The following is an 889,779-nucleotide window of genomic DNA, read 5'->3' on the forward strand; positions in this document are numbered from 1 at the left end:
ACTGGCTTAGTAAAATGGTTCAATGCGGATAAAGGCTTTGGTTTCATCACCCCGGATAACGGCGGCAGCGATATCTTTGTCCATTTTTCCGCTATTCAAAGCAATGGCTACAAATCCCTGGACGAAGGCCAGAAGGTTGCATTCGAGGTACAAAGCGGCGCAGCTAAAGGGCCGTCAGCCATTAACGTAACCCCGCTGTAAAACCAGACTTGGATTAGCGATCCGCAATAGCGATGACGGCCTTGACCTGAGCTGCCGGATCGAGAATCAAAGACAGGAGCCCATGACGATGGGCTCCTGTACCATTACTCCCCGATAACAATATCCTCCTGCGGTATCGCACAGCAGGCCAGTATGTAGCCCGCATTCGCCTCATCGGCGCTGAGCGCTACGCGCTGAGGCTGCTCAACCGAACCGGCGTTAAGCAGTACCTTACACTTGCCGCACACGCCCGCCCTGCAGCTACAGGCCATACTGACACCGGCGCTCTCCGCCTGCGCGAGCAGCGACGCCTGGTTATTTCCCCTGAACGTATTACCATTGATACGTATCTGCACCGAGCGATAGGCGCGGTTATCGCTGCGCACGGCTTCGCCAAAATGCTCTTGATGCCACTGCTCCACGGGCAGCCCGGCGGCCAGCAGCAGCGTTTGTACCTGCGCCATAAAGCCTGCGGGTCCACAGACATAGACATGGCGCTGCGCCAGCGCAGGAAACAGCGCGACGCGGGCGGCATCGAAGCGCCCCGATATCCCCTGCCACTCGCTGTCGGGGCGGGACACCGCCGTAATCACGGTCAAAGACGGATGCGCACGCTGGATCTGCTGTAGCTCATCCGCAAAAGCCCTATCCTGCGCTGTCTGACACTGATGGTAAAAAATCACATCATCGATCCATTGCCGATCGGCCAACATCCTCAGCATGGATATGGCCGGCGCTGATCAGGGCAATGGGGCCCGCAGGGCGGCGATCGAGGAAAAAGGCTCCTTCCGGCGCCGCGGCACGGAGCGGCTGCCCCACGCGCATATGGCGGTGGAGCCAACTCGACACGGTGCCAGACGGCACCCTTTTCACGCCGATCGACCAGCGATCGCCACGGGTTGGCGACGAGGAGAGAGTATAGCAGCGCTGATAGCGCCGCGGCCCTATCCTGAGCGTCACCGGCAGGTGCTGTCCGGCCAGATAGGGCGGCAGGGGCAAGCCATCGGCCCGTTTAAACCAGAACGTGGTGAAATCTCGGCAGATGGGCTCTACCGCATCGCAAATCAACGCGATCGTTTCAGGCAGCCGATCGACATAGGGATAGGGCGCCTGCGTTGCCACGATATCAACGGGATCCGAACAGACTATCTCGCCGGGAGTCAGCGGCGTCAGATAAACCCCAAAATGGATCTCTCCCGTCCGCGCCTCCCTGCGGAACTGGCCCAGCGTCGTCAGCGGCTCATTGCCGGGCTTCATCTGCTGCGTTTGCGGATCGATCGTCGTCAGTACGCAGCGGGAGCAAGGGGCGCTAACGGCAAACGTCACGCCGCCGATCCGGAGCGTTTTCCAGCCATCCTCGGCGAAGGGCTGACTTCCCTGCACCACGATGTTCGGGCGGAACTGCTGCAGCGTATGCTGCTCTGGCGAGCGTGCGTTGAGAGCGTCCAGCGACGCCTCTGATAGCAGAAGCAGCGGCGCCGCGTCCGCCAGACTCAGCGGCGTCGGCGTATCCCCGCGGTGACGCCGGGGCGCTTCACCGTTAAAGACCAACGTTACCGGCTCTCTTAACAGCTGGCTAAACCACCTATCGGCCTCCTCACCGACGCTCAGGGCAGAAAACGCATCCCCCCACACGGCAGTCTGTCGTGAGCCGCGAACAAACTGGGCCCACCGCACTCGCAGCGGCGTCTGCATCGCCGAATGAAAGGTGACGCTGTCGGCATCTTGGCTGACGCGAACCCCCAGCAGCTGCGGGTGCGTCCTTGCCGTCACCATACGGCTGTCCGCCGCCTTGATCAGCATAAACTGCCGATCCTGAACGATACCGTATGATGCCACGGACACCCGCTCCGCCGCCTCTCCCGCCCCGGACTTCAGCGGGTAGTGGTACAGCGCCTTTACTGTCAGCATAAAATCTCGCTATATTTTTTATCCAACGTCATCTGGATCTATCGCTAAGCCACCATAGCCGCCCGTGGGCGCGCGCTCCCCAAGCCCCTGCTCAGGGGGCCTGGCCGGCCCCCTTCACGTATCAGAATAGAATAAAAAATGGCCGCTCCGCTACTCACCCGCCGCCGTGGGCGCAGCGATCCTATTTTTAGCGGCGGGTAAAAAAACAAGATGCGCATAGCAATCCCCCACGCGCGGGAGCGCCAGGAATTAATATTCAAATAGATAGCGTGCCGTCCCACGCGTGCCAGATCGTCACCGCCGCACCCCGGCGGAGACAAAGTCATTGGACGGCGCCGAGATGACGCCGCATTATAGTGGCCACTTTTTACCGGAGGTAGAACACAACCGATGAAACCGCATGACCACGAGCTATCCCACCTGAAACGGTGTCTGCGCCGCGAAGTAATGGTCTCAGACCAACCCTTCTCCTGGCTCAAAACGCTGCACAAGGCATTCAAGTGCCCTGAGCGCCGATTCTACTTTTGGTGGCGCATCGCCAATTACTTACACCGCAGTGGTACGGCTAAAAAAACGGCGGTGCGCATCAGCCGAAACCTACGGAATAAATACTGCCTTGATATCAAGCTTGGCTGTGAGATCGGTGAGGGGCTGCGCATCGCCCACTATGTCGGCATTGTGATCACCGGGCACTGCGTCATAGGCAACAATCTGTATATCAGACAAAATGTGACCATTGGCGTAAAACAAAACGATCAGGCGGGGAAAATCTATATCGGTGATAACGTCGAGATCGGCGCCAACTGCTGCATCATCGGTGATGATTTGCATATAGGCGATAATGTCACTATCGGCGCAATGAGCTTTATCAATAAAAATATTCCGTCAAACCATACGGTCTACACGCCAAAAGCAGAAAATATCATAAGGGTAAAAAAACCGGCCTAGACTGATTTTGCCAACGTAAGCGAGTTCGGGCTCCGCTCTCACGCTCGCCCTGCACAGGGGCTAAAGCCCATCGCCCCTGCCCAAAGCGGAGGGCACCGCGATCAGTATCGACACAGGCAGGCTATCGATAACAAAAAAGGCGCTACGCCATTAGCGCAACGCCTTGAAATTGTTGGTGGGTCGTGACGGGATCGAACCGTCGACCAATTGATTAAGAGTCCCATAAACTCAACTTAACACACTGAAACATCAACATTTATCCGCGTTCGCACCGGCTATTGTGTCGTTCAGTGTCATCTATCGTCGTTTGGTGTCGTTTGTAGCTTTTCAAGCACGACACAATCACGACACAACCACACCTTCATCACCACTTGCCGATTTGATCAGAATCTGAAAATCGCAGGTCGGATCATCGCACACCCACCACAGGCCGCCATCACGATTTTCCTGATGCATGGTGTCCCCACAAATCGGACAGAACTTTACCGCTACCGCCTCTACTACTTTTTCCATACCTACTCCTTAGATCGGATACTTTAAACGCGCCGCTTCTTTATCTGCGGAATATTGAGCTTTTCGAGCAGTAATAGCATCACGTACCGCCTGCTGTTTTGCCACTTCTCCAGGACCATCGCTGACAACAGCAGCGAGATACGCCTGGTTTAATGCATCGATATCTTCCTGATATTTTTTTGAGATTGCTTGAAGTTCTTCTTGCAAAAGCTCTTGATTTGTTTTTGGTGGGTTTACGATATCCATCGCCTCTTTTTCGGTGATCGGGATAAGGCCATCTTTGATAAAGGCATCTTGAGAGCCATCTGATGGGTATGCGTACACTGAGGAGTTAGAATCTTTGAAATATTTCATGATCACACCATTTCAGCCCAAATCATGTTGGAAAGTGAGCCGGCAGTTTTGGTTATGGAGTAAGTCGCCCCTGGGGGGACGATAAATGTCATAGATGGCCCGTTATGAGTTGATGCTGACTCAACACCGATAAATCTAGCGACAGTAACCCCGTTCACGGCAGCAACAGCAGTACCGAAACTTGTCGCATCACACGAATAAATCACCAGCATTGGGCGTGTAGCGCTATTGGTGTACGTCACTCCCATTGCCCTGCTGCTAGTAACGTTTGTGTATGTCCCGCCCATGGTGGAATCGCCAGCGGCCACCGTTCCGCTTGTGGTTCCCACGTCTTTGTGTGCCGCATTTCCCAGCGCGAGTTCATCAGCCACATAGTATGACAACCGCTTCCATCCAGTGGCGGATTGATCCGGGTTGTTGGTGTTGTCATCCTGAGTGCACTTAAATATTGTCACGCCGTCTCCAGCCAGGAGTAATGATCCCTTCGGATAGCCGCCAATAGCCGTGCAAAATGCCGAATCGAATTTATTCATGGCTCCAGCACTAAACCATCGGCACAGGGAGGACAATTCAAACAGGATTTGGTTCATATCCTGTCCTTTGGGGGGAAGGCCGCCGGCAGACTTCAAGATCATCGTGATTGATGGAAAACCATCGGCATATGATGCGGTATTGTCTCCAGCTGGAGTTGATGGAAGAAGCGGCTCTCGCAAGCCATTTATGCCAAAGGGTACGCCTTGTTTTGCTGGTGAATCGACAATCTTCATTATCAACCTCTATAAAATGTTCCGTCATTAAACGGATAGGCTTCTTCTGTAAAACCAAAATATGGTGGAACTATTTGATTTATTCTTAAAAGCACCCCGCTGGGGATTGGGGTGACTTCATAGTTTTGTAAAATTGAAATTTCAAAGGGTTCAAGATGGAACTCAAGCGTTATCCCCATTGTCATTTCTTTGTAATTTATGCAATAGCACCTTCCGCGTCCCTTGAATAGCATTGTCAAAAATCTATTTACATCCGGTATTGTTGCAATGCTAATGTTTGAAAACGCCTTGCATAATATCAGGGTTCTATATGCGTTGTCTGACAGCCTGACTGTTTCTGTTTCTTGCAGTCCAGCGTAGAAAGGTTGATCGTTAAAAGGGCTAGGATAACCATCACTTCCGTCATCAGCCTCAGAAAACCCGAAACTATCAGAATCAATCGACGCTTTTATGTATCTGGAAACTCCGACAATTTTACCCCACATGTCCAGCCCGAAAGATTCGCAAGTGGTCAAATCCCAAACCCTATTGATGAATTCATCAGTGAAATCATCAAGACTCACAGCTTGATTGAACGTATCGATAATAGAGAGAAGTGATTTACTTGCGGAATACTGAGTTAATATCGTCTCTTTCCATGTCATACCAGCGTTACCTGTACGTCGCTAGCCTGTATCGTCGGTATTTGATCAATCCCCGGCGTTTCTGCTGCGGAATATATGGAACCGTCAAGGGATACGGTTATCGATGTAATGTTTACTGAGTTTGGTGATATGGAAATGATGGGAGCATAATATTTTCCAGTGCCGATTGTTGCCCCGATGCGAGACTTCTCAATCCCCTCATAGCCACCATTGAAAACATTAACCACCATATTCTGAACCTGGGTTGTGATGTCAGAAGGTAAATCCGGGTTATTGGTGATACTGACCTTAAAGTAAGCTCTAACCGGCGACACCTTTTCCCACTGGATATCGTATTCAGGGTATGGCGCCTGATAGTTCACCTTGTCATAAACGGTAACGTGAGTGTTCCCGTTCATGTTACATCCCAGATTGTATTTTGAGAAAATGGCCTCAGCCACATCTGCATCCAGACCGCCATAGACACCGATATAGATGGAGTTGCCGGCCACGGGGAAGTTAGTCGATCCCTTGTTTACTGGAGTGGATAGCCGATTAGACCAAACATAGGCATCAGCAACGCCCGTAACGTCCAGAACAGCGGCGCGGGTGGCGGCGTCGGTGTTTGCTCCACCTCGGGCTACGGAATCCTTACGGCGAGCCTCAAACGCAATGCGCGACTCTACATCAACACCAACAAAACCGGCAGCCTGGTTGTATACCGTGTCCCAGCCGGACACCGCTCGGTAGATTTGGTTTAGCTCGCCAACACCGCAAGGAATGGGGCCAGGTGTGACGTTTTGGAATTGCACATCAACCGATCCCGATGCCGGGATAGTGGCGCCATTAATGCTGCGGTAGATGTATCCTGCATTATCCTGGGCGCTACTCCCAGCAGGGATAAGCGTGCCTACAGCACCGACGCATGTCGCCGTAACGATGGTGCCCTGGGAGGAAATTCTATCCTGAAAGTATATTCGCCCAATCCCATCTTGAAATCTGCCTTCGGCAAAGTCGGGGTTCATCTGGTTGAACAGGCAAAGCAACTTGTCGTACGCCTGGGCGACAATCTCTGTATCGGACTGTGCCAACTGTCCCTGCGGAGAGCTTAGCGACTCACTACCGCCCCCGAGAGAGGTAGACATGTCAGTTAGACGGCCTGCTAGGATATCAGCCACGTCCGGGACTAATAGGCCATTCTCGGTAATGGTTACGTCCGGTACTGCCGTTATTAAATTCGTCATATCGTAACCTGTGATTGATTGCCGTCTTTATCCGTAACGAGCAGTGTTCCGCGCGTCTGCCGTGTTTTTCTATCCGTGAATACCGAACAGATGGCCTGATCAACGATGGGTAGCTTTTTGGCTTCGGCCTGCATCTTCGTCGCGATAAATCCGGCTGATGGGCTCTTTCCTAAAACGTCCTGTTTCCAGGGTATACCTAGCGTGTTGTCGTAATAGCACTCACCAGAGAACACCAGGCACGCCGATGCGACATCCTGCGCAACCGCCTCACCGCCGGTTGCGATCGCAAGGTTTCCAGACCCATCCAGGGTTAAATCCCATGTGCCGGTGTCTAGCTTCATCGTTCTGTATGTCATACGGGATTCCCTGGTTTCTCCGACGTTACCGACCCGCTACCGGTATGTATTCCGTTAACCTCGTGATCGTGCTCATCAAATGCGTCGCGCAAATCCTTGAGTGATGCGGCCTGTGCTTCGGCGTTGTCGGTGATGTTACCGCCAGCCTCGATTCCTCCAGATACCTTGAGAAGTGGCGTAGTCATATCAACGCCGCCTGGCGCAGTGACGGTCGCTTTTTGGCATGTCAAGTTCACATCTCCAGGACTGACGATGTTGATCTGATTGTCTGCGAATTCAATGTATTGGGATGGCTGCTCATTGAGGAATCCGCCAAGGTATAGCGCATCGGATTTGCTATGCGTTCGGCGGCTACCCGGCACTGATTGCGATCGGTTTACTCTAACAACTGAATTGTCCCGGTCGCACACGGCGATCATGCCAATGTCACCCGGCACCGGGTTCATGATGATTGCCGAGTTTCCGCGCTGTAATCGGAATACGGGGACGTTGTAAATGGTGCTGTTTTTGATCATTGCGCCGGTGTGGTCTGTCTGCGTAACCAGCGGAATGACATCAACTACTAAATTCGGTGCTTCGCCGCTTACCTTTGTCACCAAGACAAGCTCAATGAAGAATTTCCCATTTAGCAACTTTTCAAAAACAAACTTAAAAGACTCTGCATCGTTGGAGTTTCCGCCCGGCGGCGTAAAGAAATTCTCTATCATGATGTCACCAGTTGCTTACCGCCTTGGCATATAGAGTGCCAGGGACCATTCTCGATCCACGAAGAAAGGAAGTTTTCCACCACATACAGGTAATATTTGCCTGGGGCGTATGGGAGTGATGTATCTAGGTTGACGTATCGCCCGGCAGCCAGGAGGCCGGAATATTGCGTCTGAAACGTAATCCCTGATGCGGTGAAGACCGGGTATCCAATCAAGCCATACTCAGGAGAAACAAGCGGAACTACGTCGTCTTTGGCAGTATTCATAGGCCATACGGTTACCTGACTGCCGTCTATCTGCATATTCGCGCCAGCCTGGTTGCAGGCGTATCGGATCTGCTCTAACGGGCTCCCAGATAGATAGATGTTGCTGGCAACAAGTCCATCAATTCCTACGGGGTTTAGACGGTATTGGTAAGGCTCGCAGATTGCTGCCAGAACTTCGGCCAGCTTTACCGTCCCCGGCCTAGAGAATGGCTGTGCGCTTGCCGCCTGTAGGTCGAAACCTGAAACCATGTTCAGCGTCAGCGCTGTCTCTGGCGCTGCGTTCATGTTGGCGCAGCTATAGACGATGAAACCGGAGAAAACCTTGGTATCATCAGCGTATACGGATGTGTGTATGCGCTCCATCTGCATCCAGGTATTGATTCCCTTGGACGAGAGGGCGGATAGCAGATCTAACCCCAATCCATAAATCGTAGCCTCGGCCTGAACCCCGGCCTGATTGCCATAGGCTCCGAACTTAAACATGGCCTTTACATTGGAGATGGAGATTTTGTTATTGCCGGACTTGTCGAATGACGTGGTTTGATTGGTGAATTCGAAGCGTAGGGAGTGCTGTTTATACAAGATCAGACTCCTCTAGATAAAATAGCTGATAACGATCACCTAAACCGTCCCACGTCGGATCGCTCTGTCCGTCAGTGTCCAGAAATACCAGATCACCCTTAAATCCCAGGTAGGAATAGCGCACCATTCGGTTTCCGTAGTAACAGGGAACGCCTTGCATGATCGGGTTACCGTCCACGGTCAGATCCATGTAAAGAGCGCTGACTCGCTGAATGAGGCGGATTTCGCATTGTTGTCCGCCAAGCTGAACGCTAAAGCTCTGCGACTTTAGCGGCTGAATGGAGACAGTCATCATGGCTTGGTTGCCTCTGCGATATACTTGGCCACGTCGGTGGCCTTTTTGGTAGCGCTGTTCACCACTTCAAGTACGGGCTCTTTTACCGTGTCCAGCGCGCTTTGAAATCCGGTGCTAATGGTCTTTTCTACATTGCCAACTGCAGTAGACAGTGACGATTTCAAGTTGCCCCATGACTTGCCAAGCTCATCAAGTGTTGATGGCTTTGCGCCTCCAGGTTTCAATCCCTGCGCCCCTACCCCCGTTTCTCCGCTGCTTTTGCTATCACTTGTCGGCGGCTTATTGGTTTGTGCTCCGGACAGTGAAACCGCCATCTGCTGCATGACCTCTTGAAACTCAAGGTACACGATAAGCAGGGAAACCCCTTTACTGTGAGTAACTTCGTAGAAGTGACCCACTAGGTCATAGCTCTCTAGCGTCTCTTTGGGTGTCTCGATGTCATAAATCAGAGCCTGAGACAGCATCGATTGAATAGTCTTCAGGGTTTCTGATTGGCTGGTGAAGGTGAGATCGAAGATATTGGGGATTTCACCGGTGAATCCGGTTAGGCCAGAGATAACCACGGCACATCGGATACGCGATGGCTGCTTTACCTTATTGATTGATGCGTACTTCCCTTGCTCTACCGGAGCAGTGACCACCGTAGCACGCCCCTCCGGCGCAATGGATGCCAACCCGCTAAACTCCAACGCCACCGTAGAATCTCCGTGCTTTCGGATAACGTATGAAGGATGAAGGGTGCTGTTAATTATGGATAGCGGAGAGCCGCCGCCGATGGCGTTGAAAATGTTCGCCGTGTTCAGGTTCAAGATGCTCATTTTCACCCCAATAAAAAACCCGCCGAAGCGGGTTGGTTTTATTCGCAGCGATTATCTCGCCACTCTCTTTAATTTGCGGTTATCGGAGCAAATGCCCTTCCCCTTCAAGCTGGAGCTATACATCGCCAGCATGTTCATGGAGCCGTCAAGATACTTGGACATATTCGGATCGAACTTGGCAATGTCCTCTTTCGCAGACTGCCAAATCCGGTCGATCATCTCCAACTTGAAGCCAAGCTCCTTGGCGTTACACCACCGTTCCTCTGATTGGTGCTTGGAGATGTACTCCCCCTCTAGGGCGTCGAGATACTCGATGGCCTCAGTGATCTGACTTTTGGTTAGCTGGTTGATGTGCTCAACCTCGAAACGGTGGTGTACCAGCTTCCAGATATCAGGGTAAATCCGGCCAAGACCGGTGGTGATCAAGCGCTCAACGGTTTGGCGCAGCGGGGTAAGTTGAGTCGTCGTGGTTTGGCGCGGCTTCGACTCCTGATATTCACCAGTCTTACGGATTGTCGGAAGTACCTCGGCAGTCACCCACTTGCGGAAGGTGTGCGGGACGGTTCCTGGCTTGATGGCGTCGCGGCAGCGAAGCACCAAGGTGTACATTCCTGACTCACTGACGATGTTAGCCTCGCCCTGACGCCCTATGTTAAACATAGATCGTTCATCTTCATCCAGCCTTTCAACAGCTTGCGTGACGTTCTTGATGCCAAGCGCGAAGCAAACGTCTTGTGCTAAAAACCACGGCTCACCATTTTTACTTAGCACACGAATTTCTTTGTCGCCGAACTTAAACATGGTGAAATCTGCACTTGCTTTTGTTAAAATATTCATGTCGATATTTCCATTACGATTTGTTGATATTGAAGCCTCGTTGGTTGCAGCCATCGGGGCTTTTCCTTTATTGCTGCTTGATAAACCCATCTTCTTTCAGACTCCGCTCGATACGTTTCACCACCTCACTATTCAGTGAGCGCCCTTCCTCTTTTGCTAACACCTTCAACAAATCCTTTAGATGCTTAGGGAATCGAATCCCTACCGGTGCAATGTCTCTTACCTTTTCCATTTATTCCACATCCTCTTCATCGTGTAGTGATTACACATATATTACATCGTGAGCGTAGATTGTCAAACGCTTTATGATTACATTGTGTAGAGGTTAATTACACAGGCGTCTAGAAACATGAAAATCAGAGACATAGCACCGTATGGCATCAGGATGCCTGCTGATCTGAAAGAAAAATTGCAGGCTATAGCCAAAAAAAATGGAAGATCGCTCAATTCCGAGATAGTGAGAATTCTTGAAGAGTATGTGGAGCCACCAAAGGTTGATGACATGCGGGCTCTATCCGAATCAGAACTTAGCTCACCGGAAAAAATGCACGAATGGATGCGTGAGCTATCAGAAAAAATAAAAGCTATCGAAAAGGTTGTTGATAAACATTTATCAAAAAATGATTAACTAGATAACAAAAGGAAGCGTAATGGACGGAATCATCACGGTGGTAGTGATCTTTTTTGTTATCGGCATCATTGCCGAGGTGCTAAAACCAAGGCGCTGCGATATCTGCGGAACTCCATTTAAAAGGAAATATTTTACATGGGAAATTGATGGAAAAAAGAATTATTTATGTCCAAAGTGCAATGGCAAAATGGAAAAAAGAAAAAGCGATCAATCATTTAGGAGTAGGTTTGGTTGAGTCAACGCCATTGGTTGTGTAAAAAGCCCGCGTTGCGGGCTATCTTTAGTCTTTTTTGATAACAACTTCTCGGGGGAGCAGCATTTGCACTGCTCTAGCTGCGCAGTACGGTATTACAGCCCAAGCTATCCCCATTGCAGCAGCGGCGGCTTGTTGAGGGGCGCTGATCTCATTTTGAGTTAACAACATTACAACGCCCTGCAAGAAACCAATAACACTACAGAAGAACACCGCCAACCATATAACTTTCATCACTGATCTCGCCGTTTCAGTCATTACTGCACTCCGCTAGAGAAAGATATGTTCATTCTACTGCGGTTTGCCTGATTTTCAATCGACGAGGTCAACTGGTTAATGGTCTGAGGGTTACTGTTAACTTCCACCTTTTGGATGCTGATGTGGCTCTGTTGGCTATTATCTACGCTCCCCATAGCGCCCGATGGTCTAGATGCCATGCTGGATAGTTGGCTGTAGTAGTTCATGACCCGGCCGGGGTAATCCATGGTTTCTTTAGGCATGGAGCCAGACCTGCCGCCAGAAATCCACTTGTCCATGTTTCCCTCGCCCCAGTTGTAGGCACGCAAAGCGTCCTCATAGTTTCCCTTATATTTCCTCAGTAGCCGGTTGAAATGCATGGTTCCAACCATCATGGATTTCATCGGGTCAAATCGCTCTTCAGGTGATAACCCATAATCCTTTGCAGTTCCTGGCATGAGTTGCATGAGGCCAGCAGCGCCAGCCTTTGATACGGCGTTAGGATTCCCTCCGCTTTCTGCCATGGCAATAGAGGCGATCACGGCATCATGAGAAATATTTGGTGCAACCTCCGACGCGTTAGCATCCCTAATTGCTCCGGTAGATCTCAATATACTCATCAATCTAGACATTGGGTTTAAACTGCTAACCCCTGACTCTACGGCATCTTTAGCCCAATCAGGAACCGAAAAGCCACCTATTTTAATCCCCTCCTTGCCTGCTCCGGAATTGCTAATAACTGTTCTTACTGGAGCCATGGGGTTTAAATGCTCGTCACCAAAGCGAAGAACATTACCCCAACCAATATCGCCATTCCCACCAGAAATTCTATTTCCTAATTGTATTAGCTGGAGGATAGCGTTTGAGGTACCGCCAACAGATTCGGCAAATTTTTTCGCCCACTCTGCTCCATCACGGAAAAATCCAACAATATCATCCTTATGATTTACTACCCAATCACCAAACTCTTTAAGGAGTTGATTAACCTCATCTCCAAACGCTAATACAAAGTCAGTACCCAGGTTATCTACGGTCTGGCGCAACTTCTCCAGGGTTTCATTAACCTCTCTAGCTCGCTGAATAGCCGGATCGGTAGCGTTAGAGCGCTTTTCAAAGTCGCGTTGCAGCGTGGAGAGCTTGCCGGAATACATCAACCCGAACATATCGGCAGATCCTCCCATCTGTCCCCACATTACCTCGGCTTGGGTTTTGTTCATTTTGCGTAGCGCCGTAGCCGTCCTGAGAAGCATTTGGCCGGGGTCTTTCCCTCCCATGATGTCTACGCCAGTCATTCCCTGCAATTGCTGCATTGCTATCGTAGAAGCGTCAGGCGCACCCATCGGCATAGCCATCCAGTTCTGCGCATTCTTCAAGCGCATCAGCATGGATGTCATCGACTGTTCCGAAGCGCCGGTGGCGGCGGCCGCCCGGTTGAACCCATCCAAGCTTTTCGCCCCCATATCGAGGAATGACGAAGTGTTGCCCAGATCAACCAGGTTCCGTGTCGTAGACGTGAACAGCCGCCGCGCACCTTCAAGCGTTAATGCTACGCCAAGAAACTTTGCGGCGCCCATCTGCACTTGATTGAATGCGTTTTTACCGGCATTACCAAAGGCGGTAACTCCATCAGTAAGGCCATCGAATCTCTTGCCTACGCTTTCCAGTGGCCGCTTTACGTCCTGATCTAATTCGGCGACGCTTTGGGCCACTTTCTTTTTCCCAGCGAGAAAATCTTCTGCCTGGATTTTTACCTTATAGGCCAACTCTTGGATGATCATTGCTTCTCCAAATGCTCCCGCCAGGCTTTCTCGTTATGGGACTCCACCGCGATAATCTCCAGCAGATTGAACGCATCACGCACAGATAGCCGCTCTTGCAGGTCAAGATAACTGGCCTTTTCAGAGCAGATAATCGAATACATCTGGTGTGACACGTTCGCCGGATATACCAGTTTTGCTGGCTCCGGTTCAGGCTGGATGAAAGGGAACTTTACGCGGCTGCGATTGATAAAAAATCGAAATTTACCTTGAACACCTGATCCATCAGGGCGCGAATAGTTGTCACCTCTTCGAAGTCTTCAGAAATGACCTTGCGTGTTTGCTGGTTTCCTTCATGGGAAATGACGATTTCCACTGTTGCCAATAGGCGAGAGCGCAGCACCTTGGCCACATCTGGAGACGCGGAGGATAGAACCAGTAGGCCGTAGGTTGCCAATCCTGCACACCCCATCATTACGACGTCATCTGGGATGTTTTCCATACCATTGGGCATACCGCTGCCCATGATGCGGAAAATCTCCTGAGAAAGCTCGTCAGCATCCCATGCCGACATTTCCGTGATGATGAACTCCTTCCCGTGATCGCGGTTGTTATCTTCGACGATGTAGGTGATCTGCTTTCTCATTAGACGGCACTCGGTGTAATGGTTTCAAAGTGGAATACGACGGGGCGCGGCTGGAGGATGCGGCGGCCGGGCGGCAGAGGAGGCATGCTGAACAGCACCCCGTTTACCATCGTCCACTTTTTGTTGAGAGAGGGGACTACCAGGGTAGCGTTTACCGTGAACTTGGCGATCGCCGTTCGTTCCGCTGCAAACATATCATCCAGTTTCCCCAGGGCGGATGATGTCGGCATCAGGGTGATCGTGAACTCTGCCGGGTTGAACACGAAACCGGCGTGATATTTGCCGTCGGCCGACATGATTTCTTCGGCGTTCTGCAATGGCGCGGTGTCAAACATGTTATCGGCTGCGTAGTCGTCAACATCAATCCCGCCGGGGTAGTAGGCAGGGACGACGAGACGCAGCTTGGAATTAGCGCTTGTGATATCGATAGGCATTGTGTCGTCCTTACAGGATAGCGGTTGAAGACATCGTGATGCTTTGGATCAGGCCGCCATCGACGTAGTAAAAAATTACGCCCTTCAGGTCGCGCTCGATGCGGTTAGAGCCCGGTTGAGGCGGGATGTACAGATACCACCCCTCGGAGTACAGCGTGCTGGAGATATCAGCGCCGACCGTGTTGTTGATGATGCGGATCTGCGCAGTATCCAGCGTCACACCCTTGCGAATGGCACCGAAGTTGAGCGCCTGCTGTGCCACGTCGATCACGGCAGCATTAACAGTCGCATAGCCCTGGGCGTTAAACGGATAGGACTGATTGGCGGTGAACAGGTTGGCAAACGCGCCTACCAGATTTGCGTTCATCCACACCTGGCACATGAAGGTGTCCAGCCACTCGAATTTACCCGTGATCGCACCATTCGATGCGTATTGCTTCATGGTCTTATTCAGGCTATAGGAGCCGTAGAAGTTGTAACCATTGGAGAGCAACGCGCTATAGGTCTGCCCGTCGGTGACGTTAGGAGCTAGACCGGGGAAGTCGCGGAACTTGTAGGAAACCCGGCCATTAGTGCGCGCAAAATCCAGCGATGCGGCATATGCCAGCGCGGGAATCGCGTACAAATAGGAGCCATACACCGGGAACACGTTTTCATAGCCGTTTGCTACGACAACCTTCTGCATGAAGCACTGCGCGTTATTGGCAACGGTGGCGGCCTGTGAAGGGTCATGCACGACATAGCCAAACCGGTTGTTTGACGCGCTAACCCAGGCGCACAGCTCTTGTTTTTGATCATCAGTCAGCTCAACCAGGGATGAGAACAGTGCCCAATCTTGGCTCAGGTTGATGACGTTATTCATCATGTCCGTCATCGTGACTGTTGCGCTGCCCGGTGACGTGGTAGCTGCGGTGTCTGCGGTTAACTTCAGGCCTGTAGCCAGGTCGCCAGCATCGGCAAAGCTAACGGCACTGTTTGCGCCAGTAGTCAGCGATCGGACGATAAAGCGATTTGCGATCGGAAGCCATTCTACCAACACCTTGCTAGCCCCGATGCCGGTAGTCAGCTTGGTAGCAATGTCAGAGAAGCTGGTAGCCGAGGACAGGTCGATAGAGGTACTGGTTACTGCTACCCCGTCGACGGTCAACTTGATCGTGCCGGGTGAAATTGCTTGCAGAGTGGAAAGCTGAACGCCTTTCATACTACCCGATAGCAGATAACCCGCCACGGCAGCGGTGATCACACGGGTGATGAGCAACTTGCCCGGAATCACGGATGAGTTGTCATAGCCGTTAAAGTAAAGCTGGGCCGCCAGGAATTCGGGAGAGTTACTTCCCAGCAATGCCGCAATGTCGGGTGCGTTAGTGAACTCGGCTACGGTTCCCACTCGGATTAGCTCGTTATCGCTCAGCACCAGGCCATTAGCATCTAATGCCGAGCCAGCCGGAGCGACGACGTTTGGAGTGATTCGAAAATCAACACTTAATGGAATTGTCATTTTATATACCCACTGGATCGACTGATACTTCAGCCTTGTCAAAATATGGTTCTGGGAAGGATGTGGTCATATGGACTTGCAGGGAGACGGTGAGCATATAGCGCTCTTGCCACTGCTGTTCGGCGTCAATCATCGGAGCCTGAATAGCTGCGGTTGAATAGAGCGGCGCCACTCGCTCGTCGATGGCCTTAATCTTGTCGTAGGCGTACCCACTGGAGAAAACCGTCTCTAGCGTCACCGCTCGATCGCCAGCATTGGCCCCGTAGATATCGACCTGGATGTCGGCGCGTCTAACCTCCGTCCATCCCATAGCGCTTGTCGATGGTGCACCGGTGTCCTGATTTATTGATCTGGTAGTGGAGAGCCGCTCAAACCGTAGCGGGGTCAGGATGCAGAACTGACCCTTTGGCATAGGGATGCGGTTGGCCTGAGCCTGATTGCACTCCCCGGCTATTGGCTCGACAAAATCGGCCAGAACGTCAATGACGTTATCAACGGTCAAGTCGATCATGGCGATACCTGCAGATTAACAATTAGACGACACCACGAATCCCATAGCTCAATCGGCTCAACGACCAGCCATGTTTCGCCATCAATGATGAATAGGTCTCCACCCTGCTCTAGCTCGCGCTGGACGCTGAAATAGTTACCGTAGACGTGAATCGACTTAACCAAGCCCTGAATATTCAGGTCGTCAACGTGCTGCAAATCGCCCTTGCTGAGCGGCTGCAATTGAATGGTGACGTTTTGGTCTGGAAGATATGACGGAACGGGCTTTCGACCTGGGCCGATGGTCTGGCCGGCATACTTTTTCAGAATTGCCGGGACGTTGGGATTTACTCGCTGAATGGCTCTATTCGCCAGGCTCCGAATGTTCAATTTCTCCTACCTCGTAATGCACGGCATGGTTCATGGTTCCGGTATCAACGAGGGGTTTCGTTGATTCATTCCGCCGCTCCTTTCTGGTTCTGCGACGCTTAATTGTCACAGGGCTTAATGGTGGATCCATTAGTTGTGCAATCGACGACACCACATCGCCGACAACGCGTTCGCCAAGGGAGGAAAGCACATAGTGGACAGGCTCACCGTTTCTAATCCCATTAGCTATTTGCTCATTCCATGCGCTTTCGTTAGCCCAGATGGCTTTTCTAAAGAAAGGGCGCGCTGGGATGTTGTTAGCTGGATCGCCATATTCTTGAATGGCGGCCACAGTGGCGATTGGCATACCGTTGCGATACGCCCTCCCATCGATAAACCCGACTTTTAGCTGTAGCGATTGCAGGGTGCTCTCTGCGGCATCCAGCGCGTCCATCACCTTATCGGTCATCGGCATACCCCACGATAGAACCCCATCCGGTAGATACTGGTGGCATTCCAGTACATGATCCCGAACTGGCTTTGAAAGAAGAAAGCCTTGTTAAACGGAACACCGGACAGGCCAGAAGACACGCTAACGCTACCCTCAGAGGCCGAAGCCACATAGCCAACCATCCCAGGGTCACCGCCATTCCCTGACGAGTCCTTGTAGGACAGATAGGCTATGTGGGCCATCAGCAGGTAGAGCAGCCACTTGCGCCGCGCCAGATCTGACACGACGCTGAAATCTGTGTTCTCCAGATACATTGATGCGGCAAAAAACAAGTCCTCAACCTGCGCATCAGATAGCGCCGTGTACTGCGGGTATTTTGCTTTCCACTCCGCTACATCTAGAGTCACGATCCCCATTTAGGCCACCTTTTCGGTTTCGTCTTCTTTGACTTTTGCCTGCTCTAGACCGGTTTTCAGCTCTTTCACTTCTTCGGAAGCCGCCTTGGCGCTAGCTTCGTCTTTCTCTGCGAAGATAAATTCCTCGCTGATGGCGGTCATTCCGACGTATTTCTTGGCGATCGCATTCCAGTCTTCCTCCGGCATGTGAGTCAGGCCACAAACGCCCTGATAGCCTTTGATTGCCACCATTTCGTTACTGTTCTGGCCGTTAATGACCACCTCACGATCGCCCAGCTCGAAAACCACGCCGTGCATCAACTTGCTGCATACAACTACGTTAGCCATGTGTCATTCCCTTACAGTGTGCCGGTCATCTGAACAACAGCGCTCGGACGATAGATAACCGCGCCCAGGCTGCCCGCCGCCAATTTTTGGCTAGTTTCTGAGTGCTCAACCAAGATCGGGAAAGCGCGCATTTTTTCGGTGTATACACACTGGCCTACCGGGTCACCGCCCAAGCCGTCAGCGATCAGCTGAACCAGGCCGCCGGAAGGAACGCCGAATTCAGGAACCACTACAACTTGCAGGCTGGTATAGGTCTTCTTGATCAGGTCGATGGCTGATGCAGTACCCAGGGCGTTCAACGCACCCATGGAAGCGTTATCGCTCGGGCTAACGACCAACTTCATGGGGCTGGTTTCTTGCACCAGGCCTTGGTTTTTCGATGCCAGATTGGTAAACATCTTCTTCACGTCGTTGAAGATGGCGATCGCGTCTTTGTCCGCCCACTTCACCTTGCTATCGGCGGTGGTGATCGGGGTCAGCGCGTTAGGAAGTGCCGGGTCGTTGATGATGCCGAAGTTAGCGGAACCGCTAATTCCGTACATGTAGCCCTTGTTGAAGAAACGGTTGATGGCGGACACACCGGCAGCCTGTTTCATGGCGATGTACGGGATGAGTGCCAGGCCGTATTTTTCCTGCTCCAGGTCGCCCCAGCGGTTCATGGTCTGGAAGCGGAACTGACGGCGGTTTTCCCAGTTGGTGTTGACGTGAACGGAACCGGCGCGGGAGGCATCGCCATAAGCGACAACTTCATATGCCTCTTCGGTGCGCGGGAAGAGAACGTCCTGCACCGCCCAGTTACCTTTTTTCACTTCCGGGTAAATCATGGTTGCCGTCAGTGGCGCAAACAGTTGCTTGATGATCATCGGGTCGATGACCTGCGCAGCAGCTGCCGGGATGCCACCGTTGGAAACGGTTTGCATATCTACTACGGAGTCACCGACTACGCCGTTTTTTGCCAGAAACTTCGGCGTGCATTTATCATAAATGACGCCCTTATCCGCCAGAACTTTCAGATATTGCGGCAGAGTGGATTGATTCAGATCCATTACAGAACCCCCCAGGTGGTCATTTTGATCAGAGAGCCAGCATCGGCAGCGGATGCGACATAGAACGGAGTTTCGACGGCGCCAGAAATACTTGCTCCAGCGGCGCCGGTTTTGATGGTGCCATCTGCGGTAACGGCGAAAATCTTCTGGCCAGTAGTCGCGGCGGTTGCAGTACGTACCCACCAATCACCTTTGGTGTAAACAGCAAGCTCAGTGCCAGCGCCTACCAACATGGAGCCGGTCTGTCCTACGGTAATGGTTCCCACCCCGCTGTTCATGATGTAGCCCAGCGGATTTCCTGAGCCGGTGTTGTTTACCAGGGTTGGATCGGTGCCATCAGCCCAGACAAAGCGGGACTGGTACACACCAGCCGACCCTGCCTTGTAAGAACCTTCCGGCGGCAACGCGACTACGTGCGGGTTATTTGATGCGAAATCACCCTCTTTACCCGGACACGGGTAGAGGTTCACTGTCTGTTGAAAAGTCATTGCTTCCCCTTAGAAATAATCTTTAAAGTCGGCAGCGGTAGGCTGCTGGCCGTAGGCAGAGTCGCCAGTAGGCTGGGACGCGGCGGCGCTCTTTGATCGGATGGCCATCTGTACCAGGCTCTTAAAGGCTGATGGATGGACGCCGTTGATATCGACCTTTTCGGCTTTCAGCACGGAGCGGTAGATGTCGTCTGCGGAGTCACCAGTAACGTGGCCGAAAACCGGCTCAACAATGCGCATGGCCTCGCGGGTGGCAGCGAACTCGGCGCGAGCTTTGGCCAGCGTGTCGCGCTGCGTTTTTGCGATCAGTTCTTTCACGGCGCTATCGCCCATTGGGGATTTGTCCTTTTTGTCTTCGTTGTCGTCTTCGTCCCCCTCCAGCTTTTTGCGCTCCCAGTCTTCCCGGTACTCTTTGCTTTCGAGGTCTTTCTGCTCGGCCTTGTCCTTGCCTTCCTTCTCCAATTTTTCGCGTTCGGCGCGCTCGCGCTTTTCCTTCTCGGCGAGGTCTTTCTCTTCGTCGGAGTCGCCCTTGTCTTCGTCGATCTCCTGCTGCTCATGCTTAGCCATGAGCTCCATGATGCTTTTCGCCAGTTCGTCCGCGTCGGAGTCAGAGGCGGTGGCAAATTTGTTTTTAATCAGGTCGGTCAAGCCTTCCATTAAACTGCCCTCTTGGTCTTGTGAATCGCCGACAGCGCATTCAGCGCCGACGCGGCCTTTAATGGTCAAAGCTACGGAGTTACCCACGATATTGCGGGCGATTCCGTCATATGCCTGACCCATGAAAACGCCGGGCGTCATATCCACCTCGAAGAAGGAGGGGAATATGCTCAACTCCCGGCGCGTTCCGTTTTCAACACCCTCGATGGCGCCCTTGTCCCACAGCTTCATGCTGGTTTTGAGGAATGGCGCTTCGAAGCGTGTGTCTGTCCCGGTGGTTCCTACGCGGTCTTGCGGGCTGTCTGGAGTATCCAGTTGCCCTGGGTGCTCAATGGTGATGGGTACTGAGTTGAACGACTCAGCAGCGCTGATGAGCTCTTCTGCTGGCCGGTAGATGTAATAGGTTCGGTTGGGGTCTAGTCCTAGGGCTTCCCAATTAGGGAGACGGTTACCTAGGTAGGAGGAAACGCATTCCTTGCTGATGTTGCACTCGGCGACATTCAGGCGTCCGTAGTCGTCATAGCTGCGGACAGATGACCCGAAGTCGTAGGAGTCGCCCCGGTATCCGTTTGCGAATGCCGCGCGTTCTACTTCTTCTGCCTTTTCCCGCGTGCGGAATGGCCCCTTCTTCCCCCACCACCAAGCGCCATCTTTTTGATGAACTGGCATGTCACTTTTCCTGGTATGGGTTAGGTATTTCCTCGCCTAGTTTGAGCAAATCTCGCTCATCCACCACTCTTTTTTCGTTACCGTCATCAACCAACCAGCGGCCTACAGATGGCATTAATTTGAAGAAGTAATTGAGTGTCCATGTGGTTTCGTAGATTTCCCCTCCGTAACAGCGGACGGAGACATAGGCGAGATCCGTTTCAATACGAACCGCAACAATTTGGCTTGCCGCGATGATTCTTTTAAAAAATCTCTGATACTCGGCCATGCTTTCTCCAGGAAATAAAAAAGGCCGCCTAAGCGACCTGTTTGTTAAAACGGTAATATCGGCTTCCAACTACAACCGCAGTTGATTTGCTGCCCCGGCAGAACGTACTCGCCGTTGTCACCGACCGGCATGCCTTTGTCCAAGTCGAACTCTTTGCCATTGGCTTTGACGTGTAGCGGGCGCGGGTGACTTCCGCCGCCGGAGTGAATCCAGATGCCTTTAGTGATGCCTAGGGCTTTCTGGCGAACCCTGGCTAGCTCTGCGGTGGCCTTGTTGTTCTGGTCACGCGCGATGTTCTCAGCCCGCCTGCGTGTGATACCGAATTGCTTTTGTAGCTCCTCGGTCATGTAGTTCATGTCGCGACCACGGGTGATCGATTGCAGCGCGATGGTCTGGACTTGGGTGAAATACTTTTCGGGGATCGACTTAATCAGGTTGACGTTCTCGGCCACGATGCCGTCTACGGCCTGCCTCATCTCCGGCGTCATGGTGAACTTAACGCGCGGGATGTCGGCGGACGATAGCGATCGCTTTAGTGCCGATGTTGCCGTCTTCTCTGCTGCTCTGGTGAATGCGGGTGCAATCCTCAATGCGGCATCGGAAAACCTCATCACCCATCGCTCTCGCACTTCCTCCAGACGCTCGGCGATGTCGTCCATCGGTCGCCCGGCCTCCTTGGCTCGGTACTGAGCATGTGCCCAATACTCGGCGCTTTTCGTCATGTCGGAGATAAGCGACTTGAGCGCCTTGGCGTACTGGCCGGCGATTCCCTGGTTATAGCGAACCTGGCGGAGAGTCTTGATCTTCATCGCCAAAATCCCCCATGCCAGTGATAGCTTCATAGGTGATGCCGTTGAAGCCTGAATCGTCGTCTGATGCTAGAGCAGCGTTAGCCTGTTCTGGTGTAATTATTCCTGAATCAACCAGTTTTCCGTAGCAGTCAGCGCGAAGGTTGTTGATCTCGGCGATTTCTTTATCGCTCATTTCGTCAAGAGGGTTGAAGTCCACATAGAGGTCTTCATACAACTCTCCGAACTCACTCAGGCAGACAATTTTAAGAATCCAGTCAAGGATCGGCTTGTAGTTGTTCTTCTGCTTATTGGCGATGTGCTCATGCTGAGCCGCCCTCTCACCCTCTCCGCTGGCGCTCATGCCGCTGGGCTGGCTACCTGTCAGGCTGGTGACGCTTAGGCGTGATGGCATGCACAGGAGCTTCTGCTGCTGGACTAGCAGGTCATTCAAGCCGGTTAGGCTGGTGTTCATCTGCTCCAGCGTTTCCATCGCCTTATCAATAGCCAGAACACCGTGATTGCTTTTCCCGTAAATCAGCGTATCCAGGCGCTTATCGAACTGCGTTTTGTCCTGGAGATACGTTTCCATGTCGGTAGACCAGATGTACGTCCTGAACGACATGATGATCCGAGGGATGTCATCGCGGACGCTCTCCCAGTTCCTAACGTAGGGGAGCATCATCTGAATCAGGGACAGGCCACCAAAGTTGTAGCTCGGCTTGAGCATGTCCGGCACCGGGTAGATAACCAGTTGCTTCATGCGCGTGGCGTGGACAAGCTCGCCCAGCACAAACCAGCGAGTCGGTACAAAGAAGTCAGGCGACAGCGGGTTGATGGCGTTATATCCCTGCGGATAGCACCAGATCGGCTCTACCACCCGGAATCCCTCCAGGTCGCCGCGCTTAATCTTCGCTGGGGAAATCATGATTTCTTTAGCCAGCTCCCGATCATCGCCTTTCAGCTTAACGAACAGGTGAGCCTGGCCGAATGCCTCGGCGTTGAACCCCAGCAGCTTGAGATGCTTCTCTACCCCGAGGCGCTCGAAGGCGTCCTCAAGCTGGTTGATAATCTCGCTGCGGTCGTCGTCGGTGGCGTTTGACTTAATCTTGAAGCCCTTGCGGAACACCTCGTTAGCCGACTGCTCACACGCGACGCGGTTCTCTGATTTCTGAGCTAGGTTAGCCAGCGCCGAGTAGCCCATAAACACCGAATCAGGCGAAGCGTATGCCAGGTTTAACGAGCCATAATCGATGCTGTCACCTACCGGCTGATTCTCTGGCACTACGCCTGCCGGTGGCTTATATGCTTCATGGTGCGGCCTAAATGCTTCGTCGATCACCTTCTTCTGGTATTCGGCGTCGCTTTGCCATGATGGGCCGACAACAAGGCCACGGCTTTGATGCTGTGTATTCTGTTTCCGTTTTGCCATGTTACCAACCTGAGTTTTCGCCAACGATTAGCGATCTGCTGATCGGCGCGTACGCCATTACAAAAGCGTCGGCCAAGTTTGGGGATTTGATGTCTCGCTTTTTAAGGTCGGGTTTGCTCTCAACCTTTACGCGACCATTTTTGTCAAAGTCACGCCGGGGTGTGCTCAATTCTGTTTTCAGCTTTTCAAGCATCGGCATGTCAGAGGAAATGCTGATCATGTCATCCGGGTTAAATTTCTCTCCGCGCTTAATGGCGTTGAATGTGTTCCTGAACCGGTCGGCCAGAGTCCACCACGCTTGCGCCTTGAGATTGGAGAAGTAGTCCTTATTGCGGATCTTCTCCGTGTAGTGCTTTTCCGGGGCGTGTACGGCGTCGCCGGCATTGAATTTTGCGTAGCGTAGCTTTAGCTTTCGCTCTGCGTTTATCTCGCTGAACTTGCTGCCAGCAAAGGCACCGACGCCGATAGAGTCATACGTGATATGCGCGTCTCGCTCTTGGGCCTGAGCGTATACGCGATAGCATGACTTGGTTAACTCATCCTCGCGAGCCGCCCATTCTTCGCACCAATAAGCCACGGAGCCATGCGCATAGACCATGGCGCACTTATCCTCTCCATCATCAGCAACGTCGAAGCCAATGCGTCGCATTCCCTGTGGTTCAAATCCAAGTACGACATGCGCATCAACGGCGGCCTCAATCCACGAACGCTTGATCACCGTCGCATCGTCATCAGAGCGAGGCACGCCAAGGTATACGTGCTCGAAAGCCTCTTCATCCCTGTCTCTGGCCGCCTCGATAACATCCAGCATCGTGCGGGACAGAAAGGGGTTTTCGTCGAAGTTGATCTTCCTAACCAGGGTGCGCGGCGGCGTGTTGACGATGAAGCTCTGATAAACGAAGTCGGTGTAGAGATTGGGGTTGAAGATAAACCAGCATTCAGAGCCTTCCTTTCGGATTGTGGGCTCTAGAATCTCCCACTGCTCCTCGGTCAGGGCGTGCGCTTCTTCCAGCCACAGGACGTCGATACTCTCCAGTGACTTGATTTCGTCTACGCTGTTTTTCAGGCCATAGAAGATGAACTCTGTGCCGGTAACGCGGTTGACGATCTTGTCCTTTAGGACGCGGAACCTGGCCTGCAGTCCGAATCGCTCAATCTGAATTTTCAGCAGCGCATAGACGGATTCGGCTATCTTGTTCTGTATCTGGCGAGCGCACAGAAAACGAAGCTTGTAGTTATTGGCTAGGTAGATGGCGAATCCGGCGGCATCCCATGATTTGGAGCTTGCCCGACCACCGTACAGAATCTTGTTTCGCGCCTGCGTCGTCCAGAAGTCACGTAATACCGGGTTAAGAGTCGGAGCCATAGAAGTCATTTAGGCTTGTCCCCTTATTAACACTGGCTGGTTCATCTTCCTTGATGCTGTACGCCTCTCGCTCCAGACCAATCAGGTTTTTCAGCGTCTCGCTTAGTGCCTTCATTGACTTCACGCGCTCAGGCATACCGATTATCGCGTGATAGATTTCGTTGAGCTTGTCTTTGCCGTTCTCGTCGGGAGCAAGCATCAATTCACCAAGCTTGCGGAGAGAGTCAACATCGGCACACTCTGCCGCTAGCTCATCAAAGAGCGCATTGGCTATCTCGCGAGCCCGCCGGATATCCCCTCGGTGTTCCATGCGAACCTGAGCGATCACCTCGGCGCTGGACTCAATAAGTACGCGCTCAGATAGTGCGTTTTCGGTGCGTACCTGTTTGCGTACCTCGGCTTTGCGTACCAGATCATCAGCACGCTCTTTTATCTTGGCGGAGATGTTCCTAGACCAGTCATCACGCTTGGCTCTCTTCCTGATAGCCCCCTCTGTGATGCTGTGCTGCGCCGCTATCTCTCGGAGGCTTAACACCCCGGCTCGGTAGGCCGACTCGATGGCCTCCCAATCCAGTTTTGCCATGTTATTCCGCCTTTCTCTTTATTACCCGGTATTGAATATCACGATCCTTGGTCATGTTAATGACGCGGCCGTTAATGCCATCCTCTTCATACAGGGTGAAGAGTGGATGTGCAGGGTCCGGAGGCAGCGTTGTAAAGCCAGAGACCTTCTCGCCATCAGGGAAGGTTACGACAACGGATGTTCTTTCAATACAGATTGCCATTTCAGAATTTCCTTCTATCCGTCCGTTGCGCGCATCCGCACTTTTCAGGATTTATAATCAGCTAGCCAGGATTCCTGCAGCACGAAGTTTCGCCAGCAGGCCGTTAAAGTCGGCTTGGGTTGGCGCAGCGGTCAGGTCGGGGATGGCTGCGGCTTGCTTCACCGCGCCCATTACAGTGGGCGTAGCGGCAGTGACGGCAGCGGCTGATTCTTGCAGGGTATGCACTGATACGGGCGACCCATTTTGACCAATTACAATTACAGGCATGTTCTCACCTATGCGTTGACAATGATGGTGGCGTCAGCGTTTAGCGGCTTGACGAATACCGGCGCACCGGCGGTTACGTGATAGATACTGAGGTTTAGCGACCCACCGATGAATGGCAGGCCAACCAGGGATAAATCGGGCTTGGCCGTAGACTGGCAAATCTGCGCTTCACTACCAGAGATAGCGACTGTCGCGTCCGACGTGCCGTCATAGACCTGCGTCCAGATTCCTTTCGGCGCTATAATGTTGAGTAGTTGCATTCTTCACCTATGAGGCCGGGACCATCTGCTCGGCGATGATCAGGATTGCTGAGGCAGTGAATGCCGCCCCATTGGACTGGATAGTGATGTCGCTACCGTTTAGTGCCAGGTTCCCGCCAGCGTCTACGCTAAAGAATGTCGGGAACGATAGGATGTCAGCCGTTACCGCCTGATCGCGTGATTCAACCAGGGTGTTACCCTGAGTGGACGGGAAAGATACCGTCATGCTGCGCTGCGAGGATGAGCCAGCCCAGGAGCCGACCACGTTAACCTTGAAGGTCACGGTAGAATCGTTATTGAATACGTTGAACTTGTTGGTCGTCGTGTTGAAGAACGGGGATAACGAGCCAGTATGGGGTAGGCTCTTAATCAGGCTAATTAGGTTTGTTGGCGTGGTGGGGATTACCAGGTTTAACCCAGAGAAGTAACACTCCGACTTGCGCCGCACGCTACCACTACCAGCCGGGCCCGATGGCCCCCTCCCACCCACACCCATAGGATAGAGCGACATAACACATCCTCTTGCTGTTGCATTAGCGGAGGCTCTCGTAAAAGCCTCCTGTAATGCCATCACTTCTTCCGCACAGGGGTGATAGCCCTGCATGTCCGTGAACCACCCATAGGTGAAAGCCGTGCGTTATCCGTTTTTGGTTTCACCCTGGCGCTCGCCGTGGAATTAGGCGGGTCATAGCTAACCAGGATGAACAGGGACGAACTACCCGGGTAATGCGAAATTGGAGCGCCGACTTCGCCACGCTTCACAGAGTAGCTGGCCGACTTCGGTCTATTCCCGCTGCCAAGATGTGATCACCTCCAGCTTTGCAAAGAATAAACGCCGGTGACGGTGTCCGGCTTCGCCCTGGGCGAACGAATCTTACTGTCGGGTAAGTCTTACTTCGTCGTATGCCCGCTCACAGGCGAGACCGCGAATTCGGGATTGGTGAGCAACCTCTGCCATTCGCTGCGCTGCTTCATCAGCCAGGCTGTACAACTTGGCGAGCACTCTGGGATCGGAACCTGTCGCGCCTGCTCCGGAAGTTCCGGTATTGCAGGAGGAGCTACTTTTGCGCAGTCGGCTGGCATAGTCGGCAACTTGTTTCCGCAGGCTGTCAGCATCAGAGCGAGCAGCGGTAGCATCAGCTTGAGCGCTAGCCAGTTGCTGCGACGTTTGCGCGGCGATTTTTGCGACGGCATTCTGCCCCCTTTGTTCAAGCTCTCTGTTTTTGGCCTGGAGAAGCGCTAGAGCGTGCTCGTTTTCTGCCTGAGCTTGGCTCCATCGGGCTTGCCATGTTAGGTCTGCCTTTTGATACCCGGCATCGTAGGAACACCATGCGGCGGATAGAATGGCGATGGCGAACGCTGGCATCAGCCAATACCTTTTGATCAGCTCAAGAAAAGGCATTGCTCAGCCTCCCGCCGACGCGTTAACCCGGGAAGCGGCTTACCATTGGCCTTGTTCCATCGGGGGAACTCAGCAGCAGCACCTGCGTAATCACTGGAATTCAGCTTACGCAACAGAGTTGAACCGGACAGCGCTGAGACGCCAAGGTTGTAGGCGAAATCAACCAGCGCATCGAACTGGTTTTGATTAACCGGAGCGGTGATGATGCGGGATACGTCACGACCATAATCATCAGCTCCAGCTTTCAGGAGGCGCTCAGCCGTTTCTTTGGTGATCTTCATACCGGCATGAATCGGCACCCCGTCAACTGGACGTGTCCATCCATAGCCGATTGTCCAGACGCCAGCCGGGCACTTGTAAGCCTCCAGGCGACAACCCTCAAATTCTCGGATGAGCTTCAGGCAATTCTCGCTCGGCGTCATCGAATAATCTCCTCAGCCGCAGATACCATGCGCAGCTTGACGTAATCTTCGTTATCGGGCTTTTGCGTGAAGCCTGCGACTAATAGACCAACCATGTGACCATAGCCAGGGGGAATCGCCGCATAGCAGACGTAGTTAACGCCCTGCTTTCTGGCCGCTTCACCTACTGCGGTGTTTGCGATCAGCTTGGTGCAGAGTGTTTTATCGGTGATCACTTTAATGAGATTTGCAGACTGCTCAGAGTACGGACGCAAGGCAAGGTCTCCGGTTCCCTCAAGGAACTGCATCCGGTTTTGGCCAACCCGGAAATACATTGCGTTGCGTCGATTTTGGTTCAGGTTTACCGACCAAACCGTAATCGACAGAGCGCCAACGTCAGCCATTAGCTTTACTGCCGCATGGTCTATAGATGCTTCATCGATAGTGGGAATACCAAAACTCGACATGGCCCAGAAAGAAACCTCGCGCCTGCTCTCCCATAGCGAGTAGCAGAACGTCAGGGAGACGATCAGCGCCACTAACATCACCAAACGTTTCGGCGTGTTGACGTACTTGATGATCTTGAGGGCGAAGTCCATACGCCCGGCTTCTTTGTCCGACTTGTTATTTTGGTTTTCCATTCGTCCACCATAGCCAACGGCTTCCGGTGGCCTTGAATTGTGAGCGCGCCGCCCTAGCTGCATAAAGGAGATAATCTAGGGGATGATTAGGGCGACGCATATACGAAAAAAGCCCCGCATTGAGCGAGGCTTGAATATAAGAAGGCCGCAGGATGACAAATTACGGTGACAGCGCAATCTGACAGTTAGGCCTGCGGCTCGGTTTCGGCGCCTTGTTAACGAATAGGCGAATTTCCAGCGTTGGGATAATTCTGGTCTTTATTTCCGCGATTGTCAATACTGCTTTATGCAGATATTTTTCTAATCACAGAATCGGCTGCTGATTCCTCCTGTATGCATTTAGTAACCAGATCTTCGAAGAATGGCTGGATGTGGTCATATGCCGTCGTCTTTCCAAGTTGGGGGTAGAACTCTCGCATGGCGATAATTATCGTGGCGAAGCTAACCCGTGCAAATCCACGACCATTACATTTAGAGCAAGTTTTCATGACAGGAACACCCTGCCGCTCACTCTCGACTTTATCCATAACCATCCCACGCCCCTTGCACCGGCATGAGTTGCTTATCTCTCCCTTACCTTTGCATGTTTTGCAGAGAACGCGAGCCTTCTCTCTAATCTCTCGGCAGTCGGTTCGAAAGAATTTCATGTTGAAAACTTCCGCCTCAATAAACCCACCAGTGCAGTCTGGGCATTTACGCGTACTGGCCGCGCTACGGCAGTAGTCCTGATATGCAAACCTTGCGAGCACTTGCACAACTTGAGATTTAATATCATCACCAAGTTGATTTATTTGCTTGACGCTATTTGCTCGCGACATTCCATAGTTAACGAGCATCTCTATCGCGTTCTCGCTACCGGTGATTCCTGACTTTGACAGGTACAGCTCAATACCAAAACGGCATTTTGAGTAGGCCACCCCAATAACCGTCATTGCGTCTGTAATTGTGAAGGAGTCACCGGTAACGCGAGAGCTATCTGAAAATCTGGGAGACTTTGGAGAAAAGAATTTTGTAATGCTCTCAATGTTCATGCGACTTTTCCTTGTTGGCGTTGCTGCGGTTGATGATCTCCCGGCGCTGCTCCTGCAATCGGCTTATCTGGCGCTCCAGGGCTTCAATCTCACCATCAAGGCGAGCTATTTCGAATCGTTGGTAATCGGTCATCACCGCTTCTCCTTCTTGCGCGGGTTGTGATCCCATGACTGAATGCCGGTGGTTGGTTTTACTGATGGGTGAATAGGGGTGAAAAGCGATAGGATGTAGGCGATCAGACTTCGCATAGATTCTCCTTTTCTCGTAGATCTTTGGTCTTTCTCCGATACTTCGCGGCGATTTCTTCCAACTCCTCCCGCGTCCACTTCCTGGGCTCATGGTGTGACATGAGCGAATCGAATCGCGCGTGGCCGATTTTGGCGATCAGATTTGGCGTGTATTTTTCGATATTCCCGGATAGGTGGTTATTACAGGGTTGGCATTGACGATTACAGTTATCCTCATCGAACCTAAGTTCAGGGTTAGCGCCAGTGGTTCGATAGTGCCCGGCGTGCCATTGCCCGGCGTGGTAGCGGCCACAACTGATACACGGTTGGTCTTTGTCTCGCTCTCGGATGTACTCGTTGAAGGACTGCTGGGCTTTCTTGATGAAGTAACTGAGGGGTTGTATTGCGCGTTTCCGTTCCTGATGCTTCTTCCTGCTCTCTAACTCCTTTCTCTTTCGTCGTCGCTCTGCCGCCTGTATCGCTCGCTGTCGCTCTTTCTCTCTTAACTTGATAGCGAGTTGGGTTCCATGTTCTGGACAGCACCATCGCTCATAGGGAGCTTTTGGCATGAACCATGCGCGGCATATTGCGCACTTCCTCTTTCGCAACTGCATATCACCTCCAGCATGGGTTGATCATGCCCCGTGGGGTCTTAGGTTGGTATTCGCTCTCCGGAAGCTTGGCGGCCACATCCCACAGGCGCGGATCGACGTTTAGGCTTTTGCGTGCTTTGAATCCCCGCTTTCGGTAATCGTCAATCATCCTGTCGGCTTCCTCTGAAGTCATACCCTGTTGCAGAAACCATGTGAACATTAGGCCACCTCTTGGATATCCAGATCGCGGACGATAGCGCCACTGATACCGACGAATCGCATGAAGACGGCGTGGGCAGAGATTGGGTTTTTCGATACGAGTTCAATCTCAAAGGGAAAGGCGTTCCAAGTGCAGGTAATGCGGTAGGTGTTCATGCTGCGCTCCTTACCGGGCGGCCAATGGCCTCCAGTGTTGATTTTGAAATGGTGGTGATCATGCGGCGCGGGGTGGTGAACGGACGCCAAATGAGTAACATCGAACCCTTGCTGTTTCCCTTCTGCTCCTCACCGGTTACAGCGTGGATAAAGTTGATGCGGCCGCCGGTGATCACCCTCACTTCATCGACCGTTTTCAGCGCATCACTGAACCAACCCACGCTCATATCCTCCGGGACAAGCATCACTACCGCCTTAACTTGTCGCTCGCTCTGCTCTGCAGCTTTAGCGACCCAAGGCCCGATCTTGCTGTATGGAGGGTTGCACCAGATGGCACCAACGCTATTCCAATCGCGTTCCAGGGAGTTATCCGCTTCGGTTAGGAATTGGTGGCACAGTGCGTTTTGATCAGATGCCGCAGCGTCAAGCCAGAAGCCAAACTCAAGATCAAGTGCATCGAATAGCCACAGCGGGGTTTGCCAGCAGTCTTTAGCCGATGCTGACGTATTCGACTTGATAGTCATGCAGCATCCTCCCCGATAGCTTTAAGCAGACCGTGATCTAGCAGCTTCCTGGTTAACCATTGCTGACCCTTCCCGGTTATTTTTGATGTGAACGAGATCGTCACGCCGTGATTGGTATTGACGGCTGTTTCTTTAACGGTGAAATATCCGCGCCCCAAATACTCCTGGCGTGGGACGTTTCTCCGCTCGCCGGCCGCCATAAGGACGCCGTTATCACGTAACCAAGCAAACAGTTTGTTCTGTCCGATCCCTACTGCTTTGGCGTAGTTACCGATAAGAACGCCGCCAGCCTCAGAGACGCGATCGGCGAAATCCACTTTTGGCGCAGCAATGGCGAGTTGGTTTTCTAGCTCTGCCTTCTTCTCGGCAAGGTCGGCGGCCAATCGCAGCGCTTCGGGTAGGGTTTGGGGTATGGCGGGCTGGGCGACTCCTCTCTCAAGTTCATCCCAGCGCTTTACCAGCGCCGCCGTAAACTTCGGACTGTTCTGCGCGACAAGAGTGATGGAGTCCAGTTTGTTTAGGCGGTATTCGGTGTACGTGTTTCCTCGATGTTCAAAATTTAACCCTCGCAATGCGGCAGTTAAAACTCCAGCAGCAGAAAGTCGCTCCGCACTTACCTTGATGTGGCTATGCTGCTTGCCAAGCAACTCAGAAATTTCCCGAGTGCCCATAGTCATCTCACTCGTCATAGCCATTAAGTCATTCATCTTGCTTCTCCTTAATTCGCTTATATTCTGAGTCGCCAGGTATCGTTACCAGACAGCCAATACTGGCCGCCCATGCTTCAACCTGACTCATGAAGTAATGCATTGCTCCGGTGTCCAGACTGGACGTATGGCGAAGTTCTTTGACGGTGGTTATCTCACCGTTGATAACGTCAATTCGATCGGCATCTTCATATCCGAGGTAGGTGTGTTTCATTGCGCATTTAACCCATTCAGGTGTAGCAAAGCCCCTACCTCTGCGCGTGAGGTATTCGCTTATCTCGCCACACCACATGTGAAAAGTGCATTTTGGGACAGGCTGCGTTTATCTTTCCAAGGCTTGAGTATCAGTCGATATTCACCGTTGGTTAGCAGTTCCTGGATTTGATAGCCTACTGAATTGAAGTTTAGCTTGGTGAGTTTTATTCCGTCTTTGGATATGTCATTCACTGTTACTCCTTATGGAATACTTATCAATTTTCCTTTTATATAATGATCTATAATGTTCGACATCTATATAATATTTATAGTTTATATAAGCATTCCAAAGTTTCTTCATAGTTTTAAATCTTGGCCTAAAATTCATTGATTGAGGAACCTTACCTCCATTCACCTGATATTCATAACCAAATGAATACCACCTATTTTTAACCCAAACAGATATGACATTCCCGCAGTAACAAAAGTCAATGGTGTAGCCATCAAAACCAACAATATCACCATCCTCAATCATTTCATTGAGGCGACAATCCCACTCTGCTGAGAATGGGCGTTGATAAAATCCAGTAAAAGTCCTTAATGCATGACCGATGTAATCAAACATACTCACCTCAACGCTATTAAAATACAGACCATCCCAATTGCCACTATGGATATTTCAGTGATGGAGAACATAATCACTAATCCGGATGGGTTGGTAGCGGCATCCAGTGGGTAACTCGACCAGTTAGCTCCTTATCCGACCATATATCGCCGTTCCATGAACAGTTCCATTGGTAGTTACTTTTACCCAGGCTATTTTGATCTTCAATATAACACCAGTAACGTCCTCCTTGCTCCGGCACCCGCTCACTACATTTGATCCACTTCGGCTGTGCTGCTTGCCATGCTAGCCAAGCGAGGCGAACATCTTGCCACTCATATACTCCATCATCATCACGACTCATATCTACAAATGGGCCAAGGCAGTTAGTCAGTCATTTCTCAAACTCTTCTCACATGTTCATTTTCTTTTTTCCCCATGAGCAAATTTAGAAACATAATCAAACCACTTTGGTGCAGGTGCATTTGGAATAGCACCAAATAAATCAGAAGCAAAAACAAATGCATCAGCCGCCCTTTCGAGCAAAACAGACACCAGTTTTAGTAGCACTACGGCAATAATAATTGGACTCGTTATAATAACAACAAGCCACCACTTCCATCTTTTTATTGAATCAATAATTCCCATAAATCACCTCTTGAAATATTTATTCCTGATTTCTGATATTTTCGACAACCCCGTCTCATTGCTCACCGGTATGCATAGTTTTGGAATTTGCTTAACCGGTGCTGGTATTTCCTCGCCAGCCTTAATCCGATCCGCAATCTTGCGAATCTCTACGCCACAGCGTGCCCTAACCTCTGACTCGCTAAGATTGAGTGATCGCATCTGGTCGCGGAGTTTTGTCACCATCCAGTACGTCGCGTTGCTCGGCCAAGGGTATTCCTCCGCAGAGTCGTACATGCTGCGCTCTGAGCAATATTTCATCATCAGGGCGTATAGTTCGTCAGGGCTAGGCAGTCCGGCAGAGCTGAATTCGCCAGACCGGCACCATGCGATGAACTGGCCGGGCGATGGGAGGAATGGCCGCTCTTGCTTGCGTGCGATGCGCATACCAGCAGAAACCTGGTCAAGGCTGGTAATCCCGTTTTCCCGGAACGCCATCACCCACTGACGCCGGATTTCGTTTATCTCGCGCTGGTCACGGCTGGCCAGGCTGGCAGGGAATACCGCGAGAAGCTGGGTAAATACCCCGTTGATGACATGGGCTACTTGCTCAACTTGCGGCGCTTCACAGCGCTGCTCAGGTAGGTTGCTGGCCACGCGCTGAAGCTGCCCCCGGCTGAATTTTTGTATCTGCTCTGAAATGCTCCTCATAGCTGAACTCCATAGATCCAGTCAGTGTTAGTCAGGTCGACCTTTGGCCTTTCAGCGGGTTTACCTGATGCCAGTTTTTGGCGCTTGATGTCTAGCTGAGTCCATTTCTTGCGCAGCGTGGCTGGGCAGAGAACATTCCCCTTCCAGAAGTCGTCATCGCATGCCCACTTGAACAGCGTGGCGATCTCCTTGTGAGTGCGGCCGTCACCCTCTCGCATCAGGCGGATATCGTTAGCCCATGATGCGTAGTTTGGCCTCTTGGCGGTTGAGGAGATGCTTTGCACGACTGAGAACAGCCATTCAGCGCATCGAAGGTCTTCGGATGTTCCCCACTTGGTTCCTCGTTGAATTGCAGCATCTGGGCGAGTGATCTGAATCACGTTCAGACAGCCGTCTGAGGATTCGTTAGAATTCTCGGACGTAGAGGGTTTTATGTTTGATTCTATGTTGGGTTCTAATGACTGATTCTGTGTCCCAATTTTGGGATCATTCAAAATCCCAATTTTGGGATCATTCAAAATCCCAATTTTGGGATCATTACCAGTTTTGGAATCATCCCGTTTTTGGGTGCATTCAAAACCAACATTAAGCTGAAGAACTCGAACCCTTTTTGTCGGCCCTTTTCGCTCTCCTGTGTCGTGAATCATCCCGGACTCAATCATCCGATTAATCCACTTTCCGATAGTCTTTCTATCAAGCCCCGTATCGTTTACCAGGCGCTGGATGCTTGGGTAGCAGCAATGGTATTCGTCGGCACGATCTGCCAATGAAAGCATGAGTAGCTTTTGCGGAGGGGTGAGATTAAGGCCCCACGCCCAATCAGTTGCTATTCGGCTCATACAAACACCTCATTGAAAAACAGATAACCTTTTGCCATAATTAACTCCGTTTCTTGGTTTAGAAATCCGCACTACAAATATCCTCGGCTGCCACCGGGGATTTTTTATTGTCCAGATAAGCCAGCAACTTTCCGCACAGCTCACCTACACCACCGTCGTTAACCTGCATACCAATCATCGCCAGCATGATCGAAAATCCAGGGATAACGGACTGCTTCCAACGCGACACCTGAGACTCATGAACGCCGATCGCATCAGCGATGGTGCGTTGTCCAACCAGAGAGATTCCGTTAAGGATTTTGCTCTGAATCTCCATAGCGTTTTTCTTGCTATAACTTGCAACTTTCATTTGAAATAATTCCCCTGTTAAGTAAATGCGGCCATACAGCCGTTATGGTTGTTGTGTTTGCGCCTGTATCGGCGCGGGTCAGTTTTTAAAGAGCGGTGTTGCTTGGATTTATTTGGGTGGGAAGATGTCGTCTAGCGTCACGTTTCCACCCAGCTCATTGAGCTTGTTTACGATCTTTCTACAGCTCTCAAGGTCTGGCTTTCTTGAGTTCAGTTCGTAGTTAGCCAGCCGTGATTGACCCCATCCGATGGCTTTCGCCAAGGCAGATTGCGACATACCCAGTGATGTTCTTTGTCGCGCGATATTGTTCATGTTCGCTCCGTCGTATTGCGTACTGTTATGTCAATTATTCACGACTTGTGATTGAATGTCAATCACAACATGTGTGCAAATGGATTCACGTTGTGTGATAGAATCATGTTGATGAAAACTACGTATGAAATTATTGGTGAGCGCATAAAGCTCCTACGAGAAGGGCTTGGATTGAGTCAGGCGCAACTGACGAAGTTGTGCGGGTGGAGTGCGCCATCTAGGGTGGGAAACTACGAACTCGGAACAAGGAAGATAAGCACCGACGATGCAATAACTCTTGCTGAAGCTCTTAGGGTTACTCCATCGGCATTGCTTTTTGGCGTTGATGAGGACGGGTCAGGAGGAGCTGTAAAAAGACGCTACCCATTATTTACCACCGTTCAGGCTGGCGCATTTACCACCACATCGGAGTCATATACCGAGAAAGATGCCAAGGCGTGGATTGAGACATCCAAGAAAGCCGGCTCCCGTTCGTTCTGGCTTGAAGTCGAAGGCGCATCCATGACGGCGCCGCCAGGAAACCGCCCCAGCTTCCCCGAAGGGATGCTGATTTTGGTTGATCCTGACCAGGATGTTGAGGTGAATGACTACTGCATCGCTCGCGTAAACGGCAACGAATTTACCTTTAAGAAGCTGATCCGCGATGGCGGAGTCAACTACTTACAGCCACTAAACCCGCAATTCCCGCTTCTGACATGCGGCGATGGATGCGCGTTCGTCGGCAAGGTGATCATGTCGCAGTGGCCTGAAGAGATGTTTGGGTAGAATCATCAAAATCCCCACAGTAACCGCAACACCACCCACCGCATCACTACGCAGCAGGCAATGAATAGGGATATAAAGTGATCGACAACGATACCATTAAGGTAATAGAGAAAATCATACATATACTGCCTCTTTTGAGTTTTCTTTTTGCCCTTCTCTCCTTCTCTATCGGCATCGTGGTTGGTCACTACCAAGCCATAAGGAGAGATAAGCGCAAGGAGTTCAATGAAATCGCCGAGCCGCTTTTGGAATACTATGAAGAACTTTTGATCCAGCTGCAACATGAAGACTATTTCAGTACCACTAAATTTCCGATTGAGATACTTGGGAAGGTTGAGCGAAGACTTAAAACAAGAAAACAACCAGAATTCAATCATTTAATGAAGTATATAATCGCCATGCAACATCCGAAAACTGATGATGACAAAATGTTGTTAATCAAGAAGATTAAACGCATGTGCAAAATCATTCACCTTCGTTAATACTGAACGCGCATACAGCCAATGCTAACCCGGCCACCTAGCCGGGTTTTTACTGCCCCCACCAACCGGCCACGAGCCGGTTTTTTTGTGACCAAAATCCCACTACCTAATCGCAGAACCATTCCGACTAAAAAATAAAAATCCTTTGATATCAATGCAATCACGCATTGTGTGCACGCTATTCACATTTTGTGTTTGACTGCGAATCACAATTTGTGAATAATTACCCCATCGAGACGGAACACAGTCTCCCGTTCTTTAACAATAAGCAAAGTCGGAACAGCACATTGTGCAGTAACTCGACCCCAACGCATAAAAGCGGCGTATCACCGGGCGCGATCCGGTCGGTGAGAAGACTAGCCCAGCCCGAGAGGGAGCACTGGCGCGAAAGGGAAAGAAGGTTACGGTAGGTGTGCTAGCGCATCCACATAGGCATTTGCGAGTGTCTATGTGGATGATAAACGGAGGATTTATGAGTGGTGAAGATAGTGAGTTGAAACGCATACACGACGCCATTGAACGCTGTGTGACAAAACCGGCGCCATGCTCGTTAAAAATTGACGCCAGTGAGTTTAAGGAGCGGGTAGAACAGGAGCTCGAATTACTTAAACGTAAGGGTGTCTCTGAGAAGCTTCTCGGCCTCTTCTATGGCCGCTGCATTAGCCTGCTTGATGAAGTCGTCCTTAGTTATCATCCTGCCACAACTGGCGCAGGAAACATCGGTGAAATCATCATTAAGTTCGACCTCGGGGCGCTTCATGAGCTTGCTGCCGCAATTAGGGCAGAAAACATTAACAACAACGGTGCTATCCATAACTAATCCCTTTGTTGACTGTGGAGATTGAATTCTAGTTCATTCCCTTGACTGTGGAAAGCGAGGGGCACGCGCCGGGCGTGGATAAACATCCCGGCACTAACAAAGAGGGTTAAATCTATGACATTCACGCTTGGAGACGTATCTCTGATTGTATCTCTCGTCACCTTAATGTGGGTGATTATCATTGGGATAATGTCAAGGCATTAACAAATCACGCCACTATTTCTACTACGCCAGCCAAAACCTTTACTGAGATAAGCGATATGAATTCAAGACAACGACGAGCCATGCGTTACAGAGCCTCTTGCGCCAAAGAAGCCGCAGCCGGTCGCAAGCTGGAAGAGGCCATCGGCGGCTGCTCTATCCGGGTTCTGAATGCCGTCGCGGTGCCTAAGCGTAAGCCGAAAGAAAACGGCTCTATCTGCATGCCTGACGTAGCGATTTATTACGCCAGGTATCGTAAACAATCTGATGTTAGTGCTAGGGGGTGATATGGATATTGGTGAATATGAAATCAATGCGTACAAGGCTGACATGGAGAATTCCATTCGCTGCTCTATATCTTCAATGCTAATCAATGGTCTTGGGACGGTTTCTGCGGCAGAGGTTGTTATGGAGTTTTTAACTCCAATGTCTCAACTGGGAATTACTGACCAAGAAATTTATGACATGTTAAATAACGCAACAGGATCATCCTCTGATGAAGATGATGTTATTGATGAACTAATGATTGAGTTTGGTGGTGAAGATTAACTGAAACAATAGCGCCTTGTACCGCTTGGGGGTTCTCCCCCTTTTTTATAAAGGGCATACGGTGCCTTTCATAAAAAACAACCGGAGGTCAAAATGTTCGATCTGATTAAGTATCTAGATGAAAAAAGTATTCAGTACACCATTTCTGATAAAGGAAATATCACCGTCGGCGGCTCTCTCGACCTGGAAGGCACCGGAATCACTGCTCTGCCTGATGGCCTGAGCGTCGGCGGCTCTCTCTACCTGCGCGGCACCGGAATCACTGCTCTGCCTGATGGCCTGAACGTCGGCGGCTCTCTCTACCTGGAAGGCACCGGAATCACTGCTCTGCCTGATGGCCTGAGCGTCGGCGGCTCTCTCGACCTGCGCGGCACCGGCATCACGGCCCTGCCTGATGGCCTGAGCGTTGGCGGCGCTCTCGACCTGGAAGGCACCGGCATCACGGCCCTGCCTGATGGCCTGAGCGTTGGCGGCGCTCTCGACCTGGAAGGCACCGGCATCACGGCCCTGCCTGATGGCCTGAGCGTTGGCGGCTATCTCGACCTGCGCGGCACCGGCATCACGGCTCTGCCTGATGGCCTGAACGTCGGCGGCTCTCTCTACCTGGAAGGCACCGGAATCACGGCCCTGCCTGATAATTTCTCCTGCGGTTCTCTTTATCTGGATGTGAAACGCATTAGCAATATCGCCTATCGCGAAAATTGCGGATATTCGAGCCGAACCATTTTTGCAGCGTGGACAGGTAAGGAGTTCCGCATTGCAGCTGGTTGTTTCTTTGGATCTATCGATAAGTTCGAAATTGCTGTGGATGAAAAATACAGCGGTTCCTCAGCTGAGGCATACAAAAATGCCGGTCGTGAGTGCGTGGCAGAGTTGGCTGAAAAGCTGAATAAATAATTTAACAAATAAGAGAGAAGCCCATGATGAATTATGCCATCTCGGGCGGAACCTTCATGGGTTTCGCTCAACATTCGCAACTATCAAATATTGTCGAGAACGTTAAAAAAGCGATTAAAAAGATAGTCGATGTTTTAAATCAAAAAGGCGATCCCCTATGACTACTTACACAAAGAGATTGCTGTCTGCCCTTGGTAGAAAGGCTGTAATCGAAAAAGATAGTGTTCTGTGGGGTGTGATTATGGGGATGGCCAAAGCTAATGGGGGTGTGCGGTGACTAACAGCGAAAAGATGCTCGATACCTACCTGAAAAATTACGCCAGCGCGCCGGGAGAGGAAGAAATTATCTCTCGCAATGCTGAGTTTATCGCTTCACGCCTGCGCACTCCTGATTTTCTCGCGGTAATTAAATCGTCTGACCTACTTAATGACAAGTCAGCCCAGAACGCCGTAGCACAATCTGATTGGGCTGATGAGTATTTCAGTAATGTGCTTTATGACATTGCCGTTCGGATTGCTCAAATGGAGCGCGCCAACGAGGTGGATACTGCGATTAACGATCCGAATCCGTATAGCGAGGTGGCATGATGCAGCCCGGCATATACCCGTTCATATCCAACCATGATTACCACCACGGCCTCGGCATCAGCAAATCACAGCTCGACCTGATCGCCGAGTGCCCTGCCCTACTTCCTTGGCAAAAAAACGCCCCTGTCGATGAGGAGAAAACAGGGGCGCTAGATTTTGGCACCGCATTTCATTGCCTGTGCCTTGAGCCTGAAAAATTCGATAAACAATATGCAGTGGCACCTGTTGTGAATCGCCGCACCAACAAGGGGAAGGAGGAAGAGGCGGAATTCATTGCAGAGTGCGCCTCTATGGGGATAAACCCACTGTCGGCAGAGGATGCGGCCAAGCTACGCATGATGTACGACAGCGCAATGGCTCATCCTCTCGCTCGCTGGATGCTTGAATCATCCGGCCAATGTGAATCCTCTATCTACTGGGAAGACGATGAAACTGGCGTTCTGTGCCGGTGTCGCCCAGACAAAACCATCACTGACTTCCATTGGTTGATCGACGTTAAGACAACGGCGGACATGGATAAATTTAGCCGCTCATTCTACGACTATCGCTACCACGTTCAGGACGCTTTCTACACCGATGGATACAAGAGCCAGGTTTGCGAGCAACCTGTCTTTGCCTTCCTCGCCGTCAGCACGACGATCAACTGCGGCAGATACCCGGTGAACGTCTTCATCCTTGACCAGCAAGCCAAGGACGCCGGGCGAGCCGAATATCATCGAAACCTACGCACCTATCGCGAATGCCTGGATTCAAACGAATGGCCGGGCATTAAAACCCTATCACTCCCACGTTGGGCAAAGGAATTACGAAATGACCAATAACCAGCAGCCGCCGATCGCAACGGCAGATTTGCAGAAGGCACAGTCGCAGACGCCAGCGATAAAGCCAGACCAGAAGCTGATCAACTTCATCAACCAGCCCAGCATGAAAGGTCAGATTGCCGCGGCGCTTCCCCGCCACATGGCACCAGATCGCATGATCAGAATCATCACCACGGAGATTCGCAAAACCCCCGCACTGGCTACGTGCGACATGCAGAGCTTTATCGGGGCCGTGGTTCAATGCTCACAGCTTGGCCTTGAGCCCGGCGGAGCGCTTGGGCATGCCTATCTGCTCCCGTTTGGTAATGGCAAGGCTAAGTCCGGGCAATCAAACGTCCAGCTCATCATCGGCTATCGCGGCATGATCGACCTTGCTCGCCGCTCCGGGCAAATCGTCAGTATCTCAGCCCGAACCGTTCGCGATGGCGATCAATTCCACTACGAATACGGCCTTGATGAGACGCTAAAGCACGTTCCTGGTGATAACGAGTCATCCCCCATCACTCACGTATACGCGGTCGCCAAGCTGAAAGACGGCGGCGTCCAGTTCGAAGTAATGACGTTCAACCAGATCGAAAAGGTTCGCGGGCAAAGCAAGGCCGGAAACAATGGGCCATGGCAAACCCACTGGGAGGAAATGGCAAAGAAAACGGTCATTCGCCGCCTGTTCAAATACCTTCCTGTCAGCATCGAAATGCAGAAGGCAGTCATTCTCGACGAGAAAGCAGAAGCCAATATCGATCAAGAAAACGCCTCGGTGATTAGCGCCGAATTTTCTGTTGTTGAGGAATAACACATGGCGGCATTCGCCGCCTTTGGAGTGATGATGAACAAGGTATACAAACGGGCGCTGCTGGATGAAAACGAGGCGCTAGAGAAGCGCGTGGCAGAGCTGACCGCAGAGCCAGTGCCAGCGCCTGAACTGAAAATGGCGCACCTGATTAACAAATTTTATGAGCGCTATCCGCTGAACACCTTCAAAAGCGATTCAGAACGCAGCGAGGCATTGGGTTATTTCATGGCTGGCGCTGAGTTGCAGTGTTTTGGTGAGTTTATTAATTATGCTGAATTGCTGGGTGATGAATAATGAAACTCACAAAAGAGCGCCTGCAGGAGATTGTAGAAGATGGCTTCCTGAAGCACGGGGAAAGCAAAGAGCTGGCGCGTATCGCGCTGGCGTCTATGGAGGCTGAGCCGGTGGCGATGAGTGACCATCGGTTCCGTGAGCTGGTGAACACCCTGCGCGATATCGCCATCGAATACCATGGCACACAGCAGTTGCGCGAACGTATTGCCCACGCCTGCCGCGCGGCTATGCTGAAAAGCTCAGGTGAATGACCATGCGGCACATCATCCGAAACGCAAAATCAGACAAAGAGAGAGCGGCCGCACAGGCCGCTTTGTCTAGGCATCAACAAACATTCGGAGACTATGGAGCGCAGAAAAAGACATTCATCTATCGAGTTAAATTAGGGGATACGGTTATCCCGGTAGATATCGTTAACCGTCGCTGCTCGTATGTGGCCACGGTTCGCAATGGGCATATTGGATTGGGGAGAGTGGGATGAATTATGCGGAAATGAGTGACGCAGAGATAGCTGAGGCTGTTATTAAAACAATCGAGCTTGACCTAGGGGAATATTGGTTACCAAGCGCAACCGGTCATGGTGTAGTGATAATCAATGACGACGATGAAACCGTACGTACTTTTAACCCCTGCAAAAGCCCTACCGATATGTGGCCGCTGATTGTTGAGGGCAATATTGCGACATTACCATATGACCGCAACGGTCTATGGATGGCGGCAGGAGGGGGGTGTCGATACCATCATACCAACCCGTTACGCGCCGCAGCTATCGTTTACCTGATGATGAAGGGGGCGGGGAAATGATCACAATAATCGACGAGAACAACCTCGTTACCGAGGATGGGGTGGAGCTGGTTAGTAAGAAAGCAGAAAAGTGCTACGAGTGTTATTTTTGGGAAAATAGAGAGGTAGAGGATTGCACGGGGTTGCTATGTTTATCTTCAGAAAGACAAGACGGTATTGAGGTGATCTTCGTGGAGAAAAACAAATGACTCCCGATGTTGAAAACGCGCTAAGGTCTACAGCAAAAAAAGTAATAAAAGAAATAAGAAATCCAGGAAACACCCTCACCTACCGGCAACTTCTAGACAAACATATAGACCCTATAAAGCAAATCCTACCAAACAGCCCAGCGCCCTATCTCTGGCTGTCCTGCTACTGTATCAAGGTGCAAAATGAAACCTGAACACTACATCGCGATTTCGAGGCTGCTTAAGGCAGCCTTTTTTATTGTCATTTTCACTATCGCCGTTAGCGCTTCTCTGGAGGTAATACCGTGGATAATCAGATCTTAACCACTCGCCAGGCAGCGGAACGATTGCAGGTATCAGCGCGAACCGTGGCAAAGCTGATTTCATGCGGTCGCCTGGCTGGAAAAAAGGCCGGCCACGGATACCGAACTACTACCGCAGCGCTACTTGCATATATCGAATCAGGGGAAGAGACTAAACCCGCGAACGCGGGTGATCAGACCGAGGATAAACCATGTCAATCATCCAGCGAAATGGCGTTTGGCACTGTCATTTCTTTACGCCAAGTGGACAACGAGTTAGAAAATCTCTTGGGACGCGGGACAAAAGGCAGGCGCAAGAGCTGTACGACAAGCTAAAGGCAGAGGCGTGGAGGGTAAACAAGCTCGGGGAAGCGCCTACAAAGTATTTTCAGGAGGCATGCGTTAGATGGCTGCAGGAGAAAGTTGATAAGCGATCTCTTGATTCTGACAGGTCAAAAATTAGCTTTTTCCTTCTTCACTTTAAGGATGTCCCCCTCAACGAGATAACAAACGATCGCATTCAGTCGGCGCTTTCTTCGATGGAGAACAGATCGCATCGCGCCAGGTGGGAAAGGATGAGGGATAGGCTTACAAGGGAGGGTAAAGTAATCCCTCACTATAGGCCAAAACCGGTATCGCAATCAACCATCTACTCTCACCAGGCGTTTATGCGCTCACTTCTTAGAATAGCTTCCAGAGAATGGGGATGGTTAGATAACATGCCAGCCGTTAAGGCCAAGGCACCAAGGACACGGCGCATTAGGTGGCTAACGAAAGATGAGGCAAGGAGCTTGATCAGAGAGCTTCCAGAATACTTTCGCCCTCTTGTCATATTTGCCTTGGCAACCGGACTGCGCCGATCCAACATCATCAACATGGAGTGGCAGCAGATAGACATGCAAAGAAAAATGGCGTGGATACCACCCGAGGATGCGAAAGGAGGCAGGGCTATTGGTGTGTCGCTAAATGAGACAGCATGCCAGGTTCTGCGCGATCAGATAGGGAAACATCATAGGTGGGTATTCGTTCAAACGGAGTCTTGCTTCCGTCCTGATGGGACTGAATGCCCCAAGATTAGAAAATTCAGAAATGATAGCAATAAGGCATGGAGATCGGCGTTGCGCAGAGCGGGAATAGAGAACTTCCGCTTTCATGACTTGCGACATACCTGGGCAAGCTGGCTCGTTCAGGAGGGGGTTCCTCTCTCAGCCCTACAGGAGATGGGAGGATGGGAATCTGTCGACATGGTGCGTAAATATGCACATCTTTCCAATAATCATTTAAGTCAACACGCGAAAGTTATTGATGATATTTTTCATATCAACGACACAAAAACGACACAACCAACAAAAAAGGCGCTACGCCATTAGCGCAACGCCTTGAAATTGTTGGTGGGTCGTCGGGGGTTCGAACCCCGGACCAATTGATTAAGAGTCAACTGCTCTGCCAGCTGAGCTAACGACCCAACGCCGAGTATTATTCGCTTTTTAACGCGGCGGGTCAATTCCCCCCACTGCGCACGCCGCTCCAGAGACTGTCCGCTCCGCTTTACGCATTGATTAAAAATAACACAATATAACAATGAGTTAACCGATAATAACGCGCTACGCATCGATGCCAACGTAGCGAGACGGACAGGATAAAGCGGCGGGAGAAGATGGCGACAGCCGCGCCGACAAGCGGCGGGAGAAGATGGCGACAGCCGCGCCGACAAGCGGCGCGATGCCGGGGAGCGCCCCGGCTTAGACGTTACGCAGTATATACAGTGCGATGGAGGCTTCAATGAGTACAATCAGCACGGACCAGAAGGCCGCCATCAGCTGCGCGTGCGTTTTGATAAAAGCATGAATGAGTTGCATAAGATTGCCTGCTCGGCTAAACCACTCAGGGTGTGAAGTCAGTCTACGCCGCTACAACTATTCACGCAATTTATCAAATAAAATGAACACCCCGTCGCTGGCAGGCTAACGGGACAGCCGTCGCATTCACGACTTTCCCGCGCGGCGCCAGGGGGGGTAAATCACCAGCAACCCCAGTATAATCAAGCCCATTCCCAATAACTTTCCCCCGTTAAGCTGTTCATCGAACAGCGGCAGGGAGACCGCCAGGGCGCAGACCAGCACATAGCTGAGGCTCAGCAATGGATACGCTCGATTCAGCGGCAGATCGCGCAGCGCAAACAGCCAGCACAGCATCGACAGGCCATAGCACAGAATGCCGCCCGGTAGCCACCAGACCCACGGCTCTGCGCGGAGCAGCGCGGAGATAAGCTGCGCCCCGTCGCTGCAGTGCATCATGGTATAACGCATCATCAGCTGCGCCGCGCTGACCAGCGCGACGCTGGCGAGAGCCCACAGATAGCCCATCATGCGTTGACTCCCAGCAGGATAATACCCGCCATAATCAGCGTGATCCCGATAATATGGCGCCAGCCGAGCCGCTCATGCCAGATAAACCGTGCCGCCAGCAGCACCAGGACATAGTTCAGGCTCAGCATCGGGTACGCCACGCTCACCGCCACCCGGCTGAGCACAACCAGCCACAGCAGCAGCGCCAGCCCCAGACAGATCAGCGCCAGCGTCAGCCAGCGCAGCAGGTGGCGGCGCGGTGAGCCGTAGGGCACACCGCACATCGCCTGTTTCTGGCATAGCTGTCCTGCGCAGCTGAGCAGGCTGGAGAAAATAATCAGCAGATAACTCATGGCTGCTGCTGATACTGTAACAGCAGGAAACGCCCTTTCCGCAGGGTCATATCCGCCGGCGGCAGCGCCGGGTTAATCTGTTCGTTGCGCGACAGCAGTAAGACCAGGGAGACCGCCCCCTGCTTCCGGTGCTCCGCCAGCCAGGCAGGGAACTGCGCGGCATTGACCAGATGACCGGCCGCATCCGGGTAGCTCAGCCCATACTGAAGCTCGCCAGTGTTATCATACAGATAGATATCGCTGCGCTTGAGCTCCCAGGCCAGACCCGCGGCGACGCCGACGCTGTCGCTCAGAATATAGCGGCTCGCCTGCAGCTGCGGCATCGCCGCCTGGATCAGCGTCTGCGGCTGCTTGGACTCCATGACCTGCTGCGGCAGCGCCGCGCCGATCAGCAGGGCTATCCCCAGCGGACAGGCGGCGCTCCAGCGCCAGTAGCGGCGTGGATTATGCAGCGACAGCGCGCCAAACAACGCCCATACGCCAAAGGCGACGGTGCCCAGAATCACTTTGCTGACCTCTTGGGCACCGAACAGCGGGCGTCCGGTGATGCCCCAGGGCGCCAGCACCAGCACGATCGCCGCCATGCCGCCCAGGCCGACCAGTAGGTTAATCAACCCGTTGATCCGTAGCGCCTTGCCTCCCTCTCCGGCCAGACGCTGTACATAGCCGGCCATCAGGATCGCCAGCGGCGCAAAGCAGGGTAAAATATAGGTCGGCAGCTTTCCCTTGGCGATACTGAACAGCAGGAATGGCATCACCGCCCAGCCCAACAGGTAAAAATCGCCCCCCTGGCTGACCCGTCCACGCCACCCCTCCCGCAGCGCGCCGGGCAGCAGACCCAGCCAGGGCAGCAGGCCGATCAGGAGGATCGGCAGGTAATACCAGAACGGCGCCTTATGCTGGGCGTTATCTTCGGCAAAGCGCTGGATATGCTCGACCCAGAAGAAATAGCGCCAGTAGTCCGGCTCGCGCTGTGCGATAGCTAGCACCCACGGCAGGCTGATGAGAATGGCGCTCAACACCGCCAGCGGGCCAAAGCAGAACAGGGATTTCCAGCGCCGTTGGGCTATCACCCAGGGCAGCACGGCAATCACCGGGATCGCCAGCGCCAGGAATCCTTTGGTCATAAAGCCCATACCGCAGGCCAACCCCAGCAAAATATAGCCGCCTACCCTGCCCCGCGTACTGCTGGCCTGCTCTCCCAGCCAGAAGCTGCACAGGGCCGCGGTCATCCACAGGGTAAAGATCGGGTCGAGCACCGCGTAGCTGCCAACGCCGTAGACCAGGAAGCTGGTCAGATAAATCAGCGTAGCCAAAACGGCCGGGCGCGTGCCAGAGAGTAGCCGGCGCGCCAGCCAGAACACCAGCAGCGCACTCAGTACCGTCGCCAGCACGGCGCCAAAGCGGACGGCAAAGTTGCCGTCGCCAAACAGCCACTGCCCCAGGTTATTCACCCAATACCCGGCCACCGGCTTTTCAAAATAGCGCAGCCCGAGGAAGTGCGGCACGATCCAGTCTCCGCTGGCCAGCATCTCGCGGCTGATTTCGGCATAACGGGTTTCATCCGGCTGCCATAATAAACGTCCCGGTAGCGGGACGATGTAGTAAAGGACAAACAGTACAGCCAGCGTAAACCATCCGGCGATCTTCTTCATGGCGACTCCACCTCCTGCTGACAACCCAGCCATCCCTCACGCCCGGCCAACGTCGCGCGGACGACCCGTCCGCTCGGCAACAGCGTAATATCGTCTGGCAATAAATCCCCGAGGGGGCAAAATTCAATCTGCGCCTCGCGCGCCATCTCCAGCAGGCGGGCAAACTGCGCCTGTTTGGCAATGCCTTCAACTTCGGCGTGAATGGTGTAAACCGGGACGCCGCGATCGGCCAGGATGCTGTCGAGAATAAAGCGATTAAATCCCGCCTCATCGGTCATGACACCGATGGCCTCATCCCAGGTAGGCAGGGTCACCGGGATCTGTACCGTCCCTAGGCGGCCATCCGGCAGCAGCGGACGAAACGGATGCGTACCGCGGCAATCGCTGTTATAGCGGAAGCCAAAAGGCTCCTTGGCCTCGACCACCCGCGTATCAGCGCGCCAGCCGGCAACCGCGGAGCAATCGATGCTCTCCCCGGTGATCAGCTGCAGCTCATCGTAGGCCAGCCCGATCTGCTCGGCCATCTTCTCCCGTGACCAAACACCGGCCCAGGCCTGCCAAGCATGGTGATCCCAGGCGTGCAGCCCAGTCTCATGCTCTTTGGCGGCGGCGGCGATGGTGTCAGCCAGGCCGGCGCCGATCCGGCGGCCGGGCCAGGCCGTCCCGGCCAGCAGGATATCCCAGCCATACAGCGACGCGGCGTTAGAGCGCAGCATTTTCCACAGAAAGCGCGGCTTTAGCAGGCGCCACAGATGGCGCCCCATATTGTCCGGACCCAGGGTAAAAAAGAACGTCGCCCGGATCCCGTGCCGGCGCAGCAGCGACACCAGCGCCGGCACGCCGTCACGCGTGCCGCGCCAGGTGTCTACGTCAATGCGCAGACCGACCCGCTTCATTCCTGCTCCGTACCGTCAAAGGTTTGCAGGAAGAAGTCCAGAGTATCCTCGATCGTGCTCTCCATCGGGATCACCGGCTGCCAGCCCAGCAGACGCTGCGCGTTGCGGATGCTCGGTTTACGGTGCTCGACGTCCTGATAGCCTTTACCATAGTAGGAGCTGCTCTCTACCTCGCGGAAGCCGGCAAAGGGCGGGAAGCGATCGCGCAGCGGATGCTGCTCAAAGCACACCAGCAGCTGCTCAGCCAGCTCACGGATGCTGGCTTCGTTATCCGGGTTACCGATGTTGATAATCTGCCCATCGCACAGATTGTCTTTGTTTTCGATAATGCGGAACAGCGCCTCCACCCCTTCTTTAATGTCGGTAAAGCAGCGCTTCTGACGTCCGCCGTCCACCAGCTTGATCGGCGACCCTTCCACCAAGTTCAGGATCAGCTGGGTAATGGCGCGCGAGCTGCCGATACGCGCCGCATTCAGGTTGTCCAGACGCGGCCCCATCCAGTTGAAGGGACGGAACAGCGTGAAACGCAGTTCATCCTTGGCGCCGTAGGCCCAAATGATGCGATCCAGCAGCTGTTTGGATACGGAGTAGATCCAACGCTGTTTGTTGATCGGCCCGACGATCAGGTTAGAGCTATCCTCATCAAACTGTGGATCGCTGCACATCCCGTAGACTTCAGAGGTGGACGGGAAGATGATGCGCTTTTTGTATTTCACGCAGTCGCGCACAATCTTCAGATTCTCTTCAAAGTCGAGCTCAAAAACGCGCAGCGGATTACGGGTATATTCGATCGGCGTTGCAATCGCCACCAGCGGCAGCACCACGTCACACTTCTTAATGTGATACTCGATCCATTCGGAGTGAATGCTGATATCCCCTTCCACAAAGTGGAAGCGCGGGTGGTCGATAAAGCGGGAGATGGCGTCGGAGCCGATGTCCAGGCCGTAGACTTCATAGTTATCTTCCGCCAGCAGACGCTCGGTCAGGTGGTTGCCGATAAAGCCGTTAACCCCCAGAATCAGCACGCGGGTTGCCCGGCGGACGCCGAAGTTCAGCGAGCTGTTCAGAATCGCCCCCTCCACCAGCCCCAGGCTTTCCGCCAGCTGGCTGCCCTGCATATATAGGCCATCCTGCGGCTGACCGGCCACGATCTCCAGCGCCCCTTCGCCACAGGCGATCGCCAGCGGCGACGCCGAAAGCACCGTACCGGGACGCGCGGCAGGCAGATCGCTGCGCACGCGCGCCTGCCAGACCGTAAACTGACGGTTACCGGCATAGCTAAAGGCGCCCGGCCAAGGCTCCGTCACCGCGCGAACCAGGTTATACAGCTCCCGCGCCGGTTTGCTCCACTCCAGACGACCATCGGCCGGCGTACGGCGGCCAACGTAGGTCGCGGCGCTTTCATCCTGCGGGAACTCAGCGTAGCTACCGCTGCGGATCTGCGGCAGCGCCTCGGCCAGCAGCGCGCGGGCGCACTGGCACAGCTTGTGGTGCAGCATCAGCGCCGTGTCCTCTTCGGCAATCGCGATACGGCGCTGCGCGATAATATTCCCGGCGTCCGCACGCTTCTCCATTCGGTGCAGCGTCACCCCGGTCTCCGTCTCGCCGTTGACCAGCACCCAGTTCAGCGGCGCACGGCCGCGGTAGGCCGGCAGCAGCGAACCATGCAGGTTGAACGCACCCTGCGGCGCCAGCGTTAAAATCGCGTCGCTCAGCAGATGGCGATAGTAGAAAGAGAAGATCACCTGCGGCTGCAGCGCCCGCAGACGCTCAACCCACAGCGGGTGATTCACATCATCCGGCGCAAACACCGGGATATTGTGCTGGGCCGCCAGGCGGGCGACCGAGCCAAAGAACAGATTTTCACCGGGAGCATCCTGATGAGTAACAATGGCAGCAATTTCATAACCGGCATCAATCAGTGACTGCACACCGGCACAGCCCATATCGTGATAGGCAAAAACAACAGCTTTCATGATCATTTTTCCTGTTCTTCGTCCGGCGGGTTGGCGCGAACGACATTCTGAATAAAATAACGGGGACGGGCGCGCACGTCGTTATAGATGCGGCCGATATACTCCCCCAGCAGGCCCATCCCAACAAACTGCGCGCCGATAAAGATGAACAGCACGGCAAACAGGGTAAACACCCCTTCCGCCGCCCACTGTGGCCCAAGGGTTAGACGCATCAGGATCAGCAGTACGGCAAAGGCGAAGCCCAGCAGCGCAATGACGCTGCCAAAGATGCTCAGCGCCCTCAGCGGGGTCGTGGTCAGACAGGTCACCAGGTCGTACATCAGGTTGATCAGCTTCATCAGCCCATACTTGGACTCACCGTGCTCGCGCTCGGCGTGCTTCACCGGGATCTCGATGGTGCGGCGGGCAAAGCTGTTGGCCAGTATGGGGATGAAGGTGCTGCGCTCATGGCAGTGCAGCATGGCCTTGATAATGCTGCTGCGGTAGGCGCGCAGCATGCAGCCGTAGTCGCTCATGCTCTTGCCGGTGGTGCGTTGGATCAGGCCATTGATCATGCGCGAGGCGCGCTTACGGAACCAGCTATCCTGACGGTTCTGGCGGATGGTGCCCACCACGTCATAGCCCTGATCGGCGGTCTCCACCAGACGCGGAATCTCCTCCGGCGGATTTTGCAGATCGGCATCCAGGGTGATCACCAGATCACCTTTAATGTGGCTGAATCCGGCCATAATCGCCGAGTGCTGGCCATAGTTACGGTTCAGCAACACCGCGACGACCCGGCTTCCCGGCCGCTGCGCCGCCTCGCGGAGGATCTCGGCCGATCTATCGCTGCTACCGTCGTCCACCAGGACGATCTCATACTGTTTTCCCATGGCATCGCAGGCGGCGATGGTTCTGCTCAACAGCTCCGGCAGGCTCTCCTGCTCGTTGTAAACCGGTATCACCACCGATACAAACTGGATGGTTTTAAAATCACTCATTGTCATATCCAACCGTTACTGCTCAATAATCTCTTTCAACGCGGCGATCACCCGATCGACGTCTGCCTCGGTCATATCCGGAAACAGCGGCAGGGAGCAGATACGCTGTGAGTTCCACTCCGTCTGCGCCAGCCGCAGCTGCGGGTAGGTCTCACGGTAATATTTTTGCGTGTGCGCGGCGCGGAAGTGCAGCCCGCTGCCGATATTGCGCTCTTTGAGCGCCTGCATCAGCCGATCGCGATCCACGCCGCAGCTGGCCTCATCGCAACGGATGATAAACAGGTGCCAGGCATGCTGATGCGCCCAGGCGGGCTCACTCAGAGGGATAAACGGCAGCCGGTGCTGCGCCAACTGCTGTAGATAATAGGCCGCCAGCCGGGCGCGCTGAGCGTTGAGATCAGGCAGTTTCGCCAGCTGTACCCGGGCAATCGCCGCATTGATGTCGGCCAGGTTATACTTGTATCCCGGCGTCACCACCTCTGCCTGTGGCGCCCGGCCATGGGTCTGGCGATCGTAGGCATCCACGCCCAGGCCGTGAAACTTCAGGCTGCGCACCTGCTGCGCCAGGGCATCATCATCGGTCACTACCATGCCGCCCTCGGCACAGGTGATATTTTTAATCGCATGGAACGAGAAAATGGCGGTGCCGCGCCGACCGATAGGCTCGCCGCGATAGACGGTGCCAATGGCATGGGCTGCGTCTTCGATCAGGGCAATACCGTGCCGCCGCGCCAGCGCGTGGATCGGGTCAAGATCGACGGGAGCGCCGGCGAAATGAACCGGAATAATCGCCTTGGTGCGCGGCGTTATCGCCTCGGCGATAGCCTCTGGCGTCACCATCAGCGTATCGCGATCGACATCGATCATCACGGGAGTCGCCCCCAGCAGCGTGATGATATTCAGGGTGGACACCCAGGTCATTGACGGGGTTATCACTTCATCCCCCGGCCCAATGCCCAGCGCCATCAGGGTAACGTGCATTCCCGCCGTCGCGGAGCAAACGGCGATAGCATGACGGGCGCCGGTAGCCAGGCAGAACTCTTGCTCCAACGCCTGATTCTGCGGACCGGTCGTGATCCAGCCGGAGCGCAGTACTTCACTGACTGCAGCAATCTCCTCCTCGCCGATGGCTGGCTTGGAGAATGGCAAAAAGTCCTTCATTAACACGTTCCCATATCAGTAATAGAAATGAAAAATGTGATCTCTATCCAATTTACAACAATCAAGGCGTTATTCCCTCGCAGGACGATAACCTAGATTGATTGAGCATAGCGTACTTTTCTTAAACCAAGATTAAGAAAAAAAGTTATAACCCGCGCCAACTTCAACGCTCCGACAACCGAACCATAATACCTATTACTATGCCGCTCAGAGGCGGTCTCCTCTCGGCAGCCGACGCTGCACACGGCCGCCATCAGCGGCATATACGAATAAAAAAAGGGATTATTATATTAACTTTAGCCCAACCTCGGCGTCATTCTCCCGATTCAGCACCAATATGCAAAAAATATTCTCCAATCAGTGAACTGACCTGTAATATTTTTACGGGAGCATTATCCAAGGTCTATCGCAGGTTATTTTATCACCAATTTCATGCTATTCAATAAAGATACATAAGCAATTATTGATATCCAATGAATAATCCCGCGGCGCTATTCATTGGACGCGGGATAATAGCCGGCTCATCCTCCCCTCACGCGCAGATATTCCCCTGAGGTATTATTAAGGTATTACACCCCTATCGCCTAACGCCATTCCATCACCGACGCCAGCGAATGGCGATGACTCTGCACTATAAAACGCATCCCTCCCGCTGGCGGCGATTTATATGACATAACACAGGGTACAACTGGTTATTTTATTTAATATATACCGTTAAAGAGCGTGGCCACGACAGAGAGGGATAAGCAATGAAGCGACTTGCCATAGCGGGCCTGATCGCCGGCGCCGCCTTTATGGCCGACGGCCATCCGGCGCAGACGGCAGACTTTGAGCTTATGCAGGCCATTCCACAGAATACCGAGGCGGTCTTTCAGCAGAGCGACATTCACGCCACGGCCACCGTCTGGCTACGCATGATACGACAGGCCAGACACTCGCTCGATATCGGCACCTTTTATATGGCCAATCAATCAGGTGAAGCCCTGGAGCCTATCGTTAATGCCATCAAGGATGCCGCCCGGCGCGGCGTCAAGGTCCGGATACTGACCGATGCCATGGCGCTCAGCGGCAGCAGCGATCCCGACCAGCTGTTTGCCGACGTCCCCCAGATAGCCATCCGCGAAATCGACTATCACAAGATCGGCGGCGGTGTGATGCATGCTAAATATATGATCGTGGATACTGAGAATATTGCGCTCAACAGCGCCAACTGGAGCTGGATCTCACTGAGCCAAATTCACAACGTTGGCGTTCGGATCCGTAACCAGCCGTTGGCAATGACCCTGCTGAGCGTATTTAATCTGGACTGGGCGCTTGCCGAAAATACCCATGGCCGAGTCAACCATGCCTTAACCAATAACACCGACAAACGCCGCTGGGTTACCGCGCAACGCCCCGCCCAGGTTCGCTATGGTGACGAAACGCTCTTAATTCACCCGGCCTTTAGTCCTGTCGATATACGCCCGCAGGGAACCGATAGCGAAATATCGCAGATGCTGGCGGCGATTAATAGCGCCAATCATATTATCCGGATGCAGGTCATGACCTTCTCAGGGTTCAAAAAATATGGTGCCGTTGGCTATTGGGGGAGTTGTATGACGCCATCGCCAACGCGGCACAGCGGGGGGTACAGGTAAAAATTATTGTCGCAGACTGGAATAATACCGTACCGGCCATCAATTTTATGAAGGCGCTGCAGCTGATGGCCAATGTCACGGTCAAAATCAGCAGCATTCCCCCACTCCCATCACGCTATATTCCCTATTCTCGGGTAGAGCATGAAAAATATTTCGTCGTCGACGATGACCTCAGCTGGATCACCACCAGCAACTGGCAGTGGGGATATTTTTATAACACCCGCGATATCGCGCTGCTGATTAATGGACATCAGCCGGCCAAGATCCTCAGCGCGCTGTTTGAGGCCGACTGGCGCAGCCCCTATACCCAGACGCTGGAGATCGATAAAACCTATCATGCCCCTCACCATGGCTGAGGGGACTCCGCGACGGGGCTCGGCGTACGCAGCGGCGCAAACTGACGCATAGCCGCTACCTATAAACGCCAGAGCACCTCCCCGCGCAAAATAAGCGGCGCCTAAACGCACTCGCGTTTTCAGCAGAGCACGCTAAGTTACCTTCCCACGTCGTTATCATGGTGTATAACGCTAGTTTAAAATAATAGCCGGTGGCAATCACCAGCCCGCTCGTTATCATAAAATGGCAATGCGGAAGCGGAAACACCGCCTCAGATATCAACCACACAGTAGATTAAATGCGATAAAAGAATAAAAACCTTTTTCACCATTCGCATTATAGATATACTGCAGTTGCCTCCATCGATAAACGATAGACGTCACATAAATATAAATAGAAACAAATAATCCCGTTTATATACAAAATGGCGCTACTTTCCTTACTATTTACCCTCCTCACGGCTGGACGTTCGACGTCGTAGCGTGACAAAATATGCGCCGATTCTACCCACTTCCATTGAATTGCGGCATGTATCACCAGGCAGCATGGTCTTATTTTAGACCCGGCTTTTTTATGACGTTTTTTACGCCACCCTGTTCATATCGGTGTCTTAATAATGAATAATATAGATAAAATCTATAAACAATTACGCTGGCAAATCATCATCACCACATTTCTAACGTATACCGTGATGTATATTTCCCGAAAAGCATTTGCCGCAGCGGCGCCGCTGCTGATGCAGGATGTTGGCATGACCGCAGTACAATTCGGTACTGCCTCCTCCATTTATTATATTTTATATGGCATTTCGAAATTCAGCTCCGGGTTATTGGCGGATAGAATCAACCCGCGCCTTTTTCTGGCCCCGGTGCTGCTGGTCATCGCCGTGATCAACGTCGGCATCGGCATGTCCAATAACGTTACCGTGCTGCTATCGCTCTACTGCCTGACCGCCGTAGCCCAGGGCTGTGGCTTCCCCCCATCGCCAAGGCCATCAGCCAGTGGTACTCTAAATCGGAGCGCGGCGGCTGGTATTCACTGTGGAATACCTCCCACAACGTTGGTGGAGCACTGGCGCCGCTCATCGCCTCCGGCGTTATTGAATATACCGGAAACTGGCGCTATGCCTTTTATGTTCCGGCCGCCATTACCGCCGTCCAGGCGATTATCTCTGCGATATTTATGCGCGCCAAGCCGGAAAAATATGGCCTGCCCAACGTGGGCGAATGGAAGAAAGACACCAAGCAGCTGGCCATCAATCAACGCTCTGAAGGCGGCCTCACCATGTGGGCCATGTTTACCCGCTACATCGTCAACAACCCGATTATCTGGATGGCCATCGGTGGGGATCTGTGCATTTACGTCATCCGCACCGTGACCAATGACTGGGTCAGCGTCTACTTCGTCAAAGAGCTAGGCTGGGATCTGGTAAAATCCAACTCGCTGGTCGCCTGGTTTGAAGTCGGTGGGATCCTCGGGGGACTGACCTCCGGCATCATTTCGGATCGGCTGTTTAACGCCGATCGCTGGAAAACCATCCTGATCTATACCTTCGTCCTGATCGCCGGCATGGTTGGCGTCGCGCTGACTATCCACGTCCACTATTACCTGGTCGCCATCTGCTTCTTTATCATCGGCGCGGGGATCTATGCCCCTCAAATGCTGTTTGCGCTGGGGATCATCGAGGCCTCCCACGCCGACGGCGCCGGGGCGGCAACCGGCCTGAAAGGCGGCGTGACCTACATTGGCGCCGCGATGGCTGGAGCGCCTATCGCGCTGATCGAGAAAGCCTACTCTTGGAATGGCGTCTTTATCCTGCTGGCGGCCATCGCCATTCTTCTGGTGCTGCTGACCATTGGCATCATTGGGGTCGATAAACGCTATAACAGTAAAAAGGCTGCGACCCGGTAACGTGGCGATATCCTTACCCTGTCAATGCAAAAGCCAGCGTTTCCGCTGGCTTTTGCGTTCCCCTGCTCTGCCGACGTCAACACTCTGGCCCTTAAATGCGGCTGTATAGACCATGGCTACTGCAGTAAACGTACCGTTGCAGCGCTGATGCCGCCAGCATAGCGATATGGCGCATGTCCGCCCGCTCGTTTTGTGCCATCAGCTCGGTGCGGAAGATATTCAACGGCGCGTAAACCTCCGTAACGGCCATACGCGTCAGCGCATGAAACCGCGCTACTCTGTCTGCGCCGATAGGCTGACATCGATCTCCCCTCCGGCAACGCCTCACCGTAGCCCGACCGATAAGCCATCGCACGCACGCGTGATGTCAGCATCTGTTCCTGTCGCACGTCAGGAACAATATTGTGCCCCTTAAGCAAGCGGTACACCTGAGCCAACATGTGCGCAGTACGCGCTTCTGTCCGACTTCCATCGTCGTTAATGATTGCTCCGTTATTCACGCTTCTGACCCTGGTGATTGCGTATTGGCTAAAACGCACGTCGTAAGAGGGCGGTTTGCGCAGTGGAAAGGGAGGCTGAGGATCTGATCGGTCCCAAAGGATCCTGCTGAACGGCCGTCTTCAGGCGAATTTGCGCGATGAACCACACACATTCGCCCGTCGGATCATCAGACACCGGCAAATAATGGGGATAAATTTATTCCGGCGTGAGAGATCATACAGATATCGGCGGCGAGTGGTATCCCGCCCGCACACATCCCCACCTCAGCTACCGGCGAGCTGGCGGGCGCGGAAGGCGCTGGGTGAGCAGCCCGCCAGGCGGTTAAAGAAACGAGTGAAGTAGGCCGGATCCTTAAAGCCCAATAGATAGGCTATCTGGTGCACCGAACGGTCGCTAAATAACAGCAGACGCTTCGCCTCGCGTAACTGGCGCTCGAAGATCAGCCGCTTCGGCGAGCGGTTAGCAAAGCGGCGACACATATCTGCCAGACGTGACTCCGTGATCCCCAGCTCGCGCGCATACTCGGCTACCGGCAGATGCTCGGGATAACGCATGTCGATCAGCTGGTTGAAGCGACGAAAACGCTGGATCTCCCCACGCATGGCGCACAGGGTACGTTCACCGAACGGCACATTGCGCAGCAGCAGCGTAGAGACCGCCTGCGCTAGCAACGCCAAGGTATGCTCATAGCCGGGTAACTGCGCCGTCGCCTCGCGTTGGATCAACGCCCAATAATGATTAAGGCACTCCAGCTCCTGGGATTTATCCGCCAGCGACAGGCAGACACCGGGGATATTGAGCAGTGCCTCACGCCCGCCCTGATAGGGGTAGAGGCTCTCTAGCAGCGGCCAGATCAACTCTTGATGCACCGTCAGCACATGCCCCTCGCTGTCCGCCCCGGTATGGAAGGCATGTGGCGTTGAGGGGGGCGTCAGCACGAACAGCGGCGCCTGTAGCGAATAGTGCTGATCGTCGAGCAGCAGTTCGATCTGTCCGGTGTTCAGCACATGCATTTGGAAGAAATGATCGTGGCGATGGACATGCATATCGCGACCAAAGAATGCTGCCAGACGAGAGAACGATTGATAATAGACGCCTTCCGCCCCCTGTGCTTCGTGATAATCGTGGGCCAGATCGAGATTGGCGACAACCGGTTCATTCATCGTGATAACCCTCCAGGCAAGAACAAACGGGCCCGACTCGACCCGTGATACTTAGGGCGTAGCGCGAGGACGTGAAGCCTGCATCGGGATCCACCACACCAGAAGGGCACCAACGACCAACAACCCAGCGACAAAGTAGAGACCAGAGTTGAAGCTCCCCGTCTGATCCTTCAGCCAACCGATCAACAGTGGACTGATACCGGAACCGATATTGCCCACGGCGTTGATCACGGCGATCCCCACCGCCCGCGCGCGCAGACTGATCGACTGATCCGGCGTGGTCCAGAAGATGGCCATCGCCGTGAACGAGCCCACGGAGGCCATGATGATGCCGATCAGCTGCAACAGGCTATGCTGGGTCGCCGAAGCCAACAGCCAGCCGACGGCGGCGAACAGGTAAGGCAGGCAGGTGTGCAGCTTACGTTCTTGGAGACGATCGGAACGGCGGCTCCACCACACCATGCCGGCGATGGTACAGACCTGGGGGATGGCAGCCAACAGGCCGATGACAATGTTACTGCTGCCCTGATTGAAGCTCTGCAGGATCTGCGGCGTCCAGATGTTAACCGCACTCAGGGTGTTGGTCAGGCAAAAGTAAGCTAAGGTATACATGACCACCACCGGGGTGAAGATCTCACGCCACAGGCTGCGCCGTTGCAATGCACGGTGACTCATCCCCCCTTCCGGCTGCACCAGCTCCAGCTTATCCTCCTCCATCATCGCTTGCAGAGTCTGCTTATCGCTCGTCGTCAACCACTTGGCCTTAGCCGGCGTATCATCCAAATAGAACCAGACGACGACCCCCAGCAACACCGAGGGAAATCCCTCCAACAGGAATAACCATTGCCACCCCTTCAGGTCCAAGATGCCATCCAGCGCCATGATATAGCCGGACGCCGCCGAGCCTAGTGCCATGGTGACGGGCATCGCCACCATAAATAGCGCGTTGGCCCGAGCGCGAAAATAGGCGGGGAACCAATAAGTAAGATAGACCAGCACCCCGGGCAGGAAGCCCGCCTCAGCAATACCGACGATCATTCGCAACACATACAGACTCGTGGGACCGGTCGCAAACATGGTCGCTGTCGAGGCGATGCCCCAACAGACCATGATAGTAGCGATCCAGCGCCGCGCCCCGACGATCCCCAGCATGATATTGCTGGGAATACCGAAAATGACATAAGTGGCATAGAACAGCGTCGTCGCCAGACCAAACATGGTCGCGCTCAACCCGAGATCCCGCCCCATGGTGAGGCCAGCGAAACCGATGTTAATACGATCGAGAAAGGAGGCGACAAACAGCACGAACAGGAACACGATCAGGCGGCGGAATAGCTTATTAATGACAGCCTGTTGTTGTGCATTGAGTTGCTTATGACGCTCGGCGGGATTAGCCGAACTATTCCCTATGGTCGGTGACTCGCTCATCATGCTTCCCTCAAGTGATTGCCCATTATGGTCGGTATTGCGCCGTGGCTCAGTACACACCCTGCGCCGTCTGTGGAGCGATGGTGCCGAAGCGGGCGGCTAACGCCTCGGCGGCACGCGCTAAAAGTGTGGTATCGACCCCCACCGCCACAAATAACGCCCCGAGTTCCAGGTAACGTTGCGCCATCTCCGGCTGCGCCATCAAAATGCCGGGGGCCTTACCCGCCGCCTTGATTTGGGCGATCGCTTGCTCGATCGCCGCCTGAACGGTTGGATGCGTCGGCTGGCCGGCCAAGCCCATATCGGCGCTCAGATCCGCCGGGCCGATGAACACGCCGTCCACCCCCTCCACCGCGAGGATCTGCGGTAGATTACCCAGCGCCGTGCGGGTCTCGACCTGTATCAACACGCATACCTCATCGTCGGCGCGTTGCAGATAGTCGTCGATCCGGTTCCAGCGTGAGGCTCGCGCCAGGGCACTCCCCACCCCACGGATCCCCTGAGGCGGATAACGCGTAGCGCGTACCGCCGCCTGCGCCTGCGCCGCGTCTTGTACCATCGGGATCAACAAGCTCTGTGCGCCGATGTCTAGCAACTGTTTAATCTGCACGGCATCGTTCCAGGCGCTACGTACAACCGGATGGCTGGGGTAAGGGGCAATGGCTTGCAGCTGCCCGAGGATAGTCTGGACATTATTCGGCGCATGTTCGCCGTCGATCAGGAGCCAATCGAAACCACTCCCCGCTAACAGTTCGGCGCTATAAGGGCTACACAGACCCAGCCAGAGGCCAATCTGCGCGCGCCCATCCCGTAGTGCCTGTTTAAAGGTGTTATGTAATACGGCGTGGTTCATTTTCTCTCCTTAGACAAACCGACAACTGATGGTGCCCAGCGGGCCATAGTCGACATGGAAGGTATCCCCCTGACGTGCCGCCACCGGGCGGGTAAAGGAGCCGGCCAGAATGATCTGCCCCGCCTCCAGCTGCACCTGGTAAGGGGCGAGTTTATTCGCCAACCAGGCCACGCCATTGGCCGGATGATTCAACACGGCGGCGGCGACACCGGACTCCTCGATCACCCCGTTGCGATACAGCAACGCACTGATCCAACGCAGATCTAAGGCCTCTGGCTTGATGGGACGCCCGCCCAAGATCACCCCGGCGTTCGCGGCATTGTCCGCGATGGTGTCGAATACCTTGCGCGGCCGACCACTCTGGGGATCGACGTTATGGCTGCGCGCGTCGATCAACTCCAAGGCAGGGATGATGTAATCCGTGGCGTTATATACGTCGAACAGGGTACAGTTCGGGCCACGTAACGGCTTCGCCAGAATAAAGGCCAACTCGACCTCGATACGGGGCACGATGAAGCGATCCGTCGAGATCTCTCCCCCGTCGGCAAACAGCATGTCGTCGAGTAACGCGCCATAATCCGGCTCCGTAATCTGCGAGCTGATCTGCATCGCTCGCGACGTTAGGCCAATCTTATGGCCCACCAAACGGCGCCCGGCGGCAATCTTCTGTGCCACCCAGGCACGTTGGATAGCGTAAGCATCCTCAAGGGTGATCTGTGGATACTCCAAGGAGAGCGCCCGGATCTGTACACGGCTCTGTTCCGCCTGCTCCAGGCGACGAGCGAGGCTCTCAATGAGCGAGTGAGCTAACATCAATTCGTTCCCTTATCGTCAAGTCCACCGAAGCAGAGGTACTTCACTTCGAGATAATCCTCGATACCATAGCGTGACCCTTCACGCCCTAATCCGGACTGCTTGATGCCGCCAAACGGCGCCAACTCATTGGAGATCAGCCCTTCATTAATGCCGACCATGCCGCACTCCAACGCCTCCGCCACCCGGTAGATCCGACCGATGTCGCGCGCATAGAAGTAGGCTGCCAGCCCCGATTCGGTCTGATTGGCCAAGCGAATGGCCCCCTGCTCATCGTGAAATTTGATCAGCGGAGCGACGGGGCCGAAAACCTCCTCATGGGTGATACGCATCGACTCATCGACGTCGCACAGAATGGTCGGCTGGAAGAACAGACCGCCCAAGGGATGCGGCGCGCCGCCGCTCACCAGGGTTGCTCCCCGCGCCAGAGCGTCGTCGATCAACGCCTGGACTTTATCCAGCGCCGCCTGATTGATCAGCGGCCCCTGCTGCGCGCGGGGATCGCTGGCTGGCCCGACCCGCAGCGTCGCGACCACCTCGGCGAAACGGGCGACGAAGCGTTCATAGATCCCGGCCTGTACCAGGATGCGGTTGGCACAGATGCAGGTCTGACCGCTGTTACGAAACTTCGCCGCCAGAGCCCCCTGAACCGCGGCCTCCAGATCGGCGTCGTCGAATACGATAAAGGGGGCATTGCCGCCCAGCTCCAGAGAGAGTTTCTTCACCGTCGCCGCGCTTTGCGCCATCAGCAGCTTGCCGATGCGGGTCGAGCCGGTAAACGACAGCTTGCGCACCAGTGGGCTCTGGGTCATACAGGTGCCGATGGCCGCCGCATCCAGCCCCGGCACGATATTCAACACCCCCGCCGGCAGTCCCGCCGCCTCCGCCAACGCCGCCAGTGCCAGCGCCGACAGCGGCGTCTCCGGCGCTGGCTTTAGCACCACACAGCAACCGGCGGCCAGCGCCGGTGCAACCTTGCGGGTGATCATGGCGTTGGGAAAATTCCATGGCGTGATCGCCGCAACCACACCGATCGGCTGCTTGATGGTACTGATACGCTGACCAGGAAGCGGACTGGGGATCGTCTCCCCATAAGTGCGCTTCCCCTCCTCGGCAAACCACTCGATAAAGCTGGCACCATAGGCGATCTCCGCCAACGCCTCGGCGTGCGGCTTACCTTGCTCCCGGCTGAGTAACTGCGCCAGCGCCTGGCGATGCTCCCCGATCAGATCGTACCAGCGCCGCAGGATTAACCCTCGCTGCTTGGCTGTCTGGGCGCGCCAGGCGGGAAGCGCCCGTTGAGCGGCACGGATCGCCTGTTGGCAAGCCTCTGCGCCCATATCGCTGACGCGTGCAATGCACGCACCACTGGCCGGATCGGTTACCGCAAAGGTGGCACCGTCGGCGGCATCGAGCCAGTGGCCATCGATGTAGGCCTGGTGGCGCAACAGCACCACGGGTTTACTTCTCATGATTTCTCTCTCCGGGTAACAAGCAGTACGGATGACGCAGGACGCGTTGCACGGCCAGCCGCTGACTTAACCAGCTCAGCGCAGCGCACAGCGCCATCAGCAATGTCATGGTGAACGGGGTATCATCCTGTAGGGCTGACAGCAGCAGGCTGGCGCCAGCCCCCAACGCGAACTGGCACGAAACCGCCAAGGCCGTCGCACTGCCCGCCTGCTCCGCGCGCGGTAACAATAGTTGCGACAGACTATTAGCGCCGATAGCATTCACCAGCGATATATACAGCATCACCAAGGGCGCGATCAGCGCCACCCCCTGGCGGTAGCTGGCCAGCAGTAGCAGGCCGAAGATCACCTGAGCACCACTCTGCCAAGACAGCAGGCGTGCCAGGCTGTAGTGACGCAGTAGGCGCACGTTGAGCAGCAGCAACAGGATCATCCCCAGCACATTGCCCGCGAACAGCAGACCATAGGCGTGGGGAGACAGTTGGAAATAGCGGATATAGACGAACGGTGAGGCGCTGATAAAGGCGAACATCCCGGCAAAGGAGAACGACAACGTGCCGATGGTCGCCATCGCCCGACCATCGCGCAGCAGCTGGCCATAGTGATAAAACGCTACCCACAGGCCGCCCGACGTGGACGACGCGCTCGTGGGCAATGTCTCCGGCAGTAGCCGCCACACCAACAGCCCGCTGAGGCAGCCACAGAGCGTGAGTAACCCAAAGATGGCCTGCCAGTCGAACCGGGTCAGCAACGCGCTGCCCAGCAGCGGCGCCACTAAAGGCGCCGCCATAGTCACCAGCGTCATCAACGACAACACCCGCGGTAAGACCTGAGCGCGATAGACATCACGAGCGATCGCCCGAGCCATCACCAGCGCGGCGCCGCTCCCGAACGCTTGCAGGACGCGCAATGCCACCAGTTGCCATACGTTACTCACCTGAGTACAGAGCAGACTCGCGCAGGCGAATAGCAACAAACCGCTCAGTAACAACCGGCGCCGACCGAGACGATCGCTCAACGGTCCATAAAGCAGCATCCCGATACACAGACCGAGAAAAAACGCGCTCAGCGTCAGCTGCATCTGCCCGGTCGTCGCCTGTAGGCGTTGCGCCATGGCGGGCAAGGCCGGCAGATACATGTCGATAGACAGGGGGCCGAACGCCACCAGCGACCCCAGCAGCGGGATCAGCCAGCGGGGTGGACGCTGAACGAAGGCCGAGCTCATGCTACGCATGCCTACGATCTCGCCACATCCGCAAACAACGCGTGTACGTTGTTTTGCTTGTAACTCAACTCTGCTGGCAACACCTCAATCACCAACGAAAGGGCCAGATAACGCTGCGCCATCAGGGGGGCGAAGTGCTGCTGGATCAAGGCGAAGAGTTGCTCTCCCACCTGCTGTTGGCACGCCAAGCTGCGTCCGGCGCCGATCTTCAACGTCATATGCACGAAGGCATAATCGTGGCGCCCATCGGCCATCTGCCAGGTATCCAGCCAGATGGCGCGGCTACGGATCCCCGCCAGGGGGAAGAGTCCGGTTCCAAAGAGAAATGCATTGACCTGGGCAAACAGCGCCGGCAGATCGGCCTCGCGACGAATATTGTCGCTACACTCAGCGTAGAAATGGGGCATATCGACTCCTCGCGGATTAGGCAGCCACCGCCGGCAACGGGAATACCGCATTCACCTGGCCGGTACCTGAACTGGCGAATAACTCGGTGACGAACTCGACCTGTCCGTCATACCGATCCCAGCCTAATAGGCCAAGCAACATCACCGTGTCATGCATGTTGCCCTCGCCGAAACAGTAGTGGGCATACTCCGGCAACATGGCGCAAAACTCGTCGAAACGCCCCTCCTTCCATAATTTGACCACCCGTTCATCCATCTGACGATCGAACTCACGGGTATAACTGTGCATTCCTTGTTCGGCCCGTTGATCATCAATAAAACGGTGTGATAACGAACCGCTCGCCAGCACCGCTACCTTACCGGCGTACTGTTCGATGGCCTTGGCGATCGCCTCGCCCATCTTGCGACTGTCGGCGAAGTCATGGACGGTACAAAAGGCGGAAATGGAGATCACCTTAAAGTGACGATCGGCATTCATATAGCGCATCGGCACCAGCGTGCCGTACTCCAGCGCCAGGCTGGCGATATTGTGGGCCTGGGCACGAACGCCGAGACGGCACGCCTCGTCGGCAATCAGTTGGCCCAGTTCGGGGTTACCGTCATACTCATAGGGCATATCGCGAATAAAATGCGGCAGCTCATGGCTGGTATAGACCCCAGAGAAGTGGGCGCTACAGTTGATATGGTAGGCGCTGTTGACCAGCCAGTGAGTATCGAACACGATGATGGTGTCGACGCCCAACTCGCGGCAACGGCGGCCGATCTCTTTATGCCCCTCAATCGCCGCCTGACGGCACCCCTGGTGTTTTCCCGGCAGTTCCGACAGGTACATTGACGGCACGTGGGTGATCTTGGCGGCTAACGCTAACTGTCCCATATGATTTCTCCTGAAAGTACGGTGCGTGCGTAGTTGTGATGGAACGCATTGCTCCCGGTTGATGAAGGACGCCGCCCGCTACGCCCCTCCCCCAGACAACACACCCGTCGGCGATCGAGCAACGCCAGCAACGCCCCGCATCGACCGACAACGACGTCACCTCTCATACTCCCCAACGCGGAATCGAATGATCCCCGAGTGAGAGACAGACGTTCTTCATTTCGGCGAACACCTCGAAGCTGTACTCCCCACCTTCACGCCCAGTACCGGAGGCCTTTACCCCGCCGAAAGGTTGGCGTAGATCGCGCACATTCTGGGTATTGATGAACACCATGCCCGCCTCGATGCTGCGTGCTAGGCGATGAGCCTTGCCGATATCCTGGGTCCAGATGTAAGAGGCCAGGCCATACTCGACAGCGTTGGCCAGACGCAATCCCTCCGCCTCGTCTTTAAACGGCAGCAGGCAAGCTACCGGGCCGAAGATCTCCTCCTGAGCGACTCGCATGCGATTGTCGACGTCGGCCAACACCGTCGGGCGCAAGAAGTTGCCCTGACGCAGATGCGCGGGTAAATCACTGGGCTTCTCCGGTCCCCCGGCCAACAACGTGGCCCCCTCTTCGATGCCAAGACGGATATAACCGGAGACCTTCTCCCAGTGCTGGCGACTGATCAGTGCGCCGACCTGTGTCTGCGGATCTTGTGGATCTCCGACCCGCAAGCGGTTGGCACGCTCGGCGAAACGCCGAACGAACTCCGGGTAGATCTGCTGCTGGATGAAGATGCGTGAACCCGCGGTGCAACGCTCACCGTTAATGGAGAAGATGGTGAATAACGCGGCATCCAGCGCACGCTCGATATCGGCGTCAGCAAAGATCAACACCGGTGACTTTCCCCCCAGCTCCATGGAGTACTTCTTCAGGCCCGCACTCCTCATGATGGCGCGCCCGGTGGCGGTACCGCCGGTGAAGGAGATGGCGCGCACATCGGGATGACGCACCAGGGCATCACCCGCCGTAGCGCCATACCCCTGAACCACATTCAAGACGCCGGCAGGAATACCCGCCTCCAGCGCCAACGCCCCGAGACGATCGGCACTCAACGGTGACAACTCAGACATCTTCAATACCGCGGTATTACCCAATGCCAGACAGGGCGCGACCTTCCAGGTCGCCGTCATAAACGGCACGTTCCATGGCGACACCAACGCGCACACGCCGACCGGCTGAACCAAGGTGTAATTCAGCATCTGGTCGTCGACGGGATAGGTTCGGCCATTCATCTGCTGACAGATCTCGGCGAAGAAATCGAAGTTATGCGAGGCGCGTGGGATCAAGACGTTTTTGGTCTGCTGGATCGGTAAACCCGTATCGCGCGTCTCCAGCTCGGCGATCGCCGCTACCTCTTGATCGATCAATGATCCGAGACGCCGCATCAGACGGGCACGCTGCTTCATCGGCAGATTGGCCCATTTGGGGAAGGCCTGTTTAGCGGCGGCGACAGCCTGCGCAATCTCGGTCTGATCACCCGCGGCCACTTCCGCCAAGACGTCGCCCGTCGCCGGATCGAGGGTCGTGAAGTAATCCTGCCCAGCGACATTCTTACCGTTAATCCAATGGTTAATACGTTTCATCCTGCGATCTCCTTGTACTCGGCCTCACTGACGATACGGTTACTCAAGCGCGCAACGCCCTCCACCTCGACCACCACCTCGTCACCGGGCCGGACATCGGCCAATCCCTTCGGCGTACCCGTGGCGATCATGTCACCGGGTTGCAGGGTGATAAATTCACTCAGGTAAGCGATCAGGTAAGGAATGGAGAAAATCATGTTGCCCGTGTTGCCACGTTGACGCAGCTCACCGTTAACCCAGGTGCTGAGCGTCAGGTTATGAGGATCGGGCACCGCCTCGCGCGCCACGATCCAAGGGCCGATCGGCGTCAAGGTATCGCGACTCTTCACGCGTAGATTCGGGCGATAGTAGTTCTCGAGATAATCGCGTACGGCGTAGTCGTTACACACGGTGTAACCCGCGACATACTCCATCGCCTGTGCCGCTGAAACGCGGCACGCGCGTCGGCCGATCACCACCACCAACTCCGCCTCATAGTGCATGTAGTCCAGATTATCTGGTCGTACAGACACCTGGTTATGACCGGTCAACGTATTCGCCGCCTTGATGAATACCAGCGGTTCCTCCGGTGCCTGGAATGCCAGTTCGCTAGCATGGTCGGCATAGTTAAGCCCTAATGCGAATAACGTGCCGCCGGTCACGGGCGGCAGCCACTGCACCAGCTCGGCGGCGAGGGTGGTCCCGTCCGCCAACACCACGCGCTGCTGTTGGTCCACGCGGACTGACAAAATCTCGCCTTGATACTGAATACGCGCCTGCCTCATACCCCATCTCCCTGTGTGACCACGAGATTCTCCAACGTGGGAAAGCCGGTTGCCCGTACGCTGACGCGATCGCCGGGTTTAATGGTCACCCGCTGTTGGGGCGTACCAAGTAGGATCACATCGCCGGGTTGCAGCGTGGCGAAGTCACTCAATGCACTCAGCAACTGCGGCGCGGAACGCAGCAGATCGGCCGTAGACCAACGGTCAACCTCAACACCATTGATTGCAGTAACGATCGTCAACGTCGCTATTTGCTCGGCAGACAGTACCACCCGGTCACCCAGCGGACAGAAACCATCACGGCACTTAGCCTTGATGGCGGGCCGATAGAAGCTGGATTCCGGCAAGCTGACCTCATTGGCGAGGGCAAAGCCGGCGATAAATTCCGCCGCCTGCTGCACACTGACCTTATGTGCTCGCTGTCCCACCACCAGCGCCAACGTAGCGCCGCTTAACACCTGTTCACCGGCAGGATGTGGGATCGCCGCGCCACTGGGGATGACCGTGTTACGAGGTTTAATAAACCAAACCGGCGTCTTAGGTGGCTCCTGATAGGGGGGCGAGTGAAACTGTGCATCCCAGGCAGCCAGTTGACTGCGATGGTTCAGGGCGACAGCAAAGACGGTGCCTTCCATTCCTCTCTCCTTTAGCCCGCGCATAACGGGGTGTGACAGACTCATTGTTAATATATTAATGAAATCCTTTTACACGCTGTACGCGTTTTAAACAACCGCCACGCACAAAACTGTGATCTCGATAACATTGTATTTACATTTTATTAAATTAATTCTTTATTATCATATATATATGTATATCTTCACTGTATTTTAGCGAATCTTTATTAACTTAATATTAACCAATGCGCGCGACATTAATTTCATTAAACTATTAACAATCATGAGTGGTGAGGAATGGCGGGCATCGAGAGAGTGACTAGGCTACAATCGGGAGAAGGCTGAGGGGTATATGGCGACCGGTAGGCGCCTAACGAACGATTGAATGGATTGAAGAACTATGCATGAGTCACTGACCATCGCTCTGTTACAGGCACGCGAAAGCGCGATGGGTTTCTTCCGCCCGATATTGAAACGCTACAACTTAACCGAGCAGCAGTGGCGTGTGATCCGTGTCTTGGCTGGGAATCATTCTGTCGATTTCCATCAATTGGCCAGCCAAGCTTGTATATTACGTCCCAGTTTGACCGGGATCCTGTCACGGATGGAGCGGGACGGGCTAGTCTTTCGCCTGAAGCCGGTCAACGATCAGCGCAGGTTATATGTCTCCCTCAGTCAGCAGGGGCAGGCGTTGTATGAGCAGGCGCGCGCGCAGATTGAGGCGGAATACGGTGCCATCGAACGCGCGTTCTCCAGCGAGAAGATGACGCAGCTGACAACGTTGCTGGAAGAGCTTATCGCCCTGGGCGTACGCCAGCAGACGGAGCAAGAGAAAATATCCGACGATACTCCTCACCTTGAACCCCAAGATTGAGACGACCTCCCCATACGGCGGCGATATAACGGGCGAGGTAAGAAGCCAGCCTCCTCTCCCTCGCCGCTCACTTAATCACAAGTCGACAACACGCAATTAACAACACACTACCAGGTTCCGTCCCTATCCCCCCGCTTCCTCGGTTAGATTGCCTGTTGCAGCAGAATTCCTATCGTCATCACACTTTCATCGGTGTCATGGAAAAGTACAAGTTTTTACCTAGATTTTACATTCCATCAAACTTATTACTCCCCATAATCGGTAACCGTGCCCCATCGACACGGATGAACGCGTAGGCCTGCCCGGCCTATCGCCGACGCCACGCGACTGCATAGCACGCTTACTCAATCAAAGGAGCCTGAGCGATGATGACCACCGACAACCCCATGCTGGACAAGCTACGTCCGATTTTGCCGCAGATTGCTGCCAATGCTACGCTAGCTGAACGCGAGCGCCGCGTCCCGGCAGAGAACATCGCCTTGCTAAAAGGTATCGGCATGCATCGCATGTTCCAGCCCAAGACCTATGGCGGCCTGGAGATGTCGCTGCCGCAGTTTACCGACTGCGTCGCAGCGCTGGCAGGCGCCTGCGGTGGCACGGCTTGGGCCTTCAGCTTGCTCTGTACCCATAGCCATCAATTAGCGATGTTTTCCCAACGCTTACAGGATGAAATCTGGGGCGCCGATCCCGATGCCACCGCCAGTAGCAGCATCGCCCCATTCGGTCGCATAGAAAAGGGCGACGGCGGCGTCTATCTCAGCGGTGAAATGGGCTGGAGCAGCGGCTGCGATCACGCCGACTGGGCGATCGTGGGTTTCAATCGTATCGATGCCATGGGCGAGAAAATCTACTGTTTCGGCGTGATCCCTCGTCAGGAGTACCAGATCCGCGATGACTGGTACGCCAGCGGCATGAGCGGCAGCGGATCGAAGACGCTGATCATCGAAAACACGTTTATTCCCGAACACCGTATCGAGATCGCGAAGAACATGATGGAGGGACGCTCGCGCGGCTTTGGGCTCTATCCGGAGAGTGATCTCTACTATGCCCCCTATCGCCCCTACTTCGCCTGTGGCTTCGCCGCCATCGGCTTAGGGATCGCCGAACGCATGCTCGTTGCCTTTAAAGAGAAGACCCAGAATCGCGTACGCGCCTACACCGGCGCCCGTGTCGGCACCGCCACACCGGCCTTGATGCGCCTGGCCGAATCCACTCATCAGGTCGCCGCCGCTCGCGCCTTCCTGGAGAAGACCTGGCAGGAGCACGCCGCATTTGGCCATCAGCATCGCTACCCGACCCGCTCCGAGTTGGCCTTCTGGCGCACCAATCAGGCCTATGCGGTGAAGATGTGTATCGCCGCCGTGGATCGCTTATTCTGCGCTGCCGGAGCCACCAGCTGGCTGAGTGATAACGAGATGCAACGCCTGTTCCGCGACGCCCACATGACCGGCGCCCACGCCTACACCGATTACGATGTCTGCGCCCAGATCCTGGGGCGTGAACTGATGGGGCTAGACCCCGATCCAAGCATGGTTTAACCACCGAGGATGTTGTGATGATGCAGACTACAGGGAATGGCCTCGACCCGCGCGCCTTGCGTCAGGCGTTGGGAAACTTTGCCACCGGCGTAACCGTAATCACCACCGCCGGCCTTGACGGCGTCGATGTCGGCATGACGGCCAACAGCTTTAACTCCGTTTCACTCGATCCCCCTTGATCTTATGGAGCATCGATAAGCGTGCTGGCAGCTATCCACACTTCGCTCAGGCCAGCCACTTCGCCGTGAATATTCTCGCCGCCGATCAGATCGCGCTTTCCAACCGCTTCGCGCGCCCGGCAGAAAATAAATTCGCTGGACTGGAATATGCACGCGGCATCGCCGATATACCGTTACTGCATGACTGCGCCGCCCGTTTCCAGTGCGAAAAGTACCAACAGATCGATGCCGGTGATCACTGGATCTTGATTGGCAAGGTCGTCACCGTCGACGACTTCGGGCGTGCACCACTGCTGTACTGTCAAGGCGCCTATTCGCTGGTGTTACCCTATCCACGTCCCACCAAGGCGTCCCCTGCCCCCGGCGCTGAGCCGGCGTCGCTAGACAACAACGTTTACTATCTGCTCACCCAGGCCTTACGCAGCTACCAATCCTACTACCAACCGCGCCAACGCGCCTGCGGGCTACGCACCAGCGAAGCCCGTATGCTGCTAGTTCTGGACACCCCCCGAGAGATGTCAATGGAGCAGCTGTTGTGTGAGGTCGCGATGCCCCTCCGAGAGATCGGGGAGGCAGAAGATGCACTGCGCCGTAAAGGATTGGTTGCCCCGGTTGGTAGCAATTACTGCCTGACCGAGGAGGGGAAGGCACAGGCCGCTATGCTACGCGACATTGCCGACCATCAACAGCAACAGGTGCTTGCCGGTTTCAGCGTCGAAGACATCGCGCTATTAAAAAAGATACTGCGCGCTATCCCACACGCTTGCCAAACGCTGAGTTCCGTCATGAAATAATCCCCAAAGCGCGTTCATTCCCCGCGGCTGAACGCGCTTTTTCTCCCCCACTTTCTCTATTGCTCAATCAGCCTACGCAGCCTCACGCTCGCACTGCTGCGCAAAGGGAAGAGGCCCCCTAACGACAGCGTGAGCATCATGAATAAAAAGGGTCCGCTGACGCCGCGATGGCCGGGGCGTCGCCCGGCCTGTGGCCATTCCGCCCCCGCTTACCAGAGAGCCCGCGGACGCGCCCTCCCGCCGTCAATTCCGTAATATCCTGCCACGGGTCGCGATATCCCGACCATATTTTGCTATAAATAAGACTACGTTAACTCATGAGCGCGTGGTCTATGGAACCCCTGCATGCCGTCGTTCTTACCATCAGCCTGTTCGTCCTGACCTTCTTCAACCCCGGCGCGAATCTCTTTGTGGTGGTGCAAACCAGCCTGGCCTCCGGACGGCGGGCCGGAATGATGACCGGTCTCGGCGTCGCGCTCGGCGATGCGTTTTACTCCGGGCTCGGGCTGTTTGGCCTGGCGACGCTGATCACCCAATGCGAGGCGCTCTTCGCGCTCATTAAGATCGGCGGTGGCGCCTATCTGCTCTGGTTCGCCTGGCATAGCGTGCGCGCTCAGGCCTCGCTGCCACTACTCAGCGTGCGGCCCTCCGTCAGCGAACCCTGGCACATCTTCTTCCGCCGCGGGCTGCTGACCGATCTGTCAAACCCGCAGACGGTGTTGTTCTTCATCAGTATCTTTTCGGTGACCCTCAGCGCCGACACGCCGCTTTGGGCTAGATTGGCGGCCTAGGGCGGGATCGTACTCGCATCCATCGTCTGGCGCCTGTTCCTGAGTCAGGCCTTCTCTCTCCCTGCGGTACGCCGTCTCTACGGACGGATACAGCGCGTCGCCAGCCGGGCGATCGGCGCAATTATCGGGCTGTTTGCGCTCAGGCTGATCTATGAAGGGGTCAGTCAGCGCTACTGAGCCGCGCATCCACGGGCGCACAGCGGCCCCGATCATACTGAAGTATCAGCGAGCGGGTCAGGAAAGTGAAGAACTGAAAGAGGCTCGGGCGAAAATCAGTCGCATTCTTACCGATAAGGTATCTGGCTGTTCTACCGATAGAAAGAGGCTAGACTTGCTGCGGATGAAAATAGAAGAAGGTGATGTCATTCTGGTGAAGAAGCTAGACCGCTTTGGTCGCGATACCGCCGATATGATCAAGCTGATACAAGCGCTTGATGCTTAGGGGGCGTTTTGTTCATCGATGACAGGATCAGCACAGATGGAGAAATGGGAAAAAGGATAGTCACTATCTTGTTGGCCATCGCCCAAACCGAACGGCGGGGAGTTCTGGAGCATATGAAACGAAGGCCGGGAGGAAATGAAGCTGACGTTTGGTCGCAAACGTGTCATAGACAGAAACAGTGTACTGGCGTTTCATCGCAAGGGGGAAGAACACAGCTGAGATAGCACGGAAGTTTAGTATTTCTCGCTCCATGAGATATCAGATTCTGAGAGATACAAAAATATAATAATATATCCACAGACTATACTATCTTTTTTATTAAGAGATAAAATTGATTATGACAGGATCATAATATCTAAGTTTATATATAATGGTTAACTGAGTGGATAATAAGATATATAATATTAAATATATCAACAAATAAACCAAGCTATCAAATACATTTAAAAATGGCGGAGAGGGCAGGATTCGAACCTACGACACGATAAATCGTGTGGACTCAGGAAATTTTTCAATTACCATAATCTGGCTTAGACCACTCGCCCACCTCTCCATATTCAAGTCGCAAATATAGAATCATATGTACCGTATAGATTAAAGCGTTTAAGTGATATTTTGTAACACAAATCGCAAACAACAAACCTCATCATTTATCAGTTTTTATTATTCGACGTGAGTAGAAAAACTAGAGATACAGTTGATGTAGGTTCTACTGGGTTTGTGATTTATCTAGGGAGAAACATTATGGCGGGTATTGAGTTACTGACCTTAAGGGATGATAGCTTTTATCAGACAGCAGAGCGCGTTATTTTCAGGGATTACAAGTGTAATTGCACAAAAGGATGGAAAGATACGGACAGATTCTATATTTATAAGGCGGATGAATCTGAGATAATGGAAATATTCAGTGATGAAATTAGTGACTGTAACTTAGATGCTCTGATTGACTTGGCCAGGGCTTATCTTAGCGATAACATTATTATTTCAGGAGGACACACGGTCGTAAATCTGGACAACCGATTTTCAGTAAGTAATGAGGTAAAAAATCAGCCAAATTCTGCATCGATTATATAGTAAAATCAAAGAAATCGTTAAACATTCAGCCTGATTTCCTAATGGAAATCAATGATTTTTACATGGAAAAAAGCGATGGGCATGAAATTGATGGTGCTAATCAGTATAGAAAAATGGCAACATCACCGTATATTATTCCAGAGATAATAAATTCCTACATCAAAGAAAATAACAAACACTATGGCATCGACATCAGGTCATTTTATGTTAGTGAAAAGACTATGGCTGATCGATTTAAAAGACACATCAAAAATACAATGGATAAAAACACTTTGTTTAATCGACAGGATAGCAGTCTCTTAATGACTGTAGGCGAACATACCTTTGCCATTATAGAGGATAATAAACCTACCTGCGCTGCAGGAAATGCAGCCACATTTAGGGCGATTAGGTATAAAGTTTCCTCCAACAAGATCTTTGATAATTACACTTCTCATATTGGTGTATTCCCACTGTGCTCACGAATCAATGTGCTTAATGGATATAGGGCTGCGTCAGTGTTTTATGAAAATCTATCTTTACCTTCGCTACTGATATTTTTCGGAAAGTCCTGTGTTGAATAACTCTTGTAAATAATTAGCCTCTAACATGGGCATTATAACCGAGTAATACCATGAGAATTTCATATTTATATTGGCCTATAACATTCTTTTCTACTGCCTTTGGTGCCGGCATTTTCTTTTTACCCCAAGCGGTAGGCCCGACTGTATTTGGGATAATGCCTTTTCTTGTTTTTATCACTGGTGCCATGCTGGTTTCACTAATGGCTCACTATCTATTTTTTAAATTTATTAGTTGTCATCCAGAGAAGGATTTTTTGGCAGCCTCCTCAAAATTTATTGGCAACAGATATGCAGTTATAACCTGTACATTATTTATATCATCAATGATGATTATCGTTTTAATAAACTTCATAACACTGGTTAATGTGGTGAGTTCATTTATCCATGACAGTTTATTGGTCCGGTTTTGTGTCTCTCTGTTGTTAAGTTCAACGCTTTCTATAGTTTGGCTACGTTTCAATGCTGATGTTGAAAAACTTATTTCACGGATAGCTCTTCCTTCAATCATTTCAGTTGCAGTAGTTGCCGTGTTTTTTTCTTTCAACCAATCAGATATCCATTATCATACTCGCCGGATGTGGATTCTATAAATGACCTCACATTGCTACCTATTTTTCTTTTTACCTTCAATTTTACGCCATGCATCCAGCGCTTCATTAAAAGCGCGAAAATTCCTGACGCACGAAAGCTAATCGCCGGGAAAATAATTATTTTTGCTTTCACCATTATTTTTGTCATTGCAGTAAGTCGATTGTTAACACCAAAAGATATTTATATTATTAATTCCAGAAATATTGATACTCTTTCTTATACGGCGAGTCTTACCGGTAAACATGTAGTGTGGTTTGGTGCAGCACTACTTCTTTCTCTATTGACTACTGGCGCCTATACAGGAACGCTGACTGGAGTTATCGACGGGATTGCTTCTTTCAGGTCATTTAACAAGAAAGTTATTTTGAGTTGCAATACTCTTATTTGCACTGTGATTGGAACTACAAATCCAAGCATAGTAAAAATAATTGCTAATGGTTCGATTCCGATCATTATTACTACGGTGTTCTTTATTCCATCTGTATATTTTATAATAAATGGAAATTTACTGATGAGAACCATAGGATTCCTGGTACTACTTAGTGGCACTACTGTGATAGCAACGCTGTTTATTTAGCCCCTATCCCAGTACATAAACATCTCCGGTTGCCGGAGTGACTAGTTCCGGCAACCACATCCCCCCCATTTACCAGTACAATGACAGCCCATTATTTTATCTGGCTTTTGGCGGTGTAGAAACTGCCTCACCTCCCAGAGGTTACGGGGTGACGCACAGCGCAGGTGAAAACCACCGAAAAGAGCGTGAATATGATTTATTCCGGTTATACTCTGGCAGTGACGCACAATATCAATGAGTCCGCGATGTCCACAACCGATAAAAATTACCAGTCCGCGATCAGATTTATAGATCAGAACCCCTTCATCTTTTACATAATCTACTCTCACATTTCGCCCTCCGGTGACACCATATGCCTGCGGTTTGGCCACAGGGATCTCCCCTGACCACATAAAGCGTTTTCCGATATGTAGTGGAATACTGCTATATTCCATACGGAGACGTGAATAATCAATGTCCAGCGACAATTTTTTTACTCTGGCGCTACAACCTGGAAATCTTATGGCCGCGTAGCGCTCACTGGACACTTGGGGATGGCATATGATCCGGCATTTATCAGGCAACCATGGAACACCGCCACAATGGTCATAATGACCATGTGAAATAACAGTATCAGTTAGGCTGCTCAAATCGATCCCCATCAAGGCTGCGTTATGTAGGAAACTATCATCAGGTCCTGTATCAAACAAAATTGAATCACTTCCATCCTGGATAAACAAACTGAGCCCAGCTTTAGCACGAAGAAAATTTATAGAACCGGAGCGAAGCCGGTTTTCCAGCAGGACGCTGATGGTTATAGACATGTTCGCTTTTTCCCTAGAGTGATTAGTTACCGCCGGGCAGCAACACCTCTGTGATATATAGTTGGATAATACCCCATTCCCGAAGTAAAACACTATTTATATGCTGGCAGCCGTAGAGCATCTACGTGCTCAGGGTGAAATACTGAATTATGAAGATATCGCACGATTTTCCCCGCTTTGTTATGAACATATCAATATGTCAGACAAGCTGGCAGAGCAGGTGATCTGAGGCTATTATAAGGAGACATCAAAGAAGAAAGATATTTCTTAATGAGAAACTTCGCTCCATTGGACCTAAGATCCCTTTTAGCTATTGACACTCAACCGGTCGTTTATATGATAGCCCCACTGTCACTGGTCGCGGAAAAATCTAGCGTTCCGGTATAGACCCTCCCGGATACGTAAATCACACATGCCTTACAGCGGGGGATGGATCATGAAAAATGACGGATTAGCAGCTCGGCGCGCGGCCGCCATTGCAGAAGATTGCGGTTTCACTAAAGAGCGGCTGCGTGATGAGTTCAGAATGAAATCCGCCCCCAGAAAAAGAATCGCTAAGGTAGTATAAATACCCCTACGGCGGCCGGTACGGTATATACCACATAGCAGGTTGCGTGCCCACGTGGGAGCAACGTCCGCCAACGACCTGCCGCTGTGCATCTTGCCGTTATCTCTAAACTTAACCGCGCCAGTGACCAGCAGGCACGAAAAGCCCATACCTAGCTGAGCCAGGAGCCGCTGTTTCTAGATAGTATCTCATACAAGCTGAAGACTGATAGCATATTGAGAAGTACAAAAACTAAAAAGGCCCAAGCTAATGATAGCTCGGGCCTGAATTTTGGCGGAGGAGTAGAGATTCGAACTCTAGGAGCTGTTACACTCGACGGTTTTCAAGACCGCTGCCTTAAACCACTCAGCCACTCCTCCGCGATGGGGAAGACTATATCCAGCGCCACCCCGCTTGTAAAGGCCACCCCGGTGCAAGTGCTGCCAAAATCGGCAATGCGCGCGCCGTTTGATCCCTTTTTGCGCAGCGCGGGATAAAAAGCGCGCATCACACCGCCGCGACGGCGGCAGAGGTGCGTAAAGATGGGTAAACCGTCTTTCTGCTTTTTATTCCAATAATTATATTTTAGTCTGGGTTGAGGGATACCATTCGCATTGGGCAGGAAAACAATGTCTTGCCGCCGTCGCGCTGGCGTCATCTCATCCGATACCTATAACACAACGAGAGAATCTTCGTATGGATCGTATTGTCGTTTCCTCTACCTCTGCGCGCAGTTCACTGCTGAGTACGCACAAAGTCCTGCGCAATACCTATTTTCTGCTGGCGCTGACCCTGGCTTTCTCCGCCTTAACCGCCACCGTCAGTACGGTCCTGATGCTGCCGGCGCCGGGCCTGCTGCTGATGCTGGTCGGCTTTTATGGCCTGATGTTTCTGACCTACCGCCTGGCCGATCGCCCGGCCGGTCTGCTGGCCGTATTCGCCCTGACCGGCTTTATGGGCTATACCCTTGGCCCGATCCTCAGCAGCTTTATCGCCAGCGGCGCAGGCGATCTGATCATGCTGGCGCTGGGCGGCACCGCACTGGTCTTCTTCTGCTGCTCCGCCTATGTGCTGACCACCCGTAAGGACATGTCTTTCCTCTCCGGTATGATGATGGCCGGTTTTGTGGTGCTGCTGCTGGCCGTGGTCGCGAATCTGTTCCTGCAGCTGCCGGCGCTCTCTTTAGCCATCAGCGCGCTGTTTATCCTGTTCTCTACCGGCGCTATCCTGTGGGAGACCAGCAATATCATTCACGGCGGAGAAACCAACTACATCCGCGCCACCGTTGGGCTGTATGTCTCGCTGTATAACCTGTTCATCAGCCTGCTCAGCCTGCTGGGATTCGCCCGCAGCAACTGAGTCGCACCCCGCTCTGCGCCCCGCCACCGCGGGGCGTTTTTTTGGGCGCCGTTTGGCGCCCGCCGGGCCTTGGGGTACACTGAGCGGCGTTGTTTGCCTGTTAGGATAAGTTACCATGTTAGAGTTTGACGGCCGTTGCATTGAAACCGACGCCCAGGGATATCTGCTCAATAGTCAGGAGTGGAGCGAAGCGCTGGCCGAGATCCTGGCGCTGCAGGAGGGGATCACCCTGAGCGAGGCGCACTGGGAGGTCGTACGCTTCGTGCGTGAGTTTTACCAAACCTTCAATACCTCACCGGCGATCCGCATGCTGGTGAAGGCCATGACGCAAAAATACGGCGAGGAGAAGGGAAACAGCCGCTATCTGTACCGCCTATTCCCCAAGGGACCGGCGAAGCAGGCCACCAAAATAGCCGGGCTGCCCAGACCGGTAAAATGCATTTAATCCTCCCGGCGCCGCCGTCGGCGGCCTCAATAGCGGATCTCAAAACGCTGAAAATGCTGCAGGGGACGCGGCTCCGTATCGACCCGAACGACCCGGGCATAGCGGGGGCCGCCGGCTGACAGCCAGCGCAGCAGCTGCGCCACCGCCGACGCCTCACCCTCGACCAGTACCTCAACCCGACCATCGTCCAGGTTGAGGGCATAGCCGGTCAGCCCCAGCCCCATCGCCTGACGCTGGGTGCCATAGCGGAATCCCACGCCCTGCACCCGCCCACTGACATAGGCTGCCACACACTCTCTTCCCATTGCGCGCTCTCCCTGGCCACACCGTTTCTCTCTATCATAGCGCATTCGCGCGCCGCCGCGTCACGTAGGAGCGGGGCCACGTTAGCCCGGCGCGGGGTCACCCACGGTGCATCGGGGCCGAAAACCTCGCCGCTCGCGCCTGGCCCTGGGCTAAAATGACCGCCGACAATGCTCTCGACCCGTTACGGGACACGCCCTAGTGCCTCCGCCCACATTCGGCTATGATAGCCGCCCGCCGCTTCCATAACTGTATATTGAAGGTGAATCTTGGCCCGTTTAATCCTCGCCAAAGGACGCGAAAAGTCCTTACTCCGCCGCCACCCCTGGATTTTTTCCGGCGCCGTGGCGCGCATCGAAGGCAATGCCGTCAGCGGTGAAACGCTGGACGTCTGCGACCATCTGGGCAAGTGGCTGGCCCGCGCCGCCTACTCTCCCCAGTCCCAGATCCGGGCCCGCGTCTGGAGCTTTGACCGGGATGAGAACATCGATCGGGCCTTTTTCGAACGCCGTCTACAGCAGGCTCAGCGCTGGCGTGACTGGCTGGTCGAGCGCGATGATCTGACCGGCTATCGCCTGATTGCCGGAGAGTCCGATGGCATGCCGGGGATCACTATCGATCGCTTTCAGGATACGCTGGTGCTGCAGCTGCTCTCCGCCGGCGCCGAATACCAGCGCGCTACGCTGTTAGACGCCCTGCACGCCCTCTACCCACAGTGCGCGATCTACGATCGCTCCGATGTGGCCGTACGCAAGAAAGAGGGGCTGCCCCTCGCGCAAGGTCCGGTATCAGGCGCCCTGCCGCCCGATCTGCTGCCGATCCGTGAGCACGGTATGCAGATCCTGGTCGACATCAAGGGGGGCCACAAGACCGGCTTCTATCTTGATCAGCGCGACAGCCGCCTGGCAGCCCGCCGCTTTGCCCGCGATGCGCATGTGCTGAACTGCTTCTCCTATACCGGCGCCTTCGCCGTCGCGACCCTGATGGGCGGCTGCGCCCACGTCACCAGCGTAGATACCTCACAGACGGCGCTGGATATCGCCCGCCAAAACGTCGCGCTTAACGGGCTGGATCTGGCGCGCGCCGACTTCCTGCGCGACGATGTGTTCCAGCTGCTGCGCCGCTACCGTGACGAAGGGAAAACCTTCGATCTGATCGTCATGGATCCGCCCAAGTTTGTTGAAAACAAAAATCAGCTCGCCGGCGCCTGCCGCGGCTATAAAGATATCAACATGCTGGCCCTGCAGCTGCTGCGCCCCGGCGGCATCTTGCTGACCTTCTCCTGTTCGGGGCTGATGCCGACCGACCTGTTCCAGAAAATTTTGGCCGACGCCGCCGTCGACGCCGGACGTGATATACAATTTATAGAACAGTACCGTCAGGCCGCCGATCACCCGGTCATTGCCACCTACCCAGAGGGACTGTACCTGAAAGGATTTGCCTGCCGGGTCATGGGCGATCGCTAGGCGATCCTGGCGCCGGTGAGACAATAGACGAGGGCGTGTCCCGTAACTGGCCGTGAGCACCGACGCCGCACACCGTTACGGGGTATGCCCTAGCGTAGACTTGAAACAGGCATTTCCACCCGCATATTACACGGAGTCTTCCCCGAAAAAGTAGACGCAGCGGTTGCAAAGGAGGTCATATGATTACCAGCAAATTTGGCATTGGGCAGCAGGTTCGTCACAAACTGTTGGGATCGCTGGGCGTAGTGATAGATATTGACCCCGAATATGCCCTGGATGACGCCCCGGATGACGATGATCTGGGCGCCAACGAGGTTCTGCGCCACGCCCCCTGGTATCACGTGGTGATGGAGGATGAGCAGGGCCAGCCGGTACATACCTACCTGGCGGAGGCCCAGCTTGATGGCGAGAGCAGCGACTCGCATCCAGAGCAGCCGTCGATGGACGATCTGGCGGAGTCCATTCGGGCTCAGCTGCTGGCGCCCCGCCTGCGCAACTGAGCCGGCCGCCCCCGCCTCGGCGGGGGCCGTTTTTTCCTTACGCCCCGCGCGTTATCCCCAGCCTCGGAATCTCGATCTTCGGACAGCGGTCCATCACCACCTGCATCCCCGCCGCCTGGGCCAGCGCCTGCGCCTGCGGGCTTATCACCCCCAGCTGCAGCCACAGCACGCCGGCGCCCACGGCGATCGCCTCCCGGGCAACCGCGACGGCGGCCTCGGCGTTGCGAAAGACATCGACCATATCGATGGGATGCGGAATATCCGCCAGCGCGGCATACACCCGCTGTCCCAGCAGCGTCTGTCCGGCCAGCTTTGGGCTGACCGGCGTTACCCGATATCCCTGCTCCAGCAGGTACGCCATCACCCGATAGCTGGCCCGCTCTGGCCGCTCGCTGGCGCCGACCAAGGCGATATGATGCACCCGGCGCAAAATCAGCTTAATCGTTTCATCTTCCATTGCGGACTCTCCGGAAAAAAGTGATATTCTCAGCTTAGATCGCCCGTGGGCGGCAGGAAAGGTTTTTTGACGAAGCGCGCTGAAGCCCCTTATAATGTAAAAATATGTTAACGGGAAATGTTTTGATACACCTCATCGGCCATTGGATCCGTTGGCATCATGCCCTTCGCCTGAGTAAATTTGAGGACCCCATGCGATCACGTGTTTTACTGGCTCTAAGCTGCGGCGGGCTGCTCTTTTGTCACGCCCTGTCAGCCACCACGCTGAAATTTGGCAGCGATGTCGAGCTGTTGGCCATCGACGGACAGCCATTGCCCGCGGCGCTGTTCAAAAGCGCCAACAGCCTGGAGCTGGACGCCGGTATCCACCAGATGCTGTTTCGGGTCGCCAAGCCGCTGACGGCAAACGGAGAGCCCCATTACTCGGCTCCGCTGATCGCCGTCTTTGATACCCGGGAGGCCACCTCGGTGACCATCAAGCTGCCGCGCATCGGAGACGATCGGGATATCCGTCAGCTGGAGCAGACGCTGAACTTCGAGCTGCTCAACCACCGCGGGATCCCGCTGGAATACCGCGCGGACGTCCTCAGCTCGCCGCCCGCCGGCGACTATCGCCAGCAGCTGCAGCGCTATAACCACAGCGCCGCCGCCGCCGCCCTGCCTGCGCTTACGCGTTGAGCCGCCGGGCGCCGCCCGTTCACTTTCGCTTTATTGTCCCTTTCTTGCGCCGCGTCGCGGCGCTCCGGACGATATCCTGATAGGGTATCGCGCGTGTTTCATCGCGGCTTACGCCCCGCCTCGACACAGCGCTGCCAACGCGCCAAACGCCGTGCGCGCAGCGCATGGGGCATTGCGCCGCCGGGGTTAATGCCCCGCGCCGCGGGACACCGCCCATAAGACTACTTTTTCTGATAAAGGCCAACAGCATGGAAATGACCACCCGAACTCTCCCCAGCCGTAAACGCATCGCCCTGGTAGCACACGACCACCGCAAACAGGCGCTGCTGGAGTGGGTCAACAGCAACAAGCCGCAGCTCAGCGAACACGAGCTCTATGCGACCGGGACCACCGGCAGCCTGATCCACAGCGCCACTGGGATCCCAGTACACTGCATGCTGAGCGGCCCCATGGGCGGGGATCAGCAGGTCGGCGCGCTGATCGCCGAAGGCAAAATCGACATGCTGGTGTTCTTTTGGGATCCGCTCAACGCCGTACCGCACGATCCGGACGTGAAGGCGCTGCTGCGCCTGGCGACCGTCTGGAATATTCCGGTCGCCAACAACCGCGCCACGGCGGATTTCCTGATAAGTTCGCCGATGTTTGCCGGCGAAATGCCCATCGCCATTCCCGACTATCAGCGCTATCTTAACGAACGCCTGATCTGATGCGGTTCGCAGGGCGGGCCGTCAGACGCCCGCCCTGCGGAGATTACGCCTTACGGCGCGCGACGGCGCCCAGACGCTGCAGCGCGGCCACGAAGCGTGAGGGCCGCAGCGGATCCTGCAGCAGCCACACCCGGTGACGGGCGCGGGTCAGCGCCACATACAGCAGCCGCCGCTCTTCGGCATCGGGGAACGCCTCCGCCGCGGGCAGCAGCACCTCCTCGATCACACTGGGAGCCTCCGGCGCGGGAAAGCCATCCCGCCCCTCATGCAGCCCCAGCACGATCACATAGTCCGCCTGGCACCCCTTGCTGCCGTGCAGAGTCATAAAGTGGAGATCCAGCCCCGGCCAGCGCGTCGCGGCGCGATCCAGCAGCGCCGGCCGCAGGTGATGATAGCGCGCCAGGATCAGAATGGACTCATCGGCCCGCACATAGCCGCTCAGCTTATCGAGCAGCGCCTCCAGCTGGCTCTGCGGCAGCAGGGTGACCGACTGCCGATCGCCATCGCGCAGGGCGTTGAGCGTCTTCTTCGCCTGGTGTGGATTCTGCTGTACGAAACCATTGGCGATCTCGCCGATGCGGCGATTAAACCGGTAAGAGGTGTCCAGCCGACAGCACTCCCCCGCGCCAAAATAGTGGTGAAAGGCAGTTGTCAGCGTCAGCTGCGCGCCGCTGAAACGGTAGATAGCCTGCCAGTCATCCCCGACGGCGAACAGCGCGCTGTGGCTGTTCTGGCTGCGCAGCGCAGCCAAAAGTCGCGCCCGCTGCGGCGAGATATCCTGAAACTCGTCCACCAGAATATGTCGCCACGGGCTGATGAAACGCCCCTTCTCCAGCTGCGCCTGCGCCTGCTGAAGCAGCGCCGGAAAATCCAGCGCCCCCTCCTGCTTCAGCGCCGCCTTCCACGCCTTGAGCAGCGGCGCCAACAGGCGCAGACGCTGTTGAAACGGCGCACGCAGGGCCTCCGGCGCCTGTTCGACCATCGCCGCCTGACTGCCGCCGTGCTCGCGCAGCAGCCCGATCCAGTACGCCAGGCGAGGTACCAGACGCGCCTGCAGCGCGGTATCCTGCCAAAAGTCTTCCCGCTCCGGAAGATCGTCGAACAGCAGCGCCAGCCACTGGCGCCACCCTTTGGCCTGGCTTTTCTTCTCCGCGCACTGACGCTGCCACTCGGCGAGCAGAAAAGCGTCGCGCACCTCGTGATCGCTCGCCAGGCGTGAAATGGCCACCGGCCGGCGGGCCGTCTGATTAACGATATACAGCGCCAGCCCGTGAAAAGTTCTGGCCTGGACCTCCGCGCAGCCCGGCGTCTGCCGCAGCCGCTGCGTCATCTCTTGCGCCGCCCGGCGGCCGAAGGCCAGCGGCAATATCTGGCCGGCGTCAACCTGCCCGCCCTGCAGCAGCCAGGCACAGCGCGCCAGCAGGACGCTGGTCTTACCGCTGCCGGCGCCGGCCAGCACCAGCACATTCTGTTCGCCATTGACCACCGCCAGCGCCTGGCTGTCATTGAGCGGCGACGGCATGGCCTCGGCAAAAAAATCCGCCCGTTCGCTCAGCACCCGCTGGCTCCACCGGCGGTTATGCCGCTGACGGCGCTGCTCGCCCTCATCGCGCCACGCCAGACAGTCGTGGTACAGCGAGGCACAGGCCGGAAACGCCTCTAGCCGCTGCTCCGGCAGCGGCAGCGCCTGAAGCGTACGGTCGATATCCTGCGCCAGGGACGCCAGATCGGCGCGCGTCAGCCAGCCGTCGCGCTGCGTCAGCGCCTGCAGCGTCTGGCACTGGGCCTGCAGCACCTCGGCGCTGATCTGCGCCATCTCCTCGCTCCACCCGCACCAGCGTTGCATCAGCTGCTGATGAAATCGCTGTGTCTCCTGCCAATCCGTGCCATGCAGGCGGACAACCCGCTGATCCGGCAGCTCAAACTCCAACTCACCCCATACCAATCCCCGCTTGCAGCGCAGCGCCATCAGTTGGTTAAATGGGATCAGATACTGGTGCCGCTCTCCGCTGACCTCGATACCGGCGTTCAGCACGCGTACCCGATTATACGGATGCTGCGCCAGACGCTGTCCCAGCTTGGTGGCCCTGAGTTCCATGCCGTTTTCTACCTGCGTTGATTCCATCATATTGACCAGTTTACCCATGAATCGACGGCGCCTCTAGGCGCACTCCTACAATTGTACTCACCGTCGCGCCCGACCGGTGTCTCCCCTGCCCGCGGGGCAACGCGGCCAAAACGCAATGCGCCACGTTCCGGCCGCCGGAAAAACAGGGTAAACTGCATATAATTATATGCCAGTGTCATAATGAGTTAACCCTAATGAGAACCGTACTGAATATTCTGAATTTTGTGCTGGGCGGCTTTATTACCACCCTGGGCTGGCTGCTGGCTACCGTCGTCAGCGCCCTGCTCATCGTCACTCTGCCGCTGACCCGCTCCTGCTGGGAGATCACCAAGCTCTCCTTCATTCCCTATGGCAATGAGGCCGTGCACGTCGACGATCTCTACCCGGAGCGCAAAAACGGCCTGCTGAGCGCCGGGGGGACGCTACTGAACGTGATTTGGCTGGTTCTGTTTGGCTGGTGGCTGTGCCTGAGCCATATCGCGGCGGGTATTTTGCAGTGCGTGACCCTTATCGGCATTCCGGTCGGGATTGCCAACTTTAAGATCGCCGCCATCGCCCTGTGGCCGGTCGGGCGCCGCGTCGTTCCGATCGAGGTCGCGCAGGAGATGCGCCAGGCTAACGCGCGCCGCCGCTTTCAATAAGCCCGCTGCGCCATGTCCGTTTTTATCACGTTTGCGCCCAGCCTGCGCCGCTATGCCTATAACAGCGCTCTGCTGTATAACCTGCGTATATTTATTGCCCTGGCGGGTGCCGCCGGGGTTCCCTGGCTGCTGCACCAACCGCGGCTGACCATTCCCCTGACGCTGGGGGTCGTGGCCGCCGCGCTGACGGATCTCGACGATCGACTGGTGGGCCGCCTGCGTAACCTGCTGATCACCCTGGTCTGCTTTTTTATCGCCTCCGCCTCCATCGAGCTGCTGTTTCCCTATCCCTGGCTGTTTGCCGGTGGCCTGATGCTATCGACGGTGGGCTTTATTTTACTGGGCGCGTTGGGGCAGCGCTATGCGACCATCGCCTTCGGCGCGCTGCTGATCGCCATCTATACCATGCTGGGAACGTCCATGTACCAGCTCTGGTATCAACAGCCGCTGCTACTGCTGCTGGGCGCCGTCTGGTATAACCTGTTGACGCTGATCGTCCACCTGCTCTTTCCCATTCGCCCGGTACAGGAGGGACTCGCGCGCAGCTACAGCCAGCTGGCCGTCTATCTGGATGCCAAGTCCAACCTGTTTGACCCGGATCAGGAGGAAGATCTGAACCAGCCGCTGATCGACGTGGCGATGGCCAACAGCAATCTGGTCACCACCCTCAATCAGACCAAGCTGACGCTGCTGACGCGCCTGCGCGGCGATCGCGGACAGCGCAGCACCCGCAGGATGATGCACTACTACTTTGTGGCGCAGGATATCCATGAGCGCGCCAGCTCCTCGCACTTTCAGTACCGGCAGCTGAGCGACATGTTCCGCTACAGCGATGTGCTATTCCGCTTTCAGCGCCTGTTGATGCTGCAGGCCCGCGCCTGCGCGCAGCTCTCCCAAAGCCTGATCCTGATGCAGCACTACCAGCACGATCCCCGCTTCGAGCGAGCCTTCTGCCATCTGGAATCCACGCTGGAGCGCATCGCCACCCGCCATGGTCGCCAGCATACGTTGGTCAATTCACTGTTCAATCTGCTGATTAACCTGCGCGCCATCGATGCCCAACTGGCCAATATCGAATCGGAGCAAACCCTGGAGGAGACCCGCGAAGAGGAGAGCACCCTCGCAGAGGATCGCATTACCGGCTGGCATGACATGCTGCAGCGTATCCGCCGCCAGCTGACGCCCCAGTCCGCGCTGTTCCGCCACGCGGTGCGCATGGCGCTGGTGCTGGTGGTCGGCTATGCCTTCATTCAGTTCACCGGCATGCAGCACGGCTACTGGATCATGCTCACCAGCCTCTTTGTCTGCCAGCCAAACTACCATGCCACCAAACGCCGCCTGTGGCTGCGGATCGTCGGCACGCTGGCCGGCATTCTGATCGGCCTGCCGGTGCTCTATTTTGTGCCGTCTCTGGAAGGACAGCTGCTGCTGATCGTGATCAGCGGCGTGCTGTTTTTCGCCTTTCGCAACGTGCAGTACGCCCACGCCACCATGTTTATCACGCTCTTGGTACTGCTGTGCTTCAACCTGCTGGGCGAAGGGTTCGAGGTCGCGGGGCCGCGCGTGTTCGATACCCTGCTGGGCTGCGCCATCGCCTGGGCGGCCGTGACATTCATCTGGCCTGACTGGCACTTCCGTCAGATCCCGGCGGTGATCGCCCGCACCCTGAACGCAGACTGCCGCTATCTGGATGCCATTTTAGTACAGTACCACCAGGGTAAATCTAATGCGCTGGCGTACCGTATCGCCCGCCGCGATGCGCACAACTGCGACGCAGAGCTGGCCTCCGTCGTCTCCAACATGTCGCTGGAGCCGCGCCATTCGGTGCAGTCCCAAGAGGCGGCCTTTCGCCTGCTCTGCCTCAATCACACCCTGTTAAGCTACATCTCCGCGCTGGGTGCCCACCGCCAGCGTCTGGACGACCCGATCATCCTGGCGCTGCTCAATGACGCCGTCTGCTATATGGACGATGCGCTTAACTATCAGGATGACGAGATCGTTCGCCGCACCCATCAGGCTATCGGGCAGCTGCAGCAGCGCCTGCTGACGGTCAATCTCCCCAGCGACAGCGCCGGACAGCTGGTGCTGCAGCAGATCAGCCTGATGCTGGAGCTGCTGCCCGAGCTGACCCGCCTAAAGGCCTCGTTGGCATAGCCGCTGAGCGCGCGCCGCGGCGGTGACTACTTTTTGTAGCGCCAGCGGTGCGCGTTCCCCAGCAGCCACTGACGCAGCGCCTCGCTCACCGGACGCGGCAGCACAGCGCTATGGCATCCCTGCACCGCCGCCGCCAGATCGAACAGCACCCGGTCGTCCACCTGGTGATTCGCCTCCTTCAGCTGGCTGAAAGCCTGAGTTGCCCCGACGCGTTCCAAATCGGCCAGCGATCGGATGCCGATCCGATACAGGCGCCGCTCCATATTGATCGAGATATTCGGACGCGTATGCAGGCGCCGCATCGCCGCCAGACGGATATCGTTGTCGCTGCGCGCCTGCTGCAGCGAGCGCCGCAGCAGGGTGGCCAGGCGCTGGGGCTGTTGCCATATGGCCGCCTCGACCCGGTAATAGCCCAGCCGCACCGGGAAACCGCGCTTTGTATAGATAAACGGCTGCATTCCGCAGTCTTCACAGTGACGCCCCTGCGCATCGCGGGCCCGTAGGTAGAGCTCCCCCTCCGCGATCAGGGCAAACATCACCCCGTCACACCATACGCCCTGGCCGCCGAACTGAGAGCGCAGCAAGACCCGCCCCAGCGCCGCAAACAGGGACTCCGCCACCCGGCGTTTTTCACCCTGCAGTCCATTCATGTATATCTCCTTAATAATCATTGTAATCAATGACCTGTCATCAGATCGCTGCAGATAACCATTAGCAACATAACCAATTCAACCGGAACACCCAATACACAACAGAGCGACGCAATGCCTTACATCCGATAAATGCGAAGCGTATTCAAAAAAACAGGTTGATCTTCGGACAGCGTAGAATTACTGTATAAGCATACAGTATACGGAACGAGAACATGACTATGCGTACATCCCCGTTGCATCCTGCTACAGACAGCGTCGTATTCAGCCGCCCCGCCTGCCAGAGCGCGCCCACGGTGCCGCAAAGCGGTTTTGTCAGCGAGCTGGGATATGGCGCCCAGCAGCCGCTGCTGTCGCTGCTGCTGCCTCCGTTACTGCGCCAGCTGGGGGAGCAGTCCCGCTGGCAGCTGTGGATCACCGCCCAGCAGAAACCCAGCAAGCGCTGGCTGTCTGCCTGCGGCGTTCCGGTTCATAAAGTGATGCAGCTGAGACGCGCGGAGGCGGGAGACGCGATCTATGCGATGGAACAGGCGCTACGCAGCGGAAACTACAGCGTCGTACTCGGATGGCTGCCGCCGCTGACGGCCGCCGAGCGGCTGCGGCTCAACTGTGCGGCGCAGGCCGGTCACAGTATCGGACTGCTGATGCAGCCTCAAGAGGGTAAAATGGCCACGGCGGTGCAGCCTCAGGCTCACGCCACGCATCACGGGTCTGCGCGTTACCATTAAATCACTTTAGGATAAATCCAACGCGGATACGTTCATAATATGAAAATAAGTTATTCATAATGGGGAAATCCCCACCGGTTAAGAGGTTAGGGTGACTGAAAACCATTTCAGTTACGCACAAAAAAACGCCACCTGTTTACCAAAACACAAACCACACTCTTTTTTTTTGGTGAGCATAATCACATCGTACTTGTAAGTTTCTAATCTCGTTGTAGACTTGTTATCGCAGCGGCTGTTCGAGATATCTATAATTGTTACCTGGCTAACAGCGTAATAAACCGAGCGACAGCCGTATAAAAGGTATTAAACCAAGAGCTATAGTTATAGCTCATTGCCTATTTGGATGATAACGAGGCGCAAAATGAAAAAAACAGCGATCGCATTAGCAGTGGCACTGGCAGGTTTCGCTACCGTAGCTCAGGCAGCTCCGAAAGACGACACCTGGTACGTCGGTGGTAAACTGGGCTGGTCCCACTTTATCAGCAACAGCTTTGAAGACATGGGCACAACCAAATCCCATCCGAATCAGCTGGGCGCGGGTGCTTTCTTCGGCTACCAAGCCAACCCGTACCTGGGCTTCGAAATGGGCTACGACTGGCTGGGCCGCATGGGCTACACCGGTGACGTGAATGCCAAATTCAAGTCACAGGGCGTACAGCTGGCTGCCAAACTGAGCTACCCGCTGATGGACGATCTGGACGTATACACCCGCCTGGGCGGCATGGTATGGCGTTCTGATATCCACGGCGCAGCAGACGGCGGCGACTATACTTCAAGCCACGACACCGGCGTTTCTCCGCTGGCCGCTATCGGCGTTGAATACGCACTGAACAAAGACTGGGCTACCCGTCTGGATTATCAGTACGTTAACAAGGTTGGCACCCGCAGCGAAACCGGCGCACGTCCGGACAACACCATGCTGAGCCTGGGCGTTGTATACCGCTTCGGTCAGGATGAAGTCGCTGCTCCGGCGCCGATCCCGGCTCCGGCTCCGGCTCCGGTCGTTGAAACCAAGCGTTTCACCCTGAAGTCTGACGTTCTGTTCAACTTCAACAAGTTCACCCTGAAAGCCGAAGGCCGTCAGGCGCTGGATCAGCTGTACAGCCAGCTGAGCAGCATGGATCCGAAAGACGGCTCCGTGGTCGTTCTGGGCTACACCGACCGCATCGGTTCCGAGCAGTACAACCTGAAGCTGTCTAAGCAGCGTGCTCAGACCGTGGTTGACTACCTGGTATCTAAAGGCATCCCGGCAGACAAGATCTCTGCCCGTGGTATGGGTAAAGCTGATCCGGTTACCGGTTCTACCTGTGATAACGTGAAACCGCGTGCGGCACTGATCAACTGCCTGGCACCGGATCGTCGCGTTGTTATCGAAGTGAAAGGCATCAAAGAAGAAGTTTCTCAGCCGCAGGCTTAAGTTCTTCCCTTTCATGCAAAACCCCGCTCTGCGGGGTTTTTTTATGCCTGCCGATAGGGAAAATATGGCATGGATAGAAATAGCAAAGGGGCCTCCCCCGAATAGCGCCGCGGCGCTTTTTTTATTTTCTCATTCCGCCCGCGCAGCGCTGAACGACAACGCGGTGTCTCTGACCCGCGTCGATTACACAGAACAAATAAATTCAGCGGACAGGAGGATTAGCGAAGCTAAGATTATTCTTTTTAGTTTGAATGGATATGCTATTTCTACTTTTTAGGAATATATGAAGAAAAAATAAAGCACTGATATCAGAAAAACATTACGTTATTTAATGTTCAGGGTAGGCGCAGCCTGGTCCATTCGGTATAACTGGATATTAATCCCGTTCACTGTGTAAAAAGGCCTGCAGATCCTGCTTTAGCGAACTCATCTGGCTGGCATACAGCTCTTTGCGCTCCGCATCCTCGATAAGCTGAACGATGGTGTCAGACAGCGTGACGCCGCGCCGCTGCGCCAGCGCCGCCAAACGCTGCCAGACCAAAAACTCCAGATCGATGGACTTTTTACGGGTATGCTGATTTTCGGCGTTAAAATGGCGCTTACGTCGGGCGCGGATAGTCTGCTTCATGCGATTGCCCAGCGCCGGATCCATATGCTCGCGGATCCAGGGCAGCACCTTTACCGGCTCATGCTCCAGGCGCAGCAGCTGCTCCACCGCCTGCTGCGCCTGACTGAGCTCCTGATAGCGGGTGATCGGCTCCCCCTCCCGGTGTTTTTTCACCAGGTATTTCCACTTCCAGCCACACTCCAGATTTTCAAGCTGTTGATATTTCATATCTGTCTGCCAGTGACACGGTAACTTATCTCTAAGAATAACAATTTTTAGCACTTTTGCCGTCTAAAAATCCACGTAAAGGGCAAAAAAACGGCACTTAACGACGCAGGCCACAATCCATCCGTTCATCGGACCGAGTTTCCTGTGCAGTCAGGCGGATTCTTGTATAATTGTTTTTTTCCGACTAACGATGATTTGACAACGTTGAGCAACTACCGACTTGAGTGGCAATCGCTACTGCCCGATACAACTCCTTATACCTCTGTGTTCAGCAGTGCTGCCGCGCTGTCGGCGATCACCTTTGCCGAATATCAGCCGCGTCTGGAGAACAGCCTGGCGCACTTTTGCCATGCCCATGCCCCCAGCCCGTTTATGCTGGTCAAGGCAGAGACCGACTTTGAACACCTGACGATCCTGCGGCGCGCCGTAGAGACCCTGCTCCCCGTGGGCGGCCTCTACGGCAGCCGCTATCACATCACGTCTGAGCAGATCGACGTTACCCCCGCAGAGAGGCCAGAGGACAACCTGGCGGCGACGCAGCGGGTGGCGTGCGCCGAATGGTTTGAGGGTGAGCAGCTGCTGGGCACCGTGCGCCTGGGCAAGAGCGGACTCCTGCTGCAGCCGGGCCTGGTACATCAGGCCAACGGCGGAGTGCTGATCCTGTCCCTGCGCACCCTGCTGACGCAGCCGCTGCTGTGGATGCGTCTGAAGCAGTTCGTCACCACCGGCCGTTTCCAGTGGTTTGCGCCGGATGAAAGCCGTCCGCTGCCACAGCCGATCCCCGACATGCCGCTACAGCTGAAGGTCCTGCTGGTCAGCGACCGGGAAGGGCTGGCCGACTTTCAGGAGATGGAGCCAGAGCTGTATGAAAGTGCCCTGTACGGCGAGTTTGAGGTCGACATGCCGCTGGTGGACAGCGACGATATGCAGCGCTGGTGCGCGCTGGTATCGACGCTGGCGGCCAACCAGCAGCTGCCGGCCATCACGCCGGATGCCTGGCCGTCGCTGATCCGCAGCGCCGTGCGCTACAGCGGCGATCAGAATCTGCTCCCGCTCAATCCGGTGATGCTGGGACGCATGCTGCGCGAAGCCGCGCTGTATGCCGATCCGCATATCAACGCCGATGCGCTGCGGCAGGCGCAGGAGACCCGCCTCTGGCGTGAGAGTTATCTGTCGGAGCGCATGCACGACGAAATCGAAGTCGGCCAGCTGCTGATCGATACCGAAGGGGCCGCGATCGGCCAAATCAACGGCCTGTCCGTGCTGGAATACCCGGGACATCCCCTGCTCTTCGGCGAGCCCTCGCGCATCAGCTGCGTGGTCTATCAGGGCGACGGCGAGTTTACCGACGTCGAGCGCAAGGCCGAGCTAGGCGGCAATCTGCATGCCAAGGGGATGATGATCATGCAGGCCTTCCTGATCTCCGAGCTGGAGCTGGATCAGCAGCTGCCCTTCTCCGCATCGCTGGTGTTCGAGCAGTCCTATGGCGAAGTCGACGGTGACAGCGCCTCGCTGGCCGAGCTCTGTGCCCTGATCAGCGCCCTGGCCATGGTGCCGATCAACCAGCAGATCGCGGTTACCGGCTCCGTCGATCAGTTCGGTCACGTCCAGCCCATCGGCGGCGTCAACGAGAAGATCGAAGGCTTCTTTGAGGCCTGCCAGCGTCGGGGACTGACAGGTAAACAAGGGGTTATCATCCCCACCACCAACGTACGCCACCTGTGCCTGCGCGATGACGTCGTTGAGGCCGTCAAGGCCGGGACATTCCATCTCTGGGCGGTAGAAAATGCCGAGGATGCGCTGCCGCTGCTGACCGGCGTCGCCTACCTCAGTGAAAATGGCCCCAGCCTGCTGGGGACGATCCAGGCGCGTATCGCCGCTGCCAGCCCGCTGCTGGATCGGCGCATGCTGCCCTGGCCGATACGCTGGCTAAACTGGTTTAACCGTGGCTGATCGGACTTGTTCAGCGTACACCTGTTAGCTAAGATGGTCATCTCATTGAATAAAGGCTGACGAGAATTATGGTAGATAAACGCGAGTCCTATACCAAAGTGGATCTGGAAGCATCCGGTCGTGGAGAACTGTTTGGCGCCGGCGGGCCGCCGCTGCCGTCAGGCAACATGCTGATGATGGATCGCGTCATCAAAATGACCGAGGACGGCGGTAATCACAACAAAGGCTATGTCGAAGCCGAGCTGGATATCAATCCGGACCTGTGGTTTTTCGCCTGCCACTTCGTTGGCGATCCGGTCATGCCGGGCTGCCTCGGCCTGGATGCCATGTGGCAGCTGGTCGGTTTCTATCTCGGCTGGCTGGGCGGCGAAGGCAAAGGCCGCGCGCTGGGCGTCGGCGAGGTCAAATTCACCGGACAGGTACTGCCAACGGCCAAGAAAGTGACCTATCGCATTCACTTTAAACGCGTTATCAACCGCAAGCTAATCATGGGTATGGCCGACGGCGAAGTCCTGGTCGACGGCAAGCTTATCTACACCGCCAGCGATCTGAAGGTCGGTCTGTTCAAAGACACCAGCGCCTTCTAAACCCGCGCATCATGGCCGGGTAGACAAAACGCAGCTCCGCTGCGTTTTTTTATGCCAGAGCCGCGGGGCCTCATGTAAAAACCCCCGCACGGGGGGTTTTTACGCTCGAATGGTGTGGGGGAGTACTACGCTACCGCAACCAGAGACCTGTCCTCCATGGCCTGCCGCCAGCCTCCCAGCCAGTAAGAACGAGCGTCCAGAGAATGATAAGGACAAAGCTCCTTGGAACGACCTGCAATACCCGCTTGATAGCCGCGGGCCTGCGCCCTTTCCAGACGATCGCGTTTCTGTCTCTTCATGCCTTTTTTCCCTCATAATTACGCTGGTGGAAAGAAAACAGTGGTCAGCGTACGCTGCCACCCTTAACCAATAGCTACTTTTACCCGTCGGGTCAATGGTGAAAATTCGCCCACCCGTCACAGTTCTGCGCTAAAGTTGCGGTTATTTTTTCTGTTTCGGGTCGAGTTGGTAGCGTAATTCACTGAGGGATATCAAAAAAAACGCCCCTCGCCGACAATGGCCAGGGGCGCTGCATTTACACGCGGTAACGCATTTTAGTTGGCGCGGGCGATCTGACCGGCCATGCTGGCGATCTCCTGCTGCCACCCCTGCGCCAAGGTACGCACCAGCGCATCATAGCCATTCCCCTGCTGCGGAAGCACGATGTGGAACGCTTTTTGCGTCAGTGTCCCCTGGCGGCTCAGCAGCCACTCTCCGGCCACCACCACCTTACCGTCATAGCGTCCATAGAACGCGTTGACGTTAACGGTCAGGGTATCCTGTCCTATCTCCAGCGGCTGGGCTGACACCAGCCACCCTGGCATCCCGGCGCTGAGGCCGGCCACCAGCGACTGGGTCAGCTGCTGGGCCAGCGGACTGGCCCACAGGTTATTGCTGGCCGTCACGAACTGCACATCGTTCTGCTGATAGACCACCCCCATCCCCCGAGCAGATCGGTGACGTTCACCGGCTGCACCCACAGCTGGCGCTCCTGCGGCGCCGTCTGGGCGACGGTGGTTTTCGCCGCCGGCGTCGTCGGCAGCTGATAGTAAGACTTCTGATCGCTTGCGCTACAGGCGCTCAGCGCCAGTACCGCTAACAGTATCATCCCTCTCTTCATGGCTTGGCTCCCTTGGGATGCGGATCTTTACCCGCCGGTGCCTCAAACACCAGCGCGTTGCTCTTCTGATTCAGGGTGCGCAACACCGGCTGCAGCTCGCGCAGCACCTGGTCCAGATGCTGCAGATCGCTCACCATCTGGTTATAGGCTGGCGAGCCCGGCTGGATCCCCTTAATGGTCCGATTCAGCTCGATCAGCGACCGCTGCAGATCGCTCGGCAGCGACTGCATCGCCTTGCTGGACAGGATATTATTCAGCTGTTGCAGCGTCTCCTGCGTCTTCAGCATCGTCCCCTGGCTGGTCTTCAGCGCTCCGGTCGCCGCCGAGATCATCGGCTCCAGCGGCAGCGCATTCAGTTTATCCAGCACCGCGGTGACCTTCTGCTGCAGCTGTGCCAGCCCGCCGCTCACCGTCGGCATAATCGGAATCCCGCTGATGACGTCGGGGCCTTTCCACGGCTTGGCATTGGGGTAGAAGTCCAGATCGATATACAGCGCGCCGGTGATCAGGTTGCTCGACTTCAGCGCCGCGCGCAGACCGCTATGGCGGATCCCCAGCAAATGCTGACGCAGGTTAAAGTTGTCGCCCATGTTCTCTTCGAGGCGCTCGGGCTCAATGTGCACCAGCACAGGAATGCGGTAGTTGGCATCCAGACGCTGATCCAGCCCTTTCACATAGTAAGGCACCTGCGCCACGGTTCCCAGCCGGATACCGCGGAACTCAACCGGCGCCCCGGCCTGCAGGCCACGAATCGAATCGGCAAAGAACATCAGCACGTCAAAGTGCTCGGTATAGAGCGAGTCCTGAATGCTATTCTGGTTATCGTACAGAATATAGTCGCTCAGATTGGCTACCTCCTTGCCCGGACTCAGCCCCTGCGGCACGTCGAAGCTGACGCCGCCGCTCAGCAGCGTCGCCAGCGATCCCATCTGCACCCGCATCCCCTGCGCCGACACATCGAAGGAGATACCGCTGTCCACCCAGAAGCGGACGTTTTCAGTGACCAGGGTGTCATACGGCGCCGCGATAAACAGCTGATAGGTGATCTTACGGGCCTTGGTATCGAACCCGCTGGTCTCCACCGAGCCCACCCGCAAACCGCGGAACAGCACCGGATCGCCAGGATTCAGCTGACCGGCCTTATCGCTGACCAGCATAATGCGGATGCCTTTGGCATCCGGCGGCGCCAGCGGCGGCTGATCCAGCAGATTAAACTCATGCTGTTCGCTATCGTTCGATCCCGGCTGCAGCCCGATATAGGCGCCGGACAGCAGCGTCCCCAGGCCCGAGATCCCTTCGCGGCCAACCTGCGGCTTCACCACCCAGAATACGCTGTCCTTGCGCAGCAGCTTCTCCATGCCGGTTTGCAGACGCGCCTTGACGATCACCTGATTCAGGTTATCGCTCAGCGTCACACTCTCCACCGTACCGACGTCCACGCTACGGCTCTTGATCGCCGTTTTTCCGGCGATGATGCCCTCGGCGTTTTGGGTGATCAGCGTGACCTCCGGCCCCTGATGGCTGAAGTGGTAAAAAATAATCCAGGCGCCGATCAGCGCAGTCAGGATAGGAATAATCCAGACCGGTGACCAGCGCTTGATACGCTCGATTTTAGCCGTTGTTTGTTCATCCACCTTCAATTATCCCTACTCCCCTGTTGGTACTCTGCTCTCGCGATCCCACAGCAACCGGGGATCAAACACCATGGCGGAAATCATGGTAATAATGACCACGGCGGCAAACAGAATGGCGCCGATATCCGGATAAATGCTCATCAGACGCCCCATGCTTACCAGCGACGAGAGCACCGCGATCACAAATACGTCGATCATCGACCAGCGGCCGACAAACTCGACGATCTCATAAATAACGTGCATCCGCTCGCTGTCCCGCCCGGTGCCGTGGCGCGATGCCCAGCACAGCCAGGCGATGGACAAGATCTTCAGCGATGGCACCATGATGCTGGCGATGAAGATCACCATCGCCACCGGGTATGAGCCCTCACCCCACAGCAGGATCACCCCGGCCATAATGGTGGAGGTCAGCTTGCTGCCCAGCGCCTGAGTGACCATGATCGGCAGCAGGTTGGCCGGAATATACAGCAGCAGCGCCGTCACCAGCAGCGCCAGCGTCCACTGCAGGCTATTACGCCGCCGGGCATAGCCGGTCGTCAGACAGCGCGGACACTGATGTTGATCCGCCGGCAGGATCGCCGTACAGCAGGCACAGGATCGCAGCCCCTGCCGCAGCCCGGTGTCACCGCAGCGCTGCGGCAGGTCACAGGGCGGCGGCGCGGCGATGTCATCCCACAGCAGCCGACGATCCACCATCTGGAATGCGCGGACCTGAAGCAGGCAAAACAGGCAGTAGGCCCAAAAGCTGCTGCCGACCCCCACGTCGCCATACGCCATCAGCTTGACAAAGCTGACCAGCACGCCGGCGAGAAAGATCTCCACCATACACCAGGCGCGGCACTGCAGCAGGATCCGCGCCAGCCCCACCCTGAGCATCGCCGGCAGCGGCACCCGTAGACACAGTAGGATGATCACCACCATACAAAACGCGGGGATCACCTGCACAAAAATCATAAACAGCGTGGCGATACTGACGTAGTTTTCAGACATCAGCATACCGGGGATCTCGATCAGCGTAATGGCATTGCTGATCCCGGCCACCGACATCGTGACGAATGAGAACAGATTAGCCACCACTAAAAGAAACAGCGCGCTGATCGCATACAGCGTCGGCTGCAGATGCGGATGACGCCAACGCATGGCCAGCGTCGTACCACAGCGCGGACATACGCTCTTGGTGCCCCAGGTCAACCGGGGCAGCGCAACCAGCATGTCGCACTGTGGGCACAGCATATGGGTATTTTCCGTATCCTGTTGACTGCACATTAGATTATCCGGTTATAAAAAAGCCCGATACGCTGCACGCCGGCAGCCATCAGGCTGATGATTATCCCTGCGACTATAGCCTCAATCAGCTGGCATTTTTTTGCGTTTCGAGGGATTCCCAGCGGGCATACGCCTGCTCCAGCGTCTGCTCGCACTCCGCCAGCGCCTGCAGCACCGGCTGGGTCTCGCCGTGCGGCAGAGAGAAAAAGTCCGGTGAGGCGACCTGCGCCTGCAAGGCGGCGAGCTGCTCCTCCTGCGCCTCAATCTGCTGCGGCAGCTGCTCCAGCTCCCTTAACTGATTGTAGCTCAGCTTATTGCTGCTGCGACGCCGCTCCGTTTTCGCCTCCCCCTTCAGCGCCTGCGGTGCGGCGTCCGTCGCCGCCGGCGAGCGCAGCGCCTGCGAGGCGGCCTGCTGCTGATGGGCATCGGCGTAGCCGCCGGTATAGCGGGCAATCACGCCGTCGCCCTCGAAGATCCAGCAGTCGGTCACACAGTTATCGACAAACTGACGATCGTGGCTCACCAGCAGCACAGTTCCTGGGTAGTTGGCGACCAACTCCTCCAGCAGCTCTAGCGTTTCGATATCCAAATCGTTGGTAGGTTCATCAAGCACCAGTAAATTGCTCGGTTTTAGGAACAATCTCGCCAACAACAGTCGGTTACGCTCCCCACCGGAGAGCGCGCGCACCGGCGTCATCGCCCGCTTGGGGTGGAACAGGAAGTCCTGCAGATAACCCAGCACATGCCGAGCGCGCCCGTTGACCATCACCTCCTGCTTACCCTCGGCCAGGTTATCCATCACCGTCTTGTCCGGATCCAGCTCGGCGCGGTGCTGGTCGAAATAGGCGATCTCCAGCTTGGTGCCGCAGCGCACGCTGCCGCTGTCCGGATTAAGCTGACCGAGCATCAGTTTCAGCAGCGTAGTTTTACCGCAGCCGTTGGCCCCGACCAGGGCGATCTTATCGCCGCGCAGCACCTGACCGGAAAAGTCGCGCACCAGCGTCTTATCGCCGCAGCGGTAGCTGACGTTCTCCAGCTCGAAGACGATTTTCCCGGAGCGTAGCGCCTCTTCGGCCTGCATCCTGGCGTTCCCCTGCTGCGCCCGGCGCTGGGCATGCTCCTGACGCATCGACTTCAGCGCACGCACGCGCCCCTCGTTACGGGTACGGCGCGCCTTGATCCCCTGACGGATCCACGCCTCCTCCTGCGCCAGTCGGCGATCGAATTCGGCGTTTTGCAGCTCCTCCACCCGCAGCGCCTCTTCCTTCCCGGTCAGATAGGCGTCATAGTCTCCCGGCCAGGAGACAAGCTTGCCGCGGTCGAAGTCGACGATGCGCGTCGCCATGGCGCGAATAAAGGCGCGGTCATGGGAAATGAAGATAATGCTACCGCCAAACTCCTTAAGGAATCCCTCCAGCCAGGTAATGGTATCGATATCCAGGTGGTTGGTCGGCTCATCCAGCAGCAGGACGTCCGGCTCGCACACCAGCGCACGCGCCAGCGCCGCCTTGCGCAGCCACCCGCCGGAAAGCGCCGAGAGCGGGGTATCGGCCTCCAGCCCCAGCTTGGTCAGCACATCGCGAATGCGGGCATCCATACGCCAGATGCCCTGGTGCTCCAGCCGCTCCTGCAGCTCCGCCAGCTGGCGCAGGTGCTGCTCGCTGGGATCGCGCTCGACCTTACGCAGCAGCTCATGGTAGTCGCGCAGATGCTGCGCCTGTTCGGCCACGCCGCCGGCCACAAAGTCGAATACCGAGCCGGCGACGTCACGCGGCGGATCCTGCTGCAGACGCGACACCACCAAATCCTGCGCATACACGACGCGCCCATCGTCCAGCGCCAGCTCGCGCCCCAGGATCTTCAGCAGGGTCGATTTCCCCGCGCCGTTACGCCCGACCAGACAAACGCGCTCGTTGGGTTCGATGTGCAGCTCAGCATTATCCAGCAGCGGCGCATCGCTAAAAGAGAGCCAGGCACCTGAAAGACTAATCAAAGACATGGAATTACTGCTCCTCGCCGGCGTGGGTCACCAGCCAGCAATTGTGGATCTGGCGGTTACGGGCAAAGTCGGCGGAGCGCGTGCGCTCGGTGATCTCCTGCGCCTGCAGACCCAGCTGCGCCAGTCCGGCCAGATCCATTTTGAAACCGCGTTTGTTGTTGGAGAACATGATGGTACCGCCCGGACGCAGTATCCGGGCCAGATCGCGCATCAGATCCAGGTGATCGCGCTGCACATCAAAGGTCCCCTCCATCCGCTTCGAGTTGGAAAAGGTCGGCGGATCGATGAAGATCAGATCGAACTTATCCTCGCAGTGGTGCAGATAGCTCAGGCAGTCCGCCTGAACCAGGCGGTGCTGACGTCCGGTCAGCCCATTCAGGCGCAGGTTGCGCTCCGCCCACTCCAGATAGGTACGGGACATATCGACCGTGGTGGTCGAACGCGCACCGCCCAGCCCGGCATACACGCTGGCGCTGCCGGTATAGGCGAAGAGGTTAAGGAAATCCTTACCGCGGCTCATCTCGCCCAGCGTCCGGCGCGCAATGCGGTGGTCGATAAACAGTCCGCTGTCCAGATAGTCGGTCAGGTTGACCCAGAAACGGGCGCCGTACTCCTGGACCTCCATGAACTCGCCCTTTTGCGCCAGCTTCTCATATTGGCTTTTACCCTTCTGCCGCTCACGGGTTTTCAGGATCAGATTATTGCCTGAAACCCCCATCACCGACTGGGTCACGCTGACCACGTCGAACAGACGCTGGCGTGCCTTCTGCGCATCGACGCTCTTCGGCGGCGCATACTCCTGGACCACGATCTTTTCCCCGTAGCGATCGACCGCCACGTTATACTCCGGCAGATCGGCATCGTAGACCCGATAGCACGTCAGCCCCTCTTGCCGCGCCCACTTATCAAACTTTTTCAGGTTTTTACGCAGACGGTTAGCATAGTCCTGCGCCACCTCACCGCCGCCGGCCTGCGGGGCCGCGCTCAGGCGATAGTTCTTCTGAACACACTCCAGCGGGCCATTCTTGGCCTTAAACTGGCGCTCGGCGCGCAGCTGCAGACAGCTCAACAGCTCCGGCGAGGCGCTGAACAGCGACAGCTGCCAACCGCCGAACTCCCGCTTCATGATGCGCCCCAGCGTATTGTGCAGCGCAATCAGCGCCGGCTCGCTCTCCAGCCGCTCCCCGTAGGGTGGGTTGCTCAGCACCGTCCCCAGCGGCCCTTCCGGCAGAGGATTGTGCAGCTGAGCCACATCGCCACCGTTAAAGGTGATCAGGGCGGCCACCCCAGCGCGGCGGGCGTTGGCGCGCGCCATCTCCAGCACGCGGCGATCGAGATCGTAGCCAAAGAAACGCGACGTCGTCTGCTCCAGCCCCAAGCGGGCGCGGCGCTGTGCCTCTACCCGCACCTCCTGCCACAGATCGGCGTCGTGACCGAGCCAGCCCATAAAGCCCCAGCGCTCACGCTGCAGCCCCGGCGCCCGATCGGATGCCATCATCGCCGCCTCGATCAGCAGCGTGCCGGATCCGCACATCGGATCGACCATTGGCGTACCTGGCTGCCACCCGGAGCGCAGCACCACGGCGGCCGCCAGCGTCTCTTTCAGCGGCGCCTGGCCGGTCAAATCACGATAGCCGCGCTGATGCAGCCCATCGCCGCTGAGATCCAGCGATACGATCGCCGTTTCCCGCTGCAGATAGACGCTGATACGGATATCGGGATCCTGCTTGGCCACGCTGGGACGCGCGTCGATACTCCGCGTAAAGCGGTCGACAATGGCATCCTTGACCTTAAGGGCGCCATACTGGGTATTGCGGATCTCCTCATTGGTGCCGCTGAAGTGCACGGCAAAGGTCTTATCGATGCCAAACAGCGTCGTCCAATCGATCGCCTGCACGCCCAGATACAGATCCAGATCGCTGTAAACCTTAAACTCGCCCAGCGGCAGCATGATGCGCGACGCCAGACGGCTCCACATCAGACTCTGATAGAGCAAACGCCCATCTCCCCTGAAATGCACGCCACCCTGGACAATCTGGCAGTCATGCGCACCGAGCCCTTCCAGTTCATTTTTCAGTAGTTCTTCGAGACCGCGCGCGGTGCTGGCAAAAAGAGATTTCATGTTTTCACTATCGCTATCAGTCAGTTATGGATGATATCCGCCCAGTTCGACGCAGGAAACACCTGGCGAACGACGCGAAAGTGCGCCGATGGGGAGAATAAACCCGATATTTTCCACTTTTCCCTGCCGCCACGCCATCCCCACAGCGTTTTTTTACGCATTTTCTCCTCCGCACGCCGCCCGCGGCGCCGGCATTGACACCCTCGCCCATCGCTATCCGCGCCGCTGCGCCCCTTCCCCTGCCGGGTACGGCCAGCACCGATGCAGCAGACAAAAATAGCCTGATGGAGTAGGCTAATCCACTTTGGTGAGGCAACGCCTCTCAGGCTTCTAGGCAAGGCTCGACGATTATGCGTAGGTTGAAACACCCCACTCAACACGCCTCATTGAAGATCAGAGCTGAACGGCATCAGTTTTGCTGGCTGTTTATCTCACTGATCGGCGTCTTTTTTATCAATCTGATCCCGAACCTTGGCGATCTGCAGTCCAAATCCCTCATCTGCCTGACGCTGCAGGGGATCGCCGGATTTAACGTGGTTCTGCGCCGCAACCGGGCTTTCGTCACGGTGCCGATCGTACTCAATGTCATCATCTTTCTGTTCTTTCCCGACTCCCTCCCCTTCATCGTGTTAGGGAAGATGCTGTACTTATATTTTTTTACGCTGGTCACGATTGTCGTCGTCCGCAAGGTTATCCGCGCCGCCTCCGCCGACGTCGAAATGGTATTTGCCGCCCTCAGCGGCTTTCTGCTGATCGGCTATATCGGCCTCTTTATCTTTTCCAGCATCGAGGTATTACAACCGGGATCGTTCAAAGGCATTAGCGACAATCCGCAGCAGATGTTTAACGATCTGTTCTATTACTCATTTATCAGCATCCTGACCGTCGGCTATGGCGACATCGTCGCCGTCTCCTGGCCCGCCCGCAACGCTACTATTGTAGTCGTCCTGATGGGCTATATTTATTCGCTGGTCTTTATTGCCAGAATCGTCAGCGACTTCCCGAAGCTGGGGCCGCTGTGCGGCGACGATGAGAGTAAGGGCGAGGAGAAGCACCCTCCCGGCGCCGGCGCTGAACCGCGCAGCGGTGCTGTCGGCGGCGATGACGGCAAGAGGGAGACGATAGCGCCGCCCCGACGCCGACGCTGAACCGCGCATCGCCCCGCACAGCGGCGCTGTCGGCGGTGATGATATCAGGACGGGGAGGATATCCCCGTCCGCCGTCCGGTAAAAAACGGCGCAGCAGAAAGGAGGAGCCGCCGCCATACGGAGGGATGCCGTCACCGTCTCGCCCCCATCGACGCCCTGTAGCGCGCCCACGCCATTCAGCGCCCCGCCAAAGCCATCACCCGATACGCTCCAGACACAATCTATCATGCTGATGAATAATTAATTTATATTAACCAGTCTCATCTTTTATATTTTACAAAACAATGCCGATATCTGATCAATTAAATATTTCCTTTATTCTATCTTTAAGGATATATATGAATGAATTTACTTTAGATTACAATTGCGCGCCACTCGCGCCCTCAGGCGTAAAATGCCCGCCCTACCGACCAATATCCTGCTGGAGTGATTTTTTATATGTTTTTTTATCGAAAATTAGCGAAACATCACACAGTTAAACCATGGTGATGACTGAGAAGGGAACGGCCTCGCCGTCTTCACAAGAAAAATTTTTTGAATATACTACGATTACTTTCACGGGAAATTAAGTTTAATTTGTTTTATATAGAACAAAATAATCAATATCATAAAACAAATATAAATAATGAATGATCGGGGTATCATATGGATAAGAGAATTCCATTACGTTCAGGAATAAGTCATTTTACTGCCGCGACGAGAAAAAAAGGCAGACTATGCTCTGGCGATCTCTCCGAAAATCAATTCTGGCTATTGGTTGAAATATCCCCCATCAGCAGCGAGAAAATTATTGATGCCATGTGGGAGTATTTGATTCTTGGCCACACCAGAAAAGAGATCTGTGAGCGCATTGGCGTCAGTAATGGATATCTTAGCACCAGCCTAGGTCGCCTGTCGTATATTCACCACATTGTTTCTTGTCTTGCCGGCTATTATAAGACATAACAGCACAGCATTTTAATGGCGTTCGCACATTCGCTTACCTATTCCAGGACATGCCGAAAGAGCCCGCTATTGCGTTGTTGGGATAGCGCCGAAGCAGCACATTATATGTTTTTATTAATTTATACCATTGCTGAACTGAGAGAGCTAAATGAATTATGCCATATTGACTAAATACCCTGTATTAGCGGCGCTGGTTTTCCCCCTTGTCGGCAACGCCGTCGCACTTGATACACAAACCAGAAGCTATAGCATCACCCTGGGTGCGTCCCGAATTATTTTTGATGCTGAAAGCGATAGCTATAATCTCCCCATTGAGAATAAGCAGCCCTATCCTATTCTGGTGGAGTCTCGGGTTATGGATGAGAAGTCCGAGAAAAAATCCCCAGACTATATTGTGACACCGCCATTGTTTCGCCTTGACAGCGGGCAAAAGAACACCATCTCGATCATTAGAGTCAACGCCAGCGCTCCTCGCACTATCGAGTCAATGCACTGGATCTGTGTGAAGAGTATTCCGCCGACCGAAGGCAGCGCCTGGAGCGATGATGATAAGAAGCGCAGCAACGGCATTTTAAACGTCAACGTAATGGTGAATAGCTGTATTAAATTAATTACCCGCCCAGCGTCTTTGAATATCAAAGACGCGAGTTATGCGTCAGCCTTGATCTGGGAGCAGAGCAAGGGTGCGCTTACCATTAAAAATCCAACCCCCTACTTTATTAACTTCAGAGAAATAAAAATTAATGGTCAGCCCATAACGCCGCCGATCGCGCTCAAGCCACAGGACGTTTATCGCTTTGCACAGAAAAACATTGCCCATAAAGGGGCAAAAATCACCTGGAGCCTGATTAATGACTACGGCGGCACTACCCGTGACTATCAGACCCTTCTCGACTGAATGATGCTGTGGACGAATATAGATTAGCGCTGAGTTAGCCCATACCGACAAGGAAGCGTCAACAATGAAAACAACGATTAAACCGCTTATCTGGTCAATGATGCTGGCTGGCTTGCCCTACAGTGTGGGTTCCTTTGCTCAGTCAGAAGAGTACTTTTTTGATTCCGCACTGGTGAATGGCCATGACGTCAGTCGTTTCAACGACGGCCAGCAGCTACCGGGCTCCTATTTAGTTTCCGTTGCAGTGAACGATTCCAGAAAGAAAATGGCAAGCTATCAAATCGAGTTCGGCTACGTGGGTAATACCCTAACGCCCTACCTGAAAAAAGAGGATTTAGTTTTATTCAATATTAATCCTGATGCGCTGCAACTGAGCTATCAGCCTGGAGAGAAGTACATCGACTTCAGTCAGGGCGATCTCCAGTTTAGCTTCGCTTTCTACGGCATGAGTCTGGTGCTGTATGCGCCGGCCAAAGCTATAATGAATAAACCCAGCGAACTGGCGCATGAGTCGCAATGGGACGACGGCATCACTGCATTCATTTTAAACTATGATGCCAAAGCCTGGCATCGTGAAGTTAAGTTTAACGCCCCGTCCAGCCAATCCTATTCACTCTCACTGGCGCCGGGCCTTAACCTGGGCAGCTGGCGTTTACGCAACTCGGGTATATGGCAGCGAGGCTACAATGGTGAGAGTACCTACCAGAACGCCTATGCCTACGCGGAAAGCGATATCCGATCGTTAAAAAGCAAGCTGTTGATTGGTGAAAGCAGCACCGGCTCTGATATTTTTAACAGCATTCCCTTCAGAGGTATCAAGCTGGCGACCTCTGACAGTATGATCCCCTTCTATGAAAGAACGTTTGTCCCGGCCGTAAGGGGCATTGCCAGCAGCGTCGCCCAGGTAGAGGTGCGCCAGAATAATTACCTTATCTACAGCACCGAAGTCCCTGCCGGTGCCTTTGAGCTCACGGATATTCCCGCGCTACAGGGCGAGGATATGGCGGTCACGGTCACCGAAAGTAACGGCACCGTCCAGCATTTTACGGTTCCCTATAACACGCCGGCCATTTCGCTCAAGGCCGGTAGGGTAAAGTATGAGGTAACCCTGGGGAAGTACCGTCCTTATTCAGATACAGCAAACGACGATTTTTTTGGTAACGCCACGCTGATTTATGGCTTCAATGATTTTCTTACCGGGTATACGGGTCTCCAGGCCAGTAATAAATATTGGTCTGGGGCGCTGGGAATGGGGTTTAATCTGTCTCGTTTTGGCGCGCTCTCCGTCGATGGGGTGTATTCACGCAGCGGCTATCATAATAATGAAATCGGCAGCGCCCTGCGCATCCGATACAGCAAGCTTATCAACGAAACCAATACTTCGTTTAATCTGGCTAGCTATCAGTACGCCTCGGCAGGCTACAGCTCATTCACCGACGCCATGACGCCCCGGCGCGCACGCTATCCATCCCCATGGCGAAAGAAACACGACAGCAGCGTCAGCCTGAAGCAAGATCTGTCCCGCTTTGGCTCGCTGGATTTATCCTTCCGTGCCACCGGCTACTGGGATAAAAAATCTGAGTCCTATGCCAACCTAAACTACAGCACCTCCCTTTTGGGACGCGCCAGCCTATCGCTGGGCTGGAACCGGGTTCTCAATGCCGACTATCGCCATCAGGAGGATATATTCTCCGCCGCCATCTACGTCTCTCTGGGAAATCTCATCGGCGCCGGCACGAACTCCAGCCTGAGATACCAGATCCTCTCCGAAAGGGATCGCAGTATCAGTAACTCCCTCACCCTGAATGGCATAGCCTATGACAATCGACTGTCATGGAATATCAGCCAGGGGATTAACAACAAAAACGGTGACAACAACAGAACCTCGCTCAGCGCGGCGTTAATCCATCCCTTTGGCGCCATTAATGGCATGTATAACTATAGCCCAACGGTGACCCAATTTGGCGGCGGGATTAACGGCAGCATGGTCTTGCACCGCGGCGGGCTCACGCTGGGGCAGCGGATCCACGGTGCAGCGGCGCTCCTGGATGTGGACAATGCCGCCGACATTGCGGTAACCAACCGTAACGGGGTGAAAACCGACGATAACGGTTTTGCCCTTGTGACCGCGCTCAACACCTATCGAAAAAATGACATTTATATCCAGCAGGCTGATTTAAACAGCCAGACGGAGATTAAACAGACGGTCTCCTCGGTGATCCCCACCGATAACGCGCTGGTATTGGCCAGCTATAAGACCGTCAACGGTAAAAAAGCGCTATTCCACATCACCGGCAGCGATGGCAAACCGATTCCCTTTGGCGCGCTGGTCGCGACAGAGCATCAGCATAGCGCAGGCATCGTAGGTGACGCTGGCGACGTATTCTTAAGCGGGTTATCGGACAGCGGCGTACTCCATATTCGCTGGGGAAACCATGACGGACAGCAGTGCCGTCTTCCCTATACCCTGAAAGAGAAGAATCCCATCGGGTTATATATATCGGCGCTCGCCTGCTTATAGTTTTTATTTTTTAGTTTTACTCGGTTTTATTCCTGGACTGAGTAATGGGTAAATAGTTGGACAGGGATCAATTCACTATCAAGTTTACTATAGAAATGAGGTTTACGATGAATATGAAGAAAACAGTAATCTCTGCGTTTGTTGCCGTTTCCTGCCTGGCTGCCAGCGGCGCTGCAATGGCCCGCTACAGCACGTTCGGCGACAATAATCCCTATGTCACATCCTATATGGAAACGACGCTGACCACCAACGTGATCGATAGCAGCACGACTCAAATTGTTGTCACCCCCTCGCCCCTCACCGTCACCAGGGCTGATGCCTCTCAGAGAGGAACAATGCTGGCCACCCTCTCAGTCAACGCCTCGGATATCATTAACGGTGAGTCGGGCAACTCAGATGTGCGGATCGACATTCACGACGACTACTATGATGAGACTACCCAACACTGGCTTTTTAAAAATGAGAGCGGTAATACCATCAGCGTAGTACCCCTTGGGGATAGTAATGTTTGGTTCCGCAACGCTGGGCGGAATATTGCGGCATCGACTACGGGCGTAACTGAACTCAATGGTAACGTCAGTTTCGTTACGGCACAGGAGGATAGTAATATCTCCCCAGGCAGTTACTCTATGCCGGTGGTTGCCACGATCAACGCCTGGTAATAGATATATCCCTCTATTACCTCGCACTCACCAGCCCCCTTTTCGGGGGCTTTTTATCGCTGCAGCGCATAGGCCATGGATAAACTAACACCGCCTTCCGCGGTCACCGGACAGCAAAAAGCCAGGGACTGGCCCTGGCTTTAGAAACAAGAGGAAATGAGGTCGCGTCGTTGCGGCCTACGCCTGCTTATTTAGCAATAGCGCGCATGGCGTTATCGATCGCCGTGATCAGCAGCATCTGCGGATCGGCGGTGCACGCCTGATTCAGCTTGTCGACAACGGCTTTATCCGTACCGGCGGTCTTGGTAATTTTCAGGCCGCGGCTTTCAACGCTGGCGTTGCCCATAATAGCAACGATTTCCGCGACGCCCGCGCTATCGGTCTTCGCCATTTCACCGGCATCGGCGCAGGTCATATACACTTCCGCCGGCAGGCCCGATTTAATGTCGTAAGACTGCGCCCATACGGCCGGCGCCGCAGCCAGCGCAGAAACCAAGAATAATACCTTTTTCACATTCAATTCCTTCTGTTTTATTGGATCCGGCCGATGATCGCGCCGCCGGCACCGCCGACGACCGCGCCCTTGATAGCCCCTTCGATACCGTTACCGGACAGAACGCCGGCGACAGCGCCGACGGTCGCACCAATGGTAGCGCCTTTACGGGCCTTCTTGCCTTTACGGCCTTTTTCACTGATCGCCCCGACGCCGGCACCCAGCGCCGCACCTTTCAGTACGCCGTTGACGCCATTACCGGACAGCAGTCCAGCCGTCGCCCCCAGCAGCACACCCTTGGTAGTGCGGCTCGGACCGGCCAGCGACGCCGTTGAAAAAGCCAGCAGCGACACGGTTGTCACTGCGATCAGCGTATTTCTCACCGCCGACGGGAATCTCCCTGACGCGTCAAACATATCAACCTCCCTTGATGATCGTGACGTTTGGCATGCAGCGCATCATAACATGAAGAAAAATGGGATTGCCCGCCTATTACCGGATATTCGTCCAAATAAAACACAAAACAGCACAGAATAGAGCAATTTTAAGATTATTACCTAAACATCGTCACGGCGCGCGGCATGCGCGCCGTGCATCGGAGATGAGGGGTAATAGATTTACCCCGCGCAGGCCAGCGCGGTATCGTCAGACGGCGTCTCCTGATGCGCGCACAGCGGCAGCAAGCGGTCATGCATCACCTTGATGGCCTCTCCCAGCATCAGCGTCTTACCGGACAGCATCAGCGAAGGCTGTGCCAGCAGGCACAGGCTGGCGCTGGTGCCCGGCGCAATCACCAGCAGGCGCCCCCAGGCGGGCGTATCGAGCAGCTGCACGCCGACCAGCTCTCCCGGATCGGGCACATAGCGGCCGGGCTGCGGCGCAAAGTACCAGCTTTTAGGCATCATCGGCTTCAGGAAGCGCTGTGCGACCAGGGCATTGAGCACCAGCTCGGCACGCTGCGCCGTATCCAGCCCGCTCGCCTGACAGCGCTCGGCGAAGTGATAGTAGCTCGCGGCATCATCGACACAGAAGGTACTGACATCAAAGGCATCCGGCGTCAGCATTTTAGAGGGAAAGCGGGAGCGAAAGACCATGCCATTCGCCAGATCCAACATCAGACGATCGTGCTGCCGGTCAAAGAACCAGCGCCAGCGATCCCCGGGCTTTATATTCATGCATTGACCCCCACGCCATAAAATCCATGGCAACATAACGGTACTGCCAAGCAATGTCACGCAACGCTACGCGCTTAACTCAGCATTTGAATAAATAAGCAGCGCACTGATGAAAATATAGACTAGCCCGAGACGAAAATAAAGTCCCGGGCTAAATAGGCAGGATTAAAAATTAGATATGATTAAGGATTTCTTTAACCAGGCCCGGTCCTTTAAAGATAAACCCGGAATAAATCTGGACTAAGGATGCCCCCGCCTGCATCTTTTCGCGGGCAGCAATCACTGAATCAATGCCGCCGACGCCAATAATCGGCAGTCGTCCCTGCAGCTCAGCCGCCAGCTGGCGAATAATCTCAGTGCTTTTCAACTGCAGCGGGCGACCGCTCAGGCCACCGCTCTGGGCGCAATGATTAAGCCCATTGACCAGTGAACGATCCAGCGTGGTATTGGTGGCGATCACCCCATCAATTTGATGACGCACCAGGCTATCGGCAATCTGCACCAGTTCTTCATGGCTAAGATCCGGCGCAATTTTTACGGCAACCGGAACATACTTAGCATGCTTTTGCTGCAGTTCGGCCTGCTTGGTTTTAATCGCAGCCAGTAAATCATCCAGCGCTTCACCATATTGCAGCGTACGCAGCCCCGGCGTATTGGGTGAGGAGATATTCACGGCAATATAGCCAGCGTAGGAATACACCTTATCCATGCAAATCAGGTAATCGTCTTTACCTTGCTCTACCGCTGTGTCCTTATTTTTGCCGATATTAATCCCGAGAATGCCGCCGAAGTGAGATTTTTTGACATTCTCAACCAGGTTATCCACGCCCAGATTGTTAAAGCCCATGCGGTTAATTAACCCCTCCGCCTCAACAATGCGGAATAGACGCGGCTTTTCATTACCCGGCTGGGGACGCGGCGTGACCGTACCCACTTCGATCGATCCGAATCCCATGGCGCCCAGCGCATCAATGCACTCACCATCCTTGTCCAACCCTGCGGCCAGACCGAGCGGATTTTTAAATGACAATCCCATGCAGCTGACCGGTTTGCTCGGTACCGACTGGCGGATCAGTCCGATGAGCGGCGTGCCGCTGATGCGGTGCAGCTGCTTGAACGTAAACTCGTGAGCGCGTTCTGGATCGAGTTGAAAGAGGGCCTTCCTGATAAAAGGGTAGAACATGAGATCTCCTGATTCCCGTTGCCAAACGGGGCGCTATTATCAGGGAAGTCGACATCAATTGGAATTGATTAAAAACAAAAAGAGCCCTATAAAAGCAAACGTTTTACTTCGTCCCGTCAGCGACGATGCTTCCCCGCCAACTGATTAGCTATCATATTGTTTATAAATAACATTATAAAGGTCACGCCGGAGAGGGCGTAAAACGCCACGGGACCGCGGCGGCCCGACGTCCCGCGGCGTCTTTTCCCAGCGCACGTACGCGCGCTGGCCACGCCCCCGCGCCAGCGTAAAACGGCCCGGCGACGCGCCGCCTGGTAGCCCAGGGTTAATCCTGCCGCCCATCATCCAGATGGAACTGATGCAGGATACGGTGGGCCAGCGGCGCCAATATCAGCCCCAGCGTCGTCATAAAAACCAGGCTGGTGAACATGCCATAACAGGCAAAGAAGACCTTCCCTGTCAGGGTCTGCGGCACAATATACGGACCGATGCCGTTGGCAATAAAGGCGCTGTTGAGCGTCGCGTCATGCCAGGCGATGGTATCATCGAACAGGAGATGCCCCGCCACACCGATCGCCAGGGTAAGAATAATCAACAGCAGCGCGCCGGCAAAATGCAGTAGCATCCGCTTAATAAAGGCCCTTGATGAGATTACTGGCATATTGCGAGACTCGTACATGTTCACTCCCCCGCTGAATCCGCTGACGCAGAAAATAAAGCCCCCGCACGACACCGCTCGCCGGGACGGCGGCGGAAACGCCAGCCAATGACGCTCCGCTGACTCCAGCTTAGGCGACTTTATTGCATTGGCCCATACGACGCGGGCCTCCCGCCGCTATTCCGCACGTTTTGCCCCGCTTCGGCTACAGCCTCAGCAGACTCAGCGCCAGATTGACGGCGGCGGCCACGACCATGGGGATCGCGGTACGCTTCACCACCTGCAGCGGTGAAACGTTCGCAATAGCGGCAATGGCAACGATGGCAGCGGTGATCGGCGATACGGTGCGGCCAAAGCTGGTCATGATCTGCATTTGCAGCATCAGGGTGATGACCTCGATATTCAGCGAACCGGCAATATCCGGCGCAATCCCCGCCAGCGGGAAAAACGCCGCATTACCGGAGCCCATCAGAAACGCCGCCAGCGCCAGCATCAGACTCATGATCACCACCATGGTGCCCACGCCAAAGCCTGCATGATGCATGCCGTCGGTCAGGGCATCGATCGCACCAATTTTGATCAGCCCATTGGCAAAGACCTCACCGCAGATAATCAGCGAGACGACCAGAACAAAGGCCTTTCCCATGCCTTCGATAAAGATCATCAGACTGCTCAGCACCCGTTTGGGCTGCCGCAGACGAACCAGCTCAAACAGCATGGCGGTCAGAATGCTGATCAGCATCGCCGCCACGATAGAAATGCGAACCGTCGAAGCAAACAGCGGGCTAAAGGCCATGATCAACGCCAGAGGCAATACCGGTAGCAGGGCATAGCAGAGCGGTGGCCGCGACGGCGCCGATGCCGTCTCTGCTGCACGACCCTCCGGCGGCGGCGCTGCCGCTTCGCGCCGATCCCACCAGCGCTGCACCACATAGTGGCTCAGGGCCACGGCGGCAATAATCGGCAGGGTAACGGGCAGCTGATGATGCACAAAATAGATAACCGGATCCATCCCCGATAGCTCCGCCGCCAAAATTACCGGCCCGCTGGGGCCATGATCGATAAACTGGGCGCAGCCGATCACCCCCAGCGCCGATAGTTTGCTGACTCCGCAGCGAATAAAAATAGGGTACAGCGTGACCATGAGCAGCAGCGCCAGACCGGAGTGACTGGGAATAAACAGCACCAAAACCTGTGAAAGAAGGAAACCCAGCACCAGCAGCAGATAGGGGGAGCGAATGCGCCTAAGCGGTCGCTCAAAAATGGCGAACAGCGCATGGCTGGCCCCCACGTGCTCCATATAGCGGGCAAAGCCCGAAATCGTCATGATGGTCAGCCCAATCCCGGCCAGCCGGTTACTCATTACGCCGCTAATCAGGTAAAAGATATCAAAATAGCGCCAGTTAGCGCTTTGTTCGGCCGCCATCAGCGGCGTATCCCGCAGCAGCGCGGTGAAAAACAGCAGGGCAACGCCCCCCAACAGCAAAACAGCCTGGGGTACAGCCCCTTTCAACAGGCCGTATATCACGAGAATGACGACGAGGACGGCAATAAATAGTGTCAGCATGACGCGTTTCTCCTTAATGACCGGTAGACGTGGTGGAAACAGGCGTCGTAGCAATAAAGGAGAGAAGGATGAACAGACTATCCCGGCGGCGTCCGGCGGCGTCCGGCGGCGTCAATGAAAATCACGTTAATAGTGTTAAGCAATGCTAAAACGTTATTAATCAATGCGGGGGAAAAGAGCCCATGCCAGCGACGGACACAGGCCACACGGGGACAGCGACTCGCGATGGCCGCGTTGCCGGAGCTACGCGACACCGCCCCACGCGCGGGCGAGTCCCTCTATCGCGCTGTCCCGCGCGTTCCCCCGCCGATCCTTCCCTTAAAAGGTGTAGGTGAAGCTGCCTGTAACCAGCCCGTCACCCTCGGTATTGAGCGACGCCCCCGCGGCGATAACGGCCTGCGGATGCAGGCTCAGGGCGGCCTCCAGATAGCCGGTCGCCCAGCCATGCGGATAGTGCTTTACCGGCGCAGGCATCAGACGCCGAGCATCGAGCACCTGATAGGCTTCGGCCCACTTTGCCGTGTCCATCAGCTCATACTGGTAACTGACTTTGGCCGTCAGCGTCAGCTCGTTCGATTGCATAATATGAAGCCGCTTGGCAAGCAGCCCATCGACCAGGAGCTGGTTCGAGGCGTGATCGGCGGAGTCCACGCCCGCATTATTCCAGCCGTTGCCCCCTCTCTCCTGAAAGGCGCTGTGGCTGAAGAACGTAGAGTGGGTCCCCGACGCGATGCCGGCGTGAAAACTGTCGGAAAGGTAAACGTCTTTGACCAGCATATTTTTTAGCGCCACGCTATAGGTGTTAAAATCAGCCTTACGCCCTAACCCCTCCCGCCGATTGCGTAAGAATCGGTTTTCGCCATACACCGTATTGATCATCAGGTGGTAGGCTAAGACGCCAAAGTCATGTTGATATGAATAGCCAGCCAGCACCGACTTCACCTTATTAGAAGCATCAGTATCGTATTGAATATCGCTATATTGATATCCGACAAAGATATTATCAGCGGAGAAGAAAACATCATCTTTGGCCAACGTCAACGACACATCGCTATTGGTATACTGGACAGTACCGAGCACATGCTGACTATTCTCGGTGGTTCTTGAGAAAAATACCCCCAGTTTTCCCCAATCACCGGCATACACAAATTCGGCGTCTGACGCCTCTTGGCTGCCATAGCCCCCCTTAATATAGGACGACGCCGCCCTGAGCTTGCTGGCGATATCGAATAAGCCGCTGCTGCGATTTAAGATCGTGGCGCTGATATTGGCATAGTCTCTGGCGGCGATGTCATAGCGCTGAAGATAGATATCCCCCTCGCCCTCAAACAGGATATACAGATTATCTTCATCCTTGGTCATTGAGGTATAGCCATAGCTGGGGGCGTCATACACCTGAATGGTGCGGCCGGTATTGGTGGTAATATAAATACCATCGCGGTTGGCCCTCTCCGTCGCCGTGCTGTAGCCAACCAGATAGACGCTGTCATCCAGATGAGAGTGAGCTCGTCTCGGCTTTGGCGACATTCTCCGGCAGGAATGGCTCCTCCACCCGCTCCCAGTGCAGGCCGTTGTCCTTCGTCCGATGGACGATACGCGATAATTTCTCCCGCGATGTCTCGGATTTACTGGCCAAATAGATATGACCATCGTGATGGAATACGCTGCTCTCGGAGGTGATGTCGGGGAGATCGTCCCCGCTTCCCGGCGCCCTCACAATTTTATCATCGGGATGCAGCCAGGCCGAATCCCACGTTGCGCCATTGTCTGATGAATAGATATAGCCTGAGGTTACCGTCGCCCCGTTCCCCACCAGACTTTTGTCCCTATTGTGGTGCCATGCCTGTGCGGCGAGATAGAGTGTGCCGTCGTGATACATCCCGGAGCCCGGGCCCTGCAGTATATATTTGTAACCCTTCGGCGCCAGATCGTACAGGCTGGTGCCCCGATCCCAGGTTTCGCCACCATCGTCAGAGGTAAACATAAAGAAGTCTGACGATTCACTGAGCGGTTTGCTTGTGATAAAGCGATCGTTGTAAAAGCCGAACAGAAACGTTCTTCCCGAGTCAGGGTTGTACACGATGGCCGGATCGGAGATTTGTCGCTTAGCGTTAATATCTGGGGCGATATCGTGAATCTCGCCCCAGGTATCCCCGCGATCGTAGGATATTCTATAGCCAAAGTGCACATCCTGATTCTGACCGATATCGCTGGTACCGACCGCCCGCGCATCGCTGACGGCGATAATCGCCCCGTCCGACATGGCGGTAATCGCTGGTATCCGCCAACCATTATTTGCCGTCCGGTCATGCTCGGCAAAAATCAACATCGGCGCATGCCAGCCATCATGCGGCGCGCCACTCTCCATCACGCTCACCGCGCGTATGCCGGGCGAGAGGCTTAACAGGCAGCCCGCCGTTAATAGTAATAAGTTATTATTCATAGTGCGCACCCATGTCAATAAACGGTTTCAATATTAAAAAGGCGTCTGAGATAGCGACATACCCTTATCCGCCCGCGCAATATCATGGAATGAATATGCATATAGCGGATCCGATTTAATAGACTGGGGTAATCTACCATTATAATTATGGTTCTATAGTTAGCCTGTTTTAAATCTGTATAGTTGAATACCTTTTTAAGCAGATAATTTATTTGATATGGACAGCTTATCCATACTCTGCCCGATATTAGCGGAACTGCAGAATTACGCGCCCTGCGCTGGGGGAATTAAACGCCGGAAACGACGCTCACGCCGCGACGTCATTCGGAGCGCCCGCCGTGGGTGAGGCCGGCATCGGATAAGCGCCCGCGGGGAGCGGGCGGAAAGAGCCAGTGCGGGGGCGCCGTCCCGATCGCGCAGAAAGGCGGATTCTGGACGGGCTAGCTTCGCTACAGCCCCCGCCTGCCGGAAGGCATCGATAGCGGGATGCTGCGGCAGGATAACAACGCTGTGCCCACCCAGCGCCTGCGGCATACGGTACAGATCTGCGCTTAGCGTGATCGGGTTACCTACGCCGGACACCAGGCTGCCCTCCTGACAACGAAAGGCACCATAGGGATAGATAGACCCATCGCGGCGCCCGCTGCGGCCCGTACGGGCCCCTCCACCGGATAGATCTGATTGATAATCTCCATTCCGGCGGCCACGGGGCCCGCTAAGGTGTGTTCCATCTGATCACGCCTTGGGCTCTAGGGGGTAAAGTCCTTCTGGCGGGCGCTGATGTGTAAATGGTGGCCGCTGTAGCGGCCCTCGACATGCTGATGCAGATGCTTCGCCGTGGCCAGCAGACGGGCAAAATCGATCCCGGTCGCCATCCCCTGCGCGTGCAGCAGGTAAACCAGATCCTCCGTGGCCGTATTGCCGGAGGCGCCCGGCGCAAAGGGGCAGCCGCCCAATCCCCCAGCGACGTCTGGATGGCATCGACCGGCCAGGTCGCTGCCAGATAGCTGTTGATGATGCCCATGTTGCGCGTGTCGTGAATGTGGATATTGAGCCTCACCGCCGGAAAGGCCGCGCGCACCGCGTTCAGGGTCGACAGCACCTGCCCGGGGTAGGCCACGCCGATGGTGTCGCACAGCGTAAACTCATCGATCCCCTCGGCCGCCAGCGCCGCGATCAGCGCCAGCAGCGGCGGCGTGGCCATCCGCCCCTCATAGGGGCAGCCGAAGACGGTCGCGATATCCTGCACGATACGCAGGTCGGGAAAGTGCTGACGAATGCGGGCGATCTCATCCAGCGACTGGCGGTGCGTCTTATTCACGTTTTTCAGGTTATGGGTCTCGCTGAGCGAGATCACCGGGGTGATCTCGCGGTAGCCGCACGCCTGCGCCAGCCGGGCGCCATGAAAATTGGGCACCAGCGCGGAAAACTGGCAATCGGGATAGCGTGAAATGCAGTGGCGACTGACGATCTCGGCATCACGCATCTGGGCGATGGCCGCCTGGCTAACGAACGAAGTGAGCTGCATACGCTGCACCCCCGCGCTGATGATCCCCTCGATAATTTCGATTTTCAGCGCCGTAGGAATAAAGTCGCGGACGTTCTGGAACCCGTCACGCGGCCCGATCTCCACAATATTTACGCGGGTCTGCTCTGTCATTATTCCCCCCTCCCTTATTGACCGCGCTTCAGCGCCAGCGCCCGCAGGGCGGCGGCGACGATATGCTCGGCGTCCAGCCCATAGCGGGCCATCAGCGCCTCCGGCTCACCGCTCTCGCCAAAGCAGTCGTCCACCCCCACCCGGATCACCGGGCAGGGACAACGCTGCGCCAGCGCCTCACACACCGCGCTGCCCATGCCGCCGTTTTTCTGGTGCTCCTCTGCGGTGACCACCGCCCGCGTCGCCTGCGCCGCGGCGCAGACGAACTCGACATCCAGCGGTTTCACCGTATGCAGATCCACCACCATCGCCGAAATCCGCTGGGCCGCCAGCGCCTGGGCCGCCAGCATCGCCTGGTACACCAGCGCTCCGTTGGCAAAAATCACCAGATCCGTGCCATCGCTGATCAGACGCGCCTTGCCCAGCGTAAAGGGGGTCTCCGCCCCGGTGATCAGCGGCGTCGCCTCGCGTCCGAAGCGGATATAGGCGGGGCCGGGATGTTCCGCCAGCGCCAGCGTGGCCTTTTCGGTCTCCAGCGCGTCGCAGGGCACAACCACGGTCATATTGGGCAGCGTGCGCATCAGGGCCACATCCTCCAGCGCCTGATGGGTCGCGCCGTCCGGGCCGACCGAGATCCCGGCGTGGGCACCGGCCAGCTTGACGTTCAGATCGCCGTAGCACACCGTCGTGCGGATCTGATCGAAGGCGCGCCCGCTGAGAAACACCGCGTAGGTGGCGGCGAAGGGCAGCATGCCGCTCAGCGCCAGCCCTGCCGCCGTCCCCACCATGTCCTGTTCGGAGATCCCCATATTGATAAAGCGCTCGGGATAGCGCGCCGCCAGCCAGCTGCTGCGCGTGGACTTCGCCACGTCGGCATCCAGCGCCACCAGCCTGTCGTCGTGCTCTGCCAGATACAGCAGGGCGTTACCATAGCCGTCACGCGGCGGAACCTTATTCATCGCGGCCTCCCGGATCCCGTTCCTGATATGCCTGGATCTCATCCAGGGCCTGGGCCAGCTGCGCCGCATCCGGCGCCTGACCGTGCCAATTGGCCTGGTGCTCCATAAAGGAAACCCCCTTGCCCTTGACCGTTTCGGCGATGATGACGCTAGGGCGTGCCGGCGCCAGCGCCGCGCCGCGCAGGGCCTGCAGCAGCGCGCTCAGGCTATGCCCCTCAACGCACAGGACGTTCCAGCCAAAGGCGCGCCACTTATCCGCCACCGGCTCGACCCCCTTCACCTCTGCCGTGGCACCATCCAGCTGCACATGGTTGTTATCCACAATGGCGCAGACGTTGCCCAGGCCGTAGTGGGCCGCGGTCAGCGCCGCCTCCCACACCTGCCCCTCCTGCAGCTCACCGTCGCCCAGCAGGCAGTACACGCGCTGCTTAATCCCCTGCCTGCGCAGCCCCATGGCGATGCCGTTGGCGATCGACAGCCCCTGCCCCAGCGAACCGCTGGAGCAGTCCAATCCCGGCACCGCGCTGGCGTGCGGGTGTCCCTGCAGAATGCTGTCCAGACGGCGCAGCGTGTCCAGGTGGCCTGGGTCAAAGAAGCCGCGCCGGCACAGCGCGCTGTACAGCACCGGAGCACAGTGCCCCTTGGAGAGAATAAAGCGGTCCCGCGCCGCATCGTCCGGTCTGGCCGGATCGACGCGCATCACGCCGCCGAAGTAGAGCGCAGTGACGATCTCCACGGCAGAAAGCGATCCGCCTGGGTGGCCGGAGCCGGCCTGGTGGATCATCCGCACAATGTCTGCACGGATCTGCCGGGTTATACGCCGCATTGCGGTGATATCCATACGATTGACTCCCGTTGCTTGAAATTGCTTAAAACAGGCCAAACACCCCCAGCCAGGCCAGCAGGCTGAGGAAAACCACACAGAAGAAAGACCAGAGGAACAGGGTGACAAACAGCCGCGCCTGCGGCGTTTTGTTGTGTGCCGAGTCGCTCTCATTGGCCGACATGATCAGGGCACCGACGGTCGATACCGGGCTAAACCCCGCCGTTGAGGAGATAATGCCGATCACGCTGACCAGCTCGATAGCCGAAATGGCGCCACCGCTGCTGCCGATCAACGAGGCGACCGTCGGCAGCAGGGTGGGCAGCACCACGCCAATGGTGGAGGAGAACCAGCTCATGATGCCGGTCACCGCACCGGTCACGGTGATCAGGGTGGCGGGGGTAGAGATCTGATTGATGGTGCCGATGATAATATCGATACCGCCGGACTTACTGACCAGGTTCATCAGCATGCCGACGCCGCCGACCATGATCAGGGTCGGCCAGGGAATACAGGCGATGGCGGATTTTTCGCTTTCCACCCGCGCCAGTAGCAGCAGCACCGTCATCAGAAACGACGCCAGCCCTACGTTCATGTTGAACAGCACTACGCACAGCACCATCAGCACAATCGAGAGCAGCACCACTTTCTGCTGGGGGCTCAGCGGATTTATCGGAGAGGCGCTGTCGATCTCTACGCCGCCGGCGGCGATCCCGCCGCGCAGGGCACGCACCCGGTGACCGCCGTAGGCAAAGAAGAAAATCAGCGCCAGCAGCACCGCGCCGATGCCGGTGTTCAACATCATCTGTGCCAGATTGATCTCGATACCGGACTGGGACATCAGCTGGGTCACCAGCACCCCTTCTGGGGTGATCATCGAGAAGCGCCCGCTATAGGTGGCGACGTCACCGATCAGCATCAGCATGATGCTGTTATAGCCGGTGCGGTGCGACAGCGGCACGGCGATCACCGCCACAAAGGCCAGCGCCGGGACACAGCCCGGCCCGATGGCCGACAGCACATAGCCCATCACAAACATCGCCACTGGCACCAGATAAATACGCCCGCCGATGCGCCGTACAATGTTCTGCATCACCACTTCCAGCGCACCGCTGTTTTGCACGACGCTAAAAAACAGGGTGACGCCTAACAGGGTAATAAAGAGAGAGGTACTGAAGCCGCTCATTAACTCGCGCTCGCTGAACTGATTGCTTCCATAGCCCAGGATCACCACCATGGCGATCGCCAGCAGACCAACGTTCACTTTGCGCCAGAATCCCAGCGCAATAATGGTAAAGAGGGAAAGCAGAGAGAGTAGAGCCATAGGTGTTACCTCCGGCGGTCTCCGTAATCGGGCCATAATGCAGCGCGCCACAAATTCAGCGTGCGGCAGGCCCGCCGCAGAAAAGCGGTTAATACAGAGAGAACAGGTTAATTATCTGCTGACCACGCCAACCTATTATTTCCCCCACCGTTCGGGGGAAAGGAAACCGCGAATACCTACCATGGCCAACCGCTGTAATAATGGAATTAGATTATTATGCTATCGGTAAGCCCATCGCTTATTTATATACGCTGATCTCGACCAGATTGCCGTCAGGGTCGCGCAGATAAAGGCTATCAATCGGCCCCTGCGCACCGGTGCGTGGCACCACGCCGAGCTCGATCACCAGCCCGCGGCTCTCCAGCTCAGCCTTGATTTGTTCGATATCACCCTCGGCGGTAAAGCATATATCCATACTGCCATAGGTCACGTTTTGCGCCGCCGGGGTAAATTCAGCCTTCTGACGGTGAATATTGATTTTTTGGTTGCCAAACGTCAGCGCCAGGCGACCATTGCGGCTGTCCAGCGACATCCCCAGCCCGGCGACATAAAACGCCAGCGTTTTCTCCACATCCTGAACCGTAATCACTACATGATCTATTCCTGTAATTAACATAAAACACCTCATGATAAATCAGCGTGATAAATATAATTTTCCCTGATGCTCCATCCACGGCGGCCGCGACCAATGAATAGACTTACACTAATCGCCGCGCCGGGCGCAGGCAAAGGAATTTTACGCCATCGCCGATTCCACAATGGAAAGCACCGCGGGTATCCCCGCCCGGGGATGCCCCGGCTATTTCAGCAGGTAGCTATACAGCATCCGCGCCGCCGGTAGCGCCTGCGCCTCCTGGCTAATGGAGACATACAGCATTCTTTCCGCCCACTCATCGCGCAGCGCGATGGCGCGGATCCCCTGCTGGTGCAGTCCAACCCGATCCAGCGTCTGCGCCGGCAGTATGCCGACGCCGATCCCGGATCTCACCATCTGGCAGATGGCGCTGAAGTCGTTGCTGCGCATGGTTACCCTCAGCTCCCGCCCGGCCAGGGCCGCCTGGGCGGCGATACATTTATAGATGGCGCTGTTGAGATTGAAGGTCACAAAGCTGTAGTCCAGCGCGCGGGCAAACCACACCCGCTGCTGCGAGGCCAGGGGATGCGTCTCGGCCACCAGCAGCACCAGGCGATCGGCGTTATATTCCCCCCCTCCAGCCCTGCGGCGGCGGCGGCGGCAAAATAGATGCCGATATCGGTGCGGTTCTCCGCCAGCGCCCGCCTAACGTCGTCGCTGTCGGTTTCGGTCAGCATGATGCCGATATCCGGGTATTGACGCAGAAAGGCGCTGATATCGTGCGACAGAAACTGAATAATGGACGAGGTATTAGCCAGCAGGCGGATCTGAAGCTGCTGGCGCTGACGCAGGCGCTGCACCGTTCCCCACAGGCGATCCAGGCTGCCCACCAGATAGCCCGCCTCGCAGAGCAGGGCCTCTCCCTCGCGGGTCAGCGCCATCTTCCCGGGCAGACGCTGGAACAGCGTCAGCTGCGTAATAGTCTCCAGCTCATGAATCCGCTTGCTGACCGCCGACGGCGTCATATGCATCAGCTCGGCGGTCTTTGACATGGAGTGATTGTCCGCGATCAGGCAAAACAGGGCGATGGTTTTAACATCGATACGCTGTAAAGGATTACTCATCGTCACCCCGCATCGGTATATCTCCGTACCGGGGAGCGTCCCCGGCATCATCTCCGCTATATAAGCCCCATCGCCGCCGTTCGCCCAGCACTATTTTCCAGAACTCTGCGCCAGAGCACGGCCTGCCTCCCCCGACGCCGCGCGCCGCGGCGGCAAAAAAATACCGGCCCGCAGGCCGGTAGGGTCATGGACAGGCGTCCCGCGGCAAGCGATCAGGCCTCCAGCGCCCGGGTGATCTTCTCATACAGATCGCCGGAGAGACTCTCCAGCGCCAGCAGGGACTCCAGCTGCTGACGCATCAATGCCTGACGCCCGGCGTCATAGCGCTTCAGCCGGATCAGCGGATCCACCATGCGGGCGGCGACCTGCGGATTGCGGGTGTTCAGATCCGCCAGGATCTCCGCCAGAAAAGCATAGCCAGAGCCGTCCGCCGCGTGGAACGCGCGCGGGTTAAGCTGGGCGAAGGCCCCCACCAGCGCCCGGGTGCGGTTGGGGTTGCTCAGGGTAAATGAACGGTGCTGCAGCAGCGCGCGCACCTGAGCCAGCACCCCGTCATCCGGCGCGGTCGCCTGCAGGGTAAACCACTTATCCATCACCAGGCCATCCTGATGCCAGCGCTGGTCGAACTGCGCCATCAGCGTATCGCGGCAGGGCAGCTGTGCGGCAACCGCCGCCGACAGGGCGCCGAGCGCATCGGTCATATTATCCGCATCGCGATACTGGGCGCTGACCAGGGCATCCGCCTGGGCCACGTCGTCGCCAAACGCCAGGTAGCGCAGGCAGACGTTACGCAGCGCCCGCCTGGCGATATCGCCATGCTCGATACGGTACTCCGGCGTGGCGTTGCGCTGATACGCGTGCAGCCACCCCGCCGCCAACTGTTGGGCCAACAGGCGAGTCAACGCCTGGTGCACCAGGGCGATGGCCTCGGGATCGATCTGGCTGAACAGCTCGGCCATCTCCACCTCTGACGGCAGGGTCAGGATCTGCGCACGCAGCGCCGGATCCTGGCTCTCATCCGCCAGCACGCCGCCAAACGCCGCCATCACGTGCTCCGGCAGCGACAGCGGCTGTCCCTGCTGGCTGCGCGAGACGTTCAGGCGCACATACTTGGCCAGCAGCATCTGCGCCGCGTCCCAGCGGGCAAAGTCGTTGCGCGCGTGCTGCATCAGGAAGGTCAGTTGGCGATCGCTGTAGGGGTACTCCAGGCGTACCGGCGCGGAAAACTCCCGCAGCAGCGACGGCGTCGGCGCCTGCGGCACGTTGTCGAAGGCGAAGCTCTGCTCCGCTTCGGTCACGCTCAGTACGTTGCCGGCCGGCGCGCCGTCCATCATCAGCGGGATCACCTCGCCCTGGTCGTTATACAACTCAATATCCAGCGGAATATGCAGCGGCCGCTTTTCCACCTGATCCGCCGTGGCGGGGGTCGTCTGAGTCACATACAGCCGGTACTGCCGGCGCTCGGCGTCATATTCGTCGCGCACCGTCAGCAGCGGGGTGCCGGACTGGCTGTACCAGCGGCGGAACAGCGTCAGATCGATGCCAGAAGCGTCCTCCATCGCCTGGACAAAGTCGTCGCAGGTCGCGGCGCTGCCGTCGTGACGCGTAAAGTAAAGCCGCATCCCCGCCTGGAACTTCTCCTCTCCCAGCAGGGTGTGCATCATGCGGATCACTTCGGCACCCTTCTCATACACCGTCAGGGTGTAGAAGTTATTCATCTCGATCACTTTGTCGGGACGGATCGGGTGCGCCATCGGGCCGGCATCCTCGGCGAACTGGGCACCGCGCAGCACCCGCACGTTGTCGATGCGATTCACCGCCCGCGACCCCAGATCGGAGCTGAACTCCTGATCGCGGAATACGGTCAGCCCCTCTTTCAGGCTCAGCTGGAACCAGTCGCGGCAGGTTACCCGGTTGCCGGTCCAGTTATGGAAATATTCGTGGCCGATCACCGACTCGATGTTCAGATAGTCTTTGTCGGTGGCCGTCAGCGCCTTGGCCAGCACAAACTTGGCGTTGAAGATGTTCAGCCCCTTATTCTCCATCGCCCCCATATTGAAGAAGTCCACCGCCACGACCATATAGATATCCAGATCGTACTCCAGGCCAAAGCGCTGCTCGTCCCAGCGCATGGCGTTTTTCAGCGAGGTCATCGCCCAGCCGGTGCGATCGAGGTTGCCGCGATCGACGTACAGCTCCAGCGCCACCTGGCGCCCACTGCGGGTAATAAAGGTATCGCTCAGCCGATCGAAGTCGCCGGCCACCAGGGCGAACAGATAGCTGGGTTTGGGAAACGGATCTTCCCACTGTACCCAGTGGCGCCCGTCCTCCAGCTCGCCCTGGCCTACGCGGTTTCCGTTGGACAGCAGGTAGGGATAGCGCGCTTTGTCCGCCACGATGCGGGTACGGAACCGAGCCAGCACGTCGGGGCGATCCAGATAGTAGGTAATATGGCGGAAGCCCTCGGCCTCGCACTGGGTGCACAGCGCCTCGCCCGACTGGTATAGCCCCTCAAGGGCGCTGTTTTGCGCCGGATGGATCTCGTTGACGATGGTCAGGGTAAACTGCGCCGGCAGCCCGTCGACGATCAGCTGATTGCCCTCAGTCCGGTACTCCGTCCAAGCGACGCCGTCCACGGACAGGCTGCGCAGGGTCAACGCCTCGCCGTCGAGCACCAGAACCGCCCCCGGGCTCCCCAACCGCGTCACCTGACTAACGGCCGTCACCGTTGTGCAGTCCGCATCGAGTACAAAATCCAGGTCCAGATCGGTGATGGTGTAATCCGGCGTTTTATAGTCGCGGCGATATTTCGCCTGTGGTTGTTGTTGCGTCATAGCTACCCTTAATTGGCTGTCTTTGGAGGAGCGTCAGGTCGCCCGACCCCGTCGGTCGGGTTACCTGTGCAATCCATACGGCGCCGTATCAGTCCGGCGCCGCACACGCCCCGCATCGTCGCAGCATATAGTGTGCGATGGGATAGTGCCATACTACCCAATCGACGGCGTTAACACACCGCGCAGAGTGCGATCGACCGCGGCGCCATCCGGCCGCGCCGCGCTGGCTGGGGCGCCCAATCCGCAACCTATCAGGCGCTAATTGCGCAGATTATCGGTTCATTCTGCGTATAAACTAGGTATACTCCTTCGACTTTTGTCAATAATCCCTGACGAGGATGCAGTAACGCGCCATGACTCAAGATGTCTCCCCGATTATCACTTCGCTGCTGGACACCGACGCCTACAAACTGCATATGCAACAGGCGGTGTACCATCGTTACCGCAGTGTCAGCGTTGCGGCGGAGTTTCGCTGCCGTGGCGATGAGCTGCTGGGGGAATACGCCGACGAGATAGCCAGCCAGGTCAATCTGATGGGGCAGCTGGCCCTGACGCAGGATGAGTATGACTATCTGGCCGCCCTGCCCTTCTTCCAGCGCGACTATCTTGACTGGCTGCGTACCCTGCGCCTCGATCCGCGCCGGGTGGCCATCAGCAACGATCGCGGACGCCTTAATATTCGCATCAGCGGCCCGTGGCGTGAGGTGATCCTGTGGGAGGTTCCCCTGCTGGCGGTGATCAGCGAGGTGGTGCACCGCCACCGCTCGCCCCATATCACCCCGGAGATCGCCGTGGCGCAGCTGCAGCGACGCCTGAATGAGTTCCATCATCTCAGCGCGGACGTCGATCTGCGCGGTTTCCGCCTGATGGACTTCGGCACCCGTCGCCGCTTCTCTCGGGCGGTGCACCAGGCCATCCTGGCCACCCTCAAGAGCGAGTTCCCCTACCTGAGCGGCACCAGCAACTACCTGTTTGCCAAACAGATGGGGCTGACGCCGCTGGGCACCCAGGCCCATGAATGGTTCCAGGCCCACCAGCAGATCTGTCCGGTGCTGGCCAACAGCCAGCGGGCGGCGCTGCAGTCCTGGCTGGATGAGTACCCCGATCAGCTGGGGATCGCCCTGACCGACTGCATCACCATGGATGCGTTTTTACGCGACTTTGGCAGCCAGTTCGCCGGGCACTACCAGGGGCTGCGCCATGACTCCGGCGATCCCATCGCCTGGGGAGAAAAAGCTATCGCCCACTATGAGCAGCTGGGGATCGACCCGCAGGATAAGGTGCTGGTCTTCTCCGACAATCTGGACCTCCCCAAAGCGCTGGCGCTGTACCGCCACTTCCATCACCGCATCAACCTCAGCTTCGGCATCGGCACCCGCCTGACCTGCGATCTGCCCGGCGTACGTCCGCTGAACATCGTCATCAAACTGGTGGAGTGTAACGGTAAGCCGGTGGCCAAGCTCTCCGACAGCCCGGGAAAAACCATCTGTCAGGATGCCGCCTTCGTTAAGGCGCTGCGCAAGGCGTTCGATCTGCCGCTGGTCAAGCGCGCCAGCTGACCTCCTCTCCGGCGCAGCGCCGCTGGCGCTGCGCACCCGGCATCGCCCCTGCCATAACGCCGTTCCCGGCGCAAGGGCGCTAAATCCACGAAAAAGTTGCCCCGCGGGCGCTTAATTCCGCTTGTGTCTGTTTGCATGACAAGTAACATAGCACCATGCCCTCCACCCGTGAGGGGGTAAGGTTATTTGTCAATCAAGATTAATATAAAAGAGAGAAATCTATGAGCGTAGTGCCTGTAGTCGACGTACTGCAAGGCCGCGTGGCGGTAGACACTGAGGTCACCGTTCGTGGCTGGGTACGTACCCGGAGAGATTCTAAAGCCGGTATCTCCTTCCTCGCCGTTTATGACGGCTCCTGCTTTAATCCGTTACAGGCCGTCGTGAATAATTCTCTGCCGAATTATGAAGATGAAGTGCTGCGCCTGACCACCGGCTGCTCCGTGGAAGTCAGCGGCCGGGTCGTCGCATCGCCGGGCGAAGGCCAGAGCTTCGAGCTGCAGGCCACCGCCATTCAGGTGGTCGGCTGGGTCGACGATCCGGATACCTATCCGATGGCCGCCAAGCGCCACAGCATCGAATACCTGCGCGAGGTCGCCCACCTGCGTCCGCGCACCAACCTGATCGGCGCCGTCGCCCGCGTGCGTCACACCCTGGCACAGGCCATTCACCGCTACTTCAACGACAACGGCTACTTCTGGGTCTCTACGCCGCTGATCACCGCGTCGGATACCGAAGGCGCCGGTGAAATGTTCCGCGTCTCCACGCTGGATATGGAAAACCTGCCACGCACCGACGCGGGCAAGGTGGACTACAGCGAGGACTTCTTCGGCCGCGAAGCGTTCCTGACGGTGTCCGGTCAGCTGAACGGGGAAACCTATGCCTGCGCGCTGTCCAAGGTATACACCTTTGGTCCGACCTTCCGCGCCGAAAACTCCAACACCAGCCGCCACCTGGCCGAGTTCTGGATGGTCGAGCCCGAGGTCGCCTTTGCCGACCTGAACGACATCGCCGGCGTCGCCGAGGGCATGCTGAAGTATGTCTTTAACGCGGTGCTGGAAGAGCGCGCCGACGATATGGCCTTCTTCGCCCAGCGCGTGGATAAGGACGCCATCGATCGCCTGCAGCGCTTTGTCTCCTCCGATTTCGCCCAGGTGGACTACACCGACGCCATCACCATCCTGGAGAGCTGCGGCAAGCAGTTTGAGAACCCGGTATTCTGGGGCGTCGATCTCTCCTCTGAGCACGAGCGCTATCTGGCCGAGCAGCACTTTAAGGCGCCGGTGGTGGTGAAAAACTACCCGAAAGACATTAAGGCGTTTTATATGCGCCTCAACGAAGACGGCAAGACCGTCGCCGCCATGGACGTGCTGGCGCCGGGGATCGGTGAAATCATCGGCGGTTCGCAGCGTGAAGAGCGTCTCGATATGCTGGACAAGCGCCTGGATGAAATGGGCCTGAAGAAAGAGGACTACTGGTGGTATCGCGATCTGCGCCGCTACGGCACCGTGCCGCACGCCGGGTTCGGTCTCGGCTTCGAGCGCCTGGTGGCCTATGTTACCGGCGTTCAGAACGTGCGCGACGTTATTCCGTTCCCGCGCACCCCGCGCAACGCAACATTCTAATCAAGCCTGTAGCGTAAAAAACACAAAGTGGCAACAAAACAGGGGGTCAGCACAGCTGACCCCCTGTTTTTTAAACTTAGACCTGTGTCACAAAGTTCCTCAATTCTTACAATTTGAAACACATTATTTCATTCTGTTACCGCTATAAGGTATTTGTATCATTTTGCCGGTGGATTATCCGCGGTACGAATGGAACACTGCCAACCAGACACAGGAAGACACCATACTCTCTAGCTTAGTTCCGCAGGGGGTTAAAAAAGTTCCCGATGGGATCAAATTAGGCAGTGGCAGGTGTCAAAAAAATAAAACCAATGAGGGTAACAATGATGAAACGCAATATTCTTGCAGTGGTAATCCCGGCTCTGCTGGTTGCCGGCGCGGCCAACGCGGCCGAGCTGTACAACAAAGACGGCAACAAGCTGAGCCTGTATGGTAAAGTTGACGCCCGTCATAAATTCACCAGCGACAAATCTGACGACGGCGATCACACCTATGCCCGCTTTGGCTTCAAAGGCGAAACCCAGATCAACAGCGAACTGACCGGTTACGGCCAGTGGGAAGCTGAAGCGAAAGCCAAAAAACCGGAAAGCGATTCCGGTAACTTCAAAACCCGTCTGGGCTTCGCCGGTCTGAAATTCGCCGACTACGGCTCTCTGGACTACGGCCGTAACTACGGCGTCGTATACGACGTAGAAGCCTGGACCGACGTGCTGCCGGTCTTCGGCGGTGACACCTACACCTACACCGACAACTTCATGACCGGCCGTACCAACGGCGTTGCAACCTACCGCAACAACGGCTTCTTCGGTCTGGTTGACGGCCTGAACGTGGCCCTGCAGTACCAGGGTAAAAACGGCACCAAGGGCGAAAGCAACAATGGCCGTGCTGACCTGTCCGAGCAGAACGGCGACGGCTTCGGTATGTCTGCCTCCTACGACCTGGGCTGGGGCGTGAGCGCTGCGGCGGCTTACTCTACCTCTAACCGTACCCTGTCTCAGAAGCATGGCCTCGCCGTTGGCGACATCGCTGAAGGCAACAAGGCTCAGGCATGGACCACCGGTCTGAAGTACGACGCCAACAACGTCTACATTGCCGCCATGTACGCCGAAACCCTGAACATGACTCCGTTCGGTAAATCTACCAGCGTTGACGGCGGTGGCATCGCTAACAAGACCCAAAACTTCGAAGCCGTGGCTCAGTACCAGTTCGACTTCGGCCTGCGTCCGTCCATCGCCTACCTGCAGTCTAAGGGCAAGCAGCTGGGTCTGGACTCTAACCTGAATAAAGATCTGGTTAAATACGTTGACCTGGGCGCGTCCTACTACTTCAACAAGAACATGTCCACCTACGTTGATTACAAAATCAACCTGCTGGACGGTAACGACGACTTCTACAAAGCTAACGGCATCACCACTGACAACGTGGTTGGCGTAGGCCTGATTTACCAGTTCTAATCCCGCGCGGCCACCGGTCGCCATGGATATCCTATCAGGCAGGGCTCAGGCCCTGCTTTTTTATGGTTTTTTGCGCGCCGCCGGCGCTCGGTGCCGTGCTGCTTGCGTTTGTTTTTGCAGTATTTATTCCGTATTCCCCACCCTGCGCGCCACTTTATCGTCTTTTTCAGCCAAACGGTTGGCAAGGGTTTTCCATAGCGGTAATCTGTCCCTTCACTGGCTTAACTGGACACATGGAAGCTCTCGCATGTTTGAAAACATCCCTGCTGCACCCGCCGATCCAATCCTGGGGCTGGCCGACCTGTTTCGCGCCGATGCGCGCCCGCATAAAATCAACCTGGGCATCGGCGTCTATAAAGACGAAAGCGGTAATACGCCGGTGCTGACCAGCGTTAAAAAGGCCGAGCAGTATCTGCTGGAGCATGAGACCAGCAAGAACTACCTGAGCATCGACGGGATCGCCGCCTTCGGCCAGCGGACCCTGGCACTGCTGCTGGGCAGCGACAGCCCGATTATCAGCGCCGGGAGGGCGCTCGCAGCGCAGACGCCCGGTGGCACCGGAGCGCTGCGCGTCGCCGCCGACTTCCTGGCCAGTAAAACCAGCGCCAAACGTATCTGGGTGAGCAACCCCAGCTGGCCGAACCACCGCAGCGTTTTCAGCGCCGCCGGGCTGGAGGTGTGCGAATACGCCTACTATGACGCCGATAACCACTGTCTGGACTTTGCCGCGCTGCAGGAGAGCCTCTCCCAGGCACAGCCCGGCGACGTGGTGCTGTTCCACGGCTGTTGCCATAACCCGACGGGGATTGACCCAACCGCGGCGCAGTGGGAGGCCCTGGCGGAGATGTCCCGCAGCAATGGCTGGCTGCCGCTGTTCGACTTCGCCTATCAGGGCTTTGCCCACGGGCTGGAAGAGGACGCGCAGGGGCTGCGCCTCTTTGCGGCCCGCCACGACGAGCTGATCGTCTGCAGCTCCTACTCCAAGAACTTTGGCCTGTACAACGAGCGCGTCGGCGCCTGTACCCTGATCGCCGCCGATAGCGGCAGCGCCGCCAACGCCTTCAGCCAGATCAAGGCGGTGATCCGTGCCAACTACTCCAACCCGCCGGCCCACGGCGGCGCGATCGTCGCCACCATTCTGGGCAACGATGCGCTGCGCGCCATCTGGGAGCAGGAGCTGACCGATATGCGCCAGCGCATCCAACGGATGCGCCAGCTGTTCGTGAATACCCTGCAGGAGAAAGGCGCCGATCGTGACTTCAGCTTTATCATCCACCAAAACGGCATGTTCTCCTTCAGCGGGCTGACCAAAGAGCAGGTAGGCCGTCTGCGCGACGAGTTCGGCGTCTACGCCGTCAGCTCTGGGCGCATCAACGTGGCGGGGATGACGCCGGACAATATGGCGCCGCTGTGCGAAGCCATCGCCGCCGTACTGAAATAACCGTGGGATAGCGCATACGGCGGGCCACCCTTCTCCGGGGGCCCGCCGTTTTTTATATCCCTGAGGGTTGCCTATGCGCGCCGTGCGTCATTAGCTCAGGGCGGCCATGCGCTTGAGGGTTTCCGCCGTCGTCCACAGATCGTTGGCGATGAAGCGGTAGTTGATCAGCGCCGCCTGATAACCGTCCCCCTCCGGCGCGCGTGGCCCGGCGGTGGCATCTTTCACCACCATCACCTCGAAGCCCTGCTCCACCAGCTCACGCAGATGCGATTCGATGCACAGGTTGGCTGCCATGCCAGCCAGCAGGATCTGCGAGATCCCCCGCTTGCGCAGCTGAAGCGCCAGATCGTTACTCTCCGGACCGAAGATCTTATGCGGTGAGCGATGATGGTTTCACCGTCCAGGATATAGGGCTTAAACTGCGGCATGAAATCCGCACCCGAATCGTTGAACCCCTCCAGCGTCAACGGCCCCTTCCGGTCGAACATAGGGGTATTATGCATAAAGTGCTCACCCGGCCCGCCGAATAGCCATTGATGATCGTAGGGATAATAGTAGTGGGGGGAGACCGCCACCAGCATCCCCTGGCGCTTAGCCTGGCGAAACAGCGCCTCCAGGTGCGCGACGGTGTTATTCTCCGTCACGCTCTCCCCGAGCACCGACCAGCCGGTCCCCTTCGGGCTGAGGAAGTCGATCTGCGGATCGACCACCACCAGCGCCACCCGTGGCTTCTGTAAATTGACGCCGAGGCGCGGCAAGCCATACGCCTTCGGCTCCGCGTAGGGATCGTCATTAGCCTTATCACCGCTGGCGGCGTGCGCCAGCGTCGATCCCATGGCGGCCAACCCGACGCCGGCGACGGCCAGCCTGACCCCTTTACCGATCGCTTCACGCCGAACCATCGGCTGTTCCAACTGCGGCCCTGCTTTCTGCTTCATATGATTTCCTCGCTGTGATAAGTCACGCGCTGCTAACGTGCCCCGTCACTCAGGCCGGCGCACGCAGCCGCGCCTGGCAGGTGCGGGATGAGGCGACGATGCAGTTGGCCGAGTGCACCATGGCCACAAAGGCCGCCGCCAGCATAATCACATCCTTCAATACCAGTCGCCCGGCTCCGGAGAGGTAGGGAAATCCGGTATGGGCGTCAGCGCCATGCACCCAGGTCTCCGGGGTAAAGATCAAGAATGTCAGGGTGACGAAAGGGGTCAGGAAGGCGAGCGTCGCCCCCCAGAAGCCGATGCGCGGCGAAACGTAGTGCGCCAGGATCAACAGGCTGAACACCACCTCGATCACGCCGAGGCCCGTGGAGTAGCCGTAGGTATTGTTGGCCAGATGCCAGGCTCGGTGCGCCTCGATCAATTCCCCTTCGTGATTTATAAACGAGGCATAGTTAGCCGGATCGTTATAGAAGAAGGACATGAACGGACTATTGGCGACAAAGGGCACGATGCTGTCGGCCTCATAGGGGATAAACTTCAGCAGGCCGATCCAGAGAAAGACCAAGGCGATGGCCAAGCGACAGAGCGTGGCGGCGAGCGCCTGCTGCTGCGCGAGGCGCTGGTAAAGTGTCGACATGAGAGGAGCTCCTTTAGGGGATAAATAAACCTCACCCGTTATACCCAAGGCGCCGATGTAACAACATGTGGCAACGTCTCAGCCTATTGTGCTCCCGTCTCAGTGCAGATTCCCTGTGATCCCTCCCGCGCTTTCACCTTCGCCCAGAACGACAGGCAGGCCATCCCTCTCCGCCGCCCCGGCCGAAGAGGCTACCTGCGCCGAGCGCATGTTCTTGACGGCGCATCCGGCACCGCGCTACCGGACGTTCGCCGCTAATGGGTTCGCGCCTGTCCGTCAACGGGCTAGCGGAATACGCGGGCGATAACGGCGCCCTCAGCGCATCGCTTCCCTCGGGCGGGATATGCTCCTCCGCGGCGCGGCGTATCCATCGTCTCAGCGTAGAGCCCTCCGCCCCATTCCTCGCTCTCCGGACCTCTGCGCCAAACCGCCAAACGTCAGGCTACGCCTGACCTGCCGATCCCCCATAAAGCCCGCCCCCTCTTCGGGGGACGCCCTAGCCGCATGGCGATGGCTTGCTCGCCCCTTGACGTAAGGCGCGTTAACAGCATGGTCAGGGGGCTTGCACACTGACGCATGGCGGGCAATTCCCCCAGGCCTGGCGCAGAAGGCAGAGCAAAAAAAACGCGGCCCGAAGGCCGCGTCCCTATTCTGATCCGACGCAGAAGGCGTTTAACGCATCATCTGAAACAGCGACATCCCCTGCATATCCGAGAAGACCTTATAGGAGGCCTGCAGCGAAACCTGGCGGAACGTGTAGTCGGTGATGGCCTGATTCCAGTCCACATCCTGTACGCTGCTGATACGCGTCTTATAGGTGATCGCATTTTCATCGCCGATGGCGTCCAGCGAGTCCAGCTCGTTCAGTTGGGTCCCCAGTTCGGCGCGTACCCGGGAGACGTTATTCAGCGAATTACGCAGCCCGCGGTTGGCCGAGTCGAGCTTGTCTGCAACCGCTTTCTTCGCGGCATCGTCGGTGCCTTCCAGCGGCGTCTTCAGCGCATCGATCGACTGCTGCAGCGAGGCAAAGATATCCTGCTCGCCCGTGCCGGGTTGGAACACCTGGTTGCCCATATGGCTCACGGTCATGGTACGCGCCGCATCCACCTGCTGGGTCAGCGCCTTGTTGCCCCCACCATAGGTGACCTCGCTGGCCGCCCCCTTGGTGAACGGCGCCGCATCGCTCTTATAGCCGGCAAAGATATAGCGTCCGTTGCCGTCGGTGCTGTTGGCCAGGTTAAGCAGCTGATCGCGCATACTCTCCAGCTGGGTCGCGATCGCCGCGCGATCGTCGTCGCTCTTGGTCCCGGAGGACATCCCGTCGACCAACACCGGCGTGGCGTTCTGCAACACGTTAGTTACCTGCTGCAGCACGCTCTCCTCCATGGAGGTGCTCTGACGCGCATAGCCACGGGCCATGCCGTACTGTTCGTTCATGGACTTGGCCTGGTTCAGCCCCACCAGCTGGGAGGAGCTCAGCGGATCGTCCGAGGGATTGATCACTTTCTTACCGCTGTCCAGCTGCGCCCCGATGCGCTGCCACTCCGACTGGGCATCGAGAACGCCGTTCATATTCTGCTGATATATCATGCTAGTGCTTAAGCGCATGGCGGTGTATCCCCTTATCGAATGTCAAGCAGAGCATTAAACATCGACGTGGCAGTCTGGATCACCTGCGCATTCGCCATGTAATACTGTTGAAAACGCACCAGGTCGCCGTACTCTTCGTCCAGGTTTACCCCGGAAACGGACTGCTGCTCTTTGGTCAGCTGCTTCACCACGTTGCCCTGGGCCGTGCTGTCCACCTTGGCGCCGTTGGTCTGGTTACCGATGGTGCCCACCAGCCCGGCGTAGGCGCCGCTCAGGGTAGCCTTGCCGCCGACGATCTTCTGATTCTGCAGATCCAGCATCTTCTGTGCGTTGGTGTTGTCGCCCACCTCGCCTTTGGCGCTCCCGGCGGCAATCTTCGCCGGATCGCTGATCTTGACGTCAAAACCGCTGATGGCGGTGGAGGTGGTGCGCAGCTTAAAGCTATCGTTCTCCGCCGGCGTATCGTTAATCTTCACCTTCAGCCCGTCAAACTTCAGCACCGTATCACCACCGTCGGCCTCCGGCGTTATCGTCTGATGGGTTCCATCCGCCAGACGGGTGACGTTCCACTTACCGTCTTTAAAATCGATGCGATAGTCGGTGGCCTGCACCTTGGAGATATCGTCATAGCTGGCCGACAGCGACGTCTTCGAGGTGTTATTAGTATTAGCCAGGCTCTCCGGCTGACCAAATCCAAACAGATCGCCACCCTTGTCGCCGTTGAGGTCAACCCCTTCCGACTGAACCTGGTTAAACGCGTTAGCCATGCTCAGCGCAATCTGCCCCAGCTGATTACGGGTATTATCCAGCGCCTCATTGCGGAAGCGGAAGATACCGGCCATGCTGCCGCCGCTGATGCGCGCTTCGGGCACTTCGCTCAGGCCGTTGCCGCGATCGTAGGCCAGCGTGGTCCGCGACGGATCGCTGCTGGATGGCACCGCCTTCACGCTGTAGGCATCGCCCCCTGCACCAGCGACAGGCCGCCGGCAAACGAAACATTCATCGCCCCGTCCTGCATGCTGATATCGACATTGACGATCTGATTCAGCTCGCTGGCCATTTTGTCGCGCAGATCCAGCAGATCGTTGGGCGCGGTGCCGCCGCTAGCGCCGGTCAGCTCGGAGATGCGGTTGTTCAGATTGGCGATCTGCTTGGCATAGTCGTTAATCTGTTCGGCGTTATTGCTCACCGTCACGTTGGTGCTGCTTTCCAAATTACGCAGATACGCATCGGTGGTTTTAAACTGGGCCGTCAGGCCATTGGCATTGGAAATCACCGTCTGACGCGCGGCGGAGTCGCTCGGGTAGCTCACCAGGTTTTGCAGGTTCTTAAAGAAGTTCTGCATATTGGCGGACAGGCTGTTGGTGCTGTCGGCCAGCAGGTTGTCAATCTGGGAAATCTGCTTGTGATAGGTCGACGTCGTCGCTAAATCGCTCTGTCCCTGGCGCAGCTGATTAACGATGAACTGGTTGTATTCGCGGTTGATCCCGCTGACCACCACCCCGTTACCGATAAAACCGGCCGGCGTGCTGGTGCCGTTGTTTTCGGCAAAGCTGACGGTTTGGCGGTTATAACCTGCGGTATACACGTTATTGATGTTATTGCTGGTGACAGCAAGCGCCGTCTGCGCGGCGCTCAGACCGCTCATTGCGTTGTTGATTAAGTTAGCCATGCGGTTTCCTTTGCACTAAAAAAGCCCGCTGCCGGGAGATCTACGGGCTCTTACTGTTACTCTGTTTATCGGCCGGGCGGCTCAAAACTTAAATATTTTTCGCCGCCCGTCGCGGCGCTGCGGGGGACTAAAACAGATTCGCCAAATCGTGGGTATAGGCCTGCACCACCCGGTGGCCAGCCTGCTTGATCTGGCCGATCAGCTGCACCAGCTTGCTGGCGTAGTTCGGATCCGTGGCGTAGCCGGCGCGCTGCAAGGCATGCGCCGCCTGCTCCGGGGTATCGGCATTGACCACCGCCGCGTAGCGCGGGTTGTTGGTCAGCATGCCGATATAGTCATTGATCGCCTCAAAGTAGGAGCCGTAGACCCGGAAGCGGGCGCGGGTTTTCACCGCCACGCCGTTCTCATACTCGGTGGTGGTGACCTCGGTCGTCGGACCGTCCCAGTTTTTCCCGGCCTTAATACCGAACAGGTTATAGCTGCGCCCGCCGTGGGCCCCCGGGATCTCCCGCTGCCCCCAACCCGACTCCAGCGCGGCCTGCGCCATAATCAGCTGATGGGGGATCCCGCTCTGGCGGCTGGCCAGCTGGGCCGGCAGGCTCAGCTGGGAGACAAACTCACCGTTGCTGTTCGGCAGCGGCAGCGCCGCCCCACCGTGGGGGATGCGCGGCATCGCGCGACGCATCACCTGTTCCAGGGCATGAATCGGCATGCTGTTAATGGTTTCGCCATCCAGCGCCATCGGCGCCACCCCGACGCTATCGGGGATATGCGCCTGGGCCTGATGGGCGCCGCGCATCTGCTTATACAGCATATCCGCGATCCCCATCCCCTTACCGGCTGACATCTCCTGCGCTACCTGCTGATCGTAGAGCGAGGTGTACAGGCGGCTCTGTTCGCTGTCGAGGATCCCCTCCTGCGGCGTCGCCTGACGCATGCTTTTCAGCATCATCTGGACGAACATCCCCTCCATCTGGCGCGCGGTTTCCCGCAGCGCCTTATCGGAGCCGCCGGCCGCGCTGTATTTCAGCGAGTTGAGCGCCTGCGCATCATAGGCCGCGCTGCTAAACGCCAGGCTATCGTCGGCCATCAGATGATCTCCAGCTTGGCGCGCAGGCAGCCTGCGCTTTGCATCGCCTGCAGGATCGACATCAGATCGTTCGGCGTCGCGCCCAGCGCGTTCAGCGCGCGCACCACGCTGTTCAGGTTGGCGCCGGCCCGCACCTGATGCAGGGCACCGCCGCTCTGATTGACCGAGATCTGGGTATTCGGCGTCACCACCGTCTGCCCGCCGCCAAACGGCGTATTCGGCTGGCTGACGTTCAGCTGGCGATCGACGACCACTGACAGGTTGCCCTGCGCCACCGCGCACGAATCCAGTTCAACGTTGCGGTTCATCACCACCGAGCCGGTGCGTGAGTTGAGGATCACCTTGGCGTCGAAGGTGCCGACGTTCACCTCGATATTCTGAATGTTGGCCAGCGCGCGCACCTGATTGCTGCCCCCCTGCGGCACCAGCACCTGCACGGTACGGGCGTCCAGCGGCGTCGCGGCACCCAGGCCGTTGGCGCGGTTGATGGCATCGCTGATGTGCTGCGCCAGGGTGAAGTCTTCGTTATTCAGCTCCAGATTAATCACGTTGCTGTTGCCGAAGGTGGTCGGCACTGCGCGCTCAATGGTGGCACCGCCGCTGATACGGCCGCCGGACAGCTGGTTTACCTGTACGCTGCTGCCGCCCGCCGACGCGCCGGCGCCGCCGACCAGCACGTTGCCCTGCGCCAGCGCATAGACCTGATTATCCACGCCCTTCAGCGGCGTCATCAGCAGGGTGCCGCCGCGCAGGCTCTTGGCGTTACCCATCGAGGAGACCACCACGTCGATGGTCTGGCCCGGACGGGAGAACGGCGGCAGGTTGGCCGTCACCATCACCGCCGCCACGTTTTTCAGCTGCATGTTGGTTCCGGGGGAACGGTGATCCCCAGCTGGGACAGCATGTTGTTCAGACTCTGCGTGGTAAACGGCGTCTGCATGGTCTGATCGCCGGTGCCGTCCAGTCCCACCACCAGGCCATAGCCGATCAGGGCGTTGTTACGTACGCCCTGGATGGAGGTGAGATCGCGGATACGCTCGGCCTGCGCCCCCTGGCTCAGCAGCCCCAGCGCCAGCAGCATGCCGGTCAGCCAGGCGCCGGCGCGACGCCAGCGGGTGTCTAGTCCAAAATTACCCATAGCCAAATACCTATCAATAGGGGGAGAGATTGAGGAAGAAGCGCTGCATCCAGCCCATATTCTGCGCTTCATTGATATAGCCGCTGCCCACATATTCGATGCGTGCGTCCGCCACCTGCGTGGAGGGCACGGAATTATTGCCGCTGATGGTGCGCGGATTGACGACGCCGGAGAAGCGGATATATTCGGTGCCCTGGTTGATGGCGATCTGTTTCTCACCGACCACCTTCAGGTTCCCGTTGGACAGCACATCGTCCACGGTGACGGTAATGGTGCCGCTAAAGGTGTTGTTGGCGTTGGCGCCCCCTTTACCGTTGAACTGGTTATCACCGTTGGCCTCCATGTTGGCACGCGCGTTGCCGAACAGCCCTTCCAGGTAGCGGGGCACGGTGGCGAAGTCGAACTTCGACGTCCCGTTACGGCTGGCGTTGGCCGACGAACTCTTGCTGGCGCTGACGTTTTCCTGCAGCACGATGGTCAGGATATCGCCGATATTACGCGGGCGGCGATCCTCAAACAGCGGCTGATAGCCATAGTTCATCGGCTGGACGCCCTGGAAAATGGAGCCGTTGGGGCGCGGCGGAGTCGCCGGCGCCGGCGTGGCAGTCGTCGGCCCGGTCACCACCCGATCGTGGGGAATGTAGGCACATCCCGACAGCGCCAGCGCGCATAACAGCGCCACTCCCGAATGTTTTTGCATCGTTTTTCTGCCTTTTCTGCCATTACCGTCGATGTACGGTACCCCGGGGGTACCGGCGCGACAGGCCCGGCGCATACCTGCGTCCGGGCCTGTCACCTGATTACAGCTGCGTCAGACGCTGCAGCATCTGATCAGAGGTACTGATCGCCTTGCTGTTGATTTCATAGGCGCGCTGAGTCTGGATCATGTTGACCAGCTCTTCGGCCACATTCACGTTGGAGGTCTCCACATACCCCTGGTACAGCAGACCGGCGCCGTTCAGGCCCGGGGTGCTCTCCGTCGGTGCACCGGAGCTTTCGGTCTCCTGGTACAGGTTCTCCCCCACGCTCTCCAGACCGGCGTCGTTGATAAAGGTACTCAGGGTCAGCTGGCCGACCTGCTGCGCCGCCGCCTGCCCCTGCAGGGTGACGCTGACGATTCCGTCACGACCGATGGTCATGCTGGTCGCGTTGGCCGGAACGGTGATGGCCGGCGTTACCTGAAAACCGCTAGCGGTCACCAGCTGGCCGTTCTGATCCACCTGGAACGAACCGTCGCGGGTATAGGCCTGGCTGCCGTCCGGCAGGGTCACCTGAAAGAAACCCTGACCCTTGATCGCCACGTCCTTGCTGTTGTTGGTCTGCGACAGGTTGCCCTGGCTGTGCAGACGCTCTGTGGCGACCGGGCGCACGCCGGTCCCCAGCTGCAGGCCGGACGGCAGGGTGGTCTGCTCCGACGATTGGGCGCCCGGCTGACGCAGGGTTTGGTACAGCAGGTCCTCAAACACCGCACGCTGACGCTTAAACCCATTGGTGCTGACGTTGGCCAGGTTGTTGGCGATCACGTCCATGTTGGTCTGCTGGGCTTCCAGCCCGGTTTTAGCGATGTATAGTGATCGGATCATGATTACTCCTGCGCTGTTAGCTCAGCGATAACAGCTGATTGGCTTTCTGTTCGTTGTCATCCACGCTGCGGATGACTTTCATCTGCATCTCAAAACGGCGGGCGTTGGTGATCATGTTCACCATCGCCTCGACCGGCTGTACGTTGCTGCCCTCCAGCACCCCCGGCATCACCTTCACCGTCGGGTCCAGCGGCAGCTGGGCGCCGCGCTTCTGCTCGGCCTCCGGCGTCAGGTGAAACACCCCGTCATCGCCGTGTACCACCTCTTGGGCGCTGGCCTTGACCAGCTTCAGACGGCCGACCTGGGTGGTGGCATTGGGCTGGTCGCCCGCCCCAGCGCGGTGATGGTACCGTCGGCGGCGATGGTCAGCTGCGCACGATCGGGAATGGCGATCGGGCCGTTGTCGCCCATCACCAGGTGCCCCTGCGAGGTCAGCATCCCCTGCGGGTTAATCTGCAGGTTGCCGTTACGGGTATAGGCCTCGGTGCCATCGGGCATCTGTACCGCCAGCCAGCCATCCTGCTGCAGCGCCACGTCCAGCGGGCGCTCGGTATAGTCCAGCTTGCCCATGCTCAGGTCGTGCATCGGCGTCGATGCGGTTACCAGCGTACGGGTCTCCACCGACTCACCGTCGACCGGCACGGCGCGCAGCGCCGCCAGCTGGGCACGAAATCCCGGCGTGGTGGAGTTGGCCATATTGTTGGCCGCGATGGCCTGCTGGTTCAGGGTCTGACTGGCAGCCCCCATCGCGGTATAAATCGCATGATCCATTTAACTCGCCTCGCTATGCCGCCCGCAGAACGGGCGGCTGTCATCCAAAATTAACGCAGGTTGACCAGGGTCTGCAGGATCTGATCCTGCGTCTTGATGGTCTGGGCGTTGGACTGGTAGTTACGCTGGGCGACGATCATATCGACCAGCTGCTTGCTCAGGTCGACGTTAGAGGCCTCTACCGCCCCGCTGGTCAGCGAGCCGAGGCCGCTGGTGCCGGAGGTGCCGACGATCGGCTGGCCAGACTTGGCGCTTTCGCTCCACACGTTGTTGCCTTCGGAGACCAGTCCCTCCGGCGCGGCGAAGTTGGCCATCACGATCTGCCCCAGCAGCTGTTTCTGCTGGTTGGTATAGCTGCCGGTGATGGTGCCATCGTCGTTGATCTGGTAACCGGTCAGCTCGCCAGCCTTGTAGCCATCCTGCGTCTTGGAGGTCACGCCGTCCTTGCCGGTGTTCTGCTGGCGGGTACTGGTAAAGTCCAGTTTGAAGGTCTGCGCCGGGGCGCCGTTGCTGGCGGCCATATTCAGGGTCAGCGGCGCGGTTCCCTTCGCCAGCTCACCGTTGCTGTCAAAGGTCAGATTCCCGGCGTCCTGCGGCTTCCCGGCCGGATCGGCGCTGTCGATGGAGTAGACCTTCCAGGTGGTGGTGATCGGCGCCGTCGTCGTTGACGCCCCTTTGACAAAGTACAGATTCATATTGTGGACGTTGCCCAGCGAATCGTAGGTGGTCATCGAGGTGGCGTAGGTGTAGCTGTCGACCTTGCTGGGATCGAAGGCGACGGCTGGATCGACGGCCTTGTTCGCCGAGTTCAGGTTCAGCACCATGGTGCCCTGGGTGCTGGCCTTGGCCGGCATCAGCCCGGTCGGGATCTGGATCGGTACCGGATCGGCGCCCTGCTGGATGGTCGGCGGCGTCCCCGCTGCCGGATAGCCGGTCAGGTACATGCCCTGGGCGTTGGTCAGGAAGCCTTTGGCATCCTTGGAAAACTGCCCGTTACGGGTGTAATAGACGCTGCCGTTGGGATCCTGCATACGGAAGAAGCCCTGACCGCTGATGGCCACGTCCAGCCCACGGTTAGTGGTGGTGGTGGTCCCGTCTTTAAAATCCTGGTTAACGCTGGCGACCGTTACCCCCAGACCCACCTTGGAGCCGGCGAACATGTCGGCAAAGGTGACGGAGCCTGATTTAAAGCCCACGGTCTGCGAGTTGGCAATGTTGTTGCCGATAACGTCCAGCTGGCTGGAAGCGGCGTTCATGCCGCTGATTGCCTGAGAAAATCCCATTTTAAAATCCTGTATCTAGAGTTCGGATAAAGGCCGGCACCCCGGCCGCCATTATAAGATCTGGCGTACGTCGGCCAGTGTGGCTGTTCCGGCCAGTCCCAGCTCCAGCAACGCACCTTTGTTGCTTTGGGTTACCCCATTGACCATGGCAAAATGCAGCGGCTGTACCACCGCCTGCTGGCCCTGATTGGTGGCGCTGACGCTAAAGTTATACGCGCCGTCGGGCACCTCTACGCCGTCATCGCCCTTACCGTCCCAGGTGTAGCTGAACACCCCGGCGTTATGGCTACCCATATCGATCTGCTTGACCACTTTCCCGGTATTGTCGCTGATGGTCACCACCACGCTCTGGGCGCCGCTCTCCAGCTCAAAGCCAAAGGGGGTGGTGCTGACCTTCTCACCGCCCTCCCCTTTGCCGGTCAAAATGGTTTTCCCCGGGATCATGACGCCGTGGCCGATCAGGCTGGAGGCCTGGATCGACTGATTGCTGTTGATCTGCCCGGAGATGCTGCCCAAGGTGGTATTCAGTTTTTCAATACCGCTGACGGTGCTGATCTGCGCCAGCTGAGTGGTCAGCTCGTTGTTCTGCAGCGGGTTGGTCGGATCCTGGTTGCGCAGCTGCGCCACCAACAGGGTCAGGAAGCTGTTCTGTAGGTCCTGACCGTTATCCGCCACCAGCCCGCTTTTGCTGCTGGCATTGACCGGTGAGCTGGTATCTACCGGATCGTTAAGCGATACCGAAATGGCCATCACGCCTCCCGCGATTATTGTCCAAGGGTTAAGGTTTTCATCATCAGTGACTTGGTGGTGTTCAGCACCTCAACGTTGGCCTGATAGCTACGTGAGGCGGCGATCGAGTTCACCATCTCACCCACCACATCCACGTTGGGCATGCGCACATAGCCTTTGGCATCCGCCAGCGGGTTGCCCGGCTGGTACACCAGACGATCCGGCGCCGGATCGTCGACCACCTGAGAAACCTGTACGCCGCCGATCTCTTCGCCGGCGCCCGGCTTAACCTGAAACACCACCTGCTTGGCGCGGTAGGGTTCGCCGTCGGGGCCGGTGACGCTATCGGCGTTGGCCAGGTTACTGGCCGCCACGTTCATACGCTTGGACTGCGCGGTCAGCGCCGAGCCGGAAATATCAAAAATGGATAAAAGAGACATGGATTACCCCTGTTGCAGCACGGACATCATGCTTTTGATCTGGCCGCTGAGTACGGTGAGGTCGGTCTGGTAACGCAGGCTGTTGTCGGCAAACTGCGTACGTTCGCGATCCATATCGACGGTGTTGCCATCCAATGACGGCTGATCCGGTACGCGGAACAGCAAATCCAGCGACGGCGGCTGCAGCGTCTGCGCCGGAATATGGCGCGATGAGGTGAGTGAAAGCGCAATGCCGCTGCCGTCAGGGCGCCCCTGTTCAAGGACCCGCGACAGCTGCGAGGCAAAGTCAATGTCCCGGGCCTGGTAGCCGGGGGTATCCGCGTTGGCGATGTTCGCCGCAAGGATTTCCTGACGCTGCGCACGCAGGTTCAGGGCCTCCTGTTGGAAACGAAACGCGGCATCCAGTTTATCGAGCATACCGTCTCCGCTATCGGTTAGCTGGGATGGCGGAAAAGCTCCCCCCACCCTGTGTCAATGACAATTTGGAGTGCATAGGATAGGACCGGTGCGGTAAAGCCGATGGCGGGAATAAGGCGTAAATGGCGCGCTATTTATCGCCTTTACTTTTGCGCTGCGCGGGTAAACTAGGGCGCGTCTCGACACTGTCCGCGACGCCGATGCGCCGCCCCGAGACAGAGTACAGCCGCATTCGGCGGACGCAGGCCATCGCCTGTCGACGCCCGTTTATTGACCGGGAGAACACCATGCTGCGATCCACGTTGGGCCGGATGGCCCCCCTTACCGCCGCGCTGTGGCTGGCGACACCTGCCTGTCAGGCGGCGACGCCGCTCCAGGAGGCGGTGCAGGGCTATTTTCAGCAGCAGTTTCCCGGCGGTGACTACCAGGTCAAGGTCAATATTCTGTCGGCATCCGATCAGTGGCCCAGCTGCCTGCAGCCGCGGGTCAGCCAGCTATCATCGCCCCGCCGCTGGGGTCGTCTTAGCGTGCTGGTACAGTGTCCACAGGAGAAACGCTACCTGCAAACCGAGGTTCAGGTAACGGGCAGCTATCCGGTCGCCCTTCACGCGCTATCGCGCGGGCAAAACCTGACGCCGGCGCAGCTGCGTCTGACCCGGGGTCGACTCGACAGCCTGCCTCCCGGTACAATTCTGGATATTGCGCGACTGTCCGGCGCCACCATGCTACGCAGCATCGGCGCCGGGCAGCCAATCGCCGCCACCATGCTGCGGCGCACCTGGGTGATCCGCGCCGGACAACAGGTGCAGATCCTGGCGCAGGGCGATGGCTTCAACGTCAGCAGCGAGGGGCGCGCGATGAACAACGCCGCGCTGGCCGATGTGGTGCGGGCGCGTACCGCCTCCGGCCAGGTGATCAGCGGCAAGGCCAGCGGCCCGGGCACCCTGACGCTGGCTCTCTAGTCCGCCGCACGCGCGCGGGAGCCGGCCAGATTCAGCGATTGGCGAAATTATCGGTACATTTTTCTAAAGTTATTGATTAATTTGCCGATGGTATAGCTAAAGAAGAGAAAGACCGTATAACCACCCGCAACGCCAGGTGGACAGGTCAACCAGAGAGACCATAACGATGAGCATAGATCGTACCTCCGCACTGAGTGCCATCAGCCACCTTCAGGCCCGGGAGCCACAGGATGCGGCGCAGCAGACCCGCAAGATCGCGGCCAGCCAAGAGAGCGTTGTCGGTACCCAGGTCAAGCTGAGCGATGCACAGGCACGCCTGATGCAGCCCAACAGCCGCGACATCAACACCACCCGTGTTGAGGCGCTGAAGCAGGCTATTCGCAGCGGTGAACTGAAGATGGATACCGGCAAAATCGCCGATGCCTTACTGCAGGATACGTTCGCCTATTTAAAGGATAAGTAATCTCCATGGCAGACACACTCGTTCACCTGCAGCAGATGGTTGAAAACCTGCAGGCCCTCAACGCCACCCTGGCCCAGGAGCAACAGCTGCTGTGCGCCGGACAGGTAGACGCGGTGCGTCTACAGACGGTGACGCTGGAAAAAGAGAATCTGCTGGCCGATCTGCGTCACCTCGATCAACGCCGCCGCGACGATGCGGCCCAGCCGCCCTACGCCGATCCGCAGCAGGCCGCGCTATGGCAAACGATCCTGACGCTGACCCGCCAACTGCATGATATGAATCAGCACAACGGTGATCTGCTCAACCGCCATTTATCCCATAATCAACAGGCGCTGGGTACGCTGAAGAGCCGTCACGGTCAAACCCTGTATGGCCCCGATGGACAGACCCAGAGCGGCCTGCTCAACGCCCGAAAACTGCGTGTTTAACGCTGGCCCTTTTGGCCAACGCCAGGCTGTGCCCGTTGGGGCACAGAGCGCCCGCTGTCGGCGCACTCTCAATAATAAAATTAATGATAATTAACGATAACCTGCTGACTGACGACGTTGATCGGCGGGTAAATCGTTCCCTTCCCCGCCACCCACATCACCAGTCGCAGCGGCACGGCGGCGCTTTCCCCGTTTAATCCGGCAGAACGACCGGACAGGCCATCCAGCGCCATACAGCGCCGCGCGCTGCACAGCTGTAGATTCAGCCCGTCCGGCGCCGGGCTCAGCAGGGTTATCTGCCACACCACGTCATCGATCGCCGCCGCCGCCGGCACGCTCCCCGCCGGCGGCGCCAGCGGGGGCTGGTTACTGGCCATCCCCTTCTGACTCAGGATCCGGCCATTACCGTCCGCAGACCAGCTGCCGTCGCCGGCCTGCGCCGCCCACGGCGCCAGCAGGATAGCCAGGCAGAGTAATCGCTTCATTTATTACGCTCCTTACTCCACGCCGCCGATCGTCGAGGTCATGCGGATCTGGCGGTTGTCGCTGATCTCCAGGTTGGATAGCACCACCAGCTGCGGCAGCGAACGGTGCAGGAAGCGCGCCAGCAGCGGCCGCAGAGCATGATTCACCAGCAGCACCGGCGGTGCGCCGAGCAACTCCTGGCGCTGCAGCGCCTGACGGGCCTGATCCAGCAGGCGATCCGCCAGCCCCGGCTCCAGCCCGCCACCGCCCTGCAGAGCCTGCAGCAGCAGGCGCTCCAGCGGCGTATCCAGCCCAATCACCTGAATCTCCCCCTCGCCCGGGAACCACTGCTGGCTGATGGCCCGTCCCAGGGCCACGCGCACCAGCGCGGTCAGCTCATAGGGATCTTTCTGTATCGGCGCGTGTTCGGCCAGGGTTTCAATAATGGTGCGCATATCGCGGATCGAGACCTTCTCGGCCAGCAGGTTCTGCAGCACCTTGTGCAGGATCGTCAGCGACACGACGCCGGGGATAAAGTCTTCCGTCAGCTTCGGCATCTCCTGGGAGACCCGATCCATCAGCTGCTGCGCCTCCTGGCGACCAAACAGATCGCTGGCGTGCTGGCTGATGATATGGTTCAGATGGGTCGCCACCACGGTGCTGGCCTCGACCACGGTATAGCCCTGGATCTGTGCCTGTTCACGCAGCGCGCTGTCGATCCAGATCGCCGGCAGACCGAAGGCCGGATCGGTGGTGACCTGCCCCTCCAAGGTTCCGGCGGCGCTGCCGGGGTTGATCGCCAGCCAGCGTCCCGGGTGCGCCTCACCGCGCCCGGCCTCGATCCCCTTCAGCAGGATGCGGTAGCCGGAGGGCTGCAGCTCTAGGTTATCGCGAATATGGACCACCGGCGGCAGAAAGCCCATGGTCTGGGCGAACTTCTTGCGAATACTGCGGATACGCCCGAGCAGCTCGCCATTTTGCTGGAAATCCACCAGCGGAATCAGGCGGTAGCCCACCTCCAGACCCAGCGGATCCTCCAGCTGCACATCCTCCCAGCTGGCCTCCATCACCGGCTGGCTCTCCTGCAGCGGCATCTGCTCCTGCTGAGCCTCGGCCTTCGCCGCCCGCTTGCTCATCCACCAGGCGGTGCCCAGCAGCGCAGCGGTGAACAGCAGAAATACCAGGTTCGGCATCCCGGGCACCAGGCCTAACAGTCCGAGCACCGCGCCGCTCAAGATCAGCACCCGCGGGTTATTGAACAGCTGGGTCACCATCTGTTCGCCCACGTCCTGATCGGTGCTGACGCGGGTCACGATCACGCCCGCCGCGGTCGAGATCACCAGCGCCGGGATCTGGGCAACCAGACCGTCACCGATGGTCAGCAGGGTATAGGTTTCCGCCGCCTGGCTAACCGGCATGCCGTGCTGGATAACGCCGATCAGCAGGCCACCGATGACGTTCAGCGCCATGATCATCAGGCCGGCGATGGCATCGCCGCGCACAAACTTACTGGCGCCGTCCATCGAACCATAGAAGTCAGCCTCTTGGGTGACCTCAGAGCGGCGCTTCTTGGCCTCCTCTTCGCCGATCAGCCCGGCGTTGAGATCGGCGTCGATAGCCATCTGTTTGCCCGGCATCCCGTCCAGCACAAAGCGTGCGCCGACCTCGGCGATACGCCCGGCCCCCTTGGTGATAACCATAAAGTTGATCAGCACCAGGATAATAAACACGACGATGCCGATGGCGAAGTTGCCGCCCACCAAAAAGTGGCCGAACGCTTCGATCACCTGCCCCGCCGCAGCCCCGCCGGTATAGCCGTTCATCAGGATCACGCGGGTCGAAGCGACGTTGAGCGAAAGGCGCAGCAGCGTCGAAAACAGCAGGATGGTCGGGAAAGCCGCAAACTCCAGCGTCTTCTGGGTGAACATGGCCACCAACAGCACCATGATCGACAGGGCGATGTTAAAGGTGAACAGTAAATCCAGCACGAAGGGCGGCAACGGCAGCACCATCATGGAGAGGATCATCAAAATAAGGATAGGCCCGGCCAAAACCTGCCATTGAGAGTCTTTCATATTGCCGGGGAGGCGCAGTAGCGCGGCCAGATTAGCCATCTATCGGTGTTCCTTCTTCGGAGTCAGTAACGCCAAAATCCAGTGCGGGCGGCACCGGTAAGTTTGCGGGTTTTTTCGGGGCCTGCCCCCCTCGAGCCGCCAGCGCTTGAGTTGGTATACCCAGGCCAGCACCTCGGCCACGGCGGCGTACAGGGTAGCGGGAATGGCCTGGCCAATTTCGCTGTGACGGTAAAGCGCACGCGCCAGCGGCGGCGCCTCTAGCTGGGGAATGCGGTGCTCCGCGCCCTTGGCCAATACCTTAGGCGCACTCATCTTGTTTTCCTGGTACTGCAGCGCCACGGCGTAGTGGGTCGGGTTGGTCACGATCACATCGGCTCTGGGGACATCGCTCATCATGCGACGGCGCGCCGCGGCGCGCTGCTGCTGGCGGATCCGCCCCTTAACGTGCGGGTCCCCTTCCTGTTCCTTGAACTCATCCTTAATCTCCTGCTTGGTCATTCGCAGCTTGCTCAGGTTGCTCCACACCTGATAAAACACGTCAAACCCCACCATCGGCAGCAGGCCCAGCACCACCAGCAGACCGCACACGCCCACCAGATGTAGGGCATCGCCCATCGCATCCAGCGTGGGCTCAGTGATCAGGCGCAGCATCCGCGGCCAGTAGTGCAGCAGAAACCATCCGCATACCCAGCCGACCAGCGTGGCCTTCAGGATCCCCTTCAGCAGCTCGGCCAACACCTGGCTGGAGAACATGCGCTTAAACCCGCTCAGCGGGTTTAAGCGATTCAAGTCGCATTTGATGGAGCTGGGACTGAACAAAAAGCCACCGATCAGCATCGGCGCACACCAGCCGACCAGCATCAGGCCGAGCAACACCGGCATCAGCGCCGCGACCGCCTGCTGCAGCAGCATGCCCAGCTGGATCAGCATCTGGCGATCGTTACTCAACAGTAGGTGATCGAAGTGCAGCCCCTGGGCTATCATCACCGCCAGCGCCCGCGCCAGATACTCGCCGCCCAGCAGCAGGATAGCCAGCCCCGTCGCCAGCATCAGTATCGAGGTCAGCTCACGCGAACGCGGGATCTGCCCCTTCTCCCGGGCCTTTTCTATTCGGTGGGGTGTGGGGTCTTCGGTTTTTTCCAGATCGCTCTCTTCTGACACGGCGTCCCCGACTGCAATACCTAAAATTACGCAGTGCATAGCATGCCAGAGTAAAAATGAAGCGATGGCGCGAATAGGCGCCGTGAAGCAGGTTTTATTGGCCGATCGCCCGGCGGGGCGCCTCCCTCGGCGGCTGGTCGCACAAAAACGACCGGCTTAAGGCTATTTTAAGTTTCTCTGCTTAGCCTTAGGCCATTTTTGAATTTGCCCCGCGGGGCTATTGCCAGACGCCTGGAGTCCGCTTTGTCGCATAAAGGTCTTTCCGCCAGCTTTCTGACGGTCATACTGCTATTGGCCGGTTATTTTACGCTGATACTCAATATCCCCATCCTGCTGCATTTTTACCGTATCCTGCACGCGCTGGGGGAGTATCGCCTTGGCTTCGCCCTGTCGATCCCGGTGGTGCTGTTCGCGGCGTTAACCTGCGTGTTTATGCCGTTCAGCTTCCGCCCGATCCTGAAGCCCTTTTTTATTCTGCTGCTGGTGATCACCGCGCTGGCCAGCTATGCCCAGTACAAGTATCAGGTGATTTTCGACCGCTCGATGATCGAAAACATCTTTGAAACCAACAGCGCCGAGGCGGGCTCCTACCTGAATATCTATGTTATCGCCTGGGTGCTGCTCGCCGGGGTGTTGCCCGCCCTGCTGCTGCTGCGCACCCGCATCATCTATGGCCATAACGTCCTGCTGCGGCTGGGAATCCGGCTGCTGGCGATGCTGATCTCACTGCTGATCATCGCGCTGGTCGCCTGTCTGTACTACCAGGATTACGCCTCCGTCGGACGCAACAACCGCAGCCTGAACCTGGAGATCCAGCCCGCCAGCTACCTGTACAGCACCGGGCAATATATCAACCGCCGCTATCTCACGACGCCAATGCCGTTTCGTAAGGTGGGGGAAGACGCGAAGCTGGTTGAGCCGGCGGGTGAGAAACCGACGCTGGTGTTCGTGATCCTGGGCGAAACCGCCCGGGCCCAAAACCAGTCTCTGGGCGGCTACCCGCGGGAAACCAACCCCTACAGCGCCAAACAACCCGGGCTTATCTACTTCCGCAATGTCACCTCTTGCGGCACGGCGACCGCGATTTCGGTCCCCTGCATGTTCTCCAACCTGACGCGTGAGCACTATGATGGCAACATCGCGCGCAACAGCGACAGCGTAATCGATGTGCTGCACCGGGCCGGCGTCACCACCTTCTGGCGCGATAACGACGAGGGATGCAAAGGCGCATGCGATCGCACGCCGAACGAACTGGTGTCGACCAAGGCCGATAATCCGCTGTGCAACGGCAAGACTTGCTATGACGAAGTCATGTTGAATAACCTGCAGCAAAAAATCCCGGACGACGGCAAAAGCAAGCTGCTGGTGTTCCACCTGATCGGCAGCCACGGCCCGACCTACTACCTGCGCTACCCCGCGCGCTTCCGCGTCTTTATGTCCGACTGCGAGCGCAGCGATATTGAAAATTGCACCCAGCAGCAGCTGGTCAACACCTATGACAATACCCTGGTGTATACCGACTACGTGGTGAATCAGTTTATTGAGCGGCTGAAAACCTACGAGAAGCAGTACAACGTAGCCCTGTACTATGTCTCTGACCACGGCGAGTCACTGGGTGAGAAAGGGCTGTATCTGCACGGCACCCCTTATCAGTTTGCCCCGGCAGAACAGACCCATGTCCCGATGTCGCTGTGGCTATCGGACGGCTATGCCAAGGCCAATCGCATCAATCTGCAGTGTCTGCAGGAGGCCGCCCGTGACGGCAGCTTCTCCCATGACAATCTCTTCCCAACCCTGCTTTCTATGATGCATGTCACTACCAGCGCGGCAAATCCACAGTTGGATATCCTGCAACGCTGCCGTAACTGATCGCCGCGCCGCCCCGTCCATCGGGGCGGCGTTATCCCCACAGCGCGATACATATCACAATCCTCTCAGAACAACCTTTTTAATATCAACAAGTCACGCATAATATCACTAACGTGAATGGCCCGCCGACCTCTGGGCAGCGGACCATGCGCGCCCCGGCAACCGTCGGCTATCCCGGTACACTGGAGCGGCCCCCGCAGCCCGCAAAGAGAGGAACGTAACCCGTCATGATTAAGTGGCCCTGGCGCACACAGCGCCCTGCCCAGCAGGACAGTTATCCCTGGCCGGAGGCCTGCGCTATCCCGCTGCTGGCGGCGCTGAGCGACGACGAGCAGCGGCGGCTCATCGCCCTGGCACGGCAGGTGATCCGCCAGAAGCGCCTGGTCCCGCTGCAGGAGCTTCGGGTCACCCCGCTGATGGAGGCGCGCATCGCCCTGTTGTTTGCCCTGCCGGTGCTAGAGCTGGGCATCGAGTGGCTCGATGGCTTTCACGAAATCCTGCTGTATCCAGAACCCTACGCTCTGCACGAAGAGTGGGAGGACGACATCGGCCTGGTGCACTGCGGCCCCTCGGTACAGGCCGGCCAGTGCAGCGTCCAGGGGCCGATCGTGCTCAACTGGCTGGATGTGCGCGACTCCTTCGATCGCTCCGGCTATAACCTGGTGATCCATGAGACCGCGCACAAGCTGGATATGCGCAGCGCCGGGATCGCCAACGGGATCCCTCCGATCCCGCTGCGGGAGATCGCTGCCTGGGAACAGGCGCTGCACGCCGCCATGGAGGCCATTCAGGAAGAGGCCGACCTGCTCGGCGAGGCGGGCGCCAGCCTGGACGCCTACGCCGCCAGCGAGCCGGCGGAGTGCTTCGCCGTCCTCTCCGAATACTTCTTCAGCGCGCCGGAGCTGCTGGCAGAGCGCTTCCCTGCGGTCTACCGCCGCTTTGTCGGCTTTTACCGTCAGGACCCGCTGCAGCGCCTGCGCCAAAGCGGCCTACTGGCGCCCCCGGCCCCCTGAACCCCCGCATTCGGCGATAAAAACACCGCTTGAAACGCCCGCCCGGGGTTAGCTGTTGACAGGCCCCGACGGGATCGCTATGATGCGCCCCGTTGTCACGATTCCTCTGTAGTTCAGTCGGTAGAACGGCGGACTGTTAATCCGTATGTCACTGGTTCGAGTCCAGTCAGAGGAGCCAGATTCCTGAAAAGCCCGCCTTGCGCGGGCTTTTCGTTTTTTCGCTGTTAGCGTATGCAACGGCGCGCATCACGCCATTCCCCCCTGCACCATAGCCCCCCATCCCCACCGGGCCCCCCTATTCTCCAGTGCCCTCGTGATAGACCGGTAGCGTCGCCTTAAGATGTGCGATAAAGGAGCGGGTTAATGGGTTCACCACCCGGGACGTCTTTTCGATGGCGTACAGGTAGTGAAAAATCCCGGCATGATAATCCGGCAACAGATGCACCAGCTCACCGCGCGCGATGTAAGCCTCTGCCAGATAGTCGGGCAGGCAGGAGACGCCATTGTGATTCAGCAAGACCTTGAGCAGAGTCAGGCTAGAGTTGGAGGTCAGACGCGAGTCCACCGCGATCATCTGCTGCCCATCGCGACCGCAGAAGACCCACTTATCCTGATAGCTCATCACCGGATTGGTAAGACAACGGTGGTGAGAAAGATCCGCCGGCTGAGTGATCGCCGGCTTGCCCTGCAAGTAGTGTGGGGAACAACAGTAGATCCCATTCACCTTGCCCAACAGAAAGGCGTTCGCGCGCTCCCACTGTCGCTGAGTGATCCTGAGCACCATATCAAAATTTCTTTCCGCCAGATTAATCAACTCATCGTTGAGATCGACATGGATCCTGACGCGCGGGAACTGGCGTTGATAGGCGCTGATCGCATCAGGCAAACAGGTCGAACCATAGGCCACCGAGCAGGAGATACGCAGTACCCCCTCTGGCTCCGTCTCACTATGCAGTTGAGTAAAGAGATCCTGGCAGGCATCGAGCAACATAATCGCCCGGTTAAAGACCGCCGCGCCCTGCTCCGTCAGGAACAGGCGACGCGTACTACGCTTAATTAACAGCACGCCCAATTGCTGCTCTAAGGTTGCCAGGCTTTTGCTCACCGCCGAACGAGATAGCCCCAACTCTCGCGCCGCCTTACTCAGGCTCCCCATCTCGATGATACGCACAAAGACACTGAGTTGATGCAGAGTATACGCATTAAGCATTAATGTTCCCTCTTTTATCAAGAGAACGGAATGGAATTGATTAAATTAATACTATATGGAGAAACGAATAAATAACAGGACTACTTCCCACCGGGTAATCCACTAGCATTCGACAATGAATTCATTATATTTCACCAATAGTAAACTTTATTCTCACAGGATCACAGTTTATGATTTTACCAGTAGGCGGCAAACAAATAGTGAGGTTATAAGTGGCGAGCTGCCCACTCATCTCCCACTAATATAATGGTAAAATTATGGATAATAGCCATGATATTTCACAAGCTGCGATTAAAGGTAAAATCCCATTCACCAGTTATGATGTGGGCTGGGTCATTCTGTGTATCGGCATGGCCATCGGCGCCGGAATTATTTTTCTACCGATTCAGATTGGATTAAAAGGGATCTGGGTCTTTACCCTATCGGTATTATTCGCCTACCCCGCCCTGTATATGATGCAATCGCTTTATCTAAAGACGCTATCTCAAAGCCCAGAATGTAAAGATTACTCCGGGGTGATCACCTACTATCTGGGGAAAAACTGGGGGTTCTTCCTCGGCATTACCTATTTCATCATGTTACTGATCGGCATGCTGACCTACTCACTCTCTGCCACCTTCGACAGCGCCTCCTACCTGCAAACCTTCGGCCTAACCCAGGATCCCCTGTCGGATCGCTGGTGGTATGGGCTGCTGATCCTAGCCTTCCTGGTCGGCATCGCTGCCCAGGGCGAGCGACTCATCTTCAAGGTGTCTGGGCCGATGGTGTTAATGAAGCTGGGTGTGGTCGTGCTGCTCGGAGTGGTGGTGATCCCCCACTGGAACTTCAGCTATATCGGCAATATTCCGCCCCTGGGTGAGCTGCTCGTCGGTACGATTCTGACTCTTCCCTTCACCCTATTCTCCATCCTGTTCGTCCAGATCCTCAGCCCGATGAACGTCGCCTTCCGTAAGGTCGAGGCCGATCCGATTATCGCTACCTACCGTGCGCAGCGAGCCAGTCGTATCGCCTATGCCATCCTGGTCTGCGCCGTTCTGTTCTTCGCCTTCTCCTTTACCCTATCGTTAAGCCATGATCAGGCGGTCGAGGCGGCGCAGCATAATATTTCGGCGATGGCCATTGTCGCCAAGGTAATCCCCGGCAATATCATTAAGATAATGTCGATAGCATTAAATATTTCCGCCATCGCTACCGCCTTCTTTGGTAACTATCTCGGTTTTCAGGAGGCCATGACTGGCATTGTCGTAAATATTCTCTCACGTTTTATCGATGAGCAATCCATCAATGAGAAACTCGTCAGCCGAGGGATTACCCTCTCTATTATTATTTTATTATGGGGTTGGGTACTGACACATTTCCCTATTCTCTTATTATCTCAGATAGCAGCCCCTGTTGCCGGCATTGTCTCGTGTATTATCCCCTGTTATCTGGTGTTTAAAGTCACCGCATTAAAGAAATACTACTCTTGGCGAGTCATCTTTATCTCGGCGATAGGTGTACTGCTTTGTCTATCGCCTTTCTTTAAATTCTTCGAGTAAAAGGTAAGGTTATGAAAAGCGCTTCAGAGATCAATGAATTTAAACTGGATACACGCCTCTCTCTACTCGGACGCAATCCCGATGAACAGTGGGGCTTCGTTAACACACCGATATACCGTGGCTCGACGGTGATCTTCAACAGCTGTGAGGATATTCGGCAAGTCAAGGCACGCTTCGCCTATGGCACTTTCGGCACCCCGACCATTGAGAGCCTAGAGAAGGCCTGGTCATCCCTGTGCGGCGCTGCGGGCACGGTGATCTCCCCTTCCGGGATGGGCGCCTTAGCGCTGGCGCTGCTCTCGGTCACCCAACGGGGCGACCATATTCTGGTCACCGACTCGGTCTATCGCCCGACCCGTAATTTCTGCGATACCTTCCTGGCCAAGTATGGCGTCAGCGTCAGCTACTATGATCCGCTGATCGGGGAGGAGATTGACGATCTGATCCTGCCCAATACTCGGATGATCATGCTGGAAAGCCCCGGCTCACAGAGCTTCGAAGTACAAGACATCGGTGCGATCGTCGCCGTCGCCAAACGGCGCCAAGTGACCACGGTGATCGATAACACCTGGGCAACGCCGATTTTCTTCCAGGCTCATGCTCAGGGTATCGATCTCTCGGTCGAGGCGGGCACCAAATACCTGGGCGGCCACTCCGATCTGCTGATGGGGTTGGTTTCGGCCAACGAGAGCCACTGGCCCGCCCTGCGCGCCACCTACGACGCCTTAGCGATGCTCCCTGGCGCCGAAGACTGCTTCCTCGCCTTACGCGGATTGCGCACCCTGCACCTGCGGGTCAAGGCGGCGGAGACGCGTGGACTCGCCCTGGCCGAATGGCTGCAGGCACAACCGGAGGTCAGCCGTGTCTTGCATCCCGCCTTCGCCGACTGTCCGGGGCACGCTAACTGGCAGAAGTATTTCTGTGGGTCCACCGGCCTGTTCTCCATCGTGCTGGACAGCCGTTTCAACCAAGATAATGTCGACGCAATGCTCGATGGCATGAAGGTGTTTAGCCTGGGCTTCTCCTGGGGGGCTTCGAGAGCCTCATCGTGCCTTTCGACTGTCGCGACTACCGCAGCGTCGCCCCCTGGGCCCCCGGCGGCATGACGCTGCGGCTCCAGGTTGGCCTGGAAGATATCGCCGACCTGCAGGATGATCTGCGCGAGGGATTCCAACGCCTATCGCGTGGCTAAGCCACCCTGCCGGGGGATTCGCCCTTCTCCCGGCAGGTTCGCCTTATCGGGTTAACGAGAAACACGCGCCGCTGCCGATAGAGCGCGCACCACCGAGCCGCGGCTCGGCTTCTCGGCTTCTCGGCTTCTCGGCTTCTCGGCTTCTCGGCTTCTCGGCTTCTCGGCTTCTCGGCTTCTCGGCTTCTCGGCTTCTCGGCTTCTCGGCTTCTCGGCTTCTCGGCTTCTCGGCTTCTCGGCTTCTCGGCGAAAAATACAGCCAATAACCGACTAAAATGCAATCCACTGCTGTCATATTCAGCAACCGGATGATAATAATCGATTTCCCTATTTACACCCCCAGCGGCTTCGCTATGATGCGCCTCGTTGTCACAATTCCTCTGTAGTTCAGTCGGTAGAACGGCGGACTGTTAATCCGTATGTCACTGGTTCGAGTCCAGTCAGAGGAGCCAAATTTAGAGAAGCCCGCTTAAGGAAACTTAAGCGGGCTTTTTGCTCTGTTCACACTGTCTAGCGCCCCGCCTCTCCCTGACCGATCGCCCAGCGATATGCAGAAATATTACGCCGATTGCTGCCCGATTCAGCAAACGCGTTCGCTCACGCATTTCCTACTTTACAGCATGAGCACGCTTCGCTATTATGCGCCCCGTTGTCACAATTCCTCTGTAGTTCAGTCGGTAGAACGGCGGACTGTTAATCCGTATGTCACTGGTTCGAGTCCAGTCAGAGGAGCCAGATTTAGAAGAGCCTGTCTTCGGAAACGTAGACGGGCTTTTTGCTGTTTGGCGATTGAAGCAGGCTCTCTTCGCTGTGTCTCCACCCGCAAGGCATGGCATTAGCCCGACGCTTTACCATTAATGTACTGAAAACCGACGTTTTGTTGTTATTCTAGCCGAACGCGCGCGCCGTACGATTTAGCCCTTTACAGCCTCACACACCTTCGCTATCATGCGCCCCGTTGTTACGATTCCTCTGTAGTTCAGTCGGTAGAACGGCGGACTGTTAATCCGTATGTCACTGGTTCGAGTCCAGTCAGAGGAGCCAGATTTAGAGAAGCCCGCTTAAGGAAACTTAAGCGGGCTTTTTGCTGTTTCTCATCGAGGCCTCTCCCCTTACTCCCAAGGCGGCTCTTTTCCTACGCTCGGCGCAGACTTCTCGAATTAATGGACTGAAAATCATCGAATTGCCGTTATTCTGGGCGAACGATTGCAAGCGATGATTTAACGCTTTACAGCCCCGCGTCCCTTCGCTATGATGCGCCCCGTTGTCACAATTCCTCTGTAGTTCAGTCGGTAGAACGGCGGACTGTTAATCCGTATGTCACTGGTTCGAGTGCAGTCAGAGGAGCCAGATTCAGAAAAGCCCGCTTAAGTTTCCTTAAGCGGGCTTTTTATCGTTGCAGGCTTGCCCGGCTATGGGGCATAAAAAAAGCGAGATCCGAAGATCCCGCCCGTTGCCTTATACGCGGCGAATTACTTCTCTTCTTTATACTCGCCTTCGCCCAGCGCCTTCAGCTTCTTGGAGAGCTCGCGGCGCTCTTTGGACAGATCGGCGTTCTTGATGATGTACTCATCCACGCGATCCTCGTAGTTACCGCGCATATCGGCAATGATTGCCTGAATCGCTTCAACACTCATGCCCGGCTTGATGTAGTCGCTCAGGTTGTCCAGCAGCAGAACGCGCTTCTGGTTATCACGGATCTTCTTCTCAACATCCGCGATTTCGCGCTGCAGCTTATTCTTGCGGCGGAAGGTACGCACGAATTCCAGCACGTTCTGGAACGTCGGCTTGTTTACATTTTCCATATCAACACCTTTGCTTAAGTTAAAAAACCAAACCTGGCAGCCCATGGACTGGCGTTAATCGCTCTACTGCTGTTTGTACCATCGACGGGCGCACAAAAACAGCCCATTATCACAAGAAAATGGAATGACCGCCGAGTTTTTATGCAACAAGATGCGGCGTTACTTGGTAATTCCCCCACAAAGTAAAAATCCGGGCACGGGCCCGGATTAGCGTAATGATGTCACGCACGACCGTCGGCTTACTCCGCCAGCCATTCGGTATGGAACACCCCTTCCCGATCGGTGCGTTTGTAGGTGTGGGCGCCAAAGTAGTCGCGCTGGGCCTGAATCAGGTTAGCCGGCAGCACCGCGGCGCGGTAGCTGTCGTAATAGGTAATGGCCGCGGAGAGGGTCGGTACCGGGATCCCCTGCTGTACGGCGTAGGAGACCACGTCGCGCAGCGCCTGCTGGTACTCATCTGCAATCGCCTTGAAGTACGGCGCCAGCAGCAGATTGGCCAACGCCGGATTTTCGGCATAGGCATCAGTGATCTTCTGCAGGAACTGGGCGCGAATGATGCATCCGGCGCGGAAGATACGCGCGATCTCGCCAAAGTTCAGCGACCAGTCATATTCGTCAGAGGCGGCCTTCAGCTGCTGGAATCCCTGGGCATAGGAGACGATCTTGCCCAGATACAGGGCGCGACGCACCTTCTCGGCAAAGGCAGCGCGCTCTGCCGCCGGCAGCGTCTGCGCCTGCGGGCCGCTCAGCACCCGGGAGGCCGCCACGCGCTGTGCCTTCAGCGAGGAAAGGTAACGGGCAAAGACGGATTCGGTGATCAGCGTCAACGGGATTCCCAGATCCAGCGCGCTCTGGCTGGTCCACTTGCCGGTGCCTTTATTGGCCGCCTCGTCCAGGATCACGTCGACCAGGTCATTCCCTTCGTCATCTTTCTTGGCGAAGATATCGGCGGTGATCTCGATCAGGTAGCTGCTCAGCTCACCCTGATTCCATTCGGCAAAGGTGGTGGCCAGCTCGTCGTTGCGCATCCCGACGGCGTGCTTCAGCAGGGCGTAGGCCTCGGCGATCAGCTGCATGTCACCGTATTCGATGCCGTTGTGCACCATCTTCACATAGTGCCCGGCACCGTCCGGCCCGATATAGGTCACACAGGCCTCACCGTCTTCGGCTACGGCAGCAATCTTCGTCAGGATCGGCGCGACCAGCTCATAGGCCGCCTTCTGTCCGCCGGGCATAATAGACGGCCCCTTCAGCGCCCCCTCCTCACCACCGGAAACACCGGTGCCGATAAAGTTAAAGCCCTGCGCCGACAGCTCACGGTTACGGCGGATGGTATCCTGGAAGAAGGTGTTCCCACCGTCGATCAGAATGTCCCCCGGCTCCAGATAGGGCGTCAGAGACGCGATGGTCTTGTCTGTCCCCTCACCCGCCTTCACCATCAGCAGAATGCGGCGCGGCGTCTCCAGCGATGCCACAAACGCCTGCACGGAATGGTATGGCACCAGCTTCCGCCCCGGGTTTTGCGCCATCACCTCATCGGTTTTCTCGGGCGAACGGTTAAAAATCGACACCGTATAACCGCGGCTTTCGATGTTCAGCGCCAGGTTACGCCCCATCACCGCCATTCCCACTACGCCGATCTGTTGTTTGGACATGACAAACTCCTGTGTAACACATTCCGGCTGCGCCAGTTGCGCAGCATAATTGTAGGTAATATGTTAACTCATCTTTGCGCTTCAGGGATACCGATTGCTGCCATCGCCCGCTGGATGGCACGGATTGTGTAGCCTTTTATTTTTTAATAAACCTAACTATAGGTTTCAATAAAAATCTTATTGATTGGAATATTTTCATCTTAAACCGAGTAAAATGGCATGATATCAAATCATATAATGATATATTTATGCCTAATTCACTTAATTTATTTATATATTGTACTTTATAATCTCGACATTTCACCACAACAATATTTAACTCGGCAGGTCCTCTAAGTTTAATACTATATCGAGAGAATACATCCTGCAATTTCAGAAAATTTAAACCAATAATAAAATCCTTGCTTATTTTAACATATCGACTATCAGGATTATCTCTTAGTAAATAATTGCCTATCCCCATATCCTCCTTCATGAATTTCATATGATAAAAAGCAAAACACCCACCATACTTTGTCATATTGGTTAAATTCATCACTTCAAAGGCAGGGCTATGTAAAAATATATTTTTTGGCGAAACAGGAAAAATACACAAGTCATTATTCATGCCACAAAAAGTACTATTAGAAGGCAAGAACAACTCGCCTTTATTATCAATCAGATTAACGCCATATAAACTAAAATACTTATCATCACATTCATCCTTTAGGTATTTCTTTATTAAATCACTAACTGATGAATCAAATATAATGTCACCATCAATTTTTACAGCATATTTCCTAGTCGTCATTGACAAGGCATAATTATAATAGTTGACTAAGCTATTAACACTATCCGGCGGTAAAGATATATGCTCTTTAGAACCTGGCGGATACACTTTCGGAATATAGTGATAAGCGCGAACTCTATCGCCAAAGGCTAAAATTGCTCGGGATATTTCAGACTCAGTATTATCAGTACAGTCATTAAAAATGATAACGACTTCATCAACTAAATCCAGCCATGACTCAATAACAGCATAAATATACTCTCCTTCATTTTTAGCCCGAATAAATCCACTTACCCCATATTCCCGCTGATTACCATTCAGCAATGAAAAATCAACAACTGGACGTTCAACTCTCTGAATCATTCCTTAATCTCCAAGGCATCGGATAGACCTTATTAGACATATAGAACGTAAATGCGAAATGGATAAACTTCGCTAATGCAAAAGCTATTGCAGCCCCAAGCAAAGAGAAATAGATTACCCCAACAAATAATAGAACCACACCTAGCGCGCCAGAGATCATTGTCGTCAGCGACAGGTACTGCGTCTTTTTGGCATAAAAAATATAGTTAGTAACCATCAGATACATACCAGAAAAAATTTGCCCAAGGCAGACCCATCCAATAATCCTACCTGCCTCAGTATATTTATCACCGGCAATCATTACAACAATATATGGAGCAATAAAGAATGCCAGTAGCGCAATAAAAAGCAAAGACAGCATATAACAATATGTCATCTTTACTATTTTTAGTCTTTCAATAAAACAGTCGCTTTTTAATCTATCAAATAACCATGGGACAAACGCTTTGTTGATAGCATCAAATATGACTGCTAATGCAGAACTTAACTGAAGAGCAACCATATAGATGCCGACATCAGCAACGCCAAGTTTATGATTAATGATAAACCTATCACTCATAGTTAGCAGCAACATGCCCAATGAATGAGGTAGGAGAGGCACCCCAAAAAGCAATGCTTCCTTTAGATACTTCAATCGAAAGGAGAAAACATCAATTAATTTATCACGACACAGAAGCCCCATGCTTAATACAGCACTTAAGGCCGCACTCATTATAATGGCATCTATGCGCCCTTCTCCGCTCTGCTGCAGAAAAACCACAAAAATAACTGACAACAACATATTGACAATACCACCGCCAACTTGTAACAAACCAAATGATTTTGCTTTATTCCTGATCTGCCACTGCCCTAATCTCATATTTGTTATAAATAAAAATGAGGCAACCAGTATCGCATATAATACCCATCCATCGGGTATGGACAATAATTTTGCCAACTGTGTTTTAAACGATATCCCAACGAGAGAAAGAAACAAAAAGCTAACCAACAGGATCTGAAAGCAGCTTCCATTAAACCTCATCAGGACTAACTGATCGACATTCCCATCATAGTACTTACGATTTGCTGCACCTATTGTATTTAATCCAACGATTGCTGAAATTGCTGATAGAAATGTCTGAAACATCACAACCTGCCCATAGTCTGCAACCGATAGATTACGGGTTAATATTGGTAAGAGTAAGAACGGGATCAGTGCATTTAATATATTCGATGTAAGATACACACCGATTCCTTTAAGTAAATTCACACCCCCTCCTAAGAAAAAAGAAAAACAAATAATTATATATTAAAATCGACATCATAAAAATCCTTATAATCCGCATCTTTTTCTGAGTATAAAAAACGGACAATAGCATCTCCTGCATTTTTTAACGAATCTTTTTTATAATAAGGATTATTAATTCTGGTTATTTTTTGATGAAAATTAACCGACTGACTTAGCTCAATCGCCGCGATGATCGCAGCTTTTGTACAGGCAGCATCAATCACGCTATCACCATAAACACGTCCCTTCTGCCGATCCCCAATATTAATCGTTGCAATATTCAACGAAGGCGCTTCAATAATTCCTGAAGATGAATTACCTATCAAACCACAAGAATACTTCAATAAGCCCAGATATTCTTCAGGGCTCACTGAGACCATATAGCGAGACGCACTCCGCAGACAGAATGACTTAATAATATCAATAATCTTTTCTGATCCTGTATCAGCATTAGAGCCGATAAATATAAAATCATACTCTTCAGAAAATACTGTTAACGCCGTAATCAGGGCTAATGTTTGCTCCGTCAATGAGACTTTAGTCAGCGTTTCCGGGTGAAACACTACTACAAAATACGGCTTAACCAAAGAACCAAAACGAGACTCCAACTCCTGTTTATCAGGCAATACAAGGCTAAGACAATTTTCAGCCCCTAATGCACCAATATTAATAACTGAACTAGGATGCTCTCCTAATTGAATGACTCGCTTGCGGTATTCTTCTGTCGAAACAAGGTGAAGGCTACTCATTTTAGAGATCGCATGTCGAATAAATTCATCATAATTCCCTAACGTTTTCTCGCCACCGTGAAGATGAATCAGAGGAATATTATTCATAGCTGCCGCAGTGGCAACAGAAAAAATCTCATAACGATCACCTAAGATCATGACAGCATCATAATCCTGATTAGCGAAAATTGAGGCAAACGCATTTTGACAAAGCGACATTGAATTTATTATTTTTTCATTGTTTGATGAATCTAAATTAATATCTATAACTTTACTTAAATCAAGTCCATCATTCAGGATATTTTTATATGTGCTCCCATATTTAGGGTCGCAATGCATTCCTGTCGCGATGATACTTAACTTGACCCCCTCCGTACGAGATAGCAACATTAATAATCGGCGTAAAATTCCATATTCAGCGCGTGAACCGGTAACACATAGTAAATGTTTCATGACAATGCACTCTCAATGCTTTCTTTCAATTTCGTATAGGCAAGCTGTGAAAAATGCAATCCGTCATAGGTATATGATGCAGGTAAATTCCCATATTCATCATAAAACTCGCTTGAAAGTCCGATCCAATGAATAGATTTATCCACGCAAACCTTCCTTAAGACCATATTCAATTGAGTTACAATGTCATTATTTCGATCAACTCGCCCCCTCACTGGTGGTACTGCAATAAAATAAATAGCCACATTGTTTTTTATTATTCTAACTTTATCAATAAATTCCCTGACCCATTCAGCAGAAAATGCAATATCCCAGTCATTGAGCACCATATCATTAGTACCTAACATAATAATAGCAGTATCACCAATGTTTTTTATTAATGATCGGTCCAAAATAAGATCAATATACTCCCGTGTATTAATCCCAGCAATCCCCAGGTTATTTACTTTCTCACCATTAATATTATCAACCAGCCAATAATCAAAAATAGAATGGCCAAGCAATGTTATCGAAGTGTTTAGGCACATTAGATCTTTCTTTTCTGCAATTCTATTTATAATACTCTCTCGCAAAATTTCTTTTTTACGCCGACGCGTCTGTATATTTATAGCAACTTCAAAGTCATATCGATCATCAATATCAAGAGAATCCTCTTTATTCATGATAAAAGCCATACTATCACTACCAAAAAAATGCTGCCTCTTCAGATAAGCATCTGGCTTGGCCATAAATATAGCACCGTTTGGAAAATATTCTTTACTGTCCTGCCGACGATATAAGCTAAAATCAATATCAAAATATTTTAAAGTCAGATCTTCCGCCAACGGCTTAATAAGAGAAGATGGTTTATCACTTTGTACCATTGAGACTAAAAAGCTATACTCTGATGAATAAAACAAAGCAGCAGCAGACTTAATATGCTCCGCAGTACGGAAAGGTGATGTTGGCTGCAACAATGCAAAATACTGTATATCACTGATTTTACTCAAAACATCCTCAACCACCATATAGGATGTTGCTGAGTCAGAGGCTAGCGCCGCATCTCTAATAAAAACCTCTGCGCCAAATGACTCTGCAATGCTTTTATACTCATCTGAGTCAGTAGAAACAATAACTCTATCAAACACACCAGAGTTTATAGCAGCCTCAATAGTATACGCAATTAATGGCTTATCCATTAACATTAGAATATTCTTATTACGCAATCCCTTTGAGCCTGAACGAGCTGGAATAATGGCAACTTTCATATATCTTATAACTCCTGCATGCTTAAGTTAGAACAGCAGATCAGCTCATCTTCACAAAAATCTCGCTCTGCAATGCTGCCTAAAACCTGATACCAATGCATAGGACTAATTCCATTACCTGGACGCTTAGTTGTAATATTCTCTAAAGTAAAAATCTCACCTTGCTTTATATTACGTTTGGCAACGATCGATTTTCGAGCAACTATTTTATTCTTGCGTTCAGAATTAGTCACAATTTTATCATAGCTGCCTAATGCTAATTCAATAGCCCGAATCCCCTGACATAAGAGTCGCAATTCATCTGGCGTCACTGATGCTTTATGATCTGGGCCGGGAAAGTCTTTATTTAAAGTAAAATGCTTCTCTATGAAGCAAATGCCATAAGGCACAGCTGCAATCCCTGAAAAATATCCAGGGGAGTGATCGGAGAATCCAATCTGATATTCTTTGAAAATATTCTTAAAGCTAGATAACGTATTAAGATTCACATCAGAATAGGGTGTCGGATATTCTGTGTTACAGTGTAGAATAGTAATATCACTTGCTTTGACACCATTGTTATGCAATACATGCAATGCCATATTAATTTCATCTAGCGTTGCCATTCCAGTCGATATGATGATTTTCTTATCAGTAATATCTAGTCTTGCTATTTTTTCAAGATAAGGAAGATTTAATAACTCTCCAGATGGAATTTTCCATACGCGTTGTTTTAATGAAGCAAGAAAATCGATTGAATCAAAATCAAACGGCGTAGAGAAAACATCCAGACCAAGATTTTTTGCATATTGTGACAGTTCAATAAAGTCATCATATGCAAGCTCCAATTTACGCGTCATCTCAAGCTGAGACTCTTCACAGCCAGTTTGCTTTATCTGATACTCCGCCTTTGGTGCATATTTTGAAATCAGCAAATCCGCTTTAAACGTTTGAAACTTAACGGCATCCACCCCAGCGGCTTTTGCCTGCTCAACCATTTTTTTAGCCAGTAGAGGATCGCCATTATGGTTACAGCCAATTTCAGCAACGATATACACTTTATTCATCATAATTCTCTCTGATTAAACGCGTCGGGGAGCCCGCAACTACAACATTATCTGGAATATCTCTAATCACTACGGAGCCTGAACCAATGATTGAGCCATTACCAATAGTTAGCTGTCCATTAATCACGCTACAGCTCCCGACAAATGTTCTCTGGCCAACCTGAACATCACCATTAAGAACAGCGTTAGTTGATATATTAGAGCAACACCCAAGAGTATTTCCATGCTCAACTAAAGCTCTAGTATTGATCACAACGGCATCATGTATTATCGTGTCACTATTGACTATACACATTTTACCAATATATATTCCATTGCCTAATGTAACATTGGGATCAATCAATGCTGATGAGTCAATTATATTGACCAACGATAATCCCTTGGACATTAATCGTTGGTAAAACCACCAACGATGCTTTGGCTCTCCGATACCGATAAAATAAACATAATCGTTAAAATTATCTATTTTTTCGATTGCATTAGCCAGAATTGGGTATCCTTGATGAACGCCTTGCTTATACGTATCGATAAACCCAATCAATTCAAGCTGATTAATATCGATACTACTAATAATAGATTTAGAAAACCCGCCGGCACCTATAATTATCAATTTTTGCATGCCATAATCCTTTTTATTACACTAAATCTCGATACATGGAGATCCCATTGCCATCAACTTTGCTATATTTTCAGAGGTAACGGCATCGATATGTTTTGCTTTCACTGCGATACAATTCACCATTGGCATATCGAACATATTAAACTGTACACTACTCGCCATTCCATACACATTGATCTTTGCGTATTTTTTGCATAACGAAATTATGATATGTTCGGCGATGAGATTGTCATATACACCCGGAAGAAAAAAACCATTAAATAATCTCTCACTCTCTCTAGGGTGTGGGATATAATAAGTGTTATTGTTTTTTTCTAAAAATGCAAGAATGTTTTTTTCTAGCTTAGCGACATGCTTTTTTCCATTGAGCATCTCACTATATATTCCACCAAGAAAGAGCGATATTTCACCATTGCTAACGGCATCATTACCATCATCTATATTAAACAAATTTACCAGCTGGGTATTTGGGATGATATTCTTACGATCCTTATAAATCGTATGATGCAAACATGATTCATTCAAGATCCTATTCTTATCAAACTTTCGTCTTAATAGCGTGTGAACGATTAACTTCCATCGTTTCTGCGCCACGTCATTATAATATCTTCCACTATAGCTTATATTGACAGTCCCATCATCAAACGTCTCTATTCTTTTAAAATTAGCATAGGAGAGAACATAATGTATAAAAGGATGATCAATGTTGGCAAAATAAATAGTATCAAATGATTTATTTTTCACAAATCGATAAATATCGATAAAAGTTTTCACTTTCAACGGTGCAAAGAAAGCCCGGGATTCTACCATATGCTTACCTAAGTCAGCATAATATTTTCGATTCACTTCATTATCTTTAGCGAAAAAATAAAATAGCTGTGCATCAGTATCTTTTTTTTGCTTTATTTTTTCCGCAATCAGCGTTTGGAGTGGTGTCAAACAAATATACAGATCCACAGAGACATCTCACATATTAATTTTAAAACAAGAAAATATAAAAAAACCGTAGCTATTTATCATAGCTACGGTTAAAACGTAACAAACTTTGTTGTAAAAGTGAACTGTTTTAAGCGTTATAATAGTCACGATACCAATTTACGAAAGCCAGCACTCCCGCTTTCACCCCTACCTGCGGGCGGTAGCCGGTCACCGCGAACAGATCCTCGGTATCGGCATAGGTCTGGTAGACATCGCCCGGCTGCATCGGCATAAAGTGCTTCTGCGCCTCGATCCCCAGGGCCTCCTCCAGCGCCGTAATGTAATCCATCAGGCGCACCGGGCTACCGTGACCGATATTATAGATACGGTATGGCGCGGAGCTGGCGGCCGGTGAACCCTGCTCGACCCGCCAGTCGGCGTTCGGCTGCGGCACGACCTCCATAATACGCAGCACGCCTTCGACGATATCGTCGATATAGGTAAAATCACGCTGCATATCGCCATGGTTGTAGATATCGATGGGCTTGCCTTCCAGCATACTCTTGGTGAACTTGAACAGCGCCATATCCGGGCGCCCCCACGGCCCATAGACCGTGAAGAAGCGCAGGCCGGTGGTCGGCAGCCCATACAGATGAGAGTAGGAGTGCGCCATCAGCTCGTTGGACTTCTTGGTGGCGGCATACAGGGAAATCGGGTGATCGACGCGGTCGGCGGTCGAGAACGGGACCTTGTTGTTCAACCCATACACGGAGCTGGAGGAGGCGTAAATTAGATGCCCCACCTTACTGTGACGGCAGCCTTCCAGCACGTTGACGTGTCCCAGCAGGTTGCTCTGGGCATAGCTCAGCGGGTTGGTCAGGGAGTAGCGCACTCCCGCCTGCGCCGCCAGGTGAACCACCCGGTCAAAGTGGGCGGCGCTAAACAGCGCCGCCATGGCCGCGCTGTCGGCGATATCGATCGGATGGTAGGTGAAGTTGGCATCGGCCTGCAGCGGCGCCAGGCGCGCCTGCTTGAGCGACACATCGTAATAGTCGTTCAGGTTGTCGATGCCCTCGACCTGATGCCCCGCCGCCAACAAACGGCCACAGAGATTGGCACCGATAAAACCGGCGCAGCCAGTTACTAAAACACGCATAAATTATCCTGTAAAAATCTCCCCCCGGCTGAAACGACACGCACGCCCTAGGGCGCGCGTTGGAGGCAGGTGTTAGTCAGTACGATCCAATGGACATTATGCTAACCTCGCCAGCCAATATTGTCTTACAAAATTTGCCGGTAATGGTTAGTCATTGCCGAAGATATCGCGGGTGTAGACCTTATCCGCCACGTCATCCAGCTCCGGCGCCATACGGTTAGAGATGATCACATCCGACATCGCCTTAAACTGCTCCAGGTCACGGATCACCTCTGAGTGGAAGAAGCTATCCTCTTTCATCACCGGCTCAAAGATCACGACCTTAATCCCCTTGGCCTTGATGCGCTTCATGATCCCCTGGATCGAGGAGGCACGGAAATTATCCGAACCGCTCTTCATGATCAGCCGATACACACCCACCACCTGCGGATTGCGCGCGATAATCGAGTCAGCAATAAAATCTTTACGCGTACGGTTGGCCTCGACAATCGCCTGGATCAGGTTATTGGGCACCGAGGAGTAGTTGGCCAAGAGCTGCTTGGTATCTTTTGGCAGACAGTAGCCGCCGTAGCCAAACGAAGGATTGTTATAGTGGTTACCGATGCGCGGATCGAGGCTGACCCCTTCAATGATCTGGCGGCTGTTGAGTCCCAGCGCCTCGGCATAGCTATCCAGCTCGTTAAAATAGGCAACCCGCATCGCCAGATAGGTGTTGGCAAACAGCTTGATCGCCTCCGCCTCCGTCGAATCGGTCAGCAGGGTCGGGATATTCTGCTTAATCGCCCCCTCCTGCAGCAGCGCAGCAAAGCGCTCCGCGCGCTCGGAGCGCTCGCCGACCACGATACGCGACGGGTGCAGGTTGTCATACAGCGCCCGCCCCTCGCGCAGAAACTCCGGCGAAAAGATCAGGTTATCGATACCCAGGCGCTCACGCAGCTGCTGGGTAAATCCGACGGGAATGGTCGACTTGATGATCATCACCGCCGCCGGATTGATCGCCAGCACATCGCGGATCACCGCCTCTACGCTGGCGGTGTTAAAGTAGTTGCTCTTGGGATCATAGTCGGTCGGCGTCGCAATGATGACAAAATCAGCGCCGCGGTACGCCTCTTCCTTGTCCAGCGTCGCACGGAAATTCAGGGAGCGATGAGTGAGGTACTCCTGGATCTCCTTATCCACGATCGGTGACTGACGCCGGTTAAGCATCTCGACCTTCTCCGCCACGATATCCAGGGCGACGACCTCATGATGCTGAGCCAGCAAAATTCCGTTGGACAGGCCGACGTAGCCCGTACCGCTAATCGCAATCTTCATCACATGCCTTTGTATTAATAAAATTAATCTTGATACCCATTCGGGTTGCTCTGCTGCCAGCGCCAGGTGTCGCGCATCATCTGATCCAGATCGTACTGCGCGCGCCAGCCGAGCTCCCGCGCCGCCAGCGCCGGATCGGACCAGCATTCGGCAATATCGCCCGCGCGACGCGGCGCAAAGCGGTAAGGTATAGTAACCCCAGAGCACCTCTCAAATGCGGCAACGATATCCAAAACGGAATATCCTACTCCGGTTCCCAGGTTATACACTTTGTAGCTGGCGCCCTCATCGCGACGATCGAGCGCGGCCAGGTGGCCCGTGGCCAGATCCATCACGTGAATATAGTCGCGTACCCCGGTGCCATCGTGGGTGGGATAATCATCGCCGAAGATGGACAGGCAGGCCAGTTTCCCCACCGCCACCTGCGCGACATAGGGGACCAGATTGTTGGGGATGCCGTTGGGATCCTCGCCGATAAGCCCCGACGGATGTGCCCCCACCGGGTTAAAGTAGCGCAGCGCGGTAATCCGCATCTCGGGTCTGGCGCGAGATACGTCCTGCAGGATCTGCTCAACCATCAGCTTGGAGGTGCCATAGGGGTTGGTCGTCCCGCCGGTACGGCTGTTCTCCGTCAGCGGCACTGACTCGGGATCGCCATACACCGTCGCAGAAGAGCTAAAGATAAAGCCCTGCACACCGGCGCAATGCATCTCTTCCAGCAATACCAGCGTACCGCTGACGTTGTTGTCGTAGTACTCCAGCGGTTTTTCCACCGATTCACCCACGGCCTTGAGACCGGCGAAGTGAATCACATCGCTAATAGCGTGCTGTGCAAAAATCTGCCGCAGCAGCGCCCGATCGCGCACATCGCCGCGGTACAGATGCGGCTGGCGGCCGCAAATCTGCGCCACCCGGTTCAACGCCTGCGCAGAGGCGTTGACAAAGTTATCCAGCACCACCACCTCATCCCCGCGGGACAGCAGTGCCAGCACCGTATGAGACCCGATATAGCCGGCGCCGCCGGTCACTAAAATTGCCATGCTAAATACCCTGAATCAATCAATTCGCGTCTGCACATCCCGCAGCCAGGCGGTAAAGGCCTCTCCCTGCTGAGAGTGACTTAACCCACCGGCGACAAAGGCCTCAGCATACCCCAATTTATCACCGCAGTCATAGGAGAGCCCCACCTGGCGATAGGCCTCTACCGGACGGTGCTGCAGCAGAGTTGCAATGGCATCGGAGAGCTGGATGCGCTCCCAGGCGCCAAAGCCGGTGGCGGCCAGGATCGGCCAGATGGCGGCAGACAAGACATAGCGCCCGACCGCGGACAGGTCAGACTGGTATTTCTCTGCGTTCTCGGGTTTTTCCACAATCGAGGTCATGCGCGCACTCTGCCCCGGCGCCAGCACCGCATCGGCACAGTTGATCACCGAATACTCCGGCAGCACCTCCAGCGGCATCGGCTGCACCAGCACCTGGCTACGCCCGCTCTCCTCAAAACGCGTGACCATCGCCGCCAGATTCTGAGTGGCGGGATCGAAGGTGCTGGTGTCTAACCAGATATCCGGCAGTGCGACGATAAAGGGATGCTCCCCGACCAGAGGGCGGGCGCAGAGAATGGCATGCCCCAGACCCAGCGGTTTATGCTGACGTACGCTGTTGATAGTCACCCCTGGCGGGCAGATGGAGCGTACCTCATCCAACAGCTGACGTTTGACGCGCGCCTCGAGCAGCGCTTCCAGCTCAAACGACGTATCGAAGTGGTTCTCAATGGCATTCTTGGAGGAGTGGGTCACCAGAATGATCTCTTTCACCCCCGCCTGGACGCACTCATGCACTACTTTTTGAATCAACGGCTTATCGACGATGGGCAGCATCTCTTTCGGGATGGCCTTGGTGGCCGGTAGCATCTTCATTCCCAGTCCGGCGACGGGGATAACGGCTTTAAGTGTGGTCACTAGAATTAATCCTAACCAAGAAGTATCTTAATAAGCTTATCGCAGAAAGCATCTTCATCAAATTTTCTTTCTGCTAGAATACGACTTTCTTTTCCCATTCGTTCAATTTCACTCTGATTCTCTATAAAATAGATCATCTTTTCGGCCAAAGCCTGAGCATTCCACGGCGGAACGAGGAAACCATTAACGCCGTCTATTACCGTCTCTTTACAGCCTGGCACATTCGTAGTAATAATTGGACGACCAATAGCCATAGCCTCCTGGGTACTTCGAGGAACCCCTTCCCTATATGAAGGTAATACAAAAACACTCGTTTCTGTCAAAACCTCATGTATATTATTTGACACACCTCTAAAGTTAACATGGCCTTCATCAATCCAACTTTTTAATTCTATTTTACTTACACCACCAAGGTTATCATCGATTCCACCCACAAAATCGAATTTTACGTTAGAGTATATTCCACGCACATAACTCGCCGCCTTAACATACTCTCTAACACCTTTATCGATTAACAATCGAGAGACCATTGTAAAGCGAATTTCACGAGGAAGTGGTTGATGCGAGAATTTATTCAAATCAACACCAATCCCGCCTATAACATAGGTACGCTCAACGCTAACATGATTATCAATAGTAATTTCTCGCCTATCATCATCATTTAAAAAAATAACACAGCGAGAGTGCGGCAATGCTAATTTATACAATAAAACCTGCGAGCGCCGTAATATTTTCTTCTTTAGTGAGTCGGGTTCTAATCGTCGAGTAAAGCAATACCCTAGGCCTTCTAACATCGAGTAATTGCATTTTACCCCAGCATAATGCGCAGCCAATGTACCAAAAATGACAGGTTTGGGAAAAAAAGAAAACGTAATATCAGGGTTTATTTCTTTTATTTTTTTAATCATAGAGCATATAGTCACCACTGCTTGAAATGGATTAACGCTACTACGATTCAATTCATAAAAGACAACATGAATACCCAACTGGTTAAGTTCTGATACTCTAGATGCATCTGTTTTTGGCAGCAATAAGTAAACAACATGCCCATCATGAATCAGCCGCTCAATCAACCTCAGCCTAAAGTTAAATATAGATGCGGCAGTGTTTGTTATTAACAGTATATTCACAAATAGGTCACCAAATCAAAACAACATAACATTATGAATGCAATCATACTACCTTATTATATAACTGCATCCACTCATCGGACACTGCACATAATGAATACCGTGTTAAAATACGATCTCTGGCCTTATCTGAAATTATTTCTCTCTGCTCTGGCGTCAGATCTATTGCTGATTTTAATGCGCTAGCTAAAAGCATAGAATCAGCTTTTGGAACAAGAAACCCAGCATCACCAACAATTTCTTTTGTCCCACCACAATCCGTAGAGACCACTACACCACCACAACTCATCGCTTCACACAAAACTAAAGGCATCCCCTCCCATGAAGACGACATTACATATATGTCCATTGCAGACATCAACTCTGCCACATCATATCTTAATCCGAGCCAACGGACGCTACTCTCAATGCCTAAGTCGATGGCTAACTGCGCTAATGACGCCTTATCCTCCCCAATACCTGCAATAGCTAACACTAAGGAACGGCCTTCACATTTAATTTTTGAAAAAGCCGACAGCAAATTTTTATAATTTTTAGCTTCAGTCAACCGGCCCACGGCAAGTATTAATACGTCGTCATTAGACAGAGACAACTCACGTCTTTTATTTACTCTTTCATTCGCTGAATATTTATATTTATCAGTATTAACCCCATTATACATAAGTATCATCCTCCCTTTTTTTACCGCATTCGCCTGCTCAAAAGATGTTACAGCCTCTTGGCTAACATTAGTGGATATTGAAGCAAGCCAATCCGTTAAACGATAGGATAACATTCGCCAGCGCCCCCCTCATTGGTATTATGAGCGGTACAAATCAATTTAAAGGATGGATCTAGCACACGAAGAAAACGAGAGAATAAATTGGCATGATACATATGACTATGAACGACCTGAGGATTAAATCCTTTAATTATCCTCCTGACACGCCATAGCGCACGAATAAAACCAAAGATATTCTTTTTCATGTTTATTGAATAGACTTTTACATCTTTCAATAAAGGTTGCACCACCACTCCATCGGCAAGACTAATAACAATAACATTTACTCCACGCAAAGAGAGTTTATCAGCCAAATCACAAACTTGTTTTTCAGCCCCTCCCATACCAAGTCCTGTGATAACAAAACAAACTCTATGAACATTATTCTGATTGAGCTCAATCATTTAACAATCTCATCCATTGTCTACCAATATTATCCAAATGATACTTCCTTGCATTATTAATGGAGCAAGTCACCATTTCATTATATATTTTCTCGTCATCATAGACAATTGCAGCATATTCAACTTTATCGGCAAACCCTAAAATATCATTATTGTCTATTAACCAGCCGTTCTTATTTTCAATAACAATTTCACTAGGCCCTGTATCGCAGTCAAATGCAATAATTGGCAAGCCAGTTTCTTGCGCCTCTAGCAAGACCATAGGGAAACCTTCAAATCTAGAAGTCATTACATAAAATGCGCTAACTGAATAATGCTCAATAACATTATTTGTGTTTGAATAAAACTCGACAAAATTAGAGATCCCTAAGGAATCACATAGCTTTTTTAATTCTTCCTCATCCTCACCGCTACCGACAATACGTAACACCCAATCTTGTCGTTTCAAACAGAATATAGACCAAGACTTGAGTAGTAAATCGAAACCTTTTTGATAAGTTAGCCGACCGACGGCCAACATGATTTTCTTTTTTCTTATGTCAATATTGCTTGTGAGACTGAAGGGGACTGGGTTATAAATTCTGTTCACTTTTGCTTTGCAGAAACATTTATCAAGCCAGAATTTTTTATCTCTCTCCGTCAATGTTATTATATCATCTGCAAAACAGGCGGCTAATACTCTAGCAACTCGTCTAACCTTCTTCCCAAGATCAATTTTATAATTAAAATGTTCCCAGCAAATATTTCTAATACGTAAATTAATAAAAGCAGGAATAGAATAAATAGAGAGCATAGATTCAACATTAATAAATATATCTATGTTTTTTTTCTTTACAAAAGAGCGCAAAAATAAGACAACCGAAGGCAAGCGAGTAATTCCTCGACCAACATCATCGAATATATTACAAACAGATACATTACTATTTAAAGGAAAAAAACTCTTCTGACCACACTGTAAACTAAGGATAGATACCTGGTACCCATTTCCTGCCAAAAAATTAGCCAGGACGCTAGTCACCCGTTCAGTGCCACCTGACCGACTAATATCCCCAACAAAAAAGCATATGCTTCTCATATTTTATATCTCTTTAAGATACAGTATAAAACAGCCTGAAAATACCGAATAACAGTTTTTATAAAACCTATTGGGTTTTTCATAAAGCATCTTATAGGGATATTTTTTAGCATCGCAGATCTTGAAATCAAATGGCCTCGAGCATTCATAGAAAAAGAACTTTTGCTAAGGCGTCCTACCACCTCCTGATCATGAAAAATACTCAAAGGCTCATCTAAATATATGAATTTATATTTTTTTGACACAATCGAGTAGAACCAAATTTCTGGAATAAATTTTACTCCATCAACAACTGGATATGGAAATTCCGAAATAATTTTTGTTTTAAATACATCAATCCTTTCACCAAAAATAGCACTGGCAAATTCATCATACCAGCTGGCAATGCCACCGCCGCCAACCTGAAATAAACTATCAGGCTTACCTGTTGACTTTCTAATAGCCAAACAACGCAGTCCTATTAAATCTTTTCTTTCATCTAGCAATTTAACATATGGTTTTAATTTTAACAGTGCAGAAGATACTAACTCATCATCAGAATCCAAACCGATAAAAAACTCCCCTCGCGCCTCTTTTATTGCTCTATTCCATGCTGACTGCTTTCCAGCGTTATTTTGATAAATATAGTTAATGTGAATTTTTCCATCCTTAATAAAATTATTCACAATATCTTTTGTATTATCAGTTGAACCATCATCAATAATAATCCATTCTATATCATCATATCCTTGATGAAGAATGCTTTCATAGCAACGATGCAGGGTTTTTGCTCGATTAAACGTTGGCGTGAATACTGTAAACATAAGAGTAGAAAGTTCCATCTGATTATTTTTTAATGCCAATCTTAATCTTTGGCATTAAAAAAACAAAAAACAAAAAATAAAAACAGAACGGCGATATTATAACCAATGAGGATCTTGGTAAAAATACTAGGCGCGTAAAGATCGCAGTCAATAAAACAAGCCAAAATAGATTCTTAGAAGCATTTTGCAAAGTAGAGAGCAAAAGCCCAAAGCTAAAGGCCAAGAATGAAAAACCTAAAATATTTCTACCACCAAAAACATAGAAATCACTCATCAATGTCCAATCTAATCCAAACCCTCTAGCAAACAGACTTTCATCTAGCGTCTTAGCCATATAGTGTTGAAAACCAGTCATATAATATTCAACTGGTATAAAGATAGAGGCTATAGCACTAGCACCAGGGAAAATCGTCTGAAAATAGCTTAATATAGGGTAATTACTAACCTTAGTTGATAGATCAAATACCATTAGTGATACCCCCTGATTAAAAAGGAAGGTAGATAAAAACTTCACTAATGAAAAATCAGAAAAACTCCCACTGCCTCGATATGACATTATTTGTATAAAGGCAGATAGTAAAATCACACTGATTAATGAAATGGTTAAAAACCTAAACACGCCTAAATTTTTAGCACCATTTCGCCCAATCAACCAGATCAAAAGGAGAAGACTAACTAACAATGGTCCACGAGCACCGATAACGGTAGAGCAAATAATAGTTGTTATATATATTCCAACAAACCATTTTTTCCTATATCCAACAACTATCGCATAGGAAAATCCAATCGCAAAAATAGTTTGGGCTAGACTGCTTAATGGAAGACTGTATGCCTTATCTTGCCAGAGTTTAGATGCTAGATACCCGCCTCTAATAGCATCTAGAACTGTCGACATGAGTTCGATGAGAAATAACGGACTTAATAAGAGTGCAACATTGCAAAAGCGTCGCATCCATTGTTCATCTAATGCAACAGGTTTAAAAGATAAATTACTAAAAAACGCTATTTTGTAGCCAAAATCCATAGAGCATAAAAAAACAAATATATATAAAGTTAACGTTACTGCGTCATAATCATTTAACGTATAATTAACAAAAAAGTTCATGCTAAATACATTGACATCGCCGCCGATGAAGGCAATAAAGAACCTACCACAGATAAATAATGAGAATGCAATCAAAAACAAGCAATAAGTTGAATTAATATATATTTTACAGATAAAATTAGATATAAATATACAAATAATAAATAATGGCAAAGCAAGCTCTAATAACCTTAACTCACTGCCATCGTGTTGAAAAAACAGAAAAAACAAAACTGGAATCATTAATACATAAATAATAAGCTGAAAAAAAGCAAATCTCTTATTATCATTGTTGACCATTAGCAAGTTATCCCATTATATGATTTTGTTTGTTTTGAAAACTTCTTTTTCTACAGCCTTAGTTAATCTAGCAAAGAGAGTTTTCCTGAAAGCATAATATAAGAGAGGTTTTATTTTTCCAGCAGCAAAAACTCGCGATGGAATGATCCTGTTAATATAAAAGCAAGACTCTTTAGCCAAGATAGCATCTTCATGATATAGCCTTGCACATTTGGATATATGTGAAATATATAAGTTAGACAATAATATTGCCCATTGTTTCTTACTCTTAGCAAGATAATATATCCGAATATATCTTAGGATACCAAACTCGCTATCATTTAGATCACTTAATTTTAAATTAGAGGTTATCCCTGAACTGTTTTTCCTATATTTAACTATAGGCATCTGAGTATCAATTATTTTTTTTGACCGAGCTACTAATATTGGGATAATCAGTTGATCTTCAAATCGACGGCCTTCATCAAAGCGAATATGGGAAAATAATGTTTTTTTATAAATAAAACGCCAGGCGAACCAGTCTGATTTTTTAAAGATATTAATAGGATCATTTAAAATAAAATCATCTTCTTGTGCTGATATGTCTCCTATTCCCTCCTTAACGGGAATAGGATCACCATCGGCATCAACCGATATATATGGAAACGATAAACAATCTGGATTATGCTTTAATAGTTTTCCTTTAATGACTTCATAAATACCATCAGTCCACATATCGTCTGAATCTAAAAATGCAATATATTTACCGGTAGCGGCTGACAATCCACTATTTCTTGCACTAGATAATCCTCCATTAACTTTATTAATATTTATAAATGAATATTTACCTTCATAGCCATTTATAATATCAAGAGAATTATCTGTTGAGCCATCATTAACAATAATTACCTCAAGAGACTCATCATATTGCTTGAATACCGAATTGAGACAAGCATGCAAATACATGCTAGTATTGTACACAGGAATAATTATAGACAGTAACTTCATACTTTACCGATTATCTCTCTCATCAATCCCTTTTTATACAAAACAAAAGAGAGTAGAAACAAAGCAATAATTTCGACAAAAACGACTGATAGTGAGGCGCCTATTGCTCCATATGTTTTAGCCAAGAAATAACATAATGGCAAATGGATAATTACACAAACAATTGGCATGACCGTATATTCTTTCTTATACCCACAGGGCAACAAAATATAGTTACCAAAGACCGTTGCCGTTAAAACCAACAAATATATCGGCGAATATATTACAAATAATGTTGACACCATCTCATATTTATCACCATAAATTAATGTTGCGAGTGGTCCAGAAAAAACAGCCATTACAACACCAATAAATAATGCAGCCCCTCCCTGAAAAGCCAAGATCCTCTTAACTAATAAGAAAGCATCACGTCTGCTCGTAATAAATAAATTACTCAATCTAGGATAGAATGCATTCCCCAATATAAGGAAAACGCCTAATACGGCCCCTTTAATTCTATCTGCTGCAGTATATATACTCACTTGATCGATAGTACTAACTGCGGCGATGATAATACCACTACTTATTGTATAAAGATTTATTGATATCATAGCCACAAAAACACTATAGCTATCTCTTATGGTTAGAATAATATCATTAAGGCTTACAGAGACGAGCTTTATTTTTTTTGATTTATAGATAATCAAGCATGCCATAACCCCACCGATAAAACCGGTTGCCGATTGAATAATAACGGCCGCAGAGACATCCTCTTCCCCCTGGACGAATATAAAAAACAAGGGTAACGTAATTAATCTCGCGAACAAGGTTACTTTCGTCACTGAGGATAACTCTTCAATCCCTTGAAAGTACCACACTGGCATGATAACAGTGCCAACAAGCATAATTAAAATATAAACCAACTGAGGCTTAAATATTCCATTAAAATGAAAATAAACAAGAAAGAGTATGACAGCACTAATCAAGCCACAAAGCATTGCTTTTGTATATATTGTAGTCCAAAAAACATGAGATATATACTTAGTGTCACCTTGGTTTTGTGCTATTTTTTTTGTTGATGTAAAATTAAATCCAAAATCGACGAACAAAACACAATACTGTGAAACATTCAATACCAGCCCATATATGCCAAACTCATACAAGCCTAGTGTTCTTGTTAGATATGGTATTGTGAGCAGCGGAACTACATAACTACTTCCTTGTAAAATAAGTAAATATACTATATTTTTCCTTAAAAGAGACATAATTGAATCGCTTAAATTGGATATTTTGTTATGGAAACGTAATTTTAATTACTAAAGAAATAAACATATATCTACGCTACCGCCCTTGGCTCTACAGCTACCAATGCACTGACTACTCTGTACCGACGCTTCTGCTGCGTTTACACTCATACCTTACTGTAGTAATTATTTACAAAACAACAAGTTATAAGAAAACACTCATTTACAACACCTATGCACTCTCTCTTCTCTGTCATGGCACCTCACCAACGGTGCTATGCCTTACCAATTTTTATACGTAACGGCTATCGAAACAAGTCAAAATATATCTGATTTCTATTTTTAAGGCCGGTTGATGTTTTATCATACAATTATTTCCGCGATGCCAATCGCACACCCCGACGCGGTACCGCGGGATTGCATCGGAATGAGTTTTTAACCGCGCCCCCTTCACATCCTTAATGTGTGCCCCGCGCTATCCCCTGCCCCATATGGGAATTCTAAAGATAAAAAAAGGCAGGCCACTCGGCCTGCCCTCTCACTGCGGCTATGTCCTTAGCGATGCAGCGGCACCATAAATTCGGTGGCGACGATCACCACCACCAGGCCAACCAGCACCGGCACAGAGGTGCGTTTAACCACCTCGAAGGGGGAGATCTTGGCCATCCCGGAGACGGCGACCACCACGCCGGAGACCGGCGACAGGGTGCGACCCAAGTTGGAAGCCTGCAGCATCGGAATGGTCAGGTAGGCCGGGTTGATACCCATCTGGCCGGACAGCTTGGGGATCAGCTCGACAAAGGCGTAAAACGGCGCGTTGCCGGAGCCGGTGGTCATCGCCGCCAGCATGGTGATCACCACCAGCACCAGCATCATGATGATGCCGCCGGTACCAAAGGACTGCGCCAGCTCGATCAGACTGCTGATAAAGCCGACGGTGCTCAGCCCCTGGGCAAAGACCCCGGCCGCCACCAACAGCATCACCACGCTGGCAAAGGCATCCGCCATCCCGCGGTAGGCCACCTCCAGCCCGCTATAGACCTTTTTGGCGTCGAAGCTGCGCAGAAACTCCGTCACCGATGCCAGTAGCATGCAGATAACCAGGACGCTGATGATGTGCAGATGCGGCCCCCACTTGCCGTCAAACACCAGCACGCCGATGATCGGCGTAAAGGGCAGAATGGCGTAAAACGACGGCGCCGTGGTGGTGATCTCGTTGACATCCAGCATCTCGTGCTGCGCCTGCTCCTTGTTGTCCAGGTAGCGCTGCCAGAAATAGTGGGCAATCGCCATGCAAACGATGGCGATGATGGAGATGGGCAGGGTTGTTTTAAAGGCAAAGTCGATCAGCGGCATTTCAGACGCCTTGGCAGCCAGCACCACGTCGCCGGAGGTCGGCGCCAGAATGATCGCCGCAGGCGAGGCGCAGATAGCCGCCGCCGCTCCCCGACTAATCCCTACGTTGACCATCACCGGGAACAGGGTCGCCATTAGCAGTACCCCCAGCCCGGTGGCCGACGAAACGGCCAGCGACATCAGGCAGGCGACAAAATAGGCCGCAATCATCAGGAGATAAGGCGAGTTGATGTAGCGCAGCGGGCGTGAGGCCAGCTTGACCACCACATCGTTAGCGCCGATATGGGTCATATAGGCAGCAAAGCCGCACAGCATCATGATCATCATGCCGAGGTCGCCGCCGCGACTCATCAGCAGCACTTTTACATACTCAACGATATCGGTCGCGCGCCAGCCGGTCGACTTCGCGCTAGCGGGCAGGACATCGTGCCCCATCAGCGCGCTGATGATCAGCAGCAGCAGGCCGCCGGTCATCAGTACCCCGGTGGGGGAATATCCTTTAATAATGTAACGCCCGACGCCAACGGCGACCACGACCCCAATCAGTAGCTCAAGCATATTCTTCCTCAACAAATAGACAGGCGGGCTCAGCCACACCCCAGACAGGCATTGTTTCTGCCTTTATTAATTGTCAATTCCTTTCAACACGGTCAAAACTACCGCACTGTGCCCAAATGATAAGATTATTTTACTGATATTTGTCAAGTTTTCCCGATGTGACGGCGTGGAGTACGGGGAGAGTGTGATGCAGGTATATTTTTATCCCGCCGCACCTCCGCGTCGTCGGGCGATGCGGAGGTGCGGCGAGGAGACGGCGCTATTCGTGGCGCTTCTGCAGCCACTGCTTAAGCGCATCGCGCGCCTGCTGCTCCAGCGAGCCGCGCAGCGCCTTATCGACATCCATCTGATAGTTAAGCTGCTGCCAGTCGCCGTAGATATGCAGTGGAATGGAAGTCTTCTGCAGCGTATCGATCAGGGTGCCGTGACCGCGCCAGCCCTGCAATACCCGGACGCCCAGATTAATATCACAGCGTTGGGCCGCCAGATCGACGCTGCCGCTACCACCGAGATCCAGCAGCGGTGAGTGTCCATTCAGCGTATTCAGGGTGAGAAGACCGCTGCGCAGCGCCGCCTCCGCCTTCAGGCTCTGGAAGGTGGTAAAGGTGTCCACGCTCTCCCCAGCCTGTACATCGCGCCGATCGCGCACCACGGCCTGCTGGATCATCTGGGCGATGTTCATTCCCTCCAGCCGGGCATTATCTATCGCCAAGGAGAGAGAGCCCTGCCAGCGCCGCTGCAGGCTGGAAATGGAAAGCCCCTCGCCCTGCAGATGACCGCTGAGCGACAGTGAGCCGTCGATAAACGGCGGCAGCGCCAGCGACTTGAGCAGCGGCTCCAGGCTCAGCTGACGCAGCCGGGGGTCAAGCGTAACCTGTACCGCCTGGTTCGGCCGGCTTTGCAGCGTGCCGCTGATGGCGAAGTCCCCCGCTCCCAGGCGACCGCTCAGGCTCTCCAGCGTTCCCATCCCCTGACGGTTGTTGGCCTGCAGGGAAAACGCCTCTATGGCCATGCCGTGGTAGGTCGCATGCGTAGCCTGGATATTCAGCCAGGCGCTAAAATCACGCAGAAATGCCATCTCGTCGCTGCTCTCCGGCGGCGCCACCTGCGACACCACCGGCGGCGGCGGCGGCGTATTGCCGGCATCGGCGTGGGCGGTATCCGCGCTTTGCGCCTGCCAGCCGCTTAGGCTGTCCCAGTCCAGGTTATCCGCCTGCAGCGTTACCCGGTACTCGGGGATGGCGGCCAGCGTCCCCTGGATTTCGCCGCGCAGCTGGCTGTCATTAGCGCTCAGCCTCAGATCGCTCAGGGTAACGGCGGCCGGCGATGCGCTGTAGCCCAGGATCATGCTGCCCTGCCCGGCAATCCCCGCCGACGGCAGTCCTGCGCCGCTGTAGCGGTACTCCAGATGGTCAATCCGTGCCCGATACTGCTGGGGATAGCGGCTCAGATCGACGTCCGCCTGCAGGCTAAGCTGCAGATCGCGCTGATCGCGGTTGATACGGCTGGAAAAGTCGACGCTGGCATGACGGGTCTCATCCTGCTGGATATTCAGCTCAATATCGCGCAGGTTGATCGGCTCTCCGTCGGGCGCCTGCCAGATCACCAGGCTATCCTCGACCTTCACCTGATGAATGTTCAAACGCCATGCCATATCGCTGATGGGTTCGCTGCGCACCGCCGGCGAACGGGGCGCATTCGGCAGCGGCGCCGGCTCGCTGTCCGGCGTTAGGCGGATCACCGCCCCCTTCAGCATCACCCGGCGCACCTCCAGCTGATGCGAGAGCAGCGGCCACAGACGCACGTCGAGACGCATGTTGTCAGCCGCGATCACCGGCTGGGCGGCCCCGTCTGCGCGCAGCGACATACGATCGGAGAGGATGCTCAGCTGCGGCCAGACGCGCCAGCGCAGATCGCCGTCCAGCGTCAGCGCGTAGCCGGTACGCTGCTGTACCTGCTTGATCATATAGGCCCGAAAGTCATTGGGATTGATCAACAGCAGCAGCGCGCTGATGCCCGCCGTCACCACCACCAGCAGGATCATTAATGTGGTGAGAAGTCGTCTCATGCCATCCTCCGTCTTGGCCGTCCGTTACGGTCGGCGGCTCAGTCTTTATCGATCCGGCTGGCTACCGCGCCCTGTTGCCCTTTGTACTTGGCATCCTCCCGGCGATTATAGGGACGCGCCGCCGGAGCGGAAAGCGGTTCAAAGCTCAGTGCACCAATCAACATCCCCGGGCGCAGCGCCAGCGGCAGCTTGCCGGAGTTAAAAAACTCCAGCACGATGCAGCCCTGCCAGCCGGGATCGATGCGATGGGCCGTGACGTGAACCATCAGCCCCAGGCGCGCCAGCGAGGAGCGGCCGTCCAGCCAGCCGACCAGATCGTCCGGCAGCGTGACGGATTCATAGGTGACGGCCAGCGCCAGCTCGCCCGGGTGCAGGAAAAAGGCCTCATCCTCCCCCAGCTGGATCTCATCGCTCATCACCCGCTCCAGGGCCTCGGCAACTTCTTGCTTGGGGCCGCTCAGATCGATATAGGCCGCCGTGTGCCCCTGAAAGACGCGAAACCGGTTCCCCAGACGCACGTCCACGGTGGCGCCGCTAATGCGTTCCTGAGGCGGACGCGGGGTAATGCTCAGCCTGCCGTCATCCAGCCATGCCTCTATATCGCGGTCACACAGTCTCATGGTAGTTCTTCTCCGTCTCATCGCCACGCAGCACGGCTGCAGATGCGAATATCTTACCCGATCCCCCTCTTTTTCCGAAATGATTCAGAGACATTGCCCCTCTTTACGCCCGGGGATGCGACGTAAAAAATCGCGCTATGGGCTTTGCCGTCGTGGGATAAACCATTAACATCATGGCGGATATGGCAACGCATACAGGGAGCGTGCGATGGGAAGTCTGCGTCAGGGAATGGGATATGTGCTGGTCGCCGCCGCGCTGTGGGGCAGCTCCGGCGTCTGCGCACAGTATATTTTGCAAAAAACCGGGCTTTCCGCCCAATGGCTGACCATGTTTCGCCTCACCTTTTCCGGGGTGATCCTGCTGGTGGTCTCTTTTCTAAACGGCGACTGGGTGTTCGCGCCGCTGCGAGGGCGCCGGGAGATTGTCAGCCTGCTCTGGTTCACCCTGCTGGGCGCCATCATGGTGCAGCTGACCTTTCTGATGACCATCGAGCGCTCCAACGCCGCCACCGCCACCATTCTGCAGTTTCTGTCGCCGACCATTATCGTGGCCTGGTTTGCCGCGGTCAGGCGCCAGCGCCCGGGGCTACCGGTAATGCTGGCCATCGGCACCTCGCTGGGGGGCACCTTTTTACTGGTGACCCACGGTGATCCGACGTCGCTCTCGATCTCGCGTGCCGCGCTGTTCTGGGGGATCGCCTCCGCCTTTGCCTCCGCCTTCTATACCACCTACCCTGCCGGCCTGATCGCCCGCTTTGGCACCCTGCCGATCGTCGGCTGGAGCATGCTGCTGGGTGGCCTGATGCTGATGCCCTTCTTCGCCGACGAAACCGCGCAGGTACGGATGGACAACGCCACCCTGCTGGCCGCCTTCTACCTGATCATCATCGGTACGGCGCTGACCTTTAGCCTGTATCTGAAGGGGGCGCAAATCATCGGCGGTGCCAAGGCCGGTATTCTCAGCTGCGCCGAGCCGCTGTGCAGCGCACTGCTGTCGCTGCTGCTGCTGGGGATCACCTTTGGCACGCTGGACTGGCTGGGGACGCTGCTGATCATCGCCTCGGTGGTGCTGATCTCGCGCGATGCGCGCGCTCGGGAGGGAAAGCTGGAGTCGCTGACGCCGCAGGACGGCGCACGCTGACGGCCAAAAGCCGCGGCGGGTGCGCCATCGGCGGACTTATTCGAAGAACTGGCTGATCTTCGCCTTGAGGATATCGATGGCGATGCGGTTTTTACCGCCGCGCGGCACGATGATATCAGCATACTGCTTGGAGGGCTCGATAAACTGCAGGAACATCGGGCGTACGGTCTTCTGGTACTGGGCCATCACCGACTCCATGGAGCGCCCGCGCTCGTTCACGTCACGCTTCATGCGGCGCATCAGGCAGATGTCCAGCGGCGTATCGACAAAGATGGAGAAGTTCAGCTCGTTGCGCAGGCGAGCGTCGGTCAGCAGCAGGATCCCTTCCAGGATGATCACCTTCTTCGGCTCCAGGTGAATAGTCTGCTGAATACGGGTATGCTCAACGTAGCTGTACTGCGGCAGCTCGATAGCGTTCCCCTGTTTCAGCATCTGCAGGTGCTGAAACAGCAGGTTGTGATCCATGGCGCTCGGATGGTCATAGTTGGTCTTGACGCGCTCCTCCATGGTCAGGTGACTCTGGTCTTTATAGTAGCTATCTTCCGGGATGACACCGATATGCGCCTCACCGACCTGCTCGCGCAGCTCGCGATAGAGGGTACTGGCAATCAGGCTTTTGCCTGAGGCGGATGCGCCTGTGATGCCAATAATGACGCACTGGTGGGTGTTGTCAGTCATGTGTTAAGACCTGGTATATAAGTGTTCGACGGGGCAAGGCACGGAAGGATCGGGATGACCGGTGCCTGAGACGCGGCAATTATAGGGAGTCTGCCCGGCGGACGCCAGTCCAATCGGCGCCGCGGCGGCGGTAAAAAATAACGGGCGTCCACCGCGACGCCCGCTATGATACGCTCGATCCCGACGCTTATACGGCGCGGAAGGCGATTTCGGTCGGAATGGATTCACCGCCCCAGTACAGCTGAGCGGCCACGTCGGCGGCCAATCGGCGGTAGATGGCGCTGAACTCGCTGTCAGGACGGCTGCTGACCGTCGGCTCGCCGCGATCCAAATCCTCACGCAGCGAAATATGCAGCGGCAGCTGCCCCAGCAGGCGGGTATGGTACTTCTCCGCCAGCTTCTGCGCTCCGCCGGTGCCGAAGATCGGCTCATGGAAGCCGCACTGGCTGCAGATGTGCATGCTCATGTTCTCCACGACGCCCAGCACCGGCACGTGCACCTTCTCAAACATCACGATGCCCTTCATCGCATCCAGCAGCGCGATATCCTGCGGGGTTGTCACCACCACCGCCCCGGTCACCGGGATGCTCTGCGCCAGCGTCAGCTGAATGTCACCGGTCCCCGGCGGCATATCCAGCACCAGGTAGTCCAGATCCGGCCACAGGGTATCCTGCAGCAGCTGCAGCAGCGCCTTGCTGGCCATCGGGCCGCGCCACACCATGGCGTTGTCATCCGTGACCAGATAGCCGATAGAGTTACTGGCCAGGCCATGGGCCATGATCGGCGCCATATGCTGCCCGTCCGGCGACGTCGGGCGCTCATGGGCGGTGCCCAGCATGGTCGGAATCGACGGACCATACACATCGGCATCCAGAATACCGACCCGGGCACCCTCGGCGGCCAGCGCCAGCGCCAGGTTCACCGCGGTGCTGGACTTGCCGACCCCACCCTTGCCCGAGCTGACGGCGATGATATTACGTACGCCCTTTACCCCCGGCTGGTCATTGGCCCGCTTCAGGGTGGCAATATTGTGCGCCAGGCGCCAGGTGACGCGCTGCACGCCCGGCAGCTGCTGCAGCGCGGGCGTCACACCGGTCTGCAGGGCATCAAAGCCGCTCTGCCAGGCAAACGGCATCATCAGTTCAATATGCAGGACGCCATCCAGCAGGGCACAGTGATGCAGCGCTTTCAGCGCGCTCAGCGGATGATTCAGCGTAGGGTGGGTAAAACCATCAAGGATTGCGCCGACCTGCGCGCGCAGCGTTTCAGGCATGGACTGCTCATGGGATTTATCGCTCATCCCGACTCCTTCATTCGTTATTATAAACCGCCCGCTCAGTCTACCAGAACTGATGGCCGAGCGCGCAGTGGATCCGCCGCCGAATTTTAGGCGCCGCCCGCCAACGCCGGCGCCAGAATCGCGGGACGCGGCCTGGAGCGTATCCCGTAACGGGTCGTGAGCGGCGCGGACGGTCATTGGCCCAGGACAAGGCGCGAGCGACGAGGTTGCGCGGGCCCACATGCACCGTGAGTCACGCGGCACCGGGCGAAAATGACCCCGACCCTACGGGACGTGCCCTAGCGACCGACGGCGCAATCGGGTAACATCAGAGGTTACCTTCCATTATTTAACCGAGAGATACAAAATCCACTATGGCTTCAGTCACTGATACAACAGGATCACGCAAAATTCTGGTGACCTGTGCGCTCCCTTACGCTAACGGCTCCATCCACCTCGGCCACATGCTTGAGCATATTCAGGCGGACGTGTGGGTACGTTACCAGCGAATGCGCGGCAATCAGGTGCACTTTATCTGCGCCGATGATGCGCACGGGACGCCGATCATGCTGAAAGCCCAGCAGATGGGGATCGCGCCGGAGCAGATGATCGCCGAGGTCAGCAAAGAGCATCAGCAGGATTTTGCCGACTTCCAGATAAGCTATGACAACTATCACTCGACCCACAGTGAAGAGAACCGTCAGCTGGCGAGCCTGATCTATACCCGTCTGAAAGAGAACGGCTTCATTAAGAACCGCACCATCTCTCAGCTCTACGATCCGGAAAAGGGCATGTTCCTGCCGGACCGCTTCGTTAAGGGCACTTGTCCCAAGTGTCAGTCCGCCGATCAGTACGGCGATAACTGCGAAGTGTGCGGCGCCACCTATAGCCCCACTGAGCTTATCAACCCGAAGTCCGTGGTCTCCGGCGCCACGCCTATCCTGCGCGAATCGGAGCACTTCTTCTTCGATCTGCCGTCCTTCGGCGCCATGCTGCAGGCGTGGACCCGCTCCGGCGCCCTGCAGGAGCAGGTTGCCAACAAGATGCAGGAGTGGTTTGAGTCCGGCCTGCAGCAGTGGGACATCACCCGCGATGCCCCTTACTTTGGCTTTGAGATCCCCGATGCGCCGGGCAAATACTTTTACGTCTGGCTGGATGCGCCCATCGGCTATATGGGATCATTCAAAAATCTGTGCGACAAGCGCGGCGATCTGAACTTTGACGACTACTGGGGCCCGGAGAGCGACGCCGAGCTGTATCACTTTATCGGTAAGGACATCGTCTACTTCCACAGCCTGTTCTGGCCGGCGATGCTGGAAGGCAGCGGTTTCCGTAAGCCGAGCAACGTCTTTGTACACGGCTACGTCACCGTCAACGGCGCCAAGATGTCCAAGTCGCGTGGCACCTTCATTCAGGCCCGCACCTACCTGAACCACCTGGATCCGGACTGCCTGCGCTACTACTATACCGCCAAGCTCTCCGATCGTATCGACGACATCGACCTGAACCTGGAGGACTTTGTTCAGCGCGTCAACGCCGATATCGTCAACAAGGTGGTCAACCTGGCCTCGCGCAACGCCGGCTTTATTACCAAGCGCTTCGCCGGCCAGCTCTCCGATACCCTGGCCGATCCGGCGCTGTACCAGACCTTTGTCGACGCGGCGGCGGAGATCGCCCAAGCCTATGAGGCGCGCGAGTCGGGCAAGGCGATCCGCGAAATCATGGCCCTGGCCGATCTGGCCAACCGCTATGTCGATGAGCAGGCGCCGTGGGTGGTGGCCAAGCAAGAGGGGCGCGATGCCGATCTGCAGGCCATCTGCTCCATGGGCCTCAATCTGTTCCGCGTGCTGATGACCTACCTCAAGCCGGTGCTGCCGGCGCTGAGCGCGCGCACCGAGGCCTTCCTCAACGCTGAGCTGCGCTGGGATACTATCGCCGAGCCGCTGCTGGGCCACCGGGTCAATCCGTTCAAGGCCCTGTTTAACCGCATTGAAATGAGTAAAGTTGACGCCATGATTGAAGAAGGCAAACTTGCCGCCGCGGCCGCGGCGAAACCCGCCGTCAGCGGCCCGCTGGCTGACGATCCGATCCAGGAGACCATCACCTTCGACGACTTCGCCAAAGTGGATATGCGCATCGCCCAGATCGTCAGTGCCGACCTGGTAGAAGGCTCAGATAAACTGCTGAAGCTCCAACTGGATCTCGGCGGCGAGCTGCGCCAAGTCTTCTCCGGCATCCGTAGCGCGTATCCGGATCCGCAGGCGCTGGTCGGCCGTCTGACGGTGATGGTCGCCAACCTGGCGCCGCGTAAGATGCGCTTCGGTATCTCCGAGGGGATGGTGATGGCCGCAGGCCCAGGCGGGAAGGATATCTTCCTGCTCAGCCCGGATTGTGGCGCACAGCCGGGTCAGCAGGTGAAGTAACGCCGCTGTCCGTTCCCCCCCAAACCCGCTACGGCGGGTTTTTTATCGCCCCTGCATCGACAGTGCAGCCCCCTCCGCGGAAAAAGAGCAAAAAAAAACGCCCCAGGGCACAGGCACCCGGAGCGCTTTTTCGCGGTAAACCGCTTAGTCGATCTTGGTCGTCGGGAAGGTCATCTCGCTATAGCGGACAAACCGGGTTCCCTGCGTCAGCTTATAGCCGAACCAGATGATCAGGAACAGCGGCAGGCCGATATAGGTCGCGGTCACACCGTACCAGTCGATGCGATCCTCCAGGAACGCCTCATAGTTCTGTCCCAGCGTGATGATCAGGCACAGCACAAAGGCGAAGATCGGCCCCAGCGGGAAAAAGCCGGATTTATACGGCAGCGCGTTCAGGTCGAGTCCCGCCATCACGTAGCCGCGACGGAAGCGGTAGTGGCTGATGGCGATCCCCAGCCAGGCGATAAATCCGGTCATCCCCGAGGTGTTCAGCAGCCACAGATAGACCTCCTGGTTGCCGAACATCGAGGTCAGGAAGCACAGACCGGCGACCACCGTGGTGGCGTACAGCGCGTTGCGCGGCACGCCACCCTTGGACAGACGACCGAAAATACGCGGGGCCTTGCCCTCCGTCGCCAGGGTATACAGCATGCGCGTCGAGGCATACATCCCGGAGTTACCCGCGGACAGTACCGCCGTCAGGATCACCGCGTTCATCACCGCCGCCGCAGAGAGCAGACCGGCATTCTTGAACACCAGGGTGAACGGGCTGACGGAGATATCCTTCACGTCATTGCGCAGCAGGCTGGGGTCAGTATAGGGGATCAGCAGACTGATGATCAGGATAGCGAACACATAGAACAGCAGAATTCGCCAGAAGACCTGACGCACCGCCATCGGAATATTTTTACCCGGATCCTTCGACTCCCCCGCGGCAATGCCGATAAGTTCGGTGCCCTGGAAGGAGAAGCCGACGATCATCGCCACCCCGATCATCGAGGCAAAGCCCCCGGCAAACGGCGCATCGCCGACGGTCCAGTTATGGAAACCGGCGCCTTCGCCGCCCTTCAGGATGCCGGCGATCATCATCAGCCCCACGGCGATAAAGATGATCACGGTGCTGACTTTGATCAGCGAGAACCAATACTCCGCCTCGCCAAAGCCCTTCACCGAAATATAGTTCAGCAGGAAAATCAGGCACAGGAACAGCGCGCTCCAGATCCAGCCGGGCATATCGGGAAACCAATAGCCCATCACCAGCTGTGCGGCCACCAGATCGACGGCGATGGTCACCGCCCAGTTATACCAATAGTTCCAGCCCAGCGCGAAGCCGAAGCCCTCTTCCACATAGCGTGAGCCGTAGGTAGAAAACGAGCCTGACACCGGCATAAACGCCGCCAGCTCACCCAGGCTGGTCATCAGGAAGTACACCATCATTCCGATGATGATATACGACAGCAGCGCACCGCCGGGGCCGGCCTGGGACACCGTAGCGCCCGATGCGACAAACAGCCCAGTACCAATAGAACCGCCGATAGCGATCATCGACAAGTGCCGCGCTTTTAACTCCCGGCGCAGCGCCGGTCCTTGTCCCGCGTCGGGGACGGTAGTTTTTGTCTGAGCCATTAGAACCCTATCGTTGTTTTGCGTTGAATCATGAAACCAGGCGGGATTGTAACAAATCCATCTGCGGCGGGAAGTAACAATCTAACGATAATAAGAGAGCTTCATGATGGTTGCGGGATTATTAGCGAGTGGCTAATCGCGTGTGCAATAAAAATACACAAAGATCACAATGAGCTATGGCAGCAGCCCCTGCTGCTGCCGCCGCGGAGGCTACGCCTGGCAGTAGCTCAGAAAACGGGCCAGCGCCTTGGAGATATGCTTCTGGCGGTGGTGGATCAGATACAGCGAGCGATGCAGATTGATCTCCGGCAGCACGACCTCGACCAGCGTACCGTTGCTCAGCTGCTCTTCGATCACCCGGCGCGACAGACAGCTGATGCCGATGCCATAGCGCACCGCATGCTTGATGGCCTCGGAGTTGCCCAGCTCCATCACCAGATCGAAGTGGGGCAAATGAGAGAGCAGCAGATGTTCAACCACCTCGCGGGTGCCGGAGCCAGTCTCACGCAGAATCCACGGCGCCTCCGCCAGACGGGCCAGGGTGACCGGCTCACGCAGCAGCGGGTGGTCCGGCGCGGCAAACACCACCAGCTCATCCTCCAGCCAACTTTGAGTGGTCAGCTCTGGCATGTGACACGGCCCCTCGATCAGCCCCAGATCGGCGTTAAACTCCGCCACGGCGCTGATCACATCGTGGCTGTTGCCCACGTGCAGCTCCAGCGGCGTCACGGGAAAATCGCGACGGTAGGCGGCCATCATCGGCGGCAGAATATAGTTACCGATGGTGCTGCTGGCGGCAATGCGCAGCGCCCCGCTCTCCCCCTTAAACAGCTGTTCGATTTCGCTGGCCTGCTCCAGCAACGCCATCGCTTTCGGATACAGCAGGCGACCGTGCTCGTTGACCACCAGCCGTTTACCTACGCGATCGAACAGACGTACCGACAGTTGGGTCTCCAGATCCGACAGCGCCGCACTCACCGCCGACTGCGAAAGCGCCAGCACCATGGATGCCTGCGTGGTCGAACCGCTTTTCAGTACTTCTGTAAAAACTTCCAGTTGTCGCAAGGTAATGTGCATAGACAGATCCAAACCGTTTCAACCAACGCGCCGTCCCCGGCGCCGATAGCCCTGTGACCCGACGACGACGGGGCCGCTCTCTGCGTCTAATATTGCGTGCGCAGCGCCAACTATAGATAAATCAGAAAGAATTTACTACTTAAAGCGATTAATATCTCACGTCCGGCCTCCCCGACCAGAGAGGCCGGCGCAGGATCAGCGCACCACCAGCACGGAGATGCTGGCGTGGCGCACCACGCGGGCGGCGTTAGAGCCGAGTAGGTAGGTTGACATGCTGGGACGGCGTGAGCCGATCACGATCAAATCCGCGCCGCACGCCCCGGCCTCTTTCAGGATCTCATCATAGATAGAGCCCCAGCAGACCTTGACGCCGGTGCGCTCCGGCGGCAGCGGCAGCGATGCCGCCAGCGCCTCCAGCCGTCTTTCGGCCTGCTGTAGCGCCGCATCACGCAGCTCAGCGAGCTGCTGGGGATACTCGCTCATAAAGATCGTGGGAACAGGGGAATGCACATGTAGCAGGCGCAGCGAAGCCTGGGACTGCTCGGCCAAAAACAGGGCGTGCTTCAGCGCGACCTCCGTCAACTGAGGCTCTTCCAAATCAACCGGTACCAAAATCATGTTATAGGTGCCATCCATTGTGGATCTCCTTTATTGATGATTGATGTAAATGATTGATAGTTAACCCAGCTACTGTCACTCAGACGCACCTGCCGCACACACGGCCGGGGCGCCCTGGAAAATCCCAGCGGAGCGCGTCGCACCCGCGCGCCTCTTCCCTGCGCAGCGCCGTGCGTACCTGACGCCGCCGCCGAAAGATCCCGTCTGACTATAACACAAACGGGTGATTTATTCGCCGTCGCCCCACCCTGCGCAAACGCCGCCGTCCTTTACCCCGGCACAATTACACTATACTCAACGTAGGCAGTCTAAACACGACAGCGGCGGGCGGGAGGCTACCATGGAAACCCTGTATGGCTATCTGATCGGTGCGCTGGTGACCCTGGCGATCTGCGCCTTTGCCTGGGCCAGGCGCGGGTGGCGCGGCGGTGCGCTGGCCTTTGTCCTGCAGGTGACGCTGGCCTGCGGCTTTTACTATGGCGCCTGGCTGCTCTCTCAGGGCAACACGGTTACCGCGGCGCTGGCGGCGCTGCTCTCCCCCCTGAGCGTCCTGCTGATCATCATCAATACCAATGCCGCCACCCCGTCGGATGCCTAAGCCGAGCGCATCCGGCGCGGAGGTATCTAGCAAATATGTCTATAAAACATAGTACTATTATCGATTTAGAATTTAGCCACTGTCTCTTTAAGCTTGACGGCTCTTAAATTCACAATAATACAGTTCAGAATAACAATGACAGAAAACAGATCGCGCGCTTCACACCAGACCCACGCCCTGCTGCGCCTGCTCCCCGGGCTGCTGCTGACCGGCATCATCACCGCCGTATCCATGTGGGCCGGTGCCCTGCCCTGGGTCGAACAGCTCGGCTTTGGCGCCCTGACCTTGGCCATCATCCTCGGTATACTGATCGGCAACAGCGTCTATCCGGCCCTGAGCATTCCCTGCTCCGTCGGGGTTCATCTGGCCAAACAGAAATTCCTACGCCTGGGGATCATCCTGTATGGCTTCCGCCTGACCTTTCAGCAAATAGCCGACGTTGGCCTAACCGGCATCGTCACCGATGCGCTGACCCTCAGCTCCACCTTCCTGCTGGCGTTGTGGCTGGGTCGTAAAGTCTTTGGCATGGACAAACAGACCGTGATGTTGATCGGTGCCGGCAGCAGCATCTGCGGCGCGGCGGCGGTCATGGCCACCGAACCGGTGGTCAAAGCCGACGCCAGCAAGGTTTCGGTTGCCGTTTCGACCGTCGTTATCTTCGGCACCATCGCCATCTTCCTGTACCCCTGGCTCTATCAGCTCAACGCCCACTACCAGTGGATCGCCATGACCCAGGAAAGCTTCGGCATCTATATTGGATCTACGGTACATGAGGTGGCCCAGGTGGTCGCCGCCGGACGCGCTATCAGCGATGACACCGGCAACGCCGCGGTTATCGCCAAAATGATCCGCGTGATGATGCTGGCGCCGTTTCTGCTGATCCTGTCCAGCGCGCTCAGCCGCGGCGCCGGCAACGCCGGTGGGAAAAAAGCCCCGATCACCATCCCCTGGTTCGCGGTTATCTTTATTCTGGTCGCCGGCTTTAACTCCTTTAACCTGCTGCCCGGCGCGCTGGTGCACGCGCTGATCACCCTGGATACCATCCTGCTGGCCATGGCCATGGCCGCCCTTGGCCTGACCACCCACATCAGCGCCATCCGCCAGGCCGGCATCCGCCCCATCATTCTGGCCAGCCTGCTGTTCGCCTGGCTGATTATCGGCGGCGCCGCCATCAACGTCGTGATCCAGCGCTGCCTGTAAACGACAGCCTCCGCACCCTGTTAACCCATGGTTAGCAGGGTGTTTTGTTTTGGGTAAAAAACTACGCTGCCCGTGCGTTCAGTGCCATAATAGCGCCATCGCAACAGGAGATAACCCTATGAAATATATTGGAGCTCACGTCAGCGCCGCCGGAGGGCTGGATCAGGCCCCCGCCCGCGCCCATGCGCTGGAAGCCACCGCATTTGCGCTGTTCACCAAGAACCAGCGCCAATGGAAGGCGGCCCCGCTGACGGACGATGCCATTGACGCCTTCAGGGCCGCCTGCACGCGCTATGACTATCGGCCGCAGCAGATCCTGCCGCACGATAGCTACCTGATCAATCTGGGCCATCCGGTCGCCGAGGCGCTGGAAAAGTCGCGCGGCGCCTTTATCGATGAAATGCAGCGCTGTGCCGATCTGGGGCTGACCCTGCTCAACTTTCACCCCGGTAGCCACCTGCTGCAGATCGACGAGCGCGACTGTCTGTCCCGCATCGCGGAGTCAATCAATCTCGCACTCTCTCAGACCCAGGGGGTATGCGCGGTGATCGAGAACACCGCCGGTCAGGGCAGCAACCTGGGCTTCCGCTTCGAGCAGCTGGCGGCCATCATTGAGCAGGTCGAGGACAAATCGCGCGTCGGAGTCTGTATCGATACCTGCCATGCCTTCGCCGCCGGCTATGATCTGCGCGACGAAGCGGCCTGCGAGGAGACCTTTGCCCAATTCTCCCGCACCGTCGGCTTTACATATCTGCGTGGCATGCACCTCAACGATGCGAAAAGCGCCTTCAACAGCCGAGTTGACCGACACCAGAGTCTGGGGGAAGGCAATATCGGCTATACCGCGTTCCGCTGGATCATGCGCGATCCGCGCTTTGACGGCATCCCGCTGATCCTGGAAACCACCGATCCCGATCGCTGGCAGGATGAGATAGCCTGGCTCAAGGCGCAGCAGAAAATAGCGTAACAAAACTATCTATATAATTCATATAGATAAGATATTGCTAAGCATATTTTTGCTAAGTGAAGCGCGACTTGAGCCAGAATACCGCTGCACTTTTCCAGTCCATGTCTACTCATCAGAAATGGGCTGGCGTTTTCCACACAATGATACACTCGCTGCAACCTATTAATGCGTGGGCACCACAGTGCACTCTGGAGGCTGCGCTGAGGTATGTGCTCCGATATCCCATTAGTATGGCTAATACGTCTGCGACCTAGGATTTTCATCCTACATTTTAGGGATAGTTTCTACGTCAAATATCGCCCATGGCAAAAATTAATACGGTGATCTATATAGCTCAGCCCAGATGGAGAGTTAAAATTTTTGATAATGATACAGATTACGCCATTCAGTGTAAGCCAGTCTAAAGCGATCTACGCACTCATGCGACTATCGCGATGTCTAACCAAGGCAATCACGAGACATTGGCAACCTTGGATAATTGCAGAGATAAATATATCAATGAATGTCATAAAAACCGACTATATCCATTCAAATATCAATATATCTGCAATAGCATGCAGATATATCAAAACTCAGAGAGGGAATATTCAATAGCTACAAATCATTAATATAGTCTGGGCGTGGCATTCCCTTGGTCTGAGGGAAATCAGACCACTCAATAAAGTCCTGACTCAACCGGTCACTAAAATATCTACGATAAAATTTAGTATCCAATCCATGAGAATCAACGGCAAGATCTTCTTTTAATGATTTTAAATGATAAAAAACGATACCATTGCTTTTTTCTTTTGATTTATGAGAAAAAACCTCATAATTATACGCATGCTTGAAAAACGTATTTTTTGATACCCTAAAGATACCATGATCATAACCCGCAGTGAGAGGAGCACTTTTTCTTAACGCTAGCTCACCCACATCATTACGTTTTAAATTAATACCAAAAAAATAATTATATTCATCGCTGGGATTTTTTGAAAGAATATACTCTCTTATTTTAAGAAAGGCATCGGTAATTAAGATACAATCACCATCGACCTTCATGACATATTCTTTGGTAGTTTTTGACAACGCAAAGTTATAGTAATTAACCAAACTCCGCTCATCCCTAGGATCTAATGCGACATGCTCAAGACTGCCTGGCGGAGCCACAGCTGGGATATAATGAAATACCTTTATCTTGTGTGGGTATTTTTTGCGCATTTTCTCACAGATGGCTGGCGTAGAATCTGTACAGCGGTTATGCACAATGATCAATTCATCCAATTGATCAATATAGCTTTCTATCGAGCTTTCTAAGTAGCGTTCCTCATTATACAAACGCATAATTCCCGATATTCCGGCATCTCTCGCCCATGTTAATGAAGATCGATCGAAGCGATATTCATCTTGGCATCGATAAATATGGCCCTCATGTATAATTCGCCGCCAGCGATAATATAGAATATTTATATTTTCGACGATTATTGATATAGCTTTATTAATAACCCAAGAGAGATTCTTTCCTTTCAACCGAGACAAAGGAGGCATATTATCACCATTTAAATACTTTTTTTGGATGATAACATCAAACTTTACATTATAGAATACTTTACTAATACAACAGATTAAAAGCCTAAGAAACAGCAATAATTAAAAATAAAAAGCCAAAAAATCAATTGGCGAACGAACAATTCAAGTAAATATATCTATATACCCTCTAATTAGATGGGGAGAAGTCATTCCCCCCATCTATACGGATTTATTAATTAAAAGATCCCACTTTCCGACTCACAATGGCATGACGCATCAGCGCCGCGCCGCAGGAGAGCAGCAGACCGGTCAACGCGGAGAGCACCACGATCAACGCTCCCTTCGGCGCCTCTTTCTGCACCGGGACACTCGGCAGCATCAAATACTTAAACGGCTGTACCGTCAGCGCATCCAGGTGTACCTGGCTCAGCCGCGCGATATACATCTGGCTGTTCTTCAGCCCGGCGTTAAGCTCGCTCAGATCCGTCTGGCTGCGCTCGATGTCCAGCTTCTGACGCAGGCCATTGGTGCCCAGCGAAATCGGGAAATCGTCGTCATCCTTAAACGTTGCGCCGTTGCCGTACAGCGGCTTGCTGATCCCCGCCGCCTGCGCCACCGCCAGCGAATAGTCCAGACGGCGGATCTTCACCTGCTGCGCATTCTTCAGGCGCTGCAGCGTCGCTGATACTGCGCCTTCTCCCGTGCCAGGGTCTGATCTAGCTGATTCTTAATGTTATAGCGCAGATCGTCCACTACCCGGCCGGCGACAAAGTCAATGTATCCCTGCAGCAGCGCATGGGCCTCCTGAGAGCTGCGGGCGCTGACCCCCAGCCGGTAATAGGTGTACTCTTTGCTCTCGGTCGCCTGATCCAACTGGCTGTTCTTCAGGGTAAAGCCTTGCTGCGTGAGCGAACTCAGCAGACGCTCACGCGCCAGCGGATCGGGTTGATCTGCCGCCAGCGTTTTGTAGTAATCCGTCTGGGCAATATATTCACGGCGCACGATCTGCGACTCATACAGCTGCACAAAGCGGGCCATCAGCCAGCCCGGCGTAGCGTCGACCTTGATATCCAGCAGGGCCAGCTGGTTTAGCTCGCTGTTCATCGCGGACAGCTCGCGCGCCTGGGCCGGGATCAGCTCGGCATAGCTGGTCCACCTCTGCGGCAGCTGTGTCTTGGCGATAAACCCCAGCAGGGCGCACAGCAGTACGGCGCCAAGGATCGCCCACTTGGCCTTGAACAGCACCAGCAGCAGGGAAAGCAGATCGAGTTCATCCTGCGCCAGCGGTGCCAGCCCGCGCGCAGGCGTAAGCGCTGCGCCAGAGGAAGAAACAGAATTAGACAAGTTAGACAAGTTGGACAACGGCATTTCTCCCGCGCGGGGAGCCTCCCTTTCGAAACGGCGAACACACCGCTCCGCCCCGGGAAACGACCCGAGCGGCAGGAGGCGATGCTCTGTTTGGCAAGTGTTATTTCTAAATGAAATATAATTTCATTATTTATTGGATTGGAATAATCCTATTCCTATAGATTCTATCTAAGAATTTTCTATCAGGCAATCTGTTGTATGATGATTGCACTTTAGCAAGAGACTAACGTCGGCGGCGCGCGGCGCGGCGGGGAGCTCGCTTGGATGGCGCAGGTTGTGGCCAGGCGGGCGGTTCCCCCTCCGGCAGCGGCGGCTGCAGGATCGGAAACACCGGCAGCGCGGCCAGCAGACGGCTACCGTAGGGTTTGTTCAGCAGGCGGCGATCGTAGATGACGATCTCGCCGCGACAGGCGTGGCTGCGGATCAGCCGCCCGACCTGCTGGATCAGGGTAAACGAGGCGCCTGGCAGGCTTTGCACCTCAAAGGGGTAGCGGTTACGCGACTTCAGCCACTCTCCCTCCGTCAGGATCACCGGGCTGTCTACCGGTGGAAAGGCCACCTTATGAATATGCACCTGGGTCAACAGCTCGCCCTTCAGATCCAGCCCCTCGGCAAACGACTGCAGCCCGACCAGCGCGCTCTGTGTCCCGGCTCGCACCCGGCGACAGTGCTCTTCCACCAGGCGATAGCGGGGGCGGTCCCCCTGCACCAGCAGCCCCAGGCGCAGATCTGGTACAAAGCCCAAAAACGTCTGCATCGCCCGCTGGCTGGCAAACAGCACCAGCATGCCGGTATGCTCACCGCGCAGCCAGGCCGTTCGGAAAACGTGGGCCATCTGACGTAAATGCTCCCCCTCCTGCGCCAGCGTAGGCTCCAGCGTCATCTGCGGGATCACCAGGCGTCCCTGGTGTACATGGTCAAACGGCGAGTCCAGCACCACAAAGCGATCGCCGGCCTGGCTGTTCAGACCAGAGAGCTCGCTGATACGGTCAAAGCGGTTCAGGGAGCGCAGGGTCGCCGAGGTAATCACCGCATGGGGAATGCGCCGCCACAGTAAGCGCTCCAGCTGATCGCAGACCCGGATCCCAACGCAGTGCAGATAGCGGTGATGCACGCCGTCGCTGACCTCCTGCGTCAGCCATTTGGAGATCGGCGCATTGGAGGCCTGCTCCAGCGCCGCCAGGCGCCACAGTTTGCTCAGCGCCTCTAGATAGCTGAACGCTCGGCTCATCTGCAGCAGCGCACGCTGCAGGCGCAGCGCATCGTGGCTACCGGTTTTTTCCTGCAGATCGTTCATCATGAACTCGCTCAGGCCGCGCAGACCATCGCACAGCTTATACAGACGCTGGGCCAGTTCGCCCAGCGCTTCGGGCAGTTGGCCCAGAATAAAGCGGTACTGAGGCTCCTCAGCCAGCAGCCCGGCGGCGGCACGATCGAAATCCGTCAGCAGCTGACGCAGCTCCGCCGTGTGCGCCTGCAGGCGCTCGCTGTTCAGCAAGCGCGGCGGATTTTTGGGCTGATACTGCGCCTGACACTGTTCGATATGGCGTACGATCATATCGATCTGCCCCTGCACAAACAGGGCCGTGATCTCGCCCTCCATCTCCAGCGCATCGCGGGCGACATCGGGCAGATGGTGCCCCTCATCCAGCACCAGCAGCAAATCCTTCGGCGGCGGCAGCACCGATTCACTCTCCAGCGCCGCCATTACCAGCGCATGGTTGGCCACCACCACATCGGCACTTTCAATCTCACGCCGCGCCAGAAAAAACGGGCAGTCGCGAAAGTGGGAACAGCTGCGATTCAGGCAGCTGGCCCGATCGGTGCTCATCTTGGCCCATAGCCCCTCGTCCAGATTGTCATGCAGATGATCGCGTAACCCATCCCAGCGGCGACTCTCCAGCTCCCCCTGCAGACGCCGGCACTGCGCCCGCTCCTCCTCGCTGCCCGGCTGCAGCGCATCATCGATAAACAGCAGCAGGGATCCCTGCCCATCCGGCTGCTCGGAGAGCGCCGCCAAATTACGCGGACACACGTAGCGACCGCGGCCAAAGGCGGCGGTAAAGGTCAAATCTGGGATAATTCGCCGCAGCAGCGGCAGATCCTGGGTATATATCTGATCCTGCAGCGCCACGTTGGCGGTACTCACCACCAGCGGCTTCTGCTGCGCCCGACTGATGGCGATGCCGGGCAACAGATGGGAGAGGGTTTTACCGACGCCGGTCGGCGCCTCAATCACCAAATGACGGGCGTCGACGCCGCTCAGCGCACGCGCGACCTCCGCGATCATTTGCCGCTGCTGCGGGCGGGTGACAAAATCGGGAATTTGCTGCGCCAGGGCCTTATACCACTGGGAGATCTGGGTTTTGAGTGCGCTGGAAAGGGTCATTGATACTCGCTGCGGGAAACATGGCGCGCCATTGTCGCACAGCGGGCGGACAAAATCAGCCGCCCGCGCCGCGGCGGCCCCTGCACCATTCAGCGGCGTAGTACGTTACTCAGCAGATCGCGCAGCTCATCCAGCTGCATCGCCAGCTGCATATTCAGCCACAGATAGCCATAGATCGGCGCCTCTTCATCGCTGTGCGCCTGTGCCTGCTCGATCAGCGTCTTCAGCTCTGCCACCATCGACTCCATCTCCGGCAGACGCTCCAGCGTCTCCTCCACCCGTCCGCTGAGCAGCATCTCCGACAGCCCGTGCAGGGCGTTGATGGTCAGTTTCTGAAACGCCCGCAGCCGGGTGGCGTTCAGCATAATAAAGTGGCTTTCGCGGCTGGCCCAATAGGCGTCGGTCATCATCTCCAACGTAGCCACCAGATTACGGGTGATCACCTGAATGGCGTCGAACACCGCTTTATCTACCTTGGTCTCCCGGGCGCTGGGTGCCAGCAGGCCGCGTACGGTGCCCAGGTCGGAGAGAATGTGCTGTTGGCGTTCGGTCAGCTGCGGACGCTCAACCATATTGGGTGACACATAGGCGCTATAAATGTTACTCATGCAGGTCAGGCCATGGTTCATCTTTAAACGCCAGTGGGTGAACGCCCGCTGCGGATAGATGCTAGCAAACAGCAGCGCCAGCAGCGAACCGATGATCACGTTGACGCTGCGCAGCAGCGCCGTCTGAATATCGCCGGGTCCGGCGGCGCACACCACGCCCAGCGTGATGCCGATCAGCAGCCCCATATAGGGGCGCTTGCCTAGGGCCGCGATGCCGCAGACAAACATCACGACGGCGCACCACGCCAGCATCAGACTCATCGAATAAAGTTCAAGATACAGCGCCACCAGCCCTGATGCAGCGCCAAACACCGTCCCCATACAGCGCTGCAGCGCCCGGACGGTAACGTTGCCCCAGAAGGAGATCGGCCCGATCACCACCACCATGGTGATCAGCGCCCAGGCGCCCTCCGGCACCGCCAGCAATCGGATCAGGAGAAAGGTTAATACGAAAGAGATCGCCATACGCACGCCGTGCACAGCGCGGTAGTGCCCATAGATGAAGGAGTCAAACGGGGTGATACTTTTATTTAAACGCACGGAAACGACCTTGGATCAGGCTCTCAACAGAGATGAACCTTTAGTGTAACGGAAATCCGCGGCATAAAAAAATTTTGAAATGTGTCCCTTTTCTTCTAAGCAGGAGGATAGGGGCTGGACAATCGATGCCTCTCTCGCAGGGAGGCATACCTACTGCGTTATTCTGCCCACGCTACCCGCGCCGGGCGATGGGCATCTCTGAATGGAGCTGCGCGGTGGCGTCATCATTCCTCTCTCAGCATCCTAATCTATCAATGTTAAACCAGTGATCCTGGAATGATGTATGGGCAAAACGCATCGGACTAACGACATATCCCCCGAACCTCAGGCTTACTCTCATCGTGCAAATCGTCAAACAATCAATTAATATCAATAAGATAGCATAGATAACACGGATTTAAGCCCGACTATTATCTTGCGTGCTAGTACTGCATTTAACCCACACAACAAATACATAACACGTTGTAATATAATATTATTTTAGATTCGTAGAGAGAATAAACCAGCAGCTACCCTATCAATGACCTCGGAGCAACATCAGGGAAAAAGAGCGCTCGCGAATAGGCGAACGTCACCCGAGTCCGCCCTGAATTCAACACATGACGCCAATATTGTCGTCGCCGGTGTGTCCTTCATTGCATTCTCCCTGTCTGAGTTTCTTCTAACGCTGCAGGCGACGAATCCCCTGAGTCTTGGTTGGCAGCTATCAACCATGATCGCCATCGTCCAATAATTATCCATCCAGTAGCAACAAATTATAATAAGTAACGGATACCTATAAAAATAACGATAACACGATGTTCTGCTTCATCTTTGTCCTATTGCTCATCAATTCTGCCTGTGCCCAACAGTCTTTTTCCTGTAGGAATTCTGGTTGTATGGCGTACTGCGAGAGAGAAGATCAAGGAAAAGATCATCCTCATCCACTTTCTCTCTTAAGAAACCCGCAGACAATAATCATTGGCAATGATTTCTATTGAAAAATACGGCATTAAGCTAAGAAAATTGACTAAGAGACAGATCAACTATAAAATTCGACAGAGGTTCTAAAATGTGGAAACATTCATGTACAATGAGATGATAATGATCTTATGGGCAGTCGGCATTGTTGTTGCAACGGTTATAATGATGAATTTATCTTTTTTTTCGTTTATGGAGAAAATGGATAAAAGGCCGCTGAATCACCTCGACGGACTGAGAGCCATTTTAGCTATAATGGTAGTGTTCCATCACTTCTTTTTTAATTATTTTTACTCAAAAACAGGCATGTGGGTAATTAATGGGAATTATTTTTTTTCATTTATAGGGAAATTTGCCGTTGGCATTTTTTTTATTCTATCAGGATACCTTTTTTCAAACATCTCTATAAATCGACTATCTTGGTGGGTGTCGTTTTATAAGAAACGATTTTTAAGAATCGTTCCAGTTACTATATTATCATCTTTGTGTTGTGTTTTGATTTCATATATTTATGGAAGTCAAAGTAAAGAGCATTTATTAAATATAATACCATGGTTTGATGGCGGAATATTTAATGAAAGAAACCCTTTATTTGGCATGTCCAATAGCAATATTATTAATGCCGGAGTAACCTGGTCATTAGCATGGGAGTGGCGTTTATATTTTGCCCTTCCATTAATTGCACTGCTAATCCCATTAAATAAAAGGGCGGTCACAGGAATAATTGTTTCGATACTGTCATTTATCTTTTATATCTATACTAAAATAGCACATCCAGAGTTAAACTCTGGCGTTTACCTAGCCATTTTTTTCTTTTCAGTTGGTTTTTTCTGCAAGCATTTTCATATGAAATTATTGGATAGGCTAACGTCTAACACTATTATCCAAAGCGCGGTTATTATTTTATTATTTATAATTCCTTTTACTGGGAAAATCTCTACTGCAATCTCTCCACTTTTTGCAGCTTTGTTATTTATAATGATTTGTAATGGCGCTACATTTTTTGGCATATTAAATATAAAAGGGCTTAAGCGATTAGGCGTAACAAGCTACAGTTTATACTTAATTCATGGTATTTTTTGGTACATTGGATTTAAAACCATACTATCGGAAACAAATATAATCTACCTGTCACCACTGGTATTTTTTTTGATAATCCTCAGTTCTATTCTTATATCATATACTATAGAGTACCCAATCTATAATCTATCAAAAAAAAATAAAATCAAAAAAACAGAATGATATTAAAGAATTAACATAGTGAAGTTCAAAATACGCCTATTGATAAAAAGTAGAGCTTTTAATATATATTGAACCGAGGGGATGCAGTTACCAGACATGAAAAATGATTACTCTATTATGAAGTAGGCCATTTTCAACAAAAAATCCAGGTTCAGCTTATGCGCGGAGAAATGTAGCAGAAACCTGGAAGAGCCTGATGCCATACTAGCCAGAAGAGGCTTGGCCCTTCACGCCGAATGAGAACACAGGTCTGAGCACCTCTTAGCCCGATCTTTCGCCCAAACGTTAATCGAGTTAAGAACGCTGCGAGCGTCACCGAACGCTATATTAGTTTTCTTAGCTTAATGAAGTTATGATTTATGCACTGAACATGTATCTCCTATTCGTATGCACGATCACAACAGACAGCATCGAGCAATGTACAGCGAATTGCGAGTGAAATCATGAAACACCCATATAAATCAACAAGATAAAACAAAAGGCGTATACGGAAGGTGACAGTGAAAAACCGAAGCATACAAAATACATTCCTGTTTCACGACTATGAAACCTTCGGTCAGCATCCGGCGCGGGATCGTCCCGCTCAGTTCGCCGGCGTGCGCACCGACGCCGACTTCAACATCATCGAAGAACCCCAGGTGTTTTACTGCCGGCCGGCCGATGATTACCTGCCCCAGCCCGACGCGGTGATGATCACCGGGATCACCCCGCAGACGGCGCTGGCGCAGGGGGTCTGTGAGGCCGAATTCGCCGAGCGTATCCACCGGATGTTCAGCGTGCCGGGCACCTGTGTCGTGGGCTATAACAACATTCGCTTCGACGATGAGGTGAGCCGCAACCTGTTCTACCGCAACTTCTTTGACCCCTACGCCTACAGCTGGCAAAACGGCAACTCTCGCTGGGATCTGCTGGATGTGGTGCGCACCTGCTACGCCCTGCGCCCCGAGGGGATCGTCTGGCCGGAAAACGAGCAGGGGTTGCCCAGCTTCAAGCTGGAGCACCTGTCTCAGGCCAACGGCATTGAGCACAGCAACGCCCACGACGCCATGGCCGATGTCTACGCCACCATCGCGCTGGCCAGGCTGGTCAAACAGGCCCAGCCGCGGCTGTTCGACTATCTGTTCCAGCTGCGCAACAAGAACCGGGTGGCTCAGCTTATCGATATCGCCACGATGACGCCCCTGGTGCATGTCTCCGGCATGTTCGGCGCCCTGCGCGGTAACACCAGCCTGATCGCCCCGCTGGCCTGGCATCCCGAGAATAAAAACGCGGTGATCGTCTGCGATCTGGACAGCGATATCACCCCGCTGCTGACCCTGGACCCCGCCGCCCTGCGCGAACGGCTCTACACGCCGCGCAGCGAGCTGGGCGACGCCGTGCCGGTGCCCATCAAGCTAGTCCATATCAATAAATGTCCGGTGCTGGCGCCGGAGAAAACCCTGCTCGCGGACAACGCCGTCCGACTGGGGCTCGATCGCCCGCGCTGCCGGGATAATTTAGCCCTGCTACAGCAGCACAGCGAGATCCGTGACAAGGTGGTATCCCTATTTGCCGATGCGCCACCCTTTCCGCCATCGGACGACGTGGACAACCAGCTGTACGACGGCTTCTTCAGCGACGCCGATCGCCAGGCGATGCAAATTATTCGCGCCACCCAGCCGCAGAACCTGCCGGCGCTGGATCTACGCTTCAGCGATCGGCGCATCACGCCGCTGCTGTTTCGCTACCGCGCCCGTAACTACCCGGCGACGCTGGATGAGAGCGAGATGCGCCGCTGGCAGCAGCATCGCCAGGCCATGCTGACGCCGCAGCGCGTACAGGATTATCTACAGACGCTGGAAATGCTGTACAACCGCTATGAGGATCAGCCCCAGCGGCTGACGCTGCTGCGGGCGCTGTTTGATTATGCCCGTGAATTAGTAGGATAATAGTCTGCGCCGGAAGGATGCAGCCGTCGTCACCTACATGGCGCTTACTGCGGCATCCTGCGCACGCTTTCCACTCTGCCCGCGGCGGGGTGGTCGATAACCAGGCTCCGCGACGGAGCAGACAATCAAGGCTTGAACTATGTGGCTGCGCAATGGACCGCTGCTGGCGGTGCTGTCGTTTATTCTGTGGGGGATCACGCCGCTATACTATAAGCTGCTGAACGATGCAAATGCCTTCGAACTGCTGGCCCAGCGTCTGTTCTGGTCTGTTCCCCTGCTGCTGGCGCTGCGCCTGCTGTTCAGGCACCGCACCTCCTGGCGCGCGGCCTGGCAGGATAAACGCTCGCTTTACTGCTGCCTGCTGGGCGGCGCCATCATGAGCGTCTCCTGGACCACCTTCATCTACGCGCTAACCCACCACCTGGTGCTGGATGCCAGCCTGGGCTACTTCACCAATCCGCTATTCGCCATCGCGCTGGGCGTCATCTTTCTGCACGACCGGCTAACCCGCTTTCAGCGCATCGCGGTGCTGCTGGCCATCATCGGCCTGACCTACCAGATCATCCTGCTGGGGCGGGTGCCGGTGCTGGCGCTAGTCATGGGCATCACCTTTGCCTTTTACGGCCTGGTACGTAAGTATATCCGCTACGATATTATGACCTCCCTGACGCTGGAGACCGTCTGGATGCTGCCTCTGGCGCTGGGGATCACCCTCTGGCAGCAGATCGGCGGCGGCAGCGATCTGGGCAGCCTCAGCCTGTCTGAGTATTCGCTGTATATTCTGACGGCGCCGGTGACCTATGCGCCGCTGCTGCTGTTTGCCGCCGCCATCAAACGCACCTCTCTGACGGTGGTGGGCCTGGCGCAGTATGTCGAACCCTCTCTGCAGTTTCTGCTGGCGGTGCTGGCCTTCGGCGAACCGATCAATCTGCCCAAGATGATCAGCTTCTCGCTGATCTGGCTGGGGCTGGCGCTGTGTATCTATGAGCTGTTTCGCCGTCCGCACCGCCGCAGCGCGGCACATCAGGACGGCGCGGCGACGGAGCGTGCGACGCCCCCTCTGCGCAGCGCAGAGAAACCCTGAGCCGTTCATACTCCCCTTCGCGCCGGGTAACCCGGCGCGATCCTTGTCTGCGACGCCGACAATACCCCACCAAATTGGCATGGCTGCCATAGAGCGAATTCATGATGTGATCAGTAGCACATTTTACCGATTAATTGTATGATGATTGTGTTTTCGTTTTTGGGTACACTACGATGTCAAATCCACTTTCTCTTTGCTGGCAATACGCACGTGCCTTCGTGCTGATTTACCTGTGTCTGTTTGCCGGTAATGCGCTTGCCACCCTGTTACCAATCAAGATCCCAGGCAGCATCATCGGTATGCTGATCCTGTTTGCCCTGCTGGCTTCGCAGATTATGCCGGCCACCTGGGTCAAACCGGGGTGCAGCCTGTTTATTCGCTATATGGCGCTGCTGTTCGTACCGATCGGCGTGGGCGTCATGCAGTATTACGACGTGCTGTGCCGCCAGTTTGGCCCCATCGTGGTCTCCTGCGTGGTCAGCACCCTGATCATTATGGTGGTGGTCGCCTACTGCTCACACCTGGTGCATCGCGAGCGGCCCGACGACGGCGAACAGCCCCTGAGCCACCCGCAGGAGAGTAAACAATGATGACCGTCATGCTGAATATCTGGTGGTCACTGCCGCTGACGCTGGTGGTCTTCTTTGGTGCCCGCCGTCTCGCCCAGCGCCTGAATATGCCGCTGCTCAATCCGCTGCTGGTCTCCATGGCGGTGATCATTCCGCTGCTGCTGCTGCTGCATATTCCCTACAAAAACTATTTTGCCGGCAGCTCGGCGCTCAACAGCCTGCTGCAGCCGGCGGTCGTGGCGCTGGCCTTCCCGCTGTATGAACAGCTGCACCAGATCCGTGCCCGCTGGAAGTCCATCATCACCATCTGCTTTATTGGCAGCGCCACCGCGATGATCAGCGGTACCGCCATCGCCCTGTGGCTCGGTGCGACGCCGGAGATCGCCGCCTCGGTGATGCCGAAATCGGTCACTACGCCGATCGCGATGGCCGTCGCTCAGTCCATCCACGGTATCCCGGCCATCAGCGCCGTCTGCGTCATCTTTGTCGGGATCCTGGGCGCCGTCTTCGGCCACACCCTGCTGAACGCCATGAATATCCGCACCAAGGCGTCGCGTGGTCTGGCCATGGGGACGGCATCCCACGCCTTGGGGACCGCCCGCTGCGCGGAGGTCGACTACCAGGAGGGCGCCTTTAGCTCTCTGGCGCTGGTTATCTGCGGGATCATTACCTCCCTGCTGGCGCCGTTTCTGTTCCCGATACTGCTGCATATCTTCTGATAACATCGTCACAGCGGAGGGCGCCGATCGGCGCTCTCCGCCATAAGCACCCGTTTTTACGTTAAAAAAAGTTGAAATAAATCTCTAATTCGAGACCAATATTACAATTATTGCACTCAAAAAGTGATTATTATCACAAATATCACCTATTCGCTTCCTTACAATAGCCTCCCGTAACTCACAAGAGGCTTTCCCATGCACGCACGCTTTGCCGTTGCATTCCGCCAGCTGCCTGCCGAACTCCAGGCGGCGCTTACGCCAGTGATGGCGTCTGACACCTTCAACGCCGTGATCACCGCAGCCCAGGTGGATGCCATTGGTCATGCCTGTCAGATGGATCGCCAGGCCCTGAGTTTTGCCCTGCTGCCGCTGGCCGCCGCCTGTGCCCTTACGCCGATCTCTCATTTTCAGGTCGGCGCTATCGTCCATGGCGCCAGCGGTAACCTCTACTTCGGCGCCAATATGGAGTTTTCCGGCGCGCCGCTGCAGCAGACCATCCATGCCGAGCAGTGCGCGATCACCCACGCCTGGCTACGGGGCGAGCGCGCGCTGGAGTCGATCACCGTTAACTACACGCCCTGCGGCCATTGCCGCCAGTTTATGAATGAACTGAACAGCGGTACTGCGCTGCCGATCCATCTGCCGGGCCGCCGCGCCGCCACGCTGGGCGACTACCTGCCCGATGCCTTTGGCCCGCGCGATCTGCAGATAAAAACCCTGCTGCTAGACCCAACCCATCACGGGCTGGCGCTAGACAATGCAGCCGGCGATCCCCTGCTGCAGGCGGCGCTGGACGCCGCTAACGCCAGCCATGCGCCGTACAGCCAGGCCTACAGCGGCGTGGCTATCGAAACCGACCGCGCCGTCTATGCCGGCCGCTATGCGGAAAATGCCGCCTTTAACCCCAGCCTGCCACCGCTGCAGGCCGCCCTGATCCTGATGAACATGTCCGGCGACAGCGTCGACGCCATCCGCCGCGCCGCGCTGGTGGAGTCCCGTCAGGCGGCCCTGTCGCAGCATGCGGCGACGCGCGCCACCCTACAGGCGCTGGGCTGCGACGATCTGCAGCACCATCTGCTGTAACCCGGACGCCAGAGTGCCCTCGGGCGCTCTGGCCCGTTACCTCTGCGCGTGACCTTCCCCGCCGCGTTCGCTCGCCAAAATCATTGTTACAAAACATATATTGAATGAATAGTTTTGATAACAAACATTGAACAATAGCTAACTCTCTTTTAGGATCTTCAGCGTGTTATTTCATCCCGTTAACATAAGAGCGTACTTATGGATCTGGAACACGAAAGTAAACGTCCGCTGTATATTCCCTATGCCGGCCCCATCCTGCTTGAATTCCCGCTGTTGAATAAGGGCAGCGCCTTCAGTGAGGAAGAGCGCAATAACTTTAACCTGAGCGGTCTGTTGCCTGAGGCCATCGAGACCATTGAAGAGCAGGTTGAACGCGCCTATCGTCAGTTTTGTGATTTTCAGAACGCCACTGCGCAGCATATCTACCTGCGCAATATTCAGGATACCAACGAGACCCTGTTCTACCGCCTGCTGCGCGGCCACCTTAGCGAGATGATGCCCATCATCTATACCCCGACGGTCGGTGAGGCCTGTGAACACTTTTCCGATATCTACCGGCGCGCACGCGGGCTGTTTATCGCCTATCCCAACCGCGATCGCATCGATGACATGCTGCAAAACGCCACCAAGCAGAACGTCAAGGTGATCGTGGTCACCGATGGCGAGCGTATCCTCGGCCTGGGCGATCAGGGCATCGGCGGTATGGGGATCCCTATCGGTAAACTGTCGCTGTACACCGCCTGCGGCGGCATCAGCCCGGCCTATACCCTGCCCGTGGTGCTGGACGTCGGCACCAATAACCCACAGCGCCTCAACGATCCGCTGTACATGGGCTGGCGTCACCCGCGCATTACCGGTGATGAATATAATGCGTTCGTCGAGGAGTTCATTCAGGCGGTCAAACGCCGCTGGCCGGATGTTCTGCTGCAGTTCGAGGACTTCGCTCAGAAAAACGCCATGCCGCTGCTGAGCCGCTATCGCGATCAGCTCTGCTGCTTTAACGACGACATTCAGGGCACCGCGGCCGTCACCCTGGGCAGCCTGATCGCCGCCAGCCGCGCCGCCGGCAGCCGTCTGCGCGATCAGACCATTACCTTCCTCGGCGCCGGATCTGCCGGATGCGGCATCGCAGAGCAGATCATCGCCCAGATGATCGCCGAGGGGCTGAGCGACGAAGAGGCGCGGGCACGCATCTTCATGGTCGATCGCTTCGGACTGCTGACCGATCGCCTGCCCAACCTGCTCGACTTCCAGAGCCGTCTGGTACAAAAACAGCAGGCGCTGGCTGGTTGGCAGACGGAGAGCGAAGGGATCTCCCTGCTCGACGTGGTACGCAACGCCCACCCCACGGTGCTGATCGGCGTATCGGGTCAGCCGGGGCTGTTCAGCGAGGCGATCGTGCGCGAAATGCACAGCCACTGCCCTCGCCCCATCATCATGCCGCTCTCTAATCCCACTTCCCGGGTGGAGGCCCGTCCGGAGGATATCATCAACTGGACCGATGGCGCGGCGTTGGTCGCCAGCGGCAGTCCCTTCGAGCCGGTGCTCTATCAGGGAGAGCGCTATCCGATAGCCCAGTGTAACAACGCCTATATCTTCCCCGGCATCGGCCTGGGCGTCCTGGCCAGCGGTGCGCGGCGGGTGACCGACGGCATGCTGATGGCCGCCAGCCGGGCGCTGGCCGACAGCTCGCCGCTGGCGCGCGACGGCCATGGCCCCCTGCTACCGGACCTGAAGGATATCCAGCAGGTTTCACGCGACATCGCCTTTCAGGTCGCCAAGGCGGCCCAGCGTCAGGGCGTCGCGGTGCTGACCTCGGACGAGGCGCTGCTGCAGGCCATCGATCATAACTTCTGGCTGCCGATCTACCGTAGCTATAAGCGAACCTCATTCTAGCCCCCTCTGGCGGTGTCCCTTCTCGGGTCGCCGTCCCCCCACATCCGGGCCTCCGCGGCCCGGCGCACTTTCGCGCAAATAACCGCCATCCGCCCTGCGCACGCGCCTTATGGCTTGCGCCGCGTCGGCGGGTAAAGTAGCCTCGGGAGAGAGAGAATAACGGGAAGTACGCCATGTGGTGGAAGCGACTCATATATGGCCTGATCGGTGTTGTCATCCTCGCGGGGCTGGCGGCGCTGGCGCTTGATCGCTGGATTAGCTGGGTCACGGCCCCCTATATCTACGAAGACGTGCAGGACCTGCCGCGCCGGGAGGTCGGCGTGGTGCTGGGCACCGCTAAATATGTGGCCCCCGGCGTTATCAACCAGTATTACCGCTACCGTATCCAGGGCGCGCTGAATGCCTATAACAGCAATAAGGTCAGCTATCTGCTGCTGAGCGGCGACAATGCCCTGCAAAGCTACAATGAGCCGGTGACCATGCGCCGTGATCTGATCGCCGCGGGGGTGCCGAACGGCGATATCGTGCTGGACTATGCCGGCTTCCGTACGTTGGACTCGATCGTGCGCGCCCGCCGGGTCTTCGATACCGATAACTTCACCATCATCACCCAGCGCTTCCACTGCGAGCGGGCGCTGTTTATCGCCCTGCATCTGGGGATTCAGGCCCAGTGCCTGGCGGTGCCCTCTCCCAAAGATATGCTGCTGGTGCGCCTGCGCGAAATTGGCGCCCGCCTCGGCGCCCTCACCGATCTCTACCTACTGCAGCGCCAGCCGCGCTTTCTCGGCCCGCCGATCCCGATCCCCGCGGTGCATAAGGTCGCCGCCGACGCCCAGAGCTACCCGGCGGTGCTGCCTGAGCAGCTGCAGGCGCTGGAGCAGCAGCCCCATCACCAGACACCCCCTAACCGGCGCGCTACAGCGCCTGCGTCAGCGGGCGCGGCTCGCCCAGCAAAAAACCCTGCAGATACTGCACCCCCAGACTGCACAGGACCTCCATCTGCTCACGCGATTCAACGTATTCGGCGACCACCTGCAGCTGCCGCTCACGGGCAATATCGCAGATAGACTTGATGATCATTCGGTCCAGCGAGCTGTTGACGATATCCTTAACAAACATGCCGTCGATCTTCACCACGTCCGCGTTAAGGTGCTTCAGGCGCTGATAGTTGGAGAGCCCGGTGCCGAAGTCATCGATGGCGATCTTAAAGCAGTAGGCGCGCAGGGCGCGCACCGTCTCCAGCGCGGCGTTTTCATCCAGTAAATATGTTGTTCGGTGATCTCAAAGATCACCGCCTGCGGCCGCACCTGATAACGCTCAGACAGGGCGATGATCTGCGCGGCCACGCTGCGCTGCATCAGCGTCAGCGGCATCAGGTTTACCGAAAAACAGGTGCTGGAGCTGTCTAACCCGGCGCGGTGAATATGGCGCACCACATTTTCGATGATCAGCAGATCAAACTGCGCGCACAGGTTGAACGCGGTGATAAAAGGAATGAATTTCCCCGGCAGCACCAGCTGCTCGCCGTCCTGCATGCGGGCCAGGATCTCATAATAGCGCTGCCCTCCGCGGTGAACGATGGGCTGGGCGTACAGCAGCAGCGCATTCTCCTGCAGGGCGAGGGTGATCTTCTGCAGCCAGAAGACCTGTTCGTTCACCGCAGCGTTGGCGTCGGCCTCATTACCGTACAGCGGGAGGATCACATTGTCCCGACAGGCCCGCTCCGCCAGGTAGCTCAACTGCCCCACTACGCCGTGGATCGACTGGCGATGGACATCGAACGGAGAGTACGCCACGCCATACTGCAGCGTCACCGGATGCTGCTGCCACACCAGCGCCTGCGCTATCAGCGTAGCGCGAATGGCGTTGATGCGCGGCAGATCGGCATCGGCCTGCAGATAGATCAGCAGCTCCGCCCCCGGCATCTGGTACACCCGCTCCCCGGGCAGCAGCAGGGGTGCCAGATACGCGGCCAGCTGGCTTTTTGTCGCCGCCCGCATCGTCACGCCGTGGCACCGGCTCAGAATATCCAGGTTACTCAGGCGCAGGATACACAGGGTGCCAAGGGGACGGCGCGCCAGATGGTCACTCAGGGTGCGGAAGCTGGGGAGATCGACCAGCCCGTCGCGCCGCCGCAGACGCAGGTAGAGACGGCGCATCCTGTCGCTGCGCGTAATCACCTGCGCCATATAAACCAGGGCGATGCTAAAGGCGATCAGCGCGGATGACAGGAAGGCCAGCTGATAGTGGCGGTTACCCAGCTGGATAAAATTAGCGCTGCAGGCCAGGAGTCCCAGCACCGTCAGCGCCCACAGCAGCAACACCGCCCGGTAGCGGAAATGAAACGACGCAAAGACAAACAGCACGAACAGCAGCGGCGTCAGATAGCCCAGATTGACATGAGACGTCGACGGGAAACAGAGCGCCCCCATCGCCGCGAGATAGATCGGCAAAAACAGGCCGCGAATGTCGCGCCGCAGCACGCGCCGACAGTCGACACCAAAGGCCCGCAGACGGCCGGGGCTAAGCAGCATGCGCAGCAGGTAATACAGCGCCGGCGTCAGCGCGACGCAGCTCAGGATCATGCCCTCCAGCGCCAGCAGGGCAAAGGGGAGATCCCGCGGCGGCGCGGCCGCGTCGCCCATCGACAGCGGCGTCATCAGCGTTCCGCCCAGCAGCATCATCAGCCAGCTGCCGATGGGATAAAATAGACCAAACCCCAGCAGGCGAATCGCCAGTGGCGTCCCGCCGCCCCGGTTAAGATCGCAGCGCCCGCGTTTTCCCAGCAGACGCAGGCTGAGATGGGCGATCGGCGACAGCGGCAGCAGCAGTGCACAGCCCAGCGCGAGGGCCGCGGCGGGAGCGCGCGGGGGCAATAGCAGCAAAAACAGCAGCAGCGCCAGCGATAGGGAGGGCAGCGCCCGCAGGCCAAACAGCATGACCAGCGCAGCGGCGAGCGCCATAGGCAACGGCAGCAAAAATAGCGCCTGGCCATTGATGACGGTCTGGGGAGAGAAAAACCAGGCCGGCGGCAGCAGCAGTACGCTGAGCGAGACAGGCAGCGCATATTGACCTAAGCAACGGGTAACTCTTTGCATCACGTTGACCGATACCCTAATAAAACGATCCAATGGACAAGGTGCCATCCGCAGCAGAGGGCAGACCGGCCTCACGCGCGCCCACGGCCAGCGGCGCGGGGTAGGACGACGTGAATCGGGGACCATTCCGGGCGGGACAGACGCCCCTCGTAGGGCAGCGTTCCTAGCCGGTTATTACCCAACGCCTTCCGTCATTTTAACGCCGCGGCATCACCACCCCGGTTGATCATAAAGCCTATCCCGTGGCGCAACCCGAATAAACGGGTACACCGCGCGCTCTAGGTGGAATATTTTATATTTAAATAATATAACGTCAGAACGGTGATACAAAAAACGTCCTGCATGAATCTTTTATAAAAATCAAATCATTACAACAAGAGCCTGGTCACAGAAATAGAATAACCTCAGAAGAAATCACGCCAGGACTGAGGGAAATAGCACTGAATACAAGCATAAAAAAATAAAAACCGCAGGATAAATCCCGCAGTAAAGATAAAAATGAAAACCCGTTATTTTTAATAGCTGTGCGAAAGGAGGTCAAGCGCAATAGCGAAATTGACAATTACGACTTTTAGAATGTGCAGGGGGTGGCATCGGGCGCCTCACGCCCTCAGACGCGCAGAGACAGCCCGGTCAGACGGCGCCACAGCCACTCGACGGGCCCCTGGCGGAAGACGCGCAGCCAGAGCGACGCAAACAGCAGGCAGCAGCCCCACACTGGCGGTACCCACAGCAGCAGCGCGGCGCGCCCGGCGTGATTGAACAGCCCCAGCCGATAAAACAGCGTAGTGCAGATCAGCGTCTGCAGCAGATAGTTGCTCAGGGCCATACGCCCAACCCGCTGCAGGGCGGCGGTCAGCCACCAGCCCGACAGACGCGGCCAGGCGGCGTAGATCAGCGCCACATAGCCCAGCATCATCAGCGGCGCCGCCAGTTCACCGGGCAGCTGTAGCAGGTAGCCGCACCAGCGAAAATCCCAGCGCAGATACCACTGCAGACCGCTGCCCAACGCCTGGAGCGCCAGTCCGCCCAACAGCAGTACAGCCCCGCAGCGCCGGTAGTGGGCAGAGGAAAAGCGGCCGCGCAGCCAGCCGCAGCGCATCAGTCCCGCGCCCAGCAGCATCACCCCACCCAGCTGCCAGCCATACTGCACCGCCAGCGCCAGCAGATTGCTTATCAGCAGTTCGCCGCGATTACGCCAGGCCTCAATGCCCCCGCGCAGCTTCCAGTAACTCTCATACTGGATCTCGGCATAGCCGGCCTGCCAAAAGCCGTGTGGCTCTGCGCGACTCATCACGGCCAGCAGCAGTAGCATCCCCAGCCCGACGGCATACAGCCCCGCTCCGCGGTACAGCAGGCCGCGGGCCGAACCGGCGTCGCGGATCGTCCGCCAGCACATCAGGCCGATCAGACCATAGGCCAGGAGAATATCGCCGTCCCACAGCAGCAGGGTATGCAGCAGCCCAAACAGCATCAGCCATCCCAGGCGCGCCTGGATCCAGCGTCCGCCGCGCGGCAGCTGCAGCTGCAGGCCGGCGCCGAACAACAGCGCAAACATGGCCAGAAACTTGCCCTGCACCGCCAGGCTGAGCAGCAGCCATGCCCCCTGATCCCAGGCGGAGGGGAGCCCCTGATAGGCGGGGTTCAGGTACGCCGCCTTGGGCAGGGCAAATCCGACGATATTCATCAGCAGGATCCCCAGCAGCGCGAGGCCGCGCAGGGCATCCAGCGCCGCGATCCGGGGCGCCCGTCTCCGCGCTGCCGCCGCAGGCATATCGGCCATGGTGATCCTCTCCGTGGTTTACAGACGAGGACGCCGGCATCGCGCCGGCGTCTTCATACATCCTGACCCCGCACTGACTAAACGTGGTGGCGCACCGCGCGCAGAAACTCCTGCCGGGTATTTTGACTGGTTTTAAACAGCCCGCCAAGCGAGGTGGTGGTGGTCGCGCTGGTCGCATCGCGTACGCCGCGGGCCTTGACACAGTAGTGCACCGCATCGATGGAGACGGCGACGTTCTTGGTGCCCAACAGCGTCTGCAGCGCCACCAGGATTTGCTGGGTCAAACGCTCCTGCACCTGGGGACGCTGGGCGAAAAAGCGGACAATCCGGTTGATCTTGGACAGCCCAATCACCCCCTCTTTCGGGATATAGGCGACCGTCGCCTTACCGTCGATGGTGACGAAATGGTGTTCGCAGGTGCTGGTCAGCGTAATATCGCGCACCGTCACCATCTCATCGACATGCATTTTATTTTCAATAATGGTGATTTTAGGGAAGTTCGCGTAATCCAGGCCGGAAAAAATTTCGTCCACGTACATTTTGGCGATCCGCGACGGCGTCTCCGTAAGGCTGTCATCCGACAGATCCAGATTCAACAGTCTCATGACCTCGGTCATATGCGCCTCAATCTGCGCCTTACGCGTATCGCGCGCCAGCGGCTCACCGCGCAGCGGGGTTTCCAGCCCGTGCGCCAGCAGCGCCTCGTGCACCAGTGCAGCTTCTTTACTTAGCGATGACATCACTTATCTCCCGATACCTCTTATCTCTGCGCCGGAACATCGGCCCCGCGCCAGCCTCCCCACACCGATGATGCCACTCGGGCTCTGCACCGATATTGCGCCACGTTACGGAACACGGCCCAACATGATACAGATCACGGCAATGCGTTGTCTCCCACTGTAGTGAAGTCCGGAGCCTTAATCCAGCGCAATCCCCTCTGTCGACGGCCCAGCGCGCGATCCGCCTATCCCCTCCCGACGCCGGCGCATTAGCTCATCCGCGCCGGACGCCGCTTTCGCCGTTGATCGCGCGCGGTAAATTCGTTATTTCCTATCGTAGAAATCCGTGTCGCGGCGCAAACCGCGCCGCGCGGCTGGGTCAGATTCTCCCCGAGACGATAATCTGCCATAATGGGCCCACCGTTTACTTATCATCCCGCCGCCGGCGGGTGATCACGTCGGAGATTACGATGGATTGTTGTACCCCCCGGATCTACTTTCCCTGCAACAGGCGCTGGATCGACTGCTGAACGACGCGCAGCCGATCGCCGATGACGAAGAGGTCTCCCTGGCCGATGCCGCCGGGCGTATCAGCGCACAGCCCATTGTCTCACCGCTGGATGTACCGCCCTTTGCCAACGCCGCCATGGACGGCTATGCCGTACGTCTGGCCGATCTGCGCAGCGCCCAGCCGCTGCCCATCGCCGGCAAGGCATTTGCCGGTGCACCGTTTCAAGGTACCTGGCCGGCGCACAGCGCGATACGCATCATGACCGGCGCCGCCGTGCCGGCGGGGGCCGAGGCGGTGATCATGCAGGAGCAGGCCCAGATGGGGGAGCAGGGTGTCAGCTTTAGCCATCCCGTGCAGCCGGAGCAAAACATTCGCCTGGTGGGCGAGGATATCCGCCGCGGCGCCGTGGTGCTGGACGCCGGCGTACGCCTGGGCTGCGCCGAGCTGCCGCTGCTGGCCTCCCTGGGTATCGCCCGCGTCCGGGTCGTGCGCCGCCTGCGCGTCGCGCTGTTTTCCACCGGCGATGAGCTGCAGCCGGTCGGCAGCGCGCTGGCGGCGGGACAAATCTACGATACCAACCGCTTTGCCATCACCCTGATGCTCAAACAGATGGGCTGTGACATCCTCGATCTGGGCATCGTCCGCGACGATCCTCAGGCGCTGCGCGACGCCTTTCGCCGCGCCGATACGCAGGCGGATCTGGTGATCAGCAGCGGCGGCGTCTCCGTCGGCGAGGCCGACTTTACTAAACAGATCCTCGATGAGGTCGGCACCATCAGCTTTTGGAAGCTGGCGATGAAGCCGGGAAAACCCTTTGCCTTTGGCCGACTGCGCCACGCACTGTTCTGCGGTCTGCCGGGAAACCCGGTCTCCGCCGCCGTCACGTTCTATCAGCTGGTGCAGCCGCTGCTGGCGCGCCTCTCCGGCCACAGCCACTGGCAGGCGCCTCAGCGTCTGAAGGCCCGCACCTTAAGCCCGCTGAAAAAGGTGCCGGGGCGTCTCGACTTTCAGCGCGGCATCGTCAGCAGCAATGCCCAGGGAGAGCTGGAGGTGCGCAGCACCGGTCATCAAGGGTCCCACGTTTTCAGCTCCTTCGCCGCGGCCAATGCCTTTATCGTGCTGGAGCGTGAGCGCGGCGCCGTCGCCGCCGGCGAGACGGTGGACGTAGAGCTGTTCAACCCGCTGCTGAGGAGCTGAGATGGGCGATCCTGTACCGCTGCCTCCGCTGAGCGATGCGGAAACCCTGCGCTATAACCGTCAAATTGTACTGCGCGGCTTTGACTTTGACGGCCAGGAGCGCCTCAAGGCTAGCCGGGTGCTGATCGTCGGCCTCGGCGGGCTGGGCTGCGCCGCCGCCCAGTACCTGGCGGCGGCCGGCGTCGGCCACTTGACGCTGCTCGACTTTGACACCGTCTCGCTGTCTAACCTGCAGCGGCAAATCCTGCACACCGACGCACGCATCGGGATGGATAAAGTGGCCTCAGCCCGGCAGACGCTGGCCGAGATCAACCCCCACATTCGGCTGAGCGCCGTCGCCCATCGCCTGGATGATACCGCGCTGGCGCGGCAGATAGCGCAGGTCGACGCCGTGCTGGACTGCACCGATAACGTCGAAACCCGCGAGTGCCTAAACCGCCTGTGCCGCGGCGCGGCGACCCCGCTGATCTCCGGCGCGGCCATCCGTATGGAGGGGCAGGTCTGCGTCTTCACCTACCAGCCGGGCGAGCCCTGCTATCGCTGTCTGAGCCGCCTGTTCGGCGCTAACGCCCTCACCTGCGTTGAGGCGGGCGTCATGTCGCCGCTGGTCGGGATCATCGGCGCGACCCAGGCCATGGAGTGTATCAAGCTGCTGTGTCGCTTTGGGGAGATCCCGCGCGGGCGCCTGATGCTGTATGACGCCATGGCGTCACAGTGGCGCAGCATGGCGCTGACCGCCAGTCCAGCGTGTGAGATCTGCGGGAGCCAGAGCGCCGGCTGACGCGCGTCCGACGCCGTGGGCGTAACACTTTTCGCCAGCCGGTGTTACGCTCTCCCTATCCACTCACGCTCTCCGCCGGGTCGCCCCTGGAGGCCCCATGCACCATTGCTCCGCTCTGCTATGCTGCGGCATTCTGCTGCTTTCCCCGCACATCTTGGCCGCGACGCCAGACGCGCGCGCAGGCGCGGGTCCGCTCCCATAACATTATCCCGCTGGAGGGCGATCTGCTCGGCGCCGTGCGCAACGTGCGCCAGGAGTCGTTCAGCCTACGGAGGGCTGAAGCGCAATATGAGAGCCAACGCCGCCTGGCAAGGCTATGGCCCCAATCCGCTGTGGCAAAGCCAGCTGGATCGCGATGGCTGGGGCGGCTGGATCAGCCGCAGCGTGGTTGCTCTGCAGATGGGACAAACGCAGTCCCTCAGCCAGCAGGTCTGCGTCTATAAGCGCGATGGCGCCGGGCGGATCACCAAAGCGACCCAGGTAGAAGCGGGTAACGGCACCCTGGGCATCACCCGCCAATACTATGTTTATACCCCGGATGGCCGGGTGCGCTTCTACCTTTCCCTGGGGCAGTCGCCGGGCTACGGGCTCTACTTCTACCGCCCTGACAGCCGACTGCGTCTGGTTATCCGCCACAACGGCCTCTCCAGCTCGCGCTTTACCGCCGATGGCCGCGATCTGGGCGGGCTGGCGCAAACCCCCTTCATCACCTACCTGATGACCTGCCAGCGCTGGGACAGCGCCGGGAACTGCCGCCTGATAGCCAAACAGGAGCAGGTGCACGCCGTGGTCCAGGGCAAGGAGAAAACGCTGAGCACCCGCTATCTGCTGCGCTAGACTCTCCGCTACCGCGCGCCCTGAGCCTGCCGCGGCGCGGTGCCAAAGCCTATGCGCTCGCCGAGCTGACGCACGGACGGCGCTGCTGATGCGCGCCTAAGGTGCCCACGCATAGAGAAGGCCGGAGCGCCGGACAACAGAAACGCATCGCTTATCCCCAGGCGGCGCGATGCGTTACCCCTCATCGACAAGATTAATAATCTTTAGCTGCGTCAATATATCATTGGCATCTATGCACGAAGTAGAGAATAAAACAAACATTTCAGGTGAAGAAATCGCTTTAGCCCTTAAAACATTGGCAGAAAGTTCAGCGACGCTCTCAAAGAAAAATACACAGGGGATCATCCCACAGTCCAACACCCGCTCAATATATATTGAAAAATCCGTTTTTTTTAGCCTGGACTCAACGATAATAAAGCAAAAAATATTTTTTGATGATGCTAAATAACTGGCCATATCATTTTTTATATAACCTAATTCAGCGATTATGACTTCGACGTGTTTTCTTGTTTTCTCTGCAACCAAATTAGGATTGCTGATGACCCGAGATGCCGTCATTAACGAAACCCCGGCTTTGTCCGCAACGTCTTGAAGCCTTATGTTACGTACTTTATATCGCATTGACGTCACTCCCCAAGCGCGTTTTATTGTCTATTATTTCATGCCTTTGACAATTGGTCTCGATTACACGTACTACAGCAATAATCGGCATCTGAGTGCGAATCGCCACCTTATTTTTTCATCAGTTTATCAGCCACCTGAGACAGGGTAATACTGTCCATGCATTTATAATTTTCATGAATGCATATATTATCAGTAAACCTATGCTCAAATGCTATTGAACATCCCCTGTAATAGCCATGCATACCACAAGGTTGAGCTTCACATGATGCTGGGGAATAGCAAACATCTTGGCCAGGATAAGTAACAACTTCAGGCTTTGAACTTCCAAGCAGAGCAATAACATTTTTAGCGCCCACCGCAGCAGAACCATGTATCAAAAAACTATCAAGACAGATTCCAGCTTGGCATTGCGTTGTGATAGCAAGAGACTCTCGCAACGAGTAACCTGCATGTGAGAGATCGATGAAAGTACATTCTGACTTAAACAAATTGATAAGATTCCTCCAATTATCTATAGACCAATTACGGTTGGAGCTTGTAGTTACTGTTTGTAGCCACACTATAGGCTTTTTGTATCGTCTAAGCTCTGTGTGTGCAAACGCTATCTCTCTCGATTGTAAATATAGTTAGGCTCAAAGTTCGGTAATGTGCATTTAAGTTGCTCTTCAGCCATCTCCCTATGGTAATAACTAGGTCGTGGAGGGAAAGAATTATGAGGTCTCCGCGCCGTATATTTTCTGAGATCAACGCAGTAGCTACCGCCGAAATCTGATGTCGTAGAGATGACATCTATATCATAGATACCATATAGAAGCGTAGGAAATTTAGTTACGACAGATATTTTTGAACTTTTAAATGCGTTAATAATACTATATATGACAGCAGTCCCAGCAACAGAACAGCCAAGCGAATTGGCTAACCTGATTGATATATTCATTATTATATAACTCACTAAGATAACATTGAAATTAGAAATAATTGACTCGGCGCTGGATTATCCTAATAGATTAGCCTCGCTATTTCTACCCTCATTGAGTTTATGCAATGACAGCCAATAACACGCTTATCACTACAAAAGCTATGTGAGCACCGCTTTGTGACGTAGCCAAATGGGCAACGGCAGCCTTAGGCCTGCTATAGAAAGCGGTAATACTCTCAAAGAGATCGGCAGAGAAAAATCGCGGGGTATATCTATTTCTAATGCACTATTTTCAGCGAATGAAATAATCGCACGATGACCGTACTACGCCCCCTCTACGGGGGAGCCGTCCACACGCGTCTCTTTACCATAGAAAAACCCCCTGCCAGCATAGCGCTCACAGGGGGTTAGCTTATCGGTTCAGCCCCGCACACGCATGGGGCTGAATTCCGGAGCCGTCACGCGGAGGTCGACAGACGGTAGGCCGGCGCCAGCTGACGGTAGGCCGTATGCCACTGACTGTAGCGCTCCGGATCGGCCCACAGCGCCTGATGCAGACGCGCCATCACCACCGGGTCACTCAATAGCGTCAGACGCTCCGCCTTGCCCAGAGTTCGCGGCGACTCGGCCAGCGCATGGGCCACCCGTGCATCCCTGTCGCGAGCAATCAGCGGATGATTGCGGTGACGCGCCGTGGCCATACCGCAAGCCAGCGCGTTGTACAACGGATCCAGCAGGGCGTGCATAAAGCCATCGTCAAGCAGACGCTGATGATTCAGCGCCACATAGCGCTCGGTGGCAGCCATCTCGATCGGCGGCTGGTACTCCTCGGGGATCAGGAACAGCTTGGCGCGCTTGCACTGCAGCCCCAGGGTACGACGGCTGGTGATCACCGAGACGAACGGCGACAGGATCAGCGACACCACGATAGGCGACAGCCACCACAGGAAGCGCAGATCCAGCACTGCCATGCCCCCGGCCCAGACCAGCCCCAGCAGCATCTGCGATCCGTGGCGACGGAAAGCCTCGCTCCAGGGCGTGGCGTCGTCGTCACGCTGCGGCGACTGCCAGGTGATCGACCAACCAAGGAACGCGCTGACCACAAAGACGGTGTGGAAGATCATCCGCACCGGCGCCAGCAGCACCGAGAACAGCATCTCCAGCAGCATCGAGGCCAGCAGGCGCAGCGGCCCGCCGAACTGACGCGACCCCTTGGCCCAGATCAGCACCACGCTCAACAGCTTGGGCAGGAACAGCAGCACCAAGGTTGTCGAGAACAGGGCGATCGCCAGCTCTGGACGCCACTGCGGCCAGACGGGGAACAGCTGACGCGGCTGCAGGAAATACTGCGGCTCCATCAGCGTGTGCACCACCTGCAGCGCGGTCGACAGCATCAAGAACAGGAACCACAGCGGCGCCGATAGGTAAGACATCACCCCGGTCAGGAACACTGCCCGGTGCACGGGATGCATGCCCTTGACGAAAAACAGCCTGAAGTTCATCAGGTTGCCCTGACACCAGCGGCGGTCGCGCTTCAGCTCATCCAGCAGGTTAGGCGGCAGCTCCTCATAGGAGCCGGGCAGATCGTAGGCTATCCAGACACCCCAGCCGGCGCGGCGCATCAACGCCGCCTCGACGAAGTCATGGGAGAGGATCGAGCCGGCAAACGTCCCGCTGCCGGGCAGCGGCGCCAGAGCGCAGTGTTCGATAAACGGCTTCACGCGGATAATCGCGTTGTGCCCCCAGTAGTGGGACTCCCCTAGCTGCCAGAAGTGCAGGCCGGCGGTAAACAGCGGACCATATACGCGGGTCGCAAACTGCTGAACACGCGCATACAGCGTATCCATGCCGGTGGCCTTCGGCGCGGTCTGGATGATACCGGCGGTCGGGTTGGCCTCCATCAGGCGAACCAGTCCGGTCAGGCACTCGCCGCTCATCACGCTGTCGGCGTCCAGGATCACCATATAGCTGTAGTTTCCGCCCCAACGACGGCAAAAGTCGTCGATGTTGCCGGACTTACGCTTCACGCGGCGGCGACGGCGGCGGTAGAAGATGTGCCCCGCGCCGTCGACCTCCTGGCACAGCTCCATCCAGGCCTTCTGCTCGGCCACGCAAATGTCAGGATCGCTGCTATCGCTCAGGATAAAGACGTCAAAGTGCGCCAGCTGACCGGTCGCCACCACGGATTCATAGGTGGCGCGCAGCCCGGCGAACACCCGCGAGACGTCTTCGTTGCAGATAGGCATGATCAGCGCGGTCCGATGCGCCGGATCGATCGGCTCATCGCCGACGGTACTGGCGGAGATACTGTATTTATCCCGCCCGATCAGCAGCTGCAAAAAGCCCATCAGCGCCGTCCAAAAGCCGGCGGAAACCCAGCAGAACAGGATGGCGAACAGGATCAGGATGCCGAACTGCAGCACATAGGGCAGCAGCTCCAGCGTGTACTGCATCAGCGGCTTACCGTGGAAAATCGACATCGGATCGACCATATCCCACCCCTGGTAGGGCAGGATAGTCTTCATATACCAGGTGGCGATCGCCGTCTGTCCAAAGGTCAGCAGTAGCAGCACCCAGCGACGTAGAGAGCCCATCCGACGCCAGCGCTTGTCGGCCTCGGCCTCCTGATGGCTCTGAAAGGTATGCTTTGGCGGCGGCGTACGCCCCAGCAGCCGCTCCCACAGACGAATGAACGGGTTGGTGCGCCAGATCTCCGGAAACATGGAGGTCCGGCGGATCGTCGGCATGGCCTTGATGGCGGTATGACCCGCCTGATCCTGCACCAGCGCCGCCCGCTGATGCTCCCCATCGCGCCAGCCTAAATCGAGACGGGCGGCCACGGAGCGCAGCGCAGCCTCGGCGCCCTCGCCCTCGCCGGCGTCCGCAGCGGCGAGCGACAGATGAACATCCTCCACGGAACGCGGCGGATGGGAGAGGTGCTGATCGAGCGCGGCCCGTTGCTCCGCGTCCGGCGCCAACGCCTGTAGGTAGGCGTTGGCATTTTCCTGAGATTTATTCATTGGCAGGTAACTGATAGCTCCAGGTTTCGCTCAGCGGCTTACCGTCCTTGATCAGATAAGCGCGCATTTCCACCGGCTTCTTCGGATCGTTAACCTTAAAGCGCAGCGTCAGACGCCATCCCTTGGTCACTGGATTATAGTGCAGACTGTTCTCCAGCAGCTTAGTATTGTCGTCGGTGGTCACCTGCGTCGTTACCGGCGCATCCGGCTCCAGCCCTTTCAGTACCGGGCCGACAAAGTCCACCAGCAGCGCGGTGCTGCCGTCCGCTTCGCGGATCAGGTTGGACTGCTTCACGTCACCGGCGGAGCGCAGGGTGCTTTTCACCCAGGCCAGATCGGGGCTGTGCAGCTTGGCTTCGTCGCGAGTAAAGATCAGGCGGTAGGCCACGTCCAGCGGCTTTCCGATCGGCGGCAGGCTGTCTGGGATCCAGAAGGCGACGATATTGTCGTTGGTTTCATCAGCGGTCGGGATCTCAACCAGCTCAACCTTGCCTTTCCCCCAGTTACCGCGCGGCTCAATCCAGGCGCTCGGGCGCAGATCGTAGCGGTCATCCAGATCCTGATAGGCGCTGAAGTCGCGGGTACGCTGCAGCAGGCCGAAGCCTTTTAGATCGTCGACGCTGAAGGTGCTGACGGCGAGGTGTTTCGGGTTATTCAGCGGACGCCAGATCCACTCGCCGTTACCGGAGGCGATCGACAGCCCCTCGGAGTCATGCAGCTGCGGGCGGTAGTTCACCGTCGTCGACGGCTGATTGGCACCGAACAGGTACATGCTGGTCAGCGGAGCGATGCCCAGCACCCCCACCTTATCGCGCAGGAAGACGCGGGCCTGCACATCCACTACGGTATCCGTACCCGGGCGCAGGATAAAGCGGTAGGCCCCCGTCGCACGCGGCGAGTCCAACAGGGCAAAAATCACCAGGTGCTTATCCTGCGGCTTCGGACGCTCGATCCAGAACTCGCGGAAACGCGGGAACTCCTCGCCAGAGGGCAGCGCGGTGTCAATCGCCAGGCCGCGGGCAGACAGGCCATACACCTGCCCTTTACCGATCACCCGGAAGTAGCTGGCGCCGAGCATGCTCATGATCTCATCGTCTTTACCCGCCTTATTGATCGGGTACAGCACCTTAAACCCGGCGAACCCCAGATCCTTCACCGCATCCTTGTCATGCTTAACGGAACCAAAGTTGAAGTAGTCCGGGCTGTACTTGATCTCCTTCACCGACGTCGCCGTCACCTCATTGATCTTCACCGGCGTGTCGAAGTACATCCCCTGGTGGTAAAAGGCCAGACGGAACGGGTTCTTCTGCCCTGTCCAGTACAGTTTGTCGTTGTTAAACTGAATCTGCTGATAGTCAGCAAACTTCATATTGCGAAACTCGGACGGCAGATTGCTTTTGGGTGCCTTATAAGACTGCTCTGCCAGCTTCTGTGCCTGTGCGGCAACGTCATCCAATGAAAATGCCCACGCCTGCGCGCTGGCAAACATCATTAACATTGATACAGCCAGCCCGGAAACAGAGCGCGATGTCGGCCGAATGGAGATTAAACGTGTAAGCACATACCCCCTGATGGTGCTCAACCAAACCTAACAACATGGTAATTAAGTTACTTGCTGCGGCTATAGTAATGGATTAGTTACCCTACAGACAACAAGCGGATAATACTCGCGGGGCCATCGGCCCGGCACATCCCGTTACACGGATGAAGTGATGAGTGATTTTACATAAAAAACAACAAATTAAAATAGTTCCACTGCTAATGCTTTTGTCCGATTTTAACCATTTAGCGGCTAAACTATTCGCGCTGTAGATTTAAAAATGCACACCTGAATAGAGTGCAGCATAATAAGTTTCCATAAACCGTTTTTTTATCCGTAAAATATTTTTCGGACTCTCGCCTAAATTGTCGTTAATTTGCGACAGCGGAACAAATTGGATTGTCGTTAATTTGAGACAGTATGAAAGGCTTTCTCATTTAGCGCAGGCGGAAGGTTCCGCCTGCGGATCGTGCTTAGGGTTTTATATACAGGAATCCCTGCTGCTGATGCTCCACCAGCGACAACATTCCCGCCGGCACCGTATGTACGCCCATCAAGAGCTGATCGGCGGAGATCCCGTTCGCCCGCATGCTATTCTCGCAGCCAAACAGCGCGATCCCCTGCATCTGCAGCGTCTCCCAGCGCGGCGACTCCTCGCTATCCGCCAGCAGTGTACTGATGGCCGAGCCGTTGAACAAAATATGAATCTCCGTCGGCTGACCATCGCGGATGGCCATCAGGTTACGGGCGTTATTGAATGCGTGCAGACAGTTGGCAGCCTCAGAGACGTGAAAAATCACTTTCATGGTTTGCATCAGCGTTAACCTTATCTAAAGCAGCGCCCCCGGCCGATCGCCGGAGGCCGCGTTATTCACTCAAAAATGCGGTGCGCACGGCCTGCCGCCGTACCGCTCCTGTCTGACCATAGCAGCCAATATAGTGTATGTCATTGTCCTCCCGTAGGTTAGTCAACCCGCGCCGAGTAAATTTTTTGCCACGCGCCTTGCAGCCCTGCGGATTACGTCAACAATAAAACATCATCAGGGTCATCGCCGTAGCGGGTACCCGCCCCGGCGGCCCTCCCCCTCTTTACCCGACCGGAAGGAGCACACCATGGATATGTATCTGACGCTGGATGAAGCCATCGACGCCGCGCGTGAGGCGTTTTTAGCCGAGCATGACGACGACGCCCCGCAGGTCAGTCAGCTCAACCTGCAAAAATATATCCTGCAGGATGGCGATACCCTGTGGATGGCCGAGTTTCATGAGGATACGCAGGAGGATGGCGACGGCGTCGCGCTGTTCTTTGGCGCCGCAGCGCAGGCGATTTTTGATGACGACTACGACGACGGCGAAATCACCGAGGAGTGGCAGGAGGAGAGCACCCTTTATCAGTGGGATGACGACGACTTTCAGTATCAGCCGCCGCTGGACAGCGAAGAGGGAGAGAGCGCCGCCGCAGAGTGGGATGAGCAGAACTGATCCGCACGCGCTTCCCTGGCGCCGCACCCCGCGACGGGGGGCGGCGATGGCGCGTTAAAGACGGGTACCCAGCTGCTGACGCAGGTAGGCGCCGGCGCCAAGCAGGCCGGGATTATCGTGCACGATCAGAAAGACCGGGATCGGCGCGAGGTACGCCTTGAAGCGTCCCTTGTCCTCAAACGCCTGACGAAAGCCGGAGTCGCGGAAAAACGCCAGAAAACGCGGCACGATCCCGCCGGCGATATACACCCCGCCAAAGGTGCCCATATTCAGCGCCAGATTGCCGCCAAAGCGCCCCATCATCACACAGAACAGCGACAGCGCCCGCCGGCAGTCCGGGCAGCGGTCGGCCAGCGCCCGCTCGCTGACCTCCTGCGGCGTCAGGGGCTGAGGCATCCGCCCCGCGACTCGGGCGACGGCGCGATACAAATTGACCAGACCGGGCCCTGAGAGCACCCGCTCGGCGGAGACCCGTCCCAGATCGGCGCGCAGCGCCGTCAGCAGCGCGTCCTCTTCATCGCTACCGGTGGCGAAATCCACGTGGCCCCCCTCACCCGGCAGGCTGATCCAACGCTCTCCGGCCCGGATCAGGTGAGCGACGCCCAGCCCGGTGCCGGCGCCATAGATAGCGATGGGCCGATCGGGCTGCGCCGTCTGGCCGCCCAGCTGCAGCAGGCTCTCCGCCGGGAGAACCGGCACCGCCATGGAGACCGCGGTAAAGTCGTTGATCACCGACAGATGCGCCAGCCCCAGAGAACGCTGCAGCGCGCTGATGGAAAACGCCCAACTGTGATTGGTCATCGCCACGCGATCGCCTGTGATCGGGCAGGCGATCGCGATGCAGGCTGACGTCACCGATACCGCCTGCGCCTGCAGATAGGTCCGGATGACCGACTCCAGGCTATCAAACTGCTGTCCCGGGTAGCTCTGCACCGCCTGGAGCTCCCCCGTGTCGAGACAGCACAGCGCCAGACGGGCATTGGTCCCGCCCACATCGCCAACCAACGCAAAACGGCTCATTTTCCGTCACTCCCCTTATCTTTCTGCCCGCCTCTTCGCGGGATCGTCTCTGCCGCCCCGCCGCACCTGCGGAGGGCCTGTATCTATCACTGGGCAGTATGCCACCATCCGCCGGCGGGGGACTCATCCCTGCGCCTCATCCCCCTGGCGGTACAGTCGGCCTCCGCCGTGCGCCCCTGTCGCGGCCCCTCCGAGCCGCGACGGCGTTCACGCCGCGCTACGCCGCTCAGCCTAGCACAGGTGGTGCACCGCGATGGGCATATTTAGATCTGTCTCCGGCATACGGATAACTCTCAAAAAGGCGCCGGCAGCCTCGGCGCCCCACCGGCGAGGGGACAAAACCGCTACACTGGGCGATATCCCGTTGCTATCCGATGTATCTGGAGAGAGAAATGGCAAAAAATGGTTATCTATTGCTGGCGGTGCTGTGGCTACTCTGCGCCCCTCTGCAGGCCGATACGGATCTGCACCTATTGCCGGGGGTCAAACTGTCCATCGATAATCCGTTGGAGGAGGCGTTGGAGCCGCTGGATGACTGGTCGGAAAACGCCCTGGAGCCGCTGGATGATTGGTCGGAAAAAGCGCTGGAGCCATTGGATGACTGGCCGAAGAACGCGCTGCGCCACAGGAAATGGCGCGGCGATCGGGACGACCAGGGGCGTCGCCCGATCTGGCATCGCCATCACGACGACGACGATGATGACGACGATTAACCGGCCAGTACGGTGATCAGTAGGTACAGGTTAAGTCCGACCACCAGAAAGACGATCACCCTCCCCAGCGCCTGTACCAGTCGGCTATTGACCATATCCCCCATCAGCGCGCGATTACCGGTGAAGGCCAGCAGCGGCAGCAGCGCCAGGGCGATCCCGAAGCTCAGTAAAACCTGGCTGAGCACCAGAATACGGGTGGCATCCAGGCCGGCCAGGATCACGATAAACGACGGCAGCATGGTCACCGCGCGGCGCAGCCACAGCGGAATGTGGAAATGGACGAAGCCCTGCATGACGACCTGCCCTGCCAGCGTCCCCACCACCGTCGACGAGAGACCCGCCGCGACCAGGCTCAGGCCAAAGATCGTGGCAGCGGCCTCGCCGAGCAGGGGCTTCAGCGTCAGGTACGCCTGATCCAGCTCGCTGATCCCGCTGTGCCCGTTAAAGTGGAAGGCCGCCGCCGCCGTCGCCATCATGGCCAAGTTAACGAAGCCGGCGATGGTCATGGCTATCGCCACGTCCAGCTTGGTCGAGGCATAGCGCTCCGCCCGAGTGCCATGGTCGCCTTTTTGGGTCAGCGACGAGTGCAGATAGATCACGTGTGGCATAATCGTCGCCCCCAGGACGCCGGCGGCCAGCACCACCGCATCCTGCGTCGGCAGGTCCGGCAGCAGCATGCCCTGAGCCAGCCCGGCCACGCTCGGGCGCGAGAAGACCAGCTCCACGATATAGGCGGCGGCGACAAACAGCAGCAGCGCCCCGATCACCAGCTCCAGCGGTTTTTGGCCGCGACGCTGTAGCCCCAGGATCAGAAACGTCGCGATCCCGGTCAGAATCGCCCCCTGCAGCAGGCTGACGCCCAGCAGCAGCTTAAAGCCGATGGCGGCGCCGATAAACTCCGCCAAATCCGTGGCCATCGCGATGATCTCGGCCTGTACCCAATAGGCCCATACCGCCGGGCGCGGGAAACGATCGCGGATATGCTCTGCTAGGTTCTTTCCCGTCGCAATCCCCAGCTTGGCGGACAGCAGTTGGATCAGCATCGCCATCAGGTTGGCCCATACCACCACCCACAGCAGGGTGTAGCCGTACGAGGCGCCGGCCTGGATATTGGTGGCGAAGTTACCCGGATCGATATAGCCAATGGCGGCAATGAAGGCGGGCCCCATCAGCGAGATCTTAATCCTGCGCGCAGGGGAGCGGGTGACGCCGTCGACGGTCCGAGTGTTCAACATAGGATGCCCTTACTGCCGTTGTTTCTATTACCTCTCAGTATAGATAGGTGATAATGATTATCAACTGCATTTTTGCGTTAATACCTATCCCTGCAATCGGTATGCTCAATGGACCGCTGAGAATAATCTCACAGCAAAGGGTAATCACCGGGTAATTCTGCTATGCTAATCACATTCGCACAGCCGCCGTCCCGCGTGGTTTATGCCGTACGTAGCCGCAACGCGCTCCCTTTCCCCGCGCAGTTTTGTTACTTTTCTAACTTTTTTTACTTACCAAGTGAAAACAATTTCAATAAATGCAATCAATGTCTCGTTTTTAGTTCCAGCGTTACATAGAATTAGCTGCGAAATTTAGCCTGCCTCATAATTTGGAGCAAAGTATGTCCCCCATTCTGCACTTTTTACTGGCCCTTGTGGTGGTGGCGGTACTCGCCCTGCTGGTCAGCCATGACCGCAAGAGCATCCGCGTGCGCTTTATTATTCAGTTGCTCGTGGTGGAAATTCTGCTGGCTTACTTCTTCCTGAACTCCGACATCGGCCTGGGGTTCGTCAAAGGCTTCTCCGGCTTCTTCGAGACGCTGCTCAAGTTCGCCGCGGAAGGTACCAACTTTGTCTTCGGTAACATGAGCGATAAAGGCCTGGCCTTCTTCTTCCTGAATGTCCTGTGTCCGATCGTCTTCATCTCTGCGCTGATCGGTATCCTGCAGCACATCCGTGTCCTGCCGATCGTTATCCGCGCTATCGGTACCGTTCTGTCCAAGATCAACGGGATGGGCAAGCTGGAATCCTTCAACGCCGTCAGCTCCCTGATCCTCGGTCAGTCTGAAAACTTCATTGCCTACAAAGACGTGCTGGGCAAAATGTCAGAGCGCCGCATGTACACCATGGCGGCAACGGCGATGTCTACCGTATCGATGTCCATCGTCGGCGCCTATATGACCATGCTGGATCCCAAGTATGTGGTGGCGGCGCTGGTATTGAACATGTTCAGCACCTTTATCGTGCTGTCCCTGATCAACCCCTACTCCGTTGAGGGTGAGTCGGATCTGCAGCTGAAAAACACCCACGAAGGACAGAGCTTCTTCGAAATGCTGGGGGAATATATCCTGGCCGGCTTCAAGGTTGCGATCATCGTCTCTGCCATGCTGATTGGCTTCATCGCCCTGATCGCGGCCGTCAACGCCCTGTTTGACACGCTGTTTGGCATTAGCTTCCAGGGCATCCTCGGCTACGTGTTCTACCCGTTTGCCTGGATCATGGGGATCCCGAGCGGTGAGGCCCTGCACGCCGGCAGCATCATGGCCACCAAGCTGGTCTCCAACGAGTTCGTTGCCATGATTGATCTGCAGAAAATCGCCGGCGAGCTATCGCCGCGCGGCCTGGGGATCCTATCTGTGTTCCTGGTCTCCTTCGCCAACTTCTCTTCTATCGGTATCGTTGCCGGCGCCATCAAGGGGCTGAATGAGCACCAGGGTAACGTGGTCTCCCGCTTCGGCCTGAAGCTGGTCTATGGCTCTACGCTGGTCAGCATTCTCTCTGCGTCCATCGCGGGTCTGTTCCTGTAATTCACGACCCACGCTATCGCGATGCCAGGCGCCCTACGGGGCGCCTTTTTTATCGCCCTCTCCCTGTGCGTCACCCACCACTCCCAGAGCCCACGGAAAGGCAGCTGAGTGACTGAGTGGCTTAGTGACTAGAGGCAAAAGGCAAGAGGCAAGAGGCAAAAGGCAAGAGGCAAGAGGCAAGAGGCAAGAGGCAAGAGGCAAGAGGCAAGAGGCAAGAGGCAAGAGGCAAGAGGCAAGAGGCAAGAGGCAAGAGGCAAGAGGCAAGAGGCAAGAGGCAAGAGGCAAGAGGCAAGAGGCAAGAGGCAAGAGGCAAGAGGCAAGAGGCAAGAGGCAAGAGGCAAGAGGCAAGAGGCAAGAGGCAAGAGGCAAGAGGCAAGAGGCAAGAGGCAAGAGGAGAATACCCGGAACACTGCACAACGCCGCAAAGAAAGGGCAAAAAAAGACAAAAAAAGGCCGACATCGCTGTCGGCCTGATATTTTGGTGGAGCTAAGCGGGATCGAACCGCTGACCTCTTGCATGCCATGCAAGCGCTCTCCCAGCTGAGCTATAGCCCCACGTATTCGTGGCCCCTGACACAGGCTAACGCCCGCCGGGTAAGTTTGGTGGAGCTAAGCGGGATCGAACCGCTGACCTCTTGCATGCCATGCAAGCGCTCTCCCAGCTGAGCTATAGCCCCACGTAATCGTGGTCCCTGACGCAGGCTATCGCCCGCCGGGTAAATTTGGTGGAGCTAAGCGGGATCGAACCGCTGACCTCTTGCATGCCATGCAAGCGCTCTCCCAGCTGAGCTATAGCCCCACGTTTGTGGCCGTTCCCAAACCCTGTGTACCTTACCCACTCTCTCTGGAAAAGAGTGGTGGAGCTAAGCGGGATCGAACCGCTGACCTCTTGCATGCCATGCAAGCGCTCTCCCAGCTGAGCTATAGCCCCGTACACACCGCTTCATCGCGGGAACGGGGCGCATGATAGGGCAAGGCCACCGGCACTGTCAACGGCTAATTACCTTTCCTGCGTTAAGCGCGGCAAAAGCCGCCAAGTCAGTCTATTTACTCAACAATTCTGCCCGGTAATCCACAATTTTACCTTTTTCCGTCTAGCGTCATCCCCTAACATTGAGTAAACATGTTACTCGTACAGTTAAATGATACGACTGACTTCTCTCTATTCAGGAATGCGGCATGAACAAGGAGTGGTACTCGGCTAAAGAGCTGGTCGGCATCGGAGGATTTCCATCGACCCCGCAGGCCATCAACCAGCGGGCGAAGTCCGAAGGCTGGCGCCGACAGCGACGCAGCGGCGTCCAGGGCAAAGCGGTGGAATATCACATCAGCAGTTTTCCGCAGGAGGTGATCGACGAACTGCTGGCCCGTGACGAACAGGCGCAGTATCTGATCAGCAGTAGCCAACCGGAAAAGGTGTGGTACTCCATTCTGCTGCAGATGAGCGAAGAGGAGCGCCAAAAGGTCACCTCGCTGATCCTGCGTATCGGTATCAACGAGTTTCTGCGCCGCCTGGGCGACTGAACAACAAAAAACCGGCCAGCGGCCGGTTTGGATATCTGACGATCTCGACGCTTACTGCTGCGCCGCGCGCTCGTCGATAAACGCCAGCGCGCGATCGATACGCGCCAGCGCACGCGCCTGGCCGATAGCGTGAATGGTCACGTCCACGCTCGGCGACTGCCCCTGACCGGTCACCGCGACGCGCAGCGGCATGCCGACCTTGCCCATTCCGACCTCCAGCTCATCGGCCGTTGACTGAATCGCATGGTGAATGGACTCCACCTGCCAGTCACCGATGGCGGCCAGCTTGGTACGGGCCAGCTCCAGCGGCTGACGCGCAACCGGACGCAGGTGCTTCTTCGCGGCGTCGGCGTCAAACTCGCTAAACTCCTCGTAGAAGTAGCGGGCCTGCTGCGCCATCTCTTTCAGCGTCTTGCAGCGCTCGCCCAGCAGGGTCACGATCTCGGTCAGTTGCGGACCGTTGGCGATGTCATAGCCAGCCTGCGCCACGTGCCAGGCCAGGTGCCCGGCGACCTGCTCCGGCGGCAGATGGTTAATATAGTGGTGGTTCAGCCACTGCAGCTTTTCGGTATTAAAGGCGCTGGCTGACTTGCTGATGGCGTCCAGAGTAAAGAACTCCGTCATTTCCGCTACGCTGAAGATCTCCTGATCGCCATGGGCCCAGCCTAGACGCACCAGGTAGTTGAGCAGCGCCTCCGGCAGATAGCCATCGTCACGGTACTGCATGACGCCGACGGCGCCGTGGCGTTTGGACAGCTTTTTGCCATCGTCACCCAGGATCATCGAAACGTGGGCATACTCCGGCACCGGCGCGCCGAGCGCCTTAAGGATGTTGATCTGGCGCGGCGTATTGTTGATGTGATCCTCACCGCGGATAACGTGAGTGATCCCCATATCCCAGTCATCGATCACCACGCAGAAGTTATAGGTCGGTGAGCCATCGGTACGGCGGATGATCAGATCGTCCAGCTCCTGGTTACTGAATTCGATCGGGCCACGGATCTTGTCATCAAAAATGACGGAGCCTTCCTGCGGGTTGAGGAAGCGCACCACGTGTGGCTCATCATCGGCATGGTGGCTGTGGTCATGGCGGCAGCGGCCGTCATAGCGCGGCTTCTCTCCACGGGCCATCTGATCTTCGCGCAGCTGCTCCAGATGCTCTTTGGAGCAATAGCATTTATAGGCGGTCCCCTGCTCCAGCATCTGATCGATCACCTGGTTGTAGCGATCGAAACGCTTGGTCTGGTAGTACGGACCCTCATCCCAATCCAAATTCAGCCAGTTCATGCCATCCATAATGGCATCGATAGCCTCCTGCGTGGAGCGCTCCAGGTCAGTATCTTCAATACGCAGGACAAACTCGCCCTGGTTATGTCGGGCATACAGCCAAGAGTAAAGCGCAGTACGGGCGCCGCCGACGTGCAGATAGCCGGTCGGGCTGGGCGCAAAACGGGTTTTAATTTTCATGTGAACAGTGGCCTTGTTACGCAGGTTACCCACCCTTTCCCAGTATAGGTAAGCGGGCTGCAAAATATCTGTGGGCGGCATTTTACCATTACCCCTCAATTCCTCAACGTCGTTAGGCAATTCCCCCCTCACACCCGCGCTCAGCGTCAGCCGACGCCGCCGACATAGCGCCTCCCCCACCGGCCACGCCGGGATCGGCAGGGAAAAGACGCTAAATCCGCCCCTTTTGGCTAAGTCTGCGACACGTTGGGCGTTTTTCCGGCGAACGACAGTTTTTCTTGAAAAAAGCGTTGACCATTTTCCGCGGCTCCCTATAATGCGGCCTCACACAGCGGGGGTGATTAGCTCAGCTGGGAGAGCATCTCCCTTACAAGGAGAGGGTCGGCGGTTCGATCCCGTCATCACCCACCACTCTTTTAGAGTGTCCCGCCGTGTAGCGCCATACAGATTGGGTGATTAGCTCAGCTGGGAGAGCACCTCCCTTACAAGGAGGGGGTCGGCGGTTCGATCCCGTCATCACCCACCACTTCTTGAACGCAGGGCGCCAGCAGTACCGTTGTGGGTGATTAGCTCAGCTGGGAGAGCACCTCCCTTACAAGGAGGGGGTCGGCGGTTCGATCCCGTCATCACCCACCACTCGGGTCGTTAGCTCAGTTGGTAGAGCAGTTGACTTTTAATCAATTGGTCGCAGGTTCGAATCCTGCACGACCCACCATTCATTCGATGAAAGATGGTTATTTAGCGCAGCGACTGACCTCGCTTAGGTAGGTTACGTCAGGCGTTTTAGCCCTCTCTGAATGGAGCTGCGGCAGCATAGCATCCTATTCCAGCTGACATACATTAGAGTACTGACCTACCGGTTCCAGATTGGGTGATTAGCTCAGCCGGGAGAGCACCTCCCTTACAAGGAGGGGGTCGGCGGTTCGATCCCGTCATCACCCACCAATCTGATCGCGTCTGACCATTTTCCCTTTCCGTCCGTTCCTGATGACCTTCCTACATTCGTATATCGGCCTTGCCCGAGCACTATCCAGCACAAACGTCACGCCGTGCGTAATTCCGCACAACAGGCGATCAACGCGTCACGACGGCGCCGCAGCGCCGTGCATGCAGCGCTACCAGGCCAGCAGGATCACCATAAGCAGTATCACAATCCCGATCAGCAGCAGCGTGGCCGGCGAGCGGGCCTGCACACGAACGCTGCCCGGGATCCACTGCGCCGGAATGAAACCAAAAACCGGCTGAGGGTTGAGCACCGACGTCACCGGCGGCGGATCGTCGTCGGCCCCCTCGGGCGGAACGGCCAGCTGACTGGCGACGATCACCTGGTTTTCCAGCGGAGAACGCAGCGGATCGGCCTGCAGCGTCGACTTGCCCAGGGACGAAAACAGCTTATCGGCCCCCTCTTTGACCTCCAGCGCGCGCTCGACGTTGGCCATCTCCGATAGCATGCGACCGTGCTCCCCCAGAGTAACCCGCGATACCGGCTGTCCCGTCGACGCCGCCATCGCCGCCGCGCCCCGCTGGGTGCTGGCCAGCGGAGACTCCCGTCCCGCGGCGGCGGCCGAGCTCGGCTCACTCTGGCTAAACGCCTGCAGCAGCGTACGCTCGCGCTGCAGCGCCGTCAGGGCGCGCAGCGTGTTTTCATGCTGCGCCGGGGTTAAATCCCCGCGGTTTAACACCTGCAGCAGCCGCTCGATGCGCGCATCCAACAGCTCTGCGCTCAGCTGTCCTCCGCCGTGCGCCTGCGGCGACATACCGCCCGCCATATCTATTGGCCCCAACGCCATACGTTCCTCTCCACTGATTGCTGCCCGTCGGGATATATAACGGCGCCAACGCACGCCAACTTTAACCTATCCCATCATCACCGCCCGCCGTCTGCTCACGGAAGCGGCAGCCAACGGGCGCGTGAGACCCGGCGGGGCCGCTATGCCCCCAGCATACGCAGCATCTGCGCCTCATCGATCACCTCGATGCCCAGCGCATTGGCCTTCGCCAGCTTGGAGCCCGCCGCATCGCCGGCGATCACCAGATCGGTCTTCTTCGATACGCTGCCGCTGACGCGGGCGCCCAACGCCGTCAGACGATCCTTCGCCTCATCGCGCGACAGTACGCTCAGTGAACCGGTCAACACCACGGTCTTACCGGCAAACGGGCTGTCGATCGCCGACGCCGCCTGCGCCGGCGCGCCCTCAGGCCAGCGAATGCCGACCTCGTCGGAGATCAGCTCATCGATCACCTGACGGTTATGCGCCTCGCTCAAAAAGTGGACGACGTGGCTGGCGACCACCTCGCCCACCTCGGGAACCTGCTTCAGACTCTCCAAATCCGCCGCCCGCAGCGCCTGTAGGGAGCCAAAGTGGCTGGCCAGATTGGCCGCCGTCGCCTCCCCCACCTCGCGGATGCCCAGCGCAAAGAGAAAACGGGCCAGCGTGGTTTCCCGCGAGCGATCGAGGGCGGCAATAAGCTTGGTGGCCGACTTGGGCCCCATCCGCTCCAGGCCGGTCAGCTTACCAGCGCTCAGGCGGTACAGATCGGCGGGCGTCGCGACATACTCTTTATCCACCAGCTGCTCGATGACCTTATCGCCCATCCCCTCGACATCCATCGCGCGGCGCGACACAAAATGCTTCAGCGACTCCTTGCGCTGCGCGGCGCAGATCAGGCCACCGCTGCAGCGTGCCACCGCCTCGCCCGCCGTCCGCTCCACCTCAGAGCCACATACCGGACAGTGGGTCGGAAAGCCGATCTCCAGGGCATCGCGCGGACGCATCGCCTCCACCACCCCCACCACCTGCGGGATCACGTCGCCAGCGCGGCGTACGATCACCGTATCGCCGATCCGTAGATCCAGACGCTCAATCTCATCCGCGTTGTGCAGCGTCGCGTTGCTGACGGTCACTCCGGCCACCTGCACCGGCTCCAGACGCGCGACCGGCGTGATGGCACCGGTGCGACCGACCTGAAACTCCACCCCGTTTAGCCGCGTCATCTGCTCCTGCGCCGGAAACTTAAACGCCGTCGCCCAGCGCGGCGCGCGGGCGACAAAGCCCAGCCGCTCCTGGATGGCGAGATCGTCCACCTTGATCACCACGCCGTCGATATCAAAGCCTAAGCCGGGCCTCTCCTGCTCGGTCTGACGATAGTAGGCCAAGACCTCCGCGCTGCCGCAGCACAGCCTCACCCGCTCGCTGACCGGCAGTCCCCAGGACTTAAAGCGCTGCAGGCACTGATAGTGACTGTCCGGCAGCGCCCCGCCCTCCAGCAGGCCAGAGCCGTAGCAGTAGAAGGTCAGCGGACGCTGCGCGGTAATGCGCGGATCGAGCTGGCGCAGCGATCCGGCGGCGGCGTTGCGCGGATTGGCAAAAATCTTCGCACCGCGCCGGCGCGCCTCCTCATTCATCGCCTCAAAGCCATCCTGCGGCATGAAGACCTCGCCGCGAACCTCGATGCGCGCGGGGATCCCCTCTCCCTGCAGGCGCAGCGGAATGGCTCGGATAGTTTTCACGTTGGCGGTGATATCTTCGCCGGTGCTGCCATCGCCGCGCGTCGCCGCCCGGACCAGCACCCCCTGCTCATACAGCAGGCTGACCGCCAGCCCGTCCAGCTTTGGCTCACAGCAAAAGGTCAGCGGCTCGCCGCTTTTCAGCCGCTCATGCAGGCGCTTGTCAAACGCCTGATAGCTTTCCTCATCAAATACGTTATCCAACGAGAGCATCGGCACCTCGTGGCGCACCTGACCAAAGGCCGCCAGCGGCGCGCCGCCGACGCGCTGGCTCGGCGAATCCGCCGTCACCAGCGCCGGGTGTTCGGCCTCCAGCTGCTTAAGCTGCGCCATCAGGCGATCGTACTCCGCATCGGTAACCTGCGGATCGTCCAAAACGTAGTATTGATACTCATGATGGCGCAGCGCGTCACGCAGCTGTTCGAGTTGTTGTTCAATCGTGGGAGTCATAAGCCACCATTTAATGATAAAAAACCCCCGGAGTACGGGGGTTTTGGTAAGGCGCTGGCGCGATCACGTCACGCGGTCCGGCCCAGGTTCTCCAGCACCGTACGAATACGCGCCTTATAGGTTTCTAGCTTTTGCGGGGTCATCATCCGCCGCTCATCGTCCAGCACCACGCCGCCGACATCGTCGGCAATGCGCTGCGCAGACTGCAGCATCAGCTTAAAGTTCTGGCTGGCATCGCCATACGAGGGCACCATCATAAAGATCGACACGCCCGGCGTAGAGAAATCCGCCATATTTTCGACGTCAAAGGTTCCCGGCTTCACCATGTTGGCCATGCTGAACAGCACCGGCCCACTGCCAGCCGGGTTGAGGTGGCGATGGAATATTTTCATCGCACCGTACTGGAAACCGGCCTGCAACACGCTTTGCAGCAAAACCTCACCGCCAATGCTGCTGCCCTGATGCGCCGCAACGTGCATCACCAGTACCGTCTCCCGCACCTTGCCGTCATCCTCCGCCGCGGGGCGTTCGTCCGCCGCTGCCGTCGGGCAAGACTCCGCAGGCGCTCCGTCTACCGCGGCAGACGGCGACGCCAGCGGCACCGCTTCGTCAGGCTCAGCGGCCAACAGCGGATCGCCCAGCAGGGGATCGACCGTCTCGTCGCGGCGCGGCGTCGGTGACGCCAGCGGATGCGTTTCGCTCTCCCGCAGATCCAGCGGATCGGGACGCGCGTCGCTCTCCTCACCCAGCGCCCCCATGGCCGGCTCCACCGGATGAGGAAGCGGGCTGCCGCCGCGCTGCACGCGCACCTCACCGACCCCTTCATCCATTTCAGAGAACGGTTTCTCGTCGCGCCGCGGCTTTTGACGTTTGTTCGGACGATCGCGAAACAGCGCAGAGCGTTCCTTACGGCTGGTCCATAGGCCGTGCAGCAACAACGCTATTATGGCAACCGCGCCAACAACAATTAATATCAGACGCAAATCCTGCATCATCGCAATCTCTGTTGTTTTATTACATTGCCATTTTGGCAAACCCTCAATCTATAAATGTATTGGGGTGTTGGGACAAGTGCAAGTCTGGACTAAACTTTCTGTTAATAAAGATGATTTTTCCTTCTATTTTGCTCTTTTTTCAGCCAAGTCCTAACTGGTAACCCACGGCATCCGCCGATATCATAAGTCATCGGGCTGCGCCATTGGCCGCCATCACATCGCGGAGCGCGCCGCGGCCCGAGCAACCACGGTAACAGCATAAGACGGAGTTAAATGAACACGACATCCCCGGCCGGCGGCGCACAGTCGCCGACCAACGCCAACGGCGTATACTATTTTGCCCAGGGCTGGCGCCTGATCCGCCTGCCCGGCATCAAGCGCTACGTGCTGATGCCGCTGCTGGTCAACATCATCCTGATGGGACTGGCGTTTTGGTGGCTATTCGATCGTCTCGGACGCTGGATTCCAGCGCTGATGAGCTATGTTCCCGACTGGCTGCAGTGGCTGGGCTACCTGCTGTGGCCCCTGGCCGTCATCTCGGTTCTGCTGGTGTTCAGCTATTTCTTCAGCACCCTGGCCAACTGGGTCGCGGCCCCCTTTAACGGCCTGCTGGCCGAGCAGCTTGAAGGACAGCTGACCGGCAAGCCGCTGCCGGACAGCGGGCTGTGGAGCGTAATGAAAGATCTGCCGCGTATTCTGAAGCGCGAATGGATTAAGCTGGCCTATTACCTGCCGCGCGCCTTGGTGCTGCTGCTGCTGTACCTGATCCCCGGCGTCGGCCAGACCCTGGCCCCCGTGCTGTGGTTTCTGTTCAGCGCCTGGATGATGGCGGTGCAATACTGCGATTATCCTTTTGACAACCACAAGGTTAGTTTCCCGCGCATGCGCGATGCCCTGCGCGCTGACAAGGTCGACAACTTGCAGTTTGGGGCGCTGGTCAGCCTGTTTACCATGCTCCCCTTCGTCAATCTGGTGATCATGCCGGTCGCCATCTGCGGCGCCACGGCCATGTGGGTCGATCGCTATCGCGCCGAGCTGGCCATCAATCGCTAATCCTGCCGCGGCGCACTCCCCCGCGAGTGCGTCGCCCGCGCCGTTATCGTGATCCCTCATAACGATATAATTTTTATTTACTTCCTATTAACGGGTTATTGCGTATGCTGCTAGCAGTATGACGGATAAAGACGACTGCAAAGGAGCGGCCATGAGCAAAATCTATCAAGATAACTCCCATACCATCGGACATACCCCGCTGGTACGTCTCAATCATATCGGCAACGGTCGCATCCTGGCCAAAGTAGAGTCGCGTAATCCCAGCTTTAGCGTTAAAGATCGCATCGGCGCCAACATGATCTGGGACGCAGAAAAACGCGGTATTCTGAAGCCCGGCGTCGAGCTGGTTGAGCCGACCAGCGGCAACACTGGCATCGCACTGGCCTTTGTAGCCGCGGCCCGCGGCTACAAGCTGACCCTGACCATGCCCGAGACCATGAGCCTAGAACGGCGTAAGCTGCTGAAGGGGCTGGGAGCCGAGCTGATCCTGACCGACGGCGCCCTGGGGATGAAGGGGGCTATCAGCAAGGCCGAATCGATTGTCGCCCGCGATCCGGCGCGCTATGTCATGCTGCAGCAGTTCAGCAACCCGGCCAACCCCGAGATCCACCGCCAGACCACCGGACCGGAGATCTGGCAGGATACCGACGGGCAGGTGGATGTCTTCATCGCCGGCGTCGGCACCGGCGGCACCCTGACCGGCACCGCCCGCTATCTGAAGCAGGATCGCGCTAAAAATGTCAGCGTCGTGGCCGTCGAGCCGGAAGACTCTCCGGTGATCACCCAGGCGCTCGCCGGAGACCCGATAGTCCCCGGGCCACACAAAATCCAGGGCATCGGTGCCGGTTTTATTCCCGACAACCTCGATTTAACGCTGGTCGATCGCGTGGAGCGCATCGGCAACGATGAGTCCATCGCCATGGCGCGCCGCCTGATGCGTGAAGAGGGGATCCTCGCCGGAATCTCCTCCGGCGCCGCCGCCGTCGCTGCAGAACGGCTGGCCAATATGCCGGCGTTCCAGGAGAAAACCATCGTGGTGATCCTGCCCTCCTCGGGTGAACGTTATCTGAGCACAGCCCTGTTTGCCGGCCTGTTTCCCGAGCCGGAATGAGCGGCGAATGCGATGGCATGAATTGTTCAAAGGAGCACCCATTTGGGTGCTTTTTTTGTGGAGCAGTTCAAATTTTACCACCCCCTCTCCTTGCTTTTATCGCCGGGGTCTAGTATTTAACCAGACCATTATTTTGAAGCGCAAAATTATTCGCGCTTTGTATGAAAAGGCCGCTGAATCGATTTAACGATACAGACGGCGGCCTTAACCGGGGTAAGCTGAGCACCGTCAACCGGTCAGGAGAGGGGGGAACCCCGTTATCCTGTCCGCGGGGAGGCCCACGGCGCCAGCGTACCGGATACGCACCTAAAGACAGGCTAAAGCCAAGCGATTGCGCTAAACTTTAGCTCCACAACATTCAACATAAAATAGTTGGGGAAACCTATGTTCCAGCAAGAAGTTACTATCACCGCTCCGAATGGTCTGCATACCCGCCCTGCCGCTCAGTTTGTGAAGGAAGCCAAAGCATTCGCTTCTGACATCACCGTCACCTCTAACGGTAAGAGCGCCAGCGCCAAAAGCCTGTTCAAACTGCAAACGCTGGGCCTGACCCAGGGTACCGTCGTCACCATCTCCGCAGAGGGTGAAGACGAGCAGAAAGCCGTTGAGCATCTGGTAAAACTGATGGCCGAGCTCGAGTAAATCTGACGGCTCAGCATTCCAGGTAAAACCAGTCTAACGTCAAAGGTAGGGTTATGATTTCAGGTATCTTAGTATCACCGGGCATCGCTTTTGGTAAGGCGCTTCTTCTGAAAGAAGACGAGATTGTCATCAGCCGTAAGAAAATCACTGCCGACGAAGTCGAGCAGGAGATTGCCCGCTTCAAGGACGGCCGCGACAAGGCCGCCCAACAACTGGAAGCCATTCGTCAGAAAGCCAGCGAAACCCTCGGGGAAGAGAAAGCGGCGATCTTCGAAGGGCACATCATGTTGCTGGAGGATGAAGAGCTTGAGCAGGAAATCATAGCCCTGATTAAAGATAACGCCATGAGCGCCGAGGCGGCTGCCCGTGAAATTATCGAAGGCCAGGCCACCGCCCTGGAAGAGCTGGACGATGAGTACCTGAAAGAGCGTGCGGCCGACGTGCGCGACATCGGTAAGCGTCTGCTGAAGAACATTCTCGGCATGACCATCATCGATCTGGGCGCGATTCAGGACGAAGTCATTCTGGTCGCAACCGACCTGACGCCGTCTGAAACCGCGCAGCTGAACCTGGATAAGGTGCTGGGCTTCATTACCGATCTGGGTGGCCGTACTTCCCACACCTCCATCATGGCCCGCTCCCTGGAGCTGCCGGCGATCGTCGGCACCAGCGATGTGACTCAGCAGGTGAAAAACGGCGACTATCTGATTCTGGACGCGGTCAACAACAAGATCTACCTGAACCCGACCGCCGAGACAATCGACGCGCTGAAAGCCGTCCAGACGCAGTACATCAACGAGAAGAACGAACTGGCCAAGCTGAAGGATCTGCCGGCGATCACGCTGGATGGTCATCAGGTGGAAGTCTGCGCCAACATCGGTACCGTGCGTGACATCGCCGGCGCCGAACGCAACGGCGCAGAGGGCGTAGGCCTGTACCGCACCGAATTCCTGTTCATGGACCGCGACGCGCTGCCGACGGAAGAAGAGCAGTTCCAGGCGTATAAGGCCGTTGCCGAAGCCATGGGCTCGCAGGCGGTGATCGTCCGTACCATGGACATCGGCGGGGACAAGGATCTGCCCTACATGGACCTGCCGAAAGAAGAAAACCCATTCCTTGGCTGGCGTGCAATTCGTATCTGCCTGGATCGTAAAGAGATCCTGCATGCCCAGCTGCGTGCTATCCTGCGCGCCTCGGCCTTCGGCAAGCTGCGTATCATGTTCCCGATGATCATCTCGGTCGAAGAGGTGCGCATGCTGAAAGCGGAGCTGGAGCTGCTGAAAGCGCAGCTGCGCGAAGAGGGCAAAGTATTCGATGAAACCATCGAAGTCGGCGTGATGGTCGAAACACCGGCCGCCGCCACCGTCGCCCATCATCTGGCGAAGGAAGTTGACTTCTTTAGTATTGGGACAAATGACTTAACCCAGTATACTCTAGCAGTAGATCGTGGCAATGAGCTGATATCTCATCTCTATAACCCGATGGCGCCGTCAGTGTTGACCCTGATTAAACAGGTGATCGATGCATCTCACGCGCACGGCAAGTGGACCGGTATGTGCGGTGAACTGGCTGGCGATGAGCGTGCTACACTGCTTCTGTTGGGCATGGGGCTTGATGAGTTCAGCATGAGTTCAATCTCAATTCCGCGCATCAAAAAAATCATTCGCAATGCGAACTTTGAAGATGTGAAGGCATTGGCAGAAGAGGCGCTGCGTCAGCCGACGGCTGACGATTTGATGAGCGTGATCAATACGTTTATCGAAGAAAAGACCCTTTGCTGATGGCGAAAGCTGGAACGCCGCCCAATATTACTTGCTTAGGAGAAGATCATGGGTTTGTTCGATAAACTGAAATCGCTGGTTTCAGACGACAAGAAAGAAACGGGCAGCATTGAGATTTTTGCGCCCCTGTCCGGTGAGATCGTCAATATTGAAGATGTGCCTGACGTCGTCTTTGCTGAAAAAATCGTCGGTGACGGCATCGCAATCAAACCGACCGGTGACAAAATGGTCGCGCCGGTTGATGGCACCATCGGTAAAATCTTTGAAACTAACCATGCTTTCTCTATCGAGTCCGACAGCGGCGTAGAGCTGTTTGTACACTTCGGCATCGATACCGTTGAACTGAAAGGCGAAGGCTTCAAGCGCATCGCCGAAGAAGGTCAGCGCGTGAAGAAGGGTGACGTGGTCATCGAGTTCGATCTGCCGCTGCTGGAAGAGAAGGCCAAGTCTACCCTGACGCCGGTCGTTATCTCCAACATGGATGAGATCAAAGAGCTGATCAAGCTGTCCGGCGACGTTGTCGTCGGCGAAACGCCGGTGATCCGCATCAAGAAGTAATCGCACCGAGCAGCAAACAGAAACGGCGCCCGCGGCGCCGTTTTTTTTATCCCCGCCGCACGGTGCACGCGCTGCGCAAAGCCAGAGCGGGCCGACGGCCCGCGGCTATCACAGCGTCAGCAAACGCGTCGCGGACGGCGCGAAGTAATAGCTTCCGCTGACCGGCTTGCTGAAACGCAGCAGCTGATCGTGTTTACCGTCCAGCTCACCGAACATGCTCAGCAGCTGCTTTTCAATATTATGCAGCTGTGCGCAGTAGGCGATAAACATCAGGCCATGCTTCCCACTGGCGGTGCCATAGGGCAGGCTCTGGCGGATGATCTTCAGCCCCTTGCCATTCTCTTTCAGATCGACGCGGCTCACGTGCGAGGTATCAGGGCGCTCGCTGGGATCCAGCTCTTCGCTGTCCTGCTTGGTGCGCCCGATAATCTGCTGCTGCTGATCGACGCTGAAGCGAGACCACTGACGCAGATTATGCTCCCAGCGCTGCACCAGAACATAGCTGCCGCCGGCGTCTACACCGTCGGCAATCACGCCGACGGCCGGGCGGGCATCGCCGGCCGGGTTCTCGGTGCCATCGATAAAGCCGCTCAGATCGCGCTCATCAACCCAGCGGAAACCGTGGATCTCTTCCTCTACCTCAATGGCATCGCCAAAGGCGGCCAGCGCCGCCTGCGCCAGCGAAAAGTTAACGTCGTGACGCAGCGACTGAATATGGATCAGCAGATCGCGCTGCGTCGCCGGCGCCAGCCCCTTACCCAGCGGCTCGAAGGGTTTCAGCGCCGCCCCCTCCTCCTCATTGGCCGTCATTTCACGCCACAGCGCATGGCCAAAGGCCACAACCGCACCCAGATGCGCATCAGGATAACGCTGTTGCAGCGCCTGCAGCTGGGTAATAAACGTTTTACATCCCTGACGCAATCCATCCAGATCACCTTGCGCCATGGCTTCGATAAAAATACCGAAGCGGCAGTGCTCCGGCAGAATGCCGCTCTGAGGCTGAGACATGAAGCTCTCCATTACTGTACAGTCTAAATAATCGGTGTTTTCTGCTACGCCGCCACCGGGCAACAGTGGCCCGGCCACGCCAGACCATGCATATCTTACGCCATACCTCATGCATTCCCTTGCTGTAAAACAAACAATAGGGCGTGTTACTGCGCATCCGCCTGCCAGACAATCTGGCTCACCGTCCATGATTTCAGCACGTCATCCGGCGGCATCAGCCCCGCCGGGCCACCCCATTGCCCACTGAACAGGTAGCTGACCCGCGCGCTCTGCGGCGCGCGGCAGACCACCGCCGTCGCTTCCGCCGCCACCACCCGCCGACACTCGCCGTCATAGGCCCGCGCATACAGCGCGGCAAAGGGCGTCCCAACCCGCGCGCCCCAGGCGGTGGCGAGATCCGCACTGTCCACCGTAATGCGCTTCACCGTCGCGTCGCCGGCGATCGTCATCGCCACCTTATCCTGGGCCATGGCCTGGAAAAAGCGCGTTACCTGCCCGTTATCGATCCCCATTCCGCTGCGCAGCGTGTACGCCCCGTCCAACCCTTGGCTGACGGCCTCCTGCTGCATCGGCGTACTGGCCGACACCCCACCGACGCCGTCATTATCGATATGCAGACCCGATGAAAACCAGTTAAAGGGCGACAGCGTAGACCAGGAAAATGAACTCAGCGTCGAGCAACCGCTCAGCATCAGCGGCGCCACGACGATCCAGAAACGAAAACCCATCGGTTAACTCCTTGCGAGTACGGCTATCGCCGTATGACAGAATACCTGGAGATTGGAGTGGTGAAACGGTAAAAAGTTGCCGCGATGGCGGGAAAACGCCGCGGCAGCGCGCCGCCGGCGTAGGTAAAACAGAGCGCAGGCCACCGCACCGGACGGGCGGCGGCGCATGGAATGCGCAAAAGACGCCGTTAATACTCCTGATCGATGATCAGGCGCTTACCCAGACACAGCACATCCTGCGTCTCATACTCCAGCTTCTCATACATGCTGATCGCCGCGTCGTTATCCGCGTCGATCAGGATCCGCACCTGCGGACAGCCGCGCGCCAGCAGCTTTTTCTCCAGGCGGCTGGCCAACGCATTGGCGATGCCGCGACCGCGAAAGTCCGGGTGCACGCACAGATAGTAAGCCGATCCGCGATGGCCGTCATAGCCGCCCATCAGGGTTCCGACGATCTCGCCGCCCACCTGCGCGACCAGAAACAGATCGGCATCGTGATTCATCTTGCGCTCAATATCCGTTTCAGGATCGTTCCAGGGGTGCAGCAGATCGCAGCGCTCCCACAGCGTAATCACCTCATCAAAGTCGGATTGATTAAAAACGCGAATTTCCATGATATCGACCGTAATAGATTATAATAGTGCCCGGGCGTCGGCCTCGGACCATACCGGTGCAGCAAGAACCGGACGCAGCCTAGGGCGTGTCCCGTAACTGGCCGTGAGCGTCGACACAGCGCACAGCGACGAGATGCGCCCTAATTATCGCTGCAATCCCCAGATTCGCAATGGAAATATCGCGACCGACGGGGGCAAATCGCCCATTATTCGCCTCCGCCTGCGCCCCGACGCCGTTTCAGGCAACAAATAGACATAGTTATCCGCTCGATCCATGTATTTTCATCGCGTTAGGATGTGGGTACATCCTATGAGCGGACGCGGCGTCAGCGCGGGCGGCCCCATGGGAAAGACCCCCGTATTGCTTGCGTTACTGTCTGACGGAATAGATTGCACCATGAAGAAATTTTCCGATTTTCGCCCGCTTCCCCATCCGTCCTCTCGCCGCGGCTTTCTGTGCTCCGGGCTAGCCATGCTGCTGGGAGCCGGTCTGCTGCCCTCCGCCGTCCAGGCGGCGCAGACGCCCGACCACCCAGGCGCCCGGCGTAAGCCGGCGGATGCGCCGCGCCTGGTGATGCTCGATCCGGGGCACGGCGGCATCGATCCCGGCGCCGTCGGACACCGGGGATCGAAAGAGAAGCACGTCGTGCTAGATATCGCCCACCGAGTGCGCGATCTGCTGCGCCGTCAGCGCAATCTGGTAGTTAAGCTGACCCGTGAAGATGACTATTTTATTCCCCTGTATAAACGGGTAGAGATCGCCGCGCAGCACCAGGCCGATCTGTTTGTCTCCATTCATGCCGACGGGTTCACCAGCCCAGAGGCCTCCGGCGCCTCGGTCTTTGCCCTATCTAACCGCGGCGCCAGCAGCGCCATGGCCAGGTACCTCTCCCAGCGGGAAAACGACGCTGACAAGGTGGCCGGCGGACGCTATGCCTCGGAGGACAACAACTACCTGCAGCAGGTGCTGTTCGATCTGGTGCAGACCGACACCATTAAAAACAGCCTGATCCTGGGGCGTCATCTGCTGGGCCAGATCCGCCCGGTGCACCGCCTACACTGCCAGCATACGGAGCAGGCGGCCTTTGCCGTGCTCAAATCCCCCGCCATTCCCTCCGTACTGGTCGAGACCGCCTTCATCACCAACCACGATGAAGAGCGCCTGCTGACCTCTCCCGCGTTCCGTACCACCATCGCCGAAGCGATCGCCGGCGGCATCGTGCACTACCTGCACGACTTCGAGGCCCATCAGCGGCGCAGGCCGTCATAACGCGGACGGACAACCGATGCCCCCGGCGCGCCGACGCGGGGCGCCATCGGTTATACTGCCCAGCGTTGACTTAACAGAGAGCGGTACCATGATTCCAGACAGTGAACCGGTTCGGCGCTTTCTGCTGCGGCTACAGGACAACCTGTGTCAGGCGCTCGCCGCCGCCGACAGCGGCGCCGCATTCAGCGAGGATCGCTGGCAGCGGCCCCAGGGCGGTGCGGGGCGCACCCGCGTGCTGCGCCAGGGGGCGCTGTTTGAACAGGCCGGCGTTAACTTCTCCCATATCCATGGCGATAGTCTGCCCGCCGCCGCCACGGCCAAGCGCCCAGAGCTGACGGGCTGCCCCTTCCAGGCGATGGGCGTCTCCCTGGTGCTACACCCGCACAGCCCCTATGTTCCCACGGCCCACGCCAACGTACGCTTTTTCATCGCCGAGCGCCCGGGCGCGGCGCCGCTGTGGTGGTTCGGCGGCGGATTTGATCTGACGCCATTTTACCCCTTCCACGATGACGTCATACAGTGGCACCGCAGCGCCCGAGATCTGTGCCGCCCCTTCGGCGAACAGCTCTACCCGCGCTATAAGGCGTGGTGCGATCGCTATTTCTACCTGCCGCACCGTCAGGAGGCGCGCGGCGTCGGGGGGCTGTTCTTCGACGATCTCAACGCCCCCGACTTTGACCAGGCGTTCGCTTTTACCCGCGCCGTCGGCGAAGGCTTTGCGCCCGCCTACCTCCCTATCGCCGAGCGGCGACGCGGTCTGCCGTGGGGCGAGCGGGAGCGGCAGTTCCAACTTTACCGGCGCGGGCGCTATGTGGAGTTTAATCTGGTGTGGGATCGCGGTACCCTATTCGGTCTGCAAAGCGGCGGGCGCAGCGAATCGATTCTGATGTCGATGCCGCCGCTGGTCCGCTGGGAATATGACTATCAACCGCCGCCCGACTCGCCGGAAGCGTGCCTGACGCGCGACTTTCTTACCCCGCGCGATTGGCTGGCCAATGAGCCGATATGACAACACGACAAATTTGGATCGACGCCGATGCCTGCCCGAACGTGATTAAAGAGGTGCTGCTGCGCGCGGCTGAACGCAACGCCCTGGCGATTACTCTGGTCGCCAATCGCCCACAGCGCCTGCCCGCCGGTAGCCGGGCCCGGATGCTATGCGTCGCGGTGACGCCGGACGCCGCCGACAACGAAATAGTTCGCCGGGTAGCCCCCGGCGATCTGGTGGTCACCGCGGATATTCCCCTGGCCGCCGCCGTACTGGAACGCGGCGGCTGCGCCCTCAACCCGCGCGGCGAACGCTACGATTCGACGACCATCAAGTCCCGTCTAACGATGCGGGACTTCATGGAGACCCTGCGCGCCAGCGGCATCCAGAGCGGCGGTCCAGCGCCGCTGGGCCCTCGCGAGCGCCAGCTGTTCGCCAATCAGCTACAGCTGTGGCTACAGGCGCGCTGACGCGGTATACCAGACATAGTCCGCCTGCGCCTCTCCGACCCGGACGCCGGGCGGCGCCAGGATCAACACGCTGACCTCCGTCAGCGGCTCCTCGTCCTCAATATGCAGCGGCACGCCGAGATCGCGCCGCGCGTGAAAGGCGCCGGTGATAAACAGCGCCGGCAGCGGCGCCGCCAGCAGCGCCTGCGCCATACGCCGATCGCGCCACTGCTGCACCGCCAGACGCTGCGTCAGCTGTGCGCTATCCAGCGTCTCATGGGCGCCGCGTAGCGCGGCGCTAATCTCAATCTGCACCGCATCCTGGGTACTGAGCGCCCCCGGCGGCGACTGTGGCCGACGGCGGATCTCCGCCAGCGCGTCGCGCCCCAGGTTTGCCGCCAGCAGCGGATAGCCGCCCCGCAGCGCGCTGCGGACCAGCGGGCCATATTGCGCCCACGGCCAGCCCGGTGACCACTGCAGCAGGGATATCACCTGCGCATCCGACAGCGATGGCTGCCGCGCCGCCGCCACGCCGGCCTGCTGATCCGGCGTCAGCATCTCCAGCAGCACGCTGCCCTGCGGCCGCTGGGCCGACATCTGCAGCAGCAGCCAGCGCGCGATCTGCTGATGACGTGGATTATCGTGCCGCTCGCCGACGATGACCCGCGGCGACGCCGCCAGACGCTGGACCAGCTGCGTCGGCGTCAGCGTCTGACCCTCCGCCAGTGATACAATCCGCTCCGCCACCGGCGCCGGCGTTTGGCACCCGCTCAGCGCCAGCAGCGCCAGAGTCAACATCATCGTTCGCATCGCTCCTCCCCGCCGCCGCGCCACCGTCGTACCGGTGCGCAGAGAATAAATACCCCCGGCATCGCCGGGGGAGTTTAAGAGAGCCAAAAATGCCGCCCACAGGCGGCATTATCACGGCGCTACAGCGCCCGGCTCTGCGCTTCCACCACCGACAGCGCCACCATATTGACGATACGGCGCACGGAGGCGATCGGCGTCAGGATATGCACCGGCTTACTGATCCCCATCAGCACCGGTCCGACGGTAACCCCCTCGGAGGAGGAGACCCGCAGCAGGTTATAGCTGATGCGCGCGGCCTCCATATTGGGCATGATCAGGATATTCGCCGCCCCTTTCAGCGGGCTGTCCGGCATCTGCCCCAGGCGAATGCTCTCCACCAGCGCCGCATCGCCGTGCATCTCACCGTCGATCTCCAGCCCCGGCGCCGCCTGCTGCACCAGCTCCAGTACCCGGCGCATTTTGTGCGATGACGGGCAGTTGGCCGTGCCAAAGTTGGAGTGGGAGAGCAGCGCGACCTTCGGCTCGATACCGAAGCGGCGCACCGCGTCGGCGGACATCAGCACAATCTCCGCCAGTTGCTCGGCGCTCGGATCCTCATTAACATAGGTATCGGCGATAAAGGTGTTGCCGCTCGGCAGTAGCAGGGCATTCATCGCGGCGGCCGTATGGCATCCGTCACGGTAGCCGAACACCTCGCGCACCACGCGGTAGTGATCCTGGTAGTTGCCCTCGGTACCGCAGATCATCGCATCGGCCTCGCCGCGCTTGACCATGATCGCCGCGATTACCGTCGGATCGGCGATCAGCGCCCGGCGCGCCTGCGCCTGCGAGATCCCGCGCCGCTTCATGATGCCGTAATAGGTTTGCCAATAGTCGTTATAGCGCGGATCTGATTCGTTATTGACCACCTCGACATCGCGGCCGATCTCGATGTGCAGACCGAGCTTCTCCAGCCGGTGAGCGATGACCTGCGGACGCCCGATCAGGATCGGCTTGGCCAGCCCCAGCGTCACCAGCTCCTGGGTGGCGTGCAGCACGCGCTCCGACTCCCCCTCGGCCAGCACAACCCGCTTGGGATCCTGGCGCGCCTGGGAAAATACCGGCTTCATAAACAGGGTGGTCTTGTAGACAAATTCGGTCAGGTGCTCGATATAGGCGTCCATATCATCGATGGGACGCGTCGCCACCCCGGAGTCCATCGCCGCCTGCGCCACCGCCGGCGCAATCTTCACGATCAGGCGCGGATCGAAGGGCTTGGGTATAATATATTCCGGCCCGAAGGAGAGCGACTGATCGCCGTAGGCAGAGGCGACCACCTCGCTCTGCTCCGCCAGCGCCAGATCGGCAATGGCGCGCACCGCCGCCAGCTTCATCTCTTCGTTGATGGTGGTCGCCCCGACGTCCAGCGCACCGCGGAAGATAAACGGAAAGCACAGCACGTTGTTCACCTGGTTGGGAAAGTCGGAGCGGCCGGTACAGATTATCGCATCGGGGCGAACCGCCTTGGCCAGCGGCGGCAGGATCTCCGGCTCCGGGTTGGCCAGCGCCAGGATCAGCGGCGACGGTGCCATGGTTTTCACCATCTCCTGCGTCAGCACCCCCGGGCCGGAACAGCCCAGGAAAATATCCGCGCCGGGGATCGCATCCGCCAGCGTGCGCCAGCCATTGTCATCGATGGCATAGGCCGCCTTGCTCTCGACCAGGTGCGCGTCGCGCCCGCGATAAATCACCCCCTTGGAGTCGCAGGCGGTGATATTTTCACGCCTCAGCCCCAGCGCTACCAGCAGGTTCAGGCAGGCGATCGCCGATGCGCCGGCGCCGGAGACCACCAGCCGCACCCGATCGATCGGTTTGTCGACCACACGCAGGCCATTGAGCACGGCGGCGGTGCAGATGATCGCTGTGCCGTGCTGATCGTCGTGGAACACCGGGATTTTCATTCGCTCGCGCAGTTTCTTTTCGATATAGAAACACTCCGGCGCTTTGATGTCTTCAAGGTTGATGCCGCCAAAGGTGGGCTCCAGCGCGGCGATCACCTCGATCAGCTTGTCAGGATCATGCTCATCTACTTCGATATCAAACACGTCGATACCGGCGAATTTCTTGAACAGCACCCCTTTTCCTTCCATCACCGGCTTCCCGGCCAGGGCGCCGATGTTGCCGAGCCCCAGCACGGCGGTACCGTTAGAGATGACCCCCACCAGATTTCCACGCGCGGTATACTTATAGGCCGCTAACGGATCGTCGGCGATCTCCAGACAGGGCGCGGCAACGCCCGGTGAATAGGCCAGCGCCAAATCGCGCTGGGTCGCCAGCGGCTTGGTGGGGACAACCTGGATTTTTCCCGCAACGGGATACTGATGAAACTCAAGCGCACTTTGTTTTAATTTTTCATCCATCGTTGGTTTCCTTTTCGCGAATTCCCCGAGCGCCGCGGCCGCCATCGTCCCCGATGCCGCCGGGCCAGACTCTTTATCACTCTGTAAATGATTTGTGAAATCACGAGTATAGTGCCATAGCGCGCCGAAACTATGAAGCAGGACATAAAGCCGAAAAGAAAACGCGGACCGTCGCTCAGATGCGCATTTATTCGCCCCCGGCCGCGTCGCAGAACCAGTTGCTCAGGCGGGCGTGCTGCAGCAGCATGATGGTCTTACCATCGCAGATCCGCCCGTCGCAGACCATCTGCCAGGCGTCGTCAAACGGGAGCTCCAGCAGTTCGATATCCTCACCCTCAATGCCACCGCCGCGGCCGCAGCGCAGGCTTTCGCGGTACTCCGCCGCAAAGAAATGCACTATCTCGGTCACGCCGCCCGGCGACATATAGGCGGAGAACAGACGTCTGGCCTCGCCGATGGCATAGCCGGTCTCCTCCATCGCCTCACGACGTACGCAGGCCTCTGGCACATCGCTGTCCAGCAGGCCGGCGCAGGTCTCGATCAGCATGCCGTCCGGGTTACCGTTGAGATAGGTCGGCAGGCGAAACTGGCGGATCAGCAGTACGCAGCGGCGCGACAGGTTATACAGCAGCACGGTGGCGCCGTTGCCGCGCAGGTAGACCTCGCGCCGCTGACGCACCACTCCGCCCTCCCGGCGCGGCAGGTCATACTCATACTCGCGCAGCGGTCTCCAGGCGTCGGAGAGTAGGCGTTCATGGATAAATTGGATGTTCATTGCTTTGCCCTATGTCACGACATACCGTTGCAGGATAGCCACTAACAGAAAGCAATATCAATCCTCAAAGGCGGAATAACCGACGCGCGGCGTAGGCTGGCGGAGGTCTACGCGATGATCACCCACGCCTCAGGGCGCCATCTCAAATAACCGGATAAAAAACACATATTACAATGGCTTTATCGGAGCAGATTTACCGACATGCAGGGAGACAAGAAAGGGACTCCGTACCGGAGGGATAACCGCCTATGCAAGTACGCTGAGCAGCGTACGAATATTGGCCGCGCTGGTCGCAATGATGTCAATGGCGCCCGTCCGCAGCGCGCCCAAAATAGCCAAGGCCTTGCTATTTTCTGAGGCTATGGCAATCACGCACGGAATATTACGCAACTCATCAATACTCAAACCGATCACGCGATCGTTCATCACGGTATCCACATGCATACCCTGCGCGTTAAAGAAGTCATAGCCGCCGATTTCACCGATCACGCCCTGATTCAGACTGGCATCGACAATCTCGCGCGGCGTAAACCAGCCGAGCTTCACCATATAGCTATCTTCGTTCATGTCACCAATGCCGACCAAGGCGATATCCGCCCGACGCGCGCGATCCAGCGTATCTTTAATGGTGCCATTCTGCATAAATGCCTCTTTTAACGTGCGGTTTTCCACATATGCAGGCGCATACAGTGTCTCACTGCGTCCCCCAAACGCTTTAGCCAACCGCCGGCTAATATGGTCAGCATTCAACGCATCCCCGGGCCGATGGTTGCCGCCGATGCCACAGATAAAACGGCAGCGACGCTCAGCGGCATTACCGACGTGCTCAGCCACGGCCGCCACATTACGGCCTTGACCCACGGCGACCGCCATGTCATCCCTGAGTACCGTAGAGAGATGATTAAAGACTAACGCCGCAACGTGACGCCGCTGCTCGTCCTCATCCTGACAGTCCAGCGCAATTAACGCACGGGTAATCGGGAAATGCGCCTTCAGCTGCTGTTCAAGCCGGGTGCTGAATACCGGATGGTAGCGTACTGAAATCTCTACGATGCCCTCCTCTTTGGCTCGCTTCAGCAGCCGCCCGACCTTAATCCGTGAAATACCAAATTTTTTCGCGATCTCCTGCTGTGTAATATCATTTTGATAATATGCGACGGCGATCTCGGTCAATAATTGTTCATCCAGCGTTCCATTTTGCCTCTCCATCTGCTCTACACACCCTGTCTCGTCTGCCGTCGTGGGCTATAAGCATAGCCCACGAGGGGATCCCATCGTATAGACGCAGATCGCATGGTCTGACAAAAAACACCGCTACTCACCGCCGTTGGAACACGCCAATAGCGCATCCGCCAACGCCGACAGCAGCAGGCTACAGGAGACGGCGCCGGCATCCAAAGCGCCCCGAGAGCGCTCCCCCAAGCGGCTAGCCCGGCCAACTCGGGCGATGAGATCGTAGGTACTGTCACGTCCGCGTGCCGCCGCCTGCGTCATCATGCAGAGCGACCGCTCTAGGCTATCGCCTTGTCGCAGGGCCACCTCAAAGGCAGACACCGCCGGGACATAGGCGTCCATCATGGTTTTATCTCCCACCTGTGCGCTGCTGACCGCCTGTAACTCACGCAGTCCGCCCTGCAGCATAGACAGCACGTCCTCACGACACAGCGTAGCGCTCTCCGGCGCGCCCTGCGCCATCCCCATAAACAGGCTGCCGTACAGCGGCCCCATAGAGCCGCCAATTCCCTCCATCAGCGACTCCGATAGGCAGCGCAATGCCTGCGGCAAGGAAAGTCGTTGCCCTGCCATGGCGTCAGCGCACAGCATAAATCCCTTCGCCATATTTACGCCGTGGTCGCCATCGCCGATGGCGCCGTCAATTTCACTGAGATACGTCCGCTGGCGGACCACCGCGGCGACCAGCGCAGCGACAATCTCTCCGCCGTTGGAAACGGTGACTGCATAAACCATCGCGATTACCCCTCCTGCGTCAATCCCGGTGATGACACCGGCATATTGAGTAATAGCTTCAGCTCATCGTCCAACGCCATCACGGTCAGCGTTACCCCCATCATATCCAGCGAGGTAAAATAGTTTCCAACGTAGCAACGGTGTATCGTTATCCTCTGCGCCTCCAGACGCCGCGCGATGGCATCATAGTAGATATACAGTTCCATCACCGGCGTCGCCCCCAGCCCGGAGACCAAGACCGCCACCTCACTCCCGGGAACCAGCGCCAGCTCCGCCATGACAGCGTGCAGCATCGTCTCCGCCATCTCCGCGGCGGGACGCAGCGGTTCGACCCGGATCCCTGGCTCACCGTGATGGCCGATACCCACCTCCATCGTGCCATCCGCAATAGAGAAATTGGGCTTTCCCAATGCCGGGAGCGTACACGCGCTCAGGCCGATGCCGATGGAGCGACAGCGATCGATGGCCCGCTGCGCATAGGCGATCACGCGATCCATCTCGTCGCCGCGCGCCGCAGAGGCGGCGCCGACCTTCCACATAAATATTTCCCCCGCGACGCCCCGACGCTTTTCTCGCTCACTCTCCGGCGCAGAGGCCACATCGTCATTGGCTACCACCGTTTTAACCACGATCCCCTCGGCCGCCGCTTTTTTGATCGCCAACGCAACATTCATATTGTCACCGGCATAATTACCATATAGGCAGACAACCCCTTCACCGCCGTGCGCTGCTCGGAAGGCATCCAGAAACGCGCCGGCGGTCGGCGATGAAAAAATCTCACCGATGGCGACGGCATCCAGTAAATTTTTACCCACGTAGCCCAAAAATGCAGGCTCATGACCGGAGCCGCCGCCGGAGACCACCCCCACTTTTCCCGCTATCGGCACCGACGGATGCGCCAGTACCCGGGGATGTTCCGTCCGACGGTAATACTCAGGATAGGCCCGCAGGTACCCTTGAATCGCCTCTTCAACCACGAGGTTCGGATCGTTAATCATTCTGTTCATCACCTACCTCACTGTCATTTCGCAACGGGTATCCCCGTTATTGGATGGTGTAGCCGCCGTCAACCCGTAAATTAGCCCCGGTAACCATGCTGGCGGCATCGCTGGCTAAAAATAGGGCACAGGCCGCGACGTCGTTCGGCTCAGCAAAGCGGCGCAACGGAATGGCGGCCTTCATTCGCTCGGCTTTTTCGCCGGACCAGGCGCGCCGGCCAAGATCCGTGAGCACCACGGTCGGCGATAGCGCATTTACCCGAACGTTATCCACGCCCCACTCCAACGCGAGGACCTGCGTAAGACCGATCACCGCCGCCTTGCTCGCGCAATACGCGGCATGGTGCGGCAGCGCCACCACGCCGGCCTGCGACGCCAGATTGATAATGCTGCCGGCCCGCTGGCGCAGCAGGTAGGCGCCGATCACCTGACACGCCAAAAAGGTCCCCGTCACATTGATCGACATCGTCGCAGCCCAATCCGCTTCAGACAGCGCCGCCGCAGGTGCCAGCGCGACAATGCCGGCGCTATTGACCAATACGTCGATATGGCCAAAATGTCGCAGTGCCTGGGCTGCCGCCGACTGCAGGGCCCCCCGATCGCACACATCCACCTCCAGCCCTAGCGCGTTCTGCGCATCGAGCTGACGCGCTACCGTCGCTACCCGCAGATCACGATCCAGTAGCACTACGCTCGCGCCACCCTGCACATAGCACGCGGCAATCGCCTGACCGATGCCCGCGGCGCCGCCGGTAATCACCGCTACTTTCCCACGTAAAGAAAACGGCGCACGACATTCATGAGTCATCATGATGCGACTCCTCCATGGTTCACTCCTGCCGAATAGCCGAGGACACATCGCTATTGTTCGCCGCGCCAGGCAGCGTCACAAAGCGCATGAGTACACCGCTAAACAGATAGAGACCGGTAAAGATCCAAATCACACCGCCGGCGCCTAAGCTACCGATAAACACCCCCACGATCGCCGGTCCCACAAAGGTACTGAGCCCCGCCCCTAGATTCAGTACCGACATAGCCGCCCCCTTATTATTTGGCGCAAGCGTGGGCATAATGGCCGACAGCGGGACAAACCCGGCTAAGCAGGCGCCAAACAGGCCCGCGGCGCACAGCGTCAGCGCATAGCTGGAGGAAAAAAGCGGCGGCGTGTAGTAGAATAGCAGCGTCGTTAACGCACAGCCCACGCAGCCGAACCACATCACCACGTTACGCCAGCCCAATCTATCGCTGATAAGGCCAAAGATAAGATTAAAAATGATATTGACGGTCCACAGCGCGGTATACATATGCAGCCAGTGGGTACGGGTAAACCCCATCTCCATCATGTACAGCGGCATAAACACGACAAAGCCATAGGCGGCGGAAGTATTGATGGTTCGCACAATGCCCCCCAGGCCAATCTTCGGATTTTCAAACGCGATCGTAACGCCTTTAAGGACATACCACAGCGAGGTTTTCCGCGCGGCCGCTGTCGTTTCCTGCCCACCGCGATTGAGCCACAGGGCAATCGCAGCGCCCAGTGTCACGAAGATCAGGGCGCTCCATAGCGTGTTCACTTCGCCCAGATAGGGGAGCATCACGCTGGAGTACAGCACCCCCAGCACGCCCAGACCACCGCTGTAAACAAACCAAAAAATCCCCACCGCAGAGCCCAGCCGCGCGGGCGGCGCCTCATAAGCGACCCACACCAGGAAGCCATAGGCAAACAGTGGGTATCCCAGGCCACGCAGCGCATAGGTCGGGATCATGATCGGCAGGCTATTGCTCGGTAGCCCCAGCAACAGAAAAAAGAGAGAGCCGATCAAAAACAGAATGACGCCGCCCAGCATCACGCGACGCGCCCCAAACATCTCAACCAATACGCCGGAAAACCAGGCGGCCAACGCAGCGGCAAAGCCATAGACGCTAAACAGCAGCGCAGACTCCTGGATGCTCAGTCCCCGGGAGATCACATAGGGTGATAGCCATCCCTGCTCTAGCCCCTCCCCCATCATAAAGATCAATACCCCGACATAACCGAACCACAGTCGGGATGGCAAACCACTGCGGTGAACAACGTTTTCTAACATATTGCCCCCCATCACATGGATGTCACGCCGCACCAGACCTTATAGATTTGGATTAAGCACAACCTTAATTGAGCCGACGCCGCGCTGCATGAGTGCAAACCCCTCGGCAAACTGCGATAGCGGCAGGACATGCGTTACTACGCCCTCGGTGGGCAAATCGCCATTGGCAATTCCCTCGATCACCCGCGGATAGCAATAGGGGCCAAGGTGTGACCCCAGCACATCCAGCTCTTTACGATCGCTGATAATGCTCCAGTCCACGCTCACCGGTTGCTTAAATACCGAAAACTCAACGAATGTCCCCAGCTTGCGGATCATCCGTAACCCTTGCTCAACCGACGCCGCGGCTCCCGTTGCCTCGATATACACATCGCAGCCATATCCGTCGGTCATCGTTTTAACGCTGGATACGACGTCATCCCGGGCCGGATTGAGTACCCGATCGGCGCCAAATTTCTGCGCGAGGGCCAAACGCTCATCGGAAAGGTCCAGAACGATCAGCCTGCCCGCCCCTGACTTTTTAATCGCGCCAATCATCCCCAACCCCAGGGTCCCGGCGCCGGCTAATACCACCGTATCCCCCAGTTGGATCTTCGCGCGCTGTACCGCGTGGAATGAACAGGCATAGGGCTCAATCAGAATCGCTTTCTCCATCGGCAGATCGTCGGGGACCCGATAATTGATGGACTGCGGCGTAAATTTCATATACTCCGCCATTCCGCCATTCACGTTGCTCTGAAAGCCATACAGGTCGTGCTTCTCACACATCCAGTACTGACCGCGCTGACAAAACCGGCAGGACCAGCACGGCACGATCTGCTCCGCGATAACCCGATCGCCTAGCGCAAAATCCACCACGCCAGCGCCGAACCCAACGACATGACCGATAAATTCATGACCCGGGATCATGGGCGCTTTGATGTAGGCCGGCTGCGTCTCATCCCCCCAAAAACTGGCCGCCCCTTCAAAGGCTTTCGTGTCACCGGCGCAGATACCGCAGGCCTCCACCTTCACCAAGATCTCGCCCTCGCCAATCGTTGGAACGGCGACCTCCTCCAAACGGTAGTCGTGGGGGGCATACGCCACCACCGCCTGCATCGTCGCAGGGATCCCCTCGCGCACCGTTACCGCGTTTGCTCCGCAACACTGGCTCATAAACGTCACTCCTCTCGTTTCCCTATGATTCATTTGTTCATATAAAGAACAAATACACACTGTTGACGAGGAGCATATTGAACAGAGAGCGTGTCAAAAATAGCCAAATCGATCACAAAATAACCAAACTAGCGCTGATTAAGTATTTTTATGTGATTTGAATCGAAAAACAGAACGAGATTAATCAGGCAACATAAAGAACATAAGTTCTATCTATGTTCATATGAATGGTCAGTCGCTGCGGCCTCTCGCCGAGATGGCCATACCGCCGCAGCTCACTAGGGATGATCCCCGGAGGAAGCTATGCTACCGATTGCCATTGGCGCCGATGATGCCGCTATCGCCCTTAAAGAGACGCTCATCGCGTATCTACAGCAGCGTCATATCCCCTTTACGGATTACACGGATACAATCCACGATAGTGACTACCCCGATATCGCCGTCCGGGTCGCTCAGGCCATCAGGGAAGCGCATCATCAGCGGGGGATCCTACTATGCGGTACCGGCATTGGCATGAGCATTATGGCGAATAAGGTACCGGGGATCCGGGCAGCGCAGTGCCACGATACCTACTCCGCCCAGCGAGCGCGTAAAAGCAACGATGCCCACATCATTACGCTGGGTGCCCGCGTCATCGGACCCGAACTGGCGAAAGCGATCGTGGATGTCTGGTTAACAGCCGAGTTTGAAGGTGGGGGGTCGACGATAAAAGTCGCTAAAATTGGCGATTATGAGCAAATATTCAGTGAAAAATACCCACGGTGAGCTGAGGATTAACGCTAGCACGCATCGATAGCGGATAAACATAATGCGCCTCTCGGCGCATTATGTGTTTACCGCGACAGCCTCTGCAGATTAATAGCCGGTAGGGATCCCTTTCATCTCCGGCAGCTTATGGGCGATGCCCTTATGACAGTCGATACAGGTCTTGTTATCGCGGATCGCCTGGTCGTGCATCTTCGCCGCCACCGTCTTCTGCTGGCTGAAGTCCATATTGTCGAAATTATGACAGTTACGGCACTCCTGGGAGTTGTTGGACTTCATACGCGCCCACTCGTTCTCCGCCATCTGCAGTCGGTGCGCCTCGAACTTCTGCGGCGTATCGATAACCCCGAACACCTTGCCATACAGCTCCTTGCTGGCCTTGATCTTGCGGATCATCTTCGGCACAAACTCGTGGGGCACGTGGCAGTCCGGGCAGGTGGCGCGCACGCCGCTGCGGTTGGAGTAATGCGCCGTCTCCAGATACTCCTGGTAAACGTTGTCGCGCATCTCATGACAGCTGAGGCAGAACTGCTCGGTGTTGGCCTTTTCCAGCCCGGTGTTGAAACCGCTCCAGAACAGGATACCGGCGACGAATCCCAGCAGCAGCAGCGTGCCGATCGCCAGACGGCTGGGACGACGCCACCACTGCCACACCCGGCGCAGCAGGCCCGGCTTATTGCCCGTCGGGGCGTTGTGTTGCTCGCTCATCATAGGCCCCTTTTACTGACCAAAGCCGCTAGACGGGGTAAAGGTATTCCCGACGATCGGCGGCGCATCGGTCTGCGGTACGTGGCACTGCAGGCAGAAGTAGCGGTTGGGCGCCACCTGTCCCAGCATCTTGCCGCTGGCGTCGATAAAGTGGGTCGGACTGACGCGCATCGCCCCGGTGGTGCGGTAATTCTCCACCCCGTGGCACTGCAGGCAGCGGTTGGTATTTTTGGTGATCTGGTAGCCGTCCACGCTGTGCGGGATCATCGGCGGCTGGTTAACATAGTTTAGCGCCATGCGCTCCTGCTGCTTTGGCATCCTGATCTGCCCTTCGGCCGTACCGGACACCTCCGGTGACTGCGCCAGATTAACGGCATCGTCGGCGGCCGAAGCCGCGCCGCACAACGCCAATGATAATAACAGTGCCCCCAGGGAGAACCGCTTCTTCAGGACATTGCTCTTCATTGTTTATCTCCCGAACGATGAAATCGTGTCTTAAATTCAAATACCTGCTCAGCACATACGTCCATGCAGCGCCCGCAGCTGATGCACGCCTTGCTCAGTACCAGCGGGCTGTGATTGTGATTGAGAACCGGTTCACGCAGTACCTGAGGCTCAGGACAGACGTGGAAGCAGTCCATGCAGCGGGTGCAGCGATCGCGCCGCACCGCACCGACGCGCAGCAGACTCTTGCTGCCGATGGCGCCATACAGGGCTCCCAGCGGACAGAGATGGCCGCACCAGCCGTGTTCGGTCACCAGCAGATCGAACAGAAAGATCGCTAGGATCAGCCAAAGACCGCCGCCGACGCCGAAGATCAGGCTGCGCCCCAGCAGCGCCACCGGGTTAAGCCACTCCCACAGCAGCGTTCCGCTCACCGCGCTGCCGGCCAAAATCGCCAGCAAAATACCGTAGCGCAGCGAACGCGACAGCGTGGCCGACTGACGGATCCCCAGGCGACGGCGCAGCCAGGCCGCCAGATCGGTCACCGGATTCAGCGGACAGACCCAGCCGCAGAACGCCCGGCTGGCGATCAGGGCATATAGCCCCAGCACCAGCAGCGCCCCCAGCAGCGCCGTCAGCGCAGGCCAGTGGCCGGCCAGCAGGCTCTCCAGCATCATCAGCGGATCGGTCATCGGCAGCGTATCCAGAAAGCGACTGGCGCTGTAGTTGCCCTTCAGTATCCACACCCCGAACAGCGGGCCGCTGAGAAACATCAGCAGCACGCCCAGCTGACAGCCGCGCCGCAGCAGCAGCCAACGGTGACTGCGCCACCAGCCAAGGCGCACGCGCGCCTCTTTGCCCGCCTGGGCTACCGGGTTGGCCATCATTCACCTCCCTGCGGCAGACGGATCGGCAGCTGCGTGTCCGAGGGCACCAGCGAATGACCCGCCTTCTGTTTCTCTACCCAGCCAAGGCGGTAGTGATGCCCCAGCTCGCCGCGCGCCAACGCCAGCGGCAGCACTTTGATCGCCGCCTCCTCCAGCACGCAGGCCTGTTCACACTTACCGCAGCCGGTACAGTGGTCGCTGTGCACGGTGGGTAAGAACTTGGCGTGTTTACCGGTGCGCTCGTTGCGATGCAGCTCCAGGGTGATGGCGCTGTCGATCGCCGGGCAGACGCGGTAACACACGTCGCAGCGCAGCCCCTGCCAGTTAAGGCAGTTTTCATGATCGAGCAGCACCGCTAGCCCCATCCGCGCGTCATCGATGTGAGTCAGCGCCGGGTCGAGCGCGCCGCTCGGGCAAGCCGCCACGCAGGGAATGTCGTCGCACATCTCGCACGGCGTCTGACGGGCAATAAAATAGGGGGTCCCCGCCGACGAAGGCGACAGCAGCGTCGCCAGCTTCAGCGTGTCGTATGGACAGGCCTGTACGCACTGCCCGCAGCGAATGCAGGCCGCCTCAAAGCGCCCATCGGCCAACGCGCCGGGCGGGCGCAGCGCCAACCCGTCCCGTGCCTGGGACTGCTTTTGCTGTAGCCCCAGCAGCAGGGCCACGGCCGCCAGTCCGCCCGCACCGCGCACGGCATCGCGCAAGAAGCGCCGCCGAGCCGGTCCCTTATCCCGTTGCTCCGTCATCTGCGCCGTCCTTACACCTTCTCAATCTTCACTGCGCACTTCTTGAAATCGGTCTCTTTCGACAGCGGATCGGTAGCGTCCAGCGTCAGCACGTTAACCAGCTGGGCGGCATCGAAGAACGGCATGTAGACCAACCCCTGCGGTACGCGGTTACGGCCGCGGGTCTCGACAATGGACACCAGCTCACCGCGGCGCGACACCACTTTCACCTTGTCGCCGCGGCGCAGACCGCGCGCCTTGGCATCCAGCGGATGGATAAACAGCACCGCCTCCGGGAAGGCGCGATGCAGCTCAGGTACCCGGCGGGTCATCGAGCCGGTGTGCCAGTGCTCCAGGACGCGGCCGGTAGACAGCCACAGATCGTACTCCTGATCCGGGCTTTCGGCGGGCGGCTCGTAGGGCAGCGCAAAGATCACCGCCTTGCCGTCCGGCTTGCCGTAGAAGCGCACCTCTTCCCCGCCCTTGACGAACGGATCATAGCCTTCGCGGTAGCGCCACAGCGTCTCTTTGCCATCGACCACCGGCCAGCGGATACCGCGCGCCTTGTGATAGGCATCGAACGGCGCCAGATCGTGGCCGTGGCCGCGGCCAAAGCCGGCGTACTCCTCAAACAGCCCCTTCTGCACGTAGAAGCCGCAGGCGCGCGCCTCATCGTTCAGGCGGTCGGCCGGCACCTCATCCAGCGGATACTTGTCGACGTTGCCGTTGACATACAGCACCTCATACAGCGTCTTGCCCTTCAGCGCCGGCATCTTCGCCAGCAGCGCCGCCGGCCAGACCTCATCAACGGTGAAGCGCTTGGAGAACTCCATCATCTGCCACAGATCTGACTTGGCCTCGCCCGGCGCCTTCACCTGCTGATGCCAGAACTGAGTGCGGCGCTCGGCGTTGCCGTAGGCCCCCTCTTTCTCCACCCACATGGCGGTCGGCAGGATCAGGTCGGCGGAGAGCGCGCTCACCGTCGGGTACGGATCGGACACCACAATAAAGTTACGCGGATCGCGCCAGCCCGGCATACGATCCGCATTGATGTTCGGACCGGCCTGCATGTTGTTGTTACACATCACCCAATAGGCATTGAGCTTGCCGTCCTTCAGGGCGCGATCCTGAGCGACGGCGTGCAGCCCCACCTTGTCCGGAATGGTTCCGGCCGGGATCTTCCAGCGGGTTTCGGCAATCTGACGATGCTTCTCGTTGGTCACCACCATATCCGCCGGCAGGCGGTGGGAAAAGGTGCCAACCTCACGCGCGGTGCCGCAGGCCGACGGCTGGCCGGTCAGGGAGAAGGGACCGCAGCCCGGCGTGGAGATCTTGCCGGTCAGCAGGTGAATGTTGTAGCACAGGTTATTGGCCCATACCCCGCGGGTATGCTGGTTAAAGCCCATGGTCCAGTAGGAGACCACCTTGATGTTCGGATCGGCATACAGCTTGGCCAGCGCCAGCAGCTGATCCTGCGGCACGCCGGTCATCTTAGCGGTTTTTTCCAGGGTATAGTCGGCCACAAAGGCTTTGTAGTCCTCGAAGCTCATCGGCTCAGAGGCATCGCTGCCCGGGTTCTTCGCTGCCTTCTCCAGCGGATCGGTCGGACGCAGACCGTAACCGATATCGGTCGCCCCTTTGCGAATATTGACGTGCTTATCCATAAACGCCTGATCAACGGCGTTATTCTGGATAATATAGTTGGCGATATAGTTCAGGATGACCAGATCGGACTGCGGGGTGAAGATAATCGGGTTGTCCGCCAGCTCGAAGCTGCGGTGCTCGAAGGTGGACAGCACCGCGACCTGCACCTTATCGTTGCTCAGACGGCGGTTGGTGATGCGTGACCACAGGATCGGGTGCATCTCCGCCATGTTGGAGCCCCACAGCACAAAGGCGTCGGCCTGCTCGATGTCATCATAACAGCCCATCGGCTCATCCATACCGAAGGTACGCATAAAGCCGACCACCGCGGAGGCCATGCAGTGACGGGCGTTGGGATCGATGTTGTTGGAGCGGAAGCCGGCCTTGAACAGCTTGGCGGCGGCATAGCCCTCCCAGACCGTCCACTGCCCGGAGCCAAACATCCCGACGGCGCCCGGCCCCTTCTCCTTCAGCGCGCCCTTAAACTTGGCAGCCATCACATCAAACGCCTGATCCCAGCTGACCGGCGTAAACTCGCCCTCTTTGTCATACTGGCCCGCCTTCATCCGCAGCAGCGGCTGGGTCAGACGATCCTTACCGTACATAATCTTGGGCAAAAAGTAGCCCTTGATGCAGTTCAGCCCGCGGTTAACCGGTGTATCCGGGTCCCCCTGAGAGGCCACGACGCGGCCATTCTGGGTGCCGACCAGCACCCCACAGCCGGTGCCACAGAAGCGGCACGGCGCCTTATCCCACGTGATATTATCCGATCCGCCGTCCGTTACCGCGCGTGCCACGGTCGGAATGGTCAGCCCCGCTGCGGCGGCAGCGGCAGCGACGGCGTTGGCTTTCATGAAGTCTCGACGACTGAGTTTCATGGCGTATCCTCACCTTGCTCATCCTGCTGGTGATAAACCAGCGACACCGCCAGCACGCCTGCCACATTGCGCACTGACTCAATTCGATCCAGCAGCCTGCCTGAATCCTCGCTCTGCATGACAACCACAAGCTTGCCCTGCTGCGGCTCGCTGGCCGCGACTTCGGTCTCTTCCATCGCGGACAGCGCCTGCGCCACCGCCTCGACGGACTGCGGGCGGGCCTGAACCACCAGCCCGCAGACGTGCCATATCTCACTGCTCATTACGCTTCCTTAACCTCTATGGGACAGGCTTGCTCCGCCATCTGAATTGCGTTCACCGGGCAGGCCGCAACGCAGGCGCCGCAGCCGCTACAGCATTCGGAGATCAGTTGGATGGCGGCCACGCCGCCCGGCCGTGGAATAAAGGCGATCGCCCGCGGTTCGCAGCCGTCCTGACAGCTGCGACACTCGGTGCCGCGTCGGGACAGACAGTGCTCCGCGATCTCGGCCCGCAGCTGCCAGGGAGTCTGCTCGGCGTCGAGAAACAGCGCCTCGGGACAGGCATCGGCGCACCGCCGGCAAAAGGTGCATTCCGCGCGGGAAAAATCGAGGGAGGGAAAGCCGCCCTGGCCGATGACCAGCACTCCGCTTTCACACTGGGCAATACAGGCATGGCAACGGCTGCAGCCGGCGATAAAGGCCGACCCGTTCACAGACCACGGCGGGCGCACCTGCGCGGCGGCATGATGCCAGTGACCACGCAGCAAATGGCGTCGGGACAGGGTAGTCATCGCGCGCTCCTGTGACATTGCTCATCCATCGGGTAAAAAGTGACCTCGCGGGCCAAAAAGCGCTTAACGGTTTATCGCGCTTAATTTATCTGTTAATAAAGGCATCGCGTTTATGGGGCTTATGCTATTGAGTATCCGGTTTCCATCGCAGCTGATAATTCCTCTTTTGGGTTAAATGGGGGGAATAATTGCGCAGGATCAAACCTTTCTGGCCGCTTTCACGCATTGTGTCCACTCTCCCGGCGTTATTCGCTATTTACTTAAATATACAGCGCATGGCCGCACGTCACCGTCGCCGTGCACCGATGAGGAAAACAGCCGTGTTGGTAAAACGCTCCGTGACCAATACCCTGGCGCGCGCCCTGATCGCCATGGTGATCCTCTCCGTTCTGTCGACCGGGATCGCCCTGCTGACGGTCGCCAGCAGCATCAACGATGCCGAGGCGGTCAATATTGCCGGCTCGCTGCGTATGCAGAGCTATCGTCTGGCCTACGATCTCACTAGCCAGCCCCAGGATATCGCCCGTCACCTGCAGGAGTACGGCCAGTCGCTGCACGCCCCGGCGCTGCAAAAGCTCACCCGCTTTTATGTGCCGGCGTCGGTGCGCGACGAATATACCCAGCTGCTGGATACCTGGCAGGAGCTGGACATTCAGCTGCGCCAGGGGCATAGCCAAGCCTTTCTGCACGGCGTCGCCCACTATGTCGATCAGATCGACCATTTCGTACTGGTGCTGCAGCATTATGCCGAACAGAAGATGGAGCAGGTGGTGCTGATAAGCCTGGTCGGGCTGCTGGCGCTGATAGGGCTGGTCTGGTTCTCCATCCGCACCATCCGCCGCGAGGTGGTCGCGCCGCTCAACAAGCTGGTCTCCGCCAGCATCCGCATGCAAAACGGCCACTTCGCCCCGCTGCAGCTGGACGTCAATCTGCCCAATGAGATGGGGGTGCTCTCCAAGGCCTTCGTGCGCATGTCCGGTGAGCTGGAGAAGCTGTACCGCTCCCTTGAAGAGAAAGTGCAGGAGAAGACCGAGAGCCTGACTCAGGCCAACCGCACCCTGGGGGTGCTGTTTGAGGCTTCGCAAGCGCTGACCGTCAGCCAGATAACCCAGCCCAGCTTTGAACAGGTGCTGAACATCGTGCGCAGCAGTGAGGCGCTCGACTTCCTACAGCTGGAGGTGATCGACAGCGGCCAGGGGCGCTGGCTGCTCGCCAGCGGCTCCACGGATGAACGCGAGCCGACCCGGGAGCTGCCCCTGATGCTAGACGGGCAGCCGCTCGGTGCGCTGCGCTGGCCCGCACGGCAGTCTCCGCAGATGCAGCTGATGCAGAACGTCGCCAACATGCTCAGCCGCGGGGTCTACTTCAATCGGGCGCAAAAGCAGCAGCTGCAGCTGCTGCTGATGGAGGAGCGGGCCACCATCGCCCGCGAGCTGCACGACTCCCTGGCCCAGGCGCTGGCTTTCCTGCGTATCCAGATAACCCTGCTGCGGCGGGCAACCGACGCCGACAACCACCCGGCGCAGGCGATTATCCGCGACTTCGATCAGGCGCTCAACGACGCCTATCGCCAGCTGCGCGAACTGCTGGCCACCTTCAGGCTGACCATCGAAGAGGCCGATCTGCGCGAAGCGTTGCAACAGCTACTGGCGCCGCTAAAATTACAGACCGACGCGCGGATTACGCTACACTGTGCGCTCTCCTCTCAGTCACTGAACGCACAGCAGCAGGTTCACGTGCTGCAAATCGTCCGCGAAGCGACGCTCAACGCGATCAAGCACGCCCAGGCGCAGCAGATTACCCTGAGCTGCTGCTGCCGTGACGACGGCGCCAACGTGATCAGCGTCACCGACGATGGCATTGGCCTGCCCAGCGCCGAGGAGCCGCCCGGTCACTATGGCCTGACCATCATGGCCGAGCGTGCCGCCCGTCTTGGGGGAGAACTGCACATCACCCCGGGCCCCGGCGGCGGAACCCGGGTAACCTTGATCTTTCGTCCCCCTACCGGCGACGGGATCTGATTTATAATAATAAACTACGGGCGGGCAATGACCGCCCCTCTTCAGGGAGCTCGTTATGGAACATCCAACATCAACTACCGCCCCTTTCCGCGTCATGATCGTCGACGATCACCCGCTGATGCGCCGCGGAGTTCGTCAGCTGTTGGAGCTGGACAGCGTTTTCAGCGTGGTCGCCGAAGCCAGCAACGGCAGCGAAGCCATTGCCCTGGCCGAACGCAGCCAGCCGGATCTGATCCTGCTGGATCTCAACATGAAGGGATTGTCGGGGCTGGATACGCTAAAGGCCCTGCGCAATGAGGGTATCGACGCCCGCATTATCATTCTGACCGTCTCCGACGCCCGCAGCGACGTGTATGCTCTGGTCGACGCCGGCGCCGACGGCTATCTGCTGAAGGACAGCGAGCCCGAGGCGCTGCTGGCCCAGATCCGCCAGGCGGCGGAGGGGCGCTCGGTGTTCAGCGAGTCGGTGATCGCCTACCTTAGCACCCGCAGCGAAATCGCCGATCCGCTGGCCGACCTGACCGAGCGCGAGCTGGATGTCCTGCAGGAGGTGGCCCGCGGCATGTCCAACAAACAGATCGCCGCGCAGCTGCATATTTCGGAGGAGACCGTCAAGGTGCACATCCGCAACCTGCTGCGCAAGCTCAACGTGCGCTCCCGCGTGGCCGCCACGGTGTTGTACCTGGAGTACAAAAACAGCTGATAGCGGGAATAGGGCCGCCCCGAGGAAATACCGGCCCGCCGCCTGCGTGACGGCAGCGCCCGTTTGGCATGCTATCGCGCCCTTAGGGGCGCGCAGGTTCGCCCTGTACCGGCTGATCCAGGCATGCCAACAGCCCGTCGACATGCTGCGCGATCCACCCGGCATCAAGGGGCCCCCAGTCCGTCAGGGAATAGTAACCATCGTTATGACGCACGCCCTGCTCAACGAAACGCAGGGTGACCCCCAGCCCCGGTAGCGCCTTGAGCACATCCTGCAGCGTACGCCGCGGCCAGCCGGTCAGCTGCATCAGACGCGGTACATTGGGTTTCTCTTCGTGGGTCAGCAGCCAGCACAGATACAGCCGACGGGCAAATACCGGATTGATCTCCATCTCTTCTCCTTCAGACGCCCGGTGCGCGACACCCCTCGCACGGCGCGATGACGTTGGTGATCCCCGCGCGGACTCAGCTCGCGCAGAGGAGAATTCCAGTATTGCACAACTTTTCACCCCGCCCCGGGCAAATATGGGCCGGACGGCGCGGCACAGCGCGTTTTTTGCACAACTGAAGGACAGACATGTTCCAACGCACGATTTTTTACGTTTTTTCCATTTTTTCTCCACTTTTTTTCGGCGGCGCAGGATACAGTGCAGCATCATTCTATGCGGTTCAGGCGCCTCACGGCCTGCCGCCGCGCGTCACCTCGCATCAGATAAACCAGGGTTACTGTATGGCTAAATTTTTCATCGATCGCCCCATTTTTGCCTGGGTCATCGCCATCATTTTTAGCCTGGCGGGGCTGCTGGCCATCCACCAGCTTCCCATCGAGCAGTACCCGAATCTGGCGCCGCCGACGGTGCGCATCAGCGCCACCTATCCCGGGGCATCGGCCCAAACCCTGGAAAATACCGTTACCCAGGTCATCGAACAGAACATGACCGGTCTGGATGGACTGATGTACATGTCCTCCCAGAGCAGCAGCAGCGGCAGCGCCTCCATTACGCTGACCTTTCAGTCCGGCACCGATCCCAATGAGGCGATGCAGCAGGTCCAGAATCAGCTCAGCGCCGCCACCCGTAAACTGCCGCAGGAGGTTCAGCTGCAGGGGATACGCGTCAGCAAATCCGGCGACAGCAGCCTGATGACGGTCGCCTTCGTCTCCACCGACGGCAGCATGGATCGCCAGGATATCGCCGACTATGTGGCCAGTAACCTGCAGGATCCGCTCAGCCGAATCGACGGCGTCGGCAGCGTCGATGCGTTTGGCTCCCAATACGCCATGCGCATCTGGCTCGATCCCACGAAGCTCAACCAGTTCCGCCTGACCACCCAGGACGTCGTCAGCGCGATCAAAAGCCAGAACAGTCAGATCGCCGTCGGCCAGATCGGCGCCTCCCCGTCGGTTCCCGGCCAGGCGCTCAACGCAACCCTGATGGCGCAGTCCCAGCTCCAGACGCCAGCGCAGTTCCGCGCAATAACGCTGCGGGTGAACAGCGACGGCTCTCTGGTGACGCTGGGCGACGTGGCCCAGGTCGAGCTGGGCGCCGAAAAGTATGACTACCTGTCGCGCTTCAACGGCAAACCGGCCTCGGGAATGAGCATTAAGCTGGCCTCCGGCGCCAATGAGCTGGCCACCGATGCGCGGGTCAAGGCCAAGCTGGCGCAGCTGGAACCCTATTTTCCCCACGGCCTGAAGGTGGAGTACGCCTACGAAACCACCCCGTTCGTCCAGGCGGCGATCCAGGATGTGGTCAAAACCCTGTTTGAGGCTATCGCCCTGGTGTTTCTGGTGATGTACCTGTTCCTGCAGAACCTGCGCGCGACCCTGATCCCGACCATCGCCGTGCCGGTGGTGCTGCTGGGAACCTTTGCCGTGCTGTTTGCCATGGGATACAGCATCAACACCCTGACCATGTTCGCCATGGTGCTGGCCATCGGGCTCTTAGTCGACGATGCCATCGTGGTGGTGGAAAACGTCGAGCGCCTGATGAGCGAAGAGGGGCTCTCGCCGCGGGAGGCGACGCGAAAATCGATGGATCAGATCCAGGGAGCGCTGGTGGGGATAGCCCTGGTGCTGTCGGCAGTCTTCGTGCCGATGGCCTTCTTCGGCGGCACCACCGGCGCGATTTATCGCCAGTTTTCCATCACCATCGTCTCCGCCATGATCTTCTCGGTGCTGGTGGCGCTGATCCTGACTCCCGCCCTGTGCGCCACCCTGCTGCGGCCGGTCAGCAAGACGCAGCTGCACGCCAAAAAAGGCTTCTTCGGCTGGTTTAACCGCACCTTTGAACGCAGCGCCCTGCGCTATGAGAACGGCGTGGGCCGGGTGGTACGCAACGGCGGACGCAGCATGCTGCTCTATCTTTTGATCCTCGGCGGGCTGGGCACCCTGTACCTGCATCTGCCCACCTCCTTTCTACCTCAGGAGGATCGCGGGGTCTTCATGACCCAGATCCAGCTGCCGGTCGGTGCTACGCAGCAGGAGACTCTGAAGGTGGTGGAAAAGGTCGAAAGCTACCTGCTGGTCGACGAGGGCAAAGACGTGCAGTCGGTCTTCTCCATCGTCGGCGCCGGCCCGGGTGGCAACGGCCAGAACGTCGCGCGCATGTTCGTGCGTCTCAAGCCCTGGGATCAGCGCACCGGCGAGGGCGACAGCGCCGCCGCCATCATTGAGCGCGCCAGTCGGGCCTTCGCCAACATTCGCGAGGCGCGGGTCTTTGCCAGCAGCCCGCCGGCCATCTCCGGACTCGGCAGCTCCGCCGGCTTCGATCTGGAGCTGGAGGATCACGCCGGTCTCGGCCACGATGCGCTGATGCAGGCCCGCGATCGGCTGCTGGCCGCCGCGGCCAGGCAGCCAGAGCTGACCCGAGTGCGCCATAACGGGATGGACGACAGTCCGCAGCTGCAGGTCGATATCGATCAGCGCAAGGCGCAGGCGCTCGGCGTGAGCATCGACGATATCAACGACACGCTGAAAACCGCCTGGGGCTCGACCTACGTCAACGACTTTCTCAACCGGGGGCGGGTGAAGAAAGTCTACGTGCAGGGCGAGGCCGCCTATCGCATGCTGCCGAACGACATCAACAAATGGTATGTCCGTAATAACCAGGGCAATATGGTGCCTTTCTCCGCCTTCTCCAGCACCCGCTGGGACTACGGCTCACCGCGCCTGGAGCGCTATAACGGCGAGGCGGCGGTCGAAATCGTCGGCGAGGCGGCGCAGGGGATCAGCACCGGCCGCGCCATGGAAATAATGGAGCAGCTGGTCAGCGAGCTGCCCAGCGGATTTGGCTTGGAGTGGACCGGCATGTCCTATCAGGAGCGCCTGTCCGGCGCCCAGGCGCCGGCGCTGTACGCCCTCTCCCTGCTGGTGGTGTTCCTGTGCCTGGCGGCGCTGTATGAAAGCTGGTCGATCCCCTTCTCGGTCATGCTAGTGGTGCCGCTCGGCGTACTGGGCGCCGTCTGCGCCACCTGGCTGCGCGGGCTAGAAAACGATGTCTATTTCCAGGTGGGGCTGCTGACCATCATCGGCCTGTCGGCGAAAAACGCCATTCTGATCGTCGAATTCGCCAACGAACTCAACCGCAGCGGCAAAGATCTGCTGGAGGCGTGTCGCCTGCGTCTGCGCCCGATCCTGATGACCTCGCTGGCCTTCATCTTCGGCGTACTGCCGCTGACCCTCAGCCACGGCGCGGGCTCCGGCGGCCAGCACGCGGTCGGTACCGGAGTGCTGGGCGGCATGATCGCCGCGACCCTGCTGTCGATCTACTTTGTTCCGCTGTTCTTTATCTTGGTACGTCGCCGCTTTCCCGGAAAAGCCAAACGGTATAATTAACGGCGGATAACGCCAGAAACGACACCGGCAGCGCCCCGTCAGGGGCGTTGCCGGCCTATTGTTGCCGTTCTTGCTGATTCAAAATAAACTCAATAAATGACTTCCAGGTATCCAATTCTTTATCAATCATCGTAATATCAGTTCTATGTTGTCGAATTTATATTCGGCCTCATGATAACGCGTCCTTTACCGACGGTGAAGATTTATGCGGATAAATTTTATCCCTGCCGGCAAAATGCCGGACTGGGATAGCGATTACAGGACAATGTTCAGAAGCGATACGCTATCTGCAGCGATGCCGTACCGTCACGGTAACGCTGCTCTCCCACCTGTCCATTCAACTGGGCCGAAAAGCCCAGATCTCCGTCAATATGCCCACGGATACCCACACTGACCTGTAGTGTATTGCTCACCGTTCCCTGCTCAACCGTGGCGTTGTCCATCATCAGCGCAAAGGCGGGTTGATGCTGATAACCCAGCTCAGCAAACGGCGTCAACGTATTGCCCGAGGCCATATCAATTTGCCAGGCAGCGCGGATACCCGCCCGGGCATACATGCCGCCGTTACTATCGTCCCGAATCCGGGTACCCGCCGCCTCCGTGACATCCTTTCCTTTCACCCCCATATGGGCCAGCTGAATTTGGGGCGTCAGCGCGAGCGTATGTGTGACATTGATGGCATAACGCCAGGCGTACCCGCCTTCAATGGATGCCAGAAAACCCCGGCTATTATAGCGTTGCGCACTTAACTGCTCTCCCTGTACCCGGTTATCGCCCCAGACATACTGCAACGCCCCATTGAAATAAAGCCCCTGCAACCCCAACGGATCGCGGCTGTAGGCGACGTATACTCCCGCGGTATAGCTATCCAAACTGGCCACAGCCTGCCGTTGGCTTAGGCGGTTGCGGCTCATACTGTGCGACGTTCCATAGCCGCCCATCACCCCCAACCGGTAATCACCGTGATCGTCTTGCCACTGAGTAACCTCTCCGCCCAACTGCACAGCATAACGGTACCCCCGGGTATCTAACTGGCCGCTGCTATCGCGGTAATAGCGATATCCCCCATTCTGGCGTAGCCACATGCTGGAGGCCGCGCTCCGGGCTGCGTGCGGATAAACCATCTCCTGCCAGCGAGGAAGAAACAGGGTATTAGCCGCCGCCAGATTAGCCAGATATCCCTGGCTTTCCGGGCGAACTAACGTACTATGTCCATCCTCTGCCAGATTAGTCAGCCAATAGCGACGTCTCCCCTGGCCCAGTCCATCATCTGCCTGCTCAGCCAGACGGTAATCATAAGCTGCAGCCACGGTCCGCTGCGCTAATGCAAACGTTGCCTGACTCTCCCCGGCCAGCGAAATAAGCGCGATAGCATCCGCCTGCTGCCCCAACCCTTCACTACTGGTAATAGCAACACGTATATTGCCACTGCTGGGTCCGTTCAGCGTAAGGCTATCGCTGCGGAGATCAGCGCCAGGTGCATTTACCCCAAATCCCAGCAGACCATCATCACTCAGGTAATCACCGTCGACGATCAGCTGATTTCCAGCTGTAGCGGCACTCAGCCACAGGTTTCCAGCATGATTCAGCGACGCCAGATGAAAATTGTCAGGCGTGGAGGTGGCAAGCACCAGTGTGCTACGACGTGCAAGGCCAACTTTAGGTTGTCTCCCCATCGCTTCCCCGTCATCCACCAGTAACACAGCATCTCCGGTCACACGTACGTTGCCAATCATACGGTGATCGTCAAGACAATAGCGGCTCACCGCCGCGCCAATATGGGCATCATTGCGCCATGCGCAGGAGAGTGGCGTCTGTTTGATGACCTCCGGCAGCTGCGCTAACAGCGGTAGCGGCTCCCCCTGCACGTCGGCCAGATTGCCCAGGTACATATCATTACGGTGGTTGTTGCGCGTTAATAAAAACAGCGGGGACTGTGGCGTGTAGTTAGCCGCCTCAGGCCCCCAGATTAATGCGAGCCGCCCATCACCTGCCAGGCGTAGCGCAGGGCCAGTATAGCGTAACGTATGGGCCACCAGCGCGTGGTCTGAGGCAGACACATAGTCACTCGCGACAACGCGTTGCCCATTCATCGGCGTGCCATCGATAGCAAAATAGGCATCATTGATACGGTAGGTAGAATCCATGGGATTAAACGCCAGCTGCATAATGCCACTGTAGGGATCGCTGGCGTCGTCCGCCAGGGAAAACCATTTTGCAAAAGGGCGCGATACAACAATATAGTCCACCTGCCCACGGCTCCAGGCTCCCCAGCCGCGGCGGGCATTATCATCCATAACCGACGGCCAGGTCGCACTGCCGTCATTCAGGGTATGAGGCGCAAACGGCTCCCGTTCTTCGTCGTGTATAAACAGCTGGTAGCGCTGGCGCAAAAGATTCATAGTGCGCGGCAGATTGCCATCCACGGGATAGTTTTCAGCTCGGAACAGTGCGGCGATCCACGCCCCCTCAACGTCATTCAACGCTTGCCCGCGATCAATCAGTGCGTTCAACAGCTTCCTGCTTTGGGCATATTGCTCAAGCAACGTGCGGTAAAACTGGGCGGGCGATGAATCCGGGTTCTGTATATAGCGGTTAAACAGCTGCACCTGCGCATCCACGCTGAACAGCCCGCGCTCCGCATATTCGCCGGCATTAAAGTCACCAGCCAGCACAATCGGCAACGGTGTTGCATGCGCAACTGCATTGAGCAGTTGAACCTGATTGAGGCGAAAAGAGGAATCATCCTGAGAACTGAGGTGTGGGCTGCCGAACAACAATGGCGTATCCACCACGCCATGCTCCAGCACCGCATAGGGCAGGTTCATCATGACATTGGCCAAAGGCACCTGATGCGTACGCAGCGCTGACAGCACATTCACCAGATTAACCAGCGACCGCGGCTTGTCCAACAGTTGCCCCAGCGCCTCGGATAGAGGAACGCCATTCTGGATAACCGACGCCAGTAAGGTACGCACGCCATCATCCAATGTTATTCCATTAAGCGCACTGATGACCTGCTGTTGCAAATCAATATCGTAGTACAACGTCCCATCGGCCAGCATCAGGTTGCCAAAACGGGCGGGCAACGGCGTTTGTACCGCACTATCGCCCAATGCGCTAAAGTGCCCAAGCCCCGCCTGCTCCAGCAGGCGCTGATAGCGCCGCCCACGGTTATCCAGACTTTGTAAGGTTTCAACCTCCTGAAACCCCATCAGATCATAATTGGCATTAATAAAAAAAGGCAACGTGATAGCCGGCTCATCTAAGCGATTAAAATAGGTGTTATAGGTCAGTATCCGCAGCACGTTATCCTGCCGCGCGTCCGCTGGCGGCAGAGAGAGTAGCCCCAATGTCATCAATAATGTCAGCAAAGAGAAGTTATGCATGAGATGTCCCCGATAAAATAGAAGTACGGGGAACATAGCGGCGCCATGTGACGATAAAAGCAGCGATTCATTATAATATGATGAAAATATTGTGTTTATTTTTATGGAGTTGATGTTTTTATCACTGAAATCAATCATTGCATAACCCCCTTCTGGGGACAGCATTTTCTCCTCGGCCAAACGGCAGCTACGCTAGCCAGGCGCTGCACGCTAAGGGTAGATCCCACGGCGGATTTACCGCATTATGGAAGCTCCCGATAACAAAGGTAATAGCGTCATGACTACTCTGTCGTCCTCTCCGATGCCGGTGATCTATGGCATCAAAAACTGCGATACGGTTAAGAAGGCCCGCAGGTGGCTGGATGAACGGCAGATCCCCTATCGCTTTCACGACTACCGCAGCGATGGCCTGGATGAGGCGCGGCTGAACGGATTTATCGAGCAGCTCGGCGTCGGCGCGCTGCTGAATACCCGCGGTACCACCTGGCGCGGCCTGGATGAGGCCACCCGCGCCGAAGCCGCTCAGCCAGAGGCGGCGGCGCGGCTGATGCTCGCCTCTCCGGTGCTGATCAAGCGTCCGCTGCTGCAGTGGGGAGAGCAGCTGCTGCTCGGGTTCACCCCAGAGCGCTACGCGCAGTTTTTCGCCGAGGAGGCACAATGAGCGTCTGTCCGGTTCTCACGCTGGCGCAGCAGCTGATCCGCTGCCCGTCCATCAGCCCTAACGACGCCGGATGCCAGGATATCCTGCTGGCCCGCCTGCGCGCGCTGGACTTCCATATTGAAGCGATGCCGCACGGCGATACCCGCAATCTGTGGGCCTGGCGCGGCGGTGATGGCCCGGTGTTGGCCTTTGCCGGCCATACCGACGTCGTACCGCCCGGCGATGAGCGCCAGTGGCGCCATCCCCCGTTTACCCCGACGCTGCAGGACGGCATGCTGTACGGCCGCGGCGCGGCGGATATGAAGGGATCGCTGGCCGCCATGGTGGTCGCCGCCGAACGCTTTGTCTCCGCCAGGCCGGATCACCGCGGTCGGCTGGCCTTTTTAATCACCTCCGATGAGGAGGCCAGCGCGGTCAACGGCACCGTCCGCGTCGTCGAGACCCTGATGGCGCGCGGCGAACGCCTTGACTACTGCCTGGTGGGTGAGCCCTCCAGCGAGCAGCGTCTGGGCGACGTGGTCAAAAACGGCCGCCGCGGCTCCATCACCGCCGATCTGACCGTGCACGGCACTCAGGGGCACGTCGCCTATCCTCACCTGGCCGACAATCCGGTGCACCGCGCCGCGCCGATGCTGGCGGAGCTGGTGGCTATCGCGTGGGATAGCGGCAACGACTTCTTCCCGCCGACCAGCCTGCAAATTGCCAATATCGCCGCTGGTACCGGCAGCAATAATGTGATCCCCGGCGATATGTATGTACAGTTCAATCTGCGCTTCAGCACCGAGTCAAGCGTTGAGTCGATCCAGCAACGCGTCGCGGCGCTGCTGGATCGCCACGGCCTGCGCTATACCCTTAACTGGTCTCTCTCCGGCCTGCCATTCCTGACGCCGGGCGGCGAGCTGGTCGACGCGGTGGTCAACGCCGTCGCCTACTACGGTGGCCAAACCCCGCGCCTGCTGACCACCGGCGGCACATCCGACGGGCGTTTCATTGCCCGCATGGGCGCCCAGGTGGTCGAGCTGGGGCCGCTTAACGCCACCATACATAAAGTCAACGAATGCGTCAGCGCGGCCGACCTACAGAGCCTCAGTCGCATGTACCAACGGATTATGGAGCAACTCATCGCATGATCACCCCGGCGATGCTGACCGGTCTGAGCACCGATCACCTGGAGTCCATCGGCGGCAACCACCGCCTGCAGCCGCGGACCGCCGACGCGTTTCGCGCCATGCAGCGGCGTGCGCTCGCCGATGGGCTGAACCTGCAGCCCGCCAGCAGCTTTCGCGACTTTGCGCGTCAGCAGGCCATCTGGAATGACAAGTTCAACGGAAAGCGTCCGCTGCTGGACGCCGACAGTCAGCCGCTGCAGGTGGCCGACCTAACGCCGGGTGAACGCTGTCAGGCCATCCTGCGCTGGTCCGCCCTGCCCGGCGCCAGCCGGCACCACTGGGGCAGCGATCTCGATGTCTACGATCCGGATCTGCTGCCCGCGGATACCCGACTCCAGCTGGAGCCATGGGAGTATCAGCCCGCGGGCTGCCAGTTCCCCCTTACCCGCTGGCTGGATACGCACATGGCGGCGTTCGGCTTTTACCGCCCGTTCGGCGGCGGGCAGGAGGGCGTCGGCGCCGAACCCTGGCATCTGAGCTACCGTCCGCTGGCCCAGCAGGCCGAATCCCTGCTGACGCCGGCGGTGCTGCGGGAGGCCTGGCAGGATCGCGACATCGCCGGACGCGACTGGCTGGAGCCCCATCTGGAGGCGATTTTTTCCCGTTATATCCGTACCCAGGAGAGCAAGGAATGAGCTGGCTGGCTGACTATTGGTGGGTGATCCTGCTGATCCTGATCGGCATGATCTGGAACGGGATCAAGGCGCTGATGCGCGTCAATCCCAAACGCTATCTGGACGATCGCCCGCCGCTGCCGCCGCACCGCGACAACAATGCGCAGTGGGACGACGATGACTGGCCCCGGCAGGAGAAGGACAAAGGCCAGGACAAGGCGCCGCGCAAGTAGCGCCCCTCCCCCCTCAGCGGTAGGCGACGATCTCGCCGCGTTTGCCGCTGAGCGCCTCATCCCAATAACGCTGTGGAATATAGGCGCGCATCCGCTCCAGCGCCGCCTCCATCAGGGCCGCGTTGATCGCATGTCCCACCGGCTCAATATCCAGCGTGACATCGGTGCCGGTGCTGCGCAGCCGGCGCTCGGCCGCCTGCGCGTGCGTCAGATCGATCCGAAGATCCTCGCTGCCGTGCAGCAGATGCACCACCGTATCGCCCAGCTTATGCTGCGGCAGGGTAGCAAAGCGCCCGCTGAATGCGATCACCCGACCCGCTAGATCCGGCTCGCTGCGCACCGCCTCCAGCGCCATCGTCGCCCCCTGAGAGAAGCCCACCAGCGCCGTCGCGGCATAGCCGACGCCGCTGACCTGCTGCCAGTAGCGCACCAGCGCGATCAGCCACGGCAACGCGGCGGCAATACGCGCCGGACGATTCTCGTCATCCTCTCCCTCTTGCGCATACCACTGCAGCCCTGCGCCATCCGGCGACGGCTCAGGCGACCCGACGCTGACCACCAGCGCTTGGGGGAACGCCTGGGCGAAATACGTCCCGATCTGCCCCATGGCGACCGGGTTATCGCCTACGGCGTGAAACAGCAGAATCAGCTGCTGCGCCACCCCCACCGGCTGTTGCACAACGTGATGATGATGTTCCATACGCGGCTCCTAATCACTCATGCGGACTCTCTTGTTACCTACTATACGCCTGCCGCGACAGGAGAAAAACCACGCTGCCCGCGAGCCCCATGGCCGGGTGTGCCGACGGCGTTACGCCTCCGCCGCCAGCGCGGCGGCCAGCGCCCGGCGCAGGGCGGCGATTAGGGCCCGCCGTCCGCTGATGCCCCCCTGCGGCGGCAGCCGTGCCAGATCGCCCTGCGCCTGCAACAGCTGCGCCAACAGCGGCGGCAGCGCAGAGGCCGGTCGACAGGCCAGAAAACGCAGCAGCGCCGGACAGGCGCTATCGTAAGGGCGGGCGTGATGGGCAAAGCCGTCCAGCTCACGCAGATCGGCCTCATCGGGCAGGTCCGCCGTCAGCTGCGTCAGCGGGAGCGCGAGCCCGGTCTGCGCCATCAGCCAACGGGCATCCCGCGCCAGACGCCGGGCCAAGCGCTGGGTCAACGCCTCTCCCGCCGCCGTCAGCGGGCAGAGCGCCATCGCCGTATAGCAACCGCTGCTGGCCTCCCGCTGGGTCCCCATGCGCACCAGGGTAAATCCGCTGCGTTGCCAGAACGCCCAGAGCGCATCGGTATAGCCAAAGCTGACCGAAACAAAGTCCACCGCCCCCGCGCGCGCCTGCGTCAGCGCCGCGGCTATCAGCGCCGATGCGACGCCGCGCCGGCGCAGCGCCGGCATCACGGCGATACGGCTAACGCGCCAGGATCGCAGCCGCGGAGCGTCGGCCTCACCACCGTGCGCCGCCAGCGACTGGGCGACCAGGCTGCCGCGCGGACGACGCTCACCGGCCCACACCGCCTGCGCCAGCGCGGCGGACAGTCCTCCCTCTTCCACCAGCCACAGCGCCCCCTGAACTCGCGCCTCGCCCAGCGCCGCGCACAGGCGCTGACCGGGCGCATCCATCAGGCGCCGCAGATCGAGCGGCGATGTCCGGTAGTGGGCGCTGGTCAGCAGGGCATAAAAGGCCGCCATCCGCGCCGGTGCCGTCTGCCACTGTTCCTGATCCAGCCAGCGCAGCGCGCTGACCGGCGCCGCCGCCCCACAGGTATCGCTGAACAGCAGCGCGGCGTTCAGCCACGCCTCCAGCGGATCGCCGCTGGCCCAGCGCAGCGGCCGATCGAGGCGATGGATACGGCAATCGGGCAGCGCCGTGCAAAACTTGAGCAGAAACCCGCGGCCGGTCCCCTCGTAGCCCTGCACCGTGGTGGTCATCAGCACATGGGGAAACGCCGCGATCAGGCGCTGCAGCAGCGGCGTCGGAATCGCCGCCGCCTCATCGATCAGCAGCCAGCCGGGCAGCGCCTCCCCGGCCTCGATCCGCTGCAGCAGCAGATCGGGCGCCACGAACGGCAGCGCGCCCGCCGCCGTCTGCACCCGCTCTGCGGCGACCCGGGCCGGCGCCGTCAGCAGACAGTCACCGCACAGCTCGGCGGCCAGCATACCGCTCAGGGTTGACTTGCCGCGCCCGCGGGGGCCCAGCACCACGTTGACGGCAGCCGGCGTACGCAACGTGCGCAGTATCGCCCGCTGCTGCGCCGTCGGCGCGCCATCCGGTGCCCGCCACGCCGCGCGCCTCAGCGGCGCCGGCGCCGGGCACGCCTCCCCCTGGCGCCATAGCGTGACGCCGTCGGCGTCGGACAGCGTCCGCTGCAGATGGTGAACAAAATTCGCCGTGGCGATAGGATGCTCGCGCTCGCTCCAGCGCAGGCTGTCATCATCGGGACGCTGCGCCCAGGCAGACCACGGCGGAGTCAGCAGGATCAGCCAGCTGCCGGCGCGTAACGCGCCGGCCAGCGCCGCCAGCGCCTCCGCGTGACAGCCCGGATGCCAGTCCAGCACGCAGTGCCCCAGCTCACGTCCCAACACCGTACGGATCTGCGTCAGCGGCAGCGCCTGACATCCCGCCGGTGCCGGGCTGCCGCACCAGGTTGCATCGGCCAGCGGGGCGAGGGCGAGGGCGGCGCGCCGTCGGCACCAGTCGGCCTCGCCGCTGATCACCAGCAGGCGGCGCACGCCGGCGCGGGACATGGCAGGAAGAGAGGCGGAAAGCGGCATAGCGACACCAGGGCAGCAAAAGGGAATCCCTGAGTATACCAGCATCGCCGCCGTCTGCACTGCCGCGCGCCATCATCGACAAGCGATCGCAAAACGATCATGACGCGCCATAACATCACAATAAATAACCAATCATCGCCAAGCTACCCGCGACCTATCGGCCCCGGCGCGGTCTGGCTCGTGCCATGTCCGTTTCTCCTCGGCCCAAAGGAGAAACGCGCCTGCGCTCGGCTTTCCGTCTGTTTTCCTACCGTCGGCACGGCTCTCCGCCGCACAGGCGCCACCCCCCACGCCATGCCGACCGGATGCCCGCAACTTGTCCTTTCACGGCCGCGCACGGATGGATCTGACGCGGCACAACCGCGCCCCGGGCGATCCCGGCGGATCCGCGGTCACATCACTACCGGGCTGGCGCGCCGTTATGCACCGCAGGTCGCGCGTTTTCTGCCGATCGCGCCGCCAAGGGGGCACCATGCCGCTGTACAGCGCGCACTGCCAGGTCGGACGTATTGGTACCGCCTGGCGGATCACCCCGAAACCGCGTCGGATCGGGGACACCAGCCGTGGGCAGGAGTGCGTCATGGCCGGGCTGGCACCATAATGACGACGGGGGCTAGCGCCCCCGTCGTCTCTCCATTCGACGCGTCACCGCTCAGTCGAGCGGCACGCCCAGACGGTGAGCCACCTCTTCATAGGCCTCAATTAGCCCGCCCAGATTCTGGCGGAAGCGATCCTTATCCATCTTCGCCAGCGTCGCCTTATCCCACAGTCGGCTGCCGTCCGGCGAAAACTCATCGCCCAGAACGACTTGGCCCTTATACAGACCGAACTCCAGCTTAAAGTCCACCAGGATCAGCCCGGCGTCGTCAAACAGCTGACTGAGTACCTCGTTGGCGCGGTAGCTCAGCGCCTTCATCTGCGCCAGATGCTCGTCGCTGACCCAGCCAAAGGTACGGCAGTAGGATTCATTGACCATCGGATCGTGCATGGCGTCGTTCTTCAGGAACAGGTCGAACAGCGGCGGATTCAGCGGCATGCCCTCTTCAATACCCAGACGCTTCACCAGCGAACCGGCGGCGCGGTTACGGATCACGCACTCCACCGGCACCATCTCCAGCTTCTTCACCAGCGCATCGGTATCGGACAGCAGGCGCTCCATCTGCGTCGGGATCCCGGCCGCCTCCAGCTGGCTCATGATGAAGTGATTAAACTTGTTGTTCACCATACCTTTGCGATCAAACTGCTCAATGCGCTGACCATCCAGGGCTGATGTATCGTTGCGGAACGACAGAATCAGCAGATCCGGATCCTCCGTGGCATAGACCGTTTTAGCCTTGCCGCGGTACAACTCAGCGAGCTTTTGCATTTGTATACTCCATAGGTTAAGAACAGAACAAACCGAAGCGTTCGGGCGAGACAGCGCCGCAGGATGCGGGCCATTATACGCCAGCCAAACGATTGCGTGGAGAAAAAAATACAAAAAAAGGGGGCGTTAGCCCCCTTCGCGATGTCCGTTCGGGTTACGGGCGGGCGAACGCCGCCTGGAATACCTTGACCAGCGCGTCGTTACGCGCCTGGGTCAGCGGCTGCCCCTTGCTGTCCAGGAACTGCAGGCTGGTACGGTTGTCCAGATCGCCGACCTGGATCTTATAGTCGCCGTTGGCCAGATCCGGCACGCTGGCCCCCAGGCTTTCCCAGGTGCTGCTGCCCGGCTCCTTGTAGCTGACGGCGATCGTCCCCTGCGGGCGGCTGCGATCGCCGATGGTCATGCCAACGCGCGGCAGCACGGACGGCAGGCGCTCCCAGACCTGGGCATAAGGCGCACGCACGATCAGCAGCGGCAGACCGGTATCGTCGGCCCCGCTCTGTACGTCGATCTGTCCCAGGCTCCGGTTAGCGCGCGCGTTCGCCTGATCGCTCTGGATTTTATCCAGATTGCCGGCAACGTCGTTCAGCACATTCACCGCATAGCGCTGGATCTCGCTGCTTGAGGTCACCGGCGTTCCGCTCTGCTCCAACGCCAGAGACTTCACCACGATCGCCGTCTGGTATCCCTGCGGCTGAACCGAGATCTGATAGCGGCCGCGGTACTGCTGATCTTCATCGGCGCGATTGAACGCGATCCACTCCGTCGTCAGCGACTGGCTGGCATCCTGGCGGCTGGCAATCGGGAAGTTATCCTCCTGCACCGAGCGTACGACCTGCTGCCACAGCCCGCTCATCCCGGCTGAGTTCTCCACCAGCATGATCGCTGCGCCGTTGGTGTACTGGGTGCGCGAGCCGTTCAGCAGCGCCAGCGCCTGCGCCGGAGGACGGATATCCAGCGCCTTGCCGACGGCGCCCTTATCGTTACTCCTCTGGATATCGTAGGTGCTGTTCTGCAGCGGCAGGATCATCCCCGCAGGCGCCTTCAGCTCCTGCAGAGCCGGCGTTTCCAGGTAGGCCTCATCTCCGCTGACCTGGCGCTTATAGCGCTGATCGCTGGAGCAGGCGGAGAGCATCATCGCCAGCGACACGCCAACCAGGGTCGCAATCGTCGACTTTTGTACTGAGTAAGCCATTCAATCTCCCTAAGAGTTACAGCACACCGGCATGCTGCAGTGCGCGCTCAACCGCCGGACGCGCACTGGCGCTCAGCGGAGTCAGCGGCAGACGCAGGGTGTCGGTCGCTATCAGTCCCAATACCTTGGTGGCCCATTTTACCGGTATCGGGTTTGCTTCTATAAACAGATCATGATGCAGCGGCATCAGGCTCTGGTTTAGCCTGCGTGCGGCATGGAAATCCCCGGCCAGCGTCAGGCGGCACATCTCAGCCATCTGGCGCGCAGCCACGTTCGCGGTTACCGAGATAACCCCTTTTCCGCCCAGACGCATAAAGTCCAGCGCCGACGCATCATCGCCGCTGAGCAGGATAAAGCGATCGTCGTTGACCCGATCTTGGATCTGCCCAACGCGACTTAAGTTCCCGGTCGCTTCTTTAATCGCGATAATATTGTCAATCTGCGCCAAACGCGCCACGGTCTCCGGCAGCATATCGCAACCGGTGCGCGACGGCACGTTATACAGGATCTGCGGCAGATCGGTACAAGAGGCGATGGCACGGAAGTGCTGATATAACCCTTCCTGCGTCGGCTTATTATAATACGGCGTGACCGACAGACATCCCACCACCCCGCTGTGATTAAAGCGCTCGGTCAGCGCAATGGCCTCGGCGGTGGCGTTGGCGCCCGCCCCGGCGATCACCGGAATCCGGTCATCGGCCAGCTCCAGCGTCTGTAAAACCACGTTGACATGCTCGTCATGGCTCAGCGTGGCGGACTCACCGGTGGTGCCCACGGCAACAATGGCGGACGTCCCGCTGGCTACATGGTAATCGACCAACTTTTTCAGGCTCGCGCGATCGACATTGCCCCTGTCATCCATCGGCGTTACCAGCGCTACAATACTTCCCGTGAACATAGTCCATCCCCCCTCTAAAAACAGGCGTCTCATGGTACGTTTTAAAGCATTGCCAACGCAAGTAGACATCTGAATGCTAATTGCTTGTAGCATACTTTTTTTTATGATTACCTTGGTACACCCACTATCGATACAGGAAGAACTCTTTTGCCACAGCCCAATCAACACTATCTAGTCATCACCGCCCTTGGCGCGGACCGCCCCGGCATCGTCAACAATATTACCCGCCACGTCAGTAGCTGTGGCTGCAATATTGAAGACAGCCGACTGGCGATGTTGGGCGAAGAGTTCACGTTCATCATGCTGCTCTCCGGCAGCTGGAACGCGATCACCCTGATAGAGTCCACCCTGCCGCTGAAAGGCGTAGAGATGGACCTGCTGATCGTAATGAAGCGCACCACCTGGCACGAGCGTCCTACCATGCCGGCCACGGTCTGGGTGCAGGTCGAAGTCAAAGACTCGCCGCACATCATCGAACGCTTTACCGATCTGTTTGACTCACAGCGCATGAACATCGCCGAACTGGTCTCCCGAACCCAGACCCGCGACGGTTCCGATGAGCAACAGCTCTATATTCAAATCACCGCCCATAGCCCGGCCAGCCAAGACCCCACGCTGATCGAGCGCGCGTTTAACCAGCTCTGTCTCGAGCTCAACGCGCAGGGCAGCATCAACGTAGTCAATTATTCTCAGCATGACGGTTAAAGACGGAGAGAGTCGTAATGAGTCCATTGCAAGCCGGTAGCATCGCGCCACAGTTTACCCTATTGGATCAAGACGGTGAGCAGATCGGTCTGGCTGACTTCCAGGGCCAGAGAGTACTGGTCTACTTTTATCCCAAAGCCATGACCCCAGGCTGTACCGTACAGGCCTGCGGGCTGCGCGACAGCATGAATGAGCTGAAACAGTACGCCGTAGAGGTGCTGGGGATCAGCACCGATAAACCGGAAAAGCTCTCCCGCTTTGCGGAGAAGGAGCTGCTGAACTTTACCCTGCTGTCCGATGAAGAGCACCGGGTCGCCGCCCTGTTTGGCGTTTGGGGAGAGAAAACCTTCATGGGGAAAACCTATGACGGCATTCACCGCATCAGCTTTCTGATCGACGGCAGCGGCCGCATTGAACACGTGTTCGAGGGGTTTAAAACCAGCAACCACAGCGACGTGGTGCTGGAGTACCTGCGCAGCCACCCGTAACGCCCGCGGCGCGACGCCCTCTGGCGCCGCGCCCGCCTAGGCGCTACCCGTTGGCGCCCGGCGTCGAGTCATTACCGAAGTCATCCGGCCAGGCGTGGATCACCGCCTTCACCAGGGTCGCCAGCGGGATCGCGAAGAAGACCCCCCAGAATCCCCACAGCCCCCCAAAGATGATCACCGACAGAATGATCACTAGCGGATGCAGGTTAACCGCCTCGGAGTAGAGCAGCGGCACCAGGACGTTACCGTCCAGCCCCTGCACCACCAGATAGGCGATGAACAGCGACCAGAAATCTGCCCCCATCCCCCACTGAAACAGCGCCACCAGCACCACAGGAATGGTCACCAGCACCGCGCCGATATAGGGAATAAGCACCGAGACGCCGACCAGCACCGCCAGCAGCAGGCCATAGTTCAGCCCCAGCACCAGAAACACCAGATAGGTCGCCACGCCGACCACCACCATCTCCACCACCTTGCCGCGGATATAGTTGGTGATCTGCTGATTCATCTCCAGCCAGACCTGACCGGCCAGGCCGCGCTCGCGCGGCAGCACCCGGCGCAGCGCATTGAGCATCTGTCCCTTATCCTTGAGCAGGAAGAACACCATCAGCGGCACCAGCACCAGATAGATGGCCAGCGTGACCAGTCCGACCAGCGACGCCAGGGAGAACTTCAGCACCGACTCGCCCATCAGCGCCATCCGCGCGCGCAGATTCTCCACCACTACATCGATGATGCCCGCATCCATCAGGGCCGGGTAGCGGCGCGGCAGCGTGGCAGCATACTCATAAAAGCGGGTCACCATCTTCGGCATGTCACTCATCAGCGCCAGCCCCTGCTGCCAGGCGATCGGGATCACCACCAGCATCGTCAGCAGCACAATCCCAATAAACAGCAGCAGCACCACGCAGACCGCCCATAGCCGCGAACAGCCGACCAGCTGCAGCTTATGGGTCGGCCACTCCAGCAGGTACGCCAGGACGATGGCAACCAGCAGCGGCGCCAGGATGCCGTTAAAGAAATAGATAATGCAAAATCCCACCAGCAGGATGGTCAGCAGGGCGATCGCCTGGGGGTCGGTAAAGCGGCGCCGGTACCACTGCCTCAGCATTTCAAGCACGGTTATACTCCTTCATTCTGCGCCGCGGCGCGACTGCTCCATAAATCACGTTATATAACAATATGATAAATAATAACCAACAAGTTTTGGCACGGCCGGGCAATAGTGGCAGAATGGACAACCATCAGGTTATTGCAGGACACGGCCCTTTATCTGGCCTAGTGTAATAGAGAGCGGGTGCGGGAAGAAGAACTCTTCGCCGGGATCGGCGTCAAATGTCTATCGTTGCTTTGGAAGCGTCACTCATGACTTTACGGTTCAACAGATCGCTTATCGCCCTGCTGCTGGTGGGCGGGCTATTCGGTGCCGCGCCCTCGCTGCACGCCGCCGCCATACAGGATCAATCGCTGCCGGATATCGGCACCACCGCCGGTAATATCCTCAGCATCAATCAGGAGCTGGCGATGGGGGACTTTTACGTACGCCAGCTGCGGGCCAGCGCGCCGCTGATTAACGATCCCCTGCTCGACGGCTATATCAACCGGCTGGGAGAGCGCCTGGTTTCCCACGCCGACGGCGTGCGGACACCGTTCCACTTCTATCTAGTTCGCAATGACGACATCAACGCCTTTGCCTTCTTCGGCGGCAACGTGGTGCTGCACAGCGCCCTATTCCGCTATACCGACAATGAGAGTCAGCTGGCCTCGGTGATGGCCCATGAGATCTCCCACGTTACCCAGCGCCACCTGGCGCGAGCGATGGAGGAGCAGCAGCGCACTGCGCCGCTGACCTGGGTCGGCGCCCTCGGATCCATCCTGCTGGCGATGGCCAGCCCGCAGGCGGGCATGGCGGCCCTGACCGGCACCCTGGCGGGCGCCCAGCAGGGGATCATCAGCTTTACCCAGCAGAATGAGCAGGAGGCCGATCGCATCGGTATTCAGGTGCTGCAGCGCGCCGGATTCGACCCCCAGGCTATGCCCAACTTTCTGCAAAAGCTGGCCGACCAGTCGCGCTACTCCTCCAAGCCGCCGGAGATCCTGCTGACCCATCCCCTGCCGGACAGCCGCCTGACCGATACCCGCAACCGCGCCAACCAGATGCGCCCCCACCCGGTTCAGTCCTCTCTCGACTACCTGCTGGCCAAGGTTCGCACCCTGGGCATGTACAGCGGTAACGACCTCGACGGCGGCTATCTCAGCAGCGACATGCTGGATACGCTGGCGCGCGGCAACGTACGCGAGCAGCAGGCGGCGCGCTATGGGCGAGCCATTCTGTTCTCTCAGGCCAACAAGCCTGACGATGCGCGCCGTACCCTGCAGCCGCTGCTGGCGGCCGATCCGGACAACGTCTGGTATATCGACCTGATAACCGATATCGACCTCAGCCAGAAGCAGGCGGCGGCGGCCATCGCCCGTCTGGAGGCGGCGCTAGCAAAAAATCGCAGCGATCCCGTCCTGCAGATCAATCTGGCCAACGCCTATATTCAGGGCGGGAAGGCGCCCCTGGCCTCTCGCCTGCTGTACCGTTATACCTACAGCTACCCCAGCGATGTCAACGGCTGGGATCTGCTGGCGCAAGCCAGCGCCGCACAGGGGCTGCGCGACGAGGAGCTGGCCGCCCGCGCCGAACAGCTGGCACTGACCGGCGAACTGCAGCAGGCTATCGGGCTGTTGGGCAACGCCAGCGCGCTGATGCCCCTCGGCAGCCTGAAACAGGCGCGCTATGACGCCCGAATCGATCAGCTGCGCCAGCTGCAGGAACGCTTTAAACAGTACCAGCGGCGCTGATGCCCACTCCCCGGCACCGCGGGCGCCGGGGGATTCCCCTAACTACAGGAGCCCCTATGTCCTCCGTCGTTATCTATCACAATCCCCGCTGCTCTAAGAGCCGCGCCACGCTGCAGCTGCTGGAAGAGCGCGGCATCCACCCCGAGATCGTGCCGTATCTGGAGACGCCGCCGGATGCCGACGCGCTGCGCGGCCTGATCGCCGCGCTGGGCTTTGACTCCGCGCGTCAGCTGATGCGCCGGGGCGACGATCTGTATCGGCAGCTGGATCTGGACAACCCGGCGCTGGACGAGGCCGCGCTGATCGACGCGCTGGCCGCACATCCCTCGCTGATAGAACGCCCCATCGTGGTCAACGGCCCGCGGGCGCGCCTGGGCCGCCCGCCGCAGCAGGTGCTGGAGATTCTGTAAATAGCGTTGGGCGCCGGGCAAGCCCGTCGCGCAACATAGATCGCCGCTCGGCTACAGCAGCAGCGTCTCTTTAACGAAGGGGATGGTCAGCTTACGCTGGGCGGCGATAGAGGCTCGATCGAGCTGATCCAGGGTCATAAATAGGGTGCGCATCTCACGATCCAGACGCTTAAGCAGGAAACGCCCCACGTCCTCCGGCAGCTCAAAGCCGCGTAGACGGGCGCGCAGCTGCAGCGCCTGCAGCTTCTCCTCATCGCCCAATGGCTGCAGCTTATAAATCTGCCCCCAGTCCAGGCGCGAGGCTAGATCGGGCAGCCGCAGATTGAGCTGGCGCGGCGGACGATCGCCGGTGATCAGCAGGCGGGTGCGTCCGCTCTCCTGGATCCGGTTATACAGATTGAAGATGGCCATCTCCCAGGCCTCATCGCCGGCGATACATTCGATATTATCGATACAGACCAGCGCCAGCTGCTCCATGCCATCCAGCACTTCGGGGACAAAGTAGGCCCGCTTATCCAGCGGCACAAACCCGACCGCCTCTCCGCGCTGCGACAGCTCAGCGCAGGCCGCATGCAGCAGGTGGCTGCGTCCGCCGCCCTCACGTGACCAGAAATAGATGTAGGATCCGTGCTCTTGACGTAATGCATTACGCAGCGCAGCGAGCAGCGCGGCATTCTCCCCCGCGTAGAAACTGGCAAAGGTTTCATCGTCGGGCAGATAGAGCGGCAATGAAAGCTGGGTGGGCGTGTTCAGATGCACCTCAGACATGAACTTGCAAAAAACGTTTTCAGTTTAACACAGAAATGCGCACAGGCATGCGCTAATCACGCCGCGGCGCTAAAAACCCCCGCAGGGACACGCCCCGGAGCGGGCCGTCTTCAGCAGGGAATAGTTCCCCGCCCCCAGGCAGGCCAGCGCCAGGCCGCTCACGCCGTAATAGAGCAGGCTCTCGATCGCCGATGCACCGCTCTTCGTCAGGCTGAAGGTATCGCCGACGTGGGCCAAATACCAGGCGAACAGCATCGTAAACGCCATGATCAGGGCCGAGGGCCGGACCAGCACCCCCAGCACGATCAGCGCCGGCGCCAGCAGCGCATGGATGCCCGTCAGGCCGAAGGCAGCTTTATTGACGCCATGCAGCAGTATCAGACCGCCCAGCGTGATACGCAGCAGCAATTTACCAAGATCCTCATTGTGAAGCAGGGGGTTCAGACGCAGCAGGAGTGCATGCATGGGATAACTCCTTTTTTACCGTTAATTATCCTGACGGGCCGGGGAGCCCACTGACGCGGCGCCAACGCCACCTTCTCCGGGGAGGAAGATAAATAAAAAGAAGCAGGATCAAGAGAATAGCCAGCGGCGGCAGCGCGCCATCACGCGCTTAACATAGCCACGGAGCGTGGAGAAAAGCGGACATTGTATGCGACAGATCCGCCCCGCATCATCCCGACGCGCGCAGGCGGAAAGACGAAAGCCGGACACCGCCCGGCTCCCGTCGGCGGCGTTAAATATCCTCCGGCAGCTCGATAATCTCTTCTTCTTTGCGCATCAGGCTGAACAGCTTGAACAACAGGCTCATCCCGATACCGACGATGGTCGCCAGCGCCATCCCCTTCAGCTCCGCGGCGCCGATGTGCACCTTGGCACCGCTGACGCCGATGATCAGGATAACCGAGGTCAGGATCAGATTCTGCGCCTTGTTGTAGTCGACCTTGGAGTCGATCAGCACCCGGATCCCGGACGCCCCGATCACCCCATACAGCAGCAGGGAGACCCCGCCCATCACCGGCACCGGGATCACCTGGATCGCCGCCGCCAGCTTACCGACGCAGGAGAGCAGAATCGCCAGCACCGCCGCCCCGCCGATCACCCAGGTACTGTAGACCTTGGTGATCGCCAGCACGCCGATGTTTTCGCCATAGGTGGTGTTCGGCGTCGAGCCGAAAAAGCCGGAGAACATGGTGGAGAAGCCGTTGGCAAACATGGAGCGGTGCAGCCCCGGATCGCGCATCAGATCTTTCTTCACGATATTAGCGGTCACCACCAGGTGGCCGACGTGCTCGGCAATCACCACCAGCGCCGCCGGCAGGATGGTCAAAATGGCGAACCATTCAAAACGCGGCGTATAGAAGGTCGGCAGCGCAAACCAGTGGGCCTCCTTGATCGGCGTAATATCCACCACGCCCATGAAAAAGGAGAGCCCGTAGCCTACCAGCACGCCGATCAGGATCGGGATGATGGCCAAAAAGCCACGGAACAGCACCGAGCCCAGCACCGTCACCGCCAGCGTCACCATCGAGATGGTGATGGTGGTGCCGTCGGCGCGGGCACCGTCGGCCGGCAGCAGGCCGGCCATATTGGCCGCCACACCGGCCAGCTCCAGTCCGATCACCGCCACAATCGCCCCCATTGCCGCCGGAGGAAAGATCACGTTCAGCCAGCCGGTACCGGCTTTTTTAACAATCAGCGCCACCAGGCAGAACAGCGCGCCGCAGACGATAAAGCCGCCCAGCGCCAGCTCATAGCCTAGCGGCAGCAGCAGCATCACCGGAGAAATAAAGGCAAAGCTGGAGCCGAGATAGGCCGGGATCTTGCCCTTACAGATAAACAGATACAGCAGAGTGCCGATGCCGTTGAACAGCAGTACCGTCGCCGGGTTGATCTTAAACAGAATGGGAACCAGCACGGTGGCGCCAAACATGGCGAACAGGTGCTGAAAGCTCAACGGAATCGTTTGCAGAAGCGGCGGACGCTCGCTGACGCCGATGACGCGACGGGTCATGGTGTATTTCCTCTCTCGTTAATCGATAGTGTTGGTGTTTGAAAGGGGCGCGACGCTCCCGGCGTCACGCCAAAAAAAAGCCGACTAACGAGTCGGCTCACGGGTTATTTGGTACCAAATATCTTATCGCCGGCGTCGCCCAGACCCGGAATAATGTAACCCTTATCGTTTAGGCCCTGATCGATGGAGGCGGTGTACAACTCCACGTCCGGGTGCGCCTTCTCCAGCGCGGCGATACCTTCCGGCGCCGCCACCAGCACCAGCACCTTGATGGAGCGGCAGCCGGCGTTCTTCAGCAGATCGATGGTGGCGATCATGGAGCCGCCCGTGGCCAGCATCGGGTCGACGACCAGCGCCATACGCTCATCGATGTTGGAGACCAGCTTCTGGAAATAGGGAACCGGCTCCAGCGTCTCTTCATTACGGTAGATCCCCACCACGCTAATACGGGCGCTCGGCACATGCTCCAGCACCCCTTCCATCATGCCCAGCCCTGCGCGCAGGATCGGCACCACGGTGATCTTTTTCCCTTTAATCTGTTCAACTTCGACCGGGCCGCACCAACCATCAATGGTTACTTTTTCTGTTTCGAGGTCTGCGGTCGCTTCATAGGTCAGCAAACTGCCCACTTCAGAGGCCAGTTCACGGAATCGTTTGGTGCTGATGTCATTTTCACGCATCAAACCCAGTTTGTGTTTCACAAGCGGGTGTTTCACTTCAACGATCTTCATTTTTTTTCTCCCATGTAGCTGTTCTGCGCCCAAAAAAATCGCGAGATTATACCGCCTTTTCGCCCGCTTACCAGAGAAAAAAGCATGATCTCAATCAAGAAAGAAACACTCTGTTACCTGACGGGCGAAAACGTTACCGTCGGGCATAACGGGATAGCAAACGTTTGCTTTGACTGCTAGAATTGCGCCGCCTGACATTTTCCGCAGGGTTCGCGGACGCCTCATCGCGCCGCCGACGGACCACGCCTAACCGCCATGGGGATTTACGCAGTGACCGACAAAACCGCTCTCAGTTACAAAGACGCCGGCGTAGACATTGATGCCGGCAACGCGTTGGTTGACCGAATTAAAGGCGTCGTCAAAGAGACCCGCCGGCCTGAAGTGATGGGCGGCCTGGGCGGCTTTGGCGCACTGTGCGCACTGCCGCAAAAATACCGTGAGCCGGTGCTGGTCTCCGGCACCGACGGCGTCGGCACCAAGCTGCGTCTGGCGATGGACCTGCAGCGCCACGACAGCATCGGTATCGATCTGGTGGCCATGTGCGTCAACGACCTGGTGGTTCAGGGCGCCGAGCCGCTGTTTTTCCTGGATTACTATGCCACCGGCAGGCTCGACGTCGATACCGCGGCGAGCGTCATCGGCGGGATCGCGGCGGGCTGTAAACAGGCCGGCTGTGCGCTGGTGGGCGGAGAGACCGCCGAAATGCCCGGCATGTACCACGGCGAAGACTACGACGTGGCCGGATTCTGCGTCGGCGTGGTAGAGAAGTCCCAGATTATCGACGGCAGTCAGGTTCGCCCCGGCGATGCCCTGATCGCCCTGGCCGCCAGCGGGCCGCACTCCAACGGCTACTCGCTGATCCGCAAGATCCTAGAGGTCAGCGGCTGCGATCCGCGCACGACGATGCTGGCCGGGCGCCCGCTGGCCGACCATCTGCTGGCGCCGACCCGTATCTACGTCGCCGCCTGTCTAGACCTGATCGCCAGCCATGAGGTGCACGCCCTCGCCCACCTCACCGGCGGCGGCTTCTGGGAGAACATTCCTCGCGTGCTGCCAGCCGGTGCCAAGGCCGTCATCGACGAGGACAGCTGGCAGTGGCCGGCCGTCTTCGACTGGCTACAGCAGGCCGGCAACGTCAGCCGTCACGAAATGTACCGCACCTTTAACTGCGGCGTCGGGATGGTGATCGCCCTGCCGCAGGCACTGGCTAACTCCGCGCTGGCGCACCTGAGCCAACGCGGCGAACAGGCCTGGCTGCTGGGCCATATCGCCGAGGCACAGGGCGACGAACCGCAGGTCGAGATCCTGCGCTGAGGGGGACTGCCATGAAGCGTATCATCGTGCTGATCTCCGGCCAAGGCAGCAATCTGCAGGCGCTGATCGACGCCTGCGCCGCCGGGCGAATTTCGGGACGGATCGTCGCCGTTTTCAGCAACCGCGCCGACGCCCACGGACTGGCGCGCGCGCGCCGGGCCGGCATTGACACGTGCGCCCTGGGCGTGGATGACTACCCCGACCGCCAGGCCTTCGACATGGCGCTGGCGGCCCAGATCGCCGCCTATCACCCCGATCTTCTGGTGCTGGCCGGCTATATGCGCATCCTCTCGCCGGCCTTTGTCCAGCGCTTCGCTGGACGCATGCTCAACGTTCACCCCTCGCTGCTGCCGCGCTACCCCGGTCTGGATACCCACCGTCGGGCGCGGGACAATGGCGATACCCGGCACGGCGCCTCCGTGCACTTTGTCAGCGACACGCTGGACGGCGGCCCGGTGGTGCTGCAGGCCCAGGTACCGATCTTCGCCGACGACAGCGTCGCCGGGATCGCCGCCCGGGTACAGGTACAGGAGCACGCCATCTATCCGCTGGCGGTCGCCTGGTTCTGCAGCGATCGTCTACGCCAGCGCGACGGCCTGGCCTGGCTGGACGGACAGGCGCTGCCGCCGCAGGGGTACGCCAGCGATTAACCACGCGGCGACCGTATCAGACGCCGTCGCCCCCTGCAGTTATTCATAAACAGCGGTTATAATATCGTTCCCTATCCGGCGGCCCCGGCCGCCCATTCCCTGCGACGAGAGGAACGATTATGTCCAGCGAGAGCGACGTCAGGCTACATCCCCTGGAACGGGAAGACCTGCCGTTTGTCCACCAGCTTGATAACAACGCCAGCGTGATGCGCTATTGGTTCGAGGAGCCCTACATCGCCTTTGTCGAGCTGGCCGAACTGTACGATAAGCATATCCACGATCAGAGCGAACGCCGCTTTGTGGTCGAGCAGAACGGCACCAAGATAGGGCTGGTTGAGCTGGTCGAAATAGACCATATTCACCGCCGCGCCGAATTTCAAATCATCATCGATCCCACCCATCAGGGGCACGGCTACGCCAGCCGCGCGGCGCAGCTGGCCATGGAGCACGCCTTTGCCGTGCTCAACCTGTATAAGCTGTACCTGATCGTCGACAAAGAGAACCACAAGGCTATCCATATCTATAGCAAACTGGGCTTTGAGGTCGAGGGGGAGCTGATCCACGAGTTTTTCATCAACGGCGAGTACCGCAACGCCATCCGCATGTGCATGTTCCAGCACCGCTATCTGGCCATGTACCGCGCGCCGGCGCCGGGCGTATAGCTCCGCGGTTGGACTTTCCCACCACAGACTCGCCATAATAGTAGGGCAATGTTCCGTCCACGGCGGTATCACCGCCGGGCAGCCGCCCCGCGCAGCGCGGGACGGATCGTTTTTGCTTTAGTACTGGAGTCACAATGGGGCAGGAAAAGCGCTACATCGACAAAGAGCTCAGCTGGCTATCCTTCAATGAGCGCGTACTGCAGGAGGCCGCCGATAAAAGCAACCCGCTGATCGAGCGCATGCGTTTTCTCGGCATTTATTCCAGCAACCTAGACGAATTCTATAAGGTACGCTTCGCCGAGCTGAAGCGCCGCATACTGATCAGCGAGGAGCAAGGCACGGATAACGGCAGCTCGCGCCACCTGCTGCAGCAGATCCAGGCCAAGGTGCTCAAGGCCGATCAGGAGTTCGACTCCCTGTACAACGACCTGCTGCTGGAGATGGCACGCAATCAGATCTTCCTGATCAACGAACGCCAGCTCTCCGAAAACCAGCAGGTATGGCTACGGCAGTACTACCGCAACCATCTACGCCAGCATATCACGCCGATCATGCTCGATGAGGAGACCGATCTGGTTTCCTTCCTCAAGGATGACTACACCTATCTGGCGGTGGAGATCGTCAGCGGCCAGCAGACTCGCTATGCGCTGCTGGAGATCCCCTCCGACAAGGTCGAGCGCTTCATCATGCTGCCGCCGGAGACGCCGCGCCGACGCAAGCCAATGATTCTGGTGGATAACATTCTGCGCTACTGCCTGGATGACATATTCTGTGGCTTCTTCGATTACCACACCCTGAACGCCTATTCGATGAAGATGACCCGCGACGCCGAATACGATCTGGTGACGGAGATGGAGTCCAGCCTGATGGAGCTGATGTCCTCTAGCCTCAAGCAGCGCCTGACCGCCGAGCCGGTGCGCTTTGTGTACCAGCGCGACATGCCCGACGAGCTGGTCAGCCTGCTGACCCGCCGGCTAGGTATCTCCTCCTACGATTCGGTCATCGCGGGGGGGCGCTACCACAACTTTAAGGATTTCATTAAGTTTCCCAACGTCGGTAAGGCCAATCTACTCAATCGCCCGCTGCCGCGCCTGCGCCACGTCTGGTTCGACCGCTTCCGTAACGGCTTCGACGCTATCCGCGACCACGACGTACTGCTGTACTACCCCTACCACACCTTCGAGCACGTGCTGGAGCTGCTGCGCCAGGCCTCCTTCGACCCCAGCGTGCTGGCGATTAAGATCAATATCTACCGGGTGGCCAAGAACTCCCGCATCATCGAATCGATGATCCATGCGGCCCACAACGGCAAGAAGGTCACGGTGGTGGTGGAGCTGCAGGCGCGCTTCGATGAAGAGGCCAACATTCACTGGGCCAAGCGGCTGACGGAGGCCGGCGTACACGTGATCTTCTCGGCGCCGGGGCTGAAGATCCACGCCAAGCTGTTCCTGATCTCGCGCCGCGAAGGCGACGACATCGTGCGCTATGCCCATATTGGCACCGGCAACTTCAACGAAAAAACCGCCCGGCTGTACACCGACTATTCGCTGTTGACCGCCGATGCCCGCATCACCAACGAAGTCCGCCGGGTATTCAACTTCATCGAAAACCCCTATCGCCCGGTTAACTTTGAGCACCTGATGGTCTCCCCGCAGAACTCACGCCGCATGCTGTATCAACTGATCGATCAGGAGATAACCCATGCCCAGGCCGGGCTGAGCGCCGGGATCACCCTCAAGATCAACAATCTGGTGGATAAAGGGCTGGTCGATCGTCTGTACGCGGCCTCCAGCGCCGGGGTGAAAATCCGCCTGCTGGTGCGCGGCATGTGTGCGCTGGTGCCAGGGATCCCGGGAGTCAGCGATAATATCAGCGCCATCAGCATCGTCGATCGCTTCCTGGAGCATGCCCGGGTCTATGTCTTTGACAACCACGGCGATCCGCAGGTCTTTCTCTCATCGGCCGACTGGATGACCCGCAACATCGACTACCGCATTGAGGTGGCGGTGAGCCTGCTCGATCCCCAGCTGCGCCAGCGGGTGCTGGATCTGCTGGAGCTGCAGTTCAGCGATACCGTCAAGGCCCGCTACCTCGATCGGGAGCTGAGCAACCGCTATGTACCGCGCGGCAACCGCCGCAAAGTGCGCTCACAGCTGGCCATCTATGATTACATTCGGGCGCTGGAACACGCCGGCGCCCAACAAGCGCAGGAACTCCCCGCGCCGCCGACCCATGACTGAACCGGACTGCCTATGCCGCTGATTCCCACTTCGCCCCGTCCGCAGGAGATCGCCGCCGTCGATCTCGGCTCCAACAGTTTTCATATGGTGATCGCGCGCGTCGTCAACGGCGCGCTCCAGGTGCTGGGGCGGCTAAAGCAGCGCGTCCACCTGGCCGACGGCCTGGATCAACACCAGCGCCTGAGCGAGGAGTCCATGGCGCGCGGCCTGGCCTGCCTGGCCCTGTTCGCCGAGCGCCTGCAGGGCTTTCCGGCGGAAAACGTCTGCATCGTCGGCACCCACACCCTACGTCAGACCGACAACGCTCAGGAGTTTCTCAAGCGCGCCGCCAAGGTGATCCCCTACCCCATCGAGATCATCTCCGGCCATGAAGAGGCGCGCCTGATCTTTATGGGCGTCGCCCATACCCAGCCGGAGAAGGGCCGCAAGCTGGTGATCGACATCGGCGGCGGCTCCACGGAGATGGTGATCGGCGAGGACTTTGACCCAATTCTGGTCGAGAGCCGGCGCATGGGCTGCGTCAGCTTTGCCCAGCAGTTCTTTGCCGGCGGGGTCATCAGCGCCGCCGGCTTTCAGCGCGCCCGCCTGGCCGCGGCACAAAAGCTGGAGAACATGGCCTGGCAGTACCGCATTCAGGGCTGGAACGCCGCGCTGGGCGCCTCCGGCTCCATTAAGGCGGCCTATGAGGTTCTGATCGCCATGGGCGAGAAAGATGGGCTGCTCACCCCGGCGCGCCTGGCGATGCTGTGCGACGAGGTGCTGCGCTACGACCACGTCGATCGCCTGCGTCTGCCGGGGCTGTCCGAGGATCGCCGCCAGGTCTTCGTTCCGGGGCTGGCCATTCTGTGCGGGGTGTTCGACGCGCTGGCGATAAAGCAGCTGCGCCTGTCAGACGGCGCGCTGCGCGAAGGGGTGCTGTATGAGATGGAGGGGCGTTTCCGTCACCAGGATATCCGCAGCCGCACCGCGCGCAGCCTGGCCGAACACTACAATATTGACCGTGAGCAGGCCCAGCGCGTGCAGACCAGCGCACAGCAACTCTACGCACAGTGGATGGTGCAAAACCCGCGCCTGGTGCATCCGCAGCTAGAGGCCCTGCTCAACTGGGCGGCCGCGCTGCATGAGGTGGGGCTGAGCATCAACCACAGCGGCATGCAGCGCCACTCGGCCTATATCCTGCAGAACACCAATCTGCCCGGCTTCACCCAGGAGCAGCAACTGATGCTGGCGACGCTGGTGCGCAGCCAGCGCAAGGCGCTGCGGCTGGAGGAGCTGCCGCGCTTCACCCTGTTTAAGAAAAAGCAGTATCTGCCGCTGATCCAGATCCTGCGTCTGGCCACCCTGCTCAACAATCAGCGCCAGTCCACCGCGCCGCCCGATACGCTGCAGTTGGAGACCTATGGCTTTCAATGGGTGCTGCGCTTCCCGCCCCACTATCTGCGGCAAAATAGCCTGGTGCAGTTGGACGTGGAGAAGGAGCAGGAGTACTGGCGCAGCGTCGACGGCTGGAGCCTGGTGATCGAAGCGCAGCTGGAGGACTAGCGTGCGCCGGTGCGCACGCGAGCCCGGCGGCATCAGCCCGGCGGCGCGCCGTTGAACACCAGATGGGACGGCAGGGTAAACGCGAAGCGGGTTCCCTGCCCGAGCGTGCTATCGATCGCCAGCTGTGCCTCATGATGCTGCAGCGCATGCTTGACGATGGCCAGTCCCAGCCCGCTGCCGCCGGTGCGACTGGAGCGGGAGCGATCGACCCGGTAAAAGCGTTCGGTCAGATGGCTGAGGTGCTCCCGAGCGATGCCCGGCCCATTGTCCTGTACGGTAAAATGGGCCCCCTGCGCGGTACGCTGCCAGCATACCCTGATCTGCGTCCCCGCCGGCGTATGGTTGATCGCGTTATACACCAGGTTGGAGACGGCGCTGCGCAGCTGCTCCTCGTTGCCGCGCACCCGCAGGCCGTCATCAATGCTAAAGTGCAGCCTGTGCTGACCGTCGCTCAGCGCGTTGGCCTCCCGCTCCAGCATATGCAGCATCGCCGGGACATCGACCACCGCGCTGAGATCGATGTCCGGCGCCGCCTCAATCCGCGACAGCACCAGCAGCTGCCGGACCAGTCCATCCATACGCTGCGCCTGCGCCTGCATGGTCAACAGCGCCTTCTCGCGCTGCGGCGCCGGCATGGCATCGTCGCCAAACATCTCCAGATAGCCCTGTAGCACCGTCAGCGGCGTGCGCAGCTCATGGCTGACGTTGGCAAAAAAGTTGCGCCGCGCGCCCTCCAGCTGACGCTTTTGAGTCACATCGCGCGCGATCATCAGCATCTGCCCCTCGCTGTAGGGCATCAGGCGAAACTCCATATAGCGCCCGCTGTTAAGGTGCAGCGTCAGCGGCCGGGCGTAGTCGGCGGTGCCCAGATAGCGGCTGAATTCGGGATAGCGCAGCAGATTACGGATATTCTGCCCATTGTCCTCCGGCCAGCGGAACCCCAGCAGATGCTGCGCCAGATGGTTACACCAAAAGATGTTGCCCTCATCGGTCAGCATCACAATGGCGTCGGGCAGCGACTCCGCCCCGCTGCGGAACCGTTTGATAAGCAAGGCCAGCTCACGCCGCCGCCGCCGATTGCGCTGCTGCATCTGGTACAGCCCGTAAAACAGCGGCTCCCAGCTGCCGCGCCCGCTGGGCGGCGTCATGCTGCGATCCACCCACAGCCAGTGGGAGAGCCGCAGCTGATTCCAGCCGTGCCACATCAATAGCAGGCACAGCGCCAACAGTAAAAACCAGGGTAAATAGCCGAACAGCGCGCCGAGCAGCAGCGCCGGCACGCAGCACAGCAGCAGCTCAGACAGCAGCGTCTTCCAGGAGAGTTTATCTAACACAGTCAGAACTCCGTCGCCGATCAGAAACGGGCGGAGAAACGGTAGCCGGTACCGCGCACGGTCTGCACCATGCGATCGTGACCGCTGCCCTCCAGTGCCTTGCGCAGACGACGGATGTGGACATCGACGGTACGATCCTCCACATACACGTTAGTGCCCCAGACATGATTGAGCAACTGTTCGCGGCTGTAAACTCGCTCAGGGTGAGTCATAAAGAAGTGCAGCAGCTTAAATTCGGTCGGCCCCATCTCCAGCGCGATGTCATTGGCCATCACCCGGTGCGAGACGGGATCGAGGCTCAGCCCCTGTAGGTTGATGGTCTCCTCCAGCGCCATCGGCGAAATGCGCCGCATCACCGCCTTGATCCGCGCCACCAGCTCTTTGGGCGAAAACGGCTTGGTAATATAGTCATCGGCGCCCACCTCCAGGCCGCGCACCCGATCCTCCTCTTCGCCGCGCGCCGTCAGCATCATCACCGGAATATCCCGGGTCGCCGGCTCCCGCTTCAGCTGCTTGATAAGCTGGATACCCGAGCCGCCGGGCAGCATCCAGTCCAGCAGAATCAGATCGGGGTAAGGCTCGCACAGCTGGCTTAACGCACCGTCATAGCTCTCCGCCTCCAGCGGCTGATAGCCGTTCTGCTCCAGAACGAAACTCACCATATCCCTGATGGGCGTTTCATCTTCTACGACTAAAATGCGTATGGTCATACTGACTTCCCGGTTAATTGTCATCCGCTGCAATTATGCGTCATTTTTATGACAGATTTATGAAAAAAAAGAGATCCCCCCAGCCGCGGCGGCCAACGGGTTGGCGCCCTTTTGCCGCGCCGGGTATACTGGCCACCATATCCTCCGCCCGCCGCCGCGGGCGCGCCCCCGTTGCCAAGCAAGGGACACCATGCGTCTGATCCATACCTCCGACTGGCACCTTGGCCAGCACTTCTACGGTAAAAGCCGCGCCGATGAACACCGTGTGTTTCTCGACTGGCTGCTGCTGCAGGCCGAGCAGCAGCAGGCCGACGCCATCATCGTGGCCGGCGATCTGTTCGATACCGGAACGCCGCCCAGCTATGCCCGCGAGCTGTACAACCGCTTTGTGGTGGCGCTGCAGGGGCGCGGCTGTCAGTTGATCGTCCTGGCGGGTAACCACGACTCGGTGGCGACCCTCAACGAGTCCCGCGAGCTGCTGGCCTGCCTGCATACCCAGGTGATCGCAGGCGCCCACGCCGACGATGCGCCGCTGCTGCTGCGACGACGCGACGGCAGCCCCGGCGCCATCCTGTGCGCCGTTCCCTTTCTGCGACCGCGCGACCTGCTGCAAAGCCGCGCCGGCCAGTCCGCCGCGGAGAAGCAGCAGGCGCTGCAGCAGGCCATCAGCGATCACTACCACACCCTGTATCAGCGTGCGCTGGCGCTGCAGGCCTCGCTGGCGCAGCCGCTACCGATCGTCGCCACCGGCCACCTGACCACCGTCGGCGTCAGCGGCTCCGAATCGGTGCGCGATATCTATATCGGCACGCTGGATGCCCTGCCGGCCAGCGCCTTTCCCCCGGCAGACTATATCGCCCTGGGACACATTCACCGCCCGCAGCGGGTCGGTCACGCGGAGCATATTCGCTACAGCGGCTCCCCGATCCCCCTGAGCTTTGACGAGTTGGGCAGCAGCAAAAGCGTCTGCCTGGTGACCTTAGCCTATGGCAGCGCGCCGCAGATAACCCAGTTGCCCGTCCCCCAGAGCCAGCCGATGCGCCTGCTCAAGGGCTCGCTGGCGGAGATTGGCGCGGCCATGGAGGCCCTGCGCCCCCTGGCGACGGACAAGCCGGTCTGGCTGGACATCGAGATCGACAGCGACGGCTGGCTCAGCGAAAGCGAACGCACGCTGCAGCAGCAGGCGGAGACGCTGCCGGTGGAGATCCTGCTGCTGCGGCGCAGCCGTGAGCAGCGCCAGCGCGCCCTGACCATGCAGGCCGGCGAGACCCTGAGCGAGCTGACCCCCGACGACGTATTTAGCCGACGCCTGGCGCTGGAGCAGGAGAGCGATCCCCAGCAACAGGCGCGGGCGCAGCGGCTGTTCCAGCAGGTGCTGCAGGAGATAACGCAGGACCCCGATACAGAGGAGACGCAGGCATGAGGATCCTCAGCCTACGCTTTAAGAACATCAACTCGCTGCGCGGCGAGTGGAAAATTGACTTCAGCGCCCCCCCTTTCTGCGATAGCGGACTGTTCGCCATTACCGGCGCCACCGGCGCGGGAAAAACCACCCTGCTGGACGCCATCTGCCTGGCGCTGTACCACCAAACCCCGCGTCTGGACACCATCTCCGCCAGCCAGAATGAGCTGATGACCCGCGGCACCGCCGAGTCCCTGGCCGAGGTGGAGTTTGAGGTAAAGGGGATAGGCTACCGCGCCTTTTGGAGCCAGCGCCGCGCTAACAACCGCCCCGACGGCAAGCTGCAGGCGATACGCGCCGAGCTAGCGCGGCTGGATGACGGTACGATCCTGTGCGATAAAATCAGCGATAAGCTAAAAACCATCGCTGAGCTGACCGGCCTGGACTTTGGCCGCTTTACCAAGTCGATGATGCTATCGCAGGGAGAGTTCGCCGCGTTCCTCAACGCCGATGCGGGCAAACGCGCCGAACTGCTGGAGGAGCTGACCGGTACCGAGATCTACGGGCGCCTCTCCGAGGCGGTCTTCGCCCGCTTTAAGCAGGCCAAGAGCGATCTGGATGCACTGCGCGAGCGCGCCGCCGGCGTTGAGCTGCTTAGCGAGGCCCAGCGCGAGGCGCTGCAGGCCAGTCTGAGCCACGCCCAAGCGCAGGAGCAGACGCTGCGCGCCCAGCTGACGCAGGCACAGCAACAGCAGGATTGGCTACGGCACCAGCAGGAGCGGCGCCAGACGCTGAGCCAGGCGCAGACGCAGGCCGCACAGGCCGAGCAACACTGGCTCGCCCTTCAGCCGCAGCTGCTGCAACTGACCCACGCCGAACCTGCGCTGCGGCTGCGGCCGTATTACCAAAGCCTGACGCAGGCCGAGGAGGATCTGCGCCAGGCAGACGCCCAACAGCAGCAGTTGGAGGCGCGCCTACAGACGGCGGCCGCCCAGCGGGATCCGCTGCAGCAGGCGCTACAGCAGGCCCAGCTCGCCTGGCAGCAGCTGCGCCAGCGCCGTGACGAAACGCAGGCGCTGATCGCCGAGCGGGTGCTGCCGCTGGACAATGCGCTGGGCAAACAGGAGGAGGCCGAGCAGCGGCTGTCGCAGCAGTGGCAGGAGAGTCAGCGCCAGCGGCAGGATCTGCAGGCGCAGCAACAGCAGCTCAGCGCGCAGCAGACGGCCCAGCGACAGCAGCAGGCCACGCTGCAGCGGCAGTTGGACGCCGACCGGCAGCACGCCCTGTGGGGCGAACGGCTGCCGCGCTGGCAGATGCTGCTGGAACGCCGCGGCGTACTCAGCGACGACGGGCTACGGCTGACCGCCGAACGGAAGCGGCTGCAGCAGGAGATACAACGCCTGTGCCACCAGCGCGATGCGCGCCAGGAGACCCTGCTTGGCCTGCAGCAGGACGAGCAGCGCCTGCGTCAGACGCTGGAGACGCAGGAGGCCGAGCTGCTGGCGTGGCAGCGCCACCACCCCGCCGAACAGGTCACGCAGGCGCGTACGACCCTGCAGCAAGGCGATGACGATCGCCAGCAGCTGATCGCGCTGCAGCCGCTGGCCCTGCAGGAGATGGCCCGCATACAGGCGCTGCAGGCGCGCGATGGCGCGCTGCAGCGCGAGCGGCTGATCCTGGAGCAGCAGCTCGCGGAGAAGCGGCGTCAGTACGCGGACAAGCGCCAGCACCTACAGGATCTGGAGCAGCAGATAACGCTGCAGATGCGACTGATCAGCCTGGAGACGGAGCGCGCCAGCCTGCGCGAGGGCGAGCCCTGCCCGCTGTGCGGCGCACGCGATCACCCGCTGGCGGCCAGCTACCAGCCCCCGGCACTCAGCGACAGCCAACGGCGCCGCGATCGCCTCAGCCAGGAGGTCGAGCGCCTGGGACGGGAGGGCGGCGCGCTGAGCGAACGCGTGGCCCATACCACGGCGCAGTGCGCCCAGTTGGACAGCGAAGCCCAGCAGCTGCAGCAGACGCTGGCCCAGCAGCGCGCGCGCTGGCAGCAGAGCTGTGACGCGCTGGGGCTAGCCCTGACGCTGGAGGATGAGACGGCCCTCGCCGACTACCTGCAGCGCTGCGCCCAGCGGCGCCGCGAGCTAGACAGCCTGCAGGCCCAGGGAGAGGCCCGGGCACAGCGCCTGCAGCTGGCGCGCGATGCCCTGACCCAGGCCAGCGGGCGACTGAGCCAGGAGCAGCATGTGCAAAGCCTGCTGCTGCAGACGCTGCAAACCCAGGAGGCCCGCCGCGCGGAGTGCGAGCTCCAGTGGCAACAGACCGAACAGGCGCAGCAGCGTCTGACACAGCAGATAAACGACGATCTGGCCGCCGGCGGACTGACGGCGCCCGACGCCGCACAGAGCGAACGCTGGCTGGCGGCGCGGCGCGACGAGTGGCAGCGTTGGCAGCAGGCGCAGGAGCAGCACCAGCAGCTGCAGACCCAGTCGCTCAGCGTAGAGCAGCAGCTACACCTGCTGCAACAGCAGCTGACGACGCAGACGCGGCACCACGAGGCGCTGACGCACGAGCGCCAGGCGTTGGATGAACAGCGGGCCCTTCTGCTGGCCCAGCGGCGCGCCCTGCTCGACGGCCGCCCGATCGCGGACGTTCAGGCCGAGCTGCTGCGCCAGGAGCAGGCGCTGGAGCAGCGCCAGAGCGCCGCGCTGGCGGAGAGTCAGCGCTGGCAGCAGCAGTATGAGCGACTGGAGGGCGAGCTGAACGCCGCCCGCCAGCAGCAGCAGACGCTGACCCAGCGCCTGCTGCCGCTGCGCCAGCGCTGGCAGGCCGCGCTGGCCGACTCCCCCTTTGACGACGCCGCCGCTCTGCTGGCCGCGATGCTAACGGAAGAGGAGCAGCGGCAGCTTACGGCGCTGCGCGACGACGCCCAGCGCCAACGCCAGCAAAGCGCGGCCCTGCTGGCGCTGGCGCAGCAGGCCGTTGCCCAGGGGGAAGCGGCCCGCCCGCAGAAATTGCACACCGACGACGCCGACCCATGGCTGGAGCAGCGCTGTAGCGCGCTGACGCAGCAGCTGCGCCAGCACAGCCTGCAGCAGGGCGAACTGCAGCAGCAGCTGCACAGCGACACCCAGCGACGCCACAGCCAGCGGGGCTGGCTGGCCGAGATAGCTCAGCGCGAACGGGCGTATCAGGACTGGAGCTACCTCAATCAGCTGATCGGTTCCAGCAGCGGCGACAAGTTCCGCAAGTTTGCCCAGGGGCTGACGCTGGATCACCTGGTCTATCTGGCCAACCGCCAGCTGATGCGCCTGCACGGGCGCTACCAGCTGCTGCGCCGGGAGGGGGACACTCTGGAACTGGAGGTCGTCGATACCTGGCAGGCGGATGCGCGGCGCGATACCCGCACCCTCTCCGGCGGCGAAAGCTTCCTGGTCAGCCTGTCCCTGGCCCTGGCCCTATCGGATCTGGTCAGCCACAAGACCCGCATCGACTCGCTGTTTCTGGATGAGGGATTTGGCACGCTGGATGCCGAAACGCTGGATACCGCGCTGGACGCGCTGGATACCCTGAACGCCAGCGGCAAAACCATCGGCGTCATCAGCCACGTCGAGGCGATGAAGGAGCGGATTCCACTACAGATCCGGGTGAAGAAAATCAACGGGCTGGGCTTTAGCCGCCTCGACAGTCGCTATCGCGTCAGCGGTGACGGAGAGCCATAAGCCGGCGCGGACGCCGGCGTGCCGCTACAGCAGCCAGCGCCCGTACAGCCAGTACCAGAGGATCAGCAGCAGCGCCAGGTTGGCCACCACCGACAGCATGAAGGCGTTGCGGAACGCCACCTTACGGGTTTTATGATGGAACAGCGCCTGGCCGAGCAGCCCCCCCGGCCAGCCGCCGAGGACGCCGCCGAGCAGCAGCGTGCGCTCGGGAACACGCCAGCGCGCCTGCACCGCCGCCAGCTTGTCATAGCCGTACATCAGCAGGGTCCACAGGTTCACCAACGCCAGCCAACACCACAGCGGATGGGGCGTCAGCAGACAGGACGGCAGCGCCAGCGCCAATGCACCATCGCAGATCAGGGTCTGTTTCATTTAATTGCAATAAACTGTGACAAATTCCGCCTATATTCGCGCGTCCGCGGCGAAACTACAATTGCCGGGGCGTCGCTCCGGCGCCCCGGCGGTGGAAACGAGGCATTTTCAGCTTTTTCTGACCGGCACACCCAGCTCCAGCAGCCACTCACCGCTGGCTCGGCCATCGCTCAGATAGCGCTCAAAGCAGGGGCCGCCGTCCGGACGATAGCCGCTGGCGGGCAGCGCCTGGTCAAACAGCGCTATCCACGGCGTAGCAAAGTCATTATCGATGACCCGCACCTGCGCCAGCACATACAGTCCCCCGGCCAGAACGTCCCGCCGGATCCCGGACGCCTCGGCATCCGGCGGGAGCGTCGTCGTCGCCGTCGTCAGGGCGACGTCCGCCCGCAGCGCGTCTGGCGCGACCTCGCGGGGATTATCATAGTACAGCGCCATCCACTGCCCCCGCAGGCCATGACGCGTCGACCACGCCATCAGCCGCTCAAATCCCGGCCCCAACGACTGCGCAAACGGCCCCCGCACGCGCAGGGCGAACAGCGGCTGCGCCGCCAGACTCACGATCTTGACCTGCATACCCATCGTCTCCCCTCTTCTCGCGCCACGGCGGCGCCCCTGCCAGTATGGCAACTCTCCGGCCATCCCGCCGTTACGCGGGCCACAGCCACGCGGCGCCGCGTACCCCGCTGGCATCGCCGTGCTGCGCCGGACGAATCGGGGTGTGGCACTCGCCGCCGAACACCCAAGGGGTGATCAGATCCGGCAGGGTGCGATACAGACGGCTCACGTTGCTCATGCCGCCGCCCAGCACGATCACGTCCGGATCCAGCGTGTTAATAGTCTGCGCCAGCGCACGCGCCAGACGCTGCTCATAGCGGGCAATGGCCGCCAGGGCCGACGCATCGCCCGCGTCGGCCTGCGCCATGATCTGCGTCCCGTCAAGCGCCGCGCCGCCGTGGCGTCGGTAGTCGGCGCAGAATCCGCTGCCGGAGACAAAGGTTTCAATGCAGCCCTGTTTGCCACAGTAGCAGGGCGCCGCCGCTGACGCCGCCCGTTCGGCCTCATCCTGCCAGGGTAAGGGATTATGCCCCCACTCGCCGGCGATGCCGTTACCGCCGGCGTGTACCCGACCATCCAGCGCAATCCCCGCGCCGCAGCCGGTGCCGATAATCACGGCAAAGACCACCCGGGCGCCGGCCGCCGCGCCGTCGGTTGCCTCCGATACCGCCAGACAGTTCGCATCGTTGGCCAGTCGCACCTCCCTTTTCAGCAGGGCGGAGAGGTCGGCGTCCAGCGTCGAGCCGTTCAGCCAGGTCGAGTTGGCATTCTTTACCCGCCCGCTAAACGGGGACAGCGTACCGGGAATACCGACCCCGACCGAGCCGCGCCGGCCGCAGTGCGCCTCGGCGTCCGCCACCAGCTGGGCGATCGCCGCCAGCGTCGCCGCATAGTCATAGCGCGGGGTGGCAACCCGCCGCCGAAACAGGGTTTCCCCGCGCTCCCCCAAAGCCTGCACCTCAATCTTGGTGCCGCCCAAATCAATCCCGATACGCATCGGCCTCTCCTGTATCACTCATCCGTCGCCCATAGTAGCGGAGTTTTTCCGTGAAGAAACGGGGAGAATTCGCTATCATTGACGCCGCTAACTCCCACCTTTTTTTCCGGAAAAATGCCTCATGCTCTGGTTTAAGAACCTGTTAATTTACCGTCTGAACCGTGAAATTCCGCTGGTGGCGCAAGAGATGGAGTCCCAGCTCAGCGCCATGGCATTTACCCCCTGCGGCAGTCAGGATATGTCGCGCACCGGCTGGGTTCCCCCCTCGGCGGCGGCAGCGACGCGCTGACCCACTGCGCCAACGGGCAGATCCTGCTGTGTGCGCGCAAAGAGGAGAAGATCCTGCCGGCGCCGGTGTTGAAGCAGGCGCTGCAGGCCAAAATCGAGAGGCTAGAGGGTGAACAGCACCGCAAGCTGAAAAAAACCGAAAAAGACGCGCTGAAGGATGAGGTACTGCACAGCCTGCTGCCGCGCGCCTTCAGCCGTTTTAACCAGACCTGGCTGTGGATCGACAGCGTCAACAATCTAATCATGCTGGACGCCGCCAGCGCCAAGCGGGCGGAAGATGTGCTAGCGCTGCTGCGCAAGAGCCTGGGCTCACTGCCCGTCGTGCCGCTGACGCTGGATAAACCCATCGAGATGACCCTGACCGAATGGGTGCGCAGCGGCAACACCCCGGCGGGCTTCAGCCTACAGGACGAGGCCGAGCTGAAGGCCATCCTAGAAGAGGGCGGCGTTATCCGCTGCAAACAGCAGGCACTGGTGTGCGACGAGATCGCCGTGCATATCGAGGCCGGAAAGCTGGTGACCAAGCTGGCGCTGGACTGGCGCGAACGCATTCAGCTGGTGCTGGCCGACGACGGCGCCATTAAGCGCCTGAAGTTCTCGGAAACCCTGCGCGATCAGAATGAAGATATCGATCGCGAGGACGCCGCCCTGCGCTTTGACGCCGACTTCGCCCTGATGACCGGCGAGCTGGCGGTATTGATCGACGAACTGATCGCCGCCCTGGGCGGTGAGGCGGCGCAGTAAACGCCGGGGGGCAACCGTGTCTGAACATGCGATGATCTACCATGCGGTATACCTGATCCTGGAGCGCGACGGCCGCTTTCTGCTGGCCCGCCGCGCCAATACCGGCTTTGCCGATGGCTGTTGGTCGCTGCCGGCCGGGCACGTCGAAGCGGGCGAATCCGCGCGCCAGGCGATGGCGCGCGAGGCGCAGGAGGAGATCGGACTGACGCGGGATCCCGCCGCGCTGCGCCATGTCTATACCCTGCACCGCCGCAGCGCCGATCGCACCTATGTCGACCAGTGGTTTTATCTGGCGGACGACGACGCCGTCATCGATAACCGGGAGCCGCACAAGTGCGCCGCGCTGAGCTGGTTCGCCCCCGATGCGCTGCCGCAGGAGACCCTGCCCTACGTACGCCGGGTGCTGACGGAGTTTCGCCACGGTCACTATGGTGAGATGGGATTCTAGGACAGGTGCAGTAACCGAGCGTGAGCGGCGCTGGCGCGCATAGGATACGACCCAGCGGCGAATGCCGCCGTCTGGGTCAGATGAACAGGCGAGGGCGGCGCGCCGCCCTCGCCCGTCAGACGATCAGCTCAGATACTTGCACAGGTAGGCGCTGGGCTCCGCGACCTGCAGGTTAAACTCGCTGTGCCCCGGCACAAAAAAGGTCTCTCCCGGGGTAAACACCTGCCAGTCCGGCGCACCGGGGATCAGCACGCGCAGCGCGCCGGTCACCACCGTCATCTCCTCCGGTCGATCCGTGGTAAAGGTATACTCGCCCTTTTCCATTACTCCCACGCTGGCGCGGCCGATACTGCCGCTGTCATAGCCAATCGACTTCACTTTCCCTGCAAAATACTCATTAACATTCAGCATAGTGTGGCCTCTTTAACGTGAGTAGTCGTCTCATCTTGGTCAAAAAAACGGGGACTGTCACGCGCCGTTTCTTCAGGGTGCGATCGCCAGCGCGGGCGCGCGCGACGATCGGCTAAAAAAGCGCCGATGCGCGACGGTTTTCCATTGCGAGGCGCACGATTTTCATATTTCCTCCATTTTGCCGCCGCCGCAAACGGCTACAATACACTTACGGTCATGCGGGGCTGCGCTCGACGCCCCGCTCGGCCTCTTTTTCATCATGGATACCGCCCATCGGGCGCCTGCAGGAGAATTACCGTCACATGAGCGTCCTATCCGCACTCTCTTCCCGGCGCGCCAAGCTCTGCGGGCTCTTGATTCTGATTCTGCTGCTCCTGCTGGGCGCGTTCGCCTGGCAGCATATCGCCTCTGCGCCGTCCGCCGGCGAGAGTCCGGTGCGCCAGCGCGACGCCAGACCGGGGCGCGGCATGGCGCAGAGCGTTCCCGTGCAGGCGGCGGCCGTACGCCGCGCCGCGCAGGACAGCTACCTCAACGGGCTGGGCACCGTCACCGCCTCCAATACCGTGACCGTACGCAGCCGGGTCGATGGCCAGCTGATGAAGCTGCACTTCACGGAGGGGCAGCAGGTGAAAGCCGGCGATCTGCTGGCTGAAATCGACCCGCGTCCGTTCCAGATCCAGCTGCAGCAGGCCCAGGGAGCGCTGGCGCGCGATACCGCGCTGCTGGACAACGCCCGACGCGATCTAGCGCGCTACCAGCGTCTCGCCAAAGATAATTTGGTCTCGCGCCAGGAGCTGGATACCCAGGCTTCGCTGGTCGCCCAGACACAGGCCAGTCTGGTCAGCGATCGGGCCAACGTGGATAGCGCCCAGCTACAGCTGGACTACAGCCGTATCCGGGCGCCGGGCGATGGCCGCGCCGGCCTCCGTCAGGTCGATGAGGGCAACTATATCAGCAGCGCGGACACCAATGGCTTGGTGGTGCTGACCCAAACCCACCCCATCGACGTACTGTTCACCCTGCCGGAAGGGGATATTCCCCGCCTGCAGCAGGCGCTGCAGCGCCAGGGAACGCTGGTTGCCGAGGCCTGGGATCGCAGCGATCGCCAGCGCCTGGCGACGGGCCACCTGCTCAGCCTGGACAACCAGATAGACACCGCGACCGGAACCCTGAAGATCAAGGCCCGCTTCGATAATCAGGACGATCGCCTGTTCCCCAATCAGTTCGTCAACCTGCGCCTGCAGGTCGCCAGCCAGGCGCCGGTGCTGCTGGTTCCCGCGGCGGCGGTACAGACCGGCCGCGAGGGGCGCTTTGTCTGGGTGGTCGACGCCGAGAACAGGGTGCATAAGCGCAGCCTCAGCGTCGGCGCGCGCGACGGCGACGCGCTGGTGGTGCAACAGGGGGTCGACGCGGGCGACAAGGTGGTCACCGACGGCATCGATCGGCTGACGGAGGGAGGCCAGGTCGACATCATCGCCGCACAGCGCCATGACGCCGCCGCGGACCACGGGGATACCCCGCAGCCATGAGCCAGACACCCGCCTCCCCGGCTCCGCGCGGCGGCGGCCCCTCGCGCCTGTTTATTCTGCGCCCGGTCGCCACCACGCTATTGATGATCGCCATTCTGCTGGCCGGCCTGGTCGCCTACCGCGCCCTGCCGGTGTCGGCGCTACCGCAGGTCGACTACCCGACCATTCAGGTGGTCACCCTGTATCCCGGCGCCAGCCCCGACGTGACCGCCTCGGCGATCACCGCCCCGCTGGAGCGCCAGTTCGGCCAGATGTCCGGCCTGCAGCAGATGTCGTCGCAGAGCAGCGGCGGCGCATCGGTGATCACGCTGCAGTTCCAGCTGTCGCTGGCACTGGACGTCGCGGAGCAGGAGGTGCAGGCGGCGATCAACGCCGCGACCAATCTGCTGCCGAACGATCTTCCCTATCCTCCGATCTACAGCAAGGTCAACCCCGCCGATCCGCCGATCCTGACGCTGGCGGTGGTCTCCGATGCCCTCAGCCTGCCACAGGTCGAAGATCTGGTGGAGACGCGAATATCCCAGAAGATCGCGCAGGTCGGCGGCGTCGGGCTGGTTACCCTGGCCGGCGGCCAGCGCCCGGCCGTGCGCGTGCGTCTGAACGGCACGGCCGCCGCGGCCTATGGCCTCAGCAGCGAGGCTGTCCGCAGCGCCATCGCCAGCGCCAACGTGAATTCGCCCAAGGGGAGCCTGGACGGCCCTACCCGAGCCATCACCCTGAACGCTAACGATCAGCTGAGATCGGCGCAGGAGTACCAGAACCTGATCGTCGCCTACCGCAGCGGCGCACCGGTCTACCTGCGCGATATCGCCAGCGTCGAGCAAGGGGCGGAAAACACCCAGCTGGCCGCCTGGGCCAATAATCATCCGGCCATCGTCATCAACGTGCAGCGCCAGCCCGGCGCCAACGTCATCGCCACGGCCGATGCCGTGCTGGCCCAGCTGCCGCAGCTGCGCGAAAGCCTGCCCGCCTCGGTCAAAATCAGCGTCCTGAACGACCGCACCCAGACCATCCGCGCCTCCGTCAGCGACGTGCGCCACGAGCTGCTGCTGGCCGTCGCGTTGGTGGTGATGGTGATCTACCTGTTCCTGCGTAACCTGCCCGCGACCCTGATCCCCGGCGTCGCCGTTCCGCTGTCGCTGATCGGCACCTTCGCCGCGATGTATTTTCTGGGGTTTTCGATCAATAACCTGACGCTGATGGCGTTGACCATCGCCACCGGCTTCGTGGTGGACGACGCCATCGTGGTGATCGAAAACATCGAGCGTCACCTGGAGAACGGCGATCCGCCCCTGCGCGCCGCCCTGAAAGGCGCCGGTGAAATCGGCTTCACCATTATCTCGCTGACCTTCTCCCTGATCGCCGTGCTGATCCCGCTGCTGTTTATGGGCGATATTATCGGTCGGCTGTTCCGCGAATTCGCCGTCACGCTGGCGGTCGCCATTCTGATCTCCGCCGTCGTCTCCCTGACCCTGACGCCGATGATGTGCGCCCGTCTGCTGAGCCAGGAGAGCCTGCGGCGCCAAAACCGCTTCTCGCTGGCCTGCGAGCGGCAATTCCAGCGCCTGATCGCGGGCTATGGCCGCGCGCTGCGCCTGGCGCTACGCCATCCGCGGCTCACCCTGGGCGTCGCCGTCGCCACCCTGATGCTGACGGTGTTGCTCTACCTCATCATCCCCAAGGGGTTCTTCCCGCAGCAGGATAACAGCCTGATCCAGGGCACGGTGTATGCCCCGCAGTCGATCTCCTTCAGCGCCATGGCCGAGCGCCAGCGTCAGCTGAGCGAAGCATTGCTGCGCGATCCGGACGTGGCCAGCGTCAGCGCCTTCGTCGGCGTCGACGGCGTCAACCCGACTCTCAACAGCGGGCGGCTGCAGATCGTCTTAAAACCGCTGGCCGACCGCCGCGATCGCATCGATCGCATCATCCCCCGCCTGCAGGCGCTGGCGGCCCGGGTCGGCGGCATCTCGCTGTATCTACAGCCGGTACAGGACATGACCATCGATACCCTGCCGGGCCGCGCCCGCTATCCCTTCACCCTGCAGGCCATGTCGCTGGATGAGCTCCAGACCTGGGTGCCGCGCCTGCAGGCGCGTCTCGCCCAGTCGCCGATGCTGAAAGAGGTGAACAGCGACTGGCAGGATCAGGGGCTGGTGGCGTACGTCAACGTCAACCGCGACAGCGCCAGCCGCCTTGGCATCGCGATGCAGGACGTTGACAACGCCCTGTATAACGCCTTTGGCCAGCGCCTGATCTCCACCATCTATACCCAGTCCAACCAGTATAGGGTGGTGCTGGAGCAGGAGCGCGCCCATCAGGAGGGTCTGACGGCGCTGCAGCGCATCTACCTGACCGCCGCCGACGGCAGCGCCATTCCACTGGCCAGCATCGCCACCGTTGAGCAGCGCCACGGCGTGCTGGCGATAAACCACCTCGACCAGTTTCCCTCGGCGACCCTCTCCTTCAACGTCCCCGACGGCTACACGCTGGAGCAGGCCATCGCCGAAATCGACGCCGCCCGACGCGCTATCGGGATGCCGGCCGACATGACGCTGCACTTCCAGGGCGCGGCCCTGGCGTTCCAGAGCGCGCTAGACAGCACGCTGTGGCTGATTCTGGCGGCCATCGTGGCGATGTATATCGTGCTGGGGATTCTGTATGAAAGCTTTATTCACCCGATCACCATTCTCTCGACCCTGCCGTCGGCCGGGGTCGGCGCCCTGCTGGCGCTGATGTTGAGCGGGCAGGCGCTGGATGTGATCGCCATCATCGGTATCATCCTGCTGATCGGCATCGTGAAGAAGAACGCCATCATGATGATCGACTTCGCCCTGGCGGCGGAGCGCACGCAGGGCATGGCGCCGCGCGACGCTATCTATCAGGCCTGTCTGCTGCGCTTTCGCCCGATTCTGATGACCACCCTGGCTGCCCTGCTGGGCGCCCTGCCGCTGATGTTCAGCCAGGGGGTCGGGGCGGAGCTGCGTCAGCCTCTGGGGATCTGCATGGTCGGCGGGCTGATCGTCAGCCAGATCCTGACCCTGTTCACCACCCCGGTCATCTACCTGGCCTTCGATCGCCTGGCGCGTAACACCCGTCGCCCGGCGCGGGGAGTCCCGGCGCGATGAGCGGCTTCGCCCTGTTTATCAACCGTCCGGTGGCCACCAGCCTACTGGCGCTGGCGATCACCCTGGCGGGGCTGCTCGGCCTGCGCCTGCTGCCGGTCGCCCCGCTGCCGCAGGTGGATTTCCCGGTGATCATGGTCAGCGCCTCCCTGCCGGGCGCCTCGGCAGAGACCATGGCCGCCTCGGTCGCGACTCCGCTGGAGCGGGCGCTGGGGCGCATCGCCGGGGTCAATGAGATGACCTCCAGCAGCAGCCTGGGCACCACCCGCATCATTTTACAGTTCAATCTCGACCGAAATATCGATGGCGCGGCGCGCGATGTCCAGGCCGCACTGAACGCCGCCCAGAGCCTACTGCCCTCCGGCATGCCGGCGCGCCCCAGCTACCGCAAGGCCAACCCCTCCGATGCGCCCATCGCGATCCTGACGCTGACCTCGACGCAGTATACCCAGGGGGATCTCTACGATCTGGCCTCCACCCGTCTGGCGCAGAAAATCGCCCAAATCGACGGCGTCGGCGATGTCTCGGTCGGCGGCAGCTCCTTGCCCGCGGTACGCATCGATCTCAATCCCGACGCCCTATTCAATCAGGGAACCTCGCTGGATACGGTGCGTCAGGCCATCGCCAGCGCCAACGTCCGCCGCCCGCTGGGCGCCGTCGCCGATGACGGGCGCCGCTGGCAGGTGCAGAGCAACGATGCGCTGATGACGGCGCAGGAGTACCGTCCGCTGATCATCCGCTACCGCGACGGCGCGGCGCTCAGGCTGCAGGATGTCGCCCAGATCAGCGACGGCGTCGAGGATGTCCGCAACGCCGGAATGAGCAACGGCCAGCCGGCGATCCTCATCATGATCCGCCGCAGCGCCGACGCCAATATCATTGAAACCGTCGATCGGCTGCGCAGCGACCTCCCGGCGCTGCGGGCGCTGCTGCCCGGCGGGGTCTCCCTGGATATCGCACAGGAGCGAACCCCGACCATCCGCGCCTCCCTGCGCGAGGTCGAGCAGTCGCTGGCTATCGCCATCGGCCTGGTGATCCTGGTGGTGTTCCTGTTTCTACGCTCCGCCCGCGCCACGCTGATCCCGGCGGTCACGGTGCCGGTTTCGCTTATCGGCACCTGCGCCGCCATCTATCTGTGCGGCTTTAGTCTGAACAACCTGTCGCTGATGGCCCTGACCATCGCCAGCGGGTTCGTGGTGGATGACGCCATCGTGGTTCTGGAAAACATCGCCCGCCACATCGAGAACGGCCTGCACCCCCGCCGCGCCGCGCTGGTCGGCGTACGCGAGGTGGGCTTTACCGTCTTCTCCATCAGCCTGTCGCTGGTCGCCGTCTTTATTCCGCTGCTGTTTATGGGCGGTATTCCCGGACGCCTGTTTCATGAGTTCGCCATCACGCTGTCGGTCTCCATCGCCATCTCACTGCTGATCGCGCTGACCCTGACGCCGATGATGTGCGCTCGCCTGCTGCGCCCACGCCGCGACGGTGGTGGTGCGCGCCCGACCCTCCTACGCCGCCTGTCGGCACAGCTGCAGCGGGGCTATGCCCGCTCCCTGAGCTGGACGCTGGACCACGCCCGCTGGGTTCTGCTGATGCTGCTGGCGGTGATCGGGTTAAACATCTGGCTGTATATCAGCATTCCAAAAACCTTCTTTCCCCAGCAGGACACCGGGCGACTGATGGGCTTTATTCAGGCCGATCAGAGCATCTCGTTTCAGGCCATGCGCGGTAAGCTGCAGGACTTTATGCGCATCGTGCGCGCCGATCCCGACGTAGACAACGTCACCGGCTTCACCGGCGGCGCCCGCGTCAACAGCGGAATGATGTTTATCGCCCTTAAGCCGCAGGGAGAGCGTAAACAGGATGCCCAACAGGTCATCGCCCGTCTGCGCGCTAAGCTGGCCCACGAGCCGGGCGCGAACCTGTTTCTGATGGCGGTGCAGGATATTCGGGCGGGAGGTCGCCAGGGCAACGCCAGCTATCAGTACACCCTGCTGTCGGACGATCTCGCCGTCCTGCGCCGCTGGGAGCCGCAGATACGCAAGGCGCTCGCCGCCCTGCCCCAGCTGACCGATGTCAGCACCGATCAGCAGGACAAGGGGGCAGAGATGCTGCTGACCTACGATCGCCCGACCATGGCGCGGCTGGGGATCAACGTCAGCGAGGTCAACACGTTGCTGAGCAATGCCTTTGGTCAGCGCCAAATCTCCACCCTCTACCAGCCGCTTAACCAATACCACGTGGTGATGGAGGTCGATCCGCGCTACGCCCAGGATGAGCGGGCGCTGGATAAGATGTTTATCATCAATCAGGCCGGACAGCCGATCCCGCTGTCCGGGTTCGCCAGCTGGCTGCCGGCCAACGCGCCGCTGTCGGTTAACCATCAGGGGCTGAGCGCCGCGGCCACCATCTCCTTCAACCTGCCGCCGGACGGCTCGCTCTCCGACGCCAGCGATGCCATTGAGCGCGCCATGACCGCCCTGGGCGCCCCGCCCTCCCTGCGCGGCACCTTTGCCGGCACCGCCCTGCTGTTTCAGCAGGCGCAGAGCAGCCAGCTGCTCCTGATCCTGGCCGCCATCGCCACGGTCTATATCGTGCTGGGCATACTGTATGAAAGCTATATCCATCCGCTGACCATCCTGTCGACCCTGCCGTCGGCCGGGGTCGGCGCCCTGCTGGCGCTGATGCTGTTCAACGCGCCCTTCAGCCTGATCGCGCTGATCGGCATCATGCTGCTGATAGGGCTGGTGAAGAAAAACGCCATTCTGCTGGTCGACTTTGCCCTGACGGCGGAGCGAGAGCAGCATCTAAGCGCCCGCGACGCCATCTATCAGGCCTGTCAGCTGCGCTTTCGTCCGATTCTGATGACCACGCTGGCCGCCCTGTTCGGCGCGCTGCCGCTAGCCTTCAGCTACGGCGACGGCGCCGAGCTGCGCCAGCCGCTGGGCATCACCATCGTCGGCGGCCTGCTGGTCAGCCAGATCCTGACGCTGTACACCACCCCGGTGGTCTACCTGTATATGGAGAGGCTGCGTGCCCGCGTCAGCCGGCAGAAAGCCCTGCCGCCGCTGGTGCACTGAGCCCGCGAAGGCGGAGCGCGATGCCTGAACGCCGCGTATCCGTCCGTGGACGGCAGACCGCGCGGCCGCCGACGGGGCTCCACACACGGACGGTGATCACTCGGCGTCCGCCACGCCGCGGGCGTGCCGCTCGTCCGGCGCGCCTTTATCTTGGTCTATCGGGCTATCGCCGTTATTATCGCCTGGCCGACGCCGCTTTTGGCCCCGGCGGCAAACGGCCAGCGGCGCCGGCGCCAGCGTCACCGATGTCCCCCTGAGGAGAAATCATGAGACTGGGTATTTCCGCCAAACTCTTTCTGGCCATTCTGTCCACCTGTATTCTGGTGCTGATCATCATGCACTGGGGAGTGCGCGTCAGCTTTGAGCGCGGCTTTATCGACTATATCCGTCACGGCAATGAGCAGCGGGTGCAGCTGATGGCCAGCGAACTGGAAACCCTGTACGCCCGCGAAGGAAACTGGAACTTTCTGCGTCACAATGAGCGGATGATCTTTAGAATCATGCGCGATATCGAGCAGAGCAGCAATCTGCACGGCAGCCTGCCCCCCCACGGCTGGCGCACCCCGTTTTGGGTCATCGATGCCAAAGGACGGCGCCTGGTCGGCCCGCAGGGGAGCCTGCCGAGCGACGGTATCCGTAGCGCGATACGCTATCAGGGGCGCGACGTCGGCTGGGTGCTGACGACCCCGCCCGAGCGCCTGACACGCAACACCGATATTAACTTTGATCGCCAGCAGCGCCGCACCAGCTGGTTTATCGTCGCCCTGGCGACCCTGCTGGCGGCGGCGGTGACCCTGCTGCTATCGCGCGGCATGCTGGCGCCGGTCAAACGGCTGATCGACGCCATGCACCAGCTGGCCGCCGGTAATTTTGCCACCCGCGTCGACGTCAGCAGCCGCGACGAACTGGGGCGGCTGGCGCAGGACTTCAATCAGCTGGCCATCACGCTGGAGCGCAACGAACAGATCCGCCGGGCGCTGATGGCCGACGTCTCCCACGAGCTGCGCACGCCGCTGGCGGTGCTGCGCGGAGAGCTGGAGGCGCTGCAGGATGGGGTACGACGCCTCACTCCCGACTCGCTGACCTCGCTGCAGGCGGAGGTCAGCATCCTGACCAAGCTGGTCAACGATCTGCACCAGCTGTCGCTCTCCGACGCCGGCGCCCTGGCCTACCGTAAAAGCCCCATCGAGGCGAGCGCCCTAGTGCAGGCCGCCGCCGGCGCGTTTCGCGATCGGCTGGCCGCCAAAGGGATCCGTCTGACCCTGCGGCTGCCGGACGCGGCCCGAGTGTTCGGCGATCCCGACCGTCTGCTGCAGCTGTTTAACAACCTGCTGGAAAATAGCCTACGCTACACCGATAGCGGCGGCGAGCTGCAGATCGTGGGCCAAAAGAGTAGCGATACGCTGACGCTGTGCTGGCAGGACAGCGCGCCGGGCGTCAGCGCGGAGCAACTGCAGCATATCTTTGAGCGCTTTTACCGCGCGGAGGGCTCGCGTAGCCGCGCCAGCGGGGGCTCGGGGCTCGGGCTGTCCATCTGTCAGAATATTGTCGCCGCCCACGGCGGCAGCCTGAGCGCCAGCCATTCGCCGCTGGGCGGCGTCGCGATGACCGTAACCCTGCCGCTGGAGCCGCAGACCTGAACCACCGTAAAAGCCATACGGCCACCGGCGGCGGCGCGATGCCCCTGGCCGGTGCACCGGCGCCGTTCGAGCCTTAACCTGATGATGCCTAACCGGGAGTAGACCGATGAATATGCTTGCCACCACCCCGCTGATGCCCGAGCCGCAGGGGGCGCGCGTCCTGATCGTTGAAGATGAGCCCAAGCTGGGTCAGTTGCTGATCGACTATCTGATCGCCGCCGGCTATCGCCCTCACTGGCTGAGCCAGGGCGATGAGGTGCTGCCCTACCTGCAGGAGCATCTCTGCGATTTGATTTTGCTGGATCTGATGCTGCCGGGCGTCGACGGCCTGACGCTGTGCCGCGAGATCCGCCGCACCTCAGAGGTACCGATCGTGATGGTCACCGCCAAGATCGAGGAGATAGATCGTCTGCTGGGGCTGGAGATCGGCGCTGATGACTATATTTGCAAGCCCTATAGCCCGCGCGAGGTGGTCGCCCGGGTGAAGACGATCCTGCGCCGCTGCGGGCTGCAGGATACCCTGTCCGAGCCGGCGCCGCTGCTCATCGATGAAAGCCGTTTTCAGGCCAGCTATCGCCAGCAGCCGCTGGATCTGACCCAGGCGGAGTTCCGTCTGCTGAAGACCCTGGCGACCCAGCCGGGCAGCGTCCTCTCCCGCGAACAGCTGCTCAATCACCTGTATGACGACTACCGGGTGGTCACCGACCGCACCGTCGACAGCCACATCAAAAATCTGCGACGCAAGCTTGAACCTGTCGAGGGCGACGAGCCGCTCATCCGCTCGGTGTATGGCGTCGGCTACCGCTGGGAAGGGGCCCCCTGCCGCGTCATCGCCTGAGGCCTCCCCCGCCGCGGCGATACATGCGGTTTCGGCACCTGCGCCGCCGGCCGTGCTGATGAACGCTATACTACTATGGACAGTATCCCGCCATAATCCGCCATTCGCCACGCGGCGATGGCGGATTCGTTATCGTAACACAGGCAAGGAGATACCCATGACAATGGGCTATTACGAGATCAAACGCACCCTTAATGGGCGGTTTCATTTCAACCTCAAGGCCGGTAACGGCGAGGTGATCCTCAGCAGTGAAATGTACGCCTCCCACGCCTCGGTCGAAAACGGCATTCTCTCCGTGCAGGCCAACGCCGCCGAGGAGGCGCAGTATGAGCTGTGCTGTGAAGGGGAGCAACCCTACTTTTTACTCAAGGCCAAGAACCATCAGGTGATCGGCCACAGCGAGCACTACAGCTCTGAAAGCGCCGCCCGTAAAGGGATCCAGTCCGTTAAAAAGAATGCCCAGACCCGCGACATCCGCGATCTGAGCCGCGGGCAGTGACGGGAGACCACTCCGGCCCTTTTCTGCCGGGCGCTGCACCGACAAGGCTCCGGGCACGGCGGGGCCTTGATTGTACTGCCCGCGCCAACTCTCTATAATGCCCGCCTTTACTGCAAGCCTCTGGGGCAGCTCTCCGCTCCGCGCGCGGCGTCAGCGCGCACGGATGACGATGAGGCACGCCCTACGCTGCAGCCTGACCTGTGATCAGAACAAGAGAGTCATCTATGTTTACTCCGGAATTACTGTCCCCGGCCGGTTCGCTGAAAAACATGCGTTACGCCTTTGCCTATGGCGCCGACGCGGTTTACGCGGGCCAGCCGCGCTATAGCCTGCGCGTGCGCAACAACGAGTTCAACCATGAAAACCTGGCGCTGGGTATTCAGGAAGCCCATACGCTGGGCAAGAAGTTCTACGTGGTGGTCAATATTGCGCCGCACAACGCGAAGCTGAAAACCTTTCTGCGCGATCTTAGGCCGGTCATCGATATGGGGCCGGATGCCCTGATCATGTCCGATCCTGGCCTGATCTCGATGGTGCGCGACGCGTTTCCGTCGATGGCGATTCATCTATCGGTACAGGCTAACGCGGTCAACTGGGCAACGGTAAAATTCTGGCAGCAGATGGGGCTGACTCGCGTGATCCTGTCGCGAGAGCTGTCGCTGGAGGAGATCGCCGAAATCCGCGCACAGGTACCGCAGATGGAGCTGGAGGTGTTCGTCCACGGCGCGCTGTGCATGGCCTATTCCGGACGCTGCCTGCTATCAGGCTATATCAATAAGCGCGATCCCAACCAGGGCACCTGCACCAACGCCTGCCGCTGGGAATACAAGGTGCAGGAAGGCAAAGAGGACGAGGTCGGCAACATTGTGCATCAGCACCAGCCGATCCCGGTGCAGCAGGTCGAACCCACCCTGGGCATCGGTGCGCCGACCAACCGGGTCTTCATGCTGGAAGAGAGCATGCGCCCGGGTGAGTATATGAGCGCCTTTGAAGACGAGCACGGCACCTATATTATGAATTCAAAGGATCTGCGCGCCATTCAGCACGTGGGACGTCTGACGGAGATGGGGGTGCACTCGCTGAAAATTGAGGGGCGCACCAAGTCGTTTTACTACTGCGCCCGCACGGCGCAGGTTTACCGCAAAGCGATCGATGATGCGGTGGCCGGCAAGCCTTTCGATCCCAGCCTGCTGACCACCCTGGAGTCGCTGGCGCACCGCGGCTATACCGAAGGTTTCCTGCGTCGCCACGTACACGAAGATCAGCAGAACTATGACTACGGCTACTCCGTCTCCGATCGCCAGCAGTTCGTCGGCGAGCTCAGCGGTGAGCGCCGCGATGGCTATGCCGAAGTGCTGGTGAAAAACAAGTTTTCCCGCGGCGACAGCCTGGAGCTGATGACGCCGCAGGGCAATATTCAGTTCACCCTGGACGATCTGCGCGACAGGCAGGGCCAGCCGACCGACGTCGCGCCGGGCAACGGGCATACAGTCTATATTCCGCTACCGGCGGAGATCGATCTGGCCTATGCCCTGCTCATGCGTAACCTACAGGGCACTAGTACCCGTAACCCTCACGCCCAATAATGTTCAGCCCCAGCCGGAATCACTCCGGCTTTTTTTATTTTTTTGATAATACCCGATGACGATCACACTAAAGTAACCTCGTCATGGTTATTATTGCCACACAAAAAGCAATAACGAAATAGCAATACTAGGAACCACCTCCTTGCCGGCCCAATCTCCCTTGGGCTGGTTTTCTTTTTTTCAAAGAATAATCCCATTCGGGCAAAATAATTTCAACCACATGATTTTTAATGAAAAAAATCATGTGGCCGCGCCGACGTGATGAATCATCTATTCTCTTTAGCCTACAACGAAATATATTCATCGATATTTCGTATCTAACCAATTAAAAAAACAATCGCTACTGATTACTTATTTATCACGCCATGTAGAAATAATCAGGAATAACTGAATCCGTTCAGCTAAAAATAGGCCTGCGGGGTGGGTCCTTATCACGGGCTGGCGCGGCGCTAGACGAGCGTATCGGCTCACGCCGTCAGAGGCACCATGCTCCCCAGGGAGACGGTGTCCGTCAGCACGTCAAGCAGGTTACGGAACTCGGGGTTGCGTAGGGAAAGCTTGTTATAGGTGAGATAGAGCGGGATCGGCGGGATCGCAAATGCCGTCTCCACCACCCGCAGATTAAAGGACGCACCGTAGCGCAGCGCGACCTCCCGCGGTAAAACCGTCAGCAAATCGCTATGGCTGACCACCCCCAGTATCGAGATAAAGGAGTCCGAGCGCAGAACTACCCGGCCGCCGTGTAGAAATGCAAAGCGATCCCCGTCGCTATGGGCGCGCTGCAGGATCACAAACCGCTCCCCGCTCAGCTGAACCTCGCTGCACGTCTCCCCGAGGCGCGGATGTCCATCGCGGCATACCAACGCCAGCGGTTCGTTTGTAAACGGCAGGCAGTGCACCGCATGCGTCGTCACCGGCGTCGTACTGAACACCACGTCGGCCTTGCGAAAATTCAGCAGCTGCTCAGCAATGGTATGCGGATGATAATCCGCATACTCGCTGTAGTGCAGCAGCTCATACCCGACGCCAAGACGCTCAAGGGCGCTCACAGCGGCGGGCAGCACCTGCAGCGCCACGCAGCAGGGGGCGAAAACGACAAACTTGCGGCGCTGCTTGGCGGAAAGCGTCGCGTTGAGGGTATTTTCAATCAGCGACAGCCCCTGGGCGATCTGATCATGCAGGCAAACGCCCAACGCCGTTGGCGAAATCCCCTTGCCTGCGCGGATAAATAGCGGATCGTCAAAGTGCTGACGCAGCTTTTGCAGCGACTGACTCACCGCCGAGGGGGTGGTGCCCATCGCCGCCGCCGCACGGCTGACGCTGCTGTGTAAAAACACCATCTCAAATACGGTCAGCAGATTGAGATCGAAGCCCTTTAAATGCAATAAATTACTGTGATTAGAACGCTCCATACAAATACACTATCCTTATGTTTTAAATGGCATTCTTTATATCGACCATTTCAGGACAGCTTATACATTCACACTGATAACTCAATAGACTCAGTCATAACAGCGAGATAAATCGTATTCTTCTGATAAAACACCGGCGCTAAGCATATATATCAAGTATTTGTCACCTATATTTATTTAATAAATGTATACTATGGTGCATAACCGCGCACGATGCACAATAGCGCGTACGGGCGTCAGGGGGCCGTCACATTAAGGCGAGCGATTAAGATATAACGCCGGCGATTGGCAATGAGTGCCGCAGGGGAATCCTCCTCTCAGCGTAAGGGCGCCTAGGCTGAGATAGACAGCGCCCCGCGGGTGCGTTGATGTCCGCCCCCGTCGGTTAACCGGCTTATCGCGTTGTCGATACGGATATATCCTATGATAATAAGCGATAGGGTTAAAATGCAGCGCAGCAGCGCCAACCTGAAGGCCGGCGACATTGATAAAAAACAATGCGACGGCGTCCGATTAATCCATTAAGACGCCCGTCCCCGCTTTGCCCGCGCGGGAAAAAGGCATCCCCGAATCATCCCATCCCGTGCACGTCATATCCCTGGACTTAGGGTATTATCCCGATGCGGGGCGAAATAGCCCCCATGCGAATGGCATCCGCGCGGGAATATGGCCAGATTGGCACCTTCCCCGGCTTGTCCTGAGGCGCTCCGCCGCCACCGCCGCGATGCCGCCCGCTCATGTCGCCAGCGGCGGCTCGCGGAGGCGCTGAGCTGAAAGAGAAGGGGACGCGGCGGTATGGGGCATGGGTCTTTAGGGTCTTACCCCGCACCCCTGCGCCATTGGCGCGCTGCAAACGCCCCAAAAAAAACGCCCGGGCTCCTGGCCCAGGCGTTTATCGGCAGAGGGGAGCGTTATTTACCCTGAGCCAGCAGGAACTTCACCACGTCCGCATATTCGCTGCGATAGCCATCAATACTGGTCGCCTGCATTCCATCATTTTTAATCTGGTACTTACCCGCGACATAGAACGACGGGGTGCCGCGCACGCCAAAGGCCTGCACCGCATTCTCCTGCCGCGCGGTCAGCGATTTCACGACAAAACTGTTCAGCGCCGCGTCGTACTCCGCCGCCGCAACGCCGGAGTCGACAAATACCTGACGGATATCCGCCGGAGAGTTAATGCTGCGCTTCACCTGCACCGCATCAAACAGCGGCTTCTCCACCTTATCCGATACGCCGAGGGCCTGCGCGACGGACCACGCCTCCGTCAACGCCGCTCCCTGCGGCCCCAGGAAGCTCACGTGGTATTTCACCACCTTCTCCCCCGGCGGCAGGATCCCGTTTACTGCCTCACCGATGCGGTAAACGTTGGCAAACTGGTTACAGGGCGGGCAATAGAAAGAGAAAAATTCGACGACCGCCGGTGCGCCGGGCACGGCTTTCGGCATGTCGGTATACTGTTTTCCTTCCTGATACCCAGCAGCCTGAGCGGCAACAGAGCACAGTACCAGCAGGCCGGCGGCGGCCTGGAAGAGTCTCGTTTTCATCATCACTTTACCGTATCAAGTCAACTTGTGCGCAGAGTAGCATTCCACACGGCGAACGCCGTACGGATTTACGATTAATTACACCGGATTACACGCTGATACAGCGGCAGCGCACGCGTGACGCGCGCTATTTCCAATCCGGCTGCGACGTTACCTGCTGCATCAGCAGCACCTTCAGGGAGGCGTCCGGATTGCCCAGCCACTGAAAGCGGGCATACTTGGCGGGCTGCAGCATCGCAGCATCGCTGTCCGGCAGCGTTACACGCAGCGCCCAGGCCTGGCGTCGATCAGCGCTGAAGGCGATAAACAGCTGCCGGTTGCCGCAGTTGTGCGGCTGACAGACCATGCCGACCTGATACGCCTTACCCTGCCAGGTCAGCGTCTGCGGCGGCGCAGAGGTTCCCTGTCCGCTGCGCACCCACGACGGCAGATCCTTCTCGCCCTGCAGCGCCTGCTTCCAGCTCTGCTGATACGACGGCTGGGCCATCAGCTCAGATAACGAGGGCGGAATAGCCTCATCGGCCATTACCGGCGCTCCGTAGGCCAACAGAAGGGCGGCCAGCGCCCCGGCGATCGTTTTCATGGTAACTCCTTCAGTTAGGTCGCGGCACCGTCATTTATTTACGCCGCAGCTGTTTCATAAATAAAATATTTACTATTTTTATCAGTCATTCTCAATCTGAAAAAGTTGATCTATAGCAGAAAAGTACCTTGGCATCGGCCCCGCCGCCGGGCTTTAGGGTAAGCTTGGCCCGCCCACGTTTTTCTGGATACCACACTATGAGCGATATGATTACCCTTCCCCCGCTGCCCGCCCTCGCACGCGAGCGCTACGATGCCGCCAGCGCCGGCGCGCTTGATGCGCTGGACTGCTCCGCCATCCGCCAGCGGGTCGACGCATTTGGCCACGCCGATCGCCCGCAGGAGAGCTACCTGACCGGCTGGATGGCGTTCAATCCGCTGGTCATCATCCGTAACTATCAGGACAAACGCGGCACCTCCAGCGGCGTTGTCCTCTCCGTCGGCGACGCGTATCGCTTCAGCGTGCAGACCATTACGCCGCGCATTCCTAAGCTGCTGCTGTGGGCCACCCTGCGCAGTAAACCGAAAACCCTGCCGCTGGTTGCCCTGCAGGATCTGGCCGCCGGCGATCGGCGACTGGTCCCCTACCGCGCCGTGCGCGATGCCACGCTACGCGAGCAGATGACGGGCTGGTGGGCGGAGATCAATGACTATCTGGGCATCGCCTGCTGGCAGCATAGCCATGGCTATCCGCAGTGGCAGGCGCTGGAGCGCAGCCTGAGCTGCGACGGGATCCACAGCCTGCACCAGTGGCTCCAGCGCGATCCGCACACCTTGGAGCACGACGGTGACTACGCCGGGCGCTGGTACGATGGCCTGTTCATCGCCACGCGGGCCGCCAGCGAATCCAACCCGTGGCCCTCGCTGCTGCTGAGCTGGAAAAGCCCGCAGCGTCAGGCCAGCTATCTGATCGGCTGGCTGGCCGGCGCGGAGGATAAACCGGCGCTGGCGCTGGCGCTGCGCCCGGACGCGGAGATGCCGTTTTTCACCCTCAACCGTTTCGACGCCGAGCACCTGCAGCGGCTCGCCGTGCTGAATGCGCTGGCGGCGCAGCACGCCGCCTAGCCCCGCTTACCACCAGCGGTAAAAGTGGTGCACCGGGCCAATGCCCTGTCCCACCTGCAGGGAGTCCGCGGCCATCAACGCCCCCTGCAGATACGCCTTCGCGGCGGCAACGGTAGCGCGCCAGTCCTCATGACGCGGGCGCAGCGCCGCCAGCGCCGCGGACAGGGTGCAGCCCGTCCCGTGAGTATGGCGCGTCGCCACGCGCGCCGCGCTAAAGCGCTCGGCGGCGCCGTCGCGGGTCAGCAGCCAGTCGGGGCTCTCCCCGCCCCGTAGGTGCCCCCCCTTCATCAGCACCGCCTGACACCCCAGCGCCAACAGCGCTTCGCCCTGGGCAACCATCGCCGCCTCATCCTCCGCCACCGAGCCCCCCAGCAGCGCGGCGGCCTCCGGCAGGTTGGGGGTGATCAGCGAGACCTGCGGCAACAGCTGCTCGCGAATCGCGCTGACGGCCTGCGGCGCCAGCAGCGCATCGCCGCTTTTGGCCACCATGACCGTATCCAGAACGACGTACGGCAGCGGGTAGCGCGTCAGCGTCTGGGCGACGCAGGCGACGATATCGGCGCTCGCCAGCATGCCAATTTTCGCGCTGTCGATGCGCACATCGCTCAGCACGGAGTCCAGCTGCTCCCGGACAAACCCGGCGTCGATAGGGTAAACCGACTGTACGCCGCGGGTATTCTGGGCTACCAGCGCGGTGATGACGCTGGTGCCATAGGCGCCCAGCGCGGAAAAGGCTTTGAGATCGGCCTGGATCCCGGCGCCGCCGCTGGGATCGGTGCCGGCGATGGTCAGGGCATTAATCCGTTCTGCGCTCATGCTCATGCCGCCTCCCCCGCGATGACGGCGGGCTGGAGGCTATACAGGGCGTCCAGGAAATGGGGCGTGAAGCTGCCGGGACCGCTGGCCTGCGCCGCCGCCCGCTCACCCGCCAGCGCCATCACCCGGCAGGCGCTAGCCACCGCCGTCAGGCGATCGTCCAATACGCTGAAGGCCGCCACCACCGCCGACAGTGCGCAGCCGGTACCGACGACCCGGGTCATCAGCGGATCGCCGCCGTCGATCCGGTAGCTGTTTTGTCCATCGGTCACGTAATCGCTGGCACCGGTAATCGCCACCACCGCACCGCTATCGCGCGCCAGCGCAGCCGCCGCCGGCAGCGCCGCCAGCGCATCATCCTGACTATCGACGCCGCGCCCGCGCGAAGGGGCGCCGGCCAGCGCCAGGATTTCAGAGGCGTTGCCGCGAATCACCGCCGGGCGCAACCGCAGCAGACGATGGGCGAAATCGCTGCGATAGCACAGCGCACCGACGGCCACCGGATCCAGTACCCAGGGGGTTCCTGCCAGATTGGCCGCCTCAATCGCCGCCAGCATACTGTCGGCGCGCGCGTCATACAGCGTACCGATATTGATCAGCAGCGCATCGGCCAGCGCCGCAAACTGGCGGGCCTCCTCGGTCTGCACCACCATCGCCGGGGCGGCGCCCAGCGCCAGCAGCACGTTGGCTGTCAGGCTTTGCACCACTTCATTGGTCAGGCAGTGAACCAGCGGCGTACGCTGGCGTAAGGTCATCAGCGCCTGGGCGCACAGCGCATCAGGCAGGGGAGTGGGTTGCGTCAACATGGCGTCTCTCTCAACCGGCGTGAAGAAGGCGGCGCGGTCAGACACCGTGACTTCCCTACGCTGGCATTATCCAGATCAGGTAATACGGGTATTTCTCAGCCTTCACGTAGAAGGGCACCCCGAGTCATATACTCATCAAAATACTGTAATTAACCCATGGTTAATCCAGCGGCAGGATAATACTCACGCCGGAGATTGTAAATGCGCGGCGGAACGCCGCGCGGGCGACGCTAGCTGCCGCGGTACGTGGCGTAGCCATACTGGCTCAGCAGCAGCGGCACATGCAGCTTTTCATTCTGCTGCGTTACCCGGAATAAAACCGGCACCTCCGGGAAAAAGGTATCCTGGCCCCGCTCATGGAAATAGGCGCCCGTTTTAAAGGTCACCCGATAGACGCCAGGGTCCATATCGGCCGCCGCCGGGTACAGCGAGCGGACGCGACCATCGTCATCCGTCGCGGCGCGGGCGATCTCACGCCACGCGCTGCCATCCTGCCTCTCCAGCATCACCGCCACCCCGGGGGCCGGCTTTCCCGTCTGCTGATTCAGGATATGCACGCTCAGCGTGCCCACCGGGGCGGCCTGTGCCGCCGCGCCGATCGCAGATAACATCGCGGTAAGTAAAAGCATTTTTTTCATCACTGGGCTCCTATGTTATGTCGTCCCTCCGGCAGCCTAGCAAAATGCCTCCCCCCACATTATTAAACTTTCTGTTATCTTTTCGGCCTGCATTACAAGCAGAGGCCAAGGAGAGAGGAAATATGGGATAAACCCCCACAATGATAGGTGTTAAACGGCATTGATGCATACGAGATACTGTCTTGATGCAGGAATAAATTGGGGGGCATTAATATTCACAATATGCTACTCCAATCATATGGAACACCTGCGGCAGGATGATAGCATGCTATTTTAAACATAAAACTCATAGCGTTAAAATTACATCATTGAAATCAACAATTATAATAGAGATGAATATAAACTCATCCAGCGACACGCCACAGCATGGATATTAACAAATTGAAATGATTTTATAAATATAATGTCAAAATGATCAAATATCAATATTGTCAATTAATTAAGCCAACTAAATATAGCAGAAAACACTTATATAGAACTCGTCAGTCGGCCCACCTCTATATAAAAAAGGCGTACTCTGTTCCAGCACGCCTTTATAAGCCGTCTATCCTTCATAAAAAAACATCACAAATCAACCTCAACTTTATTTTTGTGAATACTTATTAAAATAAGTCACCATATCCACAACATTACTTGATTGGTATTCTTTTTTAATATCGTCCTGACTCATACCTATCTCAATTACAGCATCAGAATGGTTAAGTTTAATTGTCAGACTACCTGCATCTTTGTAAGCCTGTTGCCAACAGCTATTAGCCAGTGTTAGATCATTAATAATTTCATTATCGTTACAGTTTTTTGCATCTAAAGCCGCCTCTTGGACATTTTTTATTGATTCAGAAAAATCACCAGTTAGCTCACTCCAATTATCTAAAATCTGCTCTAGATTATCTTGAACAGATTCAGCTGATTTAGCTAACTCAGAATAATTCTGAGCCAATAAATGTAACGTTGATACATCTTGTGTTCGTTGATCCATCTCTCTTTGGCTAGCTTCAATCTTTGCTTTATCCTCTTTGATCTTTAAAGAGTCTAAAATAATAAAAGTTGTTGCAACAGCTATTGCTGGCGCACAAAAAAGCCATACTACAGAACCAATGGGGAATGCAACGATTGTAGCAAGAGTCCCTAGAGAAATTGCCGCAGCATCCGCAATTCCTAAGCCAACAATGCTGGCAGTTAGTCCACGAATGTCATTATTCAATTCATCAATTGCTTTTTTTAATTCTGCGATTTTTTGTTGATCAACCTTCTCCTCTTGACTCGCCAGATCAGCTAAGTTTTGTAACCGCTGAGCCATTTCAGGCAAAATATTTTTAAAGTTGACTAAAGCATCCACAGTTCCTTTAACAAAACCAAAGACCATATTTAATTTATTATCTATAATGGTTAAATCTTGGTTAAGCAGTGATACATATATAGAGCGGCGCTCTGGATTATTAACCATACATTTTACCATGCTAATAGCATCATCAAATAAATTGGTAATATCTTGATGATAACTTTGCACATCTTGAGGAACATTATCAAGTCGGGCTACAACTTGGTTCACCCAGACTAATGCATCTGACTGCGCCTCAATATAGGTTTTGCAAAACTCACTCCAATTATTAGGTGGCAATGTCAATGTCGGTAATTTACTATCTAAGACACTGCTAATCAAGCTATTAACCATTACAACATTTGACTTATATACATCAGGTAAAATCGCTTGCGCGAGAGAATCACCCGTTGAAGAAAAAGTCATATGATTACTTGTTTCATACATACATGACGCATGTTTTTGTAAAACCGAAGAAATACTCATCTCGATGACTCCTTTTATATAAGCTTAAGTATCACTATAGCCATCTACAGTGATAATAAAACTGTAGTAATCAAAAACCATACAATCAATACGGTTAAGATAAATATATTCACATTAGCCATTCTGCTAGAACGGATAGGTGAAATTGTCAGACATTCTCAATCGTCACCGGGAGTCTAGGGCGTGTCCCGTTACGGGCCGTGAGTGTCGCTGACGGTCATTTTAGCCCAGGGCAAGGCCCGAGCAGCGAGGTTTTAGACCAAAATGCACCGTGATGAGTAACGCCGTAATGGGGGAAATTGGCCCCAGCCCTATGAGACGCGTGCCAGGAGTGGATGCTTTGCATTGTCGGGCTTAAATATAGGCCAGCCTCCGCCTTGATTATGCGCTTTTGGCTCCGCGTTACCGTCGGGTACCCTTACGGGGCCCCCCTAGACACCTTAGAGCCGTTAATGGACTGCCCCCGCTAGACGCTCCTGTCCTATCGTTAGACTGACCACCGGCAGGGTACGACATACCGTCTCTGCCACCGCGACCTAGGTGCGTAATAAATCCAGATCCAGATTAATAATGGACTGTCTGCGTGTAGGCATGACTTATCTCGCTCCGGCGGCGCAAGGGGGATAACGCAGAATAATAAGTCATGAAGTTCAGCGTCAGCCTGAAAGGAAAGAACGGTGATTGCGTCTAGGCTAACGCCATGAATAGATCGATAAATAAAACTTAACCTGAACGCACAGGGGTTATTTTTGTGAGTAAATACACTCATTGAAAAAATACGCTTTTTGCTTCGCCCTGCGCCGATGCTAAGCCGGGATCGTCCGCCAGGCGGACAATCCCGATGCGCTGCGCTATGCCTGCGCCGCCAGCGTCCGTGCAAAGGTGATATAGCCCCCGCTCAGATTACGCGCGCGGAAGCCGTGCTGAACCAGCATACGGTAGGCCACGTGACCCCGCAGACCCGACTGGCAGCCGATCAGGATCTCCTTATCCCGCGGTAGATCATTCAGACGTTCGCGCAGCGCATCCAGCGGGATGTGCAGCGCCTGCGGATAGCTTCCATGCGCCTTCAGCTCCTGCGGCGTGCGGATGTCCAGCAAACACTGGTGCGCCGGATCGCGCTGCAGTACGTCGACGACATGGCAAATAGCGGTATCGCCGCAGCATACGTTGGCCGCCAGCATCCCCGCCTGATTGACCAGATCCCGGGCGCTGTTATAGGGCGGCGCATAGCACAGCTCCAGGTGCTCCAGATCCTCCACCTTCAGCCCGGCGCGCTGGGCAACAGAGATCACATCAATGCGCTTGTCGACCCCCTCCTGACCTATCGCCTGGGCGCCCAGAATGGCGCCATCGGTCGGATCGAAAAGCAGCTTCAGGCTGATGGGCGTCGCGTGGGGGTAGTAGCCGGCGTGGTTAGGCCCATGCACATACACCTTCTCATAGCCCCTCTGCTGGCGCTGCAGCAGCTTCTCACTCAGCCCCACGCTGGCGACGGTCATATCAAAGACCTTACACACCGCCGCCGCCTGGCTACCGCGGTAGCGGCTGTCACGCCCCAGCATGGTATCGGCCGCAATGCGCCCCTGGCGGTTGGCCGGCCCGGCCAGCGGAACCAGCGGCGGCATGGCGTCGTCAAAGGGCGGCGCCTCAACGGCGTCGCCTACCGCGTAGATATCCGCCGCGGAGGTGTGCATCGCGCTGTCCACCCGAATACCGCCGCTGGCGCCCAGTGCCAGGCCGGCGTCCTGCGCCAGGCGACTTTCCGGCCTCACCCCGATCGCCATGATCACCAGCCCGCTCTGCAGTACGCTGCCGTCGCTCAGGGTCAAGGCCATGCCCTCTCCGTCGGCGGCGATCGCCTGCAGCGCCGTCCGCAGGCGTAGATCCACCCCGTGGCGGCGCAGCGTCTGGTGCAGCGGCACCGCCATCTCGCCATCGACCGGCATCATCACCTGAGGCCCCATCTCCAACAGGGTGACCGCCAGTCCGCGCTGACGCAGCGCCTCGGCCACCTCCAGGCCAATGAAGCCCCCGCCGACCACGGTGGCATGCTGCGGCGCTCGCGCCGCAATATGCGCCAGAATGGCATCCATATCGTTAATGCTGCGCAGGGTAAATACCCCCGGGCTCGTCGCCCCCGGCAGCGGCGGCACCAGCGGTGCTGCGCCGCTGCTCAGCAGCAGGCGATCGTAGGATTCACGGTAGGTTTTCCCGCTGGCGCTATCGCGCACCTCCACGGTTTTTCCCTGGGGATCAATGGACAGTACCTCGTGACGCACCCGTACCTCAACGTTGAAACGTTGGCGAAAATCCTGCGGCGTCCTCAACAGCAGGCTATCGCGCTGCGGGATTTCACCGCCGATATGATAGGGCAGGCCACAGTTGGCGAACGATGCATACTCCCCGCGCTCCAGCACGATGATCTGCGCCGTCTCAGACAGCCTTCTGGCCCTGACCGCGGCGGATGCGCCACCGGCAACCCCGCCGACAATTACGATTTTCATCTGCTCACCTCATCGAATCCGATTATCAGACCGGCAGCGACCCGGCTCGGCGTTGCCAGCTTCCCCTCATCATTATACAATAATATATAATATTAAATAAGAAAGCGTTGGTGAGGAAGTGCACGATGGCGACATCTCAAATGCACCGGCAGATGCAGCGGGCGGCGGCAGACACATCGCGGATCCTGCGCGCGCTGGCCAATCCGGATCGCCTGCTGCTGCTGTGCCGCCTCAGTCAGGGCGAGGCGGCCGTCGGCGAGCTGGAGGCGGCGACGGGGATCCTACAGCCGACCCTCTCTCAGCAGCTTGGGGTGCTGCGCCGCCTGACGCTGGTCACCACTCGACGCGAAGGCAAACAGATCGTCTACCGCATTGACGATCCGCGCACGCTGACCCTGCTGGAAACCCTGCACCGCCTGTACTGCTCGCCGACGGATGAAAAGCCGGCCTAGGGCGTACCCCGTAACGGGCCCTGGGCGTCGCTGGCGCACACGGCCGCGAGGCGCATCCTAGTGGCCGCCGTCGCAGCCCCAGCCGCGGCACTTGCTGGTCTTGCCGATGCCGGGATTGAGAGTATTGGTGGGATCCTGATGGCGATAAAAGGCCTCCAGCTGCGGCTTAGCGCGGTAGAGATGGCCCACGTTGTGCTCCGCCGGATACTCCGCGCCGCGCGCATCCAGCAGCGCCAGCATCTTCGTCTTAATCGCTGCCGCATCGGCCCCCTTGCGCACGATATAGTCCTGATGGAATACGTGACACATAAAGTGACCATAGTACAGGCAGTGCGACAGATCCTGCGTCAGCTCCGGCGGCAGCTGTTCAAACCACTCCGCGTCGTTGCGCCGCAGGGCGATATCCAGCGCCAGAATGTCTTCGACCTGCTGATCATGCACCGCCTGATAGCGTATCGCCGCCCCGGCGGCGGCGAAGCGGTGTAAAAACGCCTTGCTCCCCTCCTCCGGCGTGCAGGTAAAAAAGTCGCCGTCGGCCTGGGAAAAATAGTCGCTCAGCCACCGCTGTGCCTCCTCGATCCCGTCACCGGCCATCTTCAGCAGCAGGTGGTGCGAGTAGCGATCGCGGTACTGCCTGATGCGCGGCGGCAGATGCCCCGGCCACAGACGACTCAGCGCCTGCATCGCGCGATCGACCGGGTGGGACGGCAGCAGTGGCACACGCTCCGCCCATGCGTCGATCCGCCCCTTCAGGTTGAAGAAGAACGGCATCCGATCCGTCCCCAGCTTTTCGATCATCAAAAAGGTATCTTTGCCATAGCGCTCGGCGATATCAAACGTATCGCGATGCATATACTCCGCGGCCACCGGCAGGTGGGTAAAGTGGCTCAGTATATGCCGCCGCAGCTCGGTCAACACCTGAGGTCGATCGGTGCCGATATAAAACACCTGCTGGTGCGGCTCGGCGGGAAACGTGTCCAGACGCACGGCGAACACCGCCAGCTTTCCGGCACAGCCGGAGGCCTCAAACAGGCGCCGCTCGTCGGCGTTAAAGCGGGCCGGCGTGGCAGCATCCACCGCCCTGACGCGCTGCGCATACTGGTGGTCGGAGGCCCGGCGCGCATCATGCTGGACATCCGCATCGCCGTAGCGTCGCTGGGCCAGATTCGTCAATATGGCCTCCGGCGTCTCGCCCAGCGCAATGCCCAGATGGTTGACCAGCTCCGCCTCTCCCTGTTCATTGACCCGTCCATACAGCGCCATTTCGGTATAGGCCGGACCACGCTGCACCAGTGCGCCGCCGGAGTTGTTACAGATGCCGCCGATCACCGAAGCGCCGATGCAGGAGGAGCCGATCACCGAGTGGGGCTCCCGCTCCAGCGGTTTCAGCAGCCGCTCAAGCTGCCACAGGGTGGTACCGGGCAGCGCCACCACCTGGCGCCCCTCGTCCAACAGCTGAGCGCCGCCCAGACGCAGGGTATTGATGATCACCAGCTCGCGATCGTAGTCGTCGCCGCTGGGGGTCGACCCTTCGGTCAGGCCGGTATTGGCCGCCTGCATCAGAATGATGCGATCGGCCTCGACGCAGGCCTTGAAGATCCGCCACATCGCCAGCAGCGTCTCGGGAAACACCACGGCCAGCGCGCTGCCCTGACCGGAGCGGAAGCCTTTACAGTAGCGCGCCATTTTGCGCGTATCGCTTAATACTCGAGCGGGGCCTGCGATGGCGCGCAGCTGGGACAGCAGCATCTCGGCCGGTGGGACGGGGCGGGAAAAGGGCATGGCATCACTCCTGTGACGGCGGAATAGGGTGCCGTCCAGCATAGTGTTGGTCGCCTCAATTTAACAAATAAAAAACACAACAATGCAGGCTAAATAACACAATCGGGGCCGATCTACGGCGCAAACTACCCCCCTGCGCCGCTTTGCGCTACCATGCGCTTCTTTTGGTTATGAGGCGTCACCATGACAACCACCCTGTTTAAAGAGTTTCAGTTTGAAGCGGCCCACCGTTTGCCGCACGTACCGCAGGGACACAAGTGCGGCCGTTTGCACGGCCACTCGTTTCTGGTGCGCATAGAGATCACCGGTGAGGTCGACCCCTACACCGGTTGGGTAATGGACTTTGCCGATCTGAAAGCGCGCTTCCAACCGATCTATGATCAGCTGGATCACCACTATCTCAATGAGATCGCCGGGCTGGAAAACCCGACCAGCGAGGTGCTGGCCCGCTGGATTTGGGATCAGCTCAAGCCGAGCCTGCCGCTGCTGAGCGCGGTGCGAGTCAAAGAGACCTGCACCGCCGGCTGCACCTACCGCGGCCAGTGATCAGCGGACGCCGGGGCGCAGGAACAGCACCGGCGTCACCAGCAGCGCCATCAGATAAAACATGCCACTGGGGCTGTATTGATATACCACCCCTGCCAGCACCGTCATCACCGCCACGCTTCCCCCCATGCCCAGCGCCGAATAGACCGCCTGCAAGCGGATCACATCGCCGCCCTGACGCGCCGAGATAAAGCGCATCGCCGCCAGATGACATACGGTGAAGGTGCCGGCGTGCAGGATCTGCATCACCACCAGCCACGGCAGCGCCGTCGTCGCCCCCATCATTACCCAGCGCAGCAGCGCGCAAAGGCAGGATAGCAGCAGCAGGCCAGACACCGTCCAGCGGCGAAACAGGCGATTGCTCAGGGCAAAGATAATCACCTCGGCCACCACCCCCAGCGACCACAGGTATCCTACCAGCGACGCAGAGTAACCGGCCCGGCTCCAAAAAAGGGTGCTGAAGGCGTAATAGCCGGCGTGGGCCCCCTGCAACAGCGCGCAGCACAGCAAAAAACGCCACACCGAACGCTCCCGCAGCAAAATAGACCAGGGGGTGACCTGCGCCGTCTGATGGGCGGGGCCATCCTGAGGCGGCTGTGCCGGGCGCGGTAGCATGCCCAGCAGCATCGCCAGCAGTCCCCCCAGCAGGCTATACAGAATAGCCTGATGGCCAAAGGCGTTGACCAGCTCGCCGGTCGCCGCCGAGCCCACGATAAAGGCCAGGGATCCCCACAGGCGCACCTTGCCGTAGTCCAGCCCAATCTGGCGCTGCCAGGTCGCCGCCAGCGCATCGGTCAGCGGCACCAGCGGACCATAGAACAGGCTGAACCCCACCATCACCGCCATCAGCCAGGCCCAGGCGCTGCCCAGCATGAAGGCGACGCCGCAGAACAGGGCGATCAGCGTCACCAGACGCAGCGCCACCAGCAGCTGCGAGGTTCTCTTGACCTCCGGGGTAATGAACAGGCTGCCGACGAAGCGGGCGCCCATCCCGGCGCCCAGCAGAATGCCGATGGACTCCGGCGAGATCCCCTGCCCCTGCAGCCACAGGCTCCAGAACGGAAGAAAGACGCCGAATGAGAAAAAATAGGTAAAGTAACTGAGCCCTAACCAGCCCGCTGATGGCAGCATATCCTCTCCTTGCCAGCGCATATTGCCTCGCTGACTTCCCGCCCACAGTGAAAATAGCCGCCTACTTTAGCCATCCCCCGGGCCCCAGGCAAACGATTATTCGACGTTATCGCCGCGCCCGACGGCGCAGAAAAAGAGAAGAAATGAGAACGCATACGGTTTTCAGACATTACCTGCTTTCTCTCTGGCGCCGACGCGCTATGATGCGCCGGCAAATAATCCATCAGGAGCGTATACCGTGACGCAAAGCCCTCACTCAGACTATCGTCAGATCGATGCCCGCAAGGAGGAGATCAATGAGCAGCTATGGATGATTGAGATGGATCTCAGGCCGGAGCGCCAACCGACGTCGCCGACCCAACCGGTCGGTCTCCACACGCCGCGGCGCTCGGCGCCCGCGGCCCGACGCTAGTGCCAACGCGCCCCGCCGCTCTCCGGCGGGGCGCGCTACTCAGACGATATTCAGGTATTTATGAGTCTGCATGGACAGGCGCCAGTTGCGCGCCAGGCACGTTTCAATACACAGGCGGGTCGCCTCTTCCTTACAGGAGATCGGCTGTAGCGCCACCACCGGCGGCAACTCACCGTCCAAACGCGCCAGCAGCGCATCCAGCGCCTCGATATCGCGCGCCCGCGCAACCGGGTGTTTTATCTCGTTGGCGCGGCGTAGCGCGTCGGTAAGCACCTCCATCCCTCCGCGCATCCCCACCTTGGGGGATACGGTCACCCAGGTCTGTGCGCTGCAGCGCACCGGGTGGGTTCCGCTGGTCTCTATCTGGCAGCGATAGCCGCCCTGCTCCAGCGCCGTGGTCAACGGCAGCAGATCGTACATACAGGGCTCGCCGCCGGTGATCACTACGTGGCGGGCCTGATAGCCCCGCTGCCGTAACAGCGCAACCAGCGCCGCCGCATCGGCGCTGGCCCAGGCTTCGCTCTCCGCCGTCTTTTCAACGATCTGCGCCAGATCGGCTTGACACTCCGGGCGCTGATGCCAGGTGTGCTGACTATCGCACCAGCTGCAGCCGACCGGGCACCCCTGCAGACGAATAAAAATCGCCGGAACGCCGGTATAAAAACCTTCGCCCTGTAAACTCTGAAATACTTCATTGATCGGATACTGCATCGTGTTCTGCCTTGTTTGAGGACGCCTCGGACGGGCGGCATTGTGGCAGATTTCCCCGCGCACGCCAAACCGCCGCCGCCTCATCGGCCGCGATAAACGCAGCTATCGGACACAACTATTTGACCTGTCGCGTGCCATTGACCACAAAATAGCTATACATTATAGATGGGCATGGATGGGCGCCGAGGGCGCTCCACAGACTACAGTTATGCCGCCGTGCGGCCCGTTTACAGGACAGACAGCGATGACCCCGTGGCAGATTCACCGGTTAAGCGACTACCAAAGCATGCCCTGGCACAACGGTCAGGGCACCACGCGTGAAATCATGCGGGAGGACAACGCCAGCGGCTCCCGCTTTCGCTGGCGACTCTCAATGGCCGATGTCACCCGCGATGCCCCCTTCTCCGCCTACGGCGGCTATCAGCGGATCCTATCGCTGCTCGAGGGGTCAGGGCTGACGCTGACCATTGACGGCTCAACCCAGCCGCCGCTATGCGGCAATGACATCGTGCGCTTCTCCGGCGATAGCCGGGTCAGCGGTCACCTGAGCGATGGCCCGGTGCGCGATCTCAACCTGATTTACGACCCGCGCCACTACGGCGCGCGTTTGCAGTGGCTGGATATTCGCCCCACCATGCCCCCGCTGCGCTGTCACGCCAGCACGATCCTGCTGTTTTGCCGCCAGGGCGACCTGTCGCTGACGCCGCTCGGCGCCACGGCATCGCTGCAGCTGGCGCGCTATGACAGCGCCATCCTGCAAACGCCCTGCCCGCAGACACACAGCGTGGATATTCGCGGCCACGGCCAGCTGGGCGTTTTTGAACTGACGGCGTTCCCGGACTAAGCCGCGCGGCCCTCCGCCGCGCCCTCAGCCCGCCAACTCAAGGAGAAACACATGCTCACAGTCTTTCCGGTACTGGTGATCGTCGCCCTGGTTATCGTCTGGTCGGCGATAAAGATCGTCCCTCAGGGCTATCAGTGGACCGTTGAACGTTTTGGCCGCTACACCCGCACCCTGATGCCGGGGCTGAATCTGGTGATCCCGTTCATGGATCGCATTGGCCGTAAAATCAACATGATGGAACAAGTTCTGGACATCCCTTCCCAGGAGGTGATCTCCAAAGACAACGCCAACGTCACCATCGATGCCGTCTGCTTCATTCAGGTGATCGATCCGGCACGTGCCGCCTATGAGGTGAGCAACCTCGATCTGGCGATCATCAATCTGACGATGACCAACATCCGTACCGTGCTCGGCTCCATGGAGCTGGATGAGATGCTCTCCCAGCGCGATCTGATCAACAGCCGCCTGCTGCAGATCGTCGATGAAGCCACCAACCCCTGGGGGATCAAAGTGACCCGTATTGAAATCCGCGACGTACGCCCACCGGCCGAGCTGATCGCTTCCATGAACGCCCAGATGAAGGCCGAGCGCACCAAGCGCGCTGATATTCTGGAGGCCGAGGGGGTGCGTCAGGCCGCGATTCTGCGCGCGGAGGGGGAGAAACAGTCGCAGATCCTCAAGGCGGAGGGGGAGCGTCAGTCCGCCTTCCTGCAGGCCGAGGCGCGCGAGCGCGCCGCCCAGGCCGAAGCGCAGGCCACCGCCATGGTGTCGGAGGCCATTGCCGCCGGGAACATGCAGGCCATCAACTATTTTGTCGCACAGAGGTATACCGAAGCGCTGCAGCGTATCGGCGAGTCGAATAACAGCAAGGTGATCATGATGCCGCTGGAGGCCAGCAGCCTGCTGGGCGCCGTCGGCGGGATCAGCGAACTGCTGCGTTCAGACAGCCGCAAGGATTGCCAGCCATGATGGCCTATCTGCTGCAGAACCCTCACGGTCTGTGGCTCACGCTGGGGGACTGTTGCTGGCCGCCGAGCTGCTCGGCGCCGGAGGCTATGCCCTGTGGAGCGGCTGCGCCGCCCTGCTGGTCGGCCTGCTGCACTGGCTGTGGCCGTTTGGCTGGGAGGCTCAGCTCACCCTGTTCGCCCTGCTGACGGTGATCAGCGCCCTATTGTGGTGGCGCTGGCAGCGCCGCGGCGCCGCGGAAGAGGGCGCGGACAGCGCCCTCAACCAGCGCGGTCGCCAGCTGATCGGTCAACGGGCGCTCCTGGAGCAGCCCCTGGTCAACGGCCATGGGCGCCTGCGCCTCGGTGACAGCAGCTGGCGCGTCACCTGTGCACAGGATCTGCCCGCCGGACAGTGCGTTCAGGTGCGCGCCGTCAGCGGCATCACGCTGGAGGTTATCCCCTGTGCCCCGCCCCGCGACAGCAGCCGGCCAGATCGTTAATGATCGGGCAATCGGCGCTATCGTCACCGGGGCAGGCCTGTGCCAGCGCCGCCAGCCGGTCACGCATCGCCTGCAGATCGCGGATGTGTGACTCGATCTCCGCCACCTTTTGCAGGGTGCGCTGTTTTACCTCGGCGCTGTGGCGGTGCTCGTCGTGGAACAGCGCCATCAGCTCCCGGCACTCCTCCAGCGTAAAACCGACCTGGCGCGCCTGACGCAGCAGCGTCAGCTCCTCCAGCTGGGTCGCCGCATAGTGGCGGTAGCCGTTCTCCCCGCGCAGCGGCGGCGTCACCAGCCCTTTCTCTTCATAAAAGCGAATGGCCTTGCTGCTCAGGCCGGTTTTTTTCGCCACTTCACTAATATTCACCCGTCCCCCTTGACCTTAACCTTGCGGGAAGGTTTAAGCTTAACCGTAATTGAGGACGACGCCAATCGGCAGGCTATCGCGCCGCACCCTGAGCGTAACCATTTGCGAGAGAGGTCTCATCATGTCACAGACACAGCTATTCGCCCTGCAGGGGCTTTCCTGCATGAACTGCGCTAAAAAAGTAAAAAATGCGCTGGAGGCCCGCCCCGACGTCGAGCAGGCCATCGTCAATACGCCGCGCTATGCCCGGGTGATCGGCAGCGCCAGCGCCGCTGATATTATTCACAGCGTCGAGCAGGCGGGTTACCAGGCCGCGCCGGCCGGCGATGCCGACGTCCGCCTCAGCCTCAGCGACCTGAGCTGTGGCCACTGCATCGCCAGCGTCACCCAGGCGCTGGAGGCCGTGCCCGGCGTTGACGCCGCCATGGTGACCCTCACCCAAGCCGACATCTATGGCCAGGCGGACAACGCAGCGCTGGTAGCCGCCGTGCAGCAGGCAGGCTACCAGGCGCAGGCCGTGGAGGGTGCATACCCAAAATCTGAGCCGCTGCCCAGCACTGATGTTGCGATGCCGGAAACCCAGGCAGCGGCTCTCGATCCCACTCCGGCAGCCACCGCGTCCGCCGACGCCGCACCGCGCGCCGGCGATGACGACGACAGCGTGCAGCTGCTGCTCGACGGCATGAGCTGCGCCAGCTGCGTGCTGAAAGTGCAAAACGCTCTGCAGGCGGTGCCCGGCGTAGCGCATGCCCGGGTCAACCTAGCCGAACGCAGCGCGCTGGTCAGCGGCCACGGCGATCCGCAGGCGCTGGTCAGCGCCGTGCAGAAGGCCGGCTACGGCGCGGAGATAATCCAAGATGAGGCGCTGCGCCGCGCCCGTCAGCATGAGAGCGCGCAGAAAGCCGTGCGCGCCTTCCGCTGGCAGGCCGCCGTGGCGCTGGGGCTCGGTCTGCCGCTGATGGCCTGGGGGCTGTTCGGCGGTTCGATGACCTTAACCGAGCACAGCCAGATCCCCTGGCTTATCGTCGGGATCGCCACCCTGGCAGTGATGATCGGTGCCGGCGGCCACTTCTATCGCAACGCCTGGCGTAGCCTGCTCAACGGCAGCGCCACCATGGATACGCTGGTGGCACTGGGCACCGGTGCCGCCTGGCTGTACTCCATCAGCGTCAACCTGTGGCCACAGATTTTTCCGCCGGAGGCGCGCCACCTCTACTATGAGGCCAGCGCGATGATCATCGGCCTGATCAACCTGGGGCATGCGATGGAGGCGCGGGCGCGCCAACGCTCCTCCAGCGCCCTGGAACGACTGTTGGATCTGACGCCGCCGACCGCTCGCCTGGTGACGGACGAGGGCGAGAAGAACGTGCCGTTAGCCGAGGTGCAGCTGGGAATGACCCTGCGTCTGGTCACCGGCGATCGGGTACCGGTCGACGGTGAGATCCTCTCCGGCGAGGCCTGGCTGGATGAGGCCATGCTGACCGGCGAACCCATCGCGCAGCAAAAGGGCGCCGGCGATCGGGTGCACGCCGGCACCGTCGTCACCGATGGCAGCGTGCTGTTCCGCGCCGCCGCCATCGGCAGCCAGACCACGCTGGCGCGCATCATTAAGCTGGTCCGCCAGGCCCAAAGCAGTAAGCCGGCCATCGGCCAGCTGGCGGATCGCATCTCCGCCGTCTTTGTACCGACGGTGGTCGCCATCGCCGTCATCAGCGGGCTGATCTGGTTCTTCTTCGGCCCGCAGCCGCAGCTGGTCTATACCCTGGTGGTCGCCACGACGGTGCTGATCATCGCCTGTCCCTGCGCGCTGGGGCTAGCGACGCCGATGTCCATCATCTCCGGAGTCGGCCGCGCCGCCGAGCTGGGGGTGCTGGTGCGCGACGCCGATGCGCTGCAGCACGCCAGCGAGCTGGATACGCTGGTCTTCGATAAAACGGGCACCCTGACCGAAGGGATGCCCAAGGTGATCGCCGTCCATACGCTGGAGGGCATCGACGAAACGCAGGCCCTCCGCTGGGCCGCCGCGCTGGAGAGTGGCTCCAACCACCCGCTGGCGCGCGCCGTCAGCGCCCGGGCCGAAGGGCAAACGCTGCCGCCGGTCACCCAGTTTCGCACCCTGCGCGGGCTGGGAGTCAGCGGTGAAGCCGAGGGCCATACCCTGCTGCTGGGCAACGCGGCGCTGATGGCGGCGCAAGGGGTCGACACCCACGCCCTGGATACGCTGCTGGCGCAGCAGGCCAGCCAGGGCGCCACGCCGGTGCTGCTGGCGGTCGACGGTCGCGCCGCGGCGCTGCTGTCGATTCGCGATCCGCTGCGCAGCGACAGCGTCGCCGCCCTGCAGCGTCTGCACGGTATGGGCTACCGGCTGGTGATGCTGACGGGGGACAATCCACTCACCGCCCAGGCTATCGCGCGCGAAGCGGGAATAGATCAGGTGATCGCCGGCGTGCTGCCGGAGGGCAAGGCGGAGGCCATCAGATCGCTACAGCAGGCAGGGCATAAGGTCGCCATGGTCGGCGATGGTATTAACGATGCCCCGGCGCTGGCGCAGGCGGACGTCGGCATCGCCATGGGCGGCGGCAGCGATATCGCCATCGAGACGGCGGCCATCACCCTAATGCGCCATAGCCTGAGCGGCGTGGCTGATGCGGTGGCGCTGTCGCGGGCCACGCTGCGCAATATGAAGCAGAACCTGCTGGGCGCGTTTGTCTATAACACGCTGGGTATTCCGATCGCCGCCGGGGTACTCTACCCGTTGACCGGCACCCTGCTCAGCCCGGTGGTCGCCGGCGCCGCCATGGCGCTCTCCTCCATCACGGTGGTCAGCAACGCCAACCGCCTGCTGCGTTTTACCCCGAAGGACTAAACGACCTCTGAAGACAAAAAGCACCGGAAGCCGGTGCTTTTTTTTCGTCCTCAGGTAGCATGAAGAGATTACCGCACACTGTAACGGCGGCTGCCTGAATCCGGCGGCGCGCCCTGCCGGAGGCATCATGTTCAACCGACTACGGCACCTGGCCGCCCGTCTCGGGCTGCTCCCGCCGCCACGCTACCCCTATCCGGCCCTTGACGTAAACCTGCGCAACGGCGCCCGGCTGCATCTGGTCGCCAGCATTCACATGGGCAACGCCGCGATGTCGCCGCTACCGGCGCCCCTGCTTCAGCGCGTGCGCCAGGCTCAGGCGCTGATCGTCGAGGCCGATATCACCCGCCCCGGCAGCGATATCAGCAGCCCGCCCCAGGCGCAGCCGCTGTCGGCACGCCTGGACGCCGCGCGCTATGACGCACTCAGCCAACGCTGCCGCGAAACCGGCCTGGCCGTCGAGCGCATGGATGACTTTCCCCTGTGGCGCTGCGCGCTGCTGCTGCAGGCGCAGCAAGCGCAACAGCTGGGGCTGTGCAGCGAATTTGGCATCGACTGCCAGCTGCTGAACTGTGCCCATGGGGCAGAACGGCCGATCGTAGAGCTGGAGGGCGCCGATACCCAGCTGGAAATGCTGTACCGGCTCCCCGAACAGGGACGTGATCTGCTGGATGATACCCTGCGGCACTGGCACAACAATGCCCGCCTGCTGCAGACGCTGATCGGCTGGTGGCTAGCGCCCCCGCCGGTGCTGCAGACGCCGCTGCCGATGACCTTTTGCCCGGCGCTGGCCGACGTGCTGATGGTGCAGCGTAACCGCGCCTGGCGCCAGCGCCTGATCGTCCTGCCGCCGGGAGAGTATGTGGTGGCCGTGGGCGCACTGCACCTGTTTGGCGAGCAGGGGCTGCCGGATCTGCTGGCGCCCTATGCGCTAACGGCCTGAGCCCGCCCCTCAGGGGGTCAGTCTGTCCAGCGGCCAAGAGTCGAACAGGTAGCCGTCAAAGTCGATATCATCGACGTCAGAAAATGCCAGCAGGCGCCGCTTCACGTTTTCCAGGTGCTGCCACATGGCCAGCTTGGCGGCCCGGGCATCCCTCTTGATCAGCGCGGCCAGAATCTGGTGATGGTCGGCCAGCCAGGCCGTACGATAGTGCGTATCCGCCAGATGACGGTGTAGCTGGATCCACATCGGATTGTGCTCCCGCCACTGCCACGACTGGCGGAACAGATCCACCAGCATGCTGTTATGGGTCGCTTCGGCGATGGCCAGGTGGAACTGCATATCGCCGCACTCCGGCCCGTCGGGCGCGGTCGAGGCCAGCTCTCGCGCCTCAAGCTGCAGCGCATGACGCATCTTGATAATATCCTCACGCGTCGCCTGCAGCGCGGCAAACTCGGCGATATTGCTCTCCAGCAGCTGCCGGGCCTGCAGCAGCTCAAAGGGCCCGGCGTCATTACACGAGACGCTCTCCTTCTGCACCGGCGCTTCCAGCACAAAGATCCCGGCGCCGCGCCGCACCTCAACCAGTCCATTAATCTCCAGCATGATCAGCGCCTCGCGCACCACGGTACGCGTCACGCCCAGCCTCTCGGCAATATCTCGCTCCGGCGGCAGGCGCTCACCGGGACGATAGGGCGTCTGGGCGATCAGATCGCGGATCATCGCCCCGATCTCCTGATAGGGCCGCCGTTGCACCCTGTGATCTTTCATCATATAGCACTCGCCAGCTCCCATTATATAACGTCGAACTATACCACCGCCCGCCGACGGCGTGGCCAGCGGCGCACGGAAAAACGAGGCGGATCAAATAACATCGGTTCAGCTGCCCGCATCCCGTCCCGCGCGTCGTCTCCCCGCCAAAATATGACGGCGATCGCGGAGCTCTCGCGCCTGATGAGCCCGATAAAAACACAATCAATTGAATAAAAAGGAAAAAATCACTGCGCCACGGCGGCGCCAAAAGATATAGCAAGCTATTAGTCACTTAAATAATAAATAAAGTGGTGTGATAATCGTCGCATCATTGGTCAACCAAAAACAGATAACATGTCGGCCGAATTTAAATTGGTTGACCAAATGACAGGGATTTTATGCATATTCTCAATATACTCTGGGTCGTATTCGGCATCGGACTGATGCTGGTACTGAACCTCAAGTTTCGTATCAACTCGATGGTGGCGCTACTGCTGGCAGCGCTCTCCGTCGGCATGCTCGCCGGAATGGATCTCATGGCGCTGCTGCATACCATGAAATCCGGCTTCGGCAGTACCCTGGGCGAGCTGGCGATCATCGTGGTGTTTGGCGCCGTGATCGGTAAACTGATGGTCGACTCCGGCGCCGCACATCAGATAGCCCATACGCTGCTGGCGCGTCTGGGGCTGCGCTATGTTCAGCTCTCCGTGATCATCATTGGCCTGATTTTCGGCCTGGCGATGTTCTATGAGGTGGCCTTTATCATGCTGGCACCGCTGGTGATCGTCATCGCCGCCGAGGCCAAAATCCCCTTCCTGAAGCTGGCAATCCCAGCCGTCGCCGCCGCCACAACGGCGCACTCACTGTTTCCGCCGCAGCCGGGGCCGGTCGCCCTGGTCAACGCCTACGGCGCAGATATGGGCATGGTCTATATCTACGGTATTCTGGTCACCATTCCGAGCGTCATCTGCGCCGGTCTGATCCTGCCAAGGTTTCTCGGCAACCTTGAACGTCCGACGCCGGCCTTTCTGACGCAGGATGTCCCGGTCGATCGCGATAACCTGCCCTCTTTCGGCATCTCGATTCTGGTGCCTCTCATCCCGGCGATCATCATGATCTCAACGACCATTGCCAACGTCTGGCTGGTCAAAGGGACGCCTGCCTGGGAGGTCGTCAACTTTATCGGTTCGTCGCCCATCGCCATGTTTATCGCCATGCTGGTCGCCTTTGTGCTGTTCGGCACCGCACGCGGTCACGACATGCAGTGGGTGATGAACGCCTTTGAGAACGCCGTAAAAAGCATTGCCATGGTGATCCTGATTATCGGCGCAGGCGGCGTGCTGAAGCAGACGATTATCGATACCGGCATCGGCGATACCATCGGTATGCTGATGTCCCATGGCAATGTCTCCCCCTATATCATGGCCTGGCTTATCACCGTGCTGATCCGTCTGGCGACCGGCCAGGGCGTCGTCTCTGCCATGACCGCCGCCGGGATCATCAGCGCCGCCATACTCGATCCGGCGACGGGTCAGCTGGTCGGCGTTAATCCGGCGCTGCTGGTGCTGGCCACCGCCGCGGGCTCCAACACCCTGACGCACATCAACGATGCCTCATTCTGGCTGTTTAAGGGATATTTTGATCTGTCGGTCAAGGACACGCTGAAGACCTGGGGACTGCTGGAGCTGGTTAACTCGGTGGTCGGCCTGATCATCGTGCTGATCATCAGCCTGTTTGCCTGATCCCGCCCGCGCGGCGCATAAAAAAAGGCCAATATCGCTATTGGCCAGTCAAAGAGGAACTTCAGATATTATTATTATGCCGGGCGTCCCCCCAGGGGGGCCCGGTCTTCTGTATAGGGTAGCAATCGCCACGCCGCGCTGGCAACCGTTATCCACCGGAACTTATCCACCGAGTGATCCTGACGCTCTCCCGCGGCACGCGATCCACGCGATGCCGTCGTCCGGCGCTGGTCAACGTTTTTGTATGATATATACTGGCGGCAAAACGCATGATGAGGTATTCCCAATGACGCCAGCTGTTCTGCTACTGGAAAAAAATAACATCGCTTTTTCCCTGCACGCCTATGAGCACGATCCCCATGAAACCAACTTCGGCGACGAAGTGGTGCGCAAGCTGGGTCTGAGCGCCGATCGGGTCTATAAAACGCTGCTGGTCGCCCTGAACGGCGACAGCAAGAAGCTCGCCGTCGCCGTCACACCGGTCGCCACCCAGCTCGATCTCAAGAAGGTCGCCAAGGCATTCGGCGCCAAGAAGGCCGACATGGCCGACCCTGCGCTGGCCCAGCGCGTCACCGGCTATCTGGTCGGCGGCATCAGTCCGCTGGGGCAAAAAAAGCGCCTGCCGACGGTGATTGATGCGCCCGCCCGTCAGTTCGACACCATCTTTGTCTCCGGCGGCAAGCGCGGATTAGACATTGAACTGGCCGCCGCCGATCTCGCCGCCCTGCTGCAGGGAAGCTTTGCCGATATCGCCAAGTGCGACGCGGCCTGAGGCCGGCTTCGCGGCGATCAAGAACGGCATGCCGCGCATGCCGTTATAGAGGTGAATACCGCTACGTGCGGCGTAGGCGCTGACGCTTAATCGCGATACACGATCTCGCCGTTCGGCTGATAGTCCGCCGCCTTGATCGGCGAATGGCGCTGGATATAGTCCTTCAGCACTTCGGCATCGACGAAACCGGTGTTCACGTAGCCCGGATGCTGGGTCACATTGGGATAGTCATCGCCGCCGCTGGCGTTAAAGCTCAGCAGCGCCACGCGATAGGTCCGATCGGCCTGCAGCGGTTTCCCGCCGATCTTCACGCCGCTGACGCCCTGCTTGCCGTCCGCCGTCAGGCTCAGGTTGGCAAACTGCGCATAGGCGCCGGAGTTGGGCTTTTTATTGGCGACGACGCCCAGGTATTTCTCCAGCTCCGCGCCGCTCATGTCGACATAGGCGACGGTGTTGCCGAACGGCTGCACCTTAAGCACATCCTTATAGCTGATGTCGCCGCTGTCCATCGAGTCGCGTACCCCGCCGCCGCTCATCACCCCCAGGTCGGCATGGGTTCGCTCCATCTGCGCCGCCAGCAGCAGGCGCCCCATGTTGGTCTGCTCAAAGCGGACCTTGCTGCGGTCCCCCTCCAGACGCCCCTCTACGCTGCCGATCTTCACCGCCAGCGCGGCCTGCCCCTGATCCTGGAACGGCGTCAGCAGCTTCAGCATCGCCGTATCCTGCGGGATCGCCTCGGTGTAGTAGATCCGCGTCTTCGAACCGTCGGCCTGCTTCTCCTGTCGGTTGAGGTTCACCGGTATCAGCTGGTAGCGCTGCAGGGTCAGCTCCCCGTTACGGAAGGTAAAGTCGGCCCGCCCGACATATTTCCCCCACTCATGGGCCTGTACGATCCAGGTCCCGTTCTGGCGATCCGGCGCACAGGGCGTACCGGGGACATAGTTCGCCTGTTTCCGGTTTTCCTGTGCCATGCACACCGGATCCTGCGAGTGGCCGCCAACGATCATATCGAGGTAGCCCGCCGGCAGCGCGCGCGCCATTTCAACATCGCCCGGAGCGTTGGAGCCGTGCTCGCCGTTGTCGTAGTGGCCCATGTGCGTCGCGGCGATCACCACGTCAGGCTTCTCGCTGGCCCGCAGCTGCTCGACCACGCCCTTGGCCTCCGCCGCCGGGGGGCGGAACTCGATGTTCTTCAGGTATTCAGGGTTGCCTATTTTGGCCGTATCGTCGGTGGTCAGGCCGATCACCGCAATGCGGATCCCCTGGCGATCGAATATCTGATAGGGCTGGAACAGGCGCTTGCCGCTATCCTGCGCATAGATATTGGCCGACAGCAGCGGGAAGTCGGCCCACTTCTGCTGCTGGCGCAGCACGCTCAGCGGGTTGTCGAACTCGTGGTTGCCGATGGCCATCGCATCGTAGCCCACCAGGTTCATGCCGCGAAAATCGGGCTCGGCATCCTGCAGATCGGACTCCGGCACCCCGGTATTGATATCGCCGCCCGACAGCAGCAGCACGCTGCCGCCCTCGGCGGCGATCTCGGCACGCAGGCGATCCACCAGCGTTTTCTGGGCAGCCAGGCCATATTCGCCCTGCTCGCTCTGCCAGAAGTGGCCGTGGTGATCGTTGGTATGCAGAATGGTCAGGTTATAGGTTTTATCTTTTTCCCAGGCCAGCGACCAGCCTGGCGTCAGCGCCAGCGTTAGCGCGATCGCGCAGGCGGCACCCCGATAGGTAAATTTCATTGCCCTCTCTCCTTGTCACAATAACGCGCCGCTCATGCCAGCCACGGGGAAGGCACGGCGGCGAACGCCCTTATCTTACCCTGAATCAGGCGGTGATTATGTTGTAAATCAGCCAGTTATTGTGACGCAACTCACCTAACAATGCATTAAAGGCTCTAGAGTTGCACGCAGCGCATGCTAAAACAGGGAGAGGATCGGACGGGCGGCGGCCGAAAAGCCGCCGCGGGGGTGACCCGGATTCGCGCTCCCCGCCACGGGGGCGCACCCGGCTATTTAAAGGTGACGTCGATGTTGGCCGTCGCATGGAAGCGCCCCGCCGTCGGCCGATTGGTCAGCCATTTCAGATTGGCGGTAAAGTTCTCGCTCACCTCATTCTGCTTATCCTGCAGCCGACCGCCGAAGTCGATATTGGTCTGCAGCGGGATCGGCGTCGCGCCGGTATCCCCCGCCTTCGTCAGGAAAATCCCGACGCCTGGGTTGGTATCCGGCAGGATCAGCGATCGATCGCTGACGTCCGGCCTCAAAGTGCTGAAGCTGGCCTGTAGCTGCTGCCCGCCGCACTCTCCACCGAGCAGCGTCGCCTTGATGCTGAACGGTATCTGGCGAGCGATAACGCCCGGGCGGGCGCCAGCGGCGCTCAGCGTACCAAAGTCGATGCTGTTGCCGTTATTCGCCAGCACGCTGATCTGCGGGTTGCAGTGGATCACCTGGATCTTATCCAACCCGGAGATATAGGCGTTAAAGTTGCCGTTGGGGCGCGCATCCAAGCCGCCCACGCCGTCAATCTGAAACAGCGACGGTAGCCCCAGCGCCGGGAAGTTACCCGCCGGCGGCTTGATGCCGGTGGCCTTGATGTACACCGAATAGCTGACGGTGAGCGTACGCGGTCTAGCAATACCGCCGCCGCTGTTTGATGTCCCCTCGCCCAGATCGGGGCCGCTGGGCCGGCTGCCGCTCTGCTTGAGGTTAATCGCATCATAGTCGATCCCGTTGATCGAGACCCCAACCGACAGTGAACGGTGCAGGCTCCCAAACGCATCCTTCGGGTTCCAGTAAATGTAGGCGTGCTCTCCCCTTCCGGTATTCCAGTTATCCCAGCAGGTAAAGGTGGTGGTAAAGTTCTGCGAACGCCAAATCAGGTTACCGGCGGTAAAGTCGGCGGCGGACAGGATAATCGGCCGCCCGATATCGATACGCTGATAAATATTCCCGATGGGCACCCAGCTCGATGCGTTACTGCCCTCCCGACAGGAGAGCGCAGACGCCGGGCGGCTGACGCAGAGACCCAGCAGCAGCAGCGTGAATGCCAGCGCCTGTTTTATACTTAGGCTTTTCATTAATCCGTCACCTTATTGAGTCTGACAGGGGAGAGAGAGTTCCTGGTAGCCGGCCGTGGTATTCCGCATCGACAGATCGGACGGCAGCGCCAGCGCGCACTGCTGGCCCGGCTGATTGCCCCAGCGCAGGGTCAGCCTCTCGCCCGGCTGCGCCCCGGATACATACAGATCGCCGTTAAGTCCCACAGTTCCGCTGTTACGCCCCTGCTGGTTAAAGACGCTGGCGCCGACCGCCGGATAGCCGCCGTCGTTGAGGTGGCTATGGATCAGCAGGCTCACGCCGTAAAACGTATCGAAGCGCACCTTCACGATAGCCTTCTCCGTCGGTACCACCTGCTTGCTGGCCACCGGCACGTCCAGGCCCGGCTCAAAGTCCTGCGTATGCAGCGCCACCGCGTTGAATCGGTATGGCGTCGCTGAGGGAACGACCGCATAGCCAAAGGGATCGATGGCCACGCCGCTCTGGTTATCCAGGCGAACGCCGCTGGCGTGCTTCGCCTCGACCAGAATGACCGTATTCTGCAGCGGCTGCGACAGCGTCACGCCGCCAGAGTGAAGCAATACGCCGCCGGAGAGCCCCAGCCCCAGCTGGTTATAGCTGTTGCTGTAGCTATAGCTGCCGTCCAGGTTGCCATAGGCGCCTCGGTAGCCCAGGTTCAGCGCGCTGCTCTGCCCCGCCGACTCGGTATGCCCGGTGCTCAGGGCGTAGTTCAGCCGCTGATCGCTCAGCGCCGTTCCGCTGATGCCGGTGTTATAGCTATCTCCGCTCTGACGGCTGTGGGTCCCGCTGACGTTCAGCGAGGCCGAATGGTTGTCGCGTCCCCAGTTCAGCGGGATCGACACCGACAGGTTGATGCTGCGATCGGCGTAGCCGTACTGGCTGCGCGTATCCTGCAGGTAGACGCCATAGCTAATGCGCTTAATGGCGTCGTTGTAGCCCAGCTGGACGGTACGATCCCGGCCACCGCCGCCCCAGTAGCTCTGGCTGCTGACGTTGGCATACAGCGTCGCCCCCTGCCACAGCTGCTGGTTAATGGAGACATCCACGCGCTCGCGCTTGTTGGCATAGCGCGAGGTATACACGCGATGCTGGTTGCGATTGTCCAGATCGGGGATCCCGGTCTGCTCATCGCCCGGGTTATAGTAGTTGTTCTCGTATATCCCCTGCCGCCAGCGGCTGCGCTCCTCTACCGCATCGGCAAAGTCATAATAGCCCGACGTCGCATAGCGGTAGCCTGCCAGCTGTACGTTGGTGCCCATCTGGTTCAAGGACTTGGAGTAGAGAAAACGGTAGCTCTGTCCGCGGGCGCGCTCACCGTTGGCCAACGTCGTATCAGAATAGGAGCCATCGATGGAGATGGCGCCCCACTCGCCCATATTTTTGGCCACGCCCAGCGCGGCGGCGCGATAGTTATCCGCCACGATTAGCCCGCCATAGGGCGTCAGACCATAGGCGATGCCGCGCGCCAGCGTCCCCTGCATAAAGTTGGGTGTATAGCGGGTGTCGCCGTTCTGGTAGCGACCCGCTGTCAGCTGGTAGTTCCAGATCCCTTCGCGCAGCATATTGGCGATGGAGGAGTAAGAGACAGTAAAGTGCTTACGCGTGCCGTCAGCCTCATTGACCGTCACCTGCAGGTCGCCGCTGTTGGAGTGCGGATAGATATCGCGGATCTCAAAGGGCCCCGGCGCCACGTTGGTGCTGTACACCACGTAGCCGTTCTGGCGAATGTCGACGCGGGCGTTGGTTGAGGCGACGCCGCGCACCACCGGCGCATAGCCGCGCAGGCTTTCGGGCAGCATATCATCCACGCTGGAAAGCTGGGCGCCGCGAAACTGAATACTATTAAAAACGGTATTATTGGTGCTGGCCTGCCCCAGCTGCAGCCGGCTGCGCCAGGACGCGATATCCGTCTCCGCCCAGGTCGCGATATTGTCCCACTGTGCCGACTGACCGCTGACTTTATTCATGGTCATGTTATTGCGCAGGCGCCAGTTCCACAGGTTAAGACCGTTATTCAGGGACAGAAAGGTATATTCGCTGTTTTGACCGCTCTGACGCTGGCTGCTGTTGCGGTTATAGTTCAGGCTGTAGTTGCTAAAGGCGGCGTTGATCCCCTGATCGTACAGGGTCGTCGGGATGGCGCCGCGCGCGTGCTGCGCCAGCATGACCTGCGGCACAGAGAGGTCGAGCTGCTGCACCGCCGGATCGAAGGAGAGCGTGGCGCCATTGACGGCGGCGGCCACGTCAACGCAGCTGCCCGGCGTGAGCGTATCGGGCAGCTTCACCCCATAGTTAAGCAGGTCTTCCACCGTCAGGCAGGGCTGGGCGGCGGCGCCCTCTTTCGCCGTGAAACGGATAACTTTGTTGTCGACCTGCTGCTTGTTCAGGTAAATCGCAAACGGATACTCTCCGGGCGGCAGCGCGTTGCCCTCAGCCACCGCCTGAGCGGCGTTGACGTTTTCGCTGCCGTGAACGAATGACATGTTAAACTCGGCCCAGGCCGATGCGCTGCACCCCAAGGACAGGCTACCGGCGGCAAACGCCAGGCACATCCAGCGTGTCGGCTCTGTCTTCAGTGATACTATCCGCTGTTGTTGCGCCATCCCGCTTCTCTCCGTCAGTGAACTACCGCGTCCTTAACCTCAGTCCGGCCTCCAAAGTCATTGATGTAGCTGAAGGAGACTGTATTGCCGACGCGAGCCCCCGCCGGAATGGCGATCGCCAGGCGGCTATGGGGGTCAACCATATTGGCATCGACCGCGATGGGCTTGCCGTTGCTGCCCTGCATCTGTACAGAGCCAAAGGTGATGTGTAGCGGCCCGTCGTTGATGGCCAGCAGTTGATTTCCCGCTTTCTGCCAGCGCAACTTATGCACCTGCTCATCCAGAGTGGTATGCAGCGAACTCGGGCGATAAAACAGCTTAATCCGCGTACGCACGGCAACCTGTAATACGTTTTCTTGCTTGGGCGTCGGCGGAATCTCCTGCACGTTCACCCACAGCAGTGTCTCCTGATCCTGCGGAAAACCCTGTCCGGAATAGATGAAGCGTAAAATTGCCGATTTTTGCGCGTCCAGCTTAACAATCGGCGGCACCACCACCATCGGTAACTTACTCTCTACCTTGGTGCTATCCCCTTTATCCAGCCAGGTCTGCACCATATAGGCATCCGCGCTGTCATTGTGGATAGGCAGTGACGCTGACTTTTCATCGCCATTATAAATAACGCGAGTAGCATCAACCTGAATTCCTGCATGAGCAGCAAAAGCGCTCACCAGTAATAATGCGGCAACGATTCGTTTCATCTTATTCCTCTATACGGACCATCCCTGGCCGAATATTCCGACGAATAATTATTTATATTCGATGGTAAACGGGCTGGTCGCGTTGGCCAGACCGGCTGTAACGGTGTTGGCATAAGAGCGATAGCGCGCCTGCAGGTTAAATATCGCCTTCTTATCGCTAACGACCGTCACCGTGGGCACATCGCCCTGGCTCTGATCGGCGATCGGGAACGGTTTGCCATTAACGTCCGTAATTTCGATACCCACGCCTTTCGCCGCCGCCGTGGCGCCGCTGCTGGAGACGGCCAGCAGGTCAGGATGCCCGGCAACGGTGCTACCATCGAAACGTACGGTGTAGCTCCCCGGCTCACACTGCTCCAGGTTGATCTGGAAAGCCTTGGATGCAGACTTATCGCCAACCGCTTTAAACGCGGAGGTCGGATATTTACCCAAGTACACGTTGATATTTTGAGAGTCGCTGCTTACCTGACAGGTGGAATTAACGATTTCACCCGTAAACTCAACTTTACCGTTAGCTGCGCTTGCCTGACCACTCACAGCGGCAGCGGCCAGAGCCATAACAGGCAGTAAAATTTTCTTCATTATCATAACTCCGTTTATCAATTAAAAATATCTGACCGCTAGGTTGGCACGGAACGAGGCTGCGAATATATTTCGCATAGCGAGCCAGCGAGAAAAAATTATTCCCGACAACTCATAACATGATGACTTTATGCCGAAATACATAAATCCAATACAGGCAATAGGATTTATTTAAAATAGCAAAAATTGGCACTGCGCTATTAATATGGCGCAATGCAAATTGCAATATAGAATATATTGTCAGGGCATATATTCACTTGCCGATATTACAGCAGGAATATTTATTTTATTAATTTGAAAACTTGCGCAAAGATTAATTGTCCGATGGGAAACAGTAAAATCAATAAAACTGATAAAAAATAAATGATTGATTAATTTTAAAGATAGTTAAATTTAATAGATTTTGATCAAATGCAAAAAAGAAATCAATTCATTGTTTTACATCATATTTTTTATTTGTATGATATTACGGCCGATCAAGAAAATTGCTCTATACGCACGCTTGCAAAAAGTGAAAAGGGGTATTCCGCTTAGGGTAAATGAGATCGTTTCTAGCCTTTCGCGTCCTATTTAGCCACGGGCTCCGCGCAGATGACAGCGTACCCGATCAAAGAAAACGCCGGCGCTGCGCCGGCGTATCTCCGTAAGATCATCTCATCCGCCCGCAGACAGAGGCGCTGTTCAACGCTCCCAGTAGGACTCTTCCAGGCTGTCTTCCCGCTCGGGTAGGCCGCGGGTCAGACGCGGCGAGTGCTGATTGAGCACCTGGTAGCTGACGCGGTTGGCATATTTGCACACCTGCGCTAGGGAGGAGTAAGTCAGGTAGCTACGCTGATGCTTACTGGAGTTGGGCACGTTGGTCCGGTGAAACTCATTAGCCGCGATATCGTGCAGCAGCGCAGAGAGCGCGCCATCTCCGGCGCCGTTGGTGTTCATGATCTTCTCCGGCCCTCCCATATACGGCGCAATGTGCGAGTAGATCCGGCACGGCGCTTCGCACATGGCACGCCGCATCGCCCGGCTGAACTCGTACAGATTGAACTCAGGGATCACCCCCGGCAGCAGCGGATGCTGGGTTTTGCGCTTGCCGTCATCTTCGGTATAGCCCGCCATATACAGGCCGACCGGACCGGCGGTGCACAGCACCAGATCCACCCACTCCAGCGCCCTGTCCGAGGCCGCCAGCGGATCGGACAGCCCGGTCAACTCCTGGGCCTCTTCTTCGTTCATCGCCACAATGGTGACGTGATCGCGCAGGAAATCACGCCAGAACTGCGGATCGTCGGCGATCACATACTTGGTGCCCAGGGTCAGCACCACCGGAACATGGTGCTTTTTGGCGTAGGCGATCGCCTGCATGGTCGCGTCGCGCATCGGTTCGCCCGGCTTACAGCGCACCAGGTAGGCCGTCAGCACCAGCGCGGAGGCACCGGCGATCACCGCCTCGGGAATGCTTTCCGGACGCAGCTGGTTCATCATGCCCGGGCTGATGGCAAAGGTACGTTCGCCGTTATCGGTGATCAGGGTAAAACAGCGCCCGATAGGGCCATCGACGCCCTGCAAGTGGTCCAGATCGGTGCGGCTTGAGGTGTTACACAGGTAGCGGTAGGCATAGCTGCCGATTTTGACATTTTCGCACATCACCCCCAGCAGAACCGAGCGATCGTCGGCCAGCACAGAGTAGTTGTGCAGGGTATTGCCGATCGTGCCCCCGGCAAACTCATGGGTAATCAGCTTACTGTCACACAGCTCCTGGTACAGCGCTTCGGCGACATTATCCTCGATCACCAGCGAGTGCCCTTGGCTCAGGCCATAGCGGGCGATAAACGCCTCATCCACCTTGGCCTCAATATCCACCAGCGTCTGATCGATACCCACGACGTAGGCTTTATCAATTTCATTATGCTGCGTCTTTTGCAGCAGCGGATCGCGGGCATTAACCGGGAAATAGTGTTTGGACTTGCGTTGACCGGGGAATTTCATCTGTGTTATCGGCAAAAAGAAAAGGGAGCGGGCTAGAATAGCACACTCCCCCCGGCCGCGTCAGCGGGCATCCTACGCGGCAGGCACCGTGACCAGCTGCTGCAGCAGCGTTACCTGCATGTCATCATCGTTCAGCGCCGGAATATAGGCAAAATGGCGGCCGCCGGCGGCCAAAAAGGCCTCACGATTCTGTACCGCGATCTCCTCCAGCGTCTCCAGGCAATCGGCGGCGAAACCGGGACAAATCACCTGCAGATGGCGCGTACCACCGGCAGCCAGGGCGACCACGGTCTCATCGGTATAGGGCGTCAGCCAAGGCTCCCGGCCAAAGCGTGACTGAAAGCTGACGGCATACTGGGACGGCGTCAGCCCCAGCGCCTGAACCACCGCCTGCGTGGTCGCCAGACAGCGCTGCGGATAGTCATCCCCCTCATCGGCATAGCGCTGCGGGATGCCGTGGTAGGAAAACAGCAGCGTGTCAGGCTGTCCGTGTTCAGCGGCGCTGCGGCGGATGCGCTGGCACAGTGCGGCAATGTAGGCCGGGTGCTGCGCATAGTCGCGCACGAAGCGCAGCGCTGGTATGCGCCGCTGGCGCGCCAGCCAGGCCGCCACGCCGTCAAACACGGCGGCGCTGGTCGAACAGGAGTACTGTGGATACAGCGGAACCACCGTCAGCTGGGTCACCCCCGCCTCGGCCAGCGCAGACAGCGCGCGATCCAGCGATGGCTCACCGTAGCTCATCCCCAGCGCGACCGGGATCGCCCCACCCAGGCGCGCCTGCAGCCCATCGCACAGGCGTTGACTATAGTACAGTAGCGGCGACCCCTGTGCCGTCCAGATAGACTGATACAGGCGAGCGACCCGCGGCGCCCTGCGCGGCAGGATAAGCCCACGCAGCAGCGGTTGCCACTGCCAGGACGGCAGATCCACCACCCGCCGATCGCTAAGAAACTCCGCCAGATAGGCCTTGACCGCCGCAGGCGTCGTCGCCGACGGCGTGCCCAGATTCACCAGCAGTACCCCATTTTTTTCTGCCACCATCGCTTTGCTCCCCTACTTGCTTGCCCCTATTGTAAAGGATAAACGGCGGCGTCCCACCAATCGCTGGCATCGGCCAAGCCCTCCGGATAGCGGCGACAAAAAAGCGGCCCTCAGGCCGCTTCATCGCGTGACACCGGCAACATTAGCCCAGCACGCTTTCCAGCTCGGCGCGCACGCGATCGACGCTCTGTGTGCCATCGATCTTCACATAGCGGGTGTTGCCCGCCTGCGCTTCCTGGCCATAGTAGCCAATCAGCGGCGCGGTCTGCTGATGGTACTCCACCAGACGCTTACGCACGGTCCCTTCCTGATCGTCCTTACGGGTCATCAGATCTTCACCGGTCACGTCATCCTTACCTTCAACCTGCGGCGGGTTGAACTTAATGTGATAAACACGCCCGGAGCCCGGGTGCACGCGGCGGCCAATGATGCGATCGACGATCAGTTCGTCCGGTACGGCAAACTCCAGCACGTAATCGACGTTGATGCCGGCCTCTTTCATGGCGTCCGCCTGCGGAATGGTGCGCGGGAAACCGTCGAGCAGAAAACCGCTGCGGCAATCTTCCTGAGCGATACGCTCTTTGACCAGCGCGATAACCAGCTCATCGGTCACCAGCTTACCGGCGTCCATAATCGCCTTCGCCTGTTTGCCCAGCTCACTGCCTGCCTTCACCGCAGCGCGCAGCATGTCACCGGTGGAGATCTGCGGAATGCCGTATTTCTCCATGATAAACTGTGCCTGTGTGCCCTTACCGGCGCCCGGAGCGCCCAGCAGAATGATACGCATCGCGTAATTCCCCTCAAATTATTGCCTAAGATTTAAAAAACGCTAAACCTTACCATTATAACGGGCACCGGCTCAAGGCGACGGCATACGGCTGAAACGTGAAACTGGTCGTTCGGACGCCATTGCCGGTAAAAAAGCCCGCTCTCCGCAGGACGGCGCGCCAAATAGAAAGGGCGGCCCACGGGCCGCCCTTGCGTGCGATGTCTGGCTATCAGGCCAGCAGCAGTGCGTTGATACGCTTGATGAACTGGTTAGGATCCTCTAGGCTGCCGCGCTCGGCGAGCAGGGCCTGATCCAGCAGCAGTTCGATCCACTGGGCAAAGCGCCCGTCATCCTGCTGCTCCGCGGCGCGCTGCACCAGCGCATGCTCCGGATTGAGTTCGAAGATATACTTCACCTCCGGTGCCTGCTGTCCCGCGGCGGCAAACAGCTTGGCCATCTGGGTCGTCATCTCATCGCCGTCGGTGCTGACCACCGCCGGCGTATCGGTCAGGCGATGCGTCAGACGCACCTCCTTGACTCGCTCGCCCAGCAGGGTTTTCACCCGCTCAACGAAAGGCTCCAGCGCTTTATCCGCCTCTTTCTGCGCATCGCTGTCCCCTTCGTCGGCCAGCTTCTCCAGCGTCTCATCCTTCTTGCTGACGGACTGGAAGAACTTGGCATCGTACTCGGTCAGGTAGCTCATCATCCACTCATCGATGCGCTCGGAGAGCAGCAGAACCTCGATGCCCTTCTTACGCAGCAGCTCCAGATGCGGGCTGCTGGCGGCGGCGGCATAGCTGTCGGCGGTGATGTAGTAAATCTTCTCCTGCCCTTCCTTCATCCGCCCAATGTAGTCGTCCAGCGACACGTTTTGCAGCGCGCTGTCGTTATGGGTAGAGGCGAAGCGCAGCAGTTTGGCGATCGCCTCACGGTTGGCGGCGTCCTCCGCCGGCCCCTCCTTCAGCACTAGGCCAAACTGCTGCCAGAAGGTCTGGTAGGCTTCCGCATCATCCTTGGCCAGTTTTTCCAGCATCTGCAGTACGCGCTTGGTCAGCGCTGAACGCAGGTTCTGGGTGACGCGGCTATCCTGCAGCAGCTCACGCGATACGTTGAGCGGCAGATCGTTAGAGTCCACCAGACCGCGCACAAAGCGCAGGTAGTTCGGCATAAACTGCTCGGCGTCGTCCATGATGAACACGCGCTGCACATACAGCTTCAGGCCGTGCTGATGGTCGCGGTTAAACAGATCCCACGGCGCCTTGGACGGGATGTAAAGCAGGCTGGTGTACTCCTGCTTGCCCTCGACCCGATTATGGCTCCAGGCCAGCGGATCGCTGAAGTCATGGGCGATGTGTTTATAGAACTCGTTATACTCTTCGTCGCTGATATCCGCTTTATTGCGGGTCCACAGCGCCTGAGCCTTATTGATCTTCTCCCACGCCTTCTCGCCCTCTTCGCCCTCACCGCTGAGGATCTCGACAGGCAGGGCGATATGGTCGGAGTACTTGCCGATGATGTTACGCAGGCGCCAGTCATCCAGGAAGTCATCTTCCCCCTCGCGCAGGTGCAGGGTGATCTCAGTGCCGCGCTCGGCTTTCTCGATATCGGCGATGGTGTAGTCGCCCTCACCGGTAGACTCCCAGAATACCCCCTGATCGGCGCTGGCGCCGGCGGCGCGGGTACGGACCGTGACCTTATCCGCCACGATAAAGGCGGAGTAGAAGCCCACTCCAAACTGCCCGATAAGCTGGCTGTCTTTCGCCTGATCGGAGCCCATGGACTCCAGGAACGCTTTGGTGCCGGACTTCGCGATGGTGCCGAGGTTCTCGATCACCTCATCGCGCGTCATACCGATCCCGTTATCGCTCAGCGTCAGGGTGCGGTTGTCGCGATCCACGCTGATGCGCACGCGCAGCTCGCCGTCGCCCTGATACAGATCCGGGTTAGACAGCGCACGGAAGCGCAGTTTGTCAGCGGCATCGGACGCGTTGGAGATAAGCTCACGCAGGAAGATCTCTTTATTGGAATAGAGTGAGTGGATCATCAGGTGCAGAAGCTGTTTCACCTCTGACAGGAAGCCACGGGTTTCTTGGCCTTTCATTATTCGCTTTTACCTCTCATCGATAACACGCAGATAAAATGGGTTATAGCGTTACAGATGGGGACCGCGGATTCGCTTTTCAAGGGTAAAAAAATAGATAACCCGCGACAGGCGGTAGAGACGGAGTGAATGAGAGTGGATATCGCGGCAGGGATACGCCGGACGGCGTATCCCCTGGCGGATCAGCGCGTCACGGGGTGACGCCCGGCCAAAGAGTGGGACAGGGTGGTGCCGTCGACCATCTCCAGCTCTCCCCCCACCGGCACGCCGTGGGCGATACGGCTAGCCAGTACGCCGTGCGCCGCACACATCTCCGCGATATAGTTGGCGGTCGCCTCGCCCTCGACCGTCGGGTTGGTGGCGAGGATCACTTCGCTGAGCGCCTCCTGGCCCAGCCGCACCTCCAGCCTGTCCAGACCAATATCCTGTGGACCGATGCCGTCCAGCGGAGAGAGGTGTCCCATCAGCACGAAATAGCGCCCGGAGTACTGTCCAGTCTGCTCAATGGCATGAATATCCGCCGGGCTCTCCACCACGCAGATCTGCCCATTCTCACGCCGACGCGCGTTGGTGCAGATAGTACAGACCTCCTGCTCGGTGAAAGTACGGCAGTCTCGGCAGTGACCGATCTCCGACATCGCGCGCGTCAGCGCCTGCGCCAGGCGCATTCCCCCGCTGCGATCGCGCTGCAGCAGGTGAAACGCCATGCGCTGGGCCGACTTGGGGCCGACGCCGGGCAGACAGCGCAGCGCCTCCATCAGGGATTCAAGAAGCGGGCTGGTCTGCATCAGAACGGCATCTTGAAGCCCGGCGGCAGCTGCATACCGGAAGAAACCGAGGCCATACGCTCTTTCTGCTCGCTGTCGATGCGACGGGCGGCATCGTTAAATGCGGCGGCGATCAGATCTTCCAGCATCTCTTTATCGTCTTCCATCAGGCTGGGATCGATCTCCACGCGACGGCAGTTATGCGCGCCGTTGATGGTGACCTTCACCAGGCCGGCGCCGGATTCACCGGTCACCTCGACCAGGGCGATCTCTTCCTGCATCTTCTGCATTTTTTCCTGCATCTGCTGGGCCTGCTTCATCAGGTTGCCCAGTCCGCCTTTACCAAACATAGCGTTCTCTCTTTTTCGTAGGGCCGTGCCGCAGCGGCACAGCGGTTAAACGGGGCGGATGCTCTCTTCATCCAGCTCGGCGTCGAACAGACGCCGCAGGGTCTGGATATTGCCATCCGCTGCAATCGATGCGCGGGCCTGCGCCAGTCTCTCTTCATAGATAGCCTGACGCCACTCCAGCGGCGTGCGCCGTTGGGGATCATCATCCTCGACAATGCTCAGCGCCACCGGATGCCCATAGTGGTCGCTCAGGGCCTGCTCTAGCGTTTGCCGCGCAGAGGCGGAGTTTAAATGACGCTGGGCCGAACGTAAATGCAGAAGCACGCTTCCCTCCGGCGCAGACTCACGAAACGCATTCAGCGCCAGCTGCTGTACCAGCTTGGGCAGCCGCAGCTGACTCAGCTCCTGGGCCCACGTATCCCGCGTCAGCGACTCCTGCGCCAGATGCGCCGCCAGCTCCGGCGTTTTCTCATGCTCCAGCGCGCTGCGCAGCGCCTTGGGCGTCGTCTTGGGCGCTTTCTCCTCTACGGGACGGTTCTGCGCCTTCCAGCGATAGGCCTCTTTACGCGTCGACGCCTGCGCTTGCTCCGCCGACGCGATCTTCTGCTGGCCCCGCTCGCTTATGCTGGCCAGACGCTCCAGCGCTGAAGAGGCCGGCTGCGCACGCTGCGGCGCCGCCGGCTCACTCTTTTTTGGCTCACTCCCTCCGGCGGCCTTCTGCCGCAGGCGGGAGCGGGCCTGTAATAGCTGCGCGGTGCTCTCTGGCACGGCGTTCGCCGGCGGCGGTGCGCTCACCGTCTGCGGCATCGCCGCCGGTGCAGGCGCCAGCGGCGCGACGCTCTGTGCCGTCGCGGCCGAGACGACGGGGATATCGCCGCCCTGCACCGCCGCCGGCGCGGGAGTCGGCTCGGCAATCACTGCTTTAGGATGAAAGGCCAGCGCACGCAGCAGGGTCATTTCAGCCCCCATGCGCCGATCCGGCGCAAAGGCCAGCTCTTTACGGCCGTTGAGGATAATCTGGTAAAACAGCTGCAGATCCGCCGGCGGCAGCATCCGCGCCAGCTCGCGCAGACGCGGCTCTACCGCCGCAAACTGGCTGTCCAGCGCACTGGGCAGCAGCTGTAGCATCGCAACCCGGTGCAGCAGCGCCAGCATCTCTACCAGCAGGTTCTCCCAGTCCACGCCGCGCCCGGCGGCCTGCTCTACCCGCGCCATCACCAGCGCACCATCCGCCGCAGTCAGTGCCTCGATCAGCGCCAGGGGCTGCTCATCGTCCAGCGTTCCCAGCATCTGGCTGACGGCGTCGGCGGTAATCTGCCCCTGCCCCATGGCGATCGCCTGATCCGTCAGGCTCAGAGCGTCACGCATGCTGCCTTCGGCGGCGCGCGCTAGCAGCTGTAGCGCCCGCGGCTCCGCCGTCAGGGCCTCGGCATGGGCGATTTTCTCCAGCTGCGCCCGGATCTGCTCATGATCCAGCGCACGCAGATGAAACTGCAGACAGCGCGACAGGATGGTGACCGGTAGCTTCTGCGGATCGGTGGTGGCCAGCAGAAACTTGACGTGCGGCGGCGGCTCCTCCAGCGTTTTCAGCAGCGCGTTGAAGCTGTGGCGCGACAGCATATGGACTTCGTCGATCAGATAGACCTTGAACCGACCGCGCGCCGGGGCATACTGCACGTTATCCAGCAGATCACGCGTGTCTTCAACCTTGGTTCGCGAGGCGGCATCGATCTCCAGCAGGTCGACAAAGCGCCCCTGCTCGATCTCCCGACAGTTGTCGCAGACGCCGCACGGCGTGGCGGTGATCCCGGTTTCACAGTTCAGCCCCTTGGCCAACAGACGGGCGATACTGGTTTTGCCGACCCCGCGGGTACCGGAAAACAGATAGGCATGGTGAATACGGCCCAGAGAGAGCCCGTTTGCCAGTGCCGTCAGGACATGCTCCTGACCCACGACGTCAGCAAAGGTTTGTGGACGCCACTTGCGGGCGAGAACCTGGTAGCTCATTGATGATTCGTCGCTGATAGAATAAGAAGATTCGCCGGCCGTCCCACAGACGGCCAGCGGCGTCGGACTGATGGCGCAGGGCGAGCACTGGCGCCCGTCTGCCCCGATCATCTGATCATTGTAACAGTAGTTGTCGCAATGCCCATCACTTTATTCCGCCGCCCGGCGGCGGCAAAAACAGCCGGGCCACCGCACTGGCGGTGGCCCGGAGAGATAGCGTATGACGCGCGCTACAGATTAATGTCCGTCGAAGGAGATCAGGCTGTAGCAGTTAATGTTCATCGCTTCCAGACGCGCCTCACCGCCCAACGCAGGCAGGTCGATGATAAACGCCGCGTCGTGCACCACGCCGCCCAGGCGGCGGATCAGGCGGGTCGTCGCCTCGATGGTGCCGCCGGTCGCCAGCAGATCGTCCACCATCAGTACGCGATCGTCCGCATCGATGGCATCCTGATGGATCTCCAGCGTATCGGTGCCGTACTCCAACGCATAGCTTTCCGCCAGCGTCGCCCGCGGCAGTTTGCCCGGCTTACGCACCGGCACAAAGCCCACGCCCAGCGCCAGCGCCACCGGTGCGCCAAACAGGAAGCCGCGCGCTTCCGTTCCCACCACCTTGGTGATCCCGGCGGTACGGTAGCGCGCCGCCAGCAGTTCGATACTCAGAGCATAGGCGTCGGGCTTTTCCAGCAGACTGGTCACGTCACGGAAAAGGATACCTGGCTTAGGGTAGTCAGGGATGGTCTTGATGCTTTGTTTAAGAAATTCGAGTTGTTGTGCTGTAGCGGTCATAACTTGTTGCCTGATAAACACCGGGTTCGGGCTAACGCAAGCCACCTACAATCCCCCCAAACATGGCCCGGCATAAATCGCCGTCGCCCTCGGAACAGGGAGGTAACCCGCGCACGAAAACGCTCAAATCTATGCAAACTGCCGGAAAATTGCAACCGACATCGCCGGATTAAGGGATTTTTTCTTGCGGTACGTCAATAACCGGCAGGCGCCACAGCAGCAGCAGCAGCGCGGCCAACAGCGTCAGCAGCAGCAGGCGCAGCCAGCCGCTCTCTACCAGCCACAGGGAGAAGGAAAAGCTCGCCAGCAGCAGGAGCGCCGCGCGTCCGCGCGCGCCCGGCGGCAGGCCGCGGTGCTGTTGCCAGTGACGTAAGTAAGCGCCGCACCAGGCGCGGTATAGCAGCCAGTGATGGAAACGCGGCGACGAACGGGCAAAACAGGCCGCCGCCAGCAGCAGAAAGGGGGTCGTCGGCAACAGCGGCAGCACGACGCCCAGACATCCCATGGCAAAAGCTATCCACCCCAGCGCCATTAATATTATGCGTTTCATTCTCTGGCTTGCTCCGCTCCCTGCCGCTCCAGTACCATGCGCTATGGTTACTATCATTTAAAGGTAGGTTATGTCGAGTCAACAGATGCTCAACCAGCTCGAGCAGCGCCTACAGCGACTGGCGCAGGCGCTGGCGCCGCTGGCCGAACAGCCCGCCGCCCGCTCACGCTTCGATCGGGCGCTATTCCTGACCCACGGCACCCGGCTGAAAGACTATCTGCAGGAGACCCGGGATAACTTCACCGCCCTGCAGCGCGCCGTCGGCGCCGGGCAGCGCCAGCAGGTCGCCTTTCTCGCCGAGCGCCTGCTGGCGCAGATGGCCGCCCTACAGCGCGAGCAAGCCACCCAGACGCTGCGGCGACAAGAGCCGCAGCGGGCGGAGAGCGCGGGCGATCTGTACCAGGAGCTGGCGCGCCACCAGGACTATGAGCGGCGTCTGCAAACCATGGTGCGTGAGCGTGAGCTGCGCTTAGCCGCCTGCCAGACCCTGGCCCAGCAGCAGCAGATCCAGCGCGAGCTGGCCGCCATGGAGGGACGGCTGCAGCGCTGCCGCCAGGCGCTGCGGCGGATCGAAAAACAGATCGAACGCCGTGAAAACGGATTTCGCTGAGCGCCGGCGCCTTATCTATACTGGAGGAAGGTGGCCGACAGGGGTTCGGCCCATCACCTATGCTGGAGCGTTTGCCATGGGCATCATCGCGTGGATTGTACTGGGGCTGATCGTTGGGATACTGGCGAAGTGGCTGATGCCGGGCCGGGATGGCGGGGGAGTTATCATGACCGTGGCGCTGGGCATCGTCGGCGCCATGCTCGGCGGCTATCTCGGCAACCTGCTGTTCCATATGAATATCACCGCGGGCTTCAATCTAAAAAGCCTAATTGTGTCGGTGATCGGTGCAATGCTGGTGCTGTTTATTTACCGTAAGATCCGATCATAGGGAGCCCCATGTCACTGGAGCAAGCGAGCGACGAGGTCAAGCTGGCCGTCGATTTGATATACCTGCTGGAGAGTAACGCGATCCCCGCGCATACCGCCCTGGCGGCGCTGGAGATCGTCCTGAGCGACTACCGGCAGAAGCTGGCGCAGCCCAGCCCACAGCGGATAGCGGATAGCGGCGGCGCAGGACGCCCGCCGCCCGGCCGTCCATCAGATGCGCAGTGAGTCAGGCGGCGGATCCGTCAGCGTACGCTTCACCTCCTGCACCTCATTACCCTGCGGGTTATGCAGGTACACCTCCAGCTGGTTAAAGGCGATGTTGATATCGTTCTCTCGGCACAGCTGATCGATGCGGCGGTTCAGCTCATCTACCACATAGCTGCGGTCGCGCAGCTCGCGCACGTACAGCCGCATCTCATGATCCAGCGTGCTGGCGCCAAAGGCCAGGAAGAAGACCTGTGGCTCCGGCTCCACCATCACCCGCGGGTTCTCACCCGCCGCCTGCAGCAGGATCTCCCGGACCTTATCCAGATCCGAACCATAGGCTACGCCGACCTTGATCAGCACCCGGGTCACCGTATCCGTCAGCGACCAGTTAATCAGCCGCTCGGTCACAAAGGCCTTGTTGGGAATGATCACCTCTTTACGATCGAAGTCGGTAATGGTCGTCGCGCGAATACGGATCTTATTCACCGAGCCGGAGTAGGAGCCGATGGTGATGGTGTCACCGATACGCACCGGTCGCTCAAACAGAATGATCAGGCCGGCGATGAAGTTCCCGAAGATCTCGTTCAGACCAAAGCCAAGGCCCACCGACAGCGCGGCGGCCATCCACTGCAGCTTATCCCAGGAGATGCCCAGCGAGCCGAAGAAGATAATCACCCCGACGCTGATAATCGCATAGGTCAGGATGGTGGTGATCGCATAGGACGCCCCCTGACGCAGCTGCAGACGCGACAGCACCAGCACCTCCAGCAGGCCGGGCAGGTTGCGCATCATGATATAGGCCACCACCACCGTCATCATGGCAAACAGCAGGTTGCCCAGCGTCACCGCCTGGGTTATCTGGCTGGCACCGCTGCCGCTGTTGTAGTGCCACAGGGTAATGCTGTCGAGATAGGAGATCACCGTAAACAGATCGGCCCAAATCCAGTACAGCACGCAGCCAAAGATCAAAAACAGCACCATCGTGGTCAGACGCAGGGACTGGGTATTGATCTGATCGATGGCCAGGGGCGGCTCTTCGATCGCCTCCAGCCCCTCCGCCCCCTCGCGCGAGGCGCCGGCGGCGTTCTGCTGACGGCGCGCCAGCGCGCGGCGATAGGCCAGACGGCGGGCCGCCACGCTCAGGCCGCGCAGCACCGTGGAGTAGACCACGGCCCACAGCAGCATCAGGTACAGGCTCTCGATCCAGCGGGTCCCCAGACGCAGGGCGGTATAGAAGTAGCCGCAGGCCGTCAGGATCATCAGGATCAGCGGCGCGATCGCTAGCAGGGTCACCAGCACCAGCCGCACGCTGTGGGAGTTTTTCTCCCGCCAGGCATCGCGGCACAGCGGAAAGACAAACACCGTCAGCAGCGCCAGGGTGATCAGTATCACCACCTGCCCTATCACATCCTCGTTCAGCTGCAGCGGTGATTTCTCCCCGATCACGCACCATACCATCAGCGGGATCAGGGTGAAGCCCAGGCGCCGAACCATGCGGCGGTAATGGGCGCAGACCAGCGGCGACACGTTAAAGTGGCGCTCGGAGATCCCCCCGGCGAAATGAGGCGATAGGTGGTGCTGATGATCAGCCAAAACAGCGCGAAGCGCAGAGACATCACCCACAGCAGGCCACCTATCTGGGTTTCGGTATGGTAGAACATCACCCCGACGGCCAGCAGCAGCAGCGTCCCCGGCAGCCCGCGCAGAATATTCAGCAGGATGGCCTCCGGCGTATGCAGCTGTCCGTCCCGCTTCAGCTGCCCCACCTCATCGCCCAGCTTATCCAGGCGGGCGTTGATGGCGCGACGGCGCCACAGCAGCAGCCCAGTGCCGATCAGCAGGGGAATGAACAGATACAGCGAGCTGATAAAGCCCTCCAGCAGCTGTGCCGGCTTGAAGTCAATGTGCAGGTTCGCCGCTTGGGTGTGCAGCGCCGCGGGCAGTCCGATAAACCAGGCCAGGTTCATCGGCTTATTGCTGCTGACCCAGAAGATTTGCTGGGTCAGGGTATGCTGCAGATAATCGTTCACATTGCGCAGCTGCTGCTGATTGATCTGCAGGCTGATGGCCAGCGTCAGCTCACTGCCCAGCTGTTTGTTCAGCTTATCCAGCAGGTCGCGGCGCGTATCGACCAAATCCTCCAGCGCCGCGATCGCCTCATCGCTCAGCTTTTCTTTACTGTCGGCCTGCAGCGCCGCCACATAGTCGCTGCTTTGGCTCAGGGCATCGCGCTGGGCGTTGATATCAAACTGGGCCACGCGCAGATCGGCCACCTGCGCCGCCACATCGTTGCTCAGCTTTTCCGTCGGCAGCTTCTGCTGCTGCTGGTAGAGAATACGCGACAGCAGCAGGCTGCCCTTCAGCACCGAGATCTGCTCCTTCAGATTGCGCTCGGCCTGCAATGAACGGTCAAGCCAGTTTTTAACCCGGATATTCTCCTGCACCAACGTATTGGTCTTTTCCGTGGCGTCGATCAGCCGCTGGCTCAGCGCACGGTTTATCTCCAGCTCTTTGGCGATCAGGGGATTGTGGTTAAAGTCCTGGGCTGCATCGTCGGGATTGATCGCCTCTCTGGCCGTTTTTTCAGACTGAATCAGCTGCTTGCTATAGCCGGCCTGACGAATCAGCTGTACGCTGCGCTCCAGCTTGGTGATCCGGGCGCTGGCATAGTCGCGCTGCTTTTGCAGTACATCCTGCAGGGTAGTGTTGTCCCCGAGGCTCTGCTGCTGATAATCCAGGGACTGGTTGAGCATCGCCAGCTCCGTATTCAGCATGTTACGCTGGCTAGCGCGCAGCTGGGTGCCTTCGGCCAGGGTATTCCGGATCTGTTGAATTTGCTGAGAGCTGGCCATCATAGAGGCCTGGGCACGCTCCGGCTGGGTCTGCAGGGCGATCAGCTGGCTGCTGTAGGAGGCCAGATCGTCCTGCGCCTGCTTCAGCTCGGCCAGGGTATCATCCCACTGGCTCTGCAGCTGGCGGGTGCTCATAGCAGAAAAGTTGGCCTCGTCTGCCGCATCGCTGCTGCGCTGCAGCGCCTCCAGCCCGGCCAGCGCCTGATTCAGTTTCCCCGGTGCCTGCTGCACCTGCTGCTTCAACTGCTGGCTCTCTTTGCGGTAGCGCTCAATGCCGTCCAGATATTCAAGGGTTTGGTTGAGATCCTGCAGCACCAGCTTATCGCTGGCCGACAGGCTCTTCTGCCGGTTCAGGGCATCGATCTGATTTTGCACCTCGGTGCGCGAATCGATATCGCCGCTCTGCGCCCGCGCAAAGGCGCTGCAAAAGAGCAGGGAAAGCAGCAGGGTGACAATAATAACGCGCCAAAGGGCAACGCCCTTGCCTGGCCGTAATAACACGCCGTGAGTCATAGTTAAATTAAGCAGACTTTATCAATAAAGAAAGATATAGGTTTCCTGGGCGCTATTCCGCGTGGCGCTTGCCATCATCCCATCGCGAAAAGCGGCCTAGAGTAACATGAAGCTGTAATAGCAAGAATAGGCATAATCGGAGAAAATTGCCCGGCGCCGTAGCCCCACGCCGGGCGGTAACGCGTGTGCCGTCGCCAGATGAACGACGACGTACGCCTTAGAATGTCAATACCTTATCGGCGGCCAGCGTCCAGGCGGCCAGTTCGGTCAGCGTACCGATGGCTACCCCCTCAATCAGCGGAAGCGACGCAATGCCGCGGGCATCGGCGCAGGTCTTACACAGCAGAATGGGCGTGCGCTGCGCGCACAGGATCTCCAGCATCTGCTGCAGGCTGTAGCCTTCGTGGGGCTTCTGCCCCGGCAGCGCCGCCGTCACGGCGTCCGACATCAGGAACAGCTTCAGATCGATATCCGCCGCCTGCTCCTTCATCGCCAGCGCCAGGCGCAGCGCGTTGAACAGGGATTCATGGCCATAACCGGCCCCATTGGCAATCACGACAATTTTTTGCATTGTTATCTACTCGTCTTTATCAACACTGTTTCGCGTGGCTGGGAAAGCGCTTTCCCATACAGAGGTATCATTGGGCGCACACACCGCGTCGCGACGCAAAAACGGACTGTGGCGCAGCATGGCGATCACGTTATCCACCAGCGGTATCGCCTGCTGCTGCAGATCGAAGCGGTCCGGGGTAAACAGCCAGCTCTCCATGATACCGGTCATATAACTGCGCAGAGCGATGGCGCTACGCAACGTATCCAGATTCGCCGGCAGCTGCTCCAGGAAGATACAGTGCTGCAGCACCCGTTCGATACGCGTGTAGCTCTCCAGATACATCACTTTACGCCGTTCGCCCAGCGCCCGCATCTCGCCGACGAACTCGCACTTATGGTACAGAATTTCCATCATCGCCCGCCGCTGCGGATCCACCACCGTCGCGACCAAAATAAAAATTAGGAGCTCACGTAATATACGCAGTGGATCATCCGGAAACTTTGTCTGATACTCTAGCTCAAGCTCACTGATCCTGGACTCCATAAACGCCCAGACGGCGTGGAAAATGTCAGTTTTGTTCTTAAAATGCCAGTAAATGGCCCCACGGGTAACCCCTGCGGCGTTGGCGATATCGTTTAGTGAGGTGGCAGCAACGCCGCGTACGGAAAACTCTCGTATGGCAGCGTCAAGGATCTGCTGCCGGGTCTCCTGGGCCCGTTGTTTGGTTTTTCGTGCCATGGCGTTGGTTTTTTAAAGTATCAAGACTTACATGCATTGATGAATGTATGTACCATAACATGCGTTTTTTTATAGCGCAGCAATGGGTTTTTTACCAGTGTACTCCATACCCATTTTGCACTCGGACTCTTGAGGTATAATATGAAGAAAAACAGAGGGTTAACGCCTCTGGCGGCGATACTGCTGTTTTCCGGCAGTTTGCTTCTTACAGGATGTAATGATGACAATGGTGCAACCGGGCAACGTCCTGCCCCCGAAGTCGGTGTAGTCACACTGAAAACGGCGCCGTTAAATGTCTCAACCGAGCTTCCGGGCCGAACCTCTGCGTACCGTATCGCAGAGGTTCGTCCGCAGGTCAGCGGTATTATCCTTAAGCGTAACTTTGTCGAAGGCAGCACGGTAAAAGCCGGCGAATCACTGTATCAAATCGACCCGGCGACCTATCAGGCCGCCTATGACAGCGCCCGCGGCGATCTGGCCAAGGCAGAGGCTGCCGCTAACATCGCCCATCTGACGGTCAAACGCTACACCCCGCTGCTGGGCACCAAATATATCAGCCAGCAGGACTACGATACCGCCGTCGCCAACGCACGCCAGGCCGATGCGACCGTCGTCGCCGCGAAAGCCGCCGTTGAAAGCGCGCGCATCAATCTGGCCTATACCAAAGTCACCTCGCCTATCACCGGCCTGAGCGGCAAGTCCTCCGTCACCGAGGGCGCCCTGGTGACCGCCAACCAGAGCAACGCCCTGGTAACCGTACAGCAGCTCGACCCCATCTATGTCGACGTGACCCAGTCCAGCAATGATTTTCTACGTCTGAAGCAGGAGCTGGCCAACGGGCAGATCAAGCAGGAAAACGGTAAGGCCAGCGTTGAGCTGGTGATGGAAAACGGCCAGCCCTACCCGCTGAAAGGGACGCTGGAGTTCTCCGATCTGACCGTGGATGAGAGCACCGGCTCGATCACGATTCGCGCCGTGTTCCCCAACCCGCACAATGACCTACTGCCGGGAATGTTCGTGCGTGCGCGCCTGGACGAGGGCGTCCGCCCCGATGCGCTGCTGGTTCCGCAGCAGGGCGTAACGCGTAACCCCCGCGGCCAGGCGACGGTAATGCTGGTCGGCGCCGACAACAAGGTCGAAATGCGTACGATCGATGCCGCACAGGCGATCGGCGATCAGTGGCTGGTCACTGGCGGCCTGAAGAGCGGCGATCGGGTGATCGTATCCGGTCTGCAGCGTATTCGCCCGGGTGTGCAGGTGAAAGTAGAGGAAGCTAAACTGAATGCAGCGGTCAGCGACGGTGCGGCCAGTGGCGCACAGCAGTAAACGCATCGCAATGCATAATATTGGGAAAAGGAGCCAGTAATACATGGCTAAGTTTTTTATCGATCGTCCGATCTTTGCCTGGGTTCTCGCCATCATCATGATGTTGGCCGGTGCATTGGCGATCATGAGCCTGCCGGTCGCACAGTACCCTACCGTTGCGCCGCCGGCAGTCACCATCTCCGCCAGCTATCCGGGGGCGGATGCGGCCACGGTGCAAAACTCCGTGACGCAGGTTATCGAACAGAACATGAACGGTATCGATAACCTGATGTACATGTCGTCAACCAGTGACTCGGCCGGTAACGCCAGCATCACCCTGACCTTCGAGGCCGGTACCGATCCGGATATCGCCCAGGTCCAGGTGCAGAACAAGCTGCAGCTGGCCATGCCCTCCCTGCCGCAGGAAGTTCAGCAGCAGGGCGTCAGCGTGGATAAGGCCTCCAGCAGTATTCTGCTGGTCGCGGGCTTTATCTCCGAAGACGGCAGCCTGAGCCAGGATGATATCGCCGACTATGTGGCGTCCAACATTAAGGATCCCCTGAGCCGTACCCAGGGCGTCGGCAGCGTACAGCTGTTTGGCTCCCAGTACGCCATGCGTATCTGGCTGGACCCCAACAAGCTGAATAAGTACCACCTGACGCCGGTCGACGTTGTCTCCCAGATTAAGGTGCAGAACAACCAGATCGCCGGTGGCCAGCTGGGGGGCACCCCGCCGGTACCGGGCCAGCAGCTGAACGCCTCTATCATTGTGCAGACCCGCCTGAAGGATCCGACCGAGTTCGGCAAGATCCTGCTTAAGGTCCAACAGGATGGTTCCCGCGTTCTGCTGCGCGACGTTGCGCGCGTGGAGCTGGGGGCTGAAAACTATGGCACCATCGCCCGCTATAACGGTAAACCGGCCGCCGGTATCGCCGTGAAGCTCGCGACCGGCGCCAACGCGCTGGATACCGCCAAGGCCGTCAAGACGGAGCTGGCCAAGCTGGCCCCCTACTTCCCAGCGAGCCTGAAAACGGTCTACCCGTATGACACCACGCCATTCGTTCAGCTCTCTATCGACGAAGTGGTGAAGACCCTGCTGGAAGCGATCGTGCTGGTATTCGTGGTGATGTATCTGTTCCTGCAGAACATCCGCGCTACCCTAATCCCCACCATCGCCGTACCGGTGGTGCTGCTGGGAACCTTCGCCATTCTGGAGATCGTGGGCTTCTCCATCAACACCCTGACCATGTTCGGGATGGTGTTGGCGATAGGCCTCTTGGTGGATGACGCCATCGTCGTGGTGGAGAACGTCGAGCGCGTCATGTCCGAAGAGGGGCTGCCACCGAAAGAGGCGACCAAGAAATCCATGGAGCAGATCCAGGGGGCGCTGGTCGGTATCGCCATGGTGCTCTCCGCGGTATTCGTACCGATGGCCTTCTTCGGCGGCTCGACCGGGGCCATCTATCGCCAGTTCTCCATCACCATCGTCTCCTCCATGGTGCTGTCGGTGCTGGTGGCGATGATCCTGACGCCGGCGCTGTGTGCGACCATGCTCAAACCGATCGCCAAAGGCGATCACGGCGTACAGACCGGCTTCTTTGGCTGGTTTAACCGTCTGTTTGAAAAGAGCACCCATCACTATACCGACAGCGTTGGCCGCATCCTGCGCGGTACCGGGCGCTACCTGGTGATCTACCTGCTGATCGTGGTCGGCATGGGAGTGCTGTTTATCCGCCTGCCCACCTCCTTCCTGCCGGAAGAGGACCAGGGGGTGCTGCTGACCATGGCCCAGCTGCCGCCGGGCGCGACTCAGGAGCGCACCAACAACGTGCTCAAGCAGGTATCCCAGTACTACCTGACCAAAGAGAAAGATAACGTTGAATCAGTCTTTACCGTCAGCGGCTTCGGCTTCAGCGGTCAGGGACAGAACAACGGTCTGGCTTTCGTCAGTCTGAAACCGTGGGACGAGCGTAAGGGCGATCAGAACAAGGTTACCGCGATCATTCAACGGGCGGCGGGCGCCTTCAGTAAGATCAACGACGCCATGGTGTATCCGTTTAACCTGCCGGCTATCGTCGAGCTGGGTACGGCATCCGGCTTCGACTTTGAGCTTATCGATCAGGCCAACCTGGGCCACGAAAAGCTGACCGAAGCGCGTAACCAGCTGCTGGGCATGGCAGCGCAGCACCCTGACCTGCTGGTCGGCGTGCGCCCTAACGGCCTGGAAGATACGCCGCAGTTCAAGTTGGATATCGACCAAGAAAAAGCGCAGTCGCTGGGGGTTTCTCTCGCCGACATTAACCAGACGATCTCTGCCGCGCTGGGCGGGGCCTACGTCAACGACTTTATCGACCGCGGACGCGTGAAACGCGTTTATGTACAGGCCGATGCCCCGTTCCGTATGCTGCCAAGCGATATCGATAACTGGTACGTGCGCAGCAGCAATGGTCAGATGGTGCCGCTGTCCGCCTTCTCCAGCTCACGCTGGGAGTACGGCTCACCGCGTCTGGAGCGCTACAATGGTCTGCCCTCCATGGAGATTCTGGGCGAGGCCGCCCCCGGTAAGAGTACCGGTGAGGCCATGGCGCTGATGGAGACCCTGGTCGCCAAGCTGCCGGCGGGCGTCGGTTATGACTGGACCGGAATGTCCTATCAGGAGCGTCTGTCCGGCAACCAGGCTCCGGCCCTGTATGCCATCTCGCTGATCGTGGTCTTCCTGTGCCTGGCCGCCCTGTATGAGAGCTGGTCTATCCCGTTCTCCGTCATGCTGGTGGTACCGCTCGGCGTCGTCGGCGCCCTGCTGGCGACCTCTCTGCGCGGTCTGACCAACGATGTGTACTTCCAGGTCGGCCTGTTGACGACGATCGGGCTATCGGCGAAGAACGCCATCCTGATCGTCGAATTCGCCGTCGACCTGATGCACAAAGAGGGTAAGGGACTGGTCGAAGCGACGCTGGAGGCGGTGCGTATGCGTCTGCGCCCGATCCTGATGACCTCGCTGGCCTTTATCCTCGGGGTTATGCCGCTGGTCATCAGCAACGGTGCCGGCTCTGGAGCCCAGAACGCCGTCGGTACCGGGGTCATGGGCGGGATGGTCTCCGCCACCATCCTGGCCATCTTCTTCGTGCCGGTGTTCTTTGTGGTAGTGCGCCGCCGCTTTGGCCGCCGCGGCGAGGATATTGAGCACAACCATCCGGTTGAACCGCACAATAAATAGTTATAAGAAATGAAAAGACCGCCCGCGGGCGGTCTTTTTTTATCCATCGCCTGCCCACGCCGTATCCGGAGCTCTCGCCGGACAAACATTAATATGCTTAATTCCGTGGGATGATATGCCCCGCTGGGATAACTCATTAAAAATATTTATTCTTCATTCTTCGTATTCATTAAATGAGGGTTATACTTAATCAGGATGGGTATAGTTTAAATACTTACTAACACAAAACTTTTCCCATTGCCCTGCGCCTTTGCTATGATACTGGGGTTACTCGTCATAGCCATTACGTAACCGCTTGATTATTGCATCGATTTGTTATATTCCTTGCTACAGGAAAGCAGGCTCGGCTCCGGCAGGGGGTTGACTATGGATGAGTATACTTCTTATCAGCATGACATCGCAGAGTTAAAATACCTGTGTGATTCTCTGTATCATCAGGGAATAGATGTCCTGGGAGAGAGCCATCACGGCTGGGTCAGCGACCCGACGGCAAAGGTAAACCTACAGCTTAACGAGCTGATTGAGCATATTGCCAGCGTCGCACAATCATTTAAGATCAAATATCCGCGTCATTCGGATTTAGCCGAAATACTGGATGATTATCTGGATGAAACCTACGCCCTGTTTGGTGCCTATAGCGTCAGTGAAACGGCGCTCAGACACTGGCTGCGTACCAAACGCCGTGTGGCATACTGCCTGGCGCATGAAAAGCGCAATGCGGCCTTACATGTTTAGTCCAATAATAGGATGTTGTGATGACCAAGATCGATTATCTGATGAAGCTGCGTAAATGCACGACGCTGGATACTCTGGAACGCGTGATCGAAAAGAATAAATACGAACTTTCAGATGATGAACTAGAAATTTTTTATTCTGCTGCAGATCATCGACTAGCCGAATTAACTATGAATAAGCTATACGACAAAATTCCGGCAGAAGTCTGGCAATACGTCCGCTAAGTGCTCCGGGCGTTTCAACGGCGCCCTGGCAACATTAGTTATATTACTATTAATATATTTATTCTTTATTGATACCCCACCGTTACACGGGTAGGTATGTTTTCGCCCGTAACCCACCGCCCAGCAATCGCCCGTCGCAAATCTCAGCGATAAACTCCGTGTAGTCACGGGCAGCCAACGGCAAGCAAGAAGCAAGAAGCAAGAAGCAAGAAGCAAGAAGCAAGAAGCGGCGAGGAGTTGCACGGCTTAATTGGGTGGGAGCCCTGCCAGCTACATCCCGGCACACGCGTCACCCGCTGCGGCTGCTTCCTTCCGGACCTGACCGAATTCACGGGTTAGCGTTGCGGGAGAACCAACAGGGCCCCCATAACGAGCGCTATAACCTCAGCGCCCAGGCATTATCAGCGATGCCACGCCCAATTGCAAGGCGCCCCCCGTCAACCGTTGTTTTCTTAAACAGGCCTCTTGAGCTAACGCCATAGGACAGCGATAATCGCGCCATGACCACGACGACCCCGCTCCCCGTACAGGATGACTTCCGCCAGCGCGTACTGCTGTGTATCGCCGCCATTCCCGCAGGCCGAGTCGCAACCTATGGCCAGATAGCCGCGATGGCCGGTCACCCGCGCGCCGCGCGTCGGGTGGGTGCCATCCTGCGCGCCCTGCCGGCGGGTAGCGCCCTACCCTGGCACCGGGTGGTCAATCGCCTTGGTACCCTCTCTCTGGTCGGCGAGGGCTTTACCCGCCAGCGCAGCGCGCTGCAGGCCGAAGGGATCGGCGTCGATGCCGCTGGGCGGCTCGACCTGGCGCGCCTGCGCTGGCAGCCATAGCCCCGTCGCCGGCGTTCCCCTTGCGTGCGGAGCATCGTATCGGCGCCCCGGGCCCCAGCGCCAGCGCGCTACCGAGGTCTCCCACCGTTACAAAATAAGGTATTACCAATGAGTCAGGCGTTACAGAAACTGTTAAATCTATTGAATCTAGAGAAAATTGAGCAGGGTATCTACCGAGGGCAGAGCGAGGATTTGGGACTGCGCCAGGTCTTCGGCGGTCAGGTTGTCGGTCAGGCGCTGTATGCCGCCAAACAGACCGTTGATGCCCAGCGCCAGCTACACTCATTCCACAGCTATTTTCTGCGTCCCGGCGATAGCCGTATGCCGATCGTCTATGATGTCGAGGTCCTGCGCGACGGCAACAGCTTTAGCGCCCGTCGGATCAACGCCATCCAGCATGGTAAGCCCATCTTTTATATGACGGCCTCTTTCCAGTCCCAGGAGGCGGGCTTTGAACACCAGAGCAGCATGCCTCAGGTCGCCGGTCCCGAGGGGCTGCCCAGCGAGACCGATATCGCCCGCTCGCTGCGGCACCTGATCCCCGAGGCTGTCCGCGATACGTTTACCCGCGAGCAGGCCATTGAAATGCGCCCGGTCACCTTCCATAACCCGCTCAAAGGCGAGGTATGCCCGCCGCAGCGCTACGTCTGGCTGCGCGCCAACGGCGTCCTTCCCGACGATCCGCGGGTACATCAATACCTGCTGGGCTATGCCTCAGACTTCAACTTCCTGCCGACGGCGCTTCAGCCCCACGGCAAGGGCTTTCTTGAGCCCGGCATGCAGGTGGCAACCCTCGATCACAGCATGTGGTTCCACCGCGCCTTTCGCCTCGACGACTGGCTGCTGTACGCGGTGGACAGCCCCTCCGCCTCCAGCGCTCGCGGCTTAGTTCGCGGACAGTTCTTCGACCGCCAGGGGCATCTGGTCGCCTCCGCCGCCCAGGAGGGGGTTATTCGGCAGCATCCGACTCACTAAGCGCCCTGCGGCGCCGCAGCACGGCGCCGCGCGTCTAGCGGTTATAGGCATTCTCCCCGTGGCTAGTCACATCCAGCCCCTCGCGCTCCTGATCCTCACTGACCCGCAGCCCTACGCAGAGATCCGCCGCCTTATAGGCAATCAGCGCCGCCGCCGCGGACCAGATCACGCAAACCAGCACGCTCAGCGTCTGAACCCACAGCTGGTGACCCATGGTGACACCGCTGGCATAGCCCGTACCGCCCAGCGGGGCGGCGCTCAGTACCCCGGTCGCCAGGCAGCCGACGATGCCGCAGACGCCGTGCACGCCGAAGACATCGCAGGCGTCATCTATCCGCAGCCAGCGCTTCAGCGCCACCACGCCCCACAGCCCTGCCGCGCCCGCGATCAGGCCAAGCAGCAGCGCACCGCCGACGCCCACGCTGCCCGCCGCCGGCGTCACCGCCACCAGCCCGGCAATACAGCCGGAGCAGGCCCCCAGCAGGGAGGGATTCCCGCGCAGCCCCCACTCCGCCAAGACCCAAGAAAGGATGGCGGCGGCGGTGGCAATCATCGTGTTGATAAATGCCAGCGCAGCAATATCGTTGGCGGCACCGGCGGAGCCCGCGTTAAAGCCAAACCAGCCGATATACAGAATTGAGGTGCCCAGAAAGACCATGGGCAAACTGTGCGGCTTAAACGACTCCCGCCCATAGCCGCTGCGCCGTCCCAGCAGGCGAGCGCCCAGCAGTCCTGCTACGGCGGCGTTAATATGCACCACCGTCCCGCCGGCAAAGTCCAGCGCCCCGTCGGCGGCCAACCAGCCACCGCCCCAGACCATATGGGCCAGCGGCACATAGGAGAGCGAAAACCACAGCACGGCGAAGATCAGCACCGCCGAAAAACGGACCCGCTCCGCCAGTGCGCCGGTCACCAGCGCCACCGTAATACAGGCAAACGATCCCTGAAAGGCCACGTGTACCAGCGTCGATATTGAGCCAGTCACCTCGTGCGGTCCGATCCCCCTGAGCAACAGCGCGTGCAGATTGCCGACGACGGCGTTCCCACGGCCAAACGCCAGCGTATAGCCATAGATCACCCACAGCACGCTCACGGCGGCGAAGGTCACCATCACCTGCGTCATCAGCGACAGCACGTTTTTAGCGCGCAGCAGGCCGCCGTAAAACAGCGCGATCCCCGGCAGGGTCATCAGCAGCACCAGCGCCGTCGCTAGCATCATAAAGCCGTTATCCGCCCGATCCACCTGCGGCGCGCCGGCTAGCGCAACCCCCGGCAGCAGCGCCACGCCCACCATCCCCCTGCACAATCGCATCATCTCATCCCCCATGCAGGCCATTACAGCGCCGCGTCATCGCACTCGCCGGTGCGAATACGCACCACGCGCGTCAGCTCGGCGACAAAAATCTTACCGTCCCCCGTGTTTCCACTGTAGGCCGCCTGGCAGATGGCCTCTATCGCCGCCGCCAGTCGCTCATCCTCCAGCGCCACCTCAATTTTGACCTTGGGTAAAAAATTGACGCTGTACTCGGCACCGCGGTAAAGCTCTGTGTGCCCTTTCTGCCGGCCGAATCCCTTCACCTCCGTCAGGGTCAGCCCCTGAATACCGATGGCCGACAGCGCCTCGCGCACCGCCTCCACCTTAAATGGCCTGATCACCGCGCTCACCAGCTTCATGACGCCCCTCCTCTGTCGCCGGACTCATTCACAAAAGTTATGAGCAAAGGTCATGCCAATCCAGAAAGCAGGCGACAGATCCCGCCGCCCACGCGGGATAGCGTGGGCGGCGGGGCGGCGGCGGCACCAAAACGGTGCGATGCGTCGGCTGTGGTGCAGGTCAGGCACCGGGGAAGGAGGCGATCGCCCCGGCGGCGACGGCGTCGGGGGCGCTATATCGGCAGAAGACAGAAAAGGCGAGCACAGAGGACGGGCTAGCGGAAAAGGCGTCTTACTCGCGCAGCGGCAGCGCCGTGGTAAACTTAATCTGCTCCATGGCAAAGCTCGACGTGACGTCGCTCAGCCCCTTTACCGCATTGACCAGACGCTTATAAAAATCATCGAAGCTTTTCATATCGGCCACCTGCACCTGCATTAGATAATCATACTCTCCGGCCATGCGGTAGAACGCCAGGATCTCCGGCATATGCTCCACCTGCTGCACAAAGTTGCGATACCACTCCGCGCTGTGATGCTGGATCTTGATCGCCACAAACGCCGTCAGCCCCAGGCCCAGCTTCTCTTTATCCAGCAACGCGACCCGCTGGGTAATATAGCCCTCCTCCTCCAGACGCTTTAGCCGCTTCCAGCAGGGGGTCGACGTCAGGTTAACCGCCTCTGACAGCACCTGCAGGGAGAGGGTGCAGTCCCGCTGCAGCATGTTCAGCAGACTACGGTCAATTTTATCCAGCATAGGGAGCTCCGGGAGAAAGATTTCCTCCAATTAGGCCAATGCACGCAACAATAATCAATCTTTTTCCCGCGTCGTCGAATCCGTAGCGCAGGCAAAGATAAAAAGAAAACCGGGCGCGCGCAGTCAAACACGCAGCCCGGCTGGCTGAATAGCCTCAGTGATTCGGGGGAATAGTGAGGTGAGATTGCGTTAGCCAAAGAGAAAGCTGTTGCGCCACCGCCTGCTGGCGACAGTCGCCGATCACCCGCAGGTGCGGCAAGGCCTGCCGAAGCTGCGTCAGCGCGTTACCCATGATGAACCCCTGACCGACCATACCAAGCATCTCCCGATCGTTCATCGCGTCGCCGAACGCCATACATTCATCCAGACCAATATTCAGACGCTCGCACAGGGCCGCCAGCGCGCTGCCCTTGTTGCTGCCCGGCGGGATCACCTCCAGCGAGTCATGACCCGAGAAGCAGAGATCGACGGCGCGGCCGAAGTGGGCGCGCAGACGCTGCTGCAGCGACAGTAGACGTTCATGACGATCGATAAAGCACACCTTGCTGACGCCGTAGGCCGGCAGACGACGCAGATCCGTCAGGCGGTAGGCAAAGCCATCGGCCCGGTGGGGCGCCAGCAGTTCGGGGCAGTCGCTGGCCGTCAGCCAGCCATCGTCGCGAAACAGATGCAGCGAGGCGGTATCGCTCCAGTCGGCGTGCATCAGTTCATAGGCCACCTCCGGCGCCAGATCCTGGCTGAACAGCAGCTGGCCGTCGTGGTCATGCACCCGGGTGCCGTTGCCGGTGATCAGGTGTCCCCGCAGCCCCAGGCGGCGAGTCATGCGGCTGACCTCTAAAAAATGACGCCCGGTAGCAAAGGTGAGCACGACTCGCTGCTGCGCCAGGCGCTGCAGGGTATCCAACGTCTCCGCACCGATGCAGTGATCCGGCATCAGCAGGGTGCCGTCCATATCAAACGCTGCCAAACGCATATCGCCTCCGTTTGTGACCGCTACTGCATGAGCGACAGTATCGCGTGGCATTTACGGAACTAATAGTGAACAATTAGAAAAAAGAGTTCAGGATTTCTTAATGCGCCTGCTGCAACGCCTTAATCAATATCAACGCCTGTACCAGTTTTCCGGCGATGCGCCGGTGTCGGCCACCGTCGCCGAGCTGGCCGCCATTATTTGCTGCAGCGATCGCCACGTGCGGACCCTGCTAGGCCAGCTGCAGGAGGCCGGATGGATCCGCTGGCAGGCCAGCGCCGGGCGCGGGCGGCGCGGCAGCCTGCGCTGCCTGCTTCCGGTATCGCAGCTGCGCCGCCAGCTGATGGAGCACCTGCTGCGCGAGGGCAACCATCAGGGCGCCCTGCGGCTGGCGGCCCGCGATCCTGCCCAGCTGACCCCCTATCTGCAGCCTCATCTCGGCGGCCAGTGGCAGGCCGAGCTGCCCACCCTGCGCATTCCTTACTACCGCCCGCTGGAGCCCATCCAGCCCCTGCGGCTGAGCGGACGCGCCGAGCAGCACCTGGCACACACCCTGCACGCCGGCCTGACGCGATTCGTTCCCGGCAACGCCGCGCCGCAGCCAGATCTGGCCCACCACTGGCAGATCAGCGACGACGGCCTGTGCTGGCAATTTTTACTGCACAGCGATCTGCGCTGGCACCACGGCCAACCGATTGGCGCCGGGCAGCTTCTGGAGACGCTGCGCGCCCTCTGTGCCCATCCCCTGGCCGGCGCCCTGCTGGCCAGCGTCGCCGCCATCGACCGCCCCCATCCGCTGTGCCTACGCTTTACCCTGCATCATCCCGACTACTGGCTCGCGCACCGGCTGGCCAACCTGCTGTGCCTGCTGCCCCATCCGCAACAGCCCGATATCGGCGCGGGGCCATTCCGTCTGGTCAGCGCCAGTCCAACCCTGCTGCGCCTAGAGCAGTATGAGAGCTACCATCTACGGCGGCCCTATCTGCACGCCATCGAATACTGGATCACCGCCGGGGCCGATACGGCGCCCCCCTCCTGCCAGAGGGCGGTCAGAATACAGATAGGGCAAGATGAGGGAACCCAGGACACCCGACGTCTAAAAAGCAGCACCAGCCTGGGCTTTGGCTACATGGCCATCAACCTGCGTCAGGGGCGCATCTCTCCGCGCCAGGCGCGCGGCCTGCTCGGCCTGATGCGCGAGGAGCAGACCTTCAGCGCCCTGTCGCAGGAGGAGGGGATCACCTTGCGCTGCGAGGAGCTGCTGCCCGGCTGGACGATCCCGGCGTTTACCGAGCCGCCCGGCCCGCTGCCGCCCCGCCTGACGCTTCTCAGCTACCCGGCGTCAGCCTTACATCAGCTGGCGCGCCGGCTACAGATCCGCCTGGCCGCCTGCGGCTGCGACCTCACGCTGCAGCTCGTCAGCGGAAAACGCTGGAGTGATGATGCTCAGCTGGCTCAGGCAGACATTATCCTGGGGGACAAGCGCATCGGCGAATCGCCCGGCGCCACCCTGGATAACTGGCCGCGCACCGACCGACTGTGGCAGGCGATCCTCCCGCCCAACGCCTATACGGATACGCTGGCGCGCCTCAATCTCCAGCGGCAGGCCAGCGCTGAGGCACAGCGGTTGGCTGCGCTGCGTCAGCTGTACGGCGCGCTGATGGCGCAGGGATATATGGCGCCGCTGTTCAACTATCGCTATCAGGTCAGCGTTCCGCCCCGGGTCAACGGCATCGTATTGACCGCACACGGCTGGTTCGACTTTTCTCAGGCCTGGGTGCCGGCGCCGGAAGCAGGCTGTTCATCGCCGGACTGAGCGGCTACCATACGGACGATATTTTCTTTTAGCGCACAATTGAGGTTATTGCATGAAACGCGCCGTAGTAGTTTTCAGTGGCGGTCAGGACTCGACCACCTGCCTGATCCAGGCCTTGCACCGCTATGATGATGTCCACTGCATCACCTTTGACTACGGGCAGCGCCACCGCGCCGAGATCGACGTGGCTCGCCGGCTGGCCGAGCAGCTGGGCGCCAGCGCCCACAAGGTGTTGAACGTCGGCCTGCTCAACGAGCTGGCCATCAGCAGCCTGACGCGGGACAACATCCCCGTGCCAACCCAAAGCGAGGGCGGCATTCCCAATACCTTCGTCCCCGGCCGCAACGTGCTGTTTCTGACCCTGGCGGCGATCTATGCCTATCAGGTTGAGGCGGAGGCCGTGATCACCGGCGTCTGTGAAACGGACTTCTCCGGTTATCCGGACTGTCGGGATCAGTTTGTACAGGCGCTGAATCACGCCGTCTGCCTGGGTATGGCGCGCGATATTCGCTTCGAAACGCCGCTGATGTGGCTCAACAAAGCCGAGACCTGGGCGCTGGCCGACTACTATGGTCAGCTGGCGCGGGTGCGCCACGACACCCTGACCTGCTACAACGGCATTCAGGGCGATGGCTGCGGCCACTGCGCCGCCTGCCACCTGCGCGCCCACGGCCTGCAGCAGTATCTTGCCGATCCGGCGGCAGTGATGGCCGCGCTGAAGCACAAGAGCGGGCTGCAGTAACGCCCCCTTGCTCTGTCCTGCGCCAAACGCAGGGGCTACGCGGCACCGCCGAACGCCGGCGCGGTGCCGCACTATCGCTAGAGTGCCAGACGCGCTCGGTTCTTCTCCAGCAGCGCTGCGCCGATCCCCTTCACCTGCAGCAGCTGCTCCAGACGGGAAAACGCGCCGTGCTGTTCACGAAAGGCGACGATCGCCCGGGCCTTCTCCAGGCCGATGCCGCTGAGCCCCTCAGACAGCGCCTGCGCCGACGCCTGATTGATATTCACCTGTCCACGCTCGGCGCGCGCTGCGCCCCCGCCGCTGTGCGTGACGGGGCCCGCGGGCGGTGCAGCGGCCGGCGCCGCGGGGAAAAAGAGTAACGCGATCCAGAGCGGGGAGGATAACAGCAAAGTTAACGGATTCATGGCAGGGCTCCTTAGGGATGAGGATATCGACCCTTACGATGCCCCTCGGCGAGGGATCCGGCAAAGGCGGAGCGTGCAATATGCAAAAGGCCGCGAATGCGGCCTTTTGTTGTTACATCATCTTACCTACGTCGATGGGAATTACTGCACATCTGCCGCCGCGCCCAGCTTGATCTTGGCGTTGGCGCGCAGGTTATCCATCAGGGCATCGAAGGTGATCCCTGTCTCACCGGTGAGCATCTGAGAGGCGAATGCCTTCATTTGCTCCGCCGACAGATGGCCCGCCGTCACGGCGTTCAGACGAATCAGCTCAATGTTGTCATGACGGTCCGTCGACAGCCCGTACACCGGCTTATCGGTCTGCGGATGCGGCATGGCGAAGACTGTATCCGTCAGCTGACGATCCTCAGAAGCGCGGGTCAGCGTCTGCTCGGCGCCAAAGTTCAGGCCGGCAGCCTTCAGCGCTGCCTCGCCCTTGCCTGCCTGCAGCGCGGCCAGCAGCTTCTCACCCTCGCTGCGCGCCTGGGCAATCGCCTTCTGACGCTTCAGCAGCTCCGTCACCTGATCGCGTACCTCTGCAAACGGTTTAACCGCCTCCGGCTTGTGCTCGCTGACGCGCAGTACAAAGGCGCGATCGCCCTCGACGCTGATCACGTCAGAGTTACTGCCCGGCGTGCCGTTTTCCCCAAACAGGGAGCCGTCGAAGATAGCCTGAACCACCGGTTTAAAATCAAGCGCCTGCGGTACGCTATCGCGGGCAAACCAGCCGGTCTCCGTCGCTTTCACCCCGGCGGCGTCTTCGGCCCCGGCCAGCGAATCATTGTCGTTGCTCGCCGCATCGCTCACCTTCTGCTGCAGCGCATAGAAGGCATCCAGCGCCTTCTGCTGCTTCACTTTGTCGGCGATCTCTGCACGCACCTCAGACAGCGGCTTCACCACCGCGGGCTGCATATCGTTGAGACGCACGATCAGGTAGCCCACGCTGGAGGCGATCGGCGCAGAGACATCGCCTTTATGGCTCAGCTTAGCCGCGCGGATCTCATCTGGCGTGGTTTCCGGCTCCAGCCAACCCAGCTCACCGCCGTTTTTACGGGAGATAATATCGGTAGACTTCTCCTTGGCCAGGGTCGCGAAGTCAGCGCCGTTGGCCAGTTGAGCGGCGATGGCCTTCGCCTCCGCCTCGGTCTTCACCTGGATAACGCTGTAGTCACTGCGCGCCGGCTGGCTAAAGCTGCCTTTATGCTGATCGTAATAGGCGCCAATCTCCGCATCGCTGACCGTCATCTTGTCGTTGATGGCCGCGGCATCCATTTCGATATAGCGAACCTTGACCGCCTCTGGGGCGATAAAGCTGCTCTGATGCTGCTGATAATAGCCCTGCAGCTCCGCGTCGCTGACCTGCTGCTGCGGCATCAGCTTGCTGATATCGATGGTTGCCAGGCTGACCTGACGCTGCTGCATGGTTAGCGCCGCCAGGGCGTCGACCTCCACCGGCAGGGTAAAGCCGGTGGCGGTGAAACCCTGGATCAGCTGCTGGGTCACCAGCTGCTGACGCATCAGCTGCGCGTAGGTGTCCGGGCTCAGGCCCAGACGCGCCACCATATCCAGATACTTAGCGTTATCAAAGTGATTGTCAGTCTGGAAATAGGGCATCGCGCGGATCGCTTCTTTTACCTGCGCATCGCTGATCGCCAGATTAAGCTTTTTGGCATACTGATCGAGCAGCACATCATCGATCATGCGAGAAAGCACCTGCTTACGCAGCTCTTTCATATACCCTTCGTTTCCTGCCAGCACGGAGAACTGATCGCCCAGCTGCTGCTGCAGGCGGCTACGCTCATTCTGCACCGCCTGTTCGAGCTGGGCCCGACCGATCTCTTGGCCATCCACCTTGGCCGCGTAGTCGCCGGAGCCGCCGATCAGATAATTACCTACCCCGGTCAGCACAAACGAGATGATGATCAGAGCCAGGATAACCTTGAGCACGACGTGATTGGCGGCCGCGCGTAAATTGTCCATCATAGTGTGGCAACACTCCGCTGTGATTGTTGGTAATACGTTGTGACTCCGCTTTGTTCCAGGCCATAGCCCGTATACGCACAGCACACGATATAGATTAACGGCTTCAGGCTGCCCCGGCGGACGATCGCACCGCCGCGTCCAGGGAAGGCAGTTGCCCGCCATAAAAAAAGCGCATCAGCATGATGCGCCTTGTATTTTACCTTAGCTATGCCATGGCGTCAGTCGATTGTTTGCGATTTATGGAAATCATCGCCCACCGACGCCCGGCGCAGCGCGCCATAGGCTTAGTTGACGGCGTCTTTCAGCGCTTTGCCCGCGCGGAAACCCGGAACTTTCGCGGCAGGAATATCAATCTCCTTGCCCGTCTGCGGATTACGGCCAGTACGGGCAGCACGTTCGCGGACGTCAAAAGTACCAAAACCGACCAGCGCGACGGCGTCACCTTCCTGCAGGCTTTCGGTCACGGATGCAATGAACGCATCCAGCGCGCGACCGGCTGCCGCTTTGGAAATATCTGCACCCTCAGCAATCTTGTCGATCAGTTATGACTTATTCACTCTATCATCCCCTTTAGAAATCTCGCCGTACAGGAAACCGTTCTCCCTACCGTACGGCTGCGCAGCTGTTATATCAGGCCTGTCGCTGTCCGGCAAGGCGCTTCACGGGCGCTTGCTACGGCCGACAGGGCTCTACGTTAGCCGGACAAAAAAAGGCTGGCAAGCCCGAAGTGCGCTGCCAGCCGATGTTTTATCAACGTATTTTGCGATATATCACTATTTCGCCGTCACCACGTCCATCCCAAACGGGGAATTCTGCAGCGCCAGGGCCAAAACCTCGTCGATCCACTTCACCGGATGAATGTCGAGATCGCGTAAAACGTTCTCCGGCATCTCCTCCAGATCGCGCTTGTTGTCGTCCGGGATCAGCACGGTCTTGATCCCACCGCGGTGGGCCGCCAGCAGCTTCTCCTTCAGCCCACCGATCGGCAGCACCTGGCCACGCAGCGTGATCTCCCCGGTCATCGCCACGTCGGCGCGCACCGGATTACCGGTCAGACAGGAGACCAGCGCCGTACACATGGCAATACCGGCGCTCGGGCCATCTTTCGGGGTCGCCCCCTCCGGTACGTGCACGTGGATATCGCGCTTCTCGTAGAAGTCCGGGTTGATCCCCAGCTTGTCGGCGCGCGCGCGCACCACGGTCAGCGCCGCCTGAATCGACTCCTGCATTACCTCACCCAGCGAACCGGTATAGGTCAGTTTCCCCTTACCCGGGACACAGGCGGTTTCAATGGTCAGCAGATCGCCGCCGACCTCGGTCCAGGCCAGGCCGGTGACCTGGCCCACGCGGTTTTCGCTGTCGGCGCGGCCATAGTCGAAGCGCTGAACGCCCAGATAATCCTTCAGGTTATCGCCGTTGATCTCAATATGGCGCAGCGACTTGTCCAGCAGCAGCTGCTTCACCGCCTTACGGCACAGCTTGGAGATTTCACGCTCCAGCGCACGCACCCCGGCTTCGCGGGTGTAATAGCGAATGATCCCGACGATGGCGCTATCGTCCACCGTTAGCTCGCCTTTCTTCAGCGCATTACGCTCAATCTGCTTCGGCAGCAGGTGCTGACGGGCAATGTTAAGCTTCTCGTCCTCGGTATAGCCGGACAGGCGAATCACCTCCATGCGATCCAGCAGCGGCGCCGGAATATTCATGGAGTTAGAGGTGGCGACGAACATCACATCGGACAGATCGTAGTCCACTTCCAGATAGTGATCGTTAAAGGCGACGTTCTGCTCCGGATCCAGAACCTCCAGCAGCGCCGAGGCCGGATCGCCGCGCATGTCAGAGGACATCTTATCGATTTCATCTAACAGGAACAGCGGGTTACGAACCCCCACCTTGGCCATCTTCTGGATCAGTTTACCCGGCATGGAGCCGATGTAGGTCCGACGGTGACCGCGGATCTCCGCCTCGTCGCGCACCCCACCCAGCGCCATGCGCACATACTGGCGTCCGGTCGCCCGGGCGATAGACTGCCCCAGCGAGGTTTTACCCACCCCCGGCGGTCCCACCAGGCACAGGATCGGCCCTTTAATTTTGCTGACCCGGCTCTGTACCGCCAGGTATTCCAGGATGCGATCCTTGACCCGCTCCAGACCATAGTGGTCGGCATCGAGCGTCTCCTGCGCTTTGCGCAGATCTTTTTTCACCTTGCTGCGAGCGTGCCACGGAACCTGCACAATCCAGTCGATATAGCTGCGCACCACGGTCGCTTCCGCCGACATCGGTGACATCATCTTCAGCTTCTGCAGCTCGGACTCCGCCTTCTCGCGCGCCTCTTTCGGCATCTTGGCGGCTTCGATCTTGCGCTTCAGGGCCTCAAACTCATCCGGCGCGTCATCCATTTCGCCGAGCTCTTTCTGAATCGCCTTCATCTGCTCGTTCAGATAGTACTCGCGCTGGCTCTTCTCCATCTGCTTCTTCACCCGATTACGGATGCGTTTCTCCACCTGCAGCAGATCGATCTCGGACTCCATCATCGCCATCAGGTATTCCAGACGCTCCGCCACGTCGGACATCTCCAGCACCGTCTGCTTATCGTTCAGCTTCAGCGGCATATGGGCGGCAATGGTATCGGCCAGACGGGCGGCGTCGTCGATGCTGTTCAGCGACGTCAGCACCTCCGGCGGAATTTTTTTGTTCAGCTTGATATAGCCTTCAAACTGATTGATGGCGGTGCGGACCAAAACCTCCTGTTCGCGCTCATCCATCTCCGGCGTATCCAGGTACTCGGCCTGGGCTGCAAAGTGTTCGCCGCCGTCAGACAGCGTGGTAATGCGCGCGCGCTGGATCCCTTCCACCAGCACTTTTACCGTGCCATCGGGCAGCTTCAGCATCTGCAGGATGGAGGCGACCGTACCGACCGTAAACAGATCGTTGATCCCCGGCTCATCGGTCGAGGCCTCTTTCTGCGCCACCAGCAGGATCTTCTTGTCGTGATCCATTGCGGCTTCCAGGCACCGGATCGATTTTTCCCGGCCTACAAACAACGGAATCACCATGTGCGGATAAACCACCACATCGCGCAGCGGCAATACGGGGATTTCTATGCGTTCGGAACGCTCAGGATTCATAGAGCTCTCTCTTTGTTTAGCTTCCGCCAGGTTATGGAGAAACAGCGCCGCACAACGGACAATGGCTGCTTCGCCAGAGGATTATCTGAGTATATGGGGATACATTTGCGGGATTCAACGCTGTGGCCCGCGGAAAAAAAATGGGGGATGCTATCCCCCATTTTACCCCGTCTCCCGTCGCGCCGTCGGCGGCCTAGGCGCGACGGCGGCAACGGTGAGTTACTCGCCGGAGGCCTGCGCCTCTGGCTGACCATAGATCAGCATCGGCTTGCTCTGGCCATCGATAACGTTCTCATCAACTACCACTTTCTCCACGTTCTCCATGGAGGGCAGATCGTACATCGTGTCGAGCAGCGTCCCCTCAACGATAGAGCGCAGCCCGCGCGCACCGGTCTTACGCGCCATGGCCTTCTTGGCGATAGCGGTCAGGGCCTCGTCACGGAACTCCAGCTCGACCCCCTCCAGACCGAACAGCGCCTGATACTGCTTGGTCAGAGCGTTTTTCGGCTCTTTCAGGATCTGGATCAGCGCCGCTTCATCCAGCTCTTTCAGAGTGGCGACCACCGGCAGACGGCCGATAAACTCCGGGATCAGGCCAAACTTGATCAGGTCCTCTGGCTCTACCTGTCCCAGCAGCTCGCTTTCGCTGGCCTTGTCCGCCTTCCCTTTTACCTTGGCACCAAAGCCGATGCCGGTGCCGGTATTCACGCGCTGACCGATCACTTTATCCAGGCCGGCAAAGGCACCGCCGCAGATAAACAGAATCTTGGAGGTATCTACCTGCAGGAACTCCTGCTGCGGGTGCTTGCGCCCGCCCTGGGGCGGTACCGCGGCGACCGTACCTTCGATCAGCTTCAGCAGCGCCTGCTGTACCCCTTCGCCGGACACGTCGCGGGTGATCGACGGGTTGTCTGACTTACGGGAGATCTTATCGATCTCATCGATATACACGATGCCACGCTGGGCCTTCTGTACATCGTAATCACACTTCTGCAGCAGCTTCTGAATGATGTTCTCAACGTCTTCACCGACATAGCCGGCTTCCGTCAGCGTCGTGGCATCGGCCATCGTGAACGGCACATCCAGCAGACGTGCCAGCGTTTCCGCCAGCAGGGTCTTGCCGCTGCCCGTCGGGCCAATCAGCAGGATGTTGCTCTTGCCCAGCTCGACGCCGTTGCTGGAGTCGCCGTTGCGCAGGCGCTTGTAGTGGTTGTATACCGCCACCGCCAACACCTTCTTCGCCTGCTCCTGACCGATGACATAGTCATCCAGATGATGACGGATCTCATGGGGCGTCGGCAGCGCGCTGCGCTCACGGTGCGGCGTTACGTCTTTAATCTCTTCGCGAATAATGTCATTGCACAAATCGACACATTCGTCGCAGATATACACTGACGGCCCGGCGATCAGCTTACGAACTTCATGCTGGCTTTTGCCGCAAAAAGAGCAGTACAGCAGCTTGCCTGAACTGTCTTTGCGCTTATCTGTCATCAGTAAACCTCTTTCATTTAATAGCTGTCCCGCCAACGGCGGGCGTACGTCCCATCAATGCATGTAGGGTCCGCGCGGTTCACAGCGATATCCGAACGAAAGCGCCCGTGGGCGCTTTGCATCACTATAGTATATCGGCGAATGGCCAGACAGGCAGCATGAGGGTCGGTTCGCCGCACAAATCAGGCGCGCTGGGTCAGTACGGCGTCAACCAGACCGTACTCCACCGCGTCCTGTGCAGACATGAAACGATCGCGCTCGGTGTCGCGCTCAATAACCTCAATCGGCTGTCCGGAGTGCTTGGCCATCAGGGTATTCATGCGCGCCTTGATGCTGAGGATCTCTTTAGCATGGATCTCAATATCGGTCGCCTGCCCCTGGAAGCCGCCCAGCGGCTGATGGATCATCACCCGAGAGTTGGGCAGGCAGAAACGTTTGCCCTGCGCGCCGGCCGCCAACAGGAATGAGCCCATTGAACAGGCCTGTCCCATACAGATGGTGCTGACATCCGGTTTAATAAACTGCATGGTGTCATAGATGGACATCCCGGCGGTGATCACCCCACCCGGTGAGTTGATATATAATTGGATGTCTTTTTCCGGGTTTTCTGCTTCCAGGAACAGCATCTGGGCCACGATCAGGTTGGCCATATGGTCCTCGACCTGCCCTGTCAGAAAGATAATGCGTTCTTTGAGCAGACGGGAAAAAATATCGTATGAACGCTCGCCGCGCGAAGTCTGCTCAACAACCATGGGCACCAACGCCATGTGCGGTGCTAACTCACGCTGGTCACTGTATGACATTAACCGTCTCCTATAGAAATCTCTTCAGCAGTGGTACGTTTTGATTCTACTTGAGATAGGCCGGATTGACTATGCGCAATCCAGCTCTCCCCTGCCGTCCCTGCACATCAGGCAGACAGTATGTAAACGATCTGGGGGCGGATGAGATAAAATAAAGCCGCCGCATAAAAAAAACCTTCGCCCGGGGACGAAGGTTTTCATACTCACGAACCTAATGGCCTGGGGCTTACGCCTGCGGCTGGTTCATCAGTTCGTTGAAGGTGGTCGCTTTTTCGCTGACTTTAGCCTGGGACAGCAGGGCTTCAACCGCCTGCTCTTCCAGCGCCATGTTGCGCATGTTGTTCATCAGCTCTTTGTTCTTGCTGTAGAACTCGATCACTTCCTGCGGATCTTCATAGGCGGAAGCCATCTCTTCGATCAGCGCATTAACGCGGGCATCATCGGCTTTCAGCTCGTTCTTGCTGATCACTTCGCCCAGCAGCAGACCCACGATAACGCGACGCTTCGCCTGCTCTTCGAACAGTTCGCGCGGCAGCTCCATCGCCTGCTGCTCGTTACCGCCGAAGCGCTGTGCAGCCTGGCGGCGCAGCACGTCGATTTCGCCGTCGACCAGCGCAGCCGGAACGTCAATTTCGTTCGCCTGAACCAGACCGTCCAGAACCTGCGCCTTGATGCGGTTACGCACGGCGTTTTTCAGCTCACGGGTCATGTTCTTGCGCACTTCGGCCTTCAGGCCATCCAGAGAACCATCGGCAACGCCAAAGCGCTTGATGAACTCAGCGGTCATCTCCGGCAGCTCGCGCTCTTCGACTTTCTTCAGCACGATGTCGAACTTAGCCGCTTTACCCTTCAGGTTTTCAGCGTGATAGTCTTCCGGGAAGGTAACATCGATAGCGAATTCTTCGCCGGCTTTGTGACCCAGAATACCGTCTTCGAAGCCCGGGATCATGCGGCCCTGGCCCATGGCCAGGACAAAGTCAGTCGCCTTGCCGCCTTCGAAGGCTTCGCCGTCGATAGAACCGGTGAAGTCGATGGTCGCACGATCTTCCGCGCCCACTTCGCCCTCTTTGGCGACCCAGGAAGCCTGCTGCTTACGCAGGGTTTCGATCATCGCATCTACGTCAGCGTCGTTGACATCAACCTGCGGTTTCTCAACCACGATGGTGTCCAGACCCTTCAGTTCGATCTCCGGGTAAACCTCGAACTCTACCGCATAGGCAAAGTCGTCACCCAGTTTGTATTCGCCCGGTACATACTTCGGCGCACCGACCGGGTTCAGTTTTTCTTTGATGATCGCGTCGACGAAATTACGCTGCATCAGATCGCCCAGCACGTCCTGACGTACAGATGCGCCATAACGCTGAGCGACGATGTTCATCGGCACTTTACCCTTACGGAAACCGTCAATGCGTGCCTTCTTGGCAACATTACGCAGTTCGCTCTCTACTGCTTTTTCGATGCTATCAGCAGTAACAGTAATATTTACGCGACGACCCAGGCCTTCGGTGGTTTCAACAGAAACTTGCATCTTATACCTCAAAAAATCACAGTGCTCGGTCAACGCCAGAAGCCGTTCTCTGCATCATGCCTGAGAGCCGCAACTTACTCTGAAGCGGGATGACGCAAGACGTAACCCCGTCGCTTTTCAAGCCGTATCGCCGCTGGCTTCCCCGCGCCCTCCCGGCCACCTACCTCAGTAGGTTTCAGAGAGTCCACTGCGTCGCCGCGCCAATGCAACCCGAAGCGCATCGGGTGTATACCGCATTCCCTGTTTTCAGAAGCGTCCCGAATACCATTCCGGAAAAATAGACGCGACATTATAGCGATGCGCGCACTGGGAGTCGAGAACCGCCGGGATTAAGTCACGCGGCGCCTCACATTTTCGCACCGGGCTATCCCGTCCGACTCGACACAGGGTATAAAAAAGATGGCCCGCAGGCCATCTTCTTCTTCGTGTGCTCGCCGATGCCATCCCCCCGCCCGGCAGAGAGTGCGTCCCTCAGGCCAGACGTGCGCTGCCGCTGCCCACGCCGCGGCACACCGGGGAGGCCAGCACCGTATCCTGTAACCCCGCCCACTCTTTACGGGTATAGGTATGCAGCGCCAGGGCGTGTACCCCATCGGCCATCTCGTCCGCCAGCGCGCCATAAATCGCACGGTGGCGCGACAGGAAACGCTCGCCCTGGAAGCGATCGCTGACCATCACCACCTTAAAGTGGGTCTCCGAGCCGGCCGGAACATTATGCCGGTAGCTCTCGTCCACAACATCCAGATAGACCGGCTCAAAGGCCGCCCGCAGTTTGGCTTCTATCTGCTCTCTCATCATACGACATCCCCTTATCCGGCAACGGCAGTGGTACATGACACGCTAACGCGTCGGGAGCACATCGCGGCGACAGGCGCAGTACCTGCATCCGATATACCCGCCCTTCGCGGGGCTAAACGGTATACCTTTCCCGCCTCCTACCCTAAAGCGTAGCCGCTTTTTACCATTCTATGCACTCCCGCCTGTAATTTAACGTTACGTATAATCTGCTTTCAACCCTAAATAAATCCTTATAATCAATGCGGTAAAAACGATATCTTCGCTACGACCGGCGCTCGCCACGCCGCGCCGCGAAAATCCCCCGTCGCAGGCCTCCCGCCTCTGCAGGGGCAATGATATGATATGAAAATCTGTGCCCGGCACAGTGGACACTATGCCTGTTATCACTCAACACCAGACAATGGCTATCACAATGACGATGCTAAAAAAATTCTTTATTCCTCTGCTGGCGCTCATCGCCCTGGCCGGCTGTGCCAGCCACAGCACCACCCTGAATATCAATCCGCAGATGGCGCTGCCGCAGCAGGATCCGACGCTGCAGGGGATCACTATCAGCATCAATGGCGCCGACATGCGTCAGGACAAAGCGCTAGCCAAGGTAAACCGCGACGGCCAGCTGGTCACCCTGACGGCACAGCGCGATCTGCGCTTCCTGCTGCAGGAGATCCTGGAGAAGCAGATGACCGCCCGCGGCTATATGATCGGGGCGAACGGCGCCGTGGATCTGCAGATCGTGGTTAACCGTCTGTATGCCGACGTCAGCGAAGGCAACCTGCGCTACAGCATCACCACCCACGCCGATGTCTCCATCATCGCCACCGCGCGCAACGGCAGTAAACTGGTGAAGACCTACCGCGCCAGCTATAACGAACAGGGCGCCTTTACCGCCAGCAATGGCAAGATCGCCAACGCCGTCAACAATGCGTTGAGCGACATTGTCAGCAATATGGCCCAGGACAGCAGCATCAGCGACTTTATCAAAGCCAACGCCCGTTAACCCCTGACACCGGTGCGCCGTGGCGCACCGGCAAATACCGACTATGCCAACAGCCTATTTAGCCATTTTCACCCAACGCCGCAGCGCCGTTTTATTGCTGCTCGGCTTCGCATCGGGACTGCCGCTGGCCTTGACCTCCGGCACCCTGCAGGCGTGGATGACCGTCGCCGGCGTCGACCTGAAAACCATCGGTTTCTTCTCTCTGGTCGGCCAGGCCTACGTCTTTAAATTTCTCTGGTCGCCGTTGATGGATCGCTACACGCCGCCGCTGCTTGGGCGACGCCGGGGCTGGCTGTTGCTGAGCCAGGTACTGCTGCTGATCGCCATCTTCAGCATGGGCCTGCTCAATCCGGAGCGGCACCTGTGGTGGCTGGCCGCGCTGGCGGTCACGGTCGCATTCTGCTCCGCGTCACAGGATATTGTCTTCGACGCCTACAAAACCGATCTGCTCAGCGCGGAGGAGCGCGGCGCGGGGGCGGCCATCTCCGTGTTCGGCTACCGTCTGGCGATGCTGGTATCCGGGGGGCTAGCGCTGTGGCTGGCCGATCGCTATCTGGGCTGGCAGGCCACCTACTGGCTGATGGCGGCCCTGATGCTGATCGGCATCGCCGCCACCCTGATGGCGCCGGAGCCGCAGGCCGATGTCCCGCCGCCGCGCACGCTGGAGCAGGCGGTGCTGGCGCCGCTGCGCGACTTTTTCCTGCGCGACAACGCCTGGCTGATCCTGCTGCTGATCGTGATGTATAAAATGGGCGACGCCTTCGCCGGCAGCCTGAGCACCACCTTTCTGATCCGCGGCGTCGGCTTCGACGCCGGCGAGGTCGGATTGGTCAACAAGACCCTGGGACTCTTGGCCACCATCGTCGGCGCCCTGTGGGGTGGGGTGTTGATGCAGCGCCTGTCGCTGTTCCGCGCCCTGATGCTGTTCGGTATTCTGCAGGGGGTCTCCAACTTCGGCTACTGGCTGCTGGCCGTCACGGATAAGAGCCTGCTGACCATGGGCGGCGCCATCTTCCTGGAGAATCTGTGCGGCGGCATGGGCACCGCGGCGTTTGTCGCCCTGCTGATGACCCTGTGCAACCGGGCCTTCTCCGCGACCCAGTTCGCCCTGCTCTCCGCGCTCTCCGCCGTCGGGCGGGTCTACGTCGGCCCCATCGCCGGCTGGTTCGTTGAGCTGCACGGCTGGCCGCTGTTCTACCTGTTCTCCGTCATCGCCGCCCTGCCGGGGCTGGCGCTGCTGCTGCTGTGCCGCCGCACCCTGGAGTACGCCCAGGAGACCGGGCGCTTTCGTCCGCGCCACGCCTCTCCACTGGCCTACCGCCGTGCGCTGCGCCTGCTGCTCTCCGGCGTCCTGCTGATCGGCGTCTGGCTGCTGCTCCTGCTGGCGCAATACCTGTACGATCCCGCGCTGCGCATCCCGTCTGAACCGCTGTTTACGCTGGGGCTCACCCTGTGCGTCTCAGGCATCCTGTGGGGAGCCTGGCTCGACTACCGCGCCCAATCCCTGCCCGCACCGCGGTGCTAAACCACGGGAAAATCCCCATACCGACTTGAGGTTGTAATGAATGACTTTCGCATGACGTCAGACGAGCGTAAGGCCACCTGGGGATTGGGCACCGTCTTCTCCCTGCGTATGCTGGGTATGTTTATGGTGCTGCCGGTGCTCACAACCTATGGTATGTCCCTCAGCGGCGCCAGCGAGACCCTGATAGGCCTGGCCATCGGGATCTACGGTATCACCCAGGCGCTATTCCAGATCCCCTTTGGCATCATTTCCGATCGGATAGGCCGTAAGCCGCTGATCGTCGCCGGGCTGCTGATCTTTGCCTGCGGCAGCGCCGTCGCCGCTATGACCGATTCCATCTGGGGCGTCATCCTCGGGCGCGCGCTGCAGGGCGCCGGCGCCATCGCCGCGGCGCTGATGGCGCTGCTCTCCGATCTGACCCGCGAGCAAAACAGAACCAAGGCCATGGCCTTCATCGGGGTCAGCTTTGGCGTCACCTTTGCCATCGCGATGGTCGCCGGGCCGCTGATTACCCACGCGCTGGGCCTTTCTGGGCTGTTCGGCCTGATCACCCTGCTGGCGCTGCTCGGCATCGCCATTACCCTGTACCTGATCCCCACGCCGACCAGCCACCTGCTCAACCGCGACGCCAGCATGGTCCGCGGCGCCTTCGGCAGCGTGCTGATACGTCCGGCCCTGCTGCGCCTCAACGCCGGCATCATGTGCGTACACATTGTGCTGATGTCCAGCTTTATCGCGCTGCCACCGCTGATGGAGCAGGCGGGGCTGGCGCGCGATGAGCAGTGGAAAGTCTATCTGTGCACCATGCTGATCGCCTTTATCACCATGGTGCCTTTTATCGTCTACGCGGAAAAACAGCGGCGGATGAAGCAGGTTTTTCAGCTGTGCATCGTGCTGATGATCGCCGCCGAGGTGGTGCTGTGGTACGCCGGGCTACATCTGTGGGGCATTATTCTGGGTATTCAGCTATTTTTCTTCGCCTTTAACATGATGGAAGCGCTGCTGCCTTCGCTGATCAGCAAGGAGTCGCCGCCGGGCTACAAGGGAACGGCGATGGGGATCTACTCCACCTGCCAGTTTATCGGCGTCGCCATCGGCGGTATTCTCGGCGGGATCGTCTACGCCCGCGGCGGGGCCGAAGCCATCTTTACCGGCTGTGCGGTGCTGGCGGTGATATGGTTTGTGATCAGTCTGACCATGAAGGAGCCGCCCTACGTCAGCAGCCTGCGTATCGTGCTGCCGCCGGCGCTGACGGCCGGGGCCGCGCTGGCCAGCCAGCTGCGCCAGCAGCCGGGGGTGAACGACGTCATGCTGATCGCCGATGAGCATACCGCCTACATCAAGATCGACAGCCAGGTGACCAGCCGCGAGGCGCTGGAAACGTTCCTGCAGCGCGCCGCAGAACCGGGAGAGTAACCCCCGGGGGCAGGCCAGAGCCTGCCCCGCCGGGATCAGTCGCGGAAGTTGTTAAACTGGAACGGCTGGCCCAGATCGGCGCCGCGCACCAGCGCCATCGCCCCCTGTAGATCGTCGCGTGACTTACCGGTGACGCGCAGCTGTTCGCCCTGAATCTGCGTCTGCACCTTCAGCTTGCTGTCTTTAATCAGCTTCACCAGCTTCTTCGCCATGGCGCTGTCGATGCCCTTCTGCAGCTTCGCCTCTACGCTGTAAAGCTTACCGCTGTGCTCACACTCCTCCGGGATCTCCAGCGCACCGGCCTCAATGCCGCGCTTGACCAGCTTCTCGCGTAGAATATCGATCAGCTGCTTCACCTGAAAGTCAGAGATGGTGGTGAGCTTGATGGTTTCATTCTTTTCATTCAGCTCAATGCTGGCCTCCACATTACGAAAATCCCAGCGTGACGCCAGCTCACGCGTGGCGTTTTCTACGGCGTTGCGGACTTCCTGCAGATCCACTTCGGATACGATATCGAATGACGGCATGCTACTTCTCCTCTCGCTATAATGCCGTGCATGATAACGGCTCAGCGCCATGATGCAAGATCGCCGGGCCGCCGCCGCTCACGGCGACGGGACACCGGCCGGCATAAAAGTTTATACTGTACGGGGTAACATGCGTTTTCGGCGCGCACGGAAATGCCGTGGAGGTGTAATGAAGATAACCGTTCTGGGCTGTGGCGCTCTGGGCAAACTGTGGCTGTCAGCACTGGCGCGGCGCGGACACCAGGTTCAGGGCTGGCTACGGCTTCCCCAGCCGGACTGCAGCGTCCACCTGATCACGCCGCAGGGGCTAACCTACCAGCGCCAGCTTCCGGCCAATGACCCCGAGCTGCTGGCGCACAGCGATCTGCTACTGGTGACCCTGAAAGCCTGGCAAATCGCCAACGCCCTACCGCCGCTGCTGCCCCGACTCTCCCCGCACTGTACCCTGCTGCTGCTGCACAACGGCATGGGGGCGCTCGGTGAACTGCGGGCGCCCCCCCGCCAGCCCCTGCTGCAGGGAAGCACGACGCACGCCGCACGCCGCGATGGACATACCGTCTGGCACGTCGCCGGGGGAATCACCCATATCGGCCCGCTCAATGAGGCGGGGCAATCCTGCAGCGCGCTGGCCGACACCCTGCACCGGGCCCTACCCGACGTGGCCTGGCACGACAATATTCAGCCCGCGCTGTGGAATAAGCTGGCGATAAACTGCGTGATTAATCCGCTCAGCGTGCTCTATGGCTGCCATAACGGCGCGCTGGCCCACCATCAGGATCACATTCACGCCCTGATCGCTGAGATCGCCGAGGTGATGGAGGCCGAGGGCTATCGCACCACCCAGGAGACCCTGCACAGCTATGTGATGCAGGTGATTAACCTGACCGCCGATAACCACTCCTCGATGCTGCAGGACGTTCAGGCCCAACGCCATACCGAGATCGACTACATCACCGGCTACCTGATCCGCTGTGGCCGCAGCCACGGTCTGGCGCTGCCGGAAAACCGTCAGCTTTTTGATTTAATTAAACGGAAGGAACAAACCTATGAGCGTATCGGCCTTGGTGTGTCTGGCACCTGGCAGTGAAGAGACCGAAGCGGTCACCACCATCGATCTGCTGGTGCGCGCCGGTATCCGGGTCGTCAGCGCCAGCGCGGCGCCGGACGGCAACCGGGAGATCGTCTGCTCGCGCGGCGTACGCCTGCTGGCGGATACCACGATGGTCCAGGTGGCCGATGAGCCCTTCGATGCCCTGATCCTGCCCGGTGGACTGGCCGGTGCCGAGTGCCTGCGCGATAGCGATCTGGTGATCGAGAAGATCCGCCAGATGCACCTGGAGGGGCGTCTTATCGCCGCCATCTGCGCTGCCCCAGCGCTGATCCTACAGCACCACAACCTGTTTCCCATCGCCAATATGACCGGTTATCCGGGCATGAAATCCCAGATCCCCGCAGAGAAATGGATGGATAAGCGGGCCTACTATGACGAGCGGGTACGCCTGCTGACCAGCCAGGGACCGGGCACCAGTATCGATTTTGCGCTGAAGATTATTGATATTCTGCTGGGCAGAGAGAAAGCGGCCGCGGTGGCGGCACAGCTGGTCATCGCCGCCGGCATCCACGACTACCACTAACCCGCCCTCCAGGCTCTCCACCACACGGGGAGCCGCTGCGTCGCGGGGCAATACCCCACCTAAAATAGAATCCATCTGGCAAAAATATAAGCCTTAACCATGTATGCAGTTTTTATAAATTCATCATACTCTCTAGGCGATCACAAATATTTACTTCCCCCATCAGTAAGGGCTCCGTTTACCAAATGAAGTCCTTACTGATAGACAGTCACCACAATGATATTTTGCTGGTCAAGCAGATAGACCGCCTGATCCGTCTCAGCAACAGCGACTGGATGACGCTGAAAAAGCGGATAGAACAACATGAACTGCGGATTGTCAGCTTGGATTTCCCCACCTCATGGCAGGCACTTTCAGATAAAACCCCTTCGCAGGCCGACCCGATCACCCATGCCGTTGATAACCGCCATCAATAACATGCTTATCGACCTGATGGCCGCAATGCCACATAAAAACTGGCTGAGCCACCGCCAGCCGCAGAAACAGGGAATTGAACGGGCGCATACATTGGGAAAATATCGGGGTAAACAGGCCGATCAGAAGCGACATCAGAAAGATCCTGTACTACCACAGATGAAGAACCTGAGTATCAGTGAAACAGCAGATGCCACGGACTACAGCCTCTCACAGATATATCGAATTCAGGCACTATATCGAGAAAATCAATCAGAAGCGGAGTGACTGATCTATACAAGAGCTATGATTTTTCTGGCTTTCTTAAAGTGCTCCAGTTTCATTTCCATGGTCCACCATTAGGCTGCGTCCATGAGTAATTCCAGGTCATTATTCTTGTTGGCAAAGAAAATATAAAATATTAATCTTAGCGTACAATAATTTTCGATATCCAAACTGACCCCTGTATAGACAATAAGGAGCCGGCAATACTAAATATATCTCAGGTCAATATATTTTATTTTACTATTTGATGAGGTTATTAATTAAGTAAAGAGACTTCAATACTTAAAATTTTAATTAAAAAGATATGGACAACAAAAAGATAGACGTTATTCTGAACGAGTAACATGTGTTTTTCTTGGTAAAGGATGCATCATGAAAAGTAATTCTATAATCTCTGGTAATCAATTCCATACAATTGCAGCAGATTCCGTAGATGAACTTGTCAAAAGTGGCATATATCATATTCTTTCAAAAGGAGAATTAATTTCTTCACGTGCTGGTGATGCGCAGCAGGCATACGGTGTAAACTATTTATTAAAGCAACCAATGAATAGACTTCATACCGCCAGACTTGGGGCTATCAGGTATCTGGCTAGAGAGTTTGTCGCGTACTTTCAGGGAAGTTTGAAAGCTGAAGATGGGCTGGCGAAAGCATCAAAATTCTGGATGAGCCTGACCGATGAGAATGGTAATGTAAATTCAAACCATGGATATTATTTATTTTATGAGCCGGTGCAAGATCATGGAAACCAATATAACTGGGTTAAACATGTTCTCATGGCCAACAGAGATACCCGCCGAGCCATTATAAATATAAATCAGAGCTACCATAAATCTGATACAAAAGATTTCCCCTGTACCATTGGCATACAGTTCTATATAAAAAACAATACCCTTCACTGTGAAACCACATCCCGAAGCACCGATGTTATTACTGGGCTACCTTATGACATGGGATTTTTTCCTTTATACATGAGTTGATGTGGAAAGATTTATGTCAGAGTGGAATGACGGATCTAGACTTAGGTACAACTGTAATGAAAACAACCTTCACTCAGATATACAACAAAACCCTGCAAAAAGCTCATGAGGTAATCGAAAATAAGATAGTAGATAAATACCAGGAAAGAATGCCATTGATTGACTCAGCAAAAGATACGCTTTCTGATATTTTAAATGAAAAGAATAATACATCTGTTATTAAATGGGTGAGGTCACATGCAGAATAAATACCCTGTTATTGCTTTATGCTCTGAAAACAGTGCAAAAATAAAAGCAACCAAAGAAATATGCAGTTTGGCGTTTAGTAATTTCTCGTTAGGATGTTATACCGTATCCTCCGATGTGAGTGAAACACCAGATTCAGACGAAGAAGCATTGGTTGGTTGCCATAGGCGTATCGAAAATTTTCAAGCTGGATTTGGTCGTGAGGTTGATTTAATCATCGCTCTTGAGGGACTCACGGAAACGACCCCATTTGGAACATTTCTGTATGGTTGGGCCGTGTTGAAACATGTTGCAAGCGGAAAAATGTTTTATGGTTGCAGCGGAAAAATCATGCTGCCAGATGACGTTGCCAATGGCCTATCACGCAACATGAAACTTTCTGATTTAGTACTGGAAAAGTTTGTATCAGTATCACGGGAAGATCTGGAGCGACTGGGAACCAACGGAGTCCTTAGTGACGGGATGTATACTCGCTCAGATGAATTTAATACTGCACTGCGATGTGCGCTGGGTTCTATGATTGCAAAACAAAATTCAATGAATTTATAAATATAGGCGCCAAATTTAGTTAATATAGCTATTGGGTGCAATTCTATACCATCAGCAGGAGTTAATTTGTGAAACGGAAGACTCTTTTCAAAGGAATAAAATATCTCGATTCTGTCACCATGTTACTCATAAGTGGTGATATCTATATTGTGGACGGGATAATCATCGAAACAGGAAAAAACATTTCAGTAAGTAACGATGTTACTGTCATTGAGTCAGAGCACCTTATTGCGTTTCCAGGCCTTGTTAACGCCCACATTCACCCCAGTAAAGAAATTTATGGTAGCATTCTTGATGCATCACCAATTGATATAGTTCTGGATTCTGTTCACAGAAATAACAAAATAGAAACTCCAGAAGGTCAATATATTGCTGCGCTAAAGGCTCTTACTTCTGGGATCCAAAAGGGCGTAACAACTTTCGGCTTGTTCACAAGTCGTGCAGATGATGATATTAAGGCTGCTAAATTTATAGGATGCCGTTGTGTAGTGAATTTTTGCCAGAGTAATACTTGGGTTGGAAAAGGGCATAGTCCTCAAAATAGTTCTGTAGAGACTGCACTTGATAAGTTTGATTCAGCTCTCTCGTTATATCAGGATTTATTAATTTCCATTACTCCAGCCACGGCATCCGAGTTGTCAGCAGATGATCAACTTCTTCTAGAGTTGCATCAAATAGCGAAAAAGAATAATACTAGATTCATCCTACATGTTCATGAAGGGAAAATTCAGGTCGAACTTCATATTCATAAGTATGGAAAGAGCGGTATTCAACGGTTAGCTGACTTGAATATACTTGATCAAAGCACAACTCTTGTACATTGCTGCCATCTTTCAGAGAAAGATATCAGTCTGCTTAAAGAAGCCCAGTCCAATATAATTCATTGTCCCGTTAGTAATAGTTTTGTTGGCGCAGGTACGCTACCACTTGCTGAACTGATGAATAACCTGAATATCGGATTAGGAACCGACGCTGCAATGGTAAATCCAGGCAACAACCTTACATTTGATGCGATGTTTGCATTATATCACCATGGAGACGCTGATTTTAATAAAAAAATAACAGCAACAAAAGCGCTTCATTTTCTAACCGAAGGTGGAGCAAAAACACTGGGGCTGGATAATGTTGGAAAAATAAAAAGTAATTACAAAGCTGATTTAATTTTTTTTGAAAAATCAAAAATTGATACTGACTACATTAACACTCCTGTTTCGTTGCTCAAGTTATTAAACAATGAAAATCCTTCCTACGTGTTAATCGATGGTAATGAAATTATTATCGATGGACAATTTGCCAAGAACAGCACTATAGAAAATGATGCGAAATTCAAAACTCTAAGAGAGCGAGTTAAATTATGAAAAAAGTAGCATTTCTATTTTCAGGACGAGGTAGTTTGATTCAGTCTGTTATCAATGCCGTGGACAAAAGTCGAATAACTGCGGAACTGAGTGTTATTATAACAAATAATATAGAGTTTACCTCATCTTCTAACCCTCTTTTTTTGGGGCGTAAGGTGAATATGGTAAATCATAAAGATTTCAGTTCACGCAGTGCATTTGATGAGCATATTGCAGGCATCTTACGTGCTAACCAGATAGATTTAGTTATTCTTGGAGGTTTTAGGCGAATTTTTACGAGGGAATTTGCTATGGAATTTGGTTCAATCACCATGAATACACACCCTTCTTTACTTCCTGCACTACCAGGAGATAAGGCTCAACAAAAATCTCTAGATATGGGACTACGCATTACCGGGGCTACTTTGCATTTTATTAATGAGGAAGTGGATGCAGGACCTATTATAGATCAAGAACCCGTCAGGATCTACAATGGTATGACAGAAAATGACCTACGCCAGGCTATCATTGAGGTTGAGCAAAAGATGATTTATCGTGCAATTCTATCTTTTTTGGATGGAAACTTAATGATATCCGGAAATAAGATAATATATAAGGATTACATGAATGTACAAAATCCAGAATAACTTAATTGCCGCAACATTGGTGGCCAGCATTCTTTTTCTTGTTATAATTAGTCTAGGGTTATCGCTGGCCATTCTTCCGCTATATGTCAACAAAATTGCTGGTTATTCAGCATTCTATGTTGGTTTAGTTATTGCTACAGAATCTATCGCCACTCTCTTTTCTCGCGCTTTTGCTGGACGCTATTCCGATAACCATGGCCCGAGAAAAGGTATGACGCTGGGTCTCTCATTAACGGTTTCGGCGGGGCTGATTTGCTGGCTGACATTCATTTTACTTCCTCCTTCCCAAGCAGCGTATAGCGTAATTCTGCTTTCCCGTGTCTTTATGGGGATTGGTGAAAGTCTTATTTTTACTTGTAGTGGAACTTGGCCAATCGGACTAGTAGGAAAATCTCATGCAGGCAAGATCATGTCCTGGGTAGGTATCGCCATGTTCCTGGGACTTGCCATAGGCAATTTCGTAGGCACTTGGTCTTATAGCCATTCAGGTCTGAATATATCTGCGCTAATTATGACTTTATTACCTCTTCTTGGTTTTATTGTTGTCATGTTAGTTAAGCCGGTCGCCGTCTCTCCGACAGCAAATCATGTCTCTCTTGGCTACGCCGTCAAACGTGTATGGAAAGCAGGATCCGGTTTCTCTCTGGCTAACATCGGATATGCATCTATCACTGGCTTCCTAGTCCTGCTATTTATGCAAAACAACTGGGGAGAACAAGCTGCAATTGCCATCTCACTTTTTGGCGTGGGCTACGTTCTTTCAAGACTTACGCTGGGATGGAAAGCTGATAGTTCCGGGCTTGGAATGACCATCTTTTCTCTTTGTGTCGAGGCTACGGGGTTGTTTCTAATCAGTATGGCATTTACTCCCTGGGTAGCAATGCTGGGTTCTTTCTTAACAGGCTTCGGATTATCCATGGTATACCCACTGTTAGCATTACCAGCCATAAAGAGTATGCCTGATGAAAATATTGGACTCGCTCTCAGCACTTATGAATCTTGTTTCGACATTGGTATCCTCATATCAGGTTTGATAGGCGGGATGATTGTTTCGATCTTTGGTTACCCGGCAATATTCATGTTTGCCTTCTGTTGCTGTCTACTCGCACTATATTCAGCAGTTCTGGCTTATCGCCAACTGGATTCCGCGCAGTCCAAGACACAAGCTAGCTCTCCCCCTTCAACATAACCCGCCTTGCGGCACCTGTAACAGGTGCCGTGTTCAAAAACTTTCCTGTTTAAAAATCAACCTTAACGTACAATATTTTCCGTTTCCCAAACGGATCCCTTCCGGCGCAAATTCTCCCATCTGCACGGTTGCGAGCCCAGCCATTTACATTAAGGCATGTCCCTGACCCGCGACAACCACTCCTCGATGCTGCAGGACGTTCAGGCCCAACGCCATACCGAGATCGACTACATCACCGGCTACCTGATCCGCTGTGGCCGCAGCCACGGTCTGGCACTGCCGGAAAACCGTCAGCTTTTTGATTTAATTAAACGGAAGGAACAAACCTATGAGCGTATCGGCCTTGGTGTGTCTGGCACCTGGCAGTGAAGAGACCGAAGCGGTCACCACCATCGATCTGCTGGTGCGCGCCGGTATCCGGGTCGTCAGCGCCAGCGCGGCGCCGGACGGCAACCGGGAGATCGTCTGCTCGCGCGGCGTACACCTGCTGGCGGATACCACGCTGGTCCAGGTGGCCGATGAGCCCTTCGATGCCCTGATCCTGCCCGGTGGACTGGCCGGTGGACTGGCCGGTGCCGAGTGCCTGCGCGATAGCGATCTGGTGATCGAGAAGATCCGCCAGATGCACCTAGAGGGGCGCCTTATCGCCGCCATCTGCGCTGCCCCAGCGCTGATCTTACAGCACCACAACCTGTTTCCCATCGCCAATATGACCGGTTATCCGGGCATGAAATCCCAGATCCCCGCAGAGAAATGGATGGATAAGCGGGCCTACTATGACGAGCGGGTACGCCTGCTGACCAGCCAGGGACCGGGCACCAGTATCGATTTTGCGCTGAAGATCATCGACATTCTGCTGGGCAGAGAGAAAGCGGCCGCCATCGCGGCGCAGCTGGTCACCGCCGCCGGCATCCACGACTACCAACGCTAACCGTACAGACGCTCCCCGCCAGTTCGGGGAGCTGCAGAGGCTGCACTCAATACCCTAGGAAAAATGGACAGAAGCGAGGAAAATATACTCCCCGTCTATGTATGCGTTTTTTGTTAATTCATCATACGCCCTGACCGATCACACATTTATAGATAGGGGTACTTGCGCGCACTGAAAAATTACATTAAAAGGTTCGGGTTATTCTTCACAATTTATTTCCAGTAAATTCATCTCTATGATTTATTAAACTCAACAAGACGTAAGGGAGGTTACTATGCTAGCTAAACCCATGCACTTACTTATTCCCTTAGGACTGCTATTGATTCTGAATACAGCCTCCGCTCACGAGTTTCTGATTAAGCCAGAGAAGAGCCAACTGAGCGCCGGTGAGTCTGTCCGCATCGAGGCAATCTCCTCCCATATATTTATGGTGAATGAAGAAATGGAGAATCTTAGCGATGTCACCCTCGCCTTGTATCAAGGTGGAGTGAGTACTCCTCTTCCTCTGCATGAACAGCCACAGCACAATACCCTTGATGCCCAAGTCATCTTGCCACAAGCAGGAAGTGCGCTGCTGGTTGGCCACCGCCTACCGCAGATCTGGTGTGAAACTACCGAAGGTATGTTACCCGGCGATCGTGCCACCCTAGAAGCACAGGGGAAAAAAGTCATCAGCGTTAACCGCTATGAAAAGTTCGCCAAGACCCTACTCAACCCCACCCCTGGAGATACCACTTACCAGCAGGTATTAGGACAGAAACTGGAGTTAATCCTACTCACCAATCCTGCCGACATTAAAGGAAACGGAAAAGTAAAAGTTCAATCATTATTAGATGGCCAACCACTACAGAGCACTATCAACATTACTTACGATGGTTATTCCCAAGAATATAAGACATATCTAGCCAATCAACAAAGTGATTCACAAGGGATCGCCGAATTTACCATTACACAACCCGGGCTATGGTTGTTACATGCCGGGATAACGCAGTCACAATCCCAATCAGATATTAATAAACATGATTTACGGGCAACTCTGGTCTTTCCTATCGCAGAATAAAAATTACCATCAGTTGAATTAACGACGTGACGTTCTCCAGCGGAGTTATGACCGGCAACAGGGCAGAGGAGGTAAATTATCATGCGTTCTATCGCAATCTGGATGTTACTCCCCCTATTGGGGGCGCTGGTCGCGCCGGTTGGTGCACATAGCGTGCTAGTGCGCGATCTGAGCAGCGATCAGGCGCAAGTGGTACAGTTCGGCTATTCCACCGGTGACGCCGCCCCCTTCGCCCAGATCAAACTCTATGCACCCGATAATGCCACCACCGAATATCAGAACGGACGTACCGATCGCCTGGGGCGCTTCGCCTTCGTCCCCAACCAGAGTGGTGAATGGCGTCTGGAGATGCGCGACGGTATGGGACATGCGCTCAATCACCCCCTTAAAGTGACACAACAGGCGGTCAAAGCGGAGCCCCAACCGCTAAATGGCGGCCTCTTCTCCCGCTTCTCCATGCCGTTACGCGCGCTACTCGGCGTTAGCTTACTCATTAATATCTACGCCGCCGTCGGCTATATGACGCGTCACCATGGGCGGAAAAACACACATGCACATCAGTGAAGGGATCTTAACGCTACCGGTGATCTTTTCCGGCTGGGGGTGTAGCGCGCTACTGGCAATGCTGGCGCTGCGGCACACCTCTACGCAACAGCTACCGCGTATCGCCGTCCTGAGCAGCGCTTTCTTTCTGGCCTCGTTGGTACGCATCCCTCTGGGGGCCAGCTCGATACACTTCACTCTGCTCGGCGTTATGGGGATCATCCTCGGCTGGAGCGCTTTTCCCGCCATCTTCATCGCCCTGGCACTACAGGCGATACTCTTTCAATTCGGTGGCCTCTTGTCGCTCGGGGTCAATGCCAGCGTCATGGGCGGCGCAGCGCTACTGGGCTGCCTGCCACTGACTCCTGGGTTGCGACGCCCCGGCCGGCTGGCGTCTGGCATCGCCTTTCTCTGCGGTGCCTTACCCATCGTCATCGCTGCCGTACTCATCTATCTGGCACTCACCTGGAGCCACGCCACCCTTGCCTCAACGGCCACGCTACTGTTCATCGCCAATCTACCGCTGGCGCTGCTGGAGGGAGGGATCACCCTGTTTGCCTTTCTGTTCCTGAAGCGGGTCGCTCCCGAACTGCTCACCGGTAGCCTCCGCTAATGTTCTCTTTTAACGCCCCTCGATCCACGCTCTCGGCCAAGCCACGCTATGGCTGGGATCCACGTTGCCGGCTCGGTGGCGCGCTGTTAGTCAGCGCTGGCGTAGTACAGAGCCTCACCCCACAATTCGTCGCCGTTTGGGGTGCCCTGGCCGCACTCGCTCTGCTGCTCACCCCACTGCCGCGGGGCGCCTATCGTGCCTTTATTCCTTTAAATATCTTGATGCTATTTCTCTGGCTCACCCTACCCTTTAGCGTCGCAGGCGCTAGCTGGCCCCCAGGACTAGCGGTACCATTACATCCAGGCATCACACTCGCATGGCTGTTGACCCTCAAATCCAACGTATCACTGGCATTCCTACTCTTCTTTTGTGCCGGGCTCGATACCACAACATTAGGTGCCGCATTGCAGGGGATGCGCGTACCGGCCAACACCGTCTCGCTGCTGCTACTCACCTTCCGCCACCTCAGCACCTTAGCGCGCTATCTACGTGCCAGCCTGCAAGCCTTGCAGCTGCGCGCGCCGGCGCGTCAGCGTCTAACGTTACGCACCAGGATGTGGATCTACGCCTGTATGCTCGGCTCCGTACTGGTCTACGCCACTCGCCATGCAGAGGATGTTCGCCTCGCCCTGTGCTGCAAACCCGCAATGCCGCGCTACGACATCCGCCGACATCTGCATTGGCGCCGGCGCGACAGCATGACGCTCGCCCTGATCCTCTTGACACTGCTGTTATTCATAGGAGGAGAACGTGTCTATCTTGCTCCAGGTTGAACACCTCACCGTCGCCTATCAAGCATTACCGGTGCTACGTAATGTCAACCTGACTATTCACCATGGAGAAAAGGTCGCCCTGATTGGTGCCAACGGCAGCGGCAAGTCGTCACTGTTGCTACACCTGTGCGGCTGCTTGACCCCTAGAGCAGGAAGTATCAAGGTGGAGGGGATCTCCTGCATCGGCCAGCCCCGGCGCGCGGGGCAACGCCTAGGCCTGTTGTTCCAGCGCCAAGAGTGTCAGTTGATTCTGCCATCGCTGCGTGAGGAATTAGCGCTGTCGATCGGTGACAGTCCGCTGAGTGAGGTGGCACATCAACAGCGGATCCAACAGATCGCCACCACCTTCGGCCTTCTGCCGCTACTCGATCTGCCGCCCCATCACCTGTCGGGCGGCGAACAGCAACGCGCGGCGCTAGCCACATTATTGATCGCGGATCCAGCTCTACTCCTGTTGGATGAGCCCAGCGCGGCGCTCGATCCGCAGGCACGTCGTACCTTGATCCATCATTTGAATAGCCTGAATAGCGCCCTGCTGCTCGCCACCCACGATCTCGATTTGGCCCTACAGACGACCCAACGAACGCTGGTGCTCTGCAGTGGACGTATTGCAGCCCAAGGCGCGACGGCGCAGATCCTGCGTGATGAGACGCTGCTGGAGGCGTATGGGTTGACGTTGCCGCTCAGCCTGCAAGCGAGGCTGGACGGCAACATAGAGGAGAGAAGCGCTTAAGGCCGGTAAACGCGTACGTTGTCGTAGCCCTGCTCTTTCAGATACAGCGCCTGCAGACGGCTCATCACCCCGCGATCGCAGTACAGCACATAGCGGCGGCGCTGATCCAGATCGCCGAAGGCGTTGGCCAGCTTATAAAACGGCAGGCATACCACCTCGCTGTCCGCCAGCTGCAACGGCTTCGCCTCCTGCTCATCCGGCGCGCGGATATCCAGCACCACATCGCCCTGCTCCAGCGACGCGATGGTCTCGACCTCCACCACCTCGGCCTCGGTCTGACGCGCGATATCGCGGATATCCAGCGTCTGCGCCTCATCGACCACCCGCTCCAGGATCGCGAAATCGAAGTGGGTCTCCTCCGCCTCGATCTTCGCCTTCACCGCCTTCACGGTCGGGCTCTTGGAGATCACCCCGCAGAACTCCGGCATGGTCTTGGCGAAGTCCTCGGTACCGATCTGGCGCGCCAAGCGGATGATATGCTCTTTGTCGTGGGCGATCAGCGGGCGCAGTACCAGCGTATCGCTCACGCCGTCGATCAGACGCAGGTTGGTCAGGGTCTGGCTGGAGACTTGTCCCAGCGCCTCCCCGGTCACCAGCGCCTGAATGCCGTAGCGCTCGGCGACCCGAGACGCGGCGCGCACCATCATGCGCTTCAGCACCACGCCCATCTGGCCGTCGTCCACCTTCTCCAGGATCTCGCCGACCACCGGAGCAAAGTCGATGGCGACAAAGCGCACCCGGTGTGAGCTGCCGAACCGGTTCCATAGGTAGTGCGCCACCTGTTTCACGCCGATTTCATGCGCCGAGCCGCCCAGGTTGAAGAAGCAGTAGTGCACCCGGCAGCCGCGGCGCATCAGCATGTAGCTGGAAACCCCGGAGTCAAAGCCGCCGGAGATCAGCGACAGAACATCCTCCTGGGTACCGATGGGGTAGCCCCCTTGGCCCTCAAAGCGACCGCGCACCAGCAGCAGGCGATCGTCTTCAATCTCCAGGTTAACCGTCACCTCGGGGTGATTCAGACGAACCCGGGCGCTGGGGATATTCTGATTCAGGCCGCCGCCGACATAGCGCTCCACCTCAATCGAGGTGAATTCGTGCTTACCACGCCGCTTCACGCGTACGCAGAAGGTTTTCTCTTCTAGCTGTTCGCGGTACATCGCCAGCGTCTGCTCAAAGATGTCGTGCATGTCGGTGTAGGGATGATCCTCCACCTCTAAAATGTGATGAATACCCGGGATCCGGGTTAAGGCATCGCGAACCAGGTCGCGGCGGCTTTCCTCTTTGGCCCGAACTTCGATATGATCCCAATGGCGCGTTACCGCCACATCTTCAACCAACGGTTTCAACACGTTGCGGATATTCCCGGTCAGGATTTTAATAAAGCGCAGGCGTACGGACTGGCTTTTGATGGTGATTTCCGGGAATAATTTAATGATAAACTTCATGGCGGTCGTGGCTAATAGTCGTCGAGATATGCGTTAAAAGGGCTTACACTGCACGGGCGCGCTTTCTGTAGAATGTAGCGCCGTGCCGAGCACAGAGCGCGCAGTATACCACTAAGTTAGCCAAAACGGTGCGAACATGTACGCCGGCAGATGCAGAATCTTGCCGAGCCACGGACCCGTCCGCCGTTTTGCCAGCAACCAAGTAAAGAGAATATGGCCAAGAAAGCACCCGCCGCACCGGCATTTGAACAGGCACTTAGCGAACTGGAACAGATAGTGGTACGCCTCGAGTCCGGCGATCTGCCGCTGGAGGAGGCGCTCAGCGAGTTCGAGCGCGGCGTCCGCCTGGCCCGCCAGGGACAGCAGACCCTGCAGCAGGCAGAACAGCGCGTTAAAATCCTGCTCAGCGACGATCAGGATGCCCCGCTATCGCCTTTCAATGCGGAACAAGAGTAAGCCATGGCGTCTTTTGAACAACAGATGAAAACCTGCCGCCAGCGGGCGGATGCTGCGCTGATCCAGGCGCTGGATACCCTGCCCTTTGCCGACGGACCGCTGGTGGGCGCCATGCGCTACGGCACCCTGCTGGGCGGCAAGCGCCTGCGCCCCTATCTGGTGTACGCCACCGGAGGCCTGTTTGGCTGCTCGCCGACGGCGCTGGACGCACCGGCCGCCGCCGTTGAGTGCATTCACGCCTACTCGCTGCTGCACGACGATCTACCCGCGATGGACGATGACGATCTGCGCCGCGGCCAGCCGACCTGCCATATCAAGTTTGGCGAGGCCCATGCCATACTGGCCGGCGACGCGCTGCAGACCCTGGCCTTTTCCATTCTGGCCGATGGCCCGATGCCCGGCGTAGCCGATCGCGACCGGCTACAGATGCTGAGCGAGCTGGCCCACGCCAGCGGCGTCGCCGGCATGTGCGGTGGTCAGGCGCTCGATCTGGAGGCAGAAGGGCGACACGTGGCGCTGGCGGCGCTGGAACAGATCCATCGCCATAAAACCGGGGCGCTGATCCGCTGTGCGGTGCGCATGGGAGCCCTGGCCGGCGGTGATGCCGGACGGAGCGCCCTGCCGGCCCTTGACCGCTACGCCGCCGCCATCGGTCTGGCGTTCCAGGTACAGGATGACATTTTGGATGTGGTGGGCGACAGCAGCAAAACCGGCAAGCGCCAGGGGGCGGATCAGCAGCTGGACAAGAGCACCTATCCAGCCCTGCTCGGCCTGGATCAGGCGCGGCAGAAGGCTGCGATACTGCTGGACGAGGCGCTGCAGGCGCTGGCAGAGCTTGAACAATGCCACAACCTGGATACGCAGGCGCTAAAATCCTTAGCCAGTTTTATCGTTGAGCGCGATAATTAACGCCATAATAACAATTTCCGTCGGCCTGTGCGCACGACGGGCGTTGTCACACGAATACGCAGACATGAGCCGCTAATGAGTTTTGATATTGCCAAATACCCAACGCTGGCGCTGGTGCAGGATCCCGACGATCTGCGCCTGTTGCCCAAAGAGAGTTTGCCGACGCTGTGCGATGAGCTGCGCCAGTATCTGCTGAACAGCGTCAGCCGCTCCAGCGGGCACTTCGCCTCCGGCCTGGGGGCCGTCGAGCTGACCGTGGCACTGCACTATGTCTATAACACGCCGTTCGACTCGCTGATCTGGGACGTCGGTCATCAGGCCTACCCGCACAAGATCCTGACCGGGCGGCGCGACCGCATCGCCACCATCCGCCAGAAGGGCGGGCTGCATCCGTTCCCCTGGCGGGACGAGAGCGAATATGACGTGCTGAGCGTCGGCCACTCGTCGACCTCCATCAGCGCCGGGCTGGGCATGGCCGTCGCCGCCGAGCGCGAAGGGCTGGGCCGCCGTACCGTCTGCGTCATCGGCGATGGCGCCATGACCGCGGGGATGGCCTTTGAGGCCATGAATCACGCCGGCGATATCAAGGCCGATATGCTGGTGGTGCTGAACGACAATGAAATGTCGATCTCCGAAAACGTCGGCGCCCTGAACAACCACCTGGCCCAGCTGCTCTCCGGCAAGCTGTACGCCAGCCTGCGCGAAGGCGGCAAGAAAGTCCTTTCCGGGCTACCGCCGATCAAAGAGCTGGTCAAGCGTACCGAAGAGCATCTCAAAGGCATGGTTGTGCCGGGCACCCTGTTCGAGGAGCTGGGCTTTAACTATATCGGCCCGGTGGATGGCCATGATGTGCAGGCGCTGGTCGCCACCCTGAAGAACATGCGCGGCCTGAAGGGCCCGCAGCTGCTGCATATCATGACCAAAAAGGGCAAGGGCTACGCCCCGGCGGAAAAGGATCCCATCAGCTGGCACGCGGTACCCAAGTTCGACCCGGCCTCTGGAACCCTGCCCAAAAGCAGCGGAACCCTGCCGACCTACTCCAAGATTTTCGGCGATTGGCTGTGTGAAACGGCGCTCAATGATGAAAAGCTGATGGGGATCACCCCGGCGATGCGCGAGGGCTCCGGGATGGTGCGCTTCTCCCGCGAATACCCGCAGCAGTTCTTCGACGTTGCGATCGCCGAACAGCACGCCGTTACCTTTGGCGCAGGGCTGGCCATTGGCGGCTATCATCCGGTGGTCGCAATCTATTCCAGTTTCCTGCAGCGAGCCTACGATCAGGTGATCCACGACGTCGCCATCCAGCGGCTGCCGGTGCTGTTCGCCATCGACCGCGGCGGGATCGTCGGCGCCGACGGACAGACCCATCAGGGGGCCTTTGATCTCTCGTTCCTGCGCTGCATCCCCAATCTGGTGATCATGACCCCGAGCGATGAGAACGAATGCCGTCAAATGCTGCAGACCGGCTATGAATACCGCGAGGGGCCCTCGGCGGTGCGCTATCCGCGCGGCACCGGCACCGGCGTACCGCTGACGCCGCCGCAGGCCCTGCCGATCGGTAAGGGCGTCCTGCGCCGCCGCGGCGAGCGCATCGCTATCCTCAACTTCGGCACCCTGCTGCCGCAGGCGCTGGAGGCCGCCGAGCGTCTGAACGCCAGCGTCGCCGACATGCGCTTTGTTAAACCGCTGGATGACGCGCTGGTGCGCAGCCTGGCCGAGCAGCACGACTACCTGGTCACCCTGGAGGAGAACGCCGTCATGGGCGGCGCCGGCAGCGGCGTCAATGAGCTGCTGATGCAGCTACGCCTGCCGCGACCGGTGCTCAACATCGGCCTGCAGGACAGCTTTGTTCCCCAGGGCAGCCAGGAGGAGATCCGCCGCGATCTGCAGCTGGACGCCGACGGCATCCTCGCGCAGCTGGAGGCCTGGCTGGCGTGTTAACGCCCGCCACTAGCTGACAAAAAGGGGCCGCGCTGCGGCCCCTTTGTTACCTCATCCGACGCGTCGCGTCAGCCGCTGACTCAGCGTATGCCATAGTACCCGGCCAGCCACAGCAGCAGCGCCGACAGCACCCCGGCGACGATGTCATCGACCATAATGCCCCAGCCGCCGTGCACGTTGCGGTCAAACCAGCGGATAGGCCAGGGTTTCCACATGTCCAGTACCCGAAAGATCACCAGCCCGGCCAGCACCCAGCGCCACTCCAGCGCCGGCACCGCCATCAGGGTGATCCACATACCGACAAACTCATCCCACACGATACTGCCGTGATCGTGTACCCCCATATCACGCGCGGTGCGGTGACACAGGTAGGTGCCGAGCGCAATGCTCAGCAGCAGAACCACGATATACAGCGACAGCGGCAGCCGCACGAGCAGCAGCCAGAACGGGATGGCGGCGATCGATCCCATGGTACCGGGCACCAGCGGGCTCAGACCGCTGCCAAACCCGGTCGCCAGCAGGTGCCAGGGATTCCCCATCCGCAGACGCGCCTTGGCCGCCCGCTGCTGTTGCTTCGTCATTTTAGCCAAAGTGATCGAACCCCTGTATATCCAGCGTCACCTGACGATCCCCGCGCCACAGGCATATGCCCTCCGACGCCGGCGCCATCTGCCCGATGCAGGTATAGCGGCACCCCAGCTGGGCGAGCGCCATATCCAGCGCGCCGCGGTACATCTCCGGCACGGTGAAGCACAGTTCATAGTCTTCGCCGCCGCCCAGCGCCCAGTTCTGACAGGTTTCGGCGTCGGCGTGGCGCATCAGCTCCGCCGACAGCGGCAGCTTATCCAGGTACAGATGGGCCCCGCAGTCGCTGGCCTTAAGGATGTGGCCCAGATCGGCGATCAGCCCGTCGGAAATATCGATGGCGGCGCTGGCCAGATCGCGTAGCGCCTGCCCCTGCAGCACCCGCGGCTGCGGGCGCAGGTGGCGCCCGAGCAGATAGCGCCGATCGGCCTCATCGGCCACCGTCAGACGCGCTTGCAGCAGCGCTAGCCCCGCGGCGCTGTCGCCCAGCGTCCCGGTGACATAGATCCAGTCGCCCACCCGGGCACCGCTGCGCAGCAGCGCCCGGCCGGCCGGCACCAATCCTTGAACGGTATAGGTCAGGCTCAACGGGCCGCGGGTTGTGTCTCCCCCGATCAGCTGCATGCCGTAGTAGTCTAACTGCTCAAACAGGGCATCGCTGAAAGCCTGCAGCCAGGGTTCATCCACCGCGGGCAGTGTCAGCGCCAGCGACACCCAGGCCGGATCGGCGCCCATCGCCGCCAAATCGCTGATGTTTACCGCCAGGGATTTATAGCCGAGATCGGCCGGATCAATCTCTGGCAAGAAATGAATGCCGCTGACCAGCGTATCGCTGCTGACGGCCACCCACTGTTTTTCCGACACCGACAGCAGCGCACAGTCATCGCCGATACCACGCTGGACATCGTGTCGCGGGGTGCACCGACGGTTAAAGTAACGGGCTATCAGATCAAATTCACCGTGTGCCATAGCTTGTTTCCTGCGATCGGGCCGGTCGCACAGCCGAAAAAAAGGCCGGAAAACCGGCCTGTTGCGTAGCTGTCAGGCCCCATAAGGCCGGGCGGACGACCCGCGATAATTATTTACGGTTCGGACGCACCTGCGGTGCAACCTTATCCAATACGCCGTTGACAAACTTGTGGCTGTCTTCGGCGCCAAAGGTTTTTGCCAGCTCAATGCCTTCATTGATGGCCACTTTATAAGGGACATCCTGACGCTTGCTCAGCTCATAGATGGACACGCGCAGGATAGCTCTCTCAACCTGTCCCAGCTCCTCCAGCTGACGTGACAGCACGGGTGCCATCAGGCCATCCAGATAGTCCGCATTGCTTGCCACACCGGACAACAACTCACGGAAATAGTTAACGTCAACATCTTTCACGTCCTGCTCTGACAGAAACTGGTATTCGACATCGGCGATGTCGTTTTTAGAGATCTGCCAAGAGTAGAGTGCCTGGACAGCACACTCACGGGCGCGGCGACGGGCAGCAGGTTTCACGGAATTCCCCTTACTAATAAATCAGGCTTTAATGGCTTTAAGTACATTGATCATTTCGAGCGCGGTCAGCGCGGCTTCCGCACCTTTGTTACCCGCTTTGGTCCCAGCACGATCAATGGCTTGTTCGATGGTTTCGGTGGTCAGCACGCCAAAGGCGACCGGTACGTCGGTATTCAGCGCGACGCTGGCCAGGCCGGAGCTGCACTCACCGGCAACGAATTCAAAATGGGCGGTACCGCCGCGGATCACGGTACCCAGCGCCACGACGGCGTCGTAACGGCCAGAGGACGCCAGTGCGCGAACGGTCAGCGGCAGCTCGTAGGCGCCCGGCACCCACACTACGGTAATATTTTCGTCAGAAACCTGACCAATACGCTTCAGCGCGTCGATCGCCCCTTCCAGCAAACTGTCATTGATGAAATGGTTAAAGCGCGCGATCGCGATGGCAACACGCGCTTGGGGAGCAGCAACAACGCCTTGAATCGTTTTCATACGGTTTCCTTAACATACGTCAGTTATACCCCGCAGGGGGGCGGATTCTATCATACTCTTTGCGCTTCTGCTCAGATCCATTGTCATTTCGGCGGCCGCGCCCAGCCGAACGCGACGTCAGCGCTCACGCGCTGTCGGGCGAGATGACGCCGCCTAGACCATGCGTAGCGTCAGACGCAAATCGTTGCCGACCCGAGTGACGTCGCTAAACGTCAGGGCCGGGGCATCGCCCAGGCGATCCAGCCCAGGCAGGTGACACAGTCCGCGCGCCGCATCACCCAACAGCATCGGCGCCAGATAAACAATCAGCTCATCGACCAGTCCAGCCTGCAGCAGGGCGCCGGCCAGGCGTGGCCCGGCCTCGACCCACACGCTGTTCAGCTGCATTTTACCCAGCTGCATCATCAGCAGCACCAGATCTAGCCCCTCGCCGTGGCGCGGTACCGCCAGCTGGCTCACCGTCGACGGCCAGGCCTGCATATCGGGGTCAACCCGCGCCAGCAGGGTCTCGCCGGGCTGTGTTATCAGCCGATGCTGCGGCGTTACCCGGTTATGGCTGTCCACGATCACCCGCAGCGGCTGGCGCAGGTGTTCACGCGGATACAGGCGCTGGGTCTCTTCATCCAGTGACGCCCAGCGCACCGTCAGCGCCGGATCGTCCGCCAGCACCGTCGCGCTGCTGCTTAAAATCGCCGAGCTCTGCGCCCGGTAGCGCTGGACGTCGGCGCGAGCGTCGGCAGAGGTGATCCACTGGCTTTCGCCGGAGGCCATCGCGGTACGCCCGTCAAGCGAGGCGCCCAGCTTCAGCTGTACATAGGGAAAACCGGTGCGCATCCGCTTCAGAAAGCCTTTATTGATGGCTTCAGCCTCGGCCAGCATCAATCCGTGGCGCACGCTAATCCCCGCCTGCTGCAGGCGGAATAGCCCCCGGCCGGCCACGTGGGGGTTTGGGTCTTGCATCGCCGCGACCACCCGGCTAACGCCGGCGGCCACCAGCGCGTCAGCACAGGGAGGCGTACGGCCATGATGGCTGCACGGCTCCAGGGTGACATAGGCCGTCGCGCCGCGGGCCTGCTCTCCGGCCATCCGCAGAGCGTGGACCTCGGCATGGGGCTCTCCGGCGCGCAGATGAAACCCTTCGCCCACGATGCGATCGTCGCGCACCAGTACGCAGCCGACGTTAGGGTTAGGGGTAGTGGTAAAACGACCACGGCGCGCCAGCTCAAAGGCGCGTGCCATGTAAAATTCATCGGAATGGGCTGCAGACATCATCATCACGGTTCCTACGCTGAATGTGCTACTCCTGCAAGCGGGCGATCTCTTCACCGAACTCCCGCACATCCTCAAAGCTGCGATATACGGATGCAAAGCGGATATAGGCCACCTTATCCAGCTTCTTCAGCGCATCCATCACCAGGTTACCGACCATCTTGGTCGCGACCTCGCGCTCGCCGGTGGCGCGCAGCTGAGATTTAATATGGCTGATGGCCATCTCGACATCATCGGAGTTCACCGGGCGCTTCTCCAGCGCTTTCAGCATGCCGCTGCGCAGCTTCTCCTCGTTGAAGGGCTCCCGCACACCGTTGCTCTTGACCACCCGGGGCATCACCAGTTCGGCCACTTCAAAGGTGGTAAATCGTTCATTGCAAACCAGACACTGGCGACGGCGGCGCACCTGCGAGCCATCGCCCACCAGACGCGAATCAATGACCTTGGTATCGACAGCGGAACAAAACGGACAGTGCATAACTCTTCCTGGACGGCTTCGGGGTCGCCATAGTGTACCCCCAACCTCGCCGACAACAAAGGGAGAGGGCCCTTCGTTTGCCGGGAAAATCACACAACCGCACGATAAAACGCATATTTCGCCGGCTATATCCCCCAATCCTCTAAAACTACTGTTCAGTGGGGGTATAAACCCCCGCCAGCTACCGCCTTTACACCAATAATTGCGCTACAGACATAAAAAAATCCGCCATTACGGTCTGTAATGGCGGATTTGTTCCGTCTGCGCGACCGCCCTTGGCGGCCATTCGCATCGCTTATGGCAGCAGCGAAGGCTGATCGGCGCCCTCTTTCTCCACTTTCTGCTGCAGCATGTGCTCACGCTTCATGCCCAGCTTCAGCGCCAGCGCCGAGGCGACATAGATAGACGACACGGTACCGATGGAGACCCCGATCAGCATCGTCAGTGAGAAGCCTTTCAGCATCGCGCCACCGAAGATGTAGAGACAGAGCACTACCACCAAGGTCGTCGCCGAGGTCATGATGGTACGGCTCAGGGTCTGCGTCAGCGAAACGTTCACGATCTCATAAGGCGTACCGCGACGGATCTTACGGAAGTTTTCGCGGATACGGTCAGAGACCACGATACTGTCGTTGAGCGAGTAGCCGATAACCGACATCAGCGATGCCACGATGGTCAGATCGATCTCGATGTGGAACAACGACAGCACCCCGAGCGTGATCACCACGTCGTGCGCCAGCGCCAGCACCGCACCGAGTGCCAGACGCCACTCGAAGCGGAAGCCGACGTAGATCAGGATACTGATCAGCGCCACCAGCAGCGCCATGCCGCCGGCCTGCGCCAGATCGCTGCCCACGCTCGGACCGACGAACTCGATACGCTTAACGGAGGCATTGCCATCGATGACCTGCTCGACCACTGCCACGATCCGGTTACCCAGCTCCTGACCCTCGTTGCCGCTAATCGGCGCCATGCGGATCATGATGTCGCGGCTGCTGCCGAAGTTCTGCACCACCGGCTCGTCAAAGCCTGACTTCACCAGAGCGGCACGCATCGCATTGAGATCCGGTGCTTTCTCCACCGTCAGCTCAATCACCGTCCCGCCGGTGAAGTCCAGGCCCCAGTTGAAGCCCTTCACGTACATCACCAGACAGGAAGCCAGCAGCAGCAGCCCGGAAAGCATGAAGGCAACGTAATCCCAGCGCATAAAGTCAATGACCTTACGCCCATGGTTAAGTTGTTCAACGGTATAATCTTGTGCCATTCCCTAACCCCTTAGATAGACAGCTTGTTGATGCGCTTGCCGCCGTACAGCAGGTTGACAATGGCGCGGGTACCGACAATGGCGGTAAACATCGAGGTCGCCACACCGATAGCGGTGGTGATGGCAAAGCCCTTGATGGAGCCGGTGCCCACGGCGTACAAGATCACTGCGGTAATCAGCGTGGTCACGTTGGCATCGATAATACTGGAAAACGCGCCTTTGTAGCCCTCATGGATCGCCTGCTGGACGGTTCGCCCGTTGCGCAGCTCCTCCTTGATACGCTCGTTTATCAGTACGTTGGCGTCAACCGCTACCGCAAGGGTTAGCACGATCCCCGCAATGCCCGGCATGGTCAGCGTGGCCCCCGGCAGCAGCGACATAATCCCGACGATCATCACCAGGTTAGCCAACAGCGCAGTGGTCGCGATCAGACCGAACTTCTTGTAGAACACCACCATGAAGACGATGGAGGCGACCAGGCCCCACAGGCAGGCTTCCAGCCCCTGCTCAATGTTCTGCATCCCCAGGGTTGGGCCGATAGTCCGCTCTTCCACGATCTGGATCGGCGCAATCAGCGCGCCGGCGCGCAGCAGCAGAGAGAGCTGACGGGCCTCAGCCGGGTTATCGATGCCGGTAATCCGGAAGCTGTTACCCAGGCGTGACTGGATCGTCGCCACGTTGATCACCTCTTCCTGTTTCTCCAGGATCGGCTTGCCGCTGGCGTCTTTCTTGCCGCTGTCCTTATATTCCACAAACAGGGTCGCCATCGGCTTGCCGATATTGTCCTTGGTGAAGTTAGACATGGCGCTGCCGCCGGCGCTGTCGAGGGAGATATTAACCTGCGGACGGTTAAACTCATCCTGGCTGGAGGTGGAGTCAGTGATGTGGTCACCGGTCAGGATCACCCGCTTGTACAGCACCACCGGGCGGCCGTCACGGGTATATTTGACCTCGGAGTCACCTGGCACGCGACCGCTGGCGGCGGCCTGTGCATCCACGTTGCTGTTGACCAGACGGAACTCCAGCGTCGCGGTCGCGCCCAGAATTTCCTTGGCGCGCGCCGTGTCCTGGATACCCGGCAGCTCAACCACGATACGATCGGCGCCCTGGCGCTGTACCAGCGGTTCGGCAACGCCCAGCTGGTTCACGCGGTTACGCAGGATATTGATGTTCTGCTGCACCGCATACTCACGGGCCTCACGCAGGCGATCGTCCGTCATCACCGCTTTCAACGCCGTATCACCGGCGTTGCTGAAGACCAGATCGCGGTGGCGCGGAGAGAGGTAATCGCTGGCCGCATCGCGGGCGGCGGCGTCACGGAAACTGATCTCCACGCCTCCGCTGGCGGGATCGGGCAGCTTACGGATGGTAGAGTAAGGAATGCCTTTGTCACGCAGATCGCTACGCAGGGTATCCATGGTCTGTTCCTGCAGCTTGCTCAGCGCAGTATCCATGTCCACCTGCATCAGGAAATGCACGCCGCCGCGCAGGTCAAGACCCAGCTTCATCGGCTCGGCGCCGACCATCGCCAGCCACTTCGGGGTAGCCGGTGCCAGGTTGAGTGCGACGACATATTTATCACCCAGCGTATCGACCAGCGCTTCGCGCGCCCGCAGCTGAATGTCGGTATCAGTAAAGCGTGCCAGAATGGCACCATTTTCCAGCGCAATGGATTTGCTGGGGATATGCTGTTTTTCAAGCACATCACGGACTTGGACCAGTGTTGACTCACTGGCGGCGACACCGCGCGCGCCAGTGATTTGAACAGCCGGATCCTCGCCATAAAGGTTAGGGAGCGCATACAACAGACCGATGACCAGCGCCACGATCAGCATGATGTACTTCCACAAAGGATAACGGTTTAACACGGCAGTTCCCTTAGGGAAAATCGAAAATTACAGCGCTTTCATCGTACCTTTCGGCAGGACGGCGGTCACGAAATCGCGTTTGATGATCACTTCGGTAGTGTCATTGAGCGCAATGGCGATATAGCCGGTGTCGGCCACTTTAACCACGCGGCCAATCAGACCACCGTTGGTCAGCACCTCATCACCCTTGCTGATGGACTCCATCAGTTTTTTATGTTCCTTGGCACGTTTTTGCTGCGGGCGCAGGATCATAAAATAGAAAATCAGGCCGAAGACGACCAGCATGATCACCAGAGAGTACGGACTGCCCTGCGCCGGAGCCCCTGCAGATGCAACAGCGTCAGAAATGAATAAACTCATCGAAATATCCCTCATTAATTACTATAGATAGCAACAACACACTGCCAAAGCACAGTAAGTGCATTAAACCGGCCAGGATCCATTTCCCGACCGGCCTAACCTTTCTACGCTGCCGCCCTTAACGCCGCACGACGGCGGGATCAGGACGCGGCGTCGGCTGCGCCCAGCGGCGGAACCGTACGACCTCGGCGACCATAAAAATCAGCCGCAAAGCGCTCTAATTTACCTTCCTCGATAGCCTGGCGTAAAGCCGCCATCAAACGCTGATAGTAACGCAGGTTGTGGATGGTGTTTAAACGGGCACCCAGAATTTCGTTACAACGGTCGAGATGATGCAAGTAGGCGCGGCTATAATTGCGACAGGTGTAACAATCGCACTCGGGATCCAGCGCAGCGGTATCCTCTTTGTATTTCGCATTGCGAATTTTTACCACCCCGCCGGTGACGAAAAGATGGCCGTTGCGCGCGTTGCGCGTCGGCATGACGCAGTCGAACATGTCGATGCCGCGCCGCACCCCTTCCACCAGATCCTCCGGCTTGCCGACGCCCATCAGGTAACGCGGCTTATCCTGCGGGATCATCGGGCAGACATGCTCCAGAATACGGTGCATATCCTCTTTGGGCTCACCTACCGCCAGGCCGCCCACAGCGTAACCATCAAAGCCGATCTCTACCAGCCCTTTTAATGATACATCTCGTAAATCTTCGTAAACGCTGCCCTGAATAATTCCGAACAGCGCATTCTGGTTACCCAGCTCATCAAAACGCTGACGGCTGCGTTTAGCCCAGCGCAGCGACATCTCCATGGAGCGCTTGGCGTAGTCCCAGTCCGCCGGATAGGGGGTGCACTCATCGAAGATCATCACGATGTCCGATCCCAGGTCGTACTGGATCTCCATCGATTTTTCCGGGCTCAGGAACACCGGAGAGCCGTTGATCGGATTACGGAAGTAGACCCCCTCCTCCTTGATCTTGCGCATCGCTCCCAGGCTGAACACCTGGAAACCGCCGGAGTCCGTCAGGATCGGCCCCGGCCACTGCATAAAGTCATGCAGATCGCCGTGCAGCTTCATGATCTCCTGACCCGGGCGCAGCCACAGGTGGAAGGTATTACCCAGCAGGATCTGGGCACCGGTCTGGGCCACCTCTTCCGGCGTCATGCCTTTTACCGTGCCGTAGGTCCCTACCGGCATAAACGCCGGCGTCTCAACGACGCCGCGTTCAAAAATCAGGCGGCCGCGCCGGGCGCGTCCATCGGTGCTGACTAATTCGTACTTCACTCAAACCTCCGTCATCAGAAAAACAGTCTGATGGTGTCATGCCCTACCGGCGCACCCGACGCGGCGGGAAACCGGCCCCCGACGGCGTTAGCCGCCGTAATCGGGCGAAAAATGGCCCACCGCTTACGCCGGCGGGCCGCGTAAAAATCAGGCTGAAACCACCTGCTCCTGTTCAGCCTGCGGGTTACGGGTAATATACATGGCATCCCCGTAGCTAAAGAAACGGTATTGCCGCGCCACCGCGTCGCGATAGGCGTCCAGCGTGTGGCGATACCCGGCAAACGCGGAGACCAGCATGATCAGCGTGGACTCCGGCAGGTGGAAGTTGGTAATCAGAGCATCAATTACCTGATAGTGATAGCCCGGATAGATAAAGATTTGCGTATCGTCAAAGAAGGGGGCGATAAGCGCCTGCTTACTGGCCGCCGCCGCGCTCTCCAGCGAACGAACGGAGGTGGTGCCGACCGCGATCACCCGATTGCCGCGCGCCTTACAGGCCAGGACGGCATCGACAACCTCCTGCGGAACCTCGGCGTATTCGGAGTGCATGATGTGATCTTCAATGCTCTCAACCCGCACCGGCTGAAAGGTGCCTGCGCCGACGTGCAGGGTCACAAAGGCCATCTCAACCCCTTTGTCGCGCAGTTTGTCCAGCAGCGGCTGATCGAAGTGCAGACCCGCGGTCGGCGCCGCCACGGCGCCGGGGCGTGAGCTATATACGGTCTGATACAGCTCGCGATCCGCCTCCTCATCCGGGCGGTCGATGTACGGCGGCAGCGGCATATGGCCGGCCGCATTGAGGATGGTCAACACATCGCGCGGATCGTCAAACCCCAGCTCAAACAGGGCATCGTGGCGGGCCAGCATGGTGGCGCGGATATCCTCGTTATCCCCCAGCAGCAGCTCGGCGCCCGGCTTGGGCGCCTTGGACGCTCGCACGTGCGCCAACACCCGGGCGCGATCCAGTACGCGCTCGACCAGCACCTCGACCTTACCGCCGCTGGCCTTGCGGCCAAACAGACGCGCCGGGATCACCCGGGTGTTGTTGAACACCAGCAGATCGCCCGGATTGAGCTTATCGACGATATCCGTAAACACCCCGTGCTCCCGCGCGCCCGTCGGACCATCCAGCGACAGCAGGCGACAGCCGCTGCGTTGTTCCTGGGGATAGCGGGCAATCAGTTCATCGGGCAGTTCAAAGGTAAAGTCGGACACACGCATGGTTTGGTTTCACTATATGATTGACGGTAATACGCAGAAGAAAAACGGCTTAGTCTAGAGCCGCCGACGAGAGGCTGCAACCGCAGATGCCGCCCGGCGGCAAATTAGGCGCTTTTCCGCGCGCGGCGGCGGGGCCCTCCGGGGTACGGGGCTCCCAGGACGGCCGGGATCATGCGGCCCGGCGCCGCGCATCGGCGCAGACGCTGGCTCTGCGCTGCGTGCTCCCGTATACTCAGCGGATGAATTTTCTCGCCCACCTTCACCTGGCCGCGCTAGCGGACAGTTCGCTGCTCGGCAACCTGCTGGCCGACTTTGTCCGCGGCGATCCAAAGCCCTACTATAATGCCGACGTCTGCGCCGGAATCCGCATGCACCGCCGCGTCGATAGCATGACCGATAGCCTGCCGCAGGTTCGCGCCGCCCGCGCCTGGTTTGGCGACGACTATCGACGAGTCGCTCCGATCACCCTGGATATCGTCTGGGACCATTTTCTGGCCCGCCACTGGTCAACGCTGGAGCCGCAGCGGCCGCTGCCCGACTTTATCGCCCACGCCAGCGCCGCTATCCTGCCCCATCTCGAGGGAACCCCGCCGCGCTTTCGCACGATGAACCAACACCTGTGGCAAGAGCGCTGGCTGCAGCGCTATGCCGAACTGCCGTTTATCGCCAGGGTGCTCAGCGGCATGGCGCAGCGCCGTCCCCGGCTGGCGGCGCTGAGCGGATCGTTCAGCGATATCGAACGTCACTACGATCGTCTGGAGGCGCAGTTCTGGCACTTCTATCCCCAGATGATGCGCCAGGCGTACGCCAAGGCGCTGTAGCGCCTGCGCAATATGTTCCCAAACGCGCATTTTCATAACAATATGGGCACATAAAGGGTGGCTAAAATCGTATTTTACGCTATGGTTTTGACATCTCATCGGCGGTGATGGCCATTTTTTGGTCATTATTCGTAACAATTGATTGGCATTGACTATCATATTGATTGGCGCTTCACGCTTTATTTACAAACGACAACTTCGTATAGTTAGCGCCAGATAAAGATTCGATAACCTACTGAATACTATTAACGGGAGTTATTATGGTCCTGGTTTCTCGTCAAGCCCCCGACTTTACCGCTGCCGCCGTGATGGGTAACGGTGAAATCGTTGATAAATTCAACTTCAAAGCGTTCACTCAGGGTAAACCGACCGTGGTTTTCTTCTGGCCGATGGACTTTACCTTCGTTTGTCCGTCTGAGCTGATCGCCTTCGATCACCGCTACAGCGAGTTCCAAGCGCGCGGCGTGGAAGTGGTCGGCGTCTCCATGGACTCCGAGTTTGTTCACAACGCCTGGCGTAAGACCCCGGTGGATAAGGGCGGTATCGGCGAAGTACAGTACCCGCTGGTTGCCGACGTTAAGCACGAAATCATGCGCGCTTACGGCATCGAACACCCAGAAGAGGGCGTAGCGCTGCGCGGCTCTTTCCTGATCGACAAAGATGGCATCGTACGTCACCAGGTGGTCAACGATCTGCCGCTGGGCCGTAACGTTGATGAAATGCTGCGCATGGTCGACGCCATGCAGTTCCACGAAGAGCACGGCGACGTCTGCCCGGCCCAGTGGGAAAAAGGTAAAGCAGGCATGGGCGCCTCTCCGGACGGCGTTGCCAAGTACCTGACTGAAAACGCCGCTAAGCTGTAATCGTTTATCCTGCGCCAAAAAAAGCGACCCACGGGTCGCTTTTTTTATGCCCGCTCACCCCTTCAGCACCCACACGCTGGCGCTCTCGGCGGGAAGCCTCAGCGCCAGGGTCTCCGCCCCGGCCTCCAGGCATCCGGCGCCGCACAGCGCACGCCACGCCCCCGTCGGCAGCAGCGGCGTGCAGGGCAACCGCACCTCGCCCTCGCCGGTACGCTGGATAGCCACCAGCACCGACTGCCGCTCCAGCCGGCGGATAAACAACAGCGTTTCGCCATCGGCATAGATGACCTGACAGGCGCCGCGGCGCAGCGCGGCGTGTCGGCGACGCATCTGCGCCAGCTGACGGCACAGGCTGTGCAGCGCACTGTCCCACTGCGCAGGATCCCAGGGAAACGGCGCCCGGCAGTAGGGATCGTTCTCCCCCGCCAGGCCAATCTCGTCGCCATAGTACATGCAGGGCGCCCCGATCCAGGTAAATAGCCAGGTCAACGCCAGCATCATCCGCTGACGGTTTCCCCGTAGCAGGGTAATAAAACGGGCGGTATCGTGGCTGTCCAGCTGGTTAAACTGACACAGCTGCTGCGTCTGACTCAGACTGGCGCGATATGACTCCATCCATTCAGCGCACTGGGCCGCGCTGAGCCGGATGGGCTGGTAGGCGACGTCCACGCCGGCGAGAAACGCGCGCAGCGGTAGGGCAAAGCCCATATAGTTCATGGCGCCGTCCTCCACCCCAGCCTGCAACCAGCGGCGCGCGTCGCCAAAGTGCTCGCCCAGCACGTAGGCCTGGGGATTTTCGGCCTTCACCGCCCGGTACATCTCCGCCAGATGATGCAGGTTGCCCCGGGCGCCGCCCGCTTCGCCCAGCATGTGGATGACGTCCAGCCGCCAGCCGTCAATGGCATAGGGCGGGCGCAGCCAATAGCGCATCACGCTGTCATCCGCCCGATAGATGCTGTCGATCACCCGTGGGCTGGCATAGTCCAGCTTGGGCAGGGAAGCCTCTCCCTTCCAGCCCAGCGCCCGTCCGTCGGCGTCAAAGCTGTAGCGTTCACGCTGCGGCGACGCGGGGTGGTGGCAGGCGCCCTCCTCACCGCGCCGCGGGCGATCGAACCAGCGGTGGGTGTCGCCGGTATGATTGAATACGCCGTCCAGCAGCAGGCGGATACCCGCCTGGGCGGTGGCCTGACGCAGCCGGATCAGCGCCGGATCGCCCCCCAGCCCCGCATCCACCCGATAATAGTCGGCGGTATCATACTTATGGTTGCTCGGCGCGCTGAAGATGGGGTTCAGGTAGAGCGCGGTAATCCCCAGCGCCCGGAGATAGGGTAGCCGCGCGGTGACGCCATCCAGATCGCCGCCGTAGAACGTGTGGGCATCCGCCGTATCGTCCAGCGGCGTCGCCCAGTCGCGCCAGCCCGGGGCCGGCGCCGTCTCCGCCGCGGCGCTGCGGGCGAAGCGATCGGGAAAAATTTGGTAAAACACCTGGTCGGCAACCCACTCGGGATAGGGCGACGGTATGCTGACGGCGAACTGCATCTCCTGACCCGGCGGCGTCTCCCGCAACCCCAGGGGCGTGAACCAGCGCTGACGATCGGCCCACAGCAGCTTAAAACAGTAGCGCCGCAGCGGTTCGCCCTCCCGCAGCGAAAGGCGGCCCCGGTAGCACACGCCCGCGCGGCACCGGTAACGGCGCATCGGCAGCAGCCACTCCTCATTGTCCGGTTCACAGCGCAGCAGCACCCGCTGCGGCAGATCCTCACCCGCCAGCAGCAGCGTCACCACCAGATCGTCTCCGCGGCGACGCACATAGGGCGCGACCGGCAGATGCCAGGCATTGAACATGATTCCCTTCCTTCATTCAGCAAGATACCGCGATCATGACACTGCCCAGCGTGGCCGCGCCTCCCCTATCGCGCTATTTTAGGGGGATGAGCGCGGGGGATGAGGCGATACCCGCGCCAGATTTTTTGTAAGTCAGTGTCAAATAAAGAGAAAACCGGTTGACTGCTCGCCTGCAGCCGTTAGCCTATCACAGGGTCGCCCGCCCTCGCCGCGCATCGACGCCGGGAGGGGCGCCGCGGCGCCCGTGACCACACGCAATGCATCACAAGAAAAATGAAGGAGCCTGCATGCAAAAAGTATTAATGCGCTGGCTGGAGCAGTTCGGTTTTGAGTTCACCCATGTGACCTCGCTGGTGATTGTTCTGGGACTGATTATTCTGACGGCGGCGATCATTCACCTGCTGCTGCACCGTCTGCTGCTCACCCGTCTGCAGGCGCGCGGTCTGCAGAGTGAGAACATGTGGATTAAGGCGCTGACCCAGCACAAGCTTTTCCACCGCCTGGCCTCGATGTTCCAGGGGATCATCGTCAATATTCAGGCCGTATTCTGGCTGCACCCCGGCACCGACGCCGGCTATGCGCTGATCGTCGCCGCCCAGCTGTGGATCCTGCTGTTCGCCCTGCTCTCCCTGTTCTCCCTGCTGGATATCCTGCTGGATCTCTCCCATCAGCTCGCCGTCGCCACGCAGCTACCGCTGCGCGGCATCTTTCAGGGCACCAAGCTGCTGGCGGCGATCCTTATCGGCATCCTGATGATTTCGCTGCTGATGGGGCAGTCACCGATCCTGCTGATCAGCGGCCTCGGCGCCATGGCGGCAGTATTGATGTTGGTGTTTAAAGATCCGATCCTGGGACTGGTCGCCGGGATCCAGCTATCGGCCAACGACATGCTGCACCTCGGCGACTGGCTGGAGATGCCCAAGTACGGCGCCGACGGGGCAGTCACCGACATCGGTCTGACCACCGTGAAGGTACGTAACTGGGACAATACCATCACCACCATCCCCACCTATGCCCTGGTATCCGATTCGTTTAAAAACTGGCGCGGCATGTCGGAGTCGGGGGGGCGCCGCATCAAGCGCAGCCTGAACATCGATACCACCAGCGTTCGCTTTCTCAACGATGACGATCTGGCCCGGCTGCGCCGCAGCGCGTTGCTACAGCCCTATCTGCACGACAAGAGCCTGGAGATTGCCAACGATAACCAGCGGCAGCATATCGATCTGGACTCGCCGCTCAACGGCCGTCGCATGACCAATCTGGGCACCCTACGCGCCTATCTGCAGGCCTATCTACTGCAGCACCCCCGTATCCGCAAGGACATGACCCTAATGGTGCGTCAGCTGGCGCCGACCTCCGATGGCCTGCCCATTGAGATCTACGCCTTCACCAATACCGTTATCTGGGCCGAATACGAGGGGATTCAAGCCGATATCTTCGATCACACCTTTGCCGTCATCGAGCAGTTTGGCCTGCGGATCCACCAGACGCCAACCGGTACGGACGTGCGCGCCATCGCGCAGCACCTGCCCCGAGACGACGGGGGTAACCTTACCCTCAGCTGACAGTTGCCGACGCAGATGTTTCGTGCCGTAACAAAGCGCCCCCATCTCTCTCACGATATGAATACGGGGTTCACGCCCCGCCGTGGCTAGGATACAAAGACAACGCACGTTTTTAACCGGGAGAATTTGCTTTGTTTACACGGCTACGCACACATCTGCTGCCGCTGCTGTCGGCCCTGATCCTGGTGGGCTGCCTGCACGGCGCCAGCGGCAACGGCGTCTCACCCGACGCCCTGCATGCCGCACAGCACTATGAAGAGATGATCAATACCCTGCACGACGTCCGCGATGCGCTGCGCCAGCGCAGCAACGGCGCCTGGCGCGATGAGCGGGAGGAGGCCCCGGCCGACCCCTTCACCGGTGTGAGCGAAGTCCGCGCCCGCCGTCGCCCTCACTGATACGATAGACGGAGCCCTTCTATAACGACAAACGGAGCCCTTAGGCTCCGTTTCTTTCTCTTGCGCTCAGCGTCGCGCGGCGCGTATCACTCCACGTGCTCCGGCGGCAGCGACTGCGCCAGGTCCGGCGACGCCGGCTGGCGGACAAAGCGATAGCCGATCAGCAGGGCCAGGATCCAGATGGCGCCGGCGTACAGCGATATCCGCGTATCCGGGAAATAGCCGATCAGCGCGATGATAAAGGCCAGAAACAGGATCCCCAGCAGAGAGGTATACACACCGCCGCGCAGCGGGAAATCCAGCCCTTTGACCTGCTCCGGCGTCAGGCGGCGGCGAAAGGCGATCTGCGACAGCAGGATCATTATCCACACCCACACCGTGGCAAAGGTCGCCAGCGAGGCGATCACCAGAAAGACGTTCTGCGGCATGATGTAATTCAGGTATACCGCCACCAGCAGCGCCAGTACCATCACCACCACCGTGACCCACGGAATGCCGTGGCGAGAGAGGCGGGCAAAGATACGCGGTGCATGTCCCTGCTGCGCCATACCGTGCAGCATGCGGCCCACCCCGAACACATCGCTGTTAATCGCCGACAGCGAGGCCGTGATCACCACAAAGTTCAGGATCCCGGCGGCGGTGGTAATCCCCAGGTGCTGAAAGGTCAGGACGAAGGGGCTGCCCTGGGTGCCGACCTCATTCCAGGGATAGATGGACATGATCACAAACAGAGTGCCGACGTAAAACACCAGAATCCGCAGCGGCACCGAATTGATCGCCTTGGGGATCGCCGTCTTGGGATCGGCCGCCTCGCCGGCGGTGATACCGATGATCTCAATCCCGCCATAGGCGAACATCACCAGCTGCAGCGACAGGATCATCCCCATCACACCGTGGCTGAAAAAGCCGCCGTTGCTCCACAGGTTATGAATACCGGTCGGCTGACCGCCGTTGCCGATGCCCCAGATAATGATGCCAAAGCCCGCCAGGATCATCACCACGATGGTGGCGACCTTAAAAAAGGAGAACCAAAACTCCAGCTCGCCAAACACCCGCACGCTCATCAGGTTCACCGCGCCGATGATCAGCACCACGCTCAGCACCCAGATCCAGTGCGGCACCGCGGGGAACCAGACCCCCATATAGATGCCGAACGCCGTCACGTCGGCGATCGCAACAATCAGGATCTCGAAGCAGTAGGTCCAGCCGGTGATATAGCCGGCCATCGGTCCCAGATAGTCCTGCGCATAGCGCGAAAAAGAGCTGGCCTGTGGGTTATTAACCGACATCTCACCCAGGGCACGCATGATGATAAACGCGACCACGCCGCCGATCAGATAGGCCAGCAGCACGCTGGGCCCCGCCATCTTAATGGCGTCGGCCGAACCGTAGAAAAGGCCGGTGCCAATCGCCGACCCCAACGCCATAAAGCGGATATGGCGCGCATTGAGCCCCCGCTTTAGCTTATTGGCTTGTTGTTGCATGTGATGAGTTACCCATTCGCCTGTCAAAAAAAAACACGGACGCAGACGCCCGTGCTGAAAAACACCGATGATTATAGAGTGGCCGCCGGCGCAGTTCACGTCATCAACTGTAACAATTTCATGACGGCCACGCTTTACATCATGACCGGGCGCGCCCCAGCAGGCGATCGAACAGACCGGCCAGCGCCATCATGGCCAGCGACGGCGGCAGCCATGCCAGCCCCTGCTCCGCCAGCGGCAGATGCTGAATCCACCCCGGCAGGGCCGTCACCATTCCCGCGCCGGTCAGCGCGTCCAGAATGCCGAACAGCAGACTGACCGCCATCACCGGTACAAAGACCCGCGGCGCGCGGTGCCACCAGCGCAGGGTAAAGCTCAGTACCACCAGCGCAATACAGGGCGGATAAATGGCCGTCAGCACCGGGATCGAGATTTTGATGAGCAGGCTCAGCCCCAGGTTGGAGACCACCATGGAGAACAGACCCAGCATAAACACCAGCGTACGGTAGCTCAGGGGCAGATGCTCGGCAAAGAATTCGGCACAGGCGCAGGTCAGACCGACCGCCGTCACCATACAGGCGATGAAGATCAGCGCCGCCAGGAAGATGGCGCCCATGTTGCCGAAGGTGTGCTGCACATAGGCGTGCAGGATCACCGCGCCGTTCTGGGCATCCGGCACCAGTACGCCGCTGTCGGACCCCAGCTTAAACAGGCTAAGGTATACCAGCGTCAGCCCCAGGCCAGCGATCAGGCCGGCCCAGATGGTGTAGCGCGTCAGCAGGCGGGCATCGCTGACCCCGCGCGAGCGGGCGGCGTTGACGATGACGATGCCAAACACCATGGCGCCCAGCGTATCCATGGTCAGATAGCCGTTAACAAAGCCCGTGGAGAACGGAATCTGACGATACACCTCGGTCGCCGGAACCAAGCTGCCCGCGGGCCAGATCAGCGCGGCAATGCCCAGGATCGCCAGCGCGGCAATCTTCAGCGGCGCCAGGACGTGGCCCACCGTATCCAGCAGCTTTCCCGGGTACAACGAAATCACGACCACCAGCGCAAAATAGATCACGCTATAGCCCAGCAGCGGCCACGTTCCCTCGCCGGTCAACGGCGCGATGCCGACCTCAAAGGAGACGGTGGTGGTACGCGGAATGGCGAACAGCGGCCCGACCGCCAGATAGGCGACCGTCGCCAGCAGCAGGCCGGCGCGACGGCCGAGCGGCGAGCTGAGGGCGTCAATGCCGCCCCCGACCTTGGCCAGCGCCACCACGGTCGCCACCGGGAGACCGACGGCAGTGATCAGGAAGCCCAGCGCGGCAATCCAGACATGCTCGCCGGACTGCAGCCCCACCATCGGGGGGAAAATAATATTGCCCGCGCCGACAAACAGCGCAAAGGTCATAAAACCCAGCGCCAGGATATCTCTAGAGGTTAAACGATGCGTCATAATATGATGTCGTGATGCCTTAATTCTTAGGATATATCCGCTGTCCACAGCGCGCGGCGGCCCGGTGGCGCGCAGCGGTTGGGAAGCGTCACTATTTGGTATCGCGGGGGAAAACTCCTTGCGGATGGCAACAGAGATCACTCTCACTACTCTGGGGGAGCTTACCTCAGAATCGCGTCAGGGCGGCATGTGCCCAGGTCCTTAACCGCATTTACATCCACACATACCACGCCGCGGGGAAACCGTGCACGCGCTCCCGTAGGGAGCCGCACAGCCCTGCCGCGCCCTGACGGCGACGGCATTCACGATCCCCATGCACGACAGGCGTAATATGGCGACAGCGGTAATAAGTAAACACGTTACCGCCAGTAAAAGACAAGGATTAAATTCAACTGCGGAATCATTCTCCATATAAATACACCAGTTCAGATAATGATTTGGAGTTATTGGAGTATGACCAGAGATAAATTGCCCCCATCGCTGGTGTACCCTGCGGGCGTTAGCGCAAAAAAACGCCGGCAAAAAGCATTTTCCTCTGTATGGCACAGCGGGAGACATCGCGTAACCAGCGTCAAGAAAACTGTGAAAGAGTCGGCATGTTACCCGCGATGAATCAATCTGATAACTATCGAGAGTTATCGCTTTCCCCCGTTGCACATAAAATGACGCGATAAGCCGCTATTCTTTTGCTGTCTCCGCGCTAGGCAAGAGCGCGCTCAGCGGGATCGGCGTCCCGGCCAGACGCCCCTGAATGGCGTCGACCCCCAGCTGCTTCAGGCGTGCACGCTGGGCGTTGCTGTCCACCCCCCGGGCCACGACCGTCTGACGCCGAAGGTGGGCGACCTGACACAGCGCTGTCACAATATACTGCTCCGCGCTGTCGGCTCCCAGACGGCGGCTCAGCGCGGGCGTCATTTGCAGGATATCGGCATCCAGCTCCGGCTGCCCTCCGGCGTGCACGAAGTCGATGCCGCTCAGGGCGACGTGACACCCCAGGGCACGCAGCGCGCTCAGCGCCGACGGCGCAGGCGACAGCGCCGCCAGTTGGTCCGCCCGGAAGGTCAGGATCAGCTGCCAGGGCTCGATGCGGTACTGCGCCAGCACGCTCTCCAGCAGCGCCGGCAGCGTCGGCGGACTCAGCCCGGCGCAGGAGAGCGGAATGGCCACCCGGATCCCGGGCAGCTGCGCCCGGTGCCGCTCGATAAAGGCGAGCGTATGGGTCAAGACCCAGCGATCGAGCGTGGCCGTCAGGCCAAACTCCTCGGCGATCGGCAAAAAGCTCTCCGGGCTCAGGTGGCTCCCCTGCTCATCGACCACCTTCAGCAGGATCTCCTGATAGCTCTCGCCGCGAAAGCCTTCGATGGGCTGAGCAGACAGGATAAAGCGATCGTTTTCCAACGCGCGCTGCAGCGTTTTCAGCAGGCCGGCCTTGCGGCCAATCCCCTGCTGCAGACGGCGCTGATTCAGCGCCAGGCTCTCCAGCCGCCCGCTGTCCAGCGACTGCTCCGCCATCGCGCTCAGCTCACCAATCAGGCTATACAGCGCCTCGACCGTTCCCGGGACGCCACAGTAGCTCAGCCCCAGCTGCCGCTGCAGCGGCAGCCCATTCCACTGCAGGCGAAAGGCGTGCGCCACCTGCTCCAGGTGGCGCAGCGTCTGCTGCGCGCGCCCGGGCTCCAGACGGATCAGCAGATCATAACCGGGCAGATGATACACCCGCTCATCGGCGTGCAGCGCCGCCCGAAACGCGGCCGCCAGACGCTGCTTATAGCTCAAGCGTACCTGCATGCCGTAGGTACGGCACAGGGTATCCAGGCTGGAAATGCGTACGAAGCACAGCACCGAGCGGCCATAGCGCTGCAGATCCTGCTCCAGACAGCCGACGTTGGGCAGCTGTACCACCGGATCGATCATCGCCGCCCGACGCATATGGCGGTACAGGCGGCGCTGTCGACCATTGATCGCCGCCATCAGGATCACCGTCAGGGTAAACACGATCAGCATGGCGGTAATAAAACAGATATTGCGGCTCAGATCGTCCGGCTCGACATAGCCTTCATAGTTGAGCAGCAGGATTATCACCGCCACCGACCAGACCAGCGTACTCAGCAGATAGCCATAGCGCATGGCGCCAAAAATCATCACCGGCAGCAGCAGGGTCAGCGTATAGTCGGTAAACAGAATGCTGCCCTGCGCCTGCGCGCGGATGCACAGCAGGGCGATCATCACGGCAACGACGCCGCCCCAGAGGTAGGGCTCCCACCCCGCGGCGTCGCCCGTTTGCTCCCGCCGGCAGCGGCGGCGCATCACCTGCCAGTAGCGCGGGCGGCGCAGCAGACGCAGCAGGTGATAATAGAGCGGGGCACCCACCAACGCGCCCAGCACCATCCCCTGGTAGTTAGTCAGCGTACTCATTGAAAAGGGGAGCCGTTCGGCAAAGAAAGAGTGCCCGGAAAACATCCCCATGGTGACCGCTATCTGGGTCAACAGAATGAACAGCAGGGGAAACATGCCGGCGAGCCAGAACAGGCGCGGCAGCATCTGATGGGGTTTGGCCAGCCCGGCGCGCCAGCGGGGCCCGACCTGCTGGGTATAGCCCCACCAGCAGAGCAGCAACGTCAGGCTGAAGGGCAGCCCAACCGCCAGCAGCGGCGTCACGCCATAGGCGAGATAGAGCGTCGCCAGCGCCACGAGCACGATCGGCGCCAGCATACGGCTACCGTACAGGAAACTCAGCGCCAGCGCGGCGGCGGGCAGCAGGGCGATAAGGTACGCCTGCCCGTTTGGCAGGATCACCCGCGGTGAGTATAAAATACTGAGTGGAATAACCAGCAGGGCGAACAGCAACGGTTCTCCCCAGCGGGACCAGCCCGATATGGTGCGACGCTTATCTGCTTTCATGGAAACGGCTTAATCACTGCCCTTATCGCTCATCGCTACTCGCCGGCGGACCCCTGTTACGCCCCGATCGCCCTATTTAGTTACCCTGCGATGGTATCACGAAAACCGCGGCAGAAAAATGCGTCAGCCGCCGCGGGAGACAGCGGCGAAACATCGCGCGCGCCCGGCGACGGCGCAAGAATCATCAATATTTTTTATGTAATAGAGCTCATCATCATATCCGGATCGCGATCACCGGGAGAGGATAGCGACATCGCCGGCCATTGACGCCCGCCCGTTACTGTGCCTAAATCACCCTATAATTTCGAATAAGAGACCCTACGTTTTAATGATGATAATGACCCACAAGATGAAACGACGAACCAACATACGTATGACCCGGATCGTATTGCTGATAAGCTTCATCATTCTGTTTGGCCGTCTGCTGTATGCCTCCATCGGCGCGCTGGACCATCACCGCAGTCAACAGAACACCTCCGTAGAACAATCGCAGCCCCTGACCCAGAACGACGCCAACGACCGCCGCTGAGCGTTCCCGTACGCCCCCGCGATCTCCCCGTTGCGTCCCCCGGCGGCGGAACCGATAATGGCGGATCGCCGCTGTCCGCAAAACGCCCATTAACCCCATTGATCAACCATCACAAGGATTGAGTCACGATGTCCGCCACCGTTACCCTCAGCGCAGAGCAGCGTGCGCAGACGCGTACGCGTATTCTGCAGATCCTGCTGACGGAGCAGGCCGTTAGCGATGGTCTGCTCGGTCGTCTGGACGATCCCCATCTGCTCAACGATCCGCAGCTGCTGGATGACAGCGCCGAGATCCGCCAGGCGGCGCGCACGCTGCCGGCCGACGATCTCAGCGATATCCTCTGCGCCCTGCCCTGCGATCGGCGCCTGGCGCTCTGGTCGCAGCTAAGCCAGGGCCAGCAGGCACAGGTGCTGGCCCACGGCGATCCCTGCCTATGGCCAGAGCTGACGGCCACCCTGAGTGACAAGGCCCTGCTGCAAACCCTGCAGTCCCTACCGCTGGAGCGCCGCATCACGCTCGGCCGCCAGCTGCCGCAGCCCTTGACCGGACGCATGCTCACCCTGATGGAGGGCGAACAGCGTAGCCGCGCACGCACCCTGCTGAGCTACGCGCTGCACAGCGTCGGTGCCCAGATGACGCTGGATACGGAAACCCGCAGCGTACGTCAGGATATGGCCCTACTGCTGCTGCTGCAGTGGCTACGCCAGCGGCCGCCGCTGCCCGGCGGCAGCGATCGGCTGTTTGTCACCGACGGCAACGGCCGCCTGTGCGGCGAGCTGCCCCTGAGCACCCTGCTGGCTGCCGCGCCGGATGGCCGCGTCGCCGATATCATGCTGCCACCGCCCCAGAGCCTGCATCCCGACGATGATGCGCTCGACGCCGCCGCCATGCTGATACGCGAGAGGCGCGCCTGCGTCCCGGTCACCGACGATAAGGGCATGCTGCTGGGGCAGTTTAACCTGATCCAGGCGGCGCAGTGCCTGCAGCGCCACCACGAGCAGCGCCTGTTCCGCCTGGCCGGCCTGCGTCAAGATGAGGATCTGTTCGCCCCGATCACCCGCAGCCTGCGCGCCCGTGCGCTCCCGCTGGCGGGGATCTGCGCGCTGGCGCTGCCCGCCGCCCTGCTCAGCGCCGGCCTTAGCCCGCTGCTGGGCCACTGGCCGATGCTGGCCCTGCTGCTGCCCCTGCTGATGCTCCTGTGCGCCAGCGGCGCATGGCAAAGCGCCGCCGTTGCCCAGCGGGCCCTAAACCGGCGACACCTGCTGCGCGCCAACGCGGCGCCGATCGTGGTGCGTGAGCTGGGCGTCGCGCTGCTGGAGGGGCTGCTCATCGGCAGCCTGCTCGGCGTTATCGGCGGACTCTACTACCAGGATGCGCAGATAGGCAGCCTGGTGGTGCTGATCGCCGTCGTGGCCATGATGCTGTCCGCCCTGCTTGGCGTTCAGCTGCCGCGCCTGCTGGCCTGGCTGGGGGGACGGCAGCGGCAGGCCAGCATGGCGCTGATCGGCGCCCTGGGCGGCAGCCTCGCCTGCCTGCTGCTGCTGCTGCTGGCCCGGCTGTTTTTAGGGGGCATCGCATAGCGCGGCGGCGGCCTGGGAGAGGCCGCGATTCGCCTCCGCTTTTAATCGACTAAGGTCTAGGTTTTGCCTCGGCGCGACAGACCGACACTATACTGAGAAAAATCGTTTCACGGCCGCAGCTGCGACACTTCCACGGGCCGTGCGTTGGATACACTTTTTGGCTATCAGGGGCAGTTATATGGCAAGCAATTCTCCGTGTATCCGCGACGAGGTACACCCTGCCCCGTGGCAGCTGATGCTGTTTGCCGCCGTAAACGCGCTGCTGGCGCTGGTCAGCCTATTGTTGATCCGCAGCGACGCGGCGCTGCCGTCGCTGTGGCTGCCGACGGCGGCGACCACCGCGATCCTGTTTCACTGCCGGCGGCGGGACTGGCCCCGCCTGGTGGGCATTTCGCTGCTCAGCAGCCTGCTCCCGCTGCTCCTATCCCCCACCTATTTTCCTCCGCTGCACTATGGGCTCCTCCACGCCCTGATCGATCAGCTGCAGGCGCTGCTCTGCGCGCTGGCGCTGCGCCGCTGCCTACACGGGAGCCCCCCCTTGGGCAGCCTGATGCAATGGGCTTACTTTATCCTGATCGCCGTGCTGGCCATTCCACTGCTGTGCGCCATCCTGGCGGCGGGCGTCGCCACGCTACTGCACCGGGATGCCTTCCTCAGCGGTGCCGGATTCGCCTTTATGTCTGATGCGCTGGGGATGCTGGCGCTCACTCCGCTCGGGCTGCTGGCCAGGCCACCCGGCGGCCTGAGGCGCGTCATTCCCCTACAGACGCTCCCTATTCTCTTGATAACATTGGTAAGTGGTTACTATGCGCTGCCGCTGCTGCCGTACCCCTTTACCTTTATTCTTATCCCGCTGCTGTGGGCCGCCGTCGCGCTGCCGCTGTGGCCGGCGTTCCTGATTTTTTGCTGCACGGCGCTGCTGCTGTGCGCCCAGATGAACGGTCATGCCATCGCCGGCGAAAACCCCCTGCTGTTGTATATGCCGATCCTGCTGGTGCTGCTGCCGGCCCATGCCATCGCCATCCAGACGCATGCCTACCGCCGCGAGAGCCGGCGTCTGGAGGAGAACGAAACCCGGCTGCGCAACGTCATGAAGTATTCCGCTATCGGCACGGCCCTGATCGACCTGCGCGGGCGCTGGATACAGTTCAACCCGGCGCTGTGCCGCATGCTGGGCTACGATGCGGCGATCCTGCAGCGTCTGCGCTACCGCAGCCTGATCTACCCGCCGGACAGGCAGAGCGATAAGCGCCAGCTGGCCGATCTGCTGGCCGGCCATATCGACAGCTATACCCTGGAAAAGCGCTATGTACACCGCAGCGGGCGCATTATCTGGACGCTGCTGACCGTCTCGCTGGTGCGCCCGCCGCAGGCGGAGGCGGAGTCGCTCTACTTCGTGGCGCAGATGAAAGAGATTAACGATATCAAAAATAACGAGCGCCAAAAGCAGCGACTGCTGGATACCCTGCATCAGGAGCGTGAGCGCTTACACATCACCCTGAGCGCCATTGGCGAGGCGGTGATCAGCACCGATCCCCAGCAGATAATCCGTTTTATGAACCCCAGCGCAGAGAAGATGACCGGCTGGGCGCAAACCCGGGCGATCGGACGCCCCCTTGGACAGATCGTTACCCTGCAGGACAGCGTCAGCGGCGCCGCCCTCTCGGTGCTGCGCCCTGCAGACGAAGAGGGCGACGGCGCGGAGAACGACTGCCAGCGCCTGGTCAGCCGCAGCGGACAACGCTACGAGGTACAGAGCCGGGTCGCCGAACTGCGCCACAGCGACGGCGTTCTGATGGGCTATGTCGTGGTTTTTCAGGACGTCAGCGAGACGCGAACCCTGCTGCGCCAGCTCTCCTACAGCGCGCTGCACGATCCGTTGACCGGTTTGCCAAACCGAGTCAGCTTCGAGCAGGCCCTGCGCCGCGCGCTGCGCTCCGCTATCGAGTCACAGCGGCATCACGTCCTGGTCTTCCTCGACCTCGATTACTTTAAGGCCATCAACGACAGCGCGGGCCACGCCGCCGGCGATGTCCTGCTGCAAAACATCGCCCAGATGATGCGCTCCCTGCTGCGCCCCCAGGACACCCTGGCCCGCCTGGGGGGCGATGAGTTCGCCATGATCCTCAGCGACTGCGATATCGCCCAGGGAAAGCGCATGGTTGATCAGCTGATCCATGAGATCGCCGCCTACCGCTTTTACTGGCAGGGGGGGCTGTATCGCATTGGCGCCAGCGCGGGCCTAACCCTCCTGTGGCACCGCAACGCCCTCGCCGATGAGGCGATCAACCAGGCCGACGCCGCCTGCTATATGGCCAAGCGCAGCGGGCGCGGACAGGCGTTCTGCCATCAGGGCGACCGGCTCCCCAGCGCCCCTCACGGCGTACATGAGCCGGATGCCGCCCAGCTCAGCGAGCTGTTGGCAGCGCAGCGCATAACCCTGCTGCTGCGCGCCGTCTGTCCACGCAGCGCCCCCCAGCAGATTATGTTTTATCTGCTGGATCCCGAAGCGCGCCGCCCGGACGGCTCACCGTTCAGCGCCTCCGCGCTGGCGAGCGCCTGCCTACGCTACCAGCGTCAGCAGGATGTCGAACGCTGGCTGTTCAGCCAGCTACTGATCCGCCACGCTCGCGCCTTAAGCCAACAGCCGCTGGCGCTGGCCGTTTCGCTCTCCACCGCCAGCCTGTGTCAGCCAACGTTTGTCAGCTGGCTGTGCGACACGCTGCGCAGCTCCCCGCTGCCCGCCCGTCAGCTGCTGCTGCGCCTGGAGGAGAGCGCGCTGATCGACCGCCAGGCACAAACCGCCCCGGCGCTGAGCGCTCTGCATCACTGCGGCTGTCGCCTGATTGCCGAAGGCTTTGAACGCCGTCTGGAGAATATCGCCCGCCTGGAGCATAGCCCGGTGGAGTACCTGCTCGCCAGCAGCGAACTGGTTGCGCAGGCCCACGCCAACCGTATGGACGAGGTCATGCTGTCGCTGCTGCATACCCAGGCCCGCAGCTGCGGCCTGCAAACCATCGCCGGCCCCGCCGAGCTGCCCGCTACGCTGGCCACCCTGAACCTGCTGGGCATCGATCTGTTGTTTGGCAGCAGCGTGCACCCCACGCTCACGCTGCCCCAGCTGCTGAAGCACCTGAGCCGCGGGGCGCCGCCGCCCGCGGCGACGGCCGACCACAGCGCCCCCATTGCCGAGGACGCCGCAATGCAGTAAAGTCGCCGCCCTTCACCGGCATGGGAAACAACGATGTATATTGGTTTTGACTATGGCACCGCCAACTGTTCTGTGGCGGTCATGGACGGCGAGCAGATCCGTATGCTGCCGCTGGAGCAGGATTCGCCCTACCTTCCGTCAATGCTGTGCGCACCGACGCGCGATGCGGTCAGCGAATGCTTACACCGCCACTGGCACATCCCCACCGGCAGCGACGAGAACCAGCGCCTGCTGCAGCGCGCCGTCGCCGCCAATCGCGAAGAGGATATTCACGTCGATGCGGACAGCCTGCAGTTTGGCCTACAGGCGTTGCACAGCTACAACCGCGACCCGCAGGATGTGTACTTTGTAAAGTCGCCGAAGTCATTTCTGGGCGCCTCCGGGCTTAAAGAGCAGCAGATAGCCCTATTTGAAGATTTGGTCTGCGCCATGATGGTGCACATTCGCCGCCGGGGTGAGGCCTCTCTGCAGCGCCCCATCGATCAGGCCGTCATCGGCCGTCCGGTCAACTTCCAGGGCAGCGGCGGCGATGAGGCCAACGCGCAGGCCCAGGGGATACTGGAGCGCGCCGCGCGCCGCGCCGGACTGCGCGAGGTGACGTTTGAGTTCGAGCCGGTCGCCGCCGGACTGGACTTTGAGGCGACCCTCAGCGACGAGCGACGGGTGCTGGTTGTCGATATCGGCGGCGGAACCACCGACTGCTCCGTCCTGCTGATGGGGCCACGCTGGCGCGCCATGCAGGATCGCAGCCAAAGCCTGCTGGGCCACAGCGGCTGCCGCATCGGCGGTAACGATCTCGATATCATGCTGGCCTTTCGTCAGCTGATGCCGCTGCTGGGCGCCGGCAGCAGCACCCTCAAGGGGATCGCCCTACCGTCGCTGCCCTACTGGAATGCCGTCGCCATCAACGATGTTCCGGCGCAGAGTGACTTTTACAGCGCAGCCAATGGGCGGCTACTGCGCGAACTGCTGCGCGACGCCAGCCAGCCGCAGCAGGTAGAGCGCCTGCTGCAGGTCTATCGCGATCGCCTGAGCTACCGGCTGGTACGCTGCGCCGAAGAGGGGAAAATCGCCCTGTCGCAGCAGCCCCACTGCCGCGTCGCGCTGGATTTCATCGCGTCGGGGCTGGAGACGACCCTGCACGACGAGGCGCTGGCGGCCGCCATTACCCAGCCGCTGGCGCGGATTCAGGAACAGGTCAGCGCGGCGCTGGCGGTCAGCGCTATCACGCCGGACGTCATCTATCTGACCGGCGGCAGCGCCCGCTCCCCGCTGATCCGCCGCGCCCTGGCGCAGCAGCTGCCCGGCATCCCGCTGGCCGGCGGCGACGACTTTGGCTCGGTGACCGCCGGACTGGCGCGCGCGGCGCAGCGGCGCTACGGCTAAATCGATTCCCGCCGCCGATATCGGCGGCGGAAATCCGGTACGCTAATGGTGTTTTATGTCAATTTGTTTCAGACAAACTGATTAAACCCTGTCATCCGTATCTTTAGCGCCGCTGAATAAAATAAATCAAATAAAAAACAACAAGTTAATAAGAATCCCGCCGGACAAAAAATAAATTTAATAAATCGCATTCATCGCTTGTCATCCCCGATTGAGTGCGGCAAAATACGCGCCCTGCGAATAGCCGATGTTTTACGTTGTGTCATTAAGTAAAGACCAATGGACGTCGGTTATTTTTTTGTAGTGCAGAAAATCAAGTAGATGACTGAGGCCGGCCTTCGACCGGACATGATAATAGCTATTTATGCGGTTCCCCCGCATGTTGACTGAGGAAATCTAGATGGGGCAATCATTCGCTTTCGCACCGGGCTTCACCGGTATGCGCTGCAGCAGCAGCAGCGACTATGGGGCAAGCGCGCCGTTTTCCGTTCGCGCTTCTTTATCCCATCCCCTCTTTGAATATCCAGCATACCGCTTCACACGAAGTTTTCCTGTGACCTCTCCGCTTTGCGCTTCATCAAATCAAAACGTCGAGAGCATGGGAGGACTGCGTCATGGCCGCTAATTCCGCCGCTTCACAAAACCGCGTTCAGCTGCGCAAGACCTTGACCCTGGTACAGGTGGTCATGATGGGCCTGGCGTACCTGCAGCCGATGACCATCTTTGATACCTTCGGTATCGTCAGTGGACTGACCAACGGTCACGTTGCCACCTCTTATGCTATTGCGCTGATTGCCATCCTGTTTACGGCGATCAGCTACGGAAAGCTGGTTAAACGCTTCCCGTCTGCCGGCTCGGCCTATACCTACGCGCAGAAGGCGATCAGCCCGCACGTCGGCTTTATGGTGGGCTGGTCTTCCCTGCTCGATTATCTGTTTATGCCGATGATCAACATCCTGCTGGCCAAAATTTACCTGGAAGCGATTTTCCCCGGCGTTCCGTCGTGGATTTTCGTCATGGCGCTGGTCACCATGATGACGCTGTTCAACCTGCGCGGCATTAACCTGGTCGCCAACCTGAACACCGGCATCGTGATCGTGCAGGTCGCCATCATGATCATCTTCCTCGGCCTGGTGGTGCACGGCATCACGCAGGGCGAAGGCGCTGGCACCCTGCTCAGCAGCCGTCCGTTCGTCTCAGAGGATGCCCACCTGATCCCGATGATCACCGGTGCCACCATACTCTGCTTCTCGTTCCTCGGCTTCGACGGCATCAGCTCCCTGTCGGAAGAGACCCCAGACGCCGGACGCGTCATCCCGAAGGCCATCTTCCTGACGGCGCTGATCGGCGGCATCATCTTTATCGTGGTCTCCTACTTCCTGCAGCTGTACTTCCCGGATATCTCCCGCTTTAAGGATCCGGATGCCTCGCAGCCGGAGATCATGCTGTACGTGGCCGGTAAATTCTTCCAGTCCATCATCCTGGTCTTCTCCTGCGTAACGGTGCTGGCCTCCGGGATGGCGGCGCACGCCGGGGTTTCCCGTCTGATGTACGTGATGGGCCGCGACGGGGTATTCCCGGAGCGTTTCTTCGGCTACATTCATCCCAAGTGGCGTACGCCGGCCTTTAACGTTCTGCTGGTCGGGGCCATCGCGCTGTCTGCGGTCTCCTTTGACCTGGTAACGGCAACCGCGCTGATTAACTTCGGTGCACTGGTAGCCTTTACCTTCGTCAACCTGTCGGTTATCTCGCAGTTCTATATCCGCGAGCGCCGCAACCGCACGCTGAAAGAGACCTTTGCCTACCTGATCCTACCGCTGATCGGCGCGGCAACCGTCGGGGTGCTGTGGATGAACCTCGAGGCCAGCTCCATGACGCTGGGCCTGGTCTGGGCGGCCATCGGCCTCGGCTATCTGGCCGTGCTGACCCGCCGCTTCCGTCAGCCGCCGCCGCAGTATCAGGATGCGGAGGCCGCACAGTAACGCGCGTTACGCGCGCCGTCGCTGCGTAAAACGTAAAAAAAGCGCCCCCGGGGCGCTTTTTTATCTTTGGCGCTCGCGGCGTTACTGACGCACCGCCAGCAGCACGCTGGAAGCCTTCACCAACGCGATCACCCTGCTGCCGGCGTGCAGATCCATGCTGTCCGCACTCTCGTTGGTCACGATCGAGACCAGCGTCAGGCCGCTGTCGCTCTTCAGCTCGACGGTGGTATTCACCGCACCGTGCTGCAGCGCCATGACCTCGCAGGGGAACTGATTGCGCGCCGAAAACTTCAGGCCGCAGGTTTCCGAAGCCAACATCACCCAGGGCGCCTTGATCAGCGCAATGGCCTCTTTGCCCTGCGCCAGCCCCATAGCGTCGCGGCTGGCGCTGGTGACGACTGCCACCAGCTTCTCCCCGCCGCTCAGCGTCAGTTCCACCTCATCATTCACCGCCCCCTCCGCCAAGGCTGAAACGGTTCCCTGTAACTGATTGCGGGCTGATACGGTCATTTTTTTCTCCTATCCGATCGTCAATACCGATAATGAATGTCGATATAGCCTAACAGACTCACCAACATCGATGCGTCGTCATTGCAGCAGAGTACGATCTGGATCAGATTCGTTCATAGCCGGTGTAGTAATAGCGCTGCAGCTGGCTATCCTCACCGCTGAGAAAAAATTCGGCGATAGCGTCGCGCTCCAGGCCGTACAGCCGGGCCAGCTCACCGGCGCGACAGGCGGCCATATAGCGATTATCGATGCGCTTGGCAAAGCTGTAGGCGAAACCGCACACATAGCCGCGCCGGTAGTCAAAGCAGCGGCGCCGCATCTCGCCGGCACCGCAGGGCTCGTAGCTCTTTACGCCGTCCATGACTCCATCGCCAAAGTGGTTATTTCCCATCCTCTCCCCCCGATCCCACATTCGTTATATACGTAAATATATAACGAATGTGGGATCGGATGCCATCCCCGAAAAGGAGCTGAGAATACTACTATCGCTACTCCACGCTGCGCCCAGAAATCGGTATAATCGGCGCCGGTCTATCACCTATCCATCAACACGAGGTATTTTTATGGCAGACGAATTTGACAACGCCAGCGCGCTGGAAGAACTGGAACGCGATCTGGCGCTGGCCAACCGTCACAAACCCAGCATGGCGCCTACCGGGTATTGCTACAACTGTCACGCACCGATCCCGACGGGAAACTTCTGCGACAGCGACTGCTGCGAAGACTGGCAAAAAGTACAGTGGGCCAAGTCCCAGCGCCAGCGCTAACTCCCGCACTCTCTTCCCGCGCACAACGCCGCCGATAGCCATCGCGGCGCCCGCTTCGCTGACCTGCGGCATCATTCGGCAGGCTGCCCGTACACCCTCTCCGTTTGGGATTCCCCGCGCCATACGCACGGCGATCGGCTATTGCCTATTGCCGCGCCGGCGTCAGCGCGTGCCCATAGCCCGCCGCCTCCCGCCGGAGACGGCGCTGTGAGCGCGATCAGGCTAGTAAAATCTGCTGCAGCTCGCGCAGCGATCCGACCTGGTAGCTGGGCGTGATCCCCTGCGGCGCCGGCTCATCGCGGGTATTCAACCAGCAAGTATCAATACCGGCATTGATACCGCCCAGAATATCGGAGTGCGGATTATCGCCCACCATCAGGATCTGCTCACGCGGGGGATTATCCATCAGGGCGAAGGCATGCTCAAAAATCGCCACGTCCGGCTTGGCGACCCCGACCTCCTCCGAGACCACCAGGGTCGCGAAGGCATCGCTCAGACCGGTGCGCTGCAGACGCTCATTCTGCATGGCGGTAAAGCCGTTGGTGATGATACCCATCCGCACCCGGCCCCGCAGGGAGAGCACCAGTTCACGGGCGCCCGGCAACGGCTCGCAGATCTCGGTCATCGCCTGAACAAAGGCATCGTTAATCGCGCAGGCCGTCATATTGAGGCGCTGGGCCCACCCCTCAAACCGAACCTCCTGCAGCTGGCGCGAGGTGATCCGCCCCTCCTGATAATCTACCCACAGCGGCTGGTTCACCGCCTCGTAGGCCTGGTAATCCTCCACGCTGAAATCGACGTTAAAGCGGGAAAACATCAGGCGCAGCCCTTGATAGGCATCAAAGCGGAACAGCGTTTCATCCGCATCAAACAAAATCCAACTGTATTTCATCTCGCTCACTTTCCACTCAACTTCACCTGCGCGCCCCACGCCGCGGCATGCGACGACGAAGAGGGCATGAAAATAACGCGCTGGCCCGGCGCGGCGTCGCCTGACGCGATACGCCGGCGGCATTCCCCCGCGACCAGCGTATCCGGGCGCAAAAAACACGGGCTATTGTGCCACAGAATGGGCAGGGCGCCTTACGCAACGGGAAAAAGCGCCGCGAAAAAACGCCGCGGACGCCGGCGCAATAGACGATCCCACGCACCGCGGCGCCAATAGGGTTAATTTCATTTAAATCGACACGTTCCCCCAAAAAAACGCCGCGCTCCCCGCACGGCATGCTGGCAATTACGCCCCGAATAGCGCGTCGTGCGAAAAATCCTAATATTTTTCTACAGCCATTTGTTTTTATTGATAGTTTTCTTTAGAAAAGCACCTTGACGCTGCCGCCGCAATCTTGCTATACAGGCGCCGACACCCTTTTTGGCTATGCTCTTTTTATAGCTAGGTTATCTGGAACACGACCGCTGAGTCCCCTGGCTACGCGTCTGTCGCCGCTGGCAGGCCGGCCACAGCGGGACATGCAGCGGTCATTTAAGGACAAAAAACAGTCAATATCAGGATAGATCTATGGCCTCCCGAAGATGGCACATGCCCGGAAACCCGCGCTCGGACAGCGGGCCACGTCTGCGCTCGCTAATCGATCAAATTGCAGAAAAACAGCAGGCGGTACCGCCGCCGCCGCGCTACCGCCTGCTGGTTTCGCTGCTCAGCGTCAGTGAAGAGATGCGCGACTTTTGCACCCTGCACCGCATCAGCATCAGCGATGCCCCCTGTCTACAGGTGATGTTCGTCGGCGAAAAAACCGATCTGCAGCTGTTTATTCGCTGTTTTCTGCCGCAGGAGCGGCAGTACGACTGCCTCAACGCGCTCTATCTGGCTTAGTCCATCGCCATCTGCAGCTGACTCAGGGCGCAGTATAAGCGCCAGATAACACCGGCCAGATCGCGGGCGCTGGGGTTAGGATGGGCGGCGAGCAGCTCACTCATGCGCGCCAGCTGCGCCAGCGTGTGCGTCAGGTGTGCCTGCTGGACCCCCTCCTCGCTGATGATGCCGTGCAGACCGTGCAGGCAGAGATCCCGTACTCGCTCCAGCGGGTCGCCGCGCGCCTCCCAGTTACGCAGCTGCCAGACGATGTGCGTACAGTTCAGCAGCACCATGCCCCAGCGCAGCAGCCAGCGGCGGGCCAAGGCATCCCGGCTTTGGTTCAGCTGGCTGATACGGTGATAGATCAGCGACTCATACTGCGCCTCGCTGCTGCGAGGGTGGGCCGCCAGCTGCCCGATAAAGTCCCGGCGCATCGCCCGGATGATCCGGCGACCTTTACGCCGATCGGAGCTAGGATGAAGGATCTGGAACGCCAGCGCGGCCAGCAGCACGCCGCCGATCTTGGCGATGCTGCCGTTCAGCACGCTGGCATAGTCGTACTGCGGCGGATTGGTCACCATCAGAAACGATCCCATAAATACGATAACCTGCCCCCACAGCGCCGCATGGCGGGCGCTTTGCAGCTTCAGCAGCTGCATGGTCAGCAGGATCGGCGCCAGAATGAGACAGAAAACCCAGAAATCATTTATCTGGATCATCAGGCCAAACTTCAGCAAAAAGCAGAAGACTGACAGCATGATCATCGCCTTAAACAGCGTCATCAGGCTGCTCATCGGCGAGGCCGACGCGGAGTACAGCACGCAGGTTACCGCGGCGATAGCCAGCGCCGATGCACCGCTATCCCATTGGGTCTCAATCCAGAATGCGCAGCCCAGCACCAGGGTACAGAAAGTTCGCAGCGCATTGTAGGCCGCCTCCAGCGTATCGGTATGCAGCGCCAGCGGCGGCGTGCTCGGTGGGGTCAGCGCCGCACTCTCGCTGCCGCTCTGAGCCAGCCGCTGCAGCCAGCGAAAGCTGCCGAGGTACAGGCGGACAAAGCGCTGCACCTGACGGACAAAGGCCTGCAGACGCACCCGCGACGTCGGGCTCGCGTACAGCGGCGCCAGCAGGCGCGCCGTACGGTAGGGATCGCACGTCGGCTGCCGCAGGGCATCGACGATCTGCGTCAGCACCGTCTCCAGCGCGGGCGGCGCATCGGGCCAGTGCTGCCGCATGCGACGGATAATGGCGATGGCGCTGGTCATCCGTAGCTGCTGGTGCAGCAGATAGTTGAGTAGATGATTGTTGCGGCGAAAGTGGTAGTGACTCCAGAAGGCCTGGATACGCAGCAGGTTCAGGGTGAGGATCTCGCGGATCACCGTCTCATGGGCCGTGCGCAGATCGCTGCCCGGCGCTGGCGCCCACAGCATCAGCGCATGCTCCAGCAAGCGCTGATGCATGCGCCGCAGCGACGTCAGCAGATTGGCGCCGTCCGAGTCATTGGGCATGATCATCATCATCAGGGCGCCGCACAGCAGGCCGGTGATCACCTCGCACACCCGCGCCTGAGCGATATCGAATATCTGCATGGTATCGCTGCTGTTCGGCGTGGTAAAGGCGATGATCGCCGCCGTATAGCCCGCCAGCGCGAAGGCATAGGAGAGGTTGTTCTGATAGTGGTTAGAAACATACGTGCACAGCGCTATCCAGCCCGCGATGCAAAAGGTAAACAGCCAGGGTTCATTCAGGCACAGCCCGGCGATCACCATTGAGGCCAGCGCCCCCAGCAGGCTGCCGATAATCCGGCCGATGCTCTTGCCGATCACCCCGCCCACCGTCGGAAAGCTGACCACCGCCGCCGAGGTAAAAGCCCAGTAGGGCTCATCCAGATCCAGGGCGAACGCGATCCACAGCGCCAGACACATCGCCAGGGTATTGCGCAGCGCGTAGCGCCACTGCCCCGCCGTCGCCTTTCCCCAGGGCAGCTGCTGCCACAGACCGCCGTTGCGCGTCATCATTCCACTCCGCCCTAGGGTTTCAGGGTAATGGTGCAGGTCATGCCCGAAACCAGCAGCGTATCGGCCGCCACGCCGTCCAGGGCGATACGCACCGGCACGCGCTGCGCCAGACGCACCCAGGGCACGTTGGGCTTCACATTCAGCAGCATATCGGCGCCCGGCTCGGCGCTCTGATCGTCGATGGCGCGCCCAATGCTTTCAACCCGCCCCTGCAGCGGCGTACTGCCGTCATACAGCATGATATCGGCCCGATCGCCGACCCGGATATGGCGCAGCTTGGTCTCTTCAAAGTATCCCATCACATAGAACGAATGACGATCGATCAGCGCCACCAGCGGCGTGCCGGCGTGGGCATAGTTGCCGGCCCGGCTGCGCAGGTTGGTGATAAAGCCATCCGCCGGCGCCTCGATACGCACGTGGGCCAGGTCCCACTCGGCCTGCGCCAGGCTCTCGCGGGCGACCTGATAGGCGGCCTGCATCGCCTTAACATTCAGCTGCGCGGTATCCAGCGACTCGGCGGAGATGGCGTCCGCCGGCAGACGGCGCCGCCGCGCGGCCTCGTGCTGCGCCTTGTCCAGATCGCTTTGCGCCCGCATCAGCGCCGCGTTGGCCCGATCGCGGGCAATAATGAACGGCTGGCTGTCCAGCGTGAACAGCAGCTGCCCCCGGGTCACAGCCTGATTATCGCGTACCGCCACGCGGGTGATGCGCCCAGAGACCTCCGGCGTCACGCTGACCAGCTCGGCGCGGACCTTACCGTCGCGGGTCCAGGGCGACTGCATGTAGTAGTTCCACAGCCATCCGCCGGCGCACAGGGCGATGGCACAGGCGATCACGCTCAAAAAATATTTCAGGGAGTGCAGTTTCATCGAAGACTATCCGCAGATTAGCAAGGCAAACGCCAGGGTGATGCATATCACGAGGAGGGAGAGATCCAGCAGCGTGGGATGCCAGATATCGCCGCCGTAGATCTGGGCGCGCAGCAGGCGGTGAACGATCAGCCACAGCAGCAGTCCCAGCGCCACCGCCTTAAACAGCGGGGGAAAGTACAGTGAAGCCCCAACGACCAGGTCGGTCAGGGGGGAGAGCGGAAAGATCGGCATGATCGTTAGCATCACCACGGTGTCTATTGCGATGCGCGGCATCGGCAGACTAATAACATTTACCCAATATTAGCACGCGAAGTATAATTAGTGATGATTTTTCTATGCCTATAAACCCGTTGGGTTCGCGACCCGATGGCGCTGCACAATAAAGCAACGGATTCATTTTTGAACTCTCTCACACTTCACACAAAAGCAGATTGAAGTATAACTCCAAAGATCATTTTATAATGGAGCAATACTACAACAACGTCCTGTCATGTCCGTCGTCCACCCCGCGGGCAGAACGGCCACCGCATCATGATACTTTAATCGCAAGGAGCTTATATGCCTGGGTTAACGCAGCCAGTCGTCCGTCTTCTGGCCGCCGTGATTTTATCTGCCTTGATTATTCCTGCCGGAAATGCGGAGATATTACCCGTACTGCCAACGCCGTTTAAAGGCGGCACCGGCGCCATTCTCAACAACACGATTTATATCGGGCTGGGCAGCGCCGATAAATCCTGGTATCGATTGGACTTGGCCGCCCAGGAAAAGCGCTGGGAGCCTATTGCTGCATTTCCTGGCACGGCCCGGGATCAGGCGGTGACGCTGGCGTTAAATAATAGCCTGTACGTGTTTGGCGGCAGCGGTAAGGCTAGCCAGCACGATGAGACGCCCTCCGCATTAACCGATACCTATCGCTATATACCGCAGAGCGATCAATGGCAAAAAATAGATACGCATCCGCCACGGGGCTTTGTCGGTCACGCCGCCGTCGCGCTCAACCGCACCCAGGGGCTATTTTTAGGCGGCGTAAACAAACAAATATTTGATGGTTACCTCCGAGACATTCATCAAAATAAAGATAATAAGCCAGCCTCTGATAATATTATTCAGCGCTATTTTGATAAGCCGAGCGAGGATTATTTCTTTAGTCGGGAGGCGCTGCTATTTGATGCCGACGGCCAACGCTGGCAGTCGCTCGGCGTCACCCCCTTTGCCGGAACGGCGGGCTCGGCGCTGGTGCGCAGCGGCGAACGCATCACGCTGATCAATGGCGAGATCAAGCCGGGTCTGCGCACAGAGCGGATCCACTATGCCACCTGGTCCCACGATCGGCTGCGCTGGACCGGCGAAGGTGCGCTGCCGCCGCCGCCGGGAGAGCCGCTTCAAGAGGGGCTGGCCGGTGCCTACGCAGGCTACAGCCATGGAACCCTGCTGGTGGCGGGCGGCGCCAACTTCCCCGGAGCCCGGGCCAACTATCGCCAACGGCACTATTATGCCCATCAAGGGCTTAATAAGCACTGGCAGCAGGCCATCTATGCCCAGCTGGGCGAGCGCTGGCAGGCCATTGGCGAGCTGCCTGTCCCGCTGGGCTACGGCGTCTCCGTCAGCGATGGCCAGCACCTTTACCTGATCGGCGGAGAGACGCTACAGGGCCAGGCGGTCGATTCGGTCATCACGCTCAGCATGCGCGACGGCAGGCTGATCATCGAACGCTGATGCGCCGCCGCCGATAACGATTACCCGTGCCGCGATCCCTTCTATCGCGGCGACGACTAGCTGTACCCATAAATAATCAAAAACCACTCAATATCTCTGGGAATGAAAAATGAAAAAGACCATTATATCATTAGCGCTATCTCTCATTTTCTCTGCAATAAACGCGCAGGCCACCACCATCGACTTTCGCCATGAATATGCAGATGCCTCACGCATTAATAAGGATCGCATCGCCATCATTCATAACTTTGCCAGCGGCGTAGGATTTTACGTTGATGCTAGCGTAAAATCCGGTGGCGTAAATAGCGAGCAGGATAAATTTTTAAGCGATCTAGTAACCAACGCTATTGAAATGGGACTGAGCTATAGCCATAAGCTGTCCGATAATATCACGCTACAGCCAGGCATTATTTTTGAGAGCAGCGCGGATACCGCTATCTATAAGCCTTACCTGAGAGCGCAATACAGCTTTGACAGCGGTATTTACATCGCCGGGCGTTACCGTTTTGACTATGCGAGAAAAACGCAGGATGGCGTAAACGACGAACAGACAAACCGCCTGGATGGTTATATTGGCTATCGATTTGATGATTGGCGTGTTGAATATGATTATACCCAAATGTATAGCGACGCACTTAAATACAATAATAAAAAGACCAATTATGAACACAACGTCGCCCTCTCTTACCGGATAAATCCGTCCTTTACCCCCTATATCGAAGTCGGCAACGTCGCCGTCAACAGCAACAGCGATGCGCGCCAGACGCGCTACCGCGTCGGGCTTCAGTACAACTTCTAACGCCTCTGCGGGGCGCCGCCGCGTGCTCCGCTAACGGCACAGACAGGGCTGTAATCTTTAAATTCATCAATGGGAAAGTGTGCGCTGCACTACATAAGAGAGCGATTTTCGTACCACATTATGCGACGCCTCACACTTCCCCATTTTTTCGCTTGATGAAGCAACGCTCCGAAAAAATAATCATAACGGAGCAAAACACCAACAAGACCCGCCTCTGCCCCAGGACGCAGAGCCGACACAACGACCCTAACGGAGGACGGCGTGATGCACTATCCAATATCCCCCCGCGGCGCGCGCACCCGCCGGACTATCGCCGTCAGCGCCCTCCCTCTTACCTTACCCATGGCAGGAATTAAACATGCAGATTCATGACTTCGGATTCCTTAACTATGCCGTCCTGTTCGGCTACCTGCTGGCGATGATGCTGGTGGGGATGTACTTTGCCAAGCGCCAGAAAACGGCGGATGACTACTTCCGCGGCGGCGGCCGCGTTCCCGGCTGGGCCGCCGGCGTCTCCGTCTTTGCCACCACCTTGAGCTCCATCACGTTTATGTCCATTCCGGCCAAGGCCTATACCTCGGACTGGACATTCATCATCGGCCAGTATCTGGCTATCGCTATTCTGCCGCTGGTGTTTTACTTCTACATTCCGTTTTTCCGCAAGCTGAAAATCACCTCGGCCTACGAGTATCTGGAGGCGCGCTTCGATGTCCGCAGCCGGCTGTTTGCCAGCCTCTCGTTCATGCTGTTCCACATCGGCCGCATCGCCATTATCACCTATCTGACCGTACTGGCCCTGCGTCCCTTCCTGGCCATCGATCCGGTGGTTCTGGTGCTGCTGATCAGCATTCTGTGCATCATCTACACCTGGATGGGGGGATTGAAGGGGTTATCTGGACCGACGTGATCCAGGGGCTGCTGCTCTCCGGCGGTGCCGTGCTGATCTTCATCATGATCTGTTGGAAGGTGAACGGCGGGATTAGCGAGATCTACAGCGTCACCGCCGCCGCCGATAAATTCTTCCCGGACAGCCAGTTTCACTGGAGCTGGACCAACAGTACCATTCCGGTGCTGATGATAGGCTTTCTGTTTGCCAATATTCAGCAATTTACCGCCAGCCAGGACGTAGTCCAGCGCTACATCGTGACCGACTCCATCGAGGAGACCAAGCGGACGCTGATCACCAACGCCAAGTTGGTGGCGATTATCCCCATTTTCTTCTTCGCCATCGGCTCCGCGCTGTTTGTCTACTATCAGCAGAATCCGCAGCTGCTGCCGAAGGGCTTTAACACCGGCGGGATCCTGCCGCTGTTCGTGGTCACCGAAATGCCCAGCGGCATCGCCGGGCTGATCATCGCGGCCATTTTCGCGGCGGCCCAGTCCAGCATCTCCAGCAGCCTGAACAGCATCTCCAGCTGCTTTAACTCCGATATCTATGTGCGGCTCAGCCGTCACGAGCGCAGCGCGCCGCAGAAGATGAAGATCGCCCGTCTGGTGATTATCCTCGCCGGCCTGCTGAGCAGCCTGGCCACCATTTGGCTGGTGCTCTCCAATGAGTCCGAGATTTGGGATGCCTTCAACAGCCTGATCGGCCTGATGGGCGGCCCCATGACCGGCCTGTTTATGCTGGGGATCTTCTTTAAACGCGCCAACGCCGGCAGCGCCTTCTGCGGGATCCTGGTCAGCATCGTCGCCGTGCTACTAACGCGTTACGCCTCTGACCTCAACTTCTTCTTCTACGGCGTCGTCGGCGCCATGTCGGTCGTCGTGGTCGGCGTGCTCGCCGCGCCGCTGTTTGCGCCGGCCAAACAGGTTACGCTGGATCGCGAACGCGTCTGACGCGTGCCCTTCTCTCCCAGCCCGGTCCATGCCGGGCTGACTTTTTTTAAACGTGGTTATTTGCTACGCTTAACGTTACATATCCCAATTCCTATCCCGCAGCGCCGCTGGACGGTGCAGTTCATCAATCAAGGCGCCCTCTCATGAAGGACTCTCAGCAGATTCGCTTACAGCCCGGAAAAATCCTCGACACGCTCTCTGCCATGCAGAACAGCCTGACCCGCGTATCTCAACGGATTGCCGACTATATCCTGCGCACCCCGGCGCAGGTCACCCAGTTCTCCATCGCCCAGCTTGCCCAGGCCACGCAGTCCGGCGAGGCGACGGTGATCCGCTTCTGCCGCACCCTCGGCTATAAAGGATTTCAGGATTTCAAGCTGGACCTGGCGATTGAACTCGCCCGCGGCGACGCGGAGGAAACCCCGCTGCTCGATGCCGAAATCATCGACAGCGACGATGTACCGACCATTGGCCGCAAGCTGCAGTCCGCCATCAACAGCGTCCTGTCAGAGACGCTGAACCTGCTGGACATGGCACAGGTACAGGCGGCGGTCGATGCGATTCGTCAGGCCAACTACCTGTTTATCTGCGGCGTCGGCTCCTCCGGCATCACCGCCGAAGACATGAAAAACAAGCTGATGCGCATCGGCTACCGGGTTAACGGCACCAGCAATAACCACTTTATGTACATGCAGGCCTCGCTGCTGCAGCCGGGGGATGTCGCTATCGCCATCAGTCACTCCGGGGCTTCACCGGAGACGGTACACGCGCTCAAGCTGGCGCAGGAGGCCGGCGCGCGCACCATCGCCCTGACCCACAATCTGGGGTCGGCGCTGATGCGCTATGCCGATATCAGCCTGATCAACGGCAATAATCAGGGGAAGCTGCAGGGGGACTCCATCGGCACCAAGACCGCCCAGCTGTTCGTACTGGATCTGCTGTACACCCTGCTGGTTCAGGCGGAGCCGCAGCGCGTTACCGCGCAAAAGCTGCGGACGCTGAACGCGCTGCAGAGCGCTAAAGCGCTGTCGTGAACGGCCGCCCGCGCCCCGGCGGGCAAAAAATGCAGGAGCTCACAGTTTAACGAAAATCTACCGTCGTCACGCGCTGCGACGGTTGCAGCTCACCGTATGACGCCCTAAAATGGAGTCAAACTCCATACAAGAAAGCCAAAAAACAAGATAACTCCAAAAGGATGCTAGCATGAAAAAGCTAACCGGTTTGATCGCTGCACCGCATACCCCGTTTAAGGCCGACGGCAGCGTTAACTACCCGGTCATCGACCGCATTGCCGAACACCTGATCGCTGATGGCGTCACCGGCGCCTATGTCTTGGGCACCACCGGCGAGGGTATTCAGTGTTCGGTGGAAGAGCGTATGCGCATCGCCGAACGCTGGGTCGACGCCAGTCAGGGAAAGCTGGATCTGATCGTTCATACCGGGGCGCTGAGCATTGCCGACGCCGTGACGCTGGCGCGTCATGCCAATACCCTGGATATCATGGCGACCTCCGTGATCGGCCCCTGCTTCTTTAAACCGGGCAGCGTAGATGACCTGGTCGAATACTGCCGGCTGGTGGCCGAGGCCGCGCCGGATAAAGGTTTTTATTACTATCACTCCAGCATGTCCGGCCTGAGCATCGACATGGAGCGCTTCCTACAAAGTGCCTCCGGGCGCATTCCCAACCTGAGCGGCATGAAGTTCAATGCCAGCGATATGTATGAGTACCAGCGCTGCCTGCGGGTAGAGAACGGCCGCTTCGATATTCCGTTCGGCGTCGATGAGTTTATGCCCGCCGGGCTTGCCTGCGGCGCCACCAGCGCCGTCGGCAGCACCTACAACTACGCCGCGCCGCTCTATCTGCGCCTGATGGAGAGCTTCCACCGCGGCGATATGCAGGATGTCGCCCGCTGCATGGATAAAGTGATCGCCATCATCCGGGTGCTGGTCGAATATGGCGGCGTCGCCGCGGGCAAGGTCGCCATGCAGCTGCACGGCATCGACGTCGGCGATCCGCGCCGTCCGCTGCGCCCGATGACGACCCAGCAAAAGGCCGACGCGCTGGCCAAATTCCGCGCCGCCGAGTTCCTGTAACCCCCCGCGTCGTCAGCCGCCCGGCGTCCCGGCGATGCGACGGCTCAGCAGGGCGGCCGCCAGCAGCGGTATACCAACCGCGATAAAACCGACCGCGCCAAAGCGGTCGGTCAGGGTTCCCCCCAGCAATGCGCCGCCGACAAACCCCAGAATACCGCAGAGCAGCGTCGCACGGGCCGGACGATCCGGCGCCGCCCGCCCCGCCGCCAGGCTGTTGAGCAGCGACGTCGACATCCCGGTGATGTAGGTCGAGTGCACCTTGGTGGTATGCAGGCTCTGGATCACGCCGTTCTGCAGCCCCAGCGCCAACGCCTGCAGCAGAATAAAGCCGCTGGGGCAGCCCCAGCGCCAGAGTCCTGCCCCCGCCAGCATCAGCAGCAGCTGTAGCGACAGCAGCGGCGCAATGCGCCGCGTATCGCTGTCCGTCATCCGACGCAGACGCCAGCGACTCCCCCAATAGGTGCCCAGTAGGAAGCAGACCAGCGCCACGGCGCAGTAGCCCAGCGTCAGCCAGCGTCCCTGCGCCAGATAGATCATCGCCAGCACCGCATTCCCGGTGATATGGCCGGTAAAGGTACCCAGCAGGACAAACGCGCCCGCATCGGCAAACCCGCCGACCAGCGTCAGCAGCAGCAGCAGCAGCAGCAGCAGCAATACCCGAATCCGATTATCCATCCCGCGCACCCTCAAGACCAACCGCACCGTCCACACCGTCCACAGCATAGCCGATCGGCGTCCGGACGCCATCGCGGACGCGCTAGGTCAGGCGCCGCAGCTGCCCCGCCTGTAGCTGGTAGCAGGCATCGGCCAGGGCATCGACCTCGCGCGGCTCGTGGCTGACCAGCAGCAGCGTCATGGCGCGCTGGCGCTGCACCCGGCGCAGACAGCCCCACAGCCGCCGGCGCAGGGGCCAGTCCAGGCTGGAGAAGGGCTCATCCAGCAGCAGCAGCGGCGGGGCGCTCACCAGGGCGCGCGCCAGCGCGACCCGCTGCTGCTCGCCGCCGGACAGCTGCTGGGGATAGCGCTGCGCCAGATGGTCCACCTCCAGCTCCCGGAGCAGCGACAGGCGATCCTCTGCGCAGCGCGGTCGCCCGGTCGCAAACTGCGCCAGCGCCAGATTCTGCTCTACGCTGAGAAACGGAAATAGATACAGCCGCTGATTCAGGTGGCGGCAGGGCCGACGCCAGGGCGGCAGCCCATCGATAGGGCGTCCCGCCACGCACACGCTGCCCCGGTACGGCAGATGACCGGCGATCGCCCGCAGCAGGGTGGTCTTGCCGCTGCCCGAGGCCCCGCAGACGGCGGTACAACCCGCGGCGGCGGCGGACAGGCTGACGCCGCGCAGGATCGCACAGTGCAGCGCATCAATATGCAGCATATGTCCCCTTTTCCTTCGGCGGGCGCACGCTGTGCAGCAGCAGCAGAAGGGCAAGCGCCAGCAGGATCAGCAGCAGGGCGCAGCCGACCGCGGCGAAGAAGTCGCCGCCGGCGATATTCAGATACACGGCGATCGGCAGGGTCTCCGTTTTCATCCGCGTCGCCCCCGCCAGCATCAGCGTGGCGCCAAACTCCCCCAGCGCCCGCGACAGGGCCAGCACCGCCCCGCTGACCAGGGCGCGCCACACCAGCGGGATCTCCACCAGCAGGAACGTCGCCAGCGGCGCCAGCCCCAGATTATGGGCGGTCTCCAGCCAGGCGCGATCGATGCTGGCCAGGGCGGCGCCGGCGCTGCGCAGCAAAATCGCCGTGGCGACATAGGTCTGGGCGATCACGATCCCCTGCGGAGAAAAGAGCCGCTGCGCCAGCCCGGGCAGCCAGCCCCCCAGCGGCCCCTGATGTCCCAGCAGCAGCAGCAGGCCGATGCCGGTCACCAGCGGCGGCGTCACCATCGGCAAATCGAGCAGCAGATTAAGCCAGCGTTTTCCCGGCAGCGGCACCCGTACCATTGCCCAGGCCGCCGGCAGCGCAATCAGACAGGCCAGCGCCAGCGACAGCAGCGCCGTCGACAGAGAGAGCCCCAGCGCGAAGCGAATCTCTGGATCGCGCAGCAGCGCCGCCAGCATGGCAAGATCGATCTGTCCCAGCAGGGAGGCCAGCGAACCGACGATCAGCGCCAGCAGCAGCAGCAGGGGCAGCAGCGCCAGCGCGCGCACCGGACGCTACTTCGCCAGCGGCAAATAGCCGCGATCGGTGAACGCGCGGATCCCCTGGGGCGAGGCGAAGTACTCCGCCAGCGCCCGAGCCGCCGGGGCCTGCTCGCTGCCCTGCAGCACCGCGATCGTCGCCACCTCCTGCGGCACACCGAGCGGCGTCGGCAGCAGGCGCAGCCGATCGCGGTGGCGCATGGCATCCGCCCGCCCGATCACCGCGGCATCCACGTCGCCGTTGAGCACATACAGCAGCAGCTGTTTAATCGTCGTCGCCTGAACCACCACCCTGCTGCGCAGCGCCTGACCGTATCCGCTGGCCTCCAGCAGCACATCGCCGCTGCGCCCCAGCGCAATGGCGTGCGGATCGCCCATCCCGATCCTCAGCGGGCTTTGCGCCAGCTGCGCCAGCGTCTCCACCTGAGCGCCGGTATCCCGCCGCACCACCATCACCGGCGTATGCAGCACCAGCGGCGCGGAGAAGGCTACCCTTCCCTGAGCGCGCAGGCGCTCGACATAGTCGGCCGAACCGGGTAGAAACAGATCGCCGGCGTGCGTCAAGTTAATGCGCGTCAGCAGCTGCCCCGATCCGCCGTACTCCACCGTCACCCGGTGGCCGCTCTGCTTCTCAAAGGCGCTGACCACTGCCTCTACCGGCTCCCGCAGGCCGGCGCCGGCGTACAGATGCAGCTCTGCCGCGGCGGCCAGTGCCCCCCAGCCCCACAGTAACGCCATCCCTAACCCCACACGCCATTTCATATTCACTCCGTCTTCCTCGGTCGATCCAATCGCTATATATATAAATATATTACGCTAGCCCGACAACGGCCAAAGGCGGGCAACGTGATCGCACTCGGGCTTTTTAGATGGGGACAGACGCGGGGGGACGGACGGGGCGGTGTGGCGGTGTGGCAAAGAGAGATTGAGGGCGGGGAGCGGTAGCGCCGCTCCCTACGAGATCACGCGGGCGATCAGCTGCGCCAGTGGCCGTGCTGCTGCACATCCTGCTGCAGCTCATGGAGCACGATACGCACTTCCTCATTATCGTGAAAGCCCTCTGCCGTAAACGTCGTTTCATCGCCGTCATGCACGATCAGCAGACTGCTCTCCGGGTAGACCTCTTTCACCCGCGCTCCCAGCTCTGCAACGTAGGCGTCATATTCCGTGGCAGAAAGGTGTGCAATGCTGGTATCAGCGATACTGATTTTAATATCCATGACAGACTCCTCACATTAAGGGCGGATGGTAAACGAACCGTCATGAGTGTAAGAGCTCACCTAAGACAATGCAACGCATTCATCCTGCTGAGCCATAAGCATTATTTTATGCCGATCTCCGCTATCGCGCCCGCCGCGGAGCACCGGGCGCAGCCCGGCTACGGCACTCGCGCAAGCGCCGCAAACTATGCACTATTTGCATATATCAAGCCTTTTTCGCATGACGCCGCTGTACCGCATTACGCAATAAAACCCTATCAAAACCGCATTGTAGTAGGTGATAGCCCACTATTACACCATCCATACCAAGCCATACTATGTGTAATTTGCATTGATACACGTTTTATTGCATTTCCACCGAAGGCGCTTCGCCGCCTAGCATTCTGTCAAGACGCCATGACGTGCCTCGGCACGCCCTGGCCGTGGACAGCGTACTCAGTCAACCGGGGGAAACAGCGTGAAAGGGTTAATTGGCGTATTGGGCGGCATGGGGCCAGCCGCCACCGTGGATATGTTCAATAAGTTCGTCACATTTACCAGCGCGAGCAGCGATCAACAGCATATTCCGCTGCTGATCTCCTCCATTCCAGATATTCCAGACAGAACCGCCGCGCTGATGCAGGAGGGCCATTCACCGCTGCCGGCGATGCGCGACTATTTACAGCGCCTGGAACAGGCCGGCGCCGAGTGCATCGTGATCCCCTGCAATACCGCCCACTTTTGGTTTGATGAGCTGCGCCAGTCCTGTCACGTCGAACTGCTCAACATCGTCGAGGCGACCCTGAACGAGGTGTGCGCCAGCGGTCAGCGCCACATCGGCCTGCTGGCCACCAACGCCACGCTGTATATGGGGCTGTATCAGCAGGCCATCGAGGCGCACGGCCTGCGCTGCATCGCCCCCGATCGCGAGGGGCAGGAGCAGGTCATGGAAAGCATCTACGCCCTCAAGGCCGGCGACGCCGAGCGTGCCCGCAGGCTCATGGAGCGGCAGGCCGACGCGCTGTTCGCCCGCGGCGTGCAGATCATCGTACTGGGCTGTACCGAGGTGCCGGTGATCCTGGCCGAGGCGCAAAGGGCGCAGCCAGAACGCTATATCGAATCGACGGGTGCGCTGGTGCGGGCCGGCATCCGCTGGTATGAAAAACGCGTCGGAAAAACCGACCTCCTGACGCAATAACCCGCACGGCGGCGGCCGCCGCCCCCTTTTCTTCACTATTGCTGCTAAACGGCATTGCACTGCCTCTGGAGGCCTTTATGGTATGGCTAGAAATCATCGTTGTTCTGGGCGCAATCTTCTTTGGGATCCGCATGGGGGGATCGGCATCGGCCTGTGCGGCGGGCTGGGGCTGGCCATTCTGACGCTGGGCCTTGGCCTGCCCATCGGCTCTGCGCCGGTAGACGTGATCCTGATTATCATGACCGTTGTCGTTGCCGCCTCTGCGCTGCAGGCCGCGGGGGGATGGACTATCTGGTGCGACTGGCTGGCACCTTCATGCGCCGTAATCCACGCTATATCAATATCATCGCACCTATCATCACCTGGTCCATGACCATTATGGCCGGTACCGGCTTCATCGTTTTCTCAACGCTGCCGGTCATTGCCGAGGTCGCTAAAGACTCCGGTATCCGGCCATCGCGCACCCTGGCCGGCTCCGTCGTCGCCTCGCAGATCGCCATCTCCGGCTCCCCGATCAGCGCCGCCATGGCCGCCATGCTGACCATCATGGAGGGCAACGGCGTCACCTTTATTCAGGTGATGGCGATCTGTCTGCCCGCCTCGTTTGTCGCCGCGATGGTCGCCGCGCTGATCGCCTCGCGCCAGGGGTGCGAACTGCAGGATGACGAGGTGTACCTGGCGCGTCTGCAGAAGGGGCTGGTCAGCAAATACCAGGAGAAGCAGAACGTCGATACGCCGCAGGCCAAGCGCTCCGTCGCCCTGTTTCTGCTGGCGACCGTCGCCATCGTGATCCTGGCGGCCTTCCCGCAGCTGCGTCCCGGCTTTGATATCGGCAAGCCGATGGGCACCCGCGATATCATCATCATCTGCATGCTCTCCTGCACCTGCCTGATGGTGCCGCTGTGTAAAACCAACGGCGATGCGATAGTGATGACGCCCACGTTTCGCTCCGGCATGAGCTCGCTGGCGGTGATCCTGGGGATCGTGACGCTGGGCACCACCTTCGTCGACGCCCATATGGATCAGATCAAGTTCATCGCCGGTGACGTCCTGCGCGCCTACCCGATGCTGCTGGCGCTGGTGCTGTTTCTAACCTGCGCGCTGCTCTATTCGCAGGGGGCCACCACGCCGCTGATCATTCCGCTGGCCATCGCGCTCGACGTCCCCGTCTGGGCCATACTGGCATCCTATGTCGCCGTCACCGGTGTCTTCGTGCTGCCGACCTATCCGACCTCGCTGGCGGCGATGGAGTTTGACACCACCGGCTCCACGCGGGTGGGTAAGTACATCGTCAACCACCCCTTTATGCTGCCGGGGCTGGGAGGGATCGTCGCGGGTGTCGCCTTCGGCTTCCTCATCGCCCCGCTGGTGGTCTGAGTACACCCCGCTGCGTCTGCTCCGCCCCAGGGCGGAGCTATTCCATCTCCCCCGCCCTGACGCTAAACAGCTCGCCCAGCAGCTGCCAGAAACGCTCCATGCTCTGGCTCATCCGAGTATCCAGGCGGTAGGCATAGGCATCGATCGGGATCAGCAGGGCCTGGCTATCGAGGGCGACCAGGCGCCCCTGCGCCAGCTCCTGACGGATGCCGTAGCCCGGCAGCCAGGCGATCCCCGAGCCATCCAGCGCCACCTGCTTGAGCAGCTCACTCATCGACGAGACGAAGACGGTACGAAAATTCAGCGACGTATCGCGCGCCAGCACCCGATTAACCTGCCGCCCCATGTAGGAGTTGGCGGTGTAATTCAGCAGCGGCGCATCGGCCTGATCCAGCCGGTACAGCGGCTGACCGTGCCGATCGGTGGCGCACACCGGAAACAGCTGAGAGGAGAAAAGATGAATGTGGGCAAACGGCGTCTGAAGCAGGTTATCGTCATGATAGGAAAAGATAAAGTCGCTCTTCCCCTCGCGCAGCGTATCGACGGCCCTGTCCACGTCGATGGCCTCGACCGTATAGCTAAACGGCGCCGGCATCCGCTTTACCAGCGAGGGCAGCAGCCCCAGCGACAGGGAGTGGGCCGCCGCGATCGCGATCCGCTGCTGGGCCGGATCTCCCCCCGAACGCAGCTCGGCCAGATTGCTCTCCAGCTGCTGCAGCAGGCTGCGCACCTGCGAATGAAAAATTTTTCCCTGCTCGGTCAGCTGCAACGGCGATATGCCGCGGTCGAACAGCACGACGCCGCAGGCCTGCTCCAACGATTGAATACGGCGGCTAAACGCGGACTGGGAGACATTGCGCCGCATGGCGGCCTGGGAAAAATTGCGACACCCCTCCAGCGTTAAAAAATCGTACAGCCATTTGGTTTCAATATTATGCCCCTGCCCATAGCCTACCCGCTCCATGCCCTTTCTCCGCCGCGATCGCGATTGCTCCGCCGCCGCGCCGCGCGCGCCGGCCCCGAAACCTGCGCTGATTATACCCCGGCGCGGCGCGTTATCATGTGCGATAACGCCGGTCTCTCCCAACGGTGCTATGCTGTGTCACCACGCGGCGCCGGCCGTCTGCGCCGCGCTACCCACAGCCAGAAAGAGGAGCCCATGAGCCTGAACCTTGACGCCATGATGACCGAACGCCGTAACCCGGCCAGCGCCGCCATCGATACCCTGTCCACCCTGGACATTCTGAACCTGATCAACGCCGAAGACAGTAAGGTCGCCCCGGCCATTGCCCGTATCCTGCCGCAGATCGCCCAGGCGGTGGATGCCGTCAGCGCCGCCTTTGCGCGTCAGGGACGACTGATCTACTGCGGCGCCGGCACCTCTGGGCGCCTGGGGATCCTGGACGCCAGCGAGTGTCCCCCCACCTTTGGCACCCCGGCAGGACAGGTGATCGGCGTGATCGCCGGCGGACAGCGGGCCATTCTGCAGGCGGTAGAGAATGCGGAAGACAACCCGCAGGCGGCGCAGGACGATCTGCAGCGCCTGGCGCTGTCGTCCCGCGACGTGGTGGTCGGTATCGCCGCCAGCGGACGCACCCCCTATGTCCTGGGCGCCCTGCGCTACGCCCGCGACCTCGGGGCGACCACCGTGGCGCTGAGCTGTAACCCAGACAGCCCGATGGCGCCGCTGGCCGATATCCTCCTGACGCCGATCGTCGGCCCCGAGGTGATTACCGGATCCTCGCGGATGAAGGCGGGAACGGCGCAGAAAATGATCCTGAACATGCTGAGCAGCGCGGCGATGATCCGCAGCGGAAAGGTCTATGGCAACCTGATGGTGGACGTAGAAGCGACCAACGCCAAGCTGGTCGAGCGCCAAATCCGCATTGTGATGGAGGCCGGGGAGTGCGATCGCGCCAGCGCCGTCGAGGCGCTGGAGCGCAGCCAGCGGCAGTGTAAAACCGCCATTGTGATGGTGCTGACCGGCCTGTCGGCCACCGAGGCGCAGGCGCTGCTCGACCGGCACCGGGGCTTTATCCGCCCGGCGCTGAATGAGCGCCCGGCCTGAGTCCACGCACGGCCGCGCCGCAGACGCCGGCGCGGACCAGAAGGCTACTGCAGCCAGGCGCGGATGATCCGCCCCAGCTCATCGATATCGCTATACAGATGATCGTTTCCGGCAACGCAGCGGCACTGCGCCGTCTCACCCACCAGCTGGGCCAACGCCTCATAGGATCCGAAGGGATCGGCCTCCTGCTGGATAATCAGCACCCGCTGGCGGGCGGTCAACGTCTGCAGCGCCCGGCGCTGCTCAGCGTTATACAGGGAGAGCGCCACGCCGATGAAGACGGTCTGACGCCCCTGCAGCGCCGGCGTCAGGACACAGGCCAGCGTACCGATAGATTTGGCCAGCAGCAGGTCGCACTGGCCGTGCGGCATATGCGTCAGCTCGGCCTGCAGATCGAACGCCGCCTGCGGCTGCCGCCAGGCGGCGAAACGGTGCACCTGCAGATCCAGCGCGGGCACGTGCAGCGCGTGTGCCACCTCGGCTATCCACTCCTGGGTTGCGGGCACCTTGCCCGGAATTGCGATCGCTTTCATTGCTCTTCCCCTTATCCAGTCAGACGCCCCGGCGGGACGCGATTCTCTCCGTTATAGCGCGATTGTCTGTCGCTGTCCTCCCGGCGGGGAAAATGTCTGACAAAAAGGCGCAGCGGCTAAAATGTCGCGTCGGGGCGACCGCCCCCACGGCGGCAGGGGCGAGGGAAAGGCGTCTCAGCACTCGGTCAGGATCTCTGACAGCGGCAGACGAGACTTGGGCAGCGCGGCGTTAAAGTCCTCTGCGCTGCGGTAGCCCAGCGCTACCAGCGCCACGCTGGTCAGCCCCTGCTGCGACAGGCCGAACTCGGCATCCAGCGCGGCGCTGTCAAACCCTTCGATCGGCACGGCGTCAATCTTCAGCGCCGCCAACCCCAGCAGAAAGTTACCCAGGTTAAGATAGACCTGCTTGGCCATCCACTGCCCGGCGTCCTGCAGCGTATCGCGGTGCAGGGCGGCAAAGTAGGCGCGCCCTGTATGCTGCGCCGCCATCGCCTGCGGCGTCGCAAAGCGGCCATCGTCCTGCTCCTGCTGCAGCAGATGCTGCAGATAGGCTTCATCTATCTCCGTTTTCGCGCAGAAGACCACGACGTGCGATGCCTCCAGCACCTTACGCCGGTTGAACTCATAGGTGCCCACCGTCGCGCTGGCAACGCGCGCCTTACCGGCATCGCTGCCCGCCAGAATAAAGTGCCACGGCTGGGAATTGGTGCTAGAGGGGCTCAAACGCAGCAGCGCCTTGACGCTGTCGAGATCGCCGTGGCTGATTTTCCGCTCGGCGTCAAACACCTTGGTTGAGTAGCGGGATAGCGCCGCTGAAATGATATCCATCGAGAGACTCCTGGTTGAACGAATGATGACCCCTCCGGCGCCCTGATCCGCCGCGGGAGGACATTCAGACTATCCTGTTTATTCCGCCGCCAGCAAGGACAATCCTGGCGGTCATCCCCCGTCGCGGCGGGCTTGCCTCCCCCTCTGGCGCAACGGATAATCGGAGAGGATCCGGCCGGCCTCCCCGCCCGCCGGCGTTTGCCCCATGGAGAAACCCGATGCCTCTGGAGATAGCCCCGGCGCTGAGCCGCCTGCTGGAGGATCGCCTGGCGCTGGGACAGATCCTGTTCGCCAGCGCCCTCTCCGCGCCCGCGCAGCCGCCGCGCCTGGAGATCGCTATCGCCGGGAACCTGCTGCGCCGCGCTGCTGACCCTGCTGTTTGCCAAGCAGCGGATCGTTCTGACCCTGTGGCAGTGGGATGGCACGCAGCTCCAGCGTCGGCAGCAGACCCAGATCGCCCGGCGCGGGCCGCGTACCGGCACCTTTCTACTGCAGGCGCTGAACGAGCAGGCCATGCAGCCCGCCGTCCAGACGACTGCGCGGCTGACCGTCTGCGCGCTGCTCAGCCACTGCACTGACCTGCTGGCGGGCCACCTGCGCGCCGCGCAGCCAGGCGCTGTTGAACGCCATTCGCGACTATATCGACGGCCACTACATGAACGCCCTGAGCCGCGACGCCGTCGCCCGGCGCGCGCCCAACTACCTCTCACAGCTGTTTCAGCGCGCCGACGGCGGCGGTTTTAATCACTATCTGAATCACGTTCGCCTTGAACAGGCCAAGACGCTGCTCAAGGAGTATGAGATGACCATCAAGGCGATCGCCCACGCCTGCGGCTACGACGACAGCAACGACTTTTGCCGCCTGTTCCGCCAGCGCACCGAACGTACGCCGAGCGAATATCGCCGCCAGTACCATAGCCAGAGAGACGCGCCATAGCGGCGGCTCGGCGCCGCACCGATTAGCCGCCAACCCTCACCCGATGGCCCGCCGCCTCGGCCATGCTCCGCAGCGGGGCGATCTGCTCCGGCGTCGGCGCCGGCGTCCCCTGCATCGCCCAGCGCTGGCCGAGCAGCCGGTACTTGCCTTCGCCGTAGCGGTGAAACGGCAGCAGGTGTAACTCGTCGATCCCCAGCGGCGCCAGCGCGTCGAGCGCCCGCCGCAGATTCTCCCGTGACAGGGTATAGCCGGGGATCAGCGGCAGCCGCGGGATCACCCGGATCCCACGCTGACGCAGCAGGCGCAGATTATCCAGCGCCCGCGGCAGATTCAGGCGCAGCAGCTGCGCCGAGCGCCCGGCATCCATGATCTTGAGATCGAACAGCACCTCATCGCACAGGCTGGCCAACGACAGCAGCCGCGAGGCGGGCCCATCCCCCGCCGTCTCCAGCGCGCAGCGCACGCCCAGCCGGCGCAGGCGCGTCAGAAAGCGGGTGGCGAAGGCCGCCTGCAGCAGCACCTCGCCGCCGGACAGCGTCACTCCGCCGCCGGAGCTGCGGAAAAAGACGGCGTCCTTCATCACCTCCGCCTCCAGCTGCGCCAGGGTCACGATCCGGCCAATACGCTCCATGGCGCCAGAGGGGCACTCATCGGCGTCGTTCAGGCAGGGGGTACAGCGCAGGCACCGCTGCTCGCGGCGCACCGTCTGCGGCGCGGGGGAGAGCGACTCAGGATTGGCGCACCACGGACAGCGGTGCGGACAGCCTTTAAAAAAGACCACGCTGCGGATCCCGCGCCCGTCGTTCAGCGAATAGCGCTGCACGTTAAAGATGCACGCCGTCTCCCCGGCGGCGCGGGCCGTCTCACAGCGGGTGGGCGGTACGGCGGATAATGTCATCCTGGATCTCCCGCGACAGCTCAACAAAAAAGGCGCTGTAGCCCGCGACGCGCACCACCAGCCCGGCGTACGCCTGCGGGCGCCGCTGCGCCGCGCGCAGGGTCTCGGCGCTGACCACGTTAAACTGGATATGCTGCAGCTTCAGTTTGCTGAAGGCATGTAGGAAATCGGCCAGCTTATTCAGTCCCGCCTCGCCCTCCAGCGTCGCCGGGGTAAACTTCACGTTCAGCAGCGTGCCGTTGGAGAGCAGGTAGTTATCCAGTTTACTGACCGACTTCAGCACCGCCGTCGGCCCCTGACTGTCCTGACCGAGCATCGGTGACAGGCCGCCGTCGGCCAGCTGCTCGCCGGCCAGCCGGCCATCCGGCGTCGCCCCGACCACCGCCCCCAGGGGAATATGCGCCGAGACGGTGTAGGAGCCGGGCGTAAACTGTCCGCCACGCGGATTACGGTATTTCTCCACCTCTTTACAGTAAAAACGCAGCAGATCGGCGCTGATATCGTCCACGCGATCGATATCGTTTCCGTACTTCTCGAAGCGGTTGATCAGCCGGGCGCGGATCTGCGCGCCGTCGGGCGTCACGAAGTTGGCCTTCAGCTGCGCCAGCAGCTGATCAAAGCTGAGGCGCCGCTGCTCAAACACCATGCCGCGCAGGGCGTGCAGCGAATCGCCCAGGTTGGCGATACCGATCCCCTGCACCCCGGAAAAATTGTAGCGGGCGCCGCCGTCGGTGATATCGCGTCCCTTGTCGAGACAGTCGCTGATAAAAGCGGAGAGCAGCGGCACCGGCGCCCAGTCGCGGTGACCGATATCACAGATATTGCTGCCCTCGACCATCAGCCGAATATAGTGGCGGATCCGCTCGCGGATCTGCGCCAGCAAATCCGCGTAGCTCAGGGCGGCGTTACCCTCGTTATCCAGCAGCACCAGCTCCATCACCTTGAGCAGATTAAACATGGCGATATCGTGCAGCCCGTAGGTCTTGCCAGGAATGGACAGCTCGACGCACCCGACCACCGCATAGTCCCGGGCATCCTCCAGCGACACACCGCGGTTGAGGAAGGCCGGAACCACCACCTCGTCGTTGAAGATCTGCGGAATACCGGTGCCCAGACGAATGGTTTCGGCACTCTTTAGCAAAAACGCCCGATCGATCAGCTCGTTGATCCGCACCCCGAGGTTGGGCTGCGGCAGACAAACCTCCTGGTACGCCGCCAGGCAGGCGAAGGAGAGCGGATTGACCGCGCTGCGCCCGGTGGCGCTCAGGCCGCCCAGCAGGGCGGTATAGCCGGTCGGGAAGCCGGCAAAATAGCGCGCGCTGCCGCTGGAGCGCAGCAGCACCACATCGTTACACTTCACCCACAGCGCCGCCAGCAGCGTCTGCAGCTGCGAGGCACTCTCGCCCTGCGCCAGGGAGGCCTGATAAAACGGCAGCATATACTGATCAAACCGCCCCAGGGACAGCGAGCTGGCGTTGGACTCATACTGCAGGATCACGTTGAAGTACCAGAACAGCTGGCAGGCCTGGCGGAAATCCTGCGGCGCCTCGTGGACATTATGACGCGATATCGCCGCAATCTGCAGCAGCTCCGCGCGCCGCGCCGCGTCGCGACACGCGGCGGCCATCACCTCGGCCAGCGTCGCATAGCGCAGAATATGGCGCTGCGCCGCCCGCATCACCAGCAGCGCGGCCCGGTAAAAGTCGCTGTGCGGCGCCCGACGGCAATCCGCATCCAGGCGGGCGATCAGCGCCGACAGGCCGTGCTGCAGCAGGTGCGGGTAGTCAATAATGATATGCCCCTGCCCTTTATCGGTCTGGTTGATGCTAAAGATCTGACTGGCGGCGGCGCGCTGTACCGCCTCCGTCATCTGCGCGTTGATAAAGTCCTTCATTGAGCGCCCCGCCCAGTAAGGGTAGAGCGTCTCGCGGTACAGGCGTTTATCCTGCTCGTCGATCTCAAAGCGATCCTGCGGCCGCTGGGAAAAGGTCTCCAGCTCCTCCAGCAGCCAGTAGGGGTCCATCTCCGGGGAGACGATGCCGGCGCGCGGCTGCACGGTACGGTTGCCGGCCACGATCTCATCCTCGCGGATGGCGATCGCCACGTTATCCAGAATATGGGCGGTCGCCAGGGCACGGCGCACGATCACCGGCTCCCCCTCCGTCTGCCGGTGGCTGTCGGTATACAGCAGCGCCCGCTCCAGAGAGATGGCCCGGGGCTGGGCGAACAGCGCGGCCTTTAAACGCGAGATACGGTTTGGCATAGCGATCTCCTTGCAGACGGATGCAGATACGGTACGCCCGCGGGTGCGGGCAATCTGCGCTCACAATAGGCAATCGGCGCGCGCGCCGACAGGAGAGAAAAGCCTCATTTACTGGATTTTTGTATGCTGCTGGTAAAAATGGGATCTGCCTCAACTATTGGCGACAATGACCGCCGCGCAGACAGCGTGGGTCTGGGCTACGCCCCTTCAGCCGATCTTAATCGCGATATAGTCCTCCAGGCGGGAGAACCACCCGGCCTCGGCGACGGGGGTCAGCGTTCGCAGCGCATAGCTGCCGATCTTCTTGCCGCCGTACAGGTAGTCCACCTGCCCGACCACCTCGCCCTTCGCCAGCGGCGCCTTCAGATAGTCATGGCTTAGGGTGTACTCCACCTTCACGTCGCGCAGCTCGCCCTTCGGCAGGGTGTAGTAAATATCCTGTGGGTTGCCCAGCGCCACGGTCTGCTGCTGGCCATAGCGCACCTGCTGACGGGTCACCGCTTTATCGCTGGCCGCCAGCTGCACGGTTTCAAAGTTACGATCGCCCCACAGCAGCAGTTTCTTTGCCTGCTCCTCTCGCCCCCGGCTGCTGTCGGCCCCCATCACCACGGCGATCAGACGCTGACCGCGCGCGTCAACGCTGGTGGCCACCAGATTGAAGCCGGCGCTGGCGGTATGGCCGGTCTTCATCCCGTCCACGTGCAGATCCTGATCCCACAGCAGCCCGTTACGGTTGTTCTGGGTCACCCCGTTCCAGCTCAGGCTCTTTTCCGCATAAAAATGGTAGTAGGGCTGCTCATGGGTAATGATGGCGCGGGCCAACAGCGCCAGATCGCGCGCGCTGCTGTACTGCCCGGGCGCATCCAGACCGTGCACCGTTTCAAAGTGGGTATTCTGCAGGTGCAGCGCATTGACATAGGCGTTCATCTGACGGACAAAATCGGCCTGATCCCCGCTGACATAGTCAGACAGGGCAACGCAGGCGTCGTTGCCGGAGTCAATGATGATCCCGCGGATCAGATCGCTGACCGTCGCGTGATCCCCCGGCTTGAGGAACATCAGCGACGATCCCTTAAACAGCGGATTACGGGTCGCCCAGGCGTCATCGCCGATCGATACGCGATCGTTGAGCCCGATTCGCCCCTGATCCAGCGCCCGCTCCACCACGTAGTTGGTCATCAGCTTGGTCAGGCTGGCCGGGTTACGCCGGGCATCCGGGTTCCCGGCGGCCAGGATCTGTCCGGTCTGGGCGTCCATCAGTACCCAGGAGGCGGCATCGATATGGGGCGGCACCAGAGGAAAGGCCATCTGTGCCTGGGCGGCACCGGCAAGCAGTAAGAGGGCCAGCGGGATTTTGGCAACTGTATTCAAAGCGTTTCCTCATTCAGATATCGTCGTTACGCGCGGGCATATGCCATGCCGCGCCGCCCGCCCGCGCAGAGGGGGGAGGGCGCGGCTATTCTTAACAAAAGCCGCCGGCCGTAGCGTCAATAAATGTAAAAAAAACAATTCAGTTGGTGAAAGTTGTAATAAAAAACACGGAGAAGAATACACAAGGCCAATAATGCAAAAAAATAATAATACCAGGCCATGATCGTCGGCCACGCCATCCCGCGCCCAGCGGGCTATGACGCTGGGTGGCGGCACCGCGCGACATCCGCCGGGGCGCACGGATCAGGCGTCTAGCGACTGATGCCCCACCACACGCTGAGAATCAGGCGCCGCATCATAACCCTTTATTTAAATATTGCACTGTGCACCACGCGCAAATAATTGCTTTAGCGTCTCTGAGTTCAGAAAAATAGATTAATTAAATACAGCATTTGTCTTTATTGCGCTATTCGGCTAGGCTTGCCAAAATAATACACTGATGGCATATAAAATATATTTCCATAAACAATAATACAGGCAATATCTGCCCCACTCATCGTCCTATTCCTATTTCTATTCCTATTCCGAAATAACAGAAAATACCGTGGAGTCATTTATGGCACAAACAGAAGATACCCTGGCCGCGCTGGGTTCGCCGGTTAACGCCGCGCGGCGGAGCCCTTTAGACCACCTGCCCGTTGCGCTGTTTGGCAGCGTGATGGGGCTTGCGGGCCTCGCCGCCGCCTGGCAGCTGGCTGGGCGACTTTTTGGGCTGCCCCACTGGATTGCCCAGGGAATTGGGCTGTTCGCGCTCTTGGTCTTTGTCGTGCTGAGCGTCGCTTACATCATCAAAATCATCGGTAGCCCCGCCGTCGTCAGCGCTGAGTTTCGCCATCCGATAGCCGGTAACCTATTCGGCACGCCGCTGATCAGCCTGTTGCTGCTACCGATGATCATCGCCGACTACTGCCTGCCGCTGGCGCGGGCCGTGTGGGCGATAGGCGCCGTCGGCATGGTGTGGTTTGCCTGGTTTAGCGTAACGCGCTGGCTGTCCCAGCGTCAGCAGACGGCGCATGCGACACCGGCGTGGATGGTGCCGGTTGTCGGGCTCATCGACCTACCGCTGGCCATGCCTGCGCTGCAGCTGCAGACCTATCCGCAGATGATGATGTTTGCCCTGGCCATCGGGCTGTTCTTCGCGCTGCCGCTGTTTACCCTGATCCTCTCCCGCCTCCTGTTTGACACGCCGCTGCCCGTTGCGCTGCAGCCGTCACTGTTGATTTTACTAGCCCCCTTTTCCGTCGGATTCTCATCTTATGTCACCACTCTTGGGCAGGTCGACGCGTTTGCCGATGCGCTGTACATGCTGACGCTCTTTCTGCTGTGCGTACTGATAGGCCGCGTCCAGAATCTGCCGCGCACCTGTCCTTTTCGCCTGTCATGGTGGTCGGTCAGTTTTCCGCTGGCCTCCAGCGCGGGCAGTGCGCTGCGCTATGCAGCCCATCACCCCGGCCCGATCAGTCAGGGGATCGCCCTGCTGCTGCTGGCTGTGGTTTCGCTGCTATTGCTGTGGATGGTGGCTTACACCGTGCATGGCATCGCGCGTGGGCGCCTGCGCACGCTGGCCGGCTGAGGTTTATCCGCGCTAAAAACGGCGGCCCGCAGGCCGCCGCTGATGAAGGATAGCGTCGCCGCTATCCGGTTTACTGTTTACTGTTTACTGTTTACTGTTTACTGTGGACCCCGCTCTGGCTGCTCTCCGGATGGCTCTCCGTCGAAACGCTCAGGGGCAGCTCACCCTGAGTGACCAGCTTGTTAGCCACCTCGGTCAAGCCACCGACGCTCAGCGGAAGCGCACCCTTACCGCTGCCCTGATAGCGGTGTCCCACCAGATCGCGCTGTACCACGCGGCTACCGTTCAGATCGACCTGTCCCGCCTGGCTCTCGATCGTCGCGCCGGTCAGGTCGCTCTCCCCGTCAACCCGTAGCGTAACGCCCTGCTGGCCGGAGAGTCCGGACTGCTGCGTAACCGACAGGTTATCCACCCGCTTGCCCTCCGCCTGCAGCGATCCCTGCGCGCCGGGGGCGCCGGTCAGCGATGATTTCACCCCGTTACCGGCGCTGCGCGCTGCGCGATCCCACAGCGCCCCCTGCGGCTTCTCACCGGCCAGCGTCTCCGGCAGCGTCACCGCCTCATTCGCCTTGTTAAAGCTGACGCTGCCGGTGGTGTCCTGGCGTTTATCCAAACGGCGTACCGCACCGTTATATTCGTCGCTCACCTTATCGCTGACCTTGTCGATGGCGCCCTCCAGCTTGTCCTGTACCTTGCCGGCGAGATGCGGCGTCGCGATTTTGGACAGCTTCGCCGTCTTGCTGGCCCCCTCATCATTGCTGTGGCTGAAGGTCAGCCCGGCGTTAACCTGCGTACTGCGCTCGCTGTCCTGGCGGCTCTCCAGACGCAGATCGCCGCCCACCTCGCCGCCGATACGCTGCGCATCGACCCGCGCGCCGGCCAGCGACGTATCCCCCTGGCTGGATATCGTGACCTGATTATCGGCCTGGATCTGGCTGTTCTGCTGCGTCGTCTGTGCCTGCCGATCGACGTCCACCTTGAGCCCCGTATTCAGAGTATGGCGATTCTGACGGCTGGCCGGATCGACCTGCCCCTGAGCGTCCTTGCTCACGCTCTGACGGCCGGACAGGCCGCCCGAGGCATCGATGCCCCAATTGTTTTTCTCTTGAACGTTGCTGGCCGACTCCAGCACGATTCCGCCCTGTTTCGCACTCAGCGCGACATCGTGCCCCGTGACCCGCGCCCCCTGCAGATGCAGCGCATCATTATCCTGCGCGCCGGCGCTCAGGGTGACGTTGGCACCGCTGACGCGCGCGCCCTGTGCCGTCGTCTGCTGCTCATTTTGCATCGCCACCTTGGCCTTGGCCCCCACCGAGCCTCCCCGGCTATCGGCGCTGTCGCTGCTGCCGCGGCTGGCGCCGCCGCTCAGCTCGCCGGACCACAGGCTGCCCTGCTGACGGCGCGCGGAGTCCGCCTGGCCCAGATCCAGTTTTTCATCGGCCTTGAGGGTAACATCCCCTTGGCTGCTGACCTCCGTGCCCTGCAGCGTCAGGGAGCCTGCGCTGCTCAGGGTCACACCGCCGTCGGCGCGGACCTGCGCCGTATGCGCCTGAGTTTCACTCTGCTGGCCGTTATCCTGCCCGCCGCCCAGCGCCGCGCTGCCGCTGTTGCTGCCGCTCATATCGCCGCTGAGACGGGCGTGGGCATCATAGCCGGCGTGGCTGACGCTGTGGCTGTCCGTCGCCTGATCCAGCCGCAGATCGCCCCCGCTGTTGAGCTGCACCTTGCCACGGCCGCCGTCCAGCGCCGTTCCCTGATAGCGCCCCTCCTGTCCCAGCTGGATATCGATGCCATTCGCCGCCTGCACCTTACCGGTCTGCGCCGTCACGTGCTGCGCCTGGCTGCTGCGATTCTCGCCCTGCCCACGGGCAGTACCGCCGATATCCTTGCCGGTCGTGGTGTAGATGCGCAGGCTAGCGCCGCCATTAACGTCGTCACTCTGGCTGCTGCGGCTGTCGCTGGCGGTGTCAAAACGATGGCTATCCGCCCGCAGGCTGACGCCGCCGTCGGTAGCCCGGTATTGCGTTCCCCGGTCATGCACCTCGTCACGCGCCGTGACCTGAATGGCCCCCGCCTGGATCTGCGTGGTCTGCGCCGTGGTATCGCTGCTGCTCTGCGTATGGGTGCCCCCGCTGGCGGCGACATCGATCCCCAGATTCGGCTTGCCGATGGTGCCAATCTCATTGACTACGCCGTTGGCGTCCAGGCTAGCGCCTTTCTTCACCGCCCCCTCCAGCGGGCGGGTCACCGCGCTGTAGTCGACGCTCGCACCCGCTTCGCCATGGACCTGGGTCTGTTGGCTGCGGCTGCTGTCGCGGTTGTGGGCCTCCAGATGCTCTACGCTGGCGGCCTGCTCCCGGTAGACACCGCCGGCCTGGTGGTGCGCCCCCTGCTGCGTCAGCTTATCCGTCGCCGTAATGGTCAGATTACCGCTGACGTTACTGCTGCTGCCCTGCGCCCGGATCTGCTCACTTTGCGTATCGCTGTGGCTATAGTGTCCCTCATAGCCGCTGCCGGCCTTATCGATACCGGCGGTGTAGTACATTCCGCCCCCCGCCTGAGTCTGACGGGTATGGCTGGTTTTGCTCTCCTCGGCGCTCACGAAGGCGACGTTCTTACCGCTTATCTGCGCATCGCCTGCATCGGCCTGCAGGTGCGCGCCGCTAAACACCACGTCATCTCCCGCCGTCACCTCGACGCTGCCGCCGCGGAGCTGGCTGCCCCGATGCGTCACGCTGCGGCTCTCCTCCTGCCGTGAGGTGTGCTCAATGCCAACCCCGGCGCGATACTGTTTATCCCCCTGCGCCTTGGCATACGCCGTCACCTGTAGCGAGGTACTCTCTTTCTCCAGCGTATCCACGCCGGCCGCCGACGCGACATCGACCCGACCACCGGCCTGCAGCGCCAGCTTTCCGTCGCTCTCCACCCGGCTGCCGTTGACCTGAATATCGCGGGCGCTCTTCACCCGCAGGTTCACGTCCGACGCCAGCTGGCTGCCGCGCACCTGCTCATGGCTCTCGGTGCGCTTCTCCGAGGCGGTGGTGATGTTAAAGGCGCCGCCGCGGCGGCTGTTATCCTGCTCACGCGTCGTGTTCACCACCCGATCGATAATCACGTCGCCGCGCTGGGACTGCACCACGCCGCCGCGTCCGCCGTGCGCCCGGCTGCCGCTGATCGTCACATCCTGCCCGGCCGAGATCGTCAGCTGGCCGCCGCTCTCGACCTCACTGGCCTGGCTGCGCTCCTGGCTATGATTGTTGTCCCGCTCGCCGCCGCCGCCGATCCCGCCCCAGTAGGTATGGTTGTCGATCTCGGTCTTACGGTTGGCGACGTTCTGCACCGTCAGGTTAACGTTCCCCGCCGCCGCGATCCCGGCGTCGTTATTCGCCCGGATCTGCGCCGCCTGGGCGCTGAGATCGCCGCCGGCCTCCAGACTCAGATCGTGCCCGGCGCGCAGGCGTGTCTGATGCAGACGCTCCTCGCTGCTGCGCTGACTCCAACGCCCGCTGTTCAGCGCGGCGCCCTCGTTGCGCTTATACCCCGTCAGCTGATGCTCATCGCGCTCCTGTATACCACTCAGCGCCACGTCCCCCTTCGCCTTCAGGCGCAGATCCTGGCCGGCGCTGACCTCGCTGCCCTGCAGCCGCAGATCGCCGTGCATCGCGCTGAGGCTGGCGTTATGGCGCGCATCGATACGCCCCGCCACCGTACGCTGCTGGCTGTCGCTGCGCGTTTCATCGTGCTGCCAGGAGTAAAACCAGCGATTATCGGTCTGTTTCTGCTCCTGCGTCAGCGACGCGCCATCCAGCAGCACCTCCCCGCCGGCGATCGTCACATCATCACCGCTGATATCCGTGGCGGTCAGGTGGTTGCTCTCCGCCGCCACCAGGCTCAGGTTCTTGCCGCTGAGCACCGTGCGCCGGTAGCTCTGCTCCCGGCGGCTATCGCTGGCGTGGATCCCGCCGCGGTAGTTCTGGTAGTTATCCTTGCCCTCCCGCTGCTCATCGCGCTGGGACAGGGTGCCCTCGGCGCGCAGCGTTCCCGCCTGCAGCGAGATATCGCCGCCGCGCAGCTCCGCGGACTGCAGGGTCAGACGATCCTTCGCCGCGACCGAAATCCCCTGATCCGCCTGCAGGCTGCCCGCCAGCTTCACCCCGCTGCCGGCGGCGGTGTTGATGATGCGGATGCGCCCGGCCTGCATGCTGCCCAGATAATAGCTGTCTAGCGCCGTGCCATTGACGCCCGCGTCGATCTGGTGGAGATCGCGCGTTAGACGGTTATTGCCGCTGACGGCGTTGATCTCGCGGGCGCTGACCGCACCCGCGCTCTCAATGCGCGGCGCCACCAGATCCAGCACGCTGTCCGTCGACAGCCCGCCCGTGCCGATCTGCAGACGATTGCCATTGTTCAGAGTCGAATAGGCGCTGAGCGCTCCCCCCTCGACCAGCGGATTACCCACCACCAGCGCCGATCGGGTCGTGTTAATAAAGCCGCAGCCGTCGCAGGTGATGCCGTTGGGGTTAGCCAGCACGTAGTCCGCCGCCATGCCGAACACCTCTTGCTGCCCCAGCAGCAGAGAGGGGTTACGGCTGATCACCTCGTTCAGGATCACGCTGGCACTCTGCCCGTGCAGGTTAGGGTTGGCCGCCAGCGCGCCGGCCAGCTGAGACTCTCCCCCCGTCAGGGCGTTGTTGAATACCGCGCCGGGACGGTTAACGTTAAAATCCTGATATTGGTTATGGGACAGCCCCCGATCCGTCGGTGTGACGATATTGACCACCTGGGCTCCGCTGGGCGCCGTCGCCACGCCGGGGCCAAGCGCCCCGCCATCCGGCACAATATTGCCGGCAAAGCTGCTGCAGGCGACAAAGGAGATGGCGATGATGGTCGCCAGTCGCCCCGCCGAAGAGAGTTTAAAATGTTGATATGCCATAGAGGTTACCTCATATCGGCGCCCGCGGACGCCGAAGCCGAGTTAAAAGGAATAGGAAAACCGTGTTAATAGCTGGGTCGATTGACCCGGAAAGTTATTATTTGAAATCGCCCTGGCGCGCCCGACCTCAATATCGAGCTGCGCGGAGGCTGTACTCAGCGTTACGCCGGCAACGGCGCCTACGCCACTCTGCCATCCCTGATCTCCCGCGTTCGACAGCACGCGGCCAACGTCCAGACCGATGCGCGGCGTCACGGTGAACGCCCGCCAGCTCAGGGGACGCGACAGCGTGTTCTGCCAATACCATCCGTTATCCGCCGACAGCGTGCCCCGCTTGAATCCACGCACCGCGCTGCGCTCCGTGAGGCTGACCCATTCAACGCCCGGCAGCGGATCCCGACTGTATTGCCCATACCACTGGGAGCTGAACAGATAGACATCGTCGGCCAGCGTAACCCGCTGGCTCAAACCGGCGGCGAGCTTCAGCTTGGTGTACTGCGCCTCGGCGCCGGTGCGCTGACGTCCGCGATCGGCACCCAGAATAGACAGCCCCCGCTCCACGCTGAGATTGCCCGTGGCGACGCCGCCGGACAATATATGCAGGTGGCTGAGACCCAGCTCCGCTACGCTCAGGGTCGGGCTGCTGACCCGCAGCAGATCATCCTGCAGATAGCTACGGATGCGCTTATAGGTCAGCTGAACGCCCAGCGTGTTGATTTGACGCTGACTGCGCTGCAGCACCGCATCGCCGCGCAGGCCGTACTGGCTGGCCTGCCCGTCCAGCAGGATGCGGGTATGCGGCAGCGACTGGTGCATCTGATAGTCCGAGAAGCTGGCAAAGCCGCTGAAGGTCAGGTCGCCATAGGGCAGTGAGTAAAACAGCATGTAGGCGCGGCTGTAGCGCGCCGAGGGCCGGGCCAGCGTGGTCGACGCGCTCAGGCTGACAAAGTCAGAGAGCCCCAGCGGGCTGTCCAGCGTTGCGCTGCCGCGCGCCACCCACTCCCCGGTGCTTTGCTGGCCGTAGTTGTCCAGCGAGCCGCTGACCTGCCAGGGACGCCCCCGCCGGTTGTACAGGCGGATCACCGAACCACCGACGCGCTCCCCGGGCAGAATGTCCATGCTGACGTGGTTAGAGCGCAGCCGGTTGGCCTGATCCAGCCCCTGATCCAGAGAGGCCAGACGCAGCGGTTTACCGATCGCGCCGGGGAACAGCCAGCGCCGATTCACGCCTCGATCGCCCCCCTCGATGCGCTCGATAAATCCCTCCGTCACCCGCACGCCCAGCTCGCCGCGCGCGTTGGGGCGCAGAAACTGGACCCGGGCGGTGATATAGCCTTTCTCCAGATACAGGGCGGTCAGCTGTTTCGCGAGATGATTGACGTCGCGGCTACGGATGCAGCGCGCCGGCAAGGCGTCCAGCGTCCGGAGATCGCGCAGGGATAGCAGCGTGATCCCGGTTAAATAGACACCGCCGATCGGCAGGCACGCCGTGTCTTCACGCAACTGGGCCGGCGCGGCGGCGGCGGGGCGCGCCTGGCGCTGCTTCTCCAGACGTTGAAGGCGCTGCTGCTCCAGCAGTGAATTGACTTCGCGCGTGCTATTCTGCAGCGCGCGCCTCGACTCATCGGTCGGCGTATTGTCCCAGAACGGCGCGGCGCCCGCGCCGCACGACATCCCCAGAGCGTTACCCATAGCAGGCAGAAAGGCGTTTTTTTATTCATATTATTCCCCCGGGCGACGGCAATCTGTCGGTGGAGTTATCGTTATCTTCCCTGCATGGAACGGCGAAACAACATCGTAAAGTTAATCCTTTCTAATCTGTTTTTAAGATTAATCTCAATTTGTAATATAAATCAATACAAATCTAATCAAATTGATAATTACATCGCTATCCATCCCCCTATTTTGCGAAACATTGTGCTGCGCCACCCGCCGTGGATATAGGCAATGGATTGCGTTCAAAGAATGAATCATTGGTAATTTGATTTAGGAAAGACGAAATAGGCCGAATACTCTCAGGTGCGCGGAGACGTGCTATTTGTCACACTCTCTTGTCCACTGAAATACGGGGATATTTTTAGCGTCAGGCCGGCGGCGCTGCGCAGAATACGGCGCCGGAGAAATAAGCGGCCGCGGCACTGGAGGGGCTCACTGCTTATTCCATTATGTCAGTGTGATATGACGACGGGTAACCCCACAAAGGATGCGCTAATCTTGATAACAGATCCGTGACGGATACCGTCATCAACCAGTATATTCATATTCTCAAGGAGAGTTATCATGGTTCAGTCAGCTACGCTGTCAGCGCCCGGAGCCTATTCCGCGGAGGGAGAGGCGCTGCCCGACGCCGCATCGGCTATCGTGCTGCGGGTGGTCGATCGCGACGACGCGCTCAATCTGATGCGCACCCTCGTCTTTCCGGTCAGCGAAAGCCAGGAGCAGGTAAGCCAGGCCCTGCAGCGAAATCCACAGGCCATCGAACAGTGGCTGGCGCATTTTAACAGCGGCTTTGCCGAAAATCTGCAGTGCTGGCTGGAGCAGTATATTCTGGTGGTTCCCCACGTCCGTGAAAACCTGCCGGCGGTGCAAAGCCATCTGGTGCGGCTGCTGGGCGCCTTGCAGCTCACCTATCGCCCCGGCGCCATCGTACCGCTGACCCAGTGGGTCGATATGCTGGAAGCCCGCGCCTAAGCCCCTCTCCGCCGGGCGCGATGGGGAGCGCCCCCCGCGCCGGCAGAGCGCCCCGTTTGGGCGCTCTGCCGTCATCACCGCGTTATATTCCCTTCATGAAACTGACACGCAGCGCTGGCAGGCTTAAGCCACGTATTTCCTGACGGGCCAATGCCATGAGCTACCTGACGCTGCACCATATTCACAAAGCCTGGGGGGATAAAACCGCCCTACGCGACATCAGCTTCTCCGTCCACGAAGGGGAGTTTGTCGCCCTTCTCGGCCCATCGGGCTGTGGAAAAACCACCCTGCTGCGTACCCTGGCCGGCCTGGATCAGGCCGATAGCGGCACCATTCACCTGCGCGGCGAGCCGGTAGAACACCTGCCGCCGGCGCAGCGCCAGCTGTCTATGGTGTTCCAATCCTACGCCCTGTTTCCCCACCTCAGCGTCCGTGAAAACCTGCTGTTCGGGCTGCGGGCGCGCCATGAGGAGAAGCGTCACTTCGCCAGCCGCCTGGCCGAGGTCAGCGCCCTGCTGGAGCTGGATACCCTGCTCGATCGCCTGCCCGCACAGCTCTCCGGCGGACAGCAGCAACGGGTCGCCCTGGGGCGGGCCGTTATCGCCCGCCGCCGGCTGTGTCTGATGGATGAGCCGCTCTCCAATCTGGACGCCCGCCTACGCCAGAGCATGCGCCGCGAGATCCGTACCCTGCAGCAGCGCCTGGGGCTGACGGTGCTGTACGTCACCCACGATCAGCTGGAGGCCATGAGCATGGCCGATCGCATCATCCTGCTGCAGGAGGGGGCCATCGTCCAGCACGACCGTCCGGAAAACCTCTATCACGATCCCGCCAGCAGCTTTGCCGCCCGATTTATCGGTGCCCCGCCGATGAATCTGCTGCCCCTGCGCCGCCGCAGCGGCTGGCACTGCCTGGGCCACCAGCCCATCTGCGCCGATGATGGCCAGACGGCGCTGACGCTGGGGCTGCGCGCCGAAAACCTGACTCTGACCGCCCTGGGCGCCGGTAAAGCCGACGCCAGGATCGGCGCCGTCGAATATATGGGTGCCGAGACCTGGCTGCAGTGTGCGCTGGAGTGCGGCGGCGAGCTCACCGTCAGCATGAGCGGGCTGCGCCGGTTCAGCCCCGGCAGCACCGTCGGCCTGAGCTGGCCGCGCCAGGCCCAGTATCTGTTTCACCGCGACAGCGGCACGCGCTGCCGCGACGCTGAACAGCCGTTTTTACCACGGGTTGCCCTTCACGCTGCCCATTAATCCGTTCTCTGCCCCATAAGGAAAACGTCATGCTACGATCTCTGCCACGGTTCGCCGCGGCCAGCCTACTGGCCCTGACGGCCGGCGTGGCCAGCGCGGCCCCGGTGACTCTCCAGATGTACTACCCCATCGCCGTCGGCGGCAAGGTCAGCCAGACCGTCGACGCCCTGGTCGCCGACTTTGAGCAGCAGCATCCCGACATCCGCATTCAGCCGGTCTACACCGGCGACTATGCCACCACGGTCACCAAGGCGCTGACCGCCTTTCGCGGTGGCAACCCGCCCCAGCTGGCGGTGATCGGCGATATCGAGGTCTACTCGCTGAAGGAGGCCGGCGCCATCACCCCCATCAGCGATCTGGTCGATGACGCGGCGGGCCAGGCCTGGCTAGACAGCTTCTATCCGGCCTTTATTCGCCGCATTGACGACAAGATCTACGGTATCCCGTTTCAACGCTCTACCGTCGTGCTGTATTGGAACAAGCAGGCTTTCGCCCAGGCGGGACTGGATCCCGAGCGCCCGCCCCAGAGCTGGCGACAGGTGGAATCGTTTGGCCGCCGCCTGACCCTGCGCGAGGGTAACCAGGTACGCCAGTGGGGAATAGAGATCCCGTCCACGCCGATAGGCTACTGGACCTTCCAGGCCATCGCAGCCACCAACGGGGGCACGCTGGACAACCGCCGCGGTACCGCCGTCACCTTTGATACGCCCGCCAACCGCGAGGCGCTCAGCTGGCTGCGCGATCTGGCGCGACAGCACGCCATCTCGCCGCCGGGCGACATTCACTGGGGCTCGACGCCACAGGACTTTATCGATGGCAAGACGGCGATGATGGTGACCACCACCGGCAATCTGGCGACGGTGCGCGATAGCGCCAAATTCCCCTTCGGCGTCGCCATGCTACCGGCCAATACCGGACGCGGCAGCCCGACCGGCGGCGGCAACCTGTACCTGTTCAGCCAGGCAAACCCGGCGCAGCGCCAGGCGGCCCTGCGCTTTATCCGCTGGCTTTCCGCCCCGGAACAGGCGGCGCGCTGGAGCATCGCCACCGGCTATGTTGCCACTTCACCGGCCGCCTGGCAGACCGATGCCATGCAGCGCTATGTACAGCAGTTCCCCCAGGCCACCGTCGCCCGCGATCAGCTCCCATACTCCCAGCCGGAGCTCTCCACCTACCGCAGCGTACAGGTGCAGGAGTTGCTCAACCGGGCCGTCGAAGCCGCCGTCACCGGCGGGAAGAGCCCCCAGCAGGCCCTCGCTGACGCCCAGCGCCAGGCCGATCGCCTGCTGCAGCGCTACCAATAAACGGAGCGACGGATGATGCATGCCCACGTCTCTTTGGCCCGCCGCGCAGGAGTGCAGCGCCAGGTATACGGCTATCTTCTGCTGTTGCCGGCGCTGGCGCCGCTGGCGCTGTTTACCCACTACCCGGCGCTGGCGGCGCTGCGCGATAGCCTGCTCAGCAGCGACCCCGGCGGCGGTATCACGCTGGAGCACTACCGCGCCCTGTGGCAGGACGATACCTTTGTGCTGTCACTGTACAACAACCTACGCTACGCCCTGCTGACCATTCCGCTGGCGGTGGGGCTGGCGCTGGCCATGGCGCTGGCGGTCAATCGCCGCGCCCGCGGCAGCGCGCTCATCCGCACGGCCTTTTTTCTGCCGTCGCTGCTACCGATGGTCGCTATCGCCAACCTATGGCTGTTTTTCTATACGCCGCAGCTGGGGCTGCTCAACCGCGCGCTGGCGCTGCTGGGCTGCGCCCCGGTGAACTGGCTGGGCGATCCCGATAGCGCCCTGTACTGCCTGATGGCGGTTTCAGTATGGCGCGAAGCGGGCTTCTTTATGATCTTCTATCTGGCGGCGCTGCAGCAGATCGATCCGCGCCTGAGCGAGGCGGCCGCCATCGAGGGCGCCTCGCGGCTGACCTTCTTTCGCCGGGTGCAGTGGCCCCTGCTGATGCCCACCACCCTATTTGTACTGATCAACGCCTCCATGAATGCCTTTCGCCTGGCGGATCAGGTGATCGCCATGACCAACGGCGGGCCGGACAATAGCACCAGCCTGCTGCTGTTCTACATCTACCGCACCGCGTTCAGCTATTGGGATCTGCCCTATGCGGCCGCGATGACCGTCGTCCTGCTGGCGATCCTCGCCGCGCTGACGCTGATGAAGTTCACCCTGCTGGACAGGAGAGCCTGGTATCAATGAGCACCCTCACGCTGCCGTTATCCTACCGCCCGCGAGCCTATGCGCTGGGCCGCCGCGCCGTCACCCTGCTGATCTGGATCGGCGCCCTGCTCTGGCTGCTGCCGGTGCTGGTCGCCGCCTGGGTCGCCCTGCACCCGGCGGCCGAGCAGAGCAGCCTCTCGCCGGGCGTCCCCCTGACGCTGGAGAACTTTCGTGCCGCCTGGCACGCGGCCCCCTTCGGCCGCTATTTCATCAATACGACCCTGCAGGTCTCCCTGATCGTCTGCGTCCAGCTGCTGCTGGCCACGCTGGCGGCCTGGGCCTTGGTGCGGATGGCGCCGCGCGGCGCCGGGCTGCTGTTTGCCCTGATCCTGCTACAGCTGATGATCAGTCCGGACGTCCTGATCCTGAACAACTACCAGACCATCAGCGCCCTTGGACTGCGCGACACGCTGTGGGGCATCGCACTGCCCTACTTTGCCTCTGCGTTCGCCATCTTCCTGCTACGCCAGACCTTTAAGGGGATCCCGCTGGCGCTGGAGGAGGCGGCTATCATCGAGGGGGCCAGCCGAGCCTGCATTCTGTGGCGCATTTACGTCCCGCTGGCAACGCCGGTCTACGTCGCCTTTACCCTGGTGTCGGTCAGCTTTCACTGGAATGACTTTCTCTGGCCGCTGGTGATCACCGACTCCCTGCGCGCCCGCCCGCTCACCGTCGGTCTGCAGCTTTTTTCCGCTCCCGAACAGGGCATACAGTGGGCGCTGATCGGCGCTGCCACCCTGATGACGACCCTGCCGCTGCTGCTGTTATTCCTGCTGTGCCAGCGCCGTTTTGTGCAATCCTTTATGCGCGCGGGGATCCGCTGATGCACCGCGATGCCCAGCCCTCCCTGCTCACTCAGCCCCAGCGGCGGCGCCTGGGGCTGGCCGCCGCGCTATACCGACGCCCGCCTATCCATCACCGCGCAGGGGAGCCTCTGCGTTTCGGCCTGGTGGCCGATCCCCAATACGCCGACGCGCCCCCCGACGGGGAGCGCTATTACCGCCACAGCCCGCAGAAGCTTGACCGCGCCATCGCCTGCTTTAACCGACAGCCGCTGGCCTTTGTCGCCACGCTGGGCGATCTGGTCGATCGCCACTGGCGCGACTATCCTGCGCTGCTGGCCCGCTACCGCGCCCTGCGCCATCCCCATCTGATCGTCAGCGGTAACCATGATGCCGTCGCGCTTGCCGCTCACCTGGCCGCGGCGCAGCCGCCCCTCGCGCTGCCCAAGCACTATTACGCCGTGACGCTGCCGGGCATACGGCTGTTAGTCCTGGATGGCAATGACCTCAGCCTGTGCGCCGCCGGCGACGATCTGCGCCGGGCGCAGCGCCTACTGGCGCATCTGACCCAGCGCGGGGCGCCGCAGGCCCAGCCCTGGAATGGCGCCGTCGGCGTCTCCCAGCTGACCTGGCTACACCGGCAGCTGAACGCGGCGCGGCGGCGGGCGGAAACGGCTCTGGTCTTCTGCCACTTTCCCCTGGCGCAGGAAACCCACCACAGCCTGTGGAACCACGCCGCCGTCAGCCAGCTGCTGTGCCACTATCGGGTACGCGCCTGCTTCAGCGGGCACGATCACCGCGGTGGCTATCTGCGCCGGGAGCACACCGATTTTATTACCCTACGCGGCATGGTCGACGGCGCCGACGCCTCTCCTTTCGCCATCGCAGAGCTGAACGGCACGCGCCTGACGCTGCGCGGATTCGGCCCGGAGCCCAGCCGGCGGCTAACGCTGTGAGCACAGGCAACGGAGCGTTCGCGGAGAGAGGAAAAGGGATCGCGGCGAAGGCGCAGCGTGAGGAGGGCGTGAGACAACTACGGGGAGAGCGTAGGGATAACGTAGAGAGAGAGGCCGCCCGCGACGACCCGCCGATCCGCCCGGGCAGGATCGGCCGGCCCCAACGGCCCGCTTACAGAATGCTGGCGATGGACTTGGCCAACTGCGCTTCCAGCGCCGGTCTTGCCTGATCAAACTTCAGATTGACCTGATTGGCGCTGGAGACGATACGCGTCTGATAGCGATGCTGATTACCCTGAACGCGGCTGGTCTGCACCTTGGCGCCGGAGGTCCCCTGGCGCAGGGCCGCCACATTGTCGGTCTGCACCCTGGCCGTCGTACGCTCGGCAATCTGCACGTCGGTGACCATGGTATAATTGACATCCTCAACCATCGCATCCGCCGCCAGTCCGATCAGGCCCGCCGCCAGCCCGACCCCCAGCGTCGCCCCGGCAGAGGCGGTATTATAGGCGGTGATTCCGGCCCCCAGCGCGGCCCCCGTGGCCGCCCCCTGATAGCCTTGGCCCAGCAGACCCTGCGCCTCGCGCAGATCCATCCGATCGGCCCGTAGCACGTTGGCCTGTACCCAGTAGTAGGCCTGGTCGGGGTTGGAGACCAGCTGATAGCCTTTCGCCCGAATATCTTCGGCGATTTGCGCCTGCAGATTGTCCAGCGTTTTATCCGAGGTATTCTTCACCTGCAGATAAACGGTTTTCTGGGACGACGGCTCCAGCCAAATAGTCTCGCTCATCTGGGTTTTTACCTCCAGATTACGCTTCTTAATCGCCGTACTCACTGCGCCGCAGCCGGACAACAGCAGACAAAGGGAGATCAGACCGGCAATAGCGGCATTTTTATAATGGCGTTGCATATAAATATACTCATTCAGAGGTAAATAAAAAGAAATAACCGGAACCGCTGTGCGTGGCGCTCCATCGGAGCGGCGATTATAGCGATGTGAATTATTTTAATGCAAATGGCGCCATTATTGATAAACGCGATTCAAGAGTATTCCTAGACAAGATTAAATCGCAGCTAAACGAGGTGATCGCGGAATAGACAGGCCATACTCAGGCCACGCAAGGCAAGGCCAGCGGAATGACGCCAGGAGCGCCAGCGGCTAGTGTGGCATAATTAATACTAATGGAGTAGAGCCTGGAATAATATAATAAAAAATAAATCATTCCTCATTTTGTATAACAATAAGATAAATCTCACCGATACTCACTCCCCGCGCTGACGCATAATAACGTGTGTCATCAATGGAGCATCGTCGCCCCCGCCAGAAAAGCGCCATCGATAATGTCGGACAACCCCCTAATGGAAGATCCGCGATGAGTACAGGGAAAACAGGGCGGCGCAATGCCCAGGGTGCAAGCCCCGACGCCGACTGGCAACGCCGCGTAAGCGCATCATCGATAACCGTAGCGCAATGAACGCCGTTGCCTTCGTGTTCAGGACGGGTTGCTGATGCAATTGGCGAAAGGCGCCAGGCATATACTCGTCAATCACTGCCCATCGTCGCTTGCCAAAGTGGCGTGATGCTGAGGTTGTCACACGCTTCTGGCAAAACGGGTACTGCCGGCGGGACGCCGGGCACTTAGGCTATCATCGAACGTGCTTCGACTGACGCAGTGAAATAGCCCGATGGCGAGTGATGTAACATCATTATCACCTATAGACATTCTATTTATCTATCCAATAATCCTATTTATATCCTTATTTTTTTATGGGTTATTAAATGTTAAAAGTTTAACGTTTTCGTGATAACACATCGGGATACGGCTAAAACACTTATCATATCTCCTCGCTAAAGATCAGAGGAATACCTATGAAAAAAGTTCTGGCAACGATGGTTTTTGCATTTTCTTCAGCTGCATCGGCCGACATTAATTTGTATGGGCCCGGAGGCCCCCACGTCGCCTTACAGGCGGCGGCGGCACAGTATACCCAAAAAACTGGGGTGCCGATTACCGTACACTACGGCCCTCAGGCGAAGTGGAATGATGCAGCAAAGAAGAATGCGGATATCCTATTTGGTGCCTCTGAGCAATCGGCCTTGGCCATCGTCCGCGATCATCAGAATAACTTCAGTGAGAAAGATATTGAGCCGCTGTACTTACGGCAGAGTATCCTGCTGGTAAAAAAAGGAAATCCTAAAAATATCAAGGGAGTTGAAGATCTATCTCGTCCTGGAATTGGGATTATCGTAAATGATGGCGGTGGTACGAGTAATACCTCTGGCACGGGGGTATGGGAAGATATCGCGGGGCGTAAAGGGGATATTAAGACCGTTATCGGTATACGGAAAAATATCATCCTCTTTGCGCCCAATAGCGGGAGCGCCCGTAAGGCCCTGGAAGAGCAGCCTCAAGCCGATGTTTGGATAACCTGGGCGGATTGGGCTATCAGTAATCCAGGAATAGGTGATGTAGTTAATATTGAACCAGACTATATGATATGGCGCGATATGAATATTACCGTCCGTAAAGACTCAGATGTAGAAACGCGCCAATTTGCAGCCTGGCTGCGCTCCGATGAAGCCCTTCCGATATTTATCAAATATGGTTGGTTGAGATCCGCCGCGTCTTAAACGGGACAGCCTCCTGTCTGCGTGTAGCGCCTATTCCCAAAGGCGCTGTCATATAATGCGTCACGGTAATTGCTTAGGGTGACATATGCCAGGCCACAAGTAGCAGACTCGCGCAGAGATCGGGAAAACGATGGCATCGCGCCGCCCAGAGCACAGAACCTGGCATCCACTGGAGACGCAGCGTAAGCGCATGGATAACGCGTACGGCAATGAACGCCATTGCCGTCGTCCTCAGGACGGGTTGCGGATGCAATGCGCGAAAGGCGATCGGCATATGCTCGTCAATCACAGCCCGTCGTCGCTTCCCGGAAGTGGCGTGATGCTGAGGTTGTCGAACGCTTCTGGCAAAATGGGTGGCTTGCCAGTAAGAGGCCGGACGCTATTAATTGGCCACGGTTATCGATGAATAGTTGCATAACAAAATCGTCGCTTGCCGGCTCAAAAAAGGGGCCGTAACCTGACTATCTGATCCATACTCAACGACAGCGTGGCCTTCGCCCGGCGGAGCGCCTTGAGCAGACGTGATCTTCCCGATAGGAGCGTAACGATGTTAAAAGTTATTCAATCACCGTCCAAGTACATTCAGGGGCCCGGTGCACTGCACGCCATCGGACAGTATGCCCGGCTGCTGGCCGACAGCCAGTTTGTCATCGCCGACGACTTTGTCATGGGGCTGACCCGCGAGACGGTGGCGACCAGCCTGAAACAGGCCGACGTCGAAGGGCACTTTGCCCGCTTTGGCGGCGAGTGCAGCCGTAGCGAGATCGATCGTCTGGGCCGCGAGCTGAAGCGGCTTGGCTGCCGGGGGTGATCGGCATCGGCGGCGGCAAGACGCTGGATACCGCCAAGGCGCTGGCCCACTATCAGGCGCTGCCGGTACTGATCGTGCCGACCATTGCCTCTACGGACGCACCGACCAGCGCGCTGTCGGTGATCTACAGCGACCAGGGCGAGTTTGAGGAGTATCTGATTTACCCGACTAACCCGGATATGGTGCTGATGGATACGGCGATCATCGCCAAGGCGCCGGTACGGCTGCTGGTCGCCGGTATGGGCGATGCCCTCTCCACCTATTTTGAGGCGCAGGCCTGCGTGGACGCCCACGCGATCAGCATGGCCGGCGGGGAGTCGACCCGGGCGGCGCTGGCGCTGGCGCACCTGTGCTATCAAACGCTGCTGGAGGAGGGATACAAGGCCAAGCTGGCGGTCGAGGCCGGCGTCGCTACGCCGGCGGTGGACAACATCGTCGAAGCCAATACCTATTTGAGCGGGCTGGGCTTTGAAAGCGCCGGGCTGGCGGCGGCGCACGCCATCCACAACGGGCTGACGGTGCTGGAGGAGTGCCATCCGATGTACCACGGGGAGAAGGTGGCCTTTGGCACCCTGTGTCAGCTGGTGCTGCAAAACAGCAGCAGTGAGCAGATCGAAACCGTGCTCGACTTCTGCGTCCAGGTGGGACTGCCGGTCACCCTGGCGCAGCTGGGCATCAAGGAGGGCCCGCAGCTGAACGATAAAATCATGGCCGTCGCCGAGGCCAGCTGCGCCGAGGGCGAAACTATCCACAATATGCCGTTTACGGTGACCCCGCCGCAGGTGTACGCCGCGATCCTGGCGGCCGACCGGCTGGGGCGCGCCTGGCTGGCATAAGGGGGTTAACGGGGCGCTAGCGCCCCGTTGGTTCTGCTCTCCCGCGCCACGGGTGGCCATCATCCGCCCGCGCCGACGCTCACCCCTCTGGCGCTGTACGCCCAAGCCAGCTGTCCCAGTCTTTCCACACCGGCTGCAGGCCACGGGCGATCAGGGCGCGGGCGACCTCCTGCGGGTGTCGGTTGTCATGCGGCGCGAACTGCTCCAACGCCGGCTCACTATCGGCATAGCCTCCCGGCTGCGTTTTGGAAAAGGCGCTGACGTGGGTAATCGCCAATGGGATGACGTTATCGCGAAACGGCGCCGACTCCCGCGTGGATAGCGACAGCTCCACATCCGGCGCCAGCAGGCGGAACGCGCAAATGGCCTGCACCAGTTGCCGTTCATCCATCAAGGAGAGCGGCTGAATACCACCAGCGCACGGGCGCAGGCGGGGAAAGGCGATCGCATACCGACTCTGCCAGTAGCGCTGCTGCAGCCACAGCAGATGCTCGGCCACCATATAACAGTCTGCCCGCCAGCTGTCAGAGAGCCCGATCAGGGCGCCCAGGCCGATTTTATCGATCCCCGCCCTCCCCAGCCTATCCGCCGTCTCCAGGCGCCAGAAGAAATCCTGTTTCTTGCCCCGCAGATGGTGACGCGCATACGCCGCCCGGTGGTAGGTCTCCTGATACACCATCACGCCATCCAGCCCCAGGCTTTTCAGCTCGGCATACTCCGCCTGCGACAGAGGCTGCACCTCCATCTGCAATGAGGCAAACTGGCTACGGATCATCGGCAGGTGCCGGCGAAAATAGGCCATGCCGACCTGCTGCTGATGCTCTCCGGTGACCAGCAGCAGGTGCTCGAACCCTAACGCCCGAATCGCCTGGCACTCACGCATGATAGCCTCTTGATCCAGCGTCTTACGCTTAATCCGGTTGCTCATGGAGAAGCCACAGTAGGTACAATCGTTGGCGCAGAGGTTGGAAAGGTAGAGCGGTAGGTAAAAACTGACCGTGTTGCCAAAACGCTGGCGGGTCAGGCGCTGGGCCCGCTGCGCCATAGGCTCCAGATAGTGCTGTGCGATGGGCGAAAGCAGCGCCATCATATCATCACGGTTCAGGGTGGCCGCGCCAAGCGCACGCTCAACGTCGGCAGCGGTTTTGTCATGGATTTGTTGGCGGACAGTCTGCCAATCCAGCTGATGCCAACGCGCGCTGAAGGTCTCCATTACCGAGCCTCCAGAAAACGGGTCAGCGGGCTGGTGGCCTGAGCCCGTTGGCTGCAGGCCCCCGGCACGGCCGCGCGGGCGAGCAAACCGGCTTCGACCGCCAGGCGGAAAGCCCGGGCCATACGGATGGGGTCATCGGCAACGGCTATCGCGGTGTTGACCAGCACGGCATCGGCGCCCATTTCCAGCGCCTGCGCGGCATGGCTGGGGAGACCGATGCCGGCATCGACCACCACCGGTACCATCGACTGACTGATGATTATCTCCAGCATTGCGCGGGTCTCCAGCCCCTGGTTCGAACCGATGGGGGCGCCCAAGGGCATCACGGCGGCGCAGCCGGCCTCCTCCAGCCGCTTGCACAGTACCGGATCCGCGCCGCAGTAGGGCAACACGACAAATCCCTGTTTCACTAGGCTCTCCGCCGCCCTCAGCGTTTCGATCGGATCCGGCAGCAGCCAGCGTGCATCCGGGTGGATCTCCAGCTTTACCCAGTGGGTTCCCAGCGCCTCTCGCGCCAGCCTGGCGGCAAAGACGGCTTCCTCCGCCGTTTTCGCACCGGAGGTATTGGGCAGCAACGTCACGCCCGACGAGCGCAACGGCGCCAGGATGGCATCGCGATGTCCGCGGAGATCCACCCGCTTCATCGCCAGCGTCACCAGCTGACTTCCCGAGGCGCGAATCGCCTCCAGCATCACCTGCGGCGAGGCAAACTTACCGGTGCCGGTGAACAGATGGGACTCAAAGGTTTTATCGGCAATACGCAACATGTCAGCCTCCGGCTATCACCTGAAACAGCAGAAGGGAGTCGCCCTCCTGCAGGATATGATCCCGCCACTGCGCATGCGGAAGAATATGCTGGTTAAGCGCCAGCGCCATGCCGGCCGTTGGCAGCTGTAGCTGCGCCAGCAGCGCCGACACGCTTAACGCCGGCGGGCAGACGATGGCCTCATCATTGACAAACACGTTCATCATCGCCTCCGCAGACCGGGCACCCCTCTGCACGCCGGAGCGTCAGCGTATGCCAACGATTGGCGCGGGCGTCAAACAGACGCAGGACACCCCGCTGCGTCTCCAGGCCGCTCAACAACTTAATCGCCTCCAGCGCCTGAAGTGTCCCCATCACGCCCACCACCGGGCCGATGACGCCGGCGCTGCGGCAGCTGCGTTCAGGCTCGGCATCCTCCGGCCACAGGCAGCGATAACAGCCATGCGTCCAGGGGGGCGCCAACACCATCATCTGGCCGCCAAACCCCACGGCGCTAGCGCTCACCAAGGCCGTCGAGGCCGCAACGCAGGCGGCGTTAATCGCTTGGCGCGTTGCCATGTTGTCAGTGCAGTCGAGCACCACATCCGCCTGGCGGACCTCGTTTAACAGCGCTTCGCCGCCAAGGCGCTCCTGGCGTGCGATCAGCGTAATATCCGGGTTCAGCCGAGATAGGCGCTCCCGGGCGGCCTCGGCCTTCGGCTTGCCGATATCCTCCGCGCTAAACATGATTTGCCGTTGCAGATTACTCAGGTGAACGTCATCGTCATCCGCCAGCACCAGCGTGCCAACGCCTGCGCCGGCGAGATACAGCGCGGCAGGCGCGCCCAGCCCTCCCAGCCCGGCGATCAATACCCGGCTCTCCAGCAGCCGGGACTGCCCGCTAACGTCGATATCCGGCAGTAAAATCTGCCGACTGTAACGCATAAAATCGCGATCATTCATCACCTGCGCCCACCCTCTCAAGCAGCCGCGCCGTAGCCTGTAACCAGTCGGGCGCCTGGGTGATGGCGCTGACGACAGCCACGCCGCCGACGCCGGTCGCCAGCACCTCTGGGATACGGGCAAGCGTGATGCCGCCGATGGCGACGGTTGGGTAGCCGGCCAGACGCGCAATATGGCGCGCCAGCTGCACCAGCCCCTGCGGCGCGGAAGGCATCTGCTTGGTCTGGGTCGGGAATACATGGCCGAGCGCAATATAGGAGGGACGGACTGCCAGCGCGACATCCATCTCCATGTCATCATGGGTGGACACGCCCAAACGTAACCCGGCGCGCTTAATCCCGGCCAGGTCACATTCCGTCAGATCCTCCTGGCCCAGATGGACGCCATAGGCCCGGTGTTTGATAGCCAGCCGCCAGTAATCGTTAATAAAAAGCCGGGCGCTATAGCGGCGCCCCAGCGCAATGGCGGCGATCACATCGTCCTCTACCTCACCCTCCGCCTTATCTTTGATCCGCAGTTGGAGGGTGCGTACCCCGGCCTCCAGCAGACGGGCGATCCATTCCACGCTGTCAACGACCGGATACAGCCCTAAGCGCTGCGGTACCGGGGGAAAATCAGGCTGATACATCAGACCACCTCCTGATGCAGGCACCGTGCGCCGCCGTGGGCTAGCGTACGGCGTGCCACGGGGAAAAGCAGGGCGCGGTGGAGCCGCCCGCCAAGGCCGCGCGCAGAGGCGCGATGGGGTGATTGAGTTCCGGACATAGCTCATTTCCCTAAGATAAGGACGTGGCTTGTCAGACGACGGATGAAGCAAGAGGTGAGATCGCCTAACGGCGATGCAGCAGCAGTGTAACTCTTGTTCCCTTCGCAGGTATTAGCCTGATCAGGTTCCGCGGATCCCGAATAAACGGTCTCAGCCCAACAGGGCACTCCGACAAGATAACCCCCTGCCGTGACGGCAGGGTTGCGCAGCTAAACTACGCGTTAATGCTGAAAATCTCAAGCCAGGCACCGCAAACCTGATGCCGGCGCTCAAAAAAACAGGCCGCCAAGACAGGCGGCCGGAGGGTTAGCGGGAGCATCCGCGCCAGGCGATGGCCTCAATCTCTAGCTTCACCGCTTTCGGTAGCGCGGCAACCTGCACACAGCTGCGTGCGGGATAAGCGGCGCCGTGGGCATCGAAGAATTCCGCGTATACTCGGTTTATCACCTCAAAATCCTGCAGTTCGGTGATAAAAACCGTAGTCTTGACGATATCGCCGACCGTCAGTCCGGCGGCCTGGACAATGGCGGCGACATTTTCCAGGCTCTGGCGCGCCTGCTCGGCGACCGCGTCCGCCACACGTCCCGTTTGCGGATCGACCGGGATCTGTCCCGATGTCATCACCAGACCGCCCAGATCAACGCCCTGCACATAGGGGCCAATCGCGCCCGGCGCCTGTGCCGTAGCCAGGGTGTTACGCTGCATTGTTATCCTCCTCAAAACGTGCGGGTAAAGGTGCGTGAAATCACATCCTGCTGCTGTTCCCGGGTGAGCGCATTGAAGCGCACCGCATAGCCGGAGACCCGGATGGTCAGGTTCGGGTAGTTTTCCGGGTGCGCTATCGCATCCAGCAGCATATCGCGGTTCATCACGTTGACATTGAGGTGCTGACCGCCCTCAACCGCCTCCCGATGGTGGAAGTAGCCGTCCAGTAGGCCGACCAGGTTATCCTTGCGCACCGTCTCCTCCTTGCCCAGCGCCTGCGGCACGATGGAGAAGGTATAGGAGATGCCGTCTTTGGCATAGGTAAAGGGCAGCTTGGCCACGGAGGTCAGTGAGGCCACGGCGCCTTTTGTGTCGCGCCCGTGCATCGGGTTAGCCCCCGGCGCGAACGGCGTCCCGGTGCGGCGGCCGTCCGGTGTATTGCCGGTCTTTTGCCCGTAGACCACGTTGGAGGTGATGGTCAGAATCGACTGGGTCGGCACCGCGTGACGGTAGGTTGGCAGCGCCCGGATCTTCTTCATAAAGCGCTCGACCAGGTCGCAGGCGATACGATCGACCCGATCGTCGTTGTTGCCATACTGCGGGTAGTCCCCCTCGATGGCGAAGTCCACCGCCAGACCCTGCTCGTCGCGGATCGGCGTCACCCGCGCGTACTTAATGGCGGACAGGGAGTCCACCGCCACCGACAGTCCGGCGATGCCGCAGGCCATAGTGCGGTAGACATCGCGGTCATGCAGCGCCATCAGCGCCGCCTCATAGCTGTACTTGTCGTGCATGTAGTGGATCAGATTCAGCGCGCTGATGTACTGGACCGCCAGCCAGTCCATAAAACGATCGAGGCTTTCGATCACCGTCTCATACTCCAGCACCGTATCCATCAGGGGCGCGATTTTCGGCCCCACCTGGATCTTCAGCTTCTCGTCCACTCCGCCGTTAATCGCGTACAGCAGGGTTTTGGCCAGGTTCGCGCGGGCGCCAAAGAACTGCATCTGTTTCCCGATCACCATCGGGCTGACGCAGCAGGCGATACCATAGTCATCGCTGTTAAAGTCCGGGCGCATCAGATCATCGTTTTCATACTGCAGCGACGAGGTCAGAATAGAGAGATGCGCGGCATACTTTTTAAAGCTGACCGGCAGCGCCTCCGACCACAGGATAGTCAGGTTTGGCTCCGGCGCCGGCCCCATGGTATGCAGCGTATGCAGATAGCGATATGAGCTACGGGTCACCAGGGTACGGCCATCCAGCCCCATTCCGCCGATCGCCTCCGTCGCCCAGATCGGATCGCCGGAGAACAGTGAGTCGAACTCCGGCGTGCGCAGAAAGCGTACCATGCGGATCTTCATGATGAAGTGGTCGATCAGCTCCTGCGCCTGGGTCTCCGTCAGGGCACCGGCCTGCAGATCGCGCTCGATATAGATATCCAGGAAGGTGGCGGTGCGTCCCAGCGACATGGCGCCGCCGTTCTGTGACTTCACGGCGGCCAGATAGGCGAAGTACAGCCACTGTATCGCCTCCTGCGCGCTGCGCGCCGGACGGGAGATATCATAGCCGTAGCCGGCGGCCATCTCCTGGATCTGCAGCAGCGCCCGCCGCTGCTCCGCCAGCTCCTCACGCAGGCGGATCACCCCCTCCAGATCGTCGCCGCGCTCCAGCGCCGGCTGCAGCGCGGCGAACTGCAGCTCACGCTCACGCACCAGATAGGCGATACCGTACAGCGGCACTCGGCGATAGTCGCCGATGATACGTCCGCGGCCATAGCCGTCCGGCAGGCCGGTCAAAATCCCCGACTTACGGCAGCGCAGCATCTCCGGTGAGTAGACGTCGAAGACCCCCTGGTTATGGGTCTTGCGCAGGTCGCTGAACAGATACTCGAACGCCGGATCCATCGCCCGTCCATAGGCGTTAAACGAGCTGCGGATCATGTTGATGCCGCCAAACGGATGCAGCGCACGCTTTAGGGGAGCATCCGTCTGCAAACCGACGATGGTCTCCAGCTCCCGCGCGATATAGCCCGGCCCGTGAGAGGTAATCGTCGTCGCGACGTTCGTATCAAAATCGACCGGTGCATGGGTCGCATTCTCGGTGCGGATCCCCTCCATCACCTTTTGCCATAGCGCCGTTGTCGCGGGCGTCGCCTGCGCCAGAAAAGATTCATCGCCGGTATAAGGCGTATAGTTATTCTGAATAAAGTCACGAACGTTTATTTCGTTTTTCCATTCAGTACCTATAAAGCCATACCAGGCCTCGGCATACGCGCGATCGCCGGTATTAATATCAACCTTCATGGAAATACTCTCTTTAGATAACAATGAATAAATTATACGTATTCAATCGATGGCATCATTTTTCCCAGACGCAGTGCATCCAGAGCAATCATTCTCTCTTCATCGGTAGGAATTACTGCGCAAATAACGGCTGAGTCCTCTCCGGATATAATTCTTTCACCTGCGCTACCGGGGAGATTATTTTTATCCGGCGCCAGCGTAATACCGAATACGGATAAATGTTCCAGCACCATCCGCCGGATCAGCGCCGAATTCTCACCGATCCCGCCGGTAAAGATGATGCCGTCCAGACGCCGCAGCGAGGCGGCGTGCCCGCCGATATGGCGCGCAATGCGGTGGACAAAGGTGCGGATCGCCAAATCGGCCCGCCGATGCCCCTCCCGCTGCGCCCTCTCCAAGACCCGCAGATCCGACGACAGTCCGGAGATCCCCAGCAGCCCCGACTCGGTGTTCACCATCTGCTCCAGATCGGCGATCGACTGGCCGGTCTGGCTGGCGATCCAGGCCAGCGCCCCAAAGTCGACGTCGCCGCTGCGGGTGCCCATCATCAGCCCCTCCAGCGGCGTCATCCCCATGGAGGTATCGACGCTGCGTCCGTTGCGCACCGCGCAGATAGAGGCCCCATTGCCAAGGTGCGCAATCACCAGCCCGGAGTCGGCCTCAGCGAGCCCCAGCAGATGATGAGCCCGCTGCGACACATAGCGATGCGAGGTGCCGTGAAAACCGTAGCGCCGCACGCCATACTCCTGCGCATAACGGTATGGCAGGGCGTACAGCCAGGCCTCCGGCGCCAGCGTCTGATGAAAGCTGGTATCAAACACCGCCACCTGGGTCACACCGGGAAACAGATGTCGAGCGGAGACCATACCGCTCAGGTTGGCATAGTTGTGCAGCGGCGCCAACGGCGAGATCCGGCGAATCTTCTCCATCACCTCATCGTCCACGATCGCCGACTGCTGAAACAGATTGCCGCCGTGCGCGACCCGGTGGCCGATTAAGGCCACGCTCTCAATCAGGCTGCGCTTCTCCAACTCGGCGCAGATAGCGACCAGCGCCGGCTCATAGCCCTGCTGCGCCAGCGCGACCGGCGCCGCGCCGTTCACCGACAGCGTCGCGCTGCCGCTATTGATGCCTTCGGCGATGCCGGACAGCAGCACCTCACAGCGCTGAGCGTCCAGCACGGAAAACTTAATCGAAGACGATCCGCTGTTTATCACCAGCACGACTGGATACTCATCCATTTTATGACTCCCCATCGTCCGATCGCCGAATTACATCAGCTGATAAACAATATTCAGGATGGTAAGCAGGCCGATAATCGTGACAAAATAGTTAGAGGCTTTACCTTTATATTTCGCCAGCGCAGGAACCCGCCATACCGCATACATCGGCAGCAGACACAGCAGTGCAGCAATAATCGGGGCGCCCATCGCACCGATCAGATCCAGAATATTCGGGTTGAGATATGCGATGACCCAGGTAGAGCCCATAATGATGACCATGCTGATCATATTGAGCTTCTTCATCGGCGCCTGTGACTTCTCTCCATGGTAACCAAATTTAATGATCAAACCGTTCAACCCCTCCAGGGTTCCCAGGTAATGACCAAAGAACGATTTAAAAATAGCCACCAGGGCGATAATCGATGCGGCATACTCCAAAACGGTGGCATAAGTAGATTTCCCGCTGCCCAGCGAGCTGAAGTGGTTGGCCAGATAGGAGAGAATGGGAATGTTCTGCTGTTTAGCCTGCGCCATATCCTGCGGCGACAGGGTAAACAGGCAGCTAAAGGCAAAGAACATCACCACCACCACCATCAGCACGCTGGCGCGCGAGATGATCTTCGCACACTTTTGCTCGGTATATTCCCGGCCAAACTCCGCCTCATACTCTTCGCGTTTGGAGACCACAAACGACGAGACGATGGGGGAAAAGTTGAAGGAGAACACCATAATCGCGATCCCCAGCCATACGGTTACCAGAATGCCATGGCTGCCGAACAGACTCAGGCTGTGCATGTCAAAGCTGGTAAAGATGTCACTCGTCCAGTAGGGGATCAGCGACAGGGAGATCAGCACCAGGCAGGTAATGAAGGGAAAGACCAGATATCCCATCACCTTAACCATTAAATCCTTGCCGAAGTAGATAAAAAACGCCATGACCAGCAGGATCGCCAGCGCCACCACGCCGCGGTTAATGGCCGGTAGCAGCAGCTGATGCTCCCAGAAGGCAATAAACGTATTGGTGATGGTCACGCCGTAGATCCACAGCAGCGGACAGATGGCAAAAAAATACAGGAAGGTGATCACCACGCCACCGACATGGCCGAAGTGCTGATCGACGGTATCGGTAATATTATCCGATGCGCTGTGCCCGGACAGACACAGACGGGCCAACGCGCGATGGCAAAAGAACGCGATGGGAAAAGCAAGAATAAGCATGAAAATAATCGGCAGCAGTCCACCGATACCGGCGCTGATCGGAAAAAACAAAACGCCGGCTCCGATCGCCGTGCCGAACAACCCTAAAACCCAGCGTGTATCCGTTTTGCGCCACGTGGTCACCTTGGCCTGACCCGTAACGACACTGTCAGTGCTACTCATATCTTATCCTCACATAAAAAATCAGGCGCCTACCAGCCCGGTGATTTGCGAAACGCGGGAGAGATCAATATTCCCACCGGAGATGATGCTGACGCTTTTGCGCCCTTTAATATACTGATCGAGCTTTCCACTCAGCAGTGCGGCAGAGGCTAAGGCGCCGGCCCCTTCGGTAATCACCTTATTGCGCTGGATCAGCGCCACCATGCTGGCCCGGATCTCCTCTTCACTGACCAGAACCATGTCGTCAACCAGCTCGCGGGCGATCTCAAAGGTCAGGTTCCCTGGCCGAGAGACATCGCAGCCGTCGGCCAGCGTACCGCCCGTACGGTGAGAGGCGATCTCCCCGCCGTAATAGGACGCCGCCATACCGTGTACGTTTTCCGATTGCACGCCGATAATACGGATGGTCGGGTTAACCGATTTAATCGCAATGGCAATACCGGCTATCAGCCCACCGCCGCCGACCGGTACAATAACATTATCGACATCATAGAGATCCTCTAAAATCTCCAGACCGATGGTCCCCTGGCCGGCAATCACCAGCGGATCATCGTAGGGCGGAATAAATATCCGTCCTTCCATCTCGACAATCTCGCTCACTTTTTCGATAGTTTCGTTAAAGTTATTGCCGTGTAGCACGACCTCTGCCGAATAGTCACTGGTTGCCGCAACCTTAGATTTGGGCGCACTGGTCGGCATGACGACCTTACCGTCGATCCCCAGCATGGCGCAGGAGAGTGAAACCCCCTGGGCATGGTTACCGGCAGAGCAGGCCACCACCCCTTTACGTCGCTCGCTATCCGTCAGGGAGCTGAGCTTATTGAACGCGCCGCGAATTTTAAACGAACCGGTACGCTGCATATTTTCAAACTTCAAAAATATTTCGCCCTTACAGCGTTCGCTCAGATAATTAGAGCGCGGCATCCCTGTTTTATATATTTTTCCGGAGAGTCTGGTTTTTGCTGCTTGAATATCATCAATGCTAACGGGAAGATCATATGTAATATGCATGCTATCCTCTCTATAAGAGTAATTTATATTCAAAGCCAACGACAATACTGATCCTGTGGGTATCGTTTAATTACCCACATTCGTTAATCTAACGTGCTACTGCTCAGCGGCGACGGGCTGTTTATATTTGGCACACTGGCTTGGACAATACTGCTTAGCCAACTCGACCAACAGCAGAGCGGATTTTTTAATCTTATAGTTTTTTGACCAAATTGCGGCATAATGTGCGATTGGCAGCGCATCCTCAATCGCCAGGGTCATAAACTGGTTTGAGCCGAAGGGGGTCGTCATATCGCAGGGGATCACGGTAAGGAAATTTGCATTGAGCACCAAATTATAGATCGTGACGACTGAGTCGGTTTTTATGATATTAGCGGTGTCATCTGGTGCTTATTCAGAATACTGAGCAGCTGTTTATAATATCCCATATCGGTTTGCGGCAGCGCCCACTGCTCATGCCGTAGAGCCTCCAGCGTCAGTGGGCCACTGCCGCTGCGGGACTTATTGGCGACGACGACAAACTCTGAATCAAACAGCGGTTCGACGTGCAGATCCTGCAGCTGCATATCGTCGCTCAGCGTACCGATGGCAAAATCCAGACGGCCATCACGGATCGCCGGGAAAAAGGATGAAAGCTGAGCTTCAAACATCGACACCTGCGCGCTGGGAAAGACGCTTTTAAATGTCTTAATCATCTGCGACAGGAAGGTAAAGCCGATCAGGGAGGGAAAACCAAAGGCGACATCGGCTACGCTACTACAGCTCAGACTATTGATCTCACTGACCATATTCTTCATTTCACGGGTGATTGACTCGGAATAGTTCAGCAGCACCTGCCCCGCACTGGTCAGCGTGACGCCGGTATTTTTACGAATGATAACCTCGATACCAAAATAGTCTTCCATCTCGCTGATGGTCTTGCTTACCGCCGGTTGAGAAATTCCTAAACGCTTGGCTGCAGCCCCAATTGAGCCGCTTCTGATGACCTCCTGAAAGACCACAAGGTGTTGCGTTTTGGGTAGAATAAAGGTGTTCATATTCATTAGCACTTATTCTCTCAGCGGGTGGTATTGAACTCTACTAAATAGGGTTATGGGGGGATGTGTTATTGCTCACAGTTTATAAAGTACAATGTTCTTAATTGATATTTACCCTATACATTTCATATAGATAAATAAAAATAACGTATTTTTTCATGACCACAATCAAGAAAAAAAGAGAGAATAACTTTATGTTATGGCGATAATTTAAACACCTCCCAAAAAGCTATTTTTAAATCGCCAAGAAGCTAAAAATGAATTTATGCGGATAAACAAAAATATTCCATCAGAATGTTATCGGTGCCATCGGTTCACCCCAGCGGGGCTGCCCTGTCTGCCCCCCTCGCCGCGCGCCAAGCGGCGCCCTGCTACCTGGACAAAAGAACATTATCAGTGGGAAAATCAACACAAAACACCTAATTTAATAACCATAACAACAAATAGCACCATGAAATGGGCAAAATAACAGAATCTATTACCAACACCACCGACCGGAGTAGCAAGGCGTTACCGAATCGTCCTAAAAACCGACGGCGTCCGAAGGCGCGACGGCCGCTTTTGCGGCTGTCGTCAGATAAACGGCCCGATCGGCACACCGCCGCACGACGCGCCACCCTATAGATACTGAGCGCGTCCCCAGCGGCGCTGCCAAGCAAAAGTCATCGGGCAGGGAAACGTATTGACGGGCTTGATTAACAGGAAATAACAATCAAGTTCGATAGATTAATCGATTGTTCCTATTTCAGAAATTGGGCATGCAGACCGGACAAAAAATCATTAGCACGTATAATCGTTAAGGAATAAAACGAAAGCAGCGATCCATCACGCAATGGGTTATCCGCAGTAATGACCTGAACAGTACTCCATAAATTTACTGAAGGTGCGATAAATGGGAAATAACAACGAATTTTCTAGCGGTAAATGCCCCGTCATGCACGGCGGTATGACCTCCGCGGGCATGGCCAGTAAGGATTGGTGGCCGAATGCCCTGAATCTAGACATTCTGCATCAGCACGATAGCAAAACCAACCCGATGGGACAGCAGTTCAACTATCGAGAGGCGCTGAAGCAGCTGGATGTCCAGGCGCTGAAAGACGATCTGCGGGCGCTGATGACCGACAGCCAGCCCTGGTGGCCGGCTGACTGGGGTCACTACGGTGGTCTGATGGTCCGTATGGCCTGGCACTCCGCTGGCTCCTATCGCATCGCGGATGGCCGCGGCGGCGCAGGCACCGGCAACCAGCGTTTCGCACCGCTCAACTCCTGGCCCGACAACGTCAACCTGGATAAAGCACGCCGCCTGCTGTGGCCGATTAAAAAGAAATATGGCAACAAAATCAGCTGGGCCGATCTGATCGTGCTGGCCGGTACCATGGCCTATGAGTCCATGGGGCTGAAGACCTTTGGCTTCGCCTTTGGCCGTGAAGATATCTGGCACCCGGAAATCGATACCTACTGGGGCTCAGAAAAAGAGTGGCTGGCGCCGAGCGGCAGCGAAGGTAGCCGTTACTCCGGCGAGCGCGATCTGGAAAACCCGCTGGCCGCAGTCATGATGGGCCTGATCTACGTTAACCCGGAAGGGGTGGACGGCAACCCGGATCCGCAGAAAACCGCCAACGACGTGCGCGTCACGTTCGCCCGTATGGCGATGAACGATGAGGAAACCGTCGCCCTGACCGCCGGCGGCCACACCGTAGGTAAATGCCACGGCAACGGCAGCGCCGCCAACCTGGGCGCGGCACCGGAAGGCGCCGATCTGCAGGAACAAGGGTTGGGCTGGAACAACCATACCACCCGCGGCATTGGCCGTGATACGGTCAGCAGCGGGATCGAAGGGGCATGGACCAGCAAGCCGACCCAGTGGGATAACGGCTACTTTGACATGCTGCTGGGCCATGAGTGGACCCTGACCAAGAGCCCGGCAGGCGCCTGGCAGTGGGTGCCGATCCAGATCGCGGAAGAGGACAAGCCGGTCGACGTGGAGGATCCCTCCATCCGTCTTCTGCCGATCATGACCGACGCCGACATGGCGATGAAGGTCGATCCGGCCTACCGTCAGATCGCCGAGCGTTTCCGTCAGGATCCCGCCTACTTCTCCGACGTCTTTGCCCGCGCCTGGTTCAAGCTGACCCACCGCGATCTGGGGCCGAAGTCACGCTATTTCGGGCCGGATGTGCCGCAGGAAGCGCTGATTTGGCAGGATCCGGTTCCCGCCGGCCGCAGCGAGTATGACGTTGCCGCCGTCAAGGCGAAGATCGCCGCCAGCGGCCTGAGCATCGCCGACATGGTCAGCACCGCCTGGGACAGCGCCCGTACCTTCCGCGGCTCGGACAAACGCGGCGGGGCCAACGGCGCCCGCATCCGCCTGGCACCGCAGAACAGCTGGGAAGGCAACGAGCCGGCCCGTCTGGCCAAGGTGCTGGCGGTACTGGAGCCGATTGCCGCCGAGTTTAACGTCAGCGTCGCGGATGTCATCGTCCTCGCCGGTAACCTGGGGATTGAGCTGGCCGCCAAGGCCGCCGGCGTCGCTATCGAGGTGCCGTTTGCACCGGGACGCGGCGATGCCACCCAGGCGATGACCGACGAAGCCTCCTTCGAAGTTCTGGAGCCGCTGGCCGATGGTTTCCGCAACTGGCTGAAGAAAGACTACGTGGTCACGGCCGAAGAGCTGCTGCTGGATCGCGCTCAGCTGATGCGCCTGACCGCCTGTGAAATGACGGTGCTGATCGGCGGGATGCGCGTGCTGGGCGCCAACTATGGCGGCAGCAAGGTCGGGGTCTTCACCGATCGCATCGGTGTCCTGAGCAATGACTTCTTCGTCAACCTGACGGATATGGCTTACACCTGGAAACCGACCGGCAGCAATCTGTATGAAATCCGCGAGCGCGCTAACGGTGCGCTGAAGTGGACCGCCAGCCGGGTCGACCTGGTCTTTGGCTCCAACTCAATACTGCGTGCCTATGCCGAAGTCTATGCACAGGACGACAATAAAGAGAAGTTTGTCCGCGACTTCGTCGCCGCCTGGACCAAGGTAATGAACGCCGATCGCTACGATCTGCGCTAAGTAATGGTGCGACGCCGCCTGACCCGGCGGCGTAAATCCAGACACAGCCCCCGGCAATGCCGGGGGTTGCTTTTGATACCGTCAGCGCCGCCCGGCGTCCCTGCCAACCCGCTCGTTCTATAGCGGCATGCCCGGCTATATCGCCGCCGCCGTCCCCTCTCCGCTCAGCGGGCTGTGCTGCCACAGCGCCTGCTCTATTTCATCGCGGATCTCCTCCGCCTGCTGTACGCTGAGCCCCGCCTGTATGATGGCCTCCGCCTTCATATTCAAGGGCAGGTGCGGCGCTGACTCCGACGCCGCCTGCCGTAGCGCAAGGTCAAACTGCTCACCGACCTCCTGGGGTGACAGCGAGGCGAACGCCGTCTGCTTCCGCAGCTCACCCGCCAGGGTATCCAGCCGATGCGTCAGCTGCTGACCCCCTGACGCTGTATCTCGTCAAGCGTGTGCCGATCGCGCACGTCGATCTGCGCCAGCGTTTTCGCCATCTGTATCCCCGCCTCTTCACGCGCCTTTGCCAAGGCCCTCTCCAATATGTCGCCGTTCATCTCCCGCTGCGCCCGCTGGCCCAGCTCGGGCATCAGCCAGGATACCATCGAGTTCCACAGGCTGCCGGTCGTCAGCGCCCCGCTGAACAACGCGGCCCCGATGGCGATAATCCCGGCAGGCAGAAGTCCCAGCGGCCCCAGCGCCAGAAAGCCCAGCGTTACGCCGCCGATCAACAGCGGAGCAGCCACGCTGGCCGCGACCAACAGCGCTCTCTGGGCGCCGCTGGCGTGCTTCCAGGTCAGGGACATATCCTGGAGCATGCGTCCTATCACCCCCCGCTTCCCCTCCTCCGCGAGATCGCGGCCAATCGTTCCCGCACTGCGTAACGCCTCCCGCTGCATCGCATACGCCGTCACGCGCTGAATACGCTCATTGATACTGGCCGACGAGTCCAGCTGCATCCCGCGGAGCACCGCATTGACGACTACGTTGGTTCGCCGCTGCTCGGCCACCTTATCCGCGATCCCCTTCTCTGCCTGCGCCTGGGCCGCCCCCACCACAAACTGCAAAATGGAGGTCAGCGCCACCGTTGCCACCCCGCCGCCAAACAGGGCCCCGCCGAGACCGCCGGCCACCACGCCCCCGAGATTCTGACTCAGCATGCCCTTAACGCCGCCGGCGGCATAGGGGGCCCAGTCAGCCATGCTCAACAGCATGATCAGAGCCGGCGGCATCGGCTTCGCGTCCGTCACGCCCACCACCGGCTCACGCTTGCCAAACAGCGTATCCTGTATCACGCTGGCCGTCGTCCCTCGCTGCCAGGCCGTATGAAACATATCGCCGAGGAGCGTCGACGATCCCGTCGCGACCAGCGCGTGGTAGGTATGATCCAAATTGCTGGAGAGGTACGCGAGCTCCTGCGGATACGCACTGGCCCAGGCCAGCAGCTGGCTCGGGGTAAATCCCAGCTCCGTCAACGCCTGGGTGGGATCGGTCGGCAGCTTGCGCAGCGCCTGCATCAGCTCCAGGGAGGCCGCGACGATACCTTTTCCGCTCAATGCCAGCTGGTACTGCAGCAGCAAATCCCGCGGCTTGTCCATGCGCGCCCCCAGCAGCGAGGAGACCTTGTCTCCCATCTGCGCGAGCAGCCAGCTGCTCCAATAAATGTCCTTGGGATAACCGCCGCCGCCGGGCCCATCGGCCCGCTGCTGCTCCTGCTGCAGCGCCAAGAGCGCCACGCGAAAGGCGGCGCTGTTGCTGGCGATACGCTGCTCAAGCTGCGCCAGTTGCGACACGACGTCGCTCCCACTCTCCGTTCCCTGTCGCAGCGCATCGCGCTGACGCACCATCCCGTCGGTCTCCGCCGTCATCGCTCTCAGGGCCGCGCTGCGCAGCTGATACACCTGCTGATTGATGGTGGCCAGCGCGCCGTCAAACGGCTGGGCCGCCGTCGTGATCTCCGCCGCCAGCCGGGCAGACGTGGCCGTTTGCGCGGCCAGAGTGTGCCCCAGCCTATCCACGGCCGCCAGCGTCTCTCCGCTGCGCAGCAGCGCCGCTATCACCCGCCGTTCGGCGTTAATCTCCGTCAGCGCCCGGTTCAGCACCCCGTGGGGGGCCTCGGCGTCGGGCAGCTGCGAAGCCAGCGCCGCGACGCTGTCCTGGTAGCGCTGCAGCAGCCGATCCCGCTGCTGGAAAAAGGCCAGATAGCCCTCAGGATCCGCCATAAACTGCGCCCGTAGCGTGCCCTGCGCTAGCGCCTGTGGGAAGTTAACCCCTGCGTTCTGATGAAATTCACTATGATAATCAATTTGATGCTCTAACTGCAGGCAGTCCGCGGCGATCGTCTGGACCCGAGCCTGCGCGGCGGGCGCCAAACGCTGATACTCCCGCAGCACGGCCTCGCTCACCGCAATATCCTCTGCGACGAACGTGTCGTTATCCAACAGCAAGCGATCGCGGTTAACGGTGGCCGGGCCGCTGCGGGCACAGAGATACAGCAGGCCTTCCAAAGCCGGCTCATGGGGGATCGGCGCCGCAGCGCCATCGCTATCGTCCGTATCGACGTCGGGCGACCAGCGCCGGGAAAAATAGTCCTCGAGCGCGTCCAGCGCCTGGCTGCGCTGTTTAAATGCGCTGAAGTAATCCGGGTTACCCTTAATCTCATCCAGATCGCGCCGCAGGGTTTCCTGCGCCTGCTGGCTGGCGTCGCTGAGCAGCTGCTGTAGCTGCAGGGTGCGATCGCGCTCCTGCAGCGTGGTGCGGCGCAGGGCGCTCAGTTGAGAATAGCGCTCCCGATCGATAAGCAGGCTATCCGGCGCCGGCAGCGCCGCGGTATCCTCCCGGAGCGACGCGACGTAGGGATAACAGGCTGCCAGCAGACGCTGGGCGACCGCCGTATCCGGCAGACTCACTCCGCTTTGCATCACCCGAGCGACCGCCTGGCGTAAACGGGTCGCGTCGGGGGCGCCCGCCTCTCCCTGCGCCTGCTGAACCAGCGCCAGCCACAGGCGATCGTCGTCGCCGACAGCGCCGGCGCCATCGCCAAGCTGGGCGCTCACCTGCGCCAGGCGGGCCCGCCATACGCCCCGCTCACCCGTGGGGGACTCACTCTGCGCGACCCCATCCATCCGCTGTTCCAGCGCGGCCAGGCGATCGGCCACATGCAGCGCCTGTGCGCGGATACGCTGTATCACCGGCGGCGCCTCTGGCCCCCCCTCGATCCCCGCGCATTCGGTCAACACCGCCTGCAGCGCTTGGCGAACCGCCTCCTGCGCCCTTTGCTCTTCGGCAATCGCCGCGCCCAGCGCCTCCGCAGGGGCGAGTAGCGTCTCACTCTGCTGCCGCACCGTGGTCAGCGTCGTACGCAGCGTCGCCAGCGTGTGATTCAGGGTCTCGATGCGTCGGGACAGCGCCTGATAGGCTGGCTCGGTCGGCCCCCCGACCAGCATGTCCTTCACCCGGAACAGGAGATTAAACGTATGGCGCTGCATCTGCAGCAACGAGCCGAGCGCTATCGGCGCGGGCAGCAGGTCATCCAGTGCGTCGTCCCGCAGCGGCGCCGGAGGCGGCAGCGCCACCGGCGCGTGCGGCGGCCGCAAATCGAGAATGCGGTGCTCCTCCGCCGGGCGCGTCTCCGCCAGCATCGGGAACAGACGATGCGCCTCAGCCCAGGCACGCTCATCAATCTGCCCGAGCGGAAGGCGCAGCGCCTCATGACCATTGGCGCTCAGGATCAGCGCCGATCCGTCATGGGGCGCCACATGCGCGCTCAGCGCCGTCGTCTGATGCGGTGACCCCAGCTCTTTTAGCCAGCAGAAAAACCGCAGCGGATCGCTAAACAGCGCCAGACGCTGTGGTGCCAGCAGCGATGTCTCGCTCAGATTGAGCTGCTCGAGCAGACGGGCGTCCCGATGGCGGCTGATGCACTGCCCATCGATACTGAGCGTGAAATCCTGTGTCGTATCATCATAATCCACCGTCACCGCGCTTTGGCTGTCCGCGTTACATAGCTGGCGCAGCGCGGCGGCGCTCTCCAGCGCCGCAAGAGAGTCATCCCCCCGCTGCAGCAGCTGATGATACTGCGCTTCCGCCGCCGCGCGTCTCTCGGCAGGAAACAGCGCGGCCACGCGGCTAACGCTGCGAGAAAGGCTCTCCGTTGACTCAGAGCCCGCGGTGTTGCCGCTGAGCGCGGGGGATAAAGTAAAAGCATTCACCATGGAGAGACCTCCCAATCGCGTTACACGGGGCGCCGGCCGTTAGCCGGAACATAATGCGATTTTATCCGTACCGCTATTGAGATGCTTTCGGGTATTGGCCTGAGATTATCGACAGATAAAAATATGTCACTTGGAAATAATAACGTGAATAGAAAAATCCTAGACTTCTGAATTTATTATTATAATTCACCTATAATTTTACCAATCCGCCCATGCAAAACTACAGATTACGATTGAAAATAGCAGACTCAATCGCCGCAAAATGCTATCAATTAGCTCATTTTCGACATGATGAGGCATCTCAACGCGAGGGCGCTTACGGTGCAAAAAACATTACCACCCCCCTGAAAACCTACACTTAGCTCAGCCAAGGCAGCAGTTTTGCTTGACCGTGACGCAGTTTATCCAAAATAATGCTGAAAAACCGTGGAATGAATAGATTAAAAATCTCACTCCGAAATTTGAATATCGAGAAATGCAATACGCTAAAAGTGGTAGAAAAATCCTAGACGGCAAAAAAAAAGCGTTCAGCACAACCCTGGTTATTCAAATGCCCCGAGCGAGCTGTATGAAGTTTTCAGTGTGCCACTGATTCGGAGTACCCCTTAAATATGACGATTTCTATTTTACCTCTGAACATTCTGATCGTAGAAGATCATGCCTTGCTGGCCGATGGCATCCGTAATCTCCTGGACAGCCAGCCCCGCTACCGGGTCGTGGGCGCCGTATCGAATGGGCTGGCCGTTTATGAGGCCTGCCAGCGCCTCTCGCCCGATCTGGTCTTACTCGACCTGGGTCTGCCGGGCATGGACGGCGTTGACGTGATCCGTCAGCTGCGGCGTCGCTGGAGCGATATGCGCATCGTCGTCGTCACCGCCTCGTCTGAGGCGCGGCGCGGCAGCGAAGCCCTCGCCGCCGGCGCGCTCGCCTATGTCCTGAAGCAAAGCCCGCAGCAAACCCTGCTGGCGGCCATGCAGCATGCCTCGCTGGGAAAAACCTTTGTCGATCCCGCCCTCAGGCTGGACTCCCTGGTGGCCTCGTCCGATATGGCCCAGGAGCCGCCGCTGACCCTGCGTGAACGGCAAATTCTCAAGCTGGTCGCCGAAGGAAAGCGTAACCGGGATATCGCGGAGCTGCTGTCCATCAGCCTGAAAACCGTGGAGACCCACCGGCTCAACCTGATGCGCAAGTTGGATGCCCACAACGCGGCGGAGCTGAGCAACTGGGCCCGCCGCCTGGGAGTTCTGGAGTTTTAATCCACCTCAAATTCACTGTGCACCAAGCGGGATAGGCTTTCCAGCGCCTTGTCTGGCATCGGCATCCCGCCCTCCAGCGCCTGCTCCCAGCGCGCAGCCGCCTCATACACCAGCGTCAGACCACCCTGCCCGGCCAGCCCCTTTAGCGTATGCAACGTCTGCCGCACCGCAGGGGTATCCTGCTGCTCTACCGCCTGCGTCAGCTGCGCCAGGTAGTGCAAGACATCCTCCTGAAGACGCCGCCGCAGCGCGGGATCCTGCCCGAGCAGCGGTATCTCGCCTGCGCTGTTAGGCGACAGCTCGATACCCCGGGTTAACTGTATGTCGGCCGTGTACTCCAGGGCTCGGGACAGCATCGCGGGGGTCACCGGCTTGGTGAGATACTCATTAAAACCGGCGTCCTGCAGCCGCTTGCGCTCTCCGGGCTGCGCATTGGCCGTCAGCGCGATGATCGGGCAGTCGGGATCGAGCATACCGTTCACGCTATCCCGCCACAGATGCAGCGTTTCATCGCCGGACAGCCCCGGCATACGCATATCCATCAGGACCAGATCAAACACGTGTCCACGCCCCAGCACCAGCGCCTCAGAGCCGCTAGAGGCGGTATACACCTTATGTCCCTGCTGGCGCAGCATACGCCCGACGATATCCTGATTGGTATCGACATCGTCCACGACCAGCACCTGCAGCGACCAGGGCGATACCGGCATCCGCTCCCGTACGCCGGTCGCCTGCGTTTCGCCGTCCAAATGCTGCCGCAAACGGCCGGGCAGGTAGCTCAGCTCAGGCGCATCCAGATCGGGGTTGTCGCCCGCCAGGGGGTGGTATCCCCAGGCCGATAGCTGTGGGTGCAGGCAGCGCGGCGCGACAATGCTACCCTTATCCTCCGGCGGCGCGATGGGAACGCTCCCGCTCCCCTCCAGCGGTAGCGTCAGACGAAAACGGGCGCCGATCGCGCTTTTCTCGCAGGAAAGCTCTCCGCCCAGCAGACGTGACAGGCTGCGGGCGATCGGCAGCCCCAGGCCGCTGCCGGCGATGTGGCAATCGACCTGATGAAATGCGGTAAAGATATCGTTAATCCGCGCCTCATCGATGCCCGGGCCGGTATCCTGCACCCGGAAGCAGAGTCGATCCTGCTCGCTCCAGCCGTGCAGCACCACCTCGCCATGGGCGGTAAACTTGACCGCGTTGCCCAGCAGGTTGATCAAAATCTGACGCAGGCGCAGCCCGTCGGTATACAGCGTCTGCGGAAACGACGGCGCCAGCAGGCAGTGCAGGGTCAACCCCTTCTCCAGCGCCGGAACCTGCACCGTCAGCATCGCCTGATCGATCAGCGGCAGCGGATCGAGGTACTCCGGGTTGACCACCATTTGTCCCGATTCTATGCGCGAGAAGTCCAGCAGGTTATTGATGATCTCCAACAGGTGGCGCGAACACTTAAGCCCGGTATCCAGTAAATCACGCTGCTCCGGCGTATTCTCACCGTTCTCCAGCAGCGTCAGCGCGCCGATAATCCCATTCAGCGGGGTACGGATTTCATGGCTGATGCTGTTCAGGTGTTCGCTCTTGTTGGCGCTGGCGCGCTCGGCCTGGCGTCGCGCCCGCTCCAGCTCTACCGTACGCTCGGCAACCCGCGCCTCCAGCTGCGCATACTGCGCCTTGACCGCCGACAGCAGTCGGTTATAGACCTGCGCTATGCGCCCCAGCTCATCCTCTCCCGCCACCACCAGGGGCGGCAGATCGGCAACCGCCACGTTGGGCGTCAGACGCTGCATAATACCGGCCAGCGTACGTCCCAACGTGCGCTGCAGCACTAGGTACAGGAGTCCCACCAGCGCGACCAGCAACAGCAGCGCCACCGGCAGATAGCGGTGCAGCGCGGCAAATGCCGCGTCCGTAATCTGACGGCTCGGCGTAAACAGCAGCAGCTTCCAGCCGACCGGGGCGACCTCGCGGCAGATGGAGAAGACCTCATCAAAATTCCCCTCCATCTCGCGCTGGCACGCCGGCAGGCTCTGACGCAACGCGGCGGACAGCGGGATGATCGGCTGCCCCTCCCGATCGAGCCACACGATCGTTTCACCGCCCGGGGTTTTCTCTACGGCGCTAAAGGAGGGGTGCAGGTTTACCGTCATGCCGACCAGCGCACCGGTGAGCAAATCCCGCTTCGCCGCGATCACCCGCCAGTTTCCACTGACGCTGCGGTAGGGTTTACTCCAGATGATGTGGTTGCCGACGGCCTGCTCGCGCAGCGCCCGGATCTGCTCAATGTGCAGCGGGGTATCGGTCGGCTGGCCGCCGGCGCTGGAGAGCACCACGCCGCCGTCCAGCAGGACGAAGGTATCCACCAGATTGCCCAGACCACCGCTGCCGTAGGCTTCGACAAAGGCCTTCGCGCGGCTGATGCGCGCCGCCGGATCCGGCGGCGCAGTCATATCGTGAATGTAGCGCGCCGTCAGATAGTAGGCGCCAGAGGCAACGCCGTCGTCCAGGCGGTGCCAGCAGCGCATCAGCGTATCCACATCACGGCTGACGTCCAGCAGCTCAGAGCTCAGCTCATAAACCGTTTCCGCCACGGTCGCCGTCAAGCGCCGCTGCAGCGATGACTTGGTCTGCTCAAAGTTCAGCAGCAGCGTCACGCCGGTACTCAGCAGCCAGAACAGGGCAATAAATCCACTGAGGATCAGCGCCAGGCGAAACGAGAGGGAGGTGCGCCAGATATGACGGGACATAGGGGATTCCTTATGTGCGGGAGGACGCCGAAGAGCCCGGAGAGCCAGTGGTTAACAGGCGCCATAGCTGACCAAGGTTACCGACCCCTCCGGACGTATGCACCCCCATTTCCGGCGGTGGCGCGGGCGCCGCCGGTACAGCAGATCGCAGCTGACGGTAGTATTCCAACACCCGCTGCACATAGCGCTGCGTTTCAGGATAGGGGGGGACCGTCCCCCCATAGCGCAGCACGGCGCCCTCGCCGGCATTATAGCCGGCCAGCGCCAAATCCAGCCGCCCATTGAAACGGCGCAGCAGTGTACTCAGATAGCGCGTACCGACCTCCAGATTATCGCGCGGATCCAGCAGCGCGAAACGGCCGAAGCGGGCCGCCGTCTCCGGCATCACCTGCATCAGTCCCATCGCCCCTTTTTCCGATACCGTATCATAACGATAGGAGGATTCAACGGCCACCACCGCCTGGATCAGCCGCGGATCCAGCGCATGCTTCCCCGCCACCTGCCCAATCAGCGACGCATAGCTCGCGCCGCCGGCTATCGCCGATGCCGGCGCCGACGCGACGCGCTCCTCCCCGCTCACCCGATACCATTTGAGCGGGGCCGCGGCGCAGCGCCCGGCCAGCAGCGCCAGCGTCAGCCCCACCCATACCCATTTACGCATCATCGTCTTCCTCCTGTGTATCGTCACGCAGCAGACGCAGGAGCTGGGCCACCGCGACAAACAGCTCTTCGGGAACGTAATCGCCCGGAGAGGTGGTCGCGATCAGCGCGCGCGCCAGTGGGATATTCTCCACCACGGGAATGCGCCGCGCCTCCGCCAGCGCCACGATATGCCGCGCCCGCGCCCCACGCCCATACTCCACCACCTGCGGCAGCGGCGTCTCCCCCTCGCAGTAGCGCAGGCAAACGGCGATGTGGGTAGGGTTGCGTACCACCACCGACGCGCTGGAGACGCTATCGGCCAGGCTGCCGCTCTGGATCTCCCTGTGCAGCTCCCGGCGCCGCTGCTTGATCTCCGGGCTCCCCTCCGCGTTTTTAAACTCCTGCTTAATATCCTCATGCGACATCATCAGCTGCTTACGCAGATGGCGGTACTGCATGCTGTAGTCGACGACGGCGAACAGCGCCGTCAGCAGCAGCAGGATCCCCCATAGCCACAGGGTCATTTTGCCGGTGACCCATAGACCAGCCTCGGCGTCGGCGCGCACCAGCTGCGCAAATGATGCGGCATAGCCGCGGATAAAATAGGTAAAGGTCAGGCCGAGGATCACGATTTTCAGCACCATCTTACCCAGCTCGAACAGCTTGAGCAGGGATACCATCTGCTTGGCGTTATTCAGTGGGTTAATCCGCTCGGCGGAGGGCATGATGGCCTTCGGCGCAAACAAAAAGCCGGTCTCCACCAGCCCGGTTAAGATCAGCGTCACGGCCAACAGCGCGGCCAGGCTGAAGACAAAGCGCACCGCCAGCGCGGCGGCCTTGCCGGTCAGCAGCGCGATAGCGTCGGGCAACGGGAGGTTCAGCGTGGCCAGCGTTGCATCGATGAAGCCGCCGATGGCCGCATACAGCGCCGGCCCCTCCGTCACCATCCAGAGCAAAATGACGGCCAGCTGTACGGTCGCGCTGATATCCTGGCTCTTGGCGACCTGCCCCTCCTCGCGCGCATCGCGCAGGCGCTTCGCCGTAGGCTGTTCCGTTTTCTCACTCATAGCACCTCCGCTAGCTGGCGCAGCAGTCCGCCGTCAAAGCGGGTGAACAGTGCCTGCACGCCATCCAGGGCAAAAGGCAGGCTGATAATCAGCATCAGCAGCACTATGGCGCTCTTAATCGGCATCGATAGGGTAAATACGTTGAGCTGCTGCACCGAGCGGTTAATAAAGCCGAGCGCCAGGTCGACCAGAACCATCATCACCATCGCCGGCATGGAAAAACTCAGCGCCAGGGCGTACAGCAGGTGCCACAAGTGCATCAGCAGGGGAATAAAGCCGCGTCCCCACTGCCAATACTGCCCCGGCGGCAAGTCACCATAGGATGAAAACAGGGCGGCCAGCAGCGCATGAAAACCGCCGCCTACGATAAACAGCACGCCGACCAGCTGGGAAAACAGCACCCCCATCGGCGAGGACTGCTCGCCCAGCAGCGGGTTAAACAGCACGGCGATGGAGGCGCCGCGCATGGTGTCGATAATAAAGCCCGCCATGTTCAAGGCCCACAGCGGCAGCGCCGCCGAAAATCCCAGCAACAGCCCCAGGGCCAACTCCCCCAGCAGCAGCCCCCCATAGTGCAGCGGTGCCTGCAGAGGGCTGGGCAGGACCAGGGCCGCCAGCTGCGGCAGCGCCGGCAGCGCCGCCATCAGCGCCAGCGCATTGCGGATCAGGGCCCCGCCGAGCATCGCGCTGTTGAATAGGGGCATGATCAGCATGATGCCCAGCGGGCGCATCATGGCGATGCCCAATAGCGGCCACCAGTGGTTCAGCTCTGCCATCATCAGCCCCCCATCTGCGCGATCAGATCCATCGCTCTCCCGGCATAGCTAAACAGCGCGCTGCCCATCCAGTGGTAGGTCAGCGCCAGCGTAACGCTGGCGGCCACCAGCTTAATGGCGAAAGAGACCGTCTGATCCTGGATCTGCGTCAGCGCCTGCACCAGCCCCACCAGCACGCCGACCAACGATGCGACCAGCACCACCGGGAGAGAGAGGATCAGAACCAGCCATAGCAGCTCACTGGCCAACTGCACGAGCTGTGCTTTTCCCATAGCGCCTCCCGGGCCTTAGCGGTACGAAAGCAACAGCTGGCCCAGTAGCTTGTCCCAGCCGCCGACCAGAATAAAGACCAGCAGCTTGAACGGCATGGAGATCGTCATCGGCGACACCATCATCATCCCCATGGCCAGCAGGATATTGGAGACGATGAGATCGATGGCGATAAAGGGCAAAAACAGCAGTAGGCCTATCTGGAACGCCTCCACCAGCTGACTGACGGCAAACGCCGGCATCAGTAATAGCAGCGAGTCATCGCTGATCTGGTCTCGAACGGAGGCAGGCCAGCTCTTGGTTGCCACCTGGCGAAAGAAGTGCAGCTGCGTCGCGGAGGTGTGCTGGCGCAGAAACTGACGGTATGGGTCGAGCGTATTGTCGGACAGCCGCGACAGCAGCGTTGTCTGCGCCTCCACAGGCGCATCGGCCAGCCGCGCCTGCACGGCGGTACCGACCGGCGTCATGATGAACAGCGTCAGGATCAGCGCTAGACCGTAAAGCGCAATATTCGGGGGGATCTGCTGTATTCCCAGCGCATTACGTAGCAGGGCAAACACAACGGACAGCTTTAAAAACGAGGTCCCCATTACGATCAGCAGCGGTAGCAGCGAGAGGGTAACCAGAAGCGCGATCAGTTCCGCCGGTTGTTCTGTCAGAGACATGATGGGTTCTCCTCTAGGATCTGCCGACAGTGTTCCCCACTTCCGCCCCGACGCCCATCGGGTAAAGACCTGACCTGCATGGAAAACCCAGGGCTAACGCGACATCAGGTATTCACCCTATGCCTTACTGAATACGGCTCCGCCATCATGAGGGCGCATCACGATCGCGGAGGATATTCATGGACCTACAGTGGCAACGGCAAACCGAACTTTGGCTACGCCTGATGGGCGCCGCCCCTCAGCCGCCGGCGATCAGCCTGACCCTGGGCCGGGATCGCGACCGTATTTTTCTGGAGCAGGATCAAGGGCGGGCGCGCCTAACGCTGGCGCGCAGCCTACCGGTGCCGCAGCTGCAGCCGACGCTGCTGCGCCTGCTGCAGCTCTTACAGCCCGAGGCCGGCGGCGGGATCCCGCTGCGAGCCTGGCTGGCGGGCGATGCGCTGTGGATTTCAGCGGCGGCGCCGCCTGACAGCGGCGCCGAGCAGTGGCGCGAGCTGGCGCGCCGTCAACGGCGCCTGCTCGATCGCGTGATGGAGAATCCCCATGAAAACGGTCAATAGCTGGCTACACAAGATCACCGCGCGCCAAGACATCATTCTGGCGGCCATGTTGTTACTGGCCGTTTTCATGATGATCATTCCCCTGCCGACGCCCCTGATAGACATCTTGATCGCCATCAACCTCACGCTATCGATCACCCTGCTGATGATGGCGGTCTACATCCGGGAACCCATGGAGTTCTCCGCCTTTCCCTCCGTTTTGCTCATCACGACGCTGTATCGTCTGGCGCTGACCATCAGCACCAGCCGCCTTATTCTGCTGCAGCACGATGCCGGCGAGATCGTCTATACGTTTGGCAACTTTGCCGTGGGGGGCAACCTGGCCGTCGGCCTCATCGTGTTCGCCATCATTACCGTCGTGCAGTTTATCGTGATTACCAAAGGCTCTGAGCGCGTGGCCGAGGTCAGCGCCCGCTTCTCCCTCGACGCGATGCCGGGCAAGCAGATGAGCATCGACGGCGATATGCGCGCCGGGATTATCGATGCGACAGAGGCCCGCCGTCAGCGGGCCCTGGTTCAGAAAGAGAGCCAGCTCTATGGCGCGATGGATGGCGCGATGAAGTTTGTCAAAGGGGACGCCATCGCCTCGATCATCGTCATACTGGTCAATATCGTCGGGGGAATCTGCGTCGGCGTGTTTATGCATGAGATGAGCGCGGGCGATGCGGCGACGACCTACGCCATCCTGTCCGTCGGCGATGGCCTGATTGCCCAGATCCCGGCGCTGCTCATTTCGATCGCCGCCGGGATCATCGTCACCCGGGTCCCGGGGGAAAGCCGGCGTAACCTTGCCAGTGAGCTCACCGAGCAGATCCTGCGCCAGCGTCAGGCGCTGTGGATCGTTGCCGCGGTGCTGGCCCTGTTTGCCGCCCTGCCCGGCTTCCCTACCCTGATCTTTATCGGCCTTGGCGCGGGAGTGGCCGCCATCGCCTACGCGCTGAGACGCAAAGAGCGGCAGCGCTCCCCGCTCGCCGCCGGCCAAACCGCAGATCCGCGCGACGAGAGCGGACAGGAGGGCGTGCCGCTGCTCATCGGCGCAACGCCGCTCGCGCTGCGCCTGCCCGCCGCACTGGCCCGCGATCCCTCCCTCGCCCAGGCGCTGGCCACGCTGCGGGCGGAGAAGCTGGAGCAGGCGGGTCTGCCGCTGCCGGAGATTCAGATCCAGACAGATAACGGCCTGGGCCCGGATCAGTTTACCCTGCTGCTGTATCAGGAGCCGGTGCTCTCGATGACCCTTCCTCACCTTGCCCTGCTCGATCTCGCCGCGCCCGCGCTGCGCCAGGTCGACCACCGGGAGACGCTCCCCTTCGGCGGGATCACGCTGCAGTGGCTCTCTCTGGAGCAGGCCGAAGGCAGCGCCGCCATCGGCCTGCACCGCTATCAGGGCAATGACCGGATTGCCTATCTCGTCTCATTGGCACTGGATCGCTACGGCGCCGAGTTCATCGGTGTCCAGGAAGCCCGCTATCTCATGGATCAGATGGAGCAGCGCTACGGCGAACTGGTCAAAGAGCTGCAGCGCCAGCTGCCGGTCGCACGGGTCGCCGATGTTCTGCAGCGCCTGGTCGCGGAGAGCGTCTCCATCCGCGATCTGCGCGCCGTCTTTGAAGCGCTGGTCGAATGGGCGCCGCGGGAAAAGGATCCCGTGATGCTGGCCGAATATGCCCGACTGGCCCTACGCCGCCACATTATCGGGCGCCAGCGCCACGGCCAGCCCTGGGTCAAGGCCTGGCTTATCGGTAGCCGGATTGAACAGATGGTGCGCGAGTCTGTCCGCCAGACCTCTGCGGGCTCCTACTCCGCGCTCTCGCAGCAGGAGAATCAGGCGATTCTGGCCGAGATCCACGCGGCGCTGGAGCGCAGCGGCGCCGTCAATACGGCCATCGTAACCGCGATCGATATCCGTCGATTTATCCGTAAGCTGATCGAGCGTGAGCTGTTCACCACCGCCGTACTCTCGTTTCAGGAGCTGGACGATGAGGCGGAACTCAAGGTATTAGGGCACATTGAGCTGATAGGAGACACCCATGCGGCTGCCTGACACTCAGAAGATCCTCGACCTGCTCGGCAGCCCCACCCTGCCGTCGGTGACGGGAGAGCGCCTGGAGGGGCGTCTGCTCACCGTCGGCGCGACATTATTACGCGCCCATCTGCCCGGGGTCGGGCTTGGCGAACAGTGCACCCTGCCCGACGGCGGCCCGGCCGAGGTGGTCGCGATCGAGGGGGATCAGGCGCTGCTCTCGCCCTACCAGCCGCCGCTGGGCCTCGCCAACGGCATGCTGGTGACCCCCAGCGGTGCGCAGGCCCGCATCGGCGTCGGCGAGGCGCTGCTGGGGCGGGTCATCGATGCGCTGGGGCAACCGGCGGACGGGAAACCGCCGCCGCAGGCCACGCAGTGGCGATCGCTGGAGAGCCCCGCGCCAGATCCCCTGCAGCGGGCCCCTATCGATACCCTGCTGCCGATGGGCGTTCGCGCCATCGATGCCGCGCTCAGCGTCGGCGTCGGCCAGCGCCTGGGCATCTTCTCTCCGGCCGGCTGCGGCAAGAGCACCCTGCTCGGCATGCTGGCCGCCAATAGCCAGGCCGAGGTCGTCATCTTGGCGCTGATCGGGGAGCGGGGACGCGAGGTGCGGGAGTTTATCGAACAGATCATGTCCCCCGAACTGCGCGCCCGGAGCGTTGTCATCCTGGCGACCTCGGATCGGCCGGCGTTGGAGCGGATCAAGGCCGCCGATACCGCGACCGTCATCGCCGAATACTTTCGCGATCGCGGACACCACGTACTGCTGTTGGTCGATTCGCTGACCCGCTACGCACGCGCGATCCGTGAAATCGCGCTGGCCGCCGGCGAGCCGACGGTCAGCGGCGGCTATCCCCCCAGCCTCTACGCCCGCCTGCCCCGGCTGCTGGAGCGGGCAGGCCCCGCCGCCTGCGGCAGCATTACGGCGTTCTATACCGTACTGGTAGAGCAAAAGAGCGACCCGCTGGCCGAAGAGGTCCGCTCGCTGCTGGACGGGCATATCGTGCTCTCACGCCGCCTGGCCGAAGCCAGCCACTATCCCGCCATTGATATTCTGGCCAGCGTCAGCCGAGTGATGTCGCAGGTCGTTACGCCACAGCACCGCCAGGCGGCCAACCGCCTGCGCCACCTCCTGGCGACCTGGCAGGAGATCGCGCTGCTGGTGCGGGTGGGCGAATACCGCCCGGGGCAGGATGCCGACGCGGATGACGCGATGGCCCGCCGGGAGGCCATCGCCACTCTACTGTGCCAGAAAACCGATGAACGCTGCCCGCTGGCCGCCACCCTCAGCGCGCTGTACAGCGCAGTAGGCCAGCCATGCTGACGCAGCTACGCGATATCAAGCGGCTACGCGAACGCGGCCTGCGCAGCACGCTGGCCCAGCTGGCCGATGAGGCTGACAGCGTACGGCGGCGACAGCAGCAGCTCCAGACGCGGCTATCCGCGCTGCAGATCCGCTGGCGCACCCTGAATCAGCAGACGGGCTGCCTGGATCATTTGGCGCTGGGACGCCTGCGCAGCGCCCAGTCGGCCATGGAGAGCGAATCGCAGCGGCTGCGCCATGAGCTGGACACGCTGGCCGCGGAGCAGGGACGCATCAGCCAGCTGCGCGGTGAACACGAAACGCAGCTGCGCCTCAACCTGCGCGAACAGGAAAAATTGAAACTGCTGGAGGAGAGCGAATGATTACGCCGTCTTATGGGCCCACTTCCGGCCACGCCCCGGCCACGGATCGCGACGGACGCCGCCCCCGGCGCGACGCCGACGCCGATCGTGACGCCGAGCGTTTCCGTCAGCTGCTGGCGCCGCCAGCGCCCCTCCCCGAGCCTCACCGCGCCGCCGACGATGCGACGCCTCCGGACACGCCAGGGCATCGCGCGCCGGGCGGCGGCATCCTGCCGGAGCTCCCGCGCCCCACGCCCCTGCCGCTGTCCGCGGAGGGGCTGCAGCTGCGGGCAGCCAGCGGTCCGCTCGCCGGACTGATGGTGACGGCGGGATGGCACGGCGGACGGCTGATACTGCGCCTGTCTGCCCCCTCCGGCGCCCTGCGCGATCGTCTGGCGCAGACCGGCGATACGCTCGGCGCCACGCTCTCTGACCTGCTGGGGATCCCCGTAACCGTGGAGACAGCCTATGAACCTTGCCGCCCCCTTTAGCAGTGAGTCGCTGTTCTTTCTCAGCCGCCTCGACGCCAGCGCTGAGATAAACGGCCTGCGGATCCAGGCCGATCAACACCGCCCCTCGGGATCGGGGCTGCGCCTGGAGAGCCGCTGTGACGATCTCGCCATCGCGCTGTGGGTCGGCGCGGAGTGGAGTCGCTGGCTGGCGCCGCAGCTGGCGGCCCCCTCCCTGGCGCAAATTGAGCCCGATCTCCACCCGGCGGTTGCGGGCTGGCTGCTTTCACCGCTGAATGTGTGGCTACAAGCGGCGTCGCTGCCCGAATTGGCCTCGCCAACCCTGCATCAGGCCGAGGCGCCAGAGCGCTGCTGGCGCTTCACCTTTACCCGCGCCGACGCCCGCTTGTCGCTCTATATTACGCAGATCGCTCCCGGCCTCTTGACGCGCTGGCTGGCGGCGCTAGCGCCGCCGGCGCAGCGGGAGCATACGCTGCCGTTAGTCCTCGGCTGGTGCTGGCTCTCGGCGGAAGAGGCGGCCAAGATCGCCCCCGGAGATGCGCTGCCGCTGCAGGGGATGGCTCCCCAGCCCGACTGCTTCTGGCTCGCCTCCCCCGATAGCCCCGAGCAGCTACGCCTCCACGACGCAGAGAGCGGCGTCGTCGTACGGGCAACGCTGCCCACGGTCGCGCTCACGGCCGCCGACGAACTCTGCCTCCTGGCCGAGGCCGGCCGCGTCAGCCTCAAGGCGGAGAGCCTGGGAGAGTGGGCGCCCGGCCTAGAGACACCGCTCAACGCCTGTGCCTACCCGCGCCTGCAGCTCTCCCTGCGGGGCATCCCATGGGCGGAAGGAACGCTACTGCGGCTAGACGATGGCTGGGCCGTGCGGATCACCCGTCGGATATCGGCCGTCCCCGATGCGCGGGAAGGATAGCCCCGGCGCGGACGACGCACAGGGGGAGCGGCGCCCCGGCGCCCGCGCAAACCATCGAGCGCCGCCGGCGCAGGCCGGCGGCACGGCCCACCTCAGCCCCATCCTAGAGTAAAACAAACGTAAATTCAGGTAATTACCCGATATCTCCCGCACGAAATCAGCGCAGATAATACGTTGATGCAAAAGAGTCCGACCCCGACGACCAAACAGCAAACGTTATGCAACTTCTCGAAAGTTCGCCCGTTAACGGCGTTCTAGCATCACCTTATCGGTAGCCAATAGGAGGTTTCACTATGAGCCAACACGCCATTCATCCCCTTTTGCAACTAATGCAAGACCTACAGCGGCGTCAGCGCAAACTTGGCGAACAGATCGACTCCTTTCACGCGTTACAGCAAGAGATCGCCGCGCTCCATGAACGCGCGCCCCGCGACCCACAGGCCCGCCAGCGGCTTGAGCGATTCAGTCACGCGATGCGCGAAGAGATAGCCCCGCTGCGTCAGCAGCTCGACAGCAGCATCAGCCGTCTGCAAACGCACTTTTCCGCCCTTGGCGCCACCCTGAGACAGGGCGCTGGCCAGGCGCCGTCACGCCCCGGCGGCGCCGGTCACTCCCCGGCGATCGGGCATGACTTCATCTAACGCCATCCCATCAGAGGAGAGCACTATGTCCATCAATATCGACAGCCAAGGTGGTGTAACCCACATCGGCGCCAACGGTTACGACCTGGATCGTATGGCGAGTCAGGGCGATAGCATCATGTCCGAAGGAATCAGCGTGCTGTACCAGTTCATGACGCTATTCACCGATCTGGCGCAGGGAAAATATGACCAGATGAAGGCCAAGGCCGACCGGGCCAGAAACTCCCAGCAGGTGGCCAATCAGATCGATGCCATCATCGCCAAGTTCAAAAAAGCGGGCGATACCGGCGATCTTCCGCCCGATGTGCTCAAGTATCTGCGCGATCACAACATCAATATCACGGTACAAGACGACGGTAAAAACGCCACCAGCGACATCGACAGCTACCTGAAAAGCATCGGCCACCCTGATGGTAAGGGGCTGGACAAGGGGGAGCTTGACGTAATTAAGGGCGCGCTGGAGACCGACTCGGGGCGCAGCTCCGACTTCGTCACCCAGGCTCAGCTGCAGATCCAGAAGACCATGCAGTCCTATAACGTCTGCGTCAGCCTCATCAACAGTATGCAGACGCTGCTGGCCGAGATGAACAAAGCCATCGCCCAGAATATCCGCTAAGGAGGCCACGATGACCGAACAGGACGATCTCGCTACGCTGCATGGTTTTTTCAACCAGGGTGGCACCCTACAGGCGCTGATGGATATCGCCCCCGACGATCTTGACCATGTCTACAGCTATGCCTGCCAGCTATTCGACGCAGAGGACTATGCCGGCGCCAAACGCTTTTACCTGCTGCTGGCCCGCCTCTCCCACTGGCAATACGAGTACTGGCTCTCCCTGGGGCTGTGCTGTCAGCGCCTGGAGGAGCACGATCAGGCCGTATTCTGCTTCGGTCAGGCCGGCCTGCTGCGGCTGGACGACCCCCAGCCGGCCTATCTAGCGGGCCTCAGCTATCGACAAATGGGGCAGACGGCGCTGGCCGGCAAGGCCTTCAGCGCGGCGTTGAAATGGTGCGCCGCCAAGCCGCAGTACCAGGCGATCAAGGGGGAAATACTGCGTCAGTTCACACCGGTGACCGAGGAGACACAGCCATGAACAATATCACTGAGACCCGCTATACCACGCCGCCGCTGGGGGGCAGCGCGCAAAACGACAGCGTGCAGTCACAGCACGATCACCCGCAGATTGGCGCCGGCGCACTGGATCCGCTGCGTTCCCCCCCTCAGCGTCAGCAGGATCACGACCCTAAGCGCGAGTTTCATCGCCCGCCCGCGCCCCGTCAGCCCGTGACGCTGCGCCTCGCAGAGGGCGCACTGAACCGCATTCTGGACATCTTTGGCCCCCGCGTCGACGGCAAGCCGCTGACGGTCACCGATATCGAGCGCACGCCGATGGAGGCGATGACGCTAGCCGCCTCTCTGCTGGGGGTCAAGGCGCTCGGCGACAATGCCAATCTCAAAGCGCTGGCCATGGAGATCCGCACCCACGGCGCCGAAAGCCTACGTCTGCGCCAGAATGAAGATCTGCGTAAACAGGTGGAGAAATCCATCGAGGATCAGGCCAAGGCGCAGAAAGCGGGGATTTTCTCCGCCATCGTCGACTGGATCGTCTCCATCGCCGAGGTGGTCAGCGGCATCGGCAAAATCCTAATCGGCGACTTTGCCGGCGGCGCCATGGACGTGGCGGCGGGATGCGCCGGGTTGGTGAAAGCCGCCTGCGAAACCCTGGCGCTGATCGATAAGGACAATGCGGAAAAATACCAGTCTATTGCCGACGTCGCCGGAAAGGTACAGCTGGCCTTCGAGATCGCCGGCATGGCCGTCGATCTGGTCAGCGTCGGGCGCGGAGTCATGGCGAGCAAGTCCATCGCCAAAGCGACGGAAACCGTCATGGAGGGGGCGGCCGGCGAAGCGCTACATACCGCCGTGACCCAGGGCAGCGAGGCCGCGATAAAGACCGCGGCTGCAGAGATAGGCAAGCAGGTTGCCGAACAGGTCTCCGAGCAGGTCACCCGCAGCCTGGCCGAGCAGAGCGCTCGCTTCCTGGGCCAGGGCCATCTCCTGGAGGCGTTCAGCAAGCAGGCCATCGAGCAAATGGTCACGCGGGCGGTCGAGACCGCCGCGAAAAGAGCGCTCCAATCCGGCGTCGAGATATCGGCCAAGGAGCTGAGCAAGCAGGTCATTAAAGAGGTGCAGCGCGAGGTCATCAAAGCCATCGTCGGCGCCTGCATCGACAGCGTGGCCAACAATGCGAAGTCAGCCACCCGCAGCACCCTGCAGAGCGTTAACGGCGTCTACCAAGGCGTTATCACCAAGGAGCGGGCCGAGCTCCAGAAAGTCATCCAGCAGCTGATCAATGAGACCGACTTTATGCAGTTCATGCTGGATGAGTTTGAAAAAATCAAAAAACGCGCCAAAGAGAATATCGGCAGCCTGATGGACGGGGCAGGCAAAGCCCTCTCCGCCGCGGCGGATACCCAGCAAAAGAGCGGCGCCATGCTCAGCAGCATCGCCGCCAATATCGCCTGAACCAAGGAGCAGACTATGAGTACCATCGACAGCGGCAGCCTCGGCGTTAACGGCATTACCCCACCGGACAGCCATCGCTACGTTTCGGGGGATCGCGGCGGCGACGCCATCGGCCAGCTGAATGAGCTGATGGTTCAGCTTGGAGAGCTGTTTGGGAAGCTGCGCGATGTGCTGCGCCAATATCAGCAGACGCAGCAAAGCAACGCGTTCAAGATGCAACAAACAGCGTATGACACTCGAGTGGATGCCATCGATAAAGACTTTCAGGCCAAGCAGGCCCAGGCTATCGCACAAATCCTCGGCGGCATCGCCCAGGCCTTTGGCGGCGCGTTCGGCGAACAGGCGCATACCATTAGCAATGGCGTTAACAGCATGACGCAGGGGATCGTCGGCGTCGGCTATGTCAATGATATGTCCCGTCAGGCGCAGGAGGAGCAGGCGCTATCCGAATATCAGCACGGCCTGGCTGCCCAGCAGCTTAAGCGGGCGGATGAAACGCAGGAAAAGGCGCTCAGAGTCTCCGGCGATCTGCGCGAGATACTGACCACCCTGAATCAGGCCCACGAGCGTATTGCCAGCAGCGTACGCATGTCCTGAAGGAGGTGACACGATGGATGACGTCAGCCGTTTCATGGTGGCAGAGGGGCTACACCCGGCGCCGGCGCACTTCCTGGAGAGCGAGTTTCTCATGGGGCAGCGCATCGAAACCCCGCGTTTTCACCTCACCTATCGGCAGGAGGGGGAACGTCTGATCCTCTGTGACTTTACCGCCCGCAATGACGATGGGCAGGCCGTTATCGCCCTGATGGGACTCCTGCGCCGCCTCATCGGCGCGCTTCCCCTGCTGCGCTATATCGATGCCATGATCCTGCCCGCGCCCCACGATCGGGCGCTGGATAGGATGCGACGGCGCCTGACGGATGTGATGCTGGCGGAAGGCGCGCAGCCCATACGTCTGGATGATGCGCTGTGGCTGCGCTATCGCTGCCGTTAACCGCCCAATCAACGCCGGCCAGCGCTCCGCCGCAGGGGAGAATGGCCGGCTCCCCGAAATCATAATGCCAAAAGCCAAAGCCGCCCCGCTTTGCCAAAGCCCCGGAGGAAAGGCCCTGATAATGTAATAATATATCATATCAATTGGAGAACACTATGACGTCCGCATCGCTCTCCGCCCAGGCTGAAAACGTGGCGCGTCGCTGTCTGGCGCTGCTTGAGGGGAAGGAAACCCAGCGTCCCCTCAGCGGCGCCAGCCAGGATGAAATGGAGGCCCGCTATGCGCGCGGCTGCCAGGCCCTGAACGACGGCGATATTCACGAGGCGACGGCCACGTTCGCTTTTCTCTCCCTACAGCAGCCGCTGGAACGGCGCTTTACCTTCGCATTTGCCTGCGTACTGCTGCAGCAGCAGGAGTATCGCCAGGCGCTGACCCTCTTTAGCTATTCCCTCGCGCTGCAGGCTAACGATCCCTTTACCCCGTTTCATATGGCGGAGTGCCTGTTTGCGCTGAGAGAGCCTGACGCCGCCATGGATGCATTGGATGCCACGATTGCGCTGTGCTATGGCCAGGCCGACGCCAACCCACGCTATACACCTCTGCGTCAGCGGGCACAGGACCTGCTGGATACGCTTAATCAACCTTAAGGAAGCCATGATGATCAACGGCGTTTTCACCGAAGCACCGCTGCCGCCCTCCGCAACGCCGAGGAGTGAGCCCGCGCCTGGCCGCAGGGATATCGCAACCCAGTGCGATCTGCTGGGCATTGAGGCGCCGCGCAGCCGGGCGCCGGGCGCCCCAATCCCCTTGGATCAGCTCAGGGCACAGGCGCAGGAGGCCGAGCAAAAGGCCAAGGCCTGCGGCGTCGAGATGGCGAAACGCGCCTTTGTCGCCAAAGTGCTCACCCTGGTCGCGGCCAGCGCCGTGCTGATCACTGCCGCGCTGATCACCGGACTCACCGCCGGCGCCGGCGTCCCCCTGCTGACGCTGGCCAGCGTCGGGTTCACCCTCGCCGTCGGCGATGTCGCCTGTGCAGCCTATGACTGGAACCACAAAAAAAATGGCGGCGGAGGACTCGCCATGGGCAGCGACGCTATCGGCAACGCGATCCACTGGCTAGGGAAAACCGGCGGCGCCAGCGACGAAAGGGCACGCCAGGTCGCCGCCTATGGCTCACTGCTGGCGCGCAGCGCCGTTACCGTCAGCACCGTCGCCGTCAGCGGATTTCTTCCCGTCGCCGCCCCTCTCGCCCTGCAAACCACGATCCCGGCGCTGACCCTGGGCAGAACGATGATAGAGATCAGCGCTAACGCGATTAAAACCAACGAGACCCACCATGGCATCGTTCAGCGCGTCCATGAGATCAGCGCCGGCCGGGCCTGGGGCCGCGTAGAGATAGCCCAGAGCGAACAGCGGGCCGACCGCGATGCCGATGAACGGAGGATATCGGCGCAGCTGGCAACGCTGGAGAAAACCCGCGCATTTCTCCTCCAAACCCTCAGTCAAAGCGGCGCCGGGTCTGCGCCGCCGACGCGACGCTACAGCTTTGCCTGACCCCCACCCTCTCGCCTCATGAACATACCGGCGGCGCCCCTGCGGCCGGTATGCCCGCGCGGCCCTTGCCCATCAACTCAGGTATGCACCCGATACGCAGCGGGACGCCGCCGCTTTACCCTGATGACATGAACAGAAAACTGAATCCCCGCCAGGCGCTGCAGCAGCTGGCGATGTACCTCAGCCATGCCGACTGGTCCCAGGGGCAGCAGAGCCTCACGGGTACCCTGCAGGGTAGGCGTCTGAAAGGACGCTATTTTGCCAGCGGTATGTGCGTGGCGATAACGATCGCATGGCCGCTGGCGCAGGCTAGCCAGGCGTGCCTGCTGCTGGCGGCGAGCCCGGAAACGCTGGACGACGCGCTCTACGTTGAGCAGGAGCAGTTCTGGCTCCTGCGTCGCTATCCGCCGTTGCTGACGGAGGCAGAGCTCGATCTTTTACTGCAGCAGCAGCTGGCGATGGCGGGGCTACTGATGCCCGCGGTTCGGGAGCCGCATCCCACAGGCCCGTTCATTGGGAGGTATGCATGAGAATCATCGTCCTACTGCTCTTACTCTGCGGTGGATTTTCCGCCTCCAGCCTGGCGCAGCCCATCCCCTGGCGCGGCGCCCCCTTTTTTGTCTCCAGCCAGAGCGCCACGCTGGCCTCTGTGCTGCGCGATCTTGGCGCCAACTCCGGCGTGCCGGTGGTGGTCAGCCCCCGCATCACCGAGTCCTATGCGGGCGAGCTCCGAGATACGCCGCGCGGCACAATACTGGCCGAGCTAAGCCGGCTGTACCAGCTGCTGCCCTACTACGATGGCAATACGCTGTATATCTATAAGGCTCAGGAGATGGAGCAGGCCACGCTGGCGCCCAGTTACCTGGCGGGATCCGTGCTCAAACGCCTATTACAACGCAGCGGGCTGCTGGACGGCTATGCCTGCCAGGTCCGCCAGGTCGCCAGCGCCAACGCCCTACAGGTCAACGGCGTCCCCGCCTGCCTCAGCCAGGTGACGACCCTGGCCAAACAGCTGGACGAGCAGGATCTTAACCTGGAGCAAAACCGTGAAACCGTCGCCGTTTTCCCGCTCAAGTATGCCAACGCCAGCGACACCAGCTACGCCTACCGCAGCCAGAGCGTCGTCGTCCCTGGGCTGGTATCGGTACTGCGCGAGATGGCGCAGGGACACGCCATGCCGCTTCCCGACAGCAAGAGCGGCCCCCCCCTAGCAATGGCAGCGGCCTGCCCACCTTCTCGGCTGACCTGCGCCAAAACGCGGTATTAATCCGCGATCGTAAACAGAATATGGCGCTCTACCGCCAGCTTATCCAACAGCTCGACAAACGCCCGACCCTGATCGAGATCTCCGTGACTATCATCGACGTGGATGCCGGGGATATCAACGAACTGGGCATTGACTGGTCCGCCTCCGCGCGCATCGGCGGCGGTCAGGTCAGCTTCAACAGCGGCGGGCTCAACGCCGACAGCTTCTCTTCGCTGATCTCCAACTCCGGCAGCTTTATGGTGCGCCTCTCCGCCCTGGAGCAGCAGTCCAAGGCCAAGATCGTTTCACGCCCCTCGGTCGTCACGCTGGACAATGTGCAGGCGGTGCTGGATCGCAGCATCACGTTCTACACCAAGCTCAGAAGCGAGAAGAACCCCAAGCTGGAGGCGATTACCGCCGGGGCGCTGATGCGCGTTACGCCGCGCCTTATCCGGGAGAGCGCTGGCAATAAGATATTGCTGATCCTCAATATCGAAGACGGACGCCAGGGGGCACCGCTCAGCCAGGCGGAGTCCCTGCCCCAGGTGCAAAACGCGGAGATCGCCACTCAGGCGACGCTAAATCTGGGGCAGGCCCTGCTGCTGGGTGGCTTTGTGCAGAATGAAAACACGCAGGGCGTCCGCAAAATTCCGCTGCTGGGCGACATTCCCCTGATCGGCGGACTGTTCCGCAGCACCGATCGCAAGATACACAGCGTAGTACGTCTGTTTCTGATTAAAGCCGAGCCCCGCCAGATGTGAGGTAACCATGGAGACCTGCTTCAAGCTTACGTTGCTCAATGGCCCCCTACGGGGACAGGCGCTGCGGCTGCCCGCAGGCGAGTTTACCCTTGGCGGGCGCGAGGAGAACGATCTGCACCTGGCGCTGGAAAGCGGCGGTAGCGCCTCGCTATCGGTCACCGCCCAGGGCGTCAGCCTCGCTACCCCTACCGCCTGCTGGGTTGGCGGCCGCCCCTGGCACGGCGAACGCCTGCCGTTAAATCAGGGAATCGATCTCGCCGGCATCCACTTTGCGCTGACCGACGGTGACAGCGATACGCCGCTGCCGCAGATGGCCAAACGCCGCGCCATGCTGCTGTATCCCCTTCTCGGCGCGCTGCTGCCGACGCTTGGGATCATCGGTCTCCTTTGGCCCAGCGCGACGCCGACGCCCCCCTCCCCGCGCTCATGGCTGCCGCAGGCGCTGCAAAGTGAGCCGGGGCTACAGGCCATCTGGCAGAGCAGCGGGGATCTGCTGCTGCGCGGCCACTGCCAGGAGAGCGGGCGCCTGGCGGCGCTGCGTCAGCGCCTGCAGGCCAGCGGCATCCATCTGCAGCAGGAGGCCGTGTGTAACGATACGCTGCGCCAGGCGCTACGGGCGCTGCTGAATAGCTATGGCTATCAGAATATGATCATCACACTGCAGGATAACGGCGACGCCGCCATCGACGGCGATTTCCAGGGCAATAGCGCTCCCCTGGCCCAGGCGCTGGATCGGCTGCCGGGCCTGGGACGCTGGCAGTTTACGGACAGCGGCGCACAGACGCTGGCACGGCTGATCAATGCCCTGCGTACCGAGGGGCTGCTGGAGGGCATCAGCGCGCGGCGCACCGAGCACGCCTGGCTGCTTTCAGGGCACATTGCGCCGCCGCAGCAGGCGCGCCTGAACAGTTTACTTCAGCGCCTCAACCGGCAGGGTGAGGGAGATACGCTGCCCCTGCGCTTTATCGGTATGGCGGGAGAGTTCGACGCCGGCGATCTCCTGCCCGCGCCGATCGCCGGCGTCGGCGGCGCCGATGATGCCCTATATCTGCAGTTGAGCAACGGCATGCGGCTGCTCCCCGGCGCACCGCTCAGCCAAGGCATGCGCATCGTCCAGGTTACGGCCAGCGGCGTCTCGCTGGCGGGTCGACTGCGCCTTGTTTTTATCCCCCTACACTCCCGTTGAGAGGCTCCCTATGCCAACCCTAACGCATCTCGAAGATTCGCTTCGCCAGGATCCGCACGGACACCAGCGCCAACGCCTGATCGACTGCCTCAATGAGGCCGCGCGGCGTTTGGCCCTGGCCCTGCGCCAGCCGCACAGCGCCGACGAGTACGCCCGCCTGGAGCGTCAGCGTCAGTCGTGTCTGGCCGCGGTACGCGTCATCGATACCCTGTGGACCCTGCATCAGAGCACCTGATCGCCGCTAACTCAGGTGATGACCCGATAGGGGAAATTTACCCGGTCGCTATGATGGCCTTAGTACCTCAGTCAGGAGCACCTCATGCCCAATTTGCATCTACTGCTCGTCACCGGTCCAGATAACATCGCGCTCCTGCCGGAGCCCGGCGTACTGCTGATCGCTGACTCACGACCTCCCGGCATCGCATCGACCCGGCATACCCGGCTATTTAGCTATCCGTGCAATCTTCTGCACAGCATCTGCCGGGACTTGCAGCACCTGATGTACAGCGGCCCGGACCCCGTCTCTCCCCCTCAGCCGTTACCCATCGCCATGGCGCCGAGCCTGCTGAAAACGCTGCTGCGGCTCGCGGATGCCGATGATGAAACCATGCTCAGGCTGGTCTTGGCCTACAGCCTGACCCTGGAGTGTCAGCGGACGTCGACCCTGCTGCGATCGCTGTTGACCGCCGATGCCGACCTGTTCGACACGCTCTATCGCCATCGGCTCGAGCCCTGGCCGGTGGCGCGCTATGCCGATCTCTTCGGCCTGTCGCAGCGTAAGTTCAACCAGCTGTTCAACGATAAGTTTGGGATGGCGCCGAAACGCTGGCTGCTGCGCCAGCGCCTGGGCCATGCCCGTCAGTTGCTCGAAACCACCTCCAAAAAGGTGATCGACGTAGCGCTGGAGTCCGGATTCTGCAACGCCGCCCACTTCTCTGACTGCTTTCGGCGCCACTTCAGTCAGTCGCCGAGCGAAGTGCGCCGGGCCAGCCTTCACCACCGCGCCGGCTAAACACGGTAAGGAGCCTATATGAACATTGAGGATATCGTCTCTCAGCTGGGCAATCAGGTTTCCCGCATGTCTAACGATGCGCACACGGTTATCACCTCCGGCAGCGTCAACAACGATCCGCAGGCCATGCTGAAAGCCCAGTTTGCCATGCAGCAGTACTCCGTCATGATCGGCTATCAAAGCTCGGTCATGAAAACCGTCAAAGACATGATGATGAGCATCATCAGCAAAATAGGGTAATGCCATGGATACGCTGTCTGTCCCCCGCCTCGTCGTTGAGGCGGGCTTTGCCGCCGTTAACTGCGGGATGCGGGCCGAAATGCACGACATTCTCAATGCGCTGCCCGACTGGATCGACGATCCCGACCAGATTACCCGCTGCGAAGCCATTCTGCTGTTCGGACTGGGGCGCAGGAAGGCGGCCTCGGCCCGCCTGGCGATGTTACCGCCGGACGACTGCCTGCCGCTGCGCGCGCTGCTTACGCCCACCACTCAGGAGAAAACGGTATGAATATCGATGCCATTAATGCTATCGGACAGGCGCTGACCCGCGGAACGGCAGAGGCGCAAGATCCGGTTCCCCTGCCCGCCCAGCAGCGCTTTGCCGCCCTGATGAACGCGCCGCAGGCCGGCGATTCGCCGGATTCCCTGCTGGCGATCCAGGGCACCCTGAATGAGCTGGCCGTCGGGGTCGACCTGACCGCCAAGGTCGCGGGATCCGTGGCCCAATCCATCAATAAGCTGGTGAATCCGTCATGAAAATTATTCCATGGATACTGCTATTCGGCCTGTTGCCCCTGCTGAGCGGATGTAAAAGCGAGCTGTACAGCAAGCTGGATGAAAAAGAGGCGAATCAGATGATGGCCCTGCTGATCTACAACAACATTCCGGCCGATAAGCGGGTGGAAAAAGAGGGGGTGACCCTGCTGGTCGAGCGGGAGCGCTTTGTCGATGCCGTCGAGGTGCTGCGCCAAAACGGCCTGCCGCGCCGTAAAACCGTCACCATGCAGGAGCTGTTTCCCAGCGGACAGCTGGTTACCTCCCCCGAACAGGAGGAAGCCAAGCTCAACTTTCTTAAAAGCCAGCAAATTGAAAAGATGCTTGGTAGCATGGATGGCGTCATTAATGCCGAGGTCTCGGTAGCTGAGCCGCGCATCATCGTCGGCGAGGCGCCGCCCCAGGCCTCCGCGGCGGTCTTCATTAAATACAGCCCCGAAATCAACCTCCCCGCCAGAGAGGCGGAGATCCGGGCCCTCATCCACAATGGTATTCCAGGGCTCGCGCCGGATCGCATCAGCGTGACCCTGCAGCGGGCAGAATACCGCTATCAGCCTCCGGCCGCCGTCGCGACGGAGGATCATAAAATCACGCTGTACGGCCACCCGCTGCCCAAAGAGGCGCTGGTCGCCGCAGCCTGCACCCTCCTGTTTGGCCTGCTCGTTAGCCTGCTCCTGTGGCTGCGACGCCCCGCAAGGAGCACACCATGACCCCCGCTCGGCAGCATCTGTACCAGATCTGGCACCAGCCTGGGCACATCATCGATCCTGCATGGTGGGGGGCGCTGGGGCTGCACTGCTGGCAGTCGATCTACCGTGATAGCCCGCTGGCGCGGCCTGCGCTTGATACGCTGCTACGCCAGCGCCTGGGGCAAAGCGGCCTGCCGCCCACGCTGACACCGCTATCCGGCGATCTGCTGTCCAGCGCCGAGCGCCGCGCGACGCTGCTGCTGGCCATGGGACTCTGGGCCCTGGAGGCCGGAGGGCTGCTGCTGCTCAAGCCCTACCGCGAGACGCTCTCCGACGCATTGGATCCGCTCAGCATCGGACAGCTGCAGGTACTGCTGCCCTATGGCGCCGCGCCGCAGGCCCTACCGCCCGCGTCGCTGTGTCAGCGGGCCAGGGAGCTCGGCAGCGCCTGGCTGAGTCAGGCGCCGGATCCTGCGCTGCGCGCCTGCCGACTCTACGCGCCCCCGTCCCAGGGCGCGGCCCCCGCGGGATCGCCCATCCCCATACTGCAAAAGCTAGCGAGGTGGCTATGAACAATCCGCTGCACCTTCCGTTTACGACCCTCCCCGGCGCCCTGCCGGGCCACGGGTATCTCACGGCACAGCGCCTGCAAGAGCGGGAAGAGGCGCAGTGCGCCATCGCCGCATCGCTGCGCCAGGCTGAAGATCACGCCGGTGCGATACGAGCCGCGGCCGATGATCTTCTGGCCCAGGCCAAGACGCAGGCGCAGCAGGTGCGGGAGCAGGCGCTGCGGGAGGGGGAGCGTTTGGCCCGGCAAAAGCAGGAGGAGGCCATCGCCGCCGCCGTACAGTGGCTGTGCCACGAGCAGGATCTGGAGCAGCATCTGGCCGATCAGCTCGCGCAGCGCTGGCGTCAGCTGACGGCCCAAGCCATCGAGGAGCTCTTGGGGAAACAGGACCAGAACGCGCTGCTTATTCGGAGAGTCAATCAGCTGGTGATCCGTCGCTTCGCTCAGGGACGTCTCACCCTGAGCGTACCACCCTCGGCCATGGCGCACGCCCAGGCCGCCTGGGCCGACAGCCCACGGATCGCCGTCACCGCCGATCCCACCTTGCAAGGGGGTCAGGCGCTGCTGGACGATGGGCTGCTGCGCATTCACCTGGATAGCCAGGCACAGCAGTCACGCCTGCTGCAGCTGCTCAGGGATACCTGCGGCGGGAGGCAATATGCTTAACATTCACTCCGCCTCGTTGGCCCCCACCGAACGGCAAACGCTCGTACCGCATGCCGCGCCAGGTCCGGATAACAGCGCATCCGTCATCGCGCAGGCGATGGTGGAGCTGAGTGAAAGCCAGAGTGATGCCTTAGAGGAGACCCAGGAGGATCTGAGCTTTGCGCTGGGGGGACGCCTGCGCGAACTGCGCAACGGCAAAGAGCAGGAGTCAAGCAGCCGTGAGCGGGTGCTCATGCACAAGCTGGTGGCGGAGGTGGCCATGGTTGCGGAGGAGGATCTCAGCGATCTGAACGACGACAACGCCTGGCAGCACGCGCCCCAGCTGCTGAGCGCCCTGCAGGCGCAGTATCCGGCACCCGGCGCGGCCGCCCTGCATCTGGCCGCCTGGCTGGCCCACCGGCAGCCGGGGGCCAGGCTGCGCAGCAGAATGGAGGCGGCGCTGGCCAGCCTGATGGCGGACGATCAAACGGCCATCGCGCTGTTTGCCACGCTGGAGTTTGGCACCGTGACGCCGGGCCTGCGCCAAGAGCTACTCCAGCTCTATCACCGCGCGCTGGCCCCCCGCCGCCAGATCTCCCAGTGGCTGAACCTGCTAGGAGAGCGGCAGCAGCGCCGCAAAAAAATACGCGCCATGCTGCACCTCTTAGCCTACGCGCTTTCCGCCAGCGGCCAGCCGATCGTCGGCAGCCATCTGGCCGCCGTCATTGACGATCTGCGCCAGCTACTGCGTCTGCTCGGCCTAGAGGACTACTGCGATCGCGCCGCCGCGGCGCTGGGCATGCCGGCCATTAGCGGTGAAGGGCTCATGCTGCTCGTGGTACAGCTGATCGAGCAGATATGGCTTAACGCCGATACGCTGGCCGAAATGTTACCGCCGCAGGCCGAGCTGGATCGCTATCGGCTCCTGCAATCGCTGGGCAAGCTGATACAGCTGCTGCCGGACGCATGCTTTAACGACGCGGACCATCGCCTGCAGCTAGATGAAGCCATTCATAGCCTTAGCGATAGTATCGTCTCTTGATCTATTTTATCCCGGCGGAAGTCTCTCTGCCGCACGGCGCCAGCGCCGGCCGTATTGATATCCGTGGCGAAAACAATCGCGCCGGCGCACTAAAAAAGATCCAGTGCCGCCCATCCATATAAAAATAAACCAAACACCAACATAATATCGAATCAGATAAACGTCCCTGCCACCGATGCTATTATTTTATGCTTCCACCAACAATAACGAGACTATCCTTGTGAACCAAGCAACATCAGCCATTCGTTCTAGTTTTCTCCATTTCTTTAGTAATCCGGCAAAAACAGACAATCTCAGCGACTCATTTGAATTTATTCAAGATGGATTACTTATAATTAAAGAGGGTAAAGTCGTTGAGTGCCGCCCCTACCATCATAGCGATGCGTATAATTATAAAAACATTGATGATAAAACCGGTTGTCTGATTACCCCGGGGTTTATCGATACCCATATTCACTATCCACAGAGTGAAATGATCGGCGCCTATGGTGAGCAATTGTTGGAGTGGCTAGAGAAATATACCTTTCCAACAGAAAAAAAGTTTGCCGATCCGGCCTATGCCCAACGCATTGCGCATATTTTTGTCAATGAACTACTCGGCAATGGAACCACCACCGCCCTGGTCTTTGGCACCGTGCACCCACAGTCGGTAGATGCGCTGTTTGAGGAGGCCCTGAGCAAAAATATGCTGCTGATCTCCGGCAAGGTCATGATGGACAGAAACGCCCCCGACTACCTGCTTGATACCGCAGAATCGGCCTACCAAGACAGCGAACGGTTGATTCAGAAATGGCACAACAAGGGCCGGCTGAAATATGCGATTACGCCACGCTTTGCCCCAACCTCTACGCCAGAGCAGCTGCGTCTGGCTGGAAAGCTGAAAGAAAAATATCCAGATACCTATGTCCACACCCATCTCTGTGAAAACCACAGTGAGATTGCCTGGGTTGCCGAGCTGTATCCCGAGCAGGAAAACTACTTCCAAGTTTACCGCCATTATGGACTCGCCGGGAAAAAATCGGTATTCGCTCATGCGATTCACCTCAGCGACGCAGAGTGGGACGGCATCGCTAAAACGGACTCGGCCATCGCATTCTGCCCGACCTCCAATCTCTTTTTAGGCAGCGGCCTATTCAATCTGGCCAGGGCGCAAAATCATCACATTCGGGTGGGGTTGGGAACCGATATCGGCGCGGGAACCAGCTTCTGCCAATTAGACTCCCTGTGCGAGGCCTATAAAATCACCCAGCTCGCGGGAGGCGCGCTGTCAGCGTTTATGGGATTTTATCTGGCGACCCTCGGCGGTGCCGTTGCCCTCAGCCTTGAGGCGCAGGTAGGGAATTTTACCGCGGGGAAAACGGCCGACTTTACGGTTATCGACTGGCACACCGATGAGATACAAAAGCTGCGTATGGATAATACGACTACATTAGAAGACAGGCTGTTTGCACTGATGATCATGGGGGGCAAACAGAATATTAAAGAGACCTATATTGCCGGTAACCAGCAGTATCAACGTGCGTAATATCCTCCGTCAAACGGCGCAGGGGCTCCCCCCCGCGGCGCGACACAAGATATCCTAATAGAAAAACGCCCTATTGCCGGGGGAGCGGCGATAGGGCGTAGTAGAAAGACACAGAATAAAATAAAGCCGCTGGCGCGGGGTTACATACCTTTATTCATCTCATCCTTGGCCATGCTATCTTTTTTCATGCTGTCTTTTTTCATACCATCTTTCTTCATGCCATCTTTCTTCATGCCATCTTTCTTCATGCCATCTTTCTTCATACCATCTTTCTTCATGCCATCTTTACCCATATTATCATGGGACATCGCGCTCTCTTGCTTCATGCCATCATGACCCATATTATCTTTGGCCATGCCGTCTGCGGCATAGGCTGCGGAGAAGGCCATCATCAGAGAACCCGCCAGTACCGTTGCGATTACTTTTTTCATTTTTCCATCCTTATCTTATTTGAGGAAGTACTGCATTAAAAAGATCAGCTGCCGCCAAACCAGTTGTAGCCCTGATCTTCCCAATAACCACCGGGGAATCGGTTGGTTATTTCTATGGAAACGATATGCTTTGGATTTTTATAGCCCAGCTTGGTCGGAATACGCAGCTTCATCGGATAGCCATACTCCGGTGGCAGCCGCTGCCCATCCCAGGAGAGCGCCATAATGGTCTGCGGGTGCAGCGCGCTCGCCATATCAATGCTGGTGTAATAGTCATCGGCGCAGCGAAAGCCAACGTATTTCGCCTGGGTCTGTGCGCCGATCAGCTGCAGGAAGTCAGCGAAGCGCACGCCGCCCCAGCGCCCGATGGCGCTCCACCCCTCAACGCAGATATGGCGGGTAATCTGCTCATGCTGCGTCAGCTGATACAGCTCCGCTAGGCGCCAGCTCCGGGTATCCCGCACCAGCCCGCGAACCTCTAGCCGGTAGTCATCTCCCGCGATGTCGGGAATCTCCTCCTCGCCATAAAACGCATTAAAGGGAAAGGGGCGCGTGATCTCGCTCGGCGTATACTCCGGCGCCAGGCGCTGCCCGCTGAATAGCCAGCCCTGTACCCGATCGTTAAACCGGGACATACGGTTGAGAACGCTCTCTACGTCGGGATTTTCGCTGAGATCGCACCCGGTCAGCAGGGCGATGCCGCCCAGCGTCAAGCCTTGCTGCAGAAAACGGCGGCGCGACGATCCGCCCAGGCGGCGGGCAACCAGACGCTGCGCCTCCTTCACCAGCGCATCACCATCACCGACGGATAAATCGATGTTGCTCTTCTTCATCGTCGCTCCTTAGCGTCCGCGTAACATCGCCAGCAACGTTTTAGGAACCAGCGCCACCATCACCACATGCACCACGAGGAAGGCGCACACGAACGCCATGGCATAAAAGTGGATATAGCGCGCCGCCTCATACCCGCCCAGCAGCCCACGCAGCAGCGGAAACTGCACAGACTTCCACAGCACCAGACCGGAAAGCAGCAGTACGATGGCGGCGCCGATGGCCGACAGATAGGCACACTTCTGCACCGCGTTATAATGGCGCGGATCGTCATGGGCCAGGCGGCCGCGCAGCGCGTCTGCCATATCCTGTCCCAGCTGCCGCAGCGATATCGGCCAAAAGCGCCGACGAAAACGGCCGCCGATCACGTTGATGGTCAGATACACCACGCCATTAAGGGCAAACAGCCACATGGCGGCAAAGTGCCACTGCAGGGCACCGCCCAACCATCCCCCAGGGTGTATTGCTTGGGAAAATAGAAATCAAACAGCGGTGAGGCGTCATAAATCCGCCATCCGCTCAGGATCATTAAAAAGATGGCGATGGCATTAATCCAGTGACACAGCCGTAGCCATAGCGGATGGACATTCACTACCTTTGCGCCGCTCATCCGGTCGCTCCTGCATGTAGGGGAATAGTTGCAGTCTACCCCACGGCGAAAAGTTAAATCCTTAAACAAAACGTTATAAGTTTTCGCCCTAAAAGCGCCCCTGGTTGTATTGTCGTTGATAAATCTATAGCGGTATTCCTCAACGTATTAGCCATAGGAATTAAAACACCGATAATTATTCCTTATGGGTAGGATGATCAGTAGATAAATAATGAGGCGAGACGTACAGGGTCATGCTACGGCAGGGTGCACGGCGCCAATCGTCATCCCCATACCGTGTCGGGACAACGCCCATGGCCAGGTCGCCGCAGGAAGACGCAGGCCCGTCAAAAATCCACGCCGCCGATAGCGTCGGCGCCCATGTTAAGTTAAATACGCGGGCGGAATAATCACCGTCGATACTGAGCGACATGAATCCAAACGCTAAAAGGGCGTTTATAGCAAGATGAAATATGTTCTTCTTTCCACACTGTTGTTACTCATCAACGGCTGCGCCACGGTGCCCTCGGTCAGCATGCCGCGGGAGAATAACCCGCAGGGCGGTGAAACCAGCGTTTCAGATAAAGAGGCATCCAGCGCCAACGATGGCCGCTCGCTCACCGTTGAGCCACAGCGGCACGGATAACAGAAACAGACAAGGGCACCACACCGATGCCCTTGTCACGCTCGGCGAATCACGCCAACGCAACCCGCTTACGGCCGCTCGCCCCGCGTCAGGCGCGCATTGATTTGCGCTATCACGCCCGGCAAGTCTGCCAGCGTATCCACAACATAGTGCGCACCGGCGGCGTACAGCTTGGCGGCGGCCCGTTCGCGGCGCTGCGCAACCTCCGCCGCCGGCATCGCCAAGAACGCCTCCCGAGTTGCGCCAAACGCATTACCGGATACCGCCAGCCCGACGCTCCACATGCCCGCATTGATTCCCTCTACAATCCCCGGGGCTGCGTCATCGACCTTCACGCAGTGGGCAACGGAGTCTATCCCCAGCGCAATCACATTCTGCAGCGCCATCCAGGGGCCTGGGCGCCCGCCGGCGGCGAGATCGTCGGTCGCCACCCAGTTATCGGGCGAGTAACCATAGGCCGCGGCGGCGGGAACCAGTTTCTCCATTACCGCGCGGGGATAGCCGGAGCAAGAGCCAATGCGGATCCCCTCGGCCCGCAGCTGCGCCACCGTGTCGACAACGCCGTCAATGGGGGCGGCAAAATTGACAACGCTCGCGATTTGTAGCGGCATAAACGCCGCATAGATGGCATCGATATCGTCGGCCGTCATGGCTCGCCCCCACTTAGCCTGCCAACGGGCGGCCACGGCGGGAAGCTTACCCAGCGCGTCAATATGCTGCCACTTGCCCAGCCCCATTGGCACCCGCGCTTCGTCAAGGGTAATCTCAACGCCGAATGCCTGGCGGAATGCCTCGACAAAAATCTGCGTCGGCGCAAAAGAGCCAAAGTCGACCGTGGTCCCAGCCCAGTCAAGAATCACTGCATTAATACGCTTCATCATGCTCCTTATTTATGCCAGTACATGGCATTATCGATAGCGTTCAGCAAAGCCGTGATGTCCGCGGCATAGACCTCGCCAATGTTGCCAATGCGGAAACAGTCACTTTGTGACACCTTGCCTGGATAGATAACAAAACCCTGCGCCTTCAGGCGGGTATAAAAGTCGTCAAAGCGGTACTGCGGATGCGTGGGGGAATAAAATGCCGTGATGATAGGCGAATGCAGCGCGGCCTCCAGTAGCGGGGTAAATCCCAGCCTCTGCATACCGGCCACCAGCTGACGCTGGCTATCGCGATAGCGCCGATAGCGCGCGGCAATGCCGCCCTCCTCGGCAAGCTCTTTCAACGCCTGGGCAAACGCCAGTACGGTGTGGGTCGGGGAGGTAAAACGCCACTTACCGTGGTTATCCCGCATACAGACCCATTGGGCATACAGATCCAGCGACAGTGACCGGGATCGGCCGGCGCACAGCGCCAGTTGCTCCTCACGGGCAATAACAAAGGCAAAGCCGGGAACCCCCTGAATACATTTATTGGCGGAGCTTATCAGAAAGTCGATCCCCAGCGCGGCGACATCCAACGGGATACCGCCAAAGCTGCTCATTGCGTCAACGATATAGGTCTTACCATAGCGCCGGGCCAGCGCGCCCAGCGCCGCAATGGGGTTCAATATTCCCGTGGTGGTTTCGCAGTGGACCATCGCAATATGGGTTATCGCGCCGTCATCCTTAAGGATCGCCTCAACGGCGTGGGGATCCGGGCTTGCCACCTCGCCGCAGTCATACACATGATGGGCGATCCCCATACGCTCGGCCATCTCTGCCATACGGGCGCCATAGGCGCCGTTGCTGACAATCAGCACCTTGCCGTGCTGGCCAATCACGCTGCCCAGCACGGCTTCAACGGCATAGCTGCCGCTGCCCTGCAGCAGTACGGACGTATAGCCCGCCTCCGCCGTTGCCAGCGCGGTCAATTGGCGGCGAACCTGCTCTACCACCCCCAGATTGTAATCATCATCCCAGGTACAACTGTCGAACAGCATCGCTTCTTTCACGGTACGCGAGGTGGTCAACGGCCCGGGCGTCAGCAGCAGATAGTTACGTGAAGTCATGTTATTTGCCTTTGGTCTATACCAGATTTACATTTATCATGACGATCTTTACGGCACAGGGTCAAAGGGAAAATCGGGTTGCAACAAAAAATTCATCAACGTCTGTATAATGACGGCAGGAAAAACGGCAGTGAGTCACCATGAAATCTATTCCCGGCGAGACACCTCAATATCTATTGATTAAGGCCGAACTGCAGGCATGTATTCGGGACGGCGCATTAAGCAGCGGCGATAAGCTGCCCTCGGAGCGTGAGCTATGTGCGCGCTTTAACACCACGCGCATTACCATCCGAGAAAGCCTGGCGCAGTTAGAGGCCAGCGGGATCATTTGGCGTGCCGATAGGCGAGGCTGGTTCGTGACGCCGGATCGCTTATGGCTGGACCCCACCCAAAACACCAATTTCCATCGGCTCTGCCGTGAGCAGGGACGCCAGCCAAAAACGAGGCTACTCAATGGGATAGTGACCGATGTACCCGCGGGAGCACGGGCCGCGCTACAGCTGCAGTCCGTTGATAAAATTTACCTGCTGGCCCGCCTGCGCTATGCCGATGATCGGGCTATCTGCTATTGCGAAAACCATTGCCTGCCGGCCCGGGTGCCCGAACTGCTGCAATACGATCTCAACGGCAGCCTGACGGAGATATATGAGAAGCACTACGGCCTGCGCTATACCAGCATGCATTTGTCATTTTACCCCACGGCGATGCCGCCTCAGGCCGCCCAGGCGTTGGGCGTGATGGAGGGGCGGCCCGCGCTGTTGCTACGCCGCCTCAACTATGACCAATATGGCCGCATACTCGATCTGGACATCGAATACTGGCGTCACGACAGCCTGCGCATTGAGGTAGATACCGCCCCTTAGTCTCCCCAACGCCGCCCGCGCTCTGCCGCTGCGGCGGCGAAAAATAGCGTGCCTTCATCGTATTGTCATAAAAGCCGTTTAGCGTAACAGCGAAAATCTGGTATAGGCCAGATGAGTTTAACGCATGCAATGAGGCTATCTCGATGAAACGCTCCCGACTCGCACTGCTCTCCGCTCTCACCCTTGCCGCCGCGCCGGTATGGGCAGGCTCTACGGTAACGGTTTACTCTATCGATGGTTTACATGATGGGGACAATAGCTGGTATCAAGCGCAATTTAAGGCATTTACCCAAGCGACCGGGATCACCGTCCGCTACGTGGAGGGCGGCGGCGGCGTTGTGGTTGAACGGCTGGCGAAAGAGCGCACGAACCCACAGGCCGACGTACTGGTAACCGCCCCGCCGTTTATTCAGCGCGCCGCCGCCGAAAACCTGCTGGCCGGCTTTACCTCGGATGCCGCGGAGCAGATCCCGGGCGCCAACGATCGCAACTCCCCTTTGGTGCAAAACTACCTGAGCTTTATCTACAACGGCCAGCGGCTGAAAACCGCCCCGGCACGCTGGCAGGATCTGCTCGACAGCAAGTACAAAAACAAGCTGCAGTACTCCACGCCCGGTCAGGCCGCTGACGGCACCGCCGTGATGCTCCAGGCCTTTCACAGCTTTGGCAGCAAAGAGGCCGGTTTTGACTATCTCCGCCAGCTGCAGGCCAATAACATCGGCCCGTCTGCCTCGACCGGCAAGCTCACCGCCCTGGTCAATAAAGGCGAGCTCTACGTCGCCAACGGCGACTTACAGATGAACCTGGCGCAGATGCAGCGCAACCCGAACGTAAATATCTTCTGGCCCGCCGATGCCAAGGGGGAGCGCAGCGCATTATCGATTCCGTATGTCATCGGCCTAGTTCAGGGTGCGCCGGAAAGCGAGAACGGCAAAAAGCTAATTAACTTCCTGCTCAGCAAGGAGGCGCAAACCAGCGTCAGCGCCCTCTCCTGGGGAATGCCGGTACGCGGCGATGTGTCACCGCAGGATGCCAACTATATGATGGCCAAGGCCATGCTTGAGGGCGTGAAAAGCTGGCAGCCGGACTGGGATGAGGTCGCGCGTTCGCTGTCAGCCGACATCGCCCGCTGGCATAAAGTGACCGATAGCGAGTAAGCATTATGCTGATGAAATCCACCGCTATCCCAACACCGGCGCAGCAGGGCGCCTCCGGTATTACCTTTGACGCCCTGCGCGTGGCATACCACGGCAACGTGGTTCTTAAACCGCTTTCACTGACCATTGAACCAGGCGAGGTCCTGGCGCTGATCGGCCCCTCCGGCTCGGGAAAAACGACGGTGCTGCGGGCGCTGGCGGGTTTTGTTCAGCCGACGGGCGGACGTATTGTCATTGGCGGTACCGACGTTACCCACCTGCCGCCGTATAAACGGGGTCTGGCGATGGTGGTACAAAACTATGCGCTGTTTCCCCACCTCCGGGTAGAGGATAACGTCGCGTTTGGACTGCGCGCACAAAAGCAGCCTAAAGCGCTGATTAACGATCGCGTCAGCGACGCGCTGAGGACGGTCGGGATGAGCGATTATGCGGCCCGTTATCCCCACCAGCTCTCCGGCGGCCAACAGCAGCGCGTAGCCATTGCCCGGGCGATTGCCGTGCGCCCCCGCGTGCTGCTGCTGGATGAGCCCCTGTCAGCGCTGGATGCGCAGATCCGCCACACGATGGTGGAAGAAATAGCCCGCTTACACCGAGAGCTGCCCGAGCTGACCATCCTTTATGTCACCCACGATCAGACCGAAGCCCTCACGCTGGCGGATAAGATAGGCATAATGAAAGACGGCACCATGATAGCCCACGGCGAAACCCGCTCGCTGTATCACCACCCCCCAATCGTTTTGCGGCAGAGTTCCTCGGGCGGGCGAACATTATCCCGGCTACAGCCCTGAGCGTCACCCCGACGCCCGGTATGGTCAGCGTAAGCTGCGCAGGCGCCATCATCAATGCCTTTAGCCGAGGCGGTCAGCATGGATACCACAAACTGCTGTGCATTCGCCCGCAGCATATCAGCCTGGCGCCGCGCACGGCGAACAGCAACCGCCTGAACGCCACGCTGCAGTCGGTACACTGGCAGGGCGACTTAACCCATTTGCTGTGCGATGTGGCGGGAGAGTCCGTACGTATAGTCATGACCCAGGTCAGCCCCATGCCACAGCCCGGTGACAGCCTGGCGCTGTGGTTTGAGCCTGACGATGCGGTTCTCATTGAGGTATAACGATGTCGCTTTTTATGACACTGGAAAGATCCCGCCCCGTGCTGCGCCCGCTGCGCTGGCTGGCGCCGCCGCTGCTGGTGCTGGCGACCCTGTTTCTCTACCCCTTGCTGCTCATTGCAGAGCAGGCCCTGAGCACGCCTCATGGGGGAATGGGCTTGGAGAGCCTCTGGCAGGTCGTGGAGTCCAGGCGCTTTACCGGCGCGCTGATCAATACCCTGCAAATTGCCTTTTTCGCCACCGCCGGCTGCCTTCTGTTGGGCAGTGTGCTGTCGCTTATCCTGGTCTTTATCCCTTTTCCGGGAAGCGAGCTGATCGGCCGGGTCGTCGATACGTTTATCGCCCTGCCAACCTTCCTTATCACCCTGGCGTTTACCTTTATTTACGGCTCCGCCGGGTTACTCAACGGCACGCTGATGCAGCTGTTCGGCTTTGAGCTACCGCCGGTAAGCTTTCTCTACTCTCTGCAAGGGGTGATCCTCGCCGAGATAACCGTTTTTACCCCCCTGGTCATGCGCCCGCTGATGGCCGCCCTGCGGCAAATCGACAAAAGTCAGCTGGAGGCCGCCAGCATCCTGGGGGCCCGCCCGCACCAGATAATAGCCCGAGTCATCTTTCCGGCGGCGCTGCCCGCCCTGCTGGCGGGCGGCAGCCTGTGCCTGCTGCTCACGACCAATGAGTTCGGCATTGTGCTGTTTATTGGCGCCAAGGGCGTCAATACGCTGCCGATGATGGTCTACAGCAAAGCCATCCTGGAGTCGGATTACGGCGTCGCCTGTATGATTGCGCTGATCAATATTCTGCTCTCGCTGGGGCTGTTTTCCCTGTATCGCCTGGCCGTCTCGCGCACCCACCTAAGGAGCCAACCATGCTGATTTGGTCTCGCAAAGGGCGCATCGCCGCCGGCGTCGTGGCAACGACGCTCTTTACCGTGATCTTCTTTCTTCCGCTGCTGGTCATTCTGATGTCCAGCCTCAGCCAGCAGTGGAACGGCATTCTGCCCAGCGGATTCACGCTGATGCACTTTGTGAATGCGTTTCGCGGCGCCGCATGGGACGCCCTGCTGGCCAGTCTGGTGGTCGGCTTTTGCGCCAGCCTGTTTGCCCTGCTGTGCGGCGTATGGGCGGCCCTGGCCCTGCGCCAATACAGCGCCAGGGCGCAAAAATGGCTCAGCCTAGCGTTTTACCTGCCAAGCGCTATCCCCTCGGTCTCCGTGGGGTTGGGGATTCTGGTCGCGTTCAGCCAAGGGCCGCTACAGATGAATGGAACACTATGGATTGTCCTGGCCGCCCACTTTGTACTGATTTCGGCCTTTACCTTCAGCAACGTCTCCACGGGGTTAGCCCGCCTGCCGGCAGACATTGAACATGTGGCATCCAGCCTCGGCGCAACGCCGTGGTATCGTCTGCGCCACGTCACGCTGCCGCTGCTGATGCCCTGGATGATCTCGGCGCTGGCGCTGAGCTTATCGCTCTCGATGGGGGAGCTGGGCGCCACGATGATGATTTACCCGCCGGGGTGGTCCACACTGCCCGTCGCTATTTTTAGCCTGACCGACCGCGGCAATATTGCCGACGGCGCGGCGCTGACAATTGTGCTGGTAGCCATTACGCTCTGTTTAATGATAAAGCTGGAAAGGGTGGCAGGCCGCCTGGGCAAAAAATGATCGCGGCGAGGCCGTAAACCGAAAAACGGCGGCGCCGCGTTACCGACGCCGCAGGGCGTTAAAAGCGCGGCCGCCCGGCAACGAAACGCCGCCGGACAGCCGCCCGCGCGTCAGCGTCCTTTCGCCAGGTACTGCGCCATCTCGCGTTCAGGCACCATGCCGCCGCCGGTCGCCCACACCAGATGGGTCGCCTGCGCCAGCTGCTGCTCGCCGAAGTGGTGCATCCGCGGATACTCCGCCGAGGCGCAGACATGGACAGGTCCCGCCATACCGGCCAGCGCCGAGGGCTCCAGACGAATGCCCTCCTCCTGCGCCAGCCAGCCCAGCATGTTATACAGGCTCTGATCGTCGAGCGTATAGCAGCCGTCCAGCAGGCGCTCCATGGCCCGCCCCACAAAGCCAGAGGCGCGGCCAACGGCCAGTCCATCCGCCGCCGTCAGATTATCGATCCCCAGATCCTGCACGGCGATGGCGTCATGCAGACCGGTATACACCCCCAGCAGCATGCAGGGAGAGTGGGTCGGCTCGGCAAAGAAGCAATGTACGTTGTCGCCGAAGGCCAGCTTCAGGCCAAACGCGACCCCACCGGGACCGCCGCCGACGCCGCACGGCAGGTAGACGAACAGCGGATGATCGGCATCGACCGTACGCCCCTGCGCGGCAAACTGCGCCTTCAGCCGCTCGCCGGCCACCGCGTAGCCCAAAAACAGGGTGCGGGAGTTCTCATCGTCGATAAAGAAGCAGTTGGGATCGGACTCCGCCGCCTTACGTCCCTGCTCTACCGCCACCCCGTAGTCCTCGTCATACTCCACCACCGTCACACCGTGGCTACGCAGCTTGGCCTTCTTCCACTCACGGGCATCGGCCGACATATGAACGGTAACCTTAAAGCCCAGGCTGGCGCTCATAATGCCGATAGACATGCCCAGATTGCCGGTGGAGCCAACGGCGATGCTGTACTGGCTGAAAAAGTGTTTAAACGCCGGGGTAAGCAGGATGCCGTAGTCCTGATCCGTCGTCAGCAGACCGGCCTCCAGCGCCAACTTTTCTGCGTGCGCCAGCACCTCATAGATGCCGCCGCGGGCCTTAATGGAGCCGGAGATCGGCAGATGGCTGTCTTTTTTCAGCAGCAGCTGACCGCCGATCGGCTGGCCGTACTCCTGCGCTAGACGCCGCTGCATGGCCGGGATCGCCGCCAGTTCGGACTCAATGATACCGTTGGTCGCCGCCGTCTCCGGAAACGCCTTGGCCAGATAAGGGGCAAAGCGGGCCAGGCGATCGTGGGCATCTTGCACGTCCTGCGCCGTCAGACCAACATAGGGGAGTCCTTCCACCAGCGTCGTCGTCGCCGGGTTAAACCAGACGGTTTCCCGTAAATTCACCAGATCGGCCACCAACGGATACTGGGCAATAAGTGAGGTCATATTAATGTTCGTCATCATACGTCTCTTGATACTTAGATAATGAAAGAGAGCAAGAAGGTGCTTGCCAGGGCAATAATCGACGCAATAAAGGTTGCGGTCGTATAGTATTTAAAGGTTTCGTTCAGCGTTGCTCCGCAGTACTGCTTCACCAGCCAGAACAGCGAGTCCGTAACGATCGTGCAACCAATCGCGCCGGAGCCGATGGCGATCGCGATGATTTCAGGACTGACGTTGGGATACAGCGGCAACATCGGCGCCACGATCGCCGTGGCCCCCATCATCGCCACCGTCGCCGACCCCACCGCCGCATGCAGGATCAGCGCCACCAGCCAGGCCAGCAAAATCGGGTGCATATGCAGGTTAGAGAGGATCAGCGCCAGGCTGTCCGCCAAGCCACTGCTTTTTAAAATGGCGTTAAACGCACCGCCTGCGCCAATAATCAGCAGGATATTGGCAATAGCGCCGAAGCCATTTTCGGTTTGGCTCAGCAGCGTCCCCATCCCCATATGCTGACGCAGCCCCAGAATGTAATAGGCGACAAAGACGGCGATAAACATGGCGGTTATCGGATTACCGATAAACTCCAGCAGCGTATACAGCGATCCCGCCTTCGCCATATTCAGCTCGGCCAGGGTTTTTACCAGCATCAGCGCAATCGGCAGCAATACGGTAAACAGCGTGGCGCCCAGCGAGGGCAGCGTCTTTTCATCGCGCACCTGCAGATCGGCAAACTCTGCCGGGATCGCCTTAAACGGCAGGCGGTTGCCGACCAGCTTCAGGAACAGCGGCCCGCCGACCAACGAGGCGATTAAGCCAACCAGCAGACCATAGACGATCACCGTACCGATATCCGCGCCCAGCTTATTCACCACAAACAGCGCCGCCGGATGCGGCGGCACCACGCAGTGCACGGCCATCAGCGCGGTACACAGCGGGATCGCCAGCTTCAGCAGTGAGGTGTTGGTCTTCTTAGCAATGGAGAACGCCAGCGGGATCAGCAGCACCACGCCCACTTCCACAAACAGCGTAATGCCGCAGATCAGCCCCACCAGCACCATAATGACATCGGTAGAGAGCCAGCGGCAGCGCTGCAGGGTGATGCCGATACGCTCTGCCGCCCCGGAGATCTCCATCATCTTGCCCAGGATGGTGCCCAGGCCGATCACCGCCGCCAGGAACCCCAGCGTGCTGCCAATACCGCTCTCAATGGCGTTAACCATATCCAGCGGCCCCATTCCCATCATGGTGCCGACAAAGAAACTGGCCAGCAGCAGGGCCAGAAACGGGTGCAGTTTACATTTTATGATAGTCAGTACGATTAACACGATGCTGATCAGCAGCGTGCCCACAACCCAAATTTGCGAGTGCATATCTCACCTTACCCTGTAATTAACCCGGTGCTATTGAACAAAGAAACCGCATCGGCTGACAAACGATATAATTGGCGGCTCACATGAGGAAAACAGATGCAATGGCGTGACCGGCATCAAATAAAACGCAGGGAATAGAAAATAAGTCAGAAACGCTCATCAATATGATGAAATATGCAGCAAATTTCTTTACACTCCCTTCCTTCGCACCCTGCCTGATGACGCCATGGAATCGCTACGAGAAGTCAGAAACCGCCCCCTTAACGGCTGGCAGCTTGCCAAGCTCCATACCTTTGAGGTCGCCGCCCGTCACCAGTCCTTCGCCCTGGCCGCGGCCGAGCTCTCCCTGAGTCCCAGCGCCATCAGCCATCAAATCACCCAGCTGGAGGCCGATCTGGCTATTCTGCTGTTCGTGCGCTCGCACCGAAAGGTCGAGCTGACGCCGGAGGGCAAGCGGGTATACTGGGCGCTAAAGTCATCGCTGGATGTCCTGAACCAGGAGCTCCTGGACATCAAAAACCAGCGTCTTTCCGGCACCCTGACGGTCTACTCCCGCCCCTCCATCGCGCAGTGCTGGCTGGTGCCCGCCCTGGGCGACTTTGCCCGGCGCTACCCCTCGATTTCGCTGACGATCCTGACCGGCAATGACAACGTCAACCTGCAGTGGTCGGGGGTTGATGTGGCCATCTATTTTGACGACGCCCCCTCGGCACAGCTGAGCCACCATCTCCTGATGGATGAGGCCATCCTCCCCGTCTGCAGCGCCGACTACGCCCGGCAGTTCAACCTGCTAAACGCGCCGCACCATCTGCAGCACTGTACGCTGCTGCACGACAGGCAGGCCTGGAGCAACGATTCCGGCACCGATGAGTGGTTCGGCTGGGCGCAGCATTTTGCCGTCCCCCTGCCGCCCGCCGCCGGCATTGGATTCGACCGTTCCGATCTAGCGGTCATCGCCGCGATGAACCATATCGGGGTGGCCATGGGGCGTAAGCGGCTGGTGCAAAAGCGGCTCGACAGCGGCGAGCTGATCGCCCCCTTCGGCCAAATGGCGCTACAGTGCCATCAGCACTACTATGCCACCACCCTGCCGGGACGCCAGTGGCCCAAAATCGACGCCTTTATCGGCTGGCTACAGCAGCAGGCACAGCGGGGAGCGCAGCGCTGAGATCCGCCGCCGCGACCCGGAGCAGACCGCCGCCGCGCAGCGATGCCAACATCCGCGCCTTTATCCCTCCACTGCGCCAACACTTCGCTATCCCCCTGAGCAATATCGGCGGCGGAACCAGCACGATCCACGCCGCGCCCGCCCGCTCAAAAACTGGTGTGACATAACAGGCGCTATACAGGATGGGGGCGACGCGGCGTCATATTCCCCGCGGTGCTCCACCGATGATGATCACCCAAGAAATTACCCCGCCATGCCAACGATAACCGCCACACCGGCTTGGCCTGAAAAATACCTGAGTTAAATTATGGCGCGTGAATCCCATCACAATTAACCAATATAACAATAGACAAATAAAGTCGCCGTGTGCATTTTATAGTCACAGCGTTCACTAAGGATGTTTGCATATCATGAAAAAACTATGTGAAACAAATATTCCTAGCAAGTGGTTTAATCTCGACACCATCCTCGTCGAATTCTTTTCCTAATCTCCCATCCTGACACCTTTGGCAAACTCGCATAGGATAACGCCATGCGGGATTGACTCTATGCGAACGTGCACCACGGCATAACTGTTTTATTATGTCCGCTCCGCTTCGCTATATATTTTATTTATCTACAGTGTTCTTCTCCGCCGGAAAAGAACACTCCCTACCTGTATATTTAAAAGGGTGAGCAAAATGGATAACTTTAAACATTTACCAGAACCATTCCGTATTCGCGTTATTGAACCGGTAAAAAGAACGACTCGCGAGCATCGCGAGCAGGCGATCGCCGCATCGGGGATGAACCCTTTCCTGCTGGATAGCGAAGACGTGTTTATCGATCTGCTGACCGACAGCGGCACCGGCGCCGTCACGCAGAATATGCAGGCCGCGATGATGCGCGGCGACGAGGCATACAGCGGCAGCCGCAGCTACTACGCGCTGGTCGACGCCGTTAAGCAGATCTTTGGCTATCAATACACCATCCCCACCCACCAGGGGCGCGGCGCCGAGCAAATTTATATTCCGGTGCTGATCAAGAAGCGTGAGCAAGAGAAGGGATTGGATAGAAACAAGATGGTGGCCTTCTCCAACTATTTCTTCGATACCACCCAGGGCCATAGCCAGATCAACGGCTGCACTATCCGCAACGTCTACATCGAAGAGGCCTTCGATACCGCCGCACGCCATGACTTTAAAGGTAACTTCGACATCGACAAGCTGGAGCAAGGCATCCGCGAGGTCGGGGCCAACAACGTACCGTATATCGTGGCGACGATCACCTGTAACTCGGCGGGCGGCCAACCGGTCTCCATCGCCAACCTGAAGGCGATGTACGCCGTTGCGCAGAAATACGAGATTCCGGTGGTGATGGACTCCGCCCGCTTCGCCGAAAACGCCTACTTCGTCCAGCAACGCGAGGCGGAATACCGCGACTGGAGCATTGACGCGATCACCCGCGAAACCTACAAGTTTGCCGATATGCTCGCCATGTCGGCGAAGAAAGACGCCATGGTGCCGATGGGCGGCCTGCTGTGCTTTAAAGATGAGCGCTTCTTCGATGTCTACACCGAATGCCGCACGCTGTGTGTGGTGCAAGAGGGCTTCCCGACCTATGGCGGCCTGGAGGGGGGCGCCATGGAGCGCCTGGCCGTCGGGCTACACGATGGCATGAACCAGGATTGGCTGGCCTACCGCATCACCCAGGTGCAATACCTGGTCGATGGGCTGGAGGCGATCGGCATCACCTGCCAGCAGGCTGGGGGCCACGCCGCCTTCGTCGATGCCGGTAAGCTGTTACCGCATATCCCCGCCGAGCAGTTCCCGGCCCAGGCATTGGCCTGTGAACTGTATAAGGTTGCGGGTATCCGAGCCGTCGAAATCGGCTCCTTCTTACTCGGCCGCGACCCGAAAACCGGTCAACAGCTGCCCTGCCCCGCCGAGCTGCTGCGCCTGACCATTCCGCGCGCCACCTATACCCAGACGCACATGGACTTTATTATCGAGGCATTCCAACAGATCAAGCAGAGCGCCAAAAATATTAAAGGACTGGAATTTATTTACGAACCGAAGGTGCTCCGCCACTTCACCGCCAAATTAAAAGAAGTCTAAACCAAAAATAGGGGCCTGCGCACCATGCGTAGGCTCTTCTCCGCCAACAAGAAATCATCACGCTCTGAATAAGAGGAGAATCTTATGGAGCCGGAGTTTAAAAACAAGCATTCTGCATTTTGGGGAATTATGGTTATCGCCGGCACCGTTATCGGCGGCGGAATGTTTGCCTTACCCGTCGATTTGGCCGGCAGTTGGTTTTTCTGGGGTGCTTTTATTTTAATCATCACCTGGTTTTCCATGCTACACTCTGGGCTCTTATTACTCGAGGCAAATTTAAATTACCCTATTGGCTCCAGTTTCAATACCATCACCAAAGATCTCCTCGGTAACACCTGGAATATCATTAACGGCATCACCGTTGCCTTCGTCCTGTATATTCTGACCTATGCCTATATCTCCGCCAACGGCGCGATCCTCAGCGAAACCATCGCCATGCAGCTAGGCCATCAGGTTAATCCTCGCCTGGTCGGCATCGCCACGGCGTTGTTCGTTGGCGCGGTACTCTGGTTCAGCTCATTGGCGGCCAGCCGGATCACCTCACTGTTTCTCGGCATCAAGATCCTCGCCTTCGTCATCGTCTTCGGCTCGTTTTTCTTCCGCGTCGACTACGCCACCCTCACCGACGCGACCGCCGGCATGGGCCAGCGCAACCACTACTTCCCCTATATCTTTATGGCGCTGCCGGTCTGCCTCGCCTCGTTCGGTTTCCACGGCAATATTCCCAGCCTGATCATCTGCTATGGCAAGCGTAAGGATAAGCTGATCAAGAGCCTGGTCTTCGGCTCGCTCCTGGCGTTGGTGATCTACCTGTTCTGGCTGTATTGCACCATGGGCAACATCCCGCGCGAGGCGTTTAAAGATATCATCGCCGCGGGCGGCAACGTCGACTCACTGGTGAAATCGTTCATCGGCACCACGCCGGGCCGGGTGATCGAGTTCTTTCTGCTGGTATTCTCTAACCTTGCCGTCGCCAGCTCCTTCTTCGGCGTCACCCTGGGGCTGTTCGACTACCTGGCCGATCTATTTAACATCGACAATTCGTCTGTCGGCCGCCTCAAGACGGTATTGTTGACCTTCATCCCGCCGGCGCTGCTCTATCTGCTGTTCCCCAACGGCTTCCTCTATGGGATCGGCGGCGCCGGGCTATGCGCCACCATCTGGGCGGTCATCGTGCCCGCCATCCTCGGGCTGAAATCACGCCAGAAGTTCCCGCAGCAGCTGTTTACCGTCTGGGGTGGCAAGGTCATCCCCGTGCTAGTGATCCTGTTTGGCCTGCTGGTCATCGCCTACTGGTTCGGCAAGGCGCTCAACCTATTGCCGGTATTCAGCTAACGCAAGGCGAATAAAGGAGAACAGAATAGCAAGCCAGAAAGCGCCTCTCACCAAGCGGGCGCACGGAGGCGCTCTTGCGCAGGCGGCGTCACCTCCTGCTGCGTCTTCAATTCGCGGCGCCTTAGACAGCGACGGCCACGGTTCTTCGCCTGATATAGCCTCTTATCGACATGATGCACCTGGGCATCGAAATCGGGCGGGATCACGCTCTGCCGGGGCAGCGGCATACCGCCGATATCGACGGTGAGATGCCCCGGCAACGCCCGATCGCTGCCGTAATCTAGCGTTTCGCGAGCTTACCCAGCCGCGCAATACGCCACAGGTCTGTTCGGCGCCGCACAAGACGATAAACGCCTCGCCGCCAAAACGGCCGCTCAGGCTTCTGGGGTCGCGGGAACGGTGAGGCAGGGCACCGGCAAAATAGCCCAAGGCCTCGCACCGATCTGATGACCTGACCGGCTCCCCATGAATGATTTTATGCTATCCGGGCCATGGACATCCGGCCCGTAGGTGGTGGGGTCAGCAGTCAGTAAGGGCGGGATAAGAGTCCATCCCCCATCGCGCGGATCGTCGCGAGCCATCGTTCGATAGGTTGTGGAAACTGATGGTTACTATAGCCCGGATGATTCAGGGACACCGACTCGCATGTCGCTCCCCCTCGGCTGTTGATAACCAATACGGCAGCCTAACTCAGCGCGACAATAAAAATGCAGTCAATATGCTCCACACCACCCGAAAATATCGCTGCAAATTAACTCATCAAAAAACTGAGCCGGCGCCACCCCCACAATTATAACCTTGGCAGGATAATGAAATGACGGTAGACAGCCCGTTTTATCGAGCCATCCACGGTTAGGATTTTCCGGCAGGTTGCCTAGGTTCCCACAGGGGAACATCCGGCATGAGGCCCGACGCACCGAACACCGCCTCATTAGCGTGCTAAAGTCTCTCGCCTACGCGCGTACCGTCAAAGATATCTACCGCGCGACGAAAATATTTGCAGCCTTATATTCCAGATAGAAAGCAACATACGATGAGATGAAACCTCTGATATCAAAAGAATAAAATCTTTTATCAAAACAAAGCCAAAAGCCTCGGGGGAAAACAGCAACGGTCAAAGCGCTATTAACCATCCAGAAATCAAATTATATCACCCGGTTAATATCCCCCACCCGCCGCTGAGGCGCCATTACGCCCTCGAGTAATCTCATCAATACATTTATGGAAAAGCATTGTTAATACCTATATCCCTCTTGGGAGTAATCCCAAATTTAATGTGTATTGATATTAATATTTGTTTTTATTTACATCAAAGTGATACAATATGTGTAATTCGGATTTATAATACAAAGACGGAGTATATATGAAAAAAATAGCTAAATGGGTAGCCGCATTCGCGGTCATGGGAGCCTTGGCAGGCTGCGCGCGCACCGTACCGATTGATAACGTACAGTCAACCGTCAGCGCCGGTCATACCGAAGCTCAGGTTAAAAATGCCATTCTTAAAGCGGGCGTACAGCGCCAGTGGGTCATGAACGCGGCGGGTCCAGGCGTAATTCATGCACGTCAACAGAGCCGCGGCCACGTTGCCGAAGTGCGCATCACCTACTCGGCTACCGGCTATAGCATCCAATACGACAGCAGCCTCAACCTGAAAGCCTCCGGCGGTCAAATTCACAAAACCTATAATCGCTGGGTGCATAACCTCAACAAAGATATTCAGCTCAATCTCGCCTCCGGCGCGGTTCAATAATTTGCACTAACGTTGGGCCAGCAATGGCCTGATGACTTTTTGCCCAGGATAAGCTACCTATATTATGTACGATAAGGACTCTCTCAGCGCCCTCGACGCCATCACGGAAGCGCAGCGCATTGCATTTGCGCCCATGTTGTTTCAAACCGCACTCAACCTGCGAAATACCGGGGTGTTAGCCTATCTTGATCGGCAAGGAACGCAGGGGGCAACGCTCGACGACATCGTCACTAACGGCGCGCTGAGCGAATATGCGGTGAGTGTCCTGCTTGATATGGGACTCAGTGGCCGTATCGTCATCAGCAAGGATCAACGCTACTACCTGTCGAAAGTGGGCCACTTCCTGCTGCACGACGCAATGACGCGGGTGAATATGGATTTCACTCAGGACGTCTGCTATCAGGGGCTTTTTTTCTTGGAGGAGGCCTTAAAGACGGAGAAGCCCTCCGGGCTCAAAGTCTTCAGCGACGCCGAGACCATCTACCCGGTGCTGTCGCAGCTACCATCCCCGGCGCGGGAAAGCTGGTTTGCCTTCGATCACTACTATTCTGACGTCGCATTTAACGCCGTACTACCGCATATCTTCGCAAGTCAGCCCGGAGTCCTGTACGATGTCGGTGGAAATACCGGTAAGTGGGCGCTGCGCTGCTGTCAATACGACGAAAACGTCGCGGTAACGATCCTCGATCTGCCTCCGCAAATTGAGCTTGCCCGCCAGCATGTTAAGGATGCAGGATTATCACATCGCATCGACTTCCACGCCGTGGATATGCTTAGCGATGCGCCGCTCCCCGGCGAGGCAGATATCTGGTGGATGAGCCAGTTCCTCGACTGCTTCTCTCCGCAGCAGATTATCGCCATGCTGACGCGTATGGCCGCCGTGATGAAACCCGGAGCCCGACTTTGCATCATGGAGCTCTTCTGGGATACGCAGAGATTTGAAGCAGCCGCGTTTAGCCTGAACGCCTCATCGCTCTATTTTACCTGTCTGGCCAATGGCAACAGCCGTTTTTACAGCATTGAAAAGTTTTATCGCTATCTGGAAATAGCCGGTTTCCGGGTAGAACAGCGCCTCGATAATCTCGGCGTTGGGCATACTTTATTAATATGCGAGAAACGTTAATATTCGGCGGCTTTCAGCGTCAAGGTTGATGCTGCTTGGGCCGCGACTTACCGCGGACATGCGTTGATGAAATTTGCACTAAACCTTATCGACTGGCAGGCGAGAGCGCCAGGACTGAGCGAAACGTCACAGTGGCAGCAGTGGTCACAGCAGCCCTTTGCCATCGATCCCCGCGCGACTCAGGCAAAACTGACTGAACTACCGATGATGACCGCCCGGCGACTGAGCTCCGGCAGCAAACTCGCCGTCGAATGCGGCCTGGCCATGCTGCGCCGGCATGACATCGACGCGGTGCTCTACACCAGCCGCCATGGGGAGCTGGAGCGCAACTACCGTATCCTGCAGGCGCTGGCGACCGAGCAGGCGGTCTCGCCCACGGATTTCACCATGTCGGTACACAACGCCGCGGTCGGCAACCTGACCATCGCGGCGAAGCACCCGGTGGTCACTTCATCGCTGTCTGCGGGGCGTGATACGTTTCAACAGGGGCTGTGCGAGGTCATCTGCCTGCTGCAGGCGGGCTATCAGCGCGTGCTGATGGTCGACTTTGACGGTAATTTACCGGCGTTTTATCACCCGCAGCTGCCGACACAGATGCCGACCTGGGCCTACGCCGTCGCGCTGGTGTTTGAAGCCGGTGATGCGCTGCGGTGCAGTTCGCGGCGCGCAGACGACAGCGCAGAGGCGGCTCTGCCGCAAAGCCTGCTGTTTTTACAGCATGTGCTTAATGATGCCCCATGCTTTACGCTGGCCGGCGATAACCGGCAGTGGCGCTGGAGCCGCGCGCAATGAGTCTGGTCACCCGCCTCGGTCAATTCTGGCGTCTGCTGATGACCGGAATGTGCTTCGCGCTGTTTGGCGTAGGTGGGTTGCTGCTGTCGCTGGTCTGGTTTAACCTCCTGTTACTCGTGGTGCGCAACAATAATACCCGTCGGCGCATCGCCCGGCGCAGCATCTCCCTCAGTTTCCGTTTCTTTCTGCGGGTGGCGAGGCTGACCGGGACGCTGGATTACCACATCGAGGGAGCCGCGCTGCTGCGTCAGGAACAAGGCTGCCTGGTGGTGGCGAACCACCCGACGCTGATCGATTACGTGCTTATCGCCTCCGTGATGCCGGAAACCGACTGTCTGGTGAAGAGCGCCCTGTTGAGCAACCCCTTTATCAGCGGCGTTATCCGCGCCGCGGACTACCTGGTCAATAGCCAGGCTGACGCCTTGCTGCCGCAAAGCCGACGGCGTCTGGCGCAGGGCGACACCATTCTTATTTTTCCGGAGGGCACCCGTACCCGTCCGGGAGAAAACATGTCGCTGCAGCGCGGCGCGGCCAATATCGCCATACGCTGTAACAGCGACCTGCGCATTGTGACGATTCGCTGTAGCGAACGCCTACTCGATAAACAGAGCAAATGGTATAACGTGCCCCCCAGCAAACCGCGGTTTACCGTGACGGTGGGTGAACGGCTCTACATTACCGATTATTATGATGCGAAAACACAAGAACCGGCGCTGGCGGCAAGGCAGCTTAACCGGCATCTTTTAAATAAATTACAAATCGTTGAAACACCTCTTTCAGGAATTAATGATGCAAGCGCTTTACCTTGAAATTAAAAATCTCATTATTAACACGTTAAATCTGGACGAGCTGAGCACCGATGACATCGACACCGATGCCGCGCTGTTCGGGGATGGGTTAGGTCTGGACTCTATCGATGCATTAGAGCTGGGTCTGGCGGTGAAAAATCAGTACGGCATCGTCCTGTCCGCCGAGAGCGAAGAGATGCGCCAGCATTTCTACTCCGTGGCGACGCTGGCCGCTTTTATTCATTCACAACGCGCCTGATAACGAGCCCGCTATGACAGAACAACACGCTATCTACCAGGAAGTCGCCACGCTTCTCACTAAACTGTTTGAAATCGCCCCGGAAGACATCACGCCAGAGGCGCGCCTGTATGAGGATCTGGAGCTGGACAGCATCGATGCCGTCGACATGATAGTCCACCTACAGAAGAAAACCGGCAAGAAAATCAAGCCGGAAGAGTTTAAAGCCGTCCGTACGGTGCAGGATGTCGTCGACGCCGTAGAGCGCCTGATGCAAGACGCCTGATCCCATGCGAGGCTTCAGAGGGCTACCCGTCATTCAGGTAGCGACCGGCGCGCTGCTGCTGGCCTGGCCCTTTATTATCTGGTTTGGGCTGGCGCACAACGCGCTGCGCTGGCTGCTGCCGGTATTGGCGCTGCTGCTGGTTTTACGCTTACGCCAGGCGAGACGGAACGCCGGGCCGATGCGCTTTGTCATGCAGAGCGTGGCGCTGGCGGGGATTGTGCTGTGCGCAGCCAGCGCGCTGCTGAAAACCCACCAGCTGCTGCTGTTTTATCCGGTGGTCGTCAATGCGGTGATGCTCAGCGTCTTCGGCGGCTCCCTGTGGAGCGCAATGCCGCTCGTCGAGCGACTGGCGCGTCTGCGTACCCCCGATCTCCCGCCGCAGGGTGTCCGCTACACCCGCCGCGTAACGCAGATCTGGTGCCTCTTCTTCCTCTTTAACGGCGCTATCGCGCTCTTTACCGCCCTGTATGGCGATATGCGGATGTGGACCGCCTGGAACGGTATGGTCTCCTATCTGTTGATGGGCACACTGATGGTCGGCGAATGGCTGGTTCGCCGCCGGGTCATGAAACGAGATACTCAATGAATCAGACGCTTCCCCTGTCGCAGTGGCTCAGCGCCTCGCGCAGTGACGAAACCGTCATCGCCTGGCTTGGCGATCGCAGCTGGACGCTGGGCCAGCTGCGCTACGATGTTGCCGCGCTGCTCGCGACCCTGCGTGAGCAGGAGGGTCAGCGCTGGGCGCTGTGCTTTGAGAACAGCTATCTGTTTATCGTGGCGCTGCTGGCGACGCTACACGCGGGGAAAACCCCGGTGATTCCCGGCCACTGCCGCGCCTCGCTGCTGGACGAACAGCGCGCGCTGTTCGACGGCGTACTGAGCGAAAGCCCTCTGGACTGGCACGGCCCGCACCTGTGGGTTCACTCGGCTGACGACGGCCGTACGTCCGCCGCCGCGCTACCGCCGATACCCACCGATGCCTTTGTGACGCTGTTCACCTCCGGCTCTACCGGACAGCCTAAGCGGGTGGTGAAGTCCATCGCCGCCCTTGATGCGGAAGCCGCGCTGCTCGGCGCCCGCTTTGCCGGGCGTCTCGCTGGCTGCCGGGTAGTCGCCTCCGTGGTGCCACAGCACCTCTACGGCCTGACCTTCCGCATCTTTTTACCGATGGCGCTGGGGTTGCCGCTGCACGCTGCGATGACCCACTACGCTGAACAGCTGGTGGCGCTTAGCCCGCGCCACCGCTATCTCTTCGTCAGCAGCCCGGCGTTCCTTAAGCGTCTCGATCACCAGCTGACGCCGCCGCCGCTCGCCATGCTGCTCTCGGCAGGCGGCATGCTGCCCTGGAGCGACGTTACCCTCTCGCAGCGCTGGCTCGGCATCTGGCCGGATGAGATTTACGGCAGCACCGAAACCGGGATCCTCGCCTGGCGTCACCGCCAGCGGGACAGCGTCCCATGGCTCCCCTTCCCCGGCGTGCAAATAACGCCGGAAGGCGACGCCTTCCGCGCGAGATCCCCCCTGATTGCCGACGCTGACGGCCTGCTGCTTGACGATGTGCTGCGCTTCGGCGACGACGGGCGCTTCTGCCTTGCCGGACGTCGCGGACGCGTGGTGAAAATTGAAGAAAAACGCATTTCACTGAGCGAGATAGAGCGGCGCTTGACCGACCTCGATGGCATTCGCGAGGCGGCGGCCCTGTCCATCACCCGCGGAGGGCGCCAGGGCATTGGCGTACTGCTGGTTCTTGACGATGCGCTCCGCCAGCGCTGGCAGGAAACGCACGGCAAAGCGCTGGCGCTGTCATGGCGCCGGGCGCTGCGGCCATGGCTTGAGCCGGTGGCGATCCCCCGCTACTGGCGGGTACTGGATGAGATCCCAGTCAACAGTATGAACAAGCGCGTTTATGCCCAGCTACAGGAGTTATTTGATGAAACCGCATGAAATTAAGCGCCTGCAGGCGCCGGGTGGAGCGATGGAGATCGAACTCTATCTCGATCCGACCCTTTTCTGGTTTCAGGGTCATTTTGCGATTCAACCGCTGCTACCCGGCGTTGCCCAGCTGGAGTGGGCGATGCACTATGCCAAGACCCTGCTGGCGCCAGGCTTTCATTTTCACAGCATTCAGAACGTAAAGTTTCAGGCGCCGCTACTGCCCGGCGCCACCGTCACCCTGGCGCTGCACTGGCTGCCGGCAAAGCAGACGCTGAGCTTCAGCTTCCAGCGCCATGAGGGCGACGCGCGCCACACCGCCAGCAGTGGGAAGATTCGACTATGCCCGTAGCGTTCTCCCCCTGCGTGCTGATCCCCTGCTATAACCACGGCGCGATGATGCCGACGGTGCTGGCGCGCCTCGCGCCGTTCTCCCTGCCGTGCATCATTGTCGATGACGGCAGCGACGAGGCCACGCGCACGGCGCTGGAAACCCTCGCAGCAGCGCGGCCCGACGTGACGCTGCTGCGCCTCGCCCAGAACGCGGGTAAAGGCGTCGCCGTGATGCGCGGCCTACAGGCGGCACAGCAGCAGGGCTTCAGCCACGCGGTGCAGGTCGATGCCGATGGTCAGCACGCCATTGAAGACATTCCCCGCATGCTAGCCCTGGCACAGCAGCACCCACAGTCGCTGATCTCCGGCCAGCCGATCTATGATGCGTCGATCCCCCGCTCGCGACGCTATGGACGCTGGATTACTCACGTCTGGGTCTGGATAGAGACCCTCTCGCTACAGCTTAAAGACAGCATGTGCGGCTTTCGCGTCTACCCGGTCGCCCCGACGCTGCAGTTGGCGGACCAGGTGAATATCGGCAAGCGTATGGATTTCGATATCGAGGTGATGGTGCGCCTCTACTGGCAGGGTAACACCAGCCATTTTCTGCCCACCCGGGTGACTTACCCCGCTGATGGGCTGTCGCATTTCGACGCCCTGAAAGACAACCTGCGCATCTCCCTGATGCACGCCCGGCTGTTCTTCGGCATGCTGCCGCGCATACCTTCCCTGCTGCGCCGCCGCCGGACGGCGCATTGGGCGCAGCAGAAAGAGGTCAGGGGCCTGTGGGGCATGCGCTTTATGCTCGCCGTCTGGCGCCGGCTCGGACGCAACGCCTTTACCGTTCTGCTCTGGCCGGTGGTGGGCGTCTACTGGCTGACCGCCGCCCGCGCCCGTCACGCCTCGCAGAACTGGCTGGCGCGCGTACGCCGGCAGCTCGCCTTGCACCAGATGCCGGTCCCCAAACCCTTTAACAGCTATCGCCATTTCCTGCGCTTCGCTAACGCCATGCTGGATAAAGTCGCCGGCTGGCGCGGCGAACTGCACTTTGGGCGCGACGTGGTGTTCGCCCCCGGCGCCGAAGCCGCGCTGGCGCTCGATAAGCCCCAGGGTAAACTGCTGCTGGCCTCGCATCTCGGCGATATCGAAGCCTGCCGGGCGCTGGCGAGCATGAGGGGAGACATCACCATCAACGCGCTGGTGTTCAGTGAAAACGCCCAGCGCTTTAAGCAGATAATGGAAGAGATGGCGCCGCAGGCCGGGGTCAATCTGCTGCCGGTGAACGATATTGGCCCGGAAACCGCTATTATGCTGAAAGAGAAGCTTGATCGCGGTGAATGGGTCGCTATCGTCGGCGATCGCGTTGCGGTCAACCCACAGCGCGGCGGCGACTTCCGGGTGACCTGGAGTCCGTTTATGGGCCAGCCTGCGCCATTCGCCCAGGGGCCGTTTATTCTCGCCTCAATTCTGCGCTGCCCGGTGCTGCTGATTTTCGCCCTGTATCAACAGGGCAGGCTGCATATCCACTGCGAGGCGTTTGCCGACCCGCTCCTGCTGCCGCGCGCCGAGCGCCAGGCCGCGCTGGAGCAGGCCATCCACCGCTACGCCGCGCGCCTCGAACACTACGCGCTGCTGTCGCCGCTGGACTGGTTTAACTTTTTTGACTTCTGGCAGCTGCCAGAGGCCGCCGATAAGGAGTAAAGGGTGCTGAGCGATCCCCGCTTTACCGCCGAAGTTGAGCTGACCGTCCCATTTCACGACGTCGATATGATGGGCGTGGTATGGCACGGCAACTATTTTCGCTACTTTGAGATCGCCCGCGAGGCGCTGCTGAACCAGTTTGATTACGGCTACCGGCAGATGAAAGCCTCCGGCTACGTCTGGCCGGTGGTCGACACCCGGGTGAAGTACCGCGACGTGCTGACCTTTGAGCAGCGTTTTCGCGTGCGCGCAACGCTGGAGGAGTTTGAGAACCGCCTGCGCATCGGCTATCAGATTTTCGACGCCGCCAGCGGCAAGCGCACCACCACCGGCTACACCATTCAAGTGGCGGTGGAAGAGCAAAGCCGGGAGATGTGCTTCGTCAGCCCGGCGATCCTGTTTGAACGTATGGGAGTCACACCATGAGATTCTGGCCCGTTATCCTGCTGCTAGTGAGCCCGTTCGTCAGCGCCGTCACCCTGGACGACCTGCAGCAGCGTTTTACCGAACAGCCGGTGGTGCGCGCCCATTTCGAGCAGACCCGGACGATTAAAGGGCTGCCTCAGCCCCTGCGATCGCAGGGCGAGATGCTGATCGCCCGCGACACCGGCCTGCTGTGGGATCAGAAAACGCCGTTCCCGATGCGGCTGATGCTCGATGACACGCGGATGGTACAGGTGATCAATCACCAGCCGCCGCAGGTGATCACCGCGGAGGATAACCCGCAGATGTTCCAGTTTAACCATCTGCTGCGTGCCCTGTTCCAGGCCGACCGGAAGGTGCTGGAGCAGAACTTCCGCATTGATTTCCAGGATCGGGGCCAGGACCGCTGGACGCTGCGTCTAACGCCTGTCACCACGCCGCTGGATAAGATCTTCGCCACTATCGATCTGGCGGGAAACACCTATCTGGACACCATCCAGCTGAACGATAAACAGGGCGATCGCACCGATATCGCGCTCTCTCAACACCAACTGACGCCCGCAACGCTGACCCATGACGAACGCCAACGCTTTGCCGCCCAATAAGGCTCGCCGCCCGGCGCTGCTGTGGGGAATACTGTGCCTGGCGCTGCTGGGCACCCTGCTCGCACTGCTACCGCAGTCGCGCATCAACAGCAGCGTGCTGGCAATGCTGCCCACGCACGCGTTGGGGACGCTGCCCCCGGCGCTCAACGACGGCTTTATGCAGCGCCTCGATCGCCAGCTGGTATGGCTGGTAAGCCCGGGGAAAACGGCCGATCCCAGCGTGGCGCAGGCGTGGCTTAACGCGCTGCAAAAATCGCCGGCGCTCCGCGGGGTGAAGGGGCCGCTGGACGCGGCCGATCAGCGGGCCTGGGGCGAGTTCTTCTGGACTCACCGCAACGCGCTGATCGACAGCGCCACCCGCACGCGCCTGCAAAACGACGGCGAAGCGCAGGCGCAGTGGATCCTGGCCCAGATCTACTCGGCGTTTTCCGGCGTGAGCGGCAAAGAACTCAGCCAGGATCCGCTGATGCTGATGCGCGGATCGCAGCTGGCCATGGCGCAGAACAGCCAGCGCCTGCAGCTGAAGGACGGCTGGCTGGTGACCCAGGACGAGGACGACCGCTACTGGTATCTACTGCACGGCGAACTGGCGGGCAACTCCTTCGATATGCAGCAAACTCACCGGCTGGTGACGACGCTGAACACGCTTGAGCGCGAGCTTCAGGCCCGCTATCCCCAGGCGCGGCTGCTCGCGCGTGGGACGGTGTTCTACAGCGACTATGCCAGCCAGCAGGCCAAACGCGATATTTCGACCCTCGGCATAGCGACCATTCTGGGGGTGATCCTGCTGATTGTGATCACCTTCCGCTCCCTGCGCCCGCTGCTGCTGTGCCTGATCTCCATTGGCATCGGCGCGCTGGCGGGCAGCGTCGTGACGCTGCTGCTGTTTGGTGAGCTGCACCTGATGACGCTGGTGATGAGCATGAGCATCATCGGCATTTCGGCTGACTATACGCTCTATTACCTTACCGAACGGATGGTCCACGGCGCAGAGAATACGCCGTGGCAAAGCCTGCTAAAGGTACGCAGCGCCCTGCTGCTGGCGCTGCTCACCACCGTTGCCGCCTACCTGATCATGATGCTGGCGCCCTTCCCCGGGATTCGCCAGATGGCGGTATTCGCGGCCGTCGGCCTGAGCGCCGCCTGCCTGACGGTGCTGTTCTGGCACCCGTGGCTCTGCCGCGGGCTGCCGGTGCGTCCGGTACCCGCCATGGTGCCGCTGCTGCGCTGGCTGGCGGCCTGGCGACGCGACAACCGGCTGCGCATTGGGCTGCCGGCGGCGCTGACGCTGCTCTCCCTCGCCGGGCTGGCGCAGCTGAAAGTCAATGATGATATCTCGCAGCTACAGGCGCTGCCGCCGTCGATCTTGGCACAGGAGAAAGCCATCACCCGCCTGACCGGACAGAGCGTCGATCAGAAGTGGTTTGTGGTTTACGGCGATACGCCGGAGCAAACCCTGACGCGCATGGAGGCCTTTATCCCGGCGCTGGAGGCGGCGCAGCGCGACGGGATACTGCAGCGCTACCGCAGCGTGCCATTGAACTCGCTGGCGCGTCAGCAGCGGGATCTTCAGCTGCTGCGCGAGGCGGCGCCGACGGTCGAGCATACGCTGCAAAGCGCCGGGCTCAGCGCCGTCGCGCCGGACCTCAGCCCGATGACCGTCAGCGTCGACGCCTGGCTGCAAAGCCCGGCCAGCGAAGGCTGGCGCCTGATGTGGCTGACGCTGCCGAACGGCGCCAGCGGGGTGCTGATTCCGGCGGACGGCGTCAGCGACAGCCATGCGCTGGCGGCGCTGGCGGCGAAGCAGCCCGGCGTGGCGTGGGTCGATCGTAAGCTGACCTTCGATGCGCTGTTTGCCGAGTACCGGATCCTGCTGACCGGGCTGCTCGGCGTGGCGCTGGCGGTGATCGCCTGCGGCGCGGTGGCGCGGCTGGGCCTGCGCAAGGGGCTGATAAGCCTGGTACCATCGGTACTGTCGCTCGGCTGCGGGCTGGCCGCGCTGTCGTTCAGCGGCCATTCGCTAAACCTGTTTTCGCTGCTGGCGCTGGTGCTGGTGCTTGGCATCGGCATCAACTACACCCTGTTCTTCAGTAACCCGCGCGGTACGCCGCTGACCTCCCTGCTGGCGATTACCCTTGCGATGCTGACCACCCTATTAACCCTTGGCATGCTGATCTTCAGCGCCACCCAGGCTATCAGCAGTTTCGGCATCGTGCTGGTGAGCGGTATTTTCACCGCCTACCTGCTCGCGCCGCTAGCCATGCCGGACAAAAAACGGGAAAAACGATGATAACCTCTCCCTTCTGGCGCGCCATCGCCCTGCTGGCTGCCTTCACCCTCGCAGGCTGTAGCCATTCGACCCCGGAACGCCAGGGCCGCCCCCAGGCCTGGCTTGAGCCGGGCGCACGCGTAACGCTGCCAAAGCCGGGGATCGCCCCGGCGGTCAACGTGCAGCAGCTGCTGACCGGCAGCTTTAACGGCAAGACCCAGTCGCTGCTGGTGATGCTCAACGCCGACGATAAAAGGCTGACCCTGGCGGGGCTCTCCTCCGTCGGCATCCGCCTGTTCCTCTTGACCTACGATGAGACAGGGCTGCACACCGAACAGTCGATCGTCGTGCCGCAGCTGCCGCCGGCGAGTCAGGTGCTGGCAGACGTAATGCTGAGCCACTGGCCGATTAGCGACTGGCAGCCGCTGCTGCCAAAAGGCTGGACCCTCATCGACAAGGGTGATAAACGTGAGCTGCGCGATGCCCGCGGCGCGCTGGTGACGGAGATAACCTATCTGCAGCGCAAGGGGAAACGCGAGCCTGTCAGCGTTGAACAGCACGCCTTTAAATACCACATTACCATTCAATATCTGGGTGAGTGAGATGATCTACATTTCTGCCATCGGCATGATTAATGCGCTGGGCAGCAACGCCGCAGAAGCGGCGGCCAACCTGACCCGCGGCGTCGCCCCGGGCATGCGTCCGCGCGCAGGCTGGCTGCAGGGCTTTCCTGACGCGGTGCTGGGCGGCGTGGACGCCACGCTGCCGCCGATCCCCGACCGTTTTGCCGCGCACCGCTCGCGCAATAACCAGCTGCTCCTGGCCGCGCTGGCGCAGATCCAGCCGCAGGTGGATGACGCCATCGCGCGCTACGGTCGCGATCGCATCGCCGTGGTGATGGGCACCAGCACCTCGGGGCTTGACGAGGGCGACACGCACGTCAATCTATCGCTGAACCGGCAACCGAGCCCGCACTGGCAGTATCCGCAGCAGGAGCTGGGCGATCCGTCGCGCTTCCTCAGCCGCTGGCTGGCGCTGGAGGGCCCGGCGTTCACCCTTTCCACCGCCTGCTCATCCAGCGCCAGGGCCATCATCAGCGGCCGGCGCCTGATCGAAGCCGGGCTTGCCGACGTGGCGATCGTCGGCGGCGCGGACACCCTGAGCCGGATGCCGATCAACGGCTTTAACAGCCTGGAGTCCCTCTCCCCCACGCAGTGCCAGCCGTTTAGCCGCGACCGCTGCGGCATTACCATCGGTGAAGGCGCAGCGCTAATGGTGCTCACGCGCCAGCCGCAGCCAATTGCGCTGCTGGGCGTGGGAGAATCCAGCGATGCCTGGCATATCTCGGCGCCGCATCCGCAGGGAGAGGGGGCGATCCGGGCGATTACGCAGGCGCTGAGCGACGCCGGACTGCGGCCGAACGACGTGGGCTATATCAACCTGCACGGCACCGCCACACCGCTCAACGATCAAATCGAAGCTAAGGTGGTGCACGACCTGTTTGGCGAGCATATTCCATGCAGCTCGACCAAACACTTAACCGGACATACGCTGGGGGCGGCGGGGATTACCGAGGCGGCGATCGCCGCGCTGATTCTGCAAATGCGGCTGCCGCTGCCGCCGCAGGACTTCAGCCGCGGCGAGATTGACCCGTCGCTGCCCGCCTGCGGGATCCTGCGCGAGGCGCAGCCGCTGGCCCGGCCGGTGATCCTGTCCAACTCGTTTGCCTTTGGCGGTAACAACGCCAGCATTTTGCTGGGGAGCGTATCATGAGCCACTATCTGCCCCCCGCCCACTATCTGCCGCACGACGCGCCGATGCTGCTGCTGGAAGAGGTGGTCAACGTCACAGACAGCACGGCGCACTGCCGGGTCACCGTCAGCCGCCGCGGCGTGCTGGCGCCGTTTGTCGATACCCACGATCAGCTCCCCGGCTGGTATGCGCTGGAGCTGATGGCGCAGACCGTCGGCGTATGGTCGGGCTGGCACCGTCAGCAGGCCGGTAAGGCGTGCATTGCGCTCGGCATGGTGCTCGGCGCGCGCGAGCTAGTGTGCGCCGCAGGGGGGTTTCCGGCCGAGACCACGCTGGAGATAGCGGTGAAGCTGCTGATGCAGGATCAGCGCTTTGGCAGCTTTGAGTGCACCATCAGCGCAGAGGGCGTCCCGCTCGCCAGCGGACGCATCAACACCTTTCAGCCGACGACTGAAGAATTAATAACGCTTTTTAATAAAGGGGATAGCGCATGAGTCGCTCAGTACTGGTCACCGGGGCCAGTAAAGGAATTGGACGTGCGATTGCCCGTCAGCTTGCCGCCGACGGCTTTACCGTAGGCGTTCACTACCACCGCGACGAAGCGGGAGCACAAGAGACCCTGGCCGCCATTCAGCAGGCGGGCGGCAGCGGGCGCCTGCTCAGCTTTGACGTCGGCCACCGCGAGCAGTGCCGCGAGGTGCTGGAGCAGGAGATCGCCCGGCACGGCGCATGGTACGGCGTGGTCAGCAACGCGGGCATCACCCGCGACGGCGCGTTTCCGGCCCTGAGTGACGACGACTGGGACCGCGTGATCCATACCAACCTCGACAGCTTTTACAACGTCATTCACCCGTGCATTATGCCGATGATCGGCCTGCGCCAGGGCGGGCGTATCATTACCCTGTCGTCGGTTTCCGGCGTGATGGGCAACCGTGGCCAGGTGAACTACAGCGCGGCGAAGGCGGGGATCATCGGCGCCACCAAAGCGCTGGCAATTGAGCTCGCCAAGCGCAAAATCACCGTCAACTGTATCGCGCCCGGGCTGATTGAGACCGGGATGATCGCGATGGAGGAGAGCGCGCTGAAAGAGGCGATGGCGATGATCCCGATGAAACGCATGGGTCAGGCCGATGAGGTGGCCGGGCTTGCCGGCTATTTAATGTCTGACATTGCGGGCTACGTGACCCGACAGGTCATTTCCATCAACGGAGGAATGCTATGACCCGTCGCGTGGTGATTACCGGAATGGGCGGCGTAACCGCCTTTGGCGAGAGCTGGGATGCCGTCTCCCGCCGCCTGCTCGGCTATGAGAATGCGGTGCGTAAAATGCCGGAGTGGCAGGTCTATGACGGCCTCCATACCCTGCTCGGCGCACCGATCGACGACTTTATCCCGCCGGCGCACTATACCCGCAAGCGCATTCGCTCGATGGGTCGCGTTTCGCTGCTCTCGACCCGCGCCAGCGAACTGGCGCTGGAGCAGGCCGGGCTGATCGACGATCCGGTGCTGACCAACGGTGAAACGGGGATTGCCTATGGCTCCTCCACCGGCAGCACCGGCCCGGTGAGTGAGTTCGCCACCATGCTGACCGAAAAGCACACCAACAACATCACCGGCACCACCTACGTGCAGATGATGCCGCACACCACGGCGGTGAATACCGGGCTGTTCTTCGGCCTGCGCGGACGGGTGATCCCCACCTCCAGCGCCTGCACCTCCGGTAGCCAGGCCATCGGCTACGCCTGGGAAGCCATCCGCCATGGCTACCAGACCGTGATGGTGGCGGGCGGCGCAGAGGAGCTCTGCCCTTCAGAAGCGGCGGTGTTCGATACGCTGTTCGCCACCAGCCAGCGTAACGACGAGCCCAAAACCACCCCCTCCCCGTTCGACCAAGGGCGCGACGGGCTGGTGATTGGCGAAGGCGCGGGAACCCTGGTGCTGGAGGCGTTAGAGCACGCTAAAGCGCGAGGCGCGACCATCTACGGTGAAATCGTCGGCTTTGCCACCAACTGCGACGCCGCGCACATCACTCAGCCGCAGCGCGACACCATGCAGATCTGTATGCAGCAGGCGCTGAACATGGCCGGCCTTAGCGCGCGCGATATTGGCTACCTTTCCGCCCACGGCACCGCCACCGACCGCGGCGATATTGCGGAAAGCCAGGCCACCGCGGCGATTTACGGCGATAGCGTGCCGATCTCCTCACTGAAAAGCTACTTTGGCCACACGCTGGGCGCCTGTGGCGCGCTGGAGGCCTGGATGAGTCTACAGATGATGCGCGAAGGCTGGTTTGCGCCGACCATCAACCTGACGCAGCCGGACGCACAGTGCGGCGCCTTGGACTACATCATGGGAGAAGCTCGCCGCATTGACTGCGAGTACCTGCAGAGCAACAACTTTGCCTTCGGCGGGATCAACACCTCCATCATCATTAAGCGCTGGGCGTAGCATGTCGCATCCGGCGGATCCGACCAGGGAGCGTTTCAGCGCTGCCGGCGCGGATCCGCGCGGCGCCGTCGGGCCGACCTGGCGCGAGCGTCTCTCCGGAGCGTCTTGCCCTGCCGCGCCGCCGGATATCTCCCGCCATAAAAACGGCCAACCGGCGTTTGCGGCCGCGATGACGCCGCGGCGTCACCTTAGCCCCGGCGACCAAGCGTAAATGAGAGAGGTGCCGCCCGCGCTTTTCCGGCGCCGTTTATCGCGATCGACGTCGCTTATCGCGTTAGATGGCCGGCGCGGATCCCGTCTGAACATTGCCGGGATCGCAGGGTGCTCAAGCGGCGGGGTTTATATCCCCTAGCCCGACGAGAGACCGCTATATTTCTGGAGTATAGCGGGCACAGCCACCATAATTAAAATAAACTCACCGAACATATTACCGCCCCCCAATCCGCGACGCCCGCCATTATTCCCCGACAATGGCCTCAAGTAATATCAAAAAATTATACCCACCATATAATAGATATGTTTTTATAATGCGATAAGTCTGAAAAAGCGTCGACCCATTGCATTTTAACGCCAATTACTTATTAATAATTCCAGTCATCACCGGCCAGCGTTTATTTCATTAGCTACTCAGCGCAGATAATAATGTAAAACGCCTCCTCTTATCACTAGAATAAATATAACTAACGATAAATGCAAAACTCATATTCCTATTGTCTTGGCAAAACACCTCGCCCTCGAATGGCTATAAAAGCCAGGCAAAACATTTTATTTATTTCTGCAATTGCACAGGCATGCGCCTTTTCATCTCAGGCCGCGCCAATAGCAGCGCCGCTGACGGGGCAGCCCTTTATCCACCAACAGCAGCGTCAGCAGGCGCTTGAACAGCAGATGGCACCGGTGGCGCCAGATATCCACCTGGCGCCGCCGACGTTGCCCGCCGTTAACGGCGAGTTTCCGCGTGAGACGCCCTGCTTCCCTATTTCGCAGGTTCATCTCAGCGGCACCGAGGCATTACCCCACTGGCTCCCCTTAGCCCGCCTCGCCAATCAGGCGATCGGTCATTGCCTGGGTGTGCAGGGGATTAACCTGCTGATGTCCACCCTACAAAACCGCCTTATTGACCACGGCTGGGTAACGACCCGTGTGCTGGCGCCGCAGCAGGATCTGACGCAGGGTACCCTCGCGCTGGCCGTGGTGCCAGGGCGCATACGTCAGGTGCGTTTTACCGAAGATTCGGATGACTATGCAACACGCTATAGCGCCATGCCTGCCCGTGAAGGAAACGTGCTGGATCTGCGGGATATCGAACAGGGGCTGGAGAATTTACAGCGTTTGCCGAGCGTCGACGCCACGGTGGCGCTGCATCCCGGCAATCAGCCGGGGGAGAGCGATATCGTCATTACCCGCAAACAGAAAAAAATGTGGCGGGTTAATCTGTGGGTGGATAATACCGGCACGGAGAGCGCCGGAAAAAACCAGGGAGGGATGATGTTAGCCCTGGATAATCCGCTCTCCCTCAGCGATCTGTTTTATGTCACCGCCACCCGGGACCTGCTGTTTACGGACGCGAAAGCATCGACCAACTACAGCGCGCACTATTCTGTACCGTTCGGTTACTGGCAGCTGGTATTCACGGGGAGTAAATATGATTACGTCCAAACCGTGGCGCTGCTCAATGGCGATGCGCGTTATAAAGGGCGCAGTGAAAATATCAATATGCAGCTCAGCAATGTGCTGTATCGCAACACCTCGGGCAAAACGACCCTGAACTATGGCGTGGATCTGCGCCAGACCCGCAACTTTATTCAAGAGACTGAAATTGAGAGCCAGAAACGCCGCACCAGCAGCTGGCGAGTAGGAGTGACGCACCGACAGTATTTCGCCTCTGCCATTCTGGATGTGGGCGGGAGCTATCAGCGCGGCACCCGTTGGTTCGGCGCCATTCCCGCGTTTGAGGAGTACCGCGCTCGAGACGGCGAAGACTATGCCACCGCACTCTCCCGTATTTTACAGCTCTCCGCATCGCTGACGCTCCCCTTCTCGGTGAGTGAACAGCAGTTTCAGTTACACAGTGAATACCTGCGCCAGCTGAGCGCGACGCCGCTGACGCCGCAGGATCAGTTTTCCATCGGCAATCGCTGGAGCGTGCGTGGTTTTGATGGTGAACGCACGCTGAACAGTGACGACGGTTGGTATCTGCGTAACACGCTATCTTGGCAGACCCCGCTGCCGCAGCAGCAGCTGTATATCGGCGCAGATTACGGCCGGGTGGACGGCCATAACCGCAGCGAACTTATCGGGCAAACCCTTGCCGGCGGCGTGATCGGCCTGAGGGGCGGCTATTACCCCGCGGGGCTTTCATATGATTTTTCTGTCGGCACGCCGCTGTCCAAACCGGACGGCTTCAAGACGGACAATGCGGTCGTTAATTTTTCGGTGAACTGGCAGTACTGACGGAGACACGTGATGACTGTGCCGATGACCAAGCTGAAGATGCAGGTGATAACCCATGAATAAACGCTGCTATCGTGTCGTTTTTAATCACTCCCGCCAGATGATGATGGTGGTATCCGAGTTAGCGAAAAATCATAGCGCGGATAACGCCCGGGCGCCGCGCGGCGTGGATACCCCATCGCTGACGGCCGTCATCTCCCCGCTGCGTCTGACTACGATGCTGCTGCTGGGCTGGATCGCCCTGCCCGCCAGCGCCGGCGGTATTGTGGCGGACGGCGCGGCGCCCGGCAATCGGCAACCGTCCGTGCTCTCCACCGCCAACGGTACGCCGCAGGTGAATATTCAGACCCCAAACCGCGATGGGGTATCCCACAATCACTACCGCCAGTTCGATGTCGATCGCAAAGGTGCCATCCTCAATAACAGCGCAATCCATACGCAGACGCAGCTGAGCGGCATGATCACCGCCAACCCGTGGCTGGCAAAAGGCGAGGCGAAGATCATTCTCAATGAGGTCAACAGCGCCAACGCGAGCCAGCTCAACGGTTTTATTGAGGTGGCGGGCAGGCGGGCGGATGTGATCATTGCCAACCCGGCCGGGATCACCTGCAGCGGCTGTGGCTTTATCAATGCCGGGCAGACCACGATGGCCGCCGCGCAGGCGCTGCTGGAGCAAGGGCGAGTCGCGGGGTTTGCGGTGGACAAAGGCCAGATTGCCATCACCGGCGGCGGCATGAACGACGCGCAAAGTGACTACACCCGACTGATCGGCCGCGCGGTGGAGGTCAACGCCAAGCTGCATGCCCAGGATCTGACCATTACCACCGGACATAATATCACCGATGCGCAGGGCAACGTGGTGAGGAAAAGAGAGCCAGAGGGCGACGTGCCCGCCTTTGCGCTGGATGTCGCGGCGGTCGGCGGCATGTACAGCGATAAAATTAAGCTGGTCGGCACAGAACATGGGGTTGGCGTGCGTAACGCGGGCATCATCGGGGCACAGGTTGGCGAACTGAGCCTGAGCGCCGACGGTAAATTGCAGAATAGCGGCATTCTTACCGCTGCCGCGGACCTGAAGGTGACGCTGACGGATAGCGTCACCAACGCGGGCACCATCAGCGCCGGGCGCGATATTCAGCTGAAAACGGCCGGGGATATGGATAACCGGAAACAGCTCCTCGCGGGGCGCCATATCACCTCTGACAGCCGGGCGCTGAATAACGCGATGGGGGCCGTTGTGGCGGCCGGCGTCGATCAAGACGGCAGGCTCTCTCGGCGCGGCGATCTCGTTCTGAACGCCGCGAACGCGGCCACCCTGAACGGGCTGCAGCTCGCGCATGACCATGTGGCGGTATCGGCACAGGCTGCCTCACTGCAGGGCAGCCACACCGCCGCCGCCGCCGTCACGCTGCGCTCGGCCACTCGGCTGGATCTGCAAACTGCGACGGTGACCGCCGCCGACGCACTGACGGCGGCGGCGCCGGACGGAATTGATAACCACAGCGGCAGGCTGAGCGCCGGCGCACTGACGCTGAGCAGTAGCAGGCTGGACAACACGCAGGGGCAGATTATCCAGATAGGCGCAGAGGAGCTGACGCTGACGCATAAGAACGGGATAATCAATAACGGCGGGACGATCGCCGCCAACGGTCGCGATCTCACGCTGAGCGCAGACAGGATCGATAACCGGCGCGGGCGCATTCAGCACGCCGGTGACGGCGCTGTCCGCATCGCCACAGCGGATTTTAACGGCCAGGAGGGCGAGATGCGCTCCAATGGAAACCTGATAATGAAAGGCGGGAGCTATCAGCTGGATAACAGTGAAACGTCCGCTCGTAGTATCAGCGCGCAGATCCATTCTCTGTCACACCGCGCCGGTACCCTGATACAGCGAGACAGCGGTGCGCTGACATTGGCCGTACGGCACACCCTGGACAACGCACAGGGGGTCATCGCTGGACAAAGCGTGACGCTCAGCGCCGACGCTCTGCACAATCAGCACGGAAGAATTCAAGGCAGCGCGGCTACGCGGCTGACGGTGACCGAGAAAACAGATAATCACGGCGGAGAGATCCGCGCGGGCAGGCAGCTAAGCGTCTCGACCCGCGAGCTGGACAACACGCAGGGCATCACGGCCGGCGATGAAAAAGTGCGCCTTACCACGGAGCGCCTCACCAATACGCAGGGCACGCTGATGGCCGGTCAGACGCTGACCCTTCACAGCGGAACACTCAGCGGTGACGGGAATATCCTCTCGTCCGGCGATATGGCCCTGACGCTGAATGATCGGTTCAGCAACCAGCACACTGTGCAGGCTAACGGCAGCCTGCTGATCGCAGCACATCAGGGCATTCAGAACGCAGCGCAGATCCAAGGGGGAACAGCGCTAACCATCGAAGCCCCCTGGCTGATAAATACCCGCGACGCCGAAATCAGCGCCGATCAGGCCACGCTGAGCGTACGCAATGCCCTCACTAATATCGGACTGATTGACGGCATCAAGACGCAGATTAACGCCGGCACCCTGAACAATGCCGCCTCAGGCCGGCTCTACGGTGATGATATTGCGCTGCAGGCCGCGCTGATTAATAACACCGCCGCCGCGGATAAATCCCGCTCGGCGGTAATCGCCGCCCGCAGCAGCCTGAACATCGGCAGCGCGACCCTGAATAACGCGGGAGAGAGCCTGATTTATAGCCAAGGGCTGCTGAATATCGGACGTAGCCTAGATGCCAATGGCCGCGCCACCGGCAGCGCAGATCGCTTCAACAATATGGGCGCCACCCTCGAGTCGCAGGGAGATATGACCCTGAATATCAGGGAGATTAACAATATCAATACCAACCTGGTAACCCAGATTGCCGAAATCAGCCGCCAGCAGCGCCACGAGGGGGTTCTGAAAGGATACACGCAGCGTTTTGACTGGAAGGATATTGATATCAGCCATAAAAATAAATATGGCGTCCATAGCGCAGTGATGCCAGACGGCAGCAGCGATGACTCGTTTTACGAATATAGATATACCCGGGTTATTCAGGAAACGCAGGTGATAAAGACGGAGCCCGGGGTTATTCAGTCCGGTATGACGCTGACCATCAACGGTGACACGCTGATGAATCAGGACAGTCGCGTTATTGCAGGCGATCTGCTGATAGCGACGATCCATGACCTGCGAAACAACGCGACGCCGGGCGTCCATATTGTGACTGACGCAGGAACCCAGACCCGCTGGTGGCCCAAAAAGACAAAGCGCCCCCTCGCCGGAACAGAAACATCCCAGGGAAAGGAGAGCGGAAACTACTCCCCTCCCCCGCTGACCACATCTATCGACCTTGCGGTGCAGAAATGGGAGGCCAATGCACAGACCGACGTTCAGACGCGGGACAGCGGCGGACGCACGCCGCTGGCCATCACCACGCTCCCGGTAATGTCTGCGACGGACGGTGCGCAGGTGGAGGCGGTGATCCGCAGCGCGAATCCCCCGTTGACCCTGCCAAAGAATAACCTGTTTAGGGTGCAGCCGGGCAGCGACAGCCAGTACCTGGTAGAGACGGATCCGCGCTTCACCAACCACAAAACGTGGCTGGCGACCGATTACATGCAGCAGGCCATGCTGAGCGATCACCAGCAGATGCACAAACGCCTGGGGGACGGCTACTACGAGCAGAAGCTGGTCTCTGAGCAGATTGTGACGCTGGCCGGGCAGCGTTATCTGGGCGATTACCGCAGTGACGAGGAGCAGTTCCAGGCGCTGATGAATAACGGTATCACCTTTGGCAAACAATTTAATTTGACCCTGGGTACGGCGCTGACCGCAGAACAGATGGCGCTGCTGACGAGCGATATCATATGGCTGGTTGAGCAAACCGTGACACTGGCGGACGGCAGCAGCGAAACGGTGCTGGTGCCGCAGGTTTATGCCCGGCTGAAGCCGGGGGATTTAGGCGCCGACGGCGCGCTGCTGTCCGGTAAAAATACGCGGTTTACCGTTAACGGTCAGCTCGTGAACAGCGGCAGCATGCTCAGCCAAGCGGCGCTACGGGTAAGTGCCGGGGATATCCTCAACCAGGGAACCATCAGCAGCAATGAGACCCTGCTCAGCGCGCAGCGTAGCCTCAGCAACATCGGCGGCACGCTTATCGGCGGCAGCGCCCTGACCATGAATGCGGAAAATATCCGCAGTGAAACGACCCTGACGGGAACGGAGGACAACCGACACCTCAACCGCATTGCCGGCGTGTATATACAGAACGACGGCGGCCAGCTAACGATGAGCGCAACAGACTCCGTCACGCTGACTGCGTCAGATATTCAGAGTCGGGGCAAAGACGCTAAAACCGCCATTAGCGCCGGCGGCGACATCACCCTGGCGACGGTGACCACCACTCGCACCGAAAACAGCGACTGGGGCGCGGATAACTATCGCCGCCTCAGCGAGCAGGCCGACGTCGGTACACAGCTTCTCGGCGGGAGCATCGCCCTCAACGCCAGACGGGATATCGCGGCCACGGCGGCGACGGTGGCGGCGGATAGCGCCCTGACGGCCGCGGCGGGTCGGGATATAACCCTAAAATCTGGGACGGTGGCGACCGATCTGGTTGAACATAGCCAACAGCACAGTAAAGGTCTCCTTTCGGCGTCGTCGCTGGAAACCCATGACGAGGTACAGCGCCAACGGGCGGCCGGCAGCCAGCTCAGTGGCCACACCGTTACTCTGCGCGCCGGAGATAACCTCACGACCGAGGGCAGCCAGGTGATTGCGGACGGCGACCTGAGCGCCCGCGCGGGCAAAAATATCACCGTCACCACCGCGGATGAGCTGCGTAACGAGGCCCACCTGCGCGCAGAGAGAAATAGCGGGCTGATGGGCTCCGGGGGCATCGGGTTTACCATCGGGACACGTTCCCTGACACAGACGACGGACAGCCACAGTCAGCAGCACCAGGGCAGCACCCTGGGCAGCACCGGGGGCGATGTCACCCTGAGCGCCGGTGAAAATCTTACGCTGCACGGCAGCGATGTGATCGCGAAGAAAGATATCAACCTGACCGGTCAGTCCGTTACGGTAAGCGCAGCGGAGAACACCCACACGGAGCTGACCAAAACCGAGCAGAAGCAGAGCGGGCTGACGCTCGCCCTGAGCGGAACGGTAGGCAGCGCGCTGAATACCGCCGTACAGACGGCGAATCAGGCGAAAGAGACGGATGACAGCCGGATTAAAGCGCTGCATTCGATCAAAGCGGGACTATCCGCGGTTCAGGCAGTACAAGGCGCGCGCCTGGCTGACGCCTCTCAGGGCGACAGCGGCGCATCCATCGGGATTAACCTCTCCTTCGGCAGCAGCGCCGCCAAGTCCGAAACCGAAACTCGCCAGACCACGGCGCAGGGCAGCGGCGTCAGCGCCGGTAACAACCTGAGCGTCAGCGCAACCGGCAAAGCCCCCGACAGCGGCAATATTGCCGTCACCGGCAGCGCGCTACAGGCCGGCGGCGATATTGCGCTCGATGCCCAGCATGATATCACCCTGCTATCGGCCCAAAACACCCAGACGGTGGACGGCAAAAACAGCAGCCGGAGCAGCAGCGTGGGGGTCGGGATAACCTTCGGCTCCAACGGCGTGGGGTTCAATGTCAATGCCAGCGCCAGCAAAGGCAAAGGGTTTGAAAAAGGCAACAGCCGCTATGCCACGGATACCACGGTGAGCGCGGGCAACACCCTGACGCTGAACAGCGGTAATGACACCACCCTGAAAGGGGCGCAGGTACAGGGGGAGAAAGTGGTGGCGAATGTCGGCAATAATCTGACCCTACGCAGTGAGCAGGCGATTGATAGCTATGAAGCCAAGCAATCCAGCTTCAGCGCCGGGGGAGCATCGGCTTCGGCAATGGCTCTCTGAGTATCGCCGCCAGCCGCGATAAGATGCACAGCGACTATGCCTCGGTGGAGAACCAGACCGGCATCTTTGCCGGTAAAGGCGGCTTTGATATCACCGTGGGTAATCATACCCAGCTGGACGGCGCGGCTATTGCCAGCGCGGCCGGTCAGGAGAACAACCGCTTAGATAGCGGAACCCTGGGCTTTTCCGATATCGACAACCGGGCTGAGTTCAAGGCACAGCACCAGGGGTTTGGCCTTAGCTCCGGCGGCAGCATTGGCGGCCAGTTCGCGGGCAATATGGCCAATAGCCTGTTGGCGGGTGCCAATCAGAATGAGCGCGCCCGCGGCACCACCAGTCGGCTATCGCCGACGGCGCGATCGTCGTGCGCGATCGGGCCAACCAGCAGCAGGATGTCGCCGGGTTAGCGCGCGACACAGCTCGAGCGCACCAGCCTCTCTCCCCTATCTTCGACAAGGAGAAAGCGCAGCGGCGCCTGCAGCAGAGCCAGCTGCTCGGTGAGATTGGCAATCAGGTGGCCGATATTGCACGGACAGAAGGCGAGATCGCCGGGGAAAAAGCCCGGCGTGACCCAACGGCCCTGGATCAGGCGCGTACCGCGCTGGCGGCCGGCGGTAAGCCGTTTACCGAGCGGGATGTAGCGCAGCGGGCGTATAACACCGGCATGCGCGATTCCGGGTTTGGCACCGGAGGGCAATACCAGCAGGCGATTCAGGCGGCCACGGCGGCGGTACAGGGGCTGGCGGGCGACAACCTGCAGGCGGCGCTGGCGGGCGGCGCGGCGCCGTATATTAGTGAGATAATCAAGCAGAGCACCCCGGACGGCGCGGGGCGTGTGGCGGCCCATGCGGTGGTAAATGCGGCGTTTGCCGCAGCACAGGGGAATAATGCCCTTGCCGGAGCCGCGGGTGCGGCCACCGGCGAAATCGTCGGCATGCTGGCCACGGAGATATACCAGAAACCGGTCGCTGAGCTCAGCGAAAGCGAGAAACAGACCGTTTCAACACTGGCCACCCTCGCCGCCGGACTGGCCGGTGGACTGGTGGGCGACGCGGGTGCCTCTGCACTCGCCGGCGCACAGTCGGGTAAGACGACGGTGGAGAATAATTTCCTTGGGACAAAATCGTCCAGCAAGCTAGATAAAATTATCGAAAAAATACAGCATGGTGATAAGACGTTAGCGACGGCGAAAGAGTTACTTCAATTAGAAAACGCAGACAAACGGAGTGACATACTTATCGCGAAGTTTGTGTCAGATCCTACCCAACTGAATAGCGCTGAACGAAGCGAATTAGCTGGTTATCTGCGTATTTACGCAGCAGAGATGGAGACGGAATATGGTACAGGTGTTGCTCAGGAGCTAGTCAATGGATTGCTTTCAGGGAGCGACTATCTAAAACGAGGCCCAGACTCTGATGTAATGGCTGAGGCGCAAAATATAATGATGGCATGGGGATATCATAAATCCAATGCGAGTATTGGTGATGCACCGCTGCTGTTTTCTGGCAGTATGCTGGGTATTACAATAAAAGGAGGTATGGCTGTTAATGCGGCGATAGGCATAGGTGTCAACACTGTAGTTCAATTAAGTGGAGACGATCCTTTCAGTTATGTGGATGCGAGTATTGCGGGATTGATATCAGCCGCGACGACAGGAAAAGGTTGGCAGGCTTCCGCAGCCATTAATATGGGTGGGGCCGCCGTTGGCAGTGCACTTAAAGGAGAGGATCCTATTAGCGCTGTGATTGGTGCAGGAGTAGGGGCAGTCGCAGGTAGTCATGCTAATAGCGTAATTAAGACTCAAACATCTACGGTGGTTAAGGAAAGTACTGCTGAGCTGATGGGGAGTGTTGGCGGCGGGATAGCTAATGAAATGGCCGTAGGTATTATAAAAAATAGTGTTGATAATGTAGATGCTGAGACAAAAAATGAAAAAAAATAATCTACGACTTTTTTTCACCCTTGTTTTAAATTGCTCCATCAGTATTTTTATTTGTTGTATTGTAGGATATCTTGCTGGTTTTTTTGTGCTTGCCTTTAAACTTGGTTATTTTTATTTTGATTTCAATTGGTGGAAAATGACATTTAGATCTATCGAGATAGGACTCCTTGGGGGGTAGTTGCAGGTGGTGGGATTTTTATCAAAGTTAAGATTGAAGAATGGAAAATTTCAAAATCCAATAAGGGAGATAGAAGTGGAGAATAACCTTCTTGGCGGTAGTGAGTGGCTTCAGATCGATAAAGCCAAGGAACATGCTGCGGATGTACTCTCCTGTAGTGATAATTTCTCCTAACGACTCTGCAGCAGGTACTCGCTCAAACATTGATACTCAAAAAGGTCAAGCACCAACCATAGATAAAATTGATATTAATGGAAATAACAAACCAGTCCGATTTTATAAAGTGGATAGTAATGTTATGATAGATATAAAAATATCCTAACGGAGACTGTAAGTCTGTTGTGCCACAATATGAGTAAACAATGGAGTGTAAAAAATGGAATGTATAAAATGTAGAGCTTATGAAGCAAACAAAGAGTCTGGTTTGTGTGATGCCTGTGAGTGGGAGGAAATGCGTAGAATTAATGGGATATTATACTTTCCTGCTTTTGGAATCCTATTCAATATATTTACAGGAGGCATTGAGTTTTACGGTCTAATTATTGAGTTGCACACTTATGTCATTAAAAATAATTTTTTACCTTATTACCCTATGGGGGCGCTTGCACTTCTAACGCTCGTCTTTCTTGTATCGCTTTATGCTGCATGGTCATTTTTTTTGCGCAAGAAAGGAACGCGTAATGTTATGATTATTTACTATGCAATAGGGCTAGTGACCTCTCTCTATCTCACTGTATTACCTGCAATTATTTTTAATATACAACTGAATTTTGATAGTATTAAAGTGTTGCTCTCTGGAGTGATTGGCGTCATTATTTGGGTGCCTTATTTTATTCTTTCAAAAAGAATTAATATAGTTTTTTGCCGTTAATTATAACCAATGATATTTGGTCATTTGGAGCCTATCCCCGTAGGCGTGTATTGTTGCAGCCAGTTTGGACACGGACAGCGCGGAACAACCGGAGCGTACACGTAGTACGTGAGGATAATGAGTTATGACTAGGCAGTTACCTCCTGAACAAACCCACCTCAGCGCCGGGGGGAGCATCGGCTTCGGCAATGGCTCTCTGAGTATCGCCGCCAGCCGCGATAAGATGCACAGCGACTATGCCTCGGTGGAGAACCAGACCGGCATCTTTGCCGGTAAAGGCGGCTTTGATATCACCGTGGGTAATCATACCCAGCTGGACGGCGCGGCCATTGCCAGCGCGGCCGATCAGGAGAACAACCGCTTAAATAGCGGAACCCTGGGCTTTGCCGATATCGACAACCGCGCTGAGTTCAAGGCGCAGCACCAGGGGTTTGGCCTTAGCTCCGGCGGTAGCATTGGCGGCCAGTTCGCGGGCAATATGGCCAATAGCCTGTTGGCGGGTGCCAATCAGAATGAGCGCGCCCGCGGCACCACCCAGTCGGCTATCGCCGACGGCGCGATCGTCGTGCGCGATCGGGCCAACCGGCAATACCCTCCAGCGAGTGAACCTCATTGGCTGAGCAGCGCACGGCGCTCTCATTGCTGGTGCTGTCCCTGCTAATTGTTCGCAGCGGTTATCGTCATACTGACCTTACGCTTGTTGTTTCAGGGGGTATTCCCGTGGCATTGTCTGTCAGACATGACGTTTTTAGCCTTCCATTATCAACCTCAATGGCAGGAGTCGAAAGTCATGCTGTTAACACGACTAACCTGCAGTGCCCTGGCGCTGGACGCGCTGGTTCTGGCTCTGCACAGTCTGACTGAGATAGTCTGAATAAGGATCCCTGCCCATGACGCTGAATGGCTGTCACGTGATGGCAAAGCCTACTGGCTCTGTCTGTAATATCGACTGCAGTTACTGTTTCTATCTGGAAAAAGAGGCGCTGTACCCGGAAAGGCAACAGAACTGGCGGATGTCAGATGAGACGCTGGAAACGTATATTCGCCAGCATATTGAAGCGCAGAACAGCAATGACGTGCTGTTTGCCTGGCAGGGTGGTGAACCCACGATGATGGGTCTGCCATTTTTCCGCAGGGTCATTGCACTGTGTGAGAAGTACGGCGAGGGCCGCCGGATACAGCATGCCCTGCAGACCAACGGTATGTTGATGAATGAAGAGTGGGCGGCATTTTTTGCCCGGCACCATTTTCTGATAGGCCTGTCCGTTGATGGTCCCCAGGCGCTTCACGACTGTTATCGGGTAAATCGGGCCGGTCATGGCACCCATGAGCGAGTCATGAAAGCGTTATTACTGCTGAAACAGCACGACGTGGATTTTAATACCCTAACGGTAGTCGGTAAGCACAACGTCAGCCATGCTGCAGAGGTATATGAGTTCCTGCTGGCAGCTGGTTCGCGCTATATTCAGTTCATTCCGCTGGTCGAGCGCATCAGCACATCAGACAACGCCCCCCTGCATCTGGTGATGCCCGGTGAAAGTGCCGCGGCTCTGGCCCCGTGGACCGTTCCAGCATGGCAGTACGGCGAATTTCTCCGGCAGATTTTTGATATCTGGATACGCCGTGATGTGGGTCAGGTGTCCGTGCAAATGTTTGATGTGGCGATAACTGCCTGGAATGGTCAGCCCCCGGTGTTGTGCGTGCACGCTGAAACCTGTGGTCACGCGTTTGCCTTGGAATCCAATGGCGATCTCTACAACTGCGACCACTTTGTCTACCCTGAGCATCTGCTGGGTAATATCCACCAGCAGGACATCAGAACGCTGAACCACAGCGAGCAGGCCATGGCTTTTGGCCATGCGAAAAAGGACACCCTGACCCAAGACTGCCGCCAGTGTGAATATCAGTTTGTCTGTCACGGTGGATGTCCGAAGCACCGCTTTGCGCTGTCGCCGGGAGGGAAACCGGGTCACAATTACCTGTGTGCTGGCTACAAACATTTCTTTAAGCACATTACGCGGAAAATGAATCTGCTGAAAGATTTACTGGCGGCAGGTTATCCGGCTCGGGTTGTCATGCAGGCCCTTGCGCAGGGAGATCACACCACACCGACAGCCAGCCGCAACGCATCCTGCCCCTGCGGCAGTGGAAAGAAATTCAAAAAGTGTTGCGCCCGTTAACATAGCCAACAATGTGTCCTGATGGAAGTATCAGGGCACCCCCTCCCCCTGTACAGACTTCGCGCAATGTCACATTTCTGCACATTGTTTTCTCTGCCATCTTCTGATGCGTCGCTCCTCTGCCATGAAATAAAAACAAACAATTACAGCATGTTGCAAAGGCACCGTGTCTTCCTGCACGCCAATATATAGGTTTTTCCTATACATCAATGACGCAAACTATTATCCCCGGCGCGGAGAGTGCTTTATCTATGAGAGGCCATAAAAAAATACCAGGACAATAAAATGGAACGACTGACCCTCTCTGATAGACTCTGCTACGCGGTGGGCGGTGGCTTTGCCTCCAACCTCAGCTTCTACGCCATGCTGGTCTTCTTTATTACCTACGCTTCTGATATTTACGGTGTCAATCCGGCCACTGTCGGTGCTATCACACTTGCCGCCAGGGGATTGATGCCTTTATCGACCCCATTATGGGTGCAATTGGTGACCGGACCCGCACGCGGATGGGGAAATATCGCTTCTGGATAATCACCTCGGCTCCGGTGCTGGGATTCACCACCTGGCTGGTCTTTGCCTCTCCGGCGCTCTCCTCCTTCGGGAGAGTGATATATATCGCCGGTATTTACATGCTCTATTCCATTGTCTCCACCGTATCCAATATCCCCTACCACTCCCTGACGGCGTATGTTACGGATAAAGTGAATGATCGCAGTAACATTGTCCTGCTCAAACAATTTACCGGCATTATTGCCCAATTCATCGTCAGTGCCGGCGGCATCTATATTCTGTCGGCGTTCAGCCAGACTAAAGATGCAGCAGGGCATGCCGTCGTCGATATTCACAGCTATCAGTATCTAGGGCTTCTGTTTGGCGTGGTCACCACGCTGGGATTCTGGATCTGTGCATATGGCGCCCGTAGGCAGGATAACTGGCAGCGTATTCAGAGTGATGACGCCGCCATGAACAATGGGGCAAAAACCGATAAAACCCATATCGTTATCGCCGTGTTTAAACATATGTCACTGGCATTTCGCAGCCGCTCACTGGCCTGTCTGGCACTGGCCTCGTCAGCCAATACCCTAGCTTTAGCCATCACCGCCGGGGTCACCGTGCAGTTCTATACCTGGGTATTGCATAACACGAAGCTGCTGGCGACCGGTGCTCTGCTGAATATGATTTTCGGTGCTTCAATGTATCTGGTGGTGAAATGGCTGGTCCACCGTTACGGTAACAAAACCGCGTTCGTGACAGTCTGCTTTATTGCCATCATTCCTTCACTGCTCCTCTGGCTGACATTCAGTCCAGATAACGTGACCTACACCCTGGTCCTGTTGGCCTGCGTGATGGCGTTCTGCCAGGGCGGTTCTCTAATTACCTGGATGATGGTCACAGACTGCGCCGACGAACTGCGCTGGAAGACAAAACAGAATGCTGCCGGGATCGCCTCCTCCACCCTGACCTTTTCCAACAAATTTGGCTCGGCGGTCGGGGCGTTTGTGCTGGGCTGGATGCTGGATTTGATTGGCTATATGCCGGGCACCGCGACCCAGACAGATGGCGCACTGCACGGCCTGACCACGCTGATGGTACTGACCCCGGTCTGTGGTCAGTTGCTCTCACTGCTGGCTATGGTTTTCTATTCCCTCAACAGAAAAAATCACAAAGAAATCTGTATGAAACTGCTGGGTTCCGGAGAGTAAATATGAAAGTTGTCATGTTGATGTTTGATACCCTGCGCCGCAACAAGCTGCCACCTTACAACCCGGATGCGCATCCGCTGCCGAACTTTCAGCGACTAGGTGAAAAAACGGTTCGCTTCGATAATTTCTACGTTGGCTCCATGCCCTGCATGCCTGCGCGCCGGGATCTGCATACCGGGCGTCTGAACTTCCTCCACCGTAGCTGGGGGCCACTGGAGCCTTTTGATGACTCCATTTTTGAGATCATGAAAAAGCACGGGATCTATTCCCATCTGATAACTGACCACCAGCACTACTGGGAGGACGGCGGCGCAACCTACCACAACCGCTATAATAGCTATGAGTTTATCCGCGGTCAGGAAGGCGACCTGTGGAAAGCAAAAATTGGCTTTACCGGTGCGGAGAAACTGGACGCGTGGAAAAATGCTGAGCCACTACGCCGCAATATGATTGAGCATGACCAGATAAACCGCAGCTATATGCACGAGGAGCGGGACTACCCACAGGCCCGCTGTTATCAGGCCGGACTAGAATTTCTGGCGGAGAATCACCGGCAGGATAACTGGTTTTTGCAAATCGAAAGCTTTGATCCGCATGAACCCTTTTTTGTTCCGGACAGGTTTAAACGGATGGTTGATCCGGCACTTGTTGGCAACACGGATGACTGGCCGGAATACAGCTCCACGGAACGTATCAATAACCCGCAGAAAGTCATCGATGGTGAAAAACATTACCAGGCACTGATGCTGATGTGTGACGAATATCTGGGTAAGGTTCTCGATTTCTTCGATACCCATGATATGTGGCAGGACACCATGCTTATCATCAACACCGACCATGGCTTTATGTTTGGTGAAAAAGAGTGGTCAGGTAAAAGCGTGATGCCGGTGTATAACGAAATTGCGCACACCCCGTTTTTTATCTGGGATCCACGCAGCCAGGTCGCCGGAGAATCACGAGATGAACTCGCGCAGATGCACGATGTCGCGGTGACCCTCCTTGATGCCTTCGGCATTGAAAAGACACCACAGATGACCGGTCAGTCTTTGCTGCCCATGCTGACTAAGCCTGGCCCGGTCAAATCCGTCGCCCTGTTTGGTTATTTCGGCGCACATGTGTCCATCACCGATGGCCGCTACGTTTATATGCGCGGAAGCCAGAGCCCTGAGAACATACCGCTGTATGAATACACCCTAATGCCCACACGCATGCGCCGTATGTTTAATGCTACAGAACTGCGGAATGCTACGCTGCATCCGGGCTTCCCGTTCACGGGCCACATTCCGGTAATGAAAATTCCCGGATCTGCCGGATTTTACAGCTCCTACGCACACGGGAATCTGCTGTTTGATTTACAGCTCGACAAAAATCAAGAGCACCCGTTGTGTTGTCCTGAGCGTGAGGCGGCCATGATGCGCATGCTGTCCCTTGCCCTGTCGGAGGCTCAGGCACCTGAAGATGAATGGCGCCGGCTGGGGCTACCGGTGAATATCGATGATATTCATGCCGGGTATGTGTCACAGGAGCATGCCCGGAGAAACCAGGTCATGCAGCAGTATCTCGGTCCACTCAACGGGATGAGCATGCACCCGGATACCCGGACGCTGCTACTGGAAATCGCCGCCTGTCCCGGCGGTGAGACATTCCTGAGTGAACTGGCTGCCAGTCATTCGCTCGGCCATCTCAAAAAACAGACTGTCATTGCATTTTATGAGCAGGGTAATTACGCCCGGGAACTGTATTCGCTGTTTAACAAACCTTACTGAACACAACGGAACTCCATCATGGCCCTGATAGGTCATGATGGTTCAGACCTGTGCGGAGCCACAGAAATATGACAACATTTGCGTTAGTGGCCGATGTGGGGGGACCAATGCCCGCCTCGCATTGTGCAATCTCACCACCGGAGAACTATCCCGTGTGCAGACATACAGGGTCACGGCATACCCGGGGCCAGAAAACCTGATCCGTGACTATCTCCGCGATATTCCATCCCCGGTGGATGACGGATGTATTGCCATCGCCTGCCCGGTGACCGGCGACCATGTCACCATGACCAATCACTGCTGGGCATTTTCAGTTACTGCACTAAGGCGCAATCTGGGATTTTCACGGCTGGATGTCATCAACGATTTTACCGCCGTTTCGATGGCGGTACCGGTTCTGAAACCCGCGCATCTTATTCAGCTTGGTGGCAAGGAGGCAGCCGCCGGAAAGCCCGTTGCCATTTATGGCGCAGGCACCGGACTGGGTATCGCACACCTTATTCCGGTGGATAATCGCTGGATAAGCCTGCCCGGGGAAGGGGGGCATGTGGATCTCGCCCCCGGCAATAAAGAAGAGGGAGATGTGCTCGCTATTTTGCGCCAGGAGATGGGGCATGTTTCCGCAGAGCGTGTGTTGTCAGGGGCCGGGCTGGTCAATTTGTATCGGGCCACTGCGCTCGCGAACGGTAGACTCCCGGAGAGCCTGTCGCCGGAGGAAGTGACTGAGCAGGCACTGGCAAACCGCAGCCATGATGCCCGACGAGCGCTCACCCTTTTTTGCGACATCATGGGACGCTTTGGCGGTAATCTAGCGCTAACACTTGGCACTACCGGAGGGGTTTACATTGCCGGCGGCATAGTGCCCCGTTTTCTGGACTTTTTTAAAGCCTCAACGTTCCGCCAGCGTTTTGAAGATAAAGGGCGTTTTACCTCCTATGTGCAGGACATTCCGGTTTACTTAATTGTCCATGACAATCCGGGTCTCCTCGGCGCCGGGGCATATCTGCGGCAGCGTTCAGGCATCCCCCTTTAAACCACGGGTTCAGTATTAATTCATCAGTAAGCAGGACAATAAAATGGCATCACCACAACAGGGAAAATCACCGGATTATCGCTTCACACTGGCGAACGAACGCACCTTTCTCGCGTGGGTCAGGACGGCACTGGCCTTTATGGCTGCGTCAGTTGGCATAGATCAACTGGCCACCACGCTGACTCCGGGCACCTTCCGGACAGGACTGGTGATTGTACTCAGCCTGACCGCCGCAGGATTATCCTGCTACGCCTGGTATCGTTGGCACAAAAATGAGCACGCGATGCGTTTTGATAAAGATCTTCCCTTTCCCCGCCTGCTCCTCTGGCTCAGTGGCGGGCTGGCACTTTGCATTCTTGTGATGCTGGGACTGATGATATGACTCTGACTCGCCGGATCCGTGATCAGGGACTTCAGCCAGAGCGAACATCGCTGTCGTGGCACAGAACAGCATTTTCCTCACTGGCACTGACTCTGGTCATCGCCCGTGCATGTTTCTGCCACGGCAGCCAGCTGCTCATCGGGCTGAGTTGTGCCTCTGTCGCCTTGTCAGTGGCGCTGGTGATGGTTTCATACCGGCGCCAGCAGACCCTCGTCTGTAATACTGACTTGTGTACCCTTCCGTCAGCGCTAGCAAAAAGCCTGATCAGCGGTTCGTTGTGTCTGAATGCGTTGGTCATCACGCTCAACAGTATCCTTTCACTGTACTGACAGGTTACTATCGACCTGTTTTACTGATGTACTGAGGAGTCATCTTGCATTTACATAAACTCATCGCTCAGTTCAGGGTACTGGTTGAGAAAAAAACATTCATTGCTGCCGCTGAAAATCTGTTTATCTCCCAGCCGACGCTCACACAAAACATGCAGCGTCTGGAGTCCGCGCTGGATGTCTCTCTTCTGGTGCGCAACGGAAAAAAAATTTCACTGACAGTATACGGCGATAGCCTCTACCAGCATGCCTGCCTTCTGGAACGAAATTATCGCCAGGCGATGCTGGATATCGACACCATCAAACGCAGCCACCGGGAAACGCTGGTGTTGGAATGTGGACATGCCTGGAGCCACGGTGTGCTGTTTAAACTGATGCAGCGTTATATGGCACAGTTTCCTGATGTACGCATTGTCATCAAAAACAGCAACAGCGCCATGGGACAACAGCATCTGCTCAAGGGGGAATGTGACCTTGCTTTAGGGGCAATACCGGCCCCCGACAACCGCCTGTCCGCCATTCACTACATCCCTATTTTTACGACCCGCTTTATGCTGTTTTGCGCACCGGATCACCCTCTGGCAACCAGTCGGCACATCTCCCAAAAGCGGCTCAGCCAGAGTGAGTGGGTTGTCCTACGACAGGAGTCGGAAGAAGGTGAGTTTGAAGATCCCTTACTGTGCAGTATTCCGCCTGAGCGGGTGCGTTTTGAAGTGTTCTCAGTCTCCAATGCCATCGCACTGGTCAGCCAGAGCCACTGTATTCTACCTCTACCGCTGCAGCTGGAGCAGGAAGCCACAAACCGCGGGTTAGTTCCGCTAGATATGGCAAAAGCCTTCTCCACCTTTCAGACCGGAATTATGTATATCGATGATGTGCTGAAACATGGGCATAAAAGAGCATTTATCGACACGATTATAGAGTCGAAAAGTCATTTTGGTGACGACGTATCGTAAGTATACCGCATAATCGTGCCATTCACATTTAGAGATCCTTCGGCATAATAAATCCTCCAACGAAGGAGAACGCTATGCGTCAATCCCATTTTATTGAGCATCAGATCATCGCCGTGATTAAATCGGTTGAATTCGGACGCACCGTTAAAGATGCCTGCCGGAAGGCTAGTATTTCTGAAGCCATCTACTACAGCTGGAAGTCCAGATATGGTGGCATGGAGGCCTTTGATATTAAAAAGATCAAGGCTCTTGAGGACGAGAACCGACGTCTCAAACAGATGTTTGCCGACCTGAGCTTTGAGAACCATGGTCCGTAGTTTATCTCACTGGTGCTGACTGAACGAGCAGAGAAACATGCAGTAAAACTGGAATTTATCCAGCTGGATAAAGTGATAAAAATCACGGAAAGATGGTTGTCAGAATATAACGATGAACGCCCGTATGAATCACTGAACAATATGACGCCGGAGGAATATCGACAATACCATTATTTGGCCAAGATCTCAAAAAATGTCTGGAACTAAAATGGGGCTATTTACACTCAGGCGATGCAGAGACTGGGAGCAAGTGCAAATGCCGGCATCAGTTATCTGTTAGACAGCGTGATAGATCCGGCAAACGCAGCGATTGCTGGCAAACGTTATCTCCATGGGCAATGGCCCGACAGGTTCCATTGGCTGGAACACTGTGGGGGGGAGCAGTCGCGATGCTAGCTAAGCTAGGCGTAGCGTTTCCGATCGCTTTAACTTTCTCGCCATTAATTTTCAATCGTGAGTTTTCATCTCACGGAGCATCTGCTCCCATAGCCGAGGAAAACTCACCGGCGTATTTATCGAAAAAACACCGTTTCAACTGATTTAAGGCGCTGTTAATAAGTTAAGCCGCGGCGACTTTTAAGCTTATGGGCGCACTATTTATAAATTTTTATCCGAAGAACCTTCATTTAATAGTGTCCGGTTTTACAAACCCAATACAGACAGGATAACCGCTATGTTTGCTATCTTCTTGAAAAGTTATCTGACTGATAGCATCAAGCTGTAAAGACGGCCATTGACTTAATCCCCGAGTAAACGAAGCATAAGTACAATTTTTATCAGACCGGCCTATCAGTAATGCTCCTGATTGCTTAATATCGGCCAATCGGATATTTGCGTTATAGATATTAGGTTTAGTGCTGTTACTCCAAGGCGTGATGATTTCAGGCCTTGACGCCCCATAAAAAATGAGCCACTCAGCCAGATGCTCTCCTCCAACTAGACGCAGTGGAGTAGCATAGCGCTCTAGCCATAGCCTCTCCACATTGTGGCTAAACGGGATAATACCGCTCATTTTGCGCCCCGCATTAGCTACATTGGTTATCATAACCATAGCATAGCCAAGTAACACCAGAATTGCGGTCCCCATTAGTACCAAAACAGGCCTTTTCAGTGACTGCGTACCGGGAGTAACGACGCAGGCGATAACCAATGCGGGGGCCAGAATGAAAAACGGCTGAAGCCACTCGGTTAGTCGCCCTCCATGATGAAACAAGAACCATAGCCAAATCAATACCTGAGGCACTAAAACGACCAATAACAGGATACGTTTATCTGTGTCAACAGGCCACTGGAGAGAGATCTTTTGCGAGTACAATATCCACCATAAAAACAGCAACGGATAATAGATGCTGAGTAGCTTTATAAATAAACTAGGGTTAAACTGACGCGCTATCTGTGTATCGACCCAGTTGAACGCCGCGAAGTCATGTTCCCACAGCCAGAATAGATTTGGAGCAAGCATCACAAGACCAATCAGCAGCGCCAGATAAAATACAGGCTGGCGATAACATCTCCGAATTTTTGGCACAGCCAGTGTGGCAACAAACACGGCACCGACAAATGCCAGCGTTGAATACTTAGCCATCGCCCCCAGGCCAGCCGTAAATGCAAATATTATCCACCATGCAGGATGGCGGGTGAACGCCAGGAAAAAGGACAATAGCATCCATGGCCACAGCATAACCAACAAATAGTTATCATTATAACTGATGATATCGAAATTAATGACTCCTGACAGGTTAAGTGTGCATAATGCAATCCAGGCCAGCCGTTTACTACCGCTCAGCTGTTTTGCGAGAAACCAGCACCCAATCATTCCGATAGCGATCGCCAAAAAATGCGTGATATACCAATAGGCGCTCAGCGAGATACCGGAAAACCACAGCGCCGGACGCCATACCATACCAACCAGCCAGGGATTTTTCGGCGATCCCCATTCGGCATTTTGTGCCCAGTTCAATGCTTCCACTGCATCATAGGGCACCGTAGGATCCAGGAAGATTGTAGCCAGGCTCCACAAGAGAGCGTACAGACCCACCCACATTGTTAAAAACATGCGAGTCATATGTTTTCCTTAAAAAAATCAACAGAGAGTTAAAATGCTATTCTAAGGAGTCAATTATATTTTTTAGATAAACAGAAAGGGATTTAACCGCCGTGGTTGAGCTACAGATGATAACGGAAAACATAAGAATTGCTTAACTCATACCAAGCGTGTTCGGGGCATCTTATCCATCCCTCTGCAGCCACCGCCGCGGGAAATGGCTTGTGAAACACATTCTATTTTGGATGGGTCACCCCGTAACGGCTCATCTCTCTCAGGTAATACGTACGTCTTCTGGCATATCTGATTTTATCATTTTGCTCATAGTAGTATTCATTGTGCCTGAATGCGGTTTTGGCATCGGGAATTTTTTTAGTCAGGACCAGCGTAATTAGACAGCCGCGTGCAGAAAGCTAAAGCAATTGATAGAATACGATAGCAACCAGATGGGATTTTACGCACCTTGAGCTGGGAGAATGCTTCCTATGGCGGGCTTAAAGTCTCTCATGGATTCCCCCATAATTTATCCGGTTTTCGACACATTACTGATACGCCTCAGCTAGACTAAGTAAACTGGCGTAATATTTAATGAGGTAATTATTCATACGAAGTGTGATAATTACCGCGCATTGGGTATCAGAACACGACACGGATATCAAAATCGGTAATGCTAAACCTTTCAAGGCGATGAGTCAGATCAAGTCGCGACTAATACACTACCTCTCAGCAGTTCCATCAGTGTGGAGGAACGCCTTAGCATGGCTTTCCCCCACCCACGACTTATCTAAACCAGCCCATAGTGCACCGCGGCCTGCCACCCTAGCGAAGCCAGCGTCAGGGTCGCCAAAACTCCCAGCATTAAACGGGTTCTATCAGCAGATTTTTGCTGAGCGATCAGCTGATTCTCAGCGGTTTCCTGCTTCTGCTGGCACTCCTCCCGTAGAGTCTGCAGCCTCAGTTCGCCAAGATTTAGCGCCTGCTGCTGTTGCTGCATCGCAGCCGTCTGTAGCGATAGCCTCTGTTGCACGCTCTTAAACTCTGACTGTTGCTGCTCACTTAACCCTGTTTGAAATGCGGCATTCTCACCTGCAAAGCGAGCCAGCTCTGAGCACAGCCGCTGAGACTGTTCTGCTGCCATTTGCTGCATCTGCTGCTTAAGCTCTTCACCCTGCCGTAGCTGGGTCGCGGTGAGTGCGACAATCTGCTGCTGAATTTCCTGGTGATTTTGGGTCGCCTCTGCCAGAACGTTTCCCAGCGTATCCTGCAGCCGTTGGGCGGATTCTGCAGCGCTGGCCGTCGCCCGCCGCTCAAAGGCGTCGCTGCGGCGTTGCTGTTCAGTAATGGCGCTGTCCAGCTGTGCCAGATACTGCTCTGCCGCATCATGCAACCGCCGCTCAACCTCCAGCTGCAGAGCATCACTCGTGGCGCTGATGCGGCTTTCTGCCTCACGGACCTGTTTCACACAGCCAACCAGCTGCTGCGCCTGTTTCTGGGTGAGCCCCTTGGCCTCCATCAGCCCTTGGTTGGCCTTGTTTATTTCACGCTGCTGCTGCTCCAGCAATATCTGCTGGTCGAGAATTCTCTGATTCTGCTGTTCCAGGCTATCAGTCTGTTGCTTCAGTAAATTTTGCTGTCTTAGCAGAATGCGCTGCTGATCGCTCAGCACCTTAGAGATCGCGGTGTTGACGATCAGTAGCTGCGACGACTTCTCGGTCAACCGACCGATGGATTTGTTCAGGTCGAGCTGGGCCTCCTGTACTTTATCGTCGAGATCGTTCCACCAGTTACTGAGAAAATTTCCGTTTTTCTGCTGCCGGCGCAGCGCATCCAGCTGCCTGGTGTGCGATTGCACTTCGCCCCGCTCCGCAGTCATCGCATTGATAAGCTCTTTAATATTGCTCTCACGGATAATGCGTTCGGGTATGGTGGCAGAAGAAAAGGCCTCAATAATGCTGAGTTCTTGGCTATTTGGAGATGTCATACCCCTGATCCTTTCAACAGGTTTTAAGAAAGTCGTCAATTTCTGACTGGCTATCGCGAATAAAAGCGATAGTCGCAATACTTTTGTCCACCTGCTCAGCGGTTTCCGCCACAGTCTGCTCCAGGCTGGCCAGCGTGGCGTTGGCAGCTAGACCTGCCCCGCTTAAGGAGGTACCGATACGCTGGTACACCGAGATCGATTTCTGGTAGTTATCTATATTGCTCAGCGACTGTTCAGACAGGGTGGCTAACTCATTGGCAAACTTATCTCGCCGCTTTCCGTCCTGCAGTAGCTCGTCCATAAACTTTTCGCTCAGGGAGTAGCGGTAGCGATCAAACAGACGATCGATTTGGTAAGCAAAAAACGCAGAAGTCAGGCCGGTCAGGATGCCGAGCAGCACCGGGGTAATCAGGTCTGAGAACGGCTTGAGGAATGGGACTGTGGCCATAAAAGTCGCTACCGTTTCGGTCAGTAGCACCCCCAGCGATGAGACCACCACTGCGGTGAGAATCTTCAGCCCCTCCTGCAGCGCTTGATCCCGGGTCATCTCTTTCGGAGGGAAAAAAATCATTTTAAAGGCACGGAACAGCCCCAGAAGCCCCTCGCGGATCACCATGACAAAACGTTTAGCGGTAGAGAGGAAGTTGTTGATTAGGAAGGTCAGCAGATTACTCATAAATCCGCCGACGCCGCCCTGAATCATCTGCCCTAGTGCATCAGGAATTTTTTTTACCACCGAATCGATGACCCGCACCAGACGCTGGCGGATCTCTTCAAAAAGCGTTTTCCCAACGGCAACGCCCTGCTTAACCAGTACCTTAAATTCGTTGAACAGGCAGTTAACCAACTCGGTAAGCAGCACGCCGAGAGCCTGGCGCATGCCCATCATGGCGGCCTGCTTACCGCCGGTCTGCAACAGTTCTGCCGTCTGTTTTTTCAGCATGGCGTGGTTCGCTGTGCTATCGATATGCTGCTTTGCACGCTGATATTTTTCTTTCATCAACGCATCGTCGACTGCAAACTTTTCAGCGTTGGTGATGGTGGCGCCGTCTCTCCCATCCTTCCTCTCCTTAGCCGCCCATTTGACCATATCTTCGTCGCTCTTGGAGCCGTTTAGTGGCTGATTGGTCAGCGCCAGGTTCTCGTCATCGTTGGCCATGCCGCGGATACGGCTGGTATCGACGCTCATCTCTCCGCTCTCTGCATCCTGGGTTACCTTCCCCATGGCAAGATGGTTTTTGGCATTGTGATGAATTTCATTCAGCGAGACCACGTGATCCAGCTCGGCGCGGACAATCCGTCCGTCTGTGAGCTCAATGGTTCCGTCAGCAGAAACACGCCTGCCGGTGTACTCATCCCTGCCCTGGCCAATTTTATCTGCACGCTTTTGATCCCAGGTCTTAGCGCCGGCGTTTTTCGCTTTAGCCCCAGTATCAATTTCATACTCCGACCTGACCACAGCGTTGTAGTCTTTGCGTGAATGCGCATGCAAAGCACGATCAGAATCAGTCGCCACATAGTCATCATCTTTACGTTCAAAATTACGCAGTGTGGTGACGTTGCCGCCATTTCTATCTTCAAACATGGCAGTCGATAGGCCAAAGGGCCCAATAATCTGCCCAATCACCTGCATCTGGCAATCTTCGAATAGCTGCTGCAGGCGTTCTTCCCGCAGCGTAGAAAGGTTCCTATCCATACTTCTTCCCATCCTGAATTAGACCCGTTTATCAACAACAAAACGCGTGAACCATGCGGAGAAACTGCGCATTTCCACCACTCTGTCCGCTACGTCATGAAATACATTGATCACCTGACCATAGTCCCCACCAACTGCAGGGGTGAGATCCAGACACAGGTAGTCGCCACCGCCGTTGCTGGCAAAAGGGATCCAGCCGGGCAACCACCAGCCGGGCCGAATCCCCTCCGCTGGCCTGGCGACCTTGCCCTCAAAATCACCTTCCTCCAGCAGATCTCGCCATACCGACCAGCTCATTAGGATATTCTGCGTCGACAGGAACTCCCAGCTGCCGAACAGCCAGCCTCCGAGGCCCTTCTGGCCGTTATGTACCAGCAGGCAGGCCGTGAAATCCGCCGGTAGCGACGCGCCAATCACCTGCTCCAGATCGCGAATCTCCGCCCCGCTGGCCGGAGAATTGAGATCGTCCAGCAACGCCGGGCGGTGAGCCTGCAGCCAGCGTTCCAGATCTTTCCACAGCTCATTCATGCCAACTCCCCATGTTTTATGGGTTTAATGTTAGCGCATCGCATTAACCGGATTACACCGATTAAGTCAAACCACGGTATTAATCCTGCCATTCTCCTAGTAATTCTGTTCATTCGAGTCGTGTGCCATGAGGAATATGGCCAACTCCACATATCAGCAATTTGTGAAATGGTCAGTTAGCGGCACAGCGACGCCAATCCAGTCGCTGCACCGACAGGAGTCCCTCAGGCGAGAACATCCTGGCTTGCTGCCGCAGGACGCAGAGGCGTTTTACAAGCTGCTGCTGGAGCCTGCCGGCGCTAACGTGTAATATCCCCCTCACGTTGCAACAACGTGTACCTTGCGCGAGGCTCCTTTATCCGTTTCTTTCTCCAAACATCTCAGTTTTACTCAAAAATACAGCGGTTAGACCTAAATGTCAGTGCGGCATTAACGGCGGTGAGGATTCCCGACCTCACTCGGTTAAGTTAAAGACAGTTAATCTCAGCATAGTCAGTTAACTTCGAATAATAACCTTAAGCTATGATTAATTTCGAACGTTGTTTCTAAACAAAAGCCCTTTATAAAAAAGGAAGTAAACATCAAGCTAGCCTAATGTCTGCTCTCGATATTTTGCTAATTGATAATCGGCGCGTAATGCTGTTGCAGGAAAACTTCGTTCGCCATTTTATAACCATATGGTTTCCACTTTATCTTGGGGGCAGGATCATCCAGTACAGCGTAGTAATCAATAATCCGTTTTTTATGCTATGTTGTCATAGCACCTCCTTGATGAGTCATGTCATATGCAAGTGGGTCTACTGCCATGACGTGGTCATCAGACATCATCACTCACATTATCAAAACATAAAGGTCGCCTCACGCCCCCTCTGAGGGGCTGTTCTTTTGTTTGCGCGGCATTATTAATGCAAAATTAACCAGAAATAATGATCAAATCCACTGATTTCTCCCCATAATATCAACCCAATCCATCTAATTTTTATTTTTAATAATGACACCTAAACTCCCCACTCAAATAGCCAAAATAATAGTGAATATAACATCATGGGTGATGATATCTATTCAAACAATTACCCCATTATTGTTTTCTGTTAGTTCAGTAGTTAGAGCCAGTGAATCTAGAAATGTGAGCGGGGGAAACTCAGCCATTTTTCAAAAAAATCAGAACACCCATAAATTACCGTCTCTTGGTGGCGGTGAGTCAATTCCTTCGCAACTGCCCACTCCTGCAACTAAAGTTGCGGATGTCGTAATGCAGGCAGGACGAATCCTGTCTAGTGAGAACATCAAAAATTTATCTATTAATTACGCAGAAAGCATTGGTGAAGATCTAATAAAAGAGAAAATTAACGCATGGGCAAATCAAAAAGGCACCGTACGCATTAATGCTTCCTTTGATAATAAAATTTCTGGTGATGTTTTACTCCCAATCACAGAAAGTTCGGATGGTTTGCTTTTCTCGCAGTTTGGGCTGCATGCCAGCGTTGGCAACAGTCGCTACGTCAATATTGGTGTGGGTTATCGAAAACATATCAACAACTGGATGTATGGCGTCAATACTTTCTACGACTATAGTTACGCGGGGAAACATGCACGTGCAGGTATCGGTGGGGAGATGTGGGCGGATTATATGAAGCTGGCAGTAAATGGCTACTATGGTCTAACAGACTGGCATGAGTCCCGTTTATCCGCCATGAAAGATTATGATGAACGTCCAGCCAGCGGCTTTGACCTTCGTGCTGAAGCGTATTTGCCGTCATATCCTCAATTAGGTGCCAGCCTTAAATACGAGCAATATTTTGGTGAAGGTGTTCGTTTGAATATCGGTAGTCATGCTGATGACTTGAAAGATAATCCAAAAGCACTAACATTTGGCTTGAGTTATACACCAATCCCGCTGATTACCCTGAAGGGTGAGTACTCCGGGGGTAGGAAAGACGCTAGCCGTATTGGGATCAACGTTAATTATCGATTTGGTGTGCCATGGGCGCAACAAATTAGCATTGACGGCGTTAAGGTATTACGTAGCTTGATGGGTAGTTCGTACGAACTCGTCGACCGTAACAATGAAATCGTGATGCAATATCGCAAGCAGGATCTGCTGGAAATCTCATTGCCAAACACGGTCACAGCTGAAGCTGCAGAAACAATAACACTACCGCTCACGGTATCTAAAGATAAATATGGTCTAAGGGATGTCAAATGGACGGCTTCTGTGGAGTTCTTCGCTAACGGCGGCTCATTTCGTAAACTGTCGCTTACCCAATTAGAAGTAACGCTGCCGTCATACCTGTACACCAAACTCGCTAATACTGCGCAGGAATACGTGATTAAAGCGGTTGGCGTTGATAACAACGGTAATAACTCTAATCCCGCCGCGACGACTATCAAGGTTAAACCAGCGGATGCCGCCTCGGCGAAGATTTATGCGCTCACCGCAGACAAAGACGTTGCCGTTGATAATGGCAAGGATACCATCACCTTTACTACGGTGGTAAGAGATGTTGCCGGCGCCGTTGTTCCGGGGGTGAAGGTCACGTTGGCGGCCACCAGTGGAACACTGTCTAAGAATACGGTGACGACCGATGATAACGGGGTGGCTTACGCAAAGCTGACGGATACAGCAGCTGAGAACGTTACCGTAACCGCGACGACGCCATTTGACACAAAAGGCAAAACAGCATCTGTCACCTTTAAAGCGGATGCCGCCTCAGCGAAGATTTATGCGCTCACCGCAGACAAAGACGTTGCCGTTGATAATGGCAAGGATGCCATCACCTTTACTACGGTGGTGAGAGATGTTGCCGGCGCCGTTGTTCCGGGGGTGAAGGTCACGTTGGCGGCCACCAGTGGAACACTGTCTAAGAATACGGTGACGACCGATGATAACGGGGTGGCTTACGCAAAGCTGACGGATACAGCAGCTGAGAACGTTACCGTGACCGCGACGACGCCATTTGACACAAAAGGCAAAACAGCATCTGTCACCTTTAAAGCGGATGCCGCCTCAGCGAAGATTTATGCGCTCACCGCAGACAAAGACGTTGCCGTTGATAATGGCAAGGATGCCATCACCTTTACTACGGTGGTGAGAGATGTTGCCGGCGCCGTTGTTCCGGGGGTGAAGGTCACGTTGGCGACCACCAGTGGAACACTGTCTAAGAATACGGTGACGACCGATGATAACGGGGTGGCTTACGCAAAGCTGACGGATACAGCAGCTGAGAACGTTACCGTAACCGCGACGACGCCATTTGACACAAAAGGCAAAACAGCATCTGTCACCTTTAAAGCGGATGCCGCCTCAGCGAAGATTTATGCGCTCACCGCAGACAAAGACGTTGCCGTTGATAATGGCAAGGATGCCATCACCTTTACTACGGTGGTGAGAGATGTTGCCGGCGCCGTTGTTCCGGGGGTGAAGGTCACGTTGGCGACCACCAGTGGAACACTGTCTAAGAATACGGTGACGACCGATGATAACGGGGTGGCTTACGCAAAGCTGACGGATACAGCAGCTGAGAACGTTACCGTGACCGCGACGACGCCATTTGACACAAAAGGCAAAACAGCATCTGTCACCTTTAAAGCGGATGCCGCCTCAGCGAAGATTTATGCGCTCACCGCAGACAAAGACGTTGCCGTTGATAATGGCAAGGATGCCATCACCTTTACTACGGTGGTGAGAGATGTTGCCGGCGCCGTTGTTCCGGGGGTGAAGGTCACGTTGGCGGCCACCAGTGGAACACTGTCTAAGAATACGGTGACGACCGATGATAACGGGGTGGCTTACGCGAAGCTGACGGATACAGCAGCTGAGAACGTTACCGTGACCGCGACGACGCCATTTGACACAAAAGGCAAAACAGCATCTGTCACCTTTAAAGCGGATGCCGCCTCAGCGAAGATTTATGCGCTCACCGCAGACAAAGAATATTCTACAGACCAGATAGCTTTTACTGCGCAAGTAAAAGATAAATCTAACCAGAACATTCCTAATGAAAACGTATACATCAGTAGTTCTTCAGGTTTCCTGAGTTCACGGTCGAAAAAGACAGATAAGAATGGCATAGTACGATTTACGCTAACAGATGATGTTCTCGAGGAAATTACGGTGCAAGTACGAACTAATTTTGATATATACGGTAAAACAAAGGTCGTGCATTTTTCTCCATTTGTAGGAGAGGTGACTCTGCGGAGATGGAATGATCAATGTCATACAATACACCGCACCCCTATAAAATTAGACAGGGATGATATTACGATTAAGCTTGATAGTACACCGGTACCTAATTGCGGTAACAGACCCATAGAAGAGTTAAATTGGTCGCTAGCTCCAGATTTAAATATCATTGCTAGCTCTGGAAATGTTTTTGTAAATGAGAATAAAGTTTCTTGCGATAACGGCGTTGGTGATAATATTATTACAGTTCGACGAGGCTCAAAAACGATAATGAAATTCACCATTTCGTGTAATTAGTAATGGCAACCATGAAATATAACGCCGCAATATGCGGCGTTTCTATTTATCACTCAGAAGAATTACTCCTGGTAACACTACTAATTGGTTATATCAGCTCTATTTTCCACAGGCAACTGACTCACAGCGATGATTGAACCTCTCTGTGTCGTGGTCAACTAACTTTGGCCACATGACCTGACTGTTTGTGGAACAGCCACTCTGATTCATTTGGCATTAAGCCGCCGTTATACCAGTGAGGCCTGAGAGTAGTACCCCGTGATATAACGGATTACGGCTAACCGTGCCTCCCCGAAGCTTTCATAGCCCGTCGTCGGTATCCATGAACTCTCACGCCAGATGGCCGTCCTCGTAACGCCCATGCCATCTGAAGTGCTTTTATGGTGAGGTCTGAGTCGGGTGAATACGATAACGACCAGCCCACCGGTTTGCGGGCGAACAGATCCAGCACTACGGCCAGATAAGCCCACCGCTTGCCCGTCCAGATGTAGGCCACATTGTCGCACCAGGCCAGGTCTGGCTCTGTGGCGGTAAACTGCTGGGCAAGAAGATTCGGGATTTCAACATGCTCATTGCCCCCTCGTTTGTATTTATGCCCCGGTATTTGACAACTGGTGATACCCAATTCTTTCATCAGCCGCCCGGCCAGCCATCGGCCGAGTTTTACGCCCTTTGTAGTGACCATCGTGGCGATATTTCTGGCACCGGCAGATCGTAAGGTGATCTACACGACCAATACCATCGAGTCGCTAAACAACGTAATCAGACACGCCATCAAAAAGCGTAAGGTGCTCCCGATGGATAACGCAGTGAAAAAGGTGGTGTGGCTGGCAATCCAGGCGGTGTCACAGAAATGGACTATGCCGCTGAGGGGCCGGCGCATGGCGATAAGTCGCTTTATTATCGAGTTCGGTGACCGCCTGAACGGTCATGTCTGCAAAAGGCATTTACACAGAATCGTGTGCAGGGGCGAAACACCTAGACGTTAACAACGCAATGTCACTTCACTGCGAGTGTTGCCGTTACCATCCATGAGTAGCGTCCCGCACCAACACCGGTGTTACATATCCGCGCCCGCAGCTCACCCGATTTAGACGCCAGTTCCAATTGGAGCGACGATGTATCCGGCTTTTTGACGATCGTTCCGGTAAGTGAAGCTATATCAGACAAGGCCCGCCCAATGGTCTGATACGCGGTGCATCCGTAATTAGATATAGGGAAGTTCAGGTCATTCACTTCTGCGGTTACGGATTGTCCACCGGTAACGTCTATGTCGAAGTCCAAGCCCCCCGCCCACATTTTTTCCGAGCCTCTATAGTAGCCAATGCTCTTAACTTGTACCCTCCGTGAGGGCCCGAGGCACTTCACGTATACCTCACCCTTCCACCTGCTAGTGTCAGCATACCCCTGCTCCCTCTGCTCCTTTATCCATAGAGTTACCTCTCGAGTACCTTCACCCTCCACGATAGCCATGTCAGCCCAGTACTTATACAAAAGGTTATCGTCGAAATATTTGGCTTCTTTTATATTAGATATCACGCACCCCTCTGGGGCGATTACGATCCAATGGTCTAGCCATTTATCCCAATAATTTGAATGTTCACCCGCACTCATCCCCGTAGACAATGTTTCCACCTTTAGGGTAGTAGACCAACAAGGCATAGCCGCGAGCACCGACCACACCATAGCAACGTACAGCATAATTTTTCGCATTTTCATTCCTTATCGGGCAGCCAGCAATATGGCGTCAGCCCAGCGATGCCATCGAGCCGCGTACACCTGCACCCGCAGCCGGGCGTCATGCTCAGACAGCCCCCTCTCCAGGCCTGCTCAAAAAGCCGCAGGCTTCGCTCATGATGGTTATTTAGGCGCGGGGCGCCAGGGCAGCCCCCTCAGGCCCGAACCATAGCCCCTGCCAGTCAAAACCGTTATCGGCCTATCTGTGTTTTCTCCAGATAACGCTCAAAACCGCTGAGCTCCCGTGGCCAGTGCCATCTCAGGCCTCATACATTCGCGTCGGGCGGAACGGCTCGCCGTTGCCGGCAAAGCCACTCATAGGCCAGAGACCACGCCGCATCAGGGAGCTGATGACGAATCAGGGGCATGACAGCCTTACATCGTCGATGCCTTCACGGTAATGGTACCGCTGTACTTCCCGGCGACCTGCGTCGCCGTCGGCAGGGCTGTCAGGTTCAGTTTTGTTGTCTGTTGAGTGGTAGCCGCAGGAACTTCTATTGAAAGGGTGCCGCTCTTAAATTTTTCTGTAGAAGTCCCCAGGGTGGCCTTCACATTCATTGTCAGCTTGTCCTTGCCCTCGCCAGCGGAGAGCACGATATGGTCATCTGCCGCCTCGGCTTGGGACACTTCCAGTTTGACCTTGGTGCCATTGCTCGTCGTCTTGATATCCAGTGTCTGTACGTCTTTCTTGTTTTTCAGGTCAAATGTTTTGGCAACATCCAATGCCACAGTGGCATCCACGGTCGCCGTAATAGTTACCGTGGCAGACGCCTCACCCGCCTGAGAGGCAAACGGCTGGACGGCTGAAGCCAGAACCAGAAGACCGGTGACATTTTTCATGATGGTGCTTTTCATTGTGTGTTTCCTTAGTGTGTTACTGCCTAACGCAATGGTTTAAAAATTCGGTTTCATCGACAGATTGCCGATCCCCTTGTCAGCAGGCCCTCCGCATCTGCCGCAGGGAGTATCCATGAGGCTCTGCAGGATTGACCGGCATCGCGTCCCCACTGCGCGGTCAGCGAGCCTTTAGGGGTAAGACCGGACAGGAATACCTGACCGCCGTCACCCACAATGCCGGTGCTCTCCCCGGCGCTCACCGTGGTGCCGAACGGCAGTGGCTTACCGTCTTTTGTCAACGTCATCAGGGCACGTAGCCCGGTTTTTGCTGCAAACTCCACTTTGACGACTGCGCCTTTCGTTGGGATAACCTGCGCCACCGGTTTCTCGACGTCGGTGCGCGCATCCAGATGCGCGACATCAAGTGCAATACGATTCTCGCGGTATTCACTGACCCAGGGCTGAATGGCATATCCATGCCAGTCCGTCCTAACCCCGGAGCCGCTTTCCACCGGCACACCGGCATCGCCGGGCACCGACACGAGAACGGAAGTGCTCCCCAGCGGTTGGCCGAGGGTGACACCGCCGCGGTGAACGATGATGCCGCCTGCGGCGTTATAACTAACCTGACGGTAGTCACGGCCCTGACTGTAGCCGGCGGCGATGTCACCATAGGTTCCCCGATACCCCACCTGAAAACTGTCACCGTTGCCACTCTGGCGGGAGTAACTCTGGGAGAGGCTCCAGCTCAGGTTGTCCCGCGCCAGAGCGGTACCGCTCAATCCAGCCTGCTGTGTCATGCCGCCGCTGCTGTTATGACCTATACCCCATGAGGCATAGGTGGATTTACCCGCACCGGAGAACAAGGCGTCCAACGGAACGGACAGAGACAGGCTCACCCCCCGGTCCGTCTCTCGCAGTGACGAGCTGTAGTTCTCGCTGTAACTCAGGCTGTAACTGACAGGCCCGAGTTGGCTGCTAAAGCCGGACTGCAACGATGTGCTCGCCCCCTTACCGTTCCAATACGTTTGTCGGCTGCCGGACAGATACAGCAAACTGTGGTCTCCCACGCGCTGAGACACGTTGGCCTCCATCCGCTCCCGGCGGTTGTCCTTCAGGTCATACCAATCCGTCACCGGGCGGGGGAGTCGTCGCCCAGAGGTGTCACGGCGCTCTTCGCCTCGCCAACCCCGCATGAATGACCGGTAACTTTCTTCCAGGGTGTAAAATCCCCGGGTGGAGTAACGGTAACCGGCCAACTGGAACGTGGTTCCCGTACTTTCAAAACCCCGACTGTATAAAAACCGAATGGACTGTCCGCGATGATGAGAGTCGTCAGCCAAGGTGCTGTCCGCATGCGTGATATCAGCCGATACCGCCCCCCATGTCCCCATGTTGATACCGGCGCCCAGGGCCGCAGACTGATACTTCCGGGTTAGCTGGATGCCGCCATAGACCGTGATACCCCCGGGCAGCCCCCAGGCCAAGGTGCCCTGTATCAGGCCGGACTCCCGGGCATCGCGCCGCCCGCTCTCATGCAATCGACCCGCGTTCAGGGTGTATGACACGCGCCCTTCCCGAAGCAAAACCGGCAAGGTGGCATAAGGCACCGTAAAGATGCGGACGTTCCCATCCGCCTCGGTCACTGTCACCTCGAGGTCGCCGCTGGAGTACACCGGGTTGATGTCGTCAATCGCAAAATCCCCCGGGGCCACATTGGTCTCATACACGCTGTAACCATTCTGGCGAATGCTGACCCGGGCATTTGTCAGGGCCGTCCCCCGTATTACCGGGGCATATCCCCGTTCGATATCCGAATACATGGCGTCTTCCGTCCTTAGACTAATCCCCTGTATTTCGGTGGAATCAAAAATATTGCCGGCAGTGGTCATGTCCCCCATCATCAGAGTGCTACGTAAAGAGGTTATCCCCCGCTCAAGCCAGGTGCGTCCATGACGCCACTCTCGGCTGTGTGATGAGGCGTAGCGGTTTTCACTCAGAGTGCGTTCATCACGCAACCGCCAGGGACCGACATTTACCCCGCTGTTCAGCCGCAGAAAGTAACTGGCGCTGCCGCCATAGCGTCCCTTCGTGTGGGCTCCGCTCAAAGACCAGTTCAGCAGGCCGGCGGCAATGCCGTCATTCCATTGCTCCGGGGAGAGCCCGTTGCGCGAATGTTTTTGCATCCACTTGTGCGGGATGCTGATGTCCAAACGCATCCGCTGAAAATCAAAGTGTGTCGTTGCCTGAGGAATGATGCTGCCTGGTGACAACGGTTGGACGGCAACGCCCTCGTCAACCCGTTGTTCACCAAACGCTTCCGGACGAACGCCGGCAGTAATCAGCTCCTGTCGGGTCAGCTCCGCCATCAGGCCGGTACTGTCCGTGATGCCGGCCCGCTTCTCCGGCGTATCGGCAACCCCAAATGCCATGTCGCGCACCCCGAGCGCCTCCTGATTGAGGAAAACACTGACGCTGTAGGTGCCCGGCAGTTGCTCTCCTCGCTCAAACCGAGACAGGTCTGCCGTTTCCGCCACACCAGAAACCAGCTCGGGCGGAAACCAAAGCGCTTCTTCGGCCTGGGCATGAGAACAAAGCAGCGCGGTCGCCAGTACGCTCAGTCGAAAGGTGAAATGGCCAGACATCCCCAAATTCCTCAGGGAATAATCCGTTGTGCTTTATCCTGCTCGCCATGGTCGCCGATGGCACTCCAGCTCACCGTTCCACCGCTGCCGGCAGGCAGTGCAAGTGATACGCTTTCCCGGGGAGGCACCATGACATCCTGCAGGGCTTTCGTTCCTACCTTTATGTCAATCAGCGTCAGGTAGTAGGGCGTGGGGTTATGAATGTTCAGGTTGGCCCCTTTACGGGTAAACTCCAGCTTGTCCGCCGCCTTCTCCCGAGACGGAGTCAGGCCGGCAGGACGAACAAAAAGCTTCACCTGCATCAGGGTCGCCACAATCAGGCTTCCGCCCTCGTGTTTCTCCAGCGCCTTTTTATCCACGGAGGGAATGGCTTTGATGTTCAGGTAATACAGGCTTTCTTTATCCTGCGGATGGGCGGCCCCAGACGAGACGATCCGCAGCACATTTTCATTATCCGGCGCGCTGGTATACAGCGGTGGCGTAACGATAAAGTCGCTGGTCTTGGCACCGGTGGCATTTTCCACCCAGGATTGGATCAGGTAGGTTGACGCATCGGTCTTGTTGCTGACGGAGAAGGTTGATTGCGCAGCATCAGCCGGGTGAACAACGCGCGTGGCGCCCAGTGTAATACCGCTGGCAAAGGTAGAAGAGCAAAGCAGCAAACCAAGAAATCCCGATATTACACAAAGGATAAACCGCCGCCGCAGGCATTTTACGATATTGCATATATTTGTATTTATGATTGATTTCACTTTTTGCCGCCGTGTTTTATACATTGACGAATATCCAGAAATAATATTAAACTGCACTATAATGGGGTAATTTTGCAAATAGCATTCCGTGAGTAGCGTTGTTGAATAAATAGATATCATTCCCCCTTAAAAAATAGGGGCGCAGCACTCTAAAGTCAGTGGAGTAACATCAGGATAGAGAGCAATACACAAGTATGATAGGCATATTGACGCCTCTAAAAACAGCATGATCACCTATTTTCAACGAGGCCCAATGAATTGCTGACAACCAGGATTTCATCTGACTGATATCGAGTTGTAAATGACTCGTATCGTGTCCAGTCAAACAGTGATGAGGGGCTGGGCGTGTTGGTTTCGATTTTCTCTTTTTCTATCGAACTGCTTAAACCTGGCAGAAAGGCCAACACCAATGCGGTTACGAATAATGCTGTAGAGCACACTAATGTTCCCCGAGCATAATGGTATGATTTGGTCGTCGTTATATAAGCTTTTCGCTGTAGCATATGCTCTACCCACTCGAAGAAATATTCTGGTAATAAAAAGGCTAGATATAATATTGCATTTCACGCGGTGGAATATATTTGCGAACAGCAATCTAGTAAAGCGCTTAGGATGCAGACCTTAGATTCAATGCAGTGTAAACGGATTGGTATAGAGGGCAATTAAGCAGTGCCATAACCCAAAAGAATCAAATATTATAGTCAAATCACAAAGTGATTATGAAATGCGCAACATTTTCATCTGCCACCATCCCGTGTATGCTTTATTCTTTTTCAGAAAAGACGTCAAACGGGAAGTAAATGAATAAGCGTTAATTAAGTACTGTATTGACGCTTATGCAGATGTGAGTTTTGCCATTCATGGCAGCAGGTCGCGCAGCCGGTTCACCGGGCAGTCTTGGATATGTCCCAGAACATAACGCAGCCACGCCTCTGGCGCCCCCCATTCAGCCGACAGGTACTGATAAACGAGTACAGTACAGCAAAACGTTCACCACCTTCATCTGAACGTAGCGCCCCTATGGCGCGAGCACGGCAGCGAGGCTGCCATCAGCCTTCGTTAAGATCCCGCCTCATCTCAACGCCAGCGCTGCCTGACAGCCCGGCCGCTCACGCGATGACGCATACCCCGTCGCGTTGATACCCGCATAAAATGAGCCCGCCTGTGGCGTGAGCCGACTAGCGCCGATGCCCTTTTCCTGCCCGCGGCCGCACTGCAGGCTCTGCACCATGTACATGGTGCGCCCCGTAAAACTTCTACTCCCGCAGGGCGGCGGGCTCCGGTATCCCGATAAACATGGCGCCCCTCGGCAACAGGATCAAACTCGTCGTCGAGCGCATGCTCGCCGGTAGCTCCTGTGCCATGGATATTCGCCGCGACGACAGCGCCTCGTCGGACTGTAGCCATGCCCGCTTCTTATGCCAGAACTGCAAGTCCAAAGCCTGCGACAGCTGTGACCTCCAGGCCGCCGAACAGCTGCACGTCCTCCCTGACGGTGATAGGCAGCAATCACCGTCACCATACCTCACCTACCATGGCCGTTCTTCAACAATACCTGGTCGCTGCGTAATGTGCTTTTCCGCTGTACCACCCGCGCCATGCTCCGCGGGACGCGCCAACAGGGAATCGAAGTGGATATCTTCTGCGCGCACCATACTTATGGTCGGCAGCTAAATCAGCACCCGCATATTCATGTCTCCGTTACCCGCGCTGGACTCGATATCAAACACCACGTCTGGCGACTGCTGTTCTTTAAAAAGAAAGAGGTAGAAACCATCTGGCGCAACGCCGTCGTTCACCTTCTGCGAGATAACTATGCGCGAATCCCCCAATGACCTACCGGGTCCCGACTATACCCGTAACGCAGACGGGAGGCGCCATTACCCGCATGCACAATATCGACGGGCCTGGAAGGGACACTTTGCCCAAAAGATCCGAGGTGTCTGGCACAACGTGAAATACCTGGGCCAGCGCCTTGAAAAACGCCGCCCGAAGCGATCGCCGGTGGCGGCCTCTCCGCAGTGCCATTACCGAGGCGGTGGCGTATATATCAGTATTACGATCACCGCACACAGCAACACACGCCAGAAAATCTAGCCAGGAGGAATGCTACAGCGTTACGTCAGCCACATTCCGGCACGGAACTTTAACATGGTGCGGAACTACGATTGTCTAGCCAACCGCGAACGGGGCCAGCTGTTGCAGAAGGTTTACGAAGCACTGAAGATGTGTGTATGGGAAAAACCGAAACGACCTAGGTGCGCGCGGTACTGATGAAGGGCTTCCTGAGCACCACCCCGTACGAGGGTATCCAGTGTAAAAGTCAGCTGCGTTTTACCGGCGCAGGAGTGGACGAGCACGCGGCAAAAATGCTCTCTGACAGGCTGTCATCTGATGGCGAAAAGCGATGGCTTCAGACCCCGTTACTGGATAATTGCGCCTGAAAAACGAGTTTTAGATTAAAAGTAAAGCAAAACAGGTATTTTTACGCGTAACCGCTAGCAGTGCCCATCATCTGATGAGTGTAACGCGCTACGATCTATGGTTAGAGATCTCAAAAATAGCCGATTCAATCTATTAACCATCAAGAATAACTGTCTAAGATACATCAATAAATGACTATTTATCTTACCTACCAATGCTAGGTCCGAAAAATCAATAAAAAAACAAGCATGTATCGCGGATACCCTTTTCGTTCTAAAAGTAAGTGTAAAATAACATCGATATCTGATATGAGAAAGGTTATCTTAAAAGATAGTAAATATGTCTACTCCCCATCGCAATGGGGAGTAGAGACCAAATGGAAACAACAAGCTCATCATCAACCATATTAATACTTATTTCTATAGTATTTTATCACAATATTGTTATCATATTCACTGCATGACTCCAATAAAATCAAAGCATTATTTAACTTCAGACTATTACTCCTACAATAGTTATTTATACATGTCTCAGCATAAGTGCCAACTCTATTCTTCACATAAAACATAAAACATAAAACTACTAACAAGAACGATGCACTGCATATGATCAATATGATTGATATAGGTAAAAACATTGCCATCATATTGCTTTAAAACCAATGGGTTTAGTACGTTATATTTCTCATGGTTATGATTTGAATCACGACCGCCATCAAAAACATTGTTCCATAGCGTATGGACATCTCTAATTGTTAAAAAAGGGGGCGATACAAAAAACACTAATGCAGCTACAACGGCAAAGATAAAAACAAACCTTTTCTTATATTTTATATTCATGATGCTTTACCATACCTGTTATTTTGATAAGTTAGTCTTTGAAATAATATGAGACATTATTGTTTGTAGCTCGGCAAATACCTTTGATTTCACTGGCGGTAAATTTAGTGTTAGCATAATACATTCCATTAATGTATAAATCATATGCAGGAACAGCGTCAATAAATGGTTCTCTTGCCAGAACCCCTACACAAAAAAGATAACTCATATTACATAACTCCCATTCATTTTTAGATGAGACAGAAAACCCTCCCGCATGATTTCTCTTTATTTCGCCACTAACATCTTTTCTAAACAGCTCAATATCTGCATCTATTAATGAAGCATATATTGTTACCGCAATTAAAACCATAATATAAACTACTGTTAAAGCTTGTGTGATGTAATTCTTCATAACCCCTCTCACCTCTATTGATAGTAGTTAGCAACTCATTAAAGCCAATAACTTAAAACCTAACAACTTTAGTAGGTTTAATTTTATCCCTAGTTATATTATCGAAAGCAATCATGTAAGAATAATGTATCACCCTGTTGAAACCGCCCTCATGACTATCGCCTAGCCTTTAATCGAAAGGAATAAAAATCAGTCCAATCGCTTATGAAAGTATCATATGGAGTAACAATTAGTGATAATATCTCATTATTTCACTTAAATTTATCGAAATAATGATATCAGGCAGGACAACAATACTATTGTTGTCGCTAACCTGGCAGTGCTCACAGGGAATACAATCACAAATAACTCACGACTACATATCGCTCATGTTTTTTATAAAAATGACAAACAAGAAGGTTCATATAAGTCATTGGTAACTTTTCATGCACAGCAGGATTACTATCCTCCTATGGCAATGAGGTACTAATATATTTTATTTATATACTTAATCAGCCGAGGTCACTATGTCGCCAAATAAAATGTTCATGGTGATATTTTATAGGGTAGGCGCCGCCTTTAAGTAATCACTCTACTTTAATAGATAACTCTTAGATAATCCTTTTATCTGAAATCTTAGCTTCTCAGAAGCCTAAAGTGAGCAGAGGACAAATCATGACTTGAAGTACGCATCTTTATATAGTGTGATACGCTTCGAAATCTTGCCGTAGTCTCCCCCCTTCCCCCTCATTGCCATTGCCATTGCATATATTAACGAACAGTCCATGCGGGACTAAACTCCTCCTCTTGAAATAGCTCTGTCAATCCACTAATTTGCTTTAGTCTAAGGACTTCGTCCTGATCCATCCCCAACTCTTGAGCAATATTCTCATTCGTCCACCCGAGTTGTGATAGCTCCGTTACAACATCAGACATCAATGTTATTTGATGTTTACCTCTAGCTCGATTGTGCCTAATGGTGGCTGCGATACGCGCTGCTTGCCCTTTTCTTTCTGCTCTGATACAGGTGACAGGTAACCACCCCCTCAATCTATCTCCGACCCCTCCCTTATTTTTACCCAATAACTGACGGTGAAACCCATCCACGACTAGATAATGGTTTTTTTCTTCCGACACAACCACTGGTTGAGTGAATCCATCCTTCTCCAATGACTGCTTTAACAATTTCTTTTCCGCCGGGGCCATGACATTAGGATTATAATCATTAGTTACTACCTGATCAGCCCTCACCCACAGAATACAATCTACCGGTTCTAACACAAAGGGGCTAAGCTCATGAAGTAATTTGCGCAAATAGTTTAGTGCCTGAATTTTTTCATCTTCTGTTTCATTTAGTCTGAAATACCGATGAATCATATTACTCAACTCTTCCAACGTCATAAAATCCCCCACTCTTTTCTCCTTAGCTTCATCCGACTTAAATAACTCTGATAGTATCTAGATTTGTTTGGACTAAACGATAACGTCCGACACCAAAAATCATTCTTAATTAGTGTCTTACAGATCCTTCGCCAAGATGGAATATCTTTAGCACCTAAATCATTCATTTGTTCATCCGGAATATCTTCTGGGTAACCATGTGTCTGATACCACCGCAGGTATACAGCTATCTTATTCCGGTAATGCTCAGCAGTCTTTCTTGGCATAACATCCAGAAGAAACATAGCATAACTACGCCAAGTATGATGAGATGGTTTTGATATCTGCTTTCGTAGAGCGAAATAAGCGCCAGTTTCATTAGCATAAAGGGCCCCACTGACACATCCGGAGACGCGGGAACACATGCGAGCCCAACTTTCCGGCTCAAGGACATGATAAAGCCACAGCCCTTTGCGCTGCTCCGGTCCGAAAGGTTCACAGACGCGCATGTTGTGTAATGAAACACCGGCCCTGTACATCAGGTTATACACTGGATTAACAATGGCATTAGTTCTGGAATTATATATCCATATATCACGGACTTTCCAGTCATACAAAGGATACATTGTATAATAATCCCCTTTAGGAGATGCTGTACTCCAAGGCTTATCGTCTGCATAACGTTGTTTGCGATGCGATACCAACCCCATAAATCGATTTAGAGATTCATCTGCACGTACACCAGTCAATATAGCGACAGCACATTTATTGGTGCTAGCGAGCCAAGATGAAAAATCCACCACAAACTCTTCAAATGTCATGGCATGCCGATAAAAAGGGAAATATGCTGAATCTACAATAGCATGATCTGGGGGTTGTCGGACCCACTCTACTTTTGGCTCCCAGCATACCCATTCAGGCTGAAACTGAGATACTCCATTTACCGTCTTCAAAGGAAGTGCTATCCAGTAAAAATTCTCCGTTACGTCTTGATATACATCTCGCATCTTACGAACATGCAAGATCGTGCACTCATATTGAGCTTCCCAATCAATGAATAATACAGAGAAACGACGCTTTTTCTTTCTGGCAACATTAGCGACAAGATGGAAAAGGATAGTGGAATCCTTTCCTCCAGAAAAAGATAAGCAAACTGATGTAAATGTTCTAAAGATCCAATCAATACGCTCCATTGCAGCATGTAGAACATTATCACCAGTTAATATTTTCTCTGTCATAAGCCGAGTTTTACTTACCATAAATAAACACCATAGTAATAACATATCAAATAAGCTTGCTTATAGCTTATCACTATCGATTTTTGCAAAATGTTTAATCCAAGCAACAAGTTCCTTATTTATATTATTATATATAAAACTTGACGACTCTTTTCTCATAACAATAACCTCTTGCTGTTCTTTTCTTATAGACTTACAAGCAGTAATGTTTATTATCATCAATACAATCATCATGGCTTTCAAGCTATTCCAAACCTTTTTTTAAAAATGCATTTCACTTTATGAAAGGAATTTATCTTCTTGATGAAGAATAAGAATCGGCACCTCTAATTCATCACCCACCTGCAAATGACTAAAGCCATTTTCGAAATTACGAAACTTATTTAGTTGGTATAACTGTTTCAGGGTAATGTTAAATTTCTCCGCTACAGATGTAGCACTATCCCCCACTTTCAATGTATATACATGAATATATGGTTCGAACTGTTGTAATGGGTGTAACTGTGCAGCAACCATTTTAGTTGTTAATATTAAAACAAATGCCACAAGAAATAAAATACGCACAACAATACTAAAGCCAAAGCTAAAAAAATTCAGATGGCGTAACACAGGGACTCCAACCATAAAAAATAACAAGGCGATATGATCCGTTTATGCTAATAGGATAAAAACAAATCTCTAATGAGAGACTCACTACCTTGAAGAAAAATACAAAAATGATTAAAATGCCGGAATCCATATTGCTTTATAAGTGAAACTTTTCTCTGTGAAAAAGCCTTAGATTCTGGCCTTGTCTTGGGCAATGCCCTACTATCTCCCCCATTTAGAATGGATGATAGTAAATGAGACTCAAATGAATTATGAGCCGCTTTGATACTCTTTCTCTCCACAAGTTTTAAATTTTTACTCATTTTTATTTTATATGAATCCAATGAAAACGGCTCATACGTTGAGTGAAATGATAACATTTTATTTAAAACTTTAATGCCCCAACCAGAACTTGCAACAAAGAGAAGGATATCAACTTGATGAAGAATACCATTATCTTTTATTAAGTTTATTGTTTCACCAAGATATTTTAACTTCATGGCTGATGGTAACAATACAATTGACTGACAACATTTAAGTCCAGCGCCATTTATCTTTTCAACCAACTTATCCATTAGCAACTCCGCGCCAAACAATTCATACTGACATACGCCTATAAAATAAATTAATACTTCGCCTTGGGATACACACTTCACTTTACAATTCATCCTTCCCCCTTCCATTAGATAATTCGATAGATGTTCAAAAAAAACGACTCTACAATAGCCACAAAAGCATAAGGCATGACGAGTATTAAAATAAGTTATTTACAATAAAAATAGAAGGGTGGGGCTATATTATGAGTTATTTTCATTATTAATAAATAATAATGAAAATAACTATGCGCCATCCGAATCAATAGCCCAAAGGGGATAGGATAGACCAGGATAGACCAGGTACCCTAGGTGATAAAAGCTATGAAGGTATTTGGATTCATGGTTTATTTGGAATGAAAGAAGCTATTATCGTGCCCTTCTCCTTCGAGAAATAGTGATGACGGGTATACAGACTTTCCATTTAAAACAATACCACCCCTGTCATTATCTAAAAAAAGCACACGCCTCCTAGATTTTTTATCAAAATCATAAAGACATGCCCTAATGCTACCTAGCTCATCAAAAGATGCAATATATTTAATAGCAGAAAAGGTTTTCTGATAATGTAAGGGGAGAAGATGGTATTTACCATTAAACAATTTAATAGCCACTCCTTCTTCCTCTTCAGCTAAGAGTAAATTTTTATTTTCATCGCTCACAAAGTGAGCCAGTTTGAACCTATAGTTACTGATAGATAAATCTATGTGCTCAACAACTCCTCTCGATTCATTATATGTATCGTTAAAATATCCATTGAATGTCCCCTTACCAAGTAGGATGATAGAAATCAATAAAACGATCAATACTACCTTGAAATTAATGACTACTTTCCAAGCATGTCGCATTGTTACACCGAATGACTTTGCCATTTGCATCATGAAATATAACTTCTCCATTTGAACTTTTCTTATACTTACTCATTTCCAGATGTCCAGAGGAAACATCCAGATCATTATCAACAATAATAAACGTATTACTCAACCAATCTAATAAACCGACTATAAAAATGGCGCCAACAGAAATAACAAATAGTGTTTTTATTTTAGTTACGCTGAATTTACTGTCAGACGCTAAGCTAATAGCCCCCTGGTTGATATCACACATGTCTATACTTATATATCCAGCAATATTATCAAAGCTGTATCCTTTACCTTTATGCGTTATTATCACTTGTTTTTCTGTTATTTTTTTTAAGGTATCCCTTATGTGTTTTATGGATACAGGAACAGAGCCAGCAGAAACGATACGATCTGGCCAGCATTTTTTTATGATATCATCACTTCCAAATATAACATTTGGATTGCTATATAATAAATATAGCAAAGCAACCTCACTAGCGGATAGAGCTTGCTCTTCCTCATTTATATATAGGGTTTCCCCTCTAATTATCAAAGCCGACACTTACCCTCCCCCTTCAAGAAGAAAACGAAGAACTATACATGAAAAACTATTAACAACATAAACGAATCATAAACGAATCATAAACAAATAATAAAAAGCATTACCACCAATACAAAATGGTTAATATGACTATTTTGCATATAACTCAATTTACAATAACAAAAAATATAATTACTGCATTAATTAAATTTGTCTATTCATTGTAAGATAATCACCAGTTACTCGAGTTACACTACATCCATTCTCTTCTCCGCCTTTCTGGCTTGTATCAATAATGTTATTTTATGATGTATTGATAGAAGATATGTTAAGAATATGTGCTCATGCAAGGCGCTTTTCTCTATCTTATTTGCATATATAAACTCAGACATAAGAATGTCAATTTCAATAGATAAGCACTCTAGCTCAGACACACAATCATAGCTATTCAAGACTAAATTCAAGTTCGCTCTCATACGCTCTCCATTTGTGTTATTTACTGAAGTAAAGTGACGAGGAATTATAGTCATCTGAATCAGATATAAGTGCGATTATCTAAATAATCACATAATTACCTATTATTTATATTGCATATCGGCATTGTTGAGTAAATCGAACTGCTGCTGAGTTGAAAGATCAGATCACGTACCATCCGGCAACACAGCTGGTTCCGTAGCAAAGCAGACCACCCACTGGCGTAACGACAGCAAAGCATCCGTCAACCGAGGCGCCATCACTTCCTGTGTTGGATGACGAGATGATCCTCCCAGTATGAGTCAGTATCCCCCTCATCACGGGGGCGACCTCTGCGCTATTCTGACCTTGCCATCGTCGCCGTCATGGCAATTAAGCATATACTCCGACTCACCCAGTGGGTCGCACCGGGCTTTATTGATCCATTTTTCCCTGCTGGACATCCCATTGCACAGCCCTGATTACAGTCGTGTCAGTAAATGTATCAGGTAGGTTAACATCAGTTTTACAACGCCCAGCCGAGGTGAGATTACGCATAGGGTAATTGATGCCTCCGTGCTGAAGATCTTCGGTGACGGTGAGTGGAAAGTTCAAAAGCCTGGCAAAGAGCGTTATCGCATCTGGCGGAAACTGCATTTGACCATTGATGTGAACACACATGACATTATCTGTGCTACCCCTCTCGTTGAACCGACTCAGGGGCCCCAGCGGACTCATCCAACAGACTCACAGGAAAATCAGGTCAGCCGTGGCTGATGACACTTACAATACCCGGTTATGTCACGATAAACTGCATCGTAAGAACATTAGAGCCCTCTTCCTCCCTGAAAAGGGGCGGGTTACTGTCCGGTTGAGTATGCAGAGCACAATCGCGGCGTTGCGAATCAGCGACTGAGCGGGAGTCATGCGCGGTGGAAATAGATAATAGATTATAATCACCATTCAATCGCTGGAATCGCGAAAACCGTTGTTGGGAGTTTTACTGACGCTGTGGGCCTACAGAGGTCAGGCAACATAGGATCCATGGTACGAACATGGAGCAACAGGCAACGTATTTTCACCAGAGAATCAGGCTGGTAGCCGGAAAACCCACCCGAAATTTGATTTATTCAACAAAACCATTGTAACCATTAAATCCCCGTCAATATAGCTGATGGCAACCAAGCACTCATGTCGATTACGTAGCGGAGGCTATAATCTTATCAATTATGAATACATATTCTTTTTTAAAACACGAAATAATTGGCTGTATATTACAGGTTTCAGTAGCATGCGCATCTGTATCTCCCACATAGATGAACAGAGGTTTACATGGAATATATAGAGCAAGAGATTTCGGCTACGTCAAGTTTAACCAAGATGCAAAACACCGCAATTTTATACTTTCATAAATTTATCGGAAATGATAAATTCTCTTGCTATTGCGACAATCCAAATGAGGATTTTATTTTCCTTGCTGACTTTAATTTATTAGGAATAAGTCGTGATTTTTTACAAAAGCATGATATGATTTTAATCACATACTGTTTAAGTTTAAGTGAGTCGAAAAAGAAAGAGCAAGAGAACAGCCTTCATTATTATGAGTTAATAGCCACATATATTGACATCGTGTTTTAGCATCTCAATGGAAACGAAATTCTCTACTCGAGCCATCTTGATATATATAATGTAAGACTCTAATCATGCCTCATATAATATATACGGTAAAAGTTTATCGAGTAAACAGAGTGACAAAGTCAGTGTAGACAGGCGAACTGGCAAATAACTACCAACCAAAGAGATCATCAGATGTTTAAAATACTATATCGTGCGCGAACTCTATCCACTGACTTTTTCAGATTTTGCATATGCAAATCGTCAACTCTTTACATCGGAGCATCAGTGTCGTGGTCGAATCCTTCTTCAGTTCACTGAAAAAAAAGTACTACGGAAAACGCCGCTATAAAACCCGGGAGCTAGCCCGGGAAAACATCTTCGACGACATTGAAATCCTCTGGTCCGGGCGGATTGTTGGTGTGCTTATACTCATGCGCGGATGCTGCGCCACATACTTCCCCTTTTACCAGAACTGAACCTCTGTATGACTCGCCTTCGGCGACAGGCCCTGACCAACCTGTTCGTGCGGAACCGAATGTAACATGATTGACGACCTATCAACCCTTGAGATACTACAGGCCAAGGGGAGAAGGTTATTAGGTTGCGTGAAAAATTCGACCTGACAATGCCAGTTGGTAAAGCCACGTTAACAATGATGGCCGGATTAGTCCGTTTTGAAAAAAACTTACAGCGGAACAGAGAACGCTAGGAATCAAACGAGCTCAGTCTGAAGAGGGTTAACTGTGTAGTGGTCAACTAATTTTGGCCACACGACCTGACTGTTCATGAAACAGTCACTCTGATTTATTTGGCGTTAAGCCGCCGTTATACCTGTGAGGCCTGAGAGCACTGTAGTACCCCGTGATATACCGGGCTATGGATGACCGTGCTTCCCCGAAGCTTTTGTAGCCCGTCGTCAGCACCCATTCACTCTTCAGACTTCGGAAGAACCGCTCCATCGGACTGTTATCACAGCCGTTTCCCCGCAGACTCATACTCTGTGTGATCCGGTAGCGCTACAACACCTACCGGTACTTACGGCTGGTATAATGGCTCCCTTGATCACTCGCCAGATGGCCGTCCTCGTAACGCCCATGCCATCTGAAGTGCTTTTATGGTGAGGTCTGAGTCTGGTGAATACGGTAACGACCAGCCCACCGGTTTGCGGGCGAACAGATCCAGCACTACGGCCAGATAAGCCCACCGCTTGCCCGTCCAGATGTAGGTCACATCGCCGCACCAGGCCTGGTCTGGCGCTGTGGCGGTAAACTGCCGAGCAAGAAGATTAGGGGTTCAACATGCTCATTGCCCCCTCGTTTGTATTTATGCCCCGGCATCTGACAACTGGAGATACCCAGTTCCTTCATCACCCGCCCGGCCAGCCATCGGCCGAGTTTTACGGCCTTCATAGTGACCATCGTGGCGATGCTTCTGACACCGGCGGAACCCCCACTGGCGATCCAGGCTTCACTGACCAAGAGACAGCGTTCGTACTGGACGCGCTGGAGCTGGCGCTGTGGGCCCGTCGGCCATCAGCCCCCCTTCATCACAGCGACAAAGGCTCATAGTACGTATCGCTGGCGTACACACAGCGGCTACAGGAGGCGGAGCTTCTAGCTTCAACGGGCAGTACGGGTGACTCTTATGATAATGCCATGGCCGAAAGTATCAACGGTCTGTACAAAACACCGACAGAGCTGGAGAAACTGGCAGGAAGTGGCGCTGGCCACACTGGCGTGGGTGGACTGGTACAACAATCGTCGGTTGCTTGAGCGGCTGGGTCACATCCCACCCGCTGAGGCAGAAAAAGTGTATTACGCTCCCATCGGGAACGAGGCTATGGCAGCCTGAACTCCCGGACTTAACGCTCTCCCACAAAACCGAGACGGTTCACTGGCTGACTTTTGGAAACACCCCTCGGACGTGGGGAAGACGCACTCGATGTTGCCGGACAGATAGGTGTGAGAGAAACACCCCCACGGACGTGGGGAAGACAATACCTGCGCTTGCTTTAATACTGCTAATTTAGAAACACCCCCACGGACGTGGGGAAGACTAACGCAGGCGTTTGAGATGGAGAAAGATAACAGAAACACCCCACGGACGTGGGGAAGACCCCATTATATTGTTAAAGAGCATACTAAACCAACTACATATTGTGGTTAACTTACTGCTCGAGTCGCTTTTCTATCACCAACTGCAGGCCATTGATCTCACAGAGCGTCTTAGTCGGTGATCCTATGGTATGGATCTGATATCCCGGTGTTCTAGCAATGCTTTTAAATATCACCACACCCGCTGCCGGTGAGCAGTGTTGATAAAGGTATTCGATCACTGTGTCAGCAACCGAATCCTTGATACCGGAAACGAAGGTATTTGGCCGCGGTTCAATAAACCAAAGTTTCATTCGTCCTCGAACTGCTGGAGGTAAATCGTTAGCTAGCACTATCAGCATCAATATTTGCCCCTCCAAGTAGCTGTGGTATATCTCTGGCTACACTCGCGAGCAAATTCAGTTCTATCACCCGCTCTCGAAAACGAGATGAAACCAGAGCCTTCTCATAACGACCCGCCATCTCACGCGTCAGGGAGAAGGCAAGATCGATACAGAGGTTCTCTTTATAAAGATCGGCCAGATCGTAGACGAAAGGCAGCGGGCTACCTGAGTGAATAAACCCCATGTGCGGGGAATAACCCATGGCATGCAACGCCGAGCAAAGGATGCCGTAGAGAGCAGCATTAGCTGAAGTGAGCACTCGGTTGGTTGTATCGCTAATTTCCATCTTTCCCGGAATATACTGACGCCCTCGCCAACCAACCCCATATTGCTGGGCCTTTTGCTGATATAGGGCGCGTACCCGGCTACCCTCCATGCCCATCATCTCCTTGAGGCTCTTACCTGCCAAATCCGCATCGGGAAAACGATAGGCAAACATGCGGCGAGCTACCTCAAGGGATGACTTTTTATTACAGGCTAGCCGCATCTGATGCTGGAGGTTGCGCGTACTTGCGGTGGGTAAAAAACCCGCCGCATAGAAGAGCAGACTATCCTCACCCACCCAACAGATAGCACAGTTGGCCGCTGCAGCCGTTTTAACAGCCTCATGAGTCAAGCTGGTTCCAGGGCCTAACAGGATGGCGTTGAGCGTCGCTACCGGTAAACGTACAACCTGCCCTTCGGCATCGAGCCACTTTAAGCTGCTATCATCAATCTCTAAGCGCCCGCGCTCTAGGTAGATAAAGGGGTATTTATCCTTAACCTGAGGTAGAGACTCCCGGGTGATCTTGACGAATAGACGCTGACCACGACTCATGGTTTAGCCCTCGTTTATTAGCGTCACCTGCCGATCCCGATAACGCTTATGCTGACCAAACTGCAGCGGAACATCGTTTAATGTCAGCAGTTCTCCCCCTTCAGTAGCACCCTGGACCACCATAAAGTCCTGGGTTCGTTGCTTCTGCTCGGCCAGATTGAGGGCGGCTGTCAGCGCATCATCCCGGTTGGCAAATTGTCCCTGAAAGATAAACTCGCTGGGCACGCAGGTTTTTCTGCCGAGGGAGAGATCCCAGACCGGATTTTGCAGAGCCAGGACGACCTCGGTTAACAGGCCAGCAGGAGTCTGGAGCAGTACGGCAAACGCCTGGTCTTGCAGGTAATAGCGGTAGGTCATCTTTGTGCCTCCCCCCACCGCTTTCTTTCCTTCACGGGTTTTGGGGATCAGCAGACTCTGCCAAGGGTCCCTGTCATCGTAACCACTGCCCACCATATGAAAATCGCGTAACAAAGGCTCTCGGGGCACGAGCGCCCCATTCTTGTCACGACGAGCAAAGCTGTGGACCTGCATATCAAGATCGGCAAATTGGGCAAGTAGGGATGTCTGAGGGCCACTCGCGCCCAAGGCGGCACAGACCACCCCGAGTACCCCGGACTTAGTTGGAAAAGGCAGGGTCTCACGTCGTCCAAAGCGGGAGTCGTGTCCCCAACTTTGTAGCGGCCCCTCCAGCCATAGCAACAGGTAAGGTTGACTCATGACTTACTCCACATGGTTTTGTAACTTAGCGATCAGGTGATCCACACTGAATGCCTCGTCCTCACCCCACTCATAATCTCCCAGCTTGCCAAACAGGCTGCCGGTGAGCGCCTCTTTCTTGCTGATATAGCCTTTGAGTGCTGCTACGCTGGGGACTAAAAAGCCACGACCAGCGGCTTTTACAGGTTCATCAAAGGGCACCTGCAAGCGCTGTCCTTTACGAACCAGCACCTTGGCAAACTCCCACGGGCTGGCGCCGGACTGGGTTGTCTGACGAGCCGCGGGAACCGCGACAAACAGCGCCTTGGTAAAGGCGGCGATGGCCTGTTTCAACTGGTCTTTATTGAGTTCATCCCCACCCATGGTGTCGGCGAGTTGCCCCAGATCCAGGCTGATATAGCGGTAGTAGGTAGCGGAGTTAAATTCCAGACTCCCCATGTGGGCCGAACCGGGCTCGTCTTGCCGATCATCCAGCGCGGTGAAGAACTCCACCTCATTGGCCACCTTGTGAGTCGAGATGGCATGGCTGAAAGAGGCGGCGGCTTCGACATTCATGTCTGCGGCCTTGGCAACCATGCGCCCAAAGAGAGCAATATCGAGCGCATCCAGGGCTGGGTTGAGTTTTTTTTTAGCCCGCTTAGCCAGCTCTTTATCTTTGATCTTGTTAGAATCGAACTCCTGCTCTCTAGCATAATCCGCTAAGGCTTCAGCCTCACTGTCGCTAATAAACAGCAAGGTATCATCGGCCAATAGCTCGGCAATCTTGCTCGCACACGCCTGAGCAGGCTCCTGTGCTGCACCCAGTTTGATGCAGTGTTCTGTGACAAGATCAGCGACCTTTTTAGTGCGAATACCCAGCTTAATACCAAACGCTTGCATGGCCAGACGCACCTGACGCTTCCAGCATTGGGAGCTAACCCTGGCGCGGGTGACGCCACCGACGACGGCCGTTTTGGGGGCTCCTACATCGTCCCGGTTCAGACACGTAACCGGAAAAGACTGCAGGATGTGAAACTCAATACGGGTATTTTTCAGCGCGTTATTCATGATGATTCCTTGTCAGAATAGAGGGAGTTCGATAAGGGGAACGACTTGCAACAGGCCACAGCCAAAGGCGCGGCCACGGCCCACTCCGTTGGCTACGCTCATGGCAAAACGTTCGGGGTCGGTCACGGTGAGATAACCGCTCAGGGTTGCCTGCTGCAGCGTGATAGCTCGCTCAGCGTTGCCCTTGAACTGGGCCACTCTCACGTCATCGACCTGAATACGCTCAGGGTCGATATAAAAGCCCCAGTTTGTGGCCGCGCGCTCAATAAACCAGTCGGCAATAGCCTCTCGCCCTTTCACTGGCTTGAGTTGACGGCTCTGGTTATCGCGTCTGGTCGGAGAGACGGTAACGGCAAAGCGGTAGTGACGATGCGCTAGAAAATCGTCAGGCAGCGGACGTGATTCAACCTCACCGTATTCACCGGTTTGAGGAAGGCGGTCCGAGAGCAGCAAGATCTGGCGACAACGGTGATCTCCCCCTTTATCGACCCATTGGATTCCGCTTGGTACGCTGGCCTGCTTTTGCATCTCTGAACGTACGTCCTCAAACAGTGTGTAAACCACCCGGTGTAGTGAGTAGAGGTCGGTCACTCGCAGCGCTTTCACTGCGGCCCGATCGAGGCGTAACACGCTGGCATAGAGGGTCATACTGTTATCTCCTTTTCCTGCCGGCCGTAGAACTGTTGAGCCCAGCGTGCTTTGGCGCGATCTGCACTGCGATGAAACCAGCGTAAGTCCACCAGCAGCGCCGCGTAATCGAGGGGTTGATTGACCCGACTCCGGATCAACGTCAACAACGGACGCAAAATGCGGCATACCTCTTCGGTATCGTCACAGGCAAGCAGGCGGCGTAGCCTGGCTTTGGCTTGATCGCTCTCGCGCCCCTCGCTAAAAGCGAGGGCTATCGCCTGCCCCAGTGGCAAGGTACCATTGCATGCCTGATCGCTGCGTGCCACGGCGGCGGCAATCAGGGCAAATGGCTGGCGCTCTTCGGCCCACTCCAGATTGATCCCGAAGGCGGCGAGGGTGTCCCAACTTTGATACTCGGTAGCAGGGTTATCGGCACGGCGCAGCCGGGCGGCAAATCCCTTGTCGTTTTGGCAGCGCTGACAGAGGTAGGCGACAAAATCCACCTCGCGACGCTGTGAGGCTTGCGGTTGCGTATTCATGATTGCTCCTGTTGCAAATAGGCGGAGAGGTTTGGCTTGGTTTTGGCCCAGGCATCCATCTGACGCGCCGTTTGATGGGGGCAAAACTGGTCAAATACCTGAGTGGTATAGCGGGCAAATTGACGGCGCAGCTGTTGTCGAGCCTTTACCTCATCACAACCATCGATCAGAGCCTGACTCTGACGCTCGCAGAGCTGCCAGAAAAGGTTGCTCGCCTGTTTGGCGAGCGACTCACCCTCCATCATCTGTGTCTTGTAATAGCCTATCACGCAGCCGTAAAGGGTCTTGGCCAGCCCATCTAACTGGCCTATCTCGGTTTGAAAACGGTTAAACCAGAGCGCGTTAACGTGGCTAGGAGAGAACCAGCAAAGCGACTCGACCATATCGTCTGAACCGGAGGCATATTGTTCACCGGCATTACTGCTGACCCTTAATCCCCCAGACCAGATAGCAAAGTGAGCTACCTGCTTTTTAGCTTTGCGCAAAGCCAGTTTAATCTGATAACAATCAAGCGATTTTCCTCCTTGATCGATAAAACCGAGCAGGCTGGTCAATTCGCGCCAAGGACGGCGCTCGGGGTCTGCCCAGCGCGCCTTGGGCTCCTTACCGCTAATATCGATCGCCACTGAAGGGTCGAAGACGCCCTCTTTGTAGTTGCCATGTGCAATACCTTCGGAGTAATGCAGTCCCTCATCGGCCAATAAGCAGAAGCGGCACAATGGAACCAACCGCCCCATCAGAGAGCCCTTGAGCTGTTTAGCAACTTGGCAATCCTCCCCCTCTGGCATCTTCTCCCAAGGCGCTATACCCAAGCCAGATGGATAAAGAGTGAGATCAGCAATTTCAGCCTCGGTAAAGAGGTTGAGCCAGATACTCTCTAGCAATGATGTGCCCAAACAGTAATTATGCAGTAAGCCCATATATGCAACAGAGGGGCCTGGCTTGCCCGTTGATGGCTTCCCTTTATCATTGCTCTTACCGGTGTAACCCGGTGTTAGCACTACGCTGTTGTCGGTCTTCTTCCCCCCAGCGCAAACCCCATCTGGGTGATCAACAGCAGCGCCCGCTCGCCATCATCGAGCGGCTGCTCAGCTTGCGACTGGGTCAACACCGTGGTATTGCCGGTCGCCACATCGGGCTGCACGGTGCCAAAACTCTTGATAGCGGCTTTGGCAATGGCAGGCATTTGAAGAAAAGGGGTCGGGCCGTAGAGATAGAAGCGATCGTGCCACTGGGCTAGATAGCGACAGACCCGCTCTGCCATGCCTTGCCAACCCAGTTGCTGCCACGCCGCCATATCTTTCGGTGTCGTCGCGGCTTGGGCGATAGCCTGCAGTAGCTTCAAAATGGCAGCCTTTTGCACCGGATTACCACCCAACATCCGGTATTCGGGGTGGGTGAAGATATCCTTAAGCCCGACCCGTCCTTTATCGGCCACCGGTATCCAGGGTTCGTCGATCAGATTGAAGCGATGTTCCACGGCTTACTCCTTGTATTGGGTAATGATGAGACCGATGTCATCCCGATAGCGATAAGAGAGGCGATCGCTTAAGGGAGCGGAGCACCCATCGACAGCATGTAATTGATGATCTGTAGCGACCAGGGCAATAGAAATAGCGGCGTCATCCTGATCCGGATGGCCGAGATACAGTACATGGCCCAGGCCTACGTTTTGGCACCAGAGCCGCTCCGCTGGCCGGGGCAGCTGGCTTAAACGGCAGCTGACTAGATGCTGGGTCACTCGTGCCGCACGGCCTCGCCACTCTGCTGGAGTAAGGCGATGTCCATGCCATGGAATAATGATCTGCTCACCATCGAGAAAGGTCAGGGTTGTAGCCTGATCGTGGTTGTTCAGAGATAGCCCCGACAGGAGCAACAAGTTACCGCTCTCTTGCTCGCTATAGCGGGTTTGTGCCTTGGCCTCGGGCAGGGTCTTGCCTCCTTTGGAGAGCGTAAGTCGCGCCAGCTGCCGAAGCGTATTAACCCCTTTACGCCGGTGCGAACCCTCAAAGAGCTCTCGTTTCCAGCGCACCATCGCGTCATCTTCGTCGCGTTCCCGATAGGTGGACTCCACCAGCGTACGGATATGGTCAGGCAAGGAGACCATCCCCTCCTTCACCTGCACAAGCCACACCTCTAAAGAACGACAAAGCAAATAAGGTGAGTAGACGTGGGCTGTTGCACCAAAGGCCTGATAGGGATCTTGGCGCGCTGTATCAAGGTCTGGGGCAAGGATCCAGGCCTCTCTACTGGCTTCTGGCGGCCTAGGTGTCTGTTCATGGCGCCAGAGGCGACCCAAACGCTGAAACAGCATATCGCTAGGCGCCATGCGGCTGACTAGAAAATCGGCATCAATATCAAGTGATTGCTCAAGCACCTGAGTGCCTATCAAAATGCGCCCTTGCTCCCTGCGAGCAGCTCTGCCCACTTTGCCATAGCAGCCAACCCAATGAGCCTCGTTTTTTTGCCGATGCAGTGCGGTAAACCGAGAGTGCAGTAGACCGCAGGCTACCCCCAGCTCTTGGGCTCTGGCAGCCAGATCGAGATAACGCTCCTGTGCCTCTGCTACCGTATTTTCAATCCACAGCACCTGCTGGCCTTGGGCCGCTCGCTTTAGCACTTCCTCTAATACAGTCTGATCCGCCATGGCCTTGCACTGCAGGTGAACTGCGCGGGATGCTTCCGGTGTCACCGGGAGCTCTTGCAACGGTGATGGCGTGATACCTGGTGATACCGAGATGAGCGGGTAGGCATCTCGCTGTGCCTGCTGCCCGAGCAACTCACTGCGGCGAGCCTGGCTTAACGTAGCGCTGAGAATAATCACAGTACAATGCAGGGTGCGAAGTAGTCGGATCAGCTCGTCGAGGATCACTCCGGTGTAAGCATCGTAACTGTGTACCTCATCGAGGATCACCACCTTGCCCGCCAGGCCAAAGGCCCTGACAAAACCGTGTTTGACGTTCATGGCGGCCATCAGTGCCTGATCGAGGGTACCCACGGCAAAGGGTGCCAGCAGGCCACGCTTGGCACTGTCAAACCAGCTGCGGCCGGGTTTACCCTCTTCGCCCCACTCCTGATTTACCAACCAGGCGCTGCCATGAAGCAGTAGGGAGTGACGGTGTGGACTCTCTTCGGTCAGGATCTGCTTGAGGTAGCCATTGAAGCGGTCTAACAGCTTGTTAGATGTCAGCTGAGTGGGCAGCGCAAAATAGATGCCTGTGGCCTTTCCCTCTTCCAACATCTTGTAGGCTGCATAGAGCGCCGCCTCGGTCTTACCAAGCCCCATGGGCGCTTCAAGCACATAAACACCGACGCCTTGGCTATGCTGGTGGAGAAGCTGCTGAGGCTCATTGGGTTGATAGGGAGTCCCATCCTCAGCAGTGAAAATATCACCAAAGGTCAGCCCATGACGTACCTGAGGCAATACAAACCCGGCATCATCTAATGCTTGCCCTATTCTGGGTTGCCAGGGGATGGCAGGATCTTCAAAGTGAGGACCAGAGCCAATCCAATCCGCTACGGTAGTCAGCCCTGCCAATATTCTGGCCTGCGCCGGCGTCGTGATAATGGGGATCGCTTCCCCCATTGCCCGTTGTAACGCCTCCACCAGCTTGCAGCGCTCTGTCTGCCAGGGCTCTCCTCCCAAAGGCGGCGCATCGGCCGTCAACATCACCTCGGGCGGATTAAAGCCGTGGTGCTGCCCAGCGATGCTAGGTACAAACGGGTTGATTGTGATTGCGGCGAGGGCCAACTCGCTGACGCCAGCATGGCCCCCCATTCACGCTCCTGTATTGCGCGAAATTGGGGCATTCGCTGTAACCAAGAGGAGTGATCCCCCTCCACCGCACACTGTAATTTGAGGAAAAATACGGGGCTGACCTTACCGATATCGTGAAGAGCGGCCTGGAGTGCACTCCCGGGTGGAAAGAGTGAGTGTCGAATCGTCGCGGGTATCCGCTCCAGCAAAGTTTTGGCCGTTTGCCCCACTATCTGACAGTGGTTAAACACACTCCGCCCCAGATGGGGTACGCCTTGCCGATCTTTATAGGTCTTAGCCGGACACAATTCAAAGGGGACAGCCGCGATCGCTGACTCCGTATCCGCCGCTTTGCGCCTTCGGTTTATCATATCGCAGTCGCCCTTTGTTTTATCACCTTAGCCATTATCTTCCCCCCACTGGCTCAGGGGCTGGACTACTGATGTCCTTGCTCCATGTTTTTTTAATCCCGCCACCATGGCGGCTATCACACTCTGACGTAACTCCGGTGGTGCCAGCACGTCGATCTCACCGCTAAAGCGCATCAGGTCACGCACCAGTTCGCGTTGATCGGCATAGGGAAAGCTCAGACGAATATGGCCGCTCTGCTCTAATGTCTGAATTTGATCTCGATGCCACTGCACATCTCTGACCCAAGGGGCCACGCTGGGATCAAAGCGTAGCTCGGCTTGCTGCAAGGTACTGCCTACAAAGATGCCATAGCCACTGGAAAAGAGTGCGTCCAGCTCCTGCGTCTCGCTGTCGTAGGCGGTCTCATCAAGCTCAAGGGGTTCGGTAATGCGGCTCAAAGCGAAGATGCGGAGTGCCTCTCGTTCGTGGCACCAGGCGAGCAAGTACCAGTTGTCCCGATACCAGCATAGGCGCTGGGGAGAAACGCACCGAATGTCGGCCTGATGCGAGGTTGCACGATAGTGGAGTTGGAGTCGATGCCTAGCAAACAGGGCCTGCACCAGGGGTAGGAAGAGTTCAGGTGCTACATACTGGCGCCCTATGCTCTCAACTCGCAGCCGGTCTGCCTGACCCTTCCACTGGGGGCCGAGTAATGTGCCGATGCGCTCCTGCAGTTGCGCCAGCCCCTGTTGGTGTAGTCCAGGCTGCACATCTTGTAGCAGACGATTGGCCATCAACAGGGCAAAGGCTTCTGATGCGGTAAACCAGACACCGGGTAAGGTAAATCGGCCATCATCGGTATCGTAACGATAACCTCGGGCGACCGGATCCCATAGGATTGGTGCCTGATAGCGGTCTCGCAACAATTCCAGTAACCGTTTGAAGGTACTGGCAGAACACTCAAGCCGCTCCAGAATGACTGAGCGTGGAACGGGGTAGCGAAAATCCAATAGTAATTGGTGTAATGCAATGGCTCGATTAAGTTGTTCCATCTCTTTTTAAATTATTGATAAATGTAAATTAGGGTAATACACCTCAAAGAAAAAAATTTATTGAGTCTCACAGATATCGGTAAGCCCGCGCATATATTTGTCTAATTGATTGATTTTGATATGTTCAATCCAACATTAAATACCGATTGATTTATGAACGAAAAACAGTTGCCGGCTCTGACTAACCAACTGGCCAACATCATCCCCCTTAGAATCTCAACCAGTTCGATCGCCTGCTGAGGAAAATCTGTGTCGAAGCGGCGCGACGCTCAAAGAGAGCCGATGCTGTCATGCGCAGCTGTCGCATGGCAGCACCGGCCGCGGGCTTCAGCTGATCCAATTGTTTATTTTGATAATATTTCTCTAAACGTTCGACAATATAGTCGTATCCTCGATAAGTCGGTGTTTCTAGCACTGGGTATCAATATCAAAGGCCAGAAAGCATTGTCGGGGATGTGGATAGCCGAAAATGAAGGCGCCGAATTCTGGCTAAGCGTGCTGACGGAGCTGAAGCATCACGGACTGAACGACGCTTTCATCGCTGGTATTGGCGGCCTAATACAGCGTATCCGTAGGAGCATATCCCATTATGTATCATGCATAGGGTGCACAACCGCCTGCGTTTTGCCTCCGGGAAAGAGTACAAGGCCGTCACCCGTGACCTGAAAGCTATCTACCAAGCTCCCACGGAAGATACAGGCTTGCAGGCGCTGGAAGCGCTCTCCAGCGACTGGAGCAACTGAGATCCGCAGATAAGACGCCGCGGGTAGGCCAACTGGGAGAACCTGACCACTTCCTTTTCCTACCCAGCGGACATCCACCTTGTGATCTACACGACCAATACCATCGAGTCGCTAAACAACGTGATCAGACACGCCATCAAAAAGCGTAAGGTGCTCCCGATGGATGACACAGTGAAAAAGGTGGTGTGGCTGGCAACCCAGGCGGCGTCACAGAAATGGACTATACCGCTGAGGGGCCGGCGCATGGCGATAAGTCGCTTTATTATCAAGTTCGGTGACCGCCTGGACGGTCATGTCTAAAAAAGGCATTTACACAGAATCGTGTGCAGGGTCTACCTCGCACCGAATCACCTGACGCAGCACACCATTTAAATCGACTCATTCTTGGCGGAGAATGGCACAAATATGGAACAAGGCGCAGATAACAGGAACCAATAAAACATAGTAACACCATGATTTAATTGATAAAAATTAAATAGAAGAATAAATCTATACACACTCCTATACATATTGGCAGGCGAGTTCATTTTTCATACAAATTAAAGAACAGAAAAAAACTTTTTTTGGGGAAAACTGTTCACACTATTCACAATGCCTTTTTTCAATTAATATTCAAACAGTTATGTGGTGAATGGTTGGTGAACAGTGAACACTTTACTGTTCACTGTTGCTACCATACAGAAAAATGGCCTTCTATTAAGTATGAAGGGGGGCACCTGTAGTGCTGACCAATCTTCTTACTCCCAATCTTATTCAACATCATTCATAATTGGCGATAGATATAAGTACTATTCTCATTTTTTCATTTAAATAGAAAAGTGTACCTGTATACCTTTGAGTCGACATTTAAAATTCCTGTGCGTAGATGACGACTGTATCATGTGCATCGATAACCGAAGCATTCTTATACAATACTTCCAACTCATCACGTGATAGTTCTCTAGAACCGACCTTTCCCCTATTAAATAGTTCTTCAAATAGCTCAGCAGAAAGAGATACTTCTTTTACTTTATCATATTCAAGTAATTCACCACCTTGCTTTCCTACTGATTTACAGTCATTTATTCTACAGATAGGTAGGTGTTCACCCGTGGAAATAAATTTTTGATCTGCATGTTGCAACCTGTCAGTTGGTCTCAAGAATCCTGCGCAACAAGGGAATCTATAAGTATTATCTCCTTTTTGAAGAGAACAAATATCATTTCCACACGTAAACTTTCTCATTTTATCTATTTGATCTCTCATTCTACTATCTGATATGTATAATTTTTTATCCTCCCATATTTTGTACTGAACAATGACCACACTTATCTTTCCTGACTTCTCATTATGCCGCTCATATATTATATCTGCGCCAGTAATATGCTCCGGTCTATCTGGATGTAGCACACGAAGCCTTAGATAATTACCATCGGGCAATTCAAAGTCTTTATAAGCATGCCCCTTAGATAATTCAGGAAGATTTCTCTCGGCATTATAAGCATCTCTAAAAATCAGTTGATTTTCAGAGTGTGATTTTATCTCCAGTTCAGATTTTGCTTTTAAAAGCTGAGCCAATCTCCTCTTGAGTTGATCGGATTTTTGTTTATCACCTCTATTTTTTCTAGCTATTGATATGAGTGATTCGTAATCTTCAATATCCGTCAAAACAAGTTCCAGCGCAGTAATAGGGAACTCATTTTTTATTGATCTGAGCTCAGCTTTTTGACGATATTCCTTAGTGGTATCACTCTCACGCTCCCGTCTTAAAAGACTATTGTCAGGGCCGAGTAGTTCAGGATAAAGAACCCCTCCCAAATCTAACGCATTGTCGTATGTAGATTTACTCATGCTACCTTTTGAAGCGATTTTTACCATGCCTCTTATTGCGTTCAGCGCTATCCACTCTTGGTTGATTCTGTCATCACCAGTATTCATCATTGTTCTCCTTAATCATTGAGTTTCTCGCAATCGATTCGAATAGGGTTACCATCAAGTAATTTAATAAACATTTCCCGTAAAGAAGTTGATTCGTTGACTATTGATATTGTCAAAAAAACATGTGACAAAATAAAAGCATTCCACGCCCCCCCCTCAACAAGAATCAAAATAATATTAATCATTTGATCAATTGATAGCAATTACTAGATGGCGATCCTCCGTTTCTCACCTTGCCGATTTAGACATAAAAAAAGACCAGCAATGCCGGTCCGGGTAGGTTATGTCGCGGTGGGCTCATCGCACTTCGGCAGCCAATCGGCGTTGCTTTCCTCCCTGAGCGCGAGATTGGTCTGCATGCCCTGATTTGTGCGCCGTTTATCGTAATTCAGACCGTACTCTTTGAGCATGGCTGAGAGCCCCTTGCCGAACATGGTTAGGCTGAGTGCGTTCCTGTAGCCATGGGCCTCCATGTACACCAGATAGGCGTGATACAGATACAGGCGCGGCTGTCGCGGGATGATATTCGCATTTCCCATATACATACCGTCAGGCTCGGGCAGTGCCTCCAGATAACCACAAAAATCAAACGTCGGGTCGGCGTCGCGCTTGATGCAGAGTGCCTCGTCGGAGTTCTGCTGCGACTGCAGCAGTGTGCGCGCGGTCATCGGGTCCCTGAACGTCTGCATGAGCTGGCGCACGATGACGACCAGCTCCCGGGCGATTTTATCCCTGAGCTGTGGCCGGTCGGGTTTTCTCCATGAGTTTTACGGCCAGCGCGGTCGCCGCTTTGCGGTCGGCCTCCGTTCCGGCCTCTGCGGCCGCAATCACCTTCGGGGCAACCGGCGGAAGGTTGCCGATCACCGCATTCACCTTATCGGCGGCCTCTACGGCCAACACACCGAACACCTTTTCGACCAGCCTGAGCCCGTCTCCTGAACCACACCGATTGCAGTACCACGTACCCCGCCCCTCCAGATCATCAAGGCGAAAGCGGTCGCTACGCGCATCACCACCACAAATCGGGCAGGGCTGATGGCGGTTTTTCCTTATCTTCATCCCCAGCGCCGATAAAATATGTAACCAGTGGCCGCGCGCCAGATTAACGGTGTCCGTAACGTTCATGTCCATTGTTGTTTTCTCCCTCAGTGCAATACCGGCGCGTTAATGTGACGGGCGCAGAGTTCATCCATCACGGCAATGCCGAGAAAGGACAGTGACGGGGCGGCCTTGAGTGGTCCGGCTTCCATTAAATCTTCCAGTAACGCACAGGCAATCTGGCGGCCCTTCTCCTCGCCGTGCTGGCGCAGGTAAAAGCCCTCCAGCTCGGTGGCAATGGCATTTTCCAGCGTATCGAGGGTGAATGCCTGATAGCGGTGCTGACGCGCGCACAGGGTCAGCCAGGCGCAGGCAACGGCACGGCGGTACAACGCGGCACGCAGGACAGGCGGTAATGGCGTAGTCATACATTGTCCTCCCCGGCAAGCCAATGCTGGTTACAGCGCTCGACCACGCTATTGAGCTGGGCGGTCATCAGGTATATCAGGGAGGTGAGCTGGAGATTTTGCTCCGGGTTACGTTGAACGGTTATACATGCCCGCTCTTGCATCAGTTCACCGACCAGTTGGCCAACATTGCGCAGGTGATCGAGGCATTCGAGGTCTTGCAAGGCGATAGTGGTATGCTTCATGCGTACACCCCCGTCACCGGCAGGCGACCGGCAAAGGACAGGACATACTCACGGGCAAGGGAGCGGCGGGCACTGCGTTCGTTATCAGCTACGGTGCGCAGCATACAGATAGGGGAATGACGATCGGCGCGGCGGACAGCGGCGAAGACAAAGACAAACTGCGGGTGTGACGGGGTGAGGATCGTAGCCATGATGGCAACCTCCAATAAGTAGCGGTAAATGCCACCACCGGAGTTCCTACGCTCATGGGTGGTGACCCGGACGGGGGTAGGAATACCGGCCTTATTGGAAACCGGCCAGCCCGAAGGCTGCCCCGCCCGGGCCACCATTATCTGACAAGGGCCATGGTGTAAGCACCACAGCCCAGAAAATGGGTATGCCTGAACAACGACGCAAAAAAAGACGCCTGGCGCGTCTGGTGTCGCCAATAAGTAACTCGGGTTCCTACGCCCGGCTGCCGATTTTGCGACAGCGGAAAAACTATACCCAAAAACGGCCAACAGACGCAAGCCAGAAAAAGGGGGAGTTTGCGGTGCGGGTATCATCATGCGTCGTAGCCCCGGTTACGGTCGGCGATACGATCGGCCATCCACGCGGTGATTTCTGACTGTACCCAGGCCACATTTTTACCGCCGAGCGAGATTTATTTCGGAAAGGCCTCGCGGCTGATGAGATCGTAAATGGTTGAGCGCGACAACCCGCAAAGGTGGATCACTTCGGGCAGGCGGATAAAGCGTTCCTGAACCGCATCAGGAGCCGACATCATCGGGGCGGCAGGGGCTGAGGACGGGGAAGAAAAAGCAGTGTGCATAGGGCTACCTCATAAAATCCATACAAGTCCGGTCGTGTCCGTCCGGCTTCAGGTAGCTCTCTATTTTGTGAATATTTTTACGTAGGGCAACAAGTCATTTTGTAGTGTACCACCACACAACAGAGCAATTTTCATACAAAAAATAATAACTGCCCGCCGTTGCACTCCATTGCACCACATTGACACTCCGTAGTACTGCATTTAGATGATTAACGGGTATTAATTAAGATATCTACCCGAAATAACTATAAATAATGAAAGGAGACTCATAGAGCAGAGCATCGTCAACGGTGAACAGTAGTGAACAGTCGGTGAATAGTTTTATCTCAACTGTTCACTGTTTAATTTACTGTATTACTTATCTTTTTCTTTATAGTGAATAGTAGTGAACAGTTATTTATAGAAAAACAAACAGAGAGAGAAGCTTATCCGACCCTTTCTCTGGCTAGCCCTCCTGATTGCCGTTCTGCCCGATTCTGTTTGTGCCATCCCTGCGACAACCGTGATCGCTCGTGTGGTTGTGTGGTGCGTTGCAGAATGATTTCACCTTGATAACGCAGCAGGAGAAGACCATGAAACCAACCACTCACCCCCAACAAGAGACGGCGATCCCCGCCGTGCTGGATAAGGCATTCCAAGTGCTGGATAGCGCCAAAACTCATCATCTGAATAACGTGCACCGGATGGATGAAATCCAGCATGCCATCGAGCAGGCCCAACAACAGAAAACCCGTCTGGAACAAACGGGCCTCGATGATACGCAAGCCTGGCGCGAGCAATTCCTGCGCAATGGTGCCGTGCTCACCGATGAGCTCAAGCAACAGCATATGGAGCGTGTCGCCCGCCGGGAGCTGATGCAAGAGTGTGAGAACGCTGCCGAGGTATTGGCTTATGAACTTGAGCAGGGAAAGGGCACATGTTGCAGCTCGGCGAAAGCCTACCGTGATGCACACTTTTCGCTGTTGAACGACTACGTGCAGCGCGAGTTTGAGACCACCCTGTCACAGGGAGCCCCTGCACTCATCCGGGCAATCAAGCTCAAAATTTTCGCCCTGCAACAACAACGCTATCGCGCTGGCCATCATGACATTGAGTCGGCCGAAAAAGAGGTTCTGGCAGAAATCAGTCGCTGGCTGAAAGCGCAAGTAGACCAATATGAGATCCGTTTGAACGATGAGCCGGTACTGTACAAAATAGGGTTATCGCCCAGCCCGTTCCCCCATATGGACTATGAGCTCGCCGCAACACCGGCACAGAGCATGCGTTTTTACGAAGAAATGCAGCAGCGTAAAGCCCAGCTTCAGGCGCGGGGGCTGATCGCATGATGCATTGTCCTTTTTGCGGTAAATCCGCCCATACCCGCAGCAGCCGATACTTATCGGATAACGTCAAACAGCGCTATCACCAGTGCACCAATGTTCACTGCTCGGCGACGTTCCGCACGCTGGAATCCATCGATGAAATTATCCATCAACCAGCCAAGCCGGTAACGGCAGAACGGCCAACACCACAGGCGGAGCCGCGCCGGGTATCCGGTTGCTATCGCTCTCCCTTTTCACATTAACCGAGAACACCAACATGACGACAACCCCATTACAAAAAGCGGCAATGACGTGCCAAGCGGCCAAAACACGTTGGCAGGATAGCCGTCAGGCATGGACCAAGGCGACGCTGGAGATGGCTAGCCTACAGGCCGATAGCAGCGGCAAGTCTGGCGATCGCCTGGCCTATCTGCGTGAATTGATCGCCGTGAAACAGTGGGAGATGAATCAACACGCCGATCGATACCTACATGCCCATGATGAACTGTTGCGTGTCAGTGTGCGTACGGAGCTGCGCAGCTTCATGCAACGTCACGGCACCGAGCTACTCAGTGCGCTGGCCCCAGAGTTAATGGGGCTGAATCATCAACCGGAACTGTTACGCACACGGGCCGCCGATCGGGCACTGGAATACCTGCGGGAAGCGCTGGCCGTCAGTATGGCCATCAGCCCGGCCATTGAGTACGCGGAGGCCAGTCGGGATATTTTAAACAGTGCGGGACTACGGCCAGAAACAGCCGCCCGGCAGGATGCCATCAGCCGTACGACGCCTGCCGAAAACCTGAAATTTATGCACCGAAAAATCGCACTGGAACAGCAGTGCCCGGCATAAAAAAATCGCCGTAAATCCCCGCATTTTTTCTCTAAAAAGCCATGCATGCATAGCGTGCATGGTTTTGCATGCATCCTTCGATCTTTTCTAACCCTCGCAGCGCCAGTCCTGGCGCCCCCTGCGCCGTCTCATGCATCTGCATTAAAAGCACCCCATGAAGCGGGCAGGCGAGGCGGGGAAAGCATTGCGCGCAAGTATAGTTGACCATTTAAATTTTTTGAGATAGAAAAGCTTATCCGAAGATACAATTGACTTTAGACTTAATAATCCAATTTTTTCGAGGGAGGATAATTGGTGCAGGATAACACTTCAATTTCTTTATACATTTCCATCGGTGGCTTCATCATATCTTGCCTGGGGTTTTTAAATACAATTCGACAGTCAAGATACAATAGAAAAATAGAACGATTAAGAATTTATGACAAAATTTATTTCGATGTTTGCGACTTACTAATATTTGATTATAAAATAAAGTCGCAGAAAACATACATATCAGAAGATAAAGATTTAGAACAAGCAGTCAATCAATTCAGTCAGTTGCACTGGATTGAGCAAATATATGGCCCGGATAGTTATGAATATATAGAATTCAAGAGTAAGTCAGACCAAGCCAGCTTTAGCAAAAAAGTATCAGAGGAATATTACAAATTTCAAAGAGAAAAAAACTCAGCATTATTAGGAAATCAATCACCAGTTATGTATACTGATAATGAAGAATTTAACAATCGATTTAAACGTGTTATGACGCATATTAAAGAGAACATATCGTTATTTAGCAAACCAATTAGATTGGAATGGGAAAAAACAACCTTAAGGGAACCCGAAGAAATAAAAATAGAGTATATCGCACTTGAGCGAGTCAACAATTACGCCTGTGAAGAACTGGAGGAAAAAATTGACGATCCCTACCTTAAAATATTTCTGTTGATAAGATATGAACACAGGCTGCTAAATAAGCAGAACACAGAAAAGTTATTGGATACTTTGTTCAATTTAAAATGGCATCTTTCAAAACCATTAAGAAAAATAAAGAGAAAAATATCTTGTAAATTTAAATCACCCTCAGAAGATTGATCCAAAGGCCTTAAAAAGGCCCTTGAATTGATCATAGTTCATTTCCTATTATTTCTACGCGATTTTTTTTGCGCCTTTTTAATTCGTTTTATCCTGGCTTTATTGTTTTTCCCATCTCTTGATTTTTCTTTTTCAGGGTAGTCTCCTGGAAGAATGGGGAATTGGTAATCATGACCATCAATTCTTTTAACATTATTAGGAGCTAAAGCTTGAAATTCATCTCTATCTCTTCGAGCTCTTTCGTAGTCATCCTCTGTCCACTGAGTTGAATCAATAAACACCATGTCTTCCCCTCCATTTCCCCCCATAGGTTCTGTGGCAACTCCTACTATATATTTCATATCTGGGGAAATTAGCTTTGCTGAAGCACAGTAAATAGAGAGGATTTTTTTTCGATATTTTCTATAATCATCATATGATGTGCAAAGTTCTGGCACCGGAACTACTAGCCAAACATACCCATTATCACTGTTACTAGGTGAGATCAAAACTCTAACATCTCTATGCCCATGAGGGATAGATGTGACTTTTTCAATTATTGCATTTGATAGTATACGCCTTGAAAACCTACTTTCGGATGCCATAATTCTTAGACCACGAGTCATGTCATCAAAAGAAAAATCCCCTTCAGACAATATTGTTCCACCAAGCATATGTTTCGCGAAATTTTCTATACAGGCGTCCCAAAAATAAGATTGAGAATTTAGTTCTTTCCCTCGAATAAATTGAGGAAGACTTTTTAGCGATCCATAGGCCCCCTCAACAATCAAAGCTGAAACTCCTTGTTCTATATAAAAACCCGGTTCACGCCCATCTTTAGCATTTATATAGTACCATGCTAAAAGTTCTTCTTCCCCCGCTGCCGAGTTTAGTCCTCCTGAAGCTATGAATTTTTCCTTCTTACTAAGATAATCTATAAAGTCAGCAATGGTATCAAGTTCAGAAAGTATAATATCTAAAGCAACATCATCAAAAACATGAACATAAGGTTTGTCAGCAATAGGCTGACCGATCATAAACGGAGTATCAAAATGTTGATTCCCCACTATGCGCGGGCATACAATCAAACTACCAGAACCACCAGAATGCTCTTGAAATTTTTTTGATGCATTCTTGGCGACAGCAATTCGATGAACGATGATTTCATCACACTTTGGCACTTTAATTGGAAAAGGGACATTACACTTAGCATCAAGAAATAACCTACCGGGTCTTTCTTTTAATGATGACTCAGCACCATAAAGTTGAACAGCGGATTTAATAACAGCCCTTTTAACCCAACGCCCCCAATCAACTTTTAAATTCCCTGAGTCCTTAAATGAAATATCTTTATCGGAAAATATTATGACATGATTTTCAAATACAACTAGAAGATCACAAAGCTCCTTCCCATCTCCCGATGCTGTCTTTTTTCCTTCATCAGTATAAACATTCGGATAACTCCATAAACTTAAGAAGGTTTTTTCACATAGCTTGGAAAGATATTTTTCAGAGTCATTTCCCCCGATATTTTTACTAATAACTTTTGAAGTTTGCATTTATTTCACCTGTATGTTATCAGCATACCACTGCATCATAAATCTACGTTTATCTAAATACTGGGCATGGTTATAAGTTCCTCGGATACTGTTTTTATCAACATGAGCTAGTTGCATTTCTATCCAAGTCGATTCAAAGCCATGTTCATGCAAAATAGTAGACATTGAATGTCTGAATCCGTGCCCAGTGGCCTTGCCACCATAGCCAATGCGTTTGATTACTTGATTTACACTTGCCTCACTCATTGGCTTATTCGGATCATTTCGTCCTGGAAAAACATAACGATAGTTCCCAGTCATAATTTTAAGTTCGTTAAGTAAATCTAACGCTTGAGTCGACAATGGCACAAGGTGCGCCCTACGCATTTTCATCCTTTCAGCAGGAATTTCCCAAATAGCGTTATCCAGATCAAACTCTGACCACAATGCCGCACGTAGTTCAATGGTTCTTACACCCGTAATCATCAGTAATTTAGTAGCGATCTGGACAAGCCGACTTCCTGTATAACTGTCTAAAGCACGCAGAAAATCGGGTATCTCATCAGCTTTCAGGAACGGAAAATGATTGGATTGATGTACTTCGAGGGCATTGGAGAGATCAGCCGCAGGATTGTACTCCGCCCTACCCGTTGCAATTGCGTAGCGAAACACTTCGGAGCAACGCTGCCGCATTTTCTCCAACGCACCACGTTTCTCAATTTTACGCAGAACGTTCAGCAGCTCTAGCGGTTTAATCTCTCCCACTGGCCTTGTTCCGACATAAGGAAAAATATCGTTCTTAAACGCTTCCATGATGTCAGAGGCATATCCTGCCGACCATTTAGCCGATTTAAGTTGATGCCACTCTCTGGCTATCTTTTCGAAGGCGTTCTCTGACTCTGTTTGCAGAGCCAGCTTTTGCTCTTTTCGAACCTCGCTAGGGTTCTTTCCTTCCGCCACAAGTTTTCTAGCTTCATCACGACGGGAACGCGCATCGGCAAGTGTTATGGTTGGATAAACACCAAGGGAGATCATTTTGGGTTTACCGGCAAAACGATAACGGAACCGCCAGCTCTTGCTTCCATTAGGTTCTATAAGCAAAGACAGCCCTTGCCCATCTCCAAGTGTATAGGCTTTAGCTTCAGGCTTAGCACGGCGAATCTGCATATCGTTTAAAGGCATGTGTATAGGAATCCAGACCGAACAGGAACATATACACAATCCTATACACATTCAGTACCGGATTCTACTGGATGGTTACGGACTACTATGGACTTAAAAGAAGAAAAAAAGTTACAAATCAGGCGATTTACGGACTAATACGGACGTTTGAGGAAGTTGAGATGGTGCCGATAATAGGAGTCGAACCTACGACCTTCGCATTACGAATGCGCTGCTCTACCAACTGAGCTATATCGGCACTGAGGGAGTTGGGCGTGTTGCCCGAAGTGCGGGAGATACCATAGTGAAAAACCAAAGGAGCGTCAAGAGCTGGCAAAACAAATGGTTATTTACTCGACAATGCACCGTTTATGCTATGGGCCGGGATAGCGTCAACGCCGTCACTTTGCCCTACTCGATTTTGCTCTAGGCTGTCCCTGTTAACCCCTACAACACGGCAACAAAGGAGCAAATGATGACACAGACAGGAACGACGAATCGGCGTCTCGTGCTACGCCAGCGACCCTGTGGAATGCCGACAGAGCAGGATATCCAGTTACAGCAGGCTGCCATCCCGCACCCCGGCCAGGGGCAGCTATTGCTGCGTACCCTCTACCTCTCTATCGACCCGTATATCCGGGGACGGATGAACGATGGCCCCTCCTATACTCCCGCCATGCAGCTGGGTGACGTGATGGTCGGCCACACCCTATGTCGGGTCGAGTGCTCACACCACCCCGACTATGAGGCTGGGGAGTGGGTGCTGGCGCAAAGCGGCTGGCAAGATTATGCCCTCTCCGATGGCGACGGCTTGCAGAAGGTCCCTGCGGGGATGGCGCACCCCACCAGGTTACTCGGCGTGCTGGGAATGCCGGGATTCACCGGCTATATGGGGCTGACCGCCATCGGCGATCCACAGCCCGGTGAGACGGTGGTGGTTTCCGCCGCGAGCGGCGCAGTCGGCCCGGTCGTTGGCCAAGTGGCTCATCTACGCGGAGCCCGAGCCGTCGGGATCGCCGGGGGCGCGGAGAAGTGTCGCTACGTGTGCGATACCCTCGGTCTGGCGGCCTGCATCGATCACCGCGCGCCCGACTTCCCCGCCCAGCTACGTGCGGCCTGTCCGAACGGGATCGACGTTTACTATGAGAATGTCGGCGGTGCCGTCTTCGATGCGGTGCTTCCGTTACTCAACACCCTGGCTCGCGTGCCGCTCTGTGGCCTGATCAGCCAATACAATAGTGTGACGAGCGATAATCTCGACGATCGCTTACCGATGCTGATGGGTACCATCTTGAGAAAACGGCTGTTAGTCCGCGGGTTTATCATCGGCCAAGACTTCGGTCAGCATTATGCGGCCTTCTATCAACAGATGAGCCTGTGGCTAGCTCAAGGCCAGTCCAGTATCGGGAGGATGTTATCGAGGGGCTAGAACAGGCCGTAACCGCGTTACAGGGGCTACTCTCGGGCAACAACTTCGGCAAGCTGTTAGTGAAAGTGGCCGATTGATCGAGCCCACATTGATAGGCTGAAGTTAATGCAACGGCTCACCAATAGAGGGAGCCGTTGCAACGCGATCAGGCGCGCACCAGATCGTCGCCGTAGCCGATCCATTTGTAGGTGGTCAGCGCCTCCAGCCCCATCGGGCCGCGCGCATGCAGCTTCTGGGTGCTCACCGCGACCTCCGCCCCCAGGCCAAACTGGCCGCCGTCGGTGAAACGGGTGCTGGCGTTGACGTACACCGCCGCCGAATCCACGCTATTCACAAAGCGTTCGGCCGCGCGCATGTCACGCGTCAGGATGGCGTCCGAGTGCTGGGTGCCGTGGAGGCGGATATGGTCGATGGCATCATCGAGATCGTCCACCAGCACCACGCTGAGATCCAGCGATAGCCACTCATCGTCCAGCGCTTGCGGATCCAGCGCAACCGTCGTCGCCGGGCCGTCCTGCAGCAGCGGCAGCGCGCGCGGACAGGCGTGCAGAGTCACGCCGGCGCGCTTCATCTGCGCGCTGAGCGCTGGCATAAAGGCGGGAGCGATGGCGGCGTTGATCAACAGCGTCTCTACCGTATTGCAGGTGCTGGGGCGCTGGGTCTTGGCGTTGGTGATGATCGTCAGCGCCGCGTCGATCTCCATGCCGCGATCGACATAGATATGACAGACGCCGATGCCGCCGGTGATCACCGGGATCGTCGCCTGCTCGCGGCACAGCCGGTGCAGCCCGGCGCCGCCGCGCGGGATCAGCATGTCGACATAGCGATCCAGGCGTAGCAGTTCGCTGACCAGCGCCCGATCCGGGCTCTCGATCACCTGCACCGCGTCCTGCGGCAGGCAGGCCAGCTCCAGCGCTCGGCGGATCGCCGCCACCGTCGCTCGGTTGGTGCGCCAGGTCTCTTTGCCGCCGCGCAGGATCACTGCGTTACCGGTCTTCAGGCACAGCGAGGCGACATCCACCGTGACGTTGGGGCGCGCCTCATAGATAACCCCGATCACCCCCAGGGGGACGCGGCGGCGCTGCAGCCTCAGGCCGCTGTCCAGCTGGCGGCCATCAATGATCTCACCGACCGGATCGTGCAGACTGCATACCTGGCGGACGTCGGCGGCGATCGCCGCCAGGCGGGATTCGGTCAGCAGCAGACGATCCAGCATCGCCTCGCTCAGGCCGTCCGCGCGCGCCTGGGCGACGTCCTCCGCGTTGGCCTGTAAAATGGCCGCGCTATCCTGCTGCAGGCAATCGGCGATCAGCGCCAGCGCCCGGTTTTTCTGGGCGCTGCTCAGCAGCGCCAGCTGATATGAGGCCCGTTTGGCGGCCTTACCCATCTCTTCCAGCATGATGGCTCCTTAGCTGACGATCATATCGTCACGATGTACGGCTACCGGGCCATATTCATAGCCGAGGATCGCACTGATTTGCAGCGAATGGTGGCCGGCAATCATGCGCAGCGCATCGCTGTTGTAGCGGGAGACGCCGTGCGCCAGATCGCGCCCGTCCAGCGTGCGGATGCGCACCACCTCACCGCGGGAAAAGTCACCGCTCACTTCGCGGATCCCCTTGGGCAACAGCGAGCTGCCGCGGGTGACGATCGCCTCCAGCGCGCCGTCGTCCACCACGATTTCACCGGCCGGCGGGGCGCCAAAGATCCAGCGCTTGCGGTTTTCCAGCGGCGTCTGCAGGGGGTGAAAGCGGGTGCCGACGGAGATTCCGTCGATCACCTCGCCGATCACGCCGGGACGGCTGCCCGCGGCGATAACCACCTCAATCCCGGCGCGGCAGGCCACGTCGGCGGCCTGCAGCTTGGTGGTCATACCGCCGGTGCCCAGCCCGGAGACGCTGTCGCCGGCGATGCCGCGCAGCGCATCGTCGATACCGGTCACTTCACGGATCAGCTCTGCCGCCGGGTTATGGCGCGGATCGGCGGTAAACAGCCCGGCCTGATCGGTCAGCAGCAGCAGTTTGTTGGCCCCGGCCAGGATCGCCGCCAGCGCCGACAGATTGTCGTTGTCACCCACCTTGATCTCCGCCGTGGCGACCGCGTCGTTTTCGTTGATCACCGGAATGATACGGTTGTCCATCAGGGCGTGCAGGGTATCGCGGGCGTTGAGGAAGCGTTCGCGATCCTCCATATCGGCGCGGGTCAGCAGCACCTGACCAATATGGATGCCGTAGATGGCGAACAGCTGCTGCCACAATTGGATCAGGCTGCTCTGCCCCACCGCCGCCAGCAGCTGCTTAGAGGCGATGGTCGCCGGCAGATCCGGGTAGCCCAGGTGCTCGCGCCCGGCGGCGATCGCCCCGGAGGTCACGATCACAATACGGTGTCCCGCGGCGTGCTGCTGGGCACACTGCCGGACCAATTCTACGATATGGGCGCGGTTGAGGCGGCGGGAGCCGCCGGTCAACACGCTGGTGCCCAGTTTTACCACCAGGGTCTGACTGCCACTCGTCATGTTCTATAACCGTTGTGTTTTCACAGAATAAAGAGAGGAACCGTGGTTCCCGGCACGCTAACGTGGAGACGGCGGCGCCCGCGGCGCCGCCTCGCCCCGCCTGCATTTTTATCAGGCGTAGCCCATTATGCCAACAGGCGGGGGGTAAAAGCATACGCAAAGCCGACGAAAAGGCGTTGCGTATGATCCAAATCAGCGTTCGGCGCGGCTCAGCCGCAGGGAGTCGTCGTCGGCGGGGTGCAGCGACATCGAAAGAGTATCCAGCAGGCTCTGCAGATTGCCGTGGAAGGTGGTCAGGGTCTGCAGCAGGCGCTCGCTCACCTGCCGATCGGCGATCTCCAGCGTCTGCCAGCGCCCGGCCTTATCGTATAGCCCTAGCGCATAGCGGTAGTGAAAACGCTCGCCCTCGGCCTGCAGATCCAACCACCAGCCCCAGAACTCACGCTTCTCCGGGTCCGGCTTGACGTTGACGCATACGGCCAGGCAGTCAAAGAAAAAGCGGTTGTCGGCGCACTGATCGGCGCGCAGGTAAGGTCCCAGCGCCATGAATTTTTTGATCAATCGTCCTTTGGGGTAGCCTTGGGGTAATGTCATTAAGCAATCTCCTTATTACGGTTACCCTCTTTTAACAAAACCGCCAAATTAAGCAATTAAATTAATATGAGTGCTTCTTGAACCATTCACAAATCTGACGTAGCGCACGATCGAACCCCTGGTACAGCGGCGATGAGGAGACCGCCAGCAGCTCCCCCTGCGCGGAGGAGTTGGCGATCAGCTGCGCCTCCTGGCGCGGGCAGAACGGATCGCGCTCCCAATAGGCCGCCAGCATCGGCGTGGGGCAGCGGCGCCCCAGCAGCCCCTGGGTCTTCAGCGAATAGCAGCGCAGCTCCGTCAGCAGTGCGGCATCGGACACCGACGCCATGCCCAAGCGGCTGGCCAGCACGTCGATATACATCGGCGGCACCCGCTGATGGAGGTTGCCGTCGCACAGCAGATGGTGCACCACCGGTCCCAGGCAGGCGACGGCGCGCAGGCGGCGCGGCTCCAGGTAGGCCAGGCGTACCGCCACGTTGGCGCCAAAGCGGAAGCCCAGCGCCGAGATCCGCGTGCTGTCGACCCAGGGCAGATCGGCCATCTGCTGCAGCACCGCCTGGTGCAGGCGGCTGGAGTCCTGCGACAGGGTATAGTGGGATGAGAGGCCTACCGACGGCATATCGATGGTCAGCATGGCCATTCCGGCCGGCGCCAGATAGTCGCGAAACAGGCGGTGGCAGTCGCTCTGCAGCATATCGAGGCCGCCGCACAGCAGCACGGTGGGATAGGGCCCCGCCTCGCCGCCGTCCGGCAGGTGCAGAAACCCGGTAATCGCCTTGCCGCCGGGCACGCTGAAGGTCAGCTCTCGCAGCTCATATCTCAGCAGGCGGGCGGCCTCGCCGTAGGCCCGGTTGGCCAGCGCCTCGGCCTGCTCGGCCAGATCGTCCCCTTTCAGGTGCGGGTAGGCGGCAATGCTGTACAGATTGGCCGCCTGCAGCCACATCTCTCCGGCGCGCGACGCCTGCGGCTCCTGCTGGGCGCGCTGCTGCCACGCCATCGCCTGGTGAGACCACTCATAGATCCAGTTGCCGCTGCGGTAGCCCACCACGGTGTCCAGCAGTCGCTCATCGCTGCGCTCGGCGTCGCTGGCGGCAATGCGCGCCAGCACCATTTCGACCTCCAGCGGATCGGCGCCGCGCCAGGCCCACATCACCCGGTTAATAATGCGATACCAGTTCGCCTGCGAACGGCCATCCAGCGCGCTGTTGATGCCGGGGAGCGCCGCGCCGGCGACGCGATTGACCAGCGTGGACGTTTCGCGGTGTTTAAAACGCGGTTTGAACAGCGTTTCCGACAGGTTGGCGCGGGGTTGGTTTGATTCGCTCATAGCGGAACGATGGCCTCCATAGACAGGTTGCTAACGGAAACTGCCGGGCAGCCCTGTCATTATAGGCGGTACGGCAGCACCGTTTATCATGCCGAGCCGAAGAGAAATTGGCAACGCAGGACGCGCGCCAAAAACAACGGCGCCCGGCATAAAGCCGGGCGCCGCAGGGAAAAGCGCGGACGAATTAACGGCTGCTCAGGGGCTCGACGAAGCTGACGCCCATATCCCACGGCTGCTCGATCCAGGTATTCTGCGGGATATCGACCACGTAGTCGTCCACCAGCGGACGGCCGGCCGGCTTAGCGAAAAGGGTCACGAAGTGCGCCTTGGGATACATGTCGCGAATGGCCTTGGCGGTGCCGCCGGTATCGACCAGATCGTCTACCACGATAAACCCTTCACCGTCGCCCTCGGCGCACTTCAGCACCTTGAGCTCACGCTGGTTATCATGGTCATAGCTGGAGATGCAGACGGTATCCACGTGGCGGATACCCAGCTCACGCGCCAGCAGAGCCGCGGGCACCAGGCCGCCGCGGCTTACCGCGATGATCCCGGTCCAGCGTTCGGCGGGCAGCAGGCGGGCAGCCAGTTTACGCGCATGCATCTGCAGCACGTCCCAGGTCACAACGTATTTTTCGCTCATAAAACATATCCCAGCCAATGATAACAAACTGTTAAATGGCTTATAAATTAGTCGGGGGAAAAAAGGTTGCGCGAGATTATAGTGACCTGCCACGATAAAAACCAGCCCCGTGATGTCAAAGCGCCGCCGCGCTCGCGCTAATTGTGCCGCAGTGCGTCTATTCGCCCCCCGCCATCGCCACTTTCGCCCCGGCGCCCTGCCCAATAGATGCCAAAGCCGGCCTCCCAGGGGCAAATTGATGTCAAAGCCTGCCCCACCGGGTCAATATGGTGGTATTCTCTGAAAATCTGGCTGTGCCGCGCATATTGTCTGCGGCCAGCGGCGGTGCGCAACCCATTACGCCCGCGTTTGATCGCATGACACCCACTCGGGCATGCACCCTCACAGCACAACCGTATATCAGGAGACTTAACGTGTCTGAAGTGTCTCAACTGTCGCCACAGCCGCTGTGGCAGATCTTTGCCGATATCTGCGCCATTCCGCATCCCTCCTACCACGAAGAAGCGCTGGCCGCCCACATCATGGCCTGGGCCAGCCAGAAAGGGATCCACGCCGAGCGCGACGCGGTAGGCAACATCCTGCTGCGTAAACCGGCCAGCCGCGGCATGGAACAACGCATTCCGGTGGTGCTGCAGGCACACCTGGACATGGTTCCGCAGAAGAATAACGACACCGACCACGATTTTACCCGCGATCCCATTCAGGCCTATATCGACGGCGACTGGGTTAAAGCGCGCGGCACCACCCTGGGCGCCGATAACGGCATCGGCATGGCCTCTGCGCTGGCGGTGCTGGCCGATGACAGCGTGGTTCACGGCCCGCTGGAAGTGCTGCTGACCATGACCGAAGAGGTCGGCATGGACGGCGCCTTCGGCCTGCAGCCCAACTGGCTGCAGGGTGAAGTCCTGATCAACACCGACTCCGAAGAGGAAGGCGAGGTCTACATGGGCTGCGCCGGCGGCATCGACGTGATCACCAGCCTGACGCTGCAGCGTGAAGCGATGCCGGCCGGCCTGAGCGTGGTTCGTCTCAGCATCAAAGGGCTGAAGGGCGGTCACTCCGGCGGCGACATCCATCTGGGGCTGGGCAATGCCAACAAGCTGCTGGGCCGCTTCCTGGCCGGTCACGCCGACGAGCTGGGCGCCCGGGTGCTGGACATCAACGGCGGCACCCTGCGTAACGCCATCCCGCGCGAAGCCTTCGCCACCCTGGCGCTGCCGGCGGCAAACCTCGATCGTCTGCAGGCGCTGGCGCAGCACTTCCAGTCGATCGTCGCACACGACCTGAGCGCCGTTGAGAAGAGCCCGCGCGTCACGGTCGACGCGGCGCAAAGCGCGCTGCTGCCGCTGGACGCCGCCAGCCAATCCCGCTTTATCGCGCTGCTGAACAGCACGCCGAACGGGGTGATCCGCATGAGCGACGAGGTCAAGGGCGTAGTGGAAACCTCCCTTAACCTGGGTGTGGTCACCACGGCGGAGAGCGAGGCGCAGGTTATCTGCCTGATCCGCTCCCTGAACGAAAGCGGTAAAGACGCCGTGGTGAGCCAGCTGACCTCGCTGGGCGCGCTGGCCGGCGCCCGCGTAGAGGCCAAGGGCAGCTACCCGGGCTGGGAGCCGGACGCCAGCTCCCCGGTGATGCACCTGGTGCGCGACACCTACCACAAGCTGTTCGGTACCCTGCCAAACATCATGGTGATCCATGCCGGTCTGGAGTGCGGTCTGTTCAAGAAACCCTATCCGCTGATGGATATGGTCTCCATTGGGCCGACCATCACCGGGCCGCACTCGCCGGACGAGCAGGTCAACATCCCGAGCGTTGGCCGCTACTGGCAACTGCTGACCGCCCTGCTGAAGGCGATCCCGGAAAAAGCCTGATCCCGCGCAGACGAACGCCGCGCGACTGACGACGCGGCGAATCACACTTCATCCGCACGCCCTCGGGCGCGCGGATTTTTTTGTCTACCCATCGGCCCACCGCAGTTGCTCTACCGCAAACCCGAGCGCGCCCGCCCGGCGGATATACGCCTGCCTGACCGCGGGCGGAAGCGTCGGCGTTCGCGACAGGATCCACAGGTAGCGGCGGTTTGACCCACAGACCAGCGCATAGCGGTAGTCATCGTCCAGCGCGATCACGTTGTAGCCGCCGTAGAACGGCCCAAAGAAGGAGACCTTCAGCGCCGCCGTCGTCGGCCCGGTGATAAAGTAGGCCTTGCCCTGACTCTGACGCCAGCGCCGCCGCTGCGCATCGTAGCCGCGGTTGAGCACGCTGATGCCGCCATCCTCGCGTAAGGCATAGTGGGCGCTCACCTGCGTTAGCCCACGCTCAAAGCGGTTGTCCAGACGGGCAACCTCATACCAGGTGCCCAGATAACGCGCGACGTCAAACCCCCGCAGCGGCTCGACGCCGCGCGGCGGGGCCGGCGAGCGACAGGCCGCCAGCAACAGCGCCAGGGGGACGGCGCACAGCGCTGGCCACGCTTTCATCGACGCTCTCCTTCTCTCCCTCGGATGATCTCAGTGTAGTCCGCTTTACGGCAGGCAAAAAAAGAGGCCGCCGTCTTCACTCTGCGGCCCCATCGCACCGATGCGCTCTCACCCTTGGCGCGTCACGCCAATACTCAGTAGAACAGGCCGATCAGCACCGTATGGAAGAGAAAGCCCGCGATCAGCGGTACCGAGGTACGCCGCACCACCTCAAAGGGCGAGAGTTTGGCGCCGCTGGAGACGGCGATCACCACCCCGGAGACCGGCGACAGCGCGCGCCCCATATGGGAGGCCTGCTGCATCGGCAGGATCATCGCCACCGCGTTGGCGCCCATGCTGCTGGCGATCTGCGGGATCAGCTCCACGAAGGCCAGGAAAGGCGCATTGCCCGATCCCATGATAATCGCGGCAGCGAAGGTCACCAGCGCAAAGACAATGGCCATGGCGAAAGGGGGCAGCCCGACGTGTTCGGCCAGCAGGATCACCTGATCGATGGCGCCGATCACCTTGATGCCGTGCGCAAAGACCCCGGCGGCCACCAGCAGGCCAACCACACCGGCAAACGCCTGCCCCATCCCTTTCAGAAAGTGGCTAAACCCGTCGCACACCGACTTGAAGTCGCGCAGGCGCAGCAGTTCGATCAGCATGCAGATCGCCATGGCGATCATCACGATGGTGACGATATTCAGGTTGATGCCGCTGACAAACAGCTTGGAGGAGCCGACCGCCATCAGAATCGGCAGCATCGGCAGCAGCGCATAAAAGGCGGGGGAGCGGGCGGGCGCATCCTCCTGCTGCCGTACCGCCGCCTGCGGCAGCGTGCCGGCGCGCCGATCGCAGTGGCGCTGCCAGAAGACATGGCAGATGCCGACCACCAGCACCGTCGCCAGCGCCGCGGGCCCCTGGTGGTACAGCACATACTCCACCACATCCATCTCAACGGCCTTGGCGCCGCGGATGGCGTCGATCGCCGTCGGGGTATAGGCCACCCCGAGCGACGTCGCGATCACCCCCGCCGCCGACGCGGCGGACAGCCCGAGCCCCAGCATGATGGGGAACATGGTGCCCATCAGCAATACCGCCAGGCCGGTAGCCGACGGAATGGCCAGCTGCAGCAGGCTGGCCAGCAGGTAAGAGAAGAACAGCAGGGTATAGGGCGACTGCAGGCGACGCAGCGGGCGGGTCACCACCCGCACCACCGCCTCGTTGGCGCCGATGTGATCCATATAGTGGGCAAAGCCCATCAGCGCCATGATCATCAGCCCCAGATCCGCCGCCCGGGTGCTGAACAGATCGCGCATCACCTCAAAGGGGTCGAGCGCCGCGATCCCGGTCGTGGCCACCCCTTTCGGCAACACGCTGCCCCAGCCCGCCAGCTGGGTGCAGAACATCAGCAGCAGGCCGGCCACCAGCAGCACCGGCTCCGCCTTATAGCCGCGCAGGATCAGGCGGGCCACCGCCACGATCACCAGCAGCGCGATAATCACCTGGATCATGCCGTCTCCTCTGCGCTGAAGTGGGCGTGGGTCTCGACGATCGCCGCAACCACCACGTCGCTGGCCGCCTGCAGGGATTTCACCGGCAGGTATTCATAGATGGAGTGAAAGTTATGCGCGCCGGTAAACAGGTTGGGACAGGGCAGTCCCTTCTGCGACAGCACCGCGCCGTCATAGCCGCCGCGCATCGGCACCGGGCGCGGGGTAATACCGCAGCGCCGGTAGGCGCGCAGGGCGATCTCCACCGGGAAACTCGCGGCGCCCTGCAGGCTGTTGGCCACGTTGGCATAGCGATCAGCGAGGTGGGCCACGACGCTCCCCTCGCCCCACAGCGCCTCACAGCTCTGCGCCAGCTGGCGGATAAACGCCATCCGCTGGCGATAGCCTGCGTCGGTAAAGTCGCGGATATCCAGCTTGAGCACGGTACGCGCGCTGTTGCCCGACAGCTGCTTCACCCAGTAGTAACCCTCACGCCCTTCGGTGTACTCCGGCGCCTCGCCCGGCGGCAGCATGGCGATGAACTTATGGGCCATCAGCAGCGAGTTCTTCAGCTTGCCCTTGGCCGACATCGGGTGCGCCGAGGCGCCGGTAAAGATCACCTCAACATCGCCGGCGTTCCAGTTTTCACACACCAGTTCGCCGATGCCGCAGCAGTCCAGGGTATAGGCAAAGTCAGCGCCGAAGGCCTCGGTATCGAACGCCTTGGCGCCGCGCAGCCCCTGCTCCTCGTCCGGGACAAAGCCCACCTTGACCGGGCCGTGGGCAATCTGCGGGTTGGCCTGCAGGTGCTGCAGGGCGTTCATGATGGCGGCGATGGCCGCCTTGTCGTCCGCCCCCAGTAGACTGGTGCCGTCGGTCACGATCAGATCATCGCCAACGTAGTCGGCCAGCTCGGGAAACGCGCTCTGGCGCAGAAAGATCTGCCGCTCGGCGTTCAGACACAGATCGCCGCCGCGGTAAGGCAGCACCTGGGCGTGGGTATCGGCGCTCTGCTCGGCGCTGGTGTCCAGATGAGCAAAAAAGGCCACCGTCGGCAGCGGCCGATCGCAGTTAGCCGGTAGCGTCGCGGTGACGATGGCATTCTCCCTGACCTGCACCTCCTGCAGGCCGAGCGCGCGCAGCTCCTCTCCCAGGCGCTGCGCCAGCACCCGCTGACCCGGCGACGACGGCATGATGCCCTGGGCCCCTTTCTCACGATCGGTGGTGGTATTAATTTGGGTGTAACTAATAAAACGGTCAATAATATCCATTACTTAGATTCCTTTAGGGTCAACCGACGGAATTATAAAAGCAATGGTGTCATAAAAGTTTGAAGCGCCCGCAAGAACGACGATAAAGCCGCGCCGGGCTCAAAGAATGTCCAGCGACAGCTGCTTCTGCTGCCCGGGGTCGGGCAGCATCACATGCAGCCCCACCAAACGCACGCCGCGTCCGGCGCGGCGCAAATCCCACGCCTGCCGCGCCACCGCCAGCAGATCGTCCCGATCCAGATAGGGGTAAACGTGCTCCTGCGTGGTCAGCTGAAAGTCGGCAAACTTGAGCTTTACCCCCTGGCGGGCAATGCGCAGATCCGGCTGGACTCTGGCCAGCCGCCGTTCTAGCTCGGGATACAGCTGCTCGATCAGCTGACGGCATGCCGCCCAGTCGCCGATATCCTGCGCCAGCGTCTTCTCCACGCCTACCGATTTACGCTGCCGAGCGGGGTTGACCTCGCGCTCATCGCGCCCCAGGCTACGCTCCCACAGCACGCGGCCAAACTTGCCGAAGCGGCGCAGCAGCGTGGCCAGATCGTAGGCGCGCACGTCGGCGCAGGTATGCAGCCCCAGCTCGGCTAAACGGGCGGCGGTCACCTTCCCCACGCCGGGGAGCTTCGCCAGCGGCAGAGCCTGAACAAAGGCATCGACCTGCTCCGGCGGGATCACATATTGGTCGTTGGGTTTGTTAATGTCAGAGGCGATTTTCGCCAGAAACTTCAGCGGAGCGACGCCGGCCGAGGCCGTCAGCCGCAGCTCGGCGGCGATATCGGCGCGGATCTGCCGGGCTATCAGCGTGGCCGAGCCGTGGTGCAGCGGACAGTCGCTGACGTCCAGATAGGCCTCATCCAGCGACAGCGGCTCGACCAACGGGGTGTAACGCTGAAAGATGCGTTGGATTTCACCAGAGACGCTCTTATACACCGCCATGCGCCCTGGACGCAGCGTCAGATGGGGGCACAGCTTCAGGGCCTGCGCCGTCGGCATGGCGCTGCGGACACCGTAGCGCCGCGCCGCATAGTTGGCGGTGCTGATCACGCCACGCCGCTCGCCGCTGCCGCCGATGGCCAGCGGCACCTCGCGCAGCGCCGGAAAATCCCGCATCTCGACCGCCGCAAAAAAACAGTCCATATCGATGTGAATGATCTTACCCATCAGCCTGCCCACGCCTCAGTTGCACTGTATAAGTATACAGCACAATTGAGTCGATTCAACCGTCGCGCTATCGTGAGGAGGCGGTGGGGCATGGCCTGCCGGGAAAACCGTTCCCGTCCGTTCATAAATAATGACGCCGTTAAACTCTAAGCACGTTTTAATTACAGCAGGGTGATATTAAATATACGCAAAATATCCTCAGCACAATTATCATTCATAATAATTAAAAACAACCATTGCATAATGTTTCATATATCACCAACTCTGTTTCATACGAAACTAGCAACCAAAAGCGTTTAAATATTCAGGCACAGGATTTGCATAATCATGATATTGCGCCACAATTGGGATGACCATCACGTAATAGTACACTCACAATATAGTTCAATTTGTATTATAAAATAATTGGCCCACTTTACATCGCGATCGGCTTTTTGTCGTGTTTACACTCTTTATTTCATGATGACTGCAGCTGCGGTGCTAGAATTAAAAACGTTAGCTGAGCCAAGCATGATTTATTTTAATCGATGCGCTCAACACAGTACAACACGCTGTTTTAATACAGCCGGGATTTTTGTTTCCAGAAAACAGAGTTAATACATGCAATATAGGCTTTAGTGACATTCCCTGAGTCGTTTTCCTTTGCGCTGTGATGTCATACCAGCGAAAAATGGGTCTACGGCTTATCACTCACGTGATAGAGACCATATCAAGGACATTAAAAATGAAAACGTGTAACTGTAATAATGACAAACAGTGGACAAAATACCGCGAAGAGATGCGCTCTGCATTTCCGTCTGCATTCAGTGACGATCATGATCCTTTAACCAAATCGATAGCCAAAGCCATTGAACAGCTGAATAAGCTACGTCCTGCCGACGGCGGCCCCGCCTATTTGGGACAGAATCCGGCTTTGACTATCGATTTCGATAAAGTCAAAGACATTGAAATGGCCGATAAAATGAGTAGCAGCGACCAGGTCATTGCTGATACCAGCGCTCTGTTTGAAGGGCTGCCTAACTGGGGCCATCCGCTGACCATGTGTAACGTGATCCCGCAGGCGAATACCGCCTCTATTATCGCGGCCGTGATGTCAGAAATTTTCTCCCCGAATATTTTGGAAGGGGAATACTCCTGGAACGTTCACCGCGCCGAGCTGGAAAGCGCCGGGATGCTGGCCAACATGGTCGGCTGGGACGCCAAACACGCCGGCTGTCTGTACACCTACGGCGGCTCAGGCTGCTGGACCTACCATGTTAAATATGCGCTGACCCGCGTATTGCCGAACTCCCGCCACAGCGGCGTCCGTACCGATGCCAAGGTGCTGTGCTCTCAGCAGGCACACTACACGATGCTGAACAGCACCGACTGGATGGGCCTGGGGATGGACAACATCATCCGCATCAAGACCGATCCTGACACCAACGCGATGGATCTGAACGACCTGGAGGCGGTGCTGAAATCGCTGCAGGCCAAGAAAATCCCGGTTGCCTCCGTGGTATGTACCATGGGGACCACCGACGCTAACGCCTTTGACCCGGTGGGCGGGGTACGTAAGCTGCTGGATCAATACCCCAACGCCGCCCCCTACGGCAAGGCGCTGCTGTACTGCGATGCCGTCACCAGCTGGTCATGGCTGGCCTTTAAGAAATATGATTTTGCCAAGAACCCGCTGCAGTTCACCGAAGAGCTGCTGCCGTTCATCGAGGCCAACTGCCGCGCGCTGCAGGACATGAAGTACGCTGATGCTATCGGCTTTGACTTCCATAAAGCCGGCTTTACCCCCTACGCCAGCAGCTGCTTCACCTACCGCAACGCGGAGGAGTTTGAAAGCATCCTGAAACGTCCGGGCTCCGCCTATCTGCAGCCGCGCTCCCCGTACAACCCGCTGGACTACACGCTGGAGGTCTCCCGTGCGGCGACCGGCGCGCTGGCTGGCTGGGCCACGATGAAATACTTCGGCTATGAGGGCTTCCAGGCCATCATGGGCGGGATTTTGGAGAACCAGTATTACCTGCGTAACCTGCTGCATGAAAATGCCGCCACCGTCTGCGTCAACCCCGATGACTACAGCCTGGTAACGCTGTTCCGTATTTACCCGGAAGGCGTTATGGCTCATCAGCAATATCAGCATGAGCTCAGCGATCCGTCCTACAAATCTCAGCTGATCGCCAATAACAAACTAACCATGGACGTCGGTAATAAACTTTACGAGTGGTTCCGTAGCGGTAAGAAAATCAACGGACAATATACTCCGTACATGAGCTTCAGCACCGGCTTCCGGGTGACTGAATATAACCGCGACGCGCACGACCCGGATGCAACCGTATTTGCCCTGAAAGTGTATCCGATGAATGTTCATTTAACCCATGAAATTATGCAGCACGTTGTAGATTGCGTCACTGCCGCACGTAATGAGGTGCTTGGCATTAAATAATGCCACGCGACTGTTCCGCGACGGGGCATCATATCGATGCGTATAACCCGCCGCAGGACACCGCCATCAATATATGCACAGGCCGGGTTATCCCGGCCTATATGCCTCTTTATTTTCGCATCGCTGACCCATGAAACACGCATAAATCAGGTTTTATCAAGGAGCATTTATGGCCTCCACATCGGACTCCACGACGCAAGGGAAACCTTCCGCCAAGCTCAGCATTATGACGCTGGCAATCATGAATATCACCACGGTGGTCAGTTTACGTGGTCTGCCATCCGAAGCCGAGTATGGTATTACATCCGCCTTCTATTATCTTTTTGCCGCCGTTTTCTTTTTAATTCCCGTTTCACTGGTGGCCGCCGAGCTGGCGACCGGCTGGCCGCAGAAAGGCGGCGTCTTCCGCTGGATCGGTGAAGCCTTTGGCCACCGCTGGGGGTTCGTCGCCATCTATCTACAGTGGGTGGCGACCACCATTTGGTTTCCTACGGTGCTGATCTTCGCCGCCGTGTCGCTGGCCTTCATCGGGCCGCACCCCGACGTCGACTCCCACCTGGCCGCCAACCGGCTGTATACCGTGGTGATCCTGCTGCTGGTCTACTGGCTGGCCACCCTGGTCGCCCTGCGCGGAATTAAATCCTCCGCCAAGCTGGCGACGCTGGGCGGGCTTATCGGGACCATCATCCCGACCATCATCCTGATGGTGCTGACGCTGGTATACGTCCTCAACGGTAATCCGGTGCACTTTGTGGCACGCGCCGCCGACTTCTTCCCCGACCTGACTAACCTGAACAATCTGGTGCTGGCCTCCAGCATCTTCCTGTTCTTCGGCGGGATGGAGATCAACGCCGTCCACGTGGTCGAGGTGGACAACCCGTCGCACAACTATCCGCTGGCCATCATCAGCGCCGCCGTCGCCACCGTCGTTATCTTTGTCTTCGGCACCCTGTGTATCGCCACCCTGATCCCCAAACAGCAAATCAACCTGGTGCAGAGCCTGCTCATCGCCTATAACGCGCTGTTCGACCACTTTGGCCTGCACTGGCTGGGCGAGGTTCTGGCCGCCATGCTGGCGTTCGGGGTGCTGGGGCAAATTACCGCCATCGTCGCGGGCCCGTCCACCGGTCTGCTGCAGGTCGGCCGCTCCGGCTATCTGCCGCCCTTTTTACAGAAGACCAACCGCCACGGCGTGCAGCAGCACATTCTGATCTTCCAGGGCATCGTGGTCAGCATCATCTCCGTTCTGCTGGTGGTGCTGCCCTCCGTGCAGTCCGCCTATCAGATCCTGGGACAGCTGGCGACCATCCTCTATCTGCTGATGTACATCATGATGTTCGCCGCCGCAATTTACCTGCGCTATAAAGAGCCCAACACGCCGCGTCCGTATCGGGTCCCCGGCGGTGCGCTGGGGATGTGGGTTATCGCCGGCGCCGGCTTTATCGGCTCCCTGGTGGCTTTCGTCCTCAGCTTCATTCCCCCCTCCCAGATCCCGGTCGGTAATCCGGGCAGCTATATCCTGATCCTGATGATCGGATCGGTCTGCTTCTTCGTTATTCCGCTGATTGTCTACGCCTGCCGCAAGCCCTCTTGGCAACCGGCCAACGCCGATCGGCAGTAACCGCCACACCCGGGCCGCCCCGTGCGGCCCTTTAGCGTGAGTGCCTTATCATGAATTCGCAATCGAGCAGCAAGCCTGCGCTGGCGGCGGTGAGCCTAGGGGCTGGCACCTTCGCCATGATGAACATTACCACCGTGGTCAGCCTGCGCGGACTGGCGGCCGAGGCCGAGTACGGGCTGGCCGCCGTCTTTCTCTATCTGTTCGCCGCCCTGTGTTTCCTGGTGCCGGTCTCCCTGTGCGCCGCCGAGCTGGCCACCGGCTGGCCACAGAAAGGCGGGGTTTTTCGCTGGATAGGCCAGGCCTTTGGCGATCGCTATGGCCTGCTGGCCATCTTTCTACAGTGGCTGGCAACCACCATCTGCTTTCCCACCATGCTGATCTTTACCGCCGTCGCGCTGGCCTATGCGCTGCCCCTCCCCGGCGCCGACGCCCATCTGGCCTCCAACGCCGTCTATACGCTGGGCGTCGTGCTGGTCGTCTATTGGCTGGCGACCTGGATTAACCTGCGCGGCGTCCGCTCGGCGTCACGCATCAGCGCCATCGCCGGGATGATCGGGACCCTGATCCCGGCGGCGATCCTGATCGGCTGCGGCATCCTCTACATCGCCCGCGGTAACCCGGTGCACTTTACTCTGGGGTGGGACGCGCTGTTTCCCAACATTACCCATCTGCATAACCTAGTGCTGGCCGCCAGCGTCTTTCTGTTCTACTCCGGGATGGAGATCAACGCCGTCCACGTACGCGAGCTGAACAACGCATCGCGTAACTATCCGCTGGCTATCGGGATCAGTGCGCTGCTGACCGTAGTGGTACTGGTGCTAGGTACGCTGACCATCAGCGCACTGATCCCCGCCGATCGCATCAACCTGGTACAGAGCCTGCTGGTAGCCTATGACCTGCTGTTTAGCTCGCTCGGCGTCCCCTGGCTCGGCCACGTGGTCGCGCTGATGGTCGCCGTCGGGGTGCTGGGACAGGTCACGGTGATCGTCGCCGGACCATCGCGCGGCCTGTTTGAAGTGGGGCGAGAGGGGTATCTGCCGTCGCTGCTGCAGCAAAGCAACCGCAGCGGCGTACAGCGCAATATTCTGCTGCTGCAGGGCGCCATCGTTACCCTGATGGCGATCATGCTGGTCTGCCTGCCGTCCGTGCAGGCCGCGTTTCAAATCCTGGGCCAGCTGGCTGCCATTCTCTATCTGCTGATGTATATCCTGATGTTTGCGGCGGTGATCACCCTGCGCTACACCCAGCCCAATACGCCGCGTCCCTATCGGATCCCCGGTGGCAACGCCGGGGTTTGGCTGGTGGCCGGCGTCGGACTGGTCGCCGCCCTGCTGGCCTTTGTGCTGAGCTTTATCCCGCCGGATCAGATCCCGGTCGGCTCACCGGCGCGCTACGTCCTGCTGCTGCTGGGCGGCACCGCCGCCTTTGTGGCGCTGCCCCTGCTGCTGCACGCCTACAGCCAGCGCAGCACGGCGCACAGCGGCCAGCCCCATGCCGGCGTCTAGGCGAGCTGAGAACGCGACAGGGGCGTGGTATCCGCGCCCGTGAAGATGGCGCCGCGGCTAGGGTTGGCTCGGGCTCGGCGCCCGATAGGCGTCAAAGGCTGCCGAGGCGCGCTCCTCAAAGCCGTGTTCACCCTTGACGATCATATAGATGGGGATATTCATCTGATTGGCCAGCGCCATGGCGCGATCCGGCCCCATGACAAACAGCCCGGTGGACAGGCCATCGGCGGTCATACAGGTCGGCGCCAGCACGGTGATCGAGGCCAGACGGTGCGTTACCGGGCGCCCGGTATTGGGGTCAATCTCGTGGGAAAAGCGCTGGCCATCCTGCTCAAAATAGTTGCGATAGTCGCCGGAGGTCGCTATCGCCATCCGTCCCGGCTGGATGATCGTCTGCACCCGCTGCTGGGCATCGGTTGAGGGTTTTTCGATGGCGATACGCCACGGCGCGCCCTCTCCGTTATCCCCATTGGTGCATACCTCGCCGCCGATATCGACCATATAGTTCTCAATATGCAGCGACTGCAGATATTCGGCGACGACGTCCACCCCATACCCCTTGGCGATCGCCGACAGGTCAACGTACAGTTGGGGAATATCCTTCACCAGGGCATTGCCCTGCAGCGACAGGTGCTGAATGCCGACCCAGGCGCGGCGCTGCGCAATCTGCGCCGCCGCAGGCTCACGATCCGGCCGCCCCTCCGGGCCGAACCCCCACAGATTGACCAGCGGCCCCACGGTGACATCCAGCGCGCCGTCCGTCAGCTTGTTGATGCGCAGCGCCTCTTTCACCACCCGCGCCGTGTCCGCCGATACCGGGAACGGCACGCCCACCGTGCGGCTCTGGTTAAAGCGGCTCAGCTCCGAGCCGGGGCGATAGGTGGACATCTGATCGTTGACCCGCTCCAGGCGACGGTCGATCTCCGCCTGAACCACCGTCGGCGCCGGGGCGCCGTCCACGCCGACATATTTAACCGCATAGTAGGTGCCCATGGTTTTCCCGGTGAGATCCACCTGGGTCGGGCCGCAGCCGCTCAGCAGCAGCGCCGCCGTCAGCAGCGCGAGAAAGCGGGCCGTCAGCCCGCGTCCGGTTGAGAGATGTTTCATCATGCCTATAGCCTGTCTTACGGGGTGCGCCACGCGGCGCACCGTTGATCAATGGCGCACATTATGAGGACAAGGCCCCGTCGGCGTCCAATCCTGTAAAATAGATATAATCAGCGGGGGAATTCACACCTCTGGTTATAAAAAAAGAGCGTGAGACACCGCCGCATCGCTTTCCTCGCCGTGAACAAAAAAAACGCTCACGATGCCCTTCGGCTCTGGATTACACTGTGCCCACTTTGGGGAGCGTCAATCGACCTTATCCTAAAAATTCTTGGTATTACTCTCTTTGACAGGGTCTTAAATGGGTAAGATAGTTGCCATGCTGGCGATATGCCTGGCATTGCCGCTGGCGGCGTGCAAATCGTCCGCCAGTGAGTCCGGTACTACGCCGCGCAGCGGCGTCAATAGTCTGCTGGGATCGCAGGTCTATATTCAAATCTTCAAGGAAGAGCGTCAGCTGGAGCTGTATGCCAAAGTACAGGACAAATACCAGCTGGTAAAAAGCTTCCCGATCTGTAAGTTTTCCGGCGGTCTGGGTCCCAAGCGCACCGAAGGGGACTTTAAGAGCCCGGAGGGCTTCTACCAAATCGACGCCCGTCACCTGAAGCCCGATAGCCGCTATTATCAGGCCATCAACATCGGCTACCCGAACAGCTTCGATCAGTCCCACGGCTATTCCGGTAAATACCTGATGATCCACGGCGACTGCGTATCGGTCGGCTGCTATGCCATGACCAACGACGGCATCTCGGAAATTTATCGCTATGTACAGAGCGCCTTCCGCCGCGGCCAGACGCTGGTCAATATCAATATCTATCCGTTCCGGATGACCGACAGAAACATGCAGCGCCACCGTAACTCCAGCTACATCGGCTTCTGGCGCCAGCTGCAGCCGGGCTATCAGTATTTTGCCCAGCATGCGCTGCCGCCGCAGGTCAACGTGCAGGATGGCCGCTACGTGGTCAACGCTCCGCTGCCGGGCAGCGATGCGCCGTCACGCCTGGCGTTCACCCAGGCAGAATAGGACATACTCCCCCGGCGCGATGCGCTGCCAGGACTCATCGCAGGTCAGCGGCTGGGTCGCAATCACCGAGACGACGTCGTTCGGCGTCGTTTCGGCCTGAAAATCGATCGCCACATCCTCATCCACCAGCGTCGCCTTGCCAAACGGCGCGCGCCGGGTGATCCAGTGCAGATGGGTGCTGCAGTAGGCCATCACATAGCGACCGTCCGACAGCAGCATGTTAAACACCCCGCGCGCGCGCAGCGCATCGGCGCATTCGGCGATAAAGCGGAACACGTCCGGGGCACTCTCCGGCTCCGTCGGATAGCGCTCGCGTAATCGATGCAGCAGCCAGCAAAAGGCGTATTCGCTATCGGTCTGCCCTACCGGGCAATACATCCCCGTCGGCAGCGACAGATAGTCCTCAAGCTGTCCGTTATGGGCGAAGGTCCAGTTACGCCCCCACAGCTCGCGGGTAAACGGATGGGTATTCTCTAACGAGACGGCCCCCCGGTTAGCCTGACGCACATGGGAGACGACGGCGCAGGATTTGATCGGGTACTCGCGCACCAGGCGGGCTATCGGTGAGCTGTGGCTGGGCTGCGGATCCTTAAAGGTCCGACAGCCTTTCCCCTCGTAAAAGGTGATCCCCCAGCCATCCTTGTGTGGACCGGTACGGCCACCGCGCAGCGCCAGCGCGGTAAAGCTAAAGCAGATATCCGTCGGCACGTTGGCGCTCATGCCCAGCAGTTCACACATTGCCGCTCCTTATCGCGGGGCAGGCGCCGCCTGCCCCATTACCGTCAGGCTGACGCCATCTCTTTTTCGATCAGCTGGATCATGATATGGATCGCCTTGATGTGGATCTCCTGGATGCGATCGGCGTAGCCGAAGTGCGGCACCCGGATCTCCACGTCGGCGCTGCCGGCCATCTTGCCGCCGTCTTTCCCAGTCAGGGTGATCACCTTCATCCCCTTGGCGCGCGCGGCCTCGATGGCCTTGATGATGTTGCCGGAGTTGCCCGACGTCGAGATCCCCAGCAGCACGTCCCCTTCCCGCCCTACGGCCTCGACGTAGCGCGAAAAGACATAGTCATAGCCGAAGTCGTTGCTGACGCAGGAGAGATGGCTGGGATCGGAGATGGCGATCGCCGGATAGCCGGGGCGATTTTCCCGATAGCGCCCGGTCAGCTCCTCGGCAAAGTGCATCGCATCGCAGTGGGAGCCGCCGTTGCCGCAGGAGAGTACCTTACCGCCGGCCTTAAAGGAGGCAGCCAGCAGCTGAGCTGCCCGCTGGATGGCCAGGATGTTGGCCTCATCGGCCAGGAAATTATTCAGTGTCTGCGCCGCTTCGTTCAGCTCGCTACGAATCAGATCTTGATACATGGGCACGCCTCATCAATGAGTTCAATACGGATACCCTAGCAGTGTAACGGATTGACCAGGCGACGAGAAGCAAGGCGGACGCGCTTTCCCAGCGCGGCGCTATTTTCTTTTTCGAACGAAAAATGATTATACTCGAACAAAATACCGCCCCGCGGAGGGCAAGGAGGCGACACGGCGGGAACGGAGGCGTAAACGGTCGGCGGCGCCGGATACGGAGGCGCCGCTAGCGGGGGCTGCCGCCGCGCCTCGGTGATCAGATGGCTTCTTCGTCCTGCTCGCCGGTGCGAATACGGACGACCCGCGCTACGTCGTAGACAAAAATCTTGCCGTCGCCGATCTTGCCGGTCTGCGCCGTCTGCATGATGGTCTCAACGCAGGTATCAACGATATCGTCAGCCACCACGATCTCCAGCTTCACCTTGGGCAGAAAATCCACCATATACTCCGCGCCGCGGTACAGTTCGGTGTGTCCCTTCTGGCGGCCAAATCCTTTGACTTCGGTTACCGTCATCCCGGTAATACCGACTTCAGCCAGCGCCTCACGCACGTCATCCAGCTTGAACGGCTTAATAATCGCATCAATTTTTTTCATCACAGCTCCTCAGTCACCAGTTTTTGCGGCCAAAGCCGGAGGTAATCGGATAACGGCGATCTTTGCCAAAGTTACGCGCCGTAATGCGCGGCCCCACGGCGGCCTGACGGCGTTTGTATTCGTTGATATCCACCAGACGAATCACCTTGCGCACCACCGCCTCATCGAAGCCGTCGGCCACCAGCTGCGCCACCGACTTGTCCTGTTCGACGTAGCCCTGCAGGATGGCATCCAGAATATCATAGGGCGGCAGGCTATCCTGATCGACCTGATCCGGCGCCAGCTCGGCGGAGGGCGGCCTGTCGATAACCCGCTGCGGGATCGCCGGCGTCAAGGTATTACGGTAGCGCGCCAGCTGGAACACCAGCGTCTTCGGTACATCCTTCAGCACGTCAAAGCCGCCGGCCATATCGCCGTACAACGTAGCATAGCCGACCGCCATCTCACTCTTGTTGCCGGTGGTCAGCACCAGACGACGGCGCTTGTTCGACAGCGCCATCAGCACCACGCCGCGGCAGCGCGCCTGGAGGTTCTCCTCCGTCGTATCGCGTTCGGTACCGGCGAACATCGGCGCCAGCTGTCCCATAAAGGCATCGAACATCGGCTCGATGGAGAGGATGTCGAACTCGACCCCCATCGTCAGCGCCTGCGCTTGAGCATCGGCGACGCTGATGTCGGCCGTGTAGCGGAACGGCATCATCACCGCCTGCACCCGCTCTTTGCCCAGCGCATCCACCGCGATGGCCAGCGTCAGCGCGGAGTCGATCCCCCCTGACAGCCCCAGCACCGCGCCCTGGAAACCGTTTTTCCCGACGTAGTCACGCACCGCCAGCACCAGCGCCTGATAGATCTGCGCCAGCGGTGGCAGCGCCGCCGCCGGCGAGGCCATCGGCAGCAGGCGCCCGTCGTCCAGGCGAACCTGGGTCACCTGCTCGTCGAAGGCGGCCAGACGGTGCGTCAGCGCGCCGTTGGCGTCAAAGGCCTTGGAGCAGCCGTCGAACACCAGCTCATCCTGCCCGCCCACCTGATTGAGGTACAGCAGCGGCAGGCCGGTGCGGCGGCAGTGATCCGCCAGCAGGGTATTGCGCATGTAGGGCTTTTCGCGGTTATATGGCGAGGCATTAATGGTCAGCAGCACCTCGGCCCCGGCGGCGGCCAGCGCATCGACCGGCTCATCAAACCACACGTCCTCACAGATCAGCAGCCCCAGGCGGTAGCCCTTCAGGGTGACGGTGCACGGGGTATCCCCGGCGCTAAAGTAGCGTTTCTCATCGAACACACCATAGTTGGGCAAACACTGCTTGTAGTAACGGGCCAGCAGGCGTCCTTCGGCAAACACCGACAGGGCGTTATACAGGCGATCGCCGTCGCGCCACGGGTGGCCCACGATCACGGCGATCCCGGCGGAGGCCTGCTGCAGACGCGCGAGCTGACTCTGACAGCGCTGATGAAAATCATCGCGATACAGCAGATCCTCCGGCGGGTAGCCGCAGAGCGCCAGCTCAGAGAACATCACGACGTCGGCGCCCGCCTGCTGTTGCTGCGCCAGGGTGGCCAGCATACGCTCGGCGTTGCCTTCGATGTCACCGACCAGCAGATTCAGCTGGGCCAGTGCGATGGAGAGGGTTCGACTCATAAATACTCACTGTCCGATATGCCGCAGGGCGCCGCACGCGGCATACCGCAGCCTGACTGATAAAAATCCGCAGGGAGTGTAAATCATTCCGGCGACTTTGTTTAGCGGCAGCGGCGGGCGATACCCGCCGCGTGAGAGAAAATTAGACGATTACTCTTTGAAATCATTAGGATCTAGCTCATGACGCGACAGCAGCTTATAAAACTCGGTACGGTTGCGACCGGCCATCCGCGCCGCATGGGTCACGTTTCCTTTGGTGATCTGCAGCAGCTTACGCAGGTAGTGCAGCTCAAAGTGGTGGCGCGCCTCGACAAAGGTCGGCAGCGCCGTATTTTCACCCTGCAGCGCCTGCTCCACCAGCGCCTCGCCGATCACCGGCGCCGTGGTCAGCGCCACGCACTGCTCGATGACATTGACCAGCTGACGCACGTTGCCCGGCCAGCTGGCGCTCATCAGCGCCGTCATCGCACCGCTGGAGAAGCCGCGCACCAGCGGCTTATGGCGCTCGGCGGCCTGGCGCAGCAGATGGGCGGCCAGCAGCGGAATATCCTCCGGGCGCTGGTTCAGCGCCGGCAGACGCAGGGAGACCACGTTGAGACGATAAAACAGATCCTCGCGAAACTCCCCCAGCTCCATCGCCTTGGGCAGGTTGCGGTGGGTGGCGGAGATGATGCGCACGTCGATATCGAGGTCGCGGTTGCTGCCCAGCGGGCGGACCTTGCGCTCCTGCAGCACCCGCAACAGCTTCACCTGCAGCGTCAGGGGCATGTCGCCGATCTCATCCAGAAACAGCGTGCCGCCGGCGGCGGCCTGAAACAGCCCCTCACGGCTGCTGACGGCGCCGGTAAAGGCGCCCTTGGCATGGCCAAACAGCTCTGACTCCAGCAGCTGCTCCGGCAGCGCGCCGCAGTTGATGGCGATAAAGGCCTTTCCGGCGCGCGGGCTGGCGCTGTGGATCGCCCGCGCCAGCAGCTCTTTGCCGGTCCCGCTCTGGCCGTTGATCAGGACGCTGACGTCCGACTGGGCCACCATTCGCGCCTGCTCCAGCAGACGCAGCATCAGCGGGCTGCGGGTCACAAATGCCTGACGCCATGCGTCATCGCCCCCCTGCGGCATCAACTGCGCCAGCGCATCGTCGATGGCGCGGTACAGGGCATCGCGATCGACGGGCTTGGTCAAGAAGCTGAAGACCCCCTGCTGGGTGGCCGCCACGGCGTCCGGTATCGAGCCGTGGGCGGTCAGGATGATCACCGGCAGCCCCGGCTGACGCCGCTGGATTTCGCTGAACAGCGCCAGGCCGTCCATCTCGTCCATCCGCAGATCGCTGATCACCAGATCGATGGGATCGCGGGCCAACAGACGCAGCGCCTCCTGGCCGCTGGCGGCGGTCGTTACCCGAAACCCCTCGCTGCTCAGGCGCATGCCCAGCAGCTTCAGCAGGCTGGGATCATCATCGACCAGCAGCAGGCTGGCAGAGTGGGCGGATGTCATCCGTTAGGGCTCCTTGCTCGTGTCGCCGCCGGCCGGCGCCGGGAGGCTTCCCTTCACCTCCGGGACCATCTGCTTACGCGATGACAGCTGACGTTCAATATCGGTTAGGTTTTCCAGCTTACGCTGCGTCTCATCCAGGCGCACCTGCAGCAGCTGCCGCTCATCGCGCAGGCTCTCCAGCTGCGTCTCGCTGGCGGAGAGCTGCCGCTGATAGCGGGTCCGCTCCTCCTGCAGGGCGATCGCCTGCGCCTGCTGGGCGCGCCACAGCTGCACCAGGGGCTGCAGCGCCGGCGGGATCTGGCCGTCCAGGCTCGCCAGGCGATCGAGGATCTGACGGCGTTCGGCTACGCTAGGATCGGCGCGTCCCACCAACAGGCTCTGCTTCAGGGCCGCCTGCCAGCTTTCCCCGCCCAGCCGATGCGCCTGCGCCCGCGCCTGGGTTCGGTTCAGGCGCTCTGCGCAGGTCATGGCGCGCAGCCAGTACAGGCCGTTCCCCATCGCCTGGGGGGAGTGCTCCTGCCACAGCGCATCGCAGGCGGCGTGCTGATAGTCGCGCATCACCGGCGTACCGGCGCAGGTTCGCCCCCCGGAGGGTTCCACGGCGCGATCGCCGCCGTGGCTACAGCCGCCGAGCAGCAGCGTCATCAGCCACAGGAGAGCAGGCGGTCGCCGCCGCAGACGGCCGCAGATCGGGGGAAACGGAGGGGGTAAGAACCACATACTCATGCTTGGTGTTATCTCGCTATCGGGAGTTCAATGCGGAAGCAGACGTCGGCTTCATCGTCGGCGATCAGGCGCAGATCGCCGTGCATCCGGCGCAGCGAGTCGCGGGCGATGCTCAGACCGAGGCCGCTACCCTTGACGGCGCCTTTGCGCTGATGGCTCCCCTGAAAAAAAGGCTCAAAAATCATCGCGTGCTCATTGGCCGGGATCGGTGTACCGCTGTTGGCGACCTCGATCACCAGATGCTCCCCGTCCCTACGGGTGCGCAGCCAAATGGTACCGGATTCCGCGCCATAGTGCACCGCATTGGAATAGAGATTCTCCAGCACCCGCTCCAGCAGCACCGGCTGCGCGCGGCAGCGGGTCTCATCCAGCGCGTAGCGGGTCTGGATATTCTTAGCCCGCGCTGGCAGGCGGTGAGCGGCGACCACCCGCTCCAGCAGCGCGGCCAGCTCCAGCTGAGCGGACTCCGGCGGCGCATCGGCCAGACGGCGGTTATAGTCCAGCAGCTGCTCGATCAGCACCTGCAGGCGACGGCTGCTGTCATCCAGAATCGTCACCACCTCGCGCTGATCCGCGCTCAGCGGCCCGGCGACCCCGTCCGCCAACAGTTCAGTGCCCTCCCGCAGGCTGGCCAGCGGGGTCTTCAGCTCATGGGAGAGATGGCGCAAAAACTCATGGCGCTGGGACTCCAGCCAGGCCAGCCGATCGCTGAGCCACAGAATGCGCTGCGCCAGCGTACGGATTTCACGCGGCCCGCGAAAAGGGGGACACGCCTGCAGACTCAGTCCCTCGCCCAGGCGCCGGATCATGCGCTCTACGCCCTTCACCGGGCCGATGATCATACGAGTAAACAGCGCCACCAGCAGTACGCTGACCAGAAACAGCACCAGCGCCTGCCAGCCAAAATAGCGGCCGCGCTCGGCGATCGCCTGCTGCAGCTGCTGACCTCGGCCAAACAGCACGTTACGGGTCGCCTGCACCATCGCGCCGTTGGCGCGGGAAAACTGAGCCAGCTGGCCGTCGGCGCTCGCCAGCGGCAGGCTGTTTGCGCAGCGCGGCGCGGCCAGCTGCCGCAGCAGGCTATCCAGCTGCGCGTAGTCGCTGCCGTCGGGCAGCAGCGCGGCGTGGCGTTCCAGCAGCTGACGGTACTGGGCGTGCTGACGCTGATACAGCGCCGCCAGCGTCTCATCCCCCAGCACGCAGTACTGACGATAGCTGCGCTCCATCTCCAGCGCCAGTGCGGCCATCGCCTCGCTGCGGCGGGCGTCGCTCAGGGTGGTATGGTTGATATCCGCCGCCTGGGCGCTCAGGTGATTCAGACTCTGGTAGGCCTGATAGGCCAGCACCAGCAGGGGCAGCAGCACCAGCAGAAAGGCCAACAGCACCAGCTGGCGCAGCGAACGGGGAAACAGGGGCCACGGCATGACGGCATCACTCCCAAAGGTCAAAGGGGGTCGCCACAGGCTAACCGAACGGCCATAACGGGAAAAGCCCGGCGGCGGGTAACCGGCGGGCCTGATGGCGTGCCGACGGGGCAGCGGCCCCGTCGCGCGGCCTGCGCCTTATCGGCACAGGGCAGAATAGGTGGCGCCTCACTCAACGTGTCGTCCTGTGCCTGATAAAGCGCCGAAGCGACTGTTATCGATATTTCCGGACGGTAGGCACCGTGCTAATGGCGTCATTCGATGTTTTATGGAGCCGGCCATGACTGGCGCTGACATAAAGGGCCGAATGAGCAACCACTAATATGGTTACATAACTCACCCAAAATAAAAAGTGGCCACGATTAATATTTTGTAATATTAGGATCAATCCTAGCGCCGCGCCAACCGCTGCGCGGGAAACGGCAGAAAAAAAGCGGCCCGAAGGCCGCCTGCTATCCCGCCGCGCGGCTCAGCCCAGCGCGCGCCGCGCATTGCGGAACAGGCGCAGCCACGGGCCATCCTCGCCCCACTCGGCGGGGTGCCAGGAATTGCTCACCGTGCGGAATACCCGCTCCGGATGCGGCATCATCACCGTTGCCCGCCCGCTCCGCGTGGTCAGCGCGGTGATCCCGTTGGGGGAGCCGTTCGGGTTGGCCGGATAGCGTTCGGTAACCTGCGCAACGTTGTCGACGTAGCGCAGCGCGACCAGACTCTGCTGCTCCAGCGCCGTCAGGTGAGCCTCATCGCGCACCTCGACCCGCCCCTCGCCGTGGGAGACGGCGATCGGCAGGCGCGACCCGACCATCCCCTGTAGGAACAGCGACGGGCTGTCGCTGACCTCGACCAGGCTGAAGCGGGCCTCAAAGCGCTCGGACGCGTTGCGGACAAAGCGCGGCCACAGCTCGGCGCCCGGGATCAGCGAACGCAGGTTAGACATCATCTGGCAGCCGTTACACACCCCCAGCGCCAGCGTATCCGGACGCAGGAAGAAGGCGCCGAACTGGTCACGTGCGCGGGCGTTGAACAGAATCGACTTGGCCCAGCCCTCTCCGGCGCCCAGCACGTCGCCGTAGGAGAACCCGCCGCAGGCCACCAGCCCCTGGAATGGCTCGAGCGTCGTCCGCCCGGAAAGGATGTCACTCATGTGCACATCCTGCGCCTCAAACCCGGCGCGATGGAACGCGGCGGCCATCTCGACGTGCGAGTTCACCCCCTGCTCCCGCAGCACAGCCAGGCGCGGACGCGCGCCGCGGGCGATGAAGGGCGCCGCGATATCCTCCTGCGGATCGAAGCTCAGGCTCACGTTAAGACCGGGATCCTCCTCCACCAGCTTGGCCTGATGCTCCTGATCGGCACAGAGGGGATTATCGCGCAGACGCTGCATCTGCCAGGTAGTTTCTGCCCACCAGGCGCGCAGCGTAGAGCGCTTCTCGTCATACACCGCCTGTCCACCGCGCTGGATCCGCAGGCGGTCGCCCGGCAGCGCCCGACCTATCTCGTGGCTGACCGCCGCCAGACCGTGCTCGGCCAGCAGCGCCTGCGCCGCCGCCAGATCGCGGCGCGCCACCTGGATCACCGCCCCCAGCTCCTCGCTGAACAGCACCGCCAGCGCGTCGTCGCCCAGCGCGGCGATATCGATATCCAGCGCGCAGTGGCCGGCAAAGGCCATCTCTGCCAGGGTGACCAGCAGCCCGCCGTCGCCGCGATCGTGGTAGGCCAGCAGCAGCCCCTGCGCCACCAGCGCCTGCATGGCGCTAAAAAAGCCCGCCAGCTGCGCCGTATCACGTACGTCGGCGGGCGTATCCCCCAGCTGGCGATACACCTGCGCCAGCGCGCTGCACCCCAGCGCGTTGCGGCCGGCGCCCAGATCGATCAGCAACAGCGCGTTATCCTGCGCGGGCTGCAGCTGCGGCGTTACCGTACGCCGCACGTCCTCCACCCGGGCGAACGCGGTGATCACCAGCGACAGCGGGGCGGTCATCTCTCGCGTCTGTTCCTCCTGCTGCCAACGGGTCTTCATGGACATCGAATCCTTGCCGACCGGGATGGTCAGCCCCAGCGCCGGACACAGCTCCTCACCCACCGCCTTCACCGCCTGATACAGGCCGGCGTCCTCGCCGGGATGCCCCGCCGCCGCCATCCAGTTAGCGGAGAGCTTGATCCGCTTAATATCGCCGATGTGGCAGGCCGCCAGGTTGGTCAGCGCCTCCCCCACCGCCAGGCGAGCCGAGGCGGCGAAATCCAGCAGCGCCACCGGGGCGCGCTCTCCCAGCGACATCGCCTCGCCGTAGTAGCTGTCCAGGCTGGCGCTGGTCACAGCGCAGTCGGCCACCGGAACCTGCCACGGGCCCACCATCTGATCGCGGGCGACCATGCCGGTCACGCTGCGATCGCCGATGGTGATCAGGAAGGTTTTCTCCGCCACCGCCGGCAGGTGCATCACCCGGCGCACCGCCTCGGCCAGCACGATACCGGCGCGATCCAGGGCATGCCCCGTGGCCCGCAGGGTCTCCGCCGTGCGCGTCATCTTCGGCGTTTTCCCCAGCAGCACGTCGAGAGGCATGTCGATGGGACGATTGTCAAAGTGGCGATCGCTCAGGATCAACTCACGTGCCTCCGTCGCCTCGCCGATCACCGCATAGGGGGCACGCTCACGCTCGCAGATGGCGGCAAAGCGCGCCAGATCCTGCGGCGCCACCGCCAGGACATAGCGCTCCTGCGACTCGTTGCACCACAGCGCCAGCGGGCTCATGCCCGCCTCGTCGTTGGGAATGTCGCGCAGCTCAAAGCGGCCGCCGCGGCCGCCGTCGCTCACCAGCTCCGGCATGGCGTTGGAGAGACCGCCGGCGCCCACGTCGTGGATAAAGCGGATCGGGTTGGCATCGCCCAGCTGCCAACAGCGGTCGATGACCTCCTGGCAGCGGCGCTCCATCTCCGGGTTATCGCGCTGCACCGATGCGAAGTCGAGATCGGCATCGGACTGACCGGAGGTCATCGACGAGGCGGCACCGCCCCCCAGGCCGATATTCATCGCCGGACCGCCCAGCACGATCAGGCAGTCGCCGGCGGCGATATCCCCCTTCTGCACGTGCTCGGCGCGGATATTGCCGAGGCCGCCCGCCAGCATGATCGGTTTGTGGTAGCCGCGCAGCTCCGTGCCGTTATGGCTGTCGACCCGCTCCTCATAGGTGCGGAAATAGCCCAGCAGCGCCGGGCGCCCAAACTCGTTGTTAAACGCCGCGCCGCCCAGCGGTCCGTCGGTCATAATATTCAGCGCGCTGACGATGCGCGCCGGACGGCCGAAGTCCTGCTCCCAGGGCTGTTCGAACCCCGGGATGCGCAGGTTGGAGACGGAGAAGCCGACCAGCGCCGCCTTCGGCTTGGCGCCGCGCCCCGTCGCCCCTTCGTCGCGGATCTCCCCGCCGGAGCCGGTCGCGGCCCCCGGCCAGGGCGAGATCGCCGTCGGGTGGTTGTGGGTCTCCACCTTCATCAGGATGTGCGCCGGCTCCTGATGGAAGTCATAGCAGCCGCTGTCGGCGTCGGCAAAGAAGCGGCCCACCGCGGAGCCTTCCATGACCGCCGCGTTGTCCTTATAGGCGGACAGGACATGCTCCGGCGTCTGCCGGTAGGTGTTTTTAATCATCTGGAACAGCGATTTCTCCTGCGGCTGCCCGTCGATAACCCAGTCGGCGTTGAAGATCTTGTGGCGGCAGTGCTCCGAGTTGGCCTGGGCGAACATATACAGCTCGACGTCGCTCGGGTTACGCGCCAGACGGGTAAAGGCGTTGAGCAGGTAGTCCATCTCATCCTGCGCCAGCGCCAGCCCCAAGCGCTGGTTGGCCTCCTCCAACGCAGTCCGCCCCCCGCCAAGGATATCCACAGACTGCACCGGCTGCGGCGTATGCTGCATAAACAGCTGCTCGGCCTGCGCCAGCTCAGTGAAGACCTGCTCCATCATGCGATCGTGCAGCAGATCGCACAGCGTCTGCCACTGCGCCTGATCCAGCGCCCCAGCCTCAATGTAGTAGGCCAGACCGCGCTCCAGCCGGCGGATCTGCGCCAGCCCGCAGTGGCGAGCGATATCCGTCGCCTTAGATGACCAGGGAGAGATCGTGCCCGGGCGCGGCGTGACCAGCAGCAGCCGTCCTGACTGCGGGCGGGCAGCCTGCGACGGTCCGTAGGTCAGCAGCTGGCGCAGCGTATCGTGCGCCGCCGGATCCAGCGGCGCGCTGACGTCGGCAAAGTGAATGTACTCGGCGTAAATCGCGTCGACGGGCAGGGACGCGTCGCGGCAGGCAGACAGCAGCTGGTTAACACGAAAGGCCGATAAAGCGGGGGTGCCGCGCAGAATTTCCATGATGATTTGATTCTCTCGTCTGCGAGGAAGCTGTTTACAGCCGCCTCAATGGGCGAAACAGGGGGAAACCGGGCGCCATTATAGTGAATCTCCCGCGCCGACGAAACCGTTTGCGTAGCCTTTCTTGTAAAGAGCGCGATCGGCTCATTTATTGCCCAATAATGCGGTTAAAGTTGCACACTGGCGTTTTGTTAAGCAAAATGCGCCTGCCTGATTGGCTTTACCTTTATTCCACTTTTAACACCAGCAACCGCATCCCGCTAGACCGTCATGGGATAACTATTTGAAACGTATAAAATATAATTATTACCTTATCGGTATTGTCTCCGCGCTTTTGGCGCTGGCGCTGTGGCCCAATATTCCGTGGCGCAGCGGTAATGAAAACCAGCTACAGCAGATCCTCGACCGGGGAGAGCTGCGCGTAAGCACCATCGTTTCGCCGCTCACCTATCAGCGTGAGGGCAATGCGATCTCCGGCCTGGACTATGAACTGGCCAAACGCTTCGCCGACTATCTGGGCGTGAAGCTGCGCGTCACCGTGCGCCCCACGCTGCCGGGTCTGTTTGACGATCTGGATGGACAGGATGCCGATATGGTCGCCGCCGGACTGCTGTACAGCAGCGCGCGGCTGCATCGCTATCGCACCGGGCCGACCTATTACTCCGTCTCCCAGCAGCTGGTCTACCGCCAGGGCAAGGTGCGCCCGCGTAACCTGGGCGATCTCAGCGGTCCCCTGATGGTACAGTCCGGGTCGGCCCATATCACCACCCTGGAGCACTACCGCCAGCAAAAGTACCCTGACCTGCAGTGGCAGAGCAGCGACAGCCTGTCGGCAACCGAGCTGCTTAAGCAGGTCGCCGAGGGCAAGCTGGACTATACGGTGGCGGATTCGATGGCGATCTCCCTGTTTCAGCGGATCCACCCGCAGGTGGCGGTCGCCTTCGATATCAGCGATGAAGAGCCGGTCATGTGGTATCTCAACCGCAGCGAGGATGACAGCCTGTACGCGGCGATGCTGGACTTCTTCAGCCAGAGCGCTGAAGACGGCACCCTGGCGCGCCTAGAGGAGAAATATATCGGCCACGTCGGCAGCTTCGACTACGTCGATACACGTACGTTCCTCTCCGCTATCGATAGCGTGCTGCCGTCACTGCAGGACTTTTTTACCCAGCATGCGCGCAAAATGGACTGGCGGCTGCTGGCCGCGATCTCGTATCAGGAGTCACACTGGAATCCCCAGGCCACGTCGCCGACCGGCGTACGCGGGCTGATGATGCTGACCCGCGCCACCGCCGAGGGGCTGGGGGTGAAAGATCGCCTCGATCCGGAGGAGAGCATCGCCGGCGGTTCGCTGTACCTGGAGCGGCTGATGGAGAGGCTGCCGGAGAGCATTCCGCAGGATGAGCGGATTTGGTTCGCTCTGGCCGCCTATAATATGGGCTACGGACACATGCTGGACGTCCGCCAGCTGACCCAAAAACAGGGGGCCAATCCCGACAGCTGGGCCGATGTCAAACAGCGTCTTCCGCTGCTGAGCCAAAAGAAATACTACCAGCGGCTGACCTATGGCTACGCGCGTGGGCACGAGGCCTATCAGTACGTCGAAAACATTCGCCGCTATACCGTCAGCCTGCGCGGCTACCTGCAGGAGAAGGAGAAGCGAGAGGCGGCAGAGGCGACCCAGCTAGCGCTGCTCGGGCCGCGCTGAGCTGAGCCGGCCACCCTTACTCCGCGCCGGCGCCGTGGGCGCCGCGCCGGGCGTCGCGCTCGGCCCTTTTCTGCGCCCGCCGCTGGCGGAAGAAATCGCTCAGCTGCGCCGCGCACGCGTCGGCCAACACGCCGCCGCACACCGCGATCCGGTGATTCATCCCCGGGTGCCCCAGCACATCCAGCAGCGATCCCGCCGCGCCGGTCTTGAGATCCTGCGCGCCGTACACCAGCCGCCGGATGCGGCTGTGCACCATCGCCCCGGCGCACATCACGCAGGGCTCCAGGGTCACGTACAGTGTCGCCTCCAGCAGACGATAATTCTGCATGACGGCCCCCCCCTGCTGCAGCGCCATGATCTCGGCGTGCGCGGTCGGATCGTGGCGGGTAATAGGCCGGTTCCACCCCTCGCCAATCACCCGATCGTTCAAGACCAGAACCGCGCCGACCGGCACCTCGCCCTGTGCCCGGGCCTTTTCCGCCAGCTGCAGGGCATGGCGCATCCAGTAACTGTCATCGCGTTGCGTCACACGTTTCCCCTCTCTGTTTCCGGCGCGCATTATACACAGCCCCTGCGCGCCCGCCGCGCCTAATTAGCGCTATCGCCCAATTTCTCCGCGCGGAAGCGGACAGCCGCTGCGGCGCAGGCGTATGATACGCCGGCACCTGCCCGCCGTATCGATGGGGCAAAAGGGCATAGCCTAATCATTCTCAGGAGATATCTGGATGTTTGCACAAATTCGGCGCATGAAACAGGGCCTGCTGATGGCCGGCCTGCTGGCGACATCCGCCCCGCTGTGGGCGGCAGAGTACTGGATCGACGTCCGTGTACCGGAGCAATACCAGCAGGAGCACGTCAAGGGCGCCCACAATATTCCGCTCAAAAACCTGGCGCAGCGCATCGGCGCGCTGACCCAGGACAAGAATGATACCCTGCATCTGTATTGCAACAGCGGGCGCCAGTCAGGCCAGGCGGAAGCGCTGCTGCAGCAGATGGGCTACCGCCACGCCGTCAATGCGGGCGGGCTGGAACAGGTCGCCAAGCACCAGCAAATGGTAAAATAATAACACCCTGCGCGGGGGCGGTCCGCTGTCACGCCGCCGCCGCGCTGCCGCATCGGTGAATGCCGACTTATTATCCACTCAGTAAAAAACCGCTTTAAACGAGTATAAAATAGCAACGATATCGGCTAATTATGGCAATTTAATACAAAAAAACCTTAACTGTTAGCTTTCTAAACATTTAATTTTCATCATTTCGTGCGCGGGATCGCTGTAATAATTCATTGGCAGGCTATCTTGGTTGTTAATTTACTAACATAAAAGGAGTTGTCGATGACGACCTCAACGTTTTTCATTCCCAGTGTAAATATGATCGGTCGCGGTTGCCTGAACGAGGCGGCGGCGACGATGAAAGAGTACGGCTACCACCAGGCGCTGATCGTCACCGACAGCGTGCTCAGTCGTCTGGGCGTCGTCGGCGACGTACAGGCGCTGCTGGCCAAGGTAGGCATTCAGAGCGCGGTGTATGACGGCACGCATCCCAACCCGACCACCGATAACGTCGCCGCAGGGCTGACGCTGCTGCGCGAGCACGGCTGCGACTGCGTGATTTCGCTGGGCGGCGGCTCGCCCCACGACTGCGCCAAAGGCATCGCACTGGTGGCGACCAACGGCGGGGATATCCGTGACTATGAAGGGGTCGATCGCTCACAGCACCCGCAGCTGCCGCTGATCGCCATCAACACCACCGCCGGTACTGCCTCTGAAATGACGCGCTTTTGTATCATCACCGATGTACAGCGTCACATTAAGATGGCCATCGTCGACAAGCATGTCACCCCGATCCTTTCCGTCAACGATCCGCAGCTCATGCGCGGTATGCCGAAGGGGCTGACCGCCGCCACCGGAATGGATGCCCTGACCCACGCCGTAGAGGCCTATGTCTCTACCGCCGCGACCCCGATCACCGACGCCTGCGCGCTGAAGGCCATCACGATGATCAGCGCCCATCTGCGCGACGCCGTCCGCGACGGCGACGATATGGCGGCGCGCGAAGCCATGGCCTATGCCCAGTTTCTGGCGGGGATGGCCTTTAACAATGCCTCTCTGGGGTATGTCCATGCGATGGCACACCAGCTGGGCGGCTTCTACGATCTGCCGCACGGCGTCTGCAATGCGATACTGCTGCCCCACGTACAGAGCTTCAACGCCCGCGCCTGCGCGGGGCGTCTGAAGGATATCGCGGCGGCGATGGGCGTCGCGGTTCAGGATATGGACGACGCACAGGGCGCCGAAGCCTGCATCGCCGCCATCCGCGGCCTGGCCCACGACGTGGCGATCCCGGCGGGTCTGCGCGAGCTGAAGGTGCGTGAAGAGGATCTGGACACCCTGGCCAACAACGCCCTGAAGGACGCCTGCGGTCTAACCAACCCGATCCAGGCCAGTCATGCGGAGATCGTGGCGATCTTCCGCGCCGCGCTGTGATCCCCGGCCCCGCCGACGGCGGGGCATCCGATTAAGGCAGGCGCCGCAGCGCGCCCTCCTTATCGACCCGATAGCGAAAGCGACAGTAACTCAGCACTACATCATCCTGGCGACTATCGCTGTAGCCGCTGTACAGCTGCAGCGGACGCCCGAGACAGCGCTCTAGCTGGCGCACCTTTTCCCGCCCCAAACAGCGGCGCGTCAGCGTCCAGCCGCCGAAGCGACGGCGCATCCGGGTGCCTATCAGCCTCACGCGCAGCAGAATGCCGCTGTCGCGATACACCTGCTCCACCAGCTGCTCGGGCGAACCGGTCAGCAGCCAGACCTGCGTCATCGGGCACGCCAGATAGTCATCCAGACGCGCCCGCACCAGGGGAAAGGGCTGAACCCGGCGGCGAAACTGCGCCACGAACCGCGTCTCCAGCCCCCGCAGGCGCCCTTCCGAGCGACCAGCGGTCATACTCCACAGCAGCAGACTGACCGGACGCCGCGCCGCCCGCCCGGCGAATAGCAGCCCCAGCCCCACCGGCGGCAGGCACAGCAGCACCAGCGGCCAGTTCAGCGGCAGACGCCACAGCATGAAACGCAGAAAGCAGCCAAACAGATCCTGGCGGTGCAGCGTACCGTCCAGGTCAAAAAAGACCTGCCTGCGTACAGAATGTTCCCGCTGATGTATCACGACCGCCTCCCGTTACCCGCGTCGGGTCTATGTCGCTCGCGCTGACAAATTATGACGATGACGTCATGATATGGAGTTTATGCAGCAAGCGAGGTTTCGCCTCATGGGGCTGACTATGGCAAACTATCCCCTCGCATGCAAAGGGGACATTTATGAGCAGCTTGGTGAGAATAAAACAGCTTTATCATTCGCTGGCACAAAACGAGCGTAAGCTGGCCGATTTTATCCTCTCCTCGCCGGAGCAGCTGGGCAAGCTAAGCTCTCAGGAGCTGGCCAATACGCTCGGTATCAGCCAGTCCAGCGTGGTTAAGTTCGCCCAAAAGCTGGGTTTCCGCGGCTTTCCCGCGCTAAAGCAGGATATCTCGGCCCATCTGCTGCGCCATCAGGCGCCGGCTAACGAGGCCGCGCTCCATCACGGTATTCTACGCCACGATCCGCTCAAGGTGGTCGGCGAAAAGCTGATGGCGGAAAAGATCGCGGCGCTGCAGTCCACCCTGACCATCAACCATGAGGAGCAGCTGCAGCAGGCGCTGCGCATGCTGCTCAGCGCCCGGCGCATTGTTATTACCGGCCTCGGCGCCTCCGGCCTAGTGGCCAAGGACTTCGCCAATAAGCTGATGCAGATTGGCCTGGCGGCCTACGCCGAATCGGATGCCCATGTGCAGATAGTCTGTGCCCAGGCCATGCAGCCGCAGGATCTCCTGATGGCCATCTCTTACAGCGGCGAACGCAAAGAGGTCAATATGGCCGCCGCAACGGCCCGCCGCCGCGGCGCCCAGGTGCTGGCCCTGACCGGCTTCTCCCCCAATCCCCTACAGGATCTGGCGTCGCTGACGCTGTATACCGTCATCGATGCCCACGCCGATCAGACCACCGCCATCTCCTCACGTATTGCGCAAAGCACCCTGACGGATCTGCTGTATATGGGGATCGTCCAGCAGAACGCGGAGCACGCCTGCCTGCATATTCGCAACAGCTGCGCGCTAGTCAAGACGCTGGAGTAACCGGCGCAGAAAGGTTTTTCAATGTGCGGGGGAGTGTGCAAAAATACGCGCATACGCGATCGCGCAGAGGAAGTTAATCACGCTATCTGCATGATATTTAAATTATATTTCTTAAGTGACTAGAATGGCGTTACTGATTACCAAGAAGTGCATCAACTGCGACATGTGCGAACCGGAGTGCCCCAATCAGGCGATCTCGATGGGGGAGCAGATTTACCAGATCGATCCGGCGCGCTGCACCGAATGCGTCGGTCACTACGACGAGCCGACCTGTATCAAGGTCTGCCCGATCGATAACACCATCATCCGCGATCCGGCGCACGCCGAAAGCGAAGAGCAGCTGTGGGACAAGTTTGTGCGACTGTACCACAGCGACGTCCTGTAAGCGGGCCGCCGCCCGCGTCGCTCAGCGGCAGTGGCCGCGGGCGTCGAAACGGGCCTCGCCGTCTGGCACCAGCGTTTTCGCCACCTGCCCCTCCTCCATGGAGGGCAGCACCGCAAAGTGCCCCTTCATCTCCACGTAAACCGCCTGTCCCGGCGCCGGACGGGCGTTAATATAGGCCTGCTCGAGCTCGACGGTGCTGCTCACCGGATACACGTTGTCCGTCGCGCAGTCGTGAAACGTGGCGGCATCCGCCATATAGCGGTACATCCCTTTCACGCTCATCGCCGTCACCGGCAGCGGCGAGGTGGCCGCCTTCAGCGTGTAATTGAACGGCGAGTCGATCTCATTGCCGCTGGTGTCCAGCAGGCGCATGTCATTCCCGACCGGACGGAAGTAACGCTTCTCGCCGTCGCTGCCGATCAGCACCAGGCGATCGGCGGTGCGCTGCCAGCGCCCGTATTCGGCGAAGCTCTGATCGCCGTCGCGACTAGCGCGGTAGATCGATTTCAGGACAAAGCTGCCGTCCTTGTCCAAGAACAGCGACATCTCCATGCCGCCGCAGTCGGCGCACGGCAGCGTACCTTGAAAACTCTGCGCCATCGGCACCAGAGGCTGTTCAGCGTACTGCGTACGCGCATGACACCCAAACAGGGTGATCACCCCCGCCGCCAACAACAGCGAAATAGCCAGTTTTTTCACAGTTTCTCTCCTACTGTGCAAACGAATGCAATATCAAGCGGGCGACCTGCATGTCCCCCAGCGCCACCGACCCTGCGGCAGCGCGAAAAAAGCGCTCTAACCCGGAATGACCTTGCCGCGCAGCGACTTCAGCGATCCACGCCGTGTTTTATCGTCGGTACGCCGACGACGCGCGCCGCGGCTGGGCGCCGTGGCCCGGCGCGGCTTAGCCACCTCTGAGGCCTGACGGATCAGCGCCGCCAGGCAGGCCAGCGCATCGTCGCGGTTCTGTGCCTGGGTACGGAATGACTGGGACTTGATCACCACCACGCCGTCATCCGTAATCAAATGGTGCTGCATGGCCAACAGCCGCTGCTGGTAAACCGGCGGCAGGCTGGAGGCGCGAATATCGAAGCGCAGGTGAATGGCGCTGGACACTTTATTGACGTTCTGCCCACCGTTTCCCTGCGCGCGAATGGCGCTCAGCGAGATCTCCCGTTCGGGGATCGCCAGGCGGGCGTTGATATACAGCATCTCAGACGCTACCCTGCTGCCAGACATCCAGCGCGATCTCGATGCTGTGCGCGGTATCGGAAACCCACAGCTGCCCCTCCTGGCGCGTCACCTGTAAATCCATAGTTCTGGTCGCCAGCGCCGCCAGCCGGCTCAGGGCCTCATCATCGATAAAATAGATGCTCAGCGAGCGCAGCGTCGCCAGCCGCGCCTGATTCTGCTGCCACCAGACCCGTGCGGCCCGCTCACTATAGGCATACAGCACCACCTGGCGCGATAACGAGCAGGCTTTTTTAAGACGTTTCTCATCCGGCAGGCCCAGCTCAATCCACAGATCCACGCCGTTGTAGTCGTTATGCAGCCACAGCTCTGGTTCGTCGTCTGCGCAAAGTCCCTTGGTAAACGTCAGCCGCTCATCCGCATGACAGCACCAGGCCAGCAGGCGCAGCATCATGCGCTGCTCCGTCTCGGAGGGGTGCTGCGCCAGCGTCAGCGCGGCATCCTGATAGTGGTGCCGATCCATGTCGGCAATATTGACGTTGGCCTTATAAATGGTTGCCTTCAGTGCCATGCGTTTCCCCATTTCGAATCTTTACGCCATTTTACCCGTTTTTACCGCCCGGCACGAATCCATGCCGGGGGAAAAGCACACTTTTTATCGTCGGGCGCCGTTGCGCCCCGCTGCCGCCGGAGCAACCCTGTGATATAGTCAAAATGGAGATTTATCCGCAGGTAAGCCCAGCTCACCCGCAGGATAACGCCACCGGGTTACGCTCTATAGGAGAAGACGTTGCAACAATACTCTGCGTTGGTTCGGCGTAGATATGCCGAGATCGCCAGCGGCGACCTCGGCTATATCCCCGATGCAGTAGGGTGTGCCTTAAAGGCACTGGATGCGGTTGCGGCCGATGAACAGCTGCCACCGGCCGTTAGGGAACAGGCGGCCTATGCCGCCGCGAACTTATTGGTGAGTGATTATGTCGACGACTGAAGAGTATCAACCCATCAACTGCGATGATTACGACAGCCTGGAGCTCGCCTGCCAGCACCATTTGGTTCTGCAGATCGTTCTGCGCGACGGTGAAGCGCTCGAAGGACAGGCCAGCGATCTGATTTCCCGCAAGCACGTGGAGTATCTGCTGGTCACCAGCCAAGGCCAGCCGCGCGAGCTCCGTCTGGATCACATTGCCCGCTTTAGCCACCCGACGCTGGGCACCGTCACCATCAGCATGTCGTAGCGACGTGCACTCTCCCATTCAGTCGGGGCCCCACGGGGCCCCGACTCGCCATTACGGCGCCGCCGGCGGCGTCAGGCTAGCATAGTACGCCGCCAGATCCGCCATATCTTGCCCGCTGAGGCGCGCCACATAGGCCGACATGATCCCCGCCTGCCCACCGTGGCGCGTCCCGGCCTTATATTCCTGCATCGCCTCCACCAGGCGCTGCGCACTCAGCCCGGCCAGCGGCGGATAGATCGGCGTCAGCCCCTGCCCCTGAACCCCGTGGCAGGAGGCGCAGGATGCAGACTTCTGCCGTCCAGCGGCGGCATCGCCGCCCGCCTGCGCCGCCAGGGGCAACGCCAGCGCCAGCGCCAGTATCCCCATCACACCCCGTTTCATCGCTATCCTCCTGAGAAATCCGTTGTCGTACCCTACATCCAGTCCTTAGACCAGTGAATATTCCACGCCGTTTCCCCGGCCGGCGCCACCCCCTCTTGGGTAACAAATACGCCCAGCGCGGCGATCAGACGCTCACCATAATACAGCATCGGGGTGCGCTCACGCTCCCAGGGCGGAATATGCATCTCCTGCCAGATTTTTTTTATCGCCCGGGAGTGGCGGCGTCCCACGATGCGCAGCACTCCCTGCGCACAAAAACGGATGGTGACGGCTTCGTCGGGCGCCGGAGCCCGCACGCAGACGCCCCGGCTGCCAATCTGCAGCTCCCCCAGCCCATCGGGCAGCGTCAGCGGCTTACGCAGATCCCAGCGTAGCACCTCGTCGCGCAGCGAGCGCAGCGGCGGCAGCAGGTAGAGCCAACGCCGGAAGCGACGCACCTGGCATTTGGCCAGGTGCAGCTGCGGCTCGGCGTCCTCACGGGCCAGCGCGACCTCGTGCCAGAGGCGCTGCAGCTGCTCGCGCGTCGGCATCATCACCCCAAAGCAGGCGATCCAGCGCCGCAGCAGCGCATAGCGTTTGGCCTCGGAGAGCGGCAGCAGGCCGTCGATGCTCAGGGCATCATCTTCGCTCATCAGCGCCTGCAGCGACTCCATCAGCAGTTCGTCCAGCAGCTGCTCCTGTTCGGCGCACAGGCTGGCGCTGCGCGCCACGGCCTCTGAAAAATGGGGCCAACGCTCACGCAGCAGCGGCACAATGCGCATACGCAGGAAGTTGCGATCGAAGCGGGCATCGGTATTGCTGTCATCCTCGACCCAGGAGAGATCGTGCGCCTGCGCATAGGCCATGAGCTGTTCACGGGAAATATCCAGCAGCGGACGCAGCTGTTCGCAGGCGAAAAACGGCATGCTTTGCGCCATCGCCGACAGGCCGGTCGGGCCGCTGCCGCGTTTGAGCGCCAGCAGGAAGGTTTCGCACTGATCGTCCAGATGCTGTGCGGTCAGCAGGGTTTCATGACTGTCGATCAGCTCGGCAATCCCCCGGTAGCGGGCATCACGCGCCGCGGCCTCCACGCTGTTGCGCTGAGTATCGACCTGAACGCGCAGTATATGCAGCGGCACCTGCCACAGATAGCACACCGACTCACAGTGGTCGACCCACTGATCGGCGAAATGGCTCAGTCCATGGTGCACATGCACCACCCGCAGGCGTAAATGGGGAAGACGGCTGGCGCGCAGCTGTACCAGCGCATGCAGCAGCACCGTGGAGTCCAGGCCGCCGCTAAAGGCAACCAACAGATGCCGGCGCCCGGCCAGCCTGTCGGCAATGTGCCTCTGGATATCTAGGGTATTCATGGAAGTATTTGCGGCTTTCACCGCCCTGCATCGATAAGTATCAGCACGTTAACCAGCAATTCCGCGAGAAGCAAGCCCCTTGCTCTCCACGCCGCGCCGGGAAGCGTTCCCCGGCGCAAACGCCGTCGGTCTCCGCGCCGTTTGATGCCGCCGCGCGGGCGGCATCCCCGATATCCGATTTTACTCTGACACCGCCTGCGGCGCAGCGCGCCGTACCAGCAGCAAGTTGACCAGCCAAATCACGGCCACCAGCGCGACGCATCCCAGCGCCCCCCAGGCGATATCGCTAAACACCTTGGCATAGGCCATCACCGAGTGGGTGAGCGCCTCTCCGCCGTGGGCAAAGCTGGATTCAGCGGTCTGATTGGCGATGATCCCGGCCAGATAGTTGGCTACCGATCCGGTCGCCAGCATATAGATCCCGGTGAGGACGCCCGTCACTCCAGGGATCGTCAGGCGCGTGATCTGCGCCATGGCGACCGGATCGATAAATAGTTCTGCGCAGCCCATCACCGCCAGCCCCAGCACCGTCAGCCCCATGGATGCCTGTCCATGCTGCGCCGCCCAGCGAGCGTTGAAGGTCAAAATACCGAAGCCGATGCTGATCAACGCCAGCCCCAGGGCGAACTTACCCCAGATGCGCAAAATACGGTTACCGCCGCTACGCTCGCTGACCAGCCAGGCCAAAACCACCCCACAGGCCATCACGGCAAAGCCGTTCACGGACTGGAACAGCGCCGTCGGCACGGTGAAGGAGAGCAGATGACGATTCACAAAGCGGTCGATAAACAGGCTGATAGAGCTGCCGCCCTGCTGGGCAAAGGCCCAGAACAGCGTACCCAGCGCCATCAGGATCACTATCTGGATTAGCCCACGACGCTGTTCGGGCGTGGCCCGGCGAAAAATTTTGCCCAGGATAATCATCGCCGCCGCGCAGACCAGCGCCAGCGCATAGCTGGACCAGTCGCGCCAAAACAGGACGGCGACCAGCAGCGGGGAGAGCAGCAGCCCCAGCAGCAGCCAGCTCCAGTTGGGCAACACGGCCCTGCGCGCCTGCAACGCCTGACGGTTCACGCCGCTCGTATGGCGGAAGTGGCGATGTCCACACATAAAAATCACCAGACCGGCAAACATGCCGATCCCCGCCAGCGCAAAGCCGACGTGCCAACCGTACTGTTCGGCGGCCAGACCACAGGCAATCGGCGCTATGATCGAGCCAATATTTCCCGCCGCATACAGTAAGGAGAAGCCCCCGTCACGGCGCGGATCCTCTGCAGAGTAGAGTTCGCCGAGCAGGCAGCTGATATTCGATTTGAACAGGCCATAGCCGCACACAATGATGGCCAGGGCGAGATAGAGAGAGAACGGAGAGACGGCGCTGAGTCCCAGAACGACGTGTCCCAGCGTCATCAGCGCGGCGCCGGTGACCACGGCCACACGGTTGCCCAGCAGCTTGTCGGCCAGGATACCGCCCAGAATAGGCGTGACATAAACCAGCGATGCATAGGCGCTATACAGGCTGAATGCATGGGTATCGTTATACCCGAGCTGGTGGGTGAGATAGAGGATCAGTAACGCACGCATGCCGTAAAAGCTGAAATATTCCCAGATTTGTAGCGCTACGACATAGTAGATTGCGCGCGGTTGTGAGGGTGTTTTCATAGATTCTCCCTGACGCGGGGGATAGAACGGAGGGTAAAAATAAAGGGCGCCCCCTGACGGGGCGCCCTCGGTCATCAATTACTTCTGTTCAGTTTTGATAACGTTCACAGTGTAACGACCGTCAGCCTGGCGATAGGCGCCGTGGATGTCGGTTTCGAAGCCCGGGTAGTGAGCACCGATTTCGCACAGCATCTGCAGGAACTCCAGAACCGGACGGCTTTCTTCGGTCAGCATTTCACCCGGCATTACCAGCGGAACTCCCGGCGGGTACGGCAGGATCATGTTGGCGTTAACTTTGCCGATCATGTCTTCGAGGTAAACTTCTTCGGTCTGACCGCGCAGTTCCATCTGGAATGCGTTGTGCGGGTTCATCACCATGGTCGGCAGCACTTCGAAGGCACGGTACATCAGATCCGGCAGGTTGTGATGCTGGATCAGCGCGTGGATGCCCTGGGCCAGTTCCTGGATACGCATGTTTTCATAGAACTCCGGATCTTCACGGTACAGTGAAGGCAGCATGTTCTTAACGCGCAGGTTCAGGTCATAGGCACGTTTGAAGTCGGTCAGACCGCGCAGCAGGCTCATCGCCTTGGTCTTGTCGATGCCGATGCTGAACAGGAACAGCAGGTTGTACGGGCCAGTCTTCTCAACGATGATGCCGTGCTCGTCCAGGTATTTGGCAACGATGGAGGCCGGGATACCGGTATCCGCCATGGTGCCATCTTCCTTCATCCCCGGGGTCAGCAGAGTCACCTTGATCGGGTCCAGGAACATGTGGTCTTCATCGATGTCTTTGAAGCCGTGCCAGGATTCTTTCGGATCCAGGTTCCAGCATTTCGCTTCGTCGATGTGCTCCGGCTGCCATACGTCGAAGAACCAGCCATCAGACTCGCTACGCAGGCGTTTGATCTCTTTACGGAAGCGAACGGCGCGTTCGATAGAACCGTTGATCAGACGCTTACCAGCGTTACCCTTCATCATCGCCGCGGCGGTTTCGATGGAAGCCACGATACCGTAGTGCGGAGAGGTAGAGGTGTGCATCATGAACGCTTCGTTGAAGGTTTCTTCGTTGATGTCACCTTTAACGTGGATCATGGATGCCTGGGAGAAGGCCGCCAGCAGTTTGTGAGTAGACTGGGTTTCATAGATAACCTTGCCTTCCACACGACCACCGCTCATGCCGCACAGACCTTTGTAGATCGGGCTGAAGTTGGTGTAAGGCACCCAGGCTGAGTCGAAGTGGATGGATTTAACATCCAGGGTCTTCTTGATGTACTCAGCGTTGTAGAACAGACCGTCGTAGGTGGAGTTAGTCACTACGGCGTGTACCGGCCAGGTCGCGTTCGGGGTGTTCTTCACGCGCTCTTCGATGGTTTCACGAGCAAATTCGCTCTTCGGAATACCACCCAGGATGCCGTAGGCGTTACGGGTCGGACGGAAGTAGATCGGCGTAACGTCGCTCATCATCATCAGGTGAGTCAGCGATTTATGGCAGTTACGGTCGATCATGATGGTGCTGCCGGCCGGCGCAGAGTACATGCCGACAATCTTGTTGGCGGTAGAGGTGCCGTTGGTCACCATGTAGCTGCGTTCAGCGTTGAAGGTACGTGCGATGTACTCTTCCGCTTCTTTGTGCGGGCCGGAGTGGTCCAGCAGAGAGCCCAGCTCAGAGACAGAGATGGAGATGTCAGACTTCATGGCATTGGCGCCGTAGAAATCATAGAACAGGCTACCTACCGGGCTCTTCTGGAACGCGGTGCCGCCCATGTGGCCCGGCGTACAGAAGGTGTACTTGCCTTCTTTAACGTAGTTGAACAGCGCCTTGGTCAGCGGCGGCAGGATTTCGTCTACGTAGGCATCGGTGCTCTGGCGGATTTTCAGGGCGATGTCTTCGGCAGCACCCAGTGCATATTCGAAGAACTCAACGTTCAGGCGCAGATCGCTCAGGCTGACATCCAGGGTAGAGTGGGTGTTGGCAAAAGCGTAAACCGGCAGGTGCTCGTTCATCTCGCTGATGTCGCGGCACAGATCCAGGTTATAGGTATCCCAGTCGAAGATGACGCCGCACAGACGTGCGTTGTTGTCGATCAGCTTCAGCAGGTCTTCACGATCGTTCGGATACACGATCTGGAAATTCTGTGCTTCCAGTGCCTTATGCAGTTCACGGATGGGTTCTTCTTTGAAGTAAACACCCATGTGATTCAGGATGGCAATAATATTCATACTTTAATTCTCCAGGCAAAATGCGGGCCTCTCTCTGCCGTTCGGCAGGACTGTGTCGCAGTAGAGAGAGGCTGGATAAAGTCGTTAAATTACTTGCTGTGTGTAATCGTTATGATTACTAAATAGTCTTACTTATTTACTTATGCCGCGGCGTTACTGTTGTTCTCAGTATTCTGTGCCTTGCGGGTATTCATCTTACGTGCGTAGAACATCAGGATGATCAGGCTGACGATGAAGGTACCGGACAGCTCCATGTTGCCTGCGCCCATCAGGGCGATGAAGCAGAAGCAGCAACCCAGTACGGCGGCGACCAGACTCATGATGTTCTTAACGTTGGCGCCTTCGAAGCGAATCAGGTCAACGCAAGAGTAGAAGTACGGCAGCATGGTCAGCAGTACGGCGATACCGGTCAGCATACCGAACAGGTCAGAGGCTTTACCGCCGCTGGCGTTCAGGATGGTGATCAGCACCATCAGTACGGTCATTTTCACGGAAGCCAGCAGCAGGCCTTTCTTCGGAATGCCGTTCTTATCCATCTCACCGTAAACTTTCGGGAAGTTACCGTCGTTGGCGGCGCGGACACCGGCCTGGCCAACCAGCATCATCCAGGAGCCCAGAGAGGTCAGGCAGGCGAAGGCGGTGAAGGCGGAAACAACCGGACCAGCCCAGTGACCGACCATCGCAGAAGCGGAGACGGCGAACGGCGCACCGGAGGCAGCCATTTCACTGGCCGGGAACATACCGGCGATAACCTGAGTTGCGGCGATGTAGACGATACCGGCCAGGCAGGTACCCATCATGGTTGCCAGCGGAACGGTGCGCTGCGGGTTTTTAACCATGCCGGTACTGACCGCGGCAGATTCAACCCCAACGAACGCCCACAGGCACAGCAGGATACTTTTAACAACGGCGTGAGTATCGGTGCCACCAGAGGTGTTCCAGTTAGCGTGATAAACAGCCGGATCGAACCAGGCCCAGCCGGCGATGGCGGTGCCCACAACCGGGATCAGTACCAGAACCAGACCGATGGTGGTCAGACGGCTCACCCAGGTACCACCCAGCATGTTAACGAAGGTGAAGATCCAGACGATGGCGATACAGGCGATACCCGCCGGTACCGGGCTGTTCAGCAGCGGGAAGAAGGTGGACAGGTAAGAGACGGCGGTGATGCCGATAGCCAGGTTACCGATCCAGTTAGCGTGGTAATAAAGAACACCGGTCTGGAAACCAAAAGCAGGACCAACCTCACCGGCATAGGCGATAGGGCCACCCTGCTGCGGGTTCTTGGTAGCCAGTCGGGCATAGACATAAGCCAGAGACATGGCACCAACCAGAGAAATGATCCAGCCGAAAATGGCGATGGAACCTAAACTCGCCAGGTTTGCAGGCAGAAGTGCAATGCCGCTCCCCATCATATTACCGGCGACTACACCGGTACAGGCGATAAGCCCGATTTTTTTGCTCGATGACATGGTCAAGTTGCTCCTGATTAATTTTCAGATAAGTCGAATTTACTCACTGATGTCTGGCGAGTACCCGACTTGATGGCAGGCATAGTAATGACCCCGGAAAGCAAAGTCCTAAAGGTAAAGTTAAATTCTCAGCGTGTCGCAATAAATGACATCTTGATGTTTTTTAGGTGAAGGTAAAAAAACATCAAGGAAATTCACATAAAACCTTACAATACAATACGTTGATACAATGTTGATATGAAGAAACAGCGCAAAAAACACGCTAAAATACCAACAAAATGCTCAGAGATTTCATCACACAAATGGAGTCAAAAAAGCAAATCGCCGGGTGATGTTGAGGTTTTATCCGGGAGATCATGGGGTAAAAAAAAACCCGTCTTCATCGCTGAAGGCGGGTGTGGTTAATCATTATACAAATCTATTCAGACTTCTCTGCATCATAATTGAGCAGGTAAGGTGCAACGCGCTCAATATTAGTTTGGAATACACCATTTTTAATCCAGTCCAGCGTGTTGTGACCCGGGCGTAGATTAAAAGCGGTGATATAGGCATCCGCCGCCTGGTTATTTTGCCCCTTCAATTCATAGACCTTGCCCAGCAACACATAGTTGATCCAGGACATCTCCAGCTCAATACCCTTATTGATCGCGGAGAAAGCCTGATCCACCTTCCCCTGCCCCAGATAGTCGACGGTATAAATCTGCTGAATGATCGGAGTCCCCTGCAGCAGCGGGTTGTGCTCTACGTCATTAATCTCCTGGCGTAGCGCCGCCAGCTGCGGCGCGCTGAGGGGCTGATAGGAGTTAAGTAGAATATCGACCAGCGCCTTTTCCGCCTTGGCATACACAAAGTCGGGATCCTGTTTAATAATTTGCGTCAACAGGCGGTTGGCCTGATTGAGTGATTCGCTGTCGCCCTGCAGCAGCAGCTGATGGGCCTGGTAATACTGCTGCAGCATCTGACTGTGCGTAGGCATCAGCGCCTCATAACGCTTCTCCAGCGAAGGGGGCATGCTGACCTTGAGCACGGTAAAGATACTATTGATAAAGTCCTTCTGAACGCTGAGCAGGTTATCCGGCGTGATAAAGTAGCGCTTTTCCAGCATCACCGAGTTATCCGCGTTGTCGATCAGGCGAACCGAGAGGAAACACTGCTGCGCCCGATAGTGGCGCTGATTGACAAACTCGATGTACAGCGACTTACCTGAGCTGCTTTGGCCGCCATAGTTATAGTTGGTCTGATCGTGAACCAGGAAGGTGGAGTAGGTATTCAGTCCCTGAGTGAGCTCCTCACTCAGCCCAATCACATAGGAGAGCTGATTGGTCCAGTTACTGCAGCTGTTACCGCCCTGGATACGGATATCAATATCGCGGGGATTAAGCAGCATCGGCTGAGGCGCTACCGGCACCCGGTTGCTGAACACCGCCAGTCCAACAAAGGTCACGCACAGCGCCAGCGCCACCAAAAAGGCCACCCAGACCCAGAATGAGGAGCGCTTGGCGCGCCGCGGCGTCTTCTGCGCGGCGGGCGCAACGGGCAGCACCGGCGCATCACGCGGCGGCGCTGGTTGCGCAACAGAAGCTACAGCAGACGCCGAGGGCGGCGCGACGGCGCCAGGCTCCGCGGCAGATGCGGGGCCAACACTCCCCAGCGGCGCACTCACGTCGGTCACCGCAGGGTTAGTCGGCGTCTCTACCGGTAGAGCCGCCGCCGCCGGCAGCTCGAGACTCTCCTCCCCACACCAGATAACCGACTCAACCAGCTTATAGCCACGCTTCGGCACGGTCACGATATACTCTGGTGCTTCGGGACGCCCATCCTTCAGGTACTTGCGCAACTCGGAGATACACTGAGTAACAACATGATTGGTAACGATATTTCGTTTCCATACATTATCAATCAGCTCATCTCTGCTCAACACCGTATCAGGATGATGAGCAAAATAGCTCAACATGTCGATGAGTCTGGGCTCAAGTACCAACACGCGTCCTTCGCGGGTGATTTTATTGTCTGCTGCCAGTACTAACCACTCGCCTACGCGGAAAGTTTGCTCTTGCATAGTGTACTAATTGCCCGGAGAGAAAAGTCTGAAGCGTGCCATACTAACATAGTGCTTAAAGTAACACCTACATGCCATCTATTAATTTACCACCGAAACTGTTTTCTTCGCCAACTATTCCTGATACAACTCCAGCGGTAATCCATCCGGATCGCGAAAAAAAGTAAAGCAGCGTCCGGTATATTCGTCACGGCGTATCGTCTCGCACGTCACGCCGTGACTGGCGAGATGCGCAACGGCCTCCCCCAGGTTCGCAACGCTGAAGGCCAGGTGACGCAAACCGCAGGCCTCCGGCGCGGATACCCGCGGCGGCGGCGCAGGAAAAGAAAACAGCTCCAGTGTATAAACGCCATTCAGCGCCAGATCACCCTTCCATGAGTCACGCTCAGTGCGGTAATGCTCACGCACCAAGGAAAAACCGAGGATATCACAATAAAACGCCTTGCTGCGTGCATAGTCTGACGCAATCAAGGCGACATGATGAAGACGATTGAGCTGCACTATATCTCCCGAGGTCCCATAAAGTGTTGCGGATTATGCCGTGGGCGCGATAAAAGCGTTAGCGCCTGACGAGGGAAAACATACAGAAAATAAAGGCATCAAGCCCGTTTCCGGGCTTGATGTAAAGGGATACCACGGTAGGGGGATCAGCAGTAACCGTAGTTCATCAGACGCTGATAGCGACGGTCGAGCAGCTCTTCTTTTTCTAGGGTATCCAGCTCCCCCAGATCGGACAGCAGCTGGGCCTTCAGGCTCGCCGCCATCGCCTGCGGATCGCGGTGGGCGCCGCCCAGCGGCTCCGAGATCACCGAATCGATCAGCTTCAGCTCCTGTAAGCGCGGCGCGGTGATGCCCATCGCTTCCGCGGCCAGCAGCGCCTTGTCGGCGCTCTTCCACAGGATAGATGCGCATCCTTCCGGTGAGATCACCGAGTAGGTGCTGTACTGCAGCATGTTGACCTTATCGCCAACCCCGATAGCCAGCGCGCCGCCGGAACCGCCTTCGCCGATCACCGTGCAGATGACCGGCACCTTCAGCCCAGACATCTCGCGCAGGTTACGTGCGATAGCCTCAGACTGACCGCGCTCTTCTGCCCCCACCCCCGGATAGGCGCCCGGGGTATCGATAAAGGTGATGATCGGCAGGTTAAAGCGCTCGGCCATCTCCATCAGGCGCAAGGCCTTACGGTAGCCCTCCGGCGCCGGCATGCCGAAGTTACGGCGGATCTTCTCTTTGGTCTCGCGCCCTTTCTGATGGCCAATCACCATCACCGGACGGCCGTCCAGACGTGCCGTGCCACCGACAATCGCCTTGTCGTCGGCGTAGGCGCGATCGCCGGCCAGCTCATCGAAGTCGGTGAAGATATGCTGAAGATAATCCAGGGTATAGGGGCGGCGCGGATGACGCGCCAGCTGGGCAATCTGCCAGGCTCCCAGATCGGCAAAAATCTTACGGGTCAGCTCAACGCTCTTCTCACGCAGGCGCTGAACCTCCTCGTCGATATTAATATCCAATTTTTCGTCTTGACGGCTGAGAGCGTTCAGCGAATCGATCTTCGCTTCAAGTTCGGCAATCGGCTGTTCAAAATCCAGAAAATTCAGACTCATAGTATTCCTATATTAGTCAAATTCCAGTTCCACCTGTTCACATCCCACCAGCGTGCGCAGATCGAGCAGCAGGCGATCCGTCGGCGTCACGCGCCAGGCTGCACCGAAACGAACCCGGGCCCGCGCATCCGCACGCTGATAATACAGGTGTACTGGGATCGTCCCCGAACGATGTGGTTCCAGCGCTTCACGGAGACGGTTTAAAAGCTGATCATCAATTTGCCTGTCAGTCAGCGAGATGGCAAGTCCACGTGCATATTTTTCACGGGCTTCGCTGATATCCATTAACTCGCGGGCGATCATTTTAAGGCCGCCGCTGAAGTCATCAAAGCTGACCTGTCCGCTGGCGATCAGGATACGGTCTTTCTCCAGCAAATGCTGGTATTTTTCCAGCGCATCGGTGAACAGCATCACCTCCAGACGGCCGGATCGATCGTCGAGGGTACACATTCCGATGCGGTTACCGCGCTTGGTCGTCATCACCCGGGCCCCCAGCACCAGCCCCACGGCGGTGGTCATCTTACCACGATCCGTCGGATGCATATCCTTCAGACGGCCACCGCCGGCATAGCGTTCGATCTCTTTCAGATACTGGGTGATCGGATGGCCGGTCAGGTACAGCCCCAGGGTCTCGCGCTCGCCGTCCAGCACCATCTGGGCTGGCCAGGGCGGCACGCTGCCATAGGATTGCTCTACCTGCTCCGGCTCTTCCGCCAGCACACCAAACATGTCCGCCTGTCCGATGGCCTCGGCGCGGGCGTGCTGCTCGGCGGCCTTCAGCGCATCGCTCAGCGAGCTCATCAGCGCCGCGCGGTGCGGCCCCAGGCGATCGAAGGCGCCGGACATGATCAGCTTCTCCATCATCCGACGGTTCAGCTTCTTGGTATCGGTGCGGGCGCACAGATCAAACAGATCCTTAAAATAGCCCTGTTCGCCGCTGTTGCGCGCCTCGATGATCGCCTCGATTGGCCCTTCCCCGACCCCTTTGATGGCGCCGATACCGTAGACGATCTCGCCCTCATCGTTGACGTGGAAGTGATACTGCCCGCTGTTGATGTCCGGCGGCAGGATCTTCAGTCCCATCCGCCAGCACTCATCCACCAGCCCGACCACCTTCTCGGTGTTATCCATATCGGCGGTCATCACCGCCGCCATAAACTCGGCCGGATAGTGGGTTTTCAGCCACAGCGTCTGGTAAGAGACCAGCGCATAGGCGGCGGAGTGCGACTTGTTAAAGCCATAGCCGGCGAACTTCTCCACCAGGTCGAAGATGTGCATCGCCAGTTCGCCGTTGACGCCGTTGTTCCTGGCGCCCTCTTCAAACACCGAGCGCTGCTTGGCCATCTCCTCGGGCTTTTTCTTACCCATCGCACGGCGCAGCAGGTCGGCGCCGCCCAGCGAGTAGCCGGCCAGCACCTGGGCTATCTGCATCACCTGTTCCTGATACAGGATCACGCCGTAGGTCGGCTCCAGCACCGGCTTCAAACTCTCATGCTGCCACTCACGGTCCGGGTAGGAGAGCTCTTCGCGCCCGTGCTTACGGTCGATAAAGTTATCGACCATCCCCGACTGCAGCGGGCCGGGGCGGAACAGCGCCACCAGCGCGATCATATCTTCGAAGCAGTCCGGCTTTAGACGCTTGATCAGATCCTTCATCCCGCGCGATTCCAGCTGGAATACCGCCGTGGTCTCCGCGCGCTGCAGGATATCGAAGCTCTTCTGATCGTCGAGCGGAATGGCGGCGATATCCACCGGCTCCAGCCCCTGGCGCGCACGGCGGGCGTTGATCATCTCCAGCGCCCAGTTGATGATGGTCAGGGTACGCAGGCCCAGGAAGTCAAACTTCACCAGCCCGGCGTACTCCACGTCGCTCTTGTCGAACTGGGTGACCGGGTGATTCCCCTCGGCATCGCAGTACAGCGGCGCGAAGTCGGTGATCTTGGTCGGCGAGATCACCACCCCACCCGCGTGCTTACCGGCGTTGCGGGTGACCCCCTCCAGCTTGCGCGCCATGTCGATCAGCGCCCGCACCTCTTCATCCGCCTCGTAGATCTCCGGCAGCTGCGGCTCCGCCTCGAAGGCCTTGGCCAGGGTCATGCCGGGATCCGGTGGCACCAGCTTGGAGATGCGATCGACGAAGCCGTAGGGATGACCCAGCACACGTCCCACGTCGCGGATCACCGCCTTGGCCGCCATGGTACCGAAGGTGATGATCTGCGATACCGCTTCACGGCCATACATATCGGCGACGTGATCGATCACCCGATCGCGCTTCTCCATGCAGAAGTCGACGTCAAAGTCGGGCATGGATACGCGTTCCGGGTTAAGAAAACGTTCGAACAGCAGATCGAAGGCCAGCGGATCGAGGTCGGTAATCTTCAGCGAATAGGCCACCAGCGAGCCGGCGCCGGAGCCGCGCCCCGGCCCCACCGGAACCCCGTTATCCTTAGACCACTGGATAAACTCCATCACGATCAGGAAGTAACCGGGGAAGCCCATCTGGTTGATCACCTTCAGCTCGATCTCCAGACGCTCATCGTAAGGCCGGCGCAGTCGGGCACGGTCCGCCTCATCGGGGAACAGGAACGTGAGACGCTCCTCCAGCCCCTCGTGCGCCATCTTCACCAGGAAATCCTCCGTCGACATCTCCCCGGTGGGGAACTGCGGCAGAAAGTACTGGCCGAGTCGGATGGTCACATTACAACGCTTAGCAATCTCTACGCTGTTCTGCAGCGCCTCGGGCAGATCGGCGAACAGCTCGCACATCTCCTCTTCGCTGCGCATGTATTGCTGAGCGCTATAGTTACGTGGGCGCTTGGGATCGTCTAAGGTGTAGCCGTCGTGGATCGCGACGCGGATCTCATGGGCGTCAAAGTCCGAGGCCTCCAAGAAGCGGACGTCGTTGGTCGCCACCAGCGGCAAATCACGCTGCTGCGCCAGCTCCACCGCCAGGTGCAGATAGCTCTCCTCATCGGGGCGTCCGGTGCGCACCAACTCTAAAAAGTAGCTATCAGGAAAGTGCCGTTGGTAGAAGTCAACGCACTCACCGACCAGCGTCTGATTACCGCGCAGCAGCAGCTTACCCACGTCGCCGTGGCGGGCGCCGGAGAGCAAAATCAGCCCGGCGCGGTACGCGATCAGCCAATCGCGATCGATCGTCGGCCCCTCTGCGCCATAGCCGCGCTGGTAGGCGTGTGAGATAAGCTGGGTCAGATTCTGGTAGCCCTCGTTATCACAGGCCAGAAGAGTCAGCGCCGACAGCTCATCGCCCATCGTCTCGCTGCGGACCAGGACATCGGCCCCGACCAGCGGCTTGATCCCGGCGCCGTGCGCGCTGCCATAAAACTTGACCAGCCCGCACAGGTTGGTATGGTCGGTGATCGCGAAGGCGGGCATCCCCAGCGCGGCGACCTTCTTGACCAGGGGACTGGTCTTCGCCAGCCCGTCGATCATCGAGTAGTCACTGTGCACATGCAGATGTATAAAACGTGGTTCCGCCATCGAACGATTACCTTTTAATACCAGAAAACGATGTCATCCCAGAGAGAGGTGACAGACTACAGGCCCAGCACCCGCTTCACCGGCCCAAAGCTGCGGCGGTGATGCTCGGTGGCCCCCAGCGCAGCCAGGCGCTCCAGGTGCAGTGCGGTAGGATAGCCCTTGTGCTGGGCAAAGCCATATTCGGGATAGCAGCAATCCAGCTCGGCCATTTCGCGATCGCGCGTCACCTTGGCCAGGATCGACGCTGCGCTGATCTCCGCCACCCGGCTATCGCCTTTGACCACCGCCTGCGCCGCCATCGGCAGCGCCGGACAGCGGTTGCCGTCGATCAGGACAAAGTCCGGCTGCAGCGCCAGCCCGGCCACCGCGCGCTGCATCGCCACCATCGTGGCCTGCAGAATATTGAGGCGATCGATCTCTTCCGCCTCTGCCCGGCCCAGGCTCCAGCACAGCGCTTTCTCGACGATCTCGTCATACAGCGCGCAGCGCCGCTTTTCGCTCAGCTTTTTGGAGTCGGCCAGCCCGGCAATCGGACGCGCGGGATCCAGGATCACCGCCGCCGTCACCACCGCGCCCACCAACGGCCCGCGGCCGACCTCATCGACGCCGGCGATGCGGTCGGCGCAGGGGTAGACAAAAATCTCACTCATTGGAGGACTCCCGGGGGTCAGCGGCTAACGCCAGCACCGCCTCGGCGGCTTGCGTATCGGCGCCGCAGCGGATCTGGCGGTGCAGCTGTAAAAAGGTCTGCTTCAGCGCCTGAGTCTGTGCGCCGTCGGCCAGCAGCGGCGCCAGCGCCTGCGCCAGACGCGGCGGCTGACACTCGTGCTGCAGCAGCTCCTCGACCAGCCGACGGCCAGCCAGCAGGTTGGGCAGAGAGACAAACTCGGTTTTTACCAGGCGCTGCGCCAGCCAAAACGTGAAGGGCTTCATGCGGTAGGCCACCACCATCGGGCACTTGGCCAGCATGCACTCCAGCGCCGCCGTTCCCGACGCCAGCAGCGCCGCGTCGCTGGCGTACATGGCGTTGCGCGCCTGACCGTCCAGCAGATGCGCCGGCAGATCCGGCGCCACTTCCGCCTTGATCCGTTCAAACTGCGCGCGACGCCGGGCGTTGACCAGCGGCACCACGATCTGTAGATCGGGATAGCTCTGCCGCAGCAACAGCGCGGTACGCAGAAAATCGGCGCTCAGCATTTCGACTTCGGCGCTGCGGCTGCCGGGCAGCAGCGCCAGACAGCGCGCATCGGCGGCGATCCCCAACGCCTGACGTGCCGCGGCGCGATCCGGCGCCAGCGGCATCGCATCGGCCATGGTATGGCCGATGAAGCGACAGGGAACATTGAAACGGTCGTAGAAGGCTTTCTCAAACGGCAGGAAGGCCAGCACCAAATCGGTGGCGCGGCCAATCTTAAACACCCGCTTCTGACGCCAGGCCCAGACGGAGGGGCTGACATAGTGGATGGTGCGAATGCCGCGCTGGTGCAGGCGGCCTTCCAGGGTCAGGTTGAAGTCCGGCGCATCGATACCGACAAACACGTCCGGCCGCAGCGCCGTAAAGCGCCGGGTCAGCTCGCGGCGAATGCGCAGCAGGCGCGGCAGACGCTCCAGCACCTCGACGATGCCCATCACCGCCAACTCTTCCATCTCGAACCAGGCCTCACAGCCCTCGGCCTGCATCAGCGGCCCCGCCACGCCGACGAAGCGGGCGTCGGGGTGACGCACCTTCAGTGCGCGGATCAGGCCGGCACCGAGAATATCGCCGGAGGTCTCCCCGGCGACCAGACCAATGGTAAGCGGGCGTGGGCCCCGCGCTGACGCCACCATGGACTAACGGATGATGCCGCGGGTGGAGCGGGCAAAGAAATCGACGAACAGCTGCACCGCCGGCTGGCGCTGAGCCAGGGCTTCGATCTCCGGCTTTGCCTCTTCCAGGGTTTTACCGCTGCGGTAGAGGATCTTGTAGGCGTTACGAATCGCCTGCAGGGCATCCTTCTCAAAGCCACGGCGCTTCAGCCCCTCCAGGTTCAGGCCGTACGGCGTGGCGTGGTTACCCTGGGCAATCACGTACGGCGGCACGTCCTGCGCGACGCCGGAGCAGCCGCCCACCATCACGTGCGCACCGATCACACAAAACTGGTGTACGGCCGTCATCCCGCCGATGATGGCGAAGTCGTCCACGCTGACGTGGCCGCCCAGCGTGGCGTTGTTGGCCAGAATACAGCGGTTGCCGATGACGCAGTCATGGGCAACATGGGTATTGACCATCAGCAGGTTATCGCTGCCGATACGAGTCAGACCGCCGCCCTGCGCCGTACCGCGATGAACGGTGACGCTCTCGCGAATGCGGTTGCGATCGCCGATCTCAACCCGGGTCGGCTCGCCGGCATACTTCAGATCCTGATTCACTTCGCCGATGGAGACGAACTGATAGATCTGGTTATCACAGCCAATCTTGGTGATCCCGTTGACCACCACATGGGACTTCAGCACGCTGCCCGCGCCGATTTCAACCTGCGAACCGATGTAGCAGAACGGGCCAATGTGAACACCGGCGCCAATCACCGCACCGTCTTCGACAATAGCGCTGGGATGGATAAAGGCGGTTTGATCAATCACGTATCAGGCCTCACGGTTACGGGCGCACATCATGGACGCCTCGCACACGATCTTGCCGTCAACCTTGGCAACACCGTTAAAGCGAGCCACGCCGCGGCGCTCTTTCAGAAACTCCACTTCCAGGATCATCTGGTCACCCGGATGAACCGGACGCTTAAAGCGGGCGTCATCGATACCGGCGAAGTAGTACAGTTCGCCCGGCTCCAGTTTGCCCACGCTCTTGAATGCCAGAATACCGGTGGCCTGCGCCATGGCTTCGAGGATCAGCACCCCGGGGAAAATCGGCTTGCCCGGGAAGTGTCCCTGGAAAAATGGCTCGTTGAAGGAGACGTTCTTCACTGCACGCAGGAATTTGCCCTCTTGATAATCCAGCACACGATCCACCAGCAGGAACGGAAAACGGTGCGGCAGAAGCTCTAAAATCTCTGAAATATTGAGAGTATGAGTGTCAGTAGTCAAAATACTCTTCCTGTAAAAACGGATGTCAAACAACACGGCCTGCCTCACTCCTTCAGGGGACATGATGCAGGCCGCAAATCGAATTGGGCCACGGGCCCGGCGGGCATTAATCGCTGTGGACTTTCTTTTCTACGGCCTTCAAACGCTTATTGATCTCGTCAATATTCATCACCAGCGCAGCCGTCTTACGCCACGTTTTGTTTGGCTGAAGCGGAATGCCAGAAGAGTAGATACCGGGTTCGGTGATAGGTCGCATCACCATGCCCATCCCCGTCACCACTGCCTGATCGCAAATCTCCATGTGACCATTAATCACGCTGGCGCCGCCGATCTGACAATAGCGTCCAATCTTGAGGCTGCCGGCCATGATAACACCGCCGGCAACCGCTGTATTGTCACCAATCATGACGTTGTGCGCAATCTGACATTGGTTATCGATAATCACGCCGTTGCCGATAACGGTGTCATCCAGGGCGCCGCGGTCGATCGTGGTACAGGCGCCGATCTCGACGCGATCGCCGATGCGCACGCTGCCCAGCTGCGGAATTTTCACCCAGTTGCCGCGATCGTTGGCATAGCCAAAGCCATCGCTGCCGATCACCGTGCCGGACTGCACCAGACACTGCGCACCGATCTCGACCTGGTGGTAAACGCTGACGTTGGCCCACAGGCGGCTCCCGGCGCCGATCCGGGTAAACTTACCGATGAAACAGCCCGCGCCAATTATCACGTCGTCGCCCAGCACTACGCCCGCCTCAATCACCGCATTGGCGCCGATGGAGACATTGTTGCCCAGCGTCGCCGTCGGATCGATTGACGCGCTCGGCGCGATGCCGCTCGCCGGCGCCGGCGTCGTGTCCATGATCTGCGCCATCATGGCGTAGGTCAGGTAGGGGTTCTTCACTACCAGCGCCGACTGCGGACAGAATTCCAGATCCGCTTGCGTCAACACCACGGCGCCGGCCTGGCAGGCAGCCAATTGCTCACGGTAGCGGCTGTTGGACAGAAACGTAATCTGGTTCGCTTGTGCTGAATGCATCGATGCCACGCCGGTGATGGCGAGATCGCCATCACCGTGCAGCTCGGCATTCAACTGCTGAGCAAGGTCAGCCAGTCGAATTGAAGCCATGCCTTATTTAACCTGTTTCAATACTTGAGCAGTGATGTCGTCAGAAGACTGAGAATAGGCCACCGCGTTGGCATCGATAACCATATCGTAGCCCTTGTCTTTCGCTACGCTGCGTACGGCATCCTGGATACGACTCAGCAGCTTATTGCGCTCTTCCATCTGGCGACGACGGTTGTCCTGTTCAAAAGCCTGCGCCTTACGGGCAAAAGTTTCACGCTGTGCGGCGATCTCTTTTTCCATCTTGGTGCGCTCACTGGCCTTCATGGTGGAAGCATCGCGCTGCAGACGCTGCATTTTACTCTGCAGATCGCGCTCCATGCCCTGAAGCTCGGTGGCACGGCCTTTGAACTCGCTCTCCAGCTGCTTCGCCACCGCATCACGCTGCGGAAGCTGTTGGAAAACGCCGGCAACGTTCACTACGGCAATTTTTTCAGCAGCCTGCACATTGGCGGAAACAGCCATCGCTACGCCCAGACCCGCCGCATATAACCACTTTTTCACTTTGAACTCCTTACCATCACCTAGTTGTGTCAATGACACGTCACTGCACAGGCGCCGACCCATCGTGTCTCACCACGTCCAGAGAAAAGAACGCGCTGAGCGGAGCATATGCAAAAAGGGTGCGGGGACATCCCCGCGCCTTTATATCCGGAGGCCTGCGCCGGCGGCGTCGCCGCGCCACAGTGCCTCCTGCGGATAATCGCGTTTCCGGTTACCAGGTTTTACCGATATTAAACTGGAACTGCTCCGCCTTATCGCCCTCATACTTCTTGACCGGCTGGGCATAGGAGAACACCAGCGGCCCCAGCGGCGACATCCACTGCAGCGCGATACCGGCCGACAGACGCACGTTGGTCGCCTTGCTGTAGTCCGGCAGCGTCGGGTAGGCGGCCTGATCCCAGTTGGTATCCCAGACGGTACCGGCATCCATAAATACGGAGGTGCGCAGAGAGTTGGCATACTGCTCGCTGACGAACGGCGTCGGGGTGATCAGCTCCAGGCTGGCGACCGCCATGGCGTTACCGCCCACCGCGTCGTTGTCGCCGGTCTTGTTCTGATCCACGCTGCCATCGCTGTTCAGGTACACCGCCTTCGGACCGATGTTATTGGACTGGAAGCCGCGTACGGTGCCAGAGCCGCCGGCGTAGAAGTTCTCATAGAACGGCATCTCTTTGCCGCCGAAGCCGTTACCGTAGCCCAGGCGGGTACGTCCCAGCACCACCCAGGTACGATCCTGGTTGATAGGGAAATAGCTCTGGCTGTCAAAGGTCAGCTTGTAGTATTCGTTGTCGGAGCCCGGCAGCGTGATCTTACCGTTCAGCGAGGCCTTGCTACCGGCCGTCGGGAAGAAGCCGCGATCCAGGTTATTGTAGGCCCAGCCGGCGGTCCAGGTATAGTCATCGGCCTTGTAGCTGGCGCGCTGGCTGTCGCTCGGATTTTGACCAACGGAGCGCAGATAGCGCCACATCGCCACCTGCGGCTGCATGTCGGACAGGTCGTTGTGTACATAGCCCAGGCCGGTGCGCAGCGAGTTGTTCTCGTTGATCGGGAAGCCCAGGGTGCCGTCAAAGCCATAGCTGCTGTTGGTATAGTCAGACAGATCGGCGTCGTTGGCCTTAAAATCGTTATAGAACAGGCGGCCGCCCAGGCTGACGCCGTTCACCGTAAAGTACGGATCGGTCAGCGACAGCTCGGCATAGGTCTGGTAATCGTTCTTGGTACCGTTGATCGCCACCACGTTGCCGGTGCCCAGCCAGTTATCCTGCTGTACTCCGACCAGGAAGCTGACGCCGCTCTCGGTGCCGTAGCCGATACCGAAGTTAAATCTGCCGGTATTACGCTCTTTCACCTTGTAGACAACATCGACCTGATCCGGCGTGCCGGGTACGCGCTGGGTCTCCACGTCGACGTTTTCAAAGTAACCGGTACGGTTCAGACGCTCTTTACCCTGCTCGACCTGATCGCTGCCCAGCCAAGAGCCTTCCATCTGGCGCATCTCACGGCGCAGTACCGCGTCTTTGCTGGTGTCGTTACCGACAAAGCGAATCTGACGCACATAGTAGCGGTTACCGGCATCGACGTTCATATGCAGGACAACGGTCTTGTCCTTGTCATTGATCTCCGGCTGCGTCTGCACGCGCGGATAGGCATAGCCATAGCGCCCCAGCAGCTGCTTGATCTCATCCTCCATCTTGGTGACCTTGGCACCGTTATACAGCTCGCCCGGCTCCACCTTGGTCAGGCGGGTGATCTCGGCGCTGTAGCCGGCCATATTGCCGGTGACGTCCACCCCCTCCAGCTTATACTGATCGCCTTCGGTGATGTTGATGGTGATGTAGATCCCTTTCTTATCCGGCGTCAGGCTCACCTGGGTCGAATTAATGGCGAAACGCGCATAGCCGCGATCCAGATAGTAGCTGCGCAGGGCCTCAAGGTCGCCGGCCAGCTTCTGCTTCTGGTATTTGCGATCGGCCATCAGGTTCCACCACGGCACATCGTCGCGCAGCTGGAAGTGCCCCAGCAGCTCGGCGCTGCTGAACGCATGGTTGCCAACGATGTTAATCTGCTGGATCTGTGCCGATTTACCCTCGGTAAACACCAGCTTCAGATCGACGCGATTGCGCGGTAGCGGCGTCACCACCGCCTTCACGGTGGCGTTGTATTTACCGACGCTGTAGTAGAAATCTTCCAACCCTTTTTCAATGCTGGAAAGCGTGGTGCGATCGAGCGCCTCGCCGACGCGAACCCCGGAGGCCTCCAGGTTCTGCTTCAGCATCTCATCCTTCACTGACTTGTTGCCAGAGAAGGTAATGCTGGCGATGGTCGGACGTTCCTTAACCTGCACAATCAGGTTGTTACCATCACGCAGTACCCGCACATCCTCAAAGTTACCGGTGGCGTACAGCGCGCGGATGGTATTACTCAGATCCTCATCAGAGACGGTATCGCCTACGCGTACCGGCATGTTAAGTAACGCCGCACCGACGGCGACCCGCTGCAGTCCTTCGAAATGAATATTTTTCACTACGAAACCATCTGCACCGTATACGGTTGCGCTGCCAAACAGCAGCGACGCTAAGAGCAACTTTTTCATCGCCATCGTTGTTATGCGTTCTTCCTAACAATCCCGCCCATTACAGCCGCGAGAAATCATTGAAAAGTGCAAGCCCCATAAACAGCATCAGCAAAATCACGCCAATGCGATAGCCGAAAGCCTGAACCCGTTCGGACACCGGACCGCCCTTGAGCTTTTCCAGCGCAAGAAACAGCAGATGTCCCCCATCAAGAACCGGTAAAGGAAACAGGTTGATGATCCCCAGATTGACGCTGATCAGCGCCAAAAACATCAGGTAATACACCAAGCCATACTCAGCTGACGCCCCCGCTCCCTGTGCTATGGAGATAGGGCCGCCCAGATTGTTCAACTTTACATCACCGGTAATCAGTTTACCCAGCATGGAGACCGTCAGCTTCATCAGCTGCCAGGTCTTGTCCGTCGCCTGATACAGTGCCACGAACGGCCCATACTGGCGAATGGTTTGATACTCCTCCGGCAGCGGGATTACCTGCGGAACCACGCCAGCAAAGCCTTCGGTCAGCCCGCGCGACACGCGCCGGCTCTCCGGCGTCAGCGTCAGTGACGCCGGCTGCCCCGCCCGCTCGACATCCAGTGCCAGCGCGCGGTCGGGATTATCGCGGATCTGCAACGCAAAATCACGCCAGCCGCGTATTGGGACGCCATTGACTTTAACTATCCTGTCCCCTACTTGTAAACCTGCTTTCTGCGCCGCCGACCCCTTTTGTATCTCCGCCAGCACCGGCTCAATGGTCGGGCCACGCGGGATAATCCCCAGCGAGACGACCGGGTCCTGACGCTCGGGATCAAACTGCCAGCGGCGCAGGTCCAGGGTCTTTTCACTCACCAAGTGGCTGCCAAACGGCCCCACGCCGAGCGTGGTGCTGCCGTCGCCGATCTGCCCCACCAGCGCCAGTCGAACGGACTCCCAGTCCGGAGTATCGACACCGTCAACGGACTTCAGTTCCATTCCCGGCGTAATATGGGCGGCGGCGGCGATAGAATCCGGGGTCACATCGGCGATCACCGGACGCACGCTGGGCACCCCGATGACGAAGACCAGCCAGTAGGCGATGATGGCAAACACGAAGTTGGCGATGGGACCGGCGCTGACGATCGCGGCGCGCTGCAGCACGCTCTTGTTATTGAACGCCTGGTGGCGCCACTCCGGCGCCACGCTCTCGACCCGCTCATCCAGCATTTTGACATAGCCACCCAGCGGGATCGCCGCGACCACGTATTCGGTCCCCTGACGATCGACCCGCCGCCACAGCGCCTTGCCAAAGCCGATGGAGAAACGCTCGACCCGCACGCCGCAGCGGCGCGCGACCCAGAAGTGGCCAAACTCATGTACCGTGATCAGTACGCCCAGCGCCACCAAGAACGCCAGTACACTCCATAGGATGCCACCCATCGCTCCTCCCTTACCCGTTTAGGCCTGGCCAAAAACCAACAGCATCAGGCAGGCAAATACCGGCACCGCCGCCGTCAGACTATCGATGCGATCCAGTACGCCGCCGTGGCCGGGGATCAGGTGGCTACTATCCTTAATACCCGCCTCGCGCTTGAACATGCTCTCCGTCAGATCGCCCAGCACAGAGGCCAGCGCGGCGATGACTGAGCAGACCAACAGCACGCGGACATCGACATCCAGCGGCGCATAGCGCCCAAACAGCCACGAGATCAGCGCAGAGGTCATCAGCCCGCCGATCAATCCTTCCCAAGTTTTCCCCGGCGACACCTTCGGCGCCAGCTTGTTCTTGCCGAACAGCTTGCCAAAGATATAGGCGCCGGAGTCGGCTCCCCATACCAGGAACATGACATACAGCAGCCACCAGGCGCCGCGATAATGGTTAGCCTCATAGCCATACTGACGCAGCGCCACCATCCCCCAGAAGAAGGGCAGAATGGTGACGATGCCAAACAGTACCTTCAGCGCACGCGAGTGACGCCACCAGCCGGCCGAGCGAGGGTAAAAAAACACCAGCGCCAGCGCCACAATCCACCAGACGGCGGCAGTCCACAGCGAGCCGGCGATCAGCGGCAGATGCACGCTGCGGGTGAACTCGGGCATCCCCAGCAGCATGGCGGCCAGCACCAGCCCACAGATCACGGCGCCCCAGATACGCTGATTGCGGCTGGCGAAACCGGCCAGCTGTCCCCACTCCCAGGCGGCCAGCATACAGACGGCGAGCGTCACCAGCGAGAATCCCAGCGGCGGCAGCAAGAACAGGGCGGCAATCACCACCGGGACCAAAATTAATGCAGTAATAATGCGCGACTTCAGCAAAAGTTCCCCCTATGACGCATCGGTTGCGTTGATAGGTGTCGTTCCCCCGAAGCGACGCTCGCGTTGTGCAAATGCATTCAGTGCACCTTCAAAGGTTGTTTCATCAAAATCAGGCCACAGCACGTCAGTAAAATAAAATTCTGAATAGGCAATTTGCCACAGCAGAAAGTTACTGACCCGATGCTCGCCTCCGGTACGGATAACTAAATCCACGGCATCCTGTTCATGCAGGCAGATCTGCTCACCCAGCATTGACTCCGTGATCGCCTCCGGCAGCAGCGTCCCCTGACGCACCTGCTCTGCCAGCGTTTTCACCCCCTGAACGATATCCCAGCGCCCACCGTAGTTGGCGGCGATGTTCAGTGTCAGGCCGGTATTCTCGGCGGTCATCTGCTCTGAGCGACGAATACGCTCCTGTAAGCGCGGGCTAAAGCGGCTGATATCACCGATCACCTTCAGCCGCACCTGATGCTTATGCAGTCGTTTGACTTCACTATCCAGTGCACGGACAAATAACTCCATCAGCGCCGACACTTCCTGCTGCGGCCGATTCCAGTTTTCGCTGCTAAAGGCATACAGCGTCAGCGCCCGAATTCCCCGGGTGACAGCGAAACGCACCGCACAGCGCACCGACTTAACGCCGGCCTTATGTCCGAATACACGCATTTTACCCTGACGTTTGGCCCAGCGGCCGTTGCCGTCCATGATAATCGCAACATGCCGGGGAACAGAGGCAGCGTCGCTCATCACAGTTGGTTGTGTGGATGACATACGTGTAAATTTTTCCTCAACAAGCCAGCAGGGCGGCCTCAACGTGTCCATCCCGCCGCGCGCAGTCCTGCGGCGACGGTCACTCCTGCGTAAATAAGGCCGTGAATCAGCACGGCCCCCCAATCATCTCAACTCAGACTGCCGCGCACACCCGACGCCGGCGAGCGGGGGGATCATTCCCCGCCCTCACGCCGTTCTTTTTGCGGCGCACGCGCAAAAAACTGGCGCAGACTATATCATCATGCCGTTAGCGCCACAAATCAGCGCACCCGGCCGGGCAAATTTAGCGGGAAAAACGCGCGCTCAGCGTCTGGGCTGCCTGGCGGGCGGCGCTATCAATCGCCAGCACCGCCTCAACGCAGTCCGGCTCAGCGCAGCGCAGCTGCTCCACCACGCCGCGGTTCAGCCGGGCGATGTCAGTAAAGCGTAGACGCCCATCCAGAAAGGCGGCAACCGCAATTTCATTCGCCGCATTCAGCGCCGTCGTCGCCGCCTGCCCCTCGGCAAACGCCTCGATAGCCAGCTGCAGACAGGGGTAACGCGCCATATCCGGCGCCTCAAAGCTCAGCGAGCCCAGGCGGCAGAAATCCAGCGGCTCAACGCCGCTCGGCGCGCGGTCGGGATAGGCCATAGCATGGGCGATCGGCGTACACATGTCCGGATTCCCCAGCTGGGCAATCACGCTGCCGTCCCGATAGCGCACCATGGAGTGGATCACCGACTGCGGGTGAACGATCACCTCCATCTCCTCCGCCGAGGCGTTGAACAGCCAGCGCGCCTCAATATACTCCAGCCCTTTATTCATCATGGTGGCGGAGTCGACGGAGATCTTGCGCCCCATAGACCAGTTGGGATGCGCGCAGGCCTGCGCCGGCGTGACGGCATCAAAATCCGCCAGCGGCAGCTGACGCAGCGGACCGCCGGAGCCGGTCAGCACGATACGGGTCACCCCGTGCTCACGCAGGCTGGCAAAGCCCAGCTGCTGCTGTACCGCCGTCGGCAGGCTCTGAAAAATGGCGTTGTGTTCACTGTCGATAGGCAGCAGCTGCGCCTGGCTGTGGGACAGCGCCTCCATAAACAGACGCCCGCAGGTCACCAGGGCCTCTTTGTTGGCCAGCAGCACCCGTTTGTTGGCCCGAATCGCCGCCAGCGTCGGCAGCAGGCCCGCGGCGCCGACGATCGCCGCCATCACCTGATCGACCTCATCCAGGGCAGCGAGCTCACAGGCGGCGTGCTCCCCGCTCATCACGGCAATCGCGCCAAGGCCGCACTCGAACAGGCGCTGGCGCAGCGTGGCGGCGGCGCCTTCATTGGCCATGCAGACATAGCGGGGGGAGAATTCACGGCACTGCTGCAGCATGACATCAACGTTCTTGCCTGCCACCAGTGCCACCACGCGGAACGCGCCGGGATTGGCCCGCACCACCGCCAGCGTACTGGTGCCGATGGAGCCGGTTGAACCTAAAATGGTCAGCGTCTTCATGAGGATACTCTGAATTACTGGGTCAAATCGCTACAGGATACGCTAAGCCAGCGCACCTCCCCAGCGAATTTTGCGCCGTCGCCGAGGCGCACTGGCGGCGCACAAACAAAAGCGCCGCCGAAGCGACGCTTATTCCCGAAACGGCAGGCGAGGAGAGCGCCCACCGCAGAGGTGCTGCGCAGCGGCCGGCGCGCATGGCGCCGCCCCAGGGGGATGCTGCTGCCGCGGCGGGATTAGAAATCCATCAGCTCTTTTTCTTTGTCAGCCAGCGCCGCATCGATCTTTTTGATCATCAGGTCGGTGATCTTCTGGATCTCGTCCTGAGACTTGCGATCTTCGTCTTCGCTGATCTCTTTGTCTTTCAGCAGCGCCTTCACCTTATCATTGGCGTCGCGGCGTACGTTACGCACGGAAACGCGGCCAGATTCGGCCTCAGAGCGTACCAGCTTGATCAGATCCTTACGGCGTTCTTCCGTCAGCGGCGGCAGCGGAACGCGGATCACGGTGCCGGCAGAGGCGGGATTCAGGCCCAGATCGGAGGTCAGGATGGCTTTTTCGATAGCCCCGGACATGCTGCGATCGAATACGGTCAGGGCCAGCGTACGGGAGTCTTCCGCAACGATGTTGGCCAGCTGACGCAACGGCGTCGCGGTGCCGTAGTACTCAACCTGAATGCCATCGAGCAGGTTGGGATGTGCACGGCCGGTGCGGATTTTGCTGATATTGCCCTTGAATGACTCGACGCATTTGTCCATGCGCGTTTCGGCATCTTTTCTGATTTCGTTGATCACGTTGCGAACCCTTGAAAACGGTGGTTGTGGTTAGTAGAGTGAATTGTGCACCAAAGGCCAAGCGTTTTTCAATGCGACCGGCGCAATACGGCAGCCGGACGTGCCGGCTGTTCCGCATGCACGCAGCGCATTATTTGGTGATCAGCGTACCTTCTTGTTCGCCCATCACGACGCGACGCAGCGCACCCGGCTTATTCATGTTAAACACGCGGATCGGGAGATTATGATCGCGCGCCAGAGTGAAGGCGGCCAGATCCATCACCTTCAGCTCTTTCTCCAACACATCCTGATAGCTCAGCTGTTCATACAGCGTGGCGTCCGGATTTTTCATCGGATCGGCCGAATAGACGCCGTCCACCTTGGTCGCCTTCAGCACGACGTCGGCTTCGATTTCGATCCCGCGCAGACAGGCGGCGGAGTCGGTGGTAAAGAACGGATTACCGGTGCCGGCGGAGAAAATCACGACGCGGTTGTTGCGCAGCAGGCTGATCGCCTCCGCCCAGCTGTAGTTGTCACATACGCCGTTCAGCGGAATGGCCGACATCAGACGGGCGTTGACATAGGCACGGTGCAGCGCATCGCGCATCGCCAGGCCGTTCATCACCGTCGCCAGCATCCCCATGTGGTCGCCGACCACTCGGTTCATCCCCGCCTGCGCCAGACCGGCGCCGCGGAACAGGTTGCCACCGCCAATCACCACGCCCACCTGCACGCCTAATTCAACCAGCTCTTTGACCTCCTGCGCCATGCGGTCCAGCACGCTCGCATCGATGCCAAAACCTTCTGAGCCTTGCAGAGCTTCGCCGCTCAGCTTAAGCAGAATACGCTGGTAAACGGGTTTGGAATTGGTAGCCATGGTGTTTGAGTCCTAAGAAACAGTCAATTAATTAGTCGGAGGTATTTCAATGTACGGTCTGCGCCCCTGACCGCTCATTGAAGTAAGTCTGGCCGGATAAAACAGAACCGCCTCACGGCGGCTCTGTCGTCAAAGGGGATTAGGCCCCTTTAGACATCGCGGCAACTTCTGCAGCGAAGTCGGTTTCGACTTTCTCGATGCCTTCGCCTACTTCGAAGCGGATAAAGCCGGTCACGTTAGCGTTGTGCTCTTTCAGCAGCTGGCCAACGGTCTTGCTCGGATCCATAACGAAGCTCTGACCGGTCAGAGAGACTTCACCGGTGAACTTACGCATACGGCCTTCGACCATCTTCTCAGCGATTTCGCGCGGCTTGCCAGACTGCATGGCGATGTCCAGCTGGATCTGGTGCTCATGCGCAACCACGTCTGCCGGTACGTCTTCCGGCTTAACGTATTCCGGCTTGCTCGCGGCGATGTGCATGGCGATGTGCTTGATCAGCTCTTCGTCAGCGCCGGTAGCGGCAACCATAACGCCGATGCGCGCGCCGTGGCTGTAGGTGCCCAGCAGGTCACCGGTCAGTTCAGACACGCGACGGATGTTGATGTTTTCACCGATTTTGGCAACCAGCTGAGTACGCTGTTCTTCGAACTTCGCTTTCAGGGTATCGATATCGATGATTTTGTCAGCCAGGGCAGCGGCGGCAACTTCATCGGCAAACGCTTTGAAGCCAGCGTCTTTGGCAACGAAGTCGGTTTCGCAGTTCATCTCAACGATGACGCCATATTTACCGTCAGCGGCAACCTTGGTCAGGATCACGCCTTCAGCGGCAACACGGCCGGCTTTCTTGGCCGCTTTGGCCTGGCCGGATTTACGCATGTTGTCGATGGCCAGCTCGATGTCGCCGTTAGCTTCAACCAGTGCCTTTTTACATTCCATCATGCCTGCGCCGGTACGCTCACGCAGTTCTTTTACCAGGGAAGCGGTAATTTCAGCCATTGTATTTTCCTCGGTTATCTCGCCCAGAGGGAGCCTCTGCGCCAGACGATTGTTCTAGAGATGACATCTTTGCGGAATAGACCACAAAGAAAGGGGGCCATGATAGGCCCCCTAACCAACATATGAATACCGGTTAATAAGGGCTCCTGCGAGCTGTCCTTATTACTCGGCTTCAGCCATGGTTTCTTCAGCCTGGGCAACCAGATCCTGAGAACGGCCTTCACGCACGGCTTCAGCCACGGCGCTCAGGTACAGGGTCACAGCGCGGATAGCGTCATCGTTACCCGGGATAACGAAGTCAACGCCGTCCGGATCGGAGTTGGTATCAACGATAGAGAATACCGGGATACCCAGGTTGTTGGCTTCTTTGATGGCGATGTGTTCGTGATCGGCATCGATAACGAACAGCGCGTCCGGCAGACCGCCCATATCTTTGATACCGCCCAGGCTGTTTTCCAGCTTGTCCAGCTCGCGGGTACGCATCAGAGCTTCTTTTTTGGTCAGTTTGTCGAAGGTGCCATCCTGAGACTGAGTTTCCAGATCTTTCAGACGCTTGATGGACTGACGAACGGTTTTCCAGTTGGTCAGCATACCGCCCAGCCAGCGATGGTTCACATAGAACTGATCGCAGTTCAGGGCAGCGTCTTTTACCGCTTCGCTTGCTGCGCGCTTGGTACCAACGAACAGGATCTTGCCCTTACGGGAGGCGATCTTGCTCAGCTCAGCCAGAGCGTCGTTGAACATCGGTACGGTTTTTTCAAGGTTGATGATGTGAACTTTGTTACGAGCACCGAAGATGAACGGCTTCATTTTCGGGTTCCAGTAACGGGTCTGGTGACCGAAGTGAACACCAGCCTTGAGCATATCGCGCATGGAAACAGTTGCCATGATTAGACCTCTATAAAAATTGGGGTTATGCCTCCACGTATCCCATGACGCCGACCACCGCACGCATTCGCGTCCGACGGCACCCCGGCACATGTGCCGATACGTGTGTGTTGTTTATGCAAATAACACAAAGTGAGATTTACAGCTTCCGCGTACGCCTTGCGGACATACGGGAACTGCGGCGCGCTTTATACCATAAACACGCGATAGACTCCACCTTTTGTTGCATTTTGAGCCAGCCACCCTGCTGCCATTTGGCAGGGCGTAGCGGGACTGTTACCATAGAAGACATTGCTTCTCATTGTCGCTGCGGCGACGTCCGTGGACAGAATACCTATGGCTATTGCACTGAAAACACCACAAGACATCGAAAAAATGCGCATCGCTGGCCGCCTGGCCGCCGAGGTGCTGGAAATGATCGCCCCGCACGTGGTGCCCGGCGTCACCACCGGCGAGCTGGATCGCCTGTGCGATGCGTACATCACACAGCAACAGCACGCCATCTCCGCCTGCCTGGGCTATCACGGCTACCCGAAATCCGTCTGCATTTCGGTCAATGAGGTGGTCTGCCACGGTATCCCAAGCGACGATAAGGCGCTTAAGGACGGCGATATCGTCAATATCGACGTCACCGTGATCAAAGACGGCTGGCACGGCGATACCTCCAAGATGTTTATCGTTGGCAAGCCGACCATCCTCGGCGAGCGCCTGTGCCGCATCACCCAGGAGAGTCTGTATCTGGCGCTGAAGATGGTCAAACCGGGCATCCGTCTGCGCAGCCTCGGCAAGGCCATTCAGAAATTCGTTGAGGAAAACGGCTTCTCCGTGGTGCGAGAGTACTGCGGCCATGGCATTGGCGAAGTGTTCCACGAAGAGCCGCAGGTGCTGCACTACGATGCCGACGACGGCGGCGTGGTGCTGCAGGCGGGCATGACGTTCACCATTGAACCGATGGTCAACGCCGGTGACTACCGCATCCGCCTGATGAAGGACGGCTGGACGGTAAAAACCAAGGATCGCAGCTTGTCCGCGCAGTACGAGCATACTATCGTTGTCACAGACAGCGGCTGCGAGATCCTGACGCTGCGCGAGGAAGAGCACGATTTACCGCGGGTGATCGCCCACGACATGAGCGCCCAGTGAGTGCGCGCCCGCCCCTGCGGGGGCGTCTCACTGCAGCACGCAGATAACCTAGGCCGGCTTATGCCGGCTTTTTTATCAATGGACTGCCTATGGCCGAGTTATCGCACGGCGAATCAGACGCCCTGCCGCCCGTATCGCCGGACACCCTCCCCGCCGACGCGCTGACCTGCGCCGGGCTGAAGCCCCACATGGAGCAGCTGCGCCGCTGGCTGGACGGCGCCTTTCGCCGCGGCGAGAGCGCCGAGTCGCTGGTTGCCGCCCGAACCCACTATCTCGACCGTCTGCTGGTGCGCCTGTGGCGCAGCTACGGCTTCGACAGCCAGCCCGGCCTGGCGCTGATCGCCGTCGGCGGCTATGGCCGCGCTGAGCTGCACCCGCTATCGGACATCGACCTGCTGCTGCTCAGCGCCGAGCCGCTGGCGCAGGCGCAGGAGGCGCAGATTGGCGCGCTGATAACCCTGCTGTGGGACCTGCGCCTGGAGGTTGGCCACAGCGTCCGTACCCTGGCGCAGTGCCTGAGCGAGGGGCTGGCCGATCTGACCGTCGCCACCAACCTGATCGAATCCCGTCTGCTGAGCGGCGACGTCGCGCTGTTTCTCCAGTTACAAAAACAGCTATTCAGCGATGACTTCTGGCCCTCGCCGCGCTTTTACCACGCCAAGGTGAACGAACAGCGCGAGCGCCACCGGCGCTATCACGGCACCAGCTATAATCTGGAGCCGGATATCAAGGCCAGCCCCGGCGGCCTGCGCGATATTCACACCCTGCTGTGGGTCGCCCATCGTCACTTTGGCGCCACCTCCCTCGATGAGATGGTCGGCTTCGGCTACCTGACAGAGGCCGAGGCCGACGAGCTGAACGAATGCCGCAGCTTCCTGTGGCGCATCCGCTTCGCCCTGCATCTGGTGGTCAACCGCTACGACAACCGCCTGCTGTTCGATCGTCAGCTCAGCGTCGCCCGCCTGCTGGGCTATCAGGGCGAAGGCAACGCGCCCATCGAAAAGATGATGAAAGAGTTTTACCGCATGACCCGGCGGGTGCGTGAGCTGAACCAGATGCTGTTACAGCTGTTCGATGAGGCGATCCTCGCACTGGACACCCGGGAAAAACCGCGCATTCTCGATGACTACTTCCAGCTGCGCGGCCCCCTGATCGATCTGCGCGATCCGGACACCTTCAGCCACGATCCGGTGATTATTCTGCGCCTGTTCTACGCCATGGCGCGCAATCCGGAGATCGAGGGCATCTACTCCACCACGCTGCGTCAGCTGCGCTACGCGCGCCGCCATCTGAAACAGCCCCTGTGCGCCCTACCCGAGGCGCGCAGCCTGTTCATGGCGATCCTGCGCCACCCCGGCGCGGTGCGACGCGCGCTGCTGCCCATGCACCATCACAGCGTCCTGTGGGCCTATATGCCGCAGTGGGGAAAGATCGTCGGCCAGATGCAGTTTGACCTGTTCCACGCCTACACCGTGGACGAGCACACCATGCAGGTGCTGCTCAAGCTGGAGAGCTTTGCCGCTCGGGATAACCATGGGCGCCACCCGCTGTGCGTCGAGCTCTACCCGCGCCTGCCGCAGCCGGAGCTGCTGCTGCTCGCCGCCCTGTTCCACGATATCGCCAAAGGACGCGGCGGCGACCACTCCCTGCTCGGCGCCGACGACGTGCTGGAGTTTGCCCGTCTGCACGGCCTTAACACGCGCGAAACCCAGCTGGTGGCCTGGCTGGTGCGCTGCCATCTGCTGATGTCGGTCACCGCTCAGCGCCGCGATATTCAGGATCCCGAGGTCATTCGCCACTTCTGTGCGGAGGTGCACAGCGAAACCCGGCTGCGCTATCTGATCTGCCTGACGGTCGCCGACATCTGCGCGACCAACGAAAACCTGTGGAACAGCTGGAAGCAGAGCCTGCTGCGCGAGCTGTTCTTCGCCAGCGAAAAACAGCTGCGCCGCGGTATGCACAGCAGCCCGGACATGCGCGAACGGGTACGCCATCACCGGCTGCAGGCGCTGGCGCTGCTGCGGATGGACAACATCGACGAACCGGAACTGATGCAGCTGTGGGGCCGCTGCCGCGCAGACTACTTCCTGCGCCATACGCCCAGCCAGCTGGCGTGGCACGCCCGCCACCTGCTGTGCCACCGCGGCGACGGCCCCCTGGTGCTGGTCAGTCAGCATGCCACGCGCGGCGGTACCGAAATTTTCATCTACAGCCCCGATCGGCCTTACCTGTTTGCCGCCGTCGCCGGTGAGTTGGATCGACGCAATCTCAGCGTACACGACGCACAGATCTTCACCAATCGCGATAACTATGCCATGGACACCTTCGTGGTGCTGGAGCCCGACGGCAGCCCGCTGGCGCCCGATCGCCACGACGCCATCCGCCTGGCGCTGGAGCACGCGCTGACGCAGCCGCACTATCACCCTCCGCGCGCGCGCCGCGCGCCGGCGCGTCTACGCCACTTCAGCGTTCCGACGGAGGTCAGCTTTCTGCCGGCCCATAACGCCCGGCGTAGCTACATGGAGCTCGTCGCGCTCGATCGTCCGGGACTGCTGGCACACATCGGCGAGATCTTTGCCGAAATGGGGCTCTCGCTGCACGGCGCCCGCATTACCACCATTGGCGAGCGGGTCGAAGATCTGTTTATTCTGGCCGACGGCGAACGGCGCGCATTAACGCCTGAAATGCAGCGGGAGCTGGCGCAACGGTTGACAGAAACCCTGCTTAGCGCCGATAAAGGGTAGATTTTTTTACGCACCCGCCGCGCCGATCCGGCGCCCGGCGGAACGGTTGATATTACGAGGGGAATATAGACAGGATGCAGCAGTTACAGACAGTTATCGAAAACGCCTTTGAGCGCCGCGCCGAGATCACGCCGACCAACGCCGACGGCATCACCCGTGAGGCGGTCAGCCAGGTCATCGCCCTGCTCGACAGCGGCGCCCTGCGCGTTGCGGAAAAAATAAACGGCGAATGGGTTACCCACCAGTGGCTGAAGAAGGCGGTGCTGCTCTCTTTCCGCATCAACGACAACCGCCTGATGGAAGGCGCAGAAACCCGTTTCTACGACAAAGTGCCAATGAAGTTCGCCGACTATGACGAAGCCCGCTTCCAGCGCGAGGGGTTCCGCGTCGTACCGCCGGCCTCCGTTCGCCAGGGGGCCTTCATCGCCCGCAATACCGTACTGATGCCCTCCTACGTCAACATTGGCGCCTACGTTGACGAAGGCACCATGGTCGATACCTGGGCCACCGTCGGCTCCTGCGCCCAGATCGGTAAAAACGTTCACCTCTCCGGCGGCGTCGGCATCGGCGGCGTACTGGAGCCGCTGCAGGCCAACCCGACCATCATCGAAGATAACTGCTTCATCGGCGCCCGCTCTGAAGTGGTCGAAGGGGTCATCGTGGAAGAGGGCTCGGTTATCTCGATGGGGGTCTTCATCGGACAGAGCACCAAGATCTATGACCGTGAAACCGGCGAGGTTCACTACGGTCGCGTACCGGCCGGCTCCGTGGTCGTCTCCGGCAACCTGCCCTCCAAACGCGGCGACTACAGCCTGTACTGTGCGGTTATCGTCAAGAAGGTAGATGCCAAGACGCTCGGTAAGGTCGGCATCAACGAGCTGCTGCGCACCATCGACTGATCCCCTCTCGCCCAGCCGCTCGGCCTGACGCCGGGCGGCCGCGAACCTCCGCTCCAGCCCCATTACCGCAGGGGCGGTGCTCAATCTCGCCACAGAGCCAGTGCTCACAGCCCCCCGCAGCTAACTGCGCTGGAGCCTGTGCCTGGACACCAAGCCACCGCTCGCCCCAGCGCCGACAAAGAGTGCAATAATTCCTCAGGTATCACAGGCAAAATGGCTCACCGCATGTATACTTTCACCGCCCTTACGCTCTTTGTCATTTGTCAAAAAATGACCCATAAAAACCACGGCTGTATTCATTCCGCCAGAAGCACGCTCTGACGGAGCCGACGCGTTAACGCATGAAAGGTGCCGCTATGTATGACAACCTGAAAAGCCTGGGGATCACCCAACCGGAAGAGATCGATCGCTATAGCCTGCGTCAGGAGGCCAACAACGACATTCTGAAGATTTACTTTCGTAAGGATAAGGGCGAATTCTTTGCCAAGAGCGTGAAGTTCAAATACCCACGCCAGCGTAAAACCATTCTGAGCGACAACGACAGCCAGGGGGTGCGGGAGATCAGCGAGATCAGCCCCAACCTGCGCTATGTCATCGAGGAGCTGGATCGCCTGTGCCTGCGCGATCGTCAAGAGGAGGATCTGAAGCGCAAAATCCTGGACGATCTGCGCCATCTGGAGAGCGTGGTCGCCAATAAGATCGCCGAGATCGAGGCCGACCTGGAGAAGCTCACCGGCAAATAGCGCCGCGACGGCGACGCCATACCGCGCCTACTCGCCCAAGCGCAGCGCCCAGGCGCTGACCCACGGTGAGGTGACCGTTTCCGGCTCCGGCGCCTGCTGGGCATCTACCTCGAGCAGCTCACCCAGGCGGGTCGCCCCCTGCGCCTGCAGCAGCGCATCAAACTGATGTCCGGCGCCGCAGAAGTGGGCAAAGCCGCTGTCGCCCAGCGCGATCAGCCCATAGCGCAGCGCCGCCTGCTGCCCCACCCCATCGCGCAGCGCCGCAAACAGCGGCGCCAGCGTGTCCGGCAGGTCGCCTTGCCCGGTGGTCGAGGTCACCACCAGTACATGCTGCTGGGCATAGCGCTGCCAGTCGGCCAGCGTCCCCTCCTCAAACAGCATCACCTGGTGTCCCTGCTGCTGCAGAATGGCCTGCGCCTCTTCCGCCACCATCAGCGCGTTACCGTATACGGTTCCCACAAAAATGCCCACTTGCGCCATTGCCCACTCCTTCTGTCAGGCCTCTTGGCCCGTCTCTGTCTCATCTGCTCTATCCTGAGGGCAATCGGGCGTAAACTCAACCCGATCAAGTTCAGGGAGATAGGCTTGCCAGCCCAGTCCGTCCATCAGCGCCTGCCAGCGTAGATCCAGGCCGGCCCGCAGGCACAGCGCCTCTCCGGTCACCGGATGCGTCAGGCGCAGTTCGCTGGCGTGCAGCATTAAACCGGGCGTGCCAAAGTGGGCGGCGACGCCGCGATTCTGACGCAGATCGCCGTGCGCGGTATCGCCGATGATCGGATGGCGCAGGTGCGCCATGTGGCGGCGCAGCTGATGCTTGCGGCCGGTCTGCGGCATCAGTTCGACCAGGCTAAAGCGTGACGTCGGATAACGGCCAATGGCCAGCGGCACCTCCGCCGTCGCCAGCCCCCGGTAGTGGGTCTGCGCCGGCTGCGGAGCGCGATCGGGGGAACGGAAACGATCGGCGATTTTATCCAGCTCCGGCGTCAGCGGGTAGTCGAGCAGCGCCTCCCCTTGCAGATAGCCGCGAACCACCGCATGATAGACTTTATGGATCTGATGCTGTTCGAACTGCTGGGCCAGCGCACGCGCCACCTCGCTCGACAACCCCAACAGCAGCACCCCGAAGGTCGGCCGATCCAGGCGATGAACGGTATAGACATGGCGCCCGAGCATATCGCGCACCGTCTGCATCACCACCACCTTCTCTTTGCGATCCAGCCAGCTACGGTGAACCAACCACCCGGCAGGCTTGTTGATTGCCACCAGATGATCATCCTGATAAATAATTTCCATCCCGATACCCGACAAAAAGAAAAAACGCGGCACCTTACAGCATAACCTGCCGGTGGCGCAATCTGGCGCGCTGCGCGGCGGATCCCCCGACTAACGCGGATCGCCGCCGAGATGCCGATCCAGGCGCTGCAGCGCCGCCAGCAGCGGAGCCACTCGCGCCAGCTCCTGCGGGTAGGCCATCTCAATATAGGGGGCGATCGCCATCCGCTGCGGCAGGGGCGCTCTGCAGAGCAGCAGGGCGTGCATGCGCGGTAAAAAGACCCACTGCAGCCATTCGGCCGCCTCCAGGGTATCGACGCAGAACGGCTCCTGGCTGGCCAGGGCATCGGCGGCGGGCGCCTGCGCCTGCCACAGGGACAGCGCGCGCATCTGGGCTTCGATCTGCTGTAAATGGCCGTGTACGATGGCGTAATCACTCATGACGGACTCTCTTGCGGTCTGGTGGGAAAATCGCGCCAGCATACCACCGACGGCGCCGCGCCCAAACCGGGTGGGGGGAAAAGCGGACGCAAAAAAGAGGGGGTGCTGCCATGCAGCACCCCCTGATTCGTTTTATAGCAGTCCCGCTACACAACGTGCTCCCTGCTCATCCGTGAAAACTTTTCCCTGCGGATTTCCTTTTCCGGACACTCCATTGCCTGCGTCCTGTTCGCCATCCGGGCGATATCCCTCAGTCATCCTGACACACCGGCCATCCAAACCGGCTCTCAGTCTCCTTCCTGGAGGTGTCCCTTATTTCATCCTGAAATATCCTGACCGACGTCCTGCGGTACATCCTTTCGCCCGTCCTGGGCGGGTCCTCGCCTCATCCTGAGACAACATCATCCTGATGTGTCCTTACTCCGGCGACTTCCCTTTCGATGTAATTACTTTCGCCGATTTTCGCAGGTTTAGCAATGGGGATATTGTCTTACATATGTGATACTTACGTAATCTGTGAATTTTAATATCATGATAACTATCGAATTTACGACGGCGCTTCGCAAAATAATCAGATAATAAAACGAGATCTCTTACAGTGCGTGTAAGAGATCTCTCACACGCCGACCCGCCGTTACCCTACTTCCTGCGCCAGCGGCTGCAATGCCGCGAGGAACTCGGCCAGCGTCGGCGTCAGCACACGCCGCTGCGGGCTACCAAACTGCTCAAGCAATACGCTGCCGCTCAGGTTACACAGCGTCACCATGCTCAGCTCATCCGCCGTGCTGGCCAGAAACAGGGTCGGCGACAGCTTCAGACGACGCTGGGTGACCAAATGGCCTATCTGGTTCTCCTGCAGGCGCTGCAGGTCCTCCTCGCTCCAGACCTGCACCAGATCCATCTCGATCTCATTCCAGCGCGCGCGCATATCGCCGGCGTACTGGGTGGTAAAAAACGGCGCCAGCGCCGGATGCAGCCGGATATCCAGCGCCCGGCCAATCCCCTCCAGATCCTCCCCGCGCCCCGGCTCGGGACGCCAGAATACGCAGTCGTCGCGACTGTAGACCACGCAGGGGGACGGAATACCGTACAGCGCATGGCTGGACGGCCAGTCACCGTGCTGCTGCTGCCACTGCGCCACATAGCGCTGAGTAAATTCGCGCAGGGCGGCGGAAACCTGATGCTCCATAATCTTCTCTCTGTCTCTTGAGGCTGTATCCCATCACGCGCCGTCGCATCGGCGCAGCGCAGAGACGCGCGCCCACAGTTACGGGATACCGCCTGGCGGTGGTAAACTGCGGCAAGCGATGACCGGCCTCTGCGCCGGTTTCCCATTGTACCCTGCTGTCGCACCGCGCACAGCCGCTTTCACCACAGGTTAACCGTATGTCATACCAAGAGAACCCGGCGCTCACCTCCCTGACCCTGGGCAAGGCCACCGAATACCGCGACCAGTATGATGCCTCACTGCTGCAAGCCGTACCGCGCAGCATGAACCGCGAACCGCTGGGGCTCTACCCCGACGCGCTGCCGTTCCACGGCGCCGATATCTGGACCCTGTATGAGCTCTCCTGGCTCAACGCCAACGGCCTGCCGCAGGTCGCCCTGGCCGAGGTCGCGCTGGATGCCTACGGCGCCAATCTGATCGAATCAAAGAGCTTTAAGCTCTATCTCAACAGCTTTAATCAAACCCGTTTCGCCGACTGGGACACGGTGCAGCGCACGCTACAGCACGATCTGGCCCACTGTGCCCAGGGCGGTGTCAGCGTCACCCTGCTGCGCCTGTCGCAGGTTGAAGGCCAGCCCATCGCCGCGCTCCCCGGCGAGTGCATCGATGACCAACCCATCAGCATCGACAGCTACAGCTTCGACGCCACCCTGCTGGAAAACGCCGCCGATCCGACGCGCCAGGTCGACGAGACGCTGGTCAGCCACCTGCTGAAGTCCAACTGCCTGATAACCCATCAGCCCGACTGGGGCTCCGTGATGATCCGCTACCGCGGCGCGGCCATCAGCCGCGAGGCGCTGCTGCGCTACCTGGTCTCGTTCCGTCACCACAATGAGTTCCACGAACAGTGCGTGGAGCGGATTTTCAACGATATTCAGCGTTTCTGCCAGCCAGAGGCGCTCAGCGTGTACGCCCGCTACACCCGGCGCGGCGGGCTGGATATCAACCCCTGGCGCAGCAACGTCCCGTTTCAGCCGCCCTGCGGGCGCCTGGCGCGCCAATAGTTGCGGAGAGGCGTTGATTTTTGGCATTTTTCCCCGATAGTCTTGGCAAGACGCCAGCGCGCACGGTAAGGTGAAAACGGTACGGCGCGGCGCCCATGCACGCCGCCCAGAGTAAGACGCCGGCCGCAGCAACGCCCCACGGCGACGCGGTAACCGCATCGTTTGGATGCCTAGGAGAGATTTTGATTACACACATCAGCCCGCTGGGATCGATGGATCTGTTGTCACAGATGGAAGTGGACATGCTGAAGCGCACCGCCAGCAGCGACCTGTACCGCCTGTTCCGTAACTGCTCCCTTGCCGTGCTCAACTCCGGTGCGAAAACGGACAACAGCACCGAGCTGCTGTCTCGCTTTGAAACCTTTGATATCAACGTGTTACGCCGTGAACGCGGCGTCAAGCTGGAGCTGGTCAACCCGCCGGAGGAAGCCTTCGTCGACGGGCGGATCATCCGGGCCCTGCAGGCTAACCTGTTTGCGGTCCTGCGCGATATTCTGTTTGTTAACGGCCAGCTGATGAGCGCCCAGCGCGCCCAGGCGCTGGATCTGGAAAACCCGACCATCATCACCAACCTGGTGTTTTCGATACTGCGCAACGCCCGCTCACTGCACGTTGGCGATGAACCTAACATGATCGTCTGCTGGGGTGGCCACTCCATCAGTGAAATCGAGTATCAGTATGGGCGCCAGGTCGGCAATCAGCTGGGGCTGCGCGAGCTGAACGTCTGCACCGGCTGCGGGCCCGGCGCCATGGAGGCGCCGATGAAGGGGGCAGCCGTCGGCCACGCCCAACAACGCTACCATGAGGGACGCTTCATCGGCATGACCGAACCCTCGATCATCGCCGCCGAGCCGCCCAATCCGCTGGTCAATGAGCTCATCATCATGCCGGATATCGAAAAGCGGCTGGAGGCCTTTGTCCGCTTCGGTCACGGCATCATCATCTTCCCCGGCGGCGTAGGCACGGCGGAGGAGCTGCTGTACCTGCTAGGGATCCTGATGGATCCGGAAAACCGTAGCCAGGTACTGCCGCTGATCCTGACCGGGCCGCAGGAGAGCGCCGACTATTTCCGCGTGCTGGATGACTTCATCGTCAATACGCTGGGCGAGCAGGCGCGCCGCCACTACCAGATCATCATTGACGATCCGGCCGAAGTGGCGCGGCGCATGAAGCTCGCCATGCCGCGGGTGAAAGAGAACCGGCGCCAGAGCGGCGACTTCTACAGCTTTAACTGGTCGCTGAAGATCAGCGCCGATCTGCAGATGCCGTTTGCGCCGACCCACGACAATATGGCCAACCTTAACCTGCATCCCAATCAGTCGCCGGAGCAGCTTGCCGCCGCCCTGCGCCGCGCCTTCTCCGGCATCGTGGCCGGCAACGTGAAAGAGGCGGGGATCCGCGCCATCGCCGAGCACGGGCCGTTCAAGCTGCACGGCGATCCGCAGATGATGCAGCACATGGACCGTCTGCTGCAGGGCTTTGTCGCCCAGCAGCGCATGAAGCTGCCCGGCTCGGCCTATGTGCCCTGCTACCAGATCGTCCGCTGAGTTTTTACCCCGGGGCGCGCCGCCGCCGCCCCGCTAATCCGGTTAAATCGCTATGTCCATCCATCTGTTAATCGTCGATGCCCTCAATCTGATCCGCCGCATTCACGCCGTGCAGGGTTCTCCCTGCGGCGACGCCTGCAGCGCGGCGCTGCGTCAGCTGTTGGGACATACCACCCCCAGCCACGCCGTCGCCGTTTTTGACCAAGACGATCGCGCAGAAAGCTGGCGTCATCAACTGCTCCCCGGCTATAAGGCCGGCCGTCAGGCGATGCCGGACGACCTGGCGCAGGAGATGGAGAGCCTGCGTGCCGCGTTTACCGCCCTGGGCGTCGCCTGCTGGCACAGCCCCGGCAACGAGGCGGACGATCTAGCCGCCACGCTGGCGCACAAAGTGGCGCAGGGCGGACATCGGGTGACGATCGTCTCGACCGACAAAGGCTACTGCCAGCTGCTCTCGCCGCAGATCCAAATCCGCGACTATTTTCAAAAGCGCTGGCTGGATCTGCCGTTTGTACAGCGCGAGTTTGGGGTAGCGCCGCAGCAGCTGACGGACTTCTGGGGGCTGGCGGGGATCGGCAGCAGTAAGATCCCCGGCGTCAGCGGCATCGGCGCCAAGACCGCCGCTGCGCTACTGCAGGAGTTTGGATCGCTGGAGACACTCTATCAGCGCCTGGCACAGGCGCCCGAACGCTGGCGTCAGCGCCTAAGCGAGCAGCGGGAGACGGCGGAGATCTGCCGCCGCGTCGCAACGCTGCAGACCGACCTGGCGCTGCACGGCAATCTGCAGCAGCTGCGTCTGAACGGCCGAGCGTAGCCGCCGCCGAGCGGCGGCGCGGGGATTAATCGCGCTGTTCGCGGCGGCGGAACTCACGCTCGTCGCGACGGCCGGGGATGGCGCCCCAGATGCGCCGAACGTGCACCGTCACCTCTTCACGATCGTGATACAGCTGCTTGGCCGCAATCTGCGCGTTGATGCCGTTCTCTTTCAGCACCTGCGCCAGCGTGGCCAAATTCTGGCTCACCTCTTCATAGCGCTTCTTCATCGGTAACTTCAGGTTGAAGATCGCCTCCCGACACCAGCCGTTGACCAGCCAGCGCGCCATCAGCGCCGAGACTTTGGCCGGCTTCTCAACCATATCGCACACCAGCCAGTCGTTATCCCCCTCCGGCGTAAAGCGGAAACCATCGGCGCGGTGATGGGTCACCTGCCCGGTATCCATCAGGCTCGGCGCCATCGGGCCATTGTCGATGGCCTGCACCATCATGCTGCGCTGCACCAGCTGATAGGTCCAGCCGCCGGGGCAGGCCCCCAGATCGACGGCGCGCATGCCGCTGCCCAGACGCTCATCCCACTCATCCGCAGGGATAAAGACGTGGAATGCCTCCTCCAGCTTGAGGGTAGAGCGGCTGGGGGCGTCGGCGGGAAACTTCAGGCGAGGGATCCCCATATAAAACGGCGAGTTATTATCGCTATACGAGTAACCGACGTAGCAGCAGCCCGGCGCAATAAACAACACGTGCACCACCGGACGATAGGGATTCTCCTGGCGCAGCAGGGTACGCTGCTCACGCAGCGCCGCGCGCAGCGGCACGGTGAACTTACGGCAGAACTTCAGTAGCTCTTTGCTTTCGTTGGTATCCGGCACCTCGACGCGCAGCTCACCGCCGCCATCGATAACCCCCAGCAGCATGCCGCAGATCGGCGCGATGCGATCCTCCGGCGGCAAATCCTTCAGCAGCTCGCCGACCACCAGCATCTGACGGGCAAAGATCAACTCCCGGAACGGCAGCTTGCGCGCCAGTTTATCCGCATCGTCTGGCTGATAGCACTCAAACAGCACGTAGCCGCTGTTCTCTTTCACCCGGGCAAAACCGTATACCTCGAGGGCCGCCGCCTTATCGGTGATCTCCGCCGCACACTCTTTCTCAAAGCCAGGACGGCAATACAAAGCAAGTCTATTCATGGCGTTCCGCCCTCTTTCCCATGCGCATCGCGCCAATCAACATCAATACCCAGCCAATCAGGAAGCAGGTGCCGCCGATCGGTGTGATATACACCCAAATTTTAAGCTGCGATAGCGCCAGACAGTAAAGACTGCCGCTGAACAGCACGGTTCCCAGCGCCAGCAGGGCACTGCTCCAGTAAAACCACAGATTGCTGCGGCGCAGCATCAGCGCCGCCAGACCCAGGATCGCCAGCGTATGCACCGCCTGGTACTGCAGTCCGGTATGCAGCCAGGCCATCTCTTTGGCCCCCAGCGTATTACTCAGTACGTGGGCGCCAAATGCGCCCAGCGCCACAAAGATAAAACCGCTAATAGCGGCGAATAAAATCATGGAACGGCTACTCATTACGCGACCTTTTCACCCTTTTTCCTGGCGCACGCCGGCGCCATCCGATTCATAGCGGAAGCGGAATTTCTCCTGCTCACCGGCGGCCCTGGCCAGTATCCACTGGCGAAAAGCGGCTATTTTACCCAAATCTGCCTGCGCGTCTTGGCAAACCAGATAAAAGGCGTTTTTACTGATCAGGACATCGTTAAACGGGCAGACCAGGCGCCCGGCCTCGATCTCCGTCTGCGCCATCACATTATTGACCAGCGCAATCCCCTGGCCGTGTACGGCGGCCTGCACCACCATCGCGCTGTGGCTGAAGATTGGCCCCTGCTGCACGTTGATGTGCTGCAGGCCGAGCTGCCGAGTATAGGCCAGCCAATCGCGGCGCGATGTGTCGTGCAGCAGCGTATGATAAGCCAGATCGGCCGGATCTTTTAGCGGATGTTCCCCCAGCAGCAGCTGGGGCGAACAGACCGGCATCAGATATTCGGCATACAGCCGCTCGACCCGCAGCCCCGGCCAGTGACCGCGGCCATAGAAAATGGCGACGTCGACGTCGTCCGCCAGTTTACCCTCCTCCCGATCCACCGCCTGAATACGCACATCGATGCCAGGATAGGCGCTGTTGAAGCCGGAGAGGCGCGGCACCAGCCATTGAATGGCGAAGCTCGGCGGCAGGCTTACGGTCAGCGCCCCCTTGGCGCTCCGCGCCTGCAGCTTGCGCGTAGCCTCGTTCAGCGCAGAAAAGATCTCTTTGATATCAAGATAATAGCTCTGCCCCTCTTCCGTCAGCAGCAACGAGCGGTTGCGGCGGCGGAACAGCTTCAGCCCCAGAAAATCCTCCAGCGATTTGATCTGATGGCTGACCGCCGCCTGTGTCACGAACAGCTCCTCGGCGGCCTTGGTAAAACTCAGATGTCTGGCGGCAGCATCAAAGACGCGCAGCGCATTCAGAGGCGGTAATCGTTTCGACATATCGGGTCACTTGTTATCAAATGGTTACCAACTGTTAACCTGATGTTTACACATTAGTTTTTTTTATCCGAGACATTATAATTTGTCCGTTGAGGATAGGCCAGCAAATACCTATAGTGGCGACACTTCCCAGGCCGGAACGAAAAAGCAGGAATGACTCTTTTCAGGAATGCTTTTGGCTTTGTGGTTGTGATGTTGTGTTTGCAAGTTGTCTGACACCTTTCAGACGTGGTAGCGGCGTAAGCCCCTGCCGTTTTTCACTTCCTGTACATTTACCCTGTCTGTCCATAGTGATTTAGTAGCACCGCCCGTTGCGGTGCTTTTTTTTCGGCGCCGCGGCGCGGAAAAGCGCATACAATCGCTTCATCATCGCCCTTTACCAGTTTAAAATGCCCGCCATTAAGGCCCGCGCGCCGGTCCGCTCAACGCGGGCCGCGGTAAATTGTGAGCCCGCTCTCGGATTAATCCTGTTAATCCTGAAGCCGCTTCACGTCCCGTTTCCGCGCCGTATTACAGAGATCCCGCCTATGACATTTGACTTTATGGCGCTGCGCCGCGACTTCCCCGCGCTGGAAGCGGACAGCGTTTACCTGGATAGCGCCGCCACCGCACTGAAACCGCGGGCGGTGCTGGAGGCCATCCAGGCCTATTACACCGGCCACGGCGCCACGGTGCACCGCAGCCAGCACGCGGCGGCCCGACGCCTTACCGAACGCTTTGAGAACGCCCGGCGTCAGACGGCGGCGCTGATCGGGGCCGATGAACATGAAATTATCTGGAGCAAAGGCGCGACCGAATCGATCAACCTGGTCGCCCAGAGCTACCTGCGGCCGCGCCTGCGACCCGGCGATCGGATCCTGGTCAGCGAGGCCGAGCACCACGCAAATCTGATCCCATGGCTGATGGTCGCCGAGCAGTGCCAGGCTCAGGTCGTCCGCCTACCGGTCGATGCGCTCGGCCTGCCGGACCTCAGCCGGCTTCCGGCCCTGCTCGAATCGCGCCCGCGCCTGCTGGCCCTGGGGCAAATGTCCAACGTCACCGGCGGCTGCCCGGATCTGGCGCAGGCGATCGACCAGGCGCATGCCTGCGGCTGCGCCGTCATGGTCGACGGTGCGCAGGGGGTGGTACACCATCCCCTTAATGTGCACGCCGCCGACGCCGATTTCTACGCCTTCTCAGCCCATAAGCTGTATGGCCCCTGCGGGCTGGGCGTACTGTACGGCAAACGCGCGCTGCTGGAGGAGATGCACGCCTGGCAGGGCGGCGGAAAGATGCTGACCCACGCCGACTTTAACGGCTTTACGGAGCAGGCCGTACCGCACCGCTTCGAGGCGGGCACCCCCAACATTGCCGGAGTGCTCGGCTTTGCCGCCGCCCTCGACTGGCTGGCAGAGATCGATCGCCCCGCCGCCGAGCGCCACTGCGTCGCGCTGGCGCAGCAGGCGGAGGCGGCGCTGAGTCTGCTGCCCGGCTTTATCAGCTACCGGGCGCCCAACAGCGCGCTGTTGGCGTTTAACGTTGCCGGGATCCACCACAGCGATCTCAATACCCTGATCGCCGAGCAGGGCGTCGCGCTACGCAGCGGCGTACACTGCGCGGCGCCGCTGATGCAGGCCCTTGGCGTCAGCGGCACGCTGCGCGCCGCCTTCGCCCCCTACAATACCCCTGCCGATGTCCAGGCGCTGGTGCAGGCCGTCGGCCGCGCCGTTTCACTGCTTAACGAGGATCCGCTATGAAGGCACCGCACCCCTTTGGCCGTCAGATCACCGCACAGACCCTGCGTCAGCGCTTTGCCGGACTGATGCAGTGGGAAGATCGCTACCGCCAGATTATCATGCTGGCGCGCGAGCTGCCGCCGCTGGATGAGACGCTGCGCTGCCCGCAGGCGGAGCTCGCAGGCTGTGAAAACCGGGTCTGGCTGGACGGAGAGCGGCTGGAAGACGGCACCCTGCATCTGTACGGCGACAGCGAAGGGCGCATCGTCAAGGGGCTGCTGGCGATCCTGTTGACCACCGTCGAAGGGAAAACGCCCGCTCAGGCGCTGGAGAGCGATCCGCTGGCGCTGTTTGGCGAACTCAACGTCATGGCGCAGCTGAGCGCCTCGCGCAGCAGCGGGCTACAGGCCCTGGCGCAGGGCGTTGCAGCGATTGCCCGCCGCTATGCCGACGCGGCGCGCTGAGCGCGGCGAGCCAGCAGTTTTTTCAGGGCATGGGAGACCGCCACAAAGCCAAAGCTGGCGGTCACCATCGTCACCGAGCCAAACCCGGCGCTGCAGTCCATGCGCTTCGGCCCCTCGGCGGTGCTGCGCTGCGCACAGACGCTGCCATCCGGCTGCGGATAGACCAGCGCCTCGCTGGAGAAGACACAGTCGATGCCCAGCTTTCCCCGGCTGTTCTTCACGATGCGGTGATCCGCCTTCAGGCGTTCGCGCAGCTTGGCCGCCAACGGATCCTGAATGGTCTTGGCCAGATCAGCCACCTCAATGCGCGTCGGATCGATCTGGCCGCCGGCGCCGCCGGTGGTCACCAGTGGGATCTTGTTGCGCCGACAGTGCGCCAGCAGCGCCGCCTTGGGTCGTACGCTGTCGATGGCATCGATCACATAGTCGAAGCGGCCATCGATCAGCGCGGCCACGTTATCCGGAGTAATAAAGTCATCCACGCAGGTCACCCGGCACTCGGGGTTAATCTCCCGGATCCGCGCGGCCAGTGCCTCGCCCTTAGGCTGTCCGACGGTGCTGCGCAGGGCCTGAATCTGCCGGTTGGTATTGGTCACGCAGACATCATCCATATCGATCAGCGTAAGGGCGCCGATCCCGCTACGCGCCAGCGCCTCTACGGCCCAGGAGCCAACGCCGCCCAGGCCAATGACACAGAAGTGGGCACCGGCAAACGCCTCTAGCGCCGGGCGGCCATACAGACGCGCAATCCCGCTGAAGCGTTGCCAATAGGCGTCAGAAAATGGTGCAGTCATGGGAGGTCCCCTATCAAGCGTGAAAACTGCCGGGCAGTATAGGGGATAGCGAGAAAAACAAAAGGGGCACGCATGCCCCTACGTTCCCTATCCCGCGCGCCTCAGTTACGTACCAGCATCTGCCCGCCGTCGTGGCTAGCGCGCTGCGGGTGGTAGGCGTTAAACAGCGGCGCGCCGCTCTGCGGCGTTTTCAGCAGCCAGACCCGGCCATAGTGATTGTAGTAGCCAGCCCAGTGTCCGGCCTCCGGACCGATCCCCTGATAAATGTCAAAATGCTGTCCCTTGATAGCGCCGCCCACGTCCAACGCCACCATCAGGCGCATCTGGTAGCGCCCGGTGAATTTTCCCTGCGCGTTGAGCTGCGGTACTTCGGCCAGCAGCACCGATCCCGCCGGGATCAGCGAACGGTCCGACGCCACGGAGGCCTTGGCGATCAGCGGCACGCCGCTGGCGCCTTTTACCGGTGCAAACTGCTCCGGCTTAAAGAAGACAAACGAGGGATTCTGCTCCAGCAGCTCGCGCACCTCGGTGCGGCTGTGATCATCGGCCCACCGGCGGATCGCCTGCATCGACATATCCGCCCTGGCCACCTCGCCGCGATCGATCAGCACCTTGCCGATGCTGTGATAAGCATGGCCATTCTTGCCGGCGTAGCCAAAAAAGGTCAGGGGCTGGCCGTCGCCAAAGTCAACGTAGCCGCTGCCCTGCACCTCCATCATAAAGTTATCCATCAGCGAGTTGCTGTAGGCGATCTCCAGCCCGCGGTTATCCAGGGCGCCATCGTAGATGGCCGAGCGCGCCGGCAGGCGACCACGCTTATGCGGCATGCGGTACAGCGGATACTGAAACGCCCCCTGGGGATGGGGGCGCGCCTCCACCACCGGCGTGTAATACCCGGTAAACTGCACGTTGCCAAAGTTATCTACGCCCTCCATCTGGTAGGCGTTCAGGCCAAACTGCGCGAGTTTACGGGTATCGGCCCCGGCCATCAGCCATTCGGTCACCGCCTCAAAATTACCGACGTGGCGGCCATACAGCGACGGCGAGGCCTGACGGATGGCGTCCACCTGTTCCACAAAGTCTTTGCCGTTAACCGGCTTACCCTTGGCATTCGGATGGTTAACCAGCGCCAGCGGCTGGTTCAGGGTGCCATCTTTATACTGCTGACCGCGATCCGTCGGCCGGGAGGAGCACCCGGCCATCAGCGCCACCAATAACCCACATACCGCGTATTTTCCCCAACGCCCTTTCATCTCTCGCCTTCTTTTTTGCAATCGGTTACCACCGGCGAACCATAACAAACCCCTATCGTGAAAGGAATTAGAGCGAATAAAAAAATCACCCACATCCATATCATGATTAAAATTAAAACAAGATGATGAATATTCCCGCGAACACATCGCGGATCGGTGATGTTTGTCAAAAAAATCTTGCATCCCGCCAGATGGCGTGTATTATTCGCCCTCATCGGACGCGGGGTGGAGCAGCCTGGTAGCTCGTCGGGCTCATAACCCGAAGGTCGTCGGTTCAAATCCGGCCCCCGCAACCAATCCGATGCGCAGTACACAATATGATAGCAGTATGACGGACGCGGGGTGGAGCAGCCTGGTAGCTCGTCGGGCTCATAACCCGAAGGTCGTCGGTTCAAATCCGGCCCCCGCAACCAATTGTGTGCAGCAGACAATGTGATAGCAGTATGACGGACGCGGGGTGGAGCAGCCTGGTAGCTCGTCGGGCTCATAACCCGAAGGTCGTCGGTTCAAATCCGGCCCCCGCAACCAATTTCGTCATCGACAATAAACACCTTAACCGGTGTTTTTTTTGTTTTTATCGCCCGGCCCACGGTCGGCGGGGCGCCCGTCCTTGCCTACCGCTTCACCGTCAACGCTTCGCCAGCTGCGCTCCGCTGGCAAAATAGGCCTTAATCCCCGCCAGAATCGACTCGGCCACCTGCTGCTGAAATGCGCTGGTGCGCAGACGCCGCTCCTCTTCTACGTTGCTGATAAACGCCGTCTCCACCAGAATTGACGGAATATCCGGCGCCTTCAGCACCGCAAAGCCGGCCTGATCGACGCGATTCTTATGCAGCTTGTTGACCCGCCCCAGGCGATCGAGCACCTCGCGGCCAAACTTCAGGCTGTCGTTGATGGTCGCCGTCTGCATTAGATCGAATATGGTGTGGTCCAGATACTGATCGCCGCTGCGGCTCACCCCGCCAATCTCATCCGACTCGTTCTGCGTCTGTGCCAGATAGCGCGCGGCGGTGCTGGTCGCCCCCTTGGTCGACAGCGCAAAGACCGACGAACCGCGCACCGTCCGGCTGGTGAACGCATCGGCGTGAATGGAGATAAACAGATCGGCGCGCTGACGGCGCGCCTTGGCCACCCGCACCTTGAGCGGGATAAACACATCCTCATAGCGGGTCATATACACCCGCATATTCGGCTGACGCTTAATCAGCGCGCTGAGGCGATGGGCTATCTTCAGCACGATGTCTTTCTCCCGGGTGCGGTTTTTACCGATGGCGCCGGGATCTTCGCCGCCGTGGCCGGGATCGAGCATAATGACGATGGGTCTGTCGCGCCCGGCCTTGCCCTTCTGCGGCCCGGCCTTGGGTAGAGAGCGCTCCAGATCCCCCTTGTTATAATCTTCCAGCAGCGCCAGCAGCGGGTCATCCTCATCGTCCGCCCGCGCGGCGGGAGAGCCGGCGACCGGGTAGAGATCCACCACCAGGCGGTTCTTAAATTCGGCGACCGGCGACAGGGTAAACACCTTCGGGCTGACGTTCTGCTTCAGCTCCAGCACCAGACGCACCGTATCCTGATCAAACTGGCCGACCCGGGCATGCTTCAGGTAGGGATCGCCCCCCTGCACCTGATGACCGATCCCTTTCAGGACGCTGTTGAGATGCACCCCCTGAATATCCACCACGATACGATCGGGGTTGCTGAGCGCAAACTGCTTGTATTTGAGCGGCTGGCTCGACTCCAGCGTGACCCGAGTATAGGTCGACGACGGCCATACACGCACGGCGATCACCTGTGCGGACGCCGCGAAGCCGACGCGGCTGACGCTAAGGAACCAAGTGGCCGCGGCAGCCTGCAAGAGGCGGCGGCGCGTTAGGCTATGGTTGGAATCTGTCATGTAACCCCAGGGAACAACGCTGAAATACCCGCTCCGGCGCCCCGGCGCCGGGAAAAGACGGGCAAAACTTTAGCGAAACCGTCTGGGGATGTCATTAGAAAATCTGAATAGAGATTTAACAATCTATGTCCTTACCCGCGCGGCGGCGAACCCGCGCGGACAATTTGGCGCTTGCCTTTTGCTCAATTGCAGAATAAAAATACAGAATGAACGAATAGATATTCACAAAGGGACGATTATGAAGGAGCGCAGCACAGAACTGGTTCAGGGGTTTCGCCACTCGGTGCCGTACATCAATGCCCACCGTGGCAAGACCTTTGTCATTATGCTGAGCGGCGAGGCCATCGCCGAGGCGAACTTCGTCGGCATCATCAACGATATCGCGCTGCTGCATAGCCTGGGCATTCGTCTGGTCGTGGTCTACGGCGCCCGCCCGCAGATCGATACGCTGCTCCGAGAGCAGCGCTGCGATCCTCGCTACCACAAGCAAACCCGGGTCACGGATGCCCGTACGCTGGCGCTGGTCAAGCAGGCCGCAGGCCAGGTTCAGCTGGATATCACCGCGCGCCTGTCGATGAGCCTGAGCAATACGCCGCTGGCCGGCGCGCATATCAACGTGGTCAGCGGTAACTTTGTCATCGCCCAGCCGCTGGGAGTCGATGACGGCGTGGACTATTGTCACAGCGGGCGCATTCGCCGCATTGATGAGGCCGCCCTGCGCTGCCAGCTGGACGCCGGTGCCATCGTCCTGCTCGGTCCGGTGGCGGTGTCGGTCACCGGAGAGAGCTTTAACCTGACCACCGAAGAGATCGCCACCCACCTGGCCATTAAGCTGCAGGCGGAGAAGCTGATCGGTTTCTGCGCCGCGCAGGGGGTCAGCAACGACGACGGTAGCATCGCCGCCGAGCTGCTGCCCAACGAGGCCGAACGGCGCGTCGCGGCGCTGGAGGAGACCGGTGAGGGGGCCCTGAGCAGCACGCGCTTTCTGCGCGGCGCGATCGCCGCCTGCCGCAGCGGCGTAGGCCGCAGCCACCTGATTAGCTATCTGGAAGACGGCGCCCTGCTGCAGGAGCTGTTCTCGCGTGACGGCATCGGCACCCAGATCGTGATGGAGAGCGCAGAGCAGATCCGTCGCGCCAACATCAATGATATCGGCGGTATTCTGGCCCTGATCCGCCCGCTGGAGCAGCAGGGGATCCTGGTGCGTCGCTCGCGCGAACAGCTGGAGCGGGAGATCGAGCGTTTTACCCTGATCGAGCGCGATAGCCTGACTATCGCCTGCGCCGCGCTCTACCCTTTCCCCCAGGAGCGTATGGGCGAAATGGCCTGCGTGGCGGTGCATCCGGACTACCGCAGCTCAGCGCGCGGAGAGCAGCTGCTACAGCGAATTACCGCCCAGGCGCGTCAGATGGGGCTGGAGAAGCTATTTGTCCTGACCACCCGCAGCCTGCACTGGTTTCAAGAACGTGGCTTCCAGCCGGTCGAGGTCGATATGCTGCCGCAGCAGAAGCAGGCGCTGTACAACTACCAGCGCCGCTCCAAAATCCTGCTGACCGAGCTGTAGCCCCGCCGGGCGATCTGCGCGGGTGCCTCGCCACATGCCGCTTAATCGGCGGCGGCCAGCAGACGGGCCATCAGCCCGCTGCGCCGTTCGGTCGGCGTGCGAATGGCCCGCTCCAGCACCGGCCGGGTCGCAAAGAGCGTCAGCTGCTGCCGCGCCCGCGTGATGGCGGTATACACCAGCTCACGCGTCACCACCGGCGACGGCTGGGTCGGCAGCGCCAGCAGCGTATGGTCGAACTCCGATCCCTGCGACTTGTGCACCGTCATCGCCCAGGCCGTCTCATGGGGCGGTAGCCGGTTGGGCTGTACCGCGCGCGGCGCGCCGTCGCTGCCCATAAACCACACCTGCCAGCCACTCTGCTCATCGCCCAGCGTAATACCGATATCGCCGTTAAACAGCGCCTGACTGGCGTCGTTGCGGGTGATCATCACCGGACGCCCAGCATACCAGTGCTTTTGCCCCTCATGCGTGCGCCGGATCAGCCCCGCCCGCTGCAGCGTCAGGGCGATACGGTCGTTAAGGCCATGCAGGCCAAAGGGGCCCTCACGCAGGGCGCACAGCGGACGGAAGCGGGCAAACTCGGCCAGGATCTGCGCCGGCGCCTCTCCGCGCAGGATCCCCTCCAGCATCGGGCGATACCCCGCCAGACAGCACGTTAAGAGCGTCTGGTAGTCTTCATCCTGAGCGATTTCATGCCAATGCAGATCGGCAAAGCGATCCGCCAGGCACGCCATAGCCATCCGGCGATCGCCCCGATTGACGGCCAGCGCCAGCTGCCCGATCCCTGAACGGGCGTCGAAGCGGTAGCTGTGACGCAGCAGGCTGATGGCGTCACGCAGGGCGACCGCAGGCTGCGTCTCTCCGGCGGGGATCGGCGCATCGCACAGCCGGCTCAGCTCGGCCGCGCGCGCGGCGCTGAAGCCATATTCGGCAAAGCGGCACAGCTCCCCCAGCACCGCGCCGGCCTCGACCGAAGCCAGCTGATCGCGATCTCCCAGCAGGATCAGCTGCGCCTGCGGCGGCAGCGCCTCGATCAGCCGCGCCATCATCGGCAGATCCACCATCGAAGCCTCATCCACCACCAGCACATCCAGATGCAGCGGATTATCCCGGTGATAGCGCAAGCGGGCGCTGTCTGCTCGGGCACCCAGCAGGCGATGCAGCGTCAGCGCTTCGCGCGGCATCGCCTGTAGCTGATCCGGTGCCAGCGCCAATGCCGCCAAGGCCTGCCCCAGCGACTCGCCCAGACGCGCCGCCGCCTTACCCGTCGGCGCCGCCAGCTGAATGCGCGGCATCCGCCCTGGCGCCAGCGCGACTAACGCCGCCAACAGGCGCGCAACGGTTGTGGTCTTACCGGTGCCGGGGCCGCCGGAGATCACCGACGCCCGGCGCGTCACCGCCACGGCCGCGGCCACCTGCTGCCAGTCCGGGCGCTGGGCCGTAGTCGGGAACAGGCGATGCAGCACCGACGCCAGCGCCTCATCGACCCGCCGCGGCTGCACACAGGCGTCGGCGAAAAAGGCCGCCACCGTACCCTCATCACGCCATAGCCGCTGTAGATACAGGCAATCGTGGCTCACCACCAGCGGCGTCGCCCTCTCGCCGCCGCTGACACAGGGCTGCGCCAGCAGGTAGTCCCGCCAGCGGGCGACGTCCCATCCCGCGAGCAGTGCAGGCCAGGCATCGGCCTGCTGCGGAAAGCGCTGGCTCAGCGTCGCCGTATCCAGCGCCGCCAGCGGCAGGCAGACATGCCCGGCGGCCAGCTCTTGGCTAACCAGCGCCGCGGCCAGCGCCAGGTGCAGCTGCTGCGGCCCGGCCAACAGCGTGGCAAACTGTAGATCCAGCGGGCGCAGCGTACGCTGCTGCGCCATCTGGGAGAGTAGGGACTCACGCATCGCTATCCTCCTGTTCCCCGGCAAACAACGCATCCAGCGCCGTGACCAGCGCCTCCTCGGGGCGGCAGGCAAAGACCCCCTGCCCCGGCTCAGCGCCCGCCATGCCGCGTAGGAAACAGTAAAAGACGCCGCCGAAGTGGCGCTGATAGTCATAATCCACCAGCCGATGACGCAGATAGCGGTGCAGCGCCAAGGTATACAGCTGATACTGCAGATCATAGCGGTGCGCGATCATCGCCGCCGCCATCGCCGGGGGAGTATAGGCTGCTCGATCCTCACCCAGCCAGTTGGACTTATAGTCCAGCAGGTAATAGCGCCCCCGGTGGCAGAAAACCAGGTCGATAAAGCCCTTCAGCATGCCCTCGACCTGGCTGAACGCCAGCGCCTCACACTGCGCCGACAGCGCATCGTGGCGGCGGATCAGCGCATCCAGCGCCTCCGCCCGCAGCGGGCGGGCAATCGGCAGATAAAACTGCAGCTCGGGCTGGCGCTGCGACGGGGCCAGATCGCTCAGGGTCAGCCCGCTCTCATCCAGCGGCGTCTGCAGGATCTGCGTCAGCCACTGCGCCAGCGTTGGCACCCATGCCAAATCGATCCCCTGCGCCAGGCACTGCTCGGCCAGCCACGCCGGATCCGGCGCCGCGGCGAAGTCCAACTTCTCCAACAGGCCGTGTAAAAAGGTTCCCGGCGCCGCGCCGCGTGGAAAGGTGTGGGCGCTGAAGATCGTCGCCGCCGCCGTGCGATTCTCGCCGGCGGCATCGATATCCAGGCGCGGCAACAGCTCCAGATAGGTGCTAGCGCCGTGCTGCTGCAGCGCGGAGTAGCTGGTCACCCGCCAATCATCCTGCAGACGACGGGTAAAGCGGCGGGCGCAGAGCGCGCGCGGCGGTATCGGCTCAGCCTGCCACGGAGTTCCCTCGCCGGGAGAGAGGATCTCCAGGCGAATCTGGTCATTCGACAGCGTTTGCAACGCCTGCTTCAGCCCTTCGGCATCGCAGGGCTCGGCGCGCTGCAGCAGATAACCGATAGCGCCGTGATGCAGATCGCTCTCATCCTGTTTACGGCGATTTCCAGACACCAGCGGGGCGATACCCAGCGCACAGTGATACACGGCACGCGTCACGGCGACGTACAGCAGGCGCAGATCCTCCGCCAGTCGCTCCTGATCCGCCAGCGCCAGCGCATCATCGTCCGCACACAGATCCAACACCGCCTGGTGGGTGGCCCTGTCATGGTACAGCCCCTGCCGCTGACGGCGGAACGTCGCCACAAAGGGCAGGAAAACCAGCGGAAACTCCAGCCCTTTGGATTTGTGAATGGTGATCACCTGCACCAGATGGCGATCGCTCTCCAGACGCATTTGCTGGCTTTCCGCCTGCGGCTGCGGGCTGTCGATCTGCTGGGCCAGCCAGCGCACCAGCGCCGGCTCGCTGTCCAGCTGCGCCGCGGCCTCCTGCAGCAGCTCGCCCAGGTGCAGAACGTCGGTCAGGCGGCGCTCGCCCCCCGCGGTCGCCAGCAGGTTCTCCGCCAGGCGGCGGCGCCCTATCAGCTCTCGCAGCATCGGCAGCACCCCGCGGCGCTGCCACTGACGGCGATAGCCGTCAAACTCATCCACCACCGCATCCCAGCGCCGCTCATCCTGACTCAGCGCGCCCAGCGCCGCCGCATCCAGCCCCAGCAGGCCTACGGCCAGCGCGCTGCGCAGGGTTCGGCTCTGGGCCGGCGTCAGGATCGCCTGCAGCAGCCACAGCAGGTCGCGCGCCTCCGGTGTCGAGAAGACGCTGTCGCGGTTGGAAAGATAGACCGAGGGGATATTGAGCGCGCTCAGCGCATCGCGCATCACCGTCGCCTCGTGGCGGCTGCGTACCAGGATGGTCATATCGGCGGCGCACAGCGCGCGTCCCGCCTCGCCGTCATCACCGCCGGTCAGTCGCGCGCTGCCCCGCTGACCGGCGCTGAGCCAGTCACGGATCTGCGCCGCGCAGCGGCGCGCCATCGTCTGCAGATACTCCTGCGCTGTGCAGCCGGGAACATCATACAGCCACAGCGCCATCGCCGACTGGGGCTCACCGTCGATCGTCAGCCGGCGTCCCGCGTTGGCCGCGGCGGAGTCCACCGGTACAAAGGGGATCTCTGCGAACAAAAACGGCGCCTCCAGGCGTAAGAACAGCGCGTTGACGGCCTGTACTACGCCAGGCGCCGAGCGCCAGTTGGTCTCCAGGGTATAGCAGGCGTCCACCGCCGCGCGCGCGCGCAGATAGGTGAAGATATCCGCGCCGCGAAAGGCGTAAATCGCCTGTTTGGGATCGCCGATCAGCAGCAGCGCTATCTCGGTCGACCTGGCGTCGTCTGCGGTATAAATCCGCTGGAAGATACGGTACTGCAGGGGGTCGGTATCCTGGAACTCATCGATCATCGCCACCGGATAACGCTGGCGAATCGCCGCGGCCAGCGCCGCGCCGCCCGCACCGCCCAGCGCCTGATCCAACCGGGTTAGCAGGTCGTCAAAGCCCAGCTCAGCCCGGCGCCGCTTCTCCAGCTGTACGCCGTCACGGATTTCACCGAGCGCACGCGCCAGCATGAGATCGCGCAGCGACAGCGGCTCGGCCAGCAGCGACTCAATCTCCGAGAATACGCTATGGCACGGCGGCGCCCCCTTGCTGGTTTTCTCCAGCAGCGTCGCCTGTGCAAAGCGCGCGATCGACGACGGCAGCTGATAGTCACGGGTCTCTGCCTGCGCCCAGGCCGACACCTCATCCATCCACTTGGGCAGATAGCGGCTGCTGTAGCTGCGCTTGTCGACGCCCGAGGCGGCGATCAGGCCGGCCACCTGGTGCGCATGCTCCCGCCACGCGTCCTTGACCCGCTCAATGCGGGCCAGCAGGGTCTGATGACGCTGCGCCAGCGTCTCCTGCGCGTCGGGCGCCGGACGCAGCAGCGGCATCTCGCCGGACAGATAGGGCTGCAGCTCGGCCAACAGCGCCTCTGGACCGCTCCATAGCTGGCTGACCGCCGCCGCCAGATCGGCGGAAAGGGGATAGCAGTGGCGACGCCAGAAGTCAGCGCAGGCCTGACGGCGCAGCGGCAGCTCGTCCTGCAGCAGGGTCTGCTGAAACAGCACCCCGGACTCGAAGGCGTTGTGGCTGAGCATGCGCTGACAGAAGCCATGAATGGTGTAGATGGCGGCCTCATCCATCTGCCGCTCCGCCGCCAGCAGCAGAGAGGCCGCCAGCGCTCGATCGGCTATCTGCGCCAGCAAGCTGGCAAACAGCGGATGGCCGCTCTCGCCGCGCAGGCAGGCCAGCCGCAGCGCGTGAATATTGCTGCGGATGCGGCCGCGCAGCTCCTCGGTGGCAGCCTCGGTAAAGGTCACCACCAGGATCTCCTCTACCGCCAGCGGGCGCGGATAGGCGTTTTCCTCGCCCAGGCCCAGCAGCAGACGCAAGTAGAGCGCGGCCAGGGTAAACGTCTTCCCGGTGCCGGCGGAGGCCTCGATCAGACGGGCGCCGCGCAGCGGCAGGGTCAGCGGATCCAGAGTCTGCGTCGGCATTGGCGCGCGCGGCGCCGGCGGAGTCGACGGCGTCATCAGCGGGTCACCTCTATCTTCAGCGTCTTTTGCAGCGCGCTGGCGTCCGGGTAGCGCGCCCAGCCGGCCGGCTGGGCATACTGTCCCTGGGTGCTCTGTCCCATAACCTGCGACAGCAGCGCCAGCCCCTGCGGCGCCAGCACCGCCTGGCGGAAGAAGCGCTGCAGATCGGCCCGCGTCAGCCCCTCCAGCGCGGCGATCAGCCTGTCACGGGTATCAAAACTCAGATTGCCGCGGGCAAAGTCCCCCTGGAAACGGTCGGCCTCCTCGGATAAGGTTTGCGGCCGCTGACGCAGCTGGGTCACCAGCGCCCCGCGATATTGGCTGAAGTCCGCCTCGCTTAGCGCGGCCAGCCGCTGCTCCGCCTGGGCATAAAAGGCCTGATAGCGGCCATAGAGATAGTCGGGCGCCCGGCTGCTGCTCTGCAGCAGGAAGGCCAGCCCCCACTGGCGGCCAACCGACGTCGGGAAGACAAACAGCGCATAGGCCAGCTGCTCCTGGGTGCGCAGCCGATCGTAAAACCATGGCTGCAGGATCTGGCTCAGCAGCTGGCTGCGCGCCATGCCCTGAATCTCATCATAGCCGGTGGGCACGTAGACGGCCGCCAGCGCAGAGTCGCTGCTGCTGCCCGGCCTATCCAGCGTCGCCAGCGATGTTCCGCCGACCACCACGTCGCGGCCATACCACCAATGGGTGCCGCTGCAGTGCAGCTGGGCGCTGATGCGATCCGCCAGCAGGCGTACTTGTTCAGCAGAGAGGTTACCGACCACCATCAGATCCGGGGTCGCCGCACGGATCAGCCGCTGACGGTAGACTAGGATATCGTCCAACGTTATCGACGGCAGCATGGCGCGGCGCGCGGCGCGCTCGGCATAGGGCACGCTGGAAAGCGCGCGTACCGGCTGCATCGCCATCTCAAAGGCCTTGGCCTTGTCGGCGGCGTCCAACTGCTGGCTGTACCAGGATTTAGCCTGCGCCAGCTGATCCGCCGTCGGGGTAAATCCGGCATAGCCCTCCAGCAGCGCGCTAAGCAGCTGCGGCAAACGCTGGGTAAAACCGCTGGCGCTGATCAGCAGGCCATCGCTATAGCCGGTAGAGAAACCGATGCCGCCCACCGACGCCTGATAAGAGAGTTGATCCAGCGCCAGTCCGGCCAGATAGTCCGTCAAGGCAAACAGCACCTGGCCGCGCGGATCGTCGCTGTCGAGCGGGTTACGCAGCGCCAGGGTGATATCGGCCTTGGGCTCATCGGCAAAATAGCGGCTCGGCATATACAGCGCGCGCAGCCCCGGACGGGAGACGATCGGCTGCGGATACGCTGGCGTCGGAGATACCGGCTTAATCAGGGTAAAGTTATCCGGAATATAGGGATTCAGGGCCGGCAGCGACAGGGAGATATCGCGCCCGTCGCGCTGCCAGCGCGCCAGCAGGGTCGGCGTGATGCGTTCAACCTGATAGGGGGCATCGACAAAGTAGGCCATCTTATTGTGCGGCTCATCGGAACCGATAAACCAGATGCGCGCACGCTGCGGGGTCATGCTGTCCAAGCGAGCGGCGATCGCCTTGGGATCGAAACGATCGGCCAGATAGGGCGCATCCAGGACGTGTTCGACCGGCACCCGCAGCATCATATCAGCCATCCACTCGACGTATCCCATATTGCGCGTCACCGACGGGTAGCGGAAATCGAGCGCCAGCACATGCGCTATCTCGTCGAAGTAGCTCTGCTTGATGCCCTGGGTGCGCAGCAGGCGCAGATAGTCGTAGACGGCCGCGATCACCCGGCCCCGTTCGGCCACCCCTTTCTCAGTCAAGGCAACGTTGATATTGAACACCCCGCCGTTGCGATCTGCCATCGGATCGGCGCCGGCGCTAACGGACTCCGCCAGCCCCTGGCGCTGCAGCCAGTCGGACAGCATATTCTTGCTGCGGTTGCCAATCAGATAGCTGATATAGGTATCCGTTTTACTGCGGAACGCCGCGCTATCGTTGGGAATGCGGTACTCAATGCGCAGCATCCGCCGCGGCTGAGCCGGGACATAGTGAATGATGATCCCCTGCTGCGCCGGTGTCACTACCGGCACATCGATCGGCGCGACCGTCGCATGTCGATTGGGAATGCGGCCAAAGCTCGACGCCGCCAGCGACGCCAGCGCGGGAAGCGGCTGGTTACCGTAAACCACCCCCACCATCAGATTGGCGGAGTAGTAGCGCTGATAAAACGCCACCAGCTGCTGATGCAGACTGCTACCCGGCTTATCGCGCAGGGTCTCCAGATTCCCCCCGGAGAAGCGGGCGCTGGGGTGGGCCGGGTTCAGGGTCTCGGCAGAGACCTGCTCCATGCGCAAACCGTCGCGCGAGCGCGCAAGCGTCAGCTCGGCATTCACCGCGTGGCGCTCGCGATCGGCGTTCCCTTTGTCCAGCAGCGGCTCGGCAATGGCGTCCGCCAAGCGGTCCAGCGCCGGGGCCAGGGCATCGTTTTCCACCTGCAGATAGTAGGCGGTGCGGTATGAAGCGGTGCTGGCGTTATAGCTGCCGCCGTGCTTTTTCAGGAATTCCGACAGATTGTCCGGCTGCGGGAACCGTTTTGACCCCATCAGCACCATATGCTCCAGATAGTGGGCCAGCCCCAGTTGACTGTCCGGATCGTCCAGCGATCCCACCGGCAGCGCCAGCGCCGCCAGCGCATTCGGCGCCTGTGGATCGGAGACCAGCACTACCTTCATGCCATTATCCAGGCGGATGGCTTGATAGGCGCGCGGATCGCCGGCGCTCTTGTTGATGCTCTGCGCCAGCGGCTGCCAGCCCTGCGCGGCAGCGCCGAGCGGCGCCCAAAACAGCAGTAATATCCACAGTACGATGGTCGCACTTTGTCTACGTATCACGTCCTATCCCCTCTTGCCCCTGTCCTGGGTGCCCCCGAAAACGCACCCGCCTGCCCGCTCCCCGCCGTCGCGGAGGATCACGCCAAATTATGATGCAGCAGCGGTAAATAAAAGCGCTGCGCCTGTGCTTCGAGCTCTCGCTGCGCCGCGTTATCCAACGTGCGCACCACCCGCTGCAGATAGGCATCCTGCCCCTCTCCCGGACTGAAGGCATCCCCGTTCCACGCCTGCAGCAGACTGCCGTGCGCCTTGGCGAGCCGAGCATCGTCCGTCGTCTGTAGCTGTCCCGTTTCCTTATCATAACAGCACTTCAGCCATTGCCATCCGCTGCGCGTCAGCAGCAGCGGCGCCTGCATCCCCTCGCGATAGCCCTCGATCAGGCGCACCAGCTCACGCTCGGCCTGCGCCGCATCGAGTCCGGCAAAGTGCCACGTCGTATTCTTGCGCCCAAACATCCAGCTATCGCCGCCCCCCTGAGCCAGGCAGAACAGCAAGTGCTCTATCCACAGCACGATCCCGTCCGTCGCCCCCAGCTCTGCGGGGCGCCAGCGCACCAGCCCTGACGCCTGCGCCTGCGGCAGCCAGCCGGTCAGGCGGCATCCGTCCAGCGTACGGTCGATCTCCAGGCTCTCCCCCGGCAGGAACAGATCGCCGACCCGCTGCGCCAGCTGCGTCATCTCGTCGCACTGCGCCTGCCACCACAGCGCACCGAAAGCGCCAAAGGGCAGGGCTCCAGCAGCGCGGATCTGGCGATACAGTGTCTCGATCTCATCGCCACCGATCAGGCGGTTAAGCAGCAGCTGGTTGATCTGATAGCGGCTGAGCGCATCCAGCGTGAAGGGCTCCTCCTGCGGCAGCTCACTCTCCTCACGGATAAAGCTGACCCCCAGACGCTGCTGAAAAAAGGCCCGGACCGGATGACGGTAAAAGCGGATCAGCATATCCAGCGTCAGGTGTTCCAACGGCAGCGGCGCCAGCCGGGCGGCAAACGGCGGATGCTCGATCCCCTGCCCGCAGGCGGCCGGCAGCCATTCACTGGCGTAGCTCTGGAACTCGCCCTGCGGATCGAAGTTCTCGGCATCAAACGGCACCCGCGGGTGCGTATGGCACAGATGCGCCATCACCCGTTCGGCGCTGCTGTCCACGTCCAGCGCCACATCCTGAGCCAGACAATGGCTCTGGGCGATATACTCCAGCAGCTCACTGACCAGCACGCTGGGATAGCGTGCGCTGTTATCCTGGACCGAACGGCCAATGTAGCTGATGTACAGCCGCTGCTGCGCCGACAGCAGCGCCTCCAGAAACAGGTAGCGGTCATCGTCACGCCGGCTGCGATCGCCGCGCTGCGCTTTCCCCGCCATCAGATCAAACCCCAGCGGCGCCAGGGTACGCGGATAAACGCCGTCGTTCATTCCCAGCAGACACACCACCTTAAACGGGATTGAGCGCATCGGCATCAAGGTGCAGAAGTTGATCGGCCCGGCGAGGAAGCGCTGGCTGATGCGCTGATTATCCAGACGGGCGGTCAACTCGTCGCGCAGCACCGTGATCGGCAGCGTCTCGGGATAGGCCGACGCCAGTCCCTCTTCAATCAGCTTAAGCCACTGCTGTTCGATCAGCGCACACACCGCTTCGCTATCGGCGTCGGTGACAAAAAAGTCATCCAGCAGCGCCCGGCACAGCGGCTGCCACTGCGCCAGCGTCTGCATCTGCCCCAGGCGCTGACGCCAATCGCGCAGCGCCGCCAGAAACTGCGCCAGCTGCCCAGCCAGCTCGGCGATCGTCCCGCTGGACTCATCGTAGGGCAGCACCCCCTGCCACTCTCCACTGCGGCTGTCCATGGCATAGCCCAGCAGCATGCGCGTCAGGCCAAACTGCCAGGTATGCTGACCGGTCGCCGGCAGCGCCAAGTCACGCACCGCGTCATCGTCCAGCCCCCAGCGGATCCCGGACTCCTCCACCCAGTGGCGCAACAGCCGGATACCGTCATCGTCGATATCAAAGCGCGCCGCCAGCGCCGGCACCTCCAGCAGCGCCAGCACCTGCTCGGCGTTAAAGCGGCTATGGGGAAGATCGAGCAGCGCCAGCAGCGCCTGCACCACCGGATGCAGCTGGCGGGCGCTGCGGTCCGAGATTGCGAAGGGCAGATAGCGGGCGGCCGGTGCATTGCCGAAGACGGCCTGAATAAAAGGCGCATAGCTGTCGATATCGGCCACCATCACGATCACGTCGCGGGCGCTCAGCGTTGCATCGGCGGCGAACATATCCAGCAGGCTGTCGTGCAGCACCTCAACCTCGCGCTGCGGGCTGTGGCAGACGTGTACGCTGATGCTGCGATCGTCCGACGCCAGCCGCCGCTTCTGCCGACTATCCTGCAGCGCCGGCGCAGCGGCAGCGATACAGGCGTGATCCTCCAGCTCCAGCATATCCCGCTGGATGCGCTGCAGCAGGGTATCCTGCGCCAGGTCAACAAAGGCGCTGACCTCCTGTGGGCCGTGCTGGGCCAGCAGATACATATGATCGCGTCCCAGCTTGCCCCAGGAGGCCAGCAGCGGATTGCTCAACGCCTGCTCGCCCTCCTCGCTAAACAGCGCAGCGGCCTGCTCCGGCACACGAAACAGCGCACTCTGGCTATCGCCCAGACTGCACTGCGCCAGCAGGTAGTCGCGGCGGCGTCGGCTTTGCAGCCGCGCCAGAAACGCGTAATCCTGAATGTCGCCCCAGTAGTAACGACAGGGATTGATGAACATCAAATGCACATCAATGTGCTCACCCAGCGCGCGTAGCGCCTCAAGGTAGACCGGCGGCAGCGCCGAGATCCCGCAGATAAAGACCCGGCGCGGCAGCCCCGGCGGGGCGCCGTCGCTCGCCTTCAGCGCCTGAATGAAGCGTTGATATAGGTTGGCGCGGTGCCACTGGGGCTGGCCTAGCTGCTCGGTATAGTCACGCAGCGCCACCCACAGCGGCGCCTGCCACTGCTGCGCGCTGTCCAGCCCCTCGATCAGTCCACCCTGCTCCCAGCGCTGCAGCCACTCGGGGCGGTAGACCAGATACTGGTCATACAGGTCGGCAATCCGCGCCGCCAGCTGAAAATGCTTGCGCCGATCCGTATCGTCGCTCAGATAGTGCGCCAGCGGGGCAAACGCCGGGCGATCGAGGAACTGCGGTAACAGCCACATCAGCTTCCAGGTCATGGCATCTTTGCTAAAGGCGCTGCGCTGCGGGATATCCGGCAGCACCTGGGTAAACAGCTCCCAGATAAAGGTGGCCGGCAGCGGAAAGTCGATATTGGCGGCGATGCCGAAGCTGCGCGCCAGCTCCATCTGCAGCCACTGGGACATCCCCGGGCTTTGCACCAGGATCACCTCGCGCGCAAAGGGCGTCTCCAGCGGCTGCCCCTGCATCAGCGCCGCCATCAGCTGCGTCAGAACATCCAGTTGATTGGAGTGATAAACGGTAAACATAGCCTCTCCGGTGGGGCCCGCCCTGCTGCGCGGCCTGTTGGGTGTGCGCCAAAGCTACCGCGATCGCCCGCTAAGGGCAAATCAACTTTGCCAGGCTGACAGGCCGCCCCCGCGGCGGGGTGAGCTCGCACACCAGCAGACGACAGGATCCCGCGGCGCGCAGCCCCAGCGTCCGGCTCCACCCCGGCGGCACCCCCTCCTCCGACGGCGCCTGCAGCGGCAGCGTCGCCTGCGCCAGCGCGCCGCGTGCATAGCGCCAAGCCTCCTGACGCTGCTCCTGCGCCCGCTGCGCATGCAGCAGCGTGCGCTGAGTCTGCACCAGCCCCATCAGTCCGACGCTGGTCAGCAGCAGCGCCAGCATCACCTCAACCAGCGTGCTCCCCTGCTGCAGGGCAGACGATCCCCGCGGGCACAAAGTCGCTCCAGCCGCCGGGCAGCGCCCGATATCGTTGATCCCGCTCATGCGCCTCTCCCTCTAGATAGCGTACCCGAACCAGTGGATAGGTCAGCGGAGACGGCTGGCCAGACACACACAGCAGCGCCCGCTGCGCATCCAGTGCGCGAATGCAGGCGTACCACGACGGCGCCAGCGCCCGGCATTGCCAGTACGGCCTGGCCTGCCAGCGCAGGCGCTGCGCCCGCGTCAGCCAGAGATCGGCCTGCACCTCGGCGTACCAGTATCGCTGCTGCGCCGCGCTACGCTGCAGCAGCGCCGTGGTTTGCGCCTGTTGCGCCAGCACCCAGCCCAATGCCAGCGCCAGCGCGGCCAGCAGCGTGCCCAACAGCGCCGCGCCGCGCTGACGCCTCACGGGGCGGCTGGCCGCGCTAGATTCGGTGCGGCCAGCCACTGCCGCAGCACCAGCGGCGCATCGGGGTATCGCCGCTCCGCCAGGCTCAGGGTCAGCTGAAAGGTCGCCGCGCGACGGACAATACGCAGCGCATCGATCCGCCAGCGCCGCTCATCGCTCACCCGCTCCCAGCCGCCGCCGTCACAGAGCGTGGCACCGCGCCGCACCTCCAGCGCCCCCTGGCGCAGACGCCAGCCAAAGCGCTCAGCCTCCTCGACGGCGCCATCGCCGTCCAGATCGTAGGCCAGCAGCACGCAAGAGCCGCCTGGCTCCCCGCGCACGGCGGCTATCTGCACCGGCGGCGCCGGACGGCGACAGGGCGCCGCGCAAAATCCGCTGCGGCGCAGATCCTTCTCCAGCCGATCCAGCAGCCCCGCCGCTTCCTCCATGCGCTGCAGCTGACGCTGAGCGGCCAGCCCCTGACGCCGCAGTTCACTGACCAGGCGCAGGGTGGCCGACATCACCAGCGCGCCGAGAAACAGTCCCACCATGATCGACAGCAAGCTCATTCCCCGCTGACATCGCACGCCGTCAGCGCCGACACTCCATACTCTGCGCACAGCCTCACCCTCCCCTGCGCCGACCAGATCACCCGGACGGCACGCCGCTCATCGCTCAGGCGGAGATGCCCTGGACGCGCCGTATTGCGGACGCCGTAAAACCCGGCGTCGGCAGACATCTGCGCCTCCAGGCGCAGCGGCGCTATCGGTATAAAGGCCGCGGCGGCGCGACAGTCGTCCTGCGGCTGCGCCACCAGGCAGGCCACTCCCCCGCGGCCGCGGCGAAACAGGATAGGACGCCCCCCGTTGCTGCGAAAGGCCTGCTCGCGCAGCGTCAGCAGATACGTCTGCAGGCGTAGCCCCTCTGCCAGCATCCGCTGCTGATCGCGGCGCGGCAGCCAGAGCGGTAGCGCCGCGGCGGCCAGCATCGCCAGCACGCCACAGACCAGCATCACTTCCAGCAGGGTGTATCCCCGCGGCGCCTCCCGCATGACCGCCCCCATTCGCACGATGGCACGGCGGCCCTCGCCGTGGCGGCATCCAGCCTAAGCTGGCGACGACGGCAGGCCAAGCGCTATCGCGGCGGGATACGGCTGACGCCAATAAAAAACGCCGGCACAGGGCCGGCGTTTACAGAGGAGTATGCGTCGCTGCGCATTACACGGCGACGGGGGCTTTAATCGCCGGGTGCGGATCATAACCTTCGATGATGAAGTCCTCGAAGCGGTAGTCGAAGATCGACGCGGGACGGCGCGCCAGCGCCAAACGCGGCAGTGCACGCGGCTCACGGGTCAGCTGCAGCGCCGTCTGCTCCATATGGTTACTGTACAGATGGGTATCCCCGCCGGTCCAGACAAAATCGCCGACCTGCAGATCCAGCTGCTGCGCCATCATATGAACCAGCAGCGCATAGCTGGCGATATTGAACGGCAGCCCCAGGAAGACGTCGCAGGAGCGCTGATACAGCTGGCACGAGAGGCGGCCGTCGGCGACATAAAACTGGAAAAAGGCGTGGCAAGGCGCCAGCGCCATCTGATCCAGCTCGCCCACGTTCCAGGCCGACACGATGATCCTGCGCGAGTCGGGATCCTGGCGCAGCTGCTCCATCACCTGACTGATCTGATCCACCTGGCGGCCGTCGGTGCAGCCCCAGGCGCGCCACTGCTTACCGTATACCGGGCCAAGATCGCCGTTGTCATCAGCCCACTCATCCCAAATAGTGACGTTATTCTCATGCAGGTACTTGACGTTGGTCTCCCCGTTAAGGAACCACAGCAGCTCATGAATGATCGAGCGCAAGTGGCACTTCTTGGTGGTCACCAAGGGAAAACCCTGCTGCAGATTGAAACGCATCTGATGGCCAAAAATCGACAGGGTGCCGGTGCCGGTACGATCGGCCTTGGGTGTCCCCTCTGCCAGCACTTTTCTCATCAAATCCAGATACTGTTTCATGTCACCTCAAACTCTCTACGTAAAAAAATCAGGACGCCTGCGCGCGCGGCGAATGACGATAGGCCCACACCATCATGATAACGCCGACCACGATCATCGGTATGGAGAGGATCTGCCCCATGCTGATCACCCCGTCAAACAGGCCAAGCTGCGCATCGGGCTGACGGAAAAACTCACAGATAATACGGAAGGCGCCGTAGCCCACCAGGAACAGTCCGGAGACGCTGCCCATCGGACGCGGCCTGCGAATAAATAGGTTCAGGATAATAAACAGCACGACCCCCTCCAGCAACAGTTCATACAGCTGAGACGGGTGACGCGGCAGCAGGCCAAAGTGGTTATACACCGCCTGCCACTGCGGGTGGGTCGCTGCCAGCTGCATATCCTCACTGCTGGAGCCTGGGAACAGCATCGCCCAGGGCGTATCCAGCGTCACGCGGCCCCACAGCTCGCCGTTAATAAAGTTGCCCAGACGCCCGGCGCCCAGACCAAACGGCACCAGCGGCGCAATAAAGTCAGACACCTGGAAGAAGGTGCGCTTGGTGCGACGGGCAAACCACAGCATCGCCAGGATCACCCCGATCAGACCGCCGTGGAAAGACATGCCGCCATCCCAGACCTTAAACAGATATAGGGGGTTATCGATAAACAACGGCAGGTTATAGAACAGGACATAGCCGATGCGCCCGCCGAGGAATACCCCGAGGAAGCAGGCGTACAGCAGGTTTTCGACTTCGTCTTTGGTCCAGCCGCTGCCCGGCCGGTTGGCCCGGCGCACCGCCAGCCACATGGCAAAGACAAAGCCCACCAGATACATCAAGCCATACCAGTGCAGCGCTACCGGACCGATGGAGAAAATCACCGGGTCAAAACTGGGAAAATGCAGATAGTTCGTCATCTGTCACCACAATACTGTCTGAGAAACCGTATAAAATGCTCAAGTGGCGCATCATAACATAGGAAAGTGGAGGAACCGGGGTATGCGTAACGATAAAGTTATGTAAAAAAGCGTATCGCCCCACGGCGGATCGCAGCCGAAAAGATAGGCTTATCTCGCAGCATCAGGCGCCGGCGCCCTGCGTGTCCACCGCCGGCGAGGGGGGCACCCGGGTAATGGCCGTCATACACTCTGCCTTAATCGTTTCCTGATCGTCACGGAATATATCCATCCCAACGTATTTTCAGAAAACGGCGAGCGCGTGTGATAGCCGGCGAGGGCGCGAACGCTGGACAACGCCCCCCTGCTTACCAGCCGCTCAGCAGAGAAAAGGTTTGCCAGAACAGGGTGACCACCAGCAGGGCGCACAGCGGCACGCTGAACAGCAGACGGCCGGAGAGCAAACGGTGGATCAGAATCCCCACCAGCACCGATACCGGCAGCAGCGCCAGGAAGAAGGGCCAGGTATACAGCATAAACAGCAGCGTATTGGTGCCATAAACGACAAAGGGCAGCGCGAACGCCAGCCAATAGAAAACAAATCCCAACACACCGCCGCTGAAGGCGTAAGAGGGATCTTCGCGTTCGCCGGTGGTCAGTTCATCGGCCGGCCTGTTGGCGGCATTAATCAGCATACCCGAATCCTGCGGCAGCAAAGCGTTCACATACGCGGAAAGGCGATCGGCCTCACCGCTGCGCGCCGGGCAAAACAGGGCCGACAGGCGCAACACCGAATGCCAGAGCCGTACGGCCTCAGACTCACGCTGGCATATGCGCTGATAATACCGCCGAGGGCCAAAACGTCTAACATTTGCACGGCCAAATTTGTTACCAATTGTTCTCCCTCTCGAGGCGTCCGGCGGCGCTCTCCGCCGCCTAAATTGCACCATACGGAGGCATGACGCCTAGGGGAGACGTTATATCCCCTTCTCATCGGCCTTACTCCCGCTATTTTTCCCCCTTTGTCCGCGCAAGAAATTGTTTAATCCCCTGCCACAGGCGATAATATTTGGCAGATGAATGCCCCTGCCGACGTGTGACGCGCCATCGACAGACCGATACAAAGGACGCCCGACTCATGCTTTCCCGCTGCAGATACTCTCTCTCCCTGGCCGCGCTCTGCCTGGGCTGCGCGCTCGTCGCGCCGGTCAGCGCCCAGACCCACCAGCCCATTGGAAAAATCGCCGATCAGGAAGTGCGCCATATCGCCACCTATTTCCCCGGCCGCATGGCGGGCAGCCCCGCCGAGCTGATGATGGCCGACTATGTCAACCAGCGCTTCCGTCAGATGGGTTATGACAGCAACCTGCGCGACTTTAAGACCCGCTATCTGTACCGCGACAGCAACGGTAAAAACAGCTGGCACAACGTTACAGCCACCTCGGTGATCGCCGCAAAAGCGGGCCACGGCGCTCAGCAGATCCTGATCGTCGCCCATCTGGATACCTTTACTCCGCAGAGCGATGACGACGTTAACCATAACTTGGGCGGGCTGACGCTCCAGGGGGTCGATGATAACGCCTCCGGCGTCGGCGTCATGCTGGAGCTGGCCGAGCGCCTGCGGCCGATAAAAACCCAGGTCGGCATTCGCTTTCTGGCGCTGAGTGCGCAGGAGCTCGGCGGCAAGGGGATCGAAAACTACCTTAGCCGTATGACACAGGAGGAGAAGAAAAATACCCTGCTGGTGATCGGCATAGACTCCCTGATCAGCGGCGACAGGCTGCTCGCCACCAGCAACGCTCAGGCGCTGGCCGAGCGCAGCCGCGATCGCCTGCTACAGCTAGCCAAACGCGACGGTATCCGCATCGCACGCGGCGACAGCGCGGCGCTGGGTCAGTCCACGCCCCAGAACGAGGGGATGGCGCTGTTTTCTCAGGCCGGGCTTCCACTGCTGCTGCTCTCTGCCGCGGATAGCCAAGATCCGACGCGCCAGACGCGCCACGGCGGCAACCTGTTTGCACAGGGCACCAGCTGGCATCAGCCCCAGTACGACAATATGAAATATTTGGATCGGCACCTGCCGGGACGGATCCGAGCCCGCACCCGCGAGGGGGTCAGGATCCTGCTGCCGCTGCTGGAGCAGCTGACCCGCTGATCCCACCGCCGCTGTATACGCTGCGGGCTTCCTAATGTAGAGAAATATCAGGCAATGTGGCTTTAGGTAAAGGGGGATTGCGTTGCTGTATCTGGGCATTACATTACTCAGAGAGCCGGCGGCCGTTCGCCCCTGAGCACGGTGCGCTGCAATCCCGTCCCGGATCCGACGGGACGGGATTGTACGGGCCATTTCCATTTTACCGGTCACCAACGTTATCGACCCCGCTGCGGCGGGCGCTGTGTTGAGGCAGATTATGCAAACTGAAGAACAACGTATCATTGAAGGTCTTTTTTCCCGTCTGCAGCAGGCTGAGGCCGGCAGCGGTCCCCGCGACGCCGACGCACAGCGGCTGATCCAGGCCTGTCTGACCAAACAGCCGGCCGCCCCGTATTACATGGCGCAGGCCATGCTGATCCAGGAGGCCGCGCTCAAGCGACTCAATCAGCAGGTTGAACAGCTGCAGCAGCAGATCAGTCAGCTCCAGAGCCAGCCGCGTAGCAGCGGTGGCTTCCTCGCCGGCCTGTTCGGCGGCGGCAGCCAGAGCGGCGATGCCCCGGCATCCGCTGCGCCGACAGCTACCCGTACGCCGCTGGGTAGCCAACCGATCCCTGGCGCTGCCAACTATGCTCAACCGGGCTATGGTCAGCCGGCGCCCAGCTATGGCCAGCAGCCGACGGCAGCCCCCTCCCGTGCAGGCAGCTTCCTGGGCGGTGCGCTGCAGACCGCGGCCGGCGTCGCCGGGGGGATGGTGATGGCCAATATGCTGACCGGACTGTTCCACCAGAGCCGTCCAGAAGAGATCGTCAATATCATTGAGGACACCCCCGAGCCGGAGGCCACCAACAGCGACGTCGATCGGGGCAATGAGACCCTGGGCAATGACGCTCAGAACACCGATGCTCAGGACAACGGCCAGAACGATGCCGACTGGCGTCAGGATAATAGCGGCGGTTTTGGCCAGGATAGCGGCTTTTCCGATCCTCAGGACGACGGCTTCTTTGGCGGCGACGACGACGACTCCTCCTTTTTCTAACGCATCGCTCACGCCGGGAAGATCCCTCCCCGCTTCCCGGTGTGCGCCTGCACGCCAAATGTAACAAAATGTAACTCTAAGTATATTCACCAGATTTTTATTCATCGACACGGATAAAATATAAACCCTACATTTAAATACTATTCAATATTTATTGCGAAATAACCCAGCAAAATAAAATATAACACCAGCAAGATATCCACGATTTTTAGTGAAGCAATAAGCACAATAATATATATCCAATTATTCAAAGTTTATTTTTATATTTAAACATTCGCAGTATCAATCCTCTCTGAAATCAGATTCGCCCAAAAATAATCACTCCCCCACTTTAGCCCCATCATCCAAGAGGCATCCCCGCCGCCGGGGATGTACGCTCTCACCAGCACCACCACAAAACAATCAATAAAATAAATCCATTTGCATATAAATTAACAAAATAAATAGATTACCCATGAGCTACATACATATGAATTACATTATGCAATAAGATTAAAATGAGTCATCGTGCCATTTTTGGTGTCAAGCGATTATCCTGCCCTTGGTTATAACACCATTATTAGCCATCCATTTAAAATAATTATTACTCATCAAGGATAAGATATGAAATATAAATACCTTGCAGTGGTTATTCCGGCATTAGTGGCGGCGGGCGTAGCGCATGGGGCTGAGGTTTATAATAAAAATGGCAATAAGGTCGATATCTATGGCCGTCTCGCCGGAGAGTTCTACTCCGGTGACGGCGCTGGAGATGACAGCTATGCGCGTATCGGCTTTAAGGGGGAAACCCAGGTTAACTCGATGCTGACAGGCTATGCCCGCTGGGAGTTCCAGGCGAAAGCCAGCCGCAACGAAAGTGCGCCAGAAAGCTATACCCGTCTGGGCTTCGTGGGACTGAATATCGCCCAGTTCGGCTCGCTGGACTATGGCCGTAATAACGGCGTGCTTAAAGGTGTGGAAGACTTTACCGACGTATTCCCGGTCTACGGCGGCGACTCCTATACCAAGACCGATAACTACATGACCGGTCGCGCCAATAACCTGCTCACCTACCGCAACCGCGACTTCTTCGGCCAGATCGAGGGGCTGAATATCACCCTGCAGTACCAGGGCAAGAACGAGGGGACGATTAAAGATAGCGATATTCAGAGCGGCACCGGCAACCGCGGCGACGCCTCTGCGCGGCGTGACAACGGCGACGGCGCCGGGATCGCCGCCACCTATGAGCTGCCTTTCGGCATCGCTCTAGCAGCGGCCTATAGCAGCTCCGATCGCACCACCGCCCAGTCATCGGGAACGCAGGGCAGCGCAAGGGGCGAGCACGCCGAGGCCTGGACCTTCGCCGCCAAATACGATGCCAATAATATCTACCTGGCAGCCATGTACGCGGAAACCCGCAATATGACCCCCTTCAACAAAAATAACCTGATCGCGAAGAAGACCCAGAACTTCGAGGCGGTGGCCCAATACCAGTTCGACTTCGGCCTGCGTCCCTCTCTGGGCTATGTGCTGTCGCGCGGCCTCAACCTTAATAGCGACAACGCGGCGCAGAAAAACGCGTCTGGCAGCCTGGTCAACTACATCAGCGTCGGCACCGAGTTTGCGCTGAACAAAAACATGGTGACCTACATTGAATATAAGATGAATCTGCTGAAAGATAACGAGTTCAGCAGCTATAACAACATTGATACCGATAACCAGCTGGGCGTCGGCATTCAATATAATTTCTAATCTCGCCCATTATAAACAAGGCCTCCCGAGGGAGGCCTTGTGCTCTTATGCGCTTGTGCTATCCGGCTCAGTTGCGGCCGAACATATCCTTGATCCAACTGGCAACACCGTCGCTGCTCTGCCCCTGGCCAGCGGCAGCCGGCGGCGGCGCACTGCACAGCGACTGCGGATCGTCGGTCCAGACCGGCAGGGTACGCCCGCTGCCGCACTGGAAATTACCGGCGTCATCGACCCCTACCATGCTGATCCCCTGCGGCGGCACCAGATCCAGCGCCAGCGGCGTCTGATTCTCCAGATAACGGCGGTACAGGGTCAGGGCACCGCTGGCCCCGGTCAACTTGGAGGGGCCGTTATTATCGCGCCCAACCCAGGTGATCGCGACCTCCTTCCCGTCGATACCGGCAAACCAGCTGTCGCGCAGATCGTTCGTGGTACCGGTCTTAGCCGCCAGATGGTAGCGGCCAAATTTACCCGACAGCGACCGCGAGGTTCCGCTCACCACCCCCTGCTGCATGGCATACAGCGTCAGGTAGGCCGCCTGCGGGGCCACCACGCTCTGCGCCTGGGGCAGGCTCTGATACAGGACAGTGCCGTCCTCGGCGATCACCGAACGCAGCGCCGACAGGGTCGCCCGATTACCACCGGCGGCGATGGTCTGATAGGCCTGGGCCACCTCCATCGGTGTCAGGTTGATCGCGCCCAGCAGCATGGCGGGAACTGGATCAATGACGCTCTTCGGGACGCCCAGCTGTTGCCAGGTCGCACTGATCCTGTCCAGCCCCAGCGCCATGCCCAAATTCACCGTCGGTACGTTGAGCGACTGCGCCAGCGCGGTCATCAGCATCACCTGTCCACGGTACTGACGATCGTAGTTTTTCGGCTCCCAGTAGGTGCCGTTGGAGAGCTTGATCGACACCGGCTGATCCGTCAGCGGGGTATTTAGGCGATAGCTAGCCGGCTCGCTCAGCGCCGTCAGATAGGTCGGCGGCTTGGCCAGCGAGCCGATCAGACGACGGGCGTCCATCGCGCGGTTAAAGCCGGCAAACTGGGTCTGCGCACCGCCCACCATCGCACGCACTTCGCCGCTGAAGCGATCGACCACCACCATGGCCGCCTCCAGATCGTCTAAGTGGCGCGCCGCGCGCAGCGCCGGAATACCGGCCTCGACGGCTTTCTCCGCCGCGTCCTGCGAGACAGGATCGAGGGTGGTAAAGATTTTCACCCCAGAGAGGTCCTGTACCTTATCGCCCAGCTTAGCCTGCAGCTCCTGGCGCACCAGCTGCATAAACGCAGGCTGCGGCGAGATGACGCCCCCCTTGGGCTGTACCCCGAGCGGGCGGGCGCTGAGCATGTTGTACAGATCCTGATCGATGATCTTCTGCTCCAGCAACAGATGCAGCACCACATTGCGCCGCTCCAGCGCCAGCTTGGGATTACGCCACGGGTTATACAGCGATGCTCCCTTGACCATGCCCACCAGCAGCGCCTGCTGATCCAGGCTCAGCTCTTCTACCGGACGGCCAAAGTAATACAGGCTGGCCAGCGGGAAACCGCGGATCTGATCGTTGCCGCTCTGTCCCAGGTACACCTCGTTGAGGTACAGCTCCAGAATGCGATCCTTGCTGTAGCGGTAGTCAAGGATCAGCGCCATATAGGCTTCGTTAAGCTTGCGCCATAGGGAGCGCTCGTTGCTCAGGAACAGGTTTTTCACCAGCTGCTGAGTCAGGGTGCTTCCCCCCTGCACCGTACGCCCGGCCGTCAGGTTGGCCAGCAGCGCACGGCCAATGGAGTAGAAGCTGATGCCGTCGTGCTGATAGAAGTGGCGATCCTCCGTCGCCATCAGGGTATCCACCAGCAGCGTCGGGAAGCCGCTGCGCGGCACAAACAGACGCTGCTCGCCGTTGGGCGACTGCAGCATCGTGATCAGCCGGGGATCGAGACGGAAAAAGCCAAACTGGCGCTTATTCTCCAGATTAACAATCTCGTTCAGGCCATCCGCATCAAACACCAGGCGAGCGTGGATCTGCCCCTCTTTTCCATCAGGAAAATCAAAGGGGCGGCGCAGCATATCGATACTGCTGCCCGAGACGGTAAACTCGCCGGGACGGGTGATACGACTCACCTCGCGGTACTGCATGCCCTCCAGCAGATTGACCATCTCTTTCTTGCTGTAGTTCATCCCCGGCTCAAGGCTGACCATCCGACCATACACGGCGGCCGGCAGCTGCCAGACCTTACCGTCGATACGACTGCGGATCTGCTGATCGAGATAGACCCCATAGGCGCCAATGACGACCAGCGCGACCAGCGCCAGACGAAACAGCAGCCACAGCACGCGGCGCCGACGGGAACGTTTTACCTGTTTGCGCGCCACATCACCCTCATCATCGTCATCATCATATCCACCATCATCACTCTCCCCACGCGCCTGGTCATCCTCGTCGTAGTCATCCTCGTCGTAACGACGGCGACGGCGCGCAGGCTCTCCGCGTGGCGGCTGCGCCGCCCGTTTTTTACCTTTACGCCCGATTGGCTGGCGATCGTCCCCAGACATATCCTGTTTCTCCGGCTGTAATACGGCCTAAGCCGCCTAATATGCGCCTGTGTCCCCCGCAAATAACAGGGGGAACGCTCTGAAAATTAATATCGCTTGGTGCGCCGGGTCGGCTGCGCGTTGGCCGGATCGTCCGGCCAGACGTGCTTGGGATAGCGCCCCTTCATCTCTTTCTGTACTTCACGATAGGCGCCCTGCCAGAATCCCGCCAGATCGCGGGTGATCTGCAGCGGCCGCTGCGCCGGAGACAACAGCTCCAGCACCAGCGCGACGCGCCCCTGCGCGATACGCGGACTCTCCCGCTCACCGAACATCTCCTGCAGACGCACCGCCAGCGTCGGCGGCTTATCGCTAAAATAGCGAATCGCTAGACGCGATCCGGTCGGCACAGTGTAATGAGTCGGCAGCTCACTATCCAGCCGCTGACGCGTGTTCCAGTCGAGCAGTCGCAGCAGCGCCCCGGCCAGATCGATCTGACGCAGCCCCCGCAGATCGCGGACGCCGTACAGCGCGGGCAGCAGCCACTGCTCCAGCGATGCCAGCAAGCTCTCATCATCCACCGCCGGCCAGGCATGCTCGGGCAGCCAGCGCTGGGCACAGATCAAACGCAGGCGCAGCTGCGTCGCCGCCTCGTCCCACCCCAGCGCGGCCACTCCCTGCGTACGCACCCATTCCAACAGCGCCTGCGCCAGCGTCGCCTCATCGGGACGGGCCAGCGGCTGCGCACGCAGCACCAGGCGCCCCAACTGGACGCGGCGCCAGGCGCGCAGGGTTCCTTTGGCCTCATCCCACTCAACGCCGGTGCCTTCGCTGACCAGGTGCGGCAGCTGGGCCGCCAGCGATGCCAGATCGCAGGGCAGCGCCAGCAGAATCCGCGGCTCGCCGCCGGAGGCCCCCTGCAGCAGCGAGGCGGCGATCAGCCCCGCCATCCGCCCCAACGCATCGTCCGCCTCCAGCGCCGCACCCAGTCCGTTGGCCAGAAGATAGCGCCCATCCTGCCCGCGCGCGGCGGCGATCCGGTCGGGATAGGCATGCGCCAGCCACAGCGGCGCCTGCGCCAGATCGGCCTCCGCCCGCCGCCCTCCCACACGCTTAACCAGCTGCGCCGCCCGCTGACGCCAGTGTGACTGAGGATGGTAGAGCGCCTGGCGCATATCGGCGCTCCCCTGACGCGGCGGCTCCTCGACAATCGCCGCCAGCAGGGCGGCACAGGCCAACGCGGCATCGCCGGCGTCGCGGGCGGCGCACAGCATCGCCGCCAGGCGCGGATCGCTGCCCGTGCGGGCCATCTCCCGCCCCAGCGCACTCAGTCCCCCCTGCGGATCCAGCGCATCCAGCTGCTGCAACAGGCGCTGTGCCGCGCCCAGCGCCGCGGCCGGCGGCGCGTCAAGCCACGTCAGCTGCTGCGCATCCCGACAGCCCCAACTGAGCAAATCCAGCCACAGCGCGCTCAGATCGCTGCGCAGGATTTCGGCCTGGGCATAGTCGCTGGCCCGCTCGGCCTGCTCAGCCGATACCAGATGCCAGCAGATCCCCTCGCTCAGACGCCCGGCGCGCCCGGCGCGCTGGGTCATCGACGCCTGGCTCGCCCGCTGGGTCACCAGCCGCGTCAACCCGCTGCGCACGTCAAACTGGCTGACGCGCTCCAGCGCGCTGTCGACCACCAGACGAATGCCATCGATAGTGAGGCTGGTTTCCGCAATATTGGTCGCCAGCACCACTTTGCGCCGCCCCGCCGGCGCAGGCGCGATGGCCTGCTGCTGCTCGGCCAGCGACAGCGCCCCGTATAAGGGACAGATGTCGGTATCCTCGGCGACGCACTCCTCCAGCAGCGCCGCGCAGCGGCGGATCTCGCCCACCCCGGGTAAAAACAGCAGCAGCGAGCCGCTCTCCCGGTTCATCAGGCTCAGCACCGCGGCGGCCGCCGCCTGCTCAATGCGTTCATGGGGGGAAACGGGATGATAGTGACGCGCCACCGGATAGCTGCGCCCCGCAGAGACGATGGTCGGCGCATCCGGCAACAGCGTCCCCAGGCGGGCATCGTCGAGGGTCGCCGACATAATCAGCAGCCGCAGATCGTCGCGCAGCCCGGCCTGTACATCCAAAAGCAGCGCCAGCGCCAGATCCGCCTGCAGGCTACGCTCATGAAACTCATCGAGGATCACCAGCGCCACCCCTTCCAGCATCGGATCGCGCTGCAGCATGCGGGTCAAAACCCCCTCCGTCACGACCTCCAGACGGGTATTTTTACCGACCCGATGCTCTCCGCGCATCCGGTAGCCAACCGTCTCGCCCAGCGGCTCGCCCAACTGCTGCGCCAGCCGGTTGGCCACCGTCCGCGCAGCCAAACGCCGCGGCTCCAGCATCACGATACGCCCATTCAGGCAGGGAGACTGCAGCAGCTGCAGCGGCAGCCAGGTGGATTTTCCCGCCCCGGTCGGGGCGTTAAGCAGCACCCGGGAGGCAGACTGCAGGGCGGCAAGCAGATCGGGCAGCACCGCGGCCACGGGTAATAAGGACACTGTAGACTCCACTCTCTTTCGCGACGGGGTAAACGGCGCCGATGCCATTCGCCCCAGCGTATTAACAATTTCTGCCGCGCATTGTAGCATCGGGCGATGCGCTTAACGGGAAACCACCATGCAGCAACGCCTTTTTTTTGCCATTCCGCTACCGCCGCCGCTGCAGCAAACGCTGATCCAGTGGCGAGCCGAGCACTTCTCTTCCCAGGCGGGACGACCGATCGCCGCCGCCAACCTGCATCTGACGCTGGCTTTTCTTGGCGACGTCGGCAGCGCACAGCAGCAGCGTCTGCAGACGCTAGCCGGGCGTATCCATCAGGCGCCCTTTAGCCTGACGCTAGATGACGCCGGCCAGTGGCCACGCCCCGGCGTGGTCTGGCTGGGTATGCGACGGGCGCCGCGCGGGCTGATCCAGCTGGCAGATCTGCTCCGCTCACAGGCGGCGCGCAGCGGCTGCTACCAGAGCCCGCACCCCTTTCATCCCCATGTTACGCTGCTGCGCCACGCCTATCAGGCGATCGCGATCCCCGCGGCGACCTTTCGTTGGACGTTCGACGTCACCCATTTTTCCCTGTTCAGCTCGCAGCAGGCTCAGGGACGCACCCGCTATCAACCGCTGGCCAGCTGGCCCCTGCGGCGCGATGACTAACCCACAGGAGCCCCACCATGCAGTTCACCCCTCCCCTACAGAGCGCCATCCTGATCAAGCGCTATAAACGTTTTCTGGCCGACGTACGCCGTCCCGACGGCCAGATCATCACCCTGCACTGCGCCAATACCGGCGCGATGACCGGCTGCGCCACGCCGGGCGATACGGTGTGGTACTCCACCTCGGACAACCCTAAGCGCAAATATCCGTCAAGCTGGGAGCTCACCCATACCCAGGCCGGAGACTGGATCTGCGTCAATACCCTGCGCGCCAACGCGCTGGTGCATGAGGCGATTGCACAGCAGCGGATCGGCGAAGTATCCGGTTACACTAAAATACGCAGCGAAGTGCGCTATGGGGCAGAAAATAGCCGCATCGACTTGTTATTACAGGCAGAAGATCGCCCCGACTGCTATATTGAGGTGAAGTCAGTTACGCTGCTGCAGGCGGCGTGCGGATACTTCCCCGATGCGGTCACCGAGCGGGGGCAAAAGCATCTGCGCGAGCTGCAGCATCAGGTGCAAAGCGGTGTGCGGGCGGTGCTGTTTTTCGCCGTGCTGCACAGCGGGATTACGCATGTGCGGGCGGCCCGCCACATCGATCCCTGCTATGCGCAACTATTGGCCCAGGCGAGCGATCTCGGGGTGGAGATTCTCTGCTACGGCGCGCAGGTAGGCCCCGCCGGCATCCGGCTCACGCAGCCGCTGCCGGTGACGGTTTAGGCGCGCCGCGCGGCGGTAAATCGTCGGCAATATGCGGTGGGAAAGGATGAAACACGGCTAAATACGCCGCCCTTCACACCCTTGTCAAGCCGTAGACAGGAATAATTGCCAACCTCTACCGCATCTGTTATTTATAGCGGCCTGATTTTTTCCCCCATTTGGGGATCGCTAATGCGTGTTATTAGGAGAAGCAGCATGCAAGAAGGGCAAAACCGTAAACCGTCGTCCTTGAGCATTCTCGCCATTGCTGGGGTGGAGCCATATCAAGAAAAGCCGGGCGAGGAGTACATGAACGACGCCCAGCTGGCGCACTTTAAGCGAATTCTTGAGGCATGGCGTAACCAGCTCAGGGATGAAGTGGATCGTACCGTATCCCATATGCAGGAAGAGGCTGCCAACTTCCCGGATCCCGCCGACCGCGCGACCCAGGAAGAAGAGTTCAGCCTGGAGCTGCGTAACCGCGATCGCGAGCGCAAGCTGATCAAAAAAATCGAGAAAACGCTGCAGAAAATCGAAGATGATGACTTCGGTTTCTGCGAATCCTGCGGCGTTGAGATCGGTATCCGCCGTCTGGAAGCCCGCCCGACCGCCGATCTGTGCATCGATTGTAAGACCCTGGCCGAAATCCGCGAAAAGCAGATGGCAGGCTAAAGCCCTAACGGGGGGGGCCCGCATCTCCGGGCCCCGTTTCCTTGGTACGCTGCCGGCCAGCGGACACCGGCGGGCGGCGTGCGCCCCCACGATCCGGAGCGTTTCCGGCGTAAACGTCGCTGTTAATCATGTCATATTCCCTGCCCACTCCCCCGGAGTACGTCGGCCGCTTTGCGCCCTCCCCCTCCGGCGATCTGCACTTTGGTTCCCTGATTGCCGCCCTCGGCAGCTATCTGCGCGCGCGCGCCTGCGGCGGCCGCTGGCTGGTCCGGATTGAAGATATCGATCCGCCGCGCGAAGTCCCCGGCGCCGCCGACCGTATCCTGCGCGCCCTGGATCACTATGGCCTACGCTGGGATGGCCCGGTGCTATACCAGTCGCAGCGCCATGAGGCCTATCGCGCCATCCTGGATCAGCTGCACCGCCAGGGGCTGGCCTACTACTGCACCTGTACCCGCCAACGCATTCACGCGCTAGGAGGATTGTATGACGGGCACTGCCGCGATCTGGGGCAAGGGGCGTCCGGTGCGGCGCTGCGCCTGCGCCAGATCCAACCGGTATACGGCTTTCACGATCGCCTGCACGGCTGGCTCGACGCCGATGCGGCGCTGGCGCGCGAGGATTTTATCATCCACCGTAGAGATGGCCTGTTTGCCTATAATCTGGCGGTGGTGGCGGACGATCACTTCCAGGGGGTCAATGAAATCGTCCGCGGCGCCGATCTGATCGCGCCGACGGTGCGTCAGATAGCGCTGTATCGCCAGCTGGGGTGGCAGGCGCCGGCCTATCTACACCTGCCGCTGGCGCTCAACGACGACGGCAACAAGCTCTCCAAGCAGAATCATGCCCAGCCGATACCGCTCGGCGATCCGCGCCCGCTGCTGCTACAGGCGCTGACGTTTCTGGGGCAGACGCCCGACGCGGCGCTGCGCGATCTGAGCACGGAGGCGCTGTTAACCCAGGCGGTAGCCCACTGGCGACTGGAAAAAGTGCCGCTTCAGGTCACTCAGCCGACAACGATTCCGTCTGCACCATTCTCAAATTCCCCTGCGTGAGCTATGATTAGCCGCTTATTTTTCTGCACACCATGCCCCATCGGCCTCAGCGCGCCCACGTTGGCGCGATCGCCTGAGCGATGACGGAGCTATTTACCAGACACTATCGAGGTGTACCATTTTTACCCGAGTCGCCAACTTTTGCCGTAGAGTGCTAAATCGCGAGACGGACAGCGTACCGGAGCAGGAGTCCGCCCATCTGAGCGTAGTCCCGCGTGATCAGCATACAATCTCGCGCCAGCAAATCAGCGAAAATGCGCTGAAGGTTCTGTACCGTCTGAATAAATCAGGCTATGAAGCCTATCTGGTCGGCGGCGGCGTCCGCGATCTGCTGCTGGGCAAACGCCCGAAAGATTTCGACGTGACCACCAACGCCACGCCGGAGCAGGTGCGTAAGCTGTTCCGCAACTGCCGCCTGGTCGGGCGCCGTTTTCGTCTGGCGCACGTCATGTTCGGACCGGAGATCATTGAGGTTGCGACCTTCCGCGGCCACCACGAGCATGCCGATGAAGGCAAGAATATTGCCCAGCAGGGCAAAAATGGCATGCTGCTGCGCGACAACGTCTACGGCAATATTGAAGAAGACGCCCAGCGGCGTGACTTTACCATTAACAGCCTCTATTACAGCGTGGCCGACTTCAGCGTCCGTGACTATACCGGCGGCCTGAACGATCTGCGCGCCGGGCAAATTCGCCTGATCGGCGATCCCGAGACTCGCTACCGGGAGGATCCGGTGCGCATGCTGCGGGCGGTGCGTTTCGCCGCCAAGCTGCAGATGTCCATCAGCCCGGAGACGGCGGCGCCCATCGCCCATCTGGCATCGCTGCTGCGCGATATCCCCGCCGCACGCCTGTTTGAAGAGGCGCTGAAGCTGCTGCAGGCGGGCTATGGCTATGAAACCTATCAGAAGCTGCGCGAATACCATCTGTTCCAACCGCTGTTCCCGGTGATCTGCCGCCACTTTACCCCCAACGGCGATAGCCCGATGGAGAAGATTCTGGCGCAGGTGCTGAAGAACACCGATCACCGAATTCAGAACGATATGCGGGTCAACCCAGCGTTTCTGTTTGCCGCTATGCTGTGGTATCCGCTGATCGAGCTGGCGCAAAAGCTTACCCAAGAGGGGGGCTGACCTATCACGATGCGTTCGCCCTGGCGATGAACGATATCCTGGATGAGCAGTGCCGCTCTCTGGCGATTCCCAAGCGCATCACCGCCCTGATCCGCGATATCTGGACGCTGCAGCTGCGCCTGTCGCGCCGCCAGGGTAAGCGCGCCCACAAACTGCTGGAGCAGCCTAAGTTCCGCGCCGCTTACGATCTGCTGGCGCTGCGCGCCGAGGCCGAACACAGCGCCGAGCTGCAGCGTCTGGCGGACTGGTGGGGCACCTTCCAGACCGCCAGCGTCTCCCAGCAAAAGGCTATGGTCAACACCCTGGACGACGATGGCGACGGTAACGCCGCCCGCCGCCGTCGCAGACCGCGCCGCAGAACGCCGCGCCGCGAAGGCAGCGGTGCATGACTCCGGTCTACCTCGCGCTGGGCAGCAACTTAGCCGAACCGCACCGTCAGGTGCGGCAGGCCATTCATGCGCTGGCGGCGCTGCCGCAGTGCCGTCTGCTGGCCGCATCCTCCCTGTACCGCACCCGCCCCCTCGGGCCACAGGATCAGCCTGACTACGTCAACGCCGCCGTCGCGCTGGAGACAGCGCTATCGCCCGAGGCCCTGCTGGACTGCACGCAGCGCATTGAGCGTCTGCAGGGGCGGGAGCGCAAGGCCGAGCGCTGGGGGCCGCGTACGCTGGATGTGGATATCATGCTGTTTGGTGAGCAGGTTATCCATAGCCCGCGCCTGACGGTGCCCCACTACGACATGAAAAACCGCAGCTTTATGCTGGTGCCGCTGGCGGAGATCGCCCCCGATCTGCGCTTTCCCGACGGTGAGGCGCTACGCGATGTCATCGCCCGCCTGCACGATGCGGACACCCTGATCGCCCTGCCCGCGCAGGACCCGCCAGCCTGATCCAGACGGCCCGCGCCGCGGGCCGCCTTTCTCGCCGCAGCGCGCGCTGCACGCAACGCATTTGCTTGATCTTCCTCCACCGCAAACGATTTTCTTGCAGTAGAATACGCCACAGTGGTGCCCGCAGTGCACCGCCCAACCTTACCAGTCCGGCCCGCGGCCGGTCGACAATCGGAGACAGTGATGACGCCAACCACGCTATCACACCTGCGTAAACGTAAGCAGGAGAAGCACAAGTTCGCCACGATCACCGCATATGATGCCAGCTTCGCCCGGCTGTTTGCCGAGCAGGGGATCGACGTTATGCTGGTCGGAGACTCGCTGGGGATGACCCTGCAGGGCCACGAGACCACGCTGCCGGTAACCGTAGCGGATATCGCCTACCATACCCGCGCGGTGCGCGCCGGCGCGCCGGCGTGTCTGCTGATGGCCGATATGCCGTTTATGTCCTATGCCACACCGGAGCTGGCCTGTCGCCATGCCGCCGAGCTGATGCGCGCCGGGGCGAATCTGGTCAAGATGGAGGGCGGCGCCTGGCTGTGCGACAGCGTGCGTATGCTGACAGAGCGCGCGGTGCCGGTGTGCGGACATCTGGGGCTAATGCCGCAGTCCGTCAATATCCTCGGCGGCTACCGGGTGCAGGGGCGCGATCAGGATGCAGCGGATCAGCTGCTCTCCGACGCGCTGGCGCTAGAGGGCGCCGGTGCCCAGATGCTGGTGCTGGAGTGTGTGCCAGCCCTGGTTGCCAAGAAGATCACAGAGGCGCTGCGTATTCCGGTGATCGGCATCGGCGCCGGCAGAGATACCGACGGCCAGATCCTGGTCATGCACGATGCGCTGGGGATCAGCTGCGGGCGCATGCCGAGCTTTGTAAAAAATTTCCTCGCGGTCGAAGGCGATATCCGCGCGGCGGTGCGCCGCTATATCAGTGACGTCGAGCAGGGGCTGTTCCCCGCCGACGAGCATACCTTTAACTGATCCGAATTCTGGACGGCGGCCCAGGCGGGCCGCCCGACTTTTCTGCTGGAGAACGAGCTGTGCTGATTATTGAGACTGTCCCTCTGCTGCGCCGCGAAGTACGCCGCTGGCGCCAGGAAGGGAAACGTATTGCGCTGGTTCCGACCATGGGCAACCTGCATGAGGGGCATATGACCCTGGTCAACGAGGCCCGCGCCCGGGCCGACGTGGTGATCGTATCGGTGTTCGTCAACCCGATGCAGTTCGATCGCCCGGACGATCTGGCGCGCTACCCGCGCACCCTACAGGAGGACTGCGAAAAGCTGAACCGTCACGGGGTCGATCTGGTCTTTGCCCCGGCCGCCGAGGAGATCTATCCCCAGGGCGTATCGCAGCAGACCTACATCGACGTTCCCGCGCTCTCGACCATTCTTGAGGGGGCCAGCCGTCCGGGTCACTTCCGTGGCGTCGCCACCATCGTCAGCAAGCTGTTTAATCTGGTGCAGCCGGATCTGGCCTGCTTTGGTGAAAAGGATTATCAACAGCTGCAACTGATCCGCAAGCTGGTCGCGGACATGGGCTATGGCATTGAGATCGTCGGCGTCCCCATCGTCCGCGGCGAGGATGGGCTGGCGCTCAGCTCGCGCAATGGCTATCTCGATAGCGATGAGCGCCGCCTGGCGCCCCGTCTGTACAACATCATGATGCAGCTGGCCAGTCAGTTGGAGAACGGCGAGCGCGATCTGGAGGCCCTGCTGGAGCAGACCGCCGGTCGTCTGCGCCAGGCCGGCTTCCGCCCCGATGAGCTGTTTATCCGCGACGCCGACACGCTGGGCGACGTCAACGTCGATACCCGTACGGCGATCGTGCTGATGGCGGCCTGGCTTGGACAGGCCCGACTCATCGACAACGTGCGCATTGCCTTTAACGCCGACGCCTAGCGCCTGGCGGCTAGACAGCGGCGGCGAAATGCGCAACCATGACGTCAACCTCCGCAGTCACATGGTGGTTGACGTCATACTATTTTACCGGGCCGTACATCGGCTCCATTACGATGATTACAGGTATTACACTATGGTACGTACAATGCTGCAGGGTAAGCTGCACCGCGTGAAAGTCACCCAGTCCGACCTGAATTACGAAGGCTCCTGCGCAATCGATCAGGATTTCCTGGACGCGGCCGGTATCCTGCAATATGAGGCTATCGATATTTATAACGTCGACAACGGCCAGCGCTTCTCCACCTACGCCATCGCCGCCGAGCCCGGCTCTAAAATTATCTCAGTCAACGGCGCCGCCGCCCGCTGCGCCTGCGTCGGCGACACGCTGATCATCTGCAGCTATGTTCAGATGCCCGATGAGCAGGCCCGCACGCACCACCCCAAGGTGGCCTACTTCGAAGGCGCCAACCACATGAAGCGTCTGGCCAAATCCGTTCCGGTACAGGTCGCCTGATCTCGCTCCGCTGCGGCGCGCGTCCGCAGCGGTTCGTTTTTCGCTTTTCCCACCACTCTCGCCCATAATTAACGGGCCGCTTCCCAGCAAGCGCACCGTCCCGCGGCCCTACGGCGCCGCGAATAGCAACATCGGATATTCAGGGGGCGCCAGTCATGACAACACCCCGCTGGCCACGCGCCGCCCCTCCACCGTGGCTGATCCTGTGGCTATTCCTCTATGTCGCGCTCTGGACCCCCGTCGCTCTATGGCTGAGTCCCGCGCTCCCCTATGATGCCGTCGAAGCGGTAAATTGGGCACAAAGCGGCGAGTGGGGATCGCCGAAAAACCCGTGGCTCGTCGGGATGATGATGAAGCCACTGATCTATTTCTCCACGCTAGCGCCGGACGGCTACTGGTTACGCCATCCACTTTGCCGCTGTCGCCTCCGGCATGCTGGGCGTGTGGATGCTGGCACGCCGCCTCAGCGGGCGGGAAGATCTGGCCTGGCTGGCCCTGATGGCGCTCAATCTCTCCGGCATCATTAACGTCGACATCCTGCCCTATAACGATAACTATCTCTTGGTCGCCCTGTGGCCGTGGCTATTTTTCATCCTTGCCCGGGCGCTTGATAGCGACCCGCCCCGCTGGGTGTGGCCGCTCTTTGCCCTGGTTGCCGGTTTGGCCACGATGGCGAAATACTCTACGCTGGCACCGCTGGGCGCACTGTTCTGGCTAACCCTGCTCTGCGCCGATCGCCGACGGCTCTACCGTCAGCCCTATTTCTGGCTGGCCATTGCGCTCTATCTGCTGCTGATTATTCCCAACGTCTTGTGGCTGATCGCCCATGAATATTCCGCGTTATACTGGGTGTGCAGGCAGATACGGCCAGAGCTGAACCTGCGCGCCACCGTCGCGCTGCTGTCCGTATTTTACCCCTGTCTACTGCTTGCCCTTCTGGTATACCTGTGCGGCGGACGATTGCGCTGGCCCCCGTCGGGCCCCCTCCGAAGCCTGCTCCTGCTATTTCTACTCCCACTGGCGCTGATCTACCTGTGGCTCAGCCTGTATCGCGGCGAGCCGGTCATCGAGTGGCTCCAGCCTTTTGTGGTCCCGGCACTCCCCCTGCTCTGCGCGACCATCCACGATCTGCCGGCGCCGTCCCTGCGCCGTCTCACTCGCGGTTTACTGGCGCTGGCGCCGCTGGTTCTCCTGGGATATCTCCTGGTCTATCACCTCAACCTGCGGGACTGCCGAGCGCAGTGGGGCGGCGTCAAGACGTTCAGCGCACAGGCCCAGCAATTCTGGCACCAGCACAGCGCAGCACCGCTGCGCCTGGTGGGCGGCGGCTATCTGCATCAGTGGCTGATCCTCTACGGCGCCGATCGCCCCCGGACGATTCAGCCTTGGGTCGTGGATACGCCTCGGCCGCCCAACGTCTATACCCCGGGGCTGACCCTGGCGGAAATCCAGCGCAGCGGCGTACTGCTCGTCGGCGAGATCGGCATGAGCTGTACCCGGGAGGCCTTTACATCCGTATGGCAATACTGGCCGACGCTGCAGCCACAGATCTATCACCAGACAGCGTTTATTGCCCAGCCCGGCGCGGCGGCGCTCCCCGTGTGTCTGGCCATCATCGGCCCCGATGCCGCGGACTCAATCCAGCGGGATCAGCGCCTGCATGAGCGGCGGTAGGCGAATCGGCACCGGCGTATCGACCGGCGGCACATCCTGTGGCTGATTGGCGATCAGGCGCGCCATGGTCTGCACCGAGTCAGTGCGCAGGACATACAGCCGCTTCAGGGTGTAGGGATTATCGCCGCGCCGCACCTTGCCGCGTACCGTGGTCACCGCCATGTGGTAACCGGCCCGGTGCGCGGCCTCAATCGCCTGGCGGTTAAAGCCGCCAAAGGGGTAGGAAAGATACAGCACCCGCGGAGTAAACTGCGTCAGCGCCCGGCGCGAGCGCTCAAAATCAAACAGGATATTATGCTGACTACGGCGAAACAGGATCGGCCGTTTATCCGCGGAGAGACGGTGCAGAAAATGGGTATGGGACTGAACATCGAATACCGACTGAATCGTGTGCAGCTCCGCCAGACTCATAAACTGCAGGCCGTTGGGATTCCAGGGCTGCGGGTGGCGCTTAATCCGCGACGAAATAATAAATGCGGTCGCCCGCTGGCCGTTTTTCTTCAGGATCGGATAGGCATAGCGGTAGACCGACTTGAGCCCGTCGTCGAAGGTCAGCGCCACCGCGCGCGCCGGCAGATTTTCATTGCCGCGCAGATACCCCTCCAGCTGGTACAGCGAAATGGTCAGATAGCCCGCCTGGCGCAGATAGGCCATCTGCGCATCAAACGCCTGGACCGAGGTGGTGGTCGAGGTGTGGCGAAAGCGGTGGTTCTCCTCGTTTTTCAATATGTGGTGATAGGTGAGGATCGGAATGCCGTTGTCCAGCTCAACCCGATCGGCGCGTACATAGGCCAGCCGTCCGCCCAGGTTGATCACCAGCCAGCGCCAGCCCGCCGCGTCCGTCTCTCTGGCCAAGATAGGATAGCGTAGATTTCCCGTCAGACTCGCGACCGGCGCCGCCGTTCTCTCCGGGCGGTCATAGACCATGACCGGGTGCAGGGTCAGCAAATAGTCCGGGCTCTTTTTATGCAGCAGGGCGACGTCGCGGGCCGCCGGCAGCGGCGGCGTCGACGCCGCCAGACTATCGCTGGCAATAAATCCGCTGGCGTTGCCAAAGCGAAAGATGAAATAGCCGTTGTCAGCGGGCTGTACATTGAGCAGCAGCCCCCGCTTCAGGCGCCCCACGGGAATGATGCGATCGCCAACCGGAGAGTAAATCTCACTGTCGCGCAGCGTCACCATATAGCGCGCCGTGTCAGCGCCCGCCGCGGGCTGGCCCCGGGCTACAGAGAGCGTGGCCAGCAGCAGCAGGCCCGCCAATAATAAGTGCCTATACATGAAAGAATCAGCGCGGGGCATCCGTTGCCCGGTGGGTAATATCTTCAGCATAGCACGCGCGGCGACAGGCGACCAAAACGACAACGCCTTTTCAAATCAATATGCTGCTACCGCTCCCTCTGCGCTGGCGCAGCGGCGGATCTCATCGGCCTCGCGCGCGTACGGCCTGTTTCCCACGCGCATCTATTGAGGCGGATCGCTAGCGTCTGGGGTTGCGGCAAAATAACGCCACGGCGCCAAGTCCCCCGCGCGCCGGCATCCTCTCTGTCGCCGGCCGCACATGATCTTCGACCAGAGCCGCCGCGCTGCGGCTGCGGCAGCCCGACCATACTCACGCCATCGGGGCGTCGGCCGCCTGACGCTGCGCGGGACGCCGTTCCCCGCTCAACGCCCTGTCGCAGGCCGCTGGCGAAACCGCCACGGTCGCGCCCCGGCATGATGCCCCCTTACAGAAAGCCGATCAGCTTGCCCACGATACCCACGGCCGCCGTCACACCGATCAGCTTGATCGGTGAATAGCCGCGCTTCATCAGCCAGTACACCAGCAGGGTGAAGCACAGGGGCAGCAGGTTGGGCATCAGCTTGTCCAACACATCCTTCTGCAGCGCCACCGTCGCCTTGCCGGCGTACATCACCAGCGGCGTCGAGAGGTGAACATAAGAGGCCACCAGCGCGCCTATCACCGTCATGCCCACGATCGAGGCGGCGTGAGAGATATTTTTGGTATGGGTTTTCAATAGTGCCAGCGCGCTGGTTCCCGCGCTGTAGCCATAGTGCGCCAGCCCAAAGCGCAGGGCAAAGTGCACCGAGTTGAACAGCAGCAGGAACACCAGCGGCCCGAACAGACTCCCCTCCAGCGCCAGCGAGGCGCCGATGCCGGCGCAGATAGGCAGCAGCGTCAACCAGAACAGCGCGTCGCCGATGCCGCCCAGGGGGCCCATCAGCGCCACCTTCACCGCGCGGATGGTCGAGACGCGCTCTTTGCCGCGCTCCATCGCCAGCACCAGCCCAGACAGAAAGGTGACGTCAAAGGGGTGCACATTGATAAACTCCATGTGCATTTTCATTGAGTTGGCAAGATCCTGCGGATTGCGATGGATCTTGCGCAGGCTGGGGATCAGGGTATACAGCCAGCCGCCCGCCTGCATACGCTCATAGTTAAAGGAAGCCTGAAGCAGCAGGGAGCGCAGCGCCATAATGTTGATATCGCGGCGGCTCAGCGCCTGCCCCGGCGTTTGATCCACATACTCGTCGCTCTCGACCTGGCTGGTAGCCAGCGCCTGCGTCATCCGCTTTTCTGCCTTAGCTACCAGCGCGTCATCGCTATCGTTAAATGCCATCTTCTTCCATCTCCTGGTTCTGGCGCGCGGCAGGACGCTGTGCCGGCGCGGCTTCATTACGAGTACGGTTAAAGAAATCGATCAGCGCAATAGCCAGCGCGCCCAGCGCCACCGCGATAATCGGCATATTCAGGAATGTCACGGAGATAAAGCCCAGAATAAAGTAGGCCACATAGGTCTTCTTCATCATAGTCTTCATCAGCAGAGAGAAGCCGATGGCCGGCATCATTCCCCCCGCAACGGCCAGCCCCTCCAGCAGCCAGGTCGGGGCCTTCTCCACCATGGCGCTGGCCGCATCGGCCCCGAAATAGACTGGCAAAAAGGCGACGATAAAGTAGAAGCAGAATAGGATCAGCAGCCCGGCGTAGTTCACCCACTCCACCCCACGCCAGTTCAGCCGCTTCACCATCTCATCGCAGCGGTGCATCATCGGCGAATAGGCGGTAAACAGCAGGGTAATGCCGCCCTGCACCGCGATGGAGAAGGGTACCGCGACCCCGATGGCGACCTTGGGATCGGCGTGGGTCAAAATGGCGAACGCGGTGCCAATGACGCCGCCGATCACCACGTTGGGGGGCTGAGCGCCGGCCAGAGGCACCATTCCCATCCACACCAGCTCCAGCGTCCCGCCGACCAGCAGGCCGGTCTGTATATCGCCCAGGATCAGCCCGACCAGCGGCCCGATCACCACCGGACGGTGCAGGTGGGTCAGTCCGTCGAACAGGTCGATACCGGCGATACCGGCCAACAGCCCTATCAACAATGCATCGGTTAACATGGTTTACCTCCTGCGTTCAGTCCAACAGCGGGTGAATCGACTCCCCCGCCTCATCCGGCACCCGGCGGATCTCGCAGGGAATGCCAAGCTGCGCCAGCGCGTGGAACGCCGCGATATCCTCGCCGTCCACCGACACCGTCTTGTGGATCTGGCGCTTTCCCTGCGCAAAGTGCATATTGCCGACGTTGACGAAGTGAATGGGCACCCCGCCGCGCACCAGCGTCAGCACATCCTGCGGCGTTTTGCAGACGATGAAGATCTTCTGGCGATCCGCGGCCCGGTGGATCACCTCAATGGTTTTTTGCAGGGTGAAATAGCGGGTCTGCACGCCCTCTGCCACCACCATATCCATCAGGTTCTGTTGGACGGGGTCGGCGGCGGCGGCGTCGTTGGCGACCAGCACCAGATTGGCGCCCAGCGTATTGGTCCAGGTCACCCCGACCTGTCCATGCACCAGCCGGTTATCGATACGGGTCATCAGGATGTTCGGGTTTGACATATATCACACCTCCATCGTGGCTATGGTTGAATGCGCTACGGGATACTCATAAATGACGACGCCCTGCACCACCCGATTAACCTCTCCGCTCGGGCAGGGGTTATCCGGCGTGATCCCCAGCGCCAGAGCGGTCTCTAGCGCCAGCGTCTGCAGGTAAAGCAGGAACGGAAACATCAGCCACAGATCGTCCAGATCGCACGCCAGCGCGCCCGTGCCATCGCCGCTCAGCGCAACGCAGCGCAGGGCCAGCGCGTCACGCTGCAGCTCCTTGAGCAGATCCTGGTCATAGCGGCGGCAATAGGGCTCGGCGCTCAGCATCGCGACCACCAGCGTCTGGGACCCGACCATAAACTTGGGCCCGTGACGCAGCCCCATGGTGGAGTCATGGCGGGTCGCGATGCGTCCGGCCGTCAGCTCCAGCATCTTCAGCGCCGCCTCCTCCGCCACGCCGCTAAAGCTGCGGCTACCCAGCACCACCAGCCGCTGAAAACCACCGTTGGCCAACGTCTTGATCGTCGGCAGCCATCGCGGCAGCGCGCGCTGACACAGCGCCGCCGTCCGCTGCAGCGGCGCCGCGCTTTGGGCCAGCGTGAGCGGACCGAGCAACAGCGCGCCGGCCAGCATCATGCAGCTGAAGCTGGAGGTCATCGCAAAGCTCCGATCGCAGGATCCCGGCGGCATGATCAGCGAGCATGCGTTAGCGCGCCCTTCGGCATAGCGCGCCAGGGCGCCGTCCGGATTACAGGTCAGCAGCAGATGATGGCAGCGCGGCAGTAAACGATCGGCCAGCGCCAGCGTCGCAGCGCTCTCCGGGCTATTGCCGGAGCGACCAAAGGAGACCAGCAGCGTGGGACGCCTGGGATCCAGATACTGCCGCGGCGATGGCACAATGTCGGTCGTGGCGTAGGCCACCACATCACGGCCGCACTGCTCTCGCAGCCAGGGGGCCAACGCTCGCCCGACAAAGGCGGAGGATCCGGCTCCGCACAGCACAATCTGCAGCGCAGGCTGCGCCAGCACGGCCTGAAGGAAGGGACGCCAACGCGACTGCGCCTCGCTCAGCTCGCGGTGTAATGCCTGCCACAGCGCCGGCTGCTGTGCGATTTCACGGGCCGTATGCCAGGCGCCGCGCGCCTGCAGCCACGCGGGGGAATAGCCGAGTACCTCATCACTCATGCGTTTACTCCTCAGATTGAGTCAGGGCGTAGCGGTGGGCTTCGCCAGGGTAAAGCCGCCCCGGCACAGCCGGCATCCGGCTACGCTGCATAGCGAAAACAGAGAAGATAGGGCGTGCGCCGTCACCCGTCGGCGATGATCACATCCACCCCTAAATCGCACAGCGCGCGGTGATACCCCTCCGGGATCCGACTGTCGGTAATCACTCGGTGGATCTGTGCGGCGCCGCGGATGGTGCAAAAGCTTTTCCGGCCAAACTTACTGGCATCCACGACGGCGATGATCTCGCTGGCCACGTCGCACATGACCCGATTAAGCTGCGCCTCCCCCGCATGGGGCGTGGTGATACCGCAGCTAAGATCAAAGCCGTCGACCCCCAGAAACAGCCGATCGAAATGGTACTGGCGCAGCTGCTGCTCGGCGGCCGCCCCATACAGGGAGTAGGAGTTTGGACGTACGCTGCCGCCCAAAACCAGCACGTCGATCTGCTCATACCCCGTCAACTCACAGGCGATATTCAAGGCGTTGGTCACCACCACCAGATGGCGGTGTGCCTTAAGAAAGGGGGCGATTTGGGCCGTGGTGGAGCCGGAGTCGAGGATCAGCGTATCGCCGTCCTGCACCAGCGCCGCCGCCCGTGCGGCGATACGCGACTTTACGTCGCGGTTCAGGCGCCCTTTGTCCTGCAGCGGCCGATCGAAGACAAACTGCTGGTTCAGCATGGCGCCGCCGTAAGAGCGCAGCGCACATCCCCTTTGCTCCAGGTAGCGCAGATCGTTACGGATAGTCACGCTGGAGACGCCAAAGTGGTGACGTAGCTGCTCCACCCGTACACTGCCCTCCAGGCATAGCCTATCGATGATCTGCTCACGGCGCCTTACGGTATCGATGCCCATTCTGCCTCCTCGCGCGGCCAAGGTCGGAGATAACCCCTCTCGTACCGCGACCATCGAATTACAGCAAAGGAATCACCGATCAGGTGTGATCGCAGTTACACCTTGTTTTTCCAGCAGATAGTGACAGAAATTCTTTCGATTAATTGCCAACCGAAAGACTTGGCCCACGGCGCCGCCGCAGCGTCGCCCGGAGCGTTATCCCGCATGACGCCGTTGTTAAGCGGACGATTGCGCAGAAACCGAAAGGAAAGCGGAGAGAAATGCGGGAATGAAAGTTGTGTTGTTTGACCGATCAACTTCACATTTTTATATATTAGCGCAAGTTGTCTATCACAACGCAAGCAAAGACAATCTCTGCGCAATGGCGCAGAGATTGTCGACGGCCGAACGCGCCGCCGCGCGGCGCCTACGCACCGGAGGACGGGGGCGTAAACAGCGCGGCCTGACGGCGCTGCTCATGCCACAGGCTGGTGGCGTGGCGCTGGGTCTGCGCTAGGAGAGCTTCGCGAAACCCGGCGGCGTCGCTCTGCGTACGCTGGGGCCACAGCGCCGCGAGCGCCGATAGGCTCACCCCGACCACCACCTCACAGTGCGGATGTTTATGGCACATCAGCGCGGCGGCGCGAAACGGCGGCGCGCCGAGAATATCCGTCACGATCACCACGCCATCGCCGCTGTCCACCTGATGCAGCGCATCGCACATCATACGGCTAAGCATGTTGGCGCTCACGCCGTCGCTGTACTCCACGCCCACACACTGGGGCGGCCGGGCACCCTGCAGATGGGTTAAGGCCTTCAGCATTCCGCTGCTAAAACCGCTGTGTCCGGCGAATACGATACCCAGCATGCAGTCTATCCTCTCGTCACCGCCCGCCGGCGCACCGGTCAGACGTAAGCACCCTTGATGATGATGGTGTAACAGGAAACGGCAGCGCAGGCAGCAATCGGTGATAACGGCGATTCAGGAGTGTGAGGTCAGACAGAAATGATGAATTTTACGGCACCGTCCCCAGGATATACGGTAGGTGCCGTATGATACCGCGCGATCAGCTGCGCAGGCCGCGCCCCCGCTCAATCAGGTACCAGGCCATAAGATAGAGTACACCAATGAATCCCAACAGAACGGCAAACGTCTGCGCCAGCGGCACATCGTGAATCCCCAGGAAGCCATAGCGGAACCCGCTGATCATATACACAATGGGGTTGAGCTTGGAGACCGTCTGCCAGAACGGCGGCAGCAGGCTCAGGGCGTAAAAGACCCCGCCGAGATAGGTCAGCGGCGTCAGCACGAAGGTCGGCACCAGGCTGATATCGTCGAAGGTGCGCGCATACACCGCATTGATCAGCCCGCCAAGGGAGAACAGCACCGCCGTACACAGCAGGGTCATCACCACCGCCAGCCAGCTGTTTACCACCAGCGGCACGAAGAACAGCGAGACCAGGGTAACCAGAAAGCCGACGCAGACCCCGCGCGCCACGCCACCGCCCACGTAACCGGCGATGATCACATGAGTCGGCACCGGCGCCACCAGCAGCTCCTCAATGCTGCGCTGAAACTTGGCGCTGAAGAACGATGCGGCCACGTTGGCATAGGCGTTGGTGATCACCGACATCATGATAAGCCCGGGCACGATGAACTGCATGTAGCTGAATCCGTGCATCTCACCGATGCGCGCACCGATTAGGTTTCCGAAAATAATAAAATACAGCGTCATGGTGATCACCGGCGGCACCAGCGTCTGTACCCAGATGCGGCCGAAACGGTGAACCTCCTTGCTCCAGATGCTGCACAGCGCCACCCAGTACAAACGCCTCATGACTGCTTCTCCTGTTCACCGTTGAGCAACGACACAAACAGCTCCTCCAGCCGATTGGCCTTATTGCGCATGCTAAGTACCTGGACCCCCTGGGCGCTCAGCTGGCTGAATACTCCGTTGAGTCCCTGCTCGCGCAGCACCTCCACCTCCAGCGTCGTGGTATCGCACAGTCGGTGCTGGTATCCCTCCAGATGGGGAAGCGGACTTTTCGCCGCCAGGTCGAGGATGAAGGTCTCCGACTTAAGCTGCGCCAGCAGCGCCTTCATCGAGGTATTCTCTATCAGCTGGCCGTGCTGAATGATACCGATATTACGGCACAGCATCTCCGCCTCTTCCAGATAGTGGGTGGTCAAAATAATCGTGGTTCCCTGAGCGTTCAGCTCTTTCAGAAAGCCCCACATCGCCCGGCGCAGTTCAATGTCGACCCCGGCCGTCGGCTCATCCAGGATCAACAGCTTTGGCTGATGCATCAGAGCGCGGGCGATCATCAGGCGACGCTTCATCCCCCCCGACAGCATCCGGGCGCGCTCATTGCGCTTTTGCCACAGATCCAGCTGGCTCAGGTAGCGCTCGGCGCGCTGCATCGCCTCGCGGCGCGTCACGCCGTAGTAACCGGCCTGATTCACCACGATCTGTAATACGGTCTCAAACGGATTAAAGTTAAACTCCTGCGGCACCAGCCCCAGCTGGCGTTTGGCATTGACCAGATCGCGGTCAATATCATAGCCAAATACGCTCACCTGCCCGCCGCTCTTATTCACCAGCGAACTAATAATGCCAATAGTAGTGGATTTTCCTGCCCCGTTTGGCCCCAGCAGCGCATAAAAATCGCCGGCCTCTACGGTTAAATCGATGCCACGCAGCGCCTGAACGCCGCCGGCATAAGTTTTGGTAAGCTGAGATAGCTCAAGAGCATTCGTCATGGCGATGGGTTAACCTTACATCAAGCGTTTTGCCTTGGACACCGCGCGGTGCACGCAGAAACCCCCAGGGCGCGGCAAAACGGCTCCCCCACGGGTTCTTTCTGCATGATTATATGTTATATGGCGTGTTGTCTGAAATCACCAGCTGCCAGCGGCGGGTCGACCTTGCTATGATGCAACGATTCATCCTGTCGTGGAAGACATCCTGTGCCACCGTTAATTTGGCTTATCGAAGATCGGGCCACCGCCGCTGACCCGCTGATCTATACGCTGGAAACGGAAGGGTTTAATGTATGCTGGTTTAACCATATCCAGCCCGCCCTTGACGCCCTTAAACAGCAATCCCCGCATTTGGCTATCATTCAGCTGACGCTGCCCGACGGCAGTGGTCTGGCGCTGGGTCGCCACCTGCAGGAGCGCCACCCCGCGCTACCGCTGCTCTTTCTGGCCGGCGCCCCCGGGGAAGCCGCGCAGGCCAGCGCTGCCGCGCTGCCGCACAGCGCCGTCATTATTCCCCCCTTTTCCGCCCGTGAAATCTGCGTGCGTATGCGTACGCTGCTACCGCATCCGGAAAAGATGGGCACCAAGGCGACCCGCCTGGAGTGCTATGGCAACTTTACCCTTAACGATAGCCGCGACTGTGCCCACTATTTTGGCCATGCCCTACAGCTGAACCACTGCGAATACCTGTTGCTGAAAACGCTGCTGCAGGGACGGGGAAAGGTGTTTTCCCGCAGCCAGTTGAACGATCTGCTGCGCCCGCTGAATGAGAAGGGCGGCGAGCGCAGCGTCGAGCGCCATATCAAGACGCTACGGGCCAAACTGCAGCGGATCACGCCCCATGATATCCCGCTCAACGCGCACCACGGCGTCGGATTCAGCATCGAGTAAACGCCCGCGCGGCCCACTGTTCCGATTTCCAAAGCCCGTGGATTGGCCTATATTAGGCCTCTTTCCCGTTACAGCTGATTAACCTTCATGAAAGAAATCGAGAAACTGATCGCCAACAACCAGGCATGGTCACAGCAGGTAAAGGAGGATAATCCGACCTTCTTCGCCAAGCTGGCAGAATCCCAGCGTCCGCGCTTTCTGTGGATTGGCTGTTCGGACAGCCGGGTGCCGGCGGAGCAGCTGACCGGTCTACAGCCGGGGGAACTCTTTGTACACCGCAACGTCGCCAATCTGGTTATTCATACCGACCTGAACTGCCTCTCCGTGGTGCAGTATGCGGTCGACGTGCTGCAGGTTGAGCACATCATCATCTGCGGTCACCTGGGCTGCGGCGGTGTCGAAGCCGCCGTCACCAATCCGGAGCTGGGGCTCATCGACAACTGGCTGCTGCATATCCGCGATATCTGGTACAAGCACAGCACCCTGCTGGGTGAGCTGCCGCCGGAAAAGCGCATGGATACGCTGTGCGAGCTGAACGTGATTGAGCAGGTCTACAATTTGGGACACTCCACCATTCTGCAATCGGCGTGGAAACGCGGGCAGAAGGTGATGATCCATGGCTGGGTCTACGGTCTGCAGGACGGTCGTTTGCACGATCTGGACATTACCACCATCAGCCGTGAGAGTCTGGAAGTGCGCTACCGCAACGCCATGGCCAAGCTGCTACAGCAGCAGAACCAGGAAGGTTAATCCGCGCGGGTTAATAAAAAAACGCTTTCCGTTCAACGTATTAATTTTCCGTACAGATGACCGTACGTGCAGTAAAAAGGCGACCCCAGGTCGCCTTTTTCACCGCTACGCGGAATTACTCTTCCAGCATGGTAACTTTGCCGATATAGGGCAGATAGCGATAGCGCTGAGCGTAGTCGATGCCAAAGCCCACCACGAACTCGTCGGGGATCGAGAAACCGATATACTCCACCGGAACTGCGACCTCGCGACGGCTCGGTTTGTCCAGCAGCGTGCAGATGGCCAGCGAGTTCGGGCCACGCAGGCTAAACAGCTCGCGCACCTTGCTCAGGGTATTGCCGGAGTCGATGATATCTTCAACGATGAGGACATCCTTATCGCGGATGTCCTCATCCAGATCCTTGAGGATCTTGACATCACGGGAGCTGTTCATGGCGTTGCCATAGCTGGAGGCCGTCAGAAAGTCGACTTCATGCGGTACGCTGATCTGGCGGCACAAATCGGCCATAAAGATGAAGGAGCCGCGCAGCAGCCCCACCAGCACCAGCTCTTTGCCACTGTTACGGTAATGATCGGAGATCTGGCGTCCCAGTTCAGCTACGCGTGCCTTGATCTCCTGTTCAGAGATCATGACTTCTACGGTATGTTTCATCGCTTTTACCCTGCGTGCGTGCCGTCGCGTGGGCGGACGGCAAAATCAATCTGTCCTGCGCCCGGCGGATGGCTCCACTCCTCGGCACAAAACAGCGCGGTTTGTTAAGGGCGCAGAGTATAGCAGGCCGAGGTGGCGACTTAAACGGGTCTGCTGCCCTAAGGTACGAAAAGCCCCCCGACATGCCCGCGCGCCGAGCGGCATAAAATCCGCCTCAATTACATATTAAAAGTGAATATCAGACTGTAGTCATACCGATGAAATATGATACCGTCATAGCACAATAACAAATCGTGTTTTCCGGTATGAAAAAATCCTCTCTGCTAGTGCTATTGTTGGGCTTACTCAGTATCACGACCTCCAGTCGAGCGCTGGATGAGATGCAGGCGGAAGATCTGGCTGATTTAACCGCCATTTTCGTCTATTTGAAAAATGACTGTGGCTACCACGACCTCCCCAACAATCAGATTAAGCGGGCGATTGTCTTCTTTGCCAGCCGCAACGGCTGGGATATGAGCAATTACAACACCAAGAAGATGAAAAAGCTGGGTGAAGAGAGCTACCACGATTTAAGCCGCATCGCCATGCCGGTGGAAACCAAGTGCAAATACCTGGCCCGCGACTCGCTGGGACTGCTGGCCTACGCTAACTGATCTCTCACCGGCGCGCGATACGCCGCCGCGTTCAGCGCCTGCCTATGTGAAATCATTTCACCTTCCCGCCTCCTGCGCCCTATAACATAAACATGCTACAGTCAGCGCCTGGGCATAACAGGGAGGATGGCCATGAAACACCGAGCGACATTACTGGGCGTGTGCGCCATTCTGCTGTGGAGCATGAGCGTAGCCCTGACGCGTAGCCTGGCCGAGACCCTCGGCCCTACCGCCGCGGGCGCCGCTATCTACTCTTTGAGCGGCCTGCTGGTATGGTGCGCGGCGGGAAAACCTGCCGTACGCGGTCAGCGAGCGGGATACCTGTTCGGCTGCGGTGCCCTGTTCGTGTTCTATATGGTGGCCTTCGCCCTGGCCATCGGTCTGGCGGATAACCGGGCCCAGACGCTGGAGCTGGGGCTGATCAACTACCTGTGGCCTAGCCTGACGTTGCTGTTCGCCGTCCCGCTGCTGGGGCTGCGCGTACGCTGGTGGCTCTGGCCCGGCGCGCTGCTGGCCTTCAGCGGCGTCGTCTGGGTCGTCGGCGGTGACGCCGGCGTCGATCCCGCCGCCCTGTACCGCAATCTGAGCGGCAATCCGCTGGCCTACGCCCTGGCCTGCGGCGCCGCCTTTGCCTGGGCCATCTACTCCAACCTACTGCGCTACTATCAGCCCAGCCGCGGTGCCCTGCCGCTGTTTCTCTTGATGACGGCCCTGTGTCTGTGGCTACTATGGCTGCTGACGCCGCAGCCTCCGCTGCGCATCACCCGCGCGGCGCTGGGCGAGCTACTGCTGATGAGCGGCAGCACCGCCATCGCCTATCTGTGCTGGGATCAGGCCATGAAAAAGGGCAACGCCACCCTGGTCGCCGCCCTCTCCTACTTTACGCCGCTGCTGTCCATTGCCATTGCCGCGCTATGGCTGGCGGCGTCGACGCCGGCCAGCCTGTGGTCCGGCGTGCTGCTGGTGGTGGTGGGCTCACTGCTGTGCTGGAGCGCCAGCCGCCGGACGGACGCGACGGCCCGCCACGGTTAGCGCTGCTGAATAAAGCTGCGGTAGCGCGCCAGCACCTGTAGAAAATCCTCCAGCCCGCACAGCGAGAGGCTCTCTTCATCGTAATAGCGCATACCGTCATCCAGCGCATCGCCCTCCAGCGCCAGCTGGTTCGCGCGCACCATCACCTCTTCGCTGTCCAGCCACAGGGTGTACTCATGCCCCTCCAACTGCCACTGCCGTTCGCTACCCTTCAGCGCCGCGGCCTCCTGCTCGATGCGCGACAGCAGCGCCAAATCTCCCTTGACCTCTTCATTAAGCCAGTGCCCGACGGCCTCATGCCCCATCGAAAACAGCGCGATCACCTGGCCTCCAATATCATGGCGAAATTCATAATCCACAGCCAGCCCTCCCTCTCAGCCCCATCTGGGGACTCTTTTTCAGTGTAACCCAGCGCCGTGATGCGGCCTGAAATCCGGCTCGCAATCTGCAAAAAATAACGCGGAGACTGGGTCTCCGCGCTGTGTGGCGAGCGATTTCAGCAAAAAAGCCCCAGGGGGTCAATAGGGGCGGGCATCCCGCCGGCTATGCACTCCCGGCGCCAATATCACGCTCCAGCCCCTGCGCTACGTCCGATGGAATGCCCAACGCCTGCGCCAACGCATCCAGATAGCTACGCTCCATAAAATGGTCGATGTCGATGACCGTACAGCTCACAGTATAAATCTCCAGCGCCTCCTCTTCGTCCTGTACCTCGCGAGACAGCAGGTGTGGATCGAGGGGACGCTCCAGCGCCTGGCGCACCCAAACGCGCGCCTCATCGCCCAGCGCCAGCCGCGTCATAGCATCGTCGATGGCCTGCTGCTCCCGAGCATCGATGTGGCCATCGCTTTTCGCGGCAAACACCAGCGCCTGCACCAGACGCCGCGCGCGCGCATCGGGCGGTGCGCTCTGCTGACCGTACTGTGGCTCATCGCGGTGCGTCTCTCTCACCCGCTCGCGGTATTTGTTCCACAGCAGGGCACCGATCGCAGCGCCGCCGCCGAGCAGCAGGGCATTCTTACCCAGCTTTCCCGCCTGCTTACGCGCGGATTTATTCCCCAGCAGCACGCCGGCCAGGCCACCGAGCGCCGCCGGCGCCAGCAGTTTACCCAGCCCTTCGCCGCCGCCGCGCTTAGCGTCGCCCAGCAGCGACTGTAGTTGATCCATCCAGCCTTTTTTCATCTCCACTCTCCCCGCATCGGCCCAATAACGTTAGGTTACGAGGTTAAACGTCAAGTTATGTCGACGCCATGCAATGCTATGTAACACCGGTAATAAAAAGGGGGGAGCCCGCACAGACGGACTCCCCCGCAATCGCCCTGAGGACGCGCTTATACCGCGGTCTGGAAGATCACCTGCCCGGCCTTCTCGGTATACGGCGTCAGGCGATTAAAGTTGAGATAGCGGTAGGTGTCTGCCGCCGACGCCCCCACCTGCGCCATAAACTGCTGATACTGCGCGACGTCCGGCAGCTGACCCAGCAGGGCCGCCACCGCCGCCAGCTCGGCCGATGCCAGATAGACGTTGGCACCGGTGCCGAGGCGGTTCGGGAAGTTACGCGTCGACGTCGATACCACCGTCGCCCCGTCGGCCACCCGTGCCTGGTTGCCCATGCACAGAGAGCAGCCGGGGATCTCTACCCGCGCGCCGCTCTTGCCGAACACGCTGTAGTACCCTTCCTCCGTCAGCTGCGCGGCGTCCATTCGGGTCGGCGGCGCCACCCACAGTCGCGTCGGCAGCTGCCCCTGATGGCTGTCAAGCAGCTTACCGGCGGCGCGGAAGTGGCCAATATTGGTCATGCAGGAGCCAATAAAGACCTCATCGATCTTCGCCCCGGCCACCTGTGACAGCAGGCGGGCATCGTCCGGATCGTTGGGGGCGCACAGAATAGGCTCTTTAATCGCGTCGAGATCGATCTCGATCACCGCGGCATATTCGGCGTCAGCGTCCGCCTTCAGCAGCTGCGGATCGGCCAGCCATTTCTCCATGGCGCGGATGCGCCGCTCCAGGGTGCGACGATCGCCGTAGCCCTCGGCGATCATCCAGCGCAGCAGCACGATATTGGACTGCAGATACTCCACGATCGGCTCACGATCCAGCTTAATGGTGCAGCCGGCCGCCGAACGCTCCGCCGAAGCATCGGCCAGCTCAAAGGCCTGCTCGACCTTCAGCTGCGGCAGCCCTTCGATCTCCAGGATCCGTCCGGAGAAGATGTTCTTCTTCCCCTGTTTCTCGACGGTCAGAAGCCCCTGCTGAATCGCGTGGTAGGGGATGGCATGGACCAGATCGCGCAGGGTGATCCCCGGCTGCATCTGCCCTTTAAAGCGCACCAGAACCGACTCCGGCATATCTAGCGGCATCACCCCGGTCGCGGCGGCGAACGCCACCAGGCCGGACCCCGCCGGGAACGAAATCCCGATAGGGAAGCGAGTATGGGAGTCGCCGCCGGTGCCCACAGTATCCGGCAGCAGCATCCGGTTCAACCAGGAGTGGATGATGCCATCGCCCGGGCGCAGCGCCACCCCGCCCCGGTTCATGATAAAGTCAGGCAGCGTATGGTGCGTCTGCACATCGATGGGCTTGGGATAGGCGGCGGTGTGGCAGAAGGACTGCATCACCAGATCGGCGGAGAAGCCCAGGCAGGCCAGATCCTTCAGCTCATCACGCGTCATCGGGCCGGTGGTATCCTGTGAGCCGACGGAGGCCATCCGCGGTTCGCAGTACTGACCGGGACGTACGCCGGCCACGCCGCAGGCGCGCCCCACCATTTTCTGCGCCAGGGTATACCCCCTGCCGCTGTCGCTGACCGCTTTGGGCTGGCGAAAGACATCGCTGGGCGGAAGATCCAGTGCCTCGCGCGCACGCGCCGTCAGCGCCCGGCCGATGATCAGCGGAATACGTCCGCCGGCGCGCACTTCATCTAGCAGCACCTCGGTCTTCAGGACAAAGGTCGCCAGCAGGGAGCCGTCGGCATGACGGCGGATCTCCCCCTGATAGGGGTAGATATCAATGGCTTCACCGGTCTGCAGCTGGCTGACGTCCACCTCGATCGGCAGCGCGCCGGCATCCTCCATGGTGTTAAAGAAGATCGGCGCGATTTTACCGCCCAGCACGACGCCACCGGCCCGTTTATTGGGCACGAAGGGAATGTCCTCCCCCATCAGCCACAGCACCGAGTTGGTCGCCGATTTACGCGAGGATCCCGTGCCCACCACGTCGCCGACGTAGGCCAACGGGTACCCCTGCCCGGCCAGCGCCTGCAGCTGACGGATCGGCCCCACGGCGCCGGGCTGATCCGGGGTGATGCCATCGCGCGGGTTCTTCAGCAGCGCCTGCGCGTGCAGCGGAATATCGGGGCGGGACCAGGCATCCTGCGCCGGAGACAAGTCGTCGGTATTGGTTTCACCGCTGACCTTGAAGACGGTCACCGTCAGCTTATCCGCCAGCGCCGGACGGGACAGGAACCATTCGGCATCGGCCCAGGACTGCAGCACCTGGCGGGCAAACGGGTTCCCGGCGCGCGCGCGCTGCTCTACGTCGTGGAAGCTGTCGAAAACCAGCAGCGTGTGGGACAGCGCGCCGACGGCGATCGGCGCCAGCGCCGCGTTATCCAGCGCCTCAATCAGCGGATGAATGTTATAACCACCCTGCATGGTTCCCAGCAGCTCCAGCGCCTTGGCGGCGCTGACCAACGGCGAGTGGGCCTCGCCCTTCACCAGCGCGGCCAGAAAGGCCGCCTTCACATAGGCAGCCTCATCGACGCCCGGCGGCACCCGGTTGGTCAAGAGATCCAGCAGCAGGGCCTCTTCGCCCGCCGGCGGTGACTTCAGCAGCTCAACCAGCGCTGCCATCTGTGCCGCATCCAGCGGCTTAGGAACCACACCCAGGGCCGCCCGCTCGGCGACGTGCTCACGGTATTCTTTTAGCACGACTCGACTCCTCGCTCTCATTGTCATTGTAGATACCGGGATGCCGGTAGCGTGCCGTGCCCTAACCCATCGCCTGACCGCCTGTCGGATACCCGGATAGCCTTTTCAGCATATCAGCATTCAGCCACCGTGTTAAATGGTTTACAAAAAAGTAACATAACCGCATAAAACCATTTTTGACCAGGCAAAACGTACGATTAACGCACAGATCTGACCTGTTTTACGTTTACCCCCGGCGATTTTTCTGTATCATGCCACGCTTTCAGCGGCCTGGGAGGCGACGATGTCATTGACGACCACGCACTCGCGTTGCCTGACCCTGCTGCAAATCCTCTCCCTACTACTGGCCGTCGGCGCGCTGTTTTACCTTATCGAGGTCAGCCACAGCGAAAACGCGCTGGCGCTGGACAGCGGCCTGAGCGGGCAGGAAATGCTGGATCACGATGGCTTTCTGTGGGGAATGAACTACTTTCTCTGCTCACTGGGACTGGGGATCTGCATACCGGCCCTGGCCTTTTTTATCGGCTTTCGCTATGACTGACGGCAGTGACGGGCAAAAAAAAACGGCTCCCGATGGGAGCCGTTTTTGCGTTATCTCACGCGATTATTTCTTCTTCGCCTTCGCATTCGGCAAATCGGTGATGCTGCCTTCATAAACCTCAGCCGCCAGGCCGACGGACTCATGCAGGGTCGGGTGGGCATGAATCGTCAGGGCGATGTCTTCCGCGTCGCAGCCCATCTCGATGGCCAGGCCGATCTCACCGAGCAGTTCGCCGCCGTTGGTGCCGACAATCGCCCCGCCGATGATGCGGTGGGACTCTTTATCGAAGATAAGCTTGGTCATACCGTCGGCACAGTCAGAAGCGATGGCGCGCCCCGAGGCCGCCCAAGGGAAGGTGGCGGTTTCGTAGCTGATGCCTTTCTCGCGCGCCTCTTTTTCCGTCAGACCAACCCATGCAACCTCCGGCTCGGTATAGGCGATAGAGGGGATCACCTTCGGATCGAAGTAGTGCTTCATTCCGGCGATCACCTCTGCGGCAACGTGTCCCTCGTGAACCCCTTTGTGCGCCAGCATCGGCTGGCCGACGATATCGCCGATGGCGAAGATGTGCGGCACATTGGTACGCAGCTGCTTATCCACGTGAATAAAACCGCGCTCATCCACCTCAACCCCGGCCAGCCCGGCGTCGATCAGCTTACCGTTCGGCACGCGACCGATGGCCACCAGCACGGCATCATAGCGCTGCGCCTCTGCCGGGGCCTTCTTGCCTTCCATGGAAACATAGATCCCGTCTTCACGGGCCTCCACGGCGGTGACCTTGGTCTCCAGCATCAGGTTAAAGCGTTTGCCGATACGCTTGGTAAAGACTTTCACCACGTCCTTATCGGCAGCCGGGATCACCTGATCGAACATTTCAACCACGTCGATCTCGGATCCTAGCGCATGATATACCGTCCCCATCTCCAGGCCGATAATCCCGCCGCCCATCACCAGCAGGCGCTGCGGTACACTGTTCAGGGCCAGCGCGTCGGTTGAATCCCATACGCGCGGATCGTCATGGGGGATAAACGGCAGCTGGATGGGACGGGAGCCGGCGGCGATGATCGCATTATCAAAATGGATCACCGTCTGCCCCGCCTCCCCGTCAACCGTCAGGGTATTGGCCGAGGTAAACTTACCCAGCCCGTTGACCACCCGCACCTTACGGCCTTTGGCCATACCGGCCAGGCCGCCGGTCAGCTGGCCGATCACCTTCTCTTTCCAGGTGCGGATCTTGTCAATGTCGGTCTTCGGCTCACCGAACACGATACCGTGCTCCGCCAGCGCCTTGGCCTCTTCAATCACTTTAGCCACGTGCAGCAGGGCCTTGGAGGGGATACAGCCGACGTTCAGGCACACCCCGCCCAGGGTGGAGTAACGCTCGACAATAACGGTCTCCAGCCCCAAATCCGCGCAGCGGAACGCCGCAGAATACCCTGCCGGGCCCGCCCCAAGTACCACGACCTGAGTTTTGATTTCAGTACTCATCATGACCTCTTTATTGTTTTTCCGGCGGCGTGGATGCACCGCGATGGCACCCAGACCGACCGTCCGCCGCCCCACGGGCTGACATTACCGCGGCGCTGCGGCCTCCGCCGGGACACCCGTCGCGTCCCACAGTTTACAGAAATGTTAATAATTCTGTAAAGGGATGATCCGTCGACGTCTGCCTCTGACGGCATGGCTGACGCGAGCCAGCGCCTGCCATACCGCGAATTAAGAAAAAGGCCGGCGCATGCGCCGGCCCTCGGCTTACATCACCAGGCGGCGGATGTCAGACATCACGCTGTTGATGAAGCTGATAAAGCGGGCACCGTCGGCACCGTCGATCACCCGATGGTCATAGGAGAGCGCCAGCGGCAGCATCAGGCGCGGCGCAAACTCTTTCCCATTCCATACCGGCTTCATCGACGACTTGGATACCCCCAGGATCGCCACCTCCGGTGCGTTGACGATCGGCGTAAACGCCGTGCCGCCGATACCGCCCAGGCTGGAGATGGTAAAGCAGCCGCCCTGCATGTCCGCGGCGGTCAGCTTACCGGCGCGCGCCTTGGCTGAGATCTCCGCCAGATCGCGCGACAGCTCGATGATTCCCTTCTTATTGACGTCGCGCAGCACCGGAACCACCAGACCGTTCGGCGTATCGACCGCGACGCCAATGTTGATGTACTTCTTCAGCGTCAGACGCTGGGCATCCTCAGACAGGGAGCTGTTAAAGCGCGGCATCGCCTCCAGCGCCTTGGCCACCGCCTTGATGATAAACACCAGCGGGGTAATTTTAACCCCCAGCTTGCGCTTCTCGGACTCCACGTTCTGCTGTTTGCGGAACGCTTCCACCTCGGTAATATCGGTCTCGTCAAACTGGGTGACATGCGGGATCATCACCCAGTTGCGGTGCAGGTTGGCGCCGGAGATCTTCTGGATACGCCCCAGCTCAACCTCTTCCACCTCGCCGAACTTGCTGAAGTCCACCTTCGGCCACGGTAGCAGACCCGGCAGAGAGCCCCCGGTTGCCGCCGCCGGCGCGGTTTCAGCGCGCTTAATCAGCTCCTTGACATAGGCCTGCACGTCTTCACGCAAGATGCGGCCTTTACGTCCACTGCCTTTTACCTTGGCCAGGTTAACGCCAAACTCGCGCGCCAGACGGCGGATCACCGGCGTCGCATGCACATAGGCGGCGTTTTCGGTGAACTCACTCTGCGCCTGTACCGCCGCAGGCGCGGTGGCTACCGGCGCACTTACCGGCGCCGCGGCCGCGGGGAGAGATGCCGACGGCGCAGGCGCGCTGCCCGCCACGCTGAAGGTCATGATCGGCGAGCCGGTTTTCACCTTATCGCCCACGCTGACCGTAATGGTGCTGACCACCCCGGCGAACGGCGCCGGCACCTCCATCGAGGCCTTATCGCCTTCGACGGTGATCAGCGACTGCTCTGCGCTGACGCTGTCGCCGACCTTAACCAGAATTTCGGTGACCTCAACTTCATCGCCGCCGATATCCGGCACTCTGATCGGCTGGCTGGCGGCGGCCTGGGCCACCGGTACGGCGGGCGCGACGGCCGGCGCTGCCGCGGCAGGAGAGGCCGCACCCGCGATGCTGAAGGTCATGATCGGCGAGCCGGTCTTCACCTTGTCACCGGTGGCAACCGTGATGGATTGAACCACCCCGGCGAACGGTGCCGGCACCTCCATCGAGGCCTTATCGCCTTCGACGGTGATCAGCGACTGCTCCGCGCTGACGCTGTCGCCGACCTTCACCAGGATCTCGGTGACTTCCACTTCATCGCCGCCGATATCCGGTACCTGAACGTCACGCACCTGCGCGGCGGCAGCCGGAGCCGCTGCCGGCTGTGCCTGGGCCGCCGGTTGGGCGGCATCTGCCGCCTCAAACTCCATGATCAGAGAGCCGGTTGTGACCTTATCGCCCACCGCAACCTTGATGGCACTGATCACGCCGGCCTGCGGCGAGGGAACCTCCATTGAAGCCTTGTCGCCCTCAACGGTGATCAACGACTGCTCCGCATCGACCCGGTCACCAACTTTCACCAGAATTTCAGTGACTTCTACTTCATCCGCACCGATGTCCGGTACATTGATTGCAATTGCCATTATTCCGTACCTCTTATGCCAGACGCGGGTTTACTTTTTCCGGATCGATATTGAACTTGCCGATGGCGTCCGCCACCACGGAAGCGGCGATCTCCCCGCGTTTTGCCAATTCACCCAGTGCCGCCACGACCACGTAGGAGGCATCGACCTCAAAGTGGTGACGCAGGTTTTCACGGCTGTCGGAACGGCCGAAGCCATCGGTGCCCAGCACGCGGTAATCGCTGGCCGGAACATAGGTGCGTACCTGCTCGGCAAACAGCTTCATATAGTCGGTAGACGCCACGGCCGGCGCATCGCTCATCACCTGAGCGATGTACGGTACACGCGGGGTCTCCAGCGGATGCAGCATGTTCCAACGCTCGCAGTCCTGGCCATCGCGCGCCAGCTCGGTGAAGGAGGTCACACTGTACACATCGCTGCCAACGCCATACTCTTCAGACAGGATACGCGCGGCCTCGCGGACGTGGCGCAGCATAGAGCCGGAGCCCAGCAACTGAACCTTGCCCTTGTCGCCAGACTGCGTATCCAGCTTGTAGATCCCGCGGCGGATACCCTCTTCAGCGCCCTGCGGCATCGCCGGCATGTGGTAGTTTTCGTTCAGCGTGGTGATGTAGTAGTACACGTTCTCCTGCTTCTCACCGTACATGCGCTCCAGACCGTCGTGCATGATCACGGCCACCTCGTAGGCATAGGCCGGATCGTAGGAGATGCAGTTCGGGATCGTCAGAGACTGAATATGGCTGTGGCCATCTTCGTGCTGCAGACCTTCCCCGTTCAGGGTGGTACGCCCGGAGGTGCCGCCGATCAGGAAACCGCGCGCCTGCTGGTCGCCCGCCGCCCAGCACAGGTCGCCGATGCGCTGGAAGCCGAACATGGAGTAGTAGATGTAGAACGGGATCATCGGCAGATCGTTGGTGCTGTAAGAGGTGGCTGCCGCCAGCCAGGATGCCCCGGCGCCCAGCTCGTTGATCCCCTCCTGCAGAATCTGTCCTTTCTCGTCCTCTTTGTAGTAGGCCACCTGCTCGCGGTCCTGCGGGGTATAGCGCTGGCCGTTCGGGCTATAGATCCCAATCTGACGGAACAGCCCTTCCATACCGAAGGTGCGCGCTTCGTCGGCGATGATCGGTACCAGGCGATCCTTGATGGACTTGTTCTTCAGCATCACGTTCAGCGCACGCACGAAGGCGATGGTGGTCGAAATCTCTTTGTTCTGCTCTTCCAGCAGGGCGGAGAAGTCCTCCAGCGCCGGCAGATCCAGGCGCTCGCTGAAGGTCGGGCTACGGGTCGGAACATAGCCCTGCAGCGCGGCGCGGCGCTCGTGCAGATAGCGCGCCTCTTCGGAGGCGGCGTCAAAGGTGACGTACGGCAGCTTCTCCAGATCGGCATCGGCCACCGGTACGCTGAAGCGATCGCGGAAGTGACGCACGCCATCCATGTTCATCTTCTTAACCTGGTGGGCGATGTTCTTGCCTTCGGCGGTGTCACCCATGCCATAGCCCTTGATGGTATGCACCAGGATCACCGTCGGCTGGCCCTTGGTCTCTTCGGCTTTCTTAAAGGCGGCGTAGACCTTCTTCGGATCGTGGCCGCCGCGGTTCAGCGCCCAGATCTCATCGTCAGACATGTCCTTGACCAGCTCCGCGGTTTCCGGATAGCGGCCAAAGAAGTGTTCACGCACATAGGCACCATTCTTTGACTTGAAGGTCTGGTAGTCACCGTCCAGGGTCTCATTCATCAACTGGATCAGCTTGCCGCTGGTATCTTTACGCAGCAGCGCATCCCAGCGGGAGCCCCAAATCACCTTGATCACGTTCCAGCCCGCACCGGCGAAGATGCCTTCCAGTTCGTTGATAATCTTGCCGTTCCCCGTCACCGGGCCATCCAGGCGCTGTAGGTTGCAGTTAATGACGAAGCACAGGTTGTCCAGCTTATCGCGGGTGGCAATGGTGATGGCGCCCTTGGATTCCGGCTCATCCATCTCACCGTCGCCGAGGAAGGCGTACACGCGCTGCGCCGTGGTGTCTTTCAGACCGCGGTGGTTCAGGTACTTCAGGAACTTAGCCTGATAAATCGCGCCCAGCGGCCCCAGGCCCATGGAGACGGTCGGGAACTGCCAGAACTCCGGCATCAGCTTCGGATGCGGGTAAGAAGAGAGCCCCGTGCCGTGAACCTCCTGACGGAAGTTATTCAGTTGCTCCTCGGTCAGGCGTCCTTCCAGGAAGGCGCGCGCATAGATCCCCGGAGAGATATGACCCTGGAAGTAGACCAGATCGCCGCCGTCCTTCTGGTTGCGGGCGCGGAAGAAATGGTTAAAGCACACTTCGTAAACCGTAGCGGAAGACTGATAGGAGGCCATGTGACCGCCCAGCTCCAGATCTTTCTTCGACGCATGCAGGACGATCATCACCGCATTCCAGCGCATGGCGATACGGATACGACGCTCCAGCTCCAGATTCCCCGGATAGGCCGGCTCATCTTCCGGAGCTATGGTGTTCACGTAATTGTGGGCCAGCGCAGCGGAAGGCAGATTAACGCCGCCCTGACGGGCGGAATTCAGTACCTGATCGATCAGATACTGCGCGCGCTCTACGCCTTCTTCACGGATGACCGATTCTATCGCCTGCAGCCAATCGCGGGTTTCGATCGGATCCACGTCATTGAGTAAACGATCTGACATGGTGGTATTCCTTATCTGTCTAAATGGGTTGTCTGGAGCCTGTCTTCCTGCGCTCTGCTGCCAAAACGCACGAAGACAGGCCCAATCGGTGAGTTGCCTAGTGTTAACATCGGCGCGCGTGCCCCGAAGGACTACGCACGAACCAATTTTCAATCCTTACGCTGCTGGAGCAGCCGCAGCGAGCGCTCACGGCGGCTGTGCTCGCGACTCATCTCCAGCAAAATATCTTCAATAAAGGCCAGATGACGGTGTGATGCCTCACGTGCACGCTCTGGCTCCCGGGCGATAATGGCCGCAAAGATACTGGCCCGGTGATCGCTGACCAGCGCCAGCATTTCGCGACGCGCATAGAGCAGCTCGAAATTCTGTTTTACGTTCTTTTCCAGCATCGGCGCCATGCAGCGCAGCAGGTGAAGCAGCACCGCGTTATGAGCGGCTTCGGTCACCGCCACCTGATACTGCATCACCGCATCGGCCTCGCCGTCCAGATCCCCCGCGGCCTGGGCGTTTTCAATCGCCAGATGGCACTCATGCAGGCGAACAAAGTCCTCGTCGGTGCCGCGCAGCGCGGCATAATAGGCCGCGATCCCCTCCAGGGCATGGCGGGTCTCCAACAGATCGTATTGGGATTCCGGGTGGGCCGCGAGCAGCTCTGCCAGCGGGTCGCTGAAGCTTTGCCAGAGATTGGCCTGTACGAAGGTGCCACCACCCTGACGGCGCAGCAGCAGACCTTTGGCTTCTAGGCGCTGAATGGCCTCGCGCAGAGAGGGGCGGGATACATCGAACTGCTTCGCCAGTTCGCGCTCCGGCGGCAGCTTTTCCCCGGGACGCAGCGTTCCTTCCAGGATCAGATACTCCAATTGCTGTTCGATCACATCGGATAGCTTGGGCTGGCGGATTTTGCTGTAGGCCATGTGGCAATGTCTTCTCTGAGCGTAGGTGACGTTCTCATCGGAGAACCGCAAAGTAAATTGGTATTACCAATTTCAAAAACATGACCTCAAAGTAACAAAATCTTCACCACTTGTCCATACAACTATTGATGTAAATCATGAAATGTCGCGTTTGTTAACAATCAATAATCAATAAAACACCAGCGTGATAACCAAGTAAGGGTATTACTTTTTACCTTTTCGCGTTCGAAGTTAACGTTTTATAAACGGCGAGTCACGCGAGCTGAAGCGTGAAAACCAGTCACTACAAGCATTTATATACAAAATAAATGAATAGAAAAACAGAACGGGCAACGCACCTATCGTCCATCGCTGCGATACGGCCGCAGAGCGTCTCCGCCCCCATGCACAGACGGTCTGCGGCATAGGCCCAACGCGCCTTCCCCCCATTCCAGCCACAGCGGCACAAGAAATCGGATGCATTTTTTTTCGCTTACCATTATTCTCAGTTCGTTGGTAGATTCAGAACAGATTTTAATATGTTCTCAATGTAAAAATAAAATTACGTTTTTTGTATTGTTATAATGACAGAATGGCGCTGACAGTATCCCTGAACAGAGCCGGATGAGGGTAAGAGATATGAGTGAGCAACACGGCGAGCAGCTACACCGTGGCCTGAAGAATCGCCATATACAGCTGATCGCCCTAGGCGGCGCCATCGGCACAGGGCTGTTTCTAGGGATCGCACAAACCATTAAAATGGCCGGGCCATCGGTGCTGCTGGGCTACGCCATCGGCGGATTTATCGCCTTTCTGATCATGCGCCAGCTGGGTGAAATGGTGGTCGAGGAGCCGGTGGCCGGTTCATTCAGTCACTTTGCCTACAAATACTGGGGGGACTTTGCCGGTTTTGCCTCCGGCTGGAACTACTGGGTGCTGTATGTGCTGGTCGCTATGGCCGAGCTGACGGCCGTGGGCATCTATGTACAGTACTGGTTTCCGGACATCCCGACCTGGGTCTCCGCCGCAGTCTTCTTCCTGCTGATCAACGCCATCAATCTGGCCAACGTCAAAATCTACGGCGAGCTGGAGTTCTGGTTCGCCATTATTAAGGTGGTCGCCATCATCGGGATGATCCTCTTTGGCGGCTGGCTGCTGTTCAGCGGGCACGGCGGCCCCGAGGCCGCCGTGAGTAACCTGTGGGATCAGGGCGGATTCTTCCCCAATGGCGTCATGGGGCTGGTCATGGCTATGGCGGTGATCATGTTCTCTTTCGGCGGTCTGGAGCTGGTCGGGATCACCGCTGCGGAGGCCGACGATCCGCAGCGCAGCATCCCCAAGGCGACCAATCAGGTCATTTACCGCATTCTGATTTTCTACATCGGCTCTCTGGCGATCCTGCTCTCCCTCTACCCGTGGGGTAAGGTGGTCGAGGGCGGCAGCCCGTTCGTCATGATCTTCCACGCGCTGGACAGTAACCTGGTCGCCACCGTCCTCAATATCGTGGTGCTGACCGCGGCGCTGTCGGTCTACAACAGCTGCGTCTACTGCAACAGCCGTATGCTGTTCGGCCTGGCCCAGCAGGGGAATGGCCCGCGGGCACTGCTCAAGGTGGACGGGCGCGGTGTCCCGGTAGTGGCGATCGGCCTCTCAGCGGCGGCCACCCTGCTGTGCGTACTGATTAACTACCTGATGCCGGGCAAAGCCTTCGAGCTGTTAATGGCGCTGGTCGTCTCCGCGCTGGTGATAAACTGGGCGATGATCAGCGTCGCGCATCTGCGTTTTCGGGCGCAGAAAAACCGCGAAGGCGTGGTTCCCCGTTTCCGTGCCTTCTGGTACCCGGCGGGCAACTATCTGTGTCTGCTGTTTATGGCCGCCATCCTGGTCATTATGTTCCTTACCCCGGGGATCCAGATTTCGGTACTGTTAATCCCGCTATGGCTGGTCGTACTGGCCGTCGGCTATGCCATCAAACAGCGTTCGCGGCAACACAGCGCACGCCTCCCCGACTAGCGCGCGGCGCTGCCAAATAAAAAAACCGGCGCTATCTCTCGCGCCGGTTTTTTTTCGCCTATCGCACGCGGTCGCTTATCCCGCTAGAGCAGCGCGCCATAAATGGTCAGTAGCGCCACCGCCACGATCAACACCAGCGTAATGCGCCGCGCCAGCGTCACCGCCGCCAGCGGCGTCTTTACCCCATCCAGGTGCGGATCGCGTGCCAGCGAAAGCTGCGCCAGCCCCGTCAGCACCTGGTACTGGCCGCTCCGCAGATCGCCCAGCGATGCCAGCCAGGCCGGCAGCGCACGCTCACCGTGCCCCAGCAGGGCGTAGGCAATCCCAGCCAGCCGCACCGGGATCCAGTCGACCCAGTGCAGCAGACGATCGATCCCGGCCTGCGCGCGCATCAGCGGGTCGGCCTGGCGGGTCAGCCAGGTCTGATAGGCCCGCAGCAGCGCATAGCCGCCGAGCGCCACCGGGCCGTAAGGCCCGGCTATCACAAAATAGAACAGGGGCGCCAGATAGAAGCGATAGTTGATCCACACCAGCACGCTCTGCAGCTCACGCAGGCGGACCTCCGGACGCGTATCGGCCGACAGCCCCGGGATCAGCGCCAGCTCCGCCGTCATCTGCGTCATCGCATCCTGCTCTCCCCGCCGCGCCGCTTTCATATAGGCGCGATAGTCGCGGCGAATCGCCCCCGCGCCAAAGCACAGCAGCCCGATGAAAACCCACATCAGCAGCGTCGGCAGGCCGAAAAACAGCCCCTTAATCCCCTGGAGTAGCGCGCCAATCAGTAGCATCCACAGCAATAGCAGCAGCAGCGTTTTAGCCAGCGATACCCGCTTTATGCGGGCAAACAGCGGGACAAGACAGCGATCCAGCTGCCAGCGATCCCCCAGCTTAAACAGCCGCTCCCAGCCCAAAACCAGCAGTAGCGAGAATAACGTCATCTCCGGTAGCTCTCTCTTCAGTGACGATCGGGTGTGGCTGCGGATCCGGCCAACGCCGCCCGCAGTAAACGGTGGTACTCATCCCAGCGAAACGCCGGGCCGGGATCAGTTTTACGCCCGGGGGCGATATCGCTATGGCCGGTCACCCGCGCCGGTGACATCGGATAGTGACGCATCAACAGCGCGCTGATCCGCACCAGCGCCCGATACTGCTGCGGGGTATACACCTGCGTATCCGTCCCCTCCAGCTCAATGCCCACAGAAAAATCATTACAGCGCTCGCGCCCTTGATAGCGTGATACGCCGGCATGCCACGCCCGGCGTTCAAAGGGCACATACTGGACAATCTTCCCATCACGCCGGATCAAGCAGTGCGCAGAGACCCGCAGCCCCTGCAAACCGACAAAAAAAGGATCGCCGTCACACGCCAGCGTACCGCTGAACAAGTGGTCGATATAGGGGCCACCGAACTTTCCTGGAGGCAGACTGATATTGTGGATCACCAGCAGGGAGGGAAGCTCCCCCTGCGGACGCGCATCACAATGTGGCGACGGCACGCGCCGCGCGCCCGTCAGCCACCCCTGCTCTAATTGCATCACTAACGCGACCTCCCGCGATTCAAACTGCCTACAGGGTAGCATGATTCGCCGCTCGCGCCGCCTCCTCCCCGCGAGAAGCCACTGAAAAACGCCGCCCCATTCTATAGCACACGCCGCACCGACGATGGACACAGGCGCAACCGATACAGCTAAGCCACGGCGCGGCGCGCAGCCTGCGTCAGCGCGGCTCGTCGGCAGCGGCCCGCTCGGGCACACTCTCCAAACGCAACCCGTGGAGGTATCTATGTCATCACAGCACGGCTTCACCCTGCTGGAGCTCATGATCGTAATCGCTATCATCGCCATTCTCGGCGCCATAGCCGTACCGGCCTATCAACGCTACCTGCAAAAAGCGGCCATGACGGATGTTCTGCAGGCGGTCACCCCCTATCGCACCGAGGTCGAACTGTGTGCACTGGAGCAGGGCAGCCTTGCCGCCTGCAGCGAAGCGCAGCTGGGGTTGGCGGCGTTTCCGCCGTCGGCCTATGTCAGCACACTGAGCGTCGATGCGGGCATTATCTCGCTGAGCGGCCAGCAGACGCTGGCCGGTCTGCGGGTGACGCTAACGCCAATGCTAGATCGCAGCGCGGGCACTCTGCGTTGGCAACAGCGCTGCCAGAGCGAAGATAATAACGCCGCGCTGCTGGAGGCCTGTCGCAGCGTCCTGCGAGAAACCGACGGCGGAGAGAGACCATGAGCGATCTCCAGCGACTCTGCCGCCGCTATCGCTGCCGTCTGCTGCATCAGGATCGGCACAGCATTATCGTCGGCGGGCTGAACGAGGCGCCCGCCGCGCTGCTGGAAGCCATCCGCTTTGCTACCGGACTGGATGCCCAGTGGCGCCCCCTGAGCCGCCGGCAGTCAGAGGAGGAAGAGACGCTGTATCCCGCCACGGAGGATAGCCAAACCGCCCCACAGCTGGAGCAGCTGCTGCTCCATGCGCTGCGGCGACGCGCCTCCGACATCCATCTGGAGCCGCAGGAGACCCGGGGACACGTACGGCTGCGCATCGACGGGGTACTACACCCGCTGACGGACTACCCCACGCTGCAATTCACCCGCTTAGTGACTCGCCTGAAGGTATTGGCCGGTCTGGATATCGCCGAGCGACGCCTGCCTCAGGACGGCCAACTGCGTATCCCCCTGGGTGAGCAAACGCCCAGCTTTCGCCTCTCTACGCTCCCGACGCTGCACGGTGAAAAAGCGGTGCTGCGCCAGGTCAGCACCCGGGAAACGCCCCGTAGCCTAGCCCGGCTAGGGCTGAGCCCCACACAGCGTCAGACGCTGGCTCAGGCATTAGCGCAGCCCCAGGGCCTGATCTTGGTGACCGGACCGACCGGCAGCGGAAAAACCGCGACCCTCTACGCCGGACTACGCCGGCTGAACGCGCAGACGCTCAATATTTGCAGCGTTGAAGATCCCATTGAAACACCGCTGGACAACATCAATCAGACCGCGATAGCCCCACGCGCCGGGCTGCAGTTCGCCACCGTACTACGCGCCCTGCTGCGCCAAGATCCCGACGTCATCATGATCGGGGAAATCCGCGATGAAACCACCGCGCATATCGCCGTTAACGCCGCCCAGACCGGACATCTGGTGCTCTCGACCTTACATACCAATAGCGCCACCCAGAGCCTGACCCGCCTGCTACAGCTGGGTATCGCGCCCTATCTGCTGGCCGACAGCCTGCTGTTGGTCATCGCCCAGCGTCTGGTACGTCGCCTGTGCCGCCACTGTCGCCAGCGGGAGCCTGGCGCCACTCGTCCCAGCTGGCTGCCGGGCGAGTGCGCCCACTGCAGCGGCGGCTACCGTGGCCGGCGCGCCCTGTTTGAACTGCTGACGCCGACGCCCACCCTACGCCAGGCCATGCGCAGCGGCGCTGACAGCGCCCGGCTGCAGCAGCTGGCCGAAGCGCAGGGGATGATCCCGCTGCACACGACGGCCCACCGCCTGGCCGAACAGGGCAAGACCTCCTGGGGGGAGGTTCTACGGGTGCTGGGACCGCAGGCGTGAAGCCCCGGCTGTATCACTGTCGGCTCCTCGATCGGGATGGCAGGGGATGGATGGAAACGCGGCTCAGCCTCAGCCGCCGCCATCTGCGCCGCGACCTTGCGGCGCACGGCGTCCTGCCCCTCGCCATCGTCACCGCCCGTCGCCCGCTGCGCTATCGCTGGCATGGCGGCGCCTGCAGTGACTTTATTACCCAGTTGGCCGATCTGCTGGAGGCCGGGGTACCGCTGCTCCCGGCGCTGGATTTGATGGCTAACGGGCACCCTCACGCCGAGTGGCGGGCGCTGATCCATCAGCTGAGCCGCGAGGTTGCCGATGGGCTGACACTCTCCCAGGCGCTGCGCGGGCAGCCCGCCATTTTTCCCGCGCTGTACGGTCGAACTCTGGCGGCGGCGGAACAAAGCGGCGCGCTGGCCGACGTCTGCCGCCAGCTGGCCCACCAGCAGCAGCAGGCGCACGCGCTGCGCCAACGCCTGCTGCGTTCGCTACGCTACCCGCTGTTCCTGCTGTCGGTCGCGCTGCTGATCGCACTGGGCATGCTGCTAACCCTGCTGCCGCAGTTTGCCCAGCTGTACGCATCGCTCGATGCGCCGCTGCCCTGGCTGACCCAGCAACTCCTGACGCTGGCCGATGCCCTGCGTTGGGGGTGGCACTGGATGGCCGCGGGTATCCCGCTGGCCGGACTCGCGCTGGTCGCGCTGCGCCGCCGCGGCCCACGGATGCGGGGCGCGCTGCAGCACCTCGCCCTGCGCCTTCCGGGCTATGGCATTCTGCTGCGCGATGTCACCCTCGCGCAGCTGTTTCAGATGCTGGCACTGATGCTACAGGCCGGGATCACGCTGCCGGCGGCGCTAAACTGCTGCCGCCGCTCTCTACCGCTGGCAGCCTATCGCCGCGCCCTGCATACCGGCGTGCTACGCCTGCGTCAGGGAGAGTTGCTCTCAGCGGCCCTGCGCGATCCGCGTCTTTTTCCGCCCCAGTGCCGACAGCTGATCCGCCAGGGTGAGGCCGCGGGGCGCCTCGCCGCTGTCAGTCGCCATCTGGGGGAGTTCTATCGCCACAGCGCACAGCGGCGCGGTGAGACGCTGGCCTCACTGGCGGAGCCGGCCATGCTCATGATAAGCGCGGCCCTGATAGCCCTACTGGTGCTGGCCATGTACCTGCCGATTCTGCATCTGGGCAACGTAATGCAATAACGCCGGCGATCGCCGGCGTTATTGATACAGGGCAGAGCTCGCGGCGCAGGCGCTCAATCGGCCCGGCCAAAGACACGGTTCTCCTGCTCGGCCACCCGGATAAAGGTCGTACGCTTGGTCAGCTCTTTGAGACGCGACGCCCCGACATAGGTGCAGGCAGAGCGCAGGCCGCCCAGAATATCACGCACGGTATTTTCCACCGGACCGCGCAGCGGCAGGCTAACGGTCTTCCCCTCCGCCGCGCGATAGTCTGCGACGCCGCCGACGTGGCGGTTCATCGCCGAGGCCGAGCTCATACCGTAGAACAGCATTATCTTGCGCCCCTGCTCTTCGACAATGCGTCCTTCGCACTCCTCATGGGCCGCCAGCATGCCGCCTAGCATCACGAAGTCAGCGCCGCCGCCAAACGCTTTGGCCACGTCGCCCGGCACGGTACAGCCGCCATCAGACACGATCTGCCCGCCCAGCCCGTGCGCGGCATCGGCGCACTCAATGACGGCGGAGAGCTGCGGGTAGCCGACGCCGGTCTTGACCCGGGTGGTGCACACGGAGCCGGGGCCGATGCCCACCTTGACAATATCGGCCCCGGAGAGGATCAGTTCCTCCACCATCTCACCGGTGACCACGTTACCGGCGCAGATCACTTTGTCCGGGCAGGCGTCGCGCGCCCTGCGCAGAAAGTCAACGAAGTGTTCGGAATAACCGTTGGCGACATCGATACAGATGAACTTCAGGGACGGGGAGAGCGCGAGGATCTGACGCAGCTTGATAAAGTCCGCCTCGGAGGTCCCAGTCGAGACCATCACATGGCGCAGCGTCTCTTCACCGACGCTGGAGACAAAGCTCTGCCACTGCTCCACGCTGTAGTGCTTGTGCACGGCGGTCAGCACATCAAAACCGGCCAGCACCCGCGCCATGCTAAATGTGCCGACGGTATCCATGTTGGCCGCGATCAGCGGAACACCTGACCACTGCCAGCCGCTGTGCTTAAAGCGATACTCGCGGGCGAGCTCAACATCAGAGCGGCTTTTCAGCGTAGAACGCTTCGGGCGGATCAGGACATCCTTAAAACCCAGCTTCAGATCTTCTTCAATGCGCATGAGATACTTTCCTGGTTAATGGCGACAATATTAGAGAAAATGTGATCATACAAACGATTGGCTGCTGTATGACGCCAGTTCCAGTGACGTTATCATACGCAGGAATAACACGGCGACAAGTCTGCTTTTTCAACAAAATTTCAGGTACACTGTTCTGAATTTACCCACGATAATCGGCCTCAGCATCCTCTCGGTATCGTCTTCTGCCGCACGCGTGACTTGCACTTACCGTCAGGTCCATTATGATCCGCAGGTTCGCCGATTTTTCCGCGCAGCTCACGCCCGCGCACAGTCTCGCAGGATCTCCTCATGGCATACACAGTTGCTCTCACCGGCGGTATCGGCAGCGGTAAATCCACCGTGGCTGAGACCTTTGCCCGCCTCGGCGTGCCGCTGGTCGATGCCGACGTCATCGCCCGTCAGATGGTCGAGTGGGGACAGCCGGCCCTGGTGCAGATTACGGCCCACTTCGGCGCGCGGGTTTTACGGGCGGACGGCAGCCTGGATCGCACCGCCCTACGTCATATCGTTTTTGCCCAGCCGCAGGAAAAAGCCTGGCTTAACGCCCTGCTGCACCCGCTGATCCAGGCGGAGACCCAGCGTCAGCTGGCGCAGGTAGCGGCCCCCTACGCCCTATGGGTGGTGCCGTTGCTGATCGAGAATCACCTCACGGCGCAGGCGGATCGTATCGCGGTCGTCGATTTGCCCGTCGAACAGCAGCTGGCGCGTACCCAGGCGCGCGATGGTCTCAGCCATGAACAGGCGCAGCGTATCCTCGCCGCCCAGACCACCCGGGAGCAGCGCCTAGCCTACGCCGATGATATTATTGATAACAGCGGGTCCGCCGATGCGCTGGCCCCACAGGTCGCCGCCCTGCATCGCCTCTATCTGGCGCTCGCGCAGGCGGCCGCCGCCTCGACAGGATCACAAGCATGAGTGACGCCGCTCCGACCATACTGTTTGAATACCCGCTCAATGAAAAAATGCGTACCTGGCTGCGCCTGGAATTTCTGCTGCAGCAGTTGCTGCAGCATCGACCGCAGCGCGATACCAGCGGTGCCCTCACCTTCTTTCGTACCCTGTCCGACCTGCTTGATGTGCTGGAGCGCGGCGAGGTGCGAACCGATCTGCTCAAAGAGCTGGAGCGCCAGCAGCGCAAGCTGATGCAGTGGCTCAACGCACCGGGCGTCGATCAGGAGATGATCCATGCGTTGAGCCAGCGTCTAAAGCAACAGGCCGCCGTCCTGATGGCAGCGCCCCGTATCGGCCAGACGCTGCGCGAAGATCGCCTGGTCGCCTTGGTCCGCCAGCGGCTAGGGATCCCCGGTGGCTGCTGCAGCTTTGATCTGCCGACGCTCTACCTGTGGCTGAGCCTGGATCAGGCCGCGCGCGATCGTCAGATCGACGCCTGGATAGCCTCCTTGGCACCGCTGACGGACAGCCTGACGCTGGTGCTGGATCTGCTGCGCAAGGCCGCCGCTTTTAAGCCGATGACCAGCCTACACGGCTTCTACCAAGATAATGCCGACGGCGCCGACATGCTGCGTATTCAGCTGGCGCTGGATCTGCAAATTTATCCGCAGGTTTCCGGCCATAAGAGCCGCTTTGCCATTCGCTTTCTGCCGCTGGACAGCGAGCATGGCGTGGTGCCGGATCGCCTGTCGTTCAATCTGGCCTGCTGCTGAGCGGCGGCCTTAGGGAGTTAGCAATGGAAAACGAGATCATCACCGTCGCCTGCCCGACCTGCGGCAGCGCGGTTATCTGGGGAGAGCAGAGTCCTTACCGCCCGTTCTGCAGCAAACGCTGCCAGCTTATCGATCTGGGCGAATGGGCCAACGAAGAGAAGCGGATCGCCAGCGACGCGACCCACTCCGACAGCGAAGAGTGGAGTGAGGGAGACGACCGCTGAGGCTTCGTCCCCTCGCTCACCGCAATTGAGGCGCCCGATAGGCGCCTTTTTTTGTGCGCTATCCCTGGGCGCGCAGCGCTTCGATTATCGCCCGGTTTGGCGCAGGAAAATCGGCGGCACACAGCGAGGCCGCCGCGACCCAGCGGGTCTCTTGCCCCTCCCGGCCACAGGGCTCCCCCTGCCAGGCGCCGACCAAAAAGAAGTGCAGCACCACCCGCCGATCGCTGAAGGTATGCTCGATACGCCGCAGCAGCTGCGCTGACGCCGGCGCTACCGAGATCCCCACCTCCTCTTGTAGCTCACGCGTCAGCGCCTGCCGGGCGTGCTCTCCCGGCTCGATTTTACCGCCGGGAAACTCCCACAGACCGGCCAGGTGGCTGCCGGACTGGCGCCGGGCAATAAAGATCTCCTGCCGTGCGTTGCGAATAATTCCGACGGCAATCTGCAGCGTCGGTAGCGACTGGGTCATCTCTACCTCTCCTTGAGCACGGAGTACCCGTAAGATAAAAAAACAGGGAGGCGCACTGCGCTTCCCTGTCGGTGATCACCTAATGCCCAAACGATCAGGCATTGAGGCGTCCATGGCACTGCTTATACTTCTTGCCGGAGCCGCACGGGCAGGGATCGTTGCGCCCGATCTTGCGATCGCCAGTCTGAGACGCCATCTCCTGCGCCGCCGCGCTCTGATCGTCCAGATGGCTCAGCTGCTGCTGACGGGCCAGACGCTCGGCGTCCTCGCGGCGCTGGCGCTCCAGCGCCTCGACTTCTTCCGGCATCCGCACCTGCACCTTGCTCAGCACGCTGATCACCTCATACTTAAGGGACTCCAACATCGCCGCAAACATGGCAAAGGATTCGCGCTTGTACTCCTGCTTGGGATCTTTCTGCGCATAGCCACGCAGGTGAATCCCCTGACGCAGGTAGTCCATCGCCGCCAGATGCTCTTTCCACAGGGAGTCCAGGGTCTGCAGCATGATGCCCTTTTCAAAGCTGCGCATCATTTCGCTGCCAACCACCTCTTCCTTGCTCTGGTAGCGCTCCACCGCCATCGTCAGAATACGCTCGCGCAGCGTCTCCTCATGCAGCTCCGGCTCTTTATCCAACCACGCCGTAATCGGCAGCTCCAGATCGAAGTCATTGCGCAGACGCTCTTCCAGCCCGGCGACATCCCACATCTCCTCCAGAGACTGCGGCGGGATATAGCTGTCGATTACCACCTTAAAGACATCCTCACGGATGCTGTTGATGGTATCGACCACATCACCACCGTCCAGCAGCTCGTTACGCTGAGTATAGATGGCGCGGCGCTGATCGCTGGCCACATCGTCGTACTCAAGCAGCTGCTTACGAATATCGAAGTTCCGGCTTTCCACCTTACGTTGCGCGTTGGCGATCGCCTTGGTCACCCACGGGTGCTCAATGGCCTCGCCCGGCTTCATCCCCAGCTTGCGCATCATGTTGGCCACGCGATCAGAGGCGAAGATACGCATCAAGGAGTCTTCCAGCGACAGATAGAAACGGGAGGAGCCCGCATCCCCCTGACGACCGGAGCGGCCGCGCAGCTGGTTATCGATACGGCGCGACTCATGGCGTTCGGTGCCGATAATGTGCAGACCGCCGGCGGTCAACACCGCGTCGTGACGCGTTTGCCACGCCGCCTTAATCGCCTCGATCTGCGCTTCGGTCGGCGACTCCAACAGCGCGATCTCTGCCTGCCAGCTGCCGCCAAGCATGATATCGGTACCGCGGCCGGCCATGTTGGTGGCGATGGTGACCGCGCCCGGCTGACCGGCCTGAGCAACGATATCGGCCTCTTTGGCATGGAACTTGGCATTCAGCACGCTGTGGGCAATGCCGGCCTTCGTCAGCTCATGAGAGACCATTTCAGATTTTTCGATGGAGACCGTACCCACCAGCACCGGCTGCCCTTTGGCCGTACGCTCGCGGATATCCTCGATGATCGCCGCGATCTTGTCCTGCTCGGTCATGTACACCAGATCCGGCAAATCCTTACGGATCATCGGGCGGTTGGTCGGCACCACAATGGTATCCAGCTTATAGATAGAGCTGAATTCGAAGGCTTCGGTATCGGCGGTACCGGTCATCCCGGCCAGCTTCTCATACAGACGGAAGTAGTTCTGGAAGGTAATGGAGGCCAGCGTCTGGTTTTCGTTCTGGATCTGAACCCCTTCCTTGGCCTCCACCGCCTGATGCAGACCGTCTGACCAGCGGCGCCCCTGCATGGTACGACCGGTGTGCTCATCGACGATGATGACCTCACCTTCTTTCACGATGTAGTCCACATCGCGGGTAAACAGCGCGTGGGCGCGCAGCGCCGCAGTCACGTGGTGCATCAGCATGATATTGGCAGGGGAGTACAGCGATTCGCCCTCATCCATAATCCCGGCGCCGGCCAGCAGCTCTTCAATCAGCACCAGACCGCGCTCCGTCAGGTTAACCTGACGGGTCTTTTCATCGACGGAGTAGTGTCCATCGCCCTGGAACGTATCGGAATCCTCTTTCTCCTGACGCTTCAGGTGCGGGATCAGCTTGTCGACCTTGATGTACAGCTCGGAGCTGTCTTCTGCCGGACCGGAGATGATCAGCGGCGTGCGCGCTTCATCGATCAGGATGGAGTCCACCTCATCCACCAGCGCATAGTGCAGCTTGCGCTGAACGCGCTCTTCCGGGCTGAACGCCATATTGTCGCGCAGGTAGTCAAAACCGTATTCGTTGTTGGTACCGTAAGTGATGTCGGCCGCATAGGCGGCGCGCTTGGCCGGCGCCGCCATGCCCGGCAGGTTGATGCCGACGCTCAGGCCGAGGAACTCAAACAGCGGGCGGTTGTTTTCGGCGTCACGCTGGGCCAGATAGTCGTTGACGGTCACCACGTGTACCCCTTTACCGGTCAGGGCATTCAGGTAGGCCGGCAGGGTCGCCGTCAGGGTTTTACCTTCACCGGTGCGCATCTCTGCGATGCAGCGCTCGTTCAGTACCATACCGCCCAGCAGCTGCACGTCGAAGTGACGCATACCAAACACGCGCTTGCTGGCCTCACGGACGGTGGCAAACGCCTCCGGCAGCAGGCTGTCCAACGCGGCGCCCTGCGCCAGACGCTCACGGAACTCGACGGTCTTCGCCTTCAGCTGCTCATCGCTGAGCTGCTCCATCGCCGGTTCCATGTGGTTAACCTGCTCAACCACTTTACGCATGCGGCGCAGGGTACGATCGTTACGGCTGCCAAAAACCTTGGTCAATAATTTAATTAACATAGTTATACAATCTCTCATGGGTGGCCCAAACCACCCGGGTCAAAACGCGGACAAAAAGGGAAACGGTAAACTCAGGCGGCGATAGCGGGACCGGCGCGGATCCCCTGAACCCGGGCCAGCCACAGCGCCGGGAGGTGCCCATGGGACGACGGCGCGTAGCGCGACGGCCACGGGTGCAGCGGCGTAGCATAAAGCGTAGGCTGACGGGTCAGTAGTGAACTGAGCGAGCTGAGCAGCACCAGGTGCTGGCGCTGCTGCTCTGCAGATAGACAGTTTTGAGCGTGCGGCGGCGTCAGGCGACTGCTCAGCTGACGGATGGCGATACGCAGCGCGTACTGATGCCAGTAATCAACCCCCTGTCCCCGGCGCTTACCGGACAGCAGCTGCAGGGAGACATGGCTGTGATGCGCGGCGATCAGCCGCTGCAGGGTAATGGTTTGCGCAGAGGGGCGCGGCTGCTCAGCGTTGGCCAGCGACGGAACGCCAAGCGTCGCCGCCACCATCCCCCACAGGAGATGCGGCCAAAAATAACGTCTGCCAAACTGTCGCCAACGCTTTAGAATACCAATCACATGCCGTACCGAATCAATAGCCCTAATAGCCGCGGAGCCGTATTTATGCGTGATAGTCGCCCACAATCCCTGGATACCCTGCTGGATGACAACGCCGCCGTTGACGGCATCCTCAAAAACGTTCAGCAACGCGCAGTGGCATTACTCCGACTCGATCGGGCAGTACAAGCCCTGCTGCCGGCGCCGCTGAAACCGTTTTGCCGCGTCGCCAACTTTCGTCAGGGCATTCTGGTGCTGGAAGTCGCCAACGCCAGTTGGCTGATGCGCCTGCGCTATGAGCAGAGCAGTCTACTTTCCGCACTCAGGGGAGAGATTTTACCATCATTGTCGTCGATCGACATCAGGATTAATCCCGCCCTGATGTGTCAGAGTGGGAAAAATGCGCAGTCGTTCGCACAGGAAAGGCAGAAGAGTGCGCAGGAGGAGGCGGTAATGCGCACGCTGAGCGTAGAAAGCGCACAGCAGCTGCGCTGGCTAGCCGGTCAAAGCCCGGAGGGATTGCGTAAAAAACTAGAGCGACTGGCTGCGCTGGCCGGAGAGAGTACCGACACAGCCAGTCGTGATAAGAAGCGCCGCTCCTGAGCCCGTTGGTTAGGCCAGAACGGTTGACGGTGCGCGGAACGCCAGCGGCATCTCCTCACCGTCTTCAAAGGTCACCAGCTCCCACGCTTCCTGCTTCGCCAACACGGTCTGCAGCAGACGGTTGTTCAACGCATGGCCGGACTTGAACGCAGTAAAGGCGCCGATGATATTGTGCCCGCACATGAACAGGTCACCGATAGCATCCAGCATCTTGTGGCGCACAAACTCATCCTCAAAGCGCAGGCCGTCTTCGTTCAGCACGCGGTAGTCATCCACGACAATGGCGCAGTCAAAGCTGCCGCCCAGGCACAGGCCACGGGACTGCAGATACTCAATGTCGCGCATGAAGCCAAAGGTACGCGCACGGCTAATCTGACGCACAAACGCATCGGCAGAGAAGTCCAGGCTATAGCGCTGCGTACTCGCGTCGATGGCCGGGTGGTTGAAGTCGATGGTGAAGTCCAGGCTAAAGCCGTTATACGGCGCCAGCTCGGCCCACTTGTCACCGTCCTCGACCCGCACGGCCTCTTTGAGGCGCAGGAATTTCTTGGCGCAGTTCAGTTCGTCGATTCCGGCATCCAGCAGCAGGAAGACAAACGGCGCGGCGCTGCCGTCCATGATCGGAATTTCAGCCGCGTCGACCTCGATAACCAGGTTATCGATCCCTAACCCCGCCAGGGCGGCGTTCAGGTGCTCTACGGTAGAAATACGCACATCATGCTCATTAACCAGGCATGTACAGAGCATGGTGTCACGCACCGATTTGGCATCAGCCGGGAAATCGACCGGAGGATTCAAGTCAGTGCGACGATAGATGATCCCGGTGTTTGCCGCAGCCGGGCGCATGGTCAGCGTGACTTTCTTGCCGGTATGCAGCCCGACACCCGTCGCCTGAACGATACGTTTTATGGTCCGTTGTTTGATCATCGTGTTATCTCGCAGTGTTTATCCGTCCTAACCACCTCTAAATGATAATTACTATACATTAAAGGCGGCAAGACAGTTTAGCACAAAGAGCGGAGATCCCCAATACTCAGTCGGCCTGCTTACGCAGGAAAGCCGGAATATCCAGGTAGTCGTCAGACTCTTTCCCGCTCGGCACGCTCTGATCGTTAACCACTTTGGCCGCGGCCGGCTTGCTCTCCTGCGGCAGCGGCGACAGGCCGTGCTGCTGGTAGCGCTGGTCGATCACCGGCTGCTGCCCCTGCTTATTGGACACCAGGGTGATCTCCGGACGCTTGTCCATGCCAATACCAGTGGCCACGACGGTTACGCGCAGCTCATCGTTCATATCCGGGTCGAGAGAGGTACCGATAACCACCGTCGCGTTGTCAGAGGCGAAGGCGCGAATAGTGTTACCGACGGTCTCAAACTCGTCCAGGCGCAGGTCAAAGCCCGCGGTGATGTTAACCAGTACGCCGCGGGCACCGGACAGATCAATGTCCTCCAGCAGCGGAGAAGAGATCGCCATCTCTGCCGCCTCTTCCGCACGGTCTTCCCCGCTGGCCATACCGGAACCCATCATGGCGTAGCCCATTTCAGACATCACGGTACGTACGTCGGCAAAGTCGACGTTCATCAGGCCCGGACGGGTGATCAGTTCGGCAATACCCTGTACCGCCCCCTTCAGCACGTCGTTGGCCGCGCCGAAGGCATCCAGCAGGGAGATGCCGCGTCCCAGCACCTTAAGCAGCTTATCGTTGGGGATGGTGATCAGCGAATCGACGTGCTTGGACAGCTCGGCGATACCCTGCTCGGCAAACGCCATACGACGCTTACCTTCAAAGTTAAACGGCTTGGTGACCACGGCAACGGTCAGGATGCCCAGCTCTTTTGCCACTTCCGCCACGACCGGCGCAGCGCCGGTGCCGGTGCCGCCGCCCATGCCGGCTGCGATGAAGACCATATCGGCCCCATCCAGCGCAGAGCGCAGCGCTTCACGATCTTCTTCCGCCGCGTTGCGTCCGACCTCCGGATTGGCGCCAGCGCCCAGCCCTTTAGTAATGCCGCTGCCGATCTGGATGGTCTGGCCAACGGCCGTCTTACGCAGGGCCTGTGCGTCGGTATTCACCGCAAAAAACTCAACGCCTTCAATGCGTTCACGTACCATGTGCTCAACGGCGTTGCCGCCGCCGCCGCCGACGCCGATGACCTTAATCACCGCGTCATTGGTTAATTCCATTGGTTCAAACATAGTTTCTCTCCGTCTTGTGCCTGTCGCTACGGAATCATTAACGCGTAGAATGATCCCTTTTTTCAAACATTAAAACTCTTTTCTCAGCCAGCCATTGATTTTCTTAAACCAATTGCCAACTGAGGCACGTTTTTCGACTTCGGCCTCACCGCTCAGGTGTGACTCTTTGCCGTAATGCAACAGCCCAACCGCCGTGGAATAGTACGGCGCCTGAGCATAATCCGTCAGACCAGTGATGTTCAGCGGCTGCCCGATGCGTACCTGGGTATGGAACACACGCTGGGCGCAGGCGGCAAGCCCCTCGATCTGCGCCGCACCGCCGGTCAGAACAATGCCTGCCGCCAGATGGTGCTTCACTCCCTGCTGACGCAGCTGCTCCTGCAGCTGCAGCAGCTCATCGTTGACCAGGTTCAGCAGCTCGGCATAGCGTGGCTCGATCACCTCAGCCAGCGTTTGACGCTGCAAGCTGCGCGGCGGGCGTCCCCCCACGCTTGGAACCTCGACGCTTTCATCTTTGCTGACCAGCGAGCCCAGCGCGCATCCGTAGCGCACTTTAATCGCTTCGGCATCCGTCGGCGGCGTGCCGAAGGCGTAGGCGATATCACTGGTCACCACGTTACCCGCGTAGGGGATAACTTTGGTATGGCGCAGCGCACCGCCGGTATAGACCGCCATGTCCATGGTGCCGCCGCCGATATCCACCACGCAAACGCCCAGCTCACGTTCATCTTCCGTCAGCACCGCATAGCTGGAGGCCAGACCGGCAAAAATCAGCTGATCCACCTTCAGACCACAGCGCTCCACCGCCTTCACAATATTCTTCGCCATATCATTATGGCAGGTGATCAGGTGAACATTGGCCTGCATCCGCACGCCGGACAGTCCCACCGGGTTTTTAATCCCTTCCTGATAATCAATGGCATATTCTTGAGGAATCACATGTAAAACCCGGTGCTCATCGCGAACGCGCACTGATTTTGCGGTATGCACCACATTTTCCACGTCTTCCTGGGTCACTTCTTCCTCCGAGATCGGCACCATCCCGATCTCGTTCTGGCAGCTGATATGCTTGCCGGACAGCGCCAGATACACGGACGATATCTGACAGTCCGCCATCAGCTCCGCCTGATCGATGGCCCGCTGCACGCATTTCACCACCGACTCCAAATCGTTAACGCCACCCTTGTCCATGCCGCGCGACGGGCAGCTGCCCACGCCGATAATATTGACCATGCCATCGGGCAGAACCTCCCCTACCAGCGCAGCGACTTTTGCCGTACCGATCTCCAGCCCAACTACCAGTTTTCTGTCCGTCGACTTGATCATTGTTGTTTAGCCTGTGCCTGATTCTGTTGCTGATTCGCGCCGGCCGGCGGCGTATCGATGTACGCCGGCGCCCAGCCTACCGCAGCGCCACTGTCATAACGCAGATCCACATAACTGACACGCTGATGCGTGGCCTGGGCCTGCTGCTGCAGCGCAGGATAGAGTTCGTCAAAGCGGGCCAGCCGCCCGGCGACATCTTCGCGCCCCAGCTCCAGACGGATATCGTTATCCAGCCCCAGCTGCCATGAGTGACGGGCACTCATTGAGACCATCTTCAGCGTAAAGTTATCCTTCGCCAGCGTCTTGCTCATCGCGCGATAACCTTCCAGAACATCCATTTCACTGCCCTCCGGCCCGTACAGCAGCGGCAATGGCTGTTTGCCGGTTCTGTCGGCCGGAACGCTGAACGATTTGCCGTCGCTGTCCACCAAACGCAAATCGTTCCAGCGCGCCACCGGGACATACTCCACTACGTGGATCTTCAGCTCATTCGGCCACTGCTTGCGCACGCTGGCCTGCTTAATCCACGGCAAACGCTCTATCTGCTGCTGGATCACATCCACATTCTGAGTCATAAACGTCCCCGGCGGACCCAGCGCCAGGATCGCCTGGCAAATATCGTCGTTGCGCGTAAAGTGGCGTTCCCCGGTCACAACCAGCTTGGACATCGGCATCCGGCTGGCGTCCTTCATCCAGTTGACGACCATCCAGCCACCCCAGCCGATACCGGCCAGCACCAACAGCAGAAACAACATCCCTGCCAGACGCATCCCGTTGCTGCGCCGCAGACGGATGCGGCTACGGGGTGAACCGCTCGGTTCCCGCGAGTTCAGGGCTGCCTGAGACATATCAATCCGCTAACTCCAAAATCCGCACCACCAGCTGCGAAAAACTCATCCCAGCCTGACGGGCGGCCATCGGAACCAGGCTGTGGCTGGTCATGCCCGGCGCCGTGTTAACCTCCAGCAGGCAAAACTCCCCGCAGGCATCCTGCATCACATCCACCCGTCCCCAGCCGCTGCATCCCAGCGCCTTATAGGCGCGGCGTACCAGCGCCGCCAGCGCCTGCTCCTGCTCATCGCTCAATCCGCTGGGACAGAAGTACTCGGTCTTATCCGATAAGTACTTGGCCTCATAATCATAGAACGCGCCGGCAGCCTGGATACGGATCGACGGTAAAATTTCATCGCCGATAAAGGCCACGGTGTGTTCTGGACCGGCGAGCCATTTTTCGATCAGGATCTCGTCATCATGGCGCAGCGCCTCGACCAGCGCCGGATCGAACTCGCACGGCTCGCTGACCTTGCTCATACCGACGCTGGATCCCTCGCGGCTGGGCTTCACAATCAGCGGCAGGCCGAGATCGTTAATCTCGCGCAGCGTATCCATGGTCAGCCCCTCGTCAAACTGCTCGCGACTGATGGCAACGTAGGGTGCCACCGGCAGCCCGGCGGCCTGCCACACCTGCTTGGAGCGCAGCTTATCCATGGTCAGCGCCGATGCCATCACACCGCTGCCGGTATAGGGCAGCTGCAGAAACTCCAGCACCCCTTGTAGGGTGCCATCTTCACCGCCGCGGCCGTGCAGGGCGATAAATACCCGCTCAAAGCCGGCTTCCCGTAATTGTGTTGCAGGAAACTGCATTGTATCAACCGGATAAGCATCGATACCGGCCTCTTTCAGACCTTTCAGCACCGCCTGCCCCGACAGCAGGGAGACGTCGCGCTCGGCAGAGGTGCCGCCCAGCAATACCGCTACTTTTTCTGCCATCGTCGTTTACTCCGTTACCGCGGACGGCTGCAGGCGGCACTCCGCCAGCACCCGCGCCACCCGGCCAATATTACCGGCGCCCTGGGTCAGAATCAGGTCACCCTCTTGCAGGAACTGCGCCAGCGTCTGCGCCAACGTCGCCGGCTCCGACACCAGCACCGGGTCCAGCTTGCCGCGCCCGCGAATGGTGCGACACAGCGAGCGGCTATCCGCGCCGGGGATCGGATGCTCGCCGGCAGGATACACATCCAGCATCAGCAGGACATCTACCTGTGACAATACGTTGGCAAAGTCATCATACAGATCGCGGGTACGGGTAAAGCGGTGCGGCTGGAAAACCATCACCAGGCGGCGATCCGGCCAACCGGCACGGGCGGCCTTAATGGTGGCATCTACCTCCGTCGGATGATGTCCATAGTCATCCACCAGCATCACCTTGCCCGGCTTATTGTTGACGTGCTGCAGGCTAAACTCCCCCAGGAAGTCAAAGCGACGCCCGGCGCCCTGAAACCCGCTCAGCGCGCGCAGGATAGCCTCATCGTCGATCCCCTCTTCGCTGGCTACCGCCGCAGCGGCGGCCGCATTCAGAGCATTGTGGCGACCTGGTGCATTTAGGGTCACCGCCAGGCGTGGACGATCCTGACGACACAGGAAGAAGGTTCCCTGGGCGCCGCACTGGCGGTACTCCTCAATGCGGACATCGGCATCCTGGCTAAAGCCATAGGTGGTCACCTGGCGCCCGACGCGCGGCAGCAGCTCGCGGATCACCGGATCGTCGATGCACAGCACCGCCCGGCCATAAAACGGCAGGTTGTGCAGAAAGTTGATAAAGGTCTGCTTCAGGTTTTCGAAATCGCCGTGATAGGTATCCATATGATCGGCTTCGATATTGGTGACGATCGCCACCATCGGCTGCAGATGCAAAAACGAGGCATCGCTCTCATCGGCCTCGGCGATCAGATAGCGACTGGAACCCAAGCGGGCGTGTGTGCCGGCCGCTTTCACCAGACCGCCGTTAACAAAGGTCGGGTCCAGCCCGGCCTCGGCATAAATACTGGAGACCATCGCCGTGGTGGTGGTCTTGCCATGGGTTCCGGCAATGGCGATACCGTGGCGGAAACGCATCAGCTCCGCCAGCATCTCCGCGCGGCGGATCACCGGAATACGCGCCTCGCGGGCGGCGATAATCTCCGGGTTATCGGCGGCGATCGCGGTCGATACGACCACAACGCTGGCATCGCGTACGTTTTCCGGGCGATGGTTAAAATAGATCTGCGCGCCCAGCTCGCTCAGTTGCTGGGTCACCGCGTTGGGCGCCAGATCGGAGCCGCTGATCTGATAACCCTCGTTGGCCAGCACCTCTGCAATACCGCCCATGCCAGCGCCGCCGATGCCGACAAAGTGAATGTGCCGGACACGGCGCATCTCCGGCACCATGGTACGCAGTTTAGCGAGCTGTTGAGTATTCACTGTCTTGTTCACTTTAATCCATTTTCACTGTCCGAGTCGGTCTCCCCACCCGGGTTGATATTAACGCGCCACGTCGCAGATCGCCTCGGCGACCCGCTGGGTTGCATCGGTGATCGCCGCCGCCCGGGCCTTTTCCGCCATCAGTAACAGCGTAGGGCGATCCCAGCCCGCCAGCGTCTCCACCACCGCATCGACGCTAAAATCGGGCTGTTCAATAATTCTGGCGGCACCGGTACGTGCCAGCGCCGCCGCATTCCAGTACTGCTGACGATCCTTGTGCATAAAGGGCACAAACAGCGCCGGTAAACCGGCAGCGGCGATCTCGCTGACCGTCAATGCGCCGGATCGGCATACGACGACGTCGGCCCAGGCATAGGCCGCCGCCATATCGTCAATAAACTCGGTTACCCGATGCTCCTGCAGCCCCAGGCGCTGATACTCCGCCTCGACCGACAGCTGGGCCCCTTTCCCGGTCTGATGCCACAGGGTCACCCGCTCCCCGAGACGCGCCGCCACCGCGGGTAGCGTCTGGTTCAGGATCCGGGCGCCCTGGCTGCCGCCGACCACCAGCACCCGAACGGGGCCGGTGCGTCCGGCCATCCGCTGCGCCGGCGCCGGCAGCGCCAGCACATCCTCACGCACCGGATTTCCCACCACCGGCGCATGGGGAAAGGCACCGGGAAACGCCTGCAGTACCCGTTTAGCTATCTTGGACAGCCAGCGGTTGGTCAACCCGGCGATCCCGTTCTGCTCGTGCAGCACCACCGGAACGCCGCACAGCCAGGCGGCCAGACCGCCCGGGCCGGAGACATAGCCCCCCATCCCCAGCACCGCATCGGGACGGTACGCCTTGATAATTCGCCGCGCCTGCAGCACCGCACGCACAATGCGGAACGGTGCGCCGAGCAGCGCCTTGATCCCTTTGCCGCGCAGGCCCGAAATCTGAATAAAATCGATCTCGATGCCGTGCTGTGGAACCAGCTGCGCCTCCATGCGATCCGCGGTACCCAACCAGCGGATCTGCCATCCCTGCGCCTGCAGATAGTGCGCCACCGCCAGCCCCGGGAACACGTGTCCTCCGGTACCGCCGGCCATGACCATCAACCGTTTGTTTCCTTGATGATTCGCCGCGCCGCTCATCGTGACCCCTTAACCACCGCCTGGGCATTCGCCTGGCGGGTTTCATAATCAATGCGCAGCAAAAATACCAGCGCCGTAGACATAATAATCAGGCTGGAGCCGCCGTAGCTTATCAGCGGCAGCGTCAGCCCTTTGGTCGGCAGCATGCCGGCCGCCGCGCCGACGTTAACCAACGCCTGAAAGCTGAACCAGACGCCGATGGCGCAGGCCAGAAAGCCGGAAAAACGCTGATCGGCCTCCAGTGCGCGCCGTCCGATGGACATCGCACGAAAAGCGACGAAGAATACCATTAACAGCGTAAGAACCACACCGAAATAGCCCAGCTCCTCGCCGAGGATGGAGAAAATAAAGTCAGTGTGCGCCTCCGGCAAATACTCCAGCTTCTGAACCGAGTTTCCCAGCCCCTGCCCCCAAAACTCGCCGCGGCCAAAAGCCATCAGCGACTGGGTCAGCTGGTAGCCGCTGCCGAACGGATCGGCCCACGGATTCCAGAACGACGTTACGCGTCGCATACGGTAGGGCTCGGCGATAATCAGCAGGATCACCGCGAAGATCCCCGAGCCGATGATCGCCAGGAACTGCCACAGCTTGGCCCCCGCCAGGAACAGCAGCCCCAGCGTCGTCACAAACAGCACCACCACGGTTCCCAGGTCCGGCTGCGCCAGCAGCAGCACCGCCAGCACCACCATCACCCCCATCGGCTTACAGAAGCCCCAGAAGTTATTGCGCACCTCATCGACCTTGCGCACCAGATAGCTGGCGAGATAGCAAAACAGCGACAGCTTAGAGAACTCCGCCGGCTGAATACGCAGCGGTCCCAGCGCGATCCAGCGCGAGGCGCCGTTAACCGAGCTGCCGACCACCAGCACCACCAGCAGCATCGCCACCGACAGCAGCAGCATCGCATTGCTCCAGCGCTGCCAAAACTCCATCGGAATGCGCAGGGTCACCATAGCGAGGCCGAAGGCCAACGTCAGGTAAAGCGCGTCGCGCTTGGCAAACAGAAACGGATCGTCCGCCAGGCGCTGTCCGATTGGCATCGACGCCGACGTCACCATGATAAAGCCCATCGCCGCGAGCCCAAAGGTCAGCCACAGCAGCGTCCGGTCATACAGCACCACCCCGGCACTGTCGGCTTCGCCGGCGCCCATCACCCAGTCGCGCAGGCGCAGCATCCCACCCATCAGCGGCAGGGAAAAACGCGGCAGACGCAGATGCGGCAGGCGGGGGCGAGGCAGCGCGAGACGCAAACGCATCAGCCGAACTCCCGTGCCAGGCGGGCAAACTCATCGCCGCGCTGTTCGAAGTTTTTAAACTGATCCAGGCTGGCGCAGGCCGGTGAAAGCAGCACCATATCCCCCCCACGCGTCAGCGGCGCCAGCGCGCGTATCGCCTGCTCCATGGTATCAAAGCGTCGGGAAACCTCCGGTCGCAGCAGCATCAGCGGCCCGGCGTCGCGGCCGAAGCAATACAGGCGGATACGATCGCCCTGCAGATACGGCAGCAGCGGCGTAAAGTCCGCCCCCTTGCCGTCACCGCCCAGCAGCAGGTGCAGCGTGCCGTCCAGATGAAGCCCCTTCAGCGCCGCCTCGGTGCTACCCACGTTGGTCGCCTTCGAATCGTTAATCCAGCGTACGCCGCTGTGCTCCAGCACCAGCTGGAAACGGTGCGCCAGGCCACGGAACGTCGTCAGCGCCCGCAGGCTGGAGGCGCGCGGCAGGCCAACGGCGTCCGCCAGCGCCAGCGCCGCCAGGGCATTGGTGTAATTATGGATGCCGGTGAGCTGCATCTCCTTGGTATTCAAAATCTTTTCACCGCGAACGCGCAGCCAGATCTCGCCCTGCTGGCGGTTGAGATGGTAGTCGCCCACGTCGACGCCAAAGCTGACGCAGCGCGTATCGGCGCCGTGGATCGGCATGGTCAGCGCATCGTCCGCGTTGACCACGCAGGCCCGGGCGTTTTCATAGATGCGCAGCTTGGCCGCCCGATACTGCTGCAGCCCCAGCGGGTAGCGGTTCATGTGATCTTCGCTGACGTTCAGGATGGTCGCCGCCGCCGCCCTCAGGCTGGAGGTGGTCTCCAACTGAAAGCTGGAGAGCTCCAGGACATACAGGCGGTACTCATGCTTCAGCAGCGTCAGGGCGGGCACCCCGATATTACCGCCGACCCCGACCTGCCAGCCTGCGGCACGGGCCATCTCGCCGACCAGCGTCGTCACGGTGCTTTTACCGTTAGAGCCGGTGATCGCCACGATCGGCGCCTGCGCCTCGCGGCAAAACAGCTCGATATCGCCGACGATCTCCACGCCCGCCTGCGCCGCCCGATCCAGCGCCGGCGACGAGAGGGGGATCCCCGGGCTGGCGACGATCAGATCGGCGTCCATCAGCCATGACGGCTCAATGCTGCCCAGATGACGCTCGACGCTCGCCGGCAGCTTATCCAGCCCCGGCGGCGTTGCGCGGGTGTCAACCACCCGCGGTACCACGCCGCGATCCATAAAGAAATCGACGCAGGAGAGGCCCGTCAGCCCCAGCCCGATGATAACGACCCTCTTCCCCTGATAGTCAGCCATATTAACGTACCTTCAAGGTTGCCAGTCCAATAAGCACCAGCATCAACGAAATGATCCAGAAGCGCACGATCACTCGCGGCTCCGGCCAGCCCTTCAGCTCGTAGTGGTGATGGATGGGCGCCATGCGGAAAATGCGCTGGCCGCGCAGCTTAAAGCTGCCCACCTGCAGGATCACCGACAGGGTCTCCATCACGAAAACACCGCCCATGATCACCAACAGGAACTCCTGGCGCAGCAGCACGGCAATGGTGCCCAGTGCGCCGCCCAGCGCCAGGGAGCCGACGTCGCCCATAAAGACCTGCGCCGGATAGGTGTTAAACCACAGAAATCCCAACCCGGCGCCGACGATCGCAGTACAGACGATCACCAATTCGCCGGCGTGACGAATGTAGGGAATATGCAGGTAGGCGGCGAAGTTGACGTTGCCGGTCGCCCAGGCCACCAGGCCCATGCCCGCGGCCACAAACACCGTGGGCATAATCGCCAGGCCATCCAAGCCGTCCGTCAGGTTGACGGCGTTGCTGGTGCCAACGATCACGAAATAGCTCAGCAGGATGTACAGCAGCCCCAGCTGCGGCATGATGTCTTTAAAGAACGGAACCACCAGTTGGGTAGCCGGCGTATCCTTACCGATGCTGTACATGGTGAATGCCACCACCAGCGCGATCACGGACTGCCAGAAATATTTCCAGCGGGCGATCAGCCCATCGGTGTTCTTGCGTACCACCTTACGGTAGTCATCGACGAAGCCCACGACGCCGTAGCCCAGCAGCACAAACAGCACGCACCAAACATAGGGGTTAGAGGGATAGGCCCACATCAGAACCGAAATGGTAATCGAGGTCAGGATCATCAGGCCGCCCATGGTCGGCGTGCCGCGCTTGCTAAAGTGCGACTCCGGCCCATCATTACGCACCACCTGGCCAATCTGCAGCCTCTGCAGCCAGGCGATCAGGTGTGGCCCCATCCACAGGGAGATAAACAGGGCGGTCAGCAAGCTGACGATGGCGCGAAACGTCAGATAGGAGAAGACGTTAAAGCCAGAAAAGTATTTGACCAAATGTTCGGCCAGCCAGACTAACATGATTGATTCTCCTGCATTTCCTGCACAGATACGCCTCGTACTACCTGCTCCATTGCGGCACTACGTGAGCCTTTTACTAGAATGGTGATCGCCGCATGTTCGCATAACAGGTGTTTCAGGCGCTCAATCAGCGCTCCTTTATCCATGAAATGTTCGCCACAACCACTGGCCTCGCCGATCAGTCGGCTCAGTCCGCCGACGCTCAGCACCTTATCGATCCCCGCCGCGCAGGCCGCCTGGCCGACGCGGCGATGGCACGCCTCGGCCTCCGCGCCCAGCTCGGCCATGTCCCCGACCACCATCACCCGGTAGCCGGGCATCGTGCCCAGCACCTCCGCGGCGGCGCTCATTGAGCCGACGTTGGCATTGTAGCTGTCATCCAGCAGCAGCTGCTGTTCGCCCAGACGGATGGGAAACAGCCGTCCCGGCACGGCCTGCAGCCCGGCCAGGCCTTGCTGTACCTGCGCCAGCGAGGCCCCCACCGACAGGGTCAGCGCCGCGGCCGCCAGCGCATTGGCGATGTTATGCCGACCGGGCAGCGGCAGCAGCACATCACACTGTCCCACGGGGGTATGCAGGGTAAAGTGGGTTCCCGCCGCATCGCTGCGCTCGGCGCTGGCGTAGAAGTCTACCCCCGCGCCCGCCTGCGGGGAAAAACGCCACACGCGCTGCTCTGTCAGCGCATGTTGCCAGTTTTCCCAATCGTTGCTGTCGGCGTTCACGATCGCCGTTCCCTGTGGCGGCAGACCGGCAAAAATCTCGCCTTTGGCCCGGGCGACCCCGGACAGTGAGCCAAACCCTTCGAGATGCGCCGCCGCCAGATTATTGACCAGCGCGCTGTGCGGACGCGTCAGCGCCACGCTATAGGCGATCTCGCCGACGTGATTGGCGCCCAGCTCGATCACCGCAAAGTCATGCTGCGGCTCAAGGCGCAGCAGAGTCAGCGGCACGCCGATGTCGTTATTCAAGTTACCGGCGGTGTATAGCACGTTGCCGCACAGGCCGAGGATCGCCGCACTCATCTCTTTTACCGAGGTTTTGCCCGACGATCCGGTCAGCGCCACCACCCGAGCCGGAACCTGACGGCGCACCCAGGCGCCCAGCTGCCCCAGCGCCAAACGGGTATCTGCCACCAACAGCTGCGGCACATCCAGCGCCAGACGGCGGCTAACCAGCAGCGCGCCGGCACCGCTCTCCAGCGCCCGGGCTGCAAAGTCATGCCCGTCGAAGTGATCGCCCTGCAGCGCGATAAACAGGCACCCCGGCGTTAGCTTACGGGTATCGGTCGTCACCGCCGCCACGGGGCCATCCGCACCGATAAGCGTCGCGCCGATGGCGTCGGCGAGGGTCTGCAGCGTCGTGGCGATCATGCTACCACCCCCAGCAGACGGGCTACCGTCACCCGATCGGAATAGTCCAGACGGCGGTTGCCGACCAGCTGATAATCCTCATGTCCCTTGCCGGCTACCAGGATCACATCCTGCGGCGCCGCCTGCATCACGGCCGCGGTCACCGCCTCGGCACGCCCGGGGATGGCCATCGCCAGTCCCGGATCCAGCATACCGCTGAGAATGTCGTTAATGATCGCCCGCGGCTCTTCACTGCGCGGGTTATCATCGGTCACGACCACCCGATCGGCATACTGTTCGGCTATCGCCCCCATCAGCGGACGTTTGCCCGTATCGCGATCCCCGCCGCAGCCGAACAGGCACCACAGCTCTCCCTGACAGTGCAGGCGCGCGGCCAGCAGCGCTTTTTCCAGCGCATCCGGCGTATGGGCATAGTCAACGACCACCGTAGGCTTACCGGGCGCCTGGAAGACCTCCATTCGCCCACAGACCGGCTGCAGCTGGCCAGACGCGGCGCACAGCGCCGCCAACGGATAGCCGAGCGCCAGCAGCGTCGCCAGCGCCACCAGCAGGTTACTAACGTTAAACTCGCCCATCAGGCGGCTGTTCAGCGAGCCCTCTCCCCAGCTGGAGTCGAAAGCGATCGTCGCGCCGCCGTCGTGATACACCACCGAACGCGCGACCAGCCAGCGTCCCGCCCAGCCTTCGGGCAAGGCGCCGGTGACGGTCACCGCCACCGCATCCGGTAGCTTATCCAGCCAGCGTCGCCCCGTTTCATCGTCCGCGTTGACGATCTTCTCACCGCTGTGATGGGTCGAAAACAGGCGCCATTTCGCCTGTGCGTAGTGTTCCATATCACCGTGATAATCCAGGTGATCGCGGCTCAGGTTGGTAAAGGCCGACGCGGCAAACGGCAGCGCCAGCACCCGGTTTTGCACCAGACCGTGCGAGGAGACCTCCATCGCCACCAGCGTTGCGCCGTCATCGGCCAGCGTACGCAGCATGTGCTGCACGTCGACGGCCGAGCCGGTGGTGTTTTCGCTGGGATAGACATGCCCTAGCAGGCCGTTGCCGACGGTGCCCATCACGGCGCCGGTGTCGCCCAGCAGCTGTGCCCACTGCGCCAGCAGCTGGGTGGTTGTCGTCTTACCGTTAGTTCCGGTCACGCCCACCAGGCGCAGATCGGCGCCCGGCTGACCGTAGAAACGCCCCGCCAGCGCGGAAAGACGCTCGTTGAGATGGCTGAGATACACTACCGGCACGCCGTGCAGCTCGCGTACGCTGCCGTCCTCGGCCTCGCCCTCGGCCTCAGCGATAACGGCGGCGACGCCCTGCGCAATGGCCTGCGGAATAAAACGGCGGCCGTCCGCCGCGTGGCCGACGACGGCCACGAACAGATCGCCTGCAGCCGCTACGCGGCTGTCCAATGTCATGTCCCGCAAAGCGCGCTCCGGGGCCTGTGCAACCCAAGGAGCCAAAAGCGCGCGCAAATTACGATCTGCCACCTGAACCCTCTTTTTTATTGTTCACCAATTCGCTCTTATCACCCGTGGGCAACGCATCCGGCTCAACGTTCATGGTGCGCAGTACGCCGCCCATGATGGCGCCAAAGACCGGTGCAGATACCGCACCACCGTAATATTTCCCCGCCTGTGGATCGTTAATCACCACAACCAGGGCAAATCGGGGATTGCTGGCCGGTGCAATACCGGCCGTGTAGGCGATGTATTTATTCACATAGCGCCCGTCGGGCCCAACTTTCTTGGCCGTACCGGTCTTAACGGCGACCCGGTAACCTTTTACTGCCGCTTTGACACCGCCGCCTCCGGGCAGCGCCACGCTTTCCATCATGTGCACCACGCTACGCACCAGCGCGACGGGGAATACCCGCTCGCCGGGCACCGGCGGATCCACCTTGGTAATCGACAGGGGGCGATAAATCCCCATGCTGCCGATGGTTGCATAGACACGCGCTAACTGTAACGGCGTTACCATTAGCCCATATCCGAAAGAGAAGGTGGCCCTCTCAATGTCGGACCACCGTTGTTTTTTTGGGTATATGCCACTGCTTTCCCCGACCAGCCCCAAATTGGTCGGTTTTCCGAACCCGAAGCCGGAGTAAGTATCCACCAGCGCCGAGGACGGCATCGCTAACGCCAGCTTGGAAACACCGACGTTACTCGACTTCTGTAAAATACCGGTAATGGACAGCTCGGCATAGCGCGCCACGTCCTTAATCTCATGCCCGTTGACATAGTAAGGCAGCGTATTCAGCACGCTGTTCTCCCTGACGATGCCGCGCTGCAGGGCGGTCATCACCACCATGGGCTTCACGGTCGATCCCGGCTCAAAGATATCGGTGATAGCGCGGTTGCGCATCGCCTCCTGAGGCGTGTCGGTAAGGTTGTTCGGGTTATAGGAGGGGCTATTGGCCATCGCCAGCACCTCACCGGTGTTAACATCCACTAACACCGCGGTGCCCGATTCGGCCTTGTTGAACGCCACCGCATTGGTGAGCTCACGATATACCAACGCCTGCAGGCGCTCATCGATGCTCAGCGACAGGTTATGGGCCGCCAGGCTATCGACCGAGGAGATATCCTCGATGACCCGGCCAAAGCGATCCTTGCGCACGGTACGCTCACCGGGTTGCCCGGTCAGCCAGCGATCGAAGCTCTTTTCAACCCCCTCAATCCCCTGGCCGTCGATATTGGTCACGCCGATGATGTGAGCGGTCACTTGCCCCGCCGGGTAGTAGCGCCGCGACTCCTGCTTTAGGTAGATACCCGGCAGACGAAGCTTGTGAATATACTCGCCCATCGCCGGATTCACCTGGCGGGCCAGATAGACAAAGCGCCCGCGCGGGTTGGCGTTAATCCGCGCGGCCATTTTATCCAGCGGCGTTTCCAGCGCATCGGCCAGCGCCTGCCAGCGCGTATCCAACGTGATGCCTCCGTGCTCGTTCACCTCTTTCGGGTCGGCCCAGATGGCATTCACCGGCACGCTGACCGCCAGCGGACGTCCGGCGCGATCCTTGATCATGCCGCGCGCTGTCGGGATCGACTGCGTACGCAGGGAGCGGGCATCCCCCTCTCGCACCAGGTGTTCAGGACTGATCACCTGCAGGTAGGCGGCGCGCGCCAGCAGCCCAAGCAGCGCCAATAGGATACAGCCGCACAGCAACGCAAAACGCCAGCTGACAAAGCTGGCCTGTTCTTCTTGACGCCGTATCTTCCCCGATCGCACTGCTTTCATTGATTCCTTGATTACCTGCTCGTCATCGATCAGTTATCTTACTGTTGGACCACAATATTTTCCTGAGAGGGATCCACGTGCTGCATCTGTAGCTTTTCCGTCGCGATGCGCTCAACGCGGCTGTGATCGCCCAGCGCATTCTCCTCCAGAATCAGGTTGCGCCACTCGATATCCAGCGCATCCCGCTCCAGAACCAGCTGTTCGCGCTCTGCGGTCAGCAGGCGCGTTTTATGGGTCGTCGTCACCACCGACAGCGCGGAGACCAGCACGGCGATAAACAGCAGCACCGGTAATTTACCGTGGCGCAGCAGATCGCCACCGATGATGGAAATCAGCGAATGGCGCTCATTGCCAATCATCTCGCGATCCTTTCCGCCACCCGCAGCACCGAGCTGCGCGCCCGTGGGTTATCGGCCACCTCGCGCTCACCCGGCATCCGTTTCCCCAGCGCCTTCAGCTGCGGACCGCCCTGCGCCTGCAGCTGCGCCTCCGTCAGCGGCAACCCTTTGGGGACCTGCGGGCCACGGCTGTGCTGGCGAATAAAGCGTTTAACCAGACGATCCTCCAGCGAATGGAAGCTGATCACCGACAGGCGTCCCTGGGGCGCCAGCGCAACTAGCGCCCCCTCCAGCGCCCGCTCAATCTCATCCAGCTCGCTGTTGATGTAAATGCGAATGGCCTGAAAGCTGCGCGTTGCCGGATGCTTATGTTTTTCTTTAAACGGGCTGGCCTCGCTGATCAGCGCCGCCAGCTCACGGGTACGGGTCAGCGGCTCCGTGCGGTTTCGTTCCACGATGGCGCGGGCGATACGCTTGGCGAAGCGCTCCTCACCGAAGGTCTTCAGCACCCAGGCGATATCATCTTCCTCCGCCTGCATCAGCCACTGTGCGGCAGAGAGACCGCGCGATGGGTCCATACGCATATCCAGCGGCCCGTCGCGCATAAAGGAGAATCCACGCTCGGGATCGTCGAGCTGGGGCGAAGAAACCCCCAGATCGAGCAGTATGCCGTCAATCCTGCCGCTCAGCCCCATTTCCTGCACATAGTCTGCCAGCGCCGAAAACGGGCCATGGACGATGGAGAAACGCGGATCATCAATCTGCGCGGCGGCGGCGATGGCCAGCGGATCGCGATCGATGGCAATAAGGCGTCCCTCCGCCCCCAGCTGGGAGAGAATGAGACGGGAATGACCACCGCGACCAAAGGTGCCATCAATGTAAATACCGTCACTGCGCAGATTAAGGCCTGCTACCGCCTCATCAAGCAACACGGTCTTGTGTTGAAAATTTTCCGACATGACTATAACGACAAATCCTGTAAACGCTCGGAGAGGATCTCCGTTGCGGACTGTTCAGCCTCAATATCTTCCCTGACCTGTTGATACCAGGTCTCTTCATCCCACAGCTCAAACTTATTGAACTGGCCCACCAGCATCACTTGTTTGTGGAGCCCCGCATGCTGCCGCAGCGTCGCGGCAATCAGCAGGCGTCCGGCGCCGTCCATCTGACATTCGCTGGCGTGACCCAGCAGCAGACGCTGCACCCGGCGCTCGGCAGGATTCATACTCGACAGACGGGATAATTTCTGTTCGATCACTTCCCACTGTGACAGAGGATAAAGCAGCAGACAGGGGTGATGGAGATCGATGGTGCATACCATGTGACCTTGCGCTTCCTCAATCAATAAGTCCCGGTAGCGGGTAGGTACCGCCAGACGTCCCTTACTGTCGAGATTGATGGTTGTTGCGCCTCGAAACATGCCGGAGTGACTCCCTGATGCCCCATATCACCACTTTATCCCACAAATTCCCACGCTAAGAAGTTTACGGAGGGGAGGAAAACCTTGTCAAGCCAGAGCGGGCGCGGTTTGGCAATATTTTTATCAACGTGGGGTTTTAACAAAATAGGCAAGAAAATTCCGATCGCCAAAAATGGAAATTAACACCATGATAAATTAGAGGAAATTTAAATCCGCCATACCAAATAACAGAAAAACCCCCTACATAACCAAACGTTAAACTTTGCTCATTTTTTGCAATACAGCTCTCATTTTAACCAATGTGCACACAAATAAATCATCTGTAAACGGCTATAACAGCAGAACAATCTGACTAAAAACCCTGCGAAAGATAATTAAAAATATCAATAAATTTCAATGAATTAAGTTTTAATCATAGATCGAAGATATTATTTGAACACATTTTATCTTACTTTCTAAGCAATAATAATCTCTTTCGTCGTCAAATATTTTACTGAATTTTTCAGTCCTCTTTTTCTTCGTTGATTAATAACGTAACGCCGTGATACCGCCCCCAGTCACGCAACATTCCTCACCTTGCTTACACCGTTTTACTAAAAGCAGTAATTTACCTAAAAAACGCATTAGCTCTACTTTTGAGCGATAGCGCTATTTTTTAAGACTATTCCTGAAATATCCTGAAAAATAAGATAATCCTCTTTATCAGCTCGGCGGAGCTTAGCGCTAAGAGGCGCAGATACAGGGCAAATCGAGTTAAGTTGCCGCAAAACTCAACGCTGTAAAATATCAAGCACCAAGTTATACAATCCACAAAAAACGAAAAATACAGCAATAAAATTCAGAAAATAACAGCATTACAGTGATTATCACTACCACCATGGAGTTAAAACAGAACCAGGCCATTTACAGCGAGACAGGCAAGTCGACGTATCTAAAGCTAAAAAACCGGGTCTCCCCGGTTTTTTTATCTTGTTTACTGCCAGTTTAGGCGCCCGCGCTGCAGCAAAATTCGCCGCATCCGGCTTAACCCCGGCTTCGGCTTTCTCGGCTCGTCCAGGCTGGCCAATACCAGCTCCAGTACCCGTTCGGCAATATCGCGATGCCGCTGGCCGACGGACAATACCGGACAGTCCAAGAAATCCAGCAGCTCGTTATCGCCAAAGGTCGCAATGGCCAGATCGCTCGGCAGATGGCCATGCTTTTTCAGCGTGACATCCAGCACCCCCTGCAGTAGGGGGAACGAGGTGGTAAACAGCGCCTGCGGCATCTCATGATACTGCAGCCACTGGCTAAACGCCGCCGCCGCCGCCTCTCGCTCATAGCTGTTGGTATACAGATAGTTCACCGGGCGCTCGTCACCCTGCCACGCCTTGCGGAACCCCTGCTCGCGCAGGAAGCTGACGGAGAGCTCCGGCAGCGCCCCCAGATACAGAACTGACTGGGCCGGAAAACGCCGCAGTTCGGCGGCCAGCATCTCGGCATCGTCCATATCGGCGCCGACCACGCTGATAAAGTGCTCCGGATCGAGGGCGCGATCCAGCGCGATAATCGGCAGAGGATCGTTGGCCCAGCGCTGGTAAAAAGGGTGCTCCGGCGGCAGCGCCGTCGACACGATAATCGCATCGACCTGACGCTGCAGCAGATGCTCGATACAGCGCATCTCGTTGTCCGGCTGATCCTCAGAACAGGCGATCAGCAGCTGATAGCCGCGCTGGCGTGCCTGGCGCTCCAGGTAGTTAGCGATGCGGGTATAGCTGGTATTCTCCAGATCTGGGATCACCAGACCGATGGAGCGGGTTCGCCCCGCGCGCAGCCCGGCGGCCACCGCATTAGGATGGTAGTTATGCTCGCGCACGACGGCCATCACCTTCTCGACCGTCTTGTCGCTGACGCGGTACTGCTTGGCTTTCCCGTTGATCACATAGCTGGCGGTCGTTCGCGAGACACCTGCAAGACGCGCGATTTCATCCAGTTTCACATTATCCCCCTTACAGGCAATCGCCTTACGGTGACAGCCAATGCGTCGACCTGGCTGTCCAGGCTGTATTGTGCGATCTAAGCGCATAAACGGCGAGGGAGCAACCGATTTAGCTGAAAGGCGTCAGCAAAAACGGAAAAATAAGAGGCCCGACACATAGCCGGGCCCCAGCGCGGTCACACCGCGTACACTCAACGTCTGTCAGCGCATTATTTTATCGCCACGGGCCACGCCAACCACCCCCGAACGCACGACTTCAACAATTTCAGCCACTTCGCGAACCGCCGCCAAAAAGGCATCCAGCTTATCGCTGGCACCGGCCAGCTGCACCGTATACAGCGACGCCGTCACATCGACGATCTGCCCACGGAAAATGTCGGTGCTGCGCTTGACCTCCTCCCGCCCGTAGCCGCTGGCGCGCAGCTTGACCAGCATGATCTCGCGCTCCACGTGCGCCCCGGGCACCAGCTCGCTGACGCGCAGGACATCCACCAGCTTGTGCAGCTGTTTCTCTATCTGCTCCAGTACCTTGGCATCGCCCTTGGTCTGGATGGTCATCCGCGATAGCGTGGCGTCCTCCGTCGGCGCCACCGTCAAACTCTCAATATTGTAACCACGCTGGGAAAACAGCCCGACGACCCGCGACAGCGCGCCGGATTCATTTTCCAGTAACACCGATAAAATCCGCCGCATGATCAGCTCCTCTGGGTTTTACTCAGCCACATTTCATCCATTGCCCCGCCGCGGATCTGCATCGGGTACACGTGCTCCGTCTCATCTACCGTCACGTCGACAAACACCAGCCGGTCACGGATACTCAGCGCCTCGCGCAGCTTTGTCTCCAGCTCATCGACGCTGCGAATGGCGATACCGACGTGGCCGTACGCCTCGGCCAGCCGCACAAAATCCGGTAGGGACTGCATATAGGACTGAGAGTGACGCCCGGCGTAGATGATATCCTGCCACTGCTTCACCATGCCCAAAAAACGGTTGTTCAGATTGACCACCACGATGGGCAGATCGTACTGCAGCGCCGTCGACAGCTCTTGAATATTCATCTGAATGCTACCGTCACCGGTGATGCACAGCACCGTGGCCTGCGGCAGCGCCAGACGCACGCCGAGCGCCGCGGGCAGGCCGAAGCCCATGGTGCCGAGCCCGCCGGAGTTGATCCAGCGGCGCGGCCGGTCGAAGCCGTAATAGAGCGCGGCGAACATCTGATGCTGACCGACGTCGGAGGCCACATAGGCCTCGCCCGCCGTGAGACGGTGCAGGGTTTCGATCACCTGCTGTGGCTTGATCCGCTGACCATCGCTGACGTAGCGCAGGCACTGGCGATCGCGCCAGACTTCAATACGCTGCCACCAGTCGCGCAGGCTATCGAAATCCTGCCGACAGTCGCCCTGCGCCAGCAGGGTGAGCAGCGCCCCCAGGACGTTGCCGGCGTCGCCGACGATGGGAACATCCGCCGTAACGGTCTTGGAGATCGAGCTGGGATCGATATCGATATGCACCACCGTCGCATCGGGGCAGTACTTGGCCAGATTGTTGGTAGTACGATCGTCAAAACGGACGCCGACGGCAAAAATGACATCGGCATGGTGCATCGCCATATTGGCTTCGTAGGTACCGTGCATCCCCAGCATCCCCAGGCTCTGCGGATGCGACGCAGGAAAGGCACCCAGCCCCATCAGCGAGGTGGTCACCGGCAGATTGAGCTGCTGCGCCAGCGCGCGCAGCGCCTCGTGGCAGCCGGCGCCGATCACCCCGCCCCCGGCATAGATCACCGGACGCCGGGCGGCCAGCAGCACCTGCAGGCCACGTTTGATCTGCCCCCGGTGCCCCTGACAGGTCGGGTTATAAGAGCGCATGCTCACCTGCTGCGGGTAGGCATAGGGGTATTTCTGCGCGGGGTTAAGGATATCCTTGGGCAAGTCGACCACCACGGGGCCGGGACGCCCGCTGCTGGCCAGATAAAATGCCTTCTTCAGTACCGCGGGGATCTCTTCGCTCTGCTTTACCAGGAAGCTGTGCTTTACCACTGGACGGGAGATCCCCACCATGTCGCACTCCTGAAAGGCATCATTGCCAATCAGCGAGGTGGGAACCTGACCCGACAGCACCACCAGCGGGACGGAGTCCATATAGGCCGTTGCGATACCGGTAATGGCGTTGGTCGCCCCCGGGCCGGAGGTCACCAGAACGACGCCCACCTGCCCGGTGGCCCGCGCATAGCCGTCAGCCATATGCACCGCCCCCTGCTCATGCCGAACCAGAATATGCTCAATCCCCCCGACCGTATGCAGGGCGTCATAAATATCCAGCACGGTACCGCCCGGATAGCCAAAAAGGTGTTTGACGCCCTGATCGATCAGCGATCGCACCACCATCTCGGCGCCTGATAACATCTCCATTGCCTTTGCCTCCCCTACGTGGCTCAACCAAGGCGGCACCAGGGCCGCGCGGGACGGCAGGACATCGCCTCGCCGTCTGGTTACATTAACGTCACTTTTCCTATGGAGCAAACCGTCGGCGGGGAGAGAACTGCGCTGCGGTGGAGAGAAAACTGCGGCGGGCAATATCCGACGGATAAAAAACTGAAAGCTGGCCTAAGTATCGCCAGCTTATGATTGGAAGCGGGAAAAATTCAGAGGTTAATCATGAGCGCTACGCCCGCGGGATCCGCGGCGCACGGAAAAGCCGTGTACCGCGTCGGCGTCGACCCTAGCGATCCAGATACATGGACTCGATCTCCTGGTGATAGCGGCTCAGGATAATCTTACGGCGCAGCTTCAGCGTCGGTGTCAGCTCGCCCAGCTCCATAGAGAACGCCTGCGGCAGCAGGGTAAAGCGCTTGACCTGCTCAAACTTGGCCAGCTCCTTCTGCATCTCCATCAAACGCTGCTCAAACAGCTCAACGATATGACTATGGCGCAGCAGCTCCAGGCGATCGTGATACTTGAGGTTGATAGAGCGCGCATACTCTTCCAGCGAGTCGAAGCAGGGAACGATCAGCGCAGAAACAAACTTGCGCGCATCGGCAATCACAGCTACCTGTTCAATAAAGCGATCGCGCGCCAGCGTCCCCTCCACCATTTGGGGGGCAATGTACTTGCCGTTGGAAGTCTTCATCAGATCCTTCAACCGCTCGGTAATGAACAGGTGTCCCTGTGCATCCAGCGCGCCGGCGTCACCGGTCTTCAGCCATCCGTCGGCGGTAAAGGTCTGCGCCGTCTCCTGCGGCTTATTGAAATAGCCGCGCATCACGATAGGCCCGCGCACCTGGATCTCATTATCTTCACCGATGCGCACCTCGATCCCGGGCAGCGGACGGCCAATAGACCCAAAGCGGAAGTCCTGCTCTTCCCAGCAGGAGACCGTCGCGCAGGTCTCCGTCATGCCATAGCCATACTTGATGTTCAACCCCAGCGCCTGGAAAAACAGGATCACATTGTCATCCAGCTTGGCACCGGCCGCCGGTAAAAAGCGTACCCGCCCGCCTAAAATCGCACGCAGCTTCGCCAGCACCAGCCGATCGGCCAAACGGTGCATCGCCGTCATCAGATGCCCCTGGGGACGCGCCGCGCGTTCGCTTAAAAAGCGCTGCTCGCCACACCACACTGCCCAGCGAAACAGCTGGCGCCGCAGCCACGGCGCCTGGGCGACCTTGGCCTGCACCGCGCTGAAAATCTTTTCATAAAAACGAGGAACCGCACACATCATGGTCGGGCGTACCGCCGACATCGCCTCCCGCACCAGGTTGGTATCGTGCAGATAGACGTTTTGCGCACCGCTGTGCATCACATAAAAGCTCCAGGCGCGCTCAAAGACATGGGAGAGCGGCAGGAAACACAGAGAGACATCCTGCTCGCTGACGTTCAGACGGACATCATGCAGATACAGCTGAGCGGCCAGACTCCGGTAATCCAGCATCACCCCTTTCGGCTCACCGGTAGTGCCGGAGGTGTAGATGAGCGTAAACAGATCGTCGAGCGAGGCCTCGTCGATACGCTGCGCCAACCGTGCGAGGCTGGCGTCATCGCCGACGGGTGCGATCCCGTGAAGATGGCAGGCGATCGCACAGCCGCGCAGATCGATGCCATCCGACAGCGCGATGATACGGGTCAGCTGCGGACAGCTATCGCGCAGAGCCAACGCGGCGTCATACTGGGCCTGACCGTCGACAAACAGGATGCGAACGCTGGCATCATTGAGGATATAGGCCGCCTGCGCCGCCGTATTGGTCGCATAGACCGGCACCGTGACCGCCCGCAGATGCAGGATCGCCAGATCGGCCAGCGACCAGGCCACCGAATTATGGGCAAAGATGGCCACCCGCTCCTGTACCTCTACGCCCAGCGCCAGCAGCGCACAGGCCAGCCGGGAGACCTGCTCCCCGACCTCGCGCCAGCGGTAAGCGACCTCCGCCGCCGGCGACCAGTCGCGCAGCGCCACGCGGTTGGGTGAGTTGGCAATCTGTCCCTGAATACGAGCTACCAGATGGTAATTATCTAACGCTTTGATCATTCGTCCATTCATCGCAAGAACGCGGTATCTGCCGCGACATTTGCCCACCCGCACACTCATTTTCAGCGTACAGCTGTGCACTGATTTTCGCGCGCAGTCTACCGTTTCCTGTGCATGAATCAACCGTTATCGAGGGTAAAAGTGTGCGCTACCGTGGATTTTCGCGATATTCACGTTTGTCAACCCGATGAGCAGGAGCTCTTACGGGCGACAGAATCCACTGCATAATAAGAAAACGGCAGCGATAGCTGCCGTCTCGCCTTAACGCCCCTGCTGGGCAAACTCGCTCAGCAGCTGATGCAGCCATACGTGGGCGCTATCGCGTTCAGAGGCCCGGTGCCAGTTGAAAAAGCAGGTACGCTGACTCTCCAGATCCAGCAGCGTCACGGCCCGCAGCTGCAGGTAGTCGGCATATTGCTCCACCATCCAGCGCGGCGCGATGGCGACCATATCGGTTTTCGACACCATACTTAATACGCTGCTTAAGTCCGTTCCCTGATAGGCTATTTGGCGGATCAGATCCGAATGGGAATAAAAAAAGCGACTGACGCTGGAAAACTGATTAATACTGACCACCGCATGGGACTCCAGCAATAGTCCGCGCAGGGAACACGTCTCGCCGATACGCGGATGCTGTCCGGCGACCGCCAGGACAAACTCATCGTCAAACAGTGCTTCGCAACAAAACTCATCGCCGCTGAGATCTTGATAGTCGATGAGAAAATCGCTCTCCTGATAGCGTAATTTCCGCGTTATCTGTTCATTGATCAACGAATCGAAGCTCACCTGAACATGCTGTGCATACGCTTTTATCCGCTGCAGCAGCTTCGCCGTCAGCAATATATCCAGCGGACTGGTAATCGAAATATTAAACACGCGCTCGCTGCTTTCCGGTTTAAAGCGGGCACCGGGCAACTCATTGCGCACAATCTGCAGTGCCTGGCGTACTGGGCCGAACAGCTGATAGGCGCGATTGGTCGGGCGGATGCCGCGCCCATAGCGCATAAACAGCTCATCGTTAAACATCAGCTTTAAACGTGCCACCGCATTGCTCACCGCCGGCTGCGTCATATTCAGCGAACGCGCCGCGCGGGTAATACTCTGCACCTGCATGACGGCATCAAAGACCGTCAGCAGGTTCAGATCGACGTTGCGCAGGCTATTTTCCGCGCTGCTGTGGGACTCCGCCGGTATCATCGGATGTTCATGCCGCTCTGTCATTATAACCTCCCTGCGTGTTTAGCCTAATCCTGTCAGCGTTGACAGCCGGTAAATACATTCTTTGAAATTATCAAAAGCAAAACTTCATTATATGAATTTATAAATATAAAGTTGTAACATAAAAGAAATAGCCATAATGCCTCATAATAAAAATATTTTACAGATTAATAATGTAGCTGTGCTTAATTTTCAAAGAAGTTAAAATAAATAATTAATGACAATAAGATGGTATGCTTTCATTATTTTTAAAAATCCCCATCAGCATATACCCATTCATGAGTATTTATCCGCATAAGACAATAGATAATCCTAATTTTGATAATTTATTCAATACATAATACCAATGTGTACTGCCGAGTATTACTGCGTCTCGCGTCATTGCCTGTTGACAAGCTAAAAACTATCCAGTATCACTTTATAACCAACGGTGATTATATGACGGATACGCCCATGATGTTCATACGCCAGAACCTACTACTTATTATTCTCGCAGAGGCACTGCGCGGATGGCGTATGGGTGGAGGTTACCGCTAGAATTCACCCACAGACTCCACAAGCCCGCGCAATAGCGCGGGTTTTTTTTTAGCAAAATACCGCGCAGCGCATCACACAGGGAACGACGCCGAGGAACGGAACGATGAACCAACAGGTAATTATTTTCGATACGACGCTGCGCGACGGGGAGCAGGCCCTGCAGGCCAGCCTGAGCGTGAAGGAAAAACTGCAGATCGCCCTGGCGCTGGAGCGCATGGGCGTCGATGTGATGGAGGTAGGATTCCCCATCTCCTCCCCCGGCGACTTCGCCTCGGTACGCGCCATTGCGCAACGGGTGAAGTTGAGCCGGGTGTGTGCGCTGGCCCGCTGTGTCGATGCCGATATCGATGCCGCGGCCGAGGCGCTGCGCGCGGCCGACGCCTTCCGCATTCACACCTTTCTGGCTACCTCCACGCTGCATCTGGAGTCCAAGCTGCGCCGCTCGTTCGATGATGCCATCGCGATGGCCCGACACGCGATTCTGCGCGCCCGTCGCTATACCGACGACGTTGAGTTCTCCTGTGAAGACGCCGGGCGTACCCCCATCGATAATCTGTGCCGCATCGTCGAAGCCGCCATCGACGCCGGCGCCAGAACCGTCAACATTCCGGATACGGTGGGCTATACCACCCCTTATCAGTTCGGCGGCATTATCCATACCCTGTTTGAACGGGTACCCAATATCGACAAGGCCATTATCTCCGTACACTGCCACGATGACCTGGGCATGGCCTGCGCCAACTCGATCAGTGCCATCCAGGCCGGCGCCCGCCAGGTGGAAGGAACCCTGAACGGCATCGGCGAACGCGCCGGTAACTGTGCGCTGGAGGAGGTGATCATGGCGATCCGTACCCGCCAGGATCTGCTGCGGGTACACACCGGCATACGCCATCAGGAGATCTACCGCACCAGCCAGTTGGTAAGCCAGCTGTGCAATATGCCGATACCGGCCAATAAGGCGGTGGTCGGCGCCAATGCCTTTGCCCACTCCTCGGGGATTCACCAGGACGGGGTGCTGAAAAACCGCGAAAACTACGAAATCATGACGCCGGAGTCCATCGGTCTGCCGCAGACACAGCTGAACCTGACCTCCCGCTCCGGGCGCGCCGCGGTTAAACACCGCATGGAGGAGATGGGCTACTGCGAAGGCAACGACTTTGATCTGGAGCGTCTGTACCAGGCCTTTTTACGCCTGGCCGATAAAAAAGGTCAGGTGTTTGACTACGACCTGGAGGCGCTGGCCTTTATCGATCGCCAGCAGGAAGAGGCGGACCATTTCCGCCTGGAGTACTTCAGCGTGCAGTCCGGCAGTAGCGTCATGGCCACCGCCTCCGTGCGGCTGATCTGCGGGGCTGAAACCCGCGCCGAAGCCGCGACCGGCAACGGACCGGTCGACGCGGTCTATCAGGCCATCAGTCGCATCACCGGCATCTCGGTCGATATCGTGAAGTATCAGCTGTCGGCCAAAGGCCAGGGGCGCGATGCCCTGGGTCAGGTGGACATCGTCGCCGAACACCAGGGACGGCGTTTTCACGGCGTCGGACTGACGACCGATATCGTCGAATCCTCTGCTCAGGCACTGATCCATGTGCTGAACCATATCTGGCGCGCCCGTCAGGTCGAGCAGGAGCGCCAGCGGCTGCACTCGCCCGCCCCGTCAATCTCAACGTCATCTACCCATTAAGGAAGCCCTGTTACTATGAGCCACCCCCATCACATTGCCGTACTGCCCGGCGACGGCATCGGCCCGGAAATCATGGCGCAGGCCAATAAGGTCATGGACGCCGTGCGCAGCCGCTTTGGGCTGCGTATCACCACCAGCGAATACGATATCGGTGGCATCGCCATCGATCGCCACGGCACCCCGCTGCCGCAGGCGACCCTGCGCGGCTGCGAGCAGGCCGACGCGATCCTGTTCGGCTCCGTCGGCGGGCCGCGCTGGGAGCATCTGCCGCCGGCTGACCAACCGGAGCGGGGTGCCCTGCTACCGCTGCGCAAACATTTTAAGCTGTTCAGCAACCTGCGGCCGGCGCGCCTCTACCCGGGGCTGGAGTCCCTGTGCCCGCTGCGCGCCGATATCGCCACCCGTGGCTTCGACATTCTGTGCGTCCGCGAACTGACCGGCGGCATCTACTTCGGCCAGCCCAAGGGGCGTGAGGGACATGGCATGCATCAGCGCGCCTTCGACACTGAAGTCTACTACCGCTTTGAGATCGAACGCATTGCTCGCCTGGCCTTTGAGGCCGCAGCCTCCCGCCGCGCGCAGGTGACCTCCATCGACAAGGCCAACGTATTGCAAAGCTCACTGCTGTGGCGCGAAGTGGTCAGCGAGATAGCGCAGGACTATCCCCAGGTGGCGTTGAACCATATGTATATCGACAACGCCACCATGCAGCTGATCAAAGACCCCGCCCAGTTTGACGTGCTGCTGTGCAGCAACCTCTTCGGCGATATTCTCTCCGACGAGTGCGCCATGCTGACCGGCTCCATGGGGATGCTGCCCTCCGCCAGCCTGAATGAGCAGGGATTCGGTCTGTATGAGCCGGCAGGCGGCTCGGCGCCGGACATCGCCGGTCAGAATCTGGCCAACCCGATAGCCCAGATCCTGTCGCTGGCGCTGCTGCTGCGCCACAGCCTATCCGCCGAGACCGCCGCAGCGGCGATTGAGCGCGCCGTCAACCAGGCGCTGACCCAAGGCATTAAGACCGCGGATCTGGCCGCCGGCACGCCGGCGGTCTCCACCGACGAAATGGGTGACGCCATCGCCCGACTGATTACACAGGAGGCCTAAGCATGGGCAAAACACTGTATCAAAAGCTGTATGACGCCCATATCGTCCATCAGATGCCCGGCGAGACCCCGCTGCTGTATATCGATCGTCACCTGGTGCATGAGGTCACCTCACCGCAGGCCTTCGACGGGCTGCGCGCCCAGGGGCGCCGGGTACGTCGGCCGGAGCATACCTTTGCCACCATGGATCACAATGTCTCCACCCAGAGCCGCGACATCCGCGCCTGCGGCGAGATGGCCCGGGTTCAGATGGAAACCCTGATGGCTAACTGCCGTGAGTTCGGCGTCCAGCTGTACGATCTGCACCACCCTCACCAAGGGATCGTCCACGTTATCGGCCCGGAGCAAGGCATGACCCTGCCGGGGAGCACCATCGTCTGCGGCGACTCCCATACCGCCACCCACGGAGCCTTCGGCGCTCTGGCCTTCGGTATCGGCACCTCAGAGGTAGAACATGTGCTGGCGACCCAAACGCTGAAGCAGGACCGCGCCCGTACGATGCAGGTCGTCATCCAGGGGAGATGCGCCGAGGGGATCAGCGCCAAGGACATCGTGCTGGCGGTCATCGGGCACCTCGGCCACGCCGGCGGCACCGGATATGTGGTGGAGTTTTGCGGCCCGGCGGTGGAGGCGCTGTCCATGGAAGGGCGCATGACGCTGTGCAACATGGCTATCGAGCTGGGTGCCAAGGCCGGCCTGATCGCGCCGGACGAGACGACATTCGCCGATCTTCAGGGGAGGCCGTTTGCCCCACAGGGCGCACAGTGGCAGCAGGCCGTCGACCATTGGCGCACTCTGCGCTCTGATGCGGATGCGCGCTACGATCGCACCGTGACCCTGCAGGCCGATGACATTGCCCCTCAGGTCACCTGGGGGACTAACCCCGGCCAGGTTATCGCCATCGATACGCCCATTCCCTCGCCGGCGTCGCTGTCCGACCCCATCGCCCGCGCCTCGGCCCACAAAGCGCTGGCCTATATGGATCTGCAGCCGGGGACGCGCATGAGCGACGTCGCCATCGATCGGGTCTTCATCGGTTCCTGTACCAACTCCCGCATTGAGGATCTGCGGGCCGCCGCCGCCGTCGCCCGCGGGCGCCGGGTCGCGCCGGGCGTGCAGGCCATGGTGGTTCCCGGCTCAGGGCCCGTCAAGGCGCAGGCCGAGGCCGAAGGGCTGGATAAAATCTTTACCGAGGCCGGCTTTGAATGGCGCCTGCCGGGCTGCTCCATGTGCCTAGCGATGAATAATGACCGCCTGGGCAGCGGTGAACGCTGCGCCTCAACCAGCAACCGCAATTTTGAAGGACGCCAGGGGCGCGGCGGGCGTACTCATCTGGTCAGCCCGGCCATGGCCGCCGCCGCCGCCGTCTGCGGCCACTTTGCCGATATTCGTCAGTTTCAGGAGCCTGCCCATGACTGAGTTCACCCGCCATACCGGTATCGTCGTCCCGCTGGACGCCGCCAACGTGGATACCGATGCCATTATTCCCAAGCAGTTTCTGCAGAAGGTGACCCGCAGCGGATTTGGCCGCCACCTGTTTCACGACTGGCGCTTTCTGGACGAGGCAGGGGAGCGGCCCAACCCGGCGTTCGTCCTGAATCAACCCCCGTTCCAACAGGGCAGTATTCTGCTGGCGCGGGAAAACTTTGGCTGTGGTTCATCGCGTGAGCACGCGCCCTGGGCGCTGACCGACTACGGCTTCCGTGTGGTTATCGCCCCCAGCTTTGCCGATATATTTTACGGCAATGCGTTTAACAGCCAGCTGCTGCCCATTATCCTCGACGAGGCACAGATAGCGGCGCTGTTTACCCTGGTCAGCGCATCGCCCGGCATCGCATTTAGCGTGGACGTAGAGCAGCAGACGCTGCAGGCGGGCGACACGCGCTATACCTTTACGCTGGACCCGTTCCGCCGCCACTGTCTCATCCACGGCCTGGACGGCATTGGCCTGACGCTACGGCATGCGTCGGCGATCGACGACTACGAAGCGCGTCGACCCGCGTTTCTGCGTTAACGACCGCGGCGGCACGGGCATCACCCGGCCGCCGTTGGGTTAGAAGTCGTAGCTGGCAGAGACGATAAAGGTGCGCGGGTTGCCCTGCACCAGATAGTTACTGCCCGGATAACCGCCGACGGACGACCAGTAGCGCTTATCGCTCAGGTTCTCGACCCGCGCGCGCAGCGTCACGTCATGACCGTCGAGCTTCAGCGCATAGCGCGCCCCCAAATCGACGCGTACCCACGCCGGAATAGACAGGGTATTGGCGGCATCAGCATACTGTGAGGCGGTATAGACCGCGCGCCCCTCCAGCGCCAGCCCGTCGATAAACGGCGTCTCCCAGCCCAGGTTCAGATTTGCCTGAACCGCCGGTACGCCTATCGCTCGCTTCCCGTCCTGACCGCCGAGCGAGCTCTTTTGCTGCCGGGCATCCAGCAGCGTTACGCCCCCCAGCATCGTGACGCGATCATGGGGTTTACCAAACAGCGTCAGCTCAATCCCGCGGTTACGCTGCTCGCCATTATCGGTATAGGTGGTATCGTCCAGGCGAAACTCCGGACGAGTAATCTGGAACAGGCTGACCGACGCCCCAAACATGCCATTGTCATACTTGGCCCCCGCCTCGATCTGCTGGGCGCGGAACGGGGCAAAGACCTGGCCGGCGTTGCTTACCGTGACGCCATTGCTGGTTGCCGGCGCCACCCCGCTGGGCAGCAGCGCCTCGGCGTAGTTGGCGAACAGCGCCACCTCCAGCGAAGGCTGGTACAGCGCACCGACGAAAGGCGTCAGGGCGTTTTTCCCATAGCGACCGCTGAGGGCGCCGCTATCATAGTCATAAGAACGGGTTTCCAGGCGCTGCCAGCGGCCGCCGAGCGTCAGCTTGATCTTATCCTCCAGTATGCCCAGGGTATCGGCCAGCGCCACGCTGTGGCTGCTGTTACGCTCCGTCTCCCGCGCATCGCTGAGCGACCCGCCGAAGAAGCTAGCTTCCGGGCGGGCCACCGACGCCATGTCATTCAGCGTCCCAAAGCCGCTAAACGTGGACGACATGGCCCAGCCATTCTTGGAGCGCAGCTGATACGCCGCCGCGGAGAGCACCAGCGTATGGTTGACGCCGCCGGTGGTCAGATCGTGACGCACGCCGGCATCGGCAGACAACACGTTATCCCGCCTGACGTTTTCGAACAGGAAAGCCGAGAGCACCCCATCGCCATCGGCCGTGGGGTTAGCCAACAGGTTATGCTCTTTACCCTGCCGCGCCCCCGCCCCCAGCCAGACACGGGTGCTGTCGTTCAGTAAATACTCACCGCGCACGACGCCAAACAGCTGCTTCTCATCGGTATAGGTCCAGTCCTGGGCATAGTTTTTACTGGCCGACGGCGCCGCAGGCAGCGTGGGCCCCCCCGGCGTGACGCTGGGGCGCGGCGCATCGATATGGTGATCCTGATAGCCGATGTCCGCCGATAGCTGCAGCCGGTCACGGCGATGATCGAAGCCGATGGAGATCGCGCCGAGGCGCTGTTTCTCTCGGGCGACCGCGCGCTTACCGTCCCGTCCGACCAGATTAACCCGAATGCCGTTGGCCTCATCGTCACCGAAGCGCCGGGCCACATCCAACGCCGCGTAGCCCTGGCCATCCCCCTGCACACCGCCGGTGACCCGCGTCAGCGGCATAGATCCCGCCCGCTTCGGCACCAGGTTCACCATCCCCCCCACGGCGCTGCCGCCGGGCGCTGCGCCGTTCAGGAAGGTATTGGCACCGCGCAGCACTTCAACCCGCTCCAGCATTTCGGCGGCGACAAACTGACGCGGTAAAATCCCGTAGACCCCGTTCAGGGTCATATCATCGGAGTACACCGGGAAACCGCGGATCATATACAGCTCTTGGAAGTTGCCGAATCCCTTGGCCACCCGCACGGTGGGATCGTTTTGCAACACATCGGCCACGCTGACTGCCTGCTGCTGCTCAATCAACGCCGAGGTGTAGCTGGTCAGGGTAAAGGGAGCATCCATAAAATCGCTGTTACCCAGCATACCCAGTCGCCCAGTACGCGCGACCTGCCCGCCCTCATAGCTGTCGCCCAGCGCAACCTGCGAGCCGCTAACCGTGATCTCATCCGTCGGGCGAGCGCTCTCCTCCGCCATCGCAGCAGACGTGCAGCCTAGCGAGATTGCGCCCAACAGCCCCATGCCCATGCCCATGCCCATGCGGGATAAACGCAGTGATGACATAATTTCCCTTATATAAATAAAACAAAAATAAAAATGATTTTTATAATCATTACGTAAAAACAACCCAAAACGCCGTACTCGCTGCGTGGGTCAGCGCCGCGGATCGTACCGCTACGTGACGCGCTGAAGACGGCGGCGCGTCAGGCGCCCAGCGATCAGCAGCAGCAGGAAATAGGTGGCCCCGACGATGGCGACCAGCGTCCCGGCCGCCATCGCACGGGGGTACAGTAAGGCCTGCCCCAGCCAGTCTGCCCACAGCAGCGTCGCAGCCCCCAGCAACGCGGCCAGCCCCATCTGCGCCCTGGCCGTCCGCGCGCCCAGCATCTGCGCCAGGTGCGGCGCCATCAGGCCGACAAAGGCCACCGGGCCCATCGCCGCCGTCGCAATGGCGCACAGCAGCGCCACCAGCGCCAACAGCAGCGCCGTGGCCCTCGCGCCGTTCAACCCGCGGGCCTGGGAAAAGGCGCGGCCGATGGAGAGCAGCGTCAGGGCGCGCGCGACAAACAGCGCCAACAGCAGCAGCAGCGCCGTCAGCGTAGAGAGCAGCAGCGCCTGCACGGCCGTCACCCGATAGGTGGAGCCCGCCAGCCACTGCAAAATGCGGTAGCTGTCCTGGCCTCCCTGCGCCAGGAAAAACTGCACCAGCGCCTGCAACAGCGCCGTCAGCGCGATACCGGTCAGGATCACGCTGGCCGGGGCGTAACGCTGGCGACGCCCCAGCGCCATCAGTGCCGCCAGTACCGCCAGGCTGCCCGCCAGGCCGACGCCCCACTGCTGTAAGGCCGTTAGCGTCTGGCCACACCACAGCATCGCCAAGACCAGCGTCAGCGTGGCACCGGAGGAGACGCCCAGCAGATCGGGGCTGGCCAACGGGTTATACATCAGACGCTGTAACAGCACGCCGGCCAGCGCCAACGCCCCGCCGCAGCTCAACGCCACCAGCGCCCGCGGCCAGCGCAGCGCCCACTGATACGCCTGTGGCCAGGCAAAGGGCCAGCCCGCCGCCTCCGGCTGGTAGGTCAGGTAGCCGAGCAACGCCAACGCAGCAAGCGTCGTCAACGCCGCGCCAACCCACGCCGAAACCCGTCCGCGGGCCGATATCAGGGGCGCCCCCAGGCCATCCGGCGCGCTCAGGCGACGCCGGCTGAACAGGATCAGCGCCGGTGCGCCGATAGCGGCGGCCACCACGCCGGTCGGCAAGAGCTGCCCCAGCCACAGCGACCCCCCTGCGCCAGCGCATCGGTCAGCAGTAACAGCAGCGCTCCGCCCAGCAGGCTGGCATACAGCTCGCCCCGCGGCGTCCGCACCCCCAGCGCCCGCACGATGTTGGGCGTCAGCAGGCCGATAAAACCGATCAGCCCGACGGCCGTCACCGCCGCAGAGACCAGCCAGATGGTCAGCAGCATCAGCGCAAAAAAGAGCGGAACCACCGCCGCGCCGCGCGCCTGCGCCCCCTGGTGCCCCAGGCGCAGCAGCTGTAGCACCCGCGGGGCGAACAGCAGCAGCAGCAGGGCCGGCGTCAGGCGGGGTAACAGCCAGCGCACCCACCCCCAGTCGCTTTGCGCCAAGTCGCCGCTGCCCCACAGGAAGATGTTCTGCGCATAGGGGTGCTGTAGCAGCAGCACCCCCGATGCCAGCGCACCGAGCAGAATGTTAATCACCATGCCGGCGATGACCATCGGCAGGCCGGTCATGTTGTCCAGCCCGGCGATCAGCACGATCAGGGCAAAGGCCAGCAAAGCGCCCCCCATCGCGGCAAGGGCACCCCACTGCGCCTGCTGCCCAGGCCAGAATGCCGCCAGCAGCACCAATGCCAGCCATGCCCCCGACGAGGTGCCCATCGTCAGCGGCGACATCAGCGCATTCTGGGTCAGCTGCTGCATCACGCTGCCGGCCAGGCCCAGCGTTGCCCCCACCAACAGCGTGATCGCCAGACGCGGTAGCTGCGAGTACAACCACAGAATGTCATCGAGACTCTGCGCCTGCTGCGGGGCCAGCAGGAGCTGCCATTGCTGCAGCAGCGTCAGCGGCTGCGCCCACTGCAGCGATGCCACGGCCAGCGTCAACAGCAGCAGCGGCGCCGCCAGCCTTACTGCGCCGCTCATTTCTGCACCGCCAGCGCCATCAGGCTTTCCGCCATCGCCTCTGCGGCATACTGTAACGACATCGCGCCGCCATAGCTCCAGACCGGACGGACGGCGCTCACCCGCTGCCCGCGGACAAACGGCATCGCCTGCCATAGCTGCGTCGCATCCAGGCGCGCGGCGTCATGAAAAGGCAAAAAGTAGAGCACGTAGCCTTGGCCGACCCGCTGTAGCCCAGCGATCGGCTGCCGGACAATCCCCCAGCGCGCCGGCGGCGGCGCCAGTGCAGGCGAGATCCCCAGCTGGCGCAGGACATAGACCGGCATCGAGTTAGTGGTATACAGGTAGGTTGAGGTCGTGCTGGCAAAGCGCATCACCGTGACGGCGGGGAGCTGGCCCTGAAACGCCGCGCGCAGCGCCCGTGATAAATGCTGAAAGCGGGCCTGCATCGCGGCCAGCTTCTGCTCCGCGATCGCCTCACGACCAAACGCCTGCGCCAGCTAGCGGAACTGCGCTATCGCCACCGCGGCGTGATCGTCCGCGGCGGAAAAATTGGTGTAATACAGCACCGGCGCAATCTGCATCAGGCGCGGTAGCAGCGCCTGCTGCATTTCGCTGGCGAGGATCACATCGGGTTTCAGCGCCGCGATGCGCTCCAGATTCGGCTCTTCTCGGCTGCCGACGCTCTGCGTCTGCGCCGGTATCGGCGGCTGTGCCACCCATTCGCGGTAGCTGTCCAGATCGGTGGCGGCCAGCGGCGTCACCCCCAGCTCGATGGTCTGCTCCAGCAGATCCCAGTCCAGCACCACGGCTCGCGTCGGCACGGCCGGTAGCTGATGAGTACCGCGGCTGTCGCTGACCGTCAGCGCCTGCGCGCTGGGTGAAAACAGGGAGAGTAGCAGCGCCAACGGCGCAAAAAATCTAAAAATAAAATTAAACATCAAGCACATACGATAGCAACTTTATGAGGCGGCGCCCCGGGGGCAGGATGCGGGTGATCCGTCAGGCGGATCGGGGTTTGGTACAGCTCGGACAGGCGCCGCTCGTCGGCCAACGCCGCCGCCGGGCCAGCGAAGGCCACGCGCCCCTGCTTCAGGGCAATCACGTGATCGGCATAGCGCAGCGCCAGATTCAGGTCGTGCAGAATGACCAAGACGCCGCGCGGCAGCGCCGATAGCAGCGCCATGAGTTGGTACTGATGCTGGATATCCAGCGCCGAGGTCGGCTCATCGAGGATCAGCAGCGGCGAGGCCTGTGCCAGCAGCATGGCGACCCACGCCCGCTGGCGCTCCCCGCCGGACAGCGTATCCACCAGCGTTTCGGCAAAGGGGGTCACCCCGGTCTCAGCCATCGCCGCGTCGATGAGCTGTCGATCTTCACGGCGCCAGCGTCCCAGCATGCCACGCCAGGGGAAGCGCCCCAGGCGCACCAGCTCCCTCACGGTCAACCCGGCGCTGGCGGGCAGCTTCTGCGGTAAAAAGGCCACCCGCCGCGCCAGTGCGCCGGCGGAGAGGGATGACAACACCTGCCCATCCAGAGCGATCTGGCCGCCGTCGGGGTGCAGCTGACCGGCCAGCAGGCTGACCAGCGTCGATTTACCGGACCCGTTATGTCCCAGAATCACCGTCAAACGATCCGTTGGGATCGTCAACTGTTCGATAGCCAGGACTTCGCGTCCCCCGCGCACAACCTCCAAGTTGGTTAGCGAAAACATGGCGTTCCCTTGTGATGAATTGACACCAATTGATAACCATTTTTATTATCATTTGCATTCTATATTCACCTTTTCCACTTGGCAACTCTGCGTGCCATCCAGGGTTTATCCATGTTTCAGTGGTTCGAACGACTGACGGAGCCGTTCCCGTCACAGGATCCCCAAAAACCGCCGGCGACGCTGTTCGGCTTCTGTCGCCACTACACCCGCGGCTTTGAACGTCCGCTCTGCGCCATGGCGCTGCTCAGCGCCGCCGTCGCCGTCTGCGAAGTCACGCTGTTACGCTACCTGGGCGAGCTGGTCGATCTGCTGAGCCGCGCCGAGCGCGCCACCTTCTGGGCCGATCAACGCCCCAGCCTGATAGTCATGGCGATTCTGGTGCTGGCGGTCATGCCCTTACTGGCCTGGCTGCACTCGAACCTGCTGCACCAAAGTATTCTGGGGAACTACCCCATGGCCATCCGTTGGCAGGTACACCGCTATCTCCTCGGCCAGAGCATCGCGTTTTTTCAGCGTGATTTCGCCGGGCGGGTGGCGGCAAAGGTGATGCAAAGTGCCCAATCGGTGCGCGAAGTGGTCATGAGAATGGTCGATCTGTTGATCTATATTCTGGTCTATCTGCTCTCGGTGCTGGTCATGATCGCCAGCGTCGATGCGCTGCTGCTGCTCCCCCTGCTGCTGTGGCTGGCGGCCTATACCCTGATTCAGATCCGTCTCCTGCCGCGCCTGCGGCGTATCGCCAGCGAGCAGGCCAACGCGCAGTCCGTGATGAGCGGCACCATCGTGGACACCTATACCCACATCACCACCGTCAAACTGTTTTCCCATGACCAGCGCGAAAGCGACTATGCCCGACACGCCATGCAGCGCTATCTGACCACGGTATACCGTCAGATGCGTACCCTGACCGGGCTGCTGTTCAGCGTGGATGTCATCAACTATCTGCTGCTGTTCTCCCTGGCGGCGCTCTCTATCGCCCTGTGGCAGCAGCAGGCGGTCAGCGTCGGCGTCATCGCCGTCGGCATCAGTCTTGCCCTGCGTCTACAGGGCATGTCCAAGTGGATTATGTGGGAGGTACGCGCGCTGTTTGAAAGCATCGGGCAGGTCATCGACAGCATCCATACCGTCGCCAACGACATCGACGTCGCCGATAAACCGGGGGTTGTACCGCTGCGCCTGACGCACGGCGAGATTCGTTTTAACGCCGTCGGCTTTGGCTACCCCGGCGGACGGACGCTGTTCGATAGGCTGGATCTGCACATCCGCCCCGGTGAAAAGGTCGCCCTTGTCGGCCGCTCCGGGGCCGGAAAGTCCAGTTTGATGCATCTGCTGCTGCGGTTTTATGACCTGCAGTCGGGCAGCATTACCCTTGATGCCCAGAACATCGCAGAGGTTACGCAGACCTCTTTGCGCCGACAGATAGGCATGATCACCCAGGATACCGCCCTGCTGCACCGCTCAATCCGCGAAAACCTGCTGTATGGCAATCCGCAGGCCAGCGAGGCGGAGATGATCGCGGCCTGCCGGCGGGCGGAGGCGCATGACTTTATTTGCCAACTGGCTGACGATACGGGCCAGCGCGGTTATGACTCCCAGGTCGGCGAGCGCGGAGTCAAGCTGTCCGGTGGACAGCGCCAGCGTATCGCCATCGCCCGGGTCTTGCTCAAGGATGCGCCCATTCTCATCATGGACGAGGCGACCTCCGCGCTCGACTCCGAGGCCGAGGCCGCCATTCAGGACAACCTAGCGCAGATGATGGCCGGGAAAACGGTTATCGCCATCGCGCACCGCCTCTCGACCATCGCCGCCATGGATCGCCTTATCGTCATGGACCACGGGCGGATAGTCGCCCAGGGCAGCCACCGGGAACTACTGCGGCAAAACGGCATCTATGCCCAGCTGTGGGCTCATCAGACCGGCGGCTTTATCGGCAGCGACTAATTAGGGCAAAGCCGCCCGCCGCAGACCTGCGAAGGGCGGCGCGTCACCAATAGCCCAGCCAGTGCCACCACAGGCTGCCGACGCTGAGCCACAGCGTCAGGTTCACGGCGCTGAGAATAAACCCGGTCTTCCACCACTCCCCGAGCGTGACATAGCCGGAGCCAAAGATAATCGGCGCGGTGCCGGTGCCGTAGTGGGTCAGCGACATCATCAGCGAGGAGGAGAAGGCCAGCACCAGCGCAAACAGCGCCGGCGGAACGCCCAGCGCCAGACCGGCGGCAAAGAAGGCGGCGAACATGGCGGTGATGTGCGCCGTGGTGCTGGCAAAGAAGTAGTGCGCATAGACATACACCAGCGTCAGCAGCAGCATACCGCCGACCCAGTGCATCCCCATGCCATCGATCAGCGCGCTGACGCTCTGGGAAAGCCAGGCTATCAGCCCCAGTTTGCCGAGGAAGGTCGCCATCATCACCAGCGCGGCGAACCACATCACCGTATCCCACGCCCCTTTGCACTTCAGCAGATCATCCCAGCTAAGCACCCCGCTGCACAGCAGGATGGCCAGGCCGACAAAGGCCGCCGTGGTGGCATTGACCGACCAGCCATCGCCCAGCAGCCAGGCCGGAATATCCGCCCACAGCACGAGCAATAGCAGGAATACCGCCAGCGTGATCTTCTCGGCCAGAGAAATCGGCCCCAGCGCCCGCAGGCGTTCGCGGGCAAAGCGCGGGGCATCTGGGGTATGGCGGATCTGCGGCGGATAAAGCCAGTAGACCACCAGCGGCATCAGCAGCAGCGAGAGTAGCGCCGGCAACAGCGCCGCCAGCGCCCCAGGTCAGCTCAAACTCATGGCCGGTTCCTTTAGCGATAATGTTGACAATCAATGGGTTGGGTGCCGTTGCCGTGATAAACATCGCCGAGGTGATCGGGTTGATGTTGTAGTTGACCAGCGACAGATAGCGGCCGATTTTCTCCGTCGATCCCGGCTGCGGATACGAGCCAAAGCTATCGGCGATCGAGCGCATGATCGGATGAATGATCCCGCCGCCGCGGGCGGTATTGCTCGGCGTTACCGGCGCCAGCGAGGTCTCCGCCAACGCCAGACCATAGGCGATACCCAGCGTGCGTTTGCCGCACAGCGCGATAAACCAGTAGCCGATCCGCTCCCCCAGCCCGGTTTTATTCAGGCTTTGCGAGACCATGATTGAAATGCCGATCAGCCAGATCAGGGCGTTGGAAAAGCCGCTCAGGGCGTCGTTCAACGCCGCCGCCGGTTTTCCGGGCGCGGTCACCCCGGTCAGGGCCACCAGCGCAATCGCCACCACCGAAACCGCGCCGATAGGCAGCGCCTTGCCGATAATGGCGGCAATGGTGCCCACGAACAGCGCCAGCAGCTGCCAGGCATTGGCGCTCACGCCGGCCGGCGCCGGGATAATAAACCAAAGGGTCAGGGTCATCGCCAGCGCAATCAGGGCGGGCAGAGGCTTTAACGGCGTCAGTTTATCCATAGGGTGCCATCCTTTTATTATCTTACTCTGTGGGAATCCGCCCACGCCGCGTCGGCCCGGCGCAGGTCGCGCGCGCTGTGCGAACGCCGACGCCGTAGCCGAAGCACCGCGCTGGCTCTATCACATCAACGCCGCCACAGAGTACCCTGTTTTCCCGCCGCAACCGACGGAAAACAGAAAAAAGCCAGCGATCGACGATCGCTGGCCGGTGAAAAGCACCTTTACTCAGAAACACTCTTCGATGTCGGAGAGATACCCTCTTTCATCTGCCGACAGTATCTGCGTAATATAGGGAAAGAAAAATAGATGCCTTTCAGACAAGAGATCCCCATTTATGGCCACCCCGCGCCTGCAGCATCAGTTTATTCGCCTGTGGCAGCACTGTCAGGGCAACGGCTGTGATACCACGCTGGCCGAGTTGGCCGCGGCGCTAAACTGCTCACGTCGCCACGTTCGTACCCTGCTCAACGCCATGCAGCAGCAAGGCTGGCTGAGCTGGCAGGCCGTCAGCGGACGCGGAAAACGTTCACGCCTCGCCTTTCTCTGCAGCGCCCTTGAGGTGCAGCAGCTGCGCGCCGAAGAGCTGATGGAGCAGGATCACTTTGAGCAGCTGGTGCAGCTGGTCGGCGATCGCGACAGCGCGCGCCAGATGCTGCTGGCGCAGCTAGGGCGCAGCTTCCGCCAGGGACGCCATATCCTGCGAATCCTCTATTACCGCCCACTGCTCGGGCTACAGCCCGCCTCGCCGCTACGCCGCTCGGAGACCCATCTGGCCCGCCAGATTTTCAGCGGCCTCACCCGCATAAATGAGGAAAACGGGGAACTCGAATCGGATCTGGCCCACCACTGGCAGCCGCTGACCCCGCTGCACTGGCGCTTCTATCTACGCCCGGCGATCCACTTTCACCACGGGCGCGAGCTGACGATGGCCGACGTGATCGCCTCGCTGGAGCGCCTGTGCACGCTGCCGCTGTTCCGCCATATCGCGCAGGTCGCCTCCCCCACCCCACACGTCATCGATATCCATCTGCGGGCGGAGGATGCCTGGCTTCCCTGGCTGCTCGGCAGCGTCCCGGCCATGATCCTGCCGCAGGAGTGGCAGGAGATGCGCGATTTTGCCCGCCTCCCCGTCGGTACCGGCCCCTATCAGGTGGTACGCAACACGGAAAGCCAGCTGAAGATCCGCGCCTTTGACGGCTACTTTGGCTACCGGGCGCTGATCGATGAGGTCAATATCTGGGTGCTGCCGGAAATCTCCGAGGCGCTGGTTCACGCCGGCGTGCAGCTGCAGGCCGACGGCAGCGGCGGCGACGAGCTGGAGAGTCGCCTGGAGGAGGGCTACTATTTTATGCTGTTCGACCAGCGCAGCGCACAGATGCGCGATCCGGCGGTGCGCGCCTGGCTGTGTCAGACGATCAACCCCATCGCCCTATTGAACAACGCCAGCCACCTGCACCAGCGTTACTGGTCTCCCGCCTACGGCCTGCTGCCGCGCTGGCACCACAACAAGATGCTCAGCAATCGCCCCAAGCCCCCGCAGCTGACTCAGTTGCGTATCACCTTCTACAGCGAGCATTCGGAGTTCCACGCCCTCTATCAGGCGCTGCAGCCGCTGCTGGCGGCACACGGCGTCACGCTGGAAATGCAGGAGATCGACTATCCCCGCTGGCACGAGGGCGCCGCCGAGAGCGATCTGTGGCTGGGCAGCGCCAACTTTTATCTGCCGCTGGAGTTCTCCATTTTTGCCATGCTGTACGAACTTCCGCTGCTGAGCCATTGCTCCGGGCTGGATCTGGCCAGCGAGGCCCACCGCTGGCGTGAACAGCGTCTGCCGGTGGCGGAGTGGAGTCAGCAGCTAGTGCAGCGGCATCAGCTGCATCCACTGTTTCACCACTGGCTCAAGCTGCACGGCCAGCACAGCATGCGTGGGGTGCGGATGAATACGCTGGGCTGGTTTGACTTCAAGTCGGCCTGGTTTGCCCCGCCGGAGCATCCTCCGGCCGTCTCCCGTTAACAAACGTCTTTCTAATCACGCACGCGCTCTTTACAATAAGCGCCGTCTCAACGGGGTGCCCGGCGGATCGCCGGGCTGAGAGCATACCCGTCGAACCTGATCCGGTTAATGCCGGCGGAGGGATTTGAGAGAGCCCGTTGCTGCTCAAAGACCTTTGCCACCGCCACCAAGGGAGTGCAAAGTGTTAAAAAAACTGTTTTCCATTCTGGCCCTACTGACGGTCTCGCTGCTGGCGCAGGCGGCCGGCAAACCTGTCCTGACCGTCTACACCTATGACTCTTTCGCCGCCGACTGGGGGCCCGGGCCCAAGATCAAGCAGGCCTTCGAACAATCCTGCCACTGTGAGCTCAAGCTGATCCCGCTGGAGGACGGCGTCGCTATCCTTAATCGCCTGCGGATGGAGGGGAAAAACAGCCCGGCCGACGTCGTGCTGGGGCTGGATAACAACCTGCTGACCGCCGCCCGGCAAAGCGGGCTATTCAGCCCCAGCCAGGCCGATACCCGAGCACTGACGGTGCCGGGTGGCTGGCACGATACCACCTTCGTCCCCTACGACTACGGCTATTTCGCCTTTGTCTATGACCGCCAGCGGGTTAAAAATCCGCCTACCAGCCTGAAACAGCTGGTCGAAGGGCCAGAGAAGTGGCGCGTTATCTATCAGGATCCTCGTACCAGCACCCCGGGATTGGGCCTACTGCTATGGATGCAGAAGGTGTATGGCGATCAGGCGCCGGCCGCCTGGCAGAAGCTGGCGCAAAAAACCGTCACCGTCACCAAAGGGTGGAGCGAGGCCTACGGCCTATTCCTGAAGGGAGAGGCGGATATGGTGCTGAGCTATACCACCTCGCCGGCCTACCACCAGATCGAAGAGCACAGCGATCGCTATGCTGCGGCGATGTTTGACGAAGGCCACTACCTGCAGGTCGAGGTCGCCGGCGTACTGAAGCACAGCCCGCAGCCGGCGTTGGCGCACCAGTTTATGCAGTTCATTACCACCTCGCCGTTCCAGAATGCCATCCCGACCGGCAACTGGATGTATCCGGCGACGGCGGTGCCGCTGCCGCCGGCCTTCGCCGCCCTGCCCACGCCGCAGAAGACACTCAGCTTTACCGCCGACGACGTCGCACAGCATCGGGCTGAATGGATCCGCGCATGGCAAAGCGCCCTGAGCCGCTGATCCCCCGCTGGCTCTGGCCGGGCGCGCTAGCCGCCGCGCTGCTGCTGGGGATCGCCCTGCTGGCGTTCGGCGCACTGTGGTATAGCGCCCCCGCCGCCGCGCCCGCGGCGCTGTGGCGGGATAGCTATCTGTGGCATGTGGTTCGCTTCAGCTTCTGGCAGGCGCTGCTCTCGACGCTGCTGTCGCTGCTGCCGGCCATCGCGCTGGCCCAGGCGCTGTTCCGCCGCCGCTTTCCCGGGCGGGCGCTGCTGCTGCGCCTGTGCGCCATGACCCTGGTGCTGCCGGTGCTGGTGGCCGTCTTCGGGCTGCTGAGCGTGTATGGCCGTCAGGGATGGCTGGCGCTACTGTGCCAGACGCTGGGCATTGACTATCGCTTCAGCCCCTACGGACTGCAGGGGATCCTGCTGGCCCACGTGTTCTTCAACCTGCCGCTGGCCACCCGCCTGCTGCTGCAGGCGCTGGAGTCCATCCCGGTTGAACAGCGCCAGCTCGCCGCCCAGCTGGGCATGTCGCCCCGCCAGATCCTGCGCTTCATCGAGTGGCCTTACCTGCGCCGCCAGCTGCCGCCCGCCGGGGCGCTGATCTTCATGCTGTGCTTTTCCAGCTTTGCCACGGTGCTCTCGCTGGGCGGCGGTCCTCAGGCCACCACCATCGAACTGGCCATCTATCAGGCGCTCAGCTACGACTATGACCCCGCGCGCGCCGCTCAGCTGGCCCTGCTACAGCTGGGATGCTGCCTGGGGTTGGTGCTGCTCAGCCAACGGCTTTCCGGCATTCTGCCAGTCGGGCACACCCGGCGTATGCGGTGGCGCGACACACGCGACTCGCTGAGGCTGAAACTCAGCGATACGCTGACGATAGGCCTCGCCCTGCTGCTGCTGCTGCCGCCGCTGCTGGCGGTGATCGTCGATGGGCTAAACCAGGCGCTCGGCAGCGTCCTGCGACAGCCGGCCCTGTGGCAGGCGCTGGGAACCTCGCTGTACATCGCGCTGGGCGCCGGCGCGCTGGCGGTCTCGCTGACCATGATGCTGCTGTGGAGCAGCCGCGAGCTGAACCTGCGCGGCCAGCGCTGGCGGGCGCAGGGAATGGAGCTGTGCGGCATGCTGATCCTGGCCATGCCGGGCATCGTGCTGGCGACCGGTTTTTTCCTGCTGCTCAACGCCACGATCGGCCTGCCCACATCGCCAGGGCTGTTAGTGATGGTGACCAACGCGCTGATGGCGATCCCCTACGCGATGAAGGTGCTCGAATATCCCATGCGCGATCTGGCCGAACGCTATGACCCGCTGTGCCTGTCGCTGCGCATCGGCGGCCTCAATCGCCTGCGTTGGATTGAGCTGCGCGCGCTGCGCCGCCCGCTGGCGCAGGCGCTGGCCTTTGCCTGCGTCCTCTCGCTGGGCGATTTTGGCGTCGTCGCCCTGTTTGGCAGCGAGCAGTTCCGCACCCTGCCCTTTTACCTGTATCAACAGCTCGGCGCCTACCGCAGCGCCGACGGCGCAGTCACCGCCCTGCTGCTACTGCTGTTTTGTCTGACCCTCTTCAGCCTGCTGGAGCGCCTGCCCGCCGGGAGAAAATCGCCATGATCCGCCTGGATAATCTGAACTACCGCTATCAGCAACAGACCCTGAGCTTCAGCCTGCACGTCGCCGCCGGCGAGCGCATCGCCATCCTGGGGCCGAGCGGCGCAGGGAAAAGCACCCTATTGAGCCTCATCGCTGGATTTCTGGCGCCGAGCAGCGGCGATCTGTACCTCAACGGCATCGATTGTCGCCGCGCCCCCCCGTCTCAGCGCCCGGTATCCATGCTATTCCAGGAGCACAATCTGTTCGCCCACCTGACCATCGCTCAGAATCTGGGGCTGGGGCTGGATCCCGGGCTGCGGCTTGATGATGACCAGCGCCGTCGGCTCACGGATATCGCCGAACTGGTCGGTATTCGCGACTACCTGCCGCGGCTCCCCAGCCAGCTCTCCGGCGGCCAGCGTCAGCGGGCCGCGCTGGCGCGCTGCCTGCTGCGCCGCCAGCCGATTTTGCTGCTGGATGAGCCCTTCTCTGCCCTGGATCCCGCCCTGCGGGCCGAAATGCTCACGCTGCTGGATGATATCTGCCGCCAGCGGCTGCTGACCCTGCTGATGGTGTCGCACAACCTGGACGATGCGGCGCGCATCGCGCCGCGAACCCTGGTGATTGACGATGGTCATGTCGCATACGATGGCCCGACCGTCGCCCTGCTGGCGGGGTCGGTCGCCGCGGCGCGCCTGCTGGGGCGAGAGGCGCCGGGAGAGGCCGAATAGGCCGTCCGGCGTTGGACAGCGAACGCCATCCCCTGCACAATAGCCCGACGGTGTGCGGCGCGTAGCGGAACGCCGCTCGAATCGCGGCCTGACCACCGCCAGCCCTTTACTCCGGGAGCCCGCCGAGTGAATACGCCCCAAGCTGGTTTTATCCTTACCCGTCACTGGCGCGATACGCCGCAGGGCGTCTGCGTTACGCTATGGCTGGCCACGGAGCGCGGCCCCTGCTGCATTACCCTGCCGCCGGAGCCAGCGGTGGCCTTTATGGACGCCGCGCAGCGTGATGCCGCGCAGCGCCTCCTGCGCGGTTTTCCCGACGTCGAGCTACGGCCGGTAGCGCTGCGCGATTTCCATCACCGGCCGGTACTGGCGCTGTACTGCCACAGCTACCGCCGGCTTCAGCAGATCGAAAGGCGCCTCGGGGAACAGGGGATCCCGCTGCTGGAGGCCGATATCCGGCCCGCGGATCGCTACCTGATGGAGCGCTTTATCAATGCGCCGCTGTGGTTCTGCGGCGACGCAGGGGGCGCAGAGACCCGGATTAAACCCCATCCTCACTACCGCCCGACGCTGCGTACGGTGTCGCTGGATATTGAAACCAGCCCCCAGGGAGAGCTCTACTCGATCGGCCTGCACGGCGGCGATCAACGCATCGTCTATATGCTGGGTCCCGCCAACGGCGACGCGCAGGCGCTGGACTTCACGCTGGAGTACGTCGCCAGCCGCGCCGCGCTGCTCGACGCCCTCAACCGCTGGATGGCGCGCCACGATCCCGATGCCATCATCGGCTGGAACCTGGTACAGTTCGATCTGCGGATCCTGCAGCGCCACGCCGAGCGCGAAGGCGTTCCCCTGCTGCTGGGACGCGCGGCGACGCCGCTGGAGTGGCGAGAGCACGGCTTTCGCGCCGGCCACTTTTTTGCCAGCGCCCCCGGCAGGCTGATCATCGATGGCATCGAGGCGCTGAAAAGCGCCTTCTGGCACTTTCCCTCCTACAGCCTGGACAGCGTGGCGCAGACCCTGCTGGGCGAAGGCAAGGCGCTGGACGACCCCTACCGGCGAATGGCGGAGATCGCGCGGCGCTTCCGTGAGGATAAACCGGCGCTGGCGCACTATAACCTCAGGGACTGCGAACTGGTGACGCGCATCTTTGCGCACACCGCCCTGATGCCGTTTCTGCTGGAGCGGGCCAGCGTGACCGGGCTGGCCCCCGATCGCAGCGGCGGCTCCGTGGCCGCATTCTGCCACCTGTATCTGCCGCGCATGCATCGGCTGGGGTATGTCGCCCCCTCCCTGGGCGAGGTGGCGCCGCAGGCCAGCCCCGGCGGCTTTGTTATGGCCTCGCGCCCGGGGCTGTATGATTCCGTTTTGGTGCTGGACTACAAGAGCCTGTATCCGGCGATTATCCGCTCCTTTCTGATCGACCCCGTCGGACTGGCCAGCGGCGGAGAGCAGCCTGATGACACACACAGCGTGCCCGGCTTTCTCGGTGCCCGCTTCTCGCGCACCCGCCACGCCCTGCCGGAGATTGTGCGCCAGCTGTGGCAGGGACGCGAAGCGGCCAAACGCCTGGACAATGCGCCGCTGGCGCAGGCCCTGAAGATCCTGATGAACGCCTTCTACGGCGTGCTGGGCACCAGCGCCTGTCGCTTCTTCGATCCCCGCCTGGCCTCCTCCATTACCCTGCGTGGCCACGAGATCATGCGCCAGACGCGCAGCCTGATCGAGGCGCAGGGCTACACGGTGATCTACGGCGATACGGACTCCACCTTTGTCTGGCTGGGTAAGCCGCACGATGAGGCCCAGGCCGCAGCCATTGGCCAGGCGCTGGCCGAGCGGGTCAACGCCTGGTGGCGCGAGCACCTGTCACGACAATACGGGCTCGAGAGCGCGCTGGAGCTGGAGTATGAGTGCCACTATCGCCGCTTTCTGATGCCCACCCTGCGCGGCGCCGATCTCGGCAGCAAAAAGCGCTATGCCGGGCTATGCGGCGATCGGCTGGTGTTTAAAGGGCTGGAGACGGTGCGCAGCGACTGGACGCCGCTGGCGCAGCGGTTTCAACAGGAGCTCTATCGCCGGGTGTTTCTCGGCCAGAGCTACCGCGATGTGATTCGCCGCTACGCAGACGGCCTGCTGGCGGGGGCGTTTGACGACCAGCTGATCTACCGCAAGCGCCTACGGCGCCCGCTGGCCGAGTATCAGCGCAACGTCCCGCCGCACGTCCGCGCCGCGCGTCTGGCCGACGACTACAATCACCGCCTTGGACGCCCGCTGCAATATCAAAACGGCGGCTGGATAAGCTACATCATCACCCGCAGCGGCCCACAGCCGCTGGAGTGTGTCGATGCGCCGGCGGACTATCAGCACTATCTGGAACGCCAGCTGCAGCCGGTCGCCGACGCCATTCTGCCCTTCCTCGGCGATGACTTTGAGACCCTGCTAACCGGTCAGTTGGGGCTGTTTTAACGCCGAGGGAATATAAGAATCTTCCCACTCAGGGGGTGACGAATGCATCGCCATCCATTACCATATCGCCCTTTCCCCCATACAACGCCGACTTCACTGCCGACAGGCCGTGATGCGGTTGATTTATGCCCAAATTATGCAGGCGTCCGCTGCGCGGCGGTCGTCATGGAACCTATCCCAATCGGCCAGGGCGACAACACCGCCTATTGAGATAGCCTCCAGATCACTATGTAAACAAGAACAAAGAGTTGAGTCGATAATCTATGCCTTTTACCTTAGGTCAACGCTGGATCAGCGATACGGAAAGCGAACTTGGATTGGGTACCGTGGTGGCGCTGGATGCGCGCATGGTGACGCTGCTGTTCCCCGCGACCGGCGAAAACCGTCTGTATGCCCGCAATGACTCCCCCATCACCCGCGTGATGTTTAACCCGGGAGACACCATCACCACCCACGAAGGGTGGCAGCTGTGCGTTGAAGAGGTACAGGAGCATGAGGGGCTGCTGACCTATATCGGCAGCCGCAGCGACAGCGGCGAAAACCCGGTGGCGGTGCGCGAGGTGCTGCTCGACAGCCGCCTGACCTTCAGTAAACCGCAGGATCGCCTGTTTGCCGGCCAGATCGATCGCATGGATCGCTTCGCCCTGCGCTATCGCGCGCGTAAATACCAGAGTGAGCAGTTTCGCCTGCCCTGCAGCGGCCTGCGCGGCATGCGCGCCAGCCTGATCCCACACCAGCTGCATATCGCCCGCGACGTCGGCCAGCGCCACGCTCCGCGCGTTCTGCTGGCGGATGAGGTCGGCCTAGGCAAGACCATCGAAGCCGGCATGATCATTCATCAGCAGCTGCTCTCCGGCCGCGCCGAACGCGTACTGATCGTGGTACCAGAAACCCTGCAGCACCAGTGGCTGGTCGAAATGCTGCGCCGCTTTAACCTGCGCGTGGCGCTGTTCGACGATGAGCGCTATGCGGAGGCCGCCCAGGACAGCAGCAACCCGTTTGAAACCGAACAGCTGGTTATCTGCTCTCTCGACTTCGTCCGCCGCAGCAGGCAGCGTCTGGAGCAGCTGGCCGACGCCAGCTGGGATCTGCTGGTGGTCGATGAGGCTCACCATCTAGCCTGGAGCGAACAGGCGCCCAGCCGCGAATACCAGGTCATCGAGCAGTTGGCCGAACAGATCCCCGGGGTGCTGCTGCTGACCGCGACCCCCGAACAGCTGGGTCAGGAGAGCCACTTTGCCCGCCTGCGCCTGCTGGATCCCAACCGTTTTCACGACTACGCACAGTTCGTCGCCGAGCAGCAGCGCTACCGTCCGGTGGCGGACGCCGTGACCCTGCTGCTGAACGACGGTCATCTGCAGCAGGATGAGCTCAACATGCTCAGCGAGATGGTCGCCGAACAAGATATCGAGCCGCTGCTGAAGGCGGCCAACGCCGACGGTGAGGACAGCCAGCAGGCCCGCGCCGAGCTGGTACGCATGCTGATGGATCGCCACGGCACCAGCCGCGTTCTGTTCCGCAATACCCGTCAGGGGGTTAAAGGCTTCCCGCAGCGTACCCTGCACCAGATCACCCTGCCGCTGCCGGCGCAGTACCAGACGGCCATTAAAGTCTCCGGCATCATGGGCAGCAAGAAGAGCGTCGAGGCGCAGGCCAACGATATGCTCTATCCGGAGCGGATCTACCAGGAGTTCGAAGGGGAAAACGCCACCTGGTGGAACTTTGACCCGCGCGCCGAGTGGCTACTCGACTTCCTGCTGACCCAGCGTGATGAGAAGGTGCTGGTCATCTGCGCCCAGGCGGCCACCGCTATCCATCTGGAGCAGCTGCTGCGCGAGCGTGAGGGGATCCGCGCCGCCGTCTTCCATGAGGGGATGTCGCTGATTGAGCGCGACCGCGCCGCGGCCTACTTTGCCTCGCAGGAGGAGGGCGCTCAGGTGCTGCTGTGCTCGGAGATCGGCTCCGAAGGCCGTAACTTCCAGTTTGCCAACCGCCTGGTGATGTTCGATCTGCCGTTTAACCCGGATCTGCTGGAGCAGCGAATCGGCCGTCTGGACCGTATTGGTCAGGCGCGCGACATTCAGATCTACGTTCCCTGCCTCGAGGGCACCGCGCAATCCGTGCTGATCCGCTGGTATCATCAGGGACTGGACGCCTTTGAGCACACCTGCCCCACCGGCCGGACCATTTACGACCGCTACTATGACACCCTGCTGGAGTTCCTGGCCAAACCGACCCAGCAGGATGGCTTTGACGACTTCATCAAAACCTGCCGCACCGATCACGATACGCTGAAAAGCCAGCTGGAGAAGGGGCGCGATCGTCTGCTGGAGATGCACTCCAATGGCGGCGAGGCGGCTCTGGCGCTGGCCGAGAGCATCGCTGCGCAGGATAACGACGTCAATCTGGTCAACTTTGCGCTGAACCTGTTCGATATCGTCGGCATAAATCAGGAGGATCGCAGCGACAGCCTGATCGTGCTGACCCCGTCGGATCACATGCTGGTGCCTGACTTCCCGGGCCTGCCGCAGGATGGCTGCACCGTCACCTTCGATCGCGAACAGGCGCTGTCGCGCGAAGATGCCCAGTTCATCAGCTGGGAGCACCCGCTGATGCGCAACGGCCTGGATCTGATCCTCTCCGGCGATACCGGCTCCAGCGCGGTGTCTCTGCTGAAGAACAAGGCGCTGCCGGTCGGTACGCTGCTGCTGGAGGCGGTGTACGTGGTCGAGGCCCAGGCACCGAAGCAGCTACAGCTGACCCGTTTCCTGCCGCCGACGCCGGTGCGTATGCTGCTGGACGCCAAGGGGAACAATCTGGCGGCCCAGGTGGAGTTCGAAAGCTTCAACCGCCAGCTGAATGCCGTCAATCGCCATACCGCCAGCAAGCTGGTCAATGTGGTACAGCCCGATGTGCACGCCATGCTGCAGTCTGGTGAAGCGCGGATAGCAGACCAGGCACAGGCGCTGATCGACGCCGCCAAGCGTGAGGCCGATGAGGCGCTGAGCGCTGAGCTGGCGCGCCTGGAGTCGCTCAAGGCGGTGAACCCCAATATCCGTGACGATGAGCTGGAAACCCTGGAGTTCACCCGTCGGAAGGTCTTGGAAACGCTGGACCAGGCCGGCTGGCGTCTGGATGCCCTACGTCTCATCGTGGTGTCACACCAGTAATGGGACGGCGCACTCCCGTGGGCGGCGCGCTGCCGCCCAGCGCTACCCCGGCGCTGGAGCACTATGATCCGCCACGCGAGCCCTGGCTGCACGTGCTGTACCAGGACGCACACATCATGGTGGTTAATAAGCCCAGCGGGCTGTTGTCGGTCCCGGGCCGTTTGCCTGAGCACCAGGACAGCATCCTGACCCGAATTCAGGCGCAGTTTCCCGGCGCCGAATCGGTACACCGTCTGGATATGGCCACCAGCGGAGTACTGGTGGTCGCGCTGACCAAGGACGCCGAGCGGGAGCTGAAGCGCCAGTTTCGCGAACGTGAGCCGAAAAAGAACTACGTCGCCCGGGTCTGGGGACACCCGTCGCAGGAGCAGGGGGTGATCGACCTGCCGCTGATCTGCGACTGGCCCAACCGCCCCAAGCAGAAGGTCTGCTTTGAACAGGGCAAACCGGCGCAAACGGAGTATCAGGTGCTGGCGCGCGACGCCGACGGCACCGCCCGGGTTCTGCTCACGCCGATCACCGGCCGCTCGCATCAGCTGCGCGTCCATCTGCTGGCCCTCGGCCATCCGATCCTCGGCGACGGCTTCTATGCGCCGCCACAGGCGCTGGCGTTAGCCTCCCGTCTGCTGCTGCACGCCCAGGAGCTACGCATCGTGCATCCGGCCTTCGCCACCCCGATGCACTTCCGCTGCGAGGCGGACTTTTAGCCGCACCCAGAAAAATACGGCCCGCTTTCGCGGGCCGTATCATCGTGAGCCGACAGCAAACGCGACGTCCTCTGCGCTACTTGAATCCCTTCTCTTTCTTAATCAGATCGTACGCGGCCTGGATCTCCTGCGCCTTCTGCTTGGCCAGCTCCATCATCTCCGGCGGCAACCCTTTAGCCACCAGCTTATCGGGGTGATGCTCGCTCATCAGCTTACGATACGCACGCTTGATCGTGGTCGCATCGGCGCTCGGCGCAACCCCCAGCACCTTACAGGCATCCTCCAGCGTCGGCCCCTGGGGCGGCGTATAGAATCCCCCCTGCTGTCCTCCCGCCTGATGGTAGCCGCCGCCAAACTGGCGCCCGCCCTCCATCATGCCCAGAAACTGATCGAACTGCGCACGTGAAAAACCCAGCTCTTCGGCGATCACATACAGCACCGCCCGCTCATTCGGGTGCAGCTGTCCATCGGCGAACGCCGCCTGCAGCTGGATCTCCAAAAAGATACGGATCAGATCGATACGACCAAAGCAGACGCTACGCAGTTCGCGCAGGCGCTCCCGCAGCGGGTAGCCGGACTCCTTGCCCTCGCGAAAGGCCTGCTGCGCCATCAGCCTGGCATCGCCGTGCAGGTTCAGGCGATCCATAAACATGGAGGCAACCTGAATATCGGCCTCCGTCACCCGCCCCTTCGACTTTGTCAGATGCCCCATGACCTGAAAGGTGGTGCGGAAAAACAGCCCCTGGCGCTGCTGCTGATTGGCAAAATAGCCCTGACGCTTAATCGCGCGCGACTTATCAAACATATGGCCAATCAAAAAGCCCAGCACAACGCCCCAGAAACCGATCCCGGCCATCAGGCCCAGCAGCACCCCTACTAATTTACCCCAATAGCGCATATCGTCCTCAATTCATCATGTCGTGGGACATAATTTGCTTTATCATACCTGTCATTTATTCTGACACCTAATGGCAGCGACGCTGAGCCACAATTTAACACTAGCGCCACGCTGACGGGTAAGATAGTCTCTGACCGATTGCGGCAAGACGCCTCTGATGACGGAATCCCTGACACCGCGTATGAAAAAAAGTATACCCACGCTGATAGCCACCCTCGTCTGGTCAGCGCTTTACAGTCAGCATGCGCTGGCCTCCCTCGCCGAACAGTGCCTGATCGGCGTTCCCGTGTATGACAAACCGTTGGTTTCCGGCGATATCAATAGCCTTCCGGTACACATCACCGCCGATAAGAGCGAAGCCAACTACCCGAACAACGCCCTGTTCCACGGCAACGTCGATATTCAGCAGGGCAATAGCACCCTGACCGCCGACAAGGTTCAGCTGGATCAGAAAGCGATCCAGGGACAGCCCGATCCGCTGCGCACCGTGACCGCGATCGGCAATGTACACTACGCGGACAGTCAGATCCGGCTGCAGGGCCCCAGCGCCTGGTCCAACCTGAATAATAAAGATACCAACGTCTGGCGCGGCGACTATCAGTTTGTCGGTCGCCAGGGGCGCGGCGATGCCGATCTGATGAAGACCCGCGACGCTAACCGCTACACCATCCTGGATAACGGGACCTTTACCTCCTGTCTGCCGGGTGACAACAGCTGGAGCATCGCCGGATCCGAGATCATTCAGGATCGTCAGGAGCAGGTGGCCGAGATCTGGAACGCCCGCTTTAAGATCGGGCCGGTTCCGGTCTTCTACAGCCCCTATCTGCAGTTTCCAACCGGCAGCAAGCGCCGCTCCGGCTTTCTGATCCCCAACGTCAACTACTCCAACGGCGATGGGATAGAGTTTACCCTGCCCTGGTACTGGAACATCGCCCCGCAGGCCGACGCGACCTTTACTCCGCACTACATGGAAAAACGCGGTCTGCAGCTGCAAAACGAATTCCGCTATCTGAGCGAATTTGGCATGGGTCTGGTCGAGTTTGACTGGCTGGGCAACGACCGGCAGTTCCAGCAGGATCGTAAAAATCAGGGGATCACCGGGCAGGCGCTGGAAGATCTGAAGAACCGCGATCGCTGGCTGTTCTACTGGCGTCATTCTGGTGTACTCGACCACTGGCGCTTCGGCGTCGATTACACTAAGGTCAGCGACCCCTACTACTTCACCGACCTGAGCTCCTCCTACGGATCCAGCACCAGCGGCTACGCCACGCAGAAATTTACCCTGGGCTATGCCGAGACCAACTGGAATGCGACGCTCTCGACTACCCAGTTCCAGGTGTTCGCCAACGCAGGGGACGTCAACGCCTACCGCACCGCACCGCAGCTGGATCTGAACTACTACAAAAACGATCTGGGGCCGTTCGACTTCACCCTGTATGGCCAGGCGGTCAAGTTCACCAATGACAACGTATACCTGCCCGGGGCCGATCGCTACCACGTCGAGCCGGTCCTGTCGCTGCCGCTGTCCAACCGCTGGGGGAGTATCAATACAGAAACGAAGCTGATGGCGACCCACTATCAGCAGGATGTCCCTAGCCAAGGCAACCTGACGCAGCTGAAGGACAGCGTCAACCGCGTGATGCCGGAGTTTAAGATCGACGGCAAGATGGTCTTTGAGCGCGACGCCACCCTGCTGAGCGGCTATACCCAGACGCTGGAGCCGCGTGCCCAGTATCTGTATATTCCGTACCGCGACCAGAGCGACATTTACTCTTACGACTCCACCCTGCTGCAGACTGACTATACCGGCCTGTTCCGCGACCGCAGCTACAGCGGCCTGGACCGCATCGCCTCGGCCAATCAGGTCACCACCGGCCTGACGACCCGCCTGTACGATGACGAGCAGAACGAACGCTTCAATGCCTCTATCGGACAGATCTACTACTTCTCACCGTCGCGCACCGGCGATGAGACCACCAATATCGATCGCCACAACAACACCGGCAGCCTGGTATGGGCCGGGGACAGCTACCTTAAGCTGACCGATAACTGGGGTCTGCGCGGCGGCCTGCAGTATGATACCCGCCTGAACAGCGTGGCGCTGGGCAACGCGGTGATGGAGTACCGTAAGGACGCCGAAAGCGTGCTGCAGCTCAGCTATCGCTACGCCAGCCCGGAGTACATCACCTCCATGCTGCCAAGCTACGCCAACAATGCCATCTACAACCAGGGCATCAGCCAGGCTGGGATCATCGGCAGTCTGCCGTTGGCCGATCGCTGGGCGATGGTCGCCGGCTACTACTATGACACCAAGGCGAAGCAGTCCGCCGATGCCATCGCCGGCCTGCAGTACAATACCTGCTGCTGGTCGGTGGGCGTCACCTATGAGCGCAAGATCAACAGCTGGGACAGCGCGACCCAGAACAGCAAGTATGACAACAAGTTCTCGTTCAAGTTTGCCCTGCGCGGGATGAACCAGAACTACAGCCTGGGCACGGCAGAGATGCTGCACTCCGGCATTCTGCCTTATCAACGCGCCTTCTAACATTTGGCGCAATGCGTGGTCTAACGGTACAAAAATGCAGATAATACCGTTAGCCACAGGCTGTCGGCTGTCAGGTAAAACCTAAACCCGCCGTGGGCGGATTAATACAATGGGATAGTTATGAAGAACTGGAGAACGCTGATCCTCGGCGTGGCGCTGTGCGCCAATACCGCCTTTGCGGCCCCCCAAGTCGTCGATAAAGTCGTGGCTATCGTAGACAACGGCGTCGTGTTGGAAAGCGACGTCGACGGCATGATGAAGTCGGTAAAGCTCAACGCCCAGCAGGCCGGTCAACAGCTGCCGGACGATGCCACTCTGCGCCATCAGATCCTTGAGCGGCTGATCATGGACAACGTGCAGCTGCAGATGGCCAAGCGGATGGGGCTGGAGATCTCTGACAGCGAACTGGATAACGCCATTAACGGCATCGCCCAGCAGAACAATATCAGCATGCAGCAGCTGCGCAGCCGCCTCGCAGCCGATGGTCTCGACTACAAGACCTACCGCGCCCAAATCCGCAAAGAGATGCTGATCAGCGAAGTCCGTAATAACGAGGTGCGCCGCCGCGTCACCATTCTGCCGCAGGAGGTGGATGCGCTGGCCAAGCAAATCGGCAGCCAGAACAGCGGTGAAACCGCCGTTAACCTGAGCCACATCCTGATTCCGCTGCCGGAGAATCCGACCCAGCAGCAGGTCAGCGAGGCCCAGCAGCAGGCGGAGTCTCTGATCCAGCAGCTGCACCAGGGTGCCAGCTTTGCCAAGCTGGCGGCGGCCTATTCCGCCGATCCCCAGGCGCTGAAAGGCGGTGAGATGGGCTGGGGGCGCCTGCAAGAGCTGCCGACCCTGTTCGCTGAAGCCCTGCAGAGCGCCAAGAAAGGGGATATCATCGGGCCTATCCGCTCCGGCGTCGGTTTCCATATTCTGCGGGTCAACGACCTGCGCGGCGATCAGGCCAACGTCTCCGTCACCGAAGTGCACGCGCGCCATATTCTGCTACGCACCTCGCCGGTCATGAGCGATGCCCAGGCACGCGCCAAGCTAGAGGCGCTCTCCGCCCAGATCAAGTCCGGCCAGATCACCTTTGAGCAGGCGGCGAAAGAGTATTCACAGGATCCGGGCAGCGCGCAGAAAGGCGGCGATCTGGGATGGGCGGTACCGTCCATGTACGATCCGGCCTTCCGCGATGCGCTGATGAAGCTGAACAAGGGTGAGATAAGCCAACCGGTGCACTCCAACTTTGGCTGGCACCTGATCCAGCTGCTGGGGACCCGTCAGGTCGATCGCACCGACGAGGCCCAGAAAGAGCGCGCCTATCGCATGCTGTTTAACCGTAAATTTGCCGAAGAAGCACAGACCTGGCTGCAGGAGCAACGCGCGGCGGCCTATGTGAAGATCTTGGGCAACAGCGCAAACGGAGCCCAGTAATCCCATGGCACCGATTCGTCGCATTGTCATCACCCCCGGCGAGCCGGCCGGGGTAGGACCGGAGCTGATCGTCCAGTTGGCGCAGCAACCCTGGCCTGCCGAGCTGGTGGTATGCGCCGATCCGAGCCTGCTAGAGGCGCGCGCCCGCGCGCTGGGGCTGCCGCTAACGCTGCGCCGCTATGATCCGGCGCTGCCGGCCCAGGCGCAGCAGGCGGCCTCCCTGACGGTGCTGCCGATCCCGCTAGAGACCGACGTTATCCCCGGTAGACTCAGCGTCGCCAACGGCAACTATGTGGTCGCCACGCTGGCGCGCGCCTGCGACGGCTGCCTGAGCGGCGAATTTGCCGCGCTGGTGACCGGCCCTGTGCACAAAGGGATCATTAACGATGCCGGCGTCCCCTTCACCGGGCATACCGAGTTCTTCGCCGATCGCAGTGGCTGCCCGCGCGTCGTAATGATGCTGGCCAGCGAGCGCCTGCGCGTCGCGCTGGCGACCACCCACTTACCGCTGCGGGAGGTTCCCGCAGCGATCACGCCGCAGACGCTGCGCGAGGTCATCACCATTCTGGACACCGAGCTGCGCCGCCGGTTTGGCCTCCGCCAGCCGCATATCTACGTCTGCGGACTCAACCCACACGCCGGTGAAGGCGGGCATATGGGGCGAGAGGAGCTGGATATTATCATCCCGACCCTTGATGCCCTACGCGCCAGCGGTATTCACCTCACCGGCCCGCTGCCCGCCGACACGCTGTTCCAGCCGAAATACCTGGACGACGCCGACGCGGTGCTGGCGATGTACCACGATCAAGGACTGCCGGTACTCAAATACCAGGGATTTGGCCACGCGGTCAACATCACGCTGGGGCTGCCGTTTATCCGCACCTCGGTAGATCACGGCACCGCGCTGGATCTGGCCGCCAGCGGTCAGGCGCAGCCCGGCAGCTTTATCACCGCATTAAATCTTGCCATAGAGATGACCAACCACAGCAATGAACAGTAGAGTGCACCAGGGGCATTTGGCCCGTAAACGCTTTGGACAGAACTTCCTGACCGATCAATTCGTGATCGACAGCATCGTGTCCGCCATCAACCCCCTTCCGGGCCAGGCCGTGGTCGAAATCGGCCCGGGCCTCGGTGCGCTGACCGAGCCGGTCGCCGACCGCATGGACAAAATGACCGTCATCGAGCTGGACAGGGATCTGGCCGAGCGTCTGTCTACCCATCCCTTTATCAGCCGTAAGCTGACCATTCGTCAGCAAGATGCTATGACCGTCGACTTCAGCGAGATGGCGCGTGAGGCGGGCCAGCCGCTGCGCGTGTTCGGCAACCTGCCGTATAACATCTCCACCCCGCTGATGTTTCATCTGTTCAGCTACGCATCCGCCATCGGCGATATGCATTTTATGCTGCAGAAAGAGGTTGTTAACCGCCTTGTCGCCGGACCAGACAGCAAAACCTATGGCCGTCTGAGCGTTATGGCGCAATACTACTGTCAGGTGATCCCGGTTCTGGAAGTGCCGCCCAGCGCTTTCCGCCCGGCACCGAAGGTGGATTCTGCCGTGGTTCGCCTGATCCCACACCGTGAGCTGCCCTACCCGGTCAGCGACGTACGCGTGTTGAGCCGCATCACGACAGAAGCCTTTAACCAACGGCGCAAGACCGTCCGCAACAGTCTTGGCCATCTGTTCAGCGCCGACCAGCTCAGCGCGCTGGGAATCGATCCGGCACGCAGAGCAGAAACGCTGTCAGTGGCAGACTACTGCAGACTGGCCAACTGGCTGTGTGAACACCCACAGGCTCAGTAACCGTGCAAACAGGAGCCTTACGTTATGATCGATGCACCCCGTATCATCGTTCAGGTACAGAGTGTCTATGCCGGATCGCAGTCGCTGCCTGAAGAGGCGCGCTTCGTCTTTGCCTATACCGTCACTCTGCGTAATCTGGGCCGCTTTAACGTACAGCTCCTGCGCCGCTACTGGCTAATAACCAACGGCAACGGCCGCCAGACTGAAGTCCAGGGCGAAGGGGTCATCGGCGAACAGCCGCTGATCCTGCCCAACGGCGAGTTTCAGTACACCAGCGGCGCCATCATCGAAACGCCCTGCGGTACCATGGAGGGGCACTACGAAATGGTTGACCATCAAGGACACACCTTCCGTATCGCCATTCCGGTCTTCCGCCTGGCCATTCCCAGCCTGATTAACTGATTCTATGTCGACACTGCTTATTGGCGACGTTCATGGCTGCTACCATGAACTGCGCGACCTGCTTTCCCTGGCGGGCTTCGATCCCGCCCGCGACACGCTGTGGCTGACCGGCGATCTGGTCGCCCGCGGCCCCGACTCTCTGGCGGTACTGCGCTATGTCAAATCCCTTGGCGACAGCGTACGCCTGGTGCTGGGTAACCATGACCTACACCTGCTGGCCGTTTATGCCGGCATCAGCCGGAATAAACCCAAGGATAAACTGACGCCGCTGCTGGAGGCGCCGGATGCGGACAGCCTAATCAACTGGCTGCGCCGCCAGCCGGTGCTGCAGGCCGATAGCGATCTGCGCCTGGTGATGGCTCACGCGGGCATCAGCCCGCAGTGGGATCTGGCCACGGCGCAGCGCTGCGCGCGCGAGGTGGAAGCCATGCTGGCCAGCGACAGCTACCCCTTCTTTCTCAATGCCATGTACGGCGATATGCCGAATAACTGGAGCGAGTCGCTCAGTGGCCTGGCGCGCCTGCGCTTTACCACCAATGCCCTGACCCGGATGCGCTACTGCTTCCCCGGCGGCGAGCTGGACATGATCTGCAAGGATGCGCCGGACGATGCGCCGGCGCCGCTGCGCCCCTGGTTCGATCTCGACAGCCCGGTGCGCGAGGCTGGCTACAGCATCGCCTTCGGCCACTGGGCCTCTCTGGAAGGGCGCGGTACGCCGCCGCAGGTCTATGCCCTGGATACCGGGTGCTGCTGGGGCGGCACCCTGACGGCCCTGCGCTGGGAGGATCGCCGCAGCTTCAGCGTGCCCTCTCGCCGCGCATCACGCCACGCCAAAGCGGAATAGCCCGACCCCTTTCCTCGCCGCCACGTAACGGCCTCATGCCGCCCGCGCGGCTAGCCGCGGGCGACGGCGTAGCGGCGAGCGCTTACTAGGGAGACGATGCAGGCGATATTTTCCCGGCGTGACGGCCACCTCGGCCCACTCCACGCCGCAGAGGGGCTGCGTAGGGTTAACGACGTGATGATGACATGATAAAAAGCGCGGAGAACGCGCAGAGAAAGGGCGCAGCGCCGGTTAACGGCGATCCAGGATCTCAAAGCAATAGGCGTGTGAATTGTCGCTATCGGCGTCATGAAACTCGCTGAAGCACGTCTGCCACTCATCCGACGCATAGTCGGGAAAATAGGTGTCCCCTGCGACGTCAGCGTCCACATGGGTCAGATACAGCCGGCTCGCCTGCGGCAAAAACTGGCTGTAAATGCTGCCTCCGCCGATGATCATCACCTCTTGCGCCTCCGCAGCTGCGTCCAGCGCCGCCTGCGGCGTCGTCACCCAGGTTACGCGATCGTCGCTGCCCGCCTGGCGGCTGATCACGATGTTATGCCGCCCCGGCAGCGGACGCCCGATGGACTCATAGGTCTTACGCCCCATGATCACCGGTTTTGCCAGAGTATTACGCTTAAACCACGCAAGATCGGCCGGCAAATGCCACGGCATCGCATTGTCTAAACCGATCACACGATCCGCGCTCAGTGCGGCGATCAGGCTGATAATCATGCTTGTCTGTCCTGTCTGGGAGAAAAAGTGCGCACACTATACGGAATGGCCGCGCAGGCGTCGATAGCCTGCGACGGGTAAATCTATATGCAACGTAAAATTCCGCAGTAAAGCTGAACAATAGTCAATTAGACGCCGGGACGCTTACGATATAGCCATATTCCCGGTAATGACAGGCCGATGGAGAGCGCGCCCACGATAAAAGAGGCCTTGAGAAAGTTGGTGACCATGCTGGCGAACAGCGGCTCGGAATAGCCGCTGCGGGAGATCTCGACCACGGCGATCATCGCCCGATAGGCGTAGATGCCGGGAAACATCGGGATCACCGCCGCCACGGTAAACACCTTGGGGTGCGCCAGTAGCCAGCGCGACCACTGGATACCGATAATGCCGATCAGGATCGCCGCCATCAACGACGCCCACTCAATATTCAGCCCCAGCGTTATCAGCAGCAGACGAGAGCCGTGGCCGATAGCCCCCAGCAGCGCGCAGTAGCGCAAGGCCCGGTTTGGCACATTGAACACCATGGCAAACCCCAACGCGGGGACGGCTGCCAGCAGCATATCCTGTAATAATGCTAAGAGTAACGTCATCATGCCCATCCCTGTAGCCCCCACAGCGACAGCGCCATCACCACGCCGAGACAGGTCGCCAGGGTCAGCAGCGTCGCCATGGCCCAGCGGGCCAGCCCGGTGTTGACATGCCCTTTAAACATATCTGCCACCGCATTGATCAGCGGGAACCCCGGAACCAACAGCAGAATACTGGCCGCCATGGCGATGAGCGATGTCTCGGCAAACGCACTCAGCTGCAGCAGGGCGCCGGAGACCGAGGTGGCAATAAAGGCCGTAATACAAAAGTTAATCAGCGGGTTAAGCTGGCGATGTGTCATGAGCTGCCGGGCGTACATGGCCACCGCGCTGGCCAAAAAGGCCACCAGAGCACCGTCCCAGCCGCCGCCGTTCAGCTTGCAGAAGCAGGCGCAGGAGAGACCGACCATCAGCACCACCAGCGCGCGCGGATAGCGCAGCGGGCGGATATGCTCCAACCGGCGGCGCACATCGCTCATGTCCAGCAGGCGGTGCTCAGCCATAATCACAATATGCTGCACCTCGGTCACTACGTGCATATTGATGCCGCGATCGACATTCTTGCGCGTCGACGTCAGGCAGCGGCCATCCTTAATAGTGGTCAATACCACCGCGTTGGCCGAAATAGAGCTCTCTACGCTGTCTACACCCAGCGCTAGCCCCAGCCGGGTAGAAAGCTGTTCGACCAACATGCTCTCGGCGCCGTGCTGCAGCAGGAAAAGGGCACAGTGAATACACAGGCGGGTTATCTCCCGCTGGCGATCAGACTCCACAATCGACTCCTGTCAGGGTGATCCCGTCATAGCGGCTCAGCGGCTCAGCACCGCTGACAACGCTCCCGCGGCGCAGACCACCCGCACCGCGGTGATTTATTGTGCCACAACGCCGCACGTCGCGTAACCTGCCGCCTCATCCCACGGCGGCAAGTTTCCGGGCCGCCCGGCCGGCAACAAAAAGGCCCGGCGTCGCCGGGCCTTACGCCACGCCGCGCCGTTACTTCAGGCGGGCATGCATCTCCTGTACCGAAATCACCTGCTCGGTCGGATCCGCGTTCAGCGCCATCGCCGTAGCAAAGCCGCCGTTCAGCGTGGTGTCATAGTGCACCTTGTAGCGCAGCGCGCTGCGCCGGATCAGCTTGGAATCCTCGATCGCCTGACGCCCGGCGGTGGTGTTCACAATATAGGTGTACTCGCCATTCTTGATGCGATCCTGAATGTGCGGACGCCCCTCATGCACTTTGTTGACCAGACGCGGGTTAATACCGGCCTCCCCCAGCACCACCGCGGTGCCGTGGGTCGCATCCAGCTCAAAGCCCTGCTTGAGCAGCTTGGCCGCCAAATCCACCACCCGGTGCTTATCGCCCTCGCGGACCGACAGCAGGGCGCGTCCCGGGGTCTTCACCTGCGACTGGCTGCCGAGCATCGCCTTGGCAAAGGCCTCGGCAAAGGTCCGCCCCACCCCCATCACCTCGCCGGTAGAGCGCATCTCCGGCCCCAGAATCGGGTCGACGCCGGGGAACTTGGCAAACGGCAACACCACCTCTTTGACGGAGTAATAGGGCGGGATCACCTCCTCCGTCATGCCCTGCTGCGCCAGCGTCTGCCCCACCATCACGCGAGCGGCCACCTTGGCCAAGGGGACGCCGGTCGCCTTGGAGACGAAGGGAACGGTACGGGCGGCGCGTGGGTTGACCTCAATCAGGTACACCTGGTTGTCTTTGACGGCAAACTGCACGTTCATCAGACCCCGCACGCACAGCTCCATCGCCAGCTTCTCCGCCTGGCGACGCAGTTCGTCCTGGATCTCCGCACTCAGGGTGTAGGCCGGCAGCGAACAGGCGGAGTCACCGGAGTGCACCCCCGCCTGCTCAATGTGTTCCATAATGCCGCCGATCAGCACGCGCTCGCCGTCACAGATGGCATCGACGTCCACTTCGACCGCATCGTCCAGGAAGTGATCTAGCAGCACCGGCGCGTCGTTGGATACGCTGACTGCCGTCTGGAAGTAGCGCCGCAGATCGCTCTCATCGTAGACGATCTCCATCGCCCGACCGCCGAGGACATAAGAGGGGCGAACCACCAGCGGATAGCCTATCTGAGCCCCCTTCTCCACCGCCTGCTCAATGGCCGTGACGGTGGCGTTGGCCGGCTGCTTCAGCCCCAGGCGATTCACCGCCTGCTGGAAGCGCTCGCGATCCTCGGCGCGGTCAATTGCGTCCGGGCTGGTGCCGATAACCGGCACGCCGGCGGCCTCCAGCGCCCGGGCCAGCTTCAGCGGCGTCTGGCCGCCGTACTGTACGATCACCCCCTGCGGACGCTCGACGGCGACGATCTCCAGCACATCCTCCAGCGTAACCGGCTCAAAGTAGAGGCGGTCAGAGGTATCATAATCCGTAGAGACGGTTTCCGGGTTACAGTTGACCATGATGGTTTCATAGCCATCCTCACGCAGCGCCAGCGACGCGTGCACACAGCAGTAGTCAAACTCGATCCCCTGACCGATGCGGTTCGGGCCACCGCCCAGCACCATGATCTTCGGGCGATCGTGCGTCGGGTTAGCCTCGCACTCCTCTTCATAGGTGGAGTAAAGGTAAGCCGTGTCGGTCGCGAATTCGGCCGCGCAGGTGTCCACGCGTTTATACACCGGATGCAGCCCCTGCTTATGGCGCAGCTTGCGAATCTCGCTCTCCGCCACGCCGGCCAGACGGGCCAGACGCGCATCGGCGAACCCTTTACGCTTCAGCTGACGCAGGAAGGAGGCCGTCAGGCCATTGATACCCACGTCGGCAACCCGCTCCTCCAGACGCACCAGCTCCTCGATCTGTACCAGGAACCAGCGATCGATGTTGGTCAGGTTAAACACCCCATCCACCGACAGGCCGGCGCGGAAGGCATCCGCGATATACCAGATACGTTCGGCGCCGGCATCTTTCAGCTCGCGTCGGATCTTAGTCAGCGCCTGCGGATCGTCCAAATTCACCTTGGGATCGAAACCACTCGCCCCGACCTCCAGCCCGCGCAGCGCCTTCTGCAGCGACTCCTGCTGGGTACGGCCAATCGCCATCACCTCACCCACCGACTTCATCTGCGTGGTCAGGCGATCGTTAGCACCGGCAAACTTTTCAAAGTTGAAGCGCGGGATCTTGGTCACCACGTAGTCGATAGAGGGCTCAAACGAGGCCGGCGTACGTCCCCCGGTGATGTCGTTCATCAGCTCATCCAGGGTGTAGCCCACCGCCAGCTTGGCCGCAACTTTGGCTATAGGGAAGCCGGTCGCCTTGGAGGCCAGCGCGGAAGAACGCGATACGCGCGGGTTCATCTCGATGACGATAAGGCGGCCGTTTTTCGGGTTAACCGCAAACTGCACGTTGGAGCCGCCGGTCTCCACGCCGATCTCACGCAGTACCGCCATCGAGGCGTTACGCATGATTTGGTACTCTTTATCAGTCAGGGTCTGCGCCGGTGCGACGGTAATCGAATCGCCGGTGTGGATCCCCATCGGATCAATGTTTTCGATAGCGCAGACGATAATGCAGTTGTCGTTCTTATCGCGCACCACCTCCATCTCATACTCTTTCCAGCCGATCAGCGACTCATCGATCAGCAGCTCGTTGGTCGGCGAAAGATCCAGGCCGCGCGCGCAGATCTCTTCAAACTCTTCGCGGTTGTAAGCGATACCGCCGCCGGTACCCCCCATCGTAAACGATGGACGGATAATGCAGGGGAAACCGACCTGCTCAGCCACCGCCAGCGACTCTTCCATGCTGTGAGCGATGCCGGAGCGCGCGGTATCCAGGCCGATCTTCTTCATCGCCTGGTCGAAGCGCCGGCGATCCTCAGCCTTATCGATGGCGTCGGCCGTCGCGCCGATCATGGTCACGCCAAACTCGGCCAGAACCCCCTGGCGCTCCAGCTCCAGGGCACAGTTCAGTGCCGTCTGGCCGCCCATCGTCGGCAGCACCGCATCAGGACGCTCCTTCTCGATGATCTTACGCACTACTTCCCAGTGAATCGGCTCAATATAGGTCGCGTCGGCCATCTCCGGATCGGTCATGATGGTGGCCGGGTTGGAGTTAACCAGGATGACGCGGTAGCCCTCCTCGCGCAGCGCCTTACAGGCCTGCGCGCCGGAGTAGTCAAACTCGCACGCCTGGCCGATGACGATCGGCCCGGCGCCCAGGATCAGGATGCTTTTAATATCAGTACGTTTTGGCATGGTTGTTCAGGCTCCCTGATTACTTGGCGGTACGGCGGTAGTTTTCAATCAGCATCATAAAATGGTCGAACAGCGGGGCGGCATCGTGCGGCCCTGGGCTGGCCTCCGGGTGTCCCTGGAAACTGAACGCCGGGCGATCGGTGCGGTGAATGCCCTGCAGCGAGCCGTCGAACAGCGACTTATGGGTCGCCCGCAGCGTCGGCGGCAAGGTCGCTTCATCAACGGCAAAACCGTGGTTTTGCGCGGTGATCATCACACGGTCATGATCCAAATCCTTCACCGGATGGTTGCCGCCGTGGTGGCCAAACTTCATTTTTACCGTCTGTGCGCCGCTGGCCAGCGCCAGCAGCTGGTGCCCTAGGCAGATACCAAACAGCGGGATCTCGCCGTGCAGGAAGGTCGCGATAGCCTCGATGGCATAGTCACAGGGGGCCGGATCACCGGGGCCGTTGGACAGGAAAATACCGTCCGGATTCAGCGCCAGCACATCCTGCGCGGGCGTCTGAGCCGGCACCACCGTCAGGCGGCAACCGCGATCCACCAGCATCCGCAGGATATTGCGCTTCACCCCGAAGTCATAGGCCACCACGTGGTAGGGCAACGCCGCATCCTCACAGGGCGCCGGCAGCCCATCCTTCAGCGTCCAGCTACCCTGGCGCCACTCATAGGGCTCCTGGGTCGTCACTTCTTTGGCCAGATCCATCCCTTTCAGGCCGGGGAACGCGCGCGCCTTCTCCAGCGCCAGCGCCGCATCCGGCTCACTCCCGCTCTCCGCGGTGATGATGCAACCGTTCATCGCCCCCTTCTCACGCAGCAGGCGGGTCAGCTTACGGGTATCAATATCGGCGATGGCGACCACGCGGTGACGACGCAGATAGTCCGGCAGCGTCTCTTGACTGCGGAAGTTGCTGGCGATCGGCGGCAGATCGCGCACGATCAGCCCCTGAGCATGCACGGCGGAGGATTCTTCATCGGCGGCGTTGGTGCCGACATTGCCAATATGGGGATAGGTAAGCGTGACGATCTGACGGGAATAGGAGGGGTCGGTGAGAATTTCTTGGTAGCCGGTCATCGAGGTATTGAAGACCACTTCCCCCACGGCCGATCCGTCTGCTCCGATCGACCTGCCGTGAAACTGGGTTCCGTCTTCCAGAACTAAAAGCGCTGACTTAATCAAAACACCCTCCAAAGGAATACTCAGTCACAATATATGCATATTAATTCAGATATTGCATCGTGAATCAATCGCAAAAACTGCCACTGCGGCGAATTTCTGACAAATTGCGCGCATTCTAATGACGCATCCGCCCATTGTCCAGATGAAAGGAGAGTTTTTTGTGTTTTTTACAAATCTGAATGTGTTTTTAATGCCAAATGATTAAAAACACCAATTTTAGGGAAGGAGAAAACGGTTGCCGGACACAGATATCAAAGGCAACGGCGCTATAATGCGTTTTTTCACTGAAAAAATCAAGATGCGGGCGGCGCAGCGGGGTGAAATAAAAGGTAAATAGCAAAAATCGCCATACTGATAAATTTAGATGTAAATTCTCACCATAAATAAAAAATGTGATGAAAAAATCATTATTTTCATCACATTAAACAACATAGCAACCATGATATCTGTCGAAGAATAGGCCTTTTATAAGGTATCCAGAGCCAAAACATCACACATATCGTACATTCCTGGCTGCTGTGCGCCGAGCCACAGCGCCGCTCGCATGGCACCGCTGGCAAATGTCATACGGCTAGACGCCTTATGGGTAATCTCCAGACGCTCGCCGACATCGGCGAACATGGCGGTATGCTCGCCCACGATATCGCCGGCGCGCAGCGTCGCGAAACCGATGCTGCCAGGAACCCGCTCCCCGGTGTGCCCCTGGCGAGTATAGACCGCACAGCTTTCCAGGCTACGGCCCAACGCACCAGCGATCGCCTCACCCATCGCCAGCGCCGTTCCCGAGGGCGCATCGACTTTATGGCGATGATGCGCCTCAAGGATTTCAATATCGCAGTAGCTCCCCATCACCTGCGCCGCCTTTTCCAGCAGGCGCAGCATCACGTTCACCCCCACGCTGAAGTTGGCGGCCAACACGATGGCGACATGCTGTGAAGCCGCCTCAATGACCGCCTTTTCCTGCTCGCTGAAACCGGTAGTCCCGATCACCATCGCTTTACCGTGCGCCTGACAAAAGGCCAAATGCGCCATCGTTCCTTCGGGACGGGTAAAGTCGATCAGAACATCAAACTGCCCCGCGACCCGCTCCAGCGATGACTCGACCGTCACACCGGTCATACCACAGCCCGCCAGTTCGCCGGCGTCGCACCCCAGCAGGCCGGAGCCCTCCCGCTCCAGCGCCGCCCCCAGCGTCACGCCGGGTATCGCCGCGGCCGCCGCAATCAGCTGACGCCCCATCCGACCGCCGGCACCGGCGATCGCTACCCGAATCTGTTCTGCCATCTTCCGTCTCCCATATGATGCTCTCTTCGCTGTCCGTCGGCGTCGCGTAGCTCGCCGCGTGCCGCACGACCCCTCTATTTGGTGGCTTTTCAGGTTAACGGCTGTCTCGGCCCTGAGCCAGAAAAAATCGGTGATGATGCAAAAATTCATCGGCGATGGCCGGCCATCGCACCTCAGCCTGCATGAATATGCAATTATCACAGCGTTCTTTCCCAAGGAACCCCCTATCACTTTGAGAGAAAAACTATCAAAAATACCCGTCATGCTCTCAAAGTGATATACAGCCAGTTTTTTCCTGTCTTATAGCGTCATAATTTCCTTGGGATATCTCGATCCGACTCACACTTATGAGGATATATCTCCTCTGCTCAATGAGTGTGGCGCATATCTTGCTGCCTTGAACTATCCCCCAGGCTTATTTCCCCACAGGAGAATACTATGTCTTTAGGATCGCCGCTGCGGCGGGTTGATGCCGAAGCCAAGGTCACCGGACAGGCGCGTTATACCGATGATATGATGATGCCCGGCATGCTCCATGCCTGCTACGTGCGCAGCCGTATCGCCCACGGTAACGTCACCGCCATCGATACCCGGGAAGCGGAGTCCATGCCCGGCGTAGAAGCCGTCTTCACCTTTCACGATGTCCCCTCAGCCCCCTTCCCTACCGCCGGCCACGCCTGGTCGCTGGAGCCGGGCAAACGGGATATCGCCGATCGCCATCTGCTGACCGGCCACGTGCGCCACTTTGGCGACGGCGTCGCCATCGTCGTCGCCCGCGATCTGCTCAGCGCCGAGCGCGCCGCGGCGCGGGTACAGGTCAGCTATGATGCGTTGCCGGTGATCACCCGGCCACAGGCGGCCCTGGCCGACGGAGCACCGGCCATTCACCCCGGCGGCAATTTGCTGCGCCACAGCGAGATCGACGCCGGAGAGCCAGAAGCCCGCATCGCCGCCGCCGATCTGCAGCTGGAGGGTCACTACGAGACGCCGGTGGTGCAGCACTGCCACATGGAGGGCGTGACCTGCTATGCCTATATGGAGCAGCCCGATCACATCGTCATTGTCTCCAGCACCCAAATTCCCCAGATTGTCCGGCGCACCGTCGCCCAGGCCCTCGGTCTCCCCTGGTCGCACGTCCGGGTGATCAAGCCCTACGTCGGCGGCGGATTCGGCAATAAGCAGGATGTGCTGGAAGAGCCCATGGCCGCCTTTTTAACCCAGCGCCTCGGCGGTAAACCGGTCAAGGTCAGCCTGAGCCGGGAGGAGTGCTTCGTCGCCACCCGCACCCGCCACGCCTTCAGCATCGATGCCCGGCTGGGTATGCGCCGGGATGGTCTGCTGGAGGGGTACCGTCTGACGGTGCTGTCCAATACCGGCGCCTATGCCTCTCACGGCCACTCAATTGCCGCCGCCGGTGCCAATAAAATCAGCTATCTCTATCCCCGCAGCGCCTTTGGCTACTGCGCTGATACGGTATATACCAACCTGCCCGCCGCCGGTGCGATGCGCGGCTACGGCGCGCCACAGGTCGACTTCGCCCTGGAGTGCCTGATGGACGACGCCGCGGCCCGCCTCGATCTCGATCCCCTCGAGGTTCGTCTGCGCAACGTTGCGCGTCAGGGCGACCGTAACCCGGTTAACGGAAAGAGCATCTACAGCGCCGGGCTCACAGAGTGCCTGGAAAAAGGCCGCCGTCTGTTTGAGTGGGATCGGCGCCGCGCCGAATGTATGGCCCAGTCGGCCGATGCGCCGGTACGGCGCGGCGTCGGTGTCGCCTGTTTCAGCTATGGTTCCAATACCTATCCGGTCGGGGTGGAGATCGCCGGCGCCCGTCTGCTGCTCAATCAGGACGGGACGGTAAACCTGCAGATTGGCGCTACCGAAATTGGCCAGGGATCCGATACCGTCTTCGCCCAGATGGCATCGGAAACGCTGGGGATCCCCTTTAAACAGATCCGGGTGATCTCAACTCAGGATACCGATATCACCGCCTTCGATCCCGGCGCCTTTGCCTCACGGCAAAGCTATGTCGCCGCCCCGGCGATCCGCCGCGCGGCGGAGATCATGCGTCAGAAAATCCTGGCGCACGCGGCGCTGATAAGTCACCAGCCGGAGTGGGGATTGACCCTGTGCGACGGTAACGTAGTGATGGCGATGCAGCCGGATCAGGTGCTAATGAGCGTCGCCGACGTCGCCATGCAGGCCTACTACCACCAGGAGATCGGCGCACAGATCCTGGCCGAGGTCTCCCATAAAACAACCACCAATCCCCCGGCCTTCGGCTGCACCTTTGTCGATCTCAGCATCGACATCGCGCTGTGCCAGGTCACCATTAACCGCATCCTGAATCTGCATGACTCCGGGCGGATCCTCAACCCGCAGCTGGCGGAGGGACAGGTTCACGGCGGTATGGGGATGGGGATCGGCTGGGCGCTGTTCGAAGAGATGATCATCGATGAGAAGAGCGGCGTGGTACGCAACCCGAATCTGCTCGACTACAAATTCCCCACCTGTGTCGATCTGCCGGATCTGGAGTGCGCCTTCGTCGAAACGGTGGAGCCGCAGTCGGCCTATGGCCACAAGGCGCTGGGGGAGCCGCCGATCATTTCGCCTGGACCGGCGATCCGCAACGCCATTCGCATGGCAACGGGGGTCGCGATCAATGCGCTGCCGATCACCCCCAAAACGCTGTATCGCGAATTTGTGCAGGCCGGACTGATCAGGGAGTAATGCGACATGTATGATATTAAACGCTATCTGCGCGCCACCAGCGCGCGCCACGCCAGCGAACTGATGCTGGCCCACCCGGACAGCCGTCTGTTAGCCGGCGGCACCGACGTGCTGATCCAGCTGCACCACCATAACGCGCAGTACGCCCATATCGTGGATATCCACGGGCTACCCGAGCTGTGCGGCATTACGACGCTAGAGGATGGCACCCTACGCATTGGCTCCGGCACCACCTTTACCCAGATCATCGAACACCCGCAGATCCAGGCACACCTGCCGATGCTGGCCGAAGCCGCCGCCACTATCGCCGGCCCACAGATCCGCAACGTCGCCACCTACGGCGGTAACATCTGCAACGGCGCCACCAGCGCAGACTCCGCCGCCCCCAGCGTCGCGCTCAAGGCTCAGCTGGAGATCCTGACGCCCGACGGCGTGACGATCCGTCCGATCGACGGCTTTCATACCGGGCCGGGGAAGGTGGCGCTGAGCCCCGGCGAGATCCTGCTGGCCTTCCGTTTTCACCCCGACGATCACCGCCGCGCCGGCAGCGCCTATATCAAGTACGCCATGCGCGGCGCGATGGATATCGCCACCATCGGCTGCGCAGCCCTGTGCCGCATTGAGTCTGGGCACTTCAGCGAGCTGCGCCTGGCCTACGGCGTCGCGGCACCGACGCCGATCCGCTGCCCGCAGGCCGAGGCCTGCGCCGACGGCCAGCCGCTGAGCCGCCAGACGCTGGCCGCCGTCGCCGCCGCCGTCGCCGGTGACGTTTCGCCGCGCTCGTCCTGGCGTGCCGAAAAGGAATTCCGTTTACACCTGATCCGTACCCTGGCGCAGCGAGCCATTACCCTGGCCGTGCAGCGGGCGGGAGGAGAGATACTATGAATGTCAAAGAATGGGTTGAAATCACCTGCCAGATCAATGGGAAAACCTATCAGTTTTGCGTGTCGCCGGCGATGTCGCTGCTGGAAATGCTGCGCGAGCACGGGCTAACCAGCGTGAAGCAGGGCTGCTGTGTCGGTGAGTGCGGCGCCTGCAGCGTATTGATCGATGGCGTGGCAACCGACAGCTGCCTGTACCTGGCGCTGTGGGCCGACGGTAAGCAGATCGTCACGGCCGATGGGCTGGGCCGAGCCGACAGCCTTTCGCCGATCCAGCAGGCCTATGTCGACGCCGGCGCAGTGCAGTGTGGTTTCTGTACCCCGGGACTGGTGGTCGCGACCCATGCCCTGCTGGCGAAACCGCGCAGTCGCCCGCTGACGCACCAGGAGATCCGCCGCGGCCTCTCCGGCAACCTGTGCCGTTGCACCGGCTATCAGGCCATCGTACGCGCCGTCGATCTCTGCCAGCGCGAGGAAGATCAGTAGGCTGCCGAGCGCGTGCCCCCGGCGTAACTCGGTATTGCTGCGGTAATATCGGGTTACACCCATGGCACCAATATTACATAACGCACTGAAAATAATAAAAATATTCTAACATAACTGGCAATTTCTCCGCTGGGGACTATGATCAAACGCATTCACTGCGTTCCCACTCACCTCCCTAGGAGATCGCTCTATGTTTACCAAGAAAGCACTCGCATGCCTGCTGGTTGCCGGGGGACTTAGCCTCAGCGCCCAGGCTATGACGCTCAGCAGCCCAACGGTTGACAATGGTAAGTCGCTACAAAACGTGCAGATTTTTAATGGCTGGGGCTGTACCGGACAGAATAAATCACCGGCGCTGACCTGGAGCGATGTGCCAGCAGGCACCAAGAGCTTTGCCGTCACCATGTATGATCCGGATGCCCCGACGGGCAGTGGATGGTGGCACTGGGTGATGATCGACATCCCCGCCTCGGTGCATAGCCTGGCGCAAAACGTCGGAGAGAAAGAGAGCCGCGATCTGCCCAAAGGTGCAATTCAGCTGCGCAATGACTTTGGCTATAACGGCTTTGGTGGCGCCTGTCCTCCTCCGGGCGCCAAGCCCCATAACTACCAAATCACCGTATATGCGCTGAATGTCGCGAAGTTAGATATTCCGGCCCACGCCTCTCCCGCCTACGCCGGCTACTTCATCTTGCAGCATAAAATCGGCGAAGCCCGCCTGACGGCGCCGACCAACATACGCTGAGTCCCCGCGCACGATGCCATAGCACAACGAAAAACGGGGCGCCCATCCGGCACCCCGTTTGTTGTTCCCTTGGCCCCGCGGCTCAATCGGCCTGCTGTACCTCGATACGCAGCTCGCGCGGCACCTCAAACACAATATTCTCTTCCCGCCCCTGCATCTCCTGCGCCGCCGAACCGCCCAGCGTCTGCAGGCGGTCGATGACCTCTCGCACCAGCACGTCCGGCGCCGATGCCCCGGCCGTCACCCCCACGCAGCCCACGCCGCTCAGCCAGGCATCGTGGATATCCGAAGCGCTATCGATAAGGTAAGCCGGCCTTCCTGCCCGACGCGCCAGCTCCGCGAGACGGTTAGAGTTGGAGGAGTTTTTCGAACCGACCACCAGCACCACGTCCGCCTGCGCCGCCAGACTACGCACCGCCTCCTGACGGTTGGTGGTCGCGTAACAGATATCGTCTTTACGCGGTCCGACGATCGCCGGGAAACGCGCCCGCAGGGCGTCTATCACCTCAGAGGTGTCATCGACCGACAGCGTCGTCTGGGTCATAAAGCAGAGGTTACGTTCGTCTTTCACCTGCAGCTGCCAGACATCCTGCGGTGACTCAACCAGATACATGCCCCCCAGAGGATTGCTGTACTGCCCCATGGTGCCTTCCACCTCCGGGTGACCGGCATGACCGATCAGGATAGCCTCCGTACCGCGGCGACTGGCCCGAGCCACCTCCATATGGACCTTGGTCACCAGTGGGCAGGTGGCATCGAACAGCATGGTAAGGTGGCGCGCCTTCGCCTCTGCGCGTACCGCCTGGGAGACGCCGTGCGCAGAGAAAATCAGGATCGCCCCGTCGGGGACTTCGCTTATCTCCTCGATAAACACCGCACCGCGCTCACGCAGATCGTTCACCACGAAACGATTATGCACTACCTCATGACGGACATAGATCGGCGCGCCATAGATAGCCAATGCACGCTCGACGATGCTGATCGCTCTATCGACCCCGGCACAGAAACCGCGCGGGTTAGCCAGCAGAATGCGCATGTTCATCTCCCTGCGGCGGATCGATCGCCAGCACCTCAAGGTCAAAGGTCACCGGCATCCCCGCCAACGGGTGGTTAAAATCGACCGTTACCGACTCACCGACGATCTCACGAACCAGCCCCGGCATCTGGGCACCGTCGGCGGCGGTGAACAGGATCACCGCGCCGGCCTGCGGCGTTCCGCTGTCGCGAAACTGTCCCAGAGGAAAAAACTGCACCAGATCATCGCTGCGCTCGCCGAACGCATCGGCGGGCGCTAAGGTGAACGCCCGTCGATCGCCGCCTCTGCAGCCCAGCAGCTGAGCCTCCAGCGCCGGGGAGAGGCTGCCGTCGCCGAGCCGGAACAACGCCGGCTGACCGCGCTCGCGCGACGACTCCGCCAGGGAGCCATCCTCCAGCGTCAGCGTAAAATGCACCAGTACCGCGCTTGTCGCCTGAGCCTGAGGCATTACTTTTTCTCCTTGTCCCGCTGCGGCAAAAAGCCCTCGAGCACCACCAGTGCGGCCCCGATACAGATAGCGGTATCCGCCAGGTTAAAGGTGGCGAAGTGCCAGTTTCCGACGTAAAAGTCGATCATATCGACGACGAAGCCATGCCACAGACGATCGAACAGATTACCCAGTGCCCCACCGATGATCAGCGCATAGGCAATGTTGTTCAGACGCTGCGAGGCCGCGCTGCGGTACATCATGACCAGCAAGGCTACGCAAATGGCAATAGCGATGCAGGCAAAGAACCAGCGCTGCCAGCCGCCGCTGTCGGCCAGGAAGCTAAAGGCGGCGCCATAGTTCCGCGCATAGTGCAGATTGAGCGACGGGAACAGCGGCAGAGTCTCCCCCAGCATAAAATGCTGGAGGATCAGCTGCTTGCTACCCAAATCAACAATCAGTACGGCAACGACGATCCACAGCCAGCGCAGTCCGGTTGAAAGAATAGGTCTGCGCATCATGCAAACTTACGCTCTTCGCCCTGACCGGCCACGTTCGTGACACAGCGTGGGCACAGCTGAGGATGCGCGGAATCCTGACCGATGGCGGTCGAGTAATGCCAGCAGCGCGGACACTTGCTGCCGGCGGCCTTGCTCAAGCCCACCTTCAGCCCGGCCAGTTCGCTGGCCACCGCATCAGCGGAGGCCTGAGCCAACGGCTGTACGCGCGCCGCCGAGGTGATCAGCACGAAGCGCAGCTCGTCCTGCAGGCTATCCAGCTGCGTCGCCAGCGCCTCATCCGCATACAGCGTGATGGCGGCCTCCAGCGAGCTCCCCACTTTCTTGTCGTTACGCGCTTGCTCGATGACCTTGTTCACCTCGCCGCGCACCTTCAGCAGCTCAGCCCAGAAGGCGTCGTTCATCGGCTCCGCGGTATCCAGACCAAACAGCCCCTGGTACCACTCTTCGGTAAACACGAACTGTGCGCGCTCACCCGGCAGATAGCCCCAGATCTCATCGGCCGTAAAGGAGAGGATCGGCGCCATCCAGCGCACCAGCGCCTCTGCAATATGGTACAGCGCGGTCTGACAGCTGCGGCGAGCCACGGAGTCAGCCTTGGCGGTGTACTGGCGATCCTTGATGATATCCAGATAGAAAGAGCCCATCTCGACCGAGCAGAACTGCATCAGGCGCTGCACCACTTCGTGGAAATCATAGTTTTCGTAGGCGGCGATGATCTCATCCTGCGCCTGCTTGGCACAGCCGACCGCCCAGCGATCCAGTACCACCATATCCTCCGGCTTCACCATATCCTTACGCGGATCGAAACCGTTCAGGTTAGCCAGCAGGAAGCGGGCCGTATTGCGGATGCGGCGATAGGCATCGGCGGAACGCTTGAGGATCTCATCCGACACCGCCATTTCACCGGTATAGTCGGTCGAGGCGACCCACAGGCGCAGAATGTCGCCGCCCAGCTTGTTCATCACCTGCTGCGGGCTGACGACGTTACCGACGGACTTGGACATCTTACGCCCCTGCCCATCCACGGTGAAACCGTGGGTCAGCACCTGGCGATACGGCGCCTTACCCTTCATGGCGACGGCGATCATCAGCGAGGACATAAACCAACCGCGATGCTGATCGGAGCCTTCCAGGTACATATCCGGGCTGTGGCCGCCGAACTCCGGACGGGCATCCACCACCGAATAGCTGGTTGAGCCAGAGTCAAACCACACGTCCAGCGTATCCGGCACTTTCTCATACTGATCGGCTTCATCGCCCAGCAGATCGCGAATGTCCAGATCCCACCAGGCCTGAATGCCCGCCTGCTCGACACGCTGAGCAACCGCTTCCATCAGCTCCGTGGTGCGCGGATGCAGCTCTTGGGTTTCTTTATGAACCAACATGGCCATCGGCACGCCCCAGGTACGCTGGCGAGAGATACACCAGTCAGGACGGTTCGCCACCATCGACTCGATGCGCGCCTTGCCCCAGGCCGGGATCCAGCCGCTGAGATTCTGCTCATCCAGCCCCTGCCGTTCGATGCGATCGATTTCAGCCAGCGACTGGCTGCGCAGCCCCTGGCGATCCATGCTGATAAACCACTGCGGCGTCGCACGGAAAATAATCGGGCTCTTATGACGCCAGCAGCAGGGGTAGCTGTGGGTCAGCTTCTCTACGTGCAGCAGCGCACCGCTGTCCTTGAGCAGGTCGATAACGACGTCGTTGGCCTTAAAGACAAACAGCCCGTCCAGCGCCGGATGGGTGCCCGGCAGATAACAGCCGTTGCTACCAACCGGGTTAGCGATCTCTAGGCCGTATTTCTGACCGACGACGTAGTCGTCCGGGCCGTGGCCCGGTGCGGTGTGCACTGCACCGGTGCCGGCGTCCAAGGTAACGTGGTCGCCCATGATGATCGGCACATCAAAGCTCATGAAAGGATGGCGGAAGCGCAACAGCTCCAGGTCTTCCCCTTTGCAGCTACCCAGCACCTGCCAGTGGTCGATGCCGGCGCGCTTCATCACGCTCTCGACCAGCTCGGCGGCCAGGATCAGGCATTCGCCCTCCACCTGCACCAGCTGGTACTCCAGCTCCGGATGCAGCGCCACGGCACGGTTGGCCGGCAGCGTCCAAGGGGTGGTGGTCCAGATCACCACGTTCACATCGCCCTTCGCCTCGCTGACGCCGAACTTTGCCAGCACCTGCGCTTTATCGACGGCGGCAAAACGAACGTCGATGGACGGCGAGACCTTGTCGTAGTACTCCACTTCCGCTTCGGCAAGCGAAGAGCCGCAGTCCGGACACCAGTGCACCGGCTTGGCCCCTTTCATCAGGTGGCCGTTATCCACAATGCGCGCCAGCGCACGGATGATATTGGCCTCGGTACCATAGTCCATAGTCAGGTAGGGATGTTCCCAATCGCCCAGCACGCCAAGACGGATAAAGTCGGCTTTCTGCCCGGCGACCTGCTCGGCGGCATAGGCGCGGCACTGCTCACGGAATTCAGCCGCGCTGTACTTTTCGCCCGGTTTGCCGATCAGTTGCTCTACCTTCAGCTCAATCGGCAGGCCGTGGCAGTCCCAGCCGGGGATATAGGGCGAATCGTAGCCAGAGAGCCCCTTGGACTTGATAATAATATCTTTCAGAATTTTGTTGACTGAGTGACCGATATGGATGCTGCCGTTCGCATACGGCGGGCCATCATGCAGAATGAAGCTTTTCTTGCCTTGCTTAGCATTACGGATAATCCCGTACAGATCCTGCTCATACCAGTGTTGCAGCATGCCAGGCTCGCGCTTGGCCAGATCGCCGCGCATCGGGAACCCTGTTTCCGGCAAATTCAGGGTATTCTTGTAGTCACTCATCTTCGATTTCGGTTCCGTTTTCGGCTATTGGGATTGAGCCATCAGGCTCTGGACCGGTGTTGTCAGCCCAAAAAATTCGCGGGCAGCCACCACATCTTGGGCGATTTGCCGCTTCAGTGCATCAAGCGAATCAAAACGCTGTTCATTGCGCAGTTTTGCGCGGAGCACCACATCAATATGGCGCCCATAGAGATCCATCGTCACATCAAGCAGATGGACCTCCAGCTGCTGGCGTATGCCAGCGACGGTCGGACGGGTACCGATGTTGGCCACGCCCGGCAAAGGCATGGGACCCAGTCCATAAACATCAACGGCGTAAACGCCTTTTACCGGCGCTACCAACCGTTTTAGCGGTAGATTGGCGGTGGGGAAACCGATGGTACGCCCCAGCGCATCGCCATGAACCACCCGCCCGGCAATCCGATAGGGATGGCCCAGCAGGCTTTCCGCTAACGCCAGGTCATCGTGGCGCAGCGCGTGGCGCACCGCGGTACTGCTAACCCGCCGATCGCCGACGCAGAAGCTGAGGCTGTTGGTGACGGTAAACCCATAGGCTTTGCCGGCGGCCTGCAGCAGGTGGTAATCTCCCTCACGCCCGGCGCCAAAGCGAAAATCATCGCCAATCATCAAAAACTTCACCCCGAGGCGCTCGACCAGCAGGTGTTTCACAAAGTCCTGAGCCGAATGGCTGGCGAACTGGCGGTCAAAACTCACGCACAGCACGGCATCCACCCCGGCGTCGGCCAGATAGCGGCACTTATCCCGCAGGCGCGTCAAGCGGGCTGGCGCATTCTGCGGCGCGAACATCTCCAGCGGCTGGGGCTCGAAGATCATCACCATCACCGGCAACCCAAGACGCTCGCCCTCCTGACGCAGACGCGCCAGCAGCGCCCGATGTCCCCGGTGCACGCCGTCAAAGTTGCCGATGGTCAACACGCAGCCACGATGCCGCGCGCGTAGGTTATGAATGCCGCGAATTAGCTCCATATCAGGCTCAAAACAGTGAAAATCGACGGATTATACCTTGTACAGCGACTAAGGTTAACCGGCGATTGTCGGGTGTTTAACGGGATTGATTCACCATACCGGAGTTAAGCCTACGATTAAATACATGAATGCGGATTTCTCTCCCGCCCGGCGCGGCATCACCGCCGCCTGCGCGGCCGCGACGGTGATTTAGCCCCCCGTCCGTCGTCGTCCGACAGCCATGATGGGAAAAATCACCTGAAACGCTGTATTCCGCACAACAAAGCTGGTAAAATTCGGCGCCATTGAAACGCACGGGTGTCGCCACTACAAGCGGCGCTTATTTGCACAAATCCATTGACAAAAGAAGGCTGAAAGGGCATATTCCTCGGCCTTTGAATTGTCCTCTATAGAATATTTTGGGAGTTGGACCTTGGCTAATATCAAGTCAGCTAAGAAACGCGCCGTTCAGTCTGAAAAGCGTCGCAAGCACAATGCTAGCCGCCGTTCCATGATGCGTACTTTCATCAAGAAAGTATACGCAGCTATCGCTACTGGCGACAAAGCAGCTGCTCAGGCAGCGTACAACGACATGCAGCCGATCGTTGACCGTCAGGCAAACAAAGGCCTGATCCACAAGAATAAAGCTGCTCGTCATAAAGCGAATCTGACCGCTCAGATCAACGCAATGCAGTAATCTGCCTTACGTTGTAAGCTTTATAAAAAACCGGCCTCGGCCGGTTTTTTTGTTTCTGAGGCGGAATGCCTAGCGGCTGAACAGCGCTGAAAAATCCTTGTTGCATACCCGCTGTACCGCCGGATGCTGAATCATCCGCTCGGCAAAGATCACGTAATACTCTTCCTGCACATTGTCGATACGTCCCACCTCACGGATATTGTCCTGCACGTTAGCGTACATATCCTGCGCATAAATCGACGGCGCGACAAAAATGGCATCGTGATACAGGCCAAATGCCTTCATCAGCGCGGCGTCATCAAACTCGCCGAGGATCTGCACCTGTAACCCCTGGCTGTTAAACCAGTTCAGCAGCTTGCGCCCCAGCATAGAGCGCCGCCCCGGAATTAACAGCTTACGCTGCTCCAGGCAGGTCGGGAATGGCATCTCAGGCAGCGGCTGACGGCAGAAGAAGCTGACGCCACACTCGCCGAGCTTGACGGAAAACAGCCCCTCCTGTTGACTGGAGTCCACCGGGCAATCCGATAGGATCATATCCAGCTTGTGCTGGCTCAGTTGCTCCAGCAGCAGCTCGTGAGTCGACTCAAAGCAGCGCAGGTGGATCTGCTCATGATCGGCCACCGCGGTCTCCAGCACCTGGCTCACCAGCCGTTTAGAGAGCGCATCGGCCACGCCGACGTCAAACAGCATGCTGGACTCTTTGCGATAATTCACAATATCCAGCATCTCTTGGCTGAGCATAAACATGCGATCGGCATAGCGGAACACCAGCTGCCCCAGCTCAGAAGGCACCAGGCCGCGTCCCTGACGCTTAAACAGCTTGCCGCCTAAGCGCTCTTCCAGCGCCTTAATCTGCCCGGTAATGGTCTGCGGCGTCAGAAACAGCGCCTCAGCGGCCCCGACCACCGACCCCTCTTTACACACTTGCCAGAAGTAATAGAGATGATTGAAATTTATATGTGACAGACGCACTTATGCGCACTCCTAGTGAGTTGCCGCCGCAGTCCCTCAGACGAATCCCCGTCCGACGGCAGCAAGGGAGCCTTAACTAAGTAATAAGATAGCAGTTAGATCGATAGATATCATGCCATCAATAGATCTGTAACGGCACGCCCTCCC

At 58.8% G+C, this 889,779-nt stretch carries 786 protein-coding genes, 21 tRNA genes, 1 other RNA gene, 48 pseudogenes, 3 riboswitches and 1 other annotated feature (1 of these 860 only partly in view); of the genes and pseudogenes, 361 read left to right on the plus strand and 495 right to left on the minus strand.

Features of this window, described 5'->3' with window-relative positions; translation table 11 throughout:
* On the plus strand, window positions 1-201 hold the 3' portion of the coding sequence (cspA, locus tag QY76_RS13370; protein WP_045424904.1) for an RNA chaperone/antiterminator CspA. Its footprint begins 15 nt before the window's first position; the window shows 201 of its 216 coding nt (coding positions 16-216); its start codon lies off the left edge, out of view; its stop codon occupies window positions 199-201.
* A gap of 104 nt (window positions 202-305) precedes the next feature.
* On the opposite strand, the gene QY76_RS18515 is transcribed toward cspA, so the two are convergent.
* Together QY76_RS18515 and QY76_RS13380 are read right to left on the minus strand one after the other, a co-directional pair.
* Window positions 306-923, minus strand: a complete 618-nt coding sequence (locus QY76_RS18515) for a flavin reductase family protein (protein WP_082171493.1) — start codon at window positions 921-923, stop codon at window positions 306-308.
* Window positions 886-2,112: an MOSC domain-containing protein gene (locus QY76_RS13380; protein WP_049648837.1), complete on the minus strand. Its 1,227-nt coding sequence runs from the start codon at window positions 2,110-2,112 to the stop codon at window positions 886-888. Before QY76_RS13380 ends, QY76_RS18515 begins: the two co-directional genes overlap by 38 nt.
* A gap of 390 nt (window positions 2,113-2,502) precedes the next feature.
* Between QY76_RS13380 and QY76_RS13385 the strand changes: the two genes are divergently transcribed.
* Window positions 2,503-3,060 carry a serine acetyltransferase gene (locus QY76_RS13385; RefSeq protein ID WP_034164345.1) on the plus strand — a complete coding sequence of 186 codons (558 nt, stop codon included), beginning with the start codon at window positions 2,503-2,505 and terminating at the stop codon, window positions 3,058-3,060.
* A 342-nt stretch (window positions 3,061-3,402) separates the two neighbouring features.
* On the opposite strand, the gene QY76_RS18980 is transcribed toward QY76_RS13385, so the two are convergent.
* Genes QY76_RS18980 through QY76_RS18125 form a run of 12 tightly spaced genes read right to left on the minus strand, consistent with a single transcriptional unit; the run spans window position 3,403 to window position 10,654 of the window.
* On the minus strand, window positions 3,403-3,573 hold the full coding sequence (locus QY76_RS18980; RefSeq protein ID WP_158409697.1) for a hypothetical protein: 171 nt from the start codon (window positions 3,571-3,573) through the stop codon (window positions 3,403-3,405).
* A 9-nt stretch (window positions 3,574-3,582) separates the two neighbouring features.
* Window positions 3,583-3,927, minus strand: coding sequence for a hypothetical protein (locus tag QY76_RS13390; RefSeq protein WP_049648838.1), 345 nt, complete (start codon window positions 3,925-3,927; stop codon window positions 3,583-3,585).
* Window positions 3,928-3,929: 2 nt separating this feature from the next.
* Window positions 3,930-4,694 (minus strand): hypothetical protein, encoded by a 765-nt coding sequence (locus QY76_RS19085; protein ID WP_049648839.1) that lies wholly within the window; start codon window positions 4,692-4,694, stop codon window positions 3,930-3,932.
* 2 nt (window positions 4,695-4,696) lie between these two features.
* Window positions 4,697-5,338 (minus strand): DUF2612 domain-containing protein, encoded by a 642-nt coding sequence (locus tag QY76_RS13400; RefSeq protein WP_049648840.1) that lies wholly within the window; start codon window positions 5,336-5,338, stop codon window positions 4,697-4,699.
* The gene (locus tag QY76_RS13405) at window positions 5,335-6,561 is read right to left on the minus strand and encodes a baseplate J/gp47 family protein (RefSeq protein WP_049648841.1); all 1,227 of its coding nucleotides are present in this window, start codon (window positions 6,559-6,561) and stop codon (window positions 5,335-5,337) included. The genes QY76_RS13400 and QY76_RS13405 overlap by 4 nt, the downstream gene beginning before the upstream one ends.
* The gene (locus QY76_RS13410; RefSeq protein WP_049648842.1) at window positions 6,558-6,917 is read right to left on the minus strand and encodes a hypothetical protein; all 360 of its coding nucleotides are present in this window, start codon (window positions 6,915-6,917) and stop codon (window positions 6,558-6,560) included. Before QY76_RS13410 ends, QY76_RS13405 begins: the two co-directional genes overlap by 4 nt.
* On the minus strand, window positions 6,914-7,624 hold the full coding sequence (locus tag QY76_RS13415) for a phage baseplate assembly protein (protein ID WP_049648843.1): 711 nt from the start codon (window positions 7,622-7,624) through the stop codon (window positions 6,914-6,916). The genes QY76_RS13410 and QY76_RS13415 overlap by 4 nt, the downstream gene beginning before the upstream one ends.
* Window positions 7,621-8,472 carry a hypothetical protein gene (locus QY76_RS13420; protein WP_049648844.1) on the minus strand — a complete coding sequence of 284 codons (852 nt, stop codon included), beginning with the start codon at window positions 8,470-8,472 and terminating at the stop codon, window positions 7,621-7,623. Before QY76_RS13420 ends, QY76_RS13415 begins: the two co-directional genes overlap by 4 nt.
* A complete protein-coding gene (locus QY76_RS13425; protein ID WP_049648845.1) occupies window positions 8,465-8,767 on the minus strand; it encodes a hypothetical protein in 303 nt (100 codons plus the stop codon). The genes QY76_RS13420 and QY76_RS13425 overlap by 8 nt, the downstream gene beginning before the upstream one ends.
* Entirely contained in the window at window positions 8,764-9,585 is an 822-nt protein-coding gene (locus QY76_RS13430) for a hypothetical protein (protein WP_049648846.1), read from the minus strand. Before QY76_RS13430 ends, QY76_RS13425 begins: the two co-directional genes overlap by 4 nt.
* Window positions 9,586-9,636: 51 nt before the next feature.
* Window positions 9,637-10,476 (minus strand): BRO family protein, encoded by an 840-nt coding sequence (locus QY76_RS13435; protein WP_053111567.1) that lies wholly within the window; start codon window positions 10,474-10,476, stop codon window positions 9,637-9,639.
* Window positions 10,477-10,489: 13 nt separating this feature from the next.
* Window positions 10,490-10,654, minus strand: coding sequence for an Arc family DNA-binding protein (locus QY76_RS18125; RefSeq protein ID WP_071844176.1), 165 nt, complete (start codon window positions 10,652-10,654; stop codon window positions 10,490-10,492).
* A gap of 117 nt (window positions 10,655-10,771) precedes the next feature.
* Here QY76_RS18125 and QY76_RS13440 point away from each other — a divergent pair, with 117 nt between their 5' ends.
* Both QY76_RS13440 and QY76_RS13445 read left to right on the plus strand, forming a co-directional pair.
* Window positions 10,772-11,050, plus strand: coding sequence for an Arc family DNA-binding protein (locus QY76_RS13440; protein ID WP_049648847.1), 279 nt, complete (start codon window positions 10,772-10,774; stop codon window positions 11,048-11,050).
* 22 nt (window positions 11,051-11,072) lie between these two features.
* Window positions 11,073-11,288, plus strand: coding sequence for a hypothetical protein (locus tag QY76_RS13445; protein ID WP_049648848.1), 216 nt, complete (start codon window positions 11,073-11,075; stop codon window positions 11,286-11,288).
* Between the two features lie 45 nt (window positions 11,289-11,333).
* Here the strand turns inward: QY76_RS13445 and QY76_RS13450 are convergent, their stop codons facing one another.
* From QY76_RS13450 to QY76_RS13615, 40 genes and pseudogenes are all read right to left on the minus strand, one after another.
* Window positions 11,334-11,564, minus strand: a complete 231-nt coding sequence (locus QY76_RS13450) for a hypothetical protein (protein ID WP_235439404.1) — start codon at window positions 11,562-11,564, stop codon at window positions 11,334-11,336.
* Window positions 11,564-13,321 carry a lytic transglycosylase domain-containing protein gene (locus tag QY76_RS13455; RefSeq protein ID WP_049648849.1) on the minus strand — a complete coding sequence of 586 codons (1,758 nt, stop codon included), beginning with the start codon at window positions 13,319-13,321 and terminating at the stop codon, window positions 11,564-11,566. Before QY76_RS13455 ends, QY76_RS13450 begins: the two co-directional genes overlap by 1 nt.
* Window positions 13,318-13,464 (minus strand): hypothetical protein, encoded by a 147-nt coding sequence (locus tag QY76_RS19090; protein WP_165799708.1) that lies wholly within the window; start codon window positions 13,462-13,464, stop codon window positions 13,318-13,320. The genes QY76_RS13455 and QY76_RS19090 overlap by 4 nt, the downstream gene beginning before the upstream one ends.
* 68 nt (window positions 13,465-13,532) lie before the next feature.
* Entirely contained in the window at window positions 13,533-13,946 is a 414-nt protein-coding gene (locus tag QY76_RS13460) for a hypothetical protein (RefSeq protein WP_049648850.1), read from the minus strand.
* Complete coding sequence (locus tag QY76_RS13465; RefSeq protein ID WP_049648851.1) at window positions 13,946-14,380, minus strand: hypothetical protein; 435 nt, start codon at window positions 14,378-14,380, stop codon at window positions 13,946-13,948. The genes QY76_RS13460 and QY76_RS13465 overlap by 1 nt, the downstream gene beginning before the upstream one ends.
* A gap of 10 nt (window positions 14,381-14,390) precedes the next feature.
* Entirely contained in the window at window positions 14,391-15,878 is a 1,488-nt protein-coding gene (locus QY76_RS13470; RefSeq protein ID WP_049648852.1) for a DUF3383 domain-containing protein, read from the minus strand.
* A gap of 1 nt (window position 15,879) precedes the next feature.
* Complete coding sequence (locus QY76_RS19410) at window positions 15,880-16,389, minus strand: hypothetical protein (protein ID WP_235439405.1); 510 nt, start codon at window positions 16,387-16,389, stop codon at window positions 15,880-15,882.
* Entirely contained in the window at window positions 16,386-16,757 is a 372-nt protein-coding gene (locus tag QY76_RS13480; protein WP_049648853.1) for a hypothetical protein, read from the minus strand. The genes QY76_RS19410 and QY76_RS13480 overlap by 4 nt, the downstream gene beginning before the upstream one ends.
* Window positions 16,732-17,205 (minus strand): hypothetical protein, encoded by a 474-nt coding sequence (locus QY76_RS13485; protein WP_049648854.1) that lies wholly within the window; start codon window positions 17,203-17,205, stop codon window positions 16,732-16,734. Before QY76_RS13485 ends, QY76_RS13480 begins: the two co-directional genes overlap by 26 nt.
* The gene (locus QY76_RS13490; protein ID WP_049648855.1) at window positions 17,202-17,603 is read right to left on the minus strand and encodes a DUF4054 domain-containing protein; all 402 of its coding nucleotides are present in this window, start codon (window positions 17,601-17,603) and stop codon (window positions 17,202-17,204) included. The genes QY76_RS13485 and QY76_RS13490 overlap by 4 nt, the downstream gene beginning before the upstream one ends.
* Entirely contained in the window at window positions 17,604-17,930 is a 327-nt protein-coding gene (locus QY76_RS13495; RefSeq protein ID WP_144418114.1) for a hypothetical protein, read from the minus strand.
* 11 nt (window positions 17,931-17,941) lie between these two features.
* Window positions 17,942-18,976 carry a hypothetical protein gene (locus QY76_RS13500; protein WP_049648857.1) on the minus strand — a complete coding sequence of 345 codons (1,035 nt, stop codon included), beginning with the start codon at window positions 18,974-18,976 and terminating at the stop codon, window positions 17,942-17,944.
* Window positions 18,976-19,464: a hypothetical protein gene (locus QY76_RS13505; RefSeq protein ID WP_049648858.1), complete on the minus strand. Its 489-nt coding sequence runs from the start codon at window positions 19,462-19,464 to the stop codon at window positions 18,976-18,978. The genes QY76_RS13500 and QY76_RS13505 overlap by 1 nt, the downstream gene beginning before the upstream one ends.
* 9 nt (window positions 19,465-19,473) lie before the next feature.
* Entirely contained in the window at window positions 19,474-20,790 is a 1,317-nt protein-coding gene (locus QY76_RS13510) for a DUF2213 domain-containing protein (protein ID WP_049648859.1), read from the minus strand.
* 1 nt (window position 20,791) lies between these two features.
* Window positions 20,792-21,058, minus strand: a complete 267-nt coding sequence (locus QY76_RS13515) for a hypothetical protein (RefSeq protein WP_049648860.1) — start codon at window positions 21,056-21,058, stop codon at window positions 20,792-20,794.
* Window positions 21,059-21,102: 44 nt separating this feature from the next.
* A complete protein-coding gene (locus tag QY76_RS13520) occupies window positions 21,103-21,867 on the minus strand; it encodes a phage minor head protein (protein WP_235439406.1) in 765 nt (254 codons plus the stop codon).
* Window positions 21,833-23,278: a DUF1073 domain-containing protein gene (locus QY76_RS13525; protein ID WP_049648861.1), complete on the minus strand. Its 1,446-nt coding sequence runs from the start codon at window positions 23,276-23,278 to the stop codon at window positions 21,833-21,835. The genes QY76_RS13520 and QY76_RS13525 overlap by 35 nt, the downstream gene beginning before the upstream one ends.
* A 1-nt stretch (window position 23,279) precedes the next feature.
* Window positions 23,280-24,653, minus strand: coding sequence for a PBSX family phage terminase large subunit (locus QY76_RS13530; RefSeq protein WP_049648862.1), 1,374 nt, complete (start codon window positions 24,651-24,653; stop codon window positions 23,280-23,282).
* Window positions 24,628-25,227: a hypothetical protein gene (locus tag QY76_RS13535; protein ID WP_049648863.1), complete on the minus strand. Its 600-nt coding sequence runs from the start codon at window positions 25,225-25,227 to the stop codon at window positions 24,628-24,630. The genes QY76_RS13530 and QY76_RS13535 overlap by 26 nt, the downstream gene beginning before the upstream one ends.
* A 1-nt stretch (window position 25,228) precedes the next feature.
* On the minus strand, window positions 25,229-25,429 hold the full coding sequence (locus tag QY76_RS13540) for a hypothetical protein (protein ID WP_049648864.1): 201 nt from the start codon (window positions 25,427-25,429) through the stop codon (window positions 25,229-25,231).
* Window positions 25,430-25,486: 57 nt separating this feature from the next.
* Window positions 25,487-25,696, minus strand: coding sequence for a head fiber protein (locus tag QY76_RS19730; RefSeq protein ID WP_071844177.1), 210 nt, complete (start codon window positions 25,694-25,696; stop codon window positions 25,487-25,489).
* Between the two features lie 8 nt (window positions 25,697-25,704).
* Window positions 25,705-25,956 (minus strand): hypothetical protein, encoded by a 252-nt coding sequence (locus tag QY76_RS13545; RefSeq protein ID WP_049648865.1) that lies wholly within the window; start codon window positions 25,954-25,956, stop codon window positions 25,705-25,707.
* Window positions 25,957-25,963: 7 nt separating this feature from the next.
* Complete coding sequence (locus QY76_RS13550; protein ID WP_371200722.1) at window positions 25,964-26,560, minus strand: tail needle knob protein; 597 nt, start codon at window positions 26,558-26,560, stop codon at window positions 25,964-25,966.
* 270 nt (window positions 26,561-26,830) lie between these two features.
* Window positions 26,831-27,358, minus strand: a complete 528-nt coding sequence (locus tag QY76_RS13555) for a DUF2514 family protein (protein ID WP_049648866.1) — start codon at window positions 27,356-27,358, stop codon at window positions 26,831-26,833.
* The gene (locus tag QY76_RS13560) at window positions 27,340-27,780 is read right to left on the minus strand and encodes a lysozyme (protein ID WP_049648867.1); all 441 of its coding nucleotides are present in this window, start codon (window positions 27,778-27,780) and stop codon (window positions 27,340-27,342) included. Before QY76_RS13560 ends, QY76_RS13555 begins: the two co-directional genes overlap by 19 nt.
* Window positions 27,777-28,400: a hypothetical protein gene (locus QY76_RS13565; RefSeq protein WP_049648868.1), complete on the minus strand. Its 624-nt coding sequence runs from the start codon at window positions 28,398-28,400 to the stop codon at window positions 27,777-27,779. The genes QY76_RS13560 and QY76_RS13565 overlap by 4 nt, the downstream gene beginning before the upstream one ends.
* Window positions 28,401-28,684: 284 nt before the next feature.
* Window positions 28,685-29,431 carry an antitermination protein gene (locus QY76_RS13570; RefSeq protein WP_049648869.1) on the minus strand — a complete coding sequence of 249 codons (747 nt, stop codon included), beginning with the start codon at window positions 29,429-29,431 and terminating at the stop codon, window positions 28,685-28,687.
* Window positions 29,421-29,564, minus strand: coding sequence for a hypothetical protein (locus QY76_RS18985; RefSeq protein WP_158409698.1), 144 nt, complete (start codon window positions 29,562-29,564; stop codon window positions 29,421-29,423). Before QY76_RS18985 ends, QY76_RS13570 begins: the two co-directional genes overlap by 11 nt.
* Before the next feature lie 103 nt (window positions 29,565-29,667).
* Window positions 29,668-30,273, minus strand: coding sequence for a recombination protein NinG (locus QY76_RS13575; RefSeq protein WP_049648870.1), 606 nt, complete (start codon window positions 30,271-30,273; stop codon window positions 29,668-29,670).
* Window positions 30,274-30,471: 198 nt separating this feature from the next.
* Window positions 30,472-30,627 (minus strand): hypothetical protein, encoded by a 156-nt coding sequence (locus QY76_RS18990; RefSeq protein ID WP_158409699.1) that lies wholly within the window; start codon window positions 30,625-30,627, stop codon window positions 30,472-30,474.
* On the minus strand, window positions 30,624-31,151 hold the full coding sequence (locus QY76_RS13585) for a phage N-6-adenine-methyltransferase (protein ID WP_049648872.1): 528 nt from the start codon (window positions 31,149-31,151) through the stop codon (window positions 30,624-30,626). The genes QY76_RS18990 and QY76_RS13585 overlap by 4 nt, the downstream gene beginning before the upstream one ends.
* A complete protein-coding gene (locus QY76_RS13590) occupies window positions 31,148-31,858 on the minus strand; it encodes a phage antirepressor KilAC domain-containing protein (RefSeq protein WP_049648873.1) in 711 nt (236 codons plus the stop codon). The genes QY76_RS13585 and QY76_RS13590 overlap by 4 nt, the downstream gene beginning before the upstream one ends.
* A pseudogene (locus tag QY76_RS13595) lies at window positions 31,851-32,305 on the minus strand (YbcN family protein). The gene QY76_RS13590 and the pseudogene QY76_RS13595 overlap by 8 nt, the downstream one beginning before the upstream one ends.
* Window positions 32,298-32,678: a hypothetical protein gene (locus QY76_RS18815; protein ID WP_071844178.1), complete on the minus strand. Its 381-nt coding sequence runs from the start codon at window positions 32,676-32,678 to the stop codon at window positions 32,298-32,300. Before QY76_RS18815 ends, QY76_RS13595 begins: the two are co-directional and overlap by 8 nt.
* Window positions 32,679-32,754: 76 nt before the next feature.
* Entirely contained in the window at window positions 32,755-33,021 is a 267-nt protein-coding gene (locus QY76_RS18140) for a DUF551 domain-containing protein (RefSeq protein ID WP_071844179.1), read from the minus strand.
* A 56-nt stretch (window positions 33,022-33,077) separates the two neighbouring features.
* Window positions 33,078-33,305: a hypothetical protein gene (locus QY76_RS18820; RefSeq protein WP_144418115.1), complete on the minus strand. Its 228-nt coding sequence runs from the start codon at window positions 33,303-33,305 to the stop codon at window positions 33,078-33,080.
* A gap of 3 nt (window positions 33,306-33,308) precedes the next feature.
* Window positions 33,309-33,995 carry a replication protein P gene (locus QY76_RS13600; protein WP_049648874.1) on the minus strand — a complete coding sequence of 229 codons (687 nt, stop codon included), beginning with the start codon at window positions 33,993-33,995 and terminating at the stop codon, window positions 33,309-33,311.
* Complete coding sequence (locus tag QY76_RS17445) at window positions 33,992-34,834, minus strand: helix-turn-helix domain-containing protein (RefSeq protein WP_053111568.1); 843 nt, start codon at window positions 34,832-34,834, stop codon at window positions 33,992-33,994. Before QY76_RS17445 ends, QY76_RS13600 begins: the two co-directional genes overlap by 4 nt.
* Before the next feature lie 58 nt (window positions 34,835-34,892).
* A complete protein-coding gene (locus QY76_RS13610) occupies window positions 34,893-35,183 on the minus strand; it encodes a CII family transcriptional regulator (protein WP_049648875.1) in 291 nt (96 codons plus the stop codon).
* Window positions 35,184-35,291: 108 nt separating this feature from the next.
* On the minus strand, window positions 35,292-35,495 hold the full coding sequence (locus tag QY76_RS13615; protein ID WP_049648876.1) for a helix-turn-helix transcriptional regulator: 204 nt from the start codon (window positions 35,493-35,495) through the stop codon (window positions 35,292-35,294).
* A gap of 111 nt (window positions 35,496-35,606) precedes the next feature.
* On the opposite strand from QY76_RS13615, the gene QY76_RS13620 reads away from it, so the two are divergent.
* The 15 genes and pseudogenes from QY76_RS13620 (at window position 35,607) to QY76_RS19420 (ending at window position 44,348) form a co-directional block, all read left to right on the plus strand.
* Window positions 35,607-36,260, plus strand: coding sequence for a LexA family transcriptional regulator (locus QY76_RS13620; protein WP_049648938.1), 654 nt, complete (start codon window positions 35,607-35,609; stop codon window positions 36,258-36,260).
* Window positions 36,261-36,337: 77 nt separating this feature from the next.
* Complete coding sequence (locus QY76_RS13625; protein ID WP_049648877.1) at window positions 36,338-36,742, plus strand: hypothetical protein; 405 nt, start codon at window positions 36,338-36,340, stop codon at window positions 36,740-36,742.
* Between the two features lie 472 nt (window positions 36,743-37,214).
* Window positions 37,215-37,562 carry a hypothetical protein gene (locus QY76_RS13630; RefSeq protein WP_049648878.1) on the plus strand — a complete coding sequence of 116 codons (348 nt, stop codon included), beginning with the start codon at window positions 37,215-37,217 and terminating at the stop codon, window positions 37,560-37,562.
* Between the two features lie 489 nt (window positions 37,563-38,051).
* Complete coding sequence (locus QY76_RS13635; protein ID WP_144418116.1) at window positions 38,052-38,312, plus strand: hypothetical protein; 261 nt, start codon at window positions 38,052-38,054, stop codon at window positions 38,310-38,312.
* A 93-nt stretch (window positions 38,313-38,405) separates the two neighbouring features.
* On the plus strand, window positions 38,406-39,209 hold the full coding sequence (locus QY76_RS13640; RefSeq protein ID WP_049648880.1) for a hypothetical protein: 804 nt from the start codon (window positions 38,406-38,408) through the stop codon (window positions 39,207-39,209).
* A 23-nt stretch (window positions 39,210-39,232) separates the two neighbouring features.
* Window positions 39,233-39,370, plus strand: a complete 138-nt coding sequence (locus QY76_RS18825) for a protease FtsH-inhibitory lysogeny factor CIII (protein ID WP_117026312.1) — start codon at window positions 39,233-39,235, stop codon at window positions 39,368-39,370.
* Between the two features lie 112 nt (window positions 39,371-39,482).
* Entirely contained in the window at window positions 39,483-39,797 is a 315-nt protein-coding gene (locus tag QY76_RS13645) for a hypothetical protein (protein WP_049648881.1), read from the plus strand.
* Window positions 39,797-40,618: pseudogene (locus QY76_RS13650) on the plus strand (PD-(D/E)XK nuclease-like domain-containing protein); the annotation flags it as partial. The gene QY76_RS13645 and the pseudogene QY76_RS13650, both read left to right, overlap by 1 nt.
* Window positions 40,608-41,411, plus strand: coding sequence for a recombination protein RecT (recT, locus tag QY76_RS13655; protein WP_024524831.1), 804 nt, complete (start codon window positions 40,608-40,610; stop codon window positions 41,409-41,411). The pseudogene QY76_RS13650 and the gene recT, both read left to right, overlap by 11 nt.
* 3 nt (window positions 41,412-41,414) lie before the next feature.
* Window positions 41,415-41,705, plus strand: a complete 291-nt coding sequence (locus QY76_RS13660; protein WP_049648882.1) for a hypothetical protein — start codon at window positions 41,415-41,417, stop codon at window positions 41,703-41,705.
* Window positions 41,705-41,956 carry a hypothetical protein gene (locus tag QY76_RS19415; RefSeq protein ID WP_049648883.1) on the plus strand — a complete coding sequence of 84 codons (252 nt, stop codon included), beginning with the start codon at window positions 41,705-41,707 and terminating at the stop codon, window positions 41,954-41,956. The genes QY76_RS13660 and QY76_RS19415 overlap by 1 nt, the downstream gene beginning before the upstream one ends.
* Before the next feature lie 2 nt (window positions 41,957-41,958).
* Window positions 41,959-42,186: a DUF4060 family protein gene (locus QY76_RS19735; protein ID WP_071844180.1), complete on the plus strand. Its 228-nt coding sequence runs from the start codon at window positions 41,959-41,961 to the stop codon at window positions 42,184-42,186.
* Window positions 42,183-42,509, plus strand: coding sequence for a phage protein NinX family protein (locus QY76_RS13670; RefSeq protein WP_049648884.1), 327 nt, complete (start codon window positions 42,183-42,185; stop codon window positions 42,507-42,509). Before QY76_RS19735 ends, QY76_RS13670 begins: the two co-directional genes overlap by 4 nt.
* 472 nt (window positions 42,510-42,981) lie before the next feature.
* Window positions 42,982-43,314, plus strand: a complete 333-nt coding sequence (locus QY76_RS18840; RefSeq protein ID WP_071844224.1) for a helix-turn-helix domain-containing protein — start codon at window positions 42,982-42,984, stop codon at window positions 43,312-43,314.
* The gene (locus QY76_RS19420; RefSeq protein WP_235439492.1) at window positions 43,197-44,348 is read left to right on the plus strand and encodes a site-specific integrase; all 1,152 of its coding nucleotides are present in this window, start codon (window positions 43,197-43,199) and stop codon (window positions 44,346-44,348) included. Before QY76_RS18840 ends, QY76_RS19420 begins: the two co-directional genes overlap by 118 nt.
* A gap of 19 nt (window positions 44,349-44,367) precedes the next feature.
* Here the strand turns inward: QY76_RS19420 and QY76_RS13685 are convergent.
* The 8 genes from QY76_RS13685 to arnB all read right to left on the minus strand — a co-directional run bounded on the left by QY76_RS13685 (window position 44,368) and on the right by arnB (window position 52,347).
* A tRNA-Lys gene (locus tag QY76_RS13685) sits at window positions 44,368-44,443 on the minus strand.
* Between the two features lie 520 nt (window positions 44,444-44,963).
* The gene (gene arnF / locus QY76_RS13690; protein WP_034164346.1) at window positions 44,964-45,347 is read right to left on the minus strand and encodes a 4-amino-4-deoxy-L-arabinose-phosphoundecaprenol flippase subunit ArnF; all 384 of its coding nucleotides are present in this window, start codon (window positions 45,345-45,347) and stop codon (window positions 44,964-44,966) included.
* Complete coding sequence (gene arnE / locus QY76_RS13695) at window positions 45,344-45,679, minus strand: 4-amino-4-deoxy-L-arabinose-phosphoundecaprenol flippase subunit ArnE (protein ID WP_045424902.1); 336 nt, start codon at window positions 45,677-45,679, stop codon at window positions 45,344-45,346. The genes arnF and arnE overlap by 4 nt, the downstream gene beginning before the upstream one ends.
* Window positions 45,676-47,334 carry a lipid IV(A) 4-amino-4-deoxy-L-arabinosyltransferase gene (arnT, locus tag QY76_RS13700; RefSeq protein WP_045424900.1) on the minus strand — a complete coding sequence of 553 codons (1,659 nt, stop codon included), beginning with the start codon at window positions 47,332-47,334 and terminating at the stop codon, window positions 45,676-45,678. Before arnT ends, arnE begins: the two co-directional genes overlap by 4 nt.
* Window positions 47,331-48,230 carry a 4-deoxy-4-formamido-L-arabinose-phosphoundecaprenol deformylase gene (gene arnD, locus QY76_RS13705; protein ID WP_034164349.1) on the minus strand — a complete coding sequence of 300 codons (900 nt, stop codon included), beginning with the start codon at window positions 48,228-48,230 and terminating at the stop codon, window positions 47,331-47,333. The genes arnT and arnD overlap by 4 nt, the downstream gene beginning before the upstream one ends.
* Window positions 48,227-50,206, minus strand: coding sequence for a bifunctional UDP-4-amino-4-deoxy-L-arabinose formyltransferase/UDP-glucuronic acid oxidase ArnA (gene arnA, locus QY76_RS13710; RefSeq protein ID WP_045424898.1), 1,980 nt, complete (start codon window positions 50,204-50,206; stop codon window positions 48,227-48,229). Before arnA ends, arnD begins: the two co-directional genes overlap by 4 nt.
* Before the next feature lie 2 nt (window positions 50,207-50,208).
* Window positions 50,209-51,186 (minus strand): undecaprenyl-phosphate 4-deoxy-4-formamido-L-arabinose transferase, encoded by a 978-nt coding sequence (arnC, locus tag QY76_RS13715; RefSeq protein WP_034164351.1) that lies wholly within the window; start codon window positions 51,184-51,186, stop codon window positions 50,209-50,211.
* Between the two features lie 15 nt (window positions 51,187-51,201).
* Window positions 51,202-52,347 carry a UDP-4-amino-4-deoxy-L-arabinose aminotransferase gene (arnB, locus tag QY76_RS13720; protein ID WP_045424896.1) on the minus strand — a complete coding sequence of 382 codons (1,146 nt, stop codon included), beginning with the start codon at window positions 52,345-52,347 and terminating at the stop codon, window positions 51,202-51,204.
* A gap of 749 nt (window positions 52,348-53,096) precedes the next feature.
* On the opposite strand from arnB, the gene QY76_RS13725 reads away from it, so the two are divergent.
* The 3 genes and pseudogenes from QY76_RS13725 (at window position 53,097) to QY76_RS13730 (ending at window position 56,231) form a co-directional block, all read left to right on the plus strand.
* Window positions 53,097-53,984 carry a phospholipase D-like domain-containing protein gene (locus QY76_RS13725; RefSeq protein ID WP_235439408.1) on the plus strand — a complete coding sequence of 296 codons (888 nt, stop codon included), beginning with the start codon at window positions 53,097-53,099 and terminating at the stop codon, window positions 53,982-53,984.
* Window positions 53,930-54,340, plus strand: coding sequence for a phospholipase D-like domain-containing protein (locus QY76_RS19425; RefSeq protein WP_235439409.1), 411 nt, complete (start codon window positions 53,930-53,932; stop codon window positions 54,338-54,340). The genes QY76_RS13725 and QY76_RS19425 overlap by 55 nt, the downstream gene beginning before the upstream one ends.
* Window positions 54,341-55,011: 671 nt before the next feature.
* A pseudogene (locus tag QY76_RS13730) lies at window positions 55,012-56,231 on the plus strand (MFS transporter).
* Between the two features lie 764 nt (window positions 56,232-56,995).
* Here the strand turns inward: QY76_RS13730 and hpaA are convergent.
* The 11 genes from hpaA to QY76_RS13785 form a co-directional block, all read right to left on the minus strand.
* The gene (hpaA, locus tag QY76_RS13735) at window positions 56,996-57,895 is read right to left on the minus strand and encodes a 4-hydroxyphenylacetate catabolism regulatory protein HpaA (RefSeq protein WP_034164354.1); all 900 of its coding nucleotides are present in this window, start codon (window positions 57,893-57,895) and stop codon (window positions 56,996-56,998) included.
* A gap of 51 nt (window positions 57,896-57,946) precedes the next feature.
* Complete coding sequence (hpaX, locus tag QY76_RS13740; protein WP_034164355.1) at window positions 57,947-59,323, minus strand: 4-hydroxyphenylacetate permease; 1,377 nt, start codon at window positions 59,321-59,323, stop codon at window positions 57,947-57,949.
* A gap of 49 nt (window positions 59,324-59,372) precedes the next feature.
* Window positions 59,373-60,176 (minus strand): 4-hydroxy-2-oxoheptanedioate aldolase, encoded by an 804-nt coding sequence (gene hpaI / locus QY76_RS13745; protein ID WP_045424894.1) that lies wholly within the window; start codon window positions 60,174-60,176, stop codon window positions 59,373-59,375.
* 9 nt (window positions 60,177-60,185) lie between these two features.
* Entirely contained in the window at window positions 60,186-60,989 is an 804-nt protein-coding gene (hpaH, locus tag QY76_RS13750) for a 2-oxo-hept-4-ene-1,7-dioate hydratase (RefSeq protein WP_034164357.1), read from the minus strand.
* Entirely contained in the window at window positions 60,989-62,461 is a 1,473-nt protein-coding gene (locus tag QY76_RS13755) for an NAD-dependent succinate-semialdehyde dehydrogenase (protein WP_045424892.1), read from the minus strand. Before QY76_RS13755 ends, hpaH begins: the two co-directional genes overlap by 1 nt.
* On the minus strand, window positions 62,451-63,686 hold the full coding sequence (locus QY76_RS13760; protein ID WP_081854063.1) for a multidrug effflux MFS transporter: 1,236 nt from the start codon (window positions 63,684-63,686) through the stop codon (window positions 62,451-62,453). The genes QY76_RS13755 and QY76_RS13760 overlap by 11 nt, the downstream gene beginning before the upstream one ends.
* Before the next feature lie 11 nt (window positions 63,687-63,697).
* Entirely contained in the window at window positions 63,698-64,093 is a 396-nt protein-coding gene (locus QY76_RS13765) for a 5-carboxymethyl-2-hydroxymuconate Delta-isomerase (protein ID WP_034164359.1), read from the minus strand.
* Between the two features lie 16 nt (window positions 64,094-64,109).
* Entirely contained in the window at window positions 64,110-64,970 is an 861-nt protein-coding gene (hpaD, locus tag QY76_RS13770) for a 3,4-dihydroxyphenylacetate 2,3-dioxygenase (protein WP_005286776.1), read from the minus strand.
* Window positions 64,971-65,133: 163 nt separating this feature from the next.
* On the minus strand, window positions 65,134-66,600 hold the full coding sequence (gene hpaE, locus QY76_RS13775) for a 5-carboxymethyl-2-hydroxymuconate semialdehyde dehydrogenase (RefSeq protein ID WP_034164360.1): 1,467 nt from the start codon (window positions 66,598-66,600) through the stop codon (window positions 65,134-65,136).
* Window positions 66,597-67,364: a fumarylacetoacetate hydrolase family protein gene (locus tag QY76_RS13780; RefSeq protein ID WP_034164361.1), complete on the minus strand. Its 768-nt coding sequence runs from the start codon at window positions 67,362-67,364 to the stop codon at window positions 66,597-66,599. Before QY76_RS13780 ends, hpaE begins: the two co-directional genes overlap by 4 nt.
* Window positions 67,361-67,999, minus strand: a complete 639-nt coding sequence (locus tag QY76_RS13785; protein ID WP_034164362.1) for a fumarylacetoacetate hydrolase family protein — start codon at window positions 67,997-67,999, stop codon at window positions 67,361-67,363. Before QY76_RS13785 ends, QY76_RS13780 begins: the two co-directional genes overlap by 4 nt.
* Window positions 68,000-68,378: 379 nt before the next feature.
* On the opposite strand from QY76_RS13785, the gene hpaR reads away from it, so the two are divergent.
* From hpaR to QY76_RS13810, 5 genes and pseudogenes are all read left to right on the plus strand, one after another.
* Complete coding sequence (gene hpaR, locus QY76_RS13790) at window positions 68,379-68,852, plus strand: homoprotocatechuate degradation operon regulator HpaR (protein WP_045424889.1); 474 nt, start codon at window positions 68,379-68,381, stop codon at window positions 68,850-68,852.
* A 365-nt stretch (window positions 68,853-69,217) separates the two neighbouring features.
* On the plus strand, window positions 69,218-70,390 hold the full coding sequence (locus QY76_RS13795; RefSeq protein WP_200901071.1) for a p-hydroxyphenylacetate 3-hydroxylase oxygenase component: 1,173 nt from the start codon (window positions 69,218-69,220) through the stop codon (window positions 70,388-70,390).
* Between the two features lie 20 nt (window positions 70,391-70,410).
* A pseudogene (locus tag QY76_RS13800) lies at window positions 70,411-71,363 on the plus strand (p-hydroxyphenylacetate 3-hydroxylase reductase component).
* A 332-nt stretch (window positions 71,364-71,695) separates the two neighbouring features.
* Window positions 71,696-72,331, plus strand: a pseudogene (locus QY76_RS13805) (LysE family transporter).
* Window positions 72,332-72,404: 73 nt separating this feature from the next.
* A pseudogene (locus QY76_RS13810) lies at window positions 72,405-72,882 on the plus strand (recombinase family protein); the annotation flags it as partial.
* Window positions 72,883-73,046: 164 nt separating this feature from the next.
* On the opposite strand, the gene QY76_RS18930 reads toward QY76_RS13810, so the two are convergent.
* Window positions 73,047-73,149: transfer RNA gene (locus tag QY76_RS18930), tRNA-OTHER, on the minus strand.
* A 191-nt stretch (window positions 73,150-73,340) separates the two neighbouring features.
* On the opposite strand from QY76_RS18930, the gene QY76_RS19440 reads away from it, so the two are divergent.
* On the plus strand, window positions 73,341-73,670 hold the full coding sequence (locus QY76_RS19440; RefSeq protein WP_235439410.1) for a hypothetical protein: 330 nt from the start codon (window positions 73,341-73,343) through the stop codon (window positions 73,668-73,670).
* A 62-nt stretch (window positions 73,671-73,732) separates the two neighbouring features.
* Entirely contained in the window at window positions 73,733-74,233 is a 501-nt protein-coding gene (locus tag QY76_RS19445) for a hypothetical protein (protein WP_235439411.1), read from the plus strand.
* Between the two features lie 13 nt (window positions 74,234-74,246).
* Here QY76_RS19445 and QY76_RS19450 read toward each other — a convergent pair whose 3' ends face one another.
* A complete protein-coding gene (locus tag QY76_RS19450; RefSeq protein WP_235439412.1) occupies window positions 74,247-74,420 on the minus strand; it encodes a hypothetical protein in 174 nt (57 codons plus the stop codon).
* Window positions 74,421-74,468: 48 nt separating this feature from the next.
* Window positions 74,469-74,777: a hypothetical protein gene (locus QY76_RS19455; protein ID WP_225865160.1), complete on the minus strand. Its 309-nt coding sequence runs from the start codon at window positions 74,775-74,777 to the stop codon at window positions 74,469-74,471.
* Between the two features lie 33 nt (window positions 74,778-74,810).
* On the opposite strand from QY76_RS19455, the gene QY76_RS19460 reads away from it, so the two are divergent.
* A complete protein-coding gene (locus QY76_RS19460; RefSeq protein WP_235439413.1) occupies window positions 74,811-75,401 on the plus strand; it encodes a hypothetical protein in 591 nt (196 codons plus the stop codon).
* Between the two features lie 3 nt (window positions 75,402-75,404).
* Here the strand turns inward: QY76_RS19460 and QY76_RS18170 are convergent.
* Window positions 75,405-76,204 (minus strand): annotated as a pseudogene (locus QY76_RS18170) (MBL fold metallo-hydrolase).
* Between the two features lie 100 nt (window positions 76,205-76,304).
* Here QY76_RS18170 and QY76_RS18845 point away from each other — a divergent pair.
* Window positions 76,305-76,433 carry a hypothetical protein gene (locus QY76_RS18845; RefSeq protein WP_370634755.1) on the plus strand — a complete coding sequence of 43 codons (129 nt, stop codon included), beginning with the start codon at window positions 76,305-76,307 and terminating at the stop codon, window positions 76,431-76,433.
* A gap of 610 nt (window positions 76,434-77,043) precedes the next feature.
* Here QY76_RS18845 and QY76_RS13830 read toward each other — a convergent pair.
* Together QY76_RS13830 and QY76_RS18850 are read right to left on the minus strand one after the other, a co-directional pair.
* Window positions 77,044-77,131 (minus strand) — tRNA-Ser (locus QY76_RS13830).
* Window positions 77,095-77,409, minus strand: coding sequence for a hypothetical protein (locus QY76_RS18850; RefSeq protein ID WP_071881925.1), 315 nt, complete (start codon window positions 77,407-77,409; stop codon window positions 77,095-77,097). The genes QY76_RS13830 and QY76_RS18850 overlap by 37 nt, the downstream gene beginning before the upstream one ends.
* A gap of 38 nt (window positions 77,410-77,447) precedes the next feature.
* Between QY76_RS18850 and yccA the strand changes: the two genes are divergently transcribed.
* Both yccA and tusE read left to right on the plus strand, forming a co-directional pair.
* Entirely contained in the window at window positions 77,448-78,110 is a 663-nt protein-coding gene (gene yccA / locus QY76_RS13835; RefSeq protein ID WP_034164367.1) for an FtsH protease modulator YccA, read from the plus strand.
* Between the two features lie 115 nt (window positions 78,111-78,225).
* Window positions 78,226-78,555 (plus strand): sulfurtransferase TusE, encoded by a 330-nt coding sequence (gene tusE / locus QY76_RS13840; protein ID WP_034164368.1) that lies wholly within the window; start codon window positions 78,226-78,228, stop codon window positions 78,553-78,555.
* A gap of 26 nt (window positions 78,556-78,581) precedes the next feature.
* On the opposite strand, the gene yccX is transcribed toward tusE, so the two are convergent.
* Window positions 78,582-78,860 carry an acylphosphatase gene (gene yccX, locus QY76_RS13845; protein ID WP_034164369.1) on the minus strand — a complete coding sequence of 93 codons (279 nt, stop codon included), beginning with the start codon at window positions 78,858-78,860 and terminating at the stop codon, window positions 78,582-78,584.
* 279 nt (window positions 78,861-79,139) lie between these two features.
* Here yccX and rlmI point away from each other — a divergent pair, with 279 nt between their 5' ends.
* On the plus strand, window positions 79,140-80,324 hold the full coding sequence (rlmI, locus tag QY76_RS13850; protein WP_181937467.1) for a 23S rRNA (cytosine(1962)-C(5))-methyltransferase RlmI: 1,185 nt from the start codon (window positions 79,140-79,142) through the stop codon (window positions 80,322-80,324).
* A gap of 179 nt (window positions 80,325-80,503) precedes the next feature.
* Window positions 80,504-80,824 carry a heat shock protein HspQ gene (gene hspQ / locus QY76_RS13855; protein WP_012848137.1) on the plus strand — a complete coding sequence of 107 codons (321 nt, stop codon included), beginning with the start codon at window positions 80,504-80,506 and terminating at the stop codon, window positions 80,822-80,824.
* A gap of 37 nt (window positions 80,825-80,861) precedes the next feature.
* Here the strand turns inward: hspQ and QY76_RS13860 are convergent, their stop codons facing one another.
* Window positions 80,862-81,281 carry a CoA-binding protein gene (locus QY76_RS13860; RefSeq protein ID WP_034164371.1) on the minus strand — a complete coding sequence of 140 codons (420 nt, stop codon included), beginning with the start codon at window positions 81,279-81,281 and terminating at the stop codon, window positions 80,862-80,864.
* A 191-nt stretch (window positions 81,282-81,472) separates the two neighbouring features.
* Between QY76_RS13860 and QY76_RS13865 the strand changes: the two genes are divergently transcribed.
* Together QY76_RS13865 and QY76_RS13870 are read left to right on the plus strand one after the other, a co-directional pair.
* A complete protein-coding gene (locus QY76_RS13865; RefSeq protein ID WP_034164372.1) occupies window positions 81,473-81,958 on the plus strand; it encodes a DUF2057 family protein in 486 nt (161 codons plus the stop codon).
* Between the two features lie 248 nt (window positions 81,959-82,206).
* The gene (locus tag QY76_RS13870; protein WP_034164373.1) at window positions 82,207-82,665 is read left to right on the plus strand and encodes a methylglyoxal synthase; all 459 of its coding nucleotides are present in this window, start codon (window positions 82,207-82,209) and stop codon (window positions 82,663-82,665) included.
* 43 nt (window positions 82,666-82,708) lie between these two features.
* Here QY76_RS13870 and helD read toward each other — a convergent pair whose 3' ends face one another.
* Entirely contained in the window at window positions 82,709-84,763 is a 2,055-nt protein-coding gene (gene helD, locus QY76_RS13875; protein WP_034164433.1) for a DNA helicase IV, read from the minus strand.
* A 224-nt stretch (window positions 84,764-84,987) separates the two neighbouring features.
* Between helD and QY76_RS13880 the strand changes: the two genes are divergently transcribed.
* Window positions 84,988-85,434, plus strand: a complete 447-nt coding sequence (locus tag QY76_RS13880) for a YccF domain-containing protein (protein ID WP_012848131.1) — start codon at window positions 84,988-84,990, stop codon at window positions 85,432-85,434.
* Window positions 85,435-85,446: 12 nt separating this feature from the next.
* Window positions 85,447-87,588, plus strand: coding sequence for a YccS family putative transporter (yccS, locus tag QY76_RS13885; protein WP_045424885.1), 2,142 nt, complete (start codon window positions 85,447-85,449; stop codon window positions 87,586-87,588).
* 26 nt (window positions 87,589-87,614) lie between these two features.
* Here yccS and QY76_RS13890 read toward each other — a convergent pair whose 3' ends face one another.
* On the minus strand, window positions 87,615-88,238 hold the full coding sequence (locus QY76_RS13890) for a TfoX/Sxy family protein (protein WP_045424883.1): 624 nt from the start codon (window positions 88,236-88,238) through the stop codon (window positions 87,615-87,617).
* Window positions 88,239-88,453: 215 nt separating this feature from the next.
* On the opposite strand from QY76_RS13890, the gene sulA reads away from it, so the two are divergent.
* The 3 genes from sulA (at window position 88,454) to QY76_RS18855 (ending at window position 90,660) form a co-directional block, all read left to right on the plus strand.
* Window positions 88,454-88,966, plus strand: coding sequence for an SOS-induced cell division inhibitor SulA (sulA, locus tag QY76_RS13895; protein WP_255640314.1), 513 nt, complete (start codon window positions 88,454-88,456; stop codon window positions 88,964-88,966).
* Window positions 88,967-89,327: 361 nt separating this feature from the next.
* Window positions 89,328-90,383: a porin OmpA gene (ompA, locus tag QY76_RS13900; protein ID WP_034164376.1), complete on the plus strand. Its 1,056-nt coding sequence runs from the start codon at window positions 89,328-89,330 to the stop codon at window positions 90,381-90,383.
* A 64-nt stretch (window positions 90,384-90,447) separates the two neighbouring features.
* Window positions 90,448-90,660 carry a hypothetical protein gene (locus QY76_RS18855; RefSeq protein ID WP_144242829.1) on the plus strand — a complete coding sequence of 71 codons (213 nt, stop codon included), beginning with the start codon at window positions 90,448-90,450 and terminating at the stop codon, window positions 90,658-90,660.
* Window positions 90,661-90,759: 99 nt separating this feature from the next.
* Here the strand turns inward: QY76_RS18855 and matP are convergent, their stop codons facing one another.
* The gene (gene matP, locus QY76_RS13905) at window positions 90,760-91,218 is read right to left on the minus strand and encodes a macrodomain Ter protein MatP (RefSeq protein WP_034164377.1); all 459 of its coding nucleotides are present in this window, start codon (window positions 91,216-91,218) and stop codon (window positions 90,760-90,762) included.
* A 204-nt stretch (window positions 91,219-91,422) separates the two neighbouring features.
* Between matP and QY76_RS13910 the strand changes: the two genes are divergently transcribed.
* Both QY76_RS13910 and fabA read left to right on the plus strand, forming a co-directional pair.
* The gene (locus tag QY76_RS13910) at window positions 91,423-93,171 is read left to right on the plus strand and encodes a Lon protease family protein (protein ID WP_193744598.1); all 1,749 of its coding nucleotides are present in this window, start codon (window positions 91,423-91,425) and stop codon (window positions 93,169-93,171) included.
* Between the two features lie 68 nt (window positions 93,172-93,239).
* Window positions 93,240-93,758, plus strand: coding sequence for a bifunctional 3-hydroxydecanoyl-ACP dehydratase/trans-2-decenoyl-ACP isomerase (gene fabA / locus QY76_RS13915; RefSeq protein ID WP_034164378.1), 519 nt, complete (start codon window positions 93,240-93,242; stop codon window positions 93,756-93,758).
* Between the two features lie 125 nt (window positions 93,759-93,883).
* Here the strand turns inward: fabA and rmf are convergent, their stop codons facing one another.
* The 6 genes and pseudogenes from rmf to rlmKL all read right to left on the minus strand — a co-directional run bounded on the left by rmf (window position 93,884) and on the right by rlmKL (window position 101,899).
* Window positions 93,884-94,057, minus strand: a complete 174-nt coding sequence (rmf, locus tag QY76_RS18185; protein WP_015461265.1) for a ribosome modulation factor — start codon at window positions 94,055-94,057, stop codon at window positions 93,884-93,886.
* Between the two features lie 255 nt (window positions 94,058-94,312).
* Window positions 94,313-94,878: pseudogene (pqiC, locus tag QY76_RS13920) on the minus strand (membrane integrity-associated transporter subunit PqiC).
* Window positions 94,875-96,518, minus strand: coding sequence for an intermembrane transport protein PqiB (pqiB, locus tag QY76_RS13925; protein ID WP_081854061.1), 1,644 nt, complete (start codon window positions 96,516-96,518; stop codon window positions 94,875-94,877). Before pqiB ends, pqiC begins: the two are co-directional and overlap by 4 nt.
* 6 nt (window positions 96,519-96,524) lie before the next feature.
* A complete protein-coding gene (pqiA, locus tag QY76_RS13930; RefSeq protein ID WP_034164380.1) occupies window positions 96,525-97,778 on the minus strand; it encodes a membrane integrity-associated transporter subunit PqiA in 1,254 nt (417 codons plus the stop codon).
* An 85-nt stretch (window positions 97,779-97,863) separates the two neighbouring features.
* Window positions 97,864-99,777 (minus strand): ABC transporter ATP-binding protein, encoded by a 1,914-nt coding sequence (locus QY76_RS13935; RefSeq protein WP_045424880.1) that lies wholly within the window; start codon window positions 99,775-99,777, stop codon window positions 97,864-97,866.
* Between the two features lie 4 nt (window positions 99,778-99,781).
* Window positions 99,782-101,899, minus strand: coding sequence for a bifunctional 23S rRNA (guanine(2069)-N(7))-methyltransferase RlmK/23S rRNA (guanine(2445)-N(2))-methyltransferase RlmL (gene rlmKL / locus QY76_RS13940; RefSeq protein ID WP_034164382.1), 2,118 nt, complete (start codon window positions 101,897-101,899; stop codon window positions 99,782-99,784).
* Between the two features lie 350 nt (window positions 101,900-102,249).
* Here rlmKL and QY76_RS13945 point away from each other — a divergent pair, with 350 nt between their 5' ends.
* From QY76_RS13945 to QY76_RS13960, 5 genes are all read left to right on the plus strand, one after another.
* On the plus strand, window positions 102,250-103,047 hold the full coding sequence (locus tag QY76_RS13945; RefSeq protein WP_034164383.1) for a potassium channel family protein: 798 nt from the start codon (window positions 102,250-102,252) through the stop codon (window positions 103,045-103,047).
* A 645-nt stretch (window positions 103,048-103,692) separates the two neighbouring features.
* Window positions 103,693-103,992: a PapB/FocB family fimbrial expression transcriptional regulator gene (locus tag QY76_RS18195; RefSeq protein ID WP_071844183.1), complete on the plus strand. Its 300-nt coding sequence runs from the start codon at window positions 103,693-103,695 to the stop codon at window positions 103,990-103,992.
* 148 nt (window positions 103,993-104,140) lie between these two features.
* Window positions 104,141-104,890: a molecular chaperone gene (locus QY76_RS13950; protein ID WP_225865158.1), complete on the plus strand. Its 750-nt coding sequence runs from the start codon at window positions 104,141-104,143 to the stop codon at window positions 104,888-104,890.
* A 64-nt stretch (window positions 104,891-104,954) separates the two neighbouring features.
* Entirely contained in the window at window positions 104,955-107,411 is a 2,457-nt protein-coding gene (locus tag QY76_RS13955) for a fimbria/pilus outer membrane usher protein (RefSeq protein WP_045424879.1), read from the plus strand.
* Between the two features lie 107 nt (window positions 107,412-107,518).
* Window positions 107,519-108,073 carry a hypothetical protein gene (locus QY76_RS13960; protein WP_045424989.1) on the plus strand — a complete coding sequence of 185 codons (555 nt, stop codon included), beginning with the start codon at window positions 107,519-107,521 and terminating at the stop codon, window positions 108,071-108,073.
* Window positions 108,074-108,260: 187 nt separating this feature from the next.
* Here QY76_RS13960 and QY76_RS13965 read toward each other — a convergent pair whose 3' ends face one another.
* The 16 genes and pseudogenes from QY76_RS13965 to pepN form a co-directional block, all read right to left on the minus strand.
* Complete coding sequence (locus QY76_RS13965; protein ID WP_034164386.1) at window positions 108,261-108,587, minus strand: YmgD family protein; 327 nt, start codon at window positions 108,585-108,587, stop codon at window positions 108,261-108,263.
* 17 nt (window positions 108,588-108,604) lie between these two features.
* On the minus strand, window positions 108,605-108,949 hold the full coding sequence (locus QY76_RS13970; RefSeq protein WP_045424877.1) for a glycine zipper family protein: 345 nt from the start codon (window positions 108,947-108,949) through the stop codon (window positions 108,605-108,607).
* Between the two features lie 234 nt (window positions 108,950-109,183).
* Window positions 109,184-109,741, minus strand: a complete 558-nt coding sequence (locus QY76_RS13975) for a cell division protein ZapC (RefSeq protein WP_045424875.1) — start codon at window positions 109,739-109,741, stop codon at window positions 109,184-109,186.
* A 172-nt stretch (window positions 109,742-109,913) separates the two neighbouring features.
* Entirely contained in the window at window positions 109,914-110,924 is a 1,011-nt protein-coding gene (pyrD, locus tag QY76_RS13980; protein ID WP_045424872.1) for a quinone-dependent dihydroorotate dehydrogenase, read from the minus strand.
* 325 nt (window positions 110,925-111,249) lie between these two features.
* Window positions 111,250-111,549, minus strand: a complete 300-nt coding sequence (locus QY76_RS13985) for a two pore domain potassium channel family protein (protein ID WP_225865157.1) — start codon at window positions 111,547-111,549, stop codon at window positions 111,250-111,252.
* Between the two features lie 238 nt (window positions 111,550-111,787).
* The gene (gene dcuC, locus QY76_RS13990) at window positions 111,788-113,149 is read right to left on the minus strand and encodes a C4-dicarboxylate transporter DcuC (RefSeq protein ID WP_045424869.1); all 1,362 of its coding nucleotides are present in this window, start codon (window positions 113,147-113,149) and stop codon (window positions 111,788-111,790) included.
* Between the two features lie 318 nt (window positions 113,150-113,467).
* The gene (locus tag QY76_RS19465; protein ID WP_235439414.1) at window positions 113,468-114,676 is read right to left on the minus strand and encodes a hypothetical protein; all 1,209 of its coding nucleotides are present in this window, start codon (window positions 114,674-114,676) and stop codon (window positions 113,468-113,470) included.
* Window positions 114,636-115,592: a sialidase family protein gene (locus QY76_RS19470; protein ID WP_235439415.1), complete on the minus strand. Its 957-nt coding sequence runs from the start codon at window positions 115,590-115,592 to the stop codon at window positions 114,636-114,638. Before QY76_RS19470 ends, QY76_RS19465 begins: the two co-directional genes overlap by 41 nt.
* A 264-nt stretch (window positions 115,593-115,856) precedes the next feature.
* Complete coding sequence (locus QY76_RS19105; protein ID WP_174434937.1) at window positions 115,857-116,174, minus strand: hypothetical protein; 318 nt, start codon at window positions 116,172-116,174, stop codon at window positions 115,857-115,859.
* Between the two features lie 133 nt (window positions 116,175-116,307).
* Window positions 116,308-117,252, minus strand: coding sequence for a hydroxymethylglutaryl-CoA lyase (locus QY76_RS14000; protein ID WP_235439416.1), 945 nt, complete (start codon window positions 117,250-117,252; stop codon window positions 116,308-116,310).
* Window positions 117,253-117,266: 14 nt separating this feature from the next.
* Window positions 117,267-118,211, minus strand: a complete 945-nt coding sequence (locus QY76_RS14005) for a transketolase family protein (protein ID WP_045424866.1) — start codon at window positions 118,209-118,211, stop codon at window positions 117,267-117,269.
* Window positions 118,204-119,052, minus strand: a complete 849-nt coding sequence (locus QY76_RS14010; RefSeq protein ID WP_045424863.1) for a transketolase — start codon at window positions 119,050-119,052, stop codon at window positions 118,204-118,206. The genes QY76_RS14005 and QY76_RS14010 overlap by 8 nt, the downstream gene beginning before the upstream one ends.
* 28 nt (window positions 119,053-119,080) lie before the next feature.
* The gene (locus QY76_RS14015; protein ID WP_034164394.1) at window positions 119,081-120,358 is read right to left on the minus strand and encodes an SLC13 family permease; all 1,278 of its coding nucleotides are present in this window, start codon (window positions 120,356-120,358) and stop codon (window positions 119,081-119,083) included.
* A gap of 238 nt (window positions 120,359-120,596) precedes the next feature.
* Entirely contained in the window at window positions 120,597-120,974 is a 378-nt protein-coding gene (locus QY76_RS14020; RefSeq protein WP_034164395.1) for a VOC family protein, read from the minus strand.
* 183 nt (window positions 120,975-121,157) lie between these two features.
* Window positions 121,158-122,107: pseudogene (locus QY76_RS19740) on the minus strand (LysR family transcriptional regulator).
* Between the two features lie 161 nt (window positions 122,108-122,268).
* Window positions 122,269-124,890, minus strand: a complete 2,622-nt coding sequence (gene pepN / locus QY76_RS14030) for an aminopeptidase N (RefSeq protein WP_045424858.1) — start codon at window positions 124,888-124,890, stop codon at window positions 122,269-122,271.
* A gap of 353 nt (window positions 124,891-125,243) precedes the next feature.
* Between pepN and pncB the strand changes: the two genes are divergently transcribed.
* The 4 genes from pncB (at window position 125,244) to QY76_RS14050 (ending at window position 130,966) form a co-directional block, all read left to right on the plus strand.
* Entirely contained in the window at window positions 125,244-126,449 is a 1,206-nt protein-coding gene (pncB, locus tag QY76_RS14035) for a nicotinate phosphoribosyltransferase (RefSeq protein ID WP_034164398.1), read from the plus strand.
* Window positions 126,450-126,670: 221 nt separating this feature from the next.
* Entirely contained in the window at window positions 126,671-128,071 is a 1,401-nt protein-coding gene (gene asnS / locus QY76_RS14040; RefSeq protein ID WP_034164399.1) for an asparagine--tRNA ligase, read from the plus strand.
* Between the two features lie 323 nt (window positions 128,072-128,394).
* Window positions 128,395-129,525 (plus strand): porin OmpC, encoded by a 1,131-nt coding sequence (ompC, locus tag QY76_RS14045; RefSeq protein ID WP_274553846.1) that lies wholly within the window; start codon window positions 128,395-128,397, stop codon window positions 129,523-129,525.
* A gap of 247 nt (window positions 129,526-129,772) precedes the next feature.
* Complete coding sequence (locus QY76_RS14050; protein ID WP_034164400.1) at window positions 129,773-130,966, plus strand: amino acid aminotransferase; 1,194 nt, start codon at window positions 129,773-129,775, stop codon at window positions 130,964-130,966.
* A 90-nt stretch (window positions 130,967-131,056) separates the two neighbouring features.
* Here QY76_RS14050 and QY76_RS19745 read toward each other — a convergent pair whose 3' ends face one another.
* From QY76_RS19745 to flgB, 14 genes and pseudogenes are all read right to left on the minus strand, one after another.
* The gene (locus QY76_RS19745) at window positions 131,057-131,311 is read right to left on the minus strand and encodes a cysteine hydrolase family protein (RefSeq protein WP_371201645.1); all 255 of its coding nucleotides are present in this window, start codon (window positions 131,309-131,311) and stop codon (window positions 131,057-131,059) included.
* Entirely contained in the window at window positions 131,197-131,904 is a 708-nt protein-coding gene (locus tag QY76_RS14055) for an isochorismatase family protein (RefSeq protein WP_338272517.1), read from the minus strand. The genes QY76_RS19745 and QY76_RS14055 overlap by 115 nt, the downstream gene beginning before the upstream one ends.
* 49 nt (window positions 131,905-131,953) lie before the next feature.
* Window positions 131,954-132,541 (minus strand): reactive chlorine resistance membrane protein RclC, encoded by a 588-nt coding sequence (rclC, locus tag QY76_RS14060; RefSeq protein ID WP_045424856.1) that lies wholly within the window; start codon window positions 132,539-132,541, stop codon window positions 131,954-131,956.
* A 672-nt stretch (window positions 132,542-133,213) separates the two neighbouring features.
* Window positions 133,214-134,149, minus strand: coding sequence for a flagellar hook-associated protein FlgL (flgL, locus tag QY76_RS14065; protein WP_045424853.1), 936 nt, complete (start codon window positions 134,147-134,149; stop codon window positions 133,214-133,216).
* 14 nt (window positions 134,150-134,163) lie between these two features.
* A pseudogene (flgK, locus tag QY76_RS14070) lies at window positions 134,164-135,803 on the minus strand (flagellar hook-associated protein FlgK).
* A gap of 127 nt (window positions 135,804-135,930) precedes the next feature.
* On the minus strand, window positions 135,931-136,893 hold the full coding sequence (flgJ, locus tag QY76_RS14075; RefSeq protein WP_012848092.1) for a flagellar assembly peptidoglycan hydrolase FlgJ: 963 nt from the start codon (window positions 136,891-136,893) through the stop codon (window positions 135,931-135,933).
* Window positions 136,893-137,974 (minus strand): annotated as a pseudogene (locus QY76_RS14080) (flagellar basal body P-ring protein FlgI). Before QY76_RS14080 ends, flgJ begins: the two are co-directional and overlap by 1 nt.
* Window positions 137,975-138,044: 70 nt before the next feature.
* The gene (gene flgH / locus QY76_RS14085; protein WP_012848090.1) at window positions 138,045-138,731 is read right to left on the minus strand and encodes a flagellar basal body L-ring protein FlgH; all 687 of its coding nucleotides are present in this window, start codon (window positions 138,729-138,731) and stop codon (window positions 138,045-138,047) included.
* A 100-nt stretch (window positions 138,732-138,831) separates the two neighbouring features.
* A complete protein-coding gene (gene flgG / locus QY76_RS14090; RefSeq protein ID WP_034164405.1) occupies window positions 138,832-139,614 on the minus strand; it encodes a flagellar basal-body rod protein FlgG in 783 nt (260 codons plus the stop codon).
* Window positions 139,615-139,630: 16 nt separating this feature from the next.
* Window positions 139,631-140,385, minus strand: a pseudogene (locus QY76_RS14095) (flagellar basal body rod protein FlgF).
* A 50-nt stretch (window positions 140,386-140,435) separates the two neighbouring features.
* On the minus strand, window positions 140,436-141,668 hold the full coding sequence (gene flgE, locus QY76_RS14100; protein ID WP_045424847.1) for a flagellar hook protein FlgE: 1,233 nt from the start codon (window positions 141,666-141,668) through the stop codon (window positions 140,436-140,438).
* 51 nt (window positions 141,669-141,719) lie between these two features.
* Window positions 141,720-142,418 (minus strand): flagellar hook assembly protein FlgD, encoded by a 699-nt coding sequence (gene flgD / locus QY76_RS14105; protein WP_034164408.1) that lies wholly within the window; start codon window positions 142,416-142,418, stop codon window positions 141,720-141,722.
* Window positions 142,419-142,432: 14 nt separating this feature from the next.
* Window positions 142,433-142,837, minus strand: coding sequence for a flagellar basal body rod protein FlgC (gene flgC / locus QY76_RS14110; RefSeq protein ID WP_012848085.1), 405 nt, complete (start codon window positions 142,835-142,837; stop codon window positions 142,433-142,435).
* Between the two features lie 3 nt (window positions 142,838-142,840).
* A complete protein-coding gene (flgB, locus tag QY76_RS14115) occupies window positions 142,841-143,254 on the minus strand; it encodes a flagellar basal body rod protein FlgB (protein WP_012848084.1) in 414 nt (137 codons plus the stop codon).
* A gap of 287 nt (window positions 143,255-143,541) precedes the next feature.
* On the opposite strand from flgB, the gene flgA reads away from it, so the two are divergent.
* From flgA to QY76_RS14130, 3 genes are all read left to right on the plus strand, one after another.
* Complete coding sequence (gene flgA / locus QY76_RS14120) at window positions 143,542-144,216, plus strand: flagellar basal body P-ring formation chaperone FlgA (protein WP_034164440.1); 675 nt, start codon at window positions 143,542-143,544, stop codon at window positions 144,214-144,216.
* Window positions 144,217-144,382: 166 nt separating this feature from the next.
* A complete protein-coding gene (gene flgM, locus QY76_RS14125) occupies window positions 144,383-144,679 on the plus strand; it encodes a flagellar biosynthesis anti-sigma factor FlgM (protein ID WP_034164409.1) in 297 nt (98 codons plus the stop codon).
* Window positions 144,680-144,684: 5 nt separating this feature from the next.
* Complete coding sequence (locus QY76_RS14130) at window positions 144,685-145,107, plus strand: flagella synthesis protein FlgN (protein WP_034164410.1); 423 nt, start codon at window positions 144,685-144,687, stop codon at window positions 145,105-145,107.
* Window positions 145,108-145,187: 80 nt separating this feature from the next.
* On the opposite strand, the gene QY76_RS14135 is transcribed toward QY76_RS14130, so the two are convergent.
* From QY76_RS14135 to flhB, 3 genes and pseudogenes are all read right to left on the minus strand, one after another.
* Window positions 145,188-145,592, minus strand: coding sequence for a flagellar protein FlhE (locus QY76_RS14135; RefSeq protein ID WP_034164411.1), 405 nt, complete (start codon window positions 145,590-145,592; stop codon window positions 145,188-145,190).
* A gap of 12 nt (window positions 145,593-145,604) precedes the next feature.
* On the minus strand, window positions 145,605-147,686 hold the full coding sequence (gene flhA, locus QY76_RS14140) for a flagellar biosynthesis protein FlhA (protein WP_034164412.1): 2,082 nt from the start codon (window positions 147,684-147,686) through the stop codon (window positions 145,605-145,607).
* Window positions 147,679-148,808 (minus strand): annotated as a pseudogene (gene flhB, locus QY76_RS14145) (flagellar biosynthesis protein FlhB). Before flhB ends, flhA begins: the two are co-directional and overlap by 8 nt.
* A gap of 243 nt (window positions 148,809-149,051) precedes the next feature.
* Between flhB and QY76_RS14150 the strand changes: the two are divergent.
* The 3 genes from QY76_RS14150 (at window position 149,052) to QY76_RS14160 (ending at window position 151,868) form a co-directional block, all read left to right on the plus strand.
* Complete coding sequence (locus QY76_RS14150; protein WP_049648887.1) at window positions 149,052-150,677, plus strand: phosphoethanolamine transferase; 1,626 nt, start codon at window positions 149,052-149,054, stop codon at window positions 150,675-150,677.
* Between the two features lie 227 nt (window positions 150,678-150,904).
* Entirely contained in the window at window positions 150,905-151,690 is a 786-nt protein-coding gene (gene mtfA, locus QY76_RS14155) for a DgsA anti-repressor MtfA (protein WP_034164414.1), read from the plus strand.
* Between the two features lie 102 nt (window positions 151,691-151,792).
* Window positions 151,793-151,868, plus strand: a tRNA-Asn gene (locus QY76_RS14160).
* Between the two features lie 117 nt (window positions 151,869-151,985).
* Here QY76_RS14160 and QY76_RS14165 read toward each other — a convergent pair.
* Complete coding sequence (locus QY76_RS14165; protein ID WP_045424840.1) at window positions 151,986-152,900, minus strand: LysR family transcriptional regulator; 915 nt, start codon at window positions 152,898-152,900, stop codon at window positions 151,986-151,988.
* A 257-nt stretch (window positions 152,901-153,157) separates the two neighbouring features.
* On the opposite strand from QY76_RS14165, the gene QY76_RS14170 reads away from it, so the two are divergent.
* The 6 genes and pseudogenes from QY76_RS14170 to QY76_RS14195 all read left to right on the plus strand — a co-directional run bounded on the left by QY76_RS14170 (window position 153,158) and on the right by QY76_RS14195 (window position 156,977).
* Entirely contained in the window at window positions 153,158-154,438 is a 1,281-nt protein-coding gene (locus QY76_RS14170; RefSeq protein ID WP_034164416.1) for an amino acid permease, read from the plus strand.
* Window positions 154,439-154,449: 11 nt separating this feature from the next.
* Window positions 154,450-155,630 (plus strand): annotated as a pseudogene (gene metC / locus QY76_RS14175) (cystathionine beta-lyase).
* 373 nt (window positions 155,631-156,003) lie between these two features.
* Window positions 156,004-156,079, plus strand: a tRNA-Asn gene (locus tag QY76_RS14180).
* Window positions 156,080-156,286: 207 nt separating this feature from the next.
* Window positions 156,287-156,362, plus strand: a tRNA-Asn gene (locus QY76_RS14185).
* A gap of 233 nt (window positions 156,363-156,595) precedes the next feature.
* Window positions 156,596-156,671, plus strand: a tRNA-Asn gene (locus QY76_RS14190).
* A gap of 230 nt (window positions 156,672-156,901) precedes the next feature.
* Window positions 156,902-156,977, plus strand: a tRNA-Asn gene (locus QY76_RS14195).
* 122 nt (window positions 156,978-157,099) lie between these two features.
* Here QY76_RS14195 and QY76_RS14200 read toward each other — a convergent pair.
* The 24 genes from QY76_RS14200 to dcd form a co-directional block, all read right to left on the minus strand.
* A complete protein-coding gene (locus tag QY76_RS14200; protein ID WP_034165034.1) occupies window positions 157,100-157,432 on the minus strand; it encodes a DUF496 family protein in 333 nt (110 codons plus the stop codon).
* A gap of 239 nt (window positions 157,433-157,671) precedes the next feature.
* Complete coding sequence (gene gndA, locus QY76_RS14205) at window positions 157,672-159,087, minus strand: NADP-dependent phosphogluconate dehydrogenase (protein WP_034165033.1); 1,416 nt, start codon at window positions 159,085-159,087, stop codon at window positions 157,672-157,674.
* A 136-nt stretch (window positions 159,088-159,223) separates the two neighbouring features.
* Window positions 159,224-160,219 carry a hypothetical protein gene (locus tag QY76_RS18200; RefSeq protein WP_071844184.1) on the minus strand — a complete coding sequence of 332 codons (996 nt, stop codon included), beginning with the start codon at window positions 160,217-160,219 and terminating at the stop codon, window positions 159,224-159,226.
* Window positions 160,203-161,468, minus strand: a complete 1,266-nt coding sequence (locus tag QY76_RS14210; RefSeq protein ID WP_034165032.1) for a lipopolysaccharide biosynthesis protein — start codon at window positions 161,466-161,468, stop codon at window positions 160,203-160,205. The genes QY76_RS18200 and QY76_RS14210 overlap by 17 nt, the downstream gene beginning before the upstream one ends.
* A 32-nt stretch (window positions 161,469-161,500) precedes the next feature.
* Window positions 161,501-162,667 carry a UDP-N-acetylglucosamine 2-epimerase gene (gene neuC, locus QY76_RS14215; protein WP_071844185.1) on the minus strand — a complete coding sequence of 389 codons (1,167 nt, stop codon included), beginning with the start codon at window positions 162,665-162,667 and terminating at the stop codon, window positions 161,501-161,503.
* Window positions 162,664-163,914, minus strand: a complete 1,251-nt coding sequence (locus tag QY76_RS14220) for a cytidylyltransferase domain-containing protein (RefSeq protein WP_034165030.1) — start codon at window positions 163,912-163,914, stop codon at window positions 162,664-162,666. The genes neuC and QY76_RS14220 overlap by 4 nt, the downstream gene beginning before the upstream one ends.
* A 5-nt stretch (window positions 163,915-163,919) precedes the next feature.
* Entirely contained in the window at window positions 163,920-164,960 is a 1,041-nt protein-coding gene (gene neuB / locus QY76_RS14225) for an N-acetylneuraminate synthase (protein ID WP_045424982.1), read from the minus strand.
* The gene (locus QY76_RS18205; RefSeq protein ID WP_034165028.1) at window positions 164,953-165,579 is read right to left on the minus strand and encodes a NeuD/PglB/VioB family sugar acetyltransferase; all 627 of its coding nucleotides are present in this window, start codon (window positions 165,577-165,579) and stop codon (window positions 164,953-164,955) included. The genes neuB and QY76_RS18205 overlap by 8 nt, the downstream gene beginning before the upstream one ends.
* A 21-nt stretch (window positions 165,580-165,600) precedes the next feature.
* Window positions 165,601-166,536 (minus strand): glycosyltransferase family 52, encoded by a 936-nt coding sequence (locus QY76_RS14230; RefSeq protein ID WP_034165027.1) that lies wholly within the window; start codon window positions 166,534-166,536, stop codon window positions 165,601-165,603.
* Window positions 166,537-166,645: 109 nt separating this feature from the next.
* The gene (locus tag QY76_RS14235) at window positions 166,646-167,653 is read right to left on the minus strand and encodes an NAD-dependent epimerase (protein ID WP_045424834.1); all 1,008 of its coding nucleotides are present in this window, start codon (window positions 167,651-167,653) and stop codon (window positions 166,646-166,648) included.
* Between the two features lie 147 nt (window positions 167,654-167,800).
* The gene (ugd, locus tag QY76_RS14240) at window positions 167,801-168,967 is read right to left on the minus strand and encodes a UDP-glucose 6-dehydrogenase (RefSeq protein WP_034165025.1); all 1,167 of its coding nucleotides are present in this window, start codon (window positions 168,965-168,967) and stop codon (window positions 167,801-167,803) included.
* Window positions 168,968-168,990: 23 nt separating this feature from the next.
* On the minus strand, window positions 168,991-170,007 hold the full coding sequence (galE, locus tag QY76_RS14245; RefSeq protein WP_034165024.1) for a UDP-glucose 4-epimerase GalE: 1,017 nt from the start codon (window positions 170,005-170,007) through the stop codon (window positions 168,991-168,993).
* Window positions 170,008-170,022: 15 nt separating this feature from the next.
* On the minus strand, window positions 170,023-170,925 hold the full coding sequence (locus QY76_RS14250; protein ID WP_034165023.1) for a sugar phosphate nucleotidyltransferase: 903 nt from the start codon (window positions 170,923-170,925) through the stop codon (window positions 170,023-170,025).
* Between the two features lie 11 nt (window positions 170,926-170,936).
* Window positions 170,937-172,055 carry a glycosyltransferase family 4 protein gene (locus QY76_RS14255; RefSeq protein WP_034165022.1) on the minus strand — a complete coding sequence of 373 codons (1,119 nt, stop codon included), beginning with the start codon at window positions 172,053-172,055 and terminating at the stop codon, window positions 170,937-170,939.
* A gap of 43 nt (window positions 172,056-172,098) precedes the next feature.
* The gene (locus QY76_RS18210; protein WP_235439419.1) at window positions 172,099-172,830 is read right to left on the minus strand and encodes a glycosyltransferase; all 732 of its coding nucleotides are present in this window, start codon (window positions 172,828-172,830) and stop codon (window positions 172,099-172,101) included.
* Complete coding sequence (locus tag QY76_RS19480; RefSeq protein WP_235439420.1) at window positions 172,812-173,219, minus strand: glycosyltransferase; 408 nt, start codon at window positions 173,217-173,219, stop codon at window positions 172,812-172,814. Before QY76_RS19480 ends, QY76_RS18210 begins: the two co-directional genes overlap by 19 nt.
* On the minus strand, window positions 173,212-174,294 hold the full coding sequence (locus tag QY76_RS14260; protein WP_071844186.1) for a glycosyltransferase family 4 protein: 1,083 nt from the start codon (window positions 174,292-174,294) through the stop codon (window positions 173,212-173,214). The genes QY76_RS19480 and QY76_RS14260 overlap by 8 nt, the downstream gene beginning before the upstream one ends.
* Window positions 174,291-175,136 (minus strand): glycosyltransferase family A protein, encoded by an 846-nt coding sequence (locus tag QY76_RS18215; RefSeq protein WP_235439422.1) that lies wholly within the window; start codon window positions 175,134-175,136, stop codon window positions 174,291-174,293. Before QY76_RS18215 ends, QY76_RS14260 begins: the two co-directional genes overlap by 4 nt.
* On the minus strand, window positions 175,120-176,481 hold the full coding sequence (wzy, locus tag QY76_RS18220) for an O-antigen polysaccharide polymerase Wzy (protein ID WP_034165020.1): 1,362 nt from the start codon (window positions 176,479-176,481) through the stop codon (window positions 175,120-175,122). The genes QY76_RS18215 and wzy overlap by 17 nt, the downstream gene beginning before the upstream one ends.
* A 15-nt stretch (window positions 176,482-176,496) precedes the next feature.
* Window positions 176,497-177,468: a glycosyltransferase gene (locus tag QY76_RS18225; RefSeq protein ID WP_071844188.1), complete on the minus strand. Its 972-nt coding sequence runs from the start codon at window positions 177,466-177,468 to the stop codon at window positions 176,497-176,499.
* Window positions 177,465-178,712 (minus strand): oligosaccharide flippase family protein, encoded by a 1,248-nt coding sequence (locus QY76_RS14265; protein ID WP_034165019.1) that lies wholly within the window; start codon window positions 178,710-178,712, stop codon window positions 177,465-177,467. The genes QY76_RS18225 and QY76_RS14265 overlap by 4 nt, the downstream gene beginning before the upstream one ends.
* Window positions 178,713-179,246: 534 nt before the next feature.
* Window positions 179,247-180,605, minus strand: a complete 1,359-nt coding sequence (gene dcuC / locus QY76_RS14270) for an anaerobic C4-dicarboxylate transporter DcuC (RefSeq protein ID WP_034165018.1) — start codon at window positions 180,603-180,605, stop codon at window positions 179,247-179,249.
* 259 nt (window positions 180,606-180,864) lie between these two features.
* On the minus strand, window positions 180,865-182,673 hold the full coding sequence (gene asmA, locus QY76_RS14275; RefSeq protein WP_045424831.1) for an outer membrane assembly protein AsmA: 1,809 nt from the start codon (window positions 182,671-182,673) through the stop codon (window positions 180,865-180,867).
* A 38-nt stretch (window positions 182,674-182,711) separates the two neighbouring features.
* On the minus strand, window positions 182,712-183,293 hold the full coding sequence (dcd, locus tag QY76_RS14280) for a dCTP deaminase (protein ID WP_012848051.1): 582 nt from the start codon (window positions 183,291-183,293) through the stop codon (window positions 182,712-182,714).
* 208 nt (window positions 183,294-183,501) lie between these two features.
* Here dcd and QY76_RS14285 point away from each other — a divergent pair, with 208 nt between their 5' ends.
* Window positions 183,502-184,434, plus strand: a complete 933-nt coding sequence (locus QY76_RS14285; RefSeq protein ID WP_045424828.1) for an EamA family transporter — start codon at window positions 183,502-183,504, stop codon at window positions 184,432-184,434.
* A gap of 36 nt (window positions 184,435-184,470) precedes the next feature.
* Here QY76_RS14285 and udk read toward each other — a convergent pair whose 3' ends face one another.
* Both udk and apbC read right to left on the minus strand, forming a co-directional pair.
* Window positions 184,471-185,112 carry a uridine kinase gene (udk, locus tag QY76_RS14290; protein WP_034165015.1) on the minus strand — a complete coding sequence of 214 codons (642 nt, stop codon included), beginning with the start codon at window positions 185,110-185,112 and terminating at the stop codon, window positions 184,471-184,473.
* A gap of 187 nt (window positions 185,113-185,299) precedes the next feature.
* Entirely contained in the window at window positions 185,300-186,412 is a 1,113-nt protein-coding gene (gene apbC, locus QY76_RS14295; RefSeq protein ID WP_034165014.1) for an iron-sulfur cluster carrier protein ApbC, read from the minus strand.
* Between the two features lie 353 nt (window positions 186,413-186,765).
* Here apbC and metG point away from each other — a divergent pair, with 353 nt between their 5' ends.
* Window positions 186,766-188,814, plus strand: coding sequence for a methionine--tRNA ligase (metG, locus tag QY76_RS14300; protein WP_034165013.1), 2,049 nt, complete (start codon window positions 186,766-186,768; stop codon window positions 188,812-188,814).
* Window positions 188,815-188,958: 144 nt separating this feature from the next.
* Here metG and QY76_RS14305 read toward each other — a convergent pair whose 3' ends face one another.
* The 3 genes from QY76_RS14305 to QY76_RS14315 all read right to left on the minus strand — a co-directional run bounded on the left by QY76_RS14305 (window position 188,959) and on the right by QY76_RS14315 (window position 192,153).
* Entirely contained in the window at window positions 188,959-190,440 is a 1,482-nt protein-coding gene (locus QY76_RS14305) for an amino acid permease (protein WP_034165012.1), read from the minus strand.
* Window positions 190,441-190,650: 210 nt separating this feature from the next.
* Entirely contained in the window at window positions 190,651-191,517 is an 867-nt protein-coding gene (yieE, locus tag QY76_RS14310) for a DNA-binding transcriptional regulator YeiE (RefSeq protein WP_034165011.1), read from the minus strand.
* Window positions 191,518-191,712: 195 nt separating this feature from the next.
* Complete coding sequence (locus QY76_RS14315) at window positions 191,713-192,153, minus strand: universal stress protein (protein ID WP_045424825.1); 441 nt, start codon at window positions 192,151-192,153, stop codon at window positions 191,713-191,715.
* Between the two features lie 322 nt (window positions 192,154-192,475).
* Here QY76_RS14315 and QY76_RS14320 point away from each other — a divergent pair, with 322 nt between their 5' ends.
* From QY76_RS14320 to nfo, 3 genes are all read left to right on the plus strand, one after another.
* Window positions 192,476-192,733, plus strand: coding sequence for a DUF2545 family protein (locus QY76_RS14320; protein WP_045424821.1), 258 nt, complete (start codon window positions 192,476-192,478; stop codon window positions 192,731-192,733).
* Between the two features lie 135 nt (window positions 192,734-192,868).
* Window positions 192,869-193,933 carry a YeiH family putative sulfate export transporter gene (locus tag QY76_RS14325; RefSeq protein ID WP_045424818.1) on the plus strand — a complete coding sequence of 355 codons (1,065 nt, stop codon included), beginning with the start codon at window positions 192,869-192,871 and terminating at the stop codon, window positions 193,931-193,933.
* A gap of 118 nt (window positions 193,934-194,051) precedes the next feature.
* Window positions 194,052-194,900 (plus strand): deoxyribonuclease IV, encoded by an 849-nt coding sequence (gene nfo, locus QY76_RS14330; protein ID WP_034165007.1) that lies wholly within the window; start codon window positions 194,052-194,054, stop codon window positions 194,898-194,900.
* Window positions 194,901-195,494: 594 nt separating this feature from the next.
* On the opposite strand, the gene QY76_RS14335 is transcribed toward nfo, so the two are convergent.
* The 5 genes from QY76_RS14335 to QY76_RS14350 all read right to left on the minus strand — a co-directional run bounded on the left by QY76_RS14335 (window position 195,495) and on the right by QY76_RS14350 (window position 201,314).
* Window positions 195,495-196,427, minus strand: coding sequence for a glycosyltransferase (locus QY76_RS14335; RefSeq protein WP_071844189.1), 933 nt, complete (start codon window positions 196,425-196,427; stop codon window positions 195,495-195,497).
* Between the two features lie 214 nt (window positions 196,428-196,641).
* On the minus strand, window positions 196,642-197,058 hold the full coding sequence (locus QY76_RS19485; protein WP_235439423.1) for a hypothetical protein: 417 nt from the start codon (window positions 197,056-197,058) through the stop codon (window positions 196,642-196,644).
* Window positions 197,059-197,072: 14 nt separating this feature from the next.
* The gene (locus tag QY76_RS19490) at window positions 197,073-197,771 is read right to left on the minus strand and encodes a Wzz/FepE/Etk N-terminal domain-containing protein (protein WP_235439424.1); all 699 of its coding nucleotides are present in this window, start codon (window positions 197,769-197,771) and stop codon (window positions 197,073-197,075) included.
* Window positions 197,772-198,000: 229 nt separating this feature from the next.
* Window positions 198,001-200,166 (minus strand): ATP-dependent DNA helicase DinG, encoded by a 2,166-nt coding sequence (gene dinG, locus QY76_RS14345; RefSeq protein ID WP_049648890.1) that lies wholly within the window; start codon window positions 200,164-200,166, stop codon window positions 198,001-198,003.
* Window positions 200,167-200,255: 89 nt separating this feature from the next.
* Window positions 200,256-201,314: an FUSC family protein gene (locus QY76_RS14350; protein WP_034165006.1), complete on the minus strand. Its 1,059-nt coding sequence runs from the start codon at window positions 201,312-201,314 to the stop codon at window positions 200,256-200,258.
* A gap of 1,065 nt (window positions 201,315-202,379) precedes the next feature.
* On the opposite strand from QY76_RS14350, the gene QY76_RS18230 reads away from it, so the two are divergent.
* The 8 genes from QY76_RS18230 to sanA all read left to right on the plus strand — a co-directional run bounded on the left by QY76_RS18230 (window position 202,380) and on the right by sanA (window position 211,862).
* Window positions 202,380-203,516: an acyltransferase gene (locus QY76_RS18230; RefSeq protein ID WP_071844190.1), complete on the plus strand. Its 1,137-nt coding sequence runs from the start codon at window positions 202,380-202,382 to the stop codon at window positions 203,514-203,516.
* Between the two features lie 500 nt (window positions 203,517-204,016).
* Window positions 204,017-205,444 (plus strand): exodeoxyribonuclease I, encoded by a 1,428-nt coding sequence (sbcB, locus tag QY76_RS14360; RefSeq protein WP_045424815.1) that lies wholly within the window; start codon window positions 204,017-204,019, stop codon window positions 205,442-205,444.
* Between the two features lie 139 nt (window positions 205,445-205,583).
* Window positions 205,584-206,528: an EamA family transporter RarD gene (rarD, locus tag QY76_RS14365; protein WP_034165002.1), complete on the plus strand. Its 945-nt coding sequence runs from the start codon at window positions 205,584-205,586 to the stop codon at window positions 206,526-206,528.
* 173 nt (window positions 206,529-206,701) lie between these two features.
* Window positions 206,702-207,118: a CidA/LrgA family protein gene (locus QY76_RS14370; RefSeq protein ID WP_034165001.1), complete on the plus strand. Its 417-nt coding sequence runs from the start codon at window positions 206,702-206,704 to the stop codon at window positions 207,116-207,118.
* 8 nt (window positions 207,119-207,126) lie between these two features.
* On the plus strand, window positions 207,127-207,816 hold the full coding sequence (locus QY76_RS14375) for a CidB/LrgB family autolysis modulator (protein ID WP_045424979.1): 690 nt from the start codon (window positions 207,127-207,129) through the stop codon (window positions 207,814-207,816).
* Window positions 207,817-208,011: 195 nt separating this feature from the next.
* Window positions 208,012-208,899 (plus strand): cytidine deaminase, encoded by an 888-nt coding sequence (cdd, locus tag QY76_RS14380; RefSeq protein WP_045424812.1) that lies wholly within the window; start codon window positions 208,012-208,014, stop codon window positions 208,897-208,899.
* A 198-nt stretch (window positions 208,900-209,097) separates the two neighbouring features.
* Entirely contained in the window at window positions 209,098-210,795 is a 1,698-nt protein-coding gene (locus tag QY76_RS14385) for an NAD-dependent malic enzyme (protein WP_034164999.1), read from the plus strand.
* 173 nt (window positions 210,796-210,968) lie between these two features.
* Window positions 210,969-211,862 carry an outer membrane permeability protein SanA gene (gene sanA / locus QY76_RS14390; protein WP_235439425.1) on the plus strand — a complete coding sequence of 298 codons (894 nt, stop codon included), beginning with the start codon at window positions 210,969-210,971 and terminating at the stop codon, window positions 211,860-211,862.
* Here sanA and QY76_RS19625 read toward each other — a convergent pair.
* The 4 genes and pseudogenes from QY76_RS19625 to folE form a co-directional block, all read right to left on the minus strand.
* Window positions 211,795-212,028 (minus strand): annotated as a pseudogene (locus QY76_RS19625) (EAL domain-containing protein); the annotation flags it as partial. The gene sanA and the pseudogene QY76_RS19625 overlap by 68 nt on opposite strands.
* Window positions 211,950-213,893, minus strand: a complete 1,944-nt coding sequence (locus QY76_RS19630; protein ID WP_256379299.1) for an EAL domain-containing protein — start codon at window positions 213,891-213,893, stop codon at window positions 211,950-211,952. The pseudogene QY76_RS19625 and the gene QY76_RS19630, both read right to left, overlap by 79 nt.
* A gap of 610 nt (window positions 213,894-214,503) precedes the next feature.
* Window positions 214,504-215,676 (minus strand): DUF418 domain-containing protein YeiB, encoded by a 1,173-nt coding sequence (gene yeiB / locus QY76_RS14400; RefSeq protein ID WP_045424809.1) that lies wholly within the window; start codon window positions 215,674-215,676, stop codon window positions 214,504-214,506.
* Between the two features lie 77 nt (window positions 215,677-215,753).
* Window positions 215,754-216,416 carry a GTP cyclohydrolase I FolE gene (folE, locus tag QY76_RS14405; protein WP_034172510.1) on the minus strand — a complete coding sequence of 221 codons (663 nt, stop codon included), beginning with the start codon at window positions 216,414-216,416 and terminating at the stop codon, window positions 215,754-215,756.
* A 454-nt stretch (window positions 216,417-216,870) separates the two neighbouring features.
* Here folE and moeA point away from each other — a divergent pair, with 454 nt between their 5' ends.
* From moeA to QY76_RS14420, 3 genes are all read left to right on the plus strand, one after another.
* Window positions 216,871-218,103, plus strand: coding sequence for a molybdopterin molybdotransferase MoeA (gene moeA / locus QY76_RS14410; protein ID WP_049648891.1), 1,233 nt, complete (start codon window positions 216,871-216,873; stop codon window positions 218,101-218,103).
* A 1-nt stretch (window position 218,104) separates the two neighbouring features.
* Window positions 218,105-218,884 (plus strand): molybdopterin-synthase adenylyltransferase MoeB, encoded by a 780-nt coding sequence (gene moeB / locus QY76_RS14415; RefSeq protein ID WP_034164993.1) that lies wholly within the window; start codon window positions 218,105-218,107, stop codon window positions 218,882-218,884.
* A 288-nt stretch (window positions 218,885-219,172) separates the two neighbouring features.
* The gene (locus QY76_RS14420; protein WP_225865151.1) at window positions 219,173-219,721 is read left to right on the plus strand and encodes a hypothetical protein; all 549 of its coding nucleotides are present in this window, start codon (window positions 219,173-219,175) and stop codon (window positions 219,719-219,721) included.
* Window positions 219,722-219,895: 174 nt separating this feature from the next.
* On the opposite strand, the gene QY76_RS14425 is transcribed toward QY76_RS14420, so the two are convergent.
* The 5 genes from QY76_RS14425 to QY76_RS14440 all read right to left on the minus strand — a co-directional run bounded on the left by QY76_RS14425 (window position 219,896) and on the right by QY76_RS14440 (window position 226,639).
* Window positions 219,896-220,342, minus strand: a complete 447-nt coding sequence (locus QY76_RS14425) for a LacI family DNA-binding transcriptional regulator (protein WP_045424806.1) — start codon at window positions 220,340-220,342, stop codon at window positions 219,896-219,898.
* Window positions 220,343-220,452: 110 nt separating this feature from the next.
* Entirely contained in the window at window positions 220,453-220,833 is a 381-nt protein-coding gene (locus tag QY76_RS18865) for a glycosyltransferase family 9 protein (RefSeq protein WP_144418117.1), read from the minus strand.
* An 889-nt stretch (window positions 220,834-221,722) separates the two neighbouring features.
* Window positions 221,723-224,284, minus strand: a complete 2,562-nt coding sequence (gene mdoH / locus QY76_RS14430) for a glucans biosynthesis glucosyltransferase MdoH (RefSeq protein ID WP_034164991.1) — start codon at window positions 224,282-224,284, stop codon at window positions 221,723-221,725.
* Window positions 224,277-225,773 (minus strand): glucan biosynthesis protein G, encoded by a 1,497-nt coding sequence (locus tag QY76_RS14435; RefSeq protein WP_117026474.1) that lies wholly within the window; start codon window positions 225,771-225,773, stop codon window positions 224,277-224,279. Before QY76_RS14435 ends, mdoH begins: the two co-directional genes overlap by 8 nt.
* Window positions 225,774-226,297: 524 nt before the next feature.
* On the minus strand, window positions 226,298-226,639 hold the full coding sequence (locus QY76_RS14440) for a DsrE family protein (RefSeq protein WP_034164989.1): 342 nt from the start codon (window positions 226,637-226,639) through the stop codon (window positions 226,298-226,300).
* A gap of 298 nt (window positions 226,640-226,937) precedes the next feature.
* Here QY76_RS14440 and QY76_RS14445 point away from each other — a divergent pair, with 298 nt between their 5' ends.
* On the plus strand, window positions 226,938-227,306 hold the full coding sequence (locus QY76_RS14445) for a MysB family protein (RefSeq protein WP_034164988.1): 369 nt from the start codon (window positions 226,938-226,940) through the stop codon (window positions 227,304-227,306).
* A 54-nt stretch (window positions 227,307-227,360) separates the two neighbouring features.
* Here QY76_RS14445 and glk (QY76_RS14450) read toward each other — a convergent pair whose 3' ends face one another.
* Complete coding sequence (gene glk, locus QY76_RS14450) at window positions 227,361-228,326, minus strand: glucokinase (RefSeq protein WP_034164987.1); 966 nt, start codon at window positions 228,324-228,326, stop codon at window positions 227,361-227,363.
* Between the two features lie 392 nt (window positions 228,327-228,718).
* Here glk (QY76_RS14450) and QY76_RS14455 point away from each other — a divergent pair, with 392 nt between their 5' ends.
* A complete protein-coding gene (locus tag QY76_RS14455; RefSeq protein WP_034164986.1) occupies window positions 228,719-229,039 on the plus strand; it encodes a hypothetical protein in 321 nt (106 codons plus the stop codon).
* On the opposite strand, the gene QY76_RS14460 is transcribed toward QY76_RS14455, so the two are convergent.
* On the minus strand, window positions 229,036-230,274 hold the full coding sequence (locus tag QY76_RS14460) for an Nramp family divalent metal transporter (RefSeq protein WP_034164985.1): 1,239 nt from the start codon (window positions 230,272-230,274) through the stop codon (window positions 229,036-229,038). The genes QY76_RS14455 and QY76_RS14460 overlap by 4 nt on opposite strands.
* 380 nt (window positions 230,275-230,654) lie before the next feature.
* On the opposite strand from QY76_RS14460, the gene QY76_RS14465 reads away from it, so the two are divergent.
* Window positions 230,655-231,839, plus strand: coding sequence for a NupC/NupG family nucleoside CNT transporter (locus QY76_RS14465; RefSeq protein ID WP_034164984.1), 1,185 nt, complete (start codon window positions 230,655-230,657; stop codon window positions 231,837-231,839).
* Between the two features lie 479 nt (window positions 231,840-232,318).
* On the opposite strand, the gene QY76_RS14470 is transcribed toward QY76_RS14465, so the two are convergent.
* The 4 genes from QY76_RS14470 to QY76_RS14485 all read right to left on the minus strand — a co-directional run bounded on the left by QY76_RS14470 (window position 232,319) and on the right by QY76_RS14485 (window position 232,770).
* A tRNA-Ala gene (locus QY76_RS14470) sits at window positions 232,319-232,394 on the minus strand.
* 46 nt (window positions 232,395-232,440) lie between these two features.
* A tRNA-Ala gene (locus QY76_RS14475) sits at window positions 232,441-232,516 on the minus strand.
* Window positions 232,517-232,562: 46 nt separating this feature from the next.
* Window positions 232,563-232,638: transfer RNA gene (locus QY76_RS14480), tRNA-Ala, on the minus strand.
* 56 nt (window positions 232,639-232,694) lie between these two features.
* A tRNA-Ala gene (locus tag QY76_RS14485) sits at window positions 232,695-232,770 on the minus strand.
* Between the two features lie 248 nt (window positions 232,771-233,018).
* Here QY76_RS14485 and QY76_RS14490 point away from each other — a divergent pair.
* On the plus strand, window positions 233,019-233,363 hold the full coding sequence (locus QY76_RS14490) for a DNA-binding protein (RefSeq protein WP_034163505.1): 345 nt from the start codon (window positions 233,019-233,021) through the stop codon (window positions 233,361-233,363).
* A 51-nt stretch (window positions 233,364-233,414) separates the two neighbouring features.
* On the opposite strand, the gene gltX is transcribed toward QY76_RS14490, so the two are convergent.
* A complete protein-coding gene (gltX, locus tag QY76_RS14495) occupies window positions 233,415-234,830 on the minus strand; it encodes a glutamate--tRNA ligase (protein WP_034163506.1) in 1,416 nt (471 codons plus the stop codon).
* Between the two features lie 335 nt (window positions 234,831-235,165).
* Here gltX and QY76_RS14500 point away from each other — a divergent pair.
* The 5 genes from QY76_RS14500 (at window position 235,166) to QY76_RS14520 (ending at window position 235,775) form a co-directional block, all read left to right on the plus strand.
* Window positions 235,166-235,241: transfer RNA gene (locus QY76_RS14500), tRNA-Val, on the plus strand.
* Between the two features lie 39 nt (window positions 235,242-235,280).
* Window positions 235,281-235,356: transfer RNA gene (locus tag QY76_RS14505), tRNA-Val, on the plus strand.
* Between the two features lie 34 nt (window positions 235,357-235,390).
* Window positions 235,391-235,466: transfer RNA gene (locus tag QY76_RS14510), tRNA-Val, on the plus strand.
* A 3-nt stretch (window positions 235,467-235,469) separates the two neighbouring features.
* Window positions 235,470-235,545: transfer RNA gene (locus tag QY76_RS14515), tRNA-Lys, on the plus strand.
* A gap of 154 nt (window positions 235,546-235,699) precedes the next feature.
* Window positions 235,700-235,775, plus strand: a tRNA-Val gene (locus tag QY76_RS14520).
* A 170-nt stretch (window positions 235,776-235,945) separates the two neighbouring features.
* On the opposite strand, the gene QY76_RS14525 is transcribed toward QY76_RS14520, so the two are convergent.
* The 3 genes from QY76_RS14525 to zipA form a co-directional block, all read right to left on the minus strand.
* On the minus strand, window positions 235,946-236,620 hold the full coding sequence (locus QY76_RS14525; protein WP_045424801.1) for a hypothetical protein: 675 nt from the start codon (window positions 236,618-236,620) through the stop codon (window positions 235,946-235,948).
* A 140-nt stretch (window positions 236,621-236,760) separates the two neighbouring features.
* Window positions 236,761-238,788, minus strand: a complete 2,028-nt coding sequence (ligA, locus tag QY76_RS14530; protein ID WP_045424798.1) for an NAD-dependent DNA ligase LigA — start codon at window positions 238,786-238,788, stop codon at window positions 236,761-236,763.
* 68 nt (window positions 238,789-238,856) lie between these two features.
* Complete coding sequence (gene zipA, locus QY76_RS14535; protein WP_034163509.1) at window positions 238,857-239,783, minus strand: cell division protein ZipA; 927 nt, start codon at window positions 239,781-239,783, stop codon at window positions 238,857-238,859.
* A gap of 273 nt (window positions 239,784-240,056) precedes the next feature.
* Here zipA and cysZ point away from each other — a divergent pair, with 273 nt between their 5' ends.
* From cysZ to crr, 5 genes are all read left to right on the plus strand, one after another.
* Window positions 240,057-240,836, plus strand: coding sequence for a sulfate transporter CysZ (gene cysZ, locus QY76_RS14540; protein WP_034163510.1), 780 nt, complete (start codon window positions 240,057-240,059; stop codon window positions 240,834-240,836).
* Window positions 240,837-240,987: 151 nt separating this feature from the next.
* Window positions 240,988-241,947, plus strand: coding sequence for a cysteine synthase A (cysK, locus tag QY76_RS14545; protein ID WP_045424795.1), 960 nt, complete (start codon window positions 240,988-240,990; stop codon window positions 241,945-241,947).
* A gap of 384 nt (window positions 241,948-242,331) precedes the next feature.
* Window positions 242,332-242,589, plus strand: a complete 258-nt coding sequence (gene ptsH, locus QY76_RS14550) for a phosphocarrier protein Hpr (protein ID WP_034163512.1) — start codon at window positions 242,332-242,334, stop codon at window positions 242,587-242,589.
* A 53-nt stretch (window positions 242,590-242,642) separates the two neighbouring features.
* Window positions 242,643-244,370, plus strand: a complete 1,728-nt coding sequence (gene ptsI / locus QY76_RS14555; protein WP_045424792.1) for a phosphoenolpyruvate-protein phosphotransferase PtsI — start codon at window positions 242,643-242,645, stop codon at window positions 244,368-244,370.
* 48 nt (window positions 244,371-244,418) lie between these two features.
* Entirely contained in the window at window positions 244,419-244,928 is a 510-nt protein-coding gene (gene crr, locus QY76_RS14560; protein WP_012847994.1) for a PTS glucose transporter subunit IIA, read from the plus strand.
* A 108-nt stretch (window positions 244,929-245,036) separates the two neighbouring features.
* Here crr and QY76_RS14565 read toward each other — a convergent pair whose 3' ends face one another.
* From QY76_RS14565 to QY76_RS14575, 3 genes are all read right to left on the minus strand, one after another.
* Window positions 245,037-245,936, minus strand: coding sequence for a Dyp-type peroxidase (locus QY76_RS14565; protein WP_034163514.1), 900 nt, complete (start codon window positions 245,934-245,936; stop codon window positions 245,037-245,039).
* A 146-nt stretch (window positions 245,937-246,082) separates the two neighbouring features.
* Window positions 246,083-246,664: an RpoE-regulated lipoprotein gene (locus QY76_RS14570; RefSeq protein ID WP_045424791.1), complete on the minus strand. Its 582-nt coding sequence runs from the start codon at window positions 246,662-246,664 to the stop codon at window positions 246,083-246,085.
* A gap of 188 nt (window positions 246,665-246,852) precedes the next feature.
* Window positions 246,853-247,278: a GNAT family acetyltransferase gene (locus QY76_RS14575; RefSeq protein WP_034163517.1), complete on the minus strand. Its 426-nt coding sequence runs from the start codon at window positions 247,276-247,278 to the stop codon at window positions 246,853-246,855.
* A 397-nt stretch (window positions 247,279-247,675) separates the two neighbouring features.
* Here QY76_RS14575 and amiA point away from each other — a divergent pair, with 397 nt between their 5' ends.
* The 3 genes from amiA to QY76_RS14590 all read left to right on the plus strand — a co-directional run bounded on the left by amiA (window position 247,676) and on the right by QY76_RS14590 (window position 250,006).
* Window positions 247,676-248,548, plus strand: a complete 873-nt coding sequence (gene amiA / locus QY76_RS14580; RefSeq protein WP_034163519.1) for an N-acetylmuramoyl-L-alanine amidase AmiA — start codon at window positions 247,676-247,678, stop codon at window positions 248,546-248,548.
* 88 nt (window positions 248,549-248,636) lie between these two features.
* Complete coding sequence (gene hemF / locus QY76_RS14585) at window positions 248,637-249,557, plus strand: oxygen-dependent coproporphyrinogen oxidase (protein ID WP_034163521.1); 921 nt, start codon at window positions 248,637-248,639, stop codon at window positions 249,555-249,557.
* Complete coding sequence (locus QY76_RS14590) at window positions 249,554-250,006, plus strand: YaiI/YqxD family protein (RefSeq protein ID WP_034163522.1); 453 nt, start codon at window positions 249,554-249,556, stop codon at window positions 250,004-250,006. Before hemF ends, QY76_RS14590 begins: the two co-directional genes overlap by 4 nt.
* Here QY76_RS14590 and QY76_RS14595 read toward each other — a convergent pair.
* From QY76_RS14595 to QY76_RS14635, 9 genes are all read right to left on the minus strand, one after another.
* The gene (locus QY76_RS14595; RefSeq protein ID WP_034163523.1) at window positions 249,992-250,795 is read right to left on the minus strand and encodes a ChaN family lipoprotein; all 804 of its coding nucleotides are present in this window, start codon (window positions 250,793-250,795) and stop codon (window positions 249,992-249,994) included. The genes QY76_RS14590 and QY76_RS14595 overlap by 15 nt on opposite strands.
* 119 nt (window positions 250,796-250,914) lie before the next feature.
* Window positions 250,915-253,194 (minus strand): NADP-dependent oxaloacetate-decarboxylating malate dehydrogenase, encoded by a 2,280-nt coding sequence (maeB, locus tag QY76_RS14600; protein ID WP_034163525.1) that lies wholly within the window; start codon window positions 253,192-253,194, stop codon window positions 250,915-250,917.
* A 187-nt stretch (window positions 253,195-253,381) separates the two neighbouring features.
* Window positions 253,382-253,969, minus strand: a complete 588-nt coding sequence (gene nudK, locus QY76_RS14605) for a GDP-mannose pyrophosphatase NudK (RefSeq protein WP_045424788.1) — start codon at window positions 253,967-253,969, stop codon at window positions 253,382-253,384.
* A 246-nt stretch (window positions 253,970-254,215) separates the two neighbouring features.
* Window positions 254,216-255,178 carry a sugar-binding transcriptional regulator gene (locus QY76_RS14610; RefSeq protein WP_034163528.1) on the minus strand — a complete coding sequence of 321 codons (963 nt, stop codon included), beginning with the start codon at window positions 255,176-255,178 and terminating at the stop codon, window positions 254,216-254,218.
* A 105-nt stretch (window positions 255,179-255,283) separates the two neighbouring features.
* Entirely contained in the window at window positions 255,284-255,937 is a 654-nt protein-coding gene (dhaL, locus tag QY76_RS14615) for a dihydroxyacetone kinase subunit DhaL (protein ID WP_034163529.1), read from the minus strand.
* A gap of 5 nt (window positions 255,938-255,942) precedes the next feature.
* Window positions 255,943-256,944 (minus strand): dihydroxyacetone kinase subunit DhaK, encoded by a 1,002-nt coding sequence (locus QY76_RS14620; protein ID WP_034163530.1) that lies wholly within the window; start codon window positions 256,942-256,944, stop codon window positions 255,943-255,945.
* A 37-nt stretch (window positions 256,945-256,981) separates the two neighbouring features.
* Window positions 256,982-257,746 carry a GolD/DthD family dehydrogenase gene (locus QY76_RS14625; RefSeq protein WP_117026472.1) on the minus strand — a complete coding sequence of 255 codons (765 nt, stop codon included), beginning with the start codon at window positions 257,744-257,746 and terminating at the stop codon, window positions 256,982-256,984.
* A 19-nt stretch (window positions 257,747-257,765) separates the two neighbouring features.
* Window positions 257,766-259,022, minus strand: a complete 1,257-nt coding sequence (locus tag QY76_RS14630) for an MFS transporter (protein ID WP_045424972.1) — start codon at window positions 259,020-259,022, stop codon at window positions 257,766-257,768.
* 39 nt (window positions 259,023-259,061) lie between these two features.
* The gene (locus QY76_RS14635) at window positions 259,062-260,177 is read right to left on the minus strand and encodes an alcohol dehydrogenase catalytic domain-containing protein (RefSeq protein ID WP_034163532.1); all 1,116 of its coding nucleotides are present in this window, start codon (window positions 260,175-260,177) and stop codon (window positions 259,062-259,064) included.
* Between the two features lie 303 nt (window positions 260,178-260,480).
* On the opposite strand from QY76_RS14635, the gene rpiB reads away from it, so the two are divergent.
* The gene (gene rpiB / locus QY76_RS14640; protein ID WP_034163533.1) at window positions 260,481-260,942 is read left to right on the plus strand and encodes a ribose 5-phosphate isomerase B; all 462 of its coding nucleotides are present in this window, start codon (window positions 260,481-260,483) and stop codon (window positions 260,940-260,942) included.
* Between the two features lie 90 nt (window positions 260,943-261,032).
* Here the strand turns inward: rpiB and napC are convergent, their stop codons facing one another.
* From napC to napF, 7 genes are read right to left on the minus strand one after another with little or no spacing between them, the layout of a single operon-like run.
* Window positions 261,033-261,653, minus strand: a complete 621-nt coding sequence (napC, locus tag QY76_RS14645; RefSeq protein WP_045424784.1) for a cytochrome c-type protein NapC — start codon at window positions 261,651-261,653, stop codon at window positions 261,033-261,035.
* Between the two features lie 9 nt (window positions 261,654-261,662).
* On the minus strand, window positions 261,663-262,115 hold the full coding sequence (gene napB / locus QY76_RS14650; protein ID WP_015870596.1) for a nitrate reductase cytochrome c-type subunit: 453 nt from the start codon (window positions 262,113-262,115) through the stop codon (window positions 261,663-261,665).
* The gene (gene napH / locus QY76_RS14655) at window positions 262,112-262,978 is read right to left on the minus strand and encodes a quinol dehydrogenase ferredoxin subunit NapH (RefSeq protein WP_034163539.1); all 867 of its coding nucleotides are present in this window, start codon (window positions 262,976-262,978) and stop codon (window positions 262,112-262,114) included. Before napH ends, napB begins: the two co-directional genes overlap by 4 nt.
* Entirely contained in the window at window positions 262,978-263,730 is a 753-nt protein-coding gene (napG, locus tag QY76_RS14660) for a ferredoxin-type protein NapG (RefSeq protein ID WP_034163540.1), read from the minus strand. Before napG ends, napH begins: the two co-directional genes overlap by 1 nt.
* Before the next feature lie 11 nt (window positions 263,731-263,741).
* Window positions 263,742-266,231: a nitrate reductase catalytic subunit NapA gene (gene napA, locus QY76_RS14665; RefSeq protein ID WP_049648892.1), complete on the minus strand. Its 2,490-nt coding sequence runs from the start codon at window positions 266,229-266,231 to the stop codon at window positions 263,742-263,744.
* The gene (napD, locus tag QY76_RS14670; RefSeq protein ID WP_012847979.1) at window positions 266,228-266,494 is read right to left on the minus strand and encodes a chaperone NapD; all 267 of its coding nucleotides are present in this window, start codon (window positions 266,492-266,494) and stop codon (window positions 266,228-266,230) included. The genes napA and napD overlap by 4 nt, the downstream gene beginning before the upstream one ends.
* Complete coding sequence (gene napF, locus QY76_RS14675; protein ID WP_034163799.1) at window positions 266,494-267,003, minus strand: ferredoxin-type protein NapF; 510 nt, start codon at window positions 267,001-267,003, stop codon at window positions 266,494-266,496. The genes napD and napF overlap by 1 nt, the downstream gene beginning before the upstream one ends.
* Before the next feature lie 320 nt (window positions 267,004-267,323).
* Here napF and narQ point away from each other — a divergent pair, with 320 nt between their 5' ends.
* Together narQ and narP are read left to right on the plus strand one after the other, a co-directional pair.
* Window positions 267,324-269,024: a nitrate/nitrite two-component system sensor histidine kinase NarQ gene (gene narQ / locus QY76_RS14680; RefSeq protein WP_034163542.1), complete on the plus strand. Its 1,701-nt coding sequence runs from the start codon at window positions 267,324-267,326 to the stop codon at window positions 269,022-269,024.
* Between the two features lie 55 nt (window positions 269,025-269,079).
* Window positions 269,080-269,727, plus strand: coding sequence for a nitrate/nitrite response regulator protein NarP (narP, locus tag QY76_RS14685; protein WP_034163543.1), 648 nt, complete (start codon window positions 269,080-269,082; stop codon window positions 269,725-269,727).
* A gap of 82 nt (window positions 269,728-269,809) precedes the next feature.
* Here narP and QY76_RS14690 read toward each other — a convergent pair whose 3' ends face one another.
* A complete protein-coding gene (locus QY76_RS14690) occupies window positions 269,810-270,118 on the minus strand; it encodes a helix-turn-helix domain-containing protein (RefSeq protein WP_034163544.1) in 309 nt (102 codons plus the stop codon).
* A gap of 338 nt (window positions 270,119-270,456) precedes the next feature.
* On the opposite strand from QY76_RS14690, the gene acrD reads away from it, so the two are divergent.
* Window positions 270,457-273,561: a multidrug efflux RND transporter permease AcrD gene (acrD, locus tag QY76_RS14695; protein ID WP_045424965.1), complete on the plus strand. Its 3,105-nt coding sequence runs from the start codon at window positions 270,457-270,459 to the stop codon at window positions 273,559-273,561.
* Between the two features lie 269 nt (window positions 273,562-273,830).
* Here acrD and QY76_RS14700 read toward each other — a convergent pair whose 3' ends face one another.
* A complete protein-coding gene (locus QY76_RS14700) occupies window positions 273,831-277,088 on the minus strand; it encodes an autotransporter outer membrane beta-barrel domain-containing protein (RefSeq protein WP_158409701.1) in 3,258 nt (1,085 codons plus the stop codon).
* A 139-nt stretch (window positions 277,089-277,227) separates the two neighbouring features.
* On the opposite strand from QY76_RS14700, the gene QY76_RS14705 reads away from it, so the two are divergent.
* The 4 genes from QY76_RS14705 to QY76_RS14720 are packed head-to-tail and all read left to right on the plus strand — an operon-like array spanning window position 277,228 to window position 279,627.
* Window positions 277,228-277,611, plus strand: coding sequence for an ArsC family reductase (locus tag QY76_RS14705; RefSeq protein WP_034163800.1), 384 nt, complete (start codon window positions 277,228-277,230; stop codon window positions 277,609-277,611).
* Window positions 277,608-278,741 carry a succinyl-diaminopimelate desuccinylase gene (gene dapE / locus QY76_RS14710; RefSeq protein ID WP_045424775.1) on the plus strand — a complete coding sequence of 378 codons (1,134 nt, stop codon included), beginning with the start codon at window positions 277,608-277,610 and terminating at the stop codon, window positions 278,739-278,741. Before QY76_RS14705 ends, dapE begins: the two co-directional genes overlap by 4 nt.
* A complete protein-coding gene (locus QY76_RS14715; protein WP_045424772.1) occupies window positions 278,738-279,415 on the plus strand; it encodes a M15 family metallopeptidase in 678 nt (225 codons plus the stop codon). Before dapE ends, QY76_RS14715 begins: the two co-directional genes overlap by 4 nt.
* The gene (locus QY76_RS14720) at window positions 279,412-279,627 is read left to right on the plus strand and encodes a YpfN family protein (RefSeq protein ID WP_034163550.1); all 216 of its coding nucleotides are present in this window, start codon (window positions 279,412-279,414) and stop codon (window positions 279,625-279,627) included. The genes QY76_RS14715 and QY76_RS14720 overlap by 4 nt, the downstream gene beginning before the upstream one ends.
* 13 nt (window positions 279,628-279,640) lie before the next feature.
* Here the strand turns inward: QY76_RS14720 and ypfH are convergent, their stop codons facing one another.
* Together ypfH and QY76_RS14730 are read right to left on the minus strand one after the other, a co-directional pair.
* Window positions 279,641-280,327, minus strand: a complete 687-nt coding sequence (ypfH, locus tag QY76_RS14725; protein ID WP_045424770.1) for an esterase — start codon at window positions 280,325-280,327, stop codon at window positions 279,641-279,643.
* A gap of 111 nt (window positions 280,328-280,438) precedes the next feature.
* The gene (locus QY76_RS14730) at window positions 280,439-282,400 is read right to left on the minus strand and encodes a tRNA(Met) cytidine acetyltransferase TmcA (RefSeq protein ID WP_034163554.1); all 1,962 of its coding nucleotides are present in this window, start codon (window positions 282,398-282,400) and stop codon (window positions 280,439-280,441) included.
* Window positions 282,401-282,872: 472 nt separating this feature from the next.
* Here QY76_RS14730 and QY76_RS19635 point away from each other — a divergent pair, with 472 nt between their 5' ends.
* On the plus strand, window positions 282,873-283,001 hold the full coding sequence (locus tag QY76_RS19635; protein WP_256379276.1) for a hypothetical protein: 129 nt from the start codon (window positions 282,873-282,875) through the stop codon (window positions 282,999-283,001).
* A gap of 51 nt (window positions 283,002-283,052) precedes the next feature.
* Here the strand turns inward: QY76_RS19635 and purC are convergent, their stop codons facing one another.
* From purC to dapA, 3 genes are all read right to left on the minus strand, one after another.
* On the minus strand, window positions 283,053-283,766 hold the full coding sequence (gene purC, locus QY76_RS14740; protein WP_034163557.1) for a phosphoribosylaminoimidazolesuccinocarboxamide synthase: 714 nt from the start codon (window positions 283,764-283,766) through the stop codon (window positions 283,053-283,055).
* Between the two features lie 154 nt (window positions 283,767-283,920).
* Window positions 283,921-284,961 carry an outer membrane protein assembly factor BamC gene (gene bamC, locus QY76_RS14745; protein WP_045424761.1) on the minus strand — a complete coding sequence of 347 codons (1,041 nt, stop codon included), beginning with the start codon at window positions 284,959-284,961 and terminating at the stop codon, window positions 283,921-283,923.
* A gap of 16 nt (window positions 284,962-284,977) precedes the next feature.
* Complete coding sequence (gene dapA / locus QY76_RS14750) at window positions 284,978-285,859, minus strand: 4-hydroxy-tetrahydrodipicolinate synthase (protein WP_045424758.1); 882 nt, start codon at window positions 285,857-285,859, stop codon at window positions 284,978-284,980.
* A 147-nt stretch (window positions 285,860-286,006) separates the two neighbouring features.
* Between dapA and QY76_RS14755 the strand changes: the two genes are divergently transcribed.
* Together QY76_RS14755 and bcp are read left to right on the plus strand one after the other, a co-directional pair.
* Complete coding sequence (locus QY76_RS14755) at window positions 286,007-286,564, plus strand: glycine cleavage system transcriptional repressor (RefSeq protein WP_012847959.1); 558 nt, start codon at window positions 286,007-286,009, stop codon at window positions 286,562-286,564.
* 17 nt (window positions 286,565-286,581) lie between these two features.
* Entirely contained in the window at window positions 286,582-287,052 is a 471-nt protein-coding gene (gene bcp / locus QY76_RS14760) for a thioredoxin-dependent thiol peroxidase (RefSeq protein ID WP_034163560.1), read from the plus strand.
* Window positions 287,053-287,095: 43 nt separating this feature from the next.
* Here the strand turns inward: bcp and QY76_RS14765 are convergent, their stop codons facing one another.
* Entirely contained in the window at window positions 287,096-288,175 is a 1,080-nt protein-coding gene (locus tag QY76_RS14765) for an AI-2E family transporter (protein WP_034163561.1), read from the minus strand.
* Window positions 288,176-288,420: 245 nt separating this feature from the next.
* Here QY76_RS14765 and QY76_RS14770 point away from each other — a divergent pair, with 245 nt between their 5' ends.
* Window positions 288,421-289,902: a M48 family metallopeptidase gene (locus QY76_RS14770; protein ID WP_034163562.1), complete on the plus strand. Its 1,482-nt coding sequence runs from the start codon at window positions 288,421-288,423 to the stop codon at window positions 289,900-289,902.
* A 56-nt stretch (window positions 289,903-289,958) separates the two neighbouring features.
* Window positions 289,959-290,312 carry an arsenate reductase (glutaredoxin) gene (gene arsC, locus QY76_RS14775; RefSeq protein ID WP_045424749.1) on the plus strand — a complete coding sequence of 118 codons (354 nt, stop codon included), beginning with the start codon at window positions 289,959-289,961 and terminating at the stop codon, window positions 290,310-290,312.
* Between the two features lie 51 nt (window positions 290,313-290,363).
* Here arsC and hda read toward each other — a convergent pair whose 3' ends face one another.
* From hda to upp, 4 genes are all read right to left on the minus strand, one after another.
* A complete protein-coding gene (hda, locus tag QY76_RS14780) occupies window positions 290,364-291,080 on the minus strand; it encodes a DnaA inactivator Hda (protein WP_095666561.1) in 717 nt (238 codons plus the stop codon).
* A gap of 69 nt (window positions 291,081-291,149) precedes the next feature.
* Complete coding sequence (locus tag QY76_RS14785) at window positions 291,150-291,545, minus strand: DoxX family protein (RefSeq protein ID WP_034163565.1); 396 nt, start codon at window positions 291,543-291,545, stop codon at window positions 291,150-291,152.
* A gap of 271 nt (window positions 291,546-291,816) precedes the next feature.
* Window positions 291,817-293,094 carry a uracil permease gene (uraA, locus tag QY76_RS14790; RefSeq protein ID WP_034163567.1) on the minus strand — a complete coding sequence of 426 codons (1,278 nt, stop codon included), beginning with the start codon at window positions 293,092-293,094 and terminating at the stop codon, window positions 291,817-291,819.
* A 104-nt stretch (window positions 293,095-293,198) separates the two neighbouring features.
* Window positions 293,199-293,825, minus strand: a complete 627-nt coding sequence (gene upp / locus QY76_RS14795) for a uracil phosphoribosyltransferase (protein ID WP_034163569.1) — start codon at window positions 293,823-293,825, stop codon at window positions 293,199-293,201.
* A 270-nt stretch (window positions 293,826-294,095) separates the two neighbouring features.
* Between upp and purM the strand changes: the two genes are divergently transcribed.
* The 5 genes from purM to ppx all read left to right on the plus strand — a co-directional run bounded on the left by purM (window position 294,096) and on the right by ppx (window position 300,233).
* Entirely contained in the window at window positions 294,096-295,139 is a 1,044-nt protein-coding gene (gene purM, locus QY76_RS14800) for a phosphoribosylformylglycinamidine cyclo-ligase (RefSeq protein ID WP_034163803.1), read from the plus strand.
* A gap of 11 nt (window positions 295,140-295,150) precedes the next feature.
* On the plus strand, window positions 295,151-295,789 hold the full coding sequence (gene purN, locus QY76_RS14805) for a phosphoribosylglycinamide formyltransferase (RefSeq protein ID WP_045424746.1): 639 nt from the start codon (window positions 295,151-295,153) through the stop codon (window positions 295,787-295,789).
* A 119-nt stretch (window positions 295,790-295,908) separates the two neighbouring features.
* On the plus strand, window positions 295,909-296,451 hold the full coding sequence (gene speG, locus QY76_RS14810) for a spermidine N1-acetyltransferase (RefSeq protein ID WP_034163571.1): 543 nt from the start codon (window positions 295,909-295,911) through the stop codon (window positions 296,449-296,451).
* A 134-nt stretch (window positions 296,452-296,585) separates the two neighbouring features.
* The gene (gene ppk1 / locus QY76_RS14815) at window positions 296,586-298,691 is read left to right on the plus strand and encodes a polyphosphate kinase 1 (RefSeq protein ID WP_034163572.1); all 2,106 of its coding nucleotides are present in this window, start codon (window positions 296,586-296,588) and stop codon (window positions 298,689-298,691) included.
* 12 nt (window positions 298,692-298,703) lie between these two features.
* Complete coding sequence (gene ppx, locus QY76_RS14820) at window positions 298,704-300,233, plus strand: exopolyphosphatase (protein ID WP_045424743.1); 1,530 nt, start codon at window positions 298,704-298,706, stop codon at window positions 300,231-300,233.
* A 32-nt stretch (window positions 300,234-300,265) separates the two neighbouring features.
* Here ppx and phoR read toward each other — a convergent pair whose 3' ends face one another.
* Together phoR and phoB are read right to left on the minus strand one after the other, a co-directional pair.
* Window positions 300,266-301,567, minus strand: a complete 1,302-nt coding sequence (gene phoR / locus QY76_RS14825; RefSeq protein ID WP_045424740.1) for a phosphate regulon sensor histidine kinase PhoR — start codon at window positions 301,565-301,567, stop codon at window positions 300,266-300,268.
* Window positions 301,568-301,587: 20 nt separating this feature from the next.
* A complete protein-coding gene (gene phoB, locus QY76_RS14830; protein ID WP_034163575.1) occupies window positions 301,588-302,277 on the minus strand; it encodes a phosphate regulon transcriptional regulator PhoB in 690 nt (229 codons plus the stop codon).
* 190 nt (window positions 302,278-302,467) lie between these two features.
* Here phoB and sbcD point away from each other — a divergent pair, with 190 nt between their 5' ends.
* Both sbcD and QY76_RS14840 read left to right on the plus strand, forming a co-directional pair.
* Window positions 302,468-303,700: an exonuclease subunit SbcD gene (gene sbcD / locus QY76_RS14835; protein ID WP_034163577.1), complete on the plus strand. Its 1,233-nt coding sequence runs from the start codon at window positions 302,468-302,470 to the stop codon at window positions 303,698-303,700.
* Window positions 303,697-307,398, plus strand: a complete 3,702-nt coding sequence (locus QY76_RS14840) for an AAA family ATPase (protein ID WP_049648894.1) — start codon at window positions 303,697-303,699, stop codon at window positions 307,396-307,398. Before sbcD ends, QY76_RS14840 begins: the two co-directional genes overlap by 4 nt.
* A 24-nt stretch (window positions 307,399-307,422) precedes the next feature.
* On the opposite strand, the gene QY76_RS14845 is transcribed toward QY76_RS14840, so the two are convergent.
* The 3 genes from QY76_RS14845 to mak form a co-directional block, all read right to left on the minus strand.
* Window positions 307,423-307,770, minus strand: coding sequence for a DUF1294 domain-containing protein (locus tag QY76_RS14845; protein WP_045424734.1), 348 nt, complete (start codon window positions 307,768-307,770; stop codon window positions 307,423-307,425).
* Window positions 307,771-307,878: 108 nt separating this feature from the next.
* Window positions 307,879-308,346, minus strand: a complete 468-nt coding sequence (locus QY76_RS14850; protein ID WP_045424731.1) for a GyrI-like domain-containing protein — start codon at window positions 308,344-308,346, stop codon at window positions 307,879-307,881.
* Between the two features lie 73 nt (window positions 308,347-308,419).
* Complete coding sequence (gene mak, locus QY76_RS14855) at window positions 308,420-309,325, minus strand: fructokinase (RefSeq protein ID WP_045424728.1); 906 nt, start codon at window positions 309,323-309,325, stop codon at window positions 308,420-308,422.
* A gap of 121 nt (window positions 309,326-309,446) precedes the next feature.
* Here mak and rdgC point away from each other — a divergent pair.
* Window positions 309,447-310,357, plus strand: a pseudogene (rdgC, locus tag QY76_RS14860) (recombination-associated protein RdgC).
* A 16-nt stretch (window positions 310,358-310,373) separates the two neighbouring features.
* A complete protein-coding gene (locus tag QY76_RS14865) occupies window positions 310,374-310,805 on the plus strand; it encodes an NUDIX domain-containing protein (protein ID WP_225865145.1) in 432 nt (143 codons plus the stop codon).
* Between the two features lie 123 nt (window positions 310,806-310,928).
* On the opposite strand, the gene ppnP is transcribed toward QY76_RS14865, so the two are convergent.
* Window positions 310,929-311,216 carry a pyrimidine/purine nucleoside phosphorylase gene (gene ppnP, locus QY76_RS14870; protein WP_034163584.1) on the minus strand — a complete coding sequence of 96 codons (288 nt, stop codon included), beginning with the start codon at window positions 311,214-311,216 and terminating at the stop codon, window positions 310,929-310,931.
* Window positions 311,217-311,518: 302 nt separating this feature from the next.
* On the opposite strand from ppnP, the gene QY76_RS14875 reads away from it, so the two are divergent.
* From QY76_RS14875 to yegQ, 7 genes are all read left to right on the plus strand, one after another.
* Window positions 311,519-312,745, plus strand: coding sequence for an MdtA/MuxA family multidrug efflux RND transporter periplasmic adaptor subunit (locus QY76_RS14875; protein ID WP_034163585.1), 1,227 nt, complete (start codon window positions 311,519-311,521; stop codon window positions 312,743-312,745).
* Window positions 312,742-315,870 (plus strand): MdtB/MuxB family multidrug efflux RND transporter permease subunit, encoded by a 3,129-nt coding sequence (locus QY76_RS14880; RefSeq protein ID WP_034163586.1) that lies wholly within the window; start codon window positions 312,742-312,744, stop codon window positions 315,868-315,870. The genes QY76_RS14875 and QY76_RS14880 overlap by 4 nt, the downstream gene beginning before the upstream one ends.
* Window positions 315,867-318,947 carry a multidrug efflux RND transporter permease subunit MdtC gene (gene mdtC, locus QY76_RS14885; RefSeq protein ID WP_045424718.1) on the plus strand — a complete coding sequence of 1,027 codons (3,081 nt, stop codon included), beginning with the start codon at window positions 315,867-315,869 and terminating at the stop codon, window positions 318,945-318,947. Before QY76_RS14880 ends, mdtC begins: the two co-directional genes overlap by 4 nt.
* Window positions 318,948-319,213: 266 nt before the next feature.
* The gene (gene baeS, locus QY76_RS14890; RefSeq protein WP_034163588.1) at window positions 319,214-320,587 is read left to right on the plus strand and encodes a two-component system sensor histidine kinase BaeS; all 1,374 of its coding nucleotides are present in this window, start codon (window positions 319,214-319,216) and stop codon (window positions 320,585-320,587) included.
* 106 nt (window positions 320,588-320,693) lie between these two features.
* On the plus strand, window positions 320,694-321,425 hold the full coding sequence (gene baeR, locus QY76_RS14895; RefSeq protein ID WP_045424715.1) for a two-component system response regulator BaeR: 732 nt from the start codon (window positions 320,694-320,696) through the stop codon (window positions 321,423-321,425).
* A 157-nt stretch (window positions 321,426-321,582) separates the two neighbouring features.
* Window positions 321,583-321,924: a YegP family protein gene (locus QY76_RS14900; protein WP_034163590.1), complete on the plus strand. Its 342-nt coding sequence runs from the start codon at window positions 321,583-321,585 to the stop codon at window positions 321,922-321,924.
* Between the two features lie 224 nt (window positions 321,925-322,148).
* Complete coding sequence (gene yegQ, locus QY76_RS14905) at window positions 322,149-323,510, plus strand: tRNA 5-hydroxyuridine modification protein YegQ (RefSeq protein ID WP_045424712.1); 1,362 nt, start codon at window positions 322,149-322,151, stop codon at window positions 323,508-323,510.
* A 467-nt stretch (window positions 323,511-323,977) separates the two neighbouring features.
* On the opposite strand, the gene QY76_RS14910 is transcribed toward yegQ, so the two are convergent.
* The 3 genes from QY76_RS14910 to QY76_RS14920 all read right to left on the minus strand — a co-directional run bounded on the left by QY76_RS14910 (window position 323,978) and on the right by QY76_RS14920 (window position 327,052).
* A complete protein-coding gene (locus tag QY76_RS14910) occupies window positions 323,978-324,922 on the minus strand; it encodes a LysR substrate-binding domain-containing protein (protein ID WP_034163594.1) in 945 nt (314 codons plus the stop codon).
* 911 nt (window positions 324,923-325,833) lie between these two features.
* The gene (locus tag QY76_RS14915; RefSeq protein WP_081854055.1) at window positions 325,834-326,472 is read right to left on the minus strand and encodes a DsbA family protein; all 639 of its coding nucleotides are present in this window, start codon (window positions 326,470-326,472) and stop codon (window positions 325,834-325,836) included.
* 124 nt (window positions 326,473-326,596) lie between these two features.
* Window positions 326,597-327,052 carry an inhibitor of vertebrate lysozyme family protein gene (locus tag QY76_RS14920; RefSeq protein ID WP_045424709.1) on the minus strand — a complete coding sequence of 152 codons (456 nt, stop codon included), beginning with the start codon at window positions 327,050-327,052 and terminating at the stop codon, window positions 326,597-326,599.
* A 197-nt stretch (window positions 327,053-327,249) separates the two neighbouring features.
* Here QY76_RS14920 and QY76_RS14925 point away from each other — a divergent pair, with 197 nt between their 5' ends.
* Window positions 327,250-328,116 carry a hypothetical protein gene (locus QY76_RS14925; protein WP_034163596.1) on the plus strand — a complete coding sequence of 289 codons (867 nt, stop codon included), beginning with the start codon at window positions 327,250-327,252 and terminating at the stop codon, window positions 328,114-328,116.
* A 6-nt stretch (window positions 328,117-328,122) separates the two neighbouring features.
* Here QY76_RS14925 and thiD read toward each other — a convergent pair whose 3' ends face one another.
* The 5 genes from thiD to QY76_RS14950 form a co-directional block, all read right to left on the minus strand.
* Window positions 328,123-328,938: a bifunctional hydroxymethylpyrimidine kinase/phosphomethylpyrimidine kinase gene (gene thiD, locus QY76_RS14930; RefSeq protein ID WP_034163597.1), complete on the minus strand. Its 816-nt coding sequence runs from the start codon at window positions 328,936-328,938 to the stop codon at window positions 328,123-328,125.
* Complete coding sequence (gene thiM / locus QY76_RS14935) at window positions 328,935-329,738, minus strand: hydroxyethylthiazole kinase (protein ID WP_034163599.1); 804 nt, start codon at window positions 329,736-329,738, stop codon at window positions 328,935-328,937. The genes thiD and thiM overlap by 4 nt, the downstream gene beginning before the upstream one ends.
* A 35-nt stretch (window positions 329,739-329,773) precedes the next feature.
* Window positions 329,774-329,870: riboswitch (TPP riboswitch) on the minus strand.
* A gap of 98 nt (window positions 329,871-329,968) precedes the next feature.
* Window positions 329,969-330,376: a hydroxyisourate hydrolase gene (gene uraH, locus QY76_RS14940; protein ID WP_034163600.1), complete on the minus strand. Its 408-nt coding sequence runs from the start codon at window positions 330,374-330,376 to the stop codon at window positions 329,969-329,971.
* Between the two features lie 583 nt (window positions 330,377-330,959).
* Entirely contained in the window at window positions 330,960-332,183 is a 1,224-nt protein-coding gene (locus QY76_RS18870; RefSeq protein WP_144242827.1) for an enterotoxin (HBL), read from the minus strand.
* 851 nt (window positions 332,184-333,034) lie between these two features.
* Window positions 333,035-334,690 (minus strand): FAD-dependent oxidoreductase, encoded by a 1,656-nt coding sequence (locus QY76_RS14950; protein WP_045424703.1) that lies wholly within the window; start codon window positions 334,688-334,690, stop codon window positions 333,035-333,037.
* A gap of 125 nt (window positions 334,691-334,815) precedes the next feature.
* On the opposite strand from QY76_RS14950, the gene QY76_RS14955 reads away from it, so the two are divergent.
* Window positions 334,816-335,142 carry a helix-turn-helix transcriptional regulator gene (locus QY76_RS14955; protein ID WP_225865144.1) on the plus strand — a complete coding sequence of 109 codons (327 nt, stop codon included), beginning with the start codon at window positions 334,816-334,818 and terminating at the stop codon, window positions 335,140-335,142.
* A 57-nt stretch (window positions 335,143-335,199) separates the two neighbouring features.
* On the opposite strand, the gene dld is transcribed toward QY76_RS14955, so the two are convergent.
* Window positions 335,200-336,891, minus strand: a complete 1,692-nt coding sequence (gene dld, locus QY76_RS14960) for a D-lactate dehydrogenase (RefSeq protein ID WP_371201649.1) — start codon at window positions 336,889-336,891, stop codon at window positions 335,200-335,202.
* A gap of 216 nt (window positions 336,892-337,107) precedes the next feature.
* On the opposite strand from dld, the gene queD reads away from it, so the two are divergent.
* Window positions 337,108-337,470, plus strand: a complete 363-nt coding sequence (gene queD / locus QY76_RS14965; RefSeq protein ID WP_034163605.1) for a 6-carboxytetrahydropterin synthase QueD — start codon at window positions 337,108-337,110, stop codon at window positions 337,468-337,470.
* Here queD and QY76_RS14970 read toward each other — a convergent pair whose 3' ends face one another.
* A complete protein-coding gene (locus QY76_RS14970) occupies window positions 337,471-338,601 on the minus strand; it encodes a 3-phenylpropionate MFS transporter (protein WP_045424697.1) in 1,131 nt (376 codons plus the stop codon).
* 238 nt (window positions 338,602-338,839) lie between these two features.
* Here QY76_RS14970 and QY76_RS19110 point away from each other — a divergent pair, with 238 nt between their 5' ends.
* On the plus strand, window positions 338,840-339,013 hold the full coding sequence (locus QY76_RS19110; protein WP_167549809.1) for a hypothetical protein: 174 nt from the start codon (window positions 338,840-338,842) through the stop codon (window positions 339,011-339,013).
* A 39-nt stretch (window positions 339,014-339,052) separates the two neighbouring features.
* Here QY76_RS19110 and queE read toward each other — a convergent pair whose 3' ends face one another.
* Window positions 339,053-339,724 (minus strand): 7-carboxy-7-deazaguanine synthase QueE, encoded by a 672-nt coding sequence (gene queE / locus QY76_RS14975; protein WP_034163607.1) that lies wholly within the window; start codon window positions 339,722-339,724, stop codon window positions 339,053-339,055.
* A 244-nt stretch (window positions 339,725-339,968) separates the two neighbouring features.
* On the opposite strand from queE, the gene QY76_RS14980 reads away from it, so the two are divergent.
* From QY76_RS14980 to QY76_RS14990, 3 genes and pseudogenes are all read left to right on the plus strand, one after another.
* A complete protein-coding gene (locus QY76_RS14980; protein WP_034163608.1) occupies window positions 339,969-340,568 on the plus strand; it encodes a HutD family protein in 600 nt (199 codons plus the stop codon).
* 51 nt (window positions 340,569-340,619) lie between these two features.
* The gene (locus QY76_RS14985; protein WP_034163609.1) at window positions 340,620-341,537 is read left to right on the plus strand and encodes an SPFH domain-containing protein; all 918 of its coding nucleotides are present in this window, start codon (window positions 340,620-340,622) and stop codon (window positions 341,535-341,537) included.
* A pseudogene (locus QY76_RS14990) lies at window positions 341,534-342,015 on the plus strand (NfeD family protein). Before QY76_RS14985 ends, QY76_RS14990 begins: the two are co-directional and overlap by 4 nt.
* On the opposite strand, the gene cueR reads toward QY76_RS14990, so the two are convergent.
* A complete protein-coding gene (gene cueR / locus QY76_RS14995; protein WP_034163611.1) occupies window positions 341,969-342,382 on the minus strand; it encodes a Cu(I)-responsive transcriptional regulator in 414 nt (137 codons plus the stop codon). The pseudogene QY76_RS14990 and the gene cueR sit on opposite strands and share 47 nt — an antisense overlap.
* Window positions 342,383-342,503: 121 nt before the next feature.
* Here cueR and copA point away from each other — a divergent pair, with 121 nt between their 5' ends.
* Complete coding sequence (gene copA / locus QY76_RS15000) at window positions 342,504-345,248, plus strand: copper-exporting P-type ATPase CopA (protein ID WP_034163613.1); 2,745 nt, start codon at window positions 342,504-342,506, stop codon at window positions 345,246-345,248.
* A 127-nt stretch (window positions 345,249-345,375) separates the two neighbouring features.
* Entirely contained in the window at window positions 345,376-346,188 is an 813-nt protein-coding gene (locus QY76_RS15005; RefSeq protein WP_034163614.1) for a TraB/GumN family protein, read from the plus strand.
* A gap of 9 nt (window positions 346,189-346,197) precedes the next feature.
* On the opposite strand, the gene uxuR is transcribed toward QY76_RS15005, so the two are convergent.
* Complete coding sequence (gene uxuR / locus QY76_RS15010; protein WP_045424963.1) at window positions 346,198-346,956, minus strand: Uxu operon transcriptional regulator; 759 nt, start codon at window positions 346,954-346,956, stop codon at window positions 346,198-346,200.
* Window positions 346,957-347,336: 380 nt separating this feature from the next.
* Between uxuR and gntP the strand changes: the two genes are divergently transcribed.
* On the plus strand, window positions 347,337-348,680 hold the full coding sequence (gene gntP, locus QY76_RS15015; RefSeq protein WP_045424690.1) for a gluconate permease GntP: 1,344 nt from the start codon (window positions 347,337-347,339) through the stop codon (window positions 348,678-348,680).
* A 286-nt stretch (window positions 348,681-348,966) separates the two neighbouring features.
* Window positions 348,967-349,452 (plus strand): Cys-tRNA(Pro)/Cys-tRNA(Cys) deacylase YbaK, encoded by a 486-nt coding sequence (ybaK, locus tag QY76_RS15020; RefSeq protein ID WP_034163618.1) that lies wholly within the window; start codon window positions 348,967-348,969, stop codon window positions 349,450-349,452.
* 86 nt (window positions 349,453-349,538) lie between these two features.
* Here the strand turns inward: ybaK and ushA are convergent, their stop codons facing one another.
* The 14 genes from ushA to QY76_RS15090 form a co-directional block, all read right to left on the minus strand.
* Window positions 349,539-351,197, minus strand: coding sequence for a bifunctional UDP-sugar hydrolase/5'-nucleotidase UshA (ushA, locus tag QY76_RS15025; RefSeq protein ID WP_034163620.1), 1,659 nt, complete (start codon window positions 351,195-351,197; stop codon window positions 349,539-349,541).
* A gap of 269 nt (window positions 351,198-351,466) precedes the next feature.
* Window positions 351,467-352,534, minus strand: a complete 1,068-nt coding sequence (locus QY76_RS15030) for a fimbrial protein (protein ID WP_034163622.1) — start codon at window positions 352,532-352,534, stop codon at window positions 351,467-351,469.
* A 12-nt stretch (window positions 352,535-352,546) separates the two neighbouring features.
* Window positions 352,547-355,138 carry a fimbria/pilus outer membrane usher protein gene (locus QY76_RS15035; RefSeq protein ID WP_052365565.1) on the minus strand — a complete coding sequence of 864 codons (2,592 nt, stop codon included), beginning with the start codon at window positions 355,136-355,138 and terminating at the stop codon, window positions 352,547-352,549.
* A 14-nt stretch (window positions 355,139-355,152) separates the two neighbouring features.
* Window positions 355,153-355,839: a molecular chaperone gene (locus QY76_RS15040; RefSeq protein ID WP_034163625.1), complete on the minus strand. Its 687-nt coding sequence runs from the start codon at window positions 355,837-355,839 to the stop codon at window positions 355,153-355,155.
* 48 nt (window positions 355,840-355,887) lie between these two features.
* Complete coding sequence (locus QY76_RS15045; protein WP_034163626.1) at window positions 355,888-356,421, minus strand: fimbrial protein; 534 nt, start codon at window positions 356,419-356,421, stop codon at window positions 355,888-355,890.
* A gap of 681 nt (window positions 356,422-357,102) precedes the next feature.
* Window positions 357,103-358,404, minus strand: coding sequence for an inosine/guanosine kinase (locus QY76_RS15050; protein ID WP_034163627.1), 1,302 nt, complete (start codon window positions 358,402-358,404; stop codon window positions 357,103-357,105).
* Between the two features lie 72 nt (window positions 358,405-358,476).
* Entirely contained in the window at window positions 358,477-359,445 is a 969-nt protein-coding gene (gene hemH / locus QY76_RS15055; RefSeq protein ID WP_045424685.1) for a ferrochelatase, read from the minus strand.
* Window positions 359,446-359,587: 142 nt separating this feature from the next.
* Window positions 359,588-360,232, minus strand: a complete 645-nt coding sequence (gene adk, locus QY76_RS15060; RefSeq protein ID WP_045424683.1) for an adenylate kinase — start codon at window positions 360,230-360,232, stop codon at window positions 359,588-359,590.
* Between the two features lie 211 nt (window positions 360,233-360,443).
* A complete protein-coding gene (htpG, locus tag QY76_RS15065) occupies window positions 360,444-362,315 on the minus strand; it encodes a molecular chaperone HtpG (protein ID WP_045424680.1) in 1,872 nt (623 codons plus the stop codon).
* Window positions 362,316-362,497: 182 nt separating this feature from the next.
* Complete coding sequence (recR, locus tag QY76_RS15070) at window positions 362,498-363,103, minus strand: recombination mediator RecR (RefSeq protein ID WP_045424676.1); 606 nt, start codon at window positions 363,101-363,103, stop codon at window positions 362,498-362,500.
* Window positions 363,103-363,432: a YbaB/EbfC family nucleoid-associated protein gene (locus tag QY76_RS15075; protein ID WP_034163632.1), complete on the minus strand. Its 330-nt coding sequence runs from the start codon at window positions 363,430-363,432 to the stop codon at window positions 363,103-363,105. The genes recR and QY76_RS15075 overlap by 1 nt, the downstream gene beginning before the upstream one ends.
* A gap of 45 nt (window positions 363,433-363,477) precedes the next feature.
* The gene (gene dnaX, locus QY76_RS15080; RefSeq protein WP_034163813.1) at window positions 363,478-365,439 is read right to left on the minus strand and encodes a DNA polymerase III subunit gamma/tau; all 1,962 of its coding nucleotides are present in this window, start codon (window positions 365,437-365,439) and stop codon (window positions 363,478-363,480) included.
* Window positions 364,081-364,141, minus strand: a sequence feature (DnaX frameshifting element). It overlaps the preceding gene by 61 nt.
* Before the next feature lie 237 nt (window positions 365,440-365,676).
* Window positions 365,677-366,228: an adenine phosphoribosyltransferase gene (gene apt, locus QY76_RS15085; protein WP_045424673.1), complete on the minus strand. Its 552-nt coding sequence runs from the start codon at window positions 366,226-366,228 to the stop codon at window positions 365,677-365,679.
* Between the two features lie 169 nt (window positions 366,229-366,397).
* The gene (locus QY76_RS15090) at window positions 366,398-366,778 is read right to left on the minus strand and encodes a DUF454 family protein (RefSeq protein ID WP_034163636.1); all 381 of its coding nucleotides are present in this window, start codon (window positions 366,776-366,778) and stop codon (window positions 366,398-366,400) included.
* Between the two features lie 70 nt (window positions 366,779-366,848).
* Between QY76_RS15090 and priC the strand changes: the two genes are divergently transcribed.
* The 3 genes from priC (at window position 366,849) to rsmS (ending at window position 367,940) form a co-directional block, all read left to right on the plus strand.
* Window positions 366,849-367,388, plus strand: coding sequence for a primosomal replication protein PriC (gene priC, locus QY76_RS15095; RefSeq protein WP_034163638.1), 540 nt, complete (start codon window positions 366,849-366,851; stop codon window positions 367,386-367,388).
* Window positions 367,389-367,464: 76 nt separating this feature from the next.
* The gene (locus QY76_RS15100; protein ID WP_034163639.1) at window positions 367,465-367,716 is read left to right on the plus strand and encodes a GlsB/YeaQ/YmgE family stress response membrane protein; all 252 of its coding nucleotides are present in this window, start codon (window positions 367,465-367,467) and stop codon (window positions 367,714-367,716) included.
* 8 nt (window positions 367,717-367,724) lie between these two features.
* Window positions 367,725-367,940 carry a pleiotropic regulatory protein RsmS gene (rsmS, locus tag QY76_RS19500; RefSeq protein WP_034163640.1) on the plus strand — a complete coding sequence of 72 codons (216 nt, stop codon included), beginning with the start codon at window positions 367,725-367,727 and terminating at the stop codon, window positions 367,938-367,940.
* Here the strand turns inward: rsmS and mscK are convergent.
* The 3 genes and pseudogenes from mscK to acrR form a co-directional block, all read right to left on the minus strand.
* Window positions 367,926-371,287 (minus strand): annotated as a pseudogene (gene mscK / locus QY76_RS15110) (mechanosensitive channel MscK). The gene rsmS and the pseudogene mscK sit on opposite strands and share 15 nt — an antisense overlap.
* A 217-nt stretch (window positions 371,288-371,504) precedes the next feature.
* Window positions 371,505-371,858, minus strand: a complete 354-nt coding sequence (locus QY76_RS15115; protein WP_015870491.1) for a DsrE/DsrF/TusD sulfur relay family protein — start codon at window positions 371,856-371,858, stop codon at window positions 371,505-371,507.
* A gap of 6 nt (window positions 371,859-371,864) precedes the next feature.
* The gene (gene acrR, locus QY76_RS15120) at window positions 371,865-372,578 is read right to left on the minus strand and encodes a multidrug efflux transporter transcriptional repressor AcrR (RefSeq protein WP_049648896.1); all 714 of its coding nucleotides are present in this window, start codon (window positions 372,576-372,578) and stop codon (window positions 371,865-371,867) included.
* Window positions 372,579-372,719: 141 nt separating this feature from the next.
* Between acrR and QY76_RS15125 the strand changes: the two genes are divergently transcribed.
* The 4 genes from QY76_RS15125 (at window position 372,720) to QY76_RS15140 (ending at window position 378,059) form a co-directional block, all read left to right on the plus strand.
* Window positions 372,720-373,904 (plus strand): efflux RND transporter periplasmic adaptor subunit, encoded by a 1,185-nt coding sequence (locus QY76_RS15125; protein WP_034163646.1) that lies wholly within the window; start codon window positions 372,720-372,722, stop codon window positions 373,902-373,904.
* Between the two features lie 43 nt (window positions 373,905-373,947).
* A complete protein-coding gene (locus QY76_RS15130) occupies window positions 373,948-377,100 on the plus strand; it encodes an efflux RND transporter permease subunit (RefSeq protein WP_034163648.1) in 3,153 nt (1,050 codons plus the stop codon).
* 366 nt (window positions 377,101-377,466) lie between these two features.
* Entirely contained in the window at window positions 377,467-377,835 is a 369-nt protein-coding gene (tomB, locus tag QY76_RS15135; protein WP_034163649.1) for an Hha toxicity modulator TomB, read from the plus strand.
* A gap of 20 nt (window positions 377,836-377,855) precedes the next feature.
* Window positions 377,856-378,059: an HHA domain-containing protein gene (locus tag QY76_RS15140; protein ID WP_012847872.1), complete on the plus strand. Its 204-nt coding sequence runs from the start codon at window positions 377,856-377,858 to the stop codon at window positions 378,057-378,059.
* Window positions 378,060-378,320: 261 nt separating this feature from the next.
* Here the strand turns inward: QY76_RS15140 and ffs are convergent.
* Window positions 378,321-378,417: signal recognition particle sRNA small type (gene ffs, locus QY76_RS18250), an RNA gene on the minus strand.
* 142 nt (window positions 378,418-378,559) lie between these two features.
* Here ffs and QY76_RS15145 point away from each other — a divergent pair.
* Together QY76_RS15145 and tesB are read left to right on the plus strand one after the other, a co-directional pair.
* Window positions 378,560-378,889, plus strand: coding sequence for an MGMT family protein (locus QY76_RS15145; protein ID WP_034163651.1), 330 nt, complete (start codon window positions 378,560-378,562; stop codon window positions 378,887-378,889).
* A gap of 108 nt (window positions 378,890-378,997) precedes the next feature.
* Window positions 378,998-379,864, plus strand: a complete 867-nt coding sequence (gene tesB / locus QY76_RS15150) for an acyl-CoA thioesterase II (RefSeq protein WP_045426178.1) — start codon at window positions 378,998-379,000, stop codon at window positions 379,862-379,864.
* Between the two features lie 34 nt (window positions 379,865-379,898).
* Here tesB and amtB read toward each other — a convergent pair whose 3' ends face one another.
* From amtB to cof, 4 genes are all read right to left on the minus strand, one after another.
* Window positions 379,899-381,176 (minus strand): ammonium transporter AmtB, encoded by a 1,278-nt coding sequence (amtB, locus tag QY76_RS15155; RefSeq protein WP_095666582.1) that lies wholly within the window; start codon window positions 381,174-381,176, stop codon window positions 379,899-379,901.
* Between the two features lie 23 nt (window positions 381,177-381,199).
* Window positions 381,200-381,538 (minus strand): P-II family nitrogen regulator, encoded by a 339-nt coding sequence (gene glnK, locus QY76_RS15160; protein ID WP_045426180.1) that lies wholly within the window; start codon window positions 381,536-381,538, stop codon window positions 381,200-381,202.
* Window positions 381,539-381,809: 271 nt separating this feature from the next.
* Window positions 381,810-382,271, minus strand: coding sequence for an Lrp/AsnC family transcriptional regulator (locus QY76_RS15165; protein ID WP_045426183.1), 462 nt, complete (start codon window positions 382,269-382,271; stop codon window positions 381,810-381,812).
* A gap of 154 nt (window positions 382,272-382,425) precedes the next feature.
* The gene (gene cof, locus QY76_RS15170) at window positions 382,426-383,244 is read right to left on the minus strand and encodes an HMP-PP phosphatase (protein ID WP_034163656.1); all 819 of its coding nucleotides are present in this window, start codon (window positions 383,242-383,244) and stop codon (window positions 382,426-382,428) included.
* A gap of 100 nt (window positions 383,245-383,344) precedes the next feature.
* Between cof and QY76_RS15175 the strand changes: the two genes are divergently transcribed.
* Both QY76_RS15175 and queC read left to right on the plus strand, forming a co-directional pair.
* On the plus strand, window positions 383,345-385,057 hold the full coding sequence (locus tag QY76_RS15175) for an SgrR family transcriptional regulator (protein WP_034163657.1): 1,713 nt from the start codon (window positions 383,345-383,347) through the stop codon (window positions 385,055-385,057).
* A gap of 52 nt (window positions 385,058-385,109) precedes the next feature.
* Window positions 385,110-385,799, plus strand: a complete 690-nt coding sequence (gene queC, locus QY76_RS15180) for a 7-cyano-7-deazaguanine synthase QueC (RefSeq protein WP_034163658.1) — start codon at window positions 385,110-385,112, stop codon at window positions 385,797-385,799.
* Between the two features lie 77 nt (window positions 385,800-385,876).
* Here the strand turns inward: queC and QY76_RS15185 are convergent, their stop codons facing one another.
* From QY76_RS15185 to bolA, 8 genes are all read right to left on the minus strand, one after another.
* On the minus strand, window positions 385,877-386,203 hold the full coding sequence (locus tag QY76_RS15185; RefSeq protein WP_045426186.1) for a ComEA family DNA-binding protein: 327 nt from the start codon (window positions 386,201-386,203) through the stop codon (window positions 385,877-385,879).
* 141 nt (window positions 386,204-386,344) lie between these two features.
* Window positions 386,345-388,225: a peptidylprolyl isomerase gene (ppiD, locus tag QY76_RS15190; protein WP_045426189.1), complete on the minus strand. Its 1,881-nt coding sequence runs from the start codon at window positions 388,223-388,225 to the stop codon at window positions 386,345-386,347.
* A 284-nt stretch (window positions 388,226-388,509) separates the two neighbouring features.
* Window positions 388,510-388,767 (minus strand): nucleoid-associated protein HU-beta, encoded by a 258-nt coding sequence (gene hupB, locus QY76_RS18255; protein WP_071844193.1) that lies wholly within the window; start codon window positions 388,765-388,767, stop codon window positions 388,510-388,512.
* A 231-nt stretch (window positions 388,768-388,998) separates the two neighbouring features.
* Window positions 388,999-391,353 (minus strand): endopeptidase La, encoded by a 2,355-nt coding sequence (lon, locus tag QY76_RS15200; protein WP_045426192.1) that lies wholly within the window; start codon window positions 391,351-391,353, stop codon window positions 388,999-389,001.
* A gap of 219 nt (window positions 391,354-391,572) precedes the next feature.
* Window positions 391,573-392,844: an ATP-dependent protease ATP-binding subunit ClpX gene (clpX, locus tag QY76_RS15205; protein ID WP_034163665.1), complete on the minus strand. Its 1,272-nt coding sequence runs from the start codon at window positions 392,842-392,844 to the stop codon at window positions 391,573-391,575.
* A gap of 182 nt (window positions 392,845-393,026) precedes the next feature.
* Window positions 393,027-393,647, minus strand: coding sequence for an ATP-dependent Clp endopeptidase proteolytic subunit ClpP (gene clpP / locus QY76_RS15210; RefSeq protein ID WP_045426196.1), 621 nt, complete (start codon window positions 393,645-393,647; stop codon window positions 393,027-393,029).
* Window positions 393,648-393,873: 226 nt separating this feature from the next.
* Entirely contained in the window at window positions 393,874-395,175 is a 1,302-nt protein-coding gene (tig, locus tag QY76_RS15215) for a trigger factor (protein WP_034163667.1), read from the minus strand.
* Window positions 395,176-395,646: 471 nt separating this feature from the next.
* Window positions 395,647-395,973, minus strand: coding sequence for a transcriptional regulator BolA (bolA, locus tag QY76_RS15220; protein WP_012847853.1), 327 nt, complete (start codon window positions 395,971-395,973; stop codon window positions 395,647-395,649).
* 418 nt (window positions 395,974-396,391) lie between these two features.
* Here bolA and QY76_RS15225 point away from each other — a divergent pair, with 418 nt between their 5' ends.
* The 3 genes from QY76_RS15225 to QY76_RS15235 are packed head-to-tail and all read left to right on the plus strand — an operon-like array spanning window position 396,392 to window position 399,911.
* The gene (locus tag QY76_RS15225) at window positions 396,392-396,970 is read left to right on the plus strand and encodes a lipoprotein (protein ID WP_034163815.1); all 579 of its coding nucleotides are present in this window, start codon (window positions 396,392-396,394) and stop codon (window positions 396,968-396,970) included.
* 43 nt (window positions 396,971-397,013) lie between these two features.
* Window positions 397,014-398,495 (plus strand): muropeptide MFS transporter AmpG, encoded by a 1,482-nt coding sequence (ampG, locus tag QY76_RS15230; RefSeq protein WP_045426200.1) that lies wholly within the window; start codon window positions 397,014-397,016, stop codon window positions 398,493-398,495.
* A gap of 36 nt (window positions 398,496-398,531) precedes the next feature.
* Window positions 398,532-399,911, plus strand: a complete 1,380-nt coding sequence (locus QY76_RS15235) for an MFS transporter (protein ID WP_034163669.1) — start codon at window positions 398,532-398,534, stop codon at window positions 399,909-399,911.
* Between the two features lie 35 nt (window positions 399,912-399,946).
* Here the strand turns inward: QY76_RS15235 and QY76_RS15240 are convergent, their stop codons facing one another.
* The gene (locus QY76_RS15240) at window positions 399,947-400,438 is read right to left on the minus strand and encodes a YajQ family cyclic di-GMP-binding protein (RefSeq protein WP_034163671.1); all 492 of its coding nucleotides are present in this window, start codon (window positions 400,436-400,438) and stop codon (window positions 399,947-399,949) included.
* Between the two features lie 169 nt (window positions 400,439-400,607).
* On the opposite strand from QY76_RS15240, the gene panE reads away from it, so the two are divergent.
* From panE to QY76_RS18260, 3 genes and pseudogenes are all read left to right on the plus strand, one after another.
* Complete coding sequence (panE, locus tag QY76_RS15245; RefSeq protein ID WP_034163673.1) at window positions 400,608-401,525, plus strand: 2-dehydropantoate 2-reductase; 918 nt, start codon at window positions 400,608-400,610, stop codon at window positions 401,523-401,525.
* Window positions 401,485-402,072, plus strand: a complete 588-nt coding sequence (gene yajL, locus QY76_RS15250; protein WP_045426202.1) for a protein deglycase YajL — start codon at window positions 401,485-401,487, stop codon at window positions 402,070-402,072. Before panE ends, yajL (QY76_RS15250) begins: the two co-directional genes overlap by 41 nt.
* A gap of 194 nt (window positions 402,073-402,266) precedes the next feature.
* Window positions 402,267-402,753, plus strand: a pseudogene (locus QY76_RS18260) (resolvase); the annotation flags it as partial.
* A 5-nt stretch (window positions 402,754-402,758) separates the two neighbouring features.
* Here the strand turns inward: QY76_RS18260 and QY76_RS19645 are convergent.
* Window positions 402,759-402,890 (minus strand): annotated as a pseudogene (locus QY76_RS19645) (DUF6500 family protein); the annotation flags it as partial.
* Window positions 402,891-403,122: 232 nt separating this feature from the next.
* On the opposite strand from QY76_RS19645, the gene QY76_RS18265 reads away from it, so the two are divergent.
* From QY76_RS18265 to QY76_RS15310, 13 genes and pseudogenes are all read left to right on the plus strand, one after another.
* Window positions 403,123-403,731: a thymidylate synthase gene (locus tag QY76_RS18265; protein ID WP_071844195.1), complete on the plus strand. Its 609-nt coding sequence runs from the start codon at window positions 403,123-403,125 to the stop codon at window positions 403,729-403,731.
* Between the two features lie 56 nt (window positions 403,732-403,787).
* A complete protein-coding gene (locus QY76_RS19115; protein WP_200901072.1) occupies window positions 403,788-403,979 on the plus strand; it encodes a hypothetical protein in 192 nt (63 codons plus the stop codon).
* Window positions 403,969-404,526 carry a DUF84 family protein gene (locus QY76_RS18270; protein ID WP_071844196.1) on the plus strand — a complete coding sequence of 186 codons (558 nt, stop codon included), beginning with the start codon at window positions 403,969-403,971 and terminating at the stop codon, window positions 404,524-404,526. The genes QY76_RS19115 and QY76_RS18270 overlap by 11 nt, the downstream gene beginning before the upstream one ends.
* Before the next feature lie 68 nt (window positions 404,527-404,594).
* Complete coding sequence (locus QY76_RS15265) at window positions 404,595-405,884, plus strand: amidohydrolase family protein (RefSeq protein ID WP_049648897.1); 1,290 nt, start codon at window positions 404,595-404,597, stop codon at window positions 405,882-405,884.
* Window positions 405,881-406,510: a phosphoribosylglycinamide formyltransferase gene (locus tag QY76_RS15270; RefSeq protein WP_034163678.1), complete on the plus strand. Its 630-nt coding sequence runs from the start codon at window positions 405,881-405,883 to the stop codon at window positions 406,508-406,510. The genes QY76_RS15265 and QY76_RS15270 overlap by 4 nt, the downstream gene beginning before the upstream one ends.
* Window positions 406,491-407,699 (plus strand): MFS transporter, encoded by a 1,209-nt coding sequence (locus tag QY76_RS15275; protein WP_045426204.1) that lies wholly within the window; start codon window positions 406,491-406,493, stop codon window positions 407,697-407,699. The genes QY76_RS15270 and QY76_RS15275 overlap by 20 nt, the downstream gene beginning before the upstream one ends.
* 165 nt (window positions 407,700-407,864) lie before the next feature.
* Window positions 407,865-408,068, plus strand: a pseudogene (locus QY76_RS15280) (ketopantoate reductase C-terminal domain-containing protein); the annotation flags it as partial.
* Window positions 408,028-408,630: a protein deglycase YajL gene (yajL, locus tag QY76_RS15285; RefSeq protein ID WP_045426209.1), complete on the plus strand. Its 603-nt coding sequence runs from the start codon at window positions 408,028-408,030 to the stop codon at window positions 408,628-408,630. The pseudogene QY76_RS15280 and the gene yajL (QY76_RS15285), both read left to right, overlap by 41 nt.
* 274 nt (window positions 408,631-408,904) lie before the next feature.
* Window positions 408,905-409,690, plus strand: a complete 786-nt coding sequence (locus QY76_RS15290; RefSeq protein ID WP_034163684.1) for a DUF4198 domain-containing protein — start codon at window positions 408,905-408,907, stop codon at window positions 409,688-409,690.
* 81 nt (window positions 409,691-409,771) lie between these two features.
* On the plus strand, window positions 409,772-410,254 hold the full coding sequence (locus QY76_RS15295) for a hypothetical protein (RefSeq protein ID WP_034163685.1): 483 nt from the start codon (window positions 409,772-409,774) through the stop codon (window positions 410,252-410,254).
* A complete protein-coding gene (gene cbiM / locus QY76_RS15300) occupies window positions 410,241-410,846 on the plus strand; it encodes a cobalt transporter CbiM (RefSeq protein WP_034163686.1) in 606 nt (201 codons plus the stop codon). The genes QY76_RS15295 and cbiM overlap by 14 nt, the downstream gene beginning before the upstream one ends.
* On the plus strand, window positions 410,846-411,619 hold the full coding sequence (locus QY76_RS15305) for an energy-coupling factor transporter transmembrane component T (RefSeq protein ID WP_034163687.1): 774 nt from the start codon (window positions 410,846-410,848) through the stop codon (window positions 411,617-411,619). The genes cbiM and QY76_RS15305 overlap by 1 nt, the downstream gene beginning before the upstream one ends.
* The gene (locus QY76_RS15310) at window positions 411,597-412,352 is read left to right on the plus strand and encodes an energy-coupling factor ABC transporter ATP-binding protein (RefSeq protein WP_049648898.1); all 756 of its coding nucleotides are present in this window, start codon (window positions 411,597-411,599) and stop codon (window positions 412,350-412,352) included. The genes QY76_RS15305 and QY76_RS15310 overlap by 23 nt, the downstream gene beginning before the upstream one ends.
* Here QY76_RS15310 and thiI read toward each other — a convergent pair.
* The gene (gene thiI, locus QY76_RS15315) at window positions 412,349-413,797 is read right to left on the minus strand and encodes a tRNA uracil 4-sulfurtransferase ThiI (protein ID WP_034163688.1); all 1,449 of its coding nucleotides are present in this window, start codon (window positions 413,795-413,797) and stop codon (window positions 412,349-412,351) included. The genes QY76_RS15310 and thiI overlap by 4 nt on opposite strands.
* A 213-nt stretch (window positions 413,798-414,010) precedes the next feature.
* Between thiI and xseB the strand changes: the two genes are divergently transcribed.
* The 3 genes from xseB to dxs all read left to right on the plus strand — a co-directional run bounded on the left by xseB (window position 414,011) and on the right by dxs (window position 417,103).
* Window positions 414,011-414,253 carry an exodeoxyribonuclease VII small subunit gene (gene xseB / locus QY76_RS15320; RefSeq protein ID WP_034163689.1) on the plus strand — a complete coding sequence of 81 codons (243 nt, stop codon included), beginning with the start codon at window positions 414,011-414,013 and terminating at the stop codon, window positions 414,251-414,253.
* Window positions 414,254-414,256: 3 nt separating this feature from the next.
* The gene (gene ispA, locus QY76_RS15325) at window positions 414,257-415,162 is read left to right on the plus strand and encodes a (2E,6E)-farnesyl diphosphate synthase (RefSeq protein ID WP_045426212.1); all 906 of its coding nucleotides are present in this window, start codon (window positions 414,257-414,259) and stop codon (window positions 415,160-415,162) included.
* A 75-nt stretch (window positions 415,163-415,237) separates the two neighbouring features.
* Window positions 415,238-417,103, plus strand: coding sequence for a 1-deoxy-D-xylulose-5-phosphate synthase (dxs, locus tag QY76_RS15330; RefSeq protein WP_034163692.1), 1,866 nt, complete (start codon window positions 415,238-415,240; stop codon window positions 417,101-417,103).
* 80 nt (window positions 417,104-417,183) lie between these two features.
* On the opposite strand, the gene pgpA is transcribed toward dxs, so the two are convergent.
* The 11 genes from pgpA to queA form a co-directional block, all read right to left on the minus strand.
* The gene (gene pgpA, locus QY76_RS15335; protein WP_045426215.1) at window positions 417,184-417,684 is read right to left on the minus strand and encodes a phosphatidylglycerophosphatase A; all 501 of its coding nucleotides are present in this window, start codon (window positions 417,682-417,684) and stop codon (window positions 417,184-417,186) included.
* Between the two features lies 1 nt (window position 417,685).
* Window positions 417,686-418,657: a thiamine-phosphate kinase gene (gene thiL / locus QY76_RS15340; protein ID WP_034163695.1), complete on the minus strand. Its 972-nt coding sequence runs from the start codon at window positions 418,655-418,657 to the stop codon at window positions 417,686-417,688.
* 109 nt (window positions 418,658-418,766) lie between these two features.
* The gene (nusB, locus tag QY76_RS15345) at window positions 418,767-419,186 is read right to left on the minus strand and encodes a transcription antitermination factor NusB (RefSeq protein WP_012847840.1); all 420 of its coding nucleotides are present in this window, start codon (window positions 419,184-419,186) and stop codon (window positions 418,767-418,769) included.
* Window positions 419,187-419,207: 21 nt separating this feature from the next.
* Window positions 419,208-419,678 carry a 6,7-dimethyl-8-ribityllumazine synthase gene (ribE, locus tag QY76_RS15350; protein ID WP_012847839.1) on the minus strand — a complete coding sequence of 157 codons (471 nt, stop codon included), beginning with the start codon at window positions 419,676-419,678 and terminating at the stop codon, window positions 419,208-419,210.
* A gap of 153 nt (window positions 419,679-419,831) precedes the next feature.
* Window positions 419,832-420,953 (minus strand): bifunctional diaminohydroxyphosphoribosylaminopyrimidine deaminase/5-amino-6-(5-phosphoribosylamino)uracil reductase RibD, encoded by a 1,122-nt coding sequence (gene ribD / locus QY76_RS15355; RefSeq protein ID WP_095666560.1) that lies wholly within the window; start codon window positions 420,951-420,953, stop codon window positions 419,832-419,834.
* A gap of 22 nt (window positions 420,954-420,975) precedes the next feature.
* Window positions 420,976-421,425, minus strand: coding sequence for a transcriptional regulator NrdR (gene nrdR, locus QY76_RS15360; RefSeq protein WP_034163697.1), 450 nt, complete (start codon window positions 421,423-421,425; stop codon window positions 420,976-420,978).
* 295 nt (window positions 421,426-421,720) lie between these two features.
* A complete protein-coding gene (gene secF / locus QY76_RS15365; RefSeq protein ID WP_045426218.1) occupies window positions 421,721-422,689 on the minus strand; it encodes a protein translocase subunit SecF in 969 nt (322 codons plus the stop codon).
* Window positions 422,690-422,700: 11 nt separating this feature from the next.
* Window positions 422,701-424,557 (minus strand): protein translocase subunit SecD, encoded by a 1,857-nt coding sequence (gene secD / locus QY76_RS15370; protein WP_071844197.1) that lies wholly within the window; start codon window positions 424,555-424,557, stop codon window positions 422,701-422,703.
* Window positions 424,558-424,584: 27 nt separating this feature from the next.
* The gene (yajC, locus tag QY76_RS15375) at window positions 424,585-424,917 is read right to left on the minus strand and encodes a preprotein translocase subunit YajC (RefSeq protein ID WP_034163700.1); all 333 of its coding nucleotides are present in this window, start codon (window positions 424,915-424,917) and stop codon (window positions 424,585-424,587) included.
* Between the two features lie 140 nt (window positions 424,918-425,057).
* Complete coding sequence (tgt, locus tag QY76_RS15380) at window positions 425,058-426,197, minus strand: tRNA guanosine(34) transglycosylase Tgt (protein ID WP_034163702.1); 1,140 nt, start codon at window positions 426,195-426,197, stop codon at window positions 425,058-425,060.
* Between the two features lie 147 nt (window positions 426,198-426,344).
* A complete protein-coding gene (gene queA, locus QY76_RS15385; RefSeq protein WP_034163703.1) occupies window positions 426,345-427,418 on the minus strand; it encodes a tRNA preQ1(34) S-adenosylmethionine ribosyltransferase-isomerase QueA in 1,074 nt (357 codons plus the stop codon).
* Between the two features lie 239 nt (window positions 427,419-427,657).
* On the opposite strand from queA, the gene QY76_RS15390 reads away from it, so the two are divergent.
* Complete coding sequence (locus QY76_RS15390) at window positions 427,658-428,239, plus strand: ACP phosphodiesterase (RefSeq protein WP_034163821.1); 582 nt, start codon at window positions 427,658-427,660, stop codon at window positions 428,237-428,239.
* A gap of 260 nt (window positions 428,240-428,499) precedes the next feature.
* Window positions 428,500-429,102 carry a peroxiredoxin C gene (locus QY76_RS15395; RefSeq protein ID WP_034163704.1) on the plus strand — a complete coding sequence of 201 codons (603 nt, stop codon included), beginning with the start codon at window positions 428,500-428,502 and terminating at the stop codon, window positions 429,100-429,102.
* A 54-nt stretch (window positions 429,103-429,156) separates the two neighbouring features.
* Here QY76_RS15395 and malZ read toward each other — a convergent pair whose 3' ends face one another.
* Window positions 429,157-430,947 (minus strand): maltodextrin glucosidase, encoded by a 1,791-nt coding sequence (gene malZ / locus QY76_RS15400; protein ID WP_045426221.1) that lies wholly within the window; start codon window positions 430,945-430,947, stop codon window positions 429,157-429,159.
* A gap of 287 nt (window positions 430,948-431,234) precedes the next feature.
* Here malZ and QY76_RS15405 point away from each other — a divergent pair, with 287 nt between their 5' ends.
* Both QY76_RS15405 and QY76_RS15410 read left to right on the plus strand, forming a co-directional pair.
* Window positions 431,235-432,512, plus strand: coding sequence for a mechanosensitive ion channel family protein (locus tag QY76_RS15405; protein ID WP_034163706.1), 1,278 nt, complete (start codon window positions 431,235-431,237; stop codon window positions 432,510-432,512).
* A 131-nt stretch (window positions 432,513-432,643) separates the two neighbouring features.
* Window positions 432,644-432,910 (plus strand): hypothetical protein, encoded by a 267-nt coding sequence (locus QY76_RS15410; protein WP_034163708.1) that lies wholly within the window; start codon window positions 432,644-432,646, stop codon window positions 432,908-432,910.
* An 86-nt stretch (window positions 432,911-432,996) separates the two neighbouring features.
* Here the strand turns inward: QY76_RS15410 and proY are convergent, their stop codons facing one another.
* From proY to QY76_RS15425, 3 genes are all read right to left on the minus strand, one after another.
* The gene (gene proY, locus QY76_RS15415) at window positions 432,997-434,394 is read right to left on the minus strand and encodes a proline-specific permease ProY (protein ID WP_034163709.1); all 1,398 of its coding nucleotides are present in this window, start codon (window positions 434,392-434,394) and stop codon (window positions 432,997-432,999) included.
* Window positions 434,395-434,533: 139 nt separating this feature from the next.
* Window positions 434,534-435,841: a branched-chain amino acid transport system II carrier protein gene (gene brnQ, locus QY76_RS15420; protein ID WP_034163710.1), complete on the minus strand. Its 1,308-nt coding sequence runs from the start codon at window positions 435,839-435,841 to the stop codon at window positions 434,534-434,536.
* 678 nt (window positions 435,842-436,519) lie between these two features.
* Window positions 436,520-438,742, minus strand: coding sequence for an EAL domain-containing protein (locus tag QY76_RS15425; RefSeq protein WP_045426224.1), 2,223 nt, complete (start codon window positions 438,740-438,742; stop codon window positions 436,520-436,522).
* Between the two features lie 349 nt (window positions 438,743-439,091).
* Between QY76_RS15425 and QY76_RS15430 the strand changes: the two genes are divergently transcribed.
* The 5 genes from QY76_RS15430 to QY76_RS15450 all read left to right on the plus strand — a co-directional run bounded on the left by QY76_RS15430 (window position 439,092) and on the right by QY76_RS15450 (window position 447,430).
* Window positions 439,092-439,271, plus strand: a complete 180-nt coding sequence (locus QY76_RS15430; protein ID WP_071844228.1) for a YfgG family protein — start codon at window positions 439,092-439,094, stop codon at window positions 439,269-439,271.
* 128 nt (window positions 439,272-439,399) lie between these two features.
* Entirely contained in the window at window positions 439,400-440,851 is a 1,452-nt protein-coding gene (locus QY76_RS15435) for a magnesium transporter MgtE N-terminal domain-containing protein (RefSeq protein ID WP_045426227.1), read from the plus strand.
* A gap of 178 nt (window positions 440,852-441,029) precedes the next feature.
* Complete coding sequence (locus tag QY76_RS15440; protein ID WP_049648900.1) at window positions 441,030-444,062, plus strand: diguanylate cyclase domain-containing protein; 3,033 nt, start codon at window positions 441,030-441,032, stop codon at window positions 444,060-444,062.
* 33 nt (window positions 444,063-444,095) lie between these two features.
* Window positions 444,096-445,448, plus strand: a complete 1,353-nt coding sequence (gene yegD / locus QY76_RS15445; protein ID WP_034163717.1) for a molecular chaperone — start codon at window positions 444,096-444,098, stop codon at window positions 445,446-445,448.
* Between the two features lie 614 nt (window positions 445,449-446,062).
* A complete protein-coding gene (locus tag QY76_RS15450; RefSeq protein ID WP_034163719.1) occupies window positions 446,063-447,430 on the plus strand; it encodes an APC family permease in 1,368 nt (455 codons plus the stop codon).
* Between the two features lie 81 nt (window positions 447,431-447,511).
* Here the strand turns inward: QY76_RS15450 and QY76_RS15455 are convergent, their stop codons facing one another.
* Entirely contained in the window at window positions 447,512-447,940 is a 429-nt protein-coding gene (locus QY76_RS15455) for a molybdopterin-binding protein (protein WP_034163720.1), read from the minus strand.
* Window positions 447,941-448,043: 103 nt separating this feature from the next.
* The gene (locus tag QY76_RS15460; RefSeq protein ID WP_034163721.1) at window positions 448,044-448,331 is read right to left on the minus strand and encodes a DUF2623 family protein; all 288 of its coding nucleotides are present in this window, start codon (window positions 448,329-448,331) and stop codon (window positions 448,044-448,046) included.
* A gap of 172 nt (window positions 448,332-448,503) precedes the next feature.
* Between QY76_RS15460 and QY76_RS15465 the strand changes: the two genes are divergently transcribed.
* Entirely contained in the window at window positions 448,504-448,707 is a 204-nt protein-coding gene (locus QY76_RS15465) for a hypothetical protein (RefSeq protein WP_005296746.1), read from the plus strand.
* A gap of 217 nt (window positions 448,708-448,924) precedes the next feature.
* Here the strand turns inward: QY76_RS15465 and yjjG are convergent, their stop codons facing one another.
* Window positions 448,925-449,599: a pyrimidine 5'-nucleotidase gene (yjjG, locus tag QY76_RS15470; RefSeq protein ID WP_034163722.1), complete on the minus strand. Its 675-nt coding sequence runs from the start codon at window positions 449,597-449,599 to the stop codon at window positions 448,925-448,927.
* A gap of 624 nt (window positions 449,600-450,223) precedes the next feature.
* Between yjjG and QY76_RS15475 the strand changes: the two genes are divergently transcribed.
* On the plus strand, window positions 450,224-450,538 hold the full coding sequence (locus QY76_RS15475; RefSeq protein ID WP_034163723.1) for a hypothetical protein: 315 nt from the start codon (window positions 450,224-450,226) through the stop codon (window positions 450,536-450,538).
* Here the strand turns inward: QY76_RS15475 and QY76_RS15480 are convergent.
* From QY76_RS15480 to QY76_RS15490, 3 genes are read right to left on the minus strand one after another with little or no spacing between them, the layout of a single operon-like run.
* Complete coding sequence (locus QY76_RS15480) at window positions 450,535-452,535, minus strand: FUSC family protein (protein WP_034163724.1); 2,001 nt, start codon at window positions 452,533-452,535, stop codon at window positions 450,535-450,537. The genes QY76_RS15475 and QY76_RS15480 overlap by 4 nt on opposite strands.
* Before the next feature lie 14 nt (window positions 452,536-452,549).
* Window positions 452,550-453,407 carry an HlyD family secretion protein gene (locus QY76_RS15485; protein ID WP_034163725.1) on the minus strand — a complete coding sequence of 286 codons (858 nt, stop codon included), beginning with the start codon at window positions 453,405-453,407 and terminating at the stop codon, window positions 452,550-452,552.
* A gap of 6 nt (window positions 453,408-453,413) precedes the next feature.
* Entirely contained in the window at window positions 453,414-453,653 is a 240-nt protein-coding gene (locus QY76_RS15490) for a DUF1656 domain-containing protein (RefSeq protein ID WP_034163822.1), read from the minus strand.
* Between the two features lie 315 nt (window positions 453,654-453,968).
* On the opposite strand from QY76_RS15490, the gene QY76_RS15495 reads away from it, so the two are divergent.
* The 5 genes and pseudogenes from QY76_RS15495 to QY76_RS15515 all read left to right on the plus strand — a co-directional run bounded on the left by QY76_RS15495 (window position 453,969) and on the right by QY76_RS15515 (window position 459,858).
* Window positions 453,969-455,126 carry an N-acetylneuraminate epimerase gene (locus QY76_RS15495; protein ID WP_034163726.1) on the plus strand — a complete coding sequence of 386 codons (1,158 nt, stop codon included), beginning with the start codon at window positions 453,969-453,971 and terminating at the stop codon, window positions 455,124-455,126.
* Window positions 455,127-455,235: 109 nt separating this feature from the next.
* The gene (locus tag QY76_RS15500; protein WP_045426233.1) at window positions 455,236-455,925 is read left to right on the plus strand and encodes an oligogalacturonate-specific porin KdgM family protein; all 690 of its coding nucleotides are present in this window, start codon (window positions 455,236-455,238) and stop codon (window positions 455,923-455,925) included.
* Window positions 455,926-456,283: 358 nt separating this feature from the next.
* Window positions 456,284-457,764, plus strand: a pseudogene (locus tag QY76_RS15505) (sodium:solute symporter).
* Between the two features lie 143 nt (window positions 457,765-457,907).
* On the plus strand, window positions 457,908-458,798 hold the full coding sequence (locus QY76_RS15510) for a MurR/RpiR family transcriptional regulator (RefSeq protein WP_034163729.1): 891 nt from the start codon (window positions 457,908-457,910) through the stop codon (window positions 458,796-458,798).
* Between the two features lie 169 nt (window positions 458,799-458,967).
* Entirely contained in the window at window positions 458,968-459,858 is an 891-nt protein-coding gene (locus tag QY76_RS15515; RefSeq protein ID WP_045426235.1) for a dihydrodipicolinate synthase family protein, read from the plus strand.
* Between the two features lie 12 nt (window positions 459,859-459,870).
* Here QY76_RS15515 and QY76_RS15520 read toward each other — a convergent pair whose 3' ends face one another.
* From QY76_RS15520 to QY76_RS15540, 5 genes are all read right to left on the minus strand, one after another.
* Window positions 459,871-460,533, minus strand: coding sequence for a YoaK family protein (locus QY76_RS15520; protein ID WP_045426238.1), 663 nt, complete (start codon window positions 460,531-460,533; stop codon window positions 459,871-459,873).
* An 82-nt stretch (window positions 460,534-460,615) separates the two neighbouring features.
* Complete coding sequence (locus QY76_RS15525) at window positions 460,616-461,236, minus strand: ATP-binding cassette domain-containing protein (protein WP_045426242.1); 621 nt, start codon at window positions 461,234-461,236, stop codon at window positions 460,616-460,618.
* On the minus strand, window positions 461,223-462,011 hold the full coding sequence (locus QY76_RS18875; protein ID WP_045426254.1) for an ABC transporter permease: 789 nt from the start codon (window positions 462,009-462,011) through the stop codon (window positions 461,223-461,225). The genes QY76_RS15525 and QY76_RS18875 overlap by 14 nt, the downstream gene beginning before the upstream one ends.
* 6 nt (window positions 462,012-462,017) lie before the next feature.
* Complete coding sequence (gene modA / locus QY76_RS18880) at window positions 462,018-462,764, minus strand: molybdate ABC transporter substrate-binding protein (RefSeq protein ID WP_034163734.1); 747 nt, start codon at window positions 462,762-462,764, stop codon at window positions 462,018-462,020.
* 212 nt (window positions 462,765-462,976) lie between these two features.
* A complete protein-coding gene (locus QY76_RS15540; RefSeq protein WP_034163736.1) occupies window positions 462,977-463,222 on the minus strand; it encodes a DinI-like family protein in 246 nt (81 codons plus the stop codon).
* A 457-nt stretch (window positions 463,223-463,679) separates the two neighbouring features.
* On the opposite strand from QY76_RS15540, the gene QY76_RS15545 reads away from it, so the two are divergent.
* Together QY76_RS15545 and QY76_RS15550 are read left to right on the plus strand one after the other, a co-directional pair.
* The gene (locus QY76_RS15545; RefSeq protein ID WP_045426257.1) at window positions 463,680-464,399 is read left to right on the plus strand and encodes an aspartate/glutamate racemase family protein; all 720 of its coding nucleotides are present in this window, start codon (window positions 463,680-463,682) and stop codon (window positions 464,397-464,399) included.
* 77 nt (window positions 464,400-464,476) lie between these two features.
* Window positions 464,477-465,776, plus strand: a pseudogene (locus QY76_RS15550) (anaerobic C4-dicarboxylate transporter).
* 37 nt (window positions 465,777-465,813) lie between these two features.
* On the opposite strand, the gene hypT reads toward QY76_RS15550, so the two are convergent.
* A complete protein-coding gene (hypT, locus tag QY76_RS15555; protein WP_034163738.1) occupies window positions 465,814-466,740 on the minus strand; it encodes a hypochlorite stress DNA-binding transcriptional regulator HypT in 927 nt (308 codons plus the stop codon).
* A 195-nt stretch (window positions 466,741-466,935) separates the two neighbouring features.
* Here hypT and murQ point away from each other — a divergent pair, with 195 nt between their 5' ends.
* Entirely contained in the window at window positions 466,936-467,844 is a 909-nt protein-coding gene (murQ, locus tag QY76_RS15560) for an N-acetylmuramic acid 6-phosphate etherase (RefSeq protein ID WP_034172508.1), read from the plus strand.
* Window positions 467,845-467,888: 44 nt separating this feature from the next.
* Here murQ and QY76_RS15565 read toward each other — a convergent pair whose 3' ends face one another.
* Entirely contained in the window at window positions 467,889-468,377 is a 489-nt protein-coding gene (locus QY76_RS15565; protein ID WP_034171768.1) for a hypothetical protein, read from the minus strand.
* Between the two features lie 174 nt (window positions 468,378-468,551).
* The gene (locus tag QY76_RS15570; protein ID WP_034171769.1) at window positions 468,552-469,205 is read right to left on the minus strand and encodes an oxygen-insensitive NAD(P)H-dependent nitroreductase NfsB; all 654 of its coding nucleotides are present in this window, start codon (window positions 469,203-469,205) and stop codon (window positions 468,552-468,554) included.
* Between the two features lie 218 nt (window positions 469,206-469,423).
* On the opposite strand from QY76_RS15570, the pseudogene QY76_RS15575 reads away from it, so the two are divergent.
* A pseudogene (locus QY76_RS15575) lies at window positions 469,424-470,142 on the plus strand (helix-turn-helix transcriptional regulator).
* A gap of 22 nt (window positions 470,143-470,164) precedes the next feature.
* Here the strand turns inward: QY76_RS15575 and QY76_RS15580 are convergent.
* The 3 genes from QY76_RS15580 to QY76_RS15590 all read right to left on the minus strand — a co-directional run bounded on the left by QY76_RS15580 (window position 470,165) and on the right by QY76_RS15590 (window position 474,674).
* Window positions 470,165-471,040 (minus strand): [formate-C-acetyltransferase]-activating enzyme, encoded by an 876-nt coding sequence (locus QY76_RS15580; protein WP_045426261.1) that lies wholly within the window; start codon window positions 471,038-471,040, stop codon window positions 470,165-470,167.
* The gene (locus tag QY76_RS15585) at window positions 471,006-473,303 is read right to left on the minus strand and encodes a formate C-acetyltransferase (RefSeq protein ID WP_045426264.1); all 2,298 of its coding nucleotides are present in this window, start codon (window positions 473,301-473,303) and stop codon (window positions 471,006-471,008) included. Before QY76_RS15585 ends, QY76_RS15580 begins: the two co-directional genes overlap by 35 nt.
* 207 nt (window positions 473,304-473,510) lie before the next feature.
* On the minus strand, window positions 473,511-474,674 hold the full coding sequence (locus QY76_RS15590; protein ID WP_034171772.1) for a serine hydrolase: 1,164 nt from the start codon (window positions 474,672-474,674) through the stop codon (window positions 473,511-473,513).
* A 616-nt stretch (window positions 474,675-475,290) separates the two neighbouring features.
* On the opposite strand from QY76_RS15590, the gene QY76_RS15595 reads away from it, so the two are divergent.
* Window positions 475,291-476,307, plus strand: coding sequence for an SLAC1 anion channel family protein (locus QY76_RS15595; RefSeq protein WP_081854098.1), 1,017 nt, complete (start codon window positions 475,291-475,293; stop codon window positions 476,305-476,307).
* Between the two features lie 91 nt (window positions 476,308-476,398).
* Here QY76_RS15595 and QY76_RS15600 read toward each other — a convergent pair whose 3' ends face one another.
* Together QY76_RS15600 and QY76_RS15605 are read right to left on the minus strand one after the other, a co-directional pair.
* Window positions 476,399-481,240, minus strand: coding sequence for a hemagglutinin repeat-containing protein (locus tag QY76_RS15600; protein WP_045426268.1), 4,842 nt, complete (start codon window positions 481,238-481,240; stop codon window positions 476,399-476,401).
* Between the two features lie 42 nt (window positions 481,241-481,282).
* The gene (locus QY76_RS15605) at window positions 481,283-482,914 is read right to left on the minus strand and encodes a ShlB/FhaC/HecB family hemolysin secretion/activation protein (protein ID WP_049648942.1); all 1,632 of its coding nucleotides are present in this window, start codon (window positions 482,912-482,914) and stop codon (window positions 481,283-481,285) included.
* Window positions 482,915-483,520: 606 nt separating this feature from the next.
* Here QY76_RS15605 and QY76_RS15610 point away from each other — a divergent pair.
* From QY76_RS15610 to QY76_RS15635, 6 genes are all read left to right on the plus strand, one after another.
* Window positions 483,521-483,931 (plus strand): hypothetical protein, encoded by a 411-nt coding sequence (locus tag QY76_RS15610; RefSeq protein WP_034171775.1) that lies wholly within the window; start codon window positions 483,521-483,523, stop codon window positions 483,929-483,931.
* Between the two features lie 155 nt (window positions 483,932-484,086).
* Complete coding sequence (locus QY76_RS15615; RefSeq protein WP_034171776.1) at window positions 484,087-485,184, plus strand: ABC transporter ATP-binding protein; 1,098 nt, start codon at window positions 484,087-484,089, stop codon at window positions 485,182-485,184.
* A 29-nt stretch (window positions 485,185-485,213) separates the two neighbouring features.
* Window positions 485,214-486,488, plus strand: coding sequence for an ABC transporter substrate-binding protein (locus tag QY76_RS15620; protein ID WP_045426274.1), 1,275 nt, complete (start codon window positions 485,214-485,216; stop codon window positions 486,486-486,488).
* 12 nt (window positions 486,489-486,500) lie between these two features.
* Window positions 486,501-487,394, plus strand: a complete 894-nt coding sequence (locus QY76_RS15625) for a carbohydrate ABC transporter permease (RefSeq protein ID WP_081854099.1) — start codon at window positions 486,501-486,503, stop codon at window positions 487,392-487,394.
* Complete coding sequence (locus tag QY76_RS15630) at window positions 487,391-488,239, plus strand: carbohydrate ABC transporter permease (protein WP_045426277.1); 849 nt, start codon at window positions 487,391-487,393, stop codon at window positions 488,237-488,239. Before QY76_RS15625 ends, QY76_RS15630 begins: the two co-directional genes overlap by 4 nt.
* Complete coding sequence (locus QY76_RS15635) at window positions 488,239-489,153, plus strand: metallophosphoesterase (protein ID WP_034171779.1); 915 nt, start codon at window positions 488,239-488,241, stop codon at window positions 489,151-489,153. The genes QY76_RS15630 and QY76_RS15635 overlap by 1 nt, the downstream gene beginning before the upstream one ends.
* A gap of 172 nt (window positions 489,154-489,325) precedes the next feature.
* On the opposite strand, the gene traT is transcribed toward QY76_RS15635, so the two are convergent.
* The gene (gene traT, locus QY76_RS15640; RefSeq protein ID WP_034171780.1) at window positions 489,326-490,063 is read right to left on the minus strand and encodes a complement resistance protein TraT; all 738 of its coding nucleotides are present in this window, start codon (window positions 490,061-490,063) and stop codon (window positions 489,326-489,328) included.
* Between the two features lie 960 nt (window positions 490,064-491,023).
* Between traT and QY76_RS15645 the strand changes: the two genes are divergently transcribed.
* The 3 genes and pseudogenes from QY76_RS15645 to QY76_RS15650 all read left to right on the plus strand — a co-directional run bounded on the left by QY76_RS15645 (window position 491,024) and on the right by QY76_RS15650 (window position 493,432).
* Window positions 491,024-491,785 (plus strand): substrate-binding domain-containing protein, encoded by a 762-nt coding sequence (locus QY76_RS15645; RefSeq protein WP_034171781.1) that lies wholly within the window; start codon window positions 491,024-491,026, stop codon window positions 491,783-491,785.
* A gap of 130 nt (window positions 491,786-491,915) precedes the next feature.
* Window positions 491,916-492,232: pseudogene (locus tag QY76_RS19510) on the plus strand (transposase); the annotation flags it as partial.
* A 100-nt stretch (window positions 492,233-492,332) separates the two neighbouring features.
* A pseudogene (locus QY76_RS15650) lies at window positions 492,333-493,432 on the plus strand (glycerol dehydrogenase).
* A 79-nt stretch (window positions 493,433-493,511) separates the two neighbouring features.
* Here the strand turns inward: QY76_RS15650 and thiH are convergent.
* From thiH to tdcA, 11 genes and pseudogenes are all read right to left on the minus strand, one after another.
* Entirely contained in the window at window positions 493,512-494,645 is a 1,134-nt protein-coding gene (gene thiH / locus QY76_RS15655) for a 2-iminoacetate synthase ThiH (RefSeq protein WP_034171783.1), read from the minus strand.
* Entirely contained in the window at window positions 494,645-495,412 is a 768-nt protein-coding gene (gene thiG, locus QY76_RS15660) for a thiazole synthase (protein ID WP_034171784.1), read from the minus strand. Before thiG ends, thiH begins: the two co-directional genes overlap by 1 nt.
* A gap of 1 nt (window position 495,413) precedes the next feature.
* On the minus strand, window positions 495,414-495,614 hold the full coding sequence (gene thiS / locus QY76_RS15665) for a sulfur carrier protein ThiS (RefSeq protein WP_034171785.1): 201 nt from the start codon (window positions 495,612-495,614) through the stop codon (window positions 495,414-495,416).
* Window positions 495,595-496,353, minus strand: a complete 759-nt coding sequence (locus QY76_RS15670) for a HesA/MoeB/ThiF family protein (protein WP_034171786.1) — start codon at window positions 496,351-496,353, stop codon at window positions 495,595-495,597. The genes thiS and QY76_RS15670 overlap by 20 nt, the downstream gene beginning before the upstream one ends.
* On the minus strand, window positions 496,346-496,981 hold the full coding sequence (thiE, locus tag QY76_RS15675) for a thiamine phosphate synthase (protein WP_034171787.1): 636 nt from the start codon (window positions 496,979-496,981) through the stop codon (window positions 496,346-496,348). The genes QY76_RS15670 and thiE overlap by 8 nt, the downstream gene beginning before the upstream one ends.
* A 218-nt stretch (window positions 496,982-497,199) precedes the next feature.
* Window positions 497,200-497,300, minus strand: a riboswitch (TPP riboswitch).
* A gap of 125 nt (window positions 497,301-497,425) precedes the next feature.
* Entirely contained in the window at window positions 497,426-497,824 is a 399-nt protein-coding gene (locus QY76_RS15680) for a Rid family detoxifying hydrolase (RefSeq protein ID WP_034171788.1), read from the minus strand.
* Window positions 497,825-497,835: 11 nt separating this feature from the next.
* The gene (gene pflB, locus QY76_RS15685; protein WP_045426281.1) at window positions 497,836-500,130 is read right to left on the minus strand and encodes a formate C-acetyltransferase; all 2,295 of its coding nucleotides are present in this window, start codon (window positions 500,128-500,130) and stop codon (window positions 497,836-497,838) included.
* Between the two features lie 32 nt (window positions 500,131-500,162).
* Window positions 500,163-501,371: a propionate kinase gene (tdcD, locus tag QY76_RS15690; protein WP_034171790.1), complete on the minus strand. Its 1,209-nt coding sequence runs from the start codon at window positions 501,369-501,371 to the stop codon at window positions 500,163-500,165.
* Between the two features lie 30 nt (window positions 501,372-501,401).
* On the minus strand, window positions 501,402-502,733 hold the full coding sequence (gene tdcC / locus QY76_RS15695; protein WP_034171791.1) for a threonine/serine transporter TdcC: 1,332 nt from the start codon (window positions 502,731-502,733) through the stop codon (window positions 501,402-501,404).
* A gap of 21 nt (window positions 502,734-502,754) precedes the next feature.
* Complete coding sequence (gene tdcB / locus QY76_RS15700) at window positions 502,755-503,744, minus strand: bifunctional threonine ammonia-lyase/L-serine ammonia-lyase TdcB (RefSeq protein ID WP_034171792.1); 990 nt, start codon at window positions 503,742-503,744, stop codon at window positions 502,755-502,757.
* Between the two features lie 96 nt (window positions 503,745-503,840).
* A pseudogene (tdcA, locus tag QY76_RS15705) lies at window positions 503,841-504,781 on the minus strand (transcriptional regulator TdcA).
* Between the two features lie 892 nt (window positions 504,782-505,673).
* Between tdcA and katG the strand changes: the two are divergent.
* Complete coding sequence (gene katG, locus QY76_RS15710; protein WP_034171794.1) at window positions 505,674-507,848, plus strand: catalase/peroxidase HPI; 2,175 nt, start codon at window positions 505,674-505,676, stop codon at window positions 507,846-507,848.
* A 135-nt stretch (window positions 507,849-507,983) separates the two neighbouring features.
* Here katG and eseJ read toward each other — a convergent pair.
* Window positions 507,984-512,050: pseudogene (gene eseJ, locus QY76_RS15715) on the minus strand (type III secretion system effector EseJ).
* Between the two features lie 611 nt (window positions 512,051-512,661).
* Here eseJ and QY76_RS15720 point away from each other — a divergent pair.
* Window positions 512,662-513,306: a two component system response regulator gene (locus QY76_RS15720; RefSeq protein WP_012847751.1), complete on the plus strand. Its 645-nt coding sequence runs from the start codon at window positions 512,662-512,664 to the stop codon at window positions 513,304-513,306.
* On the opposite strand, the gene QY76_RS15725 is transcribed toward QY76_RS15720, so the two are convergent.
* Genes QY76_RS15725 through sctR form a run of 6 tightly spaced genes read right to left on the minus strand, consistent with a single transcriptional unit; the run spans window position 513,303 to window position 519,458 of the window.
* Window positions 513,303-516,038 (minus strand): two component system sensor kinase, encoded by a 2,736-nt coding sequence (locus tag QY76_RS15725; RefSeq protein WP_045426287.1) that lies wholly within the window; start codon window positions 516,036-516,038, stop codon window positions 513,303-513,305. The genes QY76_RS15720 and QY76_RS15725 overlap by 4 nt on opposite strands.
* A gap of 10 nt (window positions 516,039-516,048) precedes the next feature.
* Window positions 516,049-516,702, minus strand: a complete 654-nt coding sequence (locus QY76_RS15730; protein ID WP_225865142.1) for a lytic transglycosylase domain-containing protein — start codon at window positions 516,700-516,702, stop codon at window positions 516,049-516,051.
* Window positions 516,692-517,747: an EscU/YscU/HrcU family type III secretion system export apparatus switch protein gene (locus tag QY76_RS15735; RefSeq protein WP_034171797.1), complete on the minus strand. Its 1,056-nt coding sequence runs from the start codon at window positions 517,745-517,747 to the stop codon at window positions 516,692-516,694. The genes QY76_RS15730 and QY76_RS15735 overlap by 11 nt, the downstream gene beginning before the upstream one ends.
* The gene (sctT, locus tag QY76_RS15740) at window positions 517,744-518,526 is read right to left on the minus strand and encodes a type III secretion system export apparatus subunit SctT (RefSeq protein ID WP_200901073.1); all 783 of its coding nucleotides are present in this window, start codon (window positions 518,524-518,526) and stop codon (window positions 517,744-517,746) included. Before sctT ends, QY76_RS15735 begins: the two co-directional genes overlap by 4 nt.
* Entirely contained in the window at window positions 518,526-518,795 is a 270-nt protein-coding gene (gene sctS, locus QY76_RS15745; protein WP_012847746.1) for a type III secretion system export apparatus subunit SctS, read from the minus strand. The genes sctT and sctS overlap by 1 nt, the downstream gene beginning before the upstream one ends.
* A 15-nt stretch (window positions 518,796-518,810) precedes the next feature.
* A complete protein-coding gene (gene sctR, locus QY76_RS15750) occupies window positions 518,811-519,458 on the minus strand; it encodes a type III secretion system export apparatus subunit SctR (RefSeq protein ID WP_034171798.1) in 648 nt (215 codons plus the stop codon).
* Window positions 519,459-519,637: 179 nt separating this feature from the next.
* Here sctR and QY76_RS15755 point away from each other — a divergent pair, with 179 nt between their 5' ends.
* From QY76_RS15755 to guaD, 28 genes are all read left to right on the plus strand, one after another.
* Entirely contained in the window at window positions 519,638-520,018 is a 381-nt protein-coding gene (locus QY76_RS15755) for a type III secretion protein (RefSeq protein WP_045426291.1), read from the plus strand.
* On the plus strand, window positions 520,002-522,059 hold the full coding sequence (locus tag QY76_RS15760) for an EscV/YscV/HrcV family type III secretion system export apparatus protein (protein ID WP_045426294.1): 2,058 nt from the start codon (window positions 520,002-520,004) through the stop codon (window positions 522,057-522,059). The genes QY76_RS15755 and QY76_RS15760 overlap by 17 nt, the downstream gene beginning before the upstream one ends.
* Window positions 522,046-523,362: a FliI/YscN family ATPase gene (locus tag QY76_RS15765; protein WP_034171801.1), complete on the plus strand. Its 1,317-nt coding sequence runs from the start codon at window positions 522,046-522,048 to the stop codon at window positions 523,360-523,362. The genes QY76_RS15760 and QY76_RS15765 overlap by 14 nt, the downstream gene beginning before the upstream one ends.
* The gene (locus QY76_RS15770; protein WP_034171802.1) at window positions 523,356-523,724 is read left to right on the plus strand and encodes a hypothetical protein; all 369 of its coding nucleotides are present in this window, start codon (window positions 523,356-523,358) and stop codon (window positions 523,722-523,724) included. Before QY76_RS15765 ends, QY76_RS15770 begins: the two co-directional genes overlap by 7 nt.
* Complete coding sequence (locus tag QY76_RS15775; protein ID WP_049648901.1) at window positions 523,721-524,194, plus strand: hypothetical protein; 474 nt, start codon at window positions 523,721-523,723, stop codon at window positions 524,192-524,194. Before QY76_RS15770 ends, QY76_RS15775 begins: the two co-directional genes overlap by 4 nt.
* Window positions 524,172-525,086 carry a translocation protein in type III secretion gene (locus QY76_RS15780; RefSeq protein WP_045426297.1) on the plus strand — a complete coding sequence of 305 codons (915 nt, stop codon included), beginning with the start codon at window positions 524,172-524,174 and terminating at the stop codon, window positions 525,084-525,086. The genes QY76_RS15775 and QY76_RS15780 overlap by 23 nt, the downstream gene beginning before the upstream one ends.
* A 293-nt stretch (window positions 525,087-525,379) precedes the next feature.
* Window positions 525,380-525,727, plus strand: coding sequence for a hypothetical protein (locus QY76_RS15785; RefSeq protein ID WP_045426306.1), 348 nt, complete (start codon window positions 525,380-525,382; stop codon window positions 525,725-525,727).
* 25 nt (window positions 525,728-525,752) lie between these two features.
* Complete coding sequence (locus QY76_RS15790; RefSeq protein ID WP_034171806.1) at window positions 525,753-526,343, plus strand: secretion protein EspA; 591 nt, start codon at window positions 525,753-525,755, stop codon at window positions 526,341-526,343.
* A gap of 10 nt (window positions 526,344-526,353) precedes the next feature.
* Window positions 526,354-526,821: a SycD/LcrH family type III secretion system chaperone gene (locus tag QY76_RS15795; RefSeq protein WP_012847736.1), complete on the plus strand. Its 468-nt coding sequence runs from the start codon at window positions 526,354-526,356 to the stop codon at window positions 526,819-526,821.
* On the plus strand, window positions 526,818-528,254 hold the full coding sequence (locus QY76_RS15800) for a type III secretion system translocon protein (RefSeq protein WP_045426309.1): 1,437 nt from the start codon (window positions 526,818-526,820) through the stop codon (window positions 528,252-528,254). Before QY76_RS15795 ends, QY76_RS15800 begins: the two co-directional genes overlap by 4 nt.
* A gap of 15 nt (window positions 528,255-528,269) precedes the next feature.
* Window positions 528,270-528,851, plus strand: coding sequence for a type III secretion protein (locus QY76_RS15805; RefSeq protein ID WP_045426312.1), 582 nt, complete (start codon window positions 528,270-528,272; stop codon window positions 528,849-528,851).
* A 13-nt stretch (window positions 528,852-528,864) separates the two neighbouring features.
* The gene (locus QY76_RS15810) at window positions 528,865-529,248 is read left to right on the plus strand and encodes a type III secretion protein (protein ID WP_034171809.1); all 384 of its coding nucleotides are present in this window, start codon (window positions 528,865-528,867) and stop codon (window positions 529,246-529,248) included.
* 155 nt (window positions 529,249-529,403) lie between these two features.
* Entirely contained in the window at window positions 529,404-529,895 is a 492-nt protein-coding gene (locus QY76_RS15815; RefSeq protein ID WP_049648902.1) for a CDC27 family protein, read from the plus strand.
* 7 nt (window positions 529,896-529,902) lie between these two features.
* Window positions 529,903-530,802 (plus strand): protein EseG, encoded by a 900-nt coding sequence (locus QY76_RS15820; protein ID WP_235439426.1) that lies wholly within the window; start codon window positions 529,903-529,905, stop codon window positions 530,800-530,802.
* A gap of 128 nt (window positions 530,803-530,930) precedes the next feature.
* Complete coding sequence (locus tag QY76_RS15825; protein ID WP_034171812.1) at window positions 530,931-531,332, plus strand: hypothetical protein; 402 nt, start codon at window positions 530,931-530,933, stop codon at window positions 531,330-531,332.
* A complete protein-coding gene (locus QY76_RS19515) occupies window positions 531,329-532,069 on the plus strand; it encodes a hypothetical protein (protein ID WP_235439427.1) in 741 nt (246 codons plus the stop codon). Before QY76_RS15825 ends, QY76_RS19515 begins: the two co-directional genes overlap by 4 nt.
* On the plus strand, window positions 532,048-532,809 hold the full coding sequence (gene sctC, locus QY76_RS19520; RefSeq protein WP_371201654.1) for a type III secretion system outer membrane ring subunit SctC: 762 nt from the start codon (window positions 532,048-532,050) through the stop codon (window positions 532,807-532,809). The genes QY76_RS19515 and sctC overlap by 22 nt, the downstream gene beginning before the upstream one ends.
* A 7-nt stretch (window positions 532,810-532,816) precedes the next feature.
* Complete coding sequence (gene sctD, locus QY76_RS15835) at window positions 532,817-533,995, plus strand: type III secretion system inner membrane ring subunit SctD (protein ID WP_049648903.1); 1,179 nt, start codon at window positions 532,817-532,819, stop codon at window positions 533,993-533,995.
* Window positions 533,996-534,005: 10 nt separating this feature from the next.
* Window positions 534,006-534,230 (plus strand): EscE/YscE/SsaE family type III secretion system needle protein co-chaperone, encoded by a 225-nt coding sequence (locus tag QY76_RS15840; protein ID WP_034171815.1) that lies wholly within the window; start codon window positions 534,006-534,008, stop codon window positions 534,228-534,230.
* An 84-nt stretch (window positions 534,231-534,314) separates the two neighbouring features.
* A complete protein-coding gene (locus QY76_RS15845) occupies window positions 534,315-535,007 on the plus strand; it encodes a helix-turn-helix domain-containing protein (RefSeq protein WP_045426319.1) in 693 nt (230 codons plus the stop codon).
* 18 nt (window positions 535,008-535,025) lie between these two features.
* The gene (gene sctF / locus QY76_RS15850; RefSeq protein WP_034171817.1) at window positions 535,026-535,247 is read left to right on the plus strand and encodes a type III secretion system needle filament subunit SctF; all 222 of its coding nucleotides are present in this window, start codon (window positions 535,026-535,028) and stop codon (window positions 535,245-535,247) included.
* Between the two features lie 4 nt (window positions 535,248-535,251).
* Window positions 535,252-535,518 (plus strand): EscG/YscG/SsaH family type III secretion system needle protein co-chaperone, encoded by a 267-nt coding sequence (locus tag QY76_RS15855; RefSeq protein WP_034171818.1) that lies wholly within the window; start codon window positions 535,252-535,254, stop codon window positions 535,516-535,518.
* Window positions 535,515-535,766, plus strand: a complete 252-nt coding sequence (sctI, locus tag QY76_RS15860) for a type III secretion system inner rod subunit SctI (RefSeq protein ID WP_034171819.1) — start codon at window positions 535,515-535,517, stop codon at window positions 535,764-535,766. Before QY76_RS15855 ends, sctI begins: the two co-directional genes overlap by 4 nt.
* Window positions 535,763-536,494 (plus strand): type III secretion system inner membrane ring lipoprotein SctJ, encoded by a 732-nt coding sequence (sctJ, locus tag QY76_RS15865; protein ID WP_034171820.1) that lies wholly within the window; start codon window positions 535,763-535,765, stop codon window positions 536,492-536,494. Before sctI ends, sctJ begins: the two co-directional genes overlap by 4 nt.
* A complete protein-coding gene (locus QY76_RS15870; RefSeq protein WP_034171821.1) occupies window positions 536,491-537,045 on the plus strand; it encodes a type III secretion system domain-containing protein in 555 nt (184 codons plus the stop codon). Before sctJ ends, QY76_RS15870 begins: the two co-directional genes overlap by 4 nt.
* Window positions 537,042-537,707, plus strand: coding sequence for a type III secretion protein (locus QY76_RS15875; RefSeq protein WP_045426333.1), 666 nt, complete (start codon window positions 537,042-537,044; stop codon window positions 537,705-537,707). Before QY76_RS15870 ends, QY76_RS15875 begins: the two co-directional genes overlap by 4 nt.
* Window positions 537,700-538,728 (plus strand): HrpJ domain-containing protein, encoded by a 1,029-nt coding sequence (locus QY76_RS15880; protein WP_034171823.1) that lies wholly within the window; start codon window positions 537,700-537,702, stop codon window positions 538,726-538,728. The genes QY76_RS15875 and QY76_RS15880 overlap by 8 nt, the downstream gene beginning before the upstream one ends.
* A 175-nt stretch (window positions 538,729-538,903) precedes the next feature.
* Window positions 538,904-540,253 carry a guanine deaminase gene (gene guaD / locus QY76_RS15885; RefSeq protein WP_045426336.1) on the plus strand — a complete coding sequence of 450 codons (1,350 nt, stop codon included), beginning with the start codon at window positions 538,904-538,906 and terminating at the stop codon, window positions 540,251-540,253.
* Between the two features lie 140 nt (window positions 540,254-540,393).
* Here the strand turns inward: guaD and QY76_RS15890 are convergent, their stop codons facing one another.
* From QY76_RS15890 to QY76_RS15900, 3 genes and pseudogenes are all read right to left on the minus strand, one after another.
* On the minus strand, window positions 540,394-540,684 hold the full coding sequence (locus tag QY76_RS15890; protein WP_034171824.1) for a pentapeptide MXKDX repeat protein: 291 nt from the start codon (window positions 540,682-540,684) through the stop codon (window positions 540,394-540,396).
* Window positions 540,685-540,728: 44 nt separating this feature from the next.
* Window positions 540,729-541,517, minus strand: coding sequence for a molybdopterin-dependent oxidoreductase (locus QY76_RS15895; protein ID WP_045426339.1), 789 nt, complete (start codon window positions 541,515-541,517; stop codon window positions 540,729-540,731).
* Between the two features lie 9 nt (window positions 541,518-541,526).
* Window positions 541,527-542,125: pseudogene (locus tag QY76_RS15900) on the minus strand (cytochrome b/b6 domain-containing protein).
* Between the two features lie 445 nt (window positions 542,126-542,570).
* Here QY76_RS15900 and QY76_RS15905 point away from each other — a divergent pair.
* Window positions 542,571-542,750 (plus strand): hypothetical protein, encoded by a 180-nt coding sequence (locus QY76_RS15905; protein ID WP_034171827.1) that lies wholly within the window; start codon window positions 542,571-542,573, stop codon window positions 542,748-542,750.
* 68 nt (window positions 542,751-542,818) lie between these two features.
* Here the strand turns inward: QY76_RS15905 and phnX are convergent, their stop codons facing one another.
* Window positions 542,819-543,628 (minus strand): phosphonoacetaldehyde hydrolase, encoded by an 810-nt coding sequence (gene phnX / locus QY76_RS15910; protein ID WP_034171828.1) that lies wholly within the window; start codon window positions 543,626-543,628, stop codon window positions 542,819-542,821.
* An 8-nt stretch (window positions 543,629-543,636) separates the two neighbouring features.
* Complete coding sequence (phnW, locus tag QY76_RS15915) at window positions 543,637-544,740, minus strand: 2-aminoethylphosphonate--pyruvate transaminase (RefSeq protein ID WP_034171829.1); 1,104 nt, start codon at window positions 544,738-544,740, stop codon at window positions 543,637-543,639.
* 140 nt (window positions 544,741-544,880) lie between these two features.
* Between phnW and phnR the strand changes: the two genes are divergently transcribed.
* The 5 genes and pseudogenes from phnR (at window position 544,881) to phnV (ending at window position 549,537) form a co-directional block, all read left to right on the plus strand.
* The gene (gene phnR, locus QY76_RS15920) at window positions 544,881-545,603 is read left to right on the plus strand and encodes a phosphonate utilization transcriptional regulator PhnR (protein WP_045426342.1); all 723 of its coding nucleotides are present in this window, start codon (window positions 544,881-544,883) and stop codon (window positions 545,601-545,603) included.
* A gap of 143 nt (window positions 545,604-545,746) precedes the next feature.
* On the plus strand, window positions 545,747-546,760 hold the full coding sequence (gene phnS, locus QY76_RS15925) for a 2-aminoethylphosphonate ABC transporter substrate-binding protein (protein WP_045426345.1): 1,014 nt from the start codon (window positions 545,747-545,749) through the stop codon (window positions 546,758-546,760).
* Window positions 546,761-546,765: 5 nt separating this feature from the next.
* Window positions 546,766-547,874: pseudogene (gene phnT / locus QY76_RS15930) on the plus strand (2-aminoethylphosphonate ABC transport system ATP-binding subunit PhnT).
* Window positions 547,875-547,876: 2 nt separating this feature from the next.
* The gene (gene phnU / locus QY76_RS15935) at window positions 547,877-548,746 is read left to right on the plus strand and encodes a 2-aminoethylphosphonate ABC transporter permease subunit (RefSeq protein ID WP_034171833.1); all 870 of its coding nucleotides are present in this window, start codon (window positions 547,877-547,879) and stop codon (window positions 548,744-548,746) included.
* Window positions 548,740-549,537: a 2-aminoethylphosphonate ABC transport system, membrane component PhnV gene (gene phnV / locus QY76_RS15940; protein ID WP_045426361.1), complete on the plus strand. Its 798-nt coding sequence runs from the start codon at window positions 548,740-548,742 to the stop codon at window positions 549,535-549,537. The genes phnU and phnV overlap by 7 nt, the downstream gene beginning before the upstream one ends.
* Window positions 549,538-549,647: 110 nt before the next feature.
* On the opposite strand, the gene dsdA is transcribed toward phnV, so the two are convergent.
* Together dsdA and dsdX are read right to left on the minus strand one after the other, a co-directional pair.
* Entirely contained in the window at window positions 549,648-550,976 is a 1,329-nt protein-coding gene (gene dsdA / locus QY76_RS15945) for a D-serine ammonia-lyase (protein WP_045426364.1), read from the minus strand.
* A 17-nt stretch (window positions 550,977-550,993) separates the two neighbouring features.
* A complete protein-coding gene (dsdX, locus tag QY76_RS15950; protein ID WP_034171836.1) occupies window positions 550,994-552,331 on the minus strand; it encodes a D-serine transporter DsdX in 1,338 nt (445 codons plus the stop codon).
* Window positions 552,332-552,557: 226 nt separating this feature from the next.
* On the opposite strand from dsdX, the gene dsdC reads away from it, so the two are divergent.
* The 36 genes and pseudogenes from dsdC to QY76_RS19760 all read left to right on the plus strand — a co-directional run bounded on the left by dsdC (window position 552,558) and on the right by QY76_RS19760 (window position 593,587).
* Window positions 552,558-553,499, plus strand: coding sequence for a DNA-binding transcriptional regulator DsdC (gene dsdC / locus QY76_RS15955; protein WP_034171837.1), 942 nt, complete (start codon window positions 552,558-552,560; stop codon window positions 553,497-553,499).
* Window positions 553,500-554,179: 680 nt separating this feature from the next.
* Window positions 554,180-555,595 (plus strand): tryptophanase, encoded by a 1,416-nt coding sequence (gene tnaA, locus QY76_RS15960; RefSeq protein WP_034171838.1) that lies wholly within the window; start codon window positions 554,180-554,182, stop codon window positions 555,593-555,595.
* Window positions 555,596-555,679: 84 nt separating this feature from the next.
* On the plus strand, window positions 555,680-556,930 hold the full coding sequence (tnaB, locus tag QY76_RS15965; RefSeq protein WP_045426372.1) for a low affinity tryptophan permease TnaB: 1,251 nt from the start codon (window positions 555,680-555,682) through the stop codon (window positions 556,928-556,930).
* A 1,363-nt stretch (window positions 556,931-558,293) separates the two neighbouring features.
* Window positions 558,294-558,683, plus strand: coding sequence for a hypothetical protein (locus QY76_RS15970; protein WP_034171840.1), 390 nt, complete (start codon window positions 558,294-558,296; stop codon window positions 558,681-558,683).
* Window positions 558,684-558,747: 64 nt separating this feature from the next.
* On the plus strand, window positions 558,748-559,806 hold the full coding sequence (locus tag QY76_RS15975) for a class I SAM-dependent methyltransferase (protein ID WP_034171841.1): 1,059 nt from the start codon (window positions 558,748-558,750) through the stop codon (window positions 559,804-559,806).
* A 66-nt stretch (window positions 559,807-559,872) separates the two neighbouring features.
* Window positions 559,873-560,598 carry a beta-ketoacyl synthase chain length factor gene (locus tag QY76_RS15980; protein WP_045426375.1) on the plus strand — a complete coding sequence of 242 codons (726 nt, stop codon included), beginning with the start codon at window positions 559,873-559,875 and terminating at the stop codon, window positions 560,596-560,598.
* Window positions 560,595-561,407, plus strand: a complete 813-nt coding sequence (locus QY76_RS15985) for a 1-acyl-sn-glycerol-3-phosphate acyltransferase (RefSeq protein ID WP_034171843.1) — start codon at window positions 560,595-560,597, stop codon at window positions 561,405-561,407. Before QY76_RS15980 ends, QY76_RS15985 begins: the two co-directional genes overlap by 4 nt.
* On the plus strand, window positions 561,388-561,645 hold the full coding sequence (locus tag QY76_RS15990; protein ID WP_034171844.1) for a phosphopantetheine-binding protein: 258 nt from the start codon (window positions 561,388-561,390) through the stop codon (window positions 561,643-561,645). The genes QY76_RS15985 and QY76_RS15990 overlap by 20 nt, the downstream gene beginning before the upstream one ends.
* A 13-nt stretch (window positions 561,646-561,658) precedes the next feature.
* Entirely contained in the window at window positions 561,659-561,910 is a 252-nt protein-coding gene (locus tag QY76_RS15995; protein ID WP_034171845.1) for an acyl carrier protein, read from the plus strand.
* Between the two features lie 4 nt (window positions 561,911-561,914).
* Window positions 561,915-562,496 carry a hypothetical protein gene (locus QY76_RS16000; protein WP_034171846.1) on the plus strand — a complete coding sequence of 194 codons (582 nt, stop codon included), beginning with the start codon at window positions 561,915-561,917 and terminating at the stop codon, window positions 562,494-562,496.
* Entirely contained in the window at window positions 562,493-563,854 is a 1,362-nt protein-coding gene (locus QY76_RS16005) for an AMP-binding protein (RefSeq protein WP_045426378.1), read from the plus strand. Before QY76_RS16000 ends, QY76_RS16005 begins: the two co-directional genes overlap by 4 nt.
* On the plus strand, window positions 563,841-564,194 hold the full coding sequence (locus QY76_RS16010; protein WP_045426381.1) for a hydroxymyristoyl-ACP dehydratase: 354 nt from the start codon (window positions 563,841-563,843) through the stop codon (window positions 564,192-564,194). The genes QY76_RS16005 and QY76_RS16010 overlap by 14 nt, the downstream gene beginning before the upstream one ends.
* The gene (locus QY76_RS16015; protein WP_034171849.1) at window positions 564,185-565,876 is read left to right on the plus strand and encodes a glycosyltransferase; all 1,692 of its coding nucleotides are present in this window, start codon (window positions 564,185-564,187) and stop codon (window positions 565,874-565,876) included. The genes QY76_RS16010 and QY76_RS16015 overlap by 10 nt, the downstream gene beginning before the upstream one ends.
* Window positions 565,877-565,879: 3 nt before the next feature.
* Window positions 565,880-566,302: a thioesterase family protein gene (locus tag QY76_RS16020; RefSeq protein WP_012847695.1), complete on the plus strand. Its 423-nt coding sequence runs from the start codon at window positions 565,880-565,882 to the stop codon at window positions 566,300-566,302.
* Window positions 566,299-566,904, plus strand: coding sequence for an outer membrane lipoprotein carrier protein LolA (locus tag QY76_RS16025; protein WP_045426384.1), 606 nt, complete (start codon window positions 566,299-566,301; stop codon window positions 566,902-566,904). Before QY76_RS16020 ends, QY76_RS16025 begins: the two co-directional genes overlap by 4 nt.
* Window positions 566,873-569,194, plus strand: a complete 2,322-nt coding sequence (locus tag QY76_RS16030) for an MMPL family transporter (RefSeq protein ID WP_045426388.1) — start codon at window positions 566,873-566,875, stop codon at window positions 569,192-569,194. The genes QY76_RS16025 and QY76_RS16030 overlap by 32 nt, the downstream gene beginning before the upstream one ends.
* Window positions 569,191-569,775: a DUF3261 domain-containing protein gene (locus tag QY76_RS16035; protein WP_045426391.1), complete on the plus strand. Its 585-nt coding sequence runs from the start codon at window positions 569,191-569,193 to the stop codon at window positions 569,773-569,775. Before QY76_RS16030 ends, QY76_RS16035 begins: the two co-directional genes overlap by 4 nt.
* Window position 569,776: 1 nt before the next feature.
* Complete coding sequence (locus QY76_RS16040; protein WP_034171853.1) at window positions 569,777-570,946, plus strand: beta-ketoacyl-[acyl-carrier-protein] synthase family protein; 1,170 nt, start codon at window positions 569,777-569,779, stop codon at window positions 570,944-570,946.
* Window positions 570,943-571,419: a 3-hydroxy-fatty acyl-ACP dehydratase gene (locus QY76_RS16045; RefSeq protein WP_045426394.1), complete on the plus strand. Its 477-nt coding sequence runs from the start codon at window positions 570,943-570,945 to the stop codon at window positions 571,417-571,419. Before QY76_RS16040 ends, QY76_RS16045 begins: the two co-directional genes overlap by 4 nt.
* Window positions 571,416-572,147: a 3-ketoacyl-ACP reductase FabG2 gene (locus QY76_RS16050; protein ID WP_034171855.1), complete on the plus strand. Its 732-nt coding sequence runs from the start codon at window positions 571,416-571,418 to the stop codon at window positions 572,145-572,147. The genes QY76_RS16045 and QY76_RS16050 overlap by 4 nt, the downstream gene beginning before the upstream one ends.
* Window positions 572,144-573,373 (plus strand): beta-ketoacyl-ACP synthase, encoded by a 1,230-nt coding sequence (locus QY76_RS16055; protein ID WP_034171856.1) that lies wholly within the window; start codon window positions 572,144-572,146, stop codon window positions 573,371-573,373. Before QY76_RS16050 ends, QY76_RS16055 begins: the two co-directional genes overlap by 4 nt.
* Before the next feature lie 888 nt (window positions 573,374-574,261).
* Entirely contained in the window at window positions 574,262-575,827 is a 1,566-nt protein-coding gene (locus QY76_RS16065) for a ShlB/FhaC/HecB family hemolysin secretion/activation protein (protein WP_225865196.1), read from the plus strand.
* Window positions 575,828-575,882: 55 nt separating this feature from the next.
* A pseudogene (locus QY76_RS18290) lies at window positions 575,883-583,665 on the plus strand (hemagglutinin repeat-containing protein).
* Between the two features lie 320 nt (window positions 583,666-583,985).
* Complete coding sequence (locus QY76_RS19000) at window positions 583,986-584,165, plus strand: hypothetical protein (protein ID WP_152550810.1); 180 nt, start codon at window positions 583,986-583,988, stop codon at window positions 584,163-584,165.
* A 54-nt stretch (window positions 584,166-584,219) separates the two neighbouring features.
* A complete protein-coding gene (locus tag QY76_RS16085) occupies window positions 584,220-584,714 on the plus strand; it encodes a DUF2569 domain-containing protein (RefSeq protein ID WP_045426398.1) in 495 nt (164 codons plus the stop codon).
* 223 nt (window positions 584,715-584,937) lie between these two features.
* Window positions 584,938-585,303 (plus strand): annotated as a pseudogene (locus QY76_RS16090) (filamentous hemagglutinin); the annotation flags it as partial.
* 301 nt (window positions 585,304-585,604) lie between these two features.
* Complete coding sequence (locus QY76_RS16100; RefSeq protein ID WP_034171896.1) at window positions 585,605-586,894, plus strand: anaerobic sulfatase maturase; 1,290 nt, start codon at window positions 585,605-585,607, stop codon at window positions 586,892-586,894.
* A 285-nt stretch (window positions 586,895-587,179) separates the two neighbouring features.
* Window positions 587,180-587,425: a hypothetical protein gene (locus QY76_RS18885; protein ID WP_144418118.1), complete on the plus strand. Its 246-nt coding sequence runs from the start codon at window positions 587,180-587,182 to the stop codon at window positions 587,423-587,425.
* On the plus strand, window positions 587,401-588,597 hold the full coding sequence (locus QY76_RS16105) for an MFS transporter (RefSeq protein WP_049648904.1): 1,197 nt from the start codon (window positions 587,401-587,403) through the stop codon (window positions 588,595-588,597). The genes QY76_RS18885 and QY76_RS16105 overlap by 25 nt, the downstream gene beginning before the upstream one ends.
* A gap of 2 nt (window positions 588,598-588,599) precedes the next feature.
* Window positions 588,600-590,363 (plus strand): sulfatase, encoded by a 1,764-nt coding sequence (locus tag QY76_RS16110; protein ID WP_045426407.1) that lies wholly within the window; start codon window positions 588,600-588,602, stop codon window positions 590,361-590,363.
* 68 nt (window positions 590,364-590,431) lie between these two features.
* A pseudogene (gene glk / locus QY76_RS16115) lies at window positions 590,432-591,396 on the plus strand (glucokinase).
* A 43-nt stretch (window positions 591,397-591,439) separates the two neighbouring features.
* A complete protein-coding gene (locus tag QY76_RS16120; RefSeq protein ID WP_034163788.1) occupies window positions 591,440-591,778 on the plus strand; it encodes a YidH family protein in 339 nt (112 codons plus the stop codon).
* Window positions 591,775-592,107 carry a DUF202 domain-containing protein gene (locus QY76_RS19750; RefSeq protein ID WP_071844201.1) on the plus strand — a complete coding sequence of 111 codons (333 nt, stop codon included), beginning with the start codon at window positions 591,775-591,777 and terminating at the stop codon, window positions 592,105-592,107. Before QY76_RS16120 ends, QY76_RS19750 begins: the two co-directional genes overlap by 4 nt.
* 44 nt (window positions 592,108-592,151) lie before the next feature.
* On the plus strand, window positions 592,152-593,063 hold the full coding sequence (locus QY76_RS16130; RefSeq protein ID WP_045426414.1) for a LysR family transcriptional regulator: 912 nt from the start codon (window positions 592,152-592,154) through the stop codon (window positions 593,061-593,063).
* Window positions 593,064-593,137: 74 nt separating this feature from the next.
* Window positions 593,138-593,368 (plus strand): annotated as a pseudogene (locus tag QY76_RS19755) (transposase); the annotation flags it as partial.
* A gap of 24 nt (window positions 593,369-593,392) precedes the next feature.
* Window positions 593,393-593,587 (plus strand): integrase core domain-containing protein, encoded by a 195-nt coding sequence (locus QY76_RS19760; protein ID WP_071844202.1) that lies wholly within the window; start codon window positions 593,393-593,395, stop codon window positions 593,585-593,587.
* A gap of 415 nt (window positions 593,588-594,002) precedes the next feature.
* On the opposite strand, the gene QY76_RS16140 is transcribed toward QY76_RS19760, so the two are convergent.
* The 4 genes from QY76_RS16140 to QY76_RS16155 form a co-directional block, all read right to left on the minus strand.
* Window positions 594,003-595,445 (minus strand): glycosyltransferase family 39 protein, encoded by a 1,443-nt coding sequence (locus tag QY76_RS16140; protein WP_045426417.1) that lies wholly within the window; start codon window positions 595,443-595,445, stop codon window positions 594,003-594,005.
* A gap of 763 nt (window positions 595,446-596,208) precedes the next feature.
* Window positions 596,209-597,405, minus strand: a complete 1,197-nt coding sequence (locus tag QY76_RS17455) for a hypothetical protein (protein ID WP_051905088.1) — start codon at window positions 597,403-597,405, stop codon at window positions 596,209-596,211.
* A 13-nt stretch (window positions 597,406-597,418) separates the two neighbouring features.
* Window positions 597,419-599,101, minus strand: coding sequence for a hypothetical protein (locus QY76_RS16150; RefSeq protein WP_034163795.1), 1,683 nt, complete (start codon window positions 599,099-599,101; stop codon window positions 597,419-597,421).
* A gap of 18 nt (window positions 599,102-599,119) precedes the next feature.
* Window positions 599,120-599,629, minus strand: a complete 510-nt coding sequence (locus QY76_RS16155; protein WP_034163796.1) for an SMI1/KNR4 family protein — start codon at window positions 599,627-599,629, stop codon at window positions 599,120-599,122.
* A 163-nt stretch (window positions 599,630-599,792) separates the two neighbouring features.
* On the opposite strand from QY76_RS16155, the gene QY76_RS19005 reads away from it, so the two are divergent.
* A complete protein-coding gene (locus QY76_RS19005; protein WP_158409702.1) occupies window positions 599,793-599,939 on the plus strand; it encodes a hypothetical protein in 147 nt (48 codons plus the stop codon).
* A gap of 741 nt (window positions 599,940-600,680) precedes the next feature.
* Window positions 600,681-604,109, plus strand: coding sequence for an Ig-like domain-containing protein (locus tag QY76_RS16160; protein ID WP_158409703.1), 3,429 nt, complete (start codon window positions 600,681-600,683; stop codon window positions 604,107-604,109).
* A 154-nt stretch (window positions 604,110-604,263) separates the two neighbouring features.
* Here QY76_RS16160 and QY76_RS19525 read toward each other — a convergent pair.
* Window positions 604,264-604,821, minus strand: a pseudogene (locus QY76_RS19525) (DDE-type integrase/transposase/recombinase); the annotation flags it as partial.
* On the opposite strand from QY76_RS19525, the pseudogene QY76_RS16165 reads away from it, so the two are divergent.
* Window positions 604,811-605,098, plus strand: a pseudogene (locus QY76_RS16165) (transposase); the annotation flags it as partial. The pseudogenes QY76_RS19525 and QY76_RS16165 overlap by 11 nt on opposite strands.
* Window positions 605,099-605,108: 10 nt before the next feature.
* Here the strand turns inward: QY76_RS16165 and QY76_RS16170 are convergent.
* The 6 genes and pseudogenes from QY76_RS16170 to QY76_RS19010 form a co-directional block, all read right to left on the minus strand.
* Window positions 605,109-605,810: a hypothetical protein gene (locus tag QY76_RS16170; RefSeq protein WP_147319178.1), complete on the minus strand. Its 702-nt coding sequence runs from the start codon at window positions 605,808-605,810 to the stop codon at window positions 605,109-605,111.
* A 411-nt stretch (window positions 605,811-606,221) separates the two neighbouring features.
* Window positions 606,222-606,701, minus strand: a complete 480-nt coding sequence (locus QY76_RS16175; RefSeq protein WP_034165835.1) for a hypothetical protein — start codon at window positions 606,699-606,701, stop codon at window positions 606,222-606,224.
* Between the two features lie 53 nt (window positions 606,702-606,754).
* Complete coding sequence (locus QY76_RS16180) at window positions 606,755-609,328, minus strand: fimbria/pilus outer membrane usher protein (protein WP_051905087.1); 2,574 nt, start codon at window positions 609,326-609,328, stop codon at window positions 606,755-606,757.
* An 11-nt stretch (window positions 609,329-609,339) separates the two neighbouring features.
* A complete protein-coding gene (locus tag QY76_RS16185; RefSeq protein WP_081854067.1) occupies window positions 609,340-610,104 on the minus strand; it encodes a fimbria/pilus periplasmic chaperone in 765 nt (254 codons plus the stop codon).
* Between the two features lie 834 nt (window positions 610,105-610,938).
* Window positions 610,939-611,087 (minus strand): annotated as a pseudogene (locus QY76_RS19030) (transposase domain-containing protein); the annotation flags it as partial.
* A 249-nt stretch (window positions 611,088-611,336) separates the two neighbouring features.
* A complete protein-coding gene (locus tag QY76_RS19010) occupies window positions 611,337-611,513 on the minus strand; it encodes a hypothetical protein (protein ID WP_156119377.1) in 177 nt (58 codons plus the stop codon).
* Window positions 611,514-611,711: 198 nt separating this feature from the next.
* Between QY76_RS19010 and QY76_RS18540 the strand changes: the two genes are divergently transcribed.
* Window positions 611,712-611,915 carry a transposase gene (locus tag QY76_RS18540; protein WP_158407646.1) on the plus strand — a complete coding sequence of 68 codons (204 nt, stop codon included), beginning with the start codon at window positions 611,712-611,714 and terminating at the stop codon, window positions 611,913-611,915.
* Between the two features lie 1,137 nt (window positions 611,916-613,052).
* On the opposite strand, the gene QY76_RS18895 is transcribed toward QY76_RS18540, so the two are convergent.
* From QY76_RS18895 to QY76_RS18315, 9 genes are all read right to left on the minus strand, one after another.
* Window positions 613,053-613,343, minus strand: coding sequence for a hypothetical protein (locus QY76_RS18895; protein WP_144418120.1), 291 nt, complete (start codon window positions 613,341-613,343; stop codon window positions 613,053-613,055).
* 31 nt (window positions 613,344-613,374) lie between these two features.
* Window positions 613,375-613,737: a hypothetical protein gene (locus tag QY76_RS18900; RefSeq protein WP_144242816.1), complete on the minus strand. Its 363-nt coding sequence runs from the start codon at window positions 613,735-613,737 to the stop codon at window positions 613,375-613,377.
* 750 nt (window positions 613,738-614,487) lie between these two features.
* On the minus strand, window positions 614,488-615,129 hold the full coding sequence (locus QY76_RS16195; protein ID WP_034165837.1) for a ParB/RepB/Spo0J family partition protein: 642 nt from the start codon (window positions 615,127-615,129) through the stop codon (window positions 614,488-614,490).
* On the minus strand, window positions 615,114-616,355 hold the full coding sequence (locus tag QY76_RS18310) for a phosphoadenosine phosphosulfate reductase (protein WP_071844203.1): 1,242 nt from the start codon (window positions 616,353-616,355) through the stop codon (window positions 615,114-615,116). The genes QY76_RS16195 and QY76_RS18310 overlap by 16 nt, the downstream gene beginning before the upstream one ends.
* A gap of 39 nt (window positions 616,356-616,394) precedes the next feature.
* Window positions 616,395-616,577 (minus strand): hypothetical protein, encoded by a 183-nt coding sequence (locus tag QY76_RS18905; RefSeq protein ID WP_144242815.1) that lies wholly within the window; start codon window positions 616,575-616,577, stop codon window positions 616,395-616,397.
* Window positions 616,578-616,613: 36 nt separating this feature from the next.
* Window positions 616,614-616,943, minus strand: coding sequence for a LysM peptidoglycan-binding domain-containing protein (locus QY76_RS16200; RefSeq protein ID WP_072006773.1), 330 nt, complete (start codon window positions 616,941-616,943; stop codon window positions 616,614-616,616).
* Between the two features lie 47 nt (window positions 616,944-616,990).
* Window positions 616,991-617,590 (minus strand): hypothetical protein, encoded by a 600-nt coding sequence (locus tag QY76_RS18910; protein ID WP_152550809.1) that lies wholly within the window; start codon window positions 617,588-617,590, stop codon window positions 616,991-616,993.
* A gap of 272 nt (window positions 617,591-617,862) precedes the next feature.
* On the minus strand, window positions 617,863-618,396 hold the full coding sequence (locus tag QY76_RS18915) for a PsaF/MyfF family fimbrial adhesin regulatory protein (protein ID WP_144418122.1): 534 nt from the start codon (window positions 618,394-618,396) through the stop codon (window positions 617,863-617,865).
* Window positions 618,335-618,919, minus strand: a complete 585-nt coding sequence (locus QY76_RS18315; protein WP_071844204.1) for a winged helix-turn-helix domain-containing protein — start codon at window positions 618,917-618,919, stop codon at window positions 618,335-618,337. The genes QY76_RS18915 and QY76_RS18315 overlap by 62 nt, the downstream gene beginning before the upstream one ends.
* Window positions 618,920-619,630: 711 nt before the next feature.
* Here QY76_RS18315 and QY76_RS19530 point away from each other — a divergent pair.
* From QY76_RS19530 to QY76_RS19540, 3 pseudogenes are all read left to right on the plus strand, one after another.
* Window positions 619,631-620,290, plus strand: a pseudogene (locus QY76_RS19530) (transposase); the annotation flags it as partial.
* A gap of 962 nt (window positions 620,291-621,252) precedes the next feature.
* A pseudogene (locus tag QY76_RS19535) lies at window positions 621,253-621,372 on the plus strand (IS3 family transposase); the annotation flags it as partial.
* A 135-nt stretch (window positions 621,373-621,507) separates the two neighbouring features.
* A pseudogene (locus QY76_RS19540) lies at window positions 621,508-621,700 on the plus strand (recombinase family protein); the annotation flags it as partial.
* 62 nt (window positions 621,701-621,762) lie between these two features.
* On the opposite strand, the pseudogene QY76_RS16230 reads toward QY76_RS19540, so the two are convergent.
* Window positions 621,763-622,446: pseudogene (locus tag QY76_RS16230) on the minus strand (IS3 family transposase); the annotation flags it as partial.
* A gap of 3 nt (window positions 622,447-622,449) precedes the next feature.
* Here QY76_RS16230 and QY76_RS18550 point away from each other — a divergent pair.
* A pseudogene (locus QY76_RS18550) lies at window positions 622,450-622,819 on the plus strand (integrase core domain-containing protein); the annotation flags it as partial.
* Window positions 622,820-623,135: 316 nt separating this feature from the next.
* On the opposite strand, the gene cas2e reads toward QY76_RS18550, so the two are convergent.
* From cas2e to QY76_RS16270, 10 genes are all read right to left on the minus strand, one after another.
* Window positions 623,136-623,375: a type I-E CRISPR-associated endoribonuclease Cas2e gene (gene cas2e, locus QY76_RS18325; RefSeq protein ID WP_235439428.1), complete on the minus strand. Its 240-nt coding sequence runs from the start codon at window positions 623,373-623,375 to the stop codon at window positions 623,136-623,138.
* A gap of 28 nt (window positions 623,376-623,403) precedes the next feature.
* Complete coding sequence (gene cas1e / locus QY76_RS16235; protein WP_034165905.1) at window positions 623,404-624,282, minus strand: type I-E CRISPR-associated endonuclease Cas1e; 879 nt, start codon at window positions 624,280-624,282, stop codon at window positions 623,404-623,406.
* Window positions 624,283-624,285: 3 nt separating this feature from the next.
* Window positions 624,286-624,999 carry a type I-E CRISPR-associated protein Cas5/CasD gene (gene cas5e / locus QY76_RS16240; RefSeq protein ID WP_045425028.1) on the minus strand — a complete coding sequence of 238 codons (714 nt, stop codon included), beginning with the start codon at window positions 624,997-624,999 and terminating at the stop codon, window positions 624,286-624,288.
* Window positions 625,000-625,002: 3 nt separating this feature from the next.
* Window positions 625,003-626,046, minus strand: a complete 1,044-nt coding sequence (cas7e, locus tag QY76_RS16245; RefSeq protein WP_045425029.1) for a type I-E CRISPR-associated protein Cas7/Cse4/CasC — start codon at window positions 626,044-626,046, stop codon at window positions 625,003-625,005.
* A gap of 12 nt (window positions 626,047-626,058) precedes the next feature.
* Entirely contained in the window at window positions 626,059-626,694 is a 636-nt protein-coding gene (gene cas6e, locus QY76_RS16250; RefSeq protein WP_034165908.1) for a type I-E CRISPR-associated protein Cas6/Cse3/CasE, read from the minus strand.
* Complete coding sequence (gene casB / locus QY76_RS16255) at window positions 626,691-627,215, minus strand: type I-E CRISPR-associated protein Cse2/CasB (protein WP_034165909.1); 525 nt, start codon at window positions 627,213-627,215, stop codon at window positions 626,691-626,693. The genes cas6e and casB overlap by 4 nt, the downstream gene beginning before the upstream one ends.
* Window positions 627,212-628,135 (minus strand): type I-E CRISPR-associated protein Cse1/CasA, encoded by a 924-nt coding sequence (casA, locus tag QY76_RS16260; protein ID WP_371200896.1) that lies wholly within the window; start codon window positions 628,133-628,135, stop codon window positions 627,212-627,214. Before casA (QY76_RS16260) ends, casB begins: the two co-directional genes overlap by 4 nt.
* An 80-nt stretch (window positions 628,136-628,215) precedes the next feature.
* On the minus strand, window positions 628,216-628,695 hold the full coding sequence (casA, locus tag QY76_RS19640) for a type I-E CRISPR-associated protein Cse1/CasA (protein ID WP_256379279.1): 480 nt from the start codon (window positions 628,693-628,695) through the stop codon (window positions 628,216-628,218).
* 3 nt (window positions 628,696-628,698) lie between these two features.
* The gene (gene cas3 / locus QY76_RS16265; RefSeq protein ID WP_235439429.1) at window positions 628,699-630,993 is read right to left on the minus strand and encodes a CRISPR-associated helicase Cas3'; all 2,295 of its coding nucleotides are present in this window, start codon (window positions 630,991-630,993) and stop codon (window positions 628,699-628,701) included.
* Between the two features lie 377 nt (window positions 630,994-631,370).
* Window positions 631,371-632,375 carry a YafY family protein gene (locus QY76_RS16270; RefSeq protein ID WP_045425040.1) on the minus strand — a complete coding sequence of 335 codons (1,005 nt, stop codon included), beginning with the start codon at window positions 632,373-632,375 and terminating at the stop codon, window positions 631,371-631,373.
* A gap of 249 nt (window positions 632,376-632,624) precedes the next feature.
* Between QY76_RS16270 and QY76_RS18555 the strand changes: the two are divergent.
* Window positions 632,625-633,418, plus strand: a pseudogene (locus tag QY76_RS18555) (transposase); the annotation flags it as partial.
* Between the two features lie 546 nt (window positions 633,419-633,964).
* Here the strand turns inward: QY76_RS18555 and QY76_RS16285 are convergent.
* From QY76_RS16285 to QY76_RS18340, 7 genes and pseudogenes are all read right to left on the minus strand, one after another.
* Complete coding sequence (locus QY76_RS16285) at window positions 633,965-635,038, minus strand: hypothetical protein (RefSeq protein ID WP_200901074.1); 1,074 nt, start codon at window positions 635,036-635,038, stop codon at window positions 633,965-633,967.
* A 278-nt stretch (window positions 635,039-635,316) separates the two neighbouring features.
* Window positions 635,317-635,778: pseudogene (locus QY76_RS19765) on the minus strand (winged helix-turn-helix domain-containing protein); the annotation flags it as partial.
* Window positions 635,762-636,166 (minus strand): primase-helicase zinc-binding domain-containing protein, encoded by a 405-nt coding sequence (locus tag QY76_RS19770; protein WP_371200899.1) that lies wholly within the window; start codon window positions 636,164-636,166, stop codon window positions 635,762-635,764. The gene QY76_RS19770 and the pseudogene QY76_RS19765, both read right to left, overlap by 17 nt.
* A 14-nt stretch (window positions 636,167-636,180) precedes the next feature.
* Window positions 636,181-636,501 carry a DUF5375 domain-containing protein gene (locus QY76_RS16300; RefSeq protein ID WP_034166063.1) on the minus strand — a complete coding sequence of 107 codons (321 nt, stop codon included), beginning with the start codon at window positions 636,499-636,501 and terminating at the stop codon, window positions 636,181-636,183.
* Entirely contained in the window at window positions 636,498-636,725 is a 228-nt protein-coding gene (locus QY76_RS16305; protein ID WP_034166062.1) for a hypothetical protein, read from the minus strand. The genes QY76_RS16300 and QY76_RS16305 overlap by 4 nt, the downstream gene beginning before the upstream one ends.
* Window positions 636,722-637,273 carry a host cell division inhibitor Icd-like protein gene (locus QY76_RS18335; RefSeq protein ID WP_045425043.1) on the minus strand — a complete coding sequence of 184 codons (552 nt, stop codon included), beginning with the start codon at window positions 637,271-637,273 and terminating at the stop codon, window positions 636,722-636,724. Before QY76_RS18335 ends, QY76_RS16305 begins: the two co-directional genes overlap by 4 nt.
* A pseudogene (locus QY76_RS18340) lies at window positions 637,270-637,536 on the minus strand (helix-turn-helix transcriptional regulator). The gene QY76_RS18335 and the pseudogene QY76_RS18340 overlap by 4 nt, the downstream one beginning before the upstream one ends.
* Before the next feature lie 572 nt (window positions 637,537-638,108).
* Between QY76_RS18340 and QY76_RS16315 the strand changes: the two are divergent.
* From QY76_RS16315 to QY76_RS16325, 4 genes are all read left to right on the plus strand, one after another.
* Complete coding sequence (locus QY76_RS16315; protein WP_045425045.1) at window positions 638,109-638,861, plus strand: hypothetical protein; 753 nt, start codon at window positions 638,109-638,111, stop codon at window positions 638,859-638,861.
* Window positions 638,858-639,100 (plus strand): ogr/Delta-like zinc finger family protein, encoded by a 243-nt coding sequence (locus QY76_RS18345; RefSeq protein ID WP_071818543.1) that lies wholly within the window; start codon window positions 638,858-638,860, stop codon window positions 639,098-639,100. Before QY76_RS16315 ends, QY76_RS18345 begins: the two co-directional genes overlap by 4 nt.
* A 14-nt stretch (window positions 639,101-639,114) precedes the next feature.
* A complete protein-coding gene (locus QY76_RS16320; RefSeq protein WP_045425047.1) occupies window positions 639,115-639,690 on the plus strand; it encodes a phage polarity suppression protein in 576 nt (191 codons plus the stop codon).
* 294 nt (window positions 639,691-639,984) lie between these two features.
* The gene (locus tag QY76_RS16325; RefSeq protein ID WP_045425049.1) at window positions 639,985-640,764 is read left to right on the plus strand and encodes a hypothetical protein; all 780 of its coding nucleotides are present in this window, start codon (window positions 639,985-639,987) and stop codon (window positions 640,762-640,764) included.
* 38 nt (window positions 640,765-640,802) lie between these two features.
* On the opposite strand, the gene QY76_RS18350 is transcribed toward QY76_RS16325, so the two are convergent.
* The 3 genes from QY76_RS18350 to QY76_RS16335 all read right to left on the minus strand — a co-directional run bounded on the left by QY76_RS18350 (window position 640,803) and on the right by QY76_RS16335 (window position 643,701).
* On the minus strand, window positions 640,803-642,302 hold the full coding sequence (locus QY76_RS18350) for a hypothetical protein (protein ID WP_071844207.1): 1,500 nt from the start codon (window positions 642,300-642,302) through the stop codon (window positions 640,803-640,805).
* The gene (locus QY76_RS16330; protein WP_045425051.1) at window positions 642,303-643,463 is read right to left on the minus strand and encodes an integrase arm-type DNA-binding domain-containing protein; all 1,161 of its coding nucleotides are present in this window, start codon (window positions 643,461-643,463) and stop codon (window positions 642,303-642,305) included.
* A gap of 162 nt (window positions 643,464-643,625) precedes the next feature.
* Window positions 643,626-643,701 (minus strand) — tRNA-Thr (locus QY76_RS16335).
* A gap of 216 nt (window positions 643,702-643,917) precedes the next feature.
* Here QY76_RS16335 and QY76_RS16340 point away from each other — a divergent pair.
* A pseudogene (locus QY76_RS16340) lies at window positions 643,918-644,948 on the plus strand (NADP-dependent oxidoreductase).
* A gap of 68 nt (window positions 644,949-645,016) precedes the next feature.
* Here the strand turns inward: QY76_RS16340 and proA are convergent.
* From proA to gpt, 5 genes are all read right to left on the minus strand, one after another.
* Complete coding sequence (gene proA, locus QY76_RS16345) at window positions 645,017-646,270, minus strand: glutamate-5-semialdehyde dehydrogenase (RefSeq protein WP_034163265.1); 1,254 nt, start codon at window positions 646,268-646,270, stop codon at window positions 645,017-645,019.
* 9 nt (window positions 646,271-646,279) lie between these two features.
* The gene (gene proB / locus QY76_RS16350) at window positions 646,280-647,386 is read right to left on the minus strand and encodes a glutamate 5-kinase (protein WP_015870316.1); all 1,107 of its coding nucleotides are present in this window, start codon (window positions 647,384-647,386) and stop codon (window positions 646,280-646,282) included.
* A gap of 192 nt (window positions 647,387-647,578) precedes the next feature.
* On the minus strand, window positions 647,579-647,980 hold the full coding sequence (gene crl, locus QY76_RS16355) for a sigma factor-binding protein Crl (protein ID WP_034163264.1): 402 nt from the start codon (window positions 647,978-647,980) through the stop codon (window positions 647,579-647,581).
* A gap of 61 nt (window positions 647,981-648,041) precedes the next feature.
* A complete protein-coding gene (gene frsA, locus QY76_RS16360; RefSeq protein ID WP_034163263.1) occupies window positions 648,042-649,307 on the minus strand; it encodes an esterase FrsA in 1,266 nt (421 codons plus the stop codon).
* Between the two features lie 184 nt (window positions 649,308-649,491).
* Entirely contained in the window at window positions 649,492-649,950 is a 459-nt protein-coding gene (gene gpt / locus QY76_RS16365; RefSeq protein ID WP_012847660.1) for a xanthine phosphoribosyltransferase, read from the minus strand.
* Window positions 649,951-650,363: 413 nt separating this feature from the next.
* On the opposite strand from gpt, the gene pepD reads away from it, so the two are divergent.
* Complete coding sequence (pepD, locus tag QY76_RS16370; protein WP_034163262.1) at window positions 650,364-651,824, plus strand: beta-Ala-His dipeptidase; 1,461 nt, start codon at window positions 650,364-650,366, stop codon at window positions 651,822-651,824.
* An 84-nt stretch (window positions 651,825-651,908) separates the two neighbouring features.
* On the opposite strand, the gene blc is transcribed toward pepD, so the two are convergent.
* From blc to dinB, 4 genes are all read right to left on the minus strand, one after another.
* Entirely contained in the window at window positions 651,909-652,433 is a 525-nt protein-coding gene (gene blc, locus QY76_RS16375; protein ID WP_045425054.1) for an outer membrane lipoprotein Blc, read from the minus strand.
* A 134-nt stretch (window positions 652,434-652,567) separates the two neighbouring features.
* Entirely contained in the window at window positions 652,568-653,929 is a 1,362-nt protein-coding gene (gene dcuC, locus QY76_RS16380; RefSeq protein WP_045425056.1) for a C4-dicarboxylate transporter DcuC, read from the minus strand.
* Window positions 653,926-655,179, minus strand: coding sequence for a peptidase T (gene pepT, locus QY76_RS16385; RefSeq protein WP_045425063.1), 1,254 nt, complete (start codon window positions 655,177-655,179; stop codon window positions 653,926-653,928). Before pepT ends, dcuC (QY76_RS16380) begins: the two co-directional genes overlap by 4 nt.
* A gap of 99 nt (window positions 655,180-655,278) precedes the next feature.
* A complete protein-coding gene (dinB, locus tag QY76_RS16390) occupies window positions 655,279-656,337 on the minus strand; it encodes a DNA polymerase IV (protein ID WP_045425065.1) in 1,059 nt (352 codons plus the stop codon).
* A gap of 724 nt (window positions 656,338-657,061) precedes the next feature.
* Here dinB and QY76_RS16395 point away from each other — a divergent pair.
* From QY76_RS16395 to gadC (QY76_RS16405), 3 genes are all read left to right on the plus strand, one after another.
* A complete protein-coding gene (locus tag QY76_RS16395; RefSeq protein ID WP_034163257.1) occupies window positions 657,062-658,774 on the plus strand; it encodes a pyridoxal-dependent decarboxylase in 1,713 nt (570 codons plus the stop codon).
* Window positions 658,775-658,943: 169 nt separating this feature from the next.
* Window positions 658,944-660,395: a putative glutamine/gamma-aminobutyrate antiporter GadC gene (gene gadC / locus QY76_RS16400; protein ID WP_045425067.1), complete on the plus strand. Its 1,452-nt coding sequence runs from the start codon at window positions 658,944-658,946 to the stop codon at window positions 660,393-660,395.
* A 50-nt stretch (window positions 660,396-660,445) separates the two neighbouring features.
* Complete coding sequence (gadC, locus tag QY76_RS16405) at window positions 660,446-661,900, plus strand: putative glutamine/gamma-aminobutyrate antiporter GadC (RefSeq protein WP_034163255.1); 1,455 nt, start codon at window positions 660,446-660,448, stop codon at window positions 661,898-661,900.
* Between the two features lie 57 nt (window positions 661,901-661,957).
* Here gadC (QY76_RS16405) and QY76_RS16410 read toward each other — a convergent pair whose 3' ends face one another.
* The gene (locus QY76_RS16410) at window positions 661,958-663,010 is read right to left on the minus strand and encodes an FAD:protein FMN transferase (protein ID WP_045425069.1); all 1,053 of its coding nucleotides are present in this window, start codon (window positions 663,008-663,010) and stop codon (window positions 661,958-661,960) included.
* A 298-nt stretch (window positions 663,011-663,308) separates the two neighbouring features.
* Between QY76_RS16410 and dpaA the strand changes: the two genes are divergently transcribed.
* Window positions 663,309-664,031, plus strand: a complete 723-nt coding sequence (gene dpaA / locus QY76_RS16415) for a peptidoglycan meso-diaminopimelic acid protein amidase (protein ID WP_034163253.1) — start codon at window positions 663,309-663,311, stop codon at window positions 664,029-664,031.
* Here the strand turns inward: dpaA and QY76_RS16420 are convergent.
* The 8 genes from QY76_RS16420 to purL all read right to left on the minus strand — a co-directional run bounded on the left by QY76_RS16420 (window position 664,002) and on the right by purL (window position 675,624).
* Window positions 664,002-664,769 carry a class II glutamine amidotransferase gene (locus QY76_RS16420; RefSeq protein WP_034163252.1) on the minus strand — a complete coding sequence of 256 codons (768 nt, stop codon included), beginning with the start codon at window positions 664,767-664,769 and terminating at the stop codon, window positions 664,002-664,004. The two genes, dpaA and QY76_RS16420, sit on opposite strands and share 30 nt — an antisense overlap.
* Window positions 664,770-664,813: 44 nt before the next feature.
* Entirely contained in the window at window positions 664,814-665,395 is a 582-nt protein-coding gene (lpcA, locus tag QY76_RS16425; protein ID WP_034163251.1) for a D-sedoheptulose 7-phosphate isomerase, read from the minus strand.
* A gap of 253 nt (window positions 665,396-665,648) precedes the next feature.
* Window positions 665,649-665,987: a nitrogen regulatory protein P-II gene (gene glnB / locus QY76_RS16430; RefSeq protein WP_005283058.1), complete on the minus strand. Its 339-nt coding sequence runs from the start codon at window positions 665,985-665,987 to the stop codon at window positions 665,649-665,651.
* A 13-nt stretch (window positions 665,988-666,000) separates the two neighbouring features.
* Window positions 666,001-667,623 (minus strand): NAD+ synthase, encoded by a 1,623-nt coding sequence (locus tag QY76_RS16435; RefSeq protein WP_045425076.1) that lies wholly within the window; start codon window positions 667,621-667,623, stop codon window positions 666,001-666,003.
* A gap of 150 nt (window positions 667,624-667,773) precedes the next feature.
* The gene (glrR, locus tag QY76_RS16440; RefSeq protein WP_045425078.1) at window positions 667,774-669,114 is read right to left on the minus strand and encodes a two-component system response regulator GlrR; all 1,341 of its coding nucleotides are present in this window, start codon (window positions 669,112-669,114) and stop codon (window positions 667,774-667,776) included.
* Between the two features lie 3 nt (window positions 669,115-669,117).
* Window positions 669,118-669,840, minus strand: coding sequence for a two-component system QseEF-associated lipoprotein QseG (qseG, locus tag QY76_RS16445; RefSeq protein WP_225865138.1), 723 nt, complete (start codon window positions 669,838-669,840; stop codon window positions 669,118-669,120).
* A gap of 8 nt (window positions 669,841-669,848) precedes the next feature.
* A complete protein-coding gene (locus QY76_RS16450; protein WP_034163247.1) occupies window positions 669,849-671,264 on the minus strand; it encodes a sensor histidine kinase KdpD in 1,416 nt (471 codons plus the stop codon).
* A 469-nt stretch (window positions 671,265-671,733) separates the two neighbouring features.
* The gene (gene purL / locus QY76_RS16455; RefSeq protein WP_117026497.1) at window positions 671,734-675,624 is read right to left on the minus strand and encodes a phosphoribosylformylglycinamidine synthase; all 3,891 of its coding nucleotides are present in this window, start codon (window positions 675,622-675,624) and stop codon (window positions 671,734-671,736) included.
* Between the two features lie 280 nt (window positions 675,625-675,904).
* On the opposite strand from purL, the gene mltF reads away from it, so the two are divergent.
* On the plus strand, window positions 675,905-677,329 hold the full coding sequence (gene mltF / locus QY76_RS16460) for a membrane-bound lytic murein transglycosylase MltF (protein WP_034163245.1): 1,425 nt from the start codon (window positions 675,905-675,907) through the stop codon (window positions 677,327-677,329).
* A gap of 16 nt (window positions 677,330-677,345) precedes the next feature.
* On the opposite strand, the gene tadA is transcribed toward mltF, so the two are convergent.
* Entirely contained in the window at window positions 677,346-677,858 is a 513-nt protein-coding gene (tadA, locus tag QY76_RS16465) for a tRNA adenosine(34) deaminase TadA (RefSeq protein WP_034163284.1), read from the minus strand.
* A 196-nt stretch (window positions 677,859-678,054) separates the two neighbouring features.
* Between tadA and pspE the strand changes: the two genes are divergently transcribed.
* Window positions 678,055-678,393 (plus strand): thiosulfate sulfurtransferase PspE, encoded by a 339-nt coding sequence (gene pspE / locus QY76_RS16470; protein WP_034163244.1) that lies wholly within the window; start codon window positions 678,055-678,057, stop codon window positions 678,391-678,393.
* Window positions 678,394-678,663: 270 nt separating this feature from the next.
* On the plus strand, window positions 678,664-679,815 hold the full coding sequence (gene yiaY / locus QY76_RS16475) for an L-threonine dehydrogenase (protein ID WP_034163243.1): 1,152 nt from the start codon (window positions 678,664-678,666) through the stop codon (window positions 679,813-679,815).
* A 31-nt stretch (window positions 679,816-679,846) separates the two neighbouring features.
* On the opposite strand, the gene yfhb is transcribed toward yiaY, so the two are convergent.
* The gene (gene yfhb / locus QY76_RS16480) at window positions 679,847-680,494 is read right to left on the minus strand and encodes a phosphatidylglycerophosphatase C (RefSeq protein WP_370634738.1); all 648 of its coding nucleotides are present in this window, start codon (window positions 680,492-680,494) and stop codon (window positions 679,847-679,849) included.
* A gap of 152 nt (window positions 680,495-680,646) precedes the next feature.
* Between yfhb and QY76_RS16485 the strand changes: the two genes are divergently transcribed.
* Entirely contained in the window at window positions 680,647-681,498 is an 852-nt protein-coding gene (locus QY76_RS16485) for a MurR/RpiR family transcriptional regulator (protein WP_034163242.1), read from the plus strand.
* Window positions 681,499-681,622: 124 nt separating this feature from the next.
* Window positions 681,623-681,883 carry a YfhL family 4Fe-4S dicluster ferredoxin gene (locus tag QY76_RS16490; RefSeq protein WP_034163241.1) on the plus strand — a complete coding sequence of 87 codons (261 nt, stop codon included), beginning with the start codon at window positions 681,623-681,625 and terminating at the stop codon, window positions 681,881-681,883.
* A gap of 21 nt (window positions 681,884-681,904) precedes the next feature.
* Here the strand turns inward: QY76_RS16490 and nlpE are convergent, their stop codons facing one another.
* The 3 genes from nlpE to QY76_RS16505 all read right to left on the minus strand — a co-directional run bounded on the left by nlpE (window position 681,905) and on the right by QY76_RS16505 (window position 683,645).
* Window positions 681,905-682,582: an envelope stress response activation lipoprotein NlpE gene (gene nlpE / locus QY76_RS16495; protein WP_034163240.1), complete on the minus strand. Its 678-nt coding sequence runs from the start codon at window positions 682,580-682,582 to the stop codon at window positions 681,905-681,907.
* A 96-nt stretch (window positions 682,583-682,678) separates the two neighbouring features.
* Complete coding sequence (arfB, locus tag QY76_RS16500) at window positions 682,679-683,095, minus strand: alternative ribosome rescue aminoacyl-tRNA hydrolase ArfB (RefSeq protein WP_045425086.1); 417 nt, start codon at window positions 683,093-683,095, stop codon at window positions 682,679-682,681.
* Between the two features lies 1 nt (window position 683,096).
* Window positions 683,097-683,645, minus strand: a complete 549-nt coding sequence (locus tag QY76_RS16505) for a YaeQ family protein (protein WP_045425087.1) — start codon at window positions 683,643-683,645, stop codon at window positions 683,097-683,099.
* Window positions 683,646-683,864: 219 nt separating this feature from the next.
* Here QY76_RS16505 and QY76_RS16510 point away from each other — a divergent pair, with 219 nt between their 5' ends.
* Both QY76_RS16510 and rof read left to right on the plus strand, forming a co-directional pair.
* On the plus strand, window positions 683,865-684,065 hold the full coding sequence (locus QY76_RS16510; RefSeq protein ID WP_034163238.1) for a YaeP family protein: 201 nt from the start codon (window positions 683,865-683,867) through the stop codon (window positions 684,063-684,065).
* The gene (rof, locus tag QY76_RS16515) at window positions 684,052-684,312 is read left to right on the plus strand and encodes a Rho-binding antiterminator (protein WP_034163237.1); all 261 of its coding nucleotides are present in this window, start codon (window positions 684,052-684,054) and stop codon (window positions 684,310-684,312) included. The genes QY76_RS16510 and rof overlap by 14 nt, the downstream gene beginning before the upstream one ends.
* 51 nt (window positions 684,313-684,363) lie before the next feature.
* Here rof and QY76_RS16520 read toward each other — a convergent pair whose 3' ends face one another.
* From QY76_RS16520 to rpsB, 24 genes are all read right to left on the minus strand, one after another.
* Entirely contained in the window at window positions 684,364-684,693 is a 330-nt protein-coding gene (locus QY76_RS16520; protein ID WP_045425089.1) for a c-type cytochrome, read from the minus strand.
* 32 nt (window positions 684,694-684,725) lie between these two features.
* Window positions 684,726-686,045 (minus strand): tRNA lysidine(34) synthetase TilS, encoded by a 1,320-nt coding sequence (gene tilS, locus QY76_RS16525; protein ID WP_045425090.1) that lies wholly within the window; start codon window positions 686,043-686,045, stop codon window positions 684,726-684,728.
* A 180-nt stretch (window positions 686,046-686,225) separates the two neighbouring features.
* Window positions 686,226-687,707: a dipeptide permease DtpD gene (gene dtpD, locus QY76_RS16530; RefSeq protein WP_045425091.1), complete on the minus strand. Its 1,482-nt coding sequence runs from the start codon at window positions 687,705-687,707 to the stop codon at window positions 686,226-686,228.
* 78 nt (window positions 687,708-687,785) lie between these two features.
* Window positions 687,786-689,930: a lysine decarboxylase CadA gene (locus QY76_RS16535; protein ID WP_034163233.1), complete on the minus strand. Its 2,145-nt coding sequence runs from the start codon at window positions 689,928-689,930 to the stop codon at window positions 687,786-687,788.
* 140 nt (window positions 689,931-690,070) lie between these two features.
* Window positions 690,071-691,402: a cadaverine/lysine antiporter gene (gene cadB / locus QY76_RS16540; RefSeq protein WP_034163232.1), complete on the minus strand. Its 1,332-nt coding sequence runs from the start codon at window positions 691,400-691,402 to the stop codon at window positions 690,071-690,073.
* Between the two features lie 418 nt (window positions 691,403-691,820).
* The gene (gene cadC / locus QY76_RS16545; protein ID WP_034163231.1) at window positions 691,821-693,461 is read right to left on the minus strand and encodes a lysine decarboxylation/transport transcriptional activator CadC; all 1,641 of its coding nucleotides are present in this window, start codon (window positions 693,459-693,461) and stop codon (window positions 691,821-691,823) included.
* 114 nt (window positions 693,462-693,575) lie between these two features.
* The gene (locus tag QY76_RS16550) at window positions 693,576-693,962 is read right to left on the minus strand and encodes a VOC family protein (RefSeq protein ID WP_095666557.1); all 387 of its coding nucleotides are present in this window, start codon (window positions 693,960-693,962) and stop codon (window positions 693,576-693,578) included.
* 146 nt (window positions 693,963-694,108) lie between these two features.
* Window positions 694,109-695,068 carry an acetyl-CoA carboxylase carboxyl transferase subunit alpha gene (gene accA, locus QY76_RS16555; RefSeq protein ID WP_045425092.1) on the minus strand — a complete coding sequence of 320 codons (960 nt, stop codon included), beginning with the start codon at window positions 695,066-695,068 and terminating at the stop codon, window positions 694,109-694,111.
* A 12-nt stretch (window positions 695,069-695,080) separates the two neighbouring features.
* Window positions 695,081-698,569, minus strand: coding sequence for a DNA polymerase III subunit alpha (gene dnaE / locus QY76_RS16560; protein ID WP_045425093.1), 3,489 nt, complete (start codon window positions 698,567-698,569; stop codon window positions 695,081-695,083).
* Window positions 698,570-698,625: 56 nt separating this feature from the next.
* Window positions 698,626-699,219 carry a ribonuclease HII gene (gene rnhB, locus QY76_RS16565; protein ID WP_045425094.1) on the minus strand — a complete coding sequence of 198 codons (594 nt, stop codon included), beginning with the start codon at window positions 699,217-699,219 and terminating at the stop codon, window positions 698,626-698,628.
* Window positions 699,212-700,396 carry a lipid-A-disaccharide synthase gene (gene lpxB, locus QY76_RS16570; protein ID WP_034163226.1) on the minus strand — a complete coding sequence of 395 codons (1,185 nt, stop codon included), beginning with the start codon at window positions 700,394-700,396 and terminating at the stop codon, window positions 699,212-699,214. Before lpxB ends, rnhB begins: the two co-directional genes overlap by 8 nt.
* A gap of 3 nt (window positions 700,397-700,399) precedes the next feature.
* Window positions 700,400-701,188, minus strand: a complete 789-nt coding sequence (gene lpxA, locus QY76_RS16575; protein ID WP_034163225.1) for an acyl-ACP--UDP-N-acetylglucosamine O-acyltransferase — start codon at window positions 701,186-701,188, stop codon at window positions 700,400-700,402.
* 3 nt (window positions 701,189-701,191) lie between these two features.
* The gene (gene fabZ, locus QY76_RS16580; RefSeq protein ID WP_005282947.1) at window positions 701,192-701,647 is read right to left on the minus strand and encodes a 3-hydroxyacyl-ACP dehydratase FabZ; all 456 of its coding nucleotides are present in this window, start codon (window positions 701,645-701,647) and stop codon (window positions 701,192-701,194) included.
* Window positions 701,648-701,753: 106 nt separating this feature from the next.
* A complete protein-coding gene (gene lpxD, locus QY76_RS16585; protein ID WP_045425096.1) occupies window positions 701,754-702,776 on the minus strand; it encodes a UDP-3-O-(3-hydroxymyristoyl)glucosamine N-acyltransferase in 1,023 nt (340 codons plus the stop codon).
* Between the two features lie 3 nt (window positions 702,777-702,779).
* Window positions 702,780-703,277 carry a molecular chaperone Skp gene (gene skp / locus QY76_RS16590; RefSeq protein WP_034163223.1) on the minus strand — a complete coding sequence of 166 codons (498 nt, stop codon included), beginning with the start codon at window positions 703,275-703,277 and terminating at the stop codon, window positions 702,780-702,782.
* A 211-nt stretch (window positions 703,278-703,488) separates the two neighbouring features.
* Window positions 703,489-705,876, minus strand: coding sequence for an outer membrane protein assembly factor BamA (bamA, locus tag QY76_RS16595; RefSeq protein WP_045425098.1), 2,388 nt, complete (start codon window positions 705,874-705,876; stop codon window positions 703,489-703,491).
* A 34-nt stretch (window positions 705,877-705,910) separates the two neighbouring features.
* Window positions 705,911-707,266: a sigma E protease regulator RseP gene (gene rseP, locus QY76_RS16600; RefSeq protein ID WP_034163221.1), complete on the minus strand. Its 1,356-nt coding sequence runs from the start codon at window positions 707,264-707,266 to the stop codon at window positions 705,911-705,913.
* A gap of 18 nt (window positions 707,267-707,284) precedes the next feature.
* On the minus strand, window positions 707,285-708,142 hold the full coding sequence (cdsA, locus tag QY76_RS16605) for a phosphatidate cytidylyltransferase (RefSeq protein WP_034163220.1): 858 nt from the start codon (window positions 708,140-708,142) through the stop codon (window positions 707,285-707,287).
* A 9-nt stretch (window positions 708,143-708,151) separates the two neighbouring features.
* Window positions 708,152-708,913, minus strand: a complete 762-nt coding sequence (gene ispU / locus QY76_RS16610) for a (2E,6E)-farnesyl-diphosphate-specific ditrans,polycis-undecaprenyl-diphosphate synthase (protein ID WP_034163219.1) — start codon at window positions 708,911-708,913, stop codon at window positions 708,152-708,154.
* 283 nt (window positions 708,914-709,196) lie between these two features.
* Entirely contained in the window at window positions 709,197-710,396 is a 1,200-nt protein-coding gene (gene ispC, locus QY76_RS16615; protein WP_034163218.1) for a 1-deoxy-D-xylulose-5-phosphate reductoisomerase, read from the minus strand.
* A 233-nt stretch (window positions 710,397-710,629) separates the two neighbouring features.
* Window positions 710,630-711,187: a ribosome recycling factor gene (gene frr, locus QY76_RS16620; RefSeq protein ID WP_012847609.1), complete on the minus strand. Its 558-nt coding sequence runs from the start codon at window positions 711,185-711,187 to the stop codon at window positions 710,630-710,632.
* 130 nt (window positions 711,188-711,317) lie between these two features.
* Window positions 711,318-712,043, minus strand: coding sequence for a UMP kinase (pyrH, locus tag QY76_RS16625; protein ID WP_015870247.1), 726 nt, complete (start codon window positions 712,041-712,043; stop codon window positions 711,318-711,320).
* A 139-nt stretch (window positions 712,044-712,182) separates the two neighbouring features.
* Entirely contained in the window at window positions 712,183-713,040 is an 858-nt protein-coding gene (gene tsf / locus QY76_RS16630; RefSeq protein ID WP_012847607.1) for a translation elongation factor Ts, read from the minus strand.
* A gap of 162 nt (window positions 713,041-713,202) precedes the next feature.
* Window positions 713,203-713,928: a 30S ribosomal protein S2 gene (gene rpsB / locus QY76_RS16635; RefSeq protein WP_034163217.1), complete on the minus strand. Its 726-nt coding sequence runs from the start codon at window positions 713,926-713,928 to the stop codon at window positions 713,203-713,205.
* 336 nt (window positions 713,929-714,264) lie between these two features.
* Here rpsB and map point away from each other — a divergent pair, with 336 nt between their 5' ends.
* The 4 genes from map to QY76_RS16655 all read left to right on the plus strand — a co-directional run bounded on the left by map (window position 714,265) and on the right by QY76_RS16655 (window position 719,457).
* The gene (gene map, locus QY76_RS16640) at window positions 714,265-715,071 is read left to right on the plus strand and encodes a type I methionyl aminopeptidase (protein ID WP_034163216.1); all 807 of its coding nucleotides are present in this window, start codon (window positions 714,265-714,267) and stop codon (window positions 715,069-715,071) included.
* A gap of 89 nt (window positions 715,072-715,160) precedes the next feature.
* The gene (gene glnD / locus QY76_RS16645; RefSeq protein WP_045425100.1) at window positions 715,161-717,815 is read left to right on the plus strand and encodes a bifunctional uridylyltransferase/uridylyl-removing protein GlnD; all 2,655 of its coding nucleotides are present in this window, start codon (window positions 715,161-715,163) and stop codon (window positions 717,813-717,815) included.
* A 74-nt stretch (window positions 717,816-717,889) separates the two neighbouring features.
* Window positions 717,890-718,714, plus strand: a complete 825-nt coding sequence (gene dapD, locus QY76_RS16650) for a 2,3,4,5-tetrahydropyridine-2,6-dicarboxylate N-succinyltransferase (RefSeq protein ID WP_034163214.1) — start codon at window positions 717,890-717,892, stop codon at window positions 718,712-718,714.
* 356 nt (window positions 718,715-719,070) lie between these two features.
* On the plus strand, window positions 719,071-719,457 hold the full coding sequence (locus QY76_RS16655; RefSeq protein ID WP_012847598.1) for a DUF3461 family protein: 387 nt from the start codon (window positions 719,071-719,073) through the stop codon (window positions 719,455-719,457).
* Between the two features lie 27 nt (window positions 719,458-719,484).
* Here QY76_RS16655 and QY76_RS16660 read toward each other — a convergent pair whose 3' ends face one another.
* The 4 genes from QY76_RS16660 to syd all read right to left on the minus strand — a co-directional run bounded on the left by QY76_RS16660 (window position 719,485) and on the right by syd (window position 722,359).
* Complete coding sequence (locus QY76_RS16660; RefSeq protein ID WP_034163213.1) at window positions 719,485-719,937, minus strand: flavodoxin; 453 nt, start codon at window positions 719,935-719,937, stop codon at window positions 719,485-719,487.
* Window positions 719,938-719,952: 15 nt separating this feature from the next.
* Window positions 719,953-720,750 carry a tRNA pseudouridine(65) synthase TruC gene (gene truC, locus QY76_RS16665; protein WP_045425218.1) on the minus strand — a complete coding sequence of 266 codons (798 nt, stop codon included), beginning with the start codon at window positions 720,748-720,750 and terminating at the stop codon, window positions 719,953-719,955.
* Between the two features lie 90 nt (window positions 720,751-720,840).
* A complete protein-coding gene (locus QY76_RS16670) occupies window positions 720,841-721,170 on the minus strand; it encodes a YqcC family protein (protein WP_034163211.1) in 330 nt (109 codons plus the stop codon).
* Between the two features lie 634 nt (window positions 721,171-721,804).
* Complete coding sequence (gene syd / locus QY76_RS16675; RefSeq protein ID WP_034163210.1) at window positions 721,805-722,359, minus strand: SecY-interacting protein; 555 nt, start codon at window positions 722,357-722,359, stop codon at window positions 721,805-721,807.
* 197 nt (window positions 722,360-722,556) lie between these two features.
* On the opposite strand from syd, the gene queF reads away from it, so the two are divergent.
* The 3 genes from queF to xni all read left to right on the plus strand — a co-directional run bounded on the left by queF (window position 722,557) and on the right by xni (window position 725,763).
* Window positions 722,557-723,402 (plus strand): NADPH-dependent 7-cyano-7-deazaguanine reductase QueF, encoded by an 846-nt coding sequence (queF, locus tag QY76_RS16680; RefSeq protein WP_034163209.1) that lies wholly within the window; start codon window positions 722,557-722,559, stop codon window positions 723,400-723,402.
* Window positions 723,403-723,584: 182 nt separating this feature from the next.
* A complete protein-coding gene (gene ppnN / locus QY76_RS16685) occupies window positions 723,585-724,949 on the plus strand; it encodes a nucleotide 5'-monophosphate nucleosidase PpnN (RefSeq protein WP_034163208.1) in 1,365 nt (454 codons plus the stop codon).
* 52 nt (window positions 724,950-725,001) lie between these two features.
* Window positions 725,002-725,763 (plus strand): flap endonuclease Xni, encoded by a 762-nt coding sequence (xni, locus tag QY76_RS16690; protein ID WP_034163207.1) that lies wholly within the window; start codon window positions 725,002-725,004, stop codon window positions 725,761-725,763.
* A 25-nt stretch (window positions 725,764-725,788) separates the two neighbouring features.
* On the opposite strand, the gene rlmM is transcribed toward xni, so the two are convergent.
* Genes rlmM through QY76_RS16705 form a run of 3 tightly spaced genes read right to left on the minus strand, consistent with a single transcriptional unit; the run spans window position 725,789 to window position 728,261 of the window.
* On the minus strand, window positions 725,789-726,913 hold the full coding sequence (gene rlmM / locus QY76_RS16695; RefSeq protein ID WP_034163206.1) for a 23S rRNA (cytidine(2498)-2'-O)-methyltransferase RlmM: 1,125 nt from the start codon (window positions 726,911-726,913) through the stop codon (window positions 725,789-725,791).
* Complete coding sequence (locus QY76_RS16700; protein WP_015460996.1) at window positions 726,906-727,301, minus strand: DUF423 domain-containing protein; 396 nt, start codon at window positions 727,299-727,301, stop codon at window positions 726,906-726,908. Before QY76_RS16700 ends, rlmM begins: the two co-directional genes overlap by 8 nt.
* Window positions 727,302-727,313: 12 nt before the next feature.
* Window positions 727,314-728,261: a transcriptional regulator GcvA gene (locus tag QY76_RS16705; RefSeq protein WP_034163205.1), complete on the minus strand. Its 948-nt coding sequence runs from the start codon at window positions 728,259-728,261 to the stop codon at window positions 727,314-727,316.
* A 527-nt stretch (window positions 728,262-728,788) separates the two neighbouring features.
* Between QY76_RS16705 and csdA the strand changes: the two genes are divergently transcribed.
* Together csdA and csdE are read left to right on the plus strand one after the other, a co-directional pair.
* Window positions 728,789-729,997, plus strand: a complete 1,209-nt coding sequence (gene csdA / locus QY76_RS16710) for a cysteine desulfurase CsdA (protein ID WP_045425220.1) — start codon at window positions 728,789-728,791, stop codon at window positions 729,995-729,997.
* The gene (gene csdE, locus QY76_RS16715; RefSeq protein WP_045425103.1) at window positions 729,994-730,440 is read left to right on the plus strand and encodes a cysteine desulfurase sulfur acceptor subunit CsdE; all 447 of its coding nucleotides are present in this window, start codon (window positions 729,994-729,996) and stop codon (window positions 730,438-730,440) included. The genes csdA and csdE overlap by 4 nt, the downstream gene beginning before the upstream one ends.
* On the opposite strand, the gene tcdA is transcribed toward csdE, so the two are convergent.
* Window positions 730,419-731,234, minus strand: coding sequence for a tRNA cyclic N6-threonylcarbamoyladenosine(37) synthase TcdA (gene tcdA / locus QY76_RS16720; protein WP_012847585.1), 816 nt, complete (start codon window positions 731,232-731,234; stop codon window positions 730,419-730,421). The genes csdE and tcdA overlap by 22 nt on opposite strands.
* Window positions 731,235-731,335: 101 nt before the next feature.
* A complete protein-coding gene (gene mltA / locus QY76_RS16725) occupies window positions 731,336-732,487 on the minus strand; it encodes a murein transglycosylase A (protein ID WP_045425105.1) in 1,152 nt (383 codons plus the stop codon).
* 219 nt (window positions 732,488-732,706) lie between these two features.
* Here mltA and QY76_RS16730 point away from each other — a divergent pair.
* The 3 genes from QY76_RS16730 to QY76_RS16740 all read left to right on the plus strand — a co-directional run bounded on the left by QY76_RS16730 (window position 732,707) and on the right by QY76_RS16740 (window position 733,015).
* A tRNA-Met gene (locus tag QY76_RS16730) sits at window positions 732,707-732,783 on the plus strand.
* A gap of 40 nt (window positions 732,784-732,823) precedes the next feature.
* Window positions 732,824-732,900 (plus strand) — tRNA-Met (locus tag QY76_RS16735).
* A gap of 38 nt (window positions 732,901-732,938) precedes the next feature.
* Window positions 732,939-733,015, plus strand: a tRNA-Met gene (locus tag QY76_RS16740).
* A 100-nt stretch (window positions 733,016-733,115) separates the two neighbouring features.
* Here QY76_RS16740 and amiC read toward each other — a convergent pair.
* Entirely contained in the window at window positions 733,116-734,378 is a 1,263-nt protein-coding gene (gene amiC, locus QY76_RS16745; protein WP_034163201.1) for an N-acetylmuramoyl-L-alanine amidase AmiC, read from the minus strand.
* A gap of 238 nt (window positions 734,379-734,616) precedes the next feature.
* Here amiC and argA point away from each other — a divergent pair, with 238 nt between their 5' ends.
* The gene (argA, locus tag QY76_RS16750) at window positions 734,617-735,942 is read left to right on the plus strand and encodes an amino-acid N-acetyltransferase (protein ID WP_034163199.1); all 1,326 of its coding nucleotides are present in this window, start codon (window positions 734,617-734,619) and stop codon (window positions 735,940-735,942) included.
* A gap of 41 nt (window positions 735,943-735,983) precedes the next feature.
* Here the strand turns inward: argA and recD are convergent, their stop codons facing one another.
* The 11 genes from recD to QY76_RS16805 all read right to left on the minus strand — a co-directional run bounded on the left by recD (window position 735,984) and on the right by QY76_RS16805 (window position 752,144).
* Window positions 735,984-737,837 carry an exodeoxyribonuclease V subunit alpha gene (gene recD / locus QY76_RS16755; protein WP_045425107.1) on the minus strand — a complete coding sequence of 618 codons (1,854 nt, stop codon included), beginning with the start codon at window positions 737,835-737,837 and terminating at the stop codon, window positions 735,984-735,986.
* Complete coding sequence (recB, locus tag QY76_RS16760) at window positions 737,830-741,423, minus strand: exodeoxyribonuclease V subunit beta (RefSeq protein WP_081854069.1); 3,594 nt, start codon at window positions 741,421-741,423, stop codon at window positions 737,830-737,832. Before recB ends, recD begins: the two co-directional genes overlap by 8 nt.
* The gene (gene ptrA, locus QY76_RS16765) at window positions 741,423-744,305 is read right to left on the minus strand and encodes a pitrilysin (protein ID WP_045425225.1); all 2,883 of its coding nucleotides are present in this window, start codon (window positions 744,303-744,305) and stop codon (window positions 741,423-741,425) included. Before ptrA ends, recB begins: the two co-directional genes overlap by 1 nt.
* Window positions 744,306-744,385: 80 nt before the next feature.
* The gene (gene recC, locus QY76_RS16770; RefSeq protein ID WP_045425109.1) at window positions 744,386-747,772 is read right to left on the minus strand and encodes an exodeoxyribonuclease V subunit gamma; all 3,387 of its coding nucleotides are present in this window, start codon (window positions 747,770-747,772) and stop codon (window positions 744,386-744,388) included.
* A 70-nt stretch (window positions 747,773-747,842) separates the two neighbouring features.
* Window positions 747,843-748,187, minus strand: coding sequence for a prepilin-type N-terminal cleavage/methylation domain-containing protein (locus tag QY76_RS16775; RefSeq protein ID WP_225865136.1), 345 nt, complete (start codon window positions 748,185-748,187; stop codon window positions 747,843-747,845).
* Window positions 748,138-748,581, minus strand: a complete 444-nt coding sequence (locus QY76_RS16780) for a DUF2509 family protein (RefSeq protein ID WP_034163195.1) — start codon at window positions 748,579-748,581, stop codon at window positions 748,138-748,140. The genes QY76_RS16775 and QY76_RS16780 overlap by 50 nt, the downstream gene beginning before the upstream one ends.
* Window positions 748,578-749,129 carry a peptidase gene (locus QY76_RS16785; protein ID WP_034163194.1) on the minus strand — a complete coding sequence of 184 codons (552 nt, stop codon included), beginning with the start codon at window positions 749,127-749,129 and terminating at the stop codon, window positions 748,578-748,580. Before QY76_RS16785 ends, QY76_RS16780 begins: the two co-directional genes overlap by 4 nt.
* On the minus strand, window positions 749,126-749,611 hold the full coding sequence (locus tag QY76_RS16790) for a prepilin-type N-terminal cleavage/methylation domain-containing protein (RefSeq protein WP_034163278.1): 486 nt from the start codon (window positions 749,609-749,611) through the stop codon (window positions 749,126-749,128). The genes QY76_RS16785 and QY76_RS16790 overlap by 4 nt, the downstream gene beginning before the upstream one ends.
* Before the next feature lie 166 nt (window positions 749,612-749,777).
* Complete coding sequence (thyA, locus tag QY76_RS16795) at window positions 749,778-750,572, minus strand: thymidylate synthase (RefSeq protein WP_034163193.1); 795 nt, start codon at window positions 750,570-750,572, stop codon at window positions 749,778-749,780.
* 28 nt (window positions 750,573-750,600) lie between these two features.
* Window positions 750,601-751,470 (minus strand): prolipoprotein diacylglyceryl transferase, encoded by an 870-nt coding sequence (gene lgt / locus QY76_RS16800; protein ID WP_034163192.1) that lies wholly within the window; start codon window positions 751,468-751,470, stop codon window positions 750,601-750,603.
* A 347-nt stretch (window positions 751,471-751,817) separates the two neighbouring features.
* Window positions 751,818-752,144: a DUF3561 family protein gene (locus tag QY76_RS16805; protein WP_034163277.1), complete on the minus strand. Its 327-nt coding sequence runs from the start codon at window positions 752,142-752,144 to the stop codon at window positions 751,818-751,820.
* Window positions 752,145-752,587: 443 nt separating this feature from the next.
* Between QY76_RS16805 and QY76_RS16810 the strand changes: the two genes are divergently transcribed.
* The 3 genes from QY76_RS16810 (at window position 752,588) to QY76_RS16820 (ending at window position 756,371) form a co-directional block, all read left to right on the plus strand.
* Window positions 752,588-753,604 carry an aminopeptidase gene (locus tag QY76_RS16810; RefSeq protein ID WP_034163191.1) on the plus strand — a complete coding sequence of 339 codons (1,017 nt, stop codon included), beginning with the start codon at window positions 752,588-752,590 and terminating at the stop codon, window positions 753,602-753,604.
* Window positions 753,605-753,860: 256 nt separating this feature from the next.
* The gene (locus QY76_RS16815; RefSeq protein WP_045425113.1) at window positions 753,861-754,640 is read left to right on the plus strand and encodes a DUF2076 domain-containing protein; all 780 of its coding nucleotides are present in this window, start codon (window positions 753,861-753,863) and stop codon (window positions 754,638-754,640) included.
* A gap of 603 nt (window positions 754,641-755,243) precedes the next feature.
* The gene (locus QY76_RS16820) at window positions 755,244-756,371 is read left to right on the plus strand and encodes a porin (RefSeq protein ID WP_034172522.1); all 1,128 of its coding nucleotides are present in this window, start codon (window positions 755,244-755,246) and stop codon (window positions 756,369-756,371) included.
* Between the two features lie 67 nt (window positions 756,372-756,438).
* Here QY76_RS16820 and mrcB read toward each other — a convergent pair whose 3' ends face one another.
* Together mrcB and hrpB are read right to left on the minus strand one after the other, a co-directional pair.
* Entirely contained in the window at window positions 756,439-758,925 is a 2,487-nt protein-coding gene (mrcB, locus tag QY76_RS16825; protein WP_045425115.1) for a bifunctional glycosyl transferase/transpeptidase, read from the minus strand.
* 86 nt (window positions 758,926-759,011) lie between these two features.
* A complete protein-coding gene (gene hrpB / locus QY76_RS16830; RefSeq protein ID WP_235439430.1) occupies window positions 759,012-761,495 on the minus strand; it encodes an ATP-dependent helicase HrpB in 2,484 nt (827 codons plus the stop codon).
* A 70-nt stretch (window positions 761,496-761,565) separates the two neighbouring features.
* On the opposite strand from hrpB, the gene thpR reads away from it, so the two are divergent.
* From thpR to QY76_RS16880, 10 genes and pseudogenes are all read left to right on the plus strand, one after another.
* Window positions 761,566-762,096 (plus strand): RNA 2',3'-cyclic phosphodiesterase, encoded by a 531-nt coding sequence (gene thpR, locus QY76_RS16835; protein WP_045425117.1) that lies wholly within the window; start codon window positions 761,566-761,568, stop codon window positions 762,094-762,096.
* 17 nt (window positions 762,097-762,113) lie between these two features.
* Window positions 762,114-762,818 (plus strand): DNA/RNA nuclease SfsA, encoded by a 705-nt coding sequence (gene sfsA / locus QY76_RS16840; RefSeq protein ID WP_045425118.1) that lies wholly within the window; start codon window positions 762,114-762,116, stop codon window positions 762,816-762,818.
* A 195-nt stretch (window positions 762,819-763,013) separates the two neighbouring features.
* Entirely contained in the window at window positions 763,014-763,469 is a 456-nt protein-coding gene (gene dksA / locus QY76_RS16845; protein ID WP_012847562.1) for an RNA polymerase-binding protein DksA, read from the plus strand.
* A gap of 128 nt (window positions 763,470-763,597) precedes the next feature.
* Complete coding sequence (gene gluQRS / locus QY76_RS16850; RefSeq protein ID WP_034163184.1) at window positions 763,598-764,524, plus strand: tRNA glutamyl-Q(34) synthetase GluQRS; 927 nt, start codon at window positions 763,598-763,600, stop codon at window positions 764,522-764,524.
* 118 nt (window positions 764,525-764,642) lie between these two features.
* Window positions 764,643-766,045: pseudogene (gene pcnB / locus QY76_RS16855) on the plus strand (polynucleotide adenylyltransferase PcnB).
* Entirely contained in the window at window positions 766,042-766,545 is a 504-nt protein-coding gene (gene folK / locus QY76_RS16860) for a 2-amino-4-hydroxy-6-hydroxymethyldihydropteridine diphosphokinase (protein ID WP_034163183.1), read from the plus strand. Before pcnB ends, folK begins: the two are co-directional and overlap by 4 nt.
* Window positions 766,546-766,728: 183 nt before the next feature.
* Window positions 766,729-767,523 carry a 3-methyl-2-oxobutanoate hydroxymethyltransferase gene (panB, locus tag QY76_RS16865; RefSeq protein WP_034163182.1) on the plus strand — a complete coding sequence of 265 codons (795 nt, stop codon included), beginning with the start codon at window positions 766,729-766,731 and terminating at the stop codon, window positions 767,521-767,523.
* 59 nt (window positions 767,524-767,582) lie between these two features.
* The gene (gene panC / locus QY76_RS16870) at window positions 767,583-768,443 is read left to right on the plus strand and encodes a pantoate--beta-alanine ligase (protein WP_045425119.1); all 861 of its coding nucleotides are present in this window, start codon (window positions 767,583-767,585) and stop codon (window positions 768,441-768,443) included.
* 133 nt (window positions 768,444-768,576) lie between these two features.
* Entirely contained in the window at window positions 768,577-768,957 is a 381-nt protein-coding gene (gene panD, locus QY76_RS16875) for an aspartate 1-decarboxylase (protein ID WP_034163180.1), read from the plus strand.
* Window positions 768,958-769,404: 447 nt separating this feature from the next.
* Window positions 769,405-770,631: a glycosyltransferase family 39 protein gene (locus QY76_RS16880; protein ID WP_235439431.1), complete on the plus strand. Its 1,227-nt coding sequence runs from the start codon at window positions 769,405-769,407 to the stop codon at window positions 770,629-770,631.
* On the opposite strand, the gene QY76_RS16885 is transcribed toward QY76_RS16880, so the two are convergent.
* From QY76_RS16885 to QY76_RS16925, 9 genes are all read right to left on the minus strand, one after another.
* Window positions 770,593-771,909 (minus strand): polysaccharide deacetylase family protein, encoded by a 1,317-nt coding sequence (locus tag QY76_RS16885; protein WP_034163179.1) that lies wholly within the window; start codon window positions 771,907-771,909, stop codon window positions 770,593-770,595. The two genes, QY76_RS16880 and QY76_RS16885, sit on opposite strands and share 39 nt — an antisense overlap.
* Before the next feature lie 446 nt (window positions 771,910-772,355).
* Window positions 772,356-773,249: a PTS system mannose/fructose/sorbose family transporter subunit IID gene (locus QY76_RS16890; RefSeq protein ID WP_045425120.1), complete on the minus strand. Its 894-nt coding sequence runs from the start codon at window positions 773,247-773,249 to the stop codon at window positions 772,356-772,358.
* On the minus strand, window positions 773,239-774,027 hold the full coding sequence (agaW, locus tag QY76_RS16895) for a PTS N-acetylgalactosamine transporter subunit IIC (RefSeq protein ID WP_034163176.1): 789 nt from the start codon (window positions 774,025-774,027) through the stop codon (window positions 773,239-773,241). Before agaW ends, QY76_RS16890 begins: the two co-directional genes overlap by 11 nt.
* A 16-nt stretch (window positions 774,028-774,043) precedes the next feature.
* The gene (gene agaV, locus QY76_RS16900; RefSeq protein ID WP_034163175.1) at window positions 774,044-774,526 is read right to left on the minus strand and encodes a PTS N-acetylgalactosamine transporter subunit IIB; all 483 of its coding nucleotides are present in this window, start codon (window positions 774,524-774,526) and stop codon (window positions 774,044-774,046) included.
* 3 nt (window positions 774,527-774,529) lie between these two features.
* Window positions 774,530-775,702 (minus strand): SIS domain-containing protein, encoded by a 1,173-nt coding sequence (locus QY76_RS16905; protein ID WP_045425122.1) that lies wholly within the window; start codon window positions 775,700-775,702, stop codon window positions 774,530-774,532.
* A gap of 122 nt (window positions 775,703-775,824) precedes the next feature.
* Window positions 775,825-776,598, minus strand: coding sequence for a transcriptional repressor AgaR (gene agaR, locus QY76_RS16910; protein WP_034163172.1), 774 nt, complete (start codon window positions 776,596-776,598; stop codon window positions 775,825-775,827).
* Between the two features lie 406 nt (window positions 776,599-777,004).
* Window positions 777,005-777,445, minus strand: a complete 441-nt coding sequence (locus tag QY76_RS16915) for a PTS sugar transporter subunit IIA (protein ID WP_034163171.1) — start codon at window positions 777,443-777,445, stop codon at window positions 777,005-777,007.
* 199 nt (window positions 777,446-777,644) lie between these two features.
* Window positions 777,645-778,415, minus strand: coding sequence for an ABC transporter permease (locus QY76_RS16920; RefSeq protein ID WP_034163170.1), 771 nt, complete (start codon window positions 778,413-778,415; stop codon window positions 777,645-777,647).
* Window positions 778,412-779,338, minus strand: coding sequence for an ABC transporter ATP-binding protein (locus QY76_RS16925; protein ID WP_034163169.1), 927 nt, complete (start codon window positions 779,336-779,338; stop codon window positions 778,412-778,414). The genes QY76_RS16920 and QY76_RS16925 overlap by 4 nt, the downstream gene beginning before the upstream one ends.
* A 207-nt stretch (window positions 779,339-779,545) precedes the next feature.
* Between QY76_RS16925 and QY76_RS16930 the strand changes: the two genes are divergently transcribed.
* Window positions 779,546-780,229, plus strand: a complete 684-nt coding sequence (locus QY76_RS16930) for a winged helix-turn-helix domain-containing protein (RefSeq protein WP_034163168.1) — start codon at window positions 779,546-779,548, stop codon at window positions 780,227-780,229.
* An 87-nt stretch (window positions 780,230-780,316) separates the two neighbouring features.
* Window positions 780,317-780,979 (plus strand): carbonate dehydratase, encoded by a 663-nt coding sequence (gene can, locus QY76_RS16935; protein WP_012847542.1) that lies wholly within the window; start codon window positions 780,317-780,319, stop codon window positions 780,977-780,979.
* A gap of 115 nt (window positions 780,980-781,094) precedes the next feature.
* Here the strand turns inward: can and hpt are convergent, their stop codons facing one another.
* A complete protein-coding gene (gene hpt / locus QY76_RS16940) occupies window positions 781,095-781,631 on the minus strand; it encodes a hypoxanthine phosphoribosyltransferase (protein ID WP_012847541.1) in 537 nt (178 codons plus the stop codon).
* A gap of 305 nt (window positions 781,632-781,936) precedes the next feature.
* Here hpt and QY76_RS16945 point away from each other — a divergent pair, with 305 nt between their 5' ends.
* Window positions 781,937-782,284 carry a YacC family pilotin-like protein gene (locus tag QY76_RS16945; protein ID WP_034163274.1) on the plus strand — a complete coding sequence of 116 codons (348 nt, stop codon included), beginning with the start codon at window positions 781,937-781,939 and terminating at the stop codon, window positions 782,282-782,284.
* A gap of 132 nt (window positions 782,285-782,416) precedes the next feature.
* Window positions 782,417-783,316: an aromatic amino acid DMT transporter YddG gene (gene yddG / locus QY76_RS16950; protein ID WP_034163167.1), complete on the plus strand. Its 900-nt coding sequence runs from the start codon at window positions 782,417-782,419 to the stop codon at window positions 783,314-783,316.
* Here the strand turns inward: yddG and QY76_RS16955 are convergent.
* The 3 genes from QY76_RS16955 to acnB all read right to left on the minus strand — a co-directional run bounded on the left by QY76_RS16955 (window position 783,313) and on the right by acnB (window position 787,245).
* Window positions 783,313-783,675, minus strand: a complete 363-nt coding sequence (locus QY76_RS16955) for a YacL family protein (protein ID WP_034163166.1) — start codon at window positions 783,673-783,675, stop codon at window positions 783,313-783,315. The two genes, yddG and QY76_RS16955, sit on opposite strands and share 4 nt — an antisense overlap.
* A gap of 184 nt (window positions 783,676-783,859) precedes the next feature.
* Entirely contained in the window at window positions 783,860-784,498 is a 639-nt protein-coding gene (locus QY76_RS16960) for a tellurite resistance TerB family protein (protein WP_034163165.1), read from the minus strand.
* A gap of 149 nt (window positions 784,499-784,647) precedes the next feature.
* Window positions 784,648-787,245 carry a bifunctional aconitate hydratase 2/2-methylisocitrate dehydratase gene (gene acnB, locus QY76_RS16965; RefSeq protein WP_117026372.1) on the minus strand — a complete coding sequence of 866 codons (2,598 nt, stop codon included), beginning with the start codon at window positions 787,243-787,245 and terminating at the stop codon, window positions 784,648-784,650.
* Window positions 787,246-787,528: 283 nt separating this feature from the next.
* On the opposite strand from acnB, the gene QY76_RS16970 reads away from it, so the two are divergent.
* Window positions 787,529-787,786 carry a hypothetical protein gene (locus QY76_RS16970; protein ID WP_034163163.1) on the plus strand — a complete coding sequence of 86 codons (258 nt, stop codon included), beginning with the start codon at window positions 787,529-787,531 and terminating at the stop codon, window positions 787,784-787,786.
* A 63-nt stretch (window positions 787,787-787,849) separates the two neighbouring features.
* Here QY76_RS16970 and lpdA read toward each other — a convergent pair whose 3' ends face one another.
* The 4 genes from lpdA to pdhR all read right to left on the minus strand — a co-directional run bounded on the left by lpdA (window position 787,850) and on the right by pdhR (window position 794,983).
* A complete protein-coding gene (gene lpdA, locus QY76_RS16975; RefSeq protein WP_162207672.1) occupies window positions 787,850-789,274 on the minus strand; it encodes a dihydrolipoyl dehydrogenase in 1,425 nt (474 codons plus the stop codon).
* Window positions 789,275-789,538: 264 nt separating this feature from the next.
* A complete protein-coding gene (aceF, locus tag QY76_RS16980; RefSeq protein ID WP_045425127.1) occupies window positions 789,539-791,392 on the minus strand; it encodes a pyruvate dehydrogenase complex dihydrolipoyllysine-residue acetyltransferase in 1,854 nt (617 codons plus the stop codon).
* Window positions 791,393-791,405: 13 nt separating this feature from the next.
* A complete protein-coding gene (aceE, locus tag QY76_RS16985; protein ID WP_034163161.1) occupies window positions 791,406-794,069 on the minus strand; it encodes a pyruvate dehydrogenase (acetyl-transferring), homodimeric type in 2,664 nt (887 codons plus the stop codon).
* Between the two features lie 149 nt (window positions 794,070-794,218).
* A complete protein-coding gene (gene pdhR, locus QY76_RS16990) occupies window positions 794,219-794,983 on the minus strand; it encodes a pyruvate dehydrogenase complex transcriptional repressor PdhR (protein ID WP_034163160.1) in 765 nt (254 codons plus the stop codon).
* Between the two features lie 618 nt (window positions 794,984-795,601).
* Between pdhR and QY76_RS16995 the strand changes: the two genes are divergently transcribed.
* Window positions 795,602-796,975 carry an amino acid permease gene (locus tag QY76_RS16995; RefSeq protein WP_034163159.1) on the plus strand — a complete coding sequence of 458 codons (1,374 nt, stop codon included), beginning with the start codon at window positions 795,602-795,604 and terminating at the stop codon, window positions 796,973-796,975.
* Between the two features lie 83 nt (window positions 796,976-797,058).
* On the opposite strand, the gene ampE is transcribed toward QY76_RS16995, so the two are convergent.
* The gene (gene ampE, locus QY76_RS17000) at window positions 797,059-797,913 is read right to left on the minus strand and encodes a beta-lactamase regulator AmpE (RefSeq protein ID WP_045425129.1); all 855 of its coding nucleotides are present in this window, start codon (window positions 797,911-797,913) and stop codon (window positions 797,059-797,061) included.
* 17 nt (window positions 797,914-797,930) lie between these two features.
* A complete protein-coding gene (gene ampD, locus QY76_RS17005; RefSeq protein ID WP_045425131.1) occupies window positions 797,931-798,509 on the minus strand; it encodes a 1,6-anhydro-N-acetylmuramyl-L-alanine amidase AmpD in 579 nt (192 codons plus the stop codon).
* 247 nt (window positions 798,510-798,756) lie between these two features.
* Here ampD and ppdD point away from each other — a divergent pair, with 247 nt between their 5' ends.
* Genes ppdD through QY76_RS17020 form a run of 3 tightly spaced genes read left to right on the plus strand, consistent with a single transcriptional unit; the run spans window position 798,757 to window position 801,721 of the window.
* On the plus strand, window positions 798,757-799,209 hold the full coding sequence (gene ppdD, locus QY76_RS17010; RefSeq protein WP_034163155.1) for a prepilin peptidase-dependent pilin: 453 nt from the start codon (window positions 798,757-798,759) through the stop codon (window positions 799,207-799,209).
* Window positions 799,206-800,528 (plus strand): GspE/PulE family protein, encoded by a 1,323-nt coding sequence (locus QY76_RS17015; protein ID WP_034163154.1) that lies wholly within the window; start codon window positions 799,206-799,208, stop codon window positions 800,526-800,528. Before ppdD ends, QY76_RS17015 begins: the two co-directional genes overlap by 4 nt.
* Before the next feature lie 50 nt (window positions 800,529-800,578).
* The gene (locus QY76_RS17020; RefSeq protein WP_045425133.1) at window positions 800,579-801,721 is read left to right on the plus strand and encodes a type II secretion system F family protein; all 1,143 of its coding nucleotides are present in this window, start codon (window positions 800,579-800,581) and stop codon (window positions 801,719-801,721) included.
* A gap of 53 nt (window positions 801,722-801,774) precedes the next feature.
* Here the strand turns inward: QY76_RS17020 and QY76_RS17025 are convergent, their stop codons facing one another.
* Window positions 801,775-802,821: a GMP reductase gene (locus QY76_RS17025; RefSeq protein WP_045425135.1), complete on the minus strand. Its 1,047-nt coding sequence runs from the start codon at window positions 802,819-802,821 to the stop codon at window positions 801,775-801,777.
* Between the two features lie 309 nt (window positions 802,822-803,130).
* On the opposite strand from QY76_RS17025, the gene coaE reads away from it, so the two are divergent.
* The 3 genes from coaE to yacG are packed head-to-tail and all read left to right on the plus strand — an operon-like array spanning window position 803,131 to window position 804,730.
* Complete coding sequence (coaE, locus tag QY76_RS17030) at window positions 803,131-803,757, plus strand: dephospho-CoA kinase (RefSeq protein ID WP_045425137.1); 627 nt, start codon at window positions 803,131-803,133, stop codon at window positions 803,755-803,757.
* Window positions 803,754-804,506 (plus strand): cell division protein ZapD, encoded by a 753-nt coding sequence (zapD, locus tag QY76_RS17035; RefSeq protein ID WP_034163150.1) that lies wholly within the window; start codon window positions 803,754-803,756, stop codon window positions 804,504-804,506. The genes coaE and zapD overlap by 4 nt, the downstream gene beginning before the upstream one ends.
* A 23-nt stretch (window positions 804,507-804,529) precedes the next feature.
* A complete protein-coding gene (gene yacG, locus QY76_RS17040) occupies window positions 804,530-804,730 on the plus strand; it encodes a DNA gyrase inhibitor YacG (protein WP_034163149.1) in 201 nt (66 codons plus the stop codon).
* Window positions 804,731-804,788: 58 nt separating this feature from the next.
* Here yacG and mutT read toward each other — a convergent pair whose 3' ends face one another.
* From mutT to secM, 3 genes are all read right to left on the minus strand, one after another.
* A complete protein-coding gene (gene mutT, locus QY76_RS17045; RefSeq protein WP_034163148.1) occupies window positions 804,789-805,199 on the minus strand; it encodes an 8-oxo-dGTP diphosphatase MutT in 411 nt (136 codons plus the stop codon).
* Window positions 805,200-805,293: 94 nt separating this feature from the next.
* Window positions 805,294-808,002, minus strand: coding sequence for a preprotein translocase subunit SecA (gene secA / locus QY76_RS17050; protein WP_034163147.1), 2,709 nt, complete (start codon window positions 808,000-808,002; stop codon window positions 805,294-805,296).
* A 71-nt stretch (window positions 808,003-808,073) separates the two neighbouring features.
* The gene (secM, locus tag QY76_RS17055) at window positions 808,074-808,574 is read right to left on the minus strand and encodes a secA translation cis-regulator SecM (protein WP_034163146.1); all 501 of its coding nucleotides are present in this window, start codon (window positions 808,572-808,574) and stop codon (window positions 808,074-808,076) included.
* Window positions 808,575-808,619: 45 nt separating this feature from the next.
* Here secM and QY76_RS17060 point away from each other — a divergent pair, with 45 nt between their 5' ends.
* Entirely contained in the window at window positions 808,620-809,156 is a 537-nt protein-coding gene (locus QY76_RS17060) for a DUF721 domain-containing protein (RefSeq protein ID WP_034163144.1), read from the plus strand.
* 9 nt (window positions 809,157-809,165) lie between these two features.
* Here QY76_RS17060 and lpxC read toward each other — a convergent pair whose 3' ends face one another.
* From lpxC to leuO, 21 genes are all read right to left on the minus strand, one after another.
* Complete coding sequence (gene lpxC, locus QY76_RS17065; protein ID WP_012847514.1) at window positions 809,166-810,083, minus strand: UDP-3-O-acyl-N-acetylglucosamine deacetylase; 918 nt, start codon at window positions 810,081-810,083, stop codon at window positions 809,166-809,168.
* A gap of 106 nt (window positions 810,084-810,189) precedes the next feature.
* Window positions 810,190-811,350, minus strand: coding sequence for a cell division protein FtsZ (gene ftsZ / locus QY76_RS17070; protein WP_034163143.1), 1,161 nt, complete (start codon window positions 811,348-811,350; stop codon window positions 810,190-810,192).
* A 69-nt stretch (window positions 811,351-811,419) separates the two neighbouring features.
* Complete coding sequence (gene ftsA, locus QY76_RS17075) at window positions 811,420-812,676, minus strand: cell division protein FtsA (protein ID WP_045425139.1); 1,257 nt, start codon at window positions 812,674-812,676, stop codon at window positions 811,420-811,422.
* Window positions 812,673-813,524: a cell division protein FtsQ gene (gene ftsQ, locus QY76_RS17080; protein WP_045425141.1), complete on the minus strand. Its 852-nt coding sequence runs from the start codon at window positions 813,522-813,524 to the stop codon at window positions 812,673-812,675. The genes ftsA and ftsQ overlap by 4 nt, the downstream gene beginning before the upstream one ends.
* Window position 813,525: 1 nt before the next feature.
* Window positions 813,526-814,446, minus strand: coding sequence for a D-alanine--D-alanine ligase (locus QY76_RS17085; protein ID WP_045425143.1), 921 nt, complete (start codon window positions 814,444-814,446; stop codon window positions 813,526-813,528).
* Window positions 814,447-814,452: 6 nt separating this feature from the next.
* Window positions 814,453-815,916, minus strand: a complete 1,464-nt coding sequence (murC, locus tag QY76_RS17090) for a UDP-N-acetylmuramate--L-alanine ligase (RefSeq protein ID WP_045425145.1) — start codon at window positions 815,914-815,916, stop codon at window positions 814,453-814,455.
* Window positions 815,917-815,976: 60 nt separating this feature from the next.
* The gene (murG, locus tag QY76_RS17095; RefSeq protein WP_034163138.1) at window positions 815,977-817,056 is read right to left on the minus strand and encodes an undecaprenyldiphospho-muramoylpentapeptide beta-N-acetylglucosaminyltransferase; all 1,080 of its coding nucleotides are present in this window, start codon (window positions 817,054-817,056) and stop codon (window positions 815,977-815,979) included.
* On the minus strand, window positions 817,053-818,306 hold the full coding sequence (ftsW, locus tag QY76_RS17100; protein ID WP_174434951.1) for a cell division protein FtsW: 1,254 nt from the start codon (window positions 818,304-818,306) through the stop codon (window positions 817,053-817,055). The genes murG and ftsW overlap by 4 nt, the downstream gene beginning before the upstream one ends.
* A 5-nt stretch (window positions 818,307-818,311) precedes the next feature.
* Entirely contained in the window at window positions 818,312-819,628 is a 1,317-nt protein-coding gene (gene murD / locus QY76_RS17105) for a UDP-N-acetylmuramoyl-L-alanine--D-glutamate ligase (RefSeq protein WP_045425148.1), read from the minus strand.
* A 1-nt stretch (window position 819,629) separates the two neighbouring features.
* Entirely contained in the window at window positions 819,630-820,712 is a 1,083-nt protein-coding gene (gene mraY, locus QY76_RS17110; RefSeq protein WP_034163136.1) for a phospho-N-acetylmuramoyl-pentapeptide-transferase, read from the minus strand.
* A complete protein-coding gene (gene murF, locus QY76_RS17115; RefSeq protein WP_034163135.1) occupies window positions 820,706-822,082 on the minus strand; it encodes a UDP-N-acetylmuramoyl-tripeptide--D-alanyl-D-alanine ligase in 1,377 nt (458 codons plus the stop codon). Before murF ends, mraY begins: the two co-directional genes overlap by 7 nt.
* Window positions 822,079-823,566: a UDP-N-acetylmuramoyl-L-alanyl-D-glutamate--2,6-diaminopimelate ligase gene (murE, locus tag QY76_RS17120; RefSeq protein WP_034163134.1), complete on the minus strand. Its 1,488-nt coding sequence runs from the start codon at window positions 823,564-823,566 to the stop codon at window positions 822,079-822,081. The genes murF and murE overlap by 4 nt, the downstream gene beginning before the upstream one ends.
* Window positions 823,553-825,316: a peptidoglycan glycosyltransferase FtsI gene (locus tag QY76_RS17125; protein ID WP_034163132.1), complete on the minus strand. Its 1,764-nt coding sequence runs from the start codon at window positions 825,314-825,316 to the stop codon at window positions 823,553-823,555. The genes murE and QY76_RS17125 overlap by 14 nt, the downstream gene beginning before the upstream one ends.
* A gap of 38 nt (window positions 825,317-825,354) precedes the next feature.
* Entirely contained in the window at window positions 825,355-825,675 is a 321-nt protein-coding gene (ftsL, locus tag QY76_RS17130) for a cell division protein FtsL (RefSeq protein ID WP_034163130.1), read from the minus strand.
* Window positions 825,672-826,613 (minus strand): 16S rRNA (cytosine(1402)-N(4))-methyltransferase RsmH, encoded by a 942-nt coding sequence (rsmH, locus tag QY76_RS17135; protein ID WP_045425149.1) that lies wholly within the window; start codon window positions 826,611-826,613, stop codon window positions 825,672-825,674. The genes ftsL and rsmH overlap by 4 nt, the downstream gene beginning before the upstream one ends.
* 2 nt (window positions 826,614-826,615) lie before the next feature.
* A complete protein-coding gene (mraZ, locus tag QY76_RS17140) occupies window positions 826,616-827,074 on the minus strand; it encodes a division/cell wall cluster transcriptional repressor MraZ (RefSeq protein WP_034163128.1) in 459 nt (152 codons plus the stop codon).
* Between the two features lie 973 nt (window positions 827,075-828,047).
* A complete protein-coding gene (gene cra / locus QY76_RS17145) occupies window positions 828,048-829,052 on the minus strand; it encodes a catabolite repressor/activator (protein WP_045425150.1) in 1,005 nt (334 codons plus the stop codon).
* A gap of 201 nt (window positions 829,053-829,253) precedes the next feature.
* Entirely contained in the window at window positions 829,254-829,745 is a 492-nt protein-coding gene (ilvN, locus tag QY76_RS17150) for an acetolactate synthase small subunit (protein WP_034163125.1), read from the minus strand.
* 2 nt (window positions 829,746-829,747) lie between these two features.
* Complete coding sequence (gene ilvI, locus QY76_RS17155; protein WP_034163124.1) at window positions 829,748-831,466, minus strand: acetolactate synthase 3 large subunit; 1,719 nt, start codon at window positions 831,464-831,466, stop codon at window positions 829,748-829,750.
* A gap of 310 nt (window positions 831,467-831,776) precedes the next feature.
* A complete protein-coding gene (locus QY76_RS17160; RefSeq protein WP_034163122.1) occupies window positions 831,777-833,579 on the minus strand; it encodes a long-chain fatty acid--CoA ligase in 1,803 nt (600 codons plus the stop codon).
* 261 nt (window positions 833,580-833,840) lie between these two features.
* On the minus strand, window positions 833,841-834,800 hold the full coding sequence (gene leuO / locus QY76_RS17165) for a transcriptional regulator LeuO (protein WP_034163120.1): 960 nt from the start codon (window positions 834,798-834,800) through the stop codon (window positions 833,841-833,843).
* A gap of 637 nt (window positions 834,801-835,437) precedes the next feature.
* Here leuO and leuA point away from each other — a divergent pair.
* The 4 genes from leuA to leuD are packed head-to-tail and all read left to right on the plus strand — an operon-like array spanning window position 835,438 to window position 840,138.
* Complete coding sequence (gene leuA, locus QY76_RS17170) at window positions 835,438-837,018, plus strand: 2-isopropylmalate synthase (RefSeq protein ID WP_045425155.1); 1,581 nt, start codon at window positions 835,438-835,440, stop codon at window positions 837,016-837,018.
* A gap of 15 nt (window positions 837,019-837,033) precedes the next feature.
* The gene (gene leuB, locus QY76_RS17175) at window positions 837,034-838,125 is read left to right on the plus strand and encodes a 3-isopropylmalate dehydrogenase (protein WP_034163118.1); all 1,092 of its coding nucleotides are present in this window, start codon (window positions 837,034-837,036) and stop codon (window positions 838,123-838,125) included.
* Between the two features lie 2 nt (window positions 838,126-838,127).
* A complete protein-coding gene (gene leuC, locus QY76_RS17180; protein ID WP_045425157.1) occupies window positions 838,128-839,543 on the plus strand; it encodes a 3-isopropylmalate dehydratase large subunit in 1,416 nt (471 codons plus the stop codon).
* Window positions 839,536-840,138 (plus strand): 3-isopropylmalate dehydratase small subunit, encoded by a 603-nt coding sequence (gene leuD, locus QY76_RS17185; RefSeq protein ID WP_034163115.1) that lies wholly within the window; start codon window positions 839,536-839,538, stop codon window positions 840,136-840,138. Before leuC ends, leuD begins: the two co-directional genes overlap by 8 nt.
* A gap of 39 nt (window positions 840,139-840,177) precedes the next feature.
* Here leuD and QY76_RS17190 read toward each other — a convergent pair whose 3' ends face one another.
* The 6 genes from QY76_RS17190 to QY76_RS17205 form a co-directional block, all read right to left on the minus strand.
* Window positions 840,178-842,355, minus strand: coding sequence for a TonB-dependent siderophore receptor (locus QY76_RS17190; RefSeq protein ID WP_081854071.1), 2,178 nt, complete (start codon window positions 842,353-842,355; stop codon window positions 840,178-840,180).
* Window positions 842,356-842,466: 111 nt separating this feature from the next.
* Window positions 842,467-843,555 carry an iron chelate uptake ABC transporter family permease subunit gene (locus tag QY76_RS19545; RefSeq protein ID WP_235439432.1) on the minus strand — a complete coding sequence of 363 codons (1,089 nt, stop codon included), beginning with the start codon at window positions 843,553-843,555 and terminating at the stop codon, window positions 842,467-842,469.
* A complete protein-coding gene (locus QY76_RS19550; protein ID WP_235439433.1) occupies window positions 843,510-844,460 on the minus strand; it encodes an iron chelate uptake ABC transporter family permease subunit in 951 nt (316 codons plus the stop codon). Before QY76_RS19550 ends, QY76_RS19545 begins: the two co-directional genes overlap by 46 nt.
* Window positions 844,457-844,888: a hypothetical protein gene (locus tag QY76_RS19555; protein ID WP_235439434.1), complete on the minus strand. Its 432-nt coding sequence runs from the start codon at window positions 844,886-844,888 to the stop codon at window positions 844,457-844,459. Before QY76_RS19555 ends, QY76_RS19550 begins: the two co-directional genes overlap by 4 nt.
* A gap of 51 nt (window positions 844,889-844,939) precedes the next feature.
* Entirely contained in the window at window positions 844,940-845,380 is a 441-nt protein-coding gene (locus tag QY76_RS19560) for an ABC transporter substrate-binding protein (protein ID WP_235439435.1), read from the minus strand.
* A complete protein-coding gene (locus QY76_RS17205; RefSeq protein ID WP_034163111.1) occupies window positions 845,380-846,153 on the minus strand; it encodes an ABC transporter ATP-binding protein in 774 nt (257 codons plus the stop codon). The genes QY76_RS19560 and QY76_RS17205 overlap by 1 nt, the downstream gene beginning before the upstream one ends.
* Window positions 846,154-846,264: 111 nt before the next feature.
* On the opposite strand from QY76_RS17205, the gene QY76_RS17210 reads away from it, so the two are divergent.
* Window positions 846,265-848,094, plus strand: coding sequence for an ABC transporter ATP-binding protein (locus QY76_RS17210; RefSeq protein WP_049648909.1), 1,830 nt, complete (start codon window positions 846,265-846,267; stop codon window positions 848,092-848,094).
* A 43-nt stretch (window positions 848,095-848,137) separates the two neighbouring features.
* Here the strand turns inward: QY76_RS17210 and QY76_RS17215 are convergent.
* Window positions 848,138-849,602 (minus strand): annotated as a pseudogene (locus QY76_RS17215) (DASS family sodium-coupled anion symporter).
* 334 nt (window positions 849,603-849,936) lie between these two features.
* Between QY76_RS17215 and sgrR the strand changes: the two are divergent.
* The 7 genes from sgrR (at window position 849,937) to rluA (ending at window position 861,429) form a co-directional block, all read left to right on the plus strand.
* Window positions 849,937-851,616, plus strand: coding sequence for an HTH-type transcriptional regulator SgrR (sgrR, locus tag QY76_RS17220; RefSeq protein ID WP_045425163.1), 1,680 nt, complete (start codon window positions 849,937-849,939; stop codon window positions 851,614-851,616).
* A gap of 41 nt (window positions 851,617-851,657) precedes the next feature.
* A riboswitch (TPP riboswitch) is annotated at window positions 851,658-851,757 on the plus strand.
* 40 nt (window positions 851,758-851,797) lie between these two features.
* The gene (thiB, locus tag QY76_RS17225) at window positions 851,798-852,793 is read left to right on the plus strand and encodes a thiamine ABC transporter substrate binding subunit (RefSeq protein WP_034163107.1); all 996 of its coding nucleotides are present in this window, start codon (window positions 851,798-851,800) and stop codon (window positions 852,791-852,793) included.
* Window positions 852,769-854,376, plus strand: coding sequence for a thiamine/thiamine pyrophosphate ABC transporter permease ThiP (thiP, locus tag QY76_RS17230; RefSeq protein WP_034163106.1), 1,608 nt, complete (start codon window positions 852,769-852,771; stop codon window positions 854,374-854,376). The genes thiB and thiP overlap by 25 nt, the downstream gene beginning before the upstream one ends.
* Entirely contained in the window at window positions 854,373-855,086 is a 714-nt protein-coding gene (gene thiQ / locus QY76_RS17235) for a thiamine ABC transporter ATP-binding protein ThiQ (protein ID WP_034163105.1), read from the plus strand. The genes thiP and thiQ overlap by 4 nt, the downstream gene beginning before the upstream one ends.
* A gap of 126 nt (window positions 855,087-855,212) precedes the next feature.
* Window positions 855,213-857,552, plus strand: coding sequence for a DNA polymerase II (locus QY76_RS17240; protein ID WP_045425168.1), 2,340 nt, complete (start codon window positions 855,213-855,215; stop codon window positions 857,550-857,552).
* Window positions 857,553-857,815: 263 nt separating this feature from the next.
* Window positions 857,816-860,722 carry an RNA polymerase-associated protein RapA gene (rapA, locus tag QY76_RS17245; RefSeq protein ID WP_045425170.1) on the plus strand — a complete coding sequence of 969 codons (2,907 nt, stop codon included), beginning with the start codon at window positions 857,816-857,818 and terminating at the stop codon, window positions 860,720-860,722.
* 53 nt (window positions 860,723-860,775) lie between these two features.
* Window positions 860,776-861,429, plus strand: coding sequence for a bifunctional tRNA pseudouridine(32) synthase/23S rRNA pseudouridine(746) synthase RluA (gene rluA, locus QY76_RS17250; protein ID WP_034163271.1), 654 nt, complete (start codon window positions 860,776-860,778; stop codon window positions 861,427-861,429).
* 76 nt (window positions 861,430-861,505) lie between these two features.
* On the opposite strand, the gene djlA is transcribed toward rluA, so the two are convergent.
* Window positions 861,506-862,327: a co-chaperone DjlA gene (djlA, locus tag QY76_RS17255; protein WP_034163101.1), complete on the minus strand. Its 822-nt coding sequence runs from the start codon at window positions 862,325-862,327 to the stop codon at window positions 861,506-861,508.
* A 181-nt stretch (window positions 862,328-862,508) separates the two neighbouring features.
* Between djlA and lptD the strand changes: the two genes are divergently transcribed.
* From lptD to apaH, 6 genes are all read left to right on the plus strand, one after another.
* Window positions 862,509-864,872, plus strand: a complete 2,364-nt coding sequence (gene lptD, locus QY76_RS17260; protein ID WP_370634734.1) for an LPS assembly protein LptD — start codon at window positions 862,509-862,511, stop codon at window positions 864,870-864,872.
* A 120-nt stretch (window positions 864,873-864,992) separates the two neighbouring features.
* Window positions 864,993-866,297 (plus strand): peptidylprolyl isomerase SurA, encoded by a 1,305-nt coding sequence (gene surA, locus QY76_RS17265; RefSeq protein WP_034163098.1) that lies wholly within the window; start codon window positions 864,993-864,995, stop codon window positions 866,295-866,297.
* A 4-nt stretch (window positions 866,298-866,301) separates the two neighbouring features.
* Window positions 866,302-867,297 carry a 4-hydroxythreonine-4-phosphate dehydrogenase PdxA gene (pdxA, locus tag QY76_RS17270; protein WP_034163097.1) on the plus strand — a complete coding sequence of 332 codons (996 nt, stop codon included), beginning with the start codon at window positions 866,302-866,304 and terminating at the stop codon, window positions 867,295-867,297.
* Window positions 867,287-868,102, plus strand: coding sequence for a 16S rRNA (adenine(1518)-N(6)/adenine(1519)-N(6))-dimethyltransferase RsmA (rsmA, locus tag QY76_RS17275; RefSeq protein ID WP_015460934.1), 816 nt, complete (start codon window positions 867,287-867,289; stop codon window positions 868,100-868,102). The genes pdxA and rsmA overlap by 11 nt, the downstream gene beginning before the upstream one ends.
* 24 nt (window positions 868,103-868,126) lie before the next feature.
* Complete coding sequence (apaG, locus tag QY76_RS17280) at window positions 868,127-868,504, plus strand: Co2+/Mg2+ efflux protein ApaG (RefSeq protein WP_034163096.1); 378 nt, start codon at window positions 868,127-868,129, stop codon at window positions 868,502-868,504.
* Between the two features lie 4 nt (window positions 868,505-868,508).
* On the plus strand, window positions 868,509-869,348 hold the full coding sequence (gene apaH / locus QY76_RS17285) for a bis(5'-nucleosyl)-tetraphosphatase (symmetrical) ApaH (RefSeq protein ID WP_034163095.1): 840 nt from the start codon (window positions 868,509-868,511) through the stop codon (window positions 869,346-869,348).
* Window positions 869,349-869,579: 231 nt separating this feature from the next.
* Here the strand turns inward: apaH and folA are convergent, their stop codons facing one another.
* The 6 genes from folA to dapB form a co-directional block, all read right to left on the minus strand.
* Entirely contained in the window at window positions 869,580-870,062 is a 483-nt protein-coding gene (folA, locus tag QY76_RS17290) for a type 3 dihydrofolate reductase (RefSeq protein ID WP_034163094.1), read from the minus strand.
* Between the two features lie 128 nt (window positions 870,063-870,190).
* Complete coding sequence (locus tag QY76_RS17295) at window positions 870,191-870,655, minus strand: threonine/serine exporter (protein WP_034163093.1); 465 nt, start codon at window positions 870,653-870,655, stop codon at window positions 870,191-870,193.
* Window positions 870,655-871,425: a threonine/serine exporter ThrE family protein gene (locus QY76_RS17300; protein ID WP_034163092.1), complete on the minus strand. Its 771-nt coding sequence runs from the start codon at window positions 871,423-871,425 to the stop codon at window positions 870,655-870,657. Before QY76_RS17300 ends, QY76_RS17295 begins: the two co-directional genes overlap by 1 nt.
* 220 nt (window positions 871,426-871,645) lie before the next feature.
* Window positions 871,646-874,867, minus strand: coding sequence for a carbamoyl-phosphate synthase large subunit (carB, locus tag QY76_RS17305; protein ID WP_034163090.1), 3,222 nt, complete (start codon window positions 874,865-874,867; stop codon window positions 871,646-871,648).
* Between the two features lie 19 nt (window positions 874,868-874,886).
* The gene (carA, locus tag QY76_RS17310; RefSeq protein WP_034163089.1) at window positions 874,887-876,044 is read right to left on the minus strand and encodes a glutamine-hydrolyzing carbamoyl-phosphate synthase small subunit; all 1,158 of its coding nucleotides are present in this window, start codon (window positions 876,042-876,044) and stop codon (window positions 874,887-874,889) included.
* Between the two features lie 465 nt (window positions 876,045-876,509).
* A complete protein-coding gene (gene dapB / locus QY76_RS17315; RefSeq protein ID WP_034163088.1) occupies window positions 876,510-877,328 on the minus strand; it encodes a 4-hydroxy-tetrahydrodipicolinate reductase in 819 nt (272 codons plus the stop codon).
* A 438-nt stretch (window positions 877,329-877,766) separates the two neighbouring features.
* On the opposite strand from dapB, the gene xdhA reads away from it, so the two are divergent.
* From xdhA to QY76_RS17335, 4 genes are all read left to right on the plus strand, one after another.
* Entirely contained in the window at window positions 877,767-880,058 is a 2,292-nt protein-coding gene (xdhA, locus tag QY76_RS17320) for a xanthine dehydrogenase molybdenum-binding subunit XdhA (RefSeq protein ID WP_049648910.1), read from the plus strand.
* 6 nt (window positions 880,059-880,064) lie between these two features.
* Complete coding sequence (xdhB, locus tag QY76_RS17325) at window positions 880,065-880,943, plus strand: xanthine dehydrogenase FAD-binding subunit XdhB (RefSeq protein ID WP_034163085.1); 879 nt, start codon at window positions 880,065-880,067, stop codon at window positions 880,941-880,943.
* Complete coding sequence (gene xdhC, locus QY76_RS17330) at window positions 880,940-881,425, plus strand: xanthine dehydrogenase iron sulfur-binding subunit XdhC (RefSeq protein WP_045425176.1); 486 nt, start codon at window positions 880,940-880,942, stop codon at window positions 881,423-881,425. The genes xdhB and xdhC overlap by 4 nt, the downstream gene beginning before the upstream one ends.
* Window positions 881,426-881,615: 190 nt before the next feature.
* Window positions 881,616-882,170 (plus strand): YbhB/YbcL family Raf kinase inhibitor-like protein, encoded by a 555-nt coding sequence (locus tag QY76_RS17335; protein ID WP_045425178.1) that lies wholly within the window; start codon window positions 881,616-881,618, stop codon window positions 882,168-882,170.
* A gap of 82 nt (window positions 882,171-882,252) precedes the next feature.
* Here QY76_RS17335 and ispH read toward each other — a convergent pair whose 3' ends face one another.
* Genes ispH through ribF form a run of 5 tightly spaced genes read right to left on the minus strand, consistent with a single transcriptional unit; the run spans window position 882,253 to window position 887,984 of the window.
* Entirely contained in the window at window positions 882,253-883,206 is a 954-nt protein-coding gene (gene ispH / locus QY76_RS17340) for a 4-hydroxy-3-methylbut-2-enyl diphosphate reductase (protein WP_034163080.1), read from the minus strand.
* The gene (gene fkpB / locus QY76_RS17345) at window positions 883,187-883,654 is read right to left on the minus strand and encodes an FKBP-type peptidyl-prolyl cis-trans isomerase (RefSeq protein ID WP_034163078.1); all 468 of its coding nucleotides are present in this window, start codon (window positions 883,652-883,654) and stop codon (window positions 883,187-883,189) included. Before fkpB ends, ispH begins: the two co-directional genes overlap by 20 nt.
* Window positions 883,654-884,151: a signal peptidase II gene (gene lspA, locus QY76_RS17350; protein ID WP_034163270.1), complete on the minus strand. Its 498-nt coding sequence runs from the start codon at window positions 884,149-884,151 to the stop codon at window positions 883,654-883,656. Before lspA ends, fkpB begins: the two co-directional genes overlap by 1 nt.
* A complete protein-coding gene (ileS, locus tag QY76_RS17355) occupies window positions 884,151-886,997 on the minus strand; it encodes an isoleucine--tRNA ligase (RefSeq protein WP_045425180.1) in 2,847 nt (948 codons plus the stop codon). The genes lspA and ileS overlap by 1 nt, the downstream gene beginning before the upstream one ends.
* 24 nt (window positions 886,998-887,021) lie before the next feature.
* Window positions 887,022-887,984: a bifunctional riboflavin kinase/FAD synthetase gene (gene ribF / locus QY76_RS17360; RefSeq protein ID WP_034163075.1), complete on the minus strand. Its 963-nt coding sequence runs from the start codon at window positions 887,982-887,984 to the stop codon at window positions 887,022-887,024.
* A 412-nt stretch (window positions 887,985-888,396) separates the two neighbouring features.
* Between ribF and rpsT the strand changes: the two genes are divergently transcribed.
* A complete protein-coding gene (rpsT, locus tag QY76_RS17365; RefSeq protein ID WP_015460922.1) occupies window positions 888,397-888,660 on the plus strand; it encodes a 30S ribosomal protein S20 in 264 nt (87 codons plus the stop codon).
* 69 nt (window positions 888,661-888,729) lie between these two features.
* On the opposite strand, the gene nhaR is transcribed toward rpsT, so the two are convergent.
* Entirely contained in the window at window positions 888,730-889,632 is a 903-nt protein-coding gene (nhaR, locus tag QY76_RS17370) for a transcriptional activator NhaR (RefSeq protein WP_012847450.1), read from the minus strand.
* Window positions 889,633-889,779: the final 147 nt, after the last annotated feature.

The organism is Edwardsiella sp. EA181011, from assembly GCF_000800725.1.
In the GTDB taxonomy this organism is placed as follows: domain Bacteria; phylum Pseudomonadota; class Gammaproteobacteria; order Enterobacterales; family Enterobacteriaceae; genus Edwardsiella; species Edwardsiella anguillarum.

Bases quoted from the DNA above. Each gene is read 5' to 3' on its own strand.
- QY76_RS16330 (WP_045425051.1), bottom strand. From the start codon at position 643,463: ATGCCTTTAAACGATATGCAGATTCGCCGTGCTAAGCCTGAAGCTAAA.
- QY76_RS15435 (WP_045426227.1), top strand. From the start codon at position 439,400: ATGTCCGCCACCGTTACCCTCAGCGCAGAGCAGCGTGCGCAGACGCGT.
- queD (WP_034163605.1), top strand. From the start codon at position 337,108: ATGACAACCACCCTGTTTAAAGAGTTTCAGTTTGAAGCGGCCCACCGT.
- QY76_RS17295 (WP_034163093.1), bottom strand. From the start codon at position 870,655: ATGACGTTACTCTTAGCATTATTACAGGATATGCTGCTGGCAGCCGTC.
- QY76_RS15870 (WP_034171821.1), top strand. From the start codon at position 536,491: ATGACCCCCGCTCGGCAGCATCTGTACCAGATCTGGCACCAGCCTGGG.
- casA (WP_371200896.1), bottom strand. From the start codon at position 628,135: ATGGGCTTACTGCATAATTACTGTTTGGGCACATCATTGCTAGAGAGT.
- lpxB (WP_034163226.1), bottom strand. From the start codon at position 700,396: ATGGTGGCGTCAGCGCGGGGCCCACGCCCGCTTACCATTGGTCTGGTC.
- pncB (WP_034164398.1), top strand. From the start codon at position 125,244: ATGACTCAAGATGTCTCCCCGATTATCACTTCGCTGCTGGACACCGAC.
- glnK (WP_045426180.1), bottom strand. From the start codon at position 381,538: ATGAAGCTGGTGAGCGCGGTGATCAGGCCATTTAAGGTGGAGGCGGTG.
- QY76_RS15460 (WP_034163721.1), bottom strand. From the start codon at position 448,331: ATGGGAAATAACCACTTTGGCGATGGAGTCATGGACGGCGTAAAGAGC.
- QY76_RS15780 (WP_045426297.1), top strand. From the start codon at position 524,172: ATGAACCTTGCCGCCCCCTTTAGCAGTGAGTCGCTGTTCTTTCTCAGC.
- pepT (WP_045425063.1), bottom strand. From the start codon at position 655,179: ATGGATATTATTGACCGTTTTATTAGTTACACCCAAATTAATACCACC.
- tnaA (WP_034171838.1), top strand. From the start codon at position 554,180: ATGGATAACTTTAAACATTTACCAGAACCATTCCGTATTCGCGTTATT.
- QY76_RS14460 (WP_034164985.1), bottom strand. From the start codon at position 230,274: ATGTTGAACACTCGGACCGTCGACGGCGTCACCCGCTCCCCTGCGCGC.
- QY76_RS15585 (WP_045426264.1), bottom strand. From the start codon at position 473,303: ATGCCAAACCGTATCTCGCGTTTAAAGGCCGCGCTGTTCGCCCAGCCC.
- crr (WP_012847994.1), top strand. From the start codon at position 244,419: ATGGGTTTGTTCGATAAACTGAAATCGCTGGTTTCAGACGACAAGAAA.
- QY76_RS13785 (WP_034164362.1), bottom strand. From the start codon at position 67,999: ATGGAAGGCACCGTCTTTGCTGTCGCCCTGAACCATCGCAGTCAACTG.
- hpaA (WP_034164354.1), bottom strand. From the start codon at position 57,895: ATGAATGAACCGGTTGTCGCCAATCTCGATCTGGCCCACGATTATCAC.
- QY76_RS15755 (WP_045426291.1), top strand. From the start codon at position 519,638: ATGGACCTACAGTGGCAACGGCAAACCGAACTTTGGCTACGCCTGATG.
- arnT (WP_045424900.1), bottom strand. From the start codon at position 47,334: ATGAAGAAGATCGCCGGATGGTTTACGCTGGCTGTACTGTTTGTCCTT.
- QY76_RS13425 (WP_049648845.1), bottom strand. From the start codon at position 8,767: ATGATGACTGTCTCCATTCAGCCGCTAAAGTCGCAGAGCTTTAGCGTT.
- QY76_RS14315 (WP_045424825.1), bottom strand. From the start codon at position 192,153: ATGGATGGCACCTATAACATGATTTTGGTACCGGTTGATTTGGAAGAG.
- sctD (WP_049648903.1), top strand. From the start codon at position 532,817: ATGGAGACCTGCTTCAAGCTTACGTTGCTCAATGGCCCCCTACGGGGA.
- hda (WP_095666561.1), bottom strand. From the start codon at position 291,080: ATGTCTGAGGTGCATCTGAACACGCCCACCCAGCTTTCATTGCCGCTC.
- wzy (WP_034165020.1), bottom strand. From the start codon at position 176,481: ATGGTCAACAATGATAATAAGAGATTTGCTTTTTTTCAGCTTATTATT.
- arnC (WP_034164351.1), bottom strand. From the start codon at position 51,186: ATGAGTGATTTTAAAACCATCCAGTTTGTATCGGTGGTGATACCGGTT.
- QY76_RS13865 (WP_034164372.1), top strand. From the start codon at position 81,473: ATGCGATCACGTGTTTTACTGGCTCTAAGCTGCGGCGGGCTGCTCTTT.
- thiS (WP_034171785.1), bottom strand. From the start codon at position 495,614: ATGAACGTGTTTGTCAATGATGAGGCCATCGTCTGCCCGCCGGCGTTA.
- udk (WP_034165015.1), bottom strand. From the start codon at position 185,112: ATGACTGACAACACCCACCAGTGCGTCATTATTGGCATCACAGGCGCA.
- QY76_RS13440 (WP_049648847.1), top strand. From the start codon at position 10,772: ATGAAAATCAGAGACATAGCACCGTATGGCATCAGGATGCCTGCTGAT.
- QY76_RS13525 (WP_049648861.1), bottom strand. From the start codon at position 23,278: ATGGCAAAACGGAAACAGAATACACAGCATCAAAGCCGTGGCCTTGTT.
- QY76_RS16505 (WP_045425087.1), bottom strand. From the start codon at position 683,645: ATGGCACTGAAGGCAACCATTTATAAGGCCAACGTCAATATTGCCGAC.
- dapD (WP_034163214.1), top strand. From the start codon at position 717,890: ATGCAGCAGTTACAGACAGTTATCGAAAACGCCTTTGAGCGCCGCGCC.
- QY76_RS14420 (WP_225865151.1), top strand. From the start codon at position 219,173: ATGAGAGCCAACGCCGCCTGGCAAGGCTATGGCCCCAATCCGCTGTGG.
- arnF (WP_034164346.1), bottom strand. From the start codon at position 45,347: ATGATGGGCTATCTGTGGGCTCTCGCCAGCGTCGCGCTGGTCAGCGCG.
- QY76_RS16810 (WP_034163191.1), top strand. From the start codon at position 752,588: ATGCTTTCCCGCTGCAGATACTCTCTCTCCCTGGCCGCGCTCTGCCTG.
- QY76_RS13945 (WP_034164383.1), top strand. From the start codon at position 102,250: ATGCGTAGGTTGAAACACCCCACTCAACACGCCTCATTGAAGATCAGA.
- QY76_RS15775 (WP_049648901.1), top strand. From the start codon at position 523,721: ATGATTACGCCGTCTTATGGGCCCACTTCCGGCCACGCCCCGGCCACG.
- QY76_RS14055 (WP_338272517.1), bottom strand. From the start codon at position 131,904: ATGAAGCAGAAAGCAGGGCCGCAGTTGGAACAGCCGATGGTTCGGCGT.
- QY76_RS16065 (WP_225865196.1), top strand. From the start codon at position 574,262: ATGGCACCGGTGGCGCCAGATATCCACCTGGCGCCGCCGACGTTGCCC.
- QY76_RS13415 (WP_049648843.1), bottom strand. From the start codon at position 7,624: ATGATAGAGAATTTCTTTACGCCGCCGGGCGGAAACTCCAACGATGCA.
- gluQRS (WP_034163184.1), top strand. From the start codon at position 763,598: ATGTCATATTCCCTGCCCACTCCCCCGGAGTACGTCGGCCGCTTTGCG.
- xdhA (WP_049648910.1), top strand. From the start codon at position 877,767: ATGTCTTTAGGATCGCCGCTGCGGCGGGTTGATGCCGAAGCCAAGGTC.
- QY76_RS14370 (WP_034165001.1), top strand. From the start codon at position 206,702: ATGTCAAATCCACTTTCTCTTTGCTGGCAATACGCACGTGCCTTCGTG.
- ppx (WP_045424743.1), top strand. From the start codon at position 298,704: ATGCCGCTGATTCCCACTTCGCCCCGTCCGCAGGAGATCGCCGCCGTC.
- dapE (WP_045424775.1), top strand. From the start codon at position 277,608: ATGAGCGTCTGTCCGGTTCTCACGCTGGCGCAGCAGCTGATCCGCTGC.
- QY76_RS13460 (WP_049648850.1), bottom strand. From the start codon at position 13,946: ATGAGAAAGCAGATCACCTACATCGTCGAAGATAACAACCGCGATCAC.
- QY76_RS13890 (WP_045424883.1), bottom strand. From the start codon at position 88,238: ATGAATGGACTGCAGGGTGAAAAACGCCGGGTGGCGGAGTCCCTGTTT.
- apbC (WP_034165014.1), bottom strand. From the start codon at position 186,412: ATGAGCGATAAATCCCATGAGCAGTCCATGCCTGAAACGCTGCGCGCG.
- QY76_RS13385 (WP_034164345.1), top strand. From the start codon at position 2,503: ATGAAACCGCATGACCACGAGCTATCCCACCTGAAACGGTGTCTGCGC.
- apt (WP_045424673.1), bottom strand. From the start codon at position 366,228: ATGACCGCTACAGCACAACAACTCGAATTTCTTAAACAAAGCATCAAG.
- mraZ (WP_034163128.1), bottom strand. From the start codon at position 827,074: ATGTTTCGAGGCGCAACAACCATCAATCTCGACAGTAAGGGACGTCTG.
- glnB (WP_005283058.1), bottom strand. From the start codon at position 665,987: ATGAAAAAAATTGATGCGATTATTAAGCCGTTCAAGCTGGATGACGTG.
- QY76_RS13590 (WP_049648873.1), bottom strand. From the start codon at position 31,858: ATGAATGACTTAATGGCTATGACGAGTGAGATGACTATGGGCACTCGG.
- yajC (WP_034163700.1), bottom strand. From the start codon at position 424,917: ATGAGTTTATTCATTTCTGACGCTGTTGCATCTGCAGGGGCTCCGGCG.
- rarD (WP_034165002.1), top strand. From the start codon at position 205,584: ATGTGGCTGCGCAATGGACCGCTGCTGGCGGTGCTGTCGTTTATTCTG.
- QY76_RS14970 (WP_045424697.1), bottom strand. From the start codon at position 338,601: ATGCTGCCATCAGCGGGCTGGTTAGGGCTCAGTTACTTTACCTATTTT.
- QY76_RS15595 (WP_081854098.1), top strand. From the start codon at position 475,291: ATGGCACAAACAGAAGATACCCTGGCCGCGCTGGGTTCGCCGGTTAAC.
- QY76_RS15765 (WP_034171801.1), top strand. From the start codon at position 522,046: ATGCGGCTGCCTGACACTCAGAAGATCCTCGACCTGCTCGGCAGCCCC.
- QY76_RS16420 (WP_034163252.1), bottom strand. From the start codon at position 664,769: ATGTGTGAACTGCTGGGCATGAGCGCCAACGTGCCGACGGATATCTGC.
- sctI (WP_034171819.1), top strand. From the start codon at position 535,515: ATGAATATCGATGCCATTAATGCTATCGGACAGGCGCTGACCCGCGGA.
- QY76_RS15440 (WP_049648900.1), top strand. From the start codon at position 441,030: ATGGCAAGCAATTCTCCGTGTATCCGCGACGAGGTACACCCTGCCCCG.
- flgB (WP_012848084.1), bottom strand. From the start codon at position 143,254: ATGCTCGATAAACTGGATGCCGCGTTTCGTTTCCAACAGGAGGCCCTG.
- hpaH (WP_034164357.1), bottom strand. From the start codon at position 60,989: ATGTTAGCTCACTCGCTCATTGAGAGCCTCGCTCGTCGCCTGGAGCAG.
- ampG (WP_045426200.1), top strand. From the start codon at position 397,014: ATGCCAACAGCCTATTTAGCCATTTTCACCCAACGCCGCAGCGCCGTT.
- QY76_RS14595 (WP_034163523.1), bottom strand. From the start codon at position 250,795: ATGCGAACGATGATGTTGACTCTGGCGCTGCTGGCGCTGAGCGGGTGC.
- QY76_RS18820 (WP_144418115.1), bottom strand. From the start codon at position 33,305: ATGGGAATTATTGATTCAATAAAAAGATGGAAGTGGTGGCTTGTTGTT.
- helD (WP_034164433.1), bottom strand. From the start codon at position 84,763: ATGGAACTCAGGGCCACCAAGCTGGGACAGCGTCTGGCGCAGCATCCG.
- QY76_RS19560 (WP_235439435.1), bottom strand. From the start codon at position 845,380: ATGTTTAATTTTATTTTTAGATTTTTTGCGCCGTTGGCGCTGCTACTC.
- QY76_RS16170 (WP_147319178.1), bottom strand. From the start codon at position 605,810: ATGCTGTACGTTGCTATGGTGTGGTCGGTGCTCGCGGCTATGCCTTGT.
- QY76_RS14705 (WP_034163800.1), top strand. From the start codon at position 277,228: ATGACTACTCTGTCGTCCTCTCCGATGCCGGTGATCTATGGCATCAAA.
- QY76_RS16805 (WP_034163277.1), bottom strand. From the start codon at position 752,144: ATGCTGATTAATGCCGCCAACAGGCCGGCCGATGAACTGACCACCGGC.
- QY76_RS15450 (WP_034163719.1), top strand. From the start codon at position 446,063: ATGGCCGCTAATTCCGCCGCTTCACAAAACCGCGTTCAGCTGCGCAAG.
- QY76_RS13765 (WP_034164359.1), bottom strand. From the start codon at position 64,093: ATGCCCCATTTCTACGCTGAGTGTAGCGACAATATTCGTCGCGAGGCC.
- QY76_RS15795 (WP_012847736.1), top strand. From the start codon at position 526,354: ATGACCGAACAGGACGATCTCGCTACGCTGCATGGTTTTTTCAACCAG.
- QY76_RS16040 (WP_034171853.1), top strand. From the start codon at position 569,777: ATGATCTACATTTCTGCCATCGGCATGATTAATGCGCTGGGCAGCAAC.
- QY76_RS13455 (WP_049648849.1), bottom strand. From the start codon at position 13,321: ATGATCATCCAAGAGTTGGCCTATAAGGTAAAAATCCAGGCAGAAGAT.
- QY76_RS15845 (WP_045426319.1), top strand. From the start codon at position 534,315: ATGCCCAATTTGCATCTACTGCTCGTCACCGGTCCAGATAACATCGCG.
- panD (WP_034163180.1), top strand. From the start codon at position 768,577: ATGGTACGTACAATGCTGCAGGGTAAGCTGCACCGCGTGAAAGTCACC.
- QY76_RS16995 (WP_034163159.1), top strand. From the start codon at position 795,602: ATGAGTGAGCAACACGGCGAGCAGCTACACCGTGGCCTGAAGAATCGC.
- QY76_RS16520 (WP_045425089.1), bottom strand. From the start codon at position 684,693: ATGAAACGGGGTGTGATGGGGATACTGGCGCTGGCGCTGGCGTTGCCC.
- xni (WP_034163207.1), top strand. From the start codon at position 725,002: ATGTCCATCCATCTGTTAATCGTCGATGCCCTCAATCTGATCCGCCGC.
- QY76_RS16000 (WP_034171846.1), top strand. From the start codon at position 561,915: ATGCGAGGCTTCAGAGGGCTACCCGTCATTCAGGTAGCGACCGGCGCG.
- QY76_RS16140 (WP_045426417.1), bottom strand. From the start codon at position 595,445: ATGACTCGCATGTTTTTAACAATGTGGGTGGGTCTGTACGCTCTCTTG.
- yeiB (WP_045424809.1), bottom strand. From the start codon at position 215,676: ATGGCCGATATGCCTGCGGCGGCAGCGCGGAGACGGGCGCCCCGGATC.
- thiG (WP_034171784.1), bottom strand. From the start codon at position 495,412: ATGTTGCGTATTGCCGATAAAACCTTTGAGTCCCATCTGTTCACCGGC.
- thiE (WP_034171787.1), bottom strand. From the start codon at position 496,981: ATGTATCAGCCTGATTTTCCCCCGGTACCGCAGCGCTTAGGGCTGTAT.
- QY76_RS17020 (WP_045425133.1), top strand. From the start codon at position 800,579: ATGGAAACGCGGCTCAGCCTCAGCCGCCGCCATCTGCGCCGCGACCTT.
- tomB (WP_034163649.1), top strand. From the start codon at position 377,467: ATGGATGAGTATACTTCTTATCAGCATGACATCGCAGAGTTAAAATAC.
- QY76_RS16010 (WP_045426381.1), top strand. From the start codon at position 563,841: ATGAAACCGCATGAAATTAAGCGCCTGCAGGCGCCGGGTGGAGCGATG.
- cas3 (WP_235439429.1), bottom strand. From the start codon at position 630,993: ATGGGGGGCCATGCTGGCGTCAGCGAGTTGGCCCTCGCCGCAATCACA.
- QY76_RS17190 (WP_081854071.1), bottom strand. From the start codon at position 842,355: ATGTCATCACTGCGTTTATCCCGCATGGGCATGGGCATGGGCATGGGG.
- dcuC (WP_045424869.1), bottom strand. From the start codon at position 113,149: ATGCTGACACTATTTATTGCCGTCCTCGTCGTCATTCTCGTGATATAC.
- leuO (WP_034163120.1), bottom strand. From the start codon at position 834,800: ATGACAGAGCGGCATGAACATCCGATGATACCGGCGGAGTCCCACAGC.
- narP (WP_034163543.1), top strand. From the start codon at position 269,080: ATGGAACATCCAACATCAACTACCGCCCCTTTCCGCGTCATGATCGTC.
- nrdR (WP_034163697.1), bottom strand. From the start codon at position 421,425: ATGCACTGTCCGTTTTGTTCCGCTGTCGATACCAAGGTCATTGATTCG.
- QY76_RS15100 (WP_034163639.1), top strand. From the start codon at position 367,465: ATGGGCATCATCGCGTGGATTGTACTGGGGCTGATCGTTGGGATACTG.
- hpaR (WP_045424889.1), top strand. From the start codon at position 68,379: ATGCATGAGTCACTGACCATCGCTCTGTTACAGGCACGCGAAAGCGCG.
- QY76_RS14015 (WP_034164394.1), bottom strand. From the start codon at position 120,358: ATGGCTCTACTCTCTCTGCTTTCCCTCTTTACCATTATTGCGCTGGGA.
- hpaD (WP_005286776.1), bottom strand. From the start codon at position 64,970: ATGGGACAGTTAGCGTTAGCCGCCAAGATCACCCACGTGCCGTCAATG.
- napF (WP_034163799.1), bottom strand. From the start codon at position 267,003: ATGACTACCCTGTCCCGACGCCATTTGCTGCGTGGTCACTGGCATCAT.
- katG (WP_034171794.1), top strand. From the start codon at position 505,674: ATGGGAAATAACAACGAATTTTCTAGCGGTAAATGCCCCGTCATGCAC.
- QY76_RS16485 (WP_034163242.1), top strand. From the start codon at position 680,647: ATGAGCAGCTTGGTGAGAATAAAACAGCTTTATCATTCGCTGGCACAA.
- phnU (WP_034171833.1), top strand. From the start codon at position 547,877: ATGTCGCTTTTTATGACACTGGAAAGATCCCGCCCCGTGCTGCGCCCG.
- thiP (WP_034163106.1), top strand. From the start codon at position 852,769: ATGGCAAAGCGCCCTGAGCCGCTGATCCCCCGCTGGCTCTGGCCGGGC.
- aceF (WP_045425127.1), bottom strand. From the start codon at position 791,392: ATGGCAATTGCAATCAATGTACCGGACATCGGTGCGGATGAAGTAGAA.
- yccA (WP_034164367.1), top strand. From the start codon at position 77,448: ATGGATCGTATTGTCGTTTCCTCTACCTCTGCGCGCAGTTCACTGCTG.
- pflB (WP_045426281.1), bottom strand. From the start codon at position 500,130: ATGAAGGTTGATATTAATACCGGCGATCGCGCGTATGCCGAGGCCTGG.
- bcp (WP_034163560.1), top strand. From the start codon at position 286,582: ATGAGTCCATTGCAAGCCGGTAGCATCGCGCCACAGTTTACCCTATTG.
- purN (WP_045424746.1), top strand. From the start codon at position 295,151: ATGAAGCGTATCATCGTGCTGATCTCCGGCCAAGGCAGCAATCTGCAG.
- QY76_RS15825 (WP_034171812.1), top strand. From the start codon at position 530,931: ATGAACAGAAAACTGAATCCCCGCCAGGCGCTGCAGCAGCTGGCGATG.
- QY76_RS16655 (WP_012847598.1), top strand. From the start codon at position 719,071: ATGTATGACAACCTGAAAAGCCTGGGGATCACCCAACCGGAAGAGATC.
- QY76_RS13575 (WP_049648870.1), bottom strand. From the start codon at position 30,273: ATGCAGTTGCGAAAGAGGAAGTGCGCAATATGCCGCGCATGGTTCATG.
- tig (WP_034163667.1), bottom strand. From the start codon at position 395,175: ATGCAAGTTTCTGTTGAAACCACCGAAGGCCTGGGTCGTCGCGTAAAT.
- tdcC (WP_034171791.1), bottom strand. From the start codon at position 502,733: ATGAGTAGCACTGACAGTGTCGTTACGGGTCAGGCCAAGGTGACCACG.
- tusE (WP_034164368.1), top strand. From the start codon at position 78,226: ATGTTAGAGTTTGACGGCCGTTGCATTGAAACCGACGCCCAGGGATAT.
- QY76_RS14610 (WP_034163528.1), bottom strand. From the start codon at position 255,178: ATGGAGAGGCAAAATGGAACGCTGGATGAACAATTATTGACCGAGATC.
- ispU (WP_034163219.1), bottom strand. From the start codon at position 708,913: ATGTCATCCACACAACCAACTGTGATGAGCGACGCTGCCTCTGTTCCC.
- leuA (WP_045425155.1), top strand. From the start codon at position 835,438: ATGAACCAACAGGTAATTATTTTCGATACGACGCTGCGCGACGGGGAG.
- QY76_RS15770 (WP_034171802.1), top strand. From the start codon at position 523,356: ATGCTGACGCAGCTACGCGATATCAAGCGGCTACGCGAACGCGGCCTG.
- sgrR (WP_045425163.1), top strand. From the start codon at position 849,937: ATGGCCACCCCGCGCCTGCAGCATCAGTTTATTCGCCTGTGGCAGCAC.
- ftsZ (WP_034163143.1), bottom strand. From the start codon at position 811,350: ATGTTTGAACCAATGGAATTAACCAATGACGCGGTGATTAAGGTCATC.
- QY76_RS14235 (WP_045424834.1), bottom strand. From the start codon at position 167,653: ATGCGTGTTTTAGTAACTGGCTGCGCCGGTTTTATCGGTGCCAATCTC.
- QY76_RS15610 (WP_034171775.1), top strand. From the start codon at position 483,521: ATGGTTCAGTCAGCTACGCTGTCAGCGCCCGGAGCCTATTCCGCGGAG.
- QY76_RS18225 (WP_071844188.1), bottom strand. From the start codon at position 177,468: ATGAAGTTACTGTCTATAATTATTCCTGTGTACAATACTAGCATGTAT.
- QY76_RS13960 (WP_045424989.1), top strand. From the start codon at position 107,519: ATGAATATGAAGAAAACAGTAATCTCTGCGTTTGTTGCCGTTTCCTGC.
- QY76_RS14220 (WP_034165030.1), bottom strand. From the start codon at position 163,914: ATGAAAGTTGCCATTATTCCAGCTCGTTCAGGCTCAAAGGGATTGCGT.
- ispC (WP_034163218.1), bottom strand. From the start codon at position 710,396: ATGAAGACGCTGACCATTTTAGGTTCAACCGGCTCCATCGGCACCAGT.
- QY76_RS18230 (WP_071844190.1), top strand. From the start codon at position 202,380: ATGTACAATGAGATGATAATGATCTTATGGGCAGTCGGCATTGTTGTT.
- QY76_RS15880 (WP_034171823.1), top strand. From the start codon at position 537,700: ATGCTTAACATTCACTCCGCCTCGTTGGCCCCCACCGAACGGCAAACG.
- QY76_RS15730 (WP_225865142.1), bottom strand. From the start codon at position 516,702: ATGATGCGTAAATGGGTATGGGTGGGGCTGACGCTGGCGCTGCTGGCC.
- cas2e (WP_235439428.1), bottom strand. From the start codon at position 623,375: ATGAAACTTTGGTTTATTGAACCGCGGCCAAATACCTTCGTTTCCGGT.
- QY76_RS14925 (WP_034163596.1), top strand. From the start codon at position 327,250: ATGAGCGATATGATTACCCTTCCCCCGCTGCCCGCCCTCGCACGCGAG.
- mak (WP_045424728.1), bottom strand. From the start codon at position 309,325: ATGCGTATCGGGATTGATTTGGGCGGCACCAAGATTGAGGTGCAGGCT.
- QY76_RS13955 (WP_045424879.1), top strand. From the start codon at position 104,955: ATGAAAACAACGATTAAACCGCTTATCTGGTCAATGATGCTGGCTGGC.
- recT (WP_024524831.1), top strand. From the start codon at position 40,608: ATGACCAATAACCAGCAGCCGCCGATCGCAACGGCAGATTTGCAGAAG.
- rseP (WP_034163221.1), bottom strand. From the start codon at position 707,266: ATGGGTGGCATCCTATGGAGTGTACTGGCGTTCTTGGTGGCGCTGGGC.
- QY76_RS13390 (WP_049648838.1), bottom strand. From the start codon at position 3,927: ATGAAATATTTCAAAGATTCTAACTCCTCAGTGTACGCATACCCATCA.
- QY76_RS16150 (WP_034163795.1), bottom strand. From the start codon at position 599,101: ATGGATAGGAACCTTTCTACGCTGCGGGAAGAACGCCTGCAGCAGCTA.
- ileS (WP_045425180.1), bottom strand. From the start codon at position 886,997: ATGAGTGACTACAAGAATACCCTGAATTTGCCGGAAACAGGGTTCCCG.
- QY76_RS18825 (WP_117026312.1), top strand. From the start codon at position 39,233: ATGATGAATTATGCCATCTCGGGCGGAACCTTCATGGGTTTCGCTCAA.
- gndA (WP_034165033.1), bottom strand. From the start codon at position 159,087: ATGTCCAAACAACAGATCGGCGTAGTGGGAATGGCGGTGATGGGGCGT.
- hpaI (WP_045424894.1), bottom strand. From the start codon at position 60,176: ATGAACCACGCCGTATTACATAACACCTTTAAACAGGCACTACGGGAT.
- dld (WP_371201649.1), bottom strand. From the start codon at position 336,891: ATGCTGCTGTCCCAGCTGCGCGCCATCGCAGGCCCCGCTCGAGTATTA.
- mdtC (WP_045424718.1), top strand. From the start codon at position 315,867: ATGAGCGGCTTCGCCCTGTTTATCAACCGTCCGGTGGCCACCAGCCTA.
- QY76_RS14490 (WP_034163505.1), top strand. From the start codon at position 233,019: ATGAACAAGGAGTGGTACTCGGCTAAAGAGCTGGTCGGCATCGGAGGA.
- QY76_RS15115 (WP_015870491.1), bottom strand. From the start codon at position 371,858: ATGCAAAAAATTGTCGTGATTGCCAATGGGGCCGGTTATGGCCATGAA.
- hpaE (WP_034164360.1), bottom strand. From the start codon at position 66,600: ATGAAACGTATTAACCATTGGATTAACGGTAAGAATGTCGCTGGGCAG.
- adk (WP_045424683.1), bottom strand. From the start codon at position 360,232: ATGCGTATCATTCTGCTGGGCGCTCCGGGCGCCGGTAAGGGCACACAG.
- QY76_RS13635 (WP_144418116.1), top strand. From the start codon at position 38,052: ATGGATATTGGTGAATATGAAATCAATGCGTACAAGGCTGACATGGAG.
- bolA (WP_012847853.1), bottom strand. From the start codon at position 395,973: ATGATGAGAGAGCAGATAGAAGCCAAACTGCGGGCGGCCTTTGAGCCG.
- glrR (WP_045425078.1), bottom strand. From the start codon at position 669,114: ATGACATCCGCCCACTCTGCCAGCCTGCTGCTGGTCGATGATGATCCC.
- rlmM (WP_034163206.1), bottom strand. From the start codon at position 726,913: ATGAATAGACTTGCTTTGTATTGCCGTCCTGGCTTTGAGAAAGAGTGT.
- QY76_RS13400 (WP_049648840.1), bottom strand. From the start codon at position 5,338: ATGACATGGAAAGAGACGATATTAACTCAGTATTCCGCAAGTAAATCA.
- hpt (WP_012847541.1), bottom strand. From the start codon at position 781,631: ATGAAACATACCGTAGAAGTCATGATCTCTGAACAGGAGATCAAGGCA.
- QY76_RS16450 (WP_034163247.1), bottom strand. From the start codon at position 671,264: ATGCCGTGGCCCCTGTTTCCCCGTTCGCTGCGCCAGCTGGTGCTGTTG.
- QY76_RS17025 (WP_045425135.1), bottom strand. From the start codon at position 802,821: ATGCGCATTGAAGAAGATCTGAAGCTGGGTTTTAAGGATGTCCTGATC.
- QY76_RS15615 (WP_034171776.1), top strand. From the start codon at position 484,087: ATGAGCTACCTGACGCTGCACCATATTCACAAAGCCTGGGGGGATAAA.
- QY76_RS18850 (WP_071881925.1), bottom strand. From the start codon at position 77,409: ATGACGCCAGCGCGACGGCGGCAAGACATTGTTTTCCTGCCCAATGCG.
- QY76_RS19450 (WP_235439412.1), bottom strand. From the start codon at position 74,420: ATGGCACCAGTGATAAAAACAAGAAAAGGCATTATCCCAAATACAGTC.
- guaD (WP_045426336.1), top strand. From the start codon at position 538,904: ATGCTATTATTTTATGCTTCCACCAACAATAACGAGACTATCCTTGTG.
- QY76_RS13465 (WP_049648851.1), bottom strand. From the start codon at position 14,380: ATGCCTATCGATATCACAAGCGCTAATTCCAAGCTGCGTCTCGTCGTC.
- pdhR (WP_034163160.1), bottom strand. From the start codon at position 794,983: ATGGCCTACAGCAAAATCCGCCAGCCCAAGCTATCCGATGTGATCGAA.
- ypfH (WP_045424770.1), bottom strand. From the start codon at position 280,327: ATGGAACATCATCATCACGTTGTGCAACAGCCGGTGGGGGTGGCGCAG.
- dcd (WP_012848051.1), bottom strand. From the start codon at position 183,293: ATGAGACTGTGTGACCGCGATATAGAGGCATGGCTGGATGACGGCAGG.
- sctS (WP_012847746.1), bottom strand. From the start codon at position 518,795: ATGGGAAAAGCACAGCTCGTGCAGTTGGCCAGTGAGCTGCTATGGCTG.
- lspA (WP_034163270.1), bottom strand. From the start codon at position 884,151: ATGCGCAGACCTATTCTTTCAACCGGACTGCGCTGGCTGTGGATCGTC.
- QY76_RS13935 (WP_045424880.1), bottom strand. From the start codon at position 99,777: ATGTCTTTGATTAGTCTTTCAGGTGCCTGGCTCTCTTTTAGCGATGCG.
- QY76_RS16055 (WP_034171856.1), top strand. From the start codon at position 572,144: ATGACCCGTCGCGTGGTGATTACCGGAATGGGCGGCGTAACCGCCTTT.
- QY76_RS15720 (WP_012847751.1), top strand. From the start codon at position 512,662: ATGACGATTTCTATTTTACCTCTGAACATTCTGATCGTAGAAGATCAT.
- yajL (WP_045426202.1), top strand. From the start codon at position 401,485: ATGAGCGTATCGGCCTTGGTGTGTCTGGCACCTGGCAGTGAAGAGACC.
- QY76_RS15990 (WP_034171844.1), top strand. From the start codon at position 561,388: ATGCAAGCGCTTTACCTTGAAATTAAAAATCTCATTATTAACACGTTA.
- QY76_RS14910 (WP_034163594.1), bottom strand. From the start codon at position 324,922: ATGGAGCGTTCTAATCACAGTAATTTATTGCATTTAAAGGGCTTCGAT.
- napG (WP_034163540.1), bottom strand. From the start codon at position 263,730: ATGACGGAGCAACGGGATAAGGGACCGGCTCGGCGGCGCTTCTTGCGC.
- can (WP_012847542.1), top strand. From the start codon at position 780,317: ATGAAAGAAATCGAGAAACTGATCGCCAACAACCAGGCATGGTCACAG.
- QY76_RS16015 (WP_034171849.1), top strand. From the start codon at position 564,185: ATGCCCGTAGCGTTCTCCCCCTGCGTGCTGATCCCCTGCTATAACCAC.
- QY76_RS13725 (WP_235439408.1), top strand. From the start codon at position 53,097: ATGAAGCGACTTGCCATAGCGGGCCTGATCGCCGGCGCCGCCTTTATG.
- QY76_RS15145 (WP_034163651.1), top strand. From the start codon at position 378,560: ATGACCACGACGACCCCGCTCCCCGTACAGGATGACTTCCGCCAGCGC.
- QY76_RS13600 (WP_049648874.1), bottom strand. From the start codon at position 33,995: ATGAGGAGCATTTCAGAGCAGATACAAAAATTCAGCCGGGGGCAGCTT.
- dcuC (WP_045425056.1), bottom strand. From the start codon at position 653,929: ATGATCCAGGTGATTATCGCGCTGCTGGTGATCGTGGCGGTGGCCCGC.
- QY76_RS15125 (WP_034163646.1), top strand. From the start codon at position 372,720: ATGAAGAAAAACAGAGGGTTAACGCCTCTGGCGGCGATACTGCTGTTT.
- yiaY (WP_034163243.1), top strand. From the start codon at position 678,664: ATGACGACCTCAACGTTTTTCATTCCCAGTGTAAATATGATCGGTCGC.
- QY76_RS16490 (WP_034163241.1), top strand. From the start codon at position 681,623: ATGGCGTTACTGATTACCAAGAAGTGCATCAACTGCGACATGTGCGAA.
- QY76_RS19470 (WP_235439415.1), bottom strand. From the start codon at position 115,592: ATGAATAATAACTTATTACTATTAACGGCGGGCTGCCTGTTAAGCCTC.
- dsdX (WP_034171836.1), bottom strand. From the start codon at position 552,331: ATGCACTCGCAAATTTGGGTTGTGGGCACGCTGCTGATCAGCATCGTG.
- QY76_RS18515 (WP_082171493.1), bottom strand. From the start codon at position 923: ATGCTGAGGATGTTGGCCGATCGGCAATGGATCGATGATGTGATTTTT.
- QY76_RS14635 (WP_034163532.1), bottom strand. From the start codon at position 260,177: ATGAGCCAGTGTTGCGGAGCAAACGCGGTAACGGTGCGCGAGGGGATC.
- QY76_RS18210 (WP_235439419.1), bottom strand. From the start codon at position 172,830: ATGTTATCCTATCGTTTAACGGATTGGCTTGCTTCAATATCCACTAAT.
- thiL (WP_034163695.1), bottom strand. From the start codon at position 418,657: ATGGCACACGGTGAATTTGATCTGATAGCCCGTTACTTTAACCGTCGG.
- QY76_RS14525 (WP_045424801.1), bottom strand. From the start codon at position 236,620: ATGGCGTTGGGGCCAATAGATATGGCGGGCGGTATGTCGCCGCAGGCG.
- QY76_RS13485 (WP_049648854.1), bottom strand. From the start codon at position 17,205: ATGACCGATAAGGTGATGGACGCGCTGGATGCCGCAGAGAGCACCCTG.
- QY76_RS16100 (WP_034171896.1), top strand. From the start codon at position 585,605: ATGACGCTGAATGGCTGTCACGTGATGGCAAAGCCTACTGGCTCTGTC.
- queA (WP_034163703.1), bottom strand. From the start codon at position 427,418: ATGCGTGTGTCCGACTTTACCTTTGAACTGCCCGATGAACTGATTGCC.
- QY76_RS14565 (WP_034163514.1), bottom strand. From the start codon at position 245,936: ATGTCTCAGCCTCAGAGCGGCATTCTGCCGGAGCACTGCCGCTTCGGT.
- QY76_RS15175 (WP_034163657.1), top strand. From the start codon at position 383,345: ATGCGCCTGCTGCAACGCCTTAATCAATATCAACGCCTGTACCAGTTT.
- recD (WP_045425107.1), bottom strand. From the start codon at position 737,837: ATGCGTGAGTCCCTACTCTCCCAGATGGCGCAGCAGCGTACGCTGCGC.
- QY76_RS15630 (WP_045426277.1), top strand. From the start codon at position 487,391: ATGAGCACCCTCACGCTGCCGTTATCCTACCGCCCGCGAGCCTATGCG.
- QY76_RS15075 (WP_034163632.1), bottom strand. From the start codon at position 363,432: ATGTTTGGTAAAGGCGGACTGGGCAACCTGATGAAGCAGGCCCAGCAG.
- csdA (WP_045425220.1), top strand. From the start codon at position 728,789: ATGACATTTGACTTTATGGCGCTGCGCCGCGACTTCCCCGCGCTGGAA.
- QY76_RS16925 (WP_034163169.1), bottom strand. From the start codon at position 779,338: ATGACGAATGCTCTTGAGCTATCTCAGCTTACCAAAACTTATGCCGGC.
- zapD (WP_034163150.1), top strand. From the start codon at position 803,754: ATGAGTGACGCCGCTCCGACCATACTGTTTGAATACCCGCTCAATGAA.
- QY76_RS16005 (WP_045426378.1), top strand. From the start codon at position 562,493: ATGAATCAGACGCTTCCCCTGTCGCAGTGGCTCAGCGCCTCGCGCAGT.
- QY76_RS18270 (WP_071844196.1), top strand. From the start codon at position 403,969: ATGCAGAATAAATACCCTGTTATTGCTTTATGCTCTGAAAACAGTGCA.
- QY76_RS15520 (WP_045426238.1), bottom strand. From the start codon at position 460,533: ATGGATAATCGGATTCGGGTATTGCTGCTGCTGCTGCTGCTGCTGCTG.
- leuD (WP_034163115.1), top strand. From the start codon at position 839,536: ATGACTGAGTTCACCCGCCATACCGGTATCGTCGTCCCGCTGGACGCC.
- yjjG (WP_034163722.1), bottom strand. From the start codon at position 449,599: ATGAAATACAGTTGGATTTTGTTTGATGCGGATGAAACGCTGTTCCGC.
- proY (WP_034163709.1), bottom strand. From the start codon at position 434,394: ATGCAACAACAAGCCAATAAGCTAAAGCGGGGGCTCAATGCGCGCCAT.
- zipA (WP_034163509.1), bottom strand. From the start codon at position 239,783: ATGATGCAGGATTTGCGTCTGATATTAATTGTTGTTGGCGCGGTTGCC.
- QY76_RS14915 (WP_081854055.1), bottom strand. From the start codon at position 326,472: ATGATGAAAACGAGACTCTTCCAGGCCGCCGCCGGCCTGCTGGTACTG.
- QY76_RS15785 (WP_045426306.1), top strand. From the start codon at position 525,380: ATGAGCCAACACGCCATTCATCCCCTTTTGCAACTAATGCAAGACCTA.
- folE (WP_034172510.1), bottom strand. From the start codon at position 216,416: ATGTCATCGCTAAGTAAAGAAGCTGCACTGGTGCACGAGGCGCTGCTG.
- dnaX (WP_034163813.1), bottom strand. From the start codon at position 365,439: ATGAGCTACCAGGTTCTCGCCCGCAAGTGGCGTCCACAAACCTTTGCT.
- QY76_RS14435 (WP_117026474.1), bottom strand. From the start codon at position 225,773: ATGTTTGCCAGCGCGCAGGCGTGGGCATTTTCATTGGATGACGTTGCC.
- QY76_RS14630 (WP_045424972.1), bottom strand. From the start codon at position 259,022: ATGTTAGAAAACGTTGTTCACCGCAGTGGTTTGCCATCCCGACTGTGG.
- yacG (WP_034163149.1), top strand. From the start codon at position 804,530: ATGGAAAACGAGATCATCACCGTCGCCTGCCCGACCTGCGGCAGCGCG.
- ispA (WP_045426212.1), top strand. From the start codon at position 414,257: ATGGCGTCTTTTGAACAACAGATGAAAACCTGCCGCCAGCGGGCGGAT.
- QY76_RS15040 (WP_034163625.1), bottom strand. From the start codon at position 355,839: ATGAAACGAATCGTTGCCGCATTATTACTGGTGAGCGCTTTTGCTGCT.
- QY76_RS17210 (WP_049648909.1), top strand. From the start codon at position 846,265: ATGTTTCAGTGGTTCGAACGACTGACGGAGCCGTTCCCGTCACAGGAT.
- QY76_RS16180 (WP_051905087.1), bottom strand. From the start codon at position 609,328: ATGTCTGGCCATTTCACCTTTCGACTGAGCGTACTGGCGACCGCGCTG.
- yccX (WP_034164369.1), bottom strand. From the start codon at position 78,860: ATGGGAAGAGAGTGTGTGGCAGCCTATGTCAGTGGGCGGGTGCAGGGC.
- acrR (WP_049648896.1), bottom strand. From the start codon at position 372,578: ATGGCACGAAAAACCAAACAACGGGCCCAGGAGACCCGGCAGCAGATC.
- QY76_RS14850 (WP_045424731.1), bottom strand. From the start codon at position 308,346: ATGCAGGTCAAGATCGTGAGTCTGGCGGCGCAGCCGCTGTTCGCCCTG.
- xdhB (WP_034163085.1), top strand. From the start codon at position 880,065: ATGTATGATATTAAACGCTATCTGCGCGCCACCAGCGCGCGCCACGCC.
- dnaE (WP_045425093.1), bottom strand. From the start codon at position 698,569: ATGGCGGAACCACGTTTTATACATCTGCATGTGCACAGTGACTACTCG.
- yegQ (WP_045424712.1), top strand. From the start codon at position 322,149: ATGTTTACTCCGGAATTACTGTCCCCGGCCGGTTCGCTGAAAAACATG.
- QY76_RS14880 (WP_034163586.1), top strand. From the start codon at position 312,742: ATGAGCCAGACACCCGCCTCCCCGGCTCCGCGCGGCGGCGGCCCCTCG.
- flgG (WP_034164405.1), bottom strand. From the start codon at position 139,614: ATGATCCGATCACTATACATCGCTAAAACCGGGCTGGAAGCCCAGCAG.
- QY76_RS16035 (WP_045426391.1), top strand. From the start codon at position 569,191: ATGATAACCTCTCCCTTCTGGCGCGCCATCGCCCTGCTGGCTGCCTTC.
- QY76_RS19770 (WP_371200899.1), bottom strand. From the start codon at position 636,166: ATGGACATGAACGTTACGGACACCGTTAATCTGGCGCGCGGCCACTGG.
- rmf (WP_015461265.1), bottom strand. From the start codon at position 94,057: ATGAAGAGACAGAAACGCGATCGTCTGGAAAGGGCGCAGGCCCGCGGC.
- QY76_RS15985 (WP_034171843.1), top strand. From the start codon at position 560,595: ATGAGTCTGGTCACCCGCCTCGGTCAATTCTGGCGTCTGCTGATGACC.
- QY76_RS18125 (WP_071844176.1), bottom strand. From the start codon at position 10,654: ATGGAAAAGGTAAGAGACATTGCACCGGTAGGGATTCGATTCCCTAAG.
- rclC (WP_045424856.1), bottom strand. From the start codon at position 132,541: ATGTCGACACTTTACCAGCGCCTCGCGCAGCAGCAGGCGCTCGCCGCC.
- QY76_RS13510 (WP_049648859.1), bottom strand. From the start codon at position 20,790: ATGCCAGTTCATCAAAAAGATGGCGCTTGGTGGTGGGGGAAGAAGGGG.
- rsmA (WP_015460934.1), top strand. From the start codon at position 867,287: ATGAACAGTAGAGTGCACCAGGGGCATTTGGCCCGTAAACGCTTTGGA.
- QY76_RS18195 (WP_071844183.1), top strand. From the start codon at position 103,693: ATGGATAAGAGAATTCCATTACGTTCAGGAATAAGTCATTTTACTGCC.
- csdE (WP_045425103.1), top strand. From the start codon at position 729,994: ATGAAGGCACCGCACCCCTTTGGCCGTCAGATCACCGCACAGACCCTG.
- dapA (WP_045424758.1), bottom strand. From the start codon at position 285,859: ATGTTCACGGGAAGTATTGTAGCGCTGGTAACGCCGATGGATGACAGG.
- sctJ (WP_034171820.1), top strand. From the start codon at position 535,763: ATGAAAATTATTCCATGGATACTGCTATTCGGCCTGTTGCCCCTGCTG.
- fabA (WP_034164378.1), top strand. From the start codon at position 93,240: ATGGTAGATAAACGCGAGTCCTATACCAAAGTGGATCTGGAAGCATCC.
- ppiD (WP_045426189.1), bottom strand. From the start codon at position 388,225: ATGATGGACAATTTACGCGCGGCCGCCAATCACGTCGTGCTCAAGGTT.
- tesB (WP_045426178.1), top strand. From the start codon at position 378,998: ATGAGTCAGGCGTTACAGAAACTGTTAAATCTATTGAATCTAGAGAAA.
- QY76_RS13860 (WP_034164371.1), bottom strand. From the start codon at position 81,281: ATGGAAGATGAAACGATTAAGCTGATTTTGCGCCGGGTGCATCATATC.
- QY76_RS15570 (WP_034171769.1), bottom strand. From the start codon at position 469,205: ATGGATATCATTTCAGCGGCGCTATCCCGCTACTCAACCAAGGTGTTT.
- recB (WP_081854069.1), bottom strand. From the start codon at position 741,423: ATGACGCCGTCGACTCCGCCGGCGCCGCGCGCGCCAATGCCGACGCAG.
- QY76_RS18870 (WP_144242827.1), bottom strand. From the start codon at position 332,183: ATGAGTATTTCTTCGGTTTTACAAAAACATGCGTCATGTATGTATGAA.
- neuC (WP_071844185.1), bottom strand. From the start codon at position 162,667: ATGAAACATTTACTATGTGTTACCGGTTCACGCGCTGAATATGGAATT.
- QY76_RS15525 (WP_045426242.1), bottom strand. From the start codon at position 461,236: ATGCTGCATATTGATGCGCTGCACTGTGCGATCCTGCGCGGCGTCAGC.
- sulA (WP_255640314.1), top strand. From the start codon at position 88,454: ATGACTATGCGTACATCCCCGTTGCATCCTGCTACAGACAGCGTCGTA.
- QY76_RS17060 (WP_034163144.1), top strand. From the start codon at position 808,620: ATGCGTGATAGTCGCCCACAATCCCTGGATACCCTGCTGGATGACAAC.
- mdoH (WP_034164991.1), bottom strand. From the start codon at position 224,284: ATGAATAAATCTCAGGAAAATGCCAACGCCTACCTACAGGCGTTGGCG.
- glk (WP_034164987.1), bottom strand. From the start codon at position 228,326: ATGAGCCGTTTTGCGTTGGTTGGCGATGTGGGCGGGACCAATGCCCGT.
- QY76_RS13405 (WP_049648841.1), bottom strand. From the start codon at position 6,561: ATGACGAATTTAATAACGGCAGTACCGGACGTAACCATTACCGAGAAT.
- ribD (WP_095666560.1), bottom strand. From the start codon at position 420,953: ATGATGATGTCTGCAGCCCATTCCGATGAATTTTACATGGCACGCGCC.
- QY76_RS15805 (WP_045426312.1), top strand. From the start codon at position 528,270: ATGAGTACCATCGACAGCGGCAGCCTCGGCGTTAACGGCATTACCCCA.
- thiQ (WP_034163105.1), top strand. From the start codon at position 854,373: ATGATCCGCCTGGATAATCTGAACTACCGCTATCAGCAACAGACCCTG.
- QY76_RS14875 (WP_034163585.1), top strand. From the start codon at position 311,519: ATGAGCGTCCTATCCGCACTCTCTTCCCGGCGCGCCAAGCTCTGCGGG.
- QY76_RS15240 (WP_034163671.1), bottom strand. From the start codon at position 400,438: ATGCCGTCATTCGATATCGTATCCGAAGTGGATCTGCAGGAAGTCCGC.
- QY76_RS13380 (WP_049648837.1), bottom strand. From the start codon at position 2,112: ATGCTGACAGTAAAGGCGCTGTACCACTACCCGCTGAAGTCCGGGGCG.
- QY76_RS18985 (WP_158409698.1), bottom strand. From the start codon at position 29,564: ATGACCGATTACCAACGATTCGAAATAGCTCGCCTTGATGGTGAGATT.
- ilvN (WP_034163125.1), bottom strand. From the start codon at position 829,745: ATGCGGCGGATTTTATCGGTGTTACTGGAAAATGAATCCGGCGCGCTG.
- QY76_RS14385 (WP_034164999.1), top strand. From the start codon at position 209,098: ATGGATCTGGAACACGAAAGTAAACGTCCGCTGTATATTCCCTATGCC.
- agaV (WP_034163175.1), bottom strand. From the start codon at position 774,526: ATGTCAAACCCGAACATCCTGATGACCCGTATCGATAACCGGCTGGTG.
- QY76_RS15290 (WP_034163684.1), top strand. From the start codon at position 408,905: ATGCTAGCTAAACCCATGCACTTACTTATTCCCTTAGGACTGCTATTG.
- QY76_RS14005 (WP_045424866.1), bottom strand. From the start codon at position 118,211: ATGAATAAGGTTCCGCCGCGTGACGGCTATGGTAACGCCCTGCTGTAT.
- gpt (WP_012847660.1), bottom strand. From the start codon at position 649,950: ATGAGCGAAAAATACGTTGTGACCTGGGACGTGCTGCAGATGCATGCG.
- QY76_RS13450 (WP_235439404.1), bottom strand. From the start codon at position 11,564: ATGACTGAAACGGCGAGATCAGTGATGAAAGTTATATGGTTGGCGGTG.
- blc (WP_045425054.1), bottom strand. From the start codon at position 652,433: ATGAAAGCGTGGCCAGCGCTGTGCGCCGTCCCCCTGGCGCTGTTGCTG.
- QY76_RS15855 (WP_034171818.1), top strand. From the start codon at position 535,252: ATGGATACGCTGTCTGTCCCCCGCCTCGTCGTTGAGGCGGGCTTTGCC.
- QY76_RS15975 (WP_034171841.1), top strand. From the start codon at position 558,748: ATGTACGATAAGGACTCTCTCAGCGCCCTCGACGCCATCACGGAAGCG.
- pepN (WP_045424858.1), bottom strand. From the start codon at position 124,890: ATGACGCAACAACAACCACAGGCGAAATATCGCCGCGACTATAAAACG.
- QY76_RS16785 (WP_034163194.1), bottom strand. From the start codon at position 749,129: ATGAGCTTGCTGTCGATCATGGTGGGACTGTTTCTCGGCGCGCTGGTG.
- uraA (WP_034163567.1), bottom strand. From the start codon at position 293,094: ATGACCCGTCGCGTCATCGGCGTCAGCGAGCGTCCGCCGCTTCTGCAA.
- QY76_RS14050 (WP_034164400.1), top strand. From the start codon at position 129,773: ATGTTTGAAAACATCCCTGCTGCACCCGCCGATCCAATCCTGGGGCTG.
- proA (WP_034163265.1), bottom strand. From the start codon at position 646,270: ATGCTGGAAGAGATGGGTAAGGCCGCCAAACGGGCCTCATATCAGCTG.
- metG (WP_034165013.1), top strand. From the start codon at position 186,766: ATGGCTTCAGTCACTGATACAACAGGATCACGCAAAATTCTGGTGACC.
- cadC (WP_034163231.1), bottom strand. From the start codon at position 693,461: ATGCAAGAGCAAACTTTCCGCGTAGGCGAGTGGTTAGTACTGGCAGCA.
- xdhC (WP_045425176.1), top strand. From the start codon at position 880,940: ATGAATGTCAAAGAATGGGTTGAAATCACCTGCCAGATCAATGGGAAA.
- QY76_RS13410 (WP_049648842.1), bottom strand. From the start codon at position 6,917: ATGACATACAGAACGATGAAGCTAGACACCGGCACATGGGATTTAACC.
- phnS (WP_045426345.1), top strand. From the start codon at position 545,747: ATGAAACGCTCCCGACTCGCACTGCTCTCCGCTCTCACCCTTGCCGCC.
- pdxA (WP_034163097.1), top strand. From the start codon at position 866,302: ATGGCACCGATTCGTCGCATTGTCATCACCCCCGGCGAGCCGGCCGGG.
- QY76_RS16320 (WP_045425047.1), top strand. From the start codon at position 639,115: ATGACGACAACCCCATTACAAAAAGCGGCAATGACGTGCCAAGCGGCC.
- QY76_RS13565 (WP_049648868.1), bottom strand. From the start codon at position 28,400: ATGGAAAACCAAAATAACAAGTCGGACAAAGAAGCCGGGCGTATGGAC.
- QY76_RS14690 (WP_034163544.1), bottom strand. From the start codon at position 270,118: ATGGAGATCAATCCGGTATTTGCCCGTCGGCTGTATCTGTGCTGGCTG.
- QY76_RS15620 (WP_045426274.1), top strand. From the start codon at position 485,214: ATGCTACGATCTCTGCCACGGTTCGCCGCGGCCAGCCTACTGGCCCTG.
- lpcA (WP_034163251.1), bottom strand. From the start codon at position 665,395: ATGTATCAAGATCTGATTCGTAGCGAGCTGAACGAAGCGGCGCAGACA.
- QY76_RS15820 (WP_235439426.1), top strand. From the start codon at position 529,903: ATGATGATCAACGGCGTTTTCACCGAAGCACCGCTGCCGCCCTCCGCA.
- QY76_RS15800 (WP_045426309.1), top strand. From the start codon at position 526,818: ATGAACAATATCACTGAGACCCGCTATACCACGCCGCCGCTGGGGGGC.
- dcuC (WP_034165018.1), bottom strand. From the start codon at position 180,605: ATGCTTGAGCTACTGATTGGGGTCGTGGTCGCCGTTGGCGTCGGGCGT.
- QY76_RS16890 (WP_045425120.1), bottom strand. From the start codon at position 773,249: ATGGCATTTAACGATAGCGATGACGCGCTGGTAGCTAAGGCAGAAAAG.
- ribE (WP_012847839.1), bottom strand. From the start codon at position 419,678: ATGAAAACGATTCAAGGCGTTGTTGCTGCTCCCCAAGCGCGTGTTGCC.
- speG (WP_034163571.1), top strand. From the start codon at position 295,909: ATGTCCAGCGAGAGCGACGTCAGGCTACATCCCCTGGAACGGGAAGAC.
- QY76_RS15890 (WP_034171824.1), bottom strand. From the start codon at position 540,684: ATGAAAAAAGTAATCGCAACGGTACTGGCGGGTTCTCTGATGATGGCC.
- QY76_RS14950 (WP_045424703.1), bottom strand. From the start codon at position 334,690: ATGAAAATCGTAATTGTCGGCGGGGTTGCCGGTGGCGCATCCGCCGCG.
- QY76_RS15600 (WP_045426268.1), bottom strand. From the start codon at position 481,240: ATGGCATATCAACATTTTAAACTCTCTTCGGCGGGGCGACTGGCGACC.
- QY76_RS14165 (WP_045424840.1), bottom strand. From the start codon at position 152,900: ATGCTTAATGCGTATACTCTGCATCAACTCAGTGTCTTTGTGCGTATC.
- QY76_RS16435 (WP_045425076.1), bottom strand. From the start codon at position 667,623: ATGAGTCGAACCCTCTCCATCGCACTGGCCCAGCTGAATCTGCTGGTC.
- QY76_RS16535 (WP_034163233.1), bottom strand. From the start codon at position 689,930: ATGAATATTATTGCCATCCTGAATCACATGGGTGTTTACTTCAAAGAA.
- QY76_RS18140 (WP_071844179.1), bottom strand. From the start codon at position 33,021: ATGAGTCGTGATGATGATGGAGTATATGAGTGGCAAGATGTTCGCCTC.
- dhaL (WP_034163529.1), bottom strand. From the start codon at position 255,937: ATGGTTTATGCAGTCACCGTTTCCAACGGCGGAGAGATTGTCGCTGCG.
- tdcD (WP_034171790.1), bottom strand. From the start codon at position 501,371: ATGGATGAGTATCCAGTCGTGCTGGTGATAAACAGCGGATCGTCTTCG.
- QY76_RS15485 (WP_034163725.1), bottom strand. From the start codon at position 453,407: ATGAAACTGCACTCCCTGAAATATTTTTTGAGCGTGATCGCCTGTGCC.
- crl (WP_034163264.1), bottom strand. From the start codon at position 647,980: ATGACATTACCCCAAGGCTACCCCAAAGGACGATTGATCAAAAAATTC.
- QY76_RS16105 (WP_049648904.1), top strand. From the start codon at position 587,401: ATGGGGAAATATCGCTTCTGGATAATCACCTCGGCTCCGGTGCTGGGA.
- QY76_RS16395 (WP_034163257.1), top strand. From the start codon at position 657,062: ATGAAAACGTGTAACTGTAATAATGACAAACAGTGGACAAAATACCGC.
- recR (WP_045424676.1), bottom strand. From the start codon at position 363,103: ATGCAGACCAGCCCGCTTCTTGAATCCCTGATGGAGGCGCTGCGCTGT.
- QY76_RS14200 (WP_034165034.1), bottom strand. From the start codon at position 157,432: ATGGAAAATGTAAACAAGCCGACGTTCCAGAACGTGCTGGAATTCGTG.
- cadB (WP_034163232.1), bottom strand. From the start codon at position 691,402: ATGTCATCGAGCAAAAAAATCGGGCTTATCGCCTGTACCGGTGTAGTC.
- QY76_RS19090 (WP_165799708.1), bottom strand. From the start codon at position 13,464: ATGTATTCGATTATCTGCTCTGAAAAGGCCAGTTATCTTGACCTGCAA.
- folK (WP_034163183.1), top strand. From the start codon at position 766,042: ATGACTCCGGTCTACCTCGCGCTGGGCAGCAACTTAGCCGAACCGCAC.
- QY76_RS15735 (WP_034171797.1), bottom strand. From the start codon at position 517,747: ATGAGTGAGAAAACGGAACAGCCTACGGCGAAGCGCCTGCGCGATGCG.
- napD (WP_012847979.1), bottom strand. From the start codon at position 266,494: ATGAGCAGTGAGATATGGCACGTCTGCGGGCTGGTGGTTCAGGCCCGC.
- QY76_RS15970 (WP_034171840.1), top strand. From the start codon at position 558,294: ATGAAAAAAATAGCTAAATGGGTAGCCGCATTCGCGGTCATGGGAGCC.
- QY76_RS15425 (WP_045426224.1), bottom strand. From the start codon at position 438,742: ATGAAAGCAGATAAGCGTCGCACCATATCGGGCTGGTCCCGCTGGGGA.
- thiI (WP_034163688.1), bottom strand. From the start codon at position 413,797: ATGAAGTTTATCATTAAATTATTCCCGGAAATCACCATCAAAAGCCAG.
- hspQ (WP_012848137.1), top strand. From the start codon at position 80,504: ATGATTACCAGCAAATTTGGCATTGGGCAGCAGGTTCGTCACAAACTG.
- QY76_RS16030 (WP_045426388.1), top strand. From the start codon at position 566,873: ATGACGAACGCCAACGCTTTGCCGCCCAATAAGGCTCGCCGCCCGGCG.
- coaE (WP_045425137.1), top strand. From the start codon at position 803,131: ATGGCATACACAGTTGCTCTCACCGGCGGTATCGGCAGCGGTAAATCC.
- QY76_RS13610 (WP_049648875.1), bottom strand. From the start codon at position 35,183: ATGAAAGTTGCAAGTTATAGCAAGAAAAACGCTATGGAGATTCAGAGC.
- QY76_RS14700 (WP_158409701.1), bottom strand. From the start codon at position 277,088: ATGATTGATTTCAGTGATAAAAACATCAACTCCATAAAAATAAACACA.
- gadC (WP_045425067.1), top strand. From the start codon at position 658,944: ATGGCCTCCACATCGGACTCCACGACGCAAGGGAAACCTTCCGCCAAG.
- mutT (WP_034163148.1), bottom strand. From the start codon at position 805,199: ATGACCCAGTCGCTACCGACGCTGCAGATTGCCGTCGGAATTATTCGC.
- cbiM (WP_034163686.1), top strand. From the start codon at position 410,241: ATGCACATCAGTGAAGGGATCTTAACGCTACCGGTGATCTTTTCCGGC.
- QY76_RS15480 (WP_034163724.1), bottom strand. From the start codon at position 452,535: ATGACGCGCAACGGCGGTCTGTGGCAGCAGCTGCCCTGGGGAAAGGCG.
- QY76_RS15455 (WP_034163720.1), bottom strand. From the start codon at position 447,940: ATGACCGTATCAGCCCGCAATCAGTTACAGGGAACCGTTTCAGCCTTG.
- queE (WP_034163607.1), bottom strand. From the start codon at position 339,724: ATGCAGTATCCGATCAATGAAGTATTTCAGAGTTTACAGGGCGAAGGT.
- neuB (WP_045424982.1), bottom strand. From the start codon at position 164,960: ATGAATAAAGTGTATATCGTTGCTGAAATTGGCTGTAACCATAATGGC.
- QY76_RS13530 (WP_049648862.1), bottom strand. From the start codon at position 24,653: ATGACTTCTATGGCTCCGACTCTTAACCCGGTATTACGTGACTTCTGG.
- QY76_RS15625 (WP_081854099.1), top strand. From the start codon at position 486,501: ATGATGCATGCCCACGTCTCTTTGGCCCGCCGCGCAGGAGTGCAGCGC.
- QY76_RS17160 (WP_034163122.1), bottom strand. From the start codon at position 833,579: ATGATCAAAGCGTTAGATAATTACCATCTGGTAGCTCGTATTCAGGGA.
- murG (WP_034163138.1), bottom strand. From the start codon at position 817,056: ATGAGCGGCGCGGCGAATCATCAAGGAAACAAACGGTTGATGGTCATG.
- QY76_RS15405 (WP_034163706.1), top strand. From the start codon at position 431,235: ATGCAAAAAGTATTAATGCGCTGGCTGGAGCAGTTCGGTTTTGAGTTC.
- QY76_RS15810 (WP_034171809.1), top strand. From the start codon at position 528,865: ATGGATGACGTCAGCCGTTTCATGGTGGCAGAGGGGCTACACCCGGCG.
- ampE (WP_045425129.1), bottom strand. From the start codon at position 797,913: ATGACGTTATTCTCGCTACTGCTGGTTTTGGGCTGGGAGCGGCTGTTT.
- QY76_RS15790 (WP_034171806.1), top strand. From the start codon at position 525,753: ATGTCCATCAATATCGACAGCCAAGGTGGTGTAACCCACATCGGCGCC.
- QY76_RS17205 (WP_034163111.1), bottom strand. From the start codon at position 846,153: ATGTTTTCGCTAACCAACTTGGAGGTTGTGCGCGGGGGACGCGAAGTC.
- QY76_RS19730 (WP_071844177.1), bottom strand. From the start codon at position 25,696: ATGCCTGTAATTGTAATTGGTCAAAATGGGTCGCCCGTATCAGTGCAT.
- amiA (WP_034163519.1), top strand. From the start codon at position 247,676: ATGAAGAAATTTTCCGATTTTCGCCCGCTTCCCCATCCGTCCTCTCGC.
- QY76_RS16315 (WP_045425045.1), top strand. From the start codon at position 638,109: ATGAAACCAACCACTCACCCCCAACAAGAGACGGCGATCCCCGCCGTG.
- arnD (WP_034164349.1), bottom strand. From the start codon at position 48,230: ATGAAGCGGGTCGGTCTGCGCATTGACGTAGACACCTGGCGCGGCACG.
- rpsB (WP_034163217.1), bottom strand. From the start codon at position 713,928: ATGGCAACTGTTTCCATGCGCGATATGCTCAAGGCTGGTGTTCACTTC.
- leuB (WP_034163118.1), top strand. From the start codon at position 837,034: ATGAGCCACCCCCATCACATTGCCGTACTGCCCGGCGACGGCATCGGC.
- mtfA (WP_034164414.1), top strand. From the start codon at position 150,905: ATGATTAAGTGGCCCTGGCGCACACAGCGCCCTGCCCAGCAGGACAGT.
- djlA (WP_034163101.1), bottom strand. From the start codon at position 862,327: ATGCGCTATTGGGGTAAATTAGTAGGGGTGCTGCTGGGCCTGATGGCC.
- QY76_RS13490 (WP_049648855.1), bottom strand. From the start codon at position 17,603: ATGGGGATCGTGACTCTAGATGTAGCGGAGTGGAAAGCAAAATACCCG.
- QY76_RS19480 (WP_235439420.1), bottom strand. From the start codon at position 173,219: ATGATTGAGCTCAATCAGAATAATGTTCATAGAGTTTGTTTTGTTATC.
- rpiB (WP_034163533.1), top strand. From the start codon at position 260,481: ATGCTACCGATTGCCATTGGCGCCGATGATGCCGCTATCGCCCTTAAA.
- baeR (WP_045424715.1), top strand. From the start codon at position 320,694: ATGAATATGCTTGCCACCACCCCGCTGATGCCCGAGCCGCAGGGGGCG.
- clpX (WP_034163665.1), bottom strand. From the start codon at position 392,844: ATGACAGATAAGCGCAAAGACAGTTCAGGCAAGCTGCTGTACTGCTCT.
- qseG (WP_225865138.1), bottom strand. From the start codon at position 669,840: ATGAGTATGTGGTTCTTACCCCCTCCGTTTCCCCCGATCTGCGGCCGT.
- lptD (WP_370634734.1), top strand. From the start codon at position 862,509: ATGAAAAAAAGTATACCCACGCTGATAGCCACCCTCGTCTGGTCAGCG.
- napA (WP_049648892.1), bottom strand. From the start codon at position 266,231: ATGAAACTCAGTCGTCGAGACTTCATGAAAGCCAACGCCGTCGCTGCC.
- QY76_RS15465 (WP_005296746.1), top strand. From the start codon at position 448,504: ATGGCAGACGAATTTGACAACGCCAGCGCGCTGGAAGAACTGGAACGC.
- QY76_RS13540 (WP_049648864.1), bottom strand. From the start codon at position 25,429: ATGGCAATCTGTATTGAAAGAACATCCGTTGTCGTAACCTTCCCTGAT.
- QY76_RS16880 (WP_235439431.1), top strand. From the start codon at position 769,405: ATGCTGGCACGCCGCCTCAGCGGGCGGGAAGATCTGGCCTGGCTGGCC.
- sbcD (WP_034163577.1), top strand. From the start codon at position 302,468: ATGCGTCTGATCCATACCTCCGACTGGCACCTTGGCCAGCACTTCTAC.
- dksA (WP_012847562.1), top strand. From the start codon at position 763,014: ATGCAAGAAGGGCAAAACCGTAAACCGTCGTCCTTGAGCATTCTCGCC.
- QY76_RS15995 (WP_034171845.1), top strand. From the start codon at position 561,659: ATGACAGAACAACACGCTATCTACCAGGAAGTCGCCACGCTTCTCACT.
- ilvI (WP_034163124.1), bottom strand. From the start codon at position 831,466: ATGGAGATGTTATCAGGCGCCGAGATGGTGGTGCGATCGCTGATCGAT.
- QY76_RS18265 (WP_071844195.1), top strand. From the start codon at position 403,123: ATGAAAAGTAATTCTATAATCTCTGGTAATCAATTCCATACAATTGCA.
- QY76_RS13660 (WP_049648882.1), top strand. From the start codon at position 41,415: ATGGCGGCATTCGCCGCCTTTGGAGTGATGATGAACAAGGTATACAAA.
- QY76_RS18205 (WP_034165028.1), bottom strand. From the start codon at position 165,579: ATGCAAAAATTGATAATTATAGGTGCCGGCGGGTTTTCTAAATCTATT.
- rof (WP_034163237.1), top strand. From the start codon at position 684,052: ATGTCGACGACTGAAGAGTATCAACCCATCAACTGCGATGATTACGAC.
- mrcB (WP_045425115.1), bottom strand. From the start codon at position 758,925: ATGTCTGGGGACGATCGCCAGCCAATCGGGCGTAAAGGTAAAAAACGG.
- QY76_RS19630 (WP_256379299.1), bottom strand. From the start codon at position 213,893: ATGCAAAGAGTTACCCGTTGCTTAGGTCAATATGCGCTGCCTGTCTCG.
- QY76_RS13640 (WP_049648880.1), top strand. From the start codon at position 38,406: ATGTTCGATCTGATTAAGTATCTAGATGAAAAAAGTATTCAGTACACC.
- QY76_RS18845 (WP_370634755.1), top strand. From the start codon at position 76,305: ATGCTGGCAGCCGTAGAGCATCTACGTGCTCAGGGTGAAATACTGAAT.
- ispH (WP_034163080.1), bottom strand. From the start codon at position 883,206: ATGCGCATTCTGCTGGCTAACCCGCGCGGTTTCTGTGCCGGGGTCGAT.
- sctR (WP_034171798.1), bottom strand. From the start codon at position 519,458: ATGTCTCTGACAGAACAACCGGCGGAACTGATCGCGCTTCTGGTTACC.
- sctT (WP_200901073.1), bottom strand. From the start codon at position 518,526: ATGATGGCAGAGCTGAACCACTGGTGGCCGCTATTGGGCATCGCCATG.
- QY76_RS15815 (WP_049648902.1), top strand. From the start codon at position 529,404: ATGACGTCCGCATCGCTCTCCGCCCAGGCTGAAAACGTGGCGCGTCGC.
- QY76_RS13555 (WP_049648866.1), bottom strand. From the start codon at position 27,358: ATGCCTTTTCTTGAGCTGATCAAAAGGTATTGGCTGATGCCAGCGTTC.
- QY76_RS13975 (WP_045424875.1), bottom strand. From the start codon at position 109,741: ATGAATATAAAGCCCGGGGATCGCTGGCGCTGGTTCTTTGACCGGCAG.
- flgD (WP_034164408.1), bottom strand. From the start codon at position 142,418: ATGGCCATTTCGGTATCGCTTAACGATCCGGTAGATACCAGCTCACCG.
- QY76_RS15390 (WP_034163821.1), top strand. From the start codon at position 427,658: ATGAATTTTCTCGCCCACCTTCACCTGGCCGCGCTAGCGGACAGTTCG.
- thiD (WP_034163597.1), bottom strand. From the start codon at position 328,938: ATGAGCATGAGCGCAGAACGGATTAATGCCCTGACCATCGCCGGCACC.
- cas1e (WP_034165905.1), bottom strand. From the start codon at position 624,282: ATGAGTCGTGGTCAGCGTCTATTCGTCAAGATCACCCGGGAGTCTCTA.
- accA (WP_045425092.1), bottom strand. From the start codon at position 695,068: ATGAGTCTGAATTTTCTGGATTTTGAACAGCCGATTGCCGAACTTGAA.
- casB (WP_034165909.1), bottom strand. From the start codon at position 627,215: ATGAATACGCAACCGCAAGCCTCACAGCGTCGCGAGGTGGATTTTGTC.
- QY76_RS15050 (WP_034163627.1), bottom strand. From the start codon at position 358,404: ATGAAATTCCCCGGTCAACGCAAGTCCAAACACTATTTCCCGGTTAAT.
- QY76_RS19445 (WP_235439411.1), top strand. From the start codon at position 73,733: ATGGAAAAAAGCGATGGGCATGAAATTGATGGTGCTAATCAGTATAGA.
- QY76_RS14170 (WP_034164416.1), top strand. From the start codon at position 153,158: ATGGATAATAGCCATGATATTTCACAAGCTGCGATTAAAGGTAAAATC.
- moeB (WP_034164993.1), top strand. From the start codon at position 218,105: ATGGGCGATCCTGTACCGCTGCCTCCGCTGAGCGATGCGGAAACCCTG.
- surA (WP_034163098.1), top strand. From the start codon at position 864,993: ATGAAGAACTGGAGAACGCTGATCCTCGGCGTGGCGCTGTGCGCCAAT.
- QY76_RS15840 (WP_034171815.1), top strand. From the start codon at position 534,006: ATGCCAACCCTAACGCATCTCGAAGATTCGCTTCGCCAGGATCCGCAC.
- folA (WP_034163094.1), bottom strand. From the start codon at position 870,062: ATGATTATCAGCCTGATCGCCGCACTGAGCGCGGATCGTGTGATCGGT.
- QY76_RS14265 (WP_034165019.1), bottom strand. From the start codon at position 178,712: ATGTCTCTTTTAAGGAAAAATATAGTATATTTACTTATTTTACAAGGA.
- QY76_RS16305 (WP_034166062.1), bottom strand. From the start codon at position 636,725: ATGAAGCATACCACTATCGCCTTGCAAGACCTCGAATGCCTCGATCAC.
- QY76_RS18990 (WP_158409699.1), bottom strand. From the start codon at position 30,627: ATGAACACCTACCGCATTACCTGCACTTGGAACGCCTTTCCCTTTGAG.
- QY76_RS14260 (WP_071844186.1), bottom strand. From the start codon at position 174,294: ATGAGAAGCATATGCTTTTTTGTTGGGGATATTAGTCGGTCAGGTGGC.
- QY76_RS15645 (WP_034171781.1), top strand. From the start codon at position 491,024: ATGAAAAAAGTTCTGGCAACGATGGTTTTTGCATTTTCTTCAGCTGCA.
- QY76_RS15295 (WP_034163685.1), top strand. From the start codon at position 409,772: ATGCGTTCTATCGCAATCTGGATGTTACTCCCCCTATTGGGGGCGCTG.
- QY76_RS13755 (WP_045424892.1), bottom strand. From the start codon at position 62,461: ATGAGAAGTAAACCCGTGGTGCTGTTGCGCCACCAGGCCTACATCGAT.
- QY76_RS15030 (WP_034163622.1), bottom strand. From the start codon at position 352,534: ATGAAAAGCCTAAGTATAAAACAGGCGCTGGCATTCACGCTGCTGCTG.
- QY76_RS13760 (WP_081854063.1), bottom strand. From the start codon at position 63,686: ATGAGCTCGGCCTTCGTTCAGCGTCCACCCCGCTGGCTGATCCCGCTG.
- ushA (WP_034163620.1), bottom strand. From the start codon at position 351,197: ATGAAATTTACCTATCGGGGTGCCGCCTGCGCGATCGCGCTAACGCTG.
- QY76_RS14010 (WP_045424863.1), bottom strand. From the start codon at position 119,052: ATGGATATCACCGCAATGCGGCGTATAACCCGGCAGATCCGTGCAGAC.
- QY76_RS19000 (WP_152550810.1), top strand. From the start codon at position 583,986: ATGTACTCTCCTGTAGTGATAATTTCTCCTAACGACTCTGCAGCAGGT.
- ribF (WP_034163075.1), bottom strand. From the start codon at position 887,984: ATGGAGCTAATTCGCGGCATTCATAACCTACGCGCGCGGCATCGTGGC.
- pyrH (WP_015870247.1), bottom strand. From the start codon at position 712,043: ATGGCTACCAATTCCAAACCCGTTTACCAGCGTATTCTGCTTAAGCTG.
- QY76_RS13550 (WP_371200722.1), bottom strand. From the start codon at position 26,560: ATGCAGGGCTATCACCCCTGTGCGGAAGAAGTGATGGCATTACAGGAG.
- QY76_RS16700 (WP_015460996.1), bottom strand. From the start codon at position 727,301: ATGAGTAGCCGTTCCATGATTTTATTCGCCGCTATTAGCGGTTTTATC.
- QY76_RS14465 (WP_034164984.1), top strand. From the start codon at position 230,655: ATGTCCCCCATTCTGCACTTTTTACTGGCCCTTGTGGTGGTGGCGGTA.
- QY76_RS15875 (WP_045426333.1), top strand. From the start codon at position 537,042: ATGAACAATCCGCTGCACCTTCCGTTTACGACCCTCCCCGGCGCCCTG.
- QY76_RS14845 (WP_045424734.1), bottom strand. From the start codon at position 307,770: ATGAAACAGACCCTGATCTGCGATGGTGCATTGGCGCTGGCGCTGCCG.
- dsdA (WP_045426364.1), bottom strand. From the start codon at position 550,976: ATGACGAACATTAATATGACCTCACTTATTGCCCAGTATCCGTTGGTG.
- QY76_RS14985 (WP_034163609.1), top strand. From the start codon at position 340,620: ATGCTCACAGTCTTTCCGGTACTGGTGATCGTCGCCCTGGTTATCGTC.
- aceE (WP_034163161.1), bottom strand. From the start codon at position 794,069: ATGTCAGATCGTTTACTCAATGACGTGGATCCGATCGAAACCCGCGAT.
- QY76_RS13585 (WP_049648872.1), bottom strand. From the start codon at position 31,151: ATGACTATCAAGTCGAATACGTCAGCATCGGCTAAAGACTGCTGGCAA.
- QY76_RS18915 (WP_144418122.1), bottom strand. From the start codon at position 618,396: ATGATGCAAATGGCAAAGTCATTCGGTGTAACAATGCGACATGCTTGG.
- QY76_RS19750 (WP_071844201.1), top strand. From the start codon at position 591,775: ATGACTCTGACTCGCCGGATCCGTGATCAGGGACTTCAGCCAGAGCGA.
- QY76_RS18855 (WP_144242829.1), top strand. From the start codon at position 90,448: ATGGCATGGATAGAAATAGCAAAGGGGCCTCCCCCGAATAGCGCCGCG.
- ybaK (WP_034163618.1), top strand. From the start codon at position 348,967: ATGACGCCAGCTGTTCTGCTACTGGAAAAAAATAACATCGCTTTTTCC.
- QY76_RS18885 (WP_144418118.1), top strand. From the start codon at position 587,180: ATGGAACGACTGACCCTCTCTGATAGACTCTGCTACGCGGTGGGCGGT.
- QY76_RS14335 (WP_071844189.1), bottom strand. From the start codon at position 196,427: ATGCCTCCTTTGTCTCGGTTGAAAGGAAAGAATCTCTCTTGGGTTATT.
- napC (WP_045424784.1), bottom strand. From the start codon at position 261,653: ATGATGAGCGAGCAACACAACGCCCCGACGGGCAATAAGCCGGGCCTG.
- napH (WP_034163539.1), bottom strand. From the start codon at position 262,978: ATGGCCAACCCGGTAGCCCAGGCGGGCAAAGAGGCGCGCGTGCGCCTT.
- QY76_RS17125 (WP_034163132.1), bottom strand. From the start codon at position 825,316: ATGAAAGCAGTGCGATCGGGGAAGATACGGCGTCAAGAAGAACAGGCC.
- ftsA (WP_045425139.1), bottom strand. From the start codon at position 812,676: ATGATCAAGTCGACGGACAGAAAACTGGTAGTTGGGCTGGAGATCGGT.
- QY76_RS17445 (WP_053111568.1), bottom strand. From the start codon at position 34,834: ATGAGCCGAATAGCAACTGATTGGGCGTGGGGCCTTAATCTCACCCCT.
- QY76_RS13495 (WP_144418114.1), bottom strand. From the start codon at position 17,930: ATGGCTAACGTAGTTGTATGCAGCAAGTTGATGCACGGCGTGGTTTTC.
- QY76_RS19555 (WP_235439434.1), bottom strand. From the start codon at position 844,888: ATGCAGGCCCGCTTTCAGCATTTATCACGGGCGCTGCGCGCGGCGTTT.
- QY76_RS13545 (WP_049648865.1), bottom strand. From the start codon at position 25,956: ATGCAACTACTCAACATTATAGCGCCGAAAGGAATCTGGACGCAGGTC.
- upp (WP_034163569.1), bottom strand. From the start codon at position 293,825: ATGAAGATCGTTGAAGTGAAACACCCGCTTGTGAAACACAAACTGGGT.
- QY76_RS14305 (WP_034165012.1), bottom strand. From the start codon at position 190,440: ATGGCTCAGACAAAAACTACCGTCCCCGACGCGGGACAAGGACCGGCG.
- pqiA (WP_034164380.1), bottom strand. From the start codon at position 97,778: ATGTGCAGTCAACAGGATACGGAAAATACCCATATGCTGTGCCCACAG.
- tnaB (WP_045426372.1), top strand. From the start codon at position 555,680: ATGGAGCCGGAGTTTAAAAACAAGCATTCTGCATTTTGGGGAATTATG.
- flgJ (WP_012848092.1), bottom strand. From the start codon at position 136,893: ATGGCCGACGATAGCCTGGCGTTTAGCAGCGCGGCCTATGATGCGCAG.
- flgA (WP_034164440.1), top strand. From the start codon at position 143,542: ATGCTGCGATCCACGTTGGGCCGGATGGCCCCCCTTACCGCCGCGCTG.
- QY76_RS16885 (WP_034163179.1), bottom strand. From the start codon at position 771,909: ATGTATAGGCACTTATTATTGGCGGGCCTGCTGCTGCTGGCCACGCTC.
- yieE (WP_034165011.1), bottom strand. From the start codon at position 191,517: ATGCACATTACCTTGCGACAACTGGAAGTTTTTACAGAAGTACTGAAA.
- QY76_RS15490 (WP_034163822.1), bottom strand. From the start codon at position 453,653: ATGCTAACGATCATGCCGATCTTTCCGCTCTCCCCCCTGACCGACCTG.
- yccS (WP_045424885.1), top strand. From the start codon at position 85,447: ATGTCCGTTTTTATCACGTTTGCGCCCAGCCTGCGCCGCTATGCCTAT.
- QY76_RS16410 (WP_045425069.1), bottom strand. From the start codon at position 663,010: ATGATGAAACATCTCTCAACCGGACGCGGGCTGACGGCCCGCTTTCTC.
- QY76_RS14425 (WP_045424806.1), bottom strand. From the start codon at position 220,342: ATGCGATATAAAGTACGTAACATAAGGCTTCAAGACGTTGCGGACAAA.
- QY76_RS18980 (WP_158409697.1), bottom strand. From the start codon at position 3,573: ATGGAAAAAGTAGTAGAGGCGGTAGCGGTAAAGTTCTGTCCGATTTGT.
- pgpA (WP_045426215.1), bottom strand. From the start codon at position 417,684: ATGACGAAGCAACAGCAGCGGGCGGCCAAGGCGCGTCTGCGGATGGGG.
- QY76_RS19415 (WP_049648883.1), top strand. From the start codon at position 41,705: ATGAAACTCACAAAAGAGCGCCTGCAGGAGATTGTAGAAGATGGCTTC.
- flgH (WP_012848090.1), bottom strand. From the start codon at position 138,731: ATGCAAAAACATTCGGGAGTGGCGCTGTTATGCGCGCTGGCGCTGTCG.
- secF (WP_045426218.1), bottom strand. From the start codon at position 422,689: ATGGCACAAGATTATACCGTTGAACAACTTAACCATGGGCGTAAGGTC.
- flhA (WP_034164412.1), bottom strand. From the start codon at position 147,686: ATGGCTAATCTGGCCGCGCTACTGCGCCTCCCCGGCAATATGAAAGAC.
- QY76_RS14730 (WP_034163554.1), bottom strand. From the start codon at position 282,400: ATGCCGCTTTCCGCCTCTCTTCCTGCCATGTCCCGCGCCGGCGTGCGC.
- rsmS (WP_034163640.1), top strand. From the start codon at position 367,725: ATGTCACTGGAGCAAGCGAGCGACGAGGTCAAGCTGGCCGTCGATTTG.
- QY76_RS16120 (WP_034163788.1), top strand. From the start codon at position 591,440: ATGGCATCACCACAACAGGGAAAATCACCGGATTATCGCTTCACACTG.
- QY76_RS13620 (WP_049648938.1), top strand. From the start codon at position 35,607: ATGAAAACTACGTATGAAATTATTGGTGAGCGCATAAAGCTCCTACGA.
- QY76_RS15130 (WP_034163648.1), top strand. From the start codon at position 373,948: ATGGCTAAGTTTTTTATCGATCGTCCGATCTTTGCCTGGGTTCTCGCC.
- QY76_RS18815 (WP_071844178.1), bottom strand. From the start codon at position 32,678: ATGTTTGATTACATCGGTCATGCATTAAGGACTTTTACTGGATTTTAT.
- QY76_RS14900 (WP_034163590.1), top strand. From the start codon at position 321,583: ATGACAATGGGCTATTACGAGATCAAACGCACCCTTAATGGGCGGTTT.
- nfo (WP_034165007.1), top strand. From the start codon at position 194,052: ATGAAATATATTGGAGCTCACGTCAGCGCCGCCGGAGGGCTGGATCAG.
- QY76_RS15165 (WP_045426183.1), bottom strand. From the start codon at position 382,271: ATGCTGGATAAAATTGACCGTAGTCTGCTGAACATGCTGCAGCGGGAC.
- QY76_RS14440 (WP_034164989.1), bottom strand. From the start codon at position 226,639: ATGCAAACCATGAAAGTGATTTTTCACGTCTCTGAGGCTGCCAACTGT.
- leuC (WP_045425157.1), top strand. From the start codon at position 838,128: ATGGGCAAAACACTGTATCAAAAGCTGTATGACGCCCATATCGTCCAT.
- sctF (WP_034171817.1), top strand. From the start codon at position 535,026: ATGAACATTGAGGATATCGTCTCTCAGCTGGGCAATCAGGTTTCCCGC.
- QY76_RS13630 (WP_049648878.1), top strand. From the start codon at position 37,215: ATGAGTGGTGAAGATAGTGAGTTGAAACGCATACACGACGCCATTGAA.
- rnhB (WP_045425094.1), bottom strand. From the start codon at position 699,219: ATGAGTGAGATTTTTGTCTACCCCTGCGCCGACCGCATCGCCGGCGTC.
- mltA (WP_045425105.1), bottom strand. From the start codon at position 732,487: ATGAAAGGGCGTTGGGGAAAATACGCGGTATGTGGGTTATTGGTGGCG.
- QY76_RS13870 (WP_034164373.1), top strand. From the start codon at position 82,207: ATGGAAATGACCACCCGAACTCTCCCCAGCCGTAAACGCATCGCCCTG.
- QY76_RS19735 (WP_071844180.1), top strand. From the start codon at position 41,959: ATGCGGCACATCATCCGAAACGCAAAATCAGACAAAGAGAGAGCGGCC.
- hemF (WP_034163521.1), top strand. From the start codon at position 248,637: ATGATTCCAGACAGTGAACCGGTTCGGCGCTTTCTGCTGCGGCTACAG.
- QY76_RS13535 (WP_049648863.1), bottom strand. From the start codon at position 25,227: ATGGCAAAACTGGATTGGGAGGCCATCGAGTCGGCCTACCGAGCCGGG.
- QY76_RS13430 (WP_049648846.1), bottom strand. From the start codon at position 9,585: ATGAGCATCTTGAACCTGAACACGGCGAACATTTTCAACGCCATCGGC.
- QY76_RS17015 (WP_034163154.1), top strand. From the start codon at position 799,206: ATGAGCGATCTCCAGCGACTCTGCCGCCGCTATCGCTGCCGTCTGCTG.
- arsC (WP_045424749.1), top strand. From the start codon at position 289,959: ATGTCCTCCGTCGTTATCTATCACAATCCCCGCTGCTCTAAGAGCCGC.
- murD (WP_045425148.1), bottom strand. From the start codon at position 819,628: ATGGCTGACTATCAGGGGAAGAGGGTCGTTATCATCGGGCTGGGGCTG.
- yajL (WP_045426209.1), top strand. From the start codon at position 408,028: ATGAGCGTATCGGCCTTGGTGTGTCTGGCACCTGGCAGTGAAGAGACC.
- ugd (WP_034165025.1), bottom strand. From the start codon at position 168,967: ATGAAGATTGCGATTAGCGGTACGGGCTACGTCGGCCTGTCCAACGGA.
- panB (WP_034163182.1), top strand. From the start codon at position 766,729: ATGACGCCAACCACGCTATCACACCTGCGTAAACGTAAGCAGGAGAAG.
- QY76_RS15510 (WP_034163729.1), top strand. From the start codon at position 457,908: ATGAAGGACTCTCAGCAGATTCGCTTACAGCCCGGAAAAATCCTCGAC.
- dpaA (WP_034163253.1), top strand. From the start codon at position 663,309: ATGGGTAAGATAGTTGCCATGCTGGCGATATGCCTGGCATTGCCGCTG.
- QY76_RS14285 (WP_045424828.1), top strand. From the start codon at position 183,502: ATGGGAAGTCTGCGTCAGGGAATGGGATATGTGCTGGTCGCCGCCGCG.
- arfB (WP_045425086.1), bottom strand. From the start codon at position 683,095: ATGCTGTATATCAACGCCCGCCTGGCGATCCCCGAACGGGAGATCTCG.
- malZ (WP_045426221.1), bottom strand. From the start codon at position 430,947: ATGTTCAATGCCTGGCATCTGCCGGTCGCGCCCTATGTGCGTCGCCGC.
- QY76_RS16285 (WP_200901074.1), bottom strand. From the start codon at position 635,038: ATGATGAATACTGGTGATGACAGAATCAACCAAGAGTGGATAGCGCTG.
- priC (WP_034163638.1), top strand. From the start codon at position 366,849: ATGTCGAGTCAACAGATGCTCAACCAGCTCGAGCAGCGCCTACAGCGA.
- ligA (WP_045424798.1), bottom strand. From the start codon at position 238,788: ATGACTCCCACGATTGAACAACAACTCGAACAGCTGCGTGACGCGCTG.
- QY76_RS15305 (WP_034163687.1), top strand. From the start codon at position 410,846: ATGTTCTCTTTTAACGCCCCTCGATCCACGCTCTCGGCCAAGCCACGC.
- QY76_RS16110 (WP_045426407.1), top strand. From the start codon at position 588,600: ATGAAAGTTGTCATGTTGATGTTTGATACCCTGCGCCGCAACAAGCTG.
- flgC (WP_012848085.1), bottom strand. From the start codon at position 142,837: ATGTCTCTTTTATCCATTTTTGATATTTCCGGCTCGGCGCTGACCGCG.
- apaH (WP_034163095.1), top strand. From the start codon at position 868,509: ATGTCGACACTGCTTATTGGCGACGTTCATGGCTGCTACCATGAACTG.
- QY76_RS15540 (WP_034163736.1), bottom strand. From the start codon at position 463,222: ATGGATATTAAAATCAGTATCGCTGATACCAGCATTGCACACCTTTCT.
- tsf (WP_012847607.1), bottom strand. From the start codon at position 713,040: ATGGCTGAAATTACCGCTTCCCTGGTAAAAGAACTGCGTGAGCGTACC.
- syd (WP_034163210.1), bottom strand. From the start codon at position 722,359: ATGGAGCATCAGGTTTCCGCCGCCCTGCGCGAATTTACTCAGCGCTAT.
- ptsI (WP_045424792.1), top strand. From the start codon at position 242,643: ATGATTTCAGGTATCTTAGTATCACCGGGCATCGCTTTTGGTAAGGCG.
- queC (WP_034163658.1), top strand. From the start codon at position 385,110: ATGAAACGCGCCGTAGTAGTTTTCAGTGGCGGTCAGGACTCGACCACC.
- QY76_RS16960 (WP_034163165.1), bottom strand. From the start codon at position 784,498: ATGAAAAAAGGCTGGATGGATCAACTACAGTCGCTGCTGGGCGACGCT.
- recC (WP_045425109.1), bottom strand. From the start codon at position 747,772: ATGTTTACCGTTTATCACTCCAATCAACTGGATGTTCTGACGCAGCTG.
- clpP (WP_045426196.1), bottom strand. From the start codon at position 393,647: ATGTCATACAGTGACCAGCGTGAGTTAGCACCGCACATGGCGTTGGTG.
- baeS (WP_034163588.1), top strand. From the start codon at position 319,214: ATGAGACTGGGTATTTCCGCCAAACTCTTTCTGGCCATTCTGTCCACC.
- arnE (WP_045424902.1), bottom strand. From the start codon at position 45,679: ATGAGTTATCTGCTGATTATTTTCTCCAGCCTGCTCAGCTGCGCAGGA.
- QY76_RS15670 (WP_034171786.1), bottom strand. From the start codon at position 496,353: ATGAATGATCGCGATTTTATGCGTTACAGTCGGCAGATTTTACTGCCG.
- QY76_RS15035 (WP_052365565.1), bottom strand. From the start codon at position 355,138: ATGGCGCAACAACAGCGGATAGTATCACTGAAGACAGAGCCGACACGC.
- QY76_RS14720 (WP_034163550.1), top strand. From the start codon at position 279,412: ATGAGCTGGCTGGCTGACTATTGGTGGGTGATCCTGCTGATCCTGATC.
- phnR (WP_045426342.1), top strand. From the start codon at position 544,881: ATGAAATCTATTCCCGGCGAGACACCTCAATATCTATTGATTAAGGCC.
- dinB (WP_045425065.1), bottom strand. From the start codon at position 656,337: ATGGGTAAGATCATTCACATCGATATGGACTGTTTTTTTGCGGCGGTC.
- sanA (WP_235439425.1), top strand. From the start codon at position 210,969: ATGTGGTGGAAGCGACTCATATATGGCCTGATCGGTGTTGTCATCCTC.
- QY76_RS15725 (WP_045426287.1), bottom strand. From the start codon at position 516,038: ATGTCCCGTCATATCTGGCGCACCTCCCTCTCGTTTCGCCTGGCGCTG.
- argA (WP_034163199.1), top strand. From the start codon at position 734,617: ATGAAGGAGCGCAGCACAGAACTGGTTCAGGGGTTTCGCCACTCGGTG.
- rlmKL (WP_034164382.1), bottom strand. From the start codon at position 101,899: ATGAAATCTCTTTTTGCCAGCACCGCGCGCGGTCTCGAAGAACTACTG.
- QY76_RS17335 (WP_045425178.1), top strand. From the start codon at position 881,616: ATGTTTACCAAGAAAGCACTCGCATGCCTGCTGGTTGCCGGGGGACTT.
- QY76_RS18310 (WP_071844203.1), bottom strand. From the start codon at position 616,355: ATGGTAAGTAAAACTCGGCTTATGACAGAGAAAATATTAACTGGTGAT.
- QY76_RS16670 (WP_034163211.1), bottom strand. From the start codon at position 721,170: ATGAGTGATTACGCCATCGTACACGGCCATTTACAGCAGATCGAAGCC.
- QY76_RS13615 (WP_049648876.1), bottom strand. From the start codon at position 35,495: ATGAACAATATCGCGCGACAAAGAACATCACTGGGTATGTCGCAATCT.
- hrpB (WP_235439430.1), bottom strand. From the start codon at position 761,495: ATGGCATCGGCGCCGTTTACCCCGTCGCGAAAGAGAGTGGAGTCTACA.
- brnQ (WP_034163710.1), bottom strand. From the start codon at position 435,841: ATGACGCATCGTTTAACCTCTAGAGATATCCTGGCGCTGGGTTTTATG.
- QY76_RS17085 (WP_045425143.1), bottom strand. From the start codon at position 814,446: ATGGCAGAAAAAGTAGCGGTATTGCTGGGCGGCACCTCTGCCGAGCGC.
- phnV (WP_045426361.1), top strand. From the start codon at position 548,740: ATGCTGATTTGGTCTCGCAAAGGGCGCATCGCCGCCGGCGTCGTGGCA.
- thiM (WP_034163599.1), bottom strand. From the start codon at position 329,738: ATGTTGACGCAACCCACTCCCCTGCCTGATGCGCTGTGCGCCCAGGCG.
- matP (WP_034164377.1), bottom strand. From the start codon at position 91,218: ATGAAATATCAACAGCTTGAAAATCTGGAGTGTGGCTGGAAGTGGAAA.
- apaG (WP_034163096.1), top strand. From the start codon at position 868,127: ATGATCGATGCACCCCGTATCATCGTTCAGGTACAGAGTGTCTATGCC.
- QY76_RS15005 (WP_034163614.1), top strand. From the start codon at position 345,376: ATGTTCAACCGACTACGGCACCTGGCCGCCCGTCTCGGGCTGCTCCCG.
- QY76_RS14620 (WP_034163530.1), bottom strand. From the start codon at position 256,944: ATGAACAGAATGATTAACGATCCGAACCTCGTGGTTGAAGAGGCGATT.
- QY76_RS14770 (WP_034163562.1), top strand. From the start codon at position 288,421: ATGACTTTACGGTTCAACAGATCGCTTATCGCCCTGCTGCTGGTGGGC.
- QY76_RS13670 (WP_049648884.1), top strand. From the start codon at position 42,183: ATGAATTATGCGGAAATGAGTGACGCAGAGATAGCTGAGGCTGTTATT.
- QY76_RS15500 (WP_045426233.1), top strand. From the start codon at position 455,236: ATGAAAAAGACCATTATATCATTAGCGCTATCTCTCATTTTCTCTGCA.
- QY76_RS14135 (WP_034164411.1), bottom strand. From the start codon at position 145,592: ATGAAGCGATTACTCTGCCTGGCTATCCTGCTGGCGCCGTGGGCGGCG.
- ompC (WP_274553846.1), top strand. From the start codon at position 128,395: ATGATGAAACGCAATATTCTTGCAGTGGTAATCCCGGCTCTGCTGGTT.
- flgE (WP_045424847.1), bottom strand. From the start codon at position 141,668: ATGGGATTTTCTCAGGCAATCAGCGGCATGAACGCCGCTTCCAGCCAG.
- arnA (WP_045424898.1), bottom strand. From the start codon at position 50,206: ATGAAAGCTGTTGTTTTTGCCTATCACGATATGGGCTGTGCCGGTGTG.
- dxs (WP_034163692.1), top strand. From the start codon at position 415,238: ATGAGTTTTGATATTGCCAAATACCCAACGCTGGCGCTGGTGCAGGAT.
- QY76_RS16915 (WP_034163171.1), bottom strand. From the start codon at position 777,445: ATGCTGGGTATCGTATTCGCCGGACACAGCGGTTTTAGCAGCGGAATG.
- QY76_RS14575 (WP_034163517.1), bottom strand. From the start codon at position 247,278: ATGGAAATTCGCGTTTTTAATCAATCCGACTTTGATGAGGTGATTACG.
- truC (WP_045425218.1), bottom strand. From the start codon at position 720,750: ATGGAAATTATTTATCAGGATGATCATCTGGTGGCAATCAACAAGCCT.
- QY76_RS15760 (WP_045426294.1), top strand. From the start codon at position 520,002: ATGAAAACGGTCAATAGCTGGCTACACAAGATCACCGCGCGCCAAGAC.
- cysZ (WP_034163510.1), top strand. From the start codon at position 240,057: ATGAACACGACATCCCCGGCCGGCGGCGCACAGTCGCCGACCAACGCC.
- gadC (WP_034163255.1), top strand. From the start codon at position 660,446: ATGAATTCGCAATCGAGCAGCAAGCCTGCGCTGGCGGCGGTGAGCCTA.
- yegD (WP_034163717.1), top strand. From the start codon at position 444,096: ATGTATATTGGTTTTGACTATGGCACCGCCAACTGTTCTGTGGCGGTC.
- nudK (WP_045424788.1), bottom strand. From the start codon at position 253,969: ATGAACATCCAATTTATCCATGAACGCCTACTCTCCGACGCCTGGAGA.
- pyrD (WP_045424872.1), bottom strand. From the start codon at position 110,924: ATGTTCTACCCTTTTATCAGGAAGGCCCTCTTTCAACTCGATCCAGAA.
- QY76_RS14325 (WP_045424818.1), top strand. From the start codon at position 192,869: ATGACAGAAAACAGATCGCGCGCTTCACACCAGACCCACGCCCTGCTG.
- uraH (WP_034163600.1), bottom strand. From the start codon at position 330,376: ATGAAAAAAATGCTTTTACTTACCGCGATGTTATCTGCGATCGGCGCG.
- QY76_RS17455 (WP_051905088.1), bottom strand. From the start codon at position 597,405: ATGACATCTCCAAATAGCCAAGAACTCAGCATTATTGAGGCCTTTTCT.
- dsdC (WP_034171837.1), top strand. From the start codon at position 552,558: ATGGAATCGCTACGAGAAGTCAGAAACCGCCCCCTTAACGGCTGGCAG.
- phnX (WP_034171828.1), bottom strand. From the start codon at position 543,628: ATGAAGCGTATTAATGCAGTGATTCTTGACTGGGCTGGGACCACGGTC.
- QY76_RS15495 (WP_034163726.1), top strand. From the start codon at position 453,969: ATGCCTGGGTTAACGCAGCCAGTCGTCCGTCTTCTGGCCGCCGTGATT.
- QY76_RS14840 (WP_049648894.1), top strand. From the start codon at position 303,697: ATGAGGATCCTCAGCCTACGCTTTAAGAACATCAACTCGCTGCGCGGC.
- dapB (WP_034163088.1), bottom strand. From the start codon at position 877,328: ATGGCAGAACAGATTCGGGTAGCGATCGCCGGTGCCGGCGGTCGGATG.
- QY76_RS14920 (WP_045424709.1), bottom strand. From the start codon at position 327,052: ATGAAAACGATCGCCGGGGCGCTGGCCGCCCTTCTGTTGGCCTACGGA.
- QY76_RS15515 (WP_045426235.1), top strand. From the start codon at position 458,968: ATGAAAAAGCTAACCGGTTTGATCGCTGCACCGCATACCCCGTTTAAG.
- flgL (WP_045424853.1), bottom strand. From the start codon at position 134,149: ATGCGCTTAAGCACTAGCATGATATATCAGCAGAATATGAACGGCGTT.
- lpdA (WP_162207672.1), bottom strand. From the start codon at position 789,274: ATGAGTACTGAAATCAAAACTCAGGTCGTGGTACTTGGGGCGGGCCCG.
- QY76_RS16660 (WP_034163213.1), bottom strand. From the start codon at position 719,937: ATGGCGCAAGTGGGCATTTTTGTGGGAACCGTATACGGTAACGCGCTG.
- QY76_RS18350 (WP_071844207.1), bottom strand. From the start codon at position 642,302: ATGCAAACTTCAAAAGTTATTAGTAAAAATATCGGGGGAAATGACTCT.
- cdd (WP_045424812.1), top strand. From the start codon at position 208,012: ATGCACGCACGCTTTGCCGTTGCATTCCGCCAGCTGCCTGCCGAACTC.
- secA (WP_034163147.1), bottom strand. From the start codon at position 808,002: ATGTTAATTAAATTATTGACCAAGGTTTTTGGCAGCCGTAACGATCGT.
- QY76_RS19440 (WP_235439410.1), top strand. From the start codon at position 73,341: ATGGCGGGTATTGAGTTACTGACCTTAAGGGATGATAGCTTTTATCAG.
- QY76_RS14570 (WP_045424791.1), bottom strand. From the start codon at position 246,664: ATGGGTTTTCGTTTCTGGATCGTCGTGGCGCCGCTGATGCTGAGCGGT.
- QY76_RS13505 (WP_049648858.1), bottom strand. From the start codon at position 19,464: ATGACTTTTCAACAGACAGTGAACCTCTACCCGTGTCCGGGTAAAGAG.
- galE (WP_034165024.1), bottom strand. From the start codon at position 170,007: ATGGCAATTTTAGTGACCGGCGGCGCCGGCTATATCGGGTCTCATACG.
- bamA (WP_045425098.1), bottom strand. From the start codon at position 705,876: ATGGCGATGAAAAAGTTGCTCTTAGCGTCGCTGCTGTTTGGCAGCGCA.
- QY76_RS16945 (WP_034163274.1), top strand. From the start codon at position 781,937: ATGAAAAAATCCTCTCTGCTAGTGCTATTGTTGGGCTTACTCAGTATC.
- QY76_RS19465 (WP_235439414.1), bottom strand. From the start codon at position 114,676: ATGTCGCCAAAGCCGAGACGAGCTCACTCTCATCTGGATGACAGCGTC.
- phnW (WP_034171829.1), bottom strand. From the start codon at position 544,740: ATGACTTCACGTAACTATCTGCTGCTGACGCCCGGGCCGTTGACCACC.
- amtB (WP_095666582.1), bottom strand. From the start codon at position 381,176: ATGCGATTGTGCAGGGGGATGGTGGGCGTGGCGCTGCTGCCGGGGGTT.
- lon (WP_045426192.1), bottom strand. From the start codon at position 391,353: ATGAATCCTGAGCGTTCCGAACGCATAGAAATCCCCGTATTGCCGCTG.
- thpR (WP_045425117.1), top strand. From the start codon at position 761,566: ATGCAGCAACGCCTTTTTTTTGCCATTCCGCTACCGCCGCCGCTGCAG.
- QY76_RS15140 (WP_012847872.1), top strand. From the start codon at position 377,856: ATGACCAAGATCGATTATCTGATGAAGCTGCGTAAATGCACGACGCTG.
- QY76_RS16970 (WP_034163163.1), top strand. From the start codon at position 787,529: ATGTCATTGACGACCACGCACTCGCGTTGCCTGACCCTGCTGCAAATC.
- panE (WP_034163673.1), top strand. From the start codon at position 400,608: ATGAAGATAACCGTTCTGGGCTGTGGCGCTCTGGGCAAACTGTGGCTG.
- hypT (WP_034163738.1), bottom strand. From the start codon at position 466,740: ATGGAGCGGGTAGGCTATGGGCAGGGGCATAATATTGAAACCAAATGG.
- QY76_RS19635 (WP_256379276.1), top strand. From the start codon at position 282,873: ATGCCGCTGTACAGCGCGCACTGCCAGGTCGGACGTATTGGTACCGCC.
- QY76_RS15905 (WP_034171827.1), top strand. From the start codon at position 542,571: ATGAAATATGTTCTTCTTTCCACACTGTTGTTACTCATCAACGGCTGC.
- rapA (WP_045425170.1), top strand. From the start codon at position 857,816: ATGCCTTTTACCTTAGGTCAACGCTGGATCAGCGATACGGAAAGCGAA.
- cas6e (WP_034165908.1), bottom strand. From the start codon at position 626,694: ATGACCCTCTATGCCAGCGTGTTACGCCTCGATCGGGCCGCAGTGAAA.
- QY76_RS15475 (WP_034163723.1), top strand. From the start codon at position 450,224: ATGGCCTCCCGAAGATGGCACATGCCCGGAAACCCGCGCTCGGACAGC.
- asnS (WP_034164399.1), top strand. From the start codon at position 126,671: ATGAGCGTAGTGCCTGTAGTCGACGTACTGCAAGGCCGCGTGGCGGTA.
- QY76_RS13515 (WP_049648860.1), bottom strand. From the start codon at position 21,058: ATGGCCGAGTATCAGAGATTTTTTAAAAGAATCATCGCGGCAAGCCAA.
- ftsL (WP_034163130.1), bottom strand. From the start codon at position 825,675: ATGATTGGCAATGAGCGCCATTCGCTGATTTCCATCATCGGTGGCGAT.
- QY76_RS13780 (WP_034164361.1), bottom strand. From the start codon at position 67,364: ATGAGGCAGGCGCGTATTCAGTATCAAGGCGAGATTTTGTCAGTCCGC.
- cysK (WP_045424795.1), top strand. From the start codon at position 240,988: ATGAGCAAAATCTATCAAGATAACTCCCATACCATCGGACATACCCCG.
- QY76_RS13950 (WP_225865158.1), top strand. From the start codon at position 104,141: ATGAATTATGCCATATTGACTAAATACCCTGTATTAGCGGCGCTGGTT.
- ampD (WP_045425131.1), bottom strand. From the start codon at position 798,509: ATGCAATTAGAGCAGGGGTGGCTGACGGGCGCGCGGCGCGTGCCGTCG.
- QY76_RS18910 (WP_152550809.1), bottom strand. From the start codon at position 617,590: ATGAATTGTAAAGTGAAGTGTGTATCCCAAGGCGAAGTATTAATTTAT.
- mraY (WP_034163136.1), bottom strand. From the start codon at position 820,712: ATGTTAGTCTGGCTGGCCGAACATTTGGTCAAATACTTTTCTGGCTTT.
- QY76_RS18200 (WP_071844184.1), bottom strand. From the start codon at position 160,219: ATGATTCAGAGAGTTGAACGTCCAGTTGTTGATTTTTCATTGCTGAAT.
- gltX (WP_034163506.1), bottom strand. From the start codon at position 234,830: ATGAAAATTAAAACCCGTTTTGCGCCCAGCCCGACCGGCTATCTGCAC.
- QY76_RS14020 (WP_034164395.1), bottom strand. From the start codon at position 120,974: ATGTTAATTACAGGAATAGATCATGTAGTGATTACGGTTCAGGATGTG.
- QY76_RS19550 (WP_235439433.1), bottom strand. From the start codon at position 844,460: ATGAGCGGCGCAGTAAGGCTGGCGGCGCCGCTGCTGCTGTTGACGCTG.
- QY76_RS15605 (WP_049648942.1), bottom strand. From the start codon at position 482,914: ATGTCGTGCGGCGCGGGCGCCGCGCCGTTCTGGGACAATACGCCGACC.
- xseB (WP_034163689.1), top strand. From the start codon at position 414,011: ATGGCCAAGAAAGCACCCGCCGCACCGGCATTTGAACAGGCACTTAGC.
- QY76_RS16160 (WP_158409703.1), top strand. From the start codon at position 600,681: ATGATATCTATTCAAACAATTACCCCATTATTGTTTTCTGTTAGTTCA.
- ppk1 (WP_034163572.1), top strand. From the start codon at position 296,586: ATGGGGCAGGAAAAGCGCTACATCGACAAAGAGCTCAGCTGGCTATCC.
- QY76_RS19085 (WP_049648839.1), bottom strand. From the start codon at position 4,694: ATGAAGATTGTCGATTCACCAGCAAAACAAGGCGTACCCTTTGGCATA.
- QY76_RS16905 (WP_045425122.1), bottom strand. From the start codon at position 775,702: ATGAGTGATGAGGTACTCGGCTATTCCCCCGCGTGGCTGCAGGCGCGC.
- map (WP_034163216.1), top strand. From the start codon at position 714,265: ATGGCTATTGCACTGAAAACACCACAAGACATCGAAAAAATGCGCATC.
- QY76_RS15565 (WP_034171768.1), bottom strand. From the start codon at position 468,377: ATGAAAGCGATCGCAATTCCGGGCAAGGTGCCCGCAACCCAGGAGTGG.
- QY76_RS16185 (WP_081854067.1), bottom strand. From the start codon at position 610,104: ATGTATAAAACACGGCGGCAAAAAGTGAAATCAATCATAAATACAAAT.
- QY76_RS18335 (WP_045425043.1), bottom strand. From the start codon at position 637,273: ATGATGATACCCGCACCGCAAACTCCCCCTTTTTCTGGCTTGCGTCTG.
- queF (WP_034163209.1), top strand. From the start codon at position 722,557: ATGTCATACCAAGAGAACCCGGCGCTCACCTCCCTGACCCTGGGCAAG.
- QY76_RS15235 (WP_034163669.1), top strand. From the start codon at position 398,532: ATGAATGACTTTCGCATGACGTCAGACGAGCGTAAGGCCACCTGGGGA.
- modA (WP_034163734.1), bottom strand. From the start codon at position 462,764: ATGAAATGGCGTGTGGGGTTAGGGATGGCGTTACTGTGGGGCTGGGGG.
- QY76_RS15045 (WP_034163626.1), bottom strand. From the start codon at position 356,421: ATGAAGAAAATTTTACTGCCTGTTATGGCTCTGGCCGCTGCCGCTGTG.
- QY76_RS13435 (WP_053111567.1), bottom strand. From the start codon at position 10,476: ATGGCTGCAACCAACGAGGCTTCAATATCAACAAATCGTAATGGAAAT.
- maeB (WP_034163525.1), bottom strand. From the start codon at position 253,194: ATGGATGAAAAATTAAAACAAAGTGCGCTTGAGTTTCATCAGTATCCC.
- QY76_RS15395 (WP_034163704.1), top strand. From the start codon at position 428,500: ATGGTCCTGGTTTCTCGTCAAGCCCCCGACTTTACCGCTGCCGCCGTG.
- QY76_RS16175 (WP_034165835.1), bottom strand. From the start codon at position 606,701: ATGAAAAGCACCATCATGAAAAATGTCACCGGTCTTCTGGTTCTGGCT.
- ftsQ (WP_045425141.1), bottom strand. From the start codon at position 813,524: ATGTCTCAGGCAGCCCTGAACTCGCGGGAACCGAGCGGTTCACCCCGT.
- QY76_RS16050 (WP_034171855.1), top strand. From the start codon at position 571,416: ATGAGTCGCTCAGTACTGGTCACCGGGGCCAGTAAAGGAATTGGACGT.
- amiC (WP_034163201.1), bottom strand. From the start codon at position 734,378: ATGACAGATTCCAACCATAGCCTAACGCGCCGCCGCCTCTTGCAGGCT.
- flgM (WP_034164409.1), top strand. From the start codon at position 144,383: ATGAGCATAGATCGTACCTCCGCACTGAGTGCCATCAGCCACCTTCAG.
- dinG (WP_049648890.1), bottom strand. From the start codon at position 200,166: ATGACCCTTTCCAGCGCACTCAAAACCCAGATCTCCCAGTGGTATAAG.
- QY76_RS15090 (WP_034163636.1), bottom strand. From the start codon at position 366,778: ATGAAACGCATAATATTAATGGCGCTGGGGTGGATAGCTTTTGCCATG.
- carB (WP_034163090.1), bottom strand. From the start codon at position 874,867: ATGCCAAAACGTACTGATATTAAAAGCATCCTGATCCTGGGCGCCGGG.
- QY76_RS16815 (WP_045425113.1), top strand. From the start codon at position 753,861: ATGCAAACTGAAGAACAACGTATCATTGAAGGTCTTTTTTCCCGTCTG.
- cof (WP_034163656.1), bottom strand. From the start codon at position 383,244: ATGCGTTTGGCAGCGTTTGATATGGACGGCACCCTGCTGATGCCGGAT.
- QY76_RS18895 (WP_144418120.1), bottom strand. From the start codon at position 613,343: ATGAATATAAAATATAAGAAAAGGTTTGTTTTTATCTTTGCCGTTGTA.
- agaR (WP_034163172.1), bottom strand. From the start codon at position 776,598: ATGGGCATCGATACCGTAAGGCGCCGTGAGCAGATCATCGATAGGCTA.
- phoB (WP_034163575.1), bottom strand. From the start codon at position 302,277: ATGACCATACGCATTTTAGTCGTAGAAGATGAAACGCCCATCAGGGAT.
- pspE (WP_034163244.1), top strand. From the start codon at position 678,055: ATGTTTGCACAAATTCGGCGCATGAAACAGGGCCTGCTGATGGCCGGC.
- ppdD (WP_034163155.1), top strand. From the start codon at position 798,757: ATGTCATCACAGCACGGCTTCACCCTGCTGGAGCTCATGATCGTAATC.
- murQ (WP_034172508.1), top strand. From the start codon at position 466,936: ATGAGCCTGAACCTTGACGCCATGATGACCGAACGCCGTAACCCGGCC.
- QY76_RS13560 (WP_049648867.1), bottom strand. From the start codon at position 27,780: ATGACGCCGAGCGAGAATTGCCTGAAGCTCATCCGAGAATTTGAGGGT.
- QY76_RS16790 (WP_034163278.1), bottom strand. From the start codon at position 749,611: ATGCGGGAGGCGCCGCGGGGATACACCCTGCTGGAAGTGATGCTGGTC.
- traT (WP_034171780.1), bottom strand. From the start codon at position 490,063: ATGCAACGCCATTATAAAAATGCCGCTATTGCCGGTCTGATCTCCCTT.
- QY76_RS16705 (WP_034163205.1), bottom strand. From the start codon at position 728,261: ATGTCGAAACGATTACCGCCTCTGAATGCGCTGCGCGTCTTTGATGCT.
- QY76_RS16920 (WP_034163170.1), bottom strand. From the start codon at position 778,415: ATGAGGCGTTTGTACTGGGTGGCGCTGTGCAGCATCTGGAGCAAGGAG.
- QY76_RS16085 (WP_045426398.1), top strand. From the start codon at position 584,220: ATGGAATGTATAAAATGTAGAGCTTATGAAGCAAACAAAGAGTCTGGT.
- lgt (WP_034163192.1), bottom strand. From the start codon at position 751,470: ATGACGAACTATCTGCATTTTCCCAGTTTTGACCCGGTGATTTTCTCC.
- QY76_RS16025 (WP_045426384.1), top strand. From the start codon at position 566,299: ATGAGATTCTGGCCCGTTATCCTGCTGCTAGTGAGCCCGTTCGTCAGC.
- ompA (WP_034164376.1), top strand. From the start codon at position 89,328: ATGAAAAAAACAGCGATCGCATTAGCAGTGGCACTGGCAGGTTTCGCT.
- QY76_RS16820 (WP_034172522.1), top strand. From the start codon at position 755,244: ATGAAATATAAATACCTTGCAGTGGTTATTCCGGCATTAGTGGCGGCG.
- QY76_RS14785 (WP_034163565.1), bottom strand. From the start codon at position 291,545: ATGCATGCACTCCTGCTGCGTCTGAACCCCCTGCTTCACAATGAGGAT.
- QY76_RS15275 (WP_045426204.1), top strand. From the start codon at position 406,491: ATGTACAAAATCCAGAATAACTTAATTGCCGCAACATTGGTGGCCAGC.
- htpG (WP_045424680.1), bottom strand. From the start codon at position 362,315: ATGAAAGGCCAAGAAACCCGTGGCTTCCTGTCAGAGGTGAAACAGCTT.
- QY76_RS13500 (WP_049648857.1), bottom strand. From the start codon at position 18,976: ATGGATCTGAATCAATCCACTCTGCCGCAATATCTGAAAGTTCTGGCG.
- QY76_RS16270 (WP_045425040.1), bottom strand. From the start codon at position 632,375: ATGGAACAACTTAATCGAGCCATTGCATTACACCAATTACTATTGGAT.
- ppnP (WP_034163584.1), bottom strand. From the start codon at position 311,216: ATGCTGAATGTTAATGAGTATTTTGCAGGGAAAGTGAAGTCGATTGGC.
- QY76_RS19410 (WP_235439405.1), bottom strand. From the start codon at position 16,389: ATGATCGACTTGACCGTTGATAACGTCATTGACGTTCTGGCCGATTTT.
- fkpB (WP_034163078.1), bottom strand. From the start codon at position 883,654: ATGCCTCAGGCTCAGGCGACAAGCGCGGTACTGGTGCATTTTACGCTG.
- QY76_RS18345 (WP_071818543.1), top strand. From the start codon at position 638,858: ATGATGCATTGTCCTTTTTGCGGTAAATCCGCCCATACCCGCAGCAGC.
- ptsH (WP_034163512.1), top strand. From the start codon at position 242,332: ATGTTCCAGCAAGAAGTTACTATCACCGCTCCGAATGGTCTGCATACC.
- acrD (WP_045424965.1), top strand. From the start codon at position 270,457: ATGGCTAAATTTTTCATCGATCGCCCCATTTTTGCCTGGGTCATCGCC.
- QY76_RS14000 (WP_235439416.1), bottom strand. From the start codon at position 117,252: ATGACAGAGCAGACCCGCGTAAATATTGTGGAGATCGGGCCGCGTGAC.
- thyA (WP_034163193.1), bottom strand. From the start codon at position 750,572: ATGAAACAGTATCTGGATTTGATGAGAAAAGTGCTGGCAGAGGGGACA.
- QY76_RS16045 (WP_045426394.1), top strand. From the start codon at position 570,943: ATGAGCCACTATCTGCCCCCCGCCCACTATCTGCCGCACGACGCGCCG.
- tcdA (WP_012847585.1), bottom strand. From the start codon at position 731,234: ATGACTGCACCATTTTCTGACGCCTATTGGCAACGCTTCAGCGGGATT.
- QY76_RS18900 (WP_144242816.1), bottom strand. From the start codon at position 613,737: ATGAAGAATTACATCACACAAGCTTTAACAGTAGTTTATATTATGGTT.
- proB (WP_015870316.1), bottom strand. From the start codon at position 647,386: ATGACGAGTGGCAGTCAGACCCTGGTGGTAAAACTGGGCACCAGCGTG.
- yddG (WP_034163167.1), top strand. From the start codon at position 782,417: ATGAAACACCGAGCGACATTACTGGGCGTGTGCGCCATTCTGCTGTGG.
- napB (WP_015870596.1), bottom strand. From the start codon at position 262,115: ATGAAGAGCAATGTCCTGAAGAAGCGGTTCTCCCTGGGGGCACTGTTA.
- glnD (WP_045425100.1), top strand. From the start codon at position 715,161: ATGGCCGAGTTATCGCACGGCGAATCAGACGCCCTGCCGCCCGTATCG.
- QY76_RS15270 (WP_034163678.1), top strand. From the start codon at position 405,881: ATGAAAAAAGTAGCATTTCTATTTTCAGGACGAGGTAGTTTGATTCAG.
- QY76_RS13795 (WP_200901071.1), top strand. From the start codon at position 69,218: ATGATGACCACCGACAACCCCATGCTGGACAAGCTACGTCCGATTTTG.
- QY76_RS13570 (WP_049648869.1), bottom strand. From the start codon at position 29,431: ATGAACATTGAGAGCATTACAAAATTCTTTTCTCCAAAGTCTCCCAGA.
- QY76_RS14130 (WP_034164410.1), top strand. From the start codon at position 144,685: ATGGCAGACACACTCGTTCACCTGCAGCAGATGGTTGAAAACCTGCAG.
- QY76_RS14375 (WP_045424979.1), top strand. From the start codon at position 207,127: ATGCTGAATATCTGGTGGTCACTGCCGCTGACGCTGGTGGTCTTCTTT.
- murF (WP_034163135.1), bottom strand. From the start codon at position 822,082: ATGATCGCCACGACGCTGCAGACCCTCGCCGACGCCATCGGCGCGACG.
- purC (WP_034163557.1), bottom strand. From the start codon at position 283,766: ATGCAAAAGCTCGCTGAGTTGTACCGCGGCAAGGCTAAAACGGTCTAT.
- QY76_RS13985 (WP_225865157.1), bottom strand. From the start codon at position 111,549: ATGCTACTGCATTTTGCCGGCGCGCTGCTGTTGATTATTCTTACCCTG.
- QY76_RS14955 (WP_225865144.1), top strand. From the start codon at position 334,816: ATGGCGACATCTCAAATGCACCGGCAGATGCAGCGGGCGGCGGCAGAC.
- QY76_RS15185 (WP_045426186.1), bottom strand. From the start codon at position 386,203: ATGAATCCGTTAACTTTGCTGTTATCCTCCCCGCTCTGGATCGCGTTA.
- asmA (WP_045424831.1), bottom strand. From the start codon at position 182,673: ATGAGACGACTTCTCACCACATTAATGATCCTGCTGGTGGTGGTGACG.
- QY76_RS13520 (WP_235439406.1), bottom strand. From the start codon at position 21,867: ATGAAGATCAAGACTCTCCGCCAGGTTCGCTATAACCAGGGAATCGCC.
- QY76_RS15895 (WP_045426339.1), bottom strand. From the start codon at position 541,517: ATGAAGAAGAGCAACATCGATTTATCCGTCGGTGATGGTGATGCGCTG.
- QY76_RS16300 (WP_034166063.1), bottom strand. From the start codon at position 636,501: ATGACTACGCCATTACCGCCTGTCCTGCGTGCCGCGTTGTACCGCCGT.
- uxuR (WP_045424963.1), bottom strand. From the start codon at position 346,956: ATGAAAGATCACAGGGTGCAACGGCGGCCCTATCAGGAGATCGGGGCG.
- rsmH (WP_045425149.1), bottom strand. From the start codon at position 826,613: ATGTCGGAAAATTTTCAACACAAGACCGTGTTGCTTGATGAGGCGGTA.
- arnB (WP_045424896.1), bottom strand. From the start codon at position 52,347: ATGAAGGACTTTTTGCCATTCTCCAAGCCAGCCATCGGCGAGGAGGAG.
- hpaX (WP_034164355.1), bottom strand. From the start codon at position 59,323: ATGAGCGAGTCACCGACCATAGGGAATAGTTCGGCTAATCCCGCCGAG.
- QY76_RS15980 (WP_045426375.1), top strand. From the start codon at position 559,873: ATGAAATTTGCACTAAACCTTATCGACTGGCAGGCGAGAGCGCCAGGA.
- copA (WP_034163613.1), top strand. From the start codon at position 342,504: ATGTCACAGACACAGCTATTCGCCCTGCAGGGGCTTTCCTGCATGAAC.
- dtpD (WP_045425091.1), bottom strand. From the start codon at position 687,707: ATGAAAACACCCTCACAACCGCGCGCAATCTACTATGTCGTAGCGCTA.
- QY76_RS14445 (WP_034164988.1), top strand. From the start codon at position 226,938: ATGGATATGTATCTGACGCTGGATGAAGCCATCGACGCCGCGCGTGAG.
- QY76_RS15680 (WP_034171788.1), bottom strand. From the start codon at position 497,824: ATGCAGCGTAACACCCTGGCTACGGCACAGGCGCCGGGCGCGATTGGC.
- cas7e (WP_045425029.1), bottom strand. From the start codon at position 626,046: ATGAATAACGCGCTGAAAAATACCCGTATTGAGTTTCACATCCTGCAG.
- hemH (WP_045424685.1), bottom strand. From the start codon at position 359,445: ATGGTGGCAGAAAAAAATGGGGTACTGCTGGTGAATCTGGGCACGCCG.
- cas5e (WP_045425028.1), bottom strand. From the start codon at position 624,999: ATGAGTCAACCTTACCTGTTGCTATGGCTGGAGGGGCCGCTACAAAGT.
- QY76_RS13445 (WP_049648848.1), top strand. From the start codon at position 11,073: ATGGACGGAATCATCACGGTGGTAGTGATCTTTTTTGTTATCGGCATC.
- QY76_RS15635 (WP_034171779.1), top strand. From the start codon at position 488,239: ATGCACCGCGATGCCCAGCCCTCCCTGCTCACTCAGCCCCAGCGGCGG.
- tdcB (WP_034171792.1), bottom strand. From the start codon at position 503,744: ATGCATATTACATATGATCTTCCCGTTAGCATTGATGATATTCAAGCA.
- QY76_RS14980 (WP_034163608.1), top strand. From the start codon at position 339,969: ATGACCCCGTGGCAGATTCACCGGTTAAGCGACTACCAAAGCATGCCC.
- QY76_RS14625 (WP_117026472.1), bottom strand. From the start codon at position 257,746: ATGATGACTCATGAATGTCGTGCGCCGTTTTCTTTACGTGGGAAAGTA.
- gntP (WP_045424690.1), top strand. From the start codon at position 347,337: ATGCATATTCTCAATATACTCTGGGTCGTATTCGGCATCGGACTGATG.
- frsA (WP_034163263.1), bottom strand. From the start codon at position 649,307: ATGAGCGAATCAAACCAACCCCGCGCCAACCTGTCGGAAACGCTGTTC.
- lpxC (WP_012847514.1), bottom strand. From the start codon at position 810,083: ATGATCAAACAACGGACCATAAAACGTATCGTTCAGGCGACGGGTGTC.
- bamC (WP_045424761.1), bottom strand. From the start codon at position 284,961: ATGGCTTACTCAGTACAAAAGTCGACGATTGCGACCCTGGTTGGCGTG.
- thiH (WP_034171783.1), bottom strand. From the start codon at position 494,645: ATGGAGACCTTCAGCGCGCGTTGGCATCAGCTGGATTGGCAGACTGTC.
- QY76_RS19115 (WP_200901072.1), top strand. From the start codon at position 403,788: ATGAAAACAACCTTCACTCAGATATACAACAAAACCCTGCAAAAAGCT.
- QY76_RS14715 (WP_045424772.1), top strand. From the start codon at position 278,738: ATGATCACCCCGGCGATGCTGACCGGTCTGAGCACCGATCACCTGGAG.
- QY76_RS13880 (WP_012848131.1), top strand. From the start codon at position 84,988: ATGAGAACCGTACTGAATATTCTGAATTTTGTGCTGGGCGGCTTTATT.
- tilS (WP_045425090.1), bottom strand. From the start codon at position 686,045: ATGAATACCCTAGATATCCAGAGGCACATTGCCGACAGGCTGGCCGGG.
- QY76_RS14320 (WP_045424821.1), top strand. From the start codon at position 192,476: ATGGAAACCCTGTATGGCTATCTGATCGGTGCGCTGGTGACCCTGGCG.
- QY76_RS19515 (WP_235439427.1), top strand. From the start codon at position 531,329: ATGAGAATCATCGTCCTACTGCTCTTACTCTGCGGTGGATTTTCCGCC.
- QY76_RS14590 (WP_034163522.1), top strand. From the start codon at position 249,554: ATGACAACACGACAAATTTGGATCGACGCCGATGCCTGCCCGAACGTG.
- QY76_RS14455 (WP_034164986.1), top strand. From the start codon at position 228,719: ATGGCAAAAAATGGTTATCTATTGCTGGCGGTGCTGTGGCTACTCTGC.
- QY76_RS15225 (WP_034163815.1), top strand. From the start codon at position 396,392: ATGCTAAAAAAATTCTTTATTCCTCTGCTGGCGCTCATCGCCCTGGCC.
- agaW (WP_034163176.1), bottom strand. From the start codon at position 774,027: ATGTTAACCGATGCATTGTTGATAGGGCTGTTGGCCGGTATCGCCGGT.
- QY76_RS13470 (WP_049648852.1), bottom strand. From the start codon at position 15,878: ATGACAATTCCATTAAGTGTTGATTTTCGAATCACTCCAAACGTCGTC.
- QY76_RS15580 (WP_045426261.1), bottom strand. From the start codon at position 471,040: ATGACATTATCCGCCGTACCGCCCACCCGCTGTGAGACGGCCCGCGCC.
- sfsA (WP_045425118.1), top strand. From the start codon at position 762,114: ATGCAGTTCACCCCTCCCCTACAGAGCGCCATCCTGATCAAGCGCTAT.
- QY76_RS16155 (WP_034163796.1), bottom strand. From the start codon at position 599,629: ATGAATGAGCTGTGGAAAGATCTGGAACGCTGGCTGCAGGCTCACCGC.
- lpxD (WP_045425096.1), bottom strand. From the start codon at position 702,776: ATGGCTTCAATTCGACTGGCTGACCTTGCTCAGCAGTTGAATGCCGAG.
- QY76_RS15430 (WP_071844228.1), top strand. From the start codon at position 439,092: ATGAAACGACGAACCAACATACGTATGACCCGGATCGTATTGCTGATA.